General features: G+C 71.5%; 850 protein-coding genes, 14 tRNA genes, 3 rRNA genes, 5 pseudogenes and 1 riboswitch (1 of these 873 running past the window's edge). Of the genes and pseudogenes, 353 read left to right on the top strand and 519 right to left on the bottom strand.

Annotated features, from left to right (window positions below; all coding sequences use genetic code 11):
• The first annotated feature begins 118 nt into the window (after positions 1 to 118).
• The gene (locus BLQ62_RS08655) at positions 119 to 1537 is read left to right on the top strand and encodes a serine/threonine-protein kinase (RefSeq protein WP_082756510.1); all 1419 of its coding nucleotides are present in this window, start codon (positions 119 to 121) and stop codon (positions 1535 to 1537) included.
• On the opposite strand, the gene BLQ62_RS08650 is transcribed toward BLQ62_RS08655, so the two are convergent.
• A complete protein-coding gene (locus tag BLQ62_RS08650; protein ID WP_068565939.1) occupies positions 1526 to 2710 on the bottom strand; it encodes a benzoate/H(+) symporter BenE family transporter in 1185 nt (394 codons plus the stop codon). The genes BLQ62_RS08655 and BLQ62_RS08650 overlap by 12 nt on opposite strands.
• 22 nt (positions 2711 to 2732) lie before the next feature.
• Here BLQ62_RS08650 and BLQ62_RS08645 point away from each other — a divergent pair, with 22 nt between their 5' ends.
• Entirely contained in the window at positions 2733 to 3245 is a 513-nt protein-coding gene (locus BLQ62_RS08645) for a helix-turn-helix domain-containing protein (protein WP_068535781.1), read from the top strand.
• On the opposite strand, the gene BLQ62_RS08640 is transcribed toward BLQ62_RS08645, so the two are convergent.
• The 4 genes from BLQ62_RS08640 to BLQ62_RS08625 all read right to left on the bottom strand — a co-directional run bounded on the left by BLQ62_RS08640 (position 3242) and on the right by BLQ62_RS08625 (position 6659).
• On the bottom strand, positions 3242 to 3826 hold the full coding sequence (locus tag BLQ62_RS08640; RefSeq protein WP_068535783.1) for a hypothetical protein: 585 nt from the start codon (positions 3824 to 3826) through the stop codon (positions 3242 to 3244). The two genes, BLQ62_RS08645 and BLQ62_RS08640, sit on opposite strands and share 4 nt — an antisense overlap.
• Before the next feature lie 69 nt (positions 3827 to 3895).
• Positions 3896 to 4663: an ABC transporter ATP-binding protein gene (locus tag BLQ62_RS23795; RefSeq protein ID WP_068565941.1), complete on the bottom strand. Its 768-nt coding sequence runs from the start codon at positions 4661 to 4663 to the stop codon at positions 3896 to 3898.
• Positions 4660 to 5727, bottom strand: a complete 1068-nt coding sequence (locus tag BLQ62_RS23790; RefSeq protein WP_068565943.1) for a FecCD family ABC transporter permease — start codon at positions 5725 to 5727, stop codon at positions 4660 to 4662. Before BLQ62_RS23790 ends, BLQ62_RS23795 begins: the two co-directional genes overlap by 4 nt.
• Positions 5724 to 6659: an ABC transporter substrate-binding protein gene (locus BLQ62_RS08625; protein WP_068565945.1), complete on the bottom strand. Its 936-nt coding sequence runs from the start codon at positions 6657 to 6659 to the stop codon at positions 5724 to 5726. The genes BLQ62_RS23790 and BLQ62_RS08625 overlap by 4 nt, the downstream gene beginning before the upstream one ends.
• A 53-nt stretch (positions 6660 to 6712) precedes the next feature.
• Between BLQ62_RS08625 and BLQ62_RS08620 the strand changes: the two genes are divergently transcribed.
• From BLQ62_RS08620 to BLQ62_RS08610, 3 genes are all read left to right on the top strand, one after another.
• Complete coding sequence (locus tag BLQ62_RS08620; RefSeq protein WP_238218946.1) at positions 6713 to 7351, top strand: Type 1 glutamine amidotransferase-like domain-containing protein; 639 nt, start codon at positions 6713 to 6715, stop codon at positions 7349 to 7351.
• Positions 7352 to 7493: 142 nt separating this feature from the next.
• Complete coding sequence (locus BLQ62_RS08615; protein WP_331711108.1) at positions 7494 to 8552, top strand: alkaline phosphatase family protein; 1059 nt, start codon at positions 7494 to 7496, stop codon at positions 8550 to 8552.
• Positions 8553 to 8678: 126 nt separating this feature from the next.
• Complete coding sequence (locus BLQ62_RS08610) at positions 8679 to 9854, top strand: acyltransferase (RefSeq protein ID WP_068566357.1); 1176 nt, start codon at positions 8679 to 8681, stop codon at positions 9852 to 9854.
• Positions 9855 to 9905: 51 nt separating this feature from the next.
• Here BLQ62_RS08610 and BLQ62_RS08605 read toward each other — a convergent pair whose 3' ends face one another.
• On the bottom strand, positions 9906 to 11168 hold the full coding sequence (locus BLQ62_RS08605; RefSeq protein WP_068565949.1) for a DUF7847 domain-containing protein: 1263 nt from the start codon (positions 11166 to 11168) through the stop codon (positions 9906 to 9908).
• A gap of 144 nt (positions 11169 to 11312) precedes the next feature.
• On the opposite strand from BLQ62_RS08605, the gene BLQ62_RS08600 reads away from it, so the two are divergent.
• A tRNA-Gly gene (locus BLQ62_RS08600) sits at positions 11313 to 11383 on the top strand.
• Between the two features lie 455 nt (positions 11384 to 11838).
• The gene (locus tag BLQ62_RS23280; protein ID WP_068565951.1) at positions 11839 to 12951 is read left to right on the top strand and encodes an LPO_1073/Vpar_1526 family protein; all 1113 of its coding nucleotides are present in this window, start codon (positions 11839 to 11841) and stop codon (positions 12949 to 12951) included.
• Here BLQ62_RS23280 and BLQ62_RS08595 read toward each other — a convergent pair.
• From BLQ62_RS08595 to BLQ62_RS08585, 3 genes are all read right to left on the bottom strand, one after another.
• Positions 12926 to 13330, bottom strand: a complete 405-nt coding sequence (locus BLQ62_RS08595; RefSeq protein ID WP_068565953.1) for a tyrosine-type recombinase/integrase — start codon at positions 13328 to 13330, stop codon at positions 12926 to 12928. The two genes, BLQ62_RS23280 and BLQ62_RS08595, sit on opposite strands and share 26 nt — an antisense overlap.
• A 43-nt stretch (positions 13331 to 13373) precedes the next feature.
• On the bottom strand, positions 13374 to 14714 hold the full coding sequence (locus BLQ62_RS08590) for a hypothetical protein (protein WP_176582431.1): 1341 nt from the start codon (positions 14712 to 14714) through the stop codon (positions 13374 to 13376).
• A gap of 382 nt (positions 14715 to 15096) precedes the next feature.
• Entirely contained in the window at positions 15097 to 15429 is a 333-nt protein-coding gene (locus BLQ62_RS08585) for a hypothetical protein (RefSeq protein WP_139184181.1), read from the bottom strand.
• Between the two features lie 535 nt (positions 15430 to 15964).
• On the opposite strand from BLQ62_RS08585, the gene BLQ62_RS23275 reads away from it, so the two are divergent.
• From BLQ62_RS23275 to BLQ62_RS08570, 4 genes are read left to right on the top strand one after another with little or no spacing between them, the layout of a single operon-like run.
• A complete protein-coding gene (locus BLQ62_RS23275; RefSeq protein WP_133298763.1) occupies positions 15965 to 16159 on the top strand; it encodes a hypothetical protein in 195 nt (64 codons plus the stop codon).
• Between the two features lie 7 nt (positions 16160 to 16166).
• Entirely contained in the window at positions 16167 to 17360 is a 1194-nt protein-coding gene (locus tag BLQ62_RS08580; protein WP_342007220.1) for an MFS transporter, read from the top strand.
• A complete protein-coding gene (locus BLQ62_RS08575; protein WP_068565958.1) occupies positions 17351 to 17644 on the top strand; it encodes a hypothetical protein in 294 nt (97 codons plus the stop codon). The genes BLQ62_RS08580 and BLQ62_RS08575 overlap by 10 nt, the downstream gene beginning before the upstream one ends.
• Complete coding sequence (locus BLQ62_RS08570) at positions 17634 to 18368, top strand: ArsR/SmtB family transcription factor (protein ID WP_068565960.1); 735 nt, start codon at positions 17634 to 17636, stop codon at positions 18366 to 18368. Before BLQ62_RS08575 ends, BLQ62_RS08570 begins: the two co-directional genes overlap by 11 nt.
• 3 nt (positions 18369 to 18371) lie before the next feature.
• On the opposite strand, the gene BLQ62_RS08565 is transcribed toward BLQ62_RS08570, so the two are convergent.
• Positions 18372 to 19160, bottom strand: coding sequence for a sulfite exporter TauE/SafE family protein (locus BLQ62_RS08565; protein ID WP_115391437.1), 789 nt, complete (start codon positions 19158 to 19160; stop codon positions 18372 to 18374).
• An 80-nt stretch (positions 19161 to 19240) separates the two neighbouring features.
• On the opposite strand from BLQ62_RS08565, the gene BLQ62_RS08560 reads away from it, so the two are divergent.
• Both BLQ62_RS08560 and BLQ62_RS08555 read left to right on the top strand, forming a co-directional pair.
• Positions 19241 to 20002 (top strand): AraC family transcriptional regulator, encoded by a 762-nt coding sequence (locus tag BLQ62_RS08560; RefSeq protein ID WP_068565962.1) that lies wholly within the window; start codon positions 19241 to 19243, stop codon positions 20000 to 20002.
• Between the two features lie 10 nt (positions 20003 to 20012).
• Positions 20013 to 20813: a crotonase/enoyl-CoA hydratase family protein gene (locus tag BLQ62_RS08555; RefSeq protein ID WP_068565964.1), complete on the top strand. Its 801-nt coding sequence runs from the start codon at positions 20013 to 20015 to the stop codon at positions 20811 to 20813.
• A 65-nt stretch (positions 20814 to 20878) separates the two neighbouring features.
• Here the strand turns inward: BLQ62_RS08555 and BLQ62_RS08550 are convergent, their stop codons facing one another.
• Positions 20879 to 21493, bottom strand: a complete 615-nt coding sequence (locus BLQ62_RS08550; protein WP_068565966.1) for a helix-turn-helix domain-containing protein — start codon at positions 21491 to 21493, stop codon at positions 20879 to 20881.
• Positions 21494 to 21592: 99 nt separating this feature from the next.
• Between BLQ62_RS08550 and speB the strand changes: the two genes are divergently transcribed.
• Genes speB through BLQ62_RS08530 form a run of 4 tightly spaced genes read left to right on the top strand, consistent with a single transcriptional unit; the run spans position 21593 to position 26554 of the window.
• Positions 21593 to 22579: an agmatinase gene (gene speB / locus BLQ62_RS08545; RefSeq protein WP_068565967.1), complete on the top strand. Its 987-nt coding sequence runs from the start codon at positions 21593 to 21595 to the stop codon at positions 22577 to 22579.
• Positions 22576 to 24042: an amino acid permease gene (locus BLQ62_RS08540; protein WP_068565969.1), complete on the top strand. Its 1467-nt coding sequence runs from the start codon at positions 22576 to 22578 to the stop codon at positions 24040 to 24042. The genes speB and BLQ62_RS08540 overlap by 4 nt, the downstream gene beginning before the upstream one ends.
• Positions 24039 to 24830, top strand: a complete 792-nt coding sequence (locus BLQ62_RS08535; protein ID WP_068565971.1) for a carbon-nitrogen hydrolase family protein — start codon at positions 24039 to 24041, stop codon at positions 24828 to 24830. Before BLQ62_RS08540 ends, BLQ62_RS08535 begins: the two co-directional genes overlap by 4 nt.
• Positions 24831 to 24853: 23 nt before the next feature.
• Positions 24854 to 26554 carry a flavin monoamine oxidase family protein gene (locus BLQ62_RS08530; protein ID WP_068565973.1) on the top strand — a complete coding sequence of 567 codons (1701 nt, stop codon included), beginning with the start codon at positions 24854 to 24856 and terminating at the stop codon, positions 26552 to 26554.
• Between the two features lie 42 nt (positions 26555 to 26596).
• Here the strand turns inward: BLQ62_RS08530 and BLQ62_RS08525 are convergent, their stop codons facing one another.
• On the bottom strand, positions 26597 to 28093 hold the full coding sequence (locus BLQ62_RS08525) for a cytochrome P450 (protein WP_115391378.1): 1497 nt from the start codon (positions 28091 to 28093) through the stop codon (positions 26597 to 26599).
• A gap of 62 nt (positions 28094 to 28155) precedes the next feature.
• A complete protein-coding gene (locus BLQ62_RS23785) occupies positions 28156 to 28482 on the bottom strand; it encodes a hypothetical protein (protein WP_160126328.1) in 327 nt (108 codons plus the stop codon).
• Between BLQ62_RS23785 and BLQ62_RS08520 the strand changes: the two genes are divergently transcribed.
• A complete protein-coding gene (locus BLQ62_RS08520) occupies positions 28481 to 29674 on the top strand; it encodes a sensor histidine kinase (protein ID WP_068565975.1) in 1194 nt (397 codons plus the stop codon). The genes BLQ62_RS23785 and BLQ62_RS08520 overlap by 2 nt on opposite strands.
• Positions 29671 to 30339, top strand: a complete 669-nt coding sequence (locus tag BLQ62_RS08515) for a response regulator transcription factor (protein ID WP_068536383.1) — start codon at positions 29671 to 29673, stop codon at positions 30337 to 30339. Before BLQ62_RS08520 ends, BLQ62_RS08515 begins: the two co-directional genes overlap by 4 nt.
• Before the next feature lie 23 nt (positions 30340 to 30362).
• Here the strand turns inward: BLQ62_RS08515 and BLQ62_RS08510 are convergent, their stop codons facing one another.
• Positions 30363 to 31154, bottom strand: a complete 792-nt coding sequence (locus BLQ62_RS08510; protein ID WP_068536436.1) for a crotonase/enoyl-CoA hydratase family protein — start codon at positions 31152 to 31154, stop codon at positions 30363 to 30365.
• Positions 31155 to 31254: 100 nt separating this feature from the next.
• Between BLQ62_RS08510 and BLQ62_RS08505 the strand changes: the two genes are divergently transcribed.
• Positions 31255 to 31830: an HhH-GPD-type base excision DNA repair protein gene (locus tag BLQ62_RS08505; RefSeq protein WP_068536434.1), complete on the top strand. Its 576-nt coding sequence runs from the start codon at positions 31255 to 31257 to the stop codon at positions 31828 to 31830.
• Positions 31827 to 32492: a hypothetical protein gene (locus BLQ62_RS08500; RefSeq protein ID WP_068536381.1), complete on the top strand. Its 666-nt coding sequence runs from the start codon at positions 31827 to 31829 to the stop codon at positions 32490 to 32492. Before BLQ62_RS08505 ends, BLQ62_RS08500 begins: the two co-directional genes overlap by 4 nt.
• Positions 32493 to 32506: 14 nt before the next feature.
• Here the strand turns inward: BLQ62_RS08500 and BLQ62_RS08495 are convergent, their stop codons facing one another.
• The 7 genes from BLQ62_RS08495 to BLQ62_RS08465 all read right to left on the bottom strand — a co-directional run bounded on the left by BLQ62_RS08495 (position 32507) and on the right by BLQ62_RS08465 (position 37810).
• A complete protein-coding gene (locus BLQ62_RS08495) occupies positions 32507 to 33811 on the bottom strand; it encodes a KasA/KasB family beta-ketoacyl-ACP synthase (RefSeq protein WP_068565977.1) in 1305 nt (434 codons plus the stop codon).
• A 139-nt stretch (positions 33812 to 33950) separates the two neighbouring features.
• Complete coding sequence (locus tag BLQ62_RS08490; RefSeq protein ID WP_139184180.1) at positions 33951 to 34697, bottom strand: hypothetical protein; 747 nt, start codon at positions 34695 to 34697, stop codon at positions 33951 to 33953.
• Between the two features lie 52 nt (positions 34698 to 34749).
• Positions 34750 to 35124 carry a hypothetical protein gene (locus tag BLQ62_RS08485; protein WP_068565981.1) on the bottom strand — a complete coding sequence of 125 codons (375 nt, stop codon included), beginning with the start codon at positions 35122 to 35124 and terminating at the stop codon, positions 34750 to 34752.
• A gap of 17 nt (positions 35125 to 35141) precedes the next feature.
• Complete coding sequence (locus tag BLQ62_RS08480) at positions 35142 to 35417, bottom strand: DUF3618 domain-containing protein (protein WP_068536376.1); 276 nt, start codon at positions 35415 to 35417, stop codon at positions 35142 to 35144.
• A 15-nt stretch (positions 35418 to 35432) separates the two neighbouring features.
• Positions 35433 to 36428, bottom strand: coding sequence for a PE-PPE domain-containing protein (locus BLQ62_RS08475; RefSeq protein ID WP_068536374.1), 996 nt, complete (start codon positions 36426 to 36428; stop codon positions 35433 to 35435).
• 82 nt (positions 36429 to 36510) lie between these two features.
• Entirely contained in the window at positions 36511 to 37314 is an 804-nt protein-coding gene (locus tag BLQ62_RS08470; RefSeq protein ID WP_068565983.1) for an Fpg/Nei family DNA glycosylase, read from the bottom strand.
• Positions 37315 to 37336: 22 nt separating this feature from the next.
• Entirely contained in the window at positions 37337 to 37810 is a 474-nt protein-coding gene (locus BLQ62_RS08465; RefSeq protein WP_068536371.1) for a ribose-5-phosphate isomerase, read from the bottom strand.
• Positions 37811 to 38079: 269 nt separating this feature from the next.
• Here BLQ62_RS08465 and BLQ62_RS24115 point away from each other — a divergent pair.
• A pseudogene (locus BLQ62_RS24115) lies at positions 38080 to 39270 on the top strand (M48 family metallopeptidase); the annotation flags it as partial.
• A gap of 231 nt (positions 39271 to 39501) precedes the next feature.
• Here the strand turns inward: BLQ62_RS24115 and BLQ62_RS08455 are convergent.
• Positions 39502 to 40131 (bottom strand): mycothiol-dependent nitroreductase Rv2466c family protein, encoded by a 630-nt coding sequence (locus BLQ62_RS08455; RefSeq protein WP_068565985.1) that lies wholly within the window; start codon positions 40129 to 40131, stop codon positions 39502 to 39504.
• A 172-nt stretch (positions 40132 to 40303) separates the two neighbouring features.
• Between BLQ62_RS08455 and pepN the strand changes: the two genes are divergently transcribed.
• Positions 40304 to 42871 (top strand): aminopeptidase N, encoded by a 2568-nt coding sequence (gene pepN / locus BLQ62_RS08450; protein WP_068536365.1) that lies wholly within the window; start codon positions 40304 to 40306, stop codon positions 42869 to 42871.
• 58 nt (positions 42872 to 42929) lie between these two features.
• Here the strand turns inward: pepN and BLQ62_RS08445 are convergent, their stop codons facing one another.
• Positions 42930 to 43391, bottom strand: a complete 462-nt coding sequence (locus BLQ62_RS08445; protein ID WP_068565987.1) for a nuclear transport factor 2 family protein — start codon at positions 43389 to 43391, stop codon at positions 42930 to 42932.
• A 95-nt stretch (positions 43392 to 43486) separates the two neighbouring features.
• Here BLQ62_RS08445 and BLQ62_RS08440 point away from each other — a divergent pair, with 95 nt between their 5' ends.
• Together BLQ62_RS08440 and BLQ62_RS08435 are read left to right on the top strand one after the other, a co-directional pair.
• Entirely contained in the window at positions 43487 to 43813 is a 327-nt protein-coding gene (locus BLQ62_RS08440) for a YchJ family protein (protein WP_231857611.1), read from the top strand.
• Positions 43814 to 43880: 67 nt separating this feature from the next.
• Positions 43881 to 45395 carry an MFS transporter gene (locus BLQ62_RS08435; protein ID WP_068536360.1) on the top strand — a complete coding sequence of 505 codons (1515 nt, stop codon included), beginning with the start codon at positions 43881 to 43883 and terminating at the stop codon, positions 45393 to 45395.
• 73 nt (positions 45396 to 45468) lie between these two features.
• Here BLQ62_RS08435 and BLQ62_RS08430 read toward each other — a convergent pair whose 3' ends face one another.
• The 4 genes from BLQ62_RS08430 to BLQ62_RS08415 all read right to left on the bottom strand — a co-directional run bounded on the left by BLQ62_RS08430 (position 45469) and on the right by BLQ62_RS08415 (position 48836).
• On the bottom strand, positions 45469 to 45951 hold the full coding sequence (locus BLQ62_RS08430; protein ID WP_068536430.1) for a DUF5130 domain-containing protein: 483 nt from the start codon (positions 45949 to 45951) through the stop codon (positions 45469 to 45471).
• Positions 45938 to 46204, bottom strand: a complete 267-nt coding sequence (gene ctaJ / locus BLQ62_RS08425) for an aa3-type cytochrome oxidase subunit CtaJ (protein WP_068536358.1) — start codon at positions 46202 to 46204, stop codon at positions 45938 to 45940. Before ctaJ ends, BLQ62_RS08430 begins: the two co-directional genes overlap by 14 nt.
• 65 nt (positions 46205 to 46269) lie before the next feature.
• A complete protein-coding gene (locus tag BLQ62_RS08420) occupies positions 46270 to 46860 on the bottom strand; it encodes an HNH endonuclease (RefSeq protein ID WP_068536356.1) in 591 nt (196 codons plus the stop codon).
• Positions 46861 to 47018: 158 nt separating this feature from the next.
• Positions 47019 to 48836 (bottom strand): sensor domain-containing diguanylate cyclase, encoded by a 1818-nt coding sequence (locus tag BLQ62_RS08415; RefSeq protein ID WP_068536354.1) that lies wholly within the window; start codon positions 48834 to 48836, stop codon positions 47019 to 47021.
• Positions 48837 to 48915: 79 nt separating this feature from the next.
• Between BLQ62_RS08415 and BLQ62_RS08410 the strand changes: the two genes are divergently transcribed.
• The gene (locus tag BLQ62_RS08410) at positions 48916 to 49320 is read left to right on the top strand and encodes a globin (RefSeq protein ID WP_068565989.1); all 405 of its coding nucleotides are present in this window, start codon (positions 48916 to 48918) and stop codon (positions 49318 to 49320) included.
• A gap of 13 nt (positions 49321 to 49333) precedes the next feature.
• Entirely contained in the window at positions 49334 to 50932 is a 1599-nt protein-coding gene (locus tag BLQ62_RS08405) for a glycoside hydrolase family 13 protein (protein ID WP_068536351.1), read from the top strand.
• A 7-nt stretch (positions 50933 to 50939) separates the two neighbouring features.
• Here BLQ62_RS08405 and BLQ62_RS08400 read toward each other — a convergent pair whose 3' ends face one another.
• Positions 50940 to 51425 (bottom strand): DUF4188 domain-containing protein, encoded by a 486-nt coding sequence (locus tag BLQ62_RS08400; protein ID WP_068536349.1) that lies wholly within the window; start codon positions 51423 to 51425, stop codon positions 50940 to 50942.
• 79 nt (positions 51426 to 51504) lie between these two features.
• Between BLQ62_RS08400 and BLQ62_RS08395 the strand changes: the two genes are divergently transcribed.
• A complete protein-coding gene (locus BLQ62_RS08395) occupies positions 51505 to 52152 on the top strand; it encodes a MerR family transcriptional regulator (protein ID WP_068565991.1) in 648 nt (215 codons plus the stop codon).
• Here the strand turns inward: BLQ62_RS08395 and BLQ62_RS08390 are convergent.
• From BLQ62_RS08390 to ettA, 4 genes are all read right to left on the bottom strand, one after another.
• The gene (locus tag BLQ62_RS08390) at positions 52141 to 52785 is read right to left on the bottom strand and encodes a DUF8185 domain-containing protein (RefSeq protein WP_068536345.1); all 645 of its coding nucleotides are present in this window, start codon (positions 52783 to 52785) and stop codon (positions 52141 to 52143) included. The genes BLQ62_RS08395 and BLQ62_RS08390 overlap by 12 nt on opposite strands.
• Positions 52782 to 53219 (bottom strand): acyl-CoA thioesterase, encoded by a 438-nt coding sequence (locus BLQ62_RS08385; protein WP_269451321.1) that lies wholly within the window; start codon positions 53217 to 53219, stop codon positions 52782 to 52784. The genes BLQ62_RS08390 and BLQ62_RS08385 overlap by 4 nt, the downstream gene beginning before the upstream one ends.
• 68 nt (positions 53220 to 53287) lie before the next feature.
• Complete coding sequence (locus BLQ62_RS08380) at positions 53288 to 57508, bottom strand: NAD-glutamate dehydrogenase (RefSeq protein WP_068536343.1); 4221 nt, start codon at positions 57506 to 57508, stop codon at positions 53288 to 53290.
• Positions 57509 to 57702: 194 nt separating this feature from the next.
• Positions 57703 to 59376 (bottom strand): energy-dependent translational throttle protein EttA, encoded by a 1674-nt coding sequence (gene ettA, locus BLQ62_RS08375; protein WP_068536341.1) that lies wholly within the window; start codon positions 59374 to 59376, stop codon positions 57703 to 57705.
• 375 nt (positions 59377 to 59751) lie between these two features.
• Here ettA and BLQ62_RS08370 point away from each other — a divergent pair, with 375 nt between their 5' ends.
• From BLQ62_RS08370 to BLQ62_RS08325, 10 genes are all read left to right on the top strand, one after another.
• Complete coding sequence (locus BLQ62_RS08370) at positions 59752 to 65250, top strand: type I polyketide synthase (protein ID WP_068565993.1); 5499 nt, start codon at positions 59752 to 59754, stop codon at positions 65248 to 65250.
• On the top strand, positions 65247 to 69677 hold the full coding sequence (locus tag BLQ62_RS08365; protein ID WP_068565995.1) for a non-ribosomal peptide synthetase: 4431 nt from the start codon (positions 65247 to 65249) through the stop codon (positions 69675 to 69677). The genes BLQ62_RS08370 and BLQ62_RS08365 overlap by 4 nt, the downstream gene beginning before the upstream one ends.
• A 554-nt stretch (positions 69678 to 70231) precedes the next feature.
• Positions 70232 to 71086: an ABC transporter ATP-binding protein gene (locus tag BLQ62_RS08360; RefSeq protein WP_231857612.1), complete on the top strand. Its 855-nt coding sequence runs from the start codon at positions 70232 to 70234 to the stop codon at positions 71084 to 71086.
• Positions 71083 to 71958 carry an ABC transporter permease gene (locus BLQ62_RS08355; RefSeq protein ID WP_068565997.1) on the top strand — a complete coding sequence of 292 codons (876 nt, stop codon included), beginning with the start codon at positions 71083 to 71085 and terminating at the stop codon, positions 71956 to 71958. The genes BLQ62_RS08360 and BLQ62_RS08355 overlap by 4 nt, the downstream gene beginning before the upstream one ends.
• 109 nt (positions 71959 to 72067) lie before the next feature.
• On the top strand, positions 72068 to 75982 hold the full coding sequence (locus tag BLQ62_RS08350; RefSeq protein WP_068565998.1) for a bifunctional nitrate reductase/sulfite reductase flavoprotein subunit alpha: 3915 nt from the start codon (positions 72068 to 72070) through the stop codon (positions 75980 to 75982).
• Positions 75969 to 77651: an NTP transferase domain-containing protein gene (locus tag BLQ62_RS08345; RefSeq protein WP_068566000.1), complete on the top strand. Its 1683-nt coding sequence runs from the start codon at positions 75969 to 75971 to the stop codon at positions 77649 to 77651. Before BLQ62_RS08350 ends, BLQ62_RS08345 begins: the two co-directional genes overlap by 14 nt.
• 126 nt (positions 77652 to 77777) lie before the next feature.
• Entirely contained in the window at positions 77778 to 80315 is a 2538-nt protein-coding gene (gene nirB / locus BLQ62_RS08340) for a nitrite reductase large subunit NirB (protein ID WP_068566002.1), read from the top strand.
• Entirely contained in the window at positions 80312 to 80719 is a 408-nt protein-coding gene (gene nirD, locus BLQ62_RS08335; RefSeq protein WP_068566004.1) for a nitrite reductase small subunit NirD, read from the top strand. The genes nirB and nirD overlap by 4 nt, the downstream gene beginning before the upstream one ends.
• A 44-nt stretch (positions 80720 to 80763) precedes the next feature.
• A complete protein-coding gene (locus tag BLQ62_RS08330) occupies positions 80764 to 81438 on the top strand; it encodes a protein kinase family protein (RefSeq protein ID WP_139184179.1) in 675 nt (224 codons plus the stop codon).
• A 17-nt stretch (positions 81439 to 81455) separates the two neighbouring features.
• Complete coding sequence (locus BLQ62_RS08325) at positions 81456 to 82022, top strand: protein kinase family protein (protein ID WP_068566008.1); 567 nt, start codon at positions 81456 to 81458, stop codon at positions 82020 to 82022.
• 58 nt (positions 82023 to 82080) lie between these two features.
• Here the strand turns inward: BLQ62_RS08325 and BLQ62_RS08320 are convergent, their stop codons facing one another.
• From BLQ62_RS08320 to BLQ62_RS08310, 3 genes are read right to left on the bottom strand one after another with little or no spacing between them, the layout of a single operon-like run.
• On the bottom strand, positions 82081 to 82800 hold the full coding sequence (locus BLQ62_RS08320) for a sirohydrochlorin chelatase (protein WP_068566010.1): 720 nt from the start codon (positions 82798 to 82800) through the stop codon (positions 82081 to 82083).
• A 1-nt stretch (position 82801) separates the two neighbouring features.
• Positions 82802 to 83959 carry a uroporphyrinogen-III synthase gene (locus BLQ62_RS08315; RefSeq protein WP_231857613.1) on the bottom strand — a complete coding sequence of 386 codons (1158 nt, stop codon included), beginning with the start codon at positions 83957 to 83959 and terminating at the stop codon, positions 82802 to 82804.
• Complete coding sequence (locus BLQ62_RS08310; RefSeq protein ID WP_068536321.1) at positions 83956 to 85368, bottom strand: nitrate/nitrite transporter; 1413 nt, start codon at positions 85366 to 85368, stop codon at positions 83956 to 83958. The genes BLQ62_RS08315 and BLQ62_RS08310 overlap by 4 nt, the downstream gene beginning before the upstream one ends.
• A 158-nt stretch (positions 85369 to 85526) precedes the next feature.
• On the opposite strand from BLQ62_RS08310, the gene BLQ62_RS08305 reads away from it, so the two are divergent.
• A complete protein-coding gene (locus BLQ62_RS08305) occupies positions 85527 to 86735 on the top strand; it encodes a cation:proton antiporter domain-containing protein (RefSeq protein WP_068536319.1) in 1209 nt (402 codons plus the stop codon).
• A 7-nt stretch (positions 86736 to 86742) separates the two neighbouring features.
• Here BLQ62_RS08305 and BLQ62_RS08300 read toward each other — a convergent pair whose 3' ends face one another.
• Both BLQ62_RS08300 and car read right to left on the bottom strand, forming a co-directional pair.
• Positions 86743 to 87339, bottom strand: coding sequence for a single-stranded DNA-binding protein (locus BLQ62_RS08300; RefSeq protein ID WP_068536318.1), 597 nt, complete (start codon positions 87337 to 87339; stop codon positions 86743 to 86745).
• A gap of 179 nt (positions 87340 to 87518) precedes the next feature.
• Positions 87519 to 90821: a carboxylic acid reductase gene (gene car / locus BLQ62_RS08295; RefSeq protein WP_082756516.1), complete on the bottom strand. Its 3303-nt coding sequence runs from the start codon at positions 90819 to 90821 to the stop codon at positions 87519 to 87521.
• A gap of 230 nt (positions 90822 to 91051) precedes the next feature.
• Here car and BLQ62_RS08290 point away from each other — a divergent pair, with 230 nt between their 5' ends.
• The 4 genes from BLQ62_RS08290 to BLQ62_RS08275 are packed head-to-tail and all read left to right on the top strand — an operon-like array spanning position 91052 to position 95604.
• Positions 91052 to 92176 (top strand): LLM class flavin-dependent oxidoreductase, encoded by a 1125-nt coding sequence (locus BLQ62_RS08290; RefSeq protein WP_068566370.1) that lies wholly within the window; start codon positions 91052 to 91054, stop codon positions 92174 to 92176.
• A gap of 30 nt (positions 92177 to 92206) precedes the next feature.
• On the top strand, positions 92207 to 93316 hold the full coding sequence (gene sfnG / locus BLQ62_RS08285; RefSeq protein ID WP_068536315.1) for a dimethylsulfone monooxygenase SfnG: 1110 nt from the start codon (positions 92207 to 92209) through the stop codon (positions 93314 to 93316).
• The gene (locus tag BLQ62_RS08280) at positions 93313 to 94524 is read left to right on the top strand and encodes an SfnB family sulfur acquisition oxidoreductase (protein ID WP_068536314.1); all 1212 of its coding nucleotides are present in this window, start codon (positions 93313 to 93315) and stop codon (positions 94522 to 94524) included. Before sfnG ends, BLQ62_RS08280 begins: the two co-directional genes overlap by 4 nt.
• 54 nt (positions 94525 to 94578) lie before the next feature.
• The gene (locus BLQ62_RS08275; RefSeq protein ID WP_068566013.1) at positions 94579 to 95604 is read left to right on the top strand and encodes an LLM class flavin-dependent oxidoreductase; all 1026 of its coding nucleotides are present in this window, start codon (positions 94579 to 94581) and stop codon (positions 95602 to 95604) included.
• Positions 95605 to 95637: 33 nt separating this feature from the next.
• Here BLQ62_RS08275 and BLQ62_RS08270 read toward each other — a convergent pair whose 3' ends face one another.
• Positions 95638 to 96303 carry an SPFH domain-containing protein gene (locus BLQ62_RS08270; protein ID WP_068566372.1) on the bottom strand — a complete coding sequence of 222 codons (666 nt, stop codon included), beginning with the start codon at positions 96301 to 96303 and terminating at the stop codon, positions 95638 to 95640.
• Positions 96304 to 96672: 369 nt separating this feature from the next.
• Between BLQ62_RS08270 and BLQ62_RS08265 the strand changes: the two genes are divergently transcribed.
• Both BLQ62_RS08265 and BLQ62_RS08260 read left to right on the top strand, forming a co-directional pair.
• Complete coding sequence (locus tag BLQ62_RS08265; RefSeq protein ID WP_231857614.1) at positions 96673 to 99126, top strand: alpha/beta fold hydrolase; 2454 nt, start codon at positions 96673 to 96675, stop codon at positions 99124 to 99126.
• The gene (locus BLQ62_RS08260) at positions 99123 to 100010 is read left to right on the top strand and encodes an ABC transporter permease (RefSeq protein WP_068536308.1); all 888 of its coding nucleotides are present in this window, start codon (positions 99123 to 99125) and stop codon (positions 100008 to 100010) included. The genes BLQ62_RS08265 and BLQ62_RS08260 overlap by 4 nt, the downstream gene beginning before the upstream one ends.
• On the opposite strand, the gene BLQ62_RS08255 is transcribed toward BLQ62_RS08260, so the two are convergent.
• The 7 genes from BLQ62_RS08255 to BLQ62_RS08225 form a co-directional block, all read right to left on the bottom strand.
• Positions 100003 to 101889: a S9 family peptidase gene (locus tag BLQ62_RS08255; protein WP_068566015.1), complete on the bottom strand. Its 1887-nt coding sequence runs from the start codon at positions 101887 to 101889 to the stop codon at positions 100003 to 100005. The two genes, BLQ62_RS08260 and BLQ62_RS08255, sit on opposite strands and share 8 nt — an antisense overlap.
• Before the next feature lie 81 nt (positions 101890 to 101970).
• Positions 101971 to 103155, bottom strand: a complete 1185-nt coding sequence (locus tag BLQ62_RS08250) for an alpha/beta hydrolase family protein (protein ID WP_068536304.1) — start codon at positions 103153 to 103155, stop codon at positions 101971 to 101973.
• Positions 103156 to 103241: 86 nt separating this feature from the next.
• Entirely contained in the window at positions 103242 to 103901 is a 660-nt protein-coding gene (locus BLQ62_RS08245; RefSeq protein ID WP_068536302.1) for a response regulator, read from the bottom strand.
• Positions 103894 to 105519, bottom strand: coding sequence for a sensor histidine kinase (locus BLQ62_RS08240; RefSeq protein ID WP_068566017.1), 1626 nt, complete (start codon positions 105517 to 105519; stop codon positions 103894 to 103896). Before BLQ62_RS08240 ends, BLQ62_RS08245 begins: the two co-directional genes overlap by 8 nt.
• 28 nt (positions 105520 to 105547) lie before the next feature.
• A complete protein-coding gene (locus BLQ62_RS08235; protein ID WP_068566020.1) occupies positions 105548 to 106930 on the bottom strand; it encodes a CitMHS family transporter in 1383 nt (460 codons plus the stop codon).
• 156 nt (positions 106931 to 107086) lie between these two features.
• A tRNA-Arg gene (locus tag BLQ62_RS08230) sits at positions 107087 to 107160 on the bottom strand.
• 76 nt (positions 107161 to 107236) lie between these two features.
• The gene (locus BLQ62_RS08225) at positions 107237 to 107785 is read right to left on the bottom strand and encodes a hypothetical protein (RefSeq protein WP_068566022.1); all 549 of its coding nucleotides are present in this window, start codon (positions 107783 to 107785) and stop codon (positions 107237 to 107239) included.
• A gap of 159 nt (positions 107786 to 107944) precedes the next feature.
• Between BLQ62_RS08225 and BLQ62_RS08220 the strand changes: the two genes are divergently transcribed.
• On the top strand, positions 107945 to 108511 hold the full coding sequence (locus tag BLQ62_RS08220) for a PadR family transcriptional regulator (RefSeq protein WP_068536415.1): 567 nt from the start codon (positions 107945 to 107947) through the stop codon (positions 108509 to 108511).
• A gap of 10 nt (positions 108512 to 108521) precedes the next feature.
• Positions 108522 to 110552, top strand: coding sequence for an NADPH-dependent 2,4-dienoyl-CoA reductase (locus BLQ62_RS08215; protein WP_068536295.1), 2031 nt, complete (start codon positions 108522 to 108524; stop codon positions 110550 to 110552).
• A gap of 100 nt (positions 110553 to 110652) precedes the next feature.
• On the opposite strand, the gene BLQ62_RS08210 is transcribed toward BLQ62_RS08215, so the two are convergent.
• Positions 110653 to 111096, bottom strand: a complete 444-nt coding sequence (locus tag BLQ62_RS08210; RefSeq protein ID WP_068566023.1) for a DoxX family protein — start codon at positions 111094 to 111096, stop codon at positions 110653 to 110655.
• Between the two features lie 189 nt (positions 111097 to 111285).
• On the opposite strand from BLQ62_RS08210, the gene cmrA reads away from it, so the two are divergent.
• The gene (cmrA, locus tag BLQ62_RS08205) at positions 111286 to 112092 is read left to right on the top strand and encodes a mycolate reductase (protein WP_068536292.1); all 807 of its coding nucleotides are present in this window, start codon (positions 111286 to 111288) and stop codon (positions 112090 to 112092) included.
• On the top strand, positions 112092 to 112604 hold the full coding sequence (locus tag BLQ62_RS08200; RefSeq protein WP_068536290.1) for a hypothetical protein: 513 nt from the start codon (positions 112092 to 112094) through the stop codon (positions 112602 to 112604). Before cmrA ends, BLQ62_RS08200 begins: the two co-directional genes overlap by 1 nt.
• Positions 112605 to 112687: 83 nt before the next feature.
• Here BLQ62_RS08200 and BLQ62_RS08195 read toward each other — a convergent pair whose 3' ends face one another.
• Entirely contained in the window at positions 112688 to 114235 is a 1548-nt protein-coding gene (locus BLQ62_RS08195) for a helicase HerA-like domain-containing protein (RefSeq protein WP_068566025.1), read from the bottom strand.
• A gap of 27 nt (positions 114236 to 114262) precedes the next feature.
• Positions 114263 to 115270 (bottom strand): pyridoxamine 5'-phosphate oxidase family protein, encoded by a 1008-nt coding sequence (locus BLQ62_RS08190; protein ID WP_068566027.1) that lies wholly within the window; start codon positions 115268 to 115270, stop codon positions 114263 to 114265.
• A gap of 67 nt (positions 115271 to 115337) precedes the next feature.
• Here BLQ62_RS08190 and orn point away from each other — a divergent pair, with 67 nt between their 5' ends.
• Complete coding sequence (orn, locus tag BLQ62_RS08185) at positions 115338 to 115934, top strand: oligoribonuclease (RefSeq protein ID WP_068536284.1); 597 nt, start codon at positions 115338 to 115340, stop codon at positions 115932 to 115934.
• Positions 115935 to 116035: 101 nt separating this feature from the next.
• Positions 116036 to 116108, top strand: a tRNA-His gene (locus tag BLQ62_RS08180).
• 116 nt (positions 116109 to 116224) lie between these two features.
• On the opposite strand, the gene BLQ62_RS08175 is transcribed toward BLQ62_RS08180, so the two are convergent.
• A complete protein-coding gene (locus BLQ62_RS08175) occupies positions 116225 to 116749 on the bottom strand; it encodes a GNAT family N-acetyltransferase (protein ID WP_068566030.1) in 525 nt (174 codons plus the stop codon).
• A gap of 132 nt (positions 116750 to 116881) precedes the next feature.
• Between BLQ62_RS08175 and BLQ62_RS08170 the strand changes: the two genes are divergently transcribed.
• The 3 genes from BLQ62_RS08170 to BLQ62_RS08160 are packed head-to-tail and all read left to right on the top strand — an operon-like array spanning position 116882 to position 125120.
• Positions 116882 to 122416 (top strand): glutamate synthase-related protein, encoded by a 5535-nt coding sequence (locus BLQ62_RS08170; RefSeq protein WP_068566031.1) that lies wholly within the window; start codon positions 116882 to 116884, stop codon positions 122414 to 122416.
• A complete protein-coding gene (locus BLQ62_RS08165) occupies positions 122413 to 124194 on the top strand; it encodes a sulfite reductase subunit alpha (RefSeq protein WP_068566033.1) in 1782 nt (593 codons plus the stop codon). Before BLQ62_RS08170 ends, BLQ62_RS08165 begins: the two co-directional genes overlap by 4 nt.
• The gene (locus BLQ62_RS08160; protein ID WP_139184178.1) at positions 124194 to 125120 is read left to right on the top strand and encodes a hypothetical protein; all 927 of its coding nucleotides are present in this window, start codon (positions 124194 to 124196) and stop codon (positions 125118 to 125120) included. Before BLQ62_RS08165 ends, BLQ62_RS08160 begins: the two co-directional genes overlap by 1 nt.
• Before the next feature lie 54 nt (positions 125121 to 125174).
• Here BLQ62_RS08160 and BLQ62_RS08155 read toward each other — a convergent pair whose 3' ends face one another.
• Genes BLQ62_RS08155 through BLQ62_RS08145 form a run of 3 tightly spaced genes read right to left on the bottom strand, consistent with a single transcriptional unit; the run spans position 125175 to position 128541 of the window.
• A complete protein-coding gene (locus BLQ62_RS08155; protein ID WP_068566377.1) occupies positions 125175 to 126734 on the bottom strand; it encodes an amidohydrolase in 1560 nt (519 codons plus the stop codon).
• Positions 126735 to 126784: 50 nt separating this feature from the next.
• The gene (locus BLQ62_RS08150) at positions 126785 to 128278 is read right to left on the bottom strand and encodes a sodium:solute symporter family protein (protein ID WP_068566037.1); all 1494 of its coding nucleotides are present in this window, start codon (positions 128276 to 128278) and stop codon (positions 126785 to 126787) included.
• Positions 128275 to 128541 (bottom strand): DUF3311 domain-containing protein, encoded by a 267-nt coding sequence (locus tag BLQ62_RS08145; RefSeq protein ID WP_068566039.1) that lies wholly within the window; start codon positions 128539 to 128541, stop codon positions 128275 to 128277. The genes BLQ62_RS08150 and BLQ62_RS08145 overlap by 4 nt, the downstream gene beginning before the upstream one ends.
• A gap of 166 nt (positions 128542 to 128707) precedes the next feature.
• Here BLQ62_RS08145 and BLQ62_RS08140 point away from each other — a divergent pair, with 166 nt between their 5' ends.
• Positions 128708 to 129871, top strand: a complete 1164-nt coding sequence (locus BLQ62_RS08140) for a PucR family transcriptional regulator (protein ID WP_068566041.1) — start codon at positions 128708 to 128710, stop codon at positions 129869 to 129871.
• A 13-nt stretch (positions 129872 to 129884) separates the two neighbouring features.
• Here the strand turns inward: BLQ62_RS08140 and putP are convergent, their stop codons facing one another.
• Positions 129885 to 131384 (bottom strand): sodium/proline symporter PutP, encoded by a 1500-nt coding sequence (gene putP / locus BLQ62_RS08135; protein ID WP_068566043.1) that lies wholly within the window; start codon positions 131382 to 131384, stop codon positions 129885 to 129887.
• Between the two features lie 192 nt (positions 131385 to 131576).
• Between putP and BLQ62_RS08130 the strand changes: the two genes are divergently transcribed.
• Positions 131577 to 132524 (top strand): chymotrypsin family serine protease, encoded by a 948-nt coding sequence (locus BLQ62_RS08130; RefSeq protein ID WP_068566045.1) that lies wholly within the window; start codon positions 131577 to 131579, stop codon positions 132522 to 132524.
• Between the two features lie 40 nt (positions 132525 to 132564).
• Positions 132565 to 133044, top strand: coding sequence for a nitroreductase/quinone reductase family protein (locus BLQ62_RS08125; protein WP_068566047.1), 480 nt, complete (start codon positions 132565 to 132567; stop codon positions 133042 to 133044).
• Here the strand turns inward: BLQ62_RS08125 and BLQ62_RS08120 are convergent.
• The gene (locus BLQ62_RS08120) at positions 133031 to 134524 is read right to left on the bottom strand and encodes a PH domain-containing protein (protein ID WP_068566048.1); all 1494 of its coding nucleotides are present in this window, start codon (positions 134522 to 134524) and stop codon (positions 133031 to 133033) included. The genes BLQ62_RS08125 and BLQ62_RS08120 overlap by 14 nt on opposite strands.
• Positions 134511 to 135035 carry a PH domain-containing protein gene (locus BLQ62_RS08115; RefSeq protein WP_068536269.1) on the bottom strand — a complete coding sequence of 175 codons (525 nt, stop codon included), beginning with the start codon at positions 135033 to 135035 and terminating at the stop codon, positions 134511 to 134513. Before BLQ62_RS08115 ends, BLQ62_RS08120 begins: the two co-directional genes overlap by 14 nt.
• Before the next feature lie 69 nt (positions 135036 to 135104).
• Here BLQ62_RS08115 and BLQ62_RS08110 point away from each other — a divergent pair, with 69 nt between their 5' ends.
• Both BLQ62_RS08110 and BLQ62_RS08105 read left to right on the top strand, forming a co-directional pair.
• A complete protein-coding gene (locus BLQ62_RS08110; protein ID WP_068566050.1) occupies positions 135105 to 136274 on the top strand; it encodes an acyl-CoA dehydrogenase family protein in 1170 nt (389 codons plus the stop codon).
• 93 nt (positions 136275 to 136367) lie between these two features.
• A tRNA-Lys gene (locus BLQ62_RS08105) sits at positions 136368 to 136440 on the top strand.
• A 214-nt stretch (positions 136441 to 136654) separates the two neighbouring features.
• Here BLQ62_RS08105 and BLQ62_RS08100 read toward each other — a convergent pair.
• Positions 136655 to 136909 carry a glycine zipper domain-containing protein gene (locus BLQ62_RS08100; protein ID WP_068536257.1) on the bottom strand — a complete coding sequence of 85 codons (255 nt, stop codon included), beginning with the start codon at positions 136907 to 136909 and terminating at the stop codon, positions 136655 to 136657.
• A 103-nt stretch (positions 136910 to 137012) separates the two neighbouring features.
• Here BLQ62_RS08100 and BLQ62_RS08095 point away from each other — a divergent pair, with 103 nt between their 5' ends.
• Positions 137013 to 138233, top strand: coding sequence for a L,D-transpeptidase (locus tag BLQ62_RS08095; protein ID WP_082756520.1), 1221 nt, complete (start codon positions 137013 to 137015; stop codon positions 138231 to 138233).
• On the opposite strand, the gene BLQ62_RS08090 is transcribed toward BLQ62_RS08095, so the two are convergent.
• The gene (locus tag BLQ62_RS08090) at positions 138174 to 139496 is read right to left on the bottom strand and encodes an NAD(P)/FAD-dependent oxidoreductase (RefSeq protein ID WP_068566382.1); all 1323 of its coding nucleotides are present in this window, start codon (positions 139494 to 139496) and stop codon (positions 138174 to 138176) included. The genes BLQ62_RS08095 and BLQ62_RS08090 overlap by 60 nt on opposite strands.
• 124 nt (positions 139497 to 139620) lie before the next feature.
• On the opposite strand from BLQ62_RS08090, the gene BLQ62_RS08085 reads away from it, so the two are divergent.
• A complete protein-coding gene (locus BLQ62_RS08085; RefSeq protein WP_068536255.1) occupies positions 139621 to 140487 on the top strand; it encodes a LysR family transcriptional regulator in 867 nt (288 codons plus the stop codon).
• A 15-nt stretch (positions 140488 to 140502) separates the two neighbouring features.
• Here the strand turns inward: BLQ62_RS08085 and BLQ62_RS08080 are convergent, their stop codons facing one another.
• Positions 140503 to 140883 (bottom strand): hypothetical protein, encoded by a 381-nt coding sequence (locus BLQ62_RS08080; RefSeq protein ID WP_068566052.1) that lies wholly within the window; start codon positions 140881 to 140883, stop codon positions 140503 to 140505.
• Between the two features lie 19 nt (positions 140884 to 140902).
• Between BLQ62_RS08080 and bcp the strand changes: the two genes are divergently transcribed.
• Positions 140903 to 141376 (top strand): thioredoxin-dependent thiol peroxidase, encoded by a 474-nt coding sequence (gene bcp, locus BLQ62_RS08075; RefSeq protein WP_068536251.1) that lies wholly within the window; start codon positions 140903 to 140905, stop codon positions 141374 to 141376.
• Positions 141377 to 141391: 15 nt separating this feature from the next.
• Positions 141392 to 142537: an acyl-CoA dehydrogenase family protein gene (locus BLQ62_RS08070; RefSeq protein WP_068536249.1), complete on the top strand. Its 1146-nt coding sequence runs from the start codon at positions 141392 to 141394 to the stop codon at positions 142535 to 142537.
• Positions 142538 to 142594: 57 nt separating this feature from the next.
• On the opposite strand, the gene BLQ62_RS08065 is transcribed toward BLQ62_RS08070, so the two are convergent.
• A complete protein-coding gene (locus tag BLQ62_RS08065) occupies positions 142595 to 143302 on the bottom strand; it encodes a MerR family transcriptional regulator (RefSeq protein WP_068566054.1) in 708 nt (235 codons plus the stop codon).
• Between the two features lie 37 nt (positions 143303 to 143339).
• Here BLQ62_RS08065 and BLQ62_RS08060 point away from each other — a divergent pair, with 37 nt between their 5' ends.
• Positions 143340 to 143774 carry a DUF6194 family protein gene (locus BLQ62_RS08060; RefSeq protein WP_082756522.1) on the top strand — a complete coding sequence of 145 codons (435 nt, stop codon included), beginning with the start codon at positions 143340 to 143342 and terminating at the stop codon, positions 143772 to 143774.
• Positions 143775 to 143843: 69 nt separating this feature from the next.
• Here the strand turns inward: BLQ62_RS08060 and BLQ62_RS08055 are convergent, their stop codons facing one another.
• The 3 genes from BLQ62_RS08055 to BLQ62_RS08045 form a co-directional block, all read right to left on the bottom strand.
• A complete protein-coding gene (locus BLQ62_RS08055) occupies positions 143844 to 149312 on the bottom strand; it encodes an ATP-binding protein (protein ID WP_068566059.1) in 5469 nt (1822 codons plus the stop codon).
• Positions 149313 to 149373: 61 nt separating this feature from the next.
• Positions 149374 to 149757 (bottom strand): holo-ACP synthase AcpS, encoded by a 384-nt coding sequence (gene acpS, locus BLQ62_RS08050; RefSeq protein WP_068536243.1) that lies wholly within the window; start codon positions 149755 to 149757, stop codon positions 149374 to 149376.
• Positions 149758 to 149774: 17 nt separating this feature from the next.
• The gene (locus tag BLQ62_RS08045; RefSeq protein ID WP_068566061.1) at positions 149775 to 159080 is read right to left on the bottom strand and encodes a type I polyketide synthase; all 9306 of its coding nucleotides are present in this window, start codon (positions 159078 to 159080) and stop codon (positions 149775 to 149777) included.
• 308 nt (positions 159081 to 159388) lie between these two features.
• On the opposite strand from BLQ62_RS08045, the gene BLQ62_RS08040 reads away from it, so the two are divergent.
• Positions 159389 to 160207 carry an SIR2 family NAD-dependent protein deacylase gene (locus BLQ62_RS08040; RefSeq protein ID WP_068566063.1) on the top strand — a complete coding sequence of 273 codons (819 nt, stop codon included), beginning with the start codon at positions 159389 to 159391 and terminating at the stop codon, positions 160205 to 160207.
• Here the strand turns inward: BLQ62_RS08040 and BLQ62_RS08035 are convergent.
• Positions 160197 to 161384 carry a WXG100 family type VII secretion target gene (locus BLQ62_RS08035; RefSeq protein ID WP_139184177.1) on the bottom strand — a complete coding sequence of 396 codons (1188 nt, stop codon included), beginning with the start codon at positions 161382 to 161384 and terminating at the stop codon, positions 160197 to 160199. The two genes, BLQ62_RS08040 and BLQ62_RS08035, sit on opposite strands and share 11 nt — an antisense overlap.
• A gap of 223 nt (positions 161385 to 161607) precedes the next feature.
• Between BLQ62_RS08035 and BLQ62_RS08030 the strand changes: the two genes are divergently transcribed.
• From BLQ62_RS08030 to BLQ62_RS08020, 3 genes are all read left to right on the top strand, one after another.
• The gene (locus BLQ62_RS08030; protein WP_068566067.1) at positions 161608 to 161988 is read left to right on the top strand and encodes a hypothetical protein; all 381 of its coding nucleotides are present in this window, start codon (positions 161608 to 161610) and stop codon (positions 161986 to 161988) included.
• On the top strand, positions 161988 to 162575 hold the full coding sequence (locus tag BLQ62_RS08025; protein ID WP_082756580.1) for a DUF3558 domain-containing protein: 588 nt from the start codon (positions 161988 to 161990) through the stop codon (positions 162573 to 162575). Before BLQ62_RS08030 ends, BLQ62_RS08025 begins: the two co-directional genes overlap by 1 nt.
• Positions 162576 to 162639: 64 nt before the next feature.
• The gene (locus BLQ62_RS08020; protein WP_115391380.1) at positions 162640 to 163446 is read left to right on the top strand and encodes a shikimate 5-dehydrogenase; all 807 of its coding nucleotides are present in this window, start codon (positions 162640 to 162642) and stop codon (positions 163444 to 163446) included.
• A 50-nt stretch (positions 163447 to 163496) separates the two neighbouring features.
• Here BLQ62_RS08020 and BLQ62_RS08015 read toward each other — a convergent pair whose 3' ends face one another.
• Together BLQ62_RS08015 and BLQ62_RS08010 are read right to left on the bottom strand one after the other, a co-directional pair.
• Complete coding sequence (locus BLQ62_RS08015; RefSeq protein ID WP_068566071.1) at positions 163497 to 167717, bottom strand: AAA domain-containing protein; 4221 nt, start codon at positions 167715 to 167717, stop codon at positions 163497 to 163499.
• Positions 167718 to 167826: 109 nt separating this feature from the next.
• Positions 167827 to 169626, bottom strand: a complete 1800-nt coding sequence (locus BLQ62_RS08010; protein ID WP_068536716.1) for a DEAD/DEAH box helicase — start codon at positions 169624 to 169626, stop codon at positions 167827 to 167829.
• Positions 169627 to 169732: 106 nt separating this feature from the next.
• Between BLQ62_RS08010 and BLQ62_RS08005 the strand changes: the two genes are divergently transcribed.
• Positions 169733 to 171511: an AMP-dependent synthetase/ligase gene (locus BLQ62_RS08005; RefSeq protein ID WP_068536915.1), complete on the top strand. Its 1779-nt coding sequence runs from the start codon at positions 169733 to 169735 to the stop codon at positions 171509 to 171511.
• 65 nt (positions 171512 to 171576) lie between these two features.
• Here the strand turns inward: BLQ62_RS08005 and BLQ62_RS08000 are convergent, their stop codons facing one another.
• Together BLQ62_RS08000 and BLQ62_RS07995 are read right to left on the bottom strand one after the other, a co-directional pair.
• Positions 171577 to 171954, bottom strand: coding sequence for a DUF3817 domain-containing protein (locus BLQ62_RS08000; RefSeq protein WP_068536719.1), 378 nt, complete (start codon positions 171952 to 171954; stop codon positions 171577 to 171579).
• Positions 171951 to 172445, bottom strand: a complete 495-nt coding sequence (locus BLQ62_RS07995) for a hypothetical protein (protein WP_082756582.1) — start codon at positions 172443 to 172445, stop codon at positions 171951 to 171953. The genes BLQ62_RS08000 and BLQ62_RS07995 overlap by 4 nt, the downstream gene beginning before the upstream one ends.
• An 82-nt stretch (positions 172446 to 172527) precedes the next feature.
• Between BLQ62_RS07995 and BLQ62_RS07990 the strand changes: the two genes are divergently transcribed.
• A tRNA-Leu gene (locus BLQ62_RS07990) sits at positions 172528 to 172609 on the top strand.
• A 46-nt stretch (positions 172610 to 172655) separates the two neighbouring features.
• On the opposite strand, the gene BLQ62_RS07985 is transcribed toward BLQ62_RS07990, so the two are convergent.
• The 4 genes from BLQ62_RS07985 to BLQ62_RS07975 form a co-directional block, all read right to left on the bottom strand.
• The gene (locus BLQ62_RS07985) at positions 172656 to 172991 is read right to left on the bottom strand and encodes a hypothetical protein (protein ID WP_139184176.1); all 336 of its coding nucleotides are present in this window, start codon (positions 172989 to 172991) and stop codon (positions 172656 to 172658) included.
• A gap of 128 nt (positions 172992 to 173119) precedes the next feature.
• Positions 173120 to 173293, bottom strand: coding sequence for a hypothetical protein (locus tag BLQ62_RS23775; protein ID WP_156483188.1), 174 nt, complete (start codon positions 173291 to 173293; stop codon positions 173120 to 173122).
• Positions 173294 to 173368: 75 nt separating this feature from the next.
• Entirely contained in the window at positions 173369 to 173860 is a 492-nt protein-coding gene (locus tag BLQ62_RS07980; protein ID WP_068566075.1) for an Hsp20/alpha crystallin family protein, read from the bottom strand.
• Between the two features lie 207 nt (positions 173861 to 174067).
• Entirely contained in the window at positions 174068 to 174949 is an 882-nt protein-coding gene (locus BLQ62_RS07975) for a hypothetical protein (protein WP_068536776.1), read from the bottom strand.
• A gap of 416 nt (positions 174950 to 175365) precedes the next feature.
• Between BLQ62_RS07975 and BLQ62_RS07970 the strand changes: the two genes are divergently transcribed.
• Positions 175366 to 175722: a hemophore-related protein gene (locus tag BLQ62_RS07970; protein ID WP_068536779.1), complete on the top strand. Its 357-nt coding sequence runs from the start codon at positions 175366 to 175368 to the stop codon at positions 175720 to 175722.
• Between the two features lie 63 nt (positions 175723 to 175785).
• Here the strand turns inward: BLQ62_RS07970 and BLQ62_RS07965 are convergent, their stop codons facing one another.
• Genes BLQ62_RS07965 through clpS form a run of 12 tightly spaced genes read right to left on the bottom strand, consistent with a single transcriptional unit; the run spans position 175786 to position 183952 of the window.
• Entirely contained in the window at positions 175786 to 176067 is a 282-nt protein-coding gene (locus BLQ62_RS07965) for a hypothetical protein (RefSeq protein ID WP_068536916.1), read from the bottom strand.
• A gap of 14 nt (positions 176068 to 176081) precedes the next feature.
• Positions 176082 to 177029 (bottom strand): alpha/beta fold hydrolase, encoded by a 948-nt coding sequence (locus BLQ62_RS07960; protein ID WP_068566080.1) that lies wholly within the window; start codon positions 177027 to 177029, stop codon positions 176082 to 176084.
• Positions 177030 to 177085: 56 nt separating this feature from the next.
• Entirely contained in the window at positions 177086 to 178339 is a 1254-nt protein-coding gene (locus tag BLQ62_RS07955; protein ID WP_082756523.1) for an LCP family protein, read from the bottom strand.
• Positions 178340 to 178348: 9 nt separating this feature from the next.
• Complete coding sequence (gene rdgB, locus BLQ62_RS07950; protein ID WP_068536786.1) at positions 178349 to 178993, bottom strand: RdgB/HAM1 family non-canonical purine NTP pyrophosphatase; 645 nt, start codon at positions 178991 to 178993, stop codon at positions 178349 to 178351.
• The gene (rph, locus tag BLQ62_RS07945; RefSeq protein WP_068526358.1) at positions 178990 to 179772 is read right to left on the bottom strand and encodes a ribonuclease PH; all 783 of its coding nucleotides are present in this window, start codon (positions 179770 to 179772) and stop codon (positions 178990 to 178992) included. Before rph ends, rdgB begins: the two co-directional genes overlap by 4 nt.
• A 34-nt stretch (positions 179773 to 179806) precedes the next feature.
• Positions 179807 to 180568 carry a cyclic nucleotide-degrading phosphodiesterase gene (locus tag BLQ62_RS07940; RefSeq protein WP_083350799.1) on the bottom strand — a complete coding sequence of 254 codons (762 nt, stop codon included), beginning with the start codon at positions 180566 to 180568 and terminating at the stop codon, positions 179807 to 179809.
• A gap of 28 nt (positions 180569 to 180596) precedes the next feature.
• Positions 180597 to 181253 carry a rhomboid family intramembrane serine protease gene (locus BLQ62_RS07935; RefSeq protein WP_068536796.1) on the bottom strand — a complete coding sequence of 219 codons (657 nt, stop codon included), beginning with the start codon at positions 181251 to 181253 and terminating at the stop codon, positions 180597 to 180599.
• A 34-nt stretch (positions 181254 to 181287) separates the two neighbouring features.
• A complete protein-coding gene (locus BLQ62_RS07930; protein WP_068566085.1) occupies positions 181288 to 182262 on the bottom strand; it encodes a PLP-dependent cysteine synthase family protein in 975 nt (324 codons plus the stop codon).
• A gap of 7 nt (positions 182263 to 182269) precedes the next feature.
• On the bottom strand, positions 182270 to 182542 hold the full coding sequence (locus tag BLQ62_RS07925) for a MoaD/ThiS family protein (RefSeq protein WP_068566088.1): 273 nt from the start codon (positions 182540 to 182542) through the stop codon (positions 182270 to 182272).
• A complete protein-coding gene (locus BLQ62_RS07920) occupies positions 182542 to 182982 on the bottom strand; it encodes a M67 family metallopeptidase (RefSeq protein WP_068566091.1) in 441 nt (146 codons plus the stop codon). Before BLQ62_RS07920 ends, BLQ62_RS07925 begins: the two co-directional genes overlap by 1 nt.
• Positions 182983 to 183010: 28 nt before the next feature.
• Positions 183011 to 183619 (bottom strand): DUF2017 domain-containing protein, encoded by a 609-nt coding sequence (locus BLQ62_RS07915; RefSeq protein ID WP_068536807.1) that lies wholly within the window; start codon positions 183617 to 183619, stop codon positions 183011 to 183013.
• A complete protein-coding gene (gene clpS, locus BLQ62_RS07910) occupies positions 183620 to 183952 on the bottom strand; it encodes an ATP-dependent Clp protease adapter ClpS (RefSeq protein WP_082756525.1) in 333 nt (110 codons plus the stop codon).
• 18 nt (positions 183953 to 183970) lie between these two features.
• On the opposite strand from clpS, the gene BLQ62_RS07905 reads away from it, so the two are divergent.
• Both BLQ62_RS07905 and BLQ62_RS07900 read left to right on the top strand, forming a co-directional pair.
• The gene (locus BLQ62_RS07905) at positions 183971 to 185305 is read left to right on the top strand and encodes a nicotinate phosphoribosyltransferase (protein WP_082756526.1); all 1335 of its coding nucleotides are present in this window, start codon (positions 183971 to 183973) and stop codon (positions 185303 to 185305) included.
• On the top strand, positions 185302 to 185850 hold the full coding sequence (locus BLQ62_RS07900; RefSeq protein WP_068566094.1) for an isochorismatase family protein: 549 nt from the start codon (positions 185302 to 185304) through the stop codon (positions 185848 to 185850). The genes BLQ62_RS07905 and BLQ62_RS07900 overlap by 4 nt, the downstream gene beginning before the upstream one ends.
• Before the next feature lie 41 nt (positions 185851 to 185891).
• Here the strand turns inward: BLQ62_RS07900 and BLQ62_RS07895 are convergent, their stop codons facing one another.
• The 3 genes from BLQ62_RS07895 to BLQ62_RS07885 all read right to left on the bottom strand — a co-directional run bounded on the left by BLQ62_RS07895 (position 185892) and on the right by BLQ62_RS07885 (position 189296).
• The gene (locus tag BLQ62_RS07895) at positions 185892 to 186497 is read right to left on the bottom strand and encodes a LysE family translocator (RefSeq protein WP_280138059.1); all 606 of its coding nucleotides are present in this window, start codon (positions 186495 to 186497) and stop codon (positions 185892 to 185894) included.
• Between the two features lie 32 nt (positions 186498 to 186529).
• Complete coding sequence (locus BLQ62_RS07890) at positions 186530 to 188128, bottom strand: B12-binding domain-containing radical SAM protein (protein WP_082756528.1); 1599 nt, start codon at positions 188126 to 188128, stop codon at positions 186530 to 186532.
• 196 nt (positions 188129 to 188324) lie between these two features.
• Positions 188325 to 189296 (bottom strand): alpha/beta fold hydrolase, encoded by a 972-nt coding sequence (locus BLQ62_RS07885; RefSeq protein ID WP_197467289.1) that lies wholly within the window; start codon positions 189294 to 189296, stop codon positions 188325 to 188327.
• 72 nt (positions 189297 to 189368) lie between these two features.
• Between BLQ62_RS07885 and BLQ62_RS07880 the strand changes: the two genes are divergently transcribed.
• On the top strand, positions 189369 to 189914 hold the full coding sequence (locus BLQ62_RS07880; RefSeq protein ID WP_068566106.1) for a TetR family transcriptional regulator: 546 nt from the start codon (positions 189369 to 189371) through the stop codon (positions 189912 to 189914).
• On the opposite strand, the gene BLQ62_RS07875 is transcribed toward BLQ62_RS07880, so the two are convergent.
• Positions 189895 to 190284, bottom strand: a complete 390-nt coding sequence (locus BLQ62_RS07875; protein ID WP_068566109.1) for a helix-turn-helix domain-containing protein — start codon at positions 190282 to 190284, stop codon at positions 189895 to 189897. The genes BLQ62_RS07880 and BLQ62_RS07875 overlap by 20 nt on opposite strands.
• Complete coding sequence (locus tag BLQ62_RS07870) at positions 190277 to 190519, bottom strand: thiamine-binding protein (protein ID WP_068566112.1); 243 nt, start codon at positions 190517 to 190519, stop codon at positions 190277 to 190279. The genes BLQ62_RS07875 and BLQ62_RS07870 overlap by 8 nt, the downstream gene beginning before the upstream one ends.
• 112 nt (positions 190520 to 190631) lie before the next feature.
• Between BLQ62_RS07870 and uraD the strand changes: the two genes are divergently transcribed.
• From uraD to BLQ62_RS07830, 8 genes are all read left to right on the top strand, one after another.
• The gene (gene uraD / locus BLQ62_RS07865) at positions 190632 to 191153 is read left to right on the top strand and encodes a 2-oxo-4-hydroxy-4-carboxy-5-ureidoimidazoline decarboxylase (RefSeq protein WP_068536825.1); all 522 of its coding nucleotides are present in this window, start codon (positions 190632 to 190634) and stop codon (positions 191151 to 191153) included.
• A complete protein-coding gene (gene uraH / locus BLQ62_RS07860; protein WP_068566117.1) occupies positions 191150 to 191497 on the top strand; it encodes a hydroxyisourate hydrolase in 348 nt (115 codons plus the stop codon). The genes uraD and uraH overlap by 4 nt, the downstream gene beginning before the upstream one ends.
• Before the next feature lie 5 nt (positions 191498 to 191502).
• Positions 191503 to 192408 carry a factor-independent urate hydroxylase gene (pucL, locus tag BLQ62_RS07855; protein ID WP_068536832.1) on the top strand — a complete coding sequence of 302 codons (906 nt, stop codon included), beginning with the start codon at positions 191503 to 191505 and terminating at the stop codon, positions 192406 to 192408.
• Between the two features lie 13 nt (positions 192409 to 192421).
• Complete coding sequence (locus BLQ62_RS07850) at positions 192422 to 193795, top strand: nucleobase:cation symporter-2 family protein (protein WP_068566120.1); 1374 nt, start codon at positions 192422 to 192424, stop codon at positions 193793 to 193795.
• 289 nt (positions 193796 to 194084) lie between these two features.
• Positions 194085 to 194918, top strand: a complete 834-nt coding sequence (locus BLQ62_RS07845; RefSeq protein WP_068566123.1) for a hydroxypyruvate isomerase family protein — start codon at positions 194085 to 194087, stop codon at positions 194916 to 194918.
• Between the two features lie 41 nt (positions 194919 to 194959).
• Positions 194960 to 195865: a 2-hydroxy-3-oxopropionate reductase gene (locus BLQ62_RS07840; RefSeq protein WP_068566126.1), complete on the top strand. Its 906-nt coding sequence runs from the start codon at positions 194960 to 194962 to the stop codon at positions 195863 to 195865.
• 1 nt (position 195866) lies between these two features.
• Positions 195867 to 197687, top strand: a complete 1821-nt coding sequence (gene gcl / locus BLQ62_RS07835; protein WP_068536843.1) for a glyoxylate carboligase — start codon at positions 195867 to 195869, stop codon at positions 197685 to 197687.
• 8 nt (positions 197688 to 197695) lie between these two features.
• Positions 197696 to 198832, top strand: coding sequence for a glycerate kinase (locus BLQ62_RS07830; RefSeq protein WP_068566129.1), 1137 nt, complete (start codon positions 197696 to 197698; stop codon positions 198830 to 198832).
• A 15-nt stretch (positions 198833 to 198847) separates the two neighbouring features.
• Here the strand turns inward: BLQ62_RS07830 and BLQ62_RS07825 are convergent, their stop codons facing one another.
• The 3 genes from BLQ62_RS07825 to BLQ62_RS07815 all read right to left on the bottom strand — a co-directional run bounded on the left by BLQ62_RS07825 (position 198848) and on the right by BLQ62_RS07815 (position 201156).
• Entirely contained in the window at positions 198848 to 200026 is a 1179-nt protein-coding gene (locus tag BLQ62_RS07825) for an oxygenase MpaB family protein (protein ID WP_068566132.1), read from the bottom strand.
• A 65-nt stretch (positions 200027 to 200091) separates the two neighbouring features.
• Positions 200092 to 200754 (bottom strand): TetR/AcrR family transcriptional regulator, encoded by a 663-nt coding sequence (locus BLQ62_RS07820; RefSeq protein ID WP_068566135.1) that lies wholly within the window; start codon positions 200752 to 200754, stop codon positions 200092 to 200094.
• Between the two features lie 42 nt (positions 200755 to 200796).
• Positions 200797 to 201156, bottom strand: coding sequence for a nuclear transport factor 2 family protein (locus tag BLQ62_RS07815; RefSeq protein ID WP_068536860.1), 360 nt, complete (start codon positions 201154 to 201156; stop codon positions 200797 to 200799).
• A gap of 70 nt (positions 201157 to 201226) precedes the next feature.
• Between BLQ62_RS07815 and BLQ62_RS07810 the strand changes: the two genes are divergently transcribed.
• Positions 201227 to 202186 (top strand): LysR family transcriptional regulator, encoded by a 960-nt coding sequence (locus tag BLQ62_RS07810; protein WP_082756532.1) that lies wholly within the window; start codon positions 201227 to 201229, stop codon positions 202184 to 202186.
• Here the strand turns inward: BLQ62_RS07810 and BLQ62_RS07805 are convergent.
• Positions 202099 to 203343, bottom strand: a complete 1245-nt coding sequence (locus tag BLQ62_RS07805) for an MFS transporter (protein ID WP_068566138.1) — start codon at positions 203341 to 203343, stop codon at positions 202099 to 202101. The two genes, BLQ62_RS07810 and BLQ62_RS07805, sit on opposite strands and share 88 nt — an antisense overlap.
• Before the next feature lie 89 nt (positions 203344 to 203432).
• Here BLQ62_RS07805 and BLQ62_RS07800 point away from each other — a divergent pair, with 89 nt between their 5' ends.
• The 5 genes from BLQ62_RS07800 to BLQ62_RS07780 all read left to right on the top strand — a co-directional run bounded on the left by BLQ62_RS07800 (position 203433) and on the right by BLQ62_RS07780 (position 211339).
• Positions 203433 to 204083 carry a GntR family transcriptional regulator gene (locus BLQ62_RS07800; protein WP_068536867.1) on the top strand — a complete coding sequence of 217 codons (651 nt, stop codon included), beginning with the start codon at positions 203433 to 203435 and terminating at the stop codon, positions 204081 to 204083.
• A 94-nt stretch (positions 204084 to 204177) separates the two neighbouring features.
• Complete coding sequence (locus tag BLQ62_RS07795) at positions 204178 to 206220, top strand: ATP-dependent DNA helicase (protein WP_068566144.1); 2043 nt, start codon at positions 204178 to 204180, stop codon at positions 206218 to 206220.
• A gap of 120 nt (positions 206221 to 206340) precedes the next feature.
• Entirely contained in the window at positions 206341 to 208341 is a 2001-nt protein-coding gene (locus BLQ62_RS07790; RefSeq protein ID WP_068536872.1) for an alpha-1,4-glucan--maltose-1-phosphate maltosyltransferase, read from the top strand.
• 47 nt (positions 208342 to 208388) lie between these two features.
• Positions 208389 to 210599 carry a 1,4-alpha-glucan branching protein GlgB gene (gene glgB, locus BLQ62_RS07785; RefSeq protein WP_068566147.1) on the top strand — a complete coding sequence of 737 codons (2211 nt, stop codon included), beginning with the start codon at positions 208389 to 208391 and terminating at the stop codon, positions 210597 to 210599.
• Entirely contained in the window at positions 210599 to 211339 is a 741-nt protein-coding gene (locus BLQ62_RS07780; protein ID WP_068566150.1) for an MBL fold metallo-hydrolase, read from the top strand. Before glgB ends, BLQ62_RS07780 begins: the two co-directional genes overlap by 1 nt.
• Here the strand turns inward: BLQ62_RS07780 and BLQ62_RS07775 are convergent.
• A complete protein-coding gene (locus tag BLQ62_RS07775) occupies positions 211326 to 211802 on the bottom strand; it encodes a lipoprotein LpqH (protein WP_068566154.1) in 477 nt (158 codons plus the stop codon). The genes BLQ62_RS07780 and BLQ62_RS07775 overlap by 14 nt on opposite strands.
• Positions 211803 to 211865: 63 nt before the next feature.
• Entirely contained in the window at positions 211866 to 213257 is a 1392-nt protein-coding gene (locus BLQ62_RS07770) for a malate:quinone oxidoreductase (protein WP_068536881.1), read from the bottom strand.
• Positions 213258 to 213346: 89 nt separating this feature from the next.
• Here BLQ62_RS07770 and BLQ62_RS07765 point away from each other — a divergent pair, with 89 nt between their 5' ends.
• A complete protein-coding gene (locus tag BLQ62_RS07765; RefSeq protein ID WP_068566157.1) occupies positions 213347 to 214240 on the top strand; it encodes a LysR family transcriptional regulator in 894 nt (297 codons plus the stop codon).
• A 10-nt stretch (positions 214241 to 214250) separates the two neighbouring features.
• On the opposite strand, the gene BLQ62_RS07760 is transcribed toward BLQ62_RS07765, so the two are convergent.
• The 9 genes from BLQ62_RS07760 to BLQ62_RS07720 all read right to left on the bottom strand — a co-directional run bounded on the left by BLQ62_RS07760 (position 214251) and on the right by BLQ62_RS07720 (position 225557).
• A complete protein-coding gene (locus tag BLQ62_RS07760; protein WP_068566160.1) occupies positions 214251 to 215672 on the bottom strand; it encodes an acyl-CoA synthetase in 1422 nt (473 codons plus the stop codon).
• 65 nt (positions 215673 to 215737) lie between these two features.
• Positions 215738 to 216694 (bottom strand): alpha/beta hydrolase, encoded by a 957-nt coding sequence (locus BLQ62_RS07755; protein WP_068536888.1) that lies wholly within the window; start codon positions 216692 to 216694, stop codon positions 215738 to 215740.
• Positions 216695 to 216859: 165 nt separating this feature from the next.
• Entirely contained in the window at positions 216860 to 217678 is an 819-nt protein-coding gene (locus BLQ62_RS07750; protein ID WP_068536890.1) for a carbohydrate ABC transporter permease, read from the bottom strand.
• Positions 217675 to 218622: a carbohydrate ABC transporter permease gene (locus BLQ62_RS07745; protein WP_068566163.1), complete on the bottom strand. Its 948-nt coding sequence runs from the start codon at positions 218620 to 218622 to the stop codon at positions 217675 to 217677. Before BLQ62_RS07745 ends, BLQ62_RS07750 begins: the two co-directional genes overlap by 4 nt.
• On the bottom strand, positions 218622 to 219875 hold the full coding sequence (locus BLQ62_RS07740; protein WP_231857619.1) for an ABC transporter substrate-binding protein: 1254 nt from the start codon (positions 219873 to 219875) through the stop codon (positions 218622 to 218624). Before BLQ62_RS07740 ends, BLQ62_RS07745 begins: the two co-directional genes overlap by 1 nt.
• A gap of 56 nt (positions 219876 to 219931) precedes the next feature.
• Positions 219932 to 220906, bottom strand: coding sequence for a tetratricopeptide repeat protein (locus BLQ62_RS07735; RefSeq protein ID WP_331711109.1), 975 nt, complete (start codon positions 220904 to 220906; stop codon positions 219932 to 219934).
• A 59-nt stretch (positions 220907 to 220965) separates the two neighbouring features.
• Positions 220966 to 223911 (bottom strand): alpha/beta fold hydrolase, encoded by a 2946-nt coding sequence (locus BLQ62_RS07730; RefSeq protein ID WP_068566384.1) that lies wholly within the window; start codon positions 223909 to 223911, stop codon positions 220966 to 220968.
• Between the two features lie 66 nt (positions 223912 to 223977).
• Complete coding sequence (locus BLQ62_RS07725) at positions 223978 to 224337, bottom strand: DUF3817 domain-containing protein (protein WP_068566165.1); 360 nt, start codon at positions 224335 to 224337, stop codon at positions 223978 to 223980.
• Positions 224338 to 224342: 5 nt separating this feature from the next.
• Entirely contained in the window at positions 224343 to 225557 is a 1215-nt protein-coding gene (locus BLQ62_RS07720) for an acetyl-CoA C-acetyltransferase (RefSeq protein ID WP_068536904.1), read from the bottom strand.
• A gap of 52 nt (positions 225558 to 225609) precedes the next feature.
• On the opposite strand from BLQ62_RS07720, the gene mce reads away from it, so the two are divergent.
• Positions 225610 to 226113, top strand: a complete 504-nt coding sequence (gene mce, locus BLQ62_RS07715) for a methylmalonyl-CoA epimerase (RefSeq protein ID WP_068536908.1) — start codon at positions 225610 to 225612, stop codon at positions 226111 to 226113.
• A 60-nt stretch (positions 226114 to 226173) separates the two neighbouring features.
• Positions 226174 to 227277, top strand: coding sequence for a coiled-coil domain-containing protein (locus BLQ62_RS07710; RefSeq protein ID WP_068536911.1), 1104 nt, complete (start codon positions 226174 to 226176; stop codon positions 227275 to 227277).
• Here BLQ62_RS07710 and BLQ62_RS07705 read toward each other — a convergent pair whose 3' ends face one another.
• From BLQ62_RS07705 to murA, 6 genes are all read right to left on the bottom strand, one after another.
• A complete protein-coding gene (locus tag BLQ62_RS07705) occupies positions 227278 to 227571 on the bottom strand; it encodes a hypothetical protein (RefSeq protein WP_170842903.1) in 294 nt (97 codons plus the stop codon).
• Complete coding sequence (gene nucS, locus BLQ62_RS07700) at positions 227571 to 228266, bottom strand: endonuclease NucS (RefSeq protein ID WP_068566387.1); 696 nt, start codon at positions 228264 to 228266, stop codon at positions 227571 to 227573. The genes BLQ62_RS07705 and nucS overlap by 1 nt, the downstream gene beginning before the upstream one ends.
• Positions 228267 to 228592: 326 nt before the next feature.
• Positions 228593 to 228709: ribosomal RNA gene (gene rrf, locus BLQ62_RS07695) — 5S ribosomal RNA — on the bottom strand.
• A 137-nt stretch (positions 228710 to 228846) separates the two neighbouring features.
• Positions 228847 to 231937: ribosomal RNA gene (locus tag BLQ62_RS07690) — 23S ribosomal RNA — on the bottom strand.
• 442 nt (positions 231938 to 232379) lie between these two features.
• Positions 232380 to 233900 (bottom strand): 16S ribosomal RNA (locus BLQ62_RS07685).
• Together the 16S, 23S and 5S rRNA genes form the textbook arrangement of a ribosomal RNA operon.
• Before the next feature lie 848 nt (positions 233901 to 234748).
• Complete coding sequence (murA, locus tag BLQ62_RS07680; RefSeq protein ID WP_068532333.1) at positions 234749 to 236002, bottom strand: UDP-N-acetylglucosamine 1-carboxyvinyltransferase; 1254 nt, start codon at positions 236000 to 236002, stop codon at positions 234749 to 234751.
• Positions 236003 to 236050: 48 nt separating this feature from the next.
• On the opposite strand from murA, the gene BLQ62_RS07675 reads away from it, so the two are divergent.
• Positions 236051 to 236623, top strand: coding sequence for a cob(I)yrinic acid a,c-diamide adenosyltransferase (locus tag BLQ62_RS07675; protein ID WP_068533634.1), 573 nt, complete (start codon positions 236051 to 236053; stop codon positions 236621 to 236623).
• A gap of 36 nt (positions 236624 to 236659) precedes the next feature.
• On the opposite strand, the gene BLQ62_RS07670 is transcribed toward BLQ62_RS07675, so the two are convergent.
• The 11 genes from BLQ62_RS07670 to BLQ62_RS07620 form a co-directional block, all read right to left on the bottom strand.
• Positions 236660 to 237085: a DUF2550 domain-containing protein gene (locus BLQ62_RS07670; RefSeq protein WP_068532335.1), complete on the bottom strand. Its 426-nt coding sequence runs from the start codon at positions 237083 to 237085 to the stop codon at positions 236660 to 236662.
• A gap of 92 nt (positions 237086 to 237177) precedes the next feature.
• Positions 237178 to 237561 (bottom strand): F0F1 ATP synthase subunit epsilon, encoded by a 384-nt coding sequence (locus BLQ62_RS07665; RefSeq protein ID WP_068532337.1) that lies wholly within the window; start codon positions 237559 to 237561, stop codon positions 237178 to 237180.
• Between the two features lie 6 nt (positions 237562 to 237567).
• Positions 237568 to 239013, bottom strand: a complete 1446-nt coding sequence (gene atpD, locus BLQ62_RS07660; protein ID WP_068532338.1) for a F0F1 ATP synthase subunit beta — start codon at positions 239011 to 239013, stop codon at positions 237568 to 237570.
• Positions 239014 to 239031: 18 nt separating this feature from the next.
• Positions 239032 to 239955, bottom strand: a complete 924-nt coding sequence (locus tag BLQ62_RS07655; protein ID WP_068532339.1) for a F0F1 ATP synthase subunit gamma — start codon at positions 239953 to 239955, stop codon at positions 239032 to 239034.
• The gene (gene atpA / locus BLQ62_RS07650) at positions 239948 to 241582 is read right to left on the bottom strand and encodes a F0F1 ATP synthase subunit alpha (RefSeq protein WP_068532340.1); all 1635 of its coding nucleotides are present in this window, start codon (positions 241580 to 241582) and stop codon (positions 239948 to 239950) included. The genes BLQ62_RS07655 and atpA overlap by 8 nt, the downstream gene beginning before the upstream one ends.
• A 47-nt stretch (positions 241583 to 241629) precedes the next feature.
• Positions 241630 to 242976, bottom strand: a complete 1347-nt coding sequence (locus BLQ62_RS07645; protein ID WP_068532342.1) for a F0F1 ATP synthase subunit B/delta — start codon at positions 242974 to 242976, stop codon at positions 241630 to 241632.
• On the bottom strand, positions 242977 to 243489 hold the full coding sequence (locus tag BLQ62_RS07640; protein WP_068532344.1) for a F0F1 ATP synthase subunit B: 513 nt from the start codon (positions 243487 to 243489) through the stop codon (positions 242977 to 242979).
• Positions 243490 to 243518: 29 nt separating this feature from the next.
• On the bottom strand, positions 243519 to 243764 hold the full coding sequence (locus BLQ62_RS07635) for a F0F1 ATP synthase subunit C (protein WP_013125919.1): 246 nt from the start codon (positions 243762 to 243764) through the stop codon (positions 243519 to 243521).
• Between the two features lie 78 nt (positions 243765 to 243842).
• Positions 243843 to 244598 carry a F0F1 ATP synthase subunit A gene (gene atpB / locus BLQ62_RS07630; RefSeq protein ID WP_068532345.1) on the bottom strand — a complete coding sequence of 252 codons (756 nt, stop codon included), beginning with the start codon at positions 244596 to 244598 and terminating at the stop codon, positions 243843 to 243845.
• Positions 244595 to 245008: an ATP synthase subunit I gene (locus BLQ62_RS07625; protein ID WP_068532346.1), complete on the bottom strand. Its 414-nt coding sequence runs from the start codon at positions 245006 to 245008 to the stop codon at positions 244595 to 244597. The genes atpB and BLQ62_RS07625 overlap by 4 nt, the downstream gene beginning before the upstream one ends.
• Positions 245009 to 245218: 210 nt before the next feature.
• Positions 245219 to 246421: a glycosyltransferase family 4 protein gene (locus BLQ62_RS07620; protein ID WP_068533636.1), complete on the bottom strand. Its 1203-nt coding sequence runs from the start codon at positions 246419 to 246421 to the stop codon at positions 245219 to 245221.
• A 280-nt stretch (positions 246422 to 246701) separates the two neighbouring features.
• Here BLQ62_RS07620 and BLQ62_RS07615 point away from each other — a divergent pair, with 280 nt between their 5' ends.
• The 9 genes from BLQ62_RS07615 to BLQ62_RS07575 all read left to right on the top strand — a co-directional run bounded on the left by BLQ62_RS07615 (position 246702) and on the right by BLQ62_RS07575 (position 255838).
• Positions 246702 to 247559 (top strand): MlaE family ABC transporter permease, encoded by an 858-nt coding sequence (locus BLQ62_RS07615; protein WP_068566397.1) that lies wholly within the window; start codon positions 246702 to 246704, stop codon positions 247557 to 247559.
• Positions 247560 to 247676: 117 nt separating this feature from the next.
• Positions 247677 to 248540: an ABC transporter permease gene (locus tag BLQ62_RS07610; protein WP_068532352.1), complete on the top strand. Its 864-nt coding sequence runs from the start codon at positions 247677 to 247679 to the stop codon at positions 248538 to 248540.
• Positions 248541 to 248543: 3 nt separating this feature from the next.
• Positions 248544 to 249695, top strand: a complete 1152-nt coding sequence (locus tag BLQ62_RS07605; protein ID WP_082756586.1) for an MlaD family protein — start codon at positions 248544 to 248546, stop codon at positions 249693 to 249695.
• Positions 249696 to 249701: 6 nt separating this feature from the next.
• The gene (locus BLQ62_RS07600) at positions 249702 to 250736 is read left to right on the top strand and encodes an MCE family protein (protein ID WP_068532360.1); all 1035 of its coding nucleotides are present in this window, start codon (positions 249702 to 249704) and stop codon (positions 250734 to 250736) included.
• On the top strand, positions 250721 to 251740 hold the full coding sequence (locus BLQ62_RS07595; RefSeq protein ID WP_082756588.1) for an MlaD family protein: 1020 nt from the start codon (positions 250721 to 250723) through the stop codon (positions 251738 to 251740). Before BLQ62_RS07600 ends, BLQ62_RS07595 begins: the two co-directional genes overlap by 16 nt.
• Complete coding sequence (locus BLQ62_RS07590) at positions 251740 to 252843, top strand: MlaD family protein (RefSeq protein ID WP_068532364.1); 1104 nt, start codon at positions 251740 to 251742, stop codon at positions 252841 to 252843. The genes BLQ62_RS07595 and BLQ62_RS07590 overlap by 1 nt, the downstream gene beginning before the upstream one ends.
• Positions 252843 to 253889 carry an MlaD family protein gene (locus BLQ62_RS07585; protein WP_068532366.1) on the top strand — a complete coding sequence of 349 codons (1047 nt, stop codon included), beginning with the start codon at positions 252843 to 252845 and terminating at the stop codon, positions 253887 to 253889. Before BLQ62_RS07590 ends, BLQ62_RS07585 begins: the two co-directional genes overlap by 1 nt.
• Positions 253886 to 254848 carry an MlaD family protein gene (locus tag BLQ62_RS07580; RefSeq protein WP_068566403.1) on the top strand — a complete coding sequence of 321 codons (963 nt, stop codon included), beginning with the start codon at positions 253886 to 253888 and terminating at the stop codon, positions 254846 to 254848. Before BLQ62_RS07585 ends, BLQ62_RS07580 begins: the two co-directional genes overlap by 4 nt.
• Before the next feature lie 45 nt (positions 254849 to 254893).
• Positions 254894 to 255838 carry a hypothetical protein gene (locus tag BLQ62_RS07575; protein WP_068566406.1) on the top strand — a complete coding sequence of 315 codons (945 nt, stop codon included), beginning with the start codon at positions 254894 to 254896 and terminating at the stop codon, positions 255836 to 255838.
• A 91-nt stretch (positions 255839 to 255929) separates the two neighbouring features.
• Here BLQ62_RS07575 and BLQ62_RS07570 read toward each other — a convergent pair whose 3' ends face one another.
• The 4 genes from BLQ62_RS07570 to rpmE form a co-directional block, all read right to left on the bottom strand.
• Positions 255930 to 256589, bottom strand: a complete 660-nt coding sequence (locus BLQ62_RS07570; RefSeq protein ID WP_231857637.1) for an L-threonylcarbamoyladenylate synthase — start codon at positions 256587 to 256589, stop codon at positions 255930 to 255932.
• A complete protein-coding gene (prmC, locus tag BLQ62_RS07565; RefSeq protein WP_068566409.1) occupies positions 256586 to 257437 on the bottom strand; it encodes a peptide chain release factor N(5)-glutamine methyltransferase in 852 nt (283 codons plus the stop codon). The genes BLQ62_RS07570 and prmC overlap by 4 nt, the downstream gene beginning before the upstream one ends.
• 7 nt (positions 257438 to 257444) lie before the next feature.
• Complete coding sequence (gene prfA / locus BLQ62_RS07560; RefSeq protein ID WP_068566412.1) at positions 257445 to 258533, bottom strand: peptide chain release factor 1; 1089 nt, start codon at positions 258531 to 258533, stop codon at positions 257445 to 257447.
• A 95-nt stretch (positions 258534 to 258628) separates the two neighbouring features.
• Positions 258629 to 258859, bottom strand: a complete 231-nt coding sequence (gene rpmE / locus BLQ62_RS07555) for a 50S ribosomal protein L31 (protein ID WP_068532376.1) — start codon at positions 258857 to 258859, stop codon at positions 258629 to 258631.
• Positions 258860 to 259102: 243 nt separating this feature from the next.
• Between rpmE and BLQ62_RS07550 the strand changes: the two genes are divergently transcribed.
• Positions 259103 to 260755, top strand: a complete 1653-nt coding sequence (locus tag BLQ62_RS07550) for a serine/threonine-protein kinase (protein WP_068566416.1) — start codon at positions 259103 to 259105, stop codon at positions 260753 to 260755.
• 68 nt (positions 260756 to 260823) lie between these two features.
• Here the strand turns inward: BLQ62_RS07550 and rho are convergent, their stop codons facing one another.
• The 6 genes from rho to argS form a co-directional block, all read right to left on the bottom strand.
• A complete protein-coding gene (gene rho / locus BLQ62_RS07545; protein ID WP_068566419.1) occupies positions 260824 to 262863 on the bottom strand; it encodes a transcription termination factor Rho in 2040 nt (679 codons plus the stop codon).
• A 445-nt stretch (positions 262864 to 263308) separates the two neighbouring features.
• Positions 263309 to 264319 (bottom strand): homoserine kinase, encoded by a 1011-nt coding sequence (gene thrB, locus BLQ62_RS07540; RefSeq protein WP_068566420.1) that lies wholly within the window; start codon positions 264317 to 264319, stop codon positions 263309 to 263311.
• A gap of 8 nt (positions 264320 to 264327) precedes the next feature.
• Positions 264328 to 265416: a threonine synthase gene (thrC, locus tag BLQ62_RS07535; RefSeq protein ID WP_068566422.1), complete on the bottom strand. Its 1089-nt coding sequence runs from the start codon at positions 265414 to 265416 to the stop codon at positions 264328 to 264330.
• Positions 265409 to 266746 (bottom strand): homoserine dehydrogenase, encoded by a 1338-nt coding sequence (locus BLQ62_RS07530; RefSeq protein ID WP_068566424.1) that lies wholly within the window; start codon positions 266744 to 266746, stop codon positions 265409 to 265411. The genes thrC and BLQ62_RS07530 overlap by 8 nt, the downstream gene beginning before the upstream one ends.
• On the bottom strand, positions 266746 to 268149 hold the full coding sequence (gene lysA, locus BLQ62_RS07525) for a diaminopimelate decarboxylase (protein ID WP_068566426.1): 1404 nt from the start codon (positions 268147 to 268149) through the stop codon (positions 266746 to 266748). Before lysA ends, BLQ62_RS07530 begins: the two co-directional genes overlap by 1 nt.
• Complete coding sequence (gene argS / locus BLQ62_RS07520) at positions 268124 to 269776, bottom strand: arginine--tRNA ligase (RefSeq protein WP_068532391.1); 1653 nt, start codon at positions 269774 to 269776, stop codon at positions 268124 to 268126. Before argS ends, lysA begins: the two co-directional genes overlap by 26 nt.
• A 76-nt stretch (positions 269777 to 269852) precedes the next feature.
• On the opposite strand from argS, the gene BLQ62_RS07515 reads away from it, so the two are divergent.
• The 5 genes from BLQ62_RS07515 (at position 269853) to BLQ62_RS07495 (ending at position 273721) form a co-directional block, all read left to right on the top strand.
• Positions 269853 to 269925: transfer RNA gene (locus tag BLQ62_RS07515), tRNA-Arg, on the top strand.
• A 188-nt stretch (positions 269926 to 270113) separates the two neighbouring features.
• Positions 270114 to 270395 carry a hypothetical protein gene (locus tag BLQ62_RS07510; protein WP_115391385.1) on the top strand — a complete coding sequence of 94 codons (282 nt, stop codon included), beginning with the start codon at positions 270114 to 270116 and terminating at the stop codon, positions 270393 to 270395.
• 49 nt (positions 270396 to 270444) lie between these two features.
• Positions 270445 to 272082: an FUSC family protein gene (locus tag BLQ62_RS07505; RefSeq protein ID WP_068566428.1), complete on the top strand. Its 1638-nt coding sequence runs from the start codon at positions 270445 to 270447 to the stop codon at positions 272080 to 272082.
• Between the two features lie 69 nt (positions 272083 to 272151).
• Positions 272152 to 273255 (top strand): GGDEF domain-containing protein, encoded by a 1104-nt coding sequence (locus BLQ62_RS07500; protein WP_068566430.1) that lies wholly within the window; start codon positions 272152 to 272154, stop codon positions 273253 to 273255.
• Between the two features lie 16 nt (positions 273256 to 273271).
• Complete coding sequence (locus BLQ62_RS07495) at positions 273272 to 273721, top strand: hypothetical protein (protein ID WP_068566431.1); 450 nt, start codon at positions 273272 to 273274, stop codon at positions 273719 to 273721.
• Between the two features lie 3 nt (positions 273722 to 273724).
• Here the strand turns inward: BLQ62_RS07495 and BLQ62_RS07490 are convergent, their stop codons facing one another.
• The gene (locus BLQ62_RS07490; RefSeq protein WP_139184175.1) at positions 273725 to 274123 is read right to left on the bottom strand and encodes a hypothetical protein; all 399 of its coding nucleotides are present in this window, start codon (positions 274121 to 274123) and stop codon (positions 273725 to 273727) included.
• A gap of 19 nt (positions 274124 to 274142) precedes the next feature.
• Positions 274143 to 276602: an HAD-IC family P-type ATPase gene (locus tag BLQ62_RS07485; RefSeq protein ID WP_068566436.1), complete on the bottom strand. Its 2460-nt coding sequence runs from the start codon at positions 276600 to 276602 to the stop codon at positions 274143 to 274145.
• An 80-nt stretch (positions 276603 to 276682) separates the two neighbouring features.
• On the opposite strand from BLQ62_RS07485, the gene BLQ62_RS07480 reads away from it, so the two are divergent.
• Together BLQ62_RS07480 and BLQ62_RS07475 are read left to right on the top strand one after the other, a co-directional pair.
• Positions 276683 to 277831, top strand: coding sequence for an MFS transporter (locus BLQ62_RS07480; protein WP_068566438.1), 1149 nt, complete (start codon positions 276683 to 276685; stop codon positions 277829 to 277831).
• Positions 277832 to 278032: 201 nt separating this feature from the next.
• Positions 278033 to 279556: an acyl-CoA synthetase gene (locus BLQ62_RS07475; protein WP_068566440.1), complete on the top strand. Its 1524-nt coding sequence runs from the start codon at positions 278033 to 278035 to the stop codon at positions 279554 to 279556.
• 37 nt (positions 279557 to 279593) lie between these two features.
• Here BLQ62_RS07475 and BLQ62_RS07470 read toward each other — a convergent pair whose 3' ends face one another.
• From BLQ62_RS07470 to BLQ62_RS07440, 7 genes are all read right to left on the bottom strand, one after another.
• Positions 279594 to 279836 carry a hypothetical protein gene (locus tag BLQ62_RS07470; RefSeq protein ID WP_068566442.1) on the bottom strand — a complete coding sequence of 81 codons (243 nt, stop codon included), beginning with the start codon at positions 279834 to 279836 and terminating at the stop codon, positions 279594 to 279596.
• A 90-nt stretch (positions 279837 to 279926) separates the two neighbouring features.
• Positions 279927 to 282560 (bottom strand): AAA family ATPase, encoded by a 2634-nt coding sequence (locus tag BLQ62_RS07465; protein ID WP_068566444.1) that lies wholly within the window; start codon positions 282558 to 282560, stop codon positions 279927 to 279929.
• A complete protein-coding gene (locus tag BLQ62_RS07460; RefSeq protein ID WP_068567320.1) occupies positions 282557 to 283693 on the bottom strand; it encodes a metallophosphoesterase family protein in 1137 nt (378 codons plus the stop codon). Before BLQ62_RS07460 ends, BLQ62_RS07465 begins: the two co-directional genes overlap by 4 nt.
• A 70-nt stretch (positions 283694 to 283763) precedes the next feature.
• On the bottom strand, positions 283764 to 284546 hold the full coding sequence (locus tag BLQ62_RS07455) for a hypothetical protein (RefSeq protein ID WP_068566445.1): 783 nt from the start codon (positions 284544 to 284546) through the stop codon (positions 283764 to 283766).
• Complete coding sequence (locus BLQ62_RS07450; RefSeq protein ID WP_068566447.1) at positions 284547 to 287453, bottom strand: DEAD/DEAH box helicase; 2907 nt, start codon at positions 287451 to 287453, stop codon at positions 284547 to 284549.
• 4 nt (positions 287454 to 287457) lie between these two features.
• A complete protein-coding gene (locus BLQ62_RS07445; protein WP_068566449.1) occupies positions 287458 to 288081 on the bottom strand; it encodes a GNAT family N-acetyltransferase in 624 nt (207 codons plus the stop codon).
• Positions 288082 to 288091: 10 nt separating this feature from the next.
• Positions 288092 to 288520: an acyl-CoA thioesterase gene (locus tag BLQ62_RS07440; protein WP_068533649.1), complete on the bottom strand. Its 429-nt coding sequence runs from the start codon at positions 288518 to 288520 to the stop codon at positions 288092 to 288094.
• Positions 288521 to 288640: 120 nt separating this feature from the next.
• Between BLQ62_RS07440 and BLQ62_RS07435 the strand changes: the two genes are divergently transcribed.
• Positions 288641 to 289420 (top strand): hypothetical protein, encoded by a 780-nt coding sequence (locus BLQ62_RS07435; RefSeq protein ID WP_068532406.1) that lies wholly within the window; start codon positions 288641 to 288643, stop codon positions 289418 to 289420.
• Between the two features lie 137 nt (positions 289421 to 289557).
• Complete coding sequence (locus BLQ62_RS07430) at positions 289558 to 293313, top strand: multifunctional oxoglutarate decarboxylase/oxoglutarate dehydrogenase thiamine pyrophosphate-binding subunit/dihydrolipoyllysine-residue succinyltransferase subunit (RefSeq protein WP_082756589.1); 3756 nt, start codon at positions 289558 to 289560, stop codon at positions 293311 to 293313.
• A gap of 112 nt (positions 293314 to 293425) precedes the next feature.
• On the opposite strand, the gene BLQ62_RS07425 is transcribed toward BLQ62_RS07430, so the two are convergent.
• Entirely contained in the window at positions 293426 to 294085 is a 660-nt protein-coding gene (locus tag BLQ62_RS07425) for a TetR/AcrR family transcriptional regulator (protein ID WP_082756591.1), read from the bottom strand.
• Positions 294086 to 294209: 124 nt separating this feature from the next.
• Between BLQ62_RS07425 and BLQ62_RS07420 the strand changes: the two genes are divergently transcribed.
• Positions 294210 to 295040: an SDR family NAD(P)-dependent oxidoreductase gene (locus BLQ62_RS07420; RefSeq protein ID WP_068532412.1), complete on the top strand. Its 831-nt coding sequence runs from the start codon at positions 294210 to 294212 to the stop codon at positions 295038 to 295040.
• A gap of 69 nt (positions 295041 to 295109) precedes the next feature.
• Here BLQ62_RS07420 and BLQ62_RS07415 read toward each other — a convergent pair whose 3' ends face one another.
• Positions 295110 to 296015, bottom strand: a complete 906-nt coding sequence (locus tag BLQ62_RS07415) for a glycine betaine ABC transporter substrate-binding protein (RefSeq protein WP_068566454.1) — start codon at positions 296013 to 296015, stop codon at positions 295110 to 295112.
• A gap of 61 nt (positions 296016 to 296076) precedes the next feature.
• Between BLQ62_RS07415 and corA the strand changes: the two genes are divergently transcribed.
• Entirely contained in the window at positions 296077 to 297162 is a 1086-nt protein-coding gene (corA, locus tag BLQ62_RS07410; RefSeq protein ID WP_068532416.1) for a magnesium/cobalt transporter CorA, read from the top strand.
• A 77-nt stretch (positions 297163 to 297239) separates the two neighbouring features.
• On the opposite strand, the gene BLQ62_RS07405 is transcribed toward corA, so the two are convergent.
• The 12 genes from BLQ62_RS07405 to BLQ62_RS07350 form a co-directional block, all read right to left on the bottom strand.
• Positions 297240 to 297839, bottom strand: coding sequence for a suppressor of fused domain protein (locus BLQ62_RS07405; protein WP_115391438.1), 600 nt, complete (start codon positions 297837 to 297839; stop codon positions 297240 to 297242).
• Between the two features lie 23 nt (positions 297840 to 297862).
• Complete coding sequence (locus BLQ62_RS07400; RefSeq protein ID WP_068532420.1) at positions 297863 to 298729, bottom strand: chromosome partitioning protein ParB; 867 nt, start codon at positions 298727 to 298729, stop codon at positions 297863 to 297865.
• Positions 298719 to 299393, bottom strand: a complete 675-nt coding sequence (locus BLQ62_RS07395; protein ID WP_068566456.1) for a metallophosphoesterase family protein — start codon at positions 299391 to 299393, stop codon at positions 298719 to 298721. The genes BLQ62_RS07400 and BLQ62_RS07395 overlap by 11 nt, the downstream gene beginning before the upstream one ends.
• A gap of 6 nt (positions 299394 to 299399) precedes the next feature.
• The gene (locus BLQ62_RS07390; RefSeq protein WP_068532424.1) at positions 299400 to 300581 is read right to left on the bottom strand and encodes an ABC transporter ATP-binding protein; all 1182 of its coding nucleotides are present in this window, start codon (positions 300579 to 300581) and stop codon (positions 299400 to 299402) included.
• 28 nt (positions 300582 to 300609) lie between these two features.
• Complete coding sequence (locus BLQ62_RS07385; protein ID WP_068532426.1) at positions 300610 to 301443, bottom strand: carbohydrate ABC transporter permease; 834 nt, start codon at positions 301441 to 301443, stop codon at positions 300610 to 300612.
• 9 nt (positions 301444 to 301452) lie between these two features.
• Positions 301453 to 302388 carry a carbohydrate ABC transporter permease gene (locus BLQ62_RS07380; protein ID WP_068566458.1) on the bottom strand — a complete coding sequence of 312 codons (936 nt, stop codon included), beginning with the start codon at positions 302386 to 302388 and terminating at the stop codon, positions 301453 to 301455.
• On the bottom strand, positions 302385 to 303833 hold the full coding sequence (locus BLQ62_RS07375) for an extracellular solute-binding protein (RefSeq protein ID WP_082756592.1): 1449 nt from the start codon (positions 303831 to 303833) through the stop codon (positions 302385 to 302387). The genes BLQ62_RS07380 and BLQ62_RS07375 overlap by 4 nt, the downstream gene beginning before the upstream one ends.
• Before the next feature lie 83 nt (positions 303834 to 303916).
• Positions 303917 to 304654: a TetR/AcrR family transcriptional regulator gene (locus tag BLQ62_RS07370; RefSeq protein ID WP_068532430.1), complete on the bottom strand. Its 738-nt coding sequence runs from the start codon at positions 304652 to 304654 to the stop codon at positions 303917 to 303919.
• A gap of 61 nt (positions 304655 to 304715) precedes the next feature.
• The gene (locus BLQ62_RS07365; protein ID WP_068532432.1) at positions 304716 to 305717 is read right to left on the bottom strand and encodes an AurF N-oxygenase family protein; all 1002 of its coding nucleotides are present in this window, start codon (positions 305715 to 305717) and stop codon (positions 304716 to 304718) included.
• 222 nt (positions 305718 to 305939) lie between these two features.
• Positions 305940 to 306236 carry a transcriptional regulator gene (locus tag BLQ62_RS07360; RefSeq protein WP_082756594.1) on the bottom strand — a complete coding sequence of 99 codons (297 nt, stop codon included), beginning with the start codon at positions 306234 to 306236 and terminating at the stop codon, positions 305940 to 305942.
• Positions 306233 to 306670, bottom strand: coding sequence for a hypothetical protein (locus BLQ62_RS07355; RefSeq protein WP_068566460.1), 438 nt, complete (start codon positions 306668 to 306670; stop codon positions 306233 to 306235). Before BLQ62_RS07355 ends, BLQ62_RS07360 begins: the two co-directional genes overlap by 4 nt.
• Positions 306671 to 306717: 47 nt before the next feature.
• Positions 306718 to 307239 carry a YflT domain-containing protein gene (locus tag BLQ62_RS07350; RefSeq protein ID WP_068532435.1) on the bottom strand — a complete coding sequence of 174 codons (522 nt, stop codon included), beginning with the start codon at positions 307237 to 307239 and terminating at the stop codon, positions 306718 to 306720.
• A gap of 51 nt (positions 307240 to 307290) precedes the next feature.
• Here BLQ62_RS07350 and BLQ62_RS07345 point away from each other — a divergent pair, with 51 nt between their 5' ends.
• Genes BLQ62_RS07345 through BLQ62_RS07335 form a run of 3 tightly spaced genes read left to right on the top strand, consistent with a single transcriptional unit; the run spans position 307291 to position 309846 of the window.
• Entirely contained in the window at positions 307291 to 308574 is a 1284-nt protein-coding gene (locus BLQ62_RS07345; protein ID WP_068533656.1) for a magnesium transporter MgtE N-terminal domain-containing protein, read from the top strand.
• Positions 308571 to 309098, top strand: a complete 528-nt coding sequence (locus BLQ62_RS07340) for a DUF1003 domain-containing protein (RefSeq protein ID WP_068532437.1) — start codon at positions 308571 to 308573, stop codon at positions 309096 to 309098. Before BLQ62_RS07345 ends, BLQ62_RS07340 begins: the two co-directional genes overlap by 4 nt.
• On the top strand, positions 309085 to 309846 hold the full coding sequence (locus BLQ62_RS07335; RefSeq protein ID WP_068532439.1) for an Rv0361 family membrane protein: 762 nt from the start codon (positions 309085 to 309087) through the stop codon (positions 309844 to 309846). Before BLQ62_RS07340 ends, BLQ62_RS07335 begins: the two co-directional genes overlap by 14 nt.
• A gap of 1 nt (position 309847) precedes the next feature.
• Here BLQ62_RS07335 and ahcY read toward each other — a convergent pair whose 3' ends face one another.
• From ahcY to BLQ62_RS23770, 4 genes are all read right to left on the bottom strand, one after another.
• Positions 309848 to 311323, bottom strand: coding sequence for an adenosylhomocysteinase (ahcY, locus tag BLQ62_RS07330; RefSeq protein ID WP_068567327.1), 1476 nt, complete (start codon positions 311321 to 311323; stop codon positions 309848 to 309850).
• Between the two features lie 123 nt (positions 311324 to 311446).
• Positions 311447 to 312583 (bottom strand): SMI1/KNR4 family protein, encoded by a 1137-nt coding sequence (locus tag BLQ62_RS23270; protein ID WP_068566462.1) that lies wholly within the window; start codon positions 312581 to 312583, stop codon positions 311447 to 311449.
• 173 nt (positions 312584 to 312756) lie between these two features.
• Positions 312757 to 314253 carry an amino acid permease gene (locus tag BLQ62_RS07320; RefSeq protein WP_068566464.1) on the bottom strand — a complete coding sequence of 499 codons (1497 nt, stop codon included), beginning with the start codon at positions 314251 to 314253 and terminating at the stop codon, positions 312757 to 312759.
• A gap of 77 nt (positions 314254 to 314330) precedes the next feature.
• Positions 314331 to 314501, bottom strand: coding sequence for a hypothetical protein (locus BLQ62_RS23770; RefSeq protein WP_156483192.1), 171 nt, complete (start codon positions 314499 to 314501; stop codon positions 314331 to 314333).
• A 217-nt stretch (positions 314502 to 314718) separates the two neighbouring features.
• Between BLQ62_RS23770 and BLQ62_RS07315 the strand changes: the two genes are divergently transcribed.
• Complete coding sequence (locus BLQ62_RS07315) at positions 314719 to 314925, top strand: hypothetical protein (protein ID WP_068532445.1); 207 nt, start codon at positions 314719 to 314721, stop codon at positions 314923 to 314925.
• Between the two features lie 33 nt (positions 314926 to 314958).
• On the opposite strand, the gene BLQ62_RS07310 is transcribed toward BLQ62_RS07315, so the two are convergent.
• The 7 genes from BLQ62_RS07310 to BLQ62_RS07280 form a co-directional block, all read right to left on the bottom strand.
• Positions 314959 to 315846, bottom strand: a complete 888-nt coding sequence (locus BLQ62_RS07310; protein ID WP_068532449.1) for a PQQ-dependent sugar dehydrogenase family protein — start codon at positions 315844 to 315846, stop codon at positions 314959 to 314961.
• A gap of 11 nt (positions 315847 to 315857) precedes the next feature.
• On the bottom strand, positions 315858 to 317339 hold the full coding sequence (locus BLQ62_RS07305; RefSeq protein WP_068566466.1) for a CoA transferase: 1482 nt from the start codon (positions 317337 to 317339) through the stop codon (positions 315858 to 315860).
• Entirely contained in the window at positions 317336 to 318205 is an 870-nt protein-coding gene (locus BLQ62_RS07300) for a 3-hydroxyacyl-CoA dehydrogenase NAD-binding domain-containing protein (protein WP_068532451.1), read from the bottom strand. The genes BLQ62_RS07305 and BLQ62_RS07300 overlap by 4 nt, the downstream gene beginning before the upstream one ends.
• A gap of 184 nt (positions 318206 to 318389) precedes the next feature.
• Positions 318390 to 319634 (bottom strand): mannose-6-phosphate isomerase, class I, encoded by a 1245-nt coding sequence (gene manA / locus BLQ62_RS07295; RefSeq protein ID WP_068532453.1) that lies wholly within the window; start codon positions 319632 to 319634, stop codon positions 318390 to 318392.
• Positions 319634 to 320764 (bottom strand): tobH protein, encoded by a 1131-nt coding sequence (locus tag BLQ62_RS07290; protein WP_139184174.1) that lies wholly within the window; start codon positions 320762 to 320764, stop codon positions 319634 to 319636. The genes manA and BLQ62_RS07290 overlap by 1 nt, the downstream gene beginning before the upstream one ends.
• Before the next feature lie 87 nt (positions 320765 to 320851).
• Entirely contained in the window at positions 320852 to 322222 is a 1371-nt protein-coding gene (locus BLQ62_RS07285) for a phosphomannomutase/phosphoglucomutase (RefSeq protein ID WP_068566470.1), read from the bottom strand.
• 129 nt (positions 322223 to 322351) lie between these two features.
• A complete protein-coding gene (locus BLQ62_RS07280) occupies positions 322352 to 322837 on the bottom strand; it encodes a DUF3499 domain-containing protein (protein WP_068566472.1) in 486 nt (161 codons plus the stop codon).
• Positions 322838 to 322940: 103 nt separating this feature from the next.
• On the opposite strand from BLQ62_RS07280, the gene BLQ62_RS07275 reads away from it, so the two are divergent.
• On the top strand, positions 322941 to 323441 hold the full coding sequence (locus BLQ62_RS07275) for a metallopeptidase family protein (protein WP_068532461.1): 501 nt from the start codon (positions 322941 to 322943) through the stop codon (positions 323439 to 323441).
• A 91-nt stretch (positions 323442 to 323532) separates the two neighbouring features.
• Here BLQ62_RS07275 and BLQ62_RS07270 read toward each other — a convergent pair whose 3' ends face one another.
• Positions 323533 to 323859 carry a WhiB family transcriptional regulator gene (locus BLQ62_RS07270; protein WP_068532463.1) on the bottom strand — a complete coding sequence of 109 codons (327 nt, stop codon included), beginning with the start codon at positions 323857 to 323859 and terminating at the stop codon, positions 323533 to 323535.
• Between the two features lie 349 nt (positions 323860 to 324208).
• Here BLQ62_RS07270 and cofD point away from each other — a divergent pair, with 349 nt between their 5' ends.
• Genes cofD through BLQ62_RS07255 form a run of 3 tightly spaced genes read left to right on the top strand, consistent with a single transcriptional unit; the run spans position 324209 to position 327168 of the window.
• Positions 324209 to 325234 (top strand): 2-phospho-L-lactate transferase, encoded by a 1026-nt coding sequence (gene cofD / locus BLQ62_RS07265; protein WP_068566474.1) that lies wholly within the window; start codon positions 324209 to 324211, stop codon positions 325232 to 325234.
• Positions 325231 to 326601, top strand: coding sequence for a coenzyme F420-0:L-glutamate ligase (locus BLQ62_RS07260; protein WP_068566476.1), 1371 nt, complete (start codon positions 325231 to 325233; stop codon positions 326599 to 326601). Before cofD ends, BLQ62_RS07260 begins: the two co-directional genes overlap by 4 nt.
• A 9-nt stretch (positions 326602 to 326610) precedes the next feature.
• Positions 326611 to 327168, top strand: a complete 558-nt coding sequence (locus BLQ62_RS07255) for an NUDIX hydrolase (RefSeq protein WP_068532469.1) — start codon at positions 326611 to 326613, stop codon at positions 327166 to 327168.
• Between the two features lie 33 nt (positions 327169 to 327201).
• Here BLQ62_RS07255 and BLQ62_RS07250 read toward each other — a convergent pair whose 3' ends face one another.
• Complete coding sequence (locus BLQ62_RS07250; RefSeq protein ID WP_068566478.1) at positions 327202 to 328074, bottom strand: SDR family NAD(P)-dependent oxidoreductase; 873 nt, start codon at positions 328072 to 328074, stop codon at positions 327202 to 327204.
• A 212-nt stretch (positions 328075 to 328286) separates the two neighbouring features.
• On the opposite strand from BLQ62_RS07250, the gene BLQ62_RS07245 reads away from it, so the two are divergent.
• Complete coding sequence (locus BLQ62_RS07245; protein ID WP_068532473.1) at positions 328287 to 329096, top strand: alpha/beta fold hydrolase; 810 nt, start codon at positions 328287 to 328289, stop codon at positions 329094 to 329096.
• Positions 329097 to 329193: 97 nt separating this feature from the next.
• On the opposite strand, the gene glgC is transcribed toward BLQ62_RS07245, so the two are convergent.
• Positions 329194 to 330411 (bottom strand): glucose-1-phosphate adenylyltransferase, encoded by a 1218-nt coding sequence (gene glgC, locus BLQ62_RS07240; RefSeq protein WP_068532475.1) that lies wholly within the window; start codon positions 330409 to 330411, stop codon positions 329194 to 329196.
• 166 nt (positions 330412 to 330577) lie between these two features.
• Between glgC and glgA the strand changes: the two genes are divergently transcribed.
• Positions 330578 to 331759, top strand: coding sequence for a glycogen synthase (gene glgA, locus BLQ62_RS07235; RefSeq protein ID WP_170842902.1), 1182 nt, complete (start codon positions 330578 to 330580; stop codon positions 331757 to 331759).
• Between the two features lie 21 nt (positions 331760 to 331780).
• Here the strand turns inward: glgA and BLQ62_RS07230 are convergent, their stop codons facing one another.
• The 4 genes from BLQ62_RS07230 to BLQ62_RS07215 form a co-directional block, all read right to left on the bottom strand.
• A complete protein-coding gene (locus BLQ62_RS07230; RefSeq protein ID WP_068532477.1) occupies positions 331781 to 332644 on the bottom strand; it encodes a putative RNA methyltransferase in 864 nt (287 codons plus the stop codon).
• Positions 332645 to 332722: 78 nt separating this feature from the next.
• Entirely contained in the window at positions 332723 to 332890 is a 168-nt protein-coding gene (locus tag BLQ62_RS07225) for a DUF3117 domain-containing protein (RefSeq protein WP_068532479.1), read from the bottom strand.
• A 110-nt stretch (positions 332891 to 333000) separates the two neighbouring features.
• Positions 333001 to 333321, bottom strand: a complete 321-nt coding sequence (locus tag BLQ62_RS07220; RefSeq protein WP_068532481.1) for a DivIVA domain-containing protein — start codon at positions 333319 to 333321, stop codon at positions 333001 to 333003.
• A 7-nt stretch (positions 333322 to 333328) separates the two neighbouring features.
• Positions 333329 to 334507, bottom strand: coding sequence for an erythromycin esterase family protein (locus tag BLQ62_RS07215; RefSeq protein WP_068566480.1), 1179 nt, complete (start codon positions 334505 to 334507; stop codon positions 333329 to 333331).
• 57 nt (positions 334508 to 334564) lie between these two features.
• Here BLQ62_RS07215 and BLQ62_RS07210 point away from each other — a divergent pair, with 57 nt between their 5' ends.
• Positions 334565 to 335302 (top strand): MerR family DNA-binding transcriptional regulator, encoded by a 738-nt coding sequence (locus tag BLQ62_RS07210; protein WP_068566482.1) that lies wholly within the window; start codon positions 334565 to 334567, stop codon positions 335300 to 335302.
• A 38-nt stretch (positions 335303 to 335340) separates the two neighbouring features.
• Here BLQ62_RS07210 and BLQ62_RS07205 read toward each other — a convergent pair whose 3' ends face one another.
• The 9 genes from BLQ62_RS07205 to mgtE form a co-directional block, all read right to left on the bottom strand.
• Complete coding sequence (locus tag BLQ62_RS07205) at positions 335341 to 335649, bottom strand: winged helix-turn-helix domain-containing protein (protein WP_068566484.1); 309 nt, start codon at positions 335647 to 335649, stop codon at positions 335341 to 335343.
• Positions 335646 to 336098, bottom strand: coding sequence for a hypothetical protein (locus BLQ62_RS07200; RefSeq protein ID WP_139061812.1), 453 nt, complete (start codon positions 336096 to 336098; stop codon positions 335646 to 335648). The genes BLQ62_RS07205 and BLQ62_RS07200 overlap by 4 nt, the downstream gene beginning before the upstream one ends.
• 90 nt (positions 336099 to 336188) lie before the next feature.
• Positions 336189 to 337121, bottom strand: a complete 933-nt coding sequence (locus BLQ62_RS07195; RefSeq protein WP_068566486.1) for a glucosyl-3-phosphoglycerate synthase — start codon at positions 337119 to 337121, stop codon at positions 336189 to 336191.
• Entirely contained in the window at positions 337118 to 338011 is an 894-nt protein-coding gene (folP, locus tag BLQ62_RS07190) for a dihydropteroate synthase (protein ID WP_068566488.1), read from the bottom strand. Before folP ends, BLQ62_RS07195 begins: the two co-directional genes overlap by 4 nt.
• A complete protein-coding gene (locus tag BLQ62_RS07185; RefSeq protein WP_068566490.1) occupies positions 338012 to 339823 on the bottom strand; it encodes a long-chain-acyl-CoA synthetase in 1812 nt (603 codons plus the stop codon).
• 9 nt (positions 339824 to 339832) lie between these two features.
• Positions 339833 to 340381, bottom strand: a complete 549-nt coding sequence (locus BLQ62_RS07180) for an LOG family protein (protein ID WP_068532497.1) — start codon at positions 340379 to 340381, stop codon at positions 339833 to 339835.
• On the bottom strand, positions 340378 to 341172 hold the full coding sequence (locus tag BLQ62_RS07175; RefSeq protein WP_068566492.1) for an LOG family protein: 795 nt from the start codon (positions 341170 to 341172) through the stop codon (positions 340378 to 340380). The genes BLQ62_RS07180 and BLQ62_RS07175 overlap by 4 nt, the downstream gene beginning before the upstream one ends.
• Before the next feature lie 10 nt (positions 341173 to 341182).
• On the bottom strand, positions 341183 to 342259 hold the full coding sequence (gene dapE / locus BLQ62_RS07170) for a succinyl-diaminopimelate desuccinylase (protein WP_068566494.1): 1077 nt from the start codon (positions 342257 to 342259) through the stop codon (positions 341183 to 341185).
• Between the two features lie 17 nt (positions 342260 to 342276).
• Positions 342277 to 343629: a magnesium transporter gene (gene mgtE, locus BLQ62_RS07165; protein ID WP_068566496.1), complete on the bottom strand. Its 1353-nt coding sequence runs from the start codon at positions 343627 to 343629 to the stop codon at positions 342277 to 342279.
• Between the two features lie 90 nt (positions 343630 to 343719).
• On the opposite strand from mgtE, the gene dapD reads away from it, so the two are divergent.
• Complete coding sequence (gene dapD / locus BLQ62_RS07160) at positions 343720 to 344670, top strand: 2,3,4,5-tetrahydropyridine-2,6-dicarboxylate N-succinyltransferase (protein WP_068532508.1); 951 nt, start codon at positions 343720 to 343722, stop codon at positions 344668 to 344670.
• 71 nt (positions 344671 to 344741) lie between these two features.
• Here the strand turns inward: dapD and BLQ62_RS07155 are convergent, their stop codons facing one another.
• The 5 genes from BLQ62_RS07155 to fdxA all read right to left on the bottom strand — a co-directional run bounded on the left by BLQ62_RS07155 (position 344742) and on the right by fdxA (position 348182).
• Positions 344742 to 345002: a hypothetical protein gene (locus tag BLQ62_RS07155; protein ID WP_068566499.1), complete on the bottom strand. Its 261-nt coding sequence runs from the start codon at positions 345000 to 345002 to the stop codon at positions 344742 to 344744.
• A gap of 176 nt (positions 345003 to 345178) precedes the next feature.
• Complete coding sequence (locus tag BLQ62_RS07150) at positions 345179 to 345580, bottom strand: SCO6045 C-terminal-like domain-containing protein (protein ID WP_139184172.1); 402 nt, start codon at positions 345578 to 345580, stop codon at positions 345179 to 345181.
• Positions 345581 to 345866: 286 nt separating this feature from the next.
• Positions 345867 to 346754 (bottom strand): multinuclear nonheme iron-dependent oxidase, encoded by an 888-nt coding sequence (locus tag BLQ62_RS07140; RefSeq protein ID WP_068566502.1) that lies wholly within the window; start codon positions 346752 to 346754, stop codon positions 345867 to 345869.
• Positions 346751 to 347839 carry a succinyldiaminopimelate transaminase gene (gene dapC / locus BLQ62_RS07135; RefSeq protein ID WP_082756686.1) on the bottom strand — a complete coding sequence of 363 codons (1089 nt, stop codon included), beginning with the start codon at positions 347837 to 347839 and terminating at the stop codon, positions 346751 to 346753. Before dapC ends, BLQ62_RS07140 begins: the two co-directional genes overlap by 4 nt.
• Positions 347840 to 347855: 16 nt before the next feature.
• A complete protein-coding gene (fdxA, locus tag BLQ62_RS07130) occupies positions 347856 to 348182 on the bottom strand; it encodes a ferredoxin (protein WP_068566503.1) in 327 nt (108 codons plus the stop codon).
• Positions 348183 to 348290: 108 nt separating this feature from the next.
• Between fdxA and BLQ62_RS07125 the strand changes: the two genes are divergently transcribed.
• Positions 348291 to 349508: a NupC/NupG family nucleoside CNT transporter gene (locus BLQ62_RS07125; protein ID WP_068532518.1), complete on the top strand. Its 1218-nt coding sequence runs from the start codon at positions 348291 to 348293 to the stop codon at positions 349506 to 349508.
• Between the two features lie 120 nt (positions 349509 to 349628).
• Here BLQ62_RS07125 and BLQ62_RS07120 read toward each other — a convergent pair whose 3' ends face one another.
• The 6 genes from BLQ62_RS07120 to typA all read right to left on the bottom strand — a co-directional run bounded on the left by BLQ62_RS07120 (position 349629) and on the right by typA (position 358083).
• The gene (locus BLQ62_RS07120) at positions 349629 to 350396 is read right to left on the bottom strand and encodes a hypothetical protein (protein WP_068566504.1); all 768 of its coding nucleotides are present in this window, start codon (positions 350394 to 350396) and stop codon (positions 349629 to 349631) included.
• Positions 350393 to 352984 carry a bifunctional FO biosynthesis protein CofGH gene (locus BLQ62_RS07115; protein ID WP_082756598.1) on the bottom strand — a complete coding sequence of 864 codons (2592 nt, stop codon included), beginning with the start codon at positions 352982 to 352984 and terminating at the stop codon, positions 350393 to 350395. The genes BLQ62_RS07120 and BLQ62_RS07115 overlap by 4 nt, the downstream gene beginning before the upstream one ends.
• On the bottom strand, positions 352981 to 353334 hold the full coding sequence (locus BLQ62_RS07110; protein WP_082756600.1) for a hypothetical protein: 354 nt from the start codon (positions 353332 to 353334) through the stop codon (positions 352981 to 352983). The genes BLQ62_RS07115 and BLQ62_RS07110 overlap by 4 nt, the downstream gene beginning before the upstream one ends.
• Entirely contained in the window at positions 353335 to 354258 is a 924-nt protein-coding gene (gene mshB, locus BLQ62_RS07105; protein WP_068566506.1) for an N-acetyl-1-D-myo-inositol-2-amino-2-deoxy-alpha-D-glucopyranoside deacetylase, read from the bottom strand.
• Positions 354243 to 356099: an ABC transporter family substrate-binding protein gene (locus tag BLQ62_RS07100; protein WP_082756601.1), complete on the bottom strand. Its 1857-nt coding sequence runs from the start codon at positions 356097 to 356099 to the stop codon at positions 354243 to 354245. Before BLQ62_RS07100 ends, mshB begins: the two co-directional genes overlap by 16 nt.
• Positions 356100 to 356175: 76 nt before the next feature.
• A complete protein-coding gene (gene typA / locus BLQ62_RS07095) occupies positions 356176 to 358083 on the bottom strand; it encodes a translational GTPase TypA (protein WP_170842901.1) in 1908 nt (635 codons plus the stop codon).
• 188 nt (positions 358084 to 358271) lie between these two features.
• On the opposite strand from typA, the gene BLQ62_RS07090 reads away from it, so the two are divergent.
• Positions 358272 to 358469, top strand: coding sequence for a hypothetical protein (locus BLQ62_RS07090; protein WP_068532528.1), 198 nt, complete (start codon positions 358272 to 358274; stop codon positions 358467 to 358469).
• A gap of 13 nt (positions 358470 to 358482) precedes the next feature.
• Here the strand turns inward: BLQ62_RS07090 and mgrA are convergent, their stop codons facing one another.
• Complete coding sequence (gene mgrA, locus BLQ62_RS07085) at positions 358483 to 359562, bottom strand: L-glyceraldehyde 3-phosphate reductase (protein ID WP_068567334.1); 1080 nt, start codon at positions 359560 to 359562, stop codon at positions 358483 to 358485.
• Positions 359563 to 359611: 49 nt separating this feature from the next.
• On the opposite strand from mgrA, the gene BLQ62_RS07080 reads away from it, so the two are divergent.
• A complete protein-coding gene (locus BLQ62_RS07080) occupies positions 359612 to 360616 on the top strand; it encodes a cation diffusion facilitator family transporter (protein WP_068566510.1) in 1005 nt (334 codons plus the stop codon).
• Between the two features lie 12 nt (positions 360617 to 360628).
• Here the strand turns inward: BLQ62_RS07080 and BLQ62_RS07075 are convergent, their stop codons facing one another.
• From BLQ62_RS07075 to BLQ62_RS07055, 5 genes are read right to left on the bottom strand one after another with little or no spacing between them, the layout of a single operon-like run.
• A complete protein-coding gene (locus tag BLQ62_RS07075) occupies positions 360629 to 362578 on the bottom strand; it encodes a GMC family oxidoreductase N-terminal domain-containing protein (RefSeq protein WP_068566512.1) in 1950 nt (649 codons plus the stop codon).
• 4 nt (positions 362579 to 362582) lie between these two features.
• Positions 362583 to 363623, bottom strand: coding sequence for an ABC transporter ATP-binding protein (locus tag BLQ62_RS07070; protein WP_068533666.1), 1041 nt, complete (start codon positions 363621 to 363623; stop codon positions 362583 to 362585).
• 34 nt (positions 363624 to 363657) lie between these two features.
• Positions 363658 to 365268 carry an ABC transporter permease gene (locus BLQ62_RS07065; RefSeq protein WP_082756603.1) on the bottom strand — a complete coding sequence of 537 codons (1611 nt, stop codon included), beginning with the start codon at positions 365266 to 365268 and terminating at the stop codon, positions 363658 to 363660.
• A 23-nt stretch (positions 365269 to 365291) separates the two neighbouring features.
• Positions 365292 to 366356 carry a thiamine ABC transporter substrate-binding protein gene (locus tag BLQ62_RS07060; protein WP_068566516.1) on the bottom strand — a complete coding sequence of 355 codons (1065 nt, stop codon included), beginning with the start codon at positions 366354 to 366356 and terminating at the stop codon, positions 365292 to 365294.
• A gap of 4 nt (positions 366357 to 366360) precedes the next feature.
• Complete coding sequence (locus BLQ62_RS07055) at positions 366361 to 367671, bottom strand: glycosyltransferase 87 family protein (protein ID WP_068566517.1); 1311 nt, start codon at positions 367669 to 367671, stop codon at positions 366361 to 366363.
• A gap of 57 nt (positions 367672 to 367728) precedes the next feature.
• Here BLQ62_RS07055 and BLQ62_RS07050 point away from each other — a divergent pair, with 57 nt between their 5' ends.
• Positions 367729 to 368493, top strand: a complete 765-nt coding sequence (locus BLQ62_RS07050; protein WP_082756604.1) for a CPBP family intramembrane glutamic endopeptidase — start codon at positions 367729 to 367731, stop codon at positions 368491 to 368493.
• Positions 368494 to 368683: 190 nt separating this feature from the next.
• Here the strand turns inward: BLQ62_RS07050 and BLQ62_RS07045 are convergent, their stop codons facing one another.
• Together BLQ62_RS07045 and BLQ62_RS07040 are read right to left on the bottom strand one after the other, a co-directional pair.
• Positions 368684 to 369610, bottom strand: coding sequence for a PDDEXK family nuclease (locus BLQ62_RS07045; RefSeq protein ID WP_139184171.1), 927 nt, complete (start codon positions 369608 to 369610; stop codon positions 368684 to 368686).
• A gap of 299 nt (positions 369611 to 369909) precedes the next feature.
• Complete coding sequence (locus BLQ62_RS07040; RefSeq protein WP_068566521.1) at positions 369910 to 371124, bottom strand: MFS transporter; 1215 nt, start codon at positions 371122 to 371124, stop codon at positions 369910 to 369912.
• Between the two features lie 49 nt (positions 371125 to 371173).
• On the opposite strand from BLQ62_RS07040, the gene BLQ62_RS07035 reads away from it, so the two are divergent.
• The gene (locus BLQ62_RS07035; protein ID WP_082756606.1) at positions 371174 to 372166 is read left to right on the top strand and encodes a LacI family DNA-binding transcriptional regulator; all 993 of its coding nucleotides are present in this window, start codon (positions 371174 to 371176) and stop codon (positions 372164 to 372166) included.
• On the opposite strand, the gene BLQ62_RS07030 is transcribed toward BLQ62_RS07035, so the two are convergent.
• The 4 genes from BLQ62_RS07030 to BLQ62_RS07015 are packed head-to-tail and all read right to left on the bottom strand — an operon-like array spanning position 372154 to position 378645.
• On the bottom strand, positions 372154 to 373479 hold the full coding sequence (locus BLQ62_RS07030; RefSeq protein ID WP_068566525.1) for a WS/DGAT/MGAT family O-acyltransferase: 1326 nt from the start codon (positions 373477 to 373479) through the stop codon (positions 372154 to 372156). The two genes, BLQ62_RS07035 and BLQ62_RS07030, sit on opposite strands and share 13 nt — an antisense overlap.
• Positions 373476 to 374381: an ROK family protein gene (locus tag BLQ62_RS07025; RefSeq protein ID WP_068566526.1), complete on the bottom strand. Its 906-nt coding sequence runs from the start codon at positions 374379 to 374381 to the stop codon at positions 373476 to 373478. The genes BLQ62_RS07030 and BLQ62_RS07025 overlap by 4 nt, the downstream gene beginning before the upstream one ends.
• Positions 374378 to 376843 carry an alpha-glucan family phosphorylase gene (gene glgP / locus BLQ62_RS07020; protein ID WP_068566527.1) on the bottom strand — a complete coding sequence of 822 codons (2466 nt, stop codon included), beginning with the start codon at positions 376841 to 376843 and terminating at the stop codon, positions 374378 to 374380. Before glgP ends, BLQ62_RS07025 begins: the two co-directional genes overlap by 4 nt.
• A gap of 50 nt (positions 376844 to 376893) precedes the next feature.
• Positions 376894 to 378645 carry a 2-isopropylmalate synthase gene (locus tag BLQ62_RS07015; protein ID WP_068566528.1) on the bottom strand — a complete coding sequence of 584 codons (1752 nt, stop codon included), beginning with the start codon at positions 378643 to 378645 and terminating at the stop codon, positions 376894 to 376896.
• A 172-nt stretch (positions 378646 to 378817) separates the two neighbouring features.
• Between BLQ62_RS07015 and BLQ62_RS07010 the strand changes: the two genes are divergently transcribed.
• Positions 378818 to 379495 (top strand): FadR/GntR family transcriptional regulator, encoded by a 678-nt coding sequence (locus BLQ62_RS07010; RefSeq protein WP_068566530.1) that lies wholly within the window; start codon positions 378818 to 378820, stop codon positions 379493 to 379495.
• 16 nt (positions 379496 to 379511) lie between these two features.
• Here BLQ62_RS07010 and BLQ62_RS07005 read toward each other — a convergent pair whose 3' ends face one another.
• Positions 379512 to 380342, bottom strand: coding sequence for a helix-turn-helix transcriptional regulator (locus BLQ62_RS07005; RefSeq protein ID WP_068566532.1), 831 nt, complete (start codon positions 380340 to 380342; stop codon positions 379512 to 379514).
• 111 nt (positions 380343 to 380453) lie between these two features.
• Here BLQ62_RS07005 and BLQ62_RS07000 point away from each other — a divergent pair, with 111 nt between their 5' ends.
• Complete coding sequence (locus tag BLQ62_RS07000; protein WP_068566534.1) at positions 380454 to 381893, top strand: MFS transporter; 1440 nt, start codon at positions 380454 to 380456, stop codon at positions 381891 to 381893.
• Here BLQ62_RS07000 and BLQ62_RS06995 read toward each other — a convergent pair.
• From BLQ62_RS06995 to BLQ62_RS06980, 4 genes are read right to left on the bottom strand one after another with little or no spacing between them, the layout of a single operon-like run.
• Positions 381877 to 382377, bottom strand: a complete 501-nt coding sequence (locus tag BLQ62_RS06995; protein WP_068532559.1) for a MarR family winged helix-turn-helix transcriptional regulator — start codon at positions 382375 to 382377, stop codon at positions 381877 to 381879. The genes BLQ62_RS07000 and BLQ62_RS06995 overlap by 17 nt on opposite strands.
• A 26-nt stretch (positions 382378 to 382403) precedes the next feature.
• Entirely contained in the window at positions 382404 to 383273 is an 870-nt protein-coding gene (gene mmsB, locus BLQ62_RS06990) for a 3-hydroxyisobutyrate dehydrogenase (RefSeq protein WP_068566536.1), read from the bottom strand.
• A gap of 14 nt (positions 383274 to 383287) precedes the next feature.
• The gene (locus BLQ62_RS06985; RefSeq protein ID WP_269451322.1) at positions 383288 to 384451 is read right to left on the bottom strand and encodes an acyl-CoA dehydrogenase family protein; all 1164 of its coding nucleotides are present in this window, start codon (positions 384449 to 384451) and stop codon (positions 383288 to 383290) included.
• A gap of 9 nt (positions 384452 to 384460) precedes the next feature.
• On the bottom strand, positions 384461 to 385984 hold the full coding sequence (locus BLQ62_RS06980; RefSeq protein ID WP_068566538.1) for a CoA-acylating methylmalonate-semialdehyde dehydrogenase: 1524 nt from the start codon (positions 385982 to 385984) through the stop codon (positions 384461 to 384463).
• A gap of 106 nt (positions 385985 to 386090) precedes the next feature.
• On the opposite strand from BLQ62_RS06980, the gene BLQ62_RS06975 reads away from it, so the two are divergent.
• Genes BLQ62_RS06975 through BLQ62_RS06965 form a run of 3 tightly spaced genes read left to right on the top strand, consistent with a single transcriptional unit; the run spans position 386091 to position 390146 of the window.
• Complete coding sequence (locus BLQ62_RS06975; protein ID WP_068566540.1) at positions 386091 to 387758, top strand: AMP-binding protein; 1668 nt, start codon at positions 386091 to 386093, stop codon at positions 387756 to 387758.
• Positions 387759 to 387804: 46 nt separating this feature from the next.
• Positions 387805 to 388569 (top strand): ABC transporter ATP-binding protein, encoded by a 765-nt coding sequence (locus BLQ62_RS06970; RefSeq protein ID WP_068532566.1) that lies wholly within the window; start codon positions 387805 to 387807, stop codon positions 388567 to 388569.
• Complete coding sequence (locus BLQ62_RS06965) at positions 388554 to 390146, top strand: ABC transporter permease (RefSeq protein ID WP_139184170.1); 1593 nt, start codon at positions 388554 to 388556, stop codon at positions 390144 to 390146. Before BLQ62_RS06970 ends, BLQ62_RS06965 begins: the two co-directional genes overlap by 16 nt.
• Positions 390147 to 390165: 19 nt before the next feature.
• Here BLQ62_RS06965 and BLQ62_RS06960 read toward each other — a convergent pair whose 3' ends face one another.
• Positions 390166 to 390741: a TetR/AcrR family transcriptional regulator gene (locus BLQ62_RS06960; RefSeq protein ID WP_068566545.1), complete on the bottom strand. Its 576-nt coding sequence runs from the start codon at positions 390739 to 390741 to the stop codon at positions 390166 to 390168.
• Positions 390742 to 390836: 95 nt separating this feature from the next.
• Between BLQ62_RS06960 and BLQ62_RS06955 the strand changes: the two genes are divergently transcribed.
• From BLQ62_RS06955 to BLQ62_RS06945, 3 genes are all read left to right on the top strand, one after another.
• Positions 390837 to 392021 carry an FAD-dependent oxidoreductase gene (locus BLQ62_RS06955; protein WP_068566547.1) on the top strand — a complete coding sequence of 395 codons (1185 nt, stop codon included), beginning with the start codon at positions 390837 to 390839 and terminating at the stop codon, positions 392019 to 392021.
• 84 nt (positions 392022 to 392105) lie between these two features.
• Entirely contained in the window at positions 392106 to 392579 is a 474-nt protein-coding gene (locus BLQ62_RS06950) for a carboxymuconolactone decarboxylase family protein (RefSeq protein WP_068532579.1), read from the top strand.
• Positions 392580 to 392651: 72 nt separating this feature from the next.
• Positions 392652 to 393650: an ArsR/SmtB family transcription factor gene (locus BLQ62_RS06945; protein ID WP_068566549.1), complete on the top strand. Its 999-nt coding sequence runs from the start codon at positions 392652 to 392654 to the stop codon at positions 393648 to 393650.
• A 4-nt stretch (positions 393651 to 393654) separates the two neighbouring features.
• Here the strand turns inward: BLQ62_RS06945 and BLQ62_RS06940 are convergent, their stop codons facing one another.
• The 4 genes from BLQ62_RS06940 to BLQ62_RS06925 all read right to left on the bottom strand — a co-directional run bounded on the left by BLQ62_RS06940 (position 393655) and on the right by BLQ62_RS06925 (position 397160).
• Complete coding sequence (locus BLQ62_RS06940; RefSeq protein ID WP_133298544.1) at positions 393655 to 393861, bottom strand: hypothetical protein; 207 nt, start codon at positions 393859 to 393861, stop codon at positions 393655 to 393657.
• A gap of 102 nt (positions 393862 to 393963) precedes the next feature.
• A complete protein-coding gene (selB, locus tag BLQ62_RS06935) occupies positions 393964 to 395745 on the bottom strand; it encodes a selenocysteine-specific translation elongation factor (RefSeq protein WP_068566551.1) in 1782 nt (593 codons plus the stop codon).
• Positions 395733 to 396962, bottom strand: a complete 1230-nt coding sequence (selA, locus tag BLQ62_RS06930) for an L-seryl-tRNA(Sec) selenium transferase (RefSeq protein WP_414929919.1) — start codon at positions 396960 to 396962, stop codon at positions 395733 to 395735. The genes selB and selA overlap by 13 nt, the downstream gene beginning before the upstream one ends.
• Positions 396963 to 397064: 102 nt before the next feature.
• Positions 397065 to 397160, bottom strand: a tRNA-Sec gene (locus tag BLQ62_RS06925).
• A gap of 80 nt (positions 397161 to 397240) precedes the next feature.
• On the opposite strand from BLQ62_RS06925, the gene selD reads away from it, so the two are divergent.
• Entirely contained in the window at positions 397241 to 398230 is a 990-nt protein-coding gene (gene selD / locus BLQ62_RS06920; RefSeq protein WP_068566554.1) for a selenide, water dikinase SelD, read from the top strand.
• On the opposite strand, the gene nrfD is transcribed toward selD, so the two are convergent.
• The 3 genes from nrfD to fdnG are packed head-to-tail and all read right to left on the bottom strand — an operon-like array spanning position 398220 to position 403509.
• Entirely contained in the window at positions 398220 to 399308 is a 1089-nt protein-coding gene (gene nrfD, locus BLQ62_RS06915; RefSeq protein ID WP_068566556.1) for an NrfD/PsrC family molybdoenzyme membrane anchor subunit, read from the bottom strand. The two genes, selD and nrfD, sit on opposite strands and share 11 nt — an antisense overlap.
• Positions 399305 to 400345: a 4Fe-4S dicluster domain-containing protein gene (locus BLQ62_RS06910; RefSeq protein WP_068566558.1), complete on the bottom strand. Its 1041-nt coding sequence runs from the start codon at positions 400343 to 400345 to the stop codon at positions 399305 to 399307. The genes nrfD and BLQ62_RS06910 overlap by 4 nt, the downstream gene beginning before the upstream one ends.
• Entirely contained in the window at positions 400345 to 403509 is a 3165-nt protein-coding gene (fdnG, locus tag BLQ62_RS06905; protein ID WP_174234944.1) for a formate dehydrogenase-N subunit alpha, read from the bottom strand. Before fdnG ends, BLQ62_RS06910 begins: the two co-directional genes overlap by 1 nt.
• Before the next feature lie 120 nt (positions 403510 to 403629).
• Between fdnG and BLQ62_RS06895 the strand changes: the two genes are divergently transcribed.
• From BLQ62_RS06895 to BLQ62_RS06880, 4 genes are all read left to right on the top strand, one after another.
• A complete protein-coding gene (locus BLQ62_RS06895; RefSeq protein ID WP_068566564.1) occupies positions 403630 to 404637 on the top strand; it encodes an alpha-hydroxy acid oxidase in 1008 nt (335 codons plus the stop codon).
• Positions 404638 to 404699: 62 nt separating this feature from the next.
• Positions 404700 to 405338, top strand: a complete 639-nt coding sequence (locus tag BLQ62_RS06890) for an HAD-IA family hydrolase (RefSeq protein WP_068566566.1) — start codon at positions 404700 to 404702, stop codon at positions 405336 to 405338.
• Positions 405339 to 405404: 66 nt separating this feature from the next.
• Positions 405405 to 405971, top strand: a complete 567-nt coding sequence (locus BLQ62_RS06885) for an RNA polymerase sigma factor (protein WP_068566568.1) — start codon at positions 405405 to 405407, stop codon at positions 405969 to 405971.
• The gene (locus tag BLQ62_RS06880) at positions 405968 to 406984 is read left to right on the top strand and encodes a DUF4349 domain-containing protein (protein WP_068566570.1); all 1017 of its coding nucleotides are present in this window, start codon (positions 405968 to 405970) and stop codon (positions 406982 to 406984) included. The genes BLQ62_RS06885 and BLQ62_RS06880 overlap by 4 nt, the downstream gene beginning before the upstream one ends.
• A gap of 135 nt (positions 406985 to 407119) precedes the next feature.
• Here the strand turns inward: BLQ62_RS06880 and BLQ62_RS23765 are convergent, their stop codons facing one another.
• Genes BLQ62_RS23765 through BLQ62_RS06865 form a run of 3 tightly spaced genes read right to left on the bottom strand, consistent with a single transcriptional unit; the run spans position 407120 to position 409699 of the window.
• Positions 407120 to 407521: a PaaI family thioesterase gene (locus BLQ62_RS23765; protein ID WP_068532606.1), complete on the bottom strand. Its 402-nt coding sequence runs from the start codon at positions 407519 to 407521 to the stop codon at positions 407120 to 407122.
• A gap of 23 nt (positions 407522 to 407544) precedes the next feature.
• Positions 407545 to 408501: a DUF5995 family protein gene (locus BLQ62_RS23760; protein ID WP_068566572.1), complete on the bottom strand. Its 957-nt coding sequence runs from the start codon at positions 408499 to 408501 to the stop codon at positions 407545 to 407547.
• Positions 408502 to 408505: 4 nt separating this feature from the next.
• Positions 408506 to 409699: an NAD(P)/FAD-dependent oxidoreductase gene (locus BLQ62_RS06865; protein WP_068566574.1), complete on the bottom strand. Its 1194-nt coding sequence runs from the start codon at positions 409697 to 409699 to the stop codon at positions 408506 to 408508.
• Between the two features lie 105 nt (positions 409700 to 409804).
• Between BLQ62_RS06865 and BLQ62_RS06860 the strand changes: the two genes are divergently transcribed.
• Positions 409805 to 410158: a Fe-S protein gene (locus BLQ62_RS06860; RefSeq protein ID WP_068532612.1), complete on the top strand. Its 354-nt coding sequence runs from the start codon at positions 409805 to 409807 to the stop codon at positions 410156 to 410158.
• Here BLQ62_RS06860 and BLQ62_RS06855 read toward each other — a convergent pair.
• Positions 410148 to 410555: a MerR family transcriptional regulator gene (locus BLQ62_RS06855; protein ID WP_082756612.1), complete on the bottom strand. Its 408-nt coding sequence runs from the start codon at positions 410553 to 410555 to the stop codon at positions 410148 to 410150. The two genes, BLQ62_RS06860 and BLQ62_RS06855, sit on opposite strands and share 11 nt — an antisense overlap.
• 9 nt (positions 410556 to 410564) lie before the next feature.
• Between BLQ62_RS06855 and BLQ62_RS06850 the strand changes: the two genes are divergently transcribed.
• On the top strand, positions 410565 to 411194 hold the full coding sequence (locus BLQ62_RS06850) for an NAD(P)H-dependent oxidoreductase (RefSeq protein WP_068566578.1): 630 nt from the start codon (positions 410565 to 410567) through the stop codon (positions 411192 to 411194).
• 3 nt (positions 411195 to 411197) lie between these two features.
• Here the strand turns inward: BLQ62_RS06850 and BLQ62_RS06845 are convergent, their stop codons facing one another.
• The 5 genes from BLQ62_RS06845 to BLQ62_RS06825 form a co-directional block, all read right to left on the bottom strand.
• Positions 411198 to 411821: a maleylpyruvate isomerase family mycothiol-dependent enzyme gene (locus tag BLQ62_RS06845; protein WP_068566580.1), complete on the bottom strand. Its 624-nt coding sequence runs from the start codon at positions 411819 to 411821 to the stop codon at positions 411198 to 411200.
• 43 nt (positions 411822 to 411864) lie between these two features.
• Complete coding sequence (locus tag BLQ62_RS06840; protein ID WP_068566582.1) at positions 411865 to 412428, bottom strand: DUF1707 SHOCT-like domain-containing protein; 564 nt, start codon at positions 412426 to 412428, stop codon at positions 411865 to 411867.
• A 36-nt stretch (positions 412429 to 412464) separates the two neighbouring features.
• Positions 412465 to 413649: an RNA polymerase sigma factor gene (locus BLQ62_RS06835; protein ID WP_068566584.1), complete on the bottom strand. Its 1185-nt coding sequence runs from the start codon at positions 413647 to 413649 to the stop codon at positions 412465 to 412467.
• A complete protein-coding gene (locus tag BLQ62_RS06830; RefSeq protein WP_068566586.1) occupies positions 413649 to 414035 on the bottom strand; it encodes a YciI family protein in 387 nt (128 codons plus the stop codon). The genes BLQ62_RS06835 and BLQ62_RS06830 overlap by 1 nt, the downstream gene beginning before the upstream one ends.
• Positions 414036 to 414127: 92 nt before the next feature.
• Entirely contained in the window at positions 414128 to 414820 is a 693-nt protein-coding gene (locus BLQ62_RS06825) for a type 1 glutamine amidotransferase domain-containing protein (RefSeq protein WP_068566588.1), read from the bottom strand.
• A 95-nt stretch (positions 414821 to 414915) separates the two neighbouring features.
• Here BLQ62_RS06825 and BLQ62_RS06820 point away from each other — a divergent pair, with 95 nt between their 5' ends.
• Positions 414916 to 415359: a MarR family winged helix-turn-helix transcriptional regulator gene (locus tag BLQ62_RS06820; RefSeq protein ID WP_068532625.1), complete on the top strand. Its 444-nt coding sequence runs from the start codon at positions 414916 to 414918 to the stop codon at positions 415357 to 415359.
• Between the two features lie 24 nt (positions 415360 to 415383).
• Here the strand turns inward: BLQ62_RS06820 and BLQ62_RS06815 are convergent, their stop codons facing one another.
• Both BLQ62_RS06815 and BLQ62_RS06810 read right to left on the bottom strand, forming a co-directional pair.
• On the bottom strand, positions 415384 to 415818 hold the full coding sequence (locus tag BLQ62_RS06815) for an acetyltransferase (RefSeq protein WP_082756690.1): 435 nt from the start codon (positions 415816 to 415818) through the stop codon (positions 415384 to 415386).
• A 142-nt stretch (positions 415819 to 415960) separates the two neighbouring features.
• Complete coding sequence (locus BLQ62_RS06810) at positions 415961 to 416419, bottom strand: peroxiredoxin (protein WP_068532628.1); 459 nt, start codon at positions 416417 to 416419, stop codon at positions 415961 to 415963.
• A gap of 23 nt (positions 416420 to 416442) precedes the next feature.
• On the opposite strand from BLQ62_RS06810, the gene BLQ62_RS06805 reads away from it, so the two are divergent.
• Complete coding sequence (locus BLQ62_RS06805; RefSeq protein WP_068532631.1) at positions 416443 to 417075, top strand: DUF2461 domain-containing protein; 633 nt, start codon at positions 416443 to 416445, stop codon at positions 417073 to 417075.
• Between the two features lie 28 nt (positions 417076 to 417103).
• A complete protein-coding gene (locus tag BLQ62_RS06800; protein ID WP_068566592.1) occupies positions 417104 to 417547 on the top strand; it encodes a YbaN family protein in 444 nt (147 codons plus the stop codon).
• 4 nt (positions 417548 to 417551) lie between these two features.
• Here the strand turns inward: BLQ62_RS06800 and BLQ62_RS06795 are convergent, their stop codons facing one another.
• On the bottom strand, positions 417552 to 417899 hold the full coding sequence (locus BLQ62_RS06795) for a hypothetical protein (protein WP_068532633.1): 348 nt from the start codon (positions 417897 to 417899) through the stop codon (positions 417552 to 417554).
• 138 nt (positions 417900 to 418037) lie between these two features.
• Here BLQ62_RS06795 and BLQ62_RS06790 point away from each other — a divergent pair, with 138 nt between their 5' ends.
• Entirely contained in the window at positions 418038 to 418385 is a 348-nt protein-coding gene (locus BLQ62_RS06790) for a DUF3060 domain-containing protein (protein ID WP_068566594.1), read from the top strand.
• A 6-nt stretch (positions 418386 to 418391) separates the two neighbouring features.
• Here BLQ62_RS06790 and BLQ62_RS06785 read toward each other — a convergent pair whose 3' ends face one another.
• Positions 418392 to 418823: a VOC family protein gene (locus BLQ62_RS06785; protein WP_068532637.1), complete on the bottom strand. Its 432-nt coding sequence runs from the start codon at positions 418821 to 418823 to the stop codon at positions 418392 to 418394.
• Between the two features lie 93 nt (positions 418824 to 418916).
• Between BLQ62_RS06785 and BLQ62_RS06780 the strand changes: the two genes are divergently transcribed.
• Complete coding sequence (locus BLQ62_RS06780) at positions 418917 to 419726, top strand: nucleotidyltransferase domain-containing protein (protein ID WP_068566596.1); 810 nt, start codon at positions 418917 to 418919, stop codon at positions 419724 to 419726.
• A 9-nt stretch (positions 419727 to 419735) separates the two neighbouring features.
• Here the strand turns inward: BLQ62_RS06780 and BLQ62_RS06775 are convergent, their stop codons facing one another.
• From BLQ62_RS06775 to BLQ62_RS06760, 4 genes are all read right to left on the bottom strand, one after another.
• Positions 419736 to 420734 carry an acrylyl-CoA reductase family protein gene (locus BLQ62_RS06775; protein WP_068566598.1) on the bottom strand — a complete coding sequence of 333 codons (999 nt, stop codon included), beginning with the start codon at positions 420732 to 420734 and terminating at the stop codon, positions 419736 to 419738.
• Positions 420735 to 420795: 61 nt separating this feature from the next.
• On the bottom strand, positions 420796 to 421230 hold the full coding sequence (locus BLQ62_RS06770; protein ID WP_068566600.1) for a YdeI/OmpD-associated family protein: 435 nt from the start codon (positions 421228 to 421230) through the stop codon (positions 420796 to 420798).
• Positions 421231 to 421262: 32 nt separating this feature from the next.
• On the bottom strand, positions 421263 to 421604 hold the full coding sequence (locus tag BLQ62_RS06765) for a VOC family protein (protein ID WP_068532644.1): 342 nt from the start codon (positions 421602 to 421604) through the stop codon (positions 421263 to 421265).
• 10 nt (positions 421605 to 421614) lie between these two features.
• Positions 421615 to 423096 carry an MDR family MFS transporter gene (locus BLQ62_RS06760; protein WP_082756613.1) on the bottom strand — a complete coding sequence of 494 codons (1482 nt, stop codon included), beginning with the start codon at positions 423094 to 423096 and terminating at the stop codon, positions 421615 to 421617.
• Between the two features lie 221 nt (positions 423097 to 423317).
• Between BLQ62_RS06760 and BLQ62_RS06755 the strand changes: the two genes are divergently transcribed.
• Positions 423318 to 423782, top strand: coding sequence for a nitroreductase/quinone reductase family protein (locus tag BLQ62_RS06755; protein WP_231857640.1), 465 nt, complete (start codon positions 423318 to 423320; stop codon positions 423780 to 423782).
• A 33-nt stretch (positions 423783 to 423815) separates the two neighbouring features.
• Positions 423816 to 424424 (top strand): SanA/YdcF family protein, encoded by a 609-nt coding sequence (locus BLQ62_RS06750; RefSeq protein WP_082756615.1) that lies wholly within the window; start codon positions 423816 to 423818, stop codon positions 424422 to 424424.
• Positions 424425 to 424539: 115 nt separating this feature from the next.
• Here BLQ62_RS06750 and BLQ62_RS06745 read toward each other — a convergent pair whose 3' ends face one another.
• Together BLQ62_RS06745 and BLQ62_RS06740 are read right to left on the bottom strand one after the other, a co-directional pair.
• Positions 424540 to 424950: a hypothetical protein gene (locus BLQ62_RS06745; RefSeq protein ID WP_197467301.1), complete on the bottom strand. Its 411-nt coding sequence runs from the start codon at positions 424948 to 424950 to the stop codon at positions 424540 to 424542.
• 19 nt (positions 424951 to 424969) lie between these two features.
• Complete coding sequence (locus BLQ62_RS06740) at positions 424970 to 425323, bottom strand: hypothetical protein (RefSeq protein ID WP_068566601.1); 354 nt, start codon at positions 425321 to 425323, stop codon at positions 424970 to 424972.
• Between the two features lie 309 nt (positions 425324 to 425632).
• Between BLQ62_RS06740 and BLQ62_RS06735 the strand changes: the two genes are divergently transcribed.
• A complete protein-coding gene (locus BLQ62_RS06735; RefSeq protein ID WP_068566603.1) occupies positions 425633 to 426562 on the top strand; it encodes a VPGUxxT family thioredoxin-like (seleno)protein, type 2 in 930 nt (309 codons plus the stop codon).
• Positions 426563 to 426569: 7 nt separating this feature from the next.
• Here BLQ62_RS06735 and BLQ62_RS06730 read toward each other — a convergent pair whose 3' ends face one another.
• The 5 genes from BLQ62_RS06730 to BLQ62_RS06710 all read right to left on the bottom strand — a co-directional run bounded on the left by BLQ62_RS06730 (position 426570) and on the right by BLQ62_RS06710 (position 431866).
• Positions 426570 to 427067 (bottom strand): peroxiredoxin family protein, encoded by a 498-nt coding sequence (locus BLQ62_RS06730; RefSeq protein ID WP_068532662.1) that lies wholly within the window; start codon positions 427065 to 427067, stop codon positions 426570 to 426572.
• Positions 427068 to 427148: 81 nt separating this feature from the next.
• A complete protein-coding gene (gene ychF, locus BLQ62_RS06725) occupies positions 427149 to 428222 on the bottom strand; it encodes a redox-regulated ATPase YchF (RefSeq protein WP_068566605.1) in 1074 nt (357 codons plus the stop codon).
• Between the two features lie 116 nt (positions 428223 to 428338).
• On the bottom strand, positions 428339 to 429316 hold the full coding sequence (locus BLQ62_RS06720) for an ABC transporter substrate-binding protein (RefSeq protein WP_068567344.1): 978 nt from the start codon (positions 429314 to 429316) through the stop codon (positions 428339 to 428341).
• A gap of 58 nt (positions 429317 to 429374) precedes the next feature.
• Positions 429375 to 430382: an ABC transporter permease gene (locus tag BLQ62_RS06715; protein ID WP_068566607.1), complete on the bottom strand. Its 1008-nt coding sequence runs from the start codon at positions 430380 to 430382 to the stop codon at positions 429375 to 429377.
• Positions 430379 to 431866 carry a sugar ABC transporter ATP-binding protein gene (locus BLQ62_RS06710; RefSeq protein ID WP_231857641.1) on the bottom strand — a complete coding sequence of 496 codons (1488 nt, stop codon included), beginning with the start codon at positions 431864 to 431866 and terminating at the stop codon, positions 430379 to 430381. Before BLQ62_RS06710 ends, BLQ62_RS06715 begins: the two co-directional genes overlap by 4 nt.
• A 391-nt stretch (positions 431867 to 432257) precedes the next feature.
• Between BLQ62_RS06710 and BLQ62_RS06705 the strand changes: the two genes are divergently transcribed.
• The 7 genes from BLQ62_RS06705 to BLQ62_RS23255 all read left to right on the top strand — a co-directional run bounded on the left by BLQ62_RS06705 (position 432258) and on the right by BLQ62_RS23255 (position 440731).
• Entirely contained in the window at positions 432258 to 434528 is a 2271-nt protein-coding gene (locus BLQ62_RS06705) for a carbon starvation CstA family protein (RefSeq protein ID WP_068566611.1), read from the top strand.
• Positions 434489 to 434689 (top strand): YbdD/YjiX family protein, encoded by a 201-nt coding sequence (locus BLQ62_RS06700; protein ID WP_082756616.1) that lies wholly within the window; start codon positions 434489 to 434491, stop codon positions 434687 to 434689. The genes BLQ62_RS06705 and BLQ62_RS06700 overlap by 40 nt, the downstream gene beginning before the upstream one ends.
• A 68-nt stretch (positions 434690 to 434757) precedes the next feature.
• Positions 434758 to 436227: an Ada metal-binding domain-containing protein gene (locus tag BLQ62_RS06695; protein WP_231857642.1), complete on the top strand. Its 1470-nt coding sequence runs from the start codon at positions 434758 to 434760 to the stop codon at positions 436225 to 436227.
• Entirely contained in the window at positions 436224 to 436733 is a 510-nt protein-coding gene (locus BLQ62_RS06690; protein ID WP_068532673.1) for a methylated-DNA--[protein]-cysteine S-methyltransferase, read from the top strand. The genes BLQ62_RS06695 and BLQ62_RS06690 overlap by 4 nt, the downstream gene beginning before the upstream one ends.
• Positions 436730 to 437929 (top strand): AI-2E family transporter, encoded by a 1200-nt coding sequence (locus BLQ62_RS06685; protein ID WP_231857643.1) that lies wholly within the window; start codon positions 436730 to 436732, stop codon positions 437927 to 437929. The genes BLQ62_RS06690 and BLQ62_RS06685 overlap by 4 nt, the downstream gene beginning before the upstream one ends.
• 32 nt (positions 437930 to 437961) lie before the next feature.
• Entirely contained in the window at positions 437962 to 439044 is a 1083-nt protein-coding gene (locus BLQ62_RS23260) for a DNA recombination protein RmuC (RefSeq protein ID WP_068532677.1), read from the top strand.
• Positions 439045 to 439060: 16 nt separating this feature from the next.
• Positions 439061 to 440731: a DUF6542 domain-containing protein gene (locus BLQ62_RS23255; protein WP_068566613.1), complete on the top strand. Its 1671-nt coding sequence runs from the start codon at positions 439061 to 439063 to the stop codon at positions 440729 to 440731.
• Between the two features lie 15 nt (positions 440732 to 440746).
• Here BLQ62_RS23255 and BLQ62_RS24470 read toward each other — a convergent pair whose 3' ends face one another.
• Both BLQ62_RS24470 and BLQ62_RS06670 read right to left on the bottom strand, forming a co-directional pair.
• On the bottom strand, positions 440747 to 440974 hold the full coding sequence (locus BLQ62_RS24470) for a DivIVA domain-containing protein (protein ID WP_068566615.1): 228 nt from the start codon (positions 440972 to 440974) through the stop codon (positions 440747 to 440749).
• A 46-nt stretch (positions 440975 to 441020) separates the two neighbouring features.
• Positions 441021 to 441971 carry a 4-hydroxy-3-methylbut-2-enyl diphosphate reductase gene (locus BLQ62_RS06670; protein ID WP_068532684.1) on the bottom strand — a complete coding sequence of 317 codons (951 nt, stop codon included), beginning with the start codon at positions 441969 to 441971 and terminating at the stop codon, positions 441021 to 441023.
• Between the two features lie 59 nt (positions 441972 to 442030).
• Here BLQ62_RS06670 and BLQ62_RS06665 point away from each other — a divergent pair, with 59 nt between their 5' ends.
• Genes BLQ62_RS06665 through BLQ62_RS06655 form a run of 3 tightly spaced genes read left to right on the top strand, consistent with a single transcriptional unit; the run spans position 442031 to position 444146 of the window.
• Entirely contained in the window at positions 442031 to 442654 is a 624-nt protein-coding gene (locus tag BLQ62_RS06665; protein ID WP_160126329.1) for a lipid droplet-associated protein, read from the top strand.
• Positions 442651 to 443940, top strand: coding sequence for an exodeoxyribonuclease VII large subunit (gene xseA, locus BLQ62_RS06660; RefSeq protein WP_068532689.1), 1290 nt, complete (start codon positions 442651 to 442653; stop codon positions 443938 to 443940). Before BLQ62_RS06665 ends, xseA begins: the two co-directional genes overlap by 4 nt.
• Entirely contained in the window at positions 443937 to 444146 is a 210-nt protein-coding gene (locus BLQ62_RS06655; RefSeq protein WP_068532691.1) for an exodeoxyribonuclease VII small subunit, read from the top strand. The genes xseA and BLQ62_RS06655 overlap by 4 nt, the downstream gene beginning before the upstream one ends.
• Before the next feature lie 10 nt (positions 444147 to 444156).
• Here the strand turns inward: BLQ62_RS06655 and BLQ62_RS06650 are convergent, their stop codons facing one another.
• Positions 444157 to 444765 (bottom strand): DUF4245 domain-containing protein, encoded by a 609-nt coding sequence (locus BLQ62_RS06650; protein ID WP_068566619.1) that lies wholly within the window; start codon positions 444763 to 444765, stop codon positions 444157 to 444159.
• Between the two features lie 132 nt (positions 444766 to 444897).
• Between BLQ62_RS06650 and glpX the strand changes: the two genes are divergently transcribed.
• Both glpX and BLQ62_RS06640 read left to right on the top strand, forming a co-directional pair.
• Positions 444898 to 445905, top strand: coding sequence for a class II fructose-bisphosphatase (gene glpX, locus BLQ62_RS06645; protein WP_068532695.1), 1008 nt, complete (start codon positions 444898 to 444900; stop codon positions 445903 to 445905).
• Between the two features lie 69 nt (positions 445906 to 445974).
• The gene (locus BLQ62_RS06640) at positions 445975 to 447393 is read left to right on the top strand and encodes a class II fumarate hydratase (protein WP_068532697.1); all 1419 of its coding nucleotides are present in this window, start codon (positions 445975 to 445977) and stop codon (positions 447391 to 447393) included.
• Positions 447394 to 447436: 43 nt separating this feature from the next.
• Here the strand turns inward: BLQ62_RS06640 and BLQ62_RS06635 are convergent, their stop codons facing one another.
• On the bottom strand, positions 447437 to 448018 hold the full coding sequence (locus BLQ62_RS06635; protein WP_139184168.1) for an NPCBM/NEW2 domain-containing protein: 582 nt from the start codon (positions 448016 to 448018) through the stop codon (positions 447437 to 447439).
• Positions 448019 to 448058: 40 nt separating this feature from the next.
• Positions 448059 to 448268 (bottom strand): annotated as a pseudogene (locus BLQ62_RS24465) (hypothetical protein); the annotation flags it as partial.
• Positions 448269 to 448342: 74 nt separating this feature from the next.
• Here BLQ62_RS24465 and BLQ62_RS06630 point away from each other — a divergent pair.
• Positions 448343 to 448924, top strand: a complete 582-nt coding sequence (locus tag BLQ62_RS06630) for a methyltransferase domain-containing protein (protein WP_068532699.1) — start codon at positions 448343 to 448345, stop codon at positions 448922 to 448924.
• A gap of 130 nt (positions 448925 to 449054) precedes the next feature.
• Here BLQ62_RS06630 and BLQ62_RS06625 read toward each other — a convergent pair whose 3' ends face one another.
• The 9 genes from BLQ62_RS06625 to BLQ62_RS06585 form a co-directional block, all read right to left on the bottom strand.
• Positions 449055 to 450749, bottom strand: a complete 1695-nt coding sequence (locus tag BLQ62_RS06625) for a fumarate hydratase (RefSeq protein WP_068532701.1) — start codon at positions 450747 to 450749, stop codon at positions 449055 to 449057.
• Between the two features lie 79 nt (positions 450750 to 450828).
• Complete coding sequence (locus BLQ62_RS06620; protein ID WP_231857644.1) at positions 450829 to 451314, bottom strand: anthrone oxygenase family protein; 486 nt, start codon at positions 451312 to 451314, stop codon at positions 450829 to 450831.
• Between the two features lie 90 nt (positions 451315 to 451404).
• A complete protein-coding gene (locus BLQ62_RS06615; RefSeq protein ID WP_068566625.1) occupies positions 451405 to 452733 on the bottom strand; it encodes a permease prefix domain 1-containing protein in 1329 nt (442 codons plus the stop codon).
• Entirely contained in the window at positions 452730 to 453080 is a 351-nt protein-coding gene (locus BLQ62_RS06610) for a PadR family transcriptional regulator (RefSeq protein WP_068532705.1), read from the bottom strand. Before BLQ62_RS06610 ends, BLQ62_RS06615 begins: the two co-directional genes overlap by 4 nt.
• Before the next feature lie 79 nt (positions 453081 to 453159).
• On the bottom strand, positions 453160 to 453654 hold the full coding sequence (locus BLQ62_RS06605) for a GNAT family N-acetyltransferase (RefSeq protein WP_068566627.1): 495 nt from the start codon (positions 453652 to 453654) through the stop codon (positions 453160 to 453162).
• Positions 453655 to 453717: 63 nt separating this feature from the next.
• Entirely contained in the window at positions 453718 to 455025 is a 1308-nt protein-coding gene (phoH2, locus tag BLQ62_RS06600) for an RNA 5'-3' helicase PhoH2 (RefSeq protein ID WP_170842899.1), read from the bottom strand.
• A 264-nt stretch (positions 455026 to 455289) separates the two neighbouring features.
• Positions 455290 to 456117 (bottom strand): acyl-ACP desaturase, encoded by an 828-nt coding sequence (locus BLQ62_RS06595; RefSeq protein WP_068532710.1) that lies wholly within the window; start codon positions 456115 to 456117, stop codon positions 455290 to 455292.
• Positions 456118 to 456203: 86 nt separating this feature from the next.
• Positions 456204 to 457502: a serine hydroxymethyltransferase gene (gene glyA / locus BLQ62_RS06590; RefSeq protein ID WP_068532712.1), complete on the bottom strand. Its 1299-nt coding sequence runs from the start codon at positions 457500 to 457502 to the stop codon at positions 456204 to 456206.
• Positions 457503 to 457511: 9 nt separating this feature from the next.
• A complete protein-coding gene (locus tag BLQ62_RS06585; RefSeq protein ID WP_068532714.1) occupies positions 457512 to 458723 on the bottom strand; it encodes a DUF885 domain-containing protein in 1212 nt (403 codons plus the stop codon).
• Between the two features lie 45 nt (positions 458724 to 458768).
• Here BLQ62_RS06585 and coaA point away from each other — a divergent pair, with 45 nt between their 5' ends.
• Entirely contained in the window at positions 458769 to 459692 is a 924-nt protein-coding gene (gene coaA / locus BLQ62_RS06580; protein WP_068532716.1) for a type I pantothenate kinase, read from the top strand.
• A 41-nt stretch (positions 459693 to 459733) separates the two neighbouring features.
• Positions 459734 to 460342 carry a TetR/AcrR family transcriptional regulator gene (locus tag BLQ62_RS06575; protein WP_068532718.1) on the top strand — a complete coding sequence of 203 codons (609 nt, stop codon included), beginning with the start codon at positions 459734 to 459736 and terminating at the stop codon, positions 460340 to 460342.
• Positions 460343 to 460358: 16 nt separating this feature from the next.
• Here BLQ62_RS06575 and BLQ62_RS06570 read toward each other — a convergent pair whose 3' ends face one another.
• From BLQ62_RS06570 to BLQ62_RS06530, 9 genes are all read right to left on the bottom strand, one after another.
• The gene (locus BLQ62_RS06570) at positions 460359 to 461354 is read right to left on the bottom strand and encodes an oxygenase MpaB family protein (RefSeq protein ID WP_068532719.1); all 996 of its coding nucleotides are present in this window, start codon (positions 461352 to 461354) and stop codon (positions 460359 to 460361) included.
• A 133-nt stretch (positions 461355 to 461487) separates the two neighbouring features.
• Complete coding sequence (locus BLQ62_RS06565) at positions 461488 to 462264, bottom strand: isoprenyl transferase (protein ID WP_114653056.1); 777 nt, start codon at positions 462262 to 462264, stop codon at positions 461488 to 461490.
• 96 nt (positions 462265 to 462360) lie between these two features.
• A complete protein-coding gene (locus BLQ62_RS06560; RefSeq protein ID WP_068566629.1) occupies positions 462361 to 463146 on the bottom strand; it encodes an ABC transporter ATP-binding protein in 786 nt (261 codons plus the stop codon).
• A complete protein-coding gene (locus BLQ62_RS06555; protein WP_068566631.1) occupies positions 463143 to 464201 on the bottom strand; it encodes a taurine ABC transporter substrate-binding protein in 1059 nt (352 codons plus the stop codon). The genes BLQ62_RS06560 and BLQ62_RS06555 overlap by 4 nt, the downstream gene beginning before the upstream one ends.
• Positions 464198 to 465058 carry an ABC transporter permease gene (locus BLQ62_RS06550; protein ID WP_068532724.1) on the bottom strand — a complete coding sequence of 287 codons (861 nt, stop codon included), beginning with the start codon at positions 465056 to 465058 and terminating at the stop codon, positions 464198 to 464200. Before BLQ62_RS06550 ends, BLQ62_RS06555 begins: the two co-directional genes overlap by 4 nt.
• Positions 465059 to 465148: 90 nt before the next feature.
• Positions 465149 to 465901, bottom strand: coding sequence for an SDR family NAD(P)-dependent oxidoreductase (locus BLQ62_RS06545; protein ID WP_068532726.1), 753 nt, complete (start codon positions 465899 to 465901; stop codon positions 465149 to 465151).
• On the bottom strand, positions 465894 to 466427 hold the full coding sequence (locus tag BLQ62_RS06540) for a DinB family protein (protein ID WP_068567348.1): 534 nt from the start codon (positions 466425 to 466427) through the stop codon (positions 465894 to 465896). The genes BLQ62_RS06545 and BLQ62_RS06540 overlap by 8 nt, the downstream gene beginning before the upstream one ends.
• A 100-nt stretch (positions 466428 to 466527) precedes the next feature.
• Positions 466528 to 467586 (bottom strand): 3-deoxy-7-phosphoheptulonate synthase, encoded by a 1059-nt coding sequence (locus BLQ62_RS06535; RefSeq protein WP_068532730.1) that lies wholly within the window; start codon positions 467584 to 467586, stop codon positions 466528 to 466530.
• 193 nt (positions 467587 to 467779) lie between these two features.
• Positions 467780 to 469750, bottom strand: coding sequence for a thioredoxin domain-containing protein (locus BLQ62_RS06530; RefSeq protein WP_068566633.1), 1971 nt, complete (start codon positions 469748 to 469750; stop codon positions 467780 to 467782).
• A 66-nt stretch (positions 469751 to 469816) separates the two neighbouring features.
• Here BLQ62_RS06530 and BLQ62_RS06525 point away from each other — a divergent pair, with 66 nt between their 5' ends.
• Complete coding sequence (locus BLQ62_RS06525; protein ID WP_068567350.1) at positions 469817 to 470308, top strand: SRPBCC family protein; 492 nt, start codon at positions 469817 to 469819, stop codon at positions 470306 to 470308.
• 25 nt (positions 470309 to 470333) lie between these two features.
• Here the strand turns inward: BLQ62_RS06525 and BLQ62_RS06520 are convergent, their stop codons facing one another.
• The 3 genes from BLQ62_RS06520 to mca are packed head-to-tail and all read right to left on the bottom strand — an operon-like array spanning position 470334 to position 473509.
• Positions 470334 to 472262 carry a glycosyltransferase family 39 protein gene (locus BLQ62_RS06520; RefSeq protein ID WP_414929914.1) on the bottom strand — a complete coding sequence of 643 codons (1929 nt, stop codon included), beginning with the start codon at positions 472260 to 472262 and terminating at the stop codon, positions 470334 to 470336.
• A gap of 57 nt (positions 472263 to 472319) precedes the next feature.
• Positions 472320 to 472643 (bottom strand): hypothetical protein, encoded by a 324-nt coding sequence (locus tag BLQ62_RS06515; RefSeq protein WP_231857671.1) that lies wholly within the window; start codon positions 472641 to 472643, stop codon positions 472320 to 472322.
• Positions 472643 to 473509 (bottom strand): mycothiol conjugate amidase Mca, encoded by an 867-nt coding sequence (gene mca, locus BLQ62_RS06510; protein WP_068532736.1) that lies wholly within the window; start codon positions 473507 to 473509, stop codon positions 472643 to 472645. Before mca ends, BLQ62_RS06515 begins: the two co-directional genes overlap by 1 nt.
• Positions 473510 to 473570: 61 nt before the next feature.
• Between mca and BLQ62_RS06505 the strand changes: the two genes are divergently transcribed.
• From BLQ62_RS06505 to greA, 3 genes are all read left to right on the top strand, one after another.
• Positions 473571 to 473999 carry a DUF4307 domain-containing protein gene (locus BLQ62_RS06505; RefSeq protein ID WP_068532739.1) on the top strand — a complete coding sequence of 143 codons (429 nt, stop codon included), beginning with the start codon at positions 473571 to 473573 and terminating at the stop codon, positions 473997 to 473999.
• Entirely contained in the window at positions 473996 to 474754 is a 759-nt protein-coding gene (locus BLQ62_RS06500; RefSeq protein WP_068532742.1) for a queuosine precursor transporter, read from the top strand. The genes BLQ62_RS06505 and BLQ62_RS06500 overlap by 4 nt, the downstream gene beginning before the upstream one ends.
• Positions 474755 to 474921: 167 nt before the next feature.
• Positions 474922 to 475416, top strand: a complete 495-nt coding sequence (gene greA, locus BLQ62_RS06495; RefSeq protein ID WP_068532745.1) for a transcription elongation factor GreA — start codon at positions 474922 to 474924, stop codon at positions 475414 to 475416.
• Between the two features lie 63 nt (positions 475417 to 475479).
• Here the strand turns inward: greA and BLQ62_RS06490 are convergent, their stop codons facing one another.
• Complete coding sequence (locus tag BLQ62_RS06490; RefSeq protein ID WP_139061816.1) at positions 475480 to 476541, bottom strand: polysaccharide deacetylase family protein; 1062 nt, start codon at positions 476539 to 476541, stop codon at positions 475480 to 475482.
• A 187-nt stretch (positions 476542 to 476728) separates the two neighbouring features.
• Here BLQ62_RS06490 and BLQ62_RS06485 point away from each other — a divergent pair, with 187 nt between their 5' ends.
• The gene (locus BLQ62_RS06485; protein WP_068566635.1) at positions 476729 to 477175 is read left to right on the top strand and encodes a hypothetical protein; all 447 of its coding nucleotides are present in this window, start codon (positions 476729 to 476731) and stop codon (positions 477173 to 477175) included.
• On the opposite strand, the gene BLQ62_RS06480 is transcribed toward BLQ62_RS06485, so the two are convergent.
• Entirely contained in the window at positions 477168 to 478340 is a 1173-nt protein-coding gene (locus BLQ62_RS06480; protein WP_068566636.1) for a cystathionine gamma-synthase, read from the bottom strand. The two genes, BLQ62_RS06485 and BLQ62_RS06480, sit on opposite strands and share 8 nt — an antisense overlap.
• A gap of 13 nt (positions 478341 to 478353) precedes the next feature.
• Positions 478354 to 479736: a cystathionine beta-synthase gene (locus BLQ62_RS06475; protein ID WP_068532760.1), complete on the bottom strand. Its 1383-nt coding sequence runs from the start codon at positions 479734 to 479736 to the stop codon at positions 478354 to 478356.
• Positions 479737 to 479805: 69 nt separating this feature from the next.
• Here BLQ62_RS06475 and BLQ62_RS06470 point away from each other — a divergent pair, with 69 nt between their 5' ends.
• On the top strand, positions 479806 to 480723 hold the full coding sequence (locus BLQ62_RS06470) for an SGNH/GDSL hydrolase family protein (protein WP_068566639.1): 918 nt from the start codon (positions 479806 to 479808) through the stop codon (positions 480721 to 480723).
• A 70-nt stretch (positions 480724 to 480793) separates the two neighbouring features.
• Positions 480794 to 482098, top strand: a complete 1305-nt coding sequence (locus BLQ62_RS06465) for a serine/threonine-protein kinase (RefSeq protein WP_068566641.1) — start codon at positions 480794 to 480796, stop codon at positions 482096 to 482098.
• Between the two features lie 63 nt (positions 482099 to 482161).
• On the opposite strand, the gene BLQ62_RS06460 is transcribed toward BLQ62_RS06465, so the two are convergent.
• The 3 genes from BLQ62_RS06460 to BLQ62_RS06450 form a co-directional block, all read right to left on the bottom strand.
• Positions 482162 to 483085, bottom strand: coding sequence for a Bax inhibitor-1/YccA family protein (locus BLQ62_RS06460; protein WP_068566643.1), 924 nt, complete (start codon positions 483083 to 483085; stop codon positions 482162 to 482164).
• 125 nt (positions 483086 to 483210) lie between these two features.
• Complete coding sequence (locus BLQ62_RS06455) at positions 483211 to 483750, bottom strand: Clp protease N-terminal domain-containing protein (RefSeq protein WP_068532767.1); 540 nt, start codon at positions 483748 to 483750, stop codon at positions 483211 to 483213.
• Between the two features lie 18 nt (positions 483751 to 483768).
• Positions 483769 to 483975: an RNA polymerase subunit sigma-70 gene (locus BLQ62_RS06450; protein ID WP_068524404.1), complete on the bottom strand. Its 207-nt coding sequence runs from the start codon at positions 483973 to 483975 to the stop codon at positions 483769 to 483771.
• A gap of 85 nt (positions 483976 to 484060) precedes the next feature.
• Between BLQ62_RS06450 and BLQ62_RS06445 the strand changes: the two genes are divergently transcribed.
• Together BLQ62_RS06445 and BLQ62_RS23250 are read left to right on the top strand one after the other, a co-directional pair.
• A tRNA-Leu gene (locus BLQ62_RS06445) sits at positions 484061 to 484134 on the top strand.
• Positions 484135 to 484292: 158 nt separating this feature from the next.
• Positions 484293 to 484559, top strand: a complete 267-nt coding sequence (locus tag BLQ62_RS23250; protein WP_139184167.1) for a hypothetical protein — start codon at positions 484293 to 484295, stop codon at positions 484557 to 484559.
• Positions 484560 to 484759: 200 nt separating this feature from the next.
• Here the strand turns inward: BLQ62_RS23250 and BLQ62_RS06440 are convergent, their stop codons facing one another.
• The gene (locus BLQ62_RS06440) at positions 484760 to 485326 is read right to left on the bottom strand and encodes a dihydrofolate reductase family protein (RefSeq protein WP_068566645.1); all 567 of its coding nucleotides are present in this window, start codon (positions 485324 to 485326) and stop codon (positions 484760 to 484762) included.
• 116 nt (positions 485327 to 485442) lie between these two features.
• Between BLQ62_RS06440 and BLQ62_RS06435 the strand changes: the two genes are divergently transcribed.
• Positions 485443 to 485817 carry a hypothetical protein gene (locus BLQ62_RS06435; RefSeq protein WP_068566647.1) on the top strand — a complete coding sequence of 125 codons (375 nt, stop codon included), beginning with the start codon at positions 485443 to 485445 and terminating at the stop codon, positions 485815 to 485817.
• Between the two features lie 7 nt (positions 485818 to 485824).
• Here BLQ62_RS06435 and BLQ62_RS06430 read toward each other — a convergent pair whose 3' ends face one another.
• Positions 485825 to 486802, bottom strand: coding sequence for a mechanosensitive ion channel family protein (locus tag BLQ62_RS06430; RefSeq protein WP_068532780.1), 978 nt, complete (start codon positions 486800 to 486802; stop codon positions 485825 to 485827).
• Positions 486803 to 486862: 60 nt separating this feature from the next.
• Positions 486863 to 487444 carry a dihydrofolate reductase family protein gene (locus tag BLQ62_RS06425; protein WP_068566649.1) on the bottom strand — a complete coding sequence of 194 codons (582 nt, stop codon included), beginning with the start codon at positions 487442 to 487444 and terminating at the stop codon, positions 486863 to 486865.
• Positions 487445 to 487514: 70 nt separating this feature from the next.
• Positions 487515 to 487578: riboswitch (guanidine-III (ykkC-III) riboswitch) on the top strand.
• An 18-nt stretch (positions 487579 to 487596) separates the two neighbouring features.
• Here BLQ62_RS06425 and BLQ62_RS06420 point away from each other — a divergent pair.
• Positions 487597 to 487911: a DMT family transporter gene (locus tag BLQ62_RS06420; RefSeq protein WP_068533684.1), complete on the top strand. Its 315-nt coding sequence runs from the start codon at positions 487597 to 487599 to the stop codon at positions 487909 to 487911.
• 42 nt (positions 487912 to 487953) lie between these two features.
• Here the strand turns inward: BLQ62_RS06420 and BLQ62_RS06415 are convergent, their stop codons facing one another.
• The 5 genes from BLQ62_RS06415 to eno form a co-directional block, all read right to left on the bottom strand.
• Positions 487954 to 488235: a Rossmann-fold NAD(P)-binding domain-containing protein gene (locus tag BLQ62_RS06415; RefSeq protein WP_068532788.1), complete on the bottom strand. Its 282-nt coding sequence runs from the start codon at positions 488233 to 488235 to the stop codon at positions 487954 to 487956.
• Positions 488236 to 488324: 89 nt separating this feature from the next.
• Positions 488325 to 489287 (bottom strand): Ppx/GppA phosphatase family protein, encoded by a 963-nt coding sequence (locus BLQ62_RS06410; RefSeq protein ID WP_115391389.1) that lies wholly within the window; start codon positions 489285 to 489287, stop codon positions 488325 to 488327.
• Positions 489284 to 489808 (bottom strand): DUF501 domain-containing protein, encoded by a 525-nt coding sequence (locus BLQ62_RS06405; protein WP_068532793.1) that lies wholly within the window; start codon positions 489806 to 489808, stop codon positions 489284 to 489286. The genes BLQ62_RS06410 and BLQ62_RS06405 overlap by 4 nt, the downstream gene beginning before the upstream one ends.
• Complete coding sequence (locus BLQ62_RS06400; RefSeq protein WP_068532796.1) at positions 489808 to 490227, bottom strand: FtsB family cell division protein; 420 nt, start codon at positions 490225 to 490227, stop codon at positions 489808 to 489810. Before BLQ62_RS06400 ends, BLQ62_RS06405 begins: the two co-directional genes overlap by 1 nt.
• A gap of 39 nt (positions 490228 to 490266) precedes the next feature.
• Positions 490267 to 491550, bottom strand: coding sequence for a phosphopyruvate hydratase (gene eno, locus BLQ62_RS06395; RefSeq protein WP_068532799.1), 1284 nt, complete (start codon positions 491548 to 491550; stop codon positions 490267 to 490269).
• 151 nt (positions 491551 to 491701) lie between these two features.
• On the opposite strand from eno, the gene BLQ62_RS06390 reads away from it, so the two are divergent.
• From BLQ62_RS06390 to BLQ62_RS06305, 18 genes are all read left to right on the top strand, one after another.
• Complete coding sequence (locus BLQ62_RS06390; RefSeq protein ID WP_068566651.1) at positions 491702 to 492685, top strand: isopenicillin N synthase family dioxygenase; 984 nt, start codon at positions 491702 to 491704, stop codon at positions 492683 to 492685.
• A 28-nt stretch (positions 492686 to 492713) separates the two neighbouring features.
• Complete coding sequence (locus BLQ62_RS06385) at positions 492714 to 493109, top strand: hypothetical protein (protein WP_068566653.1); 396 nt, start codon at positions 492714 to 492716, stop codon at positions 493107 to 493109.
• A 140-nt stretch (positions 493110 to 493249) separates the two neighbouring features.
• The gene (locus BLQ62_RS06380; protein ID WP_068532805.1) at positions 493250 to 493612 is read left to right on the top strand and encodes an NADH-quinone oxidoreductase subunit A; all 363 of its coding nucleotides are present in this window, start codon (positions 493250 to 493252) and stop codon (positions 493610 to 493612) included.
• A gap of 43 nt (positions 493613 to 493655) precedes the next feature.
• A complete protein-coding gene (locus tag BLQ62_RS06375; RefSeq protein ID WP_068532808.1) occupies positions 493656 to 494210 on the top strand; it encodes a NuoB/complex I 20 kDa subunit family protein in 555 nt (184 codons plus the stop codon).
• Complete coding sequence (locus BLQ62_RS06370) at positions 494207 to 494929, top strand: NADH-quinone oxidoreductase subunit C (RefSeq protein WP_068566654.1); 723 nt, start codon at positions 494207 to 494209, stop codon at positions 494927 to 494929. The genes BLQ62_RS06375 and BLQ62_RS06370 overlap by 4 nt, the downstream gene beginning before the upstream one ends.
• Positions 494926 to 496215 (top strand): NADH-quinone oxidoreductase subunit D, encoded by a 1290-nt coding sequence (locus BLQ62_RS06365; RefSeq protein ID WP_068566656.1) that lies wholly within the window; start codon positions 494926 to 494928, stop codon positions 496213 to 496215. The genes BLQ62_RS06370 and BLQ62_RS06365 overlap by 4 nt, the downstream gene beginning before the upstream one ends.
• Complete coding sequence (gene nuoE, locus BLQ62_RS06360) at positions 496212 to 496934, top strand: NADH-quinone oxidoreductase subunit NuoE (RefSeq protein ID WP_068566658.1); 723 nt, start codon at positions 496212 to 496214, stop codon at positions 496932 to 496934. Before BLQ62_RS06365 ends, nuoE begins: the two co-directional genes overlap by 4 nt.
• Positions 496931 to 498271, top strand: coding sequence for an NADH-quinone oxidoreductase subunit NuoF (nuoF, locus tag BLQ62_RS06355; protein ID WP_414929915.1), 1341 nt, complete (start codon positions 496931 to 496933; stop codon positions 498269 to 498271). The genes nuoE and nuoF overlap by 4 nt, the downstream gene beginning before the upstream one ends.
• The gene (locus BLQ62_RS06350; protein WP_068566660.1) at positions 498268 to 500610 is read left to right on the top strand and encodes an NADH-quinone oxidoreductase subunit G; all 2343 of its coding nucleotides are present in this window, start codon (positions 498268 to 498270) and stop codon (positions 500608 to 500610) included. The genes nuoF and BLQ62_RS06350 overlap by 4 nt, the downstream gene beginning before the upstream one ends.
• Positions 500607 to 501923, top strand: a complete 1317-nt coding sequence (gene nuoH / locus BLQ62_RS06345; RefSeq protein WP_068566662.1) for an NADH-quinone oxidoreductase subunit NuoH — start codon at positions 500607 to 500609, stop codon at positions 501921 to 501923. Before BLQ62_RS06350 ends, nuoH begins: the two co-directional genes overlap by 4 nt.
• Entirely contained in the window at positions 501916 to 502419 is a 504-nt protein-coding gene (gene nuoI / locus BLQ62_RS06340) for an NADH-quinone oxidoreductase subunit NuoI (protein ID WP_068566664.1), read from the top strand. Before nuoH ends, nuoI begins: the two co-directional genes overlap by 8 nt.
• A complete protein-coding gene (locus BLQ62_RS06335) occupies positions 502416 to 503189 on the top strand; it encodes an NADH-quinone oxidoreductase subunit J (protein WP_068566666.1) in 774 nt (257 codons plus the stop codon). Before nuoI ends, BLQ62_RS06335 begins: the two co-directional genes overlap by 4 nt.
• A complete protein-coding gene (gene nuoK, locus BLQ62_RS06330) occupies positions 503186 to 503485 on the top strand; it encodes an NADH-quinone oxidoreductase subunit NuoK (protein ID WP_068532832.1) in 300 nt (99 codons plus the stop codon). Before BLQ62_RS06335 ends, nuoK begins: the two co-directional genes overlap by 4 nt.
• 3 nt (positions 503486 to 503488) lie before the next feature.
• Positions 503489 to 505366, top strand: coding sequence for an NADH-quinone oxidoreductase subunit L (gene nuoL, locus BLQ62_RS06325; RefSeq protein ID WP_068566668.1), 1878 nt, complete (start codon positions 503489 to 503491; stop codon positions 505364 to 505366).
• Complete coding sequence (locus tag BLQ62_RS06320) at positions 505363 to 506835, top strand: NADH-quinone oxidoreductase subunit M (protein WP_068532839.1); 1473 nt, start codon at positions 505363 to 505365, stop codon at positions 506833 to 506835. Before nuoL ends, BLQ62_RS06320 begins: the two co-directional genes overlap by 4 nt.
• The gene (gene nuoN / locus BLQ62_RS06315; RefSeq protein ID WP_082756621.1) at positions 506832 to 508349 is read left to right on the top strand and encodes an NADH-quinone oxidoreductase subunit NuoN; all 1518 of its coding nucleotides are present in this window, start codon (positions 506832 to 506834) and stop codon (positions 508347 to 508349) included. The genes BLQ62_RS06320 and nuoN overlap by 4 nt, the downstream gene beginning before the upstream one ends.
• Positions 508350 to 508364: 15 nt before the next feature.
• Complete coding sequence (locus BLQ62_RS06310) at positions 508365 to 508682, top strand: hypothetical protein (RefSeq protein ID WP_068532843.1); 318 nt, start codon at positions 508365 to 508367, stop codon at positions 508680 to 508682.
• 50 nt (positions 508683 to 508732) lie between these two features.
• Positions 508733 to 509353 (top strand): TetR/AcrR family transcriptional regulator, encoded by a 621-nt coding sequence (locus tag BLQ62_RS06305; RefSeq protein WP_082756692.1) that lies wholly within the window; start codon positions 508733 to 508735, stop codon positions 509351 to 509353.
• Positions 509354 to 509366: 13 nt separating this feature from the next.
• Here BLQ62_RS06305 and BLQ62_RS06300 read toward each other — a convergent pair whose 3' ends face one another.
• The gene (locus BLQ62_RS06300; protein WP_068532849.1) at positions 509367 to 509918 is read right to left on the bottom strand and encodes a helix-turn-helix domain-containing protein; all 552 of its coding nucleotides are present in this window, start codon (positions 509916 to 509918) and stop codon (positions 509367 to 509369) included.
• 84 nt (positions 509919 to 510002) lie between these two features.
• Between BLQ62_RS06300 and BLQ62_RS06295 the strand changes: the two genes are divergently transcribed.
• Both BLQ62_RS06295 and BLQ62_RS06290 read left to right on the top strand, forming a co-directional pair.
• The gene (locus BLQ62_RS06295; protein ID WP_231857645.1) at positions 510003 to 510659 is read left to right on the top strand and encodes an AzlC family ABC transporter permease; all 657 of its coding nucleotides are present in this window, start codon (positions 510003 to 510005) and stop codon (positions 510657 to 510659) included.
• Complete coding sequence (locus tag BLQ62_RS06290; protein ID WP_068533690.1) at positions 510656 to 510970, top strand: AzlD domain-containing protein; 315 nt, start codon at positions 510656 to 510658, stop codon at positions 510968 to 510970. Before BLQ62_RS06295 ends, BLQ62_RS06290 begins: the two co-directional genes overlap by 4 nt.
• A 43-nt stretch (positions 510971 to 511013) precedes the next feature.
• Here the strand turns inward: BLQ62_RS06290 and BLQ62_RS06285 are convergent, their stop codons facing one another.
• Positions 511014 to 511400 carry a DUF1761 domain-containing protein gene (locus tag BLQ62_RS06285; protein ID WP_068566674.1) on the bottom strand — a complete coding sequence of 129 codons (387 nt, stop codon included), beginning with the start codon at positions 511398 to 511400 and terminating at the stop codon, positions 511014 to 511016.
• A 70-nt stretch (positions 511401 to 511470) separates the two neighbouring features.
• Here BLQ62_RS06285 and BLQ62_RS06280 point away from each other — a divergent pair, with 70 nt between their 5' ends.
• The 4 genes from BLQ62_RS06280 to BLQ62_RS06265 are packed head-to-tail and all read left to right on the top strand — an operon-like array spanning position 511471 to position 517568.
• Entirely contained in the window at positions 511471 to 512130 is a 660-nt protein-coding gene (locus BLQ62_RS06280) for a TetR/AcrR family transcriptional regulator (RefSeq protein WP_068532854.1), read from the top strand.
• A gap of 53 nt (positions 512131 to 512183) precedes the next feature.
• Positions 512184 to 515837, top strand: a complete 3654-nt coding sequence (gene mfd / locus BLQ62_RS06275; protein ID WP_068532858.1) for a transcription-repair coupling factor — start codon at positions 512184 to 512186, stop codon at positions 515835 to 515837.
• A complete protein-coding gene (locus BLQ62_RS06270; protein ID WP_082756624.1) occupies positions 515834 to 516796 on the top strand; it encodes a nucleoside triphosphate pyrophosphohydrolase in 963 nt (320 codons plus the stop codon). The genes mfd and BLQ62_RS06270 overlap by 4 nt, the downstream gene beginning before the upstream one ends.
• A 43-nt stretch (positions 516797 to 516839) precedes the next feature.
• Positions 516840 to 517568, top strand: coding sequence for a lytic transglycosylase domain-containing protein (locus BLQ62_RS06265; RefSeq protein WP_068532863.1), 729 nt, complete (start codon positions 516840 to 516842; stop codon positions 517566 to 517568).
• Positions 517569 to 517571: 3 nt separating this feature from the next.
• Here the strand turns inward: BLQ62_RS06265 and BLQ62_RS06260 are convergent, their stop codons facing one another.
• The 5 genes from BLQ62_RS06260 to BLQ62_RS23755 form a co-directional block, all read right to left on the bottom strand.
• Positions 517572 to 517871, bottom strand: coding sequence for a MerR family transcriptional regulator (locus BLQ62_RS06260; RefSeq protein WP_068532864.1), 300 nt, complete (start codon positions 517869 to 517871; stop codon positions 517572 to 517574).
• A gap of 219 nt (positions 517872 to 518090) precedes the next feature.
• Positions 518091 to 518429 (bottom strand): hypothetical protein, encoded by a 339-nt coding sequence (locus BLQ62_RS06255; RefSeq protein WP_068566676.1) that lies wholly within the window; start codon positions 518427 to 518429, stop codon positions 518091 to 518093.
• Between the two features lie 69 nt (positions 518430 to 518498).
• Complete coding sequence (locus tag BLQ62_RS06250) at positions 518499 to 519407, bottom strand: DoxX family protein (RefSeq protein ID WP_068532865.1); 909 nt, start codon at positions 519405 to 519407, stop codon at positions 518499 to 518501.
• 40 nt (positions 519408 to 519447) lie between these two features.
• A complete protein-coding gene (locus tag BLQ62_RS06245) occupies positions 519448 to 519657 on the bottom strand; it encodes a CsbD family protein (RefSeq protein ID WP_068532868.1) in 210 nt (69 codons plus the stop codon).
• A gap of 58 nt (positions 519658 to 519715) precedes the next feature.
• Entirely contained in the window at positions 519716 to 519892 is a 177-nt protein-coding gene (locus tag BLQ62_RS23755) for a hypothetical protein (RefSeq protein ID WP_156483193.1), read from the bottom strand.
• A 221-nt stretch (positions 519893 to 520113) separates the two neighbouring features.
• Between BLQ62_RS23755 and BLQ62_RS06240 the strand changes: the two genes are divergently transcribed.
• Positions 520114 to 520560: a pyrimidine dimer DNA glycosylase/endonuclease V gene (locus tag BLQ62_RS06240; protein WP_068566677.1), complete on the top strand. Its 447-nt coding sequence runs from the start codon at positions 520114 to 520116 to the stop codon at positions 520558 to 520560.
• Positions 520561 to 520564: 4 nt separating this feature from the next.
• Here the strand turns inward: BLQ62_RS06240 and BLQ62_RS06235 are convergent.
• A tRNA-Gln gene (locus tag BLQ62_RS06235) sits at positions 520565 to 520636 on the bottom strand.
• Positions 520637 to 520767: 131 nt separating this feature from the next.
• Here BLQ62_RS06235 and glmU point away from each other — a divergent pair.
• From glmU to BLQ62_RS06205, 6 genes are all read left to right on the top strand, one after another.
• On the top strand, positions 520768 to 522219 hold the full coding sequence (glmU, locus tag BLQ62_RS06230) for a bifunctional UDP-N-acetylglucosamine diphosphorylase/glucosamine-1-phosphate N-acetyltransferase GlmU (protein WP_068566680.1): 1452 nt from the start codon (positions 520768 to 520770) through the stop codon (positions 522217 to 522219).
• Complete coding sequence (locus tag BLQ62_RS06225) at positions 522216 to 523193, top strand: ribose-phosphate diphosphokinase (protein ID WP_068532881.1); 978 nt, start codon at positions 522216 to 522218, stop codon at positions 523191 to 523193. The genes glmU and BLQ62_RS06225 overlap by 4 nt, the downstream gene beginning before the upstream one ends.
• Positions 523194 to 523196: 3 nt before the next feature.
• Positions 523197 to 523499 carry a DUF1905 domain-containing protein gene (locus BLQ62_RS06220; RefSeq protein ID WP_068566683.1) on the top strand — a complete coding sequence of 101 codons (303 nt, stop codon included), beginning with the start codon at positions 523197 to 523199 and terminating at the stop codon, positions 523497 to 523499.
• 10 nt (positions 523500 to 523509) lie between these two features.
• A complete protein-coding gene (gene arsC / locus BLQ62_RS06215) occupies positions 523510 to 523851 on the top strand; it encodes an arsenate reductase (glutaredoxin) (RefSeq protein ID WP_068532887.1) in 342 nt (113 codons plus the stop codon).
• Between the two features lie 9 nt (positions 523852 to 523860).
• The gene (locus BLQ62_RS06210) at positions 523861 to 524754 is read left to right on the top strand and encodes a LysR family transcriptional regulator (RefSeq protein WP_068566685.1); all 894 of its coding nucleotides are present in this window, start codon (positions 523861 to 523863) and stop codon (positions 524752 to 524754) included.
• 134 nt (positions 524755 to 524888) lie between these two features.
• Positions 524889 to 526067, top strand: coding sequence for an NAD-dependent formate dehydrogenase (locus BLQ62_RS06205; protein WP_068567363.1), 1179 nt, complete (start codon positions 524889 to 524891; stop codon positions 526065 to 526067).
• 27 nt (positions 526068 to 526094) lie between these two features.
• Here the strand turns inward: BLQ62_RS06205 and BLQ62_RS06200 are convergent, their stop codons facing one another.
• Positions 526095 to 527141 carry an FUSC family protein gene (locus BLQ62_RS06200; protein ID WP_231857646.1) on the bottom strand — a complete coding sequence of 349 codons (1047 nt, stop codon included), beginning with the start codon at positions 527139 to 527141 and terminating at the stop codon, positions 526095 to 526097.
• Between the two features lie 6 nt (positions 527142 to 527147).
• A complete protein-coding gene (locus tag BLQ62_RS06195) occupies positions 527148 to 527339 on the bottom strand; it encodes a hypothetical protein (RefSeq protein ID WP_133298783.1) in 192 nt (63 codons plus the stop codon).
• Positions 527340 to 527494: 155 nt separating this feature from the next.
• Here BLQ62_RS06195 and BLQ62_RS06190 point away from each other — a divergent pair, with 155 nt between their 5' ends.
• The 4 genes from BLQ62_RS06190 to BLQ62_RS23750 are packed head-to-tail and all read left to right on the top strand — an operon-like array spanning position 527495 to position 532059.
• Complete coding sequence (locus BLQ62_RS06190; RefSeq protein WP_414929920.1) at positions 527495 to 528523, top strand: Dyp-type peroxidase; 1029 nt, start codon at positions 527495 to 527497, stop codon at positions 528521 to 528523.
• On the top strand, positions 528520 to 529317 hold the full coding sequence (locus tag BLQ62_RS06185; protein ID WP_068566687.1) for a family 1 encapsulin nanocompartment shell protein: 798 nt from the start codon (positions 528520 to 528522) through the stop codon (positions 529315 to 529317). Before BLQ62_RS06190 ends, BLQ62_RS06185 begins: the two co-directional genes overlap by 4 nt.
• Before the next feature lie 46 nt (positions 529318 to 529363).
• Entirely contained in the window at positions 529364 to 531898 is a 2535-nt protein-coding gene (locus tag BLQ62_RS06180) for an ATP-dependent Clp protease ATP-binding subunit (RefSeq protein ID WP_068566689.1), read from the top strand.
• Positions 531898 to 532059 (top strand): hypothetical protein, encoded by a 162-nt coding sequence (locus tag BLQ62_RS23750; protein WP_156483194.1) that lies wholly within the window; start codon positions 531898 to 531900, stop codon positions 532057 to 532059. The genes BLQ62_RS06180 and BLQ62_RS23750 overlap by 1 nt, the downstream gene beginning before the upstream one ends.
• 79 nt (positions 532060 to 532138) lie before the next feature.
• Here the strand turns inward: BLQ62_RS23750 and BLQ62_RS06175 are convergent, their stop codons facing one another.
• The 3 genes from BLQ62_RS06175 to BLQ62_RS06165 are packed head-to-tail and all read right to left on the bottom strand — an operon-like array spanning position 532139 to position 534299.
• The gene (locus tag BLQ62_RS06175) at positions 532139 to 532984 is read right to left on the bottom strand and encodes a dienelactone hydrolase family protein (protein ID WP_068532907.1); all 846 of its coding nucleotides are present in this window, start codon (positions 532982 to 532984) and stop codon (positions 532139 to 532141) included.
• Between the two features lie 12 nt (positions 532985 to 532996).
• Complete coding sequence (locus BLQ62_RS06170) at positions 532997 to 533815, bottom strand: LLM class F420-dependent oxidoreductase (RefSeq protein ID WP_068566691.1); 819 nt, start codon at positions 533813 to 533815, stop codon at positions 532997 to 532999.
• A gap of 37 nt (positions 533816 to 533852) precedes the next feature.
• Complete coding sequence (locus BLQ62_RS06165) at positions 533853 to 534299, bottom strand: limonene-1,2-epoxide hydrolase family protein (protein WP_160126330.1); 447 nt, start codon at positions 534297 to 534299, stop codon at positions 533853 to 533855.
• A 240-nt stretch (positions 534300 to 534539) separates the two neighbouring features.
• On the opposite strand from BLQ62_RS06165, the gene BLQ62_RS06160 reads away from it, so the two are divergent.
• The 4 genes from BLQ62_RS06160 (at position 534540) to BLQ62_RS06145 (ending at position 538462) form a co-directional block, all read left to right on the top strand.
• Complete coding sequence (locus BLQ62_RS06160; RefSeq protein ID WP_068532917.1) at positions 534540 to 535139, top strand: 50S ribosomal protein L25/general stress protein Ctc; 600 nt, start codon at positions 534540 to 534542, stop codon at positions 535137 to 535139.
• A gap of 4 nt (positions 535140 to 535143) precedes the next feature.
• Positions 535144 to 535722 carry an aminoacyl-tRNA hydrolase gene (pth, locus tag BLQ62_RS06155; RefSeq protein ID WP_068532920.1) on the top strand — a complete coding sequence of 193 codons (579 nt, stop codon included), beginning with the start codon at positions 535144 to 535146 and terminating at the stop codon, positions 535720 to 535722.
• A gap of 187 nt (positions 535723 to 535909) precedes the next feature.
• Entirely contained in the window at positions 535910 to 537514 is a 1605-nt protein-coding gene (locus BLQ62_RS06150) for a peptide chain release factor 3 (RefSeq protein ID WP_068532923.1), read from the top strand.
• A gap of 93 nt (positions 537515 to 537607) precedes the next feature.
• Positions 537608 to 538462: a 3-hydroxyacyl-CoA dehydrogenase gene (locus BLQ62_RS06145; RefSeq protein WP_068532925.1), complete on the top strand. Its 855-nt coding sequence runs from the start codon at positions 537608 to 537610 to the stop codon at positions 538460 to 538462.
• A 12-nt stretch (positions 538463 to 538474) separates the two neighbouring features.
• Here the strand turns inward: BLQ62_RS06145 and BLQ62_RS06140 are convergent, their stop codons facing one another.
• Entirely contained in the window at positions 538475 to 538801 is a 327-nt protein-coding gene (locus BLQ62_RS06140) for a hypothetical protein (RefSeq protein ID WP_068566693.1), read from the bottom strand.
• A 140-nt stretch (positions 538802 to 538941) separates the two neighbouring features.
• The gene (locus BLQ62_RS06135; protein ID WP_068566694.1) at positions 538942 to 539553 is read right to left on the bottom strand and encodes a TetR/AcrR family transcriptional regulator; all 612 of its coding nucleotides are present in this window, start codon (positions 539551 to 539553) and stop codon (positions 538942 to 538944) included.
• A 51-nt stretch (positions 539554 to 539604) separates the two neighbouring features.
• Here BLQ62_RS06135 and BLQ62_RS06130 point away from each other — a divergent pair, with 51 nt between their 5' ends.
• Positions 539605 to 540048, top strand: a complete 444-nt coding sequence (locus tag BLQ62_RS06130; RefSeq protein ID WP_068532935.1) for a PaaI family thioesterase — start codon at positions 539605 to 539607, stop codon at positions 540046 to 540048.
• Positions 540049 to 540127: 79 nt separating this feature from the next.
• On the opposite strand, the gene BLQ62_RS06125 is transcribed toward BLQ62_RS06130, so the two are convergent.
• Together BLQ62_RS06125 and eccCa are read right to left on the bottom strand one after the other, a co-directional pair.
• Positions 540128 to 540772: a LysE family translocator gene (locus BLQ62_RS06125; protein ID WP_197467308.1), complete on the bottom strand. Its 645-nt coding sequence runs from the start codon at positions 540770 to 540772 to the stop codon at positions 540128 to 540130.
• 107 nt (positions 540773 to 540879) lie between these two features.
• Positions 540880 to 544887 (bottom strand): annotated as a pseudogene (gene eccCa / locus BLQ62_RS06120) (type VII secretion protein EccCa).
• Positions 544888 to 545092: 205 nt separating this feature from the next.
• Here eccCa and eccD point away from each other — a divergent pair.
• Both eccD and mycP read left to right on the top strand, forming a co-directional pair.
• The gene (gene eccD / locus BLQ62_RS06115; protein WP_068566697.1) at positions 545093 to 546592 is read left to right on the top strand and encodes a type VII secretion integral membrane protein EccD; all 1500 of its coding nucleotides are present in this window, start codon (positions 545093 to 545095) and stop codon (positions 546590 to 546592) included.
• Positions 546592 to 547854 (top strand): type VII secretion-associated serine protease mycosin, encoded by a 1263-nt coding sequence (mycP, locus tag BLQ62_RS06110; protein WP_068566699.1) that lies wholly within the window; start codon positions 546592 to 546594, stop codon positions 547852 to 547854. Before eccD ends, mycP begins: the two co-directional genes overlap by 1 nt.
• 4 nt (positions 547855 to 547858) lie before the next feature.
• Here the strand turns inward: mycP and eccB are convergent, their stop codons facing one another.
• Entirely contained in the window at positions 547859 to 549277 is a 1419-nt protein-coding gene (gene eccB, locus BLQ62_RS06105) for a type VII secretion protein EccB (protein ID WP_068567370.1), read from the bottom strand.
• 131 nt (positions 549278 to 549408) lie between these two features.
• On the opposite strand from eccB, the gene BLQ62_RS06100 reads away from it, so the two are divergent.
• Positions 549409 to 550860 carry a type VII secretion protein EccE gene (locus BLQ62_RS06100; RefSeq protein ID WP_115391390.1) on the top strand — a complete coding sequence of 484 codons (1452 nt, stop codon included), beginning with the start codon at positions 549409 to 549411 and terminating at the stop codon, positions 550858 to 550860.
• Between the two features lie 81 nt (positions 550861 to 550941).
• On the opposite strand, the gene BLQ62_RS06095 is transcribed toward BLQ62_RS06100, so the two are convergent.
• The 13 genes from BLQ62_RS06095 to BLQ62_RS06035 all read right to left on the bottom strand — a co-directional run bounded on the left by BLQ62_RS06095 (position 550942) and on the right by BLQ62_RS06035 (position 559755).
• Positions 550942 to 551235, bottom strand: coding sequence for a WXG100 family type VII secretion target (locus BLQ62_RS06095; protein ID WP_082756630.1), 294 nt, complete (start codon positions 551233 to 551235; stop codon positions 550942 to 550944).
• Positions 551236 to 551267: 32 nt separating this feature from the next.
• Complete coding sequence (locus tag BLQ62_RS06090) at positions 551268 to 551567, bottom strand: WXG100 family type VII secretion target (protein WP_068532948.1); 300 nt, start codon at positions 551565 to 551567, stop codon at positions 551268 to 551270.
• Positions 551568 to 551636: 69 nt separating this feature from the next.
• Positions 551637 to 552362: an ESX secretion-associated protein EspG gene (locus BLQ62_RS06085; protein WP_068566704.1), complete on the bottom strand. Its 726-nt coding sequence runs from the start codon at positions 552360 to 552362 to the stop codon at positions 551637 to 551639.
• The gene (locus BLQ62_RS06080; RefSeq protein ID WP_068566705.1) at positions 552359 to 553309 is read right to left on the bottom strand and encodes a PPE domain-containing protein; all 951 of its coding nucleotides are present in this window, start codon (positions 553307 to 553309) and stop codon (positions 552359 to 552361) included. Before BLQ62_RS06080 ends, BLQ62_RS06085 begins: the two co-directional genes overlap by 4 nt.
• A gap of 2 nt (positions 553310 to 553311) precedes the next feature.
• Positions 553312 to 553623, bottom strand: a complete 312-nt coding sequence (locus BLQ62_RS06075; protein ID WP_068532956.1) for a PE domain-containing protein — start codon at positions 553621 to 553623, stop codon at positions 553312 to 553314.
• 71 nt (positions 553624 to 553694) lie between these two features.
• The gene (locus BLQ62_RS23745) at positions 553695 to 555068 is read right to left on the bottom strand and encodes a hypothetical protein (RefSeq protein ID WP_068566707.1); all 1374 of its coding nucleotides are present in this window, start codon (positions 555066 to 555068) and stop codon (positions 553695 to 553697) included.
• Positions 555069 to 555070: 2 nt separating this feature from the next.
• The gene (locus tag BLQ62_RS06065; RefSeq protein WP_414929916.1) at positions 555071 to 555370 is read right to left on the bottom strand and encodes a hypothetical protein; all 300 of its coding nucleotides are present in this window, start codon (positions 555368 to 555370) and stop codon (positions 555071 to 555073) included.
• A 117-nt stretch (positions 555371 to 555487) separates the two neighbouring features.
• A complete protein-coding gene (locus BLQ62_RS06060; protein WP_068532964.1) occupies positions 555488 to 555790 on the bottom strand; it encodes a YbaB/EbfC family nucleoid-associated protein in 303 nt (100 codons plus the stop codon).
• A complete protein-coding gene (locus BLQ62_RS06055; protein ID WP_068566709.1) occupies positions 555790 to 556086 on the bottom strand; it encodes a hypothetical protein in 297 nt (98 codons plus the stop codon). The genes BLQ62_RS06060 and BLQ62_RS06055 overlap by 1 nt, the downstream gene beginning before the upstream one ends.
• Before the next feature lie 20 nt (positions 556087 to 556106).
• A complete protein-coding gene (locus tag BLQ62_RS06050; RefSeq protein ID WP_068532969.1) occupies positions 556107 to 557312 on the bottom strand; it encodes a type VII secretion-associated protein in 1206 nt (401 codons plus the stop codon).
• Positions 557313 to 557321: 9 nt separating this feature from the next.
• Complete coding sequence (locus BLQ62_RS06045) at positions 557322 to 557966, bottom strand: DedA family protein (RefSeq protein WP_068532972.1); 645 nt, start codon at positions 557964 to 557966, stop codon at positions 557322 to 557324.
• A gap of 68 nt (positions 557967 to 558034) precedes the next feature.
• On the bottom strand, positions 558035 to 558856 hold the full coding sequence (truA, locus tag BLQ62_RS06040; RefSeq protein WP_068566711.1) for a tRNA pseudouridine(38-40) synthase TruA: 822 nt from the start codon (positions 558854 to 558856) through the stop codon (positions 558035 to 558037).
• Between the two features lie 14 nt (positions 558857 to 558870).
• Entirely contained in the window at positions 558871 to 559755 is an 885-nt protein-coding gene (locus BLQ62_RS06035) for a winged helix-turn-helix domain-containing protein (RefSeq protein ID WP_068566713.1), read from the bottom strand.
• A gap of 96 nt (positions 559756 to 559851) precedes the next feature.
• On the opposite strand from BLQ62_RS06035, the gene BLQ62_RS06030 reads away from it, so the two are divergent.
• Together BLQ62_RS06030 and BLQ62_RS06025 are read left to right on the top strand one after the other, a co-directional pair.
• Positions 559852 to 561036, top strand: coding sequence for an FAD-dependent monooxygenase (locus BLQ62_RS06030; RefSeq protein WP_068566715.1), 1185 nt, complete (start codon positions 559852 to 559854; stop codon positions 561034 to 561036).
• Positions 561037 to 561133: 97 nt separating this feature from the next.
• Positions 561134 to 561598: an SRPBCC domain-containing protein gene (locus BLQ62_RS06025; RefSeq protein WP_068566717.1), complete on the top strand. Its 465-nt coding sequence runs from the start codon at positions 561134 to 561136 to the stop codon at positions 561596 to 561598.
• A 166-nt stretch (positions 561599 to 561764) separates the two neighbouring features.
• Here the strand turns inward: BLQ62_RS06025 and rplQ are convergent, their stop codons facing one another.
• From rplQ to rpmJ, 6 genes are all read right to left on the bottom strand, one after another.
• Positions 561765 to 562454, bottom strand: a complete 690-nt coding sequence (gene rplQ / locus BLQ62_RS06020; RefSeq protein ID WP_068566719.1) for a 50S ribosomal protein L17, sunset domain variant — start codon at positions 562452 to 562454, stop codon at positions 561765 to 561767.
• A 34-nt stretch (positions 562455 to 562488) separates the two neighbouring features.
• Entirely contained in the window at positions 562489 to 563547 is a 1059-nt protein-coding gene (locus BLQ62_RS06015; RefSeq protein ID WP_068522636.1) for a DNA-directed RNA polymerase subunit alpha, read from the bottom strand.
• Between the two features lie 85 nt (positions 563548 to 563632).
• Entirely contained in the window at positions 563633 to 564238 is a 606-nt protein-coding gene (rpsD, locus tag BLQ62_RS06010) for a 30S ribosomal protein S4 (RefSeq protein ID WP_068532986.1), read from the bottom strand.
• Positions 564239 to 564259: 21 nt separating this feature from the next.
• Positions 564260 to 564670, bottom strand: a complete 411-nt coding sequence (rpsK, locus tag BLQ62_RS06005; RefSeq protein ID WP_068532990.1) for a 30S ribosomal protein S11 — start codon at positions 564668 to 564670, stop codon at positions 564260 to 564262.
• On the bottom strand, positions 564670 to 565041 hold the full coding sequence (gene rpsM / locus BLQ62_RS06000; RefSeq protein ID WP_068522639.1) for a 30S ribosomal protein S13: 372 nt from the start codon (positions 565039 to 565041) through the stop codon (positions 564670 to 564672). The genes rpsK and rpsM overlap by 1 nt, the downstream gene beginning before the upstream one ends.
• A gap of 183 nt (positions 565042 to 565224) precedes the next feature.
• On the bottom strand, positions 565225 to 565338 hold the full coding sequence (gene rpmJ, locus BLQ62_RS05995; RefSeq protein WP_013127970.1) for a 50S ribosomal protein L36: 114 nt from the start codon (positions 565336 to 565338) through the stop codon (positions 565225 to 565227).
• Between the two features lie 240 nt (positions 565339 to 565578).
• Between rpmJ and BLQ62_RS05990 the strand changes: the two genes are divergently transcribed.
• On the top strand, positions 565579 to 566301 hold the full coding sequence (locus BLQ62_RS05990) for a S1 family peptidase (RefSeq protein ID WP_068566721.1): 723 nt from the start codon (positions 565579 to 565581) through the stop codon (positions 566299 to 566301).
• 114 nt (positions 566302 to 566415) lie between these two features.
• Here the strand turns inward: BLQ62_RS05990 and infA are convergent, their stop codons facing one another.
• Both infA and BLQ62_RS05980 read right to left on the bottom strand, forming a co-directional pair.
• Positions 566416 to 566637: a translation initiation factor IF-1 gene (infA, locus tag BLQ62_RS05985; RefSeq protein ID WP_005140011.1), complete on the bottom strand. Its 222-nt coding sequence runs from the start codon at positions 566635 to 566637 to the stop codon at positions 566416 to 566418.
• Positions 566638 to 566743: 106 nt separating this feature from the next.
• Positions 566744 to 567274 carry an NUDIX hydrolase gene (locus tag BLQ62_RS05980; protein WP_231857647.1) on the bottom strand — a complete coding sequence of 177 codons (531 nt, stop codon included), beginning with the start codon at positions 567272 to 567274 and terminating at the stop codon, positions 566744 to 566746.
• A 78-nt stretch (positions 567275 to 567352) separates the two neighbouring features.
• Here BLQ62_RS05980 and BLQ62_RS05975 point away from each other — a divergent pair, with 78 nt between their 5' ends.
• Entirely contained in the window at positions 567353 to 568654 is a 1302-nt protein-coding gene (locus BLQ62_RS05975) for a bifunctional o-acetylhomoserine/o-acetylserine sulfhydrylase (protein ID WP_068532999.1), read from the top strand.
• A gap of 151 nt (positions 568655 to 568805) precedes the next feature.
• Here BLQ62_RS05975 and BLQ62_RS05970 read toward each other — a convergent pair whose 3' ends face one another.
• The 11 genes from BLQ62_RS05970 to rpsH form a co-directional block, all read right to left on the bottom strand.
• On the bottom strand, positions 568806 to 569480 hold the full coding sequence (locus BLQ62_RS05970) for a hypothetical protein (protein WP_068533001.1): 675 nt from the start codon (positions 569478 to 569480) through the stop codon (positions 568806 to 568808).
• Between the two features lie 68 nt (positions 569481 to 569548).
• Positions 569549 to 570322: a MerR family transcriptional regulator gene (locus BLQ62_RS05965; RefSeq protein WP_068566723.1), complete on the bottom strand. Its 774-nt coding sequence runs from the start codon at positions 570320 to 570322 to the stop codon at positions 569549 to 569551.
• Positions 570323 to 570381: 59 nt separating this feature from the next.
• A complete protein-coding gene (gene map, locus BLQ62_RS05960; protein WP_269451324.1) occupies positions 570382 to 571149 on the bottom strand; it encodes a type I methionyl aminopeptidase in 768 nt (255 codons plus the stop codon).
• Positions 571150 to 571178: 29 nt separating this feature from the next.
• Positions 571179 to 571724 (bottom strand): adenylate kinase, encoded by a 546-nt coding sequence (locus BLQ62_RS05955; protein WP_068566725.1) that lies wholly within the window; start codon positions 571722 to 571724, stop codon positions 571179 to 571181.
• A complete protein-coding gene (secY, locus tag BLQ62_RS05950) occupies positions 571721 to 573034 on the bottom strand; it encodes a preprotein translocase subunit SecY (RefSeq protein ID WP_068533005.1) in 1314 nt (437 codons plus the stop codon). The genes BLQ62_RS05955 and secY overlap by 4 nt, the downstream gene beginning before the upstream one ends.
• A gap of 261 nt (positions 573035 to 573295) precedes the next feature.
• A complete protein-coding gene (gene rplO, locus BLQ62_RS05945; protein WP_068533008.1) occupies positions 573296 to 573754 on the bottom strand; it encodes a 50S ribosomal protein L15 in 459 nt (152 codons plus the stop codon).
• Positions 573755 to 573757: 3 nt separating this feature from the next.
• Positions 573758 to 573937, bottom strand: coding sequence for a 50S ribosomal protein L30 (gene rpmD, locus BLQ62_RS05940; protein ID WP_068522648.1), 180 nt, complete (start codon positions 573935 to 573937; stop codon positions 573758 to 573760).
• 3 nt (positions 573938 to 573940) lie between these two features.
• Positions 573941 to 574585 carry a 30S ribosomal protein S5 gene (gene rpsE, locus BLQ62_RS05935; RefSeq protein ID WP_068533010.1) on the bottom strand — a complete coding sequence of 215 codons (645 nt, stop codon included), beginning with the start codon at positions 574583 to 574585 and terminating at the stop codon, positions 573941 to 573943.
• 43 nt (positions 574586 to 574628) lie between these two features.
• On the bottom strand, positions 574629 to 575030 hold the full coding sequence (gene rplR / locus BLQ62_RS05930) for a 50S ribosomal protein L18 (protein ID WP_068533012.1): 402 nt from the start codon (positions 575028 to 575030) through the stop codon (positions 574629 to 574631).
• 3 nt (positions 575031 to 575033) lie between these two features.
• Positions 575034 to 575573: a 50S ribosomal protein L6 gene (gene rplF / locus BLQ62_RS05925; protein ID WP_068533014.1), complete on the bottom strand. Its 540-nt coding sequence runs from the start codon at positions 575571 to 575573 to the stop codon at positions 575034 to 575036.
• A 14-nt stretch (positions 575574 to 575587) separates the two neighbouring features.
• Entirely contained in the window at positions 575588 to 575986 is a 399-nt protein-coding gene (gene rpsH / locus BLQ62_RS05920) for a 30S ribosomal protein S8 (protein WP_068533016.1), read from the bottom strand.
• Between the two features lie 283 nt (positions 575987 to 576269).
• Here rpsH and BLQ62_RS05915 point away from each other — a divergent pair, with 283 nt between their 5' ends.
• Positions 576270 to 576656: a DoxX family protein gene (locus BLQ62_RS05915; protein WP_068533019.1), complete on the top strand. Its 387-nt coding sequence runs from the start codon at positions 576270 to 576272 to the stop codon at positions 576654 to 576656.
• Here the strand turns inward: BLQ62_RS05915 and BLQ62_RS05910 are convergent.
• Complete coding sequence (locus tag BLQ62_RS05910; protein ID WP_068567374.1) at positions 576631 to 577146, bottom strand: OsmC family protein; 516 nt, start codon at positions 577144 to 577146, stop codon at positions 576631 to 576633. The two genes, BLQ62_RS05915 and BLQ62_RS05910, sit on opposite strands and share 26 nt — an antisense overlap.
• A 110-nt stretch (positions 577147 to 577256) precedes the next feature.
• On the opposite strand from BLQ62_RS05910, the gene BLQ62_RS05905 reads away from it, so the two are divergent.
• Positions 577257 to 578468 carry a hypothetical protein gene (locus tag BLQ62_RS05905; RefSeq protein ID WP_068566727.1) on the top strand — a complete coding sequence of 404 codons (1212 nt, stop codon included), beginning with the start codon at positions 577257 to 577259 and terminating at the stop codon, positions 578466 to 578468.
• Here the strand turns inward: BLQ62_RS05905 and BLQ62_RS05900 are convergent.
• The 7 genes from BLQ62_RS05900 to rplN all read right to left on the bottom strand — a co-directional run bounded on the left by BLQ62_RS05900 (position 578465) and on the right by rplN (position 583563).
• Entirely contained in the window at positions 578465 to 579607 is a 1143-nt protein-coding gene (locus BLQ62_RS05900; RefSeq protein ID WP_414929921.1) for a cellulase family glycosylhydrolase, read from the bottom strand. The two genes, BLQ62_RS05905 and BLQ62_RS05900, sit on opposite strands and share 4 nt — an antisense overlap.
• A gap of 199 nt (positions 579608 to 579806) precedes the next feature.
• On the bottom strand, positions 579807 to 580523 hold the full coding sequence (locus BLQ62_RS05895; protein WP_231857649.1) for a hypothetical protein: 717 nt from the start codon (positions 580521 to 580523) through the stop codon (positions 579807 to 579809).
• A gap of 30 nt (positions 580524 to 580553) precedes the next feature.
• A complete protein-coding gene (locus BLQ62_RS05890) occupies positions 580554 to 581894 on the bottom strand; it encodes a phosphatase PAP2 family protein (protein WP_082756635.1) in 1341 nt (446 codons plus the stop codon).
• Positions 581895 to 582133: 239 nt separating this feature from the next.
• Complete coding sequence (locus BLQ62_RS05885) at positions 582134 to 582319, bottom strand: type Z 30S ribosomal protein S14 (RefSeq protein ID WP_068533023.1); 186 nt, start codon at positions 582317 to 582319, stop codon at positions 582134 to 582136.
• A 3-nt stretch (positions 582320 to 582322) separates the two neighbouring features.
• On the bottom strand, positions 582323 to 582886 hold the full coding sequence (rplE, locus tag BLQ62_RS05880) for a 50S ribosomal protein L5 (RefSeq protein ID WP_068533025.1): 564 nt from the start codon (positions 582884 to 582886) through the stop codon (positions 582323 to 582325).
• A gap of 1 nt (position 582887) precedes the next feature.
• Positions 582888 to 583193, bottom strand: a complete 306-nt coding sequence (gene rplX, locus BLQ62_RS05875; protein WP_068522658.1) for a 50S ribosomal protein L24 — start codon at positions 583191 to 583193, stop codon at positions 582888 to 582890.
• 1 nt (position 583194) lies between these two features.
• Positions 583195 to 583563, bottom strand: a complete 369-nt coding sequence (gene rplN / locus BLQ62_RS05870; RefSeq protein ID WP_013128004.1) for a 50S ribosomal protein L14 — start codon at positions 583561 to 583563, stop codon at positions 583195 to 583197.
• A 346-nt stretch (positions 583564 to 583909) separates the two neighbouring features.
• On the opposite strand from rplN, the gene BLQ62_RS05865 reads away from it, so the two are divergent.
• The 3 genes from BLQ62_RS05865 to BLQ62_RS05855 all read left to right on the top strand — a co-directional run bounded on the left by BLQ62_RS05865 (position 583910) and on the right by BLQ62_RS05855 (position 588474).
• Positions 583910 to 584140 carry an excalibur calcium-binding domain-containing protein gene (locus BLQ62_RS05865; RefSeq protein WP_414929922.1) on the top strand — a complete coding sequence of 77 codons (231 nt, stop codon included), beginning with the start codon at positions 583910 to 583912 and terminating at the stop codon, positions 584138 to 584140.
• 393 nt (positions 584141 to 584533) lie between these two features.
• Positions 584534 to 585181 (top strand): hypothetical protein, encoded by a 648-nt coding sequence (locus tag BLQ62_RS23740; RefSeq protein ID WP_068533029.1) that lies wholly within the window; start codon positions 584534 to 584536, stop codon positions 585179 to 585181.
• A complete protein-coding gene (locus BLQ62_RS05855; protein ID WP_068566729.1) occupies positions 585178 to 588474 on the top strand; it encodes a helicase HerA domain-containing protein in 3297 nt (1098 codons plus the stop codon). Before BLQ62_RS23740 ends, BLQ62_RS05855 begins: the two co-directional genes overlap by 4 nt.
• Before the next feature lie 63 nt (positions 588475 to 588537).
• Here BLQ62_RS05855 and BLQ62_RS05850 read toward each other — a convergent pair whose 3' ends face one another.
• On the bottom strand, positions 588538 to 589926 hold the full coding sequence (locus tag BLQ62_RS05850) for a DEAD/DEAH box helicase (protein ID WP_170842938.1): 1389 nt from the start codon (positions 589924 to 589926) through the stop codon (positions 588538 to 588540).
• Between the two features lie 334 nt (positions 589927 to 590260).
• On the opposite strand from BLQ62_RS05850, the gene BLQ62_RS05845 reads away from it, so the two are divergent.
• From BLQ62_RS05845 to BLQ62_RS05830, 5 genes are all read left to right on the top strand, one after another.
• Complete coding sequence (locus tag BLQ62_RS05845; RefSeq protein WP_068566733.1) at positions 590261 to 590860, top strand: hypothetical protein; 600 nt, start codon at positions 590261 to 590263, stop codon at positions 590858 to 590860.
• Between the two features lie 20 nt (positions 590861 to 590880).
• Positions 590881 to 591417, top strand: a complete 537-nt coding sequence (locus BLQ62_RS05840; protein WP_068566735.1) for a hypothetical protein — start codon at positions 590881 to 590883, stop codon at positions 591415 to 591417.
• A 100-nt stretch (positions 591418 to 591517) separates the two neighbouring features.
• Positions 591518 to 592042, top strand: coding sequence for a hypothetical protein (locus tag BLQ62_RS05835; protein WP_068566737.1), 525 nt, complete (start codon positions 591518 to 591520; stop codon positions 592040 to 592042).
• Positions 592043 to 592172: 130 nt separating this feature from the next.
• Entirely contained in the window at positions 592173 to 592328 is a 156-nt protein-coding gene (locus BLQ62_RS23735; protein WP_156483195.1) for a hypothetical protein, read from the top strand.
• Positions 592313 to 592753 carry a hypothetical protein gene (locus tag BLQ62_RS05830; RefSeq protein ID WP_068566739.1) on the top strand — a complete coding sequence of 147 codons (441 nt, stop codon included), beginning with the start codon at positions 592313 to 592315 and terminating at the stop codon, positions 592751 to 592753. The genes BLQ62_RS23735 and BLQ62_RS05830 overlap by 16 nt, the downstream gene beginning before the upstream one ends.
• A gap of 65 nt (positions 592754 to 592818) precedes the next feature.
• Here the strand turns inward: BLQ62_RS05830 and rpsQ are convergent, their stop codons facing one another.
• From rpsQ to rpsJ, 11 genes are read right to left on the bottom strand one after another with little or no spacing between them, the layout of a single operon-like run.
• Entirely contained in the window at positions 592819 to 593103 is a 285-nt protein-coding gene (rpsQ, locus tag BLQ62_RS05825; protein WP_068533044.1) for a 30S ribosomal protein S17, read from the bottom strand.
• Positions 593100 to 593330, bottom strand: a complete 231-nt coding sequence (gene rpmC, locus BLQ62_RS05820; RefSeq protein ID WP_013128010.1) for a 50S ribosomal protein L29 — start codon at positions 593328 to 593330, stop codon at positions 593100 to 593102. Before rpmC ends, rpsQ begins: the two co-directional genes overlap by 4 nt.
• Positions 593330 to 593746, bottom strand: coding sequence for a 50S ribosomal protein L16 (gene rplP, locus BLQ62_RS05815; protein WP_013128011.1), 417 nt, complete (start codon positions 593744 to 593746; stop codon positions 593330 to 593332). Before rplP ends, rpmC begins: the two co-directional genes overlap by 1 nt.
• A 4-nt stretch (positions 593747 to 593750) precedes the next feature.
• Complete coding sequence (gene rpsC, locus BLQ62_RS05810; RefSeq protein WP_068533046.1) at positions 593751 to 594560, bottom strand: 30S ribosomal protein S3; 810 nt, start codon at positions 594558 to 594560, stop codon at positions 593751 to 593753.
• A 2-nt stretch (positions 594561 to 594562) separates the two neighbouring features.
• Positions 594563 to 594970, bottom strand: a complete 408-nt coding sequence (gene rplV / locus BLQ62_RS05805) for a 50S ribosomal protein L22 (RefSeq protein WP_068533048.1) — start codon at positions 594968 to 594970, stop codon at positions 594563 to 594565.
• Complete coding sequence (gene rpsS, locus BLQ62_RS05800; RefSeq protein WP_068566741.1) at positions 594970 to 595251, bottom strand: 30S ribosomal protein S19; 282 nt, start codon at positions 595249 to 595251, stop codon at positions 594970 to 594972. The genes rplV and rpsS overlap by 1 nt, the downstream gene beginning before the upstream one ends.
• A 14-nt stretch (positions 595252 to 595265) precedes the next feature.
• Positions 595266 to 596102, bottom strand: a complete 837-nt coding sequence (gene rplB, locus BLQ62_RS05795; protein ID WP_068533050.1) for a 50S ribosomal protein L2 — start codon at positions 596100 to 596102, stop codon at positions 595266 to 595268.
• On the bottom strand, positions 596103 to 596414 hold the full coding sequence (gene rplW, locus BLQ62_RS05790; RefSeq protein WP_068522672.1) for a 50S ribosomal protein L23: 312 nt from the start codon (positions 596412 to 596414) through the stop codon (positions 596103 to 596105). It lies immediately after the preceding gene.
• Complete coding sequence (gene rplD / locus BLQ62_RS05785) at positions 596414 to 597067, bottom strand: 50S ribosomal protein L4 (RefSeq protein WP_068533052.1); 654 nt, start codon at positions 597065 to 597067, stop codon at positions 596414 to 596416. The genes rplW and rplD overlap by 1 nt, the downstream gene beginning before the upstream one ends.
• The gene (rplC, locus tag BLQ62_RS05780) at positions 597064 to 597729 is read right to left on the bottom strand and encodes a 50S ribosomal protein L3 (protein WP_068533054.1); all 666 of its coding nucleotides are present in this window, start codon (positions 597727 to 597729) and stop codon (positions 597064 to 597066) included. The genes rplD and rplC overlap by 4 nt, the downstream gene beginning before the upstream one ends.
• 19 nt (positions 597730 to 597748) lie before the next feature.
• Complete coding sequence (gene rpsJ, locus BLQ62_RS05775; RefSeq protein ID WP_003938093.1) at positions 597749 to 598054, bottom strand: 30S ribosomal protein S10; 306 nt, start codon at positions 598052 to 598054, stop codon at positions 597749 to 597751.
• A gap of 360 nt (positions 598055 to 598414) precedes the next feature.
• On the opposite strand from rpsJ, the gene BLQ62_RS05770 reads away from it, so the two are divergent.
• Entirely contained in the window at positions 598415 to 599425 is a 1011-nt protein-coding gene (locus tag BLQ62_RS05770; RefSeq protein ID WP_160126331.1) for an alpha/beta hydrolase family protein, read from the top strand.
• A 12-nt stretch (positions 599426 to 599437) separates the two neighbouring features.
• Here BLQ62_RS05770 and BLQ62_RS05765 read toward each other — a convergent pair whose 3' ends face one another.
• Positions 599438 to 600199 (bottom strand): SLC41A family transporter, encoded by a 762-nt coding sequence (locus tag BLQ62_RS05765; protein WP_068566745.1) that lies wholly within the window; start codon positions 600197 to 600199, stop codon positions 599438 to 599440.
• Between the two features lie 102 nt (positions 600200 to 600301).
• Here BLQ62_RS05765 and BLQ62_RS05760 point away from each other — a divergent pair, with 102 nt between their 5' ends.
• Both BLQ62_RS05760 and BLQ62_RS05755 read left to right on the top strand, forming a co-directional pair.
• Complete coding sequence (locus tag BLQ62_RS05760; RefSeq protein ID WP_068533059.1) at positions 600302 to 600784, top strand: hotdog fold domain-containing protein; 483 nt, start codon at positions 600302 to 600304, stop codon at positions 600782 to 600784.
• A 120-nt stretch (positions 600785 to 600904) separates the two neighbouring features.
• A complete protein-coding gene (locus tag BLQ62_RS05755) occupies positions 600905 to 601612 on the top strand; it encodes a chymotrypsin family serine protease (RefSeq protein WP_068533061.1) in 708 nt (235 codons plus the stop codon).
• An 87-nt stretch (positions 601613 to 601699) separates the two neighbouring features.
• Here BLQ62_RS05755 and BLQ62_RS05750 read toward each other — a convergent pair whose 3' ends face one another.
• Entirely contained in the window at positions 601700 to 602797 is a 1098-nt protein-coding gene (locus BLQ62_RS05750) for a CaiB/BaiF CoA transferase family protein (RefSeq protein ID WP_068566747.1), read from the bottom strand.
• 33 nt (positions 602798 to 602830) lie between these two features.
• On the opposite strand from BLQ62_RS05750, the gene BLQ62_RS05745 reads away from it, so the two are divergent.
• The gene (locus BLQ62_RS05745; protein ID WP_068566749.1) at positions 602831 to 603451 is read left to right on the top strand and encodes an alpha/beta hydrolase family protein; all 621 of its coding nucleotides are present in this window, start codon (positions 602831 to 602833) and stop codon (positions 603449 to 603451) included.
• Positions 603452 to 603511: 60 nt separating this feature from the next.
• Positions 603512 to 603961 carry a hypothetical protein gene (locus tag BLQ62_RS05740; protein WP_068533066.1) on the top strand — a complete coding sequence of 150 codons (450 nt, stop codon included), beginning with the start codon at positions 603512 to 603514 and terminating at the stop codon, positions 603959 to 603961.
• A 24-nt stretch (positions 603962 to 603985) separates the two neighbouring features.
• Here BLQ62_RS05740 and BLQ62_RS05735 read toward each other — a convergent pair whose 3' ends face one another.
• Positions 603986 to 605473, bottom strand: coding sequence for a flavin-containing monooxygenase (locus BLQ62_RS05735; RefSeq protein WP_068566751.1), 1488 nt, complete (start codon positions 605471 to 605473; stop codon positions 603986 to 603988).
• Positions 605474 to 605561: 88 nt separating this feature from the next.
• On the bottom strand, positions 605562 to 606311 hold the full coding sequence (locus tag BLQ62_RS05730) for a M50 family metallopeptidase (RefSeq protein ID WP_231857651.1): 750 nt from the start codon (positions 606309 to 606311) through the stop codon (positions 605562 to 605564).
• Between the two features lie 132 nt (positions 606312 to 606443).
• Here BLQ62_RS05730 and BLQ62_RS05725 point away from each other — a divergent pair, with 132 nt between their 5' ends.
• On the top strand, positions 606444 to 607466 hold the full coding sequence (locus tag BLQ62_RS05725; RefSeq protein WP_068566753.1) for a ferredoxin--NADP reductase: 1023 nt from the start codon (positions 606444 to 606446) through the stop codon (positions 607464 to 607466).
• On the top strand, positions 607466 to 608581 hold the full coding sequence (locus tag BLQ62_RS05720; protein WP_068533072.1) for an alcohol dehydrogenase catalytic domain-containing protein: 1116 nt from the start codon (positions 607466 to 607468) through the stop codon (positions 608579 to 608581). The genes BLQ62_RS05725 and BLQ62_RS05720 overlap by 1 nt, the downstream gene beginning before the upstream one ends.
• A gap of 116 nt (positions 608582 to 608697) precedes the next feature.
• Here BLQ62_RS05720 and BLQ62_RS05715 read toward each other — a convergent pair whose 3' ends face one another.
• Positions 608698 to 609504: an SDR family oxidoreductase gene (locus tag BLQ62_RS05715; RefSeq protein WP_068566755.1), complete on the bottom strand. Its 807-nt coding sequence runs from the start codon at positions 609502 to 609504 to the stop codon at positions 608698 to 608700.
• A gap of 99 nt (positions 609505 to 609603) precedes the next feature.
• Between BLQ62_RS05715 and BLQ62_RS23730 the strand changes: the two genes are divergently transcribed.
• Together BLQ62_RS23730 and BLQ62_RS05710 are read left to right on the top strand one after the other, a co-directional pair.
• On the top strand, positions 609604 to 609762 hold the full coding sequence (locus BLQ62_RS23730) for a DUF5302 domain-containing protein (protein ID WP_160126332.1): 159 nt from the start codon (positions 609604 to 609606) through the stop codon (positions 609760 to 609762).
• Positions 609763 to 609928: 166 nt separating this feature from the next.
• Positions 609929 to 610759: a hypothetical protein gene (locus tag BLQ62_RS05710; RefSeq protein ID WP_139184165.1), complete on the top strand. Its 831-nt coding sequence runs from the start codon at positions 609929 to 609931 to the stop codon at positions 610757 to 610759.
• A 7-nt stretch (positions 610760 to 610766) separates the two neighbouring features.
• Here BLQ62_RS05710 and BLQ62_RS05705 read toward each other — a convergent pair whose 3' ends face one another.
• Positions 610767 to 611123 (bottom strand): DUF732 domain-containing protein, encoded by a 357-nt coding sequence (locus BLQ62_RS05705; RefSeq protein WP_068533077.1) that lies wholly within the window; start codon positions 611121 to 611123, stop codon positions 610767 to 610769.
• Between the two features lie 160 nt (positions 611124 to 611283).
• Here BLQ62_RS05705 and BLQ62_RS05700 point away from each other — a divergent pair, with 160 nt between their 5' ends.
• Positions 611284 to 611928, top strand: coding sequence for a peroxiredoxin-like family protein (locus BLQ62_RS05700; protein WP_068566761.1), 645 nt, complete (start codon positions 611284 to 611286; stop codon positions 611926 to 611928).
• An 88-nt stretch (positions 611929 to 612016) separates the two neighbouring features.
• Here BLQ62_RS05700 and tuf read toward each other — a convergent pair whose 3' ends face one another.
• From tuf to BLQ62_RS05585, 24 genes and pseudogenes are all read right to left on the bottom strand, one after another.
• Positions 612017 to 613207: an elongation factor Tu gene (gene tuf, locus BLQ62_RS05695; RefSeq protein ID WP_068533082.1), complete on the bottom strand. Its 1191-nt coding sequence runs from the start codon at positions 613205 to 613207 to the stop codon at positions 612017 to 612019.
• 148 nt (positions 613208 to 613355) lie between these two features.
• Positions 613356 to 615461, bottom strand: coding sequence for an elongation factor G (gene fusA, locus BLQ62_RS05690; protein ID WP_068566763.1), 2106 nt, complete (start codon positions 615459 to 615461; stop codon positions 613356 to 613358).
• An 81-nt stretch (positions 615462 to 615542) separates the two neighbouring features.
• A complete protein-coding gene (gene rpsG / locus BLQ62_RS05685; RefSeq protein ID WP_068533086.1) occupies positions 615543 to 616013 on the bottom strand; it encodes a 30S ribosomal protein S7 in 471 nt (156 codons plus the stop codon).
• Complete coding sequence (gene rpsL / locus BLQ62_RS05680; RefSeq protein ID WP_013128047.1) at positions 616013 to 616387, bottom strand: 30S ribosomal protein S12; 375 nt, start codon at positions 616385 to 616387, stop codon at positions 616013 to 616015. Before rpsL ends, rpsG begins: the two co-directional genes overlap by 1 nt.
• Before the next feature lie 342 nt (positions 616388 to 616729).
• Entirely contained in the window at positions 616730 to 617605 is an 876-nt protein-coding gene (locus BLQ62_RS05675) for a DNA-3-methyladenine glycosylase family protein (RefSeq protein WP_068566765.1), read from the bottom strand.
• A 9-nt stretch (positions 617606 to 617614) separates the two neighbouring features.
• A complete protein-coding gene (locus BLQ62_RS05670; RefSeq protein ID WP_139184164.1) occupies positions 617615 to 618010 on the bottom strand; it encodes a DUF5313 family protein in 396 nt (131 codons plus the stop codon).
• 40 nt (positions 618011 to 618050) lie between these two features.
• Positions 618051 to 619466, bottom strand: coding sequence for a DHA2 family efflux MFS transporter permease subunit (locus BLQ62_RS05665; RefSeq protein ID WP_068533092.1), 1416 nt, complete (start codon positions 619464 to 619466; stop codon positions 618051 to 618053).
• Positions 619463 to 620590 carry a hypothetical protein gene (locus BLQ62_RS05660; protein WP_139184163.1) on the bottom strand — a complete coding sequence of 376 codons (1128 nt, stop codon included), beginning with the start codon at positions 620588 to 620590 and terminating at the stop codon, positions 619463 to 619465. The genes BLQ62_RS05665 and BLQ62_RS05660 overlap by 4 nt, the downstream gene beginning before the upstream one ends.
• Positions 620587 to 621129, bottom strand: coding sequence for a hypothetical protein (locus tag BLQ62_RS05655; protein WP_068533097.1), 543 nt, complete (start codon positions 621127 to 621129; stop codon positions 620587 to 620589). Before BLQ62_RS05655 ends, BLQ62_RS05660 begins: the two co-directional genes overlap by 4 nt.
• Complete coding sequence (locus BLQ62_RS05650) at positions 621126 to 623411, bottom strand: beta-ketoacyl-[acyl-carrier-protein] synthase family protein (RefSeq protein WP_068566771.1); 2286 nt, start codon at positions 623409 to 623411, stop codon at positions 621126 to 621128. The genes BLQ62_RS05655 and BLQ62_RS05650 overlap by 4 nt, the downstream gene beginning before the upstream one ends.
• A gap of 4 nt (positions 623412 to 623415) precedes the next feature.
• Entirely contained in the window at positions 623416 to 624465 is a 1050-nt protein-coding gene (locus BLQ62_RS05645; RefSeq protein ID WP_068566773.1) for an aminomethyltransferase family protein, read from the bottom strand.
• Entirely contained in the window at positions 624462 to 626495 is a 2034-nt protein-coding gene (locus tag BLQ62_RS05640; RefSeq protein ID WP_068566775.1) for a GNAT family N-acetyltransferase, read from the bottom strand. The genes BLQ62_RS05645 and BLQ62_RS05640 overlap by 4 nt, the downstream gene beginning before the upstream one ends.
• On the bottom strand, positions 626492 to 626986 hold the full coding sequence (fabZ, locus tag BLQ62_RS05635; protein WP_068533105.1) for a 3-hydroxyacyl-ACP dehydratase FabZ: 495 nt from the start codon (positions 626984 to 626986) through the stop codon (positions 626492 to 626494). The genes BLQ62_RS05640 and fabZ overlap by 4 nt, the downstream gene beginning before the upstream one ends.
• Positions 626983 to 627285 (bottom strand): acyl carrier protein, encoded by a 303-nt coding sequence (locus BLQ62_RS05630; RefSeq protein WP_068533108.1) that lies wholly within the window; start codon positions 627283 to 627285, stop codon positions 626983 to 626985. Before BLQ62_RS05630 ends, fabZ begins: the two co-directional genes overlap by 4 nt.
• A 47-nt stretch (positions 627286 to 627332) precedes the next feature.
• Positions 627333 to 628091: a 3-oxoacyl-ACP reductase FabG gene (gene fabG, locus BLQ62_RS05625; RefSeq protein ID WP_068566777.1), complete on the bottom strand. Its 759-nt coding sequence runs from the start codon at positions 628089 to 628091 to the stop codon at positions 627333 to 627335.
• Positions 628084 to 629097 carry a 2,3-diaminopropionate biosynthesis protein SbnB gene (locus BLQ62_RS05620; protein WP_160126333.1) on the bottom strand — a complete coding sequence of 338 codons (1014 nt, stop codon included), beginning with the start codon at positions 629095 to 629097 and terminating at the stop codon, positions 628084 to 628086. The genes fabG and BLQ62_RS05620 overlap by 8 nt, the downstream gene beginning before the upstream one ends.
• A gap of 23 nt (positions 629098 to 629120) precedes the next feature.
• Positions 629121 to 630137: a 2,3-diaminopropionate biosynthesis protein SbnA gene (gene sbnA / locus BLQ62_RS05615; RefSeq protein WP_068566781.1), complete on the bottom strand. Its 1017-nt coding sequence runs from the start codon at positions 630135 to 630137 to the stop codon at positions 629121 to 629123.
• Complete coding sequence (locus tag BLQ62_RS05610) at positions 630134 to 632458, bottom strand: lantibiotic dehydratase (RefSeq protein WP_068566783.1); 2325 nt, start codon at positions 632456 to 632458, stop codon at positions 630134 to 630136. Before BLQ62_RS05610 ends, sbnA begins: the two co-directional genes overlap by 4 nt.
• Complete coding sequence (locus tag BLQ62_RS05605) at positions 632455 to 633612, bottom strand: aminotransferase-like domain-containing protein (RefSeq protein WP_068566785.1); 1158 nt, start codon at positions 633610 to 633612, stop codon at positions 632455 to 632457. Before BLQ62_RS05605 ends, BLQ62_RS05610 begins: the two co-directional genes overlap by 4 nt.
• Positions 633609 to 633845 carry a phosphopantetheine-binding protein gene (locus tag BLQ62_RS05600; RefSeq protein WP_068533121.1) on the bottom strand — a complete coding sequence of 79 codons (237 nt, stop codon included), beginning with the start codon at positions 633843 to 633845 and terminating at the stop codon, positions 633609 to 633611. Before BLQ62_RS05600 ends, BLQ62_RS05605 begins: the two co-directional genes overlap by 4 nt.
• Positions 633842 to 634471 (bottom strand): class I adenylate-forming enzyme family protein, encoded by a 630-nt coding sequence (locus tag BLQ62_RS24335; protein WP_212733346.1) that lies wholly within the window; start codon positions 634469 to 634471, stop codon positions 633842 to 633844. Before BLQ62_RS24335 ends, BLQ62_RS05600 begins: the two co-directional genes overlap by 4 nt.
• Before the next feature lie 71 nt (positions 634472 to 634542).
• Positions 634543 to 635181 (bottom strand): annotated as a pseudogene (locus tag BLQ62_RS24460) (AMP-binding protein); the annotation flags it as partial.
• Between the two features lie 77 nt (positions 635182 to 635258).
• Entirely contained in the window at positions 635259 to 636179 is a 921-nt protein-coding gene (locus BLQ62_RS05590) for an ACP S-malonyltransferase (RefSeq protein ID WP_068566789.1), read from the bottom strand.
• On the bottom strand, positions 636176 to 636712 hold the full coding sequence (locus BLQ62_RS05585) for a hypothetical protein (RefSeq protein ID WP_133298600.1): 537 nt from the start codon (positions 636710 to 636712) through the stop codon (positions 636176 to 636178). The genes BLQ62_RS05590 and BLQ62_RS05585 overlap by 4 nt, the downstream gene beginning before the upstream one ends.
• Positions 636713 to 637000: 288 nt before the next feature.
• On the opposite strand from BLQ62_RS05585, the gene BLQ62_RS05580 reads away from it, so the two are divergent.
• Positions 637001 to 637690, top strand: a complete 690-nt coding sequence (locus BLQ62_RS05580) for a response regulator transcription factor (protein ID WP_068566791.1) — start codon at positions 637001 to 637003, stop codon at positions 637688 to 637690.
• On the opposite strand, the gene BLQ62_RS05575 is transcribed toward BLQ62_RS05580, so the two are convergent.
• Both BLQ62_RS05575 and BLQ62_RS05570 read right to left on the bottom strand, forming a co-directional pair.
• Positions 637656 to 638441, bottom strand: coding sequence for an ABC transporter permease (locus tag BLQ62_RS05575; RefSeq protein WP_068566793.1), 786 nt, complete (start codon positions 638439 to 638441; stop codon positions 637656 to 637658). The genes BLQ62_RS05580 and BLQ62_RS05575 overlap by 35 nt on opposite strands.
• Entirely contained in the window at positions 638438 to 639409 is a 972-nt protein-coding gene (locus BLQ62_RS05570; protein ID WP_068533134.1) for an ABC transporter ATP-binding protein, read from the bottom strand. Before BLQ62_RS05570 ends, BLQ62_RS05575 begins: the two co-directional genes overlap by 4 nt.
• A 123-nt stretch (positions 639410 to 639532) precedes the next feature.
• Between BLQ62_RS05570 and BLQ62_RS05565 the strand changes: the two genes are divergently transcribed.
• A complete protein-coding gene (locus BLQ62_RS05565) occupies positions 639533 to 640573 on the top strand; it encodes a hypothetical protein (RefSeq protein ID WP_139184161.1) in 1041 nt (346 codons plus the stop codon).
• Between the two features lie 21 nt (positions 640574 to 640594).
• Here the strand turns inward: BLQ62_RS05565 and BLQ62_RS05560 are convergent, their stop codons facing one another.
• Positions 640595 to 640885 carry a DUF2277 domain-containing protein gene (locus tag BLQ62_RS05560; RefSeq protein WP_068533138.1) on the bottom strand — a complete coding sequence of 97 codons (291 nt, stop codon included), beginning with the start codon at positions 640883 to 640885 and terminating at the stop codon, positions 640595 to 640597.
• 67 nt (positions 640886 to 640952) lie between these two features.
• A complete protein-coding gene (locus BLQ62_RS05555) occupies positions 640953 to 642446 on the bottom strand; it encodes a flavin-containing monooxygenase (RefSeq protein ID WP_068566795.1) in 1494 nt (497 codons plus the stop codon).
• A gap of 50 nt (positions 642447 to 642496) precedes the next feature.
• Here BLQ62_RS05555 and BLQ62_RS05550 point away from each other — a divergent pair, with 50 nt between their 5' ends.
• Complete coding sequence (locus BLQ62_RS05550) at positions 642497 to 643288, top strand: SDR family NAD(P)-dependent oxidoreductase (protein ID WP_068566796.1); 792 nt, start codon at positions 642497 to 642499, stop codon at positions 643286 to 643288.
• A gap of 7 nt (positions 643289 to 643295) precedes the next feature.
• Here the strand turns inward: BLQ62_RS05550 and BLQ62_RS23725 are convergent, their stop codons facing one another.
• The 4 genes from BLQ62_RS23725 to BLQ62_RS05530 all read right to left on the bottom strand — a co-directional run bounded on the left by BLQ62_RS23725 (position 643296) and on the right by BLQ62_RS05530 (position 647170).
• A complete protein-coding gene (locus BLQ62_RS23725) occupies positions 643296 to 645203 on the bottom strand; it encodes a hypothetical protein (RefSeq protein ID WP_156483196.1) in 1908 nt (635 codons plus the stop codon).
• A gap of 93 nt (positions 645204 to 645296) precedes the next feature.
• Positions 645297 to 646007, bottom strand: a complete 711-nt coding sequence (locus tag BLQ62_RS05540; protein ID WP_068533146.1) for a nitroreductase family protein — start codon at positions 646005 to 646007, stop codon at positions 645297 to 645299.
• Positions 646000 to 646500 carry a DUF2505 domain-containing protein gene (locus BLQ62_RS05535; protein WP_068566800.1) on the bottom strand — a complete coding sequence of 167 codons (501 nt, stop codon included), beginning with the start codon at positions 646498 to 646500 and terminating at the stop codon, positions 646000 to 646002. The genes BLQ62_RS05540 and BLQ62_RS05535 overlap by 8 nt, the downstream gene beginning before the upstream one ends.
• A 1-nt stretch (position 646501) precedes the next feature.
• Entirely contained in the window at positions 646502 to 647170 is a 669-nt protein-coding gene (locus tag BLQ62_RS05530; RefSeq protein WP_068533718.1) for a flavodoxin family protein, read from the bottom strand.
• A 97-nt stretch (positions 647171 to 647267) separates the two neighbouring features.
• Between BLQ62_RS05530 and BLQ62_RS05525 the strand changes: the two genes are divergently transcribed.
• Positions 647268 to 648098, top strand: a complete 831-nt coding sequence (locus BLQ62_RS05525) for a class I SAM-dependent methyltransferase (RefSeq protein ID WP_068566802.1) — start codon at positions 647268 to 647270, stop codon at positions 648096 to 648098.
• Here the strand turns inward: BLQ62_RS05525 and BLQ62_RS05520 are convergent.
• The 12 genes from BLQ62_RS05520 to BLQ62_RS05465 form a co-directional block, all read right to left on the bottom strand.
• Positions 648074 to 649315: a phthiocerol/phthiodiolone dimycocerosyl transferase family protein gene (locus tag BLQ62_RS05520; RefSeq protein ID WP_068566804.1), complete on the bottom strand. Its 1242-nt coding sequence runs from the start codon at positions 649313 to 649315 to the stop codon at positions 648074 to 648076. The genes BLQ62_RS05525 and BLQ62_RS05520 overlap by 25 nt on opposite strands.
• Before the next feature lie 16 nt (positions 649316 to 649331).
• A complete protein-coding gene (locus BLQ62_RS05515) occupies positions 649332 to 650192 on the bottom strand; it encodes an ABC transporter permease (protein WP_114652192.1) in 861 nt (286 codons plus the stop codon).
• The gene (locus tag BLQ62_RS05510; protein WP_068566806.1) at positions 650192 to 650995 is read right to left on the bottom strand and encodes an ABC transporter permease; all 804 of its coding nucleotides are present in this window, start codon (positions 650993 to 650995) and stop codon (positions 650192 to 650194) included. Before BLQ62_RS05510 ends, BLQ62_RS05515 begins: the two co-directional genes overlap by 1 nt.
• A complete protein-coding gene (locus tag BLQ62_RS05505) occupies positions 650992 to 651966 on the bottom strand; it encodes a daunorubicin/doxorubicin resistance ABC transporter ATP-binding protein DrrA (RefSeq protein WP_068533721.1) in 975 nt (324 codons plus the stop codon). Before BLQ62_RS05505 ends, BLQ62_RS05510 begins: the two co-directional genes overlap by 4 nt.
• Positions 651966 to 656342, bottom strand: a complete 4377-nt coding sequence (locus BLQ62_RS05500; RefSeq protein WP_068566807.1) for a type I polyketide synthase — start codon at positions 656340 to 656342, stop codon at positions 651966 to 651968. Before BLQ62_RS05500 ends, BLQ62_RS05505 begins: the two co-directional genes overlap by 1 nt.
• A complete protein-coding gene (locus tag BLQ62_RS05495) occupies positions 656339 to 661714 on the bottom strand; it encodes a type I polyketide synthase (RefSeq protein ID WP_068566808.1) in 5376 nt (1791 codons plus the stop codon). The genes BLQ62_RS05500 and BLQ62_RS05495 overlap by 4 nt, the downstream gene beginning before the upstream one ends.
• Complete coding sequence (locus BLQ62_RS05490) at positions 661711 to 667071, bottom strand: type I polyketide synthase (RefSeq protein ID WP_068566809.1); 5361 nt, start codon at positions 667069 to 667071, stop codon at positions 661711 to 661713. Before BLQ62_RS05490 ends, BLQ62_RS05495 begins: the two co-directional genes overlap by 4 nt.
• A gap of 2 nt (positions 667072 to 667073) precedes the next feature.
• Complete coding sequence (locus BLQ62_RS05485; protein WP_068566811.1) at positions 667074 to 671819, bottom strand: type I polyketide synthase; 4746 nt, start codon at positions 671817 to 671819, stop codon at positions 667074 to 667076.
• The gene (locus BLQ62_RS05480) at positions 671816 to 677251 is read right to left on the bottom strand and encodes a type I polyketide synthase (protein WP_068566812.1); all 5436 of its coding nucleotides are present in this window, start codon (positions 677249 to 677251) and stop codon (positions 671816 to 671818) included. The genes BLQ62_RS05485 and BLQ62_RS05480 overlap by 4 nt, the downstream gene beginning before the upstream one ends.
• Complete coding sequence (locus tag BLQ62_RS05475; protein ID WP_068533160.1) at positions 677248 to 679017, bottom strand: fatty-acid--AMP ligase; 1770 nt, start codon at positions 679015 to 679017, stop codon at positions 677248 to 677250. The genes BLQ62_RS05480 and BLQ62_RS05475 overlap by 4 nt, the downstream gene beginning before the upstream one ends.
• 204 nt (positions 679018 to 679221) lie before the next feature.
• Entirely contained in the window at positions 679222 to 680004 is a 783-nt protein-coding gene (locus BLQ62_RS05470; protein ID WP_331711112.1) for a thioesterase II family protein, read from the bottom strand.
• A 14-nt stretch (positions 680005 to 680018) separates the two neighbouring features.
• The gene (locus BLQ62_RS05465) at positions 680019 to 680930 is read right to left on the bottom strand and encodes an FAD-dependent oxidoreductase (protein ID WP_068533162.1); all 912 of its coding nucleotides are present in this window, start codon (positions 680928 to 680930) and stop codon (positions 680019 to 680021) included.
• A gap of 132 nt (positions 680931 to 681062) precedes the next feature.
• Here BLQ62_RS05465 and BLQ62_RS05460 point away from each other — a divergent pair, with 132 nt between their 5' ends.
• Positions 681063 to 681659, top strand: coding sequence for a DUF1269 domain-containing protein (locus BLQ62_RS05460; RefSeq protein ID WP_082756642.1), 597 nt, complete (start codon positions 681063 to 681065; stop codon positions 681657 to 681659).
• 25 nt (positions 681660 to 681684) lie between these two features.
• A complete protein-coding gene (locus BLQ62_RS05455; protein WP_068533167.1) occupies positions 681685 to 682518 on the top strand; it encodes an acyl-[acyl-carrier-protein] thioesterase in 834 nt (277 codons plus the stop codon).
• 4 nt (positions 682519 to 682522) lie between these two features.
• Here BLQ62_RS05455 and fdhD read toward each other — a convergent pair whose 3' ends face one another.
• Genes fdhD through BLQ62_RS05425 form a run of 6 tightly spaced genes read right to left on the bottom strand, consistent with a single transcriptional unit; the run spans position 682523 to position 688458 of the window.
• Complete coding sequence (gene fdhD / locus BLQ62_RS05450) at positions 682523 to 683359, bottom strand: formate dehydrogenase accessory sulfurtransferase FdhD (protein ID WP_068566813.1); 837 nt, start codon at positions 683357 to 683359, stop codon at positions 682523 to 682525.
• 40 nt (positions 683360 to 683399) lie between these two features.
• A complete protein-coding gene (locus BLQ62_RS05445) occupies positions 683400 to 684149 on the bottom strand; it encodes a MerR family transcriptional regulator (RefSeq protein WP_068533171.1) in 750 nt (249 codons plus the stop codon).
• 9 nt (positions 684150 to 684158) lie between these two features.
• Positions 684159 to 685643 (bottom strand): flavin-containing monooxygenase, encoded by a 1485-nt coding sequence (locus BLQ62_RS05440; RefSeq protein WP_068566814.1) that lies wholly within the window; start codon positions 685641 to 685643, stop codon positions 684159 to 684161.
• A gap of 18 nt (positions 685644 to 685661) precedes the next feature.
• Positions 685662 to 686585, bottom strand: a complete 924-nt coding sequence (locus BLQ62_RS05435) for a ferritin family protein (protein WP_068533175.1) — start codon at positions 686583 to 686585, stop codon at positions 685662 to 685664.
• Positions 686586 to 686623: 38 nt separating this feature from the next.
• On the bottom strand, positions 686624 to 687478 hold the full coding sequence (locus tag BLQ62_RS05430) for an SDR family NAD(P)-dependent oxidoreductase (RefSeq protein ID WP_170842898.1): 855 nt from the start codon (positions 687476 to 687478) through the stop codon (positions 686624 to 686626).
• On the bottom strand, positions 687478 to 688458 hold the full coding sequence (locus BLQ62_RS05425) for an alpha/beta hydrolase (RefSeq protein WP_068566815.1): 981 nt from the start codon (positions 688456 to 688458) through the stop codon (positions 687478 to 687480). Before BLQ62_RS05425 ends, BLQ62_RS05430 begins: the two co-directional genes overlap by 1 nt.
• Positions 688459 to 688545: 87 nt before the next feature.
• Here BLQ62_RS05425 and BLQ62_RS05420 point away from each other — a divergent pair, with 87 nt between their 5' ends.
• Together BLQ62_RS05420 and BLQ62_RS05415 are read left to right on the top strand one after the other, a co-directional pair.
• Positions 688546 to 689598: a ferredoxin--NADP reductase gene (locus tag BLQ62_RS05420; RefSeq protein WP_068566816.1), complete on the top strand. Its 1053-nt coding sequence runs from the start codon at positions 688546 to 688548 to the stop codon at positions 689596 to 689598.
• Positions 689599 to 689678: 80 nt separating this feature from the next.
• Positions 689679 to 690227: a dihydrofolate reductase family protein gene (locus BLQ62_RS05415; RefSeq protein WP_068566819.1), complete on the top strand. Its 549-nt coding sequence runs from the start codon at positions 689679 to 689681 to the stop codon at positions 690225 to 690227.
• A 9-nt stretch (positions 690228 to 690236) separates the two neighbouring features.
• On the opposite strand, the gene BLQ62_RS05410 is transcribed toward BLQ62_RS05415, so the two are convergent.
• From BLQ62_RS05410 to BLQ62_RS05390, 5 genes are all read right to left on the bottom strand, one after another.
• A complete protein-coding gene (locus BLQ62_RS05410) occupies positions 690237 to 690671 on the bottom strand; it encodes a DUF6264 family protein (RefSeq protein ID WP_269451325.1) in 435 nt (144 codons plus the stop codon).
• A gap of 136 nt (positions 690672 to 690807) precedes the next feature.
• Positions 690808 to 690881, bottom strand: a tRNA-Phe gene (locus BLQ62_RS05405).
• A 43-nt stretch (positions 690882 to 690924) separates the two neighbouring features.
• Positions 690925 to 690998: transfer RNA gene (locus BLQ62_RS05400), tRNA-Asp, on the bottom strand.
• Between the two features lie 25 nt (positions 690999 to 691023).
• Positions 691024 to 691096: transfer RNA gene (locus tag BLQ62_RS05395), tRNA-Glu, on the bottom strand.
• A gap of 109 nt (positions 691097 to 691205) precedes the next feature.
• Positions 691206 to 692900, bottom strand: a complete 1695-nt coding sequence (locus BLQ62_RS05390) for a GMC family oxidoreductase (RefSeq protein WP_170842897.1) — start codon at positions 692898 to 692900, stop codon at positions 691206 to 691208.
• A 55-nt stretch (positions 692901 to 692955) separates the two neighbouring features.
• Between BLQ62_RS05390 and BLQ62_RS05385 the strand changes: the two genes are divergently transcribed.
• Genes BLQ62_RS05385 through BLQ62_RS05375 form a run of 3 tightly spaced genes read left to right on the top strand, consistent with a single transcriptional unit; the run spans position 692956 to position 695604 of the window.
• Complete coding sequence (locus BLQ62_RS05385; protein WP_068566825.1) at positions 692956 to 693549, top strand: TetR/AcrR family transcriptional regulator; 594 nt, start codon at positions 692956 to 692958, stop codon at positions 693547 to 693549.
• A 1-nt stretch (position 693550) separates the two neighbouring features.
• Entirely contained in the window at positions 693551 to 694990 is a 1440-nt protein-coding gene (locus BLQ62_RS05380; protein ID WP_068566827.1) for a flavin-containing monooxygenase, read from the top strand.
• Positions 694981 to 695604, top strand: coding sequence for an acetoacetate decarboxylase family protein (locus BLQ62_RS05375; protein ID WP_068566829.1), 624 nt, complete (start codon positions 694981 to 694983; stop codon positions 695602 to 695604). Before BLQ62_RS05380 ends, BLQ62_RS05375 begins: the two co-directional genes overlap by 10 nt.
• A 6-nt stretch (positions 695605 to 695610) precedes the next feature.
• Here BLQ62_RS05375 and BLQ62_RS05370 read toward each other — a convergent pair whose 3' ends face one another.
• A complete protein-coding gene (locus BLQ62_RS05370) occupies positions 695611 to 696471 on the bottom strand; it encodes a sigma-70 family RNA polymerase sigma factor (RefSeq protein WP_068566831.1) in 861 nt (286 codons plus the stop codon).
• A gap of 79 nt (positions 696472 to 696550) precedes the next feature.
• On the opposite strand from BLQ62_RS05370, the gene BLQ62_RS05365 reads away from it, so the two are divergent.
• Positions 696551 to 696937, top strand: coding sequence for a DoxX family protein (locus BLQ62_RS05365; protein ID WP_068566833.1), 387 nt, complete (start codon positions 696551 to 696553; stop codon positions 696935 to 696937).
• Between the two features lie 31 nt (positions 696938 to 696968).
• Here the strand turns inward: BLQ62_RS05365 and BLQ62_RS24095 are convergent, their stop codons facing one another.
• On the bottom strand, positions 696969 to 697700 hold the full coding sequence (locus BLQ62_RS24095; protein WP_082756645.1) for a YdeI/OmpD-associated family protein: 732 nt from the start codon (positions 697698 to 697700) through the stop codon (positions 696969 to 696971).
• 91 nt (positions 697701 to 697791) lie between these two features.
• Between BLQ62_RS24095 and BLQ62_RS05355 the strand changes: the two genes are divergently transcribed.
• On the top strand, positions 697792 to 698802 hold the full coding sequence (locus tag BLQ62_RS05355) for a hypothetical protein (RefSeq protein ID WP_068567382.1): 1011 nt from the start codon (positions 697792 to 697794) through the stop codon (positions 698800 to 698802).
• Positions 698795 to 700252 carry a hypothetical protein gene (locus BLQ62_RS05350; RefSeq protein WP_068566836.1) on the top strand — a complete coding sequence of 486 codons (1458 nt, stop codon included), beginning with the start codon at positions 698795 to 698797 and terminating at the stop codon, positions 700250 to 700252. Before BLQ62_RS05355 ends, BLQ62_RS05350 begins: the two co-directional genes overlap by 8 nt.
• Positions 700253 to 700272: 20 nt before the next feature.
• On the opposite strand, the gene BLQ62_RS05345 is transcribed toward BLQ62_RS05350, so the two are convergent.
• A tRNA-Lys gene (locus BLQ62_RS05345) sits at positions 700273 to 700348 on the bottom strand.
• 52 nt (positions 700349 to 700400) lie between these two features.
• On the bottom strand, positions 700401 to 700817 hold the full coding sequence (locus tag BLQ62_RS05340) for a VOC family protein (protein ID WP_068566838.1): 417 nt from the start codon (positions 700815 to 700817) through the stop codon (positions 700401 to 700403).
• 108 nt (positions 700818 to 700925) lie between these two features.
• Here BLQ62_RS05340 and BLQ62_RS05335 point away from each other — a divergent pair, with 108 nt between their 5' ends.
• Complete coding sequence (locus BLQ62_RS05335) at positions 700926 to 702140, top strand: glycosyltransferase (protein WP_082756697.1); 1215 nt, start codon at positions 700926 to 700928, stop codon at positions 702138 to 702140.
• On the opposite strand, the gene BLQ62_RS05330 is transcribed toward BLQ62_RS05335, so the two are convergent.
• The 4 genes from BLQ62_RS05330 to BLQ62_RS05315 are packed head-to-tail and all read right to left on the bottom strand — an operon-like array spanning position 702054 to position 706244.
• Positions 702054 to 703124, bottom strand: coding sequence for an ABC transporter ATP-binding protein (locus BLQ62_RS05330; protein WP_068566840.1), 1071 nt, complete (start codon positions 703122 to 703124; stop codon positions 702054 to 702056). The two genes, BLQ62_RS05335 and BLQ62_RS05330, sit on opposite strands and share 87 nt — an antisense overlap.
• Positions 703125 to 703170: 46 nt before the next feature.
• Entirely contained in the window at positions 703171 to 704487 is a 1317-nt protein-coding gene (locus BLQ62_RS05325; RefSeq protein ID WP_068566842.1) for an ABC transporter substrate-binding protein, read from the bottom strand.
• Between the two features lie 39 nt (positions 704488 to 704526).
• A complete protein-coding gene (locus BLQ62_RS05320) occupies positions 704527 to 705330 on the bottom strand; it encodes a carbohydrate ABC transporter permease (RefSeq protein ID WP_231857675.1) in 804 nt (267 codons plus the stop codon).
• A gap of 26 nt (positions 705331 to 705356) precedes the next feature.
• Positions 705357 to 706244, bottom strand: coding sequence for a carbohydrate ABC transporter permease (locus BLQ62_RS05315; protein ID WP_414929923.1), 888 nt, complete (start codon positions 706242 to 706244; stop codon positions 705357 to 705359).
• 238 nt (positions 706245 to 706482) lie between these two features.
• Between BLQ62_RS05315 and BLQ62_RS05310 the strand changes: the two genes are divergently transcribed.
• From BLQ62_RS05310 to phoU, 8 genes are all read left to right on the top strand, one after another.
• Positions 706483 to 706761 carry a hypothetical protein gene (locus BLQ62_RS05310; RefSeq protein WP_068566844.1) on the top strand — a complete coding sequence of 93 codons (279 nt, stop codon included), beginning with the start codon at positions 706483 to 706485 and terminating at the stop codon, positions 706759 to 706761.
• Positions 706761 to 707732, top strand: a complete 972-nt coding sequence (locus BLQ62_RS05305; RefSeq protein WP_068567384.1) for an ABC transporter ATP-binding protein — start codon at positions 706761 to 706763, stop codon at positions 707730 to 707732. Before BLQ62_RS05310 ends, BLQ62_RS05305 begins: the two co-directional genes overlap by 1 nt.
• A complete protein-coding gene (locus tag BLQ62_RS05300; protein ID WP_068533208.1) occupies positions 707729 to 708547 on the top strand; it encodes an ABC transporter permease in 819 nt (272 codons plus the stop codon). Before BLQ62_RS05305 ends, BLQ62_RS05300 begins: the two co-directional genes overlap by 4 nt.
• Positions 708544 to 709701: a sensor histidine kinase gene (locus BLQ62_RS05295; protein WP_068566846.1), complete on the top strand. Its 1158-nt coding sequence runs from the start codon at positions 708544 to 708546 to the stop codon at positions 709699 to 709701. Before BLQ62_RS05300 ends, BLQ62_RS05295 begins: the two co-directional genes overlap by 4 nt.
• Positions 709698 to 710336: a response regulator transcription factor gene (locus tag BLQ62_RS05290; RefSeq protein WP_068566848.1), complete on the top strand. Its 639-nt coding sequence runs from the start codon at positions 709698 to 709700 to the stop codon at positions 710334 to 710336. Before BLQ62_RS05295 ends, BLQ62_RS05290 begins: the two co-directional genes overlap by 4 nt.
• Before the next feature lie 156 nt (positions 710337 to 710492).
• The gene (locus BLQ62_RS05285; protein WP_082756648.1) at positions 710493 to 711479 is read left to right on the top strand and encodes an acyl-ACP desaturase; all 987 of its coding nucleotides are present in this window, start codon (positions 710493 to 710495) and stop codon (positions 711477 to 711479) included.
• A 147-nt stretch (positions 711480 to 711626) separates the two neighbouring features.
• Positions 711627 to 712823 carry a tRNA dihydrouridine synthase DusB gene (gene dusB / locus BLQ62_RS05280; RefSeq protein ID WP_068533215.1) on the top strand — a complete coding sequence of 399 codons (1197 nt, stop codon included), beginning with the start codon at positions 711627 to 711629 and terminating at the stop codon, positions 712821 to 712823.
• 65 nt (positions 712824 to 712888) lie between these two features.
• On the top strand, positions 712889 to 713551 hold the full coding sequence (gene phoU / locus BLQ62_RS05275; protein ID WP_068522727.1) for a phosphate signaling complex protein PhoU: 663 nt from the start codon (positions 712889 to 712891) through the stop codon (positions 713549 to 713551).
• Between the two features lie 73 nt (positions 713552 to 713624).
• Here the strand turns inward: phoU and BLQ62_RS05270 are convergent, their stop codons facing one another.
• From BLQ62_RS05270 to BLQ62_RS05240, 7 genes are all read right to left on the bottom strand, one after another.
• Positions 713625 to 714764, bottom strand: a complete 1140-nt coding sequence (locus tag BLQ62_RS05270; RefSeq protein ID WP_068566851.1) for an FHA domain-containing protein — start codon at positions 714762 to 714764, stop codon at positions 713625 to 713627.
• Positions 714765 to 714813: 49 nt separating this feature from the next.
• Positions 714814 to 715590, bottom strand: a complete 777-nt coding sequence (pstB, locus tag BLQ62_RS05265) for a phosphate ABC transporter ATP-binding protein PstB (RefSeq protein ID WP_068566853.1) — start codon at positions 715588 to 715590, stop codon at positions 714814 to 714816.
• A 14-nt stretch (positions 715591 to 715604) separates the two neighbouring features.
• Complete coding sequence (gene pstA, locus BLQ62_RS05260) at positions 715605 to 716519, bottom strand: phosphate ABC transporter permease PstA (RefSeq protein WP_068533221.1); 915 nt, start codon at positions 716517 to 716519, stop codon at positions 715605 to 715607.
• On the bottom strand, positions 716516 to 717538 hold the full coding sequence (gene pstC, locus BLQ62_RS05255; RefSeq protein WP_068533223.1) for a phosphate ABC transporter permease subunit PstC: 1023 nt from the start codon (positions 717536 to 717538) through the stop codon (positions 716516 to 716518). Before pstC ends, pstA begins: the two co-directional genes overlap by 4 nt.
• Positions 717539 to 717643: 105 nt before the next feature.
• Positions 717644 to 718729 (bottom strand): phosphate ABC transporter substrate-binding protein PstS, encoded by a 1086-nt coding sequence (gene pstS, locus BLQ62_RS05250; RefSeq protein ID WP_068533225.1) that lies wholly within the window; start codon positions 718727 to 718729, stop codon positions 717644 to 717646.
• Positions 718730 to 718896: 167 nt separating this feature from the next.
• Positions 718897 to 719772, bottom strand: a complete 876-nt coding sequence (gene mshD, locus BLQ62_RS05245) for a mycothiol synthase (protein WP_068566856.1) — start codon at positions 719770 to 719772, stop codon at positions 718897 to 718899.
• On the bottom strand, positions 719773 to 720507 hold the full coding sequence (locus BLQ62_RS05240; RefSeq protein WP_068566858.1) for a winged helix-turn-helix domain-containing protein: 735 nt from the start codon (positions 720505 to 720507) through the stop codon (positions 719773 to 719775).
• A gap of 108 nt (positions 720508 to 720615) precedes the next feature.
• Here BLQ62_RS05240 and BLQ62_RS05235 point away from each other — a divergent pair, with 108 nt between their 5' ends.
• From BLQ62_RS05235 to BLQ62_RS05200, 8 genes are all read left to right on the top strand, one after another.
• Positions 720616 to 721443 carry an LmeA family phospholipid-binding protein gene (locus tag BLQ62_RS05235; RefSeq protein WP_068566860.1) on the top strand — a complete coding sequence of 276 codons (828 nt, stop codon included), beginning with the start codon at positions 720616 to 720618 and terminating at the stop codon, positions 721441 to 721443.
• Between the two features lie 287 nt (positions 721444 to 721730).
• Positions 721731 to 722558, top strand: coding sequence for a sulfurtransferase (locus tag BLQ62_RS05230; protein ID WP_068533232.1), 828 nt, complete (start codon positions 721731 to 721733; stop codon positions 722556 to 722558).
• 11 nt (positions 722559 to 722569) lie between these two features.
• Complete coding sequence (locus tag BLQ62_RS05225) at positions 722570 to 722875, top strand: DUF1416 domain-containing protein (protein ID WP_068533234.1); 306 nt, start codon at positions 722570 to 722572, stop codon at positions 722873 to 722875.
• A gap of 142 nt (positions 722876 to 723017) precedes the next feature.
• Positions 723018 to 724061, top strand: a complete 1044-nt coding sequence (locus BLQ62_RS05220; RefSeq protein ID WP_068566863.1) for an alpha/beta fold hydrolase — start codon at positions 723018 to 723020, stop codon at positions 724059 to 724061.
• A 126-nt stretch (positions 724062 to 724187) separates the two neighbouring features.
• Positions 724188 to 724658: an RNA polymerase sigma factor gene (locus BLQ62_RS05215; RefSeq protein ID WP_068566865.1), complete on the top strand. Its 471-nt coding sequence runs from the start codon at positions 724188 to 724190 to the stop codon at positions 724656 to 724658.
• The gene (locus BLQ62_RS05210; protein ID WP_082756650.1) at positions 724655 to 725260 is read left to right on the top strand and encodes a methylated-DNA--[protein]-cysteine S-methyltransferase; all 606 of its coding nucleotides are present in this window, start codon (positions 724655 to 724657) and stop codon (positions 725258 to 725260) included. Before BLQ62_RS05215 ends, BLQ62_RS05210 begins: the two co-directional genes overlap by 4 nt.
• A complete protein-coding gene (locus BLQ62_RS05205) occupies positions 725257 to 725952 on the top strand; it encodes a 2OG-Fe(II) oxygenase (protein WP_068566867.1) in 696 nt (231 codons plus the stop codon). The genes BLQ62_RS05210 and BLQ62_RS05205 overlap by 4 nt, the downstream gene beginning before the upstream one ends.
• Before the next feature lies 1 nt (position 725953).
• Complete coding sequence (locus tag BLQ62_RS05200; protein ID WP_068566870.1) at positions 725954 to 726622, top strand: alpha-ketoglutarate-dependent dioxygenase AlkB family protein; 669 nt, start codon at positions 725954 to 725956, stop codon at positions 726620 to 726622.
• 24 nt (positions 726623 to 726646) lie between these two features.
• Here the strand turns inward: BLQ62_RS05200 and BLQ62_RS05195 are convergent, their stop codons facing one another.
• Positions 726647 to 727297 carry a TetR/AcrR family transcriptional regulator gene (locus BLQ62_RS05195; RefSeq protein WP_068566872.1) on the bottom strand — a complete coding sequence of 217 codons (651 nt, stop codon included), beginning with the start codon at positions 727295 to 727297 and terminating at the stop codon, positions 726647 to 726649.
• A gap of 139 nt (positions 727298 to 727436) precedes the next feature.
• Between BLQ62_RS05195 and BLQ62_RS05190 the strand changes: the two genes are divergently transcribed.
• On the top strand, positions 727437 to 729023 hold the full coding sequence (locus BLQ62_RS05190; protein WP_231857653.1) for an MFS transporter: 1587 nt from the start codon (positions 727437 to 727439) through the stop codon (positions 729021 to 729023).
• A gap of 28 nt (positions 729024 to 729051) precedes the next feature.
• On the opposite strand, the gene BLQ62_RS05185 is transcribed toward BLQ62_RS05190, so the two are convergent.
• Genes BLQ62_RS05185 through BLQ62_RS05165 form a run of 5 tightly spaced genes read right to left on the bottom strand, consistent with a single transcriptional unit; the run spans position 729052 to position 733214 of the window.
• Entirely contained in the window at positions 729052 to 729675 is a 624-nt protein-coding gene (locus tag BLQ62_RS05185; protein WP_115391392.1) for a nucleoside/nucleotide kinase family protein, read from the bottom strand.
• A complete protein-coding gene (locus BLQ62_RS05180; protein WP_082756651.1) occupies positions 729657 to 730484 on the bottom strand; it encodes a PfkB family carbohydrate kinase in 828 nt (275 codons plus the stop codon). Before BLQ62_RS05180 ends, BLQ62_RS05185 begins: the two co-directional genes overlap by 19 nt.
• The gene (locus tag BLQ62_RS05175; protein ID WP_068533255.1) at positions 730474 to 731262 is read right to left on the bottom strand and encodes an ATP-binding cassette domain-containing protein; all 789 of its coding nucleotides are present in this window, start codon (positions 731260 to 731262) and stop codon (positions 730474 to 730476) included. The genes BLQ62_RS05180 and BLQ62_RS05175 overlap by 11 nt, the downstream gene beginning before the upstream one ends.
• The gene (locus BLQ62_RS05170) at positions 731259 to 732212 is read right to left on the bottom strand and encodes an ABC transporter permease (protein WP_068566876.1); all 954 of its coding nucleotides are present in this window, start codon (positions 732210 to 732212) and stop codon (positions 731259 to 731261) included. Before BLQ62_RS05170 ends, BLQ62_RS05175 begins: the two co-directional genes overlap by 4 nt.
• A 3-nt stretch (positions 732213 to 732215) precedes the next feature.
• Positions 732216 to 733214 (bottom strand): substrate-binding domain-containing protein, encoded by a 999-nt coding sequence (locus BLQ62_RS05165; protein WP_068566878.1) that lies wholly within the window; start codon positions 733212 to 733214, stop codon positions 732216 to 732218.
• Positions 733215 to 733345: 131 nt separating this feature from the next.
• On the opposite strand from BLQ62_RS05165, the gene BLQ62_RS05160 reads away from it, so the two are divergent.
• The 4 genes from BLQ62_RS05160 to BLQ62_RS05145 all read left to right on the top strand — a co-directional run bounded on the left by BLQ62_RS05160 (position 733346) and on the right by BLQ62_RS05145 (position 737660).
• Complete coding sequence (locus BLQ62_RS05160; protein ID WP_068566880.1) at positions 733346 to 734365, top strand: LacI family DNA-binding transcriptional regulator; 1020 nt, start codon at positions 733346 to 733348, stop codon at positions 734363 to 734365.
• A gap of 113 nt (positions 734366 to 734478) precedes the next feature.
• The gene (locus tag BLQ62_RS05155; RefSeq protein WP_068533268.1) at positions 734479 to 735132 is read left to right on the top strand and encodes a heme-binding beta-barrel domain-containing protein; all 654 of its coding nucleotides are present in this window, start codon (positions 734479 to 734481) and stop codon (positions 735130 to 735132) included.
• Between the two features lie 258 nt (positions 735133 to 735390).
• Complete coding sequence (locus BLQ62_RS05150; RefSeq protein ID WP_068566882.1) at positions 735391 to 737031, top strand: hypothetical protein; 1641 nt, start codon at positions 735391 to 735393, stop codon at positions 737029 to 737031.
• Complete coding sequence (locus BLQ62_RS05145) at positions 737031 to 737660, top strand: LpqN/LpqT family lipoprotein (RefSeq protein ID WP_068533270.1); 630 nt, start codon at positions 737031 to 737033, stop codon at positions 737658 to 737660. Before BLQ62_RS05150 ends, BLQ62_RS05145 begins: the two co-directional genes overlap by 1 nt.
• Before the next feature lie 246 nt (positions 737661 to 737906).
• Here BLQ62_RS05145 and BLQ62_RS05140 read toward each other — a convergent pair whose 3' ends face one another.
• Entirely contained in the window at positions 737907 to 738593 is a 687-nt protein-coding gene (locus BLQ62_RS05140) for a DUF899 domain-containing protein (RefSeq protein WP_068533271.1), read from the bottom strand.
• Between the two features lie 79 nt (positions 738594 to 738672).
• Here BLQ62_RS05140 and BLQ62_RS05135 point away from each other — a divergent pair, with 79 nt between their 5' ends.
• Positions 738673 to 739248: a TetR/AcrR family transcriptional regulator gene (locus BLQ62_RS05135; protein ID WP_068566884.1), complete on the top strand. Its 576-nt coding sequence runs from the start codon at positions 738673 to 738675 to the stop codon at positions 739246 to 739248.
• 23 nt (positions 739249 to 739271) lie between these two features.
• Positions 739272 to 740099 carry an SDR family oxidoreductase gene (locus tag BLQ62_RS05130; protein ID WP_068566886.1) on the top strand — a complete coding sequence of 276 codons (828 nt, stop codon included), beginning with the start codon at positions 739272 to 739274 and terminating at the stop codon, positions 740097 to 740099.
• On the opposite strand, the gene cydC is transcribed toward BLQ62_RS05130, so the two are convergent.
• The 6 genes from cydC to BLQ62_RS05100 form a co-directional block, all read right to left on the bottom strand.
• Positions 740066 to 741643 carry a thiol reductant ABC exporter subunit CydC gene (gene cydC / locus BLQ62_RS05125; RefSeq protein WP_115391393.1) on the bottom strand — a complete coding sequence of 526 codons (1578 nt, stop codon included), beginning with the start codon at positions 741641 to 741643 and terminating at the stop codon, positions 740066 to 740068. The two genes, BLQ62_RS05130 and cydC, sit on opposite strands and share 34 nt — an antisense overlap.
• Complete coding sequence (gene cydD, locus BLQ62_RS05120) at positions 741636 to 743240, bottom strand: thiol reductant ABC exporter subunit CydD (RefSeq protein WP_068566888.1); 1605 nt, start codon at positions 743238 to 743240, stop codon at positions 741636 to 741638. The genes cydC and cydD overlap by 8 nt, the downstream gene beginning before the upstream one ends.
• The gene (cydB, locus tag BLQ62_RS05115; protein WP_068533278.1) at positions 743233 to 744267 is read right to left on the bottom strand and encodes a cytochrome d ubiquinol oxidase subunit II; all 1035 of its coding nucleotides are present in this window, start codon (positions 744265 to 744267) and stop codon (positions 743233 to 743235) included. Before cydB ends, cydD begins: the two co-directional genes overlap by 8 nt.
• 9 nt (positions 744268 to 744276) lie before the next feature.
• Positions 744277 to 745773, bottom strand: a complete 1497-nt coding sequence (locus BLQ62_RS05110; protein WP_068566889.1) for a cytochrome ubiquinol oxidase subunit I — start codon at positions 745771 to 745773, stop codon at positions 744277 to 744279.
• A gap of 236 nt (positions 745774 to 746009) precedes the next feature.
• Entirely contained in the window at positions 746010 to 747392 is a 1383-nt protein-coding gene (locus BLQ62_RS05105) for an amino acid permease (protein ID WP_068566891.1), read from the bottom strand.
• Between the two features lie 60 nt (positions 747393 to 747452).
• Positions 747453 to 748316: an aminodeoxychorismate lyase gene (locus tag BLQ62_RS05100; RefSeq protein WP_068566893.1), complete on the bottom strand. Its 864-nt coding sequence runs from the start codon at positions 748314 to 748316 to the stop codon at positions 747453 to 747455.
• A 92-nt stretch (positions 748317 to 748408) separates the two neighbouring features.
• On the opposite strand from BLQ62_RS05100, the gene ygfZ reads away from it, so the two are divergent.
• The 3 genes from ygfZ (at position 748409) to BLQ62_RS05085 (ending at position 750402) form a co-directional block, all read left to right on the top strand.
• On the top strand, positions 748409 to 749425 hold the full coding sequence (gene ygfZ, locus BLQ62_RS05095; protein WP_068566895.1) for a CAF17-like 4Fe-4S cluster assembly/insertion protein YgfZ: 1017 nt from the start codon (positions 748409 to 748411) through the stop codon (positions 749423 to 749425).
• Positions 749422 to 750066: an MOSC domain-containing protein gene (locus tag BLQ62_RS05090; RefSeq protein WP_068566897.1), complete on the top strand. Its 645-nt coding sequence runs from the start codon at positions 749422 to 749424 to the stop codon at positions 750064 to 750066. Before ygfZ ends, BLQ62_RS05090 begins: the two co-directional genes overlap by 4 nt.
• Before the next feature lie 135 nt (positions 750067 to 750201).
• Positions 750202 to 750402 (top strand): DUF3073 domain-containing protein, encoded by a 201-nt coding sequence (locus BLQ62_RS05085; protein ID WP_068533291.1) that lies wholly within the window; start codon positions 750202 to 750204, stop codon positions 750400 to 750402.
• Between the two features lie 73 nt (positions 750403 to 750475).
• Here BLQ62_RS05085 and purM read toward each other — a convergent pair whose 3' ends face one another.
• Together purM and purF are read right to left on the bottom strand one after the other, a co-directional pair.
• Complete coding sequence (gene purM, locus BLQ62_RS05080; RefSeq protein WP_068533292.1) at positions 750476 to 751552, bottom strand: phosphoribosylformylglycinamidine cyclo-ligase; 1077 nt, start codon at positions 751550 to 751552, stop codon at positions 750476 to 750478.
• Between the two features lie 57 nt (positions 751553 to 751609).
• Entirely contained in the window at positions 751610 to 753178 is a 1569-nt protein-coding gene (purF, locus tag BLQ62_RS05075; RefSeq protein WP_068566899.1) for an amidophosphoribosyltransferase, read from the bottom strand.
• A 134-nt stretch (positions 753179 to 753312) separates the two neighbouring features.
• Between purF and BLQ62_RS05070 the strand changes: the two genes are divergently transcribed.
• On the top strand, positions 753313 to 753666 hold the full coding sequence (locus BLQ62_RS05070; protein WP_068567397.1) for a sterol carrier family protein: 354 nt from the start codon (positions 753313 to 753315) through the stop codon (positions 753664 to 753666).
• Between the two features lie 3 nt (positions 753667 to 753669).
• Here the strand turns inward: BLQ62_RS05070 and BLQ62_RS05065 are convergent, their stop codons facing one another.
• Both BLQ62_RS05065 and BLQ62_RS05060 read right to left on the bottom strand, forming a co-directional pair.
• Positions 753670 to 754365: a hypothetical protein gene (locus BLQ62_RS05065; protein ID WP_068566901.1), complete on the bottom strand. Its 696-nt coding sequence runs from the start codon at positions 754363 to 754365 to the stop codon at positions 753670 to 753672.
• 102 nt (positions 754366 to 754467) lie between these two features.
• Positions 754468 to 755184, bottom strand: a complete 717-nt coding sequence (locus tag BLQ62_RS05060) for a hypothetical protein (protein ID WP_068566903.1) — start codon at positions 755182 to 755184, stop codon at positions 754468 to 754470.
• Between the two features lie 140 nt (positions 755185 to 755324).
• On the opposite strand from BLQ62_RS05060, the gene BLQ62_RS05055 reads away from it, so the two are divergent.
• Positions 755325 to 756833, top strand: coding sequence for a glutamate-cysteine ligase family protein (locus tag BLQ62_RS05055; RefSeq protein ID WP_068533301.1), 1509 nt, complete (start codon positions 755325 to 755327; stop codon positions 756831 to 756833).
• An 85-nt stretch (positions 756834 to 756918) separates the two neighbouring features.
• Here BLQ62_RS05055 and BLQ62_RS23720 read toward each other — a convergent pair whose 3' ends face one another.
• A complete protein-coding gene (locus BLQ62_RS23720) occupies positions 756919 to 759867 on the bottom strand; it encodes an MFS transporter (protein ID WP_082756653.1) in 2949 nt (982 codons plus the stop codon).
• 84 nt (positions 759868 to 759951) lie between these two features.
• Here BLQ62_RS23720 and BLQ62_RS05045 point away from each other — a divergent pair, with 84 nt between their 5' ends.
• Positions 759952 to 760500: a TetR/AcrR family transcriptional regulator gene (locus BLQ62_RS05045; protein ID WP_082756655.1), complete on the top strand. Its 549-nt coding sequence runs from the start codon at positions 759952 to 759954 to the stop codon at positions 760498 to 760500.
• A 42-nt stretch (positions 760501 to 760542) separates the two neighbouring features.
• Here BLQ62_RS05045 and BLQ62_RS05040 read toward each other — a convergent pair whose 3' ends face one another.
• Positions 760543 to 761889 carry a TIGR01777 family oxidoreductase gene (locus tag BLQ62_RS05040; protein WP_068566906.1) on the bottom strand — a complete coding sequence of 449 codons (1347 nt, stop codon included), beginning with the start codon at positions 761887 to 761889 and terminating at the stop codon, positions 760543 to 760545.
• Between the two features lie 86 nt (positions 761890 to 761975).
• Between BLQ62_RS05040 and BLQ62_RS05035 the strand changes: the two genes are divergently transcribed.
• From BLQ62_RS05035 to BLQ62_RS05005, 7 genes are all read left to right on the top strand, one after another.
• Positions 761976 to 763247, top strand: a complete 1272-nt coding sequence (locus tag BLQ62_RS05035) for an NAD(P)/FAD-dependent oxidoreductase (protein WP_068566908.1) — start codon at positions 761976 to 761978, stop codon at positions 763245 to 763247.
• Positions 763244 to 763981, top strand: coding sequence for a DUF1365 domain-containing protein (locus tag BLQ62_RS05030; RefSeq protein ID WP_068566910.1), 738 nt, complete (start codon positions 763244 to 763246; stop codon positions 763979 to 763981). The genes BLQ62_RS05035 and BLQ62_RS05030 overlap by 4 nt, the downstream gene beginning before the upstream one ends.
• Positions 763978 to 765276, top strand: a complete 1299-nt coding sequence (locus BLQ62_RS05025; RefSeq protein ID WP_068566912.1) for an SAM-dependent methyltransferase — start codon at positions 763978 to 763980, stop codon at positions 765274 to 765276. Before BLQ62_RS05030 ends, BLQ62_RS05025 begins: the two co-directional genes overlap by 4 nt.
• The gene (locus tag BLQ62_RS05020; RefSeq protein ID WP_068566914.1) at positions 765273 to 766064 is read left to right on the top strand and encodes a DUF1295 domain-containing protein; all 792 of its coding nucleotides are present in this window, start codon (positions 765273 to 765275) and stop codon (positions 766062 to 766064) included. Before BLQ62_RS05025 ends, BLQ62_RS05020 begins: the two co-directional genes overlap by 4 nt.
• Complete coding sequence (locus BLQ62_RS05015; RefSeq protein WP_068566916.1) at positions 766061 to 766645, top strand: lipocalin family protein; 585 nt, start codon at positions 766061 to 766063, stop codon at positions 766643 to 766645. Before BLQ62_RS05020 ends, BLQ62_RS05015 begins: the two co-directional genes overlap by 4 nt.
• Positions 766646 to 766722: 77 nt before the next feature.
• Positions 766723 to 767289, top strand: coding sequence for an ECF RNA polymerase sigma factor SigK (gene sigK, locus BLQ62_RS05010; protein ID WP_068533319.1), 567 nt, complete (start codon positions 766723 to 766725; stop codon positions 767287 to 767289).
• Positions 767286 to 768032, top strand: coding sequence for an anti-sigma factor (locus BLQ62_RS05005; RefSeq protein ID WP_068566918.1), 747 nt, complete (start codon positions 767286 to 767288; stop codon positions 768030 to 768032). Before sigK ends, BLQ62_RS05005 begins: the two co-directional genes overlap by 4 nt.
• A 13-nt stretch (positions 768033 to 768045) precedes the next feature.
• Here BLQ62_RS05005 and BLQ62_RS05000 read toward each other — a convergent pair whose 3' ends face one another.
• Positions 768046 to 768873, bottom strand: a complete 828-nt coding sequence (locus tag BLQ62_RS05000) for an SAM-dependent methyltransferase (protein WP_068566921.1) — start codon at positions 768871 to 768873, stop codon at positions 768046 to 768048.
• 78 nt (positions 768874 to 768951) lie between these two features.
• On the opposite strand from BLQ62_RS05000, the gene BLQ62_RS04995 reads away from it, so the two are divergent.
• The gene (locus BLQ62_RS04995) at positions 768952 to 770268 is read left to right on the top strand and encodes a diguanylate cyclase domain-containing protein (RefSeq protein ID WP_068533323.1); all 1317 of its coding nucleotides are present in this window, start codon (positions 768952 to 768954) and stop codon (positions 770266 to 770268) included.
• On the opposite strand, the gene BLQ62_RS04990 is transcribed toward BLQ62_RS04995, so the two are convergent.
• The 5 genes from BLQ62_RS04990 to BLQ62_RS04970 form a co-directional block, all read right to left on the bottom strand.
• Entirely contained in the window at positions 770238 to 771635 is a 1398-nt protein-coding gene (locus BLQ62_RS04990) for an amino acid permease (RefSeq protein WP_068566923.1), read from the bottom strand. The two genes, BLQ62_RS04995 and BLQ62_RS04990, sit on opposite strands and share 31 nt — an antisense overlap.
• Positions 771635 to 773902: a phosphoribosylformylglycinamidine synthase subunit PurL gene (gene purL / locus BLQ62_RS04985; protein ID WP_170842896.1), complete on the bottom strand. Its 2268-nt coding sequence runs from the start codon at positions 773900 to 773902 to the stop codon at positions 771635 to 771637. The genes BLQ62_RS04990 and purL overlap by 1 nt, the downstream gene beginning before the upstream one ends.
• 22 nt (positions 773903 to 773924) lie before the next feature.
• Entirely contained in the window at positions 773925 to 775757 is a 1833-nt protein-coding gene (gene cysC / locus BLQ62_RS04980; protein WP_068566925.1) for an adenylyl-sulfate kinase, read from the bottom strand.
• On the bottom strand, positions 775757 to 776671 hold the full coding sequence (cysD, locus tag BLQ62_RS04975) for a sulfate adenylyltransferase subunit CysD (RefSeq protein WP_231857654.1): 915 nt from the start codon (positions 776669 to 776671) through the stop codon (positions 775757 to 775759). Before cysD ends, cysC begins: the two co-directional genes overlap by 1 nt.
• A gap of 78 nt (positions 776672 to 776749) precedes the next feature.
• On the bottom strand, positions 776750 to 777679 hold the full coding sequence (locus BLQ62_RS04970; protein ID WP_068566929.1) for an IclR family transcriptional regulator: 930 nt from the start codon (positions 777677 to 777679) through the stop codon (positions 776750 to 776752).
• 92 nt (positions 777680 to 777771) lie between these two features.
• Between BLQ62_RS04970 and BLQ62_RS04965 the strand changes: the two genes are divergently transcribed.
• From BLQ62_RS04965 to BLQ62_RS04955, 4 genes and pseudogenes are all read left to right on the top strand, one after another.
• Complete coding sequence (locus tag BLQ62_RS04965) at positions 777772 to 778938, top strand: hypothetical protein (RefSeq protein ID WP_068533335.1); 1167 nt, start codon at positions 777772 to 777774, stop codon at positions 778936 to 778938.
• A pseudogene (locus BLQ62_RS23225) lies at positions 778938 to 779716 on the top strand (SDR family oxidoreductase). Before BLQ62_RS04965 ends, BLQ62_RS23225 begins: the two are co-directional and overlap by 1 nt.
• Positions 779709 to 780863 (top strand): sulfotransferase family protein, encoded by a 1155-nt coding sequence (locus BLQ62_RS23220; protein ID WP_068566934.1) that lies wholly within the window; start codon positions 779709 to 779711, stop codon positions 780861 to 780863. The pseudogene BLQ62_RS23225 and the gene BLQ62_RS23220 overlap by 8 nt, the downstream one beginning before the upstream one ends.
• A gap of 31 nt (positions 780864 to 780894) precedes the next feature.
• The gene (locus tag BLQ62_RS04955; protein ID WP_068566936.1) at positions 780895 to 781413 is read left to right on the top strand and encodes a SecDF P1 head subdomain-containing protein; all 519 of its coding nucleotides are present in this window, start codon (positions 780895 to 780897) and stop codon (positions 781411 to 781413) included.
• 36 nt (positions 781414 to 781449) lie between these two features.
• Here BLQ62_RS04955 and BLQ62_RS04950 read toward each other — a convergent pair whose 3' ends face one another.
• Positions 781450 to 782790 (bottom strand): cation:dicarboxylate symporter family transporter, encoded by a 1341-nt coding sequence (locus BLQ62_RS04950; protein WP_414929917.1) that lies wholly within the window; start codon positions 782788 to 782790, stop codon positions 781450 to 781452.
• 100 nt (positions 782791 to 782890) lie between these two features.
• On the opposite strand from BLQ62_RS04950, the gene BLQ62_RS24440 reads away from it, so the two are divergent.
• The 3 genes from BLQ62_RS24440 to BLQ62_RS04940 are packed head-to-tail and all read left to right on the top strand — an operon-like array spanning position 782891 to position 785123.
• Positions 782891 to 783862 (top strand): sensor histidine kinase, encoded by a 972-nt coding sequence (locus tag BLQ62_RS24440; protein ID WP_331711114.1) that lies wholly within the window; start codon positions 782891 to 782893, stop codon positions 783860 to 783862.
• Positions 783863 to 783909: 47 nt separating this feature from the next.
• Positions 783910 to 784440, top strand: a complete 531-nt coding sequence (locus BLQ62_RS24435) for a sensor histidine kinase (RefSeq protein ID WP_331711115.1) — start codon at positions 783910 to 783912, stop codon at positions 784438 to 784440.
• Positions 784437 to 785123 (top strand): response regulator, encoded by a 687-nt coding sequence (locus BLQ62_RS04940; protein ID WP_068566938.1) that lies wholly within the window; start codon positions 784437 to 784439, stop codon positions 785121 to 785123. Before BLQ62_RS24435 ends, BLQ62_RS04940 begins: the two co-directional genes overlap by 4 nt.
• On the opposite strand, the gene BLQ62_RS04935 is transcribed toward BLQ62_RS04940, so the two are convergent.
• Genes BLQ62_RS04935 through BLQ62_RS04920 form a run of 4 tightly spaced genes read right to left on the bottom strand, consistent with a single transcriptional unit; the run spans position 785108 to position 790098 of the window.
• Positions 785108 to 785947: an SDR family oxidoreductase gene (locus BLQ62_RS04935; RefSeq protein ID WP_068533344.1), complete on the bottom strand. Its 840-nt coding sequence runs from the start codon at positions 785945 to 785947 to the stop codon at positions 785108 to 785110. The genes BLQ62_RS04940 and BLQ62_RS04935 overlap by 16 nt on opposite strands.
• A gap of 28 nt (positions 785948 to 785975) precedes the next feature.
• Positions 785976 to 787886 (bottom strand): SDR family oxidoreductase, encoded by a 1911-nt coding sequence (locus BLQ62_RS04930; RefSeq protein ID WP_068566939.1) that lies wholly within the window; start codon positions 787884 to 787886, stop codon positions 785976 to 785978.
• A gap of 57 nt (positions 787887 to 787943) precedes the next feature.
• Positions 787944 to 789020, bottom strand: a complete 1077-nt coding sequence (locus BLQ62_RS04925) for a proline racemase family protein (RefSeq protein ID WP_068566942.1) — start codon at positions 789018 to 789020, stop codon at positions 787944 to 787946.
• Entirely contained in the window at positions 789007 to 790098 is a 1092-nt protein-coding gene (locus tag BLQ62_RS04920) for an alcohol dehydrogenase family protein (RefSeq protein ID WP_082756659.1), read from the bottom strand. The genes BLQ62_RS04925 and BLQ62_RS04920 overlap by 14 nt, the downstream gene beginning before the upstream one ends.
• Positions 790099 to 790230: 132 nt before the next feature.
• On the opposite strand from BLQ62_RS04920, the gene dinB reads away from it, so the two are divergent.
• Positions 790231 to 791448: a DNA polymerase IV gene (gene dinB / locus BLQ62_RS04915; RefSeq protein ID WP_068566946.1), complete on the top strand. Its 1218-nt coding sequence runs from the start codon at positions 790231 to 790233 to the stop codon at positions 791446 to 791448.
• A gap of 6 nt (positions 791449 to 791454) precedes the next feature.
• Here dinB and BLQ62_RS04910 read toward each other — a convergent pair whose 3' ends face one another.
• The 4 genes from BLQ62_RS04910 to purS all read right to left on the bottom strand — a co-directional run bounded on the left by BLQ62_RS04910 (position 791455) and on the right by purS (position 795177).
• Complete coding sequence (locus BLQ62_RS04910) at positions 791455 to 792927, bottom strand: amino acid permease (RefSeq protein ID WP_068566948.1); 1473 nt, start codon at positions 792925 to 792927, stop codon at positions 791455 to 791457.
• Between the two features lie 62 nt (positions 792928 to 792989).
• Positions 792990 to 794258, bottom strand: coding sequence for a M18 family aminopeptidase (locus BLQ62_RS04905; protein ID WP_068566950.1), 1269 nt, complete (start codon positions 794256 to 794258; stop codon positions 792990 to 792992).
• Complete coding sequence (gene purQ / locus BLQ62_RS04900; protein ID WP_068533361.1) at positions 794258 to 794941, bottom strand: phosphoribosylformylglycinamidine synthase subunit PurQ; 684 nt, start codon at positions 794939 to 794941, stop codon at positions 794258 to 794260. Before purQ ends, BLQ62_RS04905 begins: the two co-directional genes overlap by 1 nt.
• Positions 794938 to 795177 (bottom strand): phosphoribosylformylglycinamidine synthase subunit PurS, encoded by a 240-nt coding sequence (gene purS / locus BLQ62_RS04895; RefSeq protein WP_068533363.1) that lies wholly within the window; start codon positions 795175 to 795177, stop codon positions 794938 to 794940. Before purS ends, purQ begins: the two co-directional genes overlap by 4 nt.
• Positions 795178 to 795259: 82 nt before the next feature.
• Between purS and BLQ62_RS04890 the strand changes: the two genes are divergently transcribed.
• The gene (locus BLQ62_RS04890) at positions 795260 to 795907 is read left to right on the top strand and encodes an MBL fold metallo-hydrolase (protein ID WP_068566952.1); all 648 of its coding nucleotides are present in this window, start codon (positions 795260 to 795262) and stop codon (positions 795905 to 795907) included.
• Between the two features lie 10 nt (positions 795908 to 795917).
• Here BLQ62_RS04890 and BLQ62_RS04885 read toward each other — a convergent pair whose 3' ends face one another.
• Both BLQ62_RS04885 and BLQ62_RS04880 read right to left on the bottom strand, forming a co-directional pair.
• Positions 795918 to 796616: a DUF2334 domain-containing protein gene (locus BLQ62_RS04885; RefSeq protein WP_068533367.1), complete on the bottom strand. Its 699-nt coding sequence runs from the start codon at positions 796614 to 796616 to the stop codon at positions 795918 to 795920.
• 68 nt (positions 796617 to 796684) lie between these two features.
• Complete coding sequence (locus BLQ62_RS04880; RefSeq protein WP_068566954.1) at positions 796685 to 797176, bottom strand: glutathione peroxidase; 492 nt, start codon at positions 797174 to 797176, stop codon at positions 796685 to 796687.
• 82 nt (positions 797177 to 797258) lie between these two features.
• Between BLQ62_RS04880 and BLQ62_RS04875 the strand changes: the two genes are divergently transcribed.
• Both BLQ62_RS04875 and BLQ62_RS04870 read left to right on the top strand, forming a co-directional pair.
• Complete coding sequence (locus tag BLQ62_RS04875) at positions 797259 to 797753, top strand: MarR family winged helix-turn-helix transcriptional regulator (protein ID WP_160126334.1); 495 nt, start codon at positions 797259 to 797261, stop codon at positions 797751 to 797753.
• The gene (locus tag BLQ62_RS04870; protein WP_068566958.1) at positions 797750 to 799357 is read left to right on the top strand and encodes a DHA2 family efflux MFS transporter permease subunit; all 1608 of its coding nucleotides are present in this window, start codon (positions 797750 to 797752) and stop codon (positions 799355 to 799357) included. The genes BLQ62_RS04875 and BLQ62_RS04870 overlap by 4 nt, the downstream gene beginning before the upstream one ends.
• Before the next feature lie 87 nt (positions 799358 to 799444).
• Here the strand turns inward: BLQ62_RS04870 and BLQ62_RS04865 are convergent, their stop codons facing one another.
• The 3 genes from BLQ62_RS04865 to BLQ62_RS04855 are packed head-to-tail and all read right to left on the bottom strand — an operon-like array spanning position 799445 to position 802942.
• A complete protein-coding gene (locus tag BLQ62_RS04865) occupies positions 799445 to 799954 on the bottom strand; it encodes a hypothetical protein (protein WP_068566960.1) in 510 nt (169 codons plus the stop codon).
• Between the two features lie 10 nt (positions 799955 to 799964).
• Positions 799965 to 802055 (bottom strand): S9 family peptidase, encoded by a 2091-nt coding sequence (locus BLQ62_RS04860; protein ID WP_068566962.1) that lies wholly within the window; start codon positions 802053 to 802055, stop codon positions 799965 to 799967.
• Complete coding sequence (locus BLQ62_RS04855; RefSeq protein ID WP_068566964.1) at positions 802052 to 802942, bottom strand: phosphoribosylaminoimidazolesuccinocarboxamide synthase; 891 nt, start codon at positions 802940 to 802942, stop codon at positions 802052 to 802054. Before BLQ62_RS04855 ends, BLQ62_RS04860 begins: the two co-directional genes overlap by 4 nt.
• Before the next feature lie 128 nt (positions 802943 to 803070).
• On the opposite strand from BLQ62_RS04855, the gene BLQ62_RS04850 reads away from it, so the two are divergent.
• On the top strand, positions 803071 to 804012 hold the full coding sequence (locus BLQ62_RS04850; protein ID WP_160126336.1) for an endonuclease domain-containing protein: 942 nt from the start codon (positions 803071 to 803073) through the stop codon (positions 804010 to 804012).
• A gap of 3 nt (positions 804013 to 804015) precedes the next feature.
• Here BLQ62_RS04850 and purB read toward each other — a convergent pair whose 3' ends face one another.
• From purB to purD, 3 genes are all read right to left on the bottom strand, one after another.
• Entirely contained in the window at positions 804016 to 805443 is a 1428-nt protein-coding gene (gene purB, locus BLQ62_RS04845) for an adenylosuccinate lyase (protein ID WP_068533380.1), read from the bottom strand.
• Between the two features lie 35 nt (positions 805444 to 805478).
• Positions 805479 to 806081 (bottom strand): TetR/AcrR family transcriptional regulator, encoded by a 603-nt coding sequence (locus tag BLQ62_RS04840; RefSeq protein ID WP_068533749.1) that lies wholly within the window; start codon positions 806079 to 806081, stop codon positions 805479 to 805481.
• Positions 806082 to 806169: 88 nt separating this feature from the next.
• Positions 806170 to 807408, bottom strand: a complete 1239-nt coding sequence (gene purD / locus BLQ62_RS04835) for a phosphoribosylamine--glycine ligase (RefSeq protein WP_176582432.1) — start codon at positions 807406 to 807408, stop codon at positions 806170 to 806172.
• Positions 807409 to 807501: 93 nt separating this feature from the next.
• On the opposite strand from purD, the gene BLQ62_RS04830 reads away from it, so the two are divergent.
• Genes BLQ62_RS04830 through BLQ62_RS04820 form a run of 3 tightly spaced genes read left to right on the top strand, consistent with a single transcriptional unit; the run spans position 807502 to position 809388 of the window.
• Positions 807502 to 808503, top strand: coding sequence for a serine hydrolase (locus tag BLQ62_RS04830; RefSeq protein WP_068566971.1), 1002 nt, complete (start codon positions 807502 to 807504; stop codon positions 808501 to 808503).
• A gap of 9 nt (positions 808504 to 808512) precedes the next feature.
• Positions 808513 to 808977 carry an ArsR/SmtB family transcription factor gene (locus BLQ62_RS04825; protein WP_068566972.1) on the top strand — a complete coding sequence of 155 codons (465 nt, stop codon included), beginning with the start codon at positions 808513 to 808515 and terminating at the stop codon, positions 808975 to 808977.
• Between the two features lie 9 nt (positions 808978 to 808986).
• Positions 808987 to 809388 (top strand): HIT family protein, encoded by a 402-nt coding sequence (locus BLQ62_RS04820; RefSeq protein ID WP_068566974.1) that lies wholly within the window; start codon positions 808987 to 808989, stop codon positions 809386 to 809388.
• A gap of 1 nt (position 809389) precedes the next feature.
• Here the strand turns inward: BLQ62_RS04820 and BLQ62_RS04815 are convergent, their stop codons facing one another.
• From BLQ62_RS04815 to BLQ62_RS04800, 4 genes are all read right to left on the bottom strand, one after another.
• Positions 809390 to 810781: a sensor histidine kinase gene (locus BLQ62_RS04815; protein WP_068566976.1), complete on the bottom strand. Its 1392-nt coding sequence runs from the start codon at positions 810779 to 810781 to the stop codon at positions 809390 to 809392.
• Positions 810782 to 810788: 7 nt separating this feature from the next.
• Complete coding sequence (locus tag BLQ62_RS04810) at positions 810789 to 811496, bottom strand: response regulator transcription factor (protein WP_170842895.1); 708 nt, start codon at positions 811494 to 811496, stop codon at positions 810789 to 810791.
• Between the two features lie 71 nt (positions 811497 to 811567).
• Positions 811568 to 811894 carry a GNAT family N-acetyltransferase gene (locus BLQ62_RS04805; protein WP_068533390.1) on the bottom strand — a complete coding sequence of 109 codons (327 nt, stop codon included), beginning with the start codon at positions 811892 to 811894 and terminating at the stop codon, positions 811568 to 811570.
• Positions 811891 to 812895, bottom strand: a complete 1005-nt coding sequence (locus BLQ62_RS04800; RefSeq protein WP_068566978.1) for a pirin family protein — start codon at positions 812893 to 812895, stop codon at positions 811891 to 811893. The genes BLQ62_RS04805 and BLQ62_RS04800 overlap by 4 nt, the downstream gene beginning before the upstream one ends.
• 18 nt (positions 812896 to 812913) lie before the next feature.
• On the opposite strand from BLQ62_RS04800, the gene BLQ62_RS04795 reads away from it, so the two are divergent.
• Both BLQ62_RS04795 and BLQ62_RS04790 read left to right on the top strand, forming a co-directional pair.
• Positions 812914 to 813378 carry a carboxymuconolactone decarboxylase family protein gene (locus tag BLQ62_RS04795; protein WP_068566980.1) on the top strand — a complete coding sequence of 155 codons (465 nt, stop codon included), beginning with the start codon at positions 812914 to 812916 and terminating at the stop codon, positions 813376 to 813378.
• A 96-nt stretch (positions 813379 to 813474) separates the two neighbouring features.
• Positions 813475 to 814302 carry a hypothetical protein gene (locus BLQ62_RS04790; protein WP_139184160.1) on the top strand — a complete coding sequence of 276 codons (828 nt, stop codon included), beginning with the start codon at positions 813475 to 813477 and terminating at the stop codon, positions 814300 to 814302.
• A gap of 12 nt (positions 814303 to 814314) precedes the next feature.
• Here the strand turns inward: BLQ62_RS04790 and BLQ62_RS23715 are convergent, their stop codons facing one another.
• Positions 814315 to 814488 (bottom strand): hypothetical protein, encoded by a 174-nt coding sequence (locus tag BLQ62_RS23715; protein WP_156483197.1) that lies wholly within the window; start codon positions 814486 to 814488, stop codon positions 814315 to 814317.
• Between the two features lie 165 nt (positions 814489 to 814653).
• Positions 814654 to 814824, bottom strand: coding sequence for a hypothetical protein (locus BLQ62_RS23710; protein ID WP_156483198.1), 171 nt, complete (start codon positions 814822 to 814824; stop codon positions 814654 to 814656).
• 113 nt (positions 814825 to 814937) lie between these two features.
• Here BLQ62_RS23710 and BLQ62_RS04780 point away from each other — a divergent pair, with 113 nt between their 5' ends.
• Together BLQ62_RS04780 and BLQ62_RS04775 are read left to right on the top strand one after the other, a co-directional pair.
• A complete protein-coding gene (locus tag BLQ62_RS04780; protein ID WP_068566986.1) occupies positions 814938 to 815777 on the top strand; it encodes an alpha/beta fold hydrolase in 840 nt (279 codons plus the stop codon).
• 63 nt (positions 815778 to 815840) lie between these two features.
• Complete coding sequence (locus BLQ62_RS04775; RefSeq protein WP_068566988.1) at positions 815841 to 816869, top strand: NAD-dependent epimerase/dehydratase family protein; 1029 nt, start codon at positions 815841 to 815843, stop codon at positions 816867 to 816869.
• Here BLQ62_RS04775 and BLQ62_RS04770 read toward each other — a convergent pair.
• From BLQ62_RS04770 to BLQ62_RS04760, 3 genes are read right to left on the bottom strand one after another with little or no spacing between them, the layout of a single operon-like run.
• Positions 816850 to 817893 (bottom strand): sensor histidine kinase, encoded by a 1044-nt coding sequence (locus BLQ62_RS04770; RefSeq protein ID WP_068533404.1) that lies wholly within the window; start codon positions 817891 to 817893, stop codon positions 816850 to 816852. The genes BLQ62_RS04775 and BLQ62_RS04770 overlap by 20 nt on opposite strands.
• Positions 817886 to 818587 (bottom strand): response regulator transcription factor, encoded by a 702-nt coding sequence (locus BLQ62_RS04765; RefSeq protein ID WP_068533407.1) that lies wholly within the window; start codon positions 818585 to 818587, stop codon positions 817886 to 817888. Before BLQ62_RS04765 ends, BLQ62_RS04770 begins: the two co-directional genes overlap by 8 nt.
• Positions 818588 to 818607: 20 nt before the next feature.
• Entirely contained in the window at positions 818608 to 819978 is a 1371-nt protein-coding gene (locus tag BLQ62_RS04760) for a hypothetical protein (protein WP_231857655.1), read from the bottom strand.
• Positions 819979 to 820102: 124 nt separating this feature from the next.
• Between BLQ62_RS04760 and BLQ62_RS04755 the strand changes: the two genes are divergently transcribed.
• Genes BLQ62_RS04755 through BLQ62_RS04735 form a run of 5 tightly spaced genes read left to right on the top strand, consistent with a single transcriptional unit; the run spans position 820103 to position 823620 of the window.
• Positions 820103 to 820768 (top strand): glycosyltransferase family 2 protein, encoded by a 666-nt coding sequence (locus tag BLQ62_RS04755; protein ID WP_068533409.1) that lies wholly within the window; start codon positions 820103 to 820105, stop codon positions 820766 to 820768.
• Entirely contained in the window at positions 820765 to 821442 is a 678-nt protein-coding gene (locus tag BLQ62_RS04750; RefSeq protein WP_068566990.1) for a TIGR04282 family arsenosugar biosynthesis glycosyltransferase, read from the top strand. The genes BLQ62_RS04755 and BLQ62_RS04750 overlap by 4 nt, the downstream gene beginning before the upstream one ends.
• 23 nt (positions 821443 to 821465) lie before the next feature.
• Positions 821466 to 822068: a methyltransferase domain-containing protein gene (locus tag BLQ62_RS04745; RefSeq protein ID WP_231857656.1), complete on the top strand. Its 603-nt coding sequence runs from the start codon at positions 821466 to 821468 to the stop codon at positions 822066 to 822068.
• On the top strand, positions 822065 to 823168 hold the full coding sequence (locus BLQ62_RS04740; RefSeq protein ID WP_068533413.1) for a molybdopterin-dependent oxidoreductase: 1104 nt from the start codon (positions 822065 to 822067) through the stop codon (positions 823166 to 823168). Before BLQ62_RS04745 ends, BLQ62_RS04740 begins: the two co-directional genes overlap by 4 nt.
• Positions 823165 to 823620 carry a hypothetical protein gene (locus tag BLQ62_RS04735; RefSeq protein WP_068566994.1) on the top strand — a complete coding sequence of 152 codons (456 nt, stop codon included), beginning with the start codon at positions 823165 to 823167 and terminating at the stop codon, positions 823618 to 823620. Before BLQ62_RS04740 ends, BLQ62_RS04735 begins: the two co-directional genes overlap by 4 nt.
• Here the strand turns inward: BLQ62_RS04735 and BLQ62_RS04730 are convergent.
• On the bottom strand, positions 823601 to 824089 hold the full coding sequence (locus BLQ62_RS04730; RefSeq protein WP_068533417.1) for a GNAT family N-acetyltransferase: 489 nt from the start codon (positions 824087 to 824089) through the stop codon (positions 823601 to 823603). The two genes, BLQ62_RS04735 and BLQ62_RS04730, sit on opposite strands and share 20 nt — an antisense overlap.
• 192 nt (positions 824090 to 824281) lie before the next feature.
• Here BLQ62_RS04730 and BLQ62_RS04725 point away from each other — a divergent pair, with 192 nt between their 5' ends.
• Positions 824282 to 825541, top strand: coding sequence for an SLC13 family permease (locus BLQ62_RS04725; RefSeq protein WP_068533419.1), 1260 nt, complete (start codon positions 824282 to 824284; stop codon positions 825539 to 825541).
• Between the two features lie 29 nt (positions 825542 to 825570).
• On the opposite strand, the gene BLQ62_RS04720 is transcribed toward BLQ62_RS04725, so the two are convergent.
• Positions 825571 to 826449 (bottom strand): crotonase/enoyl-CoA hydratase family protein, encoded by an 879-nt coding sequence (locus tag BLQ62_RS04720; RefSeq protein WP_068567403.1) that lies wholly within the window; start codon positions 826447 to 826449, stop codon positions 825571 to 825573.
• A gap of 43 nt (positions 826450 to 826492) precedes the next feature.
• On the opposite strand from BLQ62_RS04720, the gene BLQ62_RS04715 reads away from it, so the two are divergent.
• Positions 826493 to 826567 (top strand) — tRNA-Thr (locus BLQ62_RS04715).
• Positions 826568 to 826576: 9 nt separating this feature from the next.
• On the opposite strand, the gene BLQ62_RS04710 is transcribed toward BLQ62_RS04715, so the two are convergent.
• Positions 826577 to 828283, bottom strand: a complete 1707-nt coding sequence (locus tag BLQ62_RS04710; RefSeq protein ID WP_068566996.1) for an aldehyde dehydrogenase family protein — start codon at positions 828281 to 828283, stop codon at positions 826577 to 826579.
• A gap of 164 nt (positions 828284 to 828447) precedes the next feature.
• On the opposite strand from BLQ62_RS04710, the gene BLQ62_RS04705 reads away from it, so the two are divergent.
• From BLQ62_RS04705 to otsB, 5 genes are all read left to right on the top strand, one after another.
• Entirely contained in the window at positions 828448 to 829626 is a 1179-nt protein-coding gene (locus BLQ62_RS04705; protein ID WP_139184159.1) for a PucR family transcriptional regulator, read from the top strand.
• 273 nt (positions 829627 to 829899) lie between these two features.
• A complete protein-coding gene (locus BLQ62_RS04700; RefSeq protein WP_238219366.1) occupies positions 829900 to 831282 on the top strand; it encodes a threonine/serine exporter family protein in 1383 nt (460 codons plus the stop codon).
• Positions 831283 to 831337: 55 nt separating this feature from the next.
• Positions 831338 to 831499 (top strand): hypothetical protein, encoded by a 162-nt coding sequence (locus BLQ62_RS23705; protein WP_170842894.1) that lies wholly within the window; start codon positions 831338 to 831340, stop codon positions 831497 to 831499.
• A 6-nt stretch (positions 831500 to 831505) separates the two neighbouring features.
• Entirely contained in the window at positions 831506 to 832951 is a 1446-nt protein-coding gene (locus BLQ62_RS04695) for an alpha,alpha-trehalose-phosphate synthase (UDP-forming) (RefSeq protein WP_068567000.1), read from the top strand.
• A complete protein-coding gene (otsB, locus tag BLQ62_RS04690; RefSeq protein WP_068567002.1) occupies positions 832948 to 833700 on the top strand; it encodes a trehalose-phosphatase in 753 nt (250 codons plus the stop codon). Before BLQ62_RS04695 ends, otsB begins: the two co-directional genes overlap by 4 nt.
• A 241-nt stretch (positions 833701 to 833941) precedes the next feature.
• Here the strand turns inward: otsB and BLQ62_RS04685 are convergent, their stop codons facing one another.
• From BLQ62_RS04685 to BLQ62_RS04675, 3 genes are read right to left on the bottom strand one after another with little or no spacing between them, the layout of a single operon-like run.
• Positions 833942 to 834787: a transglutaminase-like domain-containing protein gene (locus tag BLQ62_RS04685; RefSeq protein ID WP_115391395.1), complete on the bottom strand. Its 846-nt coding sequence runs from the start codon at positions 834785 to 834787 to the stop codon at positions 833942 to 833944.
• Positions 834754 to 835929, bottom strand: coding sequence for a L,D-transpeptidase (locus tag BLQ62_RS04680; protein WP_082756700.1), 1176 nt, complete (start codon positions 835927 to 835929; stop codon positions 834754 to 834756). The genes BLQ62_RS04685 and BLQ62_RS04680 overlap by 34 nt, the downstream gene beginning before the upstream one ends.
• A 19-nt stretch (positions 835930 to 835948) precedes the next feature.
• Entirely contained in the window at positions 835949 to 837010 is a 1062-nt protein-coding gene (locus BLQ62_RS04675; protein WP_114653267.1) for a UDP-N-acetylmuramate dehydrogenase, read from the bottom strand.
• A gap of 24 nt (positions 837011 to 837034) precedes the next feature.
• Here BLQ62_RS04675 and BLQ62_RS04670 point away from each other — a divergent pair, with 24 nt between their 5' ends.
• From BLQ62_RS04670 to BLQ62_RS04645, 6 genes are all read left to right on the top strand, one after another.
• Positions 837035 to 837562 (top strand): DUF2505 domain-containing protein, encoded by a 528-nt coding sequence (locus BLQ62_RS04670; protein WP_068533433.1) that lies wholly within the window; start codon positions 837035 to 837037, stop codon positions 837560 to 837562.
• 18 nt (positions 837563 to 837580) lie between these two features.
• On the top strand, positions 837581 to 838090 hold the full coding sequence (locus BLQ62_RS04665) for a DUF2505 domain-containing protein (protein ID WP_068533436.1): 510 nt from the start codon (positions 837581 to 837583) through the stop codon (positions 838088 to 838090).
• Positions 838087 to 838884: a methylase gene (locus BLQ62_RS04660; protein ID WP_068567007.1), complete on the top strand. Its 798-nt coding sequence runs from the start codon at positions 838087 to 838089 to the stop codon at positions 838882 to 838884. Before BLQ62_RS04665 ends, BLQ62_RS04660 begins: the two co-directional genes overlap by 4 nt.
• A gap of 124 nt (positions 838885 to 839008) precedes the next feature.
• On the top strand, positions 839009 to 839815 hold the full coding sequence (locus tag BLQ62_RS04655; RefSeq protein WP_068567405.1) for a carbon-nitrogen hydrolase family protein: 807 nt from the start codon (positions 839009 to 839011) through the stop codon (positions 839813 to 839815).
• 17 nt (positions 839816 to 839832) lie between these two features.
• The gene (locus BLQ62_RS04650; protein WP_068567009.1) at positions 839833 to 840882 is read left to right on the top strand and encodes an LmeA family phospholipid-binding protein; all 1050 of its coding nucleotides are present in this window, start codon (positions 839833 to 839835) and stop codon (positions 840880 to 840882) included.
• A gap of 32 nt (positions 840883 to 840914) precedes the next feature.
• Positions 840915 to 842183 (top strand): cytochrome P450, encoded by a 1269-nt coding sequence (locus BLQ62_RS04645; protein ID WP_082756701.1) that lies wholly within the window; start codon positions 840915 to 840917, stop codon positions 842181 to 842183.
• Between the two features lie 32 nt (positions 842184 to 842215).
• Here BLQ62_RS04645 and deoC read toward each other — a convergent pair whose 3' ends face one another.
• Positions 842216 to 842920 (bottom strand): deoxyribose-phosphate aldolase, encoded by a 705-nt coding sequence (gene deoC / locus BLQ62_RS04640; protein ID WP_068567407.1) that lies wholly within the window; start codon positions 842918 to 842920, stop codon positions 842216 to 842218.
• Between the two features lie 7 nt (positions 842921 to 842927).
• Between deoC and purU the strand changes: the two genes are divergently transcribed.
• A complete protein-coding gene (gene purU, locus BLQ62_RS04635) occupies positions 842928 to 843803 on the top strand; it encodes a formyltetrahydrofolate deformylase (protein ID WP_114653046.1) in 876 nt (291 codons plus the stop codon).
• A 6-nt stretch (positions 843804 to 843809) separates the two neighbouring features.
• Here purU and BLQ62_RS04630 read toward each other — a convergent pair whose 3' ends face one another.
• The 5 genes from BLQ62_RS04630 to BLQ62_RS04610 all read right to left on the bottom strand — a co-directional run bounded on the left by BLQ62_RS04630 (position 843810) and on the right by BLQ62_RS04610 (position 847600).
• Entirely contained in the window at positions 843810 to 844856 is a 1047-nt protein-coding gene (locus BLQ62_RS04630; protein ID WP_068533444.1) for an alpha/beta fold hydrolase, read from the bottom strand.
• A gap of 25 nt (positions 844857 to 844881) precedes the next feature.
• Positions 844882 to 845181 carry a DUF2516 family protein gene (locus tag BLQ62_RS04625; protein WP_068533447.1) on the bottom strand — a complete coding sequence of 100 codons (300 nt, stop codon included), beginning with the start codon at positions 845179 to 845181 and terminating at the stop codon, positions 844882 to 844884.
• Positions 845182 to 845254: 73 nt separating this feature from the next.
• Entirely contained in the window at positions 845255 to 845905 is a 651-nt protein-coding gene (locus tag BLQ62_RS04620) for a hypothetical protein (RefSeq protein WP_068533449.1), read from the bottom strand.
• Entirely contained in the window at positions 845902 to 846291 is a 390-nt protein-coding gene (locus tag BLQ62_RS04615; RefSeq protein WP_068533451.1) for a helix-turn-helix domain-containing protein, read from the bottom strand. The genes BLQ62_RS04620 and BLQ62_RS04615 overlap by 4 nt, the downstream gene beginning before the upstream one ends.
• A gap of 82 nt (positions 846292 to 846373) precedes the next feature.
• Positions 846374 to 847600: a DUF445 domain-containing protein gene (locus BLQ62_RS04610; protein ID WP_231857677.1), complete on the bottom strand. Its 1227-nt coding sequence runs from the start codon at positions 847598 to 847600 to the stop codon at positions 846374 to 846376.
• A 170-nt stretch (positions 847601 to 847770) separates the two neighbouring features.
• On the opposite strand from BLQ62_RS04610, the gene BLQ62_RS04605 reads away from it, so the two are divergent.
• The gene (locus tag BLQ62_RS04605; RefSeq protein ID WP_068567011.1) at positions 847771 to 848625 is read left to right on the top strand and encodes a polyphosphate kinase 2 family protein; all 855 of its coding nucleotides are present in this window, start codon (positions 847771 to 847773) and stop codon (positions 848623 to 848625) included.
• Between the two features lie 144 nt (positions 848626 to 848769).
• On the opposite strand, the gene BLQ62_RS04600 is transcribed toward BLQ62_RS04605, so the two are convergent.
• Both BLQ62_RS04600 and BLQ62_RS04595 read right to left on the bottom strand, forming a co-directional pair.
• On the bottom strand, positions 848770 to 849999 hold the full coding sequence (locus BLQ62_RS04600; RefSeq protein WP_082756666.1) for a low temperature requirement protein A: 1230 nt from the start codon (positions 849997 to 849999) through the stop codon (positions 848770 to 848772).
• Positions 850000 to 850089: 90 nt separating this feature from the next.
• Positions 850090 to 850839 (bottom strand): SDR family oxidoreductase, encoded by a 750-nt coding sequence (locus tag BLQ62_RS04595; protein ID WP_068533458.1) that lies wholly within the window; start codon positions 850837 to 850839, stop codon positions 850090 to 850092.
• A gap of 122 nt (positions 850840 to 850961) precedes the next feature.
• Between BLQ62_RS04595 and BLQ62_RS04590 the strand changes: the two genes are divergently transcribed.
• Positions 850962 to 851846, top strand: coding sequence for a LysR family transcriptional regulator (locus BLQ62_RS04590; protein WP_068567014.1), 885 nt, complete (start codon positions 850962 to 850964; stop codon positions 851844 to 851846).
• A 517-nt stretch (positions 851847 to 852363) separates the two neighbouring features.
• Here the strand turns inward: BLQ62_RS04590 and BLQ62_RS23215 are convergent.
• The 7 genes from BLQ62_RS23215 to aceA all read right to left on the bottom strand — a co-directional run bounded on the left by BLQ62_RS23215 (position 852364) and on the right by aceA (position 859110).
• Positions 852364 to 852936, bottom strand: coding sequence for a hypothetical protein (locus BLQ62_RS23215; protein WP_139184158.1), 573 nt, complete (start codon positions 852934 to 852936; stop codon positions 852364 to 852366).
• Positions 852937 to 853145: 209 nt separating this feature from the next.
• The gene (locus BLQ62_RS04585; RefSeq protein ID WP_160126337.1) at positions 853146 to 853970 is read right to left on the bottom strand and encodes a DUF1963 domain-containing protein; all 825 of its coding nucleotides are present in this window, start codon (positions 853968 to 853970) and stop codon (positions 853146 to 853148) included.
• Between the two features lie 11 nt (positions 853971 to 853981).
• The gene (locus tag BLQ62_RS23210; protein ID WP_139184157.1) at positions 853982 to 854542 is read right to left on the bottom strand and encodes a hypothetical protein; all 561 of its coding nucleotides are present in this window, start codon (positions 854540 to 854542) and stop codon (positions 853982 to 853984) included.
• A gap of 376 nt (positions 854543 to 854918) precedes the next feature.
• The gene (locus BLQ62_RS04575) at positions 854919 to 855671 is read right to left on the bottom strand and encodes a class I SAM-dependent methyltransferase (protein WP_068567020.1); all 753 of its coding nucleotides are present in this window, start codon (positions 855669 to 855671) and stop codon (positions 854919 to 854921) included.
• A 127-nt stretch (positions 855672 to 855798) separates the two neighbouring features.
• Positions 855799 to 856749, bottom strand: a complete 951-nt coding sequence (locus BLQ62_RS04570; RefSeq protein WP_068567022.1) for an NAD(P)/FAD-dependent oxidoreductase — start codon at positions 856747 to 856749, stop codon at positions 855799 to 855801.
• 73 nt (positions 856750 to 856822) lie between these two features.
• On the bottom strand, positions 856823 to 857692 hold the full coding sequence (locus tag BLQ62_RS04565) for a 3-hydroxybutyryl-CoA dehydrogenase (protein ID WP_068533467.1): 870 nt from the start codon (positions 857690 to 857692) through the stop codon (positions 856823 to 856825).
• Positions 857693 to 857817: 125 nt separating this feature from the next.
• On the bottom strand, positions 857818 to 859110 hold the full coding sequence (gene aceA / locus BLQ62_RS04560) for an isocitrate lyase (protein ID WP_068533469.1): 1293 nt from the start codon (positions 859108 to 859110) through the stop codon (positions 857818 to 857820).
• A 406-nt stretch (positions 859111 to 859516) separates the two neighbouring features.
• Here aceA and ramB point away from each other — a divergent pair, with 406 nt between their 5' ends.
• The 3 genes from ramB to BLQ62_RS04545 are packed head-to-tail and all read left to right on the top strand — an operon-like array spanning position 859517 to position 861854.
• Positions 859517 to 860917 carry an acetate metabolism transcriptional regulator RamB gene (ramB, locus tag BLQ62_RS04555; RefSeq protein ID WP_068533471.1) on the top strand — a complete coding sequence of 467 codons (1401 nt, stop codon included), beginning with the start codon at positions 859517 to 859519 and terminating at the stop codon, positions 860915 to 860917.
• A 59-nt stretch (positions 860918 to 860976) separates the two neighbouring features.
• Positions 860977 to 861501: a carboxymuconolactone decarboxylase family protein gene (locus BLQ62_RS04550; RefSeq protein WP_068567024.1), complete on the top strand. Its 525-nt coding sequence runs from the start codon at positions 860977 to 860979 to the stop codon at positions 861499 to 861501.
• A 2-nt stretch (positions 861502 to 861503) separates the two neighbouring features.
• Positions 861504 to 861854: a VOC family protein gene (locus BLQ62_RS04545; RefSeq protein WP_068567025.1), complete on the top strand. Its 351-nt coding sequence runs from the start codon at positions 861504 to 861506 to the stop codon at positions 861852 to 861854.
• 98 nt (positions 861855 to 861952) lie between these two features.
• Here the strand turns inward: BLQ62_RS04545 and thpD are convergent, their stop codons facing one another.
• Together thpD and lpdA are read right to left on the bottom strand one after the other, a co-directional pair.
• The gene (gene thpD / locus BLQ62_RS04540) at positions 861953 to 862825 is read right to left on the bottom strand and encodes an ectoine hydroxylase (RefSeq protein WP_068567027.1); all 873 of its coding nucleotides are present in this window, start codon (positions 862823 to 862825) and stop codon (positions 861953 to 861955) included.
• Between the two features lie 213 nt (positions 862826 to 863038).
• Positions 863039 to 864421 (bottom strand): dihydrolipoyl dehydrogenase, encoded by a 1383-nt coding sequence (gene lpdA / locus BLQ62_RS04535; protein WP_068567030.1) that lies wholly within the window; start codon positions 864419 to 864421, stop codon positions 863039 to 863041.
• Between lpdA and BLQ62_RS04530 the strand changes: the two genes are divergently transcribed.
• From BLQ62_RS04530 to BLQ62_RS04520, 3 genes are read left to right on the top strand one after another with little or no spacing between them, the layout of a single operon-like run.
• Positions 864410 to 866482 carry a prolyl oligopeptidase family serine peptidase gene (locus tag BLQ62_RS04530; protein ID WP_269451326.1) on the top strand — a complete coding sequence of 691 codons (2073 nt, stop codon included), beginning with the start codon at positions 864410 to 864412 and terminating at the stop codon, positions 866480 to 866482. The genes lpdA and BLQ62_RS04530 overlap by 12 nt on opposite strands.
• Positions 866482 to 867027 carry a hypothetical protein gene (locus tag BLQ62_RS04525; protein ID WP_068567034.1) on the top strand — a complete coding sequence of 182 codons (546 nt, stop codon included), beginning with the start codon at positions 866482 to 866484 and terminating at the stop codon, positions 867025 to 867027. The genes BLQ62_RS04530 and BLQ62_RS04525 overlap by 1 nt, the downstream gene beginning before the upstream one ends.
• 23 nt (positions 867028 to 867050) lie before the next feature.
• Positions 867051 to 867368 carry a thiamine-binding protein gene (locus BLQ62_RS04520; protein ID WP_068533484.1) on the top strand — a complete coding sequence of 106 codons (318 nt, stop codon included), beginning with the start codon at positions 867051 to 867053 and terminating at the stop codon, positions 867366 to 867368.
• Between the two features lie 2 nt (positions 867369 to 867370).
• Here the strand turns inward: BLQ62_RS04520 and BLQ62_RS04515 are convergent, their stop codons facing one another.
• Together BLQ62_RS04515 and BLQ62_RS04510 are read right to left on the bottom strand one after the other, a co-directional pair.
• Positions 867371 to 867994 carry a hypothetical protein gene (locus BLQ62_RS04515; protein ID WP_068567036.1) on the bottom strand — a complete coding sequence of 208 codons (624 nt, stop codon included), beginning with the start codon at positions 867992 to 867994 and terminating at the stop codon, positions 867371 to 867373.
• Between the two features lie 76 nt (positions 867995 to 868070).
• Positions 868071 to 868508 (bottom strand): DoxX family protein, encoded by a 438-nt coding sequence (locus BLQ62_RS04510; protein ID WP_139184156.1) that lies wholly within the window; start codon positions 868506 to 868508, stop codon positions 868071 to 868073.
• Between the two features lie 62 nt (positions 868509 to 868570).
• On the opposite strand from BLQ62_RS04510, the gene BLQ62_RS04505 reads away from it, so the two are divergent.
• A complete protein-coding gene (locus BLQ62_RS04505) occupies positions 868571 to 869263 on the top strand; it encodes a L,D-transpeptidase family protein (RefSeq protein WP_115391397.1) in 693 nt (230 codons plus the stop codon).
• Positions 869264 to 869277: 14 nt separating this feature from the next.
• Here the strand turns inward: BLQ62_RS04505 and BLQ62_RS04500 are convergent, their stop codons facing one another.
• The 4 genes from BLQ62_RS04500 to ppk2 all read right to left on the bottom strand — a co-directional run bounded on the left by BLQ62_RS04500 (position 869278) and on the right by ppk2 (position 872722).
• Positions 869278 to 869970, bottom strand: a complete 693-nt coding sequence (locus tag BLQ62_RS04500; protein ID WP_139184155.1) for a hypothetical protein — start codon at positions 869968 to 869970, stop codon at positions 869278 to 869280.
• Positions 869971 to 870016: 46 nt separating this feature from the next.
• Positions 870017 to 870847, bottom strand: a complete 831-nt coding sequence (locus BLQ62_RS04495) for an alpha/beta fold hydrolase (protein ID WP_068567043.1) — start codon at positions 870845 to 870847, stop codon at positions 870017 to 870019.
• Positions 870841 to 871710, bottom strand: coding sequence for a hypothetical protein (locus BLQ62_RS04490; RefSeq protein WP_139184154.1), 870 nt, complete (start codon positions 871708 to 871710; stop codon positions 870841 to 870843). Before BLQ62_RS04490 ends, BLQ62_RS04495 begins: the two co-directional genes overlap by 7 nt.
• A gap of 73 nt (positions 871711 to 871783) precedes the next feature.
• Positions 871784 to 872722 (bottom strand): polyphosphate kinase 2, encoded by a 939-nt coding sequence (gene ppk2, locus BLQ62_RS04485; RefSeq protein ID WP_115391399.1) that lies wholly within the window; start codon positions 872720 to 872722, stop codon positions 871784 to 871786.
• Between the two features lie 110 nt (positions 872723 to 872832).
• Between ppk2 and BLQ62_RS04480 the strand changes: the two genes are divergently transcribed.
• Positions 872833 to 873483, top strand: coding sequence for a TetR/AcrR family transcriptional regulator (locus BLQ62_RS04480; protein WP_068533495.1), 651 nt, complete (start codon positions 872833 to 872835; stop codon positions 873481 to 873483).
• 23 nt (positions 873484 to 873506) lie between these two features.
• Here BLQ62_RS04480 and BLQ62_RS04475 read toward each other — a convergent pair whose 3' ends face one another.
• Genes BLQ62_RS04475 through BLQ62_RS04435 form a run of 9 tightly spaced genes read right to left on the bottom strand, consistent with a single transcriptional unit; the run spans position 873507 to position 884271 of the window.
• Positions 873507 to 874595, bottom strand: coding sequence for an isochorismate synthase (locus tag BLQ62_RS04475; RefSeq protein WP_068567049.1), 1089 nt, complete (start codon positions 874593 to 874595; stop codon positions 873507 to 873509).
• Positions 874592 to 875215, bottom strand: coding sequence for an isochorismatase family protein (locus BLQ62_RS04470; RefSeq protein WP_068533500.1), 624 nt, complete (start codon positions 875213 to 875215; stop codon positions 874592 to 874594). The genes BLQ62_RS04475 and BLQ62_RS04470 overlap by 4 nt, the downstream gene beginning before the upstream one ends.
• Complete coding sequence (locus BLQ62_RS04465) at positions 875216 to 876901, bottom strand: (2,3-dihydroxybenzoyl)adenylate synthase (protein WP_068567051.1); 1686 nt, start codon at positions 876899 to 876901, stop codon at positions 875216 to 875218. It lies immediately after the preceding gene.
• Positions 876898 to 877647, bottom strand: a complete 750-nt coding sequence (locus BLQ62_RS04460; protein WP_068567053.1) for an SDR family oxidoreductase — start codon at positions 877645 to 877647, stop codon at positions 876898 to 876900. The genes BLQ62_RS04465 and BLQ62_RS04460 overlap by 4 nt, the downstream gene beginning before the upstream one ends.
• Complete coding sequence (locus BLQ62_RS04455; RefSeq protein ID WP_068533506.1) at positions 877647 to 878516, bottom strand: siderophore-interacting protein; 870 nt, start codon at positions 878514 to 878516, stop codon at positions 877647 to 877649. Before BLQ62_RS04455 ends, BLQ62_RS04460 begins: the two co-directional genes overlap by 1 nt.
• On the bottom strand, positions 878513 to 880372 hold the full coding sequence (locus BLQ62_RS04450) for an ABC transporter ATP-binding protein (protein ID WP_068567055.1): 1860 nt from the start codon (positions 880370 to 880372) through the stop codon (positions 878513 to 878515). Before BLQ62_RS04450 ends, BLQ62_RS04455 begins: the two co-directional genes overlap by 4 nt.
• Positions 880369 to 882027 (bottom strand): ABC transporter transmembrane domain-containing protein, encoded by a 1659-nt coding sequence (locus tag BLQ62_RS04445; RefSeq protein ID WP_068567057.1) that lies wholly within the window; start codon positions 882025 to 882027, stop codon positions 880369 to 880371. Before BLQ62_RS04445 ends, BLQ62_RS04450 begins: the two co-directional genes overlap by 4 nt.
• 1 nt (position 882028) lies before the next feature.
• A complete protein-coding gene (locus BLQ62_RS04440) occupies positions 882029 to 882964 on the bottom strand; it encodes a methionyl-tRNA formyltransferase (RefSeq protein WP_068533774.1) in 936 nt (311 codons plus the stop codon).
• Positions 882964 to 884271 (bottom strand): lysine N(6)-hydroxylase/L-ornithine N(5)-oxygenase family protein, encoded by a 1308-nt coding sequence (locus tag BLQ62_RS04435; RefSeq protein WP_068533512.1) that lies wholly within the window; start codon positions 884269 to 884271, stop codon positions 882964 to 882966. The genes BLQ62_RS04440 and BLQ62_RS04435 overlap by 1 nt, the downstream gene beginning before the upstream one ends.
• A gap of 414 nt (positions 884272 to 884685) precedes the next feature.
• Between BLQ62_RS04435 and BLQ62_RS04430 the strand changes: the two genes are divergently transcribed.
• The gene (locus BLQ62_RS04430; RefSeq protein WP_231857658.1) at positions 884686 to 891297 is read left to right on the top strand and encodes a non-ribosomal peptide synthetase; all 6612 of its coding nucleotides are present in this window, start codon (positions 884686 to 884688) and stop codon (positions 891295 to 891297) included.
• Positions 891294 to 892322 (top strand): iron-siderophore ABC transporter substrate-binding protein, encoded by a 1029-nt coding sequence (locus BLQ62_RS04425; protein ID WP_231857659.1) that lies wholly within the window; start codon positions 891294 to 891296, stop codon positions 892320 to 892322. Before BLQ62_RS04430 ends, BLQ62_RS04425 begins: the two co-directional genes overlap by 4 nt.
• A gap of 66 nt (positions 892323 to 892388) precedes the next feature.
• Here the strand turns inward: BLQ62_RS04425 and BLQ62_RS04420 are convergent, their stop codons facing one another.
• Positions 892389 to 893285 (bottom strand): siderophore-interacting protein, encoded by an 897-nt coding sequence (locus tag BLQ62_RS04420; protein WP_068567061.1) that lies wholly within the window; start codon positions 893283 to 893285, stop codon positions 892389 to 892391.
• Between the two features lie 115 nt (positions 893286 to 893400).
• Between BLQ62_RS04420 and BLQ62_RS04415 the strand changes: the two genes are divergently transcribed.
• Genes BLQ62_RS04415 through BLQ62_RS04405 form a run of 3 tightly spaced genes read left to right on the top strand, consistent with a single transcriptional unit; the run spans position 893401 to position 900157 of the window.
• Positions 893401 to 893637, top strand: a complete 237-nt coding sequence (locus BLQ62_RS04415; RefSeq protein ID WP_068567063.1) for a phosphopantetheine-binding protein — start codon at positions 893401 to 893403, stop codon at positions 893635 to 893637.
• Entirely contained in the window at positions 893634 to 893834 is a 201-nt protein-coding gene (locus BLQ62_RS04410) for an MbtH family protein (protein WP_068567065.1), read from the top strand. The genes BLQ62_RS04415 and BLQ62_RS04410 overlap by 4 nt, the downstream gene beginning before the upstream one ends.
• A 29-nt stretch (positions 893835 to 893863) precedes the next feature.
• Positions 893864 to 900157 (top strand): non-ribosomal peptide synthetase, encoded by a 6294-nt coding sequence (locus BLQ62_RS04405; protein ID WP_083350792.1) that lies wholly within the window; start codon positions 893864 to 893866, stop codon positions 900155 to 900157.
• A 66-nt stretch (positions 900158 to 900223) separates the two neighbouring features.
• Here BLQ62_RS04405 and BLQ62_RS04400 read toward each other — a convergent pair whose 3' ends face one another.
• The gene (locus BLQ62_RS04400; RefSeq protein WP_068567070.1) at positions 900224 to 901210 is read right to left on the bottom strand and encodes a Fe2+-enterobactin ABC transporter substrate-binding protein; all 987 of its coding nucleotides are present in this window, start codon (positions 901208 to 901210) and stop codon (positions 900224 to 900226) included.
• Positions 901211 to 901323: 113 nt separating this feature from the next.
• On the opposite strand from BLQ62_RS04400, the gene BLQ62_RS04395 reads away from it, so the two are divergent.
• Positions 901324 to 902250 carry an LLM class F420-dependent oxidoreductase gene (locus tag BLQ62_RS04395; protein WP_068567072.1) on the top strand — a complete coding sequence of 309 codons (927 nt, stop codon included), beginning with the start codon at positions 901324 to 901326 and terminating at the stop codon, positions 902248 to 902250.
• Positions 902251 to 902336: 86 nt separating this feature from the next.
• Here the strand turns inward: BLQ62_RS04395 and BLQ62_RS04390 are convergent, their stop codons facing one another.
• Together BLQ62_RS04390 and BLQ62_RS04385 are read right to left on the bottom strand one after the other, a co-directional pair.
• The gene (locus tag BLQ62_RS04390) at positions 902337 to 904307 is read right to left on the bottom strand and encodes a GMC family oxidoreductase N-terminal domain-containing protein (RefSeq protein ID WP_068567074.1); all 1971 of its coding nucleotides are present in this window, start codon (positions 904305 to 904307) and stop codon (positions 902337 to 902339) included.
• 41 nt (positions 904308 to 904348) lie between these two features.
• Positions 904349 to 905770 (bottom strand): aldehyde dehydrogenase family protein, encoded by a 1422-nt coding sequence (locus BLQ62_RS04385; RefSeq protein WP_068567076.1) that lies wholly within the window; start codon positions 905768 to 905770, stop codon positions 904349 to 904351.
• Positions 905771 to 905897: 127 nt separating this feature from the next.
• Between BLQ62_RS04385 and BLQ62_RS04380 the strand changes: the two genes are divergently transcribed.
• Positions 905898 to 906284, top strand: the 5' portion of a protein-coding gene (locus tag BLQ62_RS04380) for a PucR family transcriptional regulator (protein WP_068567078.1). Its footprint extends 825 nt past the window's final position; only the first 387 of its 1212 coding nucleotides appear in the window; the start codon lies at positions 905898 to 905900; the stop codon falls past the right edge of the window.

Below are 906284 nucleotides of genomic sequence, written 5' to 3'. Positions count from 1 at the left end.
CCCTCGAACAGACACCCGATCCGTCGTACGCGGTGCCACCCGCCACAGTGCGCGCGCCCGTTCGTCGCGGCCCCGAGCCGGCGTACCAGTGACGATCCCGAGACAGGAGGGACCAGCTTTGCGCTGCGGAACCGTACTCGCCGACCGCTACGAACTCCTCCGGCTCATCGCCACCGGAGGCATGGGCCAGGTCTGGGAGGCCATGGACACCCGCCTCGACCGCCGCGTCGCGGTCAAGGTCCTCAAAGCCGAATTCTCCGAGGACCAGGAATTCCTCGCCCGCTTCCGCAACGAAGCCCGCACCACCGCCGCCCTCAACCACCCCGGCATCGCCGGCGTCTACGACTACGGCGAAACCGAAGACCAAGCCGGCGGCGCACCCCTGGCCTACCTCGTCATGGAACTCGTCAACGGCGAACCCCTCAACGCCGTCCTGAGCCGCCTCGGCCACCTCAGCCAAGCCCAGGCACTCGACCTGCTCGAACAGACCGGCCGCGCCCTCCAGGTCGCCCACAGCGCCGGCCTGGTCCACCGCGACGTCAAACCCGGCAACATCCTCATCACCCCCACCGGGCAGGTGAAGATCACCGACTTCGGCATCGCCAAGGCCGTCGACTCCGCCCCCGTCACCAAGACCGGCATGGTCATGGGCACCGCCCAGTACATCTCCCCCGAACAGGCCTCCGGCGAGGACGCCACCGCCGCCTCCGACGTCTACTCCCTCGGCGTCGTCGGCTACGAATGCCTCACCGGAGAGCCGCCGTTCACGGCGGAGACGGCGGTCGCGCTCTGCGTCCAGCACATCCGCGAGGAGCCGCCCACCCTGCCGGCGTGGGTTCCGGGCCCCGTCGCCGACGTGATCACGCGCGCGCTCGCGAAAGAGCCCGGCCGGCGCTTCGCCGACGGCGGCGAACTGGCGGACACGATCGCGCACGTCACCCGCTCCGAACCCCTTCCGTCCCGGCGCAACCCCGCGGTGTACGCCCCGACGGTGCGCCGACCGGCCGGCATCCCCACCGGCCAGCGGTCGGAGACGACCCAGCCGATCGGGTCCACCGCACCGTCGGCCGCGCAGGCCCGGCCCGGCGGCCGTGCACGGCGCCGGCGCTCCCTCGCGGCAGCGGGCGCGTTCGTCGTCGCCGCGGTCGCCCTCGGCGGCGCCTTCACCCTGAGCACAACGGGATCCGACGGCGGCACGGCGGCGGGCACCAGCACCACCGCACCCCCGTCGGGCAACCCCGGCGCCCTCGCGACGCCCCGGACGATGGCGGAACGACCCGGCGAGGACCGGGTCGCGCCGGGCCGCCCCGGGAAGCCGACGGACGACCCGCGCCCCACGCGCACCACGCCGCGTCCCACGTCGTCGAGCTCCCCCACCTCGACGACCACGACCACCACGACGACGAGCACGACCACGGATACGACCACGACCACGTCGACGACACCGTCGACGACCACGTCGGAGCCGACCTCGACGACCACGCCGTCGCCCTCCAGGACGACGACGTCGCAGCCGGAGGCGGACTCACGCGTCTAGCGGCCGCCGCACCGTGAGCACCAGGTAGACGGCGACGCCGATCACCAACGCCCAGAAGGCGGACCCGATCCCGGCCAGGGAGGTGCCGGACGCCGCGACGATGAAGGTGATGGCCGCCGGGACACGGGCCGACTCGTCGGACATCGCGCCGGCGGCCGCGGCCGCGAAGGCACCCACCAGCGCCACGCCGGCGACGGCCTGGATCACACCGTCGGGCGCGGCGAGGACCACGGCGGTCAGCCCCGTACTCAGCACGCCGAGGACCAGATTGGCGGCGCCCGAGGAGACGCCGGCGATCCACCGGCGGGTGGTGTCCGGGCCCGCGTCGGGGCCGGCAGCGAGCGCGGCGCTGATCGCGGCCAGGTTGATCGCGTGCCCGCCGAAGGGCGCGCCGAGCACGCTGCCGATCCCGGTCACCGCGAGCGCGGGCCGCCACGGCACCGAGTAGCCGTAGCTCCCGAGCACCGCGGCACCGGGGATGTTCTGTGACGCCATGGTGACGATGTAGAGCGGCAGCACGACGCCCGTCAGCGCCTGCAGCGTGATCGACGGGGTGGTCCACTCGACGTGCGGGACGAGCTCGGCGAACGCGGGCACCGCATCGTCGCGCAGCAACGCGACCGCGATGACCACGAGCGCCGCCACGAAGGCGAGCGGGACCGCCCACCGCGGTCGTAGCCGCAGCAGCACCAGCCATACCAGCAGCACCGGCGCCACTGCCCACGGATGCGTGGTGAGCGAGGTGATCGGCGCGATGCACAGCGGCAGCAGCACACCGGCGAGCATCGCCTGCGCGATCGGCGTGGGGATCCGCTGCACCCAGCGCGCGAGGGTCGGCCACAGGCCGGTCAGCACGAAGAGCACACCGCACACCACGAACGCACCGACGGCCGCGGGCCATCCGCCCGCGACGGCGCCGGTGGTCGCGAGCAGGGCGGCCCCCGGCGTCGACCAGGCGCTGATGATCGGCATCCGGTAGCGCCAGGACAGCAGCGCGGACGCCGCGCCCATGGTAACCGTCACCGCGAGCAGGCCGGACGCGGCCTGCCCCGGGGTAGCGCCCACGGCGCGCAGGCCGGCCAGCACCACGGCGAAGGCCGAGGTGTAGCCCACCAGCGCGGTGACGATGCCCGCACCCAGCGGCACCATCGTTCCGTTCTCAGAACGTTCCATGAACAGAACGTAGCATGGGGCCATGCCCTCCCCCGACGTCGGCCGACGCCTCCGCGAACTGCGCACCGAGCGCGGCCTGAGCCTGTCCGAACTCGCCCGGCGCGCGGGCGTGGGCAAGGGATCGCTGTCCGAGATCGAGGCCGGCGGGCGCAATCCGACGGTCGAGACCCTCTACGCGCTCTGCGGCCCGCTCGACGTGCCGCTCACGGCCCTCGTCGGCGAGTCCCCCGGCGCGCACAGCGTCGCCGACGGCGGCATGCGCAGCGCGCTGCTCTCGGTGCGCCACCTGCCGCACGTCACCGTCGAGGTCTTCCGCTTGGAGTTCCCCGGCGGGGCGGACCACGTCTCCCCCGGGCACGGGCCGGCCGTCCGGGAGCACCTCTCGGTGGTCGACGGCGCCCTCACCGTCGGCCCGGTGGGGGCCGAACAGCTCGTGCGGCAGGGTGATTCGCGCAGCTGGACCAGCGACGGGCCGCACCGGTTCGCCACCGTCGACGGCGCGGAGGCGGTCGTGGTGATCACCACGCCGCGCTAGAAGACCTGCACGCCCGCCGAGCTGACCACCATGCCGTGGCCGGTGGTCCGATGCGTGAACGCGGTGCCGTACTGGTTGGCGACGATGAACCAGCCGCGCGCCGTGTACGTGGTGTAGTCGAGGGTCTCCGGATCGATGTCACCGAGATTGCCGAGCACGTAACTCAGCGCGCCGTCCTTGGTGATGTTGACGCCGTTGGCCTCATCGCCCGATTCGGTGCGGGGCCGCGGCTTGTCGAAGACGAGTTGGCATCCAGCACTGGACTCGCTGACCTGGCAGCGGGTCCGTCCGCTGCGGGTCTGGATGAACGTGTAGCCGTTGCCGTTCTCCGCCAGGGGGATCGCCGTCACGGCGGCGCTCTCGGACGACGGCGCGGATCCGGTGGTCGACGGGGCCGCGGTCGTCGTTGACGGGGCCGCCGTCGCGGAGGCGCCACCGGGCGCCGGGGTGGCGATCGCCTTGCCGACACCGCCCTTGACCACGGTGACACCGGCGGCGCCGTTCCCGGTCACGTTGGCGGAGCATCCGGTGAGCAGCAGCGACCCGCCGGCCACCACCGCCATCAGGGTTCGGGTGCGCATCCGGAACCTCCACTCGTCGTCACTTCTGTCACAACAGTAAACTTCATTCTCTTTCGACGCACGATCGGCCTAGCGAAGCAGGCCCAGCACCGGCCGGCCGTCGGGCCCCTCCTGCACGTACACGCGCGCACCGAAGTGCTCGGCGACGGTCTCCGCGGTGAGCACCTCGCGCGGTGCACCGGCGGCGGCGACGCGGCCCTCGGCGAGCAGCACCAGGCGATCCGCGTACTGGCCGGCCAACGTCAGGTCGTGGACCGTGGTGAGCACCGTCAGCCCATCGGCGCGGCGCAGGTCGTCGATCAGGTCCATGACCTGCTGCTGGTGCCCGATGTCGAGTGCGGTCGTCGGCTCGTCGAGCAGCAGGAGCGCGGCCTGTTGGGCCAGCGCCCGGGCCAGTACGGCACGCTGCCGCTCACCCCCGGAGAGCCGGGCGATGTCGCGGTCGGCGAAGGCCTCGAGTCCGAGCCGGCCGAGCACGTCGCGCACGACCCGCCGGTCGCTCGCGCTCTCCCGGCCGAGGTACGGGATGTACGGCGACCTGCCGAGCAGCGCGTAGTCGAAGACCGTCATCCCGTCGGGCAGTTGCGGCGACTGCGGCGCGTACGCCACCGAACGGGCGCGCTCGCGCGGCGAGCGGCGGCGCGGGTCGGCACCGTCGACCGTGATGGCCCCCTCGCTGCGCACCAGGCCCAGCACCGCCCGCAGCAGCGTCGACTTCCCGGCACCGTTCGGCCCGACGATCGCGGTCCACGTGCCCGACGATGCCGCCAGCGTCACGTCGTGCAGGACGGGGCGCCCGTCCAGCGCCACCCGTACCCCGGAGATCTCGACGGTCACAGGCCGCCCCGTCCGCGCATCGATCGCAGCACGACGACGAAGAAGGGCCCGCCGACGAATGCGGTGACCACGCCGAGCGGCAGCTCGCCGGGGGCGACCGCCGTGCGGGCCAGCACGTCCGCCAGCACCAGGAAGGCCGCGCCGGCGAGCAGCGAGAGCGGCAGCACCGCGCGGTAGGAGGCGCCGGCGAGCCGGCGCACCACGTGCGGCACCACGATGCCCACGAAACCGATGAGGCCACCGAGGGCGACGGCCGCCGCCGTGGCCAGCGACGCGGCCGCGAGCACCAGGATCCGCACGCGGCGGGCGGACAGGCCGAGGGCGGTGGCCTCCTCGTCGCCGACGCCGAGCACGTCGAGCAGCCGGCCGTGCAGCAGGAGCACCATCGCCGACACGACCGCGTACGGCAGCACCGCCCATAACCGGGGCCCGTCGGCGGAGGCCACGCCGCCGAGCACCCAGGAGTAGATCCGCTGCAGGTCCTGCGCGTCGCGCTGCATGAGGAAGGTCTGCACGGCGCCGAGGAACGCCGAGACGGCGACGCCGGCGAGCAACAGCGTGGCGGTGCCACGACCGCCGGCGACCCTGCCGAGGGCCGACGCCAGCGCGACGCCCGCGAGCGCGCCGACGAACGCGGCGACGGGCACCGTCGCCGCCGGATCGCCGGGCAGCAGCACGATCGTCGCGGTCGCGCCGACGCCGGCGCCCGCCGCGGCGCCCAGGAGGTACGGGTCGGCGAGCGGATTGCGGAACACCCCTTGGTATCCCGCTCCGGCGATCGCGAGCAGGCCCCCGACCATGCCCGCCGCGAGCACCCGCGGCAGCCGGATCTCGAGCAGGAGGTTCTGTTGCAGGGGCGTCAGCCCCGAGTCGAGCCGCACCCCCGGCAGCCGGTCGAGCAGCTCGAACAGCACCGCTCGGACGGGGAGGTCGACGGCGCCGACCAGCAGACCCGCCGTCGATGCGGCGAGGAACGCGACGACGCCCACGAGCAGCGGTCCCGGCCGCAGGCCGCTCGCCCGCGGCGGTGCCGCCGTCCGCTCGTCGTGCAGCCGGGTACTCATCCGCCCGCCGGGGCCCGCTCCGCCGCGAGCGTCACGGCCGCGCCCACGGCGCGGTAGAACTCGGGCAGCCGCGGCCCCCAGCGGGAGGCGACGTCGGCGGGCAGTGCGACGACGGTGCCGTCCCGGACGGCCCGCAGGTCGCGCCAGCCCGGCCGCTGCGCGACGGTCGCCAGGCTCTGGCCGCAGCACTGCGCGTCGGCGAGCAGGATCAGGGCGGGGTCGGACTGCAGCAACGCCTCCCGCGAGAGCTGCGGGTAGCCGGAACCGCCCGCGTCCGCGGCATCCGCGACGTTCTGCAGGCCGAACGCGCCGTACACCCGGCCGACGAAGGTGGTGGAGGTGACGGTGAACAGCTGTGGATCGAGCTCGTGGAAGTAGGTGAGCGGCCGCACGGTGCGGGGCGCGGCGCGCACCGCACCGTCGATGTCGGCGCGCATCCGGTCGACCAGGGCGCGCGCCTGATCCGACCGCCCCGTCGCGGTACCGAGGTCGGTGATCTGGTCGTAGGCGTCGGCCAGGTCCTTCGCGGCGGGCTCCACGAGCACCGGAATCCCGACCTTCCGCAGGGCCGCGACGAGGCCGCCGCTGTCGCCGGAGACGATCACGAGATCCGGCTCGTACCCGATCACCGCCTCGGCGTTCGGGGTCAGGCCGGAGAGCCGGGTCCGCGGCGCCTGCGCGGGGTAGGTCGATTGGTCGTCGACGGCGACCACCCGCTCCCCCGCGCCGATCGCGAACAGGGTCTCGGTGTGCGTGGGCGCGAGCGAGATGATCCGCTGCGGCGCGACGGGCACCGTCACGGCGCCGTTCACGGCCTCGACGGTGACCGTCCGCCCCTCCGGTCGCCGGTCCTCGGACCCGCCGCACCCCGCGACGAGAAGGAACAGGACCGCCGCCAGTGCGACGAGCGATCCACGGCCGCGCGAGCGCATCGTTCCTCCTCCGGTTCGTCGGCCCAGTCTCGCAGATGGGTATCGTCACGATCGTGAACCTGCTGCTGCTCTCGCTCAACGCGGGCGCCCTCCCCGCGTTCCTCCGCCGGCACACCGGCCGGGAGCCGCGGGCCCTGCGGATCGGTTTCATCGACGATGCGGGTGCGCCGTACGCGGATCAGCCCTTCCACTCCTTCGAGTGGACGCAACTCACCGACCTCGGCTTCCGGCTCACCCGGATGACGGTCGGCACGTACCGGAACCCGGCCGACTTCGAATCGGACCTGGGCACCGTCGACGCGGTGTACCTCTCCGGCGGCCACACCTTCGTGCTGCTCGGCGCACTGCAGAGCAACGGGACGGGCGAGGTGCTCGCGGCCCGGGTCCGCGCGGGGCTGCCGTACATCGGCTTGAGCGCGGGCTCGGTCGTGGCGGGGCCGAACATCGAGCCGGTCGCGCCGCTCGACGATCCCGCCGACGCGCCGGGCGTCACCGACTACACGGGCCTGGGCCTGGTCGACACCGTCGTCATCCCGCACGCCGACGGTGCCCTCCCGCCGTACCCGTCGTCGGTCATCGACGAGGTGGTCCGCACCTACGGCGACCGCTTCCCCCTGACCCGCGTCAACGACGATCAGGCGCTACTGGTCGAGGACGGCGTCACCACCCTCATCCCGTCGGCGATCACCTAGTCCCGGGAGCCCGTCACACGCCGTCGTTCCCGCCGCGACGCGTCGCCGCGACCGTTACGATCGAGCGATGACCGGCATGCTCTCCGACGTATTGCCCTCAGTCTGTACCGCTTTCGGCATTCCCGGACACAATCCGCTGGGCGTGTCCGTGGAGCGCGACGTCGTCGTGCTGCTCGTCGACGGGCTCGGCGCGGAGCTCCTGCGCCGGCACGCCGACGAGGCCCCCACGCTCGCCGCGCACGTGCGCAGCACACTCGATGCGGGCTTCCCGGCGACCACGGCCACGAGTCTGTCGAGCCTCGCGCTGGGCGCGCCCTGCGCCGCGCACGGCATCGTCGGGTACAGCTTCGGCGTCCCCGACGAGCACGGCCGGCGCCTGTTCAACTCGCTGCGCTGGACCATCGACGGCGCGAGCGGCCCCGACGCCCGCGAATCGCACCCGCCGCGCGAACTGCAGCGCCGGCGCAGCCGCCTCGAAGACCTCGCGGACGCGGGCGCCGAGATCCACTACGTGGTCCCCGACTACCAGGAGAGCTCGGGCCTGACGCGGGCGTCGTTCCGCGCTGCCGGGGTCCTGCACGCCGCCTCGACGCTCGACGAGGTGCGCGAGGGCGTGCTCGCCGTGGCCCGGCACGAGGGCGCCGCGCGGCGGTTCGCGTACGCCTACACCGGCCTGCTCGACGCGGCCGGACACCTGCACGGGCCCGGCTCGGCGGAGTGGCTCGGCGTGCTGCGCGCCGTCGACGCGATGTTCGCGGACCTACTCGCCGACCTGCCCCGCACCTGCACCCTCCTGGTGACCGCCGACCACGGGATGATCCAGGCCGAGTCCCTGGTGGATCTCGATGCGGTGCCGGAGCTGCACCGGGGCGTCCGGCTCATCGCCGGTGAGGCGCGGGTGCGGCACGTCTACCTCGCGCGTGGCCACAAGGTCGACGACGTCCTGGCGCGCTGGGCCGGCACGCTCGGGGAGCACGCCCGGGTGGTCACGCGGGAGCAGGCGCTCGACGAGCACTGGTTCGGGGCCACACCGCCCAACCCCGTCATCGCGCACCGGATCGGACACGTCCTCGCGGTCGCGGAGGGCCGCTCGGTGCTGGTGACGCCGAGCCAGGAGCCGATGGAGTCACGGATGCTCGGCCACCATGGCGCGTGGACCGTCGACGAGCAGGCCATCCCCCTGATCAGCGCGGCTCCGTGAGTCGGACACGGAGCCACCGGGAACTCCCCTTGTCCGTTTCTTGCAGAAACCTCACGTAGGATACCGAATCAACAACGACCGAAGCCCGGGGTGAAGACGCTCAGCCCTTGCCACGACACCAGGGTGGTGCCCACCATCGACACGAAGAAGCCGCTGCCCGCCGCCGCGCCTGTGAGCGCCCCGGCGAAGCCCAAGCGCGAGCAGACCGCCGACCTGACCCGGGTCCTGTTGTTCCTCGGCGTCGTGCTGGCACACACCGTCACCACGATCAACTACACGCCCGACGTGATCCGCCAGACCGGCCTGATCTCGGCGACGCTCCACATGACGCGATACGGCTTCGTCGCGGTCACGCTGTTCGTCCTCGTTCTGAGCATGCGCGGGCGCACCATGACCGCACCCGAGTTCTGGCGCAAACGCTTCGGCCTGATCGTGGTCCCCTACCTGGTGTGGACCCTGGTCTACTCGATCACCGACCACCTGCTCATCGACGGTGATCCGTTCCCGTCGTTCGGGCGCTGGCTCGGTGACCTCGCGCGCACCACGCTGACCGGCGACGCGAAGTACCAGCTCTACTTCCTGCTGATCTCGATGCAGATCTACCTGTTCTTCCCCGCGCTGCTGGCGCTCTCCCGCAAGCTCGCCGGGCATCCGTGGGTGGTCCTGCTGACCGCGGGCGCCATCCAGCTCGGGTTCTTCGCCTTCTACCAGTACTTCCCGCATCCGTCGGGTCAGCCGTGGGACACGTTCTTCAATCACGCGTGGAAGCTGCTGCCCATGTACGTGCTGTTCGTCGCGATGGGCATGCTCGCCGCGCAGCACTACGAGAAGGTGGGCCCGTGGCTGCGGGCGCACGCCCTGCGGTTGGTCGCAGCATGCCTGGCCGCCGCCGCATTCAGCCTGGTCGTGTACCTGCGTGCCACCGAGCCCGGCATCGTGCCCGAGAGCGCCACGACCGCCTGGAACCCGCTGTACCTGCCCTGGTACGTGGCCTCGACGATCCTGCTCTGGCTCGGCGCCATGATGTGGGACGACCTGCGCGCCTCGGGCCGGGCCGTCGGCGAACGCGCCGTCTCCTACGCGACGGTCCGCGCCTTCGGCGTGTTCGCGGTGCACCCGCTGATGCTCGACATCCTCGGCAAGGCCGGCTTCTTCGACCTGCTCGGCACCTGGTTCCCGGCCTCCGCGATCCTGCGCACGGCGACTCTCGCCTTGGTCGTGCTCGCGATGTCGCTCCTGTTCGTCGACGTGATGCTGCGCACGCCGATCAGCCGGTGGGTCGTGGCCCGCGACCGCATCTAGACGGCGTCGCCCGGACGGCCCCCGCGCCGGAACGCGAGGGCCGCGACCGCGTCAGTACCAGGACGGCGCCGGCTGCGGCTTGTGCTGCCACAGCAGGTCCGTCGGGACGCCCGGAGCGCCCGTCTGCCAGCGTCGCATCGCCTCGTCGCGCAGCACGGCGTCGAACTGCTCGTTGCGCATCCGCTGATCCACGTAGAGCAGCGCCTGCACCCCGGCCATGAAGGGCGCGGTGATGATCTGCGAGATCGTCGTGCCGATCGACACGATGGCCAGGCTCGCGAGCGTCGCGCCCGCGAGGTTGTCGGTGTCCGCACCGTCGTCGATGATCATGCCGCCGACGGCGAACGGGATCGACACGATGATCGCGATCACGCCGACGATCAGCGAGGACAGCAGGAGGATTCCGAGGACCCGCCAGAACCCCGGACGCTGCAGGTCGAAGCCGCGACGCAGCGCGGCGATCGGGCCGACCCGCTCGAGGACGACGGTCGTGTTCGAGAGGGCGAAGGCCGGGACGACCGCGAGGTAGCCGACCACCAGGACCAGGAACAACAGCAGGCCCACCAGGACGGCCACGACCGGGCCGCCACTTCCTGCCGCCATCGCGACGGCGAAGACGAGGACGCCGACCAACAGGGTCGGCACGAGAATGATGAGGGCCTGCAGCAGAGCGAGGCCGATCAGCGGGAGGAGCCGGGGGCCGACGGCGCGCAGAGCCTGGCCGGAGCTCGTCCGGTCGCCCAGCACCGAGCGGGCGGCCGCCACCGTCAGCACGGCGGTGAGAAGCAGCGAGCCGATCGCCGCGATGATGCCGACGCCGAAGCTCGCGCCCATCGCCGCCAAGAGTTCGCCGACGCCTTCATCACTGTCGGCGTCAGCGTCCGTGGCGATGCGGGTCAGCGGGATCTGCGCCAGGACGGTGAGCACCTGCATGATCACGACCGCGGCAGCGGTGAAGCCCACCATGACACCCGGGTTGGAACGGATCGCCGCCACGGCCCCGCCGTACAGGTCACCCAGGCCGAGCGGCCGCAGCGGGACCGTGCCCACTTTCACGTCCGGCGGGCCCCAGCCGGGCGCCGGCTGTCCATCACCGGGCTGGGCGTACCCGGGCTGGGCGTAGCCGGGCTGGGCGTAGCCCGGCTCCTGGCCGTAGGGCGATGTCCATTGCTCGCCCGGGTACTGCGGCGGACCCGACTGGGGGTACTGCGGCGGGTAGCCGGACTGCGGCGCGTCGTACGGGGATTGCCCCCACTGGCCGTGGTGGCCCTGCTGGTCGTCGCTGGGCTGATTGCCGGTTCCGTCGGGATTCACAGGACTCATCCTGCATTGCGAATGCACTCTTTTCAACTTCGCTGTGCGAAGCACCCAGGGAGGGCCGATCACCGCGGCGGGGAGGGCAGAATTCCACTCCCACGGCGGCATGCCGTAACATGTCTCGCGCGTCGCCAGACGCACGCGGGCGTAGCTCAATGGTAGAGCCCTAGTCTTCCAAACTAGCTACGCGGGTTCGATTCCCGTCGCCCGCTCAGATGGAAAGGCCCTGTTCGGAATAGGTTTCCGACCGGGGCCTTTGCCATGCTCGGGGTAGGCGCGGGGCGATCGACACCGCGACGACACCGCGCGCCGAATCGGACGAACCTGTCAGACCTCCGTGGGACGATGTCGATGTCGAGAGCATCGAGGAGAGGCGGTCTACAGTGGCGGAGCGGCGTATATGGGCAGGTGGAGTGGCCATCGCAGCTTGCACGCTCTGGTTTGGGCTCGTCACACTGCCCGGCGGTCTCGAAGTACCGGTGTGGGTCTCGATATTGGTGGGCGCGGGACTGTTTCTCGTTGGGGCAGTGCTGACGTACCCGGCTGTTGCTGGCGCTCTCAACCGTCGACAGGGTGCGATATCGCAGCGTGCGGGCTCTCGTTCGACTCAGATCGTGAACTGCGGCGATGGTGACGTGTCGGTTGACAACAGTGGAGGTTCCACGAAATGAAGGACACAAACCAGAGCGCTGGCGACAACGCCACCCAGGTGCACGCTCAGTCGGTGACCGTAATTCAGAACGGCATGACCGTCGCCGACGTCGAGAAGATCGCCGAAATCGTGTTCGCCCGCAACGCTCAGGTCTATATTGCGCAAGCTCAGAACGAAGCGCGAGAGCGAGTGGACGACTTCAATCACACCTTTATTGGTCAAGCAATGGCAGACCCAGATTTCGAAATATCTAGCCTGGGTCGTGCGCGTGTCCAGGCGGCATTATTTAGCGCACAGTCTGGATTCGCCGAGAACGGAACCGAGGAATTGCGAGACGTACTCTCAAAGCTCCTCCTGCAGCTGATCAAGGAACCGTCCGACACAACAACCGAAGCGATACTTCGGCAGGCGATCGACGCAGCCCCGCGATTAACCTCTACACAACTGAACGCCGTGAGCGTAATTGCGAAGCTAACGTACACAAGCATGACCAACGCGATGAGCCCCACCCACCTATTCAACGGATTAGAGGTGAACTATGCAGCATACTACGACGCGATACCGAGCTCCCAGCTCGAATACAGTTACATTGGCTCAGTCGGCGTAGGATTCATGCTCTACGGAACAACTCCTTTTGAGCATATTCACAAGACCTACAAATCGATCATGTTCGCGCCGATCATGTACGGGGAGATTCCCCACGAGATTCGCGCGAAGCTTGAAGCTGAATACAATCAGGGCGTCTCAGTCGCGTCCGATGGAACAGAAGAGTTGCAGATACCTGTTGCATATCAAGAGGCCCTACGAAACTGGGACGGCTCCGACTACGGTGCGCCTACTGGGACGGTTATCGAGTTGTCCAAATATCTCAAATCGCGGATCGAGTCGCCGCTGTCGATTGACGACCTAAAAGCGTTGATGAAGAAACGAAACCCTCGGTTGTTTGCATTCCTGTCGCAGCTCAGTGAAACAAACGCACTCCATTTTCAGTTGAATATGGTTGGCGTGATGATCGCTGGCATCGAGCAGGAAAATCGTGATCCGAGCACTCCTGCTGTTGTGATGCAGGTTTTTGATCAATTGCGGGCAGGAGTCGAAGCCACTACCCCCAGCCCCGAAGTGGAGTGACGTTGTTCGGGCGCGGGCGGGTTGCTGCGACGTTGCCAAGGGCGGTCATAGCGTCCGTGTGGTCGTCCTCGAATAGGTGGGCGTAGATGCCCATCGTGGTGTTGACCGACGCGTGGCCCATGTAGTCGGCGATCTGCTTGGGGTGCAGCCCGGCGCTGACGCAGAAGCTCGCGTAGGTGTGCCGGAGGCTATGCGCGGTGGCGTCTGCGGGTATCGGTCGCAGGCGGTCGGCGGCCAGGGCCAGGCTGGCGCGGAGTAGCGCAGGGCGGTACACGGCCTTGTAGTAGGTCTTGTGGAGCAAGACGTTCTGCCAGTCGAGTTCGAGCCGCGCCTCTGCTTCGGCCACGGTGCGCCGTGCGGCCTGTTCCTCGGGCGTCATGGGCTTGCCTGCGCGGGGTCCGGTCTCGTGGCGCGGTGCGCGCCTACCCGTCGGCGGGTCGGCAATGAGCCGCGTGTTCGGGAACAAGGGCGCGTCGGGGTCGCCCGCGCGGGGGTGGGTCCGGTTCCGGGCGTCCGTTCGTGGGGCTAGCGTGGCGACTCCCGCGCTGAATCGGGGGTCGGGTCCGTCGCGCCGGTCGGGCGGCGTCAAATAGTCCCGGAGGATCGCAACGGTCGCGGCGGTCAGGGGCACGCGCCGTCTGGATCGGCGGGTCTTGGGCGAGTCGTAGACGGCGTGAGGGCCGGTGGCTGCGGTCTCCCAGGTCGCCGGGCTTGGGGTGCTGGCGCACCGCGACCGGGTTGAGCGCGCTGTTCGGGCCACCGGTCGCCACCACCAGGACGTACCCGGCGGGGATGAGGTGGTTGGTGACGACGAATGCCGGGCCGTAACTGCCGAGCACATCGAGGCCCTGGAATTGGGCCGGGGCGATCTGCCCGACCACGGTCTCGGTGGTGAGGTACGCGGGTGCGCCCGCCGACAGCACGAAGTCGTACCGGGCGGTGGGTGCCTCCGGTTCGCCCGCCTCCGCCGCGCGCGTCGGGTGGCCCCGGCGCCACTCGGTCATGTGCTCGACGGTGTCCTCGTTGGCGATGATGAGCAGCGTCGACCCGCTGACCTTGGTTCCAAAGCCCTTGTCGGTCAGCAGCTTCATGCCGTTCTCGACGTCAGCGGAGTCGAGCACCGCGCTGCCGGTGGTGAAGTAGTGCGTGGTGGTCGCCGGGAACTCGCGCCCCATGTAGGAGGGCGGGGCGATGCCGTCCGTGCCGTTGTACAGGCCGTACACAGTGAGCTGGGTGTCGTCGGCAATTGCAGGCGCGGGGCTGAACAGGCGGTTGAAGATCGAGCCGGTGACGAGGCGGTTGTCGGCCTCGATGCCAGCGGCGAAGATCGCCGACACCTGCTCGGACGACGCATCCCGCAGGAACTTCCAGGTGAACGCCGAGCGGGTGTCCCAGTCCTTGAACGGCAGGCCCATCCGCAGGTAATCCTGGTTCGGGCGGTACGCGGACGGCACACCGAACTCCGACGCCAGCTCCATCTTCACCCCGGCGTCCGGTCCCTGCGCGACGGCCAGCGCGGCGTCGGTCGTGGTGTAGCTGAGCAGACTCGCCAGGGTGGTCCGGTGCTCGTTGAGGATCGAGAGCGCCGAGACCTGCTCATTCCAGATTTCGTTGAGGTCGACACCATCGGCGGTCTCGGTGACGCGGGCCGTGACGTCACCCTCCGAGTGGTAGCCACGACGACGGGACACGTCCGCGCCGCTGATCGGGGCGAGGAACTTGGGATCAACCGGCTCGTGGCCGGCCAGTGCGGAAGTACGCATGAGGTTCTCCTGGGGAGGTCAGCGCCGACAGAACGCCGAGCGCGAAGGTTCATAACAAGGTGGCTCCGTCAGGGCCACCAGCCCAAGGAGTGAATGCGGCACAACCGCAACGGTCGCCGTAACTCTGTTACAGCAGCTAACGAAAAGCCTACGCCAGCGCGCGGACGCCGCAGCGTGACAAGGCGAGGCAGCCGGAACCGGACAAACCGTGCGAGCACGTCGGTGCCTGGCGCTACGGTAACGGCCTACTCACACAGGGAGGTCGACATGGAGGCAATCGGCTGGGGCGGACTGCTGCTCCTGATGTTCCTGGCAGCGGTAGTTGGCCGCGCCTTCTGGGGAGACAAGCAGTAGCAGCCGGAACTGTCGCACGTGCTGACAGTCAGGTCGCAGCGGGGCCGCCATCCTGGTCATCGACTGCACCGAGCTTGCGAGATCGCCAGAACAACAGCACGACTCCGAACCCGAAGAACAGCCATCGCTGCGTGTAGAACCAAATCGGGAGCACGAGCCCCGGGACCACATCCAGTAGAAGGCCGAAGTTGGCCGCTCGGGAGCCGGTGATCACGCCAACTATCGCGGCGATCGAGTCAATGAACATGGCGACAAATCCCAGCACGATGAGCAGGCCGCCCGCGACAACGAGCGGGACTCGCCACTTCGGCGCGGCTCGAAGCAGTTCCCACATTCCAGAGGCAGTTTCGGGTGCCTTCATGACAGATGACGTTAGCATTCGCGAACCTGCATTCGATGCATCGCGTACGTAAACCGCTGTGGATGTCCTTCGCTGCAGATCGCAGGCGGTCGCGATAGCGGCGACACCGCGTAGACACCGCGTCCGGGGGCGTCCCGTACCCGTCCGGCAACGGCTCGCGGGCGTACGGAGGCGTATCGGAAACGGCTATCTACCTCGGTGTTCTTGCGGGCAATCGGTACGTTAGCGCAGGTCGCGTCTCACGTCGTGAGAGCGTGAAAAAAGGCTTCCAAACTAGCTACGCGGGTTCGATTCCCGTCGCCCGCTCCACCGATCAGGGCTGGTTCCGAGGGGAACCGGCCCTGATCGCGTTTCACCATCCAGCGACGGGGCGCCCCGGCAGACGTCGATCACGCGACACCTGGCCCGCCCCACTCGCCACCCGCTTGCCACACCACTGCCGCCCGCGCCCCCGCTGCCATGAATTCCGCTGTCGCCACCACACCCCTCGCTACAGCGCCCGCCACAGAAAAATACACGGTGCTAACGTTCGCCCATGACTGACCGAAAGATATCCGGCTCGCCCTGGCCCGTTCTGGCTGTTTTCGGGGTCGCATTCCTGTTCGTCGTCGGCCTGAACGCATGGCGCGCAGGACACGAGATCGGATTCGGACTACTCGTCCTTTCCGGCTGTGTGCTGTTCGGATGCGAGCGAATAGCGGTCGCGATCAGGGCGCGTAACCGCGACTGACGGGCTCCTGGGTCTCGTTCACCTGAACGGAGACTCCGAGAGATGGCCCCGGAGTGGAAAGCCGACGTCGTCACGGAACGCCGACGGTTCGGCGGGGACCGAACCGTTTCGGCACCAGGCTGGGGACATGCCCTCCGCATCCCACCGCACCGTCGCCCTGATCGCGCTCTCCGTCGCGTTCAGGCTGATCCAGTTCGATGCCACCGTCGTCAACGTCGTCCTGGGCACCATGACCCGGGAGCTCGGCGGGGATCTCGGGCTCGCACAGTGGGCGGTCGACGGATACGCGATCCCGTTCGCCGCGCTGATGCTGCTCGCCGGGCCCGCCGCCGACAGATTCGGGCGGCGGCGGGTCTGCGTGCTCGGATTCGCACTGTTCGCACTGGCGACCGCGGCGTGCGCCCTCTCCCCCAGCTGGCCGGCCTTGATCGGCTCCCGCATCGCGCAAGGCGTGGCGGCCGCGATGATCCTGCCGAGTTCGTTGGCGATGATCGGCGAGCTCTACCCCGGCACGGCGGAACGCGCACGGGCGCTCGGGATCTGGGGCGGTATCGCGAGTGCGGGATTCGCCGCGGGACCACCGATCGGCGGCCTCCTCGCCGCGAGTTCCGGATGGCGTGCCGCGTTCTGGGTGGGCGCACCGATCGCGGTTCTGGCGGGAATCGCCGTGCTGAGGACGGCACCGGACTCGCCCCGCCACTCCCGTCCACTCGACGTCCGGGGTGCGACGATCGGCGCCGTCGCCCTCGCTCTCGCCACCGCTGCGCTCATCGAATTCGGGCAGGGCCGTGGCGTTCTCGCCCTCGCACTGCTCCTGGCCGCCGTCGCCGCCGGGCGGGCGTTCGTCGTCGCGCAGCGGTCGGCGACGAGCCCGATGCTCCCGCCCGGCCTGCTGGCGCCGGGGCCGTTCCGGGGCGCGGTGCTCACCGGCCTGATCTTCAACTTCGCGCTGTACGGGGCGCTGCTGGTCGTCGGGTTGGCGCTGCAAGAGGTGCACGGCCTGTCGGTCCTGGCGACGGGAACCGCGATCCTGCCGATGACGATCGTGGTGGCGCTCGGATCGACCACCAGCGGACTCATCACCGCGCGAACGGGTCCCCGCCCACCGATGATCGCCGGGTTCGCGTTCGCGGCGGCCGGCGCGGTCGTCGTGGCCGCCGGGGCGGGCATCCGTCGGCGATCGTCGCCGGCATGGGCTTGATCGGCCTGGCCTCGCTGGCGATGCCGGCCATGACCTCCGTCGCGCTCGCCTCCGCCCCCGCAGAGCACGCGGGCCTCGCCGGGGCGTTGCTGAACTGCGCACGTCAGGCCGGCGGCGCGCTCGGGGTCGCAGGGTTCGGAACGGTGTACAACGCGGCCGGACGCTCGACAGCGGCACTCGCTCTGACCTTCGCCGCTGTCGCCGCCATACTCGTGGGCGGGGTGGTCACCAGCGTCGGTGCCACCGCACCGGAACCGGAGGAGGCGCACAGCGATGTCGGGTGACGCGGACCTGGCCGGGGTCGGAGAGCTCTTCGCCGACCGGACGCGCAGCCGGATCCTCCTCTCACTCCTGGGCGGTCGCGAACTCGCGGCAGGCGTCCTCGCGGACGAGGCCGGGGTCTCCCGCCCCACGGCGAGCGGCCACCTCCGCAAGCTGGTCGACGGTGGTCTGTTGGCCGTCCGCACGCAGGGAAGGAACCGCTGGTACCGGATCGCCACGCCGGAGGTCGCCGATCTGGTCGAACGTCTCGCCGCATTCGCACCGCCGCAGCCCGTCGCCTCCCTCAAGGCAACCACCCGCGCCCATCGCCTGCGCACCGCCCGCACGTGCTACGACCACTTCGCCGGGCGGCTCGGTGTCGCGATCATGGAATCGCTGCTCGAGCACGGCCGGATCACCGGCGGCGACGGTCTCCTGCACGACGGCGACGGAGATCGCCCGGCCTCCGCGGGACGCGAGGTGGACTACCGCCTCACCGACGACGGCCGCGCGTTCCTCAGCGATCTCGGCGTCGCGCTCCCCGACGGCGGACGGCCACTCGTCCGGTACTGCATCGACTGGACCGAGACGCGGCACCACCTCGCCGGCGGTGCGGGCCGGGCGCTGTGCGACCGCTTCTTCGCGGCGGAATGGGCGGAACGGCTGCCGACCTACCGCGCTGTCCGGGTGACGAGGACGGGGGAACGGATCCTCGCCCGCCGCTTCGCCATCGACTGGACGACCTGACGATCAGCTGAACAACGCGGCGGTCATGGCGACGGTGACCACCACCAGCAGCCCGACGTACCACCGCGCATGCGCGGCATCGGAGAGACGTGGACCGCGACGGCGCAGGTACACGATCACCGGCAGCGATCCGATGAGCAGTGCAACTGCGGCACGGACGTCCACCGCACCGGCGAATCCCGCAGCGGCGCCCGGCGGCCGTCCTCCGGAGAGAAGCAGGAAGACCCCGGTCGCCGGAAGTGCCACCGCCAGGGTGAGCGGGTTCGCCAGGGCCGTCGCCACGGCCATTCGATGACCGTTGCGTCGCATCATCGGAACGGTCACGACGCTGCCGCCGACGCCGAGGAAGGACGCGACCGCGCCGATCGGCAGGCCCGTCGCCGCGGGAAGAGGACGCGCACCATCGGCCTGCGCATCGAGGAAGCCCGGCCGGACGGTGACCGAGGCGATGGTGGCGACCAGGTAGACGACGAAGCCGATGGCGATCACGTCGCCCGGCACGTGCCGGGCCGCGACGGCGCCGGCCGCGCCGCCGATCGCGAGCAACGCCACCAGCCGCCCGCTCCCCCGCAACTCGGCAAGGACCGGCCGCGGCGTGGCCGAGGTCGCCACCGCGGCGCCGACCACCATCAGCACCGACGAGGTGGCCACGGCGACCCGCGCGGCGTCGTCGCCCAGGTAGCCGTCGGCCCACACCAGTACGGGGACGGCGACGAAACCGCCACCGAAGCCGAACAGGGCCGTCGTGATGCCGGACGCGATGCCGACCAGAACCAGGATCAGTGCACTCACCACTCCGAGTCCACCGCAATGGCATCCTCCCGGCAATCGAAGGTCAGTGGAAAACTTGTGATTGTCGGTAGCCTTGGGGCATGCGCAACGTGCCCGTCGGCGAACTCGAGGATCTGCCGCACGCGGTGCTCCCCGTCGGCACCGACTATCCCGACGGTCACGAGCAGGGCCGCCACCGCCATCGTCGCGCGCAGTTCCTCTACGCCGCGACGGGCGTGATGGAGGTCGATACGGCCGACGGTGCGTGGACCGTGCCGACCGACCGCGCCGTGCTCATCCCGCCCGGAGTACCGCACGGCGTGCGGTACCGCGGGGTCAGCACGCGCAGCCTCTACATCGAGCCCGCCGCGGTGCCGTGGTGGCCCGCGCGCTGCACCGTCGTGGAGGTGACGGCGCTGCTGCGCGAGCTCCTGCTCGCCGCCGTCGACTTCGCGCCCGACTACGACGAGGCCGGGCGCGACGGTGCGGTCGCAGCCCTCCTGCTGCACGAGATCGCCTCCCTCGCACCGCTACCGCTGCACGTGCCCCTCCCCGCCGATCCCGAGCTGCACGAACTCTGCCGGGCGTACCTGGCCGCGCCGGACGTGGCCGTCGACAACGCCGCGTGGGCGGCGCGATGCGGGCGTAGCGAACGCGCCTTCACCGCCCGGTTCCGCGCGGCCACCGGGACGAGCCCGGCCGTGTGGCGGCGGCGCGCCCGGCTGCTCGCCGCGCTGCCGCTGCTGCGCACCGCGACGGTGACCGAAACCGCGGGCCGCCTCGGCTACGCGACACCGGCGGCGTTCACCGCGGCGTTCACCGCCGAATTCGGCACGCCCCCGTCGCGAATCCCGAAGGCATAGGGTCTCCCCCATGACCGAACCACTGCTGATCGAGCGCGACGGCCCCGTCGTCACCTGGACCCTGAACGACCCCGCGGCGCGCAACCCCGTCTCGGACGAGGCGATGATCGAGGCCATCGAGAGCGCCGTCGACGAGGTCAATCGGGACGACGCGGTGCGCGTCGCGATCCTGACGGGCGCCGGTTCCGCGTTCAGCTCGGGCGGCAACGTCAAGCACATGCGCGACAAGGAGGGCATGTTCGGCGGCACCGCGGCGCAGCAGCGCCAGGGCTACCGACACGGCATCCAGCGCATCCCGCGGGCGCTGTACCACTGCGAGGTCCCCACCGTCGCCGCGGTGAACGGCCCCGCTATCGGCGCGGGCTGCGATCTGGCGATGATGTGCGACCTGCGCGTGGCCTCCACGAAGGCGGCCTTCGCCGAGAGCTTCGTCAAGGTGGGGCTCATCCCCGGCGACGGCGGCGCGTGGCTGCTGCCGCGCATCGTCGGCATGGCGCGGGCCACGGAGATGGCGCTCACCGGCGAGCCGGTCGACGCCGCGACCGCGCTGGCGTGGGGCATGGTGTCGAGCGTCGTCGAACCCGACGAGCTGCTCTCCGCGGCACGCGCCCTCGCGGACCGCGTCGCCGCGAACCCGCCGCAGGCCCTGCGCATGACCAAGAAGCTGCTGCGCGAGGGTCAGCACCAGAGCCTCGACGCGCTGCTGGAGCTCTCGGCGGCGATGCAGACCATCGCACACTCCACGGCGGATCACCACGAGGCCGTCGCCGCCATGCTCGACAAGCGCCCGCCGCGGTTCACCGGCGCCTGACGGCCGGACCTGCGGACCCCCCGGCCCGCTCCCCGCGACGCCGGACATGCCCCTCAGACGAGGACTCACGGCCGCGCGTGCGAGCCGGGCGCACGCGCCGGGAGGGCCGGCGCCATGACCCACAGCACCCGCGCGCCGTCGGGTCCGGCGGCGAAGGTGTGCGGCCGCGTGGGATCGAAGGTCATCGCGTCGCCCACCGCCAGCTCGACGGCGGATTCGGGCGGGAAGCGCAGCCGCAGCACGCCGCTCTGCACCAGCACGAAGGACACCTCTGCCGGCAGCGCGTAGGCCTCGTCACCGCTGCCCCCGCCGGGGTCGATGTCGCTGAGCAGCACCTGCACCCGCTGCTCCCCCGACGGCGTGAGCAGGAACTCCGCGAGCCCCTGGCCGCCGAACCGGACCGGCGGGTAGGCCTCGGCGCGCACCACCGACCCCGCCGCGCCCCCGTCGAACAGCGATCCGACGGGGACGTCCAGGACCTCGCACGAGCGGATGAGCACCGCCATCGACGGTGCCGCCAGCCCCCGCTCGACCTTCGAGAGGTAGCCCTTGGTGACGCCGACGTGCTCCGCGACCTCGGCGAGGGTCAGGCGACGGGAGCGGCGCGCCGCCTTGAGCGCCGCGCCCACCTGATCGGGCACGGTCGGGGCGAGGTCCGTGCGCCGGACGGTCGTATCCAACAGCTGTTTCCCTCCATGAAACTCGAGTTGACAAGCGGGTCGCCGTCCCACACTATGTGATCCGGCCCACAAAAGCAGCCCCTGCGAGAGGATCCATCCGTGCCTGAAGACATCCAGCCCCAGCCCGGACCGCAGGGCCCCGTCGACGCCAGCCTCGTCCCGCGCTACTGCGGCCCCGCCACCTTCGCCCGCCTGCCCCGCCTCGACGAGGTCGAATCCGCCGCGGTCGCGGTGCTCGGCATCCCGTTCGACTCCGGCGTCAGCTACCGCCCCGGCGCGCGCTTCGGCCCCGGCCACATCCGGGCGTCGTCGAAGCTGCTGCGGCCCTACAACCCCGCGCTCGACATCTCCCCGTTCGCGGTGCACCAGGTCGCCGACGCGGGCGATCTCGCGGTCAACCCGTTCGACATCGTCGAGGCGCTCGGCACCGTCGAGACCGAGATCGCACGGCTGCGCGGCGCCGGCTCCAAGGTGCTCACCCTCGGCGGCGATCACACCCTGGCCCTGCCGATCCTGCGCGCCGTCGCCAAGGAGCGCGGCCCCGTCGCGGTACTGCACTTCGACGCCCACCTCGACACCTGGGACACCTACTTCGGCGCGCCGTACACGCACGGCACCCCGTTCCGGCGGGCCAGCGAGGAGGGCCTGATCGACCTCGAGCGCTCGATGCACATCGGCATCCGCGGCCCGCTCTACGGCGAGCAGGACCTCACCGCCGACGGCGTGCTCGGCTTCCAGGTGATCCGCTCCGACGACTACGAGAACGACGGGCTCGCGAGCGTGATCGAGCGCATGCGCCGACGCCTCGCCGGGCCCGACGGTGCCGGCGGCCCCGTCTACGTCTCCGTCGACATCGACGTGCTCGACCCGGCCCACGCGCCGGGCACCGGCACCCCCGAGGCCGGCGGCATGACCAGCCGCGAGCTGCTCAACACGATCCGCGCCCTGGTCGGCACGGACGTGGTGGGCGCCGACGTCGTCGAGGTCGCGCCGCCCTACGACCACGCCGAGCTGACCGGCATCGCAGCGGCCCACGTGGCCTACGAGCTGCTCTCGGTGCTCGCGGTGAACGAGGCGGCCGCATGAACGGCGTCGCCGCAGGGCTGATGGCGCGCCAGCCCACCGAGCGCGCCCTGCCCGATCCGGGCGTCACGAAGGGCCCCGCGCTGCAGCGCTCGATGGGTGTCATCCACCTGACCGCGGTGAGCATCGGCGCCACGCTGGGCACCGGCATCTTCGTCATCCTCGGCACCGCCACCCCCAAGGCGGGGCCCGCGATCATCCTCGCCTTCGTGCTGGCGGCGATCACGGCGCTGTTCTCGGCGCTCTCCTACGCCGAACTCGCCAGCGCCATCCCCGCGTCCGGCAGCGCGTACTCCTACACCTACGCCTCCACGGGCGAGCTCTTCGCCTGGCTGTGCGGATGGTGCCTCATGCTCGAGTACGGGGTCTCGGTGGCGGCGGTCGCGGTCGGCTGGGGGCAGTACATCAACGAACTGCTGGACCAGGCGTTCGGCGTGCAACTCCCCGCGGCGCTGGCCAATCCGCCCGGCGTGGACGGCGGCGTGGTGAACCTGCCCGCCATCGTGATCGTGCTGCTGGCCACCGCCCTGCTGCTGCGCGGCACCACGGAGAGCGCCGCGGTGAACACGGCGATGGTCGCGATCAAGGTGATCATCCTGGTGCTGTTCTGCATCGTCGCCTTCACCGCGTTCCGCGCGGGAAACCTCACCCCGTTCGCGCCGCTCGGCATCGCCGGGATCACCGCCGCCGCGGGCCAGGTCTTCTTCTCCTACATCGGCTTCGACGCCGCCTCGACTGCGGGCGACGAGGCGAAGAACCCGAAGCGCGACCTGCCGCGGGCCATCATGCTCTCGCTGCTCATCACCACCGTGATCTACTGCCTGGTGGCGCTCGCCGCCGTGGGCGCCCTGCCGTGGCAGGACATCCCGGAGCAGGCCCCGCTCGCCGCGATCCTCACGGCGATCACCTCGAGCACGTGGCCGTCGATCGTGCTGTCCGCCGGCGCCGCGATCTCCATCGCCAGCGTCGTGCTGGCGGTGCTCTACGGGCAGACCCGCATTCTCTACACGATGAGCCGGGACGGCCTGGTGCCCAAGGCCTTCTCCAAGGTCGGTGCGCGCTCGCACGTGCCGTACATCAACATCGCGGTGGTGGGCGTCGTCGTGGCCGTCGTCGCCGGCCTGGTGCCGCTCGGCCAGCTCGCCGAGGCGACGTCGATCGGCGCGCTGTTCGCCTTCGCCCTGGTCAACCTCGCGGTCATCATCCTGCGCAACACGCGCCCCGATCTGGAGCGCGGCTTCCGGGCGCCGATCACCATCACGATCCCGCGCGCGCAGGGACCGCTGTACATCCCCGTCGTGCCGATCCTCGGGATCGTCTTCTGCGGCATCCTCGTCCGCGAACTCGCCGTCGTCACGTGGCAGGCGTTCGGGTGGTGGACCCTCGCGGGCGTCCTGGTCTACGCGTTCTACGGGTACCGGCACTCCCGGCTGCGGGGTGCCCCCGACCTGGAGGACGTGCGATGACCGTCACCGTCGGGATGTACCAGGGCCCCGAAGGACTCGGCCCGGAACCGGACGTCGCGCGGAACCTGGCAGCCATCGACGACGCCGCCGCCCGTGCCGCGGCCGGGGGCGCCCAGGTGCTGGTCACGCCGGAGTTGTCGGTCACCGGGTACGACATCGGCGCTGCCGCACGGGAACTGGCTCGCCCGCGCGGCGGCGAGTACCACGAGGCGATCGCCGCGATCGCGCGCCGGCACGAAATCGCGATCGTCGCGGGCTACCCCGAACGCGACGGTGAGCAGGTGTTCAACGCCGTCACCGTGCTCTCCCCCGACGGTGCGGAACTCGCGCACTACCGCAAGACCCACCTGTTCGGCGATCTCGACCGGGCCGCCTTCGCCGCGGGCGACGCCCTGCCCGCGCAGTTCGACCTCGGCGGCCTGCGGTGCGGCCTGCTCATCTGCTACGACGTGGAGTTCCCGGAGGCGGTGCGGGCCCACGCCGAGGCGGGCACCGACCTGCTGCTGATCCCCACGGGACTGATGGAGCCGTTCGGCCGCATCGCGGAGCAGGTCGTGCCGGTGCGCGCCTTCGAGAGCCAGCTCTACATCGCCTACACCAACCACTGCGGCCGCGAGACCTCGCTCGAGTACTGCGGCCTGAGCACCGCGGCCTCGCCCGACGGCGAGGTCGTGGCGCGCGCCGGACGCGCAGAGGAGCTACTCACCTTCACCGCCGACCCCGAGGCGCTGCGGGAGGCCCGCATCGCCAACACCTACCTGCGCGACCGTCGCACCGACCTGTACTGAGCCCCGCCACCCGAGGAGCCCGCATGACCCAACCCGCCATGCCCGCCCACGGCCCGTCCGCCTCGGACGCGCCCCTGACGATGTTCGGGCCCGACTTCCCGTTCGCCTACGACGACTGGGTGACCCACCCCGACGGGCTGGGCACGGTCCCCGAGGAGGCCCTCGGCACCGAGGTCGCGGTGATCGGTGCCGGCCTCGCCGGCCTGACCGCCGCCTACGAGCTGGCCCGGATCGGCCTGCGCCCCGTGGTGTACGAGGCCGACCGGATCGGCGGCCGCATGCGCAGCGAGCGCTTCGAGGGCTACGACGACGACCTCGTCGCGGAGATGGGCGCCATGCGCTTCCCGCCCTCGTCGACGACCCTGCAACACTACCTCGATCTCGCCGGCCTGCGGACCGAGGACTTCCCCAACCCGCTCGCCGAGGCGACCCCCAGCACCGTCATCGATCTCAAGGGCCGCAGCCACTACGCCCGCACCGCCGCCGACCTGCCGCCCGAGTTCGCCGAGGTCGCCCGCGCCTGGGACGAGACGCTCGCCGATTACGCCGACGCGACGGAACTGCAGGACGCGATCCGCGCCCGCGACGTGCATCGGATCCGGGCGGTGTGGTCGCGGTTGGTGGAGGAGCTCGACGATCAGACCTTCTACGGCTTCCTCACCGCCTCGAAGCACTTCCGCTCGTTCCGGCACCGGGAACTGTTCGGACAGGTCGGATTCGGCACGGGCGGCTGGGACACCGATTACCCCAACTCGATGCTCGAGATCCTCCGCGTCACCTGCACCGCGGCCGACGACCACCATCGCGGCATCATCGGCGGCGCGGACCGCCTGCCGAAGCACCTGTGGGAGAGCCCGTTCGACGGTGCGCGCTCGGTGCGGGATCTCAACGGCGGCACGCACCGGCCCGCGGTCACCGCGATCCGGCGCACGGCGGGCCCGGGCGGTGCGCCGCGGTACACGCTCGTCGACGCCGGCGGTGAGACGCGCACCTACCCGGCGGCGATCTTCACCGGCCAGGCGTGGATGCTGCTCAACACCATCGACTGCGACGACGACCTGCTGCCGATCGACCACTGGACCGCCGTCGAGCGCACCCACTACATGGGCAGCTCCAAGGTCTTCGCGCTCGTCGACCGGCCCTTCTGGCGCGACGTCGACCCGGCGACGGGCCGCGACACCATGTCGATGACCCTGACCGACCGGATGAGCCGCGGCACCTACCTGCTCGATCACGGGCCGGACCGCCCCGGCGTGATCTGCCTGTCCTACACCTGGTCCGACGACTCGCTCAAGGTGCTGCCGCTCGATGTGAACGCGCGCCTGGACCTGATGCTCAAGTCCCTCGGCGAGGTCTACCCGGGCGTGGACATCCGCAGCCACATCATCGCCACGCCCAAGACCGTCTCCTGGGAGACCGAGCGCTACTTCATGGGCGCGTTCAAGGCGAACCTGCCCGGGCACTACCGCTACCAGGAGCGGCTCTACACGCACTTCATGCAGGAGCGCCTCGATCCGCGGCACCGCGGATTCTTCCTGGCGGGCGACGACATCTCGTGGACCGCGGGATGGGCCGAGGGCGCGGTGCAGACCGCGCTCAACGCCGTCTGGGGCGTGGTGCACCACCTCGGCGGCGCGACGCGGGCGAGCAACCCCGGCCCGGGCGACGTCTTCGACGACATCGCGCCGATCCGGCTCGGCGACGAGCGCGGCACGCGCGCCTGAGGACGGCATCAGCCGCGGACGCCCGTGCCGGCCCGGACCGGATCAGTCCCGGGCCAGCGCGGTCACCAGGCCGCCGTGGCCGGGGATCATCGTGACGTTGCGGTGCTTGGGCACTTCCGCGGGTGCATCGGTCAGCGCGAGGTCGACCCGCCTGAGGATCTGCGTGACCACCACGCGCAGCTCGGCCATCGCCAGGCCCGCGCCGAGGCAGCGCCGGTTGCCGCCACCGAAGGGCATCAGCTTCTGCGGTGAGGGCTTGACGCCGAGGAACCGCTCGGGGTCGAACGCGTACGGGCGCGGGTAGAGGTCCTCGCGGTGGTGCAGCAGCAGGATCGAGATCAACGCCACCACCCCGCGGTCCACGACGTACGGGCCGAACTGCCAGTCCGAGAGCAGCTCCCTGGCCACGACCGGCACCACGGGGCGGCTGCGCATCGACTCGTTGATCAGCGCCTCGAGGTAGGCCTCGTCGTCCTCGCGGGCGGCGAGCACCGCCCGCCGGTACACCTCCGGGTTGCGGGTGAGCCGCTCGAAGGTCCAGGCCACGGAGTTCGAGGTGGTCTCGTGCCCGGCCAGCACCAGCGTGAGCAGCTCGTCCCGGATCTCGCTGTCGCGCAGAGGCTCCCCGTCATCGCCGCGCGCCGCCATGAGCACCGTGAGGATGTCGGTGCGGCCGCCTCCGTCCGGCCCGTCGGCGCCCTCGCGCCGGCGTTCGGCGATGACGGAGTAGATCGCCGAGTCCAGCGGCCGGAGCACCATCTTCAGCACGCCGCGCGGCTCCGGGCTGCGCGCGTTGATCAGCTGCACCGCGGTGGCGAGCGGGTGCGTCGACAGGTGCAACAGCCGGATCATCGACGAGCGGACCGCGCTCTCCGCAGGGGTGGCACCGGACTCGTCATCGATGCCGAAGACGGCGGACATGATCACGTCGAGCGTGATCTGCTGGCCGATGTCCGCGAGCGCCACGGGCGCACCCGGCGTCCACTCGTCGATGCGGCGCGCGGTGGCCGCGTCGATCCGCTGCTGGTACTCGGTCACGGCGCGGCCGTGGAACTGCGGGAGCAGGAGACCCCGCTGCTGCTTGTGCCGCGGGCCGACCGAGGTGAGCACCGAATCCGGGCCGACGATCGGCCGCAGCGGGGAGAACCGGGTGGCCGACGGCGCACCGTCGGGCCGCGACATCAGCGAGGCGATGTGCGCCGGGTTCGCGAGCATGACGATCCGACCGGGACCGCCGGCGAACTCGGAGCGGAAGACGTCGCCGTGGCAGTCGACGGCGCGGAACATCACGTCGCCCTCCCGCAGGGTGTAGGTCAGCGAGGCGCGCAGCGGCCCCATCGGCAGCGCGGGCGGCGCGCACAGGTCGGCGGCGCCCTCCTCGTCGACGGGCCCGGCCTCCTCGGCCGTTCCGCCGGCGACGCCGGGCCGCGAGGAATCGCGCAGGTGCCAGTCCGGTTCGGGGATCGACAGGGTGCGCGCGACGGTGCCGCCCAGCCCACTGCCGATGCCGGACCGGACAGCGCGTGTGATCGTGGTCATATCGTCCTCCTGGTTCGATTGTGCCCGCCGGGCGCGGTGAGCGGGTGGCCGAGCGTCGATCGTCAGGGGACGACGGTGCCCAGAGGGCCGGTCCGGCGGTCGCGCTCGGCCATCGCGCGGTGGATGTCGCGGGCGCCGTAGTCGAGGCCGTCGGCGTCGTGGGTGAGCCAGGCGATGACGGCGACGAGCGCGGTGACGACGAGAACGGTGATCATGGCCTTCTCCTTGCCTCCGCCCGGTGTGTGTTCCGGGTCACCCTCGACGGTATGGCGGTCGTCCGCGCAGGTCAGCGTGCCCAGGAAGGAAGCTCCGCCCGCCCGCGGGCGGGTGTCGGCATCCTCCCCAGGACGGACGACGGGCACCGCGGCCGTGGCTAGGATGCAAGCCATGCGCGCACTGCGGTGGTTGGAGGCGCGGTACCGGCGCGCCCTCACGCAGCTGGGGTACGAGTACCCGCCGTACTACATGATGATCACCGAGGTCGCGATGTTCGCGCTGGTGATCGCGGCCGCCGTGCCGCGCTTCGTGGCCGGGCCGCAGGGCGGGCAGTGGCTCTGGTTGCTGGGCGCCTGCGCGGTCTCGGCCGTGCACACGGCGGCGAGCCTGTTCAGTACCTGGACGGTCTCCCTCACGGCGCACTCGATCGCCACCCTCAGCACCGCCGCGCTCTTCTGGTGCGTCCCCACCCCGTTCGACGTGGTGCCCCTCATCGTGATCCTCGGCATCACCCAGGTCGCGGCGGTCACCCCGGTGCGCGTCACCGCGATCCACCTCGTGGCGTACGAGGCCGTGGTGATCACCGCCGGGGTGCTCGGGGCGATCCACCAGGCGTGGCTCATCGCACTGACCGTGTGCTTCGGCGCCGCGGTCGGCCAGCTCCTGCAGAACCAGCTCCTGCTGCTGCGCGCCGAGCGGCAGGCGCAGTCGGCGCGGATCGCCCTCGACCGGGCGTCGATCGCCGGCGACGTGCACGACGTGGTGGCGCACTCGCTCGCCGTCGTCCTGCTGAACGTGACCGCCGCGCGTCGTTCCCTCGAGTCCGACGACGACCGGGACGAGGCGGTCGAGGCCCTGCGCGACGCCGAGACTCAGGGGCGCACCGCCATGAAGGACATCCGCACCACCATCGCGCTGTTGCGCAGCGACGCCGGCGGTTCGGCACAGCCCGGGCTCGCCGACATCCCGGAACTGGTCGCCTCCTTCGAGCGGGCCGGGCTCGCCGTGGACCTGGAGCACCGCGCACCGTCGGCGCCGCCGTCGGGCACCGTCGCCCTGGCGGCCTACCGGGTGGTGCAGGAGTCCCTCGCGAACGCCGTCAAACACGCTCCGGGCGCGCGGGTCCAGGTCCGCGTCGACCCCCACGAGCATGGCGGCCTGGGTGTCCGGGTCTCCTGTCCCGTGCCCGACGGTGCGCGGCGCGCCCCCGGCGGTACCGGACTGGAGGGCATGCGGGCCCGGGTGCAGAGCGCGGGCGGCGCGCTGACCACGGGCCCCGTCGACGGAACCTGGCTGGTGCACGCCGACTTCCCTGCCGAGACCACCAGCGGCGCAACCGGTTCGACCGAAGGAGCGCACCGATGAGCGACGACCCGATCCGCCTGCTGCTGGTGGACGATCAGGATCTGGTGCGCGTCGGGCTGCGCCGGATCCTGCGCCGCCGTGACGGATTCGAGGTGGTGGGCGAGTGCGCCGACGGCGACGAGGTGCCCGCCGCCGTCGCGGCGTCGAACCCGGACGTGGTGCTGATGGACCTGCGGATGAAGCGGGTCAGCGGGATGGACGCCACCCGGCGCCTCACGGCGTCCGCCGGATCCCCACCGGTGCTGGTGCTCACTACCTTCCGCGACGACGACCTGTTGTCCGAGGCGCTGCGCGCGGGAGCGTCCGGCTTCGTCCTCAAGGACTCGCCCGCCGAGGAGTTGATCCGCGCCGTGCGTCTCGTCGCCGCAGGGGAGGCGGTGCTCGATCCCGCGGTCACCGGGCGCGTGCTGGAGACGTACCGATCCGCGGCGCCCGCGCCCGCGGCCCCGTCGGGTGAACTGACGCGCCTGACCGCCCGGGAGGTGGACGTGCTCGCCCGCATGGGCCGCGGACTGTCGAACGACGACATCGCCGCCGACCTGGTGATCTCGATCGTCACCGTCAAGAGCCACATCGGCTCGATCTTCACCAAGCTCGGCGTGCGCAACCGCGCGGAAGCGATCGTCTTCGCGTTCGATCACGGCATCGTCCGACCGGGCGGCTGACCGCCCGAACGTTCATCCGGTGGTCACTGACGCTCGATGAAGACCGGCTTCTCCTTGTTCGCGGCCGCGGTGCGCGCGATCACGTGGTTCTTGCCGCGGATCAGGCCGAGCTGCAGCGCCTGCTCGACGGGGAAGGACAGCCGCGAGCCGCTGTACCAGGTGTTCTCGAACAGGGCCTTCGAGGCGGCCACCGCGTCGGGCGAGCGCTCCTTGAGCTTGTCCACCAGCTCCAGCGCGTCCTTCATCGGATCGGCGGAGACGCCGGTGACGATGCCCCAGTCGAGCGCCTGCTTCGCGGTGAACATCTCGCCGGTCATGGTCAGGCGCTTGGCCACGTCGATGGTGGTGAGCTGCGCGATGGACGCCGAGATCGACATGTCGGGAATGAGGCCCCACTTGGCCTCGAGGATGGAGAAGTCGGCCTCGGAGGAGGCGTAGCGGAAGTCCGCGCCGAGCGCGATCTGCAGGCCGCCGCCGTAGCAGTGGCCGTGCACCACGGCGATGACCGGCGCGGGCACGCTGCGCCAGGCCCAGCCGGCGGCCTGGAAGTTGTTGGCCGCCGAGATGCGCTTGGGCACGAAGTTCATGAGCAGACGGCGCTGCTCCTTGCCCGCGGAGGCGAAGTCGAGGCCCGAGCTGAACGAACTGCCCTCGCCCGAGAGGATCACGGCGCGCAGCGAGCGGTCGTTCTTGGCGCGATCGGCGGCCTTCGCCAGGTCGTCGATCATGTCCAGGGTCAGGCCGTTGTGCTTCTCCGGACGGTTGATCCGCACGTAGGCGACCTCGTCGCGCACCTCGTAGTCGATGTTCGACATCCGCTTCTCCTCGATTCCGTCGCCGTTGACCATCATCAGCAACCCTAGCCGCCGCGTCGGTCCCCGTATGGGAAGGCGCGGCTGAAGTAAAGTGGCGCTCATGGCGGTCACGTTGCACATCACGGGGGAACCCGAGTCGGACGCGGTGCTCTCGGAGCATCCGTTCGCCCTGCTCGCAGGCATGCTTCTCGACCAGCAGTTCCCGATGGAACGCGCGTTCGCGGGCCCGTGGAAGGTCCTCGACCGATTCGGCAGCATCGATCCGCGCGACATCGCCGTCGCCGATCCGGTGCGCTTCGAGGAGCTGTGCACCACGCCGCCCGCGATCCATCGGTACGGCCGAGCCATGGCCGCACGCCTGCAGAGCCTCGCGCAGATCGTGGTCGACGAGTACGACGGCCGGGCCGAACGCATCTGGACCGAGGCGTCCTCCGGCGCCGATCTGGTCAAGCGCATCGAGGCGCTGCCCGGGTTCGGCGCCCAGAAGGCGAAGATCTTCGCGGCGCTCGTCGGCAAGCAGCTCGGCGTGAAGCCGCGCGGCTGGGCCACCGCCGTCGGCGACTACGGCAAGGCCGGCTTCCGCTCGGTCGCGGACGTCGTCGACGAGGAGTCCCTGCAGAAGGTGCGCGCCCACAAGAAGGAGATGAAGGCGGCCATGAAGAAGGCAGGAGCATGACGGGTCCGGATTCACCCGACGGCCGGGCTCCGCAGCCGGGACAGGCGTACTCGCAGGCGATCCCGCTGCCCAACCCGCCCCGCGGCCCCGTCGCGCCCGGCCCCGTGCCCGGCGCTCCCCCGCCCCCGCCGCAGAAGCCCTCCTCGGGGCGCAACGTGATCGTGGCCCTCGTGGCCGTGGCGTCCGTCGTCGCGCTGATCGCCGCGATCGTGGTGGCCGCGCTGCTCAGCGACTCGAACGGTGCCGACCCCGGCAAGGACACCGCCTCGGCCAGCGCGGACGCGAACGCCGTCTTCCGCATCAACGACTGCCTCTACGACGTACCCGAGGCGCCGAAGGTCGGCAACTGCGACGACGGCGGCTCCCCGTACAAGGTCACCCAGGTGATGCCCGCCGGAGAGAAGTGCCGGCCCGAGCAGACGTCGATCGCGCGGGGCCGGTGGTACTGCCTCACGCCCAATCTGAACGTGAACTACTGCTACAGCGCCCCCGTGCCCGGCACGTGGATCAAGGCGGCCGGGCAGTGCGGCGCGCCGGGCACGATCACCGTGGTGTCCGTGGTGGGCGGCCTCAAGGACTCCGGCCGCTGCTCCGGCGAATGGGACCGCAGCTACTTCTTCGACGATCCCGTCTACACCATCTGCGCGAAGTCCTACACGTAGGAGGGCAGCAGCCCTCAGTAGCGGCCGAGCGCAAGCGCGACGTCGTGCCCGCCGAAACCGAACGAATTGTTCAAGGCATACTCGAGAGGCGCTCGACGAGTCGCGCCGTGGACGACATCGAGGTCGATGTCCGGGTCCTGCTCGTCGAGGTTGAGCGTAGGTGGGATCGCACCATCGCGGAGCGACAGGGCGGTCAGCGCGGTCTCCAACGCCCCCACCGCGCCGATCGAATGACCGAGGGCGCCTTTCGGTGCGTACACCGCGGCATCGGTGCCGACCGCCTTGATCGCCTTTGTCTCGGCGATATCGCCGATCGGGGTCGCGGTCGCGTGGGCGTTGATCAGATCGATGTCGCTCGGCACGAGACCTGCGACCTCGATAGCCCTGCGCATCGCCCGCTCCGCTCCTCTCCCGTCCACGTCGGTCTGCACCATGTGGAACGAATCCGAGGTGATCCCGGCACCCATCAGGCGCGCGATCGGTCGCGCGCCTCGTGCGAGCGCGTGCTCCTCGGTCTCGATGATCATCAATGCTTGTGCCTCCCCGAACACGAAGCCGTCCCGATCCTTGTCGAACGGGCGAGATGCTCGCTCCGGATCGTCGTTGCGGGTGGACAGAGCACGCATCATGGAGAACGGGGCGATCACCGGACTGTCGATTCTGCCCTCGATACCACCGCAGACGGCGATGTCCGCGTCGCCGAGCACGATGTGCCGCCATGCGTGGGCGATGGCTTCGTTCCCTGTCGAGCACGCCGAGACCGGCGCGATCGCGCCTGCACGCGCACCGACTTCCAACGCAGACACCGCGCACGCACCGTTCGGCATCGCCATCTGCACTGTGAAGGGAGATACCTTCCTTACGCCACCGGCGCGTAGAGCGTCGACCGCCTGCACCATGGATTCGCCGCCGCCCAGGCCGGTACCGATGACGGCTGCCAGCCGCTCGGGATCCACCTCCGGGCGTCCTGCGCCGTCCCACAGTCGCTTCGTCATCACGTGCGCCGCCTGCTCGACGTACGACATCCGGCGCTGCGAGACGTGCTGTTTGCTGATATCACCCGCGTTCCTGCGATCCGGTCGCTCGGGAACTTCGGCGGTCGGATCCTCCAGAAGCTGACCGCCGATGCGGACAGGCAGGTCGTCGATACCGACGCCGATGAAGTCGCCCGTCAGCGCGCGGATGCCACTGCATCCGTCGAGCAGCCCCCTCCAGGTCGACTCGGTATCCGTTCCGATCGAGGTCGTCAGTTCGATCGCAGTGATGACGACGCTCGGAAGGCGCCCGTCGCGTGTCGTGAAGTCTCGAATGTCCGCCATGACACCGATACAACTCCGGATCGTCGTCACGCGCGTTGACGAGCGAGCCAGATTCACGCTCGAATCCTTGTGGGATGCTTACGAACTGATCGGTTCACGCACTGATCGGTTCATTCACCGCGAAACGGGGACGGATTGCTCAGCTGCCGGACGGCTTCTCGTCGCCCTCCGCCGGAGGCGGCGCGGGCGCGACGTCGGCGGCGTCGATCTCGACGATCGGGGCGACCACGACCGCGGGCGGGATGACCGCCGTGGCGGACGCGTCGACGATGCGGGCAGGGCGGGACTGACGGGGCTGCGCCGCCTTGGCGACCTCGCTGGCGGTGCGCAGCGCGAACTTCGGCAGGCTCGAGAGCAGATCCGTGACGGGCTCGGCGACGGTGTTCGCCGCACCGACCACGTTCTCGATGTCGCCCAGGCGCTGCCCCATCGCGGCGATGGTGGGCGTGAGCCGGTTCATCGCGTCGGTCACCTCGGCCAGCTTCTGCACCACGCCGTCCTCAGCGGTGAGCGCGTCGACGATGCCGCCGTCGCGAGTGGCGCGGTCGAGCGGACCGTCGGGCCGGATCACCCGGTCGACCGAGCCGCCCTCCTCGAACAGATCGGCCACCCGGTCGGCCGCGCCGCCGGGGCCCACCACGCGGTGGATCGCGCCGTCGTCGCTGAGCAGGTCCGAGATGCGGTGCACGATGTGCGGCACGCGCTGCGCGGCAGTGATCAGGTTCTCGTGCCGGGCGCCGCCGACGGACTCGGGGTCGAGCTTGTCCGCGGCCATCGACACGACGTCGCGCGCGGCCGCAACCGAGGTCTCGGCGGCGGCGAGGCCCAGGCCCGCCGCGGCCAGCCCCATGCGGGCGGGGGCGAGCAGTGCTTTCGGAAACTCCATGGATCCAGCGTAGCGCCGATCCACGATGCCGGAATCAGGAGATTCCCTGAGGTCAGGCGCCGGGTGTCGGGCTCACGACGTAGGTGACGTCACCGTCGTCGGAGGAGATCCCGACGGTGAAGCCGTGGCCGCGGTACACGGCACCGACCCGCCCGGCGTCGAGCGGGACGCCCGGGGCCACGGGCGCCAGGCCTGCGGCGAGGAGGGCGCGGGCCGCGGCGACGGTGTCGCGCCCCTCGACGGTGACCCGCCACATCGGGTGCCCGACCTCGATCGTCTCAGCCTTGCGCACCTCGCCGACGACGGGGACCTGCTGCGCCGGGAACGACGCGGGGAGCGCGACGGGACCAGCCGGCGGGCCGCTGCACCCGGTGAGCAGCACCGCCGAAACGACAAGGGCGGCACCGATTCCGGCGCCGCCCTGCATCGTCGTGTGCTCTGCCGTCAGAGCGAGATCCTGCCCTCGGCCAGGGCGCGGATGATCTCCTTCTCGCGGCGGCCGCGCTTGAAGCGCGAGACCACCACGAGCGCGACCACCACGGCGACACCCGCGGCCGCGGCCAGCACCGGAGGCTTGGTCACGGTGGCGACCACCGACTGCTGCGCCTGCTCGGCGAGCTTGCGCGGATCGGCCCGCTCCCCCAGCTGGTCCAGCGTCGCCGCCAGCTGCTCCCGGGCGCGTTCGATGTCGCGCTCGATGCTCTCGGTGTCACGTGCCACTTCGCTACCTCCGGGTCAGCCAGCTTGCAGATACTTCCCCGACAATAGACCAGGCGCCGCCGTCGCATCCGTCCGCGGGGCCGGGGCGTCGCGATCGGGCGCCGCCGGCAGCGCGAACGTGGCCTGGACCTGCAGCCACTGCGCGAGGATCTGGCAGCCCGTGAGCTCGTAGTCCTCGTGGCGCAGCCGCGCCAGCGGCTCGGTGGCGTACGCGGTGTGCCGGTTGCCGCGCAGATTGAAGTCGCGGCCCCGGTACTTGATGCGGGGCAGGTAGCCGAGGATCTCCCGTCCTGCGGTCCGCAGCCGGTCGACGTCGCGCCGCCACTGCCGCGATCCGAAGGCCGTGCGGGTCGCGTTCTGGAACTTGTGCCCGAGGTACTCGCCCGCCGCGCGCGGCGCCCAGGTCGCGAGGTCGCGCAGCGCGAGATAGGCGGTCGCGTCCGCGATGTCGCGGACGAAGGAGTCCACGCTGGCGTTGCAGATCACGTCCTGCGGATGCGAGATCCACAGCAGCGGAAGCCCATCGGGCACCGACGGGCCGTCGCCGGCCACGCCCGAGCCGCAGAGCGCCGGATCACTGCCCTCCGGGCGCTCGGGGTCCGAGATCAGTCCGACGGCGAGCACGTGCGGCGCCAGCACGGGGCCGTCGGCCATCGCACCGAGCACACGGCGGACCACCGTGCAGCCCTGCGAGTACCCGATCAGCACCACGGGACCGTCGATCTCGGTCATCGCGGTGAGCAGGCGCTCGACGCCGATCGCGACGGACTCGGCGAAGGAGATGCCGTCGCGGGCCGGGACCGGACCGTAGGAGGCGGGGTAGCCCACCCAGCGGGAGCCGAAGCGGGCATCGAGCTCGGCCACGACGTGACTGAGCATGCCGGTGACCTCGGTGCGCGGATCGTCGATCCAGGATTCGCCCGTGCCCCCGACGGCGAGCACGGTGATCCGGGCCCGGCCGGCGTCCGCCGGTCGCCGGGCCGCCCTGCTGTGGACGGTCATCGTGTTCATGGGACAACCCTTGCGCCCGCGCATGAGAACGAGCTGAAATCCATGTTAAGAAACCGGTGATGTGTCCGAGCTAACAGCGGCTTCAGCTCTGACAGGTGGGGCACCAGTACAGATTCCGCGCCTCCATGACCGCGGTACGCACGGGCGTGCCGCACACGCGGCAGGATTCACCGGTCCTGCGGTAGACGTAGGTGCGCGGCCGGCCCTCGGCGTACGACGGTGCGCCGTGGTCGTGTTCGGGGCGCACCACGTGCATGCGCCCGCGTTCGACGCCGATCGGCATGAGGGCGACGAGATCGGCCCAGATGCCGTCGAATTCGGATCGGGAGATGTCGCGACCCTCGCGGTGCGGGTCGATCCCGGCCCGGAAGAGCACCTCGGCGCGGTAGACGTTGCCGACGCCCGCCATGACCTTCTGGTCCATGAGCAGGGCGCCGATCGGACGCCGCGAGCGCTCGATGCGCCGCCACGCGTCCTCCGGATCGGAGTCGGGCCGCAGCGGGTCGGGGCCGAGACGGGCGAGGACCGCGTCGACCTGTTCCTCGGTGACCAGCTCGCACGCGGTCGGTCCGCGCAGGTCGGTACCGCCGCGCGCGCCGACGATGCGCATGCGCACCTGCCCCACCGGGGGCGGGGCGGCACCGTCGATGAGGCCGAACTCGGTGAACGCGCCGTACAGGCCCAGGTGCACGTGGACGATCGCACCGCCGGAGTAGCGATGCCACAGGTGTTTGCCCCAGGAGTCGGCGCGTTCGAAGACGCGGCCGTCGAGGCGCTTCGCCTCCGGTGCGAACCGCCCCTGGGGGCTGGAGACACGGACGCTCTCGCCCGCGAACAGTGCGTCGTGGGCGAGAGCGAGCCGATGGAGGGAGTGCCCTTCGGGCATGGGGGTCGGAGGTCCGGGCCGGTCAGGCCTCGGGAACGGCGGGCGCGACGCCCGTGCGCTCGTACTCCGCGAGGATGTCGATGCGGCGCTGGTGGCGGGGCTCCTCCGACCAGGGCTGCGCGAGGAAGGCGTCGACGATCGCGAGCGCCTCCTCCTTGCTGTGCATGCGGCCGCCGATGCCGATCAGCTGCGCGTTGTTGTGCTCGCGGGCGAGCTTGGCGGTCTCCACGCTCCAGGCGAGGGCGCAGCGGGCACCCGGCACCTTGTTCGCGGCGATCTGCTCGCCGTTTCCGCTGCCGCCGAGCACGATGCCGAGGCTGCCCGGGTCAGCGACGACGCGGGTTGCGGCGTCGATGCAGAAGGCAGGGTAGTCGTCCAGGGCGTCGTAGGTGTGGGCGCCGCAGTCGACGACCTCGTGGCCGCCGGCCGTCAGGTGCTCGATGATCTGGGACTTCAGTTCGAAACCGGCGTGGTCGCCGCCGAGGTAAACGCGCATGAATACAAGTCTGACACGCGTCGCGCGCGCATCCGAAGGCGGCACAGCCTACATTCGATGGCATGGATGACAGCACCGAGCAGACACCGGGCCAGGAGCCGCAGGGCGACTCCTCCCCCACCGAGTCCGCCCGCAGCGGGGCCTTCAGCACGGAGCCCGACGAAACGACGATGCCGAGCACGGGTTTCTTCCCCGTCGTGCAGCCCGAGGACACCGCCGCCGACCCGGCCCCGGCGTCATCCGAGGCCGCCACTTCGGCCATCCCGGCGATGGACTTCCCCACCGAGCAGCACCACTCGGGAGGGCACCACGCACTGCCCGAGCTGGGCTCGCACGCCCCGTCGGTGACCGCGGGCCTGGGCGGCTCGGCCGGGCAGGGCGGCGGCCCGCACGGTCCCGGTCCGTTCGCCGGTGGGCACTTCCCCGGTGGCCACTTCCCGGGCGGGCACTTCCCGGGCGGTCCGGGCGGCCCCGTCGGGTCGGTGCCGCAGTCCCCGGCCTACGCCGGGCCGCCGCGCCGTCACCCCTGGGAGATCCCCCTGCTGGTGATCGTGATCCTGGTGACCGTGCTGCTCTACGGCGGTGCCCTGCTCCTGGCGGCCGTCGGCGTGGTCAACGAGTACATGCTGCTCGCGCTGCTGGTGCCGATCATCCTCTGGTTCGGCCGAGGCCTGACGTGGGCATCGCCCCGCGTCCAGGGCGTGCAGATGACGCCCACGCAGTTCCCCGAGGGCTATCGGATGGTGCGCGAGGCGGCCGCCCGCTACGGCATGCGTGAGGTCCCCGACGCCTTCGTGGTGATCGGCAACGGCCAGATCAACGCGTTCGCCTCCGGTCACGGCTTCCGCCGCTTCGTGGTGGTCTACAGCGACCTGTTCGAGGTCGGCGGCGAGGCCCGCGATCCTGAGGCGCTGGCGTACATCATCGGCCACGAGGTCGGGCACATCGCGGCCGGTCACGTCTCCTACTGGCGACAGGTCGGCTCGTTCGCGATGAGCTACCTCCCGGTCATCGGCAGCGCGCTCTCGCGGTCGCAGGAGTACACCGCCGACAACTACGGCTACTTCAACCAGCCGTCGGGCACCCCGGGCGGCATGGGCCTGCTCGGCGCCGGCAAGTACCTCGGCAAGGAGGTCGACTTCGACCAGCTGGCCGATCGCGCGTCCACCGACAAGGGCTTCTTCACCTGGCTGGTGAACCTCACCTCGTCGCACCCGGTGCTCACCTGGCGCGCGGCCGCGATGCGCAACCGCACCAAGGCCGGCTCGCTGTGGTTCGCGCCCACCGGCCCGGTGCGCGGCACGGGCGGGGGCGCCGTGATCCCGGCGGGCCCCGTCCCCACGTACACCCAGCAGGAGGTCCTGGCGCCCGCTCCCGGGCAGGCCTCCTCCGTTCCGATGGGCCCGGGCCCGGTGCACCAGGTCCCGACGGGGCCGTTCGGGCCGGCGCAGGGCCCCACGGACCAGCAGGGACAGGCGCCCGCGCAGCCGAATCCGCCGTACCCGGAGGGCGGCTACTTCGCGCAGCGTCACCGCCTCGAGCAGGGCGAGTCCGGGACGCAGGACACCTCGGGCTCCGACGACCAGCCGGGCCGCACGCAGAACGGTCCGTTCGGCTCCTGAGCCCCGACGGCCCCGACGACGAACCCCGCCGCACCTCATCGAGGTACGGCGGGGTTCGTCATCTGCGGCTCAGTCGAACTCGGGCTCCTCGTGGCGGGTGCGCTTGAGCTCGAAGAAGTGCGGGTAGCTCGCGAGCAGCACGGTGCCGTCCCAGACCCGCCCGGCGTCCTCGCCGCGGGGGATGCGCGAGAGCACGGGCCCGAAGAACGCCGTGCCGTTGACGTGGATGGTGGGTGTTCCGACGTCGTCGCCCACCTTGTCCATGCCCGCGTGGTGGCTGGCGCGCAGCGCCTCGTCGAAGTCGGTGCTGTTCGCAGCGGCGGCGAGGTCGGACTCCAGCCCGGTCTCGGCGAGCGACTCGGCGATCACCACCGCCAGGTCCTTGTTCTGCCGGTTGTGGATCCGGGTACCCATGGCGGTGTAGAGCGCAGGCAGGACGCCGTCGCCGTGGCGCTGCGCGGCGGCGATGAGCACGCGCACCGGGCCCCACGCGGTCTTCATCAGCTCCTGGTAGACCTCGGGGAGGTTCTCGCGCCCCTCGTTGAGGACGGCGAGGCTCATCACGTGGAACTGGACGTCGATGTCACGCACCTGCTCGACCTCGAGGATCCAGCGCGAGGTGATCCAACACCACGGGCACAGCGGGTCGAACCAGAAATCGACGCGATCCTTGGCGGTGGACGGGGAGGTCTCGGTCACTGCGGCTCCTGCTCGTGGGACGGTCACTTGTCTCGATCGTGCACCTTCCTCCAACGCCGCGCACGACGTTCTGCTTCCCGCCCGGGCACGCGGCGTCGGCGGGTGGCATTGTGGGAGCCGTCGAGCCGGGATCCACCCGGCCCCGTCCGCCGAGTCACGAAGGAGCGTCCCCTTGTCCGCGCCGAATCTCACCCGGGTCCAGGCCGCCGAGCGCGCCGCGATCGTCGCCGTCTCGCGCTACGCCCTCGACCTCGACCTCACCGACGGGGCGGACTCCCCCGGCGAGAAGACCTTCGGGTCGACGACGACGATCACCTTCACGGCGACGCCGGGCGCGGAGACCTTCATCGACCTCATCGCCGCCGACGTCACCGCCACGCTCAACGGGCGCAGCGTCGACACCTCCGGCTACACCGAGGAGGGCGGCCTCGCGCTGACCGACCTCGCGGCCGAGAACGAGTTGGTGATCTCGGGCCGGTTCTCCTACTCCAACACCGGCGAGGGCCTGCACCGCTTCGTCGATCCGACCGACGCCGCGGTGTACCTGTACTCGCAGTTCGAGACCGCCGACGCCAAGCGCATGTTCGCCTGCTTCGACCAGCCCGACCTCAAGGCCGTCTTCGACGTGAGCGTCACGGCACCGTCGGCCTGGACCGTGGTGACGGGCGGCGCCGAGGCGACGCGGGAGCCGCTGCCCACCGGCGCGCACCGCTGGACCTTCGTCACGACCGAGCCGATGTCGACCTACCTGGTCTCGCTCATCGCCGGTCCGTACGCGGTGTGGAACGACGCCTACACCGACGAGCACGGCACGATCGACCTGCGCCTGTTCTGCCGCGCCAGCCTCGCGGAGTACATGGACGCCGAGCGCCTGTTCACCGAGACCAAACAGGGTTTCGGCTTCTACCACAAGAACTTCGGCATCCCCTACGCCTTCGGCAAGTACGACCAGCTGTTCGTGCCGGAGTTCAACGCGGGCGCGATGGAGAACGCCGGCGCCGTGACCTTCCTCGAGGACTACGTCTTCCGGTCGAAGGTCACCCGCTACCTCTACGAGCGGCGCTGCGAGACGGTGCTGCACGAGATGGCGCACATGTGGTTCGGCGACCTGGTCACCATGCGCTGGTGGGACGACCTGTGGCTCAACGAGTCCTTCGCGACCTTCGCCTCCGTGCTCAGCCAGGCCGAGGCCACCGAGTACACCTCGGCGTGGACCACGTTCGCCAACGTCGAGAAGTCGTGGGCGTACCGGCAGGATCAGCTCCCGTCGACGCACCCCGTCGCGGCCGACATCCCCGACCTGCAGGCCGTGGAGGTCAACTTCGACGGCATCACCTACGCCAAGGGCGCCTCGGTGCTCAAGCAGCTCGTCGCCTACGTCGGGCTCGAGTCCTTCCTGGCGGGGCTGCGCACCTACTTCGTGGAGCACAAGTTCGGCAACGCCACCTTCGACGATCTGCTGCGCGCGCTGGAGGCCTCGTCGGGCCGCGACCTGTCGGACTGGGGTGCCCAGTGGCTCAAGACCACCGGCATCAACATCCTGCGCCCCGATTTCGAGGTCGACGGCGACGGGAACTTCACCCGGTTCACCGTCGTCCAGGAGGGCGCGCAGCCCGGCGCGGGCGAGCTGCGCACGCACCGCCTCGCCGTGGGCGTCTACGCGGATCAGGACGGCAAGCTGGTGCGCACGCAGCGCGTCGAGCTCGACGTCGCCGGTGAGCGCACGGACGTCCCGGAGCTGGTGGGCGTGCATCGCGGCGAGCTGGTGCTCATCAACGACGACGACCTGACCTACTGCTCCGTGCGGCTGGACCCGGTCTCGCTGGCGACGGTGACGAGCCGCATCGCCGATATCGCCGACTCGCTCCCCCGCACCCTCGGCTGGTCCGCGGCGTGGGAGATGACGCGCCAGGCCGAGATGAAGGCCCGCGACTTCGTCGAGCTGGTGCTCGGCGGCATCGGCGCCGAGACCGAGGTGGGCGTGGTGCAGCGCGTCGTGCTGCAGGCGCAGACCGCCGTCGAGTCCTACGCCGATCCGGCGTGGGCCGCCGCCGAGGGCCGCGCGCGCCTCGCCTCCGGCCTGCTGCGGCTGGCCCGGGAGGCCGAGGCCGGCTCGGACTTCCAGCTCGCGTTCGTCAACGCGCTGGCCGCGTCCGCGCTGGGCCGCGACGAGGTCGAGGCGCTGCGGGCCCTGTTCGACGGTGCCGATCCGGCGACCGTCGGACTGGACGGGCTCACCGTGGACACCGACCTGCGCTGGCGCCTGCTGACGGCCCTGGCCCGTGCCGGCGCCGCGGGCACCGAGGAGATCGACGCCGAGGTGCTGCGGGATCCGACCGCCGCCGGCGAGCGCTCCGCCGCGGCCGCGCTCGCCGCCCGCCCGGACATCCGGGTCAAGGAGGAGGCGTGGGAGAAGGTCTTCGGCGACGATTCGCTGTCGAACACGCTGACCCGCGCCATCGCGGCCGGGATCGTCGCGCCCGGTCAGGGCGAACTGCTCGCACCGTTCACCGCGCGCTACTTCGACTCCATCGACGAGGTGTGGGGCCGCCGCTCCTCCGAGGTGGCGCAGACGGTCGTCGTCGGCCTCTACCCGTCGTGGGACATCTCCGACGAGGCCGTGGCCGCCGCGGATGCGTGGCTCGCGGGCGACAAGCCGCCGGCCCTGCGCCGACTCGTGCTGGAGGGTCGCGCGGGCATCGTCCGCTCGCTGGCGGCGCGGGCCTTCGACCGCGCCTGACACGGAGACGACGGCGGCCCCGGGATCGTTCGATCCCGGGGCCGCCGTCGTGAGCGGCTCAGCCGATGAACGGGTGCCCGCTCACCGTCTTGCCGGGATCGTCCTGGATCACGTCCCAGTGCTCGACGATCTTGCCGTTGGACACCCTGAAGATGTCCGCCACGGCCTGCGCCTTGCCGTCGTAGACGGACTTCGCGTAGACCACGACGAAGTCGCCGTCCGCGACGACGCGGATGATGGACGTGCTGTACTTCGGGTCCTTGACGACGGGCCCGAGCGCTGCGACGAAGGCGTCGCGGCCGTCGGCGACCTCGGGGTTGTGCTGGATGTAGTGGTCGCCGATGTACCGCTGCGCGGCACCCGCGATGTCGCGCTGCACGAAGCCCTCGGTGTAGAAGGCCGTCACCACGTCGCGCGGGGTCGACGGTGCGGCACTCGCCTGCGCGGCGGCGCTCATCACCAGGGCACCGACGGTGAGTACACCCGCGACGGCGTTGCGGATCGTCCGAGCGAGCTTCATAGGCGTCCAATCATTGAAATTTCAATACTTTGATTCGATCAGAACACGATCGGACGGCGCGCACAACGTGATGGTTGTCGCCGTACGCTGCACACATGGACGCACACCACACCCCCGAGACCGCCGAGGCCCTGATGCGTTCCCGGTTCGCCGCGTTCCGCGACGGCGATACGACCTGGCTGCTCGAGTCCTGGCACCCCAGCACCCGTCCGGAGGATCTCCAGCTCGACGACGACGTGCGATGGCGCGGGCTGCAGATCGTGGACGCCGTCGACGGCGGCCCGTCCGATGACGCCGGGATCGTGGAGTTCCGGGCGAGCTACGTCGCCGACGGTGCGCACGGCGTGCTGCACGAGCGCTCCCGTTTCGTCCGCGAGGACGGACGCTGGTTCTACGTGGACGGCGACTTCCCGGGCGAGTGAGCACCGCCCATCGCCAAGGGCCCGTCAGCACCCGCTAATACTTAGGTAATCTTGCTATTATGGCGTGATGACGGACGACAGGAATCGCACCGAATCAGGGGAGATCCAGGTTCCGCACTGGGGCGCCGAGAACGTCCGGTGGTCCCGCCGGCGGGTTCTGGCCCGCCTCTTCCGGCGCAAGCCTCCGCTCACCGAGGAATCGATCACCGTCATCGACCAGCCCATGCTCAAGCGCGCGATCACCGCGGCCGCGCTCGGCAACATGATGGAGTGGTTCGACTTCGGCGTCTACGGCTATCTGGCCGGGACGCTGGGCAAAGTCTTCTACCCCGAGGCCTCGCACACCGCGCAGTTGCTCGCCACCTTCGCGACCTTCGCCGCCGCCTTCGTCGTGCGCCCCCTCGGCGGGATCTTCTTCGGCCCCCTCGGCGACCGGATCGGCCGACAGAAGGTACTCGCCGCCACGATGATCCTCATGTCGATCGGCACGCTCGCCGTCGGCCTGATCCCCTCCTACGCCGCGATCGGCGTCTGGGCGCCCGTCCTGCTCCTGGTGGCGCGCATGATCCAGGGATTCTCGACCGGCGGCGAGTACGGCGGCGCCACCACCTTCATCGCGGAGTACTCCCCCGACCGCCGCCGCGGCTTCCTCGGCAGCTGGCTCGACTTCGGCACCTTCATCGGCTACTCGCTGGGCTCGGCGATGGTCACCGTCCTCAACGCGACGCTCTCGCAGGAGGACATGCTCGCCTGGGGCTGGCGCATCCCCTTCTTCATCGCGGGCCCGATGGGCCTGATCGGGCTCTACCTGCGACTCAAGCTCGAGGACACGCCCGCATTCCGCAAGAAGCTCGACGAGCACGACAGCGCCGTGCGCGCCGCCGAGTCGGGCGGGCGCGAGATCGCGACCATCGTGACGAAGTTCTGGCGCCCGCTGCTGGTGTGCATCGGCCTGGTGATCCTCTACAACGTCACCAACTACATGATCACTGCCTATCTGCCCACGTACTTCACGGACGTCGTGCACCGCAGCCAGCTCAGCGCCGACATGCTGGTACTGCTCTCGATGCTCGTGGTGGTCTCGCTCATCGTCTTCGTCGGCCACCTGAGCGACATCGTCGGGCGGCGCGCGGTCTTCGCCGGCGCTGCGATCGCGCAGATCGTCGTCGCCGTGCCGTGCTTCTGGCTGTTCGGCCGGGCGTCGCTCTGGGCGCCGATCGTGGGCTGCGTCGTCTTCGGCGTACTGCTCGCCTGCTTCGCCGCGCCCACCGCCTCGACGCTGCCCGCGCTGTTCCCGACGGCCGTGCGTTACGGCGCGCTGGGCATCGGCTTCAACGTCGCGGTGTCGGCCTTCGGCGGCACCACCCCGCTCGTGACCTCGGCCCTGGTCAGCGCGACCGGGAACGCGCTGATGCCGGGCTTCTACCTGATCATCAGCGGCATCGTGGGCCTGATCGCCGTGGTCACCATGCGCGAGACCGCCACGCAGCCGCTCGCCGGCTCACCGCCGCAGGTCGACACCCCGGACGAGGCGACGCAGTTGTACGCCGAGGCGCGGGACCTCGCCGGCGCCGAGCGGTAGCGCCCCGATCGGTCCCGGACACGCGAAAGGCCCACCGGAACGGATCCGGTGGGCCCTCCGCGTGCGGAACGGGCTACGCCGTGGGCGGCTTCACGGCCGAGGCCATGACCCGCAGGGCGGCGATGAGGCCGTCGATCAGATCGCCGGCCTGGAAGGGCGGGATCGCGGCGGTGACGCCGAGCTGGGCGACCTTGTCGCCGAGGCGGTCCGCGATACCGCTGCCGGTGAGCACGACGATGTCGCGCGTGTTCGGCGAGACGGCGATCAGGGCCGCGTACTCGGGCTCGGGGGCCTGGCGCAGGACCGCCTCGGCACCGGCGTGCACGTCGTCACCCAGGTCACCGATGTAGACGGAGAAGCGGGCGTTCGCATCGCGGGTCGCGCGGATCAGCGCCTCGTCGAGGCCGATCAGTTCCTCGCGGGAGAACGGCGGGTTCGACGGGCTGTCGCTGGCCTGGCGCGCGGCCGAGATCCGGCCACTCGACGTGATGGCGGTCCCGATGGGCAGATCGCCCTGCGGAACGGCGACGGTCTGCGTGTGATCACCACTTGCCACGAGCGGCACCCCCGATCAGGTTCTCGTTGTCGGCGGCGTGATCGTCGCCGTGATGCGCGCCGTGCGGGCCCACCGGGGCCTCGTCGACCGCGCTGAACAGCATGGGCTCGCGGGTCCACGGCTCGCCGAGCTTGTACTCGCCCGGCTGCTGGTACTTCTCGTTGCGGCCGGTGGCCATCGAGATGACACACAGGACGACGACGACGATCGTCGCGATCACCGTGATCCCGCCGACGATGTTGAGCAAGCTCACTGTGGGCCCCTTTCCTGTCTGTGCGAACGCCCGATGGCGCGCTGTTCGGTCAGAAACAACTTAGCCTATGCCGCATCGAGGTCGAGATACCGACTCCACATCGGGTCGACCTCCTTGAGGGTGGAGAGCAGGCGCCAGTGCCTGCCCTGCGGCGCCCGCGGCTCGGTGCGCAGCGTCCACCCGATCTCGGAGAGCAGTCTGTCTGCTTTGCGGTGGTTGCAGGAGGCGCAGCACGCGACGCAGTTCTCCCACCCGTGCCCGCCGCCGCGCGAGCGCGGCTGGACGTGGTCGATGGTGTCGGCCTTGCCCCCGCAGTAGCCGCACCGGAATCGGTCGCGGTGCATCAGCGCCGCCCGCGTCATGGGCACCTGCGCCCGGTACGGGACGCGCACGTAGGTGCGCAACCGGATCACCGAGGGCACAGACAGCGAACGGTCCGCTGAATGCACCAGCGGACCGTTCGGATCGTCGTGGACCACGTCGGCCCTCTCCCTGAGCATCAGGACTATCGCCCTGCGCATCGAGATCGCGGTCAGTGGCTCGTAGGTGGCGTTGAGGAGCAGCACCCGCCGCTTGCCCCATACGGCACCGGAGGGACGGGGTTCGTCGGCGAGCGCCGTGGCCGCGCGAGCACCTGCGGCGTGCGTTCGCTTCATCGACTCTCCTCACCCTCGCACGGGCCCGCCGGAACGGCCGAGGCCTTTCACCCCTAGTAGTGCACCACGGACGCGCACGGCGCGCACGGTGATTTCCGCGCATTTCCCGAGGCGAGTCGGCGGATATCGGGTGAACGCGAGGTGACCGGGGCCGGCTCCTACCGCACCACGACGCGATTGCGGCCGGCCGCCTTCGCCCGGTAGAGCCGGCGGTCGGCCTCGTGCAGCAGCAGGCCCGGGGCCGTCGTCGTAGCCGTCGCCGAGACGCCGCCGATGCTGACGGTGACGGGCGCGCCGTCACGGACGAGGCCCAGGTCGAGGATCGCGCTGCGGACCGCTTCGAGGACCACGGGCAGGTCGCGCTCGCCCACGAGGAGCAGCGCGAGCTCGTCACCGCCGTACCGGGCGGCGAGCTCGCCCGGCCGGTCCGGGACCCGCGCGATCACCTCGGCGATCCGCCGCAGCACGTCGTCGCCCGCGGTGTGCCCGTGCGTGTCGTTGTAGTTCTTGAACCCGTCGACGTCGATGAGGGCGAGGTGCACGGTGTCGCCGTTCTCGGCACCGGTGTGCAGCAGGCGGTCGAGGGCGCGACCGAACCCCCGCCGGTTGGCGATACCGGTCAGCTCGTCGATCTCGACCAGGCGCTCGAGCGCGAGGGCCTGATGTTCGAGCGCCCGGCGCTCGACGATCTGCGCCGTGATGTCGGCCTGGCTGCCGATCATCCGCACGACCGCGCCGTTCGGGGCCCGCTCGATCACGCGCCCACGCGCCCGCACCCACCGGTACTCGCCCGACTTCACGCGGATCCGGTGATCGCAGTAGTACTCGTCGGCCTCGCCGCGCATGTGGCGGCCCATCGCCCGTAGGGCCATCTCCAGGTCGTCGGGATGTACCCGTCGCTCCCATTCGAGCGGCGAATCCCCGATCTCGTCCTCCCGGTGGCCGAGCATGCTCTTCCAGCGGGGCGAGTAGTACACCTCCCGCGCGGCGAGGTCCCAGTCCCAGATGCCCTCGCCCACGGTCTCCAGCGCGAACTGCCAGCGCGCCTCGACGCGCAGCAGCCGGGCCTCGAGACGTCGCGTCTCGGTCACGTCGCGCGAGATCCCGATCAGGCCGATCACCCGGCCGGACTCGTCCCGGTACGGCGCCTTGAGCGAGCGGACGGTCCGCTGCCCACCGGCGACCACCACGGTCTCGTCGACCTCCTGGGCGATCCCGGTCGTCATGACCTCCCGGTCGGTGCCCATGATCCGGGCCGCCGCCGTCGCGTCGAGGAAGTCGTCGTCGGTGCTCCCGAGCACCTCGCCGATCGGTAGCTCGGTGGCCTGCAGTACACGCACCGCCGCGCGGTTGAGGAACAGGAAGCGTCCCTTGCGGTCCTTGACGTAGACGGCGTCGGGCGCGGCGTCCGCGATGGACTGGAACGTGCGGTAGGTACCGAGATCGACCCGCGCGGGGTCGGCGTTCGCCGCCTCGGTCGCGGCGGCCTGCAGCGCGCGCAGGCGGGCGACCTCCTCGGCGCTGCTGCGGGTGTCGGTGACATCGCGTGAGACGCCGATCAGGCCGATGACCTCGCCGTCCACGTCGCGGTACGGCACCTTCACCGATAGGAAGGTGCGCGCGAGGCCGTCGACGGTCGTCGACTCCTCGAGCTCCCGGGCCACGCCGCTGCGCATGATCTCGCGGTCGGTCTCGCGCAGCTGCGCCGCCGCGGCGGGGTCGAACATCTCGCGATCGTCGTTGCCGATGAAGTCGGCCACGCGCAGCCCGTAGAGCCGGGCGACGGTGTCGTTGACGAACACGTACCGCCCGGCGAGATCCTTGACGTAGATGAGGTCCGTCGCCGACGCCGCGATCGTCCGGAACATCGCCAGCGTGCGGTTCGCCTCCGCGAGCTCGGCGGACAGTGATGCGACCCGGTGCCGCAGTCGCCGCACCTCGGCGTCCGCGTCGTCGACGCGCGTCCTGTCACTCACGATTGCAACACTAGCCGCGACTGCGAGGCGCGGACGAACCTCGAGCGGACCGCGCTCGGCCTCGTGCGAGACTGGACGGGTGAGCACGCCGGACCAGCAGAGCTTCTACGACGCCGTCGGCGGCGCGGACACCTTCGCGGATTTGATCCACCGCTTCTACCAGGAGGTCGCGCACGACGAGCTGCTGCGTCCGCTGTATCCGGAGGAGGATCTGGGTCCCGCCGAAGTGCGGCTGCGGATGTTCTTCGAGCAGTACTGGGGCGGTCCGCGTACCTACTCCGAGCAGCGCGGGCACCCGCGGCTGCGGATGCGGCACGTGCCCTTCCGGATCACCGAGCTCGAGCGCGACGCGTGGCTGCGCTGCATGGATGTGGCGATCGCCTCGATCGACGACGCGCGGATGAGCCCGGACCGCAAGCAGCAGCTCAGGACCTACTGTGAAATGGCCGCACAGATGCTCGTGAACACCCCCATGGGCGGTTGAGTTGAGGAGTGAGATGACGCCACCCGTCCGCACGCCGCACTACAGCGACGCCCCGTGGTGGAAGGACGCGATCTTCTACCAGGTGTATCCGCGCTCGTTCTCCGACGCGAACGGTGACGGGGTCGGCGATCTGCGTGGTGTGATCGATCGGCTCGGCTATCTGGAGTTGCTCGGTGTCGACGCGCTGTGGCTCTCACCGGTGATGCGCTCCCCCATGGCCGATCACGGCTACGACGTCTCGGACCCCCGCGACATCGACCCGCTCTTCGGCACCCTCGCCGACATGGACGAGCTGCTCGCGGCGGCGCACGCGCACCGCATCCGCGTCACCATGGACCTGGTGCCCAACCACACCTCGGATCAGCACCCGTGGTTCCGGGCCGCGCTGGCCGCCGGCCCGGGCAGCCCCGAGCGCGAGCGCTACGTCTTCCGCGACGGTCGCGGCCCGAACGGCGACGAGCCGCCGAACAACTGGCCCAGCATCTTCGGCGGACCGGCGTGGCACCGGGTGACCGAACCCGACGGCACGCCGGGTCAGTGGTACCTGCACATCTTCGCGCCCGAGCAGCCGGATCTGAACTGGCAGAACGAGGACGTCTTCCAGGACCTGGCGGCCACGCTGCGCTTCTGGCTCGATCGCGGCGTCGACGGCTTCCGGATCGACGTGGCGCACGGCATGGCCAAGCCACCGGGCCTGCCCGACATGGATCTGGCGAACAACCAGATCATGGACAACGACGAGAACGACCTGCGGTTCAACAACCCCGGGGTGCACGCCATCCACCGGCGCATCCGCCAGGTGATGGACGAGTACCCGGGCCGGGTCACCGTCGGCGAGATCTGGGTCAAGGACAACGATCGGTTCGCCGAGTACATCCGGCCCGACGAGCTGCACCTCGGCTTCAACTTCCGGCTCGCCGAGGCGGAGTGGGACGCGCGCGCCATCCGGGAGGCGATCGACAACTCGCTGATCGCCGTCGAGTCCGTGAACGGCATCCCCACCTGGACGCTGTCCAACCACGACGTGCCGCGCGAGGTGACGCGGTTCGGCGGCGGCGAGCTGGGGGTGGCCCGGGCGCGGGCGATGATCCTGGTGGAACTGGCGCTGCCGGGCACCGTCTTCCTCTACAACGGCTCCGAGCTGGGACTGCCGAACGTCGACCTTCCCGACGAGGTGCTGCAGGACCCCACGTGGGAACGCTCGGGGCACACCGAACGCGGCCGCGACGGTTGCCGGGTGCCGATGCCCTGGCAGGGCACCCTGCCCCCGTACGGCTTCTCGACCGGCACGGACACCTGGCTCCCGATGCCGGACGACTGGAAGGACCTCACCGCGGAGGCGGAGCTCGAGGACCTCGATTCGACGCTGACGCTCTACCGGACCGCGATCGAGCTGCGCCGGATGCGCCCGGAGTTCCGCGGCGACGCCATCGAGTGGTACGGCGCCCCGCGGCCCGGGCTGCTCGCCTTCCGACGCGTCGGCGGGCGCCTGACCTGCGTGCTCAACGCCTCGGAGGCTCCCGTCGAGCTGCCTGGGGGCGAGGTCGTGCTCTCCAGCGCGCCGCTGGTCGACGGGATGCTGCCGCCGAACGCCGCCTGCTGGCTGGCCTGACCGCGGCTCAGGCCCCGATCCGCTCGCGGGAGGTCCGCCCGCGGCGCGCCAGCGGCTGCGCGCCGACGGCGGCGGCGAGCCCGACGGGTGCCGCGAGGTCGGCGTAGATCGACTCGTGGGCGCCGGCCGGGACCCGGTAGGTCTCGTGCCAGATGCCCACGGTCGAGCGCCCCTCCCCGTGGGCCATCTTGTAGAACTGCAGCCACGCCGGCCGGTGCGCGAAATCGGTGGAGTGCGAGTAGCTCTCCAGTTCCTCGAAGCTCCGCCAGTACTGCACGAGGAACGGCCCGCCGGGCGCGATCGCCTTGAAACCGCCCAGGTAACCGAGGGCGCCGCCGCGCTTCCGATCGCGCTCGATCTCGGCCAGCATCCGGCGCAACGAGCGGCCGACGAAGGCCGCCTGGCCCAGTCGCCGGGTGCGCCGCGGGCGCATGCCCAGCAGGAACACCACCAACTCGCCCTCGTGGGTATCGGTCTGCAGATCGTGCTCCATGGGTCTCTCCCTGCGTCCACCTTGGATAGTGCCACTACCCATATTGGAGAGTGGTGCTATCCCATGTCAAGATCGATGGATGAAATTGTCGGAACTCTCCACGGAGACCGGCGTGAGCACCGCCTCGCTCAAGTACTACCTGCGCGAGTCGCTGCTCGCGCCGGGCGAGCCCGTCACCCGGACCCAATCGGAGTACGGGCCCGACCACGTCGAGCGGGTCCGGCTGATCCGGGCGCTGGTCGAATCGGGCGGCCTGTCACTGGCTCAGGTGCGGCGCGTCATCGACGCCCTCGACAGCCCGACGGTGCCGCGCCACGAACTGCTCGGGGTGGCGCAGGAGGCGCTCATGGACGCAGAACGGTTCGACGAGGACGCCGAGTGGACCGCGGTGGCGACGACCTTCGTCGAGCGGCGCGGTTGGCGGATCCAGGACGGCGACGTCCTGATCCCCCAGCTCGGCGCCCAACTCAAGGCGCTCGCGGAGACGTGCGACGTCGGCGGCCGGGAGACCCTCGACCGCTGGGCGGACGCCGCGGAGATCGTGGCGGCCTCCGATCTCGACACCCTCACCGACGACGACGCGCAGGCGCTGCGGACCGCCATCGTCGGCACCGTCCTGTCCGACAAGGTGCTGCAGACCCTGCGCAGGCTGGCCCAGCAGAACCGGACCGGCCGGCTCTACGAGGCGGCGCGGGAGTCGGGCGGGAGTCCCGGCTCAAACCAGTAGCCCGGGGCCCGCTTCGCGGCGCTGATACAGCGATCCGAACCGTGCGTCGACCCGCACCCACGTCGCCGACGCCGAGACCCGGACCGGCTCGTCGGCACCGTCGGCGGCGAAGCCCATGGCCTCGAGCGCGAAGGCCGTGCGCAGGCTGATCGGCACCGTGGCCGCCTCGGAACTGACGCTGACCACCTCGGAATCCAGCAGCGACGCGGGCGGGCCGGCGGGCCCGCCGCTCTCGCGGCCCACCTCGACGCCGCGCGCGGCCACCGCGCGCAGCGCTCGCGCGGGCACGTCGTCCACGTGTGCGAAGCCCGTCGCGGGCGGGAGCGCACCGCGCCACGCGGAATCCAGGGCGAAGCCCACGTCCACGTACCCGCCCTCGTCCGACGGTGCGAGGCGCAACGAGTCGAGCACCGTGGCGGCGCTGCACACCAGCGACTCCGGCGCGACGGTCCCGCGCAGCACCCGGACAGCGAGCACGCCGAAACCGGTGCGGCCCCACACCTCGACGTTCTCCTCATCGCGCCGGCGCACCCGGATCACGGCCGAGTCGTCGGTGCGCAGCAGCCGGGTGACGAAGGCCGCGAGGTTCGACCGCGGGCCCGCGCCCGCGACGGTCAGGCGCCGATCGCTCACCGGGAGAACGACTTCAGGTAGTCGCGCTGCTCCCCCGACAGGCGGCGCACGCGCTGCTCCGCCACGTCGAAGGCGGCGAGCCGCACCTGCGCCAGCACCGCGGGCGCCGTATCGAGCGCGGCGCCGGCGGGCCGGACCTCGTGGTGCACCACGAAGTCGGCCGCCCGCACCGCGGACGTCCACAGCGTGATCCGCAGCGGCGAGTCCTGGTGCCGCAGCTGGCCGCGGTACTCGACCTCCAGCTTCGCCAGCAGCAACCCGTCGAGCAGATCGCGGGTCGGCGAGTCGGGGGCGAAGAGCAGCGGAATCCGCGCCTCCTCCAGCAGCGTCACCATGCGGGCGTTGTTGATGTGCTGGTAGACGTCCATGTCGGACCAGCGCACGTCCACCGGCACCGTCAGGCTCGCGGCGCCGTCGTCGGAGACGGAGCGCACCCCGGTGACGCCCGCCGCGGTGAAGCTGTAATCGGTCACGCCTGACACGCTAGCCGAACGCCCGACGGCTACCCCACGTGCCGTAGCAGCGAACGCAGTGCGCGCGTCGCCACCGACAGGCGCGACTCGTCGTTCGCGATCGGCGAGGTGCCGTCCACCGGGTCGAGGATCTCCCCGAGCAGCGCGCCGACCCGCTCCAGCCGTCGCGCGTTGTGCGAGGCCCAATCGCCGATCTTCTGCGTGGCGGGCTCGGACGGATCGGTGAAGTTGAGGACCTCGACGGTGAGTCCGCGCAGCGCGCCGTACAGGTCGTCGCGCAGCGCCAGGCGCGCCATCTCACTCCACCGGTCGCCACGGGGCAGGCCCGCGACCGCGCCCAGCATCTCGTCGACCCGCAGGTGCTGCATGATCGCGAAGTAGAGTCGGCCGACCTCGTCGTCCTCCCGTTCGGTGATGTCGGCGATGTCCACCACGTCCAACAGGCTGAAGCGGTAGAGCGCACGGCTGACCGAGTACGCGAGCTCCTCCGGCACCCCGGCGGCGATCGCATCGGCGGCCGACGCCGTGGCCTGCGCGTCGTAGCGGATATCCCACTCGCCCATGGCGGCGGTCATCGCGGCGATCCGGTCTGCGTAGCGGTTGACCTCGGCGCCGATGGCGATCGGCTGCGGCCGGTTGGTCAGCATCCACCGGGCACCGCGGTCGAGAACCCGCCGGCTCTCCGAGAGCAGCGCCGCGGTCTCGCGCGCCGAGACCGGAACCTGCTTGAGCGCCGCCCACGTGCGGGGCAGGTCGAAGACCCGGCTCACCGCGACGAACGCGCGCACCGCATCGGAGGCGCCCGCACCGGTCTCCTCGGCGAGGCGGTAGACGAAGCTGACGCCGGCGTTGTCGACCATCTCGTTCACCGTCTGCGTCGCGACGATCTCGCGGCGCAGCGGGTGCGCGAAGACGGCCTCGCCCGCGCGCTCGCGCAGGCGGTCCGGGAAGTAGTCGGGCAGCTTCGCCACCAGCACGTCGTTGTCCGGCAGGTCGCCGGAGAGCACGTCGTCCTTGACGGCGAGTTTGACGTGCGCCATGAGGTTCGCCAGCTCCGGCGAGCTCAGTCCCAGGCCGGCGGCCTGCAGCTTGTCGGTCTCCTTGCGCGTGGGTAGCGCCTCGAGGCGCAGGTCGACGCCGCGGTTGCGGGAGAGATCGGCGAGGATCCGCGCGTGCACGTCCACCATCTTCGGGGCGAGCGAACGCTCGACCGACAGCGCGGTGTTCTGGGAGACGTTGTCGGCGAGCACGAGCCGCGAGACGTCGTCGGTCATGGAGACCAGCAGGTCGTGCCGCTCGGCCGCCGGGATCGTGCCCGCGGCGATCTGCCGGTCGAGCAGGATCTTGATGTTGACCTCGTGATCGGAGCAGTCGACGCCGGCCGAGTTGTCCATGGCGTCGGTGTTGATCCGGCCGCCGCTGCGGTCGAACTCGATACGGCCCAGCGGCGTCACGCCGAGGTTGCCGCCCTCGCCGATCACCTTCGCGCGCACCTGCGCCCCGTCCACGCGGATCGCGTCGTTGGCGCGGTCCCCCACATCGAGGTTGGTCTCCGTGGAGGCCTTGATGTAGGTACCGATGCCGCCGTTCCACAGCAGATCGACGGGGGCCAGCAGCACCGCCCGCATGAGCTCCGGCGGAGTCAGCTCGGTGACGCCGTCTGCCAGGCCGAGCGCCGCGCGCACCTCCGCGCTGATCGGGATCGACTTCTGGTCGCGGCTGTACACGCCGCCACCGGTGCTGATCTTGCTCGCGTCGTAGTCCTTCCACGACGAGCGCGGCAGGGCGAACAGACGTTGCCGCTCCGCGAAACCCACGGCGGCATCGGGATTCGGGTCGAGGAAGATGTCCCGGTGGTCGAACGCGGCCACCAGGCGGATGTGCTCGGAGAGCAGCATGCCGTTGCCGAAGACGTCGCCGCTCATGTCGCCGACGCCCACCGTCGTGAAGTCCTCCGCCTGGGTGTCGACGCCCTGCTCGCGGAAGTGCATCTTCACCGACTCCCACGCGCCGCGGGCGGTGATGCCCATGCCCTTGTGGTCGTAGCCCTCGGAGCCGCCGGAGGCGAAGGCGTCCCCGAGCCAGAACCCGTAGCCGGCGGCCACGTCGTTGGCGATGTCGGAGAACGAGGCGGTGCCCTTGTCTGCCGCGACCACCAGGTAGGTGTCGTCGGCATCGCGCCGCACCACACGCTCGGGCGGCAGCACGTCGCCGTCGGGTCCGAGGTTGTCGGTCACGTCGAGCAGCCCGGAGATGAACATGCGGTAGCAGGCGACGCCCTCGGCGCGCTGCGCGTCGCGGTCGGCGGCGGCGTCGCCGGTGACCTCCGGCGGCTGCTTGACGACGAAGCCGCCCTTGGCGCCCACGGGCACGATGACGGCGTTCTTGACCGCCTGCGCCTTGACCAGGCCGAGGATCTCCGTGCGGAAATCCTCCCGGCGGTCCGACCAGCGCAGGCCGCCGCGGGCGACCATCCCGAACCGCAGGTGCACGCCCTCCACGCGGGGCGAGTAGACGAAGATCTCGAAGCGCGGCCGCGGTTTGGGCGCCTCGGGGATGCGACCGGGCTCCAGCTTCATGGAGATCACCGGCTTGTCGGCGTAGAAGTTGGTGCGCACGGTGGCCTGCACCACGTGCAGGTAGGCCCGCAGGATCCGGTCCGCGTCGAGGCTGGTGACCGCGGCGAACGCCGTTTCGAGGTCAGCCTCGGCGGCAGCGGCCGCTTCGGCGTCCGCGGCGATCGGGTCGAAGCTCGCGGTCCACAACCGCACCAGTGCCAGCACGGCGTCGCGGTGCTCGAGGAGCACCTGGGCCATGTGCCCCGGACTGTAGGAGAAACCGCACTGCCGCAGGTACTGGCCGATGGCGCGCAACAGCGCCACGCGACGCCAGTCCAGCCCGAAGGCGAAGATCAACTCGTTGAACCGGTCCACCTCGGCCTCGCCGCGCCAGACGGCTGCGGCACCCTCGCTGGCCAGCGCGCGCAGCCGGGCGAGGTGCCCGGGTAGTTCCGCCTCGGAGACGCCCTCCGCGGCGGTGGCCCGCAGCACCGGCGAGACCCGCAGCCCGAAGTCGTAGACCGAGCAGAGCGCGCCGTCGGGGCGGCGCAGGCTGTAGGGGCGCTCGTCGAGGACGTCCACGCCGAGGGACTGCAGCACCGGTAGTACCTGGGACAGGGTGACCTGGCCGCCGGTCATGTACATGGTGAAGCCGAGGTTGGCGCCGCGGCCCGCCGGCGGGTCGTAGAACACCAGGTCGCTGCCCTGGGCGGGAAGCGCCGCGATGCGCCGGATGTCGAGCAGCGCGGTCTCGGGGCTCTGGTCCTCCTTGTAGTTCGGGGAGATCCCCGTCAGGTAGGAGGCGACGAGGCCCTGGTCCGCTCCCGCGGTCGCCGCCGCCGAGAGCACGTCCTCGTCCCACGTGCGGCTGACGTCGCCGAGCCGGGCGCGGATGCGCGCCTCGTCCTCGGCGTGGAAGACAGGCACGGTCTCCTCGCCGCGCGGCAGCAGGACGAACTGGATCCGTGCGATGGCCGACTCGGTGACGCGGGCCGTGAACCGGTCCACCCGCATCCCGGTCTCCGACTCGAGGACGTCGATGAGGACGCCCCGGGCGCGGGAGGTGTAGCGGTCGCGCGGCAGGTAGACCAGGGCCGTCGCGAAGTGGGCGAGGCGGTCGGTGCGCAGGAACAGCGCGAGGTCTCCGTCGCTGAGCGTGCGCAGCCCGCCGAACACGCGGGCCAACTCGTCCTCATCCGCGACCACGAGGCGCAGTCGCGGGAAGGTCTGGATGTACTCGAGCAGCCGTTGATCGGCCGGGTCGGCGCGGTCGACGCCGATGCGGGCGAGTACGCGCTCGATCTTCGCGCCGACCATCGGGATGCCGAAGACGTTGTGGTGCAGTCCGAGGACGGTGAGCGCCATGGCGTAGAGCTGCACCGGCCCGCCGTCCGACGGGGCCACGGCGAGCAGGCTCGGCGAACCCGCCGCGTCGCCCACGGGCTGTGCGAGCTCGACGATCGCGATGTTCCCCGGTTCCGGCGCGGGGATGGCGTCGATCACGGCCTGCAGCTTCGCATCCGGTTCGGCGAGCACGCCGGTGCCGGCACCGTCGACCCGGGTACCGAGCACGCGGGCGTTGTCCTCCGCCAGCCAGGCGAGGAAGTCCGACGGTGACCTTCCGGGCGGCTGCGCGGCCACGACGGACGCGGCAGTGGTGAAGACGGACGGATCTTGTCCGGACTGGGCCACGGGCGTGCTCCTCCTGCGGGGTCGTGGCAGCGGGCACGCCAAATGCGGGGTCAGCACGCGGCGCCGTTGCCAAGGTGTGACGGAGCCAGTGAGCTCCGGCCACCACATTACGGGCGGGGTGGGGGCTACGGGCCAGTAACGAACGACGACGCCCCCGGCACGGTGCCGGGGGCGTCGTCGGTGCAGGATGCGGGTCAGTCGCGCGTGAGCTTGCGGTGCGTGACCGCGTGCGGGCGCGCGGCCTCGGCGCCCAGGCGCTCGATCTTGTTCGCCTCGTACGCCTCGAAGTTGCCCTCGAACCAGAACCACTGGCCCTCGGAGACGTTGCCCTCCCACGCCAGGATGTGCGTGCAGGTCCGGTCCAGGAACCAGCGATCGTGGGAGATCACGACGGCGCAACCGGGGAACTCCTGCAGCGCGTTCTCCAGGCTGGAGAGCGTCTCCACGTCGAGGTCGTTGGTCGGCTCGTCGAGGAGGATCAGGTTGCCGCCCTCCTTGAGAGTCAGCGCCAGGTTCAGCCGGTTGCGCTCACCACCGGAGAGCACCTCCGAGGGCTTCTGCTGGTCCGGGCCCTTGAACCCGAACGCGCTGACGTAGGCGCGCGAGGGCATCTCGTTCTGGCCGACGGTGATGTAGTCGAGACCGTCCGAGACCACCTCGAAGACGGTCTTCTTCGGGTCGATGTTCGCGCGGTTCTGGTCGACGTAGCTGAGCTTGACCGTCTCGCCCACCTTCACGTCGCCCGAATCGGGGTCCTCCAGACCGACGATGGTCTTGAACAGCGTGGTCTTGCCGACGCCGTTCGGGCCGATCACGCCGACGATGCCGTTGCGCGGCAGCGTGAAGCTCAGGTCCTTGATCAGCACGCGGCCGTCGAAGCCCTTGTCCAGGTTGGAGACATCGACCACCACGTTGCCCAGACGGGGCGGCGTGGGGATCTGGATCTCCTCGAAGTCGAGCTTGCGGTGCTTCTCGGCTTCGGTCACCATCTCGTCGTACCGCTCGAGGCGGGCCTTGTTCTTGGTCTGCCGGGCCTTCGCGCCGGACCGGACCCACGCGAGCTCCTCCTTGAGGCGCTTCTGCAGCTTCTGGTCCTTCTTGCCCTGCACCTCCAGGCGCTCGGCCTTCTTCTCCAGGTAGGTGGAGTAGTTGCCCTCGTAACCGTGCAGCTTGCCGCGCTCGACCTCGCAGATCCACTGCGCGACGTGATCGAGGAAGTACCGGTCGTGGGTCACGGCCAGCACGGCGCCCGGGTAGTTCGCGAGGTGCTGCTCGAGCCACAGCACCGACTCTGCGTCGAGGTGGTTGGTGGGCTCGTCGAGCAGCAGCAGGTCGGGCTTGCTCAGCAGCAGCTTGCACAGCGCGACGCGGCGCTTCTCACCGCCCGAGAGGTTGGTCACCTGGGCATCGCCCGGCGGGCAGCGCAGCGCGTCCATGGCCTGATCGATCTGCGAATCGACCTCCCAGGCGTCGACGGCATCGAGCTGCTCCTGCAGCTTGCCCATCTCCTCCATGAGCTCGTCGGTGTAGTCGGTGGCCATGAGCTCGGCGACCTCGTTGTACCGACGCAGGTTGACCATGGTCTGGCCCAGGCCGTCCTCGACGTTCTCGCGGACCGTCTTGGTCTCGTCGAGCTGCGGCTCCTGCATGAGGATGCCGACGGTGGCCTCCGGGTCCAGGAACGCCTCGCCGTTGGACGGCTGGTCCAGGCCCGCCATGATCTTGAGGATCGACGACTTACCGGCACCGTTCGGACCGACGACGCCGATCTTGGCACCGGGGTAGAACGACATCGTCACGTCGTCGAGAATGACCTTGTCGCCGTGCGCCTTACGCACCTTCTTCATGGTGTAGATGAATTCAGCCACAGTCCCTGCCTGCTCTCGCGCGAAAACGACCCACCGGTGTGCCGGGGGCAAACGACTCCAGCCTACCGACCGGCGCGCGCGGCCGGGTACTGACCGTGTCCCCACCGCAGGGCGGCCGGCCCGCCCGTCGGCGCGGGCACGTGGTGAGCGGGCGCTTCGCGGCAAGTCGGCCGGTCCGGCTCCGCGGCGGGGCGAGTCGATCTACTGTTGCGATCACGAGTCGAACGAACGGCGAGGGACTCGGCCGCGGACGGGTCCCCCCGGGACCTGCCCGGGAGTCCCCTAACCGACTGACGCGTAACGAGCGAGCCCCGAGAACCGAACCACACCGTGAGAGAACGGTCACTGGGGAGCGACCGTTGGACCGTGTTTCGGATGGGGGAGATCGCCGTGAAGGTTGGGGCTACGCACACTACGACGGGCAGCGAGCGAGCCGAGCGCGAGCCGATCGCCGTCGTGGGTATCGGATGCCGGCTGCCGGGCGGGGTGCGCTCCGCCGCGGACTTCTGGGACCTGCTCGACGCGGGTCGCGACGCCATCGTCGACATCCCGGCGGACCGTTGGAGCACGGAGCGCTACTACGAGCCCGAGCGCACGCCGGGCAAGAGCCGGGTCCGCCGCGGCGGCTTCCTCACCGATCCCGTGGACGAGTTCGACCCGGCGTTCTTCGGGATCTCCCCCGTCGAGGCGAGCTCGATGGACCCGCAGCAACGATTGCTGCTCGAGGTCGCGTGGGAGTCCTTCGAGGACGCCGGCCTGCGCGCCGAGGATCTCGAGCGCTCGCAGACCGCGGTCTTCACGGGCGGATTCACGCTCGACTACAGCCAGATGCAGTTCTCCTCCGCCGCCGAACCGCCGAACGTCGCCGCGCACACCGCCACCGGCGTGGTGATGACGATGCTGTCCAACCGGATCTCGCACGCCTTCGACCTGCTCGGACCCAGCATGTCCGTCGACACGGCCTGCTCGTCCTCGCTGGTGGCGATCCACCTGGCGTGCCAGTCGCTCTGGAACGGCGAGAGCGAACTCGCCCTCGCCGGCGGCGTCAACCTGATGCTCAGTCCGAACTTCACCGTCGCCGCCTCCACGGGCGGCTTCCTCTCCCCCACCAGCACCTCCCGTGCCTTCGACGCCGCGGCCAACGGCTACGTCCGCGGCGAGGGTGCCGCGCTCGTCGTGCTCAAGCCGCTCGCGCAGGCGCGTGCCGACGGTGACCGGATCTACGCGACGGTGCTCGGCACCGCCGTCAGCCAGGACGGCCGCACCAACGGCATCACGGTCCCGAACGGCGCGAGCCAGCAGCGCGCCATCGCGGCCGCGCTGGCGAACGCCGGCGTCGCCGCGGACACCGTCGACTACGTGGAGGCGCACGGCACGGGGACCCCGGTCGGCGATCCGATCGAGGCCAACGCCATCGGCGAGGTCTACCGGGGCGAGCGCCCGGCGGACCGCCCCCTCGTGATCGGCTCGGTCAAGACGAACCTCGGTCACCTCGAGGCCGCGGCGGGCGTCGTCGGTTTCATCAAGTCCGCGCTCGCGCTGGCCCATCGGCGCGTGCCCCGGCACCTGCACCTCGACGCGCTCAACCCGGCGATCGACCTCGACGCGCTGCGGATCCGGATCGCCACCGAGCCCGCGCCGCTGCGCCCGGAGGGCACCCTCCGGGCGGGAGTGAACTCGTTCGGCTTCGGCGGCACCAACGCGCACGCCATCCTCGAATCCGTTCCGGTGGACGGGCCGCGCCCGGCCGCCGCGCACCCGGTGGAGGAGTGCGACGGTGTCGCGGTCGTGCTGCCGCTCGCCGCACGCAGCGAGGCCGCCCTCGCCGGGCTCGCCGGCGCGTACGCGGGGCTCGTCGAGTCCGACGGTGCCGTCCCCGTCGCCGGGGCTCTCGTGCACCGGCGCAGCGCCCACCGGGCCGCCCGGCTGGCGGTGATCGCCGCCGAGACCGCGGAGGCCTCGGAGGCCCTGCGGGCCGCCGCCGACGGCGTCCCGCACCAGGCCGTCCGGTCCGGGTCGGCGCTCGCCGACGCCCGTCCGCTCGCCTTCGTCTACACCGGTATGGGCCCGCAGTGGTGGGGCATGGCCCGGGGCCTGCTGCAGCGCAACGCCGTCTTCCGCGCGGCGATCGACCGCTGTGACGCCGCGATCGCGCCGCTCACCGGGTGGTCGCTCGCAGCCGAGCTACTGGCCCCGGAGCCGGATTCCCGGATGGCGGAGTCGGTGGTCGCGCAGATCGCGAACTTCGGTGTGCAGTACGCGCTGTCGCGACTGTGGGAATCGTTCGGTGTGCGGCCCGACCTCATCGTCGGCCACAGCTCCGGCGAGGTCGCCGCGGCGCTCGAGGCGGGCGCCCTGAGCTTCGACGACGCGATCACCGTGATCGTGCACCGCGCCCGCATCCAGCACACGGTGAGCGGCGGCGGCCGCCTGCTGTCGGTCGCGCACGGCGAGGCCGCCGCCCTGGACCTGCCGGAGCTCGCGCGCGGCGAGGTCGAGATCGCCGCCGTCAACAGTCCCGACTCGGTCGCCCTCGTGGGCCCGCTCGCCGCGCTGGACGCGCTGGCGCTGCGGCTCGCCGCCGACGGCGTCTTCGCTCGCCTGGTGCCGGGCGACGTGCCGTACCACAGTCGCGCGATGGATCCGCTCGAGGCGGAGGTCCGCGCGAGCCTCGCCGGGCTCGCCCCCGGCGCACCGTCGATCCCCCTGTACTCGACGGTGACCGGCACCGCGGTCCCGGTCGACGGGTCCGCGCCGCACGACGCCGAGTACTGGTGGCGCAACATCCGTCGTCCGGTGTTGTTCGGCGCGGCGACGGAGGCACTGCTCGACGCCGGCGCCGCGACCTTCCTGGAGATCGGCCCCACCGCGGTGCTGGGCCGGGCGATCGCTGAAACCGCGTCCGCCCACGGGCGGACCGTCGCGACGACCGCGTCTCTGCGCCGCGACGGCGACGACGCCGCATCCTTCGGCGCGGCGTTGGCGGAGCTCTGGGTGCGCGGCGTCGACGTGGACCTCACTCCGCTCGCGCCCCGCGCGCCGATGCGGTCCCTGCCCGCGTACCCCTGGCAGCGCGACCGGTACTGGTCCGAGGGCGAGGCCGGACGCCGGGAACGGCTCGCGGACACCGTCGAGCCGTACCTCGGCGACCGCGCCGACGGCGCCCTACCGGCCTGGCGCCGCCTCCTGGACGGCACCGCGCCGCGATCCCTCGCCGACCACGTGGTGCACGGGGCGACCTTGTTCCCGGGCGCCGGGTACATCGAGATCGCCGCCGAGGTGGCGCGCGACGAGTACGGCGCCTCGGCGTGCACCCTGCTCGACGTGGCCTTCGAGACCGCACTGGTGCACGGCGGGGGCGGGACGTACCTGGTCGACACCACGCTCGATGCGGACTCCGGCCGGATCGCCGTGCACGGCCGGGTGCCGGGCGCCGGCCGCTGGGCCCGGCACGCCACCGCAGTGCTGCGTCCCGCGCCCTCGGTCGCGCCCCGGATCGACCTCGCGCCCATCACCGGGACCTCGTTCACCGAGGACGTTCTCTACGACCGCTTCCGGGATGCGGGCTTCGCGTACGGCCCCGCCTACCGCCTGCTGCACGACGTGACCGTCGGCGACGGCGCCGCCACGGCCCGCATCCGCGAGATCTCCGCGGAGCCGGTCGCACAGCGCGCCCCGGTCCTGGAACCGAGCGTGCTCGACGCGGCCTTCCAGCTGCTTCTCCCCCTGGCCTTCGAGCGGGCCGCGGGCACCACGCTGATCCCCGTCGGCGTCGACCGCGTGGTGATCCACGGGCGCGCCGACGGCCCCGTGTTCGCGCGGGCCACGGCGCGCGTCTCGCCCGACCCCACGGCGATCAGCGGCGACGTGGTCCTCGCCACCGGCGACGGCCAGGTGCTCGCCGAGGTGGAGGGCTTCACCGTCCGCGTCCTCGACGAGGTCGACGGGCCGCCGCAGCGGGTGGGCACCGACTGGGTGTACGAACAGGCCTGGGAGCCGCAGGCCGCGGATGCCGGCGAGCGCGCCCCCCTCGACGGAGTGTGGCTGCTCCTCGCGGACGACGGCGGCGTCGCCGCCGGGCTCGCCGAGCGGCTGACGGCGGCCGGAGGCACCCCGGTGCTGCTCCGCGCGGGCGCCGTCGCCGAGGGCGCCCTGCCTCCCTCCGACCGTCGGGCACTGGCCGCCGCCCTGGAGCGCACCGTCCCCGACGGGCGCGTGCGGGGCATCGTCCACCTGTGGTCGCTCGACGCCTCCCCCGACGGCGACGACCCGCTGCGCTGGCCGGCCCACGACGCCGTCCTCTCGGTGGTACACCTCGCGGCAGAGCTCGAGAACCGCGGCATCGCGGCACCGACCTTCCTGGTCACCGACGGCGCGCAGCCGATCACCGGCGGTGTGTCCGAGGCGGAACTGCTGCAGTCCTCCCTCCTCGGCATCGGCCGGGTGCTCCATCACGAGCTGATGGGCCTGCAGGCCCGGCTGGTGGACCTCGATCCACACGACCGGTACGGCAGTACCGATCTGCTGTTCGACGAGCTCGCCGTGGCCGGCACCGACGAGGACCAGATCGCCTTCCGCGGCGGCGAACGACTCGTCCCGCGCCTGCACGCCTCGGCGCGCTCGGGCGGGCGCATCCCCGCGCGGATGCGCGGCGACGGCGCGTACCTCGTCACGGGTGGACTCGGAGCGCTCGGCCTCCTGGTGATCGTCGCGCTCGCACAGCGCGGCGCGGGCCACATCGTGGTGACCAGCCGGTCCGGCCTGCCGCCACGGTCGGAGTGGGACGGCCTCACCGACCCGGCGCAGCGGGACGCCGTGACGGCGATCAGGGCCGCCGAGGCGGCCGGGGCGACGGTGCACGTCGTCCCCGTCGACGTGACGGACGCACGGGCCCTCGCCGACGGTCTCGCCGACCTGCACCGGTCGGGGGTGCCGCCGCTGCGCGGCGTGATCCACTCCGCGGGTGCGGTCGACGACCAGATCCTGGTCCGGATGACGCAGGAGCAGGTCGAGCGGGTGGTGCGGCCGAAGGTTCTCGGCGCCTGGGCGCTGCACCGGGCGACGGCGACGGAGCCGCTCGACTTCTTCACGCTGTTCTCCTCGATCTCCGCGGTGATCCCCTCCCCCGGGCAGGGCAACTACGCCGCCGGGAACGCCTTCCTCGATGCACTGGCCCACTACCGCCGGGCACAGGGCCTGCCCGCCCTGTCGATCAACTGGGGACCGTGGGATGCGGGCATGATCGCGAGCCTGGGCCTGCGGGACCTGTACGGGCAGCGCGGCATCGACCTCATCGATCCCGAGACCGGCATGACGCTCCTGGCCGAGTTGCTCGGATCGAGCGAGGTGCAGCAGGGGGTCGTCTCCGCGCACTGGCCCACCGTCATCGCGAGTTACGCCCTCAGGCCCTCCCTCGTCGCCCATCTGGGGCGCACCGAGGACGCGGAGGGCGAGGACGGCGAGTCGATCCTCGACCGGCTCGCGGCCGCCGCGGGGGGCGAGCGCGGGGCGATCGTGCTCGACGGGGTGCGCCTGACCGTCTCGCGGGTGCTGCGGATGGCGGCGGAACACGTTCCCGACGACGAGCCGCTCGGCCGCCTCGGCGTGGATTCGATGCTCGCGACCGAGCTGCGGATCCGGATCGAGCAGCAGTTCCAGGCGGCACCGTCGATGGCCTTCCTGCTCGACGGCGCGAGCGTGGCGACGATCGCCGCCGAACTCACGACGCTCCTGGACGTCGCCGCGGACGACGGCGCGGGCGACGCCGAGGTCGAGGACCTCGCCGCCCTGCTCGCGGACCTGGACGACGACGCCGTCGCCGCCCTGCTCGCGCGGTCCGAGACCACTGAACCGAACGCCGGAGGCCCCCGATGACCGAGATCGAAGACCGTCTGGCGGCCCTCAGTCCCGCCCAGCGCCGGGCGCTGCTGGCCCGGTTGGGCAAGGCACCGTCGGCCCCGCCGACCGCCGCCCCGATCACGCCCCGCGTCCGGGACGGCGAGGCGGTCCGGCTCTCCGCCACCCAGGAGAACATGTGGTTCCTGGAGCAGTTCCACCCCGGCACGAGCATGCACGTCATGTCGGGCGTCGCGCGGCTGCCGATCGACGTCCCGCTCGACGTCTTCCGCGAGTGCCTGGCCGAGGTGATCGATCGGCATCCGGTGCTGCGCACCCGGTTCGGCATGGAGGACGGTGAGCCGGTGGGCCGGATCGTCCCCGCGGACCGGCCGCGGGTCGACTTCCTCGACGGCATCGACGACGCGGCGATGTGGGCGCGGTTCGAGGAGGACGCGCGGACGCCCTTCGACATCGCGCGCGAACCGCTGCTCCGCGCGACGTTGGCGCGCAGCACGTCCGGGGGCACGTGGGTGCAGATCACGCTGCACCACATGGTCGCCGACGGCTACTCCACCGGGATCCTGTTCGCCGAGCTGGGACGGCTCGCGACCGGCCGATTGATCGGCCGGCTGCAGCGACTGCCCGACGTCCCCTTCCAGTACGCCGACGTGGCGCTGTGGGAACGCGAGCGCGCGGAAGCGGACGCCGACGCGGCGGACATCGCCTACTGGACCGAGCGGCTGCGCGGCGCGCCGACGGTGCTGACCCTGCCGACGGATCACCCGCGGCCCGCCCGCCAGAGCTACCGCGGGCGCCGCACGGCGTGCGCACTCACGGCGGAGCAGGCCGCCGCCGTCCGCGCGTACAGCGCCGCGCACGACGTGACGCCGTTCGTCACGGTGCTCACCGCGTACGCCGTGGTGCTGGGCCGGTGGTCCGGGCAGGACGGCGTCGTCGTGGGCGTACCGGTCGCCCAGCGCTCGCAACCGGGCACCGAGCGCGTGATCGGACCGTTCCTGAACACGCTCGCGCTGCCGGTCGATCTCGGCGATGGTGAGACCGTCGGCGCTCTGCTGGGCCGGGTGAACACCGAGGTCCGCGAGGGCTTCACCCATCAGGACGCGCGGTTCGACCGCGTGCTGTCGGCACTCGACCTCGGGCGCGACCCCGCTCGCCCGCCGCTGTTCCAGGCGATCCTGAACATGCAGGAGGACCGCAGCGCACCCGAGATGCAGATGCGCGACCTCGACAACGGCTGCGCCAAGTTCGACGTCCTCCTGAACATCACCACCACGCCGGGTGCGATGACGGGCACCCTCGACGTCGCGGCGGACCTGTTCGACCAGGAGAGCGCCAACGCCCTCATCGACGGCTTCATCGCCGGCCTCGATGCGCTGACCGCTCCGGATTCGGCGGCGGACCGGCCGATCTCGACGCTGCCGCTCACGACCGCGCCGGCGACGATCGTCGCGCCCGACGCCCAGCCGGAGACCGTCCCGCTGGACGCGTACGTCCTGTCCGCCGCCGCCGACTCCGCCCAACGCACCGCGATCGTCGCCGGCGCGCAACGGATCACCTACGCCGAGTTGGACGCCCGCGTCGAGCGCCTCGCGGCGCGGATCGCGGACCGCATCGACGCGCCGCCGCAGACCCCGGTCGGGCTGCTGCTGCCCCGCTCCGCGGAGGTCGTCGTCGCCATGCTGGCGACCCTGCGCGCCGGATACTGCTTCGTGCCGCTCGACCCCGCCTACCCCGCGGAGCGGCTCGAATTCATCTGCGCCGACGCCGGAATCCCCGCTCTGATCACCACGGCCGAGAATCTGGCCGAGGTCCCGGGGCTCACCCTTCCGTGGATCGACGTCGCCGATGAGCCCGCCGGCCCGGCTCCGGCGCGACCCGCCGACGATCCCGCGACGCGGACGGCGTACCTGCTCTACACCTCGGGTTCCACGGGACGCCCGAAGGGTGTGCGGGTCTCGCACCGCAACGTCGTCACGTTCCTCGAGGCCATGCGCGCCGAGCCGGGGATGGCCCCGTCGGACACGTTGCTGGCCGTCACCAGCCCGTCCTTCGACATCGCGATCCTCGAGCTCCTCCTCCCCTTGGCCGCCGGGGCGCGGGTGATCATCGCCGACGGTGACGACGCCCGCGACGGCGATCGGCTCGCAGCACTGCTCGACGAGCACGCGGTGACCGTCATGCAGGCCACCCCCACCACCTGGCACCTGCTACTCGACGCCGGCTGGTCCGGAACCCGCGGGCTGCGCGCGCTCTGCGGAGGCGAGGCGATGCCCGCCGTGCTCGCGGGGCGGCTCCTGCGGAGCGCCGACGAGCTGTGGAACATGTACGGCCCCACCGAGACCACCATCTGGTCCACGGTGCACCGCGTCACCGACGCCGACGTCGCCGCGGGAGCGATCCCCATCGGTCACCCGATCCGCGGCACCGGCGTCGTGGTCGCCGACCCGAGCGCGGCTCCCGTGCCCGACGGCGTCTTCGGCGAGCTGTGCATCGTCGGCGACGGCGTGACGCTCGGCTATCACGACCGACCGGAGCTCACCGCCGACCGGTTCGTAACGCTAGCGGGAACGGTACGGGCGTACCGGACAGGCGATCTTGTGCGCCGGTTCCGCGACGGGCGGATCGAGTTCGGCGGCCGGATCGACACCCAGGTGAAGGTGCGCGGCTTCCGCGTCGAGCTGGGCGAGATCGAGAGCGCCCTCGAGAGCGCGTTGCCGGGTGTCCGCGCGATCGCGGCGGTCGACGCCGACGGGGCCGCGGTGACCGCCCATCTCGAGTGCTCCGCCGAGCGGCTCGGCGATACCGGCGCGCTGCTCGCGAGCCTGCGGGAGAGCCTGCCGCCGTACATGGTGCCCAGCGCGTTCGTCGTCGTCGACGCCTTCCCACTGACACCGAACCGCAAGATCGACCGCAAGGCGCTGTCCGCCGGCGGCGGCGTGCCCGTCGCCCTGGCCGCCGCGAGCGGAACCGAGCACATCGCCGCCCGCACCGACCTCGAGCGCGATCTCACCGCGATCTGGACCGACCTGCTCTCGCTGCACACGTCGCCGGGCGTCCGCGACGACTTCTTCCTCCTCGGCGGGCACTCCCTGCTCGCGACGAAGCTGGTCTTCCGCGTGCGGGAGAAGCTGGGCCGGGTGGTGCCACTGCCCGCGCTGTTCGCCGGCGAGCTCACCATCGAACGGCTCGCAGCGATCCTCGAGCGGGGCGGCGCGGGCTTCGAGAGCACCCTGGTCCTCGCCGACGAGGTCGTGCTCCCCGACGAGATCCGGCCCGCCCCCGGCGCACCGGTGCGGAGCGCAGCGGACCCTCGGAACCTGTTCGTCACCGGTGCGACCGGATTCGTCGGCGCGTTCCTCGTCGCGGAACTGCTGCGGACGTCGTCGGCCACCCTGCACTGCCTGGTCCGCGCTGCGGACGCCGCCGCGGGCATGCAGCGGATCCGATCGACGATGGTCGAGTACGGGATCTGGGACGAGCGCCACGCGGGCCGGATCGTCGCGGTACCGGGCGATCTGACCCGCCCCCGCCTCGGCCTCAGTGGTGCGGACTGGTCGGAGATGGCCGCCACCGCGGACGGCATCGTGCACTGCGGCGCCGACGTGAACTTCCTCCGGCCGTACGCCACCCTGAAGTCCGCCAACGTCGACGGCACGGTGCAGGTGCTGGCGCTGGCCTGCGACGGGCCGGTCAAGCCGGTGCACTTCGTCTCGACCACCTACGTCTTCTCGCGGTTCTCCTACCCGCAGGACACGGTCTTCGCCGAGGACGACCGCAGCCCCGTCCAGGACCCCCGCTTCACCTTCGGCTACACCCAGTCCAAGTGGGTGGGTGAGCAGTTGGTGTTCGAGGCCCGTTCGCGGGGCGTGCCCACGTACGTCTACCGCACCGGCCGCGTCGCGGGCCACAGCCGCACCGGTGCGTGCCAGCGTTCGGACTTCCTGTGGCAGACGATCCGGCTCGGCGTCGCCCTCGGCGCGGCGCCGACGATGGACATGTCCACCGACATCACGCCCGTCGACTACGTGGTCGGGGCGATCGCGAAGCTGGCCGGACAGCCGGAACTCGCGGGACGCACGTTCCACGTCGTCTCCCCGGAGACCGTCGCGGTGCCGGACCTGGTGCGGTGGATGTCCGACTTCGGCTACGCCGGTGAGGAACTGCCGTTCGGGCAGTGGTGCGAACGCGCCGCGGAGCTCGCCGAGCGCGAGGGCGACGAGACCGCCGCCGCGCTGGCGCCGTTCCTGTCTGCGACACCCCTGGACAACATGCCCGATGCCACGTTCGACGACGCGAACGTGCGCGAGAGACTGGAGGGCACCGGCATCGTGTGCCCGCCGATCGACGGCGCGCTGCTGCGCCGCTACTTCGAGTGGTTCATCGACTGTGGATACCTCCCGGCGCCGTCGACGCTGGGGCTCCCGGAGAGCGCGGCCTCATGACCGATTCGACCCATCGCGGCCCGGTGGAGCGGACCACCACCACGCTCCGGGCGCGACGGAGCCGGACTCCCGTGGCTCAGGGCAACCCGTCGACGCTGCGCATGCGCGCGTCCCGCTCGTCCGTGTCCGCGTCCCGTCCCCTGCCGATCGTGCGTCCGGTTTCGCCGGCACGCCCCGCCGCGGCGGCCGTGCGGGCGCCGGCACCTGTTCCCACCCCGGAGCGCTCGCCCTCGCCTCCCGCCCGGCCCGCTCAGGCAGCGCCGGCCCGGTCGGCGTCGGTCTCCGCACCTCCCGCACCGGCACCCGCGTCCACGCCGGCTCCCGCTCCGGCGCCGTCTCCCGCTCCCGCTCCCGCGCCGTCTCCCGCTCCCGCTCCCGCTCCCGCTCCGGCGGATCGTGCACCCGCATCCGCTCCACCACGGCCGTCTGCTCCCCCGGCGCGGCCGATCGCGCCGGTACCGCCGCCCGGTGCGCGGCCGTCTCCCAGCAGAGCGCTAGCACCCGGCCCGGCGCCCGTCATCAGCGTGCGGAACCTGGTCAAGACATACGGCGACGTGCGCGCAGTGGACGGCGTCTCGTTCGACGTCGCGGCCGGCAGCACGTTCGCCTTCCTCGGCACCAACGGCGCGGGCAAGTCGACGACCATCAGTTGCATCACGACCCTGAAGTCGATCACCTCCGGCACCGTTCACGTGGCCGGGATGCAGGTGGGCGAGCAGGATCTCGACATCCGCCGGGCGATCGGCGTGGTCTTCCAGGAGTCGCTGCTGGATCCTGCCCTCTCGGTCCAGGAGAACCTCGCGCTCCGCGCCACGTTCTACGGCATCGATGGCACGGCGGCGCGGGAGCGGATCGCGGCGCTGTCGTCGCTGCTCGGCCTGGAGGAGTTCCTCGCCCGTCGCTACAAGGCGCTCTCGGGCGGACAGAAGCGGCGCGCGGACATCGCGCGGGCCCTGATCCACCAGCCCCGCATCCTGTTCCTCGACGAGCCGACGACGGGCCTGGACCCGGACTCCCGCGATCGCGTGTGGTCGACCATCCTGGACCTGCAGAAGCGCCTGCGCCTCACGGTCTTCCTCACCACGCACTACATGGAGGAGGCCGAACGCGCGGACCGCATCGCGATCATCGATCACGGCCGGATCGTCACCGCGGGCACGCCGACCGAGCTGCGGAGCGCCCACGCGAGGGACGAGCTACGGGTCACCCTGCGCAGTCCGCGGCGGTTCGACGAGACCTTCGGGCCCCGCGCACGGCGGATCGGCAACGAGCGGCGGATCCCCGTCGAGTCGAGTCGCGAGGCCATGGCGCTGCTGCGGGACTTCGACGCCGACATCGTCGATTTCGAGTTCCGCCACGGAACGATGGACGACGTCTTCCTCGCGATCACCCGGGGTGGTGCCCGGTGACGCTGCTGCACCTGACCCGTCGCAACGTGGTCGTCTTCTTCCGCGATCCGGCGGCGGTGTTCTTCTCGCTCCTGTCGCCGATCATCCTGTTCGTGCTGTTCTCCGCCTTCCTCGGCGGCGTGCAGACGGATGCCCTGCAGAAGTCCCTCCCCGCCGCGAGCGGGGACGACGTGGACGCCTTCGTCTACTCCTGGGTGATCGCCAACCTCGTCATGATCACCACCGCCACGACGAGCCTGTCGGCGCTGGTCGTGTTCGTCAACGACCGGGTGGGCAACGTCTTCCGCGACTTCCTGGTCTCGCCGATCAGCCGGCTGCAGATGATCCTGAGCTACCTGCTCGGCGCGTTCGCGGTGTCCGTCGCGCTGAGTACGACGGTGTTCGTGCTCGCGGACGTCTACCTCGGCGTCGTCCATTCCGCGGCGCTCTCGGTGGGCGCCTTCGCGCAGGCGTACGCCCAGCTCATCGGATTCTGCCTGTTGTTCTCCGCGATCTGGAGCTTCCTGGTCACGTTCATCGGTTCCACCGGCGTCTTCACCTCGGTCGCGACGATCGTGGGCACGGCGGGCGGCTTCCTCGCGGGTGCCTACATCACCGTCGGCGCGCTGCCGAGCGGCGTGGTGACGTTCATGAACCTGCTGCCGCTGAACCAGGCTGCGACGCTGATGCGCGGACCGTTCACCCGAGGCCCGCTCGACGCCCTGGTGGGCACCTCCGAGGAGGCCCGAACGACGGTTCGGGAGGAGTACGGGCTCATCCCCCACATCGCCTCGGCAGAGGTACCGGAGTGGTCGATCTGGCTGCTGTTCGCCGCCCTGTTCGTCGCCTTCGTCCTGCTCGGCGCATGGCGCATCGGCCGCCGAATCGGCTGAGCCGGCGAGCGCGATCTCATGAGCAGCGACAGCCGCCAGCGCGGAGCCGGTGACATCGCCGTAACAATCCGGCCCGACCCCGGAAACACCGCGCAGGCACCGTGGCGGCATGGACGTGGAGACGGTGTGCGGGTACTGCGGTGTGGGGTGCGGCCTCACCCTGCAGGTGCGCGACGGTGCCGTCACCGGCTCGGTCGGCACGAAGCACCACCCCGCCAACCGCGGGCGACTGTGCACCAAGGGCACCACCACCGTCGACCTGCTCACCGCGGGCGGCCGGCAGGCCCGCGCCGAGCTGCGGGAGGACCGCGACGGGGCGCGCGGCACCGTCGCCCTCGAAGAGGCGATCGCGGCCACCGGGAGGCGCCTGCGGGCGATCCGGGACGAGCACGGCCCGGATGCGATCGCGCTGTACGTCAGCGGGCAGATGACGCTCGAGGCCCAGTACCTGGCGACCAAGCTGGCGAAGGGATTCCTGCGCACCCAGTGGATCGAGTCCAACTCGCGGCTGTGCATGGCGAGCGCCGGGACGGGCTACAAGCAGTCGCTCGGATCGGACGGTCCGCCCGGCAGCTACGACGACCTCGACCACGCCGACGTCTTCCTCGTCATGGGCGCCAACATGGCCGAGTGCCACCCCATCCTGTTCCTGCGGATGATGGACCGGGTCAAGGCCGGAGCGAAGCTCATCGTCGTCGACCCCCGGCGCACCGCCACCGCGGCGAAGGCCGACCTGCACCTGGCCGTGCGGCCGGGCACCGACCTCGCGCTGCTCAACGGACTTCTCGCGCTGCTGGTCGAGAACAACGCCCTGGACCGCGATTTCATCGACGCCCACACCGAGGGCTGGGACGCGATGCCCGCCTTCCTCGAGGACTACCCGGTCGAGCGGGTCGCCGAGATCACCGGCCTCACCGCCGACGACATCACCCGGGCCGCGGAGCTCATCGGCGGCGCGGCGAACTGGACCAGCCTCTGGACGATGGGACTCAACCAGTCCACGCACGGCACCTGGAACACGATCGCCCTGTGCAACCTGCACCTGGCCACCGGCGCGATCTGCCGCACCGGCTCGGGCCCGTTCAGCCTCACCGGTCAGCCGAACGCGATGGGCGGCCGCGAGATGGGCTACATGGGGCCGGGGCTCCCCGGACAGCGCTCCGTCCTCGACGACGCCGACCGCGCGCACACCGAGGCGCTCTGGGGGCTGCCGGAGGGAACGATCCGCACCGCGGCCGGGCAGGGCACCGTGCAGATGTACCGGGACATGGCCGCGGGCGACATCAAAGCCGCCTGGATCATCTGCAGCAACCCGGTCGCCTCGATGGCCAACCGCTCCACCGTGATCGACGCGCTGCGCTCCGCGGAAGTAGTGATCGTGCAGGACGCCTACACCGGCACCGAGACCTCCGCGTACGCCGATATCGTTCTCCCCGCGGCACTCTGGTCCGAGACGGACGGAGTGATGGTCAACTCCGAACGCTGCCTGACCCGCACGGCGGCCGCGACGCCGCCGCCCGGCGAGGCCCTCCCCGACTGGAAACTGATCTGCCTCGTCGCCGCCGAGCTGGGCCACGGCGCCGATTTCGACTACCCCGACGCCGCCGCGGTCTTCGACGAGATCAAGGCGTTCCACAACCCGCGCACCGGCTGGGACGTACGCGGGGTCGATCACGCGCGTCTCACGCGCGGCCCCGTGCAGTGGCCCGCCGCCCCGGACGGGCCCGACCGCAACCCGATCCGGTACCTCGATCCCGGCGCGCCCGCCCGAGGTCCGCGCTTCGCGACACCGTCGGGCCGCGCCCGGTTCCTGCCCCGGCCGTACCTGCCGCCCGCCGAGCTGCCCGACGACGAGTACCCGATGGTGCTCACCACCGGCCGCCTCGCGCACCAGTGGCACACGATGACCAAGACCGGGCGCGTGGCCAAGCTCAATCGCCTCAACCCCGAACCCTTCCTGCAGGTGCACCCCGACGACGCCGCCGCCCACGGCCTCACCGCCGGGACGCGGGTGCGCGTGTCCAGCCGCCGCGGCGGCGCCACCCTGCCGGTGCAGGTCGACGACGCGGTGCGGCCCGGAGTGTGCTTCGCCCCCATGCACTTCGCCGACGCCTTCGGAGAGGACGTGGCCGTGAACGCGGTGACCAACGACGCCGTCGATCCCGAATCCCTGCAGCCCGAGTTCAAGGTCAGCGCGGTGGCGCTCACGCCGCTCCCGGCGGACCCGCCCCCGCCGGTGGACGTCCCTGCCTCGCCGCTGGCGGCCGCCCTGGCGCCGTACGCCTCGGGCCCCGGCGAGCTCTCGGCCGAGGCCTCCGGCTACCTCGGCGGTCTGCTCACCGGCCTGAGCGTCGCGCCGCCGTCGGGGGTGCCGACGGTGCCCGGCGACGCCCCGCTCGCCCCGATCGCCCGCGCGTGGCTCGAAGGCGTTCTCGCCGGGGTCTACGGGTCCGCCCCGGCTGAGACCGATGCTCCGGGGCCCACGGTGACCGTCGTCTGGGCGTCGCAGACGGGCACCGCCGAGGGGTACGCCGTGGACTGCGCCGCGGCGCTGCGCAGCGCGGGCCTGACGGCGACGGTGGTCGGCGCCGAGCAGATCGCGCCCGCGCAGCTCAGCGGCACCGTCGTCTTCCTCGTCGCCACCACCGGCGACGGGGATGCGCCCGACAACGGTGTGGCCCTGTGGGACGCGCTGGCGGCGGCCGAGCCGGGCGACCTGGACGGCCTGCGGTACTCGGTGCTGGGCTTCGGTGACCCGTCCTACGCGGACTTCTGCGGTTTCGCCCGCAAGCTCGACGCCCGGCTCGAGCATCTCGGCGCGGTCCGGCTCGCGCCCCGCGCCTCGTGCGAACCCGACTACGCCGACACCGCCGCCTCCTGGCTCGGTGCGGTGGTCACCGCGCTCGATCCCGAGGCGTCGCCGGCGCCGCCGCCCGCACCGGAGCCTGCCGGCTACACCCGAACCCGCCCGCTGCGCACCGCGCTCGTGGCGTCCGAACGACTCTCGGGCGACGGCTCGGCGAAGGACGTGCGCCGCTTCACCTTCGCGCTGCCCGCCGATGAGCTGTCCTACCGCGCCGGCGACGCGCTGGGGATCTGGCCGGTGAACTCCGGCGCCGTGATCGAGGAGTTCTGCGCCCGCACCGGCGTGGACCGTGATGCGGTGGAGCTCGACCGCAAGGACCTCACGCGGATCACGCCCGAGCTGCTGCGCTTCGTCGCCGACCGGTGCGAACACGGCGACGCGCTGCGCGCGGTCCTGGACGAGCCCACCTCGTTCGCCGAGTGGACGTGGGGCCGCCAGCTGCTCGACCTGCTCGCCGCGCACCCCGTCCACGCCGAGCCGGCGGAGTGGGAGGCACTGCTGCGCCCACTGACCCCGCGGCTGTACTCGATCTCGTCGAGTCCCCGCGAGGATCGCGACCTGGTCTCGATCACCGTCTCCGTGGTGGGCTTCGACTGTGACGGGCGCCGCCGCGGCGGCGCCTGCTCGACGCACCTCGCGAGCCTCGGCGAGGGCGACGAGGTCGACGTCTTCGTGCAGCCGACCCGCGCCTTCCTGCCCCCGGAGGACCCGGCGATCCCGGTCGTCATGATCGGCCCGGGCACCGGCATCGCCCCGTTCCGCGGCTTCCTGCACGAGCGCGCGCACGCGGACGCCGCGGGTGAGAACTGGCTGTTCTTCGGCGAGCAGCACGAGGCCACCGACTTCTACTACCGCGCCGAACTCGACGCGCTCGCCGCCGAGGGCGTCCTCACCCGGGTGGACACCGCCTTCTCCCGCGACACCGCACGGAAGGTGTACGTGCAGGACCGGATGCGCGAGCACGCCGCCGAACTCTGGGACTGGATCCGCCGCGGCGCCCACCTGTACGTCTGCGGCGACGCCGCCCGCATGGCCCGCGACGTGGACGAGGCCCTGCGCGGTATCGTCGCCGAACACGGCCACATGGCGCCGCGCAGCGCGGACGCCTACGTGGCGGCGCTGTCCGCCGAAGGGAGATACGTGCGTGACGTCTACTGACCACGCCCCGGCCGCGTCCCTGGACGCGGCCGTCGTCGTGGCCGGTGGGAGCGCGCGCCGCCTGGGCCGGGACAAGCCGGAGCTCGTGGTCGGCGGGCGCCGGCTGCTCGACGCCGCGCTCGAGGCGGCCGCCGGCGCCCCGACCGTCGTGGTGGGCCCGCCCCGCGCGGTGCCCGACGGGGTCGTCGTCGTCCGCGAGGACCCGCCGGGCGGCGGTCCGCTCGCCGCGATCGCGGCGGGACTCACCGCCGTTCCCGCCGCGGCGCGCACCGTCGCCGTGCTCGCCGCGGACGTTCCTGACCTCGCTCCGGCGCACCTGGTCCGCCTGGCCGCGCTCCGCGCCGCCTCCGGTGCACCGGTGGCTCTCGCGGAGGACGCGCACGGTAGGCCCCAGTACCTGCTCGCCGTCTGGGACACCGCCGCGCTGCGCGCCGCGCTGGCCGGGATCGCCCGCCGGGACGGCGCTCCCGTCCGCACGATCATCCCGCCGGACGCGCCTCGGATGCGGCTGCCCCTCACCGATGTCGACACCCCGGAGGACCTGGACCGCGCCCTCGCCTCCCCGCACGCCGTGCGCCGCCTCCTGCGCGCGACGCTCCGCCCGCTCCCCGCCGTCACCGGCCCGCTCGTGCCCGGCGCCGTGCTGGCCGCACCGCTGGTCGCGGCCGCACCGTTCCCGCCGTTCGACCAGTCCGCGATGGACGGGTGGGCCGTGGCCGGCCCGTCGCCGTGGCGCCCCGTCGACGGTGCCGCGCTGGCGGGGCACGCCACGCCCGGCCTCGCCCCGGGGACGGCGGTGCGCATCGCCACCGGAGCCCGGCTCCCCACGGGCGCCGACAGGGTCGTGCGCGACGAGGAGATCCTCCGCGACGGGGCGCTCCTGACCTCCGCGCGCACCGACCGGAACGACCTGCGGCGCACGGGCTCCGCGTGGCCCGCGGGCGCACCGCTTCTCCCCGCCGGTACCGCGATCGACGCGGCGGCGCTCTCACTCGCCGCGGCCGCGGGGGTGCCCGCGGCGCCCGCACGGGGCCCGGTGCGCGTGCGCCTGCACACCTCCGGGGACGAGGTCGGCGCCACCGACGGGACCGGCCTGCCCGAGACCGCGTGGGCCCCGGTCGCCGCGACCCTGGAGGCGGCCGGCTGCCGCGTCGCCCGCGGCCCGCACCTGCCCGACGCACCCGACCCCTTCGAGGCGGCACTGCGCCCGGTCGAGGCCGACGTCGTGGCGGTCATCGGTGCCACCGGCCGCGGTGCGGCGGACGGCCTGCGCGGCGCCCTCGACCGCGCGGATGCCACCGTGCTCGTCGATGGGGTGGACGTACGCCCCGGCGGTTCCCTGCTCGTGGCCGCGGTGCCCGGCGGGCCGATCGTGCTGGGATTGGGCGGCAACCCGATGGCCGCGGTGCTCGGGGCGGCACTGCTCGCGCGGCCGCTGCGCGAGGCGCTGCTGGACGAGCCCGCCCGCGCTGCTGAACTCCTCGAACTCGCGGACCCGAACCCGGACGACCGCTGGCGGATGCTCCCCGTCGAGCCCGACGGCGCCGGCCGGTGGCGCCTGCCCGCGACCGTCGCGACCCCGCACCTGCGCGATGCCGTGGGCCGCCGCGCGGTGGCGCTGGTCCCGCCGCTGGCGCAGGCCGGCGAACTCGTCGAACGCCTGGCCTGAGCCTCCTCACGAGGGCACGCCGCCGTCCGTGAGGAAGGCGTGATCGACGGGCAACACGGCGGCACAACCCCGCAACACCGCCTCCTTAGATTCGGAGCCAACGGTTCCCGTCGAGAGGAGAGGTCCATGGTCACCCAGCGCACCGTCGTGGTGGTGGGGCACGGCATGGTCGGCCACCGGTTCGTGGAGGCGCTGCGCGCCCGCGACGAGGCGGGAGCCTGGCGCATCGTCGTCCTGGGCGAGGAGGCCGACGGTGCCTACGACCGCGTGGGCCTGTCGTCCTACGTCGGGACCTGGGACCGCTCCGAGCTGGCGCTCGCGGGCAACGACTACGCGGGCGATCCGTCGGTGGAGCTGCGTCTGGGCGCGAAGGTGACGGGCATCGACCGCGCCGCCCGCACCGTCACGACGGACGACGGCCCGATCGCCTACGACGCGCTGGTGCTCGCCACCGGCTCCTACGCCTTCGTCCCGCCGGTTCCGGGCCATGATCTGCCCGGATGTCACGTCTACCGCACCCTCGACGACCTGGACGCGATCCGTGCCGACGCCGAGTCGGCGCTCGCGCGCTCGGCCGAGCCGGTCGGCATGGTCGTCGGCGGCGGCCTGCTCGGCCTGGAGGCGGCGAACGCGCTGCGCACCCTGGGCCTGCGGCCGCACGTCGTGGAGGTCAATCCGCGGCTGATGCCGCAGCAGGTGGACACCGGCGGCGGCGAGCACCTGGCGCGGATGATCGGCGAGCTCGGCATCGACATCACGCTCTCGTCGGGCACCACCGACATCGCCGCCGCCGAGCACGGCCTGGCCGTCACGCTCAAGGACGAGAGTGTGGTGAACGCCGCGGTCGTCGTCTTCGCCGCCGGTGTGCGGCCCCGTGACGAGCTGGCCCGCGAGGCCGGCATCGAGGTGGGCGAGCGCGGCGGCGTCATCACCGACCTCGCCTGTGCCACCTCCGATCCCGACGTCCACGCCATCGGCGAGGTCGCCGCGATCGAGGGCCGCTGCTACGGCCTCGTCGGGCCCGGTTACGCGACCGCCGAGGTGGTCGCCGATCGCCTGCTCGGCGGCGACGCGCAGTTCCCGGGCGCGGACCTGTCCACCAAGCTCAAGCTGCTCGGTGTCGACGTGGCCTCGTTCGGCGACGCGCTCGGCACCACGCCCGGCGCCCTCGACGTCGTGGTCAGCGACCCGATCGGCGGCACGTACGCCAAGCTGGTGCTCTCCGACGACGCCTCCACGCTGCTCGGCGGCGTCCTGGTCGGCGACGCCTCGCAGTACGGCGTGCTGCGCCCGCTGGTCGGCTCGTCGCTGCCGGGCGACCCGGTGTCGCTCATCGCACCGGCGAGCGACGGCGCACCCGGCATCGGCGTGGGTGCGCTCCCCGACGCGGCGCAGGTCTGCTCGTGCAACGACGTCTCCAAGGGCACGCTGTGCGCGGCGATCGCCGATGGCGCGTGCACGGTCGCCGAGCTCAAGGGCTGCACCAACGCCGGAACGTCCTGCGGGTCCTGCGTGCCGCTGCTCTCGCAGCTGCTCGAGTCCGAGGGCGTCACCGTCTCGAAGTCGCTGTGCGAGCACTTCACCCAGTCCCGCGCGGAGCTCTTCGAGCTGGTGCAGGCCAGCGGGATCCGCACCTTCTCCGGCCTGATCGAGCGGTTCGGTTCGGGCACGGGCTGCGATCTCTGCAAGCCGACGGTGGCCTCGATCCTCGCGTCCACCAGCTCCGACCACATCCTCTCCGGCGAGCAGGCGTCGCTGCAGGACAGCAACGACCACTTCCTGGCGAACATCCAGCGCAACGGCACCTACTCGGTGGTGCCGCGCATGCCGGGCGGCGACGTGACCGCGGAGCAGCTCATCGTGATCGGCGAGATCGCCCGCGACTTCGGGCTGTACACCAAGATCACCGGCGGCCAGCGGATCGACATGTTCGGCGCCACCGTCGACCAGCTGCCCCTGATCTGGCGGCGCCTGGTGGACGCCGGCATGGAATCCGGCCAGGCCTACGGCAAGTCGCTGCGCACCGTCAAGAGCTGCGTGGGCAGCGACTGGTGCCGGTACGGCCAGCAGGACTCGGTGCAGATGGCGATCGACCTGGAGCTGCGCTACCGCGGCCTGCGCTCGCCGCACAAGATCAAGATGGGTGTCTCCGGCTGCGCCCGCGAATGCGCGGAGGCCCGCGGCAAGGACGTGGGGGTCATCGCCACCGAATCCGGCTGGAACCTCTACGTGGGCGGCAACGGCGGCATGACGCCCAAGCACGCGCAACTGCTCGCGAGCGACCTGGATTCCGAGACTCTGATCAAGTACGTCGACCGGTACCTCATGTACTACATCCGCACCGCGGACCGGCTGCAGCGCACGGCCCCGTGGTTGGAGTCGCTCGACGGGGGCATCGACCGGCTGCGCGAGGTCGTCGTCGACGACGCCCTCGGCCTCAACGCCGACTTCGAGGCAACCGTGGAGCGGCACGTCGACGGCTACGGCTGCGAGTGGAAGGGCGTCCTCGACGACCCGGACAAGCTCGCCCGTTTCGTCTCGTTCGTCAACGCCCCCGGCGCCCCCGACCCGACGGTCGACTTCGGGGAGAAGAACGGCCGCAAGGTGCCGATCCTGCTGGGCACCCCCACCCCGTCGATGCCCGCGAGGAAGGACCACGCATGACCACCGCCCCCTTCGACCTGCACCGCTGGACCCGGGACTGGACCGCGGCGTGCCCCGCCTCCCGGCTCGAGCCCCTGCGCGGCGTCGCCGTCCTCCTGCCCGACGGTGCCCAGGTCGCCCTGTTCCGGCTGGCCGACGACAGCATCCGCGCCATCGGCAACATCGATCCGATCGGGCGGGCGGCGGTGCTCTCGCGCGGCATCGTCGGCGACCGCGGCGGCTTCCCCGTCGTGCAGTCGCCGCTGAAGAAGCAGGCGTTCAGCCTGCTCGACGGGCGCTGCCTCGATGCTCCCGGCGTCTCGATCCCCGTCTACGACACGAGGATCTCGCTCGACGGCACCGTCTACGTGGCGAACTCCCCGGAGGTCAGGTTCGGGTTCCGTCCCCGTCCTGCTGCTCTGTGATCGCAGCACCGCTACTCTGCTCCTGACACCTGAAGGAGTAGACGATGGCAGGCCTGGGCGACACCACCGTTCGACTGCGCGACAGAGCGCCCATGGCGGCGGCCGATGTCGGGTTCCTCATCGGTGCGATCGCGCCCGTCGTCGACGGCCGTGGCCGCGCCGGCACGCCCCACGGGCGGATCAGTCCCGCTGCGCTCACCGTCGACGCCGCGGGGACGCCGCAGCTGATCGACGTCCCCGACAGCGACGAGGCGACCGCCTACGCGGCGCCCGAGATCGGGGAGACCGGGCTGATCACCGGCCAGTCCGAGGTCTACTCGCTCGGGAACACCACGTACACGCTGCTGACCGGTCATCCGCCGAATCCCTACGGGTTCGCGACCGTTCGCCGCGACCGACCCGACCTCGGGCCCGACGTCGACGGGGTGCTGCTGCAGGCGACGGCCCGCGCGCCGGAGCTGCGTTTCGCGACGGCGACCGAGTTCGCGGCCGCGCTGTCCGAAGCGCTCGAGCAGCCCGTCCAGCCCGCCCCGATCCCGGTGCGCTCCCCCGCACCCGTGCCGGAGCCGCAACTCTCCGTGCCCGCCCCGGCACCGGTGGTGCAGCCCCCGCCGCGCCGCCGTTTCGAGATCCCCGAGGCCGCGCTACCCATCGTCTTCCTGCTGCTGATCGCGCTCGCGGCAGCTGGTTTCGTGGCGCTGTTCCTCAGCGGCTCCTGAGCCGGAGGGACACCCCGATGACCGACGACTCCTTCGCGGACCTCGTCGCGGCGGGCGGTCCGCTCGCCGCGGATCGGGTCGCGCGCGCCGTCTGCTCCGTGGCCGGCGAGGTCGACCGGCGCGCGGCCGCCGGCGATCCGCACGGGCGGCTGAGCCCCGCCGCCATCACCGCGACACCCGGGGGCGGCGCTCTCGTCGATCCCGCCGCACTGAGCGCGACGACGGGACCCGCGGTACACGCCGCACCGGAGGTCATCGGCGGCTCGGCACCGGACGCACGATCCGAGGTGTTCTCACTGGCCAGCACCGCGTACACGCTGCTGACGGGGCGCACGCCGAACTCCTTCGGGATCGCCAACACCCGGCGCGTCCGCCCGGATCTCGGACCGGGTGTGGAAGCGGTGCTCACCCGGGCGACTTCGCGGGATCCCGCGTTCCGCTATCCGTCGGCGGCAGACTTCGCCCGAGCCCTCGATGCGGCTCTCACCTCGGCGGGGACGCCGACCGTCGCCCCGCCCGCACGCGCGGACGAGCGTACGCGTCGATCGCCGTGGCGTCCCTCGACGTGGCGCAGGAGGCGCTGACGGGCGGCGGCCACCCGCGGTGACGCACGATGATCGATCGCCCGGCCCGGGACCGCGATCAGCCGAGGACGACGCGCGCACCGGACGGTGTCGCGAGCCCGGCGTAGCTGCGGCGCAGACACGCCAGCCGCACGACGGCGGGGTGCAGCCCCAGCGGGGCCGCGACCACGTCGGCGCCCGCATCGCGCAGCCGCTGCTGGAACAGGCCCTCCGCCAACAGGTACGAGGCCACGGCGACCGAGCGCGCACCGTCGGACCGCACCCGGGCGACGACCTCCGGGACCGAGGGATAGCCCTCGCTCTGCTGGCTCGGCGCGGCGAAGGCGATCGACACCCGGGTGCCGACCAGTGCCGAGAGCGCGGCCGCGGTGCGCCGCAGCTCGCCCTGGGCGTGCGCGTCGCGGGTGCCGGCGGCGGCCATGACGACGGCGTCCCCGCGCCGCCAGCCCGCCTCCTGCAGCCGCCCGAGCATGGCGCGCGCGAGTTCCGGGGACGGCCCCAGGGCCGGCGTCGTCGTGACTGTCCGGTGCCCGGATTCGGCGACCTCGCGGGGCAGGTCGTGGCGCACGTGGAAGCCGCTGGAGAGGAAGGCCGGGACGACCACCGTCGGTTCGTGATCGAGCGCGGACAGCACCTCCGCGGGGGTGGGGCCGAGAACGTCGACGAAGGCCACGCGCACGGTCTCGGCGAGGCGGCCGGACATCGCGGCGGCCAGCTCGCCGATCATCGCGACGCCGTGCTCGCTGCGGGTGCCGTGCGCCACCAGGAGGGTTCCCATATCAGTGCTCCTCGTCGACGGCGAGCCGGTAGCCCCGCTTGACCACGGTGGCGACGATCTCCTTGTGCCCCAGCCCCGTCCGCAGTCGCGCGACGGCCGCCTCGACGGCGTGCGGATCGTCGCCGCCGAGCGCGGCCAGCAGGTCCTCGCGGGAGACCACCGAACCGGGCTCGCGGGTGAGCAGGCGCAGCAGGACGATCGAGGTGGGCGTGAGTTCGCGCTCCTCCCCGTCCACGACCGCACCCCGCGCCCGCAGGCCCAGGCGGTGGCCGGCCACCGCGAGATCCGGGCGGCGCGTGGGCAGGTCCTGCTCGACGAGGCGGGCGAGCGCCCCGAGTCGCATGCGCTCGGGGGTGACGGAGCCGATGCCGAGGCGATCGAGCGGGGTCGCGGTCACCGGCCCCACGCAGTAGGGCACGACCGGCCCAGTCAGGGCGCCGCGCACGGCACCGTCGAGCCCGAGTTCCGCGGCGCGCTCGAGCACCGAGGCGGCGGCGGGCGCGGAGGTGAAGGTGACGGCGTCGACCGCGGAGGTCGCGATCGCCTCAACGACCCGATCGAGGCCGGTCAGGTCGGTCGGCCGCTCCCACCGGTAGACGGGGACCTCCACGATCTGCGCCCCCAGTTCGCGCAGACCGTCGAGCAGTCCGGGATTCGGATCCCACTTGTCGGTGGCGCCGTGCAACTGCACGGCCACGCGCAGGCCGGTCAGGTCCGAGGTGGACAGGTGGCTGAGCACCTCGGCGGAGGACTCGGACTCCGGCGACCACTCCTCGCGCAGGCCCGCGGCCCGCAGCGCGCCCGTCGCCTTGGGGCCACGGGAGATGACCCGACCGCCGCCGAGCGCCGCCACGAGCCGCTCGGCGAGGCCCCAGCCCTCGGCCGCTTCGAGCCAGCCGCGGAAGCCGATGCCCGTGGTCGCCACGAGCAGGTCGGGCGGGCTCGCGAGGAGTTCCTCGGTGGCGGCCCGGAGCCGGTCGTCGTCGGAGAGCGGGACCATCGCGATGGCGGGTGCGGCGAGCACGGCGGCGCCGCGCCGTTCGAGCAGGGTGGACAGCTCGTCGGCGCGGCGCGCGGCCGTCACGGCCACGGTGAATCCGAGGAGGGGGCGGGGCGGCGCCTCGGTCATCGGATCGGGCTCCTTCGCTACGGCGGTCATCGGGTGTCGGCGACGGTGAGCGCACCGTCGCGCGGCGTGCCATCAAGCGTCCCATGCCCGCGCGGGGCGGGCGTACGCACGTACACCTTCCAGGTGACGAAGGCCGCGAGGACGTAGAAGGCGCCGAACACCCAGAACGCGATCGTCGCGGTGCCCGAGGACTGGTAGGAGGCGCGCAGGACCAGGTTGATCCCGACGCCGCCGAGGCCGCCGATCGCTCCGGCGATGCCGATCACGGCGCCGGACATGGCCCGGGAGTAGTGCGTGCGGGTGGCCTCGTCGGCGTCCAGCGAGCGGGCCTTGGCCTCGAAGATCGACGGGATCATCTTGTAGACGGAGCCGTTGCCCAGGCCGCTGAGCAGGAACAGGGCGATGAAGCCGAGCACGTAGGCGCCGAGCACGGCCCCGGAGGGAGCGCCAGAGCCGGCCGTCGTGGCGGCGGCGATGAGGACGCCGCCGGCGGCGATCATGCCGGTGAAGACGTACAGGGTGACGCGGCCGCCGCCGAGCCGGTCGGCGAGCTTGCCGCCGTAGACGCGGGAGATCGAGCCGAGAAGCGGACCGATGAAGGCGATCTGGGCCGCGTGCAGCGAGGCCTGGGCCGCGGTCTCGCCGCCCGCCCGGAACGTGGCCTGCAGGACCTGGCCGAAGGCGAAGGAGAACCCGATGAACGAGCCGAACGTGCCGATGTAGAGCAGCGAGACGATCCAGGTGTCCCGGTCGCGGGTGGAGGCGCGCATCGCGGCCGTGTCGACGGTGGGGACCTGCAGGTTGTCCATGAACAGGGCGGCACCGATGCCCGCCACCGCGAGCAGCACCAGGTAGACGGCGCACACCCAGTAGGGCTCACGGTTGCCGGCGGTCGCGATGACCAGCAGGCCGACGAGCTGCACGGCGGGGACGCCGATGTTTCCGCCGCCCGCGTTCAGGCCGAGCGCCCAGCCCTTGAGCCGCTGCGGGAAGAAGGCGTTGATGTTGGTCATCGACGAGGCGAAGTTCCCGCCGCCGAAACCGGTGAGTGCGGCGCAGGCGAGGTAGACCCACAGCGGCTGCCCCGGGTTGGCGAGGATCACCATCGTCGCGATCACCGGGACGGCGAGGACGAAGGCGCTGAAGATCGTCCAGTTACGACCGCCGAAACGGGCCGTGGCCAGGGTGTACGGGATGCGCAGGCAGGAGCCGACCAGAGTGGCGGTGGCACCGATGAGGAACTTGTCCGCCGTGCTCAGGCCGTAGACGTCCTGCGGCATGAACAGGACCATCACCGACCACAGGGACCAGACCGAGAAGCCCACGTGCTCGGCGATCACGGACCACAACAGGTTCCGCTTCGCGATCTTCTCGCCGCCCGATTCCCACTGCTCCCGGTTCTCCGGATCCCACTGCGTGATCGTGTGTGATCGACTCATCTCCAGACCTCCCGGTGCGTCGCGATCTCTTTCGCGTCGAAGGTAGGCAGCCCATGTTGCAGCCCCGGTCCCCGCGGTGTCCGCCCCGTGAACTCGATCTCACGCCGCCGCACCACCGGGCGTGAGGTCGGGCGGCCCGGCTGCGGGATACTCGCTCCGTGATTCCGGCGACCCTCGTCGCAGCCGCGACGTTCCTGCTCTGGTGCCTGCTGTCCGGGCGGATGGACCGCTGGGGCGTCTCCGCGCCGCTGGTGATGGTGCTCGCCGGCGGCGCGGTGGGCATCGGCGCGCACGGCGCGATCGCCGAGGCGATCAACACCGGGGCGGCGCAGCGGGCCGCCGAGATCATCCTCGCCGTGCTGCTGTTCGTCGACGCCACCCACGTACGGGGCTCCCTACTGGGCCGGCACCCGCGCCTCGCGGCGCGGTCGCTGCTGCTCGGGATCCCGGTGGGCCTGATCCTGTCCGTCGCCGTGGGCTGGCTGCTGCTCCCGCACCTGGGGTGGTCGGTGCTCCTCCTCGTCGCCTGCGTCATCGCCCCCATCGACTTCGCGTCCGCACCCGCGCTGCTGCGCGACCGCCGAGTCCCCTCCCGGGTCCGGGACGTGCTCACCGTCGAATCCGGCTACACCGACGGCCTGATCACCCCCGTGTTCCTGTTCGCGATGTACTGGGCCGGCCCCGCTCACGGCGGGGACGACGACCCCGCACCGGCCCTGCTGGCCGCGGCCCCGCAGGCCGCCATCGCGCTCGCGGTGGGTGCGGCGCTGGGCGCTGCGATCGCGGCGGGTGTGCGGTACAGCGAACGCACCGGTCTCGCCACGGCGAGCGGGCGCAGCCTCGCGATCGCCGCGACTCCCCTGCTGACCTACGCCGCCGCCGTGGGCCTCGGCGGCAACGGCTTCGTCGCGGCCTTCGTGTGCGGGATCGTCTACCGCCTGCGTCGCGGCACGGAGACCGCGGATGACGTCGGCCTCACCGACGACGTGGGCTTCCTCCTCGCGGCGGCCATGTGGTTCGTCTTCGGATCCGTCGCCATCGTCGGAATCTTCGACGGTGTCGACTGGCGCACGCTGGTCTTCGTGCTCGCGGCGCTGACCGTGCTGCGCGTGGTTCCGGTGGGCGTCGCGATGCTCGGCAGCGGACTACCGCGGCGGCAGGTATTGGGGTTGGGCTGGCTGCGCCCCCGCGGCACGTCGACCATCGTCTTCGCGCTGATCGCGTTCAACACGCTGCCCGACGGCCCCGTCGCCGATCTCACGCTGACGGTGGCGGTGCTCGTCGTGCTGGGCAGCGTCGTCCTGCACACCGTCGGTGTTCCGGTGACCATCGCGGGGCATGACCGGCGAGTGCGCAGCCGCGCCTGACGGCGCGCTAGAAGTCCGGCGCACCCACCGCCGCCGGCTCCCGCCCGGCATCCTCGGCGTCGGCGCCGCCGTCGAAGCCCCGAACCACGACCAGCCCGTCGCGCCCCGCCCCGTCGGGCGAGCCGTCCGCCTCCCCGGCACCCGCGGTCCCGGTGGGCGGCGTCCCACCGTCGGGCGCTCCCGCCTCAGCCGGCCCGGCGGCCGTCTCGAGCGGGGGCGGAACGATCGTGCGGTAGCGCTCCCCCGTGCCCACGTACTGGCTCGCGCACATCCGTAGGTTCAGCCCGATCGCGTCGGCCTTGAGGTCCAGCGAGCTGTGCCGCTGGCCGTCGGCACCGTCGAAGGTCTCGTGCTTGAGCTCGCCGTGCACCATGACCGGCCGGCCCTTCGCGATCACGGCCCGCGCGTTGCGCGCGAGCGCGCCGAAGGCCTTGACGTTGAGCCAGACCGTGCCGGTCTGCTTCCACTCGCCGTTCTCGTCCAGGTAGCCGTTGTTGGCCGCCATCGTGAAGCTCAGGAAGTCGTGCCGCTGATCGCGGGCCGACTCCCGGTAGGTCAGGTCGTTGGTGACGTTGCCTGCTGCGAAAACAAGTACCCCGGGCATGGCGCCCCTCCTCGTCGATGCCGCGGCCGGCGGTTCCCGGCCGTCGTCGACGAGTCTCACGCGCCGGTCCCGCCCCGGACGGCGTCCGAGGCGGGACCTGTGGAGAAAACACGTTACATACGCTTAGTTGTGGATAACGGTCGCTTCTCCGGCGCGGATGTCGTACCCCTGTGGCAGGGCTACGCGAGCCACCCCGCGGCGGTGAAGCCGTCCAGGTACCGCTCGATCAGCGCGCGGTCGAGGCCGGGGATGTCGCCGGGGCCGACGTTCGCCTCCCGCACCGCCTCGCGGAAGCGGTCCGCGGTGAGGGCGACGCCGCCTCCGTTCGGGGTCGGATGGGCGAAGGAGTGCAGCAACGGCAGCACCGAGCGCTGCCGGTCCTCCGCGGGCAGCGCCTGCAGCGCGGCCTCGAACCGGGCGAACCACTCGCCGTAGTCGGCGATCCGCTCGATCGGGCGGTCCTCGGCGATCCAGTCGACGAAGTCGTCCAGACCGGCGCCATCGGAGTCGACGTTGAGCACGTGGAAGGTCCGGAAGCCCTCGCGCCCGGCCGCGCCGAGCGTGACGATCGCCTCCGCGGTGAAGTCCACCGGCAAACCGTCGTAGTGCGGGCGCGGCCCGGTCGGGTCCGCGGCGAACGACGCGGGCGCGAGCCCGGTCTCGGCGATGCTCAGCAGCAGGCGGGTGAACTGGTCCACCGGGTTGTACTGCCCGCGGAATCGGCTGTGCGCCAGGATCATGTCCGAGCGGAACACCCGCACGGGGAGCCCGGCGAGATCGGAGGCCTCGTGCAGCAGGACTTCGCCCGCCCACTTGCTCACCGCGTAGCCGTTGGCGTAGGCGTCCGCGCCGATCCGGCGCTCCGCGCCCGCCACCCGGACGTCGTCGTCCTCCACCAGGAGTCGGCCGTCGTCCTGCGGGACCACCGCCACCGTCGAGACGTAGTCGATGGACTTGCGCCGCACGGTGATCGCGAGCCGCGCGATCTCCGCGGTGCCCACGACGTTCGGGCCGAACAGCTGGTCGTAGGGCAGCACGTGGTTGACCATCGCGCCGCAGTGCACGACGTGGTCCACCCGCTCGGCGAGCCGGTCCCAGGTCGGGGCGTCGAGCCCGAGGGACGGTGCGCCGAAGTCGCCCACGACCACCTCGAGGTGCCGCTCGGCGAGCTCCGCGAACTCGACCGTCAGCTCGGGATCGGAGGTGCCGATCGCGTCGAGGACGCGGCGGCGGGCGTCGTCGGCGTCGGCGCCGCGCACCAGCGCGACGACGGTGCCCTCGTGCGGCGCGACGCGACGCAGCCACTCGAGCAGCAGGAACCGCCCGAGGTAGCCGGTGGCACCGGTGACCAGGACGGTCGACGGTTCGCCGTGCGGGGCGGGGATCGACGGGGCCGCGGCGAGCAGCTCCGGATCGACGAAGCGGTCCAGATGCAGGTCGGACGCCCGCGCGACCTGCGCATCCGCGCCGTGGATCGACGCGGCCGTCGGTGCGCTGAGCGCGCCCGCGCGCGCCGCCTCGATGTGCTCGACGATGCCGCCGAGGGTCGCGGTGGGGCCGACGATCGTCTGCACCGGTACCGGCACCTCGTAGAGCCCCTCAAGGGTGGTGGCCAACGACAGCGCCGAGAGCGAGTCGCCGCCCAGGTCCGCGAAGCGGGTCGCCGCGTCGAGCTCCTCGGGCAGAGCGCCGAGCGTGAGCGCGGCGGCGCGCACCACGGTCTCGGTCACCGATCCGTCGGCGTCGAGGTCGCGCAGGCCGGCCCGGCGGCGGTCCTCCGCGGCGGCGTACAGCGCGGCGAGCTCGTCGCCGTAGCGGGCGTTGAGCGCCGGCCGCACGAGTTTGCCGATGCCCGAACGCAGTCCGTTCTCCTGCGAGAAGGGCTCACGCTCGATGATCACGTCGCGCGGCAGCTCGTAACCGGCCAGGTCCTGGTCACGGGCGATCGCCGCCAGGCCGTCGAGCACGCGGGTGCGGGCCTGCGCATCGGTCTCCCCGTCGGGACCGGGCGCGGGCACCACGACGGCCAGCAGGTAGGAGCGCTCGCTGGTGCCGTACAGGAAGATCTGGTGGACGTCCGGCCCGGCGGCGTAGGTGGCCTCGAGCTGCGCGATCGGCACGAACTCGCCCTGCGCCAGCTTGATCACGTTGCTGCGGCGGTCGACGTACTCGAGCCGGTCGGGCGCGAGCTCCGCCATCACGTCGCCGGTGCGGTAGAAGCCCTCGTCGTCGAGGATCCGCTTGTCGGACTTGTAGTACCCGGGGATCAGCTGGGTGGACTTGACCAGCAGCTCGCCGCGCGGGTGCGGCGAATCGGTGACGAAGTAGCCCAGCTCGGGGACGTCGATCAGCTTGTACTCGGTCACCGGCGGGCGCACGATCTCGCCGTCGCGAAGGACACCGCCGGCCTCGGTGGACCCGTAGCCGATCTGGATCTCGATGCCCAGCAGCCACTCCATGAAGGTCTGCAGTTCCGCGGACAGGGCGGCGCTGCCGCACATCGCGGCCTGCAGGCGGCCGCCGAGGACGTGCTCGCGCAGCTCCACCCGGGCGGTCTCGGTGTCGGTCTCGGCCTCGAGCGTGAGGAAGCGCTGGTGCACGAGCTCGCAGACGCGGGGGACGAGACCGATGGCCGTGGGGCGGGCGGCGGCGAGGTCGTCGAACAGCGTCGACATGTCGGAAGCGCCGGCGAAGTACCCGGTGCCACCGGAGGCGAGGCCCGCGATGAGCCAGTTGCGGCCGTACATGTGGCTCATCGGGAGGAAGTGCAGGAGCGACTCCGACGGCAGGTCGTAGTCGACGATGCTGTCCACCTTGAGCCAGGCGTCCGTGACCAGCTTCTCGGTGTACATCGCCCCCTTCGGGGTGCCGGTGCTGCCCGAGGTGTAGATCAGCGTCACCAGCGGGTCGGCGTCCGGCTCGGGAGCGAAGAACTCCGGGTCGGGCAGCGCCCGGCCCGCGAGGACGTCGGCCTCGATGCCCTCGTACCCGGCGTGCTCGCCGTCGAAGACGACGACGCGCGGCGTGGCGGAGGACTCGGCGAGGGCCTGCTCCGCGAGGGCGGCCTGGTCGGCGCTCACGGCGAAGATCTTGGGCCGGGTCTCGTCGAGGATGGCGGCGATGCGGGCGGCGGGCGCGCCGGCCTGCAGCGGCACGTTCGGGGCGCCGAGCAGGGTGGTCGCGAGGTCGACGGTGACGAAGTCCGCACTGGTGAAGCCGAGGATCGCGACGAAATCGCCCGGGGCCAGCTCGCTCTGCCACGCGGCGGCCAGCGCGGTGACGCGCTGCCAGATCTCGCCGTACGAGACGGTGACGTACGGGGCGCGGGGTCCTCCGTCGCGGGTCGCGAACGCAGGACGGTCGGCGAACCGCTCGAAGACCCGCGCGATCACCTGCGGAAGCCGCTCGGCGGGCGCGCCGGCCTCCCCCGTCGCGGAACCGGTGACCACCGGATCGCTGCTCTGCACTGCTTCAGTCGACATCTAGCACCTCATTTCACTACGAAGCTCTAAGTAACTTGTTCCCTAGCTTAGCTACTGATCGGTAGGTCCGCACGTTCGACGCATCGCGAGTCCAAACCTGGCCTCCGCAAGGCCGCGGTGGTGGACTTGCGCTCCATATCCCGCTCCACCGACGGAAGGCTGCCGTGAGCTCGCCCAACCCCCTCCACCTGCACTGGTTCCTGCCCACGTACGGCGACTCGCGGAACCTGATGGCGGGCGGGCACGGTAGCTCCATGAGCGGCGACCGCCCCGCGAACCTGCACTACCTCAAGCAACTCGCCCTGGCCGCGGAGGCGAACGAGTTCGAGGCGGTCCTCATCCCCACCGGGCTGTGGTGCGAGGACGCGTGGCTGACCGCTGCGCTGCTCGCCGACGCCACCGACCAACTCAAGTTCCTCGTGGCGCTGCGCCCGGGCCTGACCAGCCCGCTCCTCGCCGCCCAGATGGCGACCACCCTGCAGTGGCAGACCGGCGGCCGCGTGCTGCTCAACGTGGTCACCGGCGGCGAGTCCTCCGAGCAGCGCGCCTACGGCGACACGCTCACCAAGGAGGAGCGGTACGAGCGCTGCGGCGAGGTGCTCGACATCACCCGGCAGTTGTTCGACGGCGCGGGCCCGGTGAACGTCGCCGGGAAGTACGCCTCCGCGGAGAACGCGATCCTCGCCCGACGCCCCGACCCGGCTCCCCCGATCTTCTTCGGCGGTAGTTCTCCCGCCGCGGGCGACGTCGCGGCGAAGTACGCCGATACCTACCTCACCTGGGGCGAGCCGCCGGCGCAGGTGAAGCAGAAGCTGGACTGGATCCGGGGCCTCGCCGCCGCACAGGGTCGCGAGCTCACCTACGGCATCCGACTGCACGTGATCTCGCGCGACACGAGCGAGGAGGCGTGGGCCGAGGCGAACCGTCTGCTGGGCAACCTCGATCCCGCGGCCATCCGCGCCGCGCAGGCCAACCTCGCCCGGAGCGAGTCCGAAGGCCAGCGCCTCATGCGCGAGCTGCACGGCGGCGGAGCGGCATTCGATGAGGCCGCCGACGCCCGCTCGCTGCAGGTCTACCCCGGCCTGTGGACCGGCGTGGGCCTCGTCCGCGGCGGCGCGGGCACGGCGCTCGTCGGCTCGCACGACGAGGTCGCCGACCTCATCGCGGAGTACGCGGCGCTCGGCCTGGATCACTTCATCCTCTCCGGGTACCCGCACCTGGAGGAGGCCTACCACTTCGGCGAGGGCGTGCGCCCGCGCCTCGCGGCCCGCGGTCTGCTCGGCGCGTCCGGCGCACCGTCGGAACCCGTACGCGGCGCCTTCCTGCCCGACCTCTCCCCCAGCCCCACCTCCTAGCCCCGGTTCTCCGACCCGAAGGACACAGCGATGACCACTGAGAAGACCGCCGACGAGATCAAGTTCGCCTACTGGGTGCCCAACGTGTCGGGCGGCCTGGTCACCAGCGACATCGAGCAGCGCACCAGCTGGGACTTCGAGTACAACAAGAAGCTGGCGCAGACAGCGGAGCGCGTGGGCTTCGAATACGCGCTCTCGCAGGTGCGGTACATGGCCAGCTACGGCGCCGAGTACCAGCACGAGTCCACGTCGTTCAGCCTGGCGCTGCTCGGCGCGACCGAGAAGCTCAAGGTCATCGCCGCCGTGCACCCCGGCCTGTGGCACCCGGCCGTGCTCGCGAAGTTCGGCGCCACCGCCGACCACCTCTCGAACGGGCGGTTCGCGATCAACGTGGTCTCCGGCTGGTTCGCCGGCGAGTTCAAGGCGCTCGGCGAGCCGTGGCTCGAGCACGACGAGCGGTACCGCCGCAGTGCGGAGTTCCTCGAGGTGATCCGCAAGATCTGGACTGAGGACAACGTGGACTTCGGCGGCGACTTCTACCGCATCCGCGATTTCACGCTCAAGCCCAAACCGCTCAACACCCCCGAGCGCCCGAACCCCGAGCTGTTCCAGGGCGGCAACTCCTCCGCCGCCCGGATCAACGGCGGCAAGTACGCCGACTGGTACTTCTCCAACGGCAAGGACTTCGACGGCGTCACCGATCAGCTCGACGACCTGCGCCGTGTGGCGCGGGAGGCGCAGCGCGAGGTGAAATTCGGGCTCAACGGCTTCATCATCGCCCGCGACACCGAGAAGGAGGCGAGGGACACCCTCCGCGAGATCGTGGAGAAGGCGAACAAGCCCGCCGTCGAAGGCTTCCGGGACGCCGTGCAGCAGGCCGGCAAGTCGACATCGGACGGCCGCGGCATGTGGGCCGACTCCAGCTTCGAGGATCTGGTGCAGTACAACGACGGCTTCCGCACGCAGCTCATCGGCACGCCGGAGCAGGTCGCCGAGCGGATCGTCGCGTACAAGGAGCTCGGCGTCGATCTGATCCTCGGCGGATTCCTGCACTTCCAGGAGGAGATCGAGTACTTCGGCGAGAAGGTGCTGCCCCTGGTCCGCGAGATCGAGGCGAGCCGCGCCGGGGCACTGGTGTGACGGTCGCGCCGGCGGCCGACTCGCGGCCCGCCGCGGCGATCGACTCCGCCGAGGCCGCCGTGGACGCGGCGCGCGACCTCGCGTCCCGCTTCGCCGACGGTGCCGCGCAGCGCGACCGCGAACGACACCTGCCCCACGCCGAGGTCGAATACCTCTCCGACGCCGGGCTCTTCGCGCTGACCGTGCCCGCCCGGTTCGGCGGACCCGACCTGCCGCCGTCGGTGATCGCCGAGGTCTTCCGCACGCTCGCCACCGCCGACGGCTCGCTCGCGCAGATCCCGCACAGCCACTACGTGTACCTCACCGCGCTGCGCCTCGCGGCGCCGGAGGGCTTGCAGCGCAGGATCTTCGAGCAGGTACTCGACGGTGCCCGGATCGCCAACGCGCAGTCCGAGCGGGGCGGAAAGACGGTGGCCGATGTCGCCACCACGCTCACACGCACGCCCGACGGCGCGCACCTGGACGGCGAGAAGTTCTACTGCACGGGTTCGCCGTACGCGCATCTGCTGGCGGTGCTCGCGCGGGACGCGGACTCCGGCGAGCAGGTCATCGCCTTCGTCCAGGCGGACACCCCGGGAATCACCATCGTCGACGACTGGAACGGCCTCGGGCAGCGCACCACCGGGAGCGGCACCGTCCGCTTCGACGACGTCGCCGTGCCGCTCGACGCCGTCTTCACCCGGACCGGCGCGGTGTCCGAGCCCACCGGCTACGGAGCCTTCGCGCAGTTGCTGCACGTCGCGATCGACACCGGCATCGCCCGGGGCGCTCTCGACGCCGCCGCGCAGTTCGTCCGCACGACCTCCCGGCCGTGGTTCGAGGCCGAGGTCGACCGGGCGCAGGACGATCCGTTACTGATCCACCGCTTCGGCGAGCTGACGGTGACGGTGCGGTCCGCGGAAGCTGCGCTCGTCGTGGCCGGTGCCGCCGTCGACGCCGCGTTCACGACGCCCGGACCCGACACCGCGGCCGAGGCCTCCCTCGCGGTCGCCACCGCGAAGGTGCTCGCGGACCGGGCCGCCACCGAGGTACCGGCGGCGCTGTTCGAGGTCTCCGGCACCCGCAGCGCCGGCGGCGACCTGGGCCTGGACCGGTTCTGGCGCGACGGCCGCACGCACACGCTGCACGACCCGGTGCGCTACAAGGTCCAGCACCTGGGCCGGTTCACCCTCAACGAGGTACGCCCGCCGCTGCACGGCGTCGTCTGACACCGACATCACACCATTCGGACCAGGGTCCGTTTATCGGTGTACGATGACTGCATGACGATTCCCGAGTTCGGCGTGGACACGTTCGGCGGCGTGACCAAGGACGCCCAGGGGCACCCCCTGCCGCATCCGCAGGTGATCCGCGACCTGGTCGAGGAGGCGGTGACCGCCGATCAGGCGGGGCTGGACTTCTTCGGCGTCGGCGAGCACCACCGGGCCGACTTCGCCGTCTCGAGCCCGGAGATGGTGCTCGCCGCCATCGCCTCGCGCACGGAGTCGATCCGCCTGGGGTCGACGGTGACGGTGCTCAGCTCGGACGATCCGGTGCGCGTCTACGAGCGGTTCGCCACGCTCGACGCGCTCTCGCACGGCCGCGCCGAGATCGTCGCGGGCCGTGGCTCGTTCACCGAGTCGTTCCCTCTGTTCGGCTACGACCTGCAGGACTACGAGGTGCTGTTCGAGGAGAAGCTGGAACTGCTCTCCGCGCTGCTCACCGAGGAGCCCGTCACCTGGTCGGGATCCACGCGCGCACCGCTGTCCGAGCAGCGCGTGTACCCGACCACGGCGAACGGCATCCGCGCCTGGGTGGGTGTGGGCGGCAGCCCCGAATCGGTGGTGCGCACCGCGCGCTACGGATTCGGCCTGTTCCTCGCGATCATCGGCGGGCCGGCGGAGCGGTTCGCCGCGTACACCGATCTGTTCCGACGGGCGGAGAAGGAGTTCGGCGGTTCGCCGCAGCCGATCGCGGTGCACTCCCCCGGGCTGGTCGCGGAGACGGACGAGCAGGCCCGCGAACTGGTTCACGCCGGCTGGATGCGGATGCGGCAGCGCATGGTCGGCGAGCGCGGCTGGCCGCCGCCCGCCGTCGGCGACTTCGAGCGCGAGGTCGACACCGGCTCGCTGTACGTGGGCTCGCCCGAGACCGTCGCGCGACGGATCGCGGCGACGGTCCGCACCCTCGGCGTGGACCGGTTCGACCTCAAGTACGACCAGCCGGTCACCCATGCCGATCTGATGCGCTCCATCTCCCTCTACGGCGAGAAGGTCGTCCCGATGGTCAAGGACATGCTCAGCGACTGATCCGGCGATTCCCTCACCGGATCAGCCGCGAGATCACCGATCCGTTCCGCTGAACACGATCGTGGCGCCGGCGGGGGCGGCCTCGATCATGCGCAGCCGCGCGAGCGCCGGTGACGCGTCGAGCATCCGGCCCGCATTGGCGAGCGCGCGCAGCGCGGCGGTCTCGGAACGTGCCTCCTCGAGCCGCGCGGTACCCCGCGCCTTCGCGGTGATCAGATCGACCGCGGCGCGGCGGATCTCGGGCGGCAGGACGATGTCCTTGACCACCACCGCGAGCACCTCGACGCCCACCGTCCCGGCGGCGGCGCTCACCGCCGCCCGCACCGCCTCGCCGTCGACGGCGGTGGTGCGCCGCACCAGATCGTCGATCCCGATGCCGCCCACCGTCTCCCGCAGTGCGATCTGCGCGGCGAGGTAGACGACTGCGTCCGGATCGGCGGCGCGCTCGATGAACGCGACGGGATCGGCCACCCGCACGCGCATCGTCATCGACACCCGGACGGGCACCGATTCGGCGGTCACGATCTCCTGCGGGGCGACGGCGATCAGCCGCTCTGCCACCACGACCGGGACGACGGCGCCGTCCCCGCGCACCCGATGAGGTCCGGGCCCGCGGACGCGGACGACGGCGCCGTCCCGGTACTCGACGGCGCGGCGCCCCACCGGCACGACGATGCGTCGGCCGCGCAGGGCGGTCATGATCGACACGGTGGTTCTCCTCTCGTGGCGGCCCGCAGGCCTGGTCGTTGTGCACCGCTCCGCCGGGCGGGCGGCGACGGCGGGATGTCCCGGGTAATGGCCGGGGCATCGCAGGGCGGCCGCCGCCCGCGCTCCCGGCGGGACGGCGTGCGGGGGACTCGAACCCCCTGGGCCCAGTACGGGCCGTGCCACTGGTCGGTTCTGCCGGTTCGAACGCGCGGAACCGGTCGCGGTACCCCGCTCCGGCCGCTCCCCGATCAATGCCGAGCACCACTCTGACACCGCCCGATGAGGTATCGCAAAGCATTTTTCGCCGCGAGCGAACTCTGCCCGGCGGCGCGTCCGCGGCAGCGCACATATCCTGGGCGAGTGCCCCCACCTCGCGCTCTGCGCGGCGCTGCGAAGCGCCCCCTCGTCACCGCCGCGGCGCTCGCCGCCGTCGTGATCATCCTCGGCGCGTTCGCCGCCTGCGGCCTCGCCGGGCGCGGCGCACCGTCGTTCCAGCGCACCGATCAGGCGATCGACGGGGCCGGGGTCAGCCTGGACACGTCGTTCTTCCGACCCGACGGCGCCGACCGGGTCCCGGCGGTGATCCTGGCGCACGGCTTCGGCGGCTCCAAGGAGGACGTGCGCGCTGAGGCCGAGCAACTCGCCGGGCGCGGGTACGCGGTCCTGACCTACACCGCACGCGGATTCGGGAAGTCGACCGGGCTCGTCGGCCTCGACTCCCCCGATGCCGAGGTCGCCGACGCCCGCAAACTCCTGGACTGGCTGGCCGCCCGGCCGGACGTGCAGCAGGACCGCCCCGGCGACCCGCGCGTCGGCGTCGCGGGAGGCAGCTACGGCGGGGCCCTCGCGCTGCTGCTGGCCGGGCACGACGAGCGGGTGGACGCGATCGCTCCCCGCATCACCTACTGGGATCTCGAGCAGGCACTCTTCCCCGGCGGGGTCTACAAGAAGCAATGGGCCGGAATCCTGTTCACGATGGGCGGCGGCTGCCCCCGTTTCGAGCCCGCGGTGTGCGAGATGTACACGCGGGTCGCGCAGGGCGGTGCCCTCACCGACGCGGACCGCGCGCTGCTCGCGGCGCGCAGCCCCGCCTCGGTCGGGGCGGACATCCGCGTCCCCACCTACCTCGCGCAGGGCGAGCTGGACTCGCTGTTCCCGCTCGAGCACGCCGACGCCGCCGCGCAGCGGATCGCCGCCAACGGCGCCCCGGTCGCGGTCGACTGGATCGCGGGCGGGCACGACGCGGGCAGCGCCGAGGACGCGCGCGTGAACGCACGCACGGCCGAGTGGTTCGACCGCTACCTCAAGAACCTCGACGCCCCGGCGGTTCCGGCGTTCCATGTGTCGCGTTCCGGCGGCATCGACCGCGAGAGCGGCGAGCGCACCGTCCGCGCCTCGAGCACCGACTCCTACCCCGGACTCGGCGGGAGCATCACCCGCACACTCGCCCTGCCGGGCGAACCGCAGCGCGCGGAGAACCCGCCGGGCGGCGCTCCCCCGTCGATCTCCGGAGTGCCCGGACTCGGCGCCCTCGCCTCCTCGGCGGCGGCGCTGGGCGCGGGCGGGTTCTCCCGCGACCTGCCGTCGCAGGCCGCCGTCTTCGACTCCGAACCGCTCGCCGAGCCCGTCACCGTGACCGGCGGCCCGACGGTGACGATCAAGATCGAGTCCGCGGCGCCCGAGGCGGTGCTCTTCGCCAAGCTCTACGACGCCGGCCCCGAGGGGACACAACTGCTGCCCCAGCAGCTGGCCGCCCCGATCCGCATCCCGCTGACCGGCGGCTCGGCCACCACCACGATCCGGCTCCCCGTCATCGACCACGAGTTCGCCGCAGGCCACCGGATGCGCGTCGCGTTCGCCACCACCGATCTGGCCTACCTCACGCCGCAGGCACCCGCCGCCTACTCGATCACGGCGACCGGGCCGCTCACCGTGCCGGAGGTGCCCGCACTGAAGACCGCTCCGGCGCCGCTGCCCACGTGGGTGTGGGCCCTGCCGGTGGCGGCGCTGGCGATCGCGGCGGCGGTGCTGCTCGTGCGCCGCCCGCGGGGCGCCCCGGCGGCGGATCCCGCGCTCGCCGACGTGGCCCTGCAGGTCACCGACCTGTCGAAGAAGTACGCCGGCGGCGACGGCTACAGCGTGCAGGACGTCACCTTCCGCGTAGACCGTGGGCAGGTCCTCGGACTGCTCGGCCCCAACGGCGCTGGCAAGACCACCACGCTGCGGATGCTGATGGGTCTCATCACGCCCGACGAGGGCGGGATCCGGGTCTTCGGGCATGCGATCCGCCCCGGCGCGCCGGTGCTGTCCCGGGTCGGCGCGTTCGTCGAGGGCGCGGGCTTCCTGCCGCACCTGTCCGGGCGCGCGAATCTCGACCTGTACTGGCGCGCGACGGGTCGCCCCGTCGCGGAAGCGCATCTCGAGGAGGCGCTCGCGATCGCCGACCTCGGCACCGCCCTGGAGCGGCCCGTGCGGACGTACTCGCAGGGCATGCGGCAGCGGCTCGCCATCGCACAGGCGATGCTCGGCATGCCGGACGTGCTGGTGCTCGACGAGCCGACCAACGGCCTCGACCCGTCGCAGATCCGCGAGATGCGGGACGCGATCGTGCGCTACGGCGCCACGGGGCGCACCGTGATCGTCTCCAGCCACCTGCTCGCCGAGGTCGAGCAGACGTGCACGCACGTGGTGGTGCTGCGCCGCGGCAGGCTCCTCGCCGCGGGCACGGTCGACGAGATCGTGCAGGCGGGTGAGGAGGGTGCCTCCCGCACCCTCGAAGACGCGTTCCTCCAGCTGACGGGAGACGAGGCATGACCACCACGACGAACCCGGCGCCCCAGCCGGATTCCGCACACGGCGCCGCGCCCGGCTACACGCCGGGCCGCACCCTGACGGTCCGCGTCGAGCTGGCGCGCCAGCTGCGGCGCCGGCGCACCCTGGTGATGGGTGCGCTGCTCGCCGCGCTGCCGATCGTGCTCATCATCGCGCTGGCCGTCGGCACCGACGAGGGCGGCCGGGACAGCGGGCGGCCGTCGATGTTCGACGTCGCCACCGCCTCGGGCCTGAACCTGACCGCCACCGTGCTCATCGCGGGCACCGGCTTCCTGCTGGTGATCCCCGTGGCGCTGTACTTCGGCGATGCGGTGGCCTCGGAGGCGGACTGGTCCTCGCTGCGGTACCTGCTGGCCGCTCCCGTCCCGCGCACGCGGCTGCTGACCACGAAGGCGATCGTCGCGCTGATCCTCTCGGTCGCGTCCGTCGCCCTGTTGGTCGCCGTCGCGCTGGTCGCCGGCACTCTCGCCTACGGGTGGGGGCCGCTGCAGACGCCGGCGAACACGGCGATCCCCGCGAACGAGGGGCTGTGGCGGCTGCTGCTGGCGGCGGGCTTCATCATCGTCTCCGAGCTGGCCACCGCCGGTCTCGCACTGTGGCTCTCGACGCGCACCGACGCACCGCTGGCCGCGGTCGGCGGCGCCGTCGGCCTGACGGTGATCGGCAGCGTCCTCGATCAGGTCACGGCGCTCGGCGGCCTGCGCTCCGCACTCCCCGCGCACTGGCAGTACGCCTGGACCGATCTGCTGCAGCCGAGCATCGAGTGGGCGTCGATGGCGCAGGGCGTCTCCCTCTCGGTGAGCATCGGGGTGGTCTTCTTCGCCCTGGCCGTCCGCGGGTTCCGCACCAAGGACATCGTCAGCTAGCGGTGCGCCCGCCGAGGTGCTCGGCGAGGAAGCGCTCGGTGGCGCGGAAGAGCTCGATGGTGTTCTCCGGATTGACGAAGCCGTGCCCCTCGTCGGCCTTGAGCAGGTACTCGACCTCGACGCCGCGCTCGCGCAGCGCGGCGACCAGGTTGTCGGACTCGGCCTGCACGACGCGCGGGTCGTTGGCGCCCTGCACCACGAGCAGCGGGGTGCGGATCTCGTCGACCCTCGTGATCGGTGAGCGGGCCAGCATGTCGGCCAACTGCTCCGGATCCGACGGGTCGCCGACGTAGCGGAACCAGTTGTTGGCCAGGTACGGCCGCGCGATCTCCGGCAGTGTCGCCATGAAGTTCGGCAGGCTGGAGATGCCCACGTAGTCGATCGCAGCGGCGAAGACGTCCGGGGTGAAGGTGACGCCGACCAGCGTGGCGTACCCGCCGTAGGAGCCGCCGAAGATCGCGAGCCGCTTCCGATCGGCGATCCCCTCGGCGACGGACCACTCCACCGCGTCGATGAGGTCGTCGTGCATGGCCCCGGCGAGCTCGCCGATGCCGGCCTGCGTGTGCGCCTTGCCGTATCCGGTGGAGCCGCGGAAGTTCACCTGCAGCACCGCGTAGCCGCGGTTCGCGAGCAGTTGCACCTCGCCGTGGTAGCCCCACGTGTCGCGGAACCAGGGGCCGCCGTGCACCAGCAGCACGAGCGGCAGGCCGCGCGCCTCCACCCCGACGGGCAGCGTCAGATACGAGGGCAGGGCGCGCCCGTCGCGGGCGGTGATCGTCACCGGCGACATCGGCGCGAGCCGTGCCGGATCCAGGTGCGGGAAGGGGCGGAAGAGCAGCCGCGACTCGCCGGTGCGGCGGTCGTAGAGGTGCGTCGCGCCGGGGTCGCGGTCGTGGACGAACGAAACCACCCAGCGGTTCCCGTCGAGATCGGACGAGAGCGCGCCGATATCGCCGTCGGACAGCGCTCGCAACGCCGTCAGCACCTCACCGAAATCGGGGTCCAGGGCGTGGATCTCCTGCCGCTCGCCGAGATAGCGCACGCCCAGCAGCTCACCGCTGCGCGGATCGACGATGAGCGGCTGCGGCAGAGTCGGCGCGACCAGTCCGGTGGTGTCGAGATCGAGGGTCGGATGCGCGTCGACCTCGGTCTGGGCCCCGGTCGCGCCGTCGACGTGCACCACGCGCGTCAGGTCGCCGCCGCGGTTCGAGCCGAGCCAGAGGCCACCGTCGGGTGCCGGGACGATCGGGAAGACGCCGAGCGGGTAGTCGATTCCGTCGAACTCCGCGATCGGTCGCAGCTCGCGCGCGGCGGAGTCCCAGCGGCAGAGCGCGATCGCGCCCGCGGCGTCCTGCGTGGAGGCGTAGAGGGAGCCGTCGGCGCCGTACACCCAGCCGGCCACGTTGCCGGGATTGCGCTCGATCTCGGTGAGCGCACCGGTGGCGATGTCGACCTCGAAGACGTCGAACTCGTCGACCTTGCGCGCGTTGGTGGAGATGATCGCGATGCCGGGGCGAGCGATCGGGAGGTCCATGAGGAAGGTGGTCGCCCCGTCGAACGGGGTGAGGTCCACGGCCGGTGCGCCGGGGTCGTCGAGGTCGGCCCGCAGGAGGTGCCAGCGCTCGTCGCCGCCGTTGTCCTGCAGGTAGATCAGCCAGCGCGGGTCGGTGGTCCAGGAGAACATCTGGACGCTGCGGGTCGCGTCAGCGGTGACCGCGCGGGCCGGTGCATCGCCGTCGAGGTCCTCCACCCACACGTTCAGGCGGCCGTTCGACGGTGCGAGGAAGGCGAGCCGGGAGCCGTCGGGCGAGATCTTCGCCGCAGCCCGGACGGGCGAATCGAAGAACTCCTCGACGGTGATGATGTTCGGCAGTGGCACGGCGTCTCCTCTCGGTGGTGGTGCCTCCAGGAGAAACCATGCCGTCGCGGCACGGTCAAGCCGCGCCGAGCCGAGCGGCGATCAGGCGAAGACGCGTGCCAGGAACGGCGTGGAGTCCTTCATCGATTCGAGGACGGCGCCGCTGTGATCGGCGTCCGGGTACTGATGCAGCTCGACCTGCGTCCCGCTCTTCTTCAGCGCCGCGGCCAGCGCGATCGAGGACTGCACCGGCACGTCGGTGTCCTTGAGGCCGACGCCCAGGAAGACCGGCCGGTCGTACCCCGAGGTGGGGGTGCCCATGTACTTGTCGAGGGCCGCGCTCGCACCGGGCACCGTGCTGACCTTGGCGCTGACGAAGTCGGTCGGCTTCTGCCCCGCGAGGCTGCTGCTGAGCTGCGCGTAGCACTGCGTCTCCGCCTTCGCGGCGGCCTGCTTGCCGCGCGGGGTGAGCACGGAGTCGAAGTCGACGCCGGGGTTCGCCTCCCGGAGGCCGGCGAGGATGTACGCGGTGTACGAGGTGGCGGCGGAGCTGAGGCCGCCCGGCAGACCGGTGTCGGGGCCGACGTTCTTGACGACCTCCTCGATCTTGAAGGGCGTACCGGTGGCCACGACCCCGCGGTAGTCCAGGCCGCTCCCGGCGCTGAACTCGCTCGCCCAGCGCGCACTGTTGACCGCCGCGCCGCCGCCCTGCGACTGGCCGACGATGGCCCACTTCTTCGACAGGTTCAGCGCGCGGTCGGCGTGGGCCGCCACCACGGAGTCCACGACGTTGTGGGCCGTCGAGACGCTGTTGAGGTAGCTCATCAGGCCCGGCGTCCCGAGGCCGGCGTAGTCGGAGGCCACGATGGCGTAGCCCTGCGAGAGCCAGTGACCGAGGTACTGCCGGTCCCGGTCGGACCGGGGGTTCGCCGACGGGGCGCAGTCGTCGCCGAGGCCGACGGTGCCGTGCGCCCACGCGATCACGGGCCAGCCGCCCGCGGGCGCGGTGCCCTTCGGCACGAAGATCGCCCCGGTGCTGGTCGCGGGCTTACCGTGCTGATCGGTGGTCGAGTACAGCACGCGCTTGGCGGTGCCCGCACCCGGCAGCGACACCGCCGGATCGAGCGGGACGGAACGGATCTGCTCGCCGCCCGTCGCCGGGACCGGCCCCGCGTAGTTCGCGACGTCGAGGCCCGAGAGGGCGGGCGCCGCGCCGGCCGGCGTCGCGACCAGTCCGGCGCCGAGCAGTGCGGTGGTGGCGGCGAGAGCGAGCCGAGTGATCCTCATGGCTTCGGACTCTAGCGCCACCGGGGGCGCGGTACCCGGCGAGTCGATCGATCCGCTCGCGGACACCGCGCCGTGCGGAAGCCGGTTCAGCTCAGCGTGTACCGCTGCCGCGGTCTGCCGGTGGCGCCGTACTGCAGCGCCATCGTGAGCGTGCCGTCCCGGACCAGCTCCGCGAGGTACCGGCGGGCGGTCGCCGGCGAGACGCCGACCTCGGCGGCGATGTCGTCGGCGAGCATCGGTGCGTGTGCGGCGCGCAGCGCTTCGACGATCCGTCGTTCGGTGACGGAGCCGCCCTCGTCGCGGCGCTGAGGCGGCCGTTCACTGCGCAGCACCGAGGCGGCGGCGTCGACCTGCTCCTGGGTGACCTCCGCCGTCCCCAGGATCCGGCGGTACGCCGTGTAGGCGCCGAGCCGGCGAGCGAGCTCCGTCGTCGCGAAGGGCTTGATGAGGTACTGCAGCGCGCCCGCCGCGAAGCCCTCCCGCACGCTGACGGCGTCGTCCGCGGCGCCGAGGATGAAGGCGTCACAGCGCATCTCGCGGACCAGATCGATGCCGGAGCCGTCGGGGAGGTAGACGTCGACGAGGGCGAGGTCGACCCGGTCGCGGCTCAGGATCGCGCGCGCCTCCGACAGCGTGCGCGCGGAGCCCGCCGTGGTGAGACCGACCATGGCGTCCACGATCTGCGCGTGCATCGCGGCCACCCGGAAGTCGTCGTCGACCACGAGGATCCGCAGGTCGTCAGGCATCGTCGCGCACCCCCTCGGGCAGTGTGGCCATCACGGTGGTGGGCTCCCCGTCGCCGCCCCGGGCGACCACGCTCACGTCTCCCCCGTGCCCGCGGGCGACCTGCCTCGCGATGACCAGCCCGAGCCCGCGCCCGCCGGGCACCGTCGGGTCGGTGCGGGTGCTCACCCCCTCGGCGAACGGGTCGTCGACGGCGAAGCCGGGGCCGCTGTCGACGACGATGACGGCGAGGTCGTCGCCGTCGCGGAGCACGTCGAGTTCCACCTCTCGCGGTTCGGGGCCGTCGCCGGCCGCGTCGATGGCGTTGTCGAGGAGGTTGCCGACGAGGGTGGTGGTATCGACCAGGTGCGTGAGCACGCCGACGAGCGCGGTGTCGGCGCCGACGCGCAGGACGACTCCCCGTTCGCGGGCCCGCGCCGCCTTGGCGGAGACGAAGGCCCGCAGGTGCGGCTCGTCGAGTCGGTCGAGGCCGGAGACCGGGAGGACGCCCGCGCGGCCGGCGATCTCGTCGAGGTAGGCCAGGGCCTCATCGGTGCGGCCGTCGCGAAGCAGTCCGGCGACGACGTGGACCCGGTTCGCCGACTCGTGGCGCTGCGCGCGCAGTGCCGCGCTCATCGCCTGCACCGAGTCGAGCTCACGGGTCAGCGCCTCGACGTCGGTGCGGTCGACGGCGGTGAGCACGGTGCCGAGATCGGTGTCGCCGCGATGTACGCGGCGCGAGGCCACGAGTACGACCCGCTCGTTCACGGCCGCCGCGACGGGCACCTCGGTCGGCGTCGCGACGACCCCGGCGACCCGCTCGGTCAGGCCGAGGTCCGCGAGCGGGGTTCCCGTCGCGGCGGTGACGCCGAGCAGCTCGCGGGCCCGGTCGTTGATCACGCGGACGATGCCCTGCGCGTCGATGGCGATCACTCCTTCCGAGCCCGAGTACAGGACGGCGTTCTGTTCGCGGATCAGTTCCGCCATCTCCTCCGGCTCCAGCCCGAGGGTGAGGCGGCGCCACCGTCGGGCCAGGAGGGCGGAACCGATGACGCCGACGACGAGGGCGAGGGCAGCGAGTCCCGCCAGCAGGAGGAGGGTGTGCCGCGCGTCCCGCGCGACGGTCTCCGTCGAGATGCCCACGCTCACCAGTCCGACGACGGTGCCGTCCGCATCCAGGACCGGCGCCTTCGCCCGCACCGAGTCACCCAGGGTGCCCTGCTGCCGCGTTACCTCGACGTCGCCGCCGAGCGCGGTGGACGGGTCCGTGCTGAGCGGCGCAGCCAGCTGAGCCGGGTCCGGGTGGGCGATGCGGTACCCCGCATCGTCGGCGATCACCACGAAGAGCACGCCCGTCCGTTCGGTGATGGCCACGGCCTGGCGCTGCAGCGGAGCGGCCGCGAGCTCCTCGCGGGAGGCGGGACGGCCCGCGCGGCGTGCGGCCGACTGGGCTGCGGCGCCGGCGCGGACATCGGTGTCGGAAGCCACCGTTTCGGCGATCACCGCCGCCCGCTGCCCGTACTCCTCGCGGGTGTCCGCATCGACCCGGTGCAGGACGATGCCGAAGCCGGCGGCGAGGCTGACGACGATGATCGCCACCTGGAGCAGGAGGATCTGCGTGCGCAGCCGGATCCCGGGCATCGGCTCAGCCTAGTCATCCGATCCGTTCTCAGAAGGGGATCTGGCCGAGCAGGACACCGACCACGAGCATCACGATGGAGACGACGAAGGCGCGCCACAGCACCTTCTTGTGGTGATCGCCGAGTCCGACGCCCGCGAGCGCGACGAGCAACAGGATGGCGGGTACCAACGGGCTCTGCATGTGGAAGGGCTGGCCGGTGATCGAGGCACGGGCCATCTCGGCGGCGCTGATCCCGTAGTGGCTCGCCGTCTCCGAGAGCACGGGCAGCACGCCGAAGTAGAAGGCGTCGTTGGACATCAGGAAGGTGAACGGGATCGACAGAATGCCGGTGATGACGGCGAGATGCGGCCCCATCGACGACGGGATGATGTCGGTGACCCAGGCGGCGACCGAGTCCACCATGCCAGTGCCCTTGAAGACACCGGTCAGAACCGCTGCGGCGAAGACCATTCCGACGACCGAAACGATCGACTTCGAGTGCCGGGTGATGGCCTCCTGCTGATCGGCGACCTTCGGGAAGTTGACGGCCAGCGCGATCGCCGCGGCGATCATGAACAACACCGGGATCGGTAGCAGATCCAGCGTGAGCACGGCCAGCAGAGCGACGGTGATGCCGGTGTTGAACCACAGCAGCTTCGGGTTGCCGTGCGTCCCGCTGATCGGGGTCAGCGCGCCGCCCTCGGTGCCGCCGGTCGGCGGGACGGGCGTGCCGGCGTCGTCCACGGAGACATCGCCGCCCGCACCGGAGCCCCCGCCCCCGCCGACGCCCGCGAGGACGCGATCGCGGATCACGATGCTGCCGATGCGGCGGCGCTCCATCAGTCCGAGGTGCCAGGCGAAGGCGAGGACCACGACCATTCCCGCCACGAGCGACGGGATCATCGGAACGAACACCTCGGACGGCGAGATCTTCAGGGCCGCGGCCGCACGCGCCGTCGGGCCGCCCCAGGGCAGGATGTTCATCGTCCCGTTCGCCAGTCCCGCGACCACGGTGAGGACCACCGGGCTGACGCCGAGCTTGAGGTAGAGCGGCAGCAGCGCCGAGGTGGTGACGATGAAGGTGGTGGAGCCGTCACCGTCGAGGGAGACCACTGCCGCGAGGACGGCGGTGCCGAGTACGAGCTTCGCGGGGTCCTCGCCGACGACACGGACCACCGCCTTGACGACCGGGTCGAACAGCCCGACGTCGATCATCACGCCGAAGAAGACGATGGCGAAGAACAGCATCGCCGCCGTGGGTGCGAGGTCCTCGATGCCGTCGGTGATCATCGTCCCGATGCCCGTACCCGCTCCCGCAAGCAGGCCGAAGACCACCGGGACGGCGATCAGGGCGACGATCGGGGTCGCACGGCGGTTCATGATGACCACCATGAACGCCGCGACCATGGTCAGTCCTAGGACTGTCAGCATGGGTTTCTCCTCGTGTAGAACGTGATCGGGTTAACACGAGGAGCATGGTGGTGACGCGGTTCACAGCGCGAGCTTGTGCTTATTACTCGCACTTCTGCGCGTTTTGCGCGGCGAGGAGATGTCGCCGGAACACAGGCGCGGAGCGGATCGACGTTGCGCCCCCGGCAGGAATCGAACCTGCGACCTAGAGATTAGAAGGCTCTTGCTCTATCCAACTGAGCTACGGAGGCATGGCGAGGTCATCGTAACGGACGAAGCGCCGCCGACCAGCCCGCGAGGGCCGGGTTCACCCGCCCTCGGAGTCGGTCAGAGTTGCACCCGCCGCGGGTCGACGGTGGCGCGCCCCACCATGAGAAGCAGGATCGGGATCAGCACGGCGAGCATGGCGTTGATCAGGCCGGTCGAGATCCACATCTGCCAGCTGGTGGCGCCGGACAGCAGCGGGCCGAGCGTGATGGCCAGGCCGGCCAGCGTGGCGATCAGGCCGAAGAACAGACCGGGTCGCGGCGCACTGACGATGAGTGTCGCGAGCAGCGCCGCGCCGATGAGCGTGAGGAACGTCGCCGAGGCGATCGTCATCGTCAGGGGACGCTGCGCGGCGGCGAACGCCGGAGCGTCCGAGAGCCGGTAGATCGCGTTGAGCGCCGCGGTGAGCAGCCAGGCGGCGAGTCCGGCGACCACTGCGACCAGCACGGATCCCATGACGAACTTGGGGATGTCGAGCGGCGGGGCCTCCCTGGGCGCAGCGGGCCGCGCCTGCGGCTGCTCGGCGTACGCATCCTCGTACCCCTGCTGGTAGCCGTCCGCCGGGCCGTACTGCCGCGTGCGATCGTCACGGGGGTCGTAGTAGCTCATGCGCTCCTCACAGAAGGGTCGGCATCGACGGTGCCGGGCTCGCCCGCGCCGCCGGTGGTCCCGTTCAGGGTAGTCGTCACCGCCAGAGGGCCGCAGATACGCATCCACACGCACTGCAACTAGTTGCACATGCCGGTGAGCGGCGGTACCGTCGGTCCCGTGGCTCTCGAACACGCGCTCCTGGTCTCCCTGAGCGAGCGATCGGGCTCCGGGTATCAGCTCACCCGGCGGTTCGACCGGTCGATCGGGCACTGGTGGCGCGCCTCGCACCAGCAGATCTACAAGACGCTGGCACGGATGACCGAGAACGGCCTCGTCACCTACGTCGAACAGGCCCAGGACGGCAAGCCGGACAAGAAGGTCTACTCGATCACCGACACCGGCCGCAAGACCCTCTCGGAGTGGATCCGCACCCCCGGCAAGGACGCGACCGACCGGCGCGAACTCGCCACCAAGATCCGGGGCGCGGCACCGTCGGACCTGCCGGACCTGACCGACGAGATCCGCCGGGTCCGGGACCTGCACGCCGAACGTGCCGAGCTCTTCCGCACCTTCGAGAGTCGCGATTACCCCTCCCCCTCCTGCCTCACCGGCACCGATCTGCAGCAGTACCTCGTACTGCGCGGGGGCGTGCTCTCGGAACAGGGCACCGTCGATTGGCTCGACGAGGTCCTGGCCGCGCTCGCCCCGACCAGCCCCAGCCCCAGCCCCGCATCAGTGGATTAGAGGATCAGCCATGTCAGCCAAGTACCCCCACCTGTTCGAGCCCCTCGACCTCGGTCACACGACCCTGAAGAACCGCGTCGTCATGGGCTCCATGCACACCGGCCTCGAGGACATGCCGTGGGACATCGGCAAGCTCGCGGCGTACTTCGCGGCGCGCGCGAAGGGCGGCGTCGGCCTCATCATCACCGGCGGCTACTCCCCCAACATCACCGGCTGGCTGCTGCCCGCAGGCGCGAAGATGTCCTCGCCGATCGATTCCCTCCTGCACAAGCGGGTGACCGACGCGGTGCACAAGGAGGGCGGCAAGATCGCGATGCAGTTGCTGCACGCGGGCCGCTATTCGTACAACCCGCTCAGCGCCTCCGCCAGCGCGATCAAGGCGCCCATCAACCCGTTCAAGCCCCGCGCGATGTCGGGCTTCGAGGTCCGCAAGACCATCCGCGACTTCGGCAACGCCGCGCGCACCGCGCAGAAGGCCGGCTACGACGGCGTCGAGGTGATGGGCGGCGAGGGCTACCTCATCAACCAGTTCCTCGCCGCGCGCACCAACAAGCGCACCGACGAGTGGGGCGGCTCGGCGGAGAACCGCCAGCGCTTCCCGGTCGAGATCGTCAAGGAGATCCGCAAGCGCTGCGGCAAGGACTTCATCGTGGTGTTCCGGCTGTCAATGGCGGACTTCGTCGAGGAGGGCCAGACCCGCGACGACATCCTCTCGCTCGCGCACAAGCTCGAGGCCGCCGGCGTCGACATCCTCAACACCGACATCGGCTGGCACGAGGCCCGCGTCCCCACGATCGTGACCTCGGTGCCGCGCGCCGCGTTCGCCGCCTTCACCGCGGACGTGACCCGCGCCGTGAACATCCCCGTGTGCGCCGCGAACCGCATCAACATGCCCGCCACCGCCGAGGAACTCCTCGAGCGCGGCGACGCCCAGTTGGTGCAGATCGCCCGCCCGCTGCTCGCCGACCCCGAGTGGGCGAACAAGGCGCGCGACGAGCGCGCGGAGGAGATCAACACCTGCATCGGCTGCAACCAGGCGTGCCTCGATCACGCCTTCGTGCACAAGAAGGTCTCCTGCCTGGTCAACCCGCGCGCCGGCCGCGAGACGGATCTCGTTCTGGCGCCGACGCGTTCGGCCAAGCGCGTCGCCGTCGTGGGCGCCGGCCCGGCGGGCCTCTCGGCCGCGGTCAGCGCCGCCGAGTGCGGCCACAAGGTGGAGCTCTTTGAGGCGGGCGATCACATCGGCGGCCAGTTCGGCTACGCCGCGAAGATCCCCGGCAAGGAGGAGTTCAACGAGACGATCCGCTACTTCACGACGATGCTGGACCGCAACCAGGTGACGGTGCACCTGAACACCCGGGCCTCGGTCGACGATCTGGCCGGCAAGTTCGACGAAGTGATCATCGCGACCGGCGTGGTGCCCCGCGTCCCGTCGTTCCCCGGCGTCGACCACCCGAAGGTCATCACCTACGCCGAGGCGATCAGCGGCGCCAAGGAGATCGGCGACACCGTCGCGATCATGGGCGCCGGCGGCATCGGCTTCGACGTGGCCGAGTTCGTCACCACCGACAAGTCCCCCACCCTGCACCTGGACGAGTGGAACGCCGAGTGGGGCGTCACCCGCCAGGGCGACGTGCCCGGCTTCGTCACCAAGCCGGCGCCGGCACCGTCGACCCGGTCGAAGGTGTACATGCTGCAGCGCAAGAGCACCCCGCAGGGCATCGGCCTCGGCAAGACCACCGGCTGGGTCCACCGCGCGACCGTGAAGATGAAGGGCGTGGAGCAGCTCAAGGGCGTCAACTACGAGAAGGTCGACGACGCCGGGCTGCACATCACCTTCGGCGAGGAGCGCAAGGACGCCCGCGTGCTCGACGTCGAGACCGTGATCCTGTGCACCGGCCAGGAGTCGGTGCGCGACCTCGACGAGGCGCTCGCCGAGCGCGGTGTGAAGGCGCACGTCATCGGCGGCGCCGCGCTGGCGGCCGAACTGGACGCCAAGCGGGCGATCCGCCAGGGCACCGAAGTGGCCGCGGCGCTGTAGCGCGGCGCCGACACGGCAAGGGGCGGATCGCGGCACGGCCGCGGTCCGCCCTCCTCGTCCCGGCCGATCGATCACGCGGGGCGGCGCGGGACCCCCTGGGTCAGAGCGCCGGTTCCGCCGCGCCCCGCACGTCGGCGGCGGGGGCATCCAGATCTCCCGCCCGACGGCGACCGAGGAGGGCGTCGAAGCTGATCGGCCCCGGGCCCGTGAATGCGAACAGCAGGAGCACCCAGCAGTAGAGCACCGAGAGCTCGCCGTGGTTGGCGAGCGGCGAGAGGCCGTCGCCGGCGTGGAAGGCGAAGTACGCGTACGCCATGGAGCCGGAGGCGATGATCGCCGCGGGACGGGTGAGCGCGCCGACCGCGATGAGAAGACCGCCGACCAGTTGGATCACGGCACCCCACCAACTGGGCCAGGCGAAGACCTCGGGGCTCGAGCGGCGGCCGTCGAGGAAGCCCCAGAAGGTCGCGGCGCCGTGGAGCGCGAAGAGCACGCCCGTCACGATCCGGAGTGCGGACAGGTAGTACGGGGCCCAGCGGTTCATGTCTTCACCTTCGAGTGAGCAGCATTGGCGAGGCTAACCTAATGGCAACCTCGGTATCGCGCCACTCGAACGGCGTCGTCGCAGGTCCGCCGTGATCGCAATCGCTCCTCGCGCGCCCCGTGATCGGGTCGGTCGCGGGGTGATCTTCGCAATGTCGGCGCGTTCCCGCCCTCCCGTACGATCTGACCCATGCCAGTACCCGCACCCCATTCGTCCGCCCGCGCCGTCGTGACCGGCGGTTCCTCCGGCATCGGTGTCGCCCTTGCGACGGAGCTCGCCCGTCGGGGCCACTCGGTGATCCTCGTGGCCCGCAGCACCGGCCCCATGGAGGAACTGGCCGCGAAGCTGCGCGCCGAGTTCGGGGTGGAGGCCGAGGTCCGCGGCGTCGATCTCTCCGATCACGTCGCCCGCGGCGAGCTCTGCACGGAGCTCGCGGGCCGCGAGATCTCCATCCTCTGCAACAACGCCGGCACCGCGACCTTCGGCCGTGTCATCGATCTGGACTTCGACTACGAGCGCGCGCAGCTCGAGCTCAACGCGAACGCCGTCCACGATCTCACCCTCGCAGTGCTGCCGCAGATGGTCGAGCGCGGCAGCGGCGGCATCATGATCACCGGTTCCGCCGCCGGCAACATGCCGATCCCGAACAACGCCACCTACGCGGCGTCGAAGGCCTTCGCCAACACCTTCTCCGAGTCGCTGCGCGGTGAGCTCAAGAAGACCGGCGTGCACGTCACCCTGCTCGCCCCCGGCCCCGTGCGCACGGAGCTCCCCGATCCCGAGGACCGCTCCACGGTGGAGAAGGTCGTCCCCGAGTTCCTCTGGGTCAACACCGAATACACCGCGCGCGTCACCCTGGACGCGCTGGAGAAGAACAAGATGCGCGTCGTACCGGGCCTGCTCTCGAAGGGCATGTCCATGGCGGGCAACTACACGCCGCGCGGCATCATGGCGCCCATCGTCGGCGAGATGTACAAGAAGCTCGCCGGCAACTGATGCACCCCGCCGGGCCGACACCGCCGCAGCGCCCGTTCCCGCCGATCCAGTACCAGTGGGTCGCGGGACCGGGCGATGCGTCGCGCGCCGCGGTGTCCGCCGCGCGGGCGACGATGTGGAACAGATTGTGGTGGGTGCTGTACGCCATGATCACGGTGCTCGTGATCCGCGACTACCTGTACGACATCGGTCTGGGAGTCTTCATGACGATCGTGGTCGCCGTCTTGCTCGGGATCGTGTTCCTGCTCTGCTACCTCTACTACCTCACGGCCATGAAGGCCATGACATCCCCCGGAACGGTGTGGGCCACAGGGTTCGGGCCGACCGCGCTGTCCCTCATCACTCCGTTCACCACGAGCGTGATCGACTACGCGGCGATCACCGCGGCGCGACGCGTCGGTTCGATCGTGGTCATCCGCTACCGCGGCGGGACCCTGTTCGACGCGATCCCGTCCCAGCTGGTACCCGAGGCGGAGTTCGACCTCCTTCGCCGTGTGGCGAAGTCGAGATAGCTCCTCCACCACGACGAAAGTCCGGTCATTTCTCTCAAGGATCCTTGAGAGAAATGACGGGACTTCTCAGTCGCGCTGGTCGCTCAGCGGCGACGCTTGGTGCCGAAGATGCTGCGGGAGATCTCGCGGCCGGCGGCGGACGCGGCGGAGCGCAGGAAGGACTTCACCGCGGGGTTCTTCATCACATCCGCGGCCCAGGAGGACTCTTCCTCCTCCTTCTTCGGCGCGGGCGGGGGCGGCGGCGCCTGCTCGGCCGGCGCACTCTCCTGCTGCGCCTGCTGGGCGTTCTGCGCGAGCTTCTCGAACGCGGAGAGGTTGTCGACGGTCTGCGAGTACTTGGCCCACAGCTGCGAGCCCTGCGCGGCCGAGCGCATCGCATCGTCACCGATCGCCGACATGAGCGAGCGCGGGGCCCGCAGGCGGGTCCACGCGACGGGCGTCGGCGCGCCCTTGTCGGAGAGCACGGTGACGATCGCCTCGCCGATGCCGAGGCTGGTGAGGGCCTCGTCGAGCTTGTACGCCGGCGAGGTCGGGTAGGTCTTGACCGTCTTGCTCAGCGCGGCCTGGTCCTCCGGCGTGAAGGCGCGCAGGGCGTGCTGGATGCGCGCACCGAGCTGGCTGAGGACCTGGTTCGGGATGTCGGTGGGCAGCTGCGAACAGAAGAAGACGCCCACGCCCTTCGATCGGATCAGCTTGACGGTCTGCTCGACCTGGTCCTTGAACGCCTTGCTGGCGTCCGCGAACAGCAGGTGCGCCTCGTCGAAGATGAAGACGAGCTTGGGCTTGTCCAGGTCGCCCGCCTCGGGCAGGTACTGGAACAGGTCCGCGAGCACCCACATCAGGAAGGTGGAGAACAGCGTCGGGCGCGCGGCCTGATCGCCGAGCTCGAACAGGGTGACCACGCCCTGTCCGCCTGCGGTGCGCAGCAGGTCGCCCATGTCGATCTCGGGCTCGCCGAAGAAGGTATCGCCGCCCTCGGCCTCGAGGTTGACCAGGGCGCGCAGGATCACGCCGGCGGTCTGCTTGCTGACGCCGCCGATGCCCTCGAGATCGGCCTTCCCCTCCGCGGAAGTCAGGTACTGGATCACCGAGCGGAGATCCTTGAGGTCGAGCAGCTCGAGCTGGTTCTGGTCGGCCCAGTGGAAGATCAGTCCGAGGGTCGACTCCTGGGTCGCGTTGAGGCCGAGCACCTTCGACAGCAGGATCGGGCCGAACGAGGAGATGGTGGCACGGATCGGGACGCCGACGCCGTTGGTGCCGAGGGAGACGAACTCCGTCGGCACCGAGGCGGGCTTCCACTCGTCGCCCGTGTCGGTGGCGCGCGCGGCGGTCTTGTCGTTGGCCTCGCCGGGCTTGGACAGGCCGGCGAGGTCGCCCTTGATATCGGCGAGGACGACGGGCACGCCGTTGGCCGAGAGCTGCTCGACGATCAGCTGCAGCGTCTTCGTCTTGCCGGTGCCCGTGGCGCCGGCGACGAGGCCGTGCCGGTTCATCATGGCCAGCGGGATGCGCACCTTGGCCGACGGGTCGACGGTGCCGTCCACGAGGACGGTCCCGAGCTCCAGGGCAGGCCCCGAGAATTCGTAGCCGGCGGCGATCGTCTGCGCCGGGGAGTTCGCGTTGTCAGTCACGCAGCAAACCCTAGCGTGAGGCCGGGGTCAGTAGAGGTTCTGGCGGTAGTCGAGGTCGATGCCGGCGCGCATCACGCGCTCGTTCGCCACGGCTCGCAGCACCCGGGCTCCGACGCCGCCCGATTTGTTGGCCTTGACGTGGTCGGTCCACACCGCCGACGGGCGCGGCAGGCCGGCCGGATCCACGTGCCGGCTCGTGTCCCACAGGGCGGCCGCGGCGATCGCGTCACTCCGGGCGAGTCGCGCACGGGAGACCTCGACGACGATGACCGCCTTGGGCGCCTTCCCCCGCTCGGCGAGCTGCTCGCGCAGAGTTTCGTCGGTGCTGATGCCGGCCGTGCCGGTCAGCTCGAGGGTGCGGCCGTCGCCCGGAACGAGAGCGAGCAGGGCCACCGCAGGGTTCTCGACGAGGTTGTGCAGGGTGTCGGTGCGCCGGTTGCCCGGGCGGTCCGCGATGGCGACGGTCGTGGGACTGAGGAGGCTCAGATCACCGGCCGGATCGCCGCGGGGGCTGGTATCGGCGCGACCGTCCTCGTCCCGCGAACTGATCACCGCGAACGGCGCCGCTCGGAGGAACGCGGCGGCGTCCTGCCCCACCGACGCGCCCTCGGACTCGGCCGTCGCCCCCGTGGGCGCGGCGCTCCCCCACAGACCGGAGCGGATCACCGCCTTCCCGCAGTGCAGATAGGCCTCGCGCACCACGAAGCCGCCGTCGTGGATGGCGCCGTTGATCCGCAGCGTCTCGCGCCACCCGGGGACGAGCATCAGGAGCGACGCCCCGCCGGGTGCCGCGTCGGCGGGAAGGGCGCACTCCAGCCGGTTCGGCGAGGCGACGGCGGCGAAGCCCGGCGCGCCGCCGAGGAGCCGTGTGCGCTGCACGCCGGCCTCGTCGAGATACCCGAGCACCCCCGCCGACGAGACGGCCAGGATCGATCGGCAGTGCTCGTCGAGGTGGTCGATCGTCTTGAGCGCCATCGCCGCGACCGGCTTGCCGACGGCGCCCTCGAGCTCGGTGACCGATCCGACCATGTTCATGAGGACAGGCTACCCTCTTCAACCCTGCCGACCTCTGTCCGCGGACGGCGTTGGCTACGCTGATCGCGTGGACGACAAACTCGTGTGGGTCGATTGTGAGATGACCGGCCTCGACCTGAACTCCGACCGGCTCATCGAGATCGCCGCCCTGGTGACCGACAGCGACTTGAACATCCTCGGCGAGGGCGTCGATCTGGTGATCCACGCGGACGACGCCGCGCTCGCGGCCATGCCCCCGGTCGTGCAGGAGATGCACGCCCGCTCGGGCCTGACAGAGGAGGTCCGCAGCTCGACGGTGACGGTGCGCGAGGCCGAGGAGGCCGTGCTCGCCTACCTGCGCGAGCACATCGAGGCCGGCGCCGTGCCGCTCGCCGGCAATTCGATCGCCACCGACCGCCGGTTCATCGCCAAGGAGATGCCCGAGCTGGACGGCTTCCTGCACTACCGGATGGTCGACGTCAGCTCGATCAAGGAGTTGTGCCGGCGCTGGTACCCGCGCATCTACTTCGGCCAGCCCGACAAGGGCCTCGCCCACCGCGCGCTCGCGGACATCCGCGAGTCGATCAGGGAGCTCAAGTACTACCGCAGTACCGCCTTCGTACCCGCGCCCGGCCCGACGACAGACCAGATCACCGCCGCGGTGCAGGAACTCGGACCGGCCTGAAAGCGCAGGTCATCGCCCTCGACCGCGCAGAGCCCATACCGATTGGATTCCGCCGGAACCGTCGGGTAAAGTTCTTCGAGCCTGGCGATCCCAGGCACCTGGTGGGTGTAGTTCAGTTGGTAGAGCACCAGATTGTGATTCTGGCTGTCGCGGGTTCGAGTCCCGTCATCCACCCCGGATGAAAAGCCCGGTCTTGCAACAGGATTCGTTGCGAGACCGGGTTTTTTCGTGGCTGCGCACAACTGAACATCAACCGACCACCGCTGCGGATGCAGCACGATGATCGCGGATCAGTCCGGCCTGGTGAGCAGGCCACCGATCCACCAGTCCTGCGGAACCCCGCGGAGCATCGCCCGCTGCCGCAGTACGCCCTCCACCTCGAAGCCGATCGACTCCGCGACCGCGCGGGAACCGTGGTTCCCCACCACGGCCCACCAGTCGATGCGGTGAATACCGAGGATGTCGAAGCCCCATTGGCACACACGCCGGGCCGCCTCGAGTGTGTAACCGCAGCGGCGATTGCCCGGCGCGGCCCAGTAGCCCAACTCCACGAGCCCAGCCTCTTTCCGAGTGAGCTGCGAGACGCCGACGAGATCAGCGCCGGCCAGCGCGACGAAGGCGTACGACTCGTCCGCCTCCCACTCGCGCACGGCGGTCGCCACGAACTCGCGCGCATCACCCTCGGTGTACGGGGACGGAACCGGGACGTACCGCTGAATTCCAGGGTCGGCGCACGCCTCCGCGATCGCCGGGGCGTCGCCGCCGTTGGGGCGACGCAGAATCAGGTGAGGGGTGCGCAGCTCGACGGGGTCCATGACCGCAGTGTGGGGCGCGACCGGGCCCGAGGCAACCGAATTCGGGCGCGTGACGGACCACACATGGCGCGATCATAAGGTTAGCCTTACCATTCTCACTTCAGGTACTGCGCCCCGAGTGAGAGTGATCCGTTGAACGAACCACGAATCGGTCTGTACGACCCCACCCGGGAGTCGAGCGCCTGCGGCGTCGGCTTCATCACCCGCAAGGACGGCACCCAGCACCACGACGTGATCGCCCACGGCGAGCACGCGCTGTGCGCCATCCCCCACCGCGGTGGCATGTCCGCCGAAGGCGTGGGCGACGGGGCCGGGGTCAACGTCGACCTGTCCGTGGAGTTCTTCCGGGCGATCACCGGCGCGCCCCTCGAACGCGGCCGATTCGGCGTCGCCAACCTGTTCCTGCCATCCGATCCCGGGCAGGGCCCGGCCGCTCGGGAACTGGTCCGTGCGGCGCTCGTCGAGCACGGTTTCGCGGTGGTCACCGAGCGCGACGTCCCGGTCGATCCCACCGCGCTCCGTCCCGCCGCTCTGCCCTACCAACTCGCGATCACGCAGTGGGTGTTCACGGCACCGGCGCAGCTTCCGCGGATCGACGTGGACCGCGCCGCCAACGCGGCGCTTCTCGCGATCGAACGCGCCGCATACGACGCGCCGGATCTCGCGGGCCTCTATCCGCTGTCGCTGAGCACACGCACGCAGACGCTCAAGGGCAGGCTGAACGCCGACGAGGTGATCCGGTACTTCACCGATCTCACGGACCCGCGGCACTCCGTGTGCACCTTGTACTTCCACACCCGCTTCTCCACCAACACCGAGCCGCACCCCTCGATGGCGCAGCCCTTCCGTTTGATGGCGCACAACGGCGAGCTCAACACCGACCGCAAGAACCGCCTCGCCGACGACGCCGTCGCCCGCGCCAAGGCGCGCACCATCGTCCGACCGCCGGGGCAGTCGGATTCGAGTCGGCTCGACCAGTCGTTGCAGAGCCGAGTGTTCGACGACGGGCTGGGCCTGGTGGAGGCCGTCGTCTCGCTCATGCCGCCGGCATGGGAGAACGACCGCTCAGTCCCGCGTCCGGTCCGCGACATGCTCGAGTTCTTCTCCCTCAGTGAGGAGAAGAACGACGGACCGGCCGCACTGATCTTCTCCGACGGCGACGTCGTGGGCGCGCGCCTCGACCGTCTGGGGCTGCGGCCCCTGCGCACCGTCGAGACCGCCGAGTACGTCGTCGTCGCGTCCGAGGCCGGGCAGGTGCCCTTTCCTTCGAACGAGGTGCTCCACCGCGGACGCATCGAGGCCGGCGGCATGCTCTACGTGGATCACCGGGCCGGCGACGGTCGGGTCCGCCGCACCGCGGAGGCCCTCGAACTGCTGGCAGCGCGCCGCGACTACGCCGCACTGCTGAGCGCCGCGCGAGTGAACCTCGCCGACATCGCGCCGCCGGTCATCCAGCGCGACACCGGAACGCTCGGCTACCCCGGCGATCTCAGCCTGCACGGGCGGTACGTCGCCTACTCGCTCAACCAGGAGAGCTTCCGGTTTCTCCTCGATCCGATGCTCGCCGACGGTGCCGAGCGGATCTCCGCGATGGGCTACGGCAACGCGATCAACGCACTCTCGGACCACGAGGGCGGCATGGCCAAGTACTTCTCGCAGCGCTTCGCCCAAGTGACGAACCCTCCTCTGGACTCCATCCGAGAGGCCGACGCCATGAGCATGCGGGTGGCGCTGGGCAACGCCGAGCACGGACACCGCACACCGCAGATCGTCGTGGAATCGCCGATCCTCAGCCACCTGGACATGGTGAAGCTCCGCTTCCAGGAGGTCACCCCCGTCGAACACTTCGACCTGCTCTACCGCCCGGCCCCCGGCGATGCCGACGCCAACGCCGAGTCCGTCCTCGCGGCGGTCGAGCGGCTGTGCGACGAGGTGGAGGAGTTCGCACGCGGTGGCGGCGGTATCGCCGTGCTCACCGACCGTGCCGTCTCCCGGGAGCAGGCGCCGCTGCCGCTACTGCTGGCACTCGCCGCGGTGGATGTCCGGCTCACCGAAACTGGCCTGCGGCTGCGCCTCTCCCTCGTCGCCGAGAGCGGCCAGCTGCCGTCCTCGCACCACATCGCCTCAGCGCTGGGATTCGGTGCGTCCGCAGCCTATTCTCTGTCCGCTCGTCTCCGGGCCGAGGAGAGGTTCCCGTCGGAGGCCGCGCCCGCCACCGAGCTCACCGACACCGACCGCGCTTTCGACCGGTTCCGCAAGGCCGCGGAGAAGGCGCTCGCGAAGACGATGGGCCGCGTCGGTCTGTGCACCGCCGAGTCGTACATCGGCGGCCAGTTCTTCGAGCCCAACTACCTGGATACCCGCGATCCCGTACTGGCCCGGTACTTCCCGCATCTGGACGCCCCCGTCGGGGGCGTCGGCTTCACCAGGATCGCGGAGGCGAACACCGATTGGCACGAACGCGCGGCGTCCGTCGCCGAGGAGCACGACGTACCGCTGCTGGGCCTGTTCAAGGAGCGCTCCGACGGTGCCGGACACTCCTACGGCATCAACGCCGTCCGCGGCTTCACCCGGATGGCCGAGGAGCCCCTGGCCCTGACCGGTCCCGACGGCATCGGATCCACCTCGCTGCGCCTGCTCACGCTCTCGCGCCTCGACGACGCCTTCGGGCTCGACGACGCCGCGTACCGCAACAGCGGCTTCAAAGCGCTGCTCCCGCGTCAGATCGACGGCTTCGAGATCACCGACGGCTACCGCGAATTCCTCGCCGCCACGCTGGTCGAACGCGAGCGACGCCCGTCGGCGCTCCGCGATGTGTTGGCACTGCCCGCGGACGTCACGATGCTCACGACGGCACAGGAGTTCCACCGGGAGCTGGCCCGATTCTCACTGGACGGCAACGCGAGCCTGCCGACGCGCGGCCTCACCGTGCACGCCCCGGAGGAAGGCCGGTTCGTGGTGCACCTGACGGACCTACCGCAGAACGACGCCGCTGCGGCCTACACCGGGTTCGCCGACTTCCTCCGCGAACTGTTCGCCGACGAGGTCTCGGTCGAGGCAGGGCCCTCGACCGGCGCGCTGATCGAGGCCACCGGGCGAGCGCGGCGGTACCTGGCCCTGCTGTGCGCGGCGCCCCGCTCGCTCGATCTCGACGACGTGCAACCCGCACACGAGATCACACGCACGCTGGCGTCCGGAGCGATGAGTCACGGCGCGCTCGTCGCCAGCGCCCACGAGGCGGTCGCGCACGGCACCAACATGGTCGGCGGAATGTCGAACTGCGGCGAGGGCGGCGAGCACCGCACCCGCTACGGCACCATCCGCGGCTCGCGGATCAAGCAGTTCGCCTCCGGCCGGTTCGGCATCTGGTCCGGATACCTCGCGGACCCGATGCTCGAGGAGCTCGAGATCAAGATCGGTCAGGGCGCCAAGCCCGGCGAGGGCGGACAGCTTCCGGGGCCGAAGGTCACCGTCGACATCGCGGCGGCCCGCGGGGGCACCCCCGGCATCGAGCTGATCTCTCCCCCGCCCCACCACGACACCTATTCGATCGAGGACTTGGCCCAGCTGATCCACGACTGCAAGGCGGCCCGCGTGCGGGTGGTCGTCAAACTCGTCTCCTCCGAGGGCATCGGCACGATCGCGGTCGGCGTCGCGAAAGCGGGTGCCGATGTGATCAACGTCGCCGGCAACACCGGCGGCACCGGGGCCGCGGCCGTGACCAGCCTCAAGTACGCCGGCCGCTCCGCCGAGATCGGCGTAGCCGAAGTACACCAGGCCCTGGTCGCGAACGGCCTGCGCGACAAGGTGACACTGCGCTGTTCCGGAGCACACCAGACCGGTGGCGACGTGGTGGTCTCCGCGCTGCTCGGCGGCGACTCGTTCGAGTTCGGCACCACGGCCCTGATGATGCTCAAGTGCGTCATGGCCAAGAACTGCAACCTCAAGTGCCCGGCCGGCCTCACCACCAATCCCGAGGTGTTCGACGGGGATCCGCGCGCACTCGCGCAGTACCTGCTCAACATCGCGCACGACGTGCGCGGCCTGCTCGCGCGGCTCGGACTCCGATCACTGCGCGAGGCTCGCGGCCGCACAGACCTCCTGCAGCTCCTGGAACACCCCGCCGCCGTCGGTCACCTCGACGTGCGGGCGATGCTCCACGCCCCTGCGCCGCGGACCGTCGTCGACCCCGTGTACCTCGAGAAGGACTACTCGGTGGACGACCACCTGCTCCGCGAGGTCCGTGACCGCCTGTTCACCGCGAACGCGGAGTCGATCACCGTTGCCGGGATTGCGCTGTCGAACCCGAACAAGTCGGTGGGCGGCCAGCTCGCCGTCGATCTGGAGCGACTGCTCAACCACCCCGAGGCGGACCAGCGTGGAGCGTTCGCCGGCGTCCCGGTACCCGACGACCATCCCGCCGTCCTCACCGACGAGCGCGGGCGCCGCTTCCTCGCCGACGGGGCCGTCCGTGTGCTCTCGCACGGCAGCGCCGGGCAGTCCTACGGCGTCTTCTGCACCGACGGCATGGAATTGCAGCACACCGGAACCGCCAACGACGGCGTCGGCAAGAGCCAATGCGGCGGCCGCGTGGTGGTCCGCTCCCCCGGCGGCGGCGGCGCCGCTTCCGGGGCGAACGTTCTGATCGGCAACTTCGCGCTGTTCGGCGCCACCGGCGGGCGCACCTTCGTGCAGGGCGAGGCGGGCGACCGCTTCGCAGTACGGAATTCGGGCGCCACCGCCGTCGTCGAGGGGGTCGGCGAGTACTGCTGCGAGTACATGACCGGCGGTGCAGTACTCAACCTCGGCGGCTTCGGCAAGGGCCTGGGCAACGGCATGAGCGGCGGTTTCGTCTATCAGTACGACCCCGACGGTCGGGTCGCGAGCGCCGCGAGTTCCTCGCTGCACGTCGAGCCGCTCGTGGGCCCCCACACCCCGCCCTTCCACGAGGTCGCCGTGCGCGCCATGCTCGCCTGGCACTCGGAGGCGACCGGATCCCCACTCGCCACAGGTCTGCTCGAGGACTGGGCCACCACGCGCGAGAACATCGCGGTGGGCACTCCTCTAGCGCTCATGCACTACCAGGACGCCGATCACATCTGGGCGGCCCACGGTCGCAAGGATCTGCTCGACGAGCTGGCGGGCTCCGTCGCGACTGACCGCCTCCGCGAGTTCAAGCGCTCGCTGCGTGCGGGCACGCCCGTCGGCGACGGGCTGGCACCGCGGTTCGGCGACACCCGCTCCCCACAGGCGTTCTCGCTGCTCTCCTCGTTCACCGTGCTGTCGCTGGCACAGGAGGTGGCGGCAGAACGCGTCGCGGGTGCGACGGGGCACGACGACCCCCGGGTGTCGGCCCGCGCCCGGAACCTGGTGCTCACCGAGGACTTCGCGGTCCGGCAACGTCTCACCAAATACCTGCGCGGCCGGCTCGACACCTTCGAGGACGCAGAGCTCGCGGCGCTCATCGCCACCAAGCGCCTGGGCGACTACACCACCTCGCTCGAGGAGCGGAACGTCCTCAGCATGGACGCTCCCGGCACCTACGGCTGGATCCTGCACCACCGCGCGCGTAATGCCGCCGTCCTCGACGACGCAGCGATCGACGCGATGCTGGTCGAGGGAGCGATGCCGGACCTGGTGCGATTCGCGAAGGAGACTCTGGCATGAGTGCACCCACCTACGCACTCCCCGAAGCGGATTCGTCCGCGCTCATCGACGTCTTCACCGGAGGGCAGCGGGCCTGGTTGTCCGGGTTCCTCGCAGGCCTGGCCGCGGCGCAGGCCGAGCAGTCGGAGTCCGCGAGCACTGCCACGCTCCACGCGAACGTGCTCTACGGGACGCAGACCGGCAACAGCGAGGAACTCGCGGAGCGCCTCGTCGGACTCCTACGGGAGACCGGGCTCGGCGCCGACCTCGCCGCGCTCGACGACGCCACCCCGGAGAGCCTCGCCGCCGCATCACACCTGCTGGTGGTCACCTCGACCTACGGCGAGGGCGAGATGCCCGACAACGCGGAACTGTTCTGGGACGCGTTGTCCGCCGATTCCGCGCCGCGATTGGAACATCTCGCCTTCTCGGTCCTCGCACTGGGCGACAGCGGCTACGAGGGCTTCTGCCGTGCCGGCCAGATCATCGACACCCGCCTCGAGCAGCTCGGAGCCCAACGCCTGGCACCGAGGGTGGACTGCGACGTGGACTTCGAGGAGCCGGCCTCCGCCTGGATGACCGAGGTGGCCGGGAGGCTGCGGGCGGTCGCGGCGCACCTCGATCCCACCGACGCCGCAGCGGTGGCGACGGCGTCAGGTCCGGCGGCACCGTCGAAGCCCCGGTCGCGATGGAACAAGAAGAATCCCTTCCCCTCCCGGCTCGTGGTGAACCGCTTGCTCTCCGGTGCCGGGAGCGCGAAGGAGATCCGCCATTTCGAGTTCGACCTCGCCGACAGCGGCATCGAGTACGCGGCGGGCGACGCCCTGAACGTGATGCCGCGCAACGCTCCCACGCTGGTCGATGCTCTGCTCGCGCGCCTCGGCGCAGCGCCGGACACCGATGTCGATGGCGCGCCGCTCGCCGCGCGACTGACCTCGGACTGGGAGATACGCACCCCGTCGAAGGACCTGCTCAAGACACTCGCGGATCGTGCGCCCGGCTCCGAGCTCGCGGCCGTCCTCGCCCGCGGAGAGCGCGAGACACTGGACTCATGGCTGTGGGGACGCGATGTCCTCGACCTCCTGCACGGCTGCGAGGACGCCCGGCTCGACCCCGCAGAGCTCCCGGACCTGCTGCGCCCCTTGCAGCCGCGGGCCTACTCCATCTCGTCGAGCCCGCTCACCAGTCCCGACCGCATCCACCTGACCGTGGCCGCGGTCCGCCACGGTGCGGGAACCGGTCGTGAACACCAGGGTGTGTGTTCGACCTTCCTCGCGGACCGTTGCTCCGATGCCGACGTCGCGGGGATCTCATTACAGCCCAATGCGGCGTTCCGAGTCCCTGCCGACCCCGAGCGGCCCGCGATCATGGTCGGTCCCGGCACGGGCATCGCCCCGTTCCGCGCGTTCCTGCACGAGCGCGCCGCCTCATCCGCCGCGGGCCGGAACTGGCTGTTGTTCGGCGACCAGCACCGCGCGAGCGACTTCATCTACGCCGACGAGCTGGACGAGCTCACCGCGTCAGGTGTGCTGCACCGCCTGGACCTGGCCTTCTCCCGGGACCAGACGGAGAAGATCTACGTGCAGACCCGGATGGTCGAGGCATCGCGGGAGCTCTACGCCTGGCTCGAGGACGGCGGCTACTTCTACGTGTGCGGCGACGCCTCGCGGATGGCCAAGGACGTCGATCGCGCCCTGCGCGAGGTGATCGCCACGGAACGGGGCCGCGGAGCCGAGGACGCGGACGAATACGTCGCGACGCTCAAACGGGAGAAGCGCTACGTGCGGGACGTGTATTGATGCGGGCCCGGCACTGTCCCGGGTGCGGCCGCGACCGGGGCCGGTGCCCACTGCAGCGTTCGCGCGGCAGCGTCGCCGTCGACGGTGCCTCCGCCACCCAGGTCGCGGGGGCGTTCCCCCTCCTCGATACCGCTGTGGCCGTGACCGAGTCGATGATCGCCACGCTCGCGCACGAGGGGCGCTACGCTCGCCCGACGGTGTGCGGCGAGGAGTTCGCACCGGCCTCCGGCCGAATCGCGCTGCGCTTCGTTCCGGACCGGGTGGTGGGCGCAGTCACCGATGAGGACACCCCCGGCGGGCCCGCCGACGCCAGCATGGTCGGTCTCACCGACCGGCGCGGTGCGGCAGTGCACCGGGCGTTCGTGACCGGCGACCCCGACCGGATGATCGTGCGAGCACTGGGCCACCTGTCGCCCTCCGATCCACACGGCGGCATGTTGTTCGGCGCAGATCCGCACAGATCACCGGGCGGAGTCGGCGACGCGGTGATCGACCCGATCCTCACCGGCGGTCGCGAGCGACTGCGGGCACTCTGCGCGGCGGGGGCCGAGCGCTACTGCCCCATCGCCCCCGAGTGGATTCCGCGGATCTTCGAGTACCTCTGCGACAGCGGCCTGCCGACCGACTTCGCCGTCGTCTCGGACGGCGTCGCGCAGGCCTGCCGCGGCCCGATCCACGCCGCACTGCGCGAGGGGCCGAGGCTCCTCACGGGTTTCGCGGACGCCGCGGTCGACATCGACCTGGCCCGGGTGGACGGCTGCGCCGTCGTGCGCTCGCAGGGCGAGGGCGGGACCGTCTCGACCATCGAGATGTACGACGCGGGTGGTGCGTGCTCGGCGTTGCTCACGCAGTTCGGCCGGGTCGACGCCGACGTCCGACCGGCATGGGAAGCGATGGCGCAGTCGCTGTGCGAGAACGCCGCGTGACACAACCCCCGAAGCTCGTTCAACGGATCGACTTCGACGTTGACACTCGGCACCTCATGTCTCCCATTCGCCGTCGACCATCACCTGTACCGGCTGGGGCATCGCAGCCGACGGATCACCGAGCGAATCGATCGGTGCGTCGAGGACGACCAGGTCCGCCCGGCGTCCCGGCGCCAGACACCCGACCTCGTGCTCGTCGTGAACGAGGTACGCGCTGTCCAGCGTCATCGCCTGCACGGCCCGATCCGGTGAGATCCGCTGCGCCGCTCCGAGGACGTCACCTCCGCTCGTCAGCCTCGTCGAAGCGGTCCTGATGGTGTGCAGCGGATCCATCGGGGTGATCGGGCAGTCCGAGTGGAGACCGAATCGGATTCCCAGTCCGTCGGCACGAGCGAGCGGATCCATCTCCCGCGCCCTCTCGGCGCCCAAGAACCTGTCGCGGTGGCGGTCTCCCCAGTAGTAGACGTGATTGGCGAAGAAGCTCACGCCGAGTTCCTCTCTCACGATCGCATCGAGGTCGTCGGGCAGGGTGACCTGGCAATGTTCGATCCGGTGGCGTGCCCGCCGCCCGTCGAGGCGCTGCGCTCGCGCCAGCGCGGTGATCGTGGCCCGAACCGCGGCGTCCCCGTTCGCGTGAACGGCGGCCTGTCCGCCGGCCAGGTGGACGCGCGCCACCATGTCGTCGAGGACCTCCTGCGGGTGCAGAAGATCGCCGCAGTGTCCCGGATCGCACATGTAGGGAATCCGCAAGGCCGCGGATAGTCCCTGGATGGAGCCGTCGGACCAGAATTTGGCACCCGCGAGGCGGAATCGTCCGTCGGCGGAACCTCCCGCTTCGAAACGAACCGAGCCGTCGGCGATGGCCGGCAGTGCCAGATCCCCACACAGGAAACCGACCACGTGGACGGGCAACCCACCGGTGGCGGCCAGTTCGCGGTACGCGGCGAGCTCCTCCGCACCCGCCATCAGCCCAACACCGAGGTCGTGCAGAGTCGTGATGCCCCGCGAGCGCGCGAGTCGCAGGCTGGCGAGGAGTGCGTCACGGACGTCCCCCGGCGCGAGTGGTGGGACCGCGGCGACGATCTTCGACACCGCGTCGATCTCCCACGCGAGCCCCGTCAAGCGGCCGTCCTCGCCCCTCGGGAAGCGGGGATCATCCTCCGCGATGGAGGATTCCGTGACACCGGCGGCCGCAAGGGCGACCGTGTTCGCAACGAGGAAGTGCGCCGAGATGTGCTGCAGGATCACCGGCCGGTCCATCGAGACCGCATCGAGTTCGTCCCGGGTGGGATGGCGTCCCTCCGCGATCAGGGTGTCGTCGTACCCCCACCCTCGGACCCATCCGGGAGCGGACAGGCGCTCCCGGAGACCGGCCTGGATGTCGGCGATCGAACCCCGCAGCGGCGAGCGACAGTCGACCCAGTCCTGGGTCAGGCCTGTGTACACGGGGTGTACGTGGGACTCGATCAGGCCCGGGATCAGCGTTGCGCCAGGTAGATCGATCCGATCCGACGACGGCGAGGCGAGGCTCTCGACCTCCTTCCTCGTGCCCGTCGCGATCACGCGATCACCACGGACGAGGACGGCCTCCGCGACCGGTTGAGTTCGATCCATCGTATGCACGGATTCCGCCGTCAGCAGGAGATCCCCGCTCTTCGCAACGGTCACAGCGCGTTCTCCCCGATCGGGCGGGCCTGCACCGGGGAACGACGCCCGGGCATCACCTGTCGGAGACCGGGCACCGGGTCCGTTGCGGGCCACACCATCCGGGAGATCACGACCAACAGCGCGTTGACGACGAGCGCCGCGGCTCCGATGTTGATCCCGCTCTGTGCCAGCCACGACGAGATCGGTCCGTGACTGTCGAGGTACAACCACAGCACCAACAGATCTCCGACGATGAGGCCGGTGGCGAGGCCCACGGGGCGCACCTTCCATCCGAACACCATGGCCGCGAAGATGACCGCCGCCTGGGTCACACCGTAGTACGCCGTGTTCACGAGCGTGAGCAGCAGCTGCGGCGCGGCCATCGTCAGGATCAGGGAGATCGCGAGGTACGCGACGATCACACCGCGCACCCACCCCTTCTGCCGCGATTCCGGGATGCCCGGGACGATGTTGCGCGAGACGATCGACCCGATGCCGAGCGCGGATCCGCACAGCACGACGATCGCGCAGAGAGCGGCTCCGCCCGCGACGATGCCAGTCACCCAGTCCGGCAGCACGATCCGAGACAGGATCAGGAGCGCCTCGTTGGACTTCGCGCCCTCGAGCTTCCCGGGCACCTGCGAGATCGCCGCGAACGCGGCGGCCACGAGGAAGACGTACATCAGCATGTACAGCGGGTTGAACCGCGCCACCCGTTTGAGAGTCGCCTCCGACTTCGACGCGAGGACCGCCTGCACGACGAACGGGAAGATGAAGAAGCCGACGGATTGGAAGACGATGGTGGTCAGCACGAAAGTCAGCGACGACCCGGTCACCGTGAAATGGGTGTCCTTGCCCGCACCCGCTGCGTGAGCCGCGCCGAACAGCATCTCGGTTCCGCCGGACTTGGCGATCGCCGCCATCCCGATGAGAACGGCGCCGAGCAGCAGTGCAGCGTCCTTCACGTAGGAGACGAAGGCCGGAGCGCGAAGTCCCGAGAGGAGCAGGAACACCAGAGCCAGCCCTGCGCCCGCGAACACCGCGACCGTCGGATCGATGGAGATGCCCAATCCGCTCAACGCGACCTGCAGCCCGGCGAGCTGTAGTTGCCCCCACGGGATGAGGAAGATCACCGAGGAGATCGCCACCGTCAGTTCGAGCCCGCGCGAACGGAAGTGGCGACCGGCGACATCGGGAAGCGTCATCGCCCCGTAGAGCTTGCCCGCTCGCCAGAGGTACGGCGTGAAGAAGTAGCCGACTGCGTAGGCGAGCAGGATGTACGCGATGAACCAGACTCCGTAGCTCGAACCGTGTGCGTACACACCGCCGGGAAAGCCGATCAGGGTGCCGATGCTGTACGCCTCACCGGCACCCAGGATGAACACCAGGATCGGCCCGAATGAGCGGCCGCCCACCAGATAGTCGTCGATGTCGCTCTTGCTACCCCGACGGGACAGGAGTCCCGCGGCGAGAGCGAGGCCGATCGTCAGAGCGAACGTCACGATGCTCATGCGGCGTCCACCCCGCTCTCGCGCGACGCTTGATCGGCGGCCAGGTCGAACCGCTCGAGCTCCTCGAAGTCGTCACGGTCGAAGAACCGCCATGCCAGGTGCATGCACAACGACGTCAGTGGCATCCACAGGAAGAGCCATGCGAACAGAACCGGGAATCCGAGGACGGCCGCCTCGGAGTCGGACAGATAGACGATGCCGCCGAGCACCCCGGCGAACGGGACACCGACGGCAAGCAGAACACTCTTGACCTCATTGGACACGATGAAGACGGCTCCTCACTCCGAGCGTTGAACGGATCGGTGCGACTGTGATCCAGCCGCCACTGATCACGAAGTGTGGTGCAGATCATGTTGTGAAGCCACTACGATTCTCCGAATTGAGCTCACCGGATTCGTGGAATTCACGAACAACGAGAGAGGGGCGGCGGTGGCGGCAACGGCGGGAGATTCCGAGAGCGTCCGCGAGGTGTGCCGCGCGGTGGTCGACCGGTTCGATGCGGTCACCGAGCAGGCCGTCGGCAAGATCCGCGCGGAGATCACGTCCTACCACTCGATCCCCTACCGCGAGCAGTACGACTACATCCGCACGGGCCTCGAGCTCATGCTGGGCGCAGTCGCGAATCCGGCCGGCATCGCCGATCTCGACTCCGCTCGTAGCCGCGACCTCGGCCGACGCCGTGCGATGCAGGGCATTTCGCTGTCCGACGTCATCGAGACCTACCACATCGCGTTGCGCGAGCTCTGGCACGAGCTCCTCGCGCAGGCACCGGAGCCGGACGCCGATCTGGTGACCGCGGTCGGTCGTCTCTGGGACGTCGTCCATCTTGAAACGACCGCCGTGGCCGAAGGCCACAGCGAGGCGACACGGAGCCAGCAGGCGGTGAGGGCCGGTGTGCGCCACCGCTTCTTCGCCGCCCTCATCGCGCCCGATCACCGATCACTCTTCGACGCCCGCGAACTCGCCCCGTCCCTGGGGTTCGATCCCGACGGCGACTTCCAGGCCCTGTGCGTCGACTCCGATTGGCCGGAAGCCGCACAGGAACGGATCCAGCTCGCACTCGACGGGCTGCGCGGCGCGGTGCACTGCAGTCGGCACGACGGCCTCCTCACGATCCTCTGCCAAAGCGCGTCCGCCCCCACCGTCATCGCCGCCGTCCGCTCGGTGCGTCCCCGCGCCACCATCGGTGTGGGCTTGGAACGGCCGGGTCTCGACCGGGCACCGACGACCCTGGACGACGCACTGCAGGCGCTCCGCTCGTCACGGATCGGAACGGTGACCCGGTTCGCCGACAATTGGCTGGCCGCGTCCCTCGCGCAACAGCGCGAACGGCTCGCTCCCCTCCTCGAGCAGGGCTGGCGGATCGCCGAGGAGAATCCGCACCTCGTGGAGGCGGTTCGCGCCTTCGCCGATTCGTCGCTGTCCGTGAGCGCCGCCGCCCGGCGCCTCAACCTGCACGCGAACTCCGTGACGTATCGCCTGGACCGGTGGCGAAGCCTGACGGGGTGGGACCCGCGCACGACGCCCGGTCTCATGGCGTCGATCGCCGCTCTGGACCTCGCAGCCATGCCGGCGGAGACCGATCAGCGCTGACCACCCGGGCGCACTAGGCCGGCTGCTTCTCCGCGAGCCGGGCGGCCTCGTCGAACTCGGCGTCGATGACCTCGTCGGGCTTGTAGGTGGCGAGGCTGACGCCGATCGCGACCACCAGGTTCGCCAGGAATCCGGGCACGATCTCGTACAGCTCGAACGGCGGCCACTGGCCCCAGACGAAGGCGACGGCCGCGCCCACGATGAGGCCCGCCAGTGCGCCCGGGGCGGTGAGCTTGCGCCAGAACAGCGCGAGGAACACGACGGGACCGAAGGACGAGCCGAACCCGGCCCAGGCGAAGCCGACCAGCTCCAGGATGCTCTCGGCGGGGTCGATCGCGAGCAGCACAGCGATCACCGCCACGAGGAGCACGCCGAGCCGCCCGAGACGCACGTAGGCCCGGTCACTGATCTCCATGTCGCGACCCGTCTTCTCGGCGAAGATCTTGAACAGGTCCTCCACCAGCGCCGACGAGCAGACCACGAGCTGCGAGGAGATCGTCGACATGATGGCCGCGAGCACGGCCGCGAGCACCAGGCCCGCGACGAACGGGTGGAACAGGATCTGCGCCAGCACGAGGAAGACGGTCTCGGGGTCCTTGGGCGCCCGCTCCGGGTTGAGCGCGAAGTACGCGATGCCGATGAACGCGGTGGAGATCGCGCCCAGCGCCGCCGCCACCATCCAGCTGATGCCGAAGCGCCGGGCCGTGGACGCCTCCTGCGGCGACCGCAATGCCATGAACCGCACGATGATGTGGGGCTGCCCGAAGTAGCCGAGTCCCCATGCGGCGGCGGAGATGATGCCGAGGGCGGTGCCACCGGCGAACAAGCTGAAGAAGTCGGGGTTCACCGAATTCACGGTGTCGACGGTGACCGTCGGACCGCCGACCTTGATCACCGCCACGATCGGCACGGCGACGAGCGCCGCCAGCATCAGGAGCCCCTGGGCGACGTCGGTCAGCGTCGCGCCCAGAAAGCCGCCGAACAGCGTGTAGACCATGGTCACGGCAGCCACGATGAGCATCCCGTGGATGTACTGCACGCCGAAGGTCGAGTCGAAGAACTTCCCCGCGGCCACCATGCCGCTGGAGACGTAGAACGTGAAGAAGACCAGGATGATCAGGCCGCACACGATGCGCAGCGAGCGCGACCGATCACGTAGGCGGTGCTCCAGGAAGCTGGGGATGGTGATCGAATTGCCCGCGACCTCGGTGTACGAGCGCAGACGGGGCGCCACGAACTTCCAGTTCAGCCAGGCACCCACCGTGAGGCCGATCGCGATCCACGATTCGACGAGCCCGTTCGCGTAGACGGCGCCCGGCAGGCCCATGAGCAGCCAGCCCGACATGTCGGAGGCGCCGGCGCTGAGCGCGGCGACCCAGGGCTTGAGCCCGCGCCCGGCGAGCATGTACTCGTCGAGGTTGTCGCGCGTCTTCCGATAGGCACTCCAACCGATGTACAACATGGCTGCGAAATACAGGGTTACTGCAATCGTCTGATACGTCTGGTCCGACACCGGGGTCTCCTCTTGGTCCAGGAACCGAAATCCACTGTTCACGCATGATCGATACCGACAGCGAAATCCCATTTCGGCAAACTGATCTCACTCGACTCGTTCACGCGGAATGGTAGGCTCGGCCACGATTTTCCGCGGCGCTTTTGCAGGCGCCCCTCGATCACACGACCCATACCCTAGGAGGGTTCGACCTTGACCGACGGGACGCGCATCGGTGCGGCACTGCGACGCGGGGCGATCGGAGTGATCACCGTCCTGGTGTCCGGGTCCCTCCTGACGCCGGCGTTCGCCGCGGCGGCACCGTCGACGCCCGTTCCCTCGCCGAGCCCCGCCCCGCGCCCCGGAGCCCCGGCACCGTCGCAGCCCGGAACTCCGTCGAAGCCCGCGCCCGCGACCCCGCCGAAGCCCGGTGCTCCGACGAAGCCGAGCGCGGCGCCCGGCGCACCGTCGACTCCGGCTCAGCCGAGCACCCCCGCCCCCGTCACGCCCCCGGCCCCGAAGTCGGTGGCCCCGGGCGACCGGATCGACATCCTGCAACGCTCCCTGGGCGGCGGCCGGTTCGAATCGCTGCAGTGCACCATGGGCTTCGCGGTGAACGCGCCGAACGGTGAACGCCTGGGCGTGACCGCAGGGCACTGCGGCGCCCCGCAGCAGCCGGTCGGCGTGAAGAAGTGGATCGTCGGCGAGGTCGTGCAGTCCAAGGCCCCCGAGGTCAAGGAGGATCCGAGCCGTCCGGGCCACTACTCCCCCGTCGACCCGTTCGGTCCGGACTGGGCCACGTTCCGGCTGACCGATCCGCAGGTCAAGCTCCTCGCCTCGGCACCCGGCATGGCGCCGCGGACCGTCGGCACGGCGCGCGTGGGTGACCCCGTGTGCCAGCTCGGCTCGGTCAACGGCCGGCGCTGCGGCACCGTGACCAAGGTCGTCAACGACTGGGTGGTGGCCGACATCGTGACCACGCAGGGCGACAGCGGCGGCCCCCTGATCCGCACCACGGACAACGCGGCGCTCGGCATCATCACCGACGCCGTCACGCTCACCGACCGCGACTCCGGGCGGGTCACGCAACAGCTGACGCAGTACTACTCGCTCAACGCGGTGCTCCGCGCAGCGGGCGGAGCGCGGCTCGCGACCAACTGATCGCGGCCCGGCGGCGGGCCCGGTTCATTACACTGCCGCCATGGCCCTCGGCGACGATCTCAAAACGCGCTTCCTGCAGCTCGGACGGCACCGCGCGGTGTCCCGGATGGTGCGCGCGACCGTACCGCTCGACAAGGCGGTCACCCGGCTCAGCCGCGGATCGGTGCACCTGATCCCGGAGGCGCTGCTGCCGCAGCTCACGCTGACCACCATCGGACGGCGCAGTGGCGTCGCCCGGGCAGTCCCGCTGCTGTACGTGCGCGACGGCGAGGACTTCGTGGTGATCGCCTCCAACTTCGGGCAGAAGCACCATCCCGCGTGGTCGTACAACCTCGAGGCGACCCCGGACGCCGAGGTACTCCTCGGCACACGACGCATACCGGTGCGCGCCCGCCGGATCTCCGAGTCCGACCGGAAGCGCCTGTGGCCCAGCATCGTCGCGGTGTGGCCCGCCTACGACGACTACATCGACTGGGCCGGCGACCGCACGATCAAGCTGTACCGGCTCACGCCTCGCTGACGGCGAGGAATCCCGCCACGATCTCCGGTTCGACGGTGCGCGTCACTCCCGCGGCGCGCTCGAGGGTCACGTCGACGGCGCCGAACGAGCCCGCGGCGGTGGCCACCGTCAGGGTCGCGACCCCGGCACGGCGCTGGAAGAACGTCTCCCGGGTGACGAACCCGATGACCCCGTCGAACTCGAGGACGGTGCGGGTGCGCGCGACGGTCCCGGCGCCCAGGACCACGGCGTCCTCGCCCGTGGTGGTGCCGAGGTTGGCGTACCGCACCCGTGCGAGCGCGAGCGCGAGGACCAGGAGCAGGGCCGCTCCCGCGACAGGCAGCGCCTTCCACGCTCCGGGCGCGAACACGGCGAGCACGAGAAGCACTGCCACCGGGACGATCGCGCCGAGCACCGACCGGGTGTAGCGGCGCCGCAGCGCCACCGGGCCGTGCTCGACCAGCGGCATCTCGATCGCGCCCGGGCGCCCGAGGATCTCGTCGGCCACGCGCAGCCCCTCGGAGCGCGGCGCGGGCGGCAGCAGCATCGGGTTGCGGTCGGTGCCGGTGGCGACCGCGCGCAGCTTGGCACCGCGCGGGAGGCGCATCAGGATCGGCTCGTGCAACTGCACTCCCCGCACGCGCTTGCGCTCGATCGTGGCGGCCACCGTCGAGATGAGGCCGCGGGTGGTGTGCAGCGCACCGTCGGACCGGCGGACCAGGCGGAAGCCCCAGAAGGCGAGCACGTAGGCGAGCACCGAGACGAGCACGGAGACGACCAACAGCAGCACCACGGCGGCCGGGATCACCACGGCGGCACCGAGATCGAGGATCTTCGCGAACCACGACTCGGCGAGCTCGGAGCCGCGCTTCTGCAGTCCCGCCTCGTCGACGATGCGGAAGCCGATGCCGGCGCCCGCCGCGACCACGGCGAAACCGGTGAGCGAGAAGGGCGCGAACCGGAGCCACTCGGGCCGCAGGCGGGCGAGCTCCTCCTCCGGCTCTGCGACGACCGGGGCCGCCGGAGCGCCGTCCTCGAGCGGTTCCGCCGCCGACGGTGCGCCGCGGCGCAGTAGGTCGTGCCCGAGCCGCTCGGCGACGTCGGCGGGGATCGGATCGAGCACCAGGGCCGACTCCTTGCCGCCGACGCCGGTGCCGACGACCACCTTGCGGAGCCCCAGCGCGCGTTCGATGGGTCCGGCCGTGACGTCGACGCTGCGGATCCTGTCGCGCCGCGCGGTGGCCGAGACCTTGCGCACCAGTCCGTGCCGCAGCTCCAGCTGGTCGTCGGTGACGCGCCACCGGGTGGTCAGCCAGGGCACGAGGCCGACGAGCAGGCTGATCGCGAGGCCCGCGATCACGAAGAACACCGGGCCGGCGGAGCGCCCCACGAAGAAGACGCCGATCAGGGCGGGGATGAGCGACGGGATCGCCTTGACCACACGGGTGCCGATCCCCCACGGTGACAGCCGGTTCCAGTCCGTCTCGTCAGGTCGCGTCATCGGTGTCCTCCGCCGCGCTCACCGTCAGGCCGGCGGCGATCGCCTGGGCCGTCTCCGTCGGCAGGCCCGAGATGCGCACCGTGCCCGCCGACGAGGCGGTGGTGACGGTGACCGTCGACAGGCCGAAGGATCGCTCCAGCGGGCCGGCGACGGTGTCGATGACCTGCACCCGTGAGATCGGGATCAGAACGCGGGTGCGCGTGAGCCAGCCCGCCTGCGAGTACACCGCGACGGCGTTGATCTCCCAGCGGTGGAAGGCGTAGCGGAAGCGCGGCATCACGATCAGGTGTGCGGTGGCGGCGATCGCGAGCACGAGGAAGGCCGCCGCCGCGGCGTACCAGGGGACGTCGGGGATCACGGCGAGAGCCACCGTGACCAGGGGGATCACGACGGCCCAGCGGATCGCGGCACGTACGGTCCACCAGGTCTTCGCGCGCGGCGAGACCTGGTGGGCCGGTGGCCGGAGCACTTCTGCGGCGCCCGCGACCGCGGGGGTTCCGGGAAGAGTCATGCGCCCAGCTAAGCACGACTTTCCTCCTCCGGGCCAGCACCCCGGCTAGGGTGGCGCCGAGGAGGCACCATGACCACACACCCCGATGAACTGGCGGGCCTGACCGGCCTGCTCTCGGATCAGGAACGCGCGATCGCGGAGTCGGTGCGCGCACTGACCGCCCGCGAGGTCGAGCCCCACGTGGCCGGCTGGTTCGAGCGCGGCGAGATCGACGACCCGCGCGGGCTCATGCGCAAGCTCGGTGCGCTGGGCCTGCTCGGCATGCACCTCGACGGATACGGTTGCGCCGGAACCACGGCCACCGAGTACGGCGTGGCCTGCCTCGAGCTCGAGGCCTGCGATTCGGGCCTGCGGTCGATGGTCTCCGTGCAGGGCTCGCTCGCGATGTACGCGATCTGGAAATGGGCGAGCGAGGAGGAGAAGCAGCGCTGGCTGCCCGGCATGGCGGCCGGCGAGCTGATCGGCTGCTTCGGACTCACCGAGCCCGATCACGGCTCCGACCCCGCGCACATGCGCACGCGGGCGCGCCGCGACGGCGGCGACTGGATCATCGACGGCCGGAAGATGTGGATCACCAACGGTTCCCTCGCCGACGTCGCCGTGATCTGGGCGCAGACCGACGAGGGCGTGCGCGGCTTCGCCGTCCCCACCGACGCCGCCGGCTTCGCCGCGAACACCATCGAGCACAAGATGTCGTTGCGCGCGTCCGTCACCTCCGAGCTCGTGCTCGACGGTGTGCGCGTCCCCGACTCCGCCGCCTTCCCCGAGGTGCGCGGCCTGCGCGGCCCGCTCTCCTGCCTCAGCGAGGCGCGGTACGGCATCGTCTGGGGCGCAATGGGTGCCGCGCGCACGGCACTCGAATGCGCGCAGCGGTACGCCGTGGAGCGCGAGCAGTTCGGGCGGCCGATCGGCGGTTTCCAGCTCACGCAGCAGAAGCTGGCGGACATGACGCTCGAGTACACCAAGGGCGTGCTGCTCGCCGTGCACCTCGGACGCCTCAAGGACGCCGGAACCCTACGCCCCGAACAGGTCTCCCTCGGCAAGCTGAACAACGTGCGCGAGGCGATCGACATCTGCCGAACCGCCCGCACCATCCTCGGCGCGAACGGCATCTCCCTCGAGTACCCCGTGATCCGCCACGCCAACAACCTGGAGAGCGTGCTGACCTACGAGGGCACCGTGGAGATGCACACCCTGATCCTGGGCGTGAAGCTGACCGGACAGAGCGCCTTCCAGTGAGCCGGCGATAGCTCAGAAACCAACCCTGACCTGCCGATTTCACGTTTCGCCGCACTCCTTGCTAATGTATTCCAGCACGCAGCGAGCGAGCACGCGCCATTAGCTCAATTGGCAGAGCAGCTGACTCTTAATCAGCGGGTTCGGGGTTCGAGTCCCTGATGGCGCACAAGACACGAAAGCCCCCTCCATTCTCGGAGGGGGCTTTCGTCATTGCAGCCCGTGGTCAGCGGCGACTCCCCACGCTGACGAGATTGAACCTTCTAAATTTAGCGGCGCTAAGTTACTCTGAGGTAGAGCCTGGGGAGCAACCACCTCACCTGCCGCCCGCAGCGTTTCTCCCCAGGCTCTCAACTCACTCCCCCGCGCGAGCCCACGGCGTCTCAATCGTCCTCGTCGTCTTCGCCGTCCCCGCCCGCTCGGTACCCGAACGCCGTGGCGAAGGCGATGCCGAGCGCCAGCCCGATCCCGATGCCGACGGCCGGATTGCCCAGGGAGGTTCCGATCGCGACGCCGAGGACGGCGCCGATCGCCAGACCCAGCGCCAGCTTGTTGTAGCCCTTATCGCTCCACGGCCCCGGGGTTCGCTCCTCGTCGCCCTGCTTCCCGGAAGTGGGACCGTCACCGTCGTTGCTCACACCCCGCACCGTACCGGCCGGGGCCCTCCGGCGGGACCGGTAGAATCAGGAGCAATCGGTCGCAGGTCGACCGACATCCGTTCGACGCTTCTGGAGCTGACCCATGCGCAACCGTCCCGCCGTGTCTCGACGCATCCTGACGGCGGTGGCCGCGACGAGCGTGACCACCGCGCTGGTCGCGGGGTGCACATCGTCGGCACAGGGCGAGATGCCGCTGCCGGACCCCAGCCAGAAGATCACGGACTCGACTCCGTTCTTCGACCTGCTGCGCCCGCAGATCACCTCCACCGTCAAGGGCGGCGCGCTCGACGTGCAGCCCGGCGTCCCGGTGAAGGTCACCGCGAGCGGCGGCACCCTCACGCGCGTCGTGATGACGAACCCGGACGGCAAGGAGGTGGCCGGCAAGCTCAGCGAGGACGGCCGCTCCTGGAGCAACTCCGAGCCGCTCGGCTACAGCAAGCAGTACAAGCTGCGGGCCGAGGCCAACGGCATCGGCGGCGTCAACGTCGCGAACGAAACCTTCAGCACGCAGTCGCCGAACAACCTGGTGCAGGCGTACTTCACCACCGCCGACAACTCCACGGTGGGTGTCGGGCAGACGGTCGGGGTGAAGTTCGACGAGCGGATCGCCGACCGGGCGGCCGCGCAGCGGGCGATCAAGATCGTCACCGATCCGCCGGTCGAGGGCGCCTTCTACTGGGTCAGCCCGTCCGAGGTGCGCTGGCGCCCGGAGAGCTACTTCAAGCCCGGCACCAAGGTCAGCGCCAACGTCAACATCTACGGCGTGGACCTCGGCAACGGCACCTACGGCCAGAAGGACGCCTCGATGCGGTTCACGGTGGGCGACGAGGTGATCACCACCGTCTCCGACAAGGACAAGATCGTCCGGGTCACCAAGAACGGCAAGCTCATCAAGACGATGCCCACCTCGATGGGAGGCCCGGGCAACGAGACCCCGAACGGCGTGTACCTCATCGGCGATCACCGCGAGAACATGATCATGGACTCGTCCACCTACGGCGTTCCGGTGAACTCCCCCAGCGGCTATCGCACACTGGTCGACTACGCCGTGCAGATGTCCTACAGCGGCATCTACCTGCACAGCGCGCCCTGGTCGGTGAACCAGCAGGGCTCCACCAACGTGAGCCACGGCTGCCTCAACGTGAGCACCGAGAACGCGCTGTGGTTCATGCAGAACACCAAGCGCGGGGACATCGTGAAGGTCACCGACACCGATGGCCCCACGCTCGAGGGCACGGACGGACTAGGCGACTGGAACATCCCGTGGTCCGTGTGGCGCGCCGGCAACACCAAGATCGGCTAGCTCCTCGGCGTCCGCCCCGCCGACGGTGACGGCGTCGTCGGTCCGGGCGGCATCCGCCGCGAACCCGGGCCGCGCCGTTCCGACGAAGGCGCGCAACCAGTCCCGCAGCACCGCGACCCGGTTGCCCATGCCCGCCAGGTAGTACAGGTGCACGGCCAGCCACCCCGCCCAGGCGAGGATGCCGGTCAGGCCGGGCAGGCCGAGCGGCGGCTGGATCACCGCGTGCGGGGTGTCGATCATCGCCATGCTGCCCTTGTCCAGGTAGCGGAAGTGCGTGCCGGGGCCCTTCTTCCCGCGGATGACGTCCGCGGCGTGCCGGCCCTGCTGCATGGCGACGGGGCTCTGCCCGGGCAGGCCGTTCAGGCTCGTCATGTCGCCGAGGGCGAAGACGTCGGCCCGCCCGCCGACCGTGAGGTCGCGGTTGATGAGCAGACGCCCGGCGCGGTCGGTCTCACAGCCCGTGGCCTCGGCGATCACCCCGGCGAGCGGGGTGGCCTGCACGCCGGCCGACCAGACGACGGTGCCCGCGGCGATCTCGCTCTCGGCACCCGCCTTGTCTTTGACGGTGACGACGCCGTCCTCGATGGCGGTCACGAACGTGCCGGTGTGCACCTGCACGCCCGCCTTCTCCAGCGTGGCGAGGGTGTACCCCGAGAGGGTGCCGCCGTAGAAGGGCAGCACGTCGTCGGCGCCCTCCACCAGGTGGATGCGGATCTCGGCACCGTCGTGGAAGCGGCGTGCGAGCTCGGCGACCTGACCGGCCACCTCGACTCCGGTGGCGCCGGCACCGACGATCACCACGGTGCGCGCGGGGCTCTGCGCGGGGGCGGCGAACGCGGCCCGCATCCGAGCCCGCAGGTTCTCGGCGTCCTCGAGGGTCTTGAGGGCGAAGGTGCGACTCTCCCACTCGTCGTGCCCGAAGTAGGCCTGCGCGGCACCGGCGGCGACGATCAGGTAGGTGTAGCCGATCTGCTCGATGCCGTCCTCGGTGGCGTAGGTGATCACCTTGCGCTCGGCGTCGACCTCGGTGACGTAGCCGGTGACCACGTCGACGGTGCGGCGGCGACGCAGCATCTCGGCGATGGGCGGCGCGATGCGCTCGCCCGTGGTGACGCCGGTGGCCACCTGGTAGAGCAGGGGCTGGAAGAGGTGGGTGCCGTTCGCCGAGATGACGGTGGTCTCGATGTTCGACTTCGCCAGCTGCTTCGCGGCGGCGAGGCCGCCGAATCCCGAGCCGATCACCACGACGTGGGTGCTGCGCATGATCTTCTCCTCCTTCAAGACGTCGTTGTCTACTACCAGATTGGTGCATGCATAGATGCGCTTCAACCTGGTAGATCGCCGTCCTGGTGATGCGATCCATCTGCTCTGTTCATACAATGGCGGAATGGAGTTCCGTCAGCTCGAGTACCTCGTCGCCGTGGCCGATCACGGCGGCTTCTCCCGCGCGGCCCGGCAGTGCTTCGTCTCCCAGTCCGCCGTGAGCCACCAGATCGCGGCGCTGGAGAAGGAGCTGGGCGCGGAGCTGTTCGAGCGGGCCGGCCGGCGCGTGCGGCTCACCGACGCCGGTGAATCCCTCCTCCCCCGCGCCCGCGAACTGCTCCGCCAGCGCGACGAGGCGATCGACGCGGTGCGGCCGCGTCCGGACCGGATCCGGCTCGCCGCGAACATGTCCTTCGCCCGCTCCGCCCTGGCCGCGGCCTCCGACGTGCGCGAGCGGCACCCGGAGGCGGAGATCGACTTCCTGATCAAGCCGTTCGCCCAGCGGATCGCCGCGGTGAAGTCCGGTGAGGCGGATCTGGCGCTCATCCGCGGCCGGCTCGACGAGCCAGGCCTCTACCTCGAGCCCCTGTGGGTCGACAACCCGCTCATCGCGTTCGCCACGCGGCACCCCCTCGCGGCGCTCGAGCGGGCACCGTCGACCGCGGAGCTGGCGCGCTACCCCCTGCTCCTACCTCCCCCGCACCAGCAGGTACTCCTGCACCGCCTGGTGGACAAGGTGTTCACGGCCGACGGGCTCGAGGTGCTCCTCGGTCCCGAGATCCGCGACGATCACCCCGTGGCCTTCGAGCTGATCAACAACCCCGAGGGCTGGACACTGCTCTACGAGGACCCGCGGCAGCCGGGCATCGCGAGCCGTCCGGCGCCTGGGTTCACGCTCCCCGTCTCCGCGGTGCTGCGCACCGACGCCACGCCGAACCCGCTGGTCGCGGAGCTTCTCGTCGAACTGTCGAACGGTTACCGCCGGGCGTGAGCAGGCGGCGCACCGTCACTTGCCGCGGAAGCGCTTGGTCACCTCCGTCGGGACCGCCAGCACCCGCTCGGCGACGGTGACCGCCGCGCCCGGCACGGAGAGCAGCGCATTGAGCTTCTCCAGCGCCGCGTCCGTCTTCTCGAGGGTGGCCGAGAACCGCGCCGTGAGCTTCTCGAACTCGTCGAGATTGCGGTTCACGCGGGCCACCGTCTCGTCGAACGTGGACATAGTGGTGCTCATGTTGTCCATGGTCACCGCCATGCCCTCGAGCATCGCCGTGGCCTGGTCGATCGTCATGTCCGCGTTGAGCGCCGCGCTCGCCAGGGTACGGATCCTCGTCCGCCCGCGGCCCCCGGTACCGCCGGTGTACCCCGAGCCCTCGTCCTGTGCTGCCATGACAGCTACGGTAACCGGCATGACTACTTCCACGCGGCTGGAGCCGGGAGCCGACGCACCTTCGTTCACGTTGCCGGACCAGGACGGCAACCCCGTCTCGCTGTCCGACTACCGCGGCCGGCGAGTGGTGCTGTACTTCTACCCGGCGGCCATGACGCCCGGCTGCACCAAGCAGGCCTGCGATTTCCGCGACAACCTCGCCGACTTCAAGGACGCCGGCCTGGCCGTCCTGGGCATCTCGCCCGACAAGCCGGAGAAGCTGAAGAAGTTCGTCGAGCGCGACGAGCTCACCTTCCCGCTCCTCTCGGACCCGGATAAGCAGGTGCTCACCGAGTACGGGGCCTTCGGTGAGAAGATGATGTACGGCAAGACCGTGACGGGTGTCATCAGGTCGACGTTCGTCATCGCCGCGGACGGCACCATCGAGGTCGCGCAGTACAACGTGCGCGCGACCGGGCACGTCGCCAAGTTGCGCCGCGACCTGAAGCTCTAGAGAGGAACCACCGACGTGGAACGCACCATCTACTCCGAGGATCACCTGCAGTTCGGCTCGGCGGTCCGGGACTACCTGCAGAAGCAGGTCCTGCCGCACGCCGAGCAGTACATCGACGACAAGCTGATCCCCCGCGACGTGTGGCGCGGCCTCGGCGAGCAGGGTGTCCTCGGCCTCGAGATCCCCGAGTCCTACGGCGGCGGCGAGGCGGACGACTACCGCTTCAACGCCGTCGCGCAGGAGGAGCTGGCCGCGGTCTCGATGGCCTTCGCCAGCTCGGTCGGCATCGACTTCGACATCACCACCCCGTACATCGTCCGCCTCGGCACCGAGGAGGCGAAGCAGCAGTGGCTGCCCGCCATCGCCTCCGGTGAGGCCGTCGCCGCGATCGGCATGACCGAGCCGTCGGCCGGTTCGGACCTGGCCGGCATCAAGTCGACCGCGGTGCGCAGCGGCGACGACTGGATCCTCAACGGCTCCAAGACCTTCATCACCAACGGCTACACGTGCGACGTGGCCGTGATCGCCGCGAAGACGAATCCGGACGCCAAGGCGCGCGGCATCTCGCTGTTCGCCGTGGACTGCTCGCTGCCCGGCTTCGAGCGCGGCCGCAAGCTCGACAAGGTGGGCCAGCCCGAGGCGGACACCGCCGAGCTGTTCTACTCCGACCTGCGGGTGCCCGCGAGCGCCCTGGTCGGCGAGGTGGACCGCGGTTTCTACCACATGATGGAGAAGCTGCCCCAGGAGCGCATCGGCTCCGCGGTGGGCAACGTGGCGCACGCCAAGCAGATCCTGGCCGAGACCATCGAGTACGCCCGCGAGCGCAAGGCCTTCGGCGCGTCCATCGGCTCCTTCCAGCACAACAAGTTCCTGCTGGCCGATCTGGTCACCAAGATCGAGATGGTGCAGGCCTACGTGGACCAGGCGATCGTCGCGCACGCCGAGGGCACGCTGACCGCCGTGGACGCCGCCAAGGTCAAGTACATCTCCGCCGAGATCCAGAACCAGGTGCTCGACTCCTGCGTGCAGCTGCACGGTGGCTACGGCTACATGCGCGAGTACCGCGCCGCCCGCGCGTGGATGGACGCCCGCGTCACCCGCATCTGGGCCGGATCGTCCGAGATCATGAAGGAGATCATCGGGCGCGACCTCGCACTGTAGGGCGACTCCTGCGCGAAGGGCACCGTCGGGACCGCCGACGGTGCCCTTCCGCGTTCGTCACCCGGCGATGATCTCGACGAGAACCGCTCCGGCACGCAGCAGCGCGGTGTACCGCTGGTCGATCGCCACCATCCGCGCGTCCAACGCTTCCAGGGACGCGGCGGCATCGCCGAGCTCCCGCAGGGCGTGCACCGATCGCCGGACGTCGGGGATCCGGTATCCGGCGTTGCGCAGCTCGGCGACGATCCGGGCGATCCGCACCTCCGGTACCGGATACCGCCGCGCCGCAACGGGGTTCACGGATCGATGCGGCGCCAGCAGTCGCTCGCGTTCCCAGAAGCGCAGGGTTGACGTCCGGACGCCGATCGCGCCCGCGAGTTCGGTGATGCTCAATTCGTCCGTCTCGGCCGGGGCGTCCTCCTCGGCTGCTTCACCGCTCACCGCCAGCAGTGCGCGCCGCGCCGAACCGGCCTGCTCGCGCTCGCGTCGCAGGTCCGCGTGGGCATCGGACACGACGGCGAGAGCCTCCTGCGCAGGCGCGGCGCGCGCCGTGCGCAGCACCGACCGCGCACGAACGGGCCCCACCGCAACGGTGAGATCCCGATAGGCGTGCAGATCGCGGACATGGGTCGCGGCGTACCTGCGATAGCCGTTCTCGGCGCGCGGCACCGCGGCGAGGACGCCTTCGGCCTCAAGAACACGTACCTGTTGGACGCTGTACCCGGTCGCCCAGGCTACCTGCGTGGTTCCGAGAGCAGCCGACACCAACCCTCCATAAGCACTTCAACGACATACTTCAGTCATGAGTATGCAACAGATCATCGACTTCACCAGCGCCCTGGACGGCGTGGTCGTGCTCGCTCCCCAGCCCGGAAGCGCATTCCCGGAGATCGGGTGGGGCGATCACTTCTTCTACTACTCCGCCGACGGCACGATCCCGCAGCGTGGCCAGCCGTTCGCCACGATCATCACCAAGAACTACCCCGACGACGACCGCAACGACCTCGACGCCCCGGGACGCTACCGGGTCAACGTGCACGTCGGACGCTCCCGGCTCACCGATCTGGTCGGCGAGGATGCGGCGGACCCCACCGCCCCGGATCAGGTGATCGCGCACCCGCTCTACGCCCGGCAGGGGTGGGTCGCCGTCGTCTGTCTCAGCGAGCAGTCCCTCGATCTGGTCACCGGACTGATCCAGGAGGCGCACGCCGCAGCAGCGGCGCGATCCGAGCGCTGACGCAGGACGGCTGCCGCAACGACGAAGGGCACCGCCGGGATTCCCGACGGTGCCCTTCGCGGCTGAAACCTACTGCGCGGCCTCGATCACCGAGATGATCTTCGGGCGCAGGTCGGCGGCGGCGATGATCTCGTCGACCGAGCCGACCTCGACGGCGCGACGGATGCTGTGCACCCCGTCGAACTCGGAGGCGACCTCGCCGAGCTTCTCGGCGCGGACCGAGCCGCGCACCTCGTCGAGCTCGGCGAGCAGCGCCGCACGCTCCGTGCCGGTGGCCTCGGTCAGCTGCGCCTCGAGATCCTTGACCCGCGCATCGCCGGCGGTGCGGGCGTTGACCTCGCCCGAGAACACCACCGCGGCGGCGGGAGCGCCACCGAGCACCGAGGCGAACGAGCCCTCGATCGCCAGCACCGTCATGTTCGGGTTCAGCTGCTTGCTGAACACCACGAACGCGCCGCCGTGGTAGCGCGAGATCACGCAGAACACGATCGGGCCCGAGAAGTTGACGATCGCACGACCGATCTCGGCGCCGTACTCCAGCTGGAGCTTGCGCAGCGACTCCGGCGAACCGTCGAAGCCCGAGAGGTTGGCGAGCACCACCAGCGGGCGGTTGTCGCTCGCCGCGTTGATCGCGCGGGCCGCCTTCTTCGACGACTGCGGGAACAGCGTGCCGGCCGTGTACGTGTCGGGGCCGTCCGTCGCCGGGAAGCCCAGGCGCGGAACCGACTTCGACTCGATCCCCAGCAGGCAGACCGGGATGCCGCCGATGTGCACGTCCTGCACCACCGCGGTCTCGGCGTCGGCCATGCCGGCCCATCGCTCGAGCACCTCGTGGTCCTGGTCGGACAGGGCGCGCATCACGGTGCGGATGTCGAAGGGCTTCTTGCGATCCGGGTTCTTCTCCGCGGAGAAGATGTCGCCGACGGTCGTGAAATCGCTGTCCGCCAGCACGTGCGGGAACTCGGTGATGTCGCGATCGGCCGGGTCGGTGGTCGCGGCACGACGCGGTGCCTGCTCGCCGGGAGCGATGTAGGTGTGCGCGTAGTGCTCCATGAGGATCGTGTGCGCGCCCACGAGATCGGCGGCCCAGTACTGCGCCTGGCCGTTCGGGCCCATGATGCGGTCGTAGCCGCCGATGCCGAAGTTGTCCTCCGCCGAGACGCCGCCCGAGAAGTCGAGCGACTGCTTGCCGGTGAGCACCATCGCCGACTCCGGCGTCATGATCAGCACGCCCTTGGTGTGCATGAGCATGGTCGCCTCGGCGTTCCAGTACGGCTGCGCGCCCACGTTGATGCCGGCGGAGACGATGTTGATCTCGCCCCCCTGCTGCGTGAACTCGACGATCTTCTTCAGCGCCGCCGCGACCCAGTCCATGTTCTCGGTACCCGAGTCCATGGAGATCCGGGCGCCGGCGGACAGGGCGTACCACTCGACCGGCAGCTCCATCCGGTGCGCGAGGTCGATCGCCGCGCTGATCCGGCGGCACTCGGCCTCCGCGAGCGCGCCCAGCGACTTCGTCGGATCGCCCAGCAGCAGTACGCGCTTGACGCCCTCCGGGTACAGGTCGGTCGGGGTCGAGATGACGCCCACCACGATGCCCGCGGTGTTGCGGCCCTTCGGCCGGTCGGTGGGCACCAGCACGTCGGCGATGTCGCCCTCGGCCAGCTCGTACTCGACGAAATCGCCCAGCGCGGAGGTCAACTCGTACGGGTAGACGGTGTTGCGGCTCGCCGCGCGCAGCACCTTCTGCCGGTATCCGTCGATCGGCTCGACGACGTCGGCGACGTCCTCGACGGGCGCGCCGAGGTGCAGCTCCGCCCGGCCGGTGGGGCTGAACGAGACCCGCACCTCCGTCTTGACCAGCTCGCCGGTCGCGGCGTCGCGACGACGGCCGATCAGCAGCACCTCCTCCAGGCCCGCGCCGACCGTGGTCGACTCGATGTGCCCGGCGAGCGCCTCGAGCTCCGCGTCGCTGAGGTCCACCGGCGGCCAGATGTACATGACGATCCGGTTGGTGGGCAGGCGCTTGGCGCTGGGCCGCGCGGCCTGCGCCCGGCGGATCGAGTCCACGCACGTGGCGAGGGCGATCTCGGCGGTCGGCAGCGCGAGCAGGCGCCCATCGGCGTCGCGCACCGCTGCCAGGTCGCGGACCTGTGCGAAGGCGACCAGGCGGTCGTCCGCCGGGTTCTCCTTGGCGACGGCGCGGTAGAGGTAGACCTCCTCGTCGTCCGACGAGGTCAGGCGCGTGAGGTCGAAGCGGCGCAGCCGCTCGAGCTGCATGCGCTGCGCGATGTACGGGTGCAGGCCGCGGATCAGGCGATCCTCGGCGACCCCGTTGGTGGCGGCCCGGAACGTGAAGTGGTGGTGCATGACCGCGCCGCCGCTGCCCGCGACGGTGATCGTCACGCGGCGCACCTGCGCCGGCAGCGGGTGCGCCGAGAGCACGCTGTCGAACGCGGCCACCATCTCGTCCTGGTCCTCGGGCTGCTGCTCCCAGCTGAGGTAGATGTCGGCGTCCACGGACGCGGCGCCGTCGGCGACCTGCGCGAGGCCGGCGACCGCGTCGCCGAGGCCGTCGTAGGCCACCGCGGCCGATACCAGCAGCGCACCGTCGCGCTCGGCGATGACGAACGAGGTCTCCCCCACCTGCTGGGTGCGCACGTCCGACAGGCCCTTGTTGCCGTAGTAGCGGCGCGTGAGGACCTCGAGCATCACGGCGTTGTCGCGGGCGGCCGAGCCGCCGCCGACCAGGCGCTCCCCCAGCAGCAGAACCAGCGGCTCGGTGCTGCGCACCATCTCCGCGACGCGCTCGGAACGATCCGCCGCGGTGGGGTTCTCGTCGAGGTGCGCCAGGTGCGCACGGACCGCCGAGTACACGCCCTCGCGGTTGCCGCGCAGCAGCGGCTGGCCGAACCAGGCGAAGACCACGCCGCGGGCGAGGTCCGCGACCACGGGGTAGCGGGACTGCGTCGCGTCGATGAGGCGCTCGAGGACGGCGCGCGCGTCGCCGCCCTGCTCCGCCGACGGTGCCGGCTCGCGCAGCCACTTGCGCAGCAGCGCGGTGATGGCGCGGACGCCGACCTTGGGCCGCTGCTGCGCCAGGAAGACGCGGAAGACCGCGGACTCGAGGTCCGGCGTGCGGTCGAGCTCGGTGACGCCGTAGTGGCCGAGCGCCGCTGCCAGCTTGCTCCGGTAGGAGTCCGGCAGGCCGGCGCGATCGGCGTCGAGGCTGCGGAGGTAGGTGTGGAAGTGCTCGCGCGGGCTGTGCACCCCGTCGTCCCCACCGACCGAACGACGCAGGCCCAACTCGGCCAGGTCGGCGAAGACGCTCGCGAGCGCCAGCTCCTCGGCGGCCGGAACCGCACCCTCGAGCTCGGCCGCGACGCGGTCGACGAGGTACTCGTCGAGCAGGCGGCTCTCGTCCGCCGGATCGACGTCGAAGCCGAGCAGCTGGCTGCGCAGGGCGTCGCGGCCCGCGGCGGCGCGCTCGATCGCGCCGACCTGGGCGGGCTCGGCGGGCAGGTCGATCGGACCCGCGGCGCTGCCGGCGGCGTCCTCGTCGCCGTCGCCGAGGGGCTCGAGGCGCAGCAGCGCCGCGCCCGCCTCGACCTGGCTGCCGACCGTGACGCCGCACTCCTTGAGGCGCGCGGAGAACGGCGCGCGCAGCACCGTCTCCATCTTCATCGACTCGAGCACGAGGATCGGCGCGCCGGCCTCGACCTCGCCGCCGACGGCGAGCGGCACGGCGACCACGAGCGCCGGCGCGGGCGAGCGGACCACGCCGCCCTCGTCGCGGCTGACCCGGTGGGTGACGCCGTCCACGTCGACCACGTGGACGGGGCCGTGCGTGCCGGTGGTGAGCCGGTACCGGACGCCGTTGACCACGGCCTGGCCGGTGTGGTTGTCGAACCGCTCCAGATCGACGTCCGCGGTGCGGCTCTCCGCGCCGGTGTCGATGACGAGACGGAACGTGTGCGCGCCGGTGCGGGCAACCCGCACGCGGTAGCTCGCGCCGCGCAGCTTGAAGTCCAGCGGCGTGCCGCTCTCGTGCTGCACCTGCGGGCGACCGCCCGACGCGGTGGTGAGCAGGCGCGTGAGCTCGGCGCGCTCCTCCGCCTCGTAGGCGTCGATCGCGGCCGAGGCGAGCGCGACGGAGGTGTGGCGATCGGCGACCAGCCGGCCCTCGCCGCGGACGCGGTCGATCCAGCCGGTGTCGGCGCTGCCGTCGATGACCTCGGGCTGGTTCAGCAGATCCAGCACGAAGCTCTTGTTGGTGGCGCCGCCCTCGATGATCACGCGGGTCTCGTTCATGGCGCGGCGCAGCCGGCCGAGGGCCTGCTCGCGGTCGCTGCCGTACGCGATGACCTTGGCGATCATCGAGTCGAAGTCGGCGGGGATGGTGTCGCCCTGGGAGACGCCGGTGTCGATCCGGATACCGGGGCCGGCGGGCAGGTCGAGCAGGGCGATCCGGCCGGGAGCGGGCGCGAAGTCGCGATCGGGGTCCTCGGCGTTCAGGCGCGCCTCGATGGCGTGCCCGCGCTCGACGGGACGCACACCGTCGAGCTTGCCGCCCGAGGCGACGTGCAGCTGCGCGCGGACGAGGTCGAAGTCGTTGGTGACCTCGGTGATCGGGTGCTCCACCTGCAGGCGGGTGTTCACCTCGAGGAAGGCGAGCAGGTCGTCGCCCGGGTGGTAGAGGAACTCGACGGTGGCGGCGCCCCGGTAGCCGACCTTGATCGCGAGCCGCTCGGCGGACTCCTTGAGCCGCTGCACCTGCTCGGCACCGAGCACCGGCGAGGCGGACTCCTCGATGACCTTCTGGTTGCGGCGCTGCACGGAGCAGTCGCGCACGCCCAGTGCCCACGCGGTCTCGCCGTCGGAGATCACCTGGACCTCGACGTGCCGCGCGCCGGTGACCAGGCGCTCGAGGAAGACGACGCCGCTGCCGAAGGCGCGCTCGGCCTCCTCGCGGGTGCGCAGGTAGGCCTCTTCCAGGTCGGCGTCGGAGGCTACCATGCGGATGCCGCGGCCGCCACCGCCGGCGGTGGCCTTGAGCATGAGCGGGTAGCCGATGTCCTTGGCCTTGTCCTTGGCGTCCTCGAGCGTCTCGACGGGGCCGCGGCTCCACGGCGCGACGGGGACGCCGACCTCCTCGGCGATCAGCTTGGCGCCGATCTTGTCGCCGAGCTGGCGCATGGCCTCGGGGCTCGGGCCGACGAACGTCACGCCGACCTCGGCGCACTTCTCCGCGAAGACCGGGTCCTCGGCGACGAAGCCCCAGCCGACCCACGCCGCGTCGGCGCCGGTCTCCTGCAGGGCGGTGCCCAGCAGCTCGTAGTTCAGGTACGGCCGTGCCGCTGCGGGGCCCAGGTCGTAGGCGATGTCGGCCTCGCGGACGAAGGTCGCAGTCCGGTCGACGTCGGTGTAGAGGGCGACGGTCTCGATCTGCTGCCCGGTCTCGGCGGCCAGGTCGCGGACCGCGTGGATGAGGCGCATCGCTGCCTCACCTCGGTTCACGATGGCGATTCGGCTGAACACTCGCTTGTTCCCTTTCGGCTCTATCCGGTGCACTGCGGTCCGTCGCCGGACCGTCGCGCTCTTAAGTTCTCTCGATCACCGCGAACGCCGCCGCGGTGTCACCGTCGTGGGTGAGTGATACATGGATCGTCGCACCCGGGCCCAGATCGTCGGCGATGCGCCCGTACACGCGCACCGCCGGCCGGCCCCAGGCGTCGGAGACGACCTCCACCTCCCGGGCGCCGACCTCCTTCTCGGCCGGACGCTGGGCGTAGTAGCCCGACGAGAACGCCTTGAAGACGGCCTCCTTGGCGGCCCACCGGGCGGCCAAGGAGCGCACGTCCCCCGCGGCGTCCCGTCGTTCGGCGGGACTGAACGAGCTGAGCATCGTGGTCCCGGGCTGCGCCAGCTGCTCCGCGAACCCGGGCACGTGCACCACGTCGATCCCGACTCCCACCACGGCCATGGCGGAAGCCTAGCGGGCTACCGGCATCCGTCGGCGCAGTACGTGCCGTCCGCACCCAGCCGCGTGCCCTCGTCGAGCAGCAGTGCCGCCTCACTGCGGTCCGTCGCCTCCGAGGTGGCGTCGGCGCCGAAGCGGCGGCCCGCCGGGGGCTTGCGGTACAGGTCCGAGCGCCCGCACATGGCCGACAGTACCGCCCGCGCGCCCGCGACCTCCCGCTCGCGCGCCGTGGCCAGGTACTGCGCCCGCGTCTGCTCGTCGAGCGAGGCGAGGAACGCGTCGCGGTGCACGACGGCGATGAGGCCGGAGACGTGGCCGAAGCCGAGCGAGGTGAGCAGGCCCGCCTTGGGGCGGAAGCTGTTGTCGAACCGGTGGGTCTCGCGCAGCCACACCAGGTGCGGGTACTTGCGCATCTCGTCATCGACACAGTCCAGACTACGGTTCGGCGGGACCACCTGCTCGTTGAGCATCTGGCACATGCCGATGAGCTGGAAGGCGGCGGCGCCGCCCTTCGCGTGCCCGGTCAGCGACTTCTGCGAGACCACGAACATCGGGGCGCCCTCGGAGCGGCCGATCGACGCGGCGATCCGCTCGTGCAGGTTCGCCTCGTTCGGGTCGTTCGCGTTGGTCGACGTGTCGTGCTTGCTGATGATCGAGACGTCGTCCGCAGACACACCGAGCTGCCGCAGGCTGCGGGCCATCGGCGCCTCGGGGCCACCGGCCGCGACGGACAGCGCGCCCATGCCCGGTGCCGGGATCGAGGTGTGCACGCCGTCGCCGAAGCTCTGTGCCCAGGCCACCACGCCGAGGACGGGCAGGCCCATCTTCGCCGCGACGTCGCCGCGGGCCAGGAGGACCGTGCCGCCGCCCTGCGCCTCGACGAAGCCGGCGCGCCGGCGGTCGTTGGCGCGGGAGAAGCGCCGCGGGCTGATGCCCTTGGCGATCATCTTGTCGCTGTCGGCGGTGGCCTGCATCATGCCGAAGCCGGTGATGCCCTCGATCGACAGGTCGTCGAAGCCGCCGGTCACCGCGAACAGGGCCTTGCCGACCTTGATCTTGTCGACGCCCTCCTCGACGGAGACGGCCGCCGTGGCACAGGCCGCGACCGGGTGGATCATCGCGCCGTAGCTGCCCACGTAGCTCTGCACCACGTGCGCGGCGACGACGTTCGGCAGGGCCTCCTGCAGGATGTCGTTCTGATTCGGCTCACCCAGCAGCGTGTTGATGAACAGGTCGCGCATCGAGCTCATACCGCCCATGCCCGTGCCCTGCGTGTTCGCCACGTGCGAGGGGTGCACGTACTCCATCAGCTCGGCCGGCTCGAAGCCCGCGGAGATGAACGCGTCGACGGTGGCGACCAGGTTCCACAGGGCCAGGCGGTCCACCGACTCCATCATCTCGGGCGTGATGCCCCAGTGGGTCGGGTCGAAACCGTCCGGCACCTGCCCGCCCACGCTGCGCAGCAGCTTGGTGCGGCGCGGCACGCGGATCTCGGTGCCGGCCTTGCGGGTGACCTTCCACTCGCCGGACTCCATCGGCACGGCCACGGTGTTCTCCGGGTCGGCGTCCGAGAAGGCGCGCGCCTCGGCCTCGTTCGCGACGACGAAGGACATGTCCTCGGGCAGGAACACCGAGACCAACAGCGGAGCGGACTGGTCGACGATGTCGCCGTCGTCGCTGAACTCGCGGATGCCGCAGCGCTCCACGACCGCATCGTGGTACTTGTCGGCCAGCTCGGCCTCGGGAACCAGGTCGCCCGACTCGGCGTCGTACCAGCCCGGCTCGGGGTCGTTCTCCCAGGTGATCATGCCGGTCACCCAGGCGAGCTCGGCGACGCCCGCCGCGGACAGCCGCTCGTCGACCTCCATCTCGAAGCGGGTGCGCGAGCTGCCGTACGGGCCGACCTCGCCGGCACCGACGATGACGACCATGTCCTCGGGCCGGGCCTCGACCCCGCCCCAGTCGGGATCACCGAGCGTCGCGACCGGTGCACCGGGCAGCGCCGGGATGGTGCCCTCGGCGTCGTCCTCCGCGGCCTCGGCCAGGCGGGCCTCCATGGCCTGCTCGGCGAGCGCCTTCATGTCCAGGTTGACGCCGCCCAAACCGCCGGTGAGGTCGTCGAACAGCGGGGCCGTCGCGGCCCGCTCCCGCGCCTCGGCGCTGGCGTTGGCGAGCAGCTTGTCGGCCATCTCGAAGGTCGACCAGGTGCGCACACCCGCCGCCTCCACGGCCTCGACCAGCGGATCGTTGCCGCCCATCAGACCCGTGCCGCGGACCCAACCGATGATGGCGTGCGCCAGGGTGACGCGGTCCGACCAGGACTTCTCCGCGTTCCAGCGGGTGACGAGCGCGTCCAGGGAGGCCTTCGCCTCGCCGTAGGCACCGTCGCCGCCGAACATGCCGCGGTTGGGCGAGCCCGGCAGCACGACGTGCAGTCGCGAGGCCAGGTCGACGTCCTTGCCGATGGCGGCGAGGCCGGCGATGAGCCGCTCGACCGACCACAGCAGGATCTTCATCTCCAGCTCGGCGCGCGGCCCGGCGTCGGACATGTCACCCGAGACCCGGGGCGCCGCGAACGGGAACAGCATCGTCGGGACCAGGGCCTCCTTGTGCACCATCGTGTACGGGCCCACCGTCTCCGCCTGGCGCTCGCCGATCCACGCGACCAGCGCGTCGACGTCCGCGTAGCTCGCCATGTTGGCCGGGACCACCCACAGCGCCGCGTCGGTGCGGGCGCTGGTGCGGTACAGCTCCTTGAAGAAGTTCAGGCGCTTCTCGTCCAGACGGCTCGTCGTCGCGATGACGGTCGCGCCGCCGGCCAGCAGTCGCGCGGCGACCGCACCGGCGATCGACCCCGCCGACGCACCCGTGACCACGGCCACCTCGCCGGCGTAGACGCCCGGCTCCGGGGTCGACTCGGCGAGCCCCGAGAGGAAGGCGTAGGCGCGGGCGTGCTCCGGCCGCCCGGCCGCGGTGGCCTTCTTCTCCCACCACTTGGCCTGGTTGACCAGCGCCGGACCGGCGCCCTTGGCGGTCTCCAGGATGTGCTTGCTGTAGGTCGGGAAGGTCGACGGGTCCATGTTCCACACGCGGAGCAGGTCCTCGCGGGCGCTGGCCCACCGGTCGTCGATCAGGACGGCCTTGTTCGCGTCGAAGGCCGGCGCGACCGAGTTCGCCCAGTCGTCGCCCAGCTCGGCGGCGATGAGCGCGGCGAGCCGCTCCGACTCGTCGTCGAGCGCGGGCAGGCCGCCCTCCTCCTTCTCGAGCCCCAACTTCTGCAGGAGCACGCGGGCGGAGGCGGCGAGCGCGCCGTCCTCGCCGGTGATGGCGGAGGTGAACTCGGCGAGCGCGGCGGCGTCGACCGTCGCCCCGCCGCCCCCGCCGCCGGCCGACGGCTTGCCCACCGGCACGCCCTGCGCCGCGCCGACCTCGGCGACCGCGCGGTCGATCAGCGCGTCGAGCGCGGCCGCGTTGGAGACGGGGCCGTCGAGCAGCGTCGCGAGGTCGCCGCCACGGACCGAGGCGCCCTCGCGGGTGCCGGTGGCCAGGGCGAGCACGGTGTGCTGCGCCCAGCCGGGGCCCAGCTCCCAGGTGCCGGTCACGTACTCGGTGATGTAGTTCGGGCGCTTGCCGGTGGAGCCCAGCAGCTTGCGCAGCTGGTTGCCGACGGTCTCGCTCAGCACCGGGCCGAGCGGCTTGTAGGTGCGCGCCAGCTTGGTGACGGTGCCGGCCAGCGTGGGCAGGTCGGCCTCCGCGGCACCGTCGATGGCGCCGAGGTTGAGCTCCGAACCGAGGTCGAGCAGCAGCTGGTTGCGGCGCGAGCTCACGCCGTCGCACAGCGTCTCGATGGTGTCGGTCTTCTCCAGCTGGTCCGGACGCATCTTGGTCCAGATCGCGATCATGGCGCGCGTGGCGTCCGCGGCGTCGAAGCCGAGGTCGGCCGGGCGCGGGCCGCCCGACGGTGCGCTCGCCACCGGCGCGGCGGCCGGGGCGGCAGCCGCGGGAGCGGCGGCGGGCGCCGCGGACTCGGCGGGCGCGTCGGCACCGTCGTCCTCCGGGACGTCCTCGTCGGTGGCGAAGACCTTCGCGGCGTCGCGCTCGGCGTTGAGCACGGTCGCGGCGGCACGCTGGTACGAGGCCAGCGCCAGGGTGCGGCTGGCGAGGTTGGCGAGCGTCGGGGCGGACGCGAGGCCCACCTCGATGAAGCGCTCCACGCCGAGGCCGCCGTGATCGGTGTCGATGAGCAGCTGATCCTGCGTCTCGATCCACCGGACCGGGCTGGCGAACTGCCACGCCAGGAGCTCGATGAGCAGCGTGCGGGCCGTGGCCATGAGCTCCGTGGGAGCGGTGGCACGATCCCAGTCGGCGACCAGCGCGCGGACCGGCTCGCTGGGAACCACGTCGAGGATCGACAGCGCGAAGTCGGCGGTCAGCTCGAACGGGCGGGCCACCAGGTTCGGCAGGTACTTGCCGACCAGCTTGGTGTAGTCGAACTCGGCGGGCACCAGCTCCTGCAGGCGCGCGGCGAACTCCGGCACGCCGTCGCGCAGCACCGACGAGTGGAACGGGATGTCGATGCCCGGGACCAGTTGGAAGGCCTTGGGGCTGCCGGTGCGCTCGGCGATCGCCTTCTCCAGGGCGGCGAGGCCGGCCTGGTTGCCGACCACCACGTACTGCGCGCCGCGCAGGTTGAGGTTGACGATCTCGGCGAACTCGTCGGCGCCCTCGAGGTTGCCCTCGACCCACTCGGCGATCTCGGCGTCGTCCACGTCGAACAGCTCGGGGCGCAGCGCCGCCATCGAGTACGGGCTGCGGCCCTGCTCGTCGCGGGGCACCAGCTGCTGCATGATGCGGCCGCGGTGGAAGACGGTCTCGAGGATCGTGCCGAGCGGCAGGACGCCGGCGGAGGCCAGCGCGTTGTACTCGCCCACGGAGTGACCGGCGATGATCGGATCGTCCACGCGGGCACCGATCTCGGTGAGCTCGGCGAGCTGCGCGCAGGCGACGGTGGCCATCGCGACCTGGGTGAACTCGGTCAGGTACAGCACACCGTCGGGGTGGCTGTAGACGGTGCCGTTGGCACGGATCGACAGCGGGTTGTCGCGGACCACGGCGAGGATGGAGAAGCCGAGGTTCTCGCGGGTGTGTGCGTCGGCGGCGTCCCAGATCTCGCGGGCGGCCTTGCTACGCGAGCGCTGGTTCAGGCCCATACCCTTGCCCTGGATGCCCTGGCCGGGGAAGACGTAGGCGGTGACGGCCGGGAAGGCCACGGCCGAGGCGGCCATGACGAGGTCGTCGCCGACCTTCGCGGTGACCTCGAGCAGCTCGCCGCCGCGGTCGATGCCGACGCGCTCGACGGTGAACTGCACCTCGTCGCCGGGCAGGACCATGCCGAGGAAGCGGGTGGTCCAGCCGCGGATCTTGCGGTGCATCACGTCGCCGTTGGAGGCGGACGCCACCTGCTGCGCGGCGGCCGAGAGCCACATGCCGTGGACGATCGGGCCGGGCAGGCCGGCGAGGCTGGCTGCCACCTGCGAGGTGTGGATCGGGTTGTGGTCGCCGGAGACGGCGGCGAAGCCGCTCATGTCCTGCGGGGCGTTGACGACGGCCTGGCGGACCCGCTTGCGCGGGGTCTCGGTGGCGGTCTCGCCGCGCGCGCCGCCCGCGGGCTGCGGGTCGGCCAGCTCGGCGTCGCCGGTGCGGCCGCGGATCGCGAAGCGCTCGGTCATGACGACGGCGGGCGCGGCGGCGCCGGGTGCGCGCACGTCGATACCGACGGTGACCACGGTGCCGATGTCGGTGGCGGTCACGTCCTCGAGGCGGGCGGTGGCGCGGTAGGCGCCGGGGGTCGGGTTGGCGGCCAGCTCGATCGCGTGATCGAGGTGCACCAGGTCGAGCATGCCCTCGACGACCGGACGGCCCTCGGCGGTGGTGGCGGCGCCGACCACGGCGAAGGACGCGGGCCAGCACAGGCCGACGAACGCGTCCGGCACGGCCAGCTGCTCGTCGCCGTAGAGGGCCGACAGTCCGACGGGGAGGCTGTCGGCGGTGATCGCCGCGTGATCCGCGGCGTCCTCGGCGCGGAACTCGAAGTCGATGCTCGCGGCACCGTCGGTGACGGCGGGCAGGTGGCCGGCGGCGGCCAGGGCCACCAGCTTCGACATGGCCTCACTGGCCGCGCCGAGCTCGATGACGGGGACGCCGCCGTCGGCGCAGCTCTCCGGGACCTCGATCGGGATGACCAGGTCGGTGCCCGAGACCGGGATCTCGAGGACGACGGAGTTCGCCCCGGTCGCCCGCAGGCGGGCGCCGGTCTCCGGCTGGTGGGCGGAGCCACCGTCGGCCTCGATCGTCCAGGTGCTGCCGGCGCCCAGACGGGCGATCGGGCTGTGCACGAGGCGGCCGGCCCAGAGCACGTTGGTGGCGGCGAGGGCCCGCGCCAGCGAAACCGACTCGACGCCGGGCACGACGCGGCGGCCGGCGACGGCCTCCGCGGTCTCGCCCGCGCCGAGGCGGCGGCGCACGAGTTCGGCCTCGAACCGGTTGAGCAGCTCGCCGACGGGCTCGTCGACGCGGGTGATGCCCGCAACCGCCTCCGGGCCGGGGATGATGCACACCTCGTCGGCGGAGTAGCGCGGCGAGTGCGCCTGCCACAGCGAGTCGGAGCGCCACCAGCGGCGGACGTCCTTGTCCACGACGGGGACGAAGTTGACCGGCTTGCCGGGGGTGCGGCAGAGCGAGACGAAGAACGGCACGTCGGCCGGGTGCAGGCGGGTCGACGCCGCCTCCGGGTAGCGCTGCAACAGCTGCTCGAGCGCGGCGTAGGCGTCGTCGGTGGCGGTGACGTCGGCGAAGGCTGTCTCGATGGGTCCGCGGTCTTCCGCGGCGAGGCGGGCCTCGGCGCGGTGCAGCATCTGCAGGAAGCGATCCTGGTGCGTGATGTCGAGCCAGCCGTAGTCGGCGAACAGCGTCGAATCGGCGGCGGCCGCGACCTGCTCGCGGGTGCCGACCGAGAGCTCGAGGTAGCGCTCGAGCCACTGCGCGTAGGTCATCGCGTCGGCGTCGCCGAAGTAGGGCTTCGCGGTGCCGGCCATGGCGGCGATGATCTCGTCGCGGCGCGCGGCGACCGCGTCGCCGTCACCGGCGACCTCGTCGAGCAGGCGGCCGCAGGCGGAGGCGGTGTTGTCGATCTCGTGAATGTCGGCGCCGAGCTGGCTGCGGCCCGAGGCCATGCCGCCACCGGCGTGGCCGGCGCCGATCCAGTCGGGCGTGCCGGGAATGTCGGCGAGCAGGCGCTTGACGTCGTCGGAGGTGGTGGCCTCGAGCGTGGCCATCGCGGCGGTGCCGACGAGGATGCCGTCGACCGGCATCGCGGGGGCGCCGTACTTGCGCGACCACTCGCCGGAGAGGTACTCGGCCGCCAGCTCGGGCGTGCCGATGCCGCCGCCGACGGCGAGTACCACGTTGTTGCGGTCACGCAGCTCCGCGTAGGTGACCAGCAGCAGCTCGTCGAGGTCCTCCCACGAGTGGTGGCCGCCGGCCTTGCCGCCCTCGACGTGCACGATCACCGGGTACTGCGGGACCTCGGCGGCGATGCGCGCCACCTGACGGATCTGCTCGACGGTGCCGGGCTTGAAGGCGACGTGCCGCATGCCGGCCTCGGTGAGCTCCTCGACCAGCGCCGTGGCCTCCTCGAGCTCGGGGATGCCCGCGGTGATGATGACGCCGTCGAGCGGGGCGCCCGCGGCGCGGGCCTTCTGCACGATCCGCTTACCGCCGAGCTGCAGCTTCCACAGGTACGGGTCGAGGAAGAGCGAGTTGAACTGCGCGGCGCGGCCCGGCTCGAGGAGCGAGATCAGCTTCTCGACGTTGTCGGCGAAGATCGGCTCGGTCACCTGGCCGCCGCCGGCCAACTCGGCCCAGTGGCCGGCGTTCGCGGCCGCGGCGACGATGCCGGGATCGACGGTGGTCGGCGTCATGCCGGCCAGCAGGATCGGGCTGCGGCCGGTGAGCTCGGTGAAGCGGGTGGACAGCACGGTGCGGCCGTCGGGCAGGGTGACCAGGCGCGGCGAGAATTCCGACCATGCGAGCGGGAGCTCCGGCACGCCGCCGGGCGAGAACAGGTTGCGGGCGCCGCGCAGGGTGGTGGCGGGCACGAGGCCCACGCCACGGCCGCGGGCGGGCGCGGCGGAGAGCTTGGTGGCGATGTCCTCGGGACCGAGATCGATCAGCCAGCGAGCGCCCTTGGCGATCGCGCCCTCGACGTCGGCGACCCAGTCCACCTGCTCGACGAGGACGGCCGCCGCCAGGCGGGCAGCGGTCTCCGCGTCGAGACCGCAGCGCTCGGCCCACTGCGCGACGAGGGTGACGCCCTCCGCCAGCGCGGGGTGGTGGAAGCCGATGTCGACCGCGACGTCCTCGAACTTGGGGGCGAAGGCGGCGCCGCCGGTGAGCTTCTCCTTGCGCTGCTCCTCCTCGGTCTCGGCGACGGACTCGCAGAACTCGCGGAAGCCGGCGAGCAGCTTCGGGGTGCCGGTGAGCACGAAGGAGTTGCGGTTGTTGCGCACGGCGAGCACGGGGCCGCAGGCGTCGAACGCGACGGTGGCGGTGAAGTCGGCGAGCAGCTTCTCGAGCTTGTCCTGCCGGACGCCGGTGACGGCCATCATCGGGGTGGCGCCACCGAGGGCGACGAGGCCCTTGCGGCGCGCGACGACGCGGCCGGCGGCACCGATCAGGCGCGCGATCGCGAGCAGGTCGCCCTCGTTGCCGCGGGAGGCGAAGGCCGAGACGGCGAGCTGGCCCTGGGAGTGGCCGATGGCGGCGACGGGCGGCACGTCCCACGGGTCGAGGCCCTGCGCCTCGAGGCCGTAGAGGGCGACGAGCTGGCTGAACAGGACACCGGGGACGGAGAAGACGGCGCCGTCGACCTGGGGCGCGAGCAGGCGGCGCGGCGAGCCGGGCGCGGCCTGGGCGGCGTCCTCGTCCTCGTCGTCGGTGGTCTCGGCCTCGGAGGCGGCGATCGAGGCGTCGCGCCAGCGCAGCGGGTCGAAGGTCAGGGCCTGCGCACGCAGCAGCTCCGCGCGGACGGGCTCGAGCACGCTGTCGGCGCGCGCGACGAAGCCGTCGAAGAGTTCGCGGTACTCGGGATCGTCGGCGAGGCCGGTCTGCTCCAGGAGCGAGACGAGGCCGGGTAGCCAGGGGCCGCCCTGGCCGCCGAAGGTGAGCGCGTACTGCTCCCCCGCCGCCAACCGGTCCACCAAAGCGTCGTTGCTCCGCGGTCCCTTCGCGGTGCGTGCGTTGGCGGTGACGAAGTCGTCGACAGTCATGAATCTCCCTCGGATCAGCTCGCTGCGCGCCGAATGACGGCACGTCCGCGGCAGGCCCGCGGAAAACCCGTATTCCATGAGACCACAGGATTCGCACTACCTCTGACGTGCAGATATGTAACCAGTCGGTATACCGGCGAGTAGCTTGGAAATATCGATTCACGGGTGTATTCGAATGCCGATACACCCATGAATCCATGCAGGTCTCCCGGCGCGTGACCCCGATCACCGATGTTTCCCGCGAGTAGCAGTTGTTATCGAATCGTTACCTTGCGCGAGGGCCCGGCGAGCCTCGGTACGCTGTCCCGATGCAGCCCGGAACGCACCCTTCCGACCGGTCCGACGCGCCCACCGTTCCCGACGAGGTGGTGCAGTGGGTGCGCGAGGCCGACTCCGTCGCCGTGCTCACCGGCGCGGGCATGAGCCGCGAATCCGGCATCTCGACGTTCCGTGAGGCGCAGACGGGTCTGTGGGAGCAGTACGAACCGGAGGCGATCGCCTCCGTGGACGGCTGGAACCGGGACCACGCCCTGGTCTGGGGCTGGTACCAGTGGCGCGCGCACGTCGCGCGACAGGCCGCGCCCAATGCCGGCCACCTCGCGCTGGCCGAGCTCGGCAGAAGCCGCCGGGTCTCGATCGTCACGCAGAACGTCGACGACCTGCACGAGCGCGCGGGCTCCGACGTGCTCTCGCACTTGCACGGGAGCCTGTTCGAGCCGCGGTGTGAGAACTGCGGGACCCCGTATCACGGGGCGGACGCCTTCCTCCCCGACGGCGCCGACGTCGGCCCGCAGCTGCGCGCGACCCCACCGACCTGCATGCAGTGCCTCTCCCGGGTCCGACCGGGGATCGTCTGGTTCGGCGAGGCGCTGCCCATGGACGCGTGGAGTCGCGCGGAGGCCGCGGTGCTGATGGCCGACGTGGTGCTCGTGGTCGGCACGTCCGGCATCGTCTACCCGGCCGCCCGGTTGCCGGAGACGGCGCTCGCCGCGGGCATCCCCGTGGTCGAGATCAACCCCGAGGCGACGCCGCTGAGCGAGGTGGCGTCCTACAGCTGGCGCGGCACCGCCGCCACGACGCTGCCGGCGCTGGTCGAGGCCGTCACCGCGGACGCGGCTAGGTCCTAGCCGGCGGCGCGGGCGGGCGCTGCGCGTCCGGCGGACCGTCGACCTTCCACTGACCGATCACCCCCGGACCGACGAGCGGCATCTCCCCGACCAGCTCCTCACCGTTCTTCCGGTCGATGAGGTACGCGGGCAGGCGGTGCCTGCCGTCGCCCTGGCCGCGCTGGCCGCCGGCCCCGGCGGGCGGCATGCCCATGGGCCCGGACGTGGCGCGGGCACCGGTGCTTCCGCCTCCGCCGCCGGCCGCTGCCGCAGCCCCACGGGCGACAGCGCTGTCCTGCCGCAGCCCGAGAGGCGAGGCCACTCCGCCGGTCCCGCGCCCGCCGGACAGTCCCGAGAGCCCGCCGCCGGACCGTCCGGTCGACGTCGTCGGGACCGCCGCCGCCGGGGAGAGCAGCGACGCCGGCTGCTCCGTATCGGCGAGCGGGTCGTAGCCGCTGGCGTCCTGCGCCGACAAATCGGAGCCCGTGCCCGTCTCCTGCGACGAGCCGGAACCCGTACCCGCGCCTGTGCCCGTGCCGGTTCCGGTACCGGTACCGGTGCCCGTTCCCGCCCCTGTGCCGGCACCGGTCCCGGCGCCCACGCCGGTGGCTTCGGACGCCGTTTCGGTCGTCGCGGTGTCGGCGAGGTCGGCCCCCGAACCCGTGGTGCCGGTGCCCTCGTCCTGTGCTCCACCTCCCGATTCGCCGCCACCGCCGCCCACGCCCCCGCCGGGCTCCTCGATACCCCCGCCGTCGCTCCCGGGTGGCACGACACCCGGGCCCATGTCGAAGACGACCTTCCGCGTCTTCTCGGGGAGAGGCATGGTGCTGCCGTCCGCCTGGATCGGCGACGTGTACGAAGCACGGATCTCCGCACCGACCTTCGCGCCGGCGCTGTCGTTGTAGGGATCCCAGAACTTCAGGTCCCTCCACTCGATCCCAGGTCCCTGGAAGTCGCTGTACCGCGTGTTCGTGTCCCTTGCCGCTGCAGCGAGACCGTCAAGTTGGCGGACGATCTGGGCGACGTGCTTATCAACCGGATACGACTCAGCGATGAACCTGCTGGCTTGCTCGAAGCTCTTATCGGCAGCTTCACCGCTCCACCGGTGCTTCAGAGCCGCGATGTCGCGTTCGACCTCGGCGAGGCTCTGCGCGTGGGTGGCTCCGGCATGTCCGATCGCCCGGCCATCAGCAGCCACCCCATCCCCCGACAGCGCCCGTGCGATCGCGCGAATCTCCGCAGCCGACATCCGTCCGAAGTCCGTATCACCGACAACTCGAAATCCCCCCATACTTGTTGGACGCGCGGCGCGCCCGTTTGGTTCCGGAATTCTTGAAGTTCGGGGGAACCATCCACCGGGCTGGTGCGTCCAATTCTTAGACACGTCTCGTCGGAGACGTAACCGCCACCGGAGGACGAACATGGCCGACCCTGAACTGGCCCGGATCATCGATGAGGCGCAGGCGGCGATCAAAGATCGCCCGAACATGGTCTCGGACGGCAATCCGCAGGAGGAGCTAGCTCGCGCGTTCGAACGTCACGCCAGCAGACTCATGCAGGCTGCGAGGGACGTGAGGGAGGTCGGGATTCAAAACTTCCTTGGCCCCACCGACGAGGGGGAAGCGGCTAGCTACAACATCCGGCTCGGGGCTGTCGAGCACGATCAGTCCATCCGTACTACCTTTATCGACCAAGCCACCCAAGCCAAGTCTTTAGCCGCTTCGTTCCGCAGTATCGGCCGGGAAATCCTACGCACAGAAGGACGCAGCGAGGAAGAGATCAACCGCGTGATCGGCCAGTGATGCGCGTCCTGTCCGTGGCGATTGTCCTTACTGTGCTCGCGAGCGGATGCGCTGTGGCTGTTTCGGGCGAGCCGACCTCGTCACTCGAATCACCATCGCCCACCTCGCAAAAGCCTCTACCGTTCACACCCACGATCAAGAACCGCACCAACGACCGCACGGACGGTACGACCTTTGAACCTTGCAGCGCGTACACCAACGACGAGCTCCGCGCTCTCAACATCGACCCAGCTTCGGTCCACGACGCCGCCCAGGTTGATGACCCGAACTACCGCGGCTGCCGATGGCTGGCCAACGGCTACAACGACGTTCACGGCGGTGGGGACTACTCGCAGATTGTCGGCCGAGAGCTGACGCTCGATCAGTACAAACGCTACATGAGTGCCCTCCGGTGGCAGACCGATCGAATCGTCAATGGCCGCGTACTCGCGTATGCCCCGGAAAATAACTACTGCATCGCAGCATTCTCGTCAGAAGAATCGATAGTCACGACTATCGCTGAGTCCACCACTCCCTCGCCCGGCAACGTCACTGAATGCGACCGCGCCATCGCGTTCGCATCCCTCGCGATCACCAAGGCGCCGTAGGCGATGGTGGTCGCCGTGTCGCGACGATCGGATTAGGGTCGACGGGGTGAGTGACTCGATTGCGATGCCCGACCGCGACACCGTGCTGTGCATGTCGCTGTCCGGCCGCCCCAGCAGCATCGGCACCCAGTTCCACAACTACCTCTACCGCGAGCTGGGCCTGAACTACCTCTACAAGGCGTTCAGCACCACGGACCTCCCTGCTGCCATCGGGGGCGTGCGGGCGCTCGGCGTTCGCGGCTGCGCGATCTCGATGCCGTTCAAGGAAGCGGTCATCGAGCTGATCGACGTGATGGAGCCGTCCGCCGCCGCGATCGACTCGGTGAACACCATCGTCAACGAGGACGGCGTGCTGCACGCCTACAACACCGACTACGCCGCCGTCGCTTCGCTGCTGCGTTCGCACGACGTGGATCCCGCGCTCCCCGTCGCGGTGCGCGGTTCGGGCGGGATGGCGAAGGCCGTGGTCGCCGCGCTGCGCGATCACGGCTGCGCCGACGTCACCGTGGTCGCCCGCAACGCCGAGACCGGCTCCGCCCTCGCGGGCCTGTACGGCTTCCGGCACGCGACCGAGGCACCCGACGGTGCGCGCGTCCTCGTCAACGCGACCCCCGTCGGGATGGCGGGCGGACCTGCCGCCGAGGAGCTCTCGTTCCCGGCGCACCTGATCGACGCCGCCGACACCGTCTTCGACGTGGTCGCGCTGCCGCCGGAGACCCCGCTCGTGCGCGCCGGACGGGCCGCGGGCACCACCGTGATCACCGGCGCCGAGGTGATCGCGCTGCAGGCGGCGGAGCAGTTCGTGCTCTACACGGGCGTGCGCCCGGACGCCGACCTCGTACGACGCGCCTCGGAGTACTCCCGGGCCTGACCCCGACGAGTCCCCCTCGGGCGGTGCACGCGCCCCCCGGGCCCGGCGAGCTATTCGGTGTCGATGTCCAGACCGACGGGCTCCCAGAGCTCGACGGAACCGTCATCGGCACGCTCGCCCACCGTGAGCGCCCGCTGCAGAGTGAGCGGGTGCACGCCCCGCCGGTTCAACGCCTGCACGACCACCGACATGGCGGCGTCGGCGTCCGTGGCGAACACGGACTCGCGCACGCGGACGAACTCCCAGCCGCACCGTCGCAGCTCCCGCTCGCGCTCGATGTCCGAGCGCGCCTGCTCGGGCGTCGACGCGAAATCCGCACTGTCGCACTCGACGGCGAGCCGACCCTGCTCCCCCGTCACGACCAGGTCGATGGAGCGGTTGTTCACCACGACCTTGGGATTGACGTGGTAGCCCATGTCGCGCAGTCGCACGAACACCTGCTGCTCGAAGAGGTTGTCGAAGGGCTCGACGCGGCGATCCGTCGGGACGTCGGCCGGCATCGGCTTGGCCACCTCGACGTCCGCGCGTGTGACGTAGCGCAGCAGCGAGGCACGCAGGTCGTTCGACTTGAGGTCCTGCTCGTCGACGGAGGTGAACAGCCACAGCTGATCCCGGGCGCGCGAGGCGGCCACGTTGAAACGGCGCTGGAAATCACGGCCGGTCAGCGCGCGGAACCGGTAGTCCGGCGCGACCACCATCGACAGCAGCATCACGTCGCGCTCGTCGCCCTGGAAGTCGGGCGGCGTGCCCACCCGCAGCCGGCGGGCGTCCCACTCGTCGGGGTCGATCGCCTCGCGCAGCCGCCGGTAGAGCTCGTCGACCTGCCCCTGTCCCTGCAGCGCGATGACGCCGAAAGTCCTTCCCGCGTAAAGCGGATCGGCGAAGCAGCGCACCAGCTGATCGACGATGGCCTGCGCCTCCGTCGGGTTGCTGATCCGCGCGCCCTCGCCGACGACCTTCGCCTTGGGCACGTGCGTCACGCGCAGCGGGACGGGGCGGTCGGCGCCGTAGTGCCGCACCGGGATCAACGGAGCGTCGCTGTAGAACTGGCGCGAGGAGAAGTCGATGATCTCCGGCATGCACCGGAAGTGCTCGCGCAGCCGCACGGTGTGCCCGAACCGGGTGCGCAGCAACGTGAACAGGCTGGACCGCGGGGTCAGCGAATCCCGCAGGTACGGCGGGATGTCCGGCAGCTGGGTGTCGAGTCGGGAGAAGACGTCATCGAGGTTGACGCCGGTGAACGACGAGGGCGCGCACTGGTTCTCGTCACCCACGACGATCACGCGGGGCGCCAGCCACAGCAGGAACGAGCTCGTGATGTCGGCCTGGCTGGCCTCGTCGACGATCACCACGTCGAAAGCGTTGCGTTCCGGCGAGATCGACGCGACCACCTGCGAGATCGGCATGATCCACGCGGGCACCGCGGACTGCGCCTGGCGCATGGCCTCGCGCGCCGCGACGCGGAAGCGTTCCGCGTGCCGGCCGGAGCCGCGGCCGATCGACGCGACGTGATCGCGGTAGGCGTGCAGCGCCTGGATCTCGTCGAAGGTCATGCGGCGCAAGCACTGCCGCCACGCGCTCGCCGTGGCGATCCGGGTGGTGTAGTGCGCCACGTCCTGCTCCGCGGCCTGCAGATCCGCCTCGAGCTGCGCGTCGTCGCCGGGGTGCACCCGTGCGGCGGCCCAGGACACGGCCCGGCGCCAGGACCAGGCGTCGGCCAGCTCGGGCACCCGCACGTCCCACACGGGATCGTCGGCCGTGCGGGCGACGAGGTCGAACAGCGCGGGCGCCTTGGTCCGCAGCCGCAGGGCGAGCAGATCCAGGGCGCCGCGGTCGTCACGGTCGGCGCGCGCCGCGTCCCACGCCCGGCGGGCGTCGCGGATGGGTCCGTACTTGTACTGGCGCAACGCGGCCACCAGGGCGTCGCCCTCGGGCGAGGGCCCGCGCTCGACGATCTCCTGCACCCGTACCCGCACGGTGTCGAGCCTGCTGTGCGCATCCCGCGCACCGGCGGCCGCGGAGATCGCGATCACCTGGCGCGCCGTCCGATCCGTCTCGGCCAGGTCCTTCGGCCGCGGTGCGTGCTCGGACAGTGCCTGCATCGCCTCGACAAGACGGTCCCGCTCGGAGACCAGGCGCACGACGGTCCGCGCGCGCAGCAGCTGATCAGCGGCCTGGCTCAACCGCTCGCTGCGGCCGCGGGGAGCGCTGCGTCCCGACGGATCGGTGGCGGGCGCTTCGAGCCCGAGGGCCCGCAGCACGTCGCCGACGCGCCCGATGACGTCCTCGACCTTGAGGTGCTGCGCAGCGGCACGCAGGTGCGCCTTGTCGGCGCCCTCGACCCCGTCCACGACGATGCCGAGCCCCGTCTCCTCGAACCGCTTCTGCTCGGGCTTGCGGAACCGCTTGCGCGGCTCGTTGCCGGTGGCGAGGTGGCGGGCGTAGTCGTCGATCGCGGCCCGGTCGTTGGCGTCCGGGGTGTCGCTGAGTTCGACCACGGCGCCCTCGAGCCCGTCGTCGGCGGTGCGGGCCGTGGCGATCTGCTCCTCGAGCCCCGTCAGACGGGTGGCGAGGTGCGCGCGGTCGCCGATGAGCATGTCCTCGGCCAGCAACTGCGCGGACGGCGGGTAGCGCCGCACCCGGTCGACGAGCTCGTGGATCAGGTCGGCGCGCGCCCGGATCACCGTCAGCCGGTCGGCGTCCACGCCGCCGAGGACGTGCGCCAGGGCACCGCTCTCGGCGCCGCCCGCCAGCGGCGAGTCGGCGAGCGTCGCGCAGAGCGTCTCGAGCTCGTCCGCGTCGGGGATCTCGGACAGGTCGGGCAGGTTGTGCGCGAGGCGACGCGAGAACAGCTCGTCGTTGCGGCGCAGCAGCGCCACGAGCCGGTCGAACTCGCGGGTGTCGAGCGGAGGCACCGCGCCCTCGACGGGACCGGGCAGCCACGAGTACTTGTCGGCGTCCCGTCGGACCTGCGCGACGATCTCCGCGGGCTTGCCGGAGTACGCGGAGGCGAGCCAGTCGGAATCCTCGCTCTCGGCGGTGCGGAGTTGCCACACCTCACGGACGAGCTCCTCGCGCCGCTCGATCGCGCGATCCCGCTTGGCGCGCAGGTCGCGCAGCTCGGCGTCGGCCAGCGCCTCGGAGTAGGTGGACTTGCGCGTGGCGATCTCGGTGACGGACGCCGCGAGCGATGCGGAGCCGTCCTTGGTGACATCGGTGACCGAGACCACGAGTTGGCGAACATCCGGGGGCAGCTTGTCCTCGAGCACCGCGAGCGCCTGCGCCTTCTCGGAGACCACGAGCACCCGCTGCCCCTTCGCGAGCAGCGCGGCGAGCAGGTTCGCGATGGTGTGCGTCTTGCCGGTTCCGGGCGGCCCCTCGACGACGACGCCCGAGTCGGCGCCCATGTGCGCGAGGATGTCGCGCTGCTCGACGTTGGAGGGCAGCACGTAGTAGGCCTCGTCGAGCAGGTCGAGCGGGCTCATCGCGCCGTCCGCGGCCAGTTGCCGGATGCGCTCGTCGGAGCTCACGGCCTCGACGAGCTGCGCCAGCCCGATCGGCACGTCGCGCTCGGGATCGGCGACGTCGGCCTTCATGGCGTCGTAGAAGCCGAGCAGCGGCGCGGAGCCACGGGTGCGCAGCAGGAGCGCCGGCGCGAACTCGATGTGCGCTGCACCGTCCTTCGTGGCGGCGCCGAGCCACTCGGCGGTGAACTCCTGGCACGCGGGGTCGAGCACGGTGCGGGCGTTCTCGCGCAGCTGCTTCTGCAGCTCCGCCGAGCCGGACAGATCGAACGACGGGAGGCCGGCGAGCAGCAGCGAGTCCTCGACGCGGGGCACCGAGTCGCGCGGCAGGACCACGGTGAGCCGCTTGCCGCGCCGATCGCGCTCGAGCAGCACCGGCTGGGTGAGCAGGTGCGCCCGGATCGCGGTGTCGCCGTCGCGCGCCGTCAGCAGGCCCGAGGCCAGCACCAGTTCGACCGACTCGGGGTGATCGGCCAGCTCGTCGAAGACGCGCAGCAGCCGGGAGTGCGGCGAGTCCGGGGCCTCGTCGCGCGGCACCGTGAAGATGGTCGCGCCGGGCTTGGCATCGGCGTCCCAGGTGTCGGTGAGCGCGCCCTCGCCGGTCAGCGGCAGCACCGCGAGGTGATCGTCGAGATCGCGCGCCACGACGGATCGCGATCGGATCAGCTCGTCCAGGTACTGGAGCAGGCGGACGACGCGATCCCGACGGCCACCCGGGCCGTCGGCCTGGTCACCAGCGGCGGTCATGCGCTCCTCGAGTCTCTCGGGTCGGCCGCAGCCGACGGTCGGCGCGCCCGGTTCGAGCTACACCTTGACTAAAGGTTAATACATCTGTGAGCAAACGCCGACCGCGTCGTCAGCGCTTGCGCCCCGCCCGGAACCGCTGCTTGCCCGAGGCGGGCCGGCCCGAGGGTGCGCCGGGATCCCGCTCGAGGTTGATCAGCTGGCCCGAGATGCGGGTCCGCTCCAACGCGTCGAAGACGTCGCGGTCCAGATCGTCCGGCAGCTCGACGATGCTGTGGTCCGGACGGATGCTGATGTGCCCGAAGTCGCTGCGCCGCAGCCCGCCCTCGTTGGCGATCGCTCCCACGATCTGCGACGGGGTCGCGTGCTGGCGCTTGCCGACCGCGATCCGGTACGGCACCATCGGCCGGCCCGTCTTGCGGTGCGTCGACGGTTCGCGGTCCCGATCCCGGTCCCGGCCGCGACCGGGGCGCGCATCGCGGTCGCCGAAATCCCGGTCCTTGCGGTCGCGGGCATTGCGCTCACGCTCCGGCGGATCCGGCTTGAGCAGGAACGACGCGCCGTCGCGCGACTGCAGCGCCAGCGCCGCGGCCACGTCGACCAGCGGGACGTCGTTGGCGCCCACGTAGTCCTCGATGAGGCGGCGGAACATCTGCAGGTGGTCGTTGGAGAGGTTCTCGGTGATCGACTCGCCGAACTTCTCCACGCGGTGCGCGTTGACGTCCTCGACCGACGGCAGGCCGATCTCGGTCAGCGGCTGGCGAGTGGCCTTCTCGATGGCGCGCAGCAGGTGCCGTTCGCGCGGGGTCACGAAGAGCAGCGCGTCGCCCTTGCGTCCGGCGCGGCCCGTACGGCCGATGCGGTGCACGTAGGACTCGGTGTCGTGCGGGATGTCGTAGTTCACGACGTGGCTGATCCGCTCGACGTCGAGGCCGCGGGCCGCGACGTCGGTCGCGACGAGGATGTCGATCTTGCCGTCCTTGAGCTGGCCGATCGTGCGCTCGCGCTGCGCCTGCACGATGTCGCCGTTGATCGCGGCGGCGGCGTGCCCGCGCGCCCGCAACTTCTCGGCGAGCTCCTCGGTGGCCGACTTCGTCCGGACGAAGATGATCATCCCGTCGAACTCCTCCACCTCGAGGAGGCGGGTGAGCGCGTCGAGCTTGCGCTGGTGCGCGACCTGCAGGTAGCGCTGCGTGATGTTCGAGGCCGTCGCGGTCTTGGCCTTGACGGTGACCTCGACCGGGTCGTGCAGGTACTTCTTGGAGATCTTGCGGATCGCCGGCGGCATCGTGGCCGAGAACAGCGCGACCTGCTTGAACTCCGGAGTGTCGGCGAGGATCCGCTCGACGTCCTCCTGGAAGCCCATGGTCAGCATCTCGTCGGCCTCGTCCAGCACCAGGAACTCGAGGTTCGACAGGTCGAGGGTGCCCTTGGCGAGGTGATCGATCACGCGGCCGGGCGTGCCCACGATGATCTGCGCGCCGCGGCGCAGGCCGCTCAGCTGCACGCCGTAGCTCTGGCCGCCGTAGATCGGCAGCACCGTGATGTTGGGCATGTGGACGGCGTACTTGCCGAAGGCCTCGGAGACCTGCAGGGCCAGCTCGCGCGTGGGCGCGAGCACCAGCGCCTGCGGCTTACGGCTGTCGCCGTCGATCTTGGAGAGCACCGGCACGGCGAACGCGGCGGTCTTGCCGGTACCGGTCTGCGCGAGGCCGACGACGTCGCTGCCGGAGAGCAGTGGCGGGATGGTCGCGGCCTGGATCGGCGACGGGCTCTCGTACCCGACCTCGGCGAGAGCACGCAGCACGCGCTCATCGATTCCGAGGTCGAGGAAGGTCACGGGTTCATCAGCCTGCGCGTCATCGACGACGGCGGCGGGGGCGGTGCGCTCAGCACCGAATTCATCAGACATTGTTTCCCCAGCATATGCGGTATCCGCCGCGCACGCGAAACACTATCGGATTCGGACATCCTCCGATAGGTTGTGGGCATTCACCTATCTGCACGAGGAGATGAACTTGCGCATCGAGTCCACGGAACCGACCCGGACCCACGCACCGTCCGACAATCTGACCACCCGGGTCCGCGACCTGGCGGCCTCGTCACCGTCGACGGAACTGTTCCTGCGCCCCTCGGGTTCCGGCTGGTCACCCGTGACCGCCGCGCAGTTCAACGAACAGATCACCGCCGTCGGCAAGGGCCTGATGGCACGCGGGGTCCAGCCGGGCACCCGCATCGCGATCATGAGCCCCACCCGGTACGACTGGGCGCTGCTCGACTACGCGAACTGGTCCGTCGGCGGCTCCACGGTGGCGGTCTACGAGTCGAACTCGGCCGCGCAGGTCGAGCACATCCTCACCGATTCCGCCTCGATCGCGCTCATCACCGATACGCGCGCCACCGCCGACCGGATCGCCGACGGCGTGCCGTCGGCGGCGCAGGTGTGGGTCATCGACGAGGGCCTCGTCGACGCCCTGGTGGCCGACGGTGCCGGCGTCTCGGACGAGGACTACCTGGCCCGTGCGACGGGCGTGCAGGCCGCGGCCGAGGCGACCCTGGTCTACACCTCCGGCACCACTGGTAAGCCGAAGGGCGTCGTGCTCACGCACGACAACCTGCTCAGCGAGTACGACGCCATCCACGAGGGCCTGGACAAGATGGCGGGCACGAACGCCAGCACGGTGATGTTCCTGCCGCTGGCCCACATCTTCGCGCGCGCGATCTCGGTCGCCGCGGTGCAGCACTCGATCCGCGTCGCGCACACGGCCGACCTGTCGAACCTCACCGGGCTGTTCGGCGAGCTCAAGCCGACCTACATCCTCAGCGTGCCGCGCGTGTTCGAGAAGGTCTACAACACCATGAGCGCCAAGGCCGAGGAGGGCGGCAAGGGCAAGATCTTCAACGCCGCCGTCGAGACCGCGATCGAGTTCAGCAAGGCCCGCGACAGCGGCGGCGCCGGCCTCGTGCTCAAGCTCAAGCACGCCCTCTTCGACAAGCTGGTCTACTCCAAGCTGCGCGAGGCGCTCGGCGGGAACTGCAACTGCGCCGTCTCGGGCGGCGCCCCGCTCGGCGCGCGCCTGGGCCACTTCTTCCGCGGTGCCGGCGTCACGGTCTACGAGGGCTACGGCCTCTCCGAGACCAGCGCCGCGATCACCTGCAACACCCCGACCGAGCAGCGGGTCGGCACCGTCGGGCGGCCCGTCCCGGGCAACGAGGTCGCGATCGCCGAGGACGGCGAGATCCTGTTGCGCGGACCGGTCGTCTTCGGCGGCTACTGGGGTCTGCCCGAGGCGAACGCCGAGGCCCTGCGCGACGGCTGGTTCCACACCGGCGACCTCGGCACCCTCGACGCCGACGGTTACCTCTCCATCACCGGGCGCAAGAAGGAGATCCTGGTGACCGCGGCGGGCAAGAACGTCGCGCCCGCGCAGACCGAGGACGCGCTGCGCCAGCATCCGCTGGTCTCGCAGGCCATGCTCGTCGGCGACAAGCAGCCGTTCGTCGGCGCGCTGATCACCCTCGACCAGGAGGCCCTGCCCGGGTGGCTCTCGGCCCACGGCCTGCCCGCGGAGATGACGCTGGAGGAAGCCGCCGCGAACGAGACGCTGCTCGCCGAGATCGCCTCTGCCGTGGCGACGGCGAACGCGCTGGTCTCCAAGGCCGAGCAGGTGAAGAAGTGGAGCGTGCTCACCACCGACTTCACCATCGAGGGCGGCGAGCTCACCCCGACCCTCAAGGTCAAGCGCAACGTGGTGATGGACAAGTACGCCGACGACGTGGCCGAGATCTACGCCTGACCCGCTCCCCTACGACGAACGCCGCCCGCTCCCTTCGGGGAGCGGGCGGCGTTCTCGTTGCGGCGTCAGAGGTCGAACTGCGCGCGGATCTCGTCCGAGTTCTTCTTCTCGAAGTAGAACGAGGCGAAGGGGATGGTTCCGGCGAGCAGCGTGAGAGCGAATCGCTTCGCCGGCCACCGGACCTTGGATCCGAGGTCGACGGTGACGAGCAGGTAGATGAAGTAGCACCAGCCGTGGACGGCGCCGAAGTAGAAGAGCCATTCCGGGCTCTCCCAGTCGAAGGCCGGCGCGAGGAGGTACTTGTAGACCATCTCCGCGCAGAAGACGAGCAGGATGACGCCTGTGAGCGTCGCCATGAAGCGGTAGCGCTTGAGTGCGCCCCGCACCTGCTCGCGTCGCTTGGCCGCGAGCTGCTCGGCGCTCTTCGCTGGTGCGTCGGTCACTTCGTCTCCTCGGGGTGCTCACTCCCCGCCAGTTCGGCGAGGAGGCGGTTGTACTCGTCGTGCGCAGGGTCGTCCGGCGCCGGCTCCGGGGCCGACGGTGCCGCCCCGGCCCGGCTCGGCAGGAATCCCTCCGGGATCGCGGTGAGCTTGGTGGCCGTCTTCGTCGCGGGGCGCGGCGGTGCGGCGACCGCCCGCGCGGCCGAGACCTCGGGGGCCGGAGTCTCCGCGGCCCGGGCCTGCGGGTCCGCGGCCATCTCCTGCGCGGCGAGCTCGTCCTGCAGCTGCGCCTCGTCCTCGAGCTGCACGAACCGGCGATATCCCCAGACGGCCGCGACGGCGAAGAGCGGCCACTGCAGGGCGTAGCCGAGGTTGCGCGCCGATCCGGCACTCGACTCGAAGCGCCCCCACTGCCACCAGCCGAGCGCCAGGAACGCCGCGGCGGCGATCACGACGAACGCGATCAGCGCGGGACGATGGCGACGACGTTTCACGTCCTCGACGGTACCCGTCAACCCGCCGGTGTCCGAATGCCGGTATCGTGACCTGCGCCGCAGCAGGATCTCGCTGCCGCACGCGCCCGTGGCGGAATTGGCAGACGCGCTGGATTTAGGTTCCAGTACCTCAGGGTGTGGGAGTTCAAGTCTCCCCGGGCGCACCCGTGCTCCCTACGTCCGTCGACGCCCTTCGCCGGCCTCGGCCGATCACGCCGCCGGCGTCCGCGGGGTATCGAGATCGTCGCAGAAGTAGAAGGCCACCGACTCCGGTGCCACCCCCGCGGGTGGCTGCTGGTGCGCGAGGAGCCGCGACAGCGTCGCGGAGTGATGGAAGGGCAGATCCGCGGGGTCGGCGAGATCGACGGCCGCACCCGCGACGGGATGCCAGGCGTCGTCAGCGACCTCCCGGCAGCGCATGCGCGCCCGTCCCTCGCGGTCGCATTCGCTGACCACTTCGACGGTTCCGGCCACGCGGGCGCCGTCCTCCGTCGGCAGGGGCGCGACGGTCTCGATGGTGGCGGTGAGCTGATGCAGAGTTCTCATGATCGTGTTCCTCATGCACTCCAGGGGCCGGTCGGTGCTGCAGCGTGTGCAAGGGTCGGCCCGGGGGCTCCGACCAGCCCGTCAGGAGCCCCCGTGCCTCGCAACAGGGTTCATGGGCGCAGCGCGAATCAGAGTAAGAAGCGATGACCGCCGATGGTCACCACCGCATCGCGACGCACCCAGGGATAGTCCTCGATCGCCGCGTCCAGGTCGACGACGTGCGACTGCTCGACAGCGTCCACCGGGTCGGCCTGCGGCACGATCTGCTCCGATTCCGAGACGAGCTCATGGCCGTATGACATCTCCGCCTCCCTATCCGTGGGGAGCGACGGGCGGGACCGGCCGAATCACCGCCGGTCCGCGCCGTCGCGTCGTTCCTACTCGGTCGGTCGAACCCCGGAACGGTCGTCGTCGCCCCCGGACCCGACGGCGAGCTGCTCGCACGACGGCTCGTCCGCCGCCTGCTCGACGACGATCTGCCTCGGCTTGGCCCGTTCGGCGATCGGGATCGTCACCGTGAGCACGCCGTTGTCGTAACGCGCGGTGATGCCCGCGGTGTCGATGCTCTCGCCGAGAGTGAGTCGGCGCCGGTAGATGCCGGAGAAACGTTCGCTGGTCAGCCAACGCACTCCGGAATCGGACATGGTGGACCGTCGGCCGGTGAGCGTGAGAACGCCGTTCTCGACGTTCACGTCGATCGAGCCGGGGTCCGCGCCCGGCAGGTCCGCGGTGAGGACGTAGTGATCGTCCACCTGGTACAGATCCATCGGCATGAACCGCGGAGACCGCGCCGAGCCGGTCTGTCGACCGGCGGCCAGCAATCCCTGCGCCAGGTCGTCGAACTCAGAGAATGGATCAACCCGAAGCACAGCCAACCACCTCCCGTGAACTCCAGGCTGCCCGTCACCCTGACGGGCAACTCTTCAACTGTGCACTACCCGTTTTAGCACTCCGGAGGCGCGAGTGCTAGACCTTTTTCGTGATTCAGATCACAGTTCGGGGAGGGCGGTTCGCGCGGGGCGGCGCAGTATCCGGTACTGCACCACAACAACTTTCAATCTCGATGCAGCAGCCGGTCAGTTTCCGGCCGCCGGCGCGCCGGGGGTCGGGGCTGCGGATGCGCCGGCCGGCGTTCCCCCGGCCGGCGGGATGTCCAGCATGCCGCTGTCGGATCCCGACTCGGTCACCTGCCAGTCCTTGTCCCGGTCGAGGGTGATGGCCCAGACATTGAGCTGGACCCTCCCGCCCTCGGGGAACTGGACGGTGGAGATCTCACTCCTGACGTACGCGTTGACCTTGAAGACCGGGCCCGACTGGGAGGTCACGACGGTGTCGAGCACAGTCCCCTTCGCCACCCACTGCAGCGGCTGGAAGAGTTGGCCGGCCACATCGGAGGCCTTCTCCAGCTTGCTCTTCAGCTCGGGCGAGACCCCCTTGGTCACCCCTGCCGTCCACGCCGGTACGTCGCGGTAGTCGACCGTCGACACACGGCTCGCGAATTCTCCCGCCACTCGCTCCGCCGCCGCCCGGTCCGCAGCATCGGACTTGAGCCGGTCCAGCTCGTTCCGGGTATCGACGTAGCTGTAGCCGAGGAAGGCGATGCCGGCGACCACTGCCACCACGAGGATCGTCGCGAGGACGGTCATCACCGTCGAGGGCGTGCCGGTCGGAGCAGCAGCACGCCGCAGCGCCGGGCGCGCCGCCCGCTGCTTCCCCGCTCCCGGTTGGTCGTCCGCTTCGTCGTCGCCCTCGGCCTCCAGGTCGTCGTCGATGGGCGTCTTCGGGCGCTTCGGACGCTGGGACGACGGGGATGCCCCCCGCCCCGTTGCGGGTCGGTCGGGGCGATCACCCGCGCCGGTGTCCACACCCGGCGCACCCGACGTGGAGCCGTCGGTCGCACCGTCGGCCGAACCCGCACTCGAGTCGGGATTGCCGTCGTCAGGGGCGTTCTTCGTCACAGCGGATCTCACACCAATCGGGTTGCGGTTGCGTCTTCTAACCTTACTGACCAGGAACAAAGGTACAAGCTCACCCGGGCCGCCGTCCCGACATCGCACCGAGCGCGATCCCGGCCATCGAATCGTCTGTACTACACCACACTGCGGGCGCTTCCCGAGCATCGCGCCGCATAACACATCCCGATCCAAGCACCGGACGGTTAAGCACCACCCCGGGTACTGTTCGCACGCGCTCATCGTCATCGTCTCATCGCGAAAGCACCAGGCCCCAGCGTGTTTCGCACGATCGATCAGGGCGAAGGCTGTGAATACCTGTGAATTCTCTTGGCGGTAACTCAGATTGACCTGGGTACGTTCGATGCAGTGGCTCGGGAGCATCCACCGATGCATCCGGGCACGACTGAAGGGAGAACACCATGCTCACACGTTGGAAGATCGCCGCGACCGCCGGCGCGGCCGGAGCCCTCGTCCTCGCCCCCGCCGCTATGGCGCAGGCGGCACCGTCCGACCCGGTTCCCGGGACGAACTGCACGGTGGCCCAGGTGGAGCGCGCGGTCGTCGCCGTCGCCCCCGAGGCCGCGACGATGGTCGACCAGGTCCCGGGCGGCCGCGCCGAGGCGGAGCGCATCCTGACCCTGCCGCCCGCCGAGCGCATGGCGCGCGTGCACGAGTTGGGCCGCCAGAACCCGCAGCTCGCCGCGTACTACACGCAGAATCAGGCGCGGATCAATCAGGCGATCGGCACGGTCGCTGCGAGCTGCTCGCAGTACTGATCACCCCGAACGACGACGAGGCGCCGATCCCCACGGGGGTCGGCGCCTCGTCCTCGCCGCGGGTCAGGAGATCGGGATCTCCTTGATCTTCGAGTCCGGGGTGCCCGCGGTCTTGCAGTAGACGATCGCCTGCTGCTGCAGCCCGCTCACCACGATCGCCGACGGCTCGTCGCCGTGCTTGTCCTTGTACAGCTTCGTCACCTGCTCGCGCTGGTCCGCGTCGGACATCTTCTGGTAGTTCTCACACGTCGTGTCGCCGCCCTGTTTCGTGCACCCCGTCAACGTCAGCGCGGCGATGGCGAGCACCGCCGCACCGAATCGGACACCGGTCGTGGATCTACCCATGATCTGCACCTGCTTCACACTCGTCGGATCGGAACGCCCTGTGACGCTACCGCGCCGGGCCCGGAGCCCTGCGCGACCCTCACCACGCGCCGGATCTCAGCAGTGAAAACGTCCGGCATCTCGACGTTCGCGCTGTGTCCCGTATCCAGCTCGACGAGCCGGTGCAGTCCGCCGGTCCGTTCCAGCTCTGTAGCGATGCGGCGCCCCATCCAGGCGGGCGTCAGTCGGTCGGCCCGTCCGACGATGACCGTCGTCGGGACGGTGATAGCCCGCGCCGCGGCCGGACCCAGGTCGAGGTCGGCGAGAGCCAGGGCCGTCCGGGCGCGGACTCCCGGGTCACAGGCCCGCACGACGTCACTCACGAACCTCGCCTGCGCTCGCGTCGCGTGCCGAGGGTTCATTGTGCGGTTCCGGACGGCGGCGCGCAGCAGCGGGCCGTCGGGCATCGGCACCGCGGCGCCGAGCACCAACCTGCCCAACCACTGCGGGCCCGGAACGCGACCGTTGAGGAGGGGGAAGACGCGCGTACCGCGTGCGAGCCCGCCCCAGGTCGTGTTCGCGAGGACCGCTCCCCCGCTGGTCCGCGCCGCCTGCTCGGGGTGACGGTCCCACCAGGCCTGGACCGCGATCCCGCCCATGCTGTGCCCGACGACGACGGAGTGCGCATCGGCCGCGACGTCGACGACACGCGCGAGGTCGTCTGCCAACACCTCGGCGTCGATGTCGCGCGAGCCGGTGGTGCTGAGGCCGTGTCCGCGCTGGTCGAAGGCGATCACGCGGTGGTCGCGCGCGAGCTCGTCGATCTGTGGCCGCCAGTACTCGATCCGGCACGCCCAACCGTGCGCGAGCACGACCGTCGGCGCGTCGGGCGGTCCGACGGCGCGCACGTGGAGGCGGGCACCGTCGCCTGCGTCGATCCAGTGGGTTTCCTCATCGCGGATTCCGCGCGCTCCGGTCGTCATCCACCGAGGTTAGGACAACGCCTGTTGTCGCGCACGTCCCCGGTGCGCCGCGGGAGTCAGTCGACGCAGGGGATCTCGCCGCCGCGCAGCGTGGTTCCCGCATCGGGTGCGGGGCCGGCCGCCGTCGGCGCGGTCGTCGTCGTGGTGGCCGGGGCGCTCGATTCGGTGAAACCCACCTGATTCGGGGCGTCGGTCGCCGCCGGGGTCGTCGCGGTCCCGTCCTCGCCGGCGTCCTCCGCATCGCCCGGGTCGGGTACGGACTGGCCGAAGGCCTTCTGCACCTGCGCACGGATCGCGGCCGGGTCCACGAGGTTCACCGCCTGCTCGTCGATCGTCGAGTAGCCGAGCACGGGCAACGTGGTGAAAGTCAGGTTCGTGCCCGCGATCTGGCCGGCCTGCTGGGCGAACTCCTGCAGGTTCCAGCCGTCGGAGACGACGACGTCCTTCTGCGCCACCGCGATCAGCGACTGCAGCTTGCGGACGTCACCGAAGACGCCCTGCTTCTGCAGCTGCACCATGACGCCGGCGATGAAGGCCTGCTGCCGGTGCGTGCGGTCGAGGTCGCCGTCGGCGAGGCCGTGCCGTTGCCGCACGAAGGCCAGTGACTGTGCGGCATTCAGCTTCTGCCGCCCGGCGGGGAAGGCTGCGCCGGAGTAGCTGTCGCGCACGGGGCTGTTGAGGCACACCTCGACGCCGCCCAGGGTCTGCGCGAGGTCGTAGAAGCCGACGAGGCTCACCTCCGCGAAGTGGTCGATCGGCACCCCTACGAGCCGCCCGACGGTGGCGATGGTGGCGGCGCGCGCCGACTCCCGCGCCCGGCTCTCCAGCTCCTTGCGGTCGGAGACGCCCTTGGCGGCCAGTTCGTCCTCGACCTCGGCCTTGCGGGTGCCGTAGGCCTCCTTGATCTTCCCCTTCTTCCGCGACTCGACGCCGACGAAGCTCACGTAGTCGTCGCGCGGAATGGAGAAGGCGGTCACCTTCTTCCCGTCCGCGGGCACGTGCAGGAGGATCAGGGTGTTGGTGTTGTAGCCGCCGTTGTCACTGGTACCGGCGTGCAGCTGCTGGAGGACGTCGGCCGGAAGCGGATCGCCGTTCTGATCACGCCGGCTGTCGAGACCCATCAGCAGGATGTTCTTGGCGCCGCCGGTCGACTTCGCGACCTTCGCCTCGGCGAGGGCGCGGGAGACGTTGAAACCGCCGATCACCAGATTGGTGCTCCACCAGACGGTTCCGGTGACGGCGAGCACCACCGCGGACAGCAGCGCGAGCGCCACGCGGCCACCGCGCGCCCCCGACGATCTGCTCTTCACGCGGCGACATTACCGCGCGGAGCGCCCCTGATCCGGGACGCGCGCCGCGAGTGCCCGCAACGGCTCCACCAGCTGGGCCAGCGCACGCGCGCGGTGGCTGATCGCGTTCTTCTCCTCCGCGGTGAGTTCCGCGGCGGTGCGGTCCGAGCCCTCCGGCAGGAACACCGGGTCGTAGCCGAACCCGCCCTCGCCCCGCGGTTCCCGCAGGACCGCGCCGGGCCAGGTGCCGCGCACCGTGAGCTCACCCGCCTGCCCGGGGCCGCTGACCAGGGCGCAGGAGGAGACGAACTCGGCTCCGCGCCGCTCGTCGGGCGTATCGGCGATCTGGGCGAGCAGCAGCGCGGTGTTGGCGGAATCGTCGCCGTGCCGGCCGGACCACCGCGCCGAGAGCACACCGGGCATGCCGTTGAGGGCGTGGACGCAGATACCCGAATCATCGGCGAGGCAGGGCAGGCCGGTGCGCTCGTACCCCTGCCGGGCCTTGATCAGGGCGTTGCCCTCGAACGACGGTGCGTCCTCCGGCAGTTCCTCGAAGGGCGGGACCTCGTCGAGCCCGACGATCTCGAGTCCGACGATGCCGGCGTCCGCGACGACCTGCCGCAGCTCGCGCAGCTTCTTCGCGTTCCGCGAGGCGAGCAGGAGCCGCGCGGTCACTGACCGAACTTCTTCTTCTGCTCGCCCTCGAACTCGGGCAGCACGCCGGGGTACGGCGCGGCGAGCGCCTCCTTCTGCACGGCGAACAGCTTCTCCGTGCCGGCGATCGCCGAATCGAGCATCCAGTCCAGGGTGGTGCGGGCAAAGGTCGCGCCCTCGCCGGTGCCCTGCACCTCGACCAGGGTGCCGGTGTCGGTGGCGACGACGTTCATGTCGACCTCGGCGCGCGAATCCTCCTCGTACGGCAGGTCGAGACGCACGCGACCGTCGACGACGCCCACGGAGACGGCGGCGATGGCGCACGAGATCGGCTGCGGGTCGGTCAGTTTGCCCGCGGCACCGAGGTAGGTCACGGCGTCGCACAGGGCGACGTAGGCGCCGGTGATGGACGCCGTGCGGGTGCCGCCGTCGGCCTGCAGCACGTCGCAGTCGAGGGCGATCGTGTTCTCACCCAGGGCCGCGAGGTCGATGCACGCGCGCAGCGAGCGGCCGATGAGCCGCGAGATCTCGTGGGTGCGGCCGCCGACCTTGCCCTTGGTGGACTCGCGGCGGCTGCGCTCGTGGGTGGCGCCGGGGAGCATCGAGTACTCGGCCGTCAGCCAGCCCTGGCCGGAGCCGCGGCGCCACCCGGGCACCCCCAGCTCGACGCTCGCGGTGCAGAGCACCTTGGTGTTGCCGAACTCCACCAGCACCGAGCCCGCGGGGTTCTGGGTGAATCCCCGGGTGATGGTCACGGGGCGGAGTTCGTCGTCGGCCCTGCCGTCTGCGCGTCTGCTCACGCGCCCAGCCTATCGCCTCGGGCCGAGGCGGGCGTCAGAGCTCGAAGACGTCGCCGCCCGTGACCGCGTGCACCGGGCCGTCGTAGACCGAACGGGCCTCCGCGAGTACCGCTTCGCGCGAGGTCCAGGGCGGGATGTGGGTCAGCAGCAGCCGGCCGACGCCGGCCTCGGCGGCCGCCTGCCCGGCCTCCACGCCCGAGAGGTGCACGCCGAGCGGGCGGTTGCCGGGATCGTGGGTCCAACTCGCCTCGGCGAGCATGACGTCGGCGCCGCGGGCCAGTTCGACGAGGTTGTCGCACACGCCCGTGTCGCCGGTGTAGGCGAGCACGGTCCCGCTGGGCGCGGTGATCCGCAGGCCGTGCGATTCCGGCGGGTGGAACATGCGGAAGGGGCGCACGGTGAGGCCGCCGACGGCATGGTCCTCCCCCTCCGCCCACGCGGCGAAGTCGAAGGTGTCCGAGATGTCGTCGAACATCGCCGCGGTCTCGGCGGAGGCGCGGCCGATCCGCTCGGGGGTGTCGGCGGGGCCGATCAGCGGGGCGCGGCCCGCCGCGGGCTCCGGGTGGTAGCGGCGCCACACCAGCAGCGAGGGCAGATCGAGACAGTGATCGGCGTGCAGGTGCGAGAGCATCACGGTGGCCGTGTTCGGGTCGACGCGCTGCTGCAGTTCGCCGAGCACCCCGGGCCCGAAGTCCATCACCACCGGCGGATGCCCGTCCACCTCCAGGAGGTATCCCGAGCAGGCCGCCAGTGGACCGCCGACGCTGCCGGAACACCCGAGGATGGTGAGACGCATGGAGCACATGCTGCCAGATGCGTGATCGTCACGTGGCGATCGCGCCGACCTGACGGGAATTGCCAGGTCCGGACTCGCTGCGGGCGCGCCGCCCGAGCAGCACCGCCGCAACGACGCCGCCGACCGCTCCCCACAGGTGCGCCTGCCAGGACACCCCGGGCTGGCCGGGCAGGACGCCCCACAGCATGCCGCCGTAGAGCACCATCAGCGTCACGCCCACCACCAGGTCGAGCGGCCTGCGCGTGAACAACCCCCGTGCGGCGAGATACGTCATCCAACCGAACAGCACGCCCGAGAGGCCGATGACCACGGTGCCGGTACCGCCGGTGACCCAGACGCCCAGGCCCGAGGCGAGCCAGATGATCGCGGTGGCCAGCAGGAAGCGCCCGGCGCCGGCGGCCAGGCCGACGAAGCCCAGGACGAGCGCGGGGACGCTGTTGGCGGCCAGGTGCTCCCACCCGCCGTGCAGTAGTGGCGCGAGCGCGATGCCCCGCACCGCCTCGCCACCCTCGCGCGGATGGATGCCCCACTGGTCCAGGGAGTTGCCGGCGACGGTGTCGATCACCTCGATCACCCACAGCGCGGCGACGAAGACGACCACCGCGATGACGGCTCTGCCGCCCGTGCTGCCCGCGACCCGGCTCGTGACCGAGCGCCGCGCACCGTCGTTGCTGGGAACCGACATGACGACCTCTTCGTCCGGAGAAGGGCGGGCCGGCTCAGGCCCAGAGCTGGCCGTCGAGGGCCTCCTCCGCATCCTCCAACGTACCGTCGTACGCGCCTGTCGACAGATACTTCCATCCCGCATCGGCGACGACGAAGGCCACGTCGGCCCGCTCCCCCGCGGTCAGGGCCTTGTTCGCGACCCCGAGCGCGGCGTGCAGCACGCCGCCCGTGGAGACCCCGGCGAAGATCCCCTCGTCGTCGATGAGCTGCCGCGTCCGGCGCACCGCGTCGTAGGAGCCGACCGAAAACCGGCGGGTGAGCACGCTCTCGTCGTAGAGCTCGGGGACGAAGCCCTCGTCGAGGTTGCGCAGCCCGTAGACGAGCTCGCCGTACCGCGGCTCGGCGGCGACGATCTGCACGTCCGGCACGTGTTCACGCAGGTAGCGCCCGGTGCCCATGAGGGTGCCGGTGGTGCCGAGGCCGGCCACGAAGTGGGTGATCTCCGGCAGGTCGACCAGCAGCTCCGGGCCGGTGCCCGCGTAGTGCGCGCGGGCGTTGGCGGGGTTGCCGTACTGGTAGAGCATCACCCAGTCGGGATGCTCGGCGGCGAGCTTCTTCGCCTCGGCGACGGCCCGGTTGGCGCCACCCGCGGCGGGCGACGGGATGATCTCCGCGCCGTACATGGTGAGCAATTGGCGCCGCTCGGCGGAGGTGTTCTCGGGCATGACGCACACCAGGCGGTAGCCCTTGAGCTTCGCGGCCATGGCGAGGCTGATGCCGGTGTTGCCGGAGGTGGGCTCGAGGATCGTGTCGCCGGGGCGCAGTCGTCCGTCGGCCTCGGCCTCGGTGATCATCCGCAGCGCCGGCCGGTCCTTGATCGACCCCGTCGGGTTGCGGTCCTCGAGCTTGGCCCACAGCCGCACGTGCGGCGCACCGTCGGCGCCCTCGTCCCAGCGCGGTGACAGGCGCGGCAGCCCCACCAGCGGTGTGCCGCCGAGCGAGTCGAGGAGGGAGTCGTACCTGGCCACCGGCGCGCTATCCGCCGGCTACTGCGGGAAGCACCGTGACGGTGCCGCCGTCGGCGACCGGGGTGTCGAGCCCGCCGGTGAACCGCACGTCCTCGTCGTCGACGTAGACGTTGACGAAGCGGTGCAGCGCACCGTCGGCGATGAGCCGGTCCTTGATCCCGGTGTGCCGGGTCTCGAGGTCGTCGATGACGGCGGCGAGCGTCGCGCCGTCGGCGCTCACGCGCTTCTGATCGCCCGTGAGCGGGCGCAGGATGGTCGGGATGGACACGGTGACGGACATCAAACCTCCAGGATGTGGACGGGCTCTTCGGTGATCACGGCATCGACGATGCGGTAGCTGCGGACCTCGGCGTCCGGCCCCAGCTCGTCGCGGGTGGAGATCAGGACGTAGTGGGCGTTCGGCTCGGACGCGAATTTCACATCGGTGCGCGAGGGGTACGCCTCGGTGGCGGTGTGCGAGTGGTAGATCACCACCGGCTCCTCGTCGCGCTCGTCCATGCCGCGCCACACGCGCAGCTGCTCCGCCGAGTCGAACCGGTAGAAGGTGGGCGAGCGCTCCGCGTTGAGCATCTCGATGAAGCGCTCGGGGCGGTCCGATCCCTCGGGCCCGGCGATGACGCCGCACGCCTCATCGGGATGGTCGCGGCGCGCGTGCGCGATCATCCGCTCGATCAGGTCGCGCCTGATCCTCAGTCCGCCCGGCGGGCCCGGCTCCGTCATGTGCCGTGCAACCGCGCCCGGGCGCGGGCTATTCCGGCTCGCGGTCGAGCATCACCGAGACGAGCACGTCGAGCATCGCCGAGAGCCAGTGGTAGACGTCCACGTGACCGGCGCGCCCCGGATCGTCCGAGGACGGCCCGTCGGGCAGGTCGGCGGTGATGCCGAGCAGCGTGCCGAGCGCGAGCCGCAGATCGTTGATGCAGGTCAGCCAGTCCTGGGCCTCGGACTCGGTGAGAGTCACGGTGCCGGCGCGCTCGGGCAGGGTCGCGAGCACGGTCTGCGCCGCGTCCCGCTTGGCGTCGATCACCTCGGGTTCGTTGAGCGAGCGCAGGGCGCCGTTGAGATCGCTCGCCAACTCGCCCGACGGGGCGTCGTCCGCTCCCGGCGCGTTCGCGTCGGGCCGGTAGAAGTCGGGGAGCAGGCGCTGCAGCACCGCCTCCTGCGGCGGATCGCCGTGCCCGGTGCGCAGGCCGGTGAGCTCGGCGAGGTCGTCGTGCGGCGCCGAGTCCTCCCGCTCGTCGAAGAGCTCGACCAGGGAGCCGACGAGGGACCGGACGAGGCCGACCTCCTCCGGATCCATCTTCGAGACGAAGCGGACATCGCCGCGTACGCCCCGCTTGACCTGCCAGTTACGCACTCAGTCGTCGCGCTGCATCGTCGCCCACAGGCCGGCCGCATGCAGCTTGCGGACGTCGGCCTCCACCTTGTCGCGGTCGCCCGTGGACACCACGGCCTTCCCTTCGGTGTGCACCTGCATCATCAGTTCCTTGGCTTTGGCCGTGCTGAAGCCGAACAGCTTGCGGAGCACGAAGGTCACGTACGACATGAGGTTGACGGGGTCGTCCCAGACGACGGTGACCCAGGGCTTGTCGATCGCCTCATCGGTCTTGCGCTCGAGTACCGCGGACGTACCGGGCTGGGCGGCGCCGCCTCCGGGTGCTCCCGGTGCCGCTGCGCTGCTGTCGGTCATGGTTCTAGGGTACCCAGTGTGACGGTAGATGAAAACGGGACCGACGTCCCGTGGCGGAGCTCGGCCCTGCTCACCGATCAGTACGAGCTGACCATGCTGGCGGCGGCGCTCAAGGACGGCACGGCACACCGCCCGTGCGTCTTCGAGGTGTTCGCACGCCGCCTGCCCGCCGGCCGGCGGTACGGCGTGCTGGCGGGCACCACCCGCGTCCTCGATGAGCTGCGCCGCTTCCGCTTCGGCCCCGCCGAACTCGCCGTCGTCGAACGCTTCCTCGACGCCGAGACGCTCGCCTGGCTGCGGGACTACCGCTTCACCGGCGAGATCGACGGCTACCGCGAGGGCGAGCTCTACTTCCCCGGGTCCCCGCTGCTGACGGTGCGCGCCACCTTCGCCGAGGGCGTCATCCTGGAGACGCTGATCCTGTCGATCCTCAACCACGACAGCGCCATCGCCTCCGCCGCGGCCCGCATGGTCTCCGCCGCGGCGGGCCGGCCGCTGATCGAGATGGGATCGCGCCGCACCCACGAACAAGCGGCGGTGGCCTCGGCCCGCGCCGCGTACCTGGCGGGGTTCACGACGACCTCGAACATGGAGGCGGCCCGCACGTACGGCGTCCCGTCGGGCGGAACGGCGGCGCACGCCTTCACCCTGCTGCACACCGGCCCGGACGGGCCCGACGAGGAGGCCGCGTTCGCGGCCCAGGTCGCCGCGCAGGGGCCGGGGACGACCCTGCTGGTGGACACCTACGACATCACGGAGGGCGTCAACCGCGCCGTGCGCGCCGCGGGCCCGGAGCTCGGCGGCGTGCGGATCGACTCCGGCGATCTCGGCATCATCACGCGACAGGTGCGCGCGCAACTCGACGGGCTCGGCGCGACGAAGACGAAGATCGTGGTCTCGGGCGATCTCGACGAGTACGCGATCGGCGCCCTGCGCGCGGAGCCCATCGACGTCTACGGCGTGGGCACCTCCCTGGTCACCGGCTCGGGCGCGCCCACCGCCGGGATGGTCTACAAGCTCGTGGAGGTCGACGGCCTGCCCGTCGCGAAACGCAGCTCGCACAAGGAGACCCAGGGCGGTGAGAAGCGGGCGGTGCGCCTCGCGCGGCGCACCGGCACCATCGTCGAAGAGGTGCTGCACCGCCCGGGCACGACGCCGCAGGTACCCGCGCACCTCACCGCGACGCCGCTGCAGATCCCGTTGGTGCGCGGCGGCGAGCAGGTGGACGGCCTGCCCGGCCTCGAGGACGCCCGCGCGCACCTGCGGGACGCGCTGGTGACGCTCCCCTGGGAGGGCCTGGGCCTGTCCAACGGCGAACCCGCCATCCCCACCCGGTTCGAGGAGCAGCGATGACGACGGCGCTGGTGGTCGTGGACGTGCAGAACGACTTCTGCGAGGGCGGCTCGCTCGCCGTCGCGGGCGGCGCGCAGGTGGCGCGCCGCATCCACGACGATCTCCTGGAGACGTACCCCGTGATCGTCGCGACGCGCGACTGGCACATCGACCCGGGGGCGCACTTCTCCGCGACGCCGGACTTCGTGGACTCGTGGCCCGTGCACTGCCGGGCACGCACCGAGGGCGCCGAATTTCACCCGAACCTGCGACTGCCCCTGCGGGTGCCGGTGTTCAGCAAGGGTGCCTACTCGGCCGCGTACTCGGGTTTCGAGGCGCACGACGGTGACGGCGCCTCGCTCGCGGAATGGCTCGCCGCGCACGATATTTCGTCGGTCGACGTCGTGGGCATCGCCACCGACTACTGCGTGCGCGCCACGGCGCTCGACGCCCTGGCCGCCGGCCTGGCGGTGCGCGTCCTCGCCGACTACACCGCGGGCGTGGCCGAGGAGTCGACGCGCGCCGCGCTGGCGGAGTTCACCGCCGCCGGCATCACGGTGACCTGATTACCGGGGGTCCCTCCGTCGCCACCCGCGCATTGCACCGATCACACGGTCGCTCCGACGATGACGGAGATTCCGATCGCCACGATCACGAGTCCGGCTGTGCGGAACACCCGACGGCGCACCGTCGGATCTGTGAGCTTCTTCGACATCGTCGACGCCCCGATAGCGAGCACGCTCAGCCACGCGGTGGCGACCACGGCGTCGACCAGTCCCAGGACGAGAACGGAGCCCGCGGTCAGCGGGGAAGCGTATTGCGGCGCGACCAACAGGAAGAACAGCCCGACCTTGGGGTTGAGCAGACACGAGATCGCGCCCTGCAGCACCGCACCCGAGAGCGAGGGATCGGATCGCGCACCGTCGGCCGGTCCCCCTGGCTCACCGTCGATTCCGGCATCGTGGTGGCGAAAGAACTCTCGCGCGCCCAGGTAGATCAGGTACAGGCCTCCCGCGACGTGCAGCACTGCGGTCGCGATCGAGTTCTCAGAGAGAAGCCTCGCCACGCCAAAGGCCACCAGCGCCGCCCACGCGATCGAGCCCGCCGCAGATCCGACGGCCACGGCAAGACCCAGCACTCGCCGTTCCAGTGCGAGCTTGATGACCAACAGGGAGTCCGGCCCCGGCGAAACTGAGAGGGCGAGGCACAGCACCGCGAAACCCGCGAGATTCGAGATCTCCACCCTTAGCCGCCCGTGGTGACTCCAATTTGGTGCGCATACGCTCGGACTTCACGCCGAGCTGCCACCAGGTCCGCCATGGAAAGCTGAGGCATTACCGCTTCCACGTAGTCAGACATCGCCGCTTCGCGGTCCAAAATATCGCGCCCTGCCCACTTCTTGGCTATTTCAACACGCCGCCGGCGATCGGGCAGCATGAGGTCAAGATTAGCCGCTGCCGCGTCCGCCACGTCGGGGTCTATCAATTGCCGGTAGTCCATTGAGCCCGGCTCCAGTGACAGGACCTCGACATCAAGTGAAGCAATCGCCCCGGCACCAGAATCCAGCAAACTCTTCATCGAATCAAGATTCTCACGCAACAGACTCGGAGTCATTCCGAGATGCCCTATGACGAAGCCGACCTTGAGGACAAGATCGTTGTTTTTTGCCGCCGACAAGGCAGCGATATTGTGTTCGAACATGGCCTCTGCACGATACTCCGAGAATCGGTCAGAACCTGGAGCTAGAGGCTTGCGCATCGCCCGGAGCGACACAGAAGTTCCAGCATCGAGGCCAACCATCAGTTGCCTTATGTTCAGGTAACGCAATGTTTCTGCGTTCCGCTCGTTAGAAAGTCCATCCGACCTCGCATACCCAACCATGACCGGGCGCTCCTCCTCCGCGCGCGACCGCCACCAGTCGGGAGGATTATCGCGCATCTCCCCCAGCAAACGACCAAAGGTCAGCGGAAGTTCATCGGCAGTCAGATAGAGGTAGTCAAACCCATGCACTTCAGCGTGAGCTATTGCATCCCATGCCAGATCCGGAGTTTCAGCCGAGTTCCGCCACATCCCTCCATACTGTATCGAACAGAAGCTACACGCATCATTCCGTGCGAACTTGATGCACCCCCGAGCGATTTCAACGGGTATTCCAGCCCTCACAGTACGACCCGTCAGATTTTGAAACGTAGGCACCACGCGACGAGCAAAATTATCTCGATACAACGCTGTGTGATTGAAATCCGCATCAATTAGCTCGTAGTCAATATCTGTAAACACCCCCTCCGTCACCTGGTTATTCATGCAGACACTACCTCCCGATCTGTAAATCATTCCAGGATACTGAGCGAGATCGCCAACATTGTCACTTGACAAGTCGTGAACAAATTTGGCAAATCCGCCTATCACTTCGTTCCCAACAAATGCGACGTCGATCAGGTCGGATTGCCGCGTCATTGTCTCTACCGGAAGCGCGGTAATGTGATCGTTGCCAAAGATGGAAACTATTCTGGGGTTAGCCCTTTTTGCGCGGGCCACGAGATGCAGCCCCGCTTCATATGTTGCCGTTAGCGCACTGATGCAGATCGCGAGCGTCTCCGACGCGTGGGCGTCAACAAATTCGGCAATCTCCGCCCAATTCACCACCGTACCGTCCAAGTAGACCGGACGCACGCCGCGAATTCCCGCGACACAGGAAGCCAGCGTCAGAACTCCGAGGTTTGGAAAATCAGACCAATCCGTATGCTCCTCGGGCTTAGTAACGGTGCATTCCGCCCCATCGAGCACTGTGTTTGAATTCGGCGGGCTTACGACAATTACTAGCATGTGAGCCTCCTGCTGCACGACAGCGACGTCAAGGCCCAGCGTCGCCCCTTTTCGACCACACTAAGCTGCCCTGCGGCGACAGATCACACAGCCAGCAATCGAGACACGAGCAGTTACCAAATTTGGTGACCTGCGCCACATTCTCGATTACAGATTAGTGCCGGGCGCTAACTTTGTCCAGCTCGATGAACCTCGCTCCTCACGTGGAGCCCAGTTATGTCGATCGGACGGCGATCAACGCCGACAGCTCTGCCAGCAGCTCGTCGGGGTACTCCATCGGCAGGGAGTGCGTGCCCTCGGGCCAGACCCGGACCGTCGCGGTCGGCAGGGTACGGGCCCGCTCGGCGGCCGCCGCGGTGTCGGTGACCGCGCTGCGGCCGCCGAGACCGACGAAGACGGGCATGGTGAGCCGCGCGAGAGCGGCGTCGTCCGGCTGGGCGGGCGTCGGCAGCGCGGCGCGATAGCCGGCGGCCGCGGCGTCGATCATCGCGCCGATCGGGCTCGCCGCAGCGGCGCCCTCGTCGGCGCCACCGATCGCCGCGAGCCCCTTGCGGCGCCAGGACTCGGGCAGGAACGGCAGCGACGAAGGCAGCGTGGCGGCGTACATCTGCCAGCGCAGGCCGGCGAACACCAGGATCGGCTCCCACAGCGTAAGCGTCGCGACCCGCTCCGGGGCGCGCACCGCGAGGTTCGCGGCGCTCCAGGCGCCGAAGGAGTGGCCGACGAGATGCACCCGGTCAAGCCCGAGACCGGCGAGGGTCTCCACCAGCCAAGCGGCCTGATCCGCGGCACCGGCGAGCGGCCGGTCCTGCACGCTCATCCCGGCGTCCCCCAGCGCGTCGACGGCGTAGACCTCCCGATCGCCGAGGCGCGCGAGCACGTCCGCCCACATCGGCACGCCGGACGACCTTCCGGGCACGAGGAGGATCGGGACGGTCCCTGGCCTGCGCTCACCGAACCGGTACGCACGGACGATGCCGTACCCGGTGCGCACGTCGCGCGTCTCCGCTGGCGCGGACAGTTCCTCGAAGGCGCGGTCGTAGCGCTCGAGGTACGTCGCGCGGGCGTCCGACGAGCGCCAGTAGCCGACCGGGCTCGGATCGCGCAGCAGGTACGCGCTCACCGCACCGAGCACCACTGCTGCGGCGAGCCCGGCCGCGCCCACCCGACGGAATCGTCGTCCCACGTCGCACCTCCTTATGCAATGCACTTGCATCGTATCAGCGTTGCGATGCATCCGCATTGCTATGCTCTCCGTATGCCGAAACGGGTCGACCACGAGGAGCGTCGCGCGGAGATCGACCGCGTGGTCTGGGCGATCATCGCCGAGGAGGGCATCGCCGCGGCCACACTGCGCGCCATCGCGGCGCGCGGCGGTATCTCGATGGGCCGGGTGCAGCACTACTTCCCCACCCGGGAGGCCATCGTCACGCACGCCCTCACCTCGTACCTCGCCCTGGCGGAGCGGGCGCACCCCGTCCCCGACGATCGCACCGACGCCCTGGCGATGCTGCTCACCCACGCGATCCCGCGCGACGGGGCACAGCGGCTCGGCGCCAAGGTCTGGTACGCCTATCTCGCCGAGGCCGTCACGGACGCCGGCGTCCGGGCCATCGTCGGCGAGGCGCTGCGCGGCACCGAGGATCTCGCGACGGAGCTGCTCGACGGGGACCGCGACCGGGCACGGCAGCTCCTGGCCGCCGCGGACGGCTTCGCCTACCGCGCCCTGATCGGCGTGCTCACCGCCGACGAGGCCGACGCCGCCGTCCGCGCCCTGGCCGGGCTCAGCCGCGCATCCGGTTGAGGTAGTTGTAGACGGTGAACCGCGTGACGCCCAGAGCCTCGGCGACCGCCTCCGCCGATCGGCGGTAGGCGAAGGCACCGCGCTCCTCGAGCAGCCGCACGGCGCGCTGCTTGTCGGCCCGCGCGAGTTCCCCCAGAGGCGAACCCATTTCGGTGGCGAGATTCGCCAGCAACGCATCGAGATCGCCGGCCTGCGCCTCGACCGCGGGCAGCCGCACCCCCGCGACCGTCTCCCCCGCCCAGATCAGCGGCACGTCGCCACGACGCAGCGCGCCGGGCTCGACGATCTCCCCGTCGATCCGGGCGACGAGCTCGCGCACCGCCTCGACCAGCGGGTGCCCCCGCCCCGGGCGCGGCGAGGGCTCAGCCATCGGCGCGATCGATCTGCACCGTGACGCGGGTGGCACCGCCCGTGAAGGCGCCGGCCAGCGCCTCCCGCAACGCGTCGAGCACGGCGCCGGCCTCGCCCTCCACGAGGGTCCCCAACGGCCCGAAGTCGTGCGCCATCCCCCGCGCGCGCAACACCTCGACAGCCCGCTCGGCGTGCGAGGGCACGGTCCCCTCGCCCTCGAAGGGTTCGCTGGTGAACTCCGCGGTCAGACGCATGCCCGCATCGTAGCCGGACGAATTTTCAACAAAATGTTGACGTGACTCAGATCACATGTCATTCTTCGATGAGTGGAAAACCACTTCCGCAGACCGAAAGAAGGCAGGTCAGATGGACCTCGAAGACTTCAACTCGGCGCCGGAGGCCGATATCCGGGCGACTCTACTCGCGTGCTGCGATGTGCGCTCGTGGAGCGACGCGGTCCTCGCCGCACGGCCGTACGCGGAGGCGTCGGACGCCCTCCGCGTGGCCGGCACGGCCGCTCTCGCGTTCACCGCGCCCGAAGTGGACCGTGCGCTCGCGGCGCACCCGCGGATCGGCGAGCGCGCGGCCGGCGCCTCCACCGAGGCCGCCTGGTCCCGCAAGGAGCAGTCGGGCGTCGCCACCGATGCGCAGACCCGGGCCGACCTGCTCGCCGGGAACCGGGCGTACGAGGAGCGGTTCGATCGCGTCTTCCTCATCAACGCCGCGGGACTGGACGCGCAGGCCGTCCTGACGGAGCTGCGCCGCCGCCTCGACAACGACCCGGAGACCGAGGCCGCCGAGGTCGCCGCCGAACTGCGGGGCATCGCACTGCGCCGGCTGGCCAGGGTCCTGGAACTGGAAGACGAACTCGCGGAGGGGCGTTCATGAGCACGGTCACCACCCATGTCCTCGACACCGCGCGCGGGGTCCCCGCGTCCGGCGTCCCCGTCCGGATGGACCGGCTCGCGCCGGACGGCACCGTCGCCCCCGTGGCCCGGGGCGTCACCGACGACGACGGCCGCATCCGCGACCTCGGCCCGGACGACCTCGACGCCGGTGTGTACCGCCTGACCTTCGACACCGCGCGCTACGCCGCGGACACCGGTCAGGAGAACTTCTTCCCGGAGGTCTCCATCGCCTTCCGTCTCGACGCGATCGACGGCACCGTGCCGCACCATCACGTCCCCCTGCTCCTGAGCCCGTTCCACTACTCCACCTACAAAGGAAGCTGACCACCATGGCGATCCACTTGGGCCCCAACCAGTACGGCAAGGCCGAGAACCGCGTGGTGCGGATCTACCGCGACACCGCCCGGCACACGATCCGTGATCTCAACGTCTCCTCGGCGCTGCGCGGCGACTTCTCGGACGCCCACATCAGCGGCGACCAGGGGGCCGTCCTGCCCACCGACACCCAGAAGAACACCGCCTTCGCCTTCGCCAAGGAGAAGGGCATCGGCGCCATCGAGGACTACGCCCTCACGCTCGGCGGCCACTTCATCGACTCCACCCCGAAGGCCGACGGCGCGCGCATCGAGGTGCACGAGTACCCCTGGGACCGGATCGAGGTCGACGGCGCCGGCCACGACCACGCCTTCGTCCGCTCGGGCGGCGGCGTGCGGTCCACGGTCGTCAACGTCGACGGCCGTGGCGCCGAGCGCCGCGCGCACGTCGTCTCCGGCATCCACGACCTGACGCTGCTCAAGTCCACCGGCTCGGAGTTCCACGGCTTCCTCAAGGACAAGTACACGACGCTGCAGGAGACGGACGACCGCATCCTCGCCACCTCGCTCGTCGCCAAGTGGCGCTACGACCACACCGACGTGGACTGGGACAAGACCTTCGACTCTATCCGCGCGATCATGCTGCAGCGCTTCGCCGAGATCCACAGCAAGGCCCTGCAGCAGACCCTCTACGGCATGGGCGAGGCGGTGCTCGAACGCCACCCCGAGGTCGCGGAGATCAAGTTCTCGGCGCCGAACAAGCACCACTTCCTCGTGGACCTGTCCCCCTTCGGCGTGGACAACCCCGGCGAGGTGTTCATCGCCGCCGACCGCCCGTACGGCCTCATCGAGGCGAGCGTGGTGCGCGACGACGCCACCGACGCCGGCTCGGCGTGGCACGGCGTGCCCGGATTCTGCTAGCGGGTCGACGATCATGACCACAGCCACCGAGGTCCGGCCCGAGGACGAACGCCTCCCGCTCGGCAAGACCTTCGTCTACGGCCTCCAGCACATCCTCACGATGTACGGCGGCGTCATCGCGCCCCCGCTCATCGTGGGCGGCGCCGCGGGCCTCTCCGCCACGGACATGAGCCTGCTCGTGACCGCCGGCCTGTTCGTCAGCGGCCTCGCCACGATCCTGCAGACGATCGGCATCGGCCCGCTCGGCGCGCGCCTGCCGATCGTGCAGGGCCTCTCGTTCGCGAGCGTCTCGACGATGACCGCCATCGCGCAGGACGGCGGCGTGCGGCCCATCTTCGGCGCGATCATCGTCGCCGGGCTCATCGGCCTCGCCCTGAGCTCGGTGTTCGCGAAGTTGGTGCGGTACTTCCCGCCGGTGGTGACGGGCACGATCATCACCGTGATCGGCCTCTCGCTGCTGCCCGTGACGTTCAACTGGGCGCAGGGCGGCAACGCGAAGGCGTCCGACTACGGGTCGATGGCCAACATCGGGCTGGCCGGCGCCACGGTCCTGATCATCCTGGTGATCAGCCGGCTGTTCCAGGGCGCGATCTCGCGGCTGTCGATCCTCATCGGCATCGTGGTCGGCACGGTGATCGCCGCCTTCCTGGGCAAGCTGGACTTCTCCAAGGTCGGCGACGGACCGATCTTCTCGCTGCCGCCGGTGATGCACTTCGGCAGCCCGACCTTCCAGATCGGCGCCATCATCTCGATGACGATCGTGATCCTGGTGATCATGACCGAGACCACGGCCGACATCCTGGCCATCGGCGAGATCGTGGGCACCCCCGTCGACTCGAAGCGGGTGGCGAACGGCCTGCGGGCCGACATGCTCTCCACCGCGGTCGCCCCGGCCTTCAGCGCGTTCCCGTGCAGCGCGTTCGCGCAGAACGTGGGCCTCGTGGCGCTCACCGGGATCAAGAGCCGGTACGTCGTGGCGATGGGCGGCGGCATCCTCGCCTTCCTGGGGTTGCTGCCCGTCGTCGGCCGCGTGATCGCCGCGATCCCCTATCCCGTCCTCGGCGGCGCGGGCCTGGTGCTGTTCGGCTCGGTGGCGGCGAGCGGCATCAAGACGCTCTCGCGGGTGGACTTCGACGGCAATCTCAACATGGTGATCGTCGCCGTCTCCATCGGCATGGGCATGATCCCCGTTGCGGCACCGGACTTCTGGCACGCGTTCCCGACCGCGGTCGGTACCGTGATGCACTCGGGCATCAGCGCAGCGGCCGTGGTGGCCGTGGTCCTGAACTTCCTGTTCAACGAGATCACCGCGGGCAATCGGCCCGACGTCTCGGTGTTCGCCGCCGCGCCCGACGAGCGCGGCAACCCGATCCCGGACGGAGAGTGACGGCCCGCGCAGCCATGGACCGAAGCCCCGAAGCCGGAGTGTGCCCCGCACGCTCCGGCTTCGCCGTCTCCGGGCCGTCCGTCCCACCGCTCGGCCCGGTCGATCCGACGGTGCGCGTACCCGCCCCCGCGCTCGCCATCGCGCCCCCACAAGGGGTTGACGTGACCGTCATCACATGCCATAATTCCATGGTACGGAAATGATCTTTCCGACAGGTGAAAGCTTGCAGGTCGTATCGGACCTCGCCCTCCCTGCACCGCCCGTACGCCCCGCCTGACGAAGGAGCCCCATGCATCCGACGACATTCCCCAAGTACACGGTCAACTGCTCGATCCTCCTGGCCGACGCCCCGATCTTCGACCGGCCCCGGATCGCCCGCGCCGCCGGTTTCGAGGCCGTGGAGTTCTGGTGGCCGTTCCCCACCGCCGTGCCGACCGACCGCCAGGTCGACGCCTTCGTCACGGCGATCGAGGACGCCGGCGTGCAGCTCACGGGTCTGAACTTCGCCGCCGGCGACATGCCGGGCGGCGATCGCGGACTGCTCTCCGACCCGTCCCGGATCTCCGAGTTCCGGGACAACATCGACGTCACCCTCGGCATCGGCGAGCGCTTGGGCACGCGCGCCTTCAACGCCCTGTACGGCAACCGGATCGACGGCGTCGACCCCGCCGAGCAGGACGCCGTCGCGACGGAGAACCTGGCGCTCGCCGGCGCAGCGGCCGCCCGCCTCGGGGCGATCGTGCTCATCGAGCCCGTGAGTGGCGCCCCGCGCTACCCGCTGCTCACCGCCGCCGATGCGGCGGCCGTCGTCGAACGGGTTCGCAGACACGACGGCACCGACACGCTGCGCCTGCTCGCCGACCTCTACCACCTCCAGGTCAACAGCGACGACGTGAGCGCCGCGATCGACGCCCACGCCGACCTCATCGGGCACGTCCAGATCGCCGACGCCCCCGGCCGCGGCGAACCCGGCACGGGCACGCTCGACCTCGACGGTCACCTCGCCCACCTCGACCGCGTCGGCTACCGCGGCCCGATCAGCCTGGAGTACAAGCAGACTCAGGACGATCCCTTCGCCTGGCTCCCCGTCGAGCAGCGCGGTGCCCGCGTGGCCCTCGCCTGACCGCCCGATCCCCGATCGCTGACCGCACACAAGGAACCGTCATGACGAACATCGCCTTCATCGGACTCGGCATCATGGGCAGCCCCATGGCCGTGCACCTCGCGAACGCCGGACACGCCGTCGCCGGCTTCAACCGCAGCCCCGAGCGGGCGAAGCCGCTCGTCGACGCGGGCGGCCGCGCCGCAGCCTCGATCGCCGACGCCGTGGCCGACGCCGAGGTCATCGCGGTGATGGTGCCCGACTCCCCCGACGTGCGGGCCGTGCTGGCCGGCGAGGGCGGCGTCTTCGAGCACGCGCCGGCCGGCGCGCTCATCATCGACTTCTCCAGCATCCGCCCCGACGTGACCGCGGAACTCGCGCAGCAGGCGACGGAGCGCGGCTTCCGCCTCATCGACGCCCCGGTCTCGGGCGGCGAGGCCGGGGCGATCAACGCCGCGCTGTCCATCATGGTCGGCGGCTCGGACGTGGACTTCGCGGCGGCGAAGCCCGTCCTCGAGGTGGTCGGCAAGACCGTCGTGCACGTCGGCCCCAGCGGCTCCGGGCAGACGGTCAAGGCCGCCAATCAGCTGATCGTGGCGGGCAACATCCAGCTCCTCGCCGAGGCGATCGTCTTCCTCGAGGCCTACGGCGTCGACACCGCCGCCGCCGTCGAGGTGCTCGGCGGAGGGCTCGCCGGCTCCGCCGTGCTCGCTCAGAAGGCGCAGAAGATGCTCGACCGCGAGTTCGAGCCCGGATTCCGGATCGAGCTGCACCACAAGGACCTCGGCATCGTCACCGCCGCCGCGCGCGAGGCCGGCGTCGTCGCGCCGCTCGGCGGTCTCGTCGCCCAGCTCATGGCCTCCGCCCGCGCGAACGGCGACGGCCCGCTCGACCATTCCGCGCTGCTGCGCGGCGTCGAGCGCCTCTCCGGGCGCACCACCTCGTCCACGAACTCATCGGAGAACTGACATGGCTCGTATGCGTGCCGCCGAAGCAGCGGTCAAGATCATGGAGATCGAGGGCGCCGTCCAGGCGTTCGGCGTCCCCGGTGCCGCCATCAATCCCTTCTACGCCGCGATGCGCGCGCACGGCGGCATCCGCCACGTGCTGGCCCGCCATGTCGAAGGCGCCTCCCACATGGCGGAGGGCTACACCCGGGCCGAGGCCGGCAACATCGGCGTGTGCATCGGCACCTCGGGGCCCGCGGGCACGGACATGATCACCGGGCTGTACTCGGCGATGGCGGACTCCATCCCGATCCTCGCCATCACCGGCCAGGCGCCCGTGGCGCGGCTGCACAAGGAGGACTTCCAGGCCGTCGACATCGCGTCGATCGCCAAGCCCGTCACCAAGATGGCCGTCACGGTGCTCGAGCCCGCCCAGGTGCCCGGCGTCTTCGCGCAGGCCTTCCACCTCATGCGTTCGGGTCGGCCCGGTCCCGTCCTCATCGATCTGCCCATCGACGTGCAGCTCGCCGAGATCGAGTTCGACCCGGACACCTACACCCCGCTGCCGGTGCACCGGCCGGCCGCCACGCGCGCGCAGGCGGAGAAGGCGCTGGACATGCTGGCGGCCGCGGAGCGCCCGCTCATCGTGGCCGGCGGCGGCATCATCAACGCCGACGCCTCCACGCAGCTGGTGGAACTGGCCGAGCTGCTGGACGTCCCCGTGATCCCCACGCTCATGGGCTGGGGCACCATCCCGGACGATCACCGCCTCGCGGCCGGGATGGTCGGTCTGCAGACCGCACACCGCTACGGCAACGCGACGATGCTGGCCTCGGACTTCGTGCTCGGCATCGGGAACCGCTGGGCCAACCGGCACACGGGCGGCCTCGACGTCTACCGCGCGGGCCGGACCTTCGTGCACGTGGACATCGACCCCACGCAGATCGGCCGCGTGTTCGCCCCCGACTACAGCATCGTCTCCGACGCCGGTGCCGCGCTCGATCAGCTGGTGCGGATCGCCCGGGAACGACGCGCGGCCGGCACGCTGCCGGACCGCTCCGCGTGGGTCTCCTCGTGCGCCGAGCGCAAGCGGACCATGCAGCGCCGCACGCACTTCGACGACATCCCGGTCAAGCCGCAACGGGTCTACGAGGAGATGAACAAGGTCTTCGGCCGGGACACCCGCTACGTCAGCACCATCGGTCTCTCGCAGATCGCCGGCGGCCAGTTCCTGCACGTCTTCAAGCCGCGGCACTGGATCAACTGCGGCCAGGCCGGCCCGCTCGGATGGACCATCCCGGCGGCGCTCGGCGTGGTCACCGCCGATCCGTCGGCGGACGTCGTCGCGCTCTCGGGCGACTACGACTTCCAATTCATGATCGAGGAACTGGCGGTCGCGGCGCAGTTCAACCTGCCCTACGTGCACGTCGTGGTGAACAACTCCTACCTGGGGCTGATCCGCCAGGCGCAGCGCGCCTTCGACATGGACTTCCAGGTCCAGCTCGGTTTCGACAACATCAACTCCGAGGCCGACGACGCCCACAGCACGGGCGGCGCCGATCCGATGCCGCTCGCGCCCAAGGGGTACGGGGTCGACCACGTCAAGGTCGCCGAAGGGCTCGGCTGCAAGGCGCTGCGCGTCACCGATCCGGCCGACATCGCGACTACCCTGGTGCGGGCGCAGAAGATGGCGCGCGAGCACAAGGTGCCCGTCGTCGTCGAGATCTTCCTGGAGCGGGTCACGAACATCGCCATGGGGACCGAACTCGACAACGTCGCCGAGTTCGAGGACCTGGCCTCGGCCGGTACCGATGCGCCCACCGCCCTCCTGCTGCTGGACTAGGAGGAGATGTGACCGCCCGGACCACCACGGTGCTGCTCGCGCCCGACAAGTTCAAGGGCTCGCTGTCGGCGGCGGGCGTCGCCGATGCGCTCGCCCGCGGCATCGCCGACGCCGCCCCGGACTGGGTGTGCGTGCGCGCTCCCATCGCGGACGGGGGCGACGGCACCGTCGACGCCGCCGTGGCCGCGGGCTGGGACCGCGTGCCGGTGGAGACCACCGGCCCCACCGGGGCGCCGGTCTCCACCTCGTACGCCCGGGGCGGCCCGACCGCCGTCGTCGAGCTCGCCTCGGCGGTCGGCCTCGAACTGCTGCCCGACGGTGCGCCGGACCCGCTGTGCGCCACCACCTACGGCCTCGGGACCGTCATCCGGCACGCGCTGACCAGCGGTGCGCGCTCGATCGTGATCGGGGTGGGCGGGAGCGCCTCGACCGACGGGGGCGCCGGCATGCTGCAGGCGCTCGGGGTCGCGATCACCGATCGCACGGGGGCGCCCGTCGGGCCGGGCGGGCGCGCGCTGCGGCACGCGGCGCACGTGGACCTGTCCGGACTGCTGCCCGCGGCCCGCGAGGCGCGGTTCACGCTCGCCTGCGACGTCGACAACCCCCTGCTCGGCCCGCTCGGCGCGGCCGCGGTCTACGGCCCGCAGAAAGGCGCGTCCGCCGCGGACGTGGCCCTGCTCGACGATGCCCTGCGCGTCTGGGCGGACGCGGTGACCGCGGCCACCGGGACTGATGTGTGCGAGCGGCCCGGCGCCGGCGCCGCGGGCGGGACCGGTTTCGGCGCGATGGCGGTGCTCGGCGCGGTGTCCCGGCCGGGCGTCGAGATCGTGCTCGAACTCGCCGATTTCGCCGGGCGGGTGCGCGCCGCGGATCTGGTGATCACGGGCGAGGGCTCGCTCGACGCGCAGTCGCTGCACGGCAAGGCGCCCGTCGGTGTCGCGGCCGCCGCCGGTGCGGCGGGCGTGCCCGTCCTCGCGGTCGCGGGGCGGAGCACTCTCTCCCCCGAGCAGGTCCGCGAAGCGGGTTTCCTTCGCGCGCTGGCGCTCTCCGACCTCGAACCCGACCCGGCGCGGTCGATGGCGAACGCCGCGGACCTGCTGCGCGAGCTCGGGCGCACGATCGCGCGGGACACCCCTACCGGCTGAGCCGGCCGGCCCTGATCAGTCCTGCCGGTTGCGCCGCAGCCACGTCGCGATCTGCCGCTCACCACGGGCCGTCACCCAGCCCCGCGCAACGGGCGAGAGGCGCGCCGCCACCTGGAGGGGCAGGTGACCGGCCCAGGCGACCGGCACGGCCCAGGGCAGTTCCGGCGGCAGCCCCAGGTCGCGCAGGCCCCGCGAGCCGGCGAAGACGCCCTCCAGGCTGCCCAGGTAGTGCTGGTGGAAACGCCGGCGCAGCCCCCGCGCCACCGGGTACTGGTGCCTCCCCCAATTGCCGTACAGCGCGCGGCCGAGGACGGCGGAATCGGCGTCGGGGCCGGGCGTGTACTGACCGATCTGCACCATCCGGCGGCGCCCCTCCCCCTCGGTGGCGGGCAGCACGTGCTCGTCGATCCCGAGCAGCCAGCCCACGTAGCGCCACAGCGCCATCACATCGCGCCCCTCCGCGGCGGTGATCGGCATCCCCAGCACCCGCAGTCCGACCAGGAAGGTCGTGGAGAACAGGCCGAGTGTCCCGAGCTGATCGGACTGGTTGATCGGCATGCCCCACTCGGCGGTGTCCCAGTCCGCGCGGCGCAGCAGGGTCGTGTTCGCGAGGCCGTGGATCACCCGCACCCGCACCGCCGAGCGCCACGCGAGCTCCCCTGGCTCGATCGCTCCGCCGATGATCTCCGACCACCACTGCGTCGTCTCGTGGATCCGGGCGTCCACGCCGTCGACGAGGCGGCCGGTCGCGACGAGCTGTCGCGTCGTGGCCGACGTGGTGTAGCCGGTCATGAGGGAGGCGGTCGCGAGGACGTCCAGGCCCAGCGATCCCGAGCGCCGGCACACCGCGGCGCCCCGCGCGCACGCCGCGAAGTCGACCCAGTCCGGGGTGGCGCCCGGTCCGACGGCGTCGAGCAGTTCCCGCAGTACCGGGTTCGCGGTGTCCCCCGATGCGAGCGCCGCGTCCAATTCCCGCAGGGTGAACGCGCGATCGTCGATCATCGCCCGCCCGAGACGGTTGCCCAGCTCATCGCCGCGGCTCACCGCCTCCCGGGCCCACGTGATCTCCTCGGGCGTGAAGGGCCGGCGGTCCTTCTGCAGGATCCGGAGCACACGAACGCTGCCCGCGGCCCACTCGGGGTCGCGATCGAAGCGTTCGGGCGTGTCGACGGTGCGCGGGGCTGCCAGGGTCATGCCGTGAGCGTAACCCAATCTGGCTACAGCGTGTAGCCACAATTCGCGAGCGAGGTGCCCCTCCCCTAGTCGGAGCCCGTCCGAAGTCGCCGGAGAACCGCCGAGAGTTCGCGATTGCCGAGGATGCTCGCCACCATGATCTCCTCGACCACCGCCGGTGAGGCGTCGATCCGCCCGGCGCTCGCGGCGATCGACAGGTGCATCCCCCCGACCGCGATCAGTCGCGCGGAGAGCAGCGCGTCCTCCGGCGCCGGAGGATCGTCGAGGATCTCCTGCGCCTGGGCCGCCATCGCCGCGGCGAGCCGATCCGTGAGCGCCTCGCGCCGATCGCGGAGCCCGGGGTGGACGTCGGCACTCGTGAGCAGGGCGGCCCACCGGGGATCGGCGGCGATGGCCGTGAGGGATCCGCGCACGCCCGCCCGCACCTTGCGTTCCACCGCATCGGTGGCGTCCACCGGCACGGCGGTGATCGCCGCGGCCACGTCCGCCATCAGCGTCTGCGCCATCGCGTCGAAGGCCTCGGCGAGCACGTCGTCGGGCGACGCGAAGGCCTCGCGGAAGTATCTGGCGTGCAGGCCCGATTCCGCACAGAGCGAGCGGGCACTCGCCGCCGCCACCCCGTCCCGGGCGACCACGGTGAGAGCGGCGTCGAGGAACCGGCCCCGGCGCTCCGCTCGTCGCGCGTCGGCACTGACCCCGCTGTAGCGGCGCCCCTCGGTCTCGGTCATCGCGCCAGCATAACGGCCGGTGCGCGCCGCGCCGCGGACGGTTCAGGCGGAGGCTGCGAGGATCTCGCGCGGATCGAAGGTCACGTTCACCGCCGTGATCCGGCCGCCCTCGACCTGGGTCCAGTTGGCGACCGCGGTCGCCGGGGCGCCGCCCATCGCGAGGTCGAACCAGGTGATGACGTTGCGCTCGTCGGCGACGCGGGCGCGCACCGCGAGCGCTTCGGTGCCCGCGGCCATGCCCGCGAGCCCCTGGAGGAATTCGTCGGGACCGTGGGCGACGCCGAAGACGCCGGTGAAGGTGCAGTCGGGCGCCAGGTACGGGCGCAGGGGCGCGAAATCCTTGTTCTCCCAGCAGGCGAAGTAGATCTCGGCGATGCGGCGGGGGCTGATGTTCTCGGTCATGACTCCACTGTCCGCCGCGGCGATCCATACGTCTAACAGCTGCATCCGATGTCACCTATCATCGTCAGTGATGGAACTGCACCAGCTGCGCTACTTCGTCGCGGTCGCCGATCGCGGCTCCTTCACCGCGGCGGCCGACGAACTGCACGTCGCCCAGTCGGGCGTCTCCACCCAGGTGGCCAAGCTCGAACGCGAACTGGGGCACCGGCTCTTCGATCGTGGCGGGCGGACCGTCGAGGTCACGCCCGAAGGCGCCCAGCTCCTACCGCCCGCCCGCGCTGCGCTCGCCGCCGTCGAGTCCGTCCGCACCGCCGCCGACGAGCTGGCCGGCGTCGTCCGCGGTCACGTGCGGCTCGGGACCGTGATCGGCTGCACCCTCCCCGGCTACCTCGCCGGCTTCGCCGCCTTCCGCGCGGCGCACCCCGAGGTCACCGTCGATGTGGCGGAGGGGAACTCGGACGAGCTGATCGGGGGTCTGCTCGTCGGCGCGCTCGACGTCGCCCTCGTCGCGCACGCCCGGCCGCTGCCGCAGGCACTGGCCGGACGCCGGCTCCTCCGCGAGCCGCTCGCGGCCGTGGTCCCGGACGGCCACGACTGGGCCGGACGGGCGTCGGTCTCCTGCGCCGACCTCGCCGGTACGACGGTGCTGTGCCTACCGCCCGGCACCGGCGTGCGCACCGCGCTCGCGATCACCTGCGCCGCCGAGCGCACCGCCCTCGAGCCGCGCGTGCAGGCGCACTCCCCCGACGCCCTCCTGGCGCTCGCGGCGCACGGCGCGGGCGTCGCGGTGCTCACCGCGTCGATGGCCGCGGGCCGGGCCGGGCTGACGACGGTGCCCCTCGCGCGCTCGGCTCGGACGGAGCTCTCCCTCGCCACGCGGGCGGCACCGTCCGCCGCGGCGAGCGCGATGACCCGCACGCTGCTGACGCACCTGACGGACGATCAGGTCCGGTCGGGCCGCCAGCGGGCCAGCGCCGCGCCCAGCGCCACCACGGTGAGCGCCGCGACGCCCAGCCCCAACGCCGGGTAGGTCCAGGCCGAGACGACCACGCCGGAGGCGAGCCCGCCGCCGGCGCCGGAGAGCGCGATCAGCACGTCGACCTTGCCCTGCACCCGCGCGCGCTCGCCCAGGTCCGTCCCGTCGACCACGAGGGCGGTACCCGCGACCAGGCCGATGTTCCAGCCGATCCCGAGCAGGACCAGGGCGACGATGTTGGCCGCGAGACTGTCGCCCGGGCCGAGCGCCGCGAGCAGGCCTGCGGCGGCGAGCACCGCGCCGGAGGCCGCCACCATCGGGATCCGCCCGAGCCGGTCCACCAGCAGCCCCGTGATCGGCGAGGGCAGGTACATACCGGCGACGTGCAGGCCGATCACCATGCCCACGGCGCCGAGCCCGTGGTGGTGCGCCTGCATGTGCACGGGCGTCATCGTCATCACCGCGGTCATCCCGATCTGGGTCACCACCATGACCGCGGCCCCCAGGTGGGCGGCCGGGCGCACGCCGGTCCCGGTCGCCACGGGCGCGGCGGCGCCACCCTCGCTCCGGCCGAGCTCACGGGCCAGCAGCAGCGGGTCCGGCCGCAGCAGCAGGAAGAGCACCGCGCCCGCGGCGGCGTAGGCGACGGCGGCGAGCAGGAACGGACCCGACAGGGACGGCAGTCCCAGGGCGCGGGCCAGACCGCCCAGCGGCTCCACCAGGTTCGGGCCGGCCACGGCCCCGATCGTGGTCGAGACGAGCGCGAGGCTGATCGCCGTCGCGCGACGCGACGGCGCCGCGAGATCGGTGCCCGCGTAGCGCGCCTGCAGGTTGGTGGCGGTGCCGGCGCCGTAGACGAGGAAGGACGCGAACAGCAGCGGCACGCTCCCGATCGCCGCCGCGAGGACGACGCCCGTCGCGCCCGCCGCGCCGGCGGCGAAGCCCGCGGCGAGGCCGACGCGGCGCCCTGCGCGCTGGCTGATCCGCCCCACGAGGTACGCCGCGAACGCCGAGCCGAAGGTGAACATCGCGACCGGCAGGCCGGTGAGCGAGGCCGAGCCGAGCATGTCCTGTGCCAGCAGGGCGCCCACCGTGATCCCGGCGGCGAGGCCCGCGCCGCCGAGCACCTGCCCCGCCATGACCACCGCAAGCGTGCGGCGTTGCACCCGCTCGCGTTCCACCTCGGCGTCGATCGCCACGTCCGTGTCCATGCACCCGCCCTCCAACTTGTATCCCAGTTGTATCCCACCGCGGCGAGTACTGTCCAGGGGTCCGTGGACCCAGCCAGCGAAGGAGCGTCATGCCCGCAGCCGACGGCGTCCCGACCGCGGCCGAACGCGCGCACGCCCACATCCGCGATGCGATCGTCGGCGGCGGCCTGGAGCCCGGGACCATGCTCAGCGAGAACGCCCTGGCCGCCGAGCTGTCGATGAGCCGGACCCCCGTGCGCGCGGCGCTGGCCCGGCTGCAGGAGGAGGGCTGGGTCCGCATCTATCCCCAGCGCGGCGCGCAGGTCCTCGGCCTCTCCGCCCAGGAGATCCGCGAGTCCGCGCAGCTGCGGCTCGCCCTGGAATCGGCGGGCGTCTTCCACTCCGACGAGGCCGCCCGCCGCGACCTCGACGCGCGCATGCAACCCAACCTCGCCGAGCAGGAACGAGCCCTGCACGCGGGCGACTTCCCCGCCTTCGCCGAGGCCGCCATGGCGTTCCACAGCGCCTTCGTCGACCTCGCCGGCAACGCCCTGATGACGGCGACCTACGGACGACTGCGCGACCGGCAGCGGTTCTCGCTCACGCACCACGCCGGCCGCATCATCGGCGATGCGGACGCGGTGATCGCCGACCACCGCGCGGTGCTCGCTGCGGCCGTCGCCGGCGACGCCGTGGAGTTCACCCGCCTCCTCGACGCCCACCAGCGCGACAGTTACGGCACCGGCGGCCCGCACCTCTGAGGCGCGCGGGACACCTCGCACGCCCGGCTCCCGGGCAGCGCGCCGGGACCGGCGGTGCACCGTCGTCGCACCCGACGCCCGGTAAGCTCTCCGGGTGACCGAACCGCCGATCGTGCCGAAACTGCTGGATACCGCGGTCACCGCGCTCGGCGGAAGCAAGCGCGACGGGCAGGTGCGGATGGCCGCGGCCGTCGCCCATTCCCTCGACACCGGCGAGCACCTCGCCGTGCAGGCCGGCACCGGCACCGGCAAGTCCCTGGCGTACCTCGTGCCCGCGATCCGGCACGCCGTCACCTCCGGCAAGACGGTGGTCGTCAGCACCGCGACCATCGCGTTGCAGCAGCAGCTCGTCGACCGCGACCTGCCACGACTGGCGAAGGCGCTGAAGAAGGACTTGGGCCGCGAGCCCGAGTTCGCCATTCTCAAGGGACGCGGCAACTACCTGTGCCTGAACAAGCTGCACAGCTCCGTGGCCTCCGAGCCGGACAGCGAGGAGCTCTTCGACCCGTTCGCCGCATCCCGGCTGGGCCGGGAGATGAAACGCCTGCGCGAGTGGAGCAGCGACACCGAGACCGGCGACCGCGACGAGCTCACCCCCGCCGTGGGCGACCAGTCCTGGCGGCTGGTCAGCGTGGGCGCCCGCGAGTGCCTCGGCGCGACGAACTGCACCTACGGCCAGGACTGCTTCGCCGAGGCCGCCCGCAAGCGCACCGGGCAGGTGGACGTGGTGGTCACCAACCACGCCCTGCTCGCGATCGACGCGATGACCGAGGTCAAGGTGCTCCCCGACCACGACGCGGTCATCGTCGACGAGGCGCACGAGCTGGTGGACCGGGTCACCTCCGTCGCCACCGCCGAACTCACGGGCGCCACCGTCGCCGCGGCGGCCCGCCGCGCGGGCAAGCTGGTCGAGGAGGAGATCGCCGACGCGCTCGTCGCGGCCTCGGAGTCCCTGACCGGACTGTTGGAGGACTGCGGCGCACGGCGCTGGCTGGGCCTGCCCGACGGTGCCGGGCCCGCCCTCGCCGCCGTCCGCGACGCCGCCTGGGCCACGCGCACCGCGGTGGGCCCCGCGCGCGGCGCCAACCTCGACTCCGATGCGGCGGCCGCGCGCAGCGCCGCCCTCACCGCCCTCGATGACGTGCACGACACCGCCGTCCGCGTGCTCACCGCGTTCGACGAGCCCGACGAGTCCAAGCGGCGCGACGTGGTGTGGACCTCCGACGTTCCCAACCGCGGCGGCGGCTTCCGCCGGACGCTGTACGTCGCGCCGCTGTCCGTGGGCGGACTGCTGCGCACCCGCCTGTTCGGGGAGTCGACGGTGGTCCTCACCTCCGCGACGCTCGCGGTCGGCGGCGCCTTCGACACCGTCGCCGGCTCGTGGGGCCTGCCGCGCTCCGACGGCGCACCGTCGCCGGAGCCCGGCCGGGACCCCGCGCTGGCGACCGGCACGAAGCCCGACGCGAAGCTGGAGTGGAGCCACATCGACGTCGGCTCGCCCTTCGACTACGCCCGCTCCGGCATCCTCTACGTCGCGACGAAGCTGCCCCCGCCCGGCCGGGACGGCACCAACCCCGTCGTGCTCGACGAGATCGAGACCCTGATCAAGGCCGCGGGCGGCCGGACACTGGGACTGTTCAGCTCCACCCGGGCGGCGAAGGCCGCCGCCGAGGCGCTGCGCGAGCGGATCGACACGCCCATCCTGTGCCAGGGCGAGGGGAACACCGGCCAGCTGGTGCGCGATTTCGCCGCCGACCCCGCCACCTCGCTGTTCGGCACGTTGAGCCTGTGGCAGGGCGTCGACGTGCCCGGCCCGTCGCTCTCGCTCGTCCTCATCGACCGGATCCCGTTTCCCCGCCCCGACGATCCACTGCTCACCGCCCGCCAGCGCGCGGTCGAATCGCGCGGCGGCAACGGCTTCATGGCCGTCGCGGCGACGCACGCGGCGCTGCTGCTGGCGCAGGGCGTCGGGCGGCTGCTGCGCTCGACCGACGACAAGGGCGTCGTCGCCGTGCTGGACTCGCGGCTGGCCACGGCCCGGTACGGCGGCTTCCTGCGGGCCACGCTCCCGCCCTTCTGGGAGACCGCGAACCGCGACACCGCGGTGGCCGCACTGCAGCGACTCGCGCAGTCCTGAGCGCCCCGTCCGGAACCGTCCGGGCACGATCACAGAAGCCCGCAGGCGGGTGCCGCGACGGCGCCGCACGGGGCCGGAGTACCCGCCCGCGATCCCGCCGCGTCGACTACCGTTGATCCGGTGACAGGGCGCATCGGCATCGACGACATCGAACCCGTGGTGTCGGGCGGGCAATACCCCGGAAAGGCGGTCGTCGGCGAGGTCGTGCCGGTGTCCGCGACGGTCTGGCGCGAGGGCCACGACGCCGTCGCCGCCTCGGTCGTCGTGACCGGACCGGACGGCACCTCGACGTACATCCGCATGTCGCCCGCGGCGGAACCGGACCGCTTCCACGCGCTGTTCCGGCCGGATCTGACGGGCTACTGGTCGCTGCGGATCGAGGGCTGGTCGGACCCCGCCACCACCTGGCGCAGCGCCGTGCAGAAGAAGCTCGCCGCCGGGCAGGGGGCCGGCGAACTCGCCAACGACCTGGAACTGGGGGCGCGCCTGCTCGAGCGCGCCGCCCCCGGCGTGCCCGACGGTGACCGGGGCCCGGTGCTCGCCGCGGCCGCCGCCCTCCGCGACGCCGACCGCAGCCTCCTCGAACGGACCGGCGCCGCACTGCATCCCGACATCACCCGGCTGCTGCAGCAGTACCCCGTGCGCGAGCTCATCACGAAGTCGCGCACCTACCGGGTGTGGGTCGATCGCACGCGGGCCCTGTTCGGCTCCTGGTACGAGCTCTTCCCCCGGTCCACCGGCGGCTGGGACGCCGAGGGCCGGCCGGTGCACGGCACCTTCCACACCGCGGCCGAGGACCTGCCCCGCGTCGCCGAGATGGGCTTCGACGTGGTCTACCTGCCGCCGATCCACCCCGTCGGGACCGTGAACCGCAAGGGCCGCAACAACACCCTCACCCCGGGCCCGGACGATGTCGGCTCGCCGTGGGCGATCGGTTCGGCGGCGGGCGGGCACGACGCCGTCGATCCCGCGCTCGGCACGCTCGAGGACTTCGACCACTTCACGCAGCGCGCCCGGGATCTGGGCATGGAGGTGGCGCTGGACCTCGCCTTCCAGGCCGCGCCCGATCACCCCTGGGCCGGTGAGCATCCCGAGTGGTTCACGGTCCTGCCGGACGGGACGATCGCCTACGCCGAGAACCCGCCGAAGAAGTACCAGGACATCTACCCGATCAACTTCGACGACGACCGCACGGGCATCTACCGGGAGCTGCTGCGCGTGACCCTGTTCTGGGTGCAGCGCGGCATCGAGATCTTCCGGGTGGACAACCCGCACACCAAGCCACCGGACTTCTGGTACTGGCTCATCGCCGAGGTGAAGAAGGTCGACCCGAACGTCCTGTTCCTCGCCGAGGCCTTCACCCGCCCGGCGCGGATGTACGGTCTCGCCAAAGCCGGCTTCACGCAGAGCTACACGTACTTCACGTGGCGCACCGCCAAGTGGGAGCTCGAGGAGTTCGCCCGCGAGCACGCGGCGCAGGCCGACGTGTGCCGGCCCAACCTGTGGGTGAACACGCCCGACATCCTGCACGAGAGCCTGCAGCACGGCGGCCCCGGCATGTTCGCCATCCGGGCCGCGCTCGCGGCCACCCTCTCCCCCAGCTGGGGCATGTACTCGGGCTACGAGCTCTACGAGCACGTCCCCGTGCGCGAGGGCAGCGAGGAGTACCTCGATTCGGAGAAGTACGAGCTGCGCCCGCGCGACTACAAGGCGGCGCAGAGCCGGGGCGAGTCGCTGGAACCGTGGATCACCCGCCTCAACGAGATCCGGCGCCGGCACCCCGCCCTGCAGCAGCTGCGCAACCTGCACTTCCACGCCGCCGACAACGACGCCCTCATCGCCTACAGCAAACACGACGCCACCACCGGCGACATCGTGCTGGTGGTGGTGAACCTCAACCCGTTCGGCACCGAATCCGGCACGGTGTGGCTGGATCTGCCCGCGCTCGGCCGGGACTGGCACGAGCGCTTCGACGTTCGCGACGAGGTCTCCGGCGAGGTGTACCACTGGGGGCAGGCGAACTTCGTCCGGCTGGAGCCCTGGCGCAACGTCGCCCACATCCTGGTGCTCCCGCAGCTCGACCCCCGGCAGCGCCGGGAGTTGTCCTACCGGGAGCCCTAGCAGCGCCCTTCGAGGCCCTGCAGAACCGCTGAGGAAGGCAAGACGCGATGACCGAGAACCCCGCTGCGGCAGCGGCTGTCGACCCCGACACCGCCGCGCGACTGCTGGCCGGCACCTACCACGATCCGCACGCGATCCTGGGGGCGCACCCGACGGTGCGGGGCACCGTGCTGCGCGCGCTCAAGCCGGGTGCCACCGCCGTCACCGCCGTGATCGGGGGTGAGCACTACCCGCTCGCACAGTTGCAGGGCGCGCTGTGGGGCACGGAGGTTCCGATCACCGACCTCGCCGACTACCGCTACGAGGTGCTCTACCCGGCCGGCAGCGTCGTCGTCGCCGACGGCTACCGCTTCCTGCCGACGATCGGCGAGCTCGATCAGCACCTGATCTCCGAGGGCCGGCACGAACGGCTGTGGGACGTCCTCGGCGCGCACCTGCGCAGCTACACCACGCCCGACGGCGAGGTCACGGGCACGTCCTTCGCGGTCTGGGCGCCGAACGCCCACGGCGTCACCGTGATCGGCGACTTCGAGTACTGGGCCGGCGAGTCCTACCCGATGCGCACCCTCGGCTCCTCGGGCGTGTGGGAGGTCTTCGTGCCCGGCGTCCCCGACGGCGCCGCCTACAAGTACCGGATCTTCACCGCCGCCGGCGGCACCGTCGAGAAGGCCGACCCGATGGCGCGGCGCACCGAGGTGCCCCCGGCCACCGCGTCGATCGTCACCCACAGCACCCACCAGTGGCGCGACGCCGCCTGGATCGCCGAGCGCGCCAAGCAGGTCCCCACTGATCGCCCGATGAGCACCTACGAGGTGCACCTGGGCTCGTGGCGGCAGGGCCTGAGCTACCTCGACCTGGCGCACGAGCTGGCCGACTACGTCACCGAGACCGGCTTCACGCACATCGAACTGCTGCCGGTGGCGGAGCACCCCTTCGGCGGATCCTGGGGCTACCAGGTCACCTCGTACTACGCGCCCACCTCCCGCTTCGGCACCCCGGACGAGTTCCGCGAGTTCGTCGACGTGATGCACGCCCGCGGGATCGGCGTGATCATGGACTGGGTGCCGGCGCACTTCCCCAAGGACGCCTGGGCGCTGGCCCGCTTCGACGGTGAGCCGCTCTACGAGCACGGCGACCCGCAGCGCGGCGAGCAACTCGACTGGGGCACCTACGTCTTCGACTTCGGCCGCCGCGAGGTGCGCAACTTCCTCGTGGCCAACGCCCTGTACTGGTTCGACGAGTTCCACGTCGACGGCCTCCGGGTGGACGCGGTGGCCTCGATGCTCTACCTCGACTACTCGCGCCCGGAGGGCGGCTGGACGCCCAACGTGTACGGCGGCCGGGAGAACCTCGAGGCGGTGGAGTTCCTGCAGGAGATGAACGCCACCGTGCACAAGCACTTCCCGGGCGTGGTCACCGTGGCCGAGGAGTCCACCAGTTGGCCGGGCGTGACCCGGCCGACCAATCTCGGCGGCCTCGGCTTCACCATGAAGTGGAACATGGGCTGGATGCACGACACCCTCGGCTACCTGGGACGCGATCAGGTGCACCGCACCTTCCACCACCACGAGATCACCTTCTCGCTGATGTACGCGTGGAGCGAGAACTTCGTGCTCCCGATCAGCCACGACGAGGTGGTGCACGGCAAGGGCACGCTCTGGACCCGGATGCCGGGCGACGCGCGCACCAAGGCGTCGGGCGTGCGCGCCCTGCTGGCCTACATGTGGGGCCACCCCGGCAAGCAGCTGCTGTTCATGGGCCAGGAGTTCGGGCAGGTCCGGGAGTGGTCCGAGGAGCGCAGCCTGGACTGGGACAGCCTCGACGGCTGGGAGGGCGAGCTGCACGCCGGGATCCAGGCACTGACGCGGGATCTCAACGCCGCCTACCGCTCCCACCCCGCGCTGTGGAGCCAGGACACCACCCCGTCGGGCTACGAATGGGTGGACGCCAACGACTCGCAGAACAACGTGCTCAGCTTCCTGCGCTGGGGCAGCGACGGTTCCGTGGTGCTGTGCCTGTACAACTTCTCCGGGCAGACGCACGAGCGGTACCGGGTGGGCGTGCCCTTCGCCGGTTCCTGGCGCGAGATCCTCAACACCGACTCCACGGCCTACGAGGGTTCCGGTGCCGGGAACATGGGCGGGGTCACCGCGGACGCACGCGCGTGGCACGGCCGCGAGGCCTCCGCCGAGGTGGTCCTGGGGCCGAACTCGGCCGTGTGGCTGACCTTCGACGGTGAGGCCGGAGCGTCCCGGTGATGCGCGAGCTCGCACCCGGCGTCTGGTTCGGCGCCGGCACGCACGTGAACTTCCTCGCCCTGGTCGACGGGCACGACGTCACCCTCATCGACGCCGGCTGGGCCGGGGACGTGGATCGCGTGGAGGCGGCGCTGGCGTCGATCGGGCGCCGCCCGCAGGACGTGCGAGCCATCGTGGTCACGCACGCGCACATCGACCACGTGGGCGGTGTCGCGAAGCTGCACGAGCGGTACGGCACACCGGTGCTCGCGCATCCGGACGAGATCGCGCACGCCCGCGGCGAGGCGCACGAGCAGGCCGCGCCGCTGGATCTGCTGCCGATCGCCTGGCGCCCGCGCACACTGCGCTGGATGGCCGACGTCGCGCGCGTGGGAGTGCTCGGGCACGTGGAGATGCCGTACGCGCAGCCCTTCGTCGTGCCGGCCGACGGTGCGCCGCTGGACCTGCCGGGCGCCCCGGTCCCCGTCCCGTGCGCCGGTCACACCTCCGGGCACACCGCGTTCCTGCTGCCCGGCGGCGTGATCGCGACCGGTGACGCGCTCGTGACCGGCCACCCGCTCTCGGGAACGACGGGTCCGCAACTGCTGCCCGGCTTCTTCAGCCACGACGTGCCGCGCACCGTCGCGACCTTGGATGCGATCGCCGCGCTGGACGCCGACCAGCTGGCCCCCGGCCACGGCGAACCGTGGAGCGGGGACCCGGCCGAGGCGGTCGCGCGGGCGCGCGCTACGAGCAGGTGACGACGATCTCGAAGGGCTTCTTGACCAAACCCGCCATCGGGTTGGTGATGTCGCCGCCCTGCGCGGTGCCGGTGATCGTGTAGGTCTTGCCGTCGACCTTGACGGTGGCCTCGCCGACGCCCGGGCCGACCGCGAGGGCCTTGCCGTCGACGGTGAGCCCCACGGTCTGCACGGTGGGCGGGTCCCCGGCCTTGAGGGTGGCTCCCACGCCGCCCGACGCGCCGCCGGAACCGATCATGATGGTGTCGCCCTGCTGCGTGCAGCCGACGTTGTCCACGTCCTTCCCGGTGAGGTCCTTGCCGTCGACCTTGACGACGGTCTGCGCACCGGTGTTCGCCGTCGCGGTGTCCTGAGCGGCGGTGGTGGTGGCCGTGTCCGAGCCCTTGTCGGAACCCCCACCGCACGCGGTGAGTCCGATCGAGGTGAACACCACCGCCGCGGCGATGACGAGGGAGCGATTCATAGCGGGCCTCCTTAGGCACGGAACCGGATTCGGGCGGTTCGCCCGAGTGGAGGAAAGCACACGTCACGACGCGACGGGCGTCTTCGCCGAGTTCGGTTGCGGTTCCACAGCCGCGGCGATCCCCCAGCGGATCAGGAGCTCCTCCATGATCGGCACCGCGGTGCTCGCCCCCGGGGAGGCACCGAGCAGCCCCGCGATCGTGCCGTCGGCGCCGGAGACGAGCTCCGTGCCCTGCTGGAGCACGCCGATCCGGCGGCGGTCCGGGGTCACCAGCTGTGCCCGCTGCCCCGCGGCGACCAGCTCCCACTGCGCGGGATCGGCGTCCGGGTAGAAGCGCTGCAACTGCGCGAACTTCGCCCTCCTGCTCGCCGCGAGCTGGCCGACGAGGTACCGCACGAGGGACAGGTTCTGCAGGCCCGCCGCGGCGACCACGTGCAGGTTGCCCGGGCGCAGCGTGGTGAAGAAGTCGGTGAGCCGGCCGCGCTTGAGCAGCTTCGTGCTGAACGTCGCGTAGGGGCCGAACAACAGGTGGTCGGCACCGTCGACGTACCGGCGGTCGAGGTGCGGCACCGACATGGGAGGCGCCCCGATGTCGGCCTGGCCGTACACCTTCCCGTCGAGGCGCCGCGCGACCTCCGGGTCCGAGCAGCGCAGGAAGGCCGCGCCGACGGGCAGGACGGCGTACCCGCGCACCTCGGGCAGGCGCGCGCTCTGCAGCAGCCGCAGCGCCTTGCCGCCGGCGCCGACGAACACCCGTCGGGCACGGATCTCGAACCGGCCCTCCGGGCCTCGCCCGCGCACCGTCCACCCGGCGAGCGTGCGCCGCAGCCGGGTCACCTCGTGCCCGTACCGGACCTCGCCGCCCGCGTCGGTGACGATCTCGACGAGTCCCCGCGTGAGCGCGCCGAAGTCGACGTCGGTGCCTCCGGGGTGCCGGGTGGCGGCCATGCGCCCCCACATCGACTCCGGGCCGCGCCCCTCCATCACGAGCGGGGCCCACTCCCGGATCGTCTCCGGGTTCTCCGTGTACTCCATCTCCGCGAAGGCCGGGTGGGCGCGCAGCGTCTCGTACCGCCGGCGCAGGTAGGCCATGTCGCGCTCACCGAAGACGACATCGAGGTGCGGCGTCCGGTGCAGGAAGCCGTCATCGAGGCGGCCGTCGGCGATCAGCGCGTCCCACCACGCGCGGGTACGGCCGAACTGCTCGACCATCGAGAGCGGCTTGGCGGCATCGGTGGGGTCGGGCATGTAGTTGAGCTCGCAGAAGCCGGTGTGCCCGGTGCCCGCGTTGTTCCACGGCCCGCTGCTCTCGGTCGCGAGCGCGTCCGCGCGCTCGAGCAGCAGCACCCGCCACTCGGGCCGCTGCTGGGCGAGCATCGCGCCGAGCGTGGCGGACATGATGCCGCCGCCGATCAACACGACGTCGGCGTCGAAGTGCGGGGTGTGAGTGGTCATCGGATACTCCTCGATTGCGGCTGTGGGACCAGCATCGACCGGGGACCAATCATCCGTCCAATGAAGTTTTGCTGGGATATCATCCGAATATGGATCAATGGCTCAGTCTCTTCGCGCCACAACTGCAGGCGCTCGTCGCGCTCGCGGCGCACGACGGGCACATGACGCGCGCGGCCGAATCGCTCGGCATCCCGCAGTCGTCGATGAGCCGCAGGATCCACGCCCTGGAGCACGACCTACGGACTCCGCTGCTCGTGCACGCCGGCCGCACCGTGCGGTTGACCGCCGCCGGCACCGAGCTGGCCCGCCGCATCCGGGAGCCGCTGCGCGAGCTGGGACTCGCGATCGACGCCGTCGCCGGCGCGGGCGACGGCGAGCACGGCACCGTGCGATTCGGCTTCCCGCTCACCCTCGGCACCGGCGACGTGCCCGACGTGCTCTCGGCCTTCCGCCGCGCCCACCCCGGGATCACCGTCACCCTCAAGCAGGGGCACGGTTCGGCGCTGGTCAGCGACCTCGAGGCCGGCGCTCTCGACCTCGCGATGACCATTCCGCCGCCGGAGCGGCTGCCGCACACCGTGATCGGCTCCCAGGAGATCCTCGCGACGCTCCCCCGCTCGCACCCCTTGTCCACCGCCCCGCGGATCCGGCTGGCGCAGTTGCGCGCCGAGACCTTCATCGCCAACCCGCCCGACTACCACCTGCGCGGCACGACGGAGCGGTGGTGCGCCGCCGCGGGATTCGTCCCCGAGATCGGTGTCGAGGCCACCGAGTTCGCGACCATCCGCGAGCTCGTCGCCCGCGGGCTCGGAGTGGCGCTGCTACCGCACGACGACCGCGCACCGTCGGACGTGGTGGAGGTGCCGCTCGAGGGTGAGCACCGCCGCGCCGTCGCCCTGGTGCGGGCGACGGCCACACTGGCCCCCGCCACCCGGCACCTGCACGAGTTCCTGCTCGCCACCGCAGCCGGGCGGCCGGGCTAGAGCGCGCCGGTCAGCCCAACAGCAACTTCTTCTGCACCTTGCCCATCGGGTTGCGGGGCAGGTCGTTGACGAAACGGATCTCACGGGGCCGCTTGTGCTTCGAGAGCGTCTCGCCCACGAACGCGACGATGGCGGCCGCGGCGCCCTCGTCGCGCGGACCGTCGGCCACGACGAAGGCCACCAGCCGCTGCCCCAGATCCTCGTCCGGCAGGCCGACGACCGCGGCCTCGCGCACGTCGTCATGGCCGAGCAGCGCGGCCTCGATCTCGCCGGCACCGACGCGGAAGCCGCCGGTCTTGATCAGGTCGGTCGACGCGCGGCCGACGATGCGGTGGAAGCCCGCCGGATCGATCACCGCGACGTCGCCCGTGTCGAACCAGCCCTCGCCCACCCAGGACTCGGCCGTCGCCTCGGGGCGTCCCAGGTACTGCGTGCCGACCATCGGGCCACGCACCTGCAGCGCGCCGATCGATTCGCCGTCGTGCGGTGCCGGATCGCCGGTCTCACCGATGATCCGGGTCTCGACGCCGCGCAGGGGCAGGCCGACCCACCCGGGCCGGCGTTCGCCGTCGGCGCGGGCGCTGATGGTGATGAGGGTCTCCGTCATGCCGTAGCGCTCCACGATCTCGTGGCCCGTGAGCTCGCGCACCCGCTCGAAGACGGGCGCGGGCAGCGGCGCGCTGCCGGAAACGAGGAGCCGGGCCCCGCGCAGCGCGGCGGCCGACGCCTCGTCGCGCGCGATCCGCGACCACACCGTCGGCACACCGAAGTACATCGTGCCGCCCGCGGCCGCGTAGGCCTCCGGCGTCGGCTTACCGGTGTGCACCAGGGCACTGCCCACGCGCAGCGGCCCCAGCACGCCGAGGATCAAACCGTCCACGTGGAAGAGCGGGAGACCGTGCACGAGAACGTCGTTCGCAGTCCAGTCCCAGGCATCGGCGAGCGCGTCGATGCAGGCGGCGATGGCATCGCGGCGGATCGGGACGCCCTTCGGCGCGCCGGTCGTGCCGGAGGTGTACATGATCAACGCCGTCGCCGCGGCGGGCGGCTCGGGCAGGGCGTGCCACCCGCGGGCGTGCTCGCGGACCGGCACCGCGGGCAGGCCGTGCGGGTCCTCCGGGGTGGCGCCGAGCCACGCCTGCGCACCGGAGTCGGTGAGCGCGTGCGCGATCTCGGTGGAGCCCGAATCGGGCGGGACGGGAACCACGGGCACACCCGCGCGCAGTCCGCCGACGATCGCGATCACGGTGGCGAGCGTCGGCTCCGCCCACACGGCGACCGGGCCGCGCACCCCCAGGCCCGCGAGCCGCTCCGCGACGGCGGTCGTGGCACCGATCAGCTCGGTCCGCGTCAGCGTCCGGCCGCCGAGGGTGACCGCCGGCTCGCCGTCGGAACCGGGCGGGACGGGGGTCGTGGTGTGGGGCAGCAGCATGCCCTCCAGCCTAAGCCGCACCCGCCCGCCGGCACCGCAGGCTCGGTGACGCGGTCGCGGATCGGCTACGCGGCGCGGTGCTCCCGGTCCGCGTCGAACGCCGCCTCGAGGAAGTGCGCGGCGAGACGCACCGCGTGCGCACTCTCGGGCGTCGCACCGGCCAGCACCGGGAAGGCGTGCACGCCGCCCTCGTAGAGGTGTAGCTCGCACGGCGTGCCGGCGGCGGCGAGCCGGGCGTGCAGGCGCTCGGCGTCGACGCGCAGCATCTCGTCGGTGCAGGCGACGAGGAGAGCCGCGGGGAACGCGGCGGGATCGATCCGGGTCGCGTCGTCGTGCCCGCGGGGCGCGACGGGACCCCGGTCGAAGAACCCGCGCAGGCCGCGCAGCTTGCCCACAGTGAGGTAGGCGTCGTCGATGTCGTAGCGCGGATCGCCGTCCTCGACCGTCGGGATCAACAGCGGCGAGAAGCCGAAGTAGGCGACGGGGCGGCGGGCGGCGTCCAGATGGGCGAGCTCGACGACCTTGGCGGAGACGTAGCCGCCCGCGGAGTCGCCGCCGACCGCCACCCGGCGGTAGCGCCCCGAGTCGGCCACGGCGCGGTAGACCCGGTACCCGTCGTCGACGGAGGTTCCGACGCCCACGCCCGGCAACTGCCGGTAGTCGACGTTGTAGACGGTGACGCCCAGCAGGCGGGCCAGCGCGGCCGCCACCCGGCGGTGCGTCGCCGGCCCTCCCGTGAGGAAGGCGCCGCCGTGGTAGTAGCAGATCGCGGTGTCCGCGCGGTGCGGTCCTACGGTCGGCACCAGCCGCTCGACGGGGACGCCCGCCAGCCGCATCCGGTCCACCTCGACTCCCGCGGGCACCCCGCCGATCAGGGTGGCGAGTCCCTCGCCGAGCCCGAGCGGGCCGAACGACCACGGCCGCACCGGGTACAGGCCGATCAACGGCTTGAGCAGCAGGCGGGCACCCGCGATGGCGAGCGCCGAGCGGGCGCTCACGCCACGATGTTCGATGACCGACATCGTCGTCTCCTCTCGCCCCGGCCCGCGGCGCGCGGACGGAACCGGTTCAGCGTAAGCCGACGCACCCGATAGAACCGGATATTGCGCCTATCACCGAGCTCGGCGTGTCCCGACCGATCGAGCGCCGGTCGGCACCGGAGGGCGGCGAGGCCGAGGCGCCCACCGTCAGCCGGAGATGCCCGTGCGCTCCACGCCGGCCGCGATCCAACGCTGCGCTACCAGGAAGAACGCCAGCAACGGCGCGATCGATACCAGCGCCGCCGCGAACATCGCGGGCACGTTCACCGACTGCGCGGTGATGTAGCTCGAGAGCACCAGCTGCACCGTCCAGGACTGCGGATCCTGCCCGATCACCAGCGGCCAGAGGAACGCGTTCCAGCTCCCGACGAAGGTGATCGTCGCGACCGCGGCCGTCACCGGCCCCGCGCCGGGCAGCGCGATCGAGGCGAAGATCCGGCCGGGTCCGGCACCGTCGAGCAGGGCGGCCTCCTCCAACTCCCGGGGGAAGGAGAGGAAGTGCTGGCGGAACAGGAAGACCGCCGTCGCCTGGAACAGTCCCGGGACCACCAGCCCCCGCAACGAGGAGACCCAGCCGAGCGTGGAGACCATGACGAACGTGGGCACGAAGGTCACCGCGGCGGGCACCAGCAGGGTCGCGAGGACCACGCCGAAGACCTTGCCGGCGTACGCCACCCGGATCCGGGCGAAGGCGTACCCGGCGGGGAGCGCGAGGGCGATCGTGCCGGCGGTCTGCAGCAGCGCCACCGTCGTCGAATTGACCAGCGCCCGCGCGAGCGGGCGGGTCTCGTCGCTGAAGATCCGGCGGAACGCGCCGCCGTCGGGCGCGCGCGGCAGCCAGTCCCCCGTCGCGACGTCCATCGTCGTCCCAAGGGCGCCGCGCACCAGCAGGTACAGCGGCAGCAGGAACAGCGCGGCCAGCCCGATCAGCAGCAGGTAGCGCCCCGCGCGCACCGCCCCGTTCACCGCGCGCCCCGCCGGCGGAACAGGCCCGTGAAGCGGGCCTGGGCGAGGGCGACGAGGCCGATCAGCACCGTCAACACGGCCCCGCCGGCGCCGCCGTGCCCGAAGTCCTGGCCGTTGCCGACCGCGACGTAGTAGAGGTAGACCAGCGGCGGGCGGGCGTACGGCGGATAGCCCTGCGCGGTGGCCATCACGCCGTAGAACTCGTCGAAGGCCTGGAAGGCGTTCACCGTTGCCAGCAGCAGCACCGCCACCGAGACCGCCCGCAACTGCGGGAAGGTGATCCGCGCGAACACCGTCCACGACGACGCCCCGTCGAGCGCGGCCGCCTCGTACAACTGCCGCGGTACGCGTTGCAGCGCGGCGAGGAACAGGATCATGTAGAAGCCGAGCTGCAACCACAGCCGCAGCGTCACCAGGACCAGCCAGTACCAGGGCGGATCGACCACCGACAGCCACGCGACGGGCTCACCGCCGACGGCGCGCAGCGCGGAGTTGGCCACGCCCGTCGGCACCCCCGGGAAGATCGCGCCCCGCCAGATCAGCGATGCGGCGACGTAGCTGCACGCCAACGGCAGGAAGAAGACCGACCGGAAGAAGGGCTGGAACCGCCGGACGCCGTGCACCAGGACGGCCAGCGCGAGCGAACCGGCGAAGGTCAGCGGCACCACGACCGCGGCGAAGACGACGAAGGTGAGCAGGCTCGCCCGGAAGGCCGGGTCGCCCAGCATGTCCCGGTAGTTGTCCAGGCCCACGAACCTCGTCGGCGTGACCGTGTTGTGCGCGTCGAACAGGCTCAGCCACACACTCCACCCGATGGGCACCACGACGAAGACGGCGAGCCCGGCCAGGAAGGGCCCGGCCATCAGCCAGAACCACAGGTGCGGCGAATCGCGCAGGGCCCCGCGCGCACGGGCCCCCGCCGGGCGAGCCGAGCGGAGCGCCATCAGTTCGGGAACCGCTCGAGTTCCTTCTCGACCACCGCCGCCACGCCCCGCAGTTCCGTCATCGGGTCGGCGCCGTCGCGGATCACCCGATCGAGCGCGTCCCGGTAGGACGTGGCGCTGCGCGGGGTCCACAGCAGCGGGGTCTGCGGATGACCGACGGTGTTCACCAGGTCGGCCGCCTCGTTGTAGAGGCCGGTGGAGAGCGTCGTCGCCTGCCGGACCAGCGAACGGCGCGCCGGGACGTGCAGGCCGTAACTCTGCGCCCAGTCGAGCTGCAGGTCGGTGCGCTCCACCCACAGCCACTGCACGAACTTCTTCGCGCGTGCGACGTCGCCGTGGGCGTTGACGGCGGCACCGTAGGCGCCGAACGGCACGCTCGTGCCCCCGTTGCGGCCGATCGCCGGGAAGGGGCGGACCCCGAAGTCGTCGCCCAGCGCCGCCCGGATCGCGGGCAGCGCCCACAGGCCCGTCCACTGCATCGCGGTCTGGCCGGCGATGAAGGCCCCCGGGTCGGACCAGTCCTGCGGAGCTCCGAGGAGCAGATCACCCGAGGTGAACAGGCCGCGCATGGTGCGCAGTCCCGCGGCGACCTCCTCGTCGACGAAGCCCGGGCGCCGGTCCGGCGTGAGGTAGTCGTGCCCCGAGGACCACAGCAGCACGCCGCCCAGCACGTCCGCACCGCCGTTGTTGCCCAGGAACAGCCCCTTGACCGTGCCCCGGGTCAGCTCCCGCGCCGCGGAGACCATCTCATCGAGCGTGCCGGGCGGCACGACCCCGGCCTGATCCAACAGCGAGCGCCGGTAGACCAGCAGTTGCATGTCGGTGACCTGCGGGATGCCGTACACGCGACCGTCGTGGGTCATGCGGTCGAGCAACGCGGGCGTGAAGTCCGAGCGCGCATCGCCGAGGAGATCGGTGAGATCGGCGACCTGCCCCGCCTCGATCATGTCGATCGTCGGGCCGTTCGCGAGCTCGAAGACGTCAGGGCCGTCACCGCTGACGAGCGCCGAGGAGATCTTCTGGTCGTAGTCCCCCGGGAAGGAGTCGACGCGCACGCCGCCGCCCGGGAACTCGGCTGCGTAGCGCGCGAGCGCGGCCGGGGCGCCCTCCTCGCCGTACTGATGGAACCAGGCGCGCAGATCGCCCGTACCCCCGCGCCCGGTGTTCGTCCCGCACGCCGCGAGCGCCCCCGCGAGGGTCAGGCCGCCGAGGCCCGCGAGCACCGCCCGCCGGGACACACCATGATCAGACACCGGGTCAGTATCGCAAACCCGGGGCGTGGTTGCGGGCCGGGCCGGGCCGGGCCTCCTCAGAACAGGGCCGCAGCCAGGCCCCGTCGCGCCTCGAGCACCGCCGGATCGGCGGGGTCGAACAGGTCGAACAACTCGAGGAGTCGGGTGCGCAGCACCGTGCGATCATCACCGAAAGTGGTTCGAATCGCAGTGATCAGACGGTCGAAGGCCTTCGCCGGCGTGCCCGCCAGCAGCTCCTCGTCCGCAGCGGCGAGCGCGAGCTCCACCGCCTGGGGCCCCGTTGCGCCGCCGGCGTCCGCCCTCTCGACCGCCCCCGGCTCGCCCTTCGTCGCACGGGCGAAGAAGGCCATCTGCTTCACCGCGGCCGCCGCCTCGGCGTCGGCCGGGTTCGCGTTGAGGATCGCCTCGTAGGCGGCGCGCGCGCCCTCGTAGTCGCCGTCGCCGGCGAGCTGCTCGGCCGCCTCCCGTCGCGGGTCCGACGGGGTCTCACCGGCCGGCGCGCCCGCGCCGAACTCGGGCGGCAGCTGCGCGAGGACGTCGTCGAGCCACTTCCGCGCGGCGGGCTCGGGCTGGGCTCCCGCGAAGGCCGTGACGGCGCGCCCGCCGGCCACCGCGATCACCATCGGTACGGACTGCGCCCCGAAGGCCTGCGCGACGCCGGGCGCACCCTCGACGTCGACCCGGGCCAGGGTCCAGCGGCCGGCATCGTCCGCGGCGAGCTTCTCCAGCACCGCGGACATCGCCGCCGACTGCTCGCTGTAGGACGCGCCGAGCAGCACGACGACGAGCTGCCCGCCGGAACGGTCGATGACCTCGGCGGGGAAGTTCTGGTCATCGACGTCGACGACGCCGCTGCCCGGGCCGCCCGCGGGCGCGCCCGCACCACCCGACGGTGCCGGTCGCGCCTGCTGCGCGGCCTTCGCGTCCGCGCGGGCCTTGAGGCCCGAGAGGTCGACCGCGCCCGCCATCGCTGCGGCGGTGCGCAGCGCCCGTTCCTGATCCTGCCTGGAAGCGCCTCGAGGTGTAGTCACCCCTCCATCTTGGCACGCCCGTTCCGGTGGCCGCCGTCGGCGCGGGTCCGGGCCCGCGGTCAGTGGTAGCGCTGCTCCTCGGCGTCGAAGCGCCACGACGACGGGCCGGGCTCCGGCATCCCGGCGGCCGCGAGGGCGGCGCGACGCGGCCGGTACCAGCTGGTGAGCGGGACCTCGTCGACGATGTGCACCGCGTCCGGGTACTGCTCGTGCCGCCCGGCGAAGGCGTCGGTGATGTCATCGGCGGTGAGCGTCGCTCCGCCCCGCACGGTGACGGCGGCGACGACACGCGGCGGACCGTCGGGCTCGTCGGCCGGCACCTGGTAGACGACGGCCTGTTCGACCTGCCCGAGCTGCTCGAGTACGTCGGTGATCGGGATCGAGTACACGGGCCCGCGGTCGGTGACCGCCACGGTGCGCACGTCGTCGACGAGCCAGTAGTCGCCGTCCTCGTCGCGGCGGAACAGGTGCCCGGTGGAGAACCACGCGTCGCCCGGGCGGAAGGCGCCGCGCAGCAGCACGTCGCGGTGGGTGACGTCCGGGTCGGCACGGCCGATGAGGACGCCGACCTCGCCCTGGGCGACTTCCTGCAGGTAGCCGTCGCCGTCCTCGACGAAGCGGCCGGAGTCCACGTAGTAGTCCACCAGTGCGACGTCGGCGCTGCCCGGCAGCCGCCGGCCCTTGGCGCCGGGCTTGCCGCCGCGGACCTTGGCGAGCACGATCTCACCCTCGGTGGAGGCGTAGAACTCGATGACCTGCGCGTCGAAGGTCTCACCGACCCGGCGGGCGAGCTCGGCGGACATCCCGGAGCCGATGAAGGCGCGCACCGGGTGGTAGCGAGGGATCTCCAGGCCCGGGGTGTCGAGCACCGCGCGCATGAGGTTCCAGGTGTAACAGACCACCGTGACGCCGTAGCGCTGCACCTCGGCCATGAAGGTGTCCGGGTCGAAGTCGCGGGTGAGCGCGATCCGGGAGCCGCCGGCGAGCGCCCCGCCCAGGCTGGTCATCAGGCCCGAGCTGTGGCTGAGCGGCGTGAGGCAGTAGACGGTGTCGCTCTGCGACAGTCGCGCCGCGGAGGCGGTGCCGAACGCGGAGAGAGCCCACCGGCCGTTGGTGACGCGCTTGGCGCGCAGCCGCCCGCCCACCTCGGAGAACATGACGAAGGCGAGGTCGCGCCCCAGCCCCGCGTCGGGGCGGTACCAGCGCGGCATGCGCACGTTGTCGGGATCGACCTGCTCGAGGTCGACGAGTTCGGCGCCGAGATCCTGCCGTGCCGCGCCCGGACGGCCGCGGCGATCGCCACCGCCGACGACGAAGACGCGCTCGGCGACGGCGACGGCGTCCTCGGCGTGCTCGGGATCGGTGATCATCGCGGTGGCCTCGCCCAGCCGCAGGGCCGCCGCGTAGTCGGTGCCGGGCGGCAGCAGCACGGCGACGGCGCCCAGCCGCGACAGCGCCGCCATGGCGACCAGCGCCGACGGCCGGGTGTGCATGAGGACACCGACGTGCTCGCCCTGCCGGACACCGACCTGGATCAGGCCGCTGACCACGCGGTCGATGCGCTGGTTGACCGCCTCCTTGGTGTGCACGCGGTCCTCGTAGAGGAACAGCTCGCCGTGCGGATCCCCCGCGGCCTGCTCCGCGAGCAGCTTGCCGAGCGAGACCTGGGTGTGGGCCTGCAGCTGCCCGAGGCGGGCCAGCTTGGGCAGGCTGCGCGTGACCTCGCGGGCCACCGCGGAAGCGCCGGCCGCCGCACCCGAGGCCGCGTCGAGCACGTCGCGCGCGGCCACGAAGCCCACCGTCGCGATGCCGCCCAGGCCCGCGACCAGCGGGTTGACCCCCACGTCGCGGCCGTCGTCGGGCTGCATCTCGGCGACGTTCTCCGGCTGCCCGCCGCGCCCCTCGAGCCAGCGGATCCACTGCGAGACCGTCGGATAGGTGACGCCGCCGGCCGAGCTGCCGACGACGAGGCCGAAGTGCCCCGCCGAGACCTGCGCCTCGTAGACCTTCGCCTTGGGCGCGGCCTGCAGGATCCCGCGCACCGCGCTGGGGCGGCCGATCTGATCGGAGAGGCCGACGAAGGCCAGCACCGGGCTCGTGATGGACGCCAGTGAGACGGCGTCACCGTCGATCGCGAAGCCGCCGGTGAGCATGCGGTTGTGCACGACGAACTGCTTGAGCAGGTCCGCCACCGCCGGGCCGGCATAGGCCACCCAGCCGTCGGCCTCGAGGAAGCGGCGCTGATCCTCGCGCGGCAGCAGCGCGTCGCGGTCGTGCAGCTGGCGCACGAAGTCGAGCCGCGAGCGCACCGCCTTGACCGGGTTGAGCAGCTCGAAACCGCGCTGCACCATCCAGCTGGGCAGGTAGAACCGGTTGAAGACGTGGTCGGCGACGAACTCGGCGCCCTTGTTGACCAGGGCCGGCGGCGCACCCAGCGGCAGGCCGGCGGAGATGTCGACCGGACTGCCGAAGGTCACCAGGCTCGCGATGGACCGCGACTGGCGGTACGCGGCGACCTGGTAGCAGAACATGCCGCCCTGCGAGTAGCCGCCGATGTGCACGTCGCGCCCACGGAACGCGGCCACCTGGTCGATGGCGCGCGAGATCGCGACGACGTGGTCCGCGAGGTTGCGCTCGAGGCCGCCCTCCTCACGATCGGGCGCGCCGAAGTCGATCACCCAGGGGTCGAGGCCCGCGCGGTGCAGCACCGAGACGGCGCCGTTGTTCTCCGTGACGTCGAAGACGTTCGCGTCGACCATCATCGGCGGCACCATGAGCACCACCGGGCGATCGTCCTGGTCCGGGGCCGGTGCCTGATCGGCGAAGTAGCGCCGCAACCGGTACATCGGCGAGCGCTCGATCACCGTGTACGGCGACGGCTTGGCGCCCGTCTCGAGCCCGCCCTGCGTGAGCACCTCGAAGCCGTTGCGCGCCGTCGCCGTCAGGCGGTTCACCGACGCCTCGAGCGCCTTCCCGCCGGGCAGTCCGCCCAGGATGTCCACCACGTGCCCCACCTCTCGTTCGCGCCGGTCAGCGAATCAACGTACCTGCAGGCGGGGCACCACGACGGACTAACCGCCGATCGCGTCGGCCGGCTCGGCCGCCTTCGCCGCGGTCCCGGGCGCGTCGAGCTTGCCGGCGCGCTGGGCCCACACCTCGAACACCACGGAGCACAGCGGCGGCACCGTGGACAGCAGGCCGAGCGCCAGGGTCTTCAGGTCCCACTTCCGCACCCACGCCACGGCGAGGGTGAGCGCGACGAACAGGACGAAGACCATGCCGTGGGTCATACCGGGGACGCGAACCGCGGTCGCATCGCCGCCGACCCACTTGCCGTACATGCCGACGAGCAGCCAGACCCAGGTGAGCGCCTCGACGAAGGCGACGATCTTGAAGGCCGTGACGATCTTGGACGCGAGGGATTCGTTCATGTCTCTTACTTCCCGGGGACGGTGATGATGAGCGCGTCGCCCTGGCCGCCGGCGCCGCACAGGCCGGCGGCACCGGTGCCGCCACCGCGGCGGGCGAGCTCGAGCGCGAGGTGCAGGACGATGCGGGCGCCCGAGGCGCCGAGCGGGTGGCCGACGGCGATCGCGCCGCCGTCGACGTTGACCTTGTCGGCGTCGACGCCGAGGTCCGCGGTGGAGGCGAGCCCGACCGCGGCGAAGGCCTCGTTGATCTCGATCAGGTCGAGGTCCGCCGGGGCGATGCCCTGCTTCTCGCAGGCCTTCTTGATCGCGTTCGACGGCTGGTGCTGCAGCGACGAGTCGGGGCCGGCCACGACGCCGTGCGCGCCGATCTCGGCGAGGTAGTCCAGGCCGAGCTCCTGCGCCTTGCTCTTGCGCATGACGACCACGGCGACGGCGCCGTCGGTGAGCTGCGAGGCGTTGCCGGCGGTGATCGTGCCGTCCTTGGCGAACGCCGGGCGCAGCTTGGCCAGCGACTCTGCGGTGGTGTCGCCGCGGACGCCCTCGTCCTCGCTGACGCGGATCGGCTCGCCGCGACGCTGCGGGATCTCCACCGGGACGACCTCATCGGCGAACTTGCCGTCCGCCCAGGCCTGCGCGGCCTTGCGGTGCGAATCGGCGGCGAAGGCGTCCTGCTCCTCGCGGGAGTAGGTCACGGCGTCGGTGGTGTTGAGCTGCTCGGTGAGCCCGCCCATGGGCTGATCGGTGAAGACGTCGTGCAGGCCGTCGTAGGCGGTGTGGTCGAGCATCTCGACGCTGCCGTACTTGTGGCCCTCGCGGCTGCCGGTGAGGATGTGCGGCGCCTGGGTCATGGACTCCTGGCCGCCGGCGACGACGACCTCGTACTCGCCGGCCCGGATGAGCTGATCGGCCAGAGCGATGGCGTTGATGCCCGAGAGGCACATCTTGTTGATGGTCAGCGTGGGCACGTCCCACGGGACGCCGCCGGCGATCGCGGCCTGGCGGGCGGGCATCTGCCCCGCGCCGGCGGTGAGCACCTGCCCCATGATCACGTAGTCGATCGTCTGCGGGTCGACGCCGCTCTTCTCGAGCGCGCCGCGGATGGCGACCGCACCCAGATCGGTGCCCGACTGCGACTTGAGGGAGCCGAGCAGCTTGCCGAAGGGCGTCCGGGCGCCGGCGACGATGACCGTGGGGTCCTGATGGGGTGCGGACGAAGCCACTTCGTTCCTCCTAGTGGGCAGGGGTCTTCCGCCTCAAAGCTACATTCGAGGCATGACAGAGAGCCAATCGCGACATTCCGATCACATCGCCCCGGCCGCGCACGCGGTGCCCGCGCAATACCTGCTGGGCATCGACCACGTCGGCGTCGCGGTGTCCGATTTCGATGCGGCCCTGCAGTGGTACGCCCAGGTGCTCGGCATGGTGTGCACGCACGAGGAGATCAACGAGGCGCAGGGCGTCCGGGAGGGGATGCTCTCCCCCGCCTCGCTGCTCGCGGCCGACGGCGCACCGTCGAGCGCGGCCCAGCTGCAGGTGCTCGCTCCCCTGACCCCGGAGTCGACGATCGCGAAGTTCCTCGACCGCAACGGCCCGGGCATGCAGCAGCTCGCCTACCGCGTCTCCGACCTGGAGGCCGTGACCGCGCACCTGCGCGAGCAGGGCGTGCGCCTGCTCTACGACGCTCCGCGCTCCGGCACGGCGGGTTCGCGGATCAACTTCCTGCACCCGAAGGACGCCGGCGGCATCCTCGTCGAACTCGTCGAGCCCGCATCCTGAATCGGACCATTTGCGACTGCTGACGCCCGCGCGCGCGGGCGGCCCACGTACCATCGGTGCATGGCGAATTCGGACAACGTATCGGGTGGCCCGGCACCCGCACCGTTCGCGGTGGTCCTGCGTGGGTACGACCGGGACCAGGTCAGCGAGCAGTTCCACCGCTACCAGGCTGAGCTGCGGGTTCTCGCCGCTGACCGGGATGCGGCCTCGGCGCACGCGCGGGAGCTGACCGACCTTCTCGACGAGGCGCAGGACGAGATCGACAACCTCCGCCGCGAGGTCGACCGGCTCAGTGTCCCGCCGACGAGCGCCGAGGGCATGAGCGATCGCATCGCCCGGATGATGCGGCTGGCCTCCGACGAGGCCTCCGAGATCCGCGCCGCGGCCGAGAACGAATCCGCCGAGGTGCGTTCGCTCGCGCGCCAGGAGGCCGAGTCGACCCGCCGGGAGGCGGACCGCCTCCGCGCCGACATGACCGCGCGGCGCGAGGCGATGGAGCGCGAGCACGAGACCACGATGAAGAAGGCGCACGCGGAGGCCGAGCGCATCAAGGCGGAGGCGCAGGCCGAGGCCGACAAGCTCGCCCAGTCGGCCTCCGACAACCGCGAGCGCGTCCAGAACGATTTCGACATGGCGATGTCCATGCGCCGCGACAAGGCGATCCGCACGATCACCGAACTCGAGGACGCGTCCAAGGAGGAGGCGCGCGAGCGCATCGACTCCGCGAACGAGCGCGCGGAGCAGACGCTCAACACCGCGAACGCCACCGCCGAGCAGAAGCTCGAGGACACGAACACGCGGATCGCCACCCAGGTCGCCAACGCCCGCCGCATCACCGAGGACATGCAGTCGCTGCGCGCCTCCATCCTCGATCAGCTCGAGACGGTGCGCCGCCAGCTCTCGCTGGTGCCCGAGGCGCTCGCGACGGGCGAGGGCGAGCCACAGGTGGTCGAGCAGCGCATCGACCCCGCGCCGTTCAACGCCGCGCCCGCGCCGAAGGCGGAGCACGTCACCGACGACGGCCCCACCGCAGCGCAGCGCGCCGGGGAGATCCTGGGTTCCGACGACTTCGCCGCCGCGGACACCGCCGCCATCCCGACGTCGCCGACCACGTCCACGGCGTCCACTCAGGACACCGTCGCCATCAAGACCGCCAAGCGGTAGTCAGCGGCCGCGCCGACCGGCCTCCCGCGCCCAGCACCCGCTGTGCCAGTGTCGCCGGTCGGCCACCCCGCCGTACTCCGCGGCGGGCCACACCACGACGTGCGCCGTTCCGGTCGCGATCGCCTGGTGACAGCCCGGGCAGCGGTAGTCCTTCACCGCGCCCGTACCGGTCACGGTGCGCACCTGGTAGGCCTCGTCGCCCAGTTCGACGCGGGAGCCGAAGCCGCCGGCGCTGAGCGGACGATGCCCGTCGCGCGCGGCCGCGCGCTTGCGGGAGACGGGCCTGCGCCCCATCAGAAGAGCTTGTAGGACGTGTCCTCGGTGCCGCGCAGCACGTCGTAGTCGACGGTGACGCACCGGATCCCCCGGTCCTCTGCGAGGGTCCGCGCCTGGGGCTTGACCTGTTGGGCGGCCAGGATGCCCGTGACGGGCGCGATGAGCGGATCGCGGTTGAGGAGATCGAGGTAGCGGGTCAGCTGCTCGACGCCGTCGATCTCCGCGCGGCGCTTGACCTCGACGGCCACGGTCGCGCCGTCCGCGTCCCGGCAGAGCAGATCGACGGGGCCGATGGCCGTCATGTACTCGCGGCGGATGAGCGTGAAGCCCTCCCCGAAGGTGTGGGTGTGCTCGGCCAGCAGCTCCTGGAGGTGTGCCTCCACGCCGTCCTTCACCAGACCCGGATCCACACCCAGCTCGTGGCTGCTGTCGTGCTCCACCTCGCCGATCAGGATGCGCAGCTGCTCCTCCGCCTTGTTGCGGACGATCCACAGCTGGTGCCCCTCGGGCAGATCCTTCGCGTCCTCCTCCGCCGGCGTGGTCTCCAGCCAGCACGGCGGGCTCATCCAGTTCAGCGGCTTGTAGGCGCGGTCGTCGGCGTGGATGCTGACGGAACCGTCGGCCTTGACCAGGATCAGCCGCGTGGCCATGGGGAGGTGGGCGGTGAGCCGGCCCACGTAGTCGACCTGGCATTCGGCAATCACGACACGCACGGCATCCACCTTACGGCACGGGGTCGACGGTGCCGTTGGCCTCCCGGTGGCCCGCCGGGCGCCGTCCGCCGGGCTGGGCCGGTGCCTTTCGATGCCTCGTCCGGTACTTTCCGATGCCCCGTCAGCAGCCTGCCGGCATCTCGAGCGGCCGGTGGCGCCGCCGGCCGCGCCGGATCGTCTCGTCGGCTGCGGTTGCGGTTGCGGTTGCGGTTGCGGGCGGCGTTCCCCGCGCGGGTGTCACGACCGTACGCGGACACGAAGAAGACCCCCGTGTCGGGAGCATTTCTGCTCACCGACCCGAGGGTCTTCTCCTGTATCTAATTTTAGTCCGGCGGTGTCCTACTCTCCCACACCCTCACGAGTGCAGTACCATCGGCGCTGGAGGGCTTAGCTTCCGGGTTCGGAATGGAGCCGGGCGTTTCCCCTCCGCTATGGCCGCCGTAACACTGCGAAACAACACATGTGTGCTGTCTCAGACATTGCATAGTGGACGCGAACCAAACCGAAGTCTGGTTTCTGTTGTTGTTACACGCTATTCGTTCCTGTGAGCCTCAGTGCTCATTTTGGCGAATGTTATGTGTGTGGTAAGCCCTCGACCGATTAGTACCAGTCACCTACACGCATTACTGCGCTTCCAGTTCTGGCCTATCAACCCCATAGTCTGTAGGGGGTCTTACCCACTCAAGGTGGTGAGAATCCTAATCTTGGAACAGGCTTCCCGCTTAGATGCTTTCAGCGGTTATCCCTTCCGAACGTAGCCAACCAGCCGTGCTCCTGGTGGAACAACTGGCACACCAGAGGTTCGTCCGTCCCGGTCCTCTCGTACTAGGGACAGCCTTCCTCAAGATTCTAACGCGCGCGGCGGATAGAGACCGAACTGTCTCACGACGTTCTAAACCCAGCTCGCGTGCCGCTTTAATGGGCGAACAGCCCAACCCTTGGGACCTACTCCAGCCCCAGGATGCGACGAGCCGACATCGAGGTGCCAAACCATCCCGTCGATATGGACTCTTGGGGAAGATCAGCCTGTTATCCCCGGGGTACCTTTTATCCGTTGAGCGACACCGCTTCCACTTGCCGGTGCCGGATCACTAGTCCCGACTTTCGTCCCTGCTCGACCTGTCAGTCTCACAGTCAAGCTCCCTTGTGCACTTGCACTCAACACCTGATTGCCAACCAGGCTGAGGGAACCTTTGGGCGCCTCCGTTACATTTTGGGAGGCAACCGCCCCAGTTAAACTACCCACCAGGCACTGTCCCTGAACCAGATCATGGTCCGAGGTTGAGGTATCCAATACGATCAGAGTGGTATTTCAACAACGACTCCACGAACACTGGCGTGCCCGCTTCACAGTCTCCCACCTATCCTACACAAACCGAACCGAACACCAATACCAAGCTATAGTGAAGGTCCCGGGGTCTTTTCGTCCTGCCGCGCGTAACGAGCATCTTTACTCGTACTGCAATTTCGCCGAGTCTGTGGTTGAGACAGCAGAGAAGTCGTTACGCCATTCGTGCAGGTCGGAACTTACCCGACAAGGAATTTCGCTACCTTAGGATGGTTATAGTTACCACCGCCGTTTACTGGGGCTTAAATTCTCAGCTTCGCCTTACGGCTAACCGGTCCTCTTAACCTTCCAGCACCGGGCAGGCGTCAGTCCATATACATCGTCTTACGACTTCGCATGGACCTGTGTTTTTAGTAAACAGTCGCTTCTCTCTGGTCTCTGCGACCCCACCCAGCTCCGACCGTAAAGATCATCACCAGACGAGGTCCCCCTTCTCCCGAAGTTACGGGGGCATTTTGCCGAGTTCCTTAACCACAGTTCTCTCGATCTCCTTGGTATTCTCTACCTGACCACCTGTGTTGGTTTGGGGTACGGGCCACATCAGATCTCGCTAGAGGCTTTTCTCGGCAGCATAGGATCATGGAATTCGCCGCAACGGCTACGCATCACCTCTCAGGCTTATATGAGATCCGGATTTGCCTAGATCTCGCCCTACAGGCTTACACCAGTACAACCACTGACTGGCCCCACTACCTTCCTGCGTCACCCCATCGCTTGACTACTACCAGCCGAGGTCCCGTGCATCCACCAGCTCGTCACCCGAAGGTGATCTCGCGGCTTCAGGACGGTTAGTACAACTGATTCATCAGGGGCGATCTGACACGGGTACGGGAATATCAACCCGTTGTCCATCGACTACGCCTGTCGGCCTCGCCTTAGGTCCCGACTCACCCTGGGAGGATTAACCTAGCCCAGGAACCCTTGGTCATCCGGAGGACAAGTTTCTCACTTGTCATTCGCTACTCATGCCTGCATTCTCACTCGCACAGCCTCCACAACTAGGTCACCCTGCTGCTTCTACGGCTGCACGACGCTCCCCTACCCACCCACAGTCAAAACTGTGAGTGCCGCGGCTTCGGCGGTGTACTTGAGCCCCGCTACATTGTCGGCGCCCAGCCACTAGACCAGTGAGCTATTACGCACTCTTTCAAGGGTGGCTGCTTCTAAGCCAACCTCCTGGTTGTCTTCGCGACCGGACATCCTTTTCCACTTAGTACACGCTTAGGGGCCTTAGCCGGCGATCTGGGCTGTTTCCCTCTCGACTACGAAGCTTATCCCCCGCAGTCTCACTGCCACGTTCTCACTTACCGGCATTCGGAGTTTGGCTGACGTCAGTAACCTGTGAGGGCCCATCGGCCATCCAGTAGCTCTACCTCCGGCAAGAAACACGTGACGCTGCACCTAAATGCATTTCGGGGAGAACCAGCTATCACGGAGTTTGATTGGCCTTTCACCCCTACCCACAGCTCATCCCCTCAGTTTTCAACCTAAGTGGGTTCGGGCCTCCACAACATCTTACTGCTGCTTCACCCTGGCCATGGGTAGATCACTCCGCTTCGGGTCCAGACCCGGCGACTCAAACGCCCTATTCGGGACTCGCTTTCGCTACGGCTACCCCACAACGGGTTAACCTCGCCACCGAGCACTGACTCGCAGGCTCATTCTTCAAAAGGCACGCCATCACCCCACAACGAGGGCTCTGACGGATTGTAAGCACACGGTTTCAGGTACTATTTCACTCCCCTCCCGGGGTACTTTTCACCTTTCCCTCACGGTACTTGTCCGCTATCGGTCGCAAGGTAGTATTCAGGCTTACCGGGTGGTCCCGGCAGATTCACAGCAAATTCCACGGGCTCGCTGCTACTCGGGTATCCATCACAACAGGCACCACGTTTTCAGTTACGGGACTCTCACCCTCTCCGGCGGACCATTCCAGGCCACTTCACCTAACATGACACTTTCTTACTGCTGTCCAGCCAGGTAGAGCTGGAAAGATGAACCCCACAACACCACACACACAACCCCTACCCGGTATCACATGTGCATGGTTTAGCCTCATCCGCTTTCGCTCGCCACTACTCACGGAATCACTATTGTTTTCTCTTCCTGAGGGTACTGAGATGTTTCACTTCCCCTCGTTCCCTCCACACCGTCTATATATTCAACGGCGGGTAACACCACATGACTGGTGCTGGGTTTCCCCATTCGGAAATCCTCGGATCACAGCTCGGTTGACAGCTCCCCGAGGCATATCGCAGCCTCCCACGTCCTTCATCGGCTCCTTGCGCCAAGGCATCCACCGTGCGCCCTTAGACACTTACAACACACAAAACACACACCAAACCTGAAACAACCGAAGCCGTCACAAACCTGAGTGCCCTTCATGACATAAGCGCCAAAAAAACACAACAAAATGCTTACACAGAAACATGTAAAATTACAGAAACATAACACAACAACCACACCGAAAACGATGCAGCGTCATGTTGATGCTCGCGTCCACTATACAATTCTCAAACAACACACACCACCACACCGCCACCAGCTATGAACCCCACAGGGCCCACTACGCCGGCGCAGACGCGCAGCAGCAAACTAGAGAAGACGTGTCCTCTCAGACACCCAACAGTGTGCCGACGAAACCCCCAACGACCAGCACCAGCCGGCCACGAGGCGATAAGAATTACCGTGTCAGTGTTCCACCCAATAATATGAGCGACCGCCAAACCACGAACGGGTTTGATACGGCACTAAATGCTCCTTAGAAAGGAGGTGATCCAGCCGCACCTTCCGGTACGGCTACCTTGTTACGACTTCGTCCCAATCGCCAATCCCACCTTCGACAGCTCCCTCCCACAAGGGGTTAGGCCACCGGCTTCGGGTGTTACCGACTTTCATGACGTGACGGGCGGTGTGTACAAGGCCCGGGAACGTATTCACCGCAGCGTTGCTGATCTGCGATTACTAGCGACTCCGACTTCATGGGGTCGAGTTGCAGACCCCAATCCGAACTGAGACGCGCTTTAAGGGATTCGCTCCACCTCGCGGTATCGCAGCCCTCTGTACGCGCCATTGTAGCATGTGTGAAGCCCTGGACATAAGGGGCATGATGACTTGACGTCATCCCCACCTTCCTCCGAGTTGACCCCGGCAGTCTCTCACGAGTCCCCACCATTACGTGCTGGCAACATGAGACAAGGGTTGCGCTCGTTGCGGGACTTAACCCAACATCTCACGACACGAGCTGACGACAGCCATGCACCACCTGTATAGAAGGCACAAGGCAAACCGAATCTCTCCGGCGATCCTCTATATGTCAAACCCAGGTAAGGTTCTTCGCGTTGCATCGAATTAATCCACATGCTCCGCCGCTTGTGCGGGCCCCCGTCAATTCCTTTGAGTTTTAGCCTTGCGGCCGTACTCCCCAGGCGGGGTACTTAATGCGTTAGCTACGGCACGGATCCCGTGGAAGGAAACCCACACCTAGTACCCACCGTTTACGGCGTGGACTACCAGGGTATCTAATCCTGTTCGCTACCCACGCTTTCGCTCCTCAGCGTCAGTTACTGCCCAGAGACCCGCCTTCGCCACCGGTGTTCCTCCTGATATCTGCGCATTCCACCGCTACACCAGGAATTCCAGTCTCCCCTACAGTACTCAAGTCTGCCCGTATCGCCTGCAGGCCCGAGGTTAAGCCTCGGGTTTTCACAGACGACGTGACAAACCGCCTACGAGCTCTTTACGCCCAGTAAATCCGGACAACGCTCGCACCCTACGTATTACCGCGGCTGCTGGCACGTAGTTGGCCGGTGCTTCTTCTGTAGGTACCGTCACTTGCGCTTCGTCCCTACTGAAAGAGGTTTACAACCCGAAGGCCGTCATCCCTCACGCGGCGTCGCTGCATCAGGCTTTCGCCCATTGTGCAATATTCCCCACTGCTGCCTCCCGTAGGAGTCTGGGCCGTGTCTCAGTCCCAGTGTGGCCGGTCGCCCTCTCAGGCCGGCTACCCGTCGTCGCCTTGGTAGGCCATTACCCCACCAACAAGCTGATAGGCCGCGGGCCCATCCTGTACCGCAAAAGCTTTCCACCAACCCCCATGCAGGGGAAGGTCATATCCGGTATTAGACCCAGTTTCCCAGGCTTATCCCGAAGTACAGGGCAGGTCACCCACGTGTTACTCACCCGTTCGCCACTCGTGTACCCCCGAAGGGGCCTTACCGTTCGACTTGCATGTGTTAAGCACGCCGCCAGCGTTCGTCCTGAGCCAGGATCAAACTCTCCATAAAAAACACTAGAAACACAAGGTTTCAGCATAATCCAGGAAATCCTGAACAAAACGAAACCACTGACAAAAATCAATGATTCCAGAAATACATCTCGCAAAGAAATAAACGAGAAAAGCCACAACACAAACAACCAAGTAATTTGATTGTCCATGCGTGCCAAAAAATTTTGGCACTGACAATTTCATCGACACACTGTTGAGTTCTCAAAGAACACGCCAAACGCGGCCGTCCACACCATATGTTCTCCGTGTGAACCGCACCTTCGCAGGCAGTTCATGCTACTCTCTGAAGGAACACCAGTCAAACTCACTGGCGTGACCCTCTCGGAGCAACCGTTCTAGCTTAGCAGACCGGATTTCCGTGTGCAACTCGCTCTCGCGGGCCGCTCTCGGAAGCACTTCGATCCGCTCAGTCCCACGCTAGAACCCTCTCGACCGCGCTGGGCGCTCGAAAGTGATGGTCTTTCGTGGGGCTGGCTGCTCGGAGCAACCGTTCTAGCTTAGCAGGTCGGAATTTCGTTCGCAACTCGCTCTCGCGGGCCACGATTCGGCGTTCCGAACCGCTCACCACATGGAGGAACCACACGATCACGCAGGGCGCGATCGAGGAGAAGGCTTCTCTTCCGTGGCGGTCAGCGCGACGATCCTCGCGGATCATCCTGGTTTCCGAACTTCCGGCGGCGCGTCGAGATCCAGATTCATTGGACTGCTGTGGGCCTTGCCGGGCGGCGCCTGGGCGCTGCTGACTCGATATAAGTTACACACGTCGAACTCGGAACACAAATCGGCAGGTGGTCCTCCCGATCGGAGCTGCCCGCCGGGCGCGGATCCGAGCTCCGAACGCCGAGGTCAGGACACGCGCTCGATCCGGCCGCCGAGCGCGGTCACGTTCCCGACGAAGTTCGGGTAACCGCGGTCGATGTGGAAGACGTCGTGCACCTCGGTCACCCCGTCCGCGCACAGGCCGGCCAGCACCAGGCCGACGCCGGCCCGGATGTCCGTCGACCAGACCGGCGCGCTCGAGAGCTGCTCCACTCCCCTGATCACGGCGTGGTGCCCATCGGTCCGGGCGTCCGCGCCGAGCCGCACCATCTCCTCGACGAAGCGGAACCGCGCCTCGAAGACGTTCTCCGTGATCATCGACGTCCCGTCCGCGACGCACGCCATCCCGATCGCCATCGGCTGCAGATCCGTGGGGAAGCCGGGGAACGGGAGCGTCGCCACGTTCACGGCGTGCGGGCGTTCCGGCGAAGCGATGCGGAAGCCGTCCGCACGCTCGGTCACCGTCGCCCCCGCGTCCTGCAGCTTCTGCAGCACGACGCCCAGGGTTTCGGGGGCCACACCGTTGACCGTGATGTCGCCGCGCGTCATCACGGCCGCGAAGCCCCACGTGGCCGCGACGATGCGGTCACCGATCACCCGGTGCTCCGTGGGATGCAGCTTCTCCACCCCGCGCACCATGAGCGTGTCGGTCCCGATCCCCTCGATATCGGCACCCATCTGCACGAGCATCGCGCACAGGTCCACGATCTCCGGCTCCCGCGCGACGTTGCTGATCACCGTCAGCCCCGAGGCGAGAACCGCAGCCATGAGGATGTTCTCGGTGGCACCCACCGAGGGGAACTCCAGGGTGATCTCCGCCCCGGTGAGCGAGTCCGCCTGAGCGACAACACAACCGTGCTCGATGGAGCTGGTCGCGCCGAGTGCGCGCAGACCGGACTGGTGCATGTCCAGCGGCCGCGAGCCGATCGCGTCTCCGCCGGGAAGCGCCACCACGGCGCGCCGTTCGCGCGCCATCAGCGGCCCGAGCACGCACACCGACGCGCGGAACTGCTTGACCGCGTCGAAGTCCGCTCGGTGGTTGAGCACCGCCGGCGTCGTGATCCGCGCCGTGTCGCCGTCCAGCTCGACCTCCGCACCGAGACCGCGCAACACGTCCGCCATCAGCGGCACGTCCAGGATCTCGGGACAGTTGGTCAGCACGGATGTGCCCTCGGCGAGCAGGGTCGCCGCCATCAACTTCAGGACGCTGTTCTTCGCGCCCCCCACGGTGACCTCGCCCGTCAGCCGGGCTCCACCGTGCACCAGAAACTTCTCACCCACACCCGTCAGCCTATGGCACACCGCGCGGGCCTGTGACAGCCTGTGACCATGGCTGTCCACCTGACCCGCATCTACACCCGGACCGGCGACGACGGGACGACCGGCCTCGGCGACTTCTCGCGCGTGACGAAGTCGGACGCGCGGCTGCGGGCCTACGCGGACTGCGACGAGGCGAACGCCGCCCTGGGGCTCGCGGTCACCGTCGGCGAACCCGAGCCCGAACTGCGCGCCGTCCTGCTCCGGATCCAGAACGAGCTCTTCGACGTCGGCGCCGATCTCTCGAACCCCGTCGTCGACGATCCCGAGTACCCGCCGCTACGCGTGACCGGGGACTACATCGACCGACTCGAGGGCTGGTGCGACGAGTACAACGACGGCCTGCCGAAGCTCGATTCGTTCGTCCTTCCGGGCGGCACTCCCCTGGCGGCGTACCTGCACCTGGCGCGCACCGTCGTGCGGCGGGCCGAGCGTGCGGCATGGGAGGCGGTGCGCGAGCACGGGGACTCGGTGTCCGTGCTGCCTGCGAAGTACCTCAACCGGCTCTCGGACTTGTTGTTCATCCTGTCGCGAGTGGCCAATCCCGGAGGCGACGTGCTCTGGAAGCCGGGCGGCGAGCGCTGACGGTGCCGCCGGAAGCAGCCCGCCGGGGGCACCGGGTCAGGGTCGCTGGCGGCGCGGGCTGGGCCGCGACTCGAGCCAGGACTGGAAGGCCGTGAGGCCGTCGCGGGCGAAGGCGAGCTCGGTCTCCCCGCCCGGGGTGACCGCGTGCACGATGACCATGTCGGGATCGATCACGTCGAGCTCGGTGCCGTGCGGCGCGCGCCGGCCGACGATCTCCGTGCCGCTGCGCGGCAGCGTCCAGCTGGGCCCGAGCCGCACGCTGGTGAGCCGGTAGTACTTGAGTTCGTGGTCGTCGTAGCGGAGCGTGCCGTGCCGCCAGCCCTGCTCCCCCTGCGCCGGCAGGTACCGCAGGATGATCGGGACGCCGGCCACGCGCAGGCTGTACAGGCGCAGGACGACGACCGCGCCGATCGCGAGCAGGATGAGGACGGCGACCGCCACGACGAAGACCGCTACGCCCATCACCGCCTCCTCACTGCTCCGTGTCGCAGATAGCAGGAAAGCCGGTGGCCCGTCTTCACCGGGCCACCGGCTTTCACGCTGCTGCTTCTATGCTACTTGCCCGCGAGGAACTCGATCGCGCGCAGTTGTCCGTGCGCGACCGCCTCCTCGTCGGAGCCGTCCGCCGCCGCCTCGAGGGCGCGCCGGACCTCGGCCTCCTCCAGCGTCGAGGCCCACTCCGCCCCGTCCGCCAGCACGGTGACCTTCTCGCCGGTCACCGAGAGGAAGCCGCCGCGGATCGCTGCGGCCAGTCGCTCGCCGCCCACCGTGTCGATGGCGACGGCGCCACCGGTGGTGAGCTGGCCGAACAGCGGCTCGTGATGAGCCAGGACACCCAGCTCACCCTCCGTGGTCTGAGCGATGACGAACGTCGCCTCGCCCGACCACAGCCGCTCCTCGACGGAGACGACCTCTACCTGAAACGCCGTGTCAGCCACTGAAAACTACTTCCCGGCGATCTTCTTGGCGGCCGCCTCGACGTCGTCGAGACCACCACAGCTGTTGAACGCCTGCTCGGGCAGGTGATCGAACTCGCCCTTGCACACGCGGTCGAAGGCCTCGATGGTGTCGGCCAGCGGCACGACCGAGCCCTTCTCGCCCGTGAACTTCTCGGCGACGATGAAGTTCTGGCCGAGGAACTTCTGGAGACGGCGAGCGCGCTGCACCGTGACCTTGTCCTCCTCGGAGAGCTCATCCATACCGAGGATGGCGATGATGTCCTGCAGCTCCTTGTACTTCTGCAGGATGCGCTTGACCTCGTTGGCGACGCGGAAGTGGTCGTCGCCCACGATCGACGCCTCGAGGATGCGCGAGGTCGACGTCAGCGGGTCCACGGCGGGGTAGATACCCAGCTGCGAGATCGGACGCGAGAGCTCGGTGGTCGCATCGAGGTGCGCGAAGGTCGTCGCCGGCGCCGGGTCGGTGTAGTCGTCGGCGGGCACGTAGATGGCCTGCAGCGAGGTGATCGACCGGCCCTTGGTCGAGGTGATGCGCTCCTGGAGCTCGCCCATCTCGTCGGCCAGGGTGGGCTGGTAACCCACGGCGGAGGGCATACGACCCAGCAGGGTCGAGACCTCGGAACCCGCCTGCGTGAAGCGGAAGATGTTGTCGATGAACAGCAGCACGTCCTGGTGCTGGACATCGCGGAAGTACTCGGCCATGGTCAGGGCCGAGAGGGCGACGCGCATACGCGTCCCCGGCGGCTCGTCCATCTGACCGAACACCAACGCGGTGTCCTGGAGCACGCCCATCTCCTCCATCTCGAGGTGGAGGTCGGTGCCCTCACGGGTACGCTCGCCGACGCCCGCGAACACCGAGGTGCCCGAGAACTCGCGCGCGATACGGGTGATCATCTCCTGGATCAGAACGGTCTTGCCGACACCGGCACCACCGAACAGACCGATCTTGCCGCCCTTGACGTACGGGGTCAGCAGGTCGATGACCTTGATGCCGGTCTCGAGGATCTCGGTCTTGCCCTCGAGCTGATCGAAGGCCGGGGGCTTGCGGTGGATGCCCCACTGCTCGCCGTCACGGCCGAGTCCGGGGGTGTCCAGGCAGTCGCCCAGGGCGTTGAAGACGTGGCCCTTGACGACGTCGCCGACGGGGACGCGGATCGGGAAGCCCGAGTCGGTCACGTCGGTGCCGCGGACGAGGCCGTCGGTCGGCTGCATCGAGATGGCGCGCACCAGGTTGTCGCCGAGGTGCTGCGCGACCTCGAGGGTCAGCGTCTTGGCCACGGACGGGAGGGCGATCTCCGCGTGCAGGGCGTTGAACAGGTCGGGAACGGCGCCGCGCGGGAACTCGATGTCGACGACCGGGCCGATGACCCGCGTCACGCGACCGGTGGCCGCAGCGGTGCCCGCCGACGCGGGCTGGGTAGCTGTAGTCATGTGTCTACTTTCCGGTTACTAGTTCGCGAGGGCGCCGGCGCCACCGACGATTTCGCTGATTTCCTGGGTGATCTGCGCCTGGCGGAGCTGGTTGGCCTCGCGGGAGAGCGAGACGGCCAGTTCGTTGGCGTTGTCGGTGGCCGCCTTCATGGCCGTACGACGGGCCGCGTTCTCCGACGCGGCCGAATCGAGCAGGGCCGCGAAGACGCGGGTGGCGACGTACTTGGGCAGCAGCGCCGACAGGAGGCTGTCCGCGCTCGGCTCGAAGGTGAAGTTCCGTGCGGGCGCGTCGTCGTCCGCCGCGTTGCCGTCGCTCTCCTCCACGACGAGGGGAGCCATGCGGCGCACCTCGGGGTTCTGGGAGAGCATCGACACGAAGCGGGTGTAGACGATGTGCAGCTCGTCGACGCCGTGGGTCTCCACACCGTCGATCGTCACGTACTCCTGCGAGCCCGTCTCGAACAGCTTCACCAGCGTCTCGGTCGCCGCGGTGGCGTCCGAGTGGTGCGGCTGCTGCGAGAACCCGGTCCACGCCCCCGCGACGTCCTGGCCGCGGAACCGGAAGTAGTCCAGCCCCTTCTGGCCCATGACGTAGAGGACGGGCTCCTTGCCCTCGTCCTTGAGCAGCTGGATCAGCTCGCGCGTCTCCCGCAGCACGTTCGAGTTGTAGCCGCCGCACATGCCGCGGTCGGAGGAGACGACGAGGATGGCCGCACGCTTGGCGTTCGCCCGCTCGGTCAGGAGCGGGTGATCGAGCGAACCGGACTTGCTCGCCAGCTCCGAGAGCACCGAGGTCATCTCCTCGGCGTAGGGCTTGGCGGCCGCGACCCGGGCCTGCGCCTTGGTGATCCGCGACGTCGCGATCAGTTCCTGCGCCTTGGTGATCTTCTTGGTCGAGTTGACCGACCGGATCCGCGAGCGCAGCTCTCGGATACTAGCCATTGCGCTTGACCTTGATCGTCTCGTGCTCGACGTCCTCGGCGGGCAGCGCGCCGGCCTCGGCCTCGTTCACCACGCGCGAACCGTCCGACGCCAGGAAGCTCTGCTTGAAGCGGTTGGTCTCCGCGACGAGCGCCTCGGCCTGGTCCTTCTCGAGGACCTTGCCGCCCGCGATGGACTCGTACACGCCGGCCGCCGCGTGGTGCAGGTGGCTGAGCAGCTCGCCGTCGAAGCGGCGGACGTCCTCGACGGGCACCGAATCGTAGTGGCCCTCACCGCAGAGGTAGATCGAGACGATCTCGTCCTCGACCGAGGAGGGGCTGTACTGGTCCTGCTTGAGCAGCTCGACCCAGCGGGCGCCACGCGCCAGCTGCGCCTTCGAGGCGTCGTCGAGGTCCGAGGCGAAGGCCGAGAAGGCCTCCAGCTCACGGAACTGCGCGAGCTCCAGACGCAGCGAGCCCGAGACCTTCTTGAGGCCCTTGGTCTGCGCGGCGCCACCGACGCGGGAGACCGAGGTGCCGACGTTGATCGCGGGCCGGACGCCCTTGTTGAACAGGTCGGACTCGAGGAAGACCTGGCCGTCGGTGATCGAGATGACGTTGGTCGGAATGAACGCCGAGACGTCGTTGGCCTTGGTCTCGATGATCGGCAGCGCGGTCATCGAACCGCCGCCGAGGGCGTCGGACAGCTTCGCCGAGCGCTCCAGCAGACGGGAGTGCAGGTAGAAGACGTCGCCGGGGTACGCCTCGCGGCCCGGCGGGCGGCGCAGCAGCAGCGAGATGGCGCGGTAGGCCTCGGCCTGCTTGGACAGGTCGTCGAAGACGATGAGGACGTGCTTGCCCTGGTACATCCAGTGCTGGCCGATCGCCGAGCCGGTGTAGGGCGCGAGCCACTTGAAGCCGGCCGAGTCGGACGCGGGGGCCGCGACGATGGTCGTGTACTCCATGGCGCCGGCCTGATCGAGCGCGGCCTTCACGCCGGCGATCGTCGAGCCCTTCTGGCCGATGGCGACGTAGATGCAGCGGACCTGCTTGGTCGGATCGCCCGACTCCCAGTTCGACTTCTGGTTGAGGATGGTGTCGACGCAGACCGCGGTCTTGCCGGTCTTGCGGTCGCCGATGACCAGCTGACGCTGGCCGCGGCCGATGGCGGTCATGGCGTCGATGGCCTTGATGCCGGTCGCGAGCGACTCCTCGACGGGCTGACGCTCGAGCACGGAAGCGGCCTGCAGCTCGAGGACGCGCTGCTCCTCGGCCTCGATGTCGCCCAGGCCGTCGATCGGCTGGCCGAGCGGGTTGACCACGCGGCCGAGGAACTTGTCGCCCACGGGCACGGACAGCACGTCGCCGGTGCGGCGGACCTGCTGGCCCTCCTCGAGCTCCTCGTAGTTACCGAGGATGACGGCGCCGATCTCGTCCTCGTCGAGGTTCAGGGCCACGCCGAGCACCCCGCCGGGGAACTCGAGCAGCTCATTCGCCATCGCGCCGGGGAGCCCGGTCACGTGGGCGATGCCGTCGGCGGTGTCGGAGACGGTGCCGATCTCCTCGCGGGAGGCGTCGGCTTCGAACGTCGAGACGTACTGCTCGATCGCGCCCTTGACGTCGTCGGTTGAGATCGTCAACTCAGCCATGAGTACTCGTTTCCCTCTTTAGTGTTCTGGGTGGAAGTTTGTGTGTGTTAGCGGGGCAGCTGTTCGGCGGCCTTGTCGAGCCGCGACGCGATGTCGGCCTCGATGACCTCGTTGCCCACCGTGATGCGCAGGCCGCCCAGGAGCTCGGCGACGACCTCGGTCTGGACCGCGATCTTGCGCTGGTAGATGCGGGCGAGCAGATCCGCGGTGCGGGTCCGCTGCGCTTCGGTCAGGGCGACGGCCGACTCGACCACCGCGACGGACTCGCCACGACGGGCGGCCGCGAGATCGGCGATCGACGCGACGGCGGCGTCCACGCGGCCGACGCGCACGAGGCGCACCGTCTGGCGCAGCAGCGCCGCGGTGAACTCGTTCACCTTGCCGCCGAACACCTTGTCCAGCAGCGAGACGCGGGCCGCAGCCGGCGCCCGGGTGTCGGACAGGGCCGCGGTCAGCTCGGGCTCGCCCTCGAGGATGCGTCCCGCGCGGAACAGCTGGTCCTCGGTCTCGTCGAGCTTGCCGGCGCGCTCGGCGCCCACGAGCACGGCGACCCGGGCCTGACGCTCGATCGCGGTCGCGAAGTCGGCCGGAGCCGACCACTTCGCCGCCGCGGCGTCCTGCACGAAGGCGGTGGCCTCGGCGCTGATCTTGCCGCCGAAGAGGTTGTCGACGAGCGCGCGCTTGGCCTCGGGGGCCTCCGCGGACTCGGCGAGGTGCTTGCGCAGCACGGGCTGCTCGCCCAGCACCTCGACCACGTTGGCCAGGTCGTCGGCGACGCGGGCCAGGCCCGCCTCGTCGAGACCGGCGGTGCGCTGGTCGAAGCCGGCGGCCAGCGACCGCACGGCGTCACGGCTCGACGCGCGCAGCGAGCGCGTGCCGATCCGGTCGGCCTCGGTGACCCGCACGTCGTCGGCACCCTCGGTCATCGACTCGAGCTCGGTGAGCGAGCGGTCGACCGACGCCGACTGGTTGGCGGGATCGCCGAGGTGTTCGCGGACCAGGCGCCCGGCCACCTCGACGGCCTCGGCGCCGAGCCCGGCGCGCAGGCCCCGGACCAGGTTGCTGCGGTTGAGGGAGATCTGCCCCTCGCCGTGCTCGCCGATCCGTGCGACCTCGCGGTCGGTCTGGGCGCGCAGGTCCTCGCGGATGGCGTCCGCGTCGCCGCGGGCCTCGTCGCGGATCTGGCTGCCCTCACGGGCGGCGTCGGAGCGTGCGCGCTCCCCCGCCTGAGACGCCTGCGACAGCTTCTCCTGCGCGATGCGCGACTCCTCCAGCTGCGCCCGGACGGTGTCCTGGCGCTCCTTCATGAGCCGCTTCACCGGCGGGACGACGAACTTCCACAGGACGAAGAGGATGACCGCGAAGGCGATCAGGTTGCCGATAAAGACACCCATTTAGTTCTTCACCACCTTGTCGCTCGAGAGTGCATCCAGCTTCGTCTTGAGGGCCGGGTCCTGCGTCACGTCGAAGCCGAGCACGCGGCTCGCCAACGACGCCGAGAGCGGAGCGAGATCGGCGCGCGCCGCTGCGGCCGCGGACTCACCCGCGGTGCGCAGCTGCTCGGTCTTCTCCCGCGTGATCGCGTCCGCCTCGGCGGTAGCCCGCTGCTTCTGTTCCTCCATCGAGGCGCGGCCGCCGGCGCGCGCCTCGTCGCGGATGCTGCCGGCCTCACCGCGTGCGGAAGCGATTCCGGCGCGGTACTCGGACTCGGCGTCCTCGAACCCCTTGGCCGCGGCACGGCCGTCGGTGGCGGTCTGGTGGATCATCTTTTCGCGATCGTCCAGGACCTTCTGGATGGAAGGTGCCACGAAGAACCAGATCACCGCGAGCACGATCAAGAAGATGATCAGGCACGAGATGAAGGTCCCCGCGGTGGGGAGGAGGAAGTTACCCTCAGCGAGCTGCATGACGTCAGTTCCCGTTTCTTACGAGCGAGTTAGGAGATCGGGGTCGCGAACACGAACAGGGCCATGAAGGCCAGGTTGATGAAGTACGCGGCCTCGACCAGACCAACGGTGATGAAGAACGGGGTCATCAGGCGGCCCTGGGCCTCCGGCTGCCGCGCGATGCCGGCGACGAGCTGGGAACCGGCGAGACCGTTACCGATACCGGCGCCGATGGCGCCGCCACCCATGATCAGGCCGCCGCCGATGAGGGCACCCTGCGCGATGTTCGGATCCATTTATCTTTTCCCTTTCGGTTTCTGGTAGTCGGCCTACCAGGGTCTATACGTCCGTTGCCCGTGCGGGCCGCGAACAGGTCAGTGGTGCTCCGTCTTCTCCATGGCAGTGGAGAAGTACAGGATGGTCAGAAGCGAGAAGATGAACGCCTGGATGAGACCGACGAAGAGCTCGAAGGACTTCCACAGGGAGTTCGGGAACCACAGGATGTAGGCCGGCAGCAGCGCGATGACCGCGACCATGACCGTGCCCGCGAAGACGTTGCCGAACAGTCGCAGCGCGAGCGAGAGCGGCTTGGAGACGAGCTCCTCGATCACGTTGATGGGCGCGAGGCCGATCGCGTGGCCCTTGACCACCTTCGCGGGGTAGCCGAAGAGGCCGTGCGTGCGGAAGCCGGCGAAGTGGTAGCCGAGGTACACGACCAGCACCAGGGCGTAGACGAAGCTGACGTCGGCGGCCGGCGGCAGGAAGATCTCGGACGGGGTGCCGCCCTCACCGCTGTACTGCTGCGGCAGCACGGCGAGCCAGTTCGCGAAGAGGATCAGCGAGAACAGGGCGATCGCGAGCGGCAGGAGGAAGGGCGCGACGCGCAGGCCGATCGCGGACTCGATCTGGCCGCGGAGCTGGATGGTGATGGCCTCCCAGAACAGCTGCACACCACTCGGGACGCCGGTCGAGGTGACCTTCGCCTTGAGGATGAACGCCAGGATGAGGACGATCCCCGCCGCGATGGCCGTGGCCAGGATCGTGTCCCAGTGAAAGGTCATGCCCCACAACTCGAACGACTTGTAGTGGGCGACCTTGATCGCGCCCTCGGCGTACAGATTGGTGTTCATGACTGCTGGCGAAGCCCTTTCAGAACGGGGATGACGGTGTTCAGGACGAGGACGATCTGACCGACGGCGAGGCCGAAGATCACGCCCAGCCCATCGGGCCGGAAGAAGTAGGCGATGACGATCGCGATGACGGAGACCACGCCGAGGCGGACCATCGAGTTGACGGCGACCGGCGCCTTGCGCGGCTCGTTCTCGGCGGTGACGGTGGCGACCTTGAGGACCGCCAGCTTGGCGTTGAGTACGGAGAGGAGGCCGCCGAGCAGGAACCAGGCGGCGAACCACGGGTGACCGAAGGCGGTGCCGACGCCCGCAGCGATCACGGTCAGGCCGATCACGATCACGATCGGGTTCACGAAACTCACGACGCTACGACCGACATGGCCGTCGACGGAGGGGGCCGGCGTCGTCATGTCCCCTCCTTCGGGGTCAGGGTCGCTCCTGCGAAGGTCTCGCGGCGACCGGGGGCGGCGTCTGCCGAATCCGTAGCGTGGGTCACATCACGGATTCTTTGTGATTGGCTGAGACTCTACCAAGAAGTGGGGACACTCCCCACATCGGGGCCGTGCCGTGATCCAGCCGTTCAACTACACACGATAGTACAACAGGACGCGCGTACCGCGTTAGCGGGCACCCGTCTTGGACGATGTGCCTGACCTCGCGGTTTCGGAGTAGCGTTCCCGCAGCCTGGGCACGATCCGCGGCACCACGGTGAAGACCAGGGCACTGAGCAGACCCGCGCCGAACAGCGGCGCGATCAGTGTCGGCGGCAGCATGGTCGAGGCAGCGGCACTCAGGCCCAGCACACCCACCCACAGGTAGATCACCACCACCACACGGCGCTGGCTGTGGCCGATCTGCAGCAGTCGGTGATGCAGGTGCATCTTGTCGGCGGTGAACGGGTGCACCCCCGCGCGGGTGCGGCGGACCACGGCGAGCAGCAGGTCGAGCATCGGCACGAACATCACCGCGACCGCGAGCAGCAGCGGGAGCAGCAGCGCGAAGATGTCGGTCGTGCCGTACGCGTTCTGCGAGATCCGCCCGGACGCCGATGTGGACGCCGCGGCCAGGGTGAGCCCCAGCAACATCGAGCCGGAGTCCCCCATGAAGATGCGCGCCGGCTGGAAGTTGTGCGGCAGGAAGCCCATGCAGGCGCCGAAGAGGGCCGCGGTGATGAGCGCCGGCGGATACGACGGGGCGTCGCCGCCCGAGTCGAACATCAGACCCACGGAGAAGATCAGGATCGCGAGCGCGGCGAGCGCGGCCACACCGGCCAACAACCCGTCGAGGCCGTCGATGAAATTCATCGCGTTGACCGTGGCGACGGCGACCACCACGGTGAGCAGACCCGCCTGCAGTTGGTCGAGAACCACCGTCGTGTTGATCCCCGGGACGTAGACCACGTTCCAGGCCACCCCCATCACCACCAGTAGTGCGGCGGCGAAGATCTGGCCGACGAGCTTGGTGAGCGCGTCCACCCCCCAGCGGTCGTCGATGATCCCGACGACCACGATCACGCCGCCGGCGACGAGCACGGCGACGGCGTCCTTCGAGTAGGCGAAGCCTCGGGTGAGGGCGGGCAGTTGCGCGGCGAGGAAGATCCCCGCGGTCATCCCTATATATATGCCGACGCCGCCCAAGCGGGGCGTCGGAACGACGTGGACGTCACGGGCGCGGGGCACCGCGACGGCGCCGAACCGGGTGGCCACGACCCGCACCAGCGACGTTGCGAAGAATGTGACAACTGCAGCTGTCAGTCCCACTACCAGCAATTCCCGCATCGGGACCCCGGCAGCGCCGGCACCCACGACCGGTCCGCCCAGCATCTCGATGTGCACGCGTGCGAATCTACTCGCACCCCGACGCCGACCGCGTTCGGCGGCCGTCGAGTCGCGAATCCGCTTCGGGCACACCCCGCCTGACCAGAGCGGATGGACAGTCGCCGCCGATCAGCCCAAATGTTACTGACGAGTCGCTCACTGAGCTCCGGCGAAGCAGGCCAATGACGCACATCACTCGCGCGGCCGTTATAGTGTCCTCGGTCATACACCTGAGAACGCAGCATGTGGGTCACAGTGTGGCCACAGTCGAGAGGAGACGTTCGCGGTGACGCAGTCCGTTGCGCACGGCGGGGAGCCCGCCAAGCGACCTTCCTACTGGTCCATCATCAGCAAGAACTTCTCCAGCACCGTCGTGGATTCCATCCGCACGATCGGCCGGAGCGTGCGGATGCTGATCCTGTCGGTGGTCGCCCTCGTCACGGATACGGTCCGCGGCCGCCTGCAGTGGAAAGAGGCGCTCAACCAGATCTGGTACATGATCGGCGTCACCACCGTGCCGGGCGTGCTGATCGCCGTCCCGTTCGGCATCGTGATCTCGATCCAGGTGGGCAACATCATCTCCCAGCTCGGCGCCGATTCGCTCTCGGGCGCGACGGGCGGCCTCGCCGTCATCACGCAGGGCGCCCCGATCGCCACCGGCCTGCTGCTCGCGGGAGCCGGCGCCTCGGCGATCGCCGCCGATCTCGGCGCGCGCACCATCCGCGAGGAGACGGACGCGATGCGGGTCATGGGCATCAATCCGCTCAACCGCCTCGTCGTGCCGCGGCTGCTCGCCGCGTGGATCGTGGCCCCGCTGCTCAACATCCTGGTGATCGCCGTCGGCACCCTGGCCGGCTACCTCGTCGCCGTCGGCGGCCAGGGCGTCACGCCCGGCGCGTACTGGCTGTCCTTCGGCTCGTTCGCGCACCCGGTCGACGTGTGGATCTCGCTGATCAAGTCCGTCATCTTCGGCACCGTGATCGCGATCATCGGCTGCCAGCGCGGCCTCGAGGCGCGCGGCGGCTCGCGCGGCGTCGCCGACGCGGTGAACGCGACCGTCGTGCTCTCCTTCGTCGTCATCTTCGCGTTGAACCTGCTCATCACGCAGGTCACCACGATGTTCTTCCCCATGCAGGTGGGCTGACCCATGACCCGTTCCCGCTGGGCCCTCCCTCTTCCGACCCGGACGCGACGTGGGCCGACCCTGCACCACCGCGCCGCCGCATCGACCGACTCCGTACCTGAACAGGTGAGCTGATACATGGCAACCGTTTACCGCCCACGGGGCACACGCTGGTTCTTCAACCTGTTCGGACCCTCCGGTTCGGCCTGGAGCCTCTTCGACACCATCGGCCACGTCGTCTCCTTCGTCGCCGAGGTGATCCGAACCGTTCCGCACGCGATCAAGCACTACCGCTCGCAGATCATGTACATCCTCACGGACATCACGTGGGGACGCGGCGCGCTGATCGTCGGCGGCGGCACCGCTCCGGTGCTGGCCGTCCTCGGCATCACCGTCGGCGGCATCGTCGCCGTGCAGGGCTTCGCCATCCTCAACATGCTCGGCATGGGCCCGCTGACGGCCGTCGTGGCCTCGTTCGCGAACACCCGCGAGTTCGCCCCGATGCTCGCCGGCGTGGGCTTCGCCGCACAGGCCGGCTGCCGCATGACCGCCGAGATCGGCGCCATGCGCATCAACGAGGAGATCGACGCGCTCGAGTCCCTCGGTCTGCGCTCGGTGTCCTTCGTCGTGACCACCCGCGTGCTCGCGGGCCTGATCGCGGTCGTGCCCGTCTACCTGATCACCCTGATCCTGTCCTGGCTCTCGTGCGCCTGGGTAGTCAAATCGGTGTACTCGATGCCGTCGGGCACCTACGACCACTACTTCAGTCAGTTCGTCAGCGGACCCGACATCATCTTCTCGGTGATCAAGGTCGCCGTCTTCCTGACCGCCGTCATCATCATCCACTGCTACCAGGGCTTCTTCGCCTCCGGCGGCCCGGAGGGCGTGGGTACCGCCTCCGGCCGGGCCATCCGGGCCAGCCTGGTCGCGGTCGTCGTCCTCAACCTCGTCATGACCGTCGCACTGTGGGGCTTCACCTCCCCGGTCTACTTCAAGGGGTAACCAATGGGAGTCGTCTCCGTACCAGGAATGTCGGTCGAGCGGTCGGTGCTGCGCCGCCGCGGCCTCATCGCGGTCGCCGTCATCATCGTGATCGTGCTCGTCGGCTGGTTGATCAAGGCCCTGTGGCCGAAGGACGAGTTCTCCTTCACCCTGCGCTCCCCCGCCGTGGCCGCAGGCGTGGTCGACGGTGCGCCCGTGCGCATCCAGGGCATCCAGGTCGGCACCGTCACCGGGATCTCCGCGCTGGGCAACGGCCAGCAGGGCGTGAAGGTCACGATGAAGTCGGCCGACGGCAAGTCGCTGACCAACAACCTCGAGGCCGCTTACTCGGCCGGCAACCTGTTCGGCGTCACCGAGGTCATCCTGACCCCGCACGACGGTGGCGGTCAGCTGCAGGAGGGCGCCCAGATCGCGCCGACCAAGCCGATCACGGACAACACCGTCTCGAACATGATCGCCACGATCGGTGACGTCAACAGCGACGCCCTGCGCCCGCACATGAGCCAGATCCTGCTGAACTTCGACGCCTCGTCGAAGGCGATGCTCCCGCTGTTCACCGCGTTCGGCAGCGTCGCGCAGGCCGTGCAGGACACCCAGCGCCTGACCACGGCCGAGACCTTCCCGCAGATCACCCGCGCCCTGGGGAGCGCGGACTCGATGATCGCCGCGATGGTCCCGGGCCTGAAGACCCTGTACGACTTCCAGCCCGTGCACGACAAGGCCTGGGTCAACCGCGGCAAGGCGACGCTGGACTCGCTCACCAACGAGCGCGACAGCCTCACCGCCGCGCTGCAGAAGATCCTCTCCCCCGCCGCGCTCAAGGGCCTGGAGACGTCGGTCCCGATGCTGGTGAACCTGATGCAGCCGTTGCTCAACGCCTTCCCGAACGGAAGCGCTACGGGCGTCGGCATCCAGATCGGCGAGCTGCTCGACAACGTGCGCAAGGCGATGCCGAACACCCCGACCGGGCCGATGCTGAATCTGCGGCTCGCGATCGACTACCCTGCGGTCAGCGCGATGCTGCCCCCGGCACCGACGTTCCAGTACATCCCGCCGAAGCCGGGCGAGAAGCCCGCGGCGAAGCCGACGGCACCGACATCGGGCGCCCCGTCGTCCGCGAAGCCGAGCACCCCGACCCCGAAGCCTGGGAGCTGAGTCACCATGAAATCGATCAAGGCCACTGCGATCAAGATCGCGGTCTTCGCCGCGGTGATGATCCTGTTGCTGGTGCTCGTGATGCAGGCGCTCACGCGGCCGCCGCAGGGCGACCTCGACACCTTCCACGCGGAGTTCAAGGACGTCTCCGGCCTCAAGGTGGGCGACGACGTGCGCATGCTCGGCGTGCAGGTGGGCAAGGTCAAGGACATCGCGGTCAAGCAGTCCTCCGACCACCGGCTCTCGAACGCGGCGGTGACCTTCACGCTGCAGCAGGACCGCAAGTTCCGCACCGACGACACTCTCGCGATCCGCTACCAGAACCTCACCGGTTCGCGGTTCCTCGAGGTGCGCCCGACGCCGGGCAGCACCGCCGCCGAGGTCAAGCCCGGGAGCACGATCGACGAGAAGCGCACCCAGCCCTCGTTCGACATCACCTCGGTCTTCGTCGGCCTCAAGCCGGTGCTCTCGACGCTCAACGCCGATGACATCAACCACCTGACGCAGTCGGTGCTCGCGGTGATCGAGGGCAACGGCGAGGGCCTCGGCCCGCTGCTCAGCTCGCTGGACAAACTCATGGCCGTGAGCAACGACCGCCAGCGGGTGCTCACCCAGCTGATCACCAACCTCGGCTCGGTCTCGCAGTCCATCGGCGGCGCGTCCCCCGGCCTGACCAAGGTGCTGCAGCAACTCGACCTGTTCGCCCGCACGCTGGCCAGCAACGTCGGCTCGATGCGCGAGTGGTCGGACAAGACCTCGGGCGTGGTCAGCCGCACCAACGCGCTGCTGGCGGCGCTGGGCCTGACCCCGAACGAGAACCCCCCGCTCGACGCCATCATCAGCAACGCGATGCCGACGGCGGAGCAGCTGGTGAACGCACTGGCGACCCTGCCCGGCATCTTCCAGCTGCTCAACGAGGGCACGCGCCCGCAGGCCGACGGCGCCGTATCGCTGAAGTGCAGCAACGGCGAGGCCAAACTGCCCGGGATGACCAACCTGTACGTCGCAGGCCAGAAGGTGACGGTATGCAACGCAAAGTGAACCTCTTCAACCGTCCGCTGCCGACGGCGGAACAGGACCGGCGCAACCAGCTGAACTGGGGCATCGTCGGCGCGCTCATCGCGGTGATCATCCTGGCCGTCTGCGGCTACCTGTTCGTGTTCCAGCCGGGCACCAAGGAGTACTCGGCGGACTTCAAGGAGGCGCAGGCCGTCCGCAGCGGCGTGGACGTGCGCGTCGCCGGGATCAGCGTCGGTTCCATCTCGGGCGTCGAGCTGCTCGATGACCGCGTGCGGGTGAAGTTCCGCGTCGACAAGGACATCTTCCTCGGCGACGCCACCACCGCGTCGATGAAGATGCTCACCACGGTCGGCGGCTACTACATGGCGCTTACCCCGATGGGCACCACGAGCCTCGGCGACAAGCCGATCCCGCCGGAGCGCGTGAACATGCCCTACAGCCTGCTCGAGACCTTCCAGCAGGCGACGCCGAAGGTCGAGAAGATCAAGGCGACGCCGGTGCGCGAATCGATGTCGCAGCTCAACCAGGCGCTCGAGGACCAGCCGGAGTCGATCCGCAACACCGTGGGCACCTTCAACCGGATGTTCGACAACATCCTGCGTCAGCAGGATCAGGCCGGCGACTTCGTCAAGGTGATGAGCGAGTACTCGACCACTGTCAACAAGAACGGCGACCTGCTGCTCTCCCTGATGCGGAACATGAGCGTCTTCTTCAGCGCCGCTGAGGTGAACCTGGCCGGCTTCAAGAGCTACCTGAGCAACACCACGCAGCTGGTGCAGCGGCTCGGTCCCCTGCTCAACGTCTACCTCGACGACATCGATCCACTGGCCAGCCGCTTCGACGCGCTCGTCGCGAAGGCCCGTGAGGTCGTCCAGCAGGCCGAGCCGGCGATCGCCGACGCCAAGGAGATGCTCAAGAACCTGCAGAAGACCATCGCGCCCGACGGCACGATCCAGCTCGACCAGTCCGAGAAGACCTTCCTCGCCACCAATGTCTGCATTCCGAGCCCGGGGGTGACCTGCTGATGCGTAAGTTCCTCGCCTCCCGCGGCGCGATGTCCGCATTCGTGGTCCTCATCGCCGTCGTGCTGGTCGTCGGCGGCGTCGCCTTCAAGGGCGCCACCCAGAAGACCACCGCGTACTGCGCCGACCTCGACAACGCCGTCGGCCTGTTCACCGGCAGCAAGGTCGCGCAGTTCGGCTACCCGATCGGGGAGATCACCGAGATCACGCCGAACGGCGCCACCACCCGCGTGAAGTTCGACCTGCCCGCCGACCGCAAGCTGCCGACCAACGTCGGTGTGGTCGCGGTCGCCGACTCGCTGGTCGCCCAGCGCCGGCTCGAGCTGCTCGAGCCCTACAAGGGCGGCCCCACGTGGCAGCCCGGCAAGTGCATCAGCAACACCAAGACGCCGCTGTCGATCACCGAGTCGCTGCAGGCGGTCTCGAAGGTCGTCGACGACCTGACCGTCGGCGGCGGCGACGCCGAGTTCCGCAAGGCGATGGCGTCCATCCCCGCGCTCAACAAGGCCACCAAGGGCACCGGCCCCGAGATCGCGGAGATGACCAACAAGCTCGGCGAACTGATGCGCAACCCCGGACCGGGCATGGGCGACGTGGCCGCGATCCTCGACGCCTTCGCCCCCGCCTCCGACGGCCTGGTGCAGAACTGGGACGAGATGCGTGAGTTCCTCACCAAGTACGCCTTCCGCATCAAGAACGTCGGCGAGCCGCTGATGGACACCGGTATCGGCGCCTTCCCGCAGCTGGTCCCGCTGGTGAACACGCTGGCCAAGGTCTTCGACAAGTACGGTGCCTTCATCGCGCCGCTGCTCGAGGTCACCGTGCCGGCCACGACGGTCATGGCGGCCAGCTCCAAGCAGTTCGGCGACCTGCTCAACATCCTGCCGCCGCTGGTGCGCGCGTTCCAGGTGAGCGTCGACAAGAAGACGCTGGCCACGAAGATCACCTACCGCCCGCCGTCATCGCTGGTGCCGTCCAAGAACCCGGCCCAGACGTGCAACAACCTGAACCGGTTCGCCCCGGGCCAGTGCACGGTCGCCGACGCGGGTCATGTCAATGTGGACCTGATCTCCACGGTCCTGCGCGCGACGGGAGCGGCGTACTGATGCGCAATCCACTGACCACCCGGGCCCTGAAGACCGCCGCCACCACGGTGGTGGCCGGCGTGGCCCTCGCGGGCTGCAACATCGGGTTCAACCCGTCGACCATCCCCGCCCCCGGCCAGCCGGGCGGCGGCGACGGGTACGTCGTGCACCTCGACTTCACCAACGTGCTCAACCTGCCCGACCGCGCGCGCGTGGTCTACGACGGTGTCGTCTCCGGGCGCCTGCAGAAGGTCACACTCGAGCAGGAGAAGGCCGTCGTCGACATCAAGATCAACAACGGCGTCAAGGTGCCCAACACGGCGACGGCGACCCTGCAGCAGGACACGATCCTCGGTGACACCTACGTGGCGCTCAAGACCACGCCGGGCAAGCCGGGCACCCCGCTCAAGGCGGGCGACACGCTGCCCACCTCGCAGACCAAGCCGCCGACGCAGATCGAGGACATCCTCGCCGACCTGGCGAACTTCCTCGGCAGCGGCAGCCTGATGCAGCTGCAGGACACCTTCAGCCGGATCAACGACAACCTGCCGGCGGACCCGCAGAAGTTCTCGGGCCTGATGAAGACCGTCTCGCAGACCGTGATCGACCTCGGCCAGCAGAACGACAACGTGAGCCAGGCGATCACCTCGGTCGGAAGCCTGGTCAACACGGTGAACGCCAACGACGACGTACTGGTGGCGCTGCTGCGGCCGCAGGACGACTGGCTCGGGGACTCCCTCGACCTGACGACCGGCGCCATCCGGGTGCTCAGCCGGCTCTCCGATGCGCTGGCGCCGCTCTCCTTCACCGCGCCCCTGCTCGACAGCTCCACCGCGGCCGTGGCCGGGGTGATCAAGCCGCTGATGTTCCCGGGCTGGCCCAACATGGGCGAGCGTCAGGCGAACCTCGCGAACCTCGAGGACCTGCTCAAGAACAAGATCCTGCCGTTCCTCGCCAGCGGGGCGAAGGTGAACGTCAAGGAGATCGGCACCAACGGCTCCGTGCCGAACGCCGAGGCCACCAAACAGGTGGTCAACAATCTTCGGATGGTAGGAGCGGTTCCGTGAAAAAGAGCACCTTCTTCAGTCTCCTGACCTTCGCATTGGTGCTCGTGCTGGGCACGGCGTACATCGCCTTCTCCGTGCTGCAGTGGCGGCCGCTCGCGGACTACCGCTCGGTCACGATGAAGCTCGACGACGCCAACCAGTTGCTCCCCGATTCGTCGGTGCTGCTGCGCGGTGTCAAGGTGGGCAACATCGAGACCATCGAGCGTCGGGACGGCAAGGTCGTGGTGAAGTTCCGCTACGACGGCAAGTACAAGATCCCGTCGAACACCGGGCTGCGCATCGAGCAGCTCTCGGCGGTCGGCGAGCCGTACGTGGACTTCCGCCCCGACACGCTCGACGGCCCGTACCTGGCCGACGGCGCGACGATCGACACCGCCAAGATCAAGGAGCCGCTCTCGCTCCCCGAGACCTTCAAGCTGATCTCGGGCCTGACGAGCAACATCAACTCCACCGATCTGGGCGGCATCACCGAGACGCTCGCGGACGCGACCAGCAACACGCAGGGCTCCCTGCCGAACATCTCCCAGGCCGGCGACCTGCTGGCCCGCACCCTCACCTCCCGGATGCCCAACATCCGGCGGATGATGGAGAACACGCAGGACTACCAGTCCGACATGGCCTGGCTGCCCGGCGCGATCGGCGAGTTCGGCCCGGCCACCCGGACCTTCGTGACGAAGGACGTCGAGCTGCTCAAAGCGCTCGACGGCCTCATGAAGGGCATCGACGGCCCGGATAAGCTCACCAAGACCGTGAACCCGTTCTTGTTCAAGATCGCCCCGGACACGAGCAAGCTGCTCGCGAACCTGGGCCCGATCACCGAGCCGCTCGTCCCGGTGGTGCAGGCCATGACGGACGTGCTGCCGCAGATCGACATCGCCGCGCTACTCTCGCAGGCATTGAACACGGTCGGTTCCGACGGGGCCGCGAACCTCACGGTGGTGATCCCGCCCAAGAAGTGACGCCCGCCGGACCGACGAACCCCCACATGATTGGCTACGCGACAAGTGACTGATTCCACCCCGGACGAGAAGAACCTCGCTGACGAGGTCGAGGCGACCGAGGAGACCATCGACACCGGCGACGCCGCCGAGACCGTCGAGGATACGGCCGACGACTCGACCGACACGAGCGACGACGCGGACGAGGAGGAGACCACCGAGGTGGTCCCCGTGAAGCCTGCGAAGGCCGCCCCCACGAAGAAGGTCTCGACCGCGAAGAAGCGCCCCGCTCCCCCGGTCGAGGAGTACGACGAGGACGACGAGTACGAGTACGAGTACGACGACGAGGGTGAGGAGCCGCCGGTGCGGCGGCGTCCGAAGCCGGCTCGGCGCCCCGCGCCGCGCAAGGCCGCCGCCTCGGTCCCGGCGGCCGGCGCGACGGTCACGACCGTGGTGGTCACCGTCGTCATCCTCGCGCTGCTCGCCACGTCGATCACCTTCGGCGTGCTGTGGGGGATGCAGAAGTCGGACAACGACGAGGCCCAGGCCGCTGCGGCGGACCGGGCACAGGCCGGGAAAGTGGCCGCCGACTACGCGGTCCGCGCGTCGACGGTCGACTACCGCGACCTCCCCGCCTACCAGAGCGGCATCGCCGAGGGCGTCGCGCCGAAGCTCAAGGAGCGCTTCGTCGCGTCCGCGCCCGTGCTGGACCAGCTCTTCCAACCGATGCAGTGGGTGTCGAAGGGCACCGTCCTCGACACCGTCCTCAGCTCGCAGAACGGTTCGATCTACAAGGTCAACGCGTACGTCAAGGTCGAGACCAGCAACGTCCAGGTGCCCAGCGGCCGCGAATCGGTCACGGTGTACAACGTGACGATGGACAAGGATCAGGACTGGCTGATCACCGACGCGGGCGGCCTGATCAACACCGACATCACGCAGATCGGGGGCGACGCGCCCGCACCCGCCGAGGGCGCGCAGCCCCCGGCGGCCCCGGCCCCCGGTAACTGACCGGCCCCGAGACGACGAACGCCCGGAACCTGCACGGTTCCGGGCGTTCGTCGTCGGTGGGGAGGCTGTGACGCGGAGAGCGCCTGCTGCCTCAGGCCAGGGAGTCGGCGCTGACGCCGAGGACCTCGGCGATCCGGGCGGTGCTCACCGCGCCCTCGCGCAGCACGCGCGGCTGCGGACCGGACAGGTCGATGATGCTCGAGGCCACGGCGTGCTCCGACGGTCCGCCGTCGAGGTAGACGTCGACCGAGTCGCCCAGCTGATCGCGCGCCTCCAGCATGGTGGCGGCGGGCGGGCGGCCCGACACGTTCGCGCTGGAGACGGCCATCGGCCCGACCTCGCGCAGCAGCTCGATCGCGACGGGGTGCAGCGGCATCCGCAGCATCACCGTGCCGCGAGTGTCTCCGAGGTCCCAGGCGAGACTGGGCGCCTGCTCGACGACGAGGGACACGGCCCCGGGCCAGAAGGCGCGGGTCAGTTCACGGGCGGCGTCGCTGACCCGGCTGACGAGGCCGTCGATGGTGTTCCACGAGCCCACGAGCACGCCGACGGGCATGTCCGGGCCGCGGTTCTTGGCGGCCAGCAGATCGGCGACCGCGCGGCCGTCGAAGGCGTCGCAGCCGATGCCGTAGAGGGTGTCGGTCGGCATCACCACGAGGCGGCCGCCCTTGACCGCGGCGCGGGCGGCGCTGATCCCCGCGGCACGGGAATCGGGATCGGTGCAATCGAAGGCGCGGCTGGCGATGCTCACGGGTCCATCCTGCCAGTCACGTACCGCGGCCTCCCCGCGAGGTCCCGGTGCTCGGCGACGCCGCCGAACCCCGCGGCGCGCAGCAGCGCGGCGGTACCGGCGCCGTTGCTGTCGTCGTGCTCCACGCCGACCGCTCCCCCGCCCGCGAGCAGCCGGGCCGCCAGCGTCGCCAGATCGCGGATCAGGTCCAGCCCGTCGGCACCGGAGAACAGGGCGAGCGCCGGGTCGGCGGCGGCCTCCCGGTCGAGTTCGGCACCGTCGGGCACGTACGGCGGGTTGGTCACCACCAGGTCGACGGTGCCGAGCAGCTCCGTGAGCCGGTCGGCGAGGCCCGGGTCGCGCACGTCGGCCTCGAGCACGGTCGCGGTGCCCGCGAGGGCGGCTCCCGCGGCGTTGCGCCGCAGGTAGTCCACGGCGCGCGGATCGCGCTCGACGAGGACGACGCGGGCGTCGGGCACCGTCGCCGCGAGGTACAGGCCCAGCGCGCCGGAGCCGGCGCAGAGGTCGACGATCGCCGCCCCGCAGCCGGCCTGCCCGGCGGCCCACGCGGCCAGCAGCTCGGTCTCGGGCCGGGGCACGAAGACTCCGGGCCCCACGGCCAGGGTGAGCGGCCCGAAGTACGCGCGGCCCAGGATGTGCTGCAGGGGCTCCCGGTCCGCCCTGCGGGCGAGGAGGGCCTCGTACGCGACGATCTGCTCCGGCGTCGCGTCGTCGGCGATCGGGAGGCGCCCGCGGTCGGTGCCGAGGGCCTCCGCGAGCAGGACCTCCGCGTCGAACCTGGCCGACGGGACGCCGGCCTCGGCCAGCCGGGCCGCCGCGGCGGCGGCCAGCAGCGTGGGGCGGGTCACCGGCGCGTTACTCGGCCTCGAGCCGGGCCTGCCGGTCCGCGGCCTGCAGGGCGTCGAGCAGCGCGTCCATGTCGCCGTCGAGCACCTGGTCGAGGTTGTGCGCCTTGAAGCCGATGCGGTGATCGGCGATGCGGTTCTCGGGGAAGTTGTAGGTGCGGATCCGCTCGGACCGGTCGACGGTGCGGATCTGCGCGGCCCGCGAGTCCGATGCGGCGGCCTCGGCCTCCTCCTCGGCGAGGGCCTGCAGCCGCGCGGCGAGGACCTGCATGGCGCGGGCCTTGTTCTGCAGCTGCGAGCGCTCGTTCTGGCAGGTCACGACGATGTTCGTGGGCAGGTGCGTGATGCGCACGGCGGAATCGGTGGTGTTGACGCCCTGGCCGCCCTTGCCGGAGGACCGGTAGACGTCGATGCGCAGGTCCGACTCGTCGATCTGCACCTCCTCGACCTCGTCGGGCTCGGGGTAGACGAGCACGCCGGCGGCGGAGGTGTGGATGCGGCCCTGGCTCTCGGTGGCGGGGACGCGCTGCACCCGGTGCACGCCGCCCTCGAACTTCATCCGGGCCCAGACCCCGTCGATGCTGCCGTCGGCCCCGGCGCCGCGCGACTTGATCGCGAAGGTGGCGTCCTTGAAGCCGCCGAGATCGGAGTAGGTGGCGCCGAGGGTCTCGACCTTCCAGCCGCGCTGTTCGGCGTAGCGCAGGTACATGCGGGCCAGGTCGCCGGCGAACAGCGCCGACTCCTCGCCGCCCTCGCCGGACTTGACCTCGAGCACCACGTCGTCGGAGTCGTGCGGGTCGCGCGGCGCGAGGAGGTCGGTGAGCTGCTGCTCGAGCACGTCGATCTGCTCGGTCAGCGCGGTCACCTCGTCCGCGAAGGACGCGTCGTCGGCCGCGAGTTCCTGTGCGGCGTCGCGATCCTCGCGGGCGGCCTCGAGCTTGCGGTGGGTCGCCATGATCGGCGCCAGCTCGGCGAAGCGCTTGCCCACCCTGCGCGCGGCGGCCGCGTCGTTGTGCAGCGCCGGGTCCGACATCTGCTGCTCGAGGCCGGCGTACTCGGCGAGGATGTCGTCGATCGCGGAGGGGGACGAGGCGCTCATGGCGACGGTGCCTTTCGGAGTGGAGCGGTGGCGGGATGACCCGTGAAACGCGCCGACGCCCGGCCTGCGGGGCAGGACGGGCGTCGGCGGGGCGGCTACTCGGAGGCCGAGGCCTTGCTCGGGCGCTTGCCGTAGCGCTTCTCGAACCGGGCGACGCGGCCGCCGGTGTCGAGGATCTTCTGCTTGCCCGTGTAGAACGGGTGGCACTGCGAGCACACCTCGACGTTGATGCGGCCGTCGGCCTTGGTGCTGTGCGTCTCGAACGTGTTGCCGCAACCGCACACAACGGTGGTGGCCACGTACTCGGGGTGAATGCCCTGCTTCATGATTGCCGTCCTTCTCGTTCTTGGTCGCCGGGTCGCCCCTGGCGTGCGCCAGGACCGTGAACCGGAACCCATACCGACGTTCCAGTATGCCAGAACGCACAGCGCATCGAGAAATTCCCGGAACCATGCGCGGGCACCGCCGCGCCCCGGTCACGATGCGGTAGCCGTTTGGCGGATGCCTGGCGGGCGACAAGACCGCCGGAGTTGGCTGGTGCTGACACAGGCACGAACGGGAGAGACGACGTGAGCGAGTCAGGCAGTGCGGCGGCGATCGAGCCCGCGGGGACCGTGATCGGCGGCTACGTCGTGGAGCGCCTCCTGGGTGCGGGCGGGATGGGCGCGGTGTACGCGGCCCGCCATCCCCGGCTGCCGCGGGTGGACGCGCTCAAGGTGCTCCCGGCCGCCTTCTCCGACGACCCCGTCTACCGGGCGCGGTTCGAGCGCGAGGCGGACATGGCCGCGGGGCTCGACCACCCGAACATCGTTCCCGTCTACGACCGCGGCAACGACGACGGCCGGTTGTGGATGTCGATGAAGCTCGTGCCCGGCCGGGACGCCGCCGCGGTGCTCGCGCGCAATCCGCGCGGCCTGCCCGTCGATCAGGTGCTCACGATCGTCGACGCGGTTGCCGCGGCGCTGGACCACGCGCACACCCGCGGCCTGCTGCACCGCGACGTCAAGCCCGGCAACATCATGCTCGACGCCACCGGAAGCGTCCCGCGGGTGATGCTCGGCGACTTCGGCATCGCCCGCCAGCAGCAGGAGACCAGCGAGCTGACGTCCGTCGGGATGGTCGTCGGCACGGTCGACTACGCCTCCCCCGAGCAGCTCAGCGGCGATCCGGTGGACGGCCGCAGCGATCAGTACAGCCTGGCGGGCACCACGGTGCAGCTGCTCACCGGCGCCAAGCCCTACGGCGCGAGCAGCGGCACCGCAGTGATCCGCGACCACCTGCTGGCGCCGCCGCCCACGCCGTCGCGGCACCGTCCGGACCTGCCGCCCGCGATCGACGGCGTGATCGCCCGGGCGATGGCGAAGGCGCCGCAGCAGCGGTTCGCCACCTGCGGCGAGTTCGCCCACGCCCTCCGCGCGGCCGCGTCCGGCGGACACCCGTCGGCACCGTCGAACCCGACGGTCCGCGTCACCCCGCCCCCGCCCGTCACTCCCCCGCCCTTCGCCGGCGTCCCGTCGCAGCCCTTCCCCCGGCCCTCGGGCCCGATCCCGCACGCGGGCACCGCGTCCGGCGGGCCGCAGACGGTGTGGCAGGGCGCGACCGTGGGACTCGCGGGCCCGGCGCCGCAACCCCGCGGCGCCCGCACGGGGGTGGTGATCGGCGCGATCGCCGCCGTCGTGGTGGTGGCCGTGGCCGCCGTCGCGGTCCTCGTGCTCGGCACCAGTTCGGACGACGCGGTGTCGGCCGCGCCGTCCACGCCCGCCACGAGCGCGCCCGCGACCACCACGACGGTGGCCCCGGTGAACAACACCACCACGCTGCGGGAGGGATTCATCGATCCGTGCCTGCTGCCCGTCGGCGCGATCTCCGCGCTGGGCATCACCCCGCTCGCCGACGATCCGGGCCAGCGCTCGGGCGCCGACGGTGCGAAGTTCGCCTGCAAGGGCTCGGACTCGAAGGCCGGGAACGCCGACGTGAAGTTCGCGACGTTCACCTCCTCCCGCTCCTGGGAAACCGGTATGCCGGCGTCGGTTCCGGGGTCGGCGAAATGGCGCTCGTTCACCGTGCCGAGCACCGATCGCAGCACGCCGGACTACTGCGTCACCGCGTACAAGTCACTGTCGAACGGCGTGCTCTACATCGGCCTGCAGAAGGTGGGCGACCGCGACTGCAACCGCGGCGTGGAGATCGCCACGGCGATCACCGCATCGCTGCCGCAGTAGCCGCGGAGACGACGAAAGGCGCGCCCGCGGGCGCGCCTTTCTCGTGTTCTCACTCCGTTCGGGACGGATCAGTCGTTGTCGCCGAAGCCGCTGTTCTTCTGCACCGTCATGAGGAACTCGATGTTGTTCTGCGTCTTCTTGAGCTGGCTGATCAGCATCTCGATGGCCTGCTGGCTGTCGAGCGCCGAAAGCACACGGCGCAGCTTGTTCACCACGACGGCCTCGTCGGGCGCCATGATGAGCTCGTCCTTACGGGTGTTCGACGCCGCGACGTCGACGGCCGGGAAGATGCGCCGCTCCGAGATCTTGCGGTCGAGCTTGAGCTCGGCGTTGCCGGTGCCCTTGAACTCCTCGAAGATCACGGTGTCACCGGTGGAGCCGGTCTCGACGAGCGCGGTGGCGATGATCGTCAGCGAGCCGCCGTTCTCGATGTTGCGCGCCGCGCCCAGGAACCGCTTCGGCGGGTACAGGGCCGTGGAATCGATACCGCCCGAGAGGATGCGGCCCGACGCGGGGCTCGAGTTGTTGTACGCGCGGCCGAGGCGGGTGATCGAGTCGAGCAGCACCACCACGTCCTTGCCGCCCTCGACGAGGCGCTTGGCCCGCTCGATGGCGAGCTCGGCGACCGAGGTGTGGTCTGACGGCGGGCGGTCGAAGGTGGAGCTGATGACTTCGCCGCGCACGCTGCGCTGCATGTCGGTGACCTCTTCGGGCCGCTCGTCCACCAGCACCACCATGAGGTAGCACTCGGGGTTGTTGGTGGCGATCGCGTTCGCGATGTCCTGCAGCACCGTGGTCTTACCGGCCTTCGGCGGAGCGGAGATCAGCGCGCGCTGGCCCTTGCCGATGGGCATGATCAGGTCGATCACGCGGGTGGTGAGGATGTTCTGCGCGGTCTCCAGGCGCAGCCGCTGGTTGGGGTAGAGCGGCGTGAGCTTGTTGAACTCGGGCCGGTTCTTCGCCGAATCCACGTCCTGGCCGTTGACGGTGTCCAGCCGGACGAGCGGGTTGAACTTCTGCCGGTTGCTCTGGTTGCCGCGGCCGCCTCCGCCGCCGCCCTGGTTGCCGCCGTCGTTGTTCTCGCCGTCGCGGGGCATCTTCACGGCGCCGGTGATCGCGTCGCCGCGGCGCAGGCCGTTGCGGCGGATCATGTTCATCGAGACGTAGACGTCGTTCGGGCCGGCGATGTAGCCCGACGTGCGCACGAAGGCGTAGTTGTCGAGCACGTCGAGGATGCCCGCGACGGGCTGCAGGACGTCGTCCTCGCTGACCTGCGGCTCACCGTCGTTCTGGCCGCGGTCGCGGCCGCGGCGGCGCTCACGGAAGCGGCGCCCGCGGCGCCCCTGGCCGTCGCCCTCGTCGGGGCCGTTGTTGTTCTGATCGTTCGACGGGCCGTTGTTGCCGCGCTGCCGGTTCTCGCCCTGCTGGCGATCACCCTGCTGGCGGCGGTCCTGGCGGCCCTCACCCTGCTGACGGTTCTCGCCCTGCTGGCGATCGCCCTGCTGGCGGTCGCCCTGCTGGCGGTCGCCCTGCTGGCGGTTCTCGCCGTCCTGATTCTGGTTGCCGTTCTGGTTGCGCTCGCGACGCTGGTTGCGCTCGCGGCGCTGGCCGCCCTCGCGCTGGCTCTGCTCGCCGTCGCCGCGGGGCGCGTCCGCCTGGGCGTTCGCCTCCGACGGTGCCTGCTCCGCCCTGTCCGCCTTGGGGGCGCGGGCGCCGCGGCCCTCGTTCTTGGGCGCGTCGGCGGGGGCGTCGTTCTTCGGCGCCTCGGCCTTCGGAGTCTCGGCCTTGGCGGCGTCGGCCTTCGGAGCCTCGGCCTTGGGGGCCTCGGTGGTCGTGGGGGCGGTCTCGGCCGGCGCCTCCGCCTTCGGCGCGGCCGCCTTGGCGGCCTTCGGCGCGGTCGTGGCGGCGCCGCCGTGCTCGGTGATCGCGGCGATCAGATCGCCCTTGCGCAGGCCGGAGATGCCCTTGATCCCCAGCTCGCTCGCGATGCCGCGGAGCTCGGCTAGCACCATGCCGTTGAGGCCCGAGCGGCGCCGCTCATCGGCCCGCGTGGTGCTGACAGTGGCGGTGGCCGTCTCCGGGCTGGTGGTCACGTCCGTATCGGTCACGGAGTTCCTTTCAATTCCCTGCGCGCGTGGTGCGAAAGCAGGGGCCTACCGTGCTCACCGGGCCGTCCTGTGGTGTTGCACAGGTGATTTCGCGGACGGTGCACGAATGACGAAGGTGCTTGTGTGCACTTCGGCTGCCGGGCCCCGCGTTTCCGGCGGGGGCACAGATTGTCTCGGCCTGATGTGGAGACCGGCGCGCCAACACGTCCGAGGCTGGTTGCTGGGCGTGGAATGGCTAAGGTGCCGAAGTAGCGTCCGCGCATTCGTCGGACACTTTTGCCATAATAGCGCGGGTATCGGCGCCCGGCAATCACCGCCCCCGCGTTTCCGCTCACCCGGTGGATCCGCGCACACCGCGCGACTGTGCGCACGCGCCGCGTCCGCTCAGCCGCGCCCGGTGCGCGGCATGCGATCCGCGCGCGGCGCGTGCGCGGATCCGAGGGCGTCAGCCGCGCACGACCCCGTCGGCGATGGGGAGCTCCCGCACGGTGAACCCGGCCTCGACGGCGGCGTCGGAGAGCCGGGTGGGCAGCGCCTGCGGCGTCAGGGCCAGCACCGTCGGCCCGGCGCCGGAGATCGCGGCGGCCACGCCGGCGGCGCGCAGGCGCTCGACCAGCGCGAACGACTCCTTCATCGAGGCTGCCCGGTAGCGCTGGTGCAGCCGGTCCTCGGTCGCGTCGAGCAGCAGGTCCGGGTGCGCGGTGAGCGCGAGCACCATCAGCGCGGCGCGCGAGGCGTTGAACGCGGCATCGGCGTGCGGCACCAGGCGGGGCAGCATGCCGCGGGTCACCGAGGTCGATGACTGCACGGCCGGAACGAAGGCGTACGCGCGGATGTCGGGGTGCACGTCCACCCGGCGGGCCCCGTAGTGCACGGGGGCCGACGGTGCCGCGCTCGCGGCCGCGTGGTCGCGGTAGCCCGCCACGTCCGGGACCGGCACCGCCGGCACCGTCCACGCGACGACGGCGCCGCCGAGCACGCTGGCCGAGGCGTTGTCCGGGTGGCCCTCGAACTCGGAGGCGAGCTGCACCATCTCGTCCGTGGTGAGCCCGCGGGGCGCGTCGGCGTCGGCGGCCAGCGCGGCGGCGGCAGCGATCCCCGCGACGGCGGCCGCGGCCGAGGAGCCGAGGCCGCGCGAGTGCGGGATCCGGTTCACGCAGGTCAGGCGCAGCCCGGGCGCGCTCACCCCGAGGTGCGCGAGGGTGCGGCGCAGGGCGACCACCACGAGGTGACGGTCGTCGGTGGGCACCTCGTCGGCGCCCTCCCCCGTGATCGCGACGGTCAGGTCACCGTCGACGGCGGGGTCGACGGTCTCGACGGTGACGTCGTCGTAGAGCCCCAGCGCGAGGCCGAGGGTGTCGAAACCCGGACCGAGGTTGGCGCTGGACGCCGGAACGGTGACGGTGGCGGTGAGGCCGACGGGCAGGACGAGCGGGGCGTTGGAGGCGGGTGACACGGCAGCGCTTACTCCGTCAGCCCCATGGCGGAGGCCACGGCGACGGGGTCGATGCCCACACGTGCGATCTCGGGCAGGCTGCTCAGCGCGGTGTCGGGGTCCTTGAGTCCGTTACCGGTCACGGTGCACACCACCGTGGAGCCCTTCTCGATCCAGCCGTCCGCGGTGGCGGCGAGCAGGCCGGCGACGGAGGCGGCGGACGCGGGCTCGACGAAGACGCCCTCGGTCTTGGCGATGAGGCGGTAGGCCTCGAGCAGCTTCTCGTCGGTGGCGGCGCGGAACTCGCCGTTCGACTCGTCCTTGGCCGCGACGGCCTGGTTCCAGGACGCGGGGCTGCCGATGCGGATGGCGGTCGCGATGGTCTCGGGATCCTTGACCGGGGCGCCGTTCACCAGCGGCGCGGCGCCGGCGGCCTGCACGCCGAGCATGCGCGGGCGCGACGAGGCGACGCCGTCGGCGAAGTACTCGCTGTAACCGCGCCAGTAGGCGGTGATGTTGCCGGCGTTGCCCACGGGCAGCGCGTGCACGTCGGGAGCCTTGCCCAGCGCGTCGACGATCTCGAAAGCCGCGGTCTTCTGGCCCTCGATGCGCACCGGGTTCACCGAGTTGACCAGTGCGATGGTGTCGAACGTGGCGGTGGTCTTGCGCGCCAGCTCGAGACAGTCGTCGAAGTTGCCGTCGACCTCGATGATCTTCGCGCCGTACATGACGGCCTGGGCGAGCTTGCCCATCGCGATCTTGCCGGCGGGCACCAGCACGGCGCACTCGATGCCGGCGATCGCGGCGTACGCGGCGGCGGAGGCGGAGGTATTACCGGTGGACGCGCACAGCACGCCCTTCTTGCCGGTGGCCTTCGCCTCGGTGACGGCCATGGTCATGCCGCGGTCCTTGAAGGAGCCGGTGGGATTGAGCCCTTCGACCTTGAGATGCACGTCGCAACCGGTGAGCTCGGAGAGCGCCCTCGCGGGCAGCAGCGGGGTCGCGCCCTCGCGCAGGGTGACGGGCGCCCAGCCCGGCTCCCACGTGTCGCACACGGGCAGACGGTGCCGGTAGGCCTCGATCAGCCCGGGCCAGGGCTTGTGCACGGCGTCAGTCATTGGTTCCCTCCAGACGGAGCACGGAGGACACGGCGGTCACCACGTCCAGATTCTTCAGGGCTTCGACGGTGGCCGACAGAGCCGCGTCGGGTGCCCGATGGGTCAGGATCACCAGCCGCGCACCCTGGTCCGGGGTGTCGGCCTGCTGACGGACGGTGCTGATGGAGATGCTCCGCGCCGAGAACTCGTTCGCAACCGCGCTGAGCACGCCCGGCCGGTCCGCGACCTCCATGGCCACGTAGTAGCGGGTGAGCACCTCGCCGATGGGAGCGATCGGCAGCTTCGCGTACGCCGAATCGCGCGGTCCGCGGCCGGAGACGACCTTGTTGCGGGCCGCGGCCACCAGGTCGCCCATCACGGCGGAGGCGGTGGGCGCGCCACCGGCGCCGGCGCCGTAGAACATGAGGCGACCGGCGTTCTCGGCCTCGACGAAGACGGCGTTGTACGCGCCGTCGACGCTCGCCAGCGGGTGCTTGAGGGGCACCAGCGCCGGGTACACGCGCGCCGAAACCCGCTGTGCGCCCTTCTTGTCCGTCAGCTTCTCGCAGATCGCGAGCAGCTTGATGGTGCAGTCGAAGGCCTGCGCGGCCTCGATGTCGGCGGCGGTGACGCCGGTGATGCCCTCGCGGTGCACGTCGTCGGCCTTGACGCGGGTGTGGAAGGCGATCGAGGCGAGGATCGCTGCCTTGGAGGCGGCGTCGTAGCCCTCTACGTCGGCGGTCGGGTCGGCCTCGGCGTACCCCAGGCGGCCGGCCTCCTTGAGCACGATCTCGTACGGGTCGCCGTGCTCTGCCATGTTGGAGAGGATGAAGTTGGTGGTGCCGTTGACGATGCCCGCCACCAATTCCACGCTGTCGCCGGCCAGGGACTGCTGCAGCGGGCGGATCACGGGGATCGCGCCGGCCACGGCCGCCTCGAAGTACAGATCGGCGCGGGCCTTGTTGGCGGCGTCGGCGAGCTGGCCGGTGTACTCGGCGAGCAGCGCCTTGTTCGCGGTGACCACCGACTTGCCGGCCTTGAACGCGCTGAGCATCAGCGAGCGGGTGGGCTCGATGCCGCCCATGACCTCGACCACGATGTCGACGTCGTCGCGGCCGACGAGCGCCTCCGCGTCGTCGGTGAGCAGGCTCTTCTTCAAGCCCAGCTCCTTGAGGCCGCGATCCTTGTCGGTGTCGCGCACCGCGATCCCGCGGATCACCAGGCGCGCACCCACGCGGGCGGTGAGATCGTCGGCGCTCTCGGTGAGAATGCGCGCCACCTCGGTGCCCACGGTGCCCATGCCGAGGAGGGCGACGCCCAGTTCCTTGGCCTGACCAGGGTTTTCAGTCATCAGAGCACCTCCAGGCTCACGAGATCGTCCACGGTCTCCCGGCGCAGGATCAGCCGCGCCGCGCCGTCCTTGACCGCCACCACCGCGGGACGCGGCTGCATGTTGTAGCGGCTGGACATCGAATAGCAGTACGCCCCCGTGGCGGCGACGGCCATCAGGTCGCCCTCCGCCAGGTCGCCGGGGGTGAGCGTGTCACGGACCAGGATGTCGCCGGTCTCGCAGTGCTTGCCGACGATCCGCGACTGCACGGGTGCGCCCTGCGGATCGCGGCTCGCGACCACGGCGGTGTACTCCGCGCCGTAGAGCGCCGGGCGGATGTTGTCGCTCATGCCGCCGTCCACCGAGACGTAGCGCCGGAAGCCCTGCGCGCCCACGTCCTCCGAATCGACCGCCACGTCCTTGATCGTGCCCACCTCGTAAAGGGTGATTCCGGGCGGACCGGCGATCGCGCGGCCCGGCTCGACCGCGATGTGCGGGGCCCGCAGGCCCAGCGCGGCCGACTCGGTCTCGACGATGTGGCGCAGTTTCGCGGCGAGGTCCGCGACGGGCGGCGGATCGTCGTGCGTCGTGTAGGCGATGCCGAGGCCGCCACCGAGATCGATCGTGCCCAGCTGCGCGGTCTTCTCGGCGCCGAACCGGGCGACCACGTCGCGCAGCAGCTCCAGCACGCGTCGGGCGGCGATCTCGAAACCGTCGACGTCGAAGATCTGGGAGCCGATGTGGCTGTGCAGGCCCACCAGGCGCAGGTTCTCGGCGGCGAAGACCGCGGCGACCGCCCGCATCGCGGGCGAGTCCTCCCCGGCATCGCCGGTGGCGAGCGAGAAGCCGAACTTCTGGTCCTCGTGCGCGGTGGAGATGAACTCGTGCGTGTGCGCCTCGACGCCCGGGGTGAGCCGGATCAGCACCTCCTGGACGGCGCCACGCTCCCCCGCGACGGCGTCGAGCCGCGCGATCTCCGAGAGGGAGTCGACCACCACGTGCCCGATGCCCGAGGCCACCGCGTAGTCCAGCTCCGCGACGGACTTGTTGTTGCCGTGCAACGCGATCCGCTCCGCAGGAAATTCTGCACGCAGCGCGACGGCCAGCTCGCCGCCGCTGCACACATCGAGGTTGAGCCCCTCGTCGCGCACCCAGCGGGCGATCTCCATGGAGAGGAAGGCCTTCGAGGCGTAGTGCACTGCGGCGTCCTCGCCGAAGGCCTCGCGCATGCCCCGGCAGCGGGCGCGGAAGTCGTCCTCGTCGATCACGAGCAGCGGCGTACCGAACTCGGTCGCCAACGCCCCGACGGGCACGCCCGCGACGGAGACGGCACCGTCGGCCTCCCGGCGGGCGTGAGCGGGCCAGACGGCCCGGTCCAGTTCACTCACGTGTGACCTCTCACATCCGTTCGGGTGCCGAAACACCCACGAGCGCCAGGCCGTTCGCGAGCACCTGGCGGGTGGCGGCGCACAGCGCCACGCGGGCGCGGTGCAGGTCGGTCGGCTCCTCGTCGCCCATCGGCAGGACGCGGCACTCGCTGTAGAAGCGGTGGTAGGCGCCGGCCAGCTCCTCGAGGTAACGCGCGATGCGGTGCGGCTCACGCAGATTCGCGGCGCCCGCAGCCACCGCCGGGAACTCGCCCAGGGTGCGCACGAGATCGCCCTCGCGGGCGTGGTCCAGCAGCCCCAGGTGCTCCGTCGACGGCGCGAGGCCGAGCTCGGCGGCCGCGCGGGCGATGGCCGAGAGCCGGGCGTGCGCGTACTGCACGTAGTAGACGGGGTTCTCGTTGCTGGCCTGGGCCAGTAGGTCGAGGTCGAGGTCGATGGAGGTGTCCACCGAGCTGCGCACCAGCGAGTAGCGCGCCGCGTCCACGCCGACGGCCTCGACCAGGTCGTCGAGGGTGATGACGGTGCCGGCGCGCTTGCTCATCCGGACGGGCTTGCCGTCCTTGACCAGGTTCACGAGCTGCCCGATGAGCACCTCGATCTGCGCGGGGTCGTAGCCGAGCGCCGCGGCGGCGGCCTTGAGCCGGCCGATGTAGCCGTGGTGATCGGCGCCCAGCATGTAGATCGCGAGGGTGAAGCCGCGATCGAATTTGTGCTTGATGTAGGCGATGTCACCGGCGATGTAGGCGGCGTTGCCGTCGGACTTGATGACGACGCGGTCCTTGTCGTCGCCGTAGTCGGTGGTCTTGAGCCACCAGGCGCCGTCCTTCTCGTAGAGGTTGCCGCCGGTCTTGAGCTGCTCGATGCTGCTCTCCACCAGGCCCGAGGTGAACATCTCGTCCTCGTGCGTGAACACGGCGAAGTCGGTGCCGAACTCGTGCAGGGTGTTCTTGATGTGCCCGAACATGAGCTCCACACCGTCGGCACGGAAGGCCTCGACGCGCTCGGCGTCCGGGAGATCCAGAATGCCCGGGCGGTCCTTCACGACGGTGGCGGCGATCTCGCCGATGTAGTCGCCGGCGTAGCCGTCCTCGGGCGTCGGCTCGTTGCGGGCCGCCGCGTCGAGCGAGCGCGCGAAGCGGTCGATCTGCGCGCCGTGGTCGTTGAAGTAGTACTCGCGGGTGACCTCGGCGCCCTGCGCCTCGAGGACGCGGCCGAGGCTGTCGCCGACCGCGGCCCAGCGCGCGCCACCCAGGTGGACTGGGCCCGTCGGGTTGGCGGAGACGAACTCGAGGTTGATGAGCGCACCGTCGAGCGCGGCCCCGTGCCCGAAGGCACCGGCCTGCTCGAGGATGTTCGCGACGAGCTGGTTCTGTGCGTCGGCGGCGAGGCGGATGTTGAGGAAGCCGGGGCCGGCGACGGTGGCCTCGTCGATCCCCTCGGCGTTGCCGAGCGCCTCGGCCAGCCAGGTCGCGAGATCACGGGGGTTCACGCCCGCCTTCTTGGCGACCTGCATGGCGACGTTGGTCGAGTAATCGCCGTGCTCGGGGTTGCGCGGCCGCTCGACGGTGACGCGTTCGGGCAGCACGGAGACGTCGAGGCCGCGCTCGGTGAGCACAGTGGTCGCGGTGGCGTGCAGGAGTTCCGAAAGGTCAGCGGGAGTCACCGGTCCATCCTAGGGTGCGCCTGACCGCCCGGTTTCCGCCGGGCCCGCCCTATGCGCTAACCTTGCTACGCCCTGCGCCCCCGTAGCTCAGGGGATAGAGCGTTCGCCTCCGGAGCGAAAGGCCGCAGGTTCGAATCCTGCCGGGGGCACTCTCTTCTCCCACGCGACTCATCGACGCGACTTCTTCCTTGCAGATAAAGCTTTTCGACGTTTCGCCGCCGTCACTGTGCGAGACCGCCTCCCCCTACTCCGCGTACGGCGACAACTCCGACATGTACACAGGCTGACGTCCTGTTCGCTACAGTGAAGCTGACTCGACGGGCTTTGCGAATTGACAATGGGAGCCGACGTGCTGAATCGCGCGATCTTCACCGATCCGGCGCGCCCGCTGTCCGAACGTGAGGAATGGAACGCGCTCTACGAAGCGCGCCGCGCAGCGCGACAGTCCCGCAATACGCTGCGTACCGCGCGCGGACAGTACCGGCGATACCGCCGGCGCCTCGGAGGAGGCCCGTATCTGGACTGGCCTCGCTGGAAGGCCGAGTACGACAAGACCTACCGCACCATCGGGACGCCGATCCCGCCCGGCGACAACAGCGTGCCGCCGCCCCTGTCCTGAGCTCCGCGTCGGTGATGCCCGCCGCACCGGACAGTGATCAAATAGATAGGTGAGCGAACCAGTCCCCGACCCCCTGCCCCGCGTCGCGCGTGTGCGCTCGCTCGTCTTCGCCGACGGTGCTCCCGTCTGGCGGTGGCGAGCGGGACTGCGGGCGGCGGCAGCGGTCGCGATCCCGGGCGCGGGACTGGTGGCGGCCGGCCACGCGAGCTCCGCCCTCTTCACCACGTTCGGCGCGTTCGCCGTGCTCTACGGCGAGGGCCGCGCCTACCGGATCCGCGGGCAGGTCGTCGCGATCGCCGCCCTCGCGCTGCTGCTCTCGACCGCGGTCGGCGCGACGATCGGCTGGGCGATGCCGGCCGGCGGCCTCGCGCTCAAGGTGTGCGGGGTCCTGATGACGGTGGTGCCGGCGGTGGCCGCGGTGCACGTGGTGGATGCGCTGCGGCTGGGTCCGCCGGGCGCCCTGTTCTTCGCGATCGTCGGTTCGGGCGCGCTGATCGCGGTCGAGTCCGGCGCGGACCCCGGAACCCTGGTGCTGGCCGCGGCACTGGGCGCCGTGAGCTCGATCCTCGTCTCCCTGTCCGGCGCGCTCATCGACCCGTCCGCACCGCAGCGCGAGGCGACCGGGCGGGCCGTGGGCGCTGTCAATGCGGTCCTCGCCTCCGACGGGCCGCCGTCCGCCGAGCAGCGGCACGCCGCCGGGTCGGCGCTGGTGGCGGCCTGGTCGACGATGGACGACGCGCGGGCCGCGAACCGCCCCGCCGATGCCGCATCGCTCAGTGCCCTGCGCGAGGCCAACGATCGGTTCGCCGCGGCATCGACGGACCCCGTCGACACCGAGGCCGATCCGACCCGCGCCGTCACCACCTCCCGGTTGCGGCCGACCGTCGGCTACCGACTCCGCCGCTCGGTCAGCCCCTCGTCCCACGCGGCGATCACCGCGGGCCGCGTGGGCGTCGCCTGCCTCGCCGCGGGCGCGGTGAGCCTGGCGCTGGGCTTCGATCGGCCGCACTGGGCCGCGATCGGCGCCCTCGTGGTGCTGCAGACCGGCGTGGATCGCGTGCACGGCACGGTGCGCGCGCTGCACCGCTTCCTCGGCACCGCCGTCGGGTTGCTGCTCTTCGCCGGCCTGCACGCGCTCGCCCCGCAGGGATACGCCCTGATCGCGGTGATCGCGGTGCTGCAGTTCTCGATCGAGGTGCTCATCGTCCGCAACTACGCCGCCGCTGTCGTCGTCATCACCCCGGTGGCGCTGCTGGCCAGCGGCGCCGGCGTCACCGGCGGCCCGGCGGGACCGGTCATGCGCGATCGGCTGCTGGAGACGCTGGTGGGCGTCGTCGTCGCGTTGCTCGCGATGTACTTCCTGGACCCGCGGGCGCACCGTCGTACTTTCGCCTGGACGGACGGCCGGATCCGCAGCGCCGCCGTCGAACTCGTCGACGCCGGGGAGGCGGGTCGGGTGGGCGCACCGTCCGCGCGGGAGGCCGCCCGCCACCTGCACTTCGAGTTGGAGGGCGGCGTGCGCGCCGGCATCGACTCCGTGCACAACGAGCCTGAGTGGGCCGCCGAACGGTGGCCGTCCCGGGCGGCGCTGGTGCACGACGGCTACGACCTCACGGCGAAATTCTGGTCGACGCCCGCGAACGCGCCCCTGCGGGACGGGGACGCCTGGCGGCGCCGGTTCGACTGACCGATCAGGCGGCCACGCCCGCATTTGCCATCTGAAACACGGCGACCGATTTCGTGCGATGATGGGCCCATGCACGAGGGGGCGCTCGGAGAGGTGCTGCCGCGCGAACTCCTTGGCCGCGTCGCGATGAAGGACAGGGTATGGCGGTACGCGATCGCTGCACTGACCGTAGCCTTCGGAGCGTTCGGCGCGGCCACCCTGGTGATCCCGGACGGTGCCGGCGATAGCCACTGGCGGAAGATCGCGATCGGACTGATCTGTGCCAGCGCCGTGCCCGTGTCGGTCATCGTCGCCAGGACTCCGCTCGGCAGAACGTGGTGGTCGGAGCACTCCGGTACCAGACGCAGCATCGTCTTCGTCGCGTACGCGGACTTCAGCCTCGCCGGGGTGGTGCTCTGCATGCAGAATCTGCAGACGGCGATGATCGGCACCGGCCTGTTCTCCGTGATCGGCGCGTACGTGGCGCATTTCGTGAACGGGCGCGTCATGGCCGTGCACATCGCCTTCTCGACGGCGGTGATCCTCGCTCTCGGCGCGCGACTCCTGCACGCCGGGCAGGGCCCGATGGCCGTCGGCCACGAGGTGCTCGTCGCGATCGTCGTCGCCAACGCCGTCGTGGCGCTCCTGCGCCGCTACACGGTCGAATCGCAACGGTTGATCCGCAACCACCTCGTCGAGTCGTCGCTCGATCCGCTGACGAACATCCTCAACCGCCGCGGCTTCGCCTTCGCGGGCGACCGGCTCCTCCGTGACGCCACCGGCGATCTGGTGGTCGCCGCGCTCGACATCGACCAGTTCAAGACGATCAATGACCGCTTCGGCCACACCGTCGGGGACGGCGTGCTCCGCAACGTCGCGCGCCTGCTCGACGCCGGCACCTCGTCGGGCGCGGTCGTGGGCCGCCTCGGGGGCGACGAGTTCGCCGTCATCAGCGCGGATCCCGAGCACGACGAGGCGTTCCTGCGGGACGCCGTCCACCGCGAGCCGGTGCGTCTTCCCGATGGCGGTTCTGCGTCGGTGAGTATCGGACTCGTCCGGTTCCACCGCCTCCCCCCGGGCCGCAGGTCGGCGCCCATGACTGCCCTCCTCGACGAGTTGACCGACCGTGCCGATCGCGCCCTGAAGACGAGCAAGACCGCCGGCCGCCACCGGACCACGTCGGTCGAGCAGTGAGAATCAGCCCGCGAACATGACTACCGATAACGTTCCCGAGGACTACTTCGATTTCGCGACTGCGTGCGTGGACTATTCGCGAGAACATCGCCGAACGACCCGACACCACGTCGACCTCATCGAGAAGTACGGAACGCCGCGCACTGCGGCGGAGCAGGCGCTACTGGGCTGCCTCAGAGCTCTCCGCGACGGTCGGATCACGGAGGAGTGGTGCGTCGGCGTGATCGACGCCGGAACACGCGGCGAGCTGTTCTACCTCGTCTACCGATGGCGCGACCACCCCATCACGCTGGGCTTCGCGGCGGAAGCCACGCTCTCGCCGCTCTACGGATCGTCCGACGATCCGGTGACGGTCGGCCGGGACTCCGCGGCGTTCTGCATCGGCGAGCCGCTCGGGTCGGTCGCGGACCACCTCTCCCCCGACGGGAACGACGTCCACTGGTGGGGGACCCCGCTGTCCGATTGACTCTCAGCTGGGATGCGGCAGCCAGTCGATGGTGGCCAGGTACCGGCCGAACCACACGGTCGCGAGGCCGATGAGCAGAACCAGGAGCGACAGGAACCTGGTGCGGGGGAACCGCCGGTAGATCCTCTGCGCCAGCCAGACGACGGCTGCGGTGAGCACCAGCGCCTCGATCCAGGCGATCACCTCCGCGCCCCGCGATCCCGCGTCCGCCGCCCAGAGGGCGGGCAGGAACAGGAACAGCCCCGCGACGAACGGAACGATCGACAACATGGCCAGCGCGGTGGCCAGGCTCGCCGCCCAACCGATCCCCTCCCGCAACCGATCCCGCGCCGGCGCCGCCCCGGCCACCAGCGCGTACGCGACCCACAGCACCACCGCGGCCGGAAGCGAGAAAACCGACACGTCGAAGACGTCCCACACCTCAGGCTCCGCGACGCTCGAACCGCGCGAACAGTGCCGGTGCGATGCGGCGGAGGACCTCCACGAGCACGATGGCCAGAGCGCCGAAGGCGAAACCGATGCCGACGGTGGCGGGGTCGCTGATGTCGAGGAAGAACTTCTCCTGCGCGAGCGGGATCGAGAACAGCACGACGTAGAACAGCACCGAGACACCGACCAGCAGCGCCTTCCACCAGGTGTACGGGCGCGCGACGATCGCGAGCACCCACAGCGCGCCGACCAGCAGCGTGATCAGCGCGGCCGTCGAGGCCTGGATCTGCTCGACGCTCAGCGCCGCCGCCTTCCCTCCCAGCGAGGCGCCGGAGCCGCCGGGGTTCACGACGAGGTAGCACAGGAAGATCGCGATGCCCACGCCCACGCCGGAGGGCAGCGCCAGCTTGAGCACCCGCGAGACGAAGCCGGTCTTGGCGCGCTCGTTGTTGGGCGCCAAGGACATCACGAAGGCGGGCAGGCCGATGGTGAACCACGCGGAGATGGTCACGTGGATGGGCTGGAACGGGTACGAGATCGCGGCGAAGCCGAAGATCTTGGCGCCCAGGCCCGCCAGCCCCACGAGCCATGCGAGCAGCACCGCGTAGACGGTCTTGGTGAGGAACAGGTTCGCGACGCGCTCGATGTTGCCGATCACGCGCCGGCCCTCGCCGACGACGTAGGGCAGGGTGGCGAACTTGTTGTCCAGCAGCACGATCTGCGCGACCGACCGGGCGGCGGAGCTGCCGGAGCCCATCGCCACACCGATGTCGGAGTCCTTGAGCGCGAGCACGTCGTTGACGCCGTCGCCGGTCATGGCGACGGTGTCGCCGCGCGACTGCAGCGCCTTGACCATCGCCCGCTTCTGGTCCGGCCGCACGCGACCGAAGGTCACGTTGTCGGTCACCATGTCGGCCAGCTCGTCGTTCTCCGACGGCAACTTCCGCGCGTCCACCGAGGAATCCGGCGAGCCGAGCCCCAGCGAGTGCGCGACCGCGCCCACGGACACGGCGTTGTCGCCCGAGATCACCTTCACGGCGACGCCCTGCGAATCGAAGAAGTCGAGGGTGTCGCGGGCGTCGACGCGCACCCGCTGCTCGAGCGCGATCAGCGCGCGCGGCACCAGGTTCCCGGGCGCCTGCAGCCCGTCGACCTCGGTGTCCACCGGCACGTCCGTCGAGGCCACCAGCAGCACGCGCAGCCCGTTCGAGCCCAGCTCGGTGGCGCGCCGGGCGCCGTCGGACTCGGGGTCGAGGAGCACGTCGGCGGCGCCGAGGATCCAGTTGCCGCGCGGCGCATCCCCGTCGGCGAGCGAGATCCCGGACCACTTCTTGGCGGAGCTGAACGGTGCCACGGCCGCGGCGCGCCACGACGGCGCGTCGGGGTAGGTCTCGGCGATCGCCTGCACGCTCGCGTTGGGGCGCGGATCGAGCGCGGCGACGGCGGCCAGCGCGGTCTCGATGTCGGCGCGATCCCCGTCCAACACATCGAGTTCCGAGAGGCGCATGCCGTTCTCGGTGAGCGTGCCGGTCTTGTCCGCGCACACCACGTTCACGCGCGCCAGGCCCTCGATCGCGGGCAGTTCCTGCACCAGGCACTTGCGCTGCCCGAGCCGCACCACGCCGACCGCGAAGGCGATGGAGGTCATGAGCACGAGGCCCTCCGGAACCATCGGCACCAGGGCGGCGACCATGCCGAGAATGGCCTGGTTGAGCTCCTGCTTGGAGATCACCAGCTGGTTGAACACCGTCAGGACGCCGGCGGGGACCAGCAGCCAGGTGATCACCTGCAGGATCTTGTCGATGCCCGAGCGCAGCTCGGAGTTGACCAGGGTGAACTTGCTGGCCTCATCGGCGAGCTGCGCGGCGTAGGCGTCGGCGCCGACCTTCGTGGCGCGGTAGGCACCCGAGCCGGAGACCACGAAGCTCCCGGAGAAGATCTCGTCGCCCAGTTGCTTGTCGACGGGGTCCGCCTCGCCGGTGAGCAGCGACTCGTCGACCTCGAGTGCCTCGAACTCGATGGTCTCGCCGTCGACGACGATCTGGTCGCCGGGGCCGATCTCGATGACGTCGTCGAGCACGACCTCGGACTGCGCGACCTCCGTGGCGACACCGTCGCGCCGCACCACGGGCCGCGCCTGCCCGACGATCGCGAGCGAGTCGAGAGTCTTCTTCGCGCGCAGCTCCTGGATGATGCCGATGCCGGAGTTGAACACGATCAGCAGGCCGAACAGGCCGTTGATGAGCGAGCCCGTGAACAGCACCAGCAGGAACAGCACCCCGAGCATCGCGTTGATGCGGGTGAAGACGTTGGCGCGGATGATGTCCCACGTGCTCCGCCCCGACCGGTTGGGCAGCGTGTTGACCCGACCGTCGCGCATCCGCTCCGTGACCTGTGCGGCGGTCAGGCCCGATGCGGGCAGACCGGATGTCGTGTCGGGTGCAGCAGTCATGCACGCGAGTGTAATGACGTGCACCGGTTTCGGGCCGCGCGGTGACCGTCGCGCCGAGGCCTGTTGTTAGGTTCCCCCACGTGACCGCGCCGACGCACAGCCGCGCCCTGTACCCCCTCTACGCCGCCGGGTTCGTCACCGCGTTCGGCGCGCACAGCATCGCGGCCGGCCTCGGCGGCCTCACCGGTTCGGCGGGATCCCAGCTGCTGACCCTCGGCATTCTGCTGGCCCTCTACGACGGTGCCGAGGTGCTCCTCAAACCGATCTTCGGCACGCTCGCGGACCGGATCGGTCCGCGCCCCGTGCTGCTCGGCGGGCTCGTCGCCTTCGCGATCGCCTCGGCGGCGTTCGTCCTGGCCGGCAACCCCGGACTCCTCGCGGTGGCCCGCTTCGCGCAGGGCGCCGCCGCGGCGGCCTTCTCCCCCGCCGCGAGCGCCATGGTCTCCCGGCTCACCCCGGACACCGCGCAGGGCCGCGCCTTCGGCGGCTACGGCGCGTGGAAGGGGCTGGGCTACACGCTGGGCCCGGTACTCGGCGGTGCCCTGATCTGGGCCGGCGGATACACCCTGTTGTTCGGCGTGCTCGCCGGCGTCGCCGCGGTGGTCGCGGCGTGGGCGGTCACCGCCGTGCCTGCGCTCGATGCCCTGCCCCGGCAGCGGCAGACCGTCGTGGACCTGGCCCGACGGCTCGGCTCCCGCTCGTTCCTGCTCCCCACCTCGGCCCTGGCCGCCTCGACCGGCGTGCTCGCCGTGGGCGTGGGCTTCCTCCCCGTCGCCGGCGCCGCACACGGGATGGGCCCGCTGCTCACCGGCGCGGTCGTCTCCGTGCTCGCGCTCACCGCGACGCTCGTGCAGCCCGGGGCGGGCCGCGCGCGCGACGCCGGCAAGCTCTCCGACGGTGCGGGGCTCGCCTCCGGCCTGGCGCTCGCCGCACTAGGGCTGGTCGCCGTCGCTGTCCCCGGGCCGACGGGGATCGTCGTCGCGGCGGTCCTCATCGGCACGGGCGTCGGCCTGGTGACCCCGCTCGGCTTCGCGCACCTCGCGCAGAACTCGCCCAAGGAACGGCTGGGCCAGACCATGGGCACGGCGGAGATCGGCCGCGAGCTGGGCGACGCGGGCGGCCCACTCCTGGTGGGAGCCATCGCCGCGGCGGCCGGCCTCACCGCGGGCCTGGCGGGCCTGACGGCGGTGCTCCTCGTCGTCGCGATCGCCGCACTGCGGCTGCGGTAGCGCCGCGGCCGGACGCGCCGCCCGCGATGCACACACAGCGGACTGCCGCGGAGTGCGCGAACGCGGACCGCCGCCCTTCACGTTGTGCCGGCGGAACGCGGCGCCCGCGGGACCTGAGAATCCGGCGAATCGCCCGCGCGCACGGCTCGGCGGCGGCAAAGATGCACGCACACCGCTCGCACCGCCCCGCAAGGAGACACCATGCCCGCTCGTCCCGCCGTCGACCTCGGATCCTGGATCGCGCGCCGCGCCGCCGTCAGCGGGGACCGCCCCGCGATCACGTACGGCGAGGCGACGTGGAGCTACCGGGAGTTCGCCGACCGCGTCGACCGGCTGGCCGCCGAGCTGGTGGCCGGGGGCATCGGCACCGGGGACCGCGTCGGCTACGTCGGCTTCAACCACCCCGACTTCCTCACCACGATGTTCGCCGCCTCGCGCGCAGGCGCCGTCTTCGTGCCGCTGAACTTCCGCCTGACCTCCGCAGAGTTGGAGTACATCCTCACCGACGCGGGAGTGCACACCCTCGTCGCCGACGCCGACCGCGCCGCCGTCGTGGAGCCGGTGCGGGCCTCGTCGGGCATCGCGCGGGCCATCTCCCTCGAGTCGGTGGACGGCTGGGAGCAGCTCGACGCCCTCCTCGCGGCGCGCTCACCGATCGCGGAGCCGCAGTCGCCCGCCGAGGACGATCTCGCACTGATCATGTACACCTCCGGCACCACCGGCCGTCCCAAGGGGGCGATGCTCACGCACGGAAACATGTTCTGGAACAACATGAACGCGCTGCTGAGCCTCGACACCATGTCCACCGATATCAGCCTCGTCGCGGCGCCGCTCTTCCACATCGGCGGCCTCAACGTGACCACCCTGATCACCCTGCAGAAGGGCGGACAGTTGGTGATCCTGCCCGCCTTCGATCCCACCGCCGCGCTGCAGCTCATCGAGAAGCACCGCGTCACCACGATGTTCGGCGTGCCCGCCATGTTCCTGTTCATGAGCCAGGTGCCGGCCTTCGAGACCGCCGACCTCTCCAGCGTCCGCCAGTTCACCTGCGGCGGCGCACCGGTGCCCGAGCCGCTCATCGCCCTCTACAACGGCCGCAGCATCCCCTTCTGCCAGGGCTACGGGCTCACCGAGACGGCACCGCTCGCACTGGTCATGGACGTCTACGACACCGCCCGCAAGATCGGCGCCGCGGGCCACCGCGTCCTGCCGCTCTCGGAGGTCGCGCTGCTCGGGCCCGACGGTGCGCCCGTCCCGACCGGGGAGCGCGGCGAGGTGTGCGTACGCGGACCGCAGGTGACGCCCGGCTACTGGCGCAACGCGGACGCCACCGGCGCAGCCATCGATGCCGACGGCTGGTTCCACACCGGCGATGTGGGCGAGCAGGACGCCGACGGCTACGTCACCGTCGTCGACCGGGTCAAGGACATGGTGATCTCGGGCGGAGAGAACGTCTACCCCGCCGAGGTCGAGTCGGTGCTCTACCGGCACCCGTCGATCGCGGAGGTGGCGATCATCGGTACGCCGCACGAGAAGTGGGGCGAGGCCGTGACCGCGATCGTCGCGCTCAAGCCCGAGTCGTCGCTCACGCTGGAGGAGGTCCGGGACTTCGCGAAGGACTCCCTCGCCCCGTACAAGCTCCCGCTGGCGCTGCACCTGGTGGACGCCCTGCCCCGCAACCCCGCGGGCAAGGTGCTCAAGTTCAAGCTGCGCGAACAGGTCTGACCGGCGCCAACGGCGCCTACCGGCGGTCGAGCGGGTGCTACTGGTGGGGCGGCTGCTGGTCAGGCGGCTGCTGCAGGGGTAGGTCCCGCCCCTGCAGCGGGTAGGGCTGCTGCACGGGTAGGCCCGGCCCCGGCTGCCCGTACGGCCCCGGGGCGACGGGCGGCGGTGCCTGCTTCCGGTTCGTCGTGGCCCGGACGATCAGTACCACCGCGCCGGCGACCGCAGCGGCCACCACGGCCACGACGAACAGGACGACGACCACCATGAGGACGATTACCACGTGGTCAGCCTCGCACAGTGCGGCCCCCGCGGGCGGGGCAACCGCGAACAGCCGGGCCCGGGACGACGGCTCGGCGGACCCGCGACCGGGCTAACCCAGCGCGACCTCGGTGACGCCGTCGCGACCGCGCAGCGCGTCGAAGCGGCCGGGCACGCAGCTGAAAACGATCACCTGCGCGCCGCGGCCGGCCTCGACCAGCGCGTCCGCCATCGCGCCGAGGCGCGTGGGATCGCTGTGGCCGAGGGCGTCGTCGAAGATGACGGGCGCGCCGTCGGCACCGTCGACCAGGCGGGCGCAGGCCAGCCGGCTGAGCACGCCCAGCTGTTCCTGCGCGCCGCCGGAGAGCGAGTCGAAGGGCACCGTGACCCCGTCGACGGTGCGCGAGGCGATCGTCAGGTCGTCACCGACGGTGATGGTGAGCGGATCACCGAAGACGTTGCGGCCCAGCTCTTCCAGCGCGCGCTGGTACGGCGCCTGCACGCGGGCACGGCGGGCGTCGCGGTGCGCGGTGAGCGTCTCGTGCAGCAGCGCCGCCGCGCGGGCGCGCTCCTCCACGGAGGTGAGTGCCCGCGCGGCGTGCACGTGTTCGGCCTCCGCGGCATCGAGCCGGTCGCGGCGGCCGTCGGCCTGGATGAGCTGCAGCTGCCCGGCCACCCCGGCGAGTTCCTCCCGCGCAGTGGCCTCCGCTGCGCGGGCCTGCTCGGCGTGCGCGCGCGCAGCGGCGAACCGGGCCGTGAAGCCCGCGACGTCCGCCTCCTGCGCGGCGCGCTCGTGCTCGGCCAGGTCGGCCGCGGCCTGCTCGCGGGCGACGGCCGCGGCATCGGCGGCGCTGCCCAGCGCCTCGTCCTCGGACTCGGCGCGGGCCCGCTCGAGCTCCACGGAGAGCTCGGACGCCCGGTTGTCGAAGTGCTGCAGCCGATCCGCGGCGACCTGGGCATCAGTGCTGGCGCGGTGCAGCTCCTGCTGTTTCTGCCCCAGCTGCTCGCGGGTCTGCTTCTCCTCCGTGCGTGAGGCGACCTCCGCCTGCGTGGCGTCCATCAGGTTCGCCTTCGCCCGCTCGGGATCGACGGCGAGCAGCTCCGGATCGACGGCCGCCTCCAGCGCGACGATCCGCTCCGCGGCCTCCTCCGCGAGCTCGCGCAGCTCCGCGAGGGTGTTCTCGCCGAGGGCGTGCGCCAACGCGATCCGCGCCTCCTGCATTTCGATCTCGATCGCCTCACGCTGCTCGTGCAGTTCGCGGGCCTGCTCCGCATCGGCGGCACCGGCGTCGCGGCAGGCGGCGAGCAGGGCGGTATGCGCCGCCCTGACCTCGGCGGCCGCGTCGGCGCTCTCCCCGCGCTGCATGACCTCGATCCGGACCGCTCCCGGTACCTCGATCACCATGCCGTTGCCCGCGACGACCTCCACCGGCTCCTCACCGATGTTGCTGCCGTCGACGAGCACGTCGGAGAAGCCCAGGCGTTCGAGCTTGAGGGTGGCGGCGAGCGCGGAGAAGCGGGCCTGCGCCTTCTCGTACCGCTGCTCGGCCACCGCGATGCCCTGCAGGGCGCGCCGGTCGATCGGGTTGCCGGCCAACCGGTTCCGGGCGTCCTCCACGTCCTTGCCGAGCAGCTGCGCCTGCTCGATGCGCTTGATCAGGCGCTGGTGGCCCACCGACTCGCGGGCGTAGTCCACGGCGTACTGCGCCTGCGACTTGCGTTCGCGCCGGTCCGCCGAGACCGCGGAGAGCTCGTGCACGGTGGTCTCGAGCCACGACGCCTCGGCGGCGAGCACCTCGCGGTCGGCGAGCGCCCGATCCCGGGCGACCCGTACCTGGGCTGCGCGCTCGACGGCGAGCGCCTGCTGCTCGACCAGGCGGCGCCGGCGGTTGGCCGCCTCGCCCGCGTGCTGCTCCCGCAGCGAGGCGGATTCGACCGCGGCACGGGACTGCGCGAGCCGCGACTGCAGCGCGGAGATCCGCTCCCGATCGGCGCTGAGCTCCTCGAGCGCGGCCGCGGCGGCGGACCGCCGATCGACGAGGGCGGCCAGCCGCGCGGAGGCGACCTCGTGCTGCTCGGCGACCTGATCGACCTCGCGCAGCGCCGCTTCGGCCGCCTCCAGCGCGGCGCGCGCAGCGGCCTCGCGCGAGCGCGCGGCGGACAGCTCGTTGGTGGGCCGCCCGGTGGGCGTGAAGTAGCGGGCGCGCTCCGCGGCGACCGCCTCGGCGAGCCGCTCCGCGCCGGGCTCGTCCTCCCCCGCACCGCCCGATGCCGCGTCGAGTGCCTTGGCGAAGGCGGCGCTGTCGCGCAGCGAGGGCTGCCCGGGGCCGGGGCCCTGCAGCACGGTGAGCGCGGCCAGCAGATCCCCGTCCACGTGGGCCCGCATCTGCTCGGCGACCCACGATTCCGCGCTGCCGCCGGTGAGCTGCAGCGGTGTGGGCTCGAGCACCGTCAGCACGGTGCCCGGACGGCGGTGGTACTGCTTGGCGTAGACGAAGCGGTACGGCCCCACGGTGAGCTCCGCCTCGACCCACGGGCCGGCGTCGCGGTGCGCGGGACACACGGCCTCCACCCGCTGCGACTTCGAGGTGGCCTTCACCTCGAGGAGGAGCTGCAGCGCCTCCACCATCGAGGACTTGCCCGCCTCGTTCGGGCCGTGCAGCAGCGTGACGCCGGTATCGGCGAAGGCGATCTCGCGCGCCTCGACTCCACGGAAGTCCTTGACCGCCAGGCGATGCAGCCTCATGCGCCCACCTCCTGGCGGGTGAGCCGGTAGAGCAGCGCCAGGGCGCCCGAGGCATCGGCCGCGCGCTCGCCGCCGCTGCGCGCGACGCCGAGCAACTCCTGCGCCGCGTCCGCGGCGGGCCCGGTGAGCTCGAGCGATTCGAGTTCCTCCTCGCCCGGCAGCACCGCGAGATCGGTCTTGCGCTCCCACAGCTCGAGCGCGGCGAACCGCGCCCGCAGCGCCTCGAGCTCCGCATCCAGGCGGGCCTTGGCCGCCAGACCGACGGTGCCGGTGAACCCCGCCTTGACCACGGTGCGGTCCTTGTCCGGCAGGGCGGAGAGCGCGGCGACGGCGGCGTCCACATCCCGCTCGGCGGTGAGGGTGAACTCGCGCGAGGCGAAGCGCCAACTCCCGACGCGCGCCGGCGTCACTCGCGCGGGGCCCTGCTCGGGGATCTCGACGACGAGCACCGAGCCCGAGCCCGTCTCCTTGTGATCGAAGTTGGTGACCTCGGGGGCACCGGAGTACCAGATCCCCGGGGCGACCTCGGTGACCGAATGGCGATCGCCCAGCGCGACGTAGTGCAGTTCGCCCGCGGCGATCCGCGCCGACAGCGCGGCCACGTCGATCAGGCGCTGATCCTGCGCGCCGACCGGCAGCGTGCCGCCGTGGCCGACGGCGATGCGGATCACGCCGGCGGCGGGCGGTGCGGCCGCGGCGACGGCCTCGGTGAGCGGGTCCCCGGTGGGGTGCTTGGAGAACCACGGCGCGGCCAGCAGCTCGACGCCCGGGCGCACCTCGTGCACGCCCGGCGCATCGAGCACGATCACGTTGGCCGGGCGGTGCCGGGCGAAGACCTCGGAGGTGTAGATCGAGGCGGCGTCGAGCGGATCGTGGTTGCCGGGCAGCAGGTACACGGGGCACCCGATCGCCGCGATCCGGTCGAGGCTGCGGGCGATCACGGCGGGCGCGAGGCGGTTGTCCTCGAAGACGTCGCCGCAGACGACGACGAACTCGGCCTCCTGCTCGGCCGCGACGGCGCCGAGGCGCGAGATCGCATCGAGCCGGGCATCGGTGAAGCGGGCCTGCGCATCCGCGTCGAGGAAGTGCCGCGTCATCCCGGACTGCCAGTCCGCCGTGTGTACGAAACGCATGCTCTTCACCCCCTCGTAGGTCGCCCCCTCAGGGTAGTGACTCCCACCGACAAGTCCGATCAGCGCCGCGTCACCGCGGGTCGCGCAGGCGGTCGTAGAGCTCGGCCAGCTCGTCGGTCGCCTCGGCGACCTCGGCCGCCTTCGTGCCGGTGCGGCGCAGCGCCGCGCGCAGCAGCGAGGGATCGAGCAGCGTCATCGGGTCGATCGGGCTCGGCTCGGGCAGGGGCGGCAGGTCGTGGCCCTCGCCGTAGAAGGCCGCGGCGCCCGCGTCCCAGTCCTCGGCGTCCTGGTCCCCGCCGGCACCGTCGGCACCCCGGGCCGACGGTGCCGGCCCCTCCCGCTCGGCGGTCACCCGCGCGAGCAGGCCGGCGAGCGGCACCCCGGCGAAGTCGAGGACCAGCGACGGGTCGGCGTCGGCCGCCGCGCAGAACTCGTAGGTCACGGCGAGCGCGTGCACGCAGGCACCGGACTCGTCGGGGCACGCGCAGTCGACGATCACGTCGGACGCGCTCTCGGGCAGCACCAGCTCACCCAGCGTGCGGCCGAGCTCGCCCCGGGTCACGCCGAGCAGTTCCGCGGACGGGCCCTGACCGACCAGAAGGGAGACCACCGCGGCGGGATCGCCCGGCACCCGCGCGAGCGAGACGCCGAACGGGTCCAACTGGCTGCCCTGCACCGTCGCCGTCACCGCGGCCGGCACCACCGCCAGCGAGTACACCTGGTGCTCCTGGTAGAGCCGCCGCGCGTACTGCACCTTGCGCCGTTCGGTGACGTCCTCGCGCTGTTGGATCAGCCGCCGGGTGAACCAGGTCCCGCCCATCGACCGCGCAGTGTCGCGGGCCTTCCTCGCCATCTACACCACCGCCTCGTCGCGCAGGGCGACGAGCTCGTACAGCTCGTCGTTGTTGAGTTCCGTCAGCCAGGCCTCGCCCGTGCGTACCGTCATCGACGAGAGCTCGCGCTTGGCGGCGATCACCCCGTCGATGCGCTCCTCGAGCGTGCCCGCGCAGACGAACTTGCGGACCTGCACCGCCCGCGTCTGGCCGATGCGGAAGGCGCGGTCGGTGGCCTGGTTCTCCACCGCCGGATTCCACCAACGATCCACGTGGATCACGTGATTGGCGGCCGTGAGGTTCAGGCCGGTGCCGCCGGACTTGACGGTCGCGACGAGGGCGGGCGCACCGTCGCCGGACTGGAACCGCGCCACCATCGCGTCGCGCTCGGTGCGGGGCACGGCACCGTCGAGCACGGGGACCTCCGCGCCGAGCAGGCCCGAGAGCCACGGCTGCAGCATCCGCGCGAACTCGGCGTACTGGGTGAAGACGAGCGCGCGCTCGCCCTCGTCGGCGACGGTGGTGAGGATGTCGGCGAGCAGCTCGACCTTGCCCGAGCGGTGCTGCCCGCGGCGCAGCAGCGGCGAGCCGTCACCGAGGTAGTGCGCCGGGTGGTTGCAGATCTGTTTGAGCCGGGTCAGCGAGGCCAGCACCAGCCCGCGCCGCCCCATGCCCTGCGACTCCCGCAGCTCGCGCACCAGTTCGTCGAGCACCGCCTGGTAGAGCCCGGCCTGCTCGGGGGTGAGCGAGGCCCGGACCGTGAACTCGGCCTTCTCCGGCAGTTCCGGGGCGATGGCGGGGTCGGTCTTCTCGCGACGCAGGATGAACGGCGAGGTCAGGGTGTTCAGCCGGCGCACGGCGGCCTGGTCCTGCTCGCGCTCGATGGGCAGCGCGAACCGGTTGCGGAAGGTGCGCGCCGAGCCCAGCAGGCCGGGATTGACCAGGTCGATCACGGCGCGCAGGTCCTCGAGCCGGTTCTCCACGGGCGTGCCGGTGAGCGCGATCCGGTGAGCGGCGGGGATCGACCGGACCGCCTTGGCGGCAGCGGTGTTGACGTTCTTGATGTGCTGCGCCTCGTCCACGACGACCCGGCCCCAGTGATGCCCGGCGAGCAGTTCCCGGTCGCGCGCGGCGAGCGCGAACGTGGTGACGACGACGTCGGATTCGGCTGCGACCGCACCGAACTCCTCCCCCGTGGGCCGGTCGCTGCCGTGGTGCACGTGCACGCGCAGCCCGGGCGCGAAGCGCTGCGCCTCCGCGACCCAGTTGCCCACCACCGACATCGGGCACACCAGCAGCGTCGGCCGGACCGGCTCGCCCGCCTCCCGCTCGTGGCATAGCAGCGCGAGCACCTGGATCGTCTTGCCCAGGCCCATGTCGTCGGCGAGGACGGCGCCGATCCCGCTGCGCCACAGCGTGACCAGCCATTCGAGCCCGCGGAGTTGGTAGTCGCGCAGCCGGGCCTTGAGCGTCGACGGCGCCGTCACCTCCGCCGGTGCGATGGAGCCGCCGCGGTAGACGGAGTCGAGCCAGCCGAGCCCGTCGACGGCGGCGAGCGGCGCGGGCAGGGCCGTGGGGTCGGCGATCATGCCGAGCAGCTCGCTCAGGTCGGTGCCGGACTCCGCCGCGGAGCGCTGCTCGGCGACGAACCGCGCCGCGTTCGCCAGCGTGCGCCGGTCCGCGCGCACCCACTTGCCGCGCACCTCGACCAGTCCGGATGCGGAGTTCGCGAGCGTCGCGAGCTCGCTCGCGGTGAGCACCGAATCGCCGACCGCCAGCTGCCATGCGAAGTCCTTGATCTCCGCGAGGCCGGCCTGCACGGTCAGCGCCGTCCGACCGGGCTGCTCGCGCCCGACCAGCCGCAGCGCGGGGCGCACCGTCGCGATCGACGCCGGCAGCAGCACCTCGTACCCCGCCTTGGTCAGCCCCGGTGCCCCCTCGAGGAACAACGCCTCGGCCTCCGGCGTGGTGAGCAGGAAGTCCAGCGACGACTCGTCCTGTGCGACCCGCTTGAGCGGCGGGTACACCGCCAGGGCCCGGGCCAGTTCGCCCGCCAGGTCGTCCAGGTCGACGGGGCTCATCCGGCTCGGCTCGACCCGGACGGGCGCGGCGCCGGGGACGCGGCGGCAGACCTCGAGCCGCCAGAGCGTCGGCGGGGCGCCGCCCTCGGGATCGACGCGAGTGGGCCGCACCGCGTACGGCGCCAACGGGTTCTCCCCCGGGCTGCGGCCGTCGGGCTCGATCAGCCGCAGTACCAGGAGGGTCTCGGCGGAGCGGACGCTGCCGCCCCACTCGGTCCACGCCGCGGCGGCGCCCGCGTCCGCGACCGCCCGCGCCGGCAGGGGATCCCCCGTGACCAGGGCCCGCAGGGACGGCGCCGCTACCCACGTCCACGGGCCGTCGCCGAGTCGCCGGCGCGCGTACCCGTCGGCGAACTCGGCGGCCATGTCCAGAACGGCAGCGAGATCGCCCGTGCGGCGCAGCACCGGTGGCAGCGCGGCGGCCGCGGACTGCGCCCAGGTGCGCCACTGCACGGACTCGATGGGCGCCCACCGCACGATCTGCTCGCCGTCGTCGCCCCGCAGCGCCGGCGTCACGGCACCGGCGGCGACGAATCGCTCGACGGACTTCGCGACCCAGCGCAGGTACCGCAGGTCGCCGGCACCGTCGGACGGGGAGAGGGCGTCGAGCAGCGCGGCGGCGCGCGCCGGGCCGAGGGTGAGCGCGGGCGCGACGATCCGGCCCTGCGGACCCGCGAGCGTGACCGAGCGGCGGGGGCGGCGGTCGCCGAGCACCTCGGCGATCGGGGCGGGCAGCGCGGCCGGGTCGGGATCGGCGGTCGGCTCGCCGACCTCGTCGGTGAACCACAGCGCGAGGCCGAGGCCGGGACGCCACAGCCCGTGCGCGAGCGGTTGCGGTCGGGGCACGGCGCTACTCGGGGACGGCCCGGTAGGCCTCGTGCCGGTGGCGCAGACGGTGCCGCAGGTGCGCGTTCACCGTGGGCCACTCGTGCCGGAGGATGGAGAAGAGCACGGCGTCCTGCAGCGCCCCGTTGCGGTAGCGCTTGTAACTGCGCAGCACCCCGTCCTGCTTGGCGCCCAGGCGCGCGATGGCCTCGCGGGACTGGGTGTTGACCCACTGGGTGCGCAGGCCGATGCACTCGCAGCCGAGCACGTCGAAGGCGTGCCGGAGCAGCAGCAGCTTGGACTCGGCGTTGGTGCCCGTGCCGTGCGCGGACGCGCGGTTCCAGGTGTAGCCGATCTCCATCCGCGGGACCGTCGCGTCGATGTCGTAGTAGGTGGTCATGCCGAGCACCCGGCCCGCGGCGTCGATCGCGGTGAAGGGGATCATCTCGCCGCGCTCCTGCAGCGCGAGCCGGCGATCGATCTCGGCGCGCAGTCCCGACGGGGAGGGCACGGAGGTGTACCAGCGGTCCCACAGGTGCCCGTCCTCGAGCGCCTCGGCGAGGCCGTCGTGCTGATCGTGCGCGAGCGGCACCAGGGTGACCAGGTGCCCGGTCAGGGTGACGGGCTCGAGCGGCGTGCGGAAGGCCATGCTGCGGAGGTTACGCGGCCCCACCGACGAGCAGCCGCTCCAGCGCCGCCCGCACGCCGTCGGGGACGGACGCCGGGCGCCGCGTCGCCCGGTCGACGAAGACGTGCACGAACCAGCCCTCCGCCGCCGGGGCGCCGGCGCCGTCGAAGAGGGTCACGGCGTACTTCACGCTGGAGCGGCCCAGCTTCGTGACGGCCAGGCCGGCGGTGACGTGCTCCGGGAACGCCAGCGGGGCGTCGTAGCGGCAGTGAGATTCCACACAGAGGCCGATGGTGGGGCCGTCGTGGATGTCGAGGCCGCCCTCGGCGATCAGGTACGTGTTGATCACCGTGTCGAAGAAGCTGTAGTAGACGACGTTGTTGACGTGCCCGTAGACGTCGTTGTCCTTCCAGCGGGTGGGGATCACCAGGGTGTACGGCTGCTCGTCGATGCTCGGCATGGTGCGGACGGTACGCGGGGCGGAGGTGCGCTCGATCACGGACGGGGAATTTCCGGCCGCGATCGGTGGTAACAAGGGATATGGACGGTCCCGACGGGATCGCACACGACGGAGGTCACCATGGCGAACAAGCCCGCTCGCACCCAGCCCGATCAGCCCAACCTCCCCGCCGTCAAGCACGACGGTGGCGGCGTCATCGGCGCCGTCATCGACCGCGCCGCACGGCTGCAGGGCCCGGCGGTCGCGAAGTACGTCGCGGGCCTGCGCGCGGATCACCCCGACGAGACGCCCGCGCAGATCATCGCCCGGCTTGAGAAGCGCTACCTGCTGGCCGTGACCGGCAGCGGTGGCGCGGTGGGCGCGACTGCCGCGGTCCCCGGGGTCGGCACCGTCGCCGCGCTGGGCGCCGTGGGCGCGGAGACCGTAGTCTTCATGGAGGCCTCGGCGCTGTACGCGCTCGCGGTGGCCGAGGTGTACGGCATCTCGGTCGACGACCGGGAGATGCGCAAGGCGCTGGTGCTCACCGCCGTCCTCGGTGATGCGGGGCTCGGCGCGCTGCGCGCCACCGTCGGGGCGAAGAACGCCTCGCTGCTGAGCCTGAAGAAGAACCCGACCCAGATCCCGGGCCTGGGCAACCTCAACAAGCAGCTGATGAAGATGTTCACGCGGCGCTTCATGGCCAAGCGGGCGCCGCTCCTGCTCGGCAAGCTGCTGCCCGCCGGGATCGGCCTCGTGGTGGGCGCCGGCGGCAACCGCGCGCTGGGCAAGGGCGTCATCAAGAACGCCCGCGAGGCCTTCGGGCCCGTCCCCACCACCTGGCCCGCCGCCCACCTGCGGGTGGTCGACGGGGCCACGGTCGACGAGCCGGCCCCCGGGCTGCCCGGCACCGCGACCGAATGACCGCGTCCGCGTAACCGGAGTAAGCCGACACACGTTTTCCGTGGTGGACTACCCTGGACCGCGCGGACTTGCGCCGTCTGTGATCCAGTACGGCGCGCGCCCAAGACGACGATGATGAATCGAGGCGAGGACCTGCCGTGAGCAGCAGTTCTGTATCGGATTTCGGCCAAAACGAGTGGCTGGTCGAGGAGATGTACGAGCGGTTCAAGGCCGACCCGAATTCGGTCGACCCGAGCTGGCACGAATTCCTCTCGAAGTACACCCCCGGGGTTGCACAGGGTAGCGACGCCGGCAGTAACGGCGCGGCCCCGGCGGCCGCCGCCTCCCCGGCCCCCGCGGCACAGCCCGCCGCGGCGCCCGCGGCGTCCTCCGCTCCTGCGGCGGCACCGGCCGCCAAGGCCCCCAAGGCGGCGCAGACCACGCTGACGCCCGCGCCGTCCGCGCCGGTGACCCCGGCGCCGTCGTCGCCCGCGAAGCCCGCCCCGGCGCCCAAGGCCCCGCCCGCCGCCACGTTCCCCGCCGAGGAGGAGCGCACCGTGCTCCGCGGCGCGGCGAACGCCGTCGTCAAGAACATGAACGCCAGCCGCGAGGTGCCGACGGCCACGTCGGTGCGCTCGATGCCGGTCAAGGTGATGTTCGACAACCGCGTGGTCATCAACAACCACCTCGCGCGCACCCGCGGCGGCAAGATCAGCTTCACCCACATCCTGGGCTACGCGCTGGTCCAGGGCGTCAAGGCGTTCCCGAACATGAACCGACACTTCGCCGAGGTCGACGGCAAGCCGAACGCGGTGACCCCGCCGCACGTGAACCTCGGCATCGCGATCGACCTGGTCGGCAAGAACGGCAGCCGCAGCCTCGTGGTCGCGGGCGTCAAGGAAGCCGAGACGATGGACTTCGGCCAGTTCGTGGCCGCCTACGAGGACATCGTCCGCCGCGCCCGCACGGGCAAGCTCGGCGCCGAGGACTTCGCCGGCGTCACGATCTCGCTGACCAACCCGGGCGGCATCGGCACCGTGCACTCGGTGCCCCGCCTGATGGTCGGCCAGGGCGCGATCATCGGCGTCGGCGCCATGGAGTACCCCGCCGAGTTCCAGGGCGCGAGCGACGAGAAGATCGCCGAGCTCGCCGTCGGCAAGCTCACCACGCTGACCTCGACCTACGACCACCGCATCATCCAGGGCGCCGAGTCCGGCGACTTCCTGCGGTACGTCCACGAGCTCACGCTGAGCGACGCCTTCTGGGACGACATCTTCCGCACGATGCACGTGCCGTACGAGCCGATCCGGTGGCGGCAGGACATCCCGCCGCACGGTATCGACAAGGACGCCCGCGTCCTCGAGCTCATCGCCGCGTACCGCGCCCGCGGCCACCTCATGGCCGACGTCGATCCGCTGCGCTTCAACAACGACAGCCTCGAATCGCACCCCGATCTCAACGTGCTCACCTACGAGCTCACGCTGTGGGACCTCGACCGCACCTTCAACGTGGGCGGCTTCCACGGTGCCGAGCGGCTCAAGCTGCGCAAGGTGCTCTCCGTACTGCGCGACGCCTACTGCCGCCACGTGGGCATCGAGTACACGCACATCCTCCAGCCCGAGCAGCAGAAGTGGCTGCAGGAGCGCGTGGAGACCAAGGAGATCAAGCCGACGGTCGCCGAGCAGAAGTACATCCTCAGCAAGCTCAACGCCGCCGAGGCCTTCGAGACCTTCCTGCAGACCAAGTACGTCGGCCAGAAGCGGTTCTCGCTCGAGGGCGCCGAGTCCGTCATCCCGATGATGGACGCCGTGCTCGACCAGGCCGCCGAGCACGCTCTCGACGAGGTCGTCATCGGCATGCCGCACCGCGGTCGCCTCAACGTGCTGGCCAACATCGTCGGCAAGCCCTACAGCAAGATCTTCACCGAGTTCGAGGGCAACCTGAACCCGGCGCAGGCGCACGGCTCGGGCGATGTGAAGTACCACCTCGGCGCCGAGGGCAAGTACTACCAGATGTTCGGCGAGAACGAGATCACCGTCTCGCTGGTCGCGAACCCCTCGCACCTCGAGGCGGTCGACCCGGTGCTCGAGGGCATCGTGCACGCCAAGCAGGACATGCTCAACCCGCCCGAGGGCGTGCACCCCGTCATGCCGCTCATGCTGCACGGCGACGCGGCCTTCGCGGGCCAGGGCGTGGTGGCCGAGACGCTGAACATGGCGAACCTCGACGGGTTCACCAACGGCGGCACGGTGCACATCGTGGTCAACAACCAGGTGGGCTTCACCACCTCGCCGGAGAACTCGCGCAGCTCGCAGTACAGCACCGACGTCGCGAAGATGATCGGCGCGCCGATCTTCCACGTCAACGGCGACGATCCCGAGGCCTGCGTGTGGGTGGCCAAGCTCGCCGTCGACTTCCGCGAGCGCTTCCACAAGGACGTCGTGATCGACCTCGTCTGCTACCGCCGGCGCGGCCACAACGAGGGCGACGACCCGTCGATGACCCAGCCCGGCATGTACGACGTGATCGACACCAAGCGCGGTGTCCGCAAGTCCTACACCGAGGCCCTCATCGGCCGTGGCGACATCTCGACCAAGGAGGCCGAGGACGCCCTGCGCGACTACCAGGGCCAGCTGGAGCGGGTCTTCAACGAGGTCAAGGAGCTCGAGAAGTTCCAGGCCGAGCCCGCGCCGTCGATCATCGCCGACCAGCCGCTGCCGAGCTCGCTCGTGACCGCGGTGCCGCTGGAGCAGATCCAGCGCGTGGGCGACGCGTACGCCAACGTCCCCGAGGGCTTCACCGTGCACCCGCGCGTGGCCCCCGTGGTCAAGCGCCGCTTCGAGATGTCGCGCGAGGGCGGCATCGACTGGGCGTTCGGTGAGCTGCTGGCCTTCGGCACGCTGCTCGAGGAGGGCCGCACGGTCCGCCTGGCCGGCCAGGACAGCCGCCGCGGCACGTTCACGCAGCGCCACGCGGTGCTCATCGACCGGCAGACCGGCGCTGAGTACACCCCGCTGGACAACCTCGGCCCCGACGGGACCGCGTCGCCGGGCAAGTTCATGGTCTACGACTCGGCGCTCACCGAGTTCGCCGGCCTGGGCTTCGAGTACGGCTACTCCGTGGCCGACGAGTCGGCGCTGGTGTGCTGGGAGGCGCAGTTCGGTGACTTCGTCAACGGCGCGCAGTCGATCATCGACGAGTTCATCAGCTCGGGCGAGGCCAAGTGGGGCCAGACCTCGGGCGTGACGCTGCTGCTCCCCCACGGCCACGAGGGCCAGGGACCGGACCACACGTCGGCGCGCATCGAGCGCTTCCTGCAGCTGTGCGCCGAGGGCTCGATGACGGTCGCGATGCCGTCGACCCCCGCCTCGTACTTCCACCTGCTGCGTCGCCACGCCCTCGACGGCGTGCGCCGCCCGATGGTGGTCGCGACGCCGAAGTCGATGCTGCGCAACAAGGCCGCCGTCAGCCCCGTCGAGGACTTCACCTCGGGCAAGTTCCGCTCGGTGATCGACGATCCGGCGTTCGAGGTCGAGGGCGGCGATCGCGGCAAGGTCACCAAGCTGCTGCTGGTCTCGGGCAAGCTCTACTACGAGCTGGAGGCGCGCCGGAAGAAGGACGGCCGCGACGACGTCGCGATCATCCGCATGGAGCAGCTCTACCCGCTCCCCTCGCGGCGCCTGCCGGCCACGCTCGACAAGTACCCGAACGCCACCGACGTCCGCTGGGTCCAGGAGGAGCCGGCGAACCAGGGCGCATGGCCGTTCTTCGGTCTCGAGCTCCCCGAGCTCGACGAGCGCCTGCGGGGCATCAAGCGCGTCTCGCGGCGCGCGATGTCGGCCCCGTGCTCGGGTTCGTCGAAGGTGCACGCCGTCGAGCAGGCCCAGATCATCGACGAGGCCTTCACCGTCTGATCGGCTGAATCAACGACAAGGGCCGGCTCTCCCCACGGGAGGGCCGGCCCTTCTCGCTGTTCCGACGGCGCGCTCGGGGAGGCGTCGCCGCCACCCCGGCCGAAGCGGACCGTCAGGCCGCGCCGGACGTGAGATCCAGCCCGACCGCCCCCGCCATCCCGACGAACATCGTGGCGAGGTGGTCGACGACCTGGTCGCGGGTCATCTCGGCGAAGCCGGCGTTCTCGTCGAGCCACTGCACGAGGGTCTCCTCGACCACGGCGATCCAACCGTGCACGGCGAGGACGAACCGGGGCGAGCGGTCGATGCCGATGTTCTCGGCCTGGTTCACGAAGTGATTGACGATCTGCTCGCGCACGGACTTCACGGCGGTGCGGATCCTCGGCTCGGACCAGCTGACCCCGGCGAGCATGGGCAGCAGCGACTGCCGGTTGTCCATGATGTGGTCGACGTAGGTGCCGAGGGTCGCGCTGAGGATGGGCATCACGTCGGCGATGTCCTCGGGGTCGCGATCCGGTGTGGCGACCTCCCCCACGATGCGTGCCTGCTCCTCGACGAGCGCGACCTGGAAGTCGAGCTTCGAGTCGAAGTAGTGGAACAGCAGGCCCGCGGACACGCCGGCCTGGCTCGCGATGTCCTCGACGGACACCTGTTCGAGCGCCTGGTGCTTGAGACTGAGCAGGCCCAGGTCGATGAACTGTTGGCGCCGGGCCTGGGGGCTGAGCCGGGTGCGCTTGCGCCCCACCGCTGCGGCGACGGACTTTCTGGTCACCTACTGAATCATACTCAATAGGTCGTTGACAGACCTCGTATCCCAACCCTACTGTCGAGTAAGGAACGCCGCGCGGCGGCACTTCGCGGCCGCGGGCCAGGAACAGTGTGAGGAATTGACGAGCATGAAGAGTTTCCGCGGCAAGGTCGCCGTGATCACCGGCGCCGCCTCCGGCATGGGCCGTGAGCTGGCACTGCAGCTCGCCGACGAGGGCGCCAAGCTCTCGCTGTGCGACTACGACCCGGCCGGTCTCGAGCAGACCGCCGAGCTCGCCCGCGCCCGCGGCGCCGAGGTGCACACCAAGGTCGTCAACGTCGGCGAGCGCGAGCAGCTGCTGGCCTACGCCGACGAGGTCGTCGCGCACTACGGCACCGTCAACCTGTTGTTCAACAACGCCGGCATCGCGCACCACGAGCCCATCGAGACCACGTCGTTCAAGGACTACGACCGGGTCATGGACATCAACTTCTGGGGCGTCGTCAACGGCACCAAGGCGTTCCTCCCCGCCCTGATCGCCTCGGGCGACGCGCACGTCGTCAACACCAGCTCGCTGTTCGGCCTGCTGTCCGTGGGCGGCCAGAGCGCGTACAACGCCTCGAAGTTCGGCGTCCGCGGCTTCACCGAGGCCCTGCGCATCGAGATGCTCGCGAGCGATCACAACGTGGGTGTCACCAGCGTGCACCCCGGCGGCATCAAGACGGCCATCGCCCGCAACGCGACCGGGGCCGAGAACGTCGACACCGCGCACACGGCGGCACTGTTCGACAAGTACCTCGCGCGCACCGAGGCCGACGACGCCGCCCGCACGATCCTCAACGGTGTCAAGAAGAACCGGGGCCGCGTGCTGATCGGCGCCGACGCCAAGATCATCGACGTGCTGGTGCGCCTCGGCGGATCGGCCTACGAGCGGGTCAACGCCCTCATCGACCAGCAGCTCACCAAGCGGCTCAAGTAGTCCCGCGCTCGACCGCATCCGCCCCGCACTCGCCCGCCGAGTGCGGGGCGGAGTGCGTTGCGGCGCACCTCACTTCATCGGGTGTTCGGCGGCCCAGTCACCGGTCGCCTCCTCGGGCGTGCGCCGCCCGGCGTCGACCTCGGCGATCATCTCCGCCAGATCGGCGGTGGTCAGCTCGCCCGCGATCGCGGACAGCCGCTTGGTCTGCGCCACCGTCAGGCCGTCGCGCCGCACCAGCGGGACCACGGCCCGCGAGGGCACGACCCCGTCGGGATCGGCGACCTGCGCGAGGTCCTTCGCCGCGGGCGAGAGGGTCCCGAGCTGCGCCAGCGCGGCGCGTCCCTCGGCGACCGCCCGCGCGGCGGCGGCCTCGTCGGCGACGGGGACGATCGGCCCCGTCGGGCAGCCGTAGCGGGCGCGCAGGTCCGACGGTGACCCCGCCGGCACCGCGACCGCACCGGAGAGCCCCTCGCACCCCCGCAGGGTCGCAGACGGAGCAGCCTTGGGCGCGAACAGCATCGGCTGATCGAGAGCGAGCGTCGGATCACCGAGCCCGAGCCCCTCGGGGAGCACGGCGCTGAGCGCGACGAACTGCGCGTCCCACTGCGCGCGCGGATTCTCCGACTCCTCCTCCGCGGCCTTGCTCGGCTGCGCGGCACCGGGACGGTAGCGCTCCCAGAGCGCGCCGGTCAGCGCGGGCGCGACGGTCAGCTCACCCCGCTCGACGGCCGCCACAGCGGCGTCCTCCCCCTGCCCGAGCCCCAGCTTCGTCTCCACCGGCGTACCGGCCGCGCGCAGGGCGTTCGCGTAGATCAGGGCCTCGATCCGGGAGGCGGTGCTCGTGGACGAGCCGACGGTGACGGTGCCGGGCGCGGTGCGCGGGCCCAGGTCGGCGGCGTCGCCGCCGTCCGAGCAGCCCGCGAGCACCAGCGCGGCCAGAGCGGCCGCGGCGAGGCGGGGCGTGCGAGTTCTCACGCCTACTTTCTACCCGGCTCCAGCGGCGACGATCCCGGTGGCCCGGTCTACTATCTCGTCCATGCCCTCCATCCCCTCCATGCCCAGGCCCGGCGCCGCACGCCGCGAGGTCCGCGAGGCGGACGTCCCGCGCGTGCCCGTGCCGGTCGCGCGGGCGGTCGTCGACTGCGGGGTGTACGTCGACGGGGAGCGCCTGCCCGGCCGCTTCGGCTACGTCGAGGCCATCGAGGAGGTCCGCCGGCGGGGCGAGGGATACGTCTGGGTGGGCCTGCTCGACCCGGATCAGCACCAGATGGACGAGGTCTCTCGCGTGTTCGGGCTGCACCCGCTGACGGTGGAGGACACTCTGGTGACCCACACCCGCCCGAAGGTCGACCGGTTCGACGACACGCTGTTCCTCATCCTCAAGACCGTGAACTACGTGGGCCACGACCGCACGGACCCGATGGCGCGGATCGTCGAGACCGGCGAGGTGATGGTGCTCGTCGGCCCCGACCACGTGATCACCGTGCGGCACGGCGAGCACGGCAGCCTGCGGCGGGTGCGCCGCAACCTCGAGGCCAACCCCGAGCTGTTGAAGCGGGGCCCGTCCGCCGTCATGCACGCCGTCGCCGACCACGTCGTGGACTCCTACGTCGCCGTCTCGGACCTGCTCGAGGACGACATCGACCGGGTCGAGGAGGACGTCTTCCGCGCCGGCTCCCGGACCCAGGTCGACGAGATCTACCAGCTCAAGCGCGACATCGTGGAGCTGCGCCGCGGCATCCACCCGCTCTCCCACGCCCTCAAGCGCCTGACCTGCGATTTCGGCGACATCATCCCGCAGGAGATCCAGCGCTACTTCTCCGACGTGCTCGATCACCAGGCGATGGTCGCCGACCACGTGGAGACCTACAACGACGTGCTCAGCTCCCTGATCGACGCCGCCGTCGCGAAGATCGGGATGCAGCAGAACGAGGACATGCGCAAGATGTCGGCCATCATCGGCCTGGTCGCGGTGCCCACCATGATCGCCGGGATCTACGGCATGAACTTCGACAACATGCCCGAACTGCACTGGCAGTACGGCTATTTCCTCGTCCTGGCGATCATGCTCGTCGCCTGTCTCGGCCTGTTCGTCGTCTTCCGCAGGATCAAGTGGCTGTAGCGGCTCACGATGTCGAGTTCTGCGACCGTACGAACGCTCCTGTGCACGCGTAGGCCCGCAGAACTCGACATCGTGAGCTAGACCTCGCGGGCCGCGGGGCGGCCGGGGTCGGCGGGATCGATGCCGGCCTCCGCCCACGCCTCGCGCAGCGCAGCCGCCCCCTTGAGCCGCACCCACGCGGCCTCGTTCGCGGTGATCGGGTCGGCGCGCAGGAAGCGCACGGGGTCGCCGTCCTCGCGGGGCAGGTCCGGCACCGCCGACTCCCCCAGGAGCACCGCGGTGAACGGCGCACCGGCCCACAGCGGAGCCCCCAGATCCACCAGCGCATCGGGGGCGAGAACCAGCCCCTCGACGGCGGGCGTGGCGGCGAGGATCGCCAGCGCGCGGTGCACGCCGTCGAGCGCGGCGCCGGGCCCGCCGGAGGCGGGCCGCAGCTCCAGCACGACCTCGGCGCGCGGCCCGTCCTCGACGGTCACCAGCGCGTTCGGATCGGTCATCGCGTGCCGCGAGCAGCCGACGCTGGCGAACGCGACGAGCGGGTCACCGACCCAGCGCTGCACCGTCATCGGCTCGAGACCGAGGAAGGTCACCGACGCCGAGGCGGGCGGCGCGAATCCCCGGGCCGCGTAGTGCTCGGCGAGGTGGGCGCGGACGGCGTCGACGACGGAAGTCACGATCACCGATCCTACGGACCCGACGCTCAGAAGAACCGGCCCGGTTGCCAGGGCCGGTTGCGCGCCGACACCTCGGAGATGATCTCCGGTGTCCACACGTGCTTGCGCACCAGCCGGTACCGCTCGCAGGCGACGAACAGGTACACCTCCGCATCGGTGGAGGACTCCATGATCCCGGCGGCGCGGGCCATTTCGATCACCGGCGCGAACTCCTCGTCGAACCAGCGTCGCGCGACCTCGGGCCGCGAGAGGTACTCCCCCGCCTCCTGCACCAGCCGGAATCCCCATGCCTCCACCGACTCCGCGAGCACGGAGTAGTCCCAGGCATTGGTGAACCGGATGCGTTCGCGCGCCGCGCCCTCCAGCGGCACCCGTTCGAGGAACAGCCGCCGGTGGTCCTTGAGCAGCAGGTCGGAGCGCACCGCGATCCCACCGGAGCCGATGCGCGTGACCACCTCCGTCACATCGGCGTCGAGGGTGGTGAAGCCGCGCGCGAAGGCGATCGAGACGCGGTGGTGACCGTCGACGACGAAGTACATCTCGCCGACCTTCTTCAGCTCGATCGGCGGCATCGACTCCCCGCGCCGCTGCGCCGCCGCCAGCCGCTGCCAGCGGGCGCGCAGCGCGGGCGAGCGGGGCCGGAAGTAGCGGTCGAAGTCGCGGGTGCGGTCGACGCTGCCCACGATCTGCGCGACCGGCACCACCTGCAGCCCCAGCTTCCGCTCCGTCACCAGTCCCAGCGCGGAGACGACCTCGTCGTAGGGCAGCACCTCGTTGACGTCGCCGGGCTGGCCGCGCACCCACGCCGCGAGCCGGGCGATGTTGGCACGCCGCCGCGACCGCTCGAAGTCGGTGCGGGCGTCCTCGTCGGGGAATCCGGTGTCACGCGCCACGTCGCCGCTCCCTCACGCTGTAGGCCCCGGGACTGCCGGGGGCGATCTCGAAGTAGGTGTACCCCACGGTGTTCAGGACCGGAACCCCGTCGATGGTGCGATCCGGCCCCGGCATCCCGAACGGGTGCACGTGCCCGTGCACGAAGACCTGCGGCCGCAGCGTCGTCACGAGCCGGCCCAGCGCCGCCAGGCCCCGGTGCGGGGCGTCCTCGCCGTCGCCGACGCCGCGGGCGGGCGAGTGCGCGAGCACCACGTCGACGGTGCGCCGCCGGGCCGCGAGCCGCACCCGCCAGGCCCGCCGGGCGGCCTGCGACTGGGTCCACTGGTTCGGCCCGTCGCGGTAGCGCACCGACCCGCCGAGCCCCGCCACCGTCAGGCCGGCGACAGTGACGACCCGGCCGTCGGCGTTGACCCCGCCGCGCGGGCCGGGCGGCTCGCACGGCAGTCCCCCGCGCACGAATCCGCCGCGGGTGCGGCGGTACCCGGAGTGGTCCGGGTCGTGATTACCGGGCACGAAGACGCACGGCACGCCGTACCTGTCGACGAGCGCCTCCAAGTACGCACCGGGCAGGTCGCCCGCCCCGAGGATCAGGTCGGGGCGCAGCGTCGACGAGGCCAGGGCCAGGCCCGGTACCTCCTCGTCGCTGACGGCGAGCACCCGCACGGCGACCTACAGGGCCAGGTTCAGCCCGGTCGAGGCGTCGAAGACGGCGATCTTGGTGGGGTCGTAGTAGAGGTCGACCTCGGCGCCGCGGGCGGCGGTCGAATCCGCCGACAGGCGCGCGACGATCTCGTCGACGCCGGCGGGCGGGGGCAGCTGACCGCCGGCCTTGAGGTCACCGAGCACGTCTGTGCGGGCATCGTCGGGCGCGACGGCGAAGTGCACGAACTTGTCGGAGCCCATCGACTCGAGGACGTCGACGCGGGCGCGGAAGGTCAGGCCGCCGACGCGCTGGTTCGGGTCCAGCAGGCGGGCGTCCTCGAAGTGCTCCGGGCGGATGCCGACGACCACGTCGCCGGTCTTGTTGCCGGCCGCAGCGGCCTTCTCCGCCAGCTGCGGCGCGTCGAGCAGCAGGATCTCGCCGAGCGCGGTGTCGATGCCCACCGAGGTGAGGCGGCCGGGCACGAAGTTCATCGCGGGCGAGCCGATGAAGCCGGCGACGAACAGGTTGGCGGGGCGGTCGTAGAGCTCCTGCGGCGCGCCGATCTGCTGCACGTCGCCGCTCTTGAGCACCACGACCCGGTCGCCGAGGGTCATGGCCTCAGTCTGATCGTGGGTCACGTAGACCATGGTGGTGCCGAGGCGCTTCTGCAGCCGGGAGACCTCGGTGCGCATCTGCACGCGCAGCTTGGCATCGAGGTTCGACAGCGGCTCGTCCATGAGGAAGGCCTTGGGACTGCGGACGATCGCGCGGCCCATCGCGACGCGCTGGCGCTGGCCGCCCGAGAGCTGCGACGGCCGGCGGTCGAGGTGCTGCGTGAGGTCCAGTGTGCGCGCGGCGTCTTCGACGGCGGCGTTGATCTGGTCCTTGGGCAGCTTCGCGAGCTTGAGCGGGAAGGCGATGTTCTCGCGCACCGTCATGTGGGGGTACAGCGCGTAGGACTGGAAGACCATCGCGATGTCGCGGTCCTTGGGCGCCCGCTCGTTGACCCGCTCGCCACCGATCCGCAACTCGCCGGAGGAGATGTCCTCCAGGCCGGCGATCATGTTCAGCGTGGTGGACTTGCCGCAGCCCGACGGGCCCACCAGGATCACGAACTCGCCGTCGGCGATCTCCAGGTTGATGTCGCTGACGGCGGTGGAGCCGTCGGGGTAGGTCTTCTTGACGTGGTCCAGGACGATGTCGGCCATGTGATTACTCCTCGAATACTTTCCGGCGTCAGCCCTTGACCGCGCCGGAGGTCAGCCCGGCGACGATCCGTCGTTGGAAGATCAGGACGAAGATGATGATGGGGATGGTGACGATCACGGCGGCGGCCGCGATCGATCCGGTGGGCTCCTCGAACTCGGAGCTGCCGGTGAAGTTGGTGATCGCCACGGGCGCCGTGGTCGACGCGTCGGTCGCCGTCAAGGTGAGGGCGAACAGCAGGTCGTTCCAGCAGAAGATGAAGACCAGGATCGCGGCGGTCACCACGCCGGGCGCGGCGAGGGGCGCGATCACGCGGCGGAAGGCCTGCGCCGGCGTGGCGCCGTCCATCTTGGCGGCCTTCTCCAGCTCCCACGGGATCTCCCGGAAGAACGCCGAGAGCGTGTAGACCGTGAGCGGCAGCGCGAAGGTGATGTACGGCAGGATCAGGCCGGGCCAGGTGTCGAACAGGCCCACCTTGCGCTCGATGTTGAACAGCGGCGTGATGAGCGAGACCTGCGGGAACATCGCGATGAGCAGCGCCGCGCCCACGAACAGCTTCTTGCCCGGGAAATCCAGCCGCGCCACCGCGTAGGCGGCGAACATGCCGATCGCCACGGCGATCACGGTGGAGATCAGGGCGATGCCGATCGAGTTGATCAGCGGGCGGATGAAGCCGTTGCCCTCGAAGATCGCGGTGTAGTTCTCGGTCGTGAACGTCTTCGGGATGAAGCTGCCGTCCGCGATGGACGAGGTGGGCTTGAGCGAGAGCGAGATGATCCACAGCACCGGGATCAGGGCGTAGAGGATCACCAGCAGATCGATGACGCTCCAGCCGAGCTTCTTACCGACGGAACCTTGAGCCATGTCCTACCCCTACCGTCGATCGCCCGAATCGGAGCCCGGCACCGAGGTGCCGAACGCCTTGACGAAGATGAACGCGATGATCGCGACGCAGATGAAGATCAGCACCGAGATCGCCGACCCCACACCCAGGTTGAACGCCTTGAACAGGTTGTCGTACCCGAGGATCGAGACCGAGCCGGTGCCGTTGCTGCCCTTCGTCAGGATGTAGATGTTGTCGAAGATGCGGAAGGCGTCCAGCGTGCGGAACAGCAGCGCCACCAGGATCGCCGGCTTCATCAGCGGGATCGTGATCTTGAGCAGGCGCGTCCACGGGCCGGCCCCGTCGAGGGCGGCCGCCTTGAGCAGGTCGTCGGGCACCAGGGCCAGGCCCGAGAGCAGCAGCAGCGCCATGAACGGCGTCGTCTTCCACACCTCGGCCAGGATGATGATCGCCACGGACGGCCACTGCTCGGTGAGCGGCGCGCTGCCGTCGGGCAGCAGGTTCACCAGGTAGCCGGTCTCCGGCGTCCAGGCGTAGTACCAGGAGAACGCCGCGACGACGGTGACGATGCCGTACGGGATCAGCACGACGGTGCGCACGAGGCCGCGGCCGACGAGCGTGCGGTGCATGACCAGCGCGATCGCCAGGCCCAGCACGAACTCGATCACCACGGAGACCACGGTGATCAGCGAGGTCATCCCCAGCGCCTCCCACCAGTAGCCGTCCTTGAGCACGGTGACGTAGTTGCCGAGGCCGATGAACTCGTCCTGCCCCGGGTAGGCGAGCGAGGACTTGTGCAGGCTCAGCCAGAAGGCGTAGAGGATCGGGTACGCGGTGACGAGGAACATCACCAGCGCGGCGGGCGCGATGAGCAGCAGGCCCAGCTTGCGCTCGGCGCGGCGCCCTTCGCTCTCGGGAGTGGTTCCCGTCGGGTCGTTCGACGGTGCCTCGGTCACGGCGGTCACGGCACGAGCCCCTTTCCGTCCATGGCCTTCTGCGCGGCCTCGGTCAGCTCATCGGCCAGCGTCTCCGGGTCCCAGGACCCGACGGGCGCCAGCTTGGCCTGCAGCAGGGTCGACATCGCCTGGTACTGCGGCGTGATCGGCCGCACCGCGGTGGTGTTCTCCTGCAGTTGGTCGCGGATCAGCGAGGCCATCGGGTAGTCCTTGCGGAACTCCGGATCGTCGTAGAGCTTCGCGAGGATCGGCGGGGTGCCGCCCTTGATGGCGTACTTGCGCTCCGCGGCCTCGTTGGTCAGGCACGCGAGCGCGGCGAAGGACTGCTTCTCGTACCGGGTGGTCTTCGCCACCGCGAAGTTGATGCCGCCGACGGTGGTCTTCGCGGGCTTACCCGGAACCACCGACGGGAACGGCGCGAAATCGAACTTCTGCCGCGTGAGCGTGTTGATCTCGTTGAGCTGCGCCGCCGTCGGCGACGGCGGGTTCGCCGCGTCCTTCGGCGGGTTCAGCAGTGCGTCGAACTTGGTCAGGTCCGTCAGGTAGGGCACCTGGCCGGCGGCACCGTTCTGCTGCGCGCTCGCGTAGACGAAGGGCCAGTTGACCTGGAAGATCGCCTTGCCGGTCTCCATGCCCAGGCGGGACTTGCCCTCGTCGAGCTGGGTGAACGACGGGTCGCGGCCGGGCGCGGTGGCCACGGATTTCATGATCGAGAGTGCCTTGACGGTGGCGGCCCGGTGCTCCGGGGTGTCGGTGAGCGTCACCGTCTTGCCGTCCTCGGCCACCATCCGGCCGCCGGCGCTCTCGAGCAACGAGTTGAACCACACGACCACGCCCTCGTACTGCGCGGCCTGCGCCTCGATCTGCGTCGGCCCGCCGAGCTCGCCGGACTTGGTCGCGTACTGCACCACCTGATCCCACGTCAGCTTCGGCGGCTGGTTGCCGATCTTGCGGCCCAGCACCTTCTCCAGCGCGTCCTTGCGGTACCAGAGCAACTGCGTGTTGGTCCACGCCGGCGCCGCGTACTGCGTGTCCTGCCACATCGCCGTCTTCAGCGGGCCGGCCAGCACGGTCTTCTTCGCGGCTTGGGCGAGGTCGTCCGGGAACGGCAGGATCCAGCCGGCCTCAGCGAACTCCGCGGTCCAGTTCACGTCCAGGCCGACGATGTCCATCGTCCGGTCGTTGCCGTTGGCGCGGCGGGCGATCTGCAGCCGCTGGTCGTCGGCCTGTTTCGGCAGCGCGTGCCCGACGACCTTGTAGTCGCTCGTCGAGCAGTCGACCGCGACCTCCTTGACCGTCTTCGCGCCGTCCGCCGGGGCGTAGACGTTCAGGGTGATGCCGTCGTCCTCCGTACCGCAGCCCGCCAGCAGGGTCACGGCCATCGTGGCCGTGAGCCCGACCGCCGCGGCGCGGGTGCGCCGGGTGCCGAGCCGCGATCTCCGTCGTGTCGTCACGCCGCCTCCTTCGCCGCCCCCGACCGGGTGGCGTCCGCTGGAAAGCTAGCCGACGCGACCGGTGAGGTGAACCACATTCGGCATTATCGTGCCAGACCGGACGCCAGGTCGTTCATCACCTGGCTGAACTCGGCGTCCGGGTCGAGCTGCGCGCCCAGCGTGCGGGCGGCACCGTCGAGCACGAACCACGTGATGTCGGTGAGCGATTCGACCACCTCGGCGCGCGAACGCCCCCGCACCGACGCCTCGCCCCGGACCCAGCTGGTGAGCGTGCCCTCCACCATCGTGAACACCACGAAGGGCACGCCGGCGAAGGCGGTGGCGTCCAATCCGGTCAGCGCCGAGAGCCCGTCGATCGTCTGCTCGGCGCGGGCGACGACGCGGTGCCGGAGTTCGCCGATCGCATCGGGCGCGACGGGGACACCGTCCGGACCCGCTGCGTCGGTGGGCCCCGCGCGCAGCAGGTCGACGAGGCGCGGATTGTCCTGCATCCACGTGGCCGCACTGGCGATCGAGCGGCGCAGGATCTCGCGCAGCGATCCGGTGGACACGTCGAGATCGGCCTCGAGTTCCGCAGCGAAGCGCTCGACGACGAAGCCCCGCAATCCGCGCGCCAGGTCGTCCTTGCTCTTGAACTGGCGGTACACCACCGACTTCACGAGGCCGGCGCGCTCGGCGATGCTCCGCACGGGGATCGCGGCGCCGGGCTCCGATTCCTCGACCAGTTCCGCCGCTGCGCGCAGGATCAGATCGCGCCGCTGCGAATTGTGGGCGCGCCAGCGCAACTCGTAGCCGCTCTCGGGCTCGTGCGCGGTCGCCATACCGGGCGATGTTACGCCCGTGCGGAAGCGCGCCGGGACGGTCGACCGGCGCGGTGCGGTGTCAGGCGGCGATCTGCGCGGGCCGCGTGGGCTCCCCGCGGTAGCGCGCCTTGTGTCCGTCGATCCGCAGCAGCTTCCACATCAGCCTGCCGAACGGCGTCATGAGCCCGAGATCGTCGGCGAGGGCGCGCATCTCGGCGAAGTAGTCGTTGAGCAGGGCCCGCGCGGTCGGCCCGCGCCAGAAGGCCTCGCGCTTGACCGCGCGCGGCACCTCGAAGCGCTCGAAGAACTCCTTCGGCGGGGTGAAGATCTCCCCCACCAGCCAGCGCATCGCGAGCGGGAAGGCGAGCGCGCAGATCCGCTTCTGGCGCTTCGTCATCCCCTGCAGGTGCGCGTGCAGGAACTCGTGTGCGAAGGAGATGTGGCGCGCCTCCTCGGCGACGTGGATCTCCATGGTGCGCAACACGAGCGGTGGGATCTGCCCGCCGTGGCGCATGATCGCCTTCTGGTAGTGGTCGATCGGCTCCTCACCGCCGAGGATGCCCATGAACAGGATCACGTGCGCGTGCCCGCCGAGCACCCCGATCATCGGGGAGGCCCGCCGGAACCACTTCCGCATGCCCGGGACGTCCACGCCGATGCGGTTGACCAACTCCTGGAACATCTGGATGTGGTTGCACTCCTCCGTCATCTCGTGGAGGCAGTAGCGGAACTCCGGCGAGGAGTTCGGGAGCTTCATGATGTACTGCATCATCCCGCGGATCAGGATGGATTCGAACGCGGCGCCCACCTTGATCGTGTTGGCCATGCGCCACTTCCCGATCTCGATCCGCTTCTCCAGCGGCAGGTCGCGGTACCACTGGGTCGCGCCGAGCGAATCCAGCGTCGGCGGCAGCACCCATCGGGGGTCGTTCGGGTCGAGCTGCAGCTCCGGCGAGTCCCAGTCGATGTCGAGGTAGGGATCGAACCGGCGGTGCACGGAACCGTCGGACAGGTCCTCCAGCACGTCGCGGTAACCCTGATCCAGCTCGCGCCGGCTCACGCGCCCCAGGATGTCCGCCATGAGAGTCCTCCTTGTGATCGCTATCACTTTCCCTGAATTTAGCAGGGCATGGCGTCCCGGTAAATAGGGTTCGGCGGATTCCCGCGGCAGCCGGCCGAAGCGCCTCCCGCAGCAACCGCCGGCCCCCGCGAAAATCTCCGCCCACCTCGCGAACCAGCGGGGCAAGCGGAGATCTCTGCGGGGAATGACGATTTCTGCAGGGAGGCCCTGCGGCATCGAGAGTCAGGCCGTGAGGTCGCGGAGTGCCGCGACGTGGCGCGTGAAGGCGGATCTCCCCGTCGACGTCAGCTCGACCCACTGCCTGCGGGAGTCGGCGGCGTCCCGTCGAGAAGCGACGTAGTTCGCCTCCCCGAGCCTCGCCAGGTGCTTGCTCAGGACGGACGCACTCATGTCCAGGGCCTTCGCGAGCAGATCGAACCGCAGTTCCTGTGCCTGCGCGAGCGCGGCGCAGATCATCAGCCGCTGTCGCGGGTGGATCAGATCGTCGAACGCGGGCGAATCGTCCGTCGTCGCGCTCACGCCGGCCGCCCGACGGCGATCCGCTCGGCCGCGATCCGCCCGCCGCCGTAGATCACGACGACGAGCAGGAAGACCGTCAGGTACGTGAGGGGGCGGCCCGGCTCGAGGTGGCCGGTGGCGAACATCGCGGCGAACATCGCTCCGAAGAACCCCGACCAGAACACGACCGCCGCCCGGGACCCCGGAGCGAAGGCCCCCACGCGCCCGCGTCGTCGCATGATCGCCCACACCGCGAGCACGGGCAGCGCGAAGACGGCGAAGGAGAGCAGGATGTTCCGCCAGGTCTGCTCGCCGCCGAAGACCGCCGACCACAGGCCGGCGACCAGGAGCACGTCGAGCGTGAGGAGCCACCACGGCAGCGCCGCCCGGCGTCCGGCCGCCCCCGCGGCCAGAGCGTCGTCGAGCGTGCCACCGGCCTCCGGATTCGTTTCCATACCGGAAACGATACGGGAACGTTTCCGGTGCGGCAACTATCTCGGGGTCACTGGATGTTCAGGCGGGCCAGCATGTCGCGGGCCCGCTCGGCGACCTGCGGGTCGCACAGCACGTCGTACCGGCCGGCGACCAGCTGCATCGTCGAGGAGAAGTCCCGAGTGCCGCGCGAAGCCCAGTAGGGCACCGACGCGCTGATCAGCCCGAAGACGATGCCGCCGATCACACCGGCGATCACGGTCGAGAGCAGCGCGTCCCCGCCGCCCACGAACAGGCCCACGAGCAGGCCGAGGAACAGGCCCAGCCAGGCACCGGAGGCGGCGCCGGCGCTGAGCACGCGCCCCCAGGTCAGGCGACCGGTGATGCGCTCGACCTGCATCAGGTCGACGCCCACGATGGTCACGTTCTGGACGGGGAACTCCTCGTCGGAGAGGTAGTCGACGGCGCGCTGCGCCTCCGCGTAGGTGCTGTAGGAACCGATCGGCCAGCCCTTCGGCGGCGTCGGAAGCCCGCGCCCCGCGGGCCCTCCCGGCTGGTTCGGCGACCCCGGTCCGGGTAGCGGTTGCGACATTCAGCGCCCTCCCTCACGTGCGATTCGTAGAACGAAACTACCCTGATGTACATGTCGGCTGTCTCCAGAGTATTCGTCGCGCGACTGTCCGGCCTCCCCGTCGTCGGACCGGACGGCGAATCCGTCGGTCGCGTACGCGACGCGGTGATCGGTCTGCGGGCCGACCGGAAGGCGCCGCGCGTGCTCGGGCTCGCCGTCGAACTCGCCAACCGCCGCCGGATCTTCGTGCCGATGCTGCGTGTGACCAGCATCGAACCCGCCGCCGTCACCCTCAACACCGGGTCCGTCAGCCTGCGTCGCCTGCACGTGCGCCCCGGCGAGGCCCTCGCCCTGGGCCAGTTGCTGGGTACCAAGGTCCGCATCGAGGAACCCGGCGAGCCCTACGACGGTGCCGACGCCTCCGTCGCGGACGTCGGCATCGAGCAGACCCGCACCCGCGACTGGGTGGTGCACCGGCTGGCGGTGAAGATCCGCGCCACCGGATGGAACCGCCGCGGGGGCGTGCAGGTGGTGGACCTCCCCCACGTCTCCGGCTTCACCACGACGGCGCTCACCGGCGCCGACCACGACATCGCCGAGGCGCTGACCGTCTTCGAGGACATGCGCGCCGCGGACGTCGCCCAGGCCCTGCGCGAACTGCCCGCGCAACGCCGGCTCTCGATCGCCGCCGCCTTCGACGACGAGCGGCTCGCCGACGTGATCCAGGAGCTGGGCTCCGACGACCAGGCCGAGGTGATCGCGCACCTGTCGAAGGGGCGCGCGGCCGACGTCCTCGAGGCCATGGATCCCGACGACGCCGCCGACCTCCTCGGTGATCTGCCCGTGCGCCAACGCGAGGACCTGCTCGCCGTGATGGACCCCGAGGACTCGGGCACCGTCCGGCGCCTGCTCACCTTCTCGCCGTACACCGCGGGCGGCATGATGACGCCCGAGCCGATCGTGGTCACCCCGTCGACCACCGTGGCCGAGGCGCTGGCCCGCGTGCGAAACCCCGACATCACGCCCGCGCTGGCCAGCATGGTCTTCGTGGTCCGTCCGCCGACGGCGACCCCGACGGGGCGCTACCTCGGCGCCGTGCACCTGCAGCAGTTGCTGCGCGAGCCGCCGGCCGATCTGGTGGGCGGCATCATCGACACGGACCTGCCCCGACTCGGACCGGACGACCCCCTCGGCGCGGTCACGCGGTACTTCGCGGCGTACAACCTGGTCACCGGCCCGGTGGTCGATGCGGAGAACCACCTGCTCGGCGCGGTCTCGGTCGACGATCTGCTCGACCACCTGCTCCCCGAGGACTGGCGCGACGAGGACGAGCACACCGAGGAGGTGACCGGATGAAGGAGCGTTCCCGGCTCGACACCCCGCGGCTGAGCCGCAGTTTCAACCTCAACCTGGGCGACGACATGATCGGCCAGGGCGCCGAGCGCGTCGCGCGGTTCCTCGGCACCGGCCGCTACCTCGCGATCCAGACCGTGATCGTGCTGGTGTGGATCGCGCTCAACGTGCTGTGGTTCACCTACCACTTCGACCCGTACCCGTTCATCCTGCTCAACCTGGCGTTCTCGACGCAGGCCGCGTACGCCGCCCCGCTCATCCTGCTCGCGCAGAACCGGCAGGAGAGCCGCGACCGGGTCTCGCTCGACGAGGACCGGATGCGGGCGGCGCAGACCAAGGCGGACACCGAGTTCCTCGCCCGCGAGCTGGCGTCGGTGCGCCTGGCCGTGGGCGAGGCCGCCAGCCGTGACTACATGCGTCGCGAACTGGACGAGGTGCACGAGAAGCTGGACGCGCTCACGGCGCTGCTGCAGTCGATGCAGCACGTCCGCAACGTCGACGAGGACCGGGCCGATGCGGCCGACTGATCCCCGCGAGCTGCTGCACCCCGTCCTGCCGCCGGAGACGTACCGCCGGCTCGGGATCGACCCGCCGCGGCCGCCGCAGCAGTACGGCACGGGCGGCCCTGTCTCGTCGGCGGGCACGCCCTACCTGACGGGGCGCGCCGTGACCGGGGCACCCGCACCGTCGGGCGCGGGACCGGCACCGTCGGAACCGGGTGCGGCGTTCGTGACCTCCCCCGGGGCCCCGCCGCCCGGTGGGCCGGGTACGCCGCCCTACGTCCCCGGAGCGCCCGGGCTCGCCGCGGGTCCCCCGCCCGCGAAGGACCGCTCGCTCGCGATCCTGGTCGGGACGACGGCGCTGATCATCGCGATCATCCTCGGCACCACCTGGTACATCCTCGCGAACCGGGGCACTGACGACGAGCAGCAGATCCGCGACGTCATCGCGACCGAGACGAAGACGCTCAACGACCGCGACCTGGCGGCCCTGGTGCGCGTCCGCTGCGCCGCCGACGTGCAGATGCTGCAGAGCCAGTTCACCTCGCAGACCTTCGCGGCGGAGGTCGACACCCTGCTCGGGCCCAGCGGGCGGTGGGAGGTCAGCGTCGGGGAGATCCGCATCGACGCGGGCGCCGGTACCGCCGAGGCCGAGGTCACCTCGACCGCCGTGGGGTCGACCGTGGTCGTCTCGAGTTCTGTCACGGACACGTCCACCCTCCGGAAGGAATCCGGAGGGTGGAAGGTGTGCGTGAGTTCGTCGCGGGTGCGGTGACTCAGTAGCGGTAGTGCTCGGGCTTGTACGGGCCCTCGACGTCGACGCCGATGTACTCCGCCTGCTCCTTGGTGAGCTTGGTCAGGGTGCCGCCCAGCGCCTCGACGTGGATCTTCGCGACCTTCTCGTCGAGGTGCTTCGGGAGGCGGTAGACCTCGTTGTCGTACTCGTCGGGCTTGGTCCACAGCTCGACCTGCGCGATGACCTGGTTGCTGAAGCTGTTGGACATCACGAACGACGGGTGACCCGTCGCGTTACCCAGGTTCAGCAGGCGGCCCTCGGAGAGCACCACGATCGACTTGCCGGTGTCGCCGAAGGTCCACTGGTCGACCTGCGGCTTGATGTTCAGGCGCACGGCGCCCGACTTCTCCAGGCCCGCCATGTCGATCTCGTTGTCGAAGTGGCCGATGTTGCCGAGGATCGCGTGGTCCTTCATCTGCTTCATGTGCTCGAGCAGGATGATGTCCTTGTTGCCCGTCGAGGTGATGACGATGTCGGCGTCGCCGATCGCGTCCTCGACGGTGACCACGTCGAAGCCGTCCATGAGCGCCTGCAGCGCGTTGATCGGGTCGATCTCGGTGACCTGGACGCGCGCGCCCTGGCCGGCCAGCGACTCGGCGCAGCCCTTGCCCACGTCGCCGTAGCCGGTGATGAGGACCTTCTTGCCGCCGATCAGCACGTCGGTGCCGCGGTTGATGCCGTCGATGAGGCTGTGGCGGGTGCCGTACTTGTTGTCGAACTTGCTCTTGGTGACCGAGTCGTTGACGTTGATCGCCGGGAAGGCCAGCTCACCGGCGGCGGCGAACTGGTACAGGCGCAGCACGCCGGTGGTGGTCTCCTCGGTGACGCCCTTGACCGACTCCGCGATCGCGCTCCACTTGGTGGCGTCCTTGGCCAGCGACTCGCGCAGCAGGGCGAGGAAGACCTGGTACTCGGCGCTGTCCGCGCTCTCGTCGGTGGGCGGCACGACGCCCGCGGCCTCGAACTGCGCGCCGCGCAGCACGAGCATGGTGGCGTCGCCACCGTCGTCGAGGATCATGTTGGCGGGCTCGTTCGGCCAGGTGAGCATCTGCTCGGCCGCCCACCAGTACTCCTCCAGGGTCTCGCCCTTCCAGGCGAAGACCGGCACGCCCTGCGGCGCCTCGACGGTGCCGTGCGGGCCGACGACGACGGCCGCGGCGGCCTCGTCCTGGGTGGAGAAGATGTTGCAGGAGGCCCAGCGGACCTCGGCACCGAGCTCCACGAGCGTCTCGATGAGCACCGCGGTCTGCACCGTCATGTGCAACGAGCCCGAGATCCGTGCGCCCTTGAGCGGCTTGACGTCCGCGTACTCGCGACGCAGCGCCATGAGGCCGGGCATCTCGTGCTCGGCGAGGCTCAGCTGCTTGCGGCCCGCCTCGGCGAGGGAGAGGTCCGCAACCTTGAAGTCGATTCCGTTCGCCGTATCGGCGGTCAGCGTAGAAGTCACGCGCACCAGGCTATCGCTACCTGTACGTATCCACACCGTCACCCGGCTTGCGATCGTGAAATCGGCCGATTTTCGGCCGGCGGCGGTATATACGAGTCCCATCGCGAAATCCGCCAATTCCCCGAGTGCCGCCTACCCGAACGTCCGCCGCCAAGACTCGATCTGCTGACACAGCCCGTCGATCTGCGACAACAAGTGCTCGCGCACGGTGCCGTAGGACCTCTTGTAGCCGCGCGCAACGTCCTCCACGTACGTGAGCACATCGAGGACGCGGCCTTCTTCGATATCGATCCCCCACACGAAGATGGCTTGCGTCGCGAACGGCGTCACGGAAACACCGGCGGCCGCCTCGGCCGCCGGACCGGGCTTCTGCCACGTGGAGACACCACATCTCGCGAAGTCCGCTGCCTGCCAGGCGTTGTGCCGGTCGCGTGCCGCGAGCGCCTCGGCCCACAAGTCACCGGTGATGATCTGCGCGCAGCTCAGAATGTGGGGGTTGCCGGGCCAGCCGTCGGCGACCTCCAAGACTTCGCGGTGCTCCGGGTGGAGCGGCCGACCCAGGCGCTGTTCGAGCGCGGCGATGTCCGACGGTGCCGCGCCAGGGTTCGGCGGATCCGGGGCCGGTTCGCCACGAACGGCGGCGTATTCGACGCGCAGCTCGGCGAGCCGCTCGACTATCTGCCGCATCGTGGGCGGATCGATCCGCAGGTCGCGCCCCCAGTACCTGCCGTGCGGGCCCAACTCCTCGCCGTCCAACCACTCGGTCAGCGAAGCCAGTTCCTCGACGAGGTACTGCTCGAATGAATCGTAGAAGTGGTCACCGTGCGGTGTCATCATCATCTGTCCCGCCAGATACCCCTGAGAGTCACGGTGCAGCATGAACGTCTCCCAGTAGGTTCCGTCACTGTCAGCGATCCGCACCCAGTCGGTGTCGGTCGACCATTCCACCAGGACGTCGCCCTCTGCCAGACGGATCCCAAGGCCCTCCGATTCGCTGATCGTGCCGTGTCCGATCTGATCGCAGGAGAGCAGAGCAACGTCCTGATTCCATTCACTCCACCCGTTCGCCACGGTGAGGAACTCGCGGTACTGGGCCGGAATCGGGTGGCCGAGCCGCTTCTCCGCGGCGAGCAGTTGCTCCTCAGTGGCGCCGGGGTTCGGCCGCGACATCGCGTACAAATCGGGATGGATCCGGACCAGGCGCTCCCGTTGCTCCTCAAAGGCCTCGATCAGCTCCCGCCAGCGCGCTACCCCCACGTCAGTATTCACGATTCTGAATATAGCGCCGCCGTATCCGAGATGGACAGAATCCGAGGGCGCAGTCCCGGCGCACCCGACGCCTCGCACACCGACCACCCGGCGAACCCGCACATCTGCCCCGCGAAAACAGGGAACCGCGGTCGGAGCAGGTGCTCCGACCGCGGTTCTCAGCGGGTGGACGATCAGTCGGCGAGTGACTCGATCTTCTCGCCGCGCTCGCGTCGGCCGAGGACGGAGTGGTTCTTCGAGTACACGAAGTACACGACGATGCCGAGCGCCATCCAGATGAGGAACCGCATCCACGTCTCGATCGACAGGTTGAACATGAGCCATCCGCACGCGATGACCGAGAGGATCGGGACCAACGGCACCAGCGGAGCGGTGAAGCCGCGCTTGAGATCCGGGCGCTGCTTGCGGAGCACGATCACGCCGACGGACACCAGCACGAAGGCGAACAGGGTGCCGATGTTGATCAGCATCGTCAGTTCCTTGAGCGGGAAGATCCCCGCCAACAGCGCGACGACGACGCCGACGCCGATCGAGATCCGCACGGGCACGCCGCGATCGGAGGTCTTCGCCAGCTGGCGCGGCAGCAGGCCGTCGCGGGCCATGGCGAAGAGCACGCGGTTCTGGCCCATGAGCAGCACCATGACCACGGTGGTCAGGCCCGCGAGCGCGCCGATGGAGATGATCGTCGCCGCCCAGTCCACGCCGTTGAGCGAGAAGGCGTAGGCGAGGTTCTTCTCGCCGCCCTCCCCTGCGCTCGTCGCGAGGTCCTTGTAGCTCGCCATACCGGTGACCACGACGGTGACCGCGATGTAGAGCACGGTGACGATGGCGAGCGAGCCCAGGATGCCGCGCGGCACGTCGCGCTGCGGCTTCACGGTCTCCTCGGCGGAGGTCGCGACGATGTCGAAGCCGATGAACGCGAAGAAGACGATGCCGGCGCCGGCGAGCACGCCGAACCAGCCGTACGACGAGCCGCTACCGAACACCGCCTGGAACAGGGTGGAGTCCCGCGTGATGCCGGCGTTCTCACCCGGCACCGACGCCGGTACGAACGGCGAGTAGTTCGAGCCCTTGATGTAGAAGGCGCCGACCACGATGACGAGCAGCACCACCGCGACCTTGATCGCCGTGATCACGGCGGACACGCGCGAGGACACCTTCGCCCCGAAGGTCAGCAGCACCGTCAGCACGGCGACGATGAGCATGGCGCCCCAGTCGATGGTGCGGCCTCCGATCTCGACCGCTGCGGGCCCCGTCCCGAAGACCGTGCCGAGGTAGCTCGACCACCCGCTTGCCACCGCCGCCGCGGCGATGGAGAACTCGAGCACCAGGTCCCAGCCGATGATCCACGCGGCGAACTCGCCGAAGGTCGCATAGGAGAAGGTGTACGCCGAGCCGGCGACCGGCACCGTCGACGCGAACTCCGCGTAACAGAGGGCCGCGAGGCCGCAGGCGATCGCGGCGATGACGAACGACACCGTGACAGCGGGCCCCGAGAAGTCGCCGGCCGTGGAGGCACCGATGGTGAAGATGCCCGCACCGACGACGACGGCGACGCCGAAGATCGTCAGATCCCACGCCGTCAGCTGCTTCATCAGCCGGGTGCCGACGACCTCTGTGTCGGCGATGGATTGTTCGACCGATTTGGTACGCAGCAATGGGTTGGCCATGCGTGCTCCTGAGTCCTCTGCGAGTGTGACGACTCATCAAACACCATCGTGGCAGCGCAGCGAGGCATTTCAGTCGCCTAGACCGCGCGCCGCGCCCCCGGGCCGAACGGTGTCGCCGCCGGGTCCTGCCGGACCCAGTCCCACCGGCGGGCGTGCCGGTTCCACTGCCGCACCCGCGGGCGCGGGGCTTCGGGCGACGGGCCGCCCGGTCTGCGTTCGGTGATCCCGCTCAGTCCTCGTGCTCCCATGTGCCGACCTCCTGCGTCGCCGCCGCGCGGAGCCGGTGTCTCCGTTCCCGCGCGGCCTCGTACCGATGGACGCGCTCCACTGTGGGATCGCCACCTGAACGCACTCTGGACGGACGCTGGCAAGGCGCGGGTGAGGCGCCGAAGTTACCGACGGGTGTTACTGGTTGGTAGGCGAAAAGTGTTGGCGTACCGGTAAGTAACACCTACCGTCGGGCCTATGACCAAGACATTCGCGCACACCACTGACCAGACCGTCGCCCAGCTCCTGGGCATCGTCGAGGGTGGGGACGACGTGCTGCTCACGCGCGACGGGAAGCCGCTCGCCGTGCTCAGCAAGGCCCAGCCGACTGCGGTCGCCGTCGAGAACATGCAGACCTTCGACATCCCCGAGACCTTCTACGAGAACCTCCCCGGCGGCTACTGAGCCACCGGGGAGGTCCGTCGACGCGGTGCGCGACTACCGCGTTTCGAGCACGATGCCCGTGACCGGGCCGTTGTAGGTCGCGACCACCCGGTCCGCGGTGGTCGAGCCCGGCAGCGGCACGGCCCGGATGGTGCCGCCCAGATCCGAGACGTAGGCGAGGCCGGCGGCCGCGTCGACCGCCAGGCCGATGGCCTCCCGGAAGTCCCGCGCGACGATCTCGGGTGCGGCGCCCGTGGCCCCGGGCGCCGGCAGCGGTGCCCGGTTGAGGGTGTTGCCGTTCGGCGGCGCACCGCGATCCGTCCAGTACAGGTAGCCGTCGGCGATCTCGATGTCGATCGGCTCGGGGAGACCGGACCAGAGCGTCTCGATGTCGTTGCGCGCCGCGGGATCCGCGGGATCCGCCAGCGATGTCCGGAGGATGCGCCCCTTGCCGCCGTCCGCCGGGCCCTTCTGCGTCCAGTACAGGTGACCGGAGGCCGAGTCGACCGTGACCCCGACGCACTGCTCGGCGATGTCCCGGCCGGTGTTGACCACGTGGTCCTTGAGATCCGAACCGTCGAGGTTGCACGAGGAGACCTTGTAGCCCTCACGATCGGACCAGTACAACCTGCGCCCGTCGGTCGCGATCTGTTTGCCGGTGGTGATCGACCCCGTCGGCAGCACGTCCCGCAGGTCCGTGCCGTCGAGCTTGATGGTGTGCACCCCGCCGTTGCGCACGGAGAAGTCGTCACCCGCCTCGCCGGGGATGTCCGGGTTCTCGATGGGCGCCCCCATCGTGGTCCAGTAGGCCCGGTCGCCCACGACGACGATCCCGTCCGGTGCCGCGCCCGAGGAGCGGGTCAGGTACTCGGACGAGCCGTCCTCGACGGAGATCCGCACGATCGCGTTCTCCGTGATGTGTAGTGCCAACAAAGTGGTCATGCGTGCGCTCCTCACAACCAGCGCGGCTGATGCGAGCCACGCGGAATCAACGGGTAGGTGTAGTAGCCCGGCGTCTGCGACATCCGGACCTGTTCGGTGATGCCCTGGTAACGCCCCAGCGCCGTGTCCGCGAGGAAGGTCTGCGGTGCCAGGTACTCGTGCCCCGGCGCCTTCCCCGCGACCTCGTACGAGTACGCCTTGTCGATCCGCCCGAGGCTGAGCAGCCACAGAGCGGTCCGGGTCAGCGACACGGTGACCTTGTACGAGCCGCCGACTTCGGCGCGCAGCATGAGGGCACGGATGATGCCCATCTGCATGAACCAGGCGGTGATGTAGTCGTTCACCACGGGGAGCGCGGGCAGGTGGGGCACACCGTCCTCGCCCTCGTTGATCATGACGCCCGAGAGGGAACCGGCCGTCTGGTCGAAACCGACGCGGCCCGCCCACGGGCCGGTCTCACCGTTGAGGTTGACCGAGGCGTGGATGATGCCCGGTCGGATCGCCGCCGCCGAGGCGGCGTCGATGCCGTGCCGGGCGAGGCTTCCGGGGCGGCGGTTGGCGAAGAAGACGTCCGCATCGCGCAGCAGGTCCAGCATGACCGACGTGCCGTGCTCGGTATGCAGGTCCAGCATCGTCGAGCGCATCCCGATGTTGGATGTGGCGTACAGCAGCGGGATCTCGTACTCGTCCGGGCCCCAGACGTTGAGCACGTCCGCCCCGTGCAGGGCGAGCGCACGGCCGCACCCCGCGCCCGCGATGATGTGGGCGCGAGCCAGGGCGCGCACCCCGTCGAGCGGCGTTCGGGGATCGGGCGTGAACGGCTCCGGGTCACTGTCGCCGATCTTCTCGATCACGACCGGCGGCATGGGACCGAGCACGTCGCGGTACTGCTCGGTCGCGATCAGTTCCTCGGTGGTCCGGCACATCGGCATGATGACGCCGGCCTTCTCCCCCGCCTCCTCCAGATCGGCGGAGTTCCACTCGGCGATCGCCTTGGCCACGTGTTCCTTCGACTCCGGGACCCCGAGCAGCACCGACGTGTCGTTGCGCAGCTTGGGGTACGGCCCCATCGGATGCATCCACCGGTCGTCCTTGGTCCGGTAGAACATGTCGTAGGTGTACGCGTCGGTGACGTTGACCGGGTCGATCATCGGGTAGCCGTTGACCAGCTCCCACCTGCCGTCGTAGAAGGGACACAGCCGGTGGGGGGCCACCCGCAGGTCCATCGCGATGTCCTGCCCCGCACCGCCGCGCATCCGCCACAGAGCGGCGATGGCCACCGATTTCGCGACCAGCGTGATCGCCGTGCCACCCGCCAGCCGCAGCGTTCCCGGCAGCACCGGGTCGGCACCGACGAAGTCGATCGAGCCACCCGAGTCGGCCGACGAGAACCCGATCGAGGAGAGCAGTTCCTCCAGCGGGCCGTACGGGTCGAACTCGTCGGTGGTCGCGGCGGGCTTCCGCAGGAGCGCGGTGAGCTCCTCGGCCGTCATCGCGCGCCGCCGGCGGCGTCGGCGTCCTTGAGCGCCTTGAGGATCGCGTTGGTGCGGCCGTCGCGCTGCGCGACGAGGTTGTTGTAGACCTCTTCGCCGGTGCCGTAGGCCTTCTCGACGGAGTCCAGGACGTCGCCGAGGCGCGCGGGATCGGGCTCACCGATCTCGAAGGTGAACTGCGAGGCGATGCCCGAGGTGAGCTTGCGGATGCCGCCGGGGCCGCCGCCGAGGTGCTCGGAGGCGAAGGGCCCTTCGGCGGCGTAGCGCAGTCCGAGGGAGGCACGGACAAGTTCGTCCAGGTCCTGGGGCTCGATGACGCCCTGCTGGACGAGGTAGGTCGCCTGGTCGACGAACACCTTCTGCAGCCGGTTGCCGACGAAGCCGGGGATCTCCTTCTTCTCCCGGATCGGCAGCTTGCCGAGGGAGCGGTAGACCTCGATGGCGCGGTCGACCGTTGCGGCCGACGTCGCGGGCGAGGGGACGACCTCGACGAGCGGCATCAGGTTCGGCGGGTTGAACGGATGGCCGATGACGATCCGATCGGCCGCCGCGTTGCCCTCGGCGATGACCGACGGGAGCAGCGACGAGGACGAGGACGCGAGCACGACGCCGTCGCCGGTGTTCGCGGCGGCCGTCTCGAAGATCGAGTGCTTGAGCTCGATCCGCTCGGGACCGGCCTCCTGCACGTAGTCGGTTCCGGTGACGGCCTCCGCGAGATCCGGGACCGCCGTGGCGTTGACCCCGCTGAGGACCTCCGCGAGATCCGGCCGCGGGTCCGAGACCCGCACTTCCCAACCGGCATCGGCGAACAGCTTCGCCCACGAAACGCCGATGACTCCAGCTCCAATGATGGTGACGACGGACATCGCAGTTCTCCCTTGTGGCATGGTCCGCCCGAAGGCCCATGACAACCGCTCGGGCAGGGGGGGCGATCGCCCCGCTCCGAAACCTACGCCTGGTCCATTGCGCCTGCAAACGTACGGAGAAATTGGTCCCGCCGAATTTTCAAGGGGCTCAATGGATCGACGACGACGACGCCGCGACGACGGATCAGTGGCCGCCGACGAGCGTTCGGAAGAACTCCGTAGCAGGCGAGTGCGCCGTGACGACGACACCGGGATCCGATGCCGGCATCCACAGGCCGCTGCCCGCGGGCACCTCGAGGGTGGGGCCGCCCGCGCCGCGCACGGTCAGCGTTCCCTCGGTCACCACCAGCAGTTGCGGTCCGCGGGCGTCGAGCTGCACCGAGGCGGCGCGGGTGAGCGCGGTACCGTCCAGCCGCACCCGCGAGACCCGGAACTCGGGCGCGGGCGTGGAGAAGACCACCTCGGGCCCGACCGCCGCGGTGCGGGGGGCGAGTTCGTCGGGGGCGCGCGGCGTGAAGTCGAGGACGCGCAGCAGCTCCGGCACGTCGACGTGCTTGGGCGTGAGGCCGCCGCGCAGCACGTTGTCGGAGTTGGCCATCACCTCGACGGCCGCACCGTTGATGTACGCGTGCAGGTTGCCTGCCGAGAGGTAGAGCGCCTGCCCCGGCTCGAGCACGATCCGGTTGAGCAGCAGAGCGGCCAGCACCCCGGCGTCGTCGGGGTAGCGCTCCCCCAGCGTCAGCGCGAGCTGCGCCTCGCCCTTGAACCGCTCGGCGCCGCTCTCGAGGTAGCGGATGCAGCCGGCGAGGACCTCGGGCACGAGCACCGCGAGTGCGGGCTGGGGCAGGGTGATCCAGGTGGTGACCAGAGCGCGCAGTCCCTGCGAATCCGGCTGTCCGGCGAGCAGTCCCAGGTAGCTGTCGAGCTCCGGCACCGCCAGCACGCGCAGCAGTTCGACGGTGACGGCCGGGTCGCGGAAACCCGCCAGGGCCTCGAACCGGCTCAGCGCGACGACGACCTCGGGCTTGTGCGCGGCGTCGCGGTAATTGCGCTCGGGCGCGTCCAGCGGGATGCCGGCGGCGTTCTCGCGGGCGAAGCCCTCCTCGGCCTGCTCCCGCGAGGGGTGCGCCTGCAGCGAGAGCGGCTCGTCGGCGGCGAGCACCTTCACCAGATACGGCAGGCGATCGCCGAACTCGTTCCGGCAGGCGGAGCCGAGCTGACCGTCGAGGTCGGCGGTGATCGCGGAGAGCAGGTCGCCGTCGGGCGCGGTGTCCGCGGCGTTGTAGAGCTTCGCCGGGTCGGCGGGATGCGCCCCGAACCAGAGCTCGGCCTCGGGGTGGTTCGACGGCACGGGCCGGCCCTGCATCGTCGCCAGGACGGTGCGCGAGCCCCAGGCGTACGGCCGGATGACCCCCTCGATCCGCTCCATCACGCCTCCCCCGTCAGGCGCCGGTACACCGACGCCAGATCGAACCGTACCGCGAGCGCCAGCAACGCCAGCGCGTCGGCGTGCGGGCCGGCGGGCGCGGCCGCGCGGTCCGTGCCCTCGTCGACGGGCAGCGCCTCCACCTCGGGCAGTGCCCGCAGTCGTGCCTCCACCAGGGGCGCGCGCTCCTCCGTGGTGAGGATGAGCACCCGCAGCGGGGTCTGGGCCGCCGGGCCGTCGAGGAAGGGATCGTGGAAGAGCGGATCGACCGCCGCGTCCCTGCGGGTCTCCAGCGCACCGCCGGACGGGGTGGCCGCCAGTTCGGGCGTCGCGAGTTCGACGTCCGCGAAGCCGACCGCGGCCACCACCTGGCCGCCGAGCGTGAGCGCCTGCGAGGCCGCGTGTTCCGCGATGGCGAGCCCCGGCGCCGTGTCGGCGGTGAGCGCGACGCGACGTCCCGTCATGCGGGCGGCCAGGCGCTTGGCCGGGTTGGAGGCGACGTCCCGGTCCGGCGCGCCGCGCACGGCCTCGTCATCGAGTGTCTCGGCGAGGGTGAACAGGAAGCCCTGCCCGGGCTCCGCTCCGCGGTCGAGGCCGGCGAGGCGGCCGAGCACGGCGAGCAGCGCGGCGGCGACCCCGACGAACCCGAACCGTTCCGGTACGCGCAGGCGGGGTGAGAGGTCGGCGGCGCGCCCCGCGGCGGCCTCGGCGACGGGGCCCTCCAGGGGAACGGCCACCACCACGGTGGCACCGCGCCGGGACGCCACGGCGACGGCTCGGGCGAGCACGAGGTCGCCCGCGTCGAAACCGCAGACGACCACCACGTCGAGCGCGCCCACCCAGGGCGGCAGCTCGGTGGAGCGCACGAGTGGGACGTCGAAACGGCCGGCGGTGAGGGCTTCGACGAAACCGGCGGCGGCCGCGGCGGGCCCGGCGCCGCACACCACGACGACGGCGCGCGGTGCGAGACCGTCGAGCTGGGCGAGCGCACCCTCGTCGACCGCAGTGGCGACGGCGCGCACCTGCGCGCCCGCGAGCGCGGCGGCCCGCAGGTGACCACCCTCATCGGCCGCGATCAGACCTGCCGGATCATCGAGATCGGCCACCTCGGTCACGGCTTCCTCCCGTTCCATCGGCGCTGCATCCGCGCGGGAACCCCGCCCTCGCTCGCCGTGTCCGCGCCGACGACGCGGCGTCCGGCGCCGGAGCGCACCGCAGAATCAGGCACGGACGATCGCCAGGATCCGCTCGGTCAGCGCGCGCACCTCGTCCGGGGTCGCGGCTTCGACGTTCAGCCGGAGCAGCGGCTCCGTGTTGGAGGCGCGGAGGTTGAACCAGGCACCCGACTCCAACTCTACCGTCACGCCGTCGAGTTCATCGGTGCTCCGGATTTCGTCTGCGAAAGCATCGAGTACGGCGCGGGTGCGCTCCGCCTGGTCCGCGACGGTCGAGTTGATCTCGCCGGACGCGGAGTACCGGTCGTAGACGCCCATCAGCTCCGAGAGCGGGGCCTGCTGCTCGCCGAGCGCGGCGAGGACGTGCATCGCCGCGAGCATGCCGGAATCGGCGCCCCAGAACTCACGGAAGTAGTAGTGCGCGGAGTGCTCGCCACCGAAGACGGCGCCGGTCTCGGCCATCTGCGCCTTGATGAAGGAGTGCCCGACGCGGGTGCGCACGGCGGTGCCGCCGTTCTCGGCGATGATCTCGGGCACGGCCTTCGACGTGATGAGGTTGTGGATGACGACGGCGCCCGGGTTCTTCGCCAGCTCGCGCTCGGCGACCAGCGCCGTCACGGCCGACGGGGAGACCGGCTCGCCCTTCTCGTCGACGACGAAGCAGCGGTCGGCGTCCCCGTCGAAGGCGAGGCCGATGTCGGCGCCCTGCTCGAGCACGAACTTCTGCAGGTCGACGAGGTTCTTCGGGTCGAGCGGGTTCGCCTCGTGGTTCGGGAAGGTGCCGTCCAGCTCGAAGAACAGCGCGCGCACGTCGAGCGCCTCGACGGGGCCGAGCACCGAGGGCACGGTGAATCCGCCCATGCCGTTGCCGGCGTCCACCGCGACCCGCAGCGGACGCGACCCCGACAGGTCCACGAGCTTTCGCAGGTACTCGCCGTACTCGTCGAGCACGTCGCGCTCGGACACCCGGCCGGGGGCACCGTCGTACGACGGGACGCCGTGCGCCACCTGCTCGGTGATGGCCCGCAGGCCGCTCTCCTGCCCGACGGGCTTGGCGCCGGCGCGGCAGAGCTTGATCCCGTTGTAGGCGGCGGGGTTGTGCGAGGCGGTGAACATCGCGCCCGGGCAGTCGAGCAGGCCCGACGCGAAGTACAGCTCGTCGGTCGAGGCGAGCCCGATGAGGGTGACGTTCACGCCCTGCGCGGTGACGCCCTCGGCGAAGGCCGTGGACAGCGACGGCGACGAGTCGCGCATGTCGTGCCCCACCACGGCGTCGGTGGCGCCCTCGCCGCGGATCAGGGCGCCGAACGCGGCGCCCACGTCGCGGACGAAGTCCTCGTCGATCTGCTCTCCGACGAGGCCGCGCACGTCGTACGCCTTGATGACAGCCTGCACCGACTCCAGCGCTCGAACCACGCTCGACGACCTCCTCGTGAACGGCGTGCGGGAACCCGGCGGGCCCCGTTACGGACGCCCCACCCTATCGGCAATCGGCGCGCGGACAGGCATCCGACGCGGCGGGGGTGACGGCGCGGGCGGCGACTCTCAGTCGACCGGGTCCGGCAGGACCCGCAGATGCCCGCGGCGTCCCGACGGTGCCGCGTGCTTGGGCCCGGATCCCGCGGGCTTGCTCGACGGCGTGGCCTGCGGCCCGCCGAGGCCGTCGTGCACGGGGCGCATGGCGCCGATCGGTGGCAGCGAGCGCAGCGGGGTGTCGGCGGGCTCGGAGGCCGGGCGCCCGTGCTCGCGGACCGCGCGCTCGTGGACGGTGTCGGCCAGGGCCGTCAGGTCGTCGTCGAGGGCCGCGGTGCCGACGGAGGCGGCGCTGTAGGCGGGCAGGTTGCGCAGCATCTCCCAGCCGCGGGGCGCCGTCATCCGGGTGGCGTGGAACTCGCACAGGTCCCAGGAGTGCGGCTCGCTGGTGGTTCCCAGCGGGCCCAGCACGGCGATCGACTGGCGGTAGTCGAACGTCAGCGTCGCCACGGCGTGGTTCCTGCAGCCGGGGCGGCAGCACTGACGGACGGAGTTCACAGCAAGAAGGTTAACCCGTGGCCGCAACGGCGCCGCCCCCGACACACCGTTCGGCGGTACACGGCGGCCGTCGACGGGCGCCTCCACCTAGACTGAGAAGGTCATGAGAAGTAGGAGAACCACGCCCGGGAGCGGCGCCCGGCTGCGCCGCCGAGTGGCGCGCGACCGGCGCGGCCACGGCCTGCGCGGGCCGCTGGTGCCGCGCGACCTCCCGGCGCACCGGACCCGGGCGCAGGACTTCGACGAGGTGGTGCTCGACGCCTTCGCCGAGATCGACTCGCTCTGGCACGACCGGCTGACCGACCTGGACATCGCCGTCGACGACGTGCCGGGCATCCTGCCGCGCGACCCGGACTCGGTGTCGTGGCCCGATGAGGTCGAGGCCGACGGCCCGATCCCCCTCGCGCGCATGGTCCCGGTGGGGATCGATCGGCGGGGCAACCGGACCCGGGCCCGACTGATCCTGTTCCGCCGCCCGCTGCAGCGTCGCGCGAAGACGGACGCGGACCTGCTCGAGGAGATCCTCGCGATCCTGGTGCACCAGATCAGCGACTACCTGGGCGTGACGGAGGAGACGTTGCTCGCCGGCCCGGATTCACTCTGAGGGACACGCTCCTTGCACGACCGGAACGGCCCGGTCGGTCCGCAGTCGCGCTGCGGGCCGGCCGGGCCGTTCGTCGCCGTACGGCGAGAAGTCAGATGATGCCGCGCTTGAGCTTGCGGCGCTCACGCTCGGACAGGCCGCCCCAGATGCCGAAGCGCTCGTCCTTGGCCAGGGCGTACTCGAGGCACTCGTTGCGTACCTCGCACCCCAGGCAGATGCGCTTCGCCTCGCGGGTGGAGCCGCCCTTCTCGGGGAAGAACGCCTCGGGATCCGTCTGCGAGCACAGTGCGCGGTCCTGCCACTGATCCTCGACGGCCTCGTAGAGTTCCTCGAAACCCGCGGGCACGACACTCAAGTGCGCGCGGCTGGACCCACCGGAGAAGCTTCCGAACGGTTCACGATGAGCGTCGATCGTCATCGGCCCGCCTCCCTCGTTGCTTTCGTGGTGTTCGATGGTCTTTCGGTTGCATGCCCCGCGCCGGCGACGATCGCGCCGCACTGAATGACACGGTTGTGATTACACACGTGCAAAGCCGCCACGTCAAGCTGAACCGGGAAATTAGCTAATACCACCTGGATGCCCGGATCCGAGCCCTCGACACGTGGTTGAGCTGTAATCCGCGTCACACTTCACACGCGATCACCGACGCGTCACGGGGACGCGTCGCGCCCTCGATCATGCCAGCCCCACGGCCTTCCGCGCGACCCTCTCGACCGCCGTGACCCGTCGCGGCGGTCATCGCCCACCGACCATTACCCTCGAAGCCGTGAAGGTGACGGTGCTGGTGGGCGGTGTCGGCGGGGCGCGATTCCTCGAGGGTGCACGGGAACGCTTCGGGGTGACGCCCTTCCCGGACAAGGACGGGCCCGACGCCGCTCCCCCGTCCGAGCACGCGGTCACGGCCGTGGTCAACGTCGGCGACGACGCCTGGATGCACGGCGTGCGCATCTGCCCGGACCTCGACACCTGCATGTACACCCTCGGCGGCGGCATCGACACCGAGCGCGGCTGGGGGCACCGGAACGAGACCTGGAACGCCAAGGAGGAGCTCGCGAAGTACGGCGCCGATCCGGACTGGTTCGGCCTCGGCGACCGCGATCTCGCGACGCACCTGATCCGCACGCAGATGCTCTCCTCCGGCTACCCGCTGACCGATGTCACGGCGGCGCTGTGCAACCGCTGGCAGCCGGGCGTCCGACTCCTCCCCGCGACCGACGCGCGGCACGAGACCCACGTCGTGGTCGCCGATCCGGATGCGACCGACGGCGCGAAGAAGGCCATCCACTTCCAGGAGTGGTGGGTGCGCTACCGCGCCGACATCGAGACCTTCGGCTTCGCCCAGGTGGGCGGCGCGGAGGGCCCCGGCTCCGGGAAGGCACAGGCCTCGCGGGCCGCGATCGCCGCGATCGAGGAGGCCGACGTGGTCTTCCTCGCCCCGTCGAACCCGGTGGTCTCGATCGGCGCGATCCTCTCCGTGGGCGGCATCCGCGCGGCGCTGCGCACCACCTCCGCCAAGGTCGTCGGCCTCTCCCCCGTGATCGGCGGCGCGCCGCTGCGGGGCATGGCGGACCGCTGCCTCGAGGTGCTCGGCATCGAGACCAGCGCGCAGGCGATCGGCGAGCACTTCGGAGCCCGCAGCGGCAACGGCATCCTCGACGGCTGGCTGGTCTCGGAGGAGGACGCGGGCGTCGAGATCCCCGGCCTGCCCGTCGCCGCGGTCCCGCTGCTGATGAGCTCGCCGCAGGCCACCGCGGCCATGATCGACGCCGGCCTCGAGCTGGTCGGCCTGTGACCGGGACCGAACGCCCGGAGCGGGACCACGGCGCACCGTCGCTGGAGATCCTGCCGGTCCTCGGCGTCCCCGAGGTGACCGCGGGCGACGACGTGGCTGCGCTGCTCGCCGACGCCGCGCCCTGGCTCGCCGACGGCGACGTCGTGGTCATCACCTCGAAGGTCTTCTCCAAGGCGGAGGGCCGGGTGCTGCCGGCCCCGTCGGACCCCGACGAGCGGGACGCCTTCCGGCGCCGCCTGATCGCCGAGGAATCGGTGCGCGTGCTCGCGACCAAGGGCCGCACCTGGATCACGGAGAACAGGCTCGGCGTCGTGCAGGCCGCCTCGGGCGTCGACGCCTCCAACGTCGCCTCCGACACCGTCGCCCTGCTCCCCGAGGATCCCGACGGCAGCGCGGCCGCGGTCCGCACCGGCCTGCGCGAGCGCCTCGGCGTGGACGTCGCCGTGCTCGTCACCGACACCATGGGCCGGGCCTGGCGCACCGGCCAGACGGACACCGCGATCGGTGCCGCCGGCATGGAGGTGCTGCACGGCTACGCGGGCGCGGTCGACGCCTACGGCAACGATCTGGTGGTCACGGAGATCGCCGTCGCCGACGAGCTCGCCGCCGCCGCGGACCTGGTCAAGGGCAAGCTGGGCGGCGTCCCCGTCGCCGTGGTGCGCGGATTCGCGGTGCGCCCGCCCGCTCCCGGTTCCCCGCTCGCCACGGCCCGCGGCCTCGTGCGCCCCGGCGAGGACGACCTCTTCCACACGGGCGTCGAGCTGGCCCGCCGGCAGGCGCTCCTGGTGCGCCGCTCGGTCCGCGCCTTCGCCGCCGACCCCGTCCCCGAGGACGACGTGCGGCAGTCCGTCGCGGAGGCCCTGACGGCCCCGGCGCCGCACCACACGCATCCCGTGCGGTTCGTGTGGGTGCGCGACGCCGCGCGCCGCACGGCGCTGCTGGACGCCATGAAGGAGCAGTGGGCGACGGATCTGTCGGGCGACGGGCGCACGGCCGAGTCGGTCGCGAAGCGCGTGCGCCGCGGGCAACTGCTCTACGACGCCCCGGAGCTCATCCTCCCGTTCATGGTGCCCGACGGTGCCCACCCGTACCCCGATGCCCGTCGCACCGCCGCCGAGGAGACGATGTTCACCGTCGCCGTCGGCGCCGCCGTCCAGTCGTTGCTCGTCGCGCTCGCCGTCCGCGGGATCGGCAGCTGCTGGGTGGGATCGACGATCTTCGCCGCCGAGACCGTGCGCGCGCAGCTGGGGCTGCCGGACGACTACCGCCCCGCGGGGGCGATCGCCGTCGGCTACCCCGCCGATCCGTCCGTGCTGTCCGCGCCCCGGCCGCCGCTGCCACCCGGCGACATGCTCATCGAAAGGTAGTCCGCGCGAATGACCTTCGCCTCTCTGCACGCCTCCGCCGTCGACGTCCTCGCCCGCTTCGACGCCCGCACCGACGGCGACGACGCGCTGCGGCACACCGTCCTCGCCTTCCTCGACGCCCAGCCGGACGCGTGCGCCCGCGCCAACGTCCCCGGTCACATCACCGCGTCGGTGGTGATCCTCAACGAAGCGCGCACCCACGTCGTGCTGACGCATCATCCCCGCGTGGGCGAGTGGCTCCAGCTCGGCGGGCACTGCGAGGACTCCGATTCGACGGTGGCCGCGGCCGCGCTGCGCGAGGGCCACGAGGAGTCCGGCCTGGCCGACCTGGTCCTGGACGCGGATCTGCTGACCCTGCACACCCACCCGATCCGCTGCTCCCTCGGCGTCCCCACCCGCCACCTGGACCTGCGCTTCCGCGCCTTCGCCGTCGGCCCCGGCACGCCGGACCTCGCGATCAGTGAGGAGTCGAACGACCTGCGCTGGTGGCCCGTCGACGCCCTCCCCGAGTCCGCCGAGCACACCACCGTGGCCCACCAGGTGCGCGCCGCCCTCGCCCGGGATTGACGACGGTGCCGCCCCGCCGCGCCTGATCCACGGTCACGCCGTCGGGATCGCCCGCGACGATGCGGCCGCGTTCGGGAAGTCGGCGGAGCGGGCGAGATCGGCCCAGCGCCGGACGTTCTCGCCCGCGGCGGCGTACGCGGCGCTGAGCCGCTCGACGGCCTCGGCGCCGAGCGGCAGCCGCAGCGGCACGTCCCCGGACCGGACGATGTCGCCGATGATCCGGGCCGCGCGCACGGGGTCGCCCTCCTGCGCACCGTCGGAGCCCGTCAGGTCGCGCTGCACGGCCCCGACGGTCCGCCCGTAGGCCTCCGACGGTGCGGTGACCGCCAGCGAGTGCGCGGTGTTGAAGCCGGTGCGGAACCGCGACGGCTCGACGATGAGCACACCGATCCCGAACTCCGCCACCTCGGCGGCGAGCGCCTCGGACCAGCCCTCCAGCGCGAACTTGCTCGCCGAGTACGCGCCGACCGACGGGAAGGACAACCGCCCGCCCTGGCTGCTCATCTGCACGATCGTGCCCGCGCCGCGCGCACGCATGCCGGGCAGGGCCGCCCGGGTGAGCGCCGCCGCGGCGAAGAAGTTCAGTTCCAGTTGCTCCCGCAGGAGTTCGATGGGCAGGTCTTCGGCGGAGCCCGCGATGGCCCGGCCGGCGTTGTTGACCAGCACGTCGACGGGCGCGGTCCGGAGCCTGTCCGCAACCCGCTCCCGGGCCCGTCCATCGCGCAGGTCCGCCTCGACGACGTCGAGACGGTCCGGGTGGGCGGCGGCGAGATCGGCCACCGATCCGGCGTCGCGCACGACGGCGACGACGCGATCGTCGCGCCGCAGCGCATCCTCCACGAGCGCGCGCCCGAAACCCTGCGAAGCCCCGGTGACCAGCCATGTTCGTTCCTTGTTCGTGTTCATGGCGGCGACGCTAGGCCTTCGAGCGCGCTCGAACGCAAGCCCTCGATCCCGCCGACCCCGCCGATCGCGGCGTCCCCGAACCCAGCACCGACGACTTTTCTGAGAGGCATTGCGTTAGTTCCTATCAATCCGTACGCTCCGAACAACCGTCCGGCGCACCGTCGGACCCCGGCGGGCCGCGGCCCGCCCCGACCACGACGAGGTGGCACGAGATGTTGGCGTACGAACGATTCGGCTCAGGTGAGCCGCTGGTGCTGGTCCACGGGATCGCGCACCGCCGTCAGGCCTGGTACCCCGTGGCCGAGCGGCTCGCCGAGCACCGCGAGGTCATCCTGTTCGACCTCCCCGGCCACGGCGAGTCCCCCGCCCTCGACCTCGCCGGCCGCACGGTCCAGGAGGCCCTGCACCAGCACCTGGAGGACCTCTTCACCGAGCTGGGCCTCGTCCGCCCGCACATCGCCGGCAACTCCCTCGGCGGCCGCATCGCGCTCGAGGCCGCGGCCAGCGGCATCGTCAGCAGCGCGACGGGGCTCTCCCCCGCCGGCTTCTGGCGCGGCGACAAGGACTTCCTCCTCATCCGCGCGCACTTCGTCGCGCTGATCGCCGCCGGACGCCTGGCCGCGCCGCTCGCGCCGCAGCTCACCCGCAGCGGCCTCGGCCGCAAGCTGATGCTCGCCTCGCTGATGACGCACGGCGAGCGCCTCACCCCGGAGCGCGTGCTGGGCGACCTGCGCAACATGGTCGATTCGCGGCACACCCTCGCCGACATCATCGGCGGCGCCTTCCCGTTCGAGGACGAGATCGCCGACGACGTGCCCGTCACCATCGCGTGGGGCACGCAGGACCGCGTGCTCCTGCCCTACCAGGCCCGGCGCGCGCGCACGCAGCTCCCCACCGCCGAGCACATCTGGCTCCCGGGCAGCGGTCACGTCCCCATGTCCGACGACGCCGACGCCGTCGTCGAGATCCTGCTCCGCGGCTCCTCGGGCGGACTCCTGGCCCGCGCGGACGACGCGGCCTGACGCAGCAGAAGTCTCCGGTAGCAGCAGAAGTCTCCGCCCGCCCCGCGAATCGCCGGGGGCAGCGGAGATTTCTGCTGCGTGCGAGGCTTCTGCGGCGTCAGCCGATCCGGATGCCCTTGCCGACGGTGACCACCCCGCCGGCCGAGACGTTGAACCGCTCGCGTTCGCGCTCGAGGTTCACCCCGAGGATCTCGCCGCGGCCGACGACGACGTTCTTGTCGAGGATCGCGCGGCGCACGACGGCGCCGGGCTCGATCTTCACGCCCGGCATGAGGACGGAGCCCTCGACGGTGGCACCGTCGCCGATGGTGACGTTGGCGCCGATGACGGAGTTGCGCACGGTCGCTCCCGAGATGATGCTGCCCGCCCCGACCATCGACTCCTGCGCGAGGCCGCCGCGGGCGAACTTCGCCGGGGGCAGGTTGTCGTTCTCGCACCGAATGGGCCACTGGCGGTTGTAGAGGTTGAAGATCGGGTACACGGACACGAGATCCATGTGCGCCTCGTAGAAGGCGTCGATGGTGCCGACGTCGCGCCAGTAGCCGGCGTCGCGCTCGGTGGCGCCGGGCACCTCGTTGTCGCTGAAGTCGTAGACCGCGGCCTCGCCCCGGGCGACGAAGGCGGGGATGATGTCGCCGCCCATGTCGTGGTCTGAGTCGGGGTTCTCGGCGTCGGCGATGATCGCCTCGACGAGGGCCTGCCGGCTGAAGACGTAGTTGCCCATCGAGGCGAAGGTGACCTCGGGATCGTCCGGGGTGCCGGGCGGGTCCGCCGGCTTCTCCAGGAACTGGGTGATGCGGCCGGCGTCGTCGGACTCGATGCAACCGAAGGCCTTCGCCTCGGCGCGCGGAACGCGGATCCCGGCGACGGTCACGCCCGCACCGGACTCGATGTGCGCCTGCACCATCTGCGACGGGTCCATCCGGTACACGTGATCCGCACCGAAGACCACGATGTAGTCGGGGTCGTCGTCGGTGATGAGGTTCATCGACTGGAAGATCGCGTCCGCGCTGCCGGTGAACCAGCGCTTGCCCACGCGCTGCTGCGCCGGAACCGGGGTGATGTACTCGCCGCGGAAACCGAACATGCGCCACGTCTGGCTGATGTGCCGGTCCAACGAGTGCGACTTGTACTGGGTCAGCACGCACAACCGCTGGTACCCGGCGTTCACCAGGTTCGACAGCACGAAGTCGATGAGGCGGTACGACCCGCCGAAGGGCACTGCGGGCTTCGCGCGATCCGCGGTCAGCGGATACAGGCGCTTGCCCTCGCCACCGGCGAGGACGATTCCCAGGACACGAGGCTGGTTGCTCACGGGTCCACGCTAACCCCAATTCGGGCACCCGTGCAGTGTTCTGCGACAGTGCATCCGGTTCCAGGGGGAAGCACAGGCGTCCGGGCGGACAACCACAGATGAACCGCGCCGCTCGGGCTCGGGCGAACCCGCTGCGTCCCGCGCCGGCACGCTCTAGCGTGGTGCCATGCGCGTAGCGATGATGACGAGGGAGTACCCGCCGGAGGTCTACGGCGGGGCGGGCGTGCACGTGACCGAACTCGTCGCGCGCCTGCGCCACCTCTGCGAGGTCGACGTGCACTGCATGGGCGCCCCGCGCCCGGACGCCGACGACGTCACCGTCTCCGGCCCGGACCCCGAGCTGGCCGGAGCCAACACCGCCCTCGAGATGTTCTCCACCGATCTGCGCATGGCGAACCTCGCCTCCGGCGCGGACGTGGTGCACAGCCACACCTGGTACACCGGCCTCGCCGGACACGTCGCGGGACAGCTCTACGGCGTCCCGCACATCCTCACCGCGCACAGCCTCGAGCCGCGCCGGCCGTGGAAGGCCGAGCAGCTGGGCGGCGGCTACCGCCTCTCCAGCTGGGCCGAGCGCAACGCCGTCGAGTACGCCGACGCGGTGATCGCCGTGAGCCGGGGCATGGCCCTGGATGTGCTCGACGCCTACCCCCGCCTCGATCCCGACCGGGTCCACGTGGTGCGCAACGGGATCGACACCGACGTCTGGTACCCGGCCACCGCCTTCGGCGAGGACTCGCCCCTGACGGAGCGCGGCGTCGACCCCGACCGGCCGATCGTCGCCTTCGTCGGCCGCATCACGCGCCAGAAGGGCGTGCGGCACCTGGTGGCCGCGGCGCACCACTTCGCGCCGGACGTCCAGCTCGTCCTGTGCGCCGGCGCCCCCGACACCCCCGAGATCGCGGCCGAGACGGCGGACGCCGTGGCCGCCCTCGCGGAGTCCCGCGACGGCGTGCACTGGGTGCAGGACATGCTGCCCACCCCGAAGGTCCGCGAGATCCTCAGTGCCGCGACGGTGTTCGTCTGCCCCTCGGTCTACGAGCCGCTGGGCATCGTCAACCTCGAGGCCATGGCGTGCGGCACGGCCGTGGTCGCCTCGGATGTCGGCGGCATCCCCGAGGTCGTCGACGACGGGAAGACGGGCACGCTCGTCCACTACGACGAGTCCGACACCGCCACCTTCGAGGCCGATCTCGCCGCAGCGGTGAACGCGCTCTGCGCCGATCCCGCTCGCGCCGCCGCGTTCGGCACCGCAGGTCGCGCCCGGGCGATGGCCGAGTTCAGCTGGGAGACCATCGCCGCGCAGACCCTCGAGGTCTACCGGCACGCGCTCGCTGCGCGCGACTGAACCGCGATCCTGCGCGGCGGCTCAGCGCGATTCGTAGACGCTGACGGTGCCCGACGCCGTCACAGGGGCGGTCCCGTCGGCGGTGAGACGCGCGATCGCGGCGGCGCGCGCCGCCGGCGAACCGTGGTGCGCGCTCGGCCCCATCGCGACCAGGTCGGCGGCCGCCTCGGCCGTGAGATCCATGATCCACTCGTACTTCTCGCGGGAGACGAGCGAGAAGTCGTGCAGCGCACCGTCGAGCCGCGCGACCTTGCCCTCCTCGACGGAGATCATCCCGAGCGGCTCGACGATCTCGCGCAGGTGCCGCGGTCCGGGCGTGAGCACCACGAGCCGGCCGCCGGGCGCGAGGACGCGCGCGAACTCGGCGGCGTTGCGCGGCGCGAAGACGGAGAGCACCGCCGCGACGGCACCGTCGGCGACGGGAAGTCGACCCCAGCCGTTCGCGACGACGGAGCCGATCGACGGTCCGCGGCGGGCCGTGCGCCGCGCCGCGGGCTTGGAGAGGTCCAGGCCGATGCCGGTGCCGCCGAGCCCGGCGGCGGCGCGCGCGGCGCACGCCCGGGCCAGGTACTCGCCCTCGCCGGCCCCGCTGTCGAGGATCGGGCCGGCGGGTGCGCTCGCCGCGGCCTCGGCGACGGCCGTGTGGAAGCGGGCGTAGTGGTCCGTCGCGAAGAAGCGCTCGCGCGCGGCGATCATCTCGGCGTCATCGGCGGTCAAGCCGCTCACGTCGCCCGCGAGCAGCGCCACGTAGCCCTGCCGCGCCACGTCGAAGGCGTGACCGCGCGGGCACAGCAGCGTGCCGCCGTCGGCGTCGAGCTCGCCCCCGCAGTGCGGGCAGGCCAGCGCGGGCAGCACCGCGGCCAGGCCGGGTGGGACTTGCGCCATGGGACACCCCCGGGAAACGAGGAGATCCCGCACGGTGCACCGCGCGGGATCTCCAGTGAAAGCAGGTTTACGACTTCATCACGACGTGACGCCGCGCAGCTCCTCGCCGAGTGCCGCGGCCTCGTCGGGCGTGAGCTCCACCACGAGGCGACCACCGCCCTCCAGGGGTACGCGCATCACGATGCCGCGCCCCTCCTTGGTCGCTTCCAAGGGGCCGTCCCCCGTACGTGGCTTCATCGCCGCCATCCGTTGCTCCCTTCAGATCCTTCACCCGCCCGGGCACGCCCGCCGCGGGTCCGCTCTACATTCTAGCCTGTGCGCTGCGCTGATCGGCGCGGACTACTGGCAAAGCGGACCTAGTCGGCCTCGGCGGAGTCCTCCGTCGCGACCGCCGCGGGCTCCTGTTCGGCGGCCAGCCGGGCGCGCAGGACATCGATCTCCCGCGCCAGTCGTTCCAGCGCCCAGTCCACCTCGGCGGGCTTGTACCCCCGTACCACCTGCTGGAACCGGAGCGCGCGCACGTCGGCACCCGCCACGTCCTCAGCGGGGAGCACCGTGGGTGTGGCGCCGGTTTCCAGGGGCGGGGTGTCGTCGCCGCGCCCGAACACGAGCGCGGCCACGCCGTACAGCACGGCCGCGACGGCCAGCAGTCCCAGGGCGTACAACACGATCACCATGAGGCCATCATGCCCGAACCTCGCGGAGGAAGAGGACGGCGTCGGTCGTCCCCAGCCGATCGGCCTCCAGCGGGAAGTAGGCCCCGAGGGCGTCCCGGTCCTCCCGTGCGGGCGCCGCGCCCAGCCGCGCGGCGAGCTCCTGGCCCGAGTACAGGCGGGCCGGCACGTCCTGATCGCGGTTCAGATCCCCCTCGACGGTGCCGGGCGCGGGCACGCCCAGGCCGTGCGCGGGCGCGGTCCCGAGGGCCATCGCGACGAACCGGTACCCCTCGCCCAGCCGCGCCGCCGCCTGCGCGCCCCCGCTGAACCAGCGCACCGGGTGCGGGCCCATCCGCATCTCGCTCACCCCGCGCTGCAGATGCAGGTTGTGGGCGAAGGCGATGGTGCCGCCGCGCCCCTGCTCGCGCTCGAGGATCGCCATCAGATTGCCGCCCATCATCGCGTCGCGGTGTGCGCTGAGCCGACCGAGGCGATCAGGGGTGTCGGTGGCCATGATCGCGTGGTAGCGCAGCAGGCCGACGGTGGTCTCGGCGTCCGCCCGCAGCCACCACCACGCGTCCCCGCGTTCGGCGAGGTCGGGAGCGCGCTCCGCCAAGAGGGCGCACAGATCGTCGGCCAGTACGCGCAACCGATCCGCGTCGACGGTCCGCCCCACGCCCCGGTCCGCCTCGTACATGGCGCGTTCCTCGGTCCACCGCGCATCGTCGCCGAGCAGAGCATCCAACTCGTCCTCGGCGACCACGCCGGGCGCGAGCTCGGCCAGCGCGTCGCGCAGGCGCAGCAGGTACGCGCGGGGGCTCGGGGCGGCGGCCATCTCCATCGGGCCGTCGAAGCCGTAGAACCGCACCGGGGTCGTCAGCGTCCGGTTGAGCTCACGCAGGCGCTGCAGCAACTCGCCGGTCGCCGCGAGCCGGTGCACGTAGGGGTGACTGAAGCCCTCGTCGAGGACCCGGTCGAGAGCGACGTCCGCGCCGCCGATGTAGGCGTCGACGAGCGGGCCACGGTGCAGGTCCGACTCCACCGCGATCGAGCGGTACCCGCCGCGCAGCACCAGGTCCTCGATCACGGCGTTGCGGGCTCGCAGCACCTCCTCGGACCCGTGCATCGGCTCGCCGAGCGCGAGCAGCCGGGTCTCGGTGGGACAGGAGTCGAGGAAGGAGACGAGGTCGATCTGCTGGTGATTCATTCCCTCCACGGTATCGTTGAAGACTCCGTTGAAACTTTTCCCAGATAACTCGAGTCGATGTCGCAGAACCTTCCACCGCGATTGCGCCCCGTAGACCTGGCGCGGGCGCATGGCCTCTCCACCCAGGCGGTCCGCAACTACGAGGAGCAGGGCGTCCTGCCGCAGGCCGAGCGCAGCCCGTCGGGCTACCGGATGTACACGCCCGCGCACCGCCTCGCCCTGAACGCGTTCCTCGCCCTGATCCCGGGCTGCGGCCACGCGCGGGCGGGGTCGATCCTGCGCGCGGTGCACCGCGGCGACCTCGACGGGGCGTTCGCCCTCCTCGGGCAGGCGCACGAGGAGCTGGCCGAGGACCGCGCCACGTTCCGCCGGGTGCGCGCCGCGCTGGAGGACCTGCACGATCCCGACGACGCCGACACTCCCCCGCTGTTCGTCGGCGACGTGGCCCGGCGGCTCGGCGTCGTCCCGGCGACGCTGCGCGCCTGGGAGCGGGCGGGAATCGTCGCGCCGCCGCGCGACCGGGCCACCGGATATCGGTGTTACGGGCCCGGCGACGTGCGCGACGCCCGGATGGCCGAGCAACTGCGCCGCGGCGGCTACGGCCTCGCCCGCATCGCGGAACTCACCGCGCAGGTGCGCGCCGCCGGAGGGGTCGAGCCGCTGCGGGGGACGCTCGACGGATGGAGCGCTGCGCTCACGCGCCGGGGCCGCGCCCTCGTCGCCGGCGCCGCCGCACTCGATGCATTCCTGAGCACCCTCGGGGAATCCGCGGATGTCGGGCCGGCGATTCCCTGAGAGCGATACCGGCCGGAGATCGGCCGATTCTCCGAGCGTCAGCCCTCCGCGATGGCGCGCAGCGCGTCGAGGTGCGCCGCGAACGCCCTGCGGCCCTGCGCGGTCAGCGACAGCCAGGTGCGCGGGCGTTTGCCCACATAGCCCTTCGTGATCTTCACGTATCCCGCCGTCTCGAGCTGCGACGCCTGTTTCGAGAGCACCGAATCCGAGAGCTCCACCGCGTCACGGACGGCCGCGAACTCGGCGTACTCGACCTTCGACAGCGCCGCGACGATGGAGAACCGCACGGGCGCGTGGATCACGTCGTCGAGCCGGTGCCGGGCGTGCCCGCCGTCGGTCGACGTCACCGGAGGGCCAGCCGCGAGATCGAGCGCGCCGCCAGCAGCGCGGGCGTCATCGTCGCGACGGCGCCGAAGACCACCCAGCCCCAGGGCATCCCGGTGTCGACGGTGCCCGCCTGGATCACGATGTACCCGGTGTAGACCAGGAAGGTCAGCGCCAGGCCCACCGTGTACCGGCTCGAGAAGCCGCGCGGCACCGCCTTCGCCCGCCGCATGACCACCGTCGCCGCGATGATCGCCACGACGTACACGACCATCACCGCGCCGAAGCCCCAGTGCCGCAGCCACAACGGCGCGTCGGGGTTGCCGATGGTGAGCCGGAGCGCGACGATCAGCAGCCCGACCAGGACGCCGATGCGGATGAGCCCCTTCTCCAGCCGCTCGCGATCCGCGGGTGTCGCGATCGACGCCGCGTCCGCGGCCTCGAGGGTGCGTCGCGCCTCATCGGCACTCATGCGCCCGGAATCCTCGCCCATGATCGAAGCCCTTCCCTCGTCGGTGATCCGACTATAGAAAGGACTTTCCACTTTGGCAAGTACTTGCCGTCAGATGCCGAGCGACCTCACCGGCGGTCGGTCCTCGAGGTTCAGATCGGAGGTGACCTCCGTGAACCGATCCTCCGGCCCGGGCTCCACCAGATACTGCGTGATGCCCGCGCCCGAGTCCTCGATCCCGCAGCGGCGCAGGGCCGTTCCCATGATCTGCCGGCTCATCACGCCCAGGTCGCGCAGGTCCCGATTGCGGTGCTTGCGCACGGACAGGTTGACCTGCGCGATGCCGTCCAGGCCGTAGCGCGCCTCCGCATCCAGCAGGAGCCCGATCTCCACGCCGTAGCCGGGCGCGAAGGGCACGGAGGCGAGGAACTCACGGGTGCCCGCGTACTCGCCGCCGAGGGGCTGCAGGATCACCCGCAGGGGTGGTCGCAGCGCCGCCAGCAGCGGGCGGGCCACCAGCTCCGTGACGCGACCGCCGCCCGTCGGGTCCTCGCCCTGCTTGAACACCCGCAGCGGCCGCCGGTAGTAGGCCTTGACCAGGTGCACGTCGCGATCGAAGAGCATCGGCCCGAGCAGCCTCGGCACGTACCGCGGGTCGGGTTCGATCAGGTCGGAGTCGACGAAGGCGATCAGGTCACCCGAGGACGCGGCCACGCCGCGCCAGAGCGCCTCCCCCTTGCCCGGCACCGGCGCGATGCCGGGGACCGCCTCTTCGCGACTGATCACGGTGGCACCCGCCGCGCGGGCACGCTCCGCGGTCGCGTCGGTCGATCCCGAGTCGAGCACGATCAGCTCGTCGACGAGCGTGCCGAGCAGCGGGACGATCGTCTCGACCACCCCGGCGACGGTCTCCTCCTCGTTGAGGGCGGGCAGCACCACCGAGACGGTCCGGCCGTCCTTCGCCGCGATCAGCTCCTCCACCGACCAGGTCGGTTCGGCGAAGAAGCGTTCGCTGGCCTGCGCCTGCGGCGCCTCGCCGCTCACGCCAGGCCCCGCACCACGCGCGCCGGCGGCCGGACGCCGTCGATGGAGGCCACCATCTCGACCACCCGACGGGTGTCGGCCACCTGGTGCACGCGGAACATCCGGGCCCCGGCGTGGGCGGCGAGCGCGGTCGCCGCCAGGGTGCCGGCCACCCGCTCCTCCAGCCCGGCGTCCAGCGTCTCGCCGATGAAGTCCTTGTTGGACAACGCCATCAGCACCGGCCACCCGGTGCCGACCAGCTCGTCGAGGTGGCGCAGGAGTGCGAGCCCGTGGTGGGTGTTCTTACCGAAGTCGTGGGTGGGGTCGATGACGATGCCGTCCTCGCGCACGCCCGCGGCGAAGGCCGCCTCGGCCGCCGCGAGGAGCCGCTCGCGCACGTCGGACACCACGTCCGGGTACCGCACCCGGAACGGACGCGAGCGCGGCACCGCCCCGCCGGTGTGCGAGCAGACCAGGCCGGCACCCGTCGCGGCGGCGATCCGGGGCAGGTCCGGGTCGGCGCCCGCCCAGGTGTCGTTGATGAGGTCCGCGCCGGCGTCCACCGCGGCCTCGGCCACGGACGCGCGCCACGTGTCGACGCTGATCAGCAAGTCCGGGTGCCGGTCGCGCACCTGCGCGATGAAGGGCACCGTCCGTGCGATCTCCTCGGTCGCGTCCACGTCCTGACCCGGCCCGGCTTTGACGCCGCCGACGTCCACGACGTCGGCCCCCTCGGCGACGGCGGCGTCCACCCGGCCGAGTGCGGCGTCCACCGCGAAGTAGCTGCCGCGGTCGTAGAACGAGTCCGGGGTCCGGTTGATGATCGCCATCACCAGGGCCCGGTCCGTCGGGACCGGCCGGCCGCAGAAGGTCGGTCGCACGGGGACGGGGCCCTCCGCCGGCGCGGTCATCTAGGAGCGCAGGTCCGGGACCTTGGCCGCCGCGACGTCCGCGACGAACCCGTCGTAGGCGGGGACGTAGCCGTCCGCGCCGCCGACGAAGACGTACAGCGGGTCGTCGCCGGTCTTCTCGAAGCCCTGCTCGCGCAGTTCGCCCTTGAGGCTCTTGAACGTGGAGGTGACCTCCAGGCTGGGAACGACCCGCGCGAACAGCGGGATCGCGTAGCCGGGCAGCTCGCCGCGCAGTTGCTTGGCGAGCACGGCACCGTCGAAATCGTGCCCCTCGGCCAGCTTGATCGCGGCCATGCCGGCCTTGCCGTCGGCGCCGGGGATCGCGACGCCGTAGACGATGGCGCCCTCCACCTGGTCGGCCTCGTCGAGCGCGCCCTCGACCTCCGTGGTGGCCACGTTCTCGCCCTTCCAGCGGAAGGTGTCGCCGAGGCGGTCGACGAAGGCGATGTGGAAGAAGCCCTGGTTGGTCACCACGTCACCGGTGTTGAACCAGACGTCGCCGTCCTTGAAGCCGTCGCGGATCAGCTTGGCCTCACCCGCTTTTCCGTCGGTGTAGCCGTCGAACGGCGCGGCCTTGGTGATCTTGGTGAGCAGCAGCCCGTTCTCGCCGCGCCGCACCCGCTGCAGCCTGCCGCGCGCGTCGAGCTTCGGTCCGGCGGTGTCGATGTCGTACTCCACCACGGCGTGCGGCAGGGGGCACAGGCCGACGCTCGCCTCGACGTCGAAGACGTTGACGAAGGCGATGTTGGTCTCGCTGGCCGCGTAGAACTCCATGATCCGGTCGATGCCGAAGCGCTCCTGGAACTCCCGCCAGATCTCGGGCCGCATGCCGTTGCCCGCCGCGACCCGGATGGTGTTGTCCCGATCGGTGGGCTTCGGCGGCTGATTGAGCAGGTACCGGCAGATCTCGCCGATGTAGATGAACATCGTGGCCGAGTTCTCGTTGGCCTCGTCCCAGAACCTGCTCGCCGAGAACTTGCGGCCGACGGCCAGCGTCGCACCGGAGATCAGCACGGAACCGAGGGCCACCAGGGCGGCGTTGTTGTGATAGAGCGGCAGCGGGCAGTACATGACGTCGTCGCCACGCATCCGGACGGCGGTGCCGCCGAAGCCGGACATGCCCTTGAGCCAGCGGTAGTGCGTCATGATCGACGCCTTCGGCATGCCCGTGGTGCCCGAGGTGAAGACGTAGAAGGCGCGGGTGCCGGCCGGCAGCGTCGCGGTCACGGCCGGGTTCTCCGTGGCCCGCGGATCCGCGGCGCGCACCTGCTCGGCCTGCGCGGCGAGCTCGTCGATGGTGAGCACCACGCCGTCCGCCGGGCGGTCCGCGGCGTCGAGCGACTCGAAGGCCTCGAGGTCCTCGGCGCCCGCGATGATCGTGTCGGTCTCGAGGATGCCGAGGCTGTGCGCGAGCACCGCGCCGCGCTGGTTGTAGTTCACCAGGCCGGCGGTGGCGCCGACCTTGACGATCGCCAGCATCACCAGCACCATCTGCGGGTGGTTGTGCATGACGACGCCGACCACGTCGCCCACCTTCACGCCGCGCTGGAGCAGCACGCGCGTATAGGTGTTCACCGTGGCGTTCGCCTCGGCGTAGGTGATCCCCTCGCCGTGGAAACGGAGGAAGTCGCGCCCGGGGTACTGCGCGGCGCGCTTGGCGAAGACGGTGCCGATCGTCTCCTTGCTGCTCTGCGAACGCAGCAGGATCGACGGGCCCTCCTTGATCAGCAGGGGCAGGTCGGGGACCAGCTTGCGGACACCCTTGGCCAGCTCCGCGACGCGGACGGTGGTGTTCTTATGCGTAGAGCTCACGCGGCGAGCCTACCGTGGCACCGCCGTACCACGGCACGCGTCGAGGGCGGTCGTGACGTCCGTCGCGCGCCGCAGGTGCGCGAGAGCGGCATCACCAACGAAGCCCTTCGCCTTGAGTCCGTCGATCCAGTCCAGGAGCGGCGCGTAGAAGCCGTCGTGGTCGAGGACGACGACGGGCTTGTCGTGCATGGACAGGTAGCCCGCGGTCCACGCCTCGAAGAACTCCTCGAGGGTGCCGACCCCGCCGGGCAGCACCAGGAAGGCCTCGGCGTGATCGTCCATGAGCTGCTTGCGCTCGCGCATGGTGTCGACCACGAGCAGCTCGTCGGCGCCGCGGTCGGCGACCTCCCGGTCGACGAGGGCGGTCGGGATGACGCCGAGCGTGTACGCGCCGCCGTCGCGGGCGGCCTGGGCCACCGCGCCCATCATGGACACGTGCCCGCCGCCCCACACGAGCGAGTCCCCGCCGGCGGCGATGCCCCGGCCGACGTCGAGGGCGAGGTCGATGTACTCCTGCGGCACGGGACGCGAGGCGCAGAAGACGGCGATCGCGGTCACGAGGGGTCCACCTCGCTCGCGGCCGCCTCGCGCTCGCGCGCGGCGTCGGCACGCACGATGATGTCGATGGCCTCGGCGACGGAGTCGGTCACGGTGATCAGGTCGGCGTCGCCGGGCGAGATCATGCCCTGCTCGGTGAGCGTGCCGCGGATCCAGTCGACCAGGCCGCCCCAGTAGGCGGAGCCCAGGAGCACGATGGGGAACCTGGTCACCTTGTGGGTCTGCACCAGGGTGAGCGCCTCGAAGAGCTCGTCGAGCGTGCCGAAACCTCCCGGCAGGCAGACGAAGGCCTGCGCGTACTTGACGAACATCGTCTTGCGCACGAAGAAGTAGCGGAAGTTGATGCCCAGGTCGACCCAGTCGTTGAGGCCCTGCTCGAAGGGCAACTCGATGCCGAGGCCGACGGACAGCCCGTCGGCGTCCTTGGCACCGCGATTCGCGGCCTCCATCGCGCCCGGCCCACCGCCGGTGATGACGGCGTAACCCGCGCGCACCAGCTCGGCGCCCAGCTCCCGTCCGGTGGCGTACTCGGGCGAATCCTGTTTGATCCGTGCGGATCCGAAGACGGTGACGGCGCGCGGCAGCTCCGCGAGGGCGCCGAAGCCCTCGACGAACTCGGCCTGGATCCGCATGACCCGCCAGGGGTCGCGGTGCAGCCAGTCGGCATCGTCCGCGTTGGCGAGCAGCCGCTGGTCGGTCGTCGACGATTCCGTCGCCGCCGCGCCCTGCACCCGGACGGGTCCGCGGTAACGCAGGTAGTGGTCGTGGGAGGGCTTCTTATCGGAGGCCATGACGGACAACCTACCCAGCGAGGAAGGCGCGCAGCACGGCGGCCACCTCGGTGATCTGCGCGATCTCGACCTGTTCGTCGCGCTTGTGCGCGAAGTTCGGGTCTCCGGGCCCGAAGTTCACCGCGGGAATGCCGAGCGCGGCGAACCGCGAGACGTCCGTCCAGCCGTACTTGGCGCGGAAGCGTCCGCCGGCGGCCGCAACCAGCTTGGCCGCCGCGGGGGCGCCCAGGCCGGGCAGGGCGCCCGGCGCGGCGTCGGTGACCTCGAAGCCGAGGGCACCGTCGGCGAGCGGTCCCGCCAGGACCTCCCGGACGTGGGCGACGGCCTCGTCGACGGAGCGGTCCGGCGCGAAGCGGAAGTTGACGTCGACGAAGGCCTCGTCGGGCACGACGTTGCCGGCGACCCCGCCCTCGATCTTCACGGCGGACAGGCCCTCGCGGTACTCGCAGCCGTCGATGTCCTTCGTGCGGGGGATGTAGCCCTGCAGTGCCGTGAGCACCGGTCCGAGCTTGTGGATCGCGTTGTCGCCCAACCACGACCGGGCGCTGTGCGCGCGGGTGCCCGAGGCGGTGATGCGCACCCGGATCGTGCCCTGGCAACCCGCCTCGATGAGGCCGCCGGAGGGCTCGCCGAGGATCGCGACGTCGGCCTGCAGCCACTGCGGCAGTTCGCGCTCGATGCGGCCGAGACCGTTGAACTGCGCGGAGATCTCCTCGCACTCGTAGAAGATGAGCGTCAGATCGTAGGCCGGCTCGGCCATGGTCGCGGCCAGGTGCAGGAAGACCGCGTCGCCGCTCTTCATGTCGACGGTGCCGCAGCCGTGCAGGATCGCGCCCTCGCGGCGGCTGGGCACGTTGTCGGCGATCGGCACGGTGTCGAGGTGGCCGGCGAGCATGACCCGCTGCGGCAGGCCGCGATTCGTGCGCGCGAGCACGTTGTTGCCCACGCGGAGCACCTCGAAGCGCCCGAGCGCGCGCAGTGCCTCCTCCACCTCGTCCGCGATCCGCTCCTCGTCGTGGCTGACGCTGGGGATGTCCACCAGCGCAGCGGTGAGGTCGATCGGGTCCGAGGCGATGTCGAGAGTCACCCCTCCAGGGTAGGCGGTCAGATCCCGAGGATCGCCTTGGCGATGAGGAAGTACAGGATCAGGCCCGTCGCGTCGACGAAGGTGCTGATGAACGGGTTGGAGAAGACGGCCGGGTCCACCCCGATCGATTTGGCCACGATCGGCATGAGACCGCCGACGGTGGCCGACATCGTGCACACCCCGAACAGGGTGGCCCCGATGACCAGGCCCACGTCGGTACCGAAGAGGACGCCGGCGATGACCGCGCCGAGGGCGCCGAGGACCAGGCCCAGTGTCGCGCCGACGCGCACCTCGCGGCCCAGTACGCGAGCGACGTCGCGGGTGGTGATGTCGCCCAGGGCGAGCGCGCGGGTCACCGTCGTCGCGGCCTGGTTGCCGGTGTTGCCGCCGGTGCCGATGATGAGCGGCACGAACAGCGAGAGCACCACCATCTCCTGCAGGCTGTCCTCGAACACCGAGAGCACCTTGACAGTGAGGGTCGCGCCGATCGCCAGCACCAGCAGCCACACCACGCGCGAGCGCACCAGTGTCCGCACGGACGTGGACAGGTAGGGCCGGTTCAGCGGCTCCACGCCGCCCTGACGCGCGGCGTCCTCGCTCTCCGCCTCTTCGAGGATGCGGAGGGCGTCGTCGACGGTGAGGATGCCGACGAGGCGGTGCTCGTCGTCGACGATGGGCATCACCAGCAGGCGCTGCTCAGCGCAGCGGCGAGCGGCGTCCTCGGCCGACTCCCGCGCCCGGGCGGTGCCCGCGATGTTCATGATCTCGCGCACCGGGGTCTCCGGGTCGCTGCGCAGCAGGCCGCGCAGCCCGACGATGCCGACCAGCACCCGTCCGGGGCCGACCACCGGGATGCCGTAGATGGTCTCGACGTCGTCGATGCGGGCCCGGACGGCGGCGAGCGCCTGCTCCGCGGTGTACTCCGGGTGGACCGAGACGAACTCGGGGGTCATCTCGCGGCCGACCGAGCCCTGCGGGTAGCCGAGCAGCGCGGCCGTGGCGGCGCGCTCTCCCTCGGGCAGGCCGTGTAGCAGCCGCGCGGCGACGGTCGCGGGCAGCTCGTCGAGCAGCGTCACCCGGTCGTCGGGATCGAGCTCCGCGAACAGGCCGGTGACCTGTTCGTCCTGCAGATCGTGGATGAGCTCGCCCTGCAGGGGCGCGTCGAGCGACTCGAAGACGGTCAGCGCCTCGTCCTTGGCCAGGAGTCGGAAGACGACGGCGCGGTCCTTGCGGCTGAGCCGTTCCAGCACGTCGACCACCTGACGCGACGTGAGCGGCGCGATCAGCGACGAGACCTCCGTGAGGTCCCCGTCATCGACGGCGTCATCGATCCGGTCGGCGAGCTTGGCCGTGTCGAGTGTCGTGGTCACTGGATGCACGGTATCCGAATCCGCGATGTCCGCAGCGCGAGCACCGCGGGCGCCCCGGGGCCCGCACGCCCGCCCGGTACCCTGAGCGACGTGACGAATCGTGGAGCGAAGGCGTACGGACTGGCCACCCTCACCGACGACGGGACGGTGCTCGACACCTGGTTCCCCGCGCCGGAGCTGACCGAAGGCGGCGGCACCGCCGGCTCGGTGCAGGATCCCGCGGGCGCGCCGGCGGAGCTCACCGCACTCGCCGGTGCGGACGCGGACCGCAAGGTGCGCACCGTCGTCGTCGAGACGACGATCGCGGACCTGAGCGCCGCCCCCGTCGATGCGCACGACGTGTACCTGCGCCTGCACCTGCTCAGCCACCGCCTGGTGCAGCCGCACGGCCTGAGCCTGGAGGGCCAGTTCGGCCTGCTGGCCAACGTGGTGTGGACGAACTTCGGCCCCTGCTCGCCCGCCGGCTTCGAGCTGGTGCGCGCGGCACTGCGCAAGCGCGGCACCGTCACCGTGCTCGCGGTGGACAAGTTCCCCCGCATGGTCGACTACGTGCTGCCCACCGGCGTCCGGATCGGCGACCCCGACCGCGTCCGCCTCGGCGCGCACCTGGCCGACGGCACGACGGTGATGCACGAGGGCTTCGTGAACTTCAACGCGGGCACGCTCGGCACGGCGATGGTCGAAGGCCGGATCTCGGCGGGCGTGGTCATCGGCGATCACTCCGACGTCGGCGGCGGCGCATCGACGATGGGCACCCTCTCGGGCGGCGGCAAGGAGATCATCGCCCTCGGCGAGCGGTGCCTCCTGGGTGCCAACTCGGGCCTCGGCATCCCGCTCGGCGACGACTGCGTGCTCGAAGCGGGGCTCTACCTCACCGCCGGCACCAAGGTCACCGGCCCGGACGGGCAGACCATCAAGGCGCGCGAGCTGGCCGGCAAGAGCAACCTGCTCTTCCGCCGCAACTCGATGACCGGCGCGGTCGAGGTCGTTCCGTGGAAGAGCGACGGCGTCGAGCTGAACGCCGCACTGCACAAGAACTGATCTCCTCGAACGCGAAACGGCGGCCGATGTACATCGGCCGCCGTTTCGCGTTCGTCGGGTATGTCAGTTCGTCAACTCCGGGACACGGGCGCCCCGTTGCACCCCAACCTGGAGAGCAGTTTCTCCACCGCACGGCCGTAGGTCGACGTCCCGTCGGAGCCCACTTCCGCCTCCGTCATGGCGGCGATGGAGGCATGGGAGGCACCCGTGGTCGAGCATTCCGGATGCCCCTCCAGCAGGCGGGACTCCACGGTCCACAGGCCGATACCGCCCGCCAGCACCGCCGCGCACAATGCCGACGTCAGCGCCGCACGCGCCTTGTTGAATCTCATCCTCACCGCCCGATCGAAACTGAACCTCAATCACCTTTGCGATAGCGTAGCACGGACGGTCGTACAATTCGCAACCGAAAGCATCGAAATTCGTCGTCGTCCTGCGCGGGGGGCGCGACCGCCCGTGCACAGCACCCTCGTCGGCATGCGCCGGAGCGCCGATGCCCGCGCCACAGTCAGCCGCCGTACACCCGAGATCCCACCCGTACCACGGGCCGGCCGTGCGCGAGGGCCCAGCGCCGCGCGCCGCTGCGGACCGCCTCGACCGCGACCCACGCGCGCTCGGCATCGGAGCCGTGCGCGCGCAGCCAGGCGATGTAGTCGCGGGCGTCGTGGGCGGAGCAGTCCGCTTTCGGATGCGATGCCGCGTAGTCGACGAAGCCGCCCGGCCAGCCCGGCAACGTGCGCAGCGCCGGGAGGGCCCGGGCCGCGGCCCCCGCCCGCTTGACCGCGAGGACGCGGCCCGTCAGCGTGGCGCCGGCGGCATCGAAGCCGGGCGGCACCCGGCAGGCCAGGAGATCCGCGAGGACCTCGGCCTGCCGGTGCCGCAACCGCTCCCGCGCGTCAGGAGGAACCACAGCTGCTCGAACTGCTCGAACTGCTCGACCCGCAACTGCTCGAACCCCCGCAGCTGCTCGCGCTGCAGTTGGAACCGGAATCGTGGCCCGAGTGGTGCGAACCGCCGTCGGAGCCGCCGAAGAACCAGGCCGAACCGCCGCCGTCGCCCGCCGACCCGCCTCGCCCTCGGGACCGCCCGCCGCGCCGCCCACCGTTCTGACCGCCCGCGATGGACACGCACGCGGCGATCACTGCGAAGATCACGAAGAACACCACCAGGAATTCCATCTCGCACCTCCAGGTCGTTCAGTCGATCCCGAGAACCTCTCGTAGGCACAGCATCTCGTGCCGGACCGCGGATTCGATCACGGACTCGTCACGTTCGAGCAACACTCCGGGCAACAGGCTCTCACCTGCACGAACGCCCCCAAGAGGACCCTGTGAATCCCGCCAGACCGCAAGGAGATCAAGAACTTCCGGACATATCGGGTCGGCATGGGTATCGAGGTAGAGGTCGCCGTCGAAGCGCCCGCCCGCGATGTGAACGTACGCGACGGCCTCGAGCGGGTACCGCCGCAGTTCCGCGACCGCGTCCACCCCGCGGGCGGTGCAGGAGGCGTAGACGTTCGCCAGGTCGAGCACCAGGCGCACCCCGGTCCGCTCGACCAGTTCCCGCAGGTAGGCCGGCTCGTCGTAGTCGTCCTCGGGCCACGCGAACAGGGCCGCGATGTTCTCGAGCGCCAGCGGCACGGGCAGCGCCGCCTGCGCGAAGTGCACGTTCTCCACCAGCACGTCGAGCGCCTCCGGGGTGCGCGGGGCGGGCATCAGGTGGCCGGCCTCGAGGACGTCGTCGTGCGGACCGATCGTCACATCCCCGTCGAGCCCGATGCCGCCGGCACGGACGAAGGCGACGTGCTCGCTGACCAGCGGCGCGTCGAACGCGAGGGCCAGGTCCGCGAGCCGCCGCAGCCGGCCCGAATCGGGGCGGTCGGCACCCGCGATGCCCAGCGTCACGCCGTGCGGCACGACGGTGACGCCCAGGCGCACCAGTTCCACCAGATCTGCAGGTGGGTCGGCGGGGTCGACGTTCTCCGCCACCACCTCCGTGAACGAGACGGAACCGGACCGCGCGCCGTCGAGCAGCATCCCGGCGAGCTCGGGCCGCCACGCGGCCGAGACGCCGGTGAGGCTCATCGGGCCAGGCGCTGGGCGGCGGCGGCGATCCGCTCGTCCGTCGCGGTCATCGCGATGCGCACGTGCTGCGCACCCTGCGGGCCGTAGAACTCGCCCGGGGCGGCGAGGATGCCGCGCTCGGCGAGCCAGTCGACGGTGTCACGACACGGCTCGCCGCGCGTGGACCACAGGTACAGCCCCGCCTCGGAGTGATCGACGGTGAAGCCCGCACCGCGCACGGCCTGCAGCAGCACCGCGCGGCGCGCGGCGTACCGGGCGCGCTGCTCCGCCTCGTGCTCGTCGACCGACAGCGCGTAGCTCATGGCCGCCTGGATCGGGAACGGCACGATCGCGCCGGCGTGCTTGCGCACCGCCGCCAGCTCGGCGATGAGCGCCGGGTCGCCCGCGAGGAAGCCCGCGCGGTACGACGCCAGGTTGGAGGTCTTCGAGAGCGAGTGGATCGCGATCAGGCCGGTGGTGTCGCCGTCGCAGACGCGCGGGTCGAGCACCGACACGGGCTCGGCCTCCCAGGCCAGGCCCAGGTAGCACTCGTCGGAGGCCACGATCGCGCCGCGCTCGCGCGCCCACTGCACCACCTTGCGCAGGTGGTCGATGCCGAGCACCTTGCCGGTCGGGTTCGACGGCGAATTGATGAAGACCAGCGCCGGCCGCTCCGGGCCGAGCTGGGCGGTACCGTCGGCCCGCACCGGCCGCGCGCCGGCGAGCAGCGCGCCCACCTCGTACGTGGGATACGCGACCTCGGGGATCACGACCACGTCACCCGCGCCGAGGCCCAGCGTCGACGGCAGCTGCGCGATCGCCTCCTTGGTCCCGATCACGGGCAGGATCGCGTTCTCCGGCAGTTCGACGGTGCCGTACCGCCGGCTCAGGGCCTCGGCCGCGGCCTCGCGCAGCGCGACGGTGCCGATCGTCGCCGGGTAGCCGGGGAACGCCGAACCCTCGTAGAGGGCACGGCGGATCGGCTCGGCCACCGGATCGACGGGCGTGCCGACCGAGAGGTCGACGATGCCGCCGACGTGCGCGGCGGCCTTCGCCTTGGCTCCCGCGAGGGTGTCCCACGGGAAGTCCGGCAGGCCGGACGCCACGGGCACGCGTGGCACGTCAGTGCTCGGTGTTCATGGGCGGGAGCGCCTTGATGAAGGGGTGGTCGTAGTCGATCTTCCCCTGCTTGGCGGCACCGCCGGGCGAACCGATCTCGTTGAAGAAATCGATGTTCGCGGTCACGTACTCGGCCCACTCGTCCGGCACGTCGTCCTCGTAGAAGATCGCCTCGACGGGGCACACCGGCTCACAGGCGCCGCAGTCCACGCACTCGTCGGGCTGGATGTACAGCATCCGGTTGCCCTCGTAGATACAGTCGACGGGGCACTCCTCGATACATGCCTTGTCGAGCACATCCACACAGGGCTCTGCGATGGTGTACGTCACCTGTCATCTCCTTCGCACCGACTGCTTCCACCACACAGTATTCCGCGCCGCTGGAACGCGTCACAAAGAAGTGTCGCCTAACCTCCCGCCTTGTGATTTCATTCACGGGTGCACGTAATCGTCGGTACCTTCGGGCTGATCGTCTTCCTCCTCCTCGCGTACCTTCCCACCCGGAACGTCGCGATGCTCAAGAAGAAGGCGCCGTACATCATCGGGATGATCGCCATCCAGTTCATCCTGGGGCTGATCATGCTCAAGACACCGGTCGGCGAGAAGGTGATCGACGCTCTCTCGCGGGGCTTCACGAACCTCCTCGGGTTCGCGCACGAGGGAACGTCGTTCGTCTTCGGCGGGCTGGTCGACTACAAGACCAACCCCGACGGGGCGGGGCCGTTCTTCATGAACGTGCTGCTCCCGATCATCGTGATCTCGGCGATCATCGGCATCCTGCAGTTCATCAAGCTGCTGCCGCTGATCATCAAGTACCTCGGCCTGGTGCTGTCGAAGGTCACCGGCATGCCCAAGCTGGAGTCCTTCAACGCGGTGAGCTCGGCGATCATCGGCCAGTCCGAGAACTTCATCGCGATCAAGAAGATCCTGCCGACGCTGCCGCCGAACCGGCTCTACACGCTGTCGGCGTCCGCCATGTCGACGGTCTCGATGTCGATCGTCGGCTCGTACATGGTGATGATCCAGCCCCGCTACGTGGTGGCGGCGATCGTGCTGAACCTGTTCGGCGCCTTCATCGTGGTCTCGCTGCTCAACCCGTACGAGGTGGCGCCCGAGGACGACGTCTTCGCCGCCCCCGAGCAGAAGAAGCAGTCCTTCTTCGAGATGCTCGGCGAGTACATCCTCGACGGCGCCAAGGTCGCGCTGACGGTGGCCGCGATGCTCATCGGCTTCGTCGCGTTGCTCGCCCTCGTCAACGGCCTCTTCGCCTGGGTCTTCAACGGCACGACCTTCCAGGACGTGCTGGGGCACATCTTCGCGCCCCTGGCGTGGCTGACGGGCGTCCCCTGGAGCGAGTGCGTGCAGGCGGGCCAGATCATGGCCACGAAGCTGGTGAGCAACGAGTTCGTGGCGATGCTCTCCTTCACCCCGCAGAACCCCGGCGGCGCCGTCGTGATGAGCGAGCGGGCCACCGCGATCGTGCAGACCTTCCTGGTCTCCTTCGCCAACTTCAGCTCGATCGGCATCATCGCCGGCGCCGCGAAGTCGCTCGCCCCGTCACAGGGCGATCAGATCGCCAAGTTCGGCCTCAAGCTGCTCTACGGCGCGACGCTGGTCTCGTTCCTCTCCGCCACCGTCGTCGGCCTCATCTCCTGACGCGGCGCCGACCACGCCCTCTCCCCACCGATTCGTCGCCTCCCCACCGGAACGACCGGCGTTGGGGCGGGGAGGGGACGGATCGAGGGGGAACCGTCGACTAGCGACGACGGTGCCTGGCTACGACTCCGACTCGGGATCGGCTTCGATGCCCGACGGTGCCGCACCGCCCGCGAAGGCGGCCTCGAGGCCGAGGATCTTCGCACCGTCGGAGGCCCGGGCCTCGACGATGCGCAGCGTGGCGAATTCGCCCACGTACCCGGCGGCAGCACCCACCACGGGCAGCTTGCCGAGGGTGTCGAAGACGCCGGCGGGCTTGGGCCGCGCTTCGAGCGCGGAGCGTGCCGACTTCACCATGCCCAGGACGTCCCGCACGGCGCCGACGGCCGAGAAGACACCGCCGCGCAGCTTGTCGGTGGTCTCCCGCACGGGCACCAGGTCCTGGAAGCCCGGGTGGTCGCCCAGCAGCGTGCGGGCGTCGATCTGGCGCCGCGAGAGTACGCGCGCGACCAGGTCGATCTGCTCCGGCACCTGATCCACGCCGTGCTCGCCCGCGACACCGACCACGACCAGCGTCTGGTTCGCGAAGCCCAGGTAGGTCTGCAGCGGCAGCAGGCGCGCGACGACGCCGAGCGCGCCCGGCCAGGCCACGGCCACCGTCGACACCGCGCCGACGGGGATCACCCACCACCGCGAGCGGCCGTCGGCGTCACGGCGCAGGTAGCCGTTGACCACCGGGATCGGCGTGAGGCCGGCGAGCGTGGAGACGAAGCGCGCCCCGGCGACCGCCGGGCGGGCCGCCGCCACGAACACCCCGACCGTGCGCGCCAGATCCAGGTCGCTGACCGTGCCCGTCACCGCGCCGCCGCGCGGCTCGAGGGCGTTCACGCGGCACCCCGCTGGGCGTGCGTCGTGGTGCGCTCGCGCGCCGGGCGCCCGATGCCGTTGGCAATAGCGTGCAGTTCCGCCACCGTCTTCTCCGATCCGTGCGCCGATCCCGCCATCCGCGAGATCGTCTCCTCCATGAGCGTGCCACCCAGGTCGTTCGCGCCGCCCTGCAGCATGGCCTGGGTACCCGCTGTGCCCAGTTTCACCCATGAAGTCTGAACGTGCTCGATACGCCCGTGCAGCATCACCCGCGCCAGGGCGTGCACCGCGCGGTTGTCGCGCTTGGTGGGCCCGGGCCGCGCGGCGCCCGCGAGGTACAGCGGCGCGCTCTGGTGCACGAAGGGCAGCGGCACGAACTCGGTGAAACCGCCGGTGCGGTCCTGGATGCCCTTGAGCACGTTGAGGTGCGTGACCCAGTGCGACGGGTTGTCGACGTGGCCGTACATCATCGTCGACGACGACCGGATGCCCACCTCGTGCGCCGTGGTGACCACGTCGATCCACGCGGAGGTGGGCAGCTTGCCCTTGGTGAGCACCCAGCGCACCTCGTCATCGAGGATCTCGGCCGCAGTGCCGGGGATGGTGTCCAGGCCGGCCTCGCGCAGCCCGATCAGCCAGTCCCGCACCGACTCCCCCGAGCGGGCCGCGCCGTTGACGATCTCCATCGGGCTGAAGGCGTGCACGTGCATGCCGGGCACGCGCTGCTTGACCGCGCGCACCAGGTCGGCGTAGCCGGTGGCGGGCAGGTCCGGGTCGATGCCGCCCTGCATGCACACCTCGGTCGCGCCCACCCGCCACGCCTCCTCGGCGCGGTCGGCCACCTCGTTCATCGAGAGCGTGAACGCATCCGCGTCGCCCTTGCGCTGCGCGAAGGCGCAGAACCGGCAGCCGGTGTAACAGATGTTGGTGAAGTTGATGTTGCGGTTGACCACGTAGGTCACGACCTCGCCCACGGCGTCCTTGCGGAGTTGATCCGCCAGGGCCACCAGGGCTTCCAGGCCGCTGCCGTCCGCGTAGGCGAGCGCGCGGTACTGGTCGTCGCTCAGGCCGCCGGGATTCTTCTCGGCCGCCCTCAGGGCCGAGAGCACATCCGATTCGACCTTCTCCGGCGCGGACAGCGAGAGCACCTGCTCCCGCACCGATTCCCAGTCGCCGAACGCCGATCCCAGATCCGAGCGGGTGTCGGTGTTGCGGCCGTCGACGTCGATCGCGGTGTTCAGGTCGGTGCGGCCGGACGACGCCCACTCCTCGTCGGGCTCCTGCCACGGCAGGCCGGCGGGCATCGCGTCCGGATCCGCGAGCCCGGTCTCCGCGTCGGCGAGGGCGGCGACGTGCGGCGCGACCCGCGGATCGATCCACGGGTTGCCGGCGCGCACGTACTTGGGCTGCGCCGTGAGCCGCTGGCGCAGTTCGAATCCCGCGTCGGCGGTGATCTGCGCGAGCGCGTCCAGGTCCGGCCAGGGCCGCTCCGGGTTCACGTGGTCCGGGGTGACCGGCGAGACGCCGCCCCAGTCGTCGACGCCGGCCTCCAGCAGCAGGCGGCACTCCTCCGCGGAGACCAGGTTCGGCGGCGCCTGCACCCGCATCGACGGGCCGAGCACCATGCGGGTCACGGCGATCGCCGCGCGGTAGACCTCGAGATCCGCGTCCTCGACGGAGCGCATCGCGGTGTCCGGCTTGGCGCGGAAGTTCTGGATGATGACCTCCTGCACGTGCCCGAAGGCCTTGTGCACCTTGCGGATGGCCATGATCGACTCGGCGCGCTCGCGCTCGTCCTCGCCGATGCCGATGAGCAGGCCCGTGGTGAACGGGACCGAGAGACGCCCGGCGTCGGTGAGGGTGCGCAGCCGCACCGCCGGGTCCTTGTCGGGCGAGCCGTAGTGCGGCTGCCCCTTCTCGGTGAAGAGCCGCTCCGAGGTGGTCTCGAGCATCATGCCCATCGACGGCGCGACGGGCTTGAGCCGCGAGAGCTCCTCCCAGCTCATGACGCCCGGGTTCAGGTGCGGCAGCAGGCCCGTCTCCTCGAGCACGCGGATCGCCATGGCGCGCACGTAGTCCAGGGTCGAGTCGTAGCCCCGCTCGTCGAGCCAGGTGCGGGCCGCCTCCCAGCGGTCCTCCGGCCGGTCGCCCAGGGTGAACAGCGCCTCGTGGCAGCCGAGTTCGGCTCCGCGTCGCGCCACCTCGAGGATCTCGTCGGGCTCCATGTAGGCGCCGTGACCCTCCGCGGCCAGCTTGCCGGGCACCGTCACGAAGGTGCAGTAGTGGCACTTGTCGCGGCACAGCCGCGTGATCGGGATGAAGACCTTCTTGCTGTAGGTGACCTGCGGGCGACCGTCGGCCCCCGTCAGGCCCGCTTCGAGCAGGCCCGCGTCGCGCACCCGGGCGGCCGAACGGCACAGGTCGTCGAGGTCCTCGCCGCGGGCGGCGAGGAGGACCTGGGCCTCGTCGACGTTGAGCACCGCGCCGTCCCGCGCCCGGCGCAGGGCGCGTCGCATCGCCGACGCCGTCGGCACGTACGGCTCCGCCGTGCGTTTCGGCACCGAGGGCACCGGCAGAAGAGCGGGGGTCTGCTCAGTAGCGTCCGTCACTCTGTCGATGATGCCAGGTGTCCCGCCAGGATCGGCATCCCGATTCCACAGAGCAGGAGCACGGGCAAGCGCCAGTCGGCGTAGAGGACGATGTCGCCTCCCGGCCCACCCAGGAGGAAGACGGCGGTCACCAGGAGGAACGCGATCACCGGCAGGGCGCCGTGGACCGGCTCGCCGCCCAGGCGGCGCGCCGCCACGGAGATCCACGCCAGCAGCGCGCCGAACAGAACCGCGGAGAGCGGAAGGGGCACGACCCCGACGTACAGGTAGAGGTACATCGCGGCGCCCACGGCGCACACCGCGCCGCCGAGGGTGGCGGCGCCCAGCAGCACCTTGTCGATCGGCTCCATCTATCCGACCCCCGCGAACAGATCGCGTTCGATCCCGTCGGGGCCCGGTGCGGCGGTCCCCCGGGCGAGAACGAAGGACTCCTCGGCGTAGACCGGTTGGGCGATCCGGTTGGTCAGCGCGAGCGCCGCGCCCGTGTCATCGACGCCGAGCTGGGTCGCGTGCGCGCGCAGCGCGGCGCGCTTGCGGTCCAGGACGTGCGTGACGTCGACGCGGGTGGTGATCGCGGCGTCGTCGTGGGCGGGCAGCTCGTCCGCGGCGGGCACGCGCCAGCCGTCGGGCAGATCCGCGTCCCGCAGCGCCTCGAGCCCCGCCGTCAGGTCGTCGCGAGAGGTCACCGTCCAGTACAGCTTGGCGACCTCCCAGGGCTCCCCCGCCCCACCCGGCGCCGCTGCGGCGTCGACGGCCGCGTGCGTGAGCCGGTGTGCCGCGATGTGATCCGGATGCCCGTAGCCGCCGACCTCGTCGTAGGTCACGACGACCTGCGGCCGCGTCTCCCGGATGATCCGGGTGAGGGCCTGCAGCGGCCCGTCGTCGGCGGGCTCGAGGTAGGGCGACGAGGCGAAGGCGCGGGGGTGCTCGGCCGCGGGTGTGCCGGCCATGCCGGAGTCGCGCCAACGCCCCACCCCGCCGAGGAACCGGGGCCGCAGCGGCGGACCGCCGGGATCGCTGAGCGCGGCCAGTGCGCCGGTCATCTCACCGATCCGATAGCCGCCCAACTGATCGGCGTGCTCGGCGGTGAGCTGCGCGAACCGCGGCTCCATCACCTCGCCCTCCTCGCCCAGGGTGCAGGTCACGACGGTGACCTCGACGCCCTCGGCCAGGTACCGGGCGATGCTCCCGCCGGTGGTGATCGTCTCGTCATCGGGGTGCGCGTGCACCAGCAGCAGCCGCCGCCCGCTCGCCTGGGTCACTGCCGGGACCATCCCTCCACGCCGGTGAAGACGCCGTCGCGCGGCGGCCCCTCCAGGGTCACGCCCTGCACCGCCGGCCCGACGGCCGTCAGGGTGACGTCCTGCAGGATCGGCAGCACCGTTGCCTGCGACCACAGCTGGGTGTCGATCGCCGCGAGGTCGATCGGGCCGCCGCGCAGCCCGTCGAGGGCGAGCCCCTGCAGGGCCTGGTCGCACAGGCCGGCGAGGTTGCCGCCCACCGTCGTGGCGGCGGGGTCGTTCTCGGCGTTCGGCGTCGGCGCCGGCGTGGTGGTGCTCCGCGGGCCGCTCTCCGACGGGGGCGCGGGGCACTCGACGCGCGAGGCGAACCGCTCCGTGGGCGTCGGCCCGGTGCTGGACCAGCCGACCACGGCGTCGACGCCGCCGTCGAGCAGCGCCGTCCCGGCGACCGTCTGCGGCTCCAGCGTCACGACCGAGGCGAAGACCCCCATCGCGCGCAGCTGATCGGTGGCGTTGCTCGCGACGGCGAACGCCGGCACGTTGCCCTGCGGCACACCGATCCGCAGGAACATCGGCACCCCGTCGCGCACGTACTGCCGCACGTTCTCGCCGGGCGACGGCGAGGGCGGCACGGGCAGCGCCGACGGATCGGTGCTGGTGCTCGGCATCGCCGGCTCGGTGGTGGGCGGCGGCGGGGTCGGGGGCACGCTCTGGCTGGGCGGGATGGGCGCGTTCTGCAGCGAGTACCCGGCGGTCGCGAGGACCTGCTCCAGCCTGGCCTTGGCCTCGGCCTGGGTGGGGCGCCCCGGCATCGTCGGGACGTAGCCGGGGTCCGACGGTGCCAGCACCTGCGCGCGGGCGGGCCGCACGGCGTCGCCGCCGGAGCCGACCGTCGTGAGCAGGTCGACGTTCACGGCGTCCAGCAGCGCGCGGCGCACCTCGACGTCGGCGAGGAACTTCGAGCGGGTGTTCAGGGTCAGCGACAGCACGCGGGGATCGACCTGCTCGACGGCGCGCACCTCGTAGATCGAGGTGAGCTGCGCCAGCAGCGACGGTCCGCCGTGCATCGAGACCACCTGCACGTCGCCGGTGCGCACCGAGTTGGCCAGCTGGGTGTCGGTCCCGCCCTTGCGGAGCACGATGCGGTCCACGCGGGCGGGCTTCATCCAGTAGCGGTCGTTGCGCTCGAGGGTCACCTCGTCGCGGGCGACGTCCACCTTCTTGACCAGGTATCCGGCGCCCGACGCGGGGATCTTCTCCCGCATGGCGCCGTTGAAGCCGCCCGGCGAGCCCTTGACGAGGTGGCTCGGGAGCAGGTTCTGGAACAGCGTGCGCCAGCCCGGCAGCGGCGCCTTGAGGGTGACGATGACCCTCTTGCCGCCGGCGCCGGAGGCGACGGACTCGATCTGCCGGTACGGTGCCGAGCCGACGGTGTCGGGGGCCGTGATCATCGACTGCCAGAGGTAGACGAAGTCCTCGGCCGCGATGGGCGCACCGTCGGACCACTGCGCGTCCTGCCGGATGGTGTAGGCGATCTGGAGCGGCGCGGGGTGCTCGATCGTCGGGACGAGATCGGTGTTCTGCACCGGAGTGACCCGGCCGTCCGGCTCCTTGACCTCGCGGAAGACGCTCGGCAGCGTCATCGCCGCCAGAGCCCGCGAGGCCGAGGAGGAGTTGGATGCGAGGTGCGGGTTGAAGCCCGGACCGAGGCCGTCGATCGCCACCTGCACGGTGGCGCCGGTGGCGGTCGGAGCCTGCGGCGGCGCCGAGGTCTCCGATCCCGGGACGGCCGGGGGCGGGTCCGCGACGCACGCGGTCAGGGTGGTCGCGAGCAGTGCCGACGCCACCGTCAGCCCCAGGGACCTACGCCGCACTGCTCGTGCCTCCTACCGCTCGCTGCCGCTCCACCGCCCGACGATCGTCGCCGGGATCACGTCACCGGGGCTTCGATCAGCCCGCGGACTGGTCCCGCGACTTCGCGCGCGACCGCTCGCGGGCGCGCTCGGTGGCGTTCAGGTGCACCTTACGCACCCGCACGACCTCGGGGGTGACCTCGACGCACTCGTCGGCGGCGCAGAATTCCATCGCGGCCTCGAGCTCGAGCTTGATGGGCTTGGCGAGGGTCTCCATCACGTCGGCGGAGGACTGACGCATGTTGGTCAGCTTCTTCTCCTTGGTGACGTTGATGTCGAGGTCCTCGGCACGCGGGTTGATGCCCACGACCATGCCCTCGTAGGTGTCGGCGCCCGGCTCGACGAAGAACGTGCCGCGGTCCGCGAGCTGGATCATCGCGAACGGGGTCACGCTGCCCTGGCGGTCGGAGACGAGCGAGCCGGTGTGGCGGGCGCGGATCTCGCCGGCCCACGGCGCGTACTCGTGGAAGACGGCGTTGGCGATGCCGGTGCCGCGGGTCTCGGTGAGGAAGTCGGTGCGGAAGCCGATGAGGCCGCGCGAGGGGACGACGAACTCCATACGGACCCAGCCGGTGCCCTGGTTCGCCATGGTCTCCATGCGTCCGCGACGGTTCGCCAGCAGCTGGGTGACCGAGCCGAGGTACTCCTCGGGAACGTCGATGGTGAGGTGCTCGTAGGGCTCGTGCACCTTGCCGTCGATCTTCTGGGTGACCACCTGGGGCTTGCCGACGGTGAGCTCGAAGCCCTCGCGGCGCATCTGCTCGACGAGGATGGCCAGCGCCAGCTCGCCACGGCCCTGCACCTCCCACTGGTCGGGCTTGCCGATGTCGAGCACCTTGAGCGAGACGTTGCCGATCAGCTCGGAGTCCAGGCGCGACTTGACCATGCGGGCGGTGAGCTTGTGGCCGGAGACCTTGCCGACCAGCGGGCTGGTGTTGGTGCCGATGGTGACCGAGATGGCCGGCTGGTCGACGGTGATGCGGGGCAGCGCGACGGGGTTGTCCAGGTCGGCGAGGGTGTCGCCGATCATGATCTCCGGGAAGCCCGCGACGGCGACGATGTCGCCCGCGACGGCCTCCTCGGCCGGCTTGCGCTCGACGCCGTCGGTGGCGAGCAGCTCGGTGACCTTGGCGTTGGTGATGACGGGCTCGCCGTCGACCTCGCGCATCCAGGCGACGGTCTGGCCCTTGCGCAGGGTGCCGTTGTGGATGCGGACCAGCGCGAGGCGGCCGAGGAAGGCCGAGGCGTCGAGGTTGGTCACGTGCGCCTGCAGCGGCGCGGCGGCGTCGCCCTTGGGGGCGGGGATGTGATCGTGCAGGATCTGGAACAGCTCGTCGAGGTTCTCGGCGGCCGGGACCTCGCCGTTGGCGGGGGCGGTGGTCGACGCCTTGCCCTCACGGCCCGAGGCGTAGATGACGGGCAGGCCCAGCGCGAGCTCGGCGGCCTCCGCGGCCTCGTCGGACAGGTCGGAGGCGAGGTCGAGCAGCAGATCCTGCGCCTCGGTGACGACCTCCTCGATGCGGGCGTCGGGGCGGTCGGTCTTGTTCACCACGAGGATCACGGGCAGCGAGGCGGCGAGCGCCTTGCGCAGCACGAAGCGGGTCTGCGGCAGCGGGCCCTCGGAGGCGTCGACGAGCAGGACGACACCGTCGACCATGGACAGACCGCGCTCGACCTCGCCACCGAAGTCGGCGTGGCCGGGGGTGTCGATCACGTTGATGACGGTGGTGGTGCCATCGGCGTTGACACGGTGCACGGCCGTGTTCTTCGCCAGGATGGTGATGCCCTTCTCCTTCTCCAGGTCACCGGAGTCCATCACGCGGTCGACCAGCTCGGCGCGCTCACCGAACGCGCCGGACTGCCGCAGCATGGCGTCGACCAGGGTGGTCTTCCCGTGGTCGACGTGCGCGACGATGGCGACGTTGCGGAAGCTGGGCTGGGTCACGAAGTTCTCCTGTGCTGGCGTCCGCGCGCGCATGAGGTTCGTCGAACGGCTCACGCGGACACGGGGAAGGGGGCGTGAGGACACGCCTGGTCGACTCCAGGTTACGGGCAAACCCGGTTCTGCCCCGAATCGGACGTCTCCGGTGTGACGATTGACAATCGCTGATTAGGTTGCGCTAACCTATTGAGGTGAGTAAGACCAAGGCGCACGAGCTCGTGGGCAGCAAGCCCAAGAAGAAGTGCTGCCGCAAGAAGACGCGGTGCATGAAGTGCCCCGTCGTGATCCACCGGCTCAATCGCCTCGCGGCCGACGGCGCCTCCAAGAAGGAACTGAAGAAGTCGCTCAAGGCAGTGCGCGACAACCCGCACCGCACCCGCGTGGCTTAGCGAACAGACCCGGTCACGACGTCGAGGCGGTGGCGCCCCACCAGATGTTGACGTCGCCGTCGACCGCGAACTCGTCGATCGCGGCCAATTCGTCGGCGGTGAACTCCAGGTTCGCGGCGGCGCCGACGCTGTCCTCCAGCTGCGCGACGCTCGAGGCCCCGATCAGTGCCGAGGTCACCGCCGGTGAGCGGAGCACCCAGGCGATGGCCATCTGCGCCAGGCTCTGTCCGCGATCGGCGGCGATGCCCGCCAGTCCGCGCACCCTGGCCAGGTTCTCCTCCGACAGCATCCGCCCGGACAGGCTCTTGCCGGCCGCGGCGCGGGAGTCCTCGGGCACCCCGTCGAGGTAGCGGCCGGTGAGCAGCCCCTGCGCCAGCGGCGAGAAGGCGATCACCCCCATCCCCTCGGCGGCGGTGGTCTCCAGCAGGGACGGCCCCGACGTCCCCGTCGTGGTCTCCTCGCCGCGCTCGACCCAGCGGTTGAGCATCGAGTAGGAGGGTTGATGGATCAGCAGTGGCGTGCCGAGTTCGCGCATGATCTCCTGCGCTCTCGCGGTGAGATCGGCACTGTAGGAGGAGATTCCGACGTACAGGGCCTTGCCGGAGGTGACTGCGCTGTGCAGCGCGCCCATCGTCTCCTCGAGCGGCGTCTCGGGATCGGGACGGTGACTGTAGAAGATGTCGACGTGATCGAGGCCCATCCGCTCGAGCGAGCGGTCCAGCGAGGAGAGTAGGTACTTGCGCGAGCCGCCGAAGCCGTACGGACCGGGCTGCATCACCCAACCGGCCTTGGAGGAGATGACCAACTGCTCACGGTAGGGACGGAAGTCCTCGGCGAAGATCGTGCCGAAATTGCGCTCGGCGCTGCCGGGCGGCGGCCCGTAGTTGTTCGCGAGATCGAAGTGGGTCACGCCCAGATCGAAGGCCCGGCGCAGGATGTCGCGCTGGGTCTGCAACGGCTTATCGTCGCCGAAGTTGTGCCAGAGCCCCAGCGAGAGCGCCGGGAGCTTGAGTCCCGACTCCCCCACCCGGCGGTACGGGACCCCGTCGTCATAGCGGTTCTCACGCGCGGCGTACGGATCGAATGCACCCATGTCCCCCATCATGCCCGGCTGCCGGGTCCCCGGGCCTACGATCGGCAGCATGACGGACGAGGCGGTCGACGACTCCCAGGACGAGAGCCTCTTGACGGTGCTCATCGCCTTCGGCGCGAACGTGCTGATCGCGGTGGCGAAATCGGTGGTGGCGGCGATCACCGGATCGGCGGCGATGCTGGCCGAGGCCGCGCACTCGTGGGCCGACACCGGGAACGAGGTTTTCCTGCTCATCGGCGCCAAACGCGCAGGCAAGCCGGCCGACGAGAGCCATCCCTTCGGGTACGGGCGCTCCGGCTACGTGTGGTCGATGTTCGCGGCCTTCGGCCTGTTCAGCGTGGGCGCGGCTGTGTCGGTGTGGCACGGGATCACCGCGCTCGGCGATCCCGAGGAGGTGACGAACTACGGCTGGAACTACGCCGTGCTGGGCATCTCGTTCGTCCTCGAGGGCATCTCCTTCCTGCAGGCCCTGCGCCAGATGAAGTCCGGCGCGCAGGAGCGGCATCTATCACCGCTGCGGTACGTGCGGATCACCTCGAATCCGGTGCTGCGCTCCGTCTTCGCCGAGGACCTCAGTGCGCTGATCGGCATCGTCATCGCGACCGTCGCGATCGCGCTGCACCAGATCACGGGCGACCCGGTGTGGGACGCCATCGGCTCGATCGCCGTCGGGATCCTGCTCGGTTTCGTCGCGGTGTTTCTGATCCGCCGGAACATGGACTTCCTCACCGGCGAGGAGGCCACGCCGCTGGCGCGCAACCGCATGCTCGAGGAGTTGTACGCGCACCCCGATATCAAGCAGGTGAGCTTCCTGCACATGGAGTGGGTCGGGGCCGACCGCCTGTTCCTCGTCGCCGCCGTCGACCTCGAGGGCGACCTGCCGGAGTCCCAGGTCGCCACGCGCCTGGCGACGATCGCCGATGACATGCACCGCATCCCGCGCATCCAGCGCGCGGTCTTCACCCTCACCCGCCCCGGCGATACGACGCGGCTCGCCCTCGAACCGCTCCCCGACTGGTACCTCCCCGAGGACGGCGCCGCGCCGTCCCGGTGACCCGCCGACGCGCTAAGCCAGGCGGGCCGCCAGCCGCGAGGCGTTCATGTGCGCGATGGCCTCGATGGAGATCATCGGGTTCACCCCGCTGGGCGTGGGGAAGCACGAGGCGTCCGCGACGATGAGGTTGGGCACCTCCCAGGTGGCTCCGTCCGGGTCCGTCGCCGAGGTCTCGCGGCTGCCGCCCATCGCGGCCGACCCCATGATGTGCAGCGCGATCATCTGGCACCGCGCCGGCGCGTAGCCCTCCCGCTGCGCGGCGGCCGCGAATCCGTCGAGCGATCCGGGGAGGTCCGCGCTGACCCGGTTCTGGTGGGAGCTGCGCACGGATCGGGCCCCGGCGGCGGCCATGATCTCGGCCGCGCCCACCACGCCGCGCTGCATGTGGGCGGCGTCGTGCTCGTTGAGCCGGTACCGCACGACGGGCTCACCGTCGCGCCCGACGGTGACCCGCCCGCTCCCGGTGTCGCGGACAATGACTCCCACCTGCACGGTGTGCCGCATCGCCCGCATGTCGGCGGCGTGCTGCGCCGCGGAGTGCCAGGGCTGGAACAAGGTGATCGCGCCGGGACTCACCGGCCCGGTCTCGTAGATCACGCCGTAGCCCTCGCCGTCGAGATCGGCGTGCTCGGTGGAATACCGGGTCTGCAGGCCCCCCTCCCAGGGGCGCACGTCCTCCTCGAAGACGCCCGCGACGGCGGTCACGGGGTGCAGCCGCAGGTTCTCGCCGATCCGCTTGTTGCGCAGGCCCGAACGACGCAGCAGGGGCGGGGTCTGCAGCGAGCCCGCGGCCACCACGACCGCCTTCGCGGCGACGGTGACGGGCGCACCGTCGGGCCCGATCGCCTCGACTCCGGTGGCGCGGCCCCGCTCGACGATCACGCGCCGCACCTCGACGCCGACGGCGATCCGCGCACCGTCGGCGGCGGCGTCGTGCAGCCAGGTCTTGGCGGTGGACTGCTTGGCGCCGATCCGGCAGCCGTACCCGCAGCGGCCGCACTCGACGCCCTGGTCGCAGCCGAGCACGTTGCGGGGCATCGCCTCGCAGTGCCAGCCGAGGGCCGTCAGGCCGCGTTCGAGGAGCGCGTCGCGCGAGGACACGGTGCCATGGTCGGTGTTGACGCCGAGCCTGCGCTGCACGGCGTCGAGCGAGCGGGTGAACTCGCCGGCCGCGAACTGGCGGGCGCCGTGCGCGGCCCATTCGGCGCGGACGTGCTCGGGCGTGGCGAAGGAGGTGGACCAGTTGACCACCGTGCCGCCGCCGAGTGTGCCGCCGGCCATGAAGGAGGAGAACTGCCCCTCCGCGGAGATCGCCGGGGCACCGGCGTAGAGGGTGGTCAGCGACTCCAGCTCGCCCGCACCGAAATCGCGGTCGTCGTGGTAGCCGCCGCGCTCGAGGACGAGCACGTCGAGCCCGGCCGCCGCGAGGACCGCTGCGGCGGTCCCGCCGCCCGCGCCGGAGCCCACCACCACGACGTCCGCGGTCAGTCGCGCACCGCCCGCGGGGATGGCGAGCGGCCGCAGCGGGCGCTCCGGTGCGTCGGGCAGCGGGCCGGGCGCCTCGGGGTAGCCGATCGTCGCGCGGGCACCGGTCGCATCGGGCGCGATGTAGTAGGCGCCGATGATCAGCGAGCGCAGCCCTTGGAAGACGGCGCGAACCGGCGCGAGGGAGTGCGTGCCCCAGCCGAGCAGGGCCTGCTCGCGCCGCGCGTGCGGGAGCGCGGAGAAATGCCGCGGCCCGATCCTGTTGACGAGCCCGAAACCACGGGTGTCCCAGACGTCGAGGAACGCCTTGAGCTCGCGCAGCTCCCGCGGCAGCATCTTGTGCGCGGCCGTGCGGGAGACGGAGGCGAGGAAGTCGATCTCCCGGGCGCCGGGGATGCCGTCGCCGCCGGGGATGAGGGTGTCGGCGATCGACAGCAGGGCACGGGCCTGGCGCGGGGTGAAGACGTCGTTCGTCACGGCATCATCCGATCACGGCGATGCGGCGCGGGTTGAGCGCGACGCGCACGATCTCGCCGTCGGCGGGCGGGGTGTCGCCGAGCGCGTCCACGAGCAGCTCGCCGTCCTCGGTGTCGACGGCGGCGGTGATCCGGACCCCGTCGGCCGTGGGGACCGAGCCGATCACCCGGGCTTCGACGCCGTGTGCCTGGATCGCGACCGAGCCGGGCCGCAGCCCCAGTTGGAACCGGCCGTCGGGGCAGTCGACGAGGACCCGCCCCAGCGCGGACGTCGCCTGCAGATTCGTCACTTGCGCGTCCAGCAGCACGGAGTAGCCGAGGAAGCGGGCGACGTCGGCCGTGCGCGGCCGCCGCCACAGCCGCGCAGGCCGGTCGACCTGGGCGAGTTCGCCGGCGTCGAGCACGGCGACGGTGCCGGCCAACGCGACCGCCTCGTCGTGATCGTGGGTGACGATCAGCGCCGGGGTGCCCGTCTCGCGCAGGATCCGCCGCAGGTCCGCGGTGAGGCGGTCGCGGAGCTGGCGGTCGAGGGCCGAGAGCGGCTCGTCGAGCAGCAGCAGCCGGGGCTTCGGCGCGAGCGCCCGGGCGAGCGCGACGCGCTGCTGCTGTCCGCCGGAGAGCTCCCCGACGGGCCGCGCTCCCATTCCCGGCAGCCCCACCAGCTCGAGCAGTTCCTCGACGCGGGCGTCGGCCTCGGCGCGCGGCCAGTGGTGGCGCTGCAGGCCGTACCGGATGTTGCCGGCCACGTCGCGGTGTCCGAAGAGCTGGCCGTCCTGGAAGACCATGCCGAAGCCGCGGCGGTGCGTGGGCACCTGCGCGAGGTCCTCGCCGTCCCACAGCACCCGCCCTTCGGCGAGGGGCTCGAGCCCGGCGACGGCCCGCAGGAGCGTGGACTTGCCGCAGCCCGAGGGGCCGAGCAGCGCGGTCACCGCGGTGCTCTCGTCCCCGGCCGTCTCTCCCCCCGCGGTCTCGCCGACGGTGAGCGAGACGTCCCGCACGGCGGTCCGGTCGCCGTAGCGCACCGAGACCCGGTCGATGGTCAGCACCGAATCCACCCTCCCCTGTCGTGACGATCGCGCATCAGAACTCGGCCTTCCCCGCGTCGTCGCGGCGCAGCGCCTCGACGACGCCGATCACCAGCACCGTCGCGACGATGAGCAGCACCGAGCAGGACGCGGCCAGCGCCGCACTGTCCCAGCCCGGGCGGCCGGCGATCCGGCCGATCAGCACGGGCAGCGTCATCTGCTCGGGGCGCACGAGGAAGCTCGCCGCTCCGAACTCGCCCAGCGTGACGACGTACGCGAAGCCCGCGGCGACGGCCACCGAGCGGCTGATCACCGGTAGGTCGACCGAGGCGAAGACCCTCACTGGCGAGGCGCCGAGCACCGCCGCGGCCTGCCGCTGCCGCGGATCGACCGCCGCGAGCGCGGGCACCAGCACCCGCACCACCAGCGGCAGGGCGACGAGCGCCTGCACGAAGGGCAGCACGGCGGGCGACTCGCGCACCGCGGGCAGCGACTGCAGGGCGAGCAGGTAGCCGAAGCCCAGCGTCACCGCGCTCACGCCCAGCGGCAGCATCACCACGGCGTCGGCGAACCGGCTCAGCAGGCCTCGGGAGCGGGCGATCGCGACCGCGGCGAGGCCGCCGACGAGCAGCGCGATCACCCCGGCCTGCGCGGCCGTGACGAGCGACATCACCAGCGCCTTCGCGGGGACCACGCCGCCGAAGTCGGCGGTGAGCCGCCGGTAGGCGTCGAGGCTCAGCGCCCCCGAGGCGTGCGGGTGCAGCGAGCGCACCACCAGCGCCCCGAGCGGGAAGAGCAGCAGCACCACGCTCACCGGGACGCCCAGCAGGACGGCGAGCCGGGCGCGGCCGCGGGGGCGGGCGGGCTCCGTGCGCGCGGCGCTCGAGGGCCGGGACACCCGCACGCGCAGCGCGCCGCTCAGCGCGACGGCGAACACCACGACGGCGATCTGGACCAGGGCCAGAAGGGCCGCGGTGCGCAGGTCGAAGGCGCCGACGACCTCCTGGTAGACGGCGGTCTCCAGGGTGCGCAGGCGGCTGCCGCCGACCACGAGGACGATGCCGAAGCTGGTGGCGCAGAACAGGAAGACGACCGACGCCGCCGAGGCGATCGCGGGTAGCAGGGCCGGCCCGGTCGCGGTGAGGAAGGCCCGCACCGGACCGGCGCCCAAAGTGCGCGCCGCCTGCTCGGCCCGGGGATCGATCGCGGACCAGACTCCGCCGACGATCCGCGCCACCACCGAGACGTTGAAGTAGGCGTGCGCCAGCAGCACGGCCCACACCGTCTCCGACAGGCCGAGGAAGCCGAGGCTGCCCTCCGGCGCGAAAAGGGTGCGGAAGGCCACGCCCACCACGACGGTCGGCAGCACGAACGGCACCGTCGCCACCACGCGCAGCAGCCACTGCCCGCGGAAGCGGACCCGGGCGGTCAGCCACGCCAGCGGGAGCCCGAGCACCACGGTGAGCAGCGTCGACGCCGCGGCCTGCCAGAGCGTGAACCGGACCAGCCCGAGGCCGCCCGCGCCGGTGAACCCCTGCCACAGGCCGACACCGTCGGAGGAGAGGCCCCGCGCGATGATCGCGGCGACGGGCCAGAGGAAGAAGACCGCGACGAACAGCAGCGGCGCGGCCAGCAGCGCGAGCCGCCCGCTCGACGATGACGTCACGGCGCCCCGCAACGACAGGGGTTTCACCGCCCCATCGCTTGGCGCCACTGGCGCACCCAGCCGTCGCGCTCGTCGGCGAGGCGATCGGCGGGCAGGGTGGCGGACTTCGGCGGGACGGGCGCGTACTTCGCCCAGGCCTCCGGCAGCGGGACGCCGCGGGTGACGGGGTAGACGTACATCGCGTCGGGGATCGCGGCCTGCGCCGCCGGCGAGAGCAGGAAGTCGATCAGTTTGCGCGCGCCGTCGGGGTTCTTGGTGCCGCGCAGGACGCCCGCGTACTCGACCTGCCGGAAGCAGGTGTCGAGCAGCGCCTTGGTCGGCGGCGCGGCGCCGTCCTCGCCGACCTCGGCGGCGGGCGAGCTGGCGTAGGAGACGACGATCGGCTTCGGGCCCTTGCCCGACGAGCCGGAGAAGTCGGTCTTGTACGCCGTCGACCAGTCCGGCGCGACGACCACGTCATTGGCGCGCAGCGAGCGCCAGTAGTCCTGCCAGCCCTCGCCGAGGGTCGCCACGGTGCCGGCCAGGAAGGCCATCCCCGGCGAGGCCGTCTCCGGGTTCTCCACGATGGTCAGGCCGCGGTACTCGGGCTTAGCCAGGTCCTGGTAGGTGACCGGCTCCGGCAGGTTCTTGTCGCGGAAGTACCGGGTGTCGATGTTGATGCAGACGTCGCCGAAGTCGACAGCGGCGAGCTGCGGCATGCCCGCGAGGGCGTACTCCTGCGCGCCGTTGGCCGCGGCGGGCGAGACGTACTCGTCGAAGACGCCGGCCCGTACGGGCCGCGCGGCGTAGGTGTTGTCCACGCCGAAGGCGACGTCGCCGGGCGGGTTGCCCGGGGTCAGCGAGAGCTTGGTGGCGAGCTCGCCGCCGTCGCCGAGCTCGACGGTCTTGACCGCGAGGCCGGTCTGCTTCGTGAAGTCGGCGAGGACCTGTTCGGGCAGGTGGAAGCTGGAGTGGGTCACCAGGGTCACGGCCCCCGTCGCCGACGGTGCGCCGCTCTCCGCCGACGGTGCCGTGCTCGTCGCGCAGGCGCTGGTCGCGAGGGCCGCCGCCGTCAGGATCGCGAGGCCGATCCGGCCGAGGTTGCTCATTCGCTCAGACTAGTGCGTCGAGCCGCCGCCGCTGCGCCAGGATCAGGGCGACGAGGACCGCTACCGCGAGCACCCCGGGCGCCATGAGCAACGCCCAGACGACGCCGTCCTCGATGCCGATCGCCTCGAGTCCCTTGCGCAGGAAGTGCACGCCGATGTACCCGAACACCGCGATGACGAGAGCAGCCCTGGTGGCCCACGAGGTGAACGCGGCGCCGGGACCCTCGAAGCCCTCCCCGCCGCGCGGGCCGAGGGGGCCGTGCACCACCCAGATCAGCAGGGGCACGATCCACACGAAGTGATGGATCCACGAGATCGGCGAGGCCAGGAGTCCGAGGAACTGCACCAGGACCAGCGCGATGAGCGCGTCACCGCGGCGCACCACCCACCAGGCGGCGAACAGGAGGACCGCCGCCACCAGCACCGCGATGATCCACGCCGGCCCGGTGCCCACATCGTGCCCGGCGAAGCGGGAGATCGCGCCCCGCAGCGCCTGGTTGTCGGGCTTGGCGGGGTCGCCGATGGGCCCGGTGTCGCCGAGCAGCACGGTGAAGTAGCGGCGCGTCTCCGACGGCAGGATCAGGTAGCTGATCCCCACCGTGGCGGCGAAGGTCACACCGGAGAAGACGGCCGCCCACACGCGACCGCGCGCGAGCAGGAACAGCCCGCCCACCGCGGGCGTGAGCTTGATCCCGGCGGCGAGGCCTACGAGGAAGCCGGAGGCACCGTCGACCTTCTCCGGGCGCAGCGCGAGCGACGGCGACGGCGCGGTCCGGGCGATGAGGTACGCCGCCCACACGCCGAAGGTCATGAGGACCACGTTGATCTGGCCGTAGTCGAGGTTGGTGCGCACGGGGTCGATCCACAGTGCGGCGGCGGTCCACACCAGGGGCAGCTCGCGCGGCACGTCGCCCAGGCGCGACGGTGCGCCGCGCCCTGCGGCCAGGATGGCCAGGCACATGCGGATGACCAGGAACAACAGGCCCGCCGTGAGCGCCACCCAGCCGACCGCAACGACCGGGAACGGGAGGAATTTCAGCGGGTAGAAGAACAGGGCCGCGAAGGGCGGATACGTGAACGGCAGCGGCTGCTGGGGCGTGTAGTCGCGCAGCGCGAAGTCGTACAGACCGCCGTCGGCGGTCACCCGCTGCGCCGCCTCGTAGTAGACGCGCAGGTCGACGAAGTTGAAGTTGTGCTGCCCGGCGAGGATCCAGACGATCCGGGCGCCGATGGCAACGAGGAAGAGGGGAAGCGCGACGCGCCGGAGGCCGCTCGCGGGACCGCCGTCGGCCGACGTGCTGCGGTCCTTGGTCACGGGTGGACACCTTAGCGATGGTCACACTCATTGCGCGAACCGCCGCGCGTCTGGACCATGGATCGAGTGACTACTGCACAGACGAGCGCACCCGATCACTCCGCTCTGCGTTCGGCGGTGTCCGGGGCACGCGCGATCGTCGACGTGGGCGTGGTCGTGGCGGTCCTCGTCGCCACCAATCTGGTGGCGCATTTCACCGGCAGTTGGGCAGCCCTGCTGGCCGTGCCGGTGTCCGCGGTCCTGCTGATCGGCATCGCCCGGCACCGCGGCCTGGACTGGCACGAGCTGGGCCTCGGCCGCGAGCATTGGCGTTCCGGTGCGAAGTACGCGGCCGCCGCGGTGTTCGTCGTGGCGACGGTGATCGTGGTCGGCGCGCTCCTGCCCGTCACCCGCGGCCTGTTCCTCAACGACCGCTACGCCACCTTCTCGACCGCGATCATCGCCTCGATGGTGATCATCCCGCTGCAGACCGTGATTCCCGAGGAGCTCGCCTTCCGCGGCGCCCTGCACGGCACCCTGTCGCGCGCGATGCACTTCCGCTGGGTCGTGGTCACCGGCTCGCTGCTCTTCGGCTTCTGGCACATCGCCTCGTCGCTGGGCCTGACCAGCGGCAACGCGGGCCTGACCAAGATCCTCGGCGCCGGCCCCCTGGCCCAGTTCGCCGGCATCGCGGGCGCCGTGATCGCCACCGCCTTCGCGGGCTGGGTGTTCACCTGGCTCCGCTCCCGCAGCGGCTCCCTCATCGCCCCCATCGCCCTGCACTGGTGCCTCAACGGCGCGGGCGCGCTGGCCGCCGCCTTCGCCTGGCAGCTCCTGCGCTGAGTTCGGGCGGGCCATCGCGCGCGGCCCGCGACTCGCTTCGCTCGTGGCGCTCGCTTCGCTCGTGGCGCTCCCTAGCGGGGCGGCAACCTCCCTAGGTCCATGGACATGGGGAATGCACGACACGCCGTGGCTGAGCATGTCCCTCTAGGGAGGGAGGGCCGACGGGGCCGGCAGCAGTTCGCGCCCCGTCTCACCCGGGGAACCGCGGGATCGACGCGATCACGCCGGTGTTGTACATCTGGCTCGTCAGGATCAAGTAGAACCGGCGCCGGTCGAGCAGGTCCTCCCATTTCCAATGACAGACGGTGATGCCTATCGTCGCGAAGTCCGCGTCCCGTCGCTGCTCGTAGGCCCGACGGTCCGCGTCGGAGCGGTATTTGCTCTCCCCGTCGAACTCGCCGACGAGTCGGCCCCAGCAGAAGTCGACGTGGTAGGTCCTGCCCCGGATCCGGAACGTCCGCTGCAACTCCGGCGCCGGCAGCTTCCACTGGATCATCCGTGCTCGCGACCACGATTCCCCCACCGATTCGCTGCACTCCACGGAGTCGGCGAGCGCGCGCATCACCATCTCGCTGCCGGTCCGCCTTCCGAGCGCCGTCACGATCCGCGCCAACTCCCGCAGTGGCACCGAAGGGCGATCCGTCGCCCCCGGCACTCGGGGAACCAGTCGCGCACCGTCGAGAAGCACGAGGGCCTGCTCGTAGGTCCCGGCCATCGCACCGTCGACCGCGGTCCGAGCGAGTGAGGTGACCCGGATCCCGTCCAGCAGGACGACGTCCTCGGGCGGCAGCGGCCTGGGATGCACGTGCCGCTTCCCGCTGACCAGACCGCCTTTGTGCCTGTCGTCGATCGTGGTGTGCACGCGCGCGTAGTCCGGACCGAGCACGGGCAGGCCCCACAGCACCGCCGCACTCTGGTGACTGATCACTCCCCATCCGCCGACGGTGCCGGCCGCCCGCACCATCCGCTCGTACTCGACCCACGCCTCCCCGACCGACGCATCGGTGTAGACGGTGGGCCACAGCATCCGCAGCTTCTTGCCGCGGATCGCCTGCCGGATCCCGTTGCGCGTCCATCCCTGCGCGAGCAGCAGATCGCGCGTCATCAACTCCCCCATGATGTCGATCGTGCCGCTCGCCCCTGCTCCGCCCCGCTCTCAGAGCCTCCCGATCCGCACTTTCCTCCACAGAAACGTGGTTATCCACAGGCCACCGACACGTTCCCGTGGCCGACTAGCCTCGCTGCGCTCGTGGCGCTCCCTAGCGGGGCGGCAACGTCCCTAGGTCCATGGACATGGGGAATGCACGACACGCCATGGCGCAGCACGCCCCGCTAGGGAGCGCCATCTTCGGCAGCGACGTCCCCCTAGGGAGCGCGAGCGGGCGGGCGGGAGGGAAAGCCGTCCGCCCGCTCGAATCAGGTCGACGGTGCCGGTTCGCGCGGCTCGCGCGCGGCGGGCGCGACCACGACGGTGACCGCGACGGCGACGAGCACCAGGATCAGCGCGTTGAGCAGCGTGACGTACTCGCCCAGCGCGCCGATGATCGGCGGGCCGGCGAGGAAGGAGAGGTAGCCGATCGTGGAGACCACCGACACCCGCGCCGCCGCCATGCGCGGCTCGTCGGCCGCGGCGGACATGCCCACCGGGAAGCCGAGCGAGGCGCCGAGACCCCACAGCGCGACGCCCACGTAGGCGGCCCAGGTCGGGCCGAAGATCACCAGCGCCAGGCCGGCGAACGCGAGCGCGCCGCAGGCCCGCAGCGTCCGCACTCGGCCGTAGGCGTCCAGGACGCGGGTGCCCGCGAGCCGGCCGACGGTCATGAAGGTCACGAAGACCGCGAAGGTCAGCGTGCCGACCGTCTTCGACGTGCCGTGATCGTCGACCATGGCCAGCGCCAGCCAGTCGTTGGCGCTGCCCTCGGTGAGCGCCATTCCGAGCACCATCAGGCCGATGAGCAGGGTGCGGGGCTCGCGCCACACCGCGAGCCGCTCGCGGCGGGAGACGGGGGCGTGATCGTCGGCGTCGTGCGCCTGGAACGGCACGTGGCGCAGGGCGAACCAGCCCGCGACCAACAGCACGCCGTTCACCACGATCAGGTGCGGCAGCAGCGGCACGTGCGCGGCCTGGGCGGCGGCCGCGGTGAGCGCACCCGCGACGGTGCCCAGCGAGAAGGCTGCGTGGAAGGCCGGCATCACGGTGCGCCCCAGCGCCCGCTCGTTCTCGGCACCGGAGAGGTTCATGCACACGTCGGTGATGCCGTGCGAGAGGCCCACGAACACCAGCGGAAGCAGCGTCAGAGCGTAGATCCCCGACTGCGCGCCGGCGGCGGCCGCAATCATGGTGACGCCCAGTGCGGGCAGCGTCACGGCCATCACCCGGCGCGCGCCGAACCGCGCGGCCAGCGTGCCCGAGCCGACGAGACCGACGACGGAGCCGACCGCCAGACCGAAGGTGAGCAGGCTGACCTGCAGTGTGGTGGCGCCGAGGTCGTCGCGCACCTGCGGCAGCCGACCGAGGTAGCTCGCGAAGGTGAGGCCGCTGAGCGCGAAGATCACCGCGACGGCGTTGCGCCAGGCGAGGACCGAGGCCCCTGCCGCGTCCGCCCTCTGCTCCCGGAAGTCCACGCTCACCGATCAACCCTTCGAAACGTTTCGATTGCTGTTGCTAGGCTAGGTCCCCATGACACGCGGGTCAAACCGGATAACGCTGGTGCACGTCGCCGAGGCGGCGGGCGTCTCGCTGTCCACGGCCTCGCACGCCTTCGGCGTCGACAAGCCGATCAGCGACGCCACGCGCGCCCGCGTCCTCGCCGCGGCCGAGGAGCTCGGCTACGAGGGCCCCGACCCGCGGGCCCGCTCGCTGCGCAGCGGCCGCACGGACATCATCGGCGTCCAGGTCGACGACGAGGCCGGGCGCGCCTTCCGCGATCCGGTCATCATCGGCATCCTCGACGGAGTGTCGGCCGCCCTCGCCGCCAGCCCCACCTCGGTCCTGCTCATCCCCGACTCGGTCCCCGAGGAGCGCCTGCGCACGCTCCCCGTCGACGGGGTGGTCGCCGCGGGCTGTTCGCCGACGCTGCCCGAGCTGCGCGCCGCGATGACGCGGCGCTCCATCCCCGTGGTCACTGCGGGCAACCAGGTCGACGCCATCGGCAGCGTCGGCGTCGAGAACCACGCCGCCACCGAGCAGCTCACCGACCACCTCCGGGCGCTCGGTCACCGCACCGCCGGCATCGTCCGGCTCCGGCACGGCGACGTGGAGCGGGCGCGCACGGAGGCCGCGCTCGCGGCGTACCCGGGGTCACCGGTCGCGATCAGCACCGACAGCACCATCGACGAGGGCTTCCGCGCCGCGCAGGAATTGCTGCGGCACAGCAGCCGTCCCACCGCGATCGTCGCCCAGTCCGACCTCCTCGCCGTCGGCGCGATCCGGGCCGCGGAGGCGCAGGGGCTGCGCGTCCCCGAGGACCTCTCGGTCGTGGGCTTCGACGGCGTCCGCATCGACGGCTTCGACCGCGCCCTCACCACGATTCGGCAGCCGATCGTGGAGATGGGCCGCCTCGCGGCGCAGGCGGTGCTCGCCGCGCACGACGGTGCGCCCCTGCCCACCCGGGCGATGGACGTCGAGCTCGTCCTCGGCGACACCACCGGGCCCGCGCCTCAGCGCACCTGACCCACCTCTTCGAGCGCAGCCGCGAGCAGGCTCGCGTACTCGTCGACGTCCGGCACGGCCGTGCGGCTGCTGGTGACGGACACCGTGACCGCACTGCCGAGGCCGTGCACGCCGTGCGTGAGCCCCATGGCGGGCGAGAGCGCCGGAAATCCCGCGGTGAAAACGGATCTCCCGCCGAGCAGCTCCAGGTCCGCCGGTCCGCGATGCACGCTGGAGAGCACGGTCGCACCCGCCATCAGCTCGGGGACGACGGCGGGGTCGAAGGAGCGTACCCCGAGCGCCGCCAGGACCGACGGTGCCGCGTCCTCCGCCGCGCCCACGGTGCGCCACAACGGGCTCGCGGCGCGGCGGCGCGCCGCGGCGAGCGCGGCGGCGATGAGGGCGGGGCGCTCCGCGGCGGGCAGCCCCGGGTACAGCGGCACCGAGACGTTGCCGAAGGCGTTGCGCTCGCCGGCCCGCCGCTCGCGCGCGACCATCACCTCCGCCGACAGCTGCGGCGGCACCGCCGCTCCGCGGGCCGCGAGATAGCGCTCGACCGCGAGCGCGACCGCGGCGAGCGCCGACACCGTCACGGTGTGCTCCCCGCGCAGGGATGCGCCGTCGCGCACCAGCATCCGCACGTCGCGGCTCTCGTCGGGGGCGGCGTTGAGTGCGGTGGGCGGGCAGCCGGGCACCGGTTCGGGGAGTGTTCCGTCGGCCGTGCGCCGGTCGATCGCGACGCGCGCCCGTGGGGCCCGCGCGCCGAGGGCGACCGTGCGAGCCAGCGCGACGGGCAGCCCGAGCAGTCCCCGGGCCGCGCGCACCGGGCCGGGCGCCGGCCGCACGACGGGGATCACTCCCCCGTTCCCGGCGAACAGTTCCCGGGCGATCTCGGCGGAGCGTCGACCATCGGCGAGGGCGTGCGAGAGCTGCAGCACCACCACGGTGGCCGGGCCGGTGCACCGCGGCGCCCCGTGCACGTGCGGGAAGACGTGCAGCCGCCACGGCGAGACCGTGGCGTCGACCTGCCGGGCGAAGAGGCGGGCCAGCGCGGCGGGCATCGCGTCCCAGGTGCGGGCGATGCCCTCGCGGACGTCGACGACCGCGTTCGGAGCCCACGCGGGATGCTCGAGATCGACCGGGGCGGGCGCGATCCGCAGTCGCAGGTCCATGATCGACGGTGCGCGCGCCAGCACCACGTCCGCGACCTCCGCGGCCGACGGCGCCGGTCCGGCGCCGTGATCGAAGCAGTAGAGCAGGAACTGGTCGCTCGGCAGCACGCGCGACGCCCAGAACGTGCGGGCATCGCGCGGCGCGAGCAACCCGCCCGTCACGGCAGCCGGTCCCGCCGGTAGACCAGTGCCGCCGCACCGACGAGCGGCGCATCGCCGCCCAGGCCCGCGGGCACCACCCGGGCGGCCGCCACGTACGGCAGCGGATGCGCGGCGACGGTCGTCTGCACCTGATCGACGAAATCGTCGGCGACGCGGGTGAAGCCGCCACCGAGCACCACCACGGAGACGGGGACCAGGGCGACGGCGCTGCCGATGCCCTGCCCGACCGCGTCGGCGCACCGCCGCACCGCGGTCACCGCGACGGCGTCTCCGGCGCGATAGGCGGCCCCCAGCTCCTCACCGGTCTCCCCCGTGAAGCCCTGGCTGCGCGCCCACTCCACGGTGTGCGGACCGGACGCGACGGACTCGAGCATCGTGGTGCGGCCGAGGGATTCGCTGCCGGTGTATCCCGACACCTCGATCTGCCCGATGTGCCCGGCGTTGCCGACCAGCGCGCGCCCACCCACGACGAAGCCGCCGCCGATGCCGGTGGAGACCACCATGCCGAGGGCGTCGTCGTGGCCGCGCGCGGCACCGAGCCAGTGCTCGCCGAGGACGATCGCGACGCCGTCCCGGCGGAACTCCACGTCCAGCCCGCCGGCGGCGTCCGCCACCAGATCCCGCAACGGGAATCCGTGCAGCGCTTCGAGGTTGATCGGGGAGGTGGTGCCCGCCGTCTCATCGACGGGGCCGGCGGCAGCGAGCCCCACGCCGAGCACGCGGCCGTCCGCGACGGCGAGGGCGTCCCGCACGACACCGGCGATCGCGACCTCCAGTTCGGCGGTGGTCGCGTCGGGCCCGGTCGGGGCGCGGTGCCGCGAGGCCTCGACGACCGTGCCGTCCGGCTGCACCAGCGCCGCGGCCACCTTGGTGCCGCCGAGGTCGACCGCGAGCACCGTCATCGCGCGTACCGCACGAGGCCGAGTTCCGCGGGCCCGGAGAGCAGGCGGTGCTGCGGGAGTACGCGCACCGCGTAGCCGAAGCGCCCCACCTGGGCGGGCAGTACCGCCCGGTAGCGCTCGCCGTCGAAGTGCAGACGAACGGGTCGGCCGCTCACGATCTCCCCGGCCTCGCCGACGCCGCCGATCACGGCCTCCACCCGCACGTCGCCGTCCTCGAGCGCACCGAGCTCGATCTCGGCGGTGAGGTCGACGCCCTCGGGCACCACCGCGGCGCTCGATCGGCCGACGCTCACGTCCGGCCACCCGGCGCGCACGCGGTCGATGTACTGCACCAGCTCCGCGACGGCGGGCCGGGTCGCGCGGGCCGATCGCGCGGCGGGACGGTAGTAGCCGGCGGCGTACTCGCGGACCATGCGCTCCGCGGAGACCTCGGGTGCGGTCGACGAGAGGGTGTGCCGCACCTTCGCGAGCCAGCGCGCGGGTGGATCGCCGCCGTCGCGCCGGTCGTAGAACGCCGGCACCACCTCGTGCTCGAGCAGGTCGTAGAGGGCGTCGGCCTCGATGTCGTCGCGCCGGCCCGGGTCCACGCCGACGGCCGAGGGAATGGCCCAGCCGTTGTTGCCGTCGTAGAGCTCGTCCCACCAACCGTCGAGCACCGAGAGGTTCAGACCGCCGTTCATCGCGCTCTTCATCCCGGAGGTGCCACAGGCCTCCAGCGGCCGCAGCGGGTTGTTCAGCCACACGTCGCACCCGTGGTAGAGATAGCCGGCCATGCCGATGGAGTAGTTGGGCAGGAAGGCGATCCGGTGTCGGAGGGTGCGGTCGTCGGTGAAGTGCAGCAGCTGCTGCAGCAGGCGCTTGCCCTCGTCGTCGGCGGGGTGGCTCTTGCCGGCGATCACCACCTGTACGGGGCGCTCGTCGTCGAGCAGGAGCGCACGCAGCCGCTCGGGATCGCGGAGCATCAGCGTCAGCCGCTTGTACGTGGAGACGCGGCGCGCGAAGCCGATGGTGAGCACCTCGGGGTCGAACATCCGGTCCGTCCACCCGAGTTCGGCGTCGACGGCGCCCCGTTCGATCCAGGCGGCCCGGGTGCGCGTGCGCACCTCGTCGACGAGGCGGTGCCGCAGCGTGGTCCGCAGGCGCCACAGTGCGTCGTCGGGCATCGACAGCGGATCGGTCGCGCGCTCGGCGACGACTCGATCGGCCCACGTGCCGTGGTGGACGCCGTTGGTGACCGAGCCGATCGGCACCTCGGCGGGCTCGAAGCCCGGCCACAGCCCGGCGAACATCTCGCGGCTCACGGCGCCGTGCAGCCGCGAGACGCCGTTCGCGCGCTGCGCGAGCCGGAAACCCATGTGGGCCATGTTGAAGACGCCGGGGTCGGCCTCCGCACCGAGGGCGATGATCTCGTCGAGCGGCACCGTCGGCAGCAGCGAACACATCTGGCTTCCGTCGCCGAAGTAGCGACGCACGAGATCCACCGGGAAGCGGTCGATCCCGGCGGGCACCGGCGTGTGGGTGGTGAAGACGGTGGCGGTGCGCGCCAGTGTCCGCGCCTGCGGGTAGGTCAGTTCGTCGGTGGCCATCAACTCCCGGATCCGCTCCAGGCCGAGGAATCCCGCATGGCCCTCGTTGGCGTGGAAGACCTCGAAGCCGGGATGCCCCGTGAGGTCGCAGAAGGCGCGGGCCGCCCGCACGCCGCCGATGCCGAGCAGGATCTCCTGGCGCAGGCGGTGTTCGGCGTCGCCGCCGTACAGCCGGTCGGTGACGGCGCGGAGATCGGGATCGTTGTTCTCGATGTCGGTGTCCAGCAGGAGCAGCGGGATGCGGCCGACGTCGGCGCGCCACACGGCGGCGCTGAGCACGCGGTTCTCGAGCGGCACCGAGACCACCAGCTGCTGCCCGGTCGAGAGGGTCACCGGACGCAGCGGCAGGCGGCCCGGGTCCAGCTCGGGGTACTGCTCGAGCTGCCAACCGTCGGCGGAGAGCGACTGCTGGAAGTACCCGTGCCGGTAGAGCAGGCCGAGGGCGATCAGCGGCAGCCCCAGATCGGAGGCGGCCTTGAGATGATCGCCGGCCAGCACGCCCAGTCCGCCGGAGTAGTTCGGCAGCGTCTGGCTGACGCCGAACTCCATGGAGAAGTAGGCGATCCCCTTGGCGCCGTCGCGCAGCTCGTCCGCCCAGGCCGGGCGGGTGCGGTAGTCGTTCAGGTCGGCGTGCACGGCGCGGACCAGCGCGACGAACTCCCCGTCGGCGCCGAGGGTGTCGACCCGTGCCTGGTCCGCGCCGCGCAGTGCGGCGAGCGGATCGCGGGTGGCCGCCCAGACGTCGGGCGCGACGGTGGCGAAGACGTCCTGCGTGGGCCCGTGCCAGACCCAGCGCAGGTTGAGCGCGAGTTCGGCGAGCGGCGCGAGCGAGTCGGGGTAGACGGGCTCGACGGTGAAGGTTCCTTCTGCGTGCACGCCTACCGACCCTATTGGTTGCCCGCGCCGCCCGCGACGTTACCGGCCGGTCATGTGGCCTGCGCGGCGCCGATCACGGCGGCGGCCGTCGCGGCGAGCACCGAGCGGTCGCGGCCCATGCTCCAGGACACCTCGCCGTCGCGGCGGTACTCGAGGAGGGTCAGCGCCTCCGCGTCGTCGCCGTGGCCGAGCGCGGTCTGGTGCAGCCCGAGCACGTCGATCTTCGCGTCGTGCTCGGCCAGGGCCGCGACGAGCGCCTCGACCGGGCCGGCGCCGTCGACGACGGCGCGGCGCGGCGCACCGTCGACCCGGAGCCCGACGGTGACGCGGCTGCCGGCCCCGGTCTCCTCGACGACGCAGTCGACGAGCTCGAACCGGCCCGTCCCGGCCCGGTAGGCACCCTCGAAGACGGCCCACAGCGCCGCGGCGTCCAGCTCCGCACCGTGCTCGTCGGCGTGGGCCTGGACGTGGCGGGCGAAGTCGATCTGCAGCCGCCGCGGCAGTTCCAGCCCGAGGTCCCGTTCCAACAGGTACGCCATGCCGCCCTTGCCGGACTGGGAGTTGACGCGGATGACGGCGTCGTAGGTCCGGCCGATGTCGGCGGGATCGACGGGCAGGTAGGGCACCCGCCACTCGATCTCCCGCTCCGGGCGCCCCTCGTCGGCGGCACGGGCGCGGTGCTCGGCGAAGCCCTTCTTGATCGCGTCCTGGTGGGTGCCGCTGAACGCGGTGTGCACCAGGTCGCCGACGTACGGGTGCCGGTCGGGCACGGCGATCCCGTTGCACGCCTCGACGGTGCGCCGCACCTCGTCGATGTCGGAGAAGTCGACCATCGGGTCGATGCCCTGCGCGAACACGTTGAGCGCCAGCGTCGCCAGGTCCACGTTGCCCGTGCGCTCGCCGTTGCCGAAGAGGCAGCCCTCCACGCGCTGCGCCCCGGCGAGCACCGCCAGCTCCGCGCAGGCGATACCGGTCCCGCGGTCGTTGTGCGGGTGCACCGAGAGGATCACGCCGTCGCGCCGGGCGAGGTTGCGGTGCATGTACTCGATCTGGTCGGCGTAGACGTTCGGGGTGGCGATCTCGACGGTGGCGGGCAGGTTGAGGATGACGGGCCGCTCCGCGGTCGCGTCCCACAGCGAGGTCACCGCGTCGCACACCTCGAGCGCGTAGTCGGGTTCGGTCAGGTTGAACACCTCGGGCGAGAACTCGAACCGCACGCCGTCCAGGTCTCCCGCCGCGGCCAGCAGGTCGCGGCCGCCGTCGAGGATCAGCTCCCGCAGCTCCGCGCGGTCGCGGCCGAGCACCACGTCGCGCCAGACGGGCGCGGTCGCGGTGTACATGTGGATGACGACGTCGTTCCGGATGCCTTGCACGGATTCGACGGTCCGCTCGATCAGGTCGCGGCGCGCCGGGGTGAACACCACGACGGTGACGTCGTCGGGCGCGATATCGGTCTCCGCGATGAGCCGGACGAAGTCGTAGTCGGTCTGCGAGGCGGACGGGTAGCCGACCTCGATCTCCTTGTACCCCATGGCCGTCATGAGCTCGAAGAATCGGCGCTTGCGCGCGGGGTCCATGGGCTCGGGCAGGGCCTGGTTGCCGTCGCGCAGGTCGACGGGGACCCACAGCGGCGCCGCGGTCAGGCGCCGCGCGGACCAGGAGCGGTCCACAAGGGGGACGTCGACGCGGGCGTAGGCGTCGCGGTAGCGGTGGTGGGGCATCTGCGAGCCCCGCTGCCGGTTCCAGGCGGGCGCGGCGTCCGGGACGGGTCCGCGGGGCGTGTCGATCGTGGGGAAGGGCATGACGGTTCCTTCGTCGAGTCTGCTGCGGGCCGGCGCGAATCCCCCACGGCGGGAGGCCGGCCCGAGAGATCAGGCCCCGCCGTGGCGCGGAAGGAGAAGGAGGCGGAGGTGCTGCGTCATGCGGACGACCCTATCACAACTCCTCAGACAAGCTGAGAAGTATTCTCGACGCATGCCCCCGATCCGCCGCGCCTCGCTCGCCGACCAGGCCGCCGACGCCCTGCTCGCCCGCCTCCGGTCCGGCGAGTGGGCGGTCGGCGACAAGCTGCCCGGCGAGACCACCCTCGCGCCACAGCTCGAGGTCGGGCGCTCGACGGTGCGCGAGGCGATCCGCCGGCTCGCCGGGATCGGCGTGCTCACCACCCGGCAGGGCGCCGGGGTGTTCGTGACCAGGCTCGACACACCTTCCGGCCTCGACGTCCTGCTCGACGGCGCCGCGATCGACGCGGTGCTCGAGGCGCGGATCGCGGTCGAGGTGGAGGCCGCCGCCCTCGCCGCGCGGCGCCGCACCGAGGAGGACCTGGACGCGATCCGCGCCGCGCTCGCGATCCGCGGCGCGCACCGCGCCGACCTGGTGCGCCACGTCGAGACCGACACCGCCTTCCACCGCGCCGTCCTCGCCGCCGCCCACAACCCCGTTCTGCTGGAGATGTTCGACGGCATCGCCGCGCACTTGCGCCGCGCCATGATCGACATGCTGCGGACCCGCGCCGGGGAGTTCGGCGGCGACGACGATCAGCGCTCGCACGCCGAGCTCCTGGCGGCGATCGAGCGGCGCGACGCGGACGCGGCCGCGCGGCTGAGCCGGGAGCACCTGACGGGCATGATCTCCGATCGCGGCGCGCGCTGAGCACGGCCTCCGCGGGTCAGGCGGGACGGTGCTCGGGCGGGACGAGCCGGGTGAGGCGTTCCCGGGTCTCCTCGTCGCGCGGGAGGTAGGTCAGCATCCGCAGCGAGGGCCGGTCCCGCAGGTTGAACGTGCTCACCTGCAGGCGCAGCTCCCCCACCCGCGGATTGCGGATCGTCTTCTCCCAGTCCGCGGCGTCCAGCACCAGGCCCGCGCCCCACAGCTGCGCGAACAACGGCGACGCCGCCTGCAGCCGGTCGAGCAGCGGCTTCCACGCGGGGTCGGCGTGGCTGTCGGCGTAGATCGCCCGGGTCCGCGCCACGACGGCCTCCAGCTCCTGCCGGTCCGCGACGTAGGCGCCGAGCCAGAGCTCGTCGGTGAAGTCGAGCCACAGGCAGTTCCGGTCCTGCGGGGCGAACTCCTCGACGTCGGTGATGAGGAAGCGGAAGGCGCGGTTGTAGCGGATCATGTCGCCCCGCGCGTTGAGCACCACGGCGGGATTCGGCAGGAGGGCGTCGAGGACGGGTTGGACGGTGTCCGTGACGGTGTCCGCGGCCGGGGGGCCGGGCGGATGTCCGGCCAGGCGCAGGACGTGGTCCCGCTCCCCCGGATCCAGCAGGAGCGCGTCGGCGACGGCGCACAGGACCTCCGGGCTGGGATTGACGTCCCGCCCCTGCTCGACCCACGTGTACCAGGTGGTGCCCACGCTGGCGCGCGCCGCGACCTCCTCCCGGCGCAGCCCGGGCGTGCGTCGCCGACCACCGGGCGCCAGCCCCACCTGCTCCGGGGTCACCTGCTCCCGGCGGGTGCGCAGGAAGCGCGCCAGCTCGGCGTTGTTGCGGGTCCCCATGCACCGAGTATCCCCTGTCGCGGGCCCGTCGCCGCGCCGCCGGCCCGGTGGTGTCACTACTAGGATCCGCACGGTCTGGATACCCGGATGGCGGCGGAGCACCGTCGAGCCATGACCTCCGCTCCCCGCCTGACCCGCCGCGGGCTCGCCGTCCTCGGCACCGCCTACTTCCTCACCACCTTCCTCTTCGCCTCGGCGAACGTCGCCGTCCCCGAGGTGGCGCGGCGCCTCTCCGCGTCGCCCGCGCAGCAGACGCTGATCCTGGCCGCGTTCTCGGCGACGTTCGCGACGGCGCTCATCCTGTTCGGCCGGCTCGGCGACAACCGCGGGCGGCGGCGGATCTTCGTCGCGGGCCTCCTCGCCGTCGGGATCGCCTCCGTCGCGGCGGGGTTCGCCCCGGACATCACCTCGCTCCTCGTGCTGCGCGCCGTGCAGGGCGTCGGCGCGGCGGCCTTCACCCCGCAGGTGCTCTCCACGGTGCAGGCGACCGCCGCGGGCGACGCGCGGCGCCGGGCGATCGCGGTGATCGCGGCGACGGCAGGGCTGGGCTTCTGCGGCGGACAGGTGCTGGGCGGCGCTCTGCTCGCCTGGGACCCGGCGGGCCTCGGTTGGCGGGCCGTGTGGTGGTCGGCCGCCGGCATCGCCCTCGTCACCGCGGCCGCCGCCGGAGCTGTGCCCGCCACCCGGGCCGAGCGCAGGCTGCCGCTCGACTACCGTGGCACGGCGCTGCTGACGGTGTCGCTGCTCGCGCTGCTCGTCGGGCTCTCCCTCGGCGGGGCCCTGGGCTGGCCCGCCGGGTCGTGGACGCTGCTCGCGGTGGCCGCCGCGGCCGCGATCGCGTTCTGGTCCACCCAGCGCCGGGTCGAGGCCGCGGGTGGTGCGCCGATGCTGCCGCCGTCGGTGTTCGCGCACCGGCCGATCCGGCTCGGCCTGCTGATGGCGCTGCTGTTCTTCTCCGGCTACGGCGCCCTGATCTTCGAGTTCGCGCTGCTCAGCGAGCACGCCCTCGGGATGAGTCCCGTGGCCTCCGGCCTCGCGCTGGTGCCCTACGGGATCGCCTTCGTCACGGTCTCCCTGGCGCAGTCCACGATCCAGGGCCGCCTCGGGGCGCAGGCGATGCCGGTGGGCGCCGCGCTCAACGCCGTGGGATTGCTCCTGCTCGCCGCGAGCTGCCTCGCGGCGCCGTCGATCTGGGCCTGGGCGGTGCAGCCGGCGCTGATCCTGGTGGGGGCCGCGCAGGCGATGCAGTTCGGGCCGCTGGTCGCCACCATCATGGGCGCGGTCCCGGACCGGATCGCCGGGCTCACCGGCGGTCTGGTGGCGACCGCGCAGCAGGCGGCGCTCGCGCTCGGTGTGGCCACGCTGGGGACCGGCTTCACGGCGCTCAGCGGCCACCTGGCGGCGCAGAACGCGTTCGCCGTGATCCTCGTCGTGCACGCGGCGCTCGCACTCGCCTTCGCGGTGTGCGCGTGGAGCCTGCACGCGCACACCGGCGGACCGTCGGCCGACGACGGGCGCACCGTCGCGGAGCCGGTCAGAAGTCGCCGTTGAAGCGACGCAGCGAGCGGATGGCGCCCACGAGCGCCTCCGACTCGTCGTCGGGCATACCGATGTCGGAGAACACGTCGTTGAGCACGACGGTCGCCTTCTCCACCAGCTCCCGGCCGGCCGGGGTGATGGCGACGAGGGTGGTGCGGCCGTCGGTCGGATGGGGCTTGCGCTCGACCAGCCCGGCCTCGCCGAGCCGATCGATCGCATGGGTGACCGACGAGACGTGCACCTGCAGCCGGGTGCTCGCCTTCGAGATCGGCAGCTCGCCGCGCTTGGTGAAGGCGAGCAGCCGAAGCAGCTCGAACCGGGAGAACGACAGGCGGAAGGGCTTGAGCGCGGCCTCGATCCGCGCCAGCAGGATCTGATGGGCGCGCATCACCGAGGTCACCGCCTCCATGCCGGAGGCCACCTCACCGCCCCAGCCCGCGTCCTCCCAGTTGCGGCGGGCGCGCGCGATCGGGTCCCGGGAATCCGGCTCCGCCATCACACCCGCCTTCCTCGTCGTGGTCGCTACTTCAGCGTCTGGATGATCGCGCTGAAGTCCAGGCCGCCGTTGTCCTGCGCGAACGCAGCGTACAGCTCCGCCGCATGCGTGCCGAGCGGCGCGCGCGCACCGGTGGACGCCACGGCGTCCATCGCCAGGCCCAGGTCCTTGTTCATCAGGGCCGTCGCGAAGCCTGGCTTGAACTCGTTGCCCGACGGTGCCCCCGCCACCGGCCCCGGCACCGGGCAGTTGGTGTGCAGGGACCAGCAGTTGCCGGTGGCACCGGTGACCACGTCGTACAGCGCCTGATCCGCCAGGCCCAGCTTCTCGGCGAGGACGAAGGCCTCGCCCACGACGATCTGCTGCACCGCGAGGATCATGTTGTTGCACACCTTCGCGGCCTGCCCGTTGCCGGAGCCGCCGCAGTGGATCACCTTGCCCGCCATGGGCTCCAGTACCGACTCGGCCGCTGCGAAGGCGGCGTCGTCGCCGCCCACCATGAAGGCCAGCGTGCCGGCGTCGGCGCCCTTGACGCCGCCCGAGACGGGCGCGTCCACCTGCTTCATCCCCGCCGCCACGGCCAGGGCGTTGACCGCACGGGCGTCGTCGACCGCGATGGTGGAGCTGTCGATGAACAGCGTGCCCGGCGCGGCGTGCGGGAGGACCGATTCGTACACCGATGTCACGATGGCGCCGTTGGGCAGCATCGTGACCACGGCGTCGGCACCGGCCACCGCCTCCTCGGCGGTGTCGATCACGGTGACGCCGGCGGCGCGGGCCGCCTCCTGCGCCGCCGGGACGAGGTCGAAGCCGCGCACCGTGTGGCCGGCCGCGACGAGGTTCTTCGCCATCGGCCCGCCCATGTGGCCGAGGCCGAGGAATGCGATCGTGCTCATCAGAGGTGCCTTCCCTACTTGCCCTGGACGCGGGCGGCCTCGGCGCGGCCGATCACCATCCGCATGATCTCGTTGGTGCCCTCGAGGATCCGATTCACCCGCAGGTCGCGGACGATCTTCTCGACACCGGTCTCGTGCAGGTAGCCGTACCCGCCGTGCAGTTGCAGCGCCTGGTCCGCGACCTGGTAGCAGGTCTCGGTGACGAACTTCTTGGCCATCGCGCACAGCTCGACCTTGTCGGGGTCGTTCTCGTCGAGCGCGGTCGCCGCGCGCCACAGGATCAGGCGCGAGGCCTCGAGCGAGGTGGCCATGTCGGCGAGCGCGAACCGGATGGTCGGCTCGTCGATCAGCTTGCGACCGAAGGTCTCCCGCTCGGTCATGTACTGCAGCGCCTTGTCGTACGCGGCCTGCGCTCCACCCAGGGAGCAGGCGGCGATGTTGAGCCGGCCGCCGTTGAGCCCGTTCATGGCGATGCCGAAGCCCTTACCGGCACCGTCGGTCCCGCCGAGCATGCGCGAGGCCGGGATCCGCACGTTCTCGAAGATCACCTGGGTGGTGGGCTGGCTGTGCCAGCCCATCTTGACCTCGGGCGGACCGAAGGACAGCCCCGGTGTTCCCTTGTCCACCAGAAAGGTCGAGATGCCGCGGGCGCCCTCGCCCTCGCTGCGCGCCATGACGACGTACAGGTCGGAGGCGCCGCCGCCGGAGATGAACTGCTTGGTGCCGTTGAGCACGAAGTCCTCTCCGTCGCGCTCGGCCTTGGTGGTCAGGGAGGCCGCGTCCGAGCCGGCCCCCGGCTCGGTGAGGCAGTAGCTGGCCATCACGTCCATCGGCGCCAGCTTGGGGATCCACTCCTGCCGCTGCTCCTCGGAGCCGTAGGTGTCGACCATCCACGTGCACATGTTGTGGATCGAGATGAACGCCGCGGTCACCGGGTCGCCCTTGGCGAGCTCCTCGAAGATGCGCACGCCGTCGAGCCGGCGCAGGCCGGACCCGCCCACGTCCTCGCGGGTGTAGATGGCGGCCATGCCGAGGCTGCCCGCCTCCTTCATCTCCTCCACCGGGAAGTGCTTGGTGGCGTCCCATTCGAGCGCGTAGGGCGCGAGCCGCTTGCGGGAGAAATCGCGCGCCATCTCGACGATGGCGAGGTCGTCGCCCGTCAGATTGGGGTAGGGCACGTGCCGCTCCTAGTGCATCGTCGGGATGGAGAACTCCGCGCCGTCCTTGACGCCCGAGGGCCAGCGCGAGGTCACCGTCTTGGTCTTGGTGTAGAACAGGATCGAGTGCGGGCCGTGCTGGTTCAGGTCGCCGAAGCCGGAACGCTTCCAGCCGCCGAAGGTGTGGTACGCCACGGGAACCGGGATCGGCACGTTGACGCCGACCATGCCGACCTCGACGCGCGCCACGAAGTCGCGGGCGGCGTCGCCGTCGCGGGTGAAGATGGCCACGCCGTTGCCGTACTCGTGCTCGGTGGGCAGCGCGAGGGCCTCCTCGTAAGTGTTCGCGCGGACGATGCACAGCACCGGGCCGAAGATCTCGTCCGTGTAGATCGACATGTCCTTGGTGACGTGATCGAACAGCGTGGGGCCGAGGTAGTTACCACCGGAGAGGTCGGCGTCGCCGAAGGTCAGCTCGTCGCTGGTGCGGTCGCGACCGTCGACCACGAGGTCCGCGCCGGCGTCCACGCCCTGCTGGATGTAGCTGCGGGTGCGTTCCACCGCGGCCGGGGTGATGAGCGGGCCGTAGTCGGCCTTCGGGTCGTGGCTGTGCCCCACGCGCAGCTGCTGCACGCGCTCGACGAGGCGCTCGCGCAGGCGGTTCGCGGTCTCCTCGCCGACGGGCACGGCCACCGAGATCGCCATGCAGCGCTCGCCGGCGGAGCCGTAGCCGGCACCGATGAGGGCGTCCACGGCCTGGTCCAGGTCGGCGTCCGGGAGGATCACCATGTGGTTCTTGGCGCCGCCGAAGGCCTGGCTGCGCTTGCCGTTCTTCGCGCAGGTCTCGTAGATGTATTGCGCGATGTCCGAGCTGCCGACGAAGCCGACGGCCTTGACGTCCGGGTTGTTCAGCAGCGCGTCGACGGACTCCTTGTCGCCGTGGACGACCTGGAAGACACCCTCGGGCAGGCCGGCCTCGATGAACAGCTCGGCCAGGCGCACCGGCACGGAGGGGTCGCGCTCGGAGGGCTTGAGGATGAAGGCGTTGCCGCAGGCCAGGGCCGGGCCGGCCTTCCACAGCGGGATCATGGCCGGGAAGTTGAAGGGCGTGATGCCGGCGACGACACCGAGCGGCTGGCGCATCGAGTAGACGTCGATGCCGGTGCCGGCACCCTCGGTGTACTCGCCCTTGAGCAGGTGCGGGATGCCGATCGAGAACTCGATGACCTCGATGCCGCGCTGGATGTCACCCTTGGCGTCGGCCACGGTCTTGCCGTGCTCGCTGGAGAGCAGCGAGGCGAGCTCGTCGACGTTCTGGTTGACGAGGTCGATGAACTTCATGAAGACGCGGGCGCGACGCTGCGGGTTGAACGCGGCCCACTGCGACTGCGCCTTCTTGGCGCGTGCGACGACGTCGTCGACCTCCGCGGTGCTGGCGAGCGGAACGGTGGCCTGCACCTGACCCGTGCTCGGGTCGAAGACGTCCGCGGTGCGGCCGGTGCCCTCCACCCGGCGACCGTCGATGAAATGCGGGATGGTGCGCACGTCAGCCATGCTGTGTCCTTCTCTCTCGATCGAGGTCCATCGCGAATCCCTTGCGCGATGTGTTGCCCATCACTATATACTTGGATATCCAAGTAATCAACCGGAAGGCGTGAAAGTGACCAGTGCACAGGGGTATCGGGACTTCCTGGCCGCCCGCGACCTGCTCGTGGAGCTCGCGGAGGACTACGACGCGGCGCGCGAGCGGTTCGCCTGGCCGCAGCTCGACGAGTGGAACTTCGCCCTCGACTGGTTCGATCGCGTGGCCGAGGGCAACGACGCCCCCGCCCTCTGGATCGTGGAGGAGGACGGCTCCGAGTCGAAGTTCAGCTACGCCGAGATGAGCGCCCGCAGCAACCGCGTCGCCAACTGGCTGCGCGAGCGCGGCGTCGCCCCCGGCGACCGGATCCTGCTGATGCTCTCGAACCAGGTCGAGCTCTGGGACGTGATGCTCGCGGCGATCAAGCTCGGCGCGGTCGTCATCCCCGCCACCACCCTGCTCGCCGAGGGCGACATCGCCGATCGGATCACCCGCGGCGGCGCCAAGCACGTGATCGTGCGCAGCGAGCTCGCCGAGCGGGTTCCCGCCGACGCGCAGGTCAGCCGCATCGTCATCGGCTCGCCCGTGCCGGGCTGGGAGACCTTCGCCTCCGCCTACACCGCGCCCGACACGTTCACCCCGACGCACACCACCCGAGCCGACGACACCCTGCTGCTGTACTTCACCTCCGGCACCACCAGCGCGCCGAAGTTGGTCGAACACACCCATGCGAGCTACCCGGTGGGCCACCTGTCGACGATGTACTGGATCGGGCTGCGCCCCGGCGACGTGCACCTGAACGTGAGCTCGCCCGGCTGGGCCAAGCACGCGTGGAGCAACGTCTTCACGCCGTGGATCGCGCAGGCCTGTGTGTTCATCTACAACTACAACCGGTTCGACGCGGCCGCGCTGATGAAGCAGATGGAGCGGGCCGGCGTCACCAGCTTCTGCGCGCCGCCCACGGTGTGGCGCATGCTGATCCAGGCCGACCTCGCGGCGCTGAAGACCCCGCCGCGCGTCGTCGTGGGCGCCGGCGAGCCCCTCAACCCCGAGGTGATCACCCGCGTCCGGAACGCCTGGGGCGTGACGATCCGGGACGGCTTCGGCCAGACGGAGACCACGGTGCAGGTGGCGAACACGCCGGGTCAGCCGCTCAAGGACGGGTCGATGGGCCGCCCGTGCCCCGGCTACGACGTGGTGCTCGTCGACCCGGCCACCGGCGAGCAGGGCGTGGACGAGGGCGAGATCTGCCTGCGCCTGGACCCGCGGCCGCTCGGCCTCATGGTCGGCTACCACGGCGACGCCGAGAAGACCGCGAAGGTGATGGAGGGCGGGGTCTACCACACCGGCGACGTCGCCTCGAAGGACGCGGACGGCTATCTGACCTACGTCGGCCGCACCGACGATGTCTTCAAGTCCAGCGACTACAAGATCAGCCCGTTCGAGCTGGAGTCCGTTCTGCTGGAGCATGATGCAGTGGCGGAGGCCGCTGTCGTCCCCGCGCCCGACGAGCTGCGACTGGCGGTGCCGAAGGCGTACATCGTTCTCGCGGAGGGCTTCTCGCCGGACGAGGTTACGGCGAAGTCGATCTTCGACTACAGCCGCGAGCACCTCGCGCCGTACAAGCGGGTGCGCCGCATCGCCTTCGCCGAACTCCCCAAGACCATCAGCGGCAAGATCCGCCGCGTGGAGCTGCGCAAGGCGGAGGAGCAGGGGCTGACCTCCGCGGAGTTCCGCGAGTCCTGACGGAATCACCATTGTCCCGTTGGAGATCGTGAATTAGCCTCGCTACATGACCTCACCCCCGCCGCCGGCTCTGCTGCTCGAAGACCTGCACGTCGCCTTCGGCGGCAAGCCGGCGGTCGCGGGGGTGTCGCTGTGGGTGCCCCAGGGCTCGATGTTCGGCCTGGTGGGGCCCAACGGCGCCGGCAAGACCACCTCCCTGTCGATGGCGGTGGGCCTGCTGCGCCCCGGCCACGGCCGGAGCCTCGTCTTCGGTGTGGACGTCTGGCAGGACCCGATCACCGCGAAGCAGCTCATCGGCGTGCTGCCCGACGGACTCTCGTTACCCGACCAGTTCACGGGCGGCGAGTTGCTGACCTACCTGGGGCGGCTGCGCGGGATGGACGAGGCGACGATCGCAGCCCGGCGCGACGAGCTGCTCGCGGTCCTGGGGCTCACCGATGCGCACCGCACCGTGATCGCCGACTACTCGGCCGGCATGACGAAGAAGATCGGCCTGGCCTCGGCACTGCTGCACAGCCCGCGACTGCTCGTCCTGGACGAGCCCTTCGAATCGGTCGACCCGGTCTCGAGCACCACGATCCGGTCGATCCTCATCGAGTACGTGCGGGGAGGCGGCACCGTCATCCTCTCCAGCCACGTGATGGCGACGGTGGCGCAGCTGTGCACGCATGTGGCGGTGATCAACGCCGGACGGGTCGCGGCGGCGGGCACCGTCGACCAGGTCCGGGCGGGCGGAACCCTGGACGACGCCTTCGTCCGGCTGGTCGGCGGCCCGGCGCACACGGGCGGGTTGTCGTGGCTGCAGTCGTGACCGCGCCGGAGGCGGACCTCCACCGCGTCGTCGCCTCCATGCAGTGGACGCTCTACAAGCGCCGGTCGACGGGCGGGCGCCTCGCGGTCACCATCGTCCTCGGGATCCTCGGCACCCTCGCGGCGCTCGGCCTCGTCCTCGGCGCCGTGGCCGCGGGACTCGAGCGCAGTTCCTCCGCCGCCGCGTACATCGCGGCCACCCTGGTGGGGATCGGCGTCCTCTGGGCGTACCTGCCGGCGCTCTCCGGTTTCTCCGACAACACCCTGCAGCCGCGCCAGTTCACGCTGCTGCCGCTGCAGCCGGGTCCGCTCGCGCGGGCTCTGTTCCTCGCCTCGCTGATCGGCGTCCCCGTGCCGCTGACGGCGCTCGCCTTCCTCTCGGTGATCGGCTACGCGGCGGCCCGGGCGCCGCTCACCCTGGTCCTCGCGGCGCCCGCCGCGCTGCTCACTGTCGTCCTCGTCGTCGCGCTGTCGCGGGTGATCTCGCTGACCCTGTCGCAGGCGGTCCGCACCCGGCGGGGCCGGGAAGCCGCGCTGCTGCTCTTCGTCGCGGGCTTCTGCGTGCTGTACGCCGGCCAGTTCCTGCTCAACAAGCTGCTCGCGACGGCCGGCGACGACGGTCCGCGCATCGCACTCGCCATCCCCTTCGCGTGGGGCATCGCCGCCGTCGAGCGCGCAGTCGACGGCCAATGGGGCATCGCCCTCGGCGCCGTCGCCGGGCTGGCCGCCCTCGATGCGGCGCTCCTCGCCGCCTGGCAGAGCCTGGTGCGACGGCTGTTCGCCGGCGCGGTGCCGGTGCCGACGTCCTCGCGCAGCGGTCGCGAGCGGCGCGGCCGCCTCCGCGGCGGATGGCGCGCCGGCCCGCGGGGCGCGGTGGTCGCGCGCGAGCTCTCGCTGTGGGGCGGCGACGTCCGCCGCCGGTATCAGCTCATGGCGCCCATCGCCTTCGGCATCATGAGCGGCGTGCTCCCGCTGTTCGTCGACGACTTCCCGTTCGACGCCCGGTGGGGCGCGTGGATGGTGCTGCTGATGGCGGTCATGTCGGGCCTGAACCTCTACGGACTGGACGGCCGCTCCTTCTGGCACATCGCGATGATCCCGCGCGCCGCGGGCGCCGACGTGCGCGGGCGACAGCTGGCGTGGGCGCTGGTGATCGCCCCGATCGCGGTCCTGCCGGTGATCATCGTCCGCGCCTTCGGCGATGATCCCCTCGATCGCCTCGCGGTCCCGGCGGCCGTCACCGTCTGCGCGATCGGAGTCGGCGCGGGCCTGGTCGTCCTCGCCTCGGCCGCGGCGCCGTACCCCGTCCCCGAGGCGCGCAAGATGATGTCCGTCGCCACCCGGAACTCGTCGAGCGGCGCAGCGATCGGCTGGGCCTTCGCCTCCGCCGGCATCCTGGTGGTCACGGTGGGCCCGTGCGCGCTGCTCGGGGCGCTGCTGCCCGGCGCCGCCTCGTGGATCGCCGTGCCCGTGGCGGCGGCCGTCGGCGGGGCGGGGTGGTGGCTGCTCGGCCGCTCCGCGGTCCAGCGGTTGCAGCGCAGCCCCGATCAGATCCACTACGCCGTGACGCGCGCCTGACCCGGCGCTCGCGGGTCCGTCAGTCGGCGCGAACGGACGCGATGACGCTCGCGCGCACGGCCGCGTGCCAGCACGCGTCCGGATCGCCCGCGCACCAGGCGCGCAGCGCCGCACCGACGATCGCGTAGGCCAGCGCCGCGGGATCGACCGCGGGTGACAGCCGGCCGCCGTCCACGGCGGACTCCAGGGTGGCCGCCACCGCTGCGGTGACGCCGTCGAAGCCGGCGGCCCCGTCGCCGAGCACCTCGGCGGCCCGGTCCCGCAGTGCGGGGCGTGCCGCCAGCAGCCGGGCGAAGGCGGTGGCCGCGGGCTGTGTCAGAGCGTCGAGCTGAGCGCAGAGCACGTCGGGGAGCGCCCACGCGTCGTTGCCGGTCTCCGCCGCGTCCGCGGCCAGCAGGAAGCTCCGGTCCACCGCGTAGGCCGCCAGGAACGCGTCGAAATCGCCGAAGTGCGCGTGCAGCAGGCCGGTGGCCACGCCCGCCTGCGCGGTGACCGCGCGTCCCGACAGCCCGTCGACGCCGCTGCGCAGCACGACGGCCTCGGCGGCCGCGAAGAGGCGCTGGCGCGCTCCGTCGATCGCGACTCCTCTGGGCATGAGTCGATTCTACGAGTCCGCCGCCCCCGCTTGCGCCAGGTATGAACAGATGCTCATACTGAGAATGAACAGTCGCTCAAACTGAGGAGGAACTCGTGCCGGACGACACCGACAGCCCACTGCGCATCCTGATCGCCGGCGCGGGGATCGCGGGCCTCGCGGCGGCACTGCGCCTGCGCCGCGACGGGCACCACGTCCTCCTCATCGAGCGCGCCCCGGCGCGTCGGACCGGCGGCTACCTGGTCAACCTCCTCGGGCCGGGGTTCGACGCCGCCGAAGCACTGGGCCTGGTCCCAGCACTCCGGGATCGGGACCAAGGGATCTTCTCCTCGGTGCTCGTCCGCGCCGACGGCAGCACGAAGCTCACCATGCCGGCGGCCCTCGCCGAACAGTCACTCGGATCGCGCGCACTCACCCTCTTCCGGGGCGATCTCGAGGCGGTCCTGCACGACGCCCTCGACGACGGTGCACCGATCCGGTTCGGCACCACCGTCACCGGGATCGACGGGCCGCCCGACGGGCCGCTGCGCATCACCCTCAGCGACGGCACCGAGCACAAGGTGGACCTGCTCGTCGGAGCCGACGGGCTGCACTCGGGGGTCCGCGATCTGGCCTTCGGCCCGCCGGGCGGGTACATCCGCGATCTGGACCACGTCGTGGCCGCGTTCCCGCTCGATCCGCCGCCCGCGGCGCTGCCGGAGCAGACCGCGGCCACCTTCATCGACGTGGGCCGCACGGCGGCCGTGTTCCGCCCCCGCCGGGGCGTCCCGTCGGCGTTCTTCACCTACCGAACGACATCCGCGTCGGCCGACGTGGCGGGCGGGACCGCGACCGCACTGGCCGCGCACTTCGGGGACCTGTCGGGATCGGTGCACGAGGCGGTGCGACGGTCCGCCGGCGTCGACGGCGCGTACTTCGACACCGTGAGCCAGGTGGTCATGGGCGCGTGGAGCGCGGGCCGCGTGGTCCTGCTCGGCGACGCCGCCTGGTGCGTCTCGGTGTTCGCGGGGCACGGCGCGGGCCTCGCACTCGCCGGTGCCGACCGATTGGGTCGCGCGATCGCGGACCGCCCGGGCGACGTCGCGGCGGCGCTGCGCTCGTGGGAGGAGGACCTGCGGCCGGAAGTCGCTGCGCGCCAGCGCCACGCGCGCGCGGGGATGGCGCGGTTCGCGCCGCCGAGTCGGCTGCACCTCGGCGCGCAGAACCTCATGATCCGGATGCTGACCGCGCCGGTCGTCGGCCCCTCCCTCCTGCGCGCCGTCAGCCGCACGCCTCGGTGAGCGGGCGCTCCGCGCGGAGCTTGCCGTTGTGCGGATCGCAAAATACGGTGAGGGAGGATTCCACGACGAGCAAGGGAGCACCCCGTGTCCGAGATCGCGTACAAGAACACCCGCTTCGATCCCGAAGGGCACCCGTTCAACGAAGCCGCCAAGCCCCTCGCCGAGGCGGTCGGCTACACCGCCGAACTGTCCGTCGAACCGAAGCTCGCCGAACTCCTACGGCTGCGGGTCTCCCAGGTGAACGGCTGCGCGTTCTGCAACATCCTGCACGGGCAATCGGCGCGCGACAACCAGATCCCGCAGGCCAAGATCGACGGCCTCACCTCGTACGCGAACTCCGACCTGTTCACGGAGGCGGAGAAGACCGCGCTGCGGTACTGCGATGCGCTCACCGTGCCGAACACCGATGATTTCGACCGCTTCCACCAGGCGATGACCGAGCACTTCACGATCGAGCAGATCAAGGACGTCGCGGCGGCCGTGATCAACATGCACCTGTGGACCCGATGGAAGCTCGCGCAGGGCCAAACGCCCTACTACACCGACGCGCCCTCCTGATCGCCCGACCGGCCCGGCGGGACAGGCGAATCGGCAACGATTCCCGCCGGCCGGTCGTAAGCTCGTCTGGTCATGCTGACCTACGTGCTCGACGTCCGCGACCTGTCGGACGTGCGCTTCGTGCTCGCCCCGCTGAACGAGACGGCGCTGAGCCTGTTCCACCTGAACTCCGAGCATGACGGCGCCGCGCATCTGCATCGCTGGCGCGAGAACGCGCGTGCGCAGAGCGATCGCTACGACCACCGGTTGATCAGCGCATTGATCGCACCGTCGGGCAAGGCGATCCCGGACTTCCTGACCCCGGTGCCCGAGCCCGGGGTATCGCGCCCGTCGCTCACGGAGGGTTTGACGGCGATCGCGGAGACCGATCCGGCACTCATCCACACCCAACTCGACGAGCTGCGCGAGGGCGCCGATCCGTCGCCGGCACTGGCCCGATTGCTCGACGATCCCGAGCGGGCGGGCCCGCGCATCGCCGGCGCGCTGGAGCGCTACCACCGGGTGACGATCGCCCCGATCTGGCCCGCGGTCAATCGGATCCTGGAGGCGGACGTCACCTTCCGCGGGCGCGAGCTCGCGCTCGGCGGCCCGACGCAGCTGTTCGCCTCGCTCAACCCCAACCTGAGCTGGGATCGCGACGGGCGGTTGCGCCTGGACCTGGCCTACGCACGCGATGCGGGCGAGTACGCCACGGCGGGACGCGGACTGGTGCTCATTCCCAGCGTCTTCCTCACCCGGCTGGTGAGCGCCCACTCGCCGGAAACGGCGGCGCCGCACGTGGGCTATCCGGCCCGGGGCAGCGCGACCCTCACGGAATCGGTGCGCGAGGTGCCGCCCGGGGCGCTGCGGCGCTTGATCGGCGGGGCGAAGGCCGACGTGCTGCACGCGCTCGACGAGCCCGTGGCCGTGAGCGAAGTGGCGCGCCGGCTGGAGATCTCCCCCTCGGCGGTGTCCCAGAGCCTGCGGGTGCTCTACGAGAACGGCCTGATCGACCGAGCCCGGAGCGGGCGCGAGGTGCTCTACCGGCGCACGACCGAGGGTGATCGACTGGTGCGCGGCCACCGCCCGTGAGGGATCAGAAGCGCAGTGCGGCGGGACCGGTGTACTCGGGGTTCGCGGAGACGAAGCGCTGCAGGGCGGCGCGCATGCCGGCGGCCGCGAACCCGGAGCGCGGAGCGGCGGTGGGCAGCGCGGCGGCGTCGTGGATGTCCGCGAGGCGGGCGTAGACGGTGCCGGCGGTCGGGTCGGCGGTGAGGTTCTTGAAATCACGGTAGCTGGTCATGACCACAAGTAGACCCGCCTCCGCGGACCTGCGCCATTCTTTAAGTGATGACCTAAATTGTGATCGGGGACACTGTGTGCTGGAACACTTTCGGCGCGCGGGTCACCGAGCGACCTCACGCCGTCCCGCATCGATCCGCCGCGTCCACCCGCGGCCGTCGAGCAGCTCCAGCAGAGGCACCGCGACCCGGCGGCTGGTGCCGAGCGCCTGCCGCGCCTGCGAGACCGTGAAGGGCTGCGACAGCGCGGCGAGCTCCCGCATGGCCAGCGCGGGGGCGTGCGGCGCGAGCACGACTCCGTCCGCCACGCGGAGCAATCTCCCCGCCCGCTCGGCCGCCGCGAGCTCGCGCGGACCGAGCCGCAGCGCCGCCAGGTCGTCGGCCTCCGGCGCGGCGAAGGGCGTTCGCGCCAGGCGGCGTTCGATCTCGGCGACGCCCGACTCCGCCGGCCCGAGGTCCGTGCGGTGTCCGGGGAGGGCGAGCCTGCCCCCGTCGGACTCGAGTCCGGCACCGTCGAGCACCGTTGACAGCAGCGCCGGATCGGGCAGCTCGAGCGCCTCGCGCGCCGCGCCCAGCGACAGGCCCGCCGCCAGGGGATCGCGTGCGTGCAGATCGGCGACCGCCCCACGCAGGCGGGCCTGCCAGCCGTCCAGGGCCGCGTCGTGGATCCACCACGCGCCGGCCACGCGCACCCCGTCCGGGACCTCGTCGCCGAAACCCAGATCGTCGAGCCGCTCGCGCCGCACCGCACCGCGGCGCGCGACCTCGGCGAGCAGGTCACCCTCGGTGCCGCGCCCGGCGAGGGCGCTCGCCCGCCGCCCACCGTCGCCTCGGCGCCGCAGCGTCGGCGGATCCGCGTCGAGCACCCGCGCGCCGCCCACGATCCGCTTGGCCCCCGGATCGCGCAGTACGAGCGGATCGCCCGCGGCCAGCGGAAGTGCCCGCGCGAGGGTGAGCCGGGCGTGGTCGTCTCCGAACGGCCGCACGCGGGCCGGGACGGCGACGGTACCGGCGTGCACTGTCAGCCACTCCGGGAGCACCGCATCGTCGTCCGCGCGGGAGACGCGCACGTCGACGACGCCGGTGGCCGGCCACTGACCGGGCGTGAGCAGCGCGTCCCCTCGGTGGATCTCCTCGACCGCCACGCCCCGCAGGTTCACCGCCAGCCGGGAGACCGGTCCGACCGCTTCCTCGGCGACGCCGTGCCGCTGCAGGCCGCGCACGGTGACCCGGCGAGCACCGCGTGCGCCGAGCAGCTCCAGCTCGTCGCCCACCCGCACGGTGCCGGCGGGCACGGTGCCCGTGACCACGGTGCCTGCCCCGACGATGGAGAACGCCCGGTCGATCCAGATCCGTACGCGCGCTTTCTGATCGGGCTCGGGGAGGTCGTCGAGCACGGCGTCGAGCCCAGTGCGCAGCTCGTCCAGGCCGGCGCCGGTGACGGCGGAGACGGCCACGACGGGAGCGTCCGCCAAGCCTGTTCCGGCGAGGTTGCGGCGCGCCTGATCGCGCACGGCGTCCACTCGGTCGGGCGCGCGGTCCGCCTTGGTGATCACGATCAGGCCGTGCTCGATCCCCAGCGCCGCCACGGCGTCGCGGTGATCGTCCGACTGCGCGCTCCACCCCTCGTCGGCAGCGATCACGAAGCAGACCACCGGCACCGGGCCGAGCCCGGCCAGCATGTTGCCCAGGAAGCGCTCGTGGCCGGGGACGTCGACGAAAGCCAGTTCCCGCCCGGACGGCAGTGCCGTCCAGGCGAATCCGAGGTCGATGGTGAGCCCACGACGCCGCTCCTCGACCCAGCGATCGGGCTCGATCCCGGTCAGGGACCGCACCAGCGTTGACTTGCCGTGATCGACGTGGCCGGCGGTGGCTACGACGTGCATGCGAGCACCGCCTCCGCCACGGCCCCGTCGAAATCCTCGGGGACGCAGCGCAGGTCGAGCAGGCAGGCACCGTCGGACAGGCGTGCCAGCACCGGCGGCTCCCCGGCCCGCAGCGGGGCGGCGATCTCCTCGGGCAGGCGGACGGCCCAGCCCGGTAGCGGGACTCCGGGTGCGCCACCCCCACCGACCCGGCCGTCGTGCGGGACGACGGTGCCGCCCACGCGTTCGGCCAGTCGCTCCGCGCGGCGGCGCAGCACCGCGGGGTCGGCGTGCAGGTAGGCGAGCACGGGCGCCTCCGGCCCACCCACGGTGGCCTCCAGTGCGGCGAGCACGAGCTTGTCGGCGCGGACCGCGCGGGCGAGCGGGTGGCGGGCCAGGCGGGTGACGAGTTCGCCGCGGCCGAGCAGGATTCCGGCCTGGGGTCCGCCCAGCAGCTTATCGCCGCTGGCGGTCACGAGGTCGGCGCCCGCGGCGAGCGCGGACGCGGCGTCGGGCTCGCCGGGCAGCGCGGGATCGGCGGCGAGCAGTCCGCTGCCGAGATCCATCACGAGCGGCACGTCGCCGCACACGGCGCGGAGCTCTTCCAGCGGAACGTCCGCGGTGAAGCCCTCCACCCGGAAGTTGCTGGGGTGCACCTTGAGCACGCACCCGGTCTCCGGCCCGATCACCTCGGCGTAGTCGCGGGCGTGGGTGCGGTTGGTGGTGCCCACCTCGCGCAGCCGCGCACCGGTGGAGGCGATGAGGTCCGGCAGGCGGAAGCCGGCGCCGATCTCGATCAGCTCGCCCCGGCTGATCACCACCTCGCGCCCCGCCGCCAGCGCGGTGGTGGCGAGGACCAGGGCGGCCGCGCCGTTGTTGACCACCAGCGCCTCCTCCGCCGCGGGGCACGCGGCGAGCAGGGCGGCCCGCGCCGCCACCCCGCGCTTGCTGCGGGTGCCGGTGCCGAGGTCCAGTTCGACGTCGGTGTAGCCGGCGGCGTCCACGAGGGCCGTGACCGCGGCGCCCGAGAGCGGCGCGCGGCCCAGGTTGGTGTGCACCACGACGCCGGTCGCGTTCAGGACGGGGCGCAGGGACGCCGGCGAGGCCGTGGCGAGGTCGCGCTCCACGGTCGCGGCGACCGCGTCGGGATCGAGATCCCCGCGGCGCGCGGCGTCCTGGGCGGCGGCGATCGCGGCGCGCACCCGGCGCTCGCCGAGGCGCTCGCTCGCGGCGACCATCGCGGGCGCGCCGAGCAGCCGGTCGGTGCGCGGAATCCGCCTGCGGGGGTCCGTCACGCGTCCTCCTCGGAACTCGCCTGCTCGCGCCGCGCCGGTGGGGCGTGGCGGAGGTGGACGGGAATCGAACCCGCCAGACCGAGATACTCGACCTCACCGGTTTTGAAGACCGGGGGGCCCACCAGGAACCCAGACACCTCCGCCGACCAACATAGCCGCCCACGACGGGTGCGGTACCGGTCCCCCGGGGGCGCCCGCCCCGCCGGGGCTACGGTGGGGCCATGACCGACGAGATCGCCCGGCTCACCTCCTTCGCGCACGGCGGCGGCTGCGCCTGCAAGATCCCGCCGGGCGAGCTGGAGGACGCAGTGCGCGGGCTCACCGGGCAGGTCGCGCCCGACGTGCTGGTCGGCCTGGACGACGGTGACGACGCGGCCGCGGTCCGGCTCTCGGACGACCTCGCGGTGCTCTCCACCGCAGACTTCTTCACCCCCGTGGTCGACGACGCCTTCGACTGGGGCCGGATCGCCGCGGCCAACGCCCTCTCCGACGTGTACGCGATGGGCGGCCGACCCGTGATGGCGATCAACCTGGTCGGCTGGCCGCGCGAAGAGCTGCCGATGGAGCTGATGACCGAGGTGCTGCGTGGCGGGCTCGCCGTGGCGCAGGAGGCCGGGTGCCCCGTCATCGGCGGGCACAGCATCGACGATCCGGAGCCCAAGTACGGCATGGCCGTGACCGGCGTCGCCCATCCGGACCGCCTGCTGCGCAACGACTCCGCCGTCGCCGGCCTGCCGCTCACACTCACCAAGCCGATCGGCGTCGGGCTGCTCAACAATCGCCACAAGCGCACCGGCGAGGTCTTCGAGTCCGCCCTCGCGACCATGACGACGCTCAACCGGGACGCGGCCGCCGCGGCCCTCGACGCGGGCGCCCGTGCCGCCACCGACGTCACCGGCTTCGGTCTGCTGGGCCACCTGTTCAAGATGTGCCGCGCGTCCGGGATCGGCGCGGAGATCGACGCCGCCGCGGTGCCGCTGGTCGACGGCGCCCGCGAGGCGATGCGCGACGGCTTCGTCTCCGGCGGAACGCGCCGCAACCTCGACTGGGTGGCGCCGCACGTGGACGCCGACGGCGCCACCGAGGAGGATCTGCTGTTCCTCGCCGACGCGCAGACCTCCGGTGGTCTCCTCGTCGTCGGCGAGGTGCCGGGTTACCCCGTGATCGGCCGGACGACCGCCGAGGCGGCCGGACGCATCGTCATCCGGTGATCGAGTCGCCCGTGTTCCCCGCCGCGCGGCGGGCCGCGAGGCGCCGCTTCTGCGGTTCGATGGTGTAGCGCGGGTAATTGGCCGACTCGAGACCGGCCTCGAAGACCCCGAAGCGGGTGCAGGCCGAGGCCGCCATGAGCGCACCCCCGGACAGGGCGGCGAGGCACCGTCGGACCCGACCCCGACGACCTCCCGTGAGGAGCGCGCCCACGCCGCCGGCGACCGCGAGCCGCTCGGCCCAGCGCATGAGTTTCCCGGGGGTGCCGTGATGCAGGGGCTCGGCCGCCACGGAGTCCATGCGGGACTCCATGATCCGGGTCGCGGCCACGTCGCCGATCACGCCGAGAACGGCGAGGTTCCGGGCGGGCGCGGCCTCGTCCGCGGGCGTGGTCACCAGGGCCAGGCCACCGGCGGCCAGGCTCGCCGAGCTGACGAAGACGAAGGGCAGGTCGCGGTAGGCGGCGTTCCAGGTGGGCATCGCTGTGTCCGCCAGGAGCACCGCGGTGTAGGCGGCCAGCGGCGTCGCGAAGACCGCCGCGCCGAGCCCCGCCGGCGCCTCACCGAACCGGAGCACCGCCCGCAGGGGGCCGAGCGGGAGCCGCTCCCCCAGGAACCGGTCCACCTCCGCCGCCGCGGCGACGCCGATCAGACCGCTGTAGCCCGAGAGGATCCACGAGCCGACACTCATCGGCGAGGTCACCTTGAAGGTGCGCATCATGTGCAGGAAGCGTTCGGGGCGACCGAGATCCGCGACGAGCGCCAGCGCGCCGACGCCCGCGGCGCCGAGACCGGCGAGGCGGGCGTTGCGGCGCAACGCGGGGTACCCCGCGAGCTGTGCGCCCGCGGCGAGCAGGCCCGAGCCGCCGGCGACGCCGCCCAGGAACAGGTACGCGCCGACGGGCGCCTCCCACGGTGGCGGCTTCACGATCGGGTGGCCGTAGTAGCCGTCGACGTGCTCGATCACGGCCTCGGGCACCATCAGGTCGTCGGGGCGGCGACGCCTGCCGGAGCCGTCGCCGCGCCTACCGCGCCGCTCGGGCCGGGGCGGGCGGAACTGGTCGAACTCGGAGCTGGTCACCGGCGGCCCTTCTTCCGCGCCGAGAGGAACGAGACCGCGGCCGCGGCGATCATGCCGGCGGCGGCGGTGCCGGCGCGCTTGTACATGGTCATCAGGTCGGCGGTGCACACCCGCGGGTCGGGCGGCAGGCCGTACACCTCGGGTTCGTCGAGCAGCAGGAACACCGAACCGGTGCCGCCCACCCCGTCGTCGTCGTTCGCGCCGTACAGCCGCGCCTCGGTCATGCCCTGCGCGTGCAGCTGCGCGACGCGCTCGCGGGCCGTCGCCACCATCTCCTCGCGCTCGCCGAACTTGATCGACGTGGTGGGACAGGTCTTGGCGCACGCCGGCGTCTCATCATCACGGAGCCGGTCGTAGCAGAGGGTGCACTTCTGGGCGATCCCGCGGTTGTCCACCGGCGGCTGCTCGCCCTTGCGGTGCCCCTCGCGGACCGTCGGGGCGACGGTGCCGTCGCTGCGCCGCTCGACGACGCCGAAGGGGCAGCCGGCCACGCAGGTGCCGCAGCCGTTGCAGATGTCGTTCTGCACCACGACGGTGCCGAACTCGGTGCGCATCATCGCGCCGGTCGGGCACACGTCGAGGCACCCCGCGTGGGTGCAGTGCTTGCACACGTCGGAGGACATGAGCCAGCGGAACTCCGGGGTGTCGGGCGGGGTCACGTCGGCCTCGCCCCACGCCGGCATGGTCTCGCCCGCAGGCGTCTCCGCGCTCACCGGCGCGGCGCCGCGCACGGCGGGCATGCCGAGACCGACCAGCGCGCGGCCGGATTCGCGGGCGCGCTCGATGCTCTCGCGGTCCTGCTCGATGAACGCCACGTGCCGCCAGGTGCTGGCGCCGAGCGCGACGGTGTTGTCGTAGGACATGCCGGTGAGCTCGAGGTCGCCGTCGCGCGGGTTCCGGTTCCACTCCTTGCAGGCCACCTCGCACGCCTTGCAGCCGATGCAGATGGACGTGTCCGTGAAGAAGCCGCGACGGGCCTCGTGCACGTGCCAGTGCGCGTCGGCACTCGGGTCGGTGGGGCCGGTCAGCTGTCCCATCAGGCCTCCCTCGGCGGCGTCAGCCGCACGTTGTCGGTGTCGACGGTGACGCCCGCCCGGTCCCGGTAGCTCTGCACCAGATCCTCGAGCGCCGCGCCGCGCGGCCGGCGGCCCGCGATCACCGTGCAGGAGCCCACCTTCGACTCCTGGATCTGGGTGTTCGGGTCGAGAGTGACTCCGATCAGATCGTTCGCGGCGTCGCCCGTCACCACGGCATCGCTGCCGACGCCCCAGTGGTACGGCAGGCCGACCTGGTGCACGGTGCGACCGCCGACGGTCAGCGGGCGCATGCGCTCGGTGACCAGGACGCGGCACTCGATCGCGGCGCGGGGCGAGATGATGGTGGCCCAGCCCTCGTTCTCCAGCCCGCACTCGGCGGCCAGGCCCGGCGAGACCTCGCAGAACATCTCCGGCTGCAGCTCCGCGAGGTACGGCGACCAGCGGCTCATCCCGCCCGCGGTGTGGTGCTCCGTGAGCCGGTAGGTGGTGAAGACGTACGGGTAGACGTCCGCCCCGGGATCGCCCGCGCTCGGCGCGTCGAGGTTGTCCTCGCGCGGGAAGAGCACGCGGGCGGGCGCCTGCTGCTGCGGGTGGATCGCGTTGCGCACCGGCGATTCCTGCGCCTCGTAGTGCGTGGGCAGCGGACCGTCGACCAGGCCCGTGGGCGCGAACAGCCACCCCTTGCCGTCGGACTGCATGATGAACGGATCGTCGCCGGCGAGCGCCTCGGCCCCCGTCGCCCCGGGCTCCGGGACGGTGCCGGGGGCGAGCGTCGCCGGGAAATCGGGGACGTCGGCACCGGTCCAGCGCCCGGCCGCCTCGTCCCACCACAGGTACTTCTTGCGCTCGCTCCACGGCCGTCCCTGCGGGTCCGCCGAGGCGCGGTTGTAGAGCATGCGGCGGTCCGCCGGCCACACCCAGCCCCACTCGGACTGCGTGATCCCGCCGCCGCCCTGCGGAACGCGGCGCGCGGCACGGTTGGCGCCGTCGGCGTAGACGCCGGTGTAGATCCAGCAACCCGCGATCGTCGAACCGTCGGCCTTGAGCTCCGTGTAGGTCGTGAGGTTGCGCCCCGCGTCCGGCCCGGAGACGAAGCGACCGTTGATCTCCGAGAGCACCGCCTCGGGGTCAGGGTTGCCGTGCTCGTCCATGGGGTAGTCCCAGGTGAGGTCCAGTAGCGGGCGGTCGCGCTCGTCGGTCGAGCCGGCGAGGCGTTCGCGGATCCGCAGGCCGAGCTCGTAGAAGAAGTCGAGCTCGCTCTGCGCCTGGCCCGGGGGCTGCACGGCCTGGTGGCGCCACTGCAGCATCCGCTGGGTCTGCGTGAACGAGCCCGCCTTCTCGACGTGCGTGGCGGCGGGCATGAAGAAGACCTCGGTGCCGATCTCCTCGGTGCGCAGCTCACCGGAGGCGATCTCGGGGCCGTCCTTCCACCAGGTGGCCGACTCGATCATGTTCAGGTCGCGCACCACGAGCCACTTGAGCTTCGCCATGCCCATGCGCTGCTGGCGTCCGTTCGCGGAGCCGACGGCCGGGTTCTGGCCGAGCACGAAGTACCCGTCGACCTTCCCGTCGAGCATGTCGACGGCGGTCTGGTACGTGCCCGCGGGGCCGTTGAGCTTGGGCAGGTAGTCGTACGCGAAGTCGTTCTCGGCCGTCGCCGCGTCGCCGTACCAGGCCTTGAGCAGGCTGATCATGTAGGCGTCCGCGTACTGCCAGTAGCCCTTGCCCGTCTCCGGGCGGACGGCGGCGAGGTAGTCCGCGAGGGTGTCGTGCCTGCCCACCGAGGGCATCGGCAGGTAGCCGGGCAGCAGGTTGAACAGCGTGGGGATGTCGGTCGAGCCCTGGATGCTGGCGTGCCCGCGCAGCGCCATGATGCCGCTGCCCGGCCGTCCGACGTTGCCCAGCAGCAGTTGCAGGATCGCGGCCGTGCGGATGAACTGCGCACCCATCGTGTGCTGCGTCCAGCCGGTGGCGTAGCCGAAGCACGTAGTGCGCTCGCGTCCGGAGTTGCTCGTGATCGACTCCGCCAGGTAGGCGAACTCGGCCGGCGAGATGCCGCACATGTCGGCGACGACCTCGGGGGTGTAGCGCGCGTAGTGCCGGCGCACCACCTGGAAGACGGTGCGCGGGTCCTGCAGCGTCTCGTCGCGCCCGGGCGCGTACTGCCAGGTCGACTGGTCGTACTTGCCGGTCTCCGGGTCGAACCCGGAGAACAGGCCGTCGAGGTCCTCCGTGTCGCGGAAGTCCTCGCCCACCATCTCGGCCGCGTTGGTGTACGCCACGACGTAGTCGTGGAAGTAGGCGTCGGTGGCGAGCACATGGTTGATGAGCCCACCGAGCAGCACGATGTCGGAGCCCGCGCGGATCGGCACGTGCCGGTCCGCCACCGCGGAGGTCCGCGTGAACCGAGGGTCGACGTGGATCACCCGCGCGCCGCGGGCCTTCGCCTCAGCGACCCACTGGAACCCGACGGGATGCGCCTCGGCCATGTTGCCGCCCATGAGCACGATGCAATCCGCGTTGGCCATGTCCTGCAGGGACTGGGTGGCGCCGCCGCGCCCGAACGAGGCTCCCAGACCGGGAACCGTGGCGGAGTGTCATATCCGGGCCTGGTTCTCGATCTGGATGGCGCCCGCGGCGGTGAACAGCTTCTTGATGAGGTAGTTCTCCTCGTTGTCGAGCGTGGCGCCGCCGAGCGAGGCGATGCCCATGGTGCGGCGCAGCGGCCGCCCGTGCTCGTCGAAGTCCTGCCAGCCGTGCCGCCGCGCCTCGACGAACCGGTCGGCGATCATTTCGATCGCGGTGTCCCGGTCCAGGTCCTGCCACTCGGTGGCGTACGGGGCGCGATAGCGGATCTTCGTCTGCCGCAGCGGGTTGTTCACCAACTGCTCGCTGGAGGAGCCCTTGGGGCAGAGCCGCCCGCGCGAGATGGGCGAATCCGGATCGCCCTCGATCTGGATGACCTTCTCGTCCTTGACGTAGACCTTCTGGCCGCAGCCGACGGCGCAGAACGGGCAGACGCTCTGCACCACGCGGTCGGCGGTCTTCGTGCGCGGCTCGAGCGCGCGGGTGCGCGGAGACTCGACGGCCGGGCCGCGGCCGAAGACGTCCCCGGAGCGGAGTTGCCGCAGCACGGGCCATTCGAGGGGGCTGAACCTCGTCATGCTCCTCACCCTAGTCCTGCGCCGCGGGCTCTGCGGCCGTCCCCCGCGAATCCGAGACCCGGCTGTGAGATCGTGAAGGCTCCCGTACGGCGCGAGCGCCACGAGTCAGGGGGATCCCACATGATCGAACTCGCAGCGCGGGCGGAACGGGTACTCGCACCCGACGTCTGGGCCTATCTGATGCGCGGCGCGACCGACGGCGAGTCACCCTGGGAGCGATGGCGATTCATGCCGCGGGTACTGCGCGATGTCCGGTCGATCGACACCTCGGCGAGTGTCTTCGGCGACTGGCGCTCCCCCATCGGCGTGGCCCCGACTGCGTTCCACCGCCTCGTGCATACCGGCGGCGAGGCGGCGGTGGCCCGCGCCGCGGCTGCCTGCGGCGCCCCGTTCGTGCTGTCCATGCGCGCGACAACCCGGATCGAGGAGGTCGCCGCGGCGGCCGGTGGGCCGTGGTGGCAGCAGGTCTACCTCATGCGGGACCGCGGCATCACCGATGCGCTCGTGCAGCGCGCCGCCGCGGCGGGTGCGACGGCGCTGGTCCTCACCGGCGACACCCCGTACGTGGGACGCTCCGGCGGCCGCGGGCTGCCACCGCTGGACGACGACCTGGCCCTCGTCAACGTCGCCCAGCACCTGCCGCCCGGCGCCGACGCGTGGACCGCTATCGAGCAGGACGCCGGTGCCGTCCTGGATGACATCGGCCGGCTCGCCGACCTCACGGGCCTCCCGGTGATCGTCAAGGGCGTGCTGCGCGCCGACGAGGCCCGGCGCTGCGTCGACGCAGGCGCGGCCGGCGTGTGGGTGAGCGATCACGGCGGGCGGCAGCTCGGCCGCACCGTCGCGCCGTCGCAGGCGCTGCCGTGGATCGCCGCGGCCGTCGGACAGCGAGCGCGGGTCCTGGTGGACGGCGATGTCCGCGGCGGCCTGGACGCGCTGGCCGCGCTCGCGCTCGGCGCGGACGCGGTCTTCGTCGGCCGCCCGGTCCTGTGGGCCCTGGCGGACTCGGGCGGTGACGGCGTCGCAGCCCTGCTGGCGGGGCTCCACGACGACCTCCGGCACGCCATGGGGCTGGCGGGCGCCGTGCATCTCGGGGAGTTGACGGACGACCTCGTCGTCCCTCGCTGACCCCCGCCGGCCGGCCGCCGATCCGTATCGTGGTGCGCACAGGCCCATCCGAGGAGGAACGCATGCTCACCGGCCGCGCTCTACTGCTGGACATGGACGGCACACTGGTCGATTCGCACGCCGTCGTCGAACGCTGCTGGACGGCCTGGGCCCGGGAGAAGGGCCTCGATCCGGCGCGGGTGCTCGCCGTCGCGCACGGCCGCCAGGGGCACGCCACCATGGCGGATTTGCTGCCCGACCGCCCCGTCGAGGTCAACCTCGCGGAGAACCGCGCGCTGCTCGCGCAGGAGACCGCCGACACCGAGGGCATCGTCCCCGTCGCCGGCGCGCCCGCGTTCCTCGCCGCGCTCGACGGTGCCCCGCACGCCCTCGTCACCTCCGCGGACCTCGCGCTGGCGACGGCGCGCATGGGCGCAGCGGGCCTGCCGGTGCCGGCGGTGCGGGTGACCGCGGAGGACGTGCGCGCCAGCAAGCCCGACCCCGAGGGCTTCCTGCGCGGCGCGGCGCTCCTCGGGTTCGACCCCGCCGACTGCATCGTCTTCGAGGATTCGGAGGCGGGCACCACCGCGGCGAGGGCCGCCGGGATGCGCGTGGTCGGGGTGGGCCCGCAGGCGGCGCGCTTCTCGCCCGACGTGCAGGTCGACGACCTGACGACGGTGACGGTCACCGTCGACGACGAGGGCATCCACCTGACCGTCTGACGCGCCGGATCGCCGAAGGTGAGACGGTTCGGCGCCCCGGCGACATGAAGGGGTGTGACGTCCACGATGAGAACCGACGAGTCCGCGGACCGGGCCCTCCTCGCCCGCGCCGCGGGCGGGGACGGCGCCGCATTCGCGGCGATCCACGACCGCCACGTGCGCGCGGTCTACTGGCAGGCCTACTCCGTGCTGCACGACGCCGATGCGGCGCAGGAGGTCGCCCAGGACACCTTCCTCACACTGTGGCGCCGGATCGACTCCGTGCGGATCGTCGACGAATCGGTGCTGCCCTGGCTGATGACCACGGCGCGGTACACCGCGCTCAACACCGGTCGCCGGCTCGCCGCCGTCCGCGACAGATCGGCGCCGCTGGACACCGTGGAGCCGCCGGACGCCGCCGCCTCGCCGGAGGACGAGGCACTCGCCGCCGAGGTCCGTGGCCTCATCGCCGACGCCGTGCACGCCCTGTCCCCCACCGATCAGCGCCTCTACCGGCTCTGCGTCGAGGACGAGAGGACCTACGAGCGGGCCGCGGCCGAGGTGGGCGTGAGCCACGCCGCCGTCCGCAACCGCGTCTCCCGGCTGCGCAGCCGTCTGCGCGCCGACCTGAGCACCCTGAGGGAGCAGTCATGACCGCCCGCACCACCCCCGACGACATCCTCACCGACGATCGGCTCGCCGCGATGCGCTCGGTCGTCATGGCCGAGGTCGACACCGATGTGCAGGCGCGCCGTCGCAGCCGGCGGCGCCGCACGATGGGCATCGCGGCGGCCGCCGCGATCGCCGTCGTCGCCGTCGGCGGCGGCGTCGTGGTGAACCAGTTCCAGGACACCGGCAGCGACAAGTCGTTCTCCGTGCCGGGCGCGGGACCGCAGACCGCCGCCCGCGGAGCCGCGGAGTCCGCGCCCGTCACCGGCGGGGCACCGCTGGCGGCCCCCGCACCGCAGGCCGCCCCCACCACGGGGCCGATGCCGCCGCCGACCCCGACGCCGATCACCAACAACCGGCACGTGGTCACCACCGGCACGGTGACGGTCACGAGCACGGATCCCGCTGCCGCGGCGAAGGACCTGGCGGCCACCGCCGAGCGCCTCGACGGCCGCGTCGATGAGCGGCGGGAGACCCGCGGTGACCAGGCTTCGGCCACACTGCGCCTGCGCATTCCGAGCGAGAGGATCACCGAACTGCTCGACCGGGCCGGCGGCGTCGGCACCGTCGCGTCCGTGCAGCTCGAGCACGAGGACGTCACGGACACCGCCGTGGACCTGGACGCGCGCATCCGCGCGACCCGGGTCTCCGTCGACCGGTTGAGCGCGGTGCTCGCGCGGGCCGAGACCACGGATCAGGTGATCGCGGCGGAGTCCGCGCTGACCTCCCGCCAGCAGGAGCTCGAATCCCTGCAGTCGCGACGCGCGTCGATCGCCGACCGGGTCTCCCTCTCGACGGTGACGGTGACGATCGAGAAGCCGACCGTCACCGTCGACCGGTCCGGGTTCGCGGGCGGACTGCAGGACGGGTGGGACGCGCTGCTGGCCGCCGGCCGGTGGCTGTTGGTGATCGCCGGAGCGGTGCTGCCCTGGGCGGCGCTGCTCGCACTGCTCTACGCGGCCTACCGCGCGGTGCGGGCCGCGCGGCGCCACTCCTGACCCCGGCTCGACAGGAGTTTCGGCAGCGCGCTGCCGAAAATCGTGAACGCGGCCGACTTTCGGCAGCGTTCGCAGGAACCGGCAGCGCGCTGCCGATCGTCGACGCGAGCAGCGGCGCTCCGAGCCCGAGGCCGACTACGAAGGGACGATCAGCGCGCGGGCCGTGGCGAACCGCGGGCCGCGCGCACCGTCGACCTCGATGAAGAAGTCGGCCTCGGAGAAGCTCTGCCGGCTCCCGGGTTTGACCACCCGGCCGACGGCGAGGAACGCCTCCCCTTGCGCGGCGCGCAGGAACTGGGTGTCCATCGCGGTGACGAGGCCGCCCGCGCCGGGATGCATCGCGAGCGCATAGCCGCAGGCGTTCTCCAACACGCCGGCGATGACCCCCGCGTGGAGGCCACCGAGGTTCTGGCACAGGTCGTCCCTGCGCTCGAGGCGGAGCACGACCTCCTCGCGGTCGGCGCTGAGCACCTCGATACCGGCCCACCGGTTGAAGGGCAGGGAGGCGTTGTAGTCGACGAGTTCCTGGAAGGTCACCCCAGCACTATCGCACCTCCGCGTCAGCGGGTGCTGGCCGCGAGCTCGGGGGCGGGGCGAGGCGACGGTGCGGGTGCGGGTGCGACCGGCGCACCGAGGCCGCCGAGTCCCGAAAGGACGTCGAAGGCGATCTCGCCCGTCTGCCACAGCGCGAGGATCGCGCCCTCGGTCGCGGGCCGCACACCCGGGTTCTGCAGCGCGAGGCCGTTGGCGAAGGTGAGGGTGTTGTAGCCGTCGTCGGCGGCGCGCAGCATCAGGTTCGAGGCGACGCCCGCGCCGACGATCCGGTCGAGCCCCTGCCCGAAGAAGTAGAAGGTCCACAGGCCCCACAGATCGGCGCCGTAGATCCGCTTGCTGCGATCGGGGATCACGTTGCCGTTCTTCGCGATCGAGTCGACGATGCGGTAGAAGTCGAGCGCGTTCGCCGGGGTGCTGCGCGTGTGCGCGACGGTGTACGCGAGATCGACGGTGATGTGCGCGTTGTAGCCCGCCATCGCCACCCGCCCGGGCGGCAGCTCGCAGCGCGCCGCCAGCCGGAAGTAGTTGCCCCACCACTGCGGCACGGCGCCGCCGGTCCACTGCGCGTGCACGGCCCGCAGGTAGCGGCTCACCAGGTCGATCGAAAGGGACTTGGTGTAGCGCGGGTCGTCGAGCCCGGCCTCGTCGCGCTGCGTCGGGGTGACCGCGTCGCGGATGACGCCGTCCATCCCCACACCGAACAGACCGCGCCGGTCGCGGTGCGCGGCGAGGATGTCGGCGATGCCGCGCTGCCGCGCCGTCAGGTCGTCGAGGCCGGCGAAGGTCGGGGCGGTGGGCAGGGTCCGCGGGTCGGACAGCGCGACGATCCGCCGGTTCTCGTCGGGCCGCAGGGCGGTGCCGCAGTAGGCCGACGGTGCGCCCGCCGCGGGCACCGCGACGAGCGCGCCGGGGAGCAGGGCGACGACCACCGCGCCGGCGAGCCACGCCGGCCGGCGCATCATCGGGCTAGACCTCCGCGAGGGGGACGCCGGTGTCGCCGAGGCGGGCGGCGTCGACGGAGCGGCGCGAGGTGATCAGGTCCCGGACGTCGTCGCCGACGTCCCAGATGTTGACGTTCATCCCGGCCAGCACCCGGCCCTCCCGGAGCCAGAACGCCACGAACTCGAGGGCATCGACGTCGCCGCGGATCACCACCTGGTCGTAGCCGGTCGAGAGCCCCAGGTACTCCATCCCGAGCTGGTACTGGTCGGTGAAGAAGTACGGGAGCCGGTCGTAGACCTCGGACCCGCCGAGCATGTTCGCCGCGGCGACGCGGGGCTGGTTGAGGGCGTTGGCCCAGTGCTCGACCCGGATGCGCCGGCCCACCGTCGGGTTCTCCGCGGCGGCGATGTCACCGACCGCGAAGACGTGCGGGTCGCTGGTGCGCAGACCGGCATCGACCGCCAGGCCGCCCTCGGCGGTGTCCAGGCCCGCTTCCTGCGCGAACTCGATGTTGGGGATCGCGCCGATCCCGACGAGCACGGCGTCGGTCTCGACGGTGCTGCCGTCCTCGAGGACGAGTCCCCGTCCGCCGGGCTCGACGGCCCGGACGCCCACGCCGGTCCGCAGATCGACGCCGTGCGAACGGTGCAGATCGGCGAAGACCTTGCCCAGCTCCGGCCCGAGCGCGCCGATCAGCCGCTGCTCCGAGGGCTCGATCACGGTCACCTCGAGTCCGGCTCCGCGCGCCGCGGCGGCGGCCTCGAGACCGATCCACCCGCCGCCGACGATGCCGAGGCGGCCGCCCTTGGCGAAGGCCGCCCGCAGCGCGTCACTGTCGTCGATCGTGCGCAGGTAGTGCACCCCGTCGGCGCCGGGGAGCGGGCGGGCCCGCGACCCGGTGGCCAGCAGGAGCTCGTCGTAGTGCAGCGATTCCCCGCCGTCGAGCCCGACGGTGCGCGCCTCCCGGTCGAGCGAGGTCACGCGGACGCCCGTGCGAACGGTCACGTCGTGATCGGCGTACCAGGCCGCGTCGAAGGTGAACACGCTGTCGCGCTCGGCCTTGCCCTGCAGGTACTCCTTGGACAGCGGTGGGCGCTCGTACGGTGGATGGGCCTCACCGCACAGCACGGTGATCGGGCCGTCGTGCCCCAGATCCCGCAGCGCCTCCGCCGCTTTCGCTGCTGCCAGTCCTCCGCCGACGACGATGATCTCAGCCATGCTTCCGACCGTAGACCCGTCCGCCGGGGAGGGGAACCCCTCGGCGCACAAGGCGGTGATCGCAACACCGCCTGCACGATTCGTCCGATTCGCTACGCTGGCGCCATGGAAGTACTACGCAACGTCATAGTTCTGATCCACATCGTCGGCTTCGCGATCACCTTCGGTGGTTGGGTCGCGTCCGCGGCGTCGGGCCGCTTCCGTTTCGACCGGGTGATGGACTACGGGCTGCTGGTCTCCCTGGTGACCGGACTCGCACTGGCCGCGCCCTGGCCCGCCGGCATCGAGCTGAACTACCCCAAGATCGGGATCAAGCTGGTGATCCTGCTCATCCTCGGCGGCCTGCTCGGCATGGGCAGTGCGCGGCAGAAGCGCACCGGCGAGCCCGTCCCGCGCGGGATGTTCTACGCCGCGGGCGTGCTGTCGCTGACCGCCGCGGGGCTCGCCGTCATCTGGTGACTCCGCGGATGCCGTGCACGTAGTCGCGGAGCTCGTCGAGCTTGCGCTTCGCGGCGACGAGCTGCGCGATCCGCTCGTCGAGCACGGCGCGACGCTCGCCGATGCGGACCAGCGCCGCGTCGAGCTCCCCGGGCGGGGCATCGCCCTCGCCGCACACGACGCCCACCAGCTCCGCCGTCTCCGCGGCCGACAGCCCGGCCTCGATCAGGCACCGCGCGTCGTCGACGGTGCGCACGTCCTCCTCCGTGAACACCCGGTAGCCGTTGGACTCGCGGCCCGGGGCCAGGATCCCCGTCTTCTCGTAGTGCCGGATCATGCGCGGCGTGGCGCCGGTGCGGGCGCACAGGTCCCGCATTCGCAGCCCGGGCTTGACCATGACACTGGTGTCAGAGTTCATGCTCTCAGTATGACGAATCAGCAGCTTCCCCGCGCGGTCGTGGTGACCGCCCACCCCGACACCGATTCCGCCACCGCCCGCACCGCCGCCGCGGTCGCCCGCGGGCTGCGCCGCGGCGGGTACGCCGAGGTCGAGCGGCACGACCTCCTCGCCGCCGGCTTCGACCCGACCTTCGGTTCCGCGGATCACGCGGCGTACCGCGACCGCACCGACGTCCCCGTGGACGTCCGCGCGGAGCAGCGCCGCCTCGAGGAGTTCGACGCGATCGCGGTCGTCTTCCCGGTGTACTGGTGGGGCTTGCCCGGCCCGCTCAAGGGCTGGGTCGATCGCGTCTTCACGCGCGACTGGGCGTACGACGACACGGGGTCCGGCGCCCCGCTCGCGGCGCCGAAGCGCCTGTACTTCTTCCCGATCGGCGCGGTCGGCGCGTCGACCTACCGCAAGCACGGCTACCTCGACGGGATGCGCGCGCAGCTGGTCGACGGGCTCGCGGGCTACATGGGCGCGCAGGACTCCGACCTCGTCCTCCTGGTCGACGGTGAATCGGACGATCCCGAGCGGCATCACGCCCGCGAGGCCGCAGCGGAGGACGCCGCCGCGACGGTCGCCGCACGGGCGATCGACGGCGTCGCCGCCTGACCGTCAGGAGAGGCGTTCGACGAGAACGGGCAGGCCCTCGCCGTCCAGTTCGGACAGGGCGACGGTGCGGCCGCTCACCGCAAGCAGCAGCGCGAGCAGCGGGCCGCTGACCTCGGGGCCGTCACCGAACGCGACGTCGGCATCGGTGGCACGCACGCGCAGTCCGGCGACGTGCTCCTTCGCTCCGCCCATCCCCGTCCCGGTGCGCGCCTGCAGGCGCAGCGCTCGTTCGACCGCCTCCACCGGATACTCGCCGACGGCGCCCAGTGGTCGCCGGATGTCCTCGCCGTGCACCACCACCTCGACGAGGCGGGTGTCCAGCGGGGCGGGCGGGCCCGAAGTGCGATCGGCGACCTCCCGGAACCGGTCGAGCATCTGCGCCGCCGGCCCCACCTCGCGATCGACGCCGTTGCGGTTGTCCCGGTCGAAGTCGAAGCGGGCGAGGATCATTCCCTTGAGGAAGCCGAGGCGGGTGGTCTCGGCGGTGGAGATCTGGTGCGCGACCACATCGCGCACGCGCCATCCCGGGCACAGCGAGGGCGTGTCCCACCGAGCGTCATCCACCGTCTCGAGGAAGGCGATCAGCGCGCGGCGCTCCGCGTGGACCAACTGCCAGACATCGGCCATGGGACTCCTTCGTCCCGGTCACCGTAGCGCGATCGGCCGCCCCTCACCGGCGAAGTGTCACGCCGCTTCCCGCCGACGCCGAGCCGCGGAGCACCACGAGCGGTCCCGCCGCTCCCTCGGCCGGGCCGGCCTTGTCCGTGCACGAGCTCCATCCCGAGTAGGCCATGCCGGTCGCGTCGACACGCGTGGTCGGGCCGAGGCGCAGCTTGAGCGCGCTCCACGAGACCTGCACGTCGATCTCGACACCGCCGTACGGGAATTCGGCGCTGCGGAAGTCGAGCTTCGCGGTGCCCATGGTCCCCTCGATCCGCAGGCGCGCCGGGACGGTCCAGACGCCCTTGCGGTGCACCGTCTTCCACTCCAGGTCCAGCACCTCGACGGGTCGGTCCGCGGGCTCGGCGACGACGGCCGGGAACAGGCGGTCCCGGATCGGCAGGTCCTGCACCAGCGCGCGCAGGGCGCCCCGGTCCGTGGCCGCGTAGGCGGCCCGCGTGCGCTCGTCGAACTCCTCCACGGTGAGGTAGCCGGTCGCCATCGCCTCGCCGAGAAGCTCGACGGCCCGGTGTCGCTCGGGATCGCCCACCCGGATTCCATCGCTGTCCTCCATGGCCCCGACCCTAGCGATCGCGCGCGGTGCCGTCCGCTATCGCCCGCTTCGGCGGGCGCGTCCCAGGTACTCGCGCTCCGCCGGATCGGTGGTGAGCGAGATCGCCTTCGCGTACGCGGCGTCGGCGGCGGGGTCGCCGAGTCGGTCCAGCAGGGACGCGCGCAGCGCCCAGCCCGATTGCAGTCGGCCCACGTCTCCGACGGCATCGAGCGCATCCAACCCCGCTCGCGCACCGTCGATCTCGGCGATGACCGCGGCGCGTGCGACGGCCGCGCCCCGCGTGGGGGCGAGCGCGACGAGCGCGTCGTACAGGCGGCGCAGGTGCGCCCAGTCCGGCGCCTCACCGGGGCGCCGGGCGCAGTGCACGGCGCCGATCGCGGCCTCCAGCTGGAACCGTCCCACGGCGCGCAGGGCGTGGGCCGCACGCAGGTGGCGGTGTCCTGCCGCGATGAGGTCGCGATCCCAGCGGCGCGGATCCTGCTGGGCCAGTGGAACGTAGCGCCCGTCCTCGTCGACGCGGGCGGGCAACCGGGCACTCGAGAGGTACAACAGGGCGGCGAGACCGTGCGCCTCCGGCACCGTCGGGGCGGCCTCGGTGACGGTGCGGGCCAGCCCCAACAGGAGCGCGTGCCGCTCGCGCGGCGGAGTGGGCCATTCGATCGTGTACGACCCGTAGACGGCTTCCAGCACCGGCCCGAGCCGATCGGGGAGCGCTTCGAAGTCCGGGACCGCGAACGGGATCCGCTCCCGTGCGATCCGCTTCTTGGCACGGGTCAGGCGCGCCGCCATGGTGGCCGTCGGGATCAGGAGGGCCGCTCCGATCTCGGCTGCGGTGAAGCCGAGGACGGTGTTGAGCATGAGGGGCACGCCCGCCCCGGCGAGATCGGGATGCGCGCAGACCAGGAGCAGTTCCAGTCTGCGATCCGGTGCGGCGCCGGTCTCGGGGATGTCGTGCTCGGTCTCGTCGAACGGGACCGAGGTGCGCTCGGCGGCGGATCTCCACCGGTCCCGTTGGCGGTTGCGCGCGACGGTGAGCAGCCAGGCGTCCGGGTCGTCGGGCACCCCGTCGACCGGCCACCGCGCCAGGGCCCGCTCGAAGGCGTCGGCGAGGGCGTCCTCGGCGGAGGCGAGATCGTGCGTGCGGGCGGCGAGCAGCGCGAGCAAGCGGCCGTACGAGGTGCGGGCGGCGGTCTCCGCCCGCACCTCGGCATCGGCGGGCATCAGTCCGTGCAGGCGGCGGTGTCCCAGACGCCCTCGTCGCACGCGGCGGCCACCTTGCGCACCTCGATCACCGCGTACTGGGTCGCCGGGTGCTTCTGCGCCCAGGCGATCGCGGCGTCGCGGTCCGGCACGTCCAGGATGAACACCCCGGCGAGCGCCTCACGGGTGTCGGCGAACGGCCCGTCCTGGATGGCGAGGTCGCCGTCGCGCCGGGTGACGGTGACCGTCTGCGCCTGCGGTTCCAGGATCTCCGCCCCGATCAGCACGCCCGCGGCCTGCAGGGCGGCGGTGTAGTCCGCCATCGCCCGCTGCATCTGCAGCATGGCCTCCCTCGGGACGTCGCCCTCGCCGGGCTCGGCGTTGTTGAGCAGCAGTGCGTAATGCATGTCGTTCCTCCTCGTATCACTGTGCCCCAGGGGCGGGGCACAGTGATGACGATCGAGGCGAGGAGGAATCGACAGCTCGCCCGAGGAAGTTTCTAGCGACCCGCGAGCAGGGCGAGCACGCCCTCCGCGACGGGGTGCGCGCTGGCCGGGTTCTGCCCGGTCACGACGGTGCCGTCGGTGACGGCGAACGGGGCCCAGGCCTCGTCGGCCTGGACGTAGGTCGCGCCGCGCTCGGCGATCCGCTCCTCGAGGCTGAACGGGACGATCGCGTCGAGGCCGGCGAGCACCTCCTCGTTCCAGGAGAAGCCCGCGATGTTCCGACCGGAGATGAGCGGTGCACCGTCGGACTTCGTGGCGCCGAGCAGCCCGGCGGTGCCGTGACAGACGGCGGAGACGACCTTGCCCGCATCGTCGAACTCGCGCAGCAGCGTCGCGAGGCGCTCGTCGGCCGGGAAGTCGAACATCACGCCGTGACCGCCGGTGAGGTAGATCGCGTCGAACTCGGCGGCGTCGACGTCGCGCAGCGACGGGGTGTTCCGCAGGCGGTCCATGAAGACGGGATCGTCGTAGCGGGCGCGGGTGCCGCCCTGCGCGAGCACCTCGTGGCTCAGCGACTCGGGATCGAGCGGGACGAAGCCGCCGTCGATGCTGGCGATGGTGGTGGCGTGCCCCGCGGCCTCGACGGCGTCCACGAAGTGGGTCAGTTCGCCCAGCCAGAGGCCGGTGCGACGGCCGCTGACCGCGTACGAGGGGACGCTGGTGGTGACGACCAGGATGCGGCTCATGGGATCCTCCTCAGGATTTGATTTGCCGAGCAACTGAACCGTATCACAATTGATATGTCTCGCAACTGATATGTGTGACCTGTTAGGCTGCGGCGGTGGCGGAACATGAGGAGACCTGCGATTTCGGCTGGTCCGTGGGGGTGCTGAACAAGGCGTACGCGGAGGCGGTCGCGCCGATCCTGGACCGGATCCCCCGCGGCGTGCGCGGCTACCAGACCCTGTACGCCGCCGCGACCTACGACCTGCCCACGCAACTCGCTCTCGCCGAGTACCTGCTCATCGACAAGTCCGTGATGCCGTACGTGGTGGATGACCTCGTGGGCGCCGGGCTGGTGCGCCGCGAGCCGTCGCCGACGGACCGACGCGCGCGCCGCGTGGTGCCGACCGACGCCGGGCTCGCGACGCTCCGTGAAGTGGGCGCGGCGCTGAGCACGGCCGAGGCGCAGCTGCTCGCACCCCTGTCCCCCGGCGATGCGGAGACGCTGCGGCGGGCGGTCGCCATCGTCGCGCGGACGTCGCGCGACGGCTGCGCGGACTAGGTCGCTCGCTCCGACCGTGTCGGGTCAGGCGCGCGCCAGGTGCAGCAGCGGGTACGGGCGGCCCTCGCCGTCGGTCTCGCTGCGCGCCGTCACGGCGAACCCGCTGTGCGCGTAGAAGCCGACGGCCTGCTCGTTCTGTTCGTTGACGTCGACGGTGCGCACCCCGAGTTCCCGGACCGCGTGATCGAGGAGCGCGCGCCCGACGCCCCGGCCGCGGCTGTCGGCGTGCACGAAGAGCATCGCCAGGTCCTCGCCGGCCGTGCCGGCGAAGCCGGCCACGGCACCGTCGAACTCGGCGACGGTGAGCCGGACCTGCGGGAAGTAGTCGCTCGCCAGGCGCGCCTCGATGGCGTCGCGGTCGTCGTCGGCGAGGAAGTCGTGGGTGGCGTCGACCGAGCTGCGCCAGACCCGCACGAGAGTCTGATGGTCGTCGGCGGTGCCTGCGCGGAGAGTGATCATGCCCGTCATTCTTCCGGCCGTGTCGAGCCGTTTTCGCCCCACGGATACCCCTTGGGCCGGTGCCGCGGCGGGATCAAGGGCAAGCCGAGGTCCGGCGCGACGGCGTAGATGCACTGCTTCACTCGGCGCGGCGGCGGCTCCGTCATCCGCGCAGCGCGGCGAGGGCCCGGTCGGCGTGGACCTGCATGTTCACCTCGGAGGCGATGACATCGGCGACGGTGCCGTCGGCGCGGATCGCGAAGGTGGTGCGCTTGGTGGGCATGCCGGCGAGCTTGAGCAGGCCGCCGCGGCCCACCCCGTAGGCCGCCGCGACGGTGCCGTCGACGTCGGCGAGCAGCGGGTAGTCGAGGCCGTGCTTGGCGGTCCAGTCCTGCTGCTTGGCGACGGCGTCGCGGCTGATCCCGACGCGCTGCACGCCCGCCTCCGCGAACTCGGCGGCGAGGTCGCGGAAGTGGCACGCCTCCTTGGTGCAGCCCGGCGTGAACGCCGCCGGGTAGAAGAACAGCGCGACGGGGCCGGCGGCGAGCAGGTCGCTCAGCTTCCGCGGCGTGCCGTCCTGATCGGGCAGTTCGAAGTCGGGTGCCTTGTCGCCGGGTTTCATGCCGACAAGGCTAGCCTGGCGGCATGAGCTTCACCGGATTCCCCGAGGCGGCGCTGGACTTCTACGACGACCTCGAGGCCGACAACTCGAAGGTGTTCTGGGAGGCGCACAAGGAGGTCTACAAGACCGCCGTCGCCGCCCCGATGGCCGCTTTGATGGACGAGCTGGCCGACGAGTTCGGTACTCCCAAGATCTTCCGCCCCTATCGGGACGTGCGGTTCTCCAAGGACAAGACGCCGTTCAAGACCCACCAGGGCGCGTTCGTGGGCGTCGGCCCGGCGACGGGGTACTACGTGCAGATCGGGGCGCCCGGCGTACGAGTCGGGGCCGGGTTCTACGACGCGACCCCGACGCGGCTCGCCGCCTTCCGGAACGCGATCGACAACGATCTCTACGGGCCGGCGCTCGAGCAGATCATCGCGAAGCTCCGCCGCACGGGGTGGGAGATCGGCGGCGAGACGCTCAAGACCTCGCCGCGCGGCTGGGACGCCGATCACCCCAGGATCGAGTTGCTGCGGCACAAGTCGCTCACCGCGATGCGCGACTACGGATTCGGCGAGATCATCCACTCGCCGAAGCTGGTGGCGGAGATCCGCAAGCACTGGCGGCAGACGTCGGCTCTGCTCGACTGGCTGGTCGAACACGGCGACGCCTGAACCCGCGCGCGATCTCTACACTGGTGGTATGGCCGAACGACCCCGACTGAAGTGGATGTGGTGGCTCTTCGCCTACATCGCTCTCGGCCTCGGCATCATCGGCGTCATCGTCCCTCTGATGCCCACAACCGTGTTCATCCTGATCGCGGCGTACTGCGCGGCGCGCGGATCTGACACCCTGCACCGCAAGCTGCTCGAGCACCGGATCTTCGGGCCCATGATCCTCGACTGGCAGCGCACGGGCGCGGTCAGCCGCAAGGCCAAGTACATGGCCATCGGCAGTATGGCCGTGTGCGCCGTGATCCTCCTCCTGGCGACACCGAAGTGGTGGATCGCCGCGATCGGAACAACGATCATGGCGATCGTCGCGATCTGGCTGTGGTCACGGCCCGAGCCGTCGGACGACCCCGACGCGGCACCGGGCGACGGTGCCGTCGCCTCGCCGCAGCCGTCGGCCGGGCGCGAGGACTGACCGCTCAGTCGTCCAAGGCACTGACCGCGATGCCGTAGGGCAGGAAGCGGACCTTCCGGGTCACGTCGGTGTTGTGCTGGTTGGCGCGCAGCGCGTCTATCTCGGTGGCGTAGACCTGCTCGACCCGGGCGCTGCCGTCCTCGGCGGTGGCGATCACGGCCCACACGCCGTCGCCGCTCTCCCCCGCCGTCTCCGGCTGGCGCTTGGGCCGCCGGGCATCGTCGAACAGCCCCGAGAAGGCGTCGCGCCCCGCAGTACCACCGACCAACCGGCCGATCATGTCCCGCGCTTCGCGGGCCAGGTCGTCGAACTCCCCCGGGCCGAAACCGAACGGGTTCTCATTACCTGCCATCACTGACTCCTCGAGCCGTAGGGACCCACCTGGTTCCAGTGTCCACGTCGCGCGCGTGTTCGGCCACTGTCCCGACGGCGAGATCATCCCGGACATCGGGTACATTTCGGTCACCACACCTTTGATCCAGGAGCAGACATGTCCTCGTCGCGCCGCATCCTCGCCACCGCCGCCACCGTCGGCCTCGCCGCCGTGCTCGCGCCCGTCGGCGCCGCCTCCGCCGCGCCGGGGGACGTCTTCGGCAGCGGCATGACGCAGACCGTCCACTGCATGTCTGACGGTGTGAACGTCAAGGGCGACCGCAACACCCTGTCGATCGTCGCCCACTGCGACCTGCTCATGGTCACCGGCAACGACAACGTGATCACCGTGACCAGCCCCCTGAAGACCCTCGTGGTGACCGGCCGCGACAACGTGGTCAAGTGCGAGTGGACCACCGGCACCACGGTCAGCGACAGGGGCTTCGGAAACACCGTCAAGTGCTGACGGAGATCAGTCGAGGCAGAACTCGTTTCCCTCGACGTCGGCCATGGTGAGGCAGGACTCGTTCACACCGTCCGCCTCCTGCAGGTAGAGGCGGGTCGCGCCGAGCTTCTCCAGTCGGGCGCCCTCGGCCTCCAGCGCCGCCAGGCGCTCGGCGCCCACCATGCCGGTGCCGGCGCGCACATCCAGGTGCACACGGTTCTTGACGGTCTTGCCCTCCGGGACGCGTTGGAAGAACAGTCGCGGGCCGACGCCGTTCGGGTCGACGCACGCGAACGCCGATCCGTGCGCCTCGGGCGGCAGCGACGCCTCGAAGGCGTCCCAATCGGCGAATCCCGGCGGGGGCGGCGGCACGACGTAGCCGAGCGCCTCGCACCAGAACAGCGCGACGCGCTTCGGGTCCGCACAATCGAAGGTGATCTGGATCTGCCTGACGGTCATGGGGGCAACCGTAGTCGGCACTGCGGTCGGTTCACGACCTGATTCCTGCCTTCGCGCCCCGTCGCCCCAGCGGTCCGCGACGTACCGTGCAGTGTGGTCCTGAACGTGCATCCCGAGATCGACGACGCCGTGCGCCGGTACCTCGCCACCGCCGACCGCCTCGTCCCCGGCGCGGTGACCGCCGCCGCGCTCGGCGGCTCCGTCGCGCTCGGCGCGTACCGCCCGGGTGCGAGCGACATCGACCTGATCGCCGCGGTCGACGACGCGTGGCGCGGCCGTTCCGACCTGATCCGCCGGCTGCGGCTGCTGCACCTGTCGCAGGTCCCGCGCGTGGCCGGCCGGGTCGCGCGCGGCCTCGGGTTCAGCGCCACCATCAACACGTCCTTCGTCTGGACCTCGGAGGTGCCCGATCCGGTGACGACGATCCAGCCGATCGCCTCGCACGTCGGCGAGATCTTCGACGCCCGTGGCGCTTTCGACGTCAACCCCGCGGTGTGGTCCGAGCTCGCCGCCGGTGGCGTCACGGTGCGCGGCCCGGCGCTCGAACAGTGGAACCTCGATCCCGAGCCCGCACGGTTGGTCGACTGGACCCGCGGGAATCTGCGCGACTACTGGCTACCGCTGGCGGACCGGACGGCGCGCGGTCGGCGGCCACTGACGCAAAGCCGAGTGGCCTGGTGCCTGACCGGCCCGGCGCGGATGCACGTCACGACCACGACCGGCACCGTCGTCAGTAAGGCCGACGGTGCGCGCCGGGCCCGGCAGAGCTTCCCCGAGCACGCGCCGATCCTCGGGGTCGCGCTCGCGCACGTCGCCGGGGCGGCGACGCCCACGGCCCCGCCGCCGGATCAGTGGCGAGCGCTCACCGTCGCGGCGATGCGGGAGATCATCGACGCGGCGTGAGCGCGGCGGTCACCAGCCGCGATGCAGGTCCACGACGGCGCGGCCGGTGTACTCACCTGCACGCAGTGCGTCGACGACGGCACCGATGCCGTCGATCCCGATGTCGTTGGCGACCAGGTCGAGGCGCTGGGGGCGCAAGCCGGATTCGATGCGCTGCCACAGGGCGCGCCGCTGCGCGATCGGCATGAGCACCGAGTCGATGCCCGCGAGGGTCACGCCGCGCAGGATGAACGGCAGGACCGTGGTCTGCAGTCCGGCACCCCCGGTCAGGCCGCTCGCGGCGACGGTGCCGCCGTACTGCAGGGTGCTGATCACGTCGGCGAGGGCCTTGCCGCCCACGCAGTCGACCGCGGCGGCCCACCGGCTCTTCCCGAGGGGACGGGGCTTGGCGTCGGGGTCGAGCGGGAGCCGCCCGATCACCTCGGCGGCGCCGAGCTCGCGAAGACGGTCGGCGGCGGCGGGCTTGCCCGACGAGGCGACCACGTCGTAGCCCAGGCCGGAGAGGAGATCGATGCTGGTGGAGCCGACTCCGCCGGTCGCGCCCGTGACCACGACGGGCCCGTCGGAGGGGACGATACCCGCGTCGACGACGGCGGCGACGCTCATCGCCGCGGTGAAGCCGGCGGTACCGATCGCGGCGGCCTCGCGGGTGCTCAGCGTGCTCAGCCGGACGGCCCAGTCGGCCGGGACGACGGCCTGTTCGGCGTAGCCGCCGTCGCGGGCGGTGCCGATCTCGTAGCCGTGCGCGACGACCCGGTCGCCCACGGCGAACTCGTCCGAGGTCGTTTCGACGACGGTGCCGGCGATGTCGATGCCGGGGACGATCGGGTACTGGCGCACCACGCCGCCGCCGGGGGTGAGGGCCAGCGCGTCCTTGAAATTCACACCGGAGAATTCGACGGCCACGCGCAGGTGCCCGGGCTCCAGCGCGACGGGATCGCGGGTCTCGACGCGCGAGGTCACGGCCTCGTCGGCGAGTTCGGCGATCAGTGCCCGGTACTGGGTCATCGTATTCTCCTGACGATCGGGTGCGTGTGCGGCGATGCTACGTCGGCGGGGCCTGGGCGCCCTACCGGAGCCCGTCGATCACCGCGTCGATCCGCCGCTCGCGCGTCTCCTCGCGTTTGGCCTCCGCGACGCCGCGCGCCGCCTCCTTGCGACGCGTGTAGCTGAGCGCGTCGAACGCGGAGCGCAGGCCCGCCGTCTCCAGCGCAGCGGCGAGAGCGCCGGGCAGCTCGACGGTGCGCTCGGCCTCATCGAGCTCGACGAGCGCCTCGACGGTGTCGCCGATCTCGACTCCGAGGTCCTTGCGAGCGGCCTTGGACAGGCCGATCAGGTTGCCCCCGCCCATGCCCGCCAGCCGAAGTCGCGCAGTGCGATCGCCGATGGTGACGCGCACGGCTGCGCGCTTCCCACCGCCGAGCTCCTCGACCTGGGCATCGGTCAACTCGATGGCCGTGGCCGGACCCACCGGCTCCAACGTGGTTCGTACGTGCAGTGCCATGCCTCTCATCGTCCCCGATCCGGCCCGCGTCGTCAGGCCGACGAGGGTGCGCCGCCGATGCCGACCTCGTTGCCGTCGGGATCGCGGAAGATCGCCTTGCGGACGCCGTTGTCGTAGACCTCCTCGGAATCGGGTCGCAGCCCGCGCTCCCCCGCAGCAGTGAGGAAGGCCGAGTAGTCGTCGAGGAACAGCGTCACCGAGGAGTGACCGGCGTGCTGCGGCAGCAGCTCGGCGTAGACGTGCACGTGCTCCCCCAGCGTCCATACGTGCTCGACGTCGTTGGGCGCGAACGCCTTCACATCGCCGAAGAGTATGTCGCCCCAGGCGATCGCCCGCGGCAGGTCGGTCACGGCGAGGCGTGCGAACAGGTCCATGTCCCCGTCCTCAGTGCACGGGAGTCGACGGGGCGGCACCGTCGGCCTTGGCGGGCAGGAACAAGGACGCGATGACGACCACGGCGCCCATCAGCGCGGCCGCGGTGAAGGCCCATTCGAGGCCACCGACGTACGCCTCCGGCTGCGGCGCGCCCGCCTCCGTCAGCTGCGTGGTGCGGTTGGACATGACCACGATGAGTGCGGCGGTCCCGATCGCGCCCGCGACCTGCTGCAGCGTGCCGAGCAGCGAGGAACCGTGCGAGTACAGGTGCTCCGGCAGGTCACCGAGGCCGACCGTGAAGACCGGGGTGAACACCGCGGCGAGGGAGACCATCAGCGCGATGTGCAGCGCGACGACGACGGCGTAGGGCGTGGTGGCTCCGATGCGGCCGAGCGCGGCCAGCGCGAGCACCATGCCGATCGCGCCGGGGATCACCACGGGACGGGCGCCCACTCGGTCGTAGAGCTTGCCGACCTGCGGGCCGAGCAGGCCCATCGCGAGGCCGCCCGGCATCACGAGCAGACCGGTTTGCAGCTCGGAGAGTCCGCGCAGTTCCTGCAGGTAGAGGGGAAGCAGGATCATCGAGCCGAGGAAGGCCATGAAGCCCGCGGTCATCAGCAGCAGTGAGACCGTGAAGGTGCGGTGGCGGAGCGCGCGCAGGTCGAGCAGCGGCATCTCCCGCCCCTGCAGGCGCACCTGGTAGGCCGCGAAGGCGGCGATGAGCAGCACGCCGGCGAGCACGGTGAGGACGGGTCCGGTCCACTCGCCGGTACCGATCTCGCTCAAGCCGTAGACGAGGCTGCCGAAGCCGCCCGCGGCGAGCGCGACGCTGACCCAGCTGACGGGCGTGTTCTCGGTCTCGCCGACGTTCTCCAACTGCCGCAGACCGGCGATGCCCACCAGCACCGCGATCGGGAGGACGAAGACGAAGATCAGCCGCCACGAGCCGAGGTGCAGGATCACGCCCGACACCGCCGGCCCGAGGGCGGGTGCGCACGACATGGCGAGGGTGACCTGCCCCATCACGCGGCCGCGGTCGCTCTCCGGGACGACGGTCATCAGCGTGGTCATCAGCAGCGGCATCATCACCGCGGTACCGCCGGCCTGGACCACCCGGGCCGCCAGCAGCACCTCGAACGTCGGAGCGGCTGCGGCAAGGGCGGTGCCGACGCTGAACGTCGCCATCGCCACCGCGTACGCGGTGCGGGTGCTCACGCGCTGCAGGAACCAGCCCGTCACCGGGATCACCGCGGCCATGGTGAGCATGAAGACGGTGGAGAGCCACTGCGCCGCGCGGGCGTCGACGTGGAAGTCGGTCATGAGGCGCGGGATCGCGTTGATCATGATCGTCTCGTTGAGGATCACGACGAACGTCGCCGCGACCAGTAGTTTGATCACCAACGGCGTGCGCCCGGCCGTGGCGGTCCGCTCGGCGGCGGGCTTCGTCAGGTCGGTGGTCGAGTGGTCCATCTGTTCAGTGTGCGGGGCCATGGTCGCTTCCTCATAGTCGTTTTCGGACGACCGGCGTTCGTCGCCGTCATCTGTACGACGAACCCCTGACACTTTTTTCGACATCGCTCGCCGATCGATTCCATGGATTTCGCATCCTGCGAGCACTCGAAGCCGAATACGGCCTCGGGTGCCCGGATTCTGCGGTTCTCACGGACGTCAGCGCTCTGGTGGTGTGCGGCTCGCGGGTCTACGGTCGAGGGATGAGCCGCCGTGCGGGAACAGCCAGCACCATGCCCCTGCAGGGGATGATGAATGCGGTGATACGCGTGCTACTGCGGGCGCCGGTGGCGTCGAGGTTCCTCGGCGAGCGCCTGCTCACGCTGTACGTGGTGGGGCGGAAATCGGGAAGGGTCTTCGAGGTGCCCGTCGCCTACACGAAGCACGACGGGCACCTTCTCGTCGGTTCCCCCTTCGCGTGGGGCAAGAACCTTCGCACCGGCGAACCGATCGAGGTTCAGCTCGCAGGGCGCCGCCGCACCGCCGACGTCCAGGTCGTTTCCGACGAGGCCGGTGTGGTCGAGCTGTACGGCGTGATCGCAGCCGACAACAAGAACTTCGCCTCGTTCAACGAAATCGGCGTGACCGCCGACGGCACCCCCGATCCCGACGACTTGCGCCGGGCTTTCGACGGCGGCGCGAAGGTCTTCATCCTCACGCCGCGCTGATCATCCCGCCCACGAGTCAGTAGGCTCGGTCCGGTGTTCACTGTTCTGCGCCGACTCTTCGGCATCGCCGTTGTCGTCGTCGTGATCATCGTGGCGGCGTCGAGCGCGTGGGTGCAGTGGGAGAGTCGCTCCCGCATCGCACCCGACGCCGCTCGGCAGTGGGTGATCGTGCTCGGGGATCGGGTGCACGACGGTGAGCCGTCGGTATATCTGCGCGAGCGGCTCGACACCGCGCTCACCGTGCTGCGGGAGAAGCGCGCCGAGCGCGTCCTGGTCTCCGGGCACGCCGCGTCCACCAAGGGCGACGAGGTCGCGGCGATGCGCGCGTATCTGATCGAGCGGGGCGTGGATCCGGCGACGATCACCGACGACCGCTTCGGCGTCACGACCTACAACACCTGCGCCCGCGCCACGACGGTGTTCGGCATCGACGAAGCGATCCTCGTGACGCAGGACTTCCACCTGCGCCGCGCGGTCGCGTTGTGTCGTTCCGAGGGCATCGACGCGGTCGGCGTCGAAGCCGGCTCGGATGCCGGCGTCTATCTCACTGTCCGCAACTGGGTCCGTGAGATCGGACTGTCGCGCCCGAAGGCCGCGCTCGACGCGCTCCGCGACCCCGGCCCGGGCACGCGCGACCGATGAGGAGATCGGGCGAGGCGAACTGGAACTGGTCGGAGACCGAGAAGCCGATCCCGGCCTGGGCCTTCCAGGCGGGGGCCGCCCGGAGCCGAACGGGGTGCGAGGCACCTCCGGCGAGTCACACGAGATGGGCGAAGCAGCCTTCGCCCGGCCGCCAGACCTCCCATGCGCCGTCCGGGAACCCACTGAGGAATCCGATCTCGACGCCCACCTGATCCTTCGCCGGATCGATATGCAGGGCACCGGTTTCCAATTCGATGCGGATCCCGGCGCCCACTCGCTCGACGGCTGAGCGCACGACGCCGGGAGTGAGCCTGCGCATCGCATCTGCGTACCCCGGGTCGGGCTCCCGCCACGTACGTCCGCCGTACTCGATCGTGGGCCACACGTCCACGTTGAACAGCACTGCCGCTCCGCTCGGCTCCCCGTCGAACTGCAGCTGGATGTAGTCGTTGACCACGAACGTCACCGCGTACATCCGCACGCCCACGAGGCGCGAGAGCAGCGAGTCGGGAACGGCGGACGTCACAGCGGGTTCCTTTCGCGAGTCAGCCGACCACGGAGCGGGCGATCGCGGCGATGCGTTTCTCGGTCGCTGCGTCGAGGGTCTCGAAGAACCACGCCGCGGGCATCAGCGCACCGTCCTCGCCGCCTGCGGGCCGGAAGTCCGCCTTCTCGGTGATCGCCAGGTTCAACCGGTCGTCGTTACGCAGCGTGATCAGCGCCGACGCGCCCGCCGACCTCGCGTACGCGGGCATTCCGTACCAGATCCGCGGCTTGAGAGTCGGCTCCGTCCTCATGATGACCTCGTGCACCCGCTGCATGAGCGTGCGGCGGGGCTCGTCCATCGCCGCGATCTTGTCGATGACCTGCGCCAGGTTCTTCTCGTCCTTCGACGACATGTCGTGTCCTCTCGTCAGCCGATGCCGTGCATCGGCGCGTGGAATTCGGCGCGCGAAGGCGCCGCACCCCATCCGGACATGTCCTGAGCGGCTCAAGCCTCTCCGCGATGATTCACGTGGTACTCACGTGGAAGTGCTGTCAGCGGCGCTGTGCCGCCACCGTCAGCGTACCGCGACGAGCGACGCCGTCCCGAGCCCCGCACCGCCTCGACCATCCGACGAGGCACCGCCGAGCACGGGCACGAGCGGAATACGCATTGCGATCCCACTGTTCCACTATTTGAGAAACCCCAGACAGAAGGCGACGATATGCGATCGGTTCCCCGTTCCAGCACCGATGTCAACGACCGCGACCGCTACAGCCTCGGTGAGCATGCCGAACTCGGCGACGTGCGGTGGCGGCGCGACTTCGATGCGGCGATGTCCGAGGCGAAGAAGCGGAACCTGCCCGTGCTCCTGTTGTTCCAGGAGATCCCCGGCTGTTCCACCTGCGTGAACTTCGGCCAGGGCGTTCTGGCGCACCCGCTGATGGTCGAGATGATCGAGTCGCACTTCGTGCCGTTGGCGATCTTCAACAACCGCGACGGTGCGGACGCCGAGATCCTGCGCCGGTTCAACGAGCCCGCCTGGAACAACCCGGTGGTCTACTTCCTGTCCCCCGACGGCGACGAGCTGATTCCCAAGCTGACCAACCGCTACGACCTGATCTCGCTGCACGACAAGATCACCGGCGCGCTCACGACGTCGGGGACGTCGGTTCCGGACTGGTTCGGGCTGTTCCGGGGCGACCTCCTGATCGAGGCCGGAATCGCGGAAGGTCGGCGCTACGAGACGCCGTGCTTCTGGTCCGGCGAGACCAGCCTGGCCCAGCTTCCCGGCGTCATCTCCACCGACGCCGGATGGATCGAGGGCGAGGAGGTCGTCGAGATCTACTTCGATCCGGCCGCGACCAGCGCGGACCAGCTCGATCGCCTGGCGCGCGCCGAGATCTTCCAGCACACGGACAAGCGGCCGTTCCGGCTCGACGCGCAGCCGCAGTTCTATCTCGCGAAGACCCCGTGGCGCTCCGTTCCCATGACCCGGGCGCAGCGCACGCGGATCAACCTCGAGGTGGCGTATGGGCGGGACCCGTCGCGGTACCTGAGCCCTCGCCAGCTCCAGGGGTTGGACGGCTCCGTCGCGGACGCCGACCGTGACCCCGTCGGCTATCGGCGCGACGAGGCCTTCCGCCTGCGGTAGCCCGACCTCAGTGGTCGTGCTGCATGTGCTCGGTGACCCCGAGTACATGCAGCAGCGCGTCGGGATCGAGTTGGAAGTCGGCGAAGACGATCTCGCCGGCCGGGTTGATGACCGTGAACCACGGGGTTCCCCCGGTCCGGTAGTCGTGCATGAAGGTCGGCAGATCCTGGCCCTCCGGCGGGACGTCCTGCCCGAACGGGACCGCCAGGCCGTACTTCTCCTGATCGATCCGCAGCTTGTCCGACGTGTTCTCCTCGGCGCCCTCGAAGACCGTCTGGATCACGGCGATACCGACGCCCGTGCCGGCGAGCCGGTCGTACAGGTAGCGCAGCGTCGGGAAGCCGTGCGAGTGGCACCCCGGGCACCAGTGCTGGAAACAGAAGATGATCTTGTACCCGTCGCCCAGGTCCCCGAGGCGCACCGGGCGTTCGAGCGGCTGCCCGTCGGGACCGATCCACTCGTCGACCCGCAGCTCCGGCGCTCTCCGCCGCTCGTCAGTGCTCATGACCGCCTCATCCCGTCCGGTTCAGCCGTTCGACCGCTCGTCGCTGTGCGCGTTGCGGTCGCACAAGCCTATCCCCGGCACCTAGACGTTGAAGCGGAACTCCACCACGTCACCGTCGGACATGACGTAGTCCTTGCCCTCCATGCGGACCTTGCCCGCGGCCTTGGCGGCGGCCATGGTGCCGTTGGCGTCGAGGTCGGCGAAGGAGACGATCTCGGCCTTGATGAAGCCCTTCTCGAAGTCGGTGTGGATCACGCCGGCGGCCTTGGGGGCGGTGTCGCCCTTGCGGATCGTCCAGGCGCGCGACTCCTTGGGGCCGGCGGTGAGGTAGGTCTGCAGGCCCAGGGTGTGGAAGCCGGCGCGGGCGAGCGAATCCAGGCCCGGCTCGTCCTGTCCGATGGACTCGAGCATCTCGGCCTGGTCCTCGGGGTCGAGCTCGAGCAGCTCGGACTCGATCTTGGCGTCGAGGAAGACGGAATCGGCGGGCGCGACGGCGGCGGCCAGCTCCTCCCGCCGCGCGGGGTCGGTGAGCACGCCCTCGTCGGCGTTGAAGACGTAGAGGAAGGGCTTCGCGGTCATCAGGTGCAGTTCACGGATCGGCGCGGTGTCGAAACCGGCGGAGAACAGCGTCTTGCCGTCCTCGAGCACGAGCTGCGCGGCCTTGGTGGCCTCGAGGGTCTCGACCAGCTCCTTGTTCTTGCGCGCGTCCTTCTCGAGCCGGGGCAGGGCCTTCTCGATGGTCTGCAGGTCGGCGAGGATCAGCTCGGTGGCGACGGTCTCGATGTCGGCGAGCGGGTCGACCTTGCCGGCCACGTGCACGACGTCCTCGTCGGAGAAGACGCGCACCACCTGGCAGATCGCGTCGGCCTCGCGGATGTTGGAGAGGAACTGGTTGCCCATGCCCTCGCCCTCGGACGCGCCCTTGACGATGCCGGCGATGTCGACGAAGGACACCGTCGCGGGGAGGATGCGCTCCGAGCCGAAGATCTCGGCGAGACGGTTCAGGCGCGGGTCCGGCAGGTTGACCACGCCGACGTTCGGCTCGATGGTGGCGAACGGGTAGTTCGCCGCCTCCACCTCACTGTTGGTGAGGGCGTTGAACAGGGTGGACTTGCCGACGTTGGGCAGTCCGACGATTCCGAGGGTAAGGCTCACGGGGCCTCATTCTACGTGGTCGCACCTGCGCCTCCCGACGGCGCGGGACGTGCACTTCCCGACGGTGCGGTCCGCCCTCACCCGGTCAGGCCCGCACCGTCGGAAAGTTCTCCGGGTCAGCGGTAGAGGCTGCCCGCGATCTGGGGATCGTCCAGGTTGGTCTTGTCGTACCAGTAGAAGCCGGTGTCGATGTTCTTGGGCAGCGACTCGCCCTTGATCGCCTTCACCGCCGCCGCCACGGTCTCGCGGCCGATGCCCACCGGGTTCTGGGTGATGGCGCCGGCCATCAGCCCGGAGCGGATGGCGTCGATCTGCGCCGCGCCCGAGTCGAAGCCGACGATCTTGAGCCCGCTCTTCCCGCTGCGCTGGGCGGCGTTGACGATGCCCGTCGCCGCGCCCTCGTTGGTGCCGTACAGGCCGACCATGTTCGGATGCGCCTGCAGCATCGTGGCCGCGAGGTCCGCCGCCTTCGCCGGGTCGCCGCCGTACTGGACGTCGACGATCGTGATGCCGGGCGCGTTGGCCTTGATCCAGTCCAGGAAGCCGTCGCGCCGGTCCACGCCCGTCTTCGACGTCTGATCGTGCGCGACGACGCCGATCTCACCGGTGCCGCCGACGAGCTCGGCCATGCGCTTGGCGGCCTCGGCCGCCGCGGCCTTGTTGTCCGTCGACGCGGTGGTCACCGGGATGTCGCTGTCGACGCCGGAGTCGAAGGCGACGACCGGGATGCCTTTGTCCTTGGCCTGCTGCAGGATCGGTGCGACCGCTGCCGAATCGAGGGCGGCGATCGCGATCGCCGACGGGTTCCGATCGAGCGCGGTCTGCAGCAACTGCACCTGCTTCTCGACCTGTGTCTCGTTGTCCGGCCCCTCGAAGGTGATGGTCTTACCCATCTCCTTCGCCGCGTCCTCGGCCCCCTTGTTGACGGCCTTCCAGAACTGGTGCTGGTACCCCTTCGAGATGATGGCGATCTGCCCGTCACCGTCCGACGAACCGCCGCTGGAACACGCGGTCGCCGTACCGACCATCGCGATCGCCGCGACGGTCACCGTCGCCGCCCGGAACACGCCCCGGAGGGGCGAGGAAGCCTTCATGAACACGCGATTCTCCTTGCGGTAGGGAGGAACGACGGTGCCGGCGGGCGCCGGCTCGTCAGGATCGTTTGCGGACGATGTCGATGTAGACGGCGACGAGGATCACCACGCCGACCGCGATGGACTGCCACTCCTGCGGGATCGACATGATCCGCAGGCCGTTCGTGAGCACGCTCATGATGAGGATCCCGATCACCGTGCCGGTGATCGTGCCGCGGCCGCCGGCCAGGGACGTACCGCCGATCACCACCGCGGCGATGGCCTCGAGCTCCAGGCCCTGCCCGCCGGTGGGTTGCGCGGAGTTCAGCCGCGCGGCGGCGAGCACACCGGCCAGGCCGACGAAGAAGCCGGAGAAGGTGTAGACGACCACCTTCCAGTTCTTGACGTTCACGCCGGAGAGCCGGGTCGCCTCCTCGTTACTGCCGATCGCGTACGCGTAACGGCCCAGCTTCGTCTTCGCGAGCACGATGCCGGCGATCACCGCCATCAACGCCAGCAGCAACACGCTGACGGGGATGCGTGCGCCCGGGACCAAGGACTTGTTGGCGAGGGCGCTGAACCCCTCGACCGACGTGAACCGGATCGGCTCGGTGCCCGAGATCACCAGCGACGCACCGATCGTCACCAACATCATCGCCAATGTCGCGATGAACGGCGGTATCCCGAGGTAGGCGACGACGATGCCGTTGACGAGGCCCACGAACGCACCGAACAGGACGCCGCCGATCACGCCCACCCACAGGGGCAGGTTCCAGTGCACGAGGAAGACGCCGGTCATGATGCCCGACAGGATCATCGCCGTGCCGATCGACAGGTCGATGCCGCCGGTGATGATCACGATGGTGGTGCCGAGGGCGAGCAGACCGATCGTCACCGAGGCGACGAGAATGCCCGTGAGATTGCCGGCCGTCAGGAAGTTCGGGCTCGCGAGCGAGAAGAACACGACGATCACGATCAGACTGACGAAGGCCAGGAACTGCTGCATCTGCCCACGGATCCAGGAGGTCAGCGCGAACCCTCCGCGACTGTCCTGGTCGGGCGTGGGCGGCGCGGCGGTCGCGGTCATCCCTTCACCGCCGTCTCGTGGAACCGGGTGGCGTTCTCCATGATCGTCTCCTGAGTCGCTTCGTCGCTGTCGAGAATGGTGGCGAGGCGGCCCTCGCCCATCACCGCGATGCGGTGCGAGAGTCGCAGCACTTCGGGCAGGTCGCTGGAGATGACCATGATCGCTTTGCCGGACTCCGCGAGTTGCTCGAGCAGTCGGTAGATCTCGTCCTTGGCTCCGACGTCGATACCGCGCGTGGGCTCGTCGACGATGAGGATGTCGCAGTCGCGGGCGAGCCACTTCCCGATGATGACCTTCTGCTGATTGCCGCCCGAGAGGTTGCGCACGGCCTGCCGGATCGACGGGGTCTTGATCCGGAGCCGGGAGACCATGTCGTCCGCGAGGTCGCTCAGCTCGCCGTCGCGGATCACGCCGAACGTCGAATGCGCGTCCAGCGACGACAGTGCGATGTTGTCGCGGACCGACTGATCGACGACGGCTCCGAACCGCTTGCGGTCCTCCGAGAGGTAGCCGATACCGAGGGCGGCCGCGGCCGCCGGCGAGTCGATCGTCCGCTCGACCCCCTTCACCTCGATCCGGCCGGCCGTGATCGGGTCCGCGCCGACGATCGCGCGCGCGAGCTCGGTGCGGCCGGCCCCCATGAGCCCGGCGAAACCGAGGATCTCCCCGCGGTGCAGATCGAACGAGATGTCGTGCAGGGGATGCGCACTGCTCAGACCGTCGACCGTGAGGACGACTTCGCCCTGGCGCTCCGGCACCGTCGGCCGTTGCTCGTCGACGACCTCGCGTCCGACCATCAGCTCGATGATCTCGCGCATCGGCGTCGTCGCCGTGGGTCGCTCGCCGACGTTGGCGCCGTCGCGGAGCACGACGATCCGGTCGGAGATCAGGGCCAGCTCGTCCATGCGATGGGAGATGTAGACGACGCCGGTCTCGTCCGTGACGAAGCGTCCGATCAGGTCGAAAAGCGTGCGCACCTCTGCCTCGTTGAGGGCGGCGGTCGGCTCGTCGAGGATCAGCAGGCGCGCATCCTCGGACAGGGCGCGGGCGATCTCGACCATCTGCTGCTTTCCCACGGTCAGGTCTCGGACGCGCGCCGTGGGATCGATGACCATGCCGAGCCGTTCGAGCAGGGCCGTGGTGTCGCGGACCGCGCCGCGGCCGTCGACGATGCCGAAGCGAGTGCGCTCGCGGCCCAGGGTGATGTTCTGGGCGACCGTCAGGTCCGGCACCAGCCCCAGCTCCTGGTGGATGATGCTCACTCCGAGCGATCGCGCCTGCGCGGGCGAGGTCAGTTCCACCGGGGCACCGTCGATCTCGATGACTCCCTCGTCGGGCGATTCGACGCCACTGAGCAACTTCATGAGCGTCGACTTGCCGGCGCCGTTCTCTCCTACGAGCGCCACGCGCTCCCCCGCGAACACGGTGAGGTCGACTCGATCGAGCGCGACGACTCCGGGGAACCGCTTGGTCACCCCACTCATGCGGATCAGGGGAACCCGCCCCGTGGCCGATGCGCCACGGTCCCGCGACGTCGCTTCCGCGCTCATCCACTCTCCGCTCGATCCGGGTGCCGACTCGACGGTGCCCTCGCCCTGCTCTCACCGCGGCAACCACTCTCTGTGTGCGCTAAGTCACAATAGACATCGGATGTTTGTGCGTCAATAGCTCCGTCGAATCGAGGAATCGCATCGAAAACAGGCCATATCCCATCAACACATCAGATGTTCCGGGCATCTACCGCGGCCGGACCGCCGTCGTACCAGCGGTCCTCCCCCCGGACCAACGACACCGATTCCGCGACGCCCACGGCATCCGGGTGAAACGATGATCCGTGCGAACCACCACCGTGGCGTACAGATCCCAGGAGGCCTCGTGTCAGCTCCCACCGCTCCGTCGACCACGGAGACCGACGGCGACATCACCTACGTCCGCACGGACCCCGCGTTGCCGCCCGTCGCGATCATCGATCGCAGCCCCATCACCACCAAGCACAAGGTGATCTTCGGCGTGATCGCGCTCGTCGGCGCGGTCGCCTGGGCGATGATCGCCTTCGCCCGCGGGGAAACCGTGAACGCGGTGTGGTTCGTCCTGGCCGCGATCTGCACCTACGTGGTGGGTTATCGCTTCTACGCGCGCCTGATCGAGCTGAAGGTGGTGCGGCCGAGGGACGATCACGCGACTCCCGCGGAAGTACTCGACAACGGCACGGACTACATGCCCACCGATCGGCGCGTGCTGTTCGGCCATCACTTCGCCGCCATCGCCGGCGCCGGCCCGCTGGTGGGCCCCGTGCTCGCCGCGCAGATGGGCTACCTGCCGGGCACGATCTGGATCATCGTGGGCGCGCTGGTCGCCGGCTGCGTGCAGGACTACCTGGTGCTCTGGGTCGCCACGCGTCGCCGTGGCCGCTCGCTCGGCCAGATGATCCGCGACGAGCTCGGCCCGATCGGCGGCGCGGCCGCCATCATCGGCATCGCCGCGATCATGACGATCCTCATCGCCGTGCTCGCGCTGGTCGTGGTGCAGGCGCTGGGCCACAGCCCGTGGGGCGTGTTCTCCATCGCCGCCACCATCCCCATCGCCCTGTTCATGGGCGTCTACCTCCGCTTCCTGCGCCCCGGCCGGGTCTCCGAGGTCTCGCTCATCGGCTGCGTGCTGCTCCTCGCCGCAGTGATCGGCGGCCGCTACGTGGGCGAGAGCGGTTGGGGTCAGGAGCTGTTCACGCTCACGCCGGTCCAGCTGAGCTGGGCGATCATCATCTACGGCTTCGCCGCCTCCGTGCTGCCGGTGTGGCTGCTGCTGGCCCCGCGCGACTACCTCTCGACGTTCATGAAGGTCGGCACCATCGTGCTGCTGGCCGTCGGCATCCTCATCGCGCGCCCGCTCATGGAGGCGCCGGCGGTCTCCGACTTCGCCACCCGCGGCGACGGTCCCGTCTTCGCCGGATCGCTCTTCCCCTTCCTGTTCATCACCATCGCCTGCGGCGCCCTCTCCGGCTTCCACTCCCTGGTCAGCTCCGGCACCACGCCGAAGCTGCTGGAGAAGGAGGGGCAGATGCGGCTGATCGGCTACGGCGGCATGCTCACCGAGTCCTTCGTCGCGATCATGGCGCTCATCACCGCGTCGATCATCAACCAGCACTTCTACTTCGCCATGAACGCCCCGGTCGCGAAGACGGGTGGCACCGCGGAGACCGCGGCGACGTACGTCAATTCGCTGGGCCTGAGCGGCGATCCGATCACCGGGCAGCAGCTCTCCCAGGCGGCGAAGGACATCGGCGAGGAGTCGATCGTCTCCCGCACCGGCGGCGCCCCGACACTGGCCTTCGGCATGTCCGAGGTGCTGCATCAGGTCTTCGGCGGATCGGGCATGAAATCGTTCTGGTACCACTTCGCGATCATGTTCGAGGCGCTGTTCATCCTCACCACCGTCGACGCCGGTACCCGCGTCGCACGCTTCCTCGTCTCCGACGCCCTGAGCAACCTGGGCGGGCCGTTCCAGCGCCTCAAGGATCCCAGCTGGCGCGTCGGCGCGTGGGTCGCCTCACTGCTGGTCGTGGCCGCGTGGGGCAGCATCCTGCTCATGGGCGTGACCGATCCGCTCGGCGGCATCAACACGCTCTTCCCGCTGTTCGGCATCGCCAACCAACTCCTGGCCGCGATGGCGCTCACGGTGGTCGTCGTCGTGGTGGTCAAGAAGGGTTACTACAAGTGGGTGTGGATTCCTGCGGTACCGCTGGTCTGGGATCTCATCATCACGATGACGGCGTCGTGGCAGAAGATCTTCAGTTCCGATCCCGCCGTGGGCTACTGGAAGCAGCACAGCAACTTCAAGGCGGCCGCCGAGGCCGGGAAGTCGTCGTTCGGCTCGGCGAAGACTCCGGAGGCCATCGATGCGGTGGTCCGCAACACCTTCATCCAGGGCACCCTGTCGATCGTCTTCGCGATCATGGTGCTCATCGTGGTCGTGATGGGGGTCTGGACGATCTACCGCACGGTCACGGGCAACGGTCGCCCGCTCACCGAGGAGGAACCGGTGCCCAGCAAGCTGTTCGCACCGAGCGGCCTGATCCCCACCCCCGCGGAGAGGAAGGTGCAGGAGCAATGGGACGCCCTGGGCGTGAGCCGATCATCCGGGCACTGAGGGCGATCCGCTGGTACGTGGGCTCGATCATGGGCGACAACCACTACCAGCGGTACGTCGAGCACCGTCGCGCGACGCATCCGGGCGAACCGGTGATGACCGAGCGGGAGTACTGGAAGGCCCGGCACGACGGCGCGACGGTGAGCGCCCGCTGCTGCTGAGCGCCGGCGCCACGGTGGTGTCCGAAAGCCGCTAGCGCGGGCGCCCGCCGGGTGCCAGAGTCGTACGGGTGACCATCAGCTCGCCCCACCTCGACTTCGACCGGTGCTACCGGGCCATCGCCGGCCGCGATCCCCGGTTCGACGGACAGTTCTACACCGCGGTCGCCACCACCGGCATCTACTGCCGCCCGTCGTGCCCGGCGACCACCCCCAAGGCGGAGAACGTGAGCTTCCACCTCACGGCCGCCGCGGCGCAGGCCGCCGGGTACCGGGCGTGCCGACGGTGCCTCCCCGACGCCGTCCCCGGTTCTCCCCGGTGGAACCTCGAGTCGGACCTCGCCGCCCGCGCCATGCGCCTGATCGCCGACGGGGTGGTGGATCGCGCCGGCGTCGCGGGCCTCGCCGAGCGGCTCGGATACAGCCCGCGCCAGCTCACGCGGGTCCTCACCGCCGAACTCGGCGCAGGACCGCTGGCCCTGGCCCGGGCGCACCGCGCCACCACCGCGCGGATCCTGATCACGAGCACGGCGATGCCCTTCTCCGACATCGCCTTCGCCGCCGGGTTCAGCTCGATCCGCCAGTTCAACGACACGATCCGTGAGGTCTTCGCCCGCACGCCTTCGGAACTGCGCGCGCAGCGGAACCCGGACCGCGCCGCCGCCACCGGTGAGCTGAGTCTGCGCCTCGCGCTGCGCAGGCCGTACGCCACTGGGTGGGTGCGCTGGTTCCTCGGCGCGCACGCCGTGGCCGGCCTCGAACACGCCGACGGTGACCGCTACACCCGCGTCCTGCGCCTGCCGGGCGGGAACGGGATCGCCACCGTCGACCTGGGTTCGGTTCCGGACGGGTACGTCCGCGCCACCCTGTCGCTGGCGACGATGAGCGACCTGTCGACCGCCGTGGCGCGGCTGCGGCACCTGCTCGGGCTCGACGCCGATCCCACCGCGACGGATGAGGCACTCGCAGGCGATCCGCAGCTGGCCCCGCTCGTCGCCGGCACGCCGGGCATCCGGCTGTTCGGCGACGTCGATCCCGCGGAGCTGCTGGTGCGCACGATGATCGGTCAGCAGATCTCGATCGCCGCGGCGGCCACCCACGAGGCGCGCCTGGTCGCCACGCTCGGCGAGGAGGTCGACGATCCGGAAGGCCGCGTCACCCATGCCTTCCCGACGCCGGCGGCCATCGCCGAGGAAGGCGCCGCGGTGCTCACCGGTCCGCGCGCCCGGGTCTCCGCGATCCTCGGCGTCGCGACGGAACTCGCCGCCGGGCGGATCGACCTGCACGCCGGGATGACCCGCGCGGAGGCCAGAGCGGAACTGCTGCGCCTGCGCGGCGTGGGCCCGTGGACCGCCGACTACGTGGCGATGCGCATGCTCGCCGATCCCGACACCCTGCTGACGTCGGACCTCGTGGTCGCCAAGGGAGCCCGGCTCCTCGACCTCGACGTCACCGGCAACCGATGGAGCCCCTGGGGCAGCTACGTCTCGCTGCACCTGTGGAACCACGCCCTCACCGCCGACCGGAGGATCGCCCCGTGACCGCTACTTTCGCCACCCAGGACACGCCCGCCGGGCCGTTCACCGCCGTCGTCGACGCCGACGGTGCCGTGCTCGCCTCGGGGTGGACCGACGACCCGGGCACGCTGCTGCCGGTGATCCACGCCGCGCTGCGCCCCGCGGCCGTGGACGAGCGCGCAGACCTCGGCTCCGTCAGTCGCGCCGTCGCGGCCTTCCACGCCGGCGAGATCGGCGCGATCGACGACGTCGTCGTGCGCCAGCGTTCGGGCGCGTTCGTCGAGCACGCCTGGGACGTACTGCGCACCGTCGAACCCGGAAGACCCGTGACCTACACCGAGTACGCGGGCCTCGCCGGGCGGCCGGCGGCGGTCCGGGCGGCGGCCATGGCCTGTGCCCGCAACGCGGCGGCGCTGTTCGTCCCGTGCCACCGCGTGTTGCGACTGGACGGCTCGCTCGGCGGATTCCGGTGGGGACTCGAGGTCAAGGAGTGGCTGTTGGCGCACGAGGCACATACCATCGCATCGTGAGTGATGAGATGACGAACCCGCCGGGCAAGAAGACCCGCAGCGAGGTCTACGGCGAAGCCGGTACGTGGCTCGCCACTTGGAGCTGGCGCGTCGTCGCCGTGGCGGCGATGCTCTTCGTGCTCACGTGGCTGATCGGCGAGTTCTGGTCGATCCTGCTCCCCGTCCTGCTGGCGATCCTGTTGTGCACGGTGCTCTGGCCCCCTGTGCGCTGGCTGCGCAGCAAGGGGCTGCCGTCTGCGCTCGCCACCGCGATCGTCCTACTCCTGTCGCTGGGGGTACTCGGCGGCGTCATCGGCGCCATCGCCCCGTCGATCGGCGGGCAGTCCAAGGAGATCGCCGACCGCGCCGTCGAGGGCGTCGGCAAGGTGCAGAAGTGGGCGCAGGGCCCGCCGCTGAACCTGCAGGACGAGCAGATCAGCAAGTTCGTCACGTCGATCACCAAGAAGCTGCAGGAGAGCGCGGAGACGATCGCGACCGGCGTCTTCACCGGTGTCAGCGCCGCCGGATCGTTCGTCGTGGCGATCGTCATGGTCGCGATGCTGACGTTCTTCTTCCTCAAGGACGGCGACAAGTTCATGCCGTGGCTCAAGCGGCATTCGGGCACGCCGATCTCCGAGCACTTCGCCGAGCTCCTCAGCCGCATCTGGACCACGCTCGGCGGCTTCATCCGCACGCAGGCGCTGGTCAGTCTCATCGACGCCCTCTTCATCGGCCTCGGGCTGGTCATCCTGCAGGTTCCCCTCGCGGGCGCGCTGGCCGTGATCACCTTCCTCGGCGGCTTCATCCCGATCGTCGGTGCGTTCGTGGCGGGCGCGCTCGCCGTGATCGTCGCACTGGTGACCAATGGCTTCGGCACGGCGCTGGCCGTGCTCGCCGTCGTCATCGCGGTGCAGCAGCTCGAGGGCAACGTGCTCTCCCCCATCCTGCAATCCCGCTCGATGCAGCTGCACCCCGCGATCGTGCTGCTCGCCATCGCCTTCGGCGGCACCCAGTTCGGCATCATCGGCGCCTTCCTCGCCGTCCCCGTCGCCGCCGCGATCGCGGTGCTCTTCCGGTACCTCGGCGAGCTCGTCGATCAGCAGACCGGCGAGACGCCCCCGCCGGAGGAGGAGCCGAAGCCGAGCTTCTGGGACAAGTTCCGGCACAAGAAGGCGCCCGAGCCCGCGAAGGACGACGCTCCGGTCGACGCCGCCTGAAACTTGTCAGTGGGGGTGGCCATGCTGACGGCATGGACCTCTCGCATCTGATCGTCGCGCTGCTGGCGCTCCTGGTCGGCGGCGCCGTGGGGATCATCCTGGCCCGGGTGCTCCCGGCGCAGTCCGGGCGGCCCGAGGGCGGTGCCTCGCCCGATGCCGTCGCCGGGCCCGTGAACGCCCTGCTCGCTCCGCTGCGGCAGACGCTGGACGCGTTGGGCCACGAGTTCGCCGTCGCGGAGCGCACCCGCGTGGCAGCGTTCGCCGGACTCCGGGAGCAGATCGGCACCGTCGCCCGCACGAGTGAGGCGCTGCGCGCCGAGACGGCCACGCTGCGCTCGGCCATGAAGTCCTCCACCGTGCGCGGCCGCTGGGGTGAGCTGCAGCTCGAGCGCGTGGTCGAGCTGGCCGGGCTCAGCCGGCACTGCGACTTCTCCACCCAGCACGGCGGCACCGTCGGCGAGGTGCGAGTGCGCCCTGATCTCGTGGTCCACCTCGCCGGCGGCCGCGATCTGGCGGTCGATGCCAAGGTCCCGCTCGATGCCTACCTGCAGTTGTTGGAGGCACCGCCGGCGGAGCACGCCGCACTGCTCTCGGACCACGCCCGGCGATTCCGCTCCCACGTCGTGCAACTCGCGGGCAAGCGGTACTGGGAGGCGGTGGGCTCGCCGGAGCTGGTGGTGATGTTCGTCCCGGCCGAGGCCTTCCTCGACGCGGCCCTACAAGCCGATCCGGATCTGCTCGAATTCGCACTCGACCGGAATGTGGTACTCGCCACACCCACCACCCTCGTCGCGATGCTGCGCGCCGTGGCGCTCACCTGGCGCCAGCACGCGCTCGGGGAGGACGCCGCACGCATCCACGCGCTCGGTCGTGAACTCAACGAGCGGTTCGACGTCCTCAACAGTCACTTCTCTGCGCTGGGTTCGGCCCTGGGCAAGACCGTCGAGGCGTTCAACACCACCGTCGGCTCGTACAACGCGCGCGTCGGTGTCACGGCGCGCCGGCTGGCGGATCTCGACTCGATGCCCGGCGATGCGCGGGACGCCCCGGCGGCCCTCGATCGGACGCCGCGACCCGTTCCCACGACGGCAGATTCTCGGTTCTCACAGTGTTAACCGGTACGGTTCACCTGTGTCGAAGTTCCAACCGTCCCGCTCCCAGGTACCGGTCGACGAGCGTTCCGTGCTCGCGACGGTCCCCGGATTGCCGTGGTGGGGCGCTGTCCTGACCATGCTGGCGTTCACCGCGGTGGGCGCCCTCGCATCGGGCGAGTTCGCCGGCGCCAACGCCGGCGTGATCGCCATGGCCGTCGGCGCCGTGGTCGCAGTCCTCGCCGTGCGCAACCGCGCCCTGTTCACCGCCATGGTGCAGCCCCCGCTGATCATCGCGACCGCGATTCCGCTGTACCGGTGGTGGAACCTCCCCAGCCCGCGCCAGACCAGCCAGATCCTCACCGACGTGCTGTTCCCGATGATCTCGCTGTTCCCCTGGATGTTCTGGACCACCGCGGTCGTGCTCGTCATCGGCGGCGTGCGCCTGCTGCAGTACCGCTCGCTCACCGCGACCGCGCGCAGCGCCCAGCGCAGCTCCGCCACTGGCGGGGCGAAGGCCGCGAAGGCCGGCGCGACGAAGGGAGCATCCGCCAAGCCGGGGGCGACCAAGCCCGGCGCGGCGAAGCCCGCCGCCGGAGCGGGCGCACTGAAGCCGGCCGCCGCAGCGGCCACGACCGACTCCACGGCCGCGAAGAAGCCCCTCGAATCCGCCGGCCTGCCCATCGCCGAGCGGCTGCGCGCGGCGTTCGCCCGGCTGCGCCCAGCACCTGCCGCCGCCGGAGCAGCCGGAGCAGCGGCGCTGGTCGCCGACGGCGCCGGACGCTCCGAGCGGCACCAGAGCCGCGGCTCCGAGCACCGCTCCAGCCGCCCCGCCCGCGATCGCACCGATCGGACGCGTGCGGACCGGGATCGCGCGGACCGGCGCGGCGCCGCCCGTTCCGGCACCGACGCGCCCGCCCGGGGCCGCAGCTCCGCCGCCCGCCGGGAGGACCCGCGCCGCGACGACCTGCGCCGCGATGTGCGCCGTGGCGACGAGCTGCGCCGCGAATCCGCCGCCCGCCTCGAGCGCACGCGCGAGGAGATCGCCGCTCGCGACGCCGGCGCCCCCGCGACCGCGGTCAACCGGGTGGTCCGCCCCGATTCCGGTCAGATCCCCCGCCCCGCGATGCCGCGACGCCCCGTCGACGATGACCGGCGCGGCGTCCCCCGGGGCGCACGCCCCCGTCCCGCCGTCGCGCAGGGCGACCGGCCGCGGCCGGGTGTCCCCGATGCGCGCGAGCTCCGCCACGACGACGAGCGGCGGCGCGCCGTCGAACCGCAGCCGCGCTGGCGCACCCCGCGTGATCCCGAGGGTCGCCCCGCCGCCCCCGCAGGACGCGGCGGCACCCCGGCCGACGCCCGCGACTACCGACGCGAGGCGCGCGACATCGACCGGGCCCGCGGCGGCGAGCCCGTCCGCCCGCGGGGCGAGCGGGATCGTCCGCGGATCCCCCGCGACGACTTCGCGTCCCTCCCTCGCATCTCCGGCAGCCGCGCGGCACAACCCGACCTGCCGAGTCTCAGCGGCGACGCCGAGCGCGGCGCGCGGCGCGGTGAATCGCCATCGAGCCCCGGACGCTACGAGCACTACCGGCCGCCTCGCTACCGGCCGCAGAGCGAGGACACCGCCGTGGAGACCAACTTCCGCGACGACTTCGTCGAGCCCGCGGAGGAGCCGCGGCAGATCCGGCGGCATCGCTACAAGGACTGACCGCCCGGTGCCGGCTCAGAAACGGCGGTAGCCGCGCTCATCCACCGCGTTCGGCGGAGTCGGAGGCGGCGGCGGAGCGCTGTCCGCGCCCTCGTAGCGCGCAAGGCGGGCGTACAGATCCCGCAGCGTGGCCTCGACGTCGTCGAGGAAGGAATCGACCTGGTCCTCGTTGTAGCCGCGCCTTCCGATGGACGGCTTGGCGAAGGCGACGTGCCGGACGTCCTCCGGCGTCAGATACCTCATGCTCACTACCGTATCCCAAGTGCGGTAACGAGAATTTCGAAGGCGCTCAGGCCTTGGCGCGGGGACGCAGCTCGCGCGGCAGGGCGAAGACCAGCGTCTCGTTGGCGGTGGTGACCGTCTCCACGTCGTGGAAGCCCTCGCCGTCGAGGTACTCGACGACGCCCTTGACCAGGATCTCCGGCACGGAGGCGCCGGAGGTGATGCCCACCGTGGTCACGCCCTCGAGCCAGGCGGGATCGATCTCGCGGGCGAAGTCGATGAGGTGCGCGGCGCGGGCGCCGGCCTGCAGCGCGACCTCGACCAGCCGCACGGAGTTCGACGAGTTCCGCGAGCCGACGACGATGACCAGATCACACTCGGGTGCCATCGCCTTCACCGCGACCTGGCGGTTCTGCGTGGCGTAGCAGATGTCGTCGCTGGGCGGATCCTGCAGCTTGGGGAACTTCTCCCGCAGGCGACGGACCGTCTCCATGGTCTCGTCGACCGAGAGCGTGGTCTGCGAGAGCCAGACGAGCTTGTCCTCGTCGCGCACGACGACGTTGTCGACCGCGTCGGGTCCGTCCACCAGCTGCACGTGCTGCGGAGCCTCTCCGGCGGTGCCCTCGACCTCTTCGTGGCCCTCGTGCCCGATCAGCAGGATGTCGTAGTCGTCCCGGGCGAACCGCTTGGCCTCCTGGTGCACCTTGGTGACCAGCGGGCAGGTCGCGTCGATGGTGCGCAGGCTGCGCTCGGCCGCACCCTCGTGCACCGCGGGCGAGACGCCGTGCGCGGAGAAGACCAGCAGCGAGCCCTCGGGCACCTCGTCGGTCTCGTCGACGAAGACCACGCCCTTGTCCTGCAGGGTCTCGACGACATGCCGGTTGTGCACGATCTCCTTGCGCACGTACACCGGCGCCCCGTGCTTCTCGAGCGCCTTCTCGACGGTTTCCACCGCTCGATCGACGCCGGCACAGTAGCCGCGCGGCTCGGCCAACAGGACGCGCTTGCCAGAAGTCATGCCTCCAGGCTACGGCACCTGGCGGTGTGCCTGTGGGCGCGATGAGGCACCCTGGACACATGAGCCGTTTACCGTTCGTGGTCCGCGTCGCCGTCGGGGCCGTCGCCCTCGCCGCCGAGAAGGGCCAGGAGATCGTCGGGGGCGCCGTGAACGCCCCGCTCACGCTGGGCAGCAAGTCCGCGCAGGCGTTCATCCACGTGCAGCAGGACCTCGCCGATCTCGCCGTGCGCGGCGATCGCGCGATCGAGTCCGTCTTCCCGGCGAAGCAGGAGGCGCAGGCCGCGTGGGCGACCTTCGACGACGACGAGGACGTCGACGTCGACCTGCCCGCGCCCGCCCGCACCGCCTTCGGCGACGTCCGGCCCGCGACGGCGCCGGAGCCGGAGACCGCGCCCGCCGCCGAGGCCACCGCCGGGGAACAGGCACCGTCGGGCGCCGGCCGGTACGCGCTGTACAGCACCCCCGCGGCGGCGCCGGCGGATGCCGCAGCGCCCGCCGCGACGGCCGACGACCTGCCCGCCGCCGCGCAGCGCATCGACTACCCCGAGCTCACCCTGGCCCAGCTGCGCGGCCGGCTGCCCGGGCTGACCACCCCCGAGGTGGAGTCGCTCGTCGAGTACGAGCGCGGCCACAAGGCGCGGCCCCCGTTCCTCACGATGCTCGAGAACCGCATCACCCGGTGACCGGACCCGCGACGACCAGCGGCGCGGCATCGGGCGGACCGTCGACTGCGGAGCACCCGTGGCCCGTGCGCGTGGTCTCGATGAAGATCGCGCAGTGGATCGATCGGCTCGGCGAGGTGTGGGTCGAGGGCCAGATCACCCAGCTCAACCGCCGCGGCGGCGGCACCGCGTTCCTCACCCTCCGCGATCCGTCGGCGAACGTCTCCGTCCAGGTGACCTGCCTGCCGGCGGTGCTCGACCGCTCCGAGGTGCCGCTCAACGAGGGCACCCAGGTGATCGTGCGCGGCAAGTTCACCTACTGGGCCGGTCGCGGCAGCCTCTCGCTGCGGATCACCGAGATCCGGGCCGTCGGCGTCGGCGAGCTGCTCGCCCGCATCGAGCGACTGCGTCAACTGCTGCACGCCGAGGGCCTGTTCGACGAGCGGCTCAAGCGTCCGCTGCCGTTCCTACCGCGCACCGTCGGACTGGTGACGGCGCGGGCCAGCGCCGCCGAGCGCGACGTGCGCTCGATCGCGGAGGGCCGCTGGCCGGGCGTGCGGATCCGCGCCGAGTACGCCACCGTGCAGGGTCCGACGGCCGTGCCCCAGGTGGTGGCGGCGCTGCGCGCGCTGGACGCCGACCCCGAGGTCGACGTGATCATCCTGGCCCGCGGCGGCGGCAGCGTGGAGGACCTGCTCCCCTTCTCCGACGAGACCCTCTGCCGTGCCGTGCACGCCGCCCGCACCCCGATCGTCTCCGCCATCGGGCACGAGCCGGACAACCCGCTCTGCGACTTCGCCGCCGACGTGCGCGCCGCGACGCCCACCGACGCCGCCAAGCGCGTCGTGCCCGACGTGGTGGCAGAGCTCGATCGCATCGCCGAGCTGCGCCGCCGGGCGGCCGGCGCGCTGCGCGGCTGGGTCGACCGCGAGGCGCACACCCTCGAATCGCTGCGCTCGCGCCCCGTCTTCGCCCACCCGATGCGTCTGGTCGACGACCGGGCCGAGCAGGTGGAGCGGCTGCTGCGCGAGGTCCGGCGGGACGTGCGGCGCACCGTCGAACGCGAATCCGACGGGGTGCGGCACCTGGCCGCGCGATTGACCTCGCTCGGCCCGGCCGCGACCATGGCCCGTGGCTACGCCGTGGTGCAGAAGGTCACGCCCGACGGCGAGAACCCCGTGGTCCGCAGCATCGACGACCTGGCGCCCGGCTCGCAGCTGCGGGTCCGCGTGCCCGACGGCGCCGCGAACGCCGCCGTGATGGGCGTGAAGAAGATCTCCGTACGAACCGAGGAAGTGCAGCGATGAGCGACGAGACACCGGTGGCCGAGCTCGGTTACGAGCAGGCCCGCGACGAACTCGCCGTGGTGGTGAAGCTGCTCGAGCAGGGCGGCATCGACCTGGACGAGTCGCTGAACCTGTGGGAGCGCGGCGAGGCGCTCGCCAAGCGCTGTGAGGAACATCTCGCGGGCGCCCGCGAGCGCATCGAGAAGGCGATCGCCGCCGAGGAGTGAGCCCCGGGGGCTACTTGCCCGGGGCGGGCGCCGAGGACCGCGGCAGCGGCTGCTGCGACTGCACGGCTGCGGCCAGCTCGGTGAACCGCGGCACCGTGCCGCCGCCGAAGACGACGAGGACGGCACCGTCGACCTGGAGGACCCAGGCGCTGCGGTTCTTGTCGTTGGGTCCGTAGACCTGCCAGGTCGTCCCCTCGACGGGGACCGTCCCCGAGGGCTCGGCCTTCGCGCCGTAGACCGACTCGAGCACCACGTCGACCGGGGCCCCCGACTGGGAGAGCTGCAGCGAATTCTTCTCGGGCGTCACGTAATTGACGGAGAAGACCGTGCCGCCGACCACGTCGTCGTCGCGGGTCGCCGTGGCCTTCCAGCTCTCGGGCACCCCGTCGACCACGCCCGCCCCGCCCGGCATCCGGACCGGGAAACCGAGCGTGTCCGCCGAGACCTGGTAGACGCCCTTGGGGTTGATCGGGTCGACGGTCTCGTCCTTGGGATCGGCGCCGAAGCCGAGCTTGAAGTTGCCCGACGCGAACAGCACGATCAGGCACAGGGCGATCAGCGGAACCATCGTGAGCACCATGTCGCGACGGTTCTGCAGGATGCGGGGTTTCTCAGCCACGACGTCCAGTATCCCGGGCGCGCCGCCGGGCGTGGGAGGCGGGCATCCGAGCCGGGCCGGTACGGACATGGAAGAATCCCCGGGGTGAGGCCCGCCGCGCTCTCCCGCGCGCATCGAGATCCGGAGGAATCCATGTCCGACACCCACGCCGAGAAGAACCCCATCGCGCCGGACCGGAACCTGGCGATGGAGCTGGTTCGCGTGACCGAGGCCGGCGCGCTCGCCGCGGGCCGCTGGGTGGGACGCGGCCAGAAGGAGTCCGGCGACGGCGCCGCCGTGGACGCGATGCGCCAGCTGGTCTCGACGGTGTCGATGAGCGGCGTGGTCGTGATCGGCGAGGGCGAGAAGGACGAGGCGCCCATGCTCTACAACGGCGAAGAGGTGGGCAACGGCTTCGGCCCGTCGACCGACGTCGCCGTGGACCCCGTCGACGGCACCACCCTCATGGCCAAGGGCATGCCCGGTTCGATCGCGGTGCTCGCGGTCGCCGAGCGCGGCGCCATGTACGACCCCTCGGCCGTGTTCTACATGAACAAGATCGCCGTGGGCCCCGAGGCCGCCGGCGTCATCGACATCCAGGCGCCGATCGCCGACAACATCGCCAAGGTCGCCAAGGCCAAGGGCATCAAGGTCACCGACGTCACGCTGACGGTGCTCGACCGCCCCCGGCACGAGCAGCTCATCGCCGACATCCGCGCGACCGGCGCCATCGTGCGCCTCATCTCCGACGGTGACGTGGCCGGCGCGATCGCCGCCGCCCGCCCCGAGGCCAAGACCGACATCCTCGTCGGGATCGGCGGCACCCCCGAGGGCATCATCGCCGCGGCCGCGCTGCGCTGCATGGGCGGCGAGCTGCAGGGCACCCTGGCCCCGTCGTCCGACGAGGAGAAGCACCGCCTCGCGGACCTGGGCATCGACCCGAACGAGGTCCTCGGCACCACCGATCTGGTGCGGGGCGAGCACGTCTACTTCGCCGCCACCGGCGTGACCGACGGTGACCTGCTGCGCGGAGTGAAGTACCGCGCCGACGGTGCCACCACGCAGTCGATCGTGATGCGCAGCAAGTCCGGTACGGTCCGCACCGTCGACGCGACGCACCGCCTGACCAAGCTGAAGACCTACGCGCAGATCTTCGACTGAGAGTGATCTTCTCCTCGTTCGCGGCCGGGCCCTGGGAAGTTTCCCGGGGCCCGAGTACGTTTCTAAGGTATGGCTAAGAACGCTGATACCCCGGAGACCGAGTACCGCATCGAGCACGACACCATGGGCGAGGTCCGGGTGCCGGTGACCGCGCTGTGGCGCGCGCAGACGCAGCGCGCCGTGGAGAACTTCCCGATCAGTTTCCGCCCGCTCGAGCGCGCGCAGATCCGCGCCATGGGCCTGCTGAAGGCCGCCGCCGCGCAGGTGAACCAGGACCTGGGCCTGCTGGCACCGGAGAAGGCCGCCGCGATCATCGCCGCCGCGCAGGAGATCGCCGACGGCCGGCACGACGATCAGTTCCCGATCGACGTCTTCCAGACCGGCTCCGGCACCAGCTCGAACATGAACGCCAACGAGGTGATCGCCTCGCTCGCCGACCGCGCCGGCGTGCAGGTGCACCCGAACGACGACGTGAACATGTCGCAGTCGTCCAACGACACCTTCCCGACGGCGACGCACGTCGCGGCGACCGAGGCCGCCGTGACGACGCTGATCCCCGCGCTCGAGCACCTGCAGCAGGCGCTCGCCGAGAAGTCCGCGCAGTGGCGCTCGACGGTCAAGTCGGGCCGCACCCATTTGATGGACGCCGTGCCCGTGACGCTGGGCCAGGAGTTCGGCGGCTACGCCCGGCAGGTCGAGGCGGGCGTCGAGCGGGTGCGGGCCACGCTCCCCCGCGTCGGCGAGGTCCCCATCGGCGGCACCGCCGTGGGCACCGGCCTCAACGCGCCCGAGCGGTTCGGCTCGCTCGTCGTGGCCGAGCTGGTGCGCCTGACGGGCGTCGAGGACATCCGGCTGGCAAAGGACAACTTCGAGGCGCAGGCCGCGCGCGACGGTCTCGTCGAGCTGTCGGGCGCGCTGCGGACGATCGCCGTGTCGCTGACCAAGATCGCGAACGACGTGCGCTGGATGGGATCGGGCCCGCTCACCGGCCTCGGCGAGATCGCGCTCCCCGACCTGCAGCCCGGCAGCTCCATCATGCCCGGCAAGGTCAATCCCGTTCTCCCCGAAGCGGTCACGCAGGTGGCCGCGCAGGTCATCGGCAACGACGCCGCGGTCACCTGGGGCGGCGGCAACGGCGCCTTCGAGCTCAACGTCTACATCCCGATGATGGCGCGCAACGTGCTGGAGTCGATCATGCTGCTCTCCAACGTCTCCCGGCTGTTCGCGGACCGCTGCATCCGGGGCCTGCTGGCCCACGAGGACCGGCTGCAGACGCTCGCCGAATCGTCGCCGTCGATCGTGACGCCGCTCAACTCGCTGATCGGCTACGAGGAGGCCGCAGCCGTCGCCAAGCAGGCGCTGCGCGAGGGAAAGACCATCCGGCAGACCGTGATCGACCGCGGCCTGATCGGCGAGAAGCTGACGCTGGAGGAGCTCGATCGCCGGCTGGACGTGCTGGCGATGGCGAACGTCGACCGCGATCGGTGATTTCGACCGGGATCGGTGATCGCGGCCGATCGGCCGCGGCCGCTCAGACGAGGGAGGCCGCGCCGATCGCGCCGTAGGGCGCCGGAGCGGGCGCGCACTCGCCGGCGATCGCGAGGGCGCTGACGGTGACCGCCCGGGCCCCGTCGAGCGGGATCGAGACGGTCCGGGGCTGCTCGTCGCGCGCGAGCGTGGTGGCCAGCCTCGTCTCACCGTCGACGATGAACGACACCCGCACGCGCAGCCGCTCCGGGGTGTGGGGCTGCAGCCCGAGCACGCCGGTGAGCGCGGCGAACTCTCCGCCGAGGCGGTAGACGGCGGTCGCGGCGGTGCCCTCGCAGCCGATCCAGATCCCCGTCGCGCTGCGGTAAGTGGTGCCCGCGATCGTCGCTGTGAGGGCCTGCCCGGTGTCGCCGACGGCGCTGGAAGCGGCCAGGCGCGCGTAGAGCGGCGTTCCGGTGGGGCCGTCGCTGGCGCGCTCGGCCGTGAAGGCCGGGGTACTGAGCCGTGCCTGCCCGCTGTGCGTACCCTGGCGTTCCTCGTCCGACGGTGCCTCCTGGGCCCCGCAGCCGGTCGTCACCAGGGCTGCCGCACCGAGAATTGCCGTGAAACTTGTTCTCCATCTCACCGGGGAAGCGTAGCCCCTGGACGCTCGGCCGGGGCCGCGCTCAGCGACGATCGCTGAGCAGGTACGACGCGCCCGCCGCCACGGCGGCGACGCCGAGCACCGACGGCCAGGCTCCGATCTTCTTCGCCAGCGGGTGCGACGCACCGAATCCGCCCAGGTACACGGCACTGAGCGCGGCCGCGGTGCCCGCGCCACGGTGCGCATACCAGCGCTGCCCCGCAGCACCCGCGGCCGTGCGCCCGAGTTTCCTGCGGTTTCGGAGTGTGGATCGCAGGTCGGCATCACCGGAACCGCAGGAAACGGCGGGCGGGTAACTTGGACACCATGAGCACGCCGCGCTGGTTCACGGACACCAAGGAAGGCCACAGCGAGTGGTACGTCGAGCGGTTCCGGACGATGGCGCGCGAGGGGGCCGACCTGGCCGGTGAGGGTCGCCTCGTCGATGCGATGGTGGGCCGGAACTCGCGGATCCTGGACGCGGGCTGCGGCCCCGGGCGGATCGGCGGGTACCTCCACACAGTGGGCCACGACGTGGTCGGCGTCGACGTGGATCCGACGCTCATCGCCGCGGCCGAGCAGGATCACCCGGGCCCGCGATGGCTGGTGCAGGACCTCGCCGAGCTGGACGTGGACGGCACCTTCGACGCCATCGTCTGCGCCGGGAACGTGATGGTCTTCGTCGCCGAGGGCACGGAGACGACGGTGCTCGCCAACTTCCGCAAGCACCTCACGCCGGAGGGCTTCGCGATCGTCGGGTTCCACACGAACCGCGGCCTCACGCCGGATCGGTTCGACGAGTACGCCGCGGCCGCCGGGCTGCGCACGGATCTGCGCCTGGCCACCTGGGACGTCAAGCCCTGGCACGACGGCGCCGATTTCGCCGTCACGATCCTCCGCCCCGCCTGACGCGGCGACCCGCGCCGGACCCCGCCGCCCACTCGCGAGCCGCCGTCGCCGCCGCCGCCGAGAACGCTGCCGGAAACGCCGAACGCCGCCGACCAGCGGCAGCGTTCGGGGGTTTCGGCAGCGGAGAGGGCTAGCGCTCCTTCGAGCGGATCCGGATGCCGCTCAGCGGGAGCGAGACCTCACCCGACGGATCGGTGAAGAAGTCGTTGCCCTTGTCGTCGACGACGATGAACGCCGGGAAGTCCTCGACCTCGATCTTCCACACGGCCTCCATGCCGAGCTCGGGGTACTCGATGACCTCCTGCGACTTGATGCAGTCCAACGCCAGCCGCGCCGCGGGACCGCCGATGGAGCCGAGGTAGAAGCCGCCGTGTGCATCGCAGGCCTGGGTGACCTGCTTGGAGCGGTTCCCCTTGGCCAGCATGACCATCGAGCCGCCGGCGGCCTGGAACTGGTCGACGTAGCTGTCCATGCGGCCCGCGGTGGTGGGGCCGAAGGAGCCGGACGCCATGCCCTCCGGGGTCTTGGCGGGACCGGCGTAGTAGACGGGGTGATCGCGCAGGTACTGCGGCATCTCCTCGCCCGCGTCGAGGCGCTCCTTGATCTTGGCGTGCGCGATGTCGCGCGCCACGACCAGCGGGCCGGTCAGCGACAGGCGCGTCTTCACCGGGTACTTCGACAGCTCGGCGAGGATCTCGGGCATCGGCCGGTTCAGGTCGATCTCCACGACCGCGCCGCCCTCGATGTCCTCGGCCACACCGGCGTCCGGCATGTACTGGGCCGGGTCGGTCTCGAGCTGCTCGAGGAAGACGCCGTCGGCGGTGATCTTGCCCAGCGCCTGGCGGTCCGCGGAGCAGGACACCGCGATCGCGACGGGCAGCGAGGCGCCGTGCCGCGGCAGCCGCACCACGCGCACGTCGTGGCAGAAGTACTTGCCGCCGAACTGCGCGCCGATGCCGAACGACTGGGTGAGCTCGAAGACCTTCTCCTCGAGCTCCTTGTCGCGGAAGCCGTGGGCCGCGATGGAACCGGTCTCGGGCAGCTCGTCGAGGTAGTGCGCCGAGGCGTACTTGGCGGTCTTGAGTGCGAACTCGGCCGAGGTACCGCCGATGACGATCGCGAGGTGGTACGGCGGGCAGGCCGCGGTGCCCAGCGAGCGGATCTTCTCGTCCAGGAACTTCAGGATGCGGTCCGGGTTGAGGATCGCCTTCGTCTCCTGGAACAGGAACGACTTGTTCGCCGAGCCGCCGCCCTTGGCCATGAACAGGAACTTGTACTCCGGGCCCTTGGGCCCCTGCTCGGTGGCGTAGATCTCCACCTGGGCCGGCAGGTTGGTGCCGGTGTTCTTCTCCTCGTACATGGTGATCGGCGCGTTCTGCGAGTAGCGCAGATTGAGCTTGGTGTACGCGTCGTAGACGCCGCGGGAGATCCACTCCCCGTCGTCGACGCCGGTCAGCACGCCCTCGCCCTTCTTCCCCATGACGATGGCGGTGCCGGTGTCCTGGCACATCGGCAGCACGCCACCGGCGGAGATGTTGACGTTCTTGAGCAGGTCGAGCGCCACGAAGCGGTCGTTGCCCGACGCCTCGGGGTCGTCGATGATCTTCCGCAGCTGCTGCAGGTGCGCGGGCCGCAGGTAGTGGCTGATGTCGTGCATCGCCTCCGCGGTCAGCTGCTGCAGTGCCTCCGGCTCCACCTTGAGGAACTTCTGCCCGTCCACCTCGAAGGTGGACACGCCCTCGGTCGTGATGAGCCGGTACGGCGTCGAATCGGGACCGATGGGCAGCAGGTCGGAATAGATGAATTCGGGGCTGTTCGAAGTCACGTATCGAGGGTATTCCCCGACGGATCCGCCGCCCGGGTTAGGCTGCCCTACCTGCGGGAACCACGCCCGACGGTGCCCGTCACGCCAGGGCCGCCAGGCCCAGCCCCACGGCGGCGAGCGCGCACAGCCACGTGCGCGCGAGGTTCCAGGTGCCCCAGGTGCGGGCGTACTCCGGCCAGCCGACGGCACCCGCCGCGAGCCGCTGGTTGAGCGGCACGTTCACCGCCATCGTCGAGACACAGGCGGCGACGGCGCAGACCGCGGCGATCGCCGCGACGATCCCGGCGGCACGGGCACCGTCGGCCACCAGGATCCAGACGGAGGAGAGCGCCGCCGCCGTGGGCGCGACCAGGAACAGCGCGATGAACGGAGGCCGCTCGACCGCCGCGTTCATCCGGACCATCGCCTCGCCCCCGTCGGCGGTGCGCTGCCCGGCGATCACCGTCGCGTACGCGAAGTAGAAACCGGCCAGGATCGCATTGAGCAGTGCGGAGGCACCGAGGAGCACGGGGATCGTCATGCCCTCAGCATTCCCGCCCGCGGCACCGTCGGAACCCCACTCCATGACTTCACAGCGTTGGCCCAGAAGATTCCGCAGGTGGGTGGGCTGACGCTGTGAAGTCGGGAGCGGGTCCGCTAGACCGGTCAGTGGAACTCAGCGGAACCCGAAGAGCGGCGGGAAGGCCAGCGCCACGATCGCGGCCCACGCCGCGTAGGCGGGCAGCGTGCCGGTCTGCCAGCGCTCGATCGCGGCGAAGTCCCGGCGGCCCCGGACGAAGCCGAGACCGAGGTACGCGGCGCCGAGCAGGATCACCAGCAGGACGAGGTTCAGGCCCAGCACTGCGGCCTTGTTCGGCGACGTGCCGAACTCGGCGGTCCGCGTGATCATCGCGACCAGCACCACGAGGTCGACCGCGATGGCCGCGGCCACGAGCGCCACCTGCAGCCGATCGAAGACGTCCGGGCGTCGGCGCGGATCGCGGGCCGACACCGCGTACAGCAGCAGCCCGACGACGAGGACGAGCACCACCGTCATGAGCACCAGCAGGTCGCGGTCGGCGCCGACGAGACCCGGCCGCGAGGCGAAAGCACCCAGCACCACGAGGAGCATGACCAGCGTAATCGGGGTGAAGATCCGTGTCAGGACGGGCGCGATGTTCTCGATCACCTCCTGCTTGGCCTCCACGAGCCACGCCGCCACCAGCACCGCGCCGCCGACGCAGACCGGCAGCGCCCACTCGGTGACCGGCACCTCCGCATCGAGCCCGACCGTGCTCAGCGCGCCGATCGTCAGTGCCGTGATGGCGCCGCCGCCGAGCGCGATGAGCAGGAAGTAGATGGCGAACTCGCCGGTGAACCGCACGAAGTCCATGCGCCGCGGCGCCGAGCGCCAGGCGCCGCCCATGTAGGCGACGCCCACCCCGAACCACAGCACCACCGGGGTCGCCGCGACGGCCAGGATCTCGGTGGCGCCACCCGCGTCGAACCGGTATGCGGCGAGCAGCGCGGCCACGACGGCGAAGCCGCCCAGTACGGCGGCCGCGCCGCGCACCGGCATCGTGCGCTTCCAGGCGAAGTAGGCCACCAGGAACGGCGCGACCGCGAAGCCCACGAAGCGCGGGGCGGTGTCGCCGAGCAGGTGCAGCACCGCGAGGAGGGCCAGGCCGGCGCCCGCGCCCAGCGCGAGCACCACCGGCAGTTCGCTCCGCCGGCCGGTCTCCTCGTCCGCGCTGCCGAGCACCAGTTGCTTCCACAGCCGATCCGAGTGCTCGCGGGCGAACTCGTGGGCCACCGCGTCGGCCGCGCCCATCCGCTTGACCGCGACGAGGAAGGACTCGTCGCCGTCGAGTCCGCGGGCCTCGAGGTCCGAGATCTGATCGCGCAGATGGGATTCGAGTTCGTCGACCTCCTCGATCCGCAGGCGGCGCCGGCCCTCCAGGTAGCCGCGCCACTGCCGGACCTGCGCATCGACGGGGCCCGTCATGCGAGGCCCGCCTGCGGCGCACCGTCGGACCAGAGGCCGTCCAGGGCGGCACTGACGACCCGCCACTGGTCCCGACGGTCCGCGAGCGCCTCCCGCCCGGCCGGCGTGATGGCGTAGTGCTTGCGGCGGCGACCGGTCTCGGCTCTCTCCCAACGGGACTCGACCTGGCCGAGCCGCTCGAGCCGGTGCAGCAGCGGATAGAGCATGCCGTCGGACCACTCCAGCCGCCCGCCCGAGAGCTCCCGGACGCGGGTGAGGATGGCGTAGCCGTAGCTGTCGCCGCGGCTGAGGATGCTCAGCACCAGCGGGGTCGCCGAGGCGGCGACCAGATCCTTGTCGATGTGCACGTGTCCTCCATACCTAGAACCACTAGGTACAGATATACCTTGTGGATCTAGGTATGGCAACGCGCTCGGCGGCGCGGGCTCAGAGCGCGCGCCGGAACGCCACGCGGTCCTGCCCCGGACCGTCGTAGTCGGTGTGCACCGGCGCGCCGTCGACGACGCGGTCCCCCGGCTCGGCCTCGAAGCCCATGGCCTGGTGGAAGGCGATCGATCCCCGGTTCTGCGGCGAGGTGACGGCCCGAACGGTGGTGCGGCCCGCGGCCGCCGCCCGGGCGAAGAACGCCTCGTACAGGCGGCGCGCGGCACCGTGGCCGCGCAGCTGCGGGTCCACCCCGACGAAGTGGATGTACGCCTCATCCGGCCGGTCCGCCGAATCGAACCCGACGAGGAAGGCCCGCACCCCGGTCTCGTCCTCGAGCACGAGACCGGTGCCGGCGAAGTGCTGCACGAACAGGCGCGGCAGCAGCAGCGAGAGCTCGCGGGACTCCTCGGGTGTGCGCGAATCGCCCCACCATCGCTGCACGCACCGCACCAGCGCGGCGTGGTCATCGGTCCTGGTCTGACGGAGGTGCGCCATGTCCCCTCTCCCGGTTTCGACGGTGCCGGACCGGGCGGCCCGGCACCGTCGAACCTACGAGACCTAGGCGCCCGGGGCGAACTCCTCGAGCATCTCGGTGACCAGCGCGGCGATCGGCGAACGCTCGGAGCGGGTCAGCGTGATGTGCGCGAACAGCGGGTGCCCCTTGAGCTTTTCGATCACGGCGGCCACGCCGTCGTGCCGGCCGACACGCAGGTTGTCGCGCTGGGCCACGTCATGGGTGAGAACCACCCGCGAGCCCGAACCGAGCCGCGAGAGCACGGTGAGCAGGACGTTGCGCTCGAGGGACTGCGCCTCATCGACGATGACGAAGGAATCGTGCAACGACCGACCGCGGATGTGCGTGAGCGGCAACACCTCCAGCATGCCGCGCGAGGAGACCTCGTCCATCACCTCGGGCGAGGCGAGGCCGTCCAGGGTGTCGTACACGGCCTGGGCCCAGGGGCCCATCTTCTCGTTCTCCGAGCCGGGCAGGTAGCCGAGGTCCTGGCCGCCGACCGCGTACAGCGGTCGGAACACCACGACCTTGCGCTGCGTGCGCTTCTCCAGCACCGCCTCGAGGCCCGCGCACAGCGCCAGCGCCGACTTGCCGGTGCCCGCCTTGCCGCCGAGGGAGACGATGCCCACCGACTCGTCGAGCAGCAGATCGAGGGCGACGCGCTGCTCGGCGCTGCGGCCGTGCAGCCCGAAGGCCTCCCGGTCGCCGCGCACCAGCTGCACCTGCTTGTCCGCCGTGACCCGCCCGAGCGCGCTCGACGTGCCGCCGAGGAGCCGAACGCCGGTGTTGCACGGCAGCTCCCGTGCGGCGTCCAGGTCCACGACACCGTCGGCGAAGAGGGCGTCGATGTTCTGCGGCGCCACCTCCAGCTCCTCCATGCCGGTCCAGCCGGAGGTCACCACGTCCTGCGCGCGGTACTCGTCGGCGGGGAGCCCGACCGCACCGGCCTTCACCCGCAGTGGTATGTCCTTGGACACCAGGACCACGTCACGGCCCTCGGCACGCAGGTTGAGCGCGCACGCCAGGATGCGGGAGTCGTTGGTCTCGGTGCGGAACCCGACCGGCAGCACGGACGGGTCGACGTGGTTGAGCTCCACCTGCACCGTGCCCCCGCCGGGGGTGGGGATCGGCTGGTCGAGGCGACCGTGCTCGAGTCGCATGTCGTCGAGCATGCGCAACGACTCGCGGGCGAACCAGCCGAGCTCGGCGTGGTGGCGCTTGCCCTCGAGTTCGCTGATCACCACGAGCGGGAGCACGACGTCGTGCTCGGCGAAGCGGGTGATGGCCCAGGGATCGGACAGCAGGACGGAGGTGTCGAGCACGTACGTGCGGGGGGTCTCACGGAAAGACACGGTGACGCTCCTAGCCTGCGCGGCGCCCACGCAAGCGTGTAGCTGCGGCCGGCCGGTCCAAACGCCTCGGTGCGCGGTCTACGCTCCGACGACGAGGACCGGGGCCGGCCCTCTCGCGACGATGAGTGAAGTCACGGTTGGAACCTCCCGGGACGAACTGCTTCCCCGCAATCCGTCACCGCCAAACTAACGCCGAACGCGCCGCGCTGCCCGGAGGCTGCGCGGCGCGTTCGTGAACAGTTCGTTACGGCTGGATGCCCGTTCTCAGAGCGCGAGGTCCCACTTCGCGAGAAGGCCGTTCAGGATCTCACGGTCCCGCTCGGGCGAGCTGATCCCGGCCTCGGTGACGATGCGGCGCGCCTCGTCCAGGCCGTCGGCGGTCTCGGCGCCGATGGGCGAGACGGCGCGCGCCTGGCCGAGCAGCGCGTCCTTGGTGTGGCCCTCGTTGACGTCCAGCGCGACGTCGAGCAGCTCGGTCCAGTACTGCTGCTGCACGCGGTCGTCGGCGGCGACCTTGCGCAGCGTGGTGACCAGGCCGGCGGGCGTGCCCTCGGCCTTCTCGGCGTAGTCCGCGAGGCGGTCGAAGTAGTCGGCGGAGAGCGCCTCGTGCACGATCACCATGGCGATCTGCTCGGCGATCTGGATCTCCTCGCGGGTGCCCTCGTACTGGCGGTAACCGCGGGTCACCGCCTCGAGGCGCCACATCTCGAGCTGCTCGACATCGCACGTGCGGCTCACGACGACGTGGTCGCGCAGGGCGATGCCGTGGCGGTTCTCCTCGGCGGTCCAGTGGCCGACGAACTTGCCCCAGTCCGACTCGATGAGGTGGTGCTGCGCCAACAGGCGGTGGAAGGACGGCAGGTGGTCCTTGGTGAGCAGGCCCAGGATGAGCCCGTTGCTGACCACCGCATCGACCTTGACGTCGGAGGGCACGAAGTCCTCGCCGCCGAGGAAGGCGTAGTTGCGGCCGTCGTCCCACGGAACGTAGTCGTGCGGCTGCCACGCGTCACCCGCCTCGACGTACGCGGCCCGGATGTCCGGGAGCGCCTTGTCGATGGCGAGGGTCAGGTCGTCGGAAACGCTGGAAGTCACCCGGACACTGTAAGGCAGCTCCCACCCGGCACTCAAATCCCAGGTGGGGGCGGGTCACCGTGTCGCGGAGAACCCGGAACCGGGGTTCAGCGAGAGAGGAGACCCCAGTCCTCGAGGCCCTCGTACAGCGGGACCTCGAGCGCCAGCGCCGACACGCGGGCGCGCAGCGCGGCCGTGTCGGCGGCCTTGCCCTGCGCCAACGCGGTGCCGATGATGTCGGCGACCTCGGTGAACTCCTTCTCGCCGAAGCCGCGGCTGGCCAGGGCGGCGGTGCCGATCCGCAGGCCCGAGGTGACCATCGGCGGACGCGGGTCGAAGGGCACGGCGTTGCGGTTGACGGTGATGCCGACCTCGTGGAGGAGGTCCTCGGCCTGCTGGCCGTCGAGGTCGCTGTTGCGCAGGTCGACGAGCACGAGGTGCACGTCGGTGCCGCCGGTGAGGACGGTGACGCCGGCGTCGGCCACGTCCTTGCCGTTCAGGCGCTCGGCGAGGATCTTGGCACCGTCGAGCGTGCGCTGCTGCTTCGCGCGGAACTCCTCCGTGCCCGCGACCTTGAGCGCGACGGCCTTGGCGGCGATGACGTGCATGAGCGGGCCGCCCTGCTGGCCGGGGAAGACCGCGGAGTTGAGCTTCTTGGCCCACTCCTGCTTCGCCAGGATGATGCCGGAGCGGGGGCCGCCGAGGGTCTTGTGCACCGTCGAGCTGACCACGTCGGCGTGCGGGACGGGGCTCGGGTGCAGGCCGGCGGCGACGAGGCCGGCGAAGTGCGCCATGTCGACCCAGAGGTGGGCGCCCACCTCGTCGGCGATGGAGCGGAAGGCCGCGAAGTCGAGGTGGCGCGGGTAGGCGGACCAGCCGGCGACGATCACCTTCGGCTTGGAGTCGAGGGCGATCTTGCGCACCTCGTCCATGTCGACGCGGTGGTCCTCCTTGGACACGCCGTAGAAGACGTTCTCGTAGAGCTTGCCGGAGAAGTTCAGGCGCATGCCGTGCGTGAGGTGGCCGCCGTGCGCGAGGTCGAGGCCCATCAGGGTTTCGCCCGGCTCCATGAGCGCCTGCAGCACGGCTGCGTTGGCCTGCGCGCCGGCGTGCGGCTGGACGTTGGCGAACTCGGCGCCGAAGAGCTCCTTGGCGCGGTTGCGAGCCAGGTCCTCGACCACGTCGACGTACTCGCAGCCGCCGTAGTAGCGGCGGCCGGGGTAGCCCTCGGCGTACTTGTTGGTGAGCACGGAACCCTGCGCCTGCAGCACGGCGCGCGGCACGAAGTTCTCCGAGGCGATCATCTCCAGCGTGTCGCGCTGCCGCGCGAGCTCGCCGTTCATGGCGGCGGCGACCTCGGGATCGAGTTCGGCGAGGGACGCGGAGTTCACGCTGTTTTCGCTCATGTGCTCATCCTAAGCCGCGAGCTCGCGCCGCAGCGCAGACGGGGTGAGGGGCTCGTCGAGCAGCCTGCCGAAGCGGTCCAGCCTGGCGGGCCCGGACTCCGCCCGGTCGAGCCATTCGCCGAGCAGGGCGTAGCCCTCGACGTAGGTGGAGATGTAGGCCCGCCACAGCGGCGAGCCGACGAAGCGCAGCGACTGCCGAGCACTGCGCTCCGCCATGAGCGCCCAGCGCTGCAGGTAGCCGGCCACCTCGTCCTCGCTCGCGTGCCGGTCGTGCAGCAGCAGTGCCGCGTCCTGCCGCACGTGCAGCAGGCCCGACGAGGCCTCCGCGATCGCCTCGGCCAGTTCCCCGTCGAAGCTCAGGCCGAGGTCGGCGTAGATCTCCCGCGCCCACGCGCCCCAACCGGGGCCGATCGCGGCGCGCAGCGCATGGTCCGCCAGGCCCTCCGCCATGAGGCACTGCGGCGTGTTCACCAGGAAGATGGTCTGCTCCGGCTGGTTCTCCCCCGCGACGAGCAGCTGCTCCTTGCGGCAGTGCTCGGTGTGGTGGCCGGGGTAGGCCTCGTGCGCGATGAGGTGCGGCAGCGACGACAGGTACTGCGGCAGGTCGCCGTTGACCGCGACCCGGGAGCGGTAGTCGCCGAGGTAGTAGTTGAACCCCGACCAGGGCTTGTCGTGCTCGATCTCGAAGGCCACCGTCTCCGCCTCCGGCAGCGGGTAGCGCTCGCGCACGACGTCGCGCAGCGCACCGGCCAGCGCGTCGACCACCTCGGGCACCCGCTCGGCCGGGACCGCGAACCGCTCCCGCTGCGCCTGCATGCGCGGCTGCAGCGGGCCGGAGCCCGGGAGCAGCTCGTCGAGCCGGGCGTGCGCCGCCTCGTAATCGGCGGTGTCCCCCAGCGCGATGTCGACGTCGAAGTAGGCCTTCACCTCGTCGACGAAGCCGATCGGCGCACCGTCGAACTTCCGGGCCGAGCACTCGAGCGCGGCGACGTGCCCGATCAGGAACTCGCGCCGCTGCGGGCTCAGGGAGGTCTCCGCCTCCAGATCGCGCAGCAGGGCCCGCGCCTCGGCCGCCAGGCGGGCGGGTTCGGGCGCGTCCTCGGCCTCCACCGCGCGACGGTGCGCCGGATCGCCGAAGTACGCGTCCACGAAACCGGTTTCGATGCGGTCGAACCGCAGGCCCAGCCGCAGGTAACGGTCGGTGACGCTCAGTTCCTCCATGCGTGCCAGACTAGAACCCATGTCCGACGCGGGGAGCGCAGTCCGGTGAGCGAACCGAGCCCGTACATCGAGCTCGACCGCACGCAGTGGCGCGAGCTCCGGCAGTCCACTCCCCTGTCGCTGACCGAGGAGGATCTCTCCGACCTGCGCGGCCTGGGCGAGCAGATCGACCTGGCCGAGGTCGCCGAGGTCTACCTGCCCGTCTCCCGCCTGATCCACCTGCAGGTCGCCGCGCGCCAGCGCCTCTACGCCGCGACCGCGACCTTCCTCGGCGAGCAGCGGCACGACGCACAGGTCCCGTTCGTGATCGGCGTGGCGGGCTCGGTCGCGGTCGGCAAGTCGACGACGGCCCGCGTGCTGCAGGCGCTGCTCGCCCGGTGGGACTCGCACCCGCGGGTGGACCTGGTGACCACCGACGGCTTCCTCTACCCGACGGCGGAGCTGGAGCGGCGGGGGATCATGCACCGCAAGGGCTTCCCGGAGTCGTACGACCGCCGCGCCCTGCTGCGGTTCGTCACCGCCGTGAAATCGGGCGCGGAGGACGCGACCGCCCCGATGTACTCGCACCAGCTCTACGACATCGTCCCGGACGAGTCCATCCACGTCCGCCGGCCCGACATCCTCATCGTCGAGGGCCTGAACGTGCTGCAGACGGGACCGCGGCTCATGGTCTCGGACCTGTTCGACTTCTCGGTGTACGTGGACGCGCGGATCGAGGACATCGAGCGCTGGTACGTCGACCGGTTCCTGTCGATGCGGACCACCTCGTTCGCGGACCCGGCGTCGCACTTCCACCACTACGCCGGGCTCTCCGACGTCGAGGCGCGCGATCGCGCCGAGGGTATCTGGGCGGGCATCAACCGCCCCAACCTGGTGCAGAACATCCTGCCCACGCGCCCGCGCGCGACCCTGGTGCTGCGCAAGGACTCCGACCACTCGATCAACCGCGTGCGCCTGCGCAAGCTCTGAGCGGCCCCGCCCGCCGCGCGCCCCGCCTACGATCGACTGTCATGACCCGCCCCGGAGCCTCGCTGCCCGACCTGCTGCTGCAGGCGGGCGCCCGCGCGGACGTCGGCGACGCCGACGCGCACGTCTACCGGGCGGCGCTGCGGGTGCTCAGCCGGGAGGGCACCCGGCACGTGACGGTGGACAAGATCGCCGCGGAGGCGGGATCGAGCCGGATGACCCTGTTCCGCAGGCTCGGTTCCAAGGACGACATCCTGGCGGCCGCACTGGCGTGGAGCCTGGGCCGGTTGTTCGCGCAGACGGCCGAGGTGGTCGCGACGACGCCCGACATCCCCACGCGGATCCAGGAGGTCTTCGTGCTGTGCTGTCGTGCGGGCCGCGGGCTGCTGCCGTCCGACCCGCGGGAGCGGGCGGAGTTGTTCGCCGACGAGCGCCTCGACACGGTGCGGCACGGCATCGGATTCATCCGCGGCATGATCGTGCGGGAGCAGGAGGCGGGGACGATGCCGGGCGATGCGGCCGACGTCCGCGCCGACGCTCTCGTCCGGCTCACCACGGCCTGCTTCGTCGTCTCCCCCGCCCCGTTCGACCTGGACGACGACGAGGCCGCGCGCGCCTACGCGCGCACGGCCCTCGTCCCCCTGGTGCAGTGACTCCGGTCGCCCCGGCTCAGCCGAACGGGCAGCGCGCGGCGGGCGCCTGCGCGAGCTGGGCGGGCGTGCGCTCGCGCCGGAAGGCCGTGAAATCGGGCAGGTCGCGACGCTGCATGGCGCGCAGCGCGCGGGCCCGGGCGCGGGAGTGGTACGCGAGCGGCGTGTAGCCCACGCGCTCCGGGATCACCTTGTACGCCTGCCGGATCGCGGCGGTCGCCGCGCGGTAGCCCAGCTCCTCGCGACGGCTCCATCCCACGCCGAGGATCTCGCGGACCTCGGGCCGCAGCACCCCGACGGTGAGCAGGTAGACGGCCCGGTTGACCGTCATCCCCGCGGGCCTGAGCAGCGGCTCGACGGCGCGCAGGAAGGGGCCCGCCTCGGGCGGCAGCGGCGGATTGCCGTGCGCGAAGTCCTCGAGGAAGCGCACCGCGCCGGGGTGCGCGATCAGCTTCGGCAGCATGCCGTCGATGTACCGCTCGAACGCGGCGGGCTCCCACGGGATCCGCCCGTCGGGCACCTGGACGATATCGGCGATCTTCTTCGACTCCGCGAACAGCTCGTCGACCTCCGCCGCGGTGAGGCGCCGGCCCAGCGAACGCGGCAGCGAGTCGAGCCCGGTCAGAACACCCGTGCCGATCACCCAGGCGTAGGCCTCCGGGTCCAGGGCACTGATGTGCCTGCCCTCCGCGTTGCGCATCTGGAGCGGCTGGTGCTGGGCGCGCAGCCGATAGCCCTCCTCGATCGCCGCATCCTCGCCGAAGTACCAGCGCTGCACGGAGTCCATCGACCGGATCGCCCGCCCCACCGGGTCGGTGTACGCCACGCTGAACTCCCCGACGATGTCGCCGATCACGGGATGCATCAGCTGCATCACGAACGCGGCGCCGTTGATGGGCAGGAACGCCCATTGCCCGGCCGCGGTGGCGCCGAGCCCCAACGGGTCGATGAACCGCGATGCGGGCCCGTAGCGTTCCGGCGCCGCCGTCGATGCACGCTCTGCGAGTTCCGTCATTCGAACCTCCCTGTTACGACTATTGACGAAATCGTATCAGGCTGTGGCGCGCGTCACCAGGCTTCAGTGATAGGAACGTCGCCGGCGCCGCTCACGCGGTCGGTCGGCGCAGGGCGGATGGGGCAGCCGGGCGCTACGCGCCGAAGCGACGGTGCCGGGCGGCGTAGTCGCGCAGCGCGCGCAGGAAGTCGACGCGGCGGAACTCGGGCCAGTAGGCCTCGGTGAACCAGATCTCGCTGTACGCGCTCTGCCAGAGCAGGAAGCCGGAGAGCCGCTGCTCACCCGACGTGCGGATGACGAGGTCGGGATCGGGCTGCCCCTTGGTGTAGAGGTGCTGGTCGATCCCCTCGACGGTGACCGCGTCGACGAGCTCCTCCGCCGTCATCCCCTCGGCGATGCGCGCGCGCAGCAGCGACTGCACGGCGTCGACGATCTCCTTGCGCCCGCCGTACCCGACGGCCACGTTGACGTGGGTACCGGTGCGGCCCTCGGTGCCCTCGGCCGCCGCGGTGAGCCGGCGGGCGGCGTCGGGCGGCAGCAGGTCCATCGCGCCGACGATCTTGACCGACCAGTTCTTGTCCGGGCCGGAGATCTCCTCGACCACGTCGGTGATGATCTCGAGCAGGGCTGCGAGCTCGTCGGGATCGCGGCGCAGGTTCTCGGTCGAGAGCAGGTAGATGGTGGCGAGCTCGATCCCGGCCTCGTCGCACCACTCGAGCATCTCGGCGATCTTCTTGGCCCCCATGCGGTAGCCGTGGCTCACGTCGCTGAACCCGGCGGCGCGGGCCCAGCGCCGGTTGCCGTCGCAGAGCACCGCGACGTGCCGCGGCCGTTGCGCGCCGTCGCGGTACGAGGCGGTGAGCTCACTGACCAGCCGTCGCTCGTAGAGCGCGTAGGCCGGGGCGAACAGCTTGCGGGCCGGCCCGGTCGGCAGCGATACGGGCAGTTTGGGGGCACTCACCACGGCTGCCAGACTACGCCGGGTGACCTGTGCTCCCGCTGAGGTTCAGCCGTGGGCCGCGTAGATCGCGGCGGCGAGCTCCGAACGCAGGGCTTGGAACTCGGGCGAAGCGGTCACCGACGGATCGCGCACCGTGTCCGGACCGTCGCCCGGCAGCTCCACCTTCCGGTCGATCACCACGCGGCCCGGGCGGGCGCTCATCACCAGGACTCGGGTGCTGAGGAACACCGCCTCCTCCACCGAGTGGGTGATGAAGACGATGGTCTTGCCCGCCTCGCGCCAGATCGTGAGCAGGTCCACCTGCAGGCGCTCGCGGGTGAGTGCGTCGAGCGCGCCGTAGGGCTCGTCCATGAGCACGATCGCCGGGTCGTTGACCAGGACGCGGGCGATCTGCGCGCGCTGCTGCATGCCGCCCGAGAGCTCGTAGGGCCGCTTGTCGCCGAAGTCGCCGAGCCCCACGAGGTCGAGCAGCTTCTGCGCCTGCCCCCGGCGCTCGGCCTTGCCCACGCCGCTCACCTTGGGGCCGAACTCGACGTTGCCGCGCACCGTCAGCCACGGGTACAGGGTGGGGGCCTGGAAGACCACGCCGCGGTCGGCCGACGGTGCCGTGACCCGCGCGCCGCCGACCTCGACGACGCCCTCCGTGGGTTCCTCGAAGCCGGCGATGAGCCGCAGCAGCGTCGTCTTGCCGCAGCCCGAGGGCCCGACGATGGAGACGAACTCGCCGGGCTCGATGGTGAGGTCGGTCGGTTGCAGCGCGACGGTCTGTCCGCTCGCGGTGTCGTAGGTCTTGCCGAGCCCGGTCAGCTCGACGCGTTCGGTCCCCGTCACTTCGATACCCCCTGTGCGGCTGTGGCGTAGACGCCGTCGGTGTAGTGCTGCGCCGGCGCGACGCCCTGGACCTGCCCCTGCTGGAGCAGGAACTCTGCGGTCCGGCGGAGGTCGGCGCCGAGCTGGCCGCCGAGGTGGTCGGCGCCGCCCTGGGTCTTCGCGTCGAAGTAGGCGTAGCCCTTGACCTGCGTGAGCACCTGGTCCAGTGGCACGCCGAGCTGGCCGGCGATGTGCTCGGCGGCCTTGTTCGGGTCGGTGTTCAGCAGGTTCGCCGCCCAGCCCTGTGCCGCGGTCCAGGCCTTGAGGAAGGCCGGGTTGTTCTTCACGAAGTCGCCGCGGGCGCCCTCGAGGTCGTAGGTGGGGGCACCCTGCTCGGCGACCTTCGCACTGTCCGTCAGGACGGTTCCTCCCAGCTGGCTCAGCGTGGGCTCCCAGATGTAGGTGGCGTCGATCTGCCCGCCGCCCCACGCGCCGCGGATGGCGTCCGGGGCCAGGTTGATGACCCGCGCGTCGGTGACGCCGGCCTTGTCCAGGGCGGTGAGCAGGCTGTAGTGCGCGGTCGAGGCGAAGGGCACGGCGATCCGCTTGCCCTTGAGGTCGGCGACGGTCCTGATCGCCGGGTCCTTCGCGACCAGCGATTCGGCGGCGCCGATCCGATCCTGGATCCAGATGACCTTCATGTCGATGTTCAGCGGTGCGCTGAGCGCCTTCGCGGCGGGAGCGCTGCCGAGCAGGCCCACGTCGAGGCTGTTGGCGCCGAACGCCTGGATCACGTCGCCGCCGGAGGCGAACTTGCTCCACACGACGTTCACGTTCGGCAGGCAGGTCTTGAGCAGCCCCGTGTCCTTGACGATCAGGTCCCCGTTCGGGATCTCCTGCCAGCCGATCCGCACGGTCCCCGTCACCGTCGGGTCCGGTTCGACCGGGCACGCCGTCGCCCCGCCGATGGAGCGGGACTGCTCGGGCCGGCCGGATTCGACGAGGCAGCCGGTCAGGGTGAGGCCGACGGTGCCGACCACCAGCGCCGTGCGCGCGAGGCGCTTCAGGCAGTTCATGCCTTCCCCTTCCACGGGACGGCCAGCAGGCCGATCCACTTGATGAGCGAGTCGAGCAGCAGCGCCGTGACACCGATGACGATGATGCAGGCGATGGTCAACGGGGTGTTGAGCTGCTGGCCGGCGAGGTAGGCGAGGCCGCCGATGCCAGGGATGCCGTTGTTGAGCTCCGCCGCGACCACGGTGGTCCAGGCGAACCCGACGGCGATGCGGATGCCGTTGATGACCTCGGGCAGCGTGGCCGGGACGATGACGCCGCGGATGGTCTGCAACCGGTTCGCGCCGAGCGCCCGCGCGGCGTTGATCTGATCCTGGCTGACGCCCTGCACGCCGTTCACCGTGGAGATCGCGATGGCGGGGAAGGCCGCGAGGAAGAGCAGCCAGATCTTCGACGTGTCGCCGATGCCGAACCACACGATGAGCAGGCCGATGTAGCCCAGCGGCGGCAGCGCGCGCAGGAAGTTCAGGTACGGCTCGATGATGGTGTTGACAGTCTTCGAGGTGCCCATCGCGAAGCCGAGGAGCGGACCGACGATGATCGCCGCTCCGACGCCCGCGAAGATCCGCTGCAGGCTGGCGACGAGGTGCTCCCAGAGGAAGTAGTTCTGCTCACCGAGCACCTCGCGCGGCACACCGGGCGCCACCTGGTGCCAGGTGCTCGCGCGGACGGCGGCGTCCCAGACCGCCTTCGGGGTCGGGAGGAAGGTCTCGTCGATCAGGCGCAGCCCGCTCACCACCCACCACACGCCGACGAACACGAGCAGCGCGATGATGCGGACGAGCCACGACCTGACTGTCAGCGGCAGCGGTTCGATGACGGCGTTCTTCACCCTCAGAAGCGGGGGCTCTCCGGCCATGAATTCCTCTCCGGCGCCCCAGTGGGCACACGAACAGGAAACTCTGTCAGGCGGCGGTCCGCATCGGAACCGTTCGAATCGCGCTGATCGTTACGTGCGCCGGTGCACGTTGCGCGCCGCGACCTGATCGCGCGGCATGATCTGCATCGTGTCGATGTTGACGTGCGGCGGGCGGGTGACGGTCCAGGTCACGGCCTCGGCGATGTCGTCGGCGGTGAGGTTGTCGACGCCCTCGTAGATCTTGTCGGCCGCCTCCTGATCGCCGCCGAGCCGCACCACGGAGAACTCGGTCTCCACCAGGCCGGGGTCGATCTCGATGACGCGGATCGGCTCGCCCTTGAGCTCGATGCGCAGGACGCGGGTCACCGCGCGGGCGCCGAACTTGGCGGCGTTGTAGCCGGCGCCGGTCTCGTAGGCCTCGATGGACGCGACGGAGCCGATGGTCACGACGCTCGCGGCCGGCGAGGCGCGCAGCTTGGGCAGCAGCGCCTGCACCATGCGCAGGATCGAGAGCACGTTGATGTCGTACATGCGGGACCAGTCGGCCTCGTCCGCGGTCTCGATGCGGTCCACGCCGAGCGCGCCACCGGCGTTGTTGACCAGCACGTCGACCTTCTCGATGGCGTCGGTGAAGGCCTTCACCGAGTCCACGTCCGAGACGTCGAGCGGCAGAGCCGTGACGATCCGCTCGGGGTGCTGGGCCTCGAGGTCGGCCTTGAGCTCTTCGAGCCGCTCGACCCGGCGGGCACCGATCACCACGTCGAACCCCGCGCGCACGAGGTGGCGCGCGGTGGCGGCGCCGATCCCGCTGCTCGCTCCGGTGACGACGGCGACTTCAGCCATGCGTGTTCTCCATTCCCACGTCGGTGCGGTGATGTTCCAGGTCGTGCAGGGCGTAGACGGCGAACGACCCGATCGTGAACGCGGAGCCGTTCGAGCGCAGGCCCGTCCGCGCCCAGTCGCCGTCCCCGACTGTGCGGTACGCGTCCGCGAAGGCCGCAGCCTCGCGGTCCAGCTCGGCGGCGACGGTACCCGGGTCCTGTTCGTTGTACGCGTCCTCGACGGCGGTCACGTCCTGGTCCCAGTTCGCGAAGGCCGCGCCGTCCTGCGCCAGCATCAGGCCCAGGCGCTCGCGCATGATGCGGTGCACGTCGCGCACGTGGCAGCCGTATTCGAGCACCGACCAGGTCTGCTCATCGGGCCTGATGCGCGCATCGGGCCTCGCCAGCGCCGCGTCCCAGCCGGCGGCCGACCGCGCGATGCGGTCGGCGACGTCCTCGCGGCGGACCGTCGACGGGTCGAATCCGCAGGCCGGGCAGGCCCGCTCGATGACCCAGGTCCAGTCCTTGACATCCGGTGCGATCGCCACGGCGATCAACCTACTCCCCGTTCCGAAACTCCGGGATTCCGGCGGTCCGCGGTAGAAATCCAGCGCGGACAGCCGCAGAACCCGAATTTCGCGACGCGGTTCAGCGGAGGGCGGCCGCCAGATCGTGCAGCACCGAGTCGGTGGTGTCGAAGGCCATGCACTTGTCGGTGACGGACTGGCCGTAGACCAGCGGGCCGGGGCCGGGCTGTTGCGCGCCGGCGACCAGGAAGGACTCCAGCATCACGCCGGAGACGCCCTTCTCCCCCGCGCCCAGCCGGGCCGCGATCTCCCGCGCGACCTCGGCCTGGCGGACGTGATCCTTGCCCGAATTGGCGTGCGAGCAGTCCACCATCACCGAAGGGGCCAGTCCCGCCTTGTCCAGCGCGCCCACGGCGGCGGCGACGGAGTCGGCGTCGAAATTCGGGCCGCCGCGCCCACCGCGCAGGATGATGTGACAGTTGTCGTTGCCGACGGTCTCGACCACGGCGGCGGCGCCGTCGTCATCCGTGCCGAAGAAGACGTGCCGGGCCGCGGCGGCCTGCACCCCGTCGATCGCGACGGAGACGTTGCCGTCGGTGGCGTTCTTGAACCCGATCGGCATCGACAGCCCGGACGCGAGCTGACGGTGCACCTGCGACTCGGTGGTGCGGGCGCCGATCGCGCCCCAGGCGACGGTGTCCGCGATGTACTGCGGGCTCGTCGGCTCGAGGAACTCGCAGCCCACGGGCAGGCCGATCTCCAGGATGTCGAGGAGCAGCTGCCGCGCGGTGCGCAGGCCGCGGGGCACGTCGTAGCTCTCGTCCATGCCGGGGTCGTTGATGAGGCCCTTCCACCCGACGGTGGTGCGCGGCTTCTCGAAGTACACGCGCATCACGATGAGCAGCTCGTCCGCCAGCTCGTCCGCGATCGGCTTGAGCCGGCGGGCGTAGTCGAGGGCGGCCTCGGGGTCGTGCACGGAGCAGGGGCCCACCACGACGAGGAGCCGCTGGTCGCGGCCGGCGATGACGTCGGCGACCGCGGCGCGGTCGGCCTCGACCTGGGCGGCCAGACGGGGTGCGAGCGGCAGCTCGTCGCGCAGCTGCACGGGCGAGGGGATCGCGTGGAACGCCGAGACCCGACGGTTCGATGTCGACGCCGGTGTATCGAGCTCGATGGTCATGGAAAACCTTTCTGGTGACGGCACCAGATCCGTTCCGGCGCCATAGAAAAAGGCAGCGAGTGATCTCGCTGCCTTCGGCTCCGGGTTCGTACGGTCGGGTTTATCCGCGCATGCGCGCTTCACCGCCGGCTCCACCCGGAGCCTCGGTAAAGTGCCAATACGCGTTCATACCCACGAGCCGAACATAGCACAGCTATCGCGCGATCTCTGTGGCGAGCGTCTCACCGTCGATGACGGGCAGGGAGCAGACGCTGCCGTGGCAGACGTAGGCCGCGGCCCGCCCGTCCACGGGGCCGCGCCCCTCGAGCAGGGGCTGCGAATCCTTGGCACCCACGACGACCACCGCCCCTCCGGGCGCGAGCCTGCGCGCCTCCGCCGCCAGCGCGGCGGCGCCGGTGCCGTCGGCGATGGCGATCTGCAGCCCGGCCGCCGCCTGCTCGGCGACGGCGAGGTGGTGTCCGGCGCCGCGGGGCACCCGCCGGATCAGCTCACCGGAGCGGGCACGGGTGGCGGCGGCGAGCGGGGCGTAGCGCTCCCCGAGCAGGGCCTCGGCATAGGTGAGGGCTTCGGCGATGAGGCTGGCCCCGGCCGGCGTCGCGCCGTCCGCGGGGTCACGCGGGCGGGTCAGCAGCGCCTCGCCGTCCGACGGTGCGTCGTACCAACTTCCGTCGGATTCCGGGTCGGCGAAGCGCGCGACGGCGGCGTCCAGGATCGCGGCCGCCGTTGCCGACCAGTCGGTGTCGCCGGTGCGCTGCGTCAGCGCGAGCAGGCCGGTGACCAGCGCGGCGTAGTCCTCGAGCACGCCGTCGGCCTCGCCCACCGCCCCGCCGAGCGAACTGCGCCGCAGACGGTCACCGTCCCAATGGGTTCCGAGCACGTACCGCGCGACCGCCTCGGCCTCGTCGGTCCGGCCGGCCTCCGCGAGCGCGGTGATCGCGAGGCCGTTCCACACGGTGACCACCTTGTCGTCGCGGCCGGGCTGCGGACGCTGCGTCCGTGCGTCGAAGAGCCGGCGCCGCACGTCGGCCAGGCGCACCGCGTCGGGCTCGCCGCGCAGTTGCAGCGTGGAGGTGCCGTGCTCGAACGTGCCGCCGGGCGTGACGGCGAAAACCTCTGCGGCCCAGGCCCCGTCGGCCTCGCCGAGCACCTCGATGAGCTGCTGCGGCGTCCACACGTAGGTGGCGCCCTCGACGCCGTGCCCGTCGACGACGGTGTCCGCGTCGAGCGAGGAGGCCAGCCCGCCGCCGTCGACGCCGAGGTCGCGCAGGAGGAAGTCGGCCGTCTCATCGGCGACGCGCAGCGCCAGCGGCGAGCCGGTGCGCCGCGCCAGATGCGCGTAGAAGCGGAGCAGGAGTGCGTTGTCGTACAACATCTTCTCGAAGTGCGGCACCACCCAGTCGGCGTCCACCGCGTAGCGGGCGAAGCCGCCGCCGAGCTGGTCGTAGATGCCGCCGCGGGCCATCGCCTCGGCGCACCGCAGCGCCACGCCGTAGGAGGCGGGGTCGCCGGTGCGCTCGTGGTGCCGCAGCAGCGCCTCGACGGTGGCCGACGGCGGGAACTTCGGCGCGCGACCGAATCCGCCCGACGGATCCTCGTCGGCGCAGATCGCGCGCACGGCCCCGGCGAGCTCCTCGGTGGAGGGGGCGGCACCGTCGGGCAGGCCGGCGGAGGCTTGCCGCAGATGCGCGGCCACCTGCGCCGAGACGCGGCCGACCTCGTCGCGCCGCTCCCGCCAGGTGTCGGTGATGGCCTCGAGGAGCTGCGGGAAGCTCGGCTGCCCGCCGCGCGGCGCGGGCGGGTAGTAGGTGCCGCAGTAGAAGGGCTCGCCCGCCGGGGTGAGGAAGCACGTCATGGGCCATCCGCCCTGCCCGGTCATGGCGACGGTGGCGTTCATGTAGATCGCGTCGAGGTCGGGGCGCTCCTCGCGGTCGACCTTGATGCAGACGAAGCCGTCGTTCATCTGCTGCGCGATGGCCTCGTTCTCGAAGGATTCGTGCGCCATGACGTGGCACCAGTGGCAGGCGGCGTAGCCGATGGAGAGCAGGATCGGCACGTCGCGCTCGGCGGCCTCCGCCAGCGCGGCCTCGCCCCACTCCTGCCAGTGCACCGGGTTGTCGGCGTGCTGGCGCAGGTAGGGGCTGGTGGACGCACCGAGTCGGTTCATGTCCCCATCCTGCCTCAGTCCGCGGACATGGGCGCGAGCACGACGAGCACCGGTACCGTCCGAGGCATGAAGTGCACGACGTCGATCGAGATCGGGGTGCCGCTCGAGCGGGTGGCGCGGCTGCTCTCCGATCCCGCGAACCTGCCGATGTGGCTGCGGGGCATGGTCGTCCACGAGCCGGTGAGCGGGGCGCACGGCGAGGTCGGCACGATCTCGCGGGTCGTCCTGCGCTCGGGGAAGCACACGATGGAGATGACGGAGACGATCACGCTCCGGGAGCCGGCGGACCTCAGCGTGATTCGGGCCGGCACCGTGGTCCGGTTCGAGCGGGAGATCGAGGGCGCGGGGATGTGGAGCGCCGCGCGGGAACGACTGACGGCCGCGGGCCCCGGGGCCACACTGTGGCAGAGCGAGAACGAGTACCGCTTCCGCAATCCGCTGCTGCGGCTGATGACACTCCTGCTGCCCGGCGCCTTCCGCAAGCAGCAGTTGCAGCACATGGAGGACTTCACGGCGTTCGCCGAGCAGGGCAAGGACGTCCGCGACGACGGGGCCTGACCGTCACAGACGCTCGGAGCCGAGCCTAGGTCACCAGCTCGTAGACCGTCGCGCTCCCGACCTTCGTCGCGGTGAAGTTCTTCTCCACCCAGCTCTGGATCTCGGATGTGCCGGCGCCGGGGCGGAAGCCGCCGGAGGCGACGTAGTACGAGATCCTCCCGTCCTTCACCCACTGCTGGAACTGCGCGAGCGTGGGCGCGGGGTCGGATCCACTGAACCCGCCGATCGCGATCACGGGCCGGCCCGAGTTCAGTTGCAGCGAGCCCTGACTCTGCGCACCGTTGACGGCGGCCGCCCACTGCGTCGTCGTGCCCTTGAGCAACGCGACCAGCTCGGCATTCGCGGCCTGGCCGCCCGGCCCGCCGCCCCCGTCGCGCGCACCGTCGGGCAGCTCGACGCCCGCCGGGAGCCCCGCCGTCGCCCCGCGGTCCGACGGTGCCTCCCCCGCGCGCCCGCCGCCCGGACCGCCGAACATGTCACCGGACTTCGCGGTCCGCACCGCCGTGGGCACGCCGCCGGTGTGCGCGGTGCCGGCGGTGGAGAACGAGAACGCCGCCGTCGCGACGCCGCCGGCGAGCAGCGCGAGCACCAACGCGGCGGCCACGGCCCGCCCCGCGCCCCGACGGGTGACGAGCAGCGCGACGATCGCCGCCACCGTCAGCACGCCCACGACGATCCCCAGCACCGGCCACGCGTATCCCGCCCGCCAGGCGCGGACGATGCCCCACCCGCCGGCAGCGAGCACGAGGCTGACCAGCGCGAGCGTGCCGGGCACCGTCGACCTGCGGCTCCAGGCGACGGCCGCACCGCCGCCCACCAGCACCGCGATCGCCGGCGCGAGCGCCACGGTGTAGTACGGGTGCACCGTGCCGCTCATGTACGAGAAGACCACCCCGGTCACCACGAGCCAGGTGCCGAACACCGTCAGCCCCAGCGCGAGGTCCCGCTCCAGGCGGCGGCGCGCCACCAGCACCAGCCCGATCACCAGGACCAGCAGCGCCGCGGGCAGCAGCCAGGAGATCTCGTTGCCGAACTCGTTGCTGAACAGGCGGGCGAGGCTCGGGGTGCCGCCGAACGAGGTGCCCGTGGCGGCGTCGCCGCCCGGCCCACCGCCGCCGCCGAAGCCGGAATCGCCGCCGCTGTTCCCGACGATCCGCGCCAGGCCGTTGTAGCCGAGCACGAGGTCCATGAACGTGCCGTCCTTCGACCCGCCGATGTACGGGCGCGAGGACGCGGGCCAGAGCACCGTCAGCAGCACGTACCAACCGGCCGAGACCACCACGGCCACGACACCCAGCGCGAGATCCCGCGCCCGCTGCAGCCAGGACGTCCGCGCGAACAGCAGGTACGCGAGGCCGAACCCCGGCAGCACCAGGAGGCCCTGCAGCATCTTGGTGAGGAAGGCGAAGCCGAGCAGCGCGCCGCAGGCGACGAGCCACCGCCACGACGCCGCCTGGCACGCGCGGACGGTGCAGTAGGCGGCCGCGGTCATGAGCAGCACCAGCAGAGCGTCGGGGTTGTTGAACCGGAAGATCAGCACGGCCGCCGGAGTCAGCGCGCAGACGGCGCCGGCCAGCAGGGCACCACCCGTCGCGATCCGATCCTCCAGCGTGCCCAGGAGCCGGCGCACGGTCAGGTACACCAGCCCGACGGTGCCGACGCCTATCAGCGCCTGCGGCAGCAGGACCGACCAGGAGGAGAGCCCGAAGAGGCGGACGGACAGTCCGGTCACCCACAGCGCCGCGGGCGGCTTGTCGACGGTGATCACGTTGCCCGCGTCGAGCGAGCCGAACAGCCAGGCCTTCCAATTCGCCCCGCCTGCCTGGGCCGCGGCGGCGTAGAAGTCGTTGCCGTACCCGTTGATCGACAGGTTCCAGCAGTAGAGCAGCGCCGTGGCGGCGAGCAGCGCGGTCACGGCGCAGCGCCGTGCAGTCGTCTCAGTCACGCAGCCCACCCTCGCGGGCGGAACTGGGTGGACCGGCCGGTCGGGCTGGGAGGTCGCTGTGAACGACTAGCGGGGCGTATCGCCCCCGGCACCGTCGGCGCCGCCCGACGGTGCGCCATCGCCCTTGGTGAGCGAGACGTCATGCTCGATGGCGCCGTGTTCGGTGCCACCGGCCTCGTCGCCCTCGCCCGGCGCCTCGTCGTCGAAGGACTCGGGCAGGTTCTTGACGTGCTTGTTCATCGAGCGGATGAGCAGGAACGTGACCGCCAGCAGCGCGACGATCACGGCCAGGCCGAGCGGGCCCGACTTGCCGAACTCCGGGCCCTTGGGCTTCTGCGGGTCCGCCGCGAGGATCGCGACGTCACCAGCCAGCTGCAGTAGCGGTCCCATCACTTCTCGATCCCGCTGAACAGGTCCTTCTCGGGCATCCTGCTGCTCACAGTGGTCTTCGCCAACTCGTACTCCTCGGTCGGCCACAGGCGCTGCTGCCACTCCATCGGCACCACGAAGAACGGCCCGTTGGGGTCGATCTGGGTGGCGTGCGCGCGCAGCGCGTCATCGCGCACGGGGAAGTACTCGCCGCACTCGACCTGCGTGGTCACGCGGGCCATCATGTCGTTCTTCTCGTCCTTCCACCGCGCGAGCCAGTCGGTGTAGGGGTTCTCGAGGCCGTTCTTCTCGAACTCGTCGGCGAACGCCTGGAACTTGCCGCGCAGGAAGCCGTGGCTGTAGTAGACCTTCGAGATCTGCCAGGGCTCACCGGCGTCAGGGAACTGCTCGGGGTCGGCGGCCGCCTCGTACGCGGCCATCGACACCACGTGGGTCTGGATGTGGTCCGGGTGCGGGTAGCCACCGTTCTCGTCGTACGTGATCATCACGTGCGGGCGGAACTCGCGGATCAGCTTCACCAGCGTCTCGGTCGGCCCCTCGACGGGCTCGAGCGCGAAGCAGCCCTCGGGCAGCGGCGGCAGCGGATCGCCCTCGGGCAGCCCCGAGTCGACGTAGCCGAGCCAGCGGTGCTCGACGCCGAGGATGGCGGCAGCCTTGGCCATCTCCTCGCGGCGCACCTCGGGCAGCCGGTCCTTGACGCCCGCGACGTCCATCGCGGGGTTGAGGATGTCACCCCGTTCGCCACCCGTGAACGTCGCGACCAGCACGTCGTTCCCCTCGGCCGCGTACCGCGCCATCGTGGCGGCGCCCTTGCTCGACTCGTCGTCCGGGTGCGCGTGAACGGCGAGGAGGCGGTATCCGGTCATGACCCCCAGTGTTCCACGATCGGCCGACGGCGCGCCGCGCCGGGTGTGCTTCCATGGACCCATGTCGACCGAGCGCGTCCGCCCCTCCGATCGCTACCCCGACGAGCGCGATCCCGCGGTCGCCCGTCGCGTCGGCGCCATCGGGCTGGTGGTCGTCGTGGTCCTCGGCGTCGGCCTCGCATGGCTGGGCTATCAGAAGTTCTCCCGGCAGCCCGTCAAGGGCGAGACGGCCGGGTACCAGCTGCTCTCCGATTCCGCCGTCGAGGTGCAGGTCACGGTCACGCGGACCGACCCGCAGCAGGCGGTCAGCTGCATCGTCTACGCCAAGAACAAGGCGGGCGACGAGATCGGCCGACGCGAGTTCTACGTGCCCCCGTCGCCGGACACCGTCGTGGTGCTCAGCAGCGAGGTTCGCACCACCGAACCGCCCGCCGTCGGCGACGTCTTCGGTTGCGGCACGAACGTGCCCGCGTATCTTGACCGTGCGTGAGCACTGACAACTCCCCCAAGTCTGGGCGGCCGGCCCGCGTCCGCGCGCAGCCGGCGTTCGCCACCGTCTCCAGCTACTACTTCCCGATGCTCGTCGGCCTGTTCGTCGGCGTGATGATCATCAGCAACATCACCGGCACCAAGGCCGTGTTGTTCGCCCCGTCGCTGCACTTCGAGTTCCTCGGCCTGCAGGTCGACGGCATCGCCACCGACGGCGCCTTCTACCTCTTCCCCCTCGCCTACGTCCTCGGCGACGTGATCTCCGAGGTCTACGGCTTCAAGGCCATGCGCCGGGTGATCCTCACCGGCTTCGCCATCCTCGCGCTCGCGGCGCTGTGCTTCTGGATCACCACGCTGCTGCCGCCCGCGCCGGGCTGGCCGAACGACGAGGCCTTCAAGACCGTCGCCGGGGTCGTCCCCCGCTTCCTCGTCGCCGGGCTCGCCGGCTACCTCGTGGGCGAGTTCATGAACTCGTGGGTGCTGGTGCGGATGAAGGCCTGGACCGGCGAAAAACACCTCTGGTCGCGTCTTCTCGGTTCGACGGTCGTCGGCGAGTTCTTCGACACCCTCGTCTTCTGCTCGATCGCTGCGCCCGCGCTCGGATTCACCACGCCGGGCCAGTTCCTCAACTACCTGATCCTCGGGTTCGTATGGAAGACGCTGGTCGAGATCGTGATCATGCCGCTGAGCTACGCACTGTGCGGCTTCCTCAAGCGGCGCGAGCCCACGTACCAGCAGGCACTGCTGGCCGCCTGAACCGGATACCCCGTTCCGTTTCCCATGCTAGAATCAGCGGATACACGGTTCCGCTTGGAGCCGTGTATTGCTGCATTTACGGGCCCCGGGCGCCGTTCCGGGGCCGGTCGGCTGTGGGATGGCAATCCCACAGCGGACCCTGCCGACTACGACGAAGGACGAACGAAATGACGGACACTCAGGTGACGTGGTTGACCCCCGAGTCCCACGAGCGCCTCAAGAACGAGTTGGACGCCCTGATCGCCAACCGCCCCGTCATCGCCGCCGAGATCAACGAGCGTCGCGAAGAGGGCGATCTCAAGGAGAACGGCGGCTACCACGCCGCACGTGAGGAGCAGGGCCAGCAGGAGGCGCGCATTCGCCAGCTGCAGGAGCTCCTCAACAACGCCAAGGTCGGTGAGGCCCCCACCCAGTCGGGTGTCGCGCTCCCGGGCTCGGTCGTGAAGGTGTACTACGACGGCGACGAGAAGGACACCGAGACCTTCCTCATCGCCACCCGCGAGGAGGGCGCGCAGGACGGCGGCCTCGAGGTCTACTCGCCGAGCTCGCCGCTCGGTGCCGCGCTCATCGACGCCAAGGTCGGCGAGACGCGCGAGTACACCATCCCCAGCGGTGCCGTCGTCAAGGTCACCCTGGTCAGCGCGGAGCCCTACCACTCCTAGGCTCCACCGCGACATCGGGAAGCGGCCCGTCCCCCGAGGGGACGGGCCGCTTCTCGCATGCCGTCATCCGCGCGTGCGCTGCAACTGACTGACGGTGACGAACGCGTACCCCTGGTCCGCGAGCTGCGACATGGTGCGGTCGAGGGCCGTCGCCGAGGAGACGAAGGTGTCGTGCAGCATCACGATCTGCCCGGGCTTGGCCTTGAGCAGCACCTGGGTCAACCCGTCCGGATCGCCCTGGTAGTTGTAGTCCATCGAGTCCAGGTCCCACAGGACCTGCGAGAGCCCCAGGCGCTGGCCGGCCGCCACCACCGACGGGGAGGTGTGCCCACCCATCGGGCGGAACAGCGTCGGAGCGCTGCCCACCGAGGTGCGGATCGCGTCGTTGGTCTGCTGCAGCTGCGCGGTGGCGTCGCTCTCGGACAGCGTCGTCATGTCCGGCTGGGTCCAGGTGCCGTTGGCGACCTCGTTGCCGGTGCCGGCGATCGCCGTCATGATGTCGGGGTTCAGGCTCACCTGCGCGCCGGTCACGAAGAACGTGCCCTTCGCACCGTGACTGTCGAGGATCTGCAGGAACTGCCGGGTCACGGGGCCGGGACCGCCGGAGAACGTGAGCGCGACGCACTTGCTCTTGGCGCAGTCCACGCTGCCGTCCGCGAGGAGGACCGGCTTGCTCACCGGCGCCGCCGCCGGCGAGGCGGGCGCGGGGCTCGCGCCGCCCTGACCCGACGGTGCGCCGTCGTTCGGGGCGCCGCCGTTCCCCGCCTCCCCGCCCGCCGCGGTGGCGGGGGCGGGCGGCACGGCCGGCCCGGTGGGCCCGGCGGCCGGTTGCGGCTTGGCGGGCACGTTGGGCGGCGGGACGACGACGGTCATCGTGGCCGGCGCCTGGGGCGCCGGCGGGGCGGTGGTCTGCCCGGAGGGCAGCGCGCCGGGGTTGACCCCGGCACTCGGCGCGGTGGAGGCCCCCGACGGTGCCGACGGCACCGGGTCGAAGGTGAGGCTCGAGCCGAGACGATTCGTGTCTCCGCCGGTCACACCGCATCCGACCGCGACGGCACCGGCGATCACGAGGGCACTCCCCGCCACCGCCCAGTTGCGGACCTTCCGGCTCTGCTTCGGCCTCAAGAACTCACTCCAGCCACTTGTGTCTCGTTCTACAACAAGAGCCACTTTAGCCCCACGAACTCTCAAGGGGAAGTCGAAGGTTCAGAAGGTGACCGAGTCGTTACGCAGCACGGCCGAGCGGATCGGGGGCGGGCCGCCGTAAGGCGCGGGCAAGAGCGGGCCAAGAGCGCCGCCGGATCATCGGGGCGTGCAGCCGAACCATCTCGCCCCGTGGCACCGTCGTCACCCCGTCGCCGTCGTCGTCCTGACCGTCGTGACGGCGGTGCTGATCGTCGTGACGGTGACCCTCGCCGTGGTGATCGGGCTGTTCGTGATGCTCGCGCACGCCCTGTCCGATCCGATCCCCGTCGATCGGCGCGACGCCGCGACGGTCCGCGAGCGGGTGGAGATGTACGGCCTCGCCGTCGACAAGGGCTGGGAACTCACGGGATCGCAGTGCAACCGGCTGCGGGACGCGGAGCCCGGCGAGAAGTGGTTCCCGCCGGGTCCGCGCTACGCGGGTTCCGTCCGGATCGACGGCGACGACGCGACGGTCGTCGTCAGTTCCTCCCCGACCCCCGCCACCGCGCAGATGGTGTCGTCGCTGGCGTTCCGCTACGAGTCCGGGGCGTGGCGCTACTGCGGCGTCAGCTGAACGCGTTCTCCAGATCGGCGATGAGGTCGCCGATGTCCTCGATGCCGACGGACAGGCGCACCAGATCCTCGGGGACCTCGAGCTGCGAGCCGGCGGTGGAGGCGTGGGTCATCGCGGCGGGGTGCTCGATGAGCGACTCGATGCCGCCGAGCGACTCGGCCAGGGTGAAGATCTCGGTCCGCGCGCAGAACCGCTGCGCCGCTTCACGACCGCCGGCCAGCCGCACGGAGATCATGCCGCCGAAACGCTTCATCTGCTTCGCCGCGACGGCGTGGTTCGGGTGGCTCTCCAGGCCCGGGTAGAGCACCGTCGACACCTCGGGACGGCCGGAGAGGAACTCGACGATCTGCTCCGCGTTGTCGCAATGCCGGTCCATGCGCACGCCGAGCGTCTTGATGCCGCGCAGCGCGAGGTAGACGTCGAACGGTCCGGGCACCGCGCCCGCACCGTTCTGCAGGAAGGCGAAATCGGAGTCGAGCTGCTCGTCGTTCGTCACCAGCGCGCCGCCGACGGTGTCGCTGTGCCCGCCCAGGTACTTGGTCACCGAGTGCAGCACCACGTCGGCGCCGAGCGCGAGCGGCGTCTGCAGGTAGGGGCTGGCGAAGGTGTTGTCCACCACCAGCTTCGCGCCGCCCTCGTGCGCGACGGCGGCCAGCGCCTCGATGTCGCCGATGTTGAGCAGCGGATTGGTCGGTGTCTCGATCCACACCAGCTTGGTGTTCGGGCGGAGCGCCGCGCGCACCGCGTCGACATCGGTGACCGGCGCCGGGGTGTGCTCGATCCCCCACTGCGAGAACACCTTGTCGATGAGACGGAAGGTGCCGCCGTAGGCGTCGTCGGGGATGATCAGGTGATCGCCCGGGCGCAGGGTGGCGCGCAGCAGGGTGTCGGTGGCGGCCATGCCCGAGGCGAAGCCGCGGCCGAACGTGCCCTCCTCGATCGCGGCGAGGTTCGCCTCGTACGCGCGGCGGGTGGGGTTGCCGGTGCGGGCGTACTCGAAGCCGCCGCGCATGCCGCCGACGCCGTCCTGGGCGAAGGTCGAGCTGGCGTAGATCGGCACGTTGACGGCACCGGTCAGCGGATCGGGCTCGTAGCCGGCGTGGATCGCGCGGGTCGAGAAACCCTGCGCCGCATGCTTGTCGATCGCGCTCTTCTGCTCGCTCATGGTTTCTACCCTTCTACTTGCCGTGGGAGAGGAAGTTCAGCACGTCGTGCCGGGTGATGACGCCGACGGGCTTGCCGTCGTCGATCACCATGAGGGCGTCCGACTCGCGGAGCGCGGCGTTGGCGGCCGAGAGCGGCTCGCCCGCGCCGATGAGCGGGAACGCGGGGCCCATGTGCTTGCTGACGGGGTCGGCCAGCTCGGCGCGCCCCTCGAACACGGCCGAGAGCAGCTCGCGCTCGGTCACCGCGCCGGCCACCTCTCCGGCCATGATCGGCGGCTCAGCGCCCACCACCGGCATCTGCGAGACGTTGTACTCGGCGAGGATCTCGATGGCGTCGCGGATCGTCTCCGACGGGTGCGTGTGCACCAGATCGGGCAGCTCGCCCTTCTTGCCGCGCAGGATGTCGCCGACGAGGGCCTCCTGCTCCTTCGGATCCAGCGGGGCGCGCAGGAAGCCGTAGCTGCTCATCCACTTGTCGTTGAAGATCTTCGACAGGTAGCCGCGGCCACCGTCGGGCAGCAGCACGACGACGACGGCGTCGGGGTCGCGCTCGGCGACGCGCAGCGCGGCGACGACGGCCATGCCGCAGGAGCCGCCGACGAGCAGGCCCTCCTCGCGGGCCAGGCGGCGGGTCATCTCGAAGGAATCGGCGTCGGAGACGGCGATGATCTCGTCGGGGATGTCGGGGTCGTAGGCGGTGGGCCAGAAGTCCTCGCCCACGCCCTCGACGAGGTACGGGCGGCCGGTGCCGCCGGAGTAGACGGAGCCCTCGGGATCGGCGCCGATCACCTTGACCTTCCCGCCGGAGACCTCCTTGAGGTAGCGGCCGGTGCCGGTGATGGTGCCGCCGGTGCCGACGCCTGCCACGAAGTGCGTGACCGTGCCCTCGGTGTCGCGCCAGATCTCGGGGCCGGTGGTCTCGTAGTGCGAGGCGGGGCCGTTGGGGTTGGAGTACTGGTTCGGCTTCCAGGCGCCGGGGATCTCCCGGGTGAGCCGGTCGGAGACGTTGTAGTAGGAGTCCGGGTGCTCGGGCGCGACGGCGGTCGGGCACACGACGACCTCGGCGCCGTAGGCCTTGAGTACGTTGCGCTTGTCCTCGCTGACCTTGTCCGGGCAGACGAAGACGCACTTGTAGCCGCGCTGCTGCGCGACGATCGCGAGGCCGACGCCGGTGTTGCCCGACGTGGGCTCGACGATGGTGCCGCCGGGCTTGAGCTCGCCCGACTCCTCCGCGGCGTCGATCATCTTCACCGCGATCCGGTCCTTGCTGGACCCGCCGGGGTTGAGGTACTCGATCTTGGCCGCGACCAGGCCGGATCCGGGCTTCACCACGGAGTTGAGTCGCACCAGTGGGGTGTCGCCGATCAACTCGCTGACGTGTCCTGCGATACGCATGCCTCCATCGTCCCAGAGCGCTCGGTACGCCTCTCGGCCGGTCCGGGCCTGCCCGTCTAGATTGGAGGTATGGGGTACTCCCGAAACCGGCTCGCCCGTGACGCGCTGTACACCTCGGCCGCCGCCGTCAGCGGCGCCGGAGCCACCTGGGGCGCCTACGCGCTGCTGACCAAGCAGGCGCGCACGGCGCGCACCGTCATCCCCCACCGCACCGACAAGGCACCGTCGAAGGACGGGATCTACTCCCCCGGCACCACCGTCGTCGAACGGCCCGGGCCGGCGCACCCGGCGGACGTGAGCCTGATGGTCTTCGGGGACTCCACGGCGGCGGGCCTCGGGGTCGACGATGCCGAGCACACGCCCGGCGTGCTGCTCGCGCGCGGCGTGGTGGCGGAGACGGGGCGCACGGTGCGGCTCGCGGTGAAGGCGATCGTCGGCGCGACGTCCAAGGGGCTGGCCGCCCAGATCGAGGCGGCGTTCATCGCCAAGCAGATCCCGGACGTGGCGGTGATCATCGTCGGCGCGAACGACGTGACGGCGCTCAACGCGATCGAGCCCTCGGCCCGGCGGCTCGGCGCGGCGGTGGCGCAGCTGCGCGGTGCGGGCGCGGAGGTCGTCGTGGGCACGTGCCCGGACATCGGCGTGGTGCAGGCGATCCCGCAGCCGCTGCGCTCGGTGATCCGCCGCTACGGGCTCCAGCTCGCGGCGCGGCAGCGCGCCCACGTGCTCGCCGCCGGCGGGCATCCCGTGCCCTTCGCCGACACCCTGACGCCCGAGTTCCTCGAGGCACCCGACCGGATGTTCTCGCCGGACAACTTCCATCCGTCGGATGCGGGCTACGAGCTCGCGGCCCGCCTGCTGCTCCCCGAGGTGCTCGCGACGCTCGGGGAATGGCACGGGCCGCTCCCCTCCCCGCCGGAGGTCTCCGAGGCCGCGGACGCCAACCGCCTGACGGTGCGCCTCGCCCGCGCCCTGCGCCGGGACTGACGCCGGATCGCGACGCGGCTGCGACACGGCGACGACGCCGCCGCGACCGCAGCGCCGCAGCATCGGTCGGGTGCGCACCGAGACACCGACCCATCGCCTGCACCGGATCGGCGAGTACACCGTGGTCCGTCGCCTGGGGTCGGGCGGGATGGGCGAGGTCTTCCTCGTCCGTCATCCCCGCCTGCCCCGCGTCGACGCGGTGAAGTTGCTGCGGGCCGGCGCGGCCCCGTCGGGCTCGGACGCGCTGGCCCGGTTCGGTCAGGAGGCCGGACTGCTGGCCCGGCTGGCCCACCCCAACATCGTCGCGATCCACGACCGGGGTCGCGTCGGCGGCCGCCCGTGGATCGCGATGGAGTACGTCGACGGCAGCACCGCCGGTGATCTCGCCCGCCGCGGCCCGATGCCGGCGTGCGACGTCGTGACCGTGATCCGCGCCGTCGCCTCCGCCCTGGACTACGCGTGGGCCGAGCACCGCGTCGTGCATCGCGACATCAAGCCGGACAACATCCTGGTGACCGCCGATCGCACGGTCCGGCGGGTCAAGGTCGCGGACTTCGGGATCGCCAAGGCGCTGGACCGGCCGGCCGGGATCACCGCGGCGGGCATCGCCCTGGGAACGGTGGGCTACGCGGCGCCCGAGGTGCTCACCGGCGAGGGGTGCGACCACCGCTCGGATCTCTACAGCCTCGCCGCGACCGCCACGACACTGCTCACCGGGATGCCACCGTTCCGGGGTGAACGGTCGGACGTGCTCGCCGCGCAGCTCGCGGGGCACTTCCCTCCGCCGACGGTGCGCGGCGCCCCGGTTCCGCCGCAGGTGGCGGCGGTCCTGCGCCGGGGCCTGAGCCCCGCGCCCGCCGCTCGCTACCCGACGGCCGGCGCGTTCGCGGCGGCCCTGAGCGAGGCGGTCACGCGTGTGCCGCGCCCGCCGATCCCACACGTGCCCGGCCCGCGGGTTCCCACGCTCCGGCGTCCGGGCGGCGACGCTCCCTCGGGCCCCGCTCCGCAGGGGGCCGCGGCACCGTCGTCCCGACGCGGCGGGCGCCGGCGCACCCTGCGCAGGCTCGCGGTGATCGCCGTGGGACTCGCATGCGTCGCCGGGCTCGGTGCTGCGGTCGTCACCGCGAGCGAACGGACCCGATCGGCCGACGCGGCGGTGGACCGGCCGGCGGTGACCGCGCCCGCGCCGTCCGAGCGGACCGTGCCCGACTTCGCCGGACTGACGCTCCTCCAGGCGTCGGAGCGCGCCTCCGCGAGCGGCCTGGAGTACGTGATCGACGATGCCGCCGCACGCGACGACGCGGTGGTCACGGCGCAGGACCCCGCACCCGGGACCGCCGGGTTCGACGGTGCGGTCCGCCTCGCCTTCTCCTGACTCGGGTCGCAGACGACGAACGCCCCGCAGCCATGGGCTGCGGGGCGTTCGGACGAGGTACTACTAGTCGTTGCTGTAGAAGTAGCTCAGCAAGCGCAGGATCTCGACGTACAGCCACACCAGGGTGACGGTCAGGCCCAGGGCCACGCCCCACGCCGCCTTCGACGGTGCGCCGGCGCGGATCAGCTGATCCGCCTGGTCGAAGTCCAGCAGGAAGCTGAACGCCGCGATCGCGATGCACACCAGCGAGAAGATGATCGCGAGGGTGCCGCCGCCGCGCAGCGGGTTCGAGTCGCCACCGGTGACCAGGGCGATCACCAGGTTGCCCAGAGCCAGGACCAGCACGCCGATCATGGCCGCGAAGAGCATGCGGGTGAAGCGCGGGGTCACGCGGATGGCGCCGGTCTTGTAGACCACGAGCATGCCGATGAACACGCCGATCGAGGCGAGCACCGCCTGGCCGATGAGGGCGCCGGCACTGACACCGCTGACCATGTAGTTCGCGAAGACGAACGAGATCGAGCCGACGAACAGACCCTCGAGCGCCGCGTACGACAGCACGATGGCCGGGTTGTCCTGCTTGCGGCCGAAGCTGGCGATCATCACCAGCACGAAGCCGCCGATGCCGCCGACGAGGAGGAGCGGCATCGCGGAGACGATGCCACCGGCGACGAGCGCGTACGCCGCCACCGCGAAGGCGATGAGCGTGGCGAGGGTGGCGCCGGTCTTGGTGACCACGTCGTCGATGGTCATGGTGCCGGAGGCCGCACCCTGCTGGTACGGAGCCTGCGGCGGCTGCTGGTACTGCTGGAACTGCATGCCCTGGGCGGCGCCCGCGGCACCCATCCCGAGGTTCATGCCCTGCGGGTATCCCTGCTGCTGACCGTAGCCCTGCTGGGGGTAACCCTGCTGCTGATAGCCCGCGGGCGTCTGCTGACGGGTCTCCTTGGTCAGCCCGCGGAAGATCGGGTTGCTGCTCTCGCGCACTGTGGGGTCCTTTCCCTGGTCGTGCACCTACGTACTGTTCAACGCTCGGGTCCGCGATTGCGTTCCCGATTCTGCGACGTTCTTTACGAACAGCTTAACCAGTTCTCGCCGCGAACGCAGGTGGCTTACGCCGCGGGTCGATCGAGCAGCGCGTACAGCCGCCGCCGCAGCTCGTCGCGGGGCACGACCGACTCCACCGCCGTCAGCGAGTCGGCGTCATCGCTGCGGAGCACGCCGAGCAGCATGTGCGCGCTCTCGATGCTGCGGTCCTTGCGGTTGGCGGCCTCTCGCACCGCGAGCTGCAGCGTCTTCTTCGACGCGGGATCGAACGGGATGTGACCCGCGCGGAAGCGCTTGCGGATCGGTCGCAGGATGTCGGCGCCGAAGCGGCGCTGCACGGCGTCCGCGACGGCGCCCACATCGATGCCGATGCCGCGCAGCGCCTCGGCGTCCTTGTCGGTGAGCACGCGGCCGGCCGCGGAGGCACGCACCGCATCGGGCGTCAGGCCGACGTCGCCCAACTCGTGCTGCAGCGGACCGTCGACGGTGCCGAGCACGCCGAGCAGCAGGTGGGTGGGGGTGATCTTGTCGGCGCCGCTGTCGCGCGCCTCCTCCTGGGCGAGCACGACCGCGACGCGGGCGCTCTTGGTGAACCGTTCGAACACAGCAGTCCTGTTCCCGGCTTACTTGCCGTACTTCTTGTGCACCGCTTGGCGACTGACCGCGAGGTGTTCCGCGATGTCCTGCCAGGACCAGCCGAGATTCCGAGCGTTGGACACCTGGACCGCCTCGAGTTGATCGGCCAGCTTCCGCAGTGCGACGACGGCGCGGAGCCCCTCCGCAGGGTCCTCCGATGCCGCCGATCCGACGAGAGTGGGTGGTGAGCTCACACCTGTCAATCTACGTTGACACGGTCGGGGTGTCAACGCATGTTGACAGGTTCGACGGTGCGCCGCACGCTACGCTTCCCCACGCGCCCCCATAGCCCAATTGGCAGAGGCAGCGGACTTAAAATCCGCGCAGTGTCGGTTCGAGCCCGACTGGGGGCACCGATCGCAGAGCGCCCACCTCCGCGCGCGACCGAGGTGTTGCGAAACCGAGCAATCAAACCCGTTCGTCCGCATAGGATTGCGCGACCGAAGCGCCTTCACCCACCCCCAGTCGGCTCAGCGTCGCCCACTCGACGCTCTGTTCACACGCTTTGATCATGACCGGAGCACCGATGACCAACCCCGACCAACACCCAGGATCACCGCACACCCAGCGTTCTCCGCTCGAATCCGGCCCCTACGCGCCCCCGCCCTACTACGCCCCCGGACAACCTCCACGGGGATACCCGACGCCGATCCAATACGGCTTCACTCCCCACCAGATCGTGGTGACCCAGGTGGCCGCCCCCAGCAACTCCGCCGGTGTGGCAGGTCTGGTCATCGGCTTCACCGCGTTGCTCTTCTCGTTCATCCCCGTGATCTGATTGATCGCCTGGCTCCTGGCGCCCATCGGTCTGCTGCTCTCCGGAATCGGCATGACCAGACCGCCGAAGGGCGCAGCGATCGCGGGGATGATCCTGTCCGGCTTCGCCCTTCTGATCTGTTTCGCTTGGCTGCTCCTCATCGCCGTCTGACCCCGCGCCCGGCTCTCGACGCCAGCTTCGTCGGCGGAAGATCGCTGAGATCAGTGCAGGACGCGGTAGTGAACGAAGTCCACGCCGCACTCGAAGGACCGACCACCGATTCGCTCGAGCGCGGTGGTCACGCCGTGCTGCGGGAAGTAGGGGATCCCGCCGCCGAGTAGGACCGGATACACCCGCACGCGGTACTCGTCGAGTGCCCCGATCCGAGCGGCCTCGGCGGCCAGCCCGGCACCGCCGACACCGATGTTCCCCTCCCCCGGTTCGGCACGCAGCCGGGCGATCTCGTCACCGAGACCGCCGGCCGCGAGCCGGGTGTTCGCTCCTCGGACCTCGGTGAGCGTCGTGGAGAAGACCACCTTCGGCAGCGCGTTCCACACCCGGGCGAAGACGCGCTCATCATCGTCGAGCGGCTGCGTCTCCTCCGCGTCCTCCCAGTAGAGCATCGTCTCGTAGAGCCGCCGCCCCATCAGGTGCACCGCGAGCCCGCGCACCTCGTCGGTCGCGAACCGGAACACCTCCTTGTCGGGGGCGCCCCAGTCCAGGGAACCGTCCGGGCTGGTGATGTATCCGTCCGCCGACGTGCTCAGGGAATAGGTCACGCTGCGCATCGGCGCTTCACCCACCTCGTCGTCGACTTCTCGATCACCTGCATTGTCCACCGTTTCCGTCCGGACGGGAGGACTGCGCGCGAAGATTCCTCGACAGAGGGCCTGGAGGAGGAGACATGGAAGTCACCGACGACGTCGACGCCGCTTTCGCGACACTGACCACCACGACGCTGGTCGTGCTCGTCGCCGTGTGGTTCATCAGCGCGACGGTCGCGGCGATGATCGCCGAACACCGCGGCCGCAGTATCGCAGCGTTCTTCTTCGTGACGTTCTTCTTCCTCGGCCCGCTCGGTCCCGGCTTCGCGCTGATCGCCCCGCGCGAGTTCCGCGGACGGCCGGTCCCGGCCGGGTCGAACGACGTGCGACCGGTCGCCGAGGGCAGGCGGCGATTCACCTGCCCTCGGTGCGGCGCCGCGAACGACGTCCCGGACGCGGAGACCGCCTACGACTGCTGGCAGTGCGCGGAGCACCGCGCGATCCGGCCCGTGTGACCCGCGGCTACTCCGCCGCCGCGACGGCCGCCACCGGCAGTCCACTGCGGTACGGCGGGGCGATGTCGTGCTCGTCGAAGGCGCGCAGGATCCTGCGGCGCAGCTCGCGCTCGACGGCCCATTGCCGGTTCGCACGCACCCGCACCGTCAGGCGGATGCTGACCCGGTCGGCGGTGGCACCGTCGACGCCCAGCATGTCCGGGGAGCCGAGCACGTCGTCGGAGAGCGGCTCCTCACCCACCGCCTCCAGGGCCGCCTCGAGGGCGACGCGGCAGGCGAGGTCGACGTCGGCGGAGTACGAGATGGGCAGTTGCAGGAACGCCACCGCGTAGTCCTGACTGAAGTTGGCGACCCGCATGATCTCCCCGTTGCGGACGTACCAGAGCGTGCCCTGCACGTCGCGCACCGTCGTGATCCGCATACCCACCGTCTCGACGGTGCCGGTCACCTCGCCGAGGTCGACGACGTCGCCGACGCCGTACTGGTCCTCGATCAGCATGAAGATGCCGGAGATGAAGTCGCGCACCAGGTTCTGCGCGCCGAAGCCCAGGGCCACGCCCACGACGCCGGCGGAGGCGATCAGCGGCGCGACGTTCACGCCGAGGATGGCCAGCGACTGGATGACCACCCAGATCAGCACCAGGAACGAGACCGCGGACTTGAGCACCGAGCCGATCGTCTCGGCCCGCTGCGCCCGTCGGGCCCGGGCCTCGCGGTCGCGCTGCATCTTCGCGGGATCGTCGACAGTGCGTCGACGCACCGTCGACAGCCGGGTGCCGCTGAACCGACTGCTCAGCCTGCCGAGCCCGAATCGCCGTGGCGGAGAGGCGTCGTCGCGCCGGTTGCCGCGGACGAGCCGGTCGATCGCGCGGTGCAGCACGTAGCGCAGGACCACCGCCAGGACGACGTACAGGCCGATCTCCAACGGTTTGTGGATCAGCCACTGCTGCCCCGACACACTGAAGGGAAGAGCTAGATCGGACATGTCCCCGACGTTACGGACGCTGGCGTGAGGCGCAAGTTCCCGCAACGGGGGCTGGGCTCATCAGTGTTCGTGCATCACGTCGTAGATCACCTTGAGCACGCCGTTGGGGTAGGCCTGCGATTCGCGCAGGCGCAGCGCGGTGGCCTCGCGATCCGCGCGCCCGAAGATGCTCTTGCCCGCGCCGAGAAGGTACGGGAAGACGAGGAGGTTGTACCGGTCGATCAGTCCGGCGTCGGCGAGGTTGCGGGCGAGCTCCGCACTGCCGTGGATGAAGATCGAGCCGCCGTCGGTCTGTTTCAGCGCGGCGACGTCCTGCGTGGACCGCAGGATCGTGGTGTCGCCCCAGCCCTCGACGAGGTCGCCCTCGCCGATCGTGCTGGACGCGATGTACTTCGGCAGGTCGTGGTAGGCCGCATGGTCCTCGGACTGCGGCCACACCGCGCCGAACGCCTCGTAGCTGCGCCGGCCGAACAGCAGCGCGGTGGTCTCCCCCAGTTCCTCGCCCTTGAGCGAGAAGGCCTCCGGGAGGAAGTCGTGCCGCGCGACCCAGCCGCCGCTGCGATGGCCCTCGACGGTCCCGCCGGGCGAGTCGGCCACGCCGTCGAGCGTGATGAAGCCCGTGTACACCAGTTCGCGCGTCATGCGCCCACAGTAGTGCGCGGGTCAGATGCGTCACCAGGCCTTGCCCCTCGCACGGGGTCCGGTAATCTCGGGTGCGTCGCGAAAGACATCCGGACGAGGCGCACCGTACCCGGCGAGCGAAAAGACGGTGTGAACCTGAGGAGGTTCGCATCATGGCATGGATCGTTCTGATCATCTCCGGTGTGCTCGAAGCCGTCTGGGCCACCGCACTCGGTAAGTCCGAGGGCTTCTCCAAGCTCACCCCGTCGATCGTCTTCGGCGTCGCCCTGGTCGCCAGCATGGCCGGGCTGGCCTACGCCATGCGGGATCTGCCGACGGGCACCGCGTACGCGGTCTGGGTCGGCATCGGCGCCACACTGACCGTCGTCTACGCGATGGCGACCGGCGAGGAGACCACCTCGCTGATCAAGATCGTCTGCATCATCGCCATCGTGGGCGGGGTCGTCGGGCTCAAGCTCGCGCACTGACCTCGCATCGGTGCGGCCGGGCCGGTCCCGGCCGCACCGGTGTCAGGCGGCGCGGGCGGCCAGCAGGCCGGCCGGATCGAGCACCTCGGCGACGGTGCCGTGGCGCGCCTCCGCGCGACGTACCGCCGTCTCCCACTGCTCCGGATCGGTGAGATCCGCGACCAGGGCGTAGACATCGCCCGACAGAACCGAGACCACGTCGCGGAAGTTCGATCCCACCGCGGTCACGCGGGTTCCGGAACACGCGAGGTCACTCACCATCCGGGCGGTCGCGTCCGTGCCGTCCAGCACCACGATGACGCCCTCTGCAGCAACGTTCTTCATTTCCGACTCCCTTCGCCGTACGCCCGTAACGTTAGGCGACGAAACCTCTTCGCGCGCTGCCGAGAGGCTGTCAATTCGTCAACAGTGCGTTAATTCCCGGCGACGGGTACGGCGGCGAGCCCCATGGCCACACCGTCGAGGATGTCGTGTTCGGAGACCACCAGTTCGGTCACGCCGACGGCGCCGAGGCGCGCGGCCAGCCGCAGCGCCACCAGCGCGCCGCCGCCGATGACGTCGGCGCGGCCGGGATGCATGGGCCCCAGGGCGAGGCGCTCGGCGGAGGTCATGCCGAGGAGCCGGTGGCACAGCGCGGTCAGGTCGTCGAGCGGCACCCGCGAGCCGTGGATCAGGGCGGGGTCGTACTCGGAGAGGCCGTGCGCCAGCGCGGCGAGCGTGGTGAAGGTGCCGGCCACGCCGATCCAGGTCCGCACCCCGTCGAGCGGGACGACGCCGGTCGCCTCGTCGAGGGCGGCGTCGATGTGACCGGTCGCCGTCGCGATCTCGGCCGCGGTCGGCGGGTCGGAGTGCAGCGCGCGCTCGGTGATCCGGACGCAGCCGATATCGGCCGAGAAGGCGTGCGCGACGGCGCCGTCCGAGCCGACGACGAGTTCGGTGGAGCCACCGCCGAGGTCCACGACGAGGGTCGGGTCGGCCGCCGCGAGGCCGACGGTCGCGCCGAGGTAGGAGAGCTCGGCCTCCTCGGTTCCGGCGATCACCTCGGCGCGGGCACCGGGCGTGATCGCGGCCAGCGCGGCCTCCGTCAGGGCGAAGAAGACGTCGCGGTTGGCGACGTCGCGGGCGGCGGAGGTGGCGACCATGCGCACGCGGGTGGCACCGAGTTCCCTCGCCGTGGCGACGTAGTCGTCGAGGGCGACTCGCACCCGCTCGAGCGCCTCGGCGGCGAACTCACCGGTCGCGTCGACCCCCTGGCCGAGCCGGACGATCCGCATCTCGCGGTGCAGCTCCACCAGCCCCGCCTCGGTGGCGCGGGCGACGTACAGGCGGATGCTGTTGGTACCGCAGTCGATCGCCGCGACGACCAGGGGACTCACTCACCACCCCAGGGGAACTGCGGCTCCGGCCAGTCGGCGGGGATCGCGCTGCCGCGCAAGCCGGCCGCGGCGGCGAGCGCGACGGCCTCGTCGCCCAGGCGGACGACGCCCGGCCCCTCGGCGAGGGCGTAGGCGATGAGCACGTGCAGGCACTTCACGCGGTCCGGCATGCCGCCGCCGGTGAAGTCGGTCCCGAGATCCTCTAGGGCGTTGCGGGATTCGAGGTAGTGCCGGTGCGCCGCGCGGTAGTTCTCGGCGATCGATTCGTCGGAGGCGAGCAGCGCCTCCATCTCCCGCATGACGCCGGCGCTCTCCTGGCGGCTGGCCTCGGCGGTGAGCCGCGGGTCCGTCAGGTAGTAGAGCGTGGGGAACGGCGTCCCGTCGGGCAACCGCGGCGCGGTCTTGACCACGGCGGGTTCACCGTCGGGGGTGCGGTACGCGATGGCGAGGACGCCGCGCGGGGCGCGCCCCAGCTGCGCGGCGACACGGTCCAGGTCCGCCTGGTCGACTGCGTCACTCATCAGTGCGGCACCGCGATCGTGCGCCAGACATTGGTGTACCAGGGGTTCTGCTTGGCCTGCTCGGCCTCGATCTGCTCCGGCGTGGGCTTCGGGGCCCCCGGCGTCTGCACCCGGTACGGCGTCTCCCCCGGCATCACGTACTGCAGCCGGATCCGGGCCTCCGCCTTGATGTACTCCGGATCGTCCTGCAGCCGCTTCTGGTCCTCGAGCCGCGCGATGTCGGCGAGCAACTGGGCGTGCTCGGCCGCCACTTTCTCCTCGCGCGCCTGCTCGGACATGTAGGTCCGCACCGGCACGGCGAGGGTGAGGGCGAGGACGCACAGCACGAGGAACAGCACGACGGTCCGCCCCGCGCTCCGACCCTCCGCGCGGGCGCCACCGCCCGACGGGCTGCGCACGAGGCGGGACCTACTGCTCACTTCGGCTGTGCTCCTTCGACTCTCGATGTACTACTGCGGTCAGCTGGTGAACTCGAAGCGCGGGAAGGCGGTGTCGCCGGCGTAGCGCGCGGCGTCGCCCAGCTCCTCCTCGATGCGCAGCAGCTGGTTGTACTTGGCGACGCGCTCCGACCGCGCCGGGGCGCCGGTCTTGATCTGGCCGCTGCCCACGGCGACCGCGAGGTCGGCGATGGTGGTGTCCTCGGTCTCGCCCGAGCGGTGGCTCATCATCGACTTGTAGCCGTTGTTGTGCGCGAGCGCGACGGCGTCCAGCGTCTCGGTGAGGGTGCCGATCTGGTTGACCTTCACCAGGAGCGCGTTGGCGGCGCCGCGCGCGATGCCGTCCTCGAGGCGCTCGGGGTTGGTGACGAACAGGTCGTCGCCGACGAGCTGCACCTTGTCCCCGATGGCGTCGGTGAGGTCGACCCAGCCCTCCCAGTCGTCCTCCGAGAGCGGGTCCTCGATGGAGACCAGCGGGAACTCGCCGACCAGGCCGCGGTAGAACTCGCCCATCTCGGCGGCGCTGAGCACCTTGCCCTCGAACTTGTAGCCCTCGGGCGTGTAGAACTCGGTGGCGGCCACGTCGAGCGCGAGCGCGACGTCGGTGCCGAGGGTGAGGCCGGTCTTGGCGATCGCCTCGGAGATCAGGTCCAGGGCCTCACGGGTGCCGGCGACCGACGGGGCGAAGCCGCCCTCGTCGCCCAGGCCGGTGTTCAGGCCCTTGCTCTTGAGCACCGACTTCAGCGCGTGGTAGACCTCGGCACCCCAGCGCAGGGACTCCTTGAAGGTCTCGGCGCCGATCGGCGCGACCATGAACTCCTGCACGTCGACGCCGCTGTCCGCGTGGGCGCCGCCGTTGAGGATGTTCATCATCGGCACGGGAAGGATGTGCGCGTTCGGGCCGCCGAGGTAGCGGAAGAGGGGCAGCGCGGCCGAGTCGGCGGCGGCCTTCGCGGCGGCGAGCGAGACGCCGAGCAGCGCGTTGGCGCCCAGGCGGCTCTTGTCCGGGGTGCCGTCCAGGTCGAGCAGGGTCTGGTCGATGATGCGCTGCTCGTCGGCCGGGATGCCGATGACCTCGGGCGCGATGACCTCGAGGACGCCCTCGACGGCCTTCGTGACGCCCTTGCCCAGGTAGCGGTCGCCACCGTCGCGGAGCTCCACGGCCTCGTGCTCACCGGTGGACGCACCCGAGGGCACCGCCGCGCGGGCGAAGCTGCCGTCGGCCAGCACGATCTCGACCTCGACCGTGGGGTTGCCACGGGAGTCGAGGATCTCGCGGGCGCCCACCTGGATGATTTCGGACACGGTCTCTCCTTTTGCGCTGGCCGAGCTCGGGGGTGATTCAGCAGCCAGCCTAGTGCCCGGTGCACGCGAGGCGAAGCCCGGCGCGCACGAAGTCCCGATCACACCGATCGGATCTCCTCATACCGCCGCCCCTCGGCGCTACCCTGCGGTCATGCCCATCCCGGTGCTCGACCTCGGCCTCCTCGACACCGAACCCGCGCGGTTCGACGGTGCCGTCCGCGCTGCAGCGCACGACGTGGGCTTCTTCTACCTGACCGGCCACGGGCTCCCGCCCGAGCGGATCGACGAGGTGCTCGCCGTGGCCCGCGCCTTCTTCGCGCTGCCGCAGGCCGAGAAGGACGGCATCGCCATGAGCAATTCGCCGCACTTCCGCGGCTACACCCGGCTCGGCGGCGAGCTCACCCGCGGCGCGGTCGACTGGCGCGAACAGATCGATCTGGGGCGGGATGACCCGCCACCGTCGGGCGAGGACCCGGACGCGCCCGACTACCTGAACCTGCTCGGCCCGAACCAGTGGCCCGCGTCGCTCCCGGAGCTGCGGGAGGTCATGGAGCGCTGGGACGCGGACCTCTCGCGCATCTCCCTGACCCTGCTCCGCTCCTGGGCGCGGTCCCTGGGCGCCGATCCGCACGTCTTCGACGAGGCCTTCGCGACGGAGCCGGCCACCCTGATCAAGGTCGTGCGCTACCCCGCGGGCACCGACTCCGAACAGGGCGTGGGCGCGCACAAGGACTCGGGCGTGCTGACCCTGTTGCTCGTGGACCCCGCATCGGAGGGCCTGCAGGTGCGACCCCCGGGCGCCGACGGCTGGGTGGACGTCCCACCGCTGCGCGGCGCGTTCATCGTCAACATCGGCGAGATGCTCGAGGTCGGGGCGGACGGCTACCTGCGCGCCACCGAACACCGTGTGCGCAACCGCCGCACGGGCGCGGACCGGATCTCCGTGCCGTACTTCTTCAATCCCGCCGTCACCGCCCGGATGCCGCACCTGCCCCTGCCGCCGGAGCTGCGCACGGGCGTCACCGTCGACCCGGACAACCCGATCTTCGCCACCTACGGCGAGAACGCCTGGAAGAGCAGGTTGCGCGCGCACCCCGACGTGGCCGCGCGGCACTACCCGCAAACCGCTTCGTAACCCGGGCGTCGTCCCTATCGTGGGGACCATGACCGGCGCAGCCCCGCTCGTCCTCGTCTACAGCTCCAACGCGCGGCACCGCGCGGAGATCATCGCGGCCCTGGGCACCCGTCCCGCGCCGGACAGACCCCCCATCACGACCCTCGAGGCGGCGACCGCGCCCGCGGTCCTCGCCCGGCTCGACGGGGGCGGCGTCGCGCTCGTGGTCCTCGACGGCGAGGCGGCCCCGGCGGGCGGGATGGGACTGGCCCGGCAGGTGCGCGACGAGATCGAACCGTGCCCGCCGCTGCTGGTCGTCACGGCCCGCACCGCCGACGGCTGGTTGGCACGCTGGTCCCAGGCCGACGCCTGGGTCAGCCACCCGCTCGACCCGTTCGAGCTCGCGGAGACCGCCGGCCGGCTGCTCGCGACCGCAACGCTCTGAAATCAGACACGCTCGCCCCAAAAGCCCACCCCGATCAGACGTAGGACATATAGTTGTGATGCAGCTCACAACCTCACTCAGGGGAGCCTAACCGGTTCTGCTGGCTGGGATTTCGCACACACCGCGGAGGGAGCATCGCCGTGAACCTGTACGTGCCCATCCTCGTACTGGGGGCGATCGCGGCCGCCTTCGCCGTGTTCTCGGTGGGGGTCGCCCGCTTCGTGGGTCCACGCCGGATCAACCGCGCCAAGCTCGAGGCCTACGAGTGCGGCATCGATCCCTCGCCCACGCCCGGCTCCGGCGGCGGACGCTTCCCGGTGAAGTTCTATCTGACCGCGATGCTGTTCATCATCTTCGACATCGAGATCGTCTTCCTCTACCCCTGGGCCGTGCACTTCGACGTACTCGGCACCTACGGACTGCTGGTGATGGCGCTGTTCCTGGTGAACGTCACCGTCGCGTACGCCTACGAGTGGCGCCGGGGAGGCCTGTCGTGGGACTGAACGGGATGATCACGGAGGCCTGCACCCGAAAGGAGGTGCGGCCGTGGGCGTAGAGGACAAGGTCCCGGGCGGATTCCTGCTCTCCACGCTCGAGGTGGTCGCGGGGTACGCCCGGAAGGGATCACTGTGGCCGGCCACCTTCGGCCTGGCGTGCTGCGCCATCGAGATGATGGCCACCACCGGCCCCCGGTTCGACATCGCCCGCTTCGGGATGGAGGCCTTCCGCGCCTCGCCGCGCCAGGCCGACCTGATGATCGTCGCGGGCCGCGTCAGCCAGAAGATGGCGCCCGTCCTGCGGCAGGTGTACGACCAGATGGCCGAGCCGAAATGGGTACTGGCCATGGGTGTCTGCGCCAGCTCTGGCGGCATGTTCAACAACTACGCCGTGGTGCAGGGCGTCGATCACGTGGTCCCGGTGGACATCTATCTGCCGGGCTGCCCGCCCCGCCCGGAGATGCTGCTCAACGCGCTGATCGCCCTGCACGAGAAGGTCGGCCAGACGCCGATGGGCGTCAACCGCGAGGCCGCCCGCCGCGCGGCGGAGGAGGCCGCTCTGGCCTCCCGGCCCACCATCGAGTTCAAGGGCCTGCTGCGATGACGGACTCCCCCGACCTGCCCGAGCCCGGCGGCACCGTCGAACCCGCTGCGCCGCAGCCCGACGTGGTGCGCACCCGGACCGGCATGTTCAGCGGCGGCACCGGCGACACCTCCGGCTACGGGCGGATCACCCGCCCCGTGGTCATGCCCGGGCCCGGCGAGGAGCCCGTGCCCGAGGGCTACGACGGGGTGCTCGCGCGCCTGTGCGATGCACTGACGGGGACCGGCGGCGCTCCCGCGTTCGACGATGCGGTGCACGCCGTCGTGGTCCACCGCGGCGAGGTGACGCTGCGCGTGCCGCGCGAGCACGTGGTGGCCGTGGCGCGGCTGCTGCGCGACGACCCGGCGCTGCGCTTCGAGATGTGCCTGGGCACCTCGGGGGTGCACTTCCCGGACGATGCGGGCTCCGAGCTGCGGGCGGTCACCCACCTGCAGTCGATCACCCACGGTCGCCGGCTGCGCCTCGAAACCTCCTGCCCGGACGCCGATCCGCACATCCCGTCGCTGTTCCCGGTCTACCCGACGAGCGACTGGCACGAGCGGGAGACCTACGACTTCTTCGGCATCGTCTTCGACGGCCACCCGTCGCTCACCCGGATCGAGATGCCGGACGACTGGGAGGGCCACCCGCAGCGCAAGGACTACCCGCTCGGCGGCATCGGCGTCGAGTTCCACGGCGCCGAGATCCCGTCGCCCGACACCCGGAGGTCGTACTCATGACCACCGACTACAGCGAGTTCACCGCGATGGGCTCCGACTGGGACGCCATCGCCGCCGATGCGATCGGCCAGGAGCGGATCGTGGTGAACATGGGCCCCCAGCACCCGTCGACACACGGGGTGCTGCGCCTGATCCTCGAGCTCGACGGCGAGACGGTGACCGAGGCGCGGTGCGGGATCGGCTTCCTGCACACCGGCATCGAGAAGAACCTTGAGTTCCGCAACTGGACTCAGGGCACCACCTTCGTCACCCGGATGGACTACCTGGCACCGCTGTTCAACGAGGCGGCGTACTGCCTCGCGGTGGAGAAGCTGCTCGGCGTCACCCAGGAGATCCCCGAGCGCGCGACGGTGATCCGCGTACTGATGATGGAGCTCAACCGGATCACCAGCCACCTCGTCGCCCTCGCCACGGGCGGCATGGAACTGGGCGCGGTCTCCCCCATGCTCAAGGGATTCGAGATCCGCGAGCAGATCCTCGACGTCTTCGAGACCATCACCGGCCTGCGGATGAACCACGCCTACATCCGCCCCGGCGGGGTCGCCGCGGACCTGCCCGACGAAGCCGTGCCGCAGATCCGCGAGCTGCTGCGGACGCTGCCGAAACAGCTGGCCTCGATGGCGTCCATGCTCACCGAGAACCCGATCTGGATCGCCCGGACCAAGAACATCGGCTACCTCGATCTCACCGGGTGCATGGCGCTCGGTGTCACCGGCCCGGTGCTGCGCTCCACCGGCCTTCCACACGACCTGCGGCGCAGCGAACCCTACTGCGGCTACGAGGACTACGAGTTCGACGTCATCGCAGACAACGGCTGCGACTGCTACGGCCGGTACCTGATCCGCGTCCGGGAGATGAGCGAGTCGCTGCGCATCGTCGAGCAGTGCCTCGACAAGCTCGCCCCCGGACCGGTGATGGTCGACGACGCCCGGCTGGGCTGGCCGGCCGACCTCGCGGTCGGCCCGGACGGCCTGGGCAATTCGCGCGCCCACATCGCGGAGATCATGGGCGAGTCGATGGAATCGCTGATCCACCACTTCAAGCTGGTCACCGAGGGCTTCGCGGTCCCCCCGGGCCAGGTCGCGGTCTCCGTCGAGGCGCCCCGGGGCGAGCTCCTGGTGCACGCGGTCAGCGACGGCGGGACCCGGCCGTACCGGGTGCACTTCCGGGACCCGTCGTTCACGAATCTGCAGGCGGTGGCGGCGATGTGCGAGGGCGGCATGGTCTCGGACGTGATCGCCGCCGTCGCCAGCATCGACCCGGTGATGGGAGGGGTGGACCGATGAGCGAGCCCGTCTTCCTCGAATTCGGCGCGCGGCCGCAGGAGTCCGTGCAGCTCTACCGGCCCGGCGCCGCCACCGAGTACCCCGCGGAGGTCGCGGAGCGCCTCACCGCCGACGCGGAGCACCTCATCGCCCGGTACCCCGAGAAGCGGTCCGCGCTGCTGCCACTACTGCACCTGGTGCAGTCCGAAGACGGCTACATCACTCCCGCCGGCATCGAGTTCTGCGCCGCCGCCCTGGACCTCACCGCCGCGGAGGTCGTGGCCGTCGCCACCTTCTACTCGATGTACCGGCGCAACCCCACCGGCGACTACCTCGTGGGCGTCTGCACCACCACGTTGTGCGCGGTCCTCGGCGGCGACGCGATCCTCTTCTCGCTGTGCGAGCATCTCGGGATCGCACCCGGTGCAACCACGCCGGACGGGAAGGTCACCGTCGAACGGATCGAGTGCAACGCGGCGTGCGACTACGCCCCCGTCGTCATGGTCAACTGGGAGTTCTTCGACGATCAGACGGTAGCGAGTGCGCGCGCCCTGGTGGACGCGCTGCGCGAGGGGCGGCCCCCGTCGCCCACCCGCGGCGCACCGCTGTGCTCGTTCCGCGAGACCGCCCGGCTCCTGGCGGGATTCGACGACGACCGTCCCGGCGCCGTCTCCGCCTCGGGCGTGGGTGGCGCGCCCACGCTGGCCGGACTCCAGGCCGCCCGGGAGGCGGAATCGTGACCGCACACCTGACGCCCGTGCTCTCCGCCCACTGGGGCGATGCCGAGCCCTGGACCCTCGACTCCTACCGCGCGGCCGGTGGCTACGCCGGACTCGACCGCGCGCTCGCCATGACACCCGACGAGGTGATCGAACTCGTCAAGGACGCGGGTCTGCGCGGTCGCGGCGGGGCGGGCTTCCCGACGGGCCTGAAGTGGAGCTTCATCCCGCAGCTGCGCGAGGGCGAGGACCCGAAGCCCGGTGCCGACAAGCCGCACTACTTGGTGGTCAACGCCGACGAGTCCGAGCCCGGCACGTGCAAGGACATGCCTCTCATGTTCGCCACGCCGCACACCCTCATCGAGGGCGTCATCATCGCCTCCTACGCGATCCGCGCGCAGCGGGCCTTCATCTACGTCCGAGGCGAGGTGCTGGGGGTGCAGCGACGGCTGCGCGCCGCCGTCGCCGAGGCGTACGCGGCGGGCTACCTCGGCAAACCGCTCGGCCGGAACGGCTTCCACCTCGATCTCGTGGTCCACGGCGGCGCCGGCGCCTACATCTGCGGCGAGGAGACCGCGCTGCTGGACTCCCTGGAGGGCCGCCGCGGACAGCCGCGGCTGCGTCCGCCGTTCCCCGCGGTCGCCGGCCTCTACGCCTCGCCGACGTGCGTGAACAACGCCGAGTCGATCGCGAGCGTGCCCGCGATCCTCACGCGCGGCGCGCAGTGGTTCCGCACGATGGGCAGCGAGAAGTCGCCCGGCTTCACCCTGTACTCGGTCTCCGGGCACGTGGTGCGGCCCGGCCAGTACGAGGCGGCGCTCGGCGTCACGCTCCGCGAGATGCTCGAGCTCGCCGGTGGCGTCCGCCCCGGCCACGAGCTGAAGTTCTGGACCCCCGGCGGATCGTCGACACCGCTGCTCACCGCGGAGCACCTGGACGTGCCGCTCGATTACGAGGGCGTCGCCGGCGCGGGATCGATGCTGGGCACCAAGGCCCTGCAGATCTTCGACGACACCGTGTGCGTGGTGCGGGCGGTCCTGCGCTGGCTGGAGTTCTACGCGCACGAGTCGTGCGGCAAGTGCACGCCGTGTCGCGAGGGCACGTACTGGCTGGTGCGACTGCTGCGCCGGCTCGAGGAGGGCGAGGGCCGCGCGGAGGATCTTCACACGCTGGCGGAGGTCGCGGACGGCGTGCTCGGTAAGGCCTTCTGCGCGCTCGGCGACGGCGCCGCGAGCCCGATCCAGAGCTCCCTGAAGTACTTCCGCGCGGAGTACGAGCGGCACGTCGCCGAGGGAGCCTGCCCCTTCGATCCCGCGGCCTCGATGCGTGAGGCCCCGGTACCGGGAGGTGCCGCATGACCACGCCGGAGAACATCAGGGCCACCATCGACGGTGTCGAGATCGAGGTCCCGCCGGGCACTCTCGTGATCCGCGCCGCCGAGCAGCTCGGCATCGCGATCCCGCGGTTCTGCGATCACCCGCTGCTCGCCCCGGCCGGCGCCTGCCGGCAGTGCCTCGTGGAGGTGGAGGGGCAGCGCAAGCCCCTCGCCTCCTGCACCACGACGGTGACCGACGGCATGATCGTGCGCACCCAGGCCACGTCCGCGGCCGCCGCCGGCGCGCAGCGCAGCGTGATGGAGTTGCTGCTGGTGAACCACCCGCTGGACTGCCCGGTGTGCGACAAGGGCGGCGAGTGCCCGCTGCAGAACCAGGCCATGTCCGCCGGCCGGGCCACATCCCGGTTCCCGTCCGCCGACAAGCGCACCTACCCCAAACCCATTCCGCTCTCGGCGGAGATCGTGCTCGACCGCGAGCGCTGCGTGCTCTGCGCCCGGTGCACCCGTTTCTCCGACGAGATCGCCGGCGACGACTTCATCGAGCTCATGGATCGCGGCGCGCTGCAGCAGGTGGGCGTCGCAGGCGATCAGCCGCTCGACTCGTACTTCTCCGGGAACACGGTGCAGATCTGCCCCGTCGGCGCGCTCACGAACACCTCGTACCGGTTCCGCGCCCGGCCCTTCGACCTGACCTCCACGCCGTCGGCGTGCGAGCACTGCGCCAGCGGCTGTGCACTGCGGATCGATCACCGCCGCGGCGAGGTGCTGCGCCGCCTCGCGGGCGACGACCCGGAGGTCAACGAGGAGTGGAACTGCGACAAGGGCCGCTGGGCGTTCACCTATGCGACGCAACCGGACCGGTTGAGCACCCCACTGATCCGCGACGCCGACGGCGTGCTCGTCCCCGCCTCGTGGCCCGAGGCCATCGCGGCCGCCGCGCGGGGCCTGACGGGGCGTGCGGCGGGCGTGCTCGCCGGCGGACGCGGCACCGTCGAGGACCTCTACGCCTACTCCGCGTTCGCACGTATCGCGCTGCACACCAACGACATCGACTTCCGCATCCGCCCGCACAGCACGGAGGAGGCGACGTTCCTCGCCTCGGGCGCGATCGATGCGCTGACCTACGCCGACCTCGACACCGCGCCCGTCGTGCTCCTCGCGGGCTTCGAGCCGGAGGAGGAATCACCCATCGTCCACCTGCGGCTGCGCAAGGCCGTGCGGGCCGGGCGCACGCGGGTGCTCTCCGTCGCCCCCTTCGCCTCGCGAGGCCTGTCCCGCCTGCGCGGCGAGCTGATCGCCTGTGTGCCCGGCGGCGAGTCCGGCGTCCTCGCGGACCCCGCTCTCCCCGAGCGCCTCTCGTCCCCTGGATCGGTGATCCTCGTCGGCGAGCGGCTCGCCGAGGCCCCCGGTGCGCTCGCCGCAGCCGCCGCCCTGGCCGCGAGCAGCGGAGCGCGGTTGGCGTGGATCCCGCGCCGTGCGGGTGAGCCCGGCGCCGTCGCGGCGGGCGCGCTCGCCGGCATGCTCCCCGGCGGCCGCCTCACCACCAACCACACCCACCGCATCGACGTCGAGGCGCACTGGGGCGTGACGCTGCCCGACGGTCCCGGCCGCGACACCACCGGGATCCTCGCCGCCGCGGCGGCGGGCGAGCTGCCCGCGCTGGTCTGCGGAGCGGTCGACATCGGTGACCTGCCCGATCCGCGGGCGGCACGACGGGCTCTCGACGCCGCCTTCGTCGTCAGTCTGGAGCAGCGGGAGTCCGAGGTCACCGCGCGAGCCGACGTGGTCCTCCCGGTCGCCACGGTGGCCCAGCGCGCGGGCACCTTCCGCACCTGGGAGGGACGCGAGCGCCCGTTCGGCGCGGCGCTCCCCACCCCCGGCGCGCTCGCCGACGCCCGCGTGCTCGCCGTCCTCGCCCAGGCGATGCGCGCCGATCTCGGCTTCACCGACACCGAGGGTGCTGCCGCCTCCCTCCGCGCCCTCGGCTCGGTCCGGCAGCCCCGGCGGACCGTCACCGGGCGCACCGGCACCGTCGCCGCTCCCGGCGACGGCGAGGCCGTCCTCGCGACCTGGCGGCAGCTGCTCGACCTCGGTCGCGGGCAGGACGGCGAACCGGATCTCGCCGCCACCGCGCGGCCGCCCGTCGCGCGGATGTCGGCGGCCACGGCGACGGGGATCCTCGCCGCGGACGGCAGCGCCGTCTCCCTGTCCACCGATCGCGGCACCATCACCCTGCCTCTCGAGATCACGGACATGCCCGATCACGTGGTGTGGGTACCGCGGAACTCGCCCGGCAGCACCGTCGCCGAGACGCTGGGCGTCGGCTGGGGCGCCGTGGTCGGGATCGGGGTGGCGCGATGATCACCGCCCTCGGTCCCCACGACCCCGTCGACCTCTCCGCCTTCGGCCGCGACCCGTGGTGGCTGGTCCTGGCGAAAGCCGTCGCGATCTTCGCGTTCCTCGTGTTGACGGTCCTCGCCGCGATCCTCATCGAGCGCAAGGTCATGGCCCGCATGCAGCACCGGTACGGACCGAACCGGCTGGGCCCCTTCGGCATCCTGCAATCCCTCGCGGACGGCATCAAGCTCGCGCTCAAGGAGGGCATCACGCCTGCGGGCGTCGACAAGCCCGTCTACCTGCTCGCGCCGATCATCGCGACGATCCCCGCCTTCATGGCCTTCGCCGTGATCCCCTTCGGACCGCAGGTCTCGGTGTTCGGGACGTGGACGCCCCTGCAGCTCACGGACCTTCCGGTGGCGGTGCTCTACATCCTCGCGATCACCAGCATCGGCGTGTACGGCATCGTGCTCGCGGGCTGGTCCTCCGGTTCCACCTACCCACTGCTCGGCGGCCTGCGCAGCACAGCGCAGGTGATCAGCTACGAGGTGGCGATGGGCCTGAGCTTCGCCGCCGTCTTCCTGTACGCGGGCACCATGGCCACCTCCGGCATCGTCGCCCGGCAGGAGGGCACCTGGTACGTCTTCCTGCTGCTCCCGTCGTTCGTCGTCTACGTGGTCTCCATGGTCGGCGAGACCAACCGCGCCCCGTTCGATCTGCCCGAGGCCGAGGGCGAGCTGGTGGGCGGCTTCCACACCGAGTACAGCTCGCTGAAGTTCGCCATGTTCATGCTCGCGGAGTACGTCAACATGACCACCGTCTCCGCGCTCGCGACCACCTTGTTCCTCGGCGGCTGGCACGCTCCGTGGCCGCTGAACCTGTGGGACGGCGCGAATTCCGGGTGGTGGCCCGTGCTGTGGTTCGTCGGCAAGGTGTGGTGCTTCCTGATCGCCTTCATCTGGCTGCGCACCACGCTGCCGCGCCTGCGCTACGACCAGTTCATGCGGTTCGGCTGGCAACTACTCATCCCGACCGCGCTGGCGTGGGTGCTCGTGGCCGGGGCCGTCCAGGCCTGGGCGCTCGCCGGGCACGCGACGACGGTGCTGGCCCCCGTGGTCTCGCTGCTCTTCACACTCGCCGTACTCGCCGTCCTGGTGGCGCGGCACCGTCGGCAGAAGGCACCCGACCCCGGGCCGGATCCGGAAACCTTCTCCCTGCCCTTCGACCCGATGGCCGGCGGCTTCCCGGTGCCGCCCCTGCCGGGCCAGTACCCGTCCGAGCCCGCCCGGCGAGCCCTGCCGAGCGAGGCCCACGCGAAGGAGGCGTCCCATGGCTGATCCCCTCGGCCTCGCCGGGTTCGGCGTGACCCTGCGCACCATGTTCAGCAAGCCGGTCACTGAGAACTACCCCGAGCAGCCCTCGCCCGTCGCCGGGCGCTTTCACGGTCGGCACCAGCTCAACCGGTACGCCGACGGGCTCGAGAAGTGCATCGGGTGCGAGCTGTGCGCGTGGAGCTGCCCGGCGGACGCCATCTACGTGGAGGGCGCCGACAACACCGAGGAGGAGCGCTACTCCCCCGGCGAGCGGTACGGCCGGACGTACCAGATCAACTACCTGCGGTGCATCGGCTGCGGCCTGTGCGTGGAGGCCTGCCCGACCCGCGCGCTGACGATGACCGACGACTACGAGATGGCCGACCGCGACCGCGGCGCCCTGATCTACGACAAGGACGATCTGCTCGCGCCGCTGCACGAGGGCGAGGTGCCTCCGCCGCACGCGATGCGCGAGGGCCTCACCGCCGCCGACTACTACCGGGGCGAGGTGGACTCGTGACCGGGGAGGAGTGGGCGTTCTGGATCGTGGCCGTGCCCGCGGTGCTGTTCGCGCTCGGCGTCGTGCTCGCCTCCAAGGCCGTCTACTCGGCGCTGTGCCTGGCGGCCACCATGATCCTGCTCGCCGTCGCCTACATCGCGCAGGGCGCGACCTTCCTCGGCGTGGTGCAGGTGGTGGTCTACACCGGTGCCGTGATGATGCTGTTCCTGTTCGTGGTCATGCTGGTCGGCGTCGACTCCTCCGATTCCCTGGTCGAGACGCTGCGCGGGCACCGGATCGCCGCCGCCGCGGCGGGACTCGGGTTCGGGCTGCTGCTCATCGGCCTCGTGGCCCGCGCCTCCCTGCCGGGCCCGGCGGCACCGTCGGGCACGTATCCCCCGAACTCCGTGGAGGCCCTGGCGGACACCGTCTTCGTGCGCTACGTCTGGTCCTTCGAGCTCACGGCGGCGCTGCTCATCACCGCCACGCTGGGCGCGATGATCCTCGCGCACCGCGAGAAGCTGGCGACGGCGCTGAGCCAGCGCGAGCAGTCGATCCGCCGGTTCCGCGAGGGCCGGCGCGCCACGCCGCTGCCCAACCCCGGCGTCTACGCCCTCGGCAACGCGGTCGACCTGCCGGCCCGCCTGCCCGACGGTTCGCCCGCCCTCGACTCCGTCAACCACACGCTCACCCCGCGCGTGCCCGGCGAGCGGCGAGCGCTGCCCGATCGCGCGCCCTCGCTCGACGACGAGCTCCCGCACGCACTCCGCGACGAGGAGGTCTCGCCGTGAACCCGCACCTGTACCTGTACCTCGCGGCGCTGCTGTTCGCGATCGGCTCCGCCGGGGTGCTGCTGCGCCGCAACGCGATCGTGGTGTTCATGTGCGTCGAGCTGATGCTCAACGCCGCCAACCTGGCGCTGGTCACCGCGGGCCGGATGCACGCCGTGCCGCAGGGGCAGGTGCTCGCCTTCTTCACGATGGTCGTGGCCGCCGCCGAGGTGGTGGTCGGACTCGCGATCATCATCGCCATCTTCCGGGTCCGGCGGTCCGTGTCCGTCGACGAACCGCACCTGCTGAGGCGGTGAGACGTGACCGGACTCCTCGCGGCACTGCCGCTGATCCCCCTCGCCGGAGCGGCGGCCCTGCTGCTCGGCGGGCGCCGCACCAACACCTGGGGGCACCTGCTCGGGACCGCGGTCGCGGCTCTCTCCTTCGTGGTGGCGGTCGTCGCGTTCGTGCTGCTCCTGGGGCGCGAGACCGCCGATCGTTCCGTGAGCACCGTGCTCTACCACTGGTTCTCGGGCGGCGACCTCTCGGTGGACCTGGCCCTGCGGCTCGATCAGCTGTCGGTGTGCTTCGCCCTGCTGATCACGGGCGTGGGCACGCTGATCCACGTCTACTCGATCGGGTACATGGCGGACGATCCCGGACGGCGGCGGTTCTTCGGCTACCTCAACCTGTTCCTCGGCGCGATGCTGGTGCTCGTTCTCGCCGACGACCTGGTCGTGCTCTACCTCGGCTGGGAGGGCGTCGGTCTCGCCTCCTACCTGCTCATCGGATTCTGGCAGCACAAGCCGGCGGCGGCGACCGCCGCCCGGAAGGCTTTCATCGTCAACCGCGTCGGCGACATGGGCCTGGCGCTGGCGGTGGCCGTCACCCTGACGACCTTCGGCACCACGACCTTCGGCGAGTTCCTGCCGCACGCCGGTGAGGCCGGTGAAGGCACGCTGACCTGGCTCGGGCTCCTGCTGCTCCTGGCGGCGTGCGCGAAGTCCGCGCAGGTGCCCCTGCAGAGCTGGCTCGGCGACGCGATGGAGGGCCCCACCCCCGTCTCCGCGCTCATCCACGCCGCGACGATGGTCACCGCGGGCGTCTACCTCATCGTGCGCACCGGCCCCGTCTTCGAGGCAGCGCCCGTGGCACAGGGTTTCGTGCTCGCGGTCGGCGCGGTGACGCTGCTCTTCGGCGCGGTGATCGGCTGCGCGAAGGACGACATCAAGAAGGCCCTGGCCGCGTCGACCATGAGCCAGATCGGCTACATGGTGCTCGCCGCCGGGCTCGGCCCCGCCGGCTACGCCCTGGCGATCGCGCACCTGCTGGCACACGGCTGTTTCAAAGCCGGGCTGTTCCTCGGCGCCGGCTCGGTCATGCACGGGATGAACGACGAGACCGACATGCGCCGCTACGGCGGTCTCGGAAAGCTCATGCCGGTCACCGCGATCACCTTCGGGCTCGGCTACCTCGCCATCATCGGCGTCCCGCCGTTGTCGGGCTTCTTCACCAAGGACGGGATCATCGAGGCCGCGCTGGGCCGCGGCGGATTCTGGGGTGTCGTCCTGGGCGGGGCGGCGATCCTCGGCGCGGGGATCACCGGCTTCTACATGACGAGGGTGATGGTGCTGACCTTCTTCGGCAGGCCCCGCTGGCGCGCGGGCACGCATCCGCACGAGTCGCCGCGCGTGATGACGGCGCCCATGGTGGTGCTGGCCCTCGGCAGCATCGGGGCGGGCGCGCTCCTGGTGATCGGCGGCACGCTCGCGGACTTCCTCGCTCCCGCTGTCGGATCCGCGCCCGAAGCGCACCACGCGATTCCCGCCTGGGCGGTCACGTTGCTCGTGCTCGGCGCGGTCGCGGTCGGCGTGGCTGTCGCGGTCCGAGTCACGCGGACCGTGCCCGTGGAGGCACCGTCGGCGGTGAGCGCCCTGACCCGCGCCGCACGGCGCGACCTCTACGGGGACGCCCTCAACGAGGCCGTCTTCCAGCGGCCCGGGCAGGCCGCCACGAACGCCCTGCTCGTGGCCGAACGGACGGGTATCGACGGTGCCGTCGACGCGATCCCCGCAGGCGTGCACCTCGGATCGCTCCTGCTGCGACGCTCGCAGACCGGGTACGCCCGCAGTTACGCGCTGACGATGCTGGCCGGGACGGCGGTGCTCATCGGCGCCGCCGCCGTGTGGCTCTCATGACCGGGCCGTGGCTGACGCTGCTGTGGGCGGCGCCCGCGATCGGCGCCGTGGCCGCCGCCGCACTGCCCCGCGCGGCACGCTGGATCGGGCTCGCGGCCGCGCTCGTGGCGCTCGTGATCGGCATCGGGCTGGCGGTGGCCTTCGACCCCGCCGGCGGCTTCCAGTTCGTCGAATCGCACTCCTGGATACCGTCGTTCGGGGCCGGATACCGCCTCGGCCTGGACGGCACCGGGCTGGTGCTGGTGCTGCTCACCGCCGCACTGCTGCCGGTCCTGTTGCTCGCCGGCTGGCGGGAGGCGTCCACCGAGCGGGGCGGCACGTACGTCGCGCTCACGCTGGCCGTCGAGGCGATGGTACTCGTCAGCTTCGTCGCCACCGACGTGCTGCTGTTCTACCTGGTCTTCGAGGCCATGCTGATCCCCCTGTACTTCCTGCTGGCCGGCTTCGGCGGCACCGGCAGCGACCGCGGGCTCCGCACGCACGCGGCGTTGAAGTTCCTGCTCTACAACCTCGCCGGAGGCCTGGTCATGCTGGCCGCGGTGGTCGGGGTGTACGCCACCGCCGGAACGTTCGACCTACGGGCCCTGCTCGACGGTGCCCGCCCCGGCCCCGGGATCGGGCAGGACCTGATGTTCCTGGGCTTCCTGTTCGCCTTCGCGGTGAAAGCGCCGCTGTGGCCGCTGCACACGTGGCTGCCGGGCGCTGCTGTGCAGACCAATCCCCCGACGGCCGTACTGATGATGGCGATCGTCGACAAGGTGGGCACCTTCGCGATGCTCCGCTACTGCCTGACCCTGTTCCCCGACGCGGCGGCCCGGTTCGCGCCGTGGGTCGCGGCGCTGGCCGTGATCGGGATCGTCTACGGCGCGATCCTCGCGATCGGACAGTCCGACGTGATGTCGCTCATCGCATACACCTCGATCAGCCACTTCGGCTTCATCATCCTCGGCGTCTTCGCCCGCACCGGCGACTCCCAGGCGGGATCGGTGCTCTACATGGTCAACCACGGCGTCGCCACCGCCGCGCTGTTCCTCGTCGCCGGGGTCCTGGTGGCCCGGCGCGGGAGCCGCCGGATCGGCGACTTCGGCGGCGCCTGGTCACGGGCGCCGAAGCTGGGCGCGATCTTCCTCCTCGCCGGGCTCGCGACGCTCTCGCTCCCGGGCCTCGGCCCGTTCGTCTCCGAGCTGCTCGTCGTGGTCGGCACGTACCCGCGGTGGGCCGTCGCCGCGGTGATCTCCGTTCTCGCCCTGGTGCTCTCGGCGATGTACGTGCTGTGGACCTACCAGCGGATGTTCACCGGCCCGGTGCCGGAGGCCGTGGAACGCACCGTCGACGATGCGCGGCCGCACGAGCTCCTCGTACTGGTACCGCTGGTGGTCGGCCTGTTCGTGCTGGGCTTCTTCCCCGGGCCCGCGCTGGACGCGATCAATCCGTCGGTCTCGCCCACGGTCGCGGAGGTCGCCCGATGAACCCGCAACCACTCGGCCCTCTCGCCGCGCTCCCAGCGCCGCAACCGCTCGGCCCGCTCGCTGCGCTCCCGGCGCCGCACATCGAGTACTCGCAGATCGCGCCCGCCATCATCGTCTTCGCCGCGGCGATCGTGGGAGTGCTCGTGGAGTCGTTCGCGCCCGCCGGGATCCGGGCGAAGGCCCACGCGGTCATCGGCGGGGGCGCGGTGGTGGCCGCGCTGATCGCCGTGGCGGTGCTCGCCGACACCGGCTCCCGACCGCGCGCCGTCCTCGCCGGGTCGGTCGCCGACGACGGCCTCTCACTCGCACTGCAAGGCCTGCTGCTGATCTCCACGCTGCCCGCGCTGGCACTGATGGTGGCGCGCTACGACTCGCTCACGCACACGGAGGCGGTGCCGCTGACGCTGTTCGCGCTCGGCGGCATGCTGGCCTTCGTCTCGGCGCAGGACTGGCTGACGCTGTTCGTCGCTCTCGAGGTCTTCTCGCTGCCCCTGTACCTGCTGTGCGCGCTGGCCAAACGGCGCGGGCTGCTCCCGCTCGAGGCGGCGCTGAAGTACTTCCTGCTGGGCGCGTTCAGCTCGGCGATCCTGCTGTTCGGCATCGCGCTGCGGTTCGCCGCGACGGGCTCCACGTCGATCACGGCCGCGCCCCAGGACGCGGTGCTCGGCACGATCGGCGCCGCGCTGATCGGCGTGGGGCTGTTGTTCAAGGTCGGCGCCGTGCCCTTCCACTCGTGGGTGCCCGACGTCTACCAGGGCGCGCCGACGCCGGTCACCGCGTTCATGGCGGCGGCCACGAAGATCGCGGCGTTCGGCGTGCTCGTGCGCCTCACCCTGGTCGCCTTCCGCGACGTGCCCTGGCGGCCCGTGATCGCCGCGGTCGCGGTGGTCACAGTGCTGGTCGGCTCCGTCATCGCGGTCACCCAGAACGACGTGAAGCGGATGCTGGCGTACTCGGCGATCGCGCACACGGGCTTCCTGTTGATCGGCGTCTTCGCGGGGACCGTCCGCGGGACCGGGGCGGTCTGCTTCTACCTGGCGGTCTACGGACTGAGCACGGTCGGCGCGTTCGCCGTGGCGGCGGCCGTGCGGGAGACGAGGCCCGACGGCGGCACCGTCGAGGTGTCCGACCTGGAGCGGTGGGCCGGGCTGGGCCGCTCGCGTCCCCTGCTGGCGGGAGCGATGGCGCTGTTCCTGCTGTCCTTCGCCGGGATACCGCTGACCGGCGGATTCACCGGGAAGTTCGCCGTCTTCGCCGCGGCGGCGCAGCAGGGCGGCGGAGGGCTCGTCGTCGTCGGCGTGCTCGCCAGTGCGCTCGCCGCGGTGTTCTACCTCCGCGTGCTGATGACGATGTACTTCGCGCCCGCCCACGAGTTCGCTCCCGACGTGCCGCGTGTGGACCCGCTCACCGGATTCGCGATCGCCCTGGGGATCGCGGCGGTGCTCGCGCTCGGCGTGTTCCCGCAGCCGTTGTTGGACCTGTTCGCCGATCTCACGGTGTTCCGCGGCCGATAAGTAGAATCGTCACTCATGAGTGACAAGCCGCTTCCGTTCAGCAACGGCCTGCAGTTGAAGTCGATGGGCGCAGTGCTGCTGCTGGTGCTCGGCGTGCTGATCTGGCGGCTCACCGATGCGACCACCACGACGGCCCGCGTGCTGTACGTGGCCGCGATCGTCTTCGAGCTGCTGTTCTTCGTCGGCCTGATCTTCGCGAGCCGCTTCATCAAGGCGCAGCACGACAAGGCCGAGGCGGCCTACCGGGCCCAGGTCGCAGCCGCGCAGGCGGAGGCCGCGCCGAACGACGACGGTGACGCCGCACCCGGTTCCGGCCGGCCGGACGCGCCGTGACGGCGTCGTCGAAGGCCCGTAAGGAGGCGGGCGCGCCCGTCCGCAAGCGGATGACGGCCGCCGAGCGCCGCAACCAGCTGGTCAACACCGCGCGCTCCGTCTTCGCCGACCGCGGCTACGAGGCGGCGACCATCGAGGAGGTCGCCGCGAAGGCGGGCGTCTCCAAGCCCGTGGTCTACGAGCACTTCGGCGGCAAGGAGGGTCTCTACGCGGTGGTCGTGGACCGCGAGATGGAGATGGTCCTCGAGGTCTTCTCCCGCGCCATGCTCGAGGACCGGTCGAAGACGCGGATCGAGCAGATCGCGCTGGCTCTGCTGACCTACGTGGAGGAGCGCGCCGACGGCTTCCGCATCCTCACCCGCAACAGCTCGGCCGAGCACTCCGGCGGGTACTCGACGCTGCTCAACGATCTGGTGAGCCAGGTGGAGAACCACCTCGAGGGCGAGTTCCAGAGCAAGAACCTCGACCCCGAGCTCGCGCCGCTGTACGCGCAGGCGCTGGTCGGAATGGTCGCGATGACGGCCCAATGGTGGCTGGAGGTGCGCACGCCGCCCAAGGAGGCCGTCGCCGCCCACATCGTCAATCTTTCCTGGTACGGCCTCATCGGCCTCAAGGAGAACCCCGTCGCGATCGAGCCCAGTCAACTGGGCGAGGGCGACCAGCCCGCCTAGTCGCCCAGCCCGGTCAGCGCTGTTCGCTGACGAGCACCGCACGGGTTCCCGCGACGAGGGCCTCGAAGACGTGGGGCGCGTCGCCCGGGTAGGTGATGAAGTCGCCCGGCGCGAGCGTCACCGGGCGGTCCGCGGGTCCGGCCAGGGCCTCGCCGCTGCACAGCAGGACGTGTTCGACGGTGCCGGGAACGTGCGCCGCCGAGTCCCTCCGCGATCCCGGCGAGGCGTCGATGCGGTAGACGTCGCGACGCACTCCCGGCGGTGACGCGGTGAGCAGCGTCGCGGCGTACGCGGCGGAGTCGGACGGCACCGTCGCTCCTTCGTCGGCCCGGACCACCGTCACCTCCACCTCGCCGCCTCCGAGCAGCCGCGCGAAGGGCACCCCGAGCGCAGTCGCCAACGCCCACAGCGTCTCGACGCTGGGATTGCCCGTACCGGCCTCGAGTTGGGACAGCGTCGATTTGGCGATGCCCGCCCGGCGTGCCAGCTCAGCCATACTCCAGCCCGCTGCGGCCCGTTCACGTTGGATCCCCGCGGCGATCGCCATGATCGGCACACTCGACATGTTCGGTTCACACTCCCATCGTTCGACTTGACGAACACTTCCAACGAGTTCATCCTATTGGACATGCGTACGGTGCGGCGAACAATGGAGCTGGACCCCTTGGTCCGGCCGGCGGCATTGCTGTCCTTCGCCGTGCTGTGCGTGGGCCTGGCGTACGGAGCCCAGACAGTGGCGGCGGGCCTGCCCTGGTGGTTCGCGCCACTCCTCGGGGTCACCGTGCTCGCGGCGTCCTCCGAGATGCTCTTCGTCGGGTTGCTCGCCGCCGGCGGATCACCTCTACTCGCGTTCGCCGCCGGCGCGCTGGTGAACGTGCGTCACGTGCCGTACGGACTCGCCGCAGCGCCGTACCTGGGCACCGGTGCGGCGAGGATCGCACGCTTCCACCTCATCAACGACGAATCCGTCGCACTCGCGCTCGCGCAGCCCGACGTGGCGGCGGGCCGACGAGGACTGACGTACGCGGGCGCCGGCATCGCACTCGCCTGGCCGTTGGGCGCGGCCGCAGGTGCCGCGCTCGGGTCGATCGTGGATCCGGACGCACTGGGACTCGACGCCGTGTTCCCCGCAGTGATCCTGGCTCTGATTATCCCCGCACTCAGGGAGGCCGCGCCCCGCCGCCCCCTGGCTCTCGGCGCGGTCCTGGCCCTGACCGCCGCGCCGTGGGCTCCGGCCGGCCTCGCCCCCGTCCTCGCACTCCTTGCGCTCCCCGTGTTGCGCGTCGCGATGGGGCGGTGGCCGTGACCGCTTTCCTCGGGGCCGGCGCGGCGCTCGCCGCACTCACCTTCGTCTTCCGCGCCGTCGGCCCGATGCTGGCCGACCGGTTCACCCCGAGCGCCGCGACCCGACGAGCCATCGACACCAGTGCGCTGACGCTCCTCGCGGGGGTCGCGGCGACCGCCGCGATCACCTCCGACGGTGGGTTCGCGGGTCTCGCCCGCGTCTGCGGCGTTGCTGCGGCGGGCGTGCTCGCCTGGCGCCGCGCGCCGCTCCCGCTGGTCATCATCGTCGCAGGCGCGACGACAGCCGCACTGCGCGCGCTCGAAGTCGCGTGAACGACTGGCCGGTCCCGCCGTACCGCGCGCCGCGTGCGACCCCTCAGTGGAGCAGGCCCAGCACGATCGCGATCAGCACCAGCTTGAGCAGCCAGTCCCCCGCGTGGATCGCGGCCGTCTGCCAGGGCACCCGCTCCCAGATGATCGAGCCGGTCAGCAGTACCAGCGGGAACGCGACCCAGAGCACCACGGCCGGCACGAGGGCGCCGGGGAGTGACAGGAACCCGGACCGGTCGACGATCCACGCGAAACCGGCGGCGACGATCGCCGTGCGGAGCAGTTCCGCGACGATCTTCGCCGGCCCCGGCTTCCCCCGGTCGAGCGCGCGGTCGCCGAGCGCGCGCTGCTCCACCGGAGAGAGCAGCACGTAGTAGACCGAGCTGAGTACGAATGCCGCGAGGGCGGCGACGACGATACCTGCGACGATCATGGCGTCCTCCTTTTAGTACCAACTAGTACTCTACGACGTCGCACGAGTACTGTCCAGTACTATTTCAGGCATGGACAGCTCATCCGAGACTCCGCGGCCCCGCGGCCGACCCGGCGGCCGGGGCGGCGCCGACCTGCTCGCCATCGCCCGGGACCTGTTCCTCGACCGGGGGTTCGCGGGCGCCACGATGGACGCCGTCGCCGCTGCTGCGCGGATCTCCAAACAGACCCTCTACCGGCAGTACCCCTCGAAGGACGATCTGTACGCGGCGGTCGTCCGGGACTGGGTGGACCGCGGCCGCGACGCGATGCGCCCGCACCTGGACGCGCTGATGGCGACCGAGGACGCCGAGGAGGGACTGCGCGCACTCGCCGGCATCCTGCAGGCGGGCGTCCTCAGCAGCCCGGTCCTCCGCATGCGCACGCTGGTGGCCGCGGAGGCGCACCGCTTCCCCGATGTCGCCGAGGACTACGTGCGGCGCAGCTGGGACCGCAACCAGTCCCTACTCGCCGACGCACTCGCCCATCTCGCCGCCCGCGGCCTCCTGCGCATCGACCGGCCCGCCGCCGCGGCCGAGCAATTCACCTGGCTGACCCTCGCCGCGCCGCTGAACCGGCTCACGCTCACGGGTGGTCGCGCGGGCTGTACGCAGGAGGAATCGAACGCGGTCGCCGACGAGGCGGTGACCACCTTCCTGGCGCGGTACGCACCGTCGGGCTCCGGCGGCTGAAGCGGCACTCGGGTCCGTCGGCACGTGTCGGACCGCGCCAATACACTGGTTCGGTGCCTGACGTCGTTGCCTTCCCCGCCCCGGCCCTTTCCGGACTGACCAGGGCCGTCGCCGCCGATCCGGACGTCGCCGCCTTCGCGGGGGCCGCGGGCAGGCCCGACCTCACCGTCACCGCGGTCGACGGTGCCCGGCCCTTCCTGGTCTCGGCGCTCGCCGATCGCGCCCCCGTCCTCGTCGTCACGGCCACGGGTCGCGAGGCCGACGACCTCTCCTCCGAGCTGCAGGAGATGCTCGGGGAGGACGCCGTCGCCCAGTTCCCGAGCTGGGAGACCCTGCCGCACGAGCGTCTGTCCCCCGGTGCCGACACCGTCGGACGGCGCCTGCAGGTACTGCGCCGCCTCGCGCACCCCGACGACGCCGAGTACGGCGCGCCGCTGCGCGCCGTGGTGGCGACGGTCCGCTCGCTGGTGCAGCCGATGGCCCCCGGGCTGGGCGACGCACCGTCGATCACGCTGCGCGAGGGCCTCGAGCACGACTTCGACGAGCTCATCGAGACCCTCGTGGAGCTCGCCTACACGCGGGTCGACATGGTGGGCAAGCGCGGTGAGTTCGCCGTGCGCGGCGGCATCCTCGACGTCTTCCCCACCACCACGGATCTGCCTGTGCGCGTGGAGTTCTTCGGCGACGAGATCACCGATCTGCGCGCCTTCTCCGTGGCCGACCAACGCTCGCAGCCCGAGGTCGAGGTGGGTACGGTGCACGTCTACCCCTGCCGCGAGCTGCTGCTCACCCCCGAGGTCCGCGAGCGCGCCGCGGTGCTCAAGTCCCAGCACGAGTCCGATGCCGCGCTCGCGGAGATGCTGGAGAAGCTCTCCCAGGGCATTCCGGTGGAGGGCATGGAGGCGCTGATCCCCGCGCTCATCCCGGGCGATCTCCAGTTGCTCACCGACGTGCTCCCCGCGGATGCGCACACCCTGCTGCTCGATCCCGAGAAGATCCGCACCCGCGCAGCCGATCTCGGCCGTACCGGCCAGGAGTTCCTCGAGGCGTCGTGGACCGCGGCCGCGCTGGGCTCCGCGGCGCCGCTCGATCCGACGGGGATCGACCTGGGCGCCAGCGCCTACCGCCCGCTCGACGAGGTGCACGCCTCCGTCTCCGACCGCGGCCGCCCGTGGTGGACCGTCTCCCCGCTCGCGGCCGGGCCCGAGACCGGCGACGACCAGCTGATCGTCCACGCCGAACACGCCCCCGCCCCACGGGGTTCCGAGGCCGAGGCGGAGAAGCTGTTCGCCACCCTGCGCGCGCACGCCGCATCCGGCGGTACCGGCGTGATCGTGGTCGCGGGCCAGGGCACCCGGGCCCGGATCATGGAGCGCCTGCGCGACGCCGAGGTCCCGGCCGTCGAGCTCGACGCGGGCGCCGCCCCGCAGCCGGGCACCGTCGGCGTGCTCCGCGGCAGCCTGCAGACCGGCCTGACCATCGCGGCCGAGAAGCTCGTGCTGCTCGCGGAGCCCGACCTCACGGGCAACCGGGTCGCCGGTGTCGGCGACGGCCGGCGGCTGCCCGCCAAGCGCCGCAACCAGGTCGACCCGCTGGCCCTGACCGCCGGGGACCTGGTGGTGCACGACGAGCACGGCATCGGCAAGTTCGTGGAGATGATCGAGCGCACCGTCGCCGGTGCGCGGCGCGAGTACCTGGTGATCGAGTACGCGCCGGGCAAGCGCGGCCAGCCCGGCGACAAGCTCTTCGTGCCGATGGAGTCCCTCGACCAGCTCTCCCGGTACGTGGGCGGCGAGATGCCCGCGCTGTCCAAGATGGGCGGCAGCGACTGGCAGAACACCAAGCGCAAGGCCCGCAAGGCCGTTCGCGAGATCGCCGGCGAGCTGGTGCAGCTCTACGCGGCGCGCAACGCCGCACCCGGCCACGCCTTCGCGCCGGACTCGCCGTGGCAACGCGAGATGGAGGACGCCTTCCCCTTCACCGAGACCATCGACCAGATGACGGTCATCGGGGACGTGAAGGCCGACATGGAGAAGCCGGTCCCGATGGATCGCGTCGTGATCGGCGACGTGGGCTACGGCAAGACGGAGATCGCGGTGCGGGCGGCTTTCAAGGCCGTGCAGGACGGCAAGCAGGTCGCCGTCCTCGTGCCCACGACGCTCCTCGCCCAACAGCACCTGAAGACCTTCCAGGAGCGCATGCAGGGCTTCCCCGTCACCGTCAAGGGCCTGTCCCGCTTCACCGACAAGCTCGAGACCCGCCAGGTCCTCGACGGTCTCGCCGACGGCAGTGTCGACGTCGTCGTCGGCACCCACCGGCTGCTGCAGACGGGCGTGCGGTGGAAGGACCTGGGGCTGGTCATCGTCGACGAGGAGCAGCGCTTCGGCGTCGAGCACAAGGAGCACATCAAGGCGCTGCGCACCAACGTCGACGTGCTCACCATGAGCGCCACCCCGATCCCCCGCACACTGGAGATGAGCATGGCGGGCATCCGCGAGATGTCCACCATCCTCACCCCGCCCGAGGAGCGGCACCCCGTGCTCACCTACGTCGGCGCCTACGACGACAAGCAGGTGGCCGCCGCCATCCGTCGTGAGCTGCTGCGCGACGGCCAGGTCTTCTACATCCACAACCGCGTCAGCTCGATCGACAAGGCCGCCAAGCACATCCGCGACCTGGTGCCCGAGGCCCGCGTCGTGGTGGCGCACGGGCAGATGGGCGAGGAGGCGCTCGAGAGCACGGTGCAGGGGTTCTGGAACCGCGAGTTCGACGTGCTGGTGTGCACCACCATCGTCGAGACGGGCCTGGACATCTCGAACGCGAACACCCTCATCGTGGAGCGCGCCGAGAACCTGGGCCTGAGCCAGCTGCACCAGCTGCGCGGCCGCGTGGGCCGCTCCCGCGAGCGCGGCTACGCCTACTTCCTCTACCCCGCCGAGAAGCCGCTCACCGAGACCGCCTACGACCGGCTCGCGACCATCGCGCAGAACAACGATCTCGGCGCCGGCATGGCCGTGGCGATGAAGGACCTCGAGATCCGCGGCGCCGGTAACGTTCTCGGTGCCGAGCAGTCCGGTCACGTCGCCGGTGTCGGCTTCGATCTGTACGTACGGCTGGTCGGCGAGGCGGTCGAGGCCTACCGCGCCGCCGCCGACGGTAAGCCGATCACGGTGCCGGAGGAGCAGAAGGAGGTGCGCATCGACCTGCCGGTGGACGCGCACATCCCGCCCGATTACGTCACCAGCGACCGGCTGCGCCTGGAGGCCTACCGCAAGCTGGCCGCGGCGCACGACGACGCGGCCGTCGCCGAGGTGCTCACCGAGCTCACCGACCGCTACGGACCGCCGCCGGTCGAAGTGGAGCGGCTCGCGGCGATCGCGCGGCTGCGGTCGCTGGCCCGCGCCGCCGGCGTCACCGAGATCACCGTGACCGGAACGAATCTGCGGATCTCGCCGCTGGAGTTGCTCGACTCGCAGCAGATGCGGCTCAAGCGCCTGTACCCGGGCGGCTCGTACCGCGCGGCCACCCGCACCGTCACCATCCCCCTGCCCCGTGTGGGCGGGGGCGGCATCGGCAGCGAGCGCGTCCGCGACATCGAGGTGCTGCAGGCGGTGGCGGACTTCCTCGCCGCGATGGACGGGAAGGGCGCCGGCTACTGGCGCCTCGACCAGCCGCCCCGCGCCCTGGCGACCGCGGAGGCGCCGTGACCGAGGCGCGCGGCACCGTCGTGCTGCTCAACCCCGCGCTGCCCACACTGCTGCCCGTCGCGGCGCTCGAGCGGCTGACGGGGCCGGTGTACTACACCGAGGAGCTTCCGGTGCGGCTGGCGTGGCACCTGCCCGACGGGCGGCCCGCCCTCGGCGCGGACGTGCCCACCGGGGCGACCCTGCTCACCTCCGACGAGACGCATCCCACGGCCGCGGCCCTGCGCGCGGCCGGCGCCGATCTGATCGGCGCACCCCGTCCCGCGGGGCTGGCGGTGCTCGACACCGTCGCCCTCATCGACCGGTTGCGCCGCGAGGGGCCGTGGGAGTCGGACCAGACCCACGCGAGCCTGCTGCGCTACCTGGTGGAGGAGACGTACGAGGTGGCGGACGCCGTCGCCGCACTCGACGATCCCGAGGGCGGGGCCGCCGCCGCGGCCGAACTGCGCAGCGAGCTCGGCGACCTGCTCCTGCAGGTCGTGTTCCACGCCCGGATCGCTGAGGAGGGCGCGCACCCCTTCGGCATCGACGCCGTGGCCCGCACGTTGTCCGCCAAGGTGCGCCGGCGCACGCCGCATCTCGCCGACGGTGCCGAGGTCGACGTGGCGACACAGGCCGAGAACTGGGAGCGACAGAAGCGGCTCGAACGCGGCGACCGCGCCTCCGTCCTCGACTCGATCTCGCTCGGCCAGCCCGCTTTGGCCCTGGTGGCGAAGGTCTTCGAGCGGCTGCGCGGCGCCGGCTTCCCCGCCGAGCTCGTGCCGGAGGAGTTGCGCACCGTCACCGTCGACCCGACGGAGACGGACGCGCGGTACGAACTGGACTACCGGCAGCGCGTGCTGGCGTTCATGGACCGGGTGCGCGAGGCCGAGGCCGTGATGGCGTCGAGCGGGGTAGAATCGTGGGTCACCGCCTGGGGCGACGGTCACGCCGGGAACCCCGAGGCACAGCCCGGACGTTGAGATCGCGTCCCGAAGTTCCCTCGAGAGAGTTCACGGCAAGGTCATGGTCAGTTCCCGCATGCGCGCGGCGATCGTCGTCGGCGTCGCGTCGACGGTGCTCGCCGGGTGCGGTGCGCTCGAACCGCGCCCCGAGATCCCGCAGGGCATCCCGCCCGGCGCGGGCGCGCCCGTGCCGTACATCAATGTCAACGGCCCCGGACGCACCTCCGACCTGCTGCGCGACTGGGCCACACCGATCAGCGTGGCCACCGGCATCCCGGTGATCTCGCTGGAGGCGTACGGCAACGCGGCCGAGGCCCTGCGCCAGCGCACCCCCGAGTGCGGTATCTCCTGGACCACCCTGGCCGGGATCGCGTTCATCGAGAGCAAGCACGGCACCTATCACGGTGCCACGGTCGCCCCGGACGGGAAGGTCTCGCCGCCCATCCGCGGCGTGCCCCTGGACGGGACGAACGGCAACATGGAGATCCGGGCGACGGGGACCGACCCGCACCGGCCGAACGCCACCTTCGACGCGGCGATGGGCCCGTTCCAGTTCATCCCCGAGACCTGGAAGCGCTTCGGCGTGGATGCCAACGGGGACGGCCGGGCCGACCCCGACAACATCGACGACGCCGCGATGACCGCGGCGCGGTACCTGTGCGTCTCGGGCAAGGACCTGACCACGGCCCGGGGCTGGGAGAAGGCCGTGATGGTCTACAACCAGTCGCGCAAGTACGTGCTGGACGTGCGCGACGCCGCTGCCGCGTACTCGGTGAACGTCCAGCCCTGACGGCTACTGCGCGGAGCGGCAGAGTTCGAGCTGCGTCCGCAGCTCGGCGCACTCGTCCTCGAGGGCCAGGATGCGGTCGACGCCGGGGAGGTTGACGCCGGTGGCCACGAGTTCGGTGATCCGCCGGATGCGGGTGATGTCGTCCTCGCTGTAGCGGCGCGTGCCACCGGCGGTGCGCTGCGGCCGGATCAGCTGGCGCCTCTCGTACAGGCGCAGCGTTTGCAGGCCGACCTCCGAGAGCTCGGAGGCGACGGAGATGCTGTAGACGCCGAGGTCGGAGCGCACGCGATGGGACTCCGTCATCGCACTCCTCCTTCGAGCCCGAGCGCGGCACCGGGGTTTCGTGTGCCGCCCGTGGGCGAAAACCTGTCTTCCGAAGTGTAGATCCTGCCCGGCGCCCGGTGGACGCGCCCCGCCGAACCCGCGGGCAGCGGCCGGGAAACGCTGCCGACTTCCGTCAACGCTGCCGGTGGTCGGCAGCGTTCGGAGGTTTCGGCAGCGTCCCCGGCACGACGGTGCTCGTCAGCTGTGCGGAACCTCGGCCATCGGAGGCAGATCCCCCACGGCGGCGTCGTAGGCGTCGATGAGCCACGCCGCGGAACGATCCGCGACGACCACGGACGCACCGTCATCGAGGGCACCGTCGAAGAAGCGGACCCGCCAGGGCGCGCCGGCATCGTCGTCGGCGAGGCCGACCACCGTGTCGGTGTTGGTCGCCAGCAGGTACCGGCCGAGCTCGAAATCGACGCGCAACGCGTACTGGCCGCCGAGATTCTCCACGCGCGCCGAGCGCTGCGTGGAGACCTCCAGCGCATGCAGGGCATCGGTGTACCGCCCGGTGAATTCAGGCCTACGGGGCACGCGCGACTCGCTTCTCTCGACCTGCCGCGGCCGGGATGCCGGTCGCGCGTCCCCAGGCTACGTGACCGGCTACTTCCGCTCGGCGACCGCCGCGTCCTTGACCGCACGCGCCCGCTCGACGAGCGCCGGCGCCTTGCGGCGGACGGTGCGCGCCGCCGAGTCGGCGCCGTCGGCCGCGTCCTCCCGGAAGGCGTGCAGCTTCTCACTCGCGGCGCCCAACAGGTCGGAGGCGGTCTCCGCCGCATCGGCCAACACGGGGCGTGCGCGGTCCGCGGCGTCGGCGAGGACGGGCCGCGCGCGGTCCGCCGCATCTGTCAGCACCGGGCGTGCCCGGTCGACCGCGTCGGACAGGGCGGGCTTGACCTTGTCGGCGGCGTCGGTGATCGCCGGGCCGGCCTTGTCGACCGCGCCCACGATCGCGGGCTTGGCCTTCTCGACCGCGGCGGCACCGTACTCCTGCGCCGCGTGCGCGCGATCATGCCAGGTGGGCGAGTCGTCACCGGACCCGATCGCCTCGCTGACCCGGTCGGACGCCCGCTCGGCTGCGCGCCGTGCGCGCCAGCCGAGGCCGGGGCGGCCCTCGGTGTCGAAGCCGGCGATGAGCAGGCCGCCGAGCAGCGAGAGGTTCTTCACGAAGTGCAGCTGCTGCTCGCGCCGCGCCTCGGGCTCGCTCTGCGCCCAGAACGGGTGATCGAGCACCGTCGACGGCACGAGGGTGCCGGCGAGTGCGAGCGAGGCCACGCGGGGAACGCGACCCGTGGCGAGCAGCAGACCGCCGCCGAGCTGGATGCCCGAATTGATCCGCACCCAGGTCCGGGCGTCGGTGGGGACCACCGGCGAATCGGGCAGCGCCTCGGTGGCCTTGTCCACCAGCGGTGCGACGGTCTCGGCCTTACGCCCCGGGTCGCTCGTCAGACCGGTGTACCCGGTGTAGACGAAGACCGATCCGAGTAGGGGTCGTGCGATACGTCGAATCATGTCCAGTTCCCATCGTCATCGGTTCACGGAAGGTGCGGCGTCACTTGCCGGAGAGCTTGTCCTTCACCTCGTCGACGCCCTCCTTGACCTTGTCCGCGGCACCGGCGATCTTGTCCTTGATCGAGGCCTCGGCCTGCTCGCCGCGCCCCTCGTCCTTGAGCTGCGGGTCGTCGAACGCGGAACCCGCCGCCTCCTTGGCGCGGCCCTTGATGTCCTGCGCCTTGTTCTGCACGTCGTCGCTGAAGCTCATGTGGGTCTCCTTCGTTGTGTGCTGGAAGTTCTTGCGGAGTACTCGACGATCGGCCGCGTCAGCCGATCGGCAGGCCCACCCAGCCCACGAGCAGGGGCGTGAGCATCAGCCCCAGCATGAGCAGCAGCAGGCCCACGATCACGACACCACCGCGGGGATGGAGAACAAGGGGCGCGTCCGCCTGGACGGCTGCGACCGGTCGTCGGGTCGACGCCGCCGTGCGGTGATCGATCATCTTCAGCCCCTTACTAAAATCTATGCCGTGTCGAGCAGATTTCACGCTATGGGTTGAGTTGATTCCTGTCAACAGGAGAGTCAGAAAAGATTCGCCACGGCTCCTCGATCAGCGTGTGAGCTGGGAAGACCGGTTCGAACCCGGCTGATCCCATCTCCACCGCACGGGCGGCGACGGCGATCGACGGCCCCTCTCGGATGGAGCGCCGATAGCGTGGAGCCATGCGCATCTGGTCGGTCCACCCCCGCTACTTGGACCGGCAGGCGCTCGTCGCCTGCTGGCGGGAGACGCTGCTCGCCCAGGCGGTGCTCGCCGGCAGGACGAAGGGCTACACGCAGCACCCGCAGCTCGAGCGCTTCCGCGCGACGCCGGAGCCGCTCGCCGCGGCGGGTTCGTACCTCGCCGCCCTCGCCGACGAGGCCGACGCCCGCGGCTACAGGTTCGACCGCGCACGGATCGACGAGCCGGCCACGACCGTCGCACCGATCGACGTGACCGACGGTCAACTCGACCTGGAATGGGCCCACCTGGCCGCCAAACTGGCGGCGCGCAATCCGGAGGTCGCCGAGCGATGGCGCGAGGTCGTCACGCCGGACCCGCACCCGAGCTTCCAGAGGGTGCCGGGCCCCGTCGCGTCGTGGGAGCGGGCGCAGGCGCCACCGCGCTGAACTGCTCTCCCGCCAGGACTCGAACCTGAAATGTCTGAACCAAAATCAGAAGTGTTGCCGATTACACCACGGGAGATCGGGTCCGGGCGCACGCTCGGAACCGTCGCCCAGCATTGTGCCACGGACCGCCGCAGCCGACTGCTCTCGTAGGATTGCGCCGACGCTCGACGCGAACGAATGACTCGGCACGACACCTCAGGAGCAGCGATGGCGAACGGTACAGCGGTGGTGATCCTCGCCGCGGGCGCGGGAACGCGGATGCGGTCGAAGGTCCCGAAGGTGCTGCACGCGATCGCGGGGCGCACCCTGCTGGCCCACGCGCTGCACGCCGCCGCGGGCACGAAGCCGGAGCACCTCGTGGTGGTCGTCGGACACGACCGCGAGCGCGTCGCCGAGGCCGCGCTCGCCACCGCGGGCGAGCTGGAGCACGAGATCCTGGTCGCGGTGCAGGAGGAGCAGCGCGGCACCGGCGACGCGGTCCAGGCCGGCCTGCGGGCCCTGCCCGCCGACTTCAGCGGCACCGTCGTGGTGACGGCCGCCGACGTCCCCCTGCTCGACGCCACGACGCTCACCGAACTGCTGGCCACTCACACCGCCGACGAGGGCGCCGCGGTCACCGTGCTCACCACCGCCGTCGCCGACCCGACGGGCTACGGCCGCGTCCTGCGCACCCAGGACGGCCAGGTCACGCAGATCGTCGAGCAGAAGGACGCGACGCCGGAGCAGCTCGCGATCACCGAGATCAACTCCGGGGTCTACGCCTTCGACCACGCCCGCCTCGTGGCCGCGCTCGCGCAGCTGCGCCCCGACAACTCGCAGGGCGAGCTGTACCTCACCGACGTGATCGGGATCGCCCGCGCCGCGGGTCAGCTGGTCCGCGGCGACCACGTCGATGACGACATGCTGGTCGCCGGCTGCAACGACCGGCTCCAGCTCTCGCACCTGGGCCGCGAGCTGAACCGGCGCATCATCGAGCGCCACCAGCTGAACGGCGTCACCATCCTCGACCCGGCGAGCACGTACATCGACGTGGACGTCGACATCGCCCCCGACGTGGTGATCCATCCGGGCACCCACCTGCGGGGCGCCACCGTCATCGCCGAGGACGCGGTGATCGGGCCGGACACCACCCTGATCGACACCGAGGTCGGCACCGGCGCCACCGTGCTGCGCAGCGAGGTGCACCTGTCGGTGATCCGCGAGAGGGCGACCGTCGGGCCGTTCAGCTACCTGCGCCCGAACACCGACCTCGGGCCGAAGGGCAAGATCGGCGCCTTCGCCGAGACGAAGAACGCGCAGATCGGAGCGGGCAGCAAGATCCCGCACCTGAGCTACATCGGCGACGCGACCATCGGCGAGGGCAGCAACATCGGCTGCGCCACGGTGACGGTGAATTACGACGGGGTGAACAAGCATCGAACGGTGATCGGCGACCACGTGCGGGTCGGATCCGACTCGATGCTCATCGCACCGGTGGAGGTCGGCGACGGCGCCTACACGGGTGCGGGTACCGTGATCAAGCGCGACGTGCCCCCGGGAGCCCTGGCGGTGTCCGCCGCGGATCAGCGAAACATCGACGAGTGGGTACTGCGCAAGCGCCCGGGCACGAGCTCGGCGACCGCGGCCCAGAAGGCTATCGCGAGGATTGACGAGCAGTGAACAACTGGATCGATAACCAGAAGAACCTGATGCTGTTCTCGGGGCGTGCCCACCCCGAGCTGGCGCAGCAGGTCGCCGACGAGCTCGGAGTCCCGGTCACCCCGCAGACGGCGCGCGACTTCGCCAACGGCGAGATCTTCGTCCGCTTCGAGGAGTCGGTGCGCGGCAGCGACGCCTTCGTCCTGCAGAGCGCGCCCTACCCGGTCAATCAGTGGATCATGGAGACGCTGATCATGATCGACGCGCTCAAGCGCGGCAGCGCCAAGCGGATCACCGCGGTCCTGCCGTTCTACCCCTACGCGCGTCAGGACAAGAAGCACCGCGGCCGCGAGCCCATCTCGGCCCGTCTCGTCGCGGACCTGCTCAAGACCGCGGGCGCCGACCGGATCATCACGGTCGACCTGCACACCGACCAGATCCAGGGCTTCTTCGACGGCCCCGTCGACCACATGCACGCGCAGCCGATCCTGGCCGAGTACGTGCGCGAGCACTACGGCACCGACAACATGGTGGTCGTCTCCCCCGACGCCGGCCGCGTCAAGGTGGGCGAGAAGTGGGCCGACGCGCTCGACGGTGCGCCCCTGGCCTTCGTGCACAAGACCCGCGACCCCAACGTCCCCAACCAGGTCAAGAGCAACCGCGTCGTCGGCGACGTCGCGGGCCGCACCTGCGTGCTGATGGACGACATGATCGACACCGGCGGCACCATCGCCGGCGCCGTGGGCGTGCTGATGGAGGCCGGCGCCAAGGACGTGATCATCGCGACCACGCACGGCGTCTTCTCCGACCCGGCCACGCAGCGGCTCGCCGGCTGCGGCGCGCGCGAGGTCATCACGACCAACACGCTGCCGATCCCGCCGGAGAAGCGCTTCGACACGCTCACCGAGCTCTCGATCGCCCCGCTGCTCGCGCGGACCATCCACGAGGTCTTCGAGAACGGCTCCGTGACCAGCCTGTTCAACGGCAACGCGTAACGCGTGGCGGGCGTCCGCGGCGACTTCCGGGCCGAGATCTGGCTCTCGGAGGTCTTCGCCGGGTGCCGCTTCGTCTCGCTCCCGAACCACCTGGCCGACGAGATCGCCGACACCGTCGACGACTCCCGCCCCGGGTTCGGGAGCGTTCGCGTCTCCGCGACCATCGGCCTGACCACGTGGGCCACGTCGATCTTCCCCGACTCGAAGCGCGGCACCTACGTGCTCCCACTGAAGAAGGCCGTCCGCACGGCCGAGGGCGTCGACGTCGGCGACACCGTCGACGTCCACCTGGCCGTCACGGGTTAGATTGGCCGGTATGGACGCGACGATCTACCACAACCCCAAGTGCAGCAAGTCCCGCCAGGCGCTCGCCCGGCTGGAGGAGGCCGGCGCGACGGTGACGGTGGTCAAGTACCTCGACCAGGTCCCGTCGAAGGCCGAGCTGGCGAAGCTCATCGACGATGCCGGGCTCACCGTCCGGCAGGCCGTCCGCACCCGGGAGGCGGAGTACAAGGAGCTCGGCCTCGCCGACGCGACCGACGACGCGCTCCTCGACGCGATGGTGGCGCACCCCAGGCTCATCGAGCGGCCCTTCGTGGTGACGGCCAAGGGCACCCGCATGGCCCGCCCCACCGAGGCCGTCGACGAGATCCTGTAGCGGAGGGCGATGCTCTTCCGGCAGCTCGAGTACTTCGTCGCCCTCGCGCGCGAGCGGCACTTCGCACGCGCGGCGAGCGCCTGCTACGTCTCGCAGCCGGCGTTGTCCGAGGCGATCCGCAAGCTCGAGCACGAGCTCGACGTTCCGCTCGTGCTGCGCGGCTCCGCCTTCGAGGGCCTGACCCCCGAGGGCGAACGGCTCGTGCCCTGGGCGCGCCGCATCCTCGCCGATCGCGACGCCCTGGAGCACGAGGTCACGGCCCTGCGCACGGGCCTCACCGGGGAGCTGCGCCTCGGCGTGATCCCCGCGGCCGCCACCTCCGCGGCGCTCCTCACCGACCCGTTCTGCGCCGCGCACCCGCTGGTCCGGGTCCGTCTGTGGGCGGGGCTGCGCTCGGCCGACGTGGTCGAGCGGATCCGCCGGTTCGAGCTGGACGCCGGCATCGTCTACACCGACGGCATCGACGTCCACGGGCTGGCCGTGACGTCCCTCTACACCGACCGGCTCGCGCTCATCGCCCGCGAGGACCTCCTCCCGGAAGGTGACGCTCCCCTGTCCTGGGCGGACGCCGCGCAGCTGCCGATGTGCCTGCTGCACGAGGGCATGCACGGGCGCGACCTCGTCGACGGTGCCGCCCGGGCGCACGGGGTACGCCTGTCCCCGCGCCTGGAGGCGGACTCCGTCGCCACGCTGTTGGCGATGGTGGGCGCCGGGCGGTGGGCCTCGATCGTGCCGCGGGCCTGGATCGCGACCTACCGCGCACCGTCGGGGACGCGGACCGTCGAGCTGGCGGGCTCCGACGAGCACCCCCTGGCCACGCCGGTGGCGCTGGTGCGCACCGCCGGAGAGCCGGAGTCGGTCCTCGCGCGGGCGCTGGCGGACAGCGCTCAGCCGGCCGGCTGAGCCTCCCGCCTGCACTGATCGGCGGCGCCTATCGGGCGAGCGGAGACCGGTATTGGACGCCCACGCCGCACCGCGCGAAAGTGGATGCAGAGGGACGAAATCCATTCTCCCCCTCGCCCATTCAAGGAGTGATCATGGCGAAGATCCTGTGTGTCCTGTACCCCGACCCGGTGACCGGCTACCCGCCCGAGTACGCCCGCGACTCCATCCCGCTGATCGAGGCCTACCCCGGCGGCCAGACGATCCCCTCCCCTGCGGACATCGACTTCACGCCCGGCGAGCTGCTCGGGTGTGTCTCCGGCGAGCTGGGCCTGCGGAAGTATCTGGAGGCCGCGGGGCACGAGCTGATCGTCACCTCCGAGAAGGACGGCGAGGAGTTCGAGCGGCACCTCGCCGAGGCGGAAGTGGTGATCTCCCAGCCGTTCTGGCCGGCGTACCTGTCCGCGGAGCGGATCGCCAAGGCGCCCAACCTCAAGCTGGCGCTCACCGCCGGGATCGGTTCGGACCACGTCGATCTGGACGCCGCGATCAAGGCGGGGATCACCGTCGCCGAGGTCACCTACAGCAACTCGATCAGCGTCGCCGAGCACGCGGTGATGCAGATCCTCACGCTGGTACGGAACTTCGTGCCGTCGTACAAGTGGGTCGTCGAGGGCGGCTGGAACATCGCCGACTGCGTGGAGCGCGCGTACGACCTCGAGGGCATGGACGTGGGCATCATCGCCGCGGGCCGCATCGGGCAGGCCGTGATGCGCCGCCTCGCCCCGTTCGGCGTGCGGCTGCACTACTTCGACACCCGTCGCCTGCCGCTGGAGCTCGAGCAGGAGCTGAACCTGACCTACCACGACTCGGTCGAGTCGCTCGTGCGGTCGGTGGACGTGGTGGACATCCACGCCCCGCTGCATCCGAAGACGTACCACATGTTCGACGCCGACCTGCTCGCGACGATGCGCCGCGGCAGCTACATCGTCAACACGGCGCGCGCCGAGATCGTGGTCCGCGACGACGTCGTCGCCGCGCTCGAGTCCGGCCGGCTCGCGGGCTACGCCGGCGACGTCTGGTTCCCGCAGCCGCCGGCCGTGGACCACCCGTGGCGCACCATGCCGCACCACGCGATGACCCCGCACGTCTCGGGCACCACGCTCTCGGCGCAGGCCCGCTACGCCGCAGGCACCCGCGAGATCCTCGAGGACTTCTTCGCGGGATCACCGATCCGCGACGAGTACCTCATCGTCGACGGCGGCGCGCTGGCCGGCGTGGGCGCGAGCTCGTACACCGCCGACGGTTCCGCCAGCCCGGGCGCGCAGGCCTGACCCGGTCCGCACGACGCGGCGCGGCGCTCAGCCGCGTCGCTCGGCGGGACTGCGCACGAGCAGTGCGACGGCCACGCCCACGACCACGCCGATCACCGTGTCGACGCCGCGGTAGAGCAGCATCCGCACGGGATCGGTCGGGGCGGCGAGCTCGGTCATCAGCATGATGAGCGGAGTGAAGAAGCCGATGGCGATGGCGTAGTGCCGCGCCATGTAGAGCTCCGTCGGGAACAGCAGCGCGATCGCCACGAGCGCGAGCGCGGTGGGTCCGGGGTCGAGCGCCAACAGCGCCGCGGCCACGGCCAGGCCGACGAACGTTCCGAGGGTGCGGTGCGTCGCCCGCGTGAGCACCAGGCCGGTCTCCGCATCGGAGGGCCGGCCCGCGTCGATCACGGCGAGGGGGACGGCGGCGGCCGCCATCGCCCAGTTCGCGTGGTCGAAGCCCAACAGCACGCCCGCACCGCCGGCGATCCCGACGGCGAGGGCGTACCGCAGCGCATGGATACCCACCCCCGGCGCGGGCCGGCGCACGACCATCGCGATGCCGTCCCACCAGGGGCGGCCGCGGAACGGGTCGGGCCGGCCGATCGTGCCGACCACGATGGCGAAGACCACGGTGGCCGCGCAGATCGCGAGCGCCTGCCCGGGCGCGGCGAGGCCGACGGGCAGCGTCGCGGTGGCACCCATCGCGAACAGGAAGAAGAACGGTCCGGCGGGCCGCAGCCGCACCGCATCGGACAGGACGGAGCAGACGGTGGCGAAGACGACGCCGACGGCGACCAGCACCCACGGCGGGGCGTGCTGATGCGCGAGCGTGATGCCGACGGCCTCGCCGGCGAGGAGCAGGCCACCGGCCTGAACCTGGTGCACGATCCGCGGCCGGCCGCTCTCGCCGCGGCCGTACATGCCGGCGAACGCGCCGAACTCCGCGTAGATCAGCAGCTCGGGCCGGCCCCACGCGATGAGCACCAGGCTGGGGACGAGGAGCGCCACCGCGACGCGGAGCGCGTGCCCACCGTCCCGCAGATCAGGGCGATAGCGCTCGGGGATCCGCGATCCCGCAGCACGCGCCACGCGGGGTTACGCGTAGGCGGCGAACACCATCGCGAGGATCGCGCACACCGCGGCACCGCTGACCGCGCCGGCGGCCAGGAGCGCGTTCATCGTGTAAGTGGCGTCCGAGGCGGGTCGCCGCGGAGCCGTGATCACGCACGCGGCGGCGACGCCCGCGAGTGCTGCCACCGCCAGTACCGCCACAATGATCCAGGTCATCTTCGTCTCCCTCCGGTCCCGTTCGCGCCGCCGCCGGCACCGGATCGGGCGGCGCGCGAGCGCACGGACCATCATCGCACGGGGGCCGTTGCGTGCCTGTCCGAGCACCGATCCCACTCGCCCGTCGCACCCTCCGTCGCTGGGCTAGGGTGACAATCGTGGTCCCGAATCAAGTTGTGATCTCGCCGTTGACCCCCGCCGCGATGTTCGTGGTGCTCACCCTCGAGGAGGGCGGTCAGTCCCGGGTCCACGACGCGCTGGACAACTTCTCGGGCCTGACCCGGTCCGTCGGATTCCGCTATCCGGACAAGTACCTCTCGCTGACCACCTCGTTCGGCTCCGACGCCTGGGACCGGCTCTTCTCCGGGCCGCGTCCGCGAGATCTGCATCCGTTCGTCCCGCTCGACGGTCCGCGGCACAGCGCACCGTCGACGCCGGGAGACGTGCTCCTGCACGTCAAGGCGAGCACCCTCGACATGTGCTTCGAGCTGACGTGGCGGATCCTCGATGCGCTCGGGGACGCGGTGACGGTGGTCGACGAGGTCCACGGCTTCCGCTTCTTCGACAACCGGGACCTCCTCGGATTCGTCGACGGCACCGAGAACCCCGACGGCCCGGCGGCCGTGTCGGCCACCGAGATCGGTGACGAGGACCCCGACTTCGCCGGCGGCAGTTACGTGCACGTGCAGAAGTACCTGCACGACATGGCGGCCTGGCGCGCGCTCTCGGTCGAGGAGCAGGAGCGCGTGATCGGGCGCACCAAGCTCGAGGACATCGAGATGGACGACGACGTCAAGCCCGCGGACTCGCACATCGCGCTCAACGTGATCGAGGACGAGAACGGCGAGCAGCTGCAGATCGTCCGGCAGAACATGCCCTTCGGCGAGCTCGGGAAGGGCGAGTTCGGCACGTACTTCATCGGCTACTCGCGCGATCCCGGCGTCACCGAACAGATGCTGCGCAACATGTTCCTCGGCGATCCGGAGGGCAACACCGACCGGATCCTCGATTTCTCCACCGCGCACACCGGCTGTCTGTTCTTCACCCCGTCGGGCGACTGGCTCGACGCGCCGCCCGATCTCCCCGCCGGCGACGCCCCGCCGACGGTGGAACCGACCGCAACGCCCACCCCCGCCGCCGACGGCTCGCTCGGCATCGGCGGCCTGAAGGAAGGTACGACATGAACAACCTGCACCGTCACCTCGCGCCCGTCACCCCCGAGGCGTGGGCCGAGATCGAGACCGAGGCCTCCCGCACCTTCAAGCGCAACATCGCCGGCCGCCGCGTCGTGGACGTGACCGGACCGGACGGACCCGAGGCCGCCGCCGTGGGCACCGGACGACTGCTCCCCGTCGACGGGCCCGCCGAGGGCGTGCAGGCGCAGCTGCGCGAGAGCCGCCCGCTGGTGCGCCTGCGGGTGCCGTTCACCGTCTCCCGCGAGGCCGTCGACTCGGTCGAACGCGGTGCGCAGGACGCGGACTGGGATCCGGTGAAGGCCGCGGCCAAGCAGCTCGCCTACGCCGAGGACCGCGCGGTCTTCGAGGGCTACGCCGCCGCGTCGATCGCCGGCCTGCGCGCGTCCTCGTCGAACAAGGCCATCGCGCTGCCGAGCGATCCGATCGACGTGCCCGACGCCGTCGCGAGCGCGCTCGAGGACCTGCGGCTCGCGGGCGTCGACGGGCCGTACTCGGTGCTGCTCTCCGCCGACGTCTACACCTCGATCAGCGAGACCACCGACCACGGCTACCCGATCCGCGAGCAGCTGCGGCGCCTGGTGGACGGCGAGATCATCTGGGCGCCCGCCATCGACGGCGGCTTCGTGCTCACCACCCGCGGCGGCGACTACGAGCTGCGGCTCGGTACCGACGTGGAGATCGGCTACCTCAGCCACGGCGCGACGACAGTGGAGCTCTACCTGCAGGAGACCTTCACCTTCCTGGCGTACACCGCGGAGGCGTCGGTGCCCTTGACCTCCTAGGGCCGACGGCCCGGGACCCCACCGAGAACCGGAGAAAGGCATCCCCATGAGTGAGCTCGACGGCGTCTTCGACGACATCTTCCAGCGATTCTTCGGCACCTCGGCGGGGAGGCCCGCGACGGCGCGGGTGGATCTCAACCGCCTCCTCAACGACCAGGCGAAAACGCTGCTGGCCGAGGCCCAGGTCGCCGCAGCCGACTGGGACAACCCTGAGATCACCCCGGAGCACCTGCTCTACGCGGCGGCGATGACCGAGCCCACGCGCGACGTGCTGGTGCGGCTCAAACTCGATCCGGACCGGGTCGCCGCGTCGATGAAGGCCGCCGCGCAGGCGAGCGCGAACCCCGACGCGGTCGACGGCGCACCGTCGCTGAGCCCCGCCTCGCGGCGCGCTCTGCGGGTGGCGCAGCAGCACGCCGCGCAGAACGGGCAGTCGTACGTGGGCCCGGAGCACATCCTCATCGGTATCGCCGACAACCCGGACACCGTGGCGGCGCAGGCACTCTCGGGCGGCGGGATGTCCGCCCCGTCCGCCGGCGGCAAGCAGGGCCGGACCCCGATGCCGGGCGCGACGGGGCAGGCCGCCCAGCAGGAGAGCACGACGCCGACGCTGGACGAGTACGGCCGCGACCTCACCGCGGAGGCCCGCGCCGGCAAGGTCGACCCGGTGGTCGGCCGCGCGGAGGAGATCGAGCAGACCATCGAGATCCTCTCCCGCCGCCGCAAGAACAATCCGGTGCTCATCGGCGATCCGGGCGTCGGCAAGACCGCCATCGTCGAGGGGCTCGCGCAGCGGATCGTCAACGACGACGTCCCGAAGACCCTGGCCGGCCGCCGCGTGATCGCGCTCGACGTGAGCGCGATGGTGGCGGGCAGCAAGTACCGCGGCGAGTTCGAGGAGCGCCTGACCAAGGTGCTCGACGAGGTGCGGGAGAACTCGGACGAGCTGGTCGTCTTCATCGACGAGCTGCACACCATCATCGGCGCCGGCGGCGGCGGTGAGGGCTCGATGGACGCAGGCAACATGCTCAAGCCCGCGCTGGCCCGCGGCGAGCTGCACGCGATCGGCGCCACCACCATCGACGAGTACCGCAAGTACATCGAGAAGGACGCGGCGCTCGAGCGCCGGTTCCAGCCCGTGCTCGTGAGCGAGCCGTCGGTGGAGGACACGATCGAGATCCTGCGCGGCCTCATCGACGTCTACGAGGAGCACCATCAGGTGCGCTACGACGACGATGCGCTCATCGCGGCGGCGGAGCTGTCCGATCGCTACATCACGGACCGCTTCATGCCGGACAAGGCGATCGACCTCGTCGACCAGGCCGGCGCGCGGGTCCGCCTGCGCACCAAGACCTCCGATCCGGACACCCGCTCGATCGAGGACGAGATCGCCGCGCTGCACCGGGAGAAGGACAGCGCCGTCGAGCGCGAGAACTACGAGGCCGCCACCGAGCTCAAGGCGAAGATCGCCGAGGCCGAGGACCGCCTTGCGGACGCCGGCGGCGGCGACGGCGAGCCCGAGGTCACCGTCACCGACATCGCGGAGGTCGTCTCGCGGCGCACCGGCATCCCCGTGGCGGACCTGACGTCCGAGGAGCGGGAGAAGCTGCTGCACCTCGAGGACGACCTGCACGCCCGCGTCGTCGGCCAGGACGAGGCCGTGCTCGCCGTGGCCGAGGCCGTGCGCCGCGCACGGGCCGGGCTCAAGGATCCGAGCCGCCCCATCGGCTCGTTCCTGTTCCTCGGCCCGACCGGCGTCGGCAAGACGGAACTGGCGAAGGCGCTGGCCGCCACCGTCTTCGGTGACGAGGACCGCCTGATCCGCTTCGACATGAGTGAGTTCCAGGAGAAGCACACCGTCTCGCGGCTCGTGGGCGCTCCTCCCGGCTACGTCGGCTACGAGGAGGCGGGTCAGCTCACGGACAAGGTGCGCCGGCAGCCGTACTCGGTGATCCTGTTCGACGAGGTGGAGAAGGCCCACCCGGACGTCTTCAACGTGCTGCTGCAGCTGCTCGACGACGGGCGCGTGACCGACGCGCAGGGGCGCACCGTCGACTTCAAGAACACGATCGTGATCCTCACCAGCAACATCGGTGCCGACCTGATCCTCGACGCGCCGGCGGACGATTGGGAATCGGTGATCCCGCAGGTCAAGGACCTGCTGCGGGCGCACTTCCGGCCGGAGTTCCTCAACCGCATCGACGACACGGTGATCTTCCACCGGCTGGACAAGGCGCAGCTGCGCACCATCGTCGAGCTGATCCTGGACGGCACCCGGCGGTTGCTGCGCGCCCAGGACGTGGAGCTGGACGTGACGACGAAGGCCGAGGACTGGCTGGCCGACGAGGGCTTCCAGCCGCAGTTCGGTGCCCGCCCGCTGCGTCGCACGGTGCAGAAGGAGCTCGACAACCAGCTGTCGATGATGCTGCTGCGCGGCGACGTCCGGGAGGGCGACACGGTCCGCGTGGACGCCGGCGACGACGGGCTGGTGCTCTCGGTCGTCGAGCGGCACGCCGACGGTTCGGTCTCCGAGGGCTCGTTGCCCACGATCGACACCCAGCACGCGACGGAGGAGAAGTGATGAGCGAGAAGGACGAGACGGACCTCTCGGGCCTGGCCGAGACGCCCGCGGAGGCCGCCGCCGAAGCGCGGCAGGCGCAGCTCGACGCGCGCGAGGCCGTCGGCGCGGACTTCGACGACGACGGCGATGACGAGATCGCCGAGGAGGAGGGCATCTCCTAGGCCCCGACGCCGATGCGCCCACGCCGGGGTGCCCGGCCCCGGGGTAGGCCGGCGCCGGCGCCCCGGCGACGGGTGCTCGTTACGCCGGCAGAGTGTCGCGGAAGAGCTGCAGGACGTCGTCGAGCGCCTTGCGGGTGGGCTGGCCGGGCTCGTCGATGAGGTGCTCGGTGAGCACGGAGTGCGGCGGGGTCAGCGCGTCCGGGTTGGCGTCGGCGTCGTCGAGCTCGACGGCGATGAAGCCGTCGCCGAGCTGCTCGCGGAGGAAGTCGAAGCGCTCGCCGGGCACCATGCGGTCGCCCGTGAACCGCAGGCCCATCACCTTGAGGCCCTGCTTCGCGCAGCGCACCTTCACGGTGTCCAGGTCCTGCGGGGAGATGTCGATGGTGCGGCCGGTGCCCGGGATGGGGCGGAAGGGCAACGACGGCTGGCTGAGCACCGGCGCGAGCATCACGTCGTCGACGGCCATGCCGAGCGCGAAGCCGCCCGTGAAGCACATGCCCACCGCGCCGACGCCCTTGCCGCCGCAGCGCTCGTGCTCCTGCCGCGCGAGGGCGCGCAGCCAGGTGACCACCGGGGAGGACTTGCCCGTGGCGAGGATGGTGAACTCGCGGCTCACGCAGAGCGTGGCGGCGAGCTTGGCCATCGCCTTCGCGGACTCGGCGACCCCGATCGCCTTGGGGTTGCCTGCGTCGAGGCCGGGCGTGCCGAACAGGTGCGGCAGGACCGCGGTGAAGCCCGCGTCGACCACCTTGCGGGCGAAGTCCAGCACCTTCGGGGTGATGCCGGGGATCTCGGCGATCACGATCACTGCGGGACCGGAGCCCTTGCGGTAGACGTCGTGCGTCACCCCGTCCGCGGCGAAGGACTCCTTGGTGAAGTCGGCGAGGTTGGCTGCTGCATCGGCTGTGGCGTTCACGGCACCCATCGTGCCCGACGGTCAGCGCAACCGCTGCGCGATCGCCTCCAGCGCCGGCCACGGGTCGTCCCCGAGCGCCTGGACCGCCACGTGATCGGCGCCGGCGTCGAGGTGGGCGCGCACGCCGGCCGTGATCGCGTCGCCGTCGCCGTGCACCGCGAGCACGTCGATGAGACGGTCGCTGCCGGGCCGCTCGAGGTCTGCGTCGTCGAAGCCGAGGCGCCGCAGGTTCGCGACGTAATTGCGGAGCCGCAGGTAGAAGTCGACGGTCCTGCGCCCGACCTCGCGGCCGCGGGCCTCGTCCTCGTCCAGCACCACCTTCTGCTCGGGCGCGAGGAGCACCCCGTCGCCGAGGATCTCGCGTGCCCTGCGCGTGTGCTCGGGCGAGGTCAGGTACGGGTGCGCACCGGCGGTGCGGTCGGCGGCCAGGCGCAACACCTTGGGACCGAGGGCCGCGAGCACGGTCTGCTCCTTCGGCACGCCCTCGGCGGCGAGCACGTCGAGGTAGTCGACGAGTGCCTGGTACGGCGTGCGGTAGTCGGCCGTGGCCTCGCGGTGCCCGGCGCCGATGCCGAGCACGAACCGGCCCGGGAACAGCTTCTCGATGCGGTGGAAGGCGGCGGCCGCGGAGCGGGCGTCGTCCTGCCAGATGTTGAGGATGCCCGTCGCCACGACGAGGTTCTCCGTCGCCGCCAGCAGCGGGTCGACCACCGCGAGATCACCGCCCGGCGAGCCGCCGAGCCACAGCGTGCCGTAGCCCTGTTCCTCGGCCCGTGCCGCGAAGGCACCGTCGACCTGCGTGGCGCCGCGCCAGATCCCCAACCTGCCCAGAGTCGTCATGTCCGGTGCAACACGGGCCGCCGCGCGATGCTTCCCTTCAGATCACCGCGCGCGGAAGGGTGGGCCGCGCGGGGGCGTAGAAGACCCCGGCCAGCGCGCGGGCGCCGGCGCGGGCGACCGCGCGCACGTCGGCATCGTCGCGCCAGGCGACGATGCGGCCACCGTCGACCTCGAACCTGCCGCGGACCTGGAACTGGATCCGCAGCGGCCCGTAGACCAGCGCGGTCACGCGCTCGGTGAGGGCGGCGTCGCAGCTGCACTGCTCCGACGAGATCAGGACCGCCTGCATCGCCACGCGGGTGCGCGCGTGCCAGCGGAAGTGGCGCGCGATCGCCGCGCGACCACGCAGCGGGCGGCCGCCGGTGCGCCGGTAGACCACGTCCTTCGCCAGCAGTTGCTCGGCGATCTCGTAGTCACCGCTGCCCACGGCGTCGACGAAGCGCTCCGCGACGTCCTGCGGCGACCACAACGGGGCGTTGTTCACGTGATCGATGGTGCCCATGTGGCGTGGCCGCCGCGCGAACTGGACATGACGCGTGGGCGAAGCTTCGATTTCACGGTTGAGCGGGCGATTCGGTAGACTCACCGGCGACCTTCTCGGCGAGGGCGGCCGTCCGGCCGCCGTGATCGACGCGAACGGCACTTCCTCCCGCGGGTTCCGCGTGGCGCAGTGCGGACCGCCTCGGCAACGCCGGGGCCGCTACACCGCACCTGAAGGAGTCTCATGTCCGAGACCAACAAGCTCGTCGCCACCGTCCGCACCGAGTTCGGCAAGGGCGCCGCGCGCCGCGCCCGCCGCGACGGCCTCGTGCCCGTCGTCCTCTACGGCCACGGCACCGAGCCGCAGCACTTCACCGTCGTCGCCCGCGACTTCGCCGCCATCCTGCGTAAGGACGGCACCAACGCCGTGCTGAACCTCGAGGTCGACGGCAAGCAGCAGCTCGCGCTGACCAAGCAGGTCGTCGTGCACCCGCTGCGCAACTACATCGAGCACACCGACCTCCTCGTCATCAAGAAGGGCGAGAAGGTCGTCGTGTCCGTGCCCGTCGTGATCGAGGGCGAGCCCGCCGGCGGCACCCAGGTCGCGCAGGACCTCAACGAGGTCGAGGTCGAGGCCGACGCGCTGAACATCCCCGAGAACATCGTCTTCAACGTGCACAACCTCGAGGCCGGCACCCAGATCACCGCGGGTCAGCTCGAGGTGCCCGCGGGCGCCACCGTGATCACCGACGCCGAGGCGCTGGTCATCAACATCACCGAGATCGCCGCCGCCGACACCCCGTCCGAGGACGAGGACGAGGCCGCCGCCGAGGCTGCCGAGTAACGAGATGACCGACCGGCCACTCATCGTCGTGGGGCTGGGCAACCCCGGCGAGAAGTACGCCGGAACCCGGCACAACATCGGCTTCGACGTGGTCGACGAGCTCGCATCGCGCGCCCGCACCTCCTTCTCCCGGCACAAGAAGTCGGGGGCGGAGGTCGCGGGCGCGCGGCTCGTCGGCCACCAGGTGTACCTGGCGAAGCCGCAGTCCTTCATGAACCTGTCCGGGCAGCCCGTCGCGGCGCTCGCCCGGTTCTACTCGGTGGAACCCACCGACGTGATCGCCGTGCACGACGAGCTGGACATCGACTTCGGTCTGGTCCGGCTCAAGCGCGGCGGCGGCGAGGGCGGGCACAACGGCCTGCGCTCGCTCACCCAGCACCTCGGCACCAAGGACTACCTGCGCGTGCGCGCCGGGATCGGCCGGCCCCCGGGCCGGCAGGATCCCGCGGACTACGTGCTCAAGTCCTTCGCCAAGGCGGAGAAGCCCGAGGTTCCGCTGTTGGTCGCCAACGCCGCGGACGCCGTCGAGCTGCTGATCCGCGACGGGCTCGAGCCCGCGCAGAACACCGTGCACGCCTGGTGATCGGCTTCCGGCGGGTCGCGCGCGAGGACTCGTTCCTCTTCGCGTGCCCCGCCGAGCCGGTACCTGCACGGGACGGACGACCGGCCGAACACCCCCGTCGCCCCGCCGGGACACCTGGTTCCCGCGCTTTCGCGCCCCACCCGACCGCGACGTGATCTACCTGCACGGACGGGTAGACTGACTCCTCGTGAGTTCCATTGCCGACGAGGTCTCCCGCCGCCGCACCTTCGCCATCATCAGCCACCCCGATGCGGGTAAATCGACGATGACGGAGGCGTTGGCTCTGCACGCCCGGGTGATCAACGAGGCCGGCGCGATCCACGGCAAGGCCGGCCGCAAGTCGACGGTCTCCGACTGGATGGAGATGGAGAAGGCGCGCGGCATCTCGGTCAGCTCCACCGCTCTGCAGTTCAACTACACGCCGTCCGACGCTTCTCCGGATGAGGAACCGGCGGTGATCAACCTGGTCGACACCCCCGGCCACGCCGACTTCTCCGAGGACACCTACCGCGTGCTGACGGCCGTCGACGCGGCGGTCATGCTCATCGACGCGGCGAAGGGCCTGGAGCCGCAGACGCTCAAGCTCTTCCAGGTGTGCCGCCACCGCGGGATCCCGGTGATCACCGTGATCAACAAGTGGGACCGTCCGGGCCGCACCCCGCTCGAGCTGCTCGACGAGATCTCCGAGCGCATCGGCCTGGTCCCCACACCGCTGTTCTGGCCGGTCGGCATCGCGGGCGACTTCCGCGGCCTGCGCGACGTGCGTCGCGACGAGTACGTGCATTTCACCCGCACGGCCGGCGGCGCGAAGATCGCTCCGGAGGAACACCTTTCGACCGATGTGGCACTCGAGCGCGAAGGCGACGTGTGGGCCGAAGCGGTCGAGGAGACCGAACTGATGACCGAGATGGGGCAGCAGCACGACCAGGAGCTGTTCCTGGACGGCCAGACCTCGCCGGTGATCTTCACCTCGGCGATCCTGAATTTCGGTGTGCGGCAACTGCTGGAGGCCCTGGTCGAGCTGGCGCCCGCACCGCACGCGCGGGAGAGCACCGAGGGCGTCGAGCGCGAGGTCACCGACCCGTTCAGCGCCGTGGTCTTCAAGGTGCAGGCCGGCATGGACGCCGCGCACCGGGATCGCCTGGCGTTCATGCGGATCGTCTCGGGCGAGTTCGAGCGCGGCATGGTCGTGCAGCACGCGCAGACCGGCAAGCCCTTCGCCACGAAGTACGCGATGACCGTCGTCGGCCGCGATCGCGAGACCGTCGAGACCGCCTACCCCGGCGACGTGGTGGGCCTGGTCAACGCCAACGCCCTCGCCCCCGGCGACACCCTCTACGACGGCGCGAAGGTGCAGTTCCCGCCGATCCCCTCGTTCGCACCGGAGCACTTCGCGGTGGTGCGCGCCGATTCGGCGGGCAAGTACAAGCAGTTCCGCAAGGGCATCGAACAGCTGGGCACCGAGGGCGTGGTGCAGTTGTTGCGCAACGACGTCCGCGGCGACGCCTCCCCCGTCATGGCCGCCGTCGGCCCGATGCAGTTCGAGGTCGTGGTGGCCCGGATGAAGACGGAGTTCAACGTCGACGTGCAGGTCGAGCACCTGGGCTACTCCGTGGCCCGCCGCACCGATTCCGCGAGTGCGGACGAGCTGAACCGGCAGCGCGGCGTCGAGGTCTTCGAGCGCAACGACGGTGCGCTGCTGGCCCTGTTCTCGGACAAGTGGCGGCTGCAGTACATCGAGAAGGAGCACCCGTCGCTCACCCTCGAGCCGCTCGTCGCCGCCGCGGATTGATCCCTTCTGAGTTGTGTTCTACAACTCAGTGCGGGGCGCCCCGGACGGGACGAGGATGGATCACATCGCACCTTCGAGAGTGAGGATCCATTCATGACCGACATCCGCAGGGTCACCGTGCTGGGCACCGGCGTGCTGGGCGCGCAGATCGCCTTCCAGAGCGCCTACAGCGGCTTCGAGGTGACCGCCTACGACATCGACGACGCCGCCCTCGAGCGCGCCCGCGCCACCTTCGACTCCCTCGTCGAGACGTACGTCGCCGAGGTCGACGGGGCGGCGGACGGCGCGGCGGAGGCCGCGCGCGACCGTCTCACCCTGACCTCCGACCTCGCCGTCGCGGCACAGGAGGCGGACCTGATCATCGAGGCCGTCCCCGAGGTCCTGGAGCTCAAGCGCGAGACCTTCGCACGCCTGAACTCCCTGGCGCCGGAAACGACGATCTTCGCGACCAACTCGTCGTCGCTGCTGCCGAGCGCGATCGCGGACGCGACCGGGCGCCCGGACCGCTTCCTGGCCCTGCACTTCGCGAACCGGATCTGGTCCTCGAACACCGCCGAGGTGATGGGAACACCCGCCACGGCGCAGGCGGTCTTCGACACCGTCGTCGAGTTCGCGGGCGAGATCGGCATGGTCGCGATCCCGATCCACAAGGAGAAGGCGGGGTACGTCCTGAACTCCCTGCTGATCCCGTTCCTCAACGCCGGCGTCGAACTGGCGGCCGACGGTTACGCCTCGCCGCAGGACGTCGACAAGGTGTGGCGGATCGGTACCGGTTCCGCGATGGGGCCGTTCCAGATCCTCGACATCGTCGGCCTGAACACGCCGTACAACATCATGTCGGCCGGCGACGAGCGCGACCGCGACTTCGCCGCCTGGATCAAGGAGAACTACCTCGACCAGGGCCGTACCGGGATCGCCGCCGGCAAGGGCTTCTACGACTACGACTGACCGGCGACGCGGTCAGAACCGGGGGCTGTCGACGCCCGGCGCCTCACGCGGGTGATCCGCCGGGTCGGACGGCGCCGCGGACGCCGGGCCGGTGTCACTACTGGTGCGCGCATCGGGGTTCATGTTGCCCGGCCACAGCCCGGCGGCGGGCGGCACGTTCCCGTGGTTACCGCCCGCGGCCCCGCCGGGCTGCACCACGGCGGGTCGCACGACGTGGTCGCTGGGCTGCGCGGAGGCGGGTCCCGCCGCGAACACCGCCGCGCCGGTTCCGGTGAGCAGCAGCGTGACGGCGAATCGGCGTGCGAGAGTGGCGATGATCGGATTTCGCTTCAGTTCCATACCTCGACGGTACCGACGAGATACCCGAAACCAACTGGCCGCAAGGCTCTTTCATGAACACGACACACTCGGGTGAAGTTCACGGAACCGGTGGCGATCCTTCGCGGACTCTTCACACGGCCGTGCTCCGCGCGCGGAACTCACCTCGAGGCTGAGAGATTCGTCGCACAGCGGGCCCTCATCTCGTCGATCAGGCGGTCCGCCTCGGCGGCATCGATGAGACCGCGCGCGGCGAGCGCGAGCAGACCGTTGATACCCGCCCAGCACTGGATCACCTCGCTCCGCGCGACCGCGACCGGCTCGCCCACCGCCGCGATCACCGCGTCCAGCGCCTGCGCGAGATAGCCGCGCACCTCCGCACGGGCGTCGCGCACCGTCGCGGACTCCTCGCCGTACACATCCGTCAGGCCGAGCAGCCGGAACGCCAGAGGCTCGCGGCGATGGAAGTCGAGGTACTCGTCGAACGCGCGACGTGCGGCCTCCTCCCCCTCGGCCCCCTCGACCGCGGCGATCATCGCGGCGACGTGCTCACTGCCGATCCGACAGGCCAGCACCGCGTAGAGATCCGCCTTCCCGCCGGGGAAGTTGGAGTAGATGCTGGTCAGGGCGATACCGGCGCGCTCGGCCAGCTCGTCGACCGAGGTACCGCGATAGCCCTGCGGGCGGGCGTACAACTCTCGCGCGGCATCCAGCAGAGCGGCACGCGTGCGGCGCCGGCGCTTGTCGGAGGGTTCCGTCAGGAGCGATTCCATGGCACTATCCTAGTCGAACTACGTTTTCATAGTCAGACTAGGAGAAGCGCCGTGACCATCACCCCCGAACACCTCGACGCCGGCGCCGCCGACGGCTCCGCGATCATGCAGCAGTTCGTTCCGGCGTCCCCGTTCGTCGCGCTCCTCGGCGTGCAGCTGGAGGAGATCGGCGACGGCGCCGCAACACTTCTCGTGCCCTACCGCCCCGACCTCACCACGGTCGGCACGATGATGCACGGCGGCCTCATCGCCGCGGCCGCGGACATCGGCGTGATGGTCGCGGCATGGGCGGGCCGCCCGGTGCCGGACAAGCTGCGCGGCGTGACCGCGTCGTTGTCCCTGAACTTCATCGCGCCGCTGATCGAGGACGGCCTGCGCGTGCGCGCCCACCGGCTGTCCACCGGCCGCAGGACCAGTCACGTGCGGTGCGAGATGTACTCGCAGACGGCGGACGCACTCGTCGCCAGCGCAACCGGCACCTACCAGGTGGGATGATGTCCGAAACCGGGTGGATATTCGATCAGGATCCCCATGGCGCATCCTGAGCCGATTTCCGCCCGGTTTCGGACGGCGCTCAGATACGGGCCCGCTGCGGCACCTCGCGGGCGAGCAGGAGGGCGACGGCGCCGAGCAGCGTGCCGGTGATCCGCCGCTGCCAGGCCGCCCAGGACGGGCGGCGCGCGATGAGGGCCGCCACCGCACCGGCGGCGATCACGATCGCGGCGTTGACCAGCATCGAGACCGTGATCTGCACCCCTCCGAGCAGGAAGCCCTGCGCGGTGGCGTGGCCGCGCGCGGGATCGGTGAACTGCGGGATCAGCGCGAGGTACATGATCGCCGCCTTGGGATTGAGCAGATTGGTCAGCAGCCCCATCCGGAACAGCTTCCAGCCGGAGTCACGGGGCAGGTCGGTGGTCTCGAACAGGCCGCGCCCGCCGGGGCGCAATGCCTGCCACGCGAGGTACCCCAGATACAGGGCGCCGGCGGCCTTGAAGCCCATGAACAGCCAGGGCACCGCGACGAACACCACGGCGAGCCCGACATTGGCCAGCGTCAGGTACGCGAGGAAGCCCACCCCGGTGCCCGCCAACGAGATCAGGCCCGCCGCGCGCCCCTGGCTGATGCTGCGCGAGACGAGATAGATCATGTTCGGCCCGGGCGTGAGCACCATCGCCAACGCCGTCACCGTCATTCCCGCCACCGCGGCCCACGAAACGATCATGGGAACGATCCTGCGCGAGCGGACCCGCGGGGTACAGGGCCAGTCGAGTGTGACTGGCCTGCCCTCAGCCGGCGGGCGCCGGGACTCCGTGCGCCCGCCCGCCGTCACCGCTCCGGTTCAGCGACCATCGCGACCTGCACCAGCTCGACGCCGCGCGCCCGCGAGACCCAGGTGCCGCGTCCGGGCGGCTGCGGCGACATCTTCACGGCACCGAGGACGGTTCCCTCCTCGCGGGAGCCGCTCATCACCAGGCCGTCGGCCGCGAGATCGCGGATGCGGGCCAGGAAGCTCTCGTACAGGCCGCGGGCGAGGCCGCCGCTGCGACGCGCGATGACGACCTTGAGGCCGATGTCGCGGGCCTGCGGCAACAGCTCCAACAGCGGTGCGAGCGGATTCCCCGTGGCGCTCGCGACCAGGTCGTAGTCGTCGACGATCAGGTAGATGTCGGGCCCGGTCCACCACGAGCGGTCCTTGAGCTGCTGCGCCGTCACGTCCGCACCCGGGCAGCGATCGCGCAGTACCTGGACGAGCTGCGTGACCATGGGCGTCAACGCATCCGACGAGGACGCGTACCCGGCGAGGTGATCGCCTTCGACCGCGCCCAGCAGGGTGCGCCGGTAGTCGACGAGAATGATCTTCGTCTGCTGCGGACTGCCGCCCGCGACGAGGCCCGCCATGATCGTCCGCAGCGTCTCGGTCTTGCCGCACTCGCTGTCGCCGAGCACCAGGAAGAAGGGCTGCGACTCGAACTGCAGTGTCGCAGCGGCCAGCTCCGACTCCCCCACGCCGAAGATCGCGTGCGTGGGCGGCGCGTCCCGGCGCGCCGGGATCCGGTCGCGCAGCACGAGGTCCGGAAGCATCCGCACCTCGGGCGCCCCGTCCTCGTGCTTGTCCGCGAGCTCCGCGACGACGGCCTCCTGCGCCTCGGGCAGCTCCACCGCCGACGTGCTGCACGGCAGCGCGATGAGCATGTGCAGCTGCTCGGAGGTGATACCGCGGCCCGGCCTGCCGACGGGGACCGACCCGGCCACGCGACGTCCCATCTCGGAGTCCATCGGATCACCCAGCCGCAGCTCGATCCTGGTGCCCAGCTGGTCCTTCACCGCGGGTCGCACCTCGCCCCACCGGGACGCGGCGATCACGAGGTGCACACCGTACGAGAGGCCCTGCGCGGCCAGCGCGTTCACCTGAGGCTCCAGTGTCTCGAACTCGGAGCGCAGCACCTGCCAGCCGTCGATGACGAGGAAGACGTCGCCGAAGGGATCCGCGGCCGCCGCCGGATGCGCGCGGTACTGCGCCATCGACGCCACCCCGTGCTCGCGGAACGCGGCCTCGCGCCGCCGGATCACGCCGGTGACCTCGGCGACGGTGCGCCGCACCCGGTCCGGATCGAGACGCCCGGCCACGGACCCGACGTGCGGCACCCCGGCCAGGCCGGCGAGCGAACCGCCGCCGAAATCGAGGACGTAGAACTGGACCTGGCGCGGCGTGTGCGTCAGCGCCGACGAGACGATCAGGGTTCGTAGTGCCGTCGACTTGCCCGACTGCGGTCCGCCGACGACCGCGACGTTGCCCTGCGCGCCGTTGAGGTCCACCACCAGCAGGTCCCGCCGCTGGTCGTAGGGACGGTCGACGACGCCGATCGCGACCCGCAGCGGGGTGGAGTCGTTGCGCCGCAGGTGCTTCGCGAGGTCCCCGACGAGCGCGGACTCGTCGAGCGGCGGGAGCCACACCTCGTGCGCGGGCAGTCCGTGACCGGCCAGCCGGTCGACCATCGTCTGCAACAACGACTTCGCGCCGTGCGTCGGCCCTGTCGGCGGTGCCGCCCCGCCCTCCGGCACGGGATCGCCCGGCTGTGCCGGGATACGCATCAGGCCCGCGGGGAGCCCCGACGAGCGGCGCTCGATCGGGGCAGGCGCGTTGAGGTACTCCCGGACGGCGGCGCTGCCGACCGCGCCCCGGCGGACCGTCGCCGCTGTGGCGACGGGCGGCTCGTACTCGCCCGAGACGTAACTGGCGTGGAACCGGCGCGGCGGATCGGCGTCGAACTTGAGGTATCCCGCGCCCGGAGTGGACGGCAGGTGGTACGCGTCCGGCACGCCCAGGACGGCACGGGATTCGCTCGCGGAGAAGGTCTTCAGGCCGATCCGATACGACAGATGCGAATCGAGTCCGCGGAGCTTGCCCTCCTCGAGCCGCTGCGATGCCAGCAGCAGGTGGATGTGCAGCGACCGGCCCAGCCGGCCGATCGCGACGAACAGCTCCGCGAAATCCGGCTTCTGCGAGAGCAGCTCGGAGAACTCGTCGACGATGACCACGAGCGCGGGCATCGGATCCAGCTGCGCCCCGGCGCGGCGGGCCTTCTCGTACTCCCCGACGTTGGCGAAGTTGCCGGCCCGGCGCAGCACCTCCTGACGGCGGTTCATCTCACCGGCGAGCGCATCCCGCATGCGGTCGACCATCGCGATCTCCTCTTCGAGGTTCGTGATGACCGCGGCGACGTGGTTCAGGCTCTCCAGCCCGAGGAAGGTGGCGCCGCCCTTGAAGTCGACGAGCACCAGGTTCAGCGCCTCCGGTGGGTGCGTGGCCACCATGGACAGCACCAGCGTGCGCAGGAACTCGCTCTTGCCGGAGCCGGTGGCGCCGATGCACAGGCCGTGCGGGCCCATGCCGTTCTCGGCGGCCTCCTTGAGATCGATCTCCACGGGCTCGCCGCGCGGGCCCACGCCGATCGGCACTCGCAGCCGCTCACGGGCGGTGCGCTCGCGTCACACCGACTCGGGGGTGATGGCGGCAGGGTCCGTGATCCCGATCAACGCGGGCAGGCCGGGGTCCGACGGCCCCGCGTCACCGTCGAAATCGAGGAGCTCCGCCATCGATGCCGGGCGGTAGCGGCCGATGCGCCGGGCCGTGACCTGTGCGGCACCCGCGGTCACCGCATCCGGCTGGGCGAAGTACTCCACGCCGGCGGCGCTGCGCGCACCGAGTCGACGCGTCTCGTCGATCACCAGATGCAGGCCGCTGCGCGCGGCGAGCGAGTCCGGCTCGGGTGAGAGATCGAGCACCGTCACCCCGTCGATGCCCACCGCCGCGTCGAGCACGCCGCCGGGCGTGACCGCGATCCCGCGGTCGAGCAGGATCACGTAGTGCGGACGGGACGGGTCGACCGGCGCAGCACGGGTGAAGGCCCCGCGCTCGGCGAGTTCGGCGGCGATCGCGTCCTCGAGCTCCGCGGCCGATCCGTAGACCGACCGCACGGGGCCCAGCCCGTCGCACTCGGCGGGGTGCGCGACGTGCGGCAGCCACTTGAGCCAGCCCCATTCCGCGGAGTCGACGTCGGGAGTGGCTGCGACGATCCGCACGTGGTCGGGGCCGTGCAGCGTCGCGAGGGCCACCAGCATCGAACGGGCCGTGTCGAAGACCTCCGCGCGCGGTCCGCTGAGCCCCACAGCGGGAAAACCGCGCAGCGCCACAGCGACCGGCAGGCCGGGGACCGAGGCGCCGTGCCGGACGAACCGGCGCAGCGCCACCGTCGACACCGGCTCCAGGTCCTCGAGCGGACCCGTCTCCGGCGGCACGAGCCGGGTGGCCAGCCGCTGACTGCCGACGCCGACGCGCACGTGCAGGAAGTCGGGATCGGCGGGGCGGCGCTCCCACATCCGCCGGCTGCCGACGCATCCGGGCAGGGCCGCCGGGTCCGGGTGGATCCAGTCCAGTGCCGCCCGCTGCTCCGTGCGGGTGCGGTCCACCTGGCCCCGGATCTGCCCCAGGTACCGCAGGTAGTCCTTGCGGTCCTCGTTGAGCTCGGCCGCAGAGGCGCCGTTGCCCTGCCGGTTTATCCCGTACATGCCGAACATCGACATGAGCATCATGAGCGGGAACATCATCATGAAGGGGCTCTGCATCATGGCGCTGCCCGACGTGAACATCAGCGCGATCATGCCGATCACCGCGACCACCATGACCACCGGCAACAGCTTGGCGAGCAGCCCGCCCGGCACCGCGCGCGGGATCTCCGGCGGTGCCTGCAGTGCCACCTCCCCGCCGGGCGTGCGCGGCGGTGCGAGCCGCTGCTTGCGCGCGAATCCCTCAGTGACCGGCTCGAAAACCACGTCGGTCGTCTCAGCCACCCTCGGCCTCCCCCGGAATGCGGCGCGCCCCCACGCGCCGTCGTGGCACCACTGTGCACGATCCGCGCTGCGGACGGAAGCGGTTCGACGAAGTTCGCGCAGAAGGGAACCGATCGCGCCCCTGGCGCGTCCAATAGGTAACGGGCCCTTGTTCGCGGGCGCGAGCGAGGCCGTGCGAGGGGGCACTATGACCGACATGATGGAGGAGACGACCGCCGAGGTGGCGCGGCTGAGCCGCGTCTCGGTGTTGTGCGGCGGATCGCAGGTGGACGTGTCCCTGCCGCTGCTCACTCCGACCGAGGTGCTGATCCCGGAGCTGGTACGGCTCTTCGGTGACCGCATCGGCGGTTCCGCCGAGTCGGCGTGGTCGCGTCCGTGGCGGCTCGCCCCGGTCGGCGGCGAACCGCTGCCCGGGCCCCAGACCCCGGCGGACGCCGGCATCACCGACGGTGCCCTCCTGGTCCTGTTCGTCGCCGACGCGCCGCCGCCACCGCCGATCTTCGACGACGTCTTCGACCGCACCGCGGCGGATCTCGTGGTGGGGCGCCGCTGGAACGAGCGCGCGGCGTCGATCGTCGGCCTGGTCGTCCTCGGGCTGGCCACCGTCGCGACCGGGGCCGTCTCACTCCGCCTCGGGTTGGCCCCGCGCAGCGCCGACGGTGCGCGCCCCGCGGTGGACCACGTCTTCGCGCAGTTGTGGTGCGGCGCCGCCGCACTCGCCCTGCTGACCGGCGCCGTGCTCTCGGCGCGCCGTGCACCGGCCGCCGGGCCGGTCCCCACAGTTCTGGCCGTGTGCGCGACCGTGCTCGCCGGTGTCACCGGCGCCCTGGTCGTTCCGCTCGGCGCCGACGGTCGGTACGGCGCCGCGCACGCGCTGCTCGCCGTCGCGGCCGCCGCTGTGGCCGCGCTGGTGGAGCTGCGGTTCACCGGCCGCGGCACCATGGTGCACACCGCGATGCTCACCGCCGCCGCGATCGCCGCGCCGGCGCTGTTCGCCGCGCTCTGGCTGCCCGGGCGACGGGCTGCGCTGGCGGCCACCGTCGCGATCGTGGCCTACCTGGTGCTGGTCTTCGCCGCCCGGATCGCCGCCGTCGCAGCGAGGTTGCCGCTGCCGCACGTACCCGCGGCCGGCGAGCGGATCGACCCGATCGACGACGATCCGCCGCCCACGGTGGCCGGCGTGGGCGCCGTGGCCGCCGGACTCGACGAGGAGCAGCCCGAGCGGGACCTGCCACCGCGTTCGGATCTCGCGCAGCTCATCTGCACCGGCATCACCGCCGGCGCCGCGGCAGGCACGGTCGCCACCCTCGCGGTGGGCGCGGCCGAGCGTGCCCTGCCCGGTCACCACCTGGCGTTCGCCCTGGTCATGGCCGTTGCCTTCTGCCTGCGGGGCCGTACCCATGCGGAGCCGGTGCAGGCCGGGGCGACGATCCTCGGCGGCGCCGTCATCGCGATCGGCACCGCGACCAGTCTGGCCTGGGGTTACGGATCGTGGCCGGTGGTCGGCCTGGCCGGACTCGCCGTCATCGCCGGGCTCGCTCTCGCGTGCGGCACCGTCGCGCCCCGGATCGTCTTCAGCCCGGTGCAGCGGCGCGTCGCCGAGCTCGGCGAATACCTGACCATCGCGGCCGCCGGACCGCTGCTGGGCTGGGTGTGGGACGTCTACTCGACCGTCCGGAACCTCTGATGGCGGGGCGGATCCGGGCCGCGACGGCCGCCGCCGTCCTCGTACTCGGGGTCCCCGTCGTCTCCGGTGGGCCCGCCTCCGCGGACCCACCGCCCGAGGGTGCGCCACGCGGCCCCGTCGCCCCGCTCGCCCCGACCGTGCAGCGCAGCCAGTGCAATGCACTGCGCACCCAGCCCGGAACCGACTACACCCGTGCGGATCACGCTGCGCGCTCGTTACGTTTCGACCAGGCCTGGCGGTTCACCCGCGGCGAGGGACAACGGGTCGCCGTGATCGACACCGGCGTCACCCCGCATCCCCGTCTGGGCGAGGTGATCGCCGGAGGCGACTACGTCTCCTCCGGCGACGGCCGCGACGACTGCGACGCCCACGGCACGGCGGTCGCCGGGATCATCGCCGGACGGCCCGCCCCGGGCGACGCCTTCGCGGGCGTCGCGCCGGCCGCGTCGATCATCGCGATCCGCCAGGCGAGCGCCGCCTTCGAACCGCAGCAGCGGGGCGTCAACAGCCACGGCAACGTGACCACCATGGCCTACGCGGTGGTCCGCGCCGTCGATCTGGGCGCCACCGTCATCAACATCTCGGAGGTCGCGTGCGCCGGTTCCGCGTCCGCCCTCGGCGACGACGCCCTCGGCCGTGCGGTGCGTTATGCGGCCGACCGCAACGTCGTGGTGGTGGCCGCTGCCGGGAACGTCGACTCCAGTAGCGCCTGCGCCGAACAGAACACCAATCCGGCGGTGCCTGCCACGATCGCCTCACCCGCGCGCTTCGCCGATCACGTCCTCGCCGTGGGGGCGACGGAGCCCGACGGCCGGGCCGCGCAGTTCTCGCTGGCGGGCCCCTGGGTATCCCTCGCCGCCCCGGGGACGGACGTGACGACGATCGAGCCGCGCGGCGGCGGACTCGTCAACGCCCAGGTGACCCGGTCCGGGACGACCCCGCTCGCCGGAACCAGTTTCGCGGCACCGTACGTCGCCGGAGTCGCGGCCCTGGTGCGCGCCCGGTTCCCGCAGCTGAGCGCCGCACAGGTGCGTAACCGGATCCTGATGACCGCCCGTCGCTCCGCGGGAACCGGCGGGGCGGGCATCGTCGATCCGGTGGCCGCCGTCTCCGCGACGCTGCCGGACGAGCCGCCCGCGCCCGGCCGGCTCGACGTCGCCGCCGAGCCCGCGCCCGACACGCGGCCGCGCACCGTCGCGCTGGGCGGACTCGCCCTGTTGCTCGTGGCGGCGATCGCGGCGGCGCTCACCCGCCGCCGCTGATCCGTCAGCTCGCGACGGTGATCGGCGTCCCGTCGCGCGTGATCGACGCGGCGCTCCGCGTCAGGTCCGGCCCGGCGGGGATCGCCGCCAGCACCGACCAGGCCACGGGGCGCGCCTTGTGCATCAGTCCGAGGATCTGCGCCGTCTCCGCGTCGGGGATGCCGTACCGCACACCCGAATCGGAGACGTAGAACAGGCCGTCCCGGCGCTCACCGCCGGGCTCCGCGGCCACGACGTACTCGCCCGAGCCGGACGGGATGGCAGCGGCGTCGAGGGCGTCGCCCGAGCCGTCGGCGCCGGCGAGGGTCACGGGTGCGGCGGGACCCGGTGCGGTGCGGAACGTACGGAGCTCCACTGTGCCCCCGCCCGCACCGTCGGTGGAGGCGGCGGCGCAGAGCACCGGAGCATCGCGAACAGCGCGGAGCACGGGCCGGCGGTCGGGCAGTCCCGTCACGGGCACGCTGCGACGGGTCGTGGCGGCCGCGATGGTCGCGGCGGATGCGGTGCCGATCGGCGTTCCCTCCGCGTCACCGGCCCGGATCAGGTCGGCCGCCCACTCGCCGACCGGCTGGACGCCGTCGCCGAGGACGACGTACAGGCGATCGCGATCGGCGTCCGCGACGCGGACCACGTCGCCGATCCGGGATCCGGCGACCGCCGCCGACGGCTGGCCGCGTCCCGGGATCTGCGGCACCGCGATCGGGTCGGTGGGCTCGAAGGCGTTGAGCAGATGCGCACTGATCGGACGGGCGGTGGCGCCGTCGATCCCGGTGATCCTGCGCACCGCCGGATCCTTCGGATCCACCGCGGCCCGCACTCCACGGAACAGCAGGTAGTGATCGTCACCGCGGCGGGCGAGCACCGCACCGTCGTCGGCGGTCCCCGCGTCGACCGACGAGACCATCGTGTCGAGCGCGTCCCGCGCCGTGGGCTTGTCCGACGGTGCCGGCTTGGTCCGGTCGCAGAGCAACCACGGCGCGGCTCCCTCCGTCCAGGCCCGCACGGGACCGAGGATCTGCGCCGGTGCGCCGATGATCCCCACCTCCGGGCCGCGCCGGAAGTCACTGAGCCGCTTGTCCTTGACGGCCGTGGGCTGTGCGGCCTCACCGACCACCAGGCGCGCCGAGGCGAGTCCCGTGACGGGGTGCAGCACGTCGTCCGACCGGACGTACAGGGCGCCGGACTCCTTGGCGAGCACGATCTTCGCATCGCCGACGGCGCCCTGGGGGCGCAGCAGAGCGAGCACACCGCAGGCGCCGGTGATCACCAGCGCCAGGACCAGACCGACGATCAGCGAACGCGACTGCGACGCCATCGGGTCCGAGATCATCCGCGGATCCCGACGGAGCAGCGCGTGATCCATGCGCCGCAGGATGAACCGGTACCCGCTGACCTGTGCGCGCGTGGTCAATTGCTTGCGCATGAAGACGCCCTCCCCCAAGGTGCGTTCCGACCGCTTCCCCCGAAGCGGTCGTCGTGACGCCGAGACTACGGTATTTTCGGCTCACGGCAGCGCGTTTCGGGGGAGACGACGGCCTTCACAGGGGGATGCACATGGAACAGGCCACTCGATCGTCAGGGCTCGTCGCGCCGGGCCGGTGGCACCGCGCCGCATGGCCGGGGACCGGCGCGGTCCTGCTCGCCGAATCCGCCGCGGCCGCCGCCGGACTCGGCACCGCCGCGCTCGGCGGGCCGCACTGGGCCGCCGCCACCGCGGCCCTCAGCGTCGGAGCGGGTGCACTACTGCGGGTGCGCGGTACCTCGGGGGCGGAGTTCGTCGCCGATCGGCTGCGCGTCCGCGCGTCCGCGCGATCACGCATCGCGGCGGCGCCCTCCCCCGGTGGCGGGGACATCGGGGTCCGGCGCGCCGACGGAAGATTGACCGCCTTCGTGCGGCTGACCCCGTCGACGCCCCTCCTGGTCGCGATGGCACGCCGGGAGGACCCGTCGGTCCCGCTCGGCCTGCTCTCCTCGCTACTGCGGCACGCGGACACGCCGGCGGCCCGCATCGACGTGCTCCTCGCGGGCGGACGGGTCCCGGGTGAGCCGCAGGCGCCCCGCCTGCGCTACCAGCAGTTGCTCGGGCCGCTGCAGCGCTGGTCCGCGACCGACGTGATCGTCTCGGTCACGATCGATCCCGCCGACTGCGCGGCCGCGTGCGCACGCCGGGGCGGAGGGCCGGCGAGCGAGTTGCGCGTGGCGGCGATCGCCGCGCAGCGCACCGTCGATGCGCTCCGCGCACACGGGATCGCGGCGCTCCCCCTGGGCCCGGCCGAGGTCGCCGCCGTCGATCCGGCCGCGCCCGCGGGCGCGCTGCCCTGCGATCCCGAGGCACTGGCCCGCGGAGACGTCGGTGCGCTCTTCGCCGGCGACACACCGGGCCGCGCCGGAATCTCCCTCCGGCCCGACGGGACCGGCGGCATCCGGCTGGGTGCCTGGCGCTCCACCGACGGCGCCGAGACCGCGGCGCGGCGCGGCGATCGCGAGGCCACCGGCCCCGAGGACGCGCTCGCAGGACTGCACGTGCCGCTGGCCGGCTGCGGTCAGATCCTCGGCTCCGACGCCACCGGCGGTCCGGTCGCCGCCCGCCTGCACGGCCGCGGTGTACGCACCGTGTGGGCCGCTGTCGCCGACGATCCGGCCCGGCAGCTGGTCGAGCGCGCCGTCGCGACCGGGGCGCGGGTCCTGATCGTGACCGGGCGGCCCGCGATGTGGCAGCCGCTCGTCTCGTGGGCCGGTTCGCCACGCCACCTGTGGATCTCCGGATGGCGCTACCCGCAGGAGCACGCCGGCCTGCAGCCGGCCGACTACACCGTGACGGTCCTGGACGGCACCGCCGCTGGTCTGCCGCCCGGATCCGTGGAGCCCGCGGGCACGGTGTGGCGGGTCGAGCAGGCCGGGATCTCCCCCGTGACCGAGGCGGATGTGGTTCTCAGCCAGCCGATGCCGGGGATGCTCACCGTGCGCACCGACGGCGCAGCGGCCACGCTGCGGCTCGTGGCCTGACGCCGCCCCTCGCCTCCGCGACGACGAAGGGGCCCGACAGCCTTGGCGGCTGTCGGGCCCCTTCGTCGGTGCGCCGTGCGCCTACGCCCAGCCCTGTGCGGCCTTGGAATTGGTCTGCTGCATCGACACCACCGCGTTCTCGGCCGCGGCCTTCACCCGCGTCAGCAGGTCGTTGATGTCCTCGAAGCTGGTGTTCCACCGGGTCTGCACCGCCTGGTAGGCGGTCGCGGACTCCTCGTCCTCCCACGCACCGGCGAACTTGTTCTGTTCGGTGCGGATCGCGTCGGCCTGCTGCATCAGCACGCCGGTGCGCTGCGCGATGTCGTCCAGCGCGCCGCGGATGGTGGCGTAGTCGTAGCGGATCATGTCACTCATGCTGTGGTCCCCCTGTGTCTTTCGAATTCGGCCTACAGGCTCAGTGCCTGGATGTCGGAGGTGTTCTGCTCCTCCTGCGAGCCGTAGCTGGCGGTGTTGCCCGCGAGCATGGTGCTGATGTCCACCAGCGCGGTGTTGACCTTCGCGGCGCTCTCGTCCCAGCGCGCCATGACGCCGAGGAAGGCGACCTGGGCCGCACCGGCCCACACCCCCTGCGTCGCCTCGACGTCACCGCGCAGCTGGCTCAGGGTCGTCTTCATCTGCGCCCCCAGGTCGTCCAGCGTGTCCGCACCGGTCTTCATCGCCGCGAGTTCGGCCCTAGTCCCTGCCATGTCACCACTCCTCCCGCCGGACGTGCCGGCACGTCTCGACTCGCACCGGATGGTGCGCGCCGTCCCCGGTCACGGCGTCCAGCCGCCCCCCGGAAGTTCTTCGCAGGCGCGCCGCAGCGCCCTGCCGATGCGATGCGCGCTCCCCTCCGCCACGGAGATCCACGCCCCCGCACCCGGTTCGGTCGCCGTCCGTACCACGACCCGCCCGCTGGGCGAATCGATCACGGCCACCACCGCATCGCACCGCTGATCGCCCACGTGCACGGTGAACTCGACGCTCCGCTGGGAGCGCGCGAAGACGCGGCCGATCAGCCGGGCGGCGTCCGAGTCCGTACCGATGGCCCGCAGCGCCGCGGCGATCTCGCCCGCATCGCCCGCCCGCAGCGCCTCGCGCCCGCGCTCCGCGGGAAAGGAGGCCGCGACTGCGGGTTCCGCCGGCGAGGAGGGCCCGAGCACCGGCGTGACGAGCGCGGCCAATCGATCGGCCGTGCCGTCGCAGTGCGGCAGGTCGACGGTGGCGGTACCCGCCGCGCGGACGACGCGCGCCGTCAGGTGACCGGAGCGCGCGAGGCAGAGCCGGCTGTCGAGCGCACCGGTGGCGCGGGCCTCGATCCGGACCTGGGGCGCCGCCAGCACTCCCAGCGCGGTGATCTCGTCGAGCTCGAGGTCGGTATCGCCCGGCGGCAGGCCGGTGACGGGCTCCGCAGTGCGGCGCGGATCCGGCGGCGTCCAGAGCACCGCCGGCACCTCCGTGCCGAACCGGGAGCTGAGCTCCGCGACCGAGTGCGCGATCACAGTTCCTCCGTCAGGCTCTCACCGGCCGCACCGAGCACCGCCGGCGCGGCGTGCACCACGAAGGCGTCCGGCTCGTCGTCGAAGCCCTCCGCCGGGACCGCCCCCGTGGGCTGAACGGCGTGCTTCGTCGCGGCACCGGCGCCGGCCGCACCGAGCATCCCCGCGGGCATCATCGGGAAGCCGCGGCCGCCGGACGACGACGACGTCGCCGACGCCGGCGCCGTTCGCCCGCCGCCCGGCTGGTCGCGCGTCAGCGCACCCGCGGGGAAGGCGGACAACGGCGCTGCGGGAACACCGATTCCGCCGCCTCCACGCCCAGCACCGGAGCCACCTCCCGCGCCCTTGTCCTTCGCGGGCTTGTTCTTCGAGCCCGGCAGCGCCGGGGGTGCCGCGAACTCCCACGGGACGCGCAGGGGCTCGGCCGCGCGCTCGAAGCCCACCATGATCGCGGCCGCCGTGCCGTGTGCCTGCTGCTCGGCCCGCTCGGAATCGGCTGCGGCGCCGACCAGCGCGGCGAGCGCCGGATCCGGGCCGCCGGCCGCGGCAGCGGCCTGCGCGTTCTCGCGGTCCGTCCGCATCCTGGTGGCCTCGCTGACGGAGGGCATCGCGCGGGCCGCCGTCTCGTACGCGGCGGACTGACCGGCGAGCTTCGCCGCGTACTCCGCGAGATCCGCCGCGTGCCGGGCCAGCCAGCGCGCGTACTCGGGCAGCGTGCCGGTGCGGCGGGCGTCGGACTCCTTCCGCCCCAGGTCCACCGCGCCGTCGAGCCGGACGACGAGGCGATCGAGCTGTACCGCCGCGGCGCCGTAGGCCGAGGCGAGCCGCGCGGTCTCCTGCGCCGCGGTGGTCAGCGGCTGTGCCCCCGCCCCACCCAGCAGATCACCCGCGAGCTTCTCGGTGCTGCGAGCGGACCAGTCGACGCCGGTGAACCCCGGATCGCGGAGCACGATCAGACCGCCAGGCCCAGGGTCGCAGCGAGCTCCGAGTCCCCGCGCTCCACGGCGGTGACGTGGCCGGAGACGGCCTCGCCCAGCCTGCGCAGATCGGCCACCGCGGTCTCCGCCGCGCGGAACTGCGCCTCCCCCATGCGTTGCGTGGTGCGCGCCACCGTCTGCGAGACCTCGTCCAGCCCGGTGGCCGCGGGCGCGGCGTGCGCCTCGAACCGCTTCTGCGCGCCGCGCAGGTCCTCCACGATCCGCTCGATGCCCTGCGCGATCTCGCGCGCCTCCTGCGGATCCATGCTCAGCTTGGTACCGGTCACGTTCGTCCACTCCCCCCGAAGTTCTTGTCTCTATCCATTAGACGCACCGGCGGCCGGTACGGTTCCGCTTCTCACAGACGAAGTTCCACATCGGGCTCGTCGTACTGATCGACCGGCAGCGCGTCGCCGACCACCTGCGGGCCGACCAGCGGCAGATCGCCGACCACCCGCTCGCCGTTGTCGCTGGTCACCAAGTAGTCGGGGACCGCATGATCGCCTCCGCCCGAGGCGCGGGCACCCGCCGCCCCCGCAGCGCCCATCGGCATCATCGGGGCCGCCATGCCACCGCGCGAGACCACGTCCGACGAGGCGGGCACCGTGCGCGCTCCGCCCTCGACCACCGGCGCCCGGGATGCGGGAGCGGCGGACTGCGGCTGCGCGAGCGCAGTCGCCGCGGCCCCCACTCCCGCACCGACGCCGCCCACGCCGCCCGCACCCCCTCCGACGCCGCCGGCACCGCCGCCACCGAGGCCGGACACCGGCGTCGCCGCCGGAAGATCCTCCGCCGACGTCGATTCCGCCCCGGTACCGTCCTCGGACTCGCCCGCGGACTCGGCGAGGCCGCTGAGGGCCTCCCCGGCCGACGTGGCGACCCCGACCGCGGTCTTCACGGCGCCCGAGACGGTGTCCGTGGCCAGTTTCACTGCACCCGTGACGGCGCCGGTCGCGGCCGAGACCACGCCCGGGATGATCGATGCCGCGGCCTGCGCCGCGGTGCTCGCCGCGGTCGTGGGCGGCGAGGCGACCGGCACCTTGCGACCGGCCGCACCGACCTGCCCGCTCAGGGCCGACAGCTGCGCCTTCGTGCGCGTCACCACTTCCGTGGCGTGCGCCAGATGCTCCTGGGCGGCGGCGACCGCGGCAGCCTGCCCCGGCGGCAGCCAGAGCGACGGTCCCAGCGCGGAGATCACCGCCATGAACGAGTCGATGATCGCCTGCAACTCGGCCTCGCCGGTTCCGACCACCGCCGCGGCCTCGCCGACCGCGGTCGAGAGCTCCGCTCCCTGCTCGGCCGCCAGGCCCGTGCCGGTGGCGGCCTCGACGCCCTTGCCGGTGGCGGCCGTGGCCGCGGGGCCCTGCCATACCGAGGAGAGCTGGCTGATCGCCTGCATCCCCGCGGAGACGCCCTGCTCGAGCGCCTTCGACGCGCCTTCCAGGGCCGCCGACGGATCGAGCCCCTCGAAGGTGCCGGACCCGAACGTCGAGAGCAGATCGGTCATCGGCTTGACCAGTCCTGCCACGTCGAACCCGGGAACCTGCGGCGCTTCCGGCACCCCCTTCGGCGCCGGAGGGAGCTCCTGCTGCGGCGGGGTCTGCGGCGCGGTGGGCACCGGTGGGAGCCCGAGTGCCGCGAGCACTTCGTTCACCGGCCGATCGAGCATGGCTCGGATCTCCGGATCGAGTGCGGTGTCGGGCGCGACCGGAGCCGCGACGGGATCGGCCACGATCAGATCCCCACGGAACTCAGCCCAGCGACGTTGGTCGCCTCCGTGGCGCCGTACGCCGCGACGGTGGCCGCCGACGAGGCGGCGATCCCGCCGTAGAGCACCGCCAGTTCGGCGACGGACTCCACGTGGACCGCCTGCGCCGCCGTGAACGCGGCGAGGAAGTCCTGACCGATCAGGCCGAGCGCCGGGTTCAGCGCGGCGACGTTGGCCGCCGCGTCCACCGAACCCGCCGTCGCGACCGCCGCCCCGATGCCGGCGTTGGCGGCCCCGAAGGCCGCGATCGCCGAATTGACCGCCATGAACATTGCTCTCCCCCATCGTCTACGACGGGCCCGGTGCGAGAGGCCCTCATCAATTGGACGCACCAGCTCGGGAATCGGATCCCGAAGTCTTTCGAGCGGAACACTCTCCGGCGGTCAGCCCGCCGCGAAATCCGTGTGGAAGCGCTCCATCACGGCGCCCCTCCGGACCTGCACCTCCCTGGCCGCGACGGCGCACACGTCGACGATGCGCTTGCCGAGGACGGCACCGTCGGTCCGGCAGGCCGCCGGAGTGAGCGTGAGTCCGACGAGGGCGCACACCCCGTCGAGCTCGACGCGGATCGCGCCGTCCGGGCTCGACACCGCAACGCGCAGGCCGTCGAGCTCGGCGCTGGTGCGTTGCAGGATGCGCAGCTGGTCGTGGGCGCGGGCCTCGATGCGATCCATCTCCTCGCTCATCAGACCCTCCGCAGCCAGGTACCGACGACGTCGTCGTCCGCGGGCGCGGCCGCCTCCGTGGGCTCCGGCAATCGCATGGCGCGCAGCACGTCCGGTCCGACGCCGGCGCGCTCGAGCTCCGCCCGGCGGCGCAGCCCGGCGGTCGTGGCGGCCTCCCGGCACAAGCGCACGACGGCATCGGCCAGGTCCTGCGGCTCGCGCCGCAGCTCCGTCCGCTCGATGGCGATGTGCAGGGGCGTGCCCTGATCGTTGGCGCGCACGCGCACCCCGCCGTTGGTGGATGTCGCGATCGTCATCTCTTCTCCCCCATCATCGTTCATTCCTCCCGTACCGAGCCGACGGCGCGCTCGCACGCACCGGCCAGCGGCGCCGCCGAACGCCCCGCCTCGCAGCCGACGCTCAGTTGCGCCGCCCCCGCGACCACGACGTACCAGTCCACGAACCGCTCCGCGTCGATGCGCTCGCGGTAGCCGATCACCTCGCGGCCGCCCACGAGGGTGCTCGGATCGAGATCACTGATCCGGCGATCGGATCGTCGCGCGAGGGCCGCCTCGAGATCGGCAGCGACCGCCGCCGTGTCCGACGGTGCGCGCAGCCGTGTCCGGACCACCGTCACCCGGCGGCCGTCGCCCGCCTCGGCGAGCCGCCGATCGGGACCGGGTTCGGTGACCGTCCACCCCTGCGGCAGATCCACGGAGGCCCCGTCGAACGCCACGCGCACGAAGCTCTCCGACGGTGGCGCGGGGCGCTCCGGCGGGGCGGGCGGCGACGCGCCGGGCAGGCAGGCCACGGCGCTCGCGGCCACCACCCCGACGGTGCCGGCCCCGGCGGCGACGAGCGGCCAGTGCCGACGGACGGAGCGTGCGGGCGCGTGCTCCGGCACCTCGCGCGCCGGCGCGTCGTCCTGCGGGCGAGCGACGGGGACCTCGACGGCGAGGACGTCCTCCGGCGCGATCCGCACCACCCGCCACAGCCCGACCGTCGCGAGTGCGGCGCGGACGGCGCGATAGACCTCGGGCGGACCGTCGACGAGGGCCTGATCGATCTCACCGTCGAACACCTGCCGCGCCGCGCGGAGCGGGTCCGGGTGGGAGGCCGCGGCGATCGGCGTCCAGGCACCGTCGGCGAAGGACAGGACGTGGGCCTGCGTCACCGGGCCGCGGCATTCGAGCACGAGCGCGCGACGGCAGTAGAGCACGCCGCCGGTGCGGACCAGTGCTTCGGCGCGCGGGAGCACGTCGGCGGCGACGCCGAGCGATCCAGCTGCGGCGGCGATCAGGCTGCGCCGCGGGGCGCCGAAAACGCTGGGCGCCAGTACCGTCCAGGTGCGCGACGGGGCGCAGCCGCTCGCCGCGTCGGCCAGCCACTGCGCCCACCGCCGCGTGGCGAGCGCGGGCGCGGCGAACTCGTCCGCGTCCTCCGGCGCAGGCACGTGCCGCACGGCACCGTCAGGTCCGCGTACGTACCACTGATCCCCCGCGCAATCGATGACGATGCGCTCCGGGTCCCCCAACCCGATCATGCGGGGAGATTAGCGCGTTGCGGGCTCCACCGTCGTGGCTTCGGCGGATTCGCGACGCCGGGCGCGGCGGCGGGTGATCACGGTGATGGCGATGGGGATGATGATCGTCAGCGCGGAGCCGATGAACAGCACCTCGAGGTGGTCGCGCAGCAGCGGGATGCCGCCGAGGAAGTAGCCGAGCAGCACGATGCCGTCGCACCACAGGATCGAGCCGAGCACCGAGAACAGGGTGAACTTGCGGTGGTCCATCTTCGAGAAGCCCGCGAGCACCGGAACCAGCGTGCGGACGATGCCGATGAACCGCGCGAAGAGCACGGTGAACGGACCGTACTTGTCGAAGAAGGCGTAGGTCTTGTCCACCGGACCCTGCCCGATGAAGTTCATGATCCTGCCGCGCATCACCTTCGGGCCCGCGTACCGGCCGAGGGCGTAGCCGCACTGGTCGCCGATGATCGCCGCGATCGGCAGGAACAGCAACAACTGCCACAGCTGCGCGAACGGCGTGGGCTGCGCCGCGAAGATGCCGGCGGTGAACAGGATCGAATCGCCCGGGAAGATGAACCCCACCAGCAGCCCGGTCTCGATGAAGATCAGCAGCACCAGGCCGATCAGGCCGGCGGAGCCGAGGAAGCCGGTGACGTCGAAGGGGTTCACATCAGCCGAGTATCCACGCGGTGTGCGTCGCGGTCGTGAACTCCGGGCGAACGGCGCCCCAAGCTCCGTCAGTCGCCGCAGCAGCCGCCGGACGGGCCGTCGACCTCGCGCTTCTCGCGGGTGATCAGGTTGCGCTCGGCCAGTTCGTCGTCGGCGGGGTAGTCGACGCGCACCAGCGTCAGCCCGCACGCGGCGGCCACGTTGATTGCGCTGGAGCGCTCGCGCTCGTCGAGCAGCCCGGCGACCCAGTCGGCGGACCGTCGCCCCTCCCCGACCGCGGCGACCGCCCCGACGAGGGAGCGCACCATCGACCAGCAGAAGGCGTCGGCGGAGACCTCCGCGGTGAACACCCCGTCGTCGTCGCGGCGCCAGGCGAAGTGCTGCAGCTCGCGGACCGTCGTGGCGCCCTCGCGGCGGCGGCAGAAGGCGGCGAAGTCGTGCAGGCCCAGCAGGCGGTCGCTCGCCTCCTGCATCCGGTCGAGATCGACGGGCCGGCGCCACGGCGCGGTGTCGCGGGCGCGCAGCGGGTTCGCGCCGAACGGAGCGTCGGTCAGCCGATACTCGTAGTGGCGGCGCAGCGCCGAGAAGCGGGCGTCGAACTCGGGCGGCGCCTCGGCGATCGCCGTGACGCGCACGTCCTGCGGGAGCATCCGCGCGAGCCGGCGCACCAGGCCGTCGGGCAGCGCGGCATCGGTGTCCAGGTGCGCGACCTGGCCCGTGGCGTGCACCCCCGCGTCGGTGCGGCCGGCGACGGTGAGCTGCACCTCGGTCCGCAGCACCGTGGAGATGTTCTCCTCCAGCACGCCGCACACCGTGCGCCGCTCGGGCTGGCGGGCCCAGCCGCTGAAGTCGGTGCCGTCGTAGGCGATGTCGAGGCGGTAGCGAGTCATGTCGCCGTCAGACTCTACCGGTGCGGGGCCGGCGCGAGGCCCGCCGCCAGGCCGTCCAGGTAGCGCGTGAGCGCGGTATCGAGGAGCACGTCGGCGTCGTACGGGTAGCTCGTGTGCAGCATCTCCGCCATCACCGGGAAGCGGTTGGCCGGCGCCGCGGCGCGCAGCTCGTCCAGCTGGGTATCGATCCATTCGTCCTCGGTGACGCCCGTCGCCGCGCGGTCGGCCAGCTCGGGCTCGATCGTCGCGCCCAGGCCGCGCACCAGGTTGAGCAGGCACAGGTACTCGGTGAAGGCCTCGCGCTGCGCGAGCCCGGCGGCGCGCAGCGCGGCGAGGAGGTGCTCCGACATCGGCATCGCGCCGGGCAGCACCGCCGGCCGGGTCATCGACATGGCCGCGGCGAGCCACGGGTGCGCCTTCATGGTCTCCCACAGGGCGCGGAGCAGCGCCTCGACGTCGGCACGCCAGTCCGTCGTGCGGGGCGGGATGGGCAGGTCCGCCAGCACGCGGTCCAGCATCGCCGACTGCAGCTCGTCGCTGCTCGGGACGTATCGGTACACGGCCATCGTGGGGATCCCCAGGGCCGCCGCGAGCCGGCGCATCGAGACCGCCTGCAGCGACTCGGCGTCCGCGATGGCGACGGCCGCGGCGATCACGTCGGCGGGGGTCAGCGCGGGAGCGCGCGGGCGGTCCGGCGCGAGCACGACGCTCCCCCGGCCCGGGGCGGAGTCGACGAGCCCGTCGGCCTGGAGCAGGGTCAGGACCTTCGAGGCCGTCGCCATCGCCACGCCGTGATCGCGCATGATCGCCCGGGTCGACGGTGCCCGGTCCCCGGGCCGCAGCCGGCCGGACGCGATGCGCTCGCGGAGCACCGCCGCGACCTCCTCGGCGCGGGTCACCGGTTCCCCGCAGCACCGGGTGCACTAGTGCACTTCCTGCGAATATCCACGGCAACACTGTAGCGTGATGCGATCGATACGGCGTACGTTCGCCCTATGAATCAGCTCCGAGTCCTCATCAGCGGCGCCTCCATCGCCGGTCCCGCCGCCACCCTCCTCCTCGCCCGTCAGGGCCACCGCGTGACGATCGTCGAACGCGCACCGTCGCTGCGGGCGGGCGGCCAGACCGTCGACCTGCGCGGCGCCGGCCGCACCGTGATCGACCGGCTCGGCCTCGGGCCCGCCAGCACCGCGCGGCTGCTCGACCAGCGCGGCATCGTCAAGGTCGACGGCCGCGGGCGACGCGGCGCGTCGATGCCCGTCGAGGCCTTCGGCGGCAACGGCGTGGTCTCCACCCACGAGATCCTCCGCGGCGACCTCGCGGAGGTGCTCGTCGACGCGGTCCCCACCGACGTCGAGTACCTGTGGGACGACACCGTGACCGCGATCGAGCAGGACGGCGACGTCGCGCGCGTGACCTTCGAGACCGCGGCGCCCCGCGAGTTCGACCTGGTGATCGGCGCCGACGGCCTCGGCTCCGCGGTGCGTCGCGCCGCGTTCGGCCCCGACGCCGCCGTGCTCGAGCCCATCGGCCTGCGGTACGCGTGGTTCACCGCCGCCATCGACGAGGACCCGCGCGGGTGGTACCTCATGCACACCGCACGGCGTGGGCGCGTCGTCTCGGTGCGCCCGTCTCGCACCGGCGGAACGGTGAAGGCCGGCCTCGCGATCCGCGGCACCGACGCCCACCGGCTGCGCCGGGACGAGCAGTTCGCGCTGTTCGAGCGGGAGTTCGCCGACATCGACTGGGTCGCGCCGCAGTTGCTGCGCGCCATGCGCACCGCCGATGACTGGGCGTACCAGGACCTCGCGCAGGTGAAGCTGGACGGGTGGACCCGCGGCCGCGTCGCGCTCGTCGGCGACGCCGGCTACTGCCCCACCCCGCTCACCGGTCTCGGCACCACGCTCGCGCTCGTGGGCGCGTACGTGCTCGCCGGGGAACTGGGCCGGGCGGGCGGCGACGTACCGCGTGCGCTCGCTCGGTACGACGCGGTGATGCGGCCCTTCGTGACGGCGGCGCAGGAACTGCCTCCCGGGAGCCCCGCGGGGTTCGCGCCGATGGGCCGGATCGGCGTCGCGCTCGGCGATCTCACCTACCGCACGGCCATGATGTGGCCGATGCGGCCGATCTGGGCCGCCCAGTTCGCGAAGGCCGATGGGATCGACCTGCCGGACTACTGAGCCGGCTCACGATGTCGCGTTCTGCGGCCGCGCGAGTGCGCCTGCGCACCTCCGCATGCGCAGAACCCGACCTCGTGAGCGGCGTAGCGTCGGGGCCATGACCGTTACCGCGCAGACCGTCACCGTGTTCGCCGACGCCCCTCCGGCCGTGCTGTTCGAGGCCCTCACCCGGCCCGCGGTGCACGCGGCGACGGACGGCTCCGGGATGCTCCGCGGCGTGTCCGAGGGCACCCCCGACACGATCACGGGCGTCGGCCAGATCTTCGGCATGGAGATGACCGCGGAGGACGGGCGGGAGTACTCCGTGGACAACCACGTCACCGTGTTCGAGCCGGACACCAGGCTGGCGTGGCTGCCCGCCGGGCGCGGGAAGCCGCCCGTCGGCGTCGAGTGGTCGTGGGAGTTCACCCCTGAGGACAGCGGCACGCTGATCGCGGTGACCTGCGACTGGTCGCGCGTGAGGGACGAGGCCTACCTGGCGCGGTTCACCCTGCCGCGCGTGTCGGCGGAGAAGGTGCGGGCGACCGTCGACGCGCTGCTCGAACTGATCGCCCGCGGGTAGCGCGGTGCCGCTGCGCCGTCGAGAGCAGTGGATGCAGGAGAAGTCCCCCCGATCGCCGAAGGGTCGACGCCGGTGAGTGCGGCGGTGGCGAGCGGCCGCGGCGCGCTCCGGAAACGACGAAGCCCGCCACCTGCAGTGCAGGTGGCGGGCTTGCGTACGGGGGTGACTACTCCGACTCGGAGGCGTCCTCCTGCTGCGACTTCGGCAGCGAGTAGCCCGCGGCCTCGGCCGAAGCCTCGTCGGCGAACCAGATCTCGGCGACCGTCGACTCGAAGAAGCGGGTACCGGGGCGGTGGTACAGCTTCGAGTCGGCGTTGCCCTTGATCGGGAAGCCCTCGGGGGCCTCGTTGACGTCCTCGAGCGGCGCGTGCGCGCCGGCGGGGAGGTCGGAGCCCTCGGCCGGAGCCTCGGTGATCTCCGCGGCCTCGACGGCGGCGGACTTGGCAGCGGCCTGCGAGGCGGCGACGCGGGTGGCGCGCGAAGCCTCGGTGGCGGCGAGCTGCTCGGTCACGATCTCGATGACCGCCATCGGGGCGTTGTCGCCCTTCCGGTTCTCGGTCTTGATGATCCGGGTGTAGCCGCCCTGACGGTCGGCGACGGCCGGAGCGATCTCCGCGAACAGCACGTGCACGACGTCCTTGTTGCGGATCTCCTTCATGACCTCGCGGCGATTGGCCAGCTTGCCGTGCTTGGCATGGCTGATCAGCTTCTCCGCGTAGGGACGCAGGCGCTTGGCGCGGGACTCGGTGGTCTCGATGCGGCCGTGCTCGAAGAGCGCGGTCGCGAGGTTCGCCAGAATGTGCTTCTGGTGCGAGGCCGAGCCGCCCATGCGGGCGCCCTTAGTGGGCCTAGGCATTGTTTCTCCTGTGGGTGTTTACGAGCTCTTCAGCTCAGAGCTGCTCGGTCTCGGCGTAGTCCTGATCGCCATCGGCGTCGCCCGAGAACGACGGCTCGTCGCTCCAGGTACCGGTGGCCGGGTCGTACCCGTCGACCTGCGACGGATCGAACGACGCGGGGCTGTCCTTGAGGGCCAGACCCAGCGCGTGCAGCTTGACCTTGACCTCGTCGATCGACTTCTGACCGAAGTTGCGGATGTCGAGAAGGTCGGACTCGGTGCGGGCCACGAGCTCGCCCACGGTGTGCACACCCTCGCGCTTGAGGCAGTTGTACGAACGCACCGTCAGGTCGAGGTCCTCGATCGGCAGCGAGAACGCCGCGATGTGGTCGGCCTCGGCCGGCGACGGCCCGATCTCGATGCCCTCGGCCTCGACGTTGAGCTCGCGCGCCAGGCCGAACAGCTCGACCAGGGTCTTGCCGGCCGAAGCCAGCGCGTCCCGCGCGGTCATCGAGTTCTTGGTCTCGACGTCCAGGATCAGGCGATCGAAGTCGGTGCGCTGCTCGACACGGGTGGCCTCCACCTTGTAGGTCACCTTGAGCACGGGCGAGTAGATCGAGTCGACCGGAATACGGCCGATCTCGGCGCCCGACGCCTTGTTCTGCACGGCCGGCACGTAGCCGCGGCCCCGCTCGACGACGAGCTCGATCTCGAGCTTGCCCTTGTCGTTCAGGGTGGCGATATGCAGATCGGGGTTGTGCACGGTGACCGACGCCGGGGGAACGATGTCGCCCGCGGTGACGGCGCCCGGGCCCTGCTTGCGCACGTACATGGTGACCGGCTCGTCGTCCTCCGACGAGACGACCAGGCCCTTGAGGTTCAGGATGATGTCGGTGACATCCTCCTTCACGCCGGGGACCGTGGTGAACTCGTGCAGCACGCCGTCGATGCGGATGCTGGTCACGGCCGCGCCCGGGATGGACGACAGCAGCGTGCGGCGGAGCGAGTTGCCCAGCGTGTAGCCGAAGCCCGGCTCCAGCGGCTCGATGATGAACTTCGAACGAGCCTCGGAGATGACCTCTTCGCTGAGAGTGGGTCGCTGCGAGATGAGCATTGAGTATTTCCTTCTCTCTGGGCGTCCGCTATTTGACGCCCGTAGAAGGCCGCCGGCGGCGGATCCGCCGGCGACCGTGCACTACTTACTTCGAGTAGTACTCGACGATGAGCTGCTCCTGGAAGGGCACGACGATCTGCTCACGCTCGGGCACGCGGTGCACGAGGATGCGCAGGGTCGACGGAACCACCTGGAGCCATGCCGGGGCGGTGCGCTCGCCGAGGGTCTCACGCGCGATCTGGAACGGCGTGGTGCCCAGCGACTTCGGACGGACGTCGATGATGTCGTACTGCGAGACGCGGTACGAGGGAACATCCACGCGGACGCCGTTCACCGTGAAGTGACCGTGCGTCACGAGCTGACGCGCCTGACGGCGGGTGCGCGTGAGGCCGGCACGGTAGACGACGTTGTCGAGACGGGTCTCGAGGATCTGCAGCAGGGCGTCACCGGTCTTGCCGGTGGCGGCCTTGGCCTCCTTGTAGTAGCGCGAGAACTGCTTCTCCATCACGCCGTACATGAAGCGGGCCTTCTGCTTCTCCTTGAGCTGCAGGAGGTACTCGGACTCCTTGATCCGCGCGCGGCCGTGCTGGCCGGGCGGGTAAGGACGACGCTCGAACGCCTCGGAGCCGCCGACGAGGTCGACGCCCAGACGACGGGACTTACGGGTGACAGGGCCGGTATAACGAGCCATGGTTTCTCTCTCCTACCTTCCCTAGACCCGACGCCGCTTGGGCGGACGGCAGCCGTTGTGGGGCTGGGGCGTCACGTCGGAAATGGTGCCCACCTCGAGGCCTGCGGCCTGCAGCGAGCGGATTGCGGTCTCGCGGCCCGAGCCCGGGCCCTTGACGAAGACGTCGACCTTCTTGACGCCGTTCTCCTGCGCCTTGCGGGCAGCGTTCTCGGCGGCGAGCTGCGCGGCGAACGGGGTGCTCTTGCGCGAGCCCTTGAAGCCGACGTGGCCCGAGGAGGCCCAGCTGATCACGTTGCCGTTGGGGTCCGTGATCGAGACGATCGTGTTGTTGAACGTGCTCTTGATGTGAGCGTGGCCGTGCGGGACGTTCTTCTTTTCGCGACGACGCGAAACGCCCTTCTTCGCGCCCGTGGCGCGCGACTTCGGAGGCATTACTTCTTCTTTCCGGCGATGGTCTTCTTCGGACCCTTACGGGTGCGAGCGTTGGTCTTGGTGCGCTGGCCACGCACGGGCAGGCCACGACGGTGGCGGATGCCCTGGTAGCACTGGATCTCGATCTTGCGACGGATGTCGGCCTGCACCTCACGGCGCAGGTCGCCCTCGACCTTGTAGTCCGTGCCCTCGATGAAGTCACGGAGCTTGGTCAGGTCCTCGTCGCTGAGGTCCTTGCTGCGCAGATCCGGGCTCACACCGGTCTCGGCGAGAATCTCAGTCGCGCGGGTACGGCCGATGCCGTAGATGTAGGTCAGTGCGATCTCCATGCGCTTCTCGCGCGGGAGATCGACACCCATGAGACGTGCCATTCTTGGCGGTTTCCTTCTTCTAAGTCGGAGGTCTGCTCCCCGTCCGTCCCCGGTGGTTCCGGCGCTTTCACGCCGGCCGGGGCCCCGGCCTCCGAGCCGGGGGTTGACAGGGGCTCGTCTGCCCCTGCTGGTGCGGAGAGGTCATCGTGTGTTCAAGCGGCGAACCGCTCGAAGCGCACTGATCTAGCCCTGACGCTGCTTGTGACGCAGGTTGTCGCAGATCACCATGACCCGACCGTTGCGGCGGATCACCTTGCACTTCTCGCAGATCGGCTTGACGCTGGGGTTGACCTTCACGTCAGTCCTATCCAGTTGTTCTCAGTGTTTTTCCGCACCGCCACCGGTAGCCGGAGGGGTGCCACGACGCGCACGACGAAGTCGCGCACGCACGCGATGATCCAGTGTACGCTTCCTCGGCCGCGGCCCCAAATCCGTGGTCAGACGGTCTCTCATGCTAGCCTCAGGAACGATGGGGTGATGCACTATTCACCACTGATGATTCCCCTGATCTGATCCCCCGATCGCAAAGGATCCGCGATGCGTCCGTCCCTCCTCCGCCGCCTGACCGTCGCCGCGACCGCCGCGGTCGGCATCGCGACGTCCTCCCTGGTCGTCGCACCGGCCGGCGCCGCCCCGACCCTCGTGGTCGGCCCCGGCACCGAGATCGCGGTCGTGCAGAAGAAGACGGCGCAGGGCTACGACGTCTCGGCGTGCACGCTCGGCGTGCTGGCGCTGACCCCCAGCGGTGAGCGCGTCGGCGTGACCGCGGGACACTGCGGCAAGGCCGGCCAGCAGGTCGCCGTGCCCGTCCCCGGCCGCGGACGCACCATCGCCGAGGTGGGCACCATCAAGCAGTCGTCGAACCCCAACGTGAGCAAGGACGGCTGGATCAACGACCTCAACGAGCCCGACTGGGCCACCGTCGCCTTCAAGCCCGGCGTCCCGCTGAGCAACTCGCTCGGCCGGGTCAAGCCCACCAAGCTCGGCCGCGCCGTGGTCGGCGACCGCGTGTGCCGCCAGGGCGTCACCACCGGCTGGCAGTGCGGCACCGTCGTCGACGTGGCCCCGCACCGCATCCTCACCGACCTCAAGGGCGATCACGGCGACAGCGGCGGCCCGCTGGTCCGCCTGTCCGACGGTGCCGCGCTGGGCCTGACCACCGGCGGCATCCAGGTCACGAAGACCGCCCCGGTCCAGTCCGAGTTCATCGACCTCGGCTTCGTCTTCGCCCAGGCCGGCGGCCTGCGCCTGGCGGTCTAGCGCTCCGGCCCGGGCCCCGGCGCACCGTCGGGCCCGGGCGGGCCGCACCCCGGAAACGAAGAAGACCCACCCCGCGGGGTGGGTCTTTCTCGTATCCGGCTGCGCGCTACGCGGTCACTTGTACCGGTAGACGATGCGCCCGCGCGTCAGGTCGTACGGGGAGAGCTCCACGACGACCCGGTCCTCGGGCAGAATACGAATGTAGTGCTGCCGCATCTTGCCGCTGATGTGTGCGAGCACCTTGTGCCCGTTCTCCAGCTCGATGCGGAACATTGCGTTGGGGAGCGGCTCGACGACGCGGCCCTCCACCTCGATGGCTCCGTCCTTCTTCGCCATACCCTCCACGATCCTGTTGTCTTATGCGGACGCCGTGTGCGACCTGTGCCCGGCCTGAACGCCCGGGCGTGCGGCTCACGCCGCGCTACCTGCCCATTCTACGCGCTCAGGACTCGTCCGACGAATCCTGCCCGGAACCGCCCCCGCCGTTGACGAGGTGCAACGCGAGTTCGACCGAGTCGGGGACGAAGTCGCCGGGGTCCGCGGCGACCGCCGCGAGCAGTTCCTCCGGCGCCATCCACTCGCCGCTCACCACCTCCTCCGGCTGGTGTACGACCACCCCGTCGTAGACGCAGACGTACTGGAAGCACACGAACCGGGTGCTCGGGTCGGCGTAGTCGCGCACCCCGACGGGACGCAGGGCGACGCCGTGCACGCCGAGTTCCTCGAAGGCCTCGCGGGCGGCACCGTCGGCGGGCTCCTCCCCCGCGAGCAGCACCCCGCCCGCGCAGAAGTCCCGCAGGCCCGGGTAGACGTCCTTGATCGCGGTGCGACGGTGCACGTAGACCCGCCCGGCGGGGTCGAAGACGAGGATGCCGGTGGTGCCGTGCCGCAGGTTCTCCGCCCGCACGCGCGAGCGGGGTGCGGCACCGGACGGGCGCCCGGCGTCGTCGTACAGCGCGACGATCTCCTCCACTGCCACTCCCCTCGTCTTTATCCCACAGTATGAGTCAAACCCTGGACAGCACAGCCCCCGTGCACTTGTATCGGGGCCATGAGCAATCCGGACAGCCCGAACTGGCATTTCGAGACCACGCAGATCCACGCCGGGCAGACGCCCGACGGCACCACCAACGCGCGGGCGCTCCCGATCTACCAGACCACGTCGTACACGTTCAACAACACCGATCACGCCGCGGCGCTGTTCGGGCTGGCCGAGCCGGGCAACATCTACACCCGCATCATGAACCCGACGCAGGACGCCGTCGAGCAGCGCATCGCCGCGCTCGAGGGCGGCGTCGCCGCGCTGCTCGTCGCCTCCGGGCAGGCCGCCGAGACGCTCGCGATCCTCAACGTCGCCGAGTCGGGCGACCACATCGTCAGCTCGCCCTACCTGTACGGCGGCACCTACAACCTGCTGCACTACACCCTCGCCAAGCTGGGCATCGAGGTCACCTTCGTCGAGAACCCGGACGACCTGGAGCAGTGGCGCGCCGCCGTCCGTCCCAACACCCGCGCGTTCTTCGCCGAGACCATCTCCAACCCGCGCGGTCACGTGCTCGACGTCGCCGGCCTGTCCGCCGTGGCGCACGAGAACGGCGTGCCCCTCATCGTCGACAACACCGTCGCGACCCCGTACCTGCTGCGCCCGCTCGAGCACGGCGCCGACATCGTGGTGCACTCGGCCACGAAGTACCTCGGCGGCCACGGCGCGGCCATCGGCGGCGTCATCGTCGACGGCGGGAACTTCGACTGGACGCAGGGCAGGCACCCGAACTTCACCACCCCGGACCCGTCGTACCACGGCGTCGTGTTCGCCGACCTGGGCGCGCCGGCCTTCGCGCTCAAGGCCCGCGTGCAGCTGCTGCGCGACCTCGGCCCCGCGATCTCGCCGTTCAACGCCTTCCTGCTCAGCCAGGGCATCGAGACGCTGAGCCTGCGCGTCGAGCGGCACGTCGAGAACGCGCAGAAGGTCGCCGAGTACCTCACCGGCGCCGACGGCGTCACCGACGTGATCTACGCCGGCCTGCCCTCGTCGCCGTACCACGAGCGCGCGAAGGAGCTGCTCCCCAAGGGCGCCGGCGCGATCGTCGCGTTCGAGCTGGCCGGCGGCGTGCCCGCGGGCAAGGCCTTCGTCGACGCCCTGCAGCTGCACAGCCACGTCGCGAACATCGGCGACGTCCGCTCGCTGGTGATCCACCCCGCGTCGACCACGCATTCGCAGCTCACCGAGCAGGAGCAGCTCGAGGCCGGCGTCACGCCGGGCCTGGTGCGCCTGGCCGTGGGCATCGAGCACATCGACGACATCCTCGCCGACCTGCAGGTCGGCCTCAAGGCCGCGGCGAACGCCTCCTAGGAGACCGTGATGCGCGCTCTGCGGTGGTTGCGACGGACGGTCCGTTCCGTCCTCGCCGACGACGGTGCCTGGACCGCCGCCGTGCAGCGCGGCTGCACGTAGACCTCGCAGATCAGCACCCCCGAGCCGCCGGCTCGGGGGTGCTGTCGTCTCAGCCTTCGAGCGCCGCCCGCACCTGCCGCTCCAGGGCGACGGTGGCGGGTTTCGGCAGGTCGATGAGGCCGTCGAGCTCGGCGCGGGCGCGCTGGTAGGCCTGCTGGCGCTCCGGGCCGGTCGCCGAACCGTCGAGGGCGACCGCGAGCAGGCGCTGCGCCTTCGCCAAGCGCTCCTGCTCCAGCGGGGAGAAGTCGCCGCGGCGCCGGCGCTGCGCCTCCCGCTCCGCGACGTCGAAGGCCGCGGCGTAGGCGTGCACCGCGTCGCGGTACTGCTCGACGTCCGCCGCCGGCGCACCGTCGGGCGCGTCCGGGCGGAGCAGGTCCGCCCGGCGCTTGGCCTTGTGGAATTCGACGGTGAGCGGTTCGCGCAGGTCGATCATCATCGGGAAGTCCAGGACGGTGGCGAGGTCCGTCTCGTACTCGAACCAGCGGGTGTCGACGGCGTCGTGCTCGGCGAGCGCGCGCTGGAGTTCCCGCTGGACCTGGGCCGCGTCGATCCGGCCCATCCCCTTCGCCCGCGCGACCGCGACCTTGGTCTCCTGCTTGATGCGGTAGCGCTCGAGGCGGCGCGCGGCGCGGCGCTCGTTCCAGACGGACAGCCCCTTGGTGCTGCCGCCGACGACGAAGATGAGCCACCAGAAGTTCTGGACGAAGTCCAACAGCCGGTCCACCCCACCAGCGTACGTACCGCGACGAACGGGCACGGCGTCGTTCGCGACGATCGTCCGTGCCCGTCCGGTTACTGCTGCTCCGCGTTCGCGGTGACGATGTCCACCACGTACTGGGCCAGGCCCGGCGCGATGTCCTCGTAGTGCTTGCGGAACCGGGGATCGCTCACGTACATCTGCGCCACGCACACCTGCATCGCGTGGTCGCAGTCGTACCAGCGGTCGATGCCGGCGCGGTGCCGCTCGGCGAGCTCGTTCGCCTCGGGCGAGCCGGCGGCGACGCCGCGGGCCAGGGCGTCGGCGAGCGCGGCCTCGAGGGCGTCGCCCTCGGCCTTGAGCTGCTTCCAGTCGTCCTTGGTCAGCTTCGCGGTGCGCTCGGCGCTCTGCTTCCAGGCGTCGGTGTCGCCCCAGCGCTGCTCCGCCTCCTCGGCGTAGCCCTCGCCGAGCCAGTCGTCGCCGAAGATCTCGGTCTGCTCCTCGGCGGTCAGCTGGATGCCGCTCTTCTTGCTGTTCATCATGTCCTCCACAGCCGCGACCATCCGGTGCAAACGGTCGATCCGCTCGGTCAGCAGCTTCCGTTGCTGCTCCAGATGCGCCATGGCGTCGGCCGACGGATCGTCGAGCAGGGTCGCTATCTGCTCGAGGGGGAAGCCCAGCTCGCGGTACGTCAGCACCTGATGCAGGCGCTCGACATCGGCATCGTCGTAGACGCGGTAGCCGGCCGACGTGCGCCCCGACGGGACGACGAGACCGATCTCGTCGTAGTGGTGCAGGGTGCGCACGCTGATACCGGTCAGCCGCGCGATCGTGCCGACCGTGTGCTGTGCGGGTCTTCCTTCGTTCACAGCGACCACACTCGGGCCTCACGCCGCGTGAGGGTCAAGCCGGAATCCATCGACGCAGGTCAGGGACGGAGGGTGAGGATGCGCGGACCGTCGGCGGTGACGGCGACGGTGTGCTCCCAGTGCGCGGCGCGCGCACCGTCGTCGGTGACGACGGTCCAGTCGTCCTCCAGGACGGAGGTGTCGGGGGTGCCCAGCGCGAGCATCGGCTCGATCGCGAGGGTGGAGCCGACGACGAGGCGCGGGCCCTTGCCCGGATCGCCCTCGTTGGCGAGGAAGGGCTCCATGTGCATCTCACGGCCGATGCCGTGGCCGCCGTAGCCGTCGACGATGGCGAAGTCGCGCCCGAGCCGCGCGGACTGCGCGTAGGTGGCGGTCTCGATGGCGTGCGAGACGTCGGTGAGGCGGTTGCCGTCGACCATGGCGGCGATACCGGCCTCCATCGCGAGGCGGGTGGCCTCGGACAGGTCGCGATCCTCGGGAGCCAGCTCGCCGACGCCGAAGGACCACGCCGAGTCGCCGTGCCAGCCGTCGAGGATGGCGCCGCAGTCGATGGAGACCAGGTCGCCCTGCGCCAGCACCGTGTCCCGGTTCGGGATGCCGTGCACGACGACCTCGTTGACCGACGAACAGATCGAGCCCGGGAAGCCGTGGTAGCCCTTGAACGAGGGCACCGCACCGGCCTCGCGGATCACCGTCTCAGCGACCTCGTCGAGCTCGAGGGTGGAGACGCCGACGCGGGCGGCATCGCGGACCGCGACGAGCGCGCGGCCCACGACGGCGCCCGCGGCGGCCATCGCGTCGAGCTCCCCGGCCGACCGCGCGGGCACGGTCCGGAGGCTCTTGATGCGGAAACGACTCACTTGTCGAGCTGCGAGGTGACGCGGCCCAGGACCTCGTCGACGGTGCCGACGGCGTCGATGTGGGTGACGAAGTCGCCGTAGTAGTCGAGCAGCGGCGCCGTCTGGTTCGCGTAGACCTGCATGCGGTTGCGGATGACCTCTTCGGTGTCGTCGGCGCGGCCGCGGGCGAGCATGCGCTCGACGACGGTGTCCTCGGGGACCTCGAAGGAGACCACGGCGTCGAGCTTCTCACCACGCGCGGTGAGGATCTCGGCGAGCGAGTCGGCCTGGTCGGTGGAGCGCGGGAAGCCGTCGAGGATGAAGCCGTTCTTGGCGTCCGGCTCCGTCAGGCGCGAGCGCACCATGTCGACGGTGACCGAGGACGGGACGAGCTCGCCCGCGTCCATGTACTTCTTGGCCTCGACACCGAGCGCGGTGCCCTCGCTGATGTTCGCGCGGAACAGGTCGCCCGTCGAGATGTGCGGGATCCCGTACTTCTCCGACAGTCGTTCGGCCTGCGTGCCCTTGCCCGCCCCGGGAGGGCCGAGAATAACCAGTCTCACTTGAGGAATCCTTCGTAGTTACGTTGCATCAATTGACTCTCGATCTGCTTCGTGGTGTCGAGCGCCACGACCACGATGATGAGGACCATCGTGCCGCCGAACGGCAGGTTACTCAGGTTCGAGCCGCTACCGGTGAGTTCGATGAAGAGGTTCGGGAGAATCGCGATGATGCCGAGGTAGAGCGAACCGGGCAGCGTGATGCGCTGCAGCACGTAGTTCAGGTAATCGGCGGTCGGCTTGCCCGGCCGGATGCCCGGGATGAAGCCGCCGAACTTCTTCATCTCGTCCGCGCGCTCCTCCGGGTTGAAGGTGATCGCGACGTAGAAGTACGTGAAGAAGATGATCAGGGCGAAGTAGATGACGATGTGCCAGGTGCTGCCGGGGTTGACCAGGTTGGTCTGGATCCACTGCACCCAGCCGGCCGTCGAATCGCTCGCGACGAGCTGGATCACCAGCTGCGGCAGGTACAGCAGCGACGAGGCGAAGATGACCGGGATGACGCCCGCGGTGTTCACCTTGAGCGGCAGGTAGGTCGACGAGCCGCCGTACATCTTGCGGCCGACCATGCGCTTGGCGTACTGCACCGGGATGCGGCGCTGACCCTGCTCGACGAAGACGACGGCGACGAGGATCAGGAACACGGCGAAGCAGACGAGGCCGAAGGCGAGGCCGCCCTGGCTCTCGAGGATCTTCTGGCCGTCGGCCGGCAGGCGCGAGGCGATGCCCGCGAAGATCAGCAGCGACATGCCGTTGCCGATGCCGCGCTCGGTGATCAGCTCGCCGAACCACATGACGAGGATCGCGCCGGCGGTCATGGTGAAGACGATGACCAGCAGGGAGAAGACGTCGTTGTCCTGGATGATGCCGGGGCAGTCGGGCAGCAGGTTGCCGCGCGAGGCCATGGCGACGATCGCGGTGGCCTGCAGCAGCGCCAGCGCCACCGTGAGGTAGCGGGTGTACTGGGTGATCTTCGCCTGGCCGGCCTGCCCCTCCTTACGAAGGGTCTCGAACCGCGGGATGACCACCATCAGCAGCTGGATGATGATCGACGCGGTGATGTACGGCATGATGCCGATCGCGAACACCGACAGCTGCAGCAGCGCACCGCCGGAGAACATGTTGATCAGCGAGTACACCTGACCGCTGTCGCCGCTGGTGGCCTTGTCGACGCACTCGGTGATCGTCCCGAAGTTCACACCGGGCGACGGCAACGTGGCGCCGAGCCGGTAGAGCACGAGGATGCCCAGGACGATCAGGATCTTCCGCCGTAGATCCGGGGTCCGGAAGATCGGGACTAGGGCCGAAAGCACACATCCTCCTGGCAGCCGGGCGGCCCGGACGGGCCGCCCCACGCTCGTGGACACGCGCACCGCCCGCGGCGGAGCGCGATGTCCTCATGGGTAATCCTGCAAACGTATGAACTCTAACAGCCGCACTCATTGGGGCTGTTCACGGCGGGTACCGCCCGGCAGGAGACAGGCGGTGGGCCGTGAGGGGGCCGCGAAACGAGAGCCGCGGTAGGCACCGGTGACCGGCGCCTACCGCGGCGTCCACGTTGCGCAGCGCGAGGACTAGGCCTCGGCCGACGGCTTCAGCTCGGTGGCGGTGCCACCGGCGGCCTCGATCTTCGCCTTGGCGGCGCCGGTGACCTTGGTCGCCGTCACGTCCACCTTGACGCTGATCTCGCCGTCGCCCAGCACCTTGACGACACGGTTCTTGCGAACCGCACCGGCGGCGACGAGCTCGTCGATGCCGATGGTGCCGCCCTGCGGGAACAGGCGAGCGATGTCGCCCACGTTCACCACCTGGTACTCGACGCGGTTGCGGTTCTTGAAGCCCTTGAGCTTCGGCAGCCGCATGTGCAGCGGCATCTGACCGCCCTCGAACGCCACGGGGACGTTCTTGCGCGCCTTCGTGCCCTTGGTGCCGCGACCGGCGGTCTTACCCTTCGAGCCCTCACCGCGACCCACGCGGGTCTTGGCGGTCTTCGCGCCCTTAGCGGGACGGAGATCGTGCAGCTTGATAGCCATTGCTTACACCTCCTCCACTTCCACGAGATGCGAAACGACCTGGATCAGGCCGCGATTGACGGGGGTGTCCTCACGGACGACCGACTTGCGGATGCCCTTGAGGCCCAGGGTGCGCAGGCTGTCGCGCTGGTTCTGCTTGAGCCCGACGAGGCCCCGCACCTGGGTGATCTTCAGCTCTGCCATGACTTACGCTCCCTGACCTGCACGGGCGCGGAGCATGCCGGCCGGGGCGACGTCCTCGATGGGCAGGCCGCGACGAGCCGCGACCTCCTCGGGACGCTGCAGCTCCTTGAGAGCCGCCACGGTCGCGTGCACCACGTTGATGGCGTTGTCCGAGCCCAGGCTCTTGGCGATGACGTCGTGGACGCCGGCCGCCTCGAGCACGGGACGCACGGCGCCACCGGCGATGACACCGGTACCCGGGCTGGCGGGACGCAGCAGCACGACGCCGGCCGCGGCCTCACCCTGGACCGGGTGCACGATGGTGTTGCCGATCATCGGGACGCGGAAGAAGTTCTTCCGAGCCTCCTCGACACCCTTCTGGATGGCCGCAGGAACTTCCTTGGCCTTGCCGTAACCGACGCCGACCATGCCCTGGCCGTCGCCCACGATCACGAGGGCGGTGAAGCTGAAGCGACGACCACCCTTCACGACCTTCGAGACACGGTTGATGGTGACAACCTTCTCGATGTAGTTGCTCTTCTCGGCCTCGTTGCGGCCACCGCGCTGATCGCGGTCGCGGCCACCACGACCGCCGCGGCGGTCGTTCGAGTTCTCGTTGTTCCCGGCGGGGCCGTTGCTACCGCCGTCACGACGCTGACGTCCGGGCATCAGGCGACCTCTCCTTCGATGGAAAACATGCTGGTGTGAGTCATTAGAACGTCAACCCGCCTTCGCGAGCGGCGTCCGCGAGCGCGGCGATCCGGCCGTGGTACTTGTTGCCACCACGGTCGAAAACGACGGCGTCCACACCGGCGGCCTTGGCGCGGGCGGCGATGAGCTCGCCGACCTTCTTGGCCTGGGCCGACTTGTCGCCGCCGGCAGCCTTGACGTCCGCCTCCAGCGTCGACGCCGCGGCCAGCGTGTGGCCCTTGAGGTCGTCGATCAGCTGGACGTGGATGTGCCGGCTGGAGCGCTTGACCGCGAGCCGCGGACGGACCGCGGTGCCCTCGATCTTCTTGCGCAGGCGGAAGTGGCGACGGGCCTTCGACGTACGACGACGAGTCGAGACGTCCTTGCCCGCCGGGATGCGCTTGTTCTCAGTCTGAGTTGCCATGAGTTACTTACCCGTCTTTCCGACCTTGCGACGGATCTGCTCACCCTCGTACCGCACGCCCTTGCCCTTGTAGGGATCGGGACGACGGAGCTTGCGGATGACCGCCGAGACCTGGCCGACCTGCTGCTTGTCGATGCCGGACACGGAGAACTTGGTGGGGCTCTCCACCGCGAAGGTGATGCCCTCGGGCGCCTCGATCGGCACCGGGTGGCTGAAGCCCAGGGCGAACTCGAGGTCCTTGCCCTTGAGCGCCACGCGGTAGCCCACGCCGTAGATCTCCATCTTCTTGGTGTAACCCTCGGTCACACCGGTCACCATGTTGGCGACCAGGGTCCGCGACAGGCCGTGCAGCGCGCGGTTGCGCCGCTCGTCGTCGGGACGGGCCACCACGATGGCGCCCTCTTCGTTCTTCGACACCGAGATCGGCTCAGCGATCGTCAGCGCAAGCTGGCCCTTGGGCCCCTTGACGGTGACGTCCTGGCCGGCGATCTGCACGTCGACGCCCGCGGGAACGACCACGGGGTGCTTACCAATACGCGACATAGTTGTTTGTCCCCTTACCAGACGTAAGCGAGGACTTCGCCGCCCACGCCCTGCTTGGCTGCCTGGCGATCCGTGAGGAGGCCCGAGGACGTGGAGATGATCGCCACGCCCAGGCCACCGAGGACCTTCGGCAGGTTGGTGGACTTCGCGTACACGCGCAGACCGGGCTTCGACACGCGGCGCAGGCCGGCGATCGAACGCTCACGGCTGGGGCCGTACTTCAGCGAAACGACGAGGTTCTTGCCCACCTCGGCGTCCTCGGTACGGAAGTCGGTGATGTAGCCCTCACGCTTGAGGATCTCGGCGATGTTCGCCTTGATCTTCGAGTGCGGGAGCGTCACCTCGTCGTGGTACGCCGAGTTGGCGTTGCGCAGACGGGTCAAGAAGTCTGCGATCGGATCAGTCATGGTCATGACAGATTCGTCTACCTTTCTCGCAGCGGTTCCCATACATCGCCGGCGCTCTGGTGCCCTGACGAATCGGGGCCTGGAACGTCCGACGGTGGGCCTGCTACGAAGCAAACCGTCCTGCAATACCGTTGCACTGCAGGGATTCCGGACCGGCGAACCGGTTCGGGGAAGTGCGCCGGCCGTGCTCGAAGCACGACAGGCAACCTCACTAGTGTAGAGAAAGTGCCGGTCAGAGTCGAATCGGCACCTCTTGTCCCCCGCCGCGCGGGCGCCTAGCGTGAGGATCATGCCCTCGGTGAACGATCTCCTCCGCGATCCCCGGCTCTATCAGGCGGCCGCCGCCGGCCAGGCGACCGACGGGGCCCTGTGCATCCAGCCCGTCCCGTACATCGCACGGTGCCTCGACGACGTCGGCTGGCCCGACGGTGGCCGCTGGTTCTTCCCCGTGGTCAAGGGCGCCTCGGCGCTCGGCCTCGCGGCGGCGCCGCGGTGGCCGGGACTGGCCCGGCTCACCGCGATCATGCTGACGCTCTACTTCGCCGTCGCGGTGGGCCTGCACGTGCGCGCCCGCGACCTGCGACTGAACTTCGCGGCGGCCTCGTCGCTGCTGCTGTTCTACGGCGCGCTCGCCGCGACCGGCCCCCGGGTCAGTTCACCCGCAGCGTCGTCGTGACCGGCGTCGGGTTCTGGGTCAGGTCCAGGACCGGGCAGTGCGCGTCGACGACGGTCGTCAGCTCGCGGTAGCGCTCCTCGGTGTCCGGCCCGGTGATGTCGACGGTGACCCGCACCGCGGTGAAGCCCGGGCGCACGGTCTCGTCGAGGCCGAAGAAGCCGCGCACGTCGAGGTCGCCCTCCGCGCTGAGCTTCAGCTCGTCGATGGTGATGCCGAGCTTGTCGGCGTAGAAGCGGTACGTCACCACCTGACACGAGAGCAGGGCGGCCAAGTAGGTCTCGACCGGATTGATCGCGGTGTCGTCGCCGCCGAGCGTCGGCGGCTCGTCGACGGCGAGCGTGTGCTGGCGGGCGGTCGTGACGGAGCCGACGGCGCCCTGCGGAACCGCGCTCGCCGAGAACACCACGTGGGCGTTCGCGACGTTGCGGGTCACGGCCTGGTCGGTCGCGTCGATGATGGCGGCGAGGGTGCCGGTGGCGGATGCGGTCATGATCACTCCTGACGGGAAGGGTCGCTAGTGCTCCGCGGAACATATGTCCGATCCCGGTCCGGGCACAGCGGTTGCGCTCACCGTGATTGCCGACGGATACCCTGAGGGCCGTGTCCACCACCCTGACCGTCACCCTGCTCGCGGTACTCACCACGGCGGGCCTGGTCGGAGCGGTGGCGACCGACGGCACCGCGTCGCTGGTGCTGGCCGTCGCGACCGTCGTCGTCGCGGGCGTCCTCGCCGTGCGGCTGCGGTCCGCCCCGCCCGGTGCCGCGTGGGCGGGAGCCCTCGCCACCGGCATCGTCATCGTCTCGGCCGGCGTGCCCGCGACGATCGTGCTCACCGAGTCGGGCCGGTCGGGCTCGTCGGCGTTCGCCTCCTCGGAGGAGCAGCCGATCGACCCGTCGGAGGAGCTGCGCAGCGTGCTCGCCAAGGCGGAGGAGATCCAGCCCGGCAGTACGCGCACGATCCGCCAGATCAGCATCAGCCAGAACTGGACGCAGATGCGCTTCCTCGACCTCACCCGCGGCGAGGAGGTGTCGTTCCAGTACTCCCGCGTCGGCAGCACCCACGAGTGGAACACCCCGTCGCGCTCGAGCACGCCCAGTCGCGCGGCGGACGCCTTCAGCGCCGCGGACATCGCGGGCCTCGACCTGCGGGCGGCGACGACGAAGGTCGACGGCGCGATCGCGACCCTCGGCGTCAAGCGCACGGCGTCCTCGTCGGACGACATCGAGATCGGGCGGCGCAGCGGTGACCAGCGCCTGGTGGCCACCTTCGACCGGTCCCCGATCGAGATCGAGGTCGACCCGTCGGGCGCACTCCCCGACAACCTGGCGCTGGCGAAGACCGGCGGGATGCTCCCGATCGCCGAGCGCCTCCTGCGCGCGAACGGCTTCGATCCGGCCGCGCGCGTGATCGACCGGTTGGAGTACCGCGTCTTCGCCGAGAACGTGAGCTCCGTCGGCTCGGGCAAGGGCACCGTCGAGCTGAGCATCGCGGGCGCCGGCCGGACCGGGAAGCTCGCGGAGACCGTCGGCAAGTTCCCCGAGATCGACCTGCGGCCGAGCTCGTCCAGCAGCGAGACCTCGTTCCCCCTGTCAGCGGTCCGCTACGAGGGCATCGAGAAGGCGCGGACCGATCTGGTGCAGCGTTTCTCGGTGCTGCCGATCGACGCCTTCGCGCTGGGGCTGCGCGTCTCCGCCGACACCCGCACCAGCTCCCGCGTCACCCCGCCCACCGTCATGGAGGTCGGGCTCGGACCGAACTCGAGCGCCGAGGCCTACTACGCGCTCGACGGCCGGTTCCTGCGCACCGACTAGGTCTGCGCCGCGGTGAGGCGGCGGACCGTCGCGACCTCGGCGTCCCGATAGGGACGACCGTCGGGCCAGAGCAGGTCGTGGAACCACTGCTGCGGCTGCCGCGCCCCGACGTAGGGCTGCTTCCACGAGTCCCACGGGTAGTAGGTCTGGCTGCGGCCGGCGACGAAGCCCCACTGGTAGGCGTCGATGCCGAGTTCCTTGCAGATCGGCAGGATCGTCTCGATGGTGCTGCCCTGCGGGCGGGCCATGTACTCGGTGAGCAGCATCGGGCGGCCCTGCTTGGCGAGGTCGGCGGCCATGGCGCGGAACTTCTCCGGCGGGTCGTAACTGTGGAAGCTGATGACGTCGGACTGCTCGAGCTGGATCGCGCGGATCTCGGGCCGGGTGTCGGCCCAGGTGCCGGAGGTCAGCGGCTGCGTCGGGTTGCCGGCGCGCGCCCAGGCGAACGCCTGGGGCAGCAGCTGCGCGACGCGGGCGACCTTGTCGGGCGGGCTCAGCGGGTACGAGTCGGCGAGGTTCTCCGGCTCGTTCCAGACGTCCCACGCGACCACGCGGGGATCGTTCGCGAACGCCTTGACCACACCGGTCGCGTAGGCCTGCAGCGCGGCGGTGTCGGGGTTGGTCAGACCGGCGGCGCCGGGGCTCTGCACCCAGGTGGAGTTGTGCACGCCGGGGGTGGGCTCGCGCTGCACGCCGGGCTTCGGGTTCGGGTCCCAGCACGAGTCGAAGAGCACGAACATGATCTTGATCCCGTTGTTGTGCGCGATCGTGAGGAACTGGTCGAGTCGCTGCACGAGGCCGGTCGGGTCGGCGGTCCACAACTGGTCCTGCAGGAAGACGCGCATCGTGGTCATGCCGAGGCCGCGCGCCCAGCTCAGTTCGAGATTCATCCGGTTCGGGTCGAAGGTCTGCGCCTGGAACATCTCGAACTGGTTCCCGGCGTTGGCGTTGATGTAGTTCGCGCCGACCATCCACGGGTTCTGGGCCCGCCACTGCTGGGCCCGCTCGGGCGTCCACCGCGCGGCCGGTGCCGCGGGAGCGCCGGGTGCACCGGCCGGAGCCCCGGGCGTCGTCGGCCCGACCGTGCCGCCCGCGCCCGCCCCGGAGCCGGGGTCAGCGGCCGCCCGCGCGGCCACCATCGCCATGGGAAGCGCGGCCGCCGCCGAGAGCATCACCCTTCGAGTCACAACAGTCACAAAAACACCATACGCAACATTAGTCACAGTTCGGTCAAGGCGACGGCCGCGCGTCCGTTCCGAAACCGGGCGAATTTCGCGTCAGAATCCCGTCAGGCGATCCTGATCCAGAATCAGCCCGGTTTCGAACGACGCGACGAACTCAGCCCTCGATGGCCTTGCGGGCCTCGGCCTCCAGTTCGGCACGGAAACGCGGCGGCGCAGGCAGCACACCGCGATCGACGAGCCGGTCGACCGTGCTGACCACCTGGTTCAGGTACGCGGCCCGCTCGGCGGCGGCGCTCGACGAGGCGTGCCGGTAGAGCTTGAGCCCACGATCGAGGTCGCGCACGTCCTCCTCGGCGAGGCCGGCGGAGCCGGTGCTGCGGGCGTGCCGGTCGGCGGCGTACCAGCTGGTACGCAGGTCGGTCACGGCGTCGGCGTACTCGGCGCCCTTCGCCTCGCCGGGGTACTCGTCGGTGCGCAGCGCACCCGCGCGCTCCAGGGCGTCGTGGAAGGCGATCACCTTGGTCGAGCTGAAGTCCCACATCGCGGGGAAGCGCAGCAGCATCTCGGGATCGAGTTCGTAGACGGCGTACTCACCGAGCACCTCGTCGTGCCGGCCGACCGCGCGGTCCCACAGCGCCTCGCCCGACGGCGCGCTCGCGCGCGGCCGCTCGCGCGGCGGCGGGGGCGAGGTGAACTGCAACGGATCGGCCGTCGCGGACTTCGACGGATCGCCGTTGCCGCCGAGGAACACGATCATCGCGACGATGAGTGCGCCCGCGAGCAGCAGTGCCCCGATCGAACCGACGAACCGGGTGGCGATCAGACCGACCGCCCCGACGCCGAGCAGACCCGCGATCGCCGTATTACGCATCGGAAGCACCCACGACGAACACCCTAGTCGTCAGGCCGCGAGCGCCCGCTCCCCCACCGGAGCAGGGACGACGGCGTCATCGGGCGCGGGGCGCCGAGCGATCCGCGCGTAGCCGAGCACCATCGCACCGGCCGTGCCCAACAGCAGCACGGCGGCGAGAGCGCCGCTCTGCGCCATCGGCACGCTGAGGTAACGGATCGAGAGCAGGATCGCGACGAAGGCGAGGGCGCCGCCCGCGACGGTGGCGATCCGGCGCGGATGCCAACCGTCCTCGGGGCGCACCATGGCGGCCTCGAGCGTCAGCGCGAAGACGAAGCCGGCGATCAGGTCGACGCCGTAGTGCGCACCGAGGCCCAGGGTCGCGGAGATGGTGCAGACCCACCAGAAGACGCCGAAGAGCTTGAGCAGCCGCGGCCCGCGCAGCGCGTGCACCAGGATCGCGGTGGCCCAGGCGGTGTGCAGGCTGGGCATGCAGTTGCGGGGCGCCGCCTGACTGAAGTACGCGGAGACCGGCTCGAGCGAGGTGGGCAGCACGTGCGGCCAGATGTTCATCCAGCCGGCGCCCGCGACCTCGTTGCCGAAGGCGTAGGCCGGCCCGACGACGGGGAACAGGAAGTAGACGATGGGGCCGATCGCGCCGATCACGATGAACGAGCGCACGATGTGGTGCCGCGGGAAGCCCTCGGTGGAGCTGCGGCGCAGCTGGAAGTACGCGACGACGGCCGCGCCCACGGGCAGGTAGGTGTAGACCTTGGTGATCAGCCACAGGTACCAGCCGTGCTCGTGCACGAACCGGCCCATCACCCACGACGGGCTGCCGAGCGCGCGGTCGGCGACCTCGACGAAGTGATCGGCGACGTACGGCAGCGCCTCCATGGTCAGCCCGAGCCAGACCGCGGAGACGGCGTTGGCGACGATGAGGATCCCGGCCACGCCGGCGGCCTTGTACGCGGCGACCTGCTCGCGCCCGGTCAGCCGCAGGGCGGCGTACCCGGCCAGGGCGACGAGCGCCCACATCACGCCGTTGCCGAAGTGCAGGGGCGAGCCGACCACGAACCGCTCGGCGTTGAAGAGCACCTCGACACCCAGGACGACGCCGACGAAGGGCAGCCGCAGGCGCCCGGGCATGCACATCAGGGCGAGGGCGAGCGAAGCGACCTTGACCTCGCCGGTGACCGGACGGCCGACGAAGTCCTTCGCCAGACCCTCGACGGGGCCGGCCAGTCCGTAGGCCACCGCGGCCGCCTGGATGACCGCGACGAAGACGACGACCGCCCCGATGGCCCACAGCCAGGGCCGGTTCCGGATACCGCCGCGGGTGTGCTCCCCGCGCGGACCTCGCGGGAGCGCGACGTCTGCACGCACCAACATGAGATGACAGCATAGTTAACGTCCGAGTAACACTGTGCATCCGATCCGCGTTTCGTGACGTGAATCGCGCTGCGCACAGCGCCGTGACAGCACTCGCACAGCGCGGAGACAGCACTCGCACGACGACGGCCGGCTCGCGCGCGACGGTGCGGGGACGCCGAAGGGCGCGTGCTCCGCGCCGAAGCGGAGCACGCGCCCTTCGCGTGTGGAACTCGTCCCGGGTCAGACCCGGGCGGGACTCACCAGCTGCTCTTGTGCACGCCGGGGAGGTCGCCGGCGTGGGCCAGCTTGCGCAGGCACACGCGGCACAGGCCGAACTTGCGGTACACCGAGTGCGGGCGGCCGCACTTGTTGCACCGGGTGTACGCGCGGACGGCGAACTTCGGCTTCTTGTTGGCCTTGTTGATCAGCGCCTTCTTTGCCATGGCTCAGTTCTCCTTGAAGGGGAAGCCGAGGTGCTTGAGCAGCGCGCGGCCTTCCTCATTGTTGGTGGCAGTGGTGACGACGGTGATGTCCATGCCGCGGGGGCGGTCGATCGAGTCCACGTCGATCTCGTGGAACATCGACTGCTCGTTCAGGCCGAACGTGTAGTTGCCGTTGCCGTCGAACTGGTTGCCGTTGAGGCCACGGAAGTCGCGGATACGGGGCAGCGCGATCGAGGTGAGTCGATCGAGGAACTCCCACATGCGGTCGCCGCGCAGCGTGACGCGCGCGCCGATGGGCATGCCCTCACGGAGCTTGAACTGCGCGATGGACTTGCGGGCCTTGCGGATCTCCGGCTTCTGGCCGGTGATCAGCTCGAGGTCCTTGACGGCGCCGTTGATGAGCTTGGCGTCGCGGGCGGCGTCGCCGACGCCCATGTTCACGACCACCTTGACGACACCCGGGATCTGCATCACGTTGTCGTACTTGTACTCGGCGTTGAGCGCGTCCTTGATCTCGGCGCGGTAGCGCGCCTTCAGGCGCGGCTGGATCTTCTCAGAGGTGGTCATCTCAGATGTCCTTCCCGTTCTTGCGGGAGATCCGCACGCGCTTGCCGGTCTCCTCGTCGGTCCGGTAGCCCACGCGGGTGGGGTTGCCGTCCGAGTCGACGACCATCACGTTGGAGACGTGGATCGGGGCCTCGCGGACCTCGATCCCGCCCTGCGCGGTGGCGGAGGTGCTGGTGTGCTTCTTGATCCGGTTGACGCCCTCGACGAGGACCTTGTCAGCCTTCGGGAAGGACTCGACGACCTTGCCCTTGGCGCCCTTGTCGGGGCCCGAGATCACGATGACGGTATCGCCCTTGTGCACCTTCATGTCAGAGCACCTCCGGAGCCAGCGAAACGATCTTCATGAACTTCTTGTCGCGCAGCTCGCGGCCGACCGGGCCGAAGATGCGGGTGCCACGAGGGTCGTTGTCGTTCTTGATGATGACAGCGGCGTTCTCGTCGAACTTGATGTACGAACCGTCCGGACGGCGGCGCTCCTTGGCGGTGCGCACGATGACGGCCTTGACGACCTCGCCGCGCTTGACGTTGCCGCCGGGGATGGCGTCCTTGACGGTGGCGACGATGATGTCACCGATGCCGGCATAGCGGCGCGAGCTTCCACCGAGCACGCGGATGCAGAGGATTTCCTTGGCACCCGTGTTGTCGGCGACCCGCACCCGCGATTCCTGCTGAATCACTAGAGAGTCTCCTCGACCTGGATTTTCATGCGCGCCGGATTTCCGACCCGAACACGCGTGGTCAGTCGCTCGTGGCGCGAGGCCACAGGCAACCGATCCATAGTAGAGGAAACCGCAGGTCGCTGTCGAATCGCGCCCGGTCAGCCTGCGCCGGGTCCCGGCCGCCGGTCGCGGCGGCCCGACGACACCTCCCGCCCGCGATCGCGATCCTGCCGGGACTATCAGCATTTCGGCCCCTTCGCCGCACTGCGCGCTCTACGCTCCACGAACCTCGAACTCGAGGTTCCCCCTGATGAAGGAGTGTCCGGTGAATCGATCGACGAGGTTTCTCACGGGGCTCACCGCGCTGGCGATCGCAGCGGGGCCGGTACTGATCGGCGCGCCCGCAACGGCTGCCGGCGACTACCCCAACTGCAAGGCGCTCAACGCCGACTACCCGCACGGGGTGGGCGAACCCGGCGCCGTCGATTCGACGTCGAAGACGCCGGTCACCACCTTCACCGTCGACGCCGACCTCTACAAGGCCAACGACGGCCTCGATCGCGACGGCGACGGCATCGCCTGCGAGAAGCGCTGATCCCGCGCGCCCGGGCGCGCATTCACGCCGCCGCGGGGCGGCCCGGACGTCGAGGACGCGCGCCTCGTCCAGAGGGGAGCCCCGGGACGTCCCCTCCCGGCACCGTCGGTTCGCCTCGGACGTGCGCGCACGGCGGCGGAGCGCGAGCACCCGCGGCGTGCGGGTGGCGCCGAGATCCTCCGCCGCGCCGTGACCGCCGCGCGGCCGGGCGCGCCGGATCCACAGTCGATCGACATCGACGCTGGTGACAGCCGTGACGCCCCCTCCGTGCTCTCCCTGGCCGAAGACACGAGGACCGCACGCGCCGTGCCACCGGGCGATACCGCGGAATCGGTCGTTGTGGGGTCCGTACATTGGTCACTGCAACGGGGTCGGGTCACGGGAAGGGGAGTGATGAGCGCGTCGATCGACGGTCTCACCGGCACGGAATCGACTGTCCTACTGGTGCTCGCGTCCGCCGTGGAACCGGTGCGCAATCCCGACCTGAAACTGCTCGGCCCCGCGCTGGAGGCGCCGTCGCGCCGCAGGCTCGTCGAACGGGGCCTGCTCGAGGTCGAGACCGGCGCGCGCCGCACCCTGCTCCTCTCCCTCACCGACAAGGGCTGGGCGGCCGCCGCCGAGCTGCTCGAATCCTCTCCCCCTCCGCGCGCCACCCCGCAGCTGCGCGCGCTGTTCACCTTCGCCGCGGGGATCGGCCGGTACCTGCGCCGCGAGTCGCTCGCGCTCGGGGAGGTGGTCACGCCGGCACCGTCGACCCCCGGCGCCCCGGCCCCCGTGCCCGACGGTCCGCCGTCGGCGCGGGTCCGCGAGGCCTACGGCCGGATCGCCGCGCCGGGCGCCTGGGTCGCCCTGCGCGACCTGCGCGCCGCCCTGCCCGACCTGCCCCGCGCGGAGCTCGACGACGCCCTGCGCGCCCTCTATCCCGAGCCCGGCGTGCACATCGTCGCCGAGGACAATCTCAAGGCCCTCACCCCGGACGACCACGCGGCCGCGCTGCAGCTCGGCGGCCGTCCCCTGCACGCGATCAGGATCACCCGATGACGCTCTCCGATCTGCAGCGCACCGCGCTGCGCTCCGTCCGCCTGAGCTGGGCACCGACCTACGAGGAGGTCTGGGACGCGGCGACGGAGGACACCCACGTCGACGGCCTGCACACCGACGTCTGGGAGGACCTCGAGGACGCCCTCGGCGACGCGGTCGCGTCCACCGGCGCCTCTCCCACGGGCCTCGTCATCACCGGCAACGCGGGCACCGGCAAGACCCACCTGCTCACCCGCTTCCGCTCCGAGGTGCAGGCCGCGGGCCATTACTTCGTGCTGCTGGAACTACTCGACGCCTCCGACTTCTGGCGCGCCGCCCTGACCTCGCTGCGCAGCTCCCTGCTGCGCCCCGCGCGTGATCACGAGACCCAGCTCGCGCAACTGCTGTGGCTGCTCTCCGACGAGGCGGGGCTCTCGCGGGCCCACCGCCGGGAGTTCTCCGGCGACGCCGTGCCCACGCCGGAGGGCCTGGACGCGCTGGTCACCGCGATGAGCAACCGCCGCCCGCAGGTGCGGCAGTACCACGGGGTGCTGCGCGCACTGGTGCTGCTCGGCTCCCCCGACAGCCGCCTCGCCGACCTCGGCTCCGCCTTCCTCGAGGACATCGAAGTCGAGGAGACGGCCGCCGAGCGCCTGCACTGGGGCCTGCCGGCGCACGGCTTCCCCGCGGTGGAGACGGTCCGTGCGATCTCGGCGTTCATGGCCGAGACCGCCGCGACGGTCTTCGCCGTCGACCAGATCGACACGCTGCTCGCGCAGTCCGCGGCCACGCTCGCCGCGCCGGACACGGCCGAGAGCGAGGTCATCGAGCAGGTCGGCCACGGCCTGATGTCGCTGCGGCAGGGCCTGTACCGGACGGTCACCGTCGCCTGCATGCTGCCCACGGCCTGGGAGACGCTCGCCGGCCGGGCCACCGCCTCCGTCGCCGCCCGGTTCCGCGTCGTCGGCCCGCTCAAGTCGCTGCCCGACGGCGCCATCGCGCGCGCCATCGTCGAGCGCCGGCTCACCGCCGCGTACCGCGCCAAGGAGTTCACGCCGCCGCACCCGACGTGGCCGGTGGCGCCCGAGGCCTTCGCCTCGGCGGTGCACCACACCCCGCGCGACCTGCTCACCAAGGTCGACGCGCACATCCGGGCGTGCGTGAGCGCCCGCACCGACTTCGAACTCGCGTCCTTCGGCGCCTCCGACGGGGACGCGCCGCGCGTCGTCGCGCCGCCCGCGGCGAACCCCGCCGCGACCCCCGCGCCGGTGCAGCCGGCACTACCCGACACCACGCCGGAGGCGGCGCTGGCCCGCATCGACGAGCAGTTCGACGCGCTGCGGATCCGCGCGCGCGTGGGCGACGTGGCGACCGACCAGACCGTCGCCGACAAGCGCATGAGCGGCCTGATCGAGGCGGGCCTGCGCGCCTGGACCCGCGAGGACGGCGGCGAGGGCTTCCAGATCGAGCGCGGCAACAAGCACCTCGACGGACGGCTGCGGCGGCGCCTGCCCGGCCGCGTCGAGGACGAGCAGCACTGGGCCTTCCGCGCGATCCCCGCGGCCAACGCCGTCGCCACCACCAACCGGGTGCAGAGCGCCGCCACCGCGGCGGGCGTCGCCGCGGGCATGGACCGGCGCAAGCTCTTCCTGCTGCGTTCCACGCCCTGGCCCACCAGCCCGAAGGCGTCGTCGGTGATCGCCGATGCGATCGAGCGCGGCGCCGAGCTGCTCCCCCTCGACGAGGCCGATCTCGCGACGCTGGACGCGCTCGGCCGGATCATCGCGAACTCGCCGGAGGGCCTGGACGAGTGGCTCGCCGCCCGCCGGCCCGCGCACGGGCTGCGGATGTTCGCCGGCCTCGAGCGCAGGGCGCCCACGGACCGGCCCGCGCCCGCCTCGCGGCGCGGCCGGGGCATGATCCCCGGCGACGCCGTGGGACGCGTCGGCGGGCTGTCGAGCTCCGTCGCCGACGTCATGTTCGGCGGCCCGCCCGCCCCGAAGCCGGAGCCCGCCCCCGCGGTTCCGCCGGCACCGTCGAGCCCCCAGGGCCCGGAGGGCATCGTGGTCGGCCTGGGCCCGGACCACGAGCGCGTCGCGCTGGACCCGGCCGAGCTGCGCAAGCACACCGCGGTCTTCGCCGGCTCCGGCTCGGGCAAGACGGTGCTGCTCCGCCGACTCATCGAGGAGTGCGCGCTGCGCGGGATCTCGGCGATCGTGCTGGATCCCAACAACGACCTCTCCCGCCACGGCGAGGCGTGGCCGCAGCCGCCGTCGGGCTGGTGGGAGGGCGACGCCGAACGCGCCCAGCGCTACCTCGACGAGACCGACGTGGTGGTGTGGACGCCGAACCGTCAGTCCGCGAGACCGCTCGTGCTGCAACCGATCCCGGACTTCGCGGCGCTACGCGAGGGGATCGGAGGGGGCGACGGCCCGGGCGATACCGAGGCGCAGGAGGCCCGCGAGGGCTTCGCGATGGCGGTCGAGGCGTCGGCGAGCTCGCTCGAGCAGCACGTCGGGATCGGCGGCGCCAAACGCGAGCAGCAGCGGGCGATCCTGCGCGAGGCCCTCGACGCCTACGGCCGGCAGGTCGGCCGCGCCGACATCCGCGGCTTCGCCGAGTATCTCGCCGACTGGGACTCGAGCCGCAGCAGCCTCGGCAGCGCCGACAAGCTGGCGCCCGAGCTGGCCGCGAACCTGCAGGCCGCGCTCATCAACAATCCGCTGCTCGGCGGCCGCGGCGAGGCCGTGGACCCGGCGACCCTGCTGACCCCGGCGCCGGGCAAGCGGGCGCGGGTCTCGGTGATCAGCCTCATCGGCCTGCCCGACGAGACGCAGCGGCAGACCTTCGTCGCGCAGCTGCAGCTGGCGCTGTTCGCCTGGATCCGGCGCCACCCCGCGGGCGAGACGCCGCTGGGCTGGCTCCTGGTGATGGACGAGGCGCAGCAGATCGCGCCGTCGGGGGCGATCAAGCCGTCCACCGAGTCGACGCTGCTGCTGGCCTCGCAGGCCCGCAAGTACGGGCTGGGGCTGGTGTTCGCGACGCAGGCGCCGAAGGGCCTGCACGACAAGGTCGTCGGCAACAGTGCGACACACTTCTACGGCAAGCTCAACGCGCCGGTGCAGATCCAGGCGGCGAAGGATCTGGCCGCGGCGCGCGGCGGCCGGCTCGAGGGGATCGGCGGCCTCGGCGCGGGCGACTTCTACCTGGGGGCCGGCGCCGAGACGGTGCGCCTGCACTCCCCGATGTGCCTGAGCCACCACGCCGCGAGCCCGCCCACCGAGGACGAGGTGCTGCGGATCGCCCGCGGCTGACCGCCCGCAGACGACGACCGCCGCACCCTCGGTCGAGGATGCGGCGGTCGCGTGATCGCTCGCTCAGCCCGCAGGGCGGGTGGCGCGGCGACGGGGCTGCTGCGCGCGGCCCTGCCCCTGGCCCTGAACCCGCCCGCCGGAAGGCGCCTGGCGCTGCCCGGCTCCGGCGCGGGGCCGCTGCTGGCCGCTCTGCCCCTGGCGACGCTGCTGGCCGCCCTGGCCGGCACCGTCGGACCGCTGCCCGGTGCCCTTGCCGCGCCCGGCGCGACCCCGGCCCGGGGCGTGCCCGCCACCGGCGCGGCGCGGCTGCTGCGGCGGCGCGACGGGCTCGGGCTTGACGTAGGGCGCGACATCGCCGACCAGGTCGACGACGACCGGCGAGGCGGCGGTGACGGCGACGGGGCGCGCGGCGATCGCGGCCTTCTTGAGCAGGACCTGGGTGTCCTTGCGCTGCTCGGGCGTCATCACGGTGACGACGGTGCCCGCGCTGCCGGCGCGCGCGGTGCGGCCGCTGCGGTGCAGGTAGGCCTTGTGCTCGGCGGGCGGGTCCACGTGCACGACGAGCTCCACGTCGTCGACGTGCACGCCGCGGGCGGCGATGTCGGTGGCGACCAGCACACGGGCGGTACCGGCGCTGAAGGCCTCCAGATTGCGGTCGCGCTGCGGCTGGCTGAGGTTGCCGTGCAGGTCGCGCGCGGGGATGCCCTGCTCGGTGAGCTGCTTGGCCAGCTTCTTGGCCTGGTGCTTGGTGCGGGTGAACAGGATCCGGCGGCCGGTGCCCGAGGCGAGGGCGCGCACGAGGGCCGTCTTGTCGTCCTTGCCGCTCACCTCGAAGACGTGGTGGGTCATGTCGGCGACGGGCGAGGTCTCGGGGTCGACCGAGTGCGAGACCGGGTCGTGGAGGAACTTGCGCACGAGCTTGTCGACGCCGTTGTCCAGCGTGGCGGAGAAGAGCATGCGCTGCCCATCGGCCGGGGTGGCCGCGAGGATGCGGGTGACCACGGGCAGGAACCCGAGGTCGGCCATGTGATCGGCCTCGTCGAGGACGGAGACGGCCACGTCGGAGAGATCGACGATGCGCTGCCGCATGAGGTCCTCGAGGCGGCCGGGGCAGGCCACGACGATGTCGACGCCCTGCGCGAGCGCCTGCTCCTGGCGGGACTGCTTGACGCCGCCGAAGATCGTGGTGACGTTGAGCCCGAGGGACTTCGCCAGCGGCTCGACGGTGGCCGTGATCTGCGTGGCCAGCTCGCGGGTCGGCGCGAGCACCAGGCCGACGGGGCGGCCCGGGCGGCGACGGGAGCCGCGCGCCTCGTCGACGGCGACGACGAGCGGGATGGCGAAGGCCAGGGTCTTGCCCGAGCCGGTCTTGCCCCGGCCGAGCACGTCGCGGCCGGAAAGGGTGTCAGGCAGGGTGTCGGCCTGGATCGGGAACGGGGTGGGCCGGTCCATCGCGACGAGGGCGTCGACGACGGGGGCGGGAACGCCGAGGTCGGAGAAGGATTTCGTGGGCACAGCTGTAGACACGGGTGGTCTCACCTAACACTGGTGGGTGGCGAAGGCGGCGGTGGCCGCGTCCGTTCGCCGCAAGAGAAGAACCGGGAGGAGGTCTCGAGCCGCTAGGGCGAGACAGGGCCCGGGGCCCTACGACGCATGTGGGACGTCACCGTCCCGCACGATGACAAGCATAGCAAACCTGTTCGCACCACAGCGCACGTCCGAGGCGGAGGTGCCCGCGCTCACAGGGCCGCGCGATCTTCGCCCCTGCGCGACGAACGACCGCGTCATGCGCGACAATGCACTCATCGAGGCGCGCGTTCCGCGCGCCGGAGGGGGCGATATGGGGATGGGGAACGGATCGGCGGCACAGCGCGGCGCCGCGCTGGTCGTCGCCGGTGCGGCGCTCGTCGCGGCGGCGGCGTGTACGCCGGTCGCCGGGTCGGGCTCGGCGCAGCAGAGCGATGTGGCGGCGTACCAGTCGACGCTCGCCTCGTCGAGGGCGGCGTCCGCGGCGGCGGCCAAGACGTCGGTGTGCGCGTCGTGGCAGGCGGGCTTCGCCAAGCGGGACGCGGTCACCTCCACGACGGTCGCGGCCACGAAGAATCCCGCGTGGACCTGGGACTCCATCGCACCGACGATCGCGGCCGAGCTGGCGGCGGTCGCGACGGAGTCCACCGCACTGCCCGCGCTGATCGCGACGCGCGATCTGCCGGCGACGGTCTCGACCGTGCTCACCGACTACAAGGCCAAGCTCGACGCCTACGGCGCGGCGATGCGCGCCGACCAGGCCGCGCGAGCGGAGGACAGCTGGGCTCGCACGAACCCCGCGCTGGACGCGCTGGAGCGGGTCGGGGAGAACGTCAAGGGGCTCTGCACCACGAAATGACCGGCCACCGGGGAGGAACCATGTCCACACGCACCAGGTCCATCGCAACCGCGACGGCCGCGCTGGCCGGGGCCGTGCTCGTCACGGGCTGCACCGTCGCCGGCACCGGTTCGGCCGATCCGTCGGCGGTCGCGGCGTACCAGAGCACCATCGCGGCCTCGCGCGCCGCCGCGGCGGAGTCAGCCCGCGTCTCGGCGTGCGCCGCCTGGGAGACCAACGTGGACACCCGCCTCGTCGCCACGCGGGCCACCACCGCCTTCACGAAGGACCCGAACTGGCAGTGGGACGGCATCGCCGGCCTCGTCAACGCGGAGTTGGCCGCGATCGAGACGGAATCGGGCAAGTTGCCGGGGATCGTCGCCACTCCGAACCTGCAGGAATCGCTGAAGACCCTGTTCAGTCAGTACAAGACCAAGCTGGACGCGTACGGCGTGGCGCTGCGCGCGGACGCGCAGGCGCGCGGTTCCGGGGATCAGACCTGGCCCAAGCGCAATCCGGCCTCGTCCGCCATGGTCGACACGCTCGAGAGGATCGAGGCGGTCTGCCCGTCGCGCTGACGACGCAGGTGTTCGATATCACGAATATTTCCATACGCCGAAGTTAAGGCGTGGGCTAACCTTCTCCATGTTCACTATTTGACATCGAGAGGTAACCGTCATGACCGTTCGCCTGTGGGTCGCCCGCACCGTCTCCGCGGGGCTGCTGGCCGCCGCCGTCGCCACTCCCCTCGCAGCGGTCGCCACCGCCGCCCCGACACCCGCGCCCGGCGCACCGGGCGCCGCCGCCCCGAGCGCACCGTCGACCAGCGCCGCGCGGGCGGCCTACGACCAGTGGTACGCCAACCGCGCCCCGCGGCTGAAGGCGACCCGCGCCACCGTCGAGTTCACCAAGAACCCGCAGTGGAACTGGGCCGGCATCGGCCCCGTCATCGACGCCGAGCAGAACGCGATCGCCACCGAGCTGCGCACCCTGCCGGGCACCATCAACCGTGCCGCCTCGCACCCGCGGCTCGCCAACGCCCTGCGCGCCTACCAGGCGCGGCTCACCGAGTACAGCCGCGCGCTGAACGCCGACCGCGCCGCCCGCGGCACCGAGCGCGCGACGTGGACGCGGAGCAACCCCGCCTACGACCGCGTCACCGACGCCAGCAACGCGCTGCACGCGATCTGCCGCACGCTCTGACGCCGCACCCCACGCCTGAGCCCGCCCCCCGGCACCGCTCTCCCCGCAAAACCCGGACGCACCCGTAGCGCCCGGCTACGGTGGGAGCGCGCGCCGGGGGGCGCGTCTTTCGGCTGCCGGGGGGCGGATCATGACGGTACGAATGCGCGGCGCGGCCGCGATGGGGATCCTGCTCGGCGCCCTCACGGGCTGTTCGTCCGACGGCCCCTCCCCTCGGTCGACGGTGCCGCGCGCACCGTCGCGGGCACCGCCACCGCCGATCCCGACGCGGTGGCGGCGCACCTGAAGAAGAAGGCCGTCCAGCGGGCCGGCCTGGACGCGTGCCACCGATGGGTCGCCGGGTACACGCCGCGGGTCGCGACGCACGACGCTGGGACCGGCGCGACCAAGGTGCTCAAGGACTCTCCGAGCGTCGCGGCGTTCTGGGCGGGGATGGCGCCGAAGCTCGCCGCGGAGTACGCGGCGATCGATACCGAGATGGCGGCGCTGCCCGCCGTGCTCACGATCGCGGCCCCGATCCCGGAGCTCGTGGAGGTGCTCACCGAATACCGCCGGTTGATCACCGTCTACCGGAGCACCGTCCAGGCGGCGCAGGCGGCCGCCGCCGGTCCGCCGAACATGTGGGGCGGCACCAACGAGGCCTACAAGGCCGTCACCGACCACATGAACGCGAAGATCGTCACGCTCTGCAACCGGATCGAGGACGAATAGCAGAACACCCCGGATCCTCGTACGAGGTTCCGGGGTGTTCGCGTGTCTCTCGGTGGGAGGGGCCTTTACTTGGCCTTCTCCAGCACCTCCACCAGACGCCAGTGCTTGCTGGCGCTCAGCGGACGGGTCTCCATGATCCGGACGCGGTCGCCGACACCGGCGACGCCTTCCTCGTCATGCGCCTTCACCTTGGAGGTGGTGCGGATGATCTTGCCGTACAGGGAGTGCTTCACGCGGTCCTCGAGCTCGACGACGATGGTCTTCTCCATCTTGTCGGACACGACGTACCCGATACGCACCTTGCGGCTGTTCCGAGCCTCAGTGGTCACGTTGCTTCCATTCTCGCTCATGCGGCGTCACCCTCCGGACCCGAGGCCAGGCCGAGCTCCCGCTCGCGCAGGATCGTGTAGATCCGGGCGATGTCGGTACGCACGGTACGCAGGCGACGGTTGTTGCTCATCTGTCCGGTGGCCATCTGGAAGCGCAGGTTGAACAGCTCCTCCTTGGCCTCGCGCAGCTTCTCCACCAGCTCGTCCGCGGTGAGACCGCGGAGATCAGCGGCGACGGTGTTCGACATCAGAACTGCTCCTCTCGGGTCACGATGCGGGTCTTGCAGGGGAGCTTGTGCTGCGCGCGGCGCAGGGCCTCGCGAGCGATCTGCTCGTTGGGGTAGGTCATCTCGAACATCACGCGACCGGGCTTGACGTTCGCCACCCACCACTCGGGCGAGCCCTTACCGGAACCCATGCGGGTCTCGGCCGGCTTCTTGGTGAGCGGGCGGTCCGGGAAGATGTTGATCCAGACCTTGCCGCCACGCTTGATGTGGCGGTTGATGGCGATACGAGCGGACTCGATCTGGCGGTTGGTGATGTAGGCGGGCTCGAGAGCCTGGATGCCGTAGTCACCGAAGGCCACGGTGGTGCCACCCTTGGCGGCGCCGGAGCGCTTGGGGTGGTGCTGCTTACGGTGCTTCACCCGACGGGGGATCAACATGGCGTCAGCCCTCCTGGTTCGTTGCAGCCGGAGCCGCCGCCACCGGAGTCTCCTCCGTTGCGGCGCGACCGGCCTCGGTGCTGGTGGCGGTCGTGCCCGAAGCGCCGCTGCGACGCGGGCGCTGGGGGCGCTCACGACGCGGGCCGCGACGGTCGTCGTTCGACGGTGCCGCCAGCTCGCGCCGGCCGCCCACGACGTCGCCCTTGTAGATCCACACCTTGACGCCGATCCGCCCGAAGGTGGTCTTCGCCTCGTGCAGGCCGTAGTCGATGTCGGCGCGCAGCGTGTGCAGGGGCACGCGGCCCTCGCGGTAGAACTCGCTGCGGCTCATCTCCGCGCCGCCCAGGCGACCCGAGCACTGGACCCGGATGCCCTTGACGTTCGGCTGACGCATCGCCGACTGGATCGCCTTGCGCATCGCGCGGCGGAACGCCACGCGGTTGCTCAGCTGCTCCGCGATGCCCTGCGCGACGAGCTGGGCGTCGGCCTCGGAGTTCTTCACCTCGAGGATGTTGAGCTGCACCTGCTTCTTGGTGAGCTTCTCCAGCTCCGAGCGGATGCGATCGGCCTCGGCGCCGCGGCGGCCGATGACGATGCCCGGACGCGCGGTGTGGATGTCCACCCGCACGCGGTCCCGGGTGCGCTCGATCTCGATCTTGCTGATGCCGGCGCGCTCGAGGCTGTCGGTCAGACGCTTACGGATCGCGACGTCTTCCTTGACGTACTCCGAGTACTGCTTATCGGCGTACCAGCGGGACTTCCAGTCCGTGGTGATGCCGAGGCGGAAGCCGTGGGGATTGATCTTCTGACCCATGCTTACGCTCCCTTCCGGCTGTTGCGGCTGGCGGCGGGCTTCTTCGACTCCAGCGACTCCACCACGATGGTGATGTGGCTGGTGCGCTTGCGGATCCGGTACGCACGGCCCTGGGCCCGCGGCTGGATGCGCTTCATGGTCGGGCCCTCGTTGGCGTACGCCTCCGAGACGACCAGGGTGCGCGGGTCGAGACCCAGGTTGTTCTGCGCGTTGGCGATCGCCGAGGCGAGGACCTTGGCGACGGGCTCGCTCGCGGCCTGCGGCGCGAACCGCAGGATCGCCAGCGCCTGCTCGGCGTCCTTGCCGCGGACCAGGTCGATCACGCGACGGGCCTTCATCGGCGTGACGCGCACGAAACGCGCGGTCGCCGAGGCGGTCGGATTGGCGGTGGTGGCTGCTTCGTTGCTCATTAGCGGCGCTTACCCTTCCGGTCGTCCTTGATGTGGCCCTTGAACGTCCGCGTCGGGGCGAACTCGCCCAGCTTGTGGCCCACCATGTTCTCCGAGACGAACACCGGCACCTGCTTGCGACCGTCGTGGACGGCGAAGGTGTGACCGATGAAGTCGGGGATGATGGTGGAGCGACGCGACCAGGTCTTGATGACCTGCTTGGTGCCCTTCTCGTTCTGGACGTCGACCTTCGCGAGGAGGTGGTCGTCGACGAACGGGCCCTTCTTGAGGCTGCGTGGCATTCTCTAACTCCCTCCTAGCGCTTGTTCTTACCGGACTTGCGGCGACGCACGATCAGCTTGTCGCTCGCCTTGTTCTTGCGGGTGCGGCCCTCGGGCTTGCCCCACGGGCTCACCGGGTGGCGGCCACCGGAGGTCTTACCCTCACCACCGCCGTGCGGGTGATCGACCGGGTTCATGACGACACCACGGACGGTCGGGCGCTTGCCCTTCCACCGCATACGGCCGGCCTTGCCCCAGTTGATGTTGCTCTGCTCGGCGTTGCCGACCTCGCCGACGGTGGCGCGGCAGCGCACGTCGACGCGACGGATCTCACCGGAGGGCATGCGCAGGGTCGCGTACGCGCCCTCCTTGCCCAGCAGCTGGATGCTGGCACCGGCCGAGCGGGCCATCTTGGCACCGCCACCGGGGCGCAGCTCGACGGCGTGGATCACGGTGCCGGCGGGGATGTTGCGCAGCGGCAGGGCGTTGCCCGGCTTGATGTCGGCGTTGGGGCCCGACTCGACGACGTCGCCCTGTCCCAGGCCCTTCGGCGCGAGGATGTAGCGCTTCTCGCCGTCGAGGTAGTGCAGCAGCGCGATCCGCGAGGTGCGGTTGGGGTCGTACTCGATGTGCGCGACCTTGGCGTTGACGCCGTCCTTGTCATGGCGACGGAAGTCGATGACGCGGTAGGCGCGCTTGTGGCCGCCACCCTTGTGCCGGGTGGTGATGCGGCCGTGCGCGTTGCGGCCACCACGGCCGTGCAGCGGGCGGACCAGCGACTTCTCCGGGGTCGAACGCGTGATCTCGTCGAAGGTCGAGCCCGACGAACCACGACGACCCGGAGTGGTCGGCTTGTGCTTACGGATAGCCATTTAGCTCGCGCCTCCGAAGATGTCGATGGGCTTGCTGTCGGCGCTCAGGGTCACGATGGCGCGCTTGGTGCTCTTGCGCTGACCGTAACCGGCACGGGTGCGCTTGCGCTTGCCCTGGCGGTTCAAGGTGTTGACGCTGTCGACCTTGACGCCGAAGACCTTCTCCACGGCGATCTTGATCTGCGTCTTGTTCGCGTCCGGGTGCACCACGAAGGTGTACGTGTTCTCCTCGATGAGGCCGTAGGCCTTCTCGGAGATCACCGGCGCGAGCAGGATGTCCCGCGGGTCGGCGGGGATGGTTGCGGTAGCCATCAGGCGTTCGCCTCCTCGGTCTTCGTGGCGCTCGCGATGAACGAACCCAGAGCCTCGCGGCTGAACACCAGGTCATCGGCGTCCAGGACGTCGTAGGTGTTGAGCTGGTCGGCGTAGATCCACTTCGCGTTCGGCAGGTTCTGGACGCTGCGCTGCGCGGTCAGGTCCTCGCGGCCGACGACCACGAGGAACTTCTTGCGCTCCGACAGCGCGGCCAGGAACAGGCGGGCGGTCTTGGTCGACGCCTCCTGGCCGGCCACCAGCTCGGTGACGACGTGGATACGGTCCTCGCGAACCCGGTCGGTGAGGGCACCGCGCAGGGCGGCGGCCTTCATCTTCTTCGGGGTGCGCTGGCTGTAGTCGCGCGGCTGCGGGCCGTGGACGGTGCCACCGCCGGCGAACTGCGGCGCGCGGGTCGAGCCCTGACGGGCGCGGCCGGTGCCCTTCTGGCGGTACGGCTTACGGCCACCGCCGCGGACCTCGCCGCGGGTCTTGGTGGCGTGGGTGCCGGCGCGCGCAGCGGCGAGCTGCGCGACGACCACCTGGTGCATCAGCGCGATGTTGGGCTCGACGTCGAAGATCTCGGCGGGGAGATCGACGGTGCCGTCGGTCTTGCCGTCGGCGGTCTTGACATCAAGAGTCAGCTTGCTCATGCGCGAGCACCACCCTTCACAGCGGTACGGACCATCACGAGGCCGCCCTTGCGACCGGGGATGGCGCCCTTGATCAGCAGGACGCCGGCGTCGGCGTCCACCTTGAACACGGACAGGTTCTGCGTGGTCACCTTGTCGGAGCCCATGCGGCCGGCCATGCGCACGCCCTTGAAGACGCGGCCGGGGGTGGCGCAGCCACCGATGGAACCGGGGGCACGGTGCACGGCCTGCGCGCCGTGGCTGGCGCCGAGACCGGCGAAGCCGTGGCGCTTCATGACGCCGGCGTAGCCCTTGCCCTTGCTGATGCCGGTGACGTCGACGAAGTTTCCGGCCTCGAAGACGTCGGCACCCAGCTCCTGGCCGACCTCGTAGTCGGCGGCGGCGTCGGCATCGGCGAGCCGCAGCTCGGCGATGTGGCGACGCGGCGTGACGCCGGCCTTGGCGAACTGGCCCGAGACGGGCTTGTTCACCTTGCGCGGGTCGATGGCGCCGAAGGCGAGCTGCACGGCGTCGTAGCCGTCAGCGGCCTGGGTACGGATCTGGGTGACCACGTTCGGCCCGGCCTTGACGACGGTGACCGGGACGACCCGGTTGTTCTCGTCGAAGACCTGGGTCATGCCGAGCTTGGTGCCCAGGATTCCCTTGATCTTGTTCTCAGTCATATCGATTCTCCGCAGCCGCTTACTGGATGTTCACGTCGACGCTGGCCGGCAGGTCGATGCGCATGAGCGCGTCGACCGTCTTCGGCGTCGGGTCCAGGATGTCGATCAGCCGCTTGTGCGTACGCATCTCGAAGTGCTCGCGCGAGTCCTTGTACTTGTGCGGCGAACGGATGACGCAGTACACGTTCTTCTCCGTCGGCAGCGGCACGGGACCGACCACGCGGGCGCCGGTGCGGGTCACGGTCTCGACGATCTTCCGAGCAGACGCGTCGATCGCCTCATGGTCATAGGCCTTGAGCCTGATGCGGATCTTCTGTCCCGCCACGCTGTGTCCTCTTCCGTCAAGTGTTCACGTATTGCCAGACACACGGACAGCTGAAAAACCTGCGGGAACGTATCCCGCTGAAAAGTCGATCGACGCTGTTCATGTGTCAAATTGCTCCGGTCCACGCGGTCGGGCGTGTCGCGCTGGCGCTCATACTCCGCCGTGTGTTCCGGTGGCTCCCGCAAGGGGTGCCGGGCGATACCGAAGCCGGTGGGACGATCCACAGGGGACCGCGCCGCCCGACAAGGCAACCCGACCAGTATGCACTGCTCCGGCCCGTTCTTCAAATCGAACCGGTCGATCCGCTGCGTGCGATTCGCGTCACAGCCGCCCGAACGGCCGCTCTGGAAGAATGTGGTCATGACCGAGCAGCGCGTCGCGCCGAAGCTGGGCGCGCTGATCCTGGTGGGGTCCTTGGGCGCCGGACTCGTCGGCTGCGCCGTCGACCCGGGCGGCCCCGGCGGACCGTCGACCTCCGTCAGCGCGTCACCCTCACTGGAGCCGATCGTCCCGCGACCGGCAGCGGCGGTGCGCGACGACGCGGTCCGCTACCGCTACCCCGCGCCGAACGCCGATCCCCGGCAGAACTACGGCAACCTCTACCTGCCGCGCGGCGCGCACGCGCCGCGCAGTGTCCCCGTGGTGGTGCTCATCCACGGCGGCGGCTGGAAGAACCGCTCGAGCGCCGGGTACACGGCCGAGGTCGCGCGGGCGCTGCAGGCCGAGGGCCTGGCGGTGTGGAACGTCGAGTACCGCCGCGTGGGCTCGGGCGGCGGTTGGTCGACGACGTTCACCGACGTCGGGTACGCCGTCGACTTCGTGCCGGCGCTCGCACAGAACGCGCCCGCCCTGGACCCGACGAACGTGATCCTGGTCGGGCACAGCGCGGGCGGCCAGCTCGCCGCGTGGGCGGCCTCGCGGCGCACCCTGCCGGCCGGGGCGCCCGGGGTCACCTGGCCGGCCGGCGGCGGCCCGACCGTGGTTCCCCGCGCCTTCGTGGCTATGGCGGGCGTGCTGGACATGCGCACCTCGTCGCGCCTGAACGACCACGTGCGCAAGGCGCTGGGCGGGATGCCCGACCAGGTGCCCGAGCGCTACGCGCTGGCGAACCCCATCCAGCGGATCGATCCGCTCATGCCGTCGGTGGCGATCCACGGCTCCAAGGACACGGTGGTCCCCGCGAGCGAATCCGTGGACTTCGTGGCGGCGGCGCGCGCTCTCGGGGCACCGTCGCTGCTCGTCGAGCTCGACGGTGCCGGACACGGCACGCCGGTCAGCGTGCGCTCGCGGTACTGGCCGACGGTGCGCGAGAGCATCGTCCGGCTGGCCCGCGACGGTTTCGCCGCGCTCGCGGCGGCCCCGCCGCGGTGACGGGCCGTCCGGTCAGGCGGTGAACCAGCGGCGCGAGGACTCCGGCGCCCAGAGCAGGATCGGCACCGCGACGGTGGCGATGAGGCCGATGCAGGTGAACGCCATCAGCACGGAGGCGACGGTGGCGAGGATCGCGATGATCCGCGAACGCTTGAGCAGCAGGCCGATGCCCGTGGCGATGCCGCCGAGCGATCCGACGAGGCCGAGGATCGCCGCGCCGAGGAAGCCGGCCGCGAACGCGGCGTCCTCGCCCTCGAGCGCCTCCCCCGAACCGAGCAGCGTGAGCGCACCGACCAGCGCGCAGATCAGGCCGACCACGATCAGCACCACGGCCGCCCCGATGATCGTGCCGGGCCGCGAGGTCGGCGCCCCGCCGTAGCCGGGCTGGGAGTAGCCGGGCTGGGGGTAGCCGGGCTGGGGGTAGCCCGGGTACGGCTGACCGGGCTGACCGAAGGCGGACTGGTCGTGGACCGGCTGCCCGAAGGCCTGCTGCCCGGAGGCCGGCTGTCCGCAGGCCTGCTGCCCGGAGACCTCCTGTCCGTAGGCCTGCTGCCCGTAGGCGGGAGGGGCAGACTGCTGCGGGTAGCCCGGGGCCGGCTGCTCCTTGCTGAACGGATCGGCGTTCTGGGCGTACGGGCTCTGCGTGTACGGATCCTGACCCGACGGGTTCTGTCCGTACGGGCTCTGTCCGTAGGGGCTCTGGGCGTACGGGTCCTGACTCGGCCCGGCCTGCTCGGTCGGATTCTGGTCGTTCCGGCCGTCACTTTCGGTCATCAATCTCCCCATTCACTCGAGTGTGCCGATCAGCGTACGCGCCACCACGGCGATACCGCACTGCGGCGGGCGCCCTAACTTACTCTGCGGTAAGATACGTCCATGACCGACACCTCCACGTTCAAGATGTGGCGCACACTCAGCGACAAGCCGCTCGGCAAGCTGGCCTTCTCCGCCGCCGCCTCCCTCAAGGCGCCCTACTTCGCCTCCGTGACCCCCTACATCTCCGAGATCGAGTACGGCCGCGCCGTCGTCCACGGGCCGAAGTGGTGGTTCGTGCAGAACCACATCGGCACGTTCCACGCCATCGCCGCCTGCAACCTCGCCGAGGTGGGCATGGGCATGGTGATGGAGGCGTCCACGCCGGGCACCCACCGCTGGCTGCCCAAGTCCATGACCGTCGACTACCTCGCCAAGGCCGAGTCCTCGCTCGTCGCGACGGCCACGCTGGCCGAGGACGTCGACTGGGACGCGATCACCACGGGGCGCGAGGTGCCGGTCGACATCGCGATCCGCGACAAGAAGGGCACCGAGGTGGTGCACGCGAAGATCACGACCTGGGTCACACCCAAGCCCTCGAAGTGAGTCCATCACACAACTCGAGTCACATGAGTTAATCTGCGCATCATCGATCACTCGGTTTACAGGCGGTGTGGCGTGTGGCACGCTACCGTCGCACAGTCTTGCGCCGACCCGAGGAGGATCATGCGCCGCACCATCACGTCGTACCCGAGGACCCTCGCGGCATCCGTGGCCGTCCTCGGCGGCGTCGCCGCGCTCGTCCCCGCCGCCGCACAGGCGGAGCCGGTGGCCTCCGTGGTCCCCGGCAGTTCGGTGCTCACCGTCACCAAGCTCGTCGGGAACGTCGCCGACGGCCGCGGCTGCACCGTCGGCTTCGTCGGCCAGCGCCCCGACGGCACCCGCGTGGGCCTGTACGCCGGCCACTGCGGTGCGCAGGGCCAGCAGGTCGTCGTCGACGGTCGGATCGTCGGAGTGAACGCCGGCTCGTCCTCGCCGCGACTGACCAAGTCCGACATGTTCGAGGTGCCCGACGCCCCCGACTGGGGCGTGTTCACCCTCGATCCGAAGCTCGCGAAGGCCACCCCGGGCGGCCGTGTCCGGCCGACCTCGGTGGGCACGGCCCGGCCGGGCGATCCGGTCTGCAGCCAGGGCGTCTCGTCGGGCTGGCGCTGCGGTTCGGTGGTCAGCGTGGACGGCGGCTACATCGCCACCACGATCCCCGTCCAGGTGGGCGACAGCGGCGGGCCGCTGATCCGCACCTCGGACAACGCCGCCCTCGGGATCGCCAGCCGCGCCGCCACGTTCGACGGCCCGCTCACCCGCAGCGGCTCGCTGTTCTACGACCTGGGCTCGGCACTGCGCGCGACCGGCACCTCACTCGTCGTCGGGTAGACGCCCCTTCTGAGGAGAATCGGCCGATTTCCGGTCGGCGCCGTGGATATCCGGCGCCACCGCGAAATCGGCCGATTCTCCGAGTTCTCAGTCCCGCCAGAGCGTCGACGGGTCGACGGCCTCCGGGTTCGGCGCGTCCGGCACCCCGGCGGGGGTGCGCGAGAAGCGCGGCGCGGGCATCGGCGCCATCGCTCCCCCGATCTCCTGCAGGTTGCCGCGCGCCGCCATGTGCGGGTGCTGCGAGGCCTCCTCGAAGGTGAGGATCGGCGCGACGCAGGCGTCCGAGTCGAAGAAGATCTCCGCCCACTCGTCGCGCGTCTTCGTCTTGATCGCCGCCTCGAGCGCGGCGCGCAGCTCGGGCCAGCGCGCCTGGTCGAGCTGGAAGGGCAGATCCTCCTGCTTGAGCTCGAGCTTGGCCAGCAGCTCCGCGAAGAACTGCGGCTCGATCGCGCCGACGGAGACGTACTTGCCGTCGGAGGTCTCGTAGGTGTCGTAGAAGGGCGCACCGCCGTCGAGGGTGTTCACGCCGCGCTCGTCGCTCCAGATGCCCTGGCCCCGGAAGTCCCACTGCATCTGCCCGATGAGGGAGGCACCGTCGACCATCGCCACGTCGATGACCTGCCCCTTGCCCGACGTGTTGCGCTCGTAGAGCGCCGCGAGCACGCCGAAGACGAGGAACATCGAGCCGCCCGCGAAGTCGCCGACGAGGTTGAGCGGCGGCACCGGGCGCTCGCCCCGGCGGCCGATGGCGTGCAGCAGGCCGGTGAGCGAGATGTAGTTCATGTCGTGACCGGCGCGCTGCGCGAACGGGCCGTCCTGGCCCCAGCCGGTCATCCGGGCGAAGACGATGCGCGGGTTGCGCTCGAGCACGACGTCCGGCCCGAGGCCGAGGCGCTCCATGACGCCGGGGCGGAAGCCCTCGACGATCACGTCGGCGCGGTCGATCAGCTCGAGGATGGTCGCGATGTCGTCGGGGTTCTTCAGGTCGGCCTCGACGATGGTGCGGCCGCGCTTGACGCCCGACGGCTTACCCGTCAGGCCGGCCACGCCGACCCCGGGGCGCTGCACCGAGACGACGTCGGCGCCCTGGTCGGCGAGGAGCATCGCGGCGTGCGGGGCGGGGCCGAGACCGGCGAACTCGACCACCTTCAGTCCCGCGAGGGGACCCTGCTTCGAATCAGTCATGAATGCACGTTAACTTGCCCGTAGGCTGGGAGGGTGACCTGGCTCTCGATTCACGACCCCGAAGGCTCCGAGGACGCCCGCGCGACCCTGGTCCTGGCGCACGGCGCCGGCGGCAACCGCGATCAGGCCATGCTGCGGCTGCTCGGCGAGGAGCTGGCGCGGCGCGGGGTGTGCACGGTCCGCATCGACCTGCCGTTCCGGCGGCAGCGGCCGAAGGGGCCGCCGTCACCGTCGGGGCAGGCGGCCGACCGGGCCGCCTTCGCCGAGACGGCGCGGGTGCTCGAGCTCGAGGGGCCGATCCTGTGGGGCGGGCACAGCTACGGCGGGCGCATGGCGTCGATGGCCGTCGCGGAGGGCGCCTCCGCGAACCTGCCCGGGCCCGACGGGCTGCTGCTCCTCTCCTACCCCCTGCACCCGCCGGGGCGGCCGGAGAAGGCGCGCACGGCGCACCTGCCGGACATCACGATCCCGACGGTGCTGGTGCACGGCAGGCGCGATCCCTTCGCCTCGCCGGAGGAGCTGGCGGACGCCGCGGCGCTCATCGCCGGCCCGACGACGATCGTCGAGGTCGCGGCCGCGCACGACCTGGCGCCCGCGAAGTCCGGCGCGCCCGCGAAGGCCGCCGACGCGGTGCTCGCACTCCTCGACGCGTAACGCTCGCAAACACCCCGACGATCTCTGAGCGAAGGCAATGATTCGAGCAAAGGAGATCGCATGATTCACACCCGCTCCGCCCTCGCCCTCGCCGCCGGTGCAGCTCTCGCCGGCGGACTCGCCCTCCCCGCGGCCGCCGGTGCGGCGCCGGGCGCGCAACTGCCGATCTGCTCCGCGCAGGACGGCGGCGCCGACCTCTCCGTGGGACACAGCCTCGGTGAGGACGGCTACCTGCACCCGGTCCCCGGGCAGATCGACGTCACCGTCGGCCGCTGGGACCCCACGTTCACGGCCCCCACCCCCACCGACCTGCGCATCGATTGGAAGAACCGCACCACCGGCGCGACGGACCACGAGATCGGCAGTTCGCTCCTCGGCCCCGATCACGCGGGCATGTGGTTCCCGGGCCTGCGCACCGGCGCGGGCGTCATCGAGTTCACCGGCACCGTCACGCCGCGGGTGCCGGGCGGCACGCCGTCGTCCTGCACCGGCGTCTTCGAGGTGAAATAGCCCTCGCCCCCACCCGATCGGCGGTTACGCGAACGCGTAGTCGTCGATCGGGAAGGTGCGGGCGTCGCGGCGGGCGCCGAGCACGGAGCTGGGCCGCAGGAGCGTCGCCTCGCCGTGGGGGTCGAAGTAGTAGCTGCGGCTGCCCTCGCACGAACCGAGTTGGAACACCGAGCGTTCCAGGCGGTGGCTCATCTGCTCCAGGAACCGCGCGTTCGCCTGCTCGGTCACCTCGACGGTGCGCGCCCCGGTGCGGTCGATCTCGTCGAAGACGCGCCGCAGGTGCACCATCTGCGCCTCGATGGTCCAGAAGTAGCTCAGCCCGGTGTAGCTGTAGGGGCTGTGCAGGCTGAAGAAGTTGGGGAACTTCGGCACGGCCATGCCCTCGTACGCCTGGAACCGGCCCTCGCGCCAGAACTCGCCGAGATCGCGGCCGTCGCGGCCGATCACCTCGATCGCCGGGAAGTTCTTCTCCCACAGCGAGAATCCGGTGGCGAGCACGAGGGCGTCGAGCTCGTGCACGGTGCCGTCGGCCATCTCGATGCCGTGCGGCAGCACCCGCGCGATCGACGAGGCCTCCAGGGTCACGTTCTCCCGCCCGAAGGTCGGGAAGTAGGTGTTGGAGAAGGTGGGCCGCTTGCAGCCGAAGGAGTACGACGGGGTGAGCGCCGCGCGGGTCCGCGGGTCGCGCACCTGCGCGCGCAGGTGCGCCTTCGCGAGAACGGCGGCCAGATCGTTGAACCGGTGGCCGTACTTGTAGTTGAGCACGCCGACGGTGCTGAGCACCTCCAGCGCCGTCGAATTCGCCAGCCGCGCAGCGCGTTGCGTCACGGGCAGGCGACCGAACAGCGTCTTCACCGGCCCCGGGACCGGGAAGTCGACCTTGGGCACCACCCAGATCGGGGTGCGCTGGAAGACGGTGAGGTGCCCGGCGAGCTTCGCCAGCTCCGGCACGAGCTGCACGCCGGTCGCGCCGGTGCCGATGACGCCGATCCGCCGGCCGGTGAGGTCGGCGTCGTCGTCCCACTGCGCGCTGTGGATGACGGTGCCGGCGAAGTCGTCGATGCCCTCGATGTCGGGGAGCTTGGGCTGGCTGAGGAAGCCGGTGGCGGTGATCAGGTAGCGGGTGCGCAGCTTCTGCTCGAGGCCGCCCTCGCGCACGACGGTGACCTCCCACTCGGCGGCCTGCGGGTCCCAGACGGCGCCCGTGACGTCGACGCCGAAGCGCATCAGCGGCCGCAGTCCGTACTTGTCGGCGACGTGACTCGCGTAGGCCTTGAGCTCGGAGCCCGGCGCGTAGAGGCGCGACCAGTTCGGGTTCGGCTCGAAGGAGTACGAGTAGGTGACCGAGGCGATGTCCACCGCGAGGCCCGGGTAGTGGTTGACGTGCCACGTCCCGCCCAGGTCGTCCTCGCGCTCGAGGATGACGATGTCGCTGCGGCCACGGCCGAGCAGTTCGATCGCGGCGCCCATGCCGCCGAACCCCGCGCCGACGATGATCACGTCGTGAGCCATGGCCACTCCCTTTCGGTGAACGGGACGTCAGTTCCCGCCCCGAAATCTACACCAGTGTAGGACCGGGTCGGCGGCCGTCGCATCGTCCTCAGGGCGGAGATCCGGCCCCCGCCGCCAGCAGCAGGACGCCCAGCACCGCTCCCCCGACGGTCACCGTCGCGAACACCGCCACCCACAGACCGCCGGGGATCCGCGTCAGGCGGGCGAGCTGGTCGGCGTCGCTCTCGTGGCCCCGCCCGCGACGCCGCACGCGCTGCAGTTCGACGACGGCGCGCGGCGCCGCGAGCAGCAGGAACCAGGTCCCCAGGTGGGCGAGCGCGACCTTGACCTCCGGGGCGGCCCACCACGACACGCCCACCACGACCGCCGCCGCGAGGAGCACGACGTACAGGCCGAAGAAGTTGCGGATCTGCACGAGCAGCAGCGCCAGGACGAGAACGGCGGCCCAGAGGGCGGCCAGTGCGTAGCCGCGGGAGAGGAGGACGGCGGCCACCAGGCCGACCAGCGTCGGCGCCGGATACCCCGCCGCGAACGTCGCGATCGCCCCGGGCCCGCTCGCGCGGCCGCGGGTCACGGTCAGGCCCGACGAGTCGGAGTGCAGCCGCACCCCGCTCAATCGGCGGCCGCACAGCATCGCGACCACGGCGTGGCCGCCCTCGTGGGCGATCGTCACGACGTGCCTGGCCCGGCGCCACGCGGGCCGCCACAGGACCAGGATCAGCGCGGCGACGGCCGTGCCCACCAGGACCGCGGGCTCGGGGGCGGGCTGGCGGTCGGCCACGTCGGAGACGACCCGTTCCCAGGCGAGGGCGAGGACGTCGGGCAGCGTGTGATCCACCGGATGCACGGTAGTCACGGCCGCTGTGCGCGTGCTGAGCGCCGCACGCCGTGGCCCGCGCTCGGTCCTGTGTGCCATCGTGCCCGCTGGGCGGAGACGATCGCACACACGTCGGGCCGATAACCTGGACGCATGAGCCTCACCCCCCATTCGAGCCGCAGTCAGATCGTCACCGTCACCGAGGTGATCGACGAGACGGCGCTCGCGAAGTCCTTCGTCTTCGACGCGGAATGGGACTACCGGCCGGGCCAGTTCGTCACGGTCCGGGTGCCGTCGGAGCGGACCGGATCGGTCGCCCGCTCCTACTCCCTCTACACCTCCCCGTTCGACGCCGCGAAGCCCGGCGTGACGGTCAAGCGGACCGTCGACGGGTACGCCTCGAACTGGCTCTGCGACAACATCACCGTGGGCAGCGAGCTGGAGGTGCTGCCACCGTCGGGCGTGTTCGTGCCCGAGAGCCTGGACGTGCCGCTCCTACTGCTGGCCGCGGGCAGCGGCATCACCCCGATCATGTCGATCCTGGCCGCCGCGCTGAAGGCCGGGACGCAGCCGGTCACGCTGCTCTACGCCAACGCCGACCCCGAGAACACCATCTTCCGCGCGGAGATCGCGCGGCTGGAGGCCGAGCACGAGCGGCTCACGGTGATCTGGTGGATGGAGTCCGAGCGCGGCAGCCCCGACGCCGACATGCTGGCCGCGCTGCTCACGCCGTACCACTCGCGCGCGACGTACCTGTGCGGCCGCGACGAGTTCATGGCCGCCTGCAAGGAGGCCGCGAAGGTCATCGGCACCCCGCGCGAGCTGGTGCACCAGGAGATCTACGCCTCGCTCACCGGCGACGCCTTCGCCGACATCGTGCCGCACGAGGTCGAGGTCACGGCGGACTCGCCGGAGGTCACCGTCCACAACCTGGGCGCGAGCTTCACCGTGTCGTGGCCGGAGGGCGAGTCGCTCGTCGACGTCCTGATCAACAACGGCCACGACGTGCCGTACTCCTGCCAGTCCGGCGAATGCGCCACCTGCCTGTGCAAGCTGACGAAGGGCACCGTCGAGATGGCGGTGACCGACGGACTCGACCCGGACGACGCCGAGGACGGCTACATTCTGGGGTGCCAGGCGAAGCCGACGTCGCCGGAGTTGGAGGTCGAGTACTGATGCGGATCCGCGGAGCGGTGCTGGAGGAGATCGGGCGCGCGCGTCCGTACGCGCAGTCGTCCCCGATCTCGGTGGGCGAGCTCGAGCTGGCGCCGCCCGGCCCCGGCGAGCTGCTGGTCCGCATCGAGGCCGCGGGCCTGTGCCATTCGGACCTGTCGGTGGTGGACGGCAACCGCGTCCGCCCGGTGCCGATGCTGCTGGGCCACGAGGCCGCGGGCATCGTCGAGGCGCTGGGCGAGGGCGTCGCCGGAGTCGCGGTCGGCGATCGCGTCGTGATGGCCTTCCTCCCCCGCTGCGGCGAGTGCGCCAATTGTCGTACGGACGGCCAGCTTCCGTGCACGCCGGGCAGCGTCGCCAACAACGCCGGCGAGCTGCTGGGCGGCGGCCGCCGCCTCTCCCGCGAGGGCGCGGAGGTGCATCACCACCTCGGCGTCTCCGGCTTCGCGACGCACACCGTGGTCGACGCCCGATCGGTGACCCGCGTGGATTCCGATGTGCCGCCGGAGATCGCGGCCGTCCTCGGCTGCGCGGTGCTCACCGGCGGCGGCGCGGTGCTCAACGCCGGCGCACCGTCGGGCGGCGACGACGTGATCGTCATCGGCCTGGGCGGGGTCGGCATGGCCGCCGTCCTCACCGCCCTGTCCCTGCAGGCCGACGGTGCCGTCGGCCGCGTGATCGGCGTCGACGCCCAGCCCGCGAAGCTGGAGCAGGTGCGCGCGCTCGGCGCGGACGTCGCCTACACCCCTGAGGAACTGGCGGCCGAGGGCGTGCGCGCCCCGGTCGTGATCGAGGCAGCGGGGCATCCCCGCGCGTTCGAGTCCGCGGTCGCGGCGACCGCCGTCGGCGGGCGGACGGTGACCGTCGGACTCCCCAATCCCGCTGCGCGGTCGGAGATCAGCCCGCTGGTGCTCACCGCCGAGGCCCGCACGATCATCGGCAGCTACCTGGGCTCCGCCGTGCCGCAGCGCGACATCCCGCGCTACGTCGAGATGTGGCGCGCGGGAAGGCTCCCGGTGGAGAAGCTGATCTCCGGCGTCATCACGCTGGAGCAGATCAACGAGGGCATGGACGCCCTGGCCGACGGCACCGCCGTCCGCCAAGTGATCCGGTTCTGAATCCTGGAACAGTCGCAAAGCCCTTAGCCGGCATCCGGTGAGAACGCCGGAACGGGAACTGCGGGGGGCACCGTCGCAGCGCGGGTGACGCCCCGGATCGTGGCCGGCCTCGTGACCTAGTCCGCCCCCGAGACCGGCCGCGGCCAGTCCGTCGGGCGCTGCTGGGCGTCGAGGCCACCGTCGGCGAAGACGACGGAACCGACGCAGTAGCCGGAGTCGGGCCCGAGCAGGAACTGGGCGAGCGCGGCGATCTCGTCGGGCCGGCCGGCGCGGCCGGCGGGGATGAGCTCGAGGAAGGCGTCCATCGCGGCCCCGAGCTGCGGATCCTCGCGGCCCGCCTGCGTCATGGGGGTGTCGATGAGTCCCGGCGCGATGGCGTTGAGCCGGATGCCCTGCGCGATGTACTCGGCGGCGTGCGTGCGCACGAAGTAGGCCAGCGCCGCCTTCGTGGCCGGGTAGGCGGGAACGGAGGCGTACTCGCCGTACGAGTCGGCGAGGTCGGCGGCGGCGTGCTCGTCACCGTCGAGGCAGGCCTGCGCGAGCTCGAACGGCCAGCCCGGCTGCGTCGTCGTCGAGTTGGAGCTCACCAGCAGCGCTGTCGACGGCCCCCGCGCCAGCAGCGGCCGCAGGCCGACCAGCAGGTCGACCGAGCCGAAGTAGTTCACCGCCACCAGCGACGAACCCGACCGTCCCGCACCGGGACCGAGCCCCGCGAACGCGGCGAAGCCGGCGAGCGGCGCGGATCCCACCAGCTCGCCGATCCGGGCGACCGCCTCGAATCGTCCGCCCGGCGTCCCCAGATCGGCCTCGACGTCGGTGCCGTGCAGGTCCACCCCGATCACGCCGTGCCCCGCGGCGTGCAGCCGTTCCGCGGTGGCGGCACCGAGCCCGGACGCCGCTCCGGTGACCACGTAGATGCTCATGACCCCTATCCTTCCCCCCGCACACGACCGCGCGGCAAATCGAGTGACATCCCTCTCTGTCCGGTTTAGCGTGAAGTCACGCGAGAGAGAGGAGACACCATGCCCGCCGACGGTATCGCCGACAAGTTCAAGGAAGCGCTCGAACGCAAGAACGCGTCGAATCGTCAGGGTTCGGCCCACCTGGACGGGGCGGCCAAGACCCAGAACACGCACGGTTCGGAGAGTCACCAGCAGCAGTTCCGCCGCAAGAGCGGATAGCCGCGGGCAGGGGCCGCTCTCACCGGCGGCCCCTGCGACCGGACGGTCCGCGCGCCCATCGGATACGATTGCCATCGCAAGAAGCGGGTCGTCCGAGGAGGGTGCCATCGACCTCCCAGTGCTCGTCCCCATTCCCATCGGGCGGTTCCCCACGCCCGGCGCACCGGTGCCGGAAAGCCTTGAGATCCAGCAGGTCCGGGGTGTCATCGGCTCGATCCTCGGCTCGCTGCGCGGCGGCCCGTACCTCCCGGAATCGGGCCTGAACTGGGCCGCCGCCTACCTCACGCGGGGCCCCGAGCCGTTGCTCGTCGTGACCACGACCGACGCCGGCTGGCTGCCGCTCGGCGCCATCGTCCCGGCCGGTGTGCGCGTGCTGTGGAACGTCCCCACCGCGGCCGCGTGGGCCACCGTCGACGATCCCGTGCGCCAGCTCGTCGAATTCGCCGGCGCCGAGGGCTACACGATCCACGCCGTCGCCACCACGCATCCGAGTCGCGCGCACCACGTCCCGCGCGGCCCGTGGAAGCTCGTCGGCGAGCGGCACCCCGGGCAGGTCCTCCCCGGTCGCGTCACGCGGTTCGAGCTCGTCGCCTCACCGGCCCGGATCGAGCACGTCCGGTCCCTGCAGCCCGACGCTGCCGATCGCCAGGCCCGCGCGCTCCTGCGCGACCTCGAGCGGATCGAGATCCCCGAGCAGCACGCGATCGGCGTCGACGAGGCCCGGGCGGAGGCGCGCCGTCATCTCGCGGCCGGGCGCCCGGTGGCGCCCGCCGTGCTCGATCAGCTGCTCATCGACCAGGACGCCCTCGACGACGCACTGCGGTTGCCGCGCACGCCGCCGCGATCGCTGACCGCCGGCAGCGGGCCGCCCGACGGCACCGCGCTCCGCGCCCGGCTGCTCGAGCGGGCGCTGGTGGAGGCCACGGTGTCCGCGGCGCGGCACGATCTGGAGTCGGCGATCTACGGGTGGACGTTCGCCCGCTACCTCGCCCGCTGACGGCCGATCACGGGCTCTTGTAGCGGTCCCAGTGCCGGCGGCACAGGTACTGCGCCGCGTAGAAGACCACCTGCTGGCGCTCCCACTGGGGAGTCCCCGCCTGGCGGTAGAGCGCCCGGGTCGCCGCGACGGTGCTCTCCGGGTGCCGGTCGAGCGCGGCGCACGCCTGGTACCCGAAGCGGATCCGCTGCGCATCCGTGGTGTTGTAGCCGTAGGGCCGGGTGAAGTCGCGGGTGTTGTGCGTGGCCACCAGGAAGCGGCCCTCGTCGAGCCGGCCGTCCGCGTGGGCCGCGGGCACCTGCACCAGGGTCACGATCCCCGCCGCCGCGAGCCCGGCCGCCATCGCCCTCATCAGCTTCGGCATCGGTCTTCTCTCCTCGCCTCCGGTGGGGCGCCGCCCCACGTCTGCAGGGATTATCACCGACGGACGCACGGCCGGGCGCCGTTTTCCGGCGATGATGACGGTTCTCTGACGTCGCGCCGCCCCCGGCCGCCGGGGCCGGCGCAGTGCCTACCGTGAGGGCATGAGCACCGTCAACGAAGCCCTGTCCGCCCTGAAGGCCCACGCCGCCGAGGCCGGCGGGCCCATGGAGGCCTTCACCGCCGAGCAGCGCGCCCTCGCCGAGTCCGGCCCCGGCGCCGGCGTGGCCCGCCCCGGCACCCCGGTCCCCGACGGTCCCGTCCTCGACCCGTACGGCGCGGAGACCACCCTGGCGCAGGTGCTCGGCGACCGGCCCGCCGTGCTGGTCTTCTACCGCGGCGCGTGGTGCCCGTACTGCAACCTGACCCTGCACACCTACCAGACCGAGCTCGCGCCCGCGCTCGCCGAGCGCGGCGTGCAGCTCATCGCGATCAGTCCGCAGACGCCCGACGGCTCGCTCTCGACCGCGGAGAAGAACGAGCTCACCTTCACGGTGCTCTCCGATCCCGGCCTCGTCATCGCCGACGGGCTCGGCATCGTCACCACCCCGTCCGACGAGGCGCGCGCGGCGCAGCTCGACCTCGGGCTCGACGTGACCCAGGCCAACGCCGACGGCACCACCCGCCTGCCGCACCCGTCGACGGTCCTCGTCGACGGCGCCCACGTCGTCCGCTGGATCGACGTGCATCCGGACTACACCACCGCCACCGAGCCGTCGGCGATCCTGGCGGCGGTCGACGCCCTCTGACCGGCACCGCCGCGCCGGACGGCCCCGGATACGCGAAACGGCGCCCCTCCCCGAAGGGAGAGGCGCCGTTTTCGGCTGCTACCGAAGATCAGGCGATGATCTTGGTGACGCGGCCGGCACCGACGGTGCGGCCACCCTCGCGGATCGCGAAGCGCAGGCCCTCGTCCATGGCGACCGGCTGGATGAGCTTGACGCTCATCTCGGTGTTGTCGCCGGGCATGACCATCTCGTTGCCCTCGGGGAGGGTCACGACGCCGGTCACGTCCGTGGTACGGAAGTAGAACTGCGGACGGTAGTTGTTGAAGAACGGGGTGTGGCGGCCGCCCTCGTCCTTCGACAGGATGTACGCCTGGCCCTCGAACTCCGTGTGCGGGGTGGTGGTGCCCGGCTTCACGACGACCTGGCCGCGCTCGACGTCCTCACGCTTGAGGCCACGAACCAGCAGACCGACGTTGTCGCCCGCCTGGCCCGAGTCGAGCAGCTTGCGGAACATCTCGATGCCCGTGACGGTGGTCTTGGTCGACTTCTCGCGGATGCCGACGATCTCCACCTCCTCGTTCACGTTGATGATGCCGCGCTCGACGCGACCGGTGACGACGGTGCCACGACCGGTGATCGTGAAGACGTCCTCGACCGGCATCAGGAAGGGCTTGTCGGTCTCACGCTCGGGGTCCGGGATGGACTCGTCGACGGCGTTCATGAGCTCGACGATCGAGTCGACCCACTTCTCCTCGCCCTGCAGGGCCTGGTAGCCCGAGACGCGGACGACGGGGGCGTCCTCGTCGAAGTCCTGCGAACCCAGCAGCTCGCGGACCTCCATCTCGACGAGCTCGAGGATCTCCTCGTCGTCGACCATGTCGCACTTGTTCAGGGCGACCAGGATGTAGGGCACGCCGACCTGACGCGCGAGCAGCACGTGCTCGCGGGTCTGCGGCATCGGGCCGTCGGTGGCGGCCACGACCAGGATCGCGCCGTCCATCTGCGCGGCACCGGTGATCATGTTCTTGATGTAGTCGGCGTGACCCGGCGCATCGACGTGAGCGTAGTGACGCTTCTCGGTCTGGTACTCGACGTGGGAGATGTTGATCGTGATACCACGAGCCTTCTCCTCCGGCGCCTTGTCGATCTGATCGAAGGCCGAGGCCTCGTTCAGGTCCGGGTACTTCTCGGCCAGAACCTTGGTGATGGCAGCCGTCAGGGTGGTCTTGCCGTGGTCGACGTGACCGATGGTGCCGATGTTCACGTGCGGCTTGGTCCGCTCGAACTTCGCCTTCGCCACTTTATGTCCTCCTGGACGTAGTGCTTGCGGGCCGGTTGCCCTGCAAGGGTGTGTTTCTTTCGGGTGGTTTTCGACGCCACGGACGGGCCGTGGGTCTGACGCCGCGGCGGGAGCCGGGAAGCGCCACGCTCCGGAGAGCGGGGAGGAATTACTCCCCGTTCACCTTCGCGATGATCTCCTTCGACACGTTCGCCGGAACCTCGGCGTACGAGTCGAAAACCATGGAGTAGTTCGCTCGGCCCTGGGTCTTCGACCGGAGGTCGCCGATGTAGCCGAACATCTCCGACAGCGGGACCTGAGCCTTCACCAGGCGGGCACCGCTGCGTTCCTCCATGGCCTGGATCTGGCCACGGCGGGAGTTGAGGTCGCCGATCACGTCACCCATGTAGTCCTCGGGGGTCGTGACCTCGACAGCCATGATGGGCTCGAGGATGACGGGACCGGCCTGGCGTGCAGCCTCCTTGAAGGCCTGCGCGCCGGCGATCTTGAACGCCATCTCGGACGAGTCCACGTCGTGGTACGCGCCGTCGAGCAGCGTGACCTTGACGTTCACCAGCGGGTAGCCCGCGAGCACGCCGTACTGCATCGCGTCCTGCGCGCCGGCGTCGACCGAAGGGATGTACTCCTTCGGGACGCGGCCACCGGTCACGGCGTTGACGAACTCGTAGGTGGCGCCGTCCTCGGCGTCCTCCAGCGGCTCCAGCTTGATGATGACGCGCGCGAACTGGCCCGAGCCACCCGTCTGCTTCTTGTGGGTGTACTCGTGCTTCTCGACGGGACGACGGACCGTCTCGCGGTAGGCCACCTGCGGCTTGCCGACGTTGGCCTCGACCTTGAACTCGCGACGCATGCGGTCGACGAGGATGTCGAGGTGCAGCTCGCCCATGCCGCCGATGACGGTCTGGCCGGTCTGATCGTCGAGCTCGACGGAGAAAGTGGGGTCCTCCTCGGCGAGCTTCTGGATCGCGACGCCGAGCTTCTCCTGGTCGGACTTGGTCTTCGGCTCGATCGAGACGTTGATGACCGGGTCCGGGAAGGACATGGACTCGAGCACGATCGGGTTGGCCGGGTCGCACAGGGTGTCACCGGTCGTGGTGTTCTTCAGACCGATCATCGCGTAGATGTGACCGGCGGTCGCATCCTCGACGGGCATCTCCTTGTTGGCGTGCATCTGGAAGAGCTTGCCGATGCGCTCCTTGTTGCCCTTCGTGGCGTTGAGCACGCCGGTGCCCGAGTCGATGTGACCCGAGTACACGCGGACGAAGGTCAGCTTGCCGAAGAACGGGTGCGCCGCGATCTTGAAGGCCAGGGCCGCGAAGGGCTCGTCCTTGCTCGGCTTGCGCGAGAGGATCGTCTCCGGGTCGCCCACGGCGTGGCCCTCGATGGAGGGCACGTCGAGCGGGCTGGGGAGGTAGTCGATCACGGCGTCGAGCATGGGCTGCACGCCCTTGTTCTTGAACGCCGAGCCGCACAGCACCGGGTACAGCTCACGGGTGATCGTGAGCTTGCGGATCGCGGCCTTGATCTCGTCGATCGTCAGCTCGTCGCCGGCGAAGTACTTCTCCATCAGAGCCTCGTTGGACTCCGCGACGGTCTCGAGCAGCTGCTCGCGGTACTCGGCGGCCTTCTCGGCGAGCTCGGCGGGGATCTCCTCGATGGTCGGCTCAGCGCCGATCTCGACGACGCCGCGCCAGGTGATGGCCTTCATCTCGAGCAGGTCGACGACGCCGTCGAAGGCATCCTCGGCACCGATCGGGAGCTGCAGGACCAGCGGCTTCGCGCCGAGGCGCTCCTCGATGGTGCGCACGGTGAAGTAGAAGTCGGCGCCCAGCTTGTCCATCTTGTTGACGAAGCAGATACGCGGGACGTCGTACTTCTCAGCCTGGCGCCACACCTGCTCCGACTGGGGCTCGACGCCCTCCTTGCCGTCGAACACCGCGACGGCACCGTCGAGCACGCGGAGCGAACGCTCCACCTCGACCGTGAAGTCGACGTGCCCGGGGGTGTCGATGATGTTGATCTGGTTCTTCTTCCAGAAGCAGGTCACGGCGGCGGAGGTGATGGTGATACCACGCTCCTTCTCCTGCTCCATCCAGTCGGTGGTCGAGGCACCGTCGTGGGTCTCACCGATCTTGTAGTTCACACCGGTGTAGTAGAGGATGCGCTCGGTAGTGGTGGTCTTACCGGCATCGATATGCGCCATGATGCCGATGTTGCGGACCTTCGTGAGGTCGGTAAGCACTTCCTGTGCCACGGTGGTAAGCCTCGTTCTCTTAGAGGATGGATTTGCTTCCGGTGACCCGGGCCGCCGCGAAGGCGGCGGCCCGGTATCGGATCACCAGCGGTAGTGCGCGAACGCCCGGTTGGCCTCGGCCATCTTGTGGGTGTCCTCGCGACGCTTCACCGAAGCGCCCAGACCGTTGCTCGCGTCGAGGATCTCGTTGGCGAGCCGCTCGATCATGGTCTTCTCGCGACGCTGCCGCGTGAAGGTGACGAGCCAGCGCAGCGCGAGGGTGTTGGCGCGACCGGCCTTCACCTCGATCGGCACCTGGTAGGTGGCGCCACCGACGCGGCGGCTCTTGACCTCGAGCGACGGGCGCACGTTGTCGAGCGCCTTCTTCAGCGTGAGGACCGGATCGGTGCCGGTCTTCTCACGGGTCGCCTCGAGGGCGCCGTAGACGATGCGCTCGGCGGTGGACTTCTTGCCGTCCAGGAGCACCTTGTTCACGAGCTGGGTGACCACGGGCGAGCCGTAGACGGGGTCGTTGACGACGGGGCGCTTGGGCGCCGGTCCCTTACGAGGCATCAGCCCTTCTCCTTCTTCGCGCCGTAGCGGCTCCGCGCCTGCTTGCGGTTCTTGACACCCTGGGTATCGAGCGAACCGCGGATGATCTTGTAACGAACACCCGGGAGGTCCTTCACACGACCGCCACGGACGAGCACCATCGAGTGCTCCTGAAGGTTGTGACCTTCGCCGGGGATGTACGCGGTGACCTCGACCGAGCTCGTCAGACGGACACGGGCGACCTTACGGAGAGCCGAGTTCGGCTTCTTCGGGGTCGTGGTGTAGACGCGGGTGCAGACGCCGCGACGCTGCGGCGAGCCCTTGAGGGCCGCCGTCTTCGTCTTGGACGCCTTGTCCCGGCGGCCCTTGCGGACCAGCTGGTTGATAGTTGGCATAGAAGCGCTTTTTCCTTCGTTTCGGCTGTCACCGGCCGCGCGGCCGGCTGTTCCTACTGCTGCGGTTGTAGCTCCGGGCAAGTCGCGCACCCCGCGAACGCGGTGCACTCCTTCCGCAGCGCGGCCCCACCGGCTTCATCGATTCGCATCGTTTCCACTGGTCAGTCCCGTCTCCGGGAAGTAGCTACCCGCCTCGCACGTACCCCGAGGTCGGGCGTGTCGCGTGTTCATGGGCGGTTCCGGAGGTCCGGCCTAGCCATGGGCACGTGAGAATAGTCCTGGTTACCCAGGCACGGCGACCTAGCTTACCCGCCTGAACTCACACTGGTCAAAATGCATTGTCTACAGGCCACGATAGTCGCGGACGGAGACCCGCGCCCCGCGCCGCTCGCGATCGACGCCCGCGCGCACCAGAAGCCGGATCACCCTGCCGCGCTGCCCCCGATAGGGCTCGAGCGCCTCGAGCATCTCGGAATCATCCAACGCGGCCCCCGTCAGACCTATTCCCACGATGCGCGGCAGGTGGTAATCGCCCACGGGAACGGCGTCCGGGTCGCCGCACGCGCGCCCCAGCAGCTCCCCGACGGTCCACGCGCCGACACCCGGGAGGGCCCCGAGCCGTTCCGGCCGGTGCTCCACCTCGACCGCGCTCGCGCCGAGGATCGTGCGCATGCGCACCGGCTCGACGCCGGCGCGGTGCCACTCCCACGACGGGATCGCGCTCCACTGCTCGCGCGGCGGCGGCACGTGCAGTCGCGGCGCCCCGGCCGGACCCGGCGCGGGCGCGCCGAAGCGCCGCAGCAGGTACCGCCAGGCCCGGAACGCCTCCGCCCCGACCACCTTCTGTTCCAGGATCGTCGGCACCAGGGTCTCCCAGACCCGGTCCGAGCGGGTCAGCCGCAGCCCCGGGGAGGCGGCGATCGCCCGGGCGACGACGTCGTGCCGCGGGCGCAGCTGCGACGGATCGTCGTCCGCCCCCACCATCGCCGGCGCGTGCTCCAGCAGCCACGACGCCCCGCTCCCCCAGGCCCGGGCCGTCATCTCCCCGCCCGCGAGCGCGAGCCGGACCGTCCCGGGGCCGTCCGGGGTGTGCACGGCGCGCCACAGCGCCCCGGGCGTGCGGGCGTAGGCCGGATCGCCGGCGCCGCGCCGCAGTACCCCGACGGTGCCGTGCAGGTCGAGCGGATGTCCCGTGACCCATGAGCGTTCTGCCGTCACCCGGCGAGGCTACGCCGCCCGGTGCCGGTACTTGGCCTCGTAGACCCGGGCGCGACGGTGGTGACGCTCGCGTTGCCGCCCGCTCTCGGTGTGCGGGTCGATGCCGTTGTCGGCGAGCAGCTCCTGCAGGTAGATCGACCGCAGGCCGCCGATGAAGACGATCGCCGGCAGCGCCATCATCGCGACCAGCGCCAGCTTGACCCAGAGCGGAGAGGGCAGGGCCAGCGCCACCACGACGAAGGGCAGGAACATCAGCGCCCCGCGGATGAAGAAGCGACGGTTGTGGCCGGGGCCGGTGGCGTCGTTGACCACCCAATCGCGCATGGAATCGGGCAGGCGCATTCCCATCAGGTACTTCACCCGCTCGAGGAGGTTCGGACGCGTCCGATTCGTTGACGTGGACATGCCTCCACGCTACGCCCGTGTGAGTTCGGTCACAATCGGCTCAGTCGACCGCTCCCACGAGCTCCGTCTGCTTCGGCGCCCGCTCCCGCGCCTCGGCACGGACCAGCCCGAGCGCGGCGAAGCCGGTGACCACCGTGACCACCAGGACCAGGTCGAAGCCGTGGGTGAAGGCGCTGAGCACCGGCCCGCCGGCACCCACCTCGAGCCCGTCGGACTGCATCACGATGGTCACGCCGGTGACCGCGAGCGCCCCGCCGATCCGCTGCAGCAGGTTGAGCTGGGGCGACGCGTCGGGGATGTCCTGCGGCGTGATGGCCACGAAGGCGCTCGTCATCGCCGGCACGATCGACAGCGAGACGCCGATCCCCCGCACCACCAGCGTGACGGCGATGATCCAGATCGGCGTGGTCGCGGTGAGCAGCATCAGCGGCACCGTCGAGGCGCCCACCACGGCCAGGCCGATCAGCAGGGTCCGCCCCGCGCCGAGCCGCTGCACGATGCGGGCGGTGCGCGCGCCCATGACGATGGCGCCGATCCCGCCGAAGGACATGATCAGGCCCGTGCGGATCGCGGACTCGCCGCGCTCGCTCTGCAGGTACAGCGGCACGATCACCATCGGGGCGTAGAGCAGCATGCCGACCAGCGCCACGCAGGCGCTGGCCCACGCGTATCGACGGTCCGCGTACAGCCGCAGGTTGAGCAGGGGGTGCTCCGCGGTGAGCTCGCGACGGATGAACAGGGCGGTCCCGCCGACCGCGAGCAGGGTGAGCGCGGCGATCTCCACGGGGTCGCGGTGCGGCACGGCGGCCTCGCGCAGGGCGAACACGAGCGCGGTGACGCCGGCGGATCCGGAGACCAGCCCCGGCACGTCGAGCGGCGCGCTGCGCGAGCCGGCGTCGCGGGGCAGCGCGACGAGGGCGAGCGCGACGACCACCACGCACACCGGCACGGCCACCCAGTAGATCGAGCGCCATCCCCCGTGCTCGAGCAGCACCCCGCCGACGGTGGGCCCGATCAGCGGGCCCGCCAGCATGACGGTGCCGTTGAGCGACTGCACGGCGCCGAGCCGCTCGCGCGGCACCCCGGCCGTGAGCACCACCGTCGAGATGGGCGCGAGCACGCCGCCGGCGGCGCCGGTGAGCACGCGACCTGCGATGAGCACCTCCAGGCTGGGGCTCACGGCGCAGACCACCGAGCCGGCGGCGAACGCGATCACCGCGACCAGGAAGGTGCGGTAGCGGCCGTAGCGCCGGGCCAGCCAGGCCGTCACGGGCATGGTCGCGGCCAGGGCCAGCAGGTAGCCCGTGACCACCCACTGCACGTCGGTGATGGTGCCGAACCGGTCGGCGGTGGCGTGCAGCGAGATGTTGACGATCGTCGAGTCCAGCAGCGGCAGCAGCGAGCCCACCACGGCGATGCCGGTGATCATCGGGGTCGACGGTGCGGTTCGGATCATGGTTCCTCCACTGCCGCGGCGAGGACCCGCTCGATCGCGGCCACGGCGTCGGGGGTGTCCGCGACGACCGCGGTCAGGACCGTGCGGCCGGCGGCGTGCACGAGCGAGACGAAGGTCGCGGCGTACGGCACCCACATGGGCATGGTGTGCACCCGGACGGCGCGGAAGCCGGGGGCGTCGAAGGCACCGTCGGGCACGGCGCCGTGATCGGAGACGATGGCGGTCACCGGGAGCCCGGCGCTGCCGTCGGTGGTGGCCTCGGCGAGGGTGCGGGCGAACCGGTTGGCGCTGCCGTAGTCGGCGCCGAGCCCGGCCACCTCGCGGTTGTCCAGCAGCGCCGCGAGCAGCTCCGCCTGCACCGCGCGCCGGCTCACCGGCACGGGCAGGTCCACGAAGACGGGCGCGGTGAGGTTCGCGCTCGAGCGCACCGCGGGGTCGTGCCGGCGCAGGTCCACGGGCACCATCACCCGGGCCGGGCCGGGCGCGGCCGCCCGTACCGCGGCTGCCACGCGCCCGGCGCCGCCGCTCAGCCGCCCCGGCACCTCGCGCCGCACCCACCGCAGCCCCGGCGCGCGCACGGGCCACGGCGCGGGCACCGGGTCGGTGCCGCCGGCGGGCGCGCCGGAGCGGCCGGCGGCGCGGACGAAGTGCTCGTCGCCGAGCGCGTCGGGGTTCCCGGTGGGCGCCTCGCCGCGCAGCACGCGGAAGACGTCGCGGGCGAAGTCCATGACCCCGTGCCCGTCGGTCACGGCGTGCGTCGCGCGGAAGAGCACGGCCGTGCCGCCGTCGCCGCCCGGGTGCAGGAGGATCTCGGCGACGGGGCCGGTGCGCACCGAGAGCTCGGCGCGGATCCGCGGGTCGTCGTCGACGGGCAGCGACGACGCGACAACGCGGGGCGCGGGACCGCCACCGCGCCACAGGCCCCCGCGGCGGAGCGCGGACAGGCCCGGGTGGGCGGCCGCCGCGACGTCGACGGCGGCGCGCAGGTCCGCGAACGCGAGCGCGCCCGTGCCCTCCACCACGAGCCGGATGGCGCAGTCGGAGCCCGCCGCGGCCGCGGCGAGGTAGCTGCGTTCGATCTGCGAGACGCGCCGCGCGTACGCCGGTGCCCGCACCGCGCTCACCACAGCGGCCCCGTCGCCGGTGCGCCCACGGCCCGCCACCGCACGTCCAGCGGCCGTTCGGCGGCGACGGCGACGGCGAGGCCGCGCTCGTCGACGGCGGAGCCGATCACCCCGAACGGGGCGGCGCGCCAGCCGTGCTCGCGGCCGGGCAGCCGGAGCCCGGCGAGCGCGGCGTGCTGCGGGCCGATCAGCTTGATCACGGCCTCGACCTCGGCGAAGTCCCGGACGTCCGCGCGGTCGCGGCCCAGCATCGCGGCCACGGCCGCCAGGGCGCGCGGGCGGTCGCGGTGCTCCTGGGCGTCGACGCCGACGCCGCAGCGGGCGAGCACCACGACGGCGGTGTCCGCGCAGTGCGCCACCGAGCCGTGCCAGCCGTCCTCCGGCCACGCCCAGCCCCCGGTGCGGGTGCGGCGCGGTGCGCCGAGGCCCAGCGGCGCGGCGGCGCGGGTGAGCAGGGCGCGCCCGGTGCCCGCCGTCCGCGTGCGGCCGCGCTCGTCCCGCGGTCCCGCGCAGCGGAAGACGGTGGCGTGCGCCGTCATCGGGCGCCCTCCGGGTCCGGCCGCCCGGCGGGGACGTCGAAGACCGCGGCCTGGTAGCTGCCGCCGAGGGCGTACGAGGAGACCACGAGCCGCCCGCCGTCGCGGAGCCGGTCGATGCCGTCGAGCAGCGCGAGAGCGCCCGCGGAGCCGACGGTCTCGCCCAGCACCGCCTTCGGCGTGGAGCGCGCGACGGCGGCGAGCCCCGCGGCGTCGAGCGCGGCCGCCTCGGCCCCGTCGATGGTGCGGTGGCCCGTCGCGGCGGCGCCGACGAGGTCGGGCTCGCCGGGCCCGGCGTCCTTGAGCGAGCGGGTCAGGGCGTGCGCCCAGGCCGCCGGGTCGCCGCCCACGCGGCCGATGCCGGCGGGCTCGCCCGCCATGCCGATCCCGGCGAGGCTCGCCAGCGGTGCGGCGCCGCGGGCGCGGGCGGTGTCGGCGCGTTCGACGGTGAGCGCGACGGCCGCCTCGCCCAGCGCGCCGTGCCGCGCGTTGCCGGTGGCGCCGTACACCTGTGCGGCGAGCTCGGGGAACTCGTCGACCACGACGACCACGATCCGGTCGGCCTGGCCGCGGGCGAGCGCGGCCCGCGCGAGGTAGAGCGCGGAGACGGTGCTGGTGCCGCCGCAGGTCAGGGTGGCGGTGAAGCCCCGGTAGCGGTGCAGCACGCTCAGGTGCCCCGCGGCCGCGTTCTGCACGGTGTTGGCGAAGACGGTGGGATTGGCGCCGGCGCTGCCGTGCTCGACGACGCCGCGGTGGAACTCGGCGACGGCGCTCAGCGGCCCGTACCCGGTGCCCAGGACGATGCCCGCGCGGGCCAGCCCGGCGCGGTCGGGCTTGCCGAAGGCCGCGTGCAGATCCGCCACCGCCCCGGCGGCGAAGACGCTCATCGGGTCCATCTTGCGCACTTTGGCCGGGTTGATCCGGCGCGCGACCGCGGCCTGGTCGAGCCGGGCGAACCGCAGTGGCCCGAGTTGCTCGTGGACGGGCTCGCCCGTCCTCAGCGCCGCGAGGACCTCCGCCGTCGACTGCGCCGATCCCGCGAGCGCCGCGATCCCGGTGATCACCGGCGCCTCCTGCGCCGCGGCGTCGGCCGCGCCGGCCGGCTCGGCGGCGTGGCGCAGCACCACCGCGGCGTTGTTGCCGCCGAAGGCGAAGGAGTTCGACAGCACGGTGCGCACGGGTGCCTCCCGGGCCCGGTCCGGCACGATGTCGAGCCCGGTCCGCTCGGCGTCGCCGCGCGTGCCGACGGTGGGCGGCAGCACCCCGTCGGTGAGCGCGAGGACGCCGACGACCGCCTCCACGGCACCGGCGGCGCCGAGGGTGTGGCCCACCACGGACTTCGTCGAGCTCACCGGCGGCGGGGCGTCGAACACCGAGCGGATCGCCTTCGGCTCCACGGCGTCGTTGGTGGGGGTGCCGGTGCCGTGCAGGTTCACGTAGTCGACGGTGCCGGGCCCGAGCGCGGCCGCGGCGAGGGCGCCCTCCATCGCGCGGCGCGCCCCGTCGCCGCCCGGGTCGGGGGCGGTCTGATGGAAGCCGTCGCTGCTGAGGTCGTAGCCGGCGAGCCGGGCGAGCGGCGCGGCGCCGCGAGCCCTCGCGTGCTCCTCGGACTCCAGCACCAGGAAGCCCGCGCCCTCGCCCAGCGAGAGGCCGTCGGACGCGGCGAACGGCGAGCACGGGCTCTCCGCGAGCGCGCCGAGGCTGGAGAAGCCGTGGGCCGAGAGCGTGGTGAGCGGGTCGACGCCGCCGCAGATCACCACGTCGGCGTCGCCGCGCCAGAGCAGCTCCGCCGCGTAGCCCAGCGCGACGGCCCCGGCGGCGCACGCGTTGGAGGTCACCACGCGCGGCCCGCCCAGTCCGAACTCGCCCGCCACGTAGTCGGCGGCGCAGTGCAACTGGGTGTCGATGCCCGCGCGCGCCGCGGCCCGGTCGCGCACCGCGCCGGCCGCGAGGACGTCGCGATGGAAGTCCTCGAGCGACGGCATGGCGCCGAGGCTGGAGCCGAGCACCAGCCCGGCGCGGGCGGCGTCCGCGCGGCCGAGCCCGGCGTGCGCCAGGGCCTCGGCGCACGCCCGGCGCGCGAGCCGGTAGCAGCGGTCGAGTTCCTGCTCCTCCCCCTCGGGCAGCGGCGCGACGCCCGCGATCGCCGCCTGGAGATCGTCCGTGGGGAAGACCGTGTTCGGCACGATCCCGGTGGCGCCGGAGAGCAGGGTGTCCCAGCACTGCTGGGCCGTGCTCCCCGCGGCGGAGATCAGGCCGACACCCGTGACGACGACTGCGGGCATGGGCTCAGCCGATCCGCTCGGTGGTGGACCGGGTCACCAGCAGCGGCAGCGCGACGGTCGCGGCGGGCAGGCTGCCGGCCTCCCCGTCGACGGCGAGCGCGAGGCCGGGCGCGTGGAACGGGTCCTCGATCACGGCGTAGGCGATCCGGTTGCCGTCCACCGGGATCGAGGCGGCGACGAGTGTCCCGACGCGGTCGCCCGCATCGCCCGCGGTGACGGCCTCGCCGCCGCGGACGCGGGCGGAGGCGCCGAGCAGGAGCGGTGTCAGGCGCCGGCCCGGCTCCGGGGGCGCTGCGATGGCGTCGGAGCCGTCGAAGGCGCCGATGCGGGCGAAGTCGATGAGCCAGCTGACGTCGGCCTCGGCGGTGGACAGACCGTCGAACCCCGTGCCGTAGAGCGGCGAGGCGACCTCGGCCTGGGCCCGCCACAGCTCGTCGGTGGCGACCGGGGCGCCCCCGTGGGGCGCGGCGAGCCGGTGCACCAGCTCGTGCACCGCGTCCGCGGAGGCGGCGTCCACCAGCAGCAGGTAGCCGTACTCGCCGGTGGTGCCGGTGCGGACGATCCGCGGCTCGAAACCGGCGGCGGGCAGTTCCGCGTGGGCGGCGCGCTCCACGGCGCCCAGCACCAGGCCGGAGACGTCGAAGTCGAGGAACTCGGCGGCCACCCGCCAGGCGGCGGGCCCCTCGACGGCGATCCCGGCGAGGGCGGGCTCGGTCACCGCGGTGTCGCCGGCGTCCGGTGTGCCGGTGGCGATCTCCCGCACGCGGGCAGCCAGCGCGCCGGCATCGAGCGGGGTGAGCGCGAGGAGCACGGAGGCGTCGTCGAGTTCGACGTGCAGGACCAGGGCCAGCGGCGCGCCGTCGGCGGTGACGATGACGGCCTCGCGCGCGGTGTCGGGGTCGGTGAAGTCGCTGCCCTTGGACAGCACGCGATCGAGCACGTGCAGGCGGTCGTCGCCGGTGAGGACGACGACGCCGTGGTCCGGGCGCCGGTAGACCCCCGCGCCGTCGCGCAGGGCGCGGTAGCCGGCGTAGTCGGTCGGGTTCTCGCTCATCGGTTCTCCTCGGTGGTGGTTCGGCTGGTTCGGACGGTGATGCGCCAGGTGCTGCGGCCGGGGGGACAGAGCCCGCCGATCAGCAGTCCGGCGGGGGTGGCGCGGACGAGCAGTTCGCCGCCCGCGGGGGCGTGCAGGGTGAGGGTGCCGCCATCGGGCAGCGGGATCGAGGGCTCCTCACCGGGGCGGGCCCAGCGGTGCCGGCTCGCACCGAGCGGGATCCGGGCGTCGCCGAGCAGCACGTCGCCGGTGCGGGCGGTGCGGGGCGTGCACCACAGGACGGCGGCACGCGGCCCGCGGTCGTCGACGTCGACGGTGAGCTCCGGACCGTGCTCGGTCTCGGATTCGACCGCACACCAGCTGATCCCGTCACCGTCGAGCCCGTCACCGGCAGTGGCCCAGATCGCGCCGGGGGCGGCGCCCCAGCCGACGCCGGCGGTGCGGTCCGGCTGCTCGGCGGTGACCCAGAGCCCCGCCCGCCACTGGGGCAGGTGTCCGAGGGCACGGACGCGCGGGTGCGGCCCCCACAGCACGGGGCGGCCGCCCGGGGCCCAGGTGCGGGCTCCTCCGACTGCCGGGTCCAGGGCCAGCGGGCGCCCCGCCGCGCGCAGCCGCCCGCCAGTGACCTGCGGCGCCCCGGCGGGTCCGGGCGCGCTCAGGCGCAATCGCACCGTCGATCCGGAGTCCGCGCGCACGTCCAGGGTCGTGGCGTCGACGAGGCGCGCATCCATCCCGGTCGCCTCGGCGACGATCCGGAACCCGCCGGACCAGGTCACCCGGTCGCCCGCCGCGGGTGCGGCGGCGGGGATCTCGGCGGTGTCGGGCACGATCCGCTCCCCCGGCGCCGCCAGGTCGGTCCCGATCCGCGCCGTCCCCGCCGCACTGCGCACGGTGCCGGCGCGCAGGCCGGTCAGGTACAGCCGGCGGTGCGGCCCGCCGGTGACGCGGTGTTCGAGCACCGGGCCGTCGGGGCCGTCGGCGATCGCGAGGTCGACGACGACGGACGCGGGGTCGGCGCGGTCGAGGATCGTCAGGCCGGCCGCGGTCGCGGTGACGGCGAAGTCGCCGCGCCGGCCGCGGCGCCAGGCCGGGCGCGTGCCGCCGGCCGCGGGCCAGGCGATCGCCAGCAGGTCGCCGCGGAATCCGGGGTGGCGCAGAGTGATCGCGCCGTCGGCGTCATCGACGCGCACGTGCCAGTCGCCGCGGCGCAGCTCCGTCGGGGCGGCGCGCGCGACGCGGGGCGCGGCGGCCGGCACCGGCAGGGCGGTCTCCTCGCCGTCGTGACGCAGGGTCAAGGAGCGGATCGTGAGGGTGTCTGCGTCGAGCTCGGCGTCGAGCTCGGCACCGCCGAGGTGGACGGTGGTGCGCACGACGGGGGTGCCGTCGGCGGCGGTCCGCACGTCGCAGTGGTGCCCGGCGTCGCGGCCCTGCGTGGCGCCGAACCGGAAGGTCTCCCGGGAGCGGGCCGCCTCGATCACGGCGGCGGGCAGGTGCGGGGCCGCGGTGCTCAGCAGGAGCGGGATCACGTTGTAGAGCTCGACGTTGCCGTCGGCCCCGGCCGCGGCGGGCGCGAGCGCGAGCGAGCCGACGCGGCGGTAGAGGCGGTAGGCGATCGCGTTGGCCGGGTTGACGGTCAGCCGCAGCACCCCGTACCCGAGGGCGATCATCGTGTCCACGGTGGCGGCGAACAGGTTCCCCGTGAGGCTGCCGCGACGGTGCTCCGGCGCGACGAAGAACATGTCGGCCAGAAGCTGGCCGGGCTCGGCGACCCGGCGTCCGGTGGACTCGAACAGGCCGAAGGTGCCGACCACGGCACCGTCGACGACCGCGACGGTGAAGGCGACGGTGCCGCGGTCGCGCAGTTCGGCGCGCAGGGCGTCGGCGGTGAGCGGCACCCCGATCGGGTTGGGGTTGTCCGGGTGCGCCGCGTACAGGGCGGCGATCTGCGCGAGATCGTCGTCGACGAGGGGCCGGACCCGCACGTCCGCGTCCGCGGCGTCGGCCGCGTGCTGCTGCACCGCCGCGGTCATCGCTCGCCCGCCCGGTTGCTCACGGTGATCGTGCCGGTCACGACCTTCTCCCGGCCCACGTGGGCGGCGATGTCGACGGTGCGCAGATCGCCCAGCGCCGTGGTGAGGGTGACCGCGAGGTCGAGCCGCTCACCGGGCCGAACCACGCGGTGGAACTTCACCCGGTTGATCGCGCCGAGGTAGCCGACGGTGGACGCGGGCGCGGGGTGCCCGGACTCCTGCGCCTGGGCCACGTAGACGATGGCGGTGAGCTGGGCGAGGGCCTCGATGATGAGCACGCCCGGGACGATCGGATCCCCGGGGAAGTGCCCGGCGAAGTAGGGCTCGGCGAGGCTGACGTTCTTGACGCCCTTGCCCGAGCGTCCCGGATCGACGTCGAACGCGCCGTCGATGAGCAGGAACGGCCAGCGGTGCGGCAGCATCGACAGGATCGCCGACGCGTCGTAGCTGCGCAGGCCGGCGCTCGCCGGGGCGTCGACGGACGTCGTCATCGCGCCGCCGCCGGGGCGGGGGCCTTCGCCAGGATGAAGTCGGCCAGCGCGTTGACCGAGCCGAAGGCCTGCGCGTCGGAATCGCTGACGGATACCCCGAACTCGTCGTTGACGAGCACGACCACCTCGAGGGTGTCGAGCGAGTCCATCTCCAGGCCGCGGCCGAACAGCGGCTGGTTGTCGGAGATGGCCTCGGGGGTGACCTCGAGGCCGAGCCCGTCGATGACGAGCTGCTTGATGCGGCGGTTGAGCTCGAGACGGGCGGCGCCGGCCTCCCGGATCGCTGCGATATCGGCCATGGTGGTTCTCCTTCGTGGGTGCGGGGATTGCGGAACGGATCGGGACGTCAGCCGTTGACCAGGCCGCCGTCGACGGTGAGGACCTTGCCGGTGATGTAGCCGGCGCCGGGTCCGGCGAGGAAGGTCACGGCGGCGGCGACGTCGTCGGGGGAACCGATGCGGCCGAGCGGGATCCCCGCGGTCGCCTCCGTGCGGGCGGCGGGCGGCATGCCGGCCACCATGTCGGTGTCGATGAAGCCGGGGGCGACCACGTTCACGCGGATGCCGCGCGGCGCGAGCTCGGCGGCGAGGGACTTGCCGAGCGCGATCAGCCCGCCCTTGCTGGCGGCGTAGTTGGCCTGCCCGGCCCGGCCGGCGACGCCGGAGGTGGAGGCGACGAGCACGATCGCGCCGCCGCGGCGGTACATCTGCTTGACGCCCTCGCGGGCGGTGTAGAAGGCGCCCGTGAGGTTGGTGTCGATCACGGTGGACCACTTGTCGGCGCCCATGGCGGCGACGTAGCCGTCGGCGGTGACGCCCGCGTTGGCGACGAGCACGGCCGCCGGTCCGAGTTCGGCGCGCACGGCGGCGAACAGGGCCACGACCTCGGACTCCTGCCGGACGTCCGCCCGGATCGTGACGGCGCGGCGGCCGTGCGCGCGCACCGCCTCCGCGGTGGTCTCGGCACCGTCGGCGTCGGCCGTGAAGCCCACGGCGACATCGCAGCCGGCGGCGGCGAGGGCGATCGCGGCGCTGCGGCCGATGCCGCGGGAGGCCCCCGTCACGACCGCGACGGTGCCCGGGGCGAAGGCGAACGGATCAGACATGGGCGGCCGCCGTCGCGTGCACGCCGGGCTCGAAGCCCTCGAGGCGGACCCCGCGCCCGGTGCGCTCGGCCTCGTCGGCGACCCAGCGGGCCACGGCGATGTCGGTGATGCCGAGGCCGAACGGCGAGTACACCAGCGGGCGGCCGTCGTCGGCGGGAATGTGCGCCGTCCCGGCGGCCAGCGCGCCGATCGTCAGCGGCACCACGTCTGCGGCGGTGCGCCCGTCGGCCGATGCGAGCCGCACGGCGCGCTCGAGCGCGGTATCGGCGCGCAGCGCGTGCTCGACGTCGTCGACGGCGTTGAGCGCGCCCACCAGCGAGGCCGGCGCGATGTCGCGGAGCGAGGTGTGCAGCACCGTGATCCGGCCGGGCCGGGTGCGGTCGTGCAGGGCCCCGTCGAGGTCGAGCCAGTACGACGAGTCGGTGGTCGCGATGGCCAGCACGTCGGCGTCGACGACGTCGGCGATCGTGGGCGCCACCGCCCCGTCCAGGCCGGTGGCCTCGACGAACTGGGCGGCCCGCTCCGGGACCGCGTCGTGGGCGGCGACGGTGCGCAGCGCCGGGTGCACGGCCCGCAGCATCGCGATCGTGGCGAGATTGATGGTGCCGCAGCCGATCACGCCGACCTTCTCCACCCGGCGCGCGCCGTCCGCGATCCGGCTGAACGCGGCCGCGGAGGCGGCGGTGCGCAGGGCGGAGATCCGCGCGCCCTCGAGGATCGCGCGGGGGTACCCGGTCTCGAGGTCGTTGAGCACGATCACCGCCGAGGCGCGTTCGCGGCCGCGGTCGGTGTTGGCGGGGAAGCTGGAGATCCACTTCAGTCCCGCGGTGGGTCGGCCGCCGTCCCCGACGTACGCGGGCAGCCCGATGATCCGGTTCACCGGGTCGTCCGGGAAGCGCAGGAACACCGAGTGGGGCGTGCCCTCGGGGTAGCGCTCGTGGGAGCGGTAGGCGGCCTCGACCGCATCGATGATCGCGATGTGGCGCTCGGCCACGATCTCGTCCACATCCGTCCTGTTGATCGCCAACATCACGCACACACCGCCTCGTCGGTCTCGTCGTTCAGGTTCTCGCCGACCCAGTCGTCGTCGAAGATGGTGTCCAGGTAGCGATCCCCGCCGTCGGGGAGGATCGCGGCGCACAGCGCCCCCTCGGGGATCCGGCTCGCGTACGTGGAGATCGCCGCCAGCGCCGCGCCGGAGGAGGCGCCGCACAGGATCGATTCGGTGCGCAGCAGTCGCCGGCAGCCCCGCACGGCCTGCGCGTCCGTCACGTGCACCACGTCGTCGGCGAGGTCCTGCGCGAACAGCGGGGGCACGATCGCGGCGCCGTGACCGGGCAGCTTCCGCACGGCCTCGCCCACGAACTGCGGACCGAAGATGGCGCTGCCGGCCGCGTCGACGCCGATGATCACGGTCTCGAGGCCGTGCGCGCGCAGGAAGTCCGAGCACCCGCGCAGGGTGCCGCACGAGCTGGTGGTGCAGAACAGGTAGTCGAGCCGGAAGTGCACCGCGCGCAGGATCTCCGCGATGGTGGCGTGGTGCGATTCGGCGTTGACCGCGTTCGCGTACTGGTTCGGCCAGAAGGCGCCCGTCTCCCCGCAGATCTGCTGCACCCGGCGGATGCGCGCGGGCAGGTACTCCCCCGTCTCCGGGTCGGGCCGGTCGATCACCTCGACGGTGCCGCCGTAGGCGCGGATCAGCGCGATGTTGGTGCGGGTGGCACGGGCGTCCACGATGCAGTGGAACCGGAGGTCGTAGTAGTTGCACACCTGCGCCAGCGCGATGCCCAGGTTGCCCGAGCTGGACTCGACCACCTCGGAGACGCCGGGGATCAGGCGCCCCTCGGCGATGCCCCGCTCGATCATGGCGCGGGCGGGACGGTCCTTGACCGAGCCGCCGGGGTTGCAGCGCTCGAGCTTGCCGAACACCCGGAAGTGCGCCTCGGCGAACATCCGGTCCAGCGGGACCAGTGGCGTGTTGCCGATCACGGACAGCACCGACGCCTCGCGGGCGCGCAGCAGTCCGTCGGCGTACAGGTCGGTCATCGGATTCCCTCCGGGGTGCGGCTGAGATGGAGCCGGAACTCGCTGACGTAGCGGGCGCCGTCGGCGTCGCGGAGCCAGCAGTCGTCGCGGTCGGGCAGCGCCTCGCTGAACGTCAGGCGCGCGTCGGGGCGCGGCGCACCGTCGCCGCGCAGGGTCGAGAGCAGCCCGGCGACCAGCACGGGGCTGTCCAGGTCGACGAACAGCGGCTTCGGTTCGCCGGGGACCTTGGCGTAAGTGCGGCGCGGCAGGCCCACGTGGCGCGCCCAGGCGCGGAAGACCGCGTACCGTTCGGCCTCGTCGCTGCGGGCGGTGAGCACCAGCGAACCCGCCTCGGGCCGCCAGGTCTCGCGGAAGAGCACCAGGCGGTCGATCTCCACGCGCGGGGCGTGGGCGCCGGGCAGGCCGACCTTGAAGGCGTCGGCCGCCACGATCGACAGGAACGAGCCGAACGTCTGGCCGAAGCTCCAGCTCCGGCCGTCCGGGGTGCGCGCCGATCCGTCGTCCTGCAGCACGATCGCGCCCGCGGGCACCACCCGCGACCGGCCGATGACCGAGGCCTTCGCGAAGCCGATGGCGACCTCGGTGGCACCGAGGGTCGTGGGGATGAACCGGCCGGTGTTGCGCCGCCACCCCGCGGGGAACAACGGGACCAGTCGGGGCAGAACGCATTCGGCGTCCACGGCCTCGCGCACGCTGCCGGGGATGGACCAGGTCAGCGGCGGCACGTCGAGGCTGGGCATGCAGGCGTGCAGCTCGCCCAGCACCACGCGGAACTCGCCGCGGGCCACCGCGTCCGGGTCGGTGGCGACCAATTGCAGGTCGGGGCTGTGGATGACCGAGTGCGGCCACCCCGGCTCGGCGCCGCCGAACTCGTCGGCCACGAGCGGGGCGAGATCCGCCGCGGTGGCGCGGACCGCACCGGTCCCGTCGGCGTGCGCCAGGAGCCGGTCGAGCACCCGTTCCCAGCGCGCCGAGAGCTCGGCGGCGGCGCGGTCCACCGCGCGGTCGCCGGCGTCGCCGAAGAAGAGCGGCAGGATCCGCGCGAGGACGTCGGCGAGGGTCACCTCGGCGCCGCGCCCGCGGCGGCGGGCGTCGACGATCTCGCGGGTGATGTCGGCCCGGTACTCCTGCGCCAGGCGGGCGGAGAACCAGGTGGCGGAGTCGGCGACGAGCGCCAGCGCGGGGCCCACCGCGCCGAGGACGTCGGCGCCGACCTCGACCCGGTCCGCGCGCACGCAGTCGTGGTAGACGAGGGTGCGCCCGGCGTAGGAGGCGCCGGAGGAGCGGTCGGCGGCACGGCCGGTGAGGGCCGCGAACCAGCGGTCCAGGGCGCCCAGCGCGGCGTCGAGCGTCTCGGCGTCGACGGCCGCCTCGATGTCCGCGCGGTGCGTGGCGAGGGATTCGAGGACGGCGATGCACGGGGCGGCGGCCACGGGGTCGGCGATCCGCGCGACCCGGCGGGCCAGCTGCGCCTCGGCGTCGGGCCCCAGGCTGATGTTGCCGTCCCAGGAGAGCACCTGGCGCTCGGCGAGCCGCGCGACGGTCTCCAGCGCCGTCGTGCGGGGCATGCCGAACCCGGATCCCAGCTCGGCCGCGGGGGTCTCGCCGTCGGCGGAGGCCGCGATCAGCGCCTCCTCCGGGGTGAGCCGCACGGCGCGCCGCCCGCCGACCAGGGCCCGCGCACCGTCGAGCAGGGTGTCCGGCCGCAGCATGGGCGGCAGCCACGCGCGCACGCCGGGCTGCTCGGCCATCCACCGGGCGAGCTCGATCACGGCCCACGATTCGAGGACCACGTGCCGGTCGGCCACGATGTCCGTGCCGGTGGGCGGCGCGTGCCGCAGCTCCCCGCCGGGCGCGCCGAGGTCGACCCAGGCGGCGGGGCCGAAGAAGCCGATGGTCTCCGCCTTGCCGCAGTAGCGCTGCCAGTACCGGGCCACCAGGCGTTCGCGGGCACGGTGTTTGGCGTTGCCCGCGCCCGTGTGCCGCGCCACGCGGTCGGCGGCGCCCGCGGCGGAGCGGTTCTGCCACACCAGCGCCCGCAGGAAGCGGTCGTCGGTCACCACCGCGCGCAGGCGTGCGCCGACCGTCTCCGCCGCCTCGGAGAACCGGGCCCGGTAGTCCTCGCCGCTCAGCTCGCCCGCGCGGTAGCGGTCCGCGGCGGCGCCGACGGCGTCGTCGACCAGCTGGTCCAGGCCCTCGACGGGAAAGCCGGTGCTGCGCAGGACCGCCGCGCGCCAGGCACTCCACCCGCCCGCGAGCGGGACCCGCTCGCGCAGGGCGGCGTCGTCGACGATCAGTGCCCGAGTGGCGGCGGCGGTCATGCGCCCACCTCCGCGAGCACGGCGCCGAGCCGCTCGACGGCGGGGGCGAGCTGCGCGCGCCGGGGCCCGGTGAAGCACAGCCGCAGCCCGTCGTCGCTCTCGCCGGCGACGGAGAAGTGGCGCCCCGGGACCACGAGCACGCCCGCCCGGCGGGCCCGCTCGGCGACCGCCTCGGCGTCGACGCCGCCCGCGCGGGCGGTGAGCCACAGGTAGAAGCCTCCGCGCGGCCGCTCCCAGCGCCAGTGCCGCTCGGCGCCGGCGGAACGCAGGGCCCCGTCGGCGATCTCGGCCCGCTCGCGGTACTCGCGGCGGAAGACGTCGAGCTGCGCGGGCCAGGACGGTCCGGCGAGGAAGTCGGCCACCACGCCCTGCGCGAACACCGACGGCGAGAGCGACATCAGGTCGGCCTGCGCGGCGAGGGCGGACCGACGGTGCGCGGGCGCGGCTATCCAGCCCACCCGCAGTCCGGGGGCGAAGATCTTCGACGCGGTGCCCAGGTGGATCACGTCGCCGCCGGGGCCGGCGAGCGCGAGCAGCGAGGTGTGCAGGTGACCGTCGAAGGAGAGCAGGCCGTACGGATCGTCCTCGACGACGGGCAGATCCACTGCGGCGCAGGCCGCCAGGAGATCGCGGCGCCGCTGCCGCGGCATCACTCTGCCGGTGGGGTTGTGGAAGGTCGGGTTCACGTAGAGGAAGGCGGGCCGGCGGCGGCGCACCAGGCCCGCGACGGCGTCCGGGTCCACGCCGTCGGCGTCGGCGGGCACGGCGACGGGCTCGAGGCCGCGGTCGCGGAAGGCGGCGAGCGCGCCCGGGTAGGACGGGGCCTCGCACAGCACGGTGTCGGCGTCGCGACCGAGCACGGCGGCCACCACGCACAGCCCCATCTGGGATCCGGCGGTCGGGATCAGCTCGGCGGCGTCGACGTCCGCGCCCTGCAGCGCGAGCAGGTCCCGGATCCGCCGGGCCAGCGTCGATCCGACGACGGGCCGGCCGTACTGCAGCACCGTCGGCCCGGCGAGTTCGAGCGTCGCGCCGGTGGCGGCGGCGATCTCGGGCCAGGGCAGCGTGCCGAGAGCGGGCATGCCGCCCGCGAGCGAGACGGTGCCCGGCGGCACGGTGAACAGGTCGGGTCCGGCCCCGGTGCGGGTGATCACGCGGCCGCCTCGGCGAGGTGCCGGCGCAGGCCGCCGACGGTGTCGACGGCGCCGCTCGCGACGTCGTCGGCGGTGATGGTGACGCCGTACTCGCGGCGCGCGGCGAGGTAGACGGAGACGATGCCCAGGGAGTCGAGGCCGAGGTCGGCGAAGGCCACGTCGTCGGCGAGGTCGGCGGCCGGGTCGAGATCGGCGGCGGCGCGCAGGAAGTCGGTGAATCGGTCGGCGGTCATGCGGTGATCTCCTCGTCGATCGGCGGGGCGGTGATCGCGCGGACGAGCGCGGCGCGATCCGCTTTTCCGTTGGGGTTCAGGGGTATCGATGCGACGGCGACGATCCGGTCGGGACGGCGGGGCGGGTCCAGCCGGGCGGCGAGGTCGCGACCGAGGGCGGCGACGGGTGTGTCGGCGACGACGAACAGGAACAGGCGCTCACCGGACCGCGCGGCCACCGCGGCGCGCACGGTGGGCACCCGCAGTGCGGCGGCCTCGACCTCGGTGAGGGACACGCGCACGCCCCGCCGCTTGAAGACGTCGTCGAGCCGGCCGTCGACGTACAGGCGGCCGTCGGCGTCGATGCGCCCGGTGTCGCCGGTCCACAGCTCCCGCTCGCCGGTGGCCGGGTCCCGCCGGTAGCGGTGCGCGGTGGCGGCGTCGTCGTTCCAGTAGCCGTCCATGAGAGTGGCGCCGCGCACCACGATCTCGGACGTGCCCGGGTCGATCCGCACGCGCAGCCCGTCGATCGGGTGGCCGACGGATTCCGGTGCGGCGGCGTACTCCTCGGGCGGCAGCACCGAGATCCGCTTGCACTCGGTGGTGCCGTACATCGCGACGATGCCCGCGCCGGGGAAGACCCGCAACAGGTCCCCCCGAGCTCGGGCGCCAGCCGCGCCCCGGTGTTGGTGAGGAGCCGGACCCCGGCGGCGCCGGGCGCCCCGCCGTGCACGGCGACGAGGAGGCGGGCCAGCTCCGGGACGAGGGGGACGACGGTGACGCCCTCCCGCGCGAGCACGTCGGCGAGTTCGATGTCGGCGGCGGGCGCGGCCAGGACGACGGCGGCGCCGACCCGCGCGGCGAGCAGGAGCTGGTAGAGGCCGTAGTCGAAGGCCAGAGGCAGGCGGCAGAGGATGACGTCGTCGCCCCGGTACCGCAGCGCGGCGCCGACGGCGGCGATCGCGGCGTCGACGGCACGTGCGGGGCAGATGACGCCCTTGGGCCGGCCGGTGCTGCCGGAGGTGTAGATCAGCAGCGCGGGCGCATCGCTGTCCCCGGTGCCGTCGGCCGCGGGGTCGGCGGAGCCGGCGGACGCTGCGAGCGCGGCGAGGGCCGCTTCGTCGCGCAGCACCAGGGCGGCGGCGCAGTCCGCGGCGACGTACTCGAGCTGGTCGTCGGTCGCGTCGGGATGCAGGGGCACGGGAACCGCTCCGGCGAGGGAGGTTCCGTAGATCGTGGCGACCGATCGGCGGTCGGGCGCGGCGCGCAGCACTACGCGATCGCCGGGCGTGACGCCGGCCGCGCGGAGCCCGGCCGCCACGTTCCGCGCGGCGGCGAGGAGCTGCGCGTAGTCCATCCGCCCGTCGCCGTCGACGAGGGCGATCCGGGCGCCGTGCCGCGCGGCCGCGGCCGCCAACAGCGCCCCGAGGCCGCTCATGCGGGCACCGCCGTGCGCGCCGCGGCGCGGGTCAGCTCGCCCGGGCGGCCGAGGGCGGTGGCGCGCGGGCCGCCGGTGCGGCGCAGCAGCCCGGAGAGCACGCCGGCGGGCGGGAGTTCGACGATGCCGGCGGGCGCCGCCTCGACGACCGCCGCCTGGCACAGGTCCCACCGGACCGGCGCGGTGAGCTGATCGACGAGCCGGGCGGCGCACTGCGCGCCGGTGGTGATCTCGGCACCGTCGGCGTTGCCGAGCAGGCGGTGCACCGGGTCGGCGAACGCGACGGCCCCGACCGCGGCGGCGAAGGCGGCGCGCGCCGGCTCCATGAACGGCGTGTGGAAGGCCCCGGCGACCTCGAGCCGACGGGCGGTGCTCCCCGCGGGGGGTGCGGCGAGCAGGGCGGACACGGCCGAGGCGGGGCCGGCGGCGACGATCTGCCCGGCGCCGTTGCGGTTGGCGACGGCGAGGCCGGCCGCCTCGATGCCGGCCAGGACCGCGGCGGGTTCGCCGCCGAGGACGGCGAGCATGCCGGACTCGACCTCGGCGCAGGCCAGCGCCATGGCGCGACCGCGGGCGGCGGCGAGGGCGACGGCGTCGCGCGGGGCCAGCGCCCCCGCCACGGCGGCGGCCGCGAGCTCTCCGACGGAGTGCCCGGCGACGATCAGGCGCAGGTGCGCCGGTAGTTCGCGGGCGGTGGCGAGCAGCGCCGTGGCGACCAGCACGGGCTGGGCGACCTCGGTCCGGCGGAGCACCTCGGCGGGGGCGCGGGTGCCGAGGTCCGCCAGGTCCAGGCCGGCCGCGGCGGACCAGTCCGCGAGCAGCGCCCGCGGCTCCTCGCCCCGCAGCCAGGGCGCGAGGACGCCGGGCTTCTGCGCGCCCTGGCCGGGCGCGAGGACCGCGAGATCGGGGCTCGTCATCGGTCGGCCCGCCGGCGGCCGCGGCGGCGCTCGGTGCCGAGGTGCCCGCGCAGTTCGCTGCGGCGCGCGAACAGGTCGACGTCGTCGGCGAGCAGCCCGGCGGACTTGGCGCGCAGCAGGATCACCACGGATTGCACGAACGCGACGACACCGATGTAGAGCGTGAGCGAGGCGGTGCCGAGGCCTGATTCGCCGCTGAGCAGCTCGATCCCGAGGTGCGCGGCGATGCCGACGACCCACAGCGCGAGCGTCGCGACGGTCCCCTGCGCGGTCAGCGCACCGTCGACCCGGGACAGGCGCACGGTGTACGCGCGGGCCACGGCGATCGCGGCGCCGATCACCAGCGAGACGATGACGAACGCCTGGTCGCCGAGCGGCACGTCGTGCGAGCTGACGAAGCGCCAGGCGAGGACCGCGCCGACGACGGCCACGACCACCGCTGCGCGCGGCGACGAGCGGACCGGGCGCGCCCGCATCTGGAGCGCGAGCACGGCGATCACGACCACGACCGCGATGAGACCTTCGATGAGCATCGGAACCTCCACGTTGAACGGACGAGTCCATCGTGTGGTTCACGAACGATGTGCGGTATCGCCAGTTCGGTGGAGAGGGGGTGGAGGACGGTGGAGCCGAATCGGGCCAAAACCGTCCATAGTGGGAGGAGTCCGGATGCGTGAGACGTCGTGCGTACACGGCCTTCTCACCGCGAATTCACCTTCGGATCGCGGCGATCGGCTCCCTCGGCGCGCGGGCGGTCCATGTCTTACACTCGATTTTCGTACGCCTCATTAAAAGTCCCGTCCGATCGGAAGGACAGACGGATGTCCGCTGCGCCGGCTCCCTCCGTACCGCCGTGCCCCATCCGGGTGATCGTCGCCGACGACCAGCGGACCATCGCGGAGTCACTGGCCATGATCCTGGAGCTCGTCGAGGGCATCGACGTCGTGGGCATGGCGACGTCGGGGGCCGAACTGGTCTACCTCGCGCAGCGGGAGCTGCCCGACGTGGTGCTCACCGACCTGCACATGCCGGACGTCAACGGGATCCAGGCCGCCGCCCGGATCCTGGAGACGGCACCGCGGACCCGCGTCGTGATCATCAGTTCCACCGAGGAGGCCGAGTCGGTGCTGGCCTCCGTCTCGGCCGGGGCGATCGGCTACCTCACCAAGGACGCCTCCCGGCAGGACATCGCGAGCGCCGTCCGGGCCGCGGCCGCCGGGCACGCGCATTTGAGCACCGCCGCCTACTCACACGTGGTGACCGCCGCCCTGGCGGCGCGGGCACCGCTCCCCCACGCCGAGCCCGACGACGACATGACCCCCCGCGAGGCCGAGGTCTTCGGCCTGATCGCGGAGGGTCTGTCGAATCGGCAGATCGCGCGGGCGCTGCAGGTGAGCGAGTCGACGGTGAAGACGCACATCAACAACGTCTACGCCAAGCTCGGGATCTCCAGCCGCGCCCAGGCGGTGGCGCGGGCTATTGCCGCCCGCCGCCCCGTCGGTACAGGGTGATCGCGGCGGCGGCGAAGACAGCGAACCAGATCACGATGTTGGCGACCGCACCGAGCAGCGAGACGTGCTCGCCGGAGAACTGCCAGCCCTCGTTGAGCGGGTAGCGGGCCACCGTCGCCACGCCGTACATCGGGGTGAACTTCGCGATGGTCAGGGCGGTGCCCGACAGCGGGATGAACAGGTTGCCGGCGAAGGCCAGCGCGGTCATCAGCAGACCGGGCATGTGCATCACGATCTCCGGCTTGAAGGCGAGCCCCAGGGCGAGCCCGAGCGCGGCGAAGACGGCCGATCCGATCCACGCGGCGAGCAGCGAGAGCACCCACACCTGCGGCTCCGCGTGCGCTCCGGTGGCGGCGCCGAGCGCGCCGACCACGGTCACCGGGAGCGCGGCGACGGCCATGGAGCTCAGGATCTTGGTGGCGGTGTACGCCTCGGGGCGCAGGGGCGTCAGGCGCAGCGTGCGCATCCAGCCCGACGACCGCTCGACGGAGACGGCGGCGGCGGTCGTGGTGGAGGCCGCGGCGGCGCCGTAGACCGCGAGGCCGATCATCATCCAGGCGGCGAAGTCGCCGTGCGCGAGCTGTGCCTCGATCCCGGCGCGCTGCTTGTAGAGCGCGAGGTAGAGCACGGCGGGCAGTGCGAGCGTGAAGATCAGCGTCTGCCGGTTGCGCAGCAGGCGGCGGACCTCGAGTGTGAGGAAGCGGGCGTTGAGCCCGGTGCGCGGGGCGGTCGTGGGGGCGGTGGCGGTCATCGGGCGGCCTCTCGGTCGGCGGTGAGCTGGACGAAGACGTCCTCGAGGCCGAGGCTCGCGGCCTCGAGCTCGCGGGCGCCGGTCTGGGTGAGCAGGAATCGGAGCAGGTCGTCGGACGTCGCGGCGCCGCTGTTCGCCCGCTGATCGGTGATGAAGACGGTGCGGTCGCCGCGGATCTCGCTGACCCGGGTGCCCGGCAGGGCGCGCAGCGCCGCATCGGCGTCGGCGCGGGAGAGCACGGCCGACACCGACCGGCCCGACGTGCGGGCCCGCACGTCGGCGGTGGTGCCATCGGCGACGACGCGGCCCCGGGCGACCATCACGACGCGATCGGCGAAGTGGTCCGCCTCCTCGAGGTAGTGCGTCGCGAAGAGCACGGTCGTGCCCTTTTGCGCGTCGGCGCGCACGTCGGCCCAGAAGCGGCGGCGCGCGTCGACGTCCATCCCGGCGGTGGGCTCGTCGAGGATGAGCAGGTCCGGCTTCGGGAGCAGGGCGAGCGCGAACCGCAGGCTCTGCTGCTGACCGCCCGAGCACTTGGAGACCTTGCGCTGGCGCAGCTCGTCGAGGCCGGCGCGGCGGATGGCGTCCTCGGCGTCCGCGCCGGGGAACAGGGACGCGATCAGTTCGACGGTGCCCTGCACGGTCAGGTCGGGCAGGAGCCCGCCGGTCTGCAGCACCGCGGCGACGCGGCCGGAGCGCACGGCCTCGGCCGGCGGGAGGCCGAAGACCTGCACCGCACCGTCGTCGGGCTGGGTGAGGCCGAGGATCATGTCGATCGTGGTGCTCTTGCCGGCACCGTTGGGGCCGAGGAAGGCGACGACCTCGCCGGGCCGGACGGTGAGGTCGATGCCGTCCACGGCGCGGAAGCGCTCGCCGTCGGACGCGGTGAAGCCCTTGGTGAGGCCGTGGATGTCGAGTGCGGCCACGCCGGGTGCGACGCCGGCGGTGGCGTTGTGAGCAATGGTCATGCCGATGATTCTGTGATCGACGGCGGCTTCACACCTCCACCGGCGGGTGGAGATCCGGGTGGAGATCGCGAGCAACGCTCACCATCCTATGACATGGATCACATCGGGAGTAGGTTCGCGTTCATGCGCAGGCGAATCACCCTCGCGGTCGCGGCGGCGCTGGCACTGGCCGCCCCTGGGTCACCGGCCGCCTCGGCCGCTGCACCACCACCGGGATCGCTGCTGGAGCGGTTCGCGCTCAACCAGTTCCAGAACTGCGCGGTGATCTGCCCCTTCGCGGCGCAGGGCGCGGTGACGGTGCCCCTGGGCGCGGCGTCCGCGCCGATCGCGTTCCTGCGGTCCGCCGCCGATACCGGGAACCCGCTGGCGGCGCTGGGCGCCGCCGCCCTGTCCGTCACTGCGCCGGCGGACGCCGCGATGACCGGGATCATCGGCAACGACCTGAATCAGGTGGTGCCGCGCTTCCAGAACGGAGTACTGATCGCGATGGTCGATCTCCTGCGGATCGCCGACGGTTCGGGATCGGTGACCGCACTCCGTACGGATCTCCTCGCCGCCCTGCGCGAGCCGCTTCCCCCGGCGGGGCCGGTGCCCCCGCCACTGACCGCGCCGCCGCCCTTCGGGATCATGCCCACGCCCGTCGGCCCGGTCCAGGTGGCGGCGGTGCGGGCGACGAACATCTTCTTCGCGGCCGCCTTCTTCGTGCCCGAGCTGTCCCTGCTCGGAGCGACGCAGACCGCGAACGCAGCGGCGTCCACTCTGGCGCGGACGGGCGACCCCGTCGCCGCGGCGGGTGCGGGCCTGCAGTCCGCGGGTGCGGTGGCCTCGGAGAACGTGCGGATCCTGTCCGGGGCGTTCGACGGGGCGGACATCACCGGCTCCGCAGCGACGAACCCGCGGGCCGAGGCGGCCGCACCGGCGACGCGCGATCGCCTCACCACCGGCTCCGCGCCGCCCGATCCTGTCGTGCCGGAGCCCCCGCGAGCGGACCGCACCGGGCCGGAACCGATCGGATCGGCACCGTCGCCGACCGCGACGGGAGCCGTCGAGGGCAGCCCGCCCGGAGACGGCGAGCGGGGCGCGGCGTCCGCGTCGGGAACCGTCACGGCCCCGTCCACCGGCGCGGACGCAGCATCGGAGGCCCCGGGCCCGCGCGACGAGTGAGGGCGCTGTCCGCCCCGCCGGTCAGCCCGCGGTCGACGCGACCGCGGCCCTCGCCTCGATCCGGGCGCGGACCTCGGGGCGGCGCAGCGGCGGCACCGTCTTCGGCGGCTGGCGCCGCGCGGGCAGTGCGTCGAGCAGTTCCTCGGTGGCGGCGGTGACGGCAGCGACGGCCTTCTCGAAGGCCTCGCGGTTGGCATCGCTCACCTTCTGCACGCCCGAGACCTTGCGCACGTACTGACGCGCGGCGGCCTCGATCTCCTCGTCCGTGGCGGCGGGTTCGAGTCCTCGCAGTTCGGTGATGTTCCTGCACATGGGGCCGACGCTACGCCTCCCGCCCCGCCGTGACCAGGCCCGCACGCGGTGCGGCCTGCACCGATCGCTACCGGAAGTCGTAGTCGGCGAGCGGGAACCGGTCCTGGGTGCGGACGGCGTCGCGCACGGAGGTCGGCCGGAACAGCGGGGCCTCACCACGCCCGTTGATCCAGTACGAGTTCGACGTCGCGCAGTCGCCCAGCCGGAACACCGAATCCTCGAGCAGCCGCTCCATCCGGCCCAGGAACCGCGCGTTCGCCTCCCCGGTCACCTCGAAGACCCCCGCGTCGCGCCGGTGCAGTTCGCCGAACAACCGGCGGATGTGCCGCATCTGGTACTCGACGGTGTTGAACCACGACAGCCCGACCCAGGAGTACGGGCTGGCGAGAGTGAGCAGGTTGGGGAATCCCGGAACGGACACGCCCTCGTAGGCCTGGAAGCGGGTGTCGCGCCACCACTGCCCCAGGTCGACACCGTCGCGGCCGATCACCCGCAGCGCGGGCAGGTTCGTCTTCCACACGTCGAATCCGGTGGCCAGGACGAGCGAGTCCACCTCGGTGCGCGTGCCCTCCACCCCGACGATCGCATTCTCCTCGATGCGGGCGATCGGCTCGGTGACCAGCGCGACGTTCGGCCGGGCGAGCGCGCGGTAGTAGGCGTTGGAGACGGTGGGGCGCTTGCACCCGTAGTCGTAGGACGGAGTGAGCGCGGCCCGCAGCCGCTTGTCCCGCAGCAGGAGGAAGCGGTGCACCCCCGCCGCGTGCGCGGCCGAGACGTTCAGCCGGCGGAACCAGCGGTAGCGCCACATCGCGACCACCATGAGGAACTCCATGAAGGAATCCGTCGCCAGCCGGACGGCGCGCTGCGTGAGCGGGAACCGGGCGAACATCCGCCGGACCGGCCGCGGGAACGGCACGTCGAGTTTCGGCATCACCCAGATCGGGGTGCGCTGATAGACCGAGAGCTGCGCGGCGCTCTTCGCCAGCTCCGGAATCACCTGCACCGCGGTCGATCCGGTGCCGATCACGGCCGTGCGCTCCCCCGCGAAGGCGTGCTCGGGGTCCCAGCGGGCGGTGTGGATCACCGTGCCGCGGAAGCGGTCGATGCCCTCGATGTCCGGAGTCGCGGGCTGCGAGAGGAAACCGGTGGCGCACACCAGGTACCGGGCGCGCAGCTGGTCGCCGTCGCCCAGGACGACGCGCCACTCGCCGGCGTCCTCGTTCCACTCCGCGCTCCGGACCTCGGCACCGAAACGCATGTGCCGGCGCACGTCGTACTTGTCGGCGACGCGCTCGGCGTACGCCTTGAGTTCCGGTCCGCGCGCGTACATCCCGGACCAATCGGGATTGGGCTCGAACCAGTAGGAGAACGTGGTCGAGGGGACGTCGACGGTGAGCCCGGGGTACCGGTTGACGTGCCAGGTACCGCCGAGGTCGTCCTCCCGGTCGACGATCACCAGCTTCTCGTAGCCGAGCTCCTTGAGCGCGATCGCGGCTCCGATGCCGCCGAAGCCCGCGCCCACCACGAGTACGTCGTGGCGCTCCGTATCGGCACCGCTCATCCGCGCGGACCTCCCTGTGCGACAACGCCGATGCGAGTAGCCTGCGATGCATGGACCTGCGATCCGCACACGTTCTCATCACCGGTGCCAGCGGTGGTCTCGGCGCGGCCCTGGCCGAGGCCTTCGCCGAGCGGGGAGCCGAGCTCACCCTGAGCGGGCGCCGCGCCGAGGAGTTGCACCGGCTCGCCGCCGCAGTGGGCGGCCGGGCGGTACCGGCCGATCTCGCCGACCCGGCCGCACCCGAATCCCTTCTTTCCCAGTGCGGTCCGATCGACGTGCTCGTCGCGGCCGCAGCCGTGCCCGCGTCGGGCCTGCTGTGGGAGTACTCCACCGAGGAGATGGATCGCGCGCTGACGGTGAACCTGCGCGCGCCGGTGCTCCTGGCCAAGCTCGCCGCCGAGTCGATGCGCGAGCGCGGTACGGGTGGGCATGTCGTGTTCCTCTCGTCGCTGTCCGGAAGGTCGGCGTCCGCGCGGATGGCGCTCTACAACGCCACCAAGTTCGGCCTGCGCGGCTTCGCTCTCGCGCTCCGGGAGGACCTGCGTCCGTACGGCATCGGTGTCTCGTCGGTGCTGCCCGGGCCGGTGCGCGACGCAGGGATGTTCGCGGACTCGGGGGTGCGCGTGCCCCGCGCCGCCACGCGGACCGCCGCCCAGGTGGCGCGCGCGACCGTGCGGGCGGTGGAGGCGAACCGCGGCGAGGTCGTCGTGGCACCGCTCGCGTTGCGCGCGGCGACGACGCTGGGCGCGCTCGCCCCCGGCGTCTCGGCGGCGCTGGCGCGTCGCACCGGCAACGACGCGATGATGGCGGCGGTCAGTGAGGGCCAGCGCCGCAAGAGATGACCTCGGGTCACTCCGACCCGTCGTCGCTCGCACCGGAGTCGTCACTCGACGAGCCGGCATCCGCATCTCCGCCGCTGGAATCGTCGTCCGAGCCACCCGTCGAACCCGCATCGCTCGAGCCCGAGCCGCCCGCGTCATCGGTGGCGGACTGGTCGAGGTCGGGCTCGTCGACCTGCGCCCCGCCGGTGTCCGGCTCGTCGTCGGGCTCGTCGGCCTGCGCCCCGCCGGTGTCCGGCTCGTCGGCCTGCGGAGCCTGCTCCTGATCGCCACCGGAATCGGACTGCGCCGCATCCGCCTTCGCCTTGTCCTCCGCCAGCTTCGCGGAGAGCTCCTTCCAGGACACGTGCGAGGACGAGGCGCTGGGCTCCGGATCGGGCTCGTCCGCCGCGGGATCCGCGTCGCCGTCGGCATCGCCCTCGTCGGCGCCGGCCGCGTCGTCACCGGCCGCGTCGTCACCGGCATCCGGCTGATCGACGGGCCCGGTCTCGTCGACGTCGCCGGGCTGATCGGCGTCCGTCGTCCGATCGGCGCCGGACGACTCCTCGGCCGATCCCGTGTCCTGGGCGCCTGCGTTCGCATCGAGGCCCAGCACCTCCAGGAAGGACTTGTGTCCGGACCCCTGGACCTGGTCGTCGTCCGATCCGTCCTTCGCACTCGCGGACGCCCGGGTGTCCTTCGCCCCCTCGGAGTCCGTGGCGCCCTTCGAGTCCTTGACGTCCTTCGTGTCCTTCACCGCCTTCGCCGACGACGCGTCCTCCTCGTCGGCCGGCGCGGTGGCGGCGCCGAGACGCGAGAGGGCGGAGCCCGCCGACGGCGGGCCGTAGGTGGAGGGGCCGAACGAGGACGAGATGCTGTCCATCAAGCCCTGGAAGTCACGACCGATGGACTCGGCCGCCCCGCCGAGATCCTCCGGCGACGGGATGATGGTCTGGAATCCGGTCGCGATGGTCTCGATCGACTTCCACATCTCGTCGACGTCGATCAGGTCGCCGCTCAGCGCGCGCTGGATCGAACCGTCGATGTCCTTCCACAGCCGCTGCTGCCCTTCGGCGCTCCACAGCGACAGCGCCTCGACGTCGTCGGCGTCGGGGATGCCGGGCGGGCGCCCGACCCAGTTCTCGTCGGTGAACTCCTGCCCCAGGTCGGTGAGCGTGTACCAGTTGCCGAAGAGCGGGACGCGCGCGAGCGAGCCCGGCGCGCCCTTGACCACGAACTGGCAGGGCAGGCAGTAGGTGCCGTCGACGAAGGGGTTGAGGGAGTTGAGCGTGGCGAGGCCGAGCCGCTCGTAGGTGCTCGTGATCTGCTCGATCGAGGGCAGCCCCTGGAATCCCTCGGGGTCCTTGGTCAGCGTGTTCCACATCGCGCGGGCCACACCGAAGACGTCGATCCGCTGGGTGGAGTTCGACCAGGGCATCGTGATCGACGGATCGATCGTGTTCGTCACGGTGCCGTAGCTGACGCCCTGGATCAGCTTCCAGGGCATCACCTTGAAGTAGTCGGTCCAGTAGGTCGAATCGCCGCACGGGGCCGGGGCGCCCGTGCAGTCCGCCGTCATCGGGAAGTTCGCCTCGAACGTGACGTTGATCGGATCGGCGAAGGCCTGCGCGATCTCCGGAACCGGCATGAGCCAGGCCATGATGCCGTTGACCTTGGCGATATCGGCCTGATCGAACCCGAGCACGTTGTTGGGCGTGTACAGCCACCAGTTCCCGCTCATCTCCAGGGCATCGGCCGTCTGCGCAGCGCCGGCGACCTGCTCGGCCGGCATGTTGGCCAGCGTCTGGATGATGTTGAGGGGGATGTTCGCGACGGAGCCGGCCGATGCCGCGGGCACCGGGGCGGTCGATGCGAGGACTCCCGTGGCCGCGGCGGTCGCCATGACGATGGATGCGGCCGAAGACTTGGTCGATACCACGATAGGTAACCCACTTCGCTTCAGATTTGCAATGTCATTCCGCGGCCGACTATACCGCTCCCTGTGCGATCGCACACACCGGTCGGCGAAGTGTCACGAATCCGCCTCCAGCCAGTGGCGCCGGCCGTACCCGTCCAGATGCGTCACCTCGCCGACCGGCTTGCGCGCCGACGGCCCGTACCTGCCGCGCGGCCACCCGAGCGGCATCACGCAGATCGGGGTGACGTTCGCCGGCAGCCCGAGAATCCTTCGGGCCGCCAGCAGGTTCCACAGCGGCATCGTGACGAGCGAGGCGCCCAGCCCCATCGCCCGCGCGGTCAGCAGCAGGTTCTGCACCGCCGGGTAGACCGAGCCCCAGTAGCCGCTCTCCGCCACGTGGGGCATGCGCACCAGCGGCACGCGGCCCTCGCCGACGCCCAGCCGCAGGCACGCCACCACCAGCACCGGGATCTCCCCGAAATGGTCGACCTGCCACTGCACGGCCCTGGCCATCCGAGCCTTGGCGTCGTCGGCGGCCGCCTCGCGCCGGTACACCGCGCGCCAGTACGCACCCCAGCACAGCCGGTATTGACGTCCCAGCCGGTGCTTGAGTCGAGCGTCCTTGACCACCACGAACTCCCACTGCTGTCCGTTCTGCCCCGTGGGGGCGCGCTCCGCCGCCTCGATGCACCGCAGCACGAGGGCGTCGTCGACGGGGTCCGGGAGCACCCGGCGGATGGCGCGCTGCGTGGCCATGGCCTCGACGAGCGGCATCGCCGCCAGGCGCGCCAGCGCGTCATCGGTGGACGGGATCGGATCAGGCATGCGCGGCCAGCCACTCGTCGGTGAACCGCTGCAGTTCGGGAACGTGCGCGGCGAAGCCGTGCGCGACCAGGCGCTCGACGGGACCGCCGAGCACGGGCACCCGCACTCGCACCTCGCCGTCGACGCGCAGCACGCAGCCCCGGTCGGCCGCATCGAGCCGCGCGGCGGCCTCCCCCGCGCCCGGAGCTCCCTGCACGGTGACGGTGATCGTGCCGTCGGCCGAATCGCCCACGGGGACCCAGCGTTCGGTGGCGAGCACTCGCAGCTCGCGGGGGTACAGGCGCGCGAGCAGCGGAGCCATCGACTCGCGCCGCACGTCCTGCACGGTGCGCACCGAGATCGCTCCCGCGTCGTCGACGTCGAGCGCCGTCAGTTCCAGACCGCCCCCGAACTCGGTGAACCGGTCCCGCCAGTACCGGGCATCCCCGAAGGCGCCCAGAACGGCGGCCACCGGCGCGGGCGAGTCGGCCCGGACCGAGAACCGCCGCGGCATCTCAGCCCTCCCCCGTCGTGGATCCGGCGAGCTCGCCGGCCAGCCTGCGAGCCGAATCGAGGTGCGCCGGCTGCGCATTGGTGGTCGGTATCGCGATACCGAGGTAGCGCTCGCGCTGCTCACCCGAGCCGAGGAAGCTGGTCAACGAGAGCATCGACGTGAGCTGGTTGCCCGGATAAGCCGTGTGCACCTGTCCCGCGTACCGCCCGCCCTGCCACTCGGCAAGCCGGCGCACCTCGGCGAGATTGCCCTTCCACCGGTCCCGGCAGGCGATGAAGACCGCGAACGGGCGGCCTGCCAGCACTCGGCGCGCATCGGCGGAGGCCAGGAAGGACCGCATCGGGATACTGGCGCGATCCCACCAGGTGGGCGAGCCCAGGCAGATCAGGTCGTAGCGCCCCTCGAACGCCTGCGGCGGCACCCGCACGGCGGCGGTGACTCCGCGCGCCTGCGCGGGGACCAGCGAGAGCATCGTGCGCCACACCCGGCGTAGCGGGAAGTGGGCGAGGCGGGGTGCGTACCGCGGGTCGATCAGCTCGATCCGGGCGGGCACGACCTCCCACCCGCGCTCGGCGAACTCCGCACCCGCGGCCTCGAGCAAGCGCTCCGCCTGACCGGTGAAGCTGTAGTACAGCAACAGCACCCGGGGGCTGCGGCGCTCATCGGACACCACTGCGCACCTCCTCGTCGCGGGACACGGCCCGACCATAACCCACCCATGGATCCGACGCAGTGACAATGCAAACTCGATGACGTACGGTAGCGCCATGCCCCCCAAGGCCACCGTCGACCTCAGCGGCGCCGCGCAGACGATGCTCACCACGCTGTATCTCAAAGCGTTGGACGCGGATTCCGATCGCCCCGTCCTCGGCGACACCTTCGCCCGCGACGCCGTGGCCGGCATCGACTACGACTGGTCCTCGCTCGGCGTGTCGGCGCGCTGGTCGCCGCTGGCGACGGTGCGCACCGCCCAGTACGACCGCTGGACCCGGGAGTTCCTGCGGCGATACCCGGAATCGACCGTCGTGCACCTGGGTTGCGGTCTCGACAGCCGGGTCTTCCGCGTCGATCCCGGGCCCGCGGTGCACTGGGTCGACGTCGACTTCCCCGCGGTGATCGACCTGCGCCGGCAGGTCTACCCGGAGCGCGACGGCTACCACCTGCTCGCCAGCTCGGCCACCGATCACGAATGGCTGCAGCGCATCCCGGCGGATCGGCCCGCACTGTTCCTCGCGGAGGGGATCAGCATGTACCTCACGGCGACGGAGGGCACGCAGTTGCTGCGCGCCGTCCTGCAGCGCTTCCCCGAGGGCGAGGTCCAGATCGACTTCTACAGCCGTCTCGCGATCCGCAGCCAGCGGATGCACAAACTCAACCGCACCACCGGGTCCGTCCTGCACTGGGGCGTCGACGATCCCGCCGAGGTCGCCGCGGCGGTGCCCGGCCTGCGCCCGGTGCGCGACGTCACCTTCTTCGACGCCGAGACCTTCCAGGGCAGCTCGCGCCTGTTCGCCGCGGTCGGCGGCATCGGGCGGGTGGTGCGGCCGGTGCGGCGCGCCCTGCAGTACCACCGCTACGCCTTCGGTCCCACGGACTGAGCGGCGAGCGCGCTCAGCTGCGCCGCGACGGCAGCGAGCGCGTCCTCCGGATCGGGCCCGTGCGTGTGGTACTCGAGCTGCAGCCGGCCGTCGAAGACCTTGCTGGTGTACATCTCGATGCCGGACCCCACCTGGAAGTACAGCTCGCCGTGCACGGCACTGATCTCGACGCCGGGAGGAGTCCGCACCGGAGGCACCACGCCGTTGTCGGTCACCATCACCACGTCGGGCAGTCCCGGCGGGTTCCCCACGTACGCGGGCCGGAAGTGCAGCAGCGACTGCTGGATCACGCCCTCGGCCAGGTCGGCGCGGAAGGTCTCCGCGATCTCGCGCGCCAGGTCCAGTATCCGGGTGCCGGAACCGATCTCGGCGAGGTAGGTCGCGACCCCCACCGGATTGGTGCACGCGGTGGCCGACACCGTCGGCGAGAGCACGTAACGCAGATCGACGGGGTAGATGTAGGGCACCGGCACGGCCGTCGCGCCGCGCAACCGCCACTCGGCGAGCAGGACGGCGGCCGAGACGATGCCGTTGACGCTGACGCGCTCCGCCCGGGAGAGGTCGAACAATGCGCGCGTGTCCTCGGCGGTGAAGGTGTGCTGCACCATCGGAACCAGGACCGGGACGTCCGGGCGCTCGGCGGTCACCGACCGGCGCGAGGGCGGCAGGTCGTAGGCGTACATCGCGGGCATGAAGCGTTCGAGCCCCGAGCGGCGCTGCTTGACCACCGCGCGGTCCGCGAGCACCGTCTCCAGCGCGGCGGGCGTCGGCTGCACGGGACCCACGCGCACGGTCCCCGTTGTCGCCAGGTCGGTGTAGATGCCGAACAGCTCCTCGATGAGCGCGAACTGGTGGTGCCCGTCGGCGAGGGCGTGGTGCACGTAGAGGGTGGCCGCGGTCTCCTCCTCGCCCGGATCGAGCACCAGCCGCACCAGGGACTGCCGCTGGTCGAAGGGCTGTGCGGCAGCGGGATCGGAGGCCAGCACCACCCCCTGGGGCAGGAAGTCGTCGGCGACGATGCGGAATCCGTCGCGCTCGTCGGGCTCGAGGCGCGCGGCCAGCACGGGGTGCACTTCGAGCAGCGTCTCGAAGGCCTCGCTCAGCAACTCGACGTCGACCGGCCCGCGCACGTGCGCGCCGAGCCCGACGAAGTTGTGCGTCTCGGCGAACATCTTCTCGCTCTCCGCCAACGGGCGCAGCACAGCGGATTCGAACATCTCTCTCCGATCTCGGTCAGTCCCGGGTACTCGCCCGGCGGTAGCCGACGGTCAACGGCACGGCGCAGACCGCGAGGATGCCGACGGTCCACGCCAGCAGCTCCATCAGCGGCGCGGCCACGGGGCCGCCCACGGCCAGGCCCCGCATGGTGTCGACGGTGTTGCTGAAGGGTTGGTGCTGCACCACGGGCTGCAACCAGTCCGGGTACTGCTCCAGCGGGACGAACCCCGTGCAGAAGAACATGAACAGCCCCGAGATCAGGGCCGTGGCCTCCACGACGATGGTCTTCGCGGCGTAGACCGCCACGGTCAGCACCGCGGCGGCGAAGGCGACGCCGAACAGCACCGGCACCAGCAGCCACCCGAGTACCGAGAGCGCGCCGTTCTCGAAGCGCAGCCCGAGCAGCACACCGGTGATCGTCAGCACGGCCGTGGCGGTCACGATCCGCAGCGCCTCGGCCAGCAGCCGGGACGTGATGCCCGCGCCGCGATGGATCGGCGTGCCCCACAGGCGGGCGAGGAATCCGTTGTCCCGCTCCGCCATCACCCCGAGCCCGCCGACGGTGGCACCCTGCGTGGCGGCGACCAGCGCCACCAGCGGCACGCTGCCGGCGAGGGCGTTGACGCCGGTGAGCTTCGAGATGCCGTCCCCGAGCACGATGTTGAGCGTGACGAGGAAGGCGACCGGGACGAGCACCGTCTCCGCCAGGGTGGCCGGGTCGCGGACCCAGCGGCGCACGATCCGCCCGGCCAGCACCCCGGTCTGCACGAGCAGGTCGCGCGGTGAGCGCTCACTCGACCGGACCGGCCGCACGGCCCGCTGACCGTGGGTCCGCAGGCCGGGTGCCCGGCGCTCCTCCAACCGGTGCGCGCACATCAGCGGTTCCTCCGCGCCGCGACGAGAGCGTGCAGCGGTAGGAGCACCGCGAGCAGGCCGAGGGCCCAGTAGACGGCCGGGCCGACCACGGCCCAGGACGGCTCCCCCGCGGCACCGGGGATCGAGTCCCCGGCGAGCGCGCGCAACCCGAAGACGAACTGCGAGATGGGCTGATCGCGGACGAAGCCCTGGATCCACTCGGGGAACCGCTCGACGGGCTGCACACCGACCGACAGCAGGCCCAGGGTCAGCTGCGGCAGCATCATCAGGTGCGTGGTGGCATCGGGGTTGCGGGTCGCGGTGCCCACCAGGTCCCCGAGCACGGACAGCGTCAGGCCGAGCAGGAGCACCAGGGCCACGAAGCCCGCGGTGTGCAGCGGCCCGCCGTAGAAGCGGAAGCCGATCACGTGGCCGCACACCAGCGAGATCACCAGCGCCAGCCCGCACCGGTACATGCTGCCGGACATGCGCGCCGCCATCGGGGTCAGCCGGCCGATGGGCATGGAGCGGAAGCGCCGGTCGATGCCCTCCACCGCGTCGGTCGCCGCCCGGAAGCCGCCCGAGATGGCGGCGAACGAGATCGCCTGCAGCACGATCAGCGGGGTCAGGTACTGGGCGTAGCTGCTCATCGTCGCCGCGTAGGCGCCCATGAACTGCTTGAGCGGGATGTAGAAGCCGACGGTGAACATGACCGAGGCGGCCACCTGGGTGACGAGCTCGCCGTTGCGCAGGCTCGGCGCCACGGCCCGGACCGTCAGCACCCACCACTGCTGCGCCCGCGAGGTGTCGGGACGAGAGCTCACAGCGTCACGTCCTCGGCCACGCGGGGGGCCGCCGGACCGCCCGTGAGGGCGAAGAAGACCTCGTCGAGGGAGGGGCGCCGCAGCGCCACGTCCAGCAGCTCGATCCCGGTCGGGTCGATCCGGGAGACCGCCGCCACCAGGGTCCCGGTCCCGTCGGGTGCCGGGATCGCGACCCGGTCGGCACCGTCGGCGACGGGCTCACGGCCGGCCAGCGGGCCCAGCGCGGCGAGGATCGCCGGCAGGTCGCTGCGATGCCGGGGCACGATCTCGCAGATGGTGGCCCCGGTCCGCTCCTTGAGCTGGTCCGCGGTGCCCTCGGCGATGACGGTGCCGCGGTCGATCACGGTGATCCGGTCGCTCAGCGCGTCGGCCTCCTCGAGGTACTGGGTGGTGAGCAGCGTGGCGATCCCGTCGTCGCGCAGCTTGGCCACCAGCTCCCACACGCCCTGCCGGCTGCGAGGATCGAGGCCGGTGGTCGGCTCGTCGAGGAAGACCACTTCGGGACGGATCACCAGGCCGCACGCGATGTCGATGCGCCGGCGCATGCCGCCCGAGTAGGTGCCCACCCGCCGGTCGGCCGCGTAATCGAGGTCGAACCGGTCGAGCAGTTCCTTGGCCCGGCTGCGGGCCTCGGATTTGCGCAGCCCCTGCAGCCGGCCGAACAGCACCAGGTTCTCGCGGCCGGTCAGCAGGTCGTCGAGCGCGGCGTTCTGCCCGGTCAGCATGATCGCGCGCCGCACCCCCGCGGGGTCGAGCGCCACGTCGCAGCCCGCGACCCGGGCGACGCCGCTCGTGGGCCGCGACAGGGTGGCGAGGATGTCCACCGTGGTGGTCTTGCCCGCACCGTTGGGCCCGAGCAGGCCGAGGATCTCGCCGCGGCGCACGGACAGGTCGATGCCGCGCAGCGCGGTGAAGTCGCCGAACCGTTTGGTCAGGCCCTCCACCACCACGGCGGGTCCGGAGTGCCGCATCACGCATCCCCTCCGGACAGGTCGACCAGCTCCCAGTCGTCGGCGTCCTCGTCCTCCGGCTCGGCACTCGTCCGCGCCAGCGCCCCGAGCGCCTGCGTGACGGCCGCGGCCAGCGCGTCGATCCGCGCGGCGTCCACGCGGCGCGCGTCGAACCACCAGTCCAGGTGGAGGCGCCCTCCGGTGCGGTAGACCCGCAGCTCGACGGGGTGCCCCAGCCCGGGCACGACGTCGCGCACCGGCATCGCCGCGTCGGCGGCGAACCACACCGCCTTGGCGCCCTGCGCGATGTCCGGCGGGTCCGGGACCGTGCCGCCGACCACGAGGTGCAGGTCCGCCGCGGGAGCCGCGGCCAGGTGCGCCGCGGTGGGCGCGTGCAGGTAGCGCAGCAGGCCGTGGCCGACGCCGTGGTGCGGTACGCCGCGCAGGGCGGTGCGCACCTGCTCGACGAGCTCGTCGTCGCCGTCGGGTGCGGTCAGCGCGACCGGGTGGACCGTGGTGAACCAGCCCACCGTGTCCCGCGCGTCGACGGCCGGCTTGAGCACGGACCGGGCGTCGCCGTCGAGGTCGATCGCGACGCGGCCGGGGCCGACCGCCGAGGCCACCCCGCGCACGATCGCGGCGGTGACCAGTTCCTCGAGCCGGACCCCGGTGCGGCGCCGGGCGTCGTCGATCTCGGCGGCCTCCACGGTGCCCACCGTGGTGGGCAGGCGGCGATAGTCCGCGGCGGCGGGCCGGTCCTCGGGGTCGGAGGTCGCGATCCGCACCGCCGGCAGCGCGGCATCGAGCCAGCGCGAGCGGGATTCGAGCACGGCCGGGTGGCCCGCGAGGCCCGCGAGCCGCTGGGACCACTCGGCCCATCCGGTGGCCGTGGGCGCCAGGAAGACCTGCATTCCCGCGGCCCGCTGGCCGAACGCGGTGAGCAGGTCCGCAGCCAGGATCTCCCGCGATCGGGCGTCACCCACCCAACCGGGCACGGCGAGCGCGAGGCGGCCGGCGCCCCCCGGCTCGGGCCGCAGCAGCAGGGCCTGCACGGGTGCGGCGTCGTCGTCGGCCTCGGCGATCAGGGCGGCCAGGCGCTCCTGCGCGACGGCGTCGAGATCCGTCGCCGCCGTATGCTCCTCGTGCACGCGCAGATGGGTCGGGGCCTCGCCCGCCTCGGCGATCACCTGCTCCCACAGCCCGTCGTCGCGCCGCAGCCGCAGCCGCAGGGCGTCGTGCCGCGCGATCAGGGCCTCGAGCACCGCAGTCACGTCCTCGGCCGTCACCTCCGGTCCCACGCCCAGCACCAGCGGGATCCGCCAGCGCGCGTGATCGCGCACCCCGGATTCGGTGAGCCGGGCGAGGTTCGGCGTGAGCGGCGGGCGCTGCGACGGTGCCGTGGGCTCGGCGAGGCCGCCCGCGGCGTCGCGCTCGGTGATGGCCCGCGCCAGCGCCGCGACGGTCGGGTGGTCGTACAGGTCCTGCGGGGTGAGATCGATCCCGGCGTGGCCGGCGGCCATGGAGACGCCGATCGCCACCAGCGAGTCACCGCCGAGGTCGAAGAAGTCCGCCTCCGGGTCGACGGTATCGGTGCCCAGGCACGCGGCCCACACGCGGCCCAGCACGGCCTCGGTACCGGTGTCGGCACCGTCGTCGCCCGCGGCCGTCGCGTCGCCGGACGGTGCGGCGTCCGGGCCGGGCGCGGACCGCCGGTGCGGCGCCGCCTCGACCCAGTGCCGTTCCGGGAGGAACGGATAGCCGGGCAGCAGCACCTCGCGGCCCTGCGGTACGCCCGGGTCGACGTCCAATCCGGCGGCCCAGAGCGTTCCGAGTCCCTCCAGGAAGAACTCCCGGTCGTCGCGGTCCTGCGCCGGATGCCGCACGAGCCGCGCGATGCGGTGACCGTCGCCGAACCCGGGGTGCCGCTTGGCCGCCGACGTGAGCGTCCCGCCGGGGCCGACCTCGACGAGCACCCTGTGCGGTTCGGCGAGGACGGTGTCGAGCTCGTCCGCGAACCGGACGGTGGCCCGCATCTGGCGGGACCAGGTGGCCGGGTCGGTCGCCTCGGCGGCGCTCATCAGCGTCCCGGTCACGTTGGAGGCCATCGGGATCCGCGGCTCACGCAGCTCGACGCCGGCCAGGAACTCGGCGAACTGCGCGGCGGCCGGCTCCATCAGCCGGGAGTGGAAGGCGTGCGAGGTCCGTACCCGGCGCGCGGTGATCGTGTCGGCCGCGAGCTTGGCGGTCAGGTCGGCGATCGCGTCCTCGGTGCCGGCGACGACGCAGCCGCCCGGCTCGTTGACGGTCGCGACGTCGATCTCGGAGCCCAGGTAGGGCGCGATCTCCTTCTCGCCGAGCGGTACCGCGAGCATCACGCCGCGCGGCGCGGCCTGCATGACCCGGCCGCGCTCGGCGACCACGGTCAGGGCGGTGGGCAGATCGAAGACACCGGCGAGCGTCGCCGCCACGTACTCGCCGATGCTGTGCCCCACCAGGATCGACGGGACCACGCCACGCGCTTCGAGCAGGCGCGCCAGCGCGTACTCGACGGTGAACAGGGCGGGCTGGGAGCGGTCGGTGCGTTCGAGCTCGCGGCTGCGACCGCCGAACAGCAGCGCCTTGAGGTCGATGCCGAGGGCCGCGTCGAAACCGGCGGCGCACCGGTCCACGTTCTGGGCGAAGACGGGCTCGGCGTCGTAGAGCCCGCGCGCCATCCCCACGTACTGGGTGCCCTGCCCGGGGAAGAGCAGCGCAATCCGGTCGGCGTCGTCGCGGACGCCCTCGGGCACGGAGCCGACGGCGCCCTCGCCGGCGCGCAGAGCGGCGATCGCGTGGGCGCGATCGCGCACCACGGTCACCGCGCGGGTGGTGTCGGCGGGCCGGGCGGCGAGGGTGGCGGCCACATCGGCCGGCTCCAGCGCGGGGTCGGCCTCCCACTCGTCGGCGAGCCGGGCGCGCGCGACGTCGATCCGCTCGGTGCCGCGGGCGGAGAGCAGCAGCGGGTACGGGCCGGGTGCGGGGGCGGGGGTCGCGGGGGCCGGCGCCTCCTCGAGGATCAGGTGGACGTTGGTGCCGCCGACGCCGAAGGAACTCACGCCGGCCAGGCGCGGGCCGTCGCTCTCCCACTCGACGAGGTCCTGGTTGATCTCGAAGGGCCCGTCGCCGAGGCGCAGCTCGGGATTGGGTGCCGTGTAGTGCACCGTGCCGGGCACCGCCCGGTGCTTGAGCGCGAGGATCACCTTGAGCACCCCGGCGATGCCGGAGGCGACCTCGAGGTGCCCGATGTTCGCCTTCACCGATCCCAGGCGGCAGGCGCGGGTGCGCTCGCGCTCGCCGAGATCGAAGGCCTGCCGCAGGCCCTCGATCTCGATGGGATCACCGAGCGGCGTTCCGGTGCCGTGCGTCTCGACGTAGCTGATGTCGGCAGGGTCCACGCCCGCCACGGCGTGCGCCTCGGCGATGGCGGCGGCCTGCCCGGCGGCGGTGGGGGCCGCATAGGTCATCTTGGCCGCGCCGTCGTTGTTGATCGCGGAGCCGCGGATCACGGCGTGCACGCGATCGCCGTCGGCGCGGGCCCGCTCCAGGGTCTTGAGCATCACCACGCCGACCCCGCTGCCGAAGACGGTGCCGTCGGCGCGGGCGTCGAAGGGCCGGCAGTGCCCACTCGGCGAGGTCATCGCGCCGTGGGTGTGCCAGTACCCCGCACGGTTGGGCACCCGGATCGACGAGCCGCCCGCGAGCGCGGCGTCGACCTCGCCGGAGAGCAGGGCCTGGCAGGCCAGGTGGACGGCGACGGCCGAGGACGAGCACGCGGTCTGCACCGAGAGCGCGGGCCCGTGCAGGTCGAACTGGTGCGCGATCCGGGTCGCGATGTGGTCCTTGTCGTTGCGCAGCGACAGGTCGATCATCTCGTAGCTGGCGCCCTGCCCGATGGTGCGTTCGACGTCCAGGCGCGACATCAGGTTGTTGAGCAGATAGCCGCTGGCGGAACTGGTCCCGTACACGCCGACGGCGCCGTCCAGCTCGCCGGGGCGGTAGCCCGCGTCCTCGATGGCGTGCCAGACGCTCTGCAGGAACAGGCGGTGCTGCGGATCGAGCCCCTCGGCGACGGCGGGCGTGAATCCGAACAGCGCGGCGTCGAACTCGTCGATGCCGTCGAGCGGTGCCCCGGACCGGATGTAGCCGCGGTCGTCGAGGGCGTCGGCGCCGATCCCGCTGCGGCGCAGCTCGTCCTCGTCGATCGGGACGATCGATTCGACGCCGTCGCGCAGGTTGCGCCAGTACTCCGCGAGGGTCCGCGCGCCGGGGAAGCGCCCGGCCATGCCCACGACGGCGATCAGCTCGCCGTCCTCGGGTGCGTCCTCGCCGATGTCGTCGCGGGTCCGGGTCCCGATCATGCGGTGTTGCCTGCCTTCCGTCGTGCGGCGCCGCGCCGGCGTGCGGCGGCGCGCTGCTGCGCTCGATCGCGGAGCCCACCGGGCGCCGCGGCGGTCTCGTCCGTGTCGTCGTCGATGCCGAGCCTGCGGACCAGGTCCACGGCCAGGGCGGTCAGGTCGGCGCCCTGCAGCAGCAGGGCGACGGGCGGTTCGATCCCGAACTCGCCGCGAGCGGCGTTGCGGATGCGCACCGCCATCAGCGAATCCAGTCCGAGCTCGGTGAGGGGACGGTCGGCGGCGATCCCGGCACCGCCGGAGTAGCCCAGGACCGCGCCGATCCGCTGGCGCAGGCGATCGAGCACGACGGTGACGGCGGCGGCGAAGGGCAGTGCCGTCAGTGCCGCCAGGTCGATCGCGCCGGCGTCTTCCTCGGGTTCGAGCTCGGCCAGCAGATGGGTGAAGTAGCCCAACCCGGCCAGTTCGGGGAACGCCGACGCGGCGCGGTCGAGCCGCAGCCGGGCGACGCCGACGCGGGTGTGGCCGCCCCCGAGGATCGCATCGAGCGCCTCGGTGCCCTCGGCGGGTGAGATCGGGTCCAGCACCCCCATCTCCAGTGAGCGGGCGAGCCCCACCTCGGACCACTGCCCCCAGCAGATCGCGGTCGCGGTGCGGCCGCCGGCGCGGCGCCGCTCGGCGAGCGCGTCGAGGTAGGCGTTCGCCGCGGCGTACGCGCCCTGTCCGGGCGAGCCCAGCAGCGAGGCCACCGAGGAGAACAGCACCCACCAGTCGAGATCGTGCTCCGCGGTCGCCGCGTCCAGGCGGTCGGCGCCGATCGCCTTGGGCCGCCACACCCGGCCCAGCGCGTCGCGCGACATCGCGGCGACGAGCTCGTCGTCGAGCACGGCCGCGGAGTGGATCACCCCGCGCAGCGCGAGGCCGGTCTCCTCCGCGACGGCCACGAGCCGCTCGGCGACGCCCGGCTCGGCGACATCGCCGCGCACGTACTGCACGTCGGCACCGGCGCGCAACTCGTCGAGCGCCGCGTCCGCCTCCGGGGACGGCTCGCCGCGTCCGCTGAGCACCACCCGGCCCGCGCCTGCCGCCACGAGGCGGCGGGCGATCACGAGGCCGATGCCGCCGAGGCCGCCGGTGACGAGGTACGCGCCGTCGCCGCGCACGGCGGGGGCCTCGGCCGGTGCGCTGTCGCGGCGCACGAGCCGCTGCACGTACCGCTCCCCGTCGCGCCAGGCGACGAGGTCGTCGGCGTCCGGGGCGGCGCTCTCGCGCGCCAGCGCGTCAGCGAGGTCGGCACCGGCCGGCAGGTCGAGCACCGTGGCCCGCAGGTCGGGGTGCTCGTACGCGAGCACGCGGACGAGACCGGTCAGGGCGCCCGCCGCGGGGTCGGGGACGTCGCCGTCGCGCACGGCGAGGCCGTCGCGGGTGATCAGCCACAGCCGGGGCGAGCGGCCGTGCCAGCCGCTGGTCACGGCGCGCACGACCGAGGCCGCCCGCCAGATCACTGCCTCGGCGGCCTCCGCGCCGCCGGTCGACGACGGTGCGCCGTCCACGAGCAGCACCACGCCGGCCGGGGCGTGCGCGGGATCCTCGGCGAACCGGGCGACCGCATCGGCGAGGCCGCGCTCGTCCAATCCGGCGGTGACGATCCTGCGGTGCGGGGCGGCGAGCGCGTCGGCGGCAGCGCCTGCGGCACCGTGGTCGTCCGCGAGCACCAGCCAGCCCTCCGGATCCGTCGCGTCCGCCGGCGCGGGAGTCGGGACCGTCTCCCACCGGTGTCCGAAGAGCTTGCGTTCCAACGGCAACGGAACGGAGCGGCGGTGGATGCGCCGCAGGAACACGCCCCGCACCTCGACGGCGACGGTGCCCGTGGAGTCCAGGACCGTGACGTCGCCGCTCACGCCCTCGTCCCCGACGGTCGTGATCCGGGCGCGGCAGAGCGCACGCCGTCCGACCGGGCGGTGGAGCCGGACGGCCTCGACGGCGACGGGCAGGTAGGCGGCGTCGCCGTCGGCGGCCTCGTCCGGCAGGGCGGCGGCGAGCGTCTGCAGCGCCGCGTCCAGCGCCACCGGGTGCAGCAGCAGCGCCGGGTGCGCCGTGGCCTCGGACGGCAGGACGACGTCCGCCTCGGCGGCGCCCGCCGGATCGCGCAGCACGCGTTCGAGCGCAGCGAAGGCCCGATCGTGGTGCGCGCCGGCGCGGCGCAGCGCCGCGTACACCGCGCGGGGCGAAACGGGGGCACCGTCGGCCGGCGCACCGACGGGCGTGGCGGCCTCCCCGGCCGGGAGGGCGCCGACGTGGGCGCGGGCGTGGCGGACCCACTCCCCCGCGGCCGTGCGGTGGAAGACCTCCACCAGGGCCGTGCCGTCGGGCTCGTGGGTGAGCTGCGTGGTGAGCGGGACCGACTCGGTCAGCGGCAGCATCTGCTCGACCTCGAGCCGGGTCACCGCCACCGCCTCCGCGCCGAGCGCGGCGCGGCCCGCGGCGAGCGCGATCTCGGCGAAGCCCGCGGCGGGCATGATCGGCTGGCCCTGCACACGGTGGTCCGCGAGCCACGGCAGCGCGTCGAGCCCGGTGTCGCCGTGCCAGAGCACCCCCGTCCCCGAGGGCAGGTCGACGCGGTCGCCGAGCAGCGGGTGCGCGCCACCGGTGCCCGTGCGGCGGCCGGGCGACGCACTCGTCCAGTACTGCTGGTGCCGCCAGCTGTGCGGGGGCACGTCGATGATCCGGCCGGCCGGCGGCTCGCCGCCGAGGCGGGCCCGGTGGGCGTGGAAGACGATGCTCTCGTCCTCGTCGCGCAGCAGCGTCGGCAGCACCGCGACGTCGCGACCGGCCGGCACGTTGTCGGCGAGCGCGTGGGTCAGGACGGGGTGCGGGCTGACCTCGATGAGGGTGCCGAAGCGGGCGGCCGCATCGGCCGCGACGGGCGCGAAGGAGACCGGCCGGCGCAGGTTGTCCGCCCAGTAGTCGGCGTCGAAGACCGGCGCCTGCTCACCGGGCCGCACGGTCGAGAGCACCGGGATCGTCGGCGGTACGGGCCGCAGTCCCGCGAGGGCCGTGCGCAGTTCGGGCAGGATCGGATCGACGGTCGCGTGGTGCGAGGCCACGTCCACCTCGACGCGGCGGGCGAGCAGGTTCCGGGCGGAGACCGCGGCGACCACGGCGTCGACGGCCCGCGTCGAGCCAGCCACGACGGTCTGCCGCGGCGAGGCGACGACCGCGACGGAGACGCCCTCGTGCGAGGTGAGCAGCTCCTCGACGCTCGCGACGTCCATCTCCAGCAGCGCCATCGCGCCCTGCCCGGACAGCTCGCGCCGCATCAGCGCGGACCGGGTCGCGATCACCCGCAGCCCCTCGGCGACGGTGAGCCCGCCGGCCACGACGACCGCGGTCACCTCGCCCATCGAGTGCCCGATGACGGCGTCCGGGGTCACGCCGTGGGCGCGCCACAGCTCGGCGAGCGCGAGCTGCACGCCCACCAGCACCGGCTGGATCCGGTCGATGCCCTCGACCGGCTCGCCCGATCGCAGCGTCTCGCGCAGCGAGAACCCGACCTGCGCGACGAACTCCGGTTCGATCCGGTCGACGGCGGCGGCGAACGCGGGCTCCTCGGCGAGCAGCCTGCGTCCCATGCCGGGCCACTGGGAGCCCTGCCCCGAGAAGGCGAAGACGACGCCGGGCCGGGGTCGCGGCGCGGCGGCGGTGACGCCGGGGCGGGAGGCGCCCGCGGCGAGGGCCCGCAGCCCCTCGACGGTGGCGGCGGTATCGCGCGCGGTGACGGCACCGACGACGGCGGCGCCCGCGCCCTGCCGCGCGACGGTGTGCGCCACGTCGGTGAGCGCGGCGGCGGCGCCCTTCCCGGCGAGCCAGGCCGCCAGGTCGGCGGCGCGCGCGGCCACCGCCTCGGCCGAGCCGGCGCCGATGCGGAGAACCGCCGGGTCGGCACCCGCCGGGGCGGCGGGTTCGGGATCGGGCCCCTGCTCGAGCACGACGTGCGCGTTCGTGCCGCCCAGGCCGAAGGACGAGACCGCGGCGCGGCGGGGGCCGCCCGCCGCGGGCCACGGATCGGCCTCGGTGGGCACGTACAGGCGGGTGGAGGCGGCGTCGATCGCCGGGTTCCACCGGGTGAAGTGCAGGTTGGGCGGGACCTGCCCGCGGTGGACCGCGAGCACGGACTTGATGAAGCCGGCGATCCCGGCGGCGGCCTCGAGGTGGCCCATGTTGGTCTTCACCGCGCCGAGCGCGCACCGGCTCTCGCCCGCCCCGTACACCTGCGCGAGGGCGTCGAACTCGATCGGATCGCCCAGGGCGGTGCCGGTGCCGTGGGTCTCCACGAAATGGACGGAGGAGGCGGGCACCTCGCCGAGTGCGCGGGTGATCACCTCGCGCTGGGCGGGGGCGTTGGGGGCCGTGAGGCCGTTGCTGCGGCCGTCCTGATTGGTGGCCGAGCCGCGGACCACGGCGAGCACGCGGTCGCCGTCGCGCACCGCGTCGGTCAGGCGCTTGAGCACGACCACGCCGCACCCCTCTCCGCGCACGAAGCCGTCGGCCGCGGCGTCGAAGGAGTGGCACCGGCCGAGCGGGGAGAGCATGCCCCACTTGCCCAGGGCGAGTTGGGTCTCCGGCCGCAGGATCAGGCTCACCCCGCCCGCCAGCGCGAGGTCGCTCTCGCGCGAGCGCAGGCTCTGGCAGGCCAGGTGCACCGAGACCAGGGACGACGAGCAGGCGGTGTCGACGGCGATCGCGGGGCCGCGCAGGCCCAGCAGGTAGGCGATCCGGCCGACGGTCACGCTGTGCGCGTTGCCGGTCGCGGAGTAGGCGTCGATCTTCTCGGGGTCCGCGGCGGAGGTCGACTGGTACTCGTTGTAGTACACGCCCATCATCACCGCGGCGCGCACGCCCTCGGCGCTCTGCGCCGAGATGCCGGCGTGTTCGAGTGCCTCCCAGGCGACCTCGAGCAGGATCCGCTGCTGCGGGTCCATGGTCTCGGCCTCGCGGGGTGCGATCCCGAAGTGATCGGCGTCGAATCCGGCGATCCCGCCGAGGAAGCCGCCCCACTTGGACGGCATGCGGCCGGGCACCGCGGGATCGGGGTCGTAGTAGGCGTCGGCGTCCCAGCGGTCCGGCGGCACCTCGACGACCGCGTCCTGGCCGCGCATGAGCAGGTCCCAGTACTGCTGCGGCGCGTTGGCCCCGCCCGGGAAGCGGCATCCGATGCCCACGACGGCGATCGGCTCGGCCGCCGTGATCCGCGCGGCCTTGGCGAACTGGTCGGTGAGTGCGTCGCGCTGCGACTCGCTCATCGCCCGCACCCGCGCGTAGGTCGATCCGCGGGCGGCGGTGCCCGCCGTCGACGGTGTCCGGTCCGTTTCGGTCATCGGATCTCCCCCTCAGCGAAGTCGAAGCTCTCCGCGCTCTCGAACAGTTCGTCCAGTAGTCCGCCGACGTCGTCGGCCCCGGCCGCGGTGGCCGGTTCGGGCGGGAGGTCCTCGGCCGCGGCGGGCACGAGGGTCGCCGCGATGTGGGCGGAGAGCCGCGCCACCGTCGGGTGGTCCCACAGCATGGTGGCCGAGAGATCCACGCCCAGTGCCGCTTTGGCGTCGCGCAGCATCGCCATCGCCATCATCGAGTCGAGCCCCAGCTCGGGGAACGGCTGCTCGGCGTCGACGTCGGAGGGATCGGTGCCCAGCTCCCGGGCCAGCACGTCGCGCAGCACGCGGGCCACCGTGTCGGCCACCTCCGCCGGCGCGAGCGTGGTCAGGTCCGGCACGGCCATCACCGCCGGGCCCGGACCCGCCTCCTCCGGGGCGGTGACCACGATCGGATCGACCGCAGCGAAGCGCACGCCCGCCAGGCGGATCGCCTGCCGCCCGTCCGGGGCCTCGACGCTCGCGTCGACCAGCAGGCCCTCGCCCCGGTCGGCGCGCCGCTGCACCGCGATCACGACCTCCGGGCCGAGATCGTGCTCCTGCGTGAGGGATCCGATCGCGGTGGGCAGCAGCAGGCCGTCGTCGAGACGACCGGTGAGACGGGCCAGGTGCACCGCCGCGTCGATGGCGGCGGCGGCCGCCGCCTCGTGCGGCAGCCGCACCCGCGCCCGCAGCGCTCCGGGTCCGGCCTCGTGCTCGAGGACCTCCCAGTGGAACGGGACGCCCTCGACGCCCCACTGCCGGGCGAGATCGGCCGCGCCGGCGGCGTCGTAGTCGGGCAGCTCGAGATCCCCGCCGGAGGCGTCGTCGGGAAGCCCTGGTGCCGCACCGTCGGGCGCGGCGCCGATCCCCGCCTCCGCGTGCCGGATCCACCGGTCGGCCGGAGCCTGCGGGTCGGTGCTGGAGCTGACCGTCACGGAGTCCGGCCCGGTGCTCACCCGCACGGCTCGGGGCTGATCGAGCACGATCGGGTACTCGAATCGCAGGTCCCGCAGGGCGTGCTCCGGCCGCGCCGCCAGCATGCCGGCGGCGAGCACCGAGACGGGCACCACCTCGACGCCGCGCACCCGGTGCGCGACGGCGTGCGGACGCTCGGCCGCGGAGACCCGGATCGCGGCGGCGTCCTGCGGCGCCGTCAGCGTGCCGGGGCTCGCCGTCGGCAGCTGCGCGAGGGTGGGTCCGGCGGCGCCGAGCAGATCGTCGACCACCCGGAAGGCGCTGCGGCTGCGGAAGTTCTCCGCGAGCCGGGGCCAATCGGCGCCCACCACGATGCTGCGGGTGGGCGCTTCGGCCCCGAGCACGGCGGGCAGGCAGCGGACCGCCGCGTCGTTGGGCATCGGCGTCAGCCCCGCGGAGGCCGTCTCGGGCCGAGCCTGCGCCCACGACTCGAACAGGCCCCAGTCCACCACGCGGGCGGGCAGTCCCAGGTGCCGGCGGGTCGCGGCGACCGCATCGGCGTAGGCGTTCGCGGCGGTGTAGTGGCCGAGCCAGCGCGAGCCGATGACGCCCGTGATCGACGAGAAGATCACGAAGTCGCGCACGGGCACGGTCAGGCTGAGCGCGTGCAGGTTGGCCAGCACGTCGACCTTCGAGCGGAACATCGCGTCGATCTCGTCGGCGGTGAGCTCGGAGAGCTGCCCGGCACCGCCCGACAGGGAGGCGACGTGGATCCCGCCGAGCTCCGGCAGGTCGGCGCCGAACCGCGCGAACAGCGCGGCGAGCGCCTGCGGATCGGCGGCGTCGACCGCGACCGGGACGAGCGTCGTCCCGTGTGCGGCGGCCTCCTCGGCGAGGCCGTCGGGCAGGCCGCCGCGACGCGAGAGGGCCACCACGGTACCCGCGCCCATGCGGGCCAGCTGGCGCACCACGTCGCCGCCGATGTTGCCCGTGGCGCCGACGACCAGCTGGGCGCGATCGTGATCGACGTCGGCCCGCGCCACCGGCGCGTGCGCGCGGCGCAGCCGCGGTACGCGGCGCACACCGGCCCGGTGGAGGACCTGGTCGTCACCGTCGCGGGAGCCGGTCTCGGCGCGCAGGACCGGCGCGAGCAGTGCGGGCGGCAGCGCCGCATCGACGTCCACCAGGCCGCCCCAGAACTCGGGGTGCTCGAGCGCGAGCGTGCGCCCGGCGCCCCACAGCGCGGCGTGCACGCCGCTCACGGCCTCCCCCTCCGCGATCGCCTCCGCATTGCGGGTGAGCATCGTCAGCCGCGGCGCACCGTCGTGCCCCGCCAGCAGGCGGGCGAGCGCGGTGAGGTCGCCGAGCACGCGCCGCGCGGCGGCCGGGTCGAGTCCGTCGGCGGCGGGTGCGGGCGCGTACAGCACGCGGTCCGCACCCTCGAACGCGGCGCGCACGGCGTCCGGGTCCTGCCGCAGGGCCGCGGCGGGCAGGCCGCGCGAGCCCGCGCCGAGGGCCCGCGCGAGATGCTCGCCGCCGTCGTCGGCGAGCACCAGCCACGCGCTGCTCTCGTCGGGCGCACCGCTCGCCTCGCGGGCCGGGTGCTCCAGGGTGAGGAACCAGCCGTTGGGCCCGCCGTCCGCGGCCGGTGCCGCCGCGCCGGGGGCGGCCGCGCGCGGCGTGATCCAGTGCCGGCGCCGCAGCCACGGGGTGGTGGGCACGGCGACGGGCGGGCGGAGCGCCTGCGGGGCCTGCGCGACCTCGGGGTACGACGGTCCGCGGACCGCCACCAGGTTCGCCTCGAAGACCACCGGCTCGGAGGTCTCGCGCAGCAGGGTGCCCACGACGAGGTGCTCGGCGTCGTCCACGCCGTCGGCGATCGCGCCGGTCAGCAGCGGGTGGGGGCTGATCTCGATGAAGGTGCCGTTCTCGGCCGCGGCGGCCGCGACGGCGTCCGCGAACCGGACGGTGCGGCGCAGGTTCTCGGCCCAGTAGTCGGCGTCCGGGCGCGGCGCGCGATCGCCGGCGCGGACCGTGGAGTGGAACGGGATCCGCGGCGCGGTCGGGGCCACGGGGCGCAGGGCCTCGCGCAGCTCGTCGAGGATGGGGTCGACGGTGGCGTGGTGCGAGGCCACGTCCACCTCCACCCGGCGGGCCAGGAGGTCACGGGCGGAGACCTCCCCGATCACGGCGTCGATCCGTTCGGGATCGCCGGCCACGACGGTCTGCCGCGGCGAGGCGACGACCGCGACGCAGACCCCCTCGTGGCGGGCGACGACCTCCGCGGCGGCGGCTTCGTCGAGTTCGAGGACGGCCATGGCGCCGCGGCCGGCGAGCTCGCGGCGCATGAGCGCGGAGCGCGTGGCGATCACGGTCAGTCCGTCCGCCACGGACAGCGCGCCGGCGGTCACGGCGGCGGCGACCTCGCCCATCGAATGGCCGATCACCGCGTCGGGGTGAACCCCGCGCGAGCGCCAGAGCTCGACCAAAGCGAGCTGGACGCCGACCAGGACGGGCTGGATCCGGTCGATCCCGCTGGTCACCTCGCCGGTGGTCAACGCCTCCTCGAGCGAGAAGCCGACGATGCGCCGGAAATCGGGCTCCAGGGCGCGGATCGCGTCGGCGAAGGCGGGTTCGGTGCGCAGCAGCGCCCGCCCCATCCCCGCCCACTGCGCGCCCTGCCCGGAGAAGACGAAGACGATCCCGTCCCGGCGACCGCCGCGCTGCGGGGCGACCGTCCCGGGGGCCGGCCGGCCGGCGGCGAGCGCTCGCAGGCCCTGCACCGCGCCGTCGTGATCGTCCGCGACGACCGTGGCGATCCGCGGGAACCGGGGCCGGCGGTGGCCGATCTCGTCCGCGACGTCCGCCAGGGGCACCGTCGCGCCGGGGCCGGTGAGCCAGTCGGCGAGGTTCGCCGCGGCGGCGCGGACCCGCTCGATCGACTTGCCGGAGAGGACGAGCCGGTGCACGGCGCCCTCGGCCGGCGGCGCGGGAACCGGCGCGGGTTCCGCTGCGGGCGCCTGCTCGAGCACGACGTGCGCGTTGGTGCCGCTCACGCCGAACGAGGAGACCCCGGCGCGGCGCGGCGCCTCCCGCTCGGGCCAGTCGACGGTGTCGGTCGGGAAGACGAAGCGCGCCGCGCCCGCGCAGGCGTGCGGCGTCAGGGACTCGAAGTGCAGGTTCCGCGGGATCCGGCTCCGGCCGAGGGCGAGCACCGTCTTGATCACGCCGGCGATGCCCGCAGCCGATTCGAGGTGCCCCAGATTGGATTTGACCGCGCCCACGACGAGCGGCGCCGCGTCGCCGCGCTCGCCGAAGACCCGGTCCAGGGTGTCGAGCTCGATGGGATCGCCGAGCCCGGTGCCGGTGCCGTGCGATTCCACGAAGTCGATGTCCGACGGCTCGAGCCCCGAGGACTCGAGCGCCTGCCGCAGCAGTGCCTGCTGCGCAGGGCCGTTGGGCACGGTCTGCCCGCTGCTGGCGCCGTCCTGGTTGACGGCGGTGCCGCGCACGAGCGCCAGGATCCGATCACCGTCGGCGACGGCGTCGGAGAGCCGCTTGAGCACGACGACGCCGCACCCCTCGCTGCGCACGTAGCCGTCGGCGGCGGCGTCGAAGGACTTGCAGTGCCCGTCCGGGGCGAGCATGCCCCAGCGTGAGCAGGCGATGCTGTTCTCCGGGCTCAGCACGAGGTTCACCCCGGCAACGAGCGCGGCATCGCTCTCGCGGCGTCGCAGCCCCTGGCAGGCCAGGTGCATCGCGCTCAGCGACGACGAGCACGCGGTGTCGAGGACGACCGCGGGCCCGTTGAGGCCGAGGAAGTAGGACAACCGGCCCGCGGCGAAGTTGTGGGCGCTGCCGAACGGGATGTACGGGTCGATCTCGTCGAGCGCGAGCTCTCCCGAGAGGGTGTGCGCGTAGTCGGCGGTGGTCAGTCCCACGTACACGCCGGTGCGGGTGCCGCGCAGACTGCCGGGCACGATTCCGCTGTGCTCCAACGCCTCCCACGCCACCTCCAGCAGCAGGCGGTGCTGCGGATCCATCCCCGCGGCCTCGCGGGGAGAGATGCCGAAGAACTCGGCGTCGAACTGCGCGGGGTCCCAGTGCGTGAGGAAGCCGCCGTCGCGGTTGCAGATGGTGCCGGCCACCGTGTGGTCCGCGGAGTACAGGGCGTCGGCGTCCCACCGGTCCTCGGGCACACGCACCACGCCGTCACCGCCGCGCTCGAGCAGATCCCAGTACGAGTCCGGCCCGTCGACCCCGCCGGGCAGGCGGCAGCCGATGCCGACCACGGCGACGGGTTCGCGCGCGCCCTGTTCGGCGATCGCGAGCCGGTCGGTGAGGTCGTCGATCCGGCGCAGCGCGTCGGTGATGAGCGCCCGGCGGTCCGGGGTGGTGGGGGACGTCATGATCAGCCCAGCCTTTCCGCGAGCTGCGCGAGCAGCTCGTCCTCGCTGAAGTCGTCGTAGTCGTCGGTGGCCGCCTCGGCCTCCCGGGCCTCGAGCAGCTCGGGGAGGATGCCCGCCAGGTGCGCCGTGAGGCCGTCGGCGCTCGGGTAGTCGAAGACCACCGAGGTCGGCAGCTCCTCGCCGACGGCGAGCGCGAGGGTCCGGGCCACGGTGACCACCGTGAGCGAGTCCATGCCGGCCTGGAAGAACCCCGCGCCCCGATCGAGCAGGGCCGGGGAATCGAGACCCAGTGCCGCGGCGACGATCTCGGCGACGGCGTCGCCGAGCAGCGACTCCCGGTCGGCGAGCGGGGCGGCCCGCAGCGCGGTCCGCAGTTCCGTGGCGCCGTCGGCCGTGTCGTGCTCGGCGGGCGCGTCCAGGTCGTCGACGATGCGCAGCGCGGCCCGCACCCGGTAGGCCGCGGCGAGCACGGGCCAGTCGGCGGCGACCACCACCGAGCGCACCGGCGCGCCGGGCGCGAGGGCGCGCGGCAGCGCGCGGATGGCGATCCCGTCCTCCATCGGGACCAGCCCCGACCCCTCGGTGGTCTCGCGGACCACGGCGTCCTGGGTCTCGTGCAGCGAACGCCACAGGCCCCAATTGATCACCGTCGCGGGCAGCCCCGCGGCGCGCCGGGCGTAGGCGTAGGCGTCGAGGTAGGTCGTGGTCGCGGCGTAGTGCCCGAGCCAGCGCGAGCCGGTCAGCCCCGAGATCGACGTGAACAGCACGAAGTCGTCGATGTCGACCGTGCGCGTCAGCCGGTCGAGCACGGCGACCGCGTCGAGCTTGGGGGCGAACATCGCGGCCACGTCCGCCTCGCTCATCTGCGCGAGCGTCACCGGGCCGCCGCCGAAGGCGGCCAGATGCACGGTGGACAGGCGCGGCAGATCGGCACCGAAACGACGCAGCAGCGGGGCGATGGACGCCTCGTCGGTGGCGTCGGCCGCCACCACGTGCAGCGTCGCGCCGCACTCGGCCAGTTCCGAGGCCAGGGGCTCGAGCCGGTCGCCCGGGTTCCGGGAGACCGCCACGACGGTGCGCGCCCCGGCGCGCACCAGCTCGCGGATCACTGTCGGTCCGAGGTTGCCGGTGGCGCCGACGACCAGGTGCGCCGCCTCGGCATCGACGACGCCGTCGCCCGCCGGGGTCGCGCCCCGCGCCGGGCGCAGGCGCGGCACGTGCCGCTCGCCGCCCCGGTAGACGACCTGGTCCTCGGCGTCCCGCCCGTCGGCCTGGGCCGCCTCGGCGCACAGGTAGCGGGCGAGGACGACCGCGGGCACGGAGGCGTCGACGTCGAGCAGCCCGCCGAAGTGCTCCGGGTGCTCGAGGGCGAGCGTGCGCCCTAGGCCCCACAACACGGCGTGCGCCGGGTCCGCCCGGTCGCCGACGTCGATCGGCTGCGCGTTGCGGGTCACCAGGTGCAGTCGGCCCGCACCGTGGGCGACGAGCGCGGTCACCAGCGCCCGCCCGGTGGCGAACATCGCGTAGCCGGCCCGCGGATCGAGCGGGTCCGCGGCGGGCACGGGCAGGTGGACGACGCGCTCGGCCGCGGTGAGCGCCGCCATGGCGGCCGCGCTGGGAATCGTTTCGGGCGTGGCGAACTCGTTCGCGGAGACCGTCGTGGCTCCCTCGCCGAGAGCGGCGGCGAGGGCCCACGCCTCGGCGCCGTCGCCGATCACCACCCAGCTGCGCGCCGGCGCCGGCACCTCCTCGGGCGTCTCCCGCGCGACCCAGTCGAGGCGGTAGCTCCAGTCGGCGGGCTCGCCGTCGCCGGGCCCGCCCGGTGCGCCGGCGGCGGAGGGCCGCCCGACGGACCGCTCCGCCAGCCAGTACGGGCGGTGCTGCCACGGCACGGTGGGCAGCAGTCCTGCGGCGCCCCGCGCCGCGGCCGGAGCCGCCGGGCGCGGCGGGCGGACGGCCGCCACGGAACGCCGCAACGCGACGAGGTCGTCACCGTCGCGCACGAGGGTGCCGAGCACGAGGGCGCCCTCGGGGAGGCCCCCGGCGATCGCGTGGGTGAGCACCGGGTGCGCACTGATCTCGATGAAGGTCCCGTGATGCGCGGCGGCGGCGACGGCGCCGCGCAGGTCGACGGGCCGCCGGACGTTCTCCGCCCAGTAACGGGCGTCGACGTGCGGCGCGCTCTCGCCCGCGCGCACCGTCGAGTAGAACGGGATCGATGGTGCCGACGGGGCCAGGTCCTCGAGCGCGGCCGTGAGCCGCCCCAGGATCGGATCCATCAGCGCGGTGTGCGAGGCGACCCGCATGTCCACCCGGCGGGCGAAGACGTTGCGGACCGACGCCTCCCGGATCACGGCGTCGACGGCCGCAGGAGGGCCGGCGATCCCCGTCTGGCCGGCGGCGGCGAGGACCGCGATCTCGACTCCCGCGTGAGGCGCGATGATCTCCGCCGCGGTCTCGGCGTCGACCCCGAGCATCGCGACGGCGCCGAGCCCGTCCCGCTCGGCCATCAGTGCGCCGCGCGCGGCGACCACGCGCAGCCCCTCCGCTACGGTGAGGGCTCCGGAGACGACGGCCGCGGTGACCTCGCCGACCGAGTGCCCGATGACGGCGTCGGGCTCGACGCCGTGCGCGCGCCAGGTCTGCGCGAGCGCCAGTTGCAGCCCGACCAGGGCGGGCTGCAGCCGCGCGTCGCCCTCGAAGGGCAGGCCGGCGGCGAGGGCCTCGCGCAGCGAGAACCCGGCCTCGGCCCGGAACTGCGGCTCGAGCCGGTCCACGGCCTCGGCGAAGGCCGGTTCCTCCGCGAGCAGGGTGCGGCCCATTCCCGCCCACTGCGCACCCTGGCCGGAGAAGACGAAGACGGTGCCGCCGTCGAGAGCGCCCGAGCGCACCGGGGTCAGCGCCGCATGGGTCTCGCCCGCGGCCAGGGCGCGGAGCGCGGCCGCGGCGCCCGCGGCGTCGCGCGCGGCGACGGAGGCGGTGACCGCGTGGCTGGGACGGCGCACGGCGAGTGCCGCGGCGACCGCGGGCAGGGGGCAACCGGCGCCGGCACCGTCGAACCAGTCGGCGAGGCGCTGCGCCCACGCCGCGAGCCGCGGCGCGCTCAGGGCGGAGAGCGTCAGGGTGGTCACGGGCTCGGCCGCGGGGGGCGCCGAGTACACCGCAGGGGGTGCCTCCTCGAGCACGATGTGCGCGTTGGTGCCGCCGAACCCGAAGGAGGAGACTCCGGCGCGGCGCGGCCGGTCGACGGCGGGCCACGGCCGCTGCTCCTGCACCACGGCGAGCCGCAGCTGGTCGAACGGGATGTGCGGGTTGGGGTCCGCGTGATGCGGGGTGGCGGGCAGCACGCGGTGCCGCAGCGCCAGTACGGTCTTGATCATCCCGGCGATCCCGGCGCCGCCCTCGAGGTGGCCCAGATTGCCCTTGACCGAGCCGATCAGCAGGGGCGCGTCGGCCCGCCGGCCCCGGCCGAGGACGGTGCCCAGTGCGCGCGCCTCGATCGGGTCGCCCAGCGGGGTGCCTGTGCCGTGGGCCTCGACGTAGTCCACGTCGCGGGGCGCCACGCCGGCGGCCGCGTAGGCGCTGCGCAGGACCGCCATCTGCGCCGCGGGGTTGGGCGCGAACAAGCCGTTGGAGAGGCCGTCCTGGTTGACGGCGCTGCCGCGGACCACGGCGAGCACGTCGTCGCCGTCGCGCTGCGCGTCGGAGAGCCGCTTGAGCACGACCACGCCGCAGCCCTCGCCGCGGACGAAACCGTCGGCGGCGGCGTCGAACGCCCGGCAGGTCCCGGTCGGCGAGAGGGCGCCGGAGGCGTCGAAGCCGCGGAACACGGACGGGGAGAGCAGCAGGTTCACGCCGCCCACCAGGGCGGTGTCGGACTCCCCCAGCCGCAGCGACTGGGTGGCCAGGTGCACCGCGACGAGCGAGGAACTGCAGGCGGTGTCGATGGTGAGCGACGGTCCGCGCAGGTCGAGCAGGTAGGACAGGCGGTTGGCGATGATGCTCAGCGCGCCGCCGGTGTTGCTCCACGCGTCGATCGCGGTCAGGTCCGCCGAGGAGAGGAAGCCGTACTCGCTCAGACAGGCACCGACGAACACGCCGGTGCGGCTGCGCCGCAACGATTCCGGCGGGATGCCGGCCCGTTCGAGCGCCTCCCAGGCCACCTCGAGCAGGATCCGCTGCTGCGGGTCCATGGCCGTCGCCTCCCGCGGCGGAACCCCGAAGAACTCCGCGTCGAAGCCCGCGATGTCGTCGAGCAGGCCGCCCCACCGGGTGGTGCGGGCCAGCACCTCGCCGACGGCCGCCTCGCCGTCGTCCCAGGGCGCCCACCGCTCGGCGGGCACCTCGCGCACGCCGTTGCGGCCGTCCGCGAGCAGCTCCCACAGCGCGTCGGGATCGTCGGCGCCGCCGGGGAACCGGCACCCGATGCCGACGACGGCGATCGGCTCGTCGGTGCGCCCGCGCGACGCGTCCTCGACGGCGGTCTCCGAGTCCTGCGCGGCGTCACCGGTCAGGTACGCGGCGAGCTGATCGATCGTGGGGTGCTCGAACAGCTCGACCGGGGAGACGGGCCGGCCCACGAACTCCCCGAGCTCGCCCGCGAGAACGACGGCGTCCTTCGAGCCCACGCCGAGGTCGATCAGGGGCGTCGCCGTGCCGAGGGCGGACGGATCGACGCCGAGGCGGTCGACGAGTTGCTCGACCATCCAGGTGCGGATGGTCGCGGCGTCCGGGTGCACCGTCGTCATAGTGCGTTCTCCTCCACGCTGTCGAACAGGCTCTCCAGCAGCCCGTCCTCGGTGTCGTCCGCGCTCTCGCCGGCCACTGGCGTCGCGCCCGCCACCGGCACGCCGACGCGTTCGGCGAGATGCCCCGCGAGGGAGCCCAGAGTGGGGTGGTTCCACAGCATCGTCACCGACAGTTCGGTGCCCACCAGCTCCTCGGCGTCGCGCCGGATGGACATGGCCATCACGGAGTTCAGGCCGATGTCCGCGAACGGGCGGTCGGTCGTGAGCTCGCCGGGGTCGAGGCGCAGTTCCCGGGCGACGATGCCGCGCAGTCCCTCCTCGATCCGGCTCAGCGCGAGGGCGGGATCCATCGCGGACCAGTCGGAGGCCGGCTCGCCCGCCGAGTCCGGCTCGTCCCGCTCGGCTGCCGGGATCGGCACCATGATCGCCTGGGTCACGCCGTGCGCCGCCGCGTGGTCCCACGCGGCGAAGGCCTCGCCGGGGCGGACGGGCCGCGATCCCACCCGGTCCAGCTCGTCGCGGACCACGGCGGCGTCGGCGCCGAAACCCATGCCGTCCCAGGCCACCCAGTCCAGCGCCAGGGTGTCGTCGGCGCCCTCGTGGGCGCGGCACCGGGCCAGGCCGTCGAGGTAGGCGTTGGCCGCCGCGTACGCGCCCTGCCCGGGGACGCCGAAGACGGCGCCGGCCGAGCCGACCAGGTGCAGGAAGTCGACGGTGCCGGGCGGGAAGGCGTCGGCGAGGGCCCGCGCGCCGGCGACCTTGGGCGCCAGCACGCCCCGGACCGCATCCGGCCGCAGCTCGGTGAGCAGGGTCGCGGACTGCACGCCCGCCGCGTGCACCACGCCGCGGATCGGCGGTGCACCGCGCTGATCGCGCTCGCGCAGGTACGCCTCGAGGGCTCCGGGCTCGGCCACGTCGAGGCGGACGGCCTCGACGGCGACGCCACGGCGCTCGAGCCCGATCACGGCGTCGATGCGGCGCCGGGTCTCCGGGTCCGCGGTACCGGCCCAGTCGTCGCGGCGCGGCAGCGCGGTGCGGCCGGCGAGCACGATCCGCCGGGCGCCGTGATCGGCGAGCCAGCCGGCGATGGCCGGCCCCAGCCCGCCCATGCCACCGGTCACGAGGTAGGCACCGTCGGGGCGGCAGCGCAGCGGGTACCCGGCACCGGTGGCCGTCAACGGCGCCGGCACGCCCGAGCTCAGTCGGCCGGCGCGCAGGCGCACCGGGTGCCGCAGGCCCCGCGCAGCGAGTGCCGTGGCGATGAGGGCGCCGTCCGCGGCGTCGACGGTGCCGGGCTCGAGGTCGAGCAGCCCGCCCCACGACTGCGGATGCTCGGCCGCGACGACGCCGGCCAGTCCCCACAGCACGGACTGCGCGGCCGCGTGCGGCGCGGCGCCGTCCGCGGCGCCGTCGGTGATGAGCCACAGGCGTGCCCGCGCACCGCCGGCGAGCATCGAGCGCACCAGTTCCAGCACGTCCTCGGTGTAGCGCTGCGCGGCGGCGGGGTCGCTCTCGCCGGGCCGCGGCCGGGCCACGTAGATCACCCGGTCGGCGGCGGAGGGCTCGGCGACGGGCCGCAGGCCGGACGCGGAAAGGGCCGACGCGACCTCGTCGGAGCCGAGGACCGCGACGTCGGCGACCGGGTCCGTCTCGGCGCCGGGGTCGAACGGGCTCCACTGCAGCGTGTGCACGATCTCCGCGGGCAGCGCGTCGGGCTCCTGCGCGGCGTCGTCGAGCGCGGCGAAGCGCAGCCCGCGCAGCGCGGCGAGGCCGGTGCCGTCCGCGGCGCGGACGTCGATGTCGACACCGTCGAGCAGGAACTGCGCCCCGCGGACGGACTGTCCGGGGCGCGCGGGCCGCACGACGACGGTCGCCTCGCCCTCCGCGGGCTCGCCGAGCACGTGCAGCGAGCGGACCGCGGCCGGGATCAGCAGCCGCGGATCGTCGAGAGCGATCATCCGGGCGGCGGAGACGGCGGCGTCGAGCAACGCGGTGAGCGGTGCCCGCCCGGCGGACACGGTGATGGACACGGCGTCCTCGTCGCCGTGCACGGCCTCGACGGTCCACGGGTAGGGCGTGCCGCTCACGCCCCAGTCCGCGGGCGGCCCGGCGGGCGGGGACTGCTCGATCGCCGCGGGGCCCGGCCCGGCGAGCGGAGTGGGCGCCGAGCCCGCGGCGATCCGCGCGCTCGCATGCCGGACCCACGGCCCCGACTCGCCGGGCGCGCTCGAGAGGGCGAGGGCCCCGTCGTCCGCGACGAGCTGGATCGTGCGTTCGCGGTCGAGCACCAGCGGGCGGTCGAAGGCGAGGCGATCGATCCCGGTGGCACCGATGTCGGCGGCGGCCGCCGCGAAGCTCTGCAGCAGCACCGAGATCGGCACGATCTCGACCTCGCGGATGCGGTGCCCGCCCGGGTACGGGCGCAGGGCGGGCGCGATCCGGGCGCGCCAGAGGTGCGCGGTGCCCGCGCCGGCGATCGGGATGTGGCCGCCGAGCAACGTGCCCGGGCGCGCGGCGGTGCCCGCGCCCGCACTGCGGCGCGCCGGACGGACCCAGTGCCGCGTGTGCCGCCACGGGGTGGTCGGCAGGTCCACGTGCGGGCCGCGCACCGCCGAGGCGATGGGCCGGCCCACGACGGCGAGCGCGGTGTGGACGTCGAGCTGCTCGTCGCCGTCGCGGAGCAGGGTGCCGGTGACCCGATGGCCCGGCTCGGGCAGGGATTCGGTGACGGCGTGGGTGAGGATCGGGTGCGGGGAGACCTCGACGAACGTGCCCCAGCGCGCGCCCGCGGCGTGCACGGCGTCCGCGAACCGGACGGGCGAGCGCAGGTTCTCGCACCAGTAGTCCGCATCGAAGACCGGCGACTCGGTGCCCGGACGCACGGTCGACAGCACCGGGATCGCCGGATTACGCGGGTTCAATCCGGCCAGCTCCGTGCGCAACTCGTCCAGGATCGGGTCGACGGTGGCGTGGTGCGAGGCCACGTCCACCTCCACGCGGCGAGCCAGAAGGCCGCGGGCCGCGACCTCGTCGATCAGGGCGTCGATCCGGTGCGGCTCGCCCGCGACGACGGTCTGCCGCGGCGAGGAGATCACCGCCACCGACACGCCCTCGAACCGCGCGGCCACCTCGTGCGCGGCCGCCTCGTCCATCTCGATCAGCGCCATCGCACCGCGTCCGGAGAGCTCGCGGCGCATGAGCCGGGAGCGGGTGCAGATCACGCGGAGTCCGTCGTCGACCGATAGGCCGCCGGCGACGATCGCGGCGGTGACCTCGCCCATCGAATGCCCGATCACCGCGTCGGGCACCACGCCGTGCGCGCGCCAGAGTGCCACCAGGGCGAGCTGCACGCCGACGAGCAGTGGTTGGATCCGGTCGATGCCCGTGACCGGCGCACCGGAGCGCAGCGCCTCGAGCAGGGAGTACCCCGCGTGCGCGGTGAACACCGGGTCGAGCTCGCTCACGGCGGCCGCGAAGGCCGGCTCCTCGTCGAGCAGGCGGCGGCCCATCCCGGCCCACTGCGAGCCCTGACCGGAGAAGACGAAGACCACCCCGGAGCGCGGCGCGGCCGCGCGGGCCGGCACCACTCCCGCGGCGCCCGCGCCGCCGCCGGCCAGTGCGCGCAAGCCGGCGATCGCGCCGCCGTGGTCGGCGGCCACGACGGCGCCGGTGCAGCGCCCGCGGGCGCGCCGGTACGCGAGCGCGGAGGCCACGGCCCCCAGATCCGTGGCGCGACCGGCGCCGTCGAGCCAGTCGGCGAGCACCGCGGCGAATCCCGCCACCCTGCTGGGCGATCCGGCCGAGACCTCGAGCCGGAACGGCCCACCGTCCGCGGGCTCGTCGGCCGCCTCGACGGCGGGGGCCTGTTCGAGGACGACGTGGGCGTTGGTGCCGCCGAAACCGAACGACGAGACGCCGGCGCGGCGCGGCCGGGGCGCGGTGGGCCAGTCGGTGTGCTCGGCGACGACCCGGAGTCGGTGCGCGTCGAACGGGATGTGCGGGTTGGGGGTGGTGTACCCGACGGTGCCCGGAATGCGGGCGTGGTGCAGCGCCAGCACGGTCTTGATGAAGCCCGCGACGCCCGCGGCGGCCTCCAGGTGGCCCAGACCGGACTTCACCGCCCCGAGCAGCAGCGGGGCCTGCGCCGCGCGCCCCCGGCCGAGCACGCCGCCCAGTGCGCGTGCCTCGATGGGGTCGCCGAGCAGCGTTCCCGTGCCGTGGGTCTCGACGTAGTCGACCTCGCCCGGCGCGACCCCGGCATCGGCGTAGGCCGCCCGGAGGACGGCGCTCTGCGCCGCCGGATTGGGCGCGGTGAGTCCGTTGCTGCGGCCGTCCTGGTTGACCGCCGAGCCGCGGACCACGGCGAGGACCCGGTCACCGTCGCGCTGCGCGTCCGCGAGCCGCTTGAGCACGACCGCCCCGCAGCCCTCACCGCGCACGTAGCCGTCGGCGGCGGCGTCGAAGGAGTGGCAGCGGCCCGTCGGGGACATGGCCTCGAGCTGATCGAAGCTGCGGGTGACGGCGGGCGAGAGCATCGTGTTGACGCCCGCCGCGATCGCGAGATCCGTCTCGCCCGAACGCAGGCTGCGGCAGGCCAGGTGGATCGAGACCAGCGACGACGAGCACGCGGTGTCGATGGTGACCGACGGGCCGCGCAGGTCGAAGGCGTAGGAGACGCGGTTGGCGATGACGCTCAACGCGCTGCCCGTCCCCGACCAGCCGTCCACCGTGCTGAGGTCGCTGCCGACCAGGTAGCCGTACTCCGCCGCGCAGGCCCCGGCGAAGACACCGGTGGCCGAGCGCGCCAGCGAATCCACCGGTATCCCGGCGTGTTCGAGCGCCTCGTGGGCGACCTCGAGCAGGAGCCGCTGCTGCGGGTCCATCTTCTCGGCCTCCTTGGGCGAGACGCCGAAGTGCTCGGCGTCGAAGGCGGCGACGTCGGCGAGGTAGGCGCCCCAGCGCGTGGTCGCGCGCGCGGCCTCCACGTTCTCCGGCGCATCGTCGACGAAGCCGTCCCAGCGGTCGTCCGGGACCTCACCGACGGCGCAGTCGCCGGCCTCGAGGAACGACCAGAAGGCCTCCGGCCCTTGGATGTCCGCGGGAAAGCGACAGCCGATGCCGATCACGGCGACGGCGTCGTCCGCGACACGGGCCACCGGGAGCGGCGCGCGCGGTCCCCCCTCCTCGGCCGCTCCCGCGAGGGCGCCCGCGAGCGAGTTCACGGAGGGGTGCTCGAAGAGCTCCTCGACGCCCACGCGACGGCCGAGCAGCTCGGTCAGCTCACCGGCCAGCACCACCGCATGGGTCGACCCGATCCCCAGATCACGCACCGGCGCATCCGGATCCACCTGATCCGGGGTGCAGCCGACGACGTCGACGAGGTGGCTGATCAACCACGTGCGAAGGGCGGCCTCGTCCGGGCCCGAGCTCATTGCGCCTCGCCGAGCCTCTGCAGCGAGCCCGAGCGGTACAGGTTGGCGGTCTCCTGGCGACGGGTCTTGCCACTCGTGGTGATCGGGATCGCCCCCTGCGGGACCAGCGCGACATCGACCACGCGCAGCGCGTGCTTCTGCGCGATGGCGGTGGTGACCCGGCTGCGCACATCGCGCACCAGGTCCGCGACCTCGGCGGGATCGGCGGGCAGGCGGCGCAACTCGGCGACGACGACCAGTCCCTCGGTGCCCTCGCCCGCGATGGCGAGGGCGGCGGTGCGCGCACCCGTGTGTGCGCTCACGGTGGCCTCGATGTCGTCCGGGTAGTGGTTGCGCCCGTCGATGATGATGAGGTCCTTGATCCGCCCGACGATGAACAGATCTCCCTCGAACATCACGCCGAGGTCGCCCGTGCGCATCCACGGCCCCTCCGGTGTGCCCTCGGAGGGTTCGGTGAGGCGTCCGTGGAAGACCTTCTCGGTGCGCACCGGATCGCGCCAGTAGCCCGCGGCGATGTTCTCGCCGTGCGCCCAGATCTCACCGACCCGGCCCTCAGGGCTCTCGATGCAGGTCTCGGGGTCGACGACACGGAACACGGTGCTGCGCGGCGAGCCGAGGCCCACCTGGACGGAGGCGTCGTCGCCGTCCACCGCCGCCTCGACCCGCAGCGCGTACCCCGCGGCGAGCTTCTCGAGATCGAAGGCCACGATGGGCAGTTCGCGCCCGGGCTCGAGCGACGAGACGTACAGCGTGGCCTCGGCGAGGCCGTAGGCGGGCAACTGCACCCCCTCCCGCAGCCCGAACTGCGCGAACCGCTCGTTGAAGCGCCGCACGGTGGCGGGCTGGACCCGCTCGGCGGCGTTCATGATCCCGTGCACCCGTTCGAGGGAGAGGCCTTCGAGATCCTCGTCGCGAGTGCGCCGCGCAGCCAGGTCGAACGCGAAGTTGGGGGCCGCGGAGTGCGCACCCGAGTACATCGCCAGCAGGCGGATCCACCGGGAGGGCTTCTGCAGGAAGGACACCGGGCTCGTGACCACGGCATGCCGGCCGGTACCGACCGGCGCCATGATCCCGAGCATGAGTCCGAGGTCGTGGAAGAACGGCAGCCAGGAGACGAGCGTCGTCTCCTCGGTGGGCTGTCCGCCGAGGTCGGCGAACTGATCGACCACGATCTGGTCGATGTTGAGCGCCACGTTCCGGTGGGTGACCATGACACCGGAGGGCGTGCCGGTCGAGCCCGACGTGTACTGCAGCAGTGCCGGGCGCGCGCCCGAGTGCTCGGTGCGGTACGCGCCGGCGGGGCTGTCGTAGTCGAGCGCATCGAGCTCGATCACCGTGATCGCCCGGCCCGCTACCGCGTTCACCGACGGCAGTACCGCGTCGATCGCCGTGGTGGTGGTGAAGACCGCCACCGGCTCGCAGTTCTCCAACACCTTCGACGCGCGCTCGTCGTGGGCGCCGAACAGCGGCACCGACAGCGGGACGGCGATGAAGCCTGCTTCCAGTGCGCCGAGGAAGCCGACGATGTAGTCCATCGACTGCGGCGCGAGGATGGCGACGCGATCGCCCGCGACGCCGTGACGCAACAGCTCGGCCGCGACGACCTGCACGCGCTGGTAGAGCTCCGACCAGGTCAGGGTCTCGAAGAAGCCGTCCGGATCGACGTCGTAGTCGACGAAGGTGAACGCCGGCTCGTCCGCCTGGGTCCTCGACCGCCGCTCCAGTGCAACGGGAATCAACTCTTCCGACCGGGAATCTGCTGACACTTGCTTCACACCTTCCGTGCCGACGACACGGGGACGACCTACCGATGTCCCCTCGGACTGACGCCCCACAACAAGTACGTCAGTTCACAGCCTTTTGCAACTGCGCGAAGTATGGCACGGATCGATTCGCCCCGTCTCGGGTTCACTCGATCGCTGAGTGTCGCCCGAGGAATGCGCTCACGTCACACGGGGCGTCAAAGATGCTCAGGTGCAACTGAACCAGCGCGCGGCTAACACCGCGTGACGTTGCGGGTCAGAGGGCCGCCCGGAGCCGCCCCTCGATCGCCGCCGCCAACTCCGCGGCATGCTCGTCCAGGTAGAAGTGGTGACCGCGCCGAACGTCGTCATATCGAACGACCGAGAAGTCCGATCTGCCCAGTGGCGCATATTATCCGTGGTCGCGATTGCATCATCCGCTGCAACGTAGGCCTGGATCGGGCAATCCAGCACCGCGTCCGCCGGGGCCCGGTAGCGGGTGATCGCCTGGAACCCCCGCAGCGTCGGCAGGATTCGTGAGGCGAACTCCTCGTGTGCGAGCAACTGCGGATCGATCCCCGTCATCGCAGCCGCCGCTGCGAGCAGCGCATCGTCGGAATCCGCGACGTCGTCGAAGCCACTGTGCCCCGGCGCAGCACACGCGGAGACGAACAGGGCGTCCACCGCACGACCCTGCGCGCCGAACCGGCACGCCGTCTCGAAGGCGACGAGTGCGCCCATGCTGTGGCCGAAGAACGCGATCGGACCGTCCCCCACGGTGTCCGGGGAGAGCTTGCGCCACAGGCGATCCACCAGCGACTCGATGCCGTCCAGACTCGAGACGTCATGCGCCCCACCGCGACCCGGATACGGGATCGCGATCCGCCGCAGGTCCGAGGAGAACTCCTGCGCGAACGGCACGTAGTACGAGGGCGCCCCACCGGCGTGCGGGAAGATGAACAGCGTCGCGGTACTCACGGTGTGCACCTTAATCACGATCGCGCGGCGCACCCCCGCGTTCGGGCTCAGCCGATCAGCGAGGCGACCTCGTCGGCGCAGCCCCAGCTCAGTGTGACACCGGCGCCGCCATGGCCGTAGCAGTGGACGATCTCGCCCTCCCGCTCGAGGCGGACCGTCGGCCGGGAGGGCCGCAGCCCGACGTTGTGTCCGAGCACCCGCGCCTGCGCCAGCTCCGGGACCAGGGCGCGCGCCCGGTCGAGGATCGCGTCGGCGGTGGCCCGGGCGACGGTCGTGTCCTCCGCGCCGTGGTCCTCGGTGCCGCCGACCACGATGTCGCGCGAACGCGGCACCACGTAGGTGGGGTTGCGCAGATCGTTGTCGTCGATCCACCAGCGGTCGATGCCCACCTGCTCGAGGTAGACCACCTGGCCGCGGACCGGCGTGAGACTGGTGTCGCCGATCAGCTCGCGCGCGCCGAGCCCCGTCGCGTTGACGACGGTCCCGTCCAGGTCGCCGAGCGAGGCCACGGTCCGCTGCTCGACGGTGCCGCCCAAGGCACGGACGCGCGCGACGAGCCACGGGAGGTAGACCGGCATCTCGATCACCGGCGAGACGAAGCTCCACCCCTCGGCGTACCCGGGGCGGGGGCGGTCGACCCGCTCCACCGACGGGACGGCCGTGGTCCACCACGGCTCGTCGACGCGCTCGCGGAAGATCTCGGTCCCGGGTGTCATGACGACACCGTCGACGCCGCGGGCCGCGAGCACCGTGAATTCGGCGAGCGTCGCCGCGGACCACCCGGTCACCCGGTCGCGCGGCTCGGCCAGGTACGGGTACCAGACGGCGGCGGCCACGGCGGACGTCGTCTCGACGCTCGGCTCCCGCCCGTACACCCGCACGCCGTGCCCCGCCTCGAGCAGCCGCACCGCGCACGACAGTCCGACCACACCCGCACCGACGATCGTCACCTCAGCCATGCGCACAGCCTGTCATGCCGCCCTCACGTCCGTCGCCGCCGTTCGGGAAAGCGGCACCGGTCGTTCACGATTGCAGCGTAGGGTTCGCGGTGACAGCGCTGGACCCGGATCACCCACGACCGAAGGACCCCCATGAGCGAATACGTCGCCGTCATCTCCCTGCCGACCCGTGCCGCCACGTACGAGGAGTACTCGAACATCCGCAACACCGCGAGCACCTACGGGGTGATCTCCGCGGCACTGGTCGAGCGCAACGCCGACGGCACCTACGACATCCCCGAGAACACGGACGGCACCACCGGCACCGGCACCCTCAGCGGCTCGCTCATCGGCATGCTGGTGGGCGTCCTCGGCGGCCCCGTCGGCCTGCTGCTCGGCCTGTCCGTCGGCACCGCCACGGGCGCGCTGGTCGACGTGAGCAACCTCGATGACAGCGACGATGTGATCTCGCTGTTCGCGCAGCAGCTCCCACCCGGCAACAACGCCATCATCGTGCAGACGGAGGAGCCGACCACCGATGCGCTCGACGCGCAGGTGGCGCGCGCCGGCGGCCGCATCGTGCGGCGCCCGCTCGACGAGGTGATCAGCGAGCTCGAGGCGCAGCAGGACGCCGCGGACGCCGCCGCCAAGGCGGCACGTAAGGCGGCGCACGAGCAGAAGAAGCAGGAGCGTCAGGAGAAGAACGAGGACCGGATCGCCGCGCTGAAGGCCAAGTTCAGCCGCGACTGATCACCCAACTCGTTAGGCTCGCCATGTGACTGACTACGAGTTCCTGCAGGCAGCGCCTCCCGGCCCCTCCTTCGAGCGGACCTGGCCCGTGCGGACGGGCGACGTCGACCCCGAGCGCCGGGTCCGGCTCGACGGGATCGCGCGCTACCTGCAGGACATGGCGAACGACGAGATGTTCCACCGCGGTTTCGACGCCACCGACCCGTACTGGCTCGTGCGCCGCAGCATCATCGATGTGCACGAGCCGCTGCACTGGCCGTCGGACGTCACCCTGCTGCGCTGGTGCGAGGCCACCAGTTCGCGCTGGTGCAACATGCGGATCACCCTGCGCGGCAGCGCCGGCGGGCACGTCGAGACCGAGGCCTTCTGGATCCGGTTCAGCGCGGAGTCGGGCATGCCCACGCACATCAGCGACGGCGGCATGGAGTACCTGCAGCAGCACGTCACCGAGACCCGGCTGCGCTGGAAGGCGCTCAACACCGCCACGCCGCCCGAGCCGTCGGCGAGCGACGTCACGGTGCGGCTGCGCGCCACCGACTTCGATCCGTACCAGCACCTCAACAACGCCGCGTACCTGCAGCTCGTCGAGGACGGCCTGAACGGCGATCCCCTGCTCGCGGCGCCGCACCGCGCGATCATCGAGTACCTCGCACCGATCCCCTTGGGGTCGAGCGTGCAGGTGCGTTCGGAGCGCGACGACGCCGGCTACCGGCAGTGGCTCTACCTCCTGGACGCCGACGGTGCGCCCGCCGCCAAACCCGCCTCGGCCGCATCGGTCACCCCGCTCCCGGGCGCGCCCTTCGCGCCGCCGGCGCCGTGGCCGCCGGAGCAGGTCGAGCGGATCGAATGGCAGGCCTGACCGGTCAGCCGGTGCGCACCCGGTCCGCGCGACTGTAGACGTTCATGTGGTCGCCGCGGACGAAGCCGAGCAGCGTCAGCCCGGCCTCGTCGGCGAGCTCGACCGCGAGCGACGACGGCGCCGACACCGCCGACAGCACGGGGATGCCGGCCATCACGGCCTTCTGCACCAGCTCGAAGCTGGCGCGCCCCGAGACCTGCAGCACCGTCCCGCGCAGTGGGAGCCTGCCGTGCAGCAGGGCCCAGCCCATCACCTTGTCGACGGCGTTGTGCCGCCCCACGTCCTCGCGCAGCACCAGCAGCTCGCCGCTCCCGGCGTCGAAGAGGGCGGCGGCGTGCAGGCCGCCCGTCTTCTCGAACACGGCCTGCCCGGCGCGCAGCCGATCCGGGAGGGCGACGATCCGCTCGGGGTCGACGGAGACGGGATCGGCCCGCACGTCGAACCGGGAGACCGTGCGCACCGCGTCGATGCTGGCCTTGCCGCACATCCCGCACGAGCTGGTGGTGTAGAAGTTCCGGGTCACCTCGGGCGATGGCGGGGTGACGCCGGGGGCGAGCGCGACGTCGAGCACGTTGTACTCGTTGATCGCGCCGCCGGTGCCGGGTCCGCCGCAGTGGATCGCGGAGCGGAACTCCTCGGCGGCGGCGATCACCCCCTCGGAGACCAGGAAGCCGGCGGCGAGTTCCACGTCGTGCCCGGGGGTGCGCATGGTGACGGCGAGCGGCGCCCCGGCCACGCGGATCTCGAGCGGTTCCTCGGCCGCCAGGGTGTCGATCCGCCGCGCGGGCTCGGCGCCGACCACCACCCGGACCACCGGCCGCCGCACCGTGATCCGTCCCATGCGCTCGACCGTACACCGGGCCTCCCTGGTGCCGGCCCGGCTAGGACGCGTCCGCCCCGGTCCGGTTGCCCGCCGCGATCTTGTGCGCCTGCAGTTCCTGATCGAGCGCGGTGTCGAGCGCCCGGTCCAGCGCGGCGTGCGCGTTCTCGGTGCCGGCCCGGCGCATCGCGCCGAGCAGGCCGACCGCCCAGGCCACGTCCTCGTCGGTGGCGGGCAGCCAGCCCGGTCCGCGGCGCCGGTCCACCTCGTCGTGGGCGGCGGTCATGAGGATCTCGGCCGCCTCGGCGAGCTTGGCGGCGAACCGCTTCTGCACGTCGATGAGCACGGCCAGGTCCATGCCCTTGTCCACCAGTCGTGCGAGGTTGCCGACGATGTGCGGGTCGGCCGCCTCGTAGCGATCCGGCTCCTCCGTCGCGGCGAGGACGCCCGCGTCGATCAGGCCGGTGAGGGCGGCGTCGTCGAGCGGGCCGAGTCGCGCCTCGAGGTCCTCCCGCTCGAGCACGGGGCGCTTTCCCGTCGCCCAGGGCTCGTCGAGGATCTCGGTCAGGTCCAACGCATCGCCGATGCGGGCACCGGGGTTGGTGAGGAAGGTCGCGATGTGCCCCAGCGTGAAGCCCTTGCTGAGCAGCTTGTTGATAGCCAGGAGGTTCCGCACGTGCTTCTCGGTGTAGATCGCGACGCGGCCGCGACGCAGCGGCTTGGGCAACAAGCCGCGCTCCTGATAGCCCCGGATGTTGCGCGTCGTCGTCCCGGACACCCGGGCCAGGTCGTCGATCCGGTACTCCGTCATGCCCGCATGTTATCCGGCCGCGACGGCGGCATCGGCCCCCTCGTGCACCAGGATGCGGTAGTCCCGCAGGTCGACGGTGCGCAGTTGGCCCACGTACTGCGAGGCGAAGCCCGGGTACATGGTGGCGTTGAAGCCGTCGTCGGTGAGGTACCAGCTGCTGCACCCCGAATTCCACGTCGTCGCGGTGAGCCGCCGCTGGATGTCGCGGTTGTACGCCTCCTGGACGTCGGCGCGCACGTCGAGCGCCTTCCAGCCGCTGCGCAGCAGCTGCGCGATCGCGTCGGTGATGTAGTCGATCTGCGCCTCCATGTAGACCAGCGCGGAGCTGTGCCCGGGGCCGGAGTTCGGCCCGAAGGTCACATAGAGGTTCGGGTAGCCCGAGACGGCGACGCTGCGGTAGGCGTAGGCGCCGCCGCTCCACTCGTCGGCCAGCACGCGGCCGTCGAGCCCGGTGACGGGGATCGGGGAACCGGTCTTGGAGACGTCGAAGCCGGTGGCGAAGACGATGCAGTCGAACTGGTGCTCCACGCCCTCGACGGTGCGGATGCCCTTCGGCGCGATCCGCGCGATCGGCCAGGTCACCAGCTTGCAGTTCTCGCGCTGCAGGGCCGGGTAGTAGTCGCTGGTCATGAGCAGGCGCTTGCAGCCGGCCGCGAAGTCGGGGGTCAGCTGGCGACGCAGCCACGGGTCGCGCACCTGCAGGCGCAGGTGCAGCTTGCTCACCGCCTCGACGACTCGGGTGAGCGGGGTGTTCCAGACGACGCCGAGGGCGACGGATTCGTGGCCCCAGAACCAGAGCGCACGGGCCAGCTGCTGGGCGCCGGGGATCGACCGGTAGAGCGTCTTGGTGAATTCGCCGGTCTCGGTGTTGATCCGGGGCAGCACCCAGCCGGGCGTGCGCTGGAAGACCTTGACGGAGGCGGCCTGCTCGACCAGCTCGGGAACGATCTGGACGGCGCTGGCACCGGTGCCGACGACGGCGACCTTCTTGCCGGTGAAGTCGTAGTCGTGATCCCAGCGGGCGCTGTGGATCTTGTGGCCCTCGTAGTCCTCGATGCCGGTGATGGCGGGGAAGGAGCAGTTCGCGAGCGGGCCGGAGGCGATGATGACGGCGCGGGCGCGCTGCGGCTCGCGGCCCTCGAACGAGATCGTCCACTCCCCCGCGTCCGCGTCGTAGACGACGCCGGTCACGGTGTGCTCGAACCGGATGTGCGGCGCGACGCCGGAGGACTCGACCATCGAGTCGATGTACTGCAGGATCTCGGCACTGCCCGAGTAGGTGTGCGACCAGTCGGGGTTCGGGGCGAAGCTGTAGGAGTACAGGCGCGAGGGGATGTCGCACGCCGCACCGGGATAGGTGTTGTCGCGCCAGGTGCCGCCGACCCGGGTGTCGCGCTCGAAGACGACGTAGTCGTCGATGCCCTTGTCCTGCAGGCGGATGGCGGCGCCGATGCCGGCGAAGCCGGCGCCGATGATGGCTACGGAGATGGTCATGGCTGTGGTTCGTCCTCGTCAGGCGGTGGGCTCGTAGGTCAGTTCCTGCGACCAGGTGGGCGTGCGGTGCACCAGCGGGAAGGGGATCAGCGCGGTCGCCTTGACCAGCGCGTCGGCCGGAACGTGGTAGAGCTTGTTGCCGCGATCGATCACCCGGCTGCCGTGCCAGGCCACCATCCGGAACATGGGCAGCCGCTGGATGTACTCGCTGCGCTCGCCCGCGGCGCGGTAGCGCTTCATCGCGCCGTAGAGCCGCTCCTCGTCGACGCCCATGGCGACGATGTTGTCGCGCATCTTGTTCAGCAGCGGGACGTAGCTGAGGAAGCCGACGAGCAGTGAGGGCTTGATCCAGCCGCCGACGAAGTCGATGGTGCGCTTGCGCAGGTCCGCGTGGCCGAGCATGTCCATGACCTCGAAATCGACTGCCAGGTGGCGGGATTCGTCGGCGTTGATGCGCTTGAACACCTCCTGCGCGATCGGGTCCTTGACCTCGTCGGTGATGAACTTGATCAGGGCCCCGTCGAGGGCCACCTCGAGCATCGGGATGACGGTGCCGAGGAACGAGAGCGACATGCCGTCGGAGTACTGGTCGAGCCAGTTGATCACGAGCTGCACGTTGACGTTCGGCGACGGGATCTCGTCGTCGTCGAGCATGCCCCAGCGGCGCATGAGCGCGAGCTCGGCGTTGGCGTGCTTCTGCTCCTCGGCGTGGAAGTGCTCGTAGATGCTCTTGAGCGTGGGCGTCGGCGCCTTGCGCGCCATGGCGGCGAATCCGCGGGCGCCCACGTTCTCGATCCACATCAGGTCGGAGAGGAAGGGCTTGAGCTTGGCGTGCAGCTCCGGGTCGATGAGCTCGACGCCCGGCGCGTCCCAGTCGATGTCGGCGAGGGACCACTGCCGGTCCTTGATCATCTGGAGCATGTTGTCGAGATCCATGGCCATGGTGGATGTTCCTTTCGGGGGCGGTGCGGCGGGTCCGGTCAGGACGAGGGCAGGATGCGGGTGAGCAGGCCGAGGCCGCGCACGTACGGGGTCGGGAAGTGGCGCTTGAGGTGCCAGATGACGTTCGCGTCGAGCTGCGGGACCACGTAGAGACGGCCGAGGTCGAGCGCGTCGAGGGTCTGCGCCGCGACACCGTCGGGCGAGATCCCGGTGAGCTTCATGAGAGTGCCGGCGAGGTTCTTGCTGCCCTCGGTGATCCGGCCGTCGCGCGCGACGTTGGTCTTGACGAAGGTCGGGCACAGCACGGACACGTTCACGCCCGAGCCCGCGAGCTCGGCCGCGAGCGTCTCCGACAGCGACATCACACCGGCCTTGGAGACGTTGTAGGGCCCCATCGACGGCGCGGCGGCGAAGCCCGCGGCGGAGGCCACGTTGATGATGCCGCCGCGGCCGGCCTCGCGGAGCATGGGCGCGAACAGCTCGCAGCCGTGCACCACGCCCCACAGGTTGATCCCGAGCGCCCAGTTCCAGTCGTCGAGGCCCACATCGCCGACCGGTCGGCCGCCGATGCCCACGCCGGCGTTGTTGACCACCAGCGACGGCGGACCGTCGAAGACGGTGCGGGTGAACGCCGCGAGGGACTCCACGGCGACGCGGTCGGCCACGTCGACGGTGACCGCGTGCGCCGTGCCGCCCCGGGCCTCGATGAGCGCGACGGTCTCCTTCGCGCGGGTCTCGTCGATGTCCGCGCAGACGACCTCGCCGCCGCGGCGGGCGATCTCGAGGGCGAAGGAGCGTCCGATGCCGCTGCCGGCGCCGGTGACGACGGCCTTGGCGCCCTCCGTGATCGGGTCGCGGACGAGGTGGTGCAGCAGGCGGTCGATACCGAACATCAGGAGGCCTCCGAATCCGTGTGCGCGGCGGCCCGGTCGAGCCCCGCGAGGAAATCGCGCACCCGCAGGAGCGCGGCGTCCGCCTCCGGCGCGAGCCGGGGCAGCGCCTGGAAGACGTGCATGAGCCCCGGCCACACCTCGAGCGTGCTGGTGCCGCCGTGCGTGCGGAGCTCCGCGGCGAGGTGGCGGGCGTCGGCGGAGAGCATCTCGGCCCCGCCGGCCTGGATCAGGAAGGGCGGCAGCCGATCCGCGCGCCCGAAGTCGAGCCGCAGGCGGGGGTGGGCGGGGTCCACTCCGTCGGTGTAGAGACCGACCAACCGCCGCGCCGCCGCGGCGGAGATCGCCGGGTCGCGGCGCTCCCGCTCCTGCTCGGCGGCGAGCGCGAAGGTCAGATCGATGAGCGGGGAGAACAGCACGGCGGCGGCGGGCTGCGAGCGGTCGCCGGCGGCGCGGTGCAGGAGCAGGTCGCTGATCAGGTGCCCGCCGGCCGAGTCGCCGGCGATGACGAGGTCGTCGGCGGTGTAGCCCTGCGTGAGCAGCCACTCGAAGCCCGCGGCCACGTCCGCCGCGGCGCACGGGAACGGATGCTCGGGGGCGAGCCGGTAGTCCACGACGAAGACCGGCAGGCCGGTCGCGGCGGACAGGCGGGCGGCGAGGCCGCGGTGGGTGCGCGCGGAGCAGATCACATAGGCGCTGCCGTGCACGTAGTAGATCGCGCGCCGGCCCCGGGTCACGCCGGGCCCGAGCACCCATTCGCCGGGGACGGGCGCCGTGACCGGCGTGACGTCTGTGCCGCGGGGCGTGCCGCCGAGCGTGCCCATGATGGTCGCGACGAGGCCGCGGGCGACCCGCACGCCGACCGGATTCATCGGGATCAGGACGCTCGCGACGCCCAGCCCGTACCGCGTGAGCAGGGCGGCGACGTCGGATCGCGGGGTCGACGCCGACGGGACCGGCGGGGCCGGTGTCGTTGTTCGCATACCCACACACCACCAGCAATCGTGCCAGTTGTCAATGGCACAGTTACCGCGGTAGCGTCCGATCACCCCGACGAAGGAGCAGGACACGTGGCAGCACCGACGCCCGCGCGATCGCGGCCGCTCGAGATCATCGAGGTGATCGAGGAGACCCGCGATGCCGTCTCCGTGGTCTTCGCGCACCCCGCCGACGACGACTTCCATTACCGACCGGGGCAGTTCCTCACCCTCCGCATCCCGGGGACCGACGGCCTCGAGCGCGCCTGGGCGCCGCGCTGCTACTCGCTCTCGAGCTCCCCCGGCCTGGACCGGCACCTGCAGGTCACCGTCAAGCGCACCACGGGCGGCTACGCCTCGAACTGGCTGTGCGACAACGCGAAGCCGGGCATGACGCTCGAATCGCTCCCGCCCGGTGGGCGCTTCACCGTGCGCGACGACCCCGACCACCTGGTGCTCCTCGCGGCCGGCAGCGGCATCACCCCGGTGATGTCGATCCTGCGGGCGACACTTGCGGCCTCGTCCACGCCCGTGCTGCTCGTCTACGCCAACCGGGACCGCGACTCCGTCATCTTCGACGCCGCACTGGCGGATCTGGTCGCCGCACACGGCGATCGACTGCGCGTGGAGCACTGGCTCGAGTCCGAGCGGGGCGTCCCCGACGCCGTGGGCCTGGCCGCGCTGCTGCCGCGCACCGGCGCCGGCGCGTCCGCCTACCTGTGCGGCCCCGCGCCGTTCATGGACTGCGCCGCGGCCGCCGCTGCGAGCGCCGGGATCGGCGCGGACCGCATCCACCGCGAGGCCTACGCGTCGCTGACCGGCGACCCGTTCGACGCCGTCCCCGGTGCTGCGGCCTCCGAGAGGTCCGAGGGTGCGGCGACGGTCACCGTCGAACTGGACGGGGTGAGCAGCACCGTGGCGTGGCCGCGCGAACAGGTCCTGCTGGACGTGCTGCTCGCCGAGGGGTTCGATGCGCCGTACGTGTGCCGCGAGGGCAACTGCGGCGGCTGCGCCTTCACGCTGCGCAGCGGCGAGGTCGAGATGCTGGTCAACGACACCCTCGACGACTACGAGCTCGGCAAGGGCGTGCGCCTGGCCTGCCAGTCCCTCCCCCGCGCCGACGAGCTCACCGTCGAATTCGAGTGACCGCCGGCCGATGATTCCCGGCCCGTGCGCAGGTCAGTACTTCAGGGGCCGCGCACGGCGACCCCGGAGAGGAGACCGCCATGCGGGCGCTCGCGATCACGCAGAACATCACCCTCGATGGGCGCGTCGAGATGCTCGACGACTGGTTCGACCCCACCGCGCAGCCGCCCGACCTGCTCGCTGAGCTGCACCGCCAGGACGCCACCTGCGATGCGGTGCTGCTGGGGCGGCGGACTTTCGAGGACTTCCGCGGGTACTGGCCCGAGCAGCGCGAGGACGCCACCGGCATCACCGATCAGCTGGATGCGGTGACGAAGTACGTGGTGAGCGCGACCCTCGCGGAGCCGGGCTGGCGCAACTCCGTCGTCCTGCGCGACGACCCGATGGCCGCGGTCGCGGCGCTCAAGACGCAGCCGGGCGGCGACATCGTGGCCACCGGCAGCATCAGTCTGTGCCACGCGCTGATCGGGGCCGGCCTCGTGGACGAGTACCGGCTGTTCGTCCACCCCGCGGTGCAGGGGCGCGGGCGCGGACTGTTCCCGGACGGGCACGCCGTCCCCCGGCTGGAACTGCTCGGCGCGCTCACCTTCGCCAACGGGGTGATCGGGACGCGGCACCGCCCGCGCTGACCACCTGGTCTAGTTCGGGCTGACGCCGGCCAACTGCCCCAGGGCAGCCGCGAACAGCGCCGCCTGGATCACGGCGCCCAGGATCGGCAGCCAGAAGGCGGGCCGGCGCAGGACCAGGAGAACGATCGCGACGACCAGACTCACGACGTAGACGAGGACGCCGCAGATGTCGCTGAGGAAGTACGCGTTCTGCAGCTTGCCGTAGTCGCAGCCGGTGGAGCCGCAGGAATCGGTGGCCATCGCCCAGAAGAGGCTGATGTAGAGCAGTGCCACGACGCCGAAGGCGTAGACCGCGAACAGGGCGATGGTCACCACCAGGTCGACGATGCGCCAGGCCGGCCAGCGGTTCGGCGCGTGCGGCGCGGGCGACCCCATCGGCGAGAGGCAAGCCGGCGCAGGAGAGGCGCCGTGCGGCGCGGGAGGACTGTTCCACGCGTGGTTCATGCACCGATCATTGCGCGCGGCGAGGGCACGCGGATCGGTAGCACTGCGCGCAGCGGTGAGGGGAACTACTCATCGCCGCCCGCCCGACTCGGCCCCGGCAACAAGAAAACCCCCTGCGAACAGGGGGTTTTGCTTGTGGCCAGAGCCGGGATCGAACCGGCGACCTACCGCTTTTCAGGCGGTCGCTCGTACCAACTGAGCTACCTGGCCGTGCCGGTAAAACCGTCACCGCCGAGTCCTAAGACTCGGAAGGCGACCCTGACGGGACTCGAACCCGCGACCTCCGCCGTGACAGGGCGGCGCGCTAACCAACTGCGCCACAGGGCCATATGCAATTTTTCGTCTTGCGACGTACCCCCTACGGGATTCGAACCCGCGCTACCGCCTTGAAAGGGCGGCGTCCTAGGCCACTAAACGAAGGGGGCTCGCTTCGGGCGACTTGAAGCCGCTCTCCGCACCGCTTCCGTGTTCCGTTGGGAGCTGGGATAGCTTATGGCACAACCGGCCAACTTCCCAAATCGCCAGGTCAGACATCTATTCTCGCAGCTTCGGCGTCGGCAGGAGCAGGGCGCCCGACGCGGACGCGGGAACCGCCGGGCGCACGGGTGCCACCGCCTCGACCCGGCGGTACGCCTCGCCGAGCGTCGGACGCGGGTCCGCTTCGCCCCGGTTCGGCCAGAAGGACATCGCCCGCTCGGCCTGCGCCGTGATGGTGAGCGACGGGTTCACGCCCGGGTTCGCCGTGATCGCGGAGCCGTCGGCGATGTGCAGCCCCGGGTAGCCGAACACCCGCTGATACGGGTCGATCACGCCCTCCTCGGGCCCCTGCCCGATCACGCAGCCGCCGATGAAGTGCGCCGTCAGCGGGACGCCGAACATGCCCGCCGTGGAACCGCCCGCGGCGCCGCCGATCCGCTGCGCGAGCTCCCGGGTGACCGCGTTGGCCACGGGGATCCAGCTGGGATTGGGCTCCCCCTCGCCCTGCCTGCTCGTCATCCGGGCGAACGGCCCGCGCCGCAACGACGTGGTGATCGAGTTGTCCAGCGCCTGCATCACCAGCACCACGACGGTCTGCTCGGCCCATCGCCGCGGATCGTGCAGGCGCCACGCGCCGCGCAGCCCCAGCTCCCGGTACGCCCGCAGGATGGCGCGCAGCGTGCCCACGCCGGGCTCCGGATCGATGAGCGGCGCGTTCATCAGCGACAGTGCGCCCGAGCCGGTGCCGTACCGGACGAACTCGACGTGGGTGTGATCGTCGGGATGGAACGAGGAGGTGATGGCGACGCCCGGCGTGACGTCCCGGTCCCGCTCGAAGGACCGCGCCCCCAGCACCGCCTCGGAATTCGTGCGGCTGAGCGCCCCCACGCAGCGCGAGAGCCGCGGCAGCGAGCGGCGGCGCAGCCGGTGCAGGAGGTTCTGGGTGTTGAGCGCGTTCCCGGCGAAGACCACCTCGCGCGCGGTGAAGCTGCGCCGCCGCAGGGGATTCCCGGTGGCCCGCGTGCGGATCACGTACCCGCCGTCGGCGGGCCGCACGTCGGTGACGGTGGTCAGCGGGTGCACGACGGCGCCGGCGCCCTCGGCGAGGTGCAGGTAGTTCTTCACGAGCGTGTTCTTGGCTCCGACGCGGCACCCGGTCATGCAGGCACCGCACTCGGTGCAGGTGGTGCGCTCGGGGCCGGCGCCACCGAAGAACGGATCGCCCGCGGGGGCGCCCGGCCGGTCACCGAACAGGACGCCGACATCGGCCGGGTGCAGAGTGTCCGCGACGCCGGCCGCGGCCGCGGACTGCTCGATCAGCTCGTCGGCGGGCGAGCGGCCGCGCCACGTGGTCACCCCGAGCATCCGCTTGGCCTGTGCGTAGTGCGGCGCGAGCTCGTCGCGCCAGTCGGTGACGTGCGCCCACTGCTGATCGGTGAAGAAGCCGTCGAGGGGCTCGTAGAGCGTGTTGGCGTACACCAGCGAGCCGCCGCCCACGCCGGCGCCGCTGGCGATGAGCACGTCCTTGAGCAGGGTGATCCGCATGATCCCGAAGCAGCGCGCCCACGGCGCCCAGAGGAACCGGCGAACGTTCCACGAGGTGCGCGGCAGCTCGTCGTCCGCGAACCGGCGCCCCATCTCGAGGACGCCCACCCGGTACCCCTTCTCGGTCAGCCGGAGCGCGGTGACCGAACCGCCGAAGCCCGAGCCGATCACCACCACGTCGTAATCCACGTCACAGTCGTGTGCCATGCACGCAGCGTAAGCCACTATTGACATAATGACAATAGTGCGTCAGGCTGCCCTGGTGACCCGCACCCGGCTGGACCCCGCAGAGCGCCGCGAACAGATCCTGGCGGCGGCCCGCGTCCTCTACCGCGACCGCCCGTACGAGACGGTCTCGACGAAGGAACTCGCCGACGCGGCGAACGTGAGCCGCAGCCTCGTCAACCACTACTTCGGCGACAAGCGCGCCCTGTTCCTGACGGTGATGCGCGAGGCCGTGGTGATGCCCGTGGCCCCCGCGCCCGAGCTCGGCGATCGCCCCCTGGCCGAGGCGGTCCGCGGCGTCATGGACTGGATCCTGGACGCCGCGGCCACCTTCGGGCAGGACTGGGTGAACACCAGCGGCGGCGTGGACCTGCACGGTCGATCGGACGTCCAGGCGATGGTCGACGAGGCCGACGACCGCGCGGCGCGCCTCGTGCTCGACGCGGTGGGGCTCCCCGACGACGCCCGCCTGCGGGCCCGGCTCCGCCCCGCCGCCGCCCTCACCAAGTCCGCGTGCCGCGAATGGCTCCAACGCGGAACACTGTCCCGCGACGAGGTTCTCGACATCCTGACCGGCACTGTCGTGCACATCCTCGCCCCCTCCGCCGGGGCCGCACCGGAAGGCTCCTGACATGCCCTCGATCGGCATCATCGGCTCCGGCTTCGGCGCGCTCGCCGTCGCCATCACCCTGCTGCAGGACGGTCACGACGACATCCGGCTGTGGGAGCGCTCCGACGGGATCGGCGGGGTCTGGCGCGACAACACCTACCCCGGCGCCGCCTGCGACGTCCCGTCGGCGCTCTACTCCTTCTCCTTCGAGCCGTACACGGGCTGGGAGTCCCGCTACGCCCACCAGCCCCAGATCCTCGCCTACCTGCGGCGGACCGCGGCGAAGTACGGGGTCACGCCCCGGGTGCGCACCGGAGCGACCGTCGTCGGCGCGACCTACGACGAGGCGCACTCGCAGTGGGAGGTCGCGCTCGCGGACGGCACGACCGACCGCGTGGACGTCCTGGTGAGCGCCGTCGGCCAGCTCTCCGATCCGGTGCTGCCGCCGATCCCCGGCATCGACCGGTTCCAGGGCACCGCATTCCACTCCGCCCGCTGGGACCACGCGGCGCCGCTGTCCGGCAAGCGGATCGCCGTGGTCGGCACCGGGGCGAGCGCGACCCAGTTCGTGCCGCACCTGGCCGACCGAACCGCCGAGCTGCTGGTGTTCCAGCGCACCCCGTCGTACATCCTGCCCCGGCCCGACCAGCGCTACGGACGCCTCTACCAGGGCTCCTTCCGTGTCGTGCCCGGCGCGCTGCGGACCGAACGCAACGCCTTCTTCTCGCTCGCCGAACAGTTCTCGCGCGGGCTCGACGACGACACCCGCGCGGGCGAGATCATCCGCGCACTGGCCCTCGCGCACCTGCGGCTGCGCGTGCGCGACCGGGAGCTCCGCGAGGCCCTCACGCCGGACTACCCCGTCGGCTGTCGGCGGATCCTGTTCGCCAACAGCTTCTATCCCGCCCTGACGCGTCCGCACGTCCGGCTGGTCACCGCCGCGGTCGACGAGGTCACCGAGGCCGGGATCGTCGCCGGCGGCGTCCACCACGACGTCGACGCGATCGTCTACGGCACCGGGTTCGACGCGCAGAACTTCCTGTCCGCCATGCGGATCGAGGGAGCGAGGGGACGACTGCTCACCGACGTCTGGGCCGACGGTGCGCGCGCCCACCTCGGCGTGCACGTACCGGGGTTCCCGAACTTCTTCGTCGCCTACGGCCCGAACACCAACCTCGGCGGCGGCTCGATCGTGTACATGCTCGAGGCCCAGGCCCGTCACATCCGCGACGTGCTGCGCCGGATGCGCGAGGGCGGACACCGCAGCGTCACAGTGACATCCGAGGCCGCGGAAGGATTCGATCGGGCGGTGCAGCACCGGCTGGAGCGTTCGGTGTGGGGTCACTGCGAGAGCTGGTACCGCCACCCGTCGGGGCGCATCACGTCGAACTGGCCGGGCAACACCCGCACCTACGCCGACGCCACCGCGCGGCTGAAACCCGAGGAGTTCGCATGGACGTGACCTACCCGCCCGAGCCCTGGCACCTCACCGGGCACTGCCTGATCGGCGTCTTCCTCGTGCCCGCGGCCGCCGCGCCGGCTCCGCCGCTGCCGACGGGCGCCCGCACGCTCACGGTCTTCGGCCGGACCATCGTGGCCACCGCGTTCTTCGTCTACGAACGGCCCAGTCCACTCACCTACAACGAGATCATGAGCACCACGGTGAGCGTGCGCCGCCTGCTGCCCTTCGTGAGCATCCCGTTCATCCAGGTCGACAGCCCGGCCTCACGCGCCGGCGGGCGCGAGCTCTGGGCGATCCCCAAGGAGCTCAACCGGTTCGCGGTGCGACGGCTCGCCGAGTACACCGCGGAGGCCGTCGGCACCGCGCGGCTGCCGCGCCCGCCGCGGTGGGCGCTACCGCCACTGCCGATCGCCTTCCGGCTGCTCCAGGGCGACGACCGGGCCGGGGCGCGGACGCCCGTCGCGGGCCTGGTCCGGGTGCGCCCCGTCCGCGCGAAGTGGGAGTTCGACGGTGCCGGCCCGCTCGCGCACCTGGCCGGCCGCCGACCGCTGCTCTCCGTCGCGGTGCCGCGCTTCCGCCTGCGCTTCGGCGGACGGCGCACGCGGCGCTGGTAGCCGAACTCAGAGCGCGGGCAACCGCATCGCGGCCAGGCGCCGCACGTCGACGATCGACTCCAGGTCCACGATGACCCCGCCGACGACCGTGCACGCCATGAGCGCGAGCGGTCGCCCCGTCGGGCTCCACACCAGAATGCCGGGCGCCCCGTTGACGCTGACGCGGCGCGCCTCGATCTGCGCGCCCTCACCGCGCCGCGCGAGGGCGAGCACCTCGTTCGCGCCGGCCGAGGTGATCCTGCCGCGCGGGGTGTGCCGGGTCCACGTGACGTCGGGGTCCAGCACGGCGAGCAGGGCGTCGAAATCACCGTCGCGGGCGGCCGCGAGGAAGGCGTCGACCACCTCCCGCTGCTGCCGCCGGTCGGCCGCCGGACGCGGCTGCTCCTGCACCCGCCGGCGGGCACGGCTGGCGAGCATCTTCGCGGCGTCCGGGGAGCGGCCGACGATCGGGCCGATCTCCGCGAACGGCACGGCGAACATGTCGTGCAGCACGAACGCCAGCCGCTCCTCGGGCCGCAGGGATTCGAGAACCACCATCATCGCCAGGCCCACCGCGTCGGCGGCCACCGCCGCCTCCTCGGGGCCGTCGACGTCCTCGGTGACGACCGGATCGATCGCGAGCCCGTCGAGATCGGTCTCGGCGCGCGCGGTGCGGCGGCGCAGCACGTCGATGCAGATCCGGCCCACCACCCGGGTGAGCCAGCCGGCGAGGTTGTCGATGGGCGCACCGTCGTACCGGTAGAACCGCAGCCACGCCTCCTGCACCGCGTCCTCGGCCTCGCTCGGTGAGCCCAGCGCCCGCGTGGCGACCGCGAGCAGGCGCGGGCGGTGCTCCTCGAACCGCTCCGCCGAAGTGGGTCGTTCCATCGTCGTTACCTTTCCACGTCGTGATCCGTCATCACAGTGACGAGCCCGACCGGGCGAACGTAACGAGGAAGGAACTGTCATGAACACCGCACTGTGGATCATCACCGGGGTCCTCGCCGCGGGCTTCGCGGCCGGCGGCCTGGCCCTGCTCGCCCTGCCCCGCGAGCGCTACCGTGCGCTGGGCGCGAATCAGCACTGGGTGGACGACTTCGGCGACGGGCACCTCAAGGCCATCGGCGCGATCAAGGCGACCGGCGCGTTCGGGCTGATCCTGCCCCCGCTGGTGGGCGTCGCCGAGGTGCTCTCGCCCCTGGCCGCGTGCGGGCTGGCGCTGTTCATGGCGGGCGCGGCCACCACGCGCTTCCGCCGCAGCGAGTGGGGGTACATGGCCGGCGACGTCGTGTTCATCGCCGCGTTCGCGTTCATCGCCTGGGGCCGCTTCGCCCTGACGCCGTACGGCGGCTGAACCGTTGACCACGCGCTGCGTAAGGAGCACCTCACGCATCGTGTCCGTTGTCGCCGACCCGTGGACCGCCCTCGCCGATCCCGCCCGGACGAGCGAGGTGGAGGTCCGGTTCATCGGGGAAGCGCCGTCGCGCGCCCGGGTCGAGATCGAGCACCGCCACCTCGACCGGCGCGGCGAGGGGTGGCAGCAGGCGGCCGGCGGGGTCGGCAGCGAGGGCGGCTGCGCCGAGGTCGGCGACGGCCCGCACCACCAGTTCCGCGCGTCGCTGCGGAGTCCGGGCCTTGAGCAGGGTGAGGATCACGGCGTAGCGGTCGGACCGGCTCATCGCCTCGAAGGCCGCCGCGGCGCCGGGGACTTCCGCCAGCGCCGCCGCGAGATCGGACGGGGTCTCCGCGATCCGCTGCGATGCGTAGGCGGCGTCCCAGCGCCCGTCCGCTCGCGCGGCGTCACGCTGCGCAAAGCCGGCGGGGCGCACTCTCCCCGCGGCGGCGAGCGTCTCGAACTTGTCGACGTTGATCCGCGACCACGAGCTGGTGCGGCGTCGCGGCGAGTAGCGCTGCAGGAACGAATCGGCGTCGTTCGACTTCCGCTGCCCGTCGATCCAGCCGAAGCAGAGCGCGCCGTCGAGCGCGTCCTCGATCGTCAGCCCCGGAACGGCGGAGTTCCGTCGCGCGATCCGCAGCCACGCCTCGGTCGCGTCGGCGTGGTTGCTCTCGAGCCAGCGCTCCCACTCGCCGACGGTGACGAACTCCAGCACGTCCATGACGGCCCATTCTGCTCAACAGGCCGAAACGTGTCAGCGCATATCGATACTGTGCCTTGATCACCCACGATCGGCCGAATTGGAGAACACGATGACCGATCCTCGTCCCACGGATTTGGACAGAGCACGTGAGAACGTGGGCCGGGCGCTTTCCGGTATCACCGGATTCGCGCGAGCCACATCAGCCCAACTCGCGAGCCAGGCGGGTGAGCTCAAGGACACGGCCTTCAGCACTGTGGAAAAGCTGAACTCAAAGGATGAAGACCCGTACGACCTTGCCGTCGCCGAGTACAACGCCACATATACTGCGATGAGCGATAGCGGTGTCGCACTTCTGCTTGAGCGCCAACGAACTGCCGACGTGATCGACCTCGTGGAGTTCCTCGTCAACAGCATCGCCCGCACGCCCAAGTCCTTCGCAGCAGACTTCGCCGAGATCGAAGTTCACAAGGCGCAGTTCCTCGGTGCGGAGGACTTCGCCCGGAAAGATCTCGAGGCGGCTCGCGCCTCCGCTATCAGCGCCGGCGCCGGATTCAGTGCGGCAGCAGCAGTGGCAGGCATGGCACCGACTGCGGCGATGTGGGCCGCGACCACGTTCGGCACCGCTTCGACGGGCACCGCGATCTCGACCCTGTCGGGCGCGGTCGCAACCAAGGCCGCCTTGGCCTGGCTCGGTGGCGGAGCCGTCGCTGCGGGTGGGGGCGGTACGGCGGCGGGAAGTGCATTGCTCGCACTCGCAGGTCCGATCGGCTGGTCGGTCGCAGGCGCGACCCTGCTCGCTTCGGTGGCCCTGTTCACCAAGAAGAAGTTCGACAACCGAGATTCGAAGCACGATGCCCTGACTTCCGTCAAAGAGAACACGGCCCAGATAAGCCGCATTCACGCGGAGATCGTCGATCTTTTGGATCGGACCTCCAGACTTCGCGGACGACTCGTCGTCTCGTACGGCCAGCGGCTCGAGTTCTACCGCTCGGACTTCGAGGCGCTCGACGCCTCGGACCAAGTGCGACTCGCAGCTCTCGTCAACAACACCAAGGCGAGCGCGGCATTGCTGGCTCAGCACGTCGTCCTAGACGCGAGCGAGGACGACATCGATGCCTGATATCGACGGGGTCGCGAAGAGCGGCCAGGAACAAGCCGTCGCAGCGTGGGTAGACCACCTGAACCGACTGCGTATCGACGCATTGCTCAGCAGTTGGGGTGCACAGGACGACAACCTTCGAGCATCGCTCGCAAGCATCACCGACGCGATGCGCGCCATCAACAGCACGATCATCGACTCGAACCGAGGCGGACTCAAGGGCATGCACGGGTTCATCGCAGAGGCGGCTGAGGTCGGCATCGGTAACGCTCGGAGCCGGATCATAGGCGGCGGCGCTGTCTACAAGTGGGTGAATGACAACGGACCAACGGACTTGGTGCGCAGCGGCGTGGGAATCCAGCAGAAGTTCGTCGCGGCAGGCGGTCGATTCGGCCTGGGCGCCATTGAGGAGCACCTGGCCAAGTATCCGGACTACTTGGACAATGGATTCAAATACCAGATTCCGCGCGACCACTACGACGCAGTGATCCGACTGCACTCAATGTCCCGCGAGGAGGCGAGCCTGCTCACGGGTGGCGGGAGCGATCCGTCGTTCAAGCAATGGGAACGCGTTCAGTCGTTCTTCGAGCGAGGAACCGTCACCATCGACTCCATCGAGCCTTCGCATCTCGACTACGCGCAAGCGCAACGCGGCACTATAGAGACGACACTGCAGGCTGAAGCCGATTTCCTCCGTACGACCGATCGAGCGATCCGCGACGACGCATACCGTCAGAGTCGGCCATCCCTGCGGGGAGGCGCAGCAGCAGCCGCCGCCGGCGCCGCGGCAGAAGGCGGCATGACGTTCGTTCTCGCCGTTGCAGCGAAACGTCGCGAACGGACCAGGTTGCGGGACTTCACAACGGAAGACTGGGTGTCCGTGGCGGGCGAGTCGGGCCTCGGAGTCACCAAGGGCGCCGTTCGCGGAGCAGCCGTGTACGGGCTGAGCAACTTCACGACGACTCCGGCCGCAGCGGCCGGTTCGATGGTGACCGCGGCATTCGGCGTCGCAGACCAGGCGAACAGGCTTCGCCGGGGCGAGATCAATGAGGCGAGGTTCCTCGAGAACGCCGAACTGGTCTGCCTGGAGACCGCTGTGGGCGCCGTGTCCGCTCTCGCCGGACAGGCGTTGATTCCAGTGCCCGTGCTCGGCGCGGTCATCGGTAACACCGTCGGCGCCGTCCTCTACCGGACCGCTTCGTCGGCACTCGCCGCCCGTGAGCGCGCGCTCATCGCGCAATACGAGATCGAGCAGAAGGAACTCGACGACCGGTTGGACGCGGACCACCGCGCCTACGTCGCCGCTCTGGCGACGGCCGCCATCGTTTTTCTGGATCTTCTCGACCGAGCGTTCTCGCCTGATGTCCAGACCGCACTTCTGGGGTCTGTCGAACTCGCTACTCTGTTGGGAGTTCCGCAGGATGACATCCTCGACACGCCAGAGGCCGCCGCTTCGTACTTTCTGGATTGACTAACTGCGTTCACACCGCGTGGTGGGCCCCGTGGGACTCGAACCCACAACCAACGGATTAAAAGTCCGGAGCTCTGCCAATTGAGCTAGAGGCCCTAGCCCGGTCAGTCTAGCGACTGACCGGCGACAGGATATGCACCGGGCCGGATCAGGAAGCCGCGGCGTTGACCATCCAGTGCACGCCGAAGCCGTCGACGCACATGCCGAAGGTGTCACCCCAGGGTGCCTGGACGAACGGGACGGTGACGGAGCCGCTGGCGGAGAGCTTCTCCCACCAGCCGGTCAGCTTCGCGAGATCGTCACCGGAGAGGGAGACGGAGACGTCGTCTCCAACGTTCCGCGGCATCCCGGCGGGCGTATCAGCACACATGAGGGTGAAGCCGTCGGCGGTGGTGAGCTGGCCGTGCATCACCTTGGTGGCCTCGGCGGGGTCGATACCCATCTCGGGCGGCATGCCCTCGAAGGTGGAGATCTCGAGCTCGCCACCGAAGACGTCCCGGTAGAACTCGAGCGCCTCGCGGGCGTTGTCGGAGAAGCTGATGTAGGGGTTCAGGCGTACGGTCATGTGCTGATTCTGCTCCCGATGACCGACAAGTTCACACAGTTCGTCCGGCCGATTCCGCCCGTTCACCCCCGCGACCGCCCTCCCGGGCAGCCTGACGACATGCAGCCGATGCACATCGTCCAGCTGGCGAACTTCTACGGGCCCCGTTCCGGCGGCCTGCGCACCGCCGTCGACCAGTTGGGCGCGGGCTACGTGGACCGCGGCCACGCCGTCACCCTGGTGGTGGCGGGCCGCGCGCACGACGACGAGGTGCTCGACTCCGGGGTCCGCCGCATCACCGTCCCGGGCCGCAAGTTCTTCAAGGTCGAGGGCTACCGTGCCGCGAGCCCCGTCCTCATTCGCCGCCTCCTCCCCCGCCTCGGCGCCGACAGCCTCGAGGTCTCCGATCGCCTCACGCTGCGCGGCATGGGCCCCTGGGCGAAGGCGCACGGCATCGGCTCGATCATGATCAGCCACGAGCGCCTGGACCGGATGATCGAGCTCGGCGCTCCGTCGCGCGTCGCGACCTGGGCCGCCGACGTGGCCAACCTCGGCACCGCCCGCAGCTACGACACCGTCGTCTGCACCACCGCCTTCGCGGGCGAGGAGTTCGCCCGCGTGCAGGCGCCCAACGTCGAGACCGTCCCCCTCGGCGTCGACCTCGCGACCTTCCGGCCGGACCGCGCCACCGCGTCGGCCCGGGAGCGTTGGGCCGACGGTGCCGACGTCCTCCTCGCGCAGTCCTGCCGGCTGTCGATGGAGAAGCACCCCGCGCGCGGGATCGAGATCGTCCGGGCCCTCGTGGCCGACGGTGTCCGCGCCCGCCTCGTGATCGCGGGCGACGGGGCCATGGCCGACGAACTGCGGCGGCAGGCACGCGGCCTGCCGGTCACCTTCACCTGGCACCTCGCGGACCGGGACGCGCTCGCCGACCTCCTGGCGTGCGCCGACGTCGCGATCTGCCCCGGGCCGCACGAGACCTTCGGGCTCAGCGCGATGGAAGCCCTCGCCTCCGGCACTCCGATCGTGGTCTCCCGCAACAGCGCCCTCGCCGCGGTGACCCTCGACGGGTGCGGCCAGCCGGCCGCGGACACCGGCGCCGCGTTCACCGCGGCCGTGCGGTCCGTGCTCGACGGGGACCACCGCGCCGCGGCGCGGGCGTGTGCAGAGCAGTACACGTGGGACCGTGCCGTGGACGCGATGCTGGGCCTGCACCGGGCGACGGCCCAGCGCCGGATGTTCCTGCGCGCCGGGCGATCAGCGCAGCCGGTCGCCCGTCTCCGCGTGGAAGAACAGCGCCTGCTCCGCCGCCGGGACCAGGCCGGTCTCCTCGCCGGCTCGTAGCGTGGTCGCGCGATCGACCCGCGCCACCACGGGCTTGTCCTGCCCCTCGATGCTCACGTAGACCAGCGCCTCGGCGCCGAGCTCCTCCACCAGCGCGACGGTGCCGCGCGCCGCCCCGGGGGTGCCGGGCGCGACCACGTCGAGCCCCTCGGGACGCAGGCCGACGGTCACCGTCGCACCGGATTCGACGGTGCGCGGCACCGGCACGGTCGCGCCCGCGAGGTCCGCGCCCGCGTCGCCGCGGGGCACCGTGAGCAGGTTCATCCCGGGCGAGCCGAGGAAGCCCGCGACGAAGGTGTTGACCGGATCGTCGTACAGCTCGCGCGGCGGCGCCACCTGCTGCAGCAGACCGTCCTTGAGCACCGCGACCCGGTCACCCATCGTCATGGCCTCGACCTGATCGTGCGTGACGTACAGCGTGGTGACGCCGAGCCGGCGCTGCAGCGCGGAGATCTGCGAGCGGGTCGAGACCCGCAGCCGCGCATCGAGGTTCGACAGCGGCTCGTCCATCGCGAACACCTTGGGATGGCGCACGATGGCGCGGCCCATCGCGACGCGCTGGCGCTGACCACCGGACAGGCGCGCGGGCTTGCGGTCGAGCAGTGGCTCCAACTCGAGCATCGCGGCGGCCTCCGCGACCTGCTTGGCCGTGTCCTCCTTGGAGACACCGGCGTTGCGCAGCGCGAAGCCCATGTTCTGCGCCACCGTCATGTTCGGGTAGAGCGCGTAGTTCTGGAAGACCATGGCCACGTCGCGCTTCTTCGGCGAGACCGCCGTGACATCCACATCGTCGATGAGGATCCGCCCGTCGGTGACGGCCTCGAGGCCCGCCAGCGCGCGGAGGCTGGTGGACTTGCCGCAGCCCGACGGGCCGACCAGCACGACGAATTCGCCGTCGGCGATGTCCAGGTCGAGCGAGCTGACCGAGGGCCGCTCGGCGCCCGGGTACTGGACGGTCGCACCGTCGAAACGCACCGTTGCCATGGTCTTCCTGTACTCCTAGTTCTTACGAAACCGTGTGCGGCCGGACCTACTTCGGCAGCTTGGGCGTGATCTGCGAGTCGATCTTGCCCTGGATGGTCTTCTGCAGCGCACCGAGCACGGCCGCGGCGTCGCCGCCGGTCGCGATCTGCTGCAGCGCCTGGCCGATATCGCGACCGCCGCCGGGAACGAAGACGCGGGCGTTGTCCTGCACGCGGGTCAGCGGCAGCTGCTTGACGGCGGTGCCGAAGTTCGGGTTCTTCTCGACGAACTCCTTCATCGACGGCTCGTCGACGGCGGCCTTGCGCACCGGCATGTAGCCGGTGGCCTGCGAGAACTTCGCGGTGTTGGCCGTGTTGGTGAGGAACTCGATGAACTTCACGGCCGCGGCCTTGCGATCAGCCGAGATCCCCTCGGCCACTGCGACACCCGCGCCACCCGTCGGGCAGGACTTACCGGCGGGCCCGGGGAGGAAGGCGGTGCCCAGCTCGAACTTCGCGGTGGTGGAGATCGTCTTCAGCGAGCCGGTGGACTGCAGCGTGGCCGCGGCCAGCCCGGCACCGAAGTCGTTCTCCGGCTTGCTGGTCAGGCGCCCCCACTTGCCGATGACGTCCTTGAGCTGGTTCGCCGCACCGATCGACTCCGGGGTGGTGAACTTGAGGTCCCAGCCGTCGGAGTAGGCGCCGCCCTTGGACCAGTTCCAGCCCTCGAAGACCCAGTCGATGTAGTTCGCCGAGTCGGCGAGCACGAGCGCCTTCTTGTCGCCGCCGATGGCCTCCTGGATGCGGGGCGCCCACTGCTGGAACTCGTCCCAGTCCTTGGGGCCGCGGTCCTCGAGGCCGGCCTTCTTCCAGACGTCCTTGTTGTAGTAGAACAGCGGCGTCGAGCGGGCGTACGGGACGGCGTAGTGCTTGCCGTCGAACTTGGTGTCGGCGAGGAGCGAATCGACGTACTCCTCCGGCTTGAGGCCGGCGCCGCCGAAGAGGTCGTCGAGCGGGGCGATCTGCTTGTTGAGCGCGAAGTTGAACCAGGTGACGTCGGAGACCACGATGACGTCGGCCTTCTCACCACCGGAGAGCGAGGTCTGGAACTTCTGCGCCACCTCCTCGTAGTCCTTGCCGCCGTCGAGCAGCTCGACCTTGATGCCGGCATTGGCCTTCTCGAACGCGTCGATCAGCTCCTGCTCGGTGGCCTTGGAGCTGCCGGGGTGGTTGCTGAGGAAGCGCAGCGTGATGTCGCCGCCTCCCCCTGCGCTGCCCGAATTCGACGAGCCGCCGCCCGAGCCCGAACCGGCGCACGCGGCCGCCACCGCCGCGGTCGCCGCGAGGCCGGTGACGAGGAATCCGCGCCGTGTGAAGTCGCCCATGAGTTTCTCCCTTGGTGTTTCTTCTTCTGGTGGTCCCGGTCAGCCCTTGACGGCGCCGGAGGTCAGGCCCTTGATCATCTGCCGTTGCAGGATCAGGAAGACGACGAGCATCGGCAGGGCGGTGAGCAGGGTGGCCGCCATGACGGGGCCCCAGTTCACGCCCTGCTCGGTGTTCTGCAGCAGGGTCAGGCCGACGGGCAGCGGGGCCACGGCGGCGTTGTCCGACATCAGGAACGGCCACAGGTACTCGTTCCACTCGTTCACCAGCGTGATGACCGCGAAGGCCACCATCGTGGGGATCGAGATGGGCAGGATCACCCGGAACAGCAGCCGAAGGTGGCCCGCTCCGTCCATCCGCGCGGCCTCCACGATCTCCTTGGGCAGCGAGAGGAAGTGGTTGCGCATGAGGAAGGTGCCGAACGCGACGCCCGCCAGCGGCAGGATGATGCCGACGAAGGTGTTGCGGTAGTCCGCCATCAACGCGTAGTTCGAGATCACCGTGATCTGGTTGGGCACCATGAGCGCCGCGATCACCACGAGGAAGAGCAGCTTCTTGAACGGGAAGCGCAGGAAGACCAGCGCGTACGCCGTGCTCACGCCCAGCACGAACTTGATGGAGCCCGTGACCAGCGTGATGATCGCCGAGTTGCGCAGGTACTGCCAGTACGGGATCTCCTGCGTGACGTAGCTGTAGTTCTCCGGGTACCAGGTGGGCGGCCACCAGGTGGCGGGCGAGACGAAGATGTCCGGCCGGTCCTTGAACGAGGTGATCACGATGAAGTACACCGGCACCGCGACCAGCAGCAGCGTGGCCAGCATGCCGAGGTAGCCGAGCACCTTCATTCCGGTGCTGCCCGTAGGCGATCCGCTCACTTGTCGTCCCCCCGGTCCATCATCCGCACCTGCACCACGGTCACGATCAGCAGCACCAGGAACATGATGGTGGCGATCGTCGCGCCGTAGCCGGCGCGCTGATTGCGGAAGGTCTGCCAGTAGATGTCGAAGACCATCGTCGTGGTCCCGCTCTGCGGCCCGCCGTCCGGGAACATGATGTTGAGGATGTCGAAGACCTGGAGGCTGTTGAGCAGCACCGTGATCGACAGGAAGTAGGTGGCCGGGCGCAGCTGCGGCAGCGTGACCCGCCAGAACTTGCGCCACACCGGCGTCCCGTCGATCGCGGCGGCCTCGTCGAGGTCCTTGTTCAGGCCCTGCAGCGCCGCGAGGTAGATGACGAAGGTGTAGCCCAGGTTCTTCCAGATGTAGGTGAAGGTCACCAGGAACAGCGCCCAGCCCGGATTCTGGTAGAAGTCGGGGCTCTCGATGCCGAACCAGGCGAGGATCGATGCGGCGGCACCGAACTGCGGGTTGAAGACGAAGTAGAACGCCGCACCGATCGCCGCGCCGGAGATCACGAAGGGCGCGAACACCGCCGAGCGGACCAGGTTGCGCCCCTTGAGGTTCTGATCGAGCAGCATCGCCAGCGCCAGGCCCAGCACCATGGAGAAGAGCACCGCGCTCACGGTGAAGATCAGCGTGACGGTGACGACCTGCCAGCTCTCCGCCTTGGTGAAGAACTCGCGGTAGTTGTCGAGCCCGATCCATTTCGCCGGCTCCGAGCTGGCGAGCGACCAGTCCTGGAAGCTCAGCCGCACGTTGTCGATCAGCGGTCGGTAGGTGAAGACGGCCAGCAGCACCAGGTTCGGCACCACGAACAACAGGAACAGCAGGTTGTCCTTGGGCACCAGGTTGGCGGCCAGCCCCGTTTTGGGTGATGGCTCCACCCGTTCGGTCGTGGCGGTCACTGCCGTAGCGTGCTGTACTTTCCCGTCCGGCGGACGAAAACCGGGAAAAGATTCGGTAACGAATGCATGATCGCGCGGTGCCCCTGCACACCGGCGGACATGACAGATGTCATGGCCGATCGGTGACAACCGGCGGGAAACCCCTGACAACGGGCACTACTGACGCACCGGGATCGCGGCGAGGCTTGATGTCATGAACGCCAGCGATCTGCACACCGCCCACCGTCCGCACCAGCCGGCCCCGGCACCGTCGTCCGGGGCACTGCACAACCTCTTCGTCGACGCGTGCCGCTTCGGCCCCGCTCCGACCCGGGCCCGCGAGGGCGCCGTGGTCGTGACGACCGTCCTCCTGATCGCGCTCGTCGTGGTCCTGTTGCAGCCGCCCGTCGTCGCGGCCGCGATCGTCAGCGCCGTCGCCGCGCTGCACCTCGCGGTGCGGTGGGTGCTCGGCATGCGGAAGTGGGACCGCTGATGAGCGCCGGGATCGACCTCGCCGCCGACCCCGTCATCGAGGCGAGCGGCCTGCGCCGGACGTACGGCACGGGCGCGAACGCCTTCGAGGCCGTGCGCGGCATCGACCTCACCGTCCGGCAGGGCGAGGTGTTCGCACTGCTCGGCACCAACGGCGCCGGAAAGACCTCGACCCTCGACCTGCTCGAGGGCCTGGCCGCGCCGAGCGGCGGCGAGCTCGCCGTCTTCGGCCTCGACCCGCGGCGCGACCGCCGCCGGGTGCGCCCGCTCTGCGGCATCATGCTGCAGTCCGGCGGCCTCCCCGCCGAGCTCACCGTGCGCGAGACGCTCGAGATGTGGCGCGGCACCTGCAGCAACCCCACCACCGCCGACGCGGTGCTCGAGCGGGTCCGCCTCACCGAGCGCGGCGACGTGCGGGTGCGCGCGCTCTCCGGCGGCGAGCAGCGCCGCCTCGACCTGGCGTGCGCCCTCATCGGCCAGCCCCGCCTGCTCTTCCTCGATGAGCCGACCACCGGTCTCGACCCGGAGAGCCGGCACGCCACCTGGAAGCTGCTCGCCGAACTCAAGAGCGACGGCGTCACGATGGTGCTCACCACGCACTACCTCGACGAGGCCGAGGCGCTCGCCGACCGGATCGCGATCATGCACCGCGGTGCGATCGCCCGGCTGGGCACGCTCCGCGAGATCGTCGACGGCCACCCGGCCGAGATCGCCCTCGACGATCCGGCGGTGCCGCTGCCCGCGCTGAGCGGCTCCTGGACCGCCGCGCCCGACGGTGCCGGCCGGGTCACCCTGCGCACCCACCGCCTGCAGGAGGACCTGCACGCGCTGCTCACCTGGGCGGCCGACCGGAACCTGACCCTCACCGGCCTCTCGGCCCGTCATCCCTCCCTCGAATCGGTCTTCCTCGCGCTGGCGACCGGCGCCGGCGACGATGCGACCACCCCCTCCCCGATCGGAGCCCCCGCATGACCACCGCCACCCGGCCGGCCACCGTCGGCTACGGCCGCCACCCGCTGCGCGCCCTCGCGCACGCCGAGTTCCTGCAGTTCCGGCGCAACAAGACCCTGCTGTTCATGGGCACCGTCTTCCCCGTCGGCACGCCGCTGCTGCTGTTCTTCCTCGCCCGCGGCGACCAGGCGCCGAAACCCCTCGGCGTGGCGGTCACGCTGGAGATGTTCACGGTCTTCGCGCTGCTGTTCGTGCAGTACTACTCGGTGCTGTCGATGGTCACCACCCGCAGGTCCGAAGGGGTGCTCAAACGGCTGCGCACCGGCGAGTCCTCGGACCTGCAGATCCTGGCCGCCCCCGGTGTGCCCGGCGTCGCCCTCACCGTGCTCGGCGCGGTGATCGTGTGCGGCGCGGTGTACGGGGCCGGCGGACCGCTGCCGGTGAACGCGCTGCTCATGCTGCTCGCGCTCGCCGCCGGCCTGGTGATCTTCACCCTCCTCGCGCTCGCCACCAGCGCGATGACCAAGAACGCCGAGGCCGCGCAGATCACCTCCATGCCGGTCATGATCGTCTCGATGGCCGGACTGGCGAGCATCCGGCAGATCCTCCCCGAGCGGCTGGCCCTGATCGCGGACTGGACGCCGTTCGCCGCGATCTCCGACCTCATCCGCCTGGGCCAGGCGGGTCTCGCGCCCGGCGCACCCGACGACGCCGCGGCGCTCGGCTTCGCCGCCACCTTCGGCGAGACGGGCCGCCCGCTTGCGACACTGGTCCTATGGACCCTGATCGCAGTGATCCTCGCCAAACGGTGGTTCCGCTGGGACGATCGGGGATGATGCCGGGCCCGCTGCGCCGCGCCGTCGCGTGGTGGCAGGACATGCCCAGCGTCGAGAAGTACCGCCTCTACACCCGGCTCGTGCTGCAGACCGTCATGATCGGCGTGGTCGTGATGATCCTGGTCAGCGGCGCCCGCACCTGGCCGACGGTGGGCGTCGTCGTCGCGGGTCTCGCCGCGATCGCCGGCATCGAGGCGCAGCCCGACCTCGCTCTCCGCGCGACGGCGCGCCAGCGGCGCCTGGCCTGGCGGTTCGCCGTCGTGGGCGTCGTGGGGGCCTGGCTGATCGCCGTGGCCTCCGCCCGGCTCGCGGGAGCGGGCGGTGATCGCGAGGCCGCGATCACCGCGTCCATGACCCTGCTCATGGCGTCCGCGGGCGTCATCCCCTTCGTCCGCCACCGCTGGGCCATCCTGGCGGTGGGCGCGGTCCTGACCCCGTTGCTGACCGGCGTGCCCGATCCGGTGCGGCTCGCGCTGCTGCTGATCTTCGTGGGCACCGCCCTGATGTGGACCTCGCGCAGCACCGTCTGGGCGCTGCAGGTACTCACCGAACTGGAGAACGGCAAGCGCCTCGCCGCCGAGCTCGAGGTCGCGCAGGAGCGGTTGCGCTTCTCCCGCGACCTGCACGACGTGGTGGGCCGCGCCTTCTCCGCCATCGCGGTCAAGAGCGAACTCGCCGCCACCCTCACCCGCGCCGGCGCCACGGACCGCGCGGCCGACGAGATGGACGAGGTCAAGGCGCTCGCCGTCGCCTCCATGGAGGACGCGCGCTCGTTGGTCCGCGGCTACCGCGGCATCGACCTGGGCACCGAGGTCGCCGGCGCCCGCTCGCTGCTCTCGGCCGCGGGCTGCGACCTGCGGGTCATCGGCGAGCCCGGCGCCGTGCCGAGGACCTTCCACGAGGCCGCCGCCTGGGTGGTGCGCGAGGGCACCACCAACATCGTCAAGCACTCCACGGCGACGCAGGCCGTGCTCACCCTCACCCCGTCGGGCCTGGTCCTGCGCAACGACGGTGCGCGCGTGCGCTCCGGGGACGACGGCGCACCGTCGGGCATCGACGGGCTGCGCGGCAGGCTCCGAGCGGTGGGGGCGGACCTGACCGGCGCACGCGACGGCGACGAGTTCACCCTGTCCGCGACCTGGGAGGCGGCATGAGCGACACACCGGCGATCGAGGTGATGATCGCGGACGACGAGCACCTCATCCGCGCGGCGGTGGCCGCGCTGCTCGATCTCGAATCCGACATCACGGTGATCGCGCAGGCCGCGTCCGGCACCGAGCTGATCGCCCTGTGGGAACGTCGCGCCGCCGACGGCCCGGCGTCGCCCGTCGCGGTGATCGACCTGCAGATGCCGGGGCCCGACGGCATCGACACCGCGGCCGAGCTGCTCCGGCGCACCCCCGACGCCGCGACCCTCATCGTCACCAGCCACGGGCGCCCCGGCTACCTCAAGCGCGCCCTGGCGACGGGGGTCCGCGGGTTCCTGCCCAAGACCGCCCCCGCCGCGACGTTGGCGCAGGTCATCCGCACCGTGCACGACGGTGGGCGGTACGTCGACCCCGAGCTCGCGGCGGAGGCGATCAGCGCCGGCGACTCGCCCCTGACCGCACGCGAGGCCGACGTGCTGGAGTTCGCCGCCGACGGCGCCTCGGTCGAGGAGATCGCCAAGCGCGCCCACCTGAGCGCGGGCACCACGCGCAACTACCTCTCGTCGGCGATGGCCAAGCTGGGGACGTCGAACCGGTACGAGGCCGCGGTCCGCGCGCGGGAACTGGGGTGGATCCTGTGACCCATGTCTCGGTGTAACGTACTGGCGTCCGCGGACGATGCACTCCGTGCGCCCCCTACACGAAGTGGTCACTTTCCGCTGGGGACGTTGAGTACAACGACCGAAGTGCGTAGACTTTCGGGATAATCTGGAACTGATCCAAACGTCGAAAGAGGAATGATGTCGACCCGCCAACTGACGCAGCTGGAGCTCCTGAAGGAGCTCTCCGGTGTCGCCGAGGACAACGTCAATCGCCATCTCTCGATGACGAAGGACTGGAGCCCCCACGACTACATCCCGTGGTCGGACGGCAAGAACTACGCGGCGCTCGGCGGGACCGACTACGACCCCGAGGAGAGCCAGCTCGACGAGGTCGCCAAGGCCGCGATGATCACCAACCTCCTCACGGAGGACAACCTCCCGACGTACCACCGGGAGATCGCCGCGAACTTCTCCATGGACGACGCCTGGGGCCACTGGGTCGGCCGCTGGACCTCCGAGGAGAACCGCCACGGCATCGCGATGCGCGACTACCTCGTGGTCACCCGCGGCGTGGACCCGGTCAAGCTCGAGCAGGCCCGCATGATCCACATGACCAACGGCTGGGATCCGCAGGGCAAGGTCGCGCAGCACACCGAGCAGAAGATGACGATGCTGCACTCGGTGGCGTACGTGACCTTCCAGGAGCTCGCCACCCGCGTGAGCCACCGCAACACCGGCAAGGTCTGCAAGGACCCGATCGCCGACAAGATGCTGCAGCGCATCGCGGCGGACGAGAACCTGCACATGATCTTCTACCGCAACATCTCGGCGGCCGGCCTCGACCTGGTCCCGGACCAGGCGATCCGCTCGATCACCGACACCATCAAGCACTTCGAGATGCCCGGCGCCGGCATGCCCGACTTCCGTCGCAACGGCGTGCTCATGGCCAAGCACGGCATCTACGACCTGCGCCAGCACAAGGACGAGGTCGTCATGCCCGTCCTGCGCAAGTGGAAGATCTTCGAGCGCGAGGACTTCGGGCCCGAGGGCGAGCGCACCCGCGAGGAGCTCGCGGCCTTCCTCGACGAGCTCGAGGCCGCGGCCGTGAAGTTCGAGGAGATGCGCGACCGTTCGCTGGCCCGCGAGGCCGCCAAGCGCGAGAAGGCCGGCCTGGCCGTCTAGCCACCGACTCACCGGGACCCGTCGCGCCACCAGGTGCGGCGGGTCCCGTCGTTTCCGGGCACTCCGCCACCTCCCGCGCGGGCAGGTTTGCCACGGCACGACGGCGCGGCGATCATGGGGTGAACGCCCCGGAAGGAAGGCTCCACGATGACCACTGCCACCACCGCGCAGCCCAAGCTGCGCATCGGTCGGTTCGAGCTCGACTCCCCCGTCGTGCTGGCGCCGATGGCGGGCGTGACGAACGTGGCCTTCCGCAGCCTGTGCCGCGAGCTCGAGCGCGCGCGGACGGGCACCGTCGCGGGGCTGTACGTGTGCGAGATGGTCACCGCGCGGGCCCTGGTCGAGCGGCACCCCGTCACGATGCACATGACCACCTTCGCGCCCGACGAGGACCCGCGCAGCCTGCAGCTCTACACCGTCGACGCGAAGTGGACCTACGAGGCGGCGCGGATGATCGCCGAGGAGGGCCTCGCCGACCACCTCGACATGAACTTCGGCTGCCCCGTCCCCAAGGTCACCCGCCGCGGCGGCGGCTCCGCACTGCCCTACAAGCGGAACCTGTTCGCGAGCATCGTCGACGCCGCGGTCCGCGGCATCGCCGACGGCGGCCAGGGCGGGCACATCCCCGTCACCGTGAAGTTCCGCGTGGGCATCGACGACGAGCACCACACCCACCTCGACGCCGGCCGCATCGCCGCCGAACAGGGCGCCGTCGCGGTGGCCCTGCATGCGCGCACCGCGGCGCAGCGCTACTCCGGCCAGGCCGACTGGGACGAGATCACCCGGCTCAAGGAGCACGTGCACCACCACTTCGGCGACACCGTCCCGGTGCTCGGCAACGGCGACATCTTCGCCGCCGAGGACGCGGTGACCATGATGGAGCGCACCGGTTGCGACGGGGTCGTCGTGGGCCGCGGCTGCCTCGGCCGGCCGTGGCTGTTCTCCGAGCTCTCCTCCGCGATCAACGGCACCCCGATGCCCGTCCCGCCGAATCTCGGCGAGGTCACCGACATCATGTACCGGCACGGCGAGCTCCTGGCCGCGCACCACGGCGAGGACAAGGGCATGCGGGAGATCCGCAAGCACGTCGCCTGGTACCTGCGCGGCTTCCCGGCCGGCGGCGAACTGCGCACGCGGCTCGCCACCGTCAAGACGCTCGGCGATCTGCGGGCGCTGCTCGACACCCTCGACCCCGATGTGCCCTTCCCCAAGGACGCCGAGGGCCCGCGCGGGCGGCAGGGGACGCCCGGCAAGGTGGTGCTCCCCGAGGGCTGGCTCGACGATCCGTGGGAGTCCGACGCCGCCGCGATGCCGGGTGCCGAGGAGGAGACCAGCGGCGGTTAAGCGTCGTTCACCCGGCGTTCATCCAACGCTGCGATTGCGTACGAAAAGCCCGATATACTGCGCACATGCGTAATGCGTACATCCAGCAGATGGCTGCTTTCAACGACATCCTCGGTGATATCTGCGACAAGTCGGGTATCGCGATGGAGAAGGCGACCAACTCGCTGCTCCAGGCCGATCTCGCGCTCGCCGAAGAGGTGATCACCGAGCACGACGAGATCGTCCGGCTCAGCCGTCGCGCCGAGGAGGAGGCCTTCTCCCTGCTCGCACTGCAGGCGCCCGTCGCCAGCGACCTGCGCGTGGTGGTCTCCGGCTTCCAGATCGTGGCCGACGTCGACCGCATGGGCGCGCTCGCACTGCACGTCGCCAAGGTGACCCGCCGCCGGTTCCCGAACAAGACCCTCCCCGAGGAGGTCAACGGCTACTTCGCCGAGATGGGCCGCCTCGCCGTCGAGCTGGCGAACTCCGCCCGAGAGGTCCTGGTCACCCAGGACCCGAAGCAGGCCGCGGAGATCGAGGAGCAGGACGATGCGATGGACGATCTGCACCGCCACCTGTTCACCGTGCTGATGGATCGCGAGTGGAAGCACGGCGTCGCCGCCGCCGTCGACGTGACGCTGCTGGGCCGCTACTACGAGCGCTTCGCCGACCACGCCGTCGAGATCGGGCGCCGCGTGATCTTCCAGGCCACGGGCAGCCCCGAGCCCACCGCGGACGTCTCCAAGTAGGACCACCCGCACGAACGGCCGCCCTTCGGGGCGGCCGTTCCGCTGTCCGGGGCCGGCCCGAGCCGGCCGGGAATCAGGAACTCACGCCGCCCTGCAGCTGCAGGATCCGCCCGCCCAGGTGGATGTCCGAGCCCACCGCCAGCGGCACGGGCTGCCCCGGCGGCAGCCGCAGCGGCTGCGCGGCCCCGGGCGGGCGCACCCAGGTGCCGTTGGCGGAGCCCACGTCGATGGCCAGCACCTGCCACCCGTCGATCCGGATCTCCAGGTGCGCGCGCGAGAGCGCACCGGTGCGGTCCGGCAGCACGACGGGCGCGAGCCGGCCGGCACCGTCGACCGAGCGGCCCGCACGCTGCGCGACGAACGCGGCCGGGTCCCGGCCGAGCACCAGGTCGCCCTCGACCACGAACGCGGTGCCGTCGTCGGCGACGAGCACGCCCAGCGGCGGGCGGGGGCCTCGCTCGAGGGAGGCCCGGCGGTCGACGAGGGCCCCGCACCGCGTGCAGTAGGCCGCGATGGGCGCGTTGAGGTGCCCGAAGGCGCAGCGCCGGCCCTCGACCACCGGCCCGGCGGGCGCGGCGGCATTCACCGCGCCGACCTCCACGTCGTACTCGGTGGCGGCGAACAGCGGGCTCACCCCGGTGGGCTCCTCGTTGGTGGGCGCGTCGGCGGGGAAGACGTCGGTCGCGATCTCCCCCTCCCCCGCGGGCCGCACCGAGGCCTCCGACCACAGCACGATCCCGGCGCCGGGAACGGCGCCGCCGCCGAGCCGCAGCGCGGTCGGACCGCACACGGGGGCGGGCGGGGGCGGAGGACCGACGGTGATCGTGACCACCGCGCCGGGTGCCAGGGGCGCAACCCGCTCGACGAGGTCCGCGTCGGCGTGCAGGACGTGCTCGGGTGCCGCGGCGTCCGCGGCGGCGAAGATCGCGACGGTGACGGCCCGCTCGGCGTCGACGCCGGCGGCGCCCCGCAGCAACGCCCGCACGGAATCGTCCCCGACCTCCACCAGTGCGAAGGCGACCCCGGCGTGGTCGCGGACGGTGGCGGTCCGATCGCCGTCGGCCTCGAGGGCGGCGATCAACCCCGCGGCCGCGGCCGGGCCGCCGAGCGCCGGCGCGTCGACGAGGAGCACCGCGTTCCGTGCGCGGGCGACGACGCGGTTGCCCGGCAGCACGGTGCTGTACCGGCCGTCGGCCGGGGGCTGCGATGTCATCGTCCTAGGATACGACCGATATCCGACATCACCGCCCGGGTGTGACCGGTCAGCCGAAGCGGCCCGAGATGTAGTCCTCGGTGGCCTGCTCGTCCGGATTGGCGAACATCTTCTCGGTCGGGTTGATCTCGATGAGCTTGCCCGGCTTACCGGTGGCCTCGAGGTTGAAGAAGGCCGTCTGGTCCGAGACGCGGGCGGCCTGCTGCATGTTGTGGGTCACGATGACGATCGTGTACTTCTGCTTGAGCTCGCCGATCAGGTCCTCGATCGCGAGCGTCGAGATCGGGTCGAGCGCCGAGCAGGGCTCGTCCATGAGGAGCACGTCGGGGCTGACGGCGATGGCGCGGGCGATGCACAGGCGCTGCTGCTGGCCGCCGGAGAGGCCGCCGCCGGGCTTGTTCAGCCGGTCCTTGACCTCGCCCCAGAGGTTGGCGCCGCGCAGCGACTGCTCGGCCACCTCGTCGAGCTTGGACTTGCTGCGGATGCCCTGCAGCTTGAGCCCGGCCACGACGTTGTCGCGGATCGACATGGTGGGGAACGGGTTGGGCCGCTGGAAGACCATGCCGATGGTCTTGCGCACGCCCACCGGATCGACGCCGGCGCCGTAGATGTCGGCACCGTCGAGCGTGATGTGCCCGTCGACGCGGGCGCCCGGGGTCACCTCGTGCATGCGGTTGATCGACCGGAGGACCGTCGACTTGCCGCAACCGGACGGTCCGATGAACGCCGTCACGGAGTTCGGCGGCACCGTCAGCGAGACGTCCTGCACCGCGTGGAACGCGCCGTAGTAGATGTTCAGGTCCTTGATGTCCAGGCGCTTCGCCATGATGGTTCTCCTTGTTACTTCGTCTTGGGGGCGAGCAGCCGGGACATGAGGGCGGCGAGGCCGCTCGCGATGCCCACGAGGATCACCAGCGTGAGGGCGGCGCCCCAGGCCCGGTACTCGCCGACGGCGCCGGGGTTGTTGCGGTACTGGTCGTAGATGAACAGCGGCAGCGAGGACATGTTGCCGTTGAACAGGTCGTAGTTCATCCGGTCGCTGATGCCGACGAGCAGCAGCACGGGCGCGGTCTCGCCGACGACGCGGGCGATGGCGAGGAAGACGCCGGAGACCATGCCGGACGCGGCGGTCGGCAGCACGATGCGCACAATGGTCTTCCACTTGGGCACGCCGAGCGCGTACGAGGCCTCGCGCAACTCGTTCGGCACGAGTTTGAGCATCTCCTCGGTGGCGCGCACCACGACGGGGACCATGAGCAGGATCAGCGCGAGGCTCACCGCGAACGCCGACTGGGGCATGCCGAAGGTGGTGATCCAGATGCCGAAGATGAAGAGTGTGGCGACGATCGACGGGATGCCGGCGAGCACGTCGACCATGAAGGTGGTGATCCGCCCGAGGCGCGTGCCCTCGGCGTACTCGACGAGGTAGATGCCCACCATGACGCCGATCGGCACGGAGAACAGTGTCGCGATGCCGGCCTGCACGAGCGTGCCGTACAGGGCGTGACGGATGCCGCCCGCGTAGGAGTCGGGGGCCACGCGGACCATCGACTTGGTCCACCACTCGGGGCTGACGATCGCCGGCATGCCGTTGGCGATCACCATGTAGAGCAGCGAGACCAGCGGCGCGAGCGCCAGCAGGAAGCAGGCGCCGAAGATGATCGCGGCGGCGTTGTTCTTGATCCGCCGCGCGGTGGAGGTGCGGTGGAAGACGGTGCCGCTCTTGGCGACGTCGTCGAGTTCGGTGGCGGTCATCCGTTCACCCGTCCCCCGCCGATCCAGCGGGCGATCGCGTTCACCACGAAGGTGAGCAGGAATAGCACGAGGCCGGCGGCGATGTAGGCGCCGCGCTGGTCGACGTTGTCGAACTCAGCCGCGGCGGAAGCGATCTTCGAAGCGAAGGTGTAGCCGCTGTCGAACAGCGACCAGATGGAGGTCTTGGTGGCGGCGAACAGGATGATCAGCACCGCGATCGTCTCGCCGAGCGCGCGGCCGAGCGCCAGCATGGAGCCGGCGACGATGCCGGAGCGACCGTAGGGGAAGACCGTCAGGCGGATGACCTCCCACTTCGTGGCGCCCAGGGCCAGTGCGGCCTCCTGGTGCGCCACGGGGGTCTGGCGCAGCGCCTCTCGGGTGATCGAGGTGATGATCGGCAGGATCATGATCGCCAGCACGATGCCGGCGGTGAACACCGTCGAGCCGAGCGAGAGCTCCACGTTGCCGGTCTTGAACAGGAAGAACCAGCCGAGGTTCTCGTTGAGCCAGCGCTGCAGCGGCACCAGGAACGGCGCGAGGACGAAGATGCCCCACAGGCCGTAGATGATCGACGGGACCGCGGCCAGCAGATCGATCACCGCGCTGAGCGGGCGCGAGAGGCGCTGCGGCACGTACTGCACCAGGAAGGTGGCGATACCGACGGCCACCGGCACGGCGATCACGAGCGCCATCACCGAGGACAGCACCGTGATCTTGAGCAGTTCGAGGATGCCGAACCGCATGTTCGAGGGGTTGGTCTGCCACTCGGAGCTGGTGAGGAAGTTGACGTTGTTCTTCGTCAGCGCCGGGATCGCCTGCACCACGAGCTGCAGGAAGATGAGCGCGATGACCGCGACCAGGAGGATCCCGGAGGCGTAGCTGGCCCACTTGAAGATCTTCTCCATGCGGTCGGTGCCGTGGGCGAACTTCGTCCGGGAGGGGGCCCCGTCGACGGCCGCTGCGGCGGTCGCCGCACCGTCGGAACCGGCGTCCCTGTCGGTTGAATCCTCAGTCGCCATGTCTCCCCGTTGATCGGCCACGCGAAAGCTGTCCCTTCCGGCTGGCGGGACGCCGTGCGAGCACCATTGTGCCCGCCCGCACGGCGTCCCGTCCTGCGTCGTTCGTTACTGGATGGAGTCGATCGACTCGTTCAGCGTGGTGCGGAAGGACTCGGGGATCGGGGCGTAGCCCTGGCCCTCGAGCTGGTCCTGCGCCTGCTTGCTGGCCGCGACCTTGAGGAAGGTCTTCAGGCCCTTGCCGACCTCGGCGTCCGAGTACTTCGAGCACACGATCTCGTAGGTCGCGAGGACGATCGGGTAGGCGCCCGCGGCCGACGGCTTGTAGAAGCCCTCGGTGTCGATGACGAGGTCCTTGCTGCCCGGGGTCTTGAACTTGGCGGACTCGATGGTCTTGCCCACCGACTCGTTCGAGAGCTTGACCGCCTCGGGGCCGGCCGAGGTGATGATGTTGGCGACCTGCAGCTTCTGCGCCTTGGCGAAGCTCCACTCGGCGTAGGTGATGGTGCCCTCGGCCTTGTTCACGGTCGCGGCGACGGCGGCGTTGCCGCTCGCGCCCTGACCGGTGCCGCCCTTGAAGGCCTTGCCCTTCTTATCGGCGGACCACTCGGCCGGCGCGGCCGAGGCGAGGTACTTCTGGAAGTTCTCGGTGGTGCCCGACTCGTCGGAGCGGAAGACGACGGTGATCGGCAGGTCCGGGAGCGCGGTGCCGTTGTTCTCGGCGGCGATCTCGGGCGCGTTCCACTTGGTGATCGCGCCGCTGAAGATCTTCGCCAGGGTCGGGGCCGAGAGGTTCACGGACACGTCGCCGGGGAGCTTGTAGGCGACGGCGATCGGGCCGAAGACGAGCGGCAGGTTCAGCGCGGGGGCGCCGCACTTCTCCTCGGCCTTCTTCGCCTGGTCGGCGTTGAGCGGCGAGTCGGAGCCGCCGAAATTGGTCAGGCCCGAGGTGAACTCGGTGATGCCCTGGCCCGAGCCGTTGCCGCTGTAGTCGACGTTCGCGCCGTCGCAGTCCTGGGCGAAGGTGTTCTTGAAGACGGTCATGGCGTTCGCCTGCGCCGTCGAGCCGCTGCCCTTGAGCTGCAGCTTGCCGTCGCACTGCACACCCGAGCCGCCGCCCGCGGAGCCGCCCGCGGCCTCGCTCGACTCCTCGCCGCCGCACGCCGACAGGGTCAGGGACAGGGCGGCCACCATGGCAAGGGCCGATACGGATCCACGCTTGAAGTTCACCGAGATTCCTCCGGGTCGGGTCAGGATTGAGCACCCCGGCTTTGCGGGTGTCATCCAGCAACATAGGGAGGCCGGGTGTCCGAATCGGGTGTCCCGAGTGAACGGCCGGGAAACTCGGCAGGTCGAACGGATTACCGTCGCGCGTACGCCACGTGTCTTTCGTTTTCCTTAAAACCTAGTCCGGCGTAGGTCCGCAGCGCCGCGGCGTTGTCGCCCTCGACGTACAGCTCCACCGTGGCGAGCCCGCGCCCGGCCAGGTACTCCAGGCCGACGGCGGTGAGCAGACGCCCCAGCCCACGACCCTGACCTGCGGGATCGACCGCCACGATGTACACCTCGCCGAGGCCGGCGGCGGGGTCGGCGACCTTGGTCCAGTGGAAGCCCAACAGGCGGCCGGCCTCGTCCACGGCGAGGAACAGCCCGGCCGGATCGAACCAGTCGGCGCCGGTCCGCTCGTCGATCTGCGCACCCGTCCAGCCGCCCTGCTCGGGGTGCCAGGAGAAGGCCGCGTTGTTCACCGCGAGGATCGCGGCGTCGTCCTCGGGGCCGGCGTAGGTCCGCACCCGCACCCCCTCCGCGGGCGACGGTGCCGGGTCGAGTCCGGCCAGCGGGCGCCGGAGGTTGAGCAGGGTACGCACCGCGTCCAGGCCCAGTTCCGCAGCGAGCGCGCGGGCCGCGGGCAGGTCCCCGTGCGCCCAGACGGTGCCGTCCGCCCCGACGAGTTCGAGGGCGCCGGTCACCAGGGCGCGGCCCGCGCCCCGTCGGCGCTCCGACGGTGCCACGACGACCTCCGCCGCACCGGGGCCTCCCGCGGGCGGGACGACGACGCCCGCGTAGCCCGCCACGGCGCCGCCGGCGCCCCGTGCGAGCAGGTGCGGGCCGTCGCCGGTGATGCCGAGACGGAACTGCTCCGAGAGCGCCCCGATGCCGTCGGCGGACTCCGCGGCCGCGGCGATCGCGAGCACCGCCTCCGGCTCGTCGATCGGTCCGCGCACCACGTCGACCATCTACAGCTCCTCGAGATCCTCGTCCGTCGGTTCCATGTCCTCGACGGGCCGCTCGCCCTTGCCGCGCACGGGCCGCACCGCCTTGTAGCCCACGTTACGGACCGTGCCGATCATGCCCTCGTGCTCGGCGCCGAGCTTGGCGCGCAGGCGCCGCACGTGCACGTCGACGGTGCGCGTGCCACCGAAGAAGTCGTAGCCCCACACCTCCTGCAGCAGCTGGGCGCGGGTGAAGACCCGGCCCACGTTCTGCGCGAGGAACTTGAGCAGCTCGAACTCCTTGTAGGTCAGGTCGAGCGGCTTGCCGCGCAGGCGGGCGGTGTAGGTGCCCTCGTCGATCACGAGCTCGCCGAGCGTGACCTTGTCGACCACCTCCTCCTCGCCGCCGCCGTCGCGACGGGCCGCGACGAGCCGCAGCCGCGCGTCGATCTCCGCCGGGCCGATCGCCGGCAGCAGGAAGTCGTCGATGCCCCAGTCGGCGTTCGCCGCGACCAGTCCGCCTTCGGTGAGCACCGCGACCACGGCCATCCGCCCGCCGCCCGTGCTGCCCAGCAGGCGGCACAGGCCGCGCGCGGTCACCAGATCGGAGCGGGCATCCACCAGCGCGACCTCGGCCGGACCGACCTCGAGCAGCGAGGAGACGTCCGCGGGCAGCGCCCGCACCGTGTGCGGCAGCAGCGACAGCGACGGCAGCACCGTGTCGGGCTCCCGGTCGGATGTGAGCAGGATCAGATCCACATGCCCTCCCCACTGCGCGGCGGTCCGGATGGAAAACAACGAATGTCACAATAGCGGTGGTCAGGGCGTCATGCGTGATGGCGCCCAGGTGAACGGGAGGAACACAGCGTGGTGCAGGGGCAGGGACGGGCGTGGATCAGGCGGGTTCTGATCGCCGTTGCGACACTCCTCACAGTCGCGCTGGCGGCCGAACTCGGGTCCGCCGCGACCGCCGAGTACCGCCTGTCCCGGGAACTGCGCGCCGCCGCGGGCCTGGCCGACGACCCCGAGGTCACCATCGGCGGGTTCCCCTACCTGACCTCGGGCGGACACCACTCCAAGCTGACCATCGCGGTGCCCGCGCAGGTGCACGGCAAGAGCGCGCGCCTCGAGGCCGAGTTCGCGGACGTGCGCATCCCCGGCGGGCCCCTGCCGGGTTTCACGCCGGACACCCCGATCGCCGCGGGGCACGTCGAGTCGCGCGTGCGCCTGGACCAGAAGACGGTGGGCCGCTACATGGGCATCGTCGACCTGCAGGTGCACACGCCGGCCCCGAAGCGCCCCGGCGCGGGCAGCCCGGCCGACGGGTACGTCAAGGCGGCGAAGGGCATCGTGCTCACGGGCACCGTGCCGCTGCCGACACCCACGCAGCCGCAGCGCACCGTGCTGATCTCCGTGGCGGCGGACTTCGCCGCCGAGGGCGACGCGATCGCGGTGCGCGCCACCGGGATCTACACCGGGCCCGAGGAGCACCGGAAGGCGGAACTGGCGCCGGGCGAGGACGCGGCGGTGCTCGCCGCGTTCAGCCGCACGCTGCCCGCGATGGATCTGCCCTTCGGGATCGCCCCCACCGCGGCGCGGGCCGAGAACGCCGACGTGGTGCTGCTCGGCGAGGCCGACGACGTCACGGTCACCCCCGGTGCCTTCTACCGGCCCGCCGGTCCCGCCGCCGCGTGACGATCCCCCGCTGACGACCCTCCCGTGACGCACCCGCCCGGGTTGGGTATTCTGGGCGCCATGCGCAACCGCTGTGAGCTGCTGCTCACCCGCCGTCTGGCGGTCGATCTGTGCCGTATGGCCGGTTGTCGCTGTCTGGGCTAGTCCCGTTCTCCCCCGGGCCGGGTGCATTCCCGCTTCTTCGCCGACGCACCCATCTCCGCCCACCCAGCGCGATCCGCGCACCCCTCGAAGTAGCGTCCGCGCCTTCGCGTCCGCACGTCATGGAATCAACGAAAGGGATCCTCATGGCACGCTCCGACGTCCTGGTCTCCGCAGACTGGGCTGAACAGAATCTCGATACCCCGGGTGTCGTCTTCGTCGAGGTCGACGAGGACACGTCGATCTACGACGACAACCACATCCAGGGCGCCGTGCGCCTCGACTGGCGCAAGGACCTGCAGGATCCGCTCCGCCGCGACTTCCTCGACCGGGAGGGCTTCTCCAAGCTCCTCTCCGAGCGCGGCGTCGGCAACGACGACACCGTGGTCCTCTACGGCGGCAACAACAACTGGTTCGCCGCGTACGCCTACTGGTACTTCAAGCTCTACGGCCACCAGGACGTCAAGCTGCTCGACGGCGGCCGCAAGAAGTGGGAGCTCGACGGCCGCCCGCTCTCGACCGAGGCGGTCTCCCGTCCGGCGACGAGCTACCAGGCCGAGCCCGTCGACCTGTCGCTGCGCGCCTTCCGCGACGAGGTGATCGACTCGATCGGCAAGAAGAACCTCATCGACGTGCGCTCGCCCGACGAGTTCTCCGGCAAGATCTCCGCTCCCGCGCACCTGCCGCAGGAGCAGGCGCAGCAGCGCGGCCACGTGCCCGGCGCGATCAACATCCCGTGGTCGACCACCGCCAACGAGGACGGCACCTTCAAGTCGGACGAGGACCTCGCGGCGCTGTACGCCGAGAAGGGCTTCGACGACACCAAGGAGACCATCGCCTACTGCCGCATCGGCGAGCGCAGCTCGCACACGTGGTTCGTGCTCCAGGAGATCCTGGGCAAGAAGAACGTCAAGAACTACGACGGCTCGTGGGTCGAGTACGGCTCCCTCGTCGGCGCCCCGATCGAGAAGTAAGGATTTCAATCATGTGTGGAGCTCCCAAGCAGGGCCAGGTCCTGCCCGCAGGTGTCGACGTCGAGAAGGAGACGGTCCTGACCGGTTCCGTCCTCGACGCTGCCGGTAACCCCGTCGCGGGCGCGTTCGTGCGCCTGCTCGACGGCACCGGCGAGTTCACCGCCGAGGTCGTCGCCTCGGGCACCGGCGACTACCGCTTCTTCGCGGCGCCGGGCACCTGGACGCTGCGCGCCCTGTCCTCGGTGGGCAACGGCGACATCCAGGTCTCGCCCGAGTCGAACGGCGTCTACAACCAGGACATCACCGTCTCCAAGTAGGCATCGCAGGTGAGGGGCGCGCATCCGGCTACCGGGTGCGCGCCCTTTCCGTTTCCGCTGCCCGGCGGAAATCGGACGGGTAGCGTCGACAATCAGTACCGGAACGGTATTACGTCGCGCAACCGCTACCCGAGGAGTCCGAGTGCCCGCTCCCACCGACGCCGAGTACTTCGACCTCGGCGACCTCACCCTGCAGTCCGGCCACACCCTGCGCGGCGCCCGGCTCGCGTACAAGACCTTCGGCACGCTCAACGCCGAGAAGTCGAACGTGATCGTGTACCCCACCTGGTACTCGGGCTGGCACACCGACAACGAGTGGCTCGTCGGCACCGACAAGGCGCTGGACCCGGACGAGTACTTCATCGTCATTCCCAACATGCTGGGCAACGGTCTGTCGACGTCCCCCTCGAACGCGGGGGCGCCGTACGACCACGCCCGGTTCCCGCTGGTCACCTTCTACGACCAGGTGCAGGCGCAGCACCGGCTGCTCACCGAGAAGTGGGGCGTCTCGACGATCGCGCTGGTCACCGGCTGGTCGATGGGCGCGGGGCAGACCTACCAGTGGGCCGTGAGCCACCCGGAGATGGTGCAGCGCGCGGCGCCGTTCTGCGGCTCCAGCCGCACCGCCCCGCACAACCAGGTGTTCCTGGAGTCGCTGCGCACGGCACTGGAGGCGGACGCCGCGTGGGCCGACGGCGACTACTACCCCATCCGGCCGCCGATCAAGGGGCTGCGCGCGTTCGCCCGGATCTACGCCGGGTGGGGTTTCTCCCAGGCCTTCTACTGGCACGAGACGTGGCGCGAGCTGGGCTTCACCTCGCTCGACGACTTCCTCTACGGCTTCTGGGAGAAGTTCTTCCGCGACGGCCGCGATCCGAACAACCTCATCGCGATGATCCGCACCTGGCACGCCGGGAACGTCGGGAACACCCCCGGGTTCGACGGTGACCACGAGGCCGCGCTCCGGTCCATCAAATGCCCCTTGCTGGCGATGCCGGCGGAGAAGGACCTCTACTTCCCGCCGGAGGACGAGGTCTGGGCCTCGCAGTTCATCGAGCACGGCGACGTGCGGGTGATCCCGGGCGTGTGGGGCCACTTCGCAGGCGGCGGTGCCAACCCCGTCGACACGGCCTTCATCGACGCCGGCCTGCGGGAACTCCTCGCCCGCCCCGGCTACACCGGGTAGCCCGCACCTCTCCTGAAGATCGAATCTCACGTTCCGCCCGCCCGCAGCGTCTACAGGGCAGGATCGAGAACGAGGAGAGACCATGATGATCGGATCGAGTACGGCGCGGGCGCGTCCGGGGACGGCGTGAAGGCGCCGTTCGCGCGCATCGTCGACGAGCACGGCGCGACGGTGCTGCGCGTGTGCCGCGCGATTCTGGGCCCGCACGACGCCGAGGACGCGTGGTCGGAGACCTTCCTCTCCGCGCTGCGCGCCTACCCGGAGCTGCCGGAGTCGGCGAACGTGGAGGCCTGGCTGGTGACGATCGCGCACCGGAGGGCCATCGACCAGGTGCGGGCGGCGCAGCGCCGGGCCGTGCCCGTCGACGCGGTGCCGGAGCGTCCCGTCGCCTCCGCCCTGCCCGACGGTGACCTCTGGCTCGCCGTCGCCGCCCTGCCGGACAAGCAGCGGCAGGCGCTCGCGTACCGCTACGCGGCGGACCTGCCCTACGCCGAGATCGCCGAGATCCTCGGCGGCACCGTCGAAGCCGCGCGCCGCGCCGCCGCCGACGGCCTCAAGACACTGCGCACGAGAACCACGAGGGAGGACCTCGCATGAACGACATCACCGATCTCCTGGCCGCCACGGCCGACACCGACGGCGACGCCCTCGCCCGCCTGCGAGCCGGGCTGGCGACGCGGGCGGCGGCGCAGGACCTGCTCGACGTCGCGTTCACCACGGTCGACTCCCCCGTCGGTCCGCTGCTGTTGGCCGCGACCGAGCGCGGCCTACTCCGTGTGGCGTACGCCCGCGAGGATCACGACGCCGTACTGGAGGCGTTGGCGCACAAGGTGAGCCCGCGGATCCTCCGCGCCCCACAGCGGCTCGACCGTGCGTCGCGCGAGCTGGACGAGTACTTCGCCGGGACGCGCACCGCGTTCGACCTGCCGCTCGATCACGCTCTCTCACACGGCTTCCGGCAACTGGTGCAGAGCCGGCTGCCCGACATCGGCTACGGCACCACGCTGAGCTACAAGCAGGTGGCGGAGCTGGTCGGCAGCCCGGCGGCGGTCCGCGCCGTCGGCACCGCCTGCGCGACGAACCCGCTGCCCGTCGTGGTTCCCTGCCACCGCGTGGTGAAGTCCGACGGCGGGATCGGGCAGTACGTCGGCGGCGTCGAGGCGAAAGCAGCTCTGCTGGAGCTGGAGTCGGCGGCATGACCGCGATCGCCGCCGACTGGAATGCGATCGCCGCCGAGCTGGACTCGGTCGGCGGGGCGCTGCTGCCGCGCCTGCTGTCCGACGAGCGCACGACGGAGCTGCGCGGGCTGTACCCGCGGGACGAGCTGTTCCGCAGCACCATCGACATGGAGCGGTACCGGTTCGGCGCGGGCGAGTACCGGTACTTCGAGCGCCCCTACCCGGAGCCGATCGACGAGCTCAAGCACGCGCTGTACCCGCACCTACTGCCCATCGCGCGCGACTGGTGGGGTCGGCTGGGCCGGGAGGCGCCGTGGCCCGACGACCTCGACGAGTGGCTCGCGATGTGCCACGACGCGGGCCAGCGGAGGTCGACGGCGATCCTGCTCAAGTACCGCGCCGGCGACTGGAACGCGCTGCACCGGGACCTCTACGGCGAGTGGGTCTTCCCCCTGCAGGTGGTGATCGCGCTCAACGATCCCGGCGTGGATCACGAGGGCGGCGAGTTCCTCCTGCTCGAGCAACGGCCCCGCGCGCAGTCCCGCGGCACGTCGTTCACCCTGCCGCGCGGGCACGGCTTCGTCTTCACCACCCGCGACCGCCCGGTCCGCTCCGCGCGCGGCTGGTCGGCGGCGCCGGTGCGGCACGGCGTCTCGACGGTCCGCTCCGGCGAACGGCACACGCTCGCCCTCGTCTTCCACGACGCGGCGTGACATGGATTCCCCGATGCTGTTCCCACCCGATCGGACGCCGGTGGCGCTCGCGCCCGGGGCCTCGCTGATCCGCGGCTGGCTCGACCTCGATCGCCAGGCGTGGATCGCCGACCGGTTCCGGGAGTGGGCGGCGGGCCCCGTGCCGATCCGCGCCGCCACGGTGCGCGGCCACCCGATGTCGGTGCGCACCGTGTGCCTGGGCTGGCACTGGCAGCCGTACCGGTACACCCGGGACGCCACCGACGTGAACGGCGCACGGGTGCTGCCGTTCCCGGACTGGCTGGTGCGGGCCGGCCGGCGGGCGCTGGCCGATACCGGGCACGACGCCGGCGAGGTGGAGCGGTACACGCCCGACACGGCGCTCGTGAACTTCTACGACGAGCACGCGCGCATGGGCATGCACCAGGACAAGGACGAGGTCTCCCGCGCTCCCGTCGTCTCGCTGTCGATCGGCGACAGCTGCACCTTCCGGCTGGGCAACACGGACGACCGCAACCGCCCGTACACCGATGTCACGCTGGAGTCCGGCGACCTCGTGGTCTTCGGCGGCCCGTCCCGGCTCGCCTTCCACGGCGTCACCGCGATCCATCCCGGCACGGCGCCGCCGGGCTGCGGCCTCGACGCGGGCCGGATCAACCTGACCCTGCGGGAGACCGGCATGGCCGGCTGACGGCGCTCACCGGCTCCGGCGGCGTCACGACGCCGCGTCGGGCCCATCCGGCAGGGGCAGCGCGCAGATCCGCTCCGCCTCGGCGGCGTCGACGCCGAAGCCGACCAACAGGGTGCGGGTCATCGCGTCGGCGGCGGCCGCATCGTCGCGGTCGGGATCGTCGACGAGGAGCTGCCCGAGCATGAGCATCGCCCCCGCCGTCGCGGCGAGCGCCAGGTCGGGGTCGGCCACCGTGAAGCGGCCCCGCTCGATCGCATCGAGCAGGTCGCGGCGGGGGAACTGCATGAGTTCTCCCCGGACGCTGAGCATCGGGGCGCCCGAGCGGAGCAGGATGCCGCTCAGTTGCGGCAGCCGGCGGTGCATCCGGCCGACCAGACGCAGACACGCCGCGTAGCGTTCGACCGGATCGGTGACCTCCCCGGTGAGCTCGCCGAGTCCCGCCACGATCTCCCGCGCCGCGGTCTCGCTCGCCGCGGCGAAGAGCTCGTCCTTGGTGGCGAAGTGGTTGTAGAACGACCCCAGACCCACGTCCGCGAGGTCGGTGATGGCCGACACCGCGACGTCGGTCCGCCCCTCGGCGAGGAGTCGCTGCCCCGCCCCGATCAGCGCCGCGCGCGTGCGCACCTTCCGCTGTTCGAGGCGACTGGTCGGCGCCGCCGAGCCCGTGCCGGCCATCGATCCTCCTTCATCCGAGCGCAGTGATGAAGACATCACTTCTGACGTTGTCCGTCACAAGTCTTGCACACCCGTCGGTCCTTGTGTGAAGATTTCGTCAGTTATGAACTGATCATCATTGAATGTCGGAGGCACACCCGTGACCACTCATCCCCCCATCGCCGGCGCACAGCCCGGCGATCGCACCGGGACCGCCGGCGTCCTGTTCTCCATGTGCCTGGCGCTGGTCCTCGTCGTGGCGTCCGTGTCCGCGATCAATCTGGCGATGCCCGAGCTCGCGGTCACGCTGGGTGCCGACAACGCGCAACTGACCTGGATCGCCGACGCGTACACCGTGGCGCTCGCCGCTCTCGTGCTGCCGCTCGGCGCGCTCGGCGACCGGCTCGGCCGGCGCAACGTCCTCGTCGTCGGCACCGCCGTCTTCGCGGTCGGCGCTCTGTTCGCCGGGCTGTCGGACTCCGCCGACCAGCTGATCGCGTGGCGGATCGTGATGGGGTTGGGCGCGGCGATGATCATGCCCGGCACCCTGTCGACCATCACCGCGACCTTCCCCGAGGAGCAGCGGCCCCGCGGCGTCGCGGTGTGGTCCGGCTTCGCCTCGGCAGGAGCGATCCTCGGCCTCGTCGGCGCCGGCGCGATGCTCGAGGTGTGGTCGTGGCGCTCGATCTTCTACGTCAGCGCGGCGATGGCCGTGGCCGCGGGGATCGCCGCGCTCCTGCTGGCCCGGAACACCCGCGAGGAGGAGACGCACCGTCCCGATCTGCTGGGCGCCCTCTTCACCACGGTGGGCATCGGAACGCTCGTCTTCGCGATCATCGAGGGCAACGAGACGAGCTGGACCGAACCGATCGTCCTCGCCTCGCTCGCCGTCTGTGTCGTCGCCTTCGCGGGCTACGCGATCGCGGGGACGCGCACCGAACACCCCCTGCTCGACCCGCGCCTGTTCCGGATCTCCGGCTTCCGGGCCGGCGGCGTGGTGGTCGTGGTGCAGTTCATGGCGCTGTTCGGCTTCCTCTTCGTCGGCCTGCAGTACCTCCAGCTCATCCTCGGATACAGCCCGCTCCACAGCGCCGTGGCGCTGATCCCCGTCGCGGCCGTCGTCGTTCCCGTCTCGCTCGCCACCCCCAGGGTCGTCGACCGTCTCGGGATGAACGTGACGATGGGCCTGGCCCTGGTGCTCCTGGCCGCGGGATTCGTCACCGTCTCCCGGATGGACGCCGGCTCGGGCTACCTCCCGTTCCTGTGCGGCCTGATGATCGCGGGCGTCGGCATCGGACTTGCCAGTTCGACCGGGACCACCGCGATCGTCGGCTCCCTGCCGATCGCGAAGCAGGGCGTGGCCTCCGCCATGAACGACACCACGCGCGAGGTCGGATCGGCCATCGGTATCGCCCTCATGGGTGCGGTGTACAGCTCGACCTACACGGCGAACCTGCCCGACCTCACCGGGCTTCCGCCCGAGGCGGCGGAGACCGCGCACGAGTCGGCCGCGGGCGGCCTGGCCGTCGCCGAACGGCTCGGGACCGCCGGCGCCCAGCTCGCCGACGCCGTCCGGACGGCCTTCATGGACGGCCTGTCCGCCTCCATGACCGTGGTCGCCGTCATCGTCGCCGTTGCGGCGCTCACGTCCTTCCTCTTCGCGCCGCGACGGCCGCCCGCCTCGGTCGACGCCGTTGCGGTCGACGCTTCGACGGCCTCCGCGCCCGAGGAGTGCGCGCCGGCGTGAACCGGGTGCGGCCGCGTCGTCGCCGGGGCTACGTCCCGTCGACGATGCGGTCGGCGCGCTCCGCCGTGGCCTCGATGAGCCGGGCGTTGGTCTCGTCGGTGCCGTCGGCCCGCGCGCGGGCCTCCTCGGGGCCGCGGCCGAACCGCATGTGCCGCGCGATGAGTCGCTCGCGGCGCAGCGCGGGGTCGATGCGGAGGAACCACACCTCGTCGAGCGCCGCCCGGGCGCGCGGCCAGGCGCCGGTCCCGGCGAGCAGGTAGTTGCCCTCGGTGACCACGAGTGGGACATCGGGCCCCACCTCGATGGCGCCGCCGATCGACGCCTCGAGGCCACGGTCGAAGCGCGGCGCGTAGACGGTGCCCTCGGCCGCGCGCACGCGGTGCAGCAGCTCCGCGAAGCCCGCGTCGTCGAAGGTGTCGATGGCGCCCTTGCGTTCCCAGCTGCCGTGCCGGCGCAGCACGGCGTCGTCGAGGTGGAAGCCGTCCATGGGCACCAGCACCGCGGCATCGCCGAGCGCCGCGACGAGCCGCTCCGCCAGCGTCGACTTGCCGGACGCGGGCGCCCCGGCGATGCCGAGCAGCGCGCGGCCGGGTCGCGCGATCAGTTCCCGTGCGCGAGCGAGTAGCTCGTCGCTCACAGCGTCTCCAGCCACGCCCTCACCCCCGGATACCGGCACTTCGCGGAGGCGTGCCCCGCCGCGAACCGCAGTGCGTCGCGGACCGACTCGCCTCGCGCGATCGCCAAGGCGTACGCGCCGTGCAGCACGTCGCCCGCTCCGAGCGTATCGACCACCGGCACCGGCGGAACCTCGACGGTGCCCACGGCCCCGTGATCGTGGTACCGGATCGGCCCCGCCCCGTCGGTCACCGCGAACACCGCGGGGCGCTGCACCGAGTCCGGCAGCGCGAAGTCCGCGGAGCACACGGCGTGCGTGGCGAGCGGGAGGAGCTCGGCGAAGACGGGCCGCCAGCGACCGGCGTCGAGCACCGTCGGTACGCCTGCCGTGACGGCGCTGCGGATCGCCGCGCGCGCCGCGGCGGGCCCGTGCCCGTCGAGCAGGACCACGTCGACGTCGTCGGCACGGATCGGCGGCACGGCGTCGGGGTACCCGGACCCGTCGAACGAGACGACCTGGCGGTCGCCCGACGGGGCGTGCACCGTCACCGACGAGACGGGCGGCGCGAATCCCGGTGGCGCGAGGTCGATGAGCTCGACCCCGCAGACGGCGAGATCCTCGTGCACCACGCGGCCGAGCGCACTCTCGCCGACCGGCGCGGCGAGCACGGCACGGCCGCCCAGCGCGGCGAAGACGGCCGCGGCGTTGAGCGCGGGGCCGCCCCCGGCGACGTCCTGCCGCACGGCGGTGACCTTGCCGTTGCGGGGCGGCGTCTCGGCGACGCGGGAGAGGACGTCGACGGTGGCGAGCCCCACGAACAGGCCCCGGGGCCCGCTACGGCCCACCGGCCGCCTCCTCGTCGGTGGGGGCCAGCGCGCCCGTCATCAGCGCCACCACCTCGGACATGCTGCGCTGCTTCGGATCCACGACCGCGGCGCGCCGACCGAGCCGGTGCACGTGGATGCGATCTGCCACCTCGAACACGTGCGGCATGTCGTGGCTGATGAGGATCACCGGCGTGCCCCGGTCACGGATCTGCCGGATGAGGTCGATGACCTGGCCGGACTCGCGCACGCCGAGGGCCGCGGTGGGCTCGTCCATGATGATCACCTTCTTGCCGAAGGCGGCCGCACGCACCACCGCGACGCCCTGCCGCTGCCCGCCGGACAGGGTCTCGACGGCCTGCGTCGGGGAGGTGATGCCGATCTTGAGGTCGGCGAGGTGGCCCGCCGCGGCCTCGCGCATGGCGCGGCGGTCGAGCTGGCGGAACACCGAGCCGAGGACCCCGGGCTTGCGCAGTTCGCGGCCCAGGAAGACGTTGGCCGCGATGTCCAGCGCGGGGATCACGGCGAGGTCCTGGTACACGGTCTCGATGCCGGCGTTGCGGGCGTCGAGGGTGCTGCGGAAATGCACGGGCGCACCGTCGAGCAGGATCTCGCCCTCGTTCGGGATCAGCGCTCCCGACAGGGCTTTGATGAGACTGGACTTCCCGGCGCCGTTGTCGCCGATGACGGCGAGCACCTCGCCCGCGCGGAGCTCGAAGTCGGCGCCCGCGATGGCCTGCACCTGCCCGTAGTGCTTGACCAGGCCGCGGGCCTGGAGCACCGGGACCCGCTCGCTCATTGCAACCTCCTGCGGGAGAGCTGATCCAGCGCGACGGCGGCGATCACGAGGACGCCCGTCGCGATGTTCTGGTACAGGTTGTCGATCCCCACCAGTGTGAGGCCGTTGCGCAGCACGCCGACGATGAGCGCGCCAACCAGCGTGCCCAGTACCGAGCCCCGACCGCCGAACAGGCTGGTGCCACCGATGACGACCGCGGTGATGGTGTCGAGATTGGCGGTCTGGAAGGCGTTCGGGTCCGCGGTGGGGATGCGCCCGAGGGCGGCCCACGCGGCGATCGCGGCGATCAGCCCGGACGCCAGGTAGATGCCGAAGACCGTCTTGGATGTCTTGATGCCGGCGAGCGAGGCGGAGACGGGGTTGCCGCCCACGGCGTAGACGTGCCGGCCGGTGGCGGTGCGGTTGAGCACGTACCAGGCCACCGCGTAGACCACCAGCAGCGCGAGCAGGCCCAGCGTGAGAGGGAAGCCCGCGACGTCGAAGCCCTTGCCCAGGAACGTGAGCGGGCCGTCGGCCACGCGGTAGGTCTGCGATCCCGCGTAGAGCTGGGTCGCGGCCGCGACGATGGTGAACATGCCGAGCGTGACGATGAACGGCGGCAGCTTGATCACCGTGACGAGCGCACCGTTGATCGCGCCGATGAGCAGGCACACGCCGAGCGCGGCCACCATCGCCAGCACGGGATCGGTGCCCGCGACCTTGGCCAGGACGACGGTGCCGAGCACGCACGTCGCGCCGATGGACAGGTCGATCCCCGCGGTGAGGATGATGAGCGACTGGGCGACGGCGAGGATCCCGATCACCATGGACTGCTGCAGGATCAGCGAGATGTTGTACCCCGTCGCGAACTGGGGCGTGAGGATGAAGAAGACCACGCAGGCCACGACGAGCGCGGCGAGCGGGCCGGCCAGCGGCTCCCGGAGGAGCCGCTGGAAGGTCAGTGCCGACACGCGTCAGCCCCAGCAGTTCTGCGCGCCCCAGGCGGTGTCCTTCGATTCGACACCGGGGACGGGCTTGTCGGTCACGAGCTGCGAGCCCGTGTCGTGGAATCCGGTGGGCTTGGTGCCGTCCTGGGCGAAGGCGACCACCGCGTCGACGCCCTGCTCGGCCATCTTCCCCGGGAACTGGAGCACGGTGGCGCCGATGATGCCGGACTTGACGTTGGCGACGCCGGTGCAGCTGCCGTCGACCGATCCGATCACGAGCTGAGCGGCCTTGCCGGCCTTCTTGGCCGCCTCGTAGCCGCCGGCGGCGGAGGGCTCGTTGATCGTGTACAGCGCGTTCGCATCCGGGACGCGCTGCAGCAGGTTCTCCATCGCGGTCTGCGCCTTGGTCTGATCGCCGTTGGTGTTCTCCTTGCCGGCGACCTCGGGGCTGGTCTCGGTCAGGCCCATCCCGGCGAGGAAGCCCTGGTGGCGGTAGTCCGAGACGGTGCTGCCCGGCGTCCCGTCGAGCATCAGCAGCTTGGCCGGGCGGTCGGCGAGGGTCGCCTTGACCCACGCGCCCTGCAACCGGCCCGCCTCCTTGTTGTCGGTGGCGAAGGTCGCGTCGACGGCATCGGCGGGGTCCGTCGCGGTGTCGAGAGCGATCACCACGACGCCCGCGTCGCGGGCCTTCTTGATCGCGGCGAGGATGCCGGTCGACGAGTTCGGGGTGATGAGAATGCCCTTGGCGCCCTGGCTCACCAGGTTCTCGATCGCGGCGACCTGCCCCTCGTTGTCGCCGTCGAACTTGCCCGCCAGCGCCACGAGGCTCGCACCCTTGGCCTGCGCCTGCTTCTCGGCGGCCTCACGGATCTTGACGAAGAACGGGTTCGTGTCGGTCTTGGTCACCAGACCCACCTTCACCCCGCCCGACGAACCGCCGTCGCGGTTGCAGGCGGCCACCGAGGTGACGCTGACGGTCAGGGCGCAGCACACCGCCGCGATGCGCAGGCTCTTCCGGTTCGACATGAGAACTCCGATCGACTGTGTTGCAGGTCACACGACTCCGCGTGAGGGGGACGCTATACCCGCTGCTGAACGGTGCGCAAGGGTTTGCGCAAACGCTTGCGTGCCCCGTTTCGCGGCGGCAGACTGGGCGGATGGGAACCATGGCCGACGTCGCCGCCGCCGCCGGCGTGTCGATCAGCACCGTCTCCCACGTGATCAACGAGACCCGGCGGGTGGACCCCCGCACCCGGGACGCGGTCCTCGCGGCGATCGCGGCCACCGGATACCGGCGCAACGCGCTCGCGGCGGCCCTCGCCACCTCGCGGTCCGGCGTCCTCGCGCTGAGCATCGCCGCCGGGCGCAATCCGTACTTCGGCCCGCTGATGCGAGCGATCGAATCGCGCGCGAGCGAGCTCGGCTACACGCTGATGATGGGCGACTCCCATGACGACACCGAGATCGAGTACCAGCTGGTCGGCTCCCTCCTCGACCGACGGGTGGACGGCCTGATCATCGCCCCCGCCCCGGATTCCGAGCGGCGGGCCATCCCGGCGATCGCGGCCACCGGGACCCCGGTCGTGCTCATCGACCGGCTCTCCCCCGCCGACGTCGACCAGGTGGCCTCGGAGGGCGCCGAGCCCGTGGCCCGGCTCACCACCCACCTCGTCGAGCGCGGGCACCGGCACATCGGTGTCCTCACCGGCCGGCCGGGCATCCAGTCCACCGAGGAGCGGATCGAGGGCTTCCGGGACGCGATGGCCGCGGCCGGGCTGCGCGCGGCGCCACGGCACGTGCGGTGCGGCGACTCCCGCGCCGACGAGGCCCACACGCAGACCCTCGCCATCTTCGGCAGCCGGGCGCCGCAACCCACCGCACTCGTGGTGCTCAACAACGAGATGACGGTAGGAGCGCTGCGCGCCCTCCGGGACCTCGACCTGCGGGTGCCCGATGACGTGGCCCTCGTCGCGTACGACGATTTCGAGTGGTCGGACCTGTTCTCACCGGGCCTGACGGCCGCGGCGCAGGACGTCGAGGCCATCGGCCGCCGGTGCGTGGACCTGCTCGTCGACCGGATCGGGGGATTCGACGGTCCGCGGCGGGTCGAGAGATTGCCCACCGCCTTCCACCACCGCGACTCGTGCGGTTGCGAGCGCGCACGAGCCGGGGGTTAGTATCGAGGCCATGGTCATCTTCTTCGAGATCCTCATGGCGGTGGCGTCGGTCGCGATCTTCGCGTTCGCGGTCTTCGTGATGTACCGCGTCCTCACCGACGGTCAGTAGGCCCGTGAGCGACGAGGCGACGCCCGCGGCCGAGGCCGCCGCTCCTGCCGGTTCCGGTCAGGAGGCGCTCGACGCCGCCATCGAGCGCGCCGAGAGCACCTCGGCGCGCAACATCTCGAACCTCCCCGGGCTGCCGCTCGCCGACGACACGGCGAATCTGCGGCAGGGCCCGGACCTGCACGCGGGCCTCCTGGGCCTGCTCCCCCTCGTCGGCATCTGGCGCGGCGAGGGCGAGGGCCACGACGCCTCCGGCGACTACCACTTCGGCCAGCAGATCATCGTCAGCCACGACGGCCAGAACTTCCTGTCCTGGGAGTCCCGCTCGTGGAAGCTCGACGAGCAGGGCGAGTTCTCCGAGCCCGACCTGCGCGAGGCCGGCTTCTGGCGCATCGGCGAGGACGACGAGATCGAGTTCGTCGTCACGCACGCCAGCGGCATCGTCGAGCTGTACTACGGCAAGCCCGTCTCCCAGACGGCGTGGGAGCTCGAGGCGGACGTGGTGATCCGCTCCAAGACCTCGCCGCTCGCCGGCGCCTCGAAGCGCCTGTACGGCCTCGTCGAGCAGGGCGGCGCCCTGGCCTACGTCGAGGAGCGCGTCGACGCGGACGGCGAGCTCATCCCCCGCCTGAGCGCCAAGCTGGGCCGCTACGCGGGATAACCGCACGCGGAGCCGCGGTCCGTCGGGACGGAGCGCGACGATCACACCGGCTGCACACGCCGGGTCGCCGACTCGATTCATCCGTCGCGACGGATGAGACCACCCTCACATCCTTCTCGGATGGCGGAGCGCGCGCCTCCCGGCTTACGATTTGCCAACCTTGGTTGAACGACAACTCTGGTTGTTGATATTGCACAGTGAAATGTCGTGCCGGCCTTGGCAACTCCTCCGCCAGACCTCGAAGACCTGGGGCCGCTCATGACACTGACATGGAACTCGATCCGCAGTGGCGCGCTGACGTCGCTTCTCGCCGCCGCGACCGTGGTGGGGGTGGTCGGCGCCCACCTGGCCGTACCGCCCACCGCCGAGCGGACCGCACCGAGCATCGAATACGTGCTCACCGCGGGTGACCCGACCGACGGTGCCGCCTCGGACGGCGGACAGGGGGACACCGCGACCGGCGACTCCTCCACCGACCGAGCCGGATCGGCCACGAGCGCAGCGGATCCCACCACGTCGAGTGGCACCGGCACGCATGAGGACACCCCGACCCCCGAAACACCGACGGACCCGACCGGATCGGCCACGGGCGCACCGGACGTCACCGCGCCGAGTGGGACCGGCACGCACGAAGGCACGCCGACCGCCGAAACACCGGCGCAGCCGACCGGATCGGCCACGAGCGCACCGGAACCCACCCGCGCGGCCGAGGAGGGTTCGGCCGCGGCCGGAGCGACCGTTGTCGCGCCGACGACCGCGCCGGGTGCGCCGGCGACCACGAGCGAAGCGCCCACGACGGGCTCCGCCCCCACCACGCCCGCGACCGCTCCCGCCCCGACCACCGCGTCACCGACCGCTCCGGGAACGGACGCCGCAGCACCGTCGACGCCGGCCGGGACGCCGGAGCCCACGGTCACCGACCTCGCACCGAGGACGGCCGGGGCCGCGGCGGTCGCCGCCCCCGCCGCCAGCCCCTTCGTCCAGTTCGCCCAGGCCATCGGAGGCTCCCTCGGTGGCCTGGTCGGGACCGGCGCCGGCGGACTCGTCGGCGTGGTCGGAGGAGCGGACTTCGCGACTCCCGCGAGGACGCTCGGAGCATCGATCGGTTCCACCATCGCCGCTGTGGCAGCCGGAGCAGCGGAGGGAACCGCAGGTGAACTACTCGGCTGGAGCCATGGGTTCGACCTCATCGGCGGAGGGGTCGCCGTCGCCGGAGCAGCGGTGCACGGCGCGACCAGCGAGCTGGCGCGCAGCCTCCCCGGCCTCGGCACCGCGGTCCTGACCTCGGCCGAGCAGGTGCTCGGCCCCCTGACCAAGACCGTTGCAGGTACCACGGGCACTGCGGTGGGCGCGGCGATCGGGACCTCCCTGGCGGCGATCGCCTCGGCGGCCGCCACCGCCACCGGCGTGGGCATCGTCGCAGTGCCCTTCCTCGCCGCGGGCCTCCCCTACGCGGGCGCTCGGATCGGCGGGTCGATCGGCGGCGTCGTCGGCGACGTGATCGGCGACGGCGTGACCGGCGGCTTCCGGGCGGCGGCGGCCGGCAACGGCATCGGCGGGATCATCGGTGGCGGAATCGATTCCGCCGTCGCAGGAACTCCGCTGCTCGCGGCCCTACGGTCGAGCATCGAGGCGGGCGTCGCCGGCGCGGATCAGGCCGGGCCCGCCGGTGCGGTCGTCGGTGCAGCCTCGCAGTTCCCGTCGCTGGGGGCCGCGATCGGCGAGCTGATCGCCACGGTCGGGGCTTCGCCGTTCGACGTTCCGGGGCTGCCCAGGATCGTCGGACCGACGGCGGAGCTCCTCGGACGCACCATCGGCGGCGGCATCGGCGGTGCCGCGAACCTCGCGATCGGCTCGATCGGCGGGCTGATCGGCGTCACCCTGGCGAAGGCGGCCTGATGCGCGTCGCGATCGCCGCGATCCTCGTGCTCGGCGCCCTGCTCGGATCCGCCGGATGCTCCGACGGCGGGACCGAACCCCCGGCAGCGCCGTCGTCGTCGGTGATCGCCGACATGACGCTCGATCAGTACCTCAAATCGCACGGGGTCGGCGTGACGGCGCAGACCTCGGCCGATCTGAAAGGGGTTCGGATCGCGGTCCAACAGCCGCCGAACTGGTTCGTCGACAGCGCCTTCCAGCTCCCGAACACGTTCGCCGTGATCGCGAACACGCGGGCCGTCGACGAGGGCTTCGCACCGAACGCCACCGTGATCGTGCATCGGCTGGTGGGCGAGTTCGACGCCGCGGAAGCCGTTCGGCGCGGCCCCGTCGACACCATGCGCCTGCCCGGATTCCGACAGGAGTCCGTGCAGGTCGGCGAGTACGACGGCGCGCCGTCGTCCACGATCACCGGCACCTACGACGACAAGGGCCTGCGCCTGAACGTGTCCTCGAAGTACGTCCTCTGGTCCGGCGCCGGCCAGCGGCTCGCGGTTCAGCTGATGGTGACCACCACGGCGAAGCAGGCGAACGACCTGCGGGGCGACGTGCAGATCCTCGACGACGGGCTGAAGATCAGCGCGGCGTGACCGCCGATCGCGCGGGGCCGGTCATCGCGATGGCCGGCCCCGAAACGCAACAGGCCCCGGGTGCGTGAACATCACGCGCTCCCGGGGCCTGCCGTATTCCAGGTGGGCGACCGCCGTCAGGCGGCGGCCACCTCCTCAGTCCTGAAATTCACCATTTCTCGGACCACCTCCTTTCGTTGACGTCTTCGACGCTACGCCCGCGCCGCCGCGGCGGCAACGGAATTATCCGTAGCGCGAACACACAGGTCAGGAGGCGTTCTCGCCGTACCAGTCGGCGAACTGCTTCGACGACGCCCAGCGGGCGTAGGTCGGGCCCTGGGGCCAGCCCTCGGGAACGTCCTGCCACTGCTCCTGCCGCCCGTAGGGCAGCACGTCGAGCAGGCCGAAGGTGTACGAGACCTGCTCGGCACCACGGGAGGTGGTGGTCCACTGCCGGTACACGGTGTCGCCGTCGCGGACGAAGGTGTTGTACGCGAAGCCCTCCCCCGGGCCGGCGCCCATGTCCGCGCCGAAGTCCGACTCGGCGCTGGAGTACCAGGTCATCGTGTTCCCGACGCGTTTCTTGTACGCCAGGACCTCGTCCATCGGCCCGTTGGTGACCACCACCATCCGCGCGTCCCAGTTCGCGAGGAAGTCGGTGCGGGCGTAGTGCGCGGTCACGCCGGTGCAGCCGGGGCACTGCCACTCGTTCCCGTCGGTCCACATGTGGTGGTAGGTGATGAGCTGGCTCCGCCCGTCGAAGACCTCGGCGAGGGTGACGGTGCGGCCGTCCTCCGCGATGAGGGTGTACTCGGGCAGTTCGACGGCGGGCAGCCGGCGGCGCTGCGCGGCGATGGCGTCCAGCTCGCGGGTGGCGGCCTTCTCGCGGACGAGCAGCGCGTCGACCTCCTTCTGCCAGGTCTCACGATCAACGACGGGCGGGATGGCGGTCATGGCGACTCCTCGTAATGTTCACAGCGTCCACATCTGCTATGTTCACACCGTACACTTAGCGAACGGGAGGCACAAGGGCATGGCCTACCACCACGGCGATCTCGCGCAGGCGCTCGTCGACGCGGGCCTGGAGGTCACTCGCAGCGGCGGACCGTCGGCGCTGACCATCCGCGAGGTCACCCGCCGGGTCGGGGTCAGCCCGAACGCCGCCTACCGCCACTTCCCCGACCGACTCGCGCTGCTGCGCGCGGTCAGCGCCGCGATCGAGCAGCGCATGGCCGACGCGATGCCCGTGTCCCCCGAGCAGGGCCCCGTCGAGCGACTGCGCGCCGTGGGCCTCGGCTACATCGCCTTCGCCCTGGCCGAGCCGGGCTGGTTCTCCGTCTGCTTCTTCGGCGACGAGGTGCCCGACCCCGAATCCCTCTCCGCCATCCCGCCGTACGTCGCGCTGTCGGAATCGCTGGACCTGCTGGTGCACGCCGGTCTCCTGCGCGCCGACGCCCGGCGGTCGGCCACCTGGTCCTGCTGGTCGATGGTGCACGGCTTCGCCGAGATGTCGCTGCGCGGCCCGCTGCACCATCTGCCCGGCGAGCAGCAGTGGCCGCTCGCCGAGGCCGCCGTGGACGCCGCGATCGCGGGAATCCTGCGCGACTGAGCCCCGGGGCGCACCATGGGGGCATGAGCGAGCATCCCGTGTGGCTGGTGACCGGCGCCTCCAAGGGCATCGGCCTCGAGGTGGTCAAGGCCGCCCTCGCGAGCGGCGCCCGCGTCGCGGCCACCACCCGCAGCCCCGAGAAGCTCTCCGCCGAGCTCCGGGACCCGAACCTGCTCGCCCTCGCCGTCGACCTGACCGATGAGCGCGACGTGCGGCGGGCGGTGGCGCAGGTGGAGACCGAGTTCGGGCACATCGACGTGCTGGTCAACAACGCCGGCTACTCCCTGCTGGGCGCCGTCGAGGAGGTCTCGCTCGAGGACGTGCGCGCCAACTTCGACGTCAACTTCTTCGGCCTGCTGACGGTGACGCAGGCCGTCCTGCCGGGGATGCGCGACCGCCGCTCCGGCCGCATCCTCAACCTCGCGTCGATCTCCGCGAGCGTCACCGGCCCCGCCCAGGGGATCTACAGCGCCTCCAAGGCCGCGGTGCTGATGCTCACGGAGGCGCTCGCCGCGGAGGTCGCCCCGCTCGGCCTGCACGCGGTGGCGATCTGCCCGGGCGGCGTGCGCACCGACTTCCTCGATTCCTCCTCCAGCCGCCGCCCCGACACCGCGATCCACGACTACGCCGCGGTCTCGCGCACGCTGGCCGCGCTGGACCGGCTCAACCACAACCAGGGCGGCGACCCCGCGCGGCTGGCGCAGGCGCTGGTGCGCGTGGCGACGATGCCCGACCCGCCCACGCGCCTCTACCTCGGGGACGACGCGCTGCGTGCGATCCTCGGCGCGAGCGAGCAGGTGCACGCCGACGCCGAGCGCTACGCGGAGCTGAGCCGGTCGATCTCGAGCTGACGCACCCCCTCCGGTGGCCGCGCGTGCCCGGCCACCACGACGGTGCGCCCGGGGAACAGCCCGGCGGGGTCGAGGATCTCCGCCAGCAGCCGTTCGGCGTCGGCCTCGTCGAGGTGCTCGGTCGGCTCGTCGAGCAGCACGACGGTGGCGGGGCTGAGCAGCGCACGCGCCAGCAGCAGCCGCCGCCGCTGGCCGCCCGAGAGCGATCCGGCGCCGTCCGGCAGCGGTGTCCGCACGCCCTCGGGCAGCGCGGCGGTCCATGCGCCCAGCCCCACGCGGCGCAGCGCCGCCTCGACCTCGGCGTCACTCGCATCGCCCCGCGCGACGCGGCAGTTCTCGGCCACCGTCGTCGCGAAGACGTGCGCCGCCTCGCCGAAGAAGGCCACCGCGGTGGGCAGGTCGGCGTACTCGGGAGCGGGTGTCCCGTCGACGAGCACGCGCCCGCCGCGATCGTCGAGGCCCGCGAGCGCGAGCAGCAGCGTCGTCTTGCCCGCACCGGACGCGCCGCGGACGGCGAGCCGGTCGCCGGGATCGAGGACGAGGCCGCCGAGTTGCAGCCGCGGCTGCGGGGCCACCGGCGCGGTGCCGACGGGCACCGCGGGCAGGTTCAGCAGCGGCGCGATCCGGCCCGCGGCGTCGGCGGAGCGCACGTACTGGCGGGCGGCGTCGGGCAGCACGGACACGGCCTCGAAGGCGCTGAGCGGCAACAGGACGAGGATGCCGAGGGTGGTCGCCGACGCCGTGTCGACGCGGGCGACGGCGACGAGCAGTGCGGCGATCACCGCCACGCCGACGGCCAGCGGCACGGCGGCGTCGGCGAGCGCGCCGGTGCGGGCGGCGCGGTCGACGGCGGACCGTCGGGCGTCCTCGGCGCGGGCGGCGCGGGCCCGGACGTCGGCGAGGCGGCCCGCGACCGCGAGCTCCCCCGCGTGATCGATCACGGCGGAGGCCGCCGCGCCGAAGGCCTCGCTCCCCGCGGCCTCGGCGGCGGCACGATCGCGGGTGGCCCGGGCCGTGAGCCACGGCGCGGCGAGCCCCGCGAACAGCAGGCACACGGCGAGCGCGAGGCCCGCGCGCGGATCGAGGAACCACATCCACCCGGTCGCCGCGACGGAGACCGTCGCCGCCACCGCGGCGGGGATCACGGTGCGCACCAGCGCATCGCCGACGGCGTCGACGTCGGCGCCGGTCCGCGCGAGGAGCTCGCCGTCGGACAGGCGCACCGATTCCGCGGGCGCGGCACCGGCCAGCCGCAGGTACAACGCGGCCCGTAACTCGGTCAGGCCGCGCAGCGCGACCCGGTGGGTGGCGAGCCGCTCGACGTAGCGCATCAGGCCGCGCGTGATGCCGAGCCCGCGCACGGAGGTCACCGCCAGCGAAAGGGCCAGCACGGGCGGCATCGTCCACGCCTTCGTGATCAGCCACGCCGAGAGCCCGGCCAGCGCCAGCGCGCTGCCCGCGGTGAGGACGCCCGCACCGGCGGCGCCGAGCACGGCCAGCGGCCGGGAGCGCATGGCGCGCAAGCAGATCAGCAGATCACGCACGCGCCACCTCCAGTACCTCGTCGGCGGCGGCCAGTACCTGCGGGTCGTGGGCGGCGATCACCACGACCGCGCCCTCGTCCGCGCGGGCGCGCAACGCGTCGAGCACGCGGGCGGCGAGTTCGTCGTCCAGGTGGGCGGTGGGCTCGTCGACGAGCAGCACCGCGCGTCCCAGCGCGAGGGTGCGGGCGAGCGCGAGCCGCTGCCGCTGACCGGCCGACAGGCCCGCCCCGCCGACACCGACGGGCCGCTCCCAGCCCTGCTCGGCGACCACCTCGTCGAGGCCGGTCGCGGCGAGCACGTCCGGTACGGAATCCGGTGCGGGAGCGCCCAGCAGCGTGAAGTTGTGCGCCAGGGTGCCCGGTTCCAGGTAGGGGTGCTGCGGGCACCAGGCCACGTGCGCCCACCAGTCGGGGCCACCGCCGAGCGGCGCACCGTCGACGGTGACCTCCCCCGCGTCCGGCGCGGTCAGCCCCGCCAGCACCGTGAGCAGGGTGGACTTTCCGGCGCCGTTGGGCCCGGTGACCACCGTGACCCGCCCGGGCGGGAAGCTCCCGTGGAAGCCCGACGGTGCCGCCCCGTCGCGCCCGTCGACGGTGATGCCCCGCGCGACGAGCACTCCCGGCTGCGCGGGGCCGGACGACGGGGCGGATGCGGGCGCGTCCAGCAGCGCGAAGACCCGGCCGGTGGCCTCGAGCCCCTGCTCGGCGGCGTGGAAGCCGGCGCCGACGGCGCGCAGCGGCCGGTACACCTCGGGCGCGAGGATCAGGGCGAAAACGCCGGCGAACAGTGTCATCTCGCCGTAGACGAGCCGCAGGCCGATGCTCACGGCGACGAGCGCGACGCACAGGGTGGCGAGCAGTTCCAGGGCGAAGGAGGAGAGGAAGGCGATCCGCAGGGCGCCCATGGTCTCGGTCTCGTTGCGGGCGCCGAGGTCGCGGACGGTGCGCTCGGGGCCGCGCTCGCGACCGAGGGCGCGCAGCGTGGGCAGGCCGGCGACGAGGTCGAGCAGGCGTCCGGAGAGCCGCGACATCGCCTCGAGCCGGCGGCGCGTGCGGTCACGGGTGAGCAGCCCGATGAGGATCATGAAGATCGGCAGCAGCGGCAGGGTGCCCAGCGCGATGGCGCCGGAGACCCAGTCCGCCAGGAACATCGCGACGATCAGCACCGGCGTCGCGATGGCGCTCAGCGCCAGCGCCGGCACGTAGCCGGTGAGGTACGGCGGCAGGTCGTCGAGACCGCGGGTCAGCGCGGTGCGCAGTTCCTCCCGGTCGACGGGCGTGCGCCCCGGGCCGACGGCTCCCAGTGCGGCCGAGCGCAGTTCGGAGACCACGCGATCCGCCGCGCGGCGCTCGATGCGCGAGCGCAGGTGGTTCACCGCGACCCGCGCGATCAGTGCGCCGGCGGCGAGCGCCAGCGGGCCGGTCACGTCCGCGTTGCCCGTCACCAGCCGGGCGAGCGCGGTGGCGAGGGCGTAGGCCAGCACGATCACCGCGGCGGTCTCGGCGACGCCGCAGGCGATCACCGTGGCCATGAGGGCGCGGGAGCTGCGCGCGTACCGCAGCAGCCGCGGGTCGACGGGGGCCCGGGTGTCAGGCACGGGGGCTCAGGCCGATCGACGGTGGGATCTGCGCGACGGAGATCCGCTTGCGGAACACCCAGTAGGTCCACGCCTGATAGATCATCACCAGCGGCAGCAGCACGATGGTGCACCAGGACATCACGACCAGCGTGTAGTGCGAGGACGCGGCCGCCTCGATCGTGATCGAGCGGGCCGGATCGGACGCGTTGAGCACGTTGGGGAACAGGGCGCCGAAGAGCAGCACGCTCACGCCGATCACGGTCAGCGATGTCGCGAAGAAGGCCGCCAACTCGCGTCCGGCGCGGATCAGCGGGCCGGCGGCGAGCAGCCCGGCGGCGGCCAGCGCCACCATCGCCCAGGTCCACGGCTTGCCGTGCTCGAGCTGCGTCCACACGGCGAAGGCGGCGCCGATCGCGGTGACGGGCAACCACATCCGCTCGGCGAGGCGCCGGGCGTCGGTCCGGACGTCACCGTCGGACTTGAGGGCGACGAAGATCGCGCCGTGCAGCAGGAACAGCACCAGCGTCGCGATTCCGCCGAGCAGCCCGTAGGGGTTGAGCAGGTCCCAGACCTCGCTGGTCATGTCTCCGCGCTCGTCGAGGTCGACGCCGTGCACGATGTTCGCGAAGACCAGGCCCCACGCGAAGGCGGGGATCCAGGAGCCGAGGCCGATGCCGACGTCCGCCCAGCCGCGCCAGCGCGGCTCGTCGATCTTGCCGCGCCACTCGATGGCGCAGACGCGGGTGATCAGCCCCACCAGGATCGCCAGTAGCACGAGGTAGAAGCCGGAGAAGACCTCGGCGTACCAGACGGGGAAGGCGGCGAACATCGCTGCGCCCGCGGTGATCAGCCACACCTCGTTGCCGTCCCAGACGGGGCCGATGGTGTTGAGCAGGACGCGGCGGCGCTTCTCGGCGTCGGCGTGGGAGCGCTTGCGGCCCAGGATCGGCATCAGCATGCCGACGCCGAAGTCGAAGCCCTCCAGCACGAAGTAGCCGGTGAAGAGGAAGCCGATGGCGAGGAACCAGTAGTCGGGCAGTGTCATGGCGGCCTCCTAGTACGCGAACGAGAGGTGGTCCGACGAGGCCTTGCGTTCCGCGCCGTCGGGGACGTCGGTGTCGGCGGGCGGTTCGTCGTCGTGAGGCGGATCGAGCGGGCTGTGCAGGTTCGGGCCCTTGATCACGTACCTCCGCAACAGCAGGAACCACAGCAGATACAGCACGCCGTACACAGCGGCGAAGGTCACGATCGAGAAGGCCATCATCGTGGCCGAGTGACCGGAGACGGCCTGCCCCACGGTGAGCCGGATCGCGGAGTCGCCGGTCGGATTGGGCACGACCACCCAGGGCTGGCGGCCCATCTCCGTGAAGATCCAGCCCGAGCTGTTGGCGAGGAACGGGGTCGGCAGGGCGATCAGGCAGATCCTGCTGAACCACTTCTGGTTCGGGACACGGCCGCGGCGGGTCACCCACAGCCCGGCCAGGGCGAGCACGCCCGAGCCGACGGACCAGCCCATCATCGCGCGGAAGGCCCAGTACGAGACGAACAGGTTGGGCCGGTAGTCGCCGGGGCCGAACTTCTCCACGGCCTCGGCCTGCAGTTCGGTGACGCCCTTGAGCGTCGAGTTGGGATCGCCGTTGGCGAGGAAGGAGGTCACGTACGGCACCTGCAGCACGTGCGTCACCGACTCGCAGTTGTTGTGCGTGCCGATGGTCAGCAGCGAGAAGCTGGCGCCGGTCTCGGTGTGGCAGAGCGATTCCGCCGAGGCCATCTTCATCGGTTGCTGCTCGAACATGAGCTTGGCCTGCGCGTCGCCGGTGATGCCCAGGCCGACGGCCGAGGCGATCATGACGCCGAGGCCGAACCGGGTGACGGGCCGCATCGACTGCGCCAGCTCGATCGCGTCGGGGTCGCCCTTGCGCATGCCGCGCACCATCCACCAGCCGCCGATCGCGGCCACGAAGGTGCCGGCGGTGAGCCAGGCGCCGAAGACGGTGTGCGGGAACGCGGCCAGCGTGGTCGAGTTGGTGAGCACCTCCCAGATGCTCGTGAGCTCGGCGCGGTTCTTCTCCGGGTTGAAGGTGGCGCCCACCGGGTGCTGCATCCACGAGTTGGCGGCGATGATGAAGAACGCGGACGCGTTCACGCCGAGCGCGACCAGCCAGATGCAGCCCAGGTGCACGAGTTTCGGCAGCCTGGTCCAGCCGAATATCCACAGGCCGAGGAAGGTCGATTCCATGAAGAAGGCGACCAGGCCCTCGAGCGCGAGCGGCGCGCCGAAGACGTCGCCGACGAACTTGCTGTACTCGCTCCAGGCCATGCCGAACTGGAACTCCTGCACGATGCCGGTGGCGACGCCGAGCGCGAAGTTGATCAGGAAGAGCTTGCCGAAGAAGTTCGTGGCCTTGAGCCAGGCCGCCTTCCCCGTCACCAGCCAGATGGTCTGCATCGTGGCGACCATCGGCGCGAGGCCGATCGTCAGCGGCACCAGGATGAAGTGCATCACCGTGGTCATGCCGAACTGCCACCGAGCTATGTCCAATGCGGTCATGCGTGCTCCCTGGGCCGAGGGGTCGGGCAGGCATCGTCGCCGACCCTCCTACTACATCCCGTAGTAATTACTACCGATGGTAGTAGAGAACGCCGGCGATCCCAACTATTGAGACTGGCATCACCCCGCCCCGCGATCAACCGGTACGTCGGAAAGCTCCGGAGAATCGGCACTGGGATCGACTCCGAGCCGGAATCCGGCTTCGGTGCCTCGCAGAACGCGGAATCTCCTGGATCTCAGCCGGCAGCGGCGCTGCGCCGCCCGTCCGCGCGACGCTGGTGCACGACGCTCGCGACGACCACGATCACCGCCAGCGCGGTGGAGAGCCCCACCGCGCTGCGCTGATCCGGATCGATGATCATTGCGACGATGACGAAGACGATGAAGGCGATCACGGCGTAGGTCGCCCACGGGAAGAACCACATCCGCAGGGGCGACGGCGTGGTGGCCCGCCGCCGCAGCGCGATCTGGCTGATCGCGATCACCAGGTAGACGAACAGCGCGACCGCGCCGGTGGTGGCCAGGAGGTAGCCGAAGAGCTTCTCCGGCAGCACGTAGTTGCCGATCACCGCGAGGAAGCCGAGCAGCATGGACGCCAGCACCGAGACGGCGGGCACACCCCGCGTCGTCGTGCGGCCCGCCCGTCGCGGGGCGTCGCCGCGCTGGGCGAGCGAGTACAGCATCCGGGAGGCGGTGTAGAGCGCGCTGTTGAGGCACGAGGCGACGGCCACCAGCACCACGACGTCCATGATCCCCGCGGCGGCCGGGATGTTCATCGCCTGCAGCACCGCCTGGTACGAGCCCGTCGCCGAGTCCAGGGTGTTCCACGGGACGAGGGCGACCACCACGAAGATCGATCCGATGTAGAACAGGCAGATCCGCCAGACCACCGAGTTCACGGCCTTGGTGATGCCCTTCGCCGGCTCCGGCGACTCGGCCGCCGCGATCGTCACGATCTCGGAGCCCATGAACGTGAACATGGTGGTGAGCATCGCGGCGATCACCGCCGATGCGCCGTTCGGCACGAATCCGCCGGTGTCCCACAGGTGATGGACGCCGGAGACCCCCGATCCGGGCAGCAGCCCGAGGATCGCGAGCGCGCCCAGCACGAGGAAGGCGGCGATGGCGAGGACCTTGATCAGCGCGAACCAGAACTCGAACTCGCCGTAGTTGCCCACCGAGAACAGGTTCGTCGCGGTGAGCAGGATGACGACGAGCAATGCCCAGGACCACTGCGGGCCGCCGACCGTCTTCGACAGGATCACCGCGGCGGCGGTCGCCTCGACCGGGATCACCAGCACCCAGAACAGCCAGTACAGCCACCCGATGCTGCACCCGGCCCACCGGCCCAGTGCCCGGTCCGCGTACGTCGAGAACGAGCCGGTGTCGGGGTTCGCCGTGGCCATCTCGCCGAGCATGCGCATCACGAGAATCACCAGCAGACCCGCGAGGCTGTAGGAGATCAGCACCGCGGGGCCCGCGAGTTTGATGGCGTTCGCCGAGCCCACGAACAGGCCCGCGCCGATGACACCGGCGATCGAGATCATCGTGATGTGCCGGGGTTTGAGGCTGGTGCCGAGCTGATCGCGCCCGGGAGCCGCGCCGGTGTCCGTACTCATTCCGCGACGTTATGCCCGTCGCGGCCCGCCCGCAGCCGGTGCCGGGATTGTCCGTAACCGCTAGGGGGTGTTCTCGATTCCCGCCTCGACGAGGGAACGGACCGTCTCGTCCATGGGCGCGTCGGGCAGGGCGCGACCGTCGAGCGTGTGCACGCGCGCGCAGAGGGTGATCGAGGAGACGAGCCACACCCCGTCGTTCATGACCAGGTCCACCGGGAACAGGGGCTCGATCGCGGTCTTGACGCCCTTGTCCTCGGCGGCGTCGAAGAGCGCCTGCACCGTGGTCCCCGGCAGGATGCCCTGCTCGGCGGGCGGCGTCACGAGGGTGCGGCCGCGCGCGATGACGACGGTGGCCCGGGGCGCCTCGAGGATCCGGCCCTCGCTCGAGGTGAAGATGACATCGTCCGCGCCCTGCTCGGCGGCGTACCGCGCGGCGGCCATGTTCACCGCGTAGGAGAGGGTCTTCGCGCCCAGCAGCAGCCACGGCGCCTCGGTCCCGAGCCGGGCGGAGTAGCCGCGGTCGAGGGTGATCGCCGAGACCCCATCGGCGCGCGCGGTGCGGGCGCGCTCGGGCACCGGTCCGACGGTGACGTACGCCGTCGGCGTGCCGGGGTCGGACTCGCGGCCGCGGGTGTAGACCAGCCGCAGCGCACCCTCCGCACCGCCGGCCTCCTCGCCGTAGAGCATCGCGGCGCGCTGCATCGCCGCCCACCAGGCGCCGTCGTTGGGCGCGGGCAGGCCGAGCGCCGCGGCCGAGCGGGAGAGGCGATCGAGATGCGCGCGCCCCTTGAGCGGCGCACCGTCGCGCACGAGGACGGTCTCGAAGCAGCCGTCGCCGCGGACGGCGCCGAGGTCGTCGGCGTAGAGCAGGGGCGCATCGGAGGCGCGCACGGAACCGTCCAGGGTCACCACCACGGAAGCCATGGCGGCAACAGTATTCGACGCCCCGAGCCCGCGCGCGGGGGGCGGGGTAAGCTGAAAACGTGCGGATCGAAGAACATTCCACGTCCGGCATCATGAATCCCGAGGGCGCACCCGATGAGGGCGTGACCTGGCATTTCGGTGATCCGTTCGCGGAGCAGCGCGCAGCCGAACGCGGCGCGGCGGTGATCGACCGCTCGCACCGCCGCGTCATCACCCTCACCGGTCCCGAGCGCCTGAGTTGGCTGCACTCGATCACCAGCCAGCACCTCACGCACCTGCCGGACCGCACCGCGACGCAGAACCTCAATCTCGACGGCAGCGGCCGCGTGCTCGATCACTTCCACCTCATCGACGTCGACGGCACCACCTACCTCGACACCGAGCCCGCCGCGCTCGCGCCGGCGGAGGCGCCGCTGAGCCCCGACCTCGCGACGTACCTGCAGCGGATGGTCTTCCGCAGCGACGTCGAGGTGCTGGCCCGACCGGATCTGGCCGTGCTCACCGTGATCGGGCCCGACGCGGAGACCGTCACCGCCGGGATCGACGGTGTGCGCCGCACCGAGCCCGGCGAGGTCAACCTGATCGTGCCGCGGGACGATCTGCGCTCGACCTTCGACGCGATCGTGGCCGCCGGGGCGCGTCCTGCGGGAACCTGGGCCTACGAGGCCCGACGGGTCGCCGCCGCCCGCGCCCGGCAGGGCGTCGACACCGACGTCAAGACCATCCCGCACGAGGTGGACTGGATCGCCACGGCCGTGCACCTGGACAAGGGCTGCTACCGCGGGCAGGAGACCGTCGCGCGGGTGCACAACCTGGGCCGGCCGCCCCGCCGCCTCGTCCTCCTGCACCTCGACGGCTCCGCCGACGCCCGGCCCGCGACGGGCGACCCGGTCACGCTGGACGGGCGCACCGTCGGGCGACTCGGCACCGTCGTCGAGCACGCCGACTACGGGCCCATCGCCCTCGCCCTGATCAAGCGCTCGATCCCCGACGACGCGCAGCTCGATGCCGGCGGCGCGGCCGCGGCGATCGACACCGATGTCACCCCGTCGGCGGATGCGGGCCAGCAGGCCGGACGCTCGGCCGTCGATCGGCTCCGCGGCCGGTGAGCTCCGCAGCGGGACGGGTGCTCGCGGTCTGCGTCGTCGCGACCGAGCTCCAGCTGGATCCGCGCAAACCGGAGCAGCGCACGTCCATCGACAAGCGGCCGGCCGACGGCCCCGTCGACGTGGGTCCGCTCGGCCCCCTGACCGACCACGTCTGCGACACCCGGCACCACGGCGGCGCGGAGCAGGCGGTGTACGCCTACTCCGAGCACGAGGCGCGACGGTGGGCCACCGACCTCGGCCGGGACCTGCCGGCCGGATGGTTCGGCGAGAACCTGCGCATCGACGGCGACACCACCGACCTCGTGGTGGGCACGCGGCTGCGCGTGGGCGCGACACTCGAACTCGAGGTGACCGTCCCGCGCACCCCCTGCCGCACCTTCGCCCTGTGGTCAGGTGAGGACCACTGGGTCAAGCGCTTCGCCGACCGCGGCGACAGCGGCGCCTACTTCCGGGTGCTCTCCCCCGGCGCAGTCGCCGCGGGCGACGCGATCACGCCCGTGCACGTCCCGGAGCACGGTGCGACCGTCCGGGACCTCTTCCGCGCGACGCGACCGGACCGGCTGCGCGCCCTCCTCAGTGCCTCTGACCTGCCCCCGAAGGTCGAACGCGACGCCACGAGGGCACTCCAACGCGCCGTCTGACACCCAGGCGGCAGCACCATCGACGCGAGCACGCTAAACTGGACGGCAGGAAGAATTACTACACGGAGAAAGGGGCCGCCACCCACCGGTTGATCCGGTAGCTGGCCGCCCCTTCATTGCGCAAGGGGGTCCCCCATGGGCCGCGGCCGGGCAAAGGCGAAGCAGACCAAGGTTGCACGGGAGCTGAAGTACAGCACCCCGAGTACCGACCTGAAGAGGCTGCAGGACGAGCTGGCGGGTGGCGTGACCGACGAGGCCGACGTTCTCGCCACACACCCCGAATGGAGCGACATCGCGGGCGACCCGTACCGCGAGGACGAGTGGCGCCGCGCCTGACGCGTCGCACCCTTCGACGTTCGCACCCCGTCATTGGGCACCGTGGCCGAGGGCCACGGTGCCTACGGCGTTCCTAGAACTTCGGATGTGAGCCGCTCAGTACGGCCCTCTCGCCGGCACTGTCGGACTTCTTGATCGTCCCCAGCACCCAGCTGTCGATGTGGCGTGCCGTGAGCACTGCCATGGCGCGATCCACGTCCTCGGGCGCGACGATCGCGACCATGCCGACGCCCATGTTGAACGTCTTCTCCATCTCGGCCTGCTCCACGCGGCCGCGCTGGGCGATGAGCGCGAAGACGGCCGACGGGCTCCAGGTGTTGCGGTCGAGTTCGGCGACGAGCCCCTCCGGGATCACGCGGCCCAGGTTGGCGGCGAGCCCGCCACCGGTCACGTGGCAGAAGGTGCGCACCTGCGTCTCCTGCGCGAGGCGCAGGCAGTCCAGGGCGTAGATGGCGGTGGGCTCGAGCAGCTCCTCCCCCAGGGTGCGGCCGAACTCCTCGACGTACCCGCCGAGGTCCATGTGGCCCCAGTCCAGGAGCACCTTGCGGGCCAGGCTGTAGCCGTTGCTGTGCAGGCCGGAGCTCTTCATGGCGATCACCACGTCGCCCGCGCGCACGTTGTCGGGGCCGAGCACCTCGTCGGCCTCGACGACGCCGACGCCGGTCGCGGACAGGTCGTACTCGCCCTCGGCCATGAGCCCGGGGTGCTCGGCGGTCTCGCCGCCGAGCAGGGCGCAGCCTGCGCGGACGCAGCCCTCGGCGATGCCGCCGACGAGCTCGGCGACCGTCTCGGGGACCACCTTGCCGACGGCGATGTAGTCCTGCAGGAACAGCGGCTCGGCGCCGGTCACGACGAGGTCGTCGACGACCATCGCCACCAGATCGATGCCCACGGTGTCGTGCTTGCCCATGGCCTGCGCGACCGCGATCTTGGTGCCCACGCCGTCGGTCGACGCGGCGAGCACGGGCTCGCGGTACTTCTTGAGCGCGAACAGCCCGGCGAAGCCGCCGAGGCCGCCGAGGACCTCGGGGCGCGTCGCGCGCTTCGCGTGCGGCTTGAACAGCTCGACGGCCCGATCACCGGCCTCGATGTCGACTCCTGCAGCGGCGTACGAGGCACCCTGCGGCGGGTGGGTGTTGGAATCCGTCACGGGACCATAGGCTACCGGACCGGACGCCGCGGGGCGTCCGCCGGACGGGGACCGCGGTCAGGGACGGCGCAGCGCGGAGGCGTTGTCGTTCTCGGCCTGCAGCGGATCGCCCTGCCCGTTGCCCGCCCGGAGCATGTTCTCCAGGACGGCCTTGCCCATCGAGGTCGACTCCGGCAGCGGGATCGGGTAGACCCCGTCGAAGCAGGCCCGGCACATCGATTCGCCCGCGTGCTCGGTGGCCGCCGTCATCTCGTCGAGCGAGATGTAGCCCAGCGAGTCGGCGCCGATCGCGGCGCGGACGGACTCGACCATGGCCTCCACGGAGTCGGCGCCGCCACCGTTCGCGATGAGCTCGGCCGGAGAGGCGAAGTCGATGCCGTAGAAGCACGGCCACTTCACCGGCGACGAGGCGATCCGCACGTGGATCTCGGCGGCCCCGGCCTCGCGCAGCATGCGGATCAGGGCGCGCTGCGTGTTGCCGCGCACGATCGAATCGTCGACCACCACGAGCCGCTTGCCGCGGATCACCTCGCGCAGCGGGTTGAGCTTGAGCCGGATGCCCAGCTGGCGGATGGTCTGGCTCGGCTGGATGAAGGTGCGGCCCACGTAGGCGTTCTTCATCAGGCCCTGGCCGTAGGGGATGCCGGATTCCTGCGCGTAGCCGACGGCCGCGGGCGTGCCCGACTCGGGCACCGGGATCACCAGGTCGCCGACGGCGGGGTGCTCCCGGGCCAGGCGGCGGCCGATGTCGACGCGCGTGGAGTGCACCGACCGGCCGTGGATCACCGAGTCGGGGCGGGCCAGGTAGACGTACTCGAAGATGCAGGTCTTCGGGGTGGGCTCGGCGAAGCGGGTGGACCGCACGCCGTCTTCGTCGATGGCCAGCAGTTCACCCGGCTCGATGTCGCGCACGAACGAGGCGCCGACGATGTCGAACGCTGCGGTCTCGGACGCGACGACCCAGCCGCGGTCCAGCCGGCCGAGCGAGAGCGGGCGCACGCCGTGCGGATCGCGCGCCGCGTACAGCGTGTGCTCGTCCATGAAGGTGAGGCAGAAGGCGCCCTTGACGGTGGGCAGCAGCTCCATCGCCGCCTGCTCCAGGGTGCGGTCGGCGGCGGCGTGCGCGAGCAGTGCCGTGAGGATGTCCGAATCCGAGGTGGCGCCGCCCGCCCGGCGGGTGCCCGCGACGCCGAGATCGGCGGCGCGCTCCGCGAGCTCGGCGGTGTTGACCAGGTTGCCGTTGTGCCCGAGCGCGACGCCGTTGCCCGCGTTCGTGGTGCGGAAGATCGGCTGGCTGTTCTCCCAGGTGGTGGAGCCGGTCGTCGAGTAGCGGCAGTGCCCGATGGCGACGTGGCCCGGCATCGAGCTCAGCGTCTGCTCGTCGAAGACCTGGCTGACCAGGCCGAGATCCTTGAACACCAGCACCTGCTGGCCGTCGCCGACGGCGATGCCGGCGGCCTCCTGGCCGCGGTGCTGCAGGGCGTAGAGCCCGTAGTAGGAGAGCTTCGCGACGTCCTCCCCGGTGGCCCAGACGCCGAAGACGCCGCACTCCTCCCGGGGCTCGCGCTCCTCCTCGTCGCCCTGCGGGGCGTTGCTGTTGACGACGCTGAGCGGAAGCTGCTGCACGGCTGACTCCTGGGGCTGGGGGCGTGGCCTACCTCGATTGTAGTGCCGATCCGCCAGCGGTAACGAATCGCCGAGTAGGTTTCTTCCCGTCGAGAGGGAGGTTCGAAGTGGCGAAGGCGATCGATCCGGCCGAGATGCGGGCCGCGGTGCTCGCGGTCCGGGACTGGCTCGTCGACGACGACGCGCCCGCGCCGCCGCGCGCCGCGATCGCCGCGGCGGTCCGCACGACGGCCCGCACGCTGGCGCAGGACGCGCCCGGCGGATCGGTCGAGGTGCGGGTGCCGCCGTTCGTCGCCGTCCAGTGCATCGACGGTCCGCGGCACACCCGCGGGACGCCGCCGAACGTCGTCGAGTGCGCGCCGCGGGTGTGGCTGCGCCTGGCGACGGGGATGCTCACCGTCGACGAAGCGACGGAAGCCGCCGACCTCGCGGCCAGCGGCTCCCGTGCGGGCGAGATCGCCCGGTACCTCCCCGTCCTGCGGGTCTAACGCCTACTTCGCGGTGCGCACCTTGTCGGTGGCCGCGGTGAGGATGCGCGCGTAGCCGGCCCGATCGACGGTCGCGCCGTTCTCGCCGACGGCGTTGCCCACGACGAGCACGCCGTAGCCGCGCACGTCCTGCGCGCCCATGATCTGCTCCTGGCGGATCGGCTGCGTCTCGCCGTCGACGGTCGCGGTGCCGGTCGACCGGACGAGCACCGTCTTCGCGCCCGCGGGGGCGCCGGGCAGCGTAACGGGGGTGGTCGTGACGTCCATCACGATGCGTCCGTTGGCGCCGACGGCGGTCTCCATCCGCACCTTCTCGCACCCGGGGGTCACGCCGACCGCCGCGTCGGCGCTCTTCGACGTGATCACCTCGGAGACCGCGGTGCGCTTGGCCTCGTTCACCGCGACCACCATCGGCAGTCCCGCCGCCTCGGCGAGGGCGCCGCGGGTCACGACCGGGAGGCAGTGCGCGGGCGTCGCCTTGGCGCTGGCGAAGACGTCGCCGAGGCCGGACGTCAGCTCGGTGAGCTCCGACTGCGAGAGCTTCTCGACCTTGTACCCCGCGGGGAAGTCGCCCTGCGTGAGCAGCAGTTGCGCGGCCGGGGTGGCGGGCTTGGCCGGAGCGGCGGACGCGACGCCCGCGGGAACGGCGAGCGCGGCGACGGCGGCGAGGACGAGAGCGGAGCGGCGGATCACGCGCATGAGAAATCCTGACGTCGGTGAACGGAATCGCGTCAAGAATAGTTCATCGCACATGACCACAGGTGAACACCCGACAGCCCGCTAGGGAACGGACGGAGCGCGCTACTGGGCCGCGCGCACCTTGTCGACGGCCTTGGTCAGCGTCTGCGCGAACGCGGCCCGATCGAGGCGCCCGCCCTGCGAGCCGGAGGCCGTGACCACCACGGTCAGGCCCCGCACCTGCGAGACGCCCTCGATCTGGTTGACGTTGACCTTGCGCTCCTTGCCGGGCTTGCCGTCCTTCCCGGAGACGGTGACCGTGCCCGTGCCCTGCGTGGCGATCACCATCGCGCCGGCGGGGACGCCGGGCACCGAGGTCCGCGTGACCTTGATGGTGATGTGCGCGGTCGCCGGCACCTGCTCGTTGGGCGCCAGCTCGACGGTGACGTCGCTGCAGTTGCGCAGCATGTCGGCGTTGGTCCCGACGGGACGCGGCGAGATCACCTCGACCAGGCCGGTGGCGGTGCGATCGCTGAACGCGCTGACCATCGGCAGGTCGCTCGCCTTCTGCGACAGCGCAGGGGTGACCTTCGGGGCGCACTCGGCGGGCGTGACCTTCATGTTCTTCGCGAACTGGTTCAGCGGCGCGATCATCTCGAGGCGCTCGGCCACGGAGAGCGGCATCACCTCGTAGCCGGCGGGGAACTCGCCGTCGGCGAGCAGCAGCTCGTCGACGGGGGTCGTCGGCGCACCGGCGGGGTCAGCCTGGGCGATGGCCGCGGGGGCGACGAGGGCGACGACGGCGGCGCCGATGGCCAGGGTGTTGCGGACGGTACGCACGTGGGTTCTCCTCGGGGATCTGCAGCGCCGAAGGCACTGTTCGCGGTGCCACTGTAGCGAACGACGTTGCAATCGTGAATTCGATCCCGGTGCCCGGAATCCGGCCCGCGCCGCGCGGCGGTTCTGCCAAGCTGCGAGCCATGGGTGCCGATGTCGATGCCAGGGTGTTCACGCGCGAGGACCGCATGCGGTTCCGCCGCCAGGTCCAGCGCGGTACGGACGCCATCGCCCGCATGCTGGCCGAGGGCCTGTTCACGGACGACGGTGCGCCGCCGGAACCGCTGCTGGGCATGGAGGTCGAGCTCAACCTCGTCGACGACGAGATGGCTCCGGCCATGGCGAACGCCGAGGCGCTCGACGCCATCGCGGACCCCGACTTCCAGACCGAGCTGGGCCAGTTCAACATCGAGATCAACGTGGCGCCGCGCCCGTTCGTCGATCAGAGCACGGAGAACCTCGAGGACTCGCTGCGGGACTCGCTCAACCGCGCAGACGACCGCGCCCGCGCCGCGGGGTCGAACCTGGTGATGATCGGCATGCTGCCCACGCTCGAGGAGGAGCACTTCGGCAAGCAGTGGTTCTCCGCCAACCCCCGCTACGACCTGCTCAACGAGCAGGTCTTCGCGGCCCGCGGCGAGGACATCGAAATCGACATCGAGGGCGCCCCGCTCCCCGGCGCGGTGGTCGGCGAGCGCCTGGACATCACCTCCGACACGATCCTTCCCGAGGCGGCGTGCACGTCGCTGCAGCTGCACCTGCGGGTGGCACCGGAGGACTTCGCGGCGCACTGGAACGCGGCGCAGGCCATCGCGGGCGTGCAGGTGGCGATCGCCGCGAACTCGCCCTTCCTCGCCGGGAAGGCGCTGTGGCACGAGACCCGCATCCCGCTGTTCGAGCAGGCCACCGACACCCGCCCCATCGAGCTGCGCAATCAGGGCGTGCGGCCCCGGGTCTGGTTCGGGGAGCGGTGGATCACCTCCACGTTCGACCTCTTCGAGGAGAACACCCGCTACTTCCCCGCGCTGCTGCCGGTGTGCAGCGACGTCGACCCCCTCGAGGTGGTCTCGCGCGGCGAGTCCCCCGAGCTGCCCGAGCTGCGGATGCACAACGGCACCGTCTACCGCTGGAACCGCCCGGTCTACGACGTGGTCGACGGGCACGCGCACCTGCGCGTGGAGAACCGAGTGCTGCCCGCCGGCCCGACGGTGGTGGACACCATGGCGAACGCCGCCTTCTACTACGGCGTGGTCCGGGCGCTGGTGGAGGCCGACCGCCCGATCTGGACGCAGATGAGCTTCGACGCCGCCACCGAGAACCTGCACTCCGGCGCCCGCGACGCCTTCGACGCCGGCCTGTACTGGCCGAACGTGGGCTGGATCCGGCCCGACGAGCTGGTGCTGCGCCGCCTGTTGCCGCTCATGGACAGCGGCCTGAAAGCCTATGGCGTGGGCTCGAAGTCGCGCGAGCGGTACATGCAGATCCTCGAGGGCCGCTGCATCCAGCGGCAGACGGGCTCGTCCTGGCAGCGGCAGGCCGTCGCGGCCAGGGAAGCCGCGGGCGAGTCCCGCGACCGGGCGCTGCGCGGCATGCTCGCCGACTACGTGCAGCTGATGCACGAGGGGAACCCGGTGCACACCTGGGAGGTGTGATCGCGGGCCCGGGTGACGGCCGCGGCGGGAACGGGCGAGGGGAGCACGGCGTTCCGCCGTGCTCCCCTGCTCGTCCCGGGTCGGATCAGGAGACCAGTTCCCCACCGGCGCCGCGGAGGACGCTCTCGGCGAACCGCGGGTACGTGCCGTTGCGGATGGCCTCCCGGGCGGCGGCGGCGAGGGCGACGAAGAAGTGCTCGTTGTGCGCGGTGCACAGCGTCACCGCCAACCCCTCGTTCGCGGCGAACAGGTGGTGCACGTACGCCCGGGTGAATCCGTCGGTGCGGTGGGCGCCGAGCACGCGGCGACCGTTCGGATCGAGCGGCCGGAAGTCCTCGCGCAGCGCCGGATCGGTGAGGTCGAGCACTCCGTCGGTGGTGAAGACGTGCCCCTGCTCCGCGGCGCGGGCCGGCGCGGTCCCGTCGATGAGGTCGACGCCGGCCTCGATCGCCGCGAGCAGCTCCGCCGGCCCGGTGACCGCCGCGAGGTAGCGGGGACGGTCGGCCTCGAGCTCGGCGATGGCGCCCGACAGGGCGCTCGCGCCCTCGAACCGGTAGCCGCCGAAGCCCAGTCCCCCTGCGCGACGGTCCTCGTCGGCGATCCGCCGGAGCCCGCGTGCGGCGGACCGTCGGGTCTCCGGGTCGCCGTCGCCCGTCACGACCGCCCAGAGCGAGAGCGCGTCCTTGCCGTCGGCCGCCTGCCAGCCCCGCTCGGCGAGCGCCCGGCGCGCCCAGCGCTCGGTGCGGACCGGGTCCGTCGGGTCCGCCAGGGCGAAGGTGATGTCGCAGCCCATCCGGTGGGCGAGGCGCACCGGATCCTCGGGCGACCAGTGGTGCGAGGAACCGTCGACTCGGCTGCGGAAAGCGATGCCCTCGTCGGTGATCCGGGTGGCGTGCCGCGGTCCGACCGTCGACAACCCGGGGTCGCCGACGACGGGCGCCGACCACGCCATCACCCGGCCGATCCCCCCGGCGCCCTCGATGAGGTCCGGTCCGGGCTGCAGGAACAGCTCGTGCAGGTCGACGGCCAGCGCCTGCGCGCCGAGGTCGGTCAGCTCGTGCGGAGTGAGTCCGGCGACGGCGCCGCGACCGGCCACGGGGAGGTAGGCGGGGGTCACGATCTCACCGTGTGGCAGCACGATCCGACCGGCACGCGCCCCGGTCGGCGCCGTCCGCTCGATCACGAACTCGGCCGGATCGGTGATCCCCGAGGCCTGCAGCCGAGCATTCCCGGCGATCGCGCGGTAGTCGGTGCGCAGGTCGGCGAGTTCCGCTGCCAGGGAGGCGTTCTGCGCCCGGATCTCGTCGATCTCGCGCCGGGTGAGCGAGGCCCCGGACGCGCGGGCCGGCATCGTCCCCGGCTCCGCCGTCGCGGCACCGGCGAGGTCCGCGCGCTGCACGGGAGCGATCTCCACGGTGTCCGTGATGGCCGGCGGGGTCGTGGGGGCGAGCTTCTCGTCCGCTTCGTCCGGTCCGTGCCCGGCGTCGGAGTCGTCGCCGTGCGGGTCCTTGGTGAGGTCCTGCTGCGCGGAGACGCCGCGGAGCATCACCGCGGCGAAGATCGCCACCGCGAGCAGGATGGCGGCGCCGATGCCGCCGGTCCAGGACAGCGCACTGGTGAACGACTCCGTGGCCGCGGTGTAGAGCGCCGCGCCGATGTCCGAGGGCAGCTCGCGGGCGTGCAGCAGCGCGGCGGCGAGGGTCTCCTTGGCGGAGTCCAGCACGCCGTCCGGCAGGCCCGACGGGGCCTTGTCGTCGAGGCCGTTGCGGTAGAAGCCGAGCAGCACCGAGCCGAGGATGGCGGTGCCGAACGCGGTACCGAGTTCGTAGGCGGTCTCGCTGATACCGGCGGCCTGGCCCGACTCCTCGGGACGCACCGAGCTCATGATGATGTCGTTGGTGAGCGTCATGCCGACGCCCGCACCGAGTCCGACGAGCGCCAGGGCGATGGCGATGAACCACGGCTCGGTGTCGGGGCTGAGGGTGAGCAGCATCGAGAAGCCGCCGGCGGTGATGGCGCCGCCGATGGCGACGATGATCGACGTGGGGAAGCGCTTGACCAGGGCCGCGGCGATGAACCCGGCGCAGGCGGACATACCGGCCTGCGGCAACATCCACAGCGCCGACTTCATGATGCTCAGCCCCGCGACGAGCTGCAGGAACTGGGTCAGGGCGAACATGGCGCCGACCAGCGCGAAGACCGAGAGGAAGTCGATGACGACCGCGCCCGCGAAGGAGCGGCTGCGGAAGAGGCGGACGTTGAGCATCGGGACCGGCATCTTGAGCTGGCGGATCACGAACAGCACCAGCAGGACCAGGCCCGCGACGAAGGTGATGAGCGCGATCCGGGGCTCGTCGCCCTCGGCGAAGGTCTTGACGCCGTAGACGAACGAGATCATGCCGACCAGCGAGAGCACGATGCTGAGCGGGTCGATGCGGCCCGGGTTCGGGTTCCTGCTCTCCGGCACCAGGATCGGGGCGAGGATGAGCAGCAGCACCATGACGGGGATGTTCATCAGGAAGATCGCGTGCCAGGTGAAGGCCTCGATCAGCCAGCCGCCGACGATCGGACCCGCGGCCGCGCCGAGCGCGCCCGACGCGGACCACACCGCCATCGCGGTACGGCGCTGATCGCGGTCGAGGAACATGTTGCGGATCAGCGAGAGCGTTCCCGGCATGATCATCGCGCCGCCGACGCCGAGCAGCGCGCGGGAGGCGATCAGCATCCACGGTTCGCTCGAGAGCGCTCCGAAGACCGACGCGACCGCGAAGATCACCGCTCCGGCGAGGAGGACCTTCCGCCGGCCGAATCGGTCACCCAGGGACGACATGGTGATCAACAGGCCCGCGAGCATCAGCGAGTAGATGTCCAGGATCCAGAGCTGTTGCGCGCCGGTCGGTTCCAGATCCTCTGCGATATCGGCGAGCGCGAAGATCAACACCACGCCGTCGATCGCGATGAGCAGCATCGGTAGGACCAGCACCGCCAATCCCACCCAGGTGCGGGTTGTGGCCCGCGGGGCAGTTCCGTTCATGATTCCTTCTCCTGTCGGTGTAACTTCACCAAGTAGTGTACTACACCGTCACGTATACTAATAACCGACGGCAGGAGAGAAGACATGGCACGACCGAGCGCACGACCGAAGATGATCGAGGCCGCCCTGACGGTGGTGGAGGAACACGGCGTCACCGCACTCACGCTCGATGCGGTGGCCGCGCAGGCCGGGGTCACCAAGCGGGGGCTCATCTACCACTTCCCCACCAAGCACGCGCTGGTCACCGGGATCCACGAGGAGCTGGCGGCGCGGACCGAAGCGGTCCTGATCGCGGAGACCGGACGCGAACCGGAGGATGCGAGCCTCGTCGAGCGCACGCGCGGCTACGTGCGCGCGATGCTGCGATCGGCGAGCACGGTGGAGATGCGGCTCATCCTCGAGGCGGGGAACGAGCCCGACTGGATCACCCCGTGGGAGCGGGTGTACCGGCGCTGGTTCCCCGAGGAAGAGCGCTCGCCGAGCGAGCTCGACGAGCTCGCGCTGCGCTGCCTCACCGCCCGCATGGCCGCCGACGGTTCCTGGGCGTACCAGAGCGTCCTGAGCTCACCGCTGACCCCGGAGTCCCTCGATCGCCTGATCGCGAGCATCCTGAGCCCGCTCGACGACGAATAGCGCCCGCCGCACCACCGAGTGCGGCGGTGCGGCGGTGCGCCGTCAGGCGCCCAGCAGGTGCCCGAGCGCGCGCTCGATGCTCGGGTGGCGGAAGACGTGACCTCGGCCCTCGAGCACGGCCGGGTGCACGCGCTGCGAGGCGAAGGCGAGGTCGTCGGAGCCCTCGCGGCCCAGCAGGAGAGCGGGACCGAAGGCGGGCACGGGGAGCAGCGCGGGCCGGTGCACGGCCCGCCCGAGCGCGCGGGTGTAGACCGCGTTGCGGACCACGCGCGGCCCCACGGCGTTGACCGGGCCGGAGAGCTCCGTGTCCCAGAGCGCGCGGTGGTAGACGTCGACGAGATCGTCGATGCTCACCCACGGCTGCCACTGCCGCCCGTCACCGAGCCGGCCGCCGAGCCCGACGCGGAACAGGGGCAGGAGCATCCCCAGCGTGCCGCCCTGCGGCGCCTGCACGATCCCGGTGCGGACGGTCACCACGCGGGTGTCCTCCCCCGCGCCGTCGTGCGCAGCGGCCTCCCAGCGGCGCACCACGTCCGAGAGGAAGTCGGCCTCGGCCGGCGCCGACGATTCCTCGGTGAGCACCTCGTCGCCCCGATCGCGCCCGTAGAACCCGACGGCCGAGGCGCTGACGAAGACCGGCACGCCGGCCCGGGCCGCAGCGCGGGCGAGCAGCCGCGTCGGCTCGATCCGGCTCGAGGCGACGGCCTTCTTGTGCTCCTCGGTGAACCGGCCGGCGATGCTCGCGCCCGCGAGGTGGATCACGGCGTCCACGCCCTCCAGGACGGCGGGGTCGGGTGCCTGCGGGTCCCAGCGGCGCTCGTCGGCCGCGCGCGGCTCCCCGCGGACGAGCCGCAGCACGCGGTGCCCACCGGTGCTCAGGAACGCGGCGACGTCGGCGCCGACCAGGCCCGACGCGCCCGTGACGGCGATGGTCGACGGGGCCAGGCCCGCGTCCGCGGCGCGCCGGTGCGCGGCGAGGTCGCCGGCCAGGCGGCGGTACCGGAACTCGATGACCTCGGACAGCGCCCGCTCGGGCACGGGGGTGATCACCTCGTCGCTCACCCGGGTCCGGCCCGCGTCCACCGGCTCGAAACCGTGCACGTGCCGCCACGGGAACAGGCCCGTGGGGAGCGTGCGGACGCCGTCCGCACGCACCTCGTCGACGAACCGCCGGCCTTCGATGTAGCCCGACGGGTCGTGCTCGGCCCGCCACTGCAACCCGCCGGGCAGGTCGATCACGGTGACGCCGTCCTCGAGCGAATCCGCCTGCGATCTCAGCTTCATCGGCAGCCACGGCGCCTGCAGGCGCGCGAAGGCACCGGGACGGGAGAACCAGGCGAAGACCTCGTCCACTGGAGCGTCGATGACGGCCGATCCACGAATACCCATGCCCCCACGCTAGCCCCGGAAGCGGCCGCGCACAGCGTCGGAAAAATCATGCGGTCCGATCCCATCCGTTCGTCCCGCGGCTCCGAATGAGGGGCATGGACAGTGCACGCAGACGCTTCGCGGTGATCGGCAGTGGGGTCAGTGGGCTGGTGGCCGCGCACGAGCTCAGCCGCTCGGGCCCGGTCACCCTCTACGAGCGGGACGGCCGTCTCGGCGGGCACGCCCACACCCACGAGGTCGACCTGGGCCTCGGCGCCCCGGTCGCGGTGGACTCCGGCTTCCTCGTCCACAACGATCGCACCTACCCGGTGCTGTGCCGCCTCTTCGACGAGCTCGGCGTCGCCACCCGGGACGCGGAGATGAGCATGTCCATCCGCGACGACGCCCGGGGCGTCGAGTTCGCGGGCGGCAAGGGCGTGCGCGGCCTGATTCCGACGCCGCGCCGCCTGCTCGATCCCGGTCACCTGCGCCTGCTCGCGGAGGTGCCGAGGTTCCACCGCTGCGCCCGCCGTCATCTCGACGGCGCCGGCCCGGACGTGCCGCTCGGCGAGTTCGTGCGCCGCGAGCGCTTCAGCGAGCGCCTGATCCACGGCTTCCTGCGCCCCCTGGTGGCCGCGGTCTGGTCGTGCCCGCCGGACCAGGTCGACGCGTACCCGGCCCGCTACCTGTTCCGGTTCCTCGCCAATCACGGGATGCTATCGGTGGGCAGCTCGCTGCAGTGGCGCACCGTCGTCGGCGGCTCCGCCCGGTACGTCGAGAAGATCGCCGCCGAGCTCGCGGACGTGCGCACCGGCGTCGGGGTCCGCAGCCTGGCGCGGACCGAGCGGGGCGTGCGCATCGTCGACGACACCGGCCGCACCGAGGAGTTCGACGCCGCCGTGGTCGCGGTCCACCCGCATCAGGCGCTGGCGCTCCTGGACGCGCCGACACCGCGCGAGCGGGAGCTGCTCGGCACGATCGGCTACACGCCCAATCCGGCTCTGCTGCACACGGACACCTCGCTGCTGCCCCGCACCCCGAACGCGCGCGGATCGTGGAACTACCTCGCCTCGCACGACGGGCGGCGGGTCTGCGTCACCTACGACCTGAACCTGCTCATGGGCCTGCCGCGCCACGGGGAGACCGCCCTGGTGACGCTCGGCGGCGCCGACCTCGTCGATCCGCGCAGGGTGCTCGCCGAGCTGGACTACGAGCATCCCGCGTTCACCACGGGCTCGGTGGCGGCGGCGCAGCGGATGGGCGAGATCTCCGGCCCCGTGGTCGCTTTCGCCGGCGCCTACCACGGCTGGGGCTTCCACGAGGACGGCGCCGCCTCGGGGCTGCGCGCCGCCGAGCGGATCACCGGAGGCACGCCGTGAGCGCCCCCGCGATGTACGACACCGAGATCGGGCACCTGCGACGCTCGCCCACCGCGTACGGTTTCCGGCATCGCAGCGCGAGCTGGTTCATCGACGTCGACGCCCCGCCCCGGGTGCCGCGCTGGCTGCGGCCCGTGGTGTCGTTCCGGGCCGCCGACCACCTCACTCCGGCGCCCGACGGTGCCGACACCCTGCGCGGCCGGGTGGAACAGACGCTGCGCGCGCACGGCGTCCCGGTCCCGGACGGCCCGATCACCGCGCTCCTCAGCGCCCGCTGCCTGGGCTACGTCTTCGATCCGCTGACGATCTTCTGGTGCCACGACCGGACCGGCGCGGTGCGCACCGTCGTCGCGGAGGTGCACAACACCTACGGGGGGAGGCACGCGTACGTGCTGGGCCCCGAGGCGCAGTCGGGGACGACCGTGCGCAAGGAGTTCTTCGTCTCGCCGTTCCACCCCGTCGACGGCGTGTACCGGCTGCGGGTGCCCGAACCGGGCGAGGAGCTCTCGATCGACGTGGTGCTCGAGCGGCCCGGCAGCGCGCCGTTCACCGCGCAGTGGCGCGGACGACGCCGGCCCGCGACGCCGCGCGCGATCCTGGCCGCGCAGATCCGCGCTCCCCTCGCCCCCCTCGTCGTCGCCGCGCGGATCCGCCGGCACGGCATCCGGTTGTGGGCCTCCGGCCTGCCGCTCGTCCCCCGTCCCGGCTCCGCCCCACAGGAAGCGAAACAGTGACCGTCGAACTCGAAGCAGTCCCCGTCCGCGATCTCGACCTCGCCGTCCCGGTCCCCACCGGCCTGCGGGCCCGCGTCTTCGGCCGCGCGGCCCGTGCGCTCCTGCGCGACGCCGCCGAGCGCAGCGGCGTCGCCGTCACCGTGCCCGGTGCGGCCGCCGGGCCGGCCGGCCCGGCCGGCCCGGCGCTCGTGCTGCACTCCCCGGATGCGGTGCACCGCCGGATCGGCACCGCGCGGCTCATCGGTTTCGGCGAGGCCTACGTCGCCGGCGAGTGGGACTCACCGGACCTCGCCGGTACGCTGACCGCCCTGGCGCAGCGGATGCCCGTACTGGTGCCGCGGTGGCTGCAGTCGCTGCGCGGGCTCGCCGCGACGGCCCGCCCCGGTTCCGAGGTCGGCACGCCCGATCACGTGCGGGCCAACGTCTCCCACCACTACGACCTGTCCAACGAACTGTTCGCGCGGTTCCTCGACGAGACGCTCAGCTACTCGAGCGCCCTGTTCTCCGAGCAGGAGCTGCCCGACGACGGCCCCGATGTGACACGGGCACCCGACCCCGGCCTCCCGCGCTGGGTCGACCTGGCGGACGCCCAGCGCGCCAAGATCGATCGGCTGCTCGACGCCGCCGGTGTCGGACCGGGCAGCCGGGTCCTCGAGATCGGCACCGGCTGGGGCGAACTCGCCCTGCGGGCGGCCGGGCGCGGCGCCACCGTCCGCTCGGTGACGCTGTCCACCGAGCAGCGGGACCTGGCGCTGCGGCGCATCGCCGACGCCGGCCTCGGCGACCGGGTACGGGTGGACCTGCTCGACTACCGCGCCGTCGACGGCGTCTACGACGCCGTGGTCTCGGTGGAGATGATCGAGGCGGTCGGCGCGGCCCACTGGGACGAGTACTTCGGCGTGCTGGCCCGGCTGGTCGCGCCCGGCGGCCGGATCGCGGTGCAGGCCATCACGATGCCGCACGAGCGGATGCTGGCGAGCCTGCGCACCTACACCTGGATCCAGAAGTACGTCTTCCCCGGCGGGATGCTGCCGTCCACCGAGGCGATCGAGTCCTCCTCCCGCACCGCTGGACTCGTCGTGCGGGGCCGCTTCCGCTTCGGGCAGCACTACGCGCAGACGCTGCGCCTGTGGCGGGAGCGGTTCCTGGCCGAGCCGGACACCCTGCCGCCGCCGGCTGATTCGCCCGCGTTCCGCCGGCTGTGGGAGTTCTACCTCGCCTACAGCGAGGCCGGCTTCCGGTCCGGCTACCTGGACGTGCAGCAGATCGTGCTCTCCCCGGAGGTGACCGCATGAACGGCTTCCTGCTCGTGACGGTGGCATCCCTCGCGGCGCTCGCGCTCGTCCAGGCCGTCACCTTCGCCGTGGGCCACCGGATCGGCCGCTACAACGTGGTCGACGTCGCGTGGGGCGCCGGCATCGTGGCCGTCGCCTGGATCGCGCTCGCGCTGGGCGACGGGGATCGCCTGCGCGGACTGATCATCGCCGCGATCGTCACGGTGTGGGGCGTGCGCCTGTCCTGGCACATGTGGGTCAAGTCGGCCGGTAAGGGCGAGGATCCGCGCTACACCGCGATGCTCGATCGGGCCGGCGGCGGTACGGCGACGGTGGTCCGCAAGGTCTTCGTGGTGCAGGGCGCCGCCCAGTGGTTCGTCTCCCTCCCCGTGCAGGTCTCGGCGGTGACCGGCGCGACCACCGCGCCGTGGACGGTCGTGCTCGGCGCGGGCGTCCTGCTCGCAGTGGTCGGCATCGGTTTCGAGGCCGTGGGCGATCACCAGCTGCGCGCGTTCAAGGCCGACCCCGCGCACCGCGGCGTGATCATGGACCGCGGGCTGTGGGCCTGGACCCGGCACCCGAACTACTTCGGCGACGCCTGCACCTGGTGGGGCATCTGGCTGATGGCCGCCAGCGCGTGGCCCGGCGTCCTCACCGTCCTCTCCCCCGTCCTGATGACGTACTTCCTGGTGTACGCGACCGGCGCCCGGTTGCTGGAGCAGTTCATGAGCGGCCGTCCCGGTTGGGACGAGTACGCCGCGCGCACTTCCTTCTTCGTCCCCCGACCTCCCCGAGGAGCATCCCGATGAAACGCACTGTCCTCGCCTGCGCCGCCGCGCTCGCCCTCGCCGCCGGCACCGCCGCGCCCGCCTCCGCAGCCCCGCTCGCCCCCGTCGCGAAGGTCGACGTCGCCCGCTACGTCGGTCTCTGGCACCAGCTCGCGACGATGCCCGCGCCGTTCAGCCTGCAGTGCGCGCGCGACACCACCGCCACCTACCGGGTCCTCGATGCGAGCAACGTCTCGGTGCACAACGCGTGCACCACCTGGACGGGCACGACGTCGCAGATCACCGGCAACGCCCGGGTCGTCGACACCCGCACCACCGCGCAGCTGCACGTCAGCTTCCCGGGTGTCCCGACCCAGGACTCCCTCGACGGTCCGCCGAACTACGTGATCGCCGCCCTCGCCCCGGACTACTCCTGGGCGTTCGTGGGCGATCCCGCGCGCCGCAGCGCCTTCGTGCTCTCCCGCACGCCCGCGGCGTCGCCTGCGCGCTGGGCCGAGATCCGCGACACCGCGACCCGTCTCGGTTACGCCCCGTGCGTCATCCTGACCACGCCCACCACCGGTGGGCTCGACCGGATCGCGCCGCTGTGCTCGCTCTCCTGACGGCCCCACCGCCTCGCGCCGTCGCACCCGTCCGCCACCGACCCGGTAGCGTACGGAGCGATGAAGGAGGCACGTCGATGACCCGTGCTCGATCCGAGGCCGACGATCTGCTCGTCCGCACCGCCGCCGGCGATGTCGGGGCGTTCCGCGACCTCTACGAACGCACCGGACGCCTCGTCTTCGGGACCGCCCTGCGCGTGGTCGGCGACCGGGGCTACAGCGAGGAGATCACCCAGGAGGTCTACCTCGAGGCGTGGCGCAAGGCGTCCGGGTTCGACCCCGCCCGCGGGTCCGCGGAGGCCTGGCTGGTGACGGTGGCGCACCGTCGCTCCGTGGACCGGGTGCGGGCCGAGCGCTCGCGCGGCGACCGCGAGAACAGCTTCGCGTACGCCGATTTCGAGCGCCCGCACGACGTGGTGGCCGAGGCCACCGAACGGCGCGAGGACTCGGGCGCCGTGGTCGAGTGCCTCGACACCCTCAGCGGGCCGCAGCGCGATGCACTCACCCTCGCCTATTACGGCGGGCACACCTACCGCGAGGTCTCGGAGCGGGTGGGCGCTCCCCTGGCCACCGTCAAGAGCCGCATCCGCGACGGCATCGCGCGCCTGCGGCGCTGCCTCGAACCGCTGGGGGTCCCGTCGTGAGCGGTGATGACGTGCGCGACGAGGACCTGCTCGACGACGCCGAGGTCTACGCACTGCACGCCCTCGATCCCGACGAGCGGGCGGCCGTCGACGCGGCCCGCACCGCCGCCGCGCCCGAGGTGCGCGAGGATTTCGACGGGCGGGTCGCCGCAGTGCACGAGACGATGGCGGCGCAGGCCGCCCGGACGGCGGCCGAGCCGCCCGCCACGGTCTTCGATCGGATCCTGGCCCGGATCGTCGACGATCCGGGCGTCACCCCGATCCGCCGCCGGCGCGGACCGTCGCGGCGGGCGTTCACCGTGGCCGCTGCGGCTGCGGTGGTCGCGGTCGCCGTGGTGGCGGGAGTCGTTCTGGGCCGCACCGTCTTCCCCGAGCGGGGCGGACCGGCACCGTCGGAGACCGAGATCGTCCTCGCCGCGCCCGACGCGCGCACCGGACAGGCCCGGATCGGCGATGCGACGATCTCGTTCGTCTACTCGCACGAGCGCAACGCGGGCGTCGTCCTGATGAACGACGTCCCGCCGCCGCAGGACGGCACCGTCTACCAGATGTGGCTGATGGATCCGGGCGGCGGCGCCCGCTCGCGCGGCACGATGACGCAGGCCGATGTCCGTCCGACCACGACGGCGGCGGTGCCCGGCCTCGACGGGGCCACCACGTTCGGTATCTCGATCGAGCGGCCGGGTGGCGCGAGCACGCCGTCGGAGCAGATCGTGACGACCATCCCGATCGCGGCCAGGTGACGCGGGCGGCGGCTCAGAGCACGCGGCCCACGCCGACGTAGCCGTAGTCGCAGCGTAGTTGGGCGGCGGTCAGCGGGTACTCGGGCCGCCATCGCCCGTACCGAACCAGGCCCGGCTCGAGCAGCTCGGTGCCCTCGAACCAGGACAGCAACTCCTGCCGCGGGCGCACGTGCAGCGGCGAGGAGGTGTGCTCGTACCGCCGGCGCACCCAGCGCAGCTCGGCCGCGACGCCGGGGTGCGCGGAGTCGTCGGCGACGTGCGAGAGCGCGAGCATGCTGCCGGGCGCCAGGGCCTCGCGGTAGCGGCGCAGGACGCCGCGGGGGTCGTGCTCGTCGCCGATGAAGACGAATCCGCCCACGGCGAGCAGACCCACCGGCCGGTCGAAGTCGATCAGCCCGCGGGTCGTGGGGTGCCCGAGCACGGCCTCGTCGTCGAGCAGGTTCAGTTTCAGCACGGCCGCGCGCGGATCGTCGCCGACGAGCTGCCGTCCCAGCTCGTAGGCGATGGGCTCGCGGTGCACGAACACCGCCCGCGCGTCCGGCCGGACGATCCGCGCGATCTGGTGCACCGTGCCGCCGGCGGTGATGCCGGATCCGAGATCGAGGAACTGATCGATCCCCGCGGACGCCATCACCTGGACCGCGCGCCGGGCGAAGGTCCGGGTGAGGCGGGCGCCGAGCGCCCAGTGCGGGGCCTCGCGCGCGATCAGCTCCCCCTCCTCCCGGTCGGCGGGCAGGTAGCTCGTGCCGCCGAGGAAGTAGTCGTAGAGCCGCGAGCCGTTCGGCCGGTCGATGTCGAGCGAGTTCGGCGTCGGGTGCACGGGCGGGTCGGTGTTCGTCATCGCACAGTCGAATCTAACCGACCGCGGGCCGGGCCGTAGACTCGTCGGTGCCGCAAATGAACATCGACGAGGAGGGGCATGCCGCAGTCCTCCTCACCGCTGGGCTTCCTGGCGCGCGGTGAATCCGTGGTCGCGCTACTCGTCGACGAGTTCCTCGCGTCCATCGCGGACGACGTCTACCTCCCGCTGCCCGCCGCCCTGGTGCGGGCCGATCTGCTCGCCGGCTTCCAGTCCGTGATCACCGCGCTCGGCGCCGAGGAGTTCGATCCCGCTGTCGGCCGCGACGTCGGACGACTGCTGATCGAGCTGCAGATCACCGTGCCGGCGGGCGCCGCCGCGGCCGGCCGGGCCATCGCCGCACTGCCCGATGCGCTGCTGCGGGAACCGTCGGCGGAGGTCCGTCGCCGCACGGCCCTGATCCTCGCCGAGTACGCCGCCGGCTACGCCGAGGCCCTGACCAGGCGGATCATCGACGGCCAGGCGATCGTGCACCGTGCAGCGCAGCTCGCCCGTCGCGCCGCCGAGGAGGGCGAGCGCGCCGCGCAGGCGCGGCTGCGGGTGATGTTCGAGCATGCGCGCTCACCGGTGTTCGTGGCCGACGAGGGCGGCCGGCTCGTCGAGGCGAGCGCGGCGATGACCCGCATGATGGAGGCCAATCCGACGCTCCTGGGCCCGTCGGGCGACGACGTGCGGCAACTGCTCGCCGACGATCCCCGCGACGCCGAGCGGGTGCTGCGAGAGCTGGCCGACGCGGACGACGCCGGCGTCACGCGCTTCCTCGAGCGCCGCCAGCTGCGGTTCCTGGGCGAGCGCAGCGTCGGCCGATGGGCCCTGAGCCGGGTGCCCGGGAACGGCGACCGGCCGCCGCTGCTCGTCGGCGTCGGCCACGACGTCACCGACCTGCGGGAGACGCACGCGCAGTTGAGCCACCTCGCCCACCACGATCCGCTGACGGGGCTGCCGAACCGGCGTCGCCTGGGCGACGATCTCGCGGCCGGCCCGGACACCATGATCGGTTTCTGCCTCGTGGACCTCGACGGCTTCAAGGGGATCAACGACCGGCTCGGCCACGCCGTGGGCGATCAGCTGCTGGTCGCGGCGGCGGCCCGGATCAGCGCCGCGCTGGCGGGAGTCGGCACGCTCTACCGCGTGGGCGGCGACGAATTCGCTGTACTGGTCCCGCGGCCGTTCCGGCCGGAGGACGCGGCGCAGCTCGTGCATCGCGCGCTGGCGACGCCCGTCGAGCTGCCCGCGGCCGGCGATGGCGCGCCGCTCTCCGTCCGGATCGGTGCGAGCATCGGCACCACCACCTCCGCCCCGGGCGACACCGTCGAGGCGCTCATCGTGGCGGCGGACGCCGGGCTCTACCGCTCCAAGGGCGCACGGCGCGCCTGAGCGCGCGCATGCAGCGTCCCGGCCACCCACAGCAACAGCACCACCACGGCCGTCGAGAGCACCTGGTTGCGGACGTCGTCGTTGGCGATCGCCAGCGCCACGATGCCGAGCAGCACCACCAGGACCGCCCAGGACAGGTACGGGTAACCCCACATCTTCAGCGGCAGCGGGGTCCCGTCGCGCTCGGCCCGGCGGCGCAGCACGATCTGCGAACCGATGGTCGCGAGCCAGGTGACGATGAGGGTCGACCCGACGACGGCGAGCAGCCGGTCGAGCACCTCGGAGCCCCACAGGTACGTGGCGGGCACGGCGAGGAAGCCGATCGCCGAGCTGGCGAGAACGGCGAGGACGGGCACGCCCGAGCGGTTCGCGCGGCCGGCGACCGCCGGCGCCATGCCGCGCTCCGCGAGCGAGTACAGCATCCGCGAGCTGCCGTAGAGGTTGGCGTTGAGCGAGCTGAGCAGCGCGACCACGATGACCACGCCCAGGGTGGTGCCCACGGCCGGCAGCCCGGCGGCGCGCAGGACCGCGACGAACGGCTCCTTCGCGACGGCCGGATCGTCCCAGGGCAGGGCCAGCAGGATCACGGCGACGCTGCCGACGTAGAAGACCAGGATCCGCCAGACGGTGGCGCGGATCGCCCGCCCGACGGTGCGCTCGGGGTCCTGGGTCTCGGCCGCCGCGACGGCGACGATCTCGATGCCGCCGAACGCGAAGGCCACCACGAGCAGGGCGGCGACCACGCCGCTGATGCCGTGCGGCGCGAAGTCGGTGAGGTTGCCCAGCCCCGGCGACGGCGCGGAGGTCCAGCCGAGGAGGTAGCCCACGCCGATGATCAGGAAGAGCGCCACGAAGACGACCTTGATCAGCGAGAACCAGAACTCGAACTCGCCGAAGCCGCGGACCCCGGCCAGGTTCAGCGCGGTCAGCGCGATCATGAACACCAGCGCCCACACCCAGACGGGCGGCCCGCCGGGCAGCAGGCCGTTCAGGATGGCCGCCGCGGCGACGGCCTCGGCCGCCACCACCAGGCACAGCTGCACCCACCAGAGCCAGCCGACGGCGAAGCCCGCACCCGGGCCCAGCGCACGGCCCGCGTAGTAGGAGAAGGCGCCGGGGTTCGGGTCGGCGGCCACCATCTCGCCGAGCATCCGCATCACGGCGATCACGACGAGCCCCGCCACGGCGTAGGCGATGAGCACGGCGGGGCCGGCCAGGGCGATCCCCTTGCCGGACCCGACGAACAGCCCGGCGCCGATCGCCGAGCCGAGGCTCATCATGATCAGGTGCCGGGCGCGCAGCCCGGCGTGCAGACCGGGATCGGCGGGCGCGGCCGCCGCGGTGCTCTCGCCCGACGGTGCCGTCATCAGCCGAACAGCGCCGGCAGGGTGCCCTCGTGCGCGGCGCGCAGGTCGGCCAGCGTCACGCTGAACCGGCCCTGCACCTCGACCGAGTCGCTGCCCTGGTCGACCACGCCGATGCGGACGGCCGGGAGCTCGCGGGCGGCGCACATGGCCGCGAAGCGGGTCTCCTCGGTGCGCGGCACCGCGACGAGCACGCGGCCCGTCGACTCGGAGAAGAGCTGCACGAAGGCGTCCGAGTCCTCGGGGAGCAGCAGGCGGCAGCCCGTCTCACCGGCGAGTGCGGCCTCGACGACCGCCTGCCACAGGCCGCCCTCGGAGAGGTCGTGCGCGGCGGAGACGAGGCCGTCGCGCGAGGCGGCGGTGAGCACGTCGGCCAGCAGCTTCTCGCGGCCCAGGTCCACGCGCGGCGGCACGCCGCCGAGGTGATCGTGCTCGACCTGCGCCCAGATGGAGCCGTCGAACTCGTCGTGGGTGTCGCCGAGCAGGTACAGCGTCTCGCCGGGCTCGGTGCCCAGGCCCGTGGGGATGCGGCGGCGCACGTCGTCGATGACGCCGAGCACGCCGATGACGGGCGTCGGCAGGATCGCGGTGGTGCCCGTCTGGTTGTAGAAGCTGACGTTGCCGCCGGTCACGGGGATGCCGAGCGTGACGCAGCCGTCGGCGATGCCGCGCACCGCCTGCTGGAACTGCCACATCACGCCCGGGTCCTCCGGCGAACCGAAGTTCAGGCAGTCGGTGACGGCCTTGGGGGTGGCGCCGGTGACGGCCACGTTGCGGTAGGCCTCGGCGAGCGCGAGCTGTCCGCCGACGTACGGGTCGAGGTAGGTGTAGCGGCCGGAGGCGTCGGTCGAGAGGGCGATGCCGCGCTGGGTGCTCTCGTCGATCCGGATGACGCCGCCGTCGGCGTTCTCGGCGAGCACCGTGTTGCCGCGCACGTACCGGTCGTACTGCTCGGTGATGAACTTGCGCGAGCACAGCGCCGGCGAGGCGAGCATCTTCAGCGCGGTGGCGCGCAACTCGTCGTCGGTGCCGGGGCGGCGCAGGCCGGCGGTGGTGTCGCCGATGAGCGCGTCCATGAACGCGGGCCGCTCGACGGGGCGCTCGTAGACGGGGCCGTCATGGGCGATGGTGCGGGCGGGCGCGTCGACGACGGTCTCGCCGTGCCAGTCGATGACGAGGTGCTCGCCGTCGGTGACCTCGCCGATCACCGTGGCCAGCACGTCCCACTTGGCGCAGACGGCCATGAACTCCTCGACGTTCTCCGGGGTCACCACGGCGCACATGCGCTCCTGCGACTCGGAGGAGAGGATCTCTGCGGCGCTCATGCCCTGCGCGCGGCACGCGACCTGGTCGAGGTCGATGAACATGCCGCCGTCGCCGGCCGCGGCCAGCTCGGAGGTGGCGCAGGACAGGCCGGCGCCGCCCAGGTCCTGGATGCCGACCACGAGCTTCTCGCGGTAGAGATCCAGGCAGCACTCGATGAGCACCTTCTCCATGAAGGGGTCGCCCACCTGCACCGACGGCAGCTTCTTGGGCTTCTCGTCGGCGTCGAAGCTCTCCGAGGCCAGCACGGAGACGCCGCCGATGCCGTCGAGGCCGGTGCGGGCGCCGAACAGGATGATCTTGTTGCCCTTGCCTGAGGCGAAGGCCAGGTGCAGGTCCTCGGTGCGCAGTACGCCGGCGCACAGCGCGTTGACCAGCGGGTTGCCCGCGTAGGACGCGTCGAAGACGGTTTCGCCGCCGACGTTCGGCAGGCCCAGGGAGTTGCCGTAGCCGCCGACGCCGCGCACCACCCCGTCGAGCACGCGACGGGTGTCGGGCGCGGTGGCCGGGCCGAAGCGCAGCTGGTCCATCACGGCGATCGGGCGGGCGCCCATGGCCATGATGTCGCGGACGATGCCGCCCACGCCGGTGGCGGCGCCCTGGTAGGGCTCCACGTACGACGGGTGGTTGTGCGACTCGACCTTGAAGGTCACCGCCCAGCCGTCGCCGATGTCCACGACGCCCGCGTTCTCGCCGATGCCCGCGAGCATCACCGCGCGCATCTCGTCGGTGGTGGTCTCGCCGAAGTAGCGCAGGTGCACCTTGGAGCTCTTGTAGGAGCAGTGCTCGGACCACATCACCGAGTACATGGCGAGCTCGGCGTCGGTGGGGCGGCGGCCGAGGATCTCGCGGATCCGCTGGTACTCGTCGTCCTTGAGTCCGAGCTCGCGGTACGGCTGGTCGACATCGGGCGTGGAGGCGGCGTGGGTCACCGTGTCTACGTGCACCAGCCCAGTTTAGACGGGTGTTTCACGGCTCGAGTTTCAGCCAGCGATCGAGCACGACCCGGGCCTGCTCGACGGGCTCGCCGTCGGCGGGCCGCAGCACCAGTTCGGGCCGTTCGGGCGCCTCGTAGGGCGCGCTGATCCCGGTGAAGTCGGCGATCTCGCCCGCCCGCGCCTTGGCGTACATGCCCTTGGGGTCCCGCTCGGCGCAGACGTCGATCGGGGTGTCGACGAAGACCTCGACGAAGGGCAGGCCGGCCTCCTCGTGCTGGGCCCGGATCCGGTCGCGGTCCTCGCGGTACGGGCTGATCAGCGAGGCGATCGCCACCGTCCCGGCGTCCGCGAGCAGTTGCGCGACGGCGCCCACGCGGCGCACGTTCTCCGCGCGATCGGCGGCCGAGAAGCCGAGGTCGGCGTTGAGGCCGTGGCGCAGGTTGTCGCCGTCGAGCCGGTAGGCGGGGATGCCGCGCGCCACCAGGAGGCGCTCGAGCTCGCACGCCACCGTCGACTTGCCGGAGGCGGACAGGCCCGTCAGCCAGACGGTGCCGCCCCTGCTCGCGCGGTCCTCGCGCCGCACGGCCGCCCCGTGCCAGACCACGGCGCCGGCCTTGAGCGTCGGCCCGGAGATCATGCCGGCCGCGACGGTCTCATTGGTCTGCGGATGCACCAGCACGAAGCTGCCCATGGTGCGGCCGCGCCGGTACGGATCGAAGAGCACGGGCCGGCGCGCCGTGAGCTGCACCCGGCCGATGTCGTTGAGCTCGAGGCCGGTCGCGTCCTGGTCGCGGTGCAGGGTGCTGGTGTCGAGCCGGTAGTCCAGCGCCTCGATCCGCACGAGATCGCTGGAGTGGGCGTGCAGCATCCGGTACTCGGCGCCGACGCTGAGCGTGGCGGTGTCGGAGAACCAGCACACGGTGGTGTCGAGGTCGGTCGCGGACTGCGGCCGGTTCGCGGGCCGGCACAGCACGTCGCCGCGGCCCACGTCCAGGTGATCGGCGAGCCGCACGCACGCCGCCTCCCCCGCCTCCAGCCGCTCGGCGGGCGCACCACCGGGCCGGTACAGCTCGGCGACGGTCGTGGTGAAGCCCGACGGGAGCGCGACCACCTCGTCGCCGACGGCGAAGGCGCCGGAGGCGACGGTGCCCGCGACACCGCGGAAGTCGGAGTCGCGGGGCCGGATCACGTACTGCACGGGCAGCCGCGCGTCGATGAGGTTGCGATCGCTGACCACGTGCACGTTCTCGAGGTGGTAGAGCAGCGACGGGCCGTCGTACCACGGAGTGTTCGGCGAGCGCTCGGTGATGTTGTCGCCGAGCAGCGCCGAGACCGGGATCGCCTCGACGTCGTGCACCTCGAGTTTGGCGGCGAATTCGGCGAACTCGGCGCGGATGGCGTCGAACCGGGCGCGGTCGAAGTCCACGAGGTCCATCTTGTTCACGCACAGCACGATGTGCTCGACGCCGAGCAGCGAGGTGAGGAAGGTGTGCCGGCGGGACTGGCGGGTCAGGCCGTGCCGGGCGTCGACGAGGATGAGCGCGACGTCCGCGGTGGAGGCCCCGGTGACCATGTTGCGGGTGTACTGCTCGTGGCCGGGGGTGTCGGCGAGGACGAACTTGCGTGTGGCGGTGGCGAAGTAGCGATGGGCCACGTCGATCGTGATGCCCTGTTCGCGTTCGGCCCGCAGCCCGTCGGTGAGCAGGGCGAGGTCGACGCCCTCCTCGCCGCGGGCGGCGGTGGTGGCCGCGACCGCGCTCAGCTGGTCCTCGAGAACGGATTTCGATTCGTAGAGCAGGCGTCCGATGAGCGTCGACTTGCCGTCGTCCACGCTGCCGGCCGTCGCGATGCGCAGGATCTCCATCAGAAGTACCCCTCCTTCTTCCTGTCCTCCATGCCGGCCTCGGAGATGCGGTCGTCGGCGCGGGTCGCGCCGCGCTCGGTGATCCGGGTGGTGGCGATCTCGGTCACCACGGCTTCCGGGGTGGCCGCGTCCGAGGCGACGGCGCCGGTGCACGTCGCATCGCCGACGGTGCGGTAGCGGACCGTCCGGCGTTCCGGCGTCTCGCCGGGCAGGGCCTCGACGAGCGGGCCGGTGGAGAGCAGCATCCCGTCGCGCTCGATCACCTCGCGCTCGTGCGCGTAGTAGAGCGAGGGCAGGGCGATGGACTCGGCGGCGATGTACTGCCAGATGTCGAGCTCGGTCCAGTTGGAGAGCGGGAAGACGCGGATGTGCTCCCCCTTGCCGTGCAGGCCGTTGAAGATGTTCCACAGCTCGGGGCGCTGCGCGCGGGGATCCCACTGCCCGAAGCGATCCCGGAAGCTGAAGATCCGCTCCTTGGCGCGCGCCTTGTCCTCGTCGCGGCGCGCCCCGCCGAAGGCGGCGTCGAACCGGTGCTCACCGATCGTGCGCAGCAGCGTCGCGGTCTGCAGCCGGTTGCGGGTGGCGCCCGGGCCGGTGGGCTCGACGACGGCGCCGGAATCGATGTCGTCCTGCACGCTGCCGACCACGAGCCGCAGGCCCAGGCGCTCGGCCAGCTCGTCGCGGAAGGCCAGCACCTCGTCGAAGTTGTGGCCGGTGTCGATGTGCAGCACCGGGAACGGGATCGCGGCGGGCCAGAAGGCCTTGGCCGCGAGGTGCACCATCACCACCGAGTCCTTGCCACCCGAGAACAGCAGCACGGGGCGCTCGAAGGTGGCCGCCACCTCCCGGAAGACGTACACCGTCTCCGCCTCGAGGAGCCGCAGGTGATCTGCGGCGACCGTCGTCTCCACCACTGTCCAAACCTCCGGTTCATATTTGGACCCCATTGGTCCATTTCTGACCCGAAGGCTAGAACGTGTTCTCTTCGCTTGTCAACGCCCGGCGCGGCCGGGCTTGACGCCCCCGATCCGCACGGTGATCCGGTCCGCGGCCGCGATGAGCGAGGTGGCGCGCTCGGCGATCTCGCGCTCGGTCAGCTCTGCGCTGACGTACAGGCTGGCCACCATCGCCTGCGCGCCGTCACCGTCGAAGACCGGCGCCGAGATGACGCTCACGTTCTGCGACTCCCCCGGCTCGGCGGCGTCGCCGCGCAGATGGACGCGGTCGCCGATGCCAGCGACCACTTCCCCGAGCACGGCGCGCAACTCCGCGGGGATGTCGCCCGGCACGCCCGCCATGAGCCGGTGGAGTTGCTGGCCCGCGGGGGTCAGTAACTCCACCAGGTAGCCGTCGGCGCGGCAGGTCTCGATCACCCGCGCGAGCCGGTCGCCGTCGGCGCGCACCCGGTCGCGCGCGAGCCAGCGCTCGAGGCGCCCCGTGCGATCCCAGAGCACGTACATCAGCCCGATCGGCGGCGTGAACGGGTAGCCGTCGCCCACCTTGACCATCGCCGGCCGGTGCGGATCGACGGCCACGTCGAGCACCGTGACCCGATCGCCGACCACGCCGGAGAGCGAGGCCGGGTGCCCGAACGCCTCCCACAGTCCAGCGAGGATGTCGCCTCCGGCCGGATCCTCACGCAGCGAGGTGCGCGCAGCGCGGCCGAGCGGGATCAGCGCGGGCCCCAGGCGGTAGGTCTTGTCCCGGTCGTCGCGCAGCAGGTAGCCCGATTCCACGAGCGTGGCGACGATGCCGAGGCAGGTGGGCTTGCTCAGGCCGACGCGGCGGGCGAGCTCGGAGATGCCGAATCGCTCACGCTCGTGCCGGGACAGGAACTCGAGCACGGCCACCACCCGCGCGGTCGGCGGCGAGGTCCGCCCCGCCGCGGCGGGCGGCGCTTCCACCCCGGTCGGTTCCGTCATCGGGACTCCTTGACACTCGTCGATCCCTGCGCCTACGGTCTGGAACAGGTTCTACCAACTTGGTCCATATTTGTACCACTATCGGAGGTGGGATGTACAGCGATCCACTCGTCGCGGCGATCGGCGAGGCCGAGGCCCTCGTCGCCGCGGCTCCGCACATCGAGACCGAGGCCGACCTGTTGGAGGGACTGCAGTACCTCGCGCAGGGTGTGGCGGCCTGCGTGCACGGCGCCTTCCACTTCGACAAGGATCACCCGTTCCTGCTCAGCGGCACCGGGCCGTTCACCAAGATGGGGCTGGACAACCCGGACACGCTGTACTTCGGCGCGCGGGTCGACGGCGCCCACGAGTACGTGGTCACCGGCCGCCGGGGCACCACCTGCGACATCAGCTTCCAGGTCCTCGGCGGCGGCGAGTACACCGACGACAACGTCCCGGCCAGCGCCGTCGCCTTCGACGACCGCGAGCTGACGGTCGATGCCGACGGCCGGTTCGAGGTGCGCTTCGGCCCCGGGGAGCCCGTACCGGGCTCCTACTACCGCCTCCCGCCGGGCAAGGCGCAGTTGGTGATCCGCGAGGTCTTCGACGACTGGTCCGCGCGCCGCAGTACCTTCGCCATCGCCCGCACCGACACCGCGGGTACCGCCCCGCCGCCGGTGACCCCCGAGCTCATGGCCAAGCGCTACGCCGCCGCGGGCAAGCAGCTGGTGAGCCGGGTCAAGACCTGGCTGCAGTTCCCGAAGTGGTTCTACGACCCGCTGCCGGTGAACACGCTGACCGCGCCGCGGCTCACTCCCGGGGGCCTGTCCACCCAGTTCTCCTCGGTGGGGCACTACGACCTCGCCGACGATCAGGCCCTGATCATCACGGTCCCCCGCGGCGACGCCCCGTACCTGGGCTTCCAGCTCGGCAGCCTCTGGTACATCTCGCTCGACTACATCCACCACCAGACCTCGCTCAACGGCAGCCAGGCGCAGGAGGATCCGGACGGAATGATCCGGATCGTGGTCTCCGAGAAGGACCCCGGCGTCACCAACTGGGTCGAGACGCTCGGGCATCGCCGCGGCTACCTCCAGTTCCGCTGGCAGCGTACCGATTCCGCGCTCACGGCCGCGGACGGACCCACCGCGCAGGTGGTCCCGCTCGCCGAGGTGCCGGCGCACCTGCCGCACTTCGCATCCAACCGCATCGACGCCGACGCCCGTCGCGCGCGGATCGCGCAGCGAGCGCGGCTCATCGGCGAGAGGATGGTCGGCTGATGCCCGGCCTGGGACTCGACGGCAGGGTCGTCGTCATCGCGGGCGCGGGGCCGGCGCTGGGCGCCGTCCTCGCGGAACGCTTCGCCGACGAGGGCGCGCGGGTGGTCCTCGTCGCGCGGAACGCGGAACGGATCGAGGCCATGGCCGCCGAGATCGACGGTGCGGTCGCGATCCCCGCGGACATCACCGACGAGGGCTCGCTCGCCGCACTCGCGACGCAGGTGCGCGAACGCTTCGGGCGGGTCGACGCGGTGATCAACAACGCCTTCACCTATCCGTCCATGCAGCGGCTGGTGAAGACCGATCCCGCCCACATCCTGCAGAGCGTGGACCTGATGGCGCTCGGCGCGCTGCGCACCGTGCTCGCCTTCCGCGAGGCCCTGGCGGCCGCGGACGGCGGCGGCGCCGTGGTCAACGTCAACTCGATGGTGATCCGGCATTCGGATCTGCGCTACGGCGGCTACAAGGCCGGGAAGACGGCGCAGCTCGCGCTCGCGCAATCGCTGGCCACTGAGCTCGGCCCCGAGGGTATCCGGATCAATTCCGTGGTGCCCGGCTGGATCTGGGGCGACACCCTCAAGGCCTACTTCGAGTACCGCGCGAGCACCAAGGGCGTCACCGTGGCGGAGGACTACGCCGACGCGGCGAAGAACTCGGACCTGCGGCGGCTGCCCACCGAGGACGAGGTGGCCTCGGCCGTCCTTTTCCTCGCCTCCCCCGCGCGTCCGGCATCACCGGCCAGACGCTCGACGTCAACTGCGGAGAGTTCCATGTCTGAGACCACCACCTCCGTCGGCACGGTCGACGATCTCCACGAGTCCGCGATGCGCCGCACCGGGCTGAGCGACTTCGGCGACCCGTCGGACGGCTACCGCGAGGCGCTGCAGGTACTGCTGGACTCCTACCGCGAGGAGGCCGCCCTCACCGAGCTCGGCTCGAAGCTCTCGCGGGTGTTCCTGCGCGGTGCCCTCTCCGCCAGGTTGATCAGCGAGGCGGCGTTCGCGGCGAACCCCGGCCACGCCGACGTCACCGTCGATCGGCCGATGTTCGTCACCGGCCTGCCCCGCTCGGGCACGACGGCCCTGCACCGGCTGCTCGACGCCGATCCCGGTAACCAGGGCCTGCAGATGTGGCTCGCGGAGGTCCCGCAGCCGCGGCCCCCGCGCGCGACGTGGGCGGAGAACCCGGTCTACACGCTCCTCGACGAGCAGTACGCGCAGCACCACACCGAGCACCCGGAATTCATGGGCCTGCACTACATGTCGGCCTCGGAGGTCGAGGAGTGCTGGCAACTGCTGCGGCAGTCCGTGCACTCGGTCTCCTACGAGTGCCTCGCGCACGTCCCGTCGTACGCGGCCTGGCTGGCCGAGCAGGACTGGACACCCGCGTACCGCCGGCACAAGCGCAACCTGCAGCTGATCGGCATGAACGATCCGGGCAAGCGCTGGGTCCTCAAGAACCCGAGTCACCTGTTCGCGCTCGACGCGGTACTCGAGGTGTACCCGGACGCCCTGATCGTGCAGTGCCACCGGCCCGCCGAGACGATCATCGCCTCCGTCTGCTCGCTCGCGCAGCACGCCACCGAGGGCTGGTCGACGGCCTTCACCGGCGCGACGATCGGCGCGGATCAACTGGACACCTGGGCCCGCGGGCTCGACGCCTTCGACGAGGCCCGCGCGCGGCACACCGCCGCCGGCCGGGGCGATCAGTTCGTGGACGTGGATTACCGCGACCTGGTGGCCGATCCGCTCGGCACCGTCGGGGACATCTACGGCTCGTTCGGGTTGGAGCTGACCGACGAGGCACGGCAGGCGATGTCGGCGATGCACGACGCCAGTCGATCCGGAGCCCGCCGCCCCAACCACACCTACTCGCTCGAGGACTACGGACTGACGGAGGCGACGGTCCGCGCCCGGTTCGATTGAGCGCCCGGCGGCCGGGGCGTAGCCTCGCGGCATGGGGTCCAGGGGCATCACAGTACTCGGTGTCGTCGCGATGATCACCGCGACGACGGCCGTGACCGCCTGTCAGGGCGTCGCCGCCGGCGAGCCGGTGGCGACCCCGCAGGTGCCGCAGATCCGCCTGGTCACCAACGTGCTCCCGACCACCCCGGCGCAGTGCGGATCCGGGATCCCCGCCGCCGAGGAGCCCGCCCGGATGTGCAACACCGCAGGCGATCTCCTGTATGAGGTGGATCGGTCGGTCACGCATTCCCCGGTCAAGCGCGCGAGCGCCGGTGTGCCGCAGAACCAGACGCAGTGGGTGGTCACGTTCGATCTGACCGACGCCGACGCCGATGCCTTCGCGGAGCTCACCGCGCGCAACGTGGGCAAGCAGATCGCGATCGCCGTAGGCGGACGCGTGATTACCGCACCCTCGGTCAACGGGCCGATCTCCGCCGGCATGGTGCAGGTCACCGGCGGCTTCGACGAGAAGTCCGCGAAGGACCTCGCGCACCGGCTGCAGCCGTCCTGACCGCGAGCGGTCGGGACGGCTGCAAGGGCGACTCGGTCAGAGCGCCGGGGCGGGCTCCTTCGGGGCCGGGGCCGCGGAGTCGTGGTCGTCGACCATCGTCGACTCGTCGAACGGGTCCTGCTTGTCGAGCACGCGCTGCGTCTGCGCCAGGTCGACGGTGGAGGTCCACTTCCCGATCAGCAGGGTCGCGATCGCGTTGCCCGAGAAGTTGGTCAGCGCGCGGGCCTCGGACATGAACCGGTCGATGCCGACGATCACGGGGACGCCGTCGAGCAGGTCCGGGCGGTGGGTCTGCAGGCCGCCGGCCAGCGTCGCGAGACCGGCACCGGTGACGCCCGCGGCGCCCTTCGAGGCGATCATCATGAACAGCAGCAGGGAGAACTGCTCGCCGAGGGAGAACGGCGCGCCCATCGCGTCGGCGATGAACAGCGACGCCATCGTCAGGTAGATCGCGGTGCCGTCGAGGTTGAAGGAGTAGCCGGTGGGCACCACGATGCCGACGGTCGACTTCTCCACGCCCGCGTGCTCCATCTTCGCGATCAGGCGCGGCAGCGCGGACTCGCTGGAGCTGGTGGCGACGATGAGCAGGTACTCGCGGCCCAGGTAGCGCGCCAGCTTGAACACGTTGAGCCCGGTCACGAACCGCAGCAGCAGCCCGAGAATGATGAAGACGAAGATCGCGCAGGTCACGTAGAAGGCCACCATGAGCCACGCGAGCTGCTTGACGGCCTCGAAGCCGGTGGCGCCGACCACCGCCGCGATGGCGCCGAACGCGCCGACCGGCGCGAGCCACAGCACCATCACGAGGATGCGGAAGACCAGCTTCTGCACCAGGCCGATGCCGCGCAGCACGGGCTCCCCCGCGCTGCCCATCGCCTGGAGCCCGAAGCCCACGAGCAGCGCGACCAGCAGGGCCTGCAGCACGCTGCCCGACGTCAGCGACGAGAACAGGGTGTCGGGCACGATGCTGCGGATGAAGTCCCAGGTGCCGCCCGCCTCGTGCGCCTGATCGGCGTACTTGGCGCCGCCGCCCGGCTCCTTCGGCAGGTTCAGGCCGGTGCCGGGCTTGAGCAGATTCCCCACGAACAGGCCGATCGCCAGGGCGAAGGTCGACATGAGCACGAAGTAGCCCATCGCGAGGCCGCCGATCTTGCCGACCGACGCCGCGGCCCGCACCGAGCCGATGCCGAGCACGATGGTGCAGAAGATGACCGGGGCGATCATCATCTTGATCAGGTCCACGAAGAGATCACCGAGCGGCTTGAGACCCTTGCCGAACTCGGGGGCCAGCAGGCCCACGATCACCCCGGCCACCACGGCGATGATGACCGCGATGTAGAGCCAGTGCGTCTTGTCGCGTTTTCCTTGGGCCGCCACGGCGTCCTCCTTGATCGATGGGGCGAAGAGAGCCTGCATCGATACTGGAAGAAGTGTGACCTGCAGCACAGCTTGTGTTCATTGTGTAAACGTCTTCATCGTGAGGAACAGAACCCGCAGCGTCGCCGCCCAGTCCTTCCTGGCCCAGATGGCGATCCTGCTGACGATCGCGGTGGGCGCGTCGTGGCTGGTGATCACCCAGGCGCGGGACGACGGTGACCGCACGGCGGCGGCGCAGACCCGAGCGGCCGCGGTGGCGCTCGCGGCCTCCCCGTCGACGGTCGCGGCCCTCGCCGCCCCCGACGGATCGGTGACGATGCAGCCGGTCGCGCAGCGGACCGGTGCGCTCGGCAGCCTCGACTTCGTGGTCGTGATGCGGCCCGACCGCACCCGGCTCAGCCACGCCGATCCGGCGCTGATCGGCGGGAAGTTCACCGGCACCATCGACCGGGCGCTCGCCGGGGAGACCTTCACCGAGACCTACGCGGGCAGCCTCGGCCCGTCGATCCGCACGGTCACCCCCGTGTACGACGCCTCCGGCACTCTCGTCGGGCTGGTCTCCGCCGGGGTCACCCGGGCCCGTCTCGGGGATCAGGTGCGCGACGCGCTGCCCCGCATCCTCGCCGTGGTCGCGGCCGCGCTGTTGATCCTCGTCGCGCTCTCCGCGCTCGCGCAGCGCCGCATGCGGCGCCAGACCCTCGGGCTCTCCGCGCACGACCTGCGCGGTCTCTACGAGCACCACGACGCCGTGCTGCACACCCTCTCCGAGGGGCTGATCGTCTTCGACGCCGGTGCGCCCGACGGTCCGGCGCAGGTGGTCAACGACGAGGCGCGCCGGCTGCTGGCGCTGCCCGACGGCGACATCGGCCAGGCCGACCTGCCTCCCTCGCTGCGCGGCGCCGCCGACCTGGAGGACGAGCTGCACGTGACCGGCAACCGCGTGCTCCTGGTCAATCGCCGCCCCGTCACCGGCCCGACCGGCCCGATCGGCACCGTCCTGACGGTGCGCGACCGCACGGAGCTGCAGACGGTCCTCGGTGAACTCGACACCGCTCGCTCGCCGACGCGCTGAGCGCCCAGGCGCACGAGCACGCCAACCGGCTGCACGCGGTGGTCACCATGATCGAGCTCGGGGAGGACGGGGCCGCGGCGGACCTGGCCGTCGCCGACCGCTCCGCCTCGCAGGAACTGATCGACCGGCTGGCGGGCGATCCCGCGCCGTCGGCCGTGGCGCTGCTGGTGGCCAAGACGGCCGCGGCGTCCGCGCTGGACGTCGAGCTGACCGTGGCCGAGGGCACCGACCTCGCCCGCGCGCCGCTGCCCGACCCGCAGTTGCTCACCCTCCTGGGCAACCTGGTGGACAACGCGATCGACGCCGCCGGCCCCGGCGGCTGGGTGGAACTCGCGGCGGCGAGCGGCGACGGGGCGTGGGAGCTGCGCGTCGCCGACAGCGGGCCCGGCATGTCCGCCGACGAGTTCGCCCGCGCCCGGATGCGCGGCTATTCCACGAAGGACCGCGGCGGCCGGTTGCACGGCGGGGGCCTCGGCCTCGCCCTGGTCGATCAGGTGGTGCGGCAGGCGGGTGGCACGATCGAGGCGGAACGCGCGCCGTCGACGGTGACGGTGCAGCTACCGGGAGGGGCGCGATGACGATCCGGGTGCTGGTGGTCGACGACGAGCCGCGGATCGCGAGCGCGCACGCCGAATACGTCCGGCGCATGGACGGTTTCGAGCTCGCCGGTGTCGCCGGCACGGCGGGCGCCGCCCTGCAGGAGGTGCGACGGTCCGCCGTCGCCGGCCCGCCCGTCGACCTGGTGCTCGCGGACGTGGGGCTGCCGGACCGCAGCGGGCTCGACCTCGCGGCGGACCTGGCGGGCGTCCGCCCGCAGCCCGACGTCATGGTGATCACCTCGGCGCGCGACATGGAGACCGTCCGCGGCGCGATGGCGAGCGGCGCGATCCTCTACCTCATCAAGCCCTTCACCTTCGCCGCCTTCGCGGACCGGCTGCGCCGCTACCTGTCCTTCCGCGAGGCGCTCGGCGGCGGCGATGTCGGCCAGCGCGAGGTCGACGCCGCATTCGCGGCACTGCGCGAGGCTCCCGCGGCGACGACGGCGCCGAAGGGGCTGGCACCGTCGACCCTGGAGACCGTGACCGGCGCGCTGCGGCACGCCGACGAGCCGCTGGGCGCGGCGGAGGTCGCGGCACGGACGGGGATGTCGCGGGTCACGGCGTGGCGCTACCTCGAACGCCTCGCGGACGACCGCCTGTGCGAACGGATCACCGAGTACGGCGGCCGCGGCCGCCCGGAGGTGCGCTACCGCTGGCTCTGAGGCCCGTCGGTGACGCCGCGCTCGTAGTCGGCCCGCGCCGCGCGGTCGGCGGTACGGACCTGGTCGGGAACGAGCAAGCGGTCCAACAGGTCCCGCACGGCTTGCGGCGCCAGGGTCTGCAGCCGGTCCAGCAGGGCGACGGTCCGCGGCACGTGCACCTCGAACCGCGGCCGGTCGAGCGCACCCGCGACGGCCTCCGCGATCGTTTCGGGCGTGAGCATCGCCGCGCCGCCCGTGGTGGTGCCGGCCGCGAGCGCGGTGTCGACGACGGCGGGCATGACCACGCTCAGTTCCACACCGGTGCCGCGCAATTCGCGGCGCACCGCGCGCAAGTAGCCGTAGATCCCGTGTTTGGTGGCGCTGTAGGTGGCCTCGCCCGCCGGGCTGAGCTTCGACGCCGCCGACGCCACGGTCACCACGTGCCCGCGGCCGCGGGGGACCATGCGGCGGGCGGCGAGCCGGGTCCCCAGGATGGGTCCGACGAGGTTCACGGCCACCTGCCGCTCGATCGATGCGGTGCTCTCCTGCGCGAACGGGCCGACCCACATCACCCCGGCGTTGTTGACCAGCGCGTCCAGCGGACCGTCGGCCTCGGCGGCGTCGAGGAACGCGGCGAAGGAGGCCTCGTCCGTCACGTCCAGCGGCACGGCCACGGCGCGGCCGCCCACGGCGCGGATCCGCTCTGCGACCGCGTGCGCGGCGGCCTCGTCGCGATCGCCGATCCACACCCGGTGGCCGCGTGCCGCGAGGAGGCGGCAGGTGGCGGCGCCGATGCCCGCGCCGCCGCCGGTCACCGCGATGCTCCGCCCGTTGCCGTCCGTCATCCGATCACGCCCTTCCGTCGCCCCGATCCTAGGACGGGCCGGCGGCCACCGCGGGCGGTGCCGGTACGGTCGCGCCCTTGGCGGCCGCCGAGTCGCGCGAGGCGAGGTAGTCCTGGTGCAGCATCCGGCGGGTGATGCGCGGGGTGACGGAGCGGCCGAACGCGCCGACGACACCCAGCGGGGTGTTCACCCGGGTGGGGCGCTCGCGCAGGGCGCGGATGATCATCCGGGCCGCCCGCTGCGGGCTGATCACCCGCGCGTCGTCGTAGGCCTCCGTCGGGGCGATCATCTCGGTTCGGACGAGCGGCATGTGGATGTTGGTGAACGTCACGTGATCCGAGAGCAGCTCGGTCGCGGCGATGTCGGTGAAGGCGTCCAGCGCCGCCTTACTCGCGACGTACGCCGCGAAGCGCGGCCCGCGGGCGAGCACGCCGATGCTCGAGATGTTCACCACGTGCCCGAAGCCGCGCTCGCGCATGTGCGGCAGCAGCGCCAGGATCATGCGGACGGCACCGAAGTAGTTGACGTCCATGGTGCGCTCGAAGTCGTGCATCCGGCCCGTGGAGGCCTTGACCGAACGCCGGATCGACCGGCCCGCGTTGTTGATGAGGTAGTCCACATGGCCGTGCTCGGCGAGGATCCGCGCCACGGTCGCATCGACGGCGTCGGCGTCCGTCACGTCGCACACGTAGGCCCAGGCCTCGCCGCCGCCCGCCCGCACCTGCTCCGCGGTGGCTTCCAGCTCGGCGGCGTTGCGCGCCAGCAGGATCAACCGAGCGCCCTGCTCGCCGAGGGAGATCGCGGTCTGCCGGCCGATGCCCGACGAGGCGCCCGTGACGACCACGTGGCGCCCGGCGATCGGATCCCGGCGGCGCAGCCGCGCCGGATCGAGCTGCTCGCGCCAGTACGCGAACAGCTTCGGGCCGTACTCCTTGAGCGGCGGCACCTCGATCCCGGTGCCCTGCAGCGCCCGCCGGGTCGGCTCCGAGGTGTAGGTGGCGGTGAATCCGAGGTTCTCGAAGGCCTTGGGCGGGATCCCGGCCTGCTTGAGGACGGTGTCGCGCGCGACGCCGACCCTGCCCGCCCCGCTGGCGCGGAGGGCGGGATCCACGATGCGGCGCGACACTCGGCCCACCGCGCGCGGCGCTCCGGCGGGGCGGGCGATGGCGCGGTAGAGCTCCAGGACGCTCTGCGGCTGCGGGTTCACGAGGTGGTAGGTCCGCCCCGTCCCCTCGTTCCGGAGCAGCAGCTCGACCAGCGCCTCGGCCACGTAGTCGACCGGCACGACATTGGTGTCGCCGGTGTCCGGCACCACCATCGGGATCATCGACGGCACGCGCCGCAGGGCGTCGAAGGCGGGGAAGAAGTAGTACGGCCCGTCGATCTTGTCCATCTCGCCGGTGCGCGAATCTCCGACCACGATCGCGGGGCGGTAGATCCGCCAGCGCAGGCCGTCGGCGTCGCGCACCAACTTCTCGGACTCGAACTTGGTGCGGTGGTACGGCGAGGGGAAGCCCTGCCCGAGGTCGAAGTCGTTCTCGGAGAACGGGCCCCGGTGATCGCCGGCGACCGCGACGGAGGAGACGTGGTGCAGCTCCGCGCCGGCGCGCAGGGCGAGCGCGATGACGGCGCGGGTGCCCTCGACGTTGACCGCGTCGTTCGCCTCGGCGCTCGCGGCCATGTCGTAGACGGCGCCGAGGTGGAGTACGGCGTCGATGCCCGCGGGCTCGGACTCGATGCCCAGGCCGGGGGCGGCGAGGTCGCCCAGCAGGGGCCGGACGCGCTCCTCGCCGTAGCGGGCGCGCCACTGATCGAGCTTGGACACCGACGACGGGCGCACCAGCAGGTGCACCACGGCGTCGGGGTCGCGCTCGAGCAGCAGCGGGACGATGCGCCGGCCCAGGAATCCGGTGGCGCCGGTGATCAGGTAGGTCTTCATTGCGACTCCTCGGGGAGGCTCTGCAGTAACTGACTTTGGAGTAACCTTACTCAGTAGTCAGTTCTTCGCAACAGGCGATCCCCCGGAGAGTGCGGACGGGTCGACGGTGAGCAGGTCCTCCATGTCCGAGGCGTCCACCAGCGGGTCCTCCAGATCGATGACCAGGCGCGAGTGCGCGATCAGCCGGGCCTGCCCGGTGATCACGGAGTGCAGCGCGGCGTACCCGCCCACACGCCCCTCCCCGCGCACCGTGCCGACGAACCGGTTACCGCGCGGCGAGATCGTCTCCAGCGACTCCCCCTCCGCGATCTCGCCCCGGCGGTGCATCAGGGCCAGGCGCGCCGAGGTCCCCGTCCCCGTGGGGCTGCGGCACAGCACGCCGGGGTGCACGTACGTGGCCGACGGCGACTCGTACCGCCCCGGCGCCAGCCGGGTCACGGGTCCGGTGAAGTGCGCGAAGGACAGCGGGCCCACGTCCCCCAGGTCCGGGTGCTCGAGGGCGAGCCCGGGCCGGGCCGCGCGGACGACGGCGTCGCCGAAGGCGGTCAGCGCGATCTGCTCGTCGGCGCTGATCCGGAAGTCCCAGGCGGCGGCGTCGATCAGCGCGTAGTGCGCGCCGCTCCAGACCAGGTCGTAGCGGACCTCGCCGTAGTACGGCACGTCGACGGTGAGCCCCTCCCGCTCCACGTAGGCCGGCTCGCCCTGCGTGGTGATGGATTCGACCCGGTCGTCGTGCACCACGGCGTCGATCCGCGCCAGCCCGGCGGGCGATTCGAGCACCAGTCGCTGCACACCCTCCCGCATCGGGATCGCCCCGCTCTGCAGCAGCGCGGTCGCCGTGCAGATGGTGTTCGAGCCCGAGTACATCGGGTAGCCCATCGCCTCCATGATCACGTAGCCGGCCTGTGCCTCCGGGTGGCCGGGTTCGACGATCAGGTCCACCGACATCGCCGGGTCGCCGTACGGTTCGGAGAGCAGGAGCCGGCGGAGCCCGTCGCCCGCGCGCTGCAGGTACCGCGCCTTCTCGCGCACCGTCGCTCCGGGGATCGGCCCGATCCCCGCGACGACGATCCGGCTGACGTCGCCGCCGGACTGCGTATCGATCAGCTCGAGCGAGCGCTCACGGCGCAGCATGCGCCGCCCCCACCTCGTCCCAGTGGCGATCGGGCACGACCACCAGCTTCCCGACGTACTCCTTGCCCAGGAACGCGCGCTGCGCGTCGTGCAGGCGCGAGAGCGGGTAGGTGGCCGAGAGCAGCGGCCGGATCGCACCCGACTCGATGTGCCCCAGGAGTCGACGGAACGCTGTCCTGGTTCCCTGCGAGGAGCCGTGCAGCTCCAGCTGTTTGAGGTACATGGTGCGCAGGTCCAGCTGCACCACGGGGCCCGCGATGGCTCCGGCGGTGGTGTACCGCCCCTCGGGGCGCAGGATGCGCAGCAGGTCGTTGAACATCGGGCCCCCGACCAGATCCGCCACCACGTCGACGGGCGCGCCGACGGTGCGCTCGACGGCTGAGACGAGGTCGGCCTCGTCTCGCAGCACGACCGCCTCCGCGCCGATCTCGCGCAGCGCCTGCTCCTTCCCGCGGCTGGAGACCGCGTACGGGAGAGCCCCGCGCACCCGCGCGAGCTGGATGATCGCCGAGCCGACGCCGCCCGAGGCGCCGGTCACGAGAACCCGCTCCCCGGAGGACAACCGGGCCCGATCGAGCATCTGCTCCGCGGTGAGGTACGCGCAGCAGAAGGTCGCGAGCTCCGCATCGGTGATGGGAGCCGTTGTGCGGTAGGCGTTCTCCGCTGGCACCGCGACGTACTGGGCGTAGCCCCCGTCGCGGCCGTGCCCGATGTAGTCGATGTCCGCGAGGCTCTCATCGCCCTCCGGGCGGTTGTAGATGCTGAAATCGACGATCACCCGCTCGCCGATCCGCGCGCCGTCCACCCCGTCGCCCACCGCGGCGATGCGGCCCACGATATCGGCGCCCTGGATCCGGGGAAAGGTCAGCGTGGAGCGGCCACGGCGCCAGGTGGACACGGAATCCGGGTCGGTCTCCGTCCCGTACGCGCCCTCGCGCACCCAGACGTCGGTGTTGTTCATGCCGCAGGCACGGACGTCGATGAGCACCTCGCCGGCGGCGGGGCTGGGCACGGGTACGTCCTCGCGGTGGACGAGGTTGTCCAGCCCGCCGTGGGCGACGAGCTGCACGGCCCTCATCGTCGCCGGAGCACCGGATGACGCTGATGACTCCATCTCTCCGAGGGTAGCCACGCGGCGGCGACGCGTCAGCCGATTCGTGAGCGCAAACACCGACGCGAACCTGTCGGTGCGGGTCGGCACAATGCGGTCATGGGAATCGACGGGGCCGGGCGCACGGAGGCGTCGATCCTGCACGCCGATCTCGATTCCTTCTACGCCTCGGTCGAGCAGCGCGATCACCCCTGGCTGCGCGGCCGCCCGGTGCTGGTGGGCTCGGGCGTCGTGCTGGCCGCGAGTTACGAGGCGAAGGCCAAGGGGGTGCGCTCGCCCATGCCGCACCGCGAGGCGCTCGCCCTGGCCCCGTTCGCGATCACCATGCCACCGCGCTTCGAGGCCTACATGGAGGCAAGCCGCCGCGTGTTCGAGATCTTCCGGGACACCTCGCCCCTGGTGGAGGGCCTGTCGGTCGACGAGGCCTTCCTCGACGTGGGCGGCCTGCGCGCCATCCGCGGCACGCCGGTGCGGATCGCGGAGCGGCTGCGCGAGCGCGTGCGCACGGAGGTCGGGCTGCCGATCACCGTGGGCGTCGCGCGCAGCAAGTTCCTGGCCAAGGTGGCCAGCGCCGTCGGCAAGCCCGACGGTCTGCTCGAGGTCGCGCCCGGTACGGAGCTGCAGTTCCTGCACCCGCTGCCGGTGCGGCGGCTGTGGGGCGTCGGCCCCAAGACCGAGGCCCGCCTGCACGAGGTGGGGATCGCCACCGTCGGGCAGATCGCGGAACTGGGCGAGCACCGCCTGGCCGCATTCCTCGGCCGCGGCACCGCGCGGCACCTGTACGCACTGTCGATGGCGCACGACCCGCGCCGCATCGACACCGGTCGGCGCCGCAAGTCCATCGGTGCGCAGCGCGCGCTGGGCCGACGGACGAAGTCGGAGGCCGAGATCGAGAGCGTCGCGCTGGCGATCGTCGACCGGCTCGGCGAGCGCCTGCGCGCGGCCGGTCGGGTGACGCGCACCGTCGAACTGCGGCTGCGGTTCGACGACTACGCCTCCGTCACCCGCTCCCGCTCGCTGCGCGAGCCCACCGACCGGACGGAGATCGTGCTCGCCACCGCGCGGGCCCTGCTCGACGAGGCCATGCCGCTCATCCGTGAGCGGGGCTGCACGCTGATCGGGCTCTCGCTGGCGAACCTGGAGAACCACGGCGCGGTGCAGCTGGCCCTGCCGTTCGACGGGGGCGAGCACGACGCCGACCTGGACCTCGCGATGGACAGCCTGCGCACCCGGTACGGGCGCGCGGCCGTGACCCGGGGCTCGCTGCTGCACCGACCCCTCGGCCCGGACGCGCCGATGCTCGCCGAGCAGGACTGAGGGGGATCAGCCCCGCGCGGCCCGCCACTGCGCGGCGGCCTTCTTCTCCTCCGCCACGCGGGCGGCGAAGGCACGCCGCGCGGCGAGGTGCTCCGGGTTGCGACGCAGTACGAGGTACGCGGCACCGACGATGAGGAACCAGATCGGCGTCACCAGCATCGCCTGCAGCGTGTCGGTCTCGCGGGTGAAGGCCCACAGCAGGAACAGGAAGAACGCGAAGATCACCCACGGCATCACCGTGCCGAGCGGCATCTTGAAGGCGCTCTCGGCGTGCGCCTGCGGGCGGCGGCTGCGGTACACCAGGTAGCTGACGAGGATGATCGTCCAGACGAACATGAAGCACAGCGACGAGACCGTGGTGACCACCGTGAAGCCCGCGGACTTGTCGAGACCGAAGCCGAGCAGCACCACCGAGGACAGCAACATCACGCCGGTGAGGAACAGGGCGTTCTGCGGCACCTTGCGGCTGGAGAGCTTCGCGAAGATCCTCGGGGCGTCGCCCTCGGTGGCGAGGCCGTAGACCATGCGCGAGGTGGAGTAGATGCCCGAGTTCGCCGACGACATGGCCGAGGTCAGCACGACCGCGTTGACCAGGTGCGCGGCGGCGCCCAGGCCCGCGAGGGTGAAGAGCATGACGAACGGCGACTCGTCCTTGCTGAACCGGTCCCACGGCACCACGGACATGAGCACGACCAGCGAGCCGACGTAGAAGAGCAGGATGCGGATCGGGATCGAGTTGATCGCCCGCGGCAGGTTCTTCTCCGGGTTCTTCGTCTCGGCCGCGGTGGTGCCCACGAGTTCGATGCCGACGAAGGCGAAGACGGCGATCTGGAAGCCCGCGATGAAGCCCATGAAGCCCTGCGGGAACATGCCGCCGTGCTCCCAGAGGTTGGCGATCGAGGCGCGGGCGCCGTCGTGCTCGAAGCCGGTGATGATGAGTACCGCGCCGACGATGATGAGCGCCACGATCGCGACGATCTTGATCATGGCGAACCAGAACTCGGTCTCGCCGAACGCACGGACCGTCGGCAGGTTGAGGCCGATGAGCAGCACGATCACCGCGACCGCAGGGATCCACGGCGGAATGTCCTTGGCCCAGAAGGTGATGTAGACCGACGCGATGACGACCACGTCGGCGACGGCGGTGACCACCCAGCAGAACCAGTAGGTCCACCCGGTGAAGTGCGCGGCCCACGGGCCCAGGATGTCGCCGGCGAAGTCGGAGAAGTTGCGGTACCCGGTGCGGCTGAGCAGCAGCTCGCCCATCGCGCGCATGACGAAGTAGAGCATGAACCCGATCACCATGTACACGAGGATCACCGACGGCCCGGCGACCGAGATCGTCTTGCCGGAGCCCATGAACAGGCCGGTACCGATGGCGCCGCCGATCGCGATGAGCTGGATGTGGCGGTTGCTCAGGGCTCGGGTGAGCTGCTCACCCTCCTCCGGGTTCGACGGTGCCGCAGGTGAAGTGGTCATGAGACGGGACACTAACCGAACCCGGTGAGGCGCGGTTCACTCGGGGAGGCCGGGCGCCGCGGTCACGCGGGGGCGAGGAAGGCGGCCAGCGCCGCCGCGTAGAGGCCCACGTCCGCGGAGCCCATCAGCTCGCGGGCGCTGTGCATCGCGAGTTGCGGTGCGCCCACGTCGACGGTGCTCAGGCCGGTGCGGGCCGCGGTGATCGGTCCGATCGTCGAGCCGCAGGGCAGGTCGGCGCGGTGCACGTAGCGCTGCAGCGGCACGCCCGCCTGCTCGGCGGCGAGCGCGAACACGGCCTCGCCCACGGCGTCGGAGGCGTAGCGCAGGTTCTGGTTCACCTTGAGCACCGGTCCGCCGTTGACCGCGATGCGATGCGCCGGCTCGTGCCGGTCCGGGTAGTTCGGGTGCGTCGCGTGCGCCATGTCGCCCGAGGCGCACACCGAGCGGCTCATCACGCGCAGGAAATCCTCGCGGTCGCCGCCGGCGGCGAGCACGATCCGCTCGAGCACCGTCAGCAGCAGGTCGGAGGCGGCGCCGCGGTCCGAACCCGAGCCGACCTCTTCGTGATCGAACAGCGCGAGCACCGGGGTGATCCCGTCGACGGCGGGGGCGGCGACGAGCGCCTCGACGCCGGCGTAGCAGGTGCCCTCGTTGTCGAGCCGGGGCGCGGAGAGCAGGTCGCCGTCGGCGCCGACCACCCGGCTCGGCGCGAGGTCGTGCGTCATCAGCTCCCAGCCGAGGACGCGCGCCGGATCGACGCCGGCGGCGGCCGCGACGAGGTCCACGAAGGGCCCCTTGGCGCCCACGCCGCGGATGGCGTTGACGTGCCGCTGCGGATCGAGCTCGACGCCCTTGCGGTTCTCGGAGAGGTGGATGGCGAGCTGCGGCACCCGGAGCACCGGCTCGTCGATGCGGACGGTGACGGTCTCGGCACCGTCGGCGCCGCGGACCGAGAGTCGGCCGGAGATCCCGAGGTCCCGGTCGAGCCAGGAATTGAGCCAGGCGCCGCCGTAGGGCTCGAGGCCGACGAGGGCGAGCCCGGCGGATTCGAGGTCGGGGTGCTGCTTGACCCGCAGGTTGGGGCTGTCGGTGTGGCCGCCGACGATCCGGAAGGCGCCGTCCGTGCCGAAGCCGCTGGTGTCGAAGGCGACGATCGAACCGCCCCGCACCACGTAGTGCTTGCCGGCGGCGGGCCAGCGGTCACCCTCGGCCAGCGCGGTGTACCCGGCGGCGCGCAGGCGCGCCGCCGTCGTCTCCACCACGTGGAAGGGCGAGGGCGAGGCGTCGACGAACGCGCACAGCCCCTCGGCGGTGGCCCCGGTCGTGGTCATCAGGCCGAGAGCACCGCGTCCAGCGCGGAGTAGAAGATGCCCAGGCCGTCGTCCGACGGGCCGGTGAGGGCCTCGGTGGCGTGCTCCGGGTGCGGCATGAGGCCGACGACGCGGCCGTTCGCGGAGGCGATGCCGGCGATGCCGCGCATGGCGCCGTTCGGGTTGCCGGCGGCGTAGCGGAAGGCCACGCGGCCCTCGCCCTCGAGCTCGTCGAGGGTGTGCTCGTCGGCGACGTAGCGGCCCTCGCCCGACTTGAGCGGCACCAGGATCTCGGCACCCGGCTCGTAGCGGGAGGTCCACGCGGTGTTCGTGGCCTCGACGCGCAGCCACTCGTCGCGGCAGATGAAGTGCAGGCCCTCGTTGCGCACCAGCGCACCGGGGAGCAGGCCGGCCTCGCACAGGATCTGGAAGCCGTTGCAGATCCCCAGGACCGGCATGCCCTTGTTCGCGGCGGCGACGACCTCGGTCATCACGGGCGCGAGGGAGGCGATGGCGCCGGCGCGCAGGTAGTCGCCGTAGGAGAAGCCGCCGGGCACGACGACCGCGTCGACGCCCTGCAGGTCGTGGTCCTTGTGCCAGAGCGAGACGGCCTCGCCGCCCGCGCGCTCCACGGCGCGCGCCGCATCGACGTCGTCGAGCGTGCCGGGGAAGGTGATGACGCCGACCCTCGTCGCGCCGCTCATGCCTGAACCCGCGTGATGGTGAACTCCTCGATGACGGTGTTCGCGAGCACGTCGGCCGCGATCTTCTCGAGCTGCTCGTCGCTGAGGTCGCCGTCGACCTCGATCTCGAACCGCTTGCCCTGCCGCACATCCGCGACACCGTCGAAGCCCAGGCGGTCGAGCGCGCCCACGATCGCCTTCCCCTGCGGGTCCAGGATCTCGGCCTTCGGCATCACGTCCACCACAATCCGTGCCACGTTGCGGCTCCCTCTCGATTCGACCGCGCTCTCGGGTGTCGATCGCGCTTCACGGGGTAGTTTACCGGCGCATACTGGGCGCATGCGACTCACCCACTACCGCCATTCCTGCGTCCTCGTGGAGATGTCCGAGACCCGGGTCCTCTTCGATCCCGGCACCTTCTCCGCGGGCTTCGAGGGCCTCACCGACCTCGATGCGATCGTGATCACCCACCAGCACCCGGACCACATCGATCCCGACCGCATCGATGCGCTGGTCGAGGCCAATCCCGGCGCCCAGCTGTTCGCCGATCCGACCACCGCCGGCCGCCGCGGCGACCGCTGGATCGCGGCGCTCCCGGGCCACGACTACGGCATCGGCAACCTCATCGCGCGGGCGGTCGGCGGCGTGCACGCCGTCATCCACCCGGACATCCCGACCATCGACAACACCTCCTTCCTGCTCGGCGACGAGGCGCGGCCCGCGCGCTTCTACCACCCCGGCGACGCCCTGCACGTGCCCGAGGACGTCCGGGTCGAGGTGCTCGGCCTGCCCGTGAACGCCCCGTGGTGCCGGATCAGCGAGACCATCGACTTCTTCCGGGCGGTGCGGCCCACCGCGGCCGTCCCGATCCACGACGCACTGCTGACCGCCGAGGGCGCGGGGGTCTACCTCGGGCGGCTCGAGGAGCTCCGTCCCGACGGTGCCGAGTTCGTGCGCTGGGGCGCGCAGGACGCGCGCGAATTCTGAGCGGCGCCGCTCAGGCCGCGACGAGTAGGCGCGCGCGGTGCTCGTAGACCGCGGGGACGGCACCGTGGTGCAGCGCGAGGTCGACCGCGTCGAGCATGGTGCGCGAGACCGTCGAGGACTCGAGCCGCCGGGCGTCGACCGCGAGCCGCAGGACCCCGCCCCGTCGGGCGATGCGGTTGGCCTGGGCGAGCAGGGCGCGGCACCACCAGGGTTCGCTGAGGAAGCCGTCGCCGATGCCGAGCACGCGGGCCTTGTCCTCCGCGCCGGTCACCAGGTCGGTGATCGCGGTGTAGCCCAGGTTGAGCCGGAAGCCGGCCTCGGGCAGCGCGAGCACCGCCCCGGTGGAGGCGTTCCAGCGCGGCGCGGCGAAGACGCGGGTGCGCAGGCCGACGGTCTCGAGCACCCGGTCGGCGGCGGCGAGGCGCAGCTTGGCCTCGTGGGCGCCGAGCGTGGAGAACTCCGCGCGGCGGCGCTTGGTGGCGGCCTGGTCGTAGCCGTTGAGCACGATCGCGTCGCCGCCCGCGCGCCGCTCGCGCAGGAAGGACTGAGTCGACGGGTCGTCGACCAGCCGGTACTTGCCCTTGAGACGGGGCGCCACGAGCAGCGAGACGGGGACGCCGCGCTCGTCCATCTGCGCCGCGAACCGCTCGGCGTGCGCGCGCGTGGCGTCGGAGAGGGCGGAGACCGAGACGTACAGCGGCGAGCTCATGTCCGCAGTGTGCGCGCCGCAGGTGTCCCGTTCGGGGACGAAAGGTTGCGTGTCGCTGAACGAGCCGATCAGGCGGGCAGGACGGCCTCGATCGCGCCGACCACCGCGTCGGACTCGGGCTCGGTGCGCGGGCGGAACCGCTGCACCGCGACGTGGTCCGGCGCGATGAGGAACTTCTCGAAGTTCCACTGGATGTCGCCGGCCTCGCCCTCGGCGTCGGCGGTCTTCGTCAGCTCGGCGTAGAGCGGGTTCCGGCCCTCGCCGTTGACGTCGGTCTTCTCCAGCAGCGGGAAGGTGACGCCGTAGCTGGTCGAGCAGAAGGTGGCGATCTCCTCCGCCGTACCGGGCTCCTGTCCCGCGAACTGGTTGCAGGGCACGCCGAGCACCGTCAGGCCGCGGTCGGCGTAGCGGGTGGCGAGGGCCTCGAGTCCCGCGTACTGCGGCGTCAGGCCGCACTTGCTGGCGACATTGACGACGAGCACGGCCCGTCCGGCGTAATCGGCGAGCGAGGTGGCGGCGCCGTCGAGCGTGGTCAGGGCGATGGAGTCCAGAGCGGTCATGCGCCCGAGCCTACGCCCGGATGTAACGCAGGACACATCTATCTCGTTTGCGCAATGGTTGCGCGAGAGTTACCGTTTTTGGGTGCAAGCAACTTCCAGGGACGTGACGCCCGAGGCCCTCACCGAGGTCTTCGGGGAGTTCATGGGCCGTCTCATGTGCAATGTCACCCAGGAGAGCCTGGGCACGATGCTGTCGTCGGACATCACCGCGCACCAGTTCCACATCCTGCTGCAGCTCACCGCTGCCGATGCCCCGCTCCCGATCAACCGGCTCGCCGATGATCTGGGACTGTCCGTCGCCGCCACGGGACGGAACGTGGAGAAGCTTGTCCAGCTCGAGATGGTGGATCGACGTGAGGACGCAGCGGACCGCCGGATCAAGAACCTGACCATCACCGACCTCGGACGAAAAACAGTTGCGTCCGCGGTCAGCGACAAGCACCGTGAGGTGCTCGGTTTCGCGGAACGACTCCCGCTGGAGCTGCGCACGCGGCTGCACGACGTGATGGTCGAGATCCTCGACGAGGGCCTGATCCCTCCGAACCCCTTCTTCACCGCAATGAAAGAGAACGCATGAGTACCGAGAACACGCTCGACAAGAGCGAGATCCCGCACGCGGGTGAGGGGCTCGACAAGCGAGTCCTGATGGTGGCCGGCGTGGTCGTCCTCGGGTCGATCATGGCCATCCTGGACATGACGATCGTCGCGGTCGCGCAGAACACCTTCCAGTCGCAGTGGGGCGCCTCGCCCGCCACCGTCGCCTGGACGATGACCGGTTACACCCTGGCGCTGGCCGCCGTGATCCCCGTGACCGGCTGGGCCGCTGACCGGTTCGGCACCAAGCGGCTCTACATGACCGCCACCTTGCTGTTCGTCCTCGGCTCGGCGCTGTGCGCCGTCGCGAATTCGATCGAGATGCTGATCCTGTTCCGCGTGCTGCAGGGCCTCGGCGGCGGCATGCTCATGCCGCTGGGCATGATGATCCTGACCCGGGCCGCCGGCCCGGAGCGCATCGGCCGCGTCATGGCCGTGCTCGGCATCCCGATGCTGCTCGGCCCCATCGGCGGGCCGATCCTCGGCGGCTGGCTGATCGAGTCCTTCTCGTGGCACTGGATCTTCCTGATCAACGTGCCGATCGGCGCGATCGCGATCGTCTACGCCTGGTTCGTGCTCGACAAGGACGAGCCCGTCAAGGGCCAGAAGTTCGACCTCGTCGGCTTCCTGCTGCTCTCGCCCGGCCTCGCACTGTTCCTGTTCGGCATCTCCTCGATCCCCGAGGCGCAGTCGGATTCGTCGATGTACACCGGGCGGGTCATCCCCGCCACGATCGTCGGCCTCGTGCTGATCATCGGCTTCGTCTTCTGGGCGCTGCGCGCCAAGCTGCCGCTGCTCGACCTGCGGCTGTTCAAGAACCGGAACATGACCGTCGCCATGATCACCTTCGCGATGTTCGCCATGGCCTTCTTCGGCAGCTCGATCCTGTACGCGCAGTACTTCATCGGCATCCGCGGCGAGTCGACCCTCATGGCCGGCCTACTGCTGGCCCCGCAGGGCCTCGGCGCCATGCTGACCATGCCGATCGCCGGTGTGCTCACCGACAAGATGGGCCCGGGCAAGTTCGTCATGACCGGCCTCGCGCTGATCACCGGCGGCATGATCGCCTTCACGCAGGTCTCCGCGGACACCCCGTACTGGATCCTGCTGGGCTCGCTGCTGATCCAGGGCCTCGGTATGGGTATGACGATGATGCCGACCATGTCGGCCGCCATCCGCACCCTGGCTCCGGAGTCCATCTCCCGCGGTTCCACGCTGACGAACATCGTCCAGCAGATCGCCGCCTCGATGGGCACCGCGATCTTCTCGGTGCTGTTCACCAACTGGCTGACCAACGCGGGCTCGCCGATGCAGACCCCGCAGGGCGAGGTGAACACCGGCGCGCTGGCCTTCCGGCTGAACTCGAGCCCGGATGCCCGAGATAAGGGCATCGCGATGTTCCAGGGCGAGAGCGGCTTCTCGAAGTTCCTGCACGAGAACCTACCGTTCGCGGCGGAGGCCTTCGGCAACACGTACTTCGTGGCCGCGATCCTGGTGGCGCTGTGCATCATCCCGGCGTTCTTCCTGCCGCGGACGCACCAGGCGGACACCGAGGCCGCCGAGCGGCAGATGGTCATGCCGCACTGATCCTCATCCGATCCGAAGAGTGCCCGGCCCCCTGTGGGGGCCGGGCACTTTCGCGTCTTCCGGGGTGTCGCGTCCTCCGGGGCGGCGTCAGCCGGTCACGGTGAAGGTGAGGCGGGGCAGCACGTCGAGCTGCTTCGCCACCGGGTCGATGTAGCGCGCGAGCGCGGCGAAGTCTCCGCGGTCCCCCGACGCGCACGTGTACGCGACGGTCCGCTTCGGCTCGGAGCCGGGATTGCGGTAGGTCAGGCGGTACGTCGCCGCGCCCGGGCAGGGCGTCCCGGTCGCGGACGCCGGGATCGACGGGGCCGTCTGCACGAGGGCGCGCTGCGCCGGGTTGTCGAGCCGCTCGGTCTGCGTCTTCGCGGGCTTCGCCGTGCCGTCGACGGTGCCGTAGCCGCCGACCTTCGCCGTCGCGACGCCGTCGCGCACCTCGATCACGTACTCCTGGTGGTACTGCGGCGCGGTCGCCGGACCGACGTAGGAGTAGGTCACCGTCGGCCCCGCGGGCCCGCCCGCGCCGTCCGGGGCCGCCTGGGCGGGCGCGGCGAACGGGACGAGCACCGCAGCACAGACGGCACCGAACACGATCTTCTTCATGATCGCGAATCTACTGGGCGACCCCGAGCCTGTCGAGGACCCAGGCGTACTCGAAGGCGGTCTCGCGCCACTTCGCGTACCGACCGCTGACGCCCGCGTGGCCCGCGACCATCTCGGTCTTGAGCAGGATCTGCTCGCCCGAGGTGGTGTGGTCGAGGAGCTTGGCCACCCACTTCGCGGGCTCGGTCGGGAGCACGCGTGTGTCGTTGAGCGAGGTGGTCGCGAGGATCGCGGGGTAGGGCTTCGCGGCCACGTTCTCGTACGGCGAGTAGTCGCGCATGTACCGGTACACCTCGGCGCTCTCGAGCGGGTTGCCCCACTCGTCCCACTCGCCCACGGTGAGCGGCAGGCTCGGGTCGAGGATGGAGGTGAGCGGGTCCACGAAGGGCACGTCGGCGGCGATGCCGGAGAACAGTTCCGGCGCCAGGTTCGCCACGGCGCCCACGAGCAGGCCTCCGGCGCTGCCGCCCATGGCGACCAGGCGCTGCGGCACCGCGCGTCCCGCATCGACGAGATGCTGTGCGACGTCGACGAAGTCGGTGAAGGTGTTGCGCTTCTCCAGTTGCTTGCCGTGGTCGTACCAGGCGCGGCCCATCTCGCCGCCGCCGCGCACGTGCGCCACGGCGAAGACCACGCCGCGGTCCATGAGCGAGAGCCGGGCGACGGAGAACCACGGGTCCAGCGTGGCCTCGTAGGAGCCGTACCCGTAGAGCAGCGTGGGCGCGGGCCCGTCGCCGACGTCCTTGCGCCGCACCACCGATACCGGTACCCGTGCGCCGTCGCGGGCGCTCACCCAGACCCGTTCCGCGGTGTAGAGCGCGGCGTCGTAGCCGGGGACGTTCGCACGCTTGAGCACGGTCTGCTCCCCCGTGACGGGGTCGAGCTCGAGCACGGTGCCCGGGGTCACGAAGGACTCGTAGGCCAGGCGCAGCCGCGGCGCGTCCCACTCGGGGTTCGCGGCGGGGCCGAGGTTGACCAGCTCCTCACCCGGGTCCCACTCGGTGAACTCCGGTGCGGCCGTGGCCTCCGCGAGCGCGAGGCGCGGCAGGCCGCCCCGTCGGTACCCGAGGGCGAGCCGTCGGGCGTAGGCGTCCACGTACTCCAGGCGCACGTCGTCGCGGTGCGGGACGAGCACCGTCCACTCCCCCGGCGCGCCGACGGGGGCCGAGGCCAGCTCGAAGTTGATGCCGGTGCGGTTGTGCAGGAACAGGAACCGGTCCTCGCCGCCGAGCACCGCGTGCTCGACCGAGTACTCGACGTCCTCCTCGCGCGGCCGCAGCACGCGGAACTCCCCCGTCGGGTCGGCGGCGTCGAGCACATGGGTCTCGGAGCTGAGCGTCGACGATGCGGCGATCATGAGGTACTTCTCGCTGCGGGTGAGCCCGATGCCCACGCCGAACCGCTGGTCGGTCTCGTGGAAGACGCGCACGTCCTCGGCGGCCGAACCGATCTCGTGCCGCCAGATACTGTCGGCGCGCCAGGCGTCGTCGACGGTGGTGTAGAACAGGTGCCGCCCGTCGAGCGCCCACGTCGCGCCGTAGAAGACGCCCTCGACGGTGTCGGGCAGCAGCTCACCGGTCTCGATGTCGCGCACCCGCAGGGTGAACCGCTCGTCGCCGGAGGTGTCGAGCGAGAACGCGAGGAGGGCACCGTCGGGCGAGACGGACGCGGCGCCGACCGCGATGTACTCGTGCCCCTCCGCCTCGACGTTGAGGTCGAGCAGGACCTGCTCGCCCGGCAGCGGCTCCTCGGACAGGACCGGCGGGGTCCAGTCATCGGGGCCCGCGATCGGTGCACGGCAATGGATCCCGTACTGCTTGCCCTCGACGGTGCGCGCGTAGTACCAGTGGCCGCGCCGACGCTGCGGGACCGACATGTCGGTCTCCTGCGTGTGCGCCTTGATCTCACCGAAGATCTTCTCGCGCAGCGGCTCCTGGCTCGCGGTTGCGGCCTCGGTGAAGGCGTTGTGGGCCCGCAGGTAGTCGAGCACCTCCTCGTTCGAGGTGTCGGCGAGCCAGGCGTAGTCGTCGACGACGGTGTCGCCGTGGAACGTCCGGGGCGCCGGGACCTTCTTCGCGACAGGCTGCCCGGGGCCGGTCACTGCGCGCCGCCCGGCCAGTCGGCGAAGCTCAGGCCCGAGATGCGCTCGTAGGCCTCGATGTAGCGGGCGCGCGTGCGCTCGACGACATCCGCCGGTAGGGGCGGCGGCGGGGTGCCCGCATCCGTCGACCAGCCGGATTCCTTGGTGAGCCAGTCGCGCACGATCTGCTTGTCGAAGCTCGGCAGGGCGACCCCGGGCTCGTAGAGCGCGCCGTCCCAGTAGCGCGAGGAGTCGGGCGTGAGCACCTCGTCGGCGAGCAGGAGCTCCCCGTCGGGGGTGCGGCCGAACTCGAACTTGGTGTCCGCGAGGGTGATCCCGCGCTCACGGGCGATGTCCGCGCCACTCGAGTAGACCGCCAGGGTCAGCTCGCGCAGTCGCGTCGCCAGCTCGAGGCCGACCTCCTCGACGACCCGCTCGAACGAGACGTTCTCGTCGTGATCGCCGACGGCCGCCTTGGTGGCGGGGGTGAAGATCGGCGGGTCGATCCGGCTGCCGTCGACGAGGCCCTCGGGCAGCGGCACGCCGCACACCTGGCCGTTCGCGCGGTACTCCTTGAGGCCGGAGCCGGTGAGGTAGCCGCGGGCCACGCACTCCACGGGCACCATGTCGAGCCGGCGGGTGATGAGCGCGCGGCCGAGCACCGATTCCGGGATGCGCGGATCGTCGACCGGGCCGGCCAGGTGGTTCGGCACGCCGAGCGCGTCGAAGAAGAACACCGACATCGCGGTGAGCACGCGCCCCTTGTCGGGGATCGGCGTGTCCAGGATGTAGTCGTAGGCGCTGGTCCGGTCACTCGCGACGAGCAGCAGGTGCTGCTCGTCCACCTCGTACAGCTCGCGGACCTTGCCCGAGTAGATCGGCGTGTATTCGCTCAGTTCAGGACGCACACCCCAACCCTATCGCCCCTGGGGTTTCCTGCGGTTTCCGCGGGCGGATCGCAGGTCGGGGTCACCGAAACCGCAGGAAACGCGGGCCGAGGGATCCGCACGCGCCGCTGATGCGTCCAATTCATATGATGCGCCGGACCCGCGACGCCCTCCTCGCCGCGACCGAGCACGGCGTCCGCACCGACTCCGTCTCGGTGATCCGGGGCGTGCGGCGGGACGGATCCGCGCCCGTCAGCCCGCGGGACGTCCGCGACGCGCTGGCCGTCGCCTACCCGCAGCTCGTCTTCACCGGGTGGACGGCCGCCGCCCTCCACGGCGCCCAGTTCACCGACGGGCATCCGCCCGAGATCTGGTTGCCGCAGCAGCGCACGCGCAGCGGCATCGTCATCCGTTGCGGCGCGCTGGCACCGGAGGACGTCGAGATCGTCCTGCGGCGACGCGCCACCTCGGGAGTGCTCACGGCCGTGGACATCGCGCGCCGCACGGCCGGCGACGAGGCGATCGCGGGCTTCGACCAGTGCCTGCGGCCCGACCGTTACGGCAGGTCCGTGACCACGGCGGGCGCAGTGCTCGCGTACCTCGACGCGCGCCCGGGTCTGCACGCCGGTCGTCGGGTACGGCAGGTGCTGGCCGCATCGAGCGATGCGGCCGACTCGCACTGGGAGACCTACAGCCGGCTGGTCGTGCACCGCGCCGGGTTCGCGTTCTTCCGGCCACAGGTCCGGATACCCGGCACGCGCTACCGCGTGGACCTCGGCTCGGAGCGGTACCGGATCGCGATCGAATACGACGGCGACCATCACCGTTCCGTCGCGCAGCAGCGCCGGGACGTCGCCCGGTGGAACGCGATCACGGGCCGCGGGTGGGCCATCATCCGCGTGACCGCGTGGAACCTGGCCCACGATCGGGCGACCTTCGTCGCGCGCCTGGAGACCGAACTCCGAGCGCGCGGCTGGTCGGGCCCGCCACCGGTGGTCCCCCGGCTGGCGTTGCCCCCGAGTTCTGCGGTTTCCGTGGGCGAATCACAGGTCGCGATCACGGAAACCGCAGGGAACGCGCGGCCCGCGTAGCGATCAGAGGATGGGGGCCGGGTTGTAGGCGGCGGCGTCGGGGTACTTGGCGGTCAGCGCTTCGACATCGGCGACGACCTGGGCGACCTGGGCCTCCGCGGCACCGGTGAAGGCGGCGCGATCGGCGAGGGCCTCGTCGAGCTGCGCACGGGTCAGGCCCAGGCGGGGATCGCCGGCGAGGCGGTCGAGCAGGTCGGGCTCGCGGCCCTCCTCGCGCATCGCGAGCGCCACGGCGACGGCGTGCTCCTTGATCGCCTCGTGCGCGACCTCGCGACCGACCCCGGCGCGCACCGCGGCGATGAGCACGCGGGTGGTGGCGAGGAAGGGCAGGTAGCGGTTCAGCTCGTTCTCGATCACCGCCGGGTAGGCGCCGAACTCGTCGAGCACCGTCAGGAAGGTCTCGAAGAGGCCGTCGATCGCGAAGAAGGCGTCCGGCAGGGCCACGCGGCGGATCACGGAGCAGAAGACGTCGCCCTCGTTCCACTGCGAGCCCGCCATCTCGGCCGCCATGGAGCCGTAGCCGCGCAGGATCACCGTCAGGCCGTTGACGCGCTCGCAGGAGCGGGTGTTCATCTTGTGCGGCATGGCGGAGCTGCCCACCTGGCCGGGCTGGAAGCCCTCGGTGACCAGCTCGTGCCCGGCCATGAGCCGGATCGTCGTGGCCATCGACGACGGTCCCGCCGCCACCTGGACCAGGGCGCTCACCACGTCGTGGTCGAGAGAGCGCGGGTAGACCTGGCCGACGGACACGAGCGACTGCGCGAACCCGAGGTGCTCGGCCACCCGGGTCTCGAGCGAGGCCAGCTTGGCGGCGTCGCCGTCGAGCAGGTCGAGCATGTCCTGCGAGGTGCCCATCGGGCCCTTGATGCCGCGCAGCGGGTAGCGGCCGATCAGGTTCTCCAGCCGCTCGATCGCGACCAGCAGCTCGTTGGCGGCCGAGGCGAAGCGCTTGCCCAACGTGGTGGCCTGCGCCGCGACGTTGTGCGAGCGGCCCGCCATCACCACGGACGAGTACTGCGCCGCGCGCTCGGCGAGCCGGGCGGCCACTGCGACGGCGTGATCGCGCACGTACTCCAGCGAGCGCAGCACCTGCAGCTGTTCGACGTTCTCCGTCAGGTCGCGCGAGGTCATGCCCTTGTGGATCTGCTCGAAGCCCGCGAGATCGCTGAACTCCTCGATCCGCGCCTTCACGTCGTGCCGGGTGATCCGCTCGCGCTCGGCGATCGACGCGAGATCGACCTGGTCGACGACCTTCTCGTAGGCCTCGACGGCACCGTCGGGCACGTCCACCCCGAGATCCCGCTGCGCCTTGAGCACCGCGATCCACAGCTGGCGCTCCAGCACGATCTTGTACTCGGGCGACCACAGCTCGCGCATGCGCGGGCTGGCGTAGCGGTTGGCGAGGACGTCGGGGATGCGGGGAGTGCTCACGGGGCGATTATCTCATGCACGCCCGGCCGCGCCGCTCACGCGAGCACGGGGGCCAGGTCGTCGACGACGGGGACGAGCGCGTCGCGGACCGCGCGGGGCACGTCCGCCCCGTTGGCGGTGAACGCGGCGAGGGCGGCGCCGTCCTCGATCGCCATCAGCCGCTCGACGTCGGACGGATGCGCCCGCCGGCCCGAGCGGACGAGGACCTCCGTGTGCAGTTCCGCCAGGACGCTGCGCATTCCGGCTTGCAGCCGGGTGAGCTCGGGGTCGCGCGTGCACAACACCATCCGCTCGTAGCGGGAGACGAGCACGCCGCGCTCGGCCTCGGACTCGCAGGCGAAGAAGACCGTCGCGAGCAGCTTCGCCAGGGCCGAATCGCCTCGCCGCCGCCGGCTGACCGCGTCCACCCGCTCGCGCACCGCGGCCACGTCGATCTCGCCCGCGTACGCGACGGCGTTCGAGAGCAGGTCCCCCAGCGACTCGAAGTAGTAGGTGGTGGCCGCGAGCGGGATGTGCGCGCGGTGGGCCACGGCCCGGTGCCGGACCGACTCGAATCCGCCTTCGACGAGGAGCTCACCGGCCGCGGCCACCAGGGCCGCGCGCCGGCGCTCACCCTTGGGCGTGGTCGCGGCTGTCATCTGGGACATGCTGCCAGCACGTCCCGTCCGGCATGACGGTTTCCACCACATCGTCGACACCCATCGGCCCCGACGTGGACAAACCTCGCTACTGCAAGGCCTGGTGGCCGATGTCCGTCCGGAAATGGCTGCCGGGCAGCTTGATCCGCTCGAGCTTGGCGTAGGCGTCCGCGCGGGCCGCGGCGAGATCGTCGCCGACGCCGACCACGTTGAGCACGCGACCGCCGTTGGAGACGAGCCGTCCGTCCTCGTCGACGGCCGTTCCGGCGTGGTAGATCCCCGCGCCGTCGGCCCCGGTGATGACGTCGCCCTTGCGCGGCGAGGCGGGGTAGTTCTCGGCGGCGAGGACGACCGTGATGGCGGCACCGTCGCGCCACCGCAGCGGCGGCAGCGCGCCGAGGCCGCCCGTGGCGGTGGCGTGCAGCGCCTCGCCGAGCGGCGACTGCAGCAGGCTCAGCACGGCCTGGGTCTCGGGGTCGCCGAAGCGGCAGTTGAACTCGACGACGGCCGGGCCCTCGGCCCCCATCGCCAGACCCGCGTAGAGCAGACCGGAGAACGGGGTGCCGCGGCGCACCATCTCGCGCGCGACGGGGCGCACGACGGTCTCGACGATCTCCTCGGTCGCGCCGGCGGCCAGCCAGGGCAGCGGCGCGTACGCGCCCATGCCGCCGGTGTTGGGGCCGGTGTCGCCGTCGCCGACGCGCTTGTGGTCCTGCGCGGGCAGCAGCGGCACCACGTCCTCGCCGTCGACGAGGCAGAAGAGCGAGACCTCGGGACCGTCCAGGAAGGACTCGAGCAGCGCGGGGCGGCCGGACTCGAGCAGGTCGGCGGCGTGCGCGCGGGCGGCCGCGCGGTCCGCGGTGACGACGACGCCCTTGCCCGCGGCCAGGCCGTCGTCCTTGACCACCCAGGTGGGGCCGAAGCGGTCGAGCGCGGCGTCGATCTCGGCGGGGCTGTCGACGATCTCGCTGCGCGCGGTGCGCACGCCGGCGGCGTCCATGACGTCCTTGGCGAAGGCCTTGGAGCCCTCGATCTGCGCGGCAGCGGCGGAGGGCCCGAAGACGGCGATGCCGCGGGCGCGGACCGCGTCGGCGACGCCGAGGACCAACGGCACCTCCGGGCCGATCACCACGAGGTCTGCCCCGAGGCGCTCGGCCAGCGCGGCGACCTCCTCGCCGGAGGAGGCGTCGACGTCGTGATTGGTCGCGATCGCCGCCGTGCCCGGGTTACCCGGGGCGGCGTGCAGCTCGGTGACCTGGGGATCACGGGTCAGGGCGTCGATGAGGGCGTGTTCGCGGCCGCCGGTGCCGATGACGAGTACTCGCACGTCGCAGACCTTACCGGTGCGGGGTCTGTACATCGCACCCCAGCACCAGTATCGTAATTCCGGAATTCCGATCCATCGATCCTGGGAGACCCGATGCGCCGCACCCTGATCACCGCCGTCGCCGCCGCCCTCGTAGCCGCGGTCCCCGTCCCCGCGGTGAGCGCCGCCCCGTGCGCCCCCGCGCCCGCGGCGGACACGAGCACCGCCGCCGGCTGGACCGGCTACCTCGCGCAGCACCGCGACGACGTCGCGCTGGTCGTCGACGACGGGCGGGGCGGCACGATCCGGCACCGCGCCGACGCGGCCATGCCGACCGCGTCGATGCTCAAACTCATCCACCTCGCCGCACTCACCGGCCGGGCCGGCGCCGGTGGGATCGACCTCAACGAGCGGATCCGCGTCGCCGACTGGCAGAAGTGGTACATCGATCACGAGGGCACTCCCGTCGACGGCGGCGCCCACATCAAAGCCCTGGAGTACCTGGGCATCCCGGCGACCAAGGGTGTCCCGAACGACCCGTCGGGCAGCGTCTCGCTGCACCAGCTCGCCGACGTGATGATCCGCTTCTCCGACAGCGCCGCCCCCGACGCGATCCGCGCGCGCCTCGGCGACGAGGCGTTGCAGGAGGTCATGACGCGCTACGGCATGCCGGGCCCCGTGCCCTCACTCAAGGGGCTCTACGAGGGGATCACCGGCAGCGGCGCCGCGACCGAGCAGCAGGCGTACGCCGCGATCGACCGCACGTACGCGGCGCCGGCCGCGTCGTTCGCCCGACTGATCGGCGATCTGGGGACCGGCCGGTTCGGCCCGGGCTCCGAGGCGGCGCGCCGCTTCCTGGAGTTCCAGGGCGCAGCGCCCGAGGGCCTGGCCGCGCTCGGCTTCAAGGGCGGATCGCTGTTCGGCGTGCTCACCGAGGCCTTCGAGGGCCGGCGGGCCGACGGTTCCGTCACCGTCGGGGTGCTCATGGTGCGCCGGGCGTCCGCGCAGGACGTGCGCAAGGACGTCGAGGCCGGCATGCCGCACCAGCAGCTGCTGGTGCAGGCGATGACCGACGACGGCACCCGCACGCGCGTGGCCTGCGCGCTGCGCTCGTAAACTCCCGCCATGACCGACGACGATCGCCTCGCCGCCCTCGAGGCGCGGGTGGCGGCCCTCGAGGCCGTGCTCGGGGACGCGCCCGCCGAGCAGGCACCCGACGGTGCCGGCACCGTCGGGTACGGGGGCGAGGTGACGCTGCACGGCGAGGTCGCCTGGCGCATCGACTACTCGGCCGGCGCCGCGACCGCCCTGCCCGCCGATCGGCTCGCGACGGTGCTCGGCGCGCTCGGGCACCCCGCGCGGATCGAGATCGTGCAGGAGCTGCTGCGGGGGCCGCGCACGGCGGCCGAGCTGGTCGAGCGCGCCGACGGCGGCTCGAAAGGCCAGCTGTACCACCACCTGAGCACCCTCACCGCCGCCGGCGTCGTGGACAAGGGCGCCCGCGGGCAGTACGCCGTCGCGCCGCAGAAAGTGGTGCCCGCGCTCGTCGCACTGCTCACCGCGGCGGACATCGGCGGGCTGCTCCGATAGCCTGGCCCCATGGCATCCGTGTTCTCGAAGATCATCGCCGGCGAACTCCCGGGCCGGTTCGTGTACCAGGACGATGCGGTGGTGGCGTTCCTGACCATCGCCCCGCTCACCCAGGGCCACGTGCTCGTGGTGCCGCGCGAGGAGATCGACCATTGGGAGTCGATCGACGACGAGCTGTGGAACCACATCACCACCGTCTCGCGGAAGCTGGGCCGCGCCGTCAAGCGCGCCTTCGACGCGCCGCGCGCCGGCGTCGTGATCGCCGGCCTGGAGGTGCCGCACCTGCACGTGCACGTCTTCCCGGCCTACTCGCTCAACGACTTCGACTTCGGCCAGGCCGATCCGAACCCCTCCGCCGAGTCGCTCGACGAGGCGCAGACGAAGATCGTCGAGGCCCTCGCGGCCGAGTGAGTCAGCGGGGCAGGCGCACGGTGAACGTCGCGCCCGCTCCCGGCGCCGTCTCGAGCGTGACGGTGCCGCCGTGCCGCTCGACGATCCCGTGCACGATCGACAGGCCCAGCCCCGCTCCGCCGCTGCCGCGGCTGCGGGAGGAGTCGGTGCGGTAGAAGCGTTCGAAGACGCGCGCGGCCTCGTCGGGCTCCATCCCCGGCCCGGTGTCCGCGACGGACAGCACCACCGCGCCCGGCTCCTCGGCGATCCGCACCCGCACCGAGGCGTCGTCGGGCGTGTGCCGCAACGCGTTCGAGACCAGGTTGGTCACCACCTGGTGCAGCCGGTCCCGGTCCCCCATCAGCCCGACGGTCTCCGCGCCCGCCTCGAGCGCGATGTCGCGGCCCGGCTCGCGCGCCTGCGCCGCGTGCACCGCATCGTCGGCCACCGCCACCAGGTCGACGGGGTCCTCCGCCAGCGGCCGGCGCGCGTCGAGCCGGGCGAGCAGCAGCAGGTCCTCCACGAGAAGCCCCATGCGCTGTGCCTCGGATTCGATGCGGGACATGACGAATCCGGTGTCGTCGGTGGCGCCCTGCCGGTACAGCTCGGCGAAGCCGCGGATCGACGTCAGCGGGGTGCGCAGCTCGTGCGAGGCGTCGCCGACGAAGCGGCGCATCCGCTGCTCGTCGGCGCGCGCCTGCTCCTCCGAGGCGGCCACCCGGTGGAAGGAGTCCTGCACCTGGTGCAGCATCGTGTTGAGCGACGTCGAGAGCCGGCCGACCTCCGTGTACGCGGGCGCCTGCGGGACGCGGCGCGTCAGGTCGCCCGCCGCGATCGCCTCCGCCGTGGCCTCCACCTGTTCCAGCGGACGCAGCGAACGGCGCACCACGAGGTAGCCGAGCCCGCCCGCGACGATCAGCACGCCCGCACCGATGAGCAGCTCGAGGACGATCATCGCCTGCAGGGTGTCGTCGACGTCGGTGAGCGTCACGGCGACGAAGGCCACGCCGTAGTCGGACGAGGACTGCACCACCCGCCACTGCGGCCCGTGCCCGCCGACCGACTGCACGGTCACGGCGTCGCCGCGCAGATCGCCCAGGCCCGAGAGATCGGGGCGCTCGGTGAAGTCAGGGTTGCTGATCTGCAGCTGCCGGCCGTCGGGGAGGAACACCGCCTGGTAGAAGCGGGTCGGCGGGCCGCCGCGGGGCGCCTGCGACAGGATCACCGGCTTGGGCCGCGCCCACGTCTCCGCCGCCTGGCGCAGCGCCTGATCCTCGCGCGAGATCAGCTGGTCCTTCATCGCCGCGGTCAGCGCGGCCCCCGAGGCCAGCAGGCCGAGGAGGACCAGGCCGACCACCAGCGCGACGAGCGAGACCCGCAGCGGCACGCGGGAGGCGAAGGACGTCGAGCCCATCGACGGCCTACCGCGGTTCGCGGAGCACGTACCCCACGCCGCGGAGAGTGTGGATCAGCCGCTTCTCGCCGGTGTCGACCTTGCGCCGGAGGTACGAGACGTACGACTCCACCACGTTGACGTCGCCGCCGAAGTCGTAGTGCCACACGTGATCGAGGATCCGCGGCTTGGAGAGCACCACGCCGGCGTTGACCATGAAGTAGCGCAGCAGGGTGAACTCCGTGGGCGAGAGCGAGACCAGCTCGCCCGCCTTCCACACCTCGTGCGTCTCGTCGTCGAGTTCGAGGTCGGCGAAGCTCAGGCGGGTCGTGGCCTCGTCCTCGCCGAAGCCGCTGCGACGCAGCAGTACGTTGATCCGCGCCACGACCTCCTCGAGGCTGAACGGCTTGGTGACGTAGTCGTCGCCGCCCAGGGTCAGGCCCGCCACCTTGTCCTCCACCGAGTCGCGGGCGGTGAGGAAGAGGGCGGGCGCCTCCACGCCGTCCTGGCGCAGCCGCTTGAGCAGTCCGAGCCCGTCCATGCCCGGCATCATGATGTCGAGCACCATGACGTCGGGCCGGAAGGTGCGCGCACGATCGAGCGCGGCCGGGCCGTCGGGGGCGACGGCCACGTCGAAGCCCTGGAACTTGAGGCTGACCTGCAGCAGTTCCCGGATGCTCTGCTCGTCGTCGACGACGAGGACGCGGGGCTGGGTTTCGTCTTTCACGCTGGACACCCCGCCATAGTGCACGCCGAGGCGGCCGGGATTCTGACGACTCGCTGGCAGTTCGCTGTGAACGTTTGCGATCAGCGCAGCGCGTCGAGGATGTCCGGGGTGACGGGATCGACGATGTCCTGCACCTCGGGGTGCTTGGTGACGTACTTCTTCACCAGCGGGCAGACCGGGACCACGCGCTTGCCGGCGGCGCGAGTGTCCTCCAGCGCGTCGTGCACGAGGATACCGCTCAGGCCGCGGCCGGAGAACTTCTCGTCGAGCTGGGTGTGCGGGAAGATCCGCTGCTCACCGCGGTCGATGAAGAGGGTGAAGCCGGCGAGCTCGCCGTCGACGGTGATGTCGTAGCGGCCCTCGGCGTCGTTGCGGGCGACGACGACGTTCTCGGTGGTCTCGGTCATTGCGGGTTCCTCCTGCGGGGCTTGAGCCGGGTGGTGGGGAGCGGTGGTGCGGGCAGGTACTGATCGTCGCGCCAGCCACTCACACTGCCGAAACGCGCGGCGCGCGCCTGCCATTCCTCGCGGTACTCGACGATCTCGTCGTGGGTGCGGCCGACGAAGTTCCACCACATGACGATGTCCTCGTCGAACGGGACGCCGCCGAGCAGGATCACGCGCGCGTCCTGCTCGGTGGGGTTGTGCAGGCGGAGGCCGCCGAGCCCCGGGGCGGTGTAGCCCAGGTCGCCCCAGGCGAGCGGGACGCCGTCGACGAGGAGGCGCTCGGTATCGAGCAGCACGCCGTGCTCGAAGGCCGGGTCGACCGCGAGCGCGACCCGCGCGCCGGGGCGCAGGATCACCTCGGCGCCCAGCAGCGGGGTGGCTGTGACGATCGGCGACGTACTGCCCGCCAGCTCGCCGATGAACACCCGGGCGGTGCCGCCGGGACCGTCGGCGTGCACGTCGGGCAGGTCGACGACGGGCGGCGCGTAGTGCTGGAAGCCGTTGTGCGCATTGCGCACCCGATCCGGCAGGGCGAGCCACAGCTGCACCCCGTGCAGGCGCACGGTCTGCGACGTGGAGACCTCGGAGTGGCTGATCCCGTAGCCCGCGGACATGAGGTTGATCTCGCCGGGGAGCACCGGCGCCTCGACGCCGGCGCTGTCGCGGTGCTCGATCTCGCCCTCGAACAGCCAGCTCACCGTCTGCAGGCCGGTGTGCGGGTGCGGCGGCACGTTCATGCCTCCCGAGCGATCCACCTCGTCGGGGCCGTAGTGGTCGGCGAAGCACCACGCCCCGATCATGGAGCGCTCGTGCGTGGGCAGGGTGCGGCGCACCGTCATCGCGCGGGGGCCGCCGAGCGGCACCTCCCGCGCCTGGATCACCTCCACCCCGGCGGCGGGGGCCGGGCCGTTCGCGGAGGCTCCGCACTCGACCTCTTCGGGCTGTCGGTCGACGTTGCTCATGACCGCTAGCCTAGTGGCATGCCAGCCCAGCGCGTGCGGATCGACAAGGCCTCCCCCCGTGTCTACAAGCAGATGGTCGCGGTCTCGACCGAGGTCGCCGCCGCGGCGGCCGACGCCGGAATCGGCCGGGACGTGGTCGAACTGGTGAACCTGCGGTGCTCGCAGCTCAACGGCTGCGCCTACTGCCTGGATCTGCACGCCCGCGCCGGTCGGGCGGCGGGCCTCACCGACCAGCAGCTCGACGTCATCGCCGCCTGGCGCGAGGCGCCGGGCCTGTTCGACGACGTGCAGCGCGCAGCGCTGGAGATCGCGGAGCTGGTGACCGGGATGCCGCCGCGCCACGCCGCGGACATCGCCTACGACCGCGCGACCGACGTGCTCGACGAGGCGCAGACCTCCGTCCTGATCTGGGCCGCCGTGACCATCAACGCCTTCAACCGCGTCTCCGTGGTGAGCGGGTACGAGGTGCGCCACCGGGCGTGACGCACCTCGAGGGTTCGCCGGTGCGCGGAGGGCTGACAGCGCGCTCGCCGTGACACCGGCTACGACAGCTTGCAGTTGTCGAATACAGTGATCGTCATGAGAAAGGTCGCGCGAGCCGGTCTCGTCGCACTCCTGCTGTCGGGGTGCGCCGTGAGCTCGCCCGAGCCGAGCGCGCCGTCCGTGTCGACCGCCGTTCCGCCCACAGCCGTCGCCACGGTGGCGGGGTGCGCGTCGGAAGAGATCCGCTCTCGTCCGTCGGCGACCGCAGCCATCCACTGCACGTTCACATCGCCGCGGTTCCCGCAGCTGACGTTCGAGTTCTCGGACCCCGGCGTGCCCGCAGCACCCGCGGCTCCGGACCGCACTCAGCGCGTCGTCGTGTACGACGGTCAGAACCCGGCACAGACGATCGAGGAGACCACCAGGGCACCCCACACCTCGGTGCCGCGAGTCCGTGACCTCGCCAACGACACGCACGGGCAGCTCTTCACCACGGTCGACTCGTCGGAGGGGGTCGGGCAGAGAACCACTGTGTGGCGCGCCCACGGTCTCCGCGGGCCCTTCGTACGCGCCGGCGAACTGACCGGATACGTCGACCGAATCACGGCGGTCGATGACTCCTACAACGTGATCTACGCGTCGGCTCCGCTCGCCAGCGGTGTCTACACGGTGTTCCGGCTGGTGGACGACCGCGTGGTGGATCTCGTCCGCCTGCCCGTGGCTCCTGCCACGCCGGTAGTCGACAGGGGATGGACTCGGCCCTGGCTCACGGTCGGGAACACACTGTGCCTGTTGAAGACTCCGACCGAGGAGGAGCTCCGCGCCCTGGCGGACGCCGGGTGGCAGTCGAGGACCGACGTGGACCGCGGACTGATTCAACGGCTGTGCCAGACCTCCTGGGTCCGGGACACCTACGCGGCGTGATCTGCCGGCTCGTCAGGCGGGCAGGCGCCCTTCGGCGACGTCGAGGACCCACTGCTCGGGATCCTCACCACGACGGTGCGCCAGCCTCACGAGAAGCTGAGCGCTCAAGCGACGGGAGCGAGGCGAATCCCCGGCCAATGCGAACTCGGCGTTCGCCCGCGCTTCGGCGCTGTTGTACTCACCCATCGATACCTCCTGATGTCGCCGGCTGCACTCCATTGTCGTCCACTGGAGCCCGTTCCGCCACGGCCTGCAGAATGGCCAATTCACTGGCGGTAAGGTCGGGCTCGGCCGCGAGTGCGTACATGACCGCGCGACCGAACTCCTGTGCGGCGATACTGTCCCGCTGATTCACCTGCTCGGCGGCCACTGGTACCGACGCCACCACTCCGTGCGTTCATCGTGCCTGGTCCGGTGGGCCCGATCCTTCGCCTCCGACCAACTGCGCTGGCCGAGCGTCGCGAGCACGCCGGCGATGCCGACCAGCCCCACCACCAACGTGGCCACCGGTGCACTGAGCATGATTTCTCCCCCTTCTCCATTGGACGCACCGGACGAGCGAGCGGTTCCCCCGCAACGCTGATCTCCGACCTGAGGAGGACGCCCCGAGCCCGCCATCGTGATTGGCTGAGGGCATGACGGAACGGATCACCGAGTTCGCCCGGTCGGGCCTGACCTTCCCCGTGGTCGACAGCGGGCCGATCGACGGCGAGATCGTCGTGCTGCTGCACGGCTTCCCGCAGACACCCACGTCCTGGGCGGCGACGGCCGAGCACCTGCACGCGCAGGGGTACCGCACCGTCGTGCCGTGGCAGCGCGGGTACGCGCGCACCGCGAGCCCCGCCCGGCGCTGGCAGTACCGCAGCTCCGAGCTGGCCGCGGACATCGCCGCACTGCTGGAGCGCACCGGCCCGGCGCACCTGGTGGGGCACGACTGGGGATCGTCGACGGCGTGGCTGACCGCGGCGACGTACCCGCACCTCGTGCGCACCCTGACGGCCGTGTCGGTACCGCACCCGCTGGCGTTCCTGCGCGCGTTCCTGCGATCGGACCAGGCGCTGAAGTCGTACTACATGTATCTGTTCCAGGTCCCCGCCGTCCCGGAGTTCCTCGCGCGGCGCTTCCCGGGTCGGTTCGAGGCCTTCCTGCGCGCCAGTGGCATGCCCGACGAGGCGATCCGCACCGTCGTCGACGAGGTGCTCGAACCCGGGCTGCTCGGCGGCGGCCTGAACTACTACCGGGGCATGCCGTTCACCGCCGTGAAGCCGGGCGAGGGCGCCCGCGTCAGCCGCCCCGTGACGTACGTCTGGAGCACCGAGGACGTCGCGCTGACCCGGGCCGGTGCGGAACTGGCCGGGGAGTACGTCGACGGGCCGTACCGGTTCGTCGTGCTCGAGGGCGTGAGCCACTGGATCCCCGACGAACGGCCCGCGGAACTCGCGCAGCTCATCGCCGAGACCGCTGCGCAGGTGTGACGAGTCGGTGACGGACGGCGCGCCGCGCTCGACGGCGCCCATCCCACCGGCGAGCATGGCCCCATGCGCGTACTGCTCACCGGCGCCGCCGGGTTCATCGGCTCGCACATCGCGGAGCTGATCGCCGAGGACGAGCGGCACGAGATCGTCGGGATCGACGCGATGCTCCCGCAGGCGCACGCGAGCGGCGACGTACCGGACGGCGTACGCCACCTCGACCTGCTCGACGGCGCGGGGCTCGACGACGCGCTGCGCGGCGTGGACGCCGTCTGCCACCAGGCGGCCGCGGTCGGCGCGGGTGTGGACGCCGCGGACGCGCCGATGTTCGCCGCCAACAACGATCTCGGCACCGCGGAGCTGCTCGCCGCGATGGCGCGAGCGGGCTGCCGCCGGCTGGTGCTGGCCTCGTCGATGGTGGTCTACGGCGACGGGGCCTTCGTCGACGCCGCGGGGCTGCCCGTGACGCCACTGCCGCGCACCGTCGAGGACGTGCGGGCGGGCCGGTTCGAGCGGATGCTGCCCGACGGCACCGTCGCACGGTGGGCCCTGACCGGCGAGGACGCGCCGATCGCCCCGCACGGCCTGTACGCGGCGTCGAAGGCCGCGCAGGAGTTCTACGCCGCGGCGTGGGCGCGGGCGACGGGCGGCACCGTGACCGCGCTGCGCTATCACAACGTGTACGGGCCACGGATGCCGCGCGATACGCCCTACGCGGGGGTCGCCTCGATCTTCCGTTCCGCGCTGGCGGCGGGGCGGGCGCCACAGGTCTTCGAGGACGGCCGCCAGACCCGTGACTTCGTGCACGTGCGCGACATCGCCCGCGCGAACGTCCTGGCGCTGGAGTCGGATCCGGCGCCCGGGTCGCGTGCGTACAACGTCTGCTCGGGTGTGCCGGTGACGATCGGCGAGGTCGCCGAGGTGCTCGCGCGGGAGAGCGGCGGGCCCGCGCCGATGGTCACCGGACAGTCGCGCGCGTCCGACGTGCGGCACATCGTCGCCGATCCGCGCCGCGCCGCCGCCGAACTCGGGTTCACCGCGGCCATCGGTCCGGAGCGCGGCCTGGCGGAGTTCGCTACCGCGCCCCTGCGCTGATCCCGCGCCCGCCGTCCGCGGGCAGGCGCACCTCGAATCGCGCCCCCTGCCGCAGGTTCTCGGCCACGACGGTGCCGCCGTGCACGTCCACGAGACCGCGGGCGATCGCCAGTCCCATGCCGGTACCCGCGGGCAGTCCTGCGGTGTTGACCGGCGAGCGGTGCGCCGTACCGCGGTAGGCGAGGTCGAAGATGCGCTCGAGATCGGCGTCGTCGATGCCGGTGCCGGTGTCGTCCACGCGGAGCACCACCTCACTCTCGTTCGCGCGGACCGCGATCGTCACGCGCCCGCCCGCGGGGGTGTGCGCGAGCGCGTTGAGCACCAGGTTCCGCAGGATCCGCGCCAGCGCGGACACGCCCACCGGCGCCGGGACCGGCTCGGGCGCATCGAGTTCCAGCCGCACCCGGGCCCGGCTCGCCATCTGCCCCAGGCCAGCCCGCACCTCATCGGCGACCTCCCGCACGTCGATCGTCTCGAGATCGAGGGTGAGCGAACCCGAGTGGATACGGGACATCTCGAACAGGTCGTCCACCATCGACGACAGGCGCACCGTCTCGCGGTCGATCCGCTCCGCGAAGTCGGTCACGTCCTCCGGATCGGTGACCACGGCGTCGCGCAGCGCCTCGGACATCGCGCGGATCCCCGCCAGCGGCGTGCGCAGGTCGTGGCTCACCCACGCGACGAGGTCCCGCCGCGCCGCCTCGGACGCCCGCTCCTGCTCGCGGATCTGCCGCTCCCACACCGTGCGCCGCGCCTGGAACCGACCGAGCGCGACGGCCGCGGGCACGGCGACCACGAGGACGGCGCCGAGCACGGCCACCGTCCGGGTGAAGTCGGAGGTGAACATGAACCCGCTGACGCCGATCACCCCGGAGAGCACCGCGAGCACCGGGATCAGCACCAGGATCACCATCGACAACTGCAGCGACATGCCCCGCGAGCGCCACAGCACCAGCGCACCCGCGAGCACCACGGGCGCCGACCACAGCAGCGCCAGCGCCGCGATGGACAGGATCTCAGTCATCGGTGCCCTCCTCGCCCGATCCCCATCGGTAGCCACGGCCCCAGACCGTCTCGATCCGGTGGTCGTCGCCGAGCTTGGCGCGCAGCCGCTTGACGTGGACGGTCACCGTCGACAGATCGCCGAACTGCCAGCCCCACACCTGCTCGAGCAGGTCCTCGCGGGTGAAGGCCTCCCCCGGGTGGGCCAGGAAGTGGGCCAACAGATCGAACTCGCGGCGGGTGGTCCCCACAGCCCGGCCGCTCGCCGTCACCGTCCGGGCCGCGGCGTCCAGGACGACGGCGCCGTCGCCGAGCGCGGCCGCGTGCTCGTGGGGCGCGCGGCGCAGGACCGACGCCACGCGCAGCGCCAGCTCGCGGGGGCTGAACGGCTTGGTGACGTAGTCGTCGGCGCCCGCGGCGAGCCCCGTGACCCGGTGATCCTCCTCGCCGAGGGCCGTCAGCAGGATCAGCGGCAGGTCGCGGCGGGCACCCACCGCGCCACCGCGGACCCGACGGCACAGCTCGATCCCGTCGAGACCCGGCATCATCACGTCGAGGACGGCGAGCCGCACCCGGCCGGCGGCGAGGTGCTCGGCGGCCGCCGCACCGTCGGCGACGATGGACGTGGGCAGGCCGTCGCGCTCGAGGTAGCGCCGGACCACGTCGCTGACCAGCGGATCGTCGTCAGCGATCAGGACATATCGATCGTCGGCCATCCGCGCCTTTCGTTCCTCGGTCACTGGTAGATCAGCACCGCGTGCGTGACGAGGAGCGCGCCCGCCACCTGGGCGGCGAGCCATCCTCTCGCGATCGCAACACTGCGTCTGTACCAGAGCATCCCCGCTCCGGCGGCGATCCACACGGTGAACGGCAACCAGATCCTCTCCACCTCCGCCTTGCTCAGGGCCGACAGGTCCGCGCCGAGCACCATCACCACCGCCCCGGCGACGAGCGCGGCCAGCGCCTCGGGGGTGCCGAGCAGCGATCGGCGGAAGGGCCGCAGCACCCCCGGGACCAGGCCGATCGCCGCCACCGCGGCCACCCCGACGGCGCAGGCCGCGGCCGCCAGGTTCCCCCAGCCCCAGTAGGCGAACGGCCGGAAGGAGGCGATGCCCTGGTAGTAGCGCAGCACCACCCCGTGGTAGCCGTCGAGCCACCAGAACCCCGCCAGGGCGAACGCCGCGACCACGACCAGCGCCGCGGGGACCGCGGTGAGCAGCGGGCGCGCGTTCCGGGCGATGATCAGCACCGTCACGGCCAGGAAGCCCATCAGGATCAGGCCGTAGTTGAGGAAGATCCCCCAGCCGAGGAGCAGGCCGGCCAGCACGCCGAACGCCGTCGCGCGGCGCCCTCGGGCGACGGCGGCCACCGCCAGCGCCGCGATCCCCCAGGCTGCGACGCCGGCGAAGTAGGCGTCGCCCGACGGTGCCATCCACAGCGCCCCGGGGAAGACGGCGAGGAAGGGGGCGCAGCAGCGGGCGATCTCCTCGGTGCCCAGGGTGCGCACGGCGAGCAGGATCGCGGCGGCGGCGGAGGCTCCCGCGGCCGTGCAGAACAGCGCCGCCCAGGTGCCGCCGCCCAACCCGATCCGGTCGAGTCCGACGAAGGTCAGCAGCGCACCCGGCGGATGTCCGGAGACGTGCACGGTCCAGGAATCGGGCTGGTAGTCGGGGATGCGGCGGGCGAACTCGCGCACGGCGGCACCGACATCCGCCTCGGCACCCGGCACCTCGTGCAGGTACTGGTCGTACCCGGTGAGCTTGGTCCGGAACCGCTCCCACCCGGCGACGGTGCCCAGGCTCAGCGCCCAGCCGAACAGGACGAGCGACGACAGCGCCGCGAGCCGCCCGAAGGGCAGGCTGCGGGCCAGGGCCGGGCCCCAGAGCAGCACCGCGATCGCGATCACCACCGCCGGCACGGTGCCCGGGCCGGCGTGCGCCTCGAAAACACCGAACAGGGGCGCGGATTCGGCGACCAGCGTCTTGCGGAACTCGTCGCCGAGCAGGAACGGCACGATCACCGCGGCCGCGACGAGGAGCAGTGCACCCCCCGCCCATCCGAGCGCACGGCGCACGGAACGGCCGGTCGCGACAGTTTCGATCGGCATGCCCTCGACCGTATCGGCCGCGCCGCCGCCCGACGGGCCCACGAGGGCCGGGACGGCGCACCGTCATACTTTCGTCACCGCGAACACCTGTCCCGGACCGCGCGGCCTTCCTAGCGTGAGAGCCATGACTGAGATCGAGCCGGAGGCGGTCACCGTGGTGATCCCCTGCCGGAACGAGGCGGAGTCGATCGGTCCGGTGATCGACGCGCTGCCGGCGGGGTACACCGCCCTCGTGGTCGACAACGGCTCCACCGACGGCACCGCGGAGATCGCGCGCCGGGCGGGCGCGCGGGTGGTCACCGAGCCGCGGCCCGGGTACGGGAGCGCCGTGCACGCCGGGATCGCCGCCGCCCGGACGGAGGTCGTGTGCACCGTCGACGGTGACGGATCGATGGACCCCGGTGAGCTCGTCCCGCTGGTCGCGGCCGTCCGCGACGGTGCGGACCTGGCCGTGGGGCGCCGCCGCCCCGACCCGGCCGAGGTGTGGCCCTGGCACGCCCGCCTGGGCTCCGCGCTCGTCGCGGCGCGGCTTCGCGGCCGGTACGGACTGCCCCTGCACGACATCGGCCCGATGCGCGCGGTCCGCCGTGAGGCGGTACTGGGCCTCGGCGTCGTCGACCGGCGCTCCGGGTACCCCGTCGAGTTGCTGGCCCGCGCCGGCGCGGCGGGCTGGCGCGTCGTCGAGCACCCGGTGCGGTACGGCCCGCGCACGGGCGGTCGATCGAAGGTCTCCGGGTCGATCACCGGCTCGATGCGGGCCACCGCCGACTTCCTGCGGGCGGCGCGATGAACACGGTGCTGGTCGTCGCGAAGGCGCCCGTCCCGGGGCTGGTGAAGACCCGTCTGACCAGTGCCTACACCCCGCGGGACGCAGCCCGGCTCGCCGCGGCCGCGCTCCGCGACACGCTCTGCGCCGCGCTCGCCGTTCCCGGCGCGCGGTGCGCGGTGGCGCTCGGCGGCCTTCTCGACGACGCCCTGGACCGCGACGAGCTGCGGATCCTGCTCGCTCGCTGCACGGTCTTCCCCCAGGCCGAGGGCGGCCTGGCGCAGCGGCTCGTCGCCGCCCACGAGCGCGCCGCCGAACTCGGCGGTGGGCCGGTCCTGCAGATCGGCATGGACACCCCGCAGGTGCGGCCGGAGCTGCTGGCGCTCAGCCTCGAGGCATCCCGACGGTGCGCGACGCTCGGCCCCGCCGTGGACGGGGGCTGGTGGGCGCTCGGCGTGCCCGAGGGCGCGGCCTCCCGCCTCACCTGCCTGTTGGACGTGCCCATGTCGACCGCGCACACGGGCGAGCGCACTCGCGAGGCGCTCATCGCCGCCGGTCTGGCCCCGCGGGCGCTCCCGCCGCTGCGGGACGTGGACCGGCCCGACGACGTGGTCGCCGTCGCTGCGACCTGCGGCGCCGGCTCATGGTTCCGGCGGGCCGCGCACACGCTGCACCCGGGCGCCGGGCGGTGCGCATGAGTGCCGCGCACTGGGATTCGGTCATGGCGGGCCGCAGCGGTGAGCTGCAGACCGCCCGCGGCGACGTGCACCGCCTGCCGGTGGGGCGCTGGCTCGGCCACGACCGTGCCGACGCCTCGGTGATCGCCACCGTCATCGCGTGGTGCCACGGCCCGACGGTGGACCTCGGGTGCGGCCCGGGACGGATCGTCGACCTGCTGCTGCGACGCGGCATTCCCGCACTCGGCGTGGATGATTCGCCGCAGGCCGTGCGCCTGACCCGGGAGCGGGGCGCGGCGGCGCTGCGCCGCGACGTGTTCGCGCCACTACCGGGCGAGGGCAGGTGGTCGCACGCGATCCTGCTCGACGGGAACATCGGAATCGGCGGGGATCCGGTGCGCCTGTTGCGCCGGGCGGCCGCCCTCGTGGAGGTCGGAGGAAGCGTGGTCGTCGAAGTGGAGCCGACGGAGGTCGGCGTCGTGCAGGAAGCGGTGCGGGTCCGGGCGGCCGGAGGGCACTCCCTCTGGTTCCCCTGGGCGCGCGTCGGATTCGATGCACTGGACGGCCTGGCGGAGGCCGCCGGGCTACGGCCGGTGCGCCGGCTGGACCATCCGTCCGGCCGCCGGTGCGTGGAGCTGGTCCGATGACCAGCCCGTCGCCCACGGGGCCGCCCGCGTTCCGCCAGCCGGTGGTGGCCGCGCGGATCGGCATGCTGCTGGGCGTCTGCATCGTGATCTGCTTCGCCACCGGACTTTTCAGCCACTTCCTGCAGCATCCGCCCGCCTGGTTCGACGCGCCGCGCTCGCCGTACTGGCTCTTCCAGGCGACGCAGGGGCTGCACGTCGCGACCGGCGTCGCCGCGATCCCGCTGCTCATCCTCAAGATCGCGGTGGTGTACCCGAAGCTGTTCGAGCGACCGGTCTTCGGCGGGCCCAAGCGGATCGCGGAGCGACTCTCGACGGGTGCCATCGTGCTCTCGATGTCGTTCCAGCTCTTCACCGGCCTGCTCAACATCGCGCAGTGGTACCCGTGGAAGTTCTTCTTCCCGGCCGCGCACTACGCGACCGCCTTCGTGGTCCTCGGCGCGGTGGGCGTGCACCTGGCCATCAAGATGCCGATCGTGCGCGAGGCCTTCCGCCGCGGCACCGAGAAGGCGTACACGCCCGGGGTTTCGCGGCGGACCGTCCTCACCGCCGGCGTCGCCGCCGCCGGGCTCGCGGTGGTCACCATCGGCACGCAGTCGATCCCCGGCCTGCACCGCCTCGCCGTGCTCGCGCCGCGGTCGGGCCGCGGCCCCCAGGGCATGCCCGTCAACCGCACCGCGGCCGCGGCCGGGGTGACGGAATCGGCGCGCGCGGAGGAGTTCCGGCTGGTGATCCAGGGCCCCCGCACGGTGGAGCTCACGCTCGCGCAGCTGCAGGCGATGCCCCAGCACACCGTGCACCTGCCGATCGCCTGCGTCGAGGGCTGGACCCAGTACGGGTGGTGGACGGGCGTGCGGATCGCCGACCTCGCCGCGCTGGCCGGCCTCGACGACACCGACCTGCGGTTCGCCTCGCTCGAGCGCGGCCTCTACGCGCAGTCGACGATGGAGGCCGCGAAGGTGCGCGACGAGACCTCGCTGATCGCACTGCGATTGAGCGACGAGGAGCTCGACATCGACCACGGCTACCCGTGCCGCGTGATCGCAGCCGCACGGCCCGGCGTGCATCAGACCAAATGGGTGACGAGGATCGAGGCGGCATGACCGACGAACAAACGCAACCACTGAGCCCGGGCCTCAAGGGCCTGCAGGTCGTGCTGGTCGTCGTGGGGCTGGCACTGATCGTCTACGGGCTGTCCCTGGCGATCGAGGACCTCCCCACGCCGGACCTGATCTCGGCGGCGGTGTGGGCGCTCGCCATCGTCATCGTGCACGACGGCGTGATCCAGCCGCTGCTGCTGCTCCTCGGGCACGGGGCTCTGCGGGTGCTGCCACCCACATGGTGGCCGGGCGCCCTGTGCGGCGCGGCCGCGGGCGTGACGGTGCTGGCCCTGGGCGCGGCGGTGGCGCTGCCCCGCCCGCCGGGGAAGGGCGCGCTCAACCCGACGATCCTGGACCAGCCCTACGGGGTCGCGATCGTCGCTCTGCTCGCCGCGATCGCGGCGGCGTGCGTGGTCTCCGGCGTGGCGCGGACGATCACAGGATCTTCTGCATGAGGACCAGGTCCAGCCAGCGGCCGAACTTGATCCCCACCTGCGGCATCTGACCGGTGACCCGGAAGCCGAGCTTGCGGTGCAGCGCGACCGAGGCGTGGTTCGACTCCTCGATCGCGGCGACGACGACGTGCACGTCGGACTGCTCGGCGCGCTCGATCAGCGCCTTCATCAGGGCCTCGGCGATCCCGCGGCGGTAGAAGCCGTCCGCGACGTACACCGAGTTCTCGACGGTGTGCCGGTACCCCGACTTGGCCCGGAACGGGCCGTACGTGGCGTACCCGCCGAGCTCACCGTCGACGATGGCGACGAGGACAGGGAACCCACCGGCGCGGCGCTCGGCCAGCCACGCCTCGCGCTCGGCGAGGTCGGCCTTCTCCTCGGACCAGATGGCGGTCGAGTTCTCCACGGCATCGTTGTGGATGACGAGGATCGCCGGAAGGTCGGCCGGTCGGGCGTCGCGGATCTCCATGGGACCAGCTTATTGCTCGGCCGCGAAGTTGCAGAACAGGTGGGCCGCGCCGGACATTTCACCTGATCCGGGTGCGAACCGGACCCGCCCGCCGAGCGGGTGGAGGACATGTGGGCCGAGAACTGTAGTTTCGGATTGAAAACTTCAGTTCGGCGCCCTGCGCCGGGCCCGTCGGCCGGCGGAAGGAGTCCCGTGACCGCGCCGCAGATCCTCTCGGTCGTCCTCCTCCTCGCCGTCCTGGTCGTCGCCATCGGGCGGCGGATGAACATCGGCGTCCTGGCGCTGGCGGCCGCACTGCCCGTGCTCGCCGTCTCCGGATTCGACGCCAAGGCGATGTACACCGCCTTCCCCGGCGACATCTTCGTGCTCATCGCGGGCGTCTCCCTGCTCTTCGCGCACCTCGAACGCAGCGGTGCCCTCGCGCTCGTCGTCGACCGGGTCTACGCCGCCATCGGCGACCGCCACGGACTGCTCCCCTGGGCCGGCTTCGCGATCGGCGCGGCGCTGTCGACGGCGGGCGCGTTCTCGACGGCGCCGATCGCCTTCCTCGTGCCGATGATCGCGCACGTCGGGGTCCGCGCGCCGCGGATGTTCCTGCTCAGCGAACTGGCGGTGGTCATCGGGGCGAACTCGGCGGGGCTCTCGCCGCTGAACCCGACGGGCGCGGTGGTCCGCACCGCCGCGGACAAGGCCGGCGTGCACTACTCGGGCTGGGGCCTGTGGGCCGTCTCGATGGCGGTGGCCGTGACGGTGGTGGTGATCCTGCAGGCCCTGACCGCCCTCGCCCGGCGGCGGGGGCACCCCGTCGAGGCCACCCCCGCGCCGGCGGCGGCGGACGAGCAGGGCGGACCGTCGAACCGGTGGTACATGGCGGCGTCGGGCGCGGCCCTGATCGCGTTCGTCGCGCTGGTGGTGCTGGCGGGGACGGACGTGGGCGTCACCGCGATCTGCCTCGCGGCGCTGCTGCAGATCGCGTTCCCCACGGCCGCCGACGAGCGGGCGCTGCTCGCGCGCATCCCGTGGAACTCGATCCTGCTGCTGTGCGGGCTGTTGACCTACCTCGGGCTGATGCAGAAGATCGGGACGATGGACTCGATCGCCGAGATCCTGCGGCACCTGGGAACCGGGGCGCTGCTCATCCTCGTCATCGCGTACTTGACCGCGCTGCTGTGCAACATCGAGAGCTCGACGCTCGGCGTGCTCGGGCTGATGACGCCGATCGCCTTCGCCGCCTTCGGGCACACCGGCGTCGTGTTCTGGGTGACGGCGGCGATCTGCGTGCCGTCCGCCCTCATGGTGATGAACCCGATCCACGTGGCCGGGACGCTCATCATCGGCAACACGGCGCCCGACGAGCAGGACCGGCTGTTCCGGCGGCTGCTCACGCTCGCGGGCGCGCTCGCCGCCACCGCACCCGGGCTGCTGAGCCTGATCCCCATCGCCCTGCTCTGACCCGCGGTGCCCGCGGGCGCGAGCACCGGTCAGTCGGCGACGATGCGCGGCACCTCGGACGCCTTCGAGGTGAACTCGGGCGCCCGCTTCTCCAGGAACGCGGCCACGCCCTCCTTCCCGTCGCCGATCGAGGTGTAGTACATGCCGAGCGAGTCCATCAGATGCTGATCCAGCGGCTTCGCGGCGCCGAGACCGCGGTAGATCAGCTGCTTGTTGATCGCGATACCGGCGGCGGAGCGGCCCTTGACCCACGAGCGCGCGAGCTCCTGCGCGGCGGGCACCAGCTCGTCGGGCTCGTGCAGGCTGCGCACGAGGCGGCCCTCACGCGCCTGCTCGGCGGTGAGGATGTCGGCGGAGTAGACCCACTCCAGCGCCTGCGCGGGGCCGACGATGCGGGGCAGGAACCAGCTCGAGCACGCCTCCATCACGATGCCGAGGCGGCCGAAGACGAAGCCGATCCGGGCCTTCGTCGACGCGAGGCGGGTGTCCATCGCGAGGGTCATCGTCGCGCCGATGCCGACGGCGGGGCCGTTGATCGCGGCGATCACCGGCTTGGGGAGCGCGTGGATCGCCAGGGTGAGCTTGCCGCCGGTGTCGCGCACGCCGGTCTCGTAGGGCTCCTGATCATAGGCGGCGGCGAACTCCTCCGGGGTCGGGCGCAGCGACTCGTCGAGGCCGAAGACGTTGCCCTCGCCCGTGAGGTCCATGCCGGCGCAGAACGCGCGGCCGGCGCCCGTGACGACGACCGCGCGGATGTCGTCGCTGTGGGCGTGCACCTGGAAGAACTCGGTCAGCTCGCGCGCCATCGTGACGCTGAAGGCGTTGAGCTGGTCGGGCCGGTCCAGGACGAGGGTCGCGATGCCGTCGTCGTCGACGCTCCAGCGGATGGTCTCGAAGGAATCAGTCATGCCGGTCACGATATGCTGTGCTGCGCCGGCCGCAGGGCCGCACGCCTCCCTAGCTCAGTGGTAGAGCACCGCTCTTGTAAAGCGAAGGTCGTCGGTTCAATCCCGACGGGGGGCTCCACGATCCGCCTCAGCCGCGCAGGGCGGAGGCGAAGATGCCGGGCAGCTTGCGCCACGAGGGCTTCGCGGCGAAGGCGGTCAGGCGCTCGGCGGTCGTCGCGCCGGTGCGGTTGGTGACGAACCACGGCGGCTTCGGCGACATCGACAGCTCGCCGCCCAGCACCGACCGCGGGGTCGGGCGGAACGGCCCGCGCACGACGGTCCGCTCGACGTCGTCGAGGAGCAGCGCGTTGTGCACCACGCCGATGCCGCTCTGCACGTCGTCGATGGTGTGGCCCGGGAACGCGCCCCACGACGCGCGGGCGGTCAGGTAACCCACGCCGGTCCAGGCGTTCACGGCGATGGTGCCGTAGCGCAGGTCGGCGATCGCCTGCTCGAACGCCGGGCCGAGCGCCTTGATGGTCGCGGGGTCGGCGACGATGTTCACGCCGAGCGTGCCCTCGAAGTCCTCGTTGGCGGCGCGGACGGCCGCGGCGAGGAAGCTCGTGGCGTCGCCGGGCAGCTCGAGCACGCCGTAGACCGGCGCGAAGTACTCGGTGTGCAGCGCCTCCTCGGTCGCATCCGCCTGCAGGCCGAACAGGAGGGTACGGGCACCGTCGGGCCCCACCGCCTGCGCCCGCTCGCCGTACCCGGCCCGGGCGGCGGCGACGCGATCGGCCGAGCCCGGGTAGTAGTCGCGGCGCGACGGTGCGCGGTCGAACGCGGCGCGCAGCTCGCGCAGGAACTCGTCCTTCTGCGGCCAGTCCGCGCTGACGACGGCCACCTGCGAGGCGACGCAGTTGTAGCCGTTGTTGTGCAGGCGCTGCGTGGCGAGGTGCTCGGCCTGGAACCGCAGGTCGGCGGCCGACCACTCGCCCGGCACCACGATCGTCGGCGAGACGCCGCCCAGTTCGCTGGTGATCGCCTTGTCCAGCAGCGGGCGGTTCTCCGCCTTGCGCTGCGCCCCTTCGGCTCCCGTGCCGAAGACGATGGCGTCGTGGGTGCGGGCACTACCGGTCATGTGCACGGTGGTGACGCCGGGGTGGCCCACCAGCGCGCCGCCGACGTCGGCGCCGCCGGTCACGATGCGGACGACCCCGCGCTCGATGAGTGGCGCGAACGCGGCGCGGTAGACGCCCAGCAGTGGGTCGGTCACCGGGTTGAGCTTGAGCAGCACGACGCGGTTGTCGGCGTAGAGCTGGTAGAGGGTGTCCAGTGGCGGGATGGAGAAGATGTTGCCCGCGCCGAGGACGCCGGCGATGCCGTGCGTGACGGTCGGGTCGAGCTCGCCGAGGCCCGCGCGCTCGCGGACCGCCTCGACGTCCACGCCCGGCACCGTCCACACCTGCGCGCTGAAACCACTGAGCAGGAGCCGGTCGAAGGCGGTGTGCGGCAGCACCTCCACGGCCGAGCGCCCGCCCGGCGCCGCGGTGACGGCGAACCCGTCGACCGGGCTGCGGCCCTCCTCGAGCGCCTGCAGCGAGGCGGCGAGCGCCTCGCACGCGGTGATCACCGAGTACGGCCCGCTGAGCCACTCCTCGCCGACCAGCGGCGAGTCGGCGGGCAGGCCCTTGACGCCGGCGGCGACGTCGACCCACTCCCGCGCGATCGCGGCGGTGGCCTCGCCGACCGCCTCGAGCAGGGCGCGCCGCTCGGCGAGTGGGGTGGCCGCCCAGGTGCGCTCGCCCTGCTGGAGCTCGGCGACGGCGGTGTCGAGGACTGATTCGGTGGTGGTCATGCGCTCTCCATCTCCGGCCGACCCGGGTGATCCGGATCACTGACTACCGTCGATTCTGCTCGCCTCCCGCCTGCGCGAGCATCGTGCGTGAGTTCCGCATCGCACGCGGCACGGTTGTGCCCGAGCACAACGACGCCGCGGTGCGCGCGGACTACCATCGAGGCGTGTCGACGATCACAGCGCCCGCCGGAGCCACCCCCGCGGAATTCGCCCGACTGCTGGTGAACGACGTGGACGGGCTCACCGAGGAGCTGGTGGGCCTGATTCTCACCGGCGAGCACGCCTACGCCGAGACCACGCTGCTCTCGGGCGCGGAGCTCCGCGAGGCTGTGCGCGCCAACCTCGACTCGGTGCTGCGGCAGCTCGGCGGCGAACCGGAGGACGGGCTGCACGCCGCCCGCGCCACGGGCCGGCTCAAGGCCGAGTACGGCTTCCCCCTCGCCGCACTGCTGCACGCCTACCGCCTCGCCGGGCGGCTCGTGTGGGACCGGATGCGCGCCGCCTGCGCTGCGAACCCCGAACTGCTGCCGGACATCGGGGCCGACATCTGGCGCATCATCGACGATTACTCGACCGCCGCCGCCGAGGAGTACGGGCGCGCGGTCGCCGAGCGCACCGGCCGGCACAGCGAGCTGCTCCGCGTGGAGCTGCGCGCCCTCCTCGACGGCGTGCTCGAGCCCGGCCGCCTGCACACCGCGGCGCAGACCCTGCAGCTTCCGGCGACGGGCCTGTTCCTCGTGGTGTGCGCCGAGACCGGCGCGAGCGAGCCGCTCGCGGGGATCGAGGCACGGTTGCGGGAGAAGGACGTGACCTCGCACTGGATCGCCGACGTGCACTCCCGGGTGGGCCTGCTGAGCCTGAGCAGCGGGCGCTCGCTCCCCCTGGTGATCGAGCTGCTGCGCCGGGAGGCCCGCGGGCGCGTGGGCGTCAGCGCGGCCTTCGACGCTCCGCTCGGCGCGCGCGCCGCGCTGCGGCAGGCCGAGCTCGCACTGCGCAGCCTCGCCCCGGACGAGGCGACCGCCGGGACCTACGGCCAGTCCGCGCTACCGCTGATGCTGGCCCACTCCCCCGACGCGGCCCGCGAGCTGCGCGCCACGGTGCTCGGCCCGGTCCTCGCGCTGCCCGCGACGGACCGCGACGCACTCATCACGACGGTCCGCGCCTGGTTCGACTGCGGCGGATCGCTGGCGGCCACCGCGGAGCGCCTGCACTACCACCGCAACACGATCAATCACCGGTTGCGCCGCGTCGAGCGGCTCACCGGTCGCGACCGCTCGGACCCGCGGGCGGTGGCGGAGCTCTACAGCGCCGTGCTCGCGGACCGGCTGTTCGGCGACGCGTAGTCCGCGCACCCGATCCCCCGCGATCCGCGCCCCGAAGACGCCGCCACGGAAGGCGTCGCCACGGAAGGCGCCGTCGTGGTGGCCGGCGCCGCGCCGGGCCGACGCGGGCGGCAGGGGGCGGATCACCGCGCGGCTCACGGGCCGCGCGTCAGGGCGGTCTGGCACAGTAACGAAAGCACGTCCGTGTCACGACGACCCGAGGTGAACCGAGAAGGAGGCGTCCCCCCGATGAAGCCCGCGTTCCGCGATCGCCTCGCGCAAGCAGTCCAAGCCGTGACCGGCCGGAACGCCGCCACCGTCGACACCGCCGGGATGCCGGTCCTGACGCCGCTGCAGCCCGTCGACCTGCGTGACAACGAAACCGTCGGCGAGGTCCTCGAAGTCGCGATGAAGGTCGGCGAGGTACTGCTGGACTCGGGCACCGGCGCCGTCGACACCGAGGCGCAGGTGCGCTACGTCGCCGCGACGTACGGCATCGACGACGTCACCGTGACCGTGACCTACAACGCCATCACCGTGAGCGTGCAGCGCGGGCGCGGCCTGCCACCGTCGACGTACATCCGCACGGTGAACCACCGCTCGCTCGACTACACCCGGCTCTCCCAGGTCGACACCCTGGTGCGGCGCATCGGCCGCGGCCGGATCCGGCCCGACCAGGCGCTGACCGCCCTCGAATCGCTCGTCACCGCGGGCCACCCGTACCCGCGCGCCGTCGCGACGTTCGGCTGGGCGCTGATGGCCGGCGCCCTGACCCTGCTGCTCGGCGGCAAGTTCATCCTGGCGGGGGTCGCCTTCGTCAGCACCGCGATGATCTACGCGGTCAATGTGCGGCTGAGCCAATGGGGCCTGCCGTACTTCTTCCAGCAGGTGGTGGGCGGTTTCCTCGCGACCCTGCCGGCCGCGCTGATCTACCGGCTCTCCATCGAGTTCGGCTGGGACATCCAGCCCTACCGGGTGATCGTCGCGGGCATCATCGTGCTCATGTCCGGGCTCTCGCTCGTCGGCTCGGTCCAGGACGCGATCACGGGCGCCCCCGTCACCGGCGCGGCGCGGTTCTTCGAAGTCCTGGTGTTCACGGGTGGCGTCGTCGCCGGCGTCGGCATGGCGCTGCGCGTGACCAGCCAGCTCGGCGCGACCCTGCCACCCCTGCAACAGCAGCCCTTCGACTACGCGCCGCTACCGATCCTCGTGGTCACCGGCGGCGTGGCCGCTGCGGCCTTCGCACTGGCCGGCTACGCGCAGATCCGCGCCCTCACCGCGTCCTTCCTCGCGGGCTGCTTCGGCGCGCTCGTCGCCGGGGCGACGCTGAACCTGGGCCTGGGCCCCATCGTCTCGTCGGTGGTGGCGTCGACCGTCGTCGGCCTCGCCGGTGGCCTCCTCGCCCGACGGGCCGTGGTTCCCCCGCTCATCGTGGCCGTCGCGGGCATCACCCCGCTGGTCCCCGGCCTCGCCGTGTACCGCGGCCTGTCCGAGCTGATGGAGGGGCAGACCACCTCCGCACTGACCAACCTGGCGACGGCGCTCACCGTCGGCTGTGCACTCGCCGCGGGCGTCACCCTGGGCGAATGGGTGGCCCGCACCATCCGTCGCCCGCACCTGCCGCCGAACCTGAAACCCCATATCACCGGCATCACCCTCCGCCGGGTCCGCGAGTGAAACGTTTCGCAGGTAAACTGTCCTTGCTCGACATTCCCGAAACGAAGGTGCGTCCATGCCCCCGAAGACCACGCCGGAGATCAGCGAAGACGATCTCGAGCCCGTAGCGGACGAGACCGCGCGCCAGGTCCAGCGGGTCGTCGCGGCGTACGCCGAGGACGCGGACGAGTGCCGGATGCTGCTGTCGATGCTCGGCATCGGCCCTAAGGAGGCGTAGCACTCCATGGCCGCTGCGGCGTTCGGAACATCGGATTTCATCGTCGTGGCGAACCGGCTTCCGGTCGACGTCGAGAGGGCGCCCGACGGAACGCTGAACTGGAAGGAATCGCCCGGCGGCCTGGTGACCGCGCTCAAGCCGATCCTCAGCGCCCGCAACGGCGCCTGGGTCGGCTGGCCCGGCGCCCCCGACATCGGCGGCGAGCCCATCCCCGGTGAGGACATGCTCCTCATGCCGGTCAAGCTCAGCGCCCAGGAGGTCGAGGAGCACTACGAGGGCTTCTCCAACGGCAGCCTGTGGCCGCTCTACCACGACGTCATCGTCAAGCCGGAGTACCACCGCGAATGGTGGAACACCTACGTCGAGGTCAACCGGCGCTTCGCGGAGGAGACGGCCAAGGTCGCCGCCGAGGGCGCCACCGTCTGGGTGCAGGACTACCAGCTGCAGCTGGTCCCGAAGATGCTGCGCATGCTGCGGCCCGACCTGAAGATCGGCTTCTTCCTGCACATCCCGTTCCCGCCCGTCGAGCTGTTCATGCAGATGCCGTGGCGGCGCGAGATCATCGAGGGCATCCTCGGCGCCGACCTGGTGGGCTTCCACCTGCCCGGCGGCGCGCAGAACTTCCTCTACCTCGCCAGCAAGCTGGCCGGGTACTCCACCAGCAAGAACTCGGTCGGCGTGCGCTCGAAGTTTGGGGTGGTCACCGTCGGCTTCCGCTCCGTACGGGTGGGCGCCTTCCCCATCTCGATCGAATCGGCCGAGCTCTCCGCCACCGCGAAGCTGCCCGAGACGCGGCAGCGGGCACGCGGACTGCGCAAGGAGCTGGGCAACCCCGAGAAGATCCTGCTCGGCGTCGACCGGCTGGACTACACCAAGGGCATCGACGTGCGGCTGCGCGCGATCGGCGAGCTCTACCAGGAGGGCCGCCTCGATCCGGAGCGGCACGTCTTCGTGCAGCTGGCGACCCCGTCGCGCGAACGGGTCGAGTCCTACAAGGTGATGCGCGACGACATCGAGCGCCAGGTCGGCCGGATCAACGGCGACTTCGGCCGCGTCGGGCGGCCCGCCATCCACTACATCCACCGTCCCGTGCCGCGGCGCGAGCTGCTCGCCTTCTTCGCCGCCGCCGACGCCATGCTCGTCACGCCGCTGCGCGACGGCATGAACCTGGTGGCCAAGGAGTACATCGCCTGCCGCAACGACTCGACGGGCGCACTCGTGCTCAGCGAGTTCACCGGCGCCGCAGCCGAACTGCGCCAGGCGTACCTGTGCAACCCGCACGACCTCGAGGGCGTCAAGAACGCCATCGACGAGGCGGTGCACCAGGAGCCCGAGGAGGGCAAGCGCCGGATGCGCACCATGCGCCGCCAGGTGCTGCAGTACGACGTCGACCGCTGGGCCCGCTCCTTCCTGCAGACGCTGGCCGGCACCGTCGACGAGACCCCGGCATGACCCTGCGCGCCGCGCTGGAGCGGTTCGCCGCGCTGGACACGGTGCTGGTGGCCACGGATTACGACGGGGTGGTCGCGCCGATCGTCGCCGACCCGGCCGCCGCGTTCCCGCTGCCCGGCACGGTGCCGGCGCTGACTTCGCTCGCGGCGCTGCCGGGGGTGACGGTGGCGCTCGTCTCCGGCCGCGACCGCGCGACGCTGGGCCGGCTCTCGGGGGCGGCCGCGCCGCTGGTCACGGTCGGCAGCCACGGCGCCGAGTGGGAGGAGGGCCTCGAGGGCGTCCTCTCCCCCGCCCTGATCGACCTGCGCGCGAGCGTGCTCGCCGATCTCACCGCGATCGCCGAGCGGTTCCCCGGCGCGGCCGTCGAGCCGAAGCCGCTCGGCGCCGCCCTGCACGTGCGTAACGTGGTGGATCCGTCAGCGGGCCCGCTCGCCCTGGAGCAGGCACGACGGGGCCCCGCCGCCCTGCCCGGCGTGCACGCCACGGACGGCAAGGCCGTGCTCGAACTGACGGTGCTCGACGCGTCCAAGGGCCGCGCGCTGACGGTGCTGCGGGAGCGGACCGGCGCCGACGGCGTGCTCTACCTCGGCGATGACGTGACCGATGAGAAGGCCTTCGCCGTCCTCACCGGCCCCGAGGACGTCTCCGTCAAGGTCGGCGACGGTGCCACCGCCGCGCGCTTCCGCGTCGACGCCCCCGCCGATGCGCGGGCGGTGTTCGAGGAGTTGCTGGCCCTGCGTCGCGCCTGATTTTTTCAGCACCGCGCCGCGCACTCGGGAGCTGCTGCGAGTGCGGGTGCGGGCGAGCCCCAGGGCGTTGTGTCGCTACGAACAGCCATGCGCAGCACGCATGACCTGAATCGTCGCAGCTCAGAGGCATTTCTCGGCGTCGGAGCCATGCGCCACGCGCATGGCTCTTGTGAGCAACACAAGGCCATGCGGCGGCGGCCCCGCCCCCCGGGCGCCCCCGGCGCCCGCGGCCGCGCACCGCTCAGGCGATGGGAATGAGCGCGCGGGGGTCGTCGGTGGGCAGCGGTGCTGCCGAGTCGGCGGTCACCGTCAGGCGCTCGAACCGGATGGAACCGCCGTGGTTGTCGAGGAAGGCGATGTCGGCGGCGTCGCGGCCGGTGGCGATGCGCACCATGGCGCCGCGCGGGGCGAGCCCCGTCGCGTCGAGCACCCACCAGCGCCCGTCGACCATCACCTCGGTGACGGCGTGGAAGTCCATCGGATCGCAGCCCGGCGCGAAGACGGCGCTCATCCGCGCGGGCAGCTTCAGCGCCCGCAGCAGGGCGATCGTCAGGTGCGCGTAGTCGCGGCACACGCCGGCGGAGGCGAGCAGGGTGTCGGAGGCACCGTCGACCGAACGGCTCGCGCCGGGCAGGTAGTCGAGGCGCCCCGCGACGAACTCGCGCACCGCCACAGCGCGTTGTGCATCCCCGGTCACGCCCGCGAACTGCTTCGCGGCGAAGCCGTAGAACCGGTCCACCTCGCAGTAGCGCGAGGGCCGCAGGTACAGCGAGCGCAGGTACTCGTCGGCGGACTCCGGCGCGGCGAACCCCGCGACCTGCGCGTGGTAGTCCAGCAGCACCTTGCCGGGCCCGGCGTCGACGCGGTGGATCCGGCCGCCGTGCGGCCCGACGATCTCGTGGACCGGCAGCGGCGCACCGTCGAGCGTGACGGACAGCGACTCCTGCACCTGCAGGCCCGGCACCCGCGCGACGGTGGCCTGGTACTCCAGCACGGTGGGCGCGATCACCGTGCACGCCACCTGCGCGGACATCCTCCGCGCACCGGGAACGGTCAATTCTTCGCCAGCGCCGACATCGATTGCCACGTCGGCCAGTCTAAGGTCCAGTCGTAGATGTCCCCGTCGGCCTCCGACAGCTCGATCGACGTGCCCGTGACCTCCACCGGATCCCCGAACAGCGCGCTCTCGAAGTAGCGCTGCGCGTCCGCGAGCGAGAGGTTGATGCAACCGTTGGTCACGTTCGAGGCGCCCTGGTTCCCGACGGTCTGCGGGTTGGCGTGGATGAACTCGCCGTTGTTGGAGATCCGCACCGCGTACCGCTCGTGCACGTTGAAGTACCCGGCGGCGGGGTTGGACATGTAGAAGTCCTCGTGCTTCTCGCTGACCACGTGGATGCCGGAGCGGGTGATGTTGCGGGGCAGGTCCGCCTCGCCGTACGAGCACGGCAGGTCCAGGAACACCTGGTCGCCGCGCATCACCCGGATCCGGTGCGACGGTGCCGAGGCCTTGACGATCTGCGACCGTCCGACGACGAACGAGCTGGTCACATCGCTGGCGCCGTACTTGCCGTCGCCGTGGTCGAGACCGTAGAGCTTGCCGTTCATGGACACCTTGGTGCCGGGCGCGTAGTACTCGCGCGGCCGCCAGTGCGCGCGGGAGCCGTTGTCCTCGGGCAGCCAGGCCCACGCACCCTCGGTGTGCGGGACGGTGGTCACCTCGAGCGCCTTCTCGACCGCCGCTTTGTCCTCGACGGTGCCGGCGAACTTGAGGATCAGCGGCGCCGCGATCCCGACCTCGGCGTCGTCGGCGATGTTGATCTGCACGGACATCGTGGCGTCGGGCGAGACCACGGAGACCTCGCCGTCGAGGCTCGAGAAGGTGCCGCCCTCGCCGTCGGCCGTGCCGGACCAGCGGTACGTCGCGCCGAAGCCGAGCGGCTCGGCGGTCGAATAGGTCACACCGTCGGGCGAGGCGGTCAGTTCGACCTTTTTGCCCGACTGCGTGTTGGTCAGCGCGACGCCGGGCCGGAAGGTGCCGCCCTGCACCCGCACGGAGACGTTCTCGCGCGGGCCGATCGGCTTCCCGTCGGCGGGCGAGTACGTGAAGGTGGGGGCATCGGCCCTGGTAGCGATGATCCCGCCGTCACGGGTGCAGGCGGTCGCGGCGACGGCCACCGTCGCCGCGGCACCGCCCAGGAAGACGCGCCGGCCTACCGGCGCACGAAACATGTCGAACACTGAATCAATTCTACGGGCGCAGCGGGGGCAGCTCCGCACCCACGAGCACCGGCTCGGGCCGCAGCTCGACGCCGAACCGGTCGAAGACCCCGTCGCGCACGTCGCCCGCGAGCGCGAGCAGTTCCGCGGTCGTGCCCGTGCCCCGGTTGGTCAGCGCGAGTGTGTGCTTCGTCGACAGGGAGACGCCCGCACGGCCACCGTCGTAGCCCTTGTGGAACCCGGCCCGCTCGATCAGCCAGCCCGCGGAGAGCTTGACGCCGTCGGGCGCGGGGTACTGCGGGGTGCTCTCCCCCGTCGCCGCCTCGATGCGCTGCACCGTCGCCGCCGCGGCGTCCGCCGGCACCACCGGGTTGGTGAAGAAGGAGCCCACGCTCCACGTGTCGTGGTCGGCGGGGTCGAGCACCATGCCCTTGCCGCGGCGCAGCGCGAGCACCTCGGCGCGGGCCTGGTCGGGGTCGACGGTGTCGCCCGGCTCGGCTCCCAGGGCCCGGGCGAGCTCGCCGTACCGGATGGGGGCGGAGGCACCGTCGGACAGGGCGAACCGGACGCGCAGGACGACGTCGGCAGGGCCGGAGGTCGCGTCGTGCTGCTTGAGGCGCGAGGTGCGGTAGGCCAGCCCCAGCGTCTCCGGCGCGACCCACGCGGTCTCGCCGGTGGCGCGGTGGTGGAGCTCGACCGCGTCGAGCCACGCGGCGACCTCGACGCCGTACGCCCCGACGTTCTGCACCGGCGTCGCGCCCGCGGATCCCGGGATGCCGGAGAGGCACTCGAGACCACCGAGCCCGGCGTCGACGGACGCGGCCACGACGTCGTCCCAGACGGCGCCCGCGTCGGCGGTGAGCACCGTCCCGTCGATCGTGATCGCGTCGTGCGCCAGGTGCACGACGGTCCCGTCGAAGCCCGCATCGGCGATCACCAGGTTCGATCCGCCGCCGACCAGCAGCACCGGCTCGCCCGCGGCGTCGCACCGGCCGACCGTCTCCGCGACCGCAGCGGCGCTCTCGCACCGCACGTAGGAACGCGCCGGACCGCCCAGGCGCAGCGTGGTCAACTCCGATAGCAGTTCAGGCACCCCGCAACGGTAACGTGTCAGCCCATGACCACCCGTCTCGAGCGCTCGCTCGACTACGCCACCAGTCCGGCCGCGCTGCACGCCGCGTTCACCGACGATGCGTACTGGCCCGCCCGTGTGGCCGAGGTCGGCGGCGAGGGCGCGCGCGTCGCGGAGGTGAGCATCACCGGCGAGGGCGCCGGGCGTTCGGTGCGCGTGCTCGTCGTGCACGTGATCGGCGAGGATCAGCTGCCGCCGGTGGTGACCGCGATCCGCCCCGGCGGCCTGGAGATCCACCGCGTCGAGGAATGGGGCCCGTTCGACGGGACCCGGTGCGAGGGCAGCTTCTCCGCCGACATCCAGGGCGTGCCGGCGCAGCTGTCCGGCACGGCCGTCCTGGAAGCCGGCCCCGGCTCGGACGGCTCGGCAGCGCGGATCACCGCCGCCGGCGAGGCCAGCGTGTCGATCCCCTTCGTCGCGAAGAAGGTCGAGTCGCTGGTGGTGGAGAACCTGCAGGAGCTGATGGAGAGCGAACGCGAGTTCACCCTGCAGTGGATCGCTGAGCACGCCTGACCGGTAAGCTCTGCCCCCATGGCACGACGTCTCAGCTACTCGGCGCGCTTCCCGTTCCCCGCCGAGACCTTCTACGCCGCGTACTCGAACAAGGAGTACTGGACGGAGAAGATGACCGACTTCCGCAACCTGACGCCGCTGTCGGAGCTCGCCGAGTTCGACGTGGACGACGAGGGCATCACGGTCGTCCAGAAGCAGAACCTTCCGCACGAGTACCTGCCGCCGATCGCGCAGAGCGTCGTGAAGAAGGACATGATCATCACGCGCGAGGAGTTCTACGGCGCGTGGGACGGCGAGAGCTCCATCGGCGACTACAAGGCGTCGATCCCCGCGGGCCCCGGCTCGCTCAAGGGTGAGGCCTCGCTGTTCAACACCGAGACCGGCTGCACGATGCGGTACACCACGGTGGTCAAGGTCTTCGTGCCCTTCGTCGGCACCAAGCTCGAGCAGCTCATCCTGATCAACCTCGTGGATCTCTTCCGCGCCGAGGCCGAGTACCTCAAGTACTGGGTCGACAAGAACGCCTGATCCGCGTGCCCGCCCCCGAGGGCCGCATCGTGCAGCCCGAGGGGCGCATCACCCGCGGCACGACGGGGCTCAACCGGCTGCGCCGCAGCGACCGGTGGTCCGCGCAGTCGCCCGCGGTCATCGCCGCGCTCGCCGGCCCGTCGCCGCTGGCCGTCGACGTGGGCTACGGCGCGCGCCCGAACACGACCCTCGAGTGGGCCTCCTGGCTGCGCCGGGTCGCCCCGTCGGTGCGGGTGACCGGCCTGGAGATCGATCCCGACCGGGTGGTCCCCGACCGTGACGGCGTGCACTTCGCCCGCGGCGGCTTCGAACTGGCGGGCCTGCGCCCGAACCTGGTGCGCGCCTTCAACGTGCTGCGCCAGTACGACGAGGACGAGGTGCGCGGCGCCTGGGAGACGGTCACCTCGCGGCTCGCCCCGGGCGGGGTGTTCATCGAGGGCACCTGCGACGAGCTGGGCCGGCGGTGCTGCTGGATCACGCTGGACCGGGGCGGGCCGCGGACCCTCACGCTGGCCTGGCACCCCGGGTACAGCGACCACCCGTCGGACCTGGCCGAGCGGCTGCCGAAGGCGCTGATCCACCACAACGTGCCCGGTGAGCGCATCCACACGCTGCTCGCACTGGCCGACGAGTGCTTCGATCACGCGGCCGGGTACGCGCCGTACGGCAACCGGGTGCGCTGGCGGGCGGCGGCGATCGCGCTGGCCGCCCGCACCGACGGCGCCGCCCGCGCACCCCGCCGACCGGTGCGCGACAACCTGCTCACCGTCGACTGGTCGTTCGTCGCGCCGTAGTCGCTCACGATGTCGAGTTCTGCGGGGGGGTGGACGTGTCCTGGCGCATCTCCATCGCCGCAGAACTCGACATCGTGAGCCGACTCGTCGGAGACGAGTCAGTAGTGTGGTGCGCATGACATCGCTGACGGTCGCGCTCGCGCAGATCGAGGCCACCACCGACCCGGCGGCCAACGCCGCGCTGGTCGAGGACGGGCTGCGCCGCGCCGCGGAGGCGGGGGCGGCGCTCGCCGTGTTCCCGGAGGCCACGATGTGCCGGTTCGGCGTGCCGCTCGGTCCCGTCGCCGAGCCGCTCGACGGCCCGTGGGCCGAGCGCATCGCGGACGCCGCCCGGGCGAGCGGCGTGCACGTCGTCGCGGGCATGTTCACGCCCGCCGCGGACGGCCGCGTGCGCAACACCCTGCTGCACGCCGCCCCCGACGGCACCCGCACCGGCTACGACAAGATCCACCTCTACGACGCCTTCGGCTTCACCGAATCACGGACCGTCGAGCCGGGTCAGCGTGCGGTGCTGATCACGGTGGACGAGGTCGCCGTGGGCCTGAGCACCTGCTACGACCTGCGTTTTCCCGCCCTGTACCAGCGGCTGGCCGACGCGGGGGCGCGCGTGATCCTCGCGCCCGCGTCGTGGGGCGACGGTCCCGGCAAGCTCGACGCCTTCACCACGCTCGCCCGCGCGCGGGCCCTCGACTCCACCACCTACGTCGTCGCCGTCGACCAGGCGCGACCGTCCGATCCGGACCCCGGTACCGCTCCGCGCGGCGTGGGCGGCTCGCTCGCCGTCGGGCCCGACGGTGCCGTGCTCGCCTCCGCCGGCAACGCGCCGGAACTAGTCGTCGTCGACCTGCCGCTCGCGCGCGTCGACGAGGTGCGGGCCGGACTGCCCGTGCTCGCCAACCGCAGGGACTTCACCGTCGCCACCCAGGGATGAGGAACAATCTAACGCCGATGGACACGAACCCGAACGCCCCGCAGAACCCCGGCCCGCAGAACGGCCCACAGGATCCGAACCTGACGCGGCCGCTGGGCCCCGCCGACCGGCAGCAGCCGCAGCAGCCCGCGCAGCCGCAGCAGCCGGCGCCCGGCCCGCAGGACGGCCTGACCCGGCCGATCGAGTCCGCGCAGCGCCCCGGCGCGCACGAGCGGCCCGAGGCACCCGTGGGTGGCCCGCAGCAGGGCCTGCCCGGTCAGCCGCCGGTCCCGCCGACGCAGATCCCGCCCACCGGCCCCGGAGGCGGCGGCCCGGGCGGCCCCGAGGGGCCCGGCGGCCCGGCCAAGAAGCGCTCGACGGGCAAGCTGATCGCGCTCGGCGCGGCGGCCGCCGTGGCGCTGCTGGTGATCGTGCTCGTCGGCTCCGAGCTCTACATCCGCAACCACGTGCAGAGCTGCCTGGCCGACAACGTCAAGAGCGGCACCAAGGCCAACGACGTGAAGGTCTCCTTCGACAAGACCCCGATGGTGATCCAGAACGCGAGCGGCAAGCTCTCGACGATCGACATCCAGGTCGACGGCCTGCAGGGCACTCCCGGCCTCGACGCGCACATCCTGCTCAAGGGCGTCGAGACCGGCGGCGAGAACAAGGTCGACGACGCGACGATCGTCGGCACCCTCTCCGCCGAGGGCATCAAGAACAAGGTCGCGCAGGTCCAGGTGCTCTCGGACACGAAGGTCACCCTGAACTCGGCGGCCAACCAGATCGAGGTCAGCGGCACCGCCGTCATCTTCCCGGTGACGATCAACCTCAAGCCGACCATCAAGGACAACAAGGTGGTGCTCACCGCGAGCAAGGCCTCGGTCTTCGGCATCGGCGTGCCCGACGATCTCGCGCAGCAGCTGATCACCGCCGTCGCGGACATCCCCACCCCGAAGGGCCTGACCGCGAGCGACCTGAAGATGACCGACGAGGGCGTCTCGCTGCGCTACTCGGGCCAGAACGTCCTGCCGGCGGACATCGAGAGCGGCGGCGACGTGGGCGCCACGAACTGCTCGATCGTGTGAACCCGCTGAGCGCCGCCGCGGCGGACCTGCGCATGCGGGTCCGTTGGGGGATCCTGCACGGGCTCCCCCGGCGTGCGCTCCCGCGGCGGGCCGAGCGCGGCGACCGGATGGCGCAGATGCTGCTCGGCTACGGCGAGCCCGGCTCGCAGTACGCGGTCTTCGACGCGTTGCGCGAGGAGGGCCCGCTGGTGCGCAGCGAGGTCGGCGCCACCACCGCCGATCACGCGGTGTGCCGGGAGATCCTGCGCGATCAGCGCTTCGGCACCGTCCAGCCGGCCGACTTCGGCTTCCCGCGGCCGCTGCTGCGCGTGCTCGAGCGGACCGACCCGGCGCTGCCGAACCCCGTCGAGCCACCGTCGATGCTGGTGAGTGAGCCCCCGGCGCACACGGCCTACCGGCACCCCATCGCGCGGACCTTCACACCCCGTTCGATCGAGCAACTCACCGACCGGGCCCGGACGGTGACCGCCTCGCTCCTCGACGCGATGGCCGACGAGCCCTCGCCCGATCTGGTGCGCGACTTCGCCGCGAAGCTGCCCGTCACCATGATCGGGCGGCTCCTCGGCCTGCCCGAGGAGGACGACGAGTACATGCTCGAGTGGGGCGAGGCCGCCGCGCCGCTGCTGGACCCGGGGCTGTCGTGGCCGGTGTACCGGCGCTCGCAGGTCGCGCTGACCGGCCTGCACGACTACCTCACCGCCCACTTCGCGCGGGTGCGCGCCGATCCGGACGCGGACCATCCGTTCGCGCTACTGGCCTCGAGCGGCGAGCTCACGGACCGGGAGCTGACCACCAACGCGGCGCTGCTCATCGGCGCGGGCTTCGAGACCACCGTGAACCTGATCGGCAACGGCATCGTCGAACTACTGGCGCACCCGGAGCAACTCGAGCGGCTGCGCGCCGATCCCGCGCTGTGGCCGAACGCGATCGAGGAGATCCTGCGCTTCTCCAGCCCCGTCCAGCGCACCGCCCGCGTCGCGCGGGAGGACGTCGAGATCGCCGGCCTGCCGCTGCAGGCCGGCACCATGGTCTCGCTGCAGCTCGCCGGGGCGAACCGGGACCCGAAGGTCTTCGACCGGCCGCACGAGTTCGACGTCACGCGCGCCGAAGCGAAGAAGAACGTGAGCTTCGGCTACGGCATCCACGCCTGCATCGGCGCCGCGCTGGCGCGGATGGAGGCCGTCGTGGCCCTCCCCGCCCTGTTCGAGCGGTATCCCGGACTCACCCTGGTCGACGGTGCGCGGCACCGCGGGCTCTCGACGCTCTACGGCTACGCGGCGCTGCCGGCGCGCCTGACCTGACCAGGCGCACGTCGGGAAGACCGGGTCCGGGGCTACTCCGGGAAGCCGGCGAGCACGGCGCGCGAGCCGGAGAGGCCCAGGCGGTTCGCCCCGGCGTCGATCATCTCCTGCGCGGCCTCGGCCGAGCGGATGCCGCCCGAGGCCTTGACGCCCACGTCGGGCCCGACGGCCGCGCGCATGATCGCCACCGCCTCGGCGGACGCGCCGCCCGACGGGTGGAAGCCGGTGGAGGTCTTGACGAAGGTGGCGCCGCCCTTGACGGAGCGCTTGCACACCTCGGTGAGCAGGTCGGCGTCGCCGAACTCGAGCAGCGCGGCGGACTCGACGATCACCTTGAGCACCGGGTCGGCGCCGATGGCCTCGCGGACGGTGAGCACGTCGGAGAAGACGCGGTCCAGGTCACCGGCGAGGGCGAGCCCCACATCGATCACCATGTCGACCTCGTGCGCGCCCTCCTCGATCGCCATCCGCGCCTCGGCGGCCTTGATCAGGGTGTGGTGCTTGCCGGAGGGGAAGCCCGCCACGACGCACGTCTTCGGGGCGCGGGGATCGCCGGCCTGCGCGTCGATCGCGGCGCGCAGCGGCAGCATCGACGGGGACAGGCAGACGGCGTAGACGCCCAGGTCCAGCCCCTCGGCGTAGGCCGCCGCGGCGGCGGCCTCGGTGGCCTCGGGCTTGAGCAACGTGTGATCGACGAGGGCGGCGACTTCGGAGCGAGTGAGCACGTTTGAGACGATACCGGGCGTGACCCGCGATACGCGCTATGTCCTCACGCTCGGCTGCCCGGACACCACCGGCATCGTCGCGCGCATCTCGACCTTCCTCGCCGACGTGGGCGGATGGATCGTCGAGGCCGGCTACCACTCGGACCAGGACTCCGGCTGGTTCTTCACGCGGCAGGCGGTCCGCGCCGACAGCGTCGCCCTGCCCCTCGACGAGCTGCGGGCGCGGTTCGCGGCCGAGGTGGCCGCCGAACTCGGCCCCGAGACCGAGTGGCGGCTGACCTCCAGCGCGGAGCCCAAGGACATCGTCGTGCTGGTCAGCAAGGAGGGGCACTGCCTGCACGATCTCGTCGGCCGGGTGGCGACGGGCGAGCTGAACGCGCGCATCGCGGCGGTGATCGGCAACCACGAGGACCTGCGCGATTTCGTGGAGCGCCTCGACATCCCGTTCCACCACGTGCCGTTCCCCGGCCCCGGCGAGGACAAGTCGGCGGCCTTCGCCGAAGTCGCGCGGCTGACCGATCAGCACGCCCCCGACGCCGTGGTGCTGGCGCGGTTCATGCAGGTGCTGCCGCCGGAGCTGTGCGAAGCCTGGGCCGGGCGGGCGATCAACATCCACCACAGCTTCCTGCCGAGCTTCATCGGCGCGCGCCCGTACCACCAGGCCTTCGCGCGCGGCGTGAAGCTGATCGGGGCGACGTGCCACTACGTGACGGCGGACCTCGACGCGGGCCCGATCATCGAGCAGGACGTCGCGCGGGTGGACCATGCCGACGCCGCCGAGGACATGGTGCTGCGCGGCCGCGACATCGAGAAGGTGGTGCTGGCCCGCGGCCTGCGCTGGCACCTCGAGAACCGGGTGCTGGTGCACGGCCGCAAGACCGTCGTCTTCTCCTGACCCGGGCTACGCCCCGGAGGCGACGGGGCGGCCGTCGAGGATGGAGTCGAGGAGCGCGTTGAGCTTCTCCGGCTGCTCCAGCGGGAGCATGTGGCCGGCGTCGCGGATCACCGCGAACCGGTCCAACTGCCCCGCGACGCGGAGCTCGCCGGCGATGATATCGGCGTCCGCGGGCGGGGTGAGGTGGTCGAACTGGCCGACCACGACCGAGGTGGGGACCGTGATCTTGCGCAGGCCGGCGGTGACGTCGACGCCCGCGAGCACGTGGCCCCACTCGGCGCGCACGTCGGACGGGCACGAAGCGACCATCTCCTCCGTGTACCGGACGGCGCCGTAGGAGGCGTACCCGCACAGCGCGGTGTAGCGGATCACGGCGGTGTGCAGACGGTTGTGGCGCATCTTCACGTCGGCGCCGAGGATCCCGTCGCCGAGCTTCTGCGTGAACCGGGGGGCGATCCGCGGCAGGGCCGCGAGCGGGGTGGCACCGGCGAATCCGGCGATGCCGTCGCGGGCGAAGGTGGAGACGAGCACGGCGTGGTGCACGCGCTCGGCGACCTCGTCGGTGTACTTGTCGGCCCAGGCCATGATCGTGATGGCACCCATGCTGTGCCCGACCAGCAGCGCCTTCTTCCCCGCCGGCACGTGCGCGGCGAGCACGGCGTGCAGATCGTCGGCGAGCACGGCGGACGAGTAGGCGAACGCGCCGGGCTCGGACGCGCCGTGGCCGCGCTGGTCGTAGGCGAGCACGCGGTAGCCGCGGCCGACGAGGTGCTCGACCTGCCGCGGGAAGTTCGACAGGTTGCAGGACCAGCCGTGCACGAGCACGGCGATCGGCCCGTCCGCGGGCCCCCACGCCCGGGTGCGCAGGCGGGTGCCGTCACCGGAGACGACGGTGCCGTCCTCGTGCGGGCCGTCGTAGTCCTCGATCAGCTTGGCGTTCGCCGGCTCGGCCGGGGACGAGAGCGCGTAGGCCGCCACGCTCGCGGCGACGGCGGCCGCGCCGGCGCCGAGGGCTCCCGCGGCACCGACGACGAGCTTCCTGGAGATCTTCATGCCACCAACCTTAACTAACGTCAGTTCAATAGCCCGGGCGCCGGACCTCATCGAGCTTCGGCTTCACGTCGAGCAGGTACACCAGGATGCCGATGGCCCCGAGAACGGTGCCCATGTAGTTCAGCCCGGCCAGCACGAGGAGCAGGCACAGGAGCAGGACCAGCGTCCAGCCCTTCTTCTGCCACTTCCCCGCCGCCGTGAAGGCGTCCGCGGGGGCGCGCAGCGCGTGGATGAGGGAGAACACCGCCGCCGCGAGCAGCGCGAGCGTGATCACGAGGTAGGCGAGCGCGCTCGCCGTGTTCAATCCGGTGAGGAAGACGTCCATGACACCAGCCTAAAGGTCGGGCGCCCGGCGGCAATGCCGCCGGGCGCCCGGGGTGGAGCAGTGGTGACGCGGATTACGCGTCGGCCTTCTTGGCGGCCGGCTTCGGGGCGGCCTTCTTCACGGCGGCGGTGGCCTTCTCGGCGGTCTCCTTGACGGCGGCCTCGGCCTTGTCCGCGGCGACCTCGGCCTTGTCGGCGGCGGCCTCGACCTCGTCGCCCGCGCGGCCGACCAGCTTGGCGGCGCGCTCGCCGACCTGCTTGGTGGCGGTGGCGACCTGGCCCAGCGAGGACTCGGTCAGCTCGACGGCCGAGTTGTAGGCCTTGGTGGCCTGCTCGGTGGCGTCCTCGATCACGGAACCGGCCTTGAGGCGCTCGAAGGCGCTCTCGCCGCGCTCGGCGAGCGACTCGTAGATGTCGGTGGCGACCTGGATGTAGGCGGCGGCGACCTTGCGCAGCTCGTCGGCGGTGAACTTGGCGCGCAGCTCGTCGACGTCCTTGGGCAGGCCGTCCTTCGCGTCGGTCAGCTTGGCCTGCGCGGAACCGGCGGCCTCCTCGACCTTGGCCTGCGCCTCGTCGACCTTGGTCTGGAAGTCCTTCGACGCGTCGAAAGCGGCGGCGCGCAGCTTCTCGACGACCTCGGAGACGGCCTCGTAGGCGTAGTCACCGGCGCCGAGCGCGGCGAACAGGGGGGTCTTCAGGTCATCGAGGGTGTTCTGCTCGGTCATGGCACGTTCTCCTTCAGTGGGGTCTCGTTCTCGCGGCAGAAGCTCTCGTAGATGTCGAGGAGAGCCTGTTTCTGCCGCTCGTTGATGGCCGTGTCCGCGATCAGCGCGTCGCGCACCGGGGATTCCGGGCGCTCCTCGAGGATCCCGGCCTGGACGTAGAGCACCTCCGCCGAGAGCCGCAGCGCTTTGGCGATCTGCCCGAGCACGTCGGCCGACGGTCGTCGGAGCCCCCGCTCGATCTGGCTCAGGTACGGGTTGGACACCCCCGCCCGTTCCGCCAGTTGCCGGATGGACACCTCCGCCGCGAGACGCTGCGCCCGGATGAACGCTCCGATGTCAGAACCCGAATTCACTGAATCCTCTTCGGTCTGTTCATCGCTCGTCATATCCGGTCTCCCGTCTGCGCGGCTGACACCACGCTAACAGCTAGTGCTAGCTCTTGCAAGCAGTTGGCTAGCAGTGTGATTTCTATCCGAAGAAGATCTGGGTGATGGTGTAGATCGCCAGGCCCGCGATCGACCCCACGACGGTGCCGTTGATCCGGATGAACTGGAGGTCGCGGCCGACGGCCAGCTCGATCTTGTCCGAGGCCTCGTCGGCGTCCCAGCGGGCGACGGTGTCGGTGATGATCGAGGTGATCTGGCCGGCGTAGTTCTCGACGAGGTGCCGCACCGAGCGGTCGACCCAGAAGTCGACCTTGTCGCGCAGCGCCTGATCGTCGCGCAGCCGCACGCCGAACCGGGCCGCCGACTCGCTGAACTTCTCCCGCAGCGTGGAATCGGGGTCCTCGACGGAGGCCTCGATCATCCGCTTGGCCGCCCGCCACGCCGCCTGCGCCGCGGTGCGCACCTCCTCGCGGCCCATCAGCTCGGCCTTGACGTCCTCGACCTTGGCGATGGTGCGCGGATCGTGCTGCAGATCGGAGGCGAAGTCCCACAGGAACGTGCTCATGGCCTGCCGCACCTCGTGGTCCGGGTCGCTGCGCACCTTCCACGTGAACTCGACGAGCTCGCGGTAGATCCGCTCCCCCAGCAGCGAGTTGACGAACTTGGGCGACCACTGCGGACCGTCGGTGTCGACGATCTTGTCGATCACGCCCTGGCTGCCCAGGGCCCAGTGGTGTGCGCGCTCGGCGAGCAGATTGATCAGCGGCAACTGGCGCTGCTCCTGCAGCAGGGTCTCGACGAGCCGGCCGATGGGCGGGCCCCACTCGGGCTCGGCCAGTCGCTTGATGATCGTGGAGTTGAGCACCGCCTCGACGTCCTCGTCGCGCAGCACCTCGCTCATCACCTTGACCAGCTTCGCCGCCTCGGCGCCCAGCTTCTGCGAGTTGTCCGGGTCTGCCATCCAGTTCGCGACGCGGCCGCTCAGGTCGAGCGAGCCGACCTTCTCGGCGATCACCTCGGGCGTGAGGAAGTTGCTCTCCACGAAGCCGCCGAGGGCGTCGCCGAGCTGGTCCTTCTTCTTCTTGATGATCGCCGTGTGCGGGATCGGGATACCCAGCGGATGCCGGAACAGCGCGGTGACCGCGAACCAGTCGGCGAGGCCGCCGACCATGCCGGCCTCGGCGGCGGCCTTCACGTACCCGACCCACGGACCGGCGATGGCGAGGTTCGAGCCCTTCGTGTCCAGGTACTCGCAGAACAGGTAGATGATCGCCGCGCCGATGAGGAAGGACAGCGCGAGCGCCTTCATCTTGCGCAGGTCGCGCTGCTTCTGCTCGTCCGGCGTACCGCCGAACGGACTCGCCGGGACGCGGGACGCCGAACCCGTCCCGGACGATTGCGGGGAACCCGCGGGAGTTGACACCGTCACGAGTCGATCTTGCCCGAAGATCACCCCGCCGCGCCGGATAGGGTGACTCCATGGCGAACGACAAGGGTTGGTCCGGTTCCGCATCCGCAGCCCTGCGCTGGCGGCCGGGCTCCGCGGTGCAGGACATCGACACCTCCGGCAAGCCCGGTTTCGACGGGGACAAGGCCCTCGGCGAGCAACTGCTCGCCGAGCGCGGGGAGCGCCTGTCGGAACTGCAGGAGCTGCTCTACGCGAACGGCCGGTCGGGCGATCACCGCTCGGTGCTGCTGGTGCTGCAGGGCATGGACACCGCCGGCAAGGGCGGCATCGTCCGGCACGTGATCGGCATGGTCGATCCGCAGGGCGTGAAGACGGCCTCGTTCGGCAAGCCCACCGAGGAGGAGCTGGCGCACGACTTCCTGTGGCGCATCCACAAGCAGACCCCGAAGGGCGGGCAGATCGGCGTCTTCGACCGCTCGCACTACGAGGACGTGCTGGTCGTGCGTGTGCACGACCTCGTGCCGCAGAACGTCTGGGAGCCGCGGTACGAGATCATCAACAGCTTCGAGGAGGACCTGGCCGCCTCGGGCGTCACGCTGGTCAAGTGCGCGATGTTCGTCTCCCTCGACGAGCAGAAGGCGCGCCTGCAGGAGCGGCTCGAGCGCCCCGACAAGTTCTGGAAGTACAACCCGGCGGACATCGACGAGCGCGGCTACTGGCCGAAGTACCAGGAGGCCTATCAGGCCATGCTGGACCGCACCAGCACCGACGGTGCGCCCTGGCACATCATCCCCGCGGACCGCAAGTGGTTCAGCCGGCTCGCGATCACGGAGCTGCTCATCGAGGCGCTCGAGAGCCTGAACCTCGACTGGCCGCCCGCCGACTTCGACGTCGAGCACGAGAAGGCGCGCCTCGCGCAGGCCTGACCGCGCGCGCTTCTCCGGTCCGACGGTGCCGGGCCCGCGCGGCCGGCACCGTCGACGCTCCCTAGCGGGGCGTGCAGCGCCACGGCGAGTCGTGCATTCCCCATGTCCATGGACGTAGGGAGCGCGCCACCCCTATAGGGAGCGCTACGCGAGGCGCTCGGCCCGGCGCTTGCCGGACCACACCTCTTCGACGACGACCTGCACCAGCAGGGCGACAGCGCTCCACACCAGCGCGGCAAGCGGCGTGGCGCCCGCGGCGACGGCCGCGATGCCCGCGCCGAGCAGCGCCAGGGTGATGCCCACCGTGAGCGCACGGTGGCCGTCGAAGCCGGTGAGGTAGGCGTCCATGATCTCGATACCGAGCACCGCGGCGGCCAGCGGCACGACGAACGCGCACGCGACCACCACGTTGCTCACGTGCGCCTCGTGCGAGATGCCCAGCGCCTCGACGTGCAGCCCGGCGCCGAAGGCGGCGATCGCCACGAAGATCACCATGTGGCCGTAGCCCCAGGCGAAGCACTTGCCCGGGTTGCGCACGAGCGCCTGCCCGACGGGGATCGAGAAGTAGATCCACCAGATGGACAGGTTGAGCACCATCGCCGCCACGCCGAGCACCGCGATGTCGACGCTCCAGCCCTGCGCCTTGAGCAGCGCCTGCAGCGCGGTGACGGTGCCGACCACGCCCTCGCCGAGGGTGATGATGGTGAGCAGCCCGTAGCGCTCGGCGATGTGGTGCGGGTTCCACGGGGTGCGCGTGCGGCGCTCGGCGATGTACGGCCCGCCGAGCTCCATCACGAACAGGATCGCGCCGATGATGACGAACTGCGTGAGCGTCAGCGGCGCGAAGGCGCTGAAGATCCAGCCGATCTGCGCGATGGTGATCGCGACGATGTACGTCACCGCGACGGTGCGGTACTGCGGCGACGAGATCGCGATGCGGGTCCACTGTGCGAGCAGCGCGACGCGCATCACCACGTAGCCGATCACGAGCACCGTGTTGTTCGGCTGCTCGCCGGCGGTGATCGAGGAGAAGAAGGGCTCGACACCGAGGCCCATGATGCAGACGCCGATCATCTGCAGCATGGTCACGGCGCGGAAGAGCCAGTCGTCGGTGTCGAAGGCCGACGCCATCCAGGTGAAGTTGATCCACGCCCAGATCGCCGCGAAGGAGCACAATCCGAAGCCCAGGAAGGCCGAGAGGTAGTGCGCCTCCGCGAGCGCGTCGGCCAGCTGCACCCCCGCGAGGGAGAAGACCACCACGAAGGTGAGGTCGAAGAACAACTCCAACGTGGTGGCCGTGCGGCCCTCCTCGTGGGGGTCGCGGCCGGCCATGCGGGTCAAGCGGCGACGCATCGCCGACGGTCCATCGGTCACTGAAGAACTCTCCTGCTCGTCACCTGAGTTCGTGATCGCACGAAACGTCGATCATCGTAGGCCTGGTGGACCGCCGGCGCGCGCCGGTGGTCAGCGCGTGGTGTAGCCGCCGTTGGCGAACAGCGTCTGGCCGGTGATCCAGTGTCCGTCGGTGGAGAGGAAGTCGACGATGGGCGCGATGTCCTCGATGAAGGTCAGGCGGTTGCCCATGCCCTGCGACTTGTGGAACTCGACGCGCTCGGGCGTCTCCTGGCCGTAGAAGAACGGGGTGTCCATCGGGCCGGGGGCGATCGCGTTGACGCTGATCCCGCGGGTGCCGAACTCCTTGGCCGCGGCGCGGTTGAAGTGCTCCACCGGCGACTTGCCGCCCGCGTAGGTGGAGTAGCCGTCGGTGAAGGCGCCGAGCAGTGCGGTGACGATGGTGATGAGCGTGCCGTCGTCGTTGAGGGTGCGGCCGGCCTCCTTGATGAAGAAGTAGGCGGCCTTGGCGTTGATGTCCAGCATGGAGTCGTACTCCTCCTCGCTGGTCTCGAGGATCGGCTTGCGCAGCACCTTGCCGACGGTGTTGACGGCCACGTCGACGCCGCCGAACTCGGCCACGGCCGCGTCGAAGAGCTCGGTGACCTTGGCGGGCTTGGTGAGATCGCCCTGGAAGAGGAGCGCCTTGCCGCCGGCGGCCTCGACGGCGGCCGCGGTCTCGCGCGCCTCCGCCTCCGACGACGGGCTGTTGTAGTGCACGGCGACGTTCGCGCCCAGGCCGGCCAGGTGGCGGCTGACCAGGCCGCCGAGGTTCTTGCCGCCGCCGGCGACGACCGCGGTCTTCCCTGCGAGCTTCGTCATGGATGTCTCCTTCGATCGATGAGGTGGAGCCGTTGCAATTCCCAACGTACGAGGCGGAAGGTCAACCCACAATCGAAACTTTTCGGTTTATTCACCACTTCTTGTTGTGAAATGCTGGTCGGGTGACCACCCCCGATCTCCGCCGCCTGGAACAGTTCGTCGCCGCGATGGAGGAGCCCTCGCTCGCCGCCGCGGCCGGGCGCCTGCACCTGAGCCAGCAGGCCCTCTCCGCCGCGCTGCGCCAGCTCGAGCGCGAGCTCGGCACGCCGCTGTTCACCCGGTCCGGGCGTCGCCTCGCGCCCACGGCCGCCGCCCGCGCCCTGTACGACGGTGCGCCGTCCGTCCTGTCCGGCGCGCGCCTCCTCGCCACGCGGGTGCGCGCGGCGGGCGCCGAGAAGCCGCGGGTCTTCGTGGTGGGACGCAGCCCGGCGGTCACCGCCGACGAGGCCTACGAGATCCTCGAGCCCCTCGTCGACCGGCCGTCCTCACCGTCGATCACGGTGCGCGAGCTCTTCCCGTCCGCGATGCTCGACGAGCTCGAGGGCGGCACCGTGGACGTGGTTCTGCGACGGGGCGTCTCCCTTCCCGACCGCCTGGCCGGGGCCACGCTCACGTATCACCGGATGCGGGTGGCGCTGCACCACGATCATCCGCTCGCCGGGCGGGACTCCCTGGCGCTGGCCGACCTCGCCGCCTCGCCGATCGTGGTGTGGGCGCCGCCGCACACGTCGTTCTACACGGACTTCCTCGTGGCGCAGTGCCGGCGCGCGGGCTTCGAACCGGACCTGCTCGTGAACCGGGTGCAGGGCACGCCGCCCGCGACGGCGGTGCTGACCTCGCCGCACGCGGCGGCGTTCGTCACCGATCCGCCGGGCCCGCGGTCCGGCGGGCGGGTGGTCGTCGTCGAACTCGACGACGCCCCGCAGGTCCCGGTGCAGGCACTGTGGCTGCCGCACACGACGGACCCGGTGCGGGCCGAGTTACTCGCGGCCTATCCCCCGGCGTGAGAGCTCGCGCTCACGCCGACCAAGTCACCACCGAAGCAATCGCCCACACGGGCTGTGCGAATCGTTCAACAGCGCGTGCAGGTGCGGGAGCGTGACGCGCCGAAGTATGACAACAGCTCTGCAGGCAGCACAGCGCATCGCACTGATCGGCGCGCCATGCTCGGGCGACATTCGAGACGTGACGAACGTAGACGTGTTCGCAAGCTTCGCGCAATAGCCAAACCCATCGACTTACCCAAGAAACTGTGCGGTTGACAACAAGCGAAACCGTACTGGAGCGCAGCCGCATACTGCCGAGACGTAGGTAGGCCCGGGAGCATGAGGGTCTATGGCAGAGATCGGATCCTTGCCCAGAATGATCTGGAGCGTCCCACCGTGGAGAAACTTCATCAGGAAGAGCGAAACCGTACCAATACAGGCCGCGGGAACTGCCAATAGACTACCTAGCCGATCCTCACCAGGTGGGCGGAGGCAGCCGGATTGAAGGATCTATCAAACAATTCCAATAAACATTGCTTCAACACCAGCGCCTTGCGGCGAGCGTCTTAAGTAGACGTTCTTCATATGCCGCCGCATTCGGAATCGACCCCCATCTCCCCAATGGCTGACCGGGAATAGGTGAGGCCTTGTTTCCTTCCCAGTCGACAAGATGCTCCGGCTCAAGACTTCGATCGTTCATGACGTAAGATCCCAGCTTAGGATCGAAGTTCGCTTCCAAAGGATTATCAGTAGGCGCATACGGGTTGCTAAGTACGGTGCTGATCATTCGCACGCTGGCTAGCTCTTCGTCCGAAACCGTCGCTTTGCCGATTTTGCGAACGAACCCAGATCGCACCATGTCGACGGACACCAGCAAAGGAGCCATCAAGACTGGTCCACCTGCACCCACCTTCTCTAGGATCACCTTCGAAGATTCATCTTCGTCAAATCGCATATCGTAGAGTACAAACAGCTCAGCAGCCTCGAACATCACTCGTTTTCGGAGAACCTTCCCAGCCAATAGAGTGTTACCCGGGCGCAGCTGAATGATCCATGCGTCGCCAGCATTCACTCGCGCACGCGGCTGCTCCTGCCCATATTCGACGAACACTAAACCCCACCCCCGAACTCAAAATATTTCGCAGCCAACTTCACCACGCCCTCCATCCCACATGATCGGCATTGAGCCAATTGATTCCGAAGTTCTTGGCGGCACCGTACCCCTTGCTGGTCGGCACAATACTAGACATCAGGTTATCCAGTTTTCCGCCACCAAATGGACTGAGCGGCGATCGAGGAAGCAGCCCGCACGACTACGGCTCACATACTGCCCACGAGCAGATACGCATTAGGGGCGAGCGGGTCGATGGCGGCAATCTGGTCACCGTCCAGGATGATGTGCAGCGTCCCACCGTCAAGGAACTCCATCTCGGCCTCTTCATCGAAGTCGATGGTCAGAAGGTGCGAGAACGGCCCCCGGGGACCGTCACCGTCGCCGTCGGCCCAACCGAGTTCGACGGCCGGCGGATTCTGGCCGGCAATCGGAGGATTCCCGCCCACGGTGTGCCGGGGGATCTCCAGATCGCCGACGGCATGGGCATAGAACAAGTCGGCAAGCTCGTCAGTGCGCTCGTCGTGGTCCTCTATGACGCCCTCGGGCAGGACCTGCTGAAGCAGATCCCAATCCGGCGCCGAATCAGCCAGCACCGCTCGCAGCGGCGTGTACGGCGACTCGACGACGCCCTCGGGCGCCTCCGCAGCCACGTCACCAGCGGATACCGCACGCACCACAAGAGCATGCCGATCCTCGAAATCACCGACGTAGCCCTCGTCACTGTCTTCGACGGGTGGGACGAAGACCTCCACCACACCGGTAGCAGTCAACGCCGGGCAGACCCCGGCCTCGGCCACCACCGACAAGTCAAGACGAGCCACGAACTCCATCGGACCCAACTCGGGATGCACCGGCCACGGTCCGCTTGAGCGCGGCGCCCCGCCCAATGAGAACGCGACATCCGCGCCCGGCTCAGCTCGAACCAGATGCAACGCCGGCCGCACCAAACCAGCCACCACCGCGGCGTACTCTGCGCCAAAAACGCGCCCGCACCACTGCTCAACCACCTCAGCCGGAAGCCGGCGATCCACCCAACCAACCATTAATCAACAACCTCCCCACGCTCTAGAGCAGTCCAACCGTCGAACACCCCCAGCGCCTCAAGCCGCTCCACAAACTCTTGCGTGAAGTAAACGTACCGACGCGGGTTGTCCTTGTACTTAAATGCAAGGACACCATTCGCCGACGCCCTGGACACGACCGCCCACTTCGGGGATCTCATATGGGGTGCATAGCTGGGCGGGGTCAGTCGCTCGTCGTATAGCGTTCCCGGCGCAAGGTCGACACTTGCAGTAACGAAACCGACCCTGAAATCGATGCCGTCCGTCGTCACACAATCGATCACCGTCATCCCAGCATCAGCGAACAGGGATTCAAGCTCATTCCGTTTCGGACTACTAACGGGAAAAGCCAGGCAAAAGTCAATAGCCCACACCGGAAAGAGCGCCGGCTCTCTCAGCCGCTTCCGGCCATCTCGCCGCTCAACCTGCATACCGGGAAGATGGACACGATCCGGCGAGATGTCATCTTCCCGGCTCACGCCATCCACCTTGTTCAACTCTTGAATGTCGTCGCCACTCTCAAGTAGATACAGCTTGGACAAGCAGGTCACCTCTCCCGAATTTCACACCATTTTGCATTTCTGAAGCCAGCTTATTCAGTTCACCCACCACGCCGTCGCGCCCCCCAATAGCTTCAGCATCGCTGAGTCTCCTCTCGACTGCCGTCCAGTACTCCTTCGAGTGATACCGCCACCTAGATGGACCAGCGTGTTCATGAGGCGAGAGGGCGTCGGGAATCTCTTGCCCCAGCAGGTGCACCCTGTTATCGTGCCCATTCACGTCAAGACCATTTCGAGAAAGAATGTCTCGGAGACAGCGGCCACAGCATCCCGGACTGTTCCACGCCCCGTCCTCGCCCATGCACCGATCGTACGACCCACGCTCGACAGAAACGTCGAAGCGACGGCAACCCTCGGGCTACTGCGGCTTGCGTGCGGTGACGAACTGTCCCTGCCCACTGACGGTCTGCTGCACGTCGACGAGGCCGAACTCGCGCAGCCAGCCGGTGATCTCATCCTTGCCGAACCAGCGGAAGCCCGAAACGCGCTCGGCGGTCGACGAGCCGAGCACCGAGGTGAGCGGCGTCTGCAGCGAGGTGAACAGCGCCACCCGGCCGCCGGGCTTCGTCACCCGGCAGATCTCGCCGACGGCGAGCCGCGGCGCCGGAATCAGGTACAGCGCGGCGAGGCAGACCACGGTGTCGAAGGTGTCGTCCGGGAAGGGCAGTTCCAGGGCGCTGCCGCGTACGTAGCCGACGCGATCGCCGGCGTTGTCGCGCACGGCGCGGGTGAGCATGGCGTCGGAGACGTCGAGGCCGACCGCGACCCCCTCGCCACTCAGCTTGCGCGCCAACGGCTTCGTGTAGAGACCGGGTCCGCAGGCCACGTCGAGCAGCGTCTGCTCGCCGCGGCCCGTGAGCTCGTCGAGCAGCACGTCCTGGCGGCTGAGCGTGCCCGTGCCGCCGAGGCTGAACAACCGGGTGAACGCCGGTCGCCAGGCCTTCTCGTACACCGCGGCCAGCGCGGGATTGTGCATGAGGGCGTTGCTCAGCCCCGTCGGCTTCGCGCTCTCCGGGGCGAGCACGTCGAGGTAGCCGTGGCTGCGGTCGGGCTCGCGGCCGAGCCGGCCGGGGTCGAGCAGGGCCTCCACCCGGTCCAGTGCGCTGGTCATGCGGCCACGCTAGCGTGCCCGCCTCCGGCCCGGAGCGGGACCGCGCACCGTCGCCCCACCCCTCCTGACTTACCAGCGTGAGCCCACACCGCTTCCTGGGGAAACGTCTGCCACTGACGCTGGTACGTCAGCGGGCACCGACCGCCGCGCCCAGATCCGCCGCGATGTCGCGCTCGAGCAGGTGCGCGCTGATCGCGGTGGCGGCGACGGATCCGGCGCCGGCCGCCACGATCACCTGCGCCATCGGGTTCACCACATTGCCCGCCGCCCACACGCCGGCCTGCCCGATGACGGCGCCCATCGGGTCGACGGGGACCGTCGGAAACGGCCCGGCGGCGCCCCGCTCGGCGCCCAGTTGCAGCAGCAGCTCGTCCTGCGGCACGAACCGCGGCCCCACGAAGACGGCCTCCCGATCGATCTCGGTGCCGTCGGCGAGCCTGACGGCGCGCAGCGCATCACCCTCGACGACGAGCCCGGCCACGGCACCGTCGACGATGCGGGTCCCGCGGGCCTGGATCTTCGCGCGATCGGCCTCGTCGATCTCGAGACCGTTGGTGAAGAAGATCAGGTCGCGCGACCACTGCGGGATCAGCAGCGCCTGGTGCACCGACATCGCCGCGTTCTCGCCGCCGAGCACCGCGAGCGGGCGGTCGCGCACCTCGTAGCCGTGGCAGAAGGGGCAGTGGATGGCGTCGCGGCCGAAGCGCTCGGCGACGCCGGGGATGCCGGGCAGCACGTCGGTCAGGCCGGTGGCCACCAGCAGGGTGCGGGCGCGCAGAACCTCGTCGCCGACGGCGACCTCGATGACCTCGCCCTCGCGGCGCACCGCGGTCACGGCGCCGGGGAGGATGCGCACGCCGTAGGCCTGCGCCTCGCGGCGGCCGATGGCCAGCAGCTCGGCCGGGTTCAGGCCGTCGTGGCCGAGGTAGCCGTGCATGTGCGCGGCGGGAGCGTTGCGGGGCGCGCCCGCGTCGACGACGGTGACGGCCCGTCGCGCGCGGCCGAGGACCTGCGCGGCGGTGAGGCCGGCGGCCCCGCCGCCGACGATGACGGTGTCCAGGATCTGCGGTGCGTTCATGGATCCACCCTGCTCCAGAAACGACTGAACCGGCAAGTTTCCTTGCCGGTTCAGCAAACGTGGAGCGCGGGGTCTACTTGGCGGGGTACTCGTAGATCCCGCGGCCCGACTTCTTACCGACGTAGCCGGCCTCCACCAGGCGCAGCAGCAGCGGCGGCGCGGCATAGGTGGGCTCCTTGTACTCGGCGTACATCGCGTCCGCGATGAACTTCACGGTGTCCAGGCCCACGAGGTCGGCCAGCTTGAGCGGACCCATCGGATGCGCGCAGCCGAGCATCATGCCCTTGTCGATGTCCTCGGCGGTGGCGAAGCCCGACTCGTACATGCGGATCGCGGAGAGCAGGTACGGCACCAGCAGCGCGTTGACGATGAAGCCGGAGCGGTCCGTGGCGCGCACGACCTGCTTGCCCAGCACCTCGGACGCGAACTGCTCGGCGCGCGCGGCGGCGGCCTCGGAGGTGGACAGCGAGCTGATCACCTCGACCAGCGGCAGCACGGGCACCGGGTTGAAGAAGTGCAGGCCCAGCACGCGACCGGGGTTCTTCGTGGCGGTGGCGATGCGCTGGATCGGCAGCGAGCTGGTGTTGGAGGCGAGCACGGCGTCGGGGTCGGTGACGACCTCGTCGAGCTTGCCGAAGATCTCCGCCTTGACGGCCTCGTTCTCGACGATGGCCTCGACCACCAGCTGGCGGTCGGCGAAGTCGGCGAGATCGGTGGTGAAGCGCAGCCGCTCGGCGGCCTGGTCGCGCTCACGCTCGGTGATCTTGCCGCTGGACACGGCGCGGTCGAGCGACTTGAGGATGCGGGCACGGCCGCCCGTCGCGAGCTCCTCGGTGGCCTCCCAGACCAGCACGTCGGCGCCCGCACGCGCGGACACCTCGGCGATGCCGCCGCCCATCTGGCCCGCGCCGACGACGCCGACGCGCGAAACAGTCTCAGTCATAAGAATTCCCATGTCTCGATGATCAAGTGCGTGATGATACGACGACGGGGGCGGGTCCTGGTTGGGACCCACCCCCGTCATCGGTCGTTCAATCGCGGCGACTCACGAGGTCGCCCGCCAATTCCTTAGTGGAACTGGCCCTCCTCGGTCGAGCCCTTGAGCGCGGTGGTCGAGCTCTCCGGGTCGACGGTGGTGGCGATGCGGTCGAAGTAGCCGGCGCCGACCTCGCGCTGGTGCTTGGTGGCGGTGTAGCCACGGGCCTCCGACGCGAATTCCTTCTCCTGCAGCTCGACGTAGGCCGACATCTGGTTGCGGGCGTAGCCGTAGGCCAGGTCGAACATCGAGTAGTTGAGGGCGTGGAAGCCGGCCAGGGTGATGAACTGGAACTTGAAGCCCATGGCGCCCAGCTCGTTCTGGAACTTCGCGATGGTCGCGTCGTCCAGGTGCTGCTTCCAGTTGAAGGACGGCGAGCAGTTGTAGGCCAGCAGCTGGTCCGGGAACTCGGCCTTGACCGACTCGGCGAACTTCTTGGCGAGCTCGAGATCCGGGGTACCGGTCTCCATCCAGATCAGGTCGGCGTACGGGGCGTAGGCCTTGGCGCGAGCGATGCAGGGCTCGATGCCGTTCTTGACGTTGTAGAAGCCCTCGGCGGTGCGCTCACCGGTGACGAAGGGCTTGTCGCGGTCGTCCACGTCCGAGGTGATCAGGGTGGCGGCCTCGGCGTCGGTACGCGCGATGACGACGGTGGGGGTGTTCGCCACGTCGGCGGCCAGGCGGGCCGAGCTCAGGGTGCGGATGTGCTGCTGGGTGGGGATGAGCACCTTGCCACCGAGGTGGCCGCACTTCTTCTCGGAGGCCAGCTGGTCCTCCCAGTGGGTGCCGGCGGCACCCGCGGTGATCATGGCCTTCTGCAGCTCGTAGACGTTGAGCGCGCCACCGAAGCCGGCCTCGCCGTCCGCGACGATCGGGACGAGCCAGTTGTCGATCGAGTCGTCGCCCTCGACGCGGGAGATCTCGTCGGCGCGCAGCAGCGCGTTGTTGATGCGACGCACGACGGCCGGCACCGAGTTGGCCGGGTACAGCGACTGGTCGGGGTAGGTGTGGCCCGAGAGGTTCGCGTCACCGGCGACCTGCCAGCCGGAGAGGTAGATGGCCTTGAGGCCGGCGCGCACCTGCTGCACGGCCATGTTGCCGGTGAGGGCACCCAGGGCGTTGATGTAGCTGTCGTCGCCCTTGGTCACGCCCTCCCAGAGGATCTCGGCACCGCGGCGCGCGAGGGTGTGATCCTCGACGACGGAGCCCTGGAGCTCCGCGACCTGCTCGGCGGTGTAGTCGCGCGTGATGCCCTTCCAGCGCGGGTTGGTGTCCCAGTCCTGCTGGATCTCGGCGGCGGTCCTCGGCTGTCCGACGGTGCTCATTGGCTCCCCGTTCTTCGCTCTAGTCGATGTAGATCTGATCGGCCACCAGGAGGCTGAGCGAGGGGGCTATCGCTAACCCGATTCGCAGTCCCGGCGTTTCGCCTTCGCCTACTGTGCCACACCTAAAGCTGCAGGCCAAGGCAGTCGACGATGCCAAAGCAAGCCATGAAATCACGCAGAACGTGCTAATTCTGCGAAGCTTCGCCGTGGCTGTCACAGGAAAAAGTACGCCCGTACTGGGAGTTTGCCGGGTCGGCATGCCGGGCCCCTTCGCCCCGTCGCCGACGGTCCGCCGCCGCCCCGCCCCGCATCCCCGGCGCACTCCTGTGACACACCTCACTGCGAAGGCCGCCGCGAACGCGCGGAACCCGACGGTAGCTGGGAATCCGGGACTAACATTCGCTCCATGTCCAAGACCTTCGTCGGGGCCCGACTCCGCGGCCTGCGCAAGGAGCGCGGGCTCTCGCAGGCGTCCCTGGCGGAGGCGTTGGAGATCTCCCCGTCGTATCTCAACCAGATCGAGCACGACGTGCGGCCGCTCAGCGTGCCCGTGCTGCTCAAGATCACCGACGTCTTCGGCGTGGACACCAGCTTCTTCAACACCCAGGACCAGACGCGGCTGATCGCCGAGCTGCGCGAGGTCACCATGGACGTCGACGCCCCGACCAGCACCGACGAGCTCTCCGAGCTGGCCCGCGACCACCCCGGTTTCGCCCGCGCGATGGTCGCGCTGCACCGCCGCTACCTCGGCGCCGCCGATCAGCTGGCCCAGGTCACCGACGGCCGCAACGATCCCGGCGCGCGCGGCGCCATCCCCAACCCGCACGAGGAGGTGCGGGACTTCTTCTACCAGCGGCAGAACTACTTCCACGAGCTCGACACCGCCGCCGAGGAACTCACCGCCCGGATGCGCATGCACAGCGCCGACGTGCGCACCGAGATCGTCACGCGACTCGAGGCCGTGCACAACGTCTCCATCCGCCGCCGCGTCGACCTCGGGGAGACGGTGCTGCACCGCTACGACCCGCGCACCCGCGTGCTCGAGATCAACCGCCACCTCTCCGGAGGGCAGCAGGTCTTCAAGATGGCGGCCGAGCTGGCCTACCTCGAGTGCGGCCGGGAGATCGAGGCCCTCATCGACGGTGCCTCCTTCGGCTCGGAGGAGGCCGGCCGCCTCGCCCGCCTCGGGCTCGCCAACTACTACGCCGCGGCCGTCGTGCTGCCGTACACGCAGTTCCACGGTGCCGCGGAGGAGTTCGAGTACGACATCGAGCGGCTCTCCGCGTTCTTCTCCGTGAGCTACGAGACCATCGCGCACCGGCTCTCGACGCTGCAGCGCCCCAACCTGCGCGGCGTGCCGCTCTCGTTCGTCCGCGTCGATCGCGCGGGGAACATGAGCAAGCGGCAGAGCTCCACCGGCTTCCACTTCTCCGCCTCCGGGGGCACCTGCCCGCTGTGGAACGTCTACGAGACCTTCGCCTGGCCGGGGAAGATCATCACGCAGATCGTCGAGATGCCCGACGGCCGCAACTACCTGTGGGTCGCGCGCACCGTCGAGCGGCGGGCAGCGCGGTACGGCCAGCCGGGCAAGACCTTCGCGATCGGCATCGGCTGCGAGCTGCGGCACGCGCACCGCCTGGTCTACGCCCGCGGCATGGACCTCTCCGACGTCAACGCCACCCCCATCGGGGCCGGCTGCCGTGTCTGCGAGCGCGCCGGCTGCCCGCAGCGCGCCTTCCCCGCGATCGGCAAGCCGCTCGACATCGACGAACACCGCTCGACGGTCTCGCCCTACCTCGTCCGCTGACGCGCGCCCGGCATCCGGCACCGGCTCCTGCCCCGCCGGTCAGGCGGTAGCGTCGGGTCATGACACCGCGCGTGACCCCCGGCGGACTCCGCCAGCTCGGGCCCATCAACTACGCCATCTCCCGGATCGGCGCGAAGGCCATCCGCGCCGACGACATGAACCTGTTCTCCACGCTCGGCCGCACCAAGCGGCTGTTCGTCGGCTGGCTCGGCTACTCGGGCATGCTCATGCCCTTCGGTGCGCTGAAGCGCTCGGAGTCGGAGACGGTGATCGTCCGCGTCGCGTACCTGCGCGGGAGCGACTACGAGCTGGGGCACCACCGCCGCATCGGCGCCCGGGCCGGGCTCACCGAAACGCAGTTCGAGCGCATCTTCGACGGCTCCGGCTGGGACGAGCGCAGCGCCGCCCTGCTCGACGTGGTCACCGAGCTGGTGGAGGAGAAGGAGGTCTCCGACGAGGCCTGGTCCCGCCTCGCCGCCTTCTACGACGAGCGCCGGCTGGTGGAGATCGTCATGCTGGCCACCAACTACGACGGCCTCGCCACCGCGATCGACGTCCTCGGCATCCAGCCGGAGCGGCCCTGATCATGCGGGTGCACAAGCTGATCCCGAACATCGCGGTCGACGACATCGACTCGGCCCGCGGCTTCTACGCGGAGTTCCTGGGCCTGTCCGACGAGGAGTTCAACCTCGGCTGGGTGGCCCGCTTCTCCTCCCCCGGCCACGACGCGAGCGTGCAGCTCGTCACCGGCGACCGGACCGCACCGATCGATTCCGACCTGTCGGTGATGACCGACGACGTCGACGCCGCCTACGCCGAGGCGCAGCGCTCCGGCTACGAGATCGTGCACCCGCTCACCAGCGAGGAGTGGGGCCCGCGCCGCTTCTTCGTCCGCGCCCCCGACGGCACCGTCGTCAACGTCGTCGGCCACCACTGACCCGTTTCCACTGACCCGTTTCGCGAACGTCGGGTTCTGCGGCGGTACGAGGCAGGATTCGGCCTCGCCCGTCCGCAGAACCCGACGTTCGGAACGCGCTAGCGGGTCGCCAGGTACTCCGGGCGACGGGCGTCGGCGGCGAACGGCTCCCCCAGCCCGTTGGAGACGGCGTTGAACACCACGAACAGGTTCGACCGCGGGTACGGCGAGATGTTCCCCGCCGAGGCATGCAGGCAGTTGCAGTCGAAGTACAGCGCGCTGCCCGCGCCGCCGGTGACCTGCTCGATGCCGTACTGATCAGCCATCGACGCGATGTCGCTCTCCTCCGGCGTGCCGAAGCGCGGCCGGTAGGACTTCAGCGATTCGCGGTGGTACTCGCCGGGGGTGCGCCCCACGCAGGAGACGAACTTGCGGTGCGATCCCGGCATGATCATCAGCGAGCCGTTGAACGGCGTGTTCGGCGTGAGCGCCAGCGAGACGCTGACGGCGCGCGGCGTGGGCATGCCGTCCTCGGCGTGCCAGGTCTCGAAGTCGCTGTGCCAGTAGAAGGGCCCGCCGGCGAACCCGGGCTTGAGGTTGACCCGGCTCTGGTGCACGTAGACGTCGTCGCCGAGCAGCTGGCGCGCGACGCCCGTGATCTCCTCGCGGGCGATGATCGACGCGATGCGGTCGCTGAGTTCGTGCACCGCGAACACCGACCGCACGCTGCCGTCGGAGGTCTCGCGGATCACTCGCTCGTCGGACCCCAGGCGGGTGGTGACGGCGTCGATCTCGGCGCGCACGTCGCGGATGTCATCGGCACCGAGCACGCCCTCCACGCTGCGGAAGCCGTTGGTGGCGAAGTGATCCACAGCATCGTCGGCCCAGGGGCCGGAGCGGCCGGGCCAGACGACGGGATCGTGTCGGTCGTGGATCTCGCTATGGTCGACGCGCGTCGGGTAGTTGTCGGTGAGCGTCGCTGCGTTGTTCATCGATTCCTTCCGTCCGGGCAGTGCGCTTTCCACTGCGTGCCTCGCGGCGCGGACGTGATGACGGTGACCGATGCCCTTTCTCGACCCGGCGCCGTGGCCACGCCACGCCGCGCCACCGACCCTGCCAGGGTCTGAGACGAGTGTCCAACCCGCTGGACAAACGCGGCGGCCCGGCACCGTCTTTTGCGATGCCGGGCCGCCGGGAGGAGATTCCTACAGGTTGATCATGTGACCGGCGAGGCCGTGGATCGACTCCTGCAGCGCCTCCGACAGCGTCGGGTGCGTGTGCACGTTGCGCGCCAGCTCGTTGACCGTGAGGTCCCACTTCTGCGCGAGGGTGAGCTCGGGCAGCAGCTCGGAGACGTCGGGGCCGATGAGGTGGCCGCCGAGCAGCTCCCCGTGGGTGGTGTCGGAGATCAGCTTGACGAAGCCGACCGCGTCGCCGAGGCCCTGCGCCTTGCCGTTCGCCGTGTACGGGAACGTGGCGGTCTTGACGTCGTAACCCTCGTCCTTCGCCTGCTGCTCGGTCAGGCCGAACGAGGCGACCTGCGGCTGGCAGAAGGTGGCGCGCGGCATCATGCGGTAGTCGCCCAGCGTCTGGGTCTCGGCACCGGCGATGGTCTCGGCGGCGACGACGCCCTGCGCCTCGGCGACGTGCGCGAGCTGCAGCTTCGCGGTGACGTCACCGATCGCGTAGATGCCCGGCACGTTGGTGCGCATGTAGTCGTCGATGGCGATGGCGCCGCGCTCGGTGAGGGCGACACCGGTCTTCTCCAGGCCGAAGCCCTCGACGCGGGGCGCGAAGCCGATCGACATGAGCACCTTGGAGACGGTGATCTCGCCCGGGCCCTTGGGACCGGTGTACTTCACGACGACCTGGCTGCCCTGGTCGTCGACCGACTCGACCTTGGTAGAGGTCAGGATGTTCACGCCCAGCTTCTTGTACTGCTTGGCGATCTCCTTGGAGACGTCCGCGTCCTCGTTGGGAAGCGCACGGTCGAGGAACTCGATGATGGTGACGTCCACGCCGTAGTTCTTGAGGACGTACGCGAACTCCATGCCGATGGCGCCGGCGCCGACGATGGCGATCGACTCGGGCAGGTCGCGGGCGAGGATCTGCTCCTCGTAGGTGACCACGTTGTCCGACAGCGTGACGCCGGGCAGCAGGCGCACCGTCGAACCGGTGTCGATGATGATGTTGTCAGCGGTGACCGTCTGATCGCCGACCTGGATGGTCTTGGCGTCGACGAAGGTGCCGTAGCCGTTGATCTCGGTGATCTTGTTCTTCTTCATCAGGAAGTGAACGCCCTTGACGATCCCCTCCGACACCTTGCGGCTGCGGTCGAACGCCGCGCCGAAGTCGAAGGACACGTCACCGGAGATGCCGAACAGCTTCGCCTTGTGCGTGAAGGTGTGCGCCAGCTCGGCGTTCTTCAGGAGCGCCTTCGACGGGATGCAGCCCACGTTCAGGCACACACCGCCCCAGTACTTCTCCTCGATGACCGCGACCTTCTGCCCGAGTTGGGCGGCGCGAATTGCGGCGACGTAGCCTCCTGGGCCTGCGCCGAGTACAACAGTGTCAAAGTGATCAGCCACGGCTTTCAGCCTAGCCCTAGTGTGGAGTCCATGGATCAGTACGCATGGCTCGAAGAAGTGGAATCCGCCACTGCGCTCGATTGGGCGCGCGAACAGGGCGCCGCGAGCACCGCGCGGCTGGCCGGCCCGCGGTTCGACGAGATCCGCTCCGGCGTGCTGGCCATCCTGGACACCGACCAGCGCATCCCCTACCCGGTGCGCCGCGGCGAGTACCTGTGGAACTTCTGGCGCGACGCCGACCACCCGTACGGGCTGTGGCGCCGCACCACGCTCGAGTCCTTCCGCAGTGAGAGCCCCGAGTGGGACGTCGTCATCGACGTCGACGCGCTCCGCGAGGCCGAGGGCGAGAACTGGGTGTGGGGCGGGGCCGCCGTCCTGCGCGGGGTCTCGCCCGACGGTGCGCGGTACGACCGCGCGCTGGTCTCCCTCTCCCGCGGCGGCGCCGACGCGTCGGTGGTGCGGGAGTTCTCCATCTCCCGCCGCGAGTTCCTGGACGACGGCTTCTCCCTCCCGGAGGCCAAGAGCCGCATCTCCTGGATCGACGCCGACACCGTCTACGTGGGCACCGACTTCGGGCCGGGCTCGCTCACGGACTCCGGGTACCCGCGGCTGGTGAAGCGGTGGCGCCGCGGCACCCCGCTCGGCCATGCCGACCTGGTCTACGAGGGGCACCACACGGACGTCTCCATCGGTGCCGGCTACGACGACACCCCCGGCTACGAGCGGCATTTCGTCACCCGCGCCATCGACTTCTACAACAGCGAGATCTACCTGCTCGATCCGGAGACGCTGGCGCTGGAGCGGATCGACGTGCCGACCGACGCCGACGCGGACGTGCACGAGTCGCGCCTGATGGTGCGGCCGAAGTCGCCGTGGGAGCTGCCCACGGGCACCGTCCCGCCGGGCGCACTGGTGGCCTTCGACTTCGACGCCTACCGATCGGGGTCGCGGGACTACAGCACCGTCTTCACCCCGGACGCGCACACGGCCCTCGCCGGCTACGCGTGGACCAAGTCGTACCTGCTGCTCTCGACGATGCGGGACGTGCGCTCGGAGCTGCACACCCTCGAGCCCGGCACGTGGGACGAGCGCGGGACGCGCGGCTTCCCCGAGCTGGCCGAGATCGGCGTGTACTACACCGATCCGCGTGAGGGCGACGAGATCTTCGCCACCGCCAGCGGTTTCACGCTGCCGCCGACGCTGCTGCACGGCGAGGCGGGTGGATCGGTGGAGCCGCTGAAGTCCGCGCCCGCCTTCTACGACGCCGAGGGCGTCACCACGGAGCAGTTCTTCGCCACGAGCGACGACGGCACGCAGGTGCCCTACTTCGTGGTGCGCAAGCCGGCGACGGGGCCGCAGCCGACGCTGCTCTACGGCTACGGCGGGTTCGAGGTCTCGCTGACGCCGGATTACACACCGGTGTCGGGACTCTCGTGGATCGAGCGGGGCGGCGTGTACGTCCTCGCGAACATCCGCGGCGGCGGCGAGTACGGGCCCGACTGGCACACCGCGGCGCTCAAGGAGAACCGCCTGCGCGCCTACGAGGACTTCGCCGCGGTGGCGCGGGATCTCGTGGCCCGCGGCATCACCACGCGCGAGCAGCTGGGTGCGCAGGGCGGCAGCAACGGCGGCCTGCTCATGGGCGTGATGTACACGCGGTACCCGGAACTGTTCGGCGCCATCGTCTGCCAGGTCCCGCTGCTCGACATGCGGCGCTACCACCAGCTCCTCGCCGGGGCCTCGTGGATGGCCGAGTACGGCGACCCCGACGATCCCGCGCAGTGGGCGTACATCAGCGAGTACTCGCCGTACCAGAACCTGCCTTCCCCGGACGCGGATCTTCCCGCGCTGCTGGTGACCACGTCGACCCGCGACGACCGCGTGCACCCCGGCCATGCCCGCAAGTTCGTCGCGGCACTGCGTGAGCGGGGCATCGAGGTGGACTACTACGAGAACATCGAGGGCGGCCACGGCGGCGCGGCCGACAACAAGCAGGCGGCCTTCAAGTCCGCGCTGGCGTACGAGTTCCTCTGGCGCGAGCTCGGATCCGCGGAGAGCTGATGCCGGTCGGGGAGGCCCGCAATCTCGCGGTCTTCATGGGCGCGATGACGACGCTGTGGTCGGTCGTCGGCCTGGGCTCCTATCCGGTCGCCTCGGCCGTCGGGTGCGTCGTCGGCGTGGCGATCGGCGTCGTCGCGATCGTGGCTGCGCGCGGCGCGCCCGCCGCCGCGGGTCCGGAGCGTCGGGACGGTCGGAGTCGCTCGGTGTTCCTGCTCGCGGTGGCACTGGAGGTCGTGGCCGCGGTCGCCGCGGCACTGATTCTGGGCGCGACCGGGCAGCCGGGCTACATCCTCCCGGCGTTGGCTCTCATCGTCGCGCTGCACTTCTTCGTCTTCCTGCTGCAGGAGCGCAGTGCGCTGCACCTCGCGACCGGGATCGTCGGCACCGCCGCCTCCGCGACGGCGATCGTGCTCATGGCAGCCGTCGCGGTGGGTCAGAACGCGGGCCATGCGATCGCCGCCGCCGCGCTTGCGACGTGTACCGCCGCCTACGGTCTGGCGTTCCTCCGCCTCCTCCGATCCGCTCGAGAAACCACCCCGGCCTGAGCCGGCGCCGAAAGGAGAAACTCATGCTCGCAGCGTTCTCGATCAGCCCGATGGGCGGGGATCAGAGCCCCGACGGTGGCGTCGCCGCCGCGGTCGCGGAGGCGGTCGCCATCGTGCGCGCCTCCGGCCTGCCCAACGAGACCACGTCGATGTTCACCACCATCGAGGGCGAGTGGGACGAGGTGATGGGCGTGATCAAGGCGTGTGTCGACCGCCTCGCCGAGACCGCGCCGCGCGTCTCGCTCGTGGTCAAGTGCGACATCCGCCCCGGGCACACGGGCCAGCTCACCGCGAAGCTCGAGCGCGTGGAGGAGCACCTGCGGGGCGGCGCCGCATCCTGAGATCACCAGGACCGCGCCGCCTGCATGGAGAGGAAGAATCCGTGCTCGCCCGCCGCGGTCAGGCAGGTCACGCCCTCCGCCCGTGAGGTGCACGTGTAGCCGTTCGCGGAGACGGACGTGTTGTACGGCAGCGTCTTCGCCTTCTCCGCTCCCAGATAGCCCTGGTTGAAGCACATCGGGACGACGCGGTCGGGCCGCAGTAGATAGCCGCGACTCAGGGACGACGCGGGGTAGATCTCGTTCCCGTCGCACTCCTGCTCGCCGCCGGGCGGCACCGGGGCGTCCTTGGCCTGGCAGCCCGCGGCGGACACGGTCCAATCGCCGAGCCGGCAGTGGATGTTGCCCGTCGGGCTGCGGAAGTACACATCGCCGCCCGTGCCGTCGTCCCCGATGCGGTAGTCGTCGGCCGGGACGCTCGACACCGGTGGTGCGCCGGTCGCGGGGCCGGTGGACGGGCCGGTCGTTTCGCGCGGGGCGGTACCCGGCGTGACGGTGCCGGGCGTCGCGCTGTCGGCGGCGGACGCCGTCACGGTCACCGTCGAACCGGCCCCGTCGGTCCCGCCCCCGCAGCCGGCCAGGAGCCCGATCCCGGCGATGATCCCGAGCGTTGCAGCGATCTTCCCCATGACGCCCCTTCCGTAGGCCCGCTACGAAACGGTTCGCGATGCGGGCGCGGTTCGTTACGGACGAGCCCCGAGGGCGTCACCTGCGCTGCAGCCGGGCCTCCACGCCGAACGGCTCGTCGAGGGCGAAGCGCCCCGGGCCCGCGCCGGCGAGCGCGAGGAGAAGCAGGAGCAGCAGCCATTCGGGGCTGTAGAAGAACTGGCTCAGGAAGCCGGTGAACGTGGTCGAGGCCTCCGTCGCCGCCGGCCAGACGGAGTAGTAGATCGCGCCGAGCATGGTGACCGCCAGCCCGGCGGCCGCGAGGCGGGTGAGCAGCCCGAGCACCAGCAGCGCCCCCAGGATCAGCTCCGCCCAGGCCGTCGCGGTGGAGGCGAGGTCGGGTTCGGGGATTCCCCAGGCGGCGAAGTCGGCGGCGAATCGCTTCGGGTTCGCCGCCTTCCCCCACCCGCTGAGGAAGAACATCACCCCGACGCTCGCCCGCGCCACCAGCAACCAGAGGTCCCTCGTCGTCGTCACGCCGTCGACCGTACGGAAGCGGACCACCCCCGCGCAGGGCTCCGCGTGCCATACTGTGACGCATGTTGCTCAAGAGGCGTCAGGTGCTCGTGGGATTCGCAGCGCTTCCGGCCGCCGCCGTCGCCTCGTCGCTGACGGTGCCGCACGCCGCCGCAGCGGAGGCGGACAAGGCACTGCTCGATGCCGCGGTCGCGGCGGCCCCGACGGCCCGCGAGGTCATCACCGTCGCGGCACCGTCGTTCTCCTCCACCGACGTGCAGGTCTCGGCCTGGGCCCTGCTCGAACAGGGCTGGAGCAAGGTCTACGGACCGGTCCCGGGCAAGGTCGGGCAGCAGGGCATCGGCGAGGGCGAAGACGGTGTGCCCCGCACCCCGTTCGGCGTCTTCCGCCTCGACCTCGCGTTCGGCCGGCAGGACAACCCGGGCACCACGCTGCCGTACACCAAGGTGACCAACCAGCACTGGTGGGACGGGAACGTCGACTCCCCCACGTACGACCGGATGGTCGTGCAGGCGGCGAGCCCCGGGCCCGAGAGCGAGAACCTCTACGACATCGGTCCCGTCTACGACTACGCCGTGCACTTCGACAACAACCCCAGCCACACCCCGGGCAAGGGCGGCGCGATGTTCCTGCACGTCACGGACGGCAACCCGACGCTCGGCTGCGTCGCGATCAGCCGCGAGGGCATGATCACCCTGCTCAAATGGCTCGCGCCCGCGCACAACCCCGTGCTGGTCACCGGCCTCGCGGGCTGACGACGCAGAGCGCACTACGCGTCCGACCGGACTCCCACAACGTCGAGAGTCGCCGTCTTCAGATACCCGATCGTACGCATCGGTTCGACCACCCGCTGACTGGCGGTGTCGACTGTTTCCGACTGGTATCGCTGCAGCCAGAACAGCTGATGCACGTCGAATGCCACCGCCCTGAGCTCCGGCTGCGTCGACCGCACTTCGTCGCAGTTCGACCGCCGTTCCTCGTTGGGACGGGGCGAGCGCGCGTCCTGTCCGGAGTGCGCGGAGTACACGCCACGCTCCGCGACGATGTCGAAATCGCCACCGCCGCCCGCCGGACAGTGCGCGATCGCGGCCCGATCAGGCAACTGATGAGCCCCCGGTAGCAGCTCCATCGCTACCCGGAACGACGTCTCCGACGGGCAGACTCCGCCGTCTCCTCGCTTGCCCTTGGCGCGGAATCCCGCCGGGCACGGCTGCAGGAACGGCCGCCGAACCGAGTCCGTGACACCGGCAGTGATCACCACACCGACCGAATTGACCGGTGGGGCGACCCTGCAGTCGACACAGGGCCACTCGGCCGTCGCGCGCGGCGCCCCCGGACGGGGTACGTCGACCGGCGTGGCCAGCCACGCACTGCCGAGCACCCCGGCCACAGCTCCGACCGCCACGGCCATCACTGCCACAGCCGCCCACATGACTCGCACTTTCTCGGAGCGTGTATTCACGTTGCCGAATGTATCAAGCCGAGGCTCCACGGCTGTCGGCGATTTGCTAACGCTCCACGATCCACCCGGACAACGTCGGGATCACCGCATCGGGCGAGAGGATCCACTGGTTGTGCCCGAGCGGCTCGTCGATCCTCCGATGCTCCGACGCGGGGAACTTCTCCCCCACGAACCGCGACTGCCGCTCGGAGACCAGCTCGTCCCCGGCGATGGCGACGGTCAGTACCGGCGTGCGCGTCCCCGCGAGACGGGCCTCGTAGTCCACGTCCGCGCCGGCGACGTTGAAGTCACCCGTCTGCACCAGGTGGTCGAAATCGGCCACGATCCCGGCCGGCACCTCGCCGAGACCGTCCGGACCGGACCAGTGGCCCCGTCGGGCGGCGGCGCGCGCGGCGACCGACGTGCCGATCCGGCGCGCGGTGCCCGAGAGACCGTCGAGCTTGTAATAGCCGGTGCCGCAGGCGATCAGGATCACCCCGGCGAGATTGCGCCGGGCCCGCGCGGCGTACATCGCGCCCATCAGACCACCGAGGCTGTGTCCCAGCAGGATTCGCGGCGCGCCGGGGAACTTCTGTCGCGCCAGCGCGGACACGGCCGGGTAGTCCTCGGTCACCACGTCCTGGAAGCCGTGTGTGCCCGCGGCACCGCGAGGACGCGAATCGCCCTGCCCCCGAAGCTCGGCGACCACCGCGTTGAAGCCGGCGTCGATGAGGCCGCGCCCGAAGTCGTCGAAGTACCCGGCGGGCACGTTCACCCCGGGCCAGATCATCACCACGGGCGCCGAGGGATCCGGGCCGCGGAAGATCCGGACGGGGTTCGTCGTCCCGTCCTTGTAGGTCAGCGTCGCGACGGTCGGCCGCGCGGTCGACCTCACCACGCGCGCCGCTCCGCCCGCCGCGCCGCGACGGCGCCGAGACCGCCGAAGACCAGCCCCAGCAGGGCCAGCGCGCCCCCGATCGCGGCCTCGGTGACGATCCACGGCGTCAGGCTCTTCGTCACCTGCGCCAGCGCCGCGTCGAGCACCGTCGGGCTCAGCCCGCCGGAGCCGCTGCGGCCCGACACGTACGACGGTGCCACCACGCACAGCATCCAGGTCACGCCCGCCGCGACGGCGACGCCGAGCCCCAGGTAGAACATCAGGAATCCCCGACGGTGCGCGGCCAGTAGCGCGAGCAGGGCCGCGACGATCGCGGTCAGGGGCGCGATCCACGCCGCGGAGCGGATCATGTCGGCGACGGAGGCGTACCGTCCGGCCCGGAACAGGTCCCGGTTGGCGCCCGTCCCGGACAGATCGATGGTGACCCGCTCGGGGACGTTCACCTTCACGTCGTTGGCGGCGGCCACGTCGCGGATCATCGGCGCGAGGTCGATCTCCGCGGTGGTGGCGCCGCGCAACCGCTGCTCCTCGGTGGGCCGCACCAGCAGCCAGGTGTGGACCTGCCCCACGGCCTCGGTGAACGCGGCCGGGAACTGCGGCCCGTGCACGTAGGCCGAGACGTACGGGGTGATCGCATCCAGCGGCGGCCGGACGTCGCCCTGCTCGGTGAGCAGTCGCTGCACCTGCTGGGCGATCTCCTGCGCCATCGCGTCCTGCACGCCGCGGTCGCGCCCCAGCGGCTCCATGAGCTCGGTGAACTCGGCGCGGTCGAGCACCGTGTACTTCGCCCAGGCCGCGGGGACCGCCACGAACGTGGCCGCGATCGCCACGAGAACGAGGAGGAAGGACGTCAGAGAACGCACGGCGACAACGGTACTCGACGGTGCCGCGCGGCCAGGTCCGCTCCGGTCCGCGCGCGGTGCGCTCCGCGCACCGTCAGTCGCTGATCAGGTCGCGGCCGCGGCCGACGATCAGCGGATCCGGCCCCGACGCGAGGACGTCCATGTCCTTGTTGTCGTAGTCGAACTTGTCGAGGATGTAGCGCATGGCGTTGAGCCGGGCGCGCTTCTTGTCGTTGCTCTTGACCACGGTCCACGGCGCGTAGTCGGTGTCGGTCGCGCCGAACATCTCCTCCTTGGCCGCGGTGTAGGCGTCCCACTTGTCCAGCGAGGCGAGGTCCATCGGCGAGAGCTTCCACTGCCGCACGGGGTCGATCTGGCGGATCGCGAAGCGGGTGCGCTGCTCGAGCTGGGTGACCGAGAACCAGAACTTGGTCACATCGATGCCGTCCTCGACCAGCATCTTCTCGAACAGCGGCACCTGGTGGGTCCAGCGCTCGTGCTGCTCGTCGGAGCAGAAGCCCATGACCCGCTCGACCCCGCCGCGGTTGTACCAGGAGCGGTCGAACAGCACGATCTCGCCCTTGGTCGGGAAGTGGTCGATGTAGCGCTGGAAGTACCACTCGCCGGCCTCGCGCTCGGTGGGCTTGACCAGCGCCACCACGCGCGCGCCACGCGGGTTCAGGTGCTCCATGAAGCGCTTGATGGTGCCGCCCTTGCCGGCGGCGTCGCGGCCCTCGAACACGATGACCAGCCGCTGACCGGTGTCCTTGACCCAGCGCTGCAGCTTGAGCAGCTCGATCTGCAGCAGGCGCTTGTCCCGCTCGTACTCCGACCGGGCGAGGCGCTCCGCGTACGGGTAGCCCTCGCGCCAGGTGTCGACGACGTGCCGCTCGGGGGTGAGCAGCACCGGATCATCGTCATCGTCGTCGTTCACGGTAAAGCCCTCGGTCGCCCGCAGATCGACGATCTTCTGCAGCGCCTCGCGGCCGCTGACCGCGCTCAAGTCGATGCCCACGGGCAGGTCGAGATCCATCACGCGCCGAAGGCTACGGGCAGGCGCGGACCGGCCGGTGAACGTCGTGTGAACGCGCGGTGCCCGCCGGGCGGGACGGCCGCGCCGCCCCCGCGCGTAAACTGTGTGGAATGCCTACCACCGCCAACCGCGGACGCCGCCGGGCCGAACATCTCGGGCCCGAGCGCCGCCGCCCCCAGGTCCTCGACGCCGCGCTGGAGATCGCAGCGCGCGACGGCCTGGCCGCCGTCACGATCGGCACCGTCGCCGACCGGCTGCAGGTCACGCGCCCCGTGATCTACTCCTGCTTCCCGGATCGCGTCGCGCTCATCACCGAGCTGCTCGACCGCGAGACCGAGACGATGATGGCGTACGTCCTGACGTCGCTGCACAGCGCGCACGGCGAGGATCCGGAGACGGCGTTCATCATCGGCATGCGCGGCCTGCTGGCCGCGGTCAACGAGCGCGCCGACACCTGGCAGCTGCTCTTCTCCGGCGTCACCGACCCGGAGGTCGTGCACCGCGTCCAGGACGCCCGCGCGACGCTGGCGCACCAGGCCGAGGAGTGGATCCGCCCCGCGCTCGTCCGCTGGTGGGACATGCAGGATCTCGACGAGAAGCTCCCGATGCTGATGGAGCTGTTCGTCTCCGCGTGCGAGGCGGCGGTGCGCTCGATGCTCGCGGGCCGGCCCGACGATGCCGATGCCTCCTGGCGCGGCGATTCCGAGCGGATCGGCGAGTTCTACGGCTCCGCCGTCTACCGCGCCTTCCACGGCGCCTGAACCGGCGGGTTCCGGGCGGACCGTCAGTTCCGCGCGGTCTCGGTGAGCCGGAACGGGCCGAGCACGGTGCGCAGCTTGTTGCGGGTCTCCGCGAGCTCGGCCTGCGGGTCCGAGGCCCCGACGATGCCGCCGCCGGCGTACGCGCGCAGCCGCGCACCGTCGAGCTCGGCGCAGCGGATGCTCACGCGCCAGTGCCCGTCGCCGTTCGCGGCGGTCCAGCCCACGGCGCCGGCGTAGAAGCCCCGCTCCCCCTCGATCTCGGCGATGGCACCCGCGGCGGTGCGCCGCGGGAAGCCGCAGACCGCGGGCGTGGGGTGCAGCGCGAGCGCGAGGTCGAGCGCGGTGGTCGCGGGGTCGGCGAGCCGGCCCTCGATCTTGGTGCCGAGGTGCCACACGGGCCCCGCCCGGGTCACCGACGGTGCGTCGGGCACGTCCATCTCGGCGCACAGCGGCGCGAGGGCGGAGGCGATCTCGTCGACGACGTAGGCGTGCTCCTCGCGGTCCTTCGCGGACTCGAGCAGCCCGTCGGGCGAGGTGGCGGTGCCGGCGAAGGGATGGCAGAAGACGGTGCCACCCATCCGGCCGACGAGGATCTCCGGGCTCGAGCCGACGAGCCAGCGACCGCGGTAGTCGTCGCCGGCCGCGCGCAGGTCCACCGCGAAGGCGTTGCCCTCCAGGTCGCGCTGTTCGAGGGCGGCGGCCACGGCGAGCGGGTCGAGCGGCGCATCGGCCTCGAAGTCGACGGCGCGCGCCAGCACCACCTTGCGCAGCGCGGAATCCCCGATCAGGGCGACGGCGCGGCGCACGCGCTCGACGTGCTCGGCCGGCGCGGGGTGCTGGGCGGTCTGGGTCAGGGTCGGCAGTTCGACGGTGGCGGTCCCGGCCGGGGCGGCCACCGGCCCGAAGTGCTCGGGCACCGTCAGCGCGGCGGGATCGGCCAGGTCGAAGGGCAGGGCACCGACCACGGACGAGACGCTGCCGGCGCGCAGCGCGGCGGCCGCGGCGTGCGGGTCGGTGAAGGTCGCGGCGGTGCCGCGGGCGGCGAGACGCTGCCCGGCGGCGGTCAGCAGGAAGTGCTGATGGTCGCTCTCCCCGCTCGTGGTCGCCGTCATCGCAATGCCTCCAGAACCTTGACCGTAGTCTCCACTCTGCCGCACCGGCCCGCCACATAGGTGATCGCGTTGGCGTGATCCTGTGCGGAGAAGTCGGCGACGGCGTCGCGCACCACGTACGGCTGCACGTCGCGCATGAAGGCGTCGAGCGCGGTGGTCATGATCCCGATGTGGGCGTAGATCCCGGCGATCACCAGCTGATCGCGGCCCCAGGCCCGCATCCGCTCGGCGAGGTCCGACTTGGCGAACGCGCTGTAGCGCCACTTGGTGAGCAGCACGTCGTCGTCGGCGGGGGTCAGCTCCCCGATGATGTCCTGGTTCGCGGTCTTGAGGCCGGGGCCCCAGAAGTCGGTGAGCAGCGCGCGCTCCTCGGGGTCCTGATCGCCGGGCTGGGCCGTGTAGACGACGGGCACGCCGGCGGCGCGGGCCGCGGCACGCAGCGCCACGATGTTCGGCACGACGGTGCGCAGCGGCTCCGCCTCCCGCTCGAACGGGCCCACGAAGTGCTCCTGCATGTCGTGGATCAGCAGGACGGCGCGCGAGGGCTCGACGGTCCAGTCGACGGTGTCGGCGCACTCGATCTCGGGCAGGTCGTAGACGACCGTTTTCGGCAGGGCCATTTACTTCTCCTCCTCCGCGCGACGGACGAGTTCCGCCAGCGCGCGCCGCAGTTCGCGGCGACTGATCTTGCCGACGCCCGTCGTGGGGAACTCGGTGACGAACTCCACCCGGTCGGGCACCTTGTACTCGGCCACGCCGCGCGCGCGGACGAACTTCTTCAATTCCGGAGCGGTCGGCCGCTCGTCCCCGGTCAGCACGACGGCGCAGGTGCGCTCGCCGAGGAACTCGTCGGCCACGGCCACGACGGCCGCATCGATCACCAGCGGGTGGGCGAGCAGGTGGTTCTCCACCTCCTCGGCGGCGATCTTCTCGCCGCCCCGGTTGATCTGGTCCTTGGCGCGGCCCTCGACCACGAGGTGCCCGCTCGGCAGCCGCCGCACGATGTCGCCGGTGCGGTAGAAGCCCTCGGCGTCGAAGGATTCGGCGTCGACGCCGCCGAGGTAGCCGCGGATCGTGTAGGGCCCGCGGGTCCACAGCAGGCCGGGCTCGCCGGGCGCGACGGGCGTCCCGTCCTCGTCGAGGACGCGCACCTCGTCGTCGGGCGAGATGGCCCGGCCCTGGGTGCCCAGCACCAGCTCCTCGGGGTCGTCGTCGCGGGTGTAGTTCACCAGCCCCTCGGCCATCCCGAAGACCTGCTGCAGGCGGCAGCCCAACTCGGGCGTCACGCGCTGCGCGGCCTCGGGCGGGAACTTGGCGCCGCCCACCTGCAGCACGTCGAGGCTGCTCAGGTCCGCGTCGGCGCCGCCGCCGGCCCGGGCCTGCAGCCAGAGCATCGCGAGCGGCGGCACGAGCGAGGTCATGGTCACCTTCTCCGCTTCGATCAGCGGGAACGCCTTCGACGGTGCGGGATCCGTCCCCAGCACGACGGTGCCGCCGGCCCACAGCACGCCCAGGATGCCGGGGCTGCTCATGGGGAAGTTGTGCGCGACGGGCAGCACCACCAGGAATCTGCTGCCGGGTCCGAGCCCGCAGATCTTCGCGGACTCGCGGACGGAGTACAGGTAGTCGGCATGCGTGCGCGGGATCAGCTTGGGCACACCGGTGGTGCCGCCCGAGAGCTGCAGGAACGCCAGGGATTCGGGGTCGACGGTGGCGGGCGTCCCGCTCGCGATCCCGGTGCCGAACACGCCGCCCGGCCCGAACACGCCGTCGACGTCGGTGACGGCAGGCGCCTCCGCAGAGGCACCGAACGGCAGGTCGTCGACGACGAGGACCTCGACTCCGGTCTCCGCGGCGACCTCGGCGGCCAGCGCGCGGTGGTCGAAGCGGCTGATGGCCGCCGCCGTGATCAGGGCCTTCGCCCCGGCGGTGCGGACGAAATGGACGAGCTCACTACGCCGGTGCGCGGGCAGCGCGAACACGGGGATCGCCCCGAGGCGGAACAGGCCGAACAGCACGGTGACGAACTCGGCCGTGTTCGGCAGCTGCAGCACCACCCGATCGCCTGCGGCGATCCCCTTGGCGCGCAACCTCACCGCGGTCACAGCCGCCGCCGTGTCCAGCTCGCGGTAGCTCAGCCGCACCGGAGCGCCGGTGTGGTCCTGTGCGACGAGGGCCTCGGCGTCGCCGAAGCGGTCCGCGGCCTCCGCGAGGAAGGATGCGAAGGTCTCCGACGTCCAGTAGCCGGCGGCGCGGTAGCGCGCCGCGAACTCCTCGGGGAAGTACCGGGTTTCGGTGCTGGTCATACGGTGGCGCCTCCGTCGACGGTGAGTACCTGCGCGGTCACGTGCCGCGCATCGGGCGAGAGCAGGTAGTCGATGGCCCCTGCGATGTCCTCGGGATCGGCGATGCGGCCCAACGGGATCGCGAGCCGGTGCCGCGCCAGGTCGCCGGCGATCGCCGCCTCGGCGGCGGCCGCGCCACCGAAGGCGGTCTGCATCGGGGTGGCGGTGGAGCCGGGCGCGACGACGTTGATCCGCACCCCGCTGCCCGCGAGTTCCAGTGCCAGCGTGAGGGTCGCGTTGTGCGCGGCGGCTTTCGACGCGCCGTAGGCGCCGAGCCCCACCCGGGGGCCGTTGCCGGCGTTGGAGCCGACCACCACCGCGGCGCCCGCGCCGCGCTCGGCCATCCGGCGGGCGGCGGCGGTGAGCACGTTCACCGTGCCCGTCAGGTTCACCGCGAGCGCGGCCGCCCAGTCCTCGGCAGCGGTGTCGAGAACCGGCCCCGCCACGAGGATTCCGGCGCAGTGCGCGAGCGCGTCGACGGGCCCGCCCGCCTTCTCCGCGGCGTCGAGCGCGGCGGCGACGTCGTCCGCGTCGGTCACGTCGAGCACGTGCGCGGTGGCGGTGCCGCCCGCGTCCGTGACGGCCCGGGCCGTCGCCACGAGGCCGTCGGCGTCGCGGTCCGCGAGGGCGACGGGGCCGCGGCGGGCGAGCCGCAGCGCGGTCGCGGCGCCGATCCCGGACGCGGCGCCGGTGACGAAGGTGTGCATCAGTGATCGTCCTCGTCGAAGTCGGCGATGCCGAGCTTCCAGTAGCCGGTGATGTCGCAGTCCCGCGCGGCGGGCTTCCAGGTGCTCGCGAGCCAGCGGCGCAGCGGCTTGAGCGAGCCCGCCTCGCCCGCGAGCCAGGCGTACCAGCGCTCACCGTCGGGCACGGCCTGCGGCAGGTCGGCGACGGCCCGCTCCAGCACGTCCGACGTGCCGGGCGCGGCGGCGCCGCGGTGGCACCAGCGGACCTCGACGCCGGGCGGCGGATCGAGCTCGATCTGCTCCTGCGCGTCGGCCACCTCGATGAGGGCCCAGCCGCGGGCGTCGCGCGGCAGCTCCTCGAGCCAGCGGTCGATCGCGGGCAGTGCGGTGATGTCGCCGACGAGCAGGTAGCGGCTGTAGAGGGGCGGCACGATCACGCCGCCGGGCGGGCCCGCGACGTGCACGGTGTCGCCGGGTGCGGCGGCCTCCGCCCAGTCCGATCCGAGGCCGCCGCGGTGCAGCGCGATGTCGATGTCGAGCTCACCGGCGAGCACGTCGTAGCGGCGCACGGTGTACTCGCGGGTGGTGGGCCGCGGGTCGCGCGGCCAGCGCAGCATCAGGCCGTTCTTCTCCGGCAGGGTCAGCACGCCGTCCTCGCCGGGCAGCACGAACTTCACGTGATCGTCCGCGGCGTGGGTCTGGAAGCCCTCGAGCTCGGCCCCGCCCAGCGTCACGCGGATCAGGGCGCTGCCGAGCCGGCGGGTGCGCACGACCTGCAGCTCGCGCAGCCCGATCGGGTACGGGACGCGGTCGGCGCCGTCCACCTCGCCCGCGAGGACCTCCGCGATGCGTTCCCGGTGGCGGCCTCGGTGGTCCGTGCGTGCGGTCATTCGTCGGTTCCTCTCGCTGGGCTCGGCGGCTCGTCGAGGGCGCGGGGCTGCGCGTCCTCGGCATGATCGTTCGACGGCGCATCCTCGTCGCGGCCCCGCGACCACGCGGCCCACAGCTCGGCGTAGGCGCCGCCGGCGGCGACGAGCTCGGCGTGCGTGCCCCGCTCGGCGATCCGGCCGTCGGCCATGAGCACCACCTCGTCGGCACGGGCCGCCTGTGCGAGGCGGTGCGCGATGACCACGGCGGTGCGGCCGCCCGTGATCCGGTGCGCGGCCTCCTCCAGCTCGGCGGCGCCCGCCGATCCCGCTTCCGCGGTGGCCTCGTCGAGGACCACCACCGGCGGATCGAGCAGCGCGACGCGGGCCAGCGCCACCTGCTGCGCCTGCACGGGGGTCAGCGCACCGGCCTGGGCGCCGACCTCGCGGTCGAGTTCGAGATCGAGCCCGGCGGTCGCGAGCGCCGCACGCAGCTCGTCGTCGGTGGCCTCGGGCGCCACCAGCCGCAGGTCGTCGGCGAGGGTGCCGGCGAAGACGTGCACGTCCTGGGTGACCAGGCAGATGCGGCGCGCGCGGGTCGCCGGGTCCAGGTCCGCGATGTCGGCACCGTCGAGCAGCACCGTGCCGGTGCCCGCCGGGCGGGCGCCCGCGAGGATCGCGGCGAGCGTCGACTTGCCGGCGCCCGAGGCGCCGACCACGGCGACCGTGCGGCCCGCGGGCACCGCGAGATCCACCGCGTGCAGCACGTCGCGCTCGCCGTAGGAGAAGTGCAGCCCCCGCACGTCGATCGCCCCGGCGCCGCCGGTGCCCGCGTCGGTCCCGCCGACGGCCGCCGCTCCCTCGTTCTCGACGATGACGCCCACCACGCGCTGCAGCGAGGCGGACGCCGAGGAGATGGGATCGACGACGAGCATCAGCTGGCCGATCGGCCCGAACAGGCGCAGGAAGTACAGGGTGGCCGCGGTGACCACGCCGACGGTGACGGCCTCGTCGCGCACCAGCTGGAATCCGATGAGCAGCAGCAGAGTCATGCCCAGCCACTCGGCGAAGTTGACCCGCCCGAACAACCGGTTGTTGATGATCCGGATGTTCACGGCGAGCCGGACCACGGCCCAGGAGTGCTCGCTGATCCGGGCGCGACGGTCCGCCTGCAGCCCGAACGCGCGGACCGTCGGCAGGCCGCGGACCGATGCGAGCAGCTCGGCGGCGCGGCGGCCGCGGCGGCGGCGCTCCTCGAGGTACTGCGCGGGCGCGTGGCGGCGGTAGCGGCGGATCGCGAAGTAGTACACGGGCGCCAGCACGAGGGCGACGAGGACGAACCGCCAGTCGAGCACGCCCATGCCGACCAGGGTGACGGCGACGGCGAAGCCCGCGCCGGTGATGGCGGGCAGCGTCTCGTTGACGGTCTGCGTGAGCACGGTGACGTCGTCGGTGGTGCGGGCGATCAGGTCGCCGGGGCCCACGCGTTCGAGGCGCGCGAGCGGCAGGTGCATGCCGCTGTCGATGACCCGCTCGCGCAGCCGCGCGATCACCCGGTCCACGGCGCCGGCCATGAGTACGAAGCCGTACGCGGTGAACAGGGCGGAGGCGATCGTGGCGCCGAGCATCACCGCCGCGGAGGTCCAGACGGCGGCGGCGCCGTGCGCCCCGAAGATGGCGAGGTCGTCGCGGACGAGGTCGACGAAGGCGCCCAGCAGGCGGGGCGTGACCAGCGCGGCCGCGGCCCCGGCGACGAGCAGGACGAAGGCCGCGAGGAAGCGGGCGCGATGCGGGCGGGCCGCCGCGCCGACGACGGCGCGCACCTGCGCGCCGGTCGCGACGGTCAGCTGCTCGGGCCGGCGGGTCTCGGTGGCGCTCATGCGGGCACCTCCTCGGCGCGGGCGGCGGCGAGCCACGCGGGCGATCCGGTGAAGACGACGGTGGTGCGGCCGGCGCGCAGCCGGCGCACCCGCTGCACGACCGCGGCCTCGGTGACCGAGTCGACGGCGGTGGTGGGGTCGTCGAGTACCAGGACGTCGGGGTCGGCGTAGAGGGCGCGGGCGAGCGCGACCCGCTGGCGCTGGCCGCCGGAGAGGGCGGTGCCGCCCTCGCCCACGGCCTTGTCGAGGGCGTCGTCGGCGATCAGGTCGTCGAGGCCGGCGGCGAGCACGGCCGCGTCGACGGTGACCGCGCGCTCGGCCCCCGCACTGTCCCCGCCGAGCTCGACGTTCTCGAGCACGGTGCCGTCGAACAGGTCCCCGAGGTGCGGGGCGACGAGCACCGATTCCCGCAGCCGGCCGGGGGCGATGGCACGCACGTCGGCGTCGCCGATCCGGGCGATGCCGGGCTCGGGCACGTCGGCGAGGGCGAGCGCGGCGGTGGCGGCCGCGGCGTGCTCGGGTGCCACGTCGAGCACGGTGAGCCGGCCCTGCGGCACGGTCACCTCGTCGGCTCCGAGGCGCAGCGTGATCGGCCCGGCGGGCACGTCGGCGTCGCCCTGGTCGGGCAGCAGCGGCGGCGCCTGCAGCACCGACAGGACGCGGGCGGCCGAGGCCTTGCCCGACGCCCACATCACGCTGGCGACGCGCCCGATGAAGTTGATGGGCTCGGTGATGAGCTGTGCCAGCCCGATCACGGTGATGAGCTGGCCGATGGTGATGTCGCCGGCCACGGCCTGCAGCCCGGCGATGAGCGCGATGCCGACGACGAAGAAGCCGCCGACCACGGTGAGGGTGCCCGAGAGCGCCGCGGAGGCGCGGTTCGCCTGCAGCGTCGCGGCCAGGGCGCGCTGCGAGCGCAGGCGGTAGCGCTCGACGGCGGCGCCCTCGGCGCCGAGGCCCTTGACCACGCGCACGCCGTACATGAGGTCGGCCGCGGTGCCGGCCGCGCCGGCGGCCTCGCGCTGCTGCCCGGCGACCCGCTTCGAGAGCGGCCCGCCGATCTTGTCGGAGAGGACCACCACGACGACGGCCCCGAGCAGGGTGGCCACGCCCAGCGGCCAGGAGATGGTGAACAGCACGACGGCGGCGAAGACGATGCCCACCATGTTGCCGATCGGGTAGATCAGCACGCCCTTGCTGCGGGCCACCGCGTTCGTGTCCGCGGAGGAGATGGAGAGCAGCTCGCCCGGCATCCGCTTCGGCCCGCCGAGCCCGTGCGGGTCGAGGATGCGGTCGCTGATCCGCATGCGCAGCGCGTGATCGATGAAGTTCATCGCGATCCAGCCGAGCCGCGAGGCGTAGCGGAAACTGAACGAGAGCACCGCGAAGGTCACCCCGAGCACCAGGATCCAGCGCAGGAGCGCGCCGCCGTCGCCGGTGGACACGCCCTGGTCGATGGCCTTGCCCACCACGACGGGCACGAGCATCTCGCCCAGCTGGTGCAGCGCCGCCAGCGTGACGGCGGGCACCATGTACTTCGGGTGCGCCGTCATCGCCCGCCAGAGCAGGGTGCGGGGGCGGGTGTCGCCGTCGACCGCCGGGACGCCGACGACGCTGTCGGCTCTCCGGGGCCCGTGCGGGGGTCGTTGATCCATGTCAGCCGAGATACGCCCCGGAATCCCCGAGGATCTTCGCCGCGGGGTGCTCGGAACCGTCCGCGGTGCGGACGCGCTCCACGATCAGCGCCGGGTTGCCGCCGCGCCACGCGTCGGGTCCGGCGACGACGGCGATGCCCTCGCCGTCGGGGACGCAGACGCGGCCGGGCGTGCCGCCGTAGCGCTTGTCGGACACCGAGGCCGCGGTGATCGCGAGCCGCTCACCCCGGAACACGGTGTGCGCGTTCGGGTACGGGTCGGACTGCGCGCGGATGAGGCGCTCGATGGCGTCGGCCGGCCAGGACCAGTCGATCCGGCTGTCGGCGTCGGAACGCTTGTGGAAGTACGTCGCCGCGGCCGGGTCCTGCGGGATCGGCTGGGCGGTACCGGCTTCGAGCTCGCCGAGCGCGCGGGTCACCAGCGGGCCGATCAGGTCGACGGTGCGGTGGAACAGGTCGACGGTGCGGTCGGCGGGCCCCACCGCGACGGACTCCTGCGCGATGATCGGGCCGGTGTCGAGCCCGGCGTCCATGAGGTGCGCGGTGACGCCCACGTGGGTCTCGCCGTTGATCAGCGCCCAGATCAGTGGGGAGAACCCGGCGTAGCGCGGGAGCAGCGAGTCGTGGATGTTCAGGGTGCCCAGGCGCGGCATCGAGTAGATCGACTCGGGCAGCCAGGTGCGCCAGTTGTTGGCGACGATGATGTCGGGCTGCGCCTCGGTGACGGCCTCGTAGAGCGCCTCGTCGGGCTTCTTGGCCAGGTGCACGGGCACGCCGCGGCTGGTGGCCAGCTCCTCGACGGAGTCGTTCCACATCATCTCGTAGGGGTTGTTCGAGACGGGGTGGGTCACCGCGAGGGCGACCTCGTGCCCGGCGTCGAGGACGGCGGACAGCGTGCGGTGACCCCAGGTCTGGAATCCGAAAGTGACGACGCGCATCATGCTCCCTTCGCGGCGGTGACGGTGAGATCGGCATCGGAGCACTCGCGCTCGATGCCGTCCAGGATCTCCCCCGCGCGGACGGCGACGTTGGAGAGGAGGGTGGAGCCGAGGCCGTGGGTGGCCTCGGTCGCGCCCTGGATGTAGAGGCCGGGGACGGGCGCACCGTCGAGCTGGAGGCGGTAGTCGCGGGCCACGGACGTGCGTTCGGGGGTCAGCCCCCACCCGGAGAGCACCTCGGAGACGCCGGTGGACCGGAATCCGGTGGCGCACACGACGGCCGTGTAGCGCTCGACGCTCTCGGCGTCCGCGAGCCGGTCGTGGAGGGCGACGGTGATCGCGTCGTCGGCGGTGATCGCCGACCGGACGGAGGTGGCGGGCCGGAACCGCAGCCGGCGCCGCCCGGTCACCTTCTCCTGGTACTCGGCGGCGTAGAGCTCGTTGATCAGCTCCAGGTCGACGCAGCCGTAGTTCGTGGTGGCGTGCCGCTGCATCAGCTCCGAGCGCACGGGCTCGGGCGCGTCGAAGAAGTCGTCGACGGCGTCGGGATCGAAGACCCGATTGGCGAACGGGCTGTCGTCGGCCGGCTGGAAACCGTAGGAGTTGAACACGGATTCGACGACGGCGGAGGGGAATTCACGGTGCAGGTACTGCACGACCTCGGCGGCGCTCTGGCCGCCGCCGACCACGAGGAAGCGGTGTTCGCCCTGCGGATCGAAGGACGCGGTGCCGAGGTGCTCGAGCAGCCGGTGGTTGTGGAACAGGCGCGGCCCCTCGGCGGCCCAGTCCGGCAACCGCTCCCGCAGGCCGGTGGCGGCGACGACGGTCCGGGCGCGCAGCCGCCCCGCCCCGTCGGGACCGGAGTAGTCGATGATCCAGCGGGCGCCGTCGGCCGCACCGTCCTCGGCCCGCTCGACCGCCACCACCTCGGTGCCGTAGTCGATCCGGGCGTCGACGCTGTCCGCGACCCACCGCAGGTAGTCGGTGAACTCGGCGCGGGTGGGGAAGAAGGTCTGGTGGTTGACGAAGTCCACCAACCGTCCGCGCGCCTCCAGGTAGCTCAGAAAGCTGAACGGGCTGCGGGGATTCCGGAGCGTGGCGAGATCCTTGAGGAAGGCGACCTGCATGGTGGCGCCGTCGAGCAGCATGCCCGGATGCCAGGCGAAGGACGGCTTGCGTTCGAGGATCTCCATGGAGATCCGGGGGCGACCGGCACGGTTGTGCTCATCGATCGCGGTGGCGAGCGCGAGGTTCGACGGCCCCGCCCCGATGCCGACGACGTCGACGATGGTCTCTTGGTCTGCCATGAGTCTCCATTCACTTCTCGATCGCTCTCTGGATAGGATAGGCACACCTATGCAACCGGAGTCCAATCACTGGGAGGAAATCCACTGTGTCAGTCACCACAGCGATGGCCCGGCGCGCTCCCGATCGGGCAGCATCCTCGATAGCGGTTAGCCTAACCAAAGCCTAACAACGGAGCCACGTTCATTCCATCGGAGCACAAGGGGATCACCATTTCCACGATCGACACCGGGACCGGGTCCGCGCAGTCGACGAACCTGACCGAGGCCGCCCACGACCTCTGGCTGGGCCACCACGCCGCCGCACACCCCGCGGCCTACACCACCGCCGAGGCCGCCTACCTGGGCGATCACGCCGATCCGGACCTGCTGGCCGAGGCCACCCGGCGGGCGCTCGTGGAGTCGGGGCTGGCGCGCGTGCGCTTCGTCGAGGAGCACGGCGTGCCGCGGCGGATCAGCGATCCCACGGCCACGCCGGTGATCGAGCGCGCCGACGTCGGGGACGTCGACGCCGCCCGCCGCCTCTTCCGGCGCGCGGCGCACCGGACGATCGACCCGGTGCGCGACCGGACGGTGGGCGCCCTGGTCGTGCGCATCGCGCACGAGGACGGGCCGCGCATCGGCTGGTGCCTGTGGGCGCACCACCTGATCCTGGACGGCTACGGCTACGCCCTGCTCCGGCGGCGGATCGGCCGGATCTACGCCGCCCTCGCGGAGGGAACCGAACCGCCCGCGTCCCGGCTGATCACCCCGGAGTCGCTGCCCGCCCCCGAGCCCGCCGACGGACCGGGGAACGACCCCGCTGTCCGCCCCCTGACCCGCTGGTCCGAGGGCGAGGCCCCCGCGACGCCGGGCCCGCTGCACGCCGTGCGCACCGTCGACGCGGGGACGGTACCCACCCCCTGGGCCCCGTGGACCGTCGCCGCCGTCGCCGCGTACACCGCGCGCCTGACGGGCACGACCGACGTGCGCGTCGGCGTTCCCGTCCTGGGCCGGGCGTCCGCGAGCATGAATTCGCCGCTCTCGGCGGCCTGGATCGCCGCGTTGCCGCTCACCGTCGAGCCGGAGACGACCCCGGCCGAGCTGGCCGCCGCGGCGGAGAGCGGCCTGCGCGCCGTCGCCGCCGGCGAGCATCACCGCACCGGCGCCGGCGTGCTCGTCAACGTCAAGCCCTTCGCCTCGAACCTCCCGATCCCCGGCGGCCCCTCCGACTTCGAGGTACTCGCCGCGGGCCCGATCGCCGACGTCTCGATCACCGTCGAATCGCTGCAGACCGACGCGGGGCCGCGCCTGCGGATCGACCTCGCCGCGAACCCGGACCTGCACACCGCCGCCGAGATCGCCGGGCACGCCGACCGGCTCGCGGCGTTCACGGCGGCGTTCTTCGCCGCACCGGACGCGCCCGCCGCCGAGATCGACTGGTTCACGGCCGCCGACGCGCGGGCCTGGGCCGCCGCTACCGGCGAGCGGACCCTGGTGCAGGCCTTCGACGCCCGGGCCGAGGAGACTCCGGACGCGCCCGCCGTCCTCTCCCCCGACGGTGCCGCCCTCACCTACGCGGACCTGCGCGCCGCGTCCGAGGAGCTCGCCGACCGCCTGCGGGAGGCCGGTGTCGCGGCGGGCGACCTCGTGCAGATCTCCGTTCCCCGCGGCCCCGAGGTGGCCACCGCGGTACTCGGCGTCCTCCGGACGGGGGCCGCCTACCTGCCCGTCGACCCCGGAACCCCCTCCGCGCGAGCGGACTTCATCGTCGCGGACGCCGGGCCGACCGCCGTGGTCCGCGCGGACGGTGCCGTCGATGCGCTGGCCCCGAACCCGGACGCCGCGCGGGTGCCGCACGGCACCGCCTACGTGATCTACACCTCCGGATCCACGGGCACGCCCAAGGGCGTGCCCATCGGGCACCAGCACGTGCTCCGCCTGTTCACCGCGACCGCCCTGCGATTCGGCCCCGCGGACCGGTGGATCATGTTCCACTCCTACGCCTTCGACTTCGCGGTGTGGGAGCTGTGGGGCGCGCTGCTGCACGGCGGCGCCGTCGTGACACCCACCCGCGAGGACGTCACCGATCCCGCCCGGGTCGCGGAACTGATCGAGCGGCACGGGGTCACCGTGCTGAACCAGACGCCCGCCGCGTTCTACGCGCTGCAGCACGAGCTGTCCGCCGCCGCCGCGGAGAAGTTGCGGCACATCGTCTTCGGTGGCGAGCGCCTCGAGCCCGCGCGGCTGCGGCCGTGGTTCGACCGGTTCGGTGATCATGTCACCGGCACCGGGCCCGCCTTGGTGAACATGTACGGCATCACCGAGACCACGGTGCACGTGACCGAGCACGTGCTCCGGGAGTCCGACTCCCCGGCGTCGATCATCGGCCGGCCCCTCGCCGATCTGCGCGCCTACGTCCTCGACGAGAACCGGGAGCCGGTGCCGCCCGGACGGATCGGTGAGATGTACGTCGCCGGCCCGGGCCTGTCCGCGGGCTACCTCGGGCGTCCCGATCTGACGGCGGACCGGTTCGTGCCCGATCCCTTCGGGGAGGGCAGGATGTACCGCACCGGCGACCGCGCCCGGGTCACGCCCACGGGGCTGCTCGAGTACATCGGCCGCACCGACGATCAGGTGCAGCTGCGCGGGCACCGCGTCGAGCCCGCGGAGATCGACGCCGCGGCCATCGACCATCCCGACGTGGCGGGCGCCGTCACGGTGCTCACGGCGCTGCCCAGCGGCGACGACGGACTCGTCACCTACGTCCTCGCGCCCGCCGGGTCCGAGGACGCGGTGCTGGCTCACCTCGCCGCCCGGCTCCCCGGCTACATGGTGCCCGCGCTGGTGATCCCGCTGCCGCGGTTCCCGCTGACGGTCAACGGCAAGGTCGACAAGCGCGCCCTCCCCGCGCCCGCCTTCGCGGGGACGGCCGGCACCGGACCGCGCGCCACCGGACTCGTCGGCGAGGTCTGCGCGGTCTTCGCCGAGGTCACCGGCGTCGACGCGGTCGACCCGGACGACGGTTTCTTCGCCCTCGGCGGGCATTCCCTGCTCGCCGTGCACCTGGTGCGTCGCCTCGCTGAGCTGCCCGGGCTCGCCGCTGTGCGCCTGGCGGACGTCTTCGCCGGCCCCACCCCACGCGCCCTCGCCGCGCTCGCCGGCGACGGCGCGCAGGCCGGGCACGCGACGGACGGACCGACGGCCGGCGCCGCCGGCGCGGGCCCCACCCCGCTCTCTCCAGCGCAGGAGCGCCTGTGGCTGCTCTCCCGGCTCGAGGGCGCGGACGCCTACCTCCTCGGCCTGGTGCTGCGCCCCACCGACGGCCGCCCCCTCGACGTGGACGCCGCGCTGGCGGCCCTCACCGATGTCGCCCGACGGCAGGAGAGCCTGCGCACCCGCTTCCCGGTGCAGGACGGTGCGCCCGTGCAGGAGGTTCTCTCCTGGTCACCGCGACCGACTGCGGTCCCCGATCTCCGCGCCGCGGTCGCCGAGGCGCTGGCGAGCGGCTTCGACCTCGCCACCGCGCCGCCGGTGCGCACCTTCGCCGCGCCGGAGGGCATCGGCGTCGCCATGCACCACATCATCGGCGACGAGTCCTCCCGCGAGCGGTTCACCGAGGAGTTCGGGCGCGCCTACGCCGCTCGGCTCGCGGGCGAGCCGGGCGCGGACTGGCCGGCCGACGCCCCCACCTACCGGGACGTGACGCTGTGGCAGCAGGAGAACGCCGGCGACGGCGCCGAGCGCGGTCTCGCCTTCTGGCGCGAGGCCCTCGCCGACGCCCCCACCGAGCCGTCGTGGCGCACGGACTTCCCGCGCCCCGCGCTGCCGACCGGCGCGGGCGCCGTCGTGCGGACCCGGCTCGGTGCCGCGGAGCACCGGCGGCTGCGGGCCGTGGCCGAGGCGGCGGACGCCAGCGTGTTCATGGCGCTGCACGCCGCGCTCGCGGTCACGCTGCGCCGCTTCGGTTCCGGCGACGACCTCTGCGTGGGCACGCCGGTGGCCGGCCGCGATCACCCCGCGACGGACCCGCTCATCGGCTGCTTCGTCAACACCGTGGTGCTGCGCACCGACCTGAGTGCGGTCGTGAGCTTCGAGGATGCGCTGGGCCACGTCCGGGACCGTGACCTCGGCGCCTTCGCGCACGCCGCCGTCCCGTTCGACGCGGTGGTCGACGCCGTGAACCCGCCCCGCGCGAGCGGCCGTCACCCGCTGTTCCAGGTGATGCTCTCGCACTGGGCGGGGAGCCCGACCGATGCGCGCATGACGACGGAACTCGTGGGCACCGAGACCGCGAAGTTCGACCTGTCGTTCCGGTGCGTCGAGACCACCGACGCCGAGGGCGGCGCGGGGATCGCGATCGACCTCGAGTACTCCACCGAGCTGTTCGCCCCGTCGACCGCGCAGCGCCTGGCCGAGCGGTTCCGCCTCGCGTTGACCGAGCTGCCCGCCGCGCCCACGGCGCCCCTCACCGCGGCCGACCTGCTCACCGACGCCGAGCGTGACGAGCTGCGCGCCTGGTCGTACACCGCGCACGAGGAGCCGGCGCGCGAGTTCGCGGAGGTCTTCCTCCCGATCGCCCGCACCGATCCCGCCGCAGAGGCGCTGGTCTGCGGGGGCGCGCGCTACACCTACGGTGACGTGCTCGCCTGGACCGATGCGCTCGGCGCGCACCTGGTGGCGCTCGGCATCGGCCGCGGCGACGTGGTCGGCATCGCCCTGCCCCGCAGCGCGGAGATGATCGCCGCGGTGGTCGCGGTCCTGCGGGCCGGGGCGGCCTACGTGCCCCTCGATCCCAGCTACCCCGCGGACCGGCTGGCCGACATGATCGACGACGCCGCCCCGAAGGTGATCCTCGGCGAGCCGGACTTCGTGGCGGCCTTCGCCCCCGGCGGGGCGCTCGCCGCGACCGGGGGCGGCGCCGAGGTCGAATCGCTCCGGCGGGAGGCACCGTCGCCCGACGACCTGGCGTACCTGATCTACACGTCCGGTTCGACGGGGCGCCCGAAGGGCGTGGAGGTCGCGCACCGCGGCATCGCCGATCTGCTGGTGCTGCAGCGCGATGTGATCGGCATGGGCCCGCACACCCGCGCCCTGCACTTCTCCTCGATCAGCTTCGACCTCGGCTTCTGGCAACTGATGTGGGGGCTGTGCTCGGGCGGGACGCTGGTCGTCGCGCGCGAGGAGGACCGGATCCCCGGCCGGCCGCTGCTGGAGGTGATCGAGGCCGAGCGGGTGAACTTCGTCGGCGTACCCCCGTCCTTCGCCGCGGCCTTCCCGCCCGATGCGGACCTGGCACCGGGCATCGATCTCATGCTCGGCGCCGAGAAGCTGACTCCCTCGCTCATCGCACGGTTCGCCCCGGGACGGCGGCTGTTCAACGCCTACGGCCCCACCGAGTGCACCGTCAACGCGACGATCGCGACGATCGCGCCCGAGCACACCGGCCCGGTGCCCATCGGCCCGCCCGACCCCGGCATGCGCGGCTACGTCCTCGACGAGGGGCTGCGTCCGGTGCCGCCCGGCACCGTCGGTGAGCTCTACCTGGGTGGGCCGTCGGTGGCGCTGGGCTACCGCAACCGGCCCGAGCAGACGGCCGAGCGGTTCCTCGACGACCCGTTCGTGCCGGGCGGACGGATGTACCGCACGTCCGACCTGGTGTGGTGGGGCGAGGACGGACAGCTGTACTTCGGCGGACGGGCCGATTCGCAGGTCAAGGTGCGCGGCTTCCGGATCGAGCTCGGCGAGATCGAGACCGTGATCGGCGCCGACGAATCGGTGGCCGATGTCGCGGTCGCGGTGCTCGGCGAGCGGATCGTCGCGTACGTGACCACCGTCGCGGGCGCGACGTTCGACGCCGACGCGCTGACCCGGCGCGCCCGCTCCCGGCTGCCGCAGTACATGGTGCCGGCGATCTTCGTGCCGCTGCCCGAGTTCCCCCGCCTGCCCAACGGCAAGGTGGACCTGAAGTCCCTCCCGGAACCGGCCTCCGCGCACAAGATCTCGGGCCGCGGACCGCGGACCCCGCGCGAGGAGCGCGTGTGCGCGATGTTCGCGCGCACGCTCGGGCTGGACGCGGTGGGCATCGACGACAACTTCTTCGACCTCGGCGGGCACTCCCTGCTGGCCGCCAGGTTGATGACCGAGATCGGCGCGGAGTTCGGCGTGAACGCGACCGTCGCCACGCTGTTCGCGGCGCCGACCGTGGGCGAGCTGGTCGCCCGCCTGGAGTCCGGTGCGGGCGAGGAGGACTCGGGCCTGGGCCCGGTGCTGCCGTTCCGCACCACGGGCGACGGTGCGCCGGTGTTCTGCTTCCACCCCGCGGGCGGGATCAGCTGGGGCTACGCGGGTCTGCTGCGTCACCTCGACGAGCGCTTCCCGCTGTACGGCATCCAGGCGTCGAACCTGGCGACCGGCTCGCGGCCGCCCGGGACGCTGCGCGAGATGGCGCTCGAGTACCTGGAGCGGATGCGCGAGGTCGCCCCGCACGGGCCGTACCACCTGGTCGGCTGGTCGCTCGGCGGCGTCGTGGCGCACGCCATCGCCGCGGAGCTGCAAGCCGCCGGGGAGCCGGTGGGCGTGGTGGCGATGCTCGACTCCTTCCCGTCGGACGCCTGGCCGTCGGTACCCACCGAGCAGGACGCCCTCGCGGCGCTGCTCTACATGGTGGGCTACGACCCGCAGCCCCTGGTGGACAAGGGGATCACGCGGCAGGCAGTGATCGACGTGCTGCAGTCGGAGGGCAGCGCGCTGGCCGGCATCACCGAGGTCACGCCCAACGCGATGATCGACAACTTCGCCAACGCGGTGAACCTGGAGGCCGAGCCGTACCAGGCCGAGGTGGACGGCGACCTCGTCTTCTTCACCGCGGCGCGCAACCCCGCGACGTCGGCGACGTACCCGCTGTGGCGGCCGTACTTCACCGGCACCATCGACAACCACGACGTGGACTGCGAGCACAAGGACATGACGCAGCCCGGACCGATCGCCGAGATCGGCCGCACATTGAACTCCGCACTCCTGCGGGCAGATGAAAGGAACACCCGGTGACACTTCGATTCCGTCGAGCGCGCATCGCGCTCGCCGCCACCGCGGCCATGACCATGCTGGTCACGGCCTGCGGCTCGGGCGGATCGTCCGATGACTCCTCGTCGTCGCAGGACACGGCGGGCTTCCCCGTGTCCATCCAGTCCGCGCTCGGCACTGCCGAGATCGCGAAGAAGCCGGAGCGCGTCGTCACCCTCGGGTGGGGCAGCACCGAGGCGGCCGTCGCCCTGGGTGTGATCCCCGTCGGCATGCGGGACATGAAGTCCGACTGCGGCTGCGAGGGCGGCATCGTGCCGTGGGTCAAGGACAAGCTGGGCGATGCGAAGCCCACCCTGCTGGCCGAGTCGAGCAAGTCGATCCCGCTCGAGCAGATCGCCGCGCTCAAGCCCGACGTGATCCTCGCCGTGCAGTCGGGACTCACCGCGGACCAGTACGCGAACCTGTCCAAGATCGCGCCGACGGTGGCCTACCCCGGCCGCACGTGGCAGACCTCCTGGAAGGACCAGACCACCACCGTCGGTAAGGCCCTGGGCAAGGACAAGGAGGCGGCCTCGCTGGTCGCCACCGCCGACAAGCAGATCGCCGACGCCAAGGCCGCGCACCCGGAGTTCGCCGGCAAGACCATCGCCGCGGCGAGCGCCACCACCACGGACGGCCTGAACATCTACTTCGACACCGATCCCCGCACCCAGCTGCTCGGGAGCCTGGGCTTCACCCCGCTCCCGTCGCTGGCCGCGCTGCGCGAGCAGACCCCGCCCGGCAAGTTCGCCGCGCCGGTCAGCTGGGAGAACGTGCCGCAGTACAACCCCCAGGTGCTCACCTCCTGGTACCTGGACGCCGCGAAGCAGCAGTCGACCGAGTCCAACCCGGTCTTCACCAGCCTCACCGCCCCGCAGCGCAAGTCCTACGTGCCGCTGACGGATCCGCCGCTGGTGTTCGCCGTGAGCTCGCCGAACGTGCTGAACCTGCCCTGGATGCTGGAGCGCTACCTGCCGCTGCTCAGCACGGCCGCTAAGAACGCCGGCTGACACTCCGCACACGAAGACGAAAGGGCCCCGGGAGCGATCGCTCCCGGGGCCCTTTCGTCTTCGCGGTCAGAGGCCCGCGGCCTCGAGCGCCTGCTCGTACAGATCAGTGGCCTCGTCGCGGGACTTGCCCGCCGCCAGCGCCTCGGCGAAGACGGCGCGCAGCCGCTCCTCCCCCGCCGCCTCGAAGCGCTTGGTCCACGCCTCGGCGTCGTGCCGCCAGTACCCCACCACGTCGGCCCGGTCGCGCGCCCAGCCCAGGCCCCGCACGTGCTTCTTCGCCGCGCGGGTGTCGGCCGCCTCCCCCGCGAGCCACAGGTAGCCGTCCGTCGGCAGGTCGACGGTGCGCAGCACCTCCGGCAGGCGGCTGGGCGCGGCGCCGTTGCCGGTGCCGATCACCTCGACCACCTCGGTGCCCGGCCGCTCGGGGAGATAGGCGATCTCACTGCGATCGAGAACCTCGGCGATGACGGTCACGTCGACGCCCGCGGGCGTCTCCTCCAGGATGCGGGCGAGCGCCGGCAGCGCTGCGAGATCGCCGGCGAGGACGTGCCGCGACGCGTCCGCGGGGGGCGCGTACCAGGAACGGGGACCGGCGGCGAGCAGTCGCCACCCGGGCCGCGCGGCGCGGAACCAGTCGATGGCGGGCCCGTGCCCGTGCTCGGCCACGTCCACCAGCATCCGGCGGGTTGCGGGATCGTAGGCGCGCACCGAGTAGTTGCGGTGCCCCGCGCTGCGCTCGGGATCGCCGATCTCCCAGCCGCCGAGGGCCGCGGGGTCCTCCGAGGGGCGGGCGCGCAGCTCGTCACCGTCGGGGGAGAAGTAGAAGGCGATCGACTCGTCCCCCGGCGCGATGGGGACGTAGCCCCCGTCGGTGCCGTCGCCCACCTCGAACTCGAGGCGCAGCAGGTTCTCCGCGACCTGCGAGGTGGCGGTGAGGGTCAGGACGAAATCGTTCCACTTCATGGATCACTCCAACCGTCGGGCCGCGCCGCGGTGCAGCATGCGCGACCTCCTAGTGCCAAGTGTAGGCTTACCTACCTGATCGACCGCAGGCTACCTCAAGGAGACGGTTTCCGACATGTCCACCTCCCCCCTGACCGCTGAGCGCGTGCGCGCCGACGTCGCCGAGCTGCTGCAGGTGCCCCCGCAGTCGATCGCGGACGATGACAACCTCTTCGACCTCGGGCTGGACTCGGTACGCGTGATGACGCTGATCCAGCGCTGGCGCGACGCGGGCGCCGCCGACATCGAGTTCCCCGATCTCGCGGAGCAGCCGGAGCTTGCCCACTGGCAGCAGCTCGTGGTGGGCGGGTGAATCCGTTCGACGATTCGGACGCCGGCTTCCTGGTCCTGCGCAACGCGAGTGGTCAGCGCTCGCTGTGGCCGCGCTTCGCTCGGGTCCCCGCGGGCTGGTCCGTCGAGTACGGTCCCGCCTCGCGCGCGGACTGCCGCGACCACGTCGACGCCGTCTGGACGGACCTGCGCCCGCAGCCCGTCCCCCTCCCCCGCTAGCCCCTTCGCACCGCCCAGGAGCCACCGCCGTGACCCTCGCAGAGGCCACCCCTTCCCCGGTACCGGCAGGCGCCGACGCACCGACCCTGTTGTCCCTCACCGCGGCACAGCTCGGGATCTGGAACGCCCAACGGCTGGAGCCGGATTCGCCGTACTACGTGGTGGGCGACGTCCTGGAGATCGCAGGCGAACACCCCGTCGACCTGGCGGCGCTGCGCACGGCCATCGCCCGCACGCGCGCCGAGGCCGGCAGCCTGCGGCTGCGGGTGGTGCACACGCCCGACGGTCCGCGGCAGTGGATCGACGCCTCGCCCCCGCCGGAGCCGGCCGTGGTCGACCTGCGGGGCGAGGCGGACCCGCGGGCCGCGGCCGAGGCCGCGGTGACCGCCGAACGCGCGCGGCTGGCGGTGCACTGCGCGCCGATGACCGACCGGGACCTGTTCGCCTACACGATCCTGCGGCTCTCGGACACCGAGGTCTGGTACACCCAGCTGGGGCACCACCTCGTCTTCGACGGCTACTCCGCCGCGATGCTCTCGCGCCGCGTCGCGGCCCACTACAGCGCGCTGCGGGCGGGCACCGCGCCGCCGGCCTCGCCCTTCGGCTCGTTCGCCGACTTCGTCGACGCCGATCGCGAGTACCGCGCGAGCACGCAGCACGAGGACGACCGCGCCCACTGGCGCGACGTGCTCACGCCCCTGCCCGATCCGCCGGAGCGCCCGGGCCTCGACGGTCCCGCGGGTGCCGTGCACACCGCCCGCGCGGAGCTGCCCGCCGAGGTCTTCGACGAGCTGCGCCGGGTGGCCGACGAGTCCGGGACCACCTGGGGCGAGGCGCTGATCGCCTGCTACGCCGCGTTCCTACACCGCACGCTCGGTGAGTCCGACGTGGTCTTCGCGATGCCGCTCATGTGCCGTACCGGCCGCGTGGGACTGCGCACCCCGGCGATGGCAGTCAACGTGCTGCCGCTGCGCGTCGCGGTGCGCGCCGAGGACCGCCTGGCGGACCTGAGCACCCGGATCGCGGAGACCATGCGCGGCATGCGGGCCCACCAGCGCTACCGCGGCGAGGACCTGCCGCGCGATCTCGGCGCCCCGAACGTGGGCGCGCTGCTGCACGGCCGCGGCATCAACCTCAAGGCCTTCGACCTCACCCTCGACTTCGCGGGGTCGGCGGGCACGATGCGCAACGTGGCGGGCGGACCGCCGGAGGACTACGGGCTCAGCGTGATCCCCACGACGACCGGCGGACTCCTGCTGGGTTTCGAGGTCGACGCGCGCTCGGCGTCGCCGGCGCAGGTGCAGGGCCGGCTCGACACCGTGATCGCACTGATCACCGCCCTCGCCGCACCGGCCGCGCCCGCGCTCGGTGAGGTGGACCTGCTCCCGCCGGGCCTGCGCGCGGAGCTGATCGACCGTTCCCGCACACCGGGATCGGCGCATCCGGCGCAGACCGTGCCGGACGCGCTCGCCGCGCAGGCGCAGCGCGATCCGGGTGCCCTCGCGCTGGTCCACGGCGACGAGGAGCTCACCTTCGGCGAGCTCGCCGAGCAGGTGCACCGCACCGCCCGGATGCTGCGCGCCGAGGGCGTCGGCGCGGAGGACGTGGTGGCGCTGGCGCTGCCGCGCGGCGTCGAGCTGGTGACCTGCCTGCTCGCGGTGCTGGACGCGGGCGCCGCGTACCAGTACCTCGATCCCGCGCACCCGCCCGCCCGGCACGCCGAGCTGGTCGCCGACTCGCGCCCCGCCCTGCTGCTGACCGTCGTGGGTTCCGCCGTCCCGCAGGGCTTTCCCGTCCTGCTGCTCGACGACCCCGCGGTGCGCGCCCGGCGCGCGGCGCTCTCGGGCGCTCCCCTCGCGGCGCCGGAGCTCGCCGCCCCGCGGCACCCGGACCACCTCGCCTACATCATCCACACCTCCGGCTCCACGGGCCGGCCCAAGGGCGTAGCGGCACGGGCCGGCGGACTGACCAGCCTGCTGCAGCACCACCGCTCGACGCTCGTGGAACCGGCGACCGGCGGGGACGCCGACCGGCGGCTGCACTGTGCGCACACCTACTCGTTCTCCTTCGACGCCTCCCTCGACCAGCTGCTGTGGCTGCTGGGCGGGCACGCGCTGCACGTCTACGACACGGACACCGCCCGCGACGCCGACGCTCTGCTCGCCGCCTACCGCGCGGACCGGATCGACGTCGTGGACACCACCCCGTCGATGGCGGCGCCGCTGATCGACGCGGGGCTGCTCGACGGCGAGCACCGCCCGGCCCTGCTCATCCTGGGCGGCGAGGCGACCGGCCCTGCCCTGTGGCGGCGGATCGCGGGCACGGGCGTGCCCGCGGTCAACCTCTACGGCCCCACCGAGGCCGCGGTGGACGCCACCGCGGCGGTCGTGGCCGGCGAGACGCCCGTCATCGGCCGGGCCGTACCCGGCACCGCCGCGTACGCGCTCGACGGTGCGCTGCAACCGGTCCGGGACGGCGAGATCGGCGAGCTGTACCTCGCCGGACCCCACCTGGCACGCGGCTATCTCAACCTGCCCGCCGCGACCGCGGAGCGGTTCGTCGCGAACCCCTTCGGCGCCCCGGGATCCCGGATGTACCGCACCGGCGACCGCGTGCGCCGGCACGGCGATGCCGGCTACGAGTACCTCGGCCGCGGCGACGGCCAGGTCAAGATCCGCGGCTACCGGATCGAGCTGGCGGAGGTCGAGACCGCGCTCGCGGCCGTCGCGGGGGTCACCAGCGCCGCTGCCGTGGTGCGTACCGACGCCGGCCGGGATCGCCTGGTGGGCTACGTGACCGGCGCCGTCACCGCCGACGGCGTCCGTGCCGCGCTGGGCGCTGCGATGCCCGAGCACATGGTGCCGTCGGCGGTGCTGGTACTCGACGAGCTACCGGTGACGATCAACGGCAAGCTCGAACGCGCCGCGCTGCCCGCCCCCGCCGTCGCCGCGTCCGGCCGCGCCCCGCGCACCGACCGCGAACGCATTCTCTGCGCGGTGGTGGCGGCCGCGTTCGAGGTGAGCACCGTGAGCGTCGACGACGACTTCTTCAGCCTGGGCGGCGACAGCATCAGCGCCATCACCGTGTGCAGTGAGCTGCGCTCGCGCGGGCTGGAGATCCGGCCGCGGGACTTCCTCTCCGGCAGCGGCTTCGCCGCGCTCGCCGCCGCGGCCACGGAGATCGCCACCGAGGAGCAGGGGCCCGTCGCCGCGGCCGACGGCACGTTCGCCGCACCGCCGATCGTCGCCGCGCTGCTCGCGCTCAACCCCGATCCGGCGGACATCGCCGGGTACGCGCAGTGGATCGCCCCCGAACTGCCCGACGGCGCGAGCCCGGAGACCGTGCGCGCCGCCCTGCACGCCGTGGTCGCGGCGCATCCCGCGCTGCGGCTGCGCCTGACCGGCGGCACGCTCACCGTCGTCGCCGAGGTCCCGGACCTCGAGGTCAGCGTGGGTACGGGCGCCGTCGACGACGCCGCGGCCGCACTCGCCGCCGAGCTCGACCCGGCCTCGGGCGCCGTGCTGCGGGCGCGCATCGTGCGCGGCGACGGCGCCCCGGACCGGCTCGTACTGGTGATCCACCACCTCGCCGTCGACGGCGTCTCCTGGCGGGTGCTGCTCGCCGACCTGCCGCAGGCGCACCGCGCCGCGATGGAGGGCGGTGCGCCCGCGGTGCGGGCCGAGGCCACCCCGTGGCGCGCGCACGCGCTAGCGCTGGCCGAGCACGGCGAGAACGGCTCCTACCGTGCGGAATCCGGCTACTGGCGGGATGCACTCGCCGATGCCGAGCGGCTCGGCGGGCGCCTGCTGAACCCCGCGATCGACCGGGTCGCCACCGCCACCGTCACGCGCACCCGCATCGCGGCGCCGGTCGCGGCCGCGGTCACCGGTGCCCTCGCGAGCGCCTACCGCGCCAACGCGGAGGAGACGCTCCTCGCGGCGCTCGCCCTGGCGCTGCGCCTGCGCCGTCGCCGCGCGGGCCTGGACCCGCGGCCCGCGGCGACGGTCACCGTCGAGGGGCACGGACGCGAACAGGTGATCCGCTCCGCCGATCTCGCGCGGACCGTCGGCTGGTTCACGCTCGAACACCCCGTCCGACTGCCGGTTCCGCTCGCGGACGACGCGCTCACCGATGCGCTCGCCGGCGGCGACGCGGCGGGCCGCCTGGTGCGCGCCGTCAAGGAGGCCCGGCGCGGGGTTCCCGGCCACGGGGTCGGCTACGGCGTGCTCCGGCACCTCGATCCCGGCGCGGAGCCGATGGCGCCCGCGCCGGACGTGGTGTTCAACTACCTCGGGCGGTTCGCCGCCCCCGACGGCGGCTGGCGACTGCCGGCGGACACCCCGTTCTCCGTCCTCGACCCCGCCGCCAAGGCGTTGGAGCAGGTGCTGGCGATCAACTGCTTCGACGGCGACGACGGGCTCACCGTCGAGTGGACCGCGGCCGGCGGCGTCCTCGGTCCCGCCGCGGTCGCGGACCTGCAGGAGTGCTGGGCGGAGGCCGTGTCGGCACTCGCCGCGCACGCGGAGCGGATCGGGCCCGACGGCGGCGGCCTCACCCCGTCGGACCTGCCCCTGGTGACGCTGGACCAGGCCGACATCGACCTGCTGGAGCACGACGGCCCGGTCGCGGACGTCCTGCCCGCCACCGCGCTGCAGGTGGGCCTCGCCTATCACTCGGAGGTCCTCGCCGACGGCGAGCCCGACAGGTACATAGTGCAGGCCGCGACGTACCTGCGCGGCCCCGTCGACCCGGACCGTATGGCCGCGGCGGCCGCCGAGCTGCTGCGCCGGGTGCCCTCGCTGCGCACCCGGCTCGGCTACACCGCCTCCTCCGATGTGGTGCAGGTGATCCCGGAGGCCGTGCGGCCCGAGTTCGCCTTCCACGACCTGACGGACCGCCCGAACCCGGCGGCCGCGTTCGCCGCGATCGCCGCGGCCGAGCAGGCGCGTCGCTTCGATCCGGAGACCGCCCCGTTGATCCGGTTCCTGCTGTGCCGCACCGGCCCCGAGAGCCATCGTCTGGCCCTGACCAATCACCACTGCCTGCTCGACGGTTGGTCCATGCCGATCGCCGGGCGCACGCTGCTGGCGATCTACGCCGAACTGGGCGGCGGCCCCGACGCTCCCGCGGCCGCGCCGCTCGACGCCTACTACCGCTGGCGCGCGGAGCGGGACGTTCCCGCCGCCCGCGCGGCGTGGGAGGAGGAGCTGTCCGGGCTGGACGCCCCGACGCTGCTGGCGCCCACCGGTTCCGGTGCCGCCGATGCGCCGCCCGCGCACACCCTGATCGAGCTCGACGGGGCGCTCACGCGCGGACTCGCCGAGCTGGCGCGCACCCGCGGCACCACCCTGACGAGCGTGCTGCACACCGCGTGGGGCGTACTGCTGGGCCGCCTGACCGGCCGCCGCGACGTGGTCTTCGGGTGCCCGGTCTCGGGCCGACCCGTCGAGGTGCCCGGCGTGGGCACCATGGTCGGGCAGCTCGGCGAGGCGATCGCGGTCCGGGTGCGCGTGGCGCCCGAGCGGCCCGTCGGCGAGGTCCTCGCGGACGTCCACCGCCGATCGATGGCCCTCTCCGACCATCACCACCTGGGGCTGATCGAGATCACCCGCGCCGCCGGGCTCGGCCCGCTGTTCGACACCATGGTGGTCACGGAGAACTTCCCCCTCTCCGACCGGCACGTGCAGCCGGTCGAACCCGGCCTCGATCTGACGGGTGTCGACATCACCGATGCCACGCACTACCCGCTCACCGTGGTCGTGCTGCCCGGCGAGCGCCTGACCCTGCGCCTGGGGTACCGCCCGGACGTGCTCTCCGCGGAGACGGTGCAGGCGTACGGGCGGTTGATCACCGAGGTGCTGCGCGCCGTGGTCGCGGCGCCCGACACCCCCGTCGGCGTGATCGGCGCGCTGCCCGCCGTGGAGCGGGCGGCGATGCTCGCGCTCGGGGCGGTGCCGGCGCGCGGCGAGTACGGCCCGCTGCTCACCGAAGTCGGTGCCCATGTGGCCGCCACTCCCGATCACCCCGCCGTGGTGTGCGACGACCGGCAGCCGCCTCACCGGGAGCCGCGGACCCCGGCCGAGGCGGTGCTGCTCTCCGTCTTCCGCGAGCTGCTCGGCGACGACGCGGTCCGGCTGTCCGACGACTTCACCGAGCTCGGCGGCGACTCGCTGATGGCCCTGCAGCTGATCTCCCGAGCACGCCGCCGCGGCATCGAACTCAGCGCCCGCGACGTGCTGGAGGGGCGCACCGTCGCCGGGATCGCCGCGCGCGCGGACGGCGAGCTGGTCGCGACGGTGACACAGGAGGCGGTGGTCGACTGACACCCGCAACGCACGAGAGCCGCGGCCGAAGATTCCTCGGCCGCGGCTCTCGTGGTTCGGGGCGGACTACTTCGTGAACATCTTCTCGACGACGTCGAGGGTGGCCATCGCCTTGTCGAAGTCGGGGCGCTGGACCCAGTACGGCAGGTCGAAGGCACGGTTCGCGGAGAACGCCGGGAGCGAGGCGTAGACCGGCTGCGAGCGCAGCGAGTTCGCGTCGAAGGTCTGCCCGCTGAAGCCGACGATGAACACCGAGGGCTGCGTCACCGTGCTGGGCAGCTGTTCCGGGGTGATCTCGTAGGAGTCGCCGCCGGCGGTGTACGGCTTGAATTTGCCGCTCGCGAAGATCGGGGCGGGCTCGATGCCGAGCTTGGCGAATTCGGCCGGGACGCCGCGGTTCTCGATCAGGCCGTAGGCCTTGCCCTGTGCGGTCATCGAGAGGAAGGCCACGGGGCCGGGCGGCGGCGTGATGGCCGCCTTGACCTGCGCGACGCGCGCGTCGTACTTCTTCACGGCGTCCTGGTACACCTGCGGCTGGTCGAAGGCCTTGGCGAGGAACTCGAACTGCTGATTCCAGCTCTCCGCCTTGTTGTCGACCACGAGGGTCGGCGCGATGGCCTTGAGCCGGTCGTAGGCGTCGTTCGTCTGCTTGAACGGGAAGCCGAGACCGCCGCCGACGATGAGGTCGGGCTTCTCCGCGGCGATCGCCTCGAGGTTGTAGCCACCGGCCGGCCAGTGCATGAACTTCGTCCCGGCCTTGGTGAAGTCGTCCTTCCAGGCGTCGAAGGGCTGCGCCGTCGCGGGATCGCGGTCGGTGTACTCGGTGACCATCGACACCACGGGCAGGCCGAGGTCGTAGAGGTAGCCCGCGAGGTTGTAGTTGAGCAGCACGACCCGCTTCGGCGCGACGGGGATCGTGATGTCGCCCTTGACCGTGCTGACGGTGCGCGTCGCGCCCGCGTCGGTGCCGGAGTCGGACGAGCCACCGCCGCAACCGGCGACCAGGCCGACGGCGCACAGGATGGCGACCAGGTATCGCACATGCTTGGCCATGAAGTGCCTTTCTCAGAACATTTAGGACAGGCTTATCAAACCATATGGCCGCCGGCCGGCCCTGTGCCCATCGATCGCACGCGTCTCCAGCCGGAGTGGCACAGTGGTCTCCCATGGAGCTACGCATCTTCGTCGAACCCCAGCAGGGTGCCACCTACGCCGACCAGCTCGCCGTCGCGCGGACCGCGGAGGCCGCCGGCTTCGGCGCGTTCTTCCGATCCGACCACTACGTGGCGATGAACGTCGACGGGGCGCCCGGCCCCACCGACTCGTGGATCACCCTGGGCGCGATCGGGCGGGAGACCTCCACCATCCGCCTCGGCACCCTGGTCACCTCCGCGACCTTCCGCTTCCCCGGTCCGCTGGCAATCTCCGTCGCGCAGGTCGACGAGATGTCGGGCGGGCGCGTGGAGCTGGGGCTCGGCGCCGGCTGGTTCTCCGAGGAGCACGCCGCGTACGCGATCCCCTTCCCCGACGTCAAGGAGCGCTTCGCGCGGTTCGAGGAGACCCTGGAGATCGTCACCGGACTGTGGGAGGCGCAGGGCCGGTACACCTTCCGCGGTGAGCACTTCTCGCTCGTGGACTCCCCCGCGCTGCCCAAGCCCGCGCAGGCGCACGTGCCGATCGTGCTCGGCGGCACCGGTAAGAAGCGCAGCGCCGCCCTGGCCGCGCGCTTCGCCGACGAGTACAACACGCCCTTCGTGCCGGTCGAGGAGGCCGCGGCCGTGTGGGCCCGTGTCGACGCCGCCGCCACCGCAGCCGGCCGCGATCCGAAGTCGATCATCAAGTCCGCCGCGCAGGTGGTGTGCGGCGGTTCCGACGAGGCGACGGTCGCGCGCCGCGCCGCGACCATCGGCCGCCAGCTCCCCGAGCTACGGGAGAACGGACTCACCGGCTCCGCCGCGGAGATCGTCGACAAGCTGGGCACCTTCGCCGAGGCCGGCGCCCAGCGCGTCTACCTGCAGGTTCTCGACCAGAGCGATCTCGACCACGTGGAGTGGATCGGCGCCGAGGTGCTGCCGCAGGTCGCTGACCTCTGACCACGGCTGCCGAAACCGGCCCGTTTTTCGATCAGGATGGAAATACATCCGTCTGATCGAGAAACGGGCCGGTTTAGGTTCGGCGGTCAGGCGTCCGCAGCGAGCAGGTTGGTCGCGGTGCGGTGCGCCAGCGCCATCGTGGTGATCATCGGGTTCACGCCGGAGCAGGTGGGCATGCCGCTGGCGTCGGCGATCCACACGCCGCGGGTGTCGTGCAGCTCGCCCGACGGATTCGCCACTGACGTCGCCGGATCCGCACCCAGTGGGGCGCTGCACATCTGGTGCGCGCTGAACACCGGGGTGCCGCCGGGACCGATCGGGATCTCGTTGACCTTCGCGATGTAGGCCTCCAGATCGTCGCCGCGACGCCACGGCTCGAAGCGCTGGCCGGAGAGGTAGATCTGCTGGGCGCCCGCCGCCTCCTGCATCCGGATCGAGACCGCGATGCCCTCCCGCAGGTGCTTGCGGTCCAGCTCGTCGTCGAAGGGGTAGGTGTGCACAGCCTCGCCGTCGGGGCCGATGGTGACGGTGCCCGTGCCGCGGTCCTTGACCAGCACCACCCAGTCGGCACGGTTGCCGTACTGCGCGGCCAGCTCCTTGTGCCGCTCGCCGCCCAGCCAGGGCACGATGCTCGCGAACAGCCCCGGCAGGTGCTGCACGCATTCGATGAGGAACCCGTACCCCGCATCGGCGTCGGCGAACTCGTTCATCACGCCGGCCATCGCGGGACCCTCCCACGGCGCCATCGGCTCGTCGTAGATGCCGCTCACCAGCGTCGCGGGGTGCAGGCGCAGGCTCTGCCCGACGGCGGGGCCGCCGATCCCGGAGCGCAGCAGGAGCGCCGGCGTCTCCAGGCTGCCGGCGGCCACGACCACGGTGGGCGCCTCGATCCGCACCGGCGTCTGCGCGCCGGTGGCGGGGTCGGTGTGCACACCCTCCACGCCGGTGGTGGTGCGCACACCGTCGGCCGCGTCCACGGTGGTGACGGTGGCGATCCGGGTGTTCGGCAGCAGGCGCGCGCCGGCGTCGGAGGCGTCCTGCAGGAACGTGCGCATCGTGCCGTTCTTCGCGCCGGTCTGATCCCCCATGCCGCTGTAGGCGCTGCGCACCACGTCGTAGCGGTCCGGGTTCACGTTGAGGTCGGCGAGCCGGTAGGAGTAGCCCAGGCCCGCCGCGCCGGCCGCGAGCATCCGGTGCGGGCCGTTCTGGGTGGCGACCTCGCTGTTGCAGCCCATCCGCGAGAAGACCGCGTCGAGGTGCTCGTCGAACTCGGGGCCGAGGGCGTCCTCGAGGCCGGCGTCGGCCCACTCCTTGCGCACCACGTCGGGGGTGCGGAGCGAGTTGGACCAGTTCACCGTGCTCCCGCCGCCGACGGTGGCGCCGGCCGCGAGCATCACGGTGCCGTCGGCCGTCGGGAAGAAGCCGCCGCGTAGGAACAGGGTCTGGTAGGCGAAGAGCTCGTTCTGCACGAAGTCGGCCTCGTTGCGGTACGAGCCGCCCTCGACCACGATGACCTTCTTGCCCGCGCGGGCCAGCTCGGCGGCGGTGACGCCGCCGCCGCTGCCGCTGCCGACGATCACGACGTCGGCGGTGAGGGTCTCGCCCGCGGTCGGGGCGATCGTGGTGATGGTCTTGGGAGTCGCGGGCGGCGCGGACACCGGTCCCGGATAGCCCATTCCGGCCCAGAGCGGGTTGCGGCCCTGCTCGTCCATGAGGCCGTAGGCGATCATGGTGGACAGCTGGCACAGGCTCGCGACGGCGAGGCCCGCCTCGGGCGCGATGCCGGAGAGGTTCGCGAGGATCACCTCGCGGATCGCCTGCGGCTGGTTCTTCATGCCGACGAGGGCGGCGGTGTCGAGGAGCTCGCCGAGGCCCTCCAGCTGCTCCTCGGGGAGGTGACCGAGGAGGTACTCCTCCACGGCGGCGTCGACCTGCAGGTCGCTGCCCTTGACGGCCCAGAATCCGGTGGGGTCGTCCTCGCGGGGGACCGAGGCGACGAAGGTGTCGACGACGGCGGTGAGGGTGGCGCGGCGGCGCGCGTCGAAGGTGAAGCTCATGGCGGTGTTCCTTACGGGAGTAGGTGCGGTCGGGTGGGCGCTCAGGGGAGCTGCATCGACTTGGTCTCGAGGTAGTCGTCGAGGCCCCACGCGCCGAACTCCCGGCCGTTGCCCGACTGCTTGTAGCCCCCGAACGGGGCGTGGATGTTGAAGGCACCGTCGTTGATCTGGACCTGTCCGGCCCGGATGCGCCGGCCGACGGCGACGGCGCGGTCGCGGTCCGCGGAGAAGACCGCGGCGTTGAGGCCGTACGGGGTGTCGTTGGCGAGGCGGATCGCCTGCTCCTCGTCGTCGTAGGCCTGGATCACCAGGACCGGTCCGAAGATCTCCTCCCGCACGATCGCCATGTCCTCGGAGACGTCCGTGAAGACGGTGGGCCGCACGAAGTAGCCGCGCTCGAGCCCGTCCGGTGGGGTCGGGCCGCCGGCGACCAGACGCGCACCGTCGGCGATGCCCTTCTCGATGTACCCGACCACCCGGTCGCGCTGCTGCGCGGAGACCAGCGGGCCGACGACGGTGTCGGGCTCGAACGGGCCGCCGACGCGGATCTGCTCGACGCCGGCCGCGGCGATCGCTTCGACCTGCGCCATCGCGGCGCGCGGGACGAGCATGCGGGTGAGCGCGATGCACGTCTGGCCGGAGTTGAGGAAGCAGCCGTTCAGGCCCGCGGAGACGGCTTCGACCAGGTCGGCGTCGTCGAGGACCACGAGCGGGGACTTGCCGCCGAGCTCGAGCGCGACCTTCTTGATGGTCTGCGCGGCGACCGCGCCGATGCGGCGGCCGGCGACGGTGGAGCCGGTGAGCGAGACCATGTCGACCTCGTCGTGGCCGACGAGGGCCTCGCCGACGGACTGCCCGGTGCCGGTGACCACGTTGAACACGCCGGGCGGCAATCCCAGCTGGTCGAAGACCTCGGCGAGCACGAAGGCGGTGAGCGGCGCGACCTCGCTGGGCTTGAGCACGACGGTGCAGCCCGCGGCCAGCGCCGGGGCGACCTTCGCGACCACCTGGTGCAGCGGGTAGTTCCACGGCGTGATCGCGACGACGACGCCGATCGGCTCGCGCACGACGAGGGAGTTGTAGACCGTCTCCTCGAAGGCGTAGGTGCTCGCGACCTCGGCGATCGACACGAGCGACTGCACGGGCAGGCCGGCCTGGACCACGTTGCTGTACGCGAAGGGCATGCCCACCTCCTGGCTGACCAGGGTGGCGATCTCGGTCTGGCGGGCCTGCAGCGCCTGCGCGGCGCGGGTGAGGAACCCGATCCGCTCCTCGAGCGGGGTGCGGGACCAGCCGTCGAAGGCGGCGCGCGCGGCGGCGACTGCGGCGTTCGCGTCCTCGGCGGTGCCGGCGGCGACGCGGCCGATGGCCTCCTCGGTGGTCGCGTCGATGACGTCGATGGTCCCGGTTCCGGTGGACGGGCGCCACCGGCCGTCGATGTAGTGGCTGGTGCGGTCGATCATCGTCGGACTCCTGCGGTCGGCTGTGTTGTTCGGCACTCCTATGTTCTGTTGTGATCGACGTCATATTCTTGGTGTCGTGAGCAACGATCGAAGCGGGATTTGTCCCCCGGAACAAAAAGCAGGCCCGATGGGCCACCTGAGCGCGCCGGCCCGCGACTGGCTCACGGAGTTCTCCCGCAATGCCGAGAACGAGCGGATGCTGGACGCGATGGTCGCCACGGTGGACGACGCGATCGTGACCGCGATCCCCGCGATGAGCGAGCCGTTGCTCCGCGCCGAGCTCGACGCGAGCACACGGGCGCACTGGCGCGGCGTGCTCTCGGCGATCACCCGCACGTCGTCGACGGCGAGCCCCGGCGAGGAGACGCACGACCTGGCCCGGACGATGGCCCGGCGCGGCTTCGAGATCCAGGTGCTGCTCGGCGTGTACCGCTTCGGGCAGAACGCGGCGTGGGAGGTCTTCACCGGGACGACGGCCGCCGAGATCGACGACGTGCAGGTGCGCAGCGAGGTG

The organism is Tsukamurella pulmonis, assembly GCF_900103175.1.
GTDB classification, from domain to species: Bacteria; Actinomycetota; Actinomycetes; order Mycobacteriales; family Mycobacteriaceae; genus Tsukamurella; species Tsukamurella pulmonis.
Note: the sequence above shows the minus strand (reverse complement) of the source record. Positions and strands in the feature narration are given on the sequence as shown.

Excerpts from the sequence above, each read along its gene's own strand:
- BLQ62_RS07010 (WP_068566530.1), top strand. The coding sequence starts at position 378,818 with ATGCCCCCGATCCGCCGCGCCTCGCTCGCCGACCAGGCCGCCGACGCC.
- BLQ62_RS07435 (WP_068532406.1), top strand. The coding sequence starts at position 288,641 with ATGGCGAACAAGCCCGCTCGCACCCAGCCCGATCAGCCCAACCTCCCC.
- BLQ62_RS05600 (WP_068533121.1), bottom strand. The coding sequence starts at position 633,845 with ATGACCGCCGACCGATTCACCGACTTCCTGCGCGCCGCCGCCGATCTC.
- BLQ62_RS07960 (WP_068566080.1), bottom strand. The coding sequence starts at position 177,029 with ATGACGACCGGAGCGCGCGGAATCCGCGATGAGGAAACCCACTGGATC.
- cysC (WP_068566925.1), bottom strand. The coding sequence starts at position 775,757 with ATGGAGATCCTGCGCATCGCGACGGCCGGCAGCGTGGACGACGGCAAG.
- BLQ62_RS05895 (WP_231857649.1), bottom strand. The coding sequence starts at position 580,523 with ATGCGTAATACGGCGATCGCGGGTCTGCTCGGCGTCGGGGCGGTCGGT.
- BLQ62_RS05580 (WP_068566791.1), top strand. The coding sequence starts at position 637,001 with ATGTCCGCTGCGCCGGCTCCCTCCGTACCGCCGTGCCCCATCCGGGTG.
- BLQ62_RS04990 (WP_068566923.1), bottom strand. The coding sequence starts at position 771,635 with ATGACGGCACCGTCGGGCGAGAGCACCGCGGCGGCCGCGCCCGCCGAT.
- BLQ62_RS05410 (WP_269451325.1), bottom strand. The coding sequence starts at position 690,671 with ATGAACCACGCGTGGAACAGTCCTCCCGCGCCGCACGGCGCCTCTCCT.
- BLQ62_RS05065 (WP_068566901.1), bottom strand. The coding sequence starts at position 754,365 with ATGCGCGTGATCCGCCGCTCCGCTCTCGTCCTCGCCGCCGTCGCCGCG.
- BLQ62_RS07765 (WP_068566157.1), top strand. The coding sequence starts at position 213,347 with ATGGATCAATGGCTCAGTCTCTTCGCGCCACAACTGCAGGCGCTCGTC.
- BLQ62_RS08475 (WP_068536374.1), bottom strand. The coding sequence starts at position 36,428 with ATGAACACGATGACCGTCCACAGCAGGGCGGCCCGGCGACCGGCGGAC.
- BLQ62_RS04865 (WP_068566960.1), bottom strand. The coding sequence starts at position 799,954 with ATGAAGAAGATCGTGTTCGGTGCCGTCTGTGCTGCGGTGCTCGTCCCG.
- BLQ62_RS05210 (WP_082756650.1), top strand. The coding sequence starts at position 724,655 with ATGAACGACATCACCGATCTCCTGGCCGCCACGGCCGACACCGACGGC.
- BLQ62_RS23250 (WP_139184167.1), top strand. The coding sequence starts at position 484,293 with ATGACCGGAGCACCGATGACCAACCCCGACCAACACCCAGGATCACCG.
- mshB (WP_068566506.1), bottom strand. The coding sequence starts at position 354,258 with ATGGTCCCGGCAGTGACCCAGGCGAGCGGGCGGCGGCTGCTGCTGGTG.
- BLQ62_RS08585 (WP_139184181.1), bottom strand. The coding sequence starts at position 15,429 with ATGAAGGCACCCGAAACTGCCTCTGGAATGTGGGAACTGCTTCGAGCC.
- BLQ62_RS08085 (WP_068536255.1), top strand. The coding sequence starts at position 139,621 with ATGGAGTTCCGTCAGCTCGAGTACCTCGTCGCCGTGGCCGATCACGGC.
- BLQ62_RS05765 (WP_068566745.1), bottom strand. The coding sequence starts at position 600,199 with ATGACCGAAAGTGACGGCCGGAACGACCAGAATCCGACCGAGCAGGCC.
- BLQ62_RS06575 (WP_068532718.1), top strand. The coding sequence starts at position 459,734 with ATGACCCGCCCCGGAGCCTCGCTGCCCGACCTGCTGCTGCAGGCGGGC.
- BLQ62_RS23730 (WP_160126332.1), top strand. The coding sequence starts at position 609,604 with ATGCCCGCCGACGGTATCGCCGACAAGTTCAAGGAAGCGCTCGAACGC.
- BLQ62_RS06185 (WP_068566687.1), top strand. The coding sequence starts at position 528,520 with ATGAACAACCTGCACCGTCACCTCGCGCCCGTCACCCCCGAGGCGTGG.
- BLQ62_RS08235 (WP_068566020.1), bottom strand. The coding sequence starts at position 106,930 with ATGCTGACAGTCCTAGGACTGACCATGGTCGCGGCGTTCATGGTGGTC.
- BLQ62_RS08500 (WP_068536381.1), top strand. The coding sequence starts at position 31,827 with ATGACGGGTCCGGATTCACCCGACGGCCGGGCTCCGCAGCCGGGACAG.
- BLQ62_RS06845 (WP_068566580.1), bottom strand. The coding sequence starts at position 411,821 with ATGGCCGATGTCTGGCAGTTGGTCCACGCGGAGCGCCGCGCGCTGATC.
- BLQ62_RS07365 (WP_068532432.1), bottom strand. The coding sequence starts at position 305,717 with ATGGCGGACATCCTGGGGCGCGTGAGCCGGCGCGAGCTGGATCAGGGT.
- BLQ62_RS05195 (WP_068566872.1), bottom strand. The coding sequence starts at position 727,297 with ATGGCCGGCACGGGCTCGGCGGCGCCGACCAGTCGCCTCGAACAGCGG.
- BLQ62_RS04830 (WP_068566971.1), top strand. The coding sequence starts at position 807,502 with ATGCGCCGCACCCTGATCACCGCCGTCGCCGCCGCCCTCGTAGCCGCG.
- uraH (WP_068566117.1), top strand. The coding sequence starts at position 191,150 with ATGAGCACGGTCACCACCCATGTCCTCGACACCGCGCGCGGGGTCCCC.
- selD (WP_068566554.1), top strand. The coding sequence starts at position 397,241 with ATGACCGACGAGATCGCCCGGCTCACCTCCTTCGCGCACGGCGGCGGC.
- BLQ62_RS05715 (WP_068566755.1), bottom strand. The coding sequence starts at position 609,504 with ATGAGCATCTACGTGGTCACCGGAGCGGCGTCCGGGCTCGGTGCCGCC.
- rpmE (WP_068532376.1), bottom strand. The coding sequence starts at position 258,859 with ATGAAGCAGGGCATTCACCCCGAGTACGTGGCCACCACCGTTGTGTGC.
- BLQ62_RS04710 (WP_068566996.1), bottom strand. The coding sequence starts at position 828,283 with ATGACCACCACCGAATCAGTCCTCGACACCGCCGTCGCCGAGCTCCAG.
- BLQ62_RS07605 (WP_082756586.1), top strand. The coding sequence starts at position 248,544 with ATGGGAGTCGTCTCCGTACCAGGAATGTCGGTCGAGCGGTCGGTGCTG.
- BLQ62_RS04765 (WP_068533407.1), bottom strand. The coding sequence starts at position 818,587 with ATGGCCGACGATCGATATGTCCTGATCGCTGACGACGATCCGCTGGTC.
- BLQ62_RS05175 (WP_068533255.1), bottom strand. The coding sequence starts at position 731,262 with ATGAGCGAGCGGGTCCCGGTGCTCCAGGCCCGCGGCCTGGTCAAGCAC.
- BLQ62_RS23770 (WP_156483192.1), bottom strand. The coding sequence starts at position 314,501 with ATGGGAGCACGAGGACTGAGCGGGATCACCGAACGCAGACCGGGCGGC.
- BLQ62_RS04480 (WP_068533495.1), top strand. The coding sequence starts at position 872,833 with ATGCCTACCACCGCCAACCGCGGACGCCGCCGGGCCGAACATCTCGGG.
- BLQ62_RS05205 (WP_068566867.1), top strand. The coding sequence starts at position 725,257 with ATGACCGCGATCGCCGCCGACTGGAATGCGATCGCCGCCGAGCTGGAC.
- BLQ62_RS05160 (WP_068566880.1), top strand. The coding sequence starts at position 733,346 with ATGGGAACCATGGCCGACGTCGCCGCCGCCGCCGGCGTGTCGATCAGC.
- BLQ62_RS06210 (WP_068566685.1), top strand. The coding sequence starts at position 523,861 with ATGCTCTTCCGGCAGCTCGAGTACTTCGTCGCCCTCGCGCGCGAGCGG.
- BLQ62_RS08210 (WP_068566023.1), bottom strand. The coding sequence starts at position 111,096 with ATGAACCGCTGGGCCCCGTACTACCTGTCCGCACTCCGGATCGTGACG.
- BLQ62_RS07175 (WP_068566492.1), bottom strand. The coding sequence starts at position 341,172 with ATGGCCTCCGATAAGAAGCCCTCCCACGACCACTACCTGCGTTACCGC.
- rpsM (WP_068522639.1), bottom strand. The coding sequence starts at position 565,041 with ATGGCACGTCTCATGGGTGTCGATCTCCCGCGCGAGAAGCGCATGGAG.
- BLQ62_RS08400 (WP_068536349.1), bottom strand. The coding sequence starts at position 51,425 with ATGGAGCACGATCTGCAGACCGATACCCACGAGGGCGAGTTGGTGGTG.
- BLQ62_RS08395 (WP_068565991.1), top strand. The coding sequence starts at position 51,505 with ATGAAATTGTCGGAACTCTCCACGGAGACCGGCGTGAGCACCGCCTCG.
- BLQ62_RS08510 (WP_068536436.1), bottom strand. The coding sequence starts at position 31,154 with ATGTCGAACATCGACTACGAGGTGCGCGACGAGGTCGCCTACGTGCGG.
- BLQ62_RS06205 (WP_068567363.1), top strand. The coding sequence starts at position 524,889 with ATGGCGAAGATCCTGTGTGTCCTGTACCCCGACCCGGTGACCGGCTAC.
- BLQ62_RS04760 (WP_231857655.1), bottom strand. The coding sequence starts at position 819,978 with ATGCCGATCGAAACTGTCGCGACCGGCCGTTCCGTGCGCCGTGCGCTC.
- BLQ62_RS06555 (WP_068566631.1), bottom strand. The coding sequence starts at position 464,201 with ATGAACTGCCTGAAGCGCCTCGCGCGCACGGCGCTGGTGGTCGGCACC.
- BLQ62_RS06605 (WP_068566627.1), bottom strand. The coding sequence starts at position 453,654 with ATGGCGCACCTCCGTCAGACCAGGACCGATGACCACGCCGCGCTGGTG.
- BLQ62_RS07965 (WP_068536916.1), bottom strand. The coding sequence starts at position 176,067 with ATGGGTAGATCCACGACCGGTGTCCGATTCGGTGCGGCGGTGCTCGCC.
- BLQ62_RS05105 (WP_068566891.1), bottom strand. The coding sequence starts at position 747,392 with ATGAGTACGGACACCGGCGCGGCTCCCGGGCGCGATCAGCTCGGCACC.
- BLQ62_RS06170 (WP_068566691.1), bottom strand. The coding sequence starts at position 533,815 with ATGACGACTCTGGGCAGGTTGGGGATCTGGCGCGGCGCCACGCAGGTC.
- BLQ62_RS07495 (WP_068566431.1), top strand. The coding sequence starts at position 273,272 with ATGACTACCGATAACGTTCCCGAGGACTACTTCGATTTCGCGACTGCG.
- BLQ62_RS08045 (WP_068566061.1), bottom strand. The coding sequence starts at position 159,080 with ATGACTGTCGACGACTTCGTCACCGCCAACGCACGCACCGCGAAGGGA.
- BLQ62_RS06175 (WP_068532907.1), bottom strand. The coding sequence starts at position 532,984 with ATGGGTGCCGTGAACGCCACAGCCGATGCAGCAGCCAACCTCGCCGAC.
- BLQ62_RS04695 (WP_068567000.1), top strand. The coding sequence starts at position 831,506 with ATGGCCGCTGCGGCGTTCGGAACATCGGATTTCATCGTCGTGGCGAAC.
- BLQ62_RS08435 (WP_068536360.1), top strand. The coding sequence starts at position 43,881 with ATGACGGACGACAGGAATCGCACCGAATCAGGGGAGATCCAGGTTCCG.
- BLQ62_RS06470 (WP_068566639.1), top strand. The coding sequence starts at position 479,806 with ATGGGGTACTCCCGAAACCGGCTCGCCCGTGACGCGCTGTACACCTCG.
- rplR (WP_068533012.1), bottom strand. The coding sequence starts at position 575,030 with ATGGCAACTCAGACTGAGAACAAGCGCATCCCGGCGGGCAAGGACGTC.
- BLQ62_RS06720 (WP_068567344.1), bottom strand. The coding sequence starts at position 429,316 with ATGAAGGCTTCCTCGCCCCTCCGGGGCGTGTTCCGGGCGGCGACGGTG.
- BLQ62_RS05540 (WP_068533146.1), bottom strand. The coding sequence starts at position 646,007 with ATGCCTGATCCGATCCCGTCCACCGATGACGCGCTGGCGCGCCTGGCG.
- BLQ62_RS06300 (WP_068532849.1), bottom strand. The coding sequence starts at position 509,918 with ATGTCGAGTGTGCCGATCATGGCGATCGCCGCGGGGATCCAACGTGAA.
- BLQ62_RS05320 (WP_231857675.1), bottom strand. The coding sequence starts at position 705,330 with ATGAAGGTGCTCGGCTACCTCGGCATGCTGGCCACGCTGCTGCTGGTC.
- eccD (WP_068566697.1), top strand. The coding sequence starts at position 545,093 with ATGACCGACATGATGGAGGAGACGACCGCCGAGGTGGCGCGGCTGAGC.
- rpsS (WP_068566741.1), bottom strand. The coding sequence starts at position 595,251 with ATGCCACGCAGCCTCAAGAAGGGCCCGTTCGTCGACGACCACCTCCTC.
- BLQ62_RS06055 (WP_068566709.1), bottom strand. The coding sequence starts at position 556,086 with ATGACGATCGCGACATCCACCAACGGCGGGGTGCGCGTGCGCGCCAAC.
- BLQ62_RS04415 (WP_068567063.1), top strand. The coding sequence starts at position 893,401 with ATGTCCACCTCCCCCCTGACCGCTGAGCGCGTGCGCGCCGACGTCGCC.
- otsB (WP_068567002.1), top strand. The coding sequence starts at position 832,948 with ATGACCCTGCGCGCCGCGCTGGAGCGGTTCGCCGCGCTGGACACGGTG.
- BLQ62_RS06550 (WP_068532724.1), bottom strand. The coding sequence starts at position 465,058 with ATGGCCGGAGAGCCCCCGCTTCTGAGGGTGAAGAACGCCGTCATCGAA.
- prfA (WP_068566412.1), bottom strand. The coding sequence starts at position 258,533 with ATGAGCGCCTCGTCCCCCTCCGCGATCGACGACATCCTCGCCGAGTAC.
- BLQ62_RS06715 (WP_068566607.1), bottom strand. The coding sequence starts at position 430,382 with ATGACCGCGACCGCCGCGCCGCCCACGCCCGACCAGGACAGTCGCGGA.
- BLQ62_RS04750 (WP_068566990.1), top strand. The coding sequence starts at position 820,765 with ATGAACACGGTGCTGGTCGTCGCGAAGGCGCCCGTCCCGGGGCTGGTG.
- sfnG (WP_068536315.1), top strand. The coding sequence starts at position 92,207 with ATGACCACTGAGAAGACCGCCGACGAGATCAAGTTCGCCTACTGGGTG.
- BLQ62_RS08520 (WP_068565975.1), top strand. The coding sequence starts at position 28,481 with ATGCGCGCACTGCGGTGGTTGGAGGCGCGGTACCGGCGCGCCCTCACG.
- BLQ62_RS06025 (WP_068566717.1), top strand. The coding sequence starts at position 561,134 with ATGACCGTTACCGCGCAGACCGTCACCGTGTTCGCCGACGCCCCTCCG.
- BLQ62_RS07900 (WP_068566094.1), top strand. The coding sequence starts at position 185,302 with ATGACGACGGCGCTGGTGGTCGTGGACGTGCAGAACGACTTCTGCGAG.
- BLQ62_RS08650 (WP_068565939.1), bottom strand. The coding sequence starts at position 2,710 with ATGGAACGTTCTGAGAACGGAACGATGGTGCCGCTGGGTGCGGGCATC.
- BLQ62_RS04395 (WP_068567072.1), top strand. The coding sequence starts at position 901,324 with ATGGAGCTACGCATCTTCGTCGAACCCCAGCAGGGTGCCACCTACGCC.
- BLQ62_RS08465 (WP_068536371.1), bottom strand. The coding sequence starts at position 37,810 with ATGCGCGTTTACCTCGGCGGCGACCACGCCGGTTTCGAACTGAAGTCC.
- BLQ62_RS04780 (WP_068566986.1), top strand. The coding sequence starts at position 814,938 with ATGACGGAACGGATCACCGAGTTCGCCCGGTCGGGCCTGACCTTCCCC.
- BLQ62_RS06525 (WP_068567350.1), top strand. The coding sequence starts at position 469,817 with ATGAAGTGCACGACGTCGATCGAGATCGGGGTGCCGCTCGAGCGGGTG.
- BLQ62_RS06840 (WP_068566582.1), bottom strand. The coding sequence starts at position 412,428 with ATGGAGGACAGCGATGGAATCCGGGTGGGCGATCCCGAGCGACACCGG.
- BLQ62_RS08575 (WP_068565958.1), top strand. The coding sequence starts at position 17,351 with ATGGGCTTGATCGGCCTGGCCTCGCTGGCGATGCCGGCCATGACCTCC.
- BLQ62_RS07805 (WP_068566138.1), bottom strand. The coding sequence starts at position 203,343 with ATGGACACGGACGTGGCGATCGACGCCGAGGTGGAACGCGAGCGGGTG.
- nirD (WP_068566004.1), top strand. The coding sequence starts at position 80,312 with ATGACCACCGCCCCCTTCGACCTGCACCGCTGGACCCGGGACTGGACC.
- BLQ62_RS08530 (WP_068565973.1), top strand. The coding sequence starts at position 24,854 with ATGACCCAACCCGCCATGCCCGCCCACGGCCCGTCCGCCTCGGACGCG.
- BLQ62_RS05735 (WP_068566751.1), bottom strand. The coding sequence starts at position 605,473 with ATGGCTCACGACGTGATCATCGTCGGCGCGGGGTTCGGCGGCATGGGC.
- gcl (WP_068536843.1), top strand. The coding sequence starts at position 195,867 with ATGGCTCGTATGCGTGCCGCCGAAGCAGCGGTCAAGATCATGGAGATC.
- BLQ62_RS07250 (WP_068566478.1), bottom strand. The coding sequence starts at position 328,074 with ATGAACACGAACAAGGAACGAACATGGCTGGTCACCGGGGCTTCGCAG.
- BLQ62_RS04820 (WP_068566974.1), top strand. The coding sequence starts at position 808,987 with ATGGCATCCGTGTTCTCGAAGATCATCGCCGGCGAACTCCCGGGCCGG.
- BLQ62_RS04825 (WP_068566972.1), top strand. The coding sequence starts at position 808,513 with ATGACCGACGACGATCGCCTCGCCGCCCTCGAGGCGCGGGTGGCGGCC.
- BLQ62_RS06030 (WP_068566715.1), top strand. The coding sequence starts at position 559,852 with ATGAATCAGCTCCGAGTCCTCATCAGCGGCGCCTCCATCGCCGGTCCC.
- uraD (WP_068536825.1), top strand. The coding sequence starts at position 190,632 with ATGGACCTCGAAGACTTCAACTCGGCGCCGGAGGCCGATATCCGGGCG.
- BLQ62_RS06810 (WP_068532628.1), bottom strand. The coding sequence starts at position 416,419 with ATGAAACCCGGCGACAAGGCACCCGACTTCGAACTGCCCGATCAGGAC.
- BLQ62_RS05885 (WP_068533023.1), bottom strand. The coding sequence starts at position 582,319 with ATGGCAAAGAAGGCGCTGATCAACAAGGCCAACAAGAAGCCGAAGTTC.
- BLQ62_RS05490 (WP_068566809.1), bottom strand. The coding sequence starts at position 667,071 with ATGACGTCCCCCACCACCCCGGACCGCCGGGCGCTCATCACCGACGCG.
- BLQ62_RS08260 (WP_068536308.1), top strand. The coding sequence starts at position 99,123 with ATGACCACCACGACGAACCCGGCGCCCCAGCCGGATTCCGCACACGGC.
- BLQ62_RS05755 (WP_068533061.1), top strand. The coding sequence starts at position 600,905 with ATGCGCCGCACCATCACGTCGTACCCGAGGACCCTCGCGGCATCCGTG.
- BLQ62_RS05760 (WP_068533059.1), top strand. The coding sequence starts at position 600,302 with ATGACCGACACCTCCACGTTCAAGATGTGGCGCACACTCAGCGACAAG.
- BLQ62_RS06390 (WP_068566651.1), top strand. The coding sequence starts at position 491,702 with ATGCCCATCCCGGTGCTCGACCTCGGCCTCCTCGACACCGAACCCGCG.
- BLQ62_RS07000 (WP_068566534.1), top strand. The coding sequence starts at position 380,454 with ATGACCTCCGCTCCCCGCCTGACCCGCCGCGGGCTCGCCGTCCTCGGC.
- BLQ62_RS08470 (WP_068565983.1), bottom strand. The coding sequence starts at position 37,314 with ATGCCCGAAGGGCACTCCCTCCATCGGCTCGCTCTCGCCCACGACGCA.
- BLQ62_RS06420 (WP_068533684.1), top strand. The coding sequence starts at position 487,597 with ATGGCATGGATCGTTCTGATCATCTCCGGTGTGCTCGAAGCCGTCTGG.
- BLQ62_RS07850 (WP_068566120.1), top strand. The coding sequence starts at position 192,422 with ATGACCACAGCCACCGAGGTCCGGCCCGAGGACGAACGCCTCCCGCTC.
- BLQ62_RS06980 (WP_068566538.1), bottom strand. The coding sequence starts at position 385,984 with ATGGCTGACGTGCGCACCATCCCGCATTTCATCGACGGTCGCCGGGTG.
- BLQ62_RS07390 (WP_068532424.1), bottom strand. The coding sequence starts at position 300,581 with ATGGCCGACATCGTCCTGGACCACGTCAAGAAGACCTACCCCGACGGC.
- BLQ62_RS05435 (WP_068533175.1), bottom strand. The coding sequence starts at position 686,585 with ATGGCCATGGATCTCGACAACATGCTCCAGATGATCAAGGACCGGCAG.
- BLQ62_RS06145 (WP_068532925.1), top strand. The coding sequence starts at position 537,608 with ATGACCGACATCCGCAGGGTCACCGTGCTGGGCACCGGCGTGCTGGGC.
- BLQ62_RS08625 (WP_068565945.1), bottom strand. The coding sequence starts at position 6,659 with ATGCGCTCGCGCGGCCGTGGATCGCTCGTCGCACTGGCGGCGGTCCTG.
- dinB (WP_068566946.1), top strand. The coding sequence starts at position 790,231 with ATGGGAATCGACGGGGCCGGGCGCACGGAGGCGTCGATCCTGCACGCC.
- BLQ62_RS07370 (WP_068532430.1), bottom strand. The coding sequence starts at position 304,654 with ATGGCGACCGCGCACGAGCCCGAGAGCGGCTACGAGTTGCGCTGGCGC.
- BLQ62_RS05900 (WP_414929921.1), bottom strand. The coding sequence starts at position 579,607 with ATGGTGGCCGCGCGGGCGGCCGCTGACCCCGGCTCCGGGGCGGGCGCG.
- BLQ62_RS05425 (WP_068566815.1), bottom strand. The coding sequence starts at position 688,458 with ATGCGAACAACGACACCGGCCCCGCCGGTCCCGTCGGCGTCGACCCCG.
- BLQ62_RS07045 (WP_139184171.1), bottom strand. The coding sequence starts at position 369,610 with ATGGGGGAGTTGATGACGCGCGATCTGCTGCTCGCGCAGGGATGGACG.
- mca (WP_068532736.1), bottom strand. The coding sequence starts at position 473,509 with ATGACCGGATACCGCCTCCTCGCCGTTCACGCGCACCCGGACGACGAG.
- BLQ62_RS06735 (WP_068566603.1), top strand. The coding sequence starts at position 425,633 with ATGCGATCGGTTCCCCGTTCCAGCACCGATGTCAACGACCGCGACCGC.
- BLQ62_RS23785 (WP_160126328.1), bottom strand. The coding sequence starts at position 28,482 with ATGGCTTGCATCCTAGCCACGGCCGCGGTGCCCGTCGTCCGTCCTGGG.
- BLQ62_RS07140 (WP_068566502.1), bottom strand. The coding sequence starts at position 346,754 with ATGAGCCTCACCGGCGTCTCGGCCGCGTGGCGGCCCGAGCTCGCCGGG.
- BLQ62_RS05485 (WP_068566811.1), bottom strand. The coding sequence starts at position 671,819 with ATGACGACGGTGCACCCGGACGCCGCGACCATCCGCACCTGGATGGTC.
- BLQ62_RS08570 (WP_068565960.1), top strand. The coding sequence starts at position 17,634 with ATGTCGGGTGACGCGGACCTGGCCGGGGTCGGAGAGCTCTTCGCCGAC.
- BLQ62_RS04615 (WP_068533451.1), bottom strand. The coding sequence starts at position 846,291 with ATGACGAGCGATGAACAGACCGAAGAGGATTCAGTGAATTCGGGTTCT.
- BLQ62_RS05520 (WP_068566804.1), bottom strand. The coding sequence starts at position 649,315 with ATGTTCGAATCCGCTGTGCTGCGCCCGTTGGCGGAGAGCGAGAAGATG.
- dusB (WP_068533215.1), top strand. The coding sequence starts at position 711,627 with ATGACCACTGCCACCACCGCGCAGCCCAAGCTGCGCATCGGTCGGTTC.
- BLQ62_RS04940 (WP_068566938.1), top strand. The coding sequence starts at position 784,437 with ATGACGATCCGGGTGCTGGTGGTCGACGACGAGCCGCGGATCGCGAGC.
- BLQ62_RS07230 (WP_068532477.1), bottom strand. The coding sequence starts at position 332,644 with ATGGCGCAAGTCCCACCCGGCCTGGCCGCGGTGCTGCCCGCGCTGGCC.
- BLQ62_RS05340 (WP_068566838.1), bottom strand. The coding sequence starts at position 700,817 with ATGACCGTACGCCTGAACCCCTACATCAGCTTCTCCGACAACGCCCGC.
- BLQ62_RS05975 (WP_068532999.1), top strand. The coding sequence starts at position 567,353 with ATGAGCAATCCGGACAGCCCGAACTGGCATTTCGAGACCACGCAGATC.
- BLQ62_RS23760 (WP_068566572.1), bottom strand. The coding sequence starts at position 408,501 with ATGATGCGCCGGCCGGCGTGGCTCGCCGGCGCGGTGGTCGTCGCCCTG.
- BLQ62_RS04755 (WP_068533409.1), top strand. The coding sequence starts at position 820,103 with ATGACTGAGATCGAGCCGGAGGCGGTCACCGTGGTGATCCCCTGCCGG.
- BLQ62_RS04840 (WP_068533749.1), bottom strand. The coding sequence starts at position 806,081 with ATGACAGCCGCGACCACGCCCAAGGGTGAGCGCCGGCGCGCGGCCCTG.
- BLQ62_RS06795 (WP_068532633.1), bottom strand. The coding sequence starts at position 417,899 with ATGGCAGGTAATGAGAACCCGTTCGGTTTCGGCCCGGGGGAGTTCGAC.
- BLQ62_RS04545 (WP_068567025.1), top strand. The coding sequence starts at position 861,504 with ATGCGGGTGCACAAGCTGATCCCGAACATCGCGGTCGACGACATCGAC.
- BLQ62_RS04670 (WP_068533433.1), top strand. The coding sequence starts at position 837,035 with ATGACCACCCGTCTCGAGCGCTCGCTCGACTACGCCACCAGTCCGGCC.
- BLQ62_RS07320 (WP_068566464.1), bottom strand. The coding sequence starts at position 314,253 with ATGGCCAACCCATTGCTGCGTACCAAATCGGTCGAACAATCCATCGCC.
- BLQ62_RS04995 (WP_068533323.1), top strand. The coding sequence starts at position 768,952 with ATGCCGCAGTCCTCCTCACCGCTGGGCTTCCTGGCGCGCGGTGAATCC.
- BLQ62_RS07775 (WP_068566154.1), bottom strand. The coding sequence starts at position 211,802 with ATGAATCGCTCCCTCGTCATCGCCGCGGCGGTGGTGTTCACCTCGATC.
- BLQ62_RS08015 (WP_068566071.1), bottom strand. The coding sequence starts at position 167,717 with ATGACCGCCGCTGGTGACCAGGCCGACGGCCCGGGTGGCCGTCGGGAT.
- BLQ62_RS05645 (WP_068566773.1), bottom strand. The coding sequence starts at position 624,465 with ATGAGCGAGAACCCGACCGACTACGCCGGCTACCGCGCCCTGCGCGAC.
- BLQ62_RS08150 (WP_068566037.1), bottom strand. The coding sequence starts at position 128,278 with ATGAGCATCGTGACGTTCGCTCTGACGATCGGCCTCGCTCTCGCCGCG.
- BLQ62_RS06135 (WP_068566694.1), bottom strand. The coding sequence starts at position 539,553 with ATGGAATCGCTCCTGACGGAACCCTCCGACAAGCGCCGGCGCCGCACG.
- BLQ62_RS07080 (WP_068566510.1), top strand. The coding sequence starts at position 359,612 with ATGACGGACGAGGCGGTCGACGACTCCCAGGACGAGAGCCTCTTGACG.
- BLQ62_RS04745 (WP_231857656.1), top strand. The coding sequence starts at position 821,466 with ATGGCGGGCCGCAGCGGTGAGCTGCAGACCGCCCGCGGCGACGTGCAC.
- BLQ62_RS06405 (WP_068532793.1), bottom strand. The coding sequence starts at position 489,808 with ATGAGTGACGCAGTCGACCAGGCGGACCTGGACCGTGTCGCCGCGCAG.
- BLQ62_RS08120 (WP_068566048.1), bottom strand. The coding sequence starts at position 134,524 with ATGACGCGACCTGACGAGACGGACTGGAACCGGCTGTCACCGTGGGGG.
- BLQ62_RS07935 (WP_068536796.1), bottom strand. The coding sequence starts at position 181,253 with ATGTCGGTTCCCAGCAACGACGGTGCGCGGCGCTCGGTCACGAGCCGG.
- BLQ62_RS04890 (WP_068566952.1), top strand. The coding sequence starts at position 795,260 with ATGCGACTCACCCACTACCGCCATTCCTGCGTCCTCGTGGAGATGTCC.
- BLQ62_RS05300 (WP_068533208.1), top strand. The coding sequence starts at position 707,729 with ATGACCACCGCCACCCGGCCGGCCACCGTCGGCTACGGCCGCCACCCG.
- BLQ62_RS06995 (WP_068532559.1), bottom strand. The coding sequence starts at position 382,377 with ATGGCGGAGCCGGATTCCCGGGACCCGATCGCGCGCGCCCGCCGCAAC.
- BLQ62_RS06770 (WP_068566600.1), bottom strand. The coding sequence starts at position 421,230 with ATGGCACTGCACGTACGAACCACGTTGGAGCCGGTGGGTCCGGCCACG.
- BLQ62_RS04575 (WP_068567020.1), bottom strand. The coding sequence starts at position 855,671 with ATGACCAGCGCACTGGACCGGGTGGAGGCCCTGCTCGACCCCGGCCGG.
- BLQ62_RS05725 (WP_068566753.1), top strand. The coding sequence starts at position 606,444 with ATGAGCCTCACCCCCCATTCGAGCCGCAGTCAGATCGTCACCGTCACC.
- BLQ62_RS08020 (WP_115391380.1), top strand. The coding sequence starts at position 162,640 with ATGCCCGACCGCGACACCGTGCTGTGCATGTCGCTGTCCGGCCGCCCC.
- nuoE (WP_068566658.1), top strand. The coding sequence starts at position 496,212 with ATGAGCGAGCCCGTCTTCCTCGAATTCGGCGCGCGGCCGCAGGAGTCC.
- BLQ62_RS23710 (WP_156483198.1), bottom strand. The coding sequence starts at position 814,824 with ATGCTCAGTGCACCGGTGGCCACGTTGGTGGTGGGGCTGGTCGGCATC.
- rplX (WP_068522658.1), bottom strand. The coding sequence starts at position 583,193 with ATGAAGGTGCACAAGGGCGATACCGTCATCGTGATCTCGGGCCCCGAC.
- BLQ62_RS05720 (WP_068533072.1), top strand. The coding sequence starts at position 607,466 with ATGCGGATCCGCGGAGCGGTGCTGGAGGAGATCGGGCGCGCGCGTCCG.
- BLQ62_RS23775 (WP_156483188.1), bottom strand. The coding sequence starts at position 173,293 with ATGTCATACGGCCATGAGCTCGTCTCGGAATCGGAGCAGATCGTGCCG.
- rplV (WP_068533048.1), bottom strand. The coding sequence starts at position 594,970 with ATGAGCAACGAAGCAGCCACCACCGCCAATCCGACCGCCTCGGCGACC.
- BLQ62_RS08310 (WP_068536321.1), bottom strand. The coding sequence starts at position 85,368 with ATGAGTCGATCACACACGATCACGCAGTGGGATCCGGAGAACCGGGAG.
- BLQ62_RS04565 (WP_068533467.1), bottom strand. The coding sequence starts at position 857,692 with ATGACTGAGACTGTTTCGCGCGTCGGCGTCGTCGGCGCGGGCCAGATG.
- BLQ62_RS23750 (WP_156483194.1), top strand. The coding sequence starts at position 531,898 with ATGAGCGAGAAGGACGAGACGGACCTCTCGGGCCTGGCCGAGACGCCC.
- BLQ62_RS05305 (WP_068567384.1), top strand. The coding sequence starts at position 706,761 with ATGAGCGCCGGGATCGACCTCGCCGCCGACCCCGTCATCGAGGCGAGC.
- BLQ62_RS04625 (WP_068533447.1), bottom strand. The coding sequence starts at position 845,181 with ATGGACGTCTTCCTCACCGGATTGAACACGGCGAGCGCGCTCGCCTAC.
- BLQ62_RS23755 (WP_156483193.1), bottom strand. The coding sequence starts at position 519,892 with ATGATCGATCACCGCACGGCGGCGTCGACCCGACGACCGGTCGCAGCC.
- BLQ62_RS08365 (WP_068565995.1), top strand. The coding sequence starts at position 65,247 with ATGACCGAGATCGAAGACCGTCTGGCGGCCCTCAGTCCCGCCCAGCGC.
- BLQ62_RS06710 (WP_231857641.1), bottom strand. The coding sequence starts at position 431,866 with ATGAGTGGGGTGACCAAGCGGTTCCCCGGAGTCGTCGCGCTCGATCGA.
- folP (WP_068566488.1), bottom strand. The coding sequence starts at position 338,011 with ATGACCGCGCCGGCGGAGGGCCCCGTCCCCGTGCGACCGACCTTCTGC.
- BLQ62_RS05840 (WP_068566735.1), top strand. The coding sequence starts at position 590,881 with ATGTCCACACGCACCAGGTCCATCGCAACCGCGACGGCCGCGCTGGCC.
- rplQ (WP_068566719.1), bottom strand. The coding sequence starts at position 562,454 with ATGCCTAGGCCCACTAAGGGCGCCCGCATGGGCGGCTCGGCCTCGCAC.
- BLQ62_RS04665 (WP_068533436.1), top strand. The coding sequence starts at position 837,581 with ATGGCACGACGTCTCAGCTACTCGGCGCGCTTCCCGTTCCCCGCCGAG.
- BLQ62_RS08445 (WP_068565987.1), bottom strand. The coding sequence starts at position 43,391 with ATGAAGCTCGCTCGGACGATCCGCAACGCCGTCGCGGGTGTACTCACC.
- BLQ62_RS05555 (WP_068566795.1), bottom strand. The coding sequence starts at position 642,446 with ATGAGCGGTGCCGATACGGAGCGCCACGACGTACTCGTGGTGGGCGCG.
- BLQ62_RS07385 (WP_068532426.1), bottom strand. The coding sequence starts at position 301,443 with ATGGCTCAAGGTTCCGTCGGTAAGAAGCTCGGCTGGAGCGTCATCGAT.
- BLQ62_RS05270 (WP_068566851.1), bottom strand. The coding sequence starts at position 714,764 with ATGACATCGCAGCCCCCGGCCGACGGCCGGTACAGCACCGTGCTGCCG.
- BLQ62_RS07200 (WP_139061812.1), bottom strand. The coding sequence starts at position 336,098 with ATGAGTGCCGATGAGGCGCGACGCACCCTCGAGGCCGCGGACGCGGCG.
- BLQ62_RS07110 (WP_082756600.1), bottom strand. The coding sequence starts at position 353,334 with ATGGAGCCGATCGACAAGGTGCTGCTGGGCGCCGCCACCCTCGGCGGC.
- corA (WP_068532416.1), top strand. The coding sequence starts at position 296,077 with ATGCCCTCCATCCCCTCCATGCCCAGGCCCGGCGCCGCACGCCGCGAG.
- BLQ62_RS06630 (WP_068532699.1), top strand. The coding sequence starts at position 448,343 with ATGAGCACGCCGCGCTGGTTCACGGACACCAAGGAAGGCCACAGCGAG.
- glgA (WP_170842902.1), top strand. The coding sequence starts at position 330,578 with ATGCGCGTAGCGATGATGACGAGGGAGTACCCGCCGGAGGTCTACGGC.
- BLQ62_RS06365 (WP_068566656.1), top strand. The coding sequence starts at position 494,926 with ATGACCACCGACTACAGCGAGTTCACCGCGATGGGCTCCGACTGGGAC.
- BLQ62_RS07625 (WP_068532346.1), bottom strand. The coding sequence starts at position 245,008 with ATGACGACGCCGGCCCCCTCCGTCGACGGCCATGTCGGTCGTAGCGTC.
- BLQ62_RS06940 (WP_133298544.1), bottom strand. The coding sequence starts at position 393,861 with ATGACCAGCTACCGTGATTTCAAGAACCTCACCGCCGACCCGACCGCC.
- BLQ62_RS08505 (WP_068536434.1), top strand. The coding sequence starts at position 31,255 with ATGGCGGTCACGTTGCACATCACGGGGGAACCCGAGTCGGACGCGGTG.
- BLQ62_RS05335 (WP_082756697.1), top strand. The coding sequence starts at position 700,926 with ATGCACATCGTCCAGCTGGCGAACTTCTACGGGCCCCGTTCCGGCGGC.
- BLQ62_RS05035 (WP_068566908.1), top strand. The coding sequence starts at position 761,976 with ATGAGGGGCATGGACAGTGCACGCAGACGCTTCGCGGTGATCGGCAGT.
- atpD (WP_068532338.1), bottom strand. The coding sequence starts at position 239,013 with ATGACTACAGCTACCCAGCCCGCGTCGGCGGGCACCGCTGCGGCCACC.
- BLQ62_RS08115 (WP_068536269.1), bottom strand. The coding sequence starts at position 135,035 with ATGACTCTTCCCGGAACCCCCGCGGTCGCGGGCGCCGCAGAAGTGCTC.
- nuoH (WP_068566662.1), top strand. The coding sequence starts at position 500,607 with ATGATCACCGCCCTCGGTCCCCACGACCCCGTCGACCTCTCCGCCTTC.
- BLQ62_RS07215 (WP_068566480.1), bottom strand. The coding sequence starts at position 334,507 with ATGAATCACCAGCAGATCGACCTCGTCTCCTTCCTCGACTCCTGTCCC.
- nirB (WP_068566002.1), top strand. The coding sequence starts at position 77,778 with ATGGTCACCCAGCGCACCGTCGTGGTGGTGGGGCACGGCATGGTCGGC.
- BLQ62_RS05000 (WP_068566921.1), bottom strand. The coding sequence starts at position 768,873 with ATGACGAACACCGACCCGCCCGTGCACCCGACGCCGAACTCGCTCGAC.
- BLQ62_RS08250 (WP_068536304.1), bottom strand. The coding sequence starts at position 103,155 with ATGAGGATCACTCGGCTCGCTCTCGCCGCCACCACCGCACTGCTCGGC.
- BLQ62_RS04385 (WP_068567076.1), bottom strand. The coding sequence starts at position 905,770 with ATGATCGACCGCACCAGCCACTACATCGACGGCCGGTGGCGCCCGTCC.
- BLQ62_RS04740 (WP_068533413.1), top strand. The coding sequence starts at position 822,065 with ATGACCAGCCCGTCGCCCACGGGGCCGCCCGCGTTCCGCCAGCCGGTG.
- BLQ62_RS06700 (WP_082756616.1), top strand. The coding sequence starts at position 434,489 with ATGGGACGCCCTGGGCGTGAGCCGATCATCCGGGCACTGAGGGCGATC.
- rplW (WP_068522672.1), bottom strand. The coding sequence starts at position 596,414 with ATGGCTACCGCAACCATCCCCGCCGACCCGCGGGACATCCTGCTCGCG.
- BLQ62_RS08540 (WP_068565969.1), top strand. The coding sequence starts at position 22,576 with ATGAACGGCGTCGCCGCAGGGCTGATGGCGCGCCAGCCCACCGAGCGC.
- BLQ62_RS04595 (WP_068533458.1), bottom strand. The coding sequence starts at position 850,839 with ATGACGAAGCTCGCAGGGAAGACCGCGGTCGTCGCCGGCGGCGGCAAG.
- BLQ62_RS06800 (WP_068566592.1), top strand. The coding sequence starts at position 417,104 with ATGGCCGAACGACCCCGACTGAAGTGGATGTGGTGGCTCTTCGCCTAC.
- BLQ62_RS05565 (WP_139184161.1), top strand. The coding sequence starts at position 639,533 with ATGCGCAGGCGAATCACCCTCGCGGTCGCGGCGGCGCTGGCACTGGCC.
- BLQ62_RS05040 (WP_068566906.1), bottom strand. The coding sequence starts at position 761,889 with ATGGGTATTCGTGGATCGGCCGTCATCGACGCTCCAGTGGACGAGGTC.
- BLQ62_RS23735 (WP_156483195.1), top strand. The coding sequence starts at position 592,173 with ATGACGGTACGAATGCGCGGCGCGGCCGCGATGGGGATCCTGCTCGGC.
- BLQ62_RS06825 (WP_068566588.1), bottom strand. The coding sequence starts at position 414,820 with ATGAGCCGCATCCTGGTCGTCACCACCAGCGTCCCCTCGTACGCGGTC.
- BLQ62_RS04445 (WP_068567057.1), bottom strand. The coding sequence starts at position 882,027 with ATGGATCAACGACCCCCGCACGGGCCCCGGAGAGCCGACAGCGTCGTC.
- BLQ62_RS07270 (WP_068532463.1), bottom strand. The coding sequence starts at position 323,859 with ATGACGATCGACGCTCATCGTGAACCGTTCGGAAGCTTCTCCGGTGGG.
- BLQ62_RS06890 (WP_068566566.1), top strand. The coding sequence starts at position 404,700 with ATGCTCACCGGCCGCGCTCTACTGCTGGACATGGACGGCACACTGGTC.
- BLQ62_RS08300 (WP_068536318.1), bottom strand. The coding sequence starts at position 87,339 with ATGCCCGGGGTACTTGTTTTCGCAGCAGGCAACGTCACCAACGACCTG.
- BLQ62_RS04850 (WP_160126336.1), top strand. The coding sequence starts at position 803,071 with ATGCGCCGGACCCGCGACGCCCTCCTCGCCGCGACCGAGCACGGCGTC.
- BLQ62_RS06180 (WP_068566689.1), top strand. The coding sequence starts at position 529,364 with ATGAGTGAGCTCGACGGCGTCTTCGACGACATCTTCCAGCGATTCTTC.
- BLQ62_RS05375 (WP_068566829.1), top strand. The coding sequence starts at position 694,981 with ATGGACGTGACCTACCCGCCCGAGCCCTGGCACCTCACCGGGCACTGC.
- BLQ62_RS05575 (WP_068566793.1), bottom strand. The coding sequence starts at position 638,441 with ATGACCGCCACCGCCCCCACGACCGCCCCGCGCACCGGGCTCAACGCC.
- BLQ62_RS07290 (WP_139184174.1), bottom strand. The coding sequence starts at position 320,764 with ATGGAACGGGAGGAAGCCGTGACCGAGGTGGCCGATCTCGATGATCCG.
- BLQ62_RS08110 (WP_068566050.1), top strand. The coding sequence starts at position 135,105 with ATGACCACACACCCCGATGAACTGGCGGGCCTGACCGGCCTGCTCTCG.
- BLQ62_RS05770 (WP_160126331.1), top strand. The coding sequence starts at position 598,415 with ATGACCGAGCAGCGCGTCGCGCCGAAGCTGGGCGCGCTGATCCTGGTG.
- nuoN (WP_082756621.1), top strand. The coding sequence starts at position 506,832 with ATGAACCCGCAACCACTCGGCCCTCTCGCCGCGCTCCCAGCGCCGCAA.
- BLQ62_RS06830 (WP_068566586.1), bottom strand. The coding sequence starts at position 414,035 with ATGCATTACGCACTGCTGCTCAACAACGCCGAGCCCGGCGAGGGCGAC.
- purQ (WP_068533361.1), bottom strand. The coding sequence starts at position 794,941 with ATGAGCGGCGCGACGAGGGTCGGCGTCATCACCTTCCCCGGCACGCTC.
- BLQ62_RS05445 (WP_068533171.1), bottom strand. The coding sequence starts at position 684,149 with ATGACGGAGTACCGGATCGACGACCTGGCCCGGGTGTCCGGGACGACG.
- BLQ62_RS08155 (WP_068566377.1), bottom strand. The coding sequence starts at position 126,734 with ATGGATCGAACTCAACCGGTCGCGGAGGCCGTCCTCGTCCGTGGTGAT.
- BLQ62_RS07225 (WP_068532479.1), bottom strand. The coding sequence starts at position 332,890 with ATGGCGGCGATGAAGCCACGTACGGGGGACGGCCCCTTGGAAGCGACC.
- clpS (WP_082756525.1), bottom strand. The coding sequence starts at position 183,952 with ATGACCGACAGCAGCGCAGCGGCACCGGGAGCACCCGGAGGCGGCGCC.
- BLQ62_RS04475 (WP_068567049.1), bottom strand. The coding sequence starts at position 874,595 with ATGACGGCGACCACGAGCGGGGAGAGCGACCATCAGCACTTCCTGCTG.
- BLQ62_RS06850 (WP_068566578.1), top strand. The coding sequence starts at position 410,565 with ATGACGAATCAGCAGCTTCCCCGCGCGGTCGTGGTGACCGCCCACCCC.
- BLQ62_RS08525 (WP_115391378.1), bottom strand. The coding sequence starts at position 28,093 with ATGACCACGATCACACGCGCTGTCCGGTCCGGCATCGGCAGTGGGCTG.
- BLQ62_RS08175 (WP_068566030.1), bottom strand. The coding sequence starts at position 116,749 with ATGGACCCCGTCGAGCTGCGCACCCCTCACCTGATTCTGCGTCGCCCC.
- fabG (WP_068566777.1), bottom strand. The coding sequence starts at position 628,091 with ATGTCTGATCCGTTCGCCTTCGCCCCGGGCACCGTCGCGGTCGTGACG.
- BLQ62_RS05610 (WP_068566783.1), bottom strand. The coding sequence starts at position 632,458 with ATGACCGCCGCCGCCACTCGGGCACTGATCGTCGACGACGCCGCCCTG.
- BLQ62_RS08200 (WP_068536290.1), top strand. The coding sequence starts at position 112,092 with ATGCACCCCGCCGGGCCGACACCGCCGCAGCGCCCGTTCCCGCCGATC.
- BLQ62_RS04905 (WP_068566950.1), bottom strand. The coding sequence starts at position 794,258 with ATGACCACGACCGGGGCCACCGCCGAGGGGCTGTGCGCGTTCGTCGAC.
- BLQ62_RS06765 (WP_068532644.1), bottom strand. The coding sequence starts at position 421,604 with ATGGACCTGTTCGCACGCCTCGCCGTGACCGACCTGCCGCGGGCGATC.
- rpmD (WP_068522648.1), bottom strand. The coding sequence starts at position 573,937 with ATGGCAGAGCTGAAGATCACCCAGGTGCGGGGCCTCGTCGGGCTCAAG.
- BLQ62_RS05380 (WP_068566827.1), top strand. The coding sequence starts at position 693,551 with ATGCCCTCGATCGGCATCATCGGCTCCGGCTTCGGCGCGCTCGCCGTC.
- BLQ62_RS04775 (WP_068566988.1), top strand. The coding sequence starts at position 815,841 with ATGCGCGTACTGCTCACCGGCGCCGCCGGGTTCATCGGCTCGCACATC.
- BLQ62_RS05330 (WP_068566840.1), bottom strand. The coding sequence starts at position 703,124 with ATGGCAACGGTGCGTTTCGACGGTGCGACCGTCCAGTACCCGGGCGCC.
- BLQ62_RS07035 (WP_082756606.1), top strand. The coding sequence starts at position 371,174 with ATGACACGCGGGTCAAACCGGATAACGCTGGTGCACGTCGCCGAGGCG.
- BLQ62_RS08290 (WP_068566370.1), top strand. The coding sequence starts at position 91,052 with ATGGCGGGCGGGCACGGTAGCTCCATGAGCGGCGACCGCCCCGCGAAC.
- BLQ62_RS05415 (WP_068566819.1), top strand. The coding sequence starts at position 689,679 with ATGCGGGCGCTCGCGATCACGCAGAACATCACCCTCGATGGGCGCGTC.
- BLQ62_RS04770 (WP_068533404.1), bottom strand. The coding sequence starts at position 817,893 with ATGACTGAGATCCTGTCCATCGCGGCGCTGGCGCTGCTGTGGTCGGCG.
- rplF (WP_068533014.1), bottom strand. The coding sequence starts at position 575,573 with ATGTCGCGTATTGGTAAGCACCCCGTGGTCGTTCCCGCGGGCGTCGAC.
- BLQ62_RS08080 (WP_068566052.1), bottom strand. The coding sequence starts at position 140,883 with ATGGCAGCACAGGACGAGGGCTCGGGGTACACCGGCGGTACCGGGGGC.
- BLQ62_RS04550 (WP_068567024.1), top strand. The coding sequence starts at position 860,977 with ATGACACCGCGCGTGACCCCCGGCGGACTCCGCCAGCTCGGGCCCATC.
- BLQ62_RS07305 (WP_068566466.1), bottom strand. The coding sequence starts at position 317,339 with ATGACGGCCGAGGAGCTCACCGCGCTCCTGCGGAAGCCCGCCGCGACC.
- BLQ62_RS06195 (WP_133298783.1), bottom strand. The coding sequence starts at position 527,339 with ATGACCTGGATCATTGTGGCGGTACTGGCGGTGGCAGCACTCGCGGGC.
- BLQ62_RS08320 (WP_068566010.1), bottom strand. The coding sequence starts at position 82,800 with ATGGGAACCCTCCTGGTGGCGCACGGCACCCGCAGCGAGCACGGCGTC.
- BLQ62_RS06320 (WP_068532839.1), top strand. The coding sequence starts at position 505,363 with ATGACCGGGCCGTGGCTGACGCTGCTGTGGGCGGCGCCCGCGATCGGC.
- BLQ62_RS05440 (WP_068566814.1), bottom strand. The coding sequence starts at position 685,643 with ATGACCATCTCCGTAGCCATCATCGGCGCCGGCTTCGCCGGCATCGGC.
- BLQ62_RS05165 (WP_068566878.1), bottom strand. The coding sequence starts at position 733,214 with ATGTCGAACCGGAAGAGCCTGCGCATCGCGGCGGTGTGCTGCGCCCTG.
- BLQ62_RS06480 (WP_068566636.1), bottom strand. The coding sequence starts at position 478,340 with ATGAGCGAGCAGAAGAGCGCGATCGACAAGCATGCGGCGCAGGGTTTC.
- BLQ62_RS07845 (WP_068566123.1), top strand. The coding sequence starts at position 194,085 with ATGCATCCGACGACATTCCCCAAGTACACGGTCAACTGCTCGATCCTC.
- BLQ62_RS05350 (WP_068566836.1), top strand. The coding sequence starts at position 698,795 with ATGCCTGATATCGACGGGGTCGCGAAGAGCGGCCAGGAACAAGCCGTC.
- BLQ62_RS06505 (WP_068532739.1), top strand. The coding sequence starts at position 473,571 with ATGTCGACCGAGCGCGTCCGCCCCTCCGATCGCTACCCCGACGAGCGC.
- BLQ62_RS04965 (WP_068533335.1), top strand. The coding sequence starts at position 777,772 with ATGTACAGCGATCCACTCGTCGCGGCGATCGGCGAGGCCGAGGCCCTC.
- BLQ62_RS08490 (WP_139184180.1), bottom strand. The coding sequence starts at position 34,697 with ATGGAGTTTCCGAAAGCACTGCTCGCCCCCGCCCGCATGGGGCTGGCC.
- BLQ62_RS06815 (WP_082756690.1), bottom strand. The coding sequence starts at position 415,818 with ATGATCACTCTCCGCGCAGGCACCGCCGACGACCATCAGACTCTCGTG.
- BLQ62_RS07875 (WP_068566109.1), bottom strand. The coding sequence starts at position 190,284 with ATGGCTGAGCCCTCGCCGCGCCCGGGGCGGGGGCACCCGCTGGTCGAG.
- BLQ62_RS05640 (WP_068566775.1), bottom strand. The coding sequence starts at position 626,495 with ATGACCGCGGCGGTGCAGCAGCACGCGGCCGACGCCGCGGACGCGGAC.
- BLQ62_RS23260 (WP_068532677.1), top strand. The coding sequence starts at position 437,962 with ATGGACCTCTCGCATCTGATCGTCGCGCTGCTGGCGCTCCTGGTCGGC.
- BLQ62_RS06535 (WP_068532730.1), bottom strand. The coding sequence starts at position 467,586 with ATGACCATCGAGCTCGATACACCGGCGTCGACATCGAACCGTCGGGTC.
- eccB (WP_068567370.1), bottom strand. The coding sequence starts at position 549,277 with ATGCGCAAGCAATTGACCACGCGCGCACAGGTCAGCGGGTACCGGTTC.
- BLQ62_RS07050 (WP_082756604.1), top strand. The coding sequence starts at position 367,729 with ATGGATCGAGTGACTACTGCACAGACGAGCGCACCCGATCACTCCGCT.
- BLQ62_RS05430 (WP_170842898.1), bottom strand. The coding sequence starts at position 687,478 with ATGTTCGGTATCGACCGCCTGCTGCACCACCTCGTCCGCGACCCGATC.
- BLQ62_RS04815 (WP_068566976.1), bottom strand. The coding sequence starts at position 810,781 with ATGGGCTCGACGTCCTTCGCCTCCCGCGTGCCGCTGCGGGTCTCGCTC.
- BLQ62_RS06970 (WP_068532566.1), top strand. The coding sequence starts at position 387,805 with ATGACCTCACCCCCGCCGCCGGCTCTGCTGCTCGAAGACCTGCACGTC.
- BLQ62_RS05525 (WP_068566802.1), top strand. The coding sequence starts at position 647,268 with ATGCCCCCCAAGGCCACCGTCGACCTCAGCGGCGCCGCGCAGACGATG.
- BLQ62_RS06435 (WP_068566647.1), top strand. The coding sequence starts at position 485,443 with ATGGAAGTCACCGACGACGTCGACGCCGCTTTCGCGACACTGACCACC.
- BLQ62_RS07315 (WP_068532445.1), top strand. The coding sequence starts at position 314,719 with ATGACCAAGACATTCGCGCACACCACTGACCAGACCGTCGCCCAGCTC.
- BLQ62_RS06655 (WP_068532691.1), top strand. The coding sequence starts at position 443,937 with ATGAGCGACGAGACACCGGTGGCCGAGCTCGGTTACGAGCAGGCCCGC.
- BLQ62_RS04505 (WP_115391397.1), top strand. The coding sequence starts at position 868,571 with ATGTTGCTCAAGAGGCGTCAGGTGCTCGTGGGATTCGCAGCGCTTCCG.
- BLQ62_RS06350 (WP_068566660.1), top strand. The coding sequence starts at position 498,268 with ATGACCACGCCGGAGAACATCAGGGCCACCATCGACGGTGTCGAGATC.
- BLQ62_RS06620 (WP_231857644.1), bottom strand. The coding sequence starts at position 451,314 with ATGGAGTGGGGTTCCGACGGTGCCGCGGGCGGGAATGCTGAGGGCATG.
- rpsK (WP_068532990.1), bottom strand. The coding sequence starts at position 564,670 with ATGCCTCCGAAGTCGCGCGCCACGGGCGCGAAGAAGGGCGTTTCGCGT.
- BLQ62_RS06305 (WP_082756692.1), top strand. The coding sequence starts at position 508,733 with ATGACGGCCGCCGAGCGCCGCAACCAGCTGGTCAACACCGCGCGCTCC.
- BLQ62_RS07210 (WP_068566482.1), top strand. The coding sequence starts at position 334,565 with ATGTCGCAGAACCTTCCACCGCGATTGCGCCCCGTAGACCTGGCGCGG.
- BLQ62_RS07985 (WP_139184176.1), bottom strand. The coding sequence starts at position 172,991 with ATGAGAACTCTGCATCAGCTCACCGCCACCATCGAGACCGTCGCGCCC.
- BLQ62_RS05585 (WP_133298600.1), bottom strand. The coding sequence starts at position 636,712 with ATGCTCATCGAAGGTCTCATCGCGGTCGTGGTCGTGATCGCCGTGCTC.
- BLQ62_RS08190 (WP_068566027.1), bottom strand. The coding sequence starts at position 115,270 with ATGAACATGGTCGGATCGGTCACCGAGCTCGAGGGCGCCGTCGGCAAG.
- BLQ62_RS06865 (WP_068566574.1), bottom strand. The coding sequence starts at position 409,699 with ATGGCTGAGATCATCGTCGTCGGCGGAGGACTGGCAGCAGCGAAAGCG.
- BLQ62_RS06430 (WP_068532780.1), bottom strand. The coding sequence starts at position 486,802 with ATGTCCGATCTAGCTCTTCCCTTCAGTGTGTCGGGGCAGCAGTGGCTG.
- BLQ62_RS05200 (WP_068566870.1), top strand. The coding sequence starts at position 725,954 with ATGGATTCCCCGATGCTGTTCCCACCCGATCGGACGCCGGTGGCGCTC.
- BLQ62_RS05390 (WP_170842897.1), bottom strand. The coding sequence starts at position 692,900 with ATGGCACACGACTGTGACGTGGATTACGACGTGGTGGTGATCGGCTCG.
- BLQ62_RS08560 (WP_068565962.1), top strand. The coding sequence starts at position 19,241 with ATGCGCAACGTGCCCGTCGGCGAACTCGAGGATCTGCCGCACGCGGTG.
- BLQ62_RS04795 (WP_068566980.1), top strand. The coding sequence starts at position 812,914 with ATGCCAGCCCAGCGCGTGCGGATCGACAAGGCCTCCCCCCGTGTCTAC.
- BLQ62_RS05495 (WP_068566808.1), bottom strand. The coding sequence starts at position 661,714 with ATGACCGAAACGGACCGGACACCGTCGACGGCGGGCACCGCCGCCCGC.
- BLQ62_RS04910 (WP_068566948.1), bottom strand. The coding sequence starts at position 792,927 with ATGACCACTTCACCTGCGGCACCGTCGAACCCGGAGGAGGGTGAGCAG.
- BLQ62_RS04515 (WP_068567036.1), bottom strand. The coding sequence starts at position 867,994 with ATGGGGAAGATCGCTGCAACGCTCGGGATCATCGCCGGGATCGGGCTC.
- BLQ62_RS06050 (WP_068532969.1), bottom strand. The coding sequence starts at position 557,312 with ATGATCGGGTTGGGGGACCCGGAGCGCATCGTCATCGATTGCGCGGGG.
- BLQ62_RS05650 (WP_068566771.1), bottom strand. The coding sequence starts at position 623,411 with ATGCCCGCAGTCGTCGTCACGGGTGTCGGCCTGATCTCCGCCGCGGGG.
- BLQ62_RS06280 (WP_068532854.1), top strand. The coding sequence starts at position 511,471 with ATGGACAGCTCATCCGAGACTCCGCGGCCCCGCGGCCGACCCGGCGGC.
- BLQ62_RS08420 (WP_068536356.1), bottom strand. The coding sequence starts at position 46,860 with ATGAAGCGAACGCACGCCGCAGGTGCTCGCGCGGCCACGGCGCTCGCC.
- BLQ62_RS05045 (WP_082756655.1), top strand. The coding sequence starts at position 759,952 with ATGGCACGACCGAGCGCACGACCGAAGATGATCGAGGCCGCCCTGACG.
- BLQ62_RS08640 (WP_068535783.1), bottom strand. The coding sequence starts at position 3,826 with ATGCGCACCCGAACCCTGATGGCGGTGGTGGCCGGCGGGTCGCTGCTG.
- BLQ62_RS07340 (WP_068532437.1), top strand. The coding sequence starts at position 308,571 with ATGAAGGAGCGTTCCCGGCTCGACACCCCGCGGCTGAGCCGCAGTTTC.
- BLQ62_RS04455 (WP_068533506.1), bottom strand. The coding sequence starts at position 878,516 with ATGACCGCACGCACGGACCACCGAGGCCGCCACCGGGAACGCATCGCG.
- ppk2 (WP_115391399.1), bottom strand. The coding sequence starts at position 872,722 with ATGGATCTCGACCTGCCCGTGGGCATCGACTTGAGCGCGGTCAGCGGC.
- BLQ62_RS08405 (WP_068536351.1), top strand. The coding sequence starts at position 49,334 with ATGACGCCACCCGTCCGCACGCCGCACTACAGCGACGCCCCGTGGTGG.
- BLQ62_RS04790 (WP_139184160.1), top strand. The coding sequence starts at position 813,475 with ATGAGAAAGGTCGCGCGAGCCGGTCTCGTCGCACTCCTGCTGTCGGGG.
- BLQ62_RS06100 (WP_115391390.1), top strand. The coding sequence starts at position 549,409 with ATGGAACAGGCCACTCGATCGTCAGGGCTCGTCGCGCCGGGCCGGTGG.
- BLQ62_RS06805 (WP_068532631.1), top strand. The coding sequence starts at position 416,443 with ATGAGCTTCACCGGATTCCCCGAGGCGGCGCTGGACTTCTACGACGAC.
- BLQ62_RS07635 (WP_013125919.1), bottom strand. The coding sequence starts at position 243,764 with ATGGATCCGAACATCGCGCAGGGTGCCCTCATCGGCGGCGGCCTGATC.
- BLQ62_RS06755 (WP_231857640.1), top strand. The coding sequence starts at position 423,318 with ATGAGCCGCCGTGCGGGAACAGCCAGCACCATGCCCCTGCAGGGGATG.
- BLQ62_RS06960 (WP_068566545.1), bottom strand. The coding sequence starts at position 390,741 with ATGCCCAGAGGAGTCGCGATCGACGGAGCGCGCCAGCGCCTCTTCGCG.
- BLQ62_RS08225 (WP_068566022.1), bottom strand. The coding sequence starts at position 107,785 with ATGAGCTACTACGACCCCCGTGACGATCGCACGCGGCAGTACGGCCCG.
- BLQ62_RS08515 (WP_068536383.1), top strand. The coding sequence starts at position 29,671 with ATGAGCGACGACCCGATCCGCCTGCTGCTGGTGGACGATCAGGATCTG.
- BLQ62_RS05310 (WP_068566844.1), top strand. The coding sequence starts at position 706,483 with ATGAACGCCAGCGATCTGCACACCGCCCACCGTCCGCACCAGCCGGCC.
- BLQ62_RS06615 (WP_068566625.1), bottom strand. The coding sequence starts at position 452,733 with ATGACGGGCCCCGTCGATGCGCAGGTCCGGCAGTGGCGCGGCTACCTG.
- BLQ62_RS05460 (WP_082756642.1), top strand. The coding sequence starts at position 681,063 with ATGAGCGAATACGTCGCCGTCATCTCCCTGCCGACCCGTGCCGCCACG.
- BLQ62_RS04400 (WP_068567070.1), bottom strand. The coding sequence starts at position 901,210 with ATGGCCAAGCATGTGCGATACCTGGTCGCCATCCTGTGCGCCGTCGGC.
- BLQ62_RS06370 (WP_068566654.1), top strand. The coding sequence starts at position 494,207 with ATGACGGACTCCCCCGACCTGCCCGAGCCCGGCGGCACCGTCGAACCC.
- BLQ62_RS05285 (WP_082756648.1), top strand. The coding sequence starts at position 710,493 with ATGATGTCGACCCGCCAACTGACGCAGCTGGAGCTCCTGAAGGAGCTC.
- BLQ62_RS07780 (WP_068566150.1), top strand. The coding sequence starts at position 210,599 with ATGCGCGAGCTCGCACCCGGCGTCTGGTTCGGCGCCGGCACGCACGTG.
- BLQ62_RS08555 (WP_068565964.1), top strand. The coding sequence starts at position 20,013 with ATGACCGAACCACTGCTGATCGAGCGCGACGGCCCCGTCGTCACCTGG.
- BLQ62_RS05850 (WP_170842938.1), bottom strand. The coding sequence starts at position 589,926 with ATGGACCGGCCCACCCCGTTCCCGATCCAGGCCGACACCCTGCCTGAC.
- BLQ62_RS05700 (WP_068566761.1), top strand. The coding sequence starts at position 611,284 with ATGAGCACCGTCAACGAAGCCCTGTCCGCCCTGAAGGCCCACGCCGCC.
- arsC (WP_068532887.1), top strand. The coding sequence starts at position 523,510 with ATGGACGCGACGATCTACCACAACCCCAAGTGCAGCAAGTCCCGCCAG.
- selA (WP_414929919.1), bottom strand. The coding sequence starts at position 396,962 with ATGGTCGCCGCGAGCGAGCGCCTCGGCGAGCGCCGGGTGCGCGCCGCG.
- BLQ62_RS07465 (WP_068566444.1), bottom strand. The coding sequence starts at position 282,560 with ATGAGGCTGCATCGCCTGGCGGTCAAGGACTTCCGTGGAGTCGAGGCG.
- BLQ62_RS08010 (WP_068536716.1), bottom strand. The coding sequence starts at position 169,626 with ATGTCTGATGAATTCGGTGCTGAGCGCACCGCCCCCGCCGCCGTCGTC.
- BLQ62_RS04450 (WP_068567055.1), bottom strand. The coding sequence starts at position 880,372 with ATGAGCGCCACCGAGACCCGCCGGCCCGAGCAGCTGACCGTCGCGACC.
- rpmC (WP_013128010.1), bottom strand. The coding sequence starts at position 593,330 with ATGTCGAACACCGTCGCCGCTGATCTCCGCGGTCTCACCGCGGACGAG.
- BLQ62_RS06740 (WP_068566601.1), bottom strand. The coding sequence starts at position 425,323 with ATGTCGTCGAAGGACGAGAAGAACCTGGCGCAGGTCATCGACAAGATC.
- BLQ62_RS05665 (WP_068533092.1), bottom strand. The coding sequence starts at position 619,466 with ATGATCCGAACCGCACCGTCGACCCCGATGATCACCGGCATCGCCGTG.
- BLQ62_RS04970 (WP_068566929.1), bottom strand. The coding sequence starts at position 777,679 with ATGACGGAACCGACCGGGGTGGAAGCGCCGCCCGCCGCGGCGGGGCGG.
- BLQ62_RS07300 (WP_068532451.1), bottom strand. The coding sequence starts at position 318,205 with ATGTCCGTCGTCACCATCATTGGAGCTGGAGTCATCGGCGTTTCGTGG.
- selB (WP_068566551.1), bottom strand. The coding sequence starts at position 395,745 with ATGCACGTCGTAGCCACCGCCGGCCACGTCGATCACGGCAAGTCAACG.
- BLQ62_RS08485 (WP_068565981.1), bottom strand. The coding sequence starts at position 35,124 with ATGCAGGGCGGCGCCGGAATCGGTGCCGCCCTTGTCGTTTCGGCGGTG.
- BLQ62_RS07610 (WP_068532352.1), top strand. The coding sequence starts at position 247,677 with ATGGCAACCGTTTACCGCCCACGGGGCACACGCTGGTTCTTCAACCTG.
- pth (WP_068532920.1), top strand. The coding sequence starts at position 535,144 with ATGACCGACCGGCCACTCATCGTCGTGGGGCTGGGCAACCCCGGCGAG.
- BLQ62_RS05100 (WP_068566893.1), bottom strand. The coding sequence starts at position 748,316 with ATGGCTTCCGTGGTGGTGACCCTGGACGGTTCCGTGCGCGCCTCCGAT.
- BLQ62_RS06265 (WP_068532863.1), top strand. The coding sequence starts at position 516,840 with ATGGTCAGTTCCCGCATGCGCGCGGCGATCGTCGTCGGCGTCGCGTCG.
- glgB (WP_068566147.1), top strand. The coding sequence starts at position 208,389 with ATGACCGAGAACCCCGCTGCGGCAGCGGCTGTCGACCCCGACACCGCC.
- BLQ62_RS08040 (WP_068566063.1), top strand. The coding sequence starts at position 159,389 with ATGCAGCCCGGAACGCACCCTTCCGACCGGTCCGACGCGCCCACCGTT.
- BLQ62_RS05550 (WP_068566796.1), top strand. The coding sequence starts at position 642,497 with ATGGACCTGCGATCCGCACACGTTCTCATCACCGGTGCCAGCGGTGGT.
- BLQ62_RS06015 (WP_068522636.1), bottom strand. The coding sequence starts at position 563,547 with ATGCTCATCTCGCAGCGACCCACTCTCAGCGAAGAGGTCATCTCCGAG.
- BLQ62_RS06775 (WP_068566598.1), bottom strand. The coding sequence starts at position 420,734 with ATGACCCAGTACCGGGCACTGATCGCCGAACTCGCCGACGAGGCCGTG.
- BLQ62_RS07440 (WP_068533649.1), bottom strand. The coding sequence starts at position 288,520 with ATGCCGAGCATCGACGAGCAGCCGTACACCCTGGTGATCCCCACCCGC.
- BLQ62_RS07645 (WP_068532342.1), bottom strand. The coding sequence starts at position 242,976 with ATGGGTGTCTTTATCGGCAACCTGATCGCCTTCGCGGTCATCCTCTTC.
- BLQ62_RS07705 (WP_170842903.1), bottom strand. The coding sequence starts at position 227,571 with ATGGGGCGCAGGCCCGTCTCCCGCAAGCGCGCGGCCGCGCGCGACGGG.
- BLQ62_RS23720 (WP_082756653.1), bottom strand. The coding sequence starts at position 759,867 with ATGAACGGAACTGCCCCGCGGGCCACAACCCGCACCTGGGTGGGATTG.
- rpsD (WP_068532986.1), bottom strand. The coding sequence starts at position 564,238 with ATGGCTCGTTATACCGGCCCTGTCACCCGTAAGTCCCGTCGTCTGGGC.
- pstA (WP_068533221.1), bottom strand. The coding sequence starts at position 716,519 with ATGACCGCCACCGAACTCGACGACGTCGCCAAGAGCGGCACCGTCTTC.
- BLQ62_RS08330 (WP_139184179.1), top strand. The coding sequence starts at position 80,764 with ATGGCAGGCCTGGGCGACACCACCGTTCGACTGCGCGACAGAGCGCCC.
- BLQ62_RS07015 (WP_068566528.1), bottom strand. The coding sequence starts at position 378,645 with ATGCCCTTCCCCACGATCGACACGCCCCGCGGACCCGTCCCGGACGCC.
- BLQ62_RS07815 (WP_068536860.1), bottom strand. The coding sequence starts at position 201,156 with ATGACCGAGAACATCAGCCCCCGCCGCATCGCCGAGATCTACTTCGCC.
- rplB (WP_068533050.1), bottom strand. The coding sequence starts at position 596,102 with ATGGCTATCCGTAAGCACAAGCCGACCACTCCGGGTCGTCGTGGTTCG.
- infA (WP_005140011.1), bottom strand. The coding sequence starts at position 566,637 with ATGGCGAAGAAGGACGGAGCCATCGAGGTGGAGGGCCGCGTCGTCGAG.
- BLQ62_RS23740 (WP_068533029.1), top strand. The coding sequence starts at position 584,534 with ATGAGCGCGTCGATCGACGGTCTCACCGGCACGGAATCGACTGTCCTA.
- BLQ62_RS06415 (WP_068532788.1), bottom strand. The coding sequence starts at position 488,235 with ATGAAGAACGTTGCTGCAGAGGGCGTCATCGTGGTGCTGGACGGCACG.
- BLQ62_RS05890 (WP_082756635.1), bottom strand. The coding sequence starts at position 581,894 with ATGTTGGTGCGTGCAGACGTCGCGCTCCCGCGAGGTCCGCGCGGGGAG.
- BLQ62_RS07585 (WP_068532366.1), top strand. The coding sequence starts at position 252,843 with ATGCGCAATCCACTGACCACCCGGGCCCTGAAGACCGCCGCCACCACG.
- phoU (WP_068522727.1), top strand. The coding sequence starts at position 712,889 with ATGCGTAATGCGTACATCCAGCAGATGGCTGCTTTCAACGACATCCTC.
- BLQ62_RS04650 (WP_068567009.1), top strand. The coding sequence starts at position 839,833 with ATGGACACGAACCCGAACGCCCCGCAGAACCCCGGCCCGCAGAACGGC.
- BLQ62_RS23280 (WP_068565951.1), top strand. The coding sequence starts at position 11,839 with ATGAAGGACACAAACCAGAGCGCTGGCGACAACGCCACCCAGGTGCAC.
- BLQ62_RS06790 (WP_068566594.1), top strand. The coding sequence starts at position 418,038 with ATGTCCTCGTCGCGCCGCATCCTCGCCACCGCCGCCACCGTCGGCCTC.
- BLQ62_RS07245 (WP_068532473.1), top strand. The coding sequence starts at position 328,287 with ATGTTGGCGTACGAACGATTCGGCTCAGGTGAGCCGCTGGTGCTGGTC.
- BLQ62_RS07220 (WP_068532481.1), bottom strand. The coding sequence starts at position 333,321 with ATGGTGATCGTGTTGTACGCCCTGGGACTGCTGGCCGTCGCGGCCGTG.
- BLQ62_RS04525 (WP_068567034.1), top strand. The coding sequence starts at position 866,482 with ATGCCGGTCGGGGAGGCCCGCAATCTCGCGGTCTTCATGGGCGCGATG.
- BLQ62_RS07530 (WP_068566424.1), bottom strand. The coding sequence starts at position 266,746 with ATGACTGAAAACCCTGGTCAGGCCAAGGAACTGGGCGTCGCCCTCCTC.
- BLQ62_RS06240 (WP_068566677.1), top strand. The coding sequence starts at position 520,114 with ATGCGCATCTGGTCGGTCCACCCCCGCTACTTGGACCGGCAGGCGCTC.
- BLQ62_RS05500 (WP_068566807.1), bottom strand. The coding sequence starts at position 656,342 with ATGATCGGGACCCGGACCCGCGACGACATCGGCGAGGACGCACCCGAG.
- BLQ62_RS04610 (WP_231857677.1), bottom strand. The coding sequence starts at position 847,600 with ATGAAGGCGCTCGCGCTGTCCTTCCTCATCGGCGCGGCGATCATCTAC.
- BLQ62_RS06895 (WP_068566564.1), top strand. The coding sequence starts at position 403,630 with ATGATCGAACTCGCAGCGCGGGCGGAACGGGTACTCGCACCCGACGTC.
- BLQ62_RS06090 (WP_068532948.1), bottom strand. The coding sequence starts at position 551,567 with ATGGCAGGGACTAGGGCCGAACTCGCGGCGATGAAGACCGGTGCGGAC.
- nuoI (WP_068566664.1), top strand. The coding sequence starts at position 501,916 with ATGGCTGATCCCCTCGGCCTCGCCGGGTTCGGCGTGACCCTGCGCACC.
- BLQ62_RS07810 (WP_082756532.1), top strand. The coding sequence starts at position 201,227 with ATGGAACTGCACCAGCTGCGCTACTTCGTCGCGGTCGCCGATCGCGGC.
- sigK (WP_068533319.1), top strand. The coding sequence starts at position 766,723 with ATGACCCGTGCTCGATCCGAGGCCGACGATCTGCTCGTCCGCACCGCC.
- BLQ62_RS05910 (WP_068567374.1), bottom strand. The coding sequence starts at position 577,146 with ATGACCGCATCCGCCACCGGCACCCTCGCCGCCATCATCGACGCGACC.
- fdhD (WP_068566813.1), bottom strand. The coding sequence starts at position 683,359 with ATGGGACGGATCACGGTGCGGCGGCCGGTGGTCCGGGTGGTGGTCGGC.
- BLQ62_RS06640 (WP_068532697.1), top strand. The coding sequence starts at position 445,975 with ATGGCTAAGAACGCTGATACCCCGGAGACCGAGTACCGCATCGAGCAC.
- BLQ62_RS23275 (WP_133298763.1), top strand. The coding sequence starts at position 15,965 with ATGACTGACCGAAAGATATCCGGCTCGCCCTGGCCCGTTCTGGCTGTT.
- mycP (WP_068566699.1), top strand. The coding sequence starts at position 546,592 with ATGGCGGGGCGGATCCGGGCCGCGACGGCCGCCGCCGTCCTCGTACTC.
- BLQ62_RS07310 (WP_068532449.1), bottom strand. The coding sequence starts at position 315,846 with ATGACCACTTTGTTGGCACTACACATCACGGAGAACGCGATCGTGCGG.
- BLQ62_RS07420 (WP_068532412.1), top strand. The coding sequence starts at position 294,210 with ATGAAGAGTTTCCGCGGCAAGGTCGCCGTGATCACCGGCGCCGCCTCC.
- aceA (WP_068533469.1), bottom strand. The coding sequence starts at position 859,110 with ATGAGCACCGTCGGACAGCCGAGGACCGCCGCCGAGATCCAGCAGGAC.
- BLQ62_RS06440 (WP_068566645.1), bottom strand. The coding sequence starts at position 485,326 with ATGCGCAGCGTGACCTATTCCCTGAGCACGTCGGCGGACGGATACATC.
- BLQ62_RS05535 (WP_068566800.1), bottom strand. The coding sequence starts at position 646,500 with ATGCCGCGGCGGTTCTCGGTCCGGGCCGACTCGCCCGCGCCGGTGGCC.
- BLQ62_RS04730 (WP_068533417.1), bottom strand. The coding sequence starts at position 824,089 with ATGGAGATCCGCGACGCCCGACCGGCCGACCTTCCGGCGATCCTCGTC.
- BLQ62_RS24435 (WP_331711115.1), top strand. The coding sequence starts at position 783,910 with ATGATCGAGCTCGGGGAGGACGGGGCCGCGGCGGACCTGGCCGTCGCC.
- BLQ62_RS07595 (WP_082756588.1), top strand. The coding sequence starts at position 250,721 with ATGCAACGCAAAGTGAACCTCTTCAACCGTCCGCTGCCGACGGCGGAA.
- BLQ62_RS23790 (WP_068565943.1), bottom strand. The coding sequence starts at position 5,727 with ATGAGTACCCGGCTGCACGACGAGCGGACGGCGGCACCGCCGCGGGCG.
- BLQ62_RS08215 (WP_068536295.1), top strand. The coding sequence starts at position 108,522 with ATGTCAGCCAAGTACCCCCACCTGTTCGAGCCCCTCGACCTCGGTCAC.
- BLQ62_RS05705 (WP_068533077.1), bottom strand. The coding sequence starts at position 611,123 with ATGCCGAAGCTGATGAGGGCGATGGCGGCCGGGCTCGCGGCGGCGGGG.
- BLQ62_RS08590 (WP_176582431.1), bottom strand. The coding sequence starts at position 14,714 with ATGCGTACTTCCGCACTGGCCGGCCACGAGCCGGTTGATCCCAAGTTC.
- BLQ62_RS06515 (WP_231857671.1), bottom strand. The coding sequence starts at position 472,643 with ATGGGACCGCTACTGCAGCTGGCTGGTGACGTCGCGATCCTCGCGGCG.
- BLQ62_RS05150 (WP_068566882.1), top strand. The coding sequence starts at position 735,391 with ATGACACTGACATGGAACTCGATCCGCAGTGGCGCGCTGACGTCGCTT.
- atpB (WP_068532345.1), bottom strand. The coding sequence starts at position 244,598 with ATGAACACCAATCTGTACGCCGAGGGCGCGATCAAGGTCGCCCACTAC.
- BLQ62_RS07620 (WP_068533636.1), bottom strand. The coding sequence starts at position 246,421 with ATGCTGGGCGGACCGGTCGTGGGTGCCGGCGCTGCCGGGGTCCCGATG.
- BLQ62_RS05145 (WP_068533270.1), top strand. The coding sequence starts at position 737,031 with ATGCGCGTCGCGATCGCCGCGATCCTCGTGCTCGGCGCCCTGCTCGGA.
- BLQ62_RS05070 (WP_068567397.1), top strand. The coding sequence starts at position 753,313 with ATGCGGGCCGCGGTGCTCGCGGTCCGGGACTGGCTCGTCGACGACGAC.
- BLQ62_RS05670 (WP_139184164.1), bottom strand. The coding sequence starts at position 618,010 with ATGTCCACGTCAACGAATCGGACGCGTCCGAACCTCCTCGAGCGGGTG.
- BLQ62_RS07870 (WP_068566112.1), bottom strand. The coding sequence starts at position 190,519 with ATGCGTCTGACCGCGGAGTTCACCAGCGAACCCTTCGAGGGCGAGGGG.
- BLQ62_RS04520 (WP_068533484.1), top strand. The coding sequence starts at position 867,051 with ATGCTCGCAGCGTTCTCGATCAGCCCGATGGGCGGGGATCAGAGCCCC.
- BLQ62_RS04570 (WP_068567022.1), bottom strand. The coding sequence starts at position 856,749 with ATGAACGCACCGCAGATCCTGGACACCGTCATCGTCGGCGGCGGGGCC.
- BLQ62_RS07760 (WP_068566160.1), bottom strand. The coding sequence starts at position 215,672 with ATGCTGCTGCCCCACACCACGACCCCCGTCCCGCCCGGTTCCGACGGC.
- BLQ62_RS05140 (WP_068533271.1), bottom strand. The coding sequence starts at position 738,593 with ATGACCGCCATCCCGCCCGTCGTTGATCGTGAGACCTGGCAGAAGGAG.
- ygfZ (WP_068566895.1), top strand. The coding sequence starts at position 748,409 with ATGAATCCCGAGGGCGCACCCGATGAGGGCGTGACCTGGCATTTCGGT.
- BLQ62_RS07940 (WP_083350799.1), bottom strand. The coding sequence starts at position 180,568 with ATGCGTCTCACCATCCTCGGGTGTTCCGGCAGCGTCGGCGGTCCACTG.
- BLQ62_RS23715 (WP_156483197.1), bottom strand. The coding sequence starts at position 814,488 with ATGGGTGAGTACAACAGCGCCGAAGCGCGGGCGAACGCCGAGTTCGCA.
- BLQ62_RS08270 (WP_068566372.1), bottom strand. The coding sequence starts at position 96,303 with ATGACCGCCCTGCGCGGCCGACGCATCGTCGTGCCGGTGGGGCGCCGC.
- BLQ62_RS05560 (WP_068533138.1), bottom strand. The coding sequence starts at position 640,885 with ATGTGCAGGAACATCACCGAACTGCGAGGACTCGAACCCGCCGCCACG.
- BLQ62_RS04605 (WP_068567011.1), top strand. The coding sequence starts at position 847,771 with ATGGCGAACGACAAGGGTTGGTCCGGTTCCGCATCCGCAGCCCTGCGC.
- BLQ62_RS04470 (WP_068533500.1), bottom strand. The coding sequence starts at position 875,215 with ATGGCCCTGCCGAAAACGGTCGTCTACGACCTGCCCGAGATCGAGTGC.
- BLQ62_RS04870 (WP_068566958.1), top strand. The coding sequence starts at position 797,750 with ATGAGTACCGAGAACACGCTCGACAAGAGCGAGATCCCGCACGCGGGT.
- BLQ62_RS06285 (WP_068566674.1), bottom strand. The coding sequence starts at position 511,400 with ATGATCGTCGCAGGTATCGTCGTCGCCGCCCTCGCGGCATTCGTACTC.
- BLQ62_RS05020 (WP_068566914.1), top strand. The coding sequence starts at position 765,273 with ATGAACGGCTTCCTGCTCGTGACGGTGGCATCCCTCGCGGCGCTCGCG.
- BLQ62_RS05990 (WP_068566721.1), top strand. The coding sequence starts at position 565,579 with ATGCGTCCGTCCCTCCTCCGCCGCCTGACCGTCGCCGCGACCGCCGCG.
- BLQ62_RS07510 (WP_115391385.1), top strand. The coding sequence starts at position 270,114 with ATGGGAGCCGACGTGCTGAATCGCGCGATCTTCACCGATCCGGCGCGC.
- BLQ62_RS06585 (WP_068532714.1), bottom strand. The coding sequence starts at position 458,723 with ATGGAGGAACTGAGCGTCACCGACCGTTACCTGCGGCTGGGCCTGCGG.
- BLQ62_RS05355 (WP_068567382.1), top strand. The coding sequence starts at position 697,792 with ATGACCGATCCTCGTCCCACGGATTTGGACAGAGCACGTGAGAACGTG.
- BLQ62_RS06670 (WP_068532684.1), bottom strand. The coding sequence starts at position 441,971 with ATGACTTCTGGCAAGCGCGTCCTGTTGGCCGAGCCGCGCGGCTACTGT.
- BLQ62_RS05505 (WP_068533721.1), bottom strand. The coding sequence starts at position 651,966 with ATGCGGCACTCCGGACCCGCCGTGGTGGTGGAGGGCCTGACCAAACGG.
- atpA (WP_068532340.1), bottom strand. The coding sequence starts at position 241,582 with ATGGCTGAGTTGACGATCTCAACCGACGACGTCAAGGGCGCGATCGAG.
- BLQ62_RS08245 (WP_068536302.1), bottom strand. The coding sequence starts at position 103,901 with ATGCCTGACGACCTGCGGATCCTCGTGGTCGACGACGACTTCCGGGTG.
- BLQ62_RS06245 (WP_068532868.1), bottom strand. The coding sequence starts at position 519,657 with ATGAGCTTCAGCGACGACGTGCAGAACAAGGCGCAGGACATCAAGGGC.
- BLQ62_RS07455 (WP_068566445.1), bottom strand. The coding sequence starts at position 284,546 with ATGGCGAGGAAGGCCCGCGACACTGCGCGGTCGATGGGCGGGACCTGG.
- BLQ62_RS07920 (WP_068566091.1), bottom strand. The coding sequence starts at position 182,982 with ATGACGGAGCCGGGCCCGCCGGGCGGACTGAGGATCAGGCGCGACCTG.
- BLQ62_RS08095 (WP_082756520.1), top strand. The coding sequence starts at position 137,013 with ATGCGCAACCGTCCCGCCGTGTCTCGACGCATCCTGACGGCGGTGGCC.
- manA (WP_068532453.1), bottom strand. The coding sequence starts at position 319,634 with ATGGAGCGGATCGAGGGGGTCATCCGGCCGTACGCCTGGGGCTCGCGC.
- BLQ62_RS06785 (WP_068532637.1), bottom strand. The coding sequence starts at position 418,823 with ATGACCGTCAGGCAGATCCAGATCACCTTCGATTGTGCGGACCCGAAG.
- BLQ62_RS06730 (WP_068532662.1), bottom strand. The coding sequence starts at position 427,067 with ATGAGCACTGACGAGCGGCGGAGAGCGCCGGAGCTGCGGGTCGACGAG.
- BLQ62_RS07800 (WP_068536867.1), top strand. The coding sequence starts at position 203,433 with ATGCCCGCAGCCGACGGCGTCCCGACCGCGGCCGAACGCGCGCACGCC.
- BLQ62_RS06310 (WP_068532843.1), top strand. The coding sequence starts at position 508,365 with ATGAGTGACAAGCCGCTTCCGTTCAGCAACGGCCTGCAGTTGAAGTCG.
- BLQ62_RS24470 (WP_068566615.1), bottom strand. The coding sequence starts at position 440,974 with ATGAGGTATCTGACGCCGGAGGACGTCCGGCACGTCGCCTTCGCCAAG.
- glpX (WP_068532695.1), top strand. The coding sequence starts at position 444,898 with ATGTCCGACACCCACGCCGAGAAGAACCCCATCGCGCCGGACCGGAAC.
- BLQ62_RS04420 (WP_068567061.1), bottom strand. The coding sequence starts at position 893,285 with ATGAAGTGGAACGATTTCGTCCTGACCCTCACCGCCACCTCGCAGGTC.
- BLQ62_RS06835 (WP_068566584.1), bottom strand. The coding sequence starts at position 413,649 with ATGCCCGCCGATGCCGAGGTGCGGGCGGAGACCGCCGCCCGCACCTCG.
- BLQ62_RS08325 (WP_068566008.1), top strand. The coding sequence starts at position 81,456 with ATGACCGACGACTCCTTCGCGGACCTCGTCGCGGCGGGCGGTCCGCTC.
- BLQ62_RS05130 (WP_068566886.1), top strand. The coding sequence starts at position 739,272 with ATGAGCGAGCATCCCGTGTGGCTGGTGACCGGCGCCTCCAAGGGCATC.
- bcp (WP_068536251.1), top strand. The coding sequence starts at position 140,903 with ATGACTACTTCCACGCGGCTGGAGCCGGGAGCCGACGCACCTTCGTTC.
- greA (WP_068532745.1), top strand. The coding sequence starts at position 474,922 with ATGACGGACACTCAGGTGACGTGGTTGACCCCCGAGTCCCACGAGCGC.
- BLQ62_RS07820 (WP_068566135.1), bottom strand. The coding sequence starts at position 200,754 with ATGACCGAGACCGAGGGGCGCCGCTACAGCGGGGTCAGTGCCGACGCG.
- BLQ62_RS05230 (WP_068533232.1), top strand. The coding sequence starts at position 721,731 with ATGGCACGCTCCGACGTCCTGGTCTCCGCAGACTGGGCTGAACAGAAT.
- BLQ62_RS06140 (WP_068566693.1), bottom strand. The coding sequence starts at position 538,801 with ATGGAACTGAAGCGAAATCCGATCATCGCCACTCTCGCACGCCGATTC.
- mshD (WP_068566856.1), bottom strand. The coding sequence starts at position 719,772 with ATGGTCGACGTGGTGCGCGGACCGATCGACGAGCCGGAGGCGGTGCTC.
- rpsQ (WP_068533044.1), bottom strand. The coding sequence starts at position 593,103 with ATGAGCGAGAATGGAAGCAACGTGACCACTGAGGCTCGGAACAGCCGC.
- ramB (WP_068533471.1), top strand. The coding sequence starts at position 859,517 with ATGTCCAAGACCTTCGTCGGGGCCCGACTCCGCGGCCTGCGCAAGGAG.
- BLQ62_RS06945 (WP_068566549.1), top strand. The coding sequence starts at position 392,652 with ATGCTGACCTACGTGCTCGACGTCCGCGACCTGTCGGACGTGCGCTTC.
- BLQ62_RS04630 (WP_068533444.1), bottom strand. The coding sequence starts at position 844,856 with ATGAAGATCTCCAGGAAGCTCGTCGTCGGTGCCGCGGGAGCCCTCGGC.
- BLQ62_RS08595 (WP_068565953.1), bottom strand. The coding sequence starts at position 13,330 with ATGACGCCCGAGGAACAGGCCGCACGGCGCACCGTGGCCGAAGCAGAG.
- BLQ62_RS04435 (WP_068533512.1), bottom strand. The coding sequence starts at position 884,271 with ATGGCAGACCAAGAGACCATCGTCGACGTCGTCGGCATCGGGGCGGGG.
- rpsG (WP_068533086.1), bottom strand. The coding sequence starts at position 616,013 with ATGCCTCGTAAGGGACCGGCGCCCAAGCGCCCCGTCGTCAACGACCCC.
- BLQ62_RS08125 (WP_068566047.1), top strand. The coding sequence starts at position 132,565 with ATGGCCCTCGGCGACGATCTCAAAACGCGCTTCCTGCAGCTCGGACGG.
- BLQ62_RS07970 (WP_068536779.1), top strand. The coding sequence starts at position 175,366 with ATGCTCACACGTTGGAAGATCGCCGCGACCGCCGGCGCGGCCGGAGCC.
- BLQ62_RS06885 (WP_068566568.1), top strand. The coding sequence starts at position 405,405 with ATGAGAACCGACGAGTCCGCGGACCGGGCCCTCCTCGCCCGCGCCGCG.
- BLQ62_RS07670 (WP_068532335.1), bottom strand. The coding sequence starts at position 237,085 with ATGGGCGTAGCGGTCTTCGTCGTGGCGGTCGCCGTCCTCATCCTGCTC.
- BLQ62_RS05295 (WP_068566846.1), top strand. The coding sequence starts at position 708,544 with ATGATGCCGGGCCCGCTGCGCCGCGCCGTCGCGTGGTGGCAGGACATG.
- BLQ62_RS07710 (WP_068536911.1), top strand. The coding sequence starts at position 226,174 with ATGGCGAATTCGGACAACGTATCGGGTGGCCCGGCACCCGCACCGTTC.
- BLQ62_RS07025 (WP_068566526.1), bottom strand. The coding sequence starts at position 374,381 with ATGACGGTGCTCGCGGTCGACCTCGGCGGCACCAAGGTGGCCGCGGCG.
- fabZ (WP_068533105.1), bottom strand. The coding sequence starts at position 626,986 with ATGACGACGTCCGTCGACGCCCCGGCGAGCGCCGGCCTGCGCAGCTAC.
- BLQ62_RS04440 (WP_068533774.1), bottom strand. The coding sequence starts at position 882,964 with ATGCGCGTCGTCACTTTCGGATTCCAGACCTGGGGTCACCGCACGCTG.
- BLQ62_RS05325 (WP_068566842.1), bottom strand. The coding sequence starts at position 704,487 with ATGGGCGACTTCACACGGCGCGGATTCCTCGTCACCGGCCTCGCGGCG.
- rplC (WP_068533054.1), bottom strand. The coding sequence starts at position 597,729 with ATGACTGAGAACAAGATCAAGGGAATCCTGGGCACCAAGCTCGGCATG.
- BLQ62_RS06545 (WP_068532726.1), bottom strand. The coding sequence starts at position 465,901 with ATGGCTGAAGTCGCCGTCGTCACCGGAGCGAGCAGCGGGATCGGCGCC.
- BLQ62_RS06385 (WP_068566653.1), top strand. The coding sequence starts at position 492,714 with ATGACCGGCGCAGCCCCGCTCGTCCTCGTCTACAGCTCCAACGCGCGG.
- BLQ62_RS07745 (WP_068566163.1), bottom strand. The coding sequence starts at position 218,622 with ATGGCGCTCCGCTCGGCTCGCCCGGCGGGGGCCCGTGCGCGCGGGGCC.
- BLQ62_RS05915 (WP_068533019.1), top strand. The coding sequence starts at position 576,270 with ATGCCCTCGGTGAACGATCTCCTCCGCGATCCCCGGCTCTATCAGGCG.
- BLQ62_RS08350 (WP_068565998.1), top strand. The coding sequence starts at position 72,068 with ATGGACGTGGAGACGGTGTGCGGGTACTGCGGTGTGGGGTGCGGCCTC.
- BLQ62_RS05110 (WP_068566889.1), bottom strand. The coding sequence starts at position 745,773 with ATGACCGCATTGGACATAGCTCGGTGGCAGTTCGGCATGACCACGGTG.
- BLQ62_RS05135 (WP_068566884.1), top strand. The coding sequence starts at position 738,673 with ATGGCCTACCACCACGGCGATCTCGCGCAGGCGCTCGTCGACGCGGGC.
- BLQ62_RS05835 (WP_068566737.1), top strand. The coding sequence starts at position 591,518 with ATGACCGTTCGCCTGTGGGTCGCCCGCACCGTCTCCGCGGGGCTGCTG.
- BLQ62_RS07350 (WP_068532435.1), bottom strand. The coding sequence starts at position 307,239 with ATGTCGCAACCGCTACCCGGACCGGGGTCGCCGAACCAGCCGGGAGGG.
- rplO (WP_068533008.1), bottom strand. The coding sequence starts at position 573,754 with ATGGCTATCAAGCTGCACGATCTCCGTCCCGCTAAGGGCGCGAAGACC.
- BLQ62_RS07355 (WP_068566460.1), bottom strand. The coding sequence starts at position 306,670 with ATGGAAACGAATCCGGAGGCCGGTGGCACGCTCGACGACGCTCTGGCC.
- BLQ62_RS05225 (WP_068533234.1), top strand. The coding sequence starts at position 722,570 with ATGTGTGGAGCTCCCAAGCAGGGCCAGGTCCTGCCCGCAGGTGTCGAC.
- BLQ62_RS07655 (WP_068532339.1), bottom strand. The coding sequence starts at position 239,955 with ATGGCTAGTATCCGAGAGCTGCGCTCGCGGATCCGGTCGGTCAACTCG.
- BLQ62_RS23220 (WP_068566934.1), top strand. The coding sequence starts at position 779,709 with ATGTCTGAGACCACCACCTCCGTCGGCACGGTCGACGATCTCCACGAG.
- BLQ62_RS08160 (WP_139184178.1), top strand. The coding sequence starts at position 124,194 with ATGCGGGCCCGGCACTGTCCCGGGTGCGGCCGCGACCGGGGCCGGTGC.
- BLQ62_RS04680 (WP_082756700.1), bottom strand. The coding sequence starts at position 835,929 with ATGTTTCGTGCGCCGGTAGGCCGGCGCGTCTTCCTGGGCGGTGCCGCG.
- BLQ62_RS08370 (WP_068565993.1), top strand. The coding sequence starts at position 59,752 with ATGGGGGAGATCGCCGTGAAGGTTGGGGCTACGCACACTACGACGGGC.
- BLQ62_RS07060 (WP_068566516.1), bottom strand. The coding sequence starts at position 366,356 with ATGAGCAACCTCGGCCGGATCGGCCTCGCGATCCTGACGGCGGCGGCC.
- BLQ62_RS04935 (WP_068533344.1), bottom strand. The coding sequence starts at position 785,947 with ATGACGGACGGCAACGGGCGGAGCATCGCGGTGACCGGCGGCGGCGCG.
- BLQ62_RS04720 (WP_068567403.1), bottom strand. The coding sequence starts at position 826,449 with ATGACTGATTCCTTCGAGACCATCCGCTGGAGCGTCGACGACGACGGC.
- BLQ62_RS08315 (WP_231857613.1), bottom strand. The coding sequence starts at position 83,959 with ATGACCGCCGTAGCGAAGGAGCCCGATCCGATGACCGAGGCGCCGCCC.
- BLQ62_RS04460 (WP_068567053.1), bottom strand. The coding sequence starts at position 877,647 with ATGCACACCTTCGTCACCGGCGCCGCGTCCGGGATCGGCGCCGCGACC.
- BLQ62_RS07840 (WP_068566126.1), top strand. The coding sequence starts at position 194,960 with ATGACGAACATCGCCTTCATCGGACTCGGCATCATGGGCAGCCCCATG.
- BLQ62_RS04465 (WP_068567051.1), bottom strand. The coding sequence starts at position 876,901 with ATGACCAGCACCGAAACCCGGTACTTCCCCGAGGAGTTCGCGGCGCGC.
- BLQ62_RS05515 (WP_114652192.1), bottom strand. The coding sequence starts at position 650,192 with ATGTGCGCGCACCGGTTGGAGGAGCGCCGGGCACCCGGCCTGCGGACC.
- BLQ62_RS05480 (WP_068566812.1), bottom strand. The coding sequence starts at position 677,251 with ATGAGCTCGGGCCCGGACGAGGCCGCCCTTCGCACGTGGTTGATCAGC.
- BLQ62_RS05855 (WP_068566729.1), top strand. The coding sequence starts at position 585,178 with ATGACGCTCTCCGATCTGCAGCGCACCGCGCTGCGCTCCGTCCGCCTG.
- BLQ62_RS06160 (WP_068532917.1), top strand. The coding sequence starts at position 534,540 with ATGTCCGAGACCAACAAGCTCGTCGCCACCGTCCGCACCGAGTTCGGC.
- cmrA (WP_068536292.1), top strand. The coding sequence starts at position 111,286 with ATGCCAGTACCCGCACCCCATTCGTCCGCCCGCGCCGTCGTGACCGGC.
- BLQ62_RS08090 (WP_068566382.1), bottom strand. The coding sequence starts at position 139,496 with ATGCGCAGCACCCACGTCGTGGTGATCGGCTCGGGATTCGGCGGCCTC.
- BLQ62_RS05655 (WP_068533097.1), bottom strand. The coding sequence starts at position 621,129 with ATGACGGCGCACGCCACCGTCTTCCGCTGCGCGGGACCGCGGGACGAG.
- BLQ62_RS07880 (WP_068566106.1), top strand. The coding sequence starts at position 189,369 with ATGCCGAAACGGGTCGACCACGAGGAGCGTCGCGCGGAGATCGACCGC.
- rpsC (WP_068533046.1), bottom strand. The coding sequence starts at position 594,560 with ATGGGTCAGAAGATCAATCCCCACGGCTTCCGCCTCGGCATCACCACG.
- rplD (WP_068533052.1), bottom strand. The coding sequence starts at position 597,067 with ATGAGCAAGCTGACTCTTGATGTCAAGACCGCCGACGGCAAGACCGAC.
- BLQ62_RS06570 (WP_068532719.1), bottom strand. The coding sequence starts at position 461,354 with ATGACGGAACTCGCAGAGCGTGCATCGACGGCGGCGCCGGAACGCTAC.
- BLQ62_RS07755 (WP_068536888.1), bottom strand. The coding sequence starts at position 216,694 with ATGTCGGTCATCGAACATCGTGGCGTGAGCGCCCGCTCGGCGCTCGCC.
- BLQ62_RS07345 (WP_068533656.1), top strand. The coding sequence starts at position 307,291 with ATGTCGGCTGTCTCCAGAGTATTCGTCGCGCGACTGTCCGGCCTCCCC.
- BLQ62_RS05570 (WP_068533134.1), bottom strand. The coding sequence starts at position 639,409 with ATGACCATTGCTCACAACGCCACCGCCGGCGTCGCACCCGGCGTGGCC.
- BLQ62_RS07925 (WP_068566088.1), bottom strand. The coding sequence starts at position 182,542 with ATGTCCGTCACCGTGTCCATCCCGACCATCCTGCGCCCGCTCACGGGC.
- BLQ62_RS07675 (WP_068533634.1), top strand. The coding sequence starts at position 236,051 with ATGGCTGTCCACCTGACCCGCATCTACACCCGGACCGGCGACGACGGG.
- BLQ62_RS07275 (WP_068532461.1), top strand. The coding sequence starts at position 322,941 with ATGAGAAGTAGGAGAACCACGCCCGGGAGCGGCGCCCGGCTGCGCCGC.
- BLQ62_RS04885 (WP_068533367.1), bottom strand. The coding sequence starts at position 796,616 with ATGAGCTCGCCGCTGTACGTCTCGGTCTCCGCCCTCTCCGACGCCACG.
- pucL (WP_068536832.1), top strand. The coding sequence starts at position 191,503 with ATGGCGATCCACTTGGGCCCCAACCAGTACGGCAAGGCCGAGAACCGC.
- BLQ62_RS06760 (WP_082756613.1), bottom strand. The coding sequence starts at position 423,096 with ATGGCCCCGCACACTGAACAGATGGACCACTCGACCACCGACCTGACG.
- BLQ62_RS05465 (WP_068533162.1), bottom strand. The coding sequence starts at position 680,930 with ATGGCTGAGGTGACGATCGTCGGTGCGGGTGTGGTCGGACTGTCGTGC.
- glyA (WP_068532712.1), bottom strand. The coding sequence starts at position 457,502 with ATGAGCGAAAACAGCGTGAACTCCGCGTCCCTCGCCGAACTCGATCCC.
- BLQ62_RS05290 (WP_068566848.1), top strand. The coding sequence starts at position 709,698 with ATGAGCGACACACCGGCGATCGAGGTGATGATCGCGGACGACGAGCAC.
- pstS (WP_068533225.1), bottom strand. The coding sequence starts at position 718,729 with ATGGTGGCCGCCCTGTCCCTGACCCTGTCGGCGTGCGGCGGCGAGGAG.
- BLQ62_RS04800 (WP_068566978.1), bottom strand. The coding sequence starts at position 812,895 with ATGAGCAACGTCGACCGACAGCCCGAAGAGGTCGAGTGCGGAGCCTCC.
- truA (WP_068566711.1), bottom strand. The coding sequence starts at position 558,856 with ATGACTCGCTACCGCCTCGACATCGCCTACGACGGCACCGACTTCAGC.
- BLQ62_RS05085 (WP_068533291.1), top strand. The coding sequence starts at position 750,202 with ATGGGCCGCGGCCGGGCAAAGGCGAAGCAGACCAAGGTTGCACGGGAG.
- sbnA (WP_068566781.1), bottom strand. The coding sequence starts at position 630,137 with ATGACCGACCTGTACGCCGACGGACTGCTGCGCGCCCGCGAGGCGTCG.
- BLQ62_RS06250 (WP_068532865.1), bottom strand. The coding sequence starts at position 519,407 with ATGATTCGACGTATCGCACGACCCCTACTCGGATCGGTCTTCGTCTAC.
- BLQ62_RS06530 (WP_068566633.1), bottom strand. The coding sequence starts at position 469,750 with ATGAACCGACTCGGTGCGTCCACCAGCCCCTACCTGCGCCAGCACGCC.
- BLQ62_RS08240 (WP_068566017.1), bottom strand. The coding sequence starts at position 105,519 with ATGCCCGGGATCCGGCTGCGCACGCAGATCCTCCTGCTCCAGGTGGCG.
- BLQ62_RS07335 (WP_068532439.1), top strand. The coding sequence starts at position 309,085 with ATGCGGCCGACTGATCCCCGCGAGCTGCTGCACCCCGTCCTGCCGCCG.
- BLQ62_RS08535 (WP_068565971.1), top strand. The coding sequence starts at position 24,039 with ATGACCGTCACCGTCGGGATGTACCAGGGCCCCGAAGGACTCGGCCCG.
- BLQ62_RS24095 (WP_082756645.1), bottom strand. The coding sequence starts at position 697,700 with ATGGACGTGCTGGAGTTCGTCACCGTCGGCGAGTGGGAGCGCTGGCTC.
- rpsE (WP_068533010.1), bottom strand. The coding sequence starts at position 574,585 with ATGCCCGGACGTCAGCGTCGTGACGGCGGTAGCAACGGCCCCGCCGGG.
- BLQ62_RS04880 (WP_068566954.1), bottom strand. The coding sequence starts at position 797,176 with ATGACCGCTCTGGACTCCATCGCCCTGACCACGCTCGACGGCGCCGCC.
- BLQ62_RS07770 (WP_068536881.1), bottom strand. The coding sequence starts at position 213,257 with ATGACCACTCACACCCCGCACTTCGACGCCGACGTCGTGTTGATCGGC.
- rpsH (WP_068533016.1), bottom strand. The coding sequence starts at position 575,986 with ATGACCATGACTGATCCGATCGCAGACTTCTTGACCCGTCTGCGCAAC.
- BLQ62_RS05370 (WP_068566831.1), bottom strand. The coding sequence starts at position 696,471 with ATGGAACGACCCACTTCGGCGGAGCGGTTCGAGGAGCACCGCCCGCGC.
- BLQ62_RS04955 (WP_068566936.1), top strand. The coding sequence starts at position 780,895 with ATGGGGTCCAGGGGCATCACAGTACTCGGTGTCGTCGCGATGATCACC.
- BLQ62_RS08060 (WP_082756522.1), top strand. The coding sequence starts at position 143,340 with ATGAGTATGCAACAGATCATCGACTTCACCAGCGCCCTGGACGGCGTG.
- BLQ62_RS23705 (WP_170842894.1), top strand. The coding sequence starts at position 831,338 with ATGCCCCCGAAGACCACGCCGGAGATCAGCGAAGACGATCTCGAGCCC.
- rplP (WP_013128011.1), bottom strand. The coding sequence starts at position 593,746 with ATGTTGATCCCCCGTCGGGTGAAGCACCGTAAGCAGCACCACCCCAAG.
- BLQ62_RS07725 (WP_068566165.1), bottom strand. The coding sequence starts at position 224,337 with ATGAACGAATCCCTCGCGTCCAAGATCGTCACGGCCTTCAAGATCGTC.
- BLQ62_RS06060 (WP_068532964.1), bottom strand. The coding sequence starts at position 555,790 with ATGAGCGAGGAGATGGATCGCATCGAGGCCCGCGCCCACGACCAGCTG.
- thrC (WP_068566422.1), bottom strand. The coding sequence starts at position 265,416 with ATGACTGACGCCGTGCACAAGCCCTGGCCCGGGCTGATCGAGGCCTAC.
- BLQ62_RS06425 (WP_068566649.1), bottom strand. The coding sequence starts at position 487,444 with ATGACGCGCGAACTGGTGTACACGGGCTTCATCACGCTCGACGGCGTG.
- BLQ62_RS04735 (WP_068566994.1), top strand. The coding sequence starts at position 823,165 with ATGACCGACGAACAAACGCAACCACTGAGCCCGGGCCTCAAGGGCCTG.
- mgrA (WP_068567334.1), bottom strand. The coding sequence starts at position 359,562 with ATGGGTGCATTCGATCCGTACGCCGCGCGTGAGAACCGCTATGACGAC.
- BLQ62_RS06065 (WP_414929916.1), bottom strand. The coding sequence starts at position 555,370 with ATGGCGGTCAATTCGGCGATCGCGGCCTTCGGGGCCGCCAACGCCGGC.
- BLQ62_RS08495 (WP_068565977.1), bottom strand. The coding sequence starts at position 33,811 with ATGGCGGACATTCGAGACTTCACGACACGCGACGGGCGCCTTCCGAGC.
- BLQ62_RS05055 (WP_068533301.1), top strand. The coding sequence starts at position 755,325 with ATGGGTGCCGATGTCGATGCCAGGGTGTTCACGCGCGAGGACCGCATG.
- BLQ62_RS06095 (WP_082756630.1), bottom strand. The coding sequence starts at position 551,235 with ATGAGTGACATGATCCGCTACGACTACGCCACCATCCGCGGCGCGCTG.
- BLQ62_RS08645 (WP_068535781.1), top strand. The coding sequence starts at position 2,733 with ATGCCCTCCCCCGACGTCGGCCGACGCCTCCGCGAACTGCGCACCGAG.
- acpS (WP_068536243.1), bottom strand. The coding sequence starts at position 149,757 with ATGGCCGTGGTGGGAGTCGGGATCGACGTGGTGCACGTGCCCGGGTTC.
- rplE (WP_068533025.1), bottom strand. The coding sequence starts at position 582,886 with ATGACCACCTCTGAGAAGATCCAGCCGCGCCTGAAGGCGCGCTACCGC.
- BLQ62_RS06665 (WP_160126329.1), top strand. The coding sequence starts at position 442,031 with ATGAGCCGTTTACCGTTCGTGGTCCGCGTCGCCGTCGGGGCCGTCGCC.
- BLQ62_RS06910 (WP_068566558.1), bottom strand. The coding sequence starts at position 400,345 with ATGGGACAGCTGACCGGCCCCACCGACCCGAGTGCCGACGCGCACTGG.
- BLQ62_RS05740 (WP_068533066.1), top strand. The coding sequence starts at position 603,512 with ATGATTCACACCCGCTCCGCCCTCGCCCTCGCCGCCGGTGCAGCTCTC.
- BLQ62_RS06855 (WP_082756612.1), bottom strand. The coding sequence starts at position 410,555 with ATGAACTCTGACACCAGTGTCATGGTCAAGCCCGGGCTGCGAATGCGG.
- BLQ62_RS04805 (WP_068533390.1), bottom strand. The coding sequence starts at position 811,894 with ATGACCGAGACCACCGAGAACGTCGTCGTCGCCCGCAACGACGCCGAG.
- thpD (WP_068567027.1), bottom strand. The coding sequence starts at position 862,825 with ATGAACAACGCAGCGACGCTCACCGACAACTACCCGACGCGCGTCGAC.
- BLQ62_RS07005 (WP_068566532.1), bottom strand. The coding sequence starts at position 380,342 with ATGGGGACCCGCAACAACGCCGAGCTGGCGCGCTTCCTGCGCACCCGC.
- mmsB (WP_068566536.1), bottom strand. The coding sequence starts at position 383,273 with ATGAGCACGATCGCATTCCTCGGCCTCGGCCACATGGGCGGGCCGATG.
- BLQ62_RS04390 (WP_068567074.1), bottom strand. The coding sequence starts at position 904,307 with ATGAGCTTCACCTTCGACGCGCGCCGCCGCGCCACCCTCACCGCCGTC.
- BLQ62_RS04920 (WP_082756659.1), bottom strand. The coding sequence starts at position 790,098 with ATGAGGGCCGTGCAGCTCGTCGCCCACGGCGGGCTGGACAACCTCGTC.
- BLQ62_RS04620 (WP_068533449.1), bottom strand. The coding sequence starts at position 845,905 with ATGACCGAGCAGAACACCCTCGATGACCTGAAGACCCCCCTGTTCGCC.
- BLQ62_RS08275 (WP_068566013.1), top strand. The coding sequence starts at position 94,579 with ATGACGATTCCCGAGTTCGGCGTGGACACGTTCGGCGGCGTGACCAAG.
- cydB (WP_068533278.1), bottom strand. The coding sequence starts at position 744,267 with ATGACACTGCCCGACTACTGGTTCCTCGCCATCGGCTTCCTCTTCACC.
- BLQ62_RS07155 (WP_068566499.1), bottom strand. The coding sequence starts at position 345,002 with ATGAGATTCAACAAGGCGCGTGCGGCGCTGACGTCGGCATTGTGCGCG.
- BLQ62_RS07640 (WP_068532344.1), bottom strand. The coding sequence starts at position 243,489 with ATGCAGCTCGCTGAGGGTAACTTCCTCCTCCCCACCGCGGGGACCTTC.
- BLQ62_RS08440 (WP_231857611.1), top strand. The coding sequence starts at position 43,487 with ATGGACGCACACCACACCCCCGAGACCGCCGAGGCCCTGATGCGTTCC.
- mce (WP_068536908.1), top strand. The coding sequence starts at position 225,610 with ATGACAGAGAGCCAATCGCGACATTCCGATCACATCGCCCCGGCCGCG.
- BLQ62_RS04925 (WP_068566942.1), bottom strand. The coding sequence starts at position 789,020 with ATGCTGCGCCGTGAGCGCTCGCTCGAGCTGATCGATACGCAGTCCGGC.
- BLQ62_RS08025 (WP_082756580.1), top strand. The coding sequence starts at position 161,988 with ATGCGCGTCCTGTCCGTGGCGATTGTCCTTACTGTGCTCGCGAGCGGA.
- BLQ62_RS06880 (WP_068566570.1), top strand. The coding sequence starts at position 405,968 with ATGACCGCCCGCACCACCCCCGACGACATCCTCACCGACGATCGGCTC.
- BLQ62_RS06475 (WP_068532760.1), bottom strand. The coding sequence starts at position 479,736 with ATGCGTATCGCAGGACACGTCAGCGAGTTGATCGGCGACACCCCACTG.
- BLQ62_RS05630 (WP_068533108.1), bottom strand. The coding sequence starts at position 627,285 with ATGGCCGATATCGCAGCGATCCGGGAGGCCGGCGCCGCCCGTCTCGAG.
- BLQ62_RS05590 (WP_068566789.1), bottom strand. The coding sequence starts at position 636,179 with ATGACGAGCCCCGATCTCGCGGTCCTCGCGCCCGGCCAGGGCGCGCAG.
- pstC (WP_068533223.1), bottom strand. The coding sequence starts at position 717,538 with ATGGCGACTGAGGATTCAACCGACAGGGACGCCGGTTCCGACGGTGCG.
- BLQ62_RS07460 (WP_068567320.1), bottom strand. The coding sequence starts at position 283,693 with ATGCGTTTCGTACACACGGCGGACTGGCAGTCCGGGATGACGCGGCAC.
- BLQ62_RS06295 (WP_231857645.1), top strand. The coding sequence starts at position 510,003 with ATGGAGCTGGACCCCTTGGTCCGGCCGGCGGCATTGCTGTCCTTCGCC.
- BLQ62_RS07825 (WP_068566132.1), bottom strand. The coding sequence starts at position 200,026 with ATGACCCTGGCAGCCCCGCGCACCGTCGACACGCCCGAACGCTTCGAT.
- BLQ62_RS07445 (WP_068566449.1), bottom strand. The coding sequence starts at position 288,081 with ATGGCCTTCCGCACGCCGCTCGAGCCCGTCACCCTGACCGGGCACCTG.
- BLQ62_RS07590 (WP_068532364.1), top strand. The coding sequence starts at position 251,740 with ATGCGTAAGTTCCTCGCCTCCCGCGGCGCGATGTCCGCATTCGTGGTC.
- BLQ62_RS08030 (WP_068566067.1), top strand. The coding sequence starts at position 161,608 with ATGGCCGACCCTGAACTGGCCCGGATCATCGATGAGGCGCAGGCGGCG.
- BLQ62_RS04645 (WP_082756701.1), top strand. The coding sequence starts at position 840,915 with ATGCGGGTCCGTTGGGGGATCCTGCACGGGCTCCCCCGGCGTGCGCTC.
- BLQ62_RS05845 (WP_068566733.1), top strand. The coding sequence starts at position 590,261 with ATGCGCGACAATGCACTCATCGAGGCGCGCGTTCCGCGCGCCGGAGGG.
- BLQ62_RS06860 (WP_068532612.1), top strand. The coding sequence starts at position 409,805 with ATGGAAGTACTACGCAACGTCATAGTTCTGATCCACATCGTCGGCTTC.
- BLQ62_RS08165 (WP_068566033.1), top strand. The coding sequence starts at position 122,413 with ATGAGTGCACCCACCTACGCACTCCCCGAAGCGGATTCGTCCGCGCTC.
- glmU (WP_068566680.1), top strand. The coding sequence starts at position 520,768 with ATGGCGAACGGTACAGCGGTGGTGATCCTCGCCGCGGGCGCGGGAACG.
- BLQ62_RS05015 (WP_068566916.1), top strand. The coding sequence starts at position 766,061 with ATGAAACGCACTGTCCTCGCCTGCGCCGCCGCGCTCGCCCTCGCCGCC.
- BLQ62_RS07485 (WP_068566436.1), bottom strand. The coding sequence starts at position 276,602 with ATGACTGCTGCACCCGACACGACATCCGGTCTGCCCGCATCGGGCCTG.
- BLQ62_RS04930 (WP_068566939.1), bottom strand. The coding sequence starts at position 787,886 with ATGAAGACCTACCTGATCACCGGCGCCACCGGATTCCTGGGCCGGCGC.
- pstB (WP_068566853.1), bottom strand. The coding sequence starts at position 715,590 with ATGGCGAAGCGCCTGGACATCAAGGACCTGAACATCTACTACGGCGCG.
- BLQ62_RS05365 (WP_068566833.1), top strand. The coding sequence starts at position 696,551 with ATGAACACCGCACTGTGGATCATCACCGGGGTCCTCGCCGCGGGCTTC.
- BLQ62_RS07255 (WP_068532469.1), top strand. The coding sequence starts at position 326,611 with ATGACCTTCGCCTCTCTGCACGCCTCCGCCGTCGACGTCCTCGCCCGC.
- BLQ62_RS07475 (WP_068566440.1), top strand. The coding sequence starts at position 278,033 with ATGCCCGCTCGTCCCGCCGTCGACCTCGGATCCTGGATCGCGCGCCGC.
- BLQ62_RS06260 (WP_068532864.1), bottom strand. The coding sequence starts at position 517,871 with ATGACGGAGTCCCATCGCGTGCGCTCCGACCTCGGCGTCTACAGCATC.
- BLQ62_RS05750 (WP_068566747.1), bottom strand. The coding sequence starts at position 602,797 with ATGACTGATTCGAAGCAGGGTCCCCTCGCGGGACTGAAGGTGGTCGAG.
- car (WP_082756516.1), bottom strand. The coding sequence starts at position 90,821 with ATGTCGACTGAAGCAGTGCAGAGCAGCGATCCGGTGGTCACCGGTTCC.
- BLQ62_RS07500 (WP_068566430.1), top strand. The coding sequence starts at position 272,152 with ATGCACGAGGGGGCGCTCGGAGAGGTGCTGCCGCGCGAACTCCTTGGC.
- BLQ62_RS07600 (WP_068532360.1), top strand. The coding sequence starts at position 249,702 with ATGAAATCGATCAAGGCCACTGCGATCAAGATCGCGGTCTTCGCCGCG.
- rpsL (WP_013128047.1), bottom strand. The coding sequence starts at position 616,387 with ATGCCAACTATCAACCAGCTGGTCCGCAAGGGCCGCCGGGACAAGGCG.